General features: G+C 42.3%; 813 protein-coding genes, 3 tRNA genes, 1 other RNA gene, 4 pseudogenes and 2 riboswitches (2 of these 823 only partly in view). Of the genes and pseudogenes, 399 read left to right on the top strand and 422 right to left on the bottom strand.

Going from position 1 to position 922,746, the window contains the following annotated elements:
• The 6 genes from FFF34_004655 to rplT all read left to right on the top strand — a co-directional run.
• Positions 1–1,540, top strand: partial view of an endonuclease MutS2 gene (locus FFF34_004655; GenBank protein TSD66703.1) — the 3' portion only. Its footprint begins 824 nt before the window's first position; only the last 1,540 of its 2,364 coding nucleotides appear in the window; its start codon lies off the left edge, out of view; it ends in the stop codon at positions 1,538–1,540.
• A gap of 17 nt (positions 1,541–1,557) precedes the next feature.
• Positions 1,558–2,661 carry an electron transporter RnfD gene (locus FFF34_004650; GenBank protein TSD66702.1) on the top strand — a complete coding sequence of 368 codons (1,104 nt, stop codon included), beginning with the start codon at positions 1,558–1,560 and terminating at the stop codon, positions 2,659–2,661.
• A gap of 200 nt (positions 2,662–2,861) precedes the next feature.
• A complete protein-coding gene (gene thrS / locus FFF34_004645; protein TSD66701.1) occupies positions 2,862–4,787 on the top strand; it encodes a threonine--tRNA ligase in 1,926 nt (641 codons plus the stop codon).
• Position 4,788: 1 nt separating this feature from the next.
• A complete protein-coding gene (locus FFF34_004640; GenBank protein TSD66700.1) occupies positions 4,789–5,355 on the top strand; it encodes a translation initiation factor IF-3 in 567 nt (188 codons plus the stop codon).
• Between the two features lie 87 nt (positions 5,356–5,442).
• The gene (rpmI, locus tag FFF34_004635; GenBank protein ID TSD66699.1) at positions 5,443–5,643 is read left to right on the top strand and encodes a 50S ribosomal protein L35; all 201 of its coding nucleotides are present in this window, start codon (positions 5,443–5,445) and stop codon (positions 5,641–5,643) included.
• Positions 5,644–5,723: 80 nt separating this feature from the next.
• Complete coding sequence (rplT, locus tag FFF34_004630; GenBank protein TSD66698.1) at positions 5,724–6,068, top strand: 50S ribosomal protein L20; 345 nt, start codon at positions 5,724–5,726, stop codon at positions 6,066–6,068.
• A gap of 211 nt (positions 6,069–6,279) precedes the next feature.
• Here rplT and FFF34_004625 read toward each other — a convergent pair whose 3' ends face one another.
• Together FFF34_004625 and FFF34_004620 are read right to left on the bottom strand one after the other, a co-directional pair.
• Complete coding sequence (locus FFF34_004625) at positions 6,280–7,161, bottom strand: DUF2892 domain-containing protein (protein TSD66697.1); 882 nt, start codon at positions 7,159–7,161, stop codon at positions 6,280–6,282.
• Between the two features lie 56 nt (positions 7,162–7,217).
• A complete protein-coding gene (locus FFF34_004620) occupies positions 7,218–8,474 on the bottom strand; it encodes a serine hydrolase (protein TSD66696.1) in 1,257 nt (418 codons plus the stop codon).
• A gap of 46 nt (positions 8,475–8,520) precedes the next feature.
• A riboswitch (cobalamin riboswitch) is annotated at positions 8,521–8,728 on the top strand.
• 32 nt (positions 8,729–8,760) lie between these two features.
• Between FFF34_004620 and FFF34_004615 the strand changes: the two genes are divergently transcribed.
• The 3 genes from FFF34_004615 to FFF34_004605 all read left to right on the top strand — a co-directional run bounded on the left by FFF34_004615 (position 8,761) and on the right by FFF34_004605 (position 12,288).
• Complete coding sequence (locus tag FFF34_004615) at positions 8,761–10,809, top strand: TonB-dependent receptor (protein TSD66695.1); 2,049 nt, start codon at positions 8,761–8,763, stop codon at positions 10,807–10,809.
• A gap of 30 nt (positions 10,810–10,839) precedes the next feature.
• Positions 10,840–11,412, top strand: a complete 573-nt coding sequence (locus FFF34_004610) for a hypothetical protein (protein ID TSD66694.1) — start codon at positions 10,840–10,842, stop codon at positions 11,410–11,412.
• Positions 11,413–11,598: 186 nt separating this feature from the next.
• Entirely contained in the window at positions 11,599–12,288 is a 690-nt protein-coding gene (locus FFF34_004605; GenBank protein TSD66693.1) for an NAD-dependent deacylase, read from the top strand.
• Between the two features lie 334 nt (positions 12,289–12,622).
• On the opposite strand, the gene FFF34_004600 is transcribed toward FFF34_004605, so the two are convergent.
• Both FFF34_004600 and FFF34_004595 read right to left on the bottom strand, forming a co-directional pair.
• Positions 12,623–12,871: a hypothetical protein gene (locus FFF34_004600; GenBank protein TSD66692.1), complete on the bottom strand. Its 249-nt coding sequence runs from the start codon at positions 12,869–12,871 to the stop codon at positions 12,623–12,625.
• A gap of 8 nt (positions 12,872–12,879) precedes the next feature.
• Entirely contained in the window at positions 12,880–13,578 is a 699-nt protein-coding gene (locus FFF34_004595; GenBank protein TSD66691.1) for a DUF3291 domain-containing protein, read from the bottom strand.
• A 74-nt stretch (positions 13,579–13,652) separates the two neighbouring features.
• On the opposite strand from FFF34_004595, the gene FFF34_004590 reads away from it, so the two are divergent.
• Genes FFF34_004590 through FFF34_004560 form a run of 7 tightly spaced genes read left to right on the top strand, consistent with a single transcriptional unit; the run spans position 13,653 to position 19,016 of the window.
• Positions 13,653–14,135 carry a GAF domain-containing protein gene (locus FFF34_004590; protein TSD66690.1) on the top strand — a complete coding sequence of 161 codons (483 nt, stop codon included), beginning with the start codon at positions 13,653–13,655 and terminating at the stop codon, positions 14,133–14,135.
• On the top strand, positions 14,128–14,778 hold the full coding sequence (locus tag FFF34_004585) for an alpha/beta hydrolase (protein ID TSD66689.1): 651 nt from the start codon (positions 14,128–14,130) through the stop codon (positions 14,776–14,778). The genes FFF34_004590 and FFF34_004585 overlap by 8 nt, the downstream gene beginning before the upstream one ends.
• Positions 14,775–15,377 carry a DNA-3-methyladenine glycosylase gene (locus FFF34_004580; GenBank protein TSD66688.1) on the top strand — a complete coding sequence of 201 codons (603 nt, stop codon included), beginning with the start codon at positions 14,775–14,777 and terminating at the stop codon, positions 15,375–15,377. Before FFF34_004585 ends, FFF34_004580 begins: the two co-directional genes overlap by 4 nt.
• Before the next feature lie 37 nt (positions 15,378–15,414).
• Positions 15,415–15,912 carry a pyridoxamine 5'-phosphate oxidase family protein gene (locus FFF34_004575; protein ID TSD66687.1) on the top strand — a complete coding sequence of 166 codons (498 nt, stop codon included), beginning with the start codon at positions 15,415–15,417 and terminating at the stop codon, positions 15,910–15,912.
• Positions 15,913–15,956: 44 nt separating this feature from the next.
• Positions 15,957–17,243, top strand: a complete 1,287-nt coding sequence (gene kynU / locus FFF34_004570; GenBank protein ID TSD66686.1) for a kynureninase — start codon at positions 15,957–15,959, stop codon at positions 17,241–17,243.
• Between the two features lie 6 nt (positions 17,244–17,249).
• Positions 17,250–18,104: a hypothetical protein gene (locus FFF34_004565; GenBank protein TSD66685.1), complete on the top strand. Its 855-nt coding sequence runs from the start codon at positions 17,250–17,252 to the stop codon at positions 18,102–18,104.
• 9 nt (positions 18,105–18,113) lie between these two features.
• A complete protein-coding gene (locus FFF34_004560) occupies positions 18,114–19,016 on the top strand; it encodes a histone deacetylase (protein TSD66684.1) in 903 nt (300 codons plus the stop codon).
• On the opposite strand, the gene FFF34_004555 is transcribed toward FFF34_004560, so the two are convergent.
• From FFF34_004555 to FFF34_004540, 4 genes are read right to left on the bottom strand one after another with little or no spacing between them, the layout of a single operon-like run.
• Complete coding sequence (locus tag FFF34_004555; GenBank protein ID TSD66683.1) at positions 19,013–20,386, bottom strand: MATE family efflux transporter; 1,374 nt, start codon at positions 20,384–20,386, stop codon at positions 19,013–19,015. The genes FFF34_004560 and FFF34_004555 overlap by 4 nt on opposite strands.
• A gap of 38 nt (positions 20,387–20,424) precedes the next feature.
• Positions 20,425–21,048, bottom strand: a complete 624-nt coding sequence (locus FFF34_004550; protein ID TSD66682.1) for an ATP-binding protein — start codon at positions 21,046–21,048, stop codon at positions 20,425–20,427.
• Between the two features lie 9 nt (positions 21,049–21,057).
• On the bottom strand, positions 21,058–21,501 hold the full coding sequence (locus tag FFF34_004545) for a GNAT family N-acetyltransferase (GenBank protein ID TSD67956.1): 444 nt from the start codon (positions 21,499–21,501) through the stop codon (positions 21,058–21,060).
• Positions 21,502–21,517: 16 nt separating this feature from the next.
• On the bottom strand, positions 21,518–21,991 hold the full coding sequence (locus FFF34_004540) for a DUF4442 domain-containing protein (protein ID TSD66681.1): 474 nt from the start codon (positions 21,989–21,991) through the stop codon (positions 21,518–21,520).
• A 174-nt stretch (positions 21,992–22,165) separates the two neighbouring features.
• On the opposite strand from FFF34_004540, the gene FFF34_004535 reads away from it, so the two are divergent.
• Positions 22,166–22,381 (top strand): hypothetical protein, encoded by a 216-nt coding sequence (locus FFF34_004535; protein TSD66680.1) that lies wholly within the window; start codon positions 22,166–22,168, stop codon positions 22,379–22,381.
• Positions 22,382–22,438: 57 nt separating this feature from the next.
• On the opposite strand, the gene FFF34_004530 is transcribed toward FFF34_004535, so the two are convergent.
• The 10 genes from FFF34_004530 to FFF34_004485 all read right to left on the bottom strand — a co-directional run bounded on the left by FFF34_004530 (position 22,439) and on the right by FFF34_004485 (position 33,976).
• Complete coding sequence (locus FFF34_004530) at positions 22,439–23,233, bottom strand: SDR family oxidoreductase (GenBank protein ID TSD66679.1); 795 nt, start codon at positions 23,231–23,233, stop codon at positions 22,439–22,441.
• Between the two features lie 222 nt (positions 23,234–23,455).
• Positions 23,456–24,706, bottom strand: coding sequence for a tetratricopeptide repeat protein (locus FFF34_004525; GenBank protein TSD66678.1), 1,251 nt, complete (start codon positions 24,704–24,706; stop codon positions 23,456–23,458).
• Between the two features lie 66 nt (positions 24,707–24,772).
• Complete coding sequence (locus tag FFF34_004520; GenBank protein TSD66677.1) at positions 24,773–25,870, bottom strand: tetratricopeptide repeat protein; 1,098 nt, start codon at positions 25,868–25,870, stop codon at positions 24,773–24,775.
• 3 nt (positions 25,871–25,873) lie between these two features.
• Positions 25,874–28,516, bottom strand: coding sequence for a DNA gyrase subunit A (gene gyrA / locus FFF34_004515; protein TSD66676.1), 2,643 nt, complete (start codon positions 28,514–28,516; stop codon positions 25,874–25,876).
• Between the two features lie 176 nt (positions 28,517–28,692).
• A complete protein-coding gene (locus FFF34_004510; GenBank protein ID TSD66675.1) occupies positions 28,693–29,088 on the bottom strand; it encodes a hypothetical protein in 396 nt (131 codons plus the stop codon).
• Positions 29,089–29,157: 69 nt separating this feature from the next.
• Positions 29,158–30,105, bottom strand: coding sequence for a 3-phosphoglycerate dehydrogenase (locus tag FFF34_004505; protein TSD67955.1), 948 nt, complete (start codon positions 30,103–30,105; stop codon positions 29,158–29,160).
• 89 nt (positions 30,106–30,194) lie between these two features.
• The gene (gene serC, locus FFF34_004500; protein ID TSD66674.1) at positions 30,195–31,262 is read right to left on the bottom strand and encodes a 3-phosphoserine/phosphohydroxythreonine transaminase; all 1,068 of its coding nucleotides are present in this window, start codon (positions 31,260–31,262) and stop codon (positions 30,195–30,197) included.
• A gap of 173 nt (positions 31,263–31,435) precedes the next feature.
• Positions 31,436–32,086 carry a ribulose-phosphate 3-epimerase gene (locus FFF34_004495; GenBank protein ID TSD66673.1) on the bottom strand — a complete coding sequence of 217 codons (651 nt, stop codon included), beginning with the start codon at positions 32,084–32,086 and terminating at the stop codon, positions 31,436–31,438.
• Between the two features lie 411 nt (positions 32,087–32,497).
• Positions 32,498–33,157 (bottom strand): CoA transferase subunit B, encoded by a 660-nt coding sequence (locus tag FFF34_004490; GenBank protein ID TSD66672.1) that lies wholly within the window; start codon positions 33,155–33,157, stop codon positions 32,498–32,500.
• Positions 33,158–33,277: 120 nt separating this feature from the next.
• Positions 33,278–33,976: a CoA transferase subunit A gene (locus FFF34_004485; protein TSD66671.1), complete on the bottom strand. Its 699-nt coding sequence runs from the start codon at positions 33,974–33,976 to the stop codon at positions 33,278–33,280.
• Positions 33,977–34,123: 147 nt separating this feature from the next.
• On the opposite strand from FFF34_004485, the gene FFF34_004480 reads away from it, so the two are divergent.
• Positions 34,124–34,633 carry a hypothetical protein gene (locus FFF34_004480; protein ID TSD66670.1) on the top strand — a complete coding sequence of 170 codons (510 nt, stop codon included), beginning with the start codon at positions 34,124–34,126 and terminating at the stop codon, positions 34,631–34,633.
• Here FFF34_004480 and hemF read toward each other — a convergent pair whose 3' ends face one another.
• From hemF to FFF34_004435, 9 genes are all read right to left on the bottom strand, one after another.
• A complete protein-coding gene (gene hemF, locus FFF34_004475) occupies positions 34,634–35,548 on the bottom strand; it encodes an oxygen-dependent coproporphyrinogen oxidase (protein ID TSD66669.1) in 915 nt (304 codons plus the stop codon).
• Positions 35,549–35,628: 80 nt separating this feature from the next.
• Entirely contained in the window at positions 35,629–36,861 is a 1,233-nt protein-coding gene (locus tag FFF34_004470) for an MFS transporter (protein TSD66668.1), read from the bottom strand.
• A 116-nt stretch (positions 36,862–36,977) separates the two neighbouring features.
• Complete coding sequence (locus tag FFF34_004465; GenBank protein ID TSD66667.1) at positions 36,978–37,175, bottom strand: cold-shock protein; 198 nt, start codon at positions 37,173–37,175, stop codon at positions 36,978–36,980.
• A 224-nt stretch (positions 37,176–37,399) separates the two neighbouring features.
• Positions 37,400–37,864 (bottom strand): hypothetical protein, encoded by a 465-nt coding sequence (locus FFF34_004460; GenBank protein TSD66666.1) that lies wholly within the window; start codon positions 37,862–37,864, stop codon positions 37,400–37,402.
• A gap of 268 nt (positions 37,865–38,132) precedes the next feature.
• Entirely contained in the window at positions 38,133–38,939 is an 807-nt protein-coding gene (locus tag FFF34_004455; GenBank protein ID TSD66665.1) for an SDR family oxidoreductase, read from the bottom strand.
• A gap of 67 nt (positions 38,940–39,006) precedes the next feature.
• Positions 39,007–39,750, bottom strand: a complete 744-nt coding sequence (locus tag FFF34_004450; GenBank protein ID TSD66664.1) for a menaquinone biosynthesis protein — start codon at positions 39,748–39,750, stop codon at positions 39,007–39,009.
• A gap of 8 nt (positions 39,751–39,758) precedes the next feature.
• Complete coding sequence (locus FFF34_004445) at positions 39,759–40,376, bottom strand: histidine phosphatase family protein (GenBank protein TSD67954.1); 618 nt, start codon at positions 40,374–40,376, stop codon at positions 39,759–39,761.
• A 73-nt stretch (positions 40,377–40,449) separates the two neighbouring features.
• Positions 40,450–41,643, bottom strand: a complete 1,194-nt coding sequence (gene mqnE / locus FFF34_004440; protein TSD66663.1) for an aminofutalosine synthase MqnE — start codon at positions 41,641–41,643, stop codon at positions 40,450–40,452.
• Positions 41,644–41,760: 117 nt separating this feature from the next.
• Entirely contained in the window at positions 41,761–42,309 is a 549-nt protein-coding gene (locus tag FFF34_004435) for a hypothetical protein (GenBank protein TSD66662.1), read from the bottom strand.
• A 55-nt stretch (positions 42,310–42,364) separates the two neighbouring features.
• On the opposite strand from FFF34_004435, the gene FFF34_004430 reads away from it, so the two are divergent.
• Complete coding sequence (locus FFF34_004430; protein ID TSD66661.1) at positions 42,365–43,486, top strand: aminotransferase class V-fold PLP-dependent enzyme; 1,122 nt, start codon at positions 42,365–42,367, stop codon at positions 43,484–43,486.
• Here the strand turns inward: FFF34_004430 and FFF34_004425 are convergent, their stop codons facing one another.
• Complete coding sequence (locus tag FFF34_004425) at positions 43,487–44,548, bottom strand: hypothetical protein (GenBank protein TSD66660.1); 1,062 nt, start codon at positions 44,546–44,548, stop codon at positions 43,487–43,489.
• Between the two features lie 140 nt (positions 44,549–44,688).
• Positions 44,689–44,800: riboswitch (SAM riboswitch) on the top strand.
• Between the two features lie 232 nt (positions 44,801–45,032).
• Between FFF34_004425 and FFF34_004420 the strand changes: the two genes are divergently transcribed.
• The 3 genes from FFF34_004420 to FFF34_004410 all read left to right on the top strand — a co-directional run bounded on the left by FFF34_004420 (position 45,033) and on the right by FFF34_004410 (position 48,728).
• Positions 45,033–46,352 carry an O-acetylhomoserine aminocarboxypropyltransferase/cysteine synthase gene (locus FFF34_004420; GenBank protein TSD66659.1) on the top strand — a complete coding sequence of 440 codons (1,320 nt, stop codon included), beginning with the start codon at positions 45,033–45,035 and terminating at the stop codon, positions 46,350–46,352.
• An 85-nt stretch (positions 46,353–46,437) separates the two neighbouring features.
• Positions 46,438–47,493 carry a homoserine O-acetyltransferase gene (gene metX / locus FFF34_004415; GenBank protein TSD66658.1) on the top strand — a complete coding sequence of 352 codons (1,056 nt, stop codon included), beginning with the start codon at positions 46,438–46,440 and terminating at the stop codon, positions 47,491–47,493.
• A complete protein-coding gene (locus FFF34_004410) occupies positions 47,493–48,728 on the top strand; it encodes a homoserine dehydrogenase (GenBank protein ID TSD66657.1) in 1,236 nt (411 codons plus the stop codon). Before metX ends, FFF34_004410 begins: the two co-directional genes overlap by 1 nt.
• A gap of 75 nt (positions 48,729–48,803) precedes the next feature.
• Here FFF34_004410 and FFF34_004405 read toward each other — a convergent pair whose 3' ends face one another.
• From FFF34_004405 to FFF34_004395, 3 genes are read right to left on the bottom strand one after another with little or no spacing between them, the layout of a single operon-like run.
• Positions 48,804–50,366, bottom strand: coding sequence for a 2-oxo acid dehydrogenase subunit E2 (locus tag FFF34_004405; protein ID TSD66656.1), 1,563 nt, complete (start codon positions 50,364–50,366; stop codon positions 48,804–48,806).
• Between the two features lie 44 nt (positions 50,367–50,410).
• The gene (locus tag FFF34_004400) at positions 50,411–51,658 is read right to left on the bottom strand and encodes a competence/damage-inducible protein A (GenBank protein TSD66655.1); all 1,248 of its coding nucleotides are present in this window, start codon (positions 51,656–51,658) and stop codon (positions 50,411–50,413) included.
• A gap of 1 nt (position 51,659) precedes the next feature.
• Complete coding sequence (locus tag FFF34_004395; protein TSD66654.1) at positions 51,660–54,392, bottom strand: LPS-assembly protein LptD; 2,733 nt, start codon at positions 54,390–54,392, stop codon at positions 51,660–51,662.
• A gap of 52 nt (positions 54,393–54,444) precedes the next feature.
• Between FFF34_004395 and FFF34_004390 the strand changes: the two genes are divergently transcribed.
• The gene (locus FFF34_004390; protein TSD66653.1) at positions 54,445–55,362 is read left to right on the top strand and encodes an N-acetylmuramoyl-L-alanine amidase; all 918 of its coding nucleotides are present in this window, start codon (positions 54,445–54,447) and stop codon (positions 55,360–55,362) included.
• Between the two features lie 25 nt (positions 55,363–55,387).
• Positions 55,388–56,332 (top strand): MCE family protein, encoded by a 945-nt coding sequence (locus FFF34_004385; protein TSD66652.1) that lies wholly within the window; start codon positions 55,388–55,390, stop codon positions 56,330–56,332.
• A 72-nt stretch (positions 56,333–56,404) separates the two neighbouring features.
• Here the strand turns inward: FFF34_004385 and FFF34_004380 are convergent, their stop codons facing one another.
• From FFF34_004380 to FFF34_004365, 4 genes are all read right to left on the bottom strand, one after another.
• On the bottom strand, positions 56,405–57,322 hold the full coding sequence (locus tag FFF34_004380; protein ID TSD66651.1) for a ribonuclease Z: 918 nt from the start codon (positions 57,320–57,322) through the stop codon (positions 56,405–56,407).
• An 18-nt stretch (positions 57,323–57,340) separates the two neighbouring features.
• Positions 57,341–57,718: an STAS domain-containing protein gene (locus FFF34_004375; GenBank protein ID TSD66650.1), complete on the bottom strand. Its 378-nt coding sequence runs from the start codon at positions 57,716–57,718 to the stop codon at positions 57,341–57,343.
• A gap of 51 nt (positions 57,719–57,769) precedes the next feature.
• Positions 57,770–58,714: a phosphoribosylaminoimidazolesuccinocarboxamide synthase gene (locus tag FFF34_004370; protein ID TSD66649.1), complete on the bottom strand. Its 945-nt coding sequence runs from the start codon at positions 58,712–58,714 to the stop codon at positions 57,770–57,772.
• Between the two features lie 81 nt (positions 58,715–58,795).
• A complete protein-coding gene (locus tag FFF34_004365; protein TSD66648.1) occupies positions 58,796–59,761 on the bottom strand; it encodes a PhoH family protein in 966 nt (321 codons plus the stop codon).
• A gap of 102 nt (positions 59,762–59,863) precedes the next feature.
• Between FFF34_004365 and FFF34_004360 the strand changes: the two genes are divergently transcribed.
• The 3 genes from FFF34_004360 (at position 59,864) to FFF34_004350 (ending at position 64,089) form a co-directional block, all read left to right on the top strand.
• Positions 59,864–60,640, top strand: coding sequence for an SAM-dependent chlorinase/fluorinase (locus FFF34_004360; GenBank protein ID TSD66647.1), 777 nt, complete (start codon positions 59,864–59,866; stop codon positions 60,638–60,640).
• A 110-nt stretch (positions 60,641–60,750) separates the two neighbouring features.
• Complete coding sequence (locus FFF34_004355; protein TSD66646.1) at positions 60,751–62,583, top strand: ATP-binding cassette domain-containing protein; 1,833 nt, start codon at positions 60,751–60,753, stop codon at positions 62,581–62,583.
• A gap of 108 nt (positions 62,584–62,691) precedes the next feature.
• Positions 62,692–64,089, top strand: coding sequence for an MBL fold metallo-hydrolase (locus FFF34_004350; protein ID TSD66645.1), 1,398 nt, complete (start codon positions 62,692–62,694; stop codon positions 64,087–64,089).
• Positions 64,090–64,101: 12 nt separating this feature from the next.
• Here FFF34_004350 and FFF34_004345 read toward each other — a convergent pair whose 3' ends face one another.
• From FFF34_004345 to FFF34_004335, 3 genes are read right to left on the bottom strand one after another with little or no spacing between them, the layout of a single operon-like run.
• Positions 64,102–64,830 (bottom strand): (Fe-S)-binding protein, encoded by a 729-nt coding sequence (locus FFF34_004345; protein TSD66644.1) that lies wholly within the window; start codon positions 64,828–64,830, stop codon positions 64,102–64,104.
• 11 nt (positions 64,831–64,841) lie between these two features.
• Positions 64,842–66,161, bottom strand: a complete 1,320-nt coding sequence (locus FFF34_004340; protein TSD66643.1) for an MFS transporter — start codon at positions 66,159–66,161, stop codon at positions 64,842–64,844.
• Between the two features lie 38 nt (positions 66,162–66,199).
• Positions 66,200–66,889: an aspartate/glutamate racemase family protein gene (locus FFF34_004335; protein ID TSD66642.1), complete on the bottom strand. Its 690-nt coding sequence runs from the start codon at positions 66,887–66,889 to the stop codon at positions 66,200–66,202.
• A 117-nt stretch (positions 66,890–67,006) separates the two neighbouring features.
• Here FFF34_004335 and rnr point away from each other — a divergent pair, with 117 nt between their 5' ends.
• From rnr to FFF34_004320, 3 genes are all read left to right on the top strand, one after another.
• Positions 67,007–69,145: a ribonuclease R gene (gene rnr, locus FFF34_004330; protein TSD66641.1), complete on the top strand. Its 2,139-nt coding sequence runs from the start codon at positions 67,007–67,009 to the stop codon at positions 69,143–69,145.
• Between the two features lie 4 nt (positions 69,146–69,149).
• Positions 69,150–70,124, top strand: a complete 975-nt coding sequence (locus tag FFF34_004325) for a polyprenyl synthetase family protein (GenBank protein ID TSD66640.1) — start codon at positions 69,150–69,152, stop codon at positions 70,122–70,124.
• Positions 70,125–70,224: 100 nt separating this feature from the next.
• Entirely contained in the window at positions 70,225–71,823 is a 1,599-nt protein-coding gene (locus FFF34_004320) for a M1 family metallopeptidase (protein ID TSD66639.1), read from the top strand.
• A gap of 233 nt (positions 71,824–72,056) precedes the next feature.
• Here the strand turns inward: FFF34_004320 and FFF34_004315 are convergent, their stop codons facing one another.
• The 5 genes from FFF34_004315 to FFF34_004295 form a co-directional block, all read right to left on the bottom strand.
• On the bottom strand, positions 72,057–72,494 hold the full coding sequence (locus tag FFF34_004315) for a 50S ribosomal protein L27 (GenBank protein TSD66638.1): 438 nt from the start codon (positions 72,492–72,494) through the stop codon (positions 72,057–72,059).
• Between the two features lie 47 nt (positions 72,495–72,541).
• Positions 72,542–72,850: a 50S ribosomal protein L21 gene (rplU, locus tag FFF34_004310; protein ID TSD66637.1), complete on the bottom strand. Its 309-nt coding sequence runs from the start codon at positions 72,848–72,850 to the stop codon at positions 72,542–72,544.
• A 75-nt stretch (positions 72,851–72,925) separates the two neighbouring features.
• Entirely contained in the window at positions 72,926–73,345 is a 420-nt protein-coding gene (locus tag FFF34_004305; protein TSD67953.1) for a hypothetical protein, read from the bottom strand.
• 243 nt (positions 73,346–73,588) lie between these two features.
• Positions 73,589–73,963 (bottom strand): four helix bundle protein, encoded by a 375-nt coding sequence (locus FFF34_004300; GenBank protein TSD66636.1) that lies wholly within the window; start codon positions 73,961–73,963, stop codon positions 73,589–73,591.
• A 97-nt stretch (positions 73,964–74,060) separates the two neighbouring features.
• Positions 74,061–75,434, bottom strand: coding sequence for a dicarboxylate/amino acid:cation symporter (locus FFF34_004295; GenBank protein ID TSD66635.1), 1,374 nt, complete (start codon positions 75,432–75,434; stop codon positions 74,061–74,063).
• 64 nt (positions 75,435–75,498) lie between these two features.
• Between FFF34_004295 and FFF34_004290 the strand changes: the two genes are divergently transcribed.
• From FFF34_004290 to FFF34_004275, 4 genes are read left to right on the top strand one after another with little or no spacing between them, the layout of a single operon-like run.
• On the top strand, positions 75,499–76,026 hold the full coding sequence (locus tag FFF34_004290) for a hypothetical protein (GenBank protein ID TSD66634.1): 528 nt from the start codon (positions 75,499–75,501) through the stop codon (positions 76,024–76,026).
• Between the two features lie 43 nt (positions 76,027–76,069).
• Positions 76,070–76,567: an RNA polymerase sigma factor gene (locus tag FFF34_004285; GenBank protein ID TSD66633.1), complete on the top strand. Its 498-nt coding sequence runs from the start codon at positions 76,070–76,072 to the stop codon at positions 76,565–76,567.
• A complete protein-coding gene (locus FFF34_004280) occupies positions 76,554–77,144 on the top strand; it encodes a DUF871 domain-containing protein (protein TSD66632.1) in 591 nt (196 codons plus the stop codon). The genes FFF34_004285 and FFF34_004280 overlap by 14 nt, the downstream gene beginning before the upstream one ends.
• 2 nt (positions 77,145–77,146) lie before the next feature.
• On the top strand, positions 77,147–77,668 hold the full coding sequence (locus FFF34_004275; GenBank protein TSD66631.1) for a GNAT family N-acetyltransferase: 522 nt from the start codon (positions 77,147–77,149) through the stop codon (positions 77,666–77,668).
• 195 nt (positions 77,669–77,863) lie between these two features.
• Here FFF34_004275 and dinB read toward each other — a convergent pair whose 3' ends face one another.
• Positions 77,864–79,048, bottom strand: coding sequence for a DNA polymerase IV (gene dinB / locus FFF34_004270; protein ID TSD66630.1), 1,185 nt, complete (start codon positions 79,046–79,048; stop codon positions 77,864–77,866).
• A gap of 73 nt (positions 79,049–79,121) precedes the next feature.
• Here dinB and FFF34_004265 point away from each other — a divergent pair, with 73 nt between their 5' ends.
• From FFF34_004265 to ypdA, 3 genes are all read left to right on the top strand, one after another.
• Complete coding sequence (locus FFF34_004265) at positions 79,122–79,721, top strand: 2'-5' RNA ligase family protein (protein ID TSD66629.1); 600 nt, start codon at positions 79,122–79,124, stop codon at positions 79,719–79,721.
• A gap of 95 nt (positions 79,722–79,816) precedes the next feature.
• An RNA gene (gene ffs, locus FFF34_004260) (signal recognition particle sRNA small type) lies at positions 79,817–79,915 on the top strand.
• A 98-nt stretch (positions 79,916–80,013) separates the two neighbouring features.
• Positions 80,014–80,970, top strand: coding sequence for a YpdA family putative bacillithiol disulfide reductase (gene ypdA / locus FFF34_004255; protein ID TSD66628.1), 957 nt, complete (start codon positions 80,014–80,016; stop codon positions 80,968–80,970).
• Here the strand turns inward: ypdA and FFF34_004250 are convergent.
• Positions 80,967–81,491: a 2'-5' RNA ligase family protein gene (locus FFF34_004250; protein TSD66627.1), complete on the bottom strand. Its 525-nt coding sequence runs from the start codon at positions 81,489–81,491 to the stop codon at positions 80,967–80,969. The genes ypdA and FFF34_004250 overlap by 4 nt on opposite strands.
• A gap of 356 nt (positions 81,492–81,847) precedes the next feature.
• On the opposite strand from FFF34_004250, the gene FFF34_004245 reads away from it, so the two are divergent.
• From FFF34_004245 to FFF34_004205, 9 genes are all read left to right on the top strand, one after another.
• Positions 81,848–82,501 (top strand): GNAT family N-acetyltransferase, encoded by a 654-nt coding sequence (locus FFF34_004245; protein TSD66626.1) that lies wholly within the window; start codon positions 81,848–81,850, stop codon positions 82,499–82,501.
• 27 nt (positions 82,502–82,528) lie between these two features.
• Complete coding sequence (locus tag FFF34_004240) at positions 82,529–82,891, top strand: four helix bundle protein (protein TSD66625.1); 363 nt, start codon at positions 82,529–82,531, stop codon at positions 82,889–82,891.
• 30 nt (positions 82,892–82,921) lie between these two features.
• Entirely contained in the window at positions 82,922–84,136 is a 1,215-nt protein-coding gene (gene argG, locus FFF34_004235) for an argininosuccinate synthase (protein ID TSD66624.1), read from the top strand.
• Between the two features lie 10 nt (positions 84,137–84,146).
• Positions 84,147–84,548 carry a cupin domain-containing protein gene (locus tag FFF34_004230; protein TSD66623.1) on the top strand — a complete coding sequence of 134 codons (402 nt, stop codon included), beginning with the start codon at positions 84,147–84,149 and terminating at the stop codon, positions 84,546–84,548.
• Positions 84,529–85,527: an N-acetyl-gamma-glutamyl-phosphate reductase gene (locus tag FFF34_004225; protein ID TSD66622.1), complete on the top strand. Its 999-nt coding sequence runs from the start codon at positions 84,529–84,531 to the stop codon at positions 85,525–85,527. Before FFF34_004230 ends, FFF34_004225 begins: the two co-directional genes overlap by 20 nt.
• A gap of 56 nt (positions 85,528–85,583) precedes the next feature.
• Complete coding sequence (locus FFF34_004220; GenBank protein ID TSD66621.1) at positions 85,584–86,714, top strand: aminotransferase class III-fold pyridoxal phosphate-dependent enzyme; 1,131 nt, start codon at positions 85,584–85,586, stop codon at positions 86,712–86,714.
• Between the two features lie 121 nt (positions 86,715–86,835).
• Positions 86,836–87,783 carry an acetylornithine carbamoyltransferase gene (locus FFF34_004215; protein ID TSD66620.1) on the top strand — a complete coding sequence of 316 codons (948 nt, stop codon included), beginning with the start codon at positions 86,836–86,838 and terminating at the stop codon, positions 87,781–87,783.
• Positions 87,784–87,826: 43 nt separating this feature from the next.
• Positions 87,827–88,399, top strand: a complete 573-nt coding sequence (locus tag FFF34_004210) for a dihydrofolate reductase (protein TSD66619.1) — start codon at positions 87,827–87,829, stop codon at positions 88,397–88,399.
• 21 nt (positions 88,400–88,420) lie between these two features.
• The gene (locus tag FFF34_004205) at positions 88,421–89,035 is read left to right on the top strand and encodes an FMN-binding negative transcriptional regulator (protein ID TSD66618.1); all 615 of its coding nucleotides are present in this window, start codon (positions 88,421–88,423) and stop codon (positions 89,033–89,035) included.
• A gap of 9 nt (positions 89,036–89,044) precedes the next feature.
• Here the strand turns inward: FFF34_004205 and FFF34_004200 are convergent, their stop codons facing one another.
• The 4 genes from FFF34_004200 to FFF34_004185 all read right to left on the bottom strand — a co-directional run bounded on the left by FFF34_004200 (position 89,045) and on the right by FFF34_004185 (position 93,898).
• A complete protein-coding gene (locus FFF34_004200; GenBank protein ID TSD66617.1) occupies positions 89,045–90,298 on the bottom strand; it encodes a sodium:proton antiporter in 1,254 nt (417 codons plus the stop codon).
• A gap of 40 nt (positions 90,299–90,338) precedes the next feature.
• Complete coding sequence (locus FFF34_004195) at positions 90,339–91,637, bottom strand: NAD(P)/FAD-dependent oxidoreductase (GenBank protein ID TSD66616.1); 1,299 nt, start codon at positions 91,635–91,637, stop codon at positions 90,339–90,341.
• A 210-nt stretch (positions 91,638–91,847) separates the two neighbouring features.
• Positions 91,848–93,533, bottom strand: a complete 1,686-nt coding sequence (locus tag FFF34_004190) for a M48 family metalloprotease (protein ID TSD66615.1) — start codon at positions 93,531–93,533, stop codon at positions 91,848–91,850.
• Positions 93,530–93,898: a BlaI/MecI/CopY family transcriptional regulator gene (locus FFF34_004185; GenBank protein ID TSD66614.1), complete on the bottom strand. Its 369-nt coding sequence runs from the start codon at positions 93,896–93,898 to the stop codon at positions 93,530–93,532. Before FFF34_004185 ends, FFF34_004190 begins: the two co-directional genes overlap by 4 nt.
• A gap of 192 nt (positions 93,899–94,090) precedes the next feature.
• Between FFF34_004185 and argB the strand changes: the two genes are divergently transcribed.
• The 3 genes from argB to FFF34_004170 are packed head-to-tail and all read left to right on the top strand — an operon-like array spanning position 94,091 to position 96,943.
• Complete coding sequence (gene argB / locus FFF34_004180) at positions 94,091–94,882, top strand: acetylglutamate kinase (GenBank protein TSD66613.1); 792 nt, start codon at positions 94,091–94,093, stop codon at positions 94,880–94,882.
• 3 nt (positions 94,883–94,885) lie between these two features.
• Positions 94,886–95,701 (top strand): pyrroline-5-carboxylate reductase, encoded by an 816-nt coding sequence (gene proC, locus FFF34_004175; GenBank protein TSD66612.1) that lies wholly within the window; start codon positions 94,886–94,888, stop codon positions 95,699–95,701.
• A gap of 39 nt (positions 95,702–95,740) precedes the next feature.
• Positions 95,741–96,943, top strand: coding sequence for a DUF763 domain-containing protein (locus tag FFF34_004170; GenBank protein TSD66611.1), 1,203 nt, complete (start codon positions 95,741–95,743; stop codon positions 96,941–96,943).
• Here FFF34_004170 and FFF34_004165 read toward each other — a convergent pair.
• On the bottom strand, positions 96,935–97,462 hold the full coding sequence (locus FFF34_004165) for a DUF4142 domain-containing protein (protein ID TSD66610.1): 528 nt from the start codon (positions 97,460–97,462) through the stop codon (positions 96,935–96,937). The genes FFF34_004170 and FFF34_004165 overlap by 9 nt on opposite strands.
• A gap of 428 nt (positions 97,463–97,890) precedes the next feature.
• Complete coding sequence (locus tag FFF34_004160; GenBank protein ID TSD66609.1) at positions 97,891–100,464, bottom strand: phosphoenolpyruvate carboxylase; 2,574 nt, start codon at positions 100,462–100,464, stop codon at positions 97,891–97,893.
• A gap of 199 nt (positions 100,465–100,663) precedes the next feature.
• On the opposite strand from FFF34_004160, the gene FFF34_004155 reads away from it, so the two are divergent.
• Positions 100,664–102,814, top strand: a complete 2,151-nt coding sequence (locus FFF34_004155) for a hypothetical protein (GenBank protein ID TSD66608.1) — start codon at positions 100,664–100,666, stop codon at positions 102,812–102,814.
• Between the two features lie 11 nt (positions 102,815–102,825).
• Here the strand turns inward: FFF34_004155 and FFF34_004150 are convergent, their stop codons facing one another.
• From FFF34_004150 to FFF34_004135, 4 genes are all read right to left on the bottom strand, one after another.
• Positions 102,826–103,047: a YdeI/OmpD-associated family protein gene (locus FFF34_004150; protein TSD66607.1), complete on the bottom strand. Its 222-nt coding sequence runs from the start codon at positions 103,045–103,047 to the stop codon at positions 102,826–102,828.
• Positions 103,048–103,055: 8 nt separating this feature from the next.
• A complete protein-coding gene (locus tag FFF34_004145) occupies positions 103,056–104,408 on the bottom strand; it encodes a PhoH family protein (GenBank protein ID TSD66606.1) in 1,353 nt (450 codons plus the stop codon).
• 928 nt (positions 104,409–105,336) lie between these two features.
• On the bottom strand, positions 105,337–106,098 hold the full coding sequence (locus FFF34_004140) for a DUF4130 domain-containing protein (GenBank protein TSD66605.1): 762 nt from the start codon (positions 106,096–106,098) through the stop codon (positions 105,337–105,339).
• Positions 106,099–106,102: 4 nt separating this feature from the next.
• The gene (locus FFF34_004135; GenBank protein TSD66604.1) at positions 106,103–107,359 is read right to left on the bottom strand and encodes a putative DNA modification/repair radical SAM protein; all 1,257 of its coding nucleotides are present in this window, start codon (positions 107,357–107,359) and stop codon (positions 106,103–106,105) included.
• 147 nt (positions 107,360–107,506) lie between these two features.
• Here FFF34_004135 and FFF34_004130 point away from each other — a divergent pair, with 147 nt between their 5' ends.
• Positions 107,507–107,779, top strand: coding sequence for a UBP-type zinc finger domain-containing protein (locus FFF34_004130; protein TSD66603.1), 273 nt, complete (start codon positions 107,507–107,509; stop codon positions 107,777–107,779).
• Here FFF34_004130 and FFF34_004125 read toward each other — a convergent pair whose 3' ends face one another.
• The 7 genes from FFF34_004125 to ribD all read right to left on the bottom strand — a co-directional run bounded on the left by FFF34_004125 (position 107,780) and on the right by ribD (position 114,059).
• Positions 107,780–108,676, bottom strand: coding sequence for an S-adenosyl-l-methionine hydroxide adenosyltransferase family protein (locus FFF34_004125; protein TSD66602.1), 897 nt, complete (start codon positions 108,674–108,676; stop codon positions 107,780–107,782).
• A gap of 36 nt (positions 108,677–108,712) precedes the next feature.
• Positions 108,713–109,027 (bottom strand): hypothetical protein, encoded by a 315-nt coding sequence (locus FFF34_004120; GenBank protein ID TSD66601.1) that lies wholly within the window; start codon positions 109,025–109,027, stop codon positions 108,713–108,715.
• A 63-nt stretch (positions 109,028–109,090) separates the two neighbouring features.
• The gene (bioB, locus tag FFF34_004115; protein TSD66600.1) at positions 109,091–110,107 is read right to left on the bottom strand and encodes a biotin synthase BioB; all 1,017 of its coding nucleotides are present in this window, start codon (positions 110,105–110,107) and stop codon (positions 109,091–109,093) included.
• A 26-nt stretch (positions 110,108–110,133) separates the two neighbouring features.
• Positions 110,134–111,483, bottom strand: coding sequence for a magnesium transporter (gene mgtE / locus FFF34_004110; GenBank protein TSD66599.1), 1,350 nt, complete (start codon positions 111,481–111,483; stop codon positions 110,134–110,136).
• 58 nt (positions 111,484–111,541) lie between these two features.
• Complete coding sequence (locus tag FFF34_004105; GenBank protein TSD66598.1) at positions 111,542–112,156, bottom strand: YigZ family protein; 615 nt, start codon at positions 112,154–112,156, stop codon at positions 111,542–111,544.
• Positions 112,156–113,025, bottom strand: a complete 870-nt coding sequence (locus FFF34_004100) for an EamA family transporter (GenBank protein ID TSD66597.1) — start codon at positions 113,023–113,025, stop codon at positions 112,156–112,158. Before FFF34_004100 ends, FFF34_004105 begins: the two co-directional genes overlap by 1 nt.
• The gene (gene ribD / locus FFF34_004095; protein TSD67952.1) at positions 113,025–114,059 is read right to left on the bottom strand and encodes a bifunctional diaminohydroxyphosphoribosylaminopyrimidine deaminase/5-amino-6-(5-phosphoribosylamino)uracil reductase RibD; all 1,035 of its coding nucleotides are present in this window, start codon (positions 114,057–114,059) and stop codon (positions 113,025–113,027) included. The genes FFF34_004100 and ribD overlap by 1 nt, the downstream gene beginning before the upstream one ends.
• Before the next feature lie 54 nt (positions 114,060–114,113).
• Here ribD and prmC point away from each other — a divergent pair, with 54 nt between their 5' ends.
• A complete protein-coding gene (gene prmC, locus FFF34_004090; GenBank protein TSD66596.1) occupies positions 114,114–114,983 on the top strand; it encodes a peptide chain release factor N(5)-glutamine methyltransferase in 870 nt (289 codons plus the stop codon).
• 8 nt (positions 114,984–114,991) lie between these two features.
• Here prmC and xerD read toward each other — a convergent pair whose 3' ends face one another.
• Positions 114,992–115,891: a site-specific tyrosine recombinase XerD gene (gene xerD / locus FFF34_004085; protein TSD66595.1), complete on the bottom strand. Its 900-nt coding sequence runs from the start codon at positions 115,889–115,891 to the stop codon at positions 114,992–114,994.
• A 42-nt stretch (positions 115,892–115,933) separates the two neighbouring features.
• Between xerD and aroQ the strand changes: the two genes are divergently transcribed.
• Positions 115,934–116,353 carry a type II 3-dehydroquinate dehydratase gene (gene aroQ, locus FFF34_004080; GenBank protein TSD66594.1) on the top strand — a complete coding sequence of 140 codons (420 nt, stop codon included), beginning with the start codon at positions 115,934–115,936 and terminating at the stop codon, positions 116,351–116,353.
• Between the two features lie 76 nt (positions 116,354–116,429).
• Complete coding sequence (locus FFF34_004075) at positions 116,430–118,994, top strand: mechanosensitive ion channel (protein TSD66593.1); 2,565 nt, start codon at positions 116,430–116,432, stop codon at positions 118,992–118,994.
• Here FFF34_004075 and FFF34_004070 read toward each other — a convergent pair.
• Together FFF34_004070 and FFF34_004065 are read right to left on the bottom strand one after the other, a co-directional pair.
• The gene (locus FFF34_004070) at positions 118,960–120,000 is read right to left on the bottom strand and encodes a glycosyltransferase family 2 protein (protein TSD66592.1); all 1,041 of its coding nucleotides are present in this window, start codon (positions 119,998–120,000) and stop codon (positions 118,960–118,962) included. The two genes, FFF34_004075 and FFF34_004070, sit on opposite strands and share 35 nt — an antisense overlap.
• The gene (locus FFF34_004065) at positions 119,997–120,881 is read right to left on the bottom strand and encodes a lauroyl acyltransferase (protein TSD66591.1); all 885 of its coding nucleotides are present in this window, start codon (positions 120,879–120,881) and stop codon (positions 119,997–119,999) included. Before FFF34_004065 ends, FFF34_004070 begins: the two co-directional genes overlap by 4 nt.
• Positions 120,882–120,916: 35 nt before the next feature.
• On the opposite strand from FFF34_004065, the gene FFF34_004060 reads away from it, so the two are divergent.
• Complete coding sequence (locus tag FFF34_004060) at positions 120,917–121,528, top strand: WbqC family protein (GenBank protein ID TSD66590.1); 612 nt, start codon at positions 120,917–120,919, stop codon at positions 121,526–121,528.
• A complete protein-coding gene (gene corA / locus FFF34_004055) occupies positions 121,528–122,652 on the top strand; it encodes a magnesium/cobalt transporter CorA (protein ID TSD66589.1) in 1,125 nt (374 codons plus the stop codon). The genes FFF34_004060 and corA overlap by 1 nt, the downstream gene beginning before the upstream one ends.
• A gap of 1 nt (position 122,653) precedes the next feature.
• On the opposite strand, the gene FFF34_004050 is transcribed toward corA, so the two are convergent.
• Positions 122,654–124,219, bottom strand: coding sequence for a PAS domain-containing sensor histidine kinase (locus FFF34_004050; protein ID TSD66588.1), 1,566 nt, complete (start codon positions 124,217–124,219; stop codon positions 122,654–122,656).
• A gap of 191 nt (positions 124,220–124,410) precedes the next feature.
• Between FFF34_004050 and FFF34_004045 the strand changes: the two genes are divergently transcribed.
• Complete coding sequence (locus tag FFF34_004045) at positions 124,411–127,227, top strand: S9 family peptidase (GenBank protein TSD66587.1); 2,817 nt, start codon at positions 124,411–124,413, stop codon at positions 127,225–127,227.
• Between the two features lie 176 nt (positions 127,228–127,403).
• Here the strand turns inward: FFF34_004045 and FFF34_004040 are convergent, their stop codons facing one another.
• Genes FFF34_004040 through FFF34_004020 form a run of 5 tightly spaced genes read right to left on the bottom strand, consistent with a single transcriptional unit; the run spans position 127,404 to position 133,038 of the window.
• Positions 127,404–128,576: a galactose mutarotase gene (locus FFF34_004040; protein ID TSD66586.1), complete on the bottom strand. Its 1,173-nt coding sequence runs from the start codon at positions 128,574–128,576 to the stop codon at positions 127,404–127,406.
• Between the two features lie 35 nt (positions 128,577–128,611).
• The gene (locus tag FFF34_004035) at positions 128,612–129,694 is read right to left on the bottom strand and encodes a family 43 glycosylhydrolase (GenBank protein TSD66585.1); all 1,083 of its coding nucleotides are present in this window, start codon (positions 129,692–129,694) and stop codon (positions 128,612–128,614) included.
• Between the two features lie 4 nt (positions 129,695–129,698).
• A complete protein-coding gene (locus tag FFF34_004030; GenBank protein TSD66584.1) occupies positions 129,699–130,568 on the bottom strand; it encodes an HAD-IIA family hydrolase in 870 nt (289 codons plus the stop codon).
• Positions 130,569–130,585: 17 nt separating this feature from the next.
• A complete protein-coding gene (locus FFF34_004025; GenBank protein ID TSD66583.1) occupies positions 130,586–131,623 on the bottom strand; it encodes a hypothetical protein in 1,038 nt (345 codons plus the stop codon).
• A 56-nt stretch (positions 131,624–131,679) separates the two neighbouring features.
• Positions 131,680–133,038 (bottom strand): glutamine synthetase, encoded by a 1,359-nt coding sequence (locus tag FFF34_004020; protein ID TSD66582.1) that lies wholly within the window; start codon positions 133,036–133,038, stop codon positions 131,680–131,682.
• Positions 133,039–133,120: 82 nt separating this feature from the next.
• On the opposite strand from FFF34_004020, the gene FFF34_004015 reads away from it, so the two are divergent.
• Positions 133,121–133,534: a gamma-glutamylcyclotransferase gene (locus tag FFF34_004015; protein TSD66581.1), complete on the top strand. Its 414-nt coding sequence runs from the start codon at positions 133,121–133,123 to the stop codon at positions 133,532–133,534.
• A gap of 42 nt (positions 133,535–133,576) precedes the next feature.
• Here the strand turns inward: FFF34_004015 and FFF34_004010 are convergent, their stop codons facing one another.
• Both FFF34_004010 and FFF34_004005 read right to left on the bottom strand, forming a co-directional pair.
• Complete coding sequence (locus FFF34_004010) at positions 133,577–134,587, bottom strand: glutamine synthetase (GenBank protein TSD66580.1); 1,011 nt, start codon at positions 134,585–134,587, stop codon at positions 133,577–133,579.
• Positions 134,588–134,872: 285 nt separating this feature from the next.
• Complete coding sequence (locus FFF34_004005) at positions 134,873–135,400, bottom strand: hypothetical protein (protein ID TSD66579.1); 528 nt, start codon at positions 135,398–135,400, stop codon at positions 134,873–134,875.
• A gap of 290 nt (positions 135,401–135,690) precedes the next feature.
• On the opposite strand from FFF34_004005, the gene FFF34_004000 reads away from it, so the two are divergent.
• Positions 135,691–137,190, top strand: a complete 1,500-nt coding sequence (locus FFF34_004000) for a malate:quinone oxidoreductase (protein ID TSD66578.1) — start codon at positions 135,691–135,693, stop codon at positions 137,188–137,190.
• A gap of 2 nt (positions 137,191–137,192) precedes the next feature.
• Here FFF34_004000 and FFF34_003995 read toward each other — a convergent pair whose 3' ends face one another.
• Positions 137,193–138,272 carry a TonB family protein gene (locus tag FFF34_003995; GenBank protein ID TSD66577.1) on the bottom strand — a complete coding sequence of 360 codons (1,080 nt, stop codon included), beginning with the start codon at positions 138,270–138,272 and terminating at the stop codon, positions 137,193–137,195.
• 664 nt (positions 138,273–138,936) lie between these two features.
• Positions 138,937–140,877, bottom strand: a pseudogene (locus FFF34_003990) (M1 family metallopeptidase).
• Between the two features lie 415 nt (positions 140,878–141,292).
• On the opposite strand from FFF34_003990, the gene FFF34_003985 reads away from it, so the two are divergent.
• The 6 genes from FFF34_003985 (at position 141,293) to rseP (ending at position 148,135) form a co-directional block, all read left to right on the top strand.
• The gene (locus FFF34_003985) at positions 141,293–142,243 is read left to right on the top strand and encodes a glycosyltransferase family 2 protein (protein ID TSD66576.1); all 951 of its coding nucleotides are present in this window, start codon (positions 141,293–141,295) and stop codon (positions 142,241–142,243) included.
• Between the two features lie 109 nt (positions 142,244–142,352).
• Positions 142,353–143,330, top strand: a complete 978-nt coding sequence (locus FFF34_003980) for a glycosyltransferase (protein ID TSD66575.1) — start codon at positions 142,353–142,355, stop codon at positions 143,328–143,330.
• 1 nt (position 143,331) lies between these two features.
• On the top strand, positions 143,332–144,060 hold the full coding sequence (locus FFF34_003975; GenBank protein TSD66574.1) for a hypothetical protein: 729 nt from the start codon (positions 143,332–143,334) through the stop codon (positions 144,058–144,060).
• A 2-nt stretch (positions 144,061–144,062) separates the two neighbouring features.
• Positions 144,063–145,562 (top strand): GH3 auxin-responsive promoter family protein, encoded by a 1,500-nt coding sequence (locus tag FFF34_003970; protein ID TSD66573.1) that lies wholly within the window; start codon positions 144,063–144,065, stop codon positions 145,560–145,562.
• Between the two features lie 37 nt (positions 145,563–145,599).
• On the top strand, positions 145,600–146,787 hold the full coding sequence (locus tag FFF34_003965; GenBank protein ID TSD66572.1) for a 1-deoxy-D-xylulose-5-phosphate reductoisomerase: 1,188 nt from the start codon (positions 145,600–145,602) through the stop codon (positions 146,785–146,787).
• A 16-nt stretch (positions 146,788–146,803) separates the two neighbouring features.
• The gene (rseP, locus tag FFF34_003960; GenBank protein TSD66571.1) at positions 146,804–148,135 is read left to right on the top strand and encodes an RIP metalloprotease RseP; all 1,332 of its coding nucleotides are present in this window, start codon (positions 146,804–146,806) and stop codon (positions 148,133–148,135) included.
• A 74-nt stretch (positions 148,136–148,209) separates the two neighbouring features.
• On the opposite strand, the gene FFF34_003955 is transcribed toward rseP, so the two are convergent.
• The 4 genes from FFF34_003955 to FFF34_003940 are packed head-to-tail and all read right to left on the bottom strand — an operon-like array spanning position 148,210 to position 152,808.
• Positions 148,210–148,782: a DUF4199 domain-containing protein gene (locus tag FFF34_003955; protein TSD66570.1), complete on the bottom strand. Its 573-nt coding sequence runs from the start codon at positions 148,780–148,782 to the stop codon at positions 148,210–148,212.
• A gap of 25 nt (positions 148,783–148,807) precedes the next feature.
• Complete coding sequence (locus FFF34_003950; GenBank protein TSD66569.1) at positions 148,808–149,476, bottom strand: hypothetical protein; 669 nt, start codon at positions 149,474–149,476, stop codon at positions 148,808–148,810.
• A gap of 4 nt (positions 149,477–149,480) precedes the next feature.
• Positions 149,481–150,737: a dihydroorotase gene (locus tag FFF34_003945; GenBank protein ID TSD66568.1), complete on the bottom strand. Its 1,257-nt coding sequence runs from the start codon at positions 150,735–150,737 to the stop codon at positions 149,481–149,483.
• A 25-nt stretch (positions 150,738–150,762) separates the two neighbouring features.
• Positions 150,763–152,808, bottom strand: coding sequence for a hypothetical protein (locus FFF34_003940; protein TSD66567.1), 2,046 nt, complete (start codon positions 152,806–152,808; stop codon positions 150,763–150,765).
• Between the two features lie 375 nt (positions 152,809–153,183).
• On the opposite strand from FFF34_003940, the gene FFF34_003935 reads away from it, so the two are divergent.
• Complete coding sequence (locus tag FFF34_003935) at positions 153,184–154,587, top strand: undecaprenyl-phosphate glucose phosphotransferase (protein TSD66566.1); 1,404 nt, start codon at positions 153,184–153,186, stop codon at positions 154,585–154,587.
• Here FFF34_003935 and FFF34_003930 read toward each other — a convergent pair.
• Positions 154,584–155,453 carry a glycosyltransferase family 2 protein gene (locus tag FFF34_003930; GenBank protein ID TSD66565.1) on the bottom strand — a complete coding sequence of 290 codons (870 nt, stop codon included), beginning with the start codon at positions 155,451–155,453 and terminating at the stop codon, positions 154,584–154,586. The two genes, FFF34_003935 and FFF34_003930, sit on opposite strands and share 4 nt — an antisense overlap.
• A gap of 416 nt (positions 155,454–155,869) precedes the next feature.
• Between FFF34_003930 and FFF34_003925 the strand changes: the two genes are divergently transcribed.
• The 4 genes from FFF34_003925 to FFF34_003910 are packed head-to-tail and all read left to right on the top strand — an operon-like array spanning position 155,870 to position 160,018.
• A complete protein-coding gene (locus FFF34_003925) occupies positions 155,870–157,105 on the top strand; it encodes a hypothetical protein (GenBank protein ID TSD66564.1) in 1,236 nt (411 codons plus the stop codon).
• 10 nt (positions 157,106–157,115) lie between these two features.
• Positions 157,116–157,538, top strand: coding sequence for a Rieske (2Fe-2S) protein (locus FFF34_003920; GenBank protein TSD66563.1), 423 nt, complete (start codon positions 157,116–157,118; stop codon positions 157,536–157,538).
• 6 nt (positions 157,539–157,544) lie between these two features.
• Entirely contained in the window at positions 157,545–158,609 is a 1,065-nt protein-coding gene (locus FFF34_003915; protein TSD66562.1) for a hypothetical protein, read from the top strand.
• Positions 158,610–158,626: 17 nt separating this feature from the next.
• Positions 158,627–160,018 (top strand): c-type cytochrome, encoded by a 1,392-nt coding sequence (locus FFF34_003910; protein ID TSD66561.1) that lies wholly within the window; start codon positions 158,627–158,629, stop codon positions 160,016–160,018.
• 167 nt (positions 160,019–160,185) lie between these two features.
• On the opposite strand, the gene FFF34_003905 is transcribed toward FFF34_003910, so the two are convergent.
• The 3 genes from FFF34_003905 to FFF34_003895 form a co-directional block, all read right to left on the bottom strand.
• A complete protein-coding gene (locus tag FFF34_003905) occupies positions 160,186–160,776 on the bottom strand; it encodes a hypothetical protein (GenBank protein TSD66560.1) in 591 nt (196 codons plus the stop codon).
• A 16-nt stretch (positions 160,777–160,792) separates the two neighbouring features.
• On the bottom strand, positions 160,793–163,216 hold the full coding sequence (locus FFF34_003900) for an FtsX-like permease family protein (GenBank protein TSD66559.1): 2,424 nt from the start codon (positions 163,214–163,216) through the stop codon (positions 160,793–160,795).
• Positions 163,217–163,365: 149 nt separating this feature from the next.
• The gene (locus tag FFF34_003895; protein TSD66558.1) at positions 163,366–166,326 is read right to left on the bottom strand and encodes an energy transducer TonB; all 2,961 of its coding nucleotides are present in this window, start codon (positions 166,324–166,326) and stop codon (positions 163,366–163,368) included.
• A 272-nt stretch (positions 166,327–166,598) separates the two neighbouring features.
• On the opposite strand from FFF34_003895, the gene proB reads away from it, so the two are divergent.
• The 5 genes from proB to FFF34_003870 all read left to right on the top strand — a co-directional run bounded on the left by proB (position 166,599) and on the right by FFF34_003870 (position 173,214).
• Entirely contained in the window at positions 166,599–167,678 is a 1,080-nt protein-coding gene (gene proB, locus FFF34_003890; GenBank protein TSD66557.1) for a glutamate 5-kinase, read from the top strand.
• 2 nt (positions 167,679–167,680) lie between these two features.
• Positions 167,681–168,925: a glutamate-5-semialdehyde dehydrogenase gene (locus tag FFF34_003885; protein TSD66556.1), complete on the top strand. Its 1,245-nt coding sequence runs from the start codon at positions 167,681–167,683 to the stop codon at positions 168,923–168,925.
• A 158-nt stretch (positions 168,926–169,083) separates the two neighbouring features.
• Complete coding sequence (gene mnmA / locus FFF34_003880) at positions 169,084–170,172, top strand: tRNA 2-thiouridine(34) synthase MnmA (GenBank protein ID TSD66555.1); 1,089 nt, start codon at positions 169,084–169,086, stop codon at positions 170,170–170,172.
• A 189-nt stretch (positions 170,173–170,361) separates the two neighbouring features.
• Entirely contained in the window at positions 170,362–172,764 is a 2,403-nt protein-coding gene (topA, locus tag FFF34_003875) for a type I DNA topoisomerase (GenBank protein TSD66554.1), read from the top strand.
• A 45-nt stretch (positions 172,765–172,809) separates the two neighbouring features.
• A complete protein-coding gene (locus FFF34_003870; GenBank protein ID TSD66553.1) occupies positions 172,810–173,214 on the top strand; it encodes a hypothetical protein in 405 nt (134 codons plus the stop codon).
• On the opposite strand, the gene FFF34_003865 is transcribed toward FFF34_003870, so the two are convergent.
• Positions 173,211–174,707 carry a gluconokinase gene (locus FFF34_003865; protein ID TSD66552.1) on the bottom strand — a complete coding sequence of 499 codons (1,497 nt, stop codon included), beginning with the start codon at positions 174,705–174,707 and terminating at the stop codon, positions 173,211–173,213. The genes FFF34_003870 and FFF34_003865 overlap by 4 nt on opposite strands.
• A gap of 292 nt (positions 174,708–174,999) precedes the next feature.
• Here FFF34_003865 and FFF34_003860 point away from each other — a divergent pair, with 292 nt between their 5' ends.
• The 11 genes from FFF34_003860 to FFF34_003810 all read left to right on the top strand — a co-directional run bounded on the left by FFF34_003860 (position 175,000) and on the right by FFF34_003810 (position 194,025).
• Positions 175,000–175,386 carry a response regulator gene (locus tag FFF34_003860; GenBank protein ID TSD66551.1) on the top strand — a complete coding sequence of 129 codons (387 nt, stop codon included), beginning with the start codon at positions 175,000–175,002 and terminating at the stop codon, positions 175,384–175,386.
• A complete protein-coding gene (locus tag FFF34_003855) occupies positions 175,367–176,458 on the top strand; it encodes a sugar transferase (protein ID TSD66550.1) in 1,092 nt (363 codons plus the stop codon). The genes FFF34_003860 and FFF34_003855 overlap by 20 nt, the downstream gene beginning before the upstream one ends.
• Positions 176,459–176,461: 3 nt before the next feature.
• A complete protein-coding gene (locus FFF34_003850) occupies positions 176,462–177,145 on the top strand; it encodes a TolC family protein (GenBank protein TSD66549.1) in 684 nt (227 codons plus the stop codon).
• 2 nt (positions 177,146–177,147) lie between these two features.
• Positions 177,148–179,292: a lipopolysaccharide biosynthesis protein gene (locus tag FFF34_003845; GenBank protein TSD66548.1), complete on the top strand. Its 2,145-nt coding sequence runs from the start codon at positions 177,148–177,150 to the stop codon at positions 179,290–179,292.
• 201 nt (positions 179,293–179,493) lie between these two features.
• Positions 179,494–180,999 (top strand): O-antigen ligase family protein, encoded by a 1,506-nt coding sequence (locus FFF34_003840; GenBank protein ID TSD66547.1) that lies wholly within the window; start codon positions 179,494–179,496, stop codon positions 180,997–180,999.
• Positions 181,000–181,010: 11 nt separating this feature from the next.
• Positions 181,011–181,625 carry an acyltransferase gene (locus FFF34_003835; GenBank protein ID TSD66546.1) on the top strand — a complete coding sequence of 205 codons (615 nt, stop codon included), beginning with the start codon at positions 181,011–181,013 and terminating at the stop codon, positions 181,623–181,625.
• A gap of 14 nt (positions 181,626–181,639) precedes the next feature.
• A complete protein-coding gene (locus FFF34_003830; protein ID TSD66545.1) occupies positions 181,640–182,974 on the top strand; it encodes an oligosaccharide flippase family protein in 1,335 nt (444 codons plus the stop codon).
• A gap of 35 nt (positions 182,975–183,009) precedes the next feature.
• Positions 183,010–184,191, top strand: coding sequence for a glycosyltransferase family 1 protein (locus FFF34_003825; protein ID TSD67951.1), 1,182 nt, complete (start codon positions 183,010–183,012; stop codon positions 184,189–184,191).
• Positions 184,192–184,204: 13 nt separating this feature from the next.
• Complete coding sequence (locus tag FFF34_003820; GenBank protein ID TSD66544.1) at positions 184,205–185,392, top strand: glycosyltransferase family 2 protein; 1,188 nt, start codon at positions 184,205–184,207, stop codon at positions 185,390–185,392.
• An 87-nt stretch (positions 185,393–185,479) separates the two neighbouring features.
• Complete coding sequence (locus FFF34_003815) at positions 185,480–188,113, top strand: amino acid adenylation domain-containing protein (protein TSD66543.1); 2,634 nt, start codon at positions 185,480–185,482, stop codon at positions 188,111–188,113.
• Between the two features lie 296 nt (positions 188,114–188,409).
• The gene (locus FFF34_003810; protein ID TSD66542.1) at positions 188,410–194,025 is read left to right on the top strand and encodes a hypothetical protein; all 5,616 of its coding nucleotides are present in this window, start codon (positions 188,410–188,412) and stop codon (positions 194,023–194,025) included.
• A 200-nt stretch (positions 194,026–194,225) separates the two neighbouring features.
• Here the strand turns inward: FFF34_003810 and FFF34_003805 are convergent, their stop codons facing one another.
• The 6 genes from FFF34_003805 to FFF34_003780 all read right to left on the bottom strand — a co-directional run bounded on the left by FFF34_003805 (position 194,226) and on the right by FFF34_003780 (position 200,756).
• Entirely contained in the window at positions 194,226–195,215 is a 990-nt protein-coding gene (locus FFF34_003805) for a DUF1080 domain-containing protein (protein TSD66541.1), read from the bottom strand.
• A 72-nt stretch (positions 195,216–195,287) separates the two neighbouring features.
• Positions 195,288–195,677: a VOC family protein gene (locus FFF34_003800; GenBank protein TSD66540.1), complete on the bottom strand. Its 390-nt coding sequence runs from the start codon at positions 195,675–195,677 to the stop codon at positions 195,288–195,290.
• A complete protein-coding gene (gene purL, locus FFF34_003795; GenBank protein ID TSD66539.1) occupies positions 195,677–197,905 on the bottom strand; it encodes a phosphoribosylformylglycinamidine synthase subunit PurL in 2,229 nt (742 codons plus the stop codon). The genes FFF34_003800 and purL overlap by 1 nt, the downstream gene beginning before the upstream one ends.
• A gap of 149 nt (positions 197,906–198,054) precedes the next feature.
• Positions 198,055–198,870, bottom strand: coding sequence for an energy transducer TonB (locus FFF34_003790; GenBank protein ID TSD66538.1), 816 nt, complete (start codon positions 198,868–198,870; stop codon positions 198,055–198,057).
• 172 nt (positions 198,871–199,042) lie between these two features.
• Positions 199,043–199,624, bottom strand: a complete 582-nt coding sequence (locus FFF34_003785; protein ID TSD66537.1) for a hypothetical protein — start codon at positions 199,622–199,624, stop codon at positions 199,043–199,045.
• Positions 199,625–199,697: 73 nt separating this feature from the next.
• Positions 199,698–200,756 (bottom strand): porin, encoded by a 1,059-nt coding sequence (locus tag FFF34_003780; protein TSD66536.1) that lies wholly within the window; start codon positions 200,754–200,756, stop codon positions 199,698–199,700.
• Between the two features lie 614 nt (positions 200,757–201,370).
• On the opposite strand from FFF34_003780, the gene FFF34_003775 reads away from it, so the two are divergent.
• Entirely contained in the window at positions 201,371–203,545 is a 2,175-nt protein-coding gene (locus tag FFF34_003775) for a glutamine synthetase type III (GenBank protein TSD66535.1), read from the top strand.
• A gap of 102 nt (positions 203,546–203,647) precedes the next feature.
• Here the strand turns inward: FFF34_003775 and FFF34_003770 are convergent, their stop codons facing one another.
• Positions 203,648–205,042 carry a chloride channel protein gene (locus tag FFF34_003770; protein TSD66534.1) on the bottom strand — a complete coding sequence of 465 codons (1,395 nt, stop codon included), beginning with the start codon at positions 205,040–205,042 and terminating at the stop codon, positions 203,648–203,650.
• A 117-nt stretch (positions 205,043–205,159) separates the two neighbouring features.
• Here FFF34_003770 and FFF34_003765 point away from each other — a divergent pair, with 117 nt between their 5' ends.
• Positions 205,160–206,338: a phosphoribosylformylglycinamidine cyclo-ligase gene (locus tag FFF34_003765; GenBank protein TSD67950.1), complete on the top strand. Its 1,179-nt coding sequence runs from the start codon at positions 205,160–205,162 to the stop codon at positions 206,336–206,338.
• Positions 206,339–206,624: 286 nt separating this feature from the next.
• Here the strand turns inward: FFF34_003765 and FFF34_003760 are convergent, their stop codons facing one another.
• Positions 206,625–209,948: a TonB-dependent receptor gene (locus tag FFF34_003760; protein TSD66533.1), complete on the bottom strand. Its 3,324-nt coding sequence runs from the start codon at positions 209,946–209,948 to the stop codon at positions 206,625–206,627.
• A gap of 326 nt (positions 209,949–210,274) precedes the next feature.
• Between FFF34_003760 and lpdA the strand changes: the two genes are divergently transcribed.
• Positions 210,275–211,663: a dihydrolipoyl dehydrogenase gene (gene lpdA / locus FFF34_003755; GenBank protein TSD66532.1), complete on the top strand. Its 1,389-nt coding sequence runs from the start codon at positions 210,275–210,277 to the stop codon at positions 211,661–211,663.
• A 74-nt stretch (positions 211,664–211,737) separates the two neighbouring features.
• Here lpdA and FFF34_003750 read toward each other — a convergent pair whose 3' ends face one another.
• Entirely contained in the window at positions 211,738–213,366 is a 1,629-nt protein-coding gene (locus tag FFF34_003750) for a carboxylesterase family protein (protein ID TSD66531.1), read from the bottom strand.
• Between the two features lie 106 nt (positions 213,367–213,472).
• Here FFF34_003750 and FFF34_003745 point away from each other — a divergent pair, with 106 nt between their 5' ends.
• From FFF34_003745 to FFF34_003735, 3 genes are all read left to right on the top strand, one after another.
• On the top strand, positions 213,473–214,201 hold the full coding sequence (locus FFF34_003745) for an NUDIX hydrolase (protein TSD66530.1): 729 nt from the start codon (positions 213,473–213,475) through the stop codon (positions 214,199–214,201).
• Positions 214,202–214,219: 18 nt separating this feature from the next.
• On the top strand, positions 214,220–214,504 hold the full coding sequence (locus FFF34_003740; GenBank protein ID TSD66529.1) for a SelT/SelW/SelH family protein: 285 nt from the start codon (positions 214,220–214,222) through the stop codon (positions 214,502–214,504).
• A gap of 64 nt (positions 214,505–214,568) precedes the next feature.
• Complete coding sequence (locus FFF34_003735; protein ID TSD66528.1) at positions 214,569–215,003, top strand: Rrf2 family transcriptional regulator; 435 nt, start codon at positions 214,569–214,571, stop codon at positions 215,001–215,003.
• 1 nt (position 215,004) lies between these two features.
• Here the strand turns inward: FFF34_003735 and FFF34_003730 are convergent, their stop codons facing one another.
• Positions 215,005–216,537 (bottom strand): hypothetical protein, encoded by a 1,533-nt coding sequence (locus tag FFF34_003730; GenBank protein ID TSD66527.1) that lies wholly within the window; start codon positions 216,535–216,537, stop codon positions 215,005–215,007.
• A 79-nt stretch (positions 216,538–216,616) separates the two neighbouring features.
• Positions 216,617–217,336, bottom strand: coding sequence for an RluA family pseudouridine synthase (locus tag FFF34_003725; protein ID TSD66526.1), 720 nt, complete (start codon positions 217,334–217,336; stop codon positions 216,617–216,619).
• Between the two features lie 114 nt (positions 217,337–217,450).
• Between FFF34_003725 and FFF34_003720 the strand changes: the two genes are divergently transcribed.
• Complete coding sequence (locus tag FFF34_003720) at positions 217,451–218,002, top strand: hypothetical protein (protein ID TSD66525.1); 552 nt, start codon at positions 217,451–217,453, stop codon at positions 218,000–218,002.
• 53 nt (positions 218,003–218,055) lie between these two features.
• Here the strand turns inward: FFF34_003720 and FFF34_003715 are convergent, their stop codons facing one another.
• The 3 genes from FFF34_003715 to gatB form a co-directional block, all read right to left on the bottom strand.
• On the bottom strand, positions 218,056–218,742 hold the full coding sequence (locus tag FFF34_003715; protein ID TSD66524.1) for a response regulator transcription factor: 687 nt from the start codon (positions 218,740–218,742) through the stop codon (positions 218,056–218,058).
• 98 nt (positions 218,743–218,840) lie between these two features.
• Entirely contained in the window at positions 218,841–219,962 is a 1,122-nt protein-coding gene (locus FFF34_003710; GenBank protein TSD66523.1) for an AhpC/TSA family protein, read from the bottom strand.
• Positions 219,963–219,965: 3 nt separating this feature from the next.
• Positions 219,966–221,435 (bottom strand): Asp-tRNA(Asn)/Glu-tRNA(Gln) amidotransferase subunit GatB, encoded by a 1,470-nt coding sequence (gene gatB / locus FFF34_003705; GenBank protein ID TSD66522.1) that lies wholly within the window; start codon positions 221,433–221,435, stop codon positions 219,966–219,968.
• 212 nt (positions 221,436–221,647) lie between these two features.
• Here gatB and FFF34_003700 point away from each other — a divergent pair, with 212 nt between their 5' ends.
• Positions 221,648–222,268 carry a hypothetical protein gene (locus tag FFF34_003700; GenBank protein TSD66521.1) on the top strand — a complete coding sequence of 207 codons (621 nt, stop codon included), beginning with the start codon at positions 221,648–221,650 and terminating at the stop codon, positions 222,266–222,268.
• A 256-nt stretch (positions 222,269–222,524) separates the two neighbouring features.
• On the opposite strand, the gene alaS is transcribed toward FFF34_003700, so the two are convergent.
• The gene (gene alaS, locus FFF34_003695; protein TSD66520.1) at positions 222,525–225,353 is read right to left on the bottom strand and encodes an alanine--tRNA ligase; all 2,829 of its coding nucleotides are present in this window, start codon (positions 225,351–225,353) and stop codon (positions 222,525–222,527) included.
• Between the two features lie 890 nt (positions 225,354–226,243).
• Here alaS and FFF34_003690 point away from each other — a divergent pair.
• The 3 genes from FFF34_003690 to FFF34_003680 all read left to right on the top strand — a co-directional run bounded on the left by FFF34_003690 (position 226,244) and on the right by FFF34_003680 (position 229,454).
• Positions 226,244–226,579 (top strand): MerR family transcriptional regulator, encoded by a 336-nt coding sequence (locus tag FFF34_003690; protein ID TSD66519.1) that lies wholly within the window; start codon positions 226,244–226,246, stop codon positions 226,577–226,579.
• A 62-nt stretch (positions 226,580–226,641) separates the two neighbouring features.
• Positions 226,642–228,729 carry a DUF4131 domain-containing protein gene (locus FFF34_003685; GenBank protein TSD66518.1) on the top strand — a complete coding sequence of 696 codons (2,088 nt, stop codon included), beginning with the start codon at positions 226,642–226,644 and terminating at the stop codon, positions 228,727–228,729.
• 77 nt (positions 228,730–228,806) lie between these two features.
• A complete protein-coding gene (locus tag FFF34_003680) occupies positions 228,807–229,454 on the top strand; it encodes a hypothetical protein (protein ID TSD66517.1) in 648 nt (215 codons plus the stop codon).
• 72 nt (positions 229,455–229,526) lie between these two features.
• Here the strand turns inward: FFF34_003680 and bioA are convergent, their stop codons facing one another.
• The 3 genes from bioA to FFF34_003665 are packed head-to-tail and all read right to left on the bottom strand — an operon-like array spanning position 229,527 to position 232,208.
• Positions 229,527–230,792 (bottom strand): adenosylmethionine--8-amino-7-oxononanoate transaminase, encoded by a 1,266-nt coding sequence (bioA, locus tag FFF34_003675; protein ID TSD66516.1) that lies wholly within the window; start codon positions 230,790–230,792, stop codon positions 229,527–229,529.
• Positions 230,789–231,241, bottom strand: a complete 453-nt coding sequence (locus FFF34_003670) for an NUDIX hydrolase (protein TSD66515.1) — start codon at positions 231,239–231,241, stop codon at positions 230,789–230,791. Before FFF34_003670 ends, bioA begins: the two co-directional genes overlap by 4 nt.
• Positions 231,234–232,208 (bottom strand): cation transporter, encoded by a 975-nt coding sequence (locus FFF34_003665; GenBank protein ID TSD66514.1) that lies wholly within the window; start codon positions 232,206–232,208, stop codon positions 231,234–231,236. Before FFF34_003665 ends, FFF34_003670 begins: the two co-directional genes overlap by 8 nt.
• Before the next feature lie 247 nt (positions 232,209–232,455).
• Here FFF34_003665 and FFF34_003660 point away from each other — a divergent pair, with 247 nt between their 5' ends.
• Positions 232,456–233,595 (top strand): pyridoxal phosphate-dependent aminotransferase, encoded by a 1,140-nt coding sequence (locus tag FFF34_003660; protein ID TSD67949.1) that lies wholly within the window; start codon positions 232,456–232,458, stop codon positions 233,593–233,595.
• A gap of 84 nt (positions 233,596–233,679) precedes the next feature.
• Here FFF34_003660 and FFF34_003655 read toward each other — a convergent pair whose 3' ends face one another.
• The 4 genes from FFF34_003655 to FFF34_003640 form a co-directional block, all read right to left on the bottom strand.
• Positions 233,680–234,198: a hypothetical protein gene (locus FFF34_003655; GenBank protein ID TSD66513.1), complete on the bottom strand. Its 519-nt coding sequence runs from the start codon at positions 234,196–234,198 to the stop codon at positions 233,680–233,682.
• 415 nt (positions 234,199–234,613) lie between these two features.
• Positions 234,614–237,793: a multidrug efflux RND transporter permease subunit gene (locus FFF34_003650; protein TSD66512.1), complete on the bottom strand. Its 3,180-nt coding sequence runs from the start codon at positions 237,791–237,793 to the stop codon at positions 234,614–234,616.
• A 78-nt stretch (positions 237,794–237,871) separates the two neighbouring features.
• Entirely contained in the window at positions 237,872–238,996 is a 1,125-nt protein-coding gene (locus FFF34_003645) for an efflux RND transporter periplasmic adaptor subunit (protein ID TSD66511.1), read from the bottom strand.
• Between the two features lie 13 nt (positions 238,997–239,009).
• Positions 239,010–240,365 carry a TolC family protein gene (locus FFF34_003640; GenBank protein ID TSD66510.1) on the bottom strand — a complete coding sequence of 452 codons (1,356 nt, stop codon included), beginning with the start codon at positions 240,363–240,365 and terminating at the stop codon, positions 239,010–239,012.
• Positions 240,366–240,708: 343 nt separating this feature from the next.
• Here FFF34_003640 and FFF34_003635 point away from each other — a divergent pair, with 343 nt between their 5' ends.
• The 11 genes from FFF34_003635 (at position 240,709) to FFF34_003585 (ending at position 252,530) form a co-directional block, all read left to right on the top strand.
• Entirely contained in the window at positions 240,709–241,914 is a 1,206-nt protein-coding gene (locus FFF34_003635; GenBank protein TSD66509.1) for a pyridoxal phosphate-dependent aminotransferase family protein, read from the top strand.
• 76 nt (positions 241,915–241,990) lie between these two features.
• The gene (locus FFF34_003630; protein TSD66508.1) at positions 241,991–243,109 is read left to right on the top strand and encodes a hypothetical protein; all 1,119 of its coding nucleotides are present in this window, start codon (positions 241,991–241,993) and stop codon (positions 243,107–243,109) included.
• A gap of 374 nt (positions 243,110–243,483) precedes the next feature.
• On the top strand, positions 243,484–244,806 hold the full coding sequence (locus FFF34_003625) for an inositol-3-phosphate synthase (protein TSD66507.1): 1,323 nt from the start codon (positions 243,484–243,486) through the stop codon (positions 244,804–244,806).
• A gap of 235 nt (positions 244,807–245,041) precedes the next feature.
• Complete coding sequence (locus FFF34_003620) at positions 245,042–245,413, top strand: GtrA family protein (GenBank protein TSD66506.1); 372 nt, start codon at positions 245,042–245,044, stop codon at positions 245,411–245,413.
• Positions 245,414–245,426: 13 nt separating this feature from the next.
• Entirely contained in the window at positions 245,427–247,976 is a 2,550-nt protein-coding gene (locus tag FFF34_003615; GenBank protein TSD66505.1) for a carboxypeptidase-like regulatory domain-containing protein, read from the top strand.
• Positions 247,977–248,009: 33 nt separating this feature from the next.
• Complete coding sequence (locus tag FFF34_003610) at positions 248,010–248,726, top strand: CDP-alcohol phosphatidyltransferase family protein (GenBank protein TSD66504.1); 717 nt, start codon at positions 248,010–248,012, stop codon at positions 248,724–248,726.
• The gene (locus FFF34_003605; GenBank protein ID TSD66503.1) at positions 248,719–249,321 is read left to right on the top strand and encodes a DUF4833 domain-containing protein; all 603 of its coding nucleotides are present in this window, start codon (positions 248,719–248,721) and stop codon (positions 249,319–249,321) included. Before FFF34_003610 ends, FFF34_003605 begins: the two co-directional genes overlap by 8 nt.
• Before the next feature lie 6 nt (positions 249,322–249,327).
• Positions 249,328–249,954 carry a fatty acid hydroxylase gene (locus FFF34_003600; GenBank protein ID TSD66502.1) on the top strand — a complete coding sequence of 209 codons (627 nt, stop codon included), beginning with the start codon at positions 249,328–249,330 and terminating at the stop codon, positions 249,952–249,954.
• Positions 249,947–250,885 (top strand): inositol phosphorylceramide synthase, encoded by a 939-nt coding sequence (locus tag FFF34_003595; GenBank protein ID TSD66501.1) that lies wholly within the window; start codon positions 249,947–249,949, stop codon positions 250,883–250,885. Before FFF34_003600 ends, FFF34_003595 begins: the two co-directional genes overlap by 8 nt.
• Before the next feature lie 228 nt (positions 250,886–251,113).
• The gene (locus FFF34_003590) at positions 251,114–251,872 is read left to right on the top strand and encodes a hypothetical protein (protein TSD66500.1); all 759 of its coding nucleotides are present in this window, start codon (positions 251,114–251,116) and stop codon (positions 251,870–251,872) included.
• Between the two features lie 82 nt (positions 251,873–251,954).
• Positions 251,955–252,530 (top strand): CAP domain-containing protein, encoded by a 576-nt coding sequence (locus FFF34_003585; GenBank protein ID TSD66499.1) that lies wholly within the window; start codon positions 251,955–251,957, stop codon positions 252,528–252,530.
• Here FFF34_003585 and FFF34_003580 read toward each other — a convergent pair whose 3' ends face one another.
• The 4 genes from FFF34_003580 to FFF34_003565 all read right to left on the bottom strand — a co-directional run bounded on the left by FFF34_003580 (position 252,531) and on the right by FFF34_003565 (position 255,614).
• Positions 252,531–252,779 (bottom strand): DUF1456 family protein, encoded by a 249-nt coding sequence (locus tag FFF34_003580; GenBank protein TSD66498.1) that lies wholly within the window; start codon positions 252,777–252,779, stop codon positions 252,531–252,533.
• Positions 252,780–252,785: 6 nt separating this feature from the next.
• Complete coding sequence (gene fabF / locus FFF34_003575; protein TSD66497.1) at positions 252,786–254,024, bottom strand: beta-ketoacyl-ACP synthase II; 1,239 nt, start codon at positions 254,022–254,024, stop codon at positions 252,786–252,788.
• A gap of 79 nt (positions 254,025–254,103) precedes the next feature.
• Positions 254,104–254,781, bottom strand: coding sequence for a pseudouridylate synthase (locus FFF34_003570; protein ID TSD66496.1), 678 nt, complete (start codon positions 254,779–254,781; stop codon positions 254,104–254,106).
• A complete protein-coding gene (locus tag FFF34_003565; protein ID TSD66495.1) occupies positions 254,781–255,614 on the bottom strand; it encodes an MBL fold metallo-hydrolase in 834 nt (277 codons plus the stop codon). Before FFF34_003565 ends, FFF34_003570 begins: the two co-directional genes overlap by 1 nt.
• A gap of 128 nt (positions 255,615–255,742) precedes the next feature.
• Here FFF34_003565 and FFF34_003560 point away from each other — a divergent pair, with 128 nt between their 5' ends.
• Together FFF34_003560 and FFF34_003555 are read left to right on the top strand one after the other, a co-directional pair.
• A complete protein-coding gene (locus FFF34_003560; GenBank protein TSD66494.1) occupies positions 255,743–256,537 on the top strand; it encodes an NIPSNAP family containing protein in 795 nt (264 codons plus the stop codon).
• Positions 256,538–256,599: 62 nt separating this feature from the next.
• Positions 256,600–256,863 (top strand): hypothetical protein, encoded by a 264-nt coding sequence (locus FFF34_003555; protein ID TSD66493.1) that lies wholly within the window; start codon positions 256,600–256,602, stop codon positions 256,861–256,863.
• A 17-nt stretch (positions 256,864–256,880) separates the two neighbouring features.
• Here FFF34_003555 and FFF34_003550 read toward each other — a convergent pair whose 3' ends face one another.
• The 22 genes from FFF34_003550 to FFF34_003445 all read right to left on the bottom strand — a co-directional run bounded on the left by FFF34_003550 (position 256,881) and on the right by FFF34_003445 (position 282,135).
• Positions 256,881–257,315, bottom strand: coding sequence for a CBS domain-containing protein (locus FFF34_003550; protein TSD66492.1), 435 nt, complete (start codon positions 257,313–257,315; stop codon positions 256,881–256,883).
• A 33-nt stretch (positions 257,316–257,348) separates the two neighbouring features.
• Positions 257,349–257,819 (bottom strand): DoxX family protein, encoded by a 471-nt coding sequence (locus FFF34_003545; GenBank protein ID TSD66491.1) that lies wholly within the window; start codon positions 257,817–257,819, stop codon positions 257,349–257,351.
• Between the two features lie 189 nt (positions 257,820–258,008).
• Positions 258,009–258,737 (bottom strand): acyltransferase, encoded by a 729-nt coding sequence (locus FFF34_003540; GenBank protein ID TSD66490.1) that lies wholly within the window; start codon positions 258,735–258,737, stop codon positions 258,009–258,011.
• A gap of 15 nt (positions 258,738–258,752) precedes the next feature.
• Positions 258,753–260,822 (bottom strand): hypothetical protein, encoded by a 2,070-nt coding sequence (locus tag FFF34_003535; protein ID TSD66489.1) that lies wholly within the window; start codon positions 260,820–260,822, stop codon positions 258,753–258,755.
• Positions 260,823–260,860: 38 nt separating this feature from the next.
• Complete coding sequence (locus FFF34_003530) at positions 260,861–262,267, bottom strand: hypothetical protein (GenBank protein TSD66488.1); 1,407 nt, start codon at positions 262,265–262,267, stop codon at positions 260,861–260,863.
• 33 nt (positions 262,268–262,300) lie between these two features.
• Positions 262,301–263,182 (bottom strand): glycosyltransferase, encoded by an 882-nt coding sequence (locus FFF34_003525; protein TSD66487.1) that lies wholly within the window; start codon positions 263,180–263,182, stop codon positions 262,301–262,303.
• Entirely contained in the window at positions 263,115–264,371 is a 1,257-nt protein-coding gene (locus tag FFF34_003520) for a glycosyl transferase (protein TSD66486.1), read from the bottom strand. The genes FFF34_003525 and FFF34_003520 overlap by 68 nt, the downstream gene beginning before the upstream one ends.
• A gap of 3 nt (positions 264,372–264,374) precedes the next feature.
• A complete protein-coding gene (locus FFF34_003515) occupies positions 264,375–265,292 on the bottom strand; it encodes a glycosyltransferase family 2 protein (protein ID TSD66485.1) in 918 nt (305 codons plus the stop codon).
• Positions 265,282–266,268 (bottom strand): hypothetical protein, encoded by a 987-nt coding sequence (locus FFF34_003510; GenBank protein ID TSD66484.1) that lies wholly within the window; start codon positions 266,266–266,268, stop codon positions 265,282–265,284. The genes FFF34_003515 and FFF34_003510 overlap by 11 nt, the downstream gene beginning before the upstream one ends.
• A 136-nt stretch (positions 266,269–266,404) precedes the next feature.
• Positions 266,405–267,691: a hypothetical protein gene (locus FFF34_003505; GenBank protein TSD66483.1), complete on the bottom strand. Its 1,287-nt coding sequence runs from the start codon at positions 267,689–267,691 to the stop codon at positions 266,405–266,407.
• Positions 267,688–268,578 carry a glycosyltransferase family 2 protein gene (locus tag FFF34_003500; protein TSD66482.1) on the bottom strand — a complete coding sequence of 297 codons (891 nt, stop codon included), beginning with the start codon at positions 268,576–268,578 and terminating at the stop codon, positions 267,688–267,690. Before FFF34_003500 ends, FFF34_003505 begins: the two co-directional genes overlap by 4 nt.
• A 22-nt stretch (positions 268,579–268,600) precedes the next feature.
• The gene (locus tag FFF34_003495) at positions 268,601–269,461 is read right to left on the bottom strand and encodes a glycosyltransferase family 2 protein (protein ID TSD66481.1); all 861 of its coding nucleotides are present in this window, start codon (positions 269,459–269,461) and stop codon (positions 268,601–268,603) included.
• Positions 269,462–269,501: 40 nt separating this feature from the next.
• Positions 269,502–270,593 (bottom strand): hypothetical protein, encoded by a 1,092-nt coding sequence (locus tag FFF34_003490; protein ID TSD66480.1) that lies wholly within the window; start codon positions 270,591–270,593, stop codon positions 269,502–269,504.
• A 2-nt stretch (positions 270,594–270,595) separates the two neighbouring features.
• Positions 270,596–271,528, bottom strand: coding sequence for a glycosyltransferase family 2 protein (locus FFF34_003485; protein TSD66479.1), 933 nt, complete (start codon positions 271,526–271,528; stop codon positions 270,596–270,598).
• A 33-nt stretch (positions 271,529–271,561) separates the two neighbouring features.
• Positions 271,562–272,494, bottom strand: coding sequence for a glycosyltransferase family 2 protein (locus tag FFF34_003480; protein TSD66478.1), 933 nt, complete (start codon positions 272,492–272,494; stop codon positions 271,562–271,564).
• A gap of 9 nt (positions 272,495–272,503) precedes the next feature.
• A complete protein-coding gene (locus tag FFF34_003475) occupies positions 272,504–273,343 on the bottom strand; it encodes a hypothetical protein (GenBank protein ID TSD66477.1) in 840 nt (279 codons plus the stop codon).
• Positions 273,333–274,517, bottom strand: a complete 1,185-nt coding sequence (locus FFF34_003470) for an acylneuraminate cytidylyltransferase (protein TSD66476.1) — start codon at positions 274,515–274,517, stop codon at positions 273,333–273,335. The genes FFF34_003475 and FFF34_003470 overlap by 11 nt, the downstream gene beginning before the upstream one ends.
• A complete protein-coding gene (locus tag FFF34_003465) occupies positions 274,508–275,398 on the bottom strand; it encodes an N-acetylneuraminate synthase (protein ID TSD66475.1) in 891 nt (296 codons plus the stop codon). Before FFF34_003465 ends, FFF34_003470 begins: the two co-directional genes overlap by 10 nt.
• On the bottom strand, positions 275,395–277,404 hold the full coding sequence (locus FFF34_003460; protein ID TSD66474.1) for a methyltransferase domain-containing protein: 2,010 nt from the start codon (positions 277,402–277,404) through the stop codon (positions 275,395–275,397). Before FFF34_003460 ends, FFF34_003465 begins: the two co-directional genes overlap by 4 nt.
• 40 nt (positions 277,405–277,444) lie before the next feature.
• The gene (locus tag FFF34_003455) at positions 277,445–278,716 is read right to left on the bottom strand and encodes an ABC transporter ATP-binding protein (GenBank protein ID TSD66473.1); all 1,272 of its coding nucleotides are present in this window, start codon (positions 278,714–278,716) and stop codon (positions 277,445–277,447) included.
• Positions 278,717–278,722: 6 nt separating this feature from the next.
• Positions 278,723–279,619 (bottom strand): ABC transporter permease, encoded by an 897-nt coding sequence (locus FFF34_003450; GenBank protein TSD66472.1) that lies wholly within the window; start codon positions 279,617–279,619, stop codon positions 278,723–278,725.
• Positions 279,620–279,648: 29 nt separating this feature from the next.
• On the bottom strand, positions 279,649–282,135 hold the full coding sequence (locus FFF34_003445) for a capsule biosynthesis protein (protein TSD66471.1): 2,487 nt from the start codon (positions 282,133–282,135) through the stop codon (positions 279,649–279,651).
• Between the two features lie 468 nt (positions 282,136–282,603).
• Between FFF34_003445 and FFF34_003440 the strand changes: the two genes are divergently transcribed.
• Entirely contained in the window at positions 282,604–283,908 is a 1,305-nt protein-coding gene (locus FFF34_003440; protein ID TSD66470.1) for a hypothetical protein, read from the top strand.
• Between the two features lie 67 nt (positions 283,909–283,975).
• Here the strand turns inward: FFF34_003440 and FFF34_003435 are convergent, their stop codons facing one another.
• Positions 283,976–284,968, bottom strand: coding sequence for a sugar phosphate isomerase/epimerase (locus FFF34_003435; protein ID TSD66469.1), 993 nt, complete (start codon positions 284,966–284,968; stop codon positions 283,976–283,978).
• A gap of 132 nt (positions 284,969–285,100) precedes the next feature.
• On the opposite strand from FFF34_003435, the gene FFF34_003430 reads away from it, so the two are divergent.
• Positions 285,101–285,877: an NUDIX domain-containing protein gene (locus tag FFF34_003430; GenBank protein TSD66468.1), complete on the top strand. Its 777-nt coding sequence runs from the start codon at positions 285,101–285,103 to the stop codon at positions 285,875–285,877.
• A 59-nt stretch (positions 285,878–285,936) separates the two neighbouring features.
• Here the strand turns inward: FFF34_003430 and FFF34_003425 are convergent, their stop codons facing one another.
• The 7 genes from FFF34_003425 to FFF34_003395 form a co-directional block, all read right to left on the bottom strand.
• Positions 285,937–289,074: an efflux RND transporter permease subunit gene (locus tag FFF34_003425; GenBank protein ID TSD66467.1), complete on the bottom strand. Its 3,138-nt coding sequence runs from the start codon at positions 289,072–289,074 to the stop codon at positions 285,937–285,939.
• Positions 289,075–289,145: 71 nt separating this feature from the next.
• Positions 289,146–290,243 (bottom strand): efflux RND transporter periplasmic adaptor subunit, encoded by a 1,098-nt coding sequence (locus FFF34_003420; protein ID TSD66466.1) that lies wholly within the window; start codon positions 290,241–290,243, stop codon positions 289,146–289,148.
• Positions 290,244–290,272: 29 nt separating this feature from the next.
• Positions 290,273–291,544, bottom strand: a complete 1,272-nt coding sequence (locus FFF34_003415) for a TolC family protein (protein ID TSD66465.1) — start codon at positions 291,542–291,544, stop codon at positions 290,273–290,275.
• A 95-nt stretch (positions 291,545–291,639) separates the two neighbouring features.
• Positions 291,640–293,001, bottom strand: coding sequence for a HAMP domain-containing histidine kinase (locus FFF34_003410; protein TSD66464.1), 1,362 nt, complete (start codon positions 292,999–293,001; stop codon positions 291,640–291,642).
• Between the two features lie 7 nt (positions 293,002–293,008).
• Positions 293,009–293,686 carry a response regulator transcription factor gene (locus FFF34_003405; protein TSD66463.1) on the bottom strand — a complete coding sequence of 226 codons (678 nt, stop codon included), beginning with the start codon at positions 293,684–293,686 and terminating at the stop codon, positions 293,009–293,011.
• Between the two features lie 46 nt (positions 293,687–293,732).
• Positions 293,733–294,890, bottom strand: a complete 1,158-nt coding sequence (locus FFF34_003400; GenBank protein TSD66462.1) for a glycoside hydrolase family 18 protein — start codon at positions 294,888–294,890, stop codon at positions 293,733–293,735.
• 27 nt (positions 294,891–294,917) lie between these two features.
• Positions 294,918–296,090 carry a DUF5009 domain-containing protein gene (locus tag FFF34_003395; protein ID TSD66461.1) on the bottom strand — a complete coding sequence of 391 codons (1,173 nt, stop codon included), beginning with the start codon at positions 296,088–296,090 and terminating at the stop codon, positions 294,918–294,920.
• Positions 296,091–296,269: 179 nt separating this feature from the next.
• Between FFF34_003395 and FFF34_003390 the strand changes: the two genes are divergently transcribed.
• Positions 296,270–297,229: a hypothetical protein gene (locus FFF34_003390; GenBank protein ID TSD66460.1), complete on the top strand. Its 960-nt coding sequence runs from the start codon at positions 296,270–296,272 to the stop codon at positions 297,227–297,229.
• Between the two features lie 53 nt (positions 297,230–297,282).
• Here the strand turns inward: FFF34_003390 and FFF34_003385 are convergent, their stop codons facing one another.
• From FFF34_003385 to FFF34_003375, 3 genes are all read right to left on the bottom strand, one after another.
• Positions 297,283–299,556 carry a glycoside hydrolase family 92 protein gene (locus FFF34_003385; protein TSD66459.1) on the bottom strand — a complete coding sequence of 758 codons (2,274 nt, stop codon included), beginning with the start codon at positions 299,554–299,556 and terminating at the stop codon, positions 297,283–297,285.
• A gap of 23 nt (positions 299,557–299,579) precedes the next feature.
• Entirely contained in the window at positions 299,580–301,880 is a 2,301-nt protein-coding gene (locus tag FFF34_003380) for a family 20 glycosylhydrolase (GenBank protein TSD66458.1), read from the bottom strand.
• Positions 301,881–301,971: 91 nt separating this feature from the next.
• On the bottom strand, positions 301,972–303,408 hold the full coding sequence (locus tag FFF34_003375) for an alpha-L-fucosidase (protein TSD67948.1): 1,437 nt from the start codon (positions 303,406–303,408) through the stop codon (positions 301,972–301,974).
• 175 nt (positions 303,409–303,583) lie between these two features.
• Between FFF34_003375 and FFF34_003370 the strand changes: the two genes are divergently transcribed.
• The 6 genes from FFF34_003370 to FFF34_003345 all read left to right on the top strand — a co-directional run bounded on the left by FFF34_003370 (position 303,584) and on the right by FFF34_003345 (position 316,162).
• Positions 303,584–304,228 carry an RNA polymerase sigma-70 factor gene (locus FFF34_003370; GenBank protein TSD66457.1) on the top strand — a complete coding sequence of 215 codons (645 nt, stop codon included), beginning with the start codon at positions 303,584–303,586 and terminating at the stop codon, positions 304,226–304,228.
• A 440-nt stretch (positions 304,229–304,668) separates the two neighbouring features.
• Entirely contained in the window at positions 304,669–307,806 is a 3,138-nt protein-coding gene (locus FFF34_003365; protein TSD67947.1) for a SusC/RagA family TonB-linked outer membrane protein, read from the top strand.
• A gap of 5 nt (positions 307,807–307,811) precedes the next feature.
• A complete protein-coding gene (locus tag FFF34_003360) occupies positions 307,812–309,407 on the top strand; it encodes a SusD/RagB family nutrient-binding outer membrane lipoprotein (GenBank protein TSD66456.1) in 1,596 nt (531 codons plus the stop codon).
• Positions 309,408–309,649: 242 nt separating this feature from the next.
• A complete protein-coding gene (locus FFF34_003355) occupies positions 309,650–312,871 on the top strand; it encodes an RNA-binding protein (protein ID TSD66455.1) in 3,222 nt (1,073 codons plus the stop codon).
• The gene (locus FFF34_003350) at positions 312,871–314,226 is read left to right on the top strand and encodes a vanadium-dependent haloperoxidase (GenBank protein TSD66454.1); all 1,356 of its coding nucleotides are present in this window, start codon (positions 312,871–312,873) and stop codon (positions 314,224–314,226) included. The genes FFF34_003355 and FFF34_003350 overlap by 1 nt, the downstream gene beginning before the upstream one ends.
• 379 nt (positions 314,227–314,605) lie before the next feature.
• Positions 314,606–316,162 carry a VCBS repeat-containing protein gene (locus FFF34_003345; GenBank protein ID TSD66453.1) on the top strand — a complete coding sequence of 519 codons (1,557 nt, stop codon included), beginning with the start codon at positions 314,606–314,608 and terminating at the stop codon, positions 316,160–316,162.
• 1 nt (position 316,163) lies between these two features.
• On the opposite strand, the gene FFF34_003340 is transcribed toward FFF34_003345, so the two are convergent.
• On the bottom strand, positions 316,164–318,830 hold the full coding sequence (locus FFF34_003340) for a glycosyl hydrolase (GenBank protein TSD66452.1): 2,667 nt from the start codon (positions 318,828–318,830) through the stop codon (positions 316,164–316,166).
• Positions 318,831–319,221: 391 nt separating this feature from the next.
• On the opposite strand from FFF34_003340, the gene FFF34_003335 reads away from it, so the two are divergent.
• Positions 319,222–320,313, top strand: coding sequence for a FecR family protein (locus FFF34_003335; GenBank protein TSD66451.1), 1,092 nt, complete (start codon positions 319,222–319,224; stop codon positions 320,311–320,313).
• Between the two features lie 8 nt (positions 320,314–320,321).
• Here FFF34_003335 and FFF34_003330 read toward each other — a convergent pair whose 3' ends face one another.
• A complete protein-coding gene (locus FFF34_003330; GenBank protein ID TSD66450.1) occupies positions 320,322–321,191 on the bottom strand; it encodes an AraC family transcriptional regulator in 870 nt (289 codons plus the stop codon).
• 208 nt (positions 321,192–321,399) lie between these two features.
• Here FFF34_003330 and FFF34_003325 point away from each other — a divergent pair, with 208 nt between their 5' ends.
• From FFF34_003325 to FFF34_003310, 4 genes are all read left to right on the top strand, one after another.
• Entirely contained in the window at positions 321,400–323,565 is a 2,166-nt protein-coding gene (locus FFF34_003325) for a glycosyl hydrolase (protein ID TSD66449.1), read from the top strand.
• A gap of 261 nt (positions 323,566–323,826) precedes the next feature.
• Positions 323,827–327,267 carry a SusC/RagA family TonB-linked outer membrane protein gene (locus FFF34_003320; GenBank protein ID TSD66448.1) on the top strand — a complete coding sequence of 1,147 codons (3,441 nt, stop codon included), beginning with the start codon at positions 323,827–323,829 and terminating at the stop codon, positions 327,265–327,267.
• Entirely contained in the window at positions 327,254–328,777 is a 1,524-nt protein-coding gene (locus FFF34_003315; GenBank protein TSD66447.1) for a SusD/RagB family nutrient-binding outer membrane lipoprotein, read from the top strand. Before FFF34_003320 ends, FFF34_003315 begins: the two co-directional genes overlap by 14 nt.
• Before the next feature lie 11 nt (positions 328,778–328,788).
• Positions 328,789–329,940 carry a hypothetical protein gene (locus FFF34_003310; protein TSD66446.1) on the top strand — a complete coding sequence of 384 codons (1,152 nt, stop codon included), beginning with the start codon at positions 328,789–328,791 and terminating at the stop codon, positions 329,938–329,940.
• An 18-nt stretch (positions 329,941–329,958) separates the two neighbouring features.
• Here the strand turns inward: FFF34_003310 and FFF34_003305 are convergent, their stop codons facing one another.
• From FFF34_003305 to FFF34_003280, 6 genes are all read right to left on the bottom strand, one after another.
• Complete coding sequence (locus FFF34_003305) at positions 329,959–330,990, bottom strand: LLM class flavin-dependent oxidoreductase (protein TSD66445.1); 1,032 nt, start codon at positions 330,988–330,990, stop codon at positions 329,959–329,961.
• Between the two features lie 123 nt (positions 330,991–331,113).
• Positions 331,114–331,605: a DUF421 domain-containing protein gene (locus FFF34_003300; protein ID TSD66444.1), complete on the bottom strand. Its 492-nt coding sequence runs from the start codon at positions 331,603–331,605 to the stop codon at positions 331,114–331,116.
• 154 nt (positions 331,606–331,759) lie between these two features.
• A complete protein-coding gene (locus FFF34_003295; protein TSD66443.1) occupies positions 331,760–332,251 on the bottom strand; it encodes an inorganic diphosphatase in 492 nt (163 codons plus the stop codon).
• 10 nt (positions 332,252–332,261) lie between these two features.
• Positions 332,262–333,053 (bottom strand): mechanosensitive ion channel family protein, encoded by a 792-nt coding sequence (locus FFF34_003290; GenBank protein ID TSD66442.1) that lies wholly within the window; start codon positions 333,051–333,053, stop codon positions 332,262–332,264.
• A gap of 232 nt (positions 333,054–333,285) precedes the next feature.
• Positions 333,286–334,011 (bottom strand): DUF72 domain-containing protein, encoded by a 726-nt coding sequence (locus tag FFF34_003285; GenBank protein TSD66441.1) that lies wholly within the window; start codon positions 334,009–334,011, stop codon positions 333,286–333,288.
• Between the two features lie 30 nt (positions 334,012–334,041).
• Positions 334,042–335,592 (bottom strand): FAD-dependent oxidoreductase, encoded by a 1,551-nt coding sequence (locus tag FFF34_003280; protein TSD66440.1) that lies wholly within the window; start codon positions 335,590–335,592, stop codon positions 334,042–334,044.
• A 109-nt stretch (positions 335,593–335,701) separates the two neighbouring features.
• Between FFF34_003280 and FFF34_003275 the strand changes: the two genes are divergently transcribed.
• Entirely contained in the window at positions 335,702–336,709 is a 1,008-nt protein-coding gene (locus FFF34_003275) for an SDR family oxidoreductase (GenBank protein TSD66439.1), read from the top strand.
• The gene (locus FFF34_003270; GenBank protein ID TSD66438.1) at positions 336,651–337,235 is read left to right on the top strand and encodes a DUF4142 domain-containing protein; all 585 of its coding nucleotides are present in this window, start codon (positions 336,651–336,653) and stop codon (positions 337,233–337,235) included. Before FFF34_003275 ends, FFF34_003270 begins: the two co-directional genes overlap by 59 nt.
• Positions 337,236–337,289: 54 nt before the next feature.
• Here FFF34_003270 and FFF34_003265 read toward each other — a convergent pair whose 3' ends face one another.
• A complete protein-coding gene (locus tag FFF34_003265) occupies positions 337,290–337,610 on the bottom strand; it encodes a hypothetical protein (protein TSD66437.1) in 321 nt (106 codons plus the stop codon).
• A gap of 219 nt (positions 337,611–337,829) precedes the next feature.
• Between FFF34_003265 and FFF34_003260 the strand changes: the two genes are divergently transcribed.
• From FFF34_003260 to FFF34_003250, 3 genes are read left to right on the top strand one after another with little or no spacing between them, the layout of a single operon-like run.
• On the top strand, positions 337,830–338,111 hold the full coding sequence (locus FFF34_003260; protein TSD66436.1) for a hypothetical protein: 282 nt from the start codon (positions 337,830–337,832) through the stop codon (positions 338,109–338,111).
• A gap of 30 nt (positions 338,112–338,141) precedes the next feature.
• Positions 338,142–338,396 carry a hypothetical protein gene (locus FFF34_003255; GenBank protein ID TSD66435.1) on the top strand — a complete coding sequence of 85 codons (255 nt, stop codon included), beginning with the start codon at positions 338,142–338,144 and terminating at the stop codon, positions 338,394–338,396.
• An 8-nt stretch (positions 338,397–338,404) separates the two neighbouring features.
• The gene (locus FFF34_003250) at positions 338,405–339,055 is read left to right on the top strand and encodes a response regulator transcription factor (protein ID TSD66434.1); all 651 of its coding nucleotides are present in this window, start codon (positions 338,405–338,407) and stop codon (positions 339,053–339,055) included.
• A gap of 35 nt (positions 339,056–339,090) precedes the next feature.
• Here FFF34_003250 and FFF34_003245 read toward each other — a convergent pair whose 3' ends face one another.
• A complete protein-coding gene (locus FFF34_003245; GenBank protein TSD66433.1) occupies positions 339,091–339,960 on the bottom strand; it encodes a cyanophycinase in 870 nt (289 codons plus the stop codon).
• Positions 339,957–340,877 carry an MBL fold metallo-hydrolase gene (locus FFF34_003240; GenBank protein TSD66432.1) on the bottom strand — a complete coding sequence of 307 codons (921 nt, stop codon included), beginning with the start codon at positions 340,875–340,877 and terminating at the stop codon, positions 339,957–339,959. Before FFF34_003240 ends, FFF34_003245 begins: the two co-directional genes overlap by 4 nt.
• 208 nt (positions 340,878–341,085) lie before the next feature.
• On the opposite strand from FFF34_003240, the gene FFF34_003235 reads away from it, so the two are divergent.
• The 5 genes from FFF34_003235 to FFF34_003215 all read left to right on the top strand — a co-directional run bounded on the left by FFF34_003235 (position 341,086) and on the right by FFF34_003215 (position 344,914).
• A complete protein-coding gene (locus FFF34_003235) occupies positions 341,086–341,760 on the top strand; it encodes a DUF421 domain-containing protein (GenBank protein TSD66431.1) in 675 nt (224 codons plus the stop codon).
• A 23-nt stretch (positions 341,761–341,783) separates the two neighbouring features.
• Positions 341,784–342,488 (top strand): DUF421 domain-containing protein, encoded by a 705-nt coding sequence (locus FFF34_003230; GenBank protein ID TSD66430.1) that lies wholly within the window; start codon positions 341,784–341,786, stop codon positions 342,486–342,488.
• Positions 342,489–342,498: 10 nt separating this feature from the next.
• Entirely contained in the window at positions 342,499–342,951 is a 453-nt protein-coding gene (locus FFF34_003225) for a BON domain-containing protein (protein TSD66429.1), read from the top strand.
• A 17-nt stretch (positions 342,952–342,968) separates the two neighbouring features.
• Positions 342,969–343,985 carry a chemotaxis protein CheB gene (locus tag FFF34_003220; protein TSD66428.1) on the top strand — a complete coding sequence of 339 codons (1,017 nt, stop codon included), beginning with the start codon at positions 342,969–342,971 and terminating at the stop codon, positions 343,983–343,985.
• A 122-nt stretch (positions 343,986–344,107) separates the two neighbouring features.
• Complete coding sequence (locus FFF34_003215; protein TSD66427.1) at positions 344,108–344,914, top strand: SDR family oxidoreductase; 807 nt, start codon at positions 344,108–344,110, stop codon at positions 344,912–344,914.
• Positions 344,915–344,972: 58 nt separating this feature from the next.
• Here FFF34_003215 and FFF34_003210 read toward each other — a convergent pair whose 3' ends face one another.
• Positions 344,973–345,572, bottom strand: a complete 600-nt coding sequence (locus FFF34_003210; GenBank protein ID TSD66426.1) for a RagB/SusD family nutrient uptake outer membrane protein — start codon at positions 345,570–345,572, stop codon at positions 344,973–344,975.
• Positions 345,573–345,593: 21 nt separating this feature from the next.
• Between FFF34_003210 and FFF34_003205 the strand changes: the two genes are divergently transcribed.
• Positions 345,594–345,959, top strand: a complete 366-nt coding sequence (locus FFF34_003205) for a hypothetical protein (protein ID TSD66425.1) — start codon at positions 345,594–345,596, stop codon at positions 345,957–345,959.
• Positions 345,960–345,965: 6 nt separating this feature from the next.
• Here the strand turns inward: FFF34_003205 and FFF34_003200 are convergent, their stop codons facing one another.
• On the bottom strand, positions 345,966–346,253 hold the full coding sequence (locus FFF34_003200; protein ID TSD66424.1) for a hypothetical protein: 288 nt from the start codon (positions 346,251–346,253) through the stop codon (positions 345,966–345,968).
• A 177-nt stretch (positions 346,254–346,430) separates the two neighbouring features.
• Positions 346,431–347,489 carry a nucleoid-associated protein gene (locus tag FFF34_003195; protein ID TSD66423.1) on the bottom strand — a complete coding sequence of 353 codons (1,059 nt, stop codon included), beginning with the start codon at positions 347,487–347,489 and terminating at the stop codon, positions 346,431–346,433.
• Between the two features lie 249 nt (positions 347,490–347,738).
• Between FFF34_003195 and mnmE the strand changes: the two genes are divergently transcribed.
• The 6 genes from mnmE (at position 347,739) to FFF34_003165 (ending at position 353,364) form a co-directional block, all read left to right on the top strand.
• A complete protein-coding gene (gene mnmE, locus FFF34_003190) occupies positions 347,739–349,103 on the top strand; it encodes a tRNA uridine-5-carboxymethylaminomethyl(34) synthesis GTPase MnmE (GenBank protein ID TSD66422.1) in 1,365 nt (454 codons plus the stop codon).
• Positions 349,104–349,356: 253 nt separating this feature from the next.
• Complete coding sequence (locus FFF34_003185; GenBank protein ID TSD66421.1) at positions 349,357–350,463, top strand: site-specific integrase; 1,107 nt, start codon at positions 349,357–349,359, stop codon at positions 350,461–350,463.
• Positions 350,460–351,443 carry a hypothetical protein gene (locus FFF34_003180; protein ID TSD66420.1) on the top strand — a complete coding sequence of 328 codons (984 nt, stop codon included), beginning with the start codon at positions 350,460–350,462 and terminating at the stop codon, positions 351,441–351,443. Before FFF34_003185 ends, FFF34_003180 begins: the two co-directional genes overlap by 4 nt.
• Positions 351,444–351,595: 152 nt before the next feature.
• Entirely contained in the window at positions 351,596–351,850 is a 255-nt protein-coding gene (locus FFF34_003175) for a helix-turn-helix domain-containing protein (GenBank protein TSD67946.1), read from the top strand.
• On the top strand, positions 351,850–352,353 hold the full coding sequence (locus FFF34_003170) for a hypothetical protein (protein ID TSD66419.1): 504 nt from the start codon (positions 351,850–351,852) through the stop codon (positions 352,351–352,353). Before FFF34_003175 ends, FFF34_003170 begins: the two co-directional genes overlap by 1 nt.
• 18 nt (positions 352,354–352,371) lie before the next feature.
• Complete coding sequence (locus FFF34_003165; GenBank protein TSD66418.1) at positions 352,372–353,364, top strand: hypothetical protein; 993 nt, start codon at positions 352,372–352,374, stop codon at positions 353,362–353,364.
• A 136-nt stretch (positions 353,365–353,500) separates the two neighbouring features.
• On the opposite strand, the gene FFF34_003160 is transcribed toward FFF34_003165, so the two are convergent.
• The gene (locus tag FFF34_003160) at positions 353,501–354,634 is read right to left on the bottom strand and encodes a hypothetical protein (GenBank protein ID TSD66417.1); all 1,134 of its coding nucleotides are present in this window, start codon (positions 354,632–354,634) and stop codon (positions 353,501–353,503) included.
• 408 nt (positions 354,635–355,042) lie between these two features.
• Between FFF34_003160 and FFF34_003155 the strand changes: the two genes are divergently transcribed.
• Positions 355,043–356,599 carry a hypothetical protein gene (locus FFF34_003155; protein TSD66416.1) on the top strand — a complete coding sequence of 519 codons (1,557 nt, stop codon included), beginning with the start codon at positions 355,043–355,045 and terminating at the stop codon, positions 356,597–356,599.
• A 52-nt stretch (positions 356,600–356,651) separates the two neighbouring features.
• Here FFF34_003155 and FFF34_003150 read toward each other — a convergent pair whose 3' ends face one another.
• The 6 genes from FFF34_003150 to FFF34_003125 all read right to left on the bottom strand — a co-directional run bounded on the left by FFF34_003150 (position 356,652) and on the right by FFF34_003125 (position 360,386).
• Positions 356,652–357,140, bottom strand: a complete 489-nt coding sequence (locus FFF34_003150; protein TSD66415.1) for a hypothetical protein — start codon at positions 357,138–357,140, stop codon at positions 356,652–356,654.
• Complete coding sequence (locus FFF34_003145; GenBank protein TSD66414.1) at positions 357,130–357,621, bottom strand: hypothetical protein; 492 nt, start codon at positions 357,619–357,621, stop codon at positions 357,130–357,132. Before FFF34_003145 ends, FFF34_003150 begins: the two co-directional genes overlap by 11 nt.
• A gap of 1 nt (position 357,622) precedes the next feature.
• Positions 357,623–358,033, bottom strand: a complete 411-nt coding sequence (locus FFF34_003140) for a hypothetical protein (GenBank protein ID TSD66413.1) — start codon at positions 358,031–358,033, stop codon at positions 357,623–357,625.
• Between the two features lies 1 nt (position 358,034).
• Complete coding sequence (locus tag FFF34_003135) at positions 358,035–358,985, bottom strand: caspase family protein (GenBank protein TSD66412.1); 951 nt, start codon at positions 358,983–358,985, stop codon at positions 358,035–358,037.
• Positions 358,982–359,563 (bottom strand): TIR domain-containing protein, encoded by a 582-nt coding sequence (locus tag FFF34_003130; GenBank protein TSD66411.1) that lies wholly within the window; start codon positions 359,561–359,563, stop codon positions 358,982–358,984. Before FFF34_003130 ends, FFF34_003135 begins: the two co-directional genes overlap by 4 nt.
• A 73-nt stretch (positions 359,564–359,636) precedes the next feature.
• A complete protein-coding gene (locus FFF34_003125; protein TSD66410.1) occupies positions 359,637–360,386 on the bottom strand; it encodes a hypothetical protein in 750 nt (249 codons plus the stop codon).
• 143 nt (positions 360,387–360,529) lie between these two features.
• Here FFF34_003125 and FFF34_003120 point away from each other — a divergent pair, with 143 nt between their 5' ends.
• From FFF34_003120 to FFF34_003110, 3 genes are all read left to right on the top strand, one after another.
• The gene (locus FFF34_003120; GenBank protein ID TSD66409.1) at positions 360,530–360,844 is read left to right on the top strand and encodes a hypothetical protein; all 315 of its coding nucleotides are present in this window, start codon (positions 360,530–360,532) and stop codon (positions 360,842–360,844) included.
• Positions 360,845–361,187: 343 nt separating this feature from the next.
• Positions 361,188–362,933: a hypothetical protein gene (locus tag FFF34_003115; protein ID TSD66408.1), complete on the top strand. Its 1,746-nt coding sequence runs from the start codon at positions 361,188–361,190 to the stop codon at positions 362,931–362,933.
• 31 nt (positions 362,934–362,964) lie between these two features.
• On the top strand, positions 362,965–364,119 hold the full coding sequence (locus FFF34_003110; protein ID TSD66407.1) for a hypothetical protein: 1,155 nt from the start codon (positions 362,965–362,967) through the stop codon (positions 364,117–364,119).
• 317 nt (positions 364,120–364,436) lie between these two features.
• Here FFF34_003110 and FFF34_003105 read toward each other — a convergent pair whose 3' ends face one another.
• A complete protein-coding gene (locus FFF34_003105; GenBank protein TSD66406.1) occupies positions 364,437–364,709 on the bottom strand; it encodes a hypothetical protein in 273 nt (90 codons plus the stop codon).
• Positions 364,710–364,796: 87 nt separating this feature from the next.
• On the opposite strand from FFF34_003105, the gene FFF34_003100 reads away from it, so the two are divergent.
• From FFF34_003100 to dnaE (FFF34_003090), 3 genes are read left to right on the top strand one after another with little or no spacing between them, the layout of a single operon-like run.
• Complete coding sequence (locus FFF34_003100) at positions 364,797–365,522, top strand: Error-prone repair protein ImuA (GenBank protein ID TSD66405.1); 726 nt, start codon at positions 364,797–364,799, stop codon at positions 365,520–365,522.
• Positions 365,523–365,525: 3 nt separating this feature from the next.
• Positions 365,526–367,022, top strand: a complete 1,497-nt coding sequence (locus FFF34_003095; protein TSD66404.1) for a DNA polymerase Y family protein — start codon at positions 365,526–365,528, stop codon at positions 367,020–367,022.
• A 5-nt stretch (positions 367,023–367,027) separates the two neighbouring features.
• Positions 367,028–370,240: a DNA polymerase III subunit alpha gene (gene dnaE / locus FFF34_003090; GenBank protein TSD66403.1), complete on the top strand. Its 3,213-nt coding sequence runs from the start codon at positions 367,028–367,030 to the stop codon at positions 370,238–370,240.
• A gap of 170 nt (positions 370,241–370,410) precedes the next feature.
• On the opposite strand, the gene FFF34_003085 is transcribed toward dnaE (FFF34_003090), so the two are convergent.
• The 4 genes from FFF34_003085 to FFF34_003070 form a co-directional block, all read right to left on the bottom strand.
• A complete protein-coding gene (locus FFF34_003085; protein ID TSD66402.1) occupies positions 370,411–371,307 on the bottom strand; it encodes a TIGR02757 family protein in 897 nt (298 codons plus the stop codon).
• Between the two features lies 1 nt (position 371,308).
• On the bottom strand, positions 371,309–371,758 hold the full coding sequence (locus FFF34_003080) for an SMI1/KNR4 family protein (protein ID TSD66401.1): 450 nt from the start codon (positions 371,756–371,758) through the stop codon (positions 371,309–371,311).
• 71 nt (positions 371,759–371,829) lie between these two features.
• On the bottom strand, positions 371,830–372,969 hold the full coding sequence (locus FFF34_003075; GenBank protein TSD66400.1) for a cystathionine gamma-synthase: 1,140 nt from the start codon (positions 372,967–372,969) through the stop codon (positions 371,830–371,832).
• A gap of 96 nt (positions 372,970–373,065) precedes the next feature.
• On the bottom strand, positions 373,066–374,538 hold the full coding sequence (locus tag FFF34_003070) for a proline--tRNA ligase (protein TSD66399.1): 1,473 nt from the start codon (positions 374,536–374,538) through the stop codon (positions 373,066–373,068).
• Positions 374,539–374,644: 106 nt separating this feature from the next.
• On the opposite strand from FFF34_003070, the gene FFF34_003065 reads away from it, so the two are divergent.
• Both FFF34_003065 and FFF34_003060 read left to right on the top strand, forming a co-directional pair.
• Positions 374,645–375,514, top strand: coding sequence for a hypothetical protein (locus FFF34_003065; protein TSD66398.1), 870 nt, complete (start codon positions 374,645–374,647; stop codon positions 375,512–375,514).
• A gap of 32 nt (positions 375,515–375,546) precedes the next feature.
• The gene (locus FFF34_003060) at positions 375,547–377,019 is read left to right on the top strand and encodes a hypothetical protein (GenBank protein ID TSD66397.1); all 1,473 of its coding nucleotides are present in this window, start codon (positions 375,547–375,549) and stop codon (positions 377,017–377,019) included.
• An 85-nt stretch (positions 377,020–377,104) separates the two neighbouring features.
• Here the strand turns inward: FFF34_003060 and FFF34_003055 are convergent, their stop codons facing one another.
• On the bottom strand, positions 377,105–377,584 hold the full coding sequence (locus tag FFF34_003055; GenBank protein ID TSD66396.1) for a DNA starvation/stationary phase protection protein: 480 nt from the start codon (positions 377,582–377,584) through the stop codon (positions 377,105–377,107).
• Between the two features lie 95 nt (positions 377,585–377,679).
• On the opposite strand from FFF34_003055, the gene FFF34_003050 reads away from it, so the two are divergent.
• The 3 genes from FFF34_003050 to FFF34_003040 are packed head-to-tail and all read left to right on the top strand — an operon-like array spanning position 377,680 to position 380,065.
• Positions 377,680–378,441 (top strand): DUF4905 domain-containing protein, encoded by a 762-nt coding sequence (locus tag FFF34_003050; GenBank protein ID TSD66395.1) that lies wholly within the window; start codon positions 377,680–377,682, stop codon positions 378,439–378,441.
• Between the two features lie 21 nt (positions 378,442–378,462).
• Positions 378,463–379,437, top strand: coding sequence for a LysM peptidoglycan-binding domain-containing protein (locus FFF34_003045; protein ID TSD66394.1), 975 nt, complete (start codon positions 378,463–378,465; stop codon positions 379,435–379,437).
• The gene (locus FFF34_003040) at positions 379,430–380,065 is read left to right on the top strand and encodes a uridine kinase (GenBank protein ID TSD66393.1); all 636 of its coding nucleotides are present in this window, start codon (positions 379,430–379,432) and stop codon (positions 380,063–380,065) included. Before FFF34_003045 ends, FFF34_003040 begins: the two co-directional genes overlap by 8 nt.
• 21 nt (positions 380,066–380,086) lie before the next feature.
• On the opposite strand, the gene FFF34_003035 is transcribed toward FFF34_003040, so the two are convergent.
• The 4 genes from FFF34_003035 to FFF34_003020 all read right to left on the bottom strand — a co-directional run bounded on the left by FFF34_003035 (position 380,087) and on the right by FFF34_003020 (position 385,035).
• A complete protein-coding gene (locus FFF34_003035) occupies positions 380,087–380,356 on the bottom strand; it encodes a hypothetical protein (protein TSD66392.1) in 270 nt (89 codons plus the stop codon).
• A 155-nt stretch (positions 380,357–380,511) separates the two neighbouring features.
• Positions 380,512–382,647, bottom strand: a complete 2,136-nt coding sequence (gene pnp / locus FFF34_003030) for a polyribonucleotide nucleotidyltransferase (GenBank protein ID TSD66391.1) — start codon at positions 382,645–382,647, stop codon at positions 380,512–380,514.
• 128 nt (positions 382,648–382,775) lie between these two features.
• Entirely contained in the window at positions 382,776–383,054 is a 279-nt protein-coding gene (gene rpsO, locus FFF34_003025; protein ID TSD66390.1) for a 30S ribosomal protein S15, read from the bottom strand.
• A gap of 178 nt (positions 383,055–383,232) precedes the next feature.
• The gene (locus FFF34_003020; protein ID TSD66389.1) at positions 383,233–385,035 is read right to left on the bottom strand and encodes a M61 family metallopeptidase; all 1,803 of its coding nucleotides are present in this window, start codon (positions 385,033–385,035) and stop codon (positions 383,233–383,235) included.
• A 133-nt stretch (positions 385,036–385,168) separates the two neighbouring features.
• Between FFF34_003020 and FFF34_003015 the strand changes: the two genes are divergently transcribed.
• Genes FFF34_003015 through FFF34_003005 form a run of 3 tightly spaced genes read left to right on the top strand, consistent with a single transcriptional unit; the run spans position 385,169 to position 388,425 of the window.
• Positions 385,169–385,591, top strand: coding sequence for an acyl-CoA thioesterase (locus tag FFF34_003015; GenBank protein TSD66388.1), 423 nt, complete (start codon positions 385,169–385,171; stop codon positions 385,589–385,591).
• Positions 385,588–386,121 (top strand): DUF4375 domain-containing protein, encoded by a 534-nt coding sequence (locus tag FFF34_003010; GenBank protein TSD66387.1) that lies wholly within the window; start codon positions 385,588–385,590, stop codon positions 386,119–386,121. Before FFF34_003015 ends, FFF34_003010 begins: the two co-directional genes overlap by 4 nt.
• Positions 386,122–388,425, top strand: coding sequence for a Bacterial alpha-L-rhamnosidase (locus tag FFF34_003005; GenBank protein TSD66386.1), 2,304 nt, complete (start codon positions 386,122–386,124; stop codon positions 388,423–388,425). It abuts the gene before it with no gap.
• Position 388,426: 1 nt separating this feature from the next.
• Here the strand turns inward: FFF34_003005 and FFF34_003000 are convergent, their stop codons facing one another.
• The 4 genes from FFF34_003000 to FFF34_002985 all read right to left on the bottom strand — a co-directional run bounded on the left by FFF34_003000 (position 388,427) and on the right by FFF34_002985 (position 392,360).
• Complete coding sequence (locus FFF34_003000) at positions 388,427–389,263, bottom strand: SDR family oxidoreductase (GenBank protein ID TSD66385.1); 837 nt, start codon at positions 389,261–389,263, stop codon at positions 388,427–388,429.
• 29 nt (positions 389,264–389,292) lie between these two features.
• Positions 389,293–390,132: an SDR family NAD(P)-dependent oxidoreductase gene (locus FFF34_002995; GenBank protein TSD66384.1), complete on the bottom strand. Its 840-nt coding sequence runs from the start codon at positions 390,130–390,132 to the stop codon at positions 389,293–389,295.
• A gap of 81 nt (positions 390,133–390,213) precedes the next feature.
• Complete coding sequence (locus FFF34_002990) at positions 390,214–391,116, bottom strand: helix-turn-helix domain-containing protein (GenBank protein ID TSD66383.1); 903 nt, start codon at positions 391,114–391,116, stop codon at positions 390,214–390,216.
• Between the two features lie 266 nt (positions 391,117–391,382).
• Positions 391,383–392,360: a D-alanine--D-alanine ligase gene (locus FFF34_002985; GenBank protein ID TSD67945.1), complete on the bottom strand. Its 978-nt coding sequence runs from the start codon at positions 392,358–392,360 to the stop codon at positions 391,383–391,385.
• Between the two features lie 195 nt (positions 392,361–392,555).
• Between FFF34_002985 and FFF34_002980 the strand changes: the two genes are divergently transcribed.
• The 11 genes and pseudogenes from FFF34_002980 to FFF34_002930 all read left to right on the top strand — a co-directional run bounded on the left by FFF34_002980 (position 392,556) and on the right by FFF34_002930 (position 399,665).
• Positions 392,556–393,347 (top strand): PASTA domain-containing protein, encoded by a 792-nt coding sequence (locus tag FFF34_002980; protein ID TSD66382.1) that lies wholly within the window; start codon positions 392,556–392,558, stop codon positions 393,345–393,347.
• Positions 393,334–393,642, top strand: a complete 309-nt coding sequence (locus FFF34_002975; protein TSD66381.1) for a rhodanese-like domain-containing protein — start codon at positions 393,334–393,336, stop codon at positions 393,640–393,642. Before FFF34_002980 ends, FFF34_002975 begins: the two co-directional genes overlap by 14 nt.
• Positions 393,643–393,664: 22 nt before the next feature.
• Positions 393,665–394,717, top strand: coding sequence for an endolytic transglycosylase MltG (mltG, locus tag FFF34_002970; GenBank protein TSD66380.1), 1,053 nt, complete (start codon positions 393,665–393,667; stop codon positions 394,715–394,717).
• Positions 394,717–395,124, top strand: coding sequence for an acyl-CoA thioesterase (locus tag FFF34_002965; GenBank protein TSD66379.1), 408 nt, complete (start codon positions 394,717–394,719; stop codon positions 395,122–395,124). The genes mltG and FFF34_002965 overlap by 1 nt, the downstream gene beginning before the upstream one ends.
• Before the next feature lie 11 nt (positions 395,125–395,135).
• Positions 395,136–396,116 (top strand): YihY/virulence factor BrkB family protein, encoded by a 981-nt coding sequence (locus tag FFF34_002960; GenBank protein ID TSD66378.1) that lies wholly within the window; start codon positions 395,136–395,138, stop codon positions 396,114–396,116.
• A 424-nt stretch (positions 396,117–396,540) separates the two neighbouring features.
• Positions 396,541–397,782 (top strand): site-specific integrase, encoded by a 1,242-nt coding sequence (locus FFF34_002955; GenBank protein ID TSD66377.1) that lies wholly within the window; start codon positions 396,541–396,543, stop codon positions 397,780–397,782.
• Positions 397,783–397,807: 25 nt separating this feature from the next.
• On the top strand, positions 397,808–398,344 hold the full coding sequence (locus tag FFF34_002950; GenBank protein TSD66376.1) for an ORF6N domain-containing protein: 537 nt from the start codon (positions 397,808–397,810) through the stop codon (positions 398,342–398,344).
• A gap of 97 nt (positions 398,345–398,441) precedes the next feature.
• On the top strand, positions 398,442–398,705 hold the full coding sequence (locus FFF34_002945; protein ID TSD66375.1) for a helix-turn-helix domain-containing protein: 264 nt from the start codon (positions 398,442–398,444) through the stop codon (positions 398,703–398,705).
• Between the two features lie 100 nt (positions 398,706–398,805).
• Positions 398,806–398,991 (top strand): hypothetical protein, encoded by a 186-nt coding sequence (locus FFF34_002940; protein TSD66374.1) that lies wholly within the window; start codon positions 398,806–398,808, stop codon positions 398,989–398,991.
• A 98-nt stretch (positions 398,992–399,089) separates the two neighbouring features.
• Positions 399,090–399,269 (top strand): annotated as a pseudogene (locus FFF34_002935) (phosphoenolpyruvate carboxykinase (ATP)).
• Positions 399,270–399,410: 141 nt separating this feature from the next.
• Positions 399,411–399,665 (top strand): hypothetical protein, encoded by a 255-nt coding sequence (locus FFF34_002930; GenBank protein TSD66373.1) that lies wholly within the window; start codon positions 399,411–399,413, stop codon positions 399,663–399,665.
• On the opposite strand, the gene FFF34_002925 is transcribed toward FFF34_002930, so the two are convergent.
• Positions 399,666–400,535, bottom strand: coding sequence for a DNA/RNA non-specific endonuclease (locus FFF34_002925; protein ID TSD66372.1), 870 nt, complete (start codon positions 400,533–400,535; stop codon positions 399,666–399,668).
• Between the two features lie 266 nt (positions 400,536–400,801).
• Here FFF34_002925 and pckA point away from each other — a divergent pair, with 266 nt between their 5' ends.
• Entirely contained in the window at positions 400,802–402,406 is a 1,605-nt protein-coding gene (gene pckA / locus FFF34_002920) for a phosphoenolpyruvate carboxykinase (ATP) (GenBank protein ID TSD66371.1), read from the top strand.
• Positions 402,407–402,416: 10 nt separating this feature from the next.
• On the top strand, positions 402,417–403,472 hold the full coding sequence (locus FFF34_002915) for a class 1 fructose-bisphosphatase (GenBank protein ID TSD66370.1): 1,056 nt from the start codon (positions 402,417–402,419) through the stop codon (positions 403,470–403,472).
• A 247-nt stretch (positions 403,473–403,719) separates the two neighbouring features.
• Here the strand turns inward: FFF34_002915 and FFF34_002910 are convergent, their stop codons facing one another.
• The 9 genes from FFF34_002910 to FFF34_002870 all read right to left on the bottom strand — a co-directional run bounded on the left by FFF34_002910 (position 403,720) and on the right by FFF34_002870 (position 409,633).
• Positions 403,720–404,064 carry a macro domain-containing protein gene (locus FFF34_002910; GenBank protein TSD66369.1) on the bottom strand — a complete coding sequence of 115 codons (345 nt, stop codon included), beginning with the start codon at positions 404,062–404,064 and terminating at the stop codon, positions 403,720–403,722.
• A gap of 40 nt (positions 404,065–404,104) precedes the next feature.
• A complete protein-coding gene (locus tag FFF34_002905) occupies positions 404,105–404,923 on the bottom strand; it encodes a PRTRC system ThiF family protein (protein TSD66368.1) in 819 nt (272 codons plus the stop codon).
• The gene (locus FFF34_002900) at positions 404,920–405,663 is read right to left on the bottom strand and encodes a PRTRC system protein B (protein ID TSD66367.1); all 744 of its coding nucleotides are present in this window, start codon (positions 405,661–405,663) and stop codon (positions 404,920–404,922) included. The genes FFF34_002905 and FFF34_002900 overlap by 4 nt, the downstream gene beginning before the upstream one ends.
• A 4-nt stretch (positions 405,664–405,667) precedes the next feature.
• A complete protein-coding gene (locus FFF34_002895) occupies positions 405,668–406,435 on the bottom strand; it encodes a hypothetical protein (protein ID TSD66366.1) in 768 nt (255 codons plus the stop codon).
• A gap of 406 nt (positions 406,436–406,841) precedes the next feature.
• Positions 406,842–407,069, bottom strand: a complete 228-nt coding sequence (locus tag FFF34_002890; protein ID TSD66365.1) for a PRTRC system protein C — start codon at positions 407,067–407,069, stop codon at positions 406,842–406,844.
• Positions 407,070–407,075: 6 nt separating this feature from the next.
• A complete protein-coding gene (locus tag FFF34_002885; protein ID TSD66364.1) occupies positions 407,076–407,675 on the bottom strand; it encodes a hypothetical protein in 600 nt (199 codons plus the stop codon).
• Positions 407,676–407,685: 10 nt separating this feature from the next.
• Positions 407,686–408,066 (bottom strand): hypothetical protein, encoded by a 381-nt coding sequence (locus FFF34_002880; protein ID TSD66363.1) that lies wholly within the window; start codon positions 408,064–408,066, stop codon positions 407,686–407,688.
• A gap of 33 nt (positions 408,067–408,099) precedes the next feature.
• Positions 408,100–409,170, bottom strand: coding sequence for a DUF945 domain-containing protein (locus tag FFF34_002875; protein TSD66362.1), 1,071 nt, complete (start codon positions 409,168–409,170; stop codon positions 408,100–408,102).
• Positions 409,171–409,225: 55 nt separating this feature from the next.
• Positions 409,226–409,633: a single-stranded DNA-binding protein gene (locus tag FFF34_002870; protein ID TSD66361.1), complete on the bottom strand. Its 408-nt coding sequence runs from the start codon at positions 409,631–409,633 to the stop codon at positions 409,226–409,228.
• An 890-nt stretch (positions 409,634–410,523) separates the two neighbouring features.
• Between FFF34_002870 and FFF34_002865 the strand changes: the two genes are divergently transcribed.
• A complete protein-coding gene (locus FFF34_002865) occupies positions 410,524–411,126 on the top strand; it encodes a hypothetical protein (GenBank protein TSD66360.1) in 603 nt (200 codons plus the stop codon).
• On the opposite strand, the gene FFF34_002860 is transcribed toward FFF34_002865, so the two are convergent.
• Complete coding sequence (locus FFF34_002860) at positions 411,116–412,012, bottom strand: DUF72 domain-containing protein (GenBank protein TSD66359.1); 897 nt, start codon at positions 412,010–412,012, stop codon at positions 411,116–411,118. The two genes, FFF34_002865 and FFF34_002860, sit on opposite strands and share 11 nt — an antisense overlap.
• 233 nt (positions 412,013–412,245) lie before the next feature.
• Here FFF34_002860 and FFF34_002855 point away from each other — a divergent pair, with 233 nt between their 5' ends.
• The 3 genes from FFF34_002855 to FFF34_002845 all read left to right on the top strand — a co-directional run bounded on the left by FFF34_002855 (position 412,246) and on the right by FFF34_002845 (position 414,284).
• Positions 412,246–412,725, top strand: coding sequence for a hypothetical protein (locus tag FFF34_002855; GenBank protein ID TSD66358.1), 480 nt, complete (start codon positions 412,246–412,248; stop codon positions 412,723–412,725).
• A 49-nt stretch (positions 412,726–412,774) separates the two neighbouring features.
• Entirely contained in the window at positions 412,775–413,191 is a 417-nt protein-coding gene (locus FFF34_002850; protein ID TSD66357.1) for a hypothetical protein, read from the top strand.
• Positions 413,192–413,510: 319 nt separating this feature from the next.
• Positions 413,511–414,284, top strand: coding sequence for an Fpg/Nei family DNA glycosylase (locus FFF34_002845; protein ID TSD66356.1), 774 nt, complete (start codon positions 413,511–413,513; stop codon positions 414,282–414,284).
• 38 nt (positions 414,285–414,322) lie between these two features.
• Here FFF34_002845 and FFF34_002840 read toward each other — a convergent pair whose 3' ends face one another.
• The 4 genes from FFF34_002840 to FFF34_002825 all read right to left on the bottom strand — a co-directional run bounded on the left by FFF34_002840 (position 414,323) and on the right by FFF34_002825 (position 416,504).
• Positions 414,323–414,943, bottom strand: a complete 621-nt coding sequence (locus tag FFF34_002840) for a hypothetical protein (protein ID TSD66355.1) — start codon at positions 414,941–414,943, stop codon at positions 414,323–414,325.
• A 538-nt stretch (positions 414,944–415,481) separates the two neighbouring features.
• On the bottom strand, positions 415,482–415,784 hold the full coding sequence (locus tag FFF34_002835; GenBank protein ID TSD66354.1) for a hypothetical protein: 303 nt from the start codon (positions 415,782–415,784) through the stop codon (positions 415,482–415,484).
• 33 nt (positions 415,785–415,817) lie between these two features.
• Positions 415,818–416,243, bottom strand: coding sequence for a hypothetical protein (locus FFF34_002830; protein TSD66353.1), 426 nt, complete (start codon positions 416,241–416,243; stop codon positions 415,818–415,820).
• Between the two features lie 21 nt (positions 416,244–416,264).
• Positions 416,265–416,504, bottom strand: coding sequence for a hypothetical protein (locus FFF34_002825; protein ID TSD66352.1), 240 nt, complete (start codon positions 416,502–416,504; stop codon positions 416,265–416,267).
• Between the two features lie 124 nt (positions 416,505–416,628).
• On the opposite strand from FFF34_002825, the gene FFF34_002820 reads away from it, so the two are divergent.
• The 5 genes from FFF34_002820 to FFF34_002800 all read left to right on the top strand — a co-directional run bounded on the left by FFF34_002820 (position 416,629) and on the right by FFF34_002800 (position 420,703).
• Entirely contained in the window at positions 416,629–417,606 is a 978-nt protein-coding gene (locus FFF34_002820; protein ID TSD66351.1) for a hypothetical protein, read from the top strand.
• On the top strand, positions 417,603–418,331 hold the full coding sequence (locus FFF34_002815) for a hypothetical protein (GenBank protein TSD66350.1): 729 nt from the start codon (positions 417,603–417,605) through the stop codon (positions 418,329–418,331). Before FFF34_002820 ends, FFF34_002815 begins: the two co-directional genes overlap by 4 nt.
• Before the next feature lie 556 nt (positions 418,332–418,887).
• Positions 418,888–419,430, top strand: coding sequence for a hypothetical protein (locus FFF34_002810; GenBank protein TSD66349.1), 543 nt, complete (start codon positions 418,888–418,890; stop codon positions 419,428–419,430).
• Positions 419,431–419,516: 86 nt separating this feature from the next.
• Positions 419,517–419,819, top strand: coding sequence for a hypothetical protein (locus FFF34_002805; GenBank protein TSD66348.1), 303 nt, complete (start codon positions 419,517–419,519; stop codon positions 419,817–419,819).
• Entirely contained in the window at positions 419,768–420,703 is a 936-nt protein-coding gene (locus FFF34_002800) for an SOS response-associated peptidase (protein TSD66347.1), read from the top strand. Before FFF34_002805 ends, FFF34_002800 begins: the two co-directional genes overlap by 52 nt.
• Before the next feature lie 69 nt (positions 420,704–420,772).
• Here FFF34_002800 and dnaE (FFF34_002795) read toward each other — a convergent pair whose 3' ends face one another.
• From dnaE (FFF34_002795) to FFF34_002780, 4 genes are read right to left on the bottom strand one after another with little or no spacing between them, the layout of a single operon-like run.
• Positions 420,773–423,982, bottom strand: coding sequence for a DNA polymerase III subunit alpha (dnaE, locus tag FFF34_002795; protein ID TSD66346.1), 3,210 nt, complete (start codon positions 423,980–423,982; stop codon positions 420,773–420,775).
• Positions 423,979–425,481: a DNA polymerase Y family protein gene (locus FFF34_002790; GenBank protein ID TSD66345.1), complete on the bottom strand. Its 1,503-nt coding sequence runs from the start codon at positions 425,479–425,481 to the stop codon at positions 423,979–423,981. Before FFF34_002790 ends, dnaE (FFF34_002795) begins: the two co-directional genes overlap by 4 nt.
• Entirely contained in the window at positions 425,474–426,199 is a 726-nt protein-coding gene (locus FFF34_002785) for an Error-prone repair protein ImuA (GenBank protein ID TSD66344.1), read from the bottom strand. The genes FFF34_002790 and FFF34_002785 overlap by 8 nt, the downstream gene beginning before the upstream one ends.
• A 10-nt stretch (positions 426,200–426,209) precedes the next feature.
• Complete coding sequence (locus tag FFF34_002780; GenBank protein ID TSD66343.1) at positions 426,210–426,497, bottom strand: hypothetical protein; 288 nt, start codon at positions 426,495–426,497, stop codon at positions 426,210–426,212.
• Positions 426,498–426,825: 328 nt separating this feature from the next.
• Between FFF34_002780 and FFF34_002775 the strand changes: the two genes are divergently transcribed.
• Positions 426,826–429,897, top strand: a complete 3,072-nt coding sequence (locus tag FFF34_002775) for a hypothetical protein (protein TSD66342.1) — start codon at positions 426,826–426,828, stop codon at positions 429,895–429,897.
• Here the strand turns inward: FFF34_002775 and FFF34_002770 are convergent, their stop codons facing one another.
• From FFF34_002770 to FFF34_002760, 3 genes are all read right to left on the bottom strand, one after another.
• Complete coding sequence (locus FFF34_002770; protein TSD66341.1) at positions 429,898–430,104, bottom strand: LytTR family transcriptional regulator; 207 nt, start codon at positions 430,102–430,104, stop codon at positions 429,898–429,900.
• Between the two features lie 63 nt (positions 430,105–430,167).
• Positions 430,168–430,425 (bottom strand): hypothetical protein, encoded by a 258-nt coding sequence (locus FFF34_002765; protein ID TSD66340.1) that lies wholly within the window; start codon positions 430,423–430,425, stop codon positions 430,168–430,170.
• A gap of 182 nt (positions 430,426–430,607) precedes the next feature.
• Positions 430,608–431,213: a ParA family protein gene (locus tag FFF34_002760; protein TSD66339.1), complete on the bottom strand. Its 606-nt coding sequence runs from the start codon at positions 431,211–431,213 to the stop codon at positions 430,608–430,610.
• Positions 431,214–431,558: 345 nt separating this feature from the next.
• On the opposite strand from FFF34_002760, the gene FFF34_002755 reads away from it, so the two are divergent.
• The 10 genes from FFF34_002755 (at position 431,559) to FFF34_002710 (ending at position 440,144) form a co-directional block, all read left to right on the top strand.
• Entirely contained in the window at positions 431,559–432,416 is an 858-nt protein-coding gene (locus FFF34_002755; GenBank protein TSD66338.1) for a helix-turn-helix domain-containing protein, read from the top strand.
• Between the two features lie 61 nt (positions 432,417–432,477).
• Positions 432,478–433,794: a serine hydrolase gene (locus FFF34_002750; protein ID TSD66337.1), complete on the top strand. Its 1,317-nt coding sequence runs from the start codon at positions 432,478–432,480 to the stop codon at positions 433,792–433,794.
• A 78-nt stretch (positions 433,795–433,872) separates the two neighbouring features.
• Positions 433,873–434,085: a hypothetical protein gene (locus FFF34_002745; GenBank protein TSD66336.1), complete on the top strand. Its 213-nt coding sequence runs from the start codon at positions 433,873–433,875 to the stop codon at positions 434,083–434,085.
• Entirely contained in the window at positions 434,082–434,984 is a 903-nt protein-coding gene (locus FFF34_002740; protein ID TSD66335.1) for an NAD(P)/FAD-dependent oxidoreductase, read from the top strand. The genes FFF34_002745 and FFF34_002740 overlap by 4 nt, the downstream gene beginning before the upstream one ends.
• 13 nt (positions 434,985–434,997) lie before the next feature.
• A complete protein-coding gene (locus tag FFF34_002735) occupies positions 434,998–435,594 on the top strand; it encodes a short chain dehydrogenase (protein ID TSD66334.1) in 597 nt (198 codons plus the stop codon).
• Between the two features lie 84 nt (positions 435,595–435,678).
• Complete coding sequence (locus FFF34_002730) at positions 435,679–436,353, top strand: PorT family protein (GenBank protein ID TSD66333.1); 675 nt, start codon at positions 435,679–435,681, stop codon at positions 436,351–436,353.
• A gap of 14 nt (positions 436,354–436,367) precedes the next feature.
• Positions 436,368–437,783, top strand: coding sequence for a hypothetical protein (locus FFF34_002725; GenBank protein ID TSD66332.1), 1,416 nt, complete (start codon positions 436,368–436,370; stop codon positions 437,781–437,783).
• 74 nt (positions 437,784–437,857) lie between these two features.
• On the top strand, positions 437,858–438,472 hold the full coding sequence (locus tag FFF34_002720) for a DUF4386 domain-containing protein (GenBank protein ID TSD67944.1): 615 nt from the start codon (positions 437,858–437,860) through the stop codon (positions 438,470–438,472).
• Positions 438,469–439,323: a CPBP family intramembrane metalloprotease gene (locus tag FFF34_002715; GenBank protein TSD66331.1), complete on the top strand. Its 855-nt coding sequence runs from the start codon at positions 438,469–438,471 to the stop codon at positions 439,321–439,323. Before FFF34_002720 ends, FFF34_002715 begins: the two co-directional genes overlap by 4 nt.
• The gene (locus tag FFF34_002710) at positions 439,320–440,144 is read left to right on the top strand and encodes a CPBP family intramembrane metalloprotease (GenBank protein TSD66330.1); all 825 of its coding nucleotides are present in this window, start codon (positions 439,320–439,322) and stop codon (positions 440,142–440,144) included. The genes FFF34_002715 and FFF34_002710 overlap by 4 nt, the downstream gene beginning before the upstream one ends.
• A 119-nt stretch (positions 440,145–440,263) precedes the next feature.
• Here the strand turns inward: FFF34_002710 and FFF34_002705 are convergent, their stop codons facing one another.
• From FFF34_002705 to FFF34_002640, 14 genes are all read right to left on the bottom strand, one after another.
• Positions 440,264–441,070: an alpha/beta hydrolase gene (locus FFF34_002705; GenBank protein TSD67943.1), complete on the bottom strand. Its 807-nt coding sequence runs from the start codon at positions 441,068–441,070 to the stop codon at positions 440,264–440,266.
• A gap of 119 nt (positions 441,071–441,189) precedes the next feature.
• Entirely contained in the window at positions 441,190–442,113 is a 924-nt protein-coding gene (locus FFF34_002700; protein TSD66329.1) for a DMT family transporter, read from the bottom strand.
• A gap of 69 nt (positions 442,114–442,182) precedes the next feature.
• Positions 442,183–443,049, bottom strand: coding sequence for a hypothetical protein (locus tag FFF34_002695; protein TSD66328.1), 867 nt, complete (start codon positions 443,047–443,049; stop codon positions 442,183–442,185).
• Positions 443,024–443,353 carry a hypothetical protein gene (locus tag FFF34_002690; protein ID TSD66327.1) on the bottom strand — a complete coding sequence of 110 codons (330 nt, stop codon included), beginning with the start codon at positions 443,351–443,353 and terminating at the stop codon, positions 443,024–443,026. Before FFF34_002690 ends, FFF34_002695 begins: the two co-directional genes overlap by 26 nt.
• 97 nt (positions 443,354–443,450) lie before the next feature.
• On the bottom strand, positions 443,451–444,365 hold the full coding sequence (locus FFF34_002685; GenBank protein ID TSD66326.1) for a helix-turn-helix domain-containing protein: 915 nt from the start codon (positions 444,363–444,365) through the stop codon (positions 443,451–443,453).
• A 111-nt stretch (positions 444,366–444,476) separates the two neighbouring features.
• Complete coding sequence (locus FFF34_002680; protein TSD67942.1) at positions 444,477–446,600, bottom strand: copper oxidase; 2,124 nt, start codon at positions 446,598–446,600, stop codon at positions 444,477–444,479.
• A gap of 170 nt (positions 446,601–446,770) precedes the next feature.
• On the bottom strand, positions 446,771–447,265 hold the full coding sequence (locus tag FFF34_002675) for a DUF3347 domain-containing protein (protein ID TSD66325.1): 495 nt from the start codon (positions 447,263–447,265) through the stop codon (positions 446,771–446,773).
• An 85-nt stretch (positions 447,266–447,350) separates the two neighbouring features.
• Complete coding sequence (locus tag FFF34_002670) at positions 447,351–448,079, bottom strand: heavy-metal-associated domain-containing protein (GenBank protein ID TSD66324.1); 729 nt, start codon at positions 448,077–448,079, stop codon at positions 447,351–447,353.
• An 89-nt stretch (positions 448,080–448,168) separates the two neighbouring features.
• Positions 448,169–448,726 (bottom strand): helix-turn-helix transcriptional regulator, encoded by a 558-nt coding sequence (locus FFF34_002665; protein ID TSD66323.1) that lies wholly within the window; start codon positions 448,724–448,726, stop codon positions 448,169–448,171.
• 9 nt (positions 448,727–448,735) lie between these two features.
• Complete coding sequence (locus tag FFF34_002660) at positions 448,736–449,137, bottom strand: hypothetical protein (protein TSD66322.1); 402 nt, start codon at positions 449,135–449,137, stop codon at positions 448,736–448,738.
• A gap of 19 nt (positions 449,138–449,156) precedes the next feature.
• Complete coding sequence (locus FFF34_002655; GenBank protein ID TSD66321.1) at positions 449,157–449,585, bottom strand: DUF2147 domain-containing protein; 429 nt, start codon at positions 449,583–449,585, stop codon at positions 449,157–449,159.
• A gap of 9 nt (positions 449,586–449,594) precedes the next feature.
• Positions 449,595–449,948, bottom strand: coding sequence for a hypothetical protein (locus tag FFF34_002650; GenBank protein ID TSD66320.1), 354 nt, complete (start codon positions 449,946–449,948; stop codon positions 449,595–449,597).
• Positions 449,949–449,967: 19 nt separating this feature from the next.
• Complete coding sequence (locus FFF34_002645) at positions 449,968–451,143, bottom strand: hypothetical protein (GenBank protein ID TSD66319.1); 1,176 nt, start codon at positions 451,141–451,143, stop codon at positions 449,968–449,970.
• Positions 451,144–451,550: 407 nt separating this feature from the next.
• A complete protein-coding gene (locus tag FFF34_002640; protein ID TSD66318.1) occupies positions 451,551–452,771 on the bottom strand; it encodes a serine hydrolase in 1,221 nt (406 codons plus the stop codon).
• 949 nt (positions 452,772–453,720) lie between these two features.
• Here FFF34_002640 and FFF34_002635 point away from each other — a divergent pair.
• Both FFF34_002635 and FFF34_002630 read left to right on the top strand, forming a co-directional pair.
• The gene (locus FFF34_002635; GenBank protein ID TSD66317.1) at positions 453,721–454,944 is read left to right on the top strand and encodes a site-specific integrase; all 1,224 of its coding nucleotides are present in this window, start codon (positions 453,721–453,723) and stop codon (positions 454,942–454,944) included.
• Between the two features lie 13 nt (positions 454,945–454,957).
• Positions 454,958–455,494 (top strand): ORF6N domain-containing protein, encoded by a 537-nt coding sequence (locus FFF34_002630; GenBank protein TSD66316.1) that lies wholly within the window; start codon positions 454,958–454,960, stop codon positions 455,492–455,494.
• Between the two features lie 345 nt (positions 455,495–455,839).
• On the opposite strand, the gene FFF34_002625 is transcribed toward FFF34_002630, so the two are convergent.
• The gene (locus FFF34_002625; GenBank protein TSD66315.1) at positions 455,840–457,369 is read right to left on the bottom strand and encodes a HEPN domain-containing protein; all 1,530 of its coding nucleotides are present in this window, start codon (positions 457,367–457,369) and stop codon (positions 455,840–455,842) included.
• A gap of 183 nt (positions 457,370–457,552) precedes the next feature.
• Here FFF34_002625 and FFF34_002620 point away from each other — a divergent pair, with 183 nt between their 5' ends.
• Positions 457,553–457,951, top strand: a complete 399-nt coding sequence (locus FFF34_002620; GenBank protein ID TSD66314.1) for a helix-turn-helix transcriptional regulator — start codon at positions 457,553–457,555, stop codon at positions 457,949–457,951.
• Between the two features lie 137 nt (positions 457,952–458,088).
• On the opposite strand, the gene FFF34_002615 is transcribed toward FFF34_002620, so the two are convergent.
• From FFF34_002615 to FFF34_002600, 4 genes are read right to left on the bottom strand one after another with little or no spacing between them, the layout of a single operon-like run.
• The gene (locus FFF34_002615; GenBank protein TSD66313.1) at positions 458,089–459,000 is read right to left on the bottom strand and encodes a molybdopterin-guanine dinucleotide biosynthesis protein MobB; all 912 of its coding nucleotides are present in this window, start codon (positions 458,998–459,000) and stop codon (positions 458,089–458,091) included.
• 21 nt (positions 459,001–459,021) lie between these two features.
• Positions 459,022–459,576, bottom strand: coding sequence for a hypothetical protein (locus FFF34_002610; GenBank protein TSD66312.1), 555 nt, complete (start codon positions 459,574–459,576; stop codon positions 459,022–459,024).
• Between the two features lie 2 nt (positions 459,577–459,578).
• Complete coding sequence (locus FFF34_002605; GenBank protein TSD66311.1) at positions 459,579–459,911, bottom strand: hypothetical protein; 333 nt, start codon at positions 459,909–459,911, stop codon at positions 459,579–459,581.
• The gene (locus FFF34_002600; protein TSD67941.1) at positions 459,908–460,174 is read right to left on the bottom strand and encodes a helix-turn-helix domain-containing protein; all 267 of its coding nucleotides are present in this window, start codon (positions 460,172–460,174) and stop codon (positions 459,908–459,910) included. Before FFF34_002600 ends, FFF34_002605 begins: the two co-directional genes overlap by 4 nt.
• 198 nt (positions 460,175–460,372) lie before the next feature.
• On the opposite strand from FFF34_002600, the gene FFF34_002595 reads away from it, so the two are divergent.
• Positions 460,373–460,813: a hypothetical protein gene (locus tag FFF34_002595; protein TSD66310.1), complete on the top strand. Its 441-nt coding sequence runs from the start codon at positions 460,373–460,375 to the stop codon at positions 460,811–460,813.
• A 44-nt stretch (positions 460,814–460,857) separates the two neighbouring features.
• On the opposite strand, the gene FFF34_002590 is transcribed toward FFF34_002595, so the two are convergent.
• Positions 460,858–462,093 carry a hypothetical protein gene (locus FFF34_002590; protein TSD66309.1) on the bottom strand — a complete coding sequence of 412 codons (1,236 nt, stop codon included), beginning with the start codon at positions 462,091–462,093 and terminating at the stop codon, positions 460,858–460,860.
• Between the two features lie 2 nt (positions 462,094–462,095).
• Complete coding sequence (locus tag FFF34_002585) at positions 462,096–463,271, bottom strand: hypothetical protein (protein TSD66308.1); 1,176 nt, start codon at positions 463,269–463,271, stop codon at positions 462,096–462,098.
• Between the two features lie 293 nt (positions 463,272–463,564).
• Here FFF34_002585 and FFF34_002580 point away from each other — a divergent pair, with 293 nt between their 5' ends.
• From FFF34_002580 to FFF34_002565, 4 genes are read left to right on the top strand one after another with little or no spacing between them, the layout of a single operon-like run.
• A complete protein-coding gene (locus FFF34_002580; GenBank protein TSD66307.1) occupies positions 463,565–465,958 on the top strand; it encodes a DEAD/DEAH box helicase in 2,394 nt (797 codons plus the stop codon).
• Between the two features lie 5 nt (positions 465,959–465,963).
• Entirely contained in the window at positions 465,964–467,400 is a 1,437-nt protein-coding gene (locus FFF34_002575) for an SAM-dependent DNA methyltransferase (GenBank protein ID TSD66306.1), read from the top strand.
• A gap of 2 nt (positions 467,401–467,402) precedes the next feature.
• Positions 467,403–469,514 carry a hypothetical protein gene (locus tag FFF34_002570; protein TSD66305.1) on the top strand — a complete coding sequence of 704 codons (2,112 nt, stop codon included), beginning with the start codon at positions 467,403–467,405 and terminating at the stop codon, positions 469,512–469,514.
• A 5-nt stretch (positions 469,515–469,519) separates the two neighbouring features.
• Entirely contained in the window at positions 469,520–470,437 is a 918-nt protein-coding gene (locus tag FFF34_002565; protein ID TSD66304.1) for a restriction endonuclease, read from the top strand.
• Between the two features lie 875 nt (positions 470,438–471,312).
• Here FFF34_002565 and FFF34_002560 read toward each other — a convergent pair.
• The 4 genes from FFF34_002560 to FFF34_002545 all read right to left on the bottom strand — a co-directional run bounded on the left by FFF34_002560 (position 471,313) and on the right by FFF34_002545 (position 475,055).
• A complete protein-coding gene (locus FFF34_002560; protein TSD66303.1) occupies positions 471,313–472,167 on the bottom strand; it encodes a universal stress protein in 855 nt (284 codons plus the stop codon).
• A 92-nt stretch (positions 472,168–472,259) separates the two neighbouring features.
• Positions 472,260–473,747, bottom strand: coding sequence for a L,D-transpeptidase family protein (locus FFF34_002555; protein ID TSD66302.1), 1,488 nt, complete (start codon positions 473,745–473,747; stop codon positions 472,260–472,262).
• Positions 473,748–473,901: 154 nt separating this feature from the next.
• On the bottom strand, positions 473,902–474,099 hold the full coding sequence (locus tag FFF34_002550) for a hypothetical protein (protein ID TSD66301.1): 198 nt from the start codon (positions 474,097–474,099) through the stop codon (positions 473,902–473,904).
• 233 nt (positions 474,100–474,332) lie between these two features.
• Complete coding sequence (locus FFF34_002545; protein ID TSD66300.1) at positions 474,333–475,055, bottom strand: TIGR00730 family Rossman fold protein; 723 nt, start codon at positions 475,053–475,055, stop codon at positions 474,333–474,335.
• A gap of 200 nt (positions 475,056–475,255) precedes the next feature.
• On the opposite strand from FFF34_002545, the gene FFF34_002540 reads away from it, so the two are divergent.
• The 4 genes from FFF34_002540 (at position 475,256) to hemN (ending at position 479,961) form a co-directional block, all read left to right on the top strand.
• A complete protein-coding gene (locus FFF34_002540) occupies positions 475,256–476,443 on the top strand; it encodes a PAS domain S-box protein (protein ID TSD66299.1) in 1,188 nt (395 codons plus the stop codon).
• Positions 476,440–477,489, top strand: a complete 1,050-nt coding sequence (locus FFF34_002535) for a response regulator (GenBank protein ID TSD66298.1) — start codon at positions 476,440–476,442, stop codon at positions 477,487–477,489. Before FFF34_002540 ends, FFF34_002535 begins: the two co-directional genes overlap by 4 nt.
• Before the next feature lie 80 nt (positions 477,490–477,569).
• Positions 477,570–478,592 (top strand): 2-hydroxyacid dehydrogenase, encoded by a 1,023-nt coding sequence (locus tag FFF34_002530; protein TSD66297.1) that lies wholly within the window; start codon positions 477,570–477,572, stop codon positions 478,590–478,592.
• 7 nt (positions 478,593–478,599) lie between these two features.
• The gene (gene hemN / locus FFF34_002525) at positions 478,600–479,961 is read left to right on the top strand and encodes an oxygen-independent coproporphyrinogen III oxidase (protein ID TSD66296.1); all 1,362 of its coding nucleotides are present in this window, start codon (positions 478,600–478,602) and stop codon (positions 479,959–479,961) included.
• 54 nt (positions 479,962–480,015) lie between these two features.
• On the opposite strand, the gene adhP is transcribed toward hemN, so the two are convergent.
• The 10 genes from adhP to FFF34_002475 form a co-directional block, all read right to left on the bottom strand.
• A complete protein-coding gene (gene adhP, locus FFF34_002520; protein TSD66295.1) occupies positions 480,016–481,050 on the bottom strand; it encodes an alcohol dehydrogenase AdhP in 1,035 nt (344 codons plus the stop codon).
• 3 nt (positions 481,051–481,053) lie between these two features.
• Positions 481,054–481,392 (bottom strand): hypothetical protein, encoded by a 339-nt coding sequence (locus FFF34_002515; GenBank protein TSD66294.1) that lies wholly within the window; start codon positions 481,390–481,392, stop codon positions 481,054–481,056.
• A gap of 101 nt (positions 481,393–481,493) precedes the next feature.
• Positions 481,494–482,177 carry a sulfite exporter TauE/SafE family protein gene (locus FFF34_002510; protein TSD66293.1) on the bottom strand — a complete coding sequence of 228 codons (684 nt, stop codon included), beginning with the start codon at positions 482,175–482,177 and terminating at the stop codon, positions 481,494–481,496.
• Entirely contained in the window at positions 482,167–482,595 is a 429-nt protein-coding gene (locus FFF34_002505) for a nitrogen fixation protein FixH (GenBank protein ID TSD66292.1), read from the bottom strand. Before FFF34_002505 ends, FFF34_002510 begins: the two co-directional genes overlap by 11 nt.
• A gap of 4 nt (positions 482,596–482,599) precedes the next feature.
• Positions 482,600–483,973 (bottom strand): cytochrome c oxidase accessory protein CcoG, encoded by a 1,374-nt coding sequence (gene ccoG / locus FFF34_002500; GenBank protein TSD66291.1) that lies wholly within the window; start codon positions 483,971–483,973, stop codon positions 482,600–482,602.
• Positions 483,974–483,975: 2 nt separating this feature from the next.
• A complete protein-coding gene (locus FFF34_002495; GenBank protein TSD66290.1) occupies positions 483,976–484,863 on the bottom strand; it encodes a c-type cytochrome in 888 nt (295 codons plus the stop codon).
• The gene (locus FFF34_002490; protein ID TSD66289.1) at positions 484,860–485,051 is read right to left on the bottom strand and encodes a hypothetical protein; all 192 of its coding nucleotides are present in this window, start codon (positions 485,049–485,051) and stop codon (positions 484,860–484,862) included. The genes FFF34_002495 and FFF34_002490 overlap by 4 nt, the downstream gene beginning before the upstream one ends.
• Before the next feature lie 8 nt (positions 485,052–485,059).
• The gene (gene ccoN / locus FFF34_002485) at positions 485,060–487,183 is read right to left on the bottom strand and encodes a cytochrome-c oxidase, cbb3-type subunit I (GenBank protein TSD66288.1); all 2,124 of its coding nucleotides are present in this window, start codon (positions 487,181–487,183) and stop codon (positions 485,060–485,062) included.
• 84 nt (positions 487,184–487,267) lie between these two features.
• Positions 487,268–487,429 (bottom strand): cbb3-type cytochrome oxidase assembly protein CcoS, encoded by a 162-nt coding sequence (gene ccoS, locus FFF34_002480; protein TSD66287.1) that lies wholly within the window; start codon positions 487,427–487,429, stop codon positions 487,268–487,270.
• Positions 487,426–489,813, bottom strand: coding sequence for an HAD-IC family P-type ATPase (locus FFF34_002475; protein TSD66286.1), 2,388 nt, complete (start codon positions 489,811–489,813; stop codon positions 487,426–487,428). Before FFF34_002475 ends, ccoS begins: the two co-directional genes overlap by 4 nt.
• A 118-nt stretch (positions 489,814–489,931) precedes the next feature.
• Between FFF34_002475 and FFF34_002470 the strand changes: the two genes are divergently transcribed.
• The 3 genes and pseudogenes from FFF34_002470 to FFF34_002460 all read left to right on the top strand — a co-directional run bounded on the left by FFF34_002470 (position 489,932) and on the right by FFF34_002460 (position 492,383).
• Positions 489,932–491,710: a hypothetical protein gene (locus tag FFF34_002470; protein TSD66285.1), complete on the top strand. Its 1,779-nt coding sequence runs from the start codon at positions 489,932–489,934 to the stop codon at positions 491,708–491,710.
• Between the two features lie 329 nt (positions 491,711–492,039).
• Positions 492,040–492,273, top strand: a pseudogene (locus FFF34_002465) (GIY-YIG nuclease family protein).
• 20 nt (positions 492,274–492,293) lie between these two features.
• A tRNA-Ser gene (locus FFF34_002460) sits at positions 492,294–492,383 on the top strand.
• A 184-nt stretch (positions 492,384–492,567) separates the two neighbouring features.
• On the opposite strand, the gene FFF34_002455 is transcribed toward FFF34_002460, so the two are convergent.
• A complete protein-coding gene (locus FFF34_002455) occupies positions 492,568–493,557 on the bottom strand; it encodes a hypothetical protein (GenBank protein ID TSD66284.1) in 990 nt (329 codons plus the stop codon).
• 327 nt (positions 493,558–493,884) lie between these two features.
• Here FFF34_002455 and FFF34_002450 point away from each other — a divergent pair, with 327 nt between their 5' ends.
• Positions 493,885–494,478, top strand: a complete 594-nt coding sequence (locus FFF34_002450; protein TSD66283.1) for a cupin domain-containing protein — start codon at positions 493,885–493,887, stop codon at positions 494,476–494,478.
• A 28-nt stretch (positions 494,479–494,506) separates the two neighbouring features.
• Here the strand turns inward: FFF34_002450 and FFF34_002445 are convergent, their stop codons facing one another.
• Entirely contained in the window at positions 494,507–495,181 is a 675-nt protein-coding gene (locus tag FFF34_002445) for a GNAT family N-acetyltransferase (GenBank protein ID TSD66282.1), read from the bottom strand.
• Between the two features lie 72 nt (positions 495,182–495,253).
• On the opposite strand from FFF34_002445, the gene FFF34_002440 reads away from it, so the two are divergent.
• Both FFF34_002440 and FFF34_002435 read left to right on the top strand, forming a co-directional pair.
• The gene (locus FFF34_002440; protein TSD66281.1) at positions 495,254–497,674 is read left to right on the top strand and encodes a glycoside hydrolase family 127 protein; all 2,421 of its coding nucleotides are present in this window, start codon (positions 495,254–495,256) and stop codon (positions 497,672–497,674) included.
• A gap of 57 nt (positions 497,675–497,731) precedes the next feature.
• Positions 497,732–498,496, top strand: coding sequence for an alpha/beta hydrolase (locus tag FFF34_002435; protein TSD66280.1), 765 nt, complete (start codon positions 497,732–497,734; stop codon positions 498,494–498,496).
• Between the two features lie 2 nt (positions 498,497–498,498).
• Here the strand turns inward: FFF34_002435 and FFF34_002430 are convergent, their stop codons facing one another.
• Positions 498,499–499,512, bottom strand: a complete 1,014-nt coding sequence (locus FFF34_002430) for a cytochrome d ubiquinol oxidase subunit II (protein ID TSD67940.1) — start codon at positions 499,510–499,512, stop codon at positions 498,499–498,501.
• A 7-nt stretch (positions 499,513–499,519) separates the two neighbouring features.
• Positions 499,520–500,836: a cytochrome ubiquinol oxidase subunit I gene (locus FFF34_002425; GenBank protein TSD66279.1), complete on the bottom strand. Its 1,317-nt coding sequence runs from the start codon at positions 500,834–500,836 to the stop codon at positions 499,520–499,522.
• A 131-nt stretch (positions 500,837–500,967) separates the two neighbouring features.
• Here FFF34_002425 and FFF34_002420 point away from each other — a divergent pair, with 131 nt between their 5' ends.
• The 4 genes from FFF34_002420 to FFF34_002405 all read left to right on the top strand — a co-directional run bounded on the left by FFF34_002420 (position 500,968) and on the right by FFF34_002405 (position 513,407).
• Complete coding sequence (locus FFF34_002420; protein ID TSD66278.1) at positions 500,968–501,864, top strand: pirin family protein; 897 nt, start codon at positions 500,968–500,970, stop codon at positions 501,862–501,864.
• Between the two features lie 30 nt (positions 501,865–501,894).
• Positions 501,895–505,200 (top strand): DUF4965 domain-containing protein, encoded by a 3,306-nt coding sequence (locus FFF34_002415; protein TSD66277.1) that lies wholly within the window; start codon positions 501,895–501,897, stop codon positions 505,198–505,200.
• Between the two features lie 186 nt (positions 505,201–505,386).
• Positions 505,387–508,269: a hypothetical protein gene (locus tag FFF34_002410; GenBank protein ID TSD66276.1), complete on the top strand. Its 2,883-nt coding sequence runs from the start codon at positions 505,387–505,389 to the stop codon at positions 508,267–508,269.
• A gap of 74 nt (positions 508,270–508,343) precedes the next feature.
• Positions 508,344–513,407 (top strand): T9SS type B sorting domain-containing protein, encoded by a 5,064-nt coding sequence (locus FFF34_002405; protein TSD66275.1) that lies wholly within the window; start codon positions 508,344–508,346, stop codon positions 513,405–513,407.
• A 33-nt stretch (positions 513,408–513,440) separates the two neighbouring features.
• Here the strand turns inward: FFF34_002405 and uxaC are convergent, their stop codons facing one another.
• The 8 genes from uxaC to FFF34_002365 form a co-directional block, all read right to left on the bottom strand.
• Complete coding sequence (gene uxaC, locus FFF34_002400) at positions 513,441–514,841, bottom strand: glucuronate isomerase (protein ID TSD66274.1); 1,401 nt, start codon at positions 514,839–514,841, stop codon at positions 513,441–513,443.
• Between the two features lie 28 nt (positions 514,842–514,869).
• Positions 514,870–515,295, bottom strand: a complete 426-nt coding sequence (locus FFF34_002395) for a GNAT family N-acetyltransferase (protein TSD66273.1) — start codon at positions 515,293–515,295, stop codon at positions 514,870–514,872.
• A 157-nt stretch (positions 515,296–515,452) separates the two neighbouring features.
• Positions 515,453–521,899 carry a T9SS type B sorting domain-containing protein gene (locus tag FFF34_002390; protein ID TSD66272.1) on the bottom strand — a complete coding sequence of 2,149 codons (6,447 nt, stop codon included), beginning with the start codon at positions 521,897–521,899 and terminating at the stop codon, positions 515,453–515,455.
• 242 nt (positions 521,900–522,141) lie between these two features.
• Positions 522,142–522,594, bottom strand: a complete 453-nt coding sequence (locus FFF34_002385; protein ID TSD66271.1) for a phosphatidylglycerophosphatase A — start codon at positions 522,592–522,594, stop codon at positions 522,142–522,144.
• 17 nt (positions 522,595–522,611) lie between these two features.
• Positions 522,612–523,391, bottom strand: coding sequence for a DUF475 domain-containing protein (locus tag FFF34_002380; protein ID TSD66270.1), 780 nt, complete (start codon positions 523,389–523,391; stop codon positions 522,612–522,614).
• Between the two features lie 311 nt (positions 523,392–523,702).
• On the bottom strand, positions 523,703–524,524 hold the full coding sequence (locus FFF34_002375; GenBank protein ID TSD66269.1) for an N-acetylmuramoyl-L-alanine amidase: 822 nt from the start codon (positions 524,522–524,524) through the stop codon (positions 523,703–523,705).
• A 239-nt stretch (positions 524,525–524,763) separates the two neighbouring features.
• Positions 524,764–525,216: a transcriptional repressor gene (locus tag FFF34_002370; protein TSD66268.1), complete on the bottom strand. Its 453-nt coding sequence runs from the start codon at positions 525,214–525,216 to the stop codon at positions 524,764–524,766.
• 15 nt (positions 525,217–525,231) lie between these two features.
• A complete protein-coding gene (locus FFF34_002365; GenBank protein TSD66267.1) occupies positions 525,232–525,663 on the bottom strand; it encodes a MerC domain-containing protein in 432 nt (143 codons plus the stop codon).
• Positions 525,664–525,814: 151 nt separating this feature from the next.
• On the opposite strand from FFF34_002365, the gene FFF34_002360 reads away from it, so the two are divergent.
• The 7 genes from FFF34_002360 (at position 525,815) to FFF34_002330 (ending at position 534,511) form a co-directional block, all read left to right on the top strand.
• Positions 525,815–526,909 carry a Gfo/Idh/MocA family oxidoreductase gene (locus FFF34_002360; GenBank protein TSD66266.1) on the top strand — a complete coding sequence of 365 codons (1,095 nt, stop codon included), beginning with the start codon at positions 525,815–525,817 and terminating at the stop codon, positions 526,907–526,909.
• The gene (locus FFF34_002355; GenBank protein ID TSD66265.1) at positions 526,910–527,644 is read left to right on the top strand and encodes a glucosamine-6-phosphate deaminase; all 735 of its coding nucleotides are present in this window, start codon (positions 526,910–526,912) and stop codon (positions 527,642–527,644) included.
• A 6-nt stretch (positions 527,645–527,650) separates the two neighbouring features.
• Complete coding sequence (locus FFF34_002350) at positions 527,651–528,760, top strand: hypothetical protein (GenBank protein ID TSD66264.1); 1,110 nt, start codon at positions 527,651–527,653, stop codon at positions 528,758–528,760.
• A gap of 18 nt (positions 528,761–528,778) precedes the next feature.
• A complete protein-coding gene (locus FFF34_002345; protein ID TSD66263.1) occupies positions 528,779–530,503 on the top strand; it encodes a GMC family oxidoreductase in 1,725 nt (574 codons plus the stop codon).
• A gap of 15 nt (positions 530,504–530,518) precedes the next feature.
• Positions 530,519–531,265, top strand: a complete 747-nt coding sequence (locus tag FFF34_002340; GenBank protein ID TSD66262.1) for a DUF1080 domain-containing protein — start codon at positions 530,519–530,521, stop codon at positions 531,263–531,265.
• A gap of 87 nt (positions 531,266–531,352) precedes the next feature.
• Positions 531,353–534,037 (top strand): Bacterial alpha-L-rhamnosidase, encoded by a 2,685-nt coding sequence (locus FFF34_002335; protein TSD66261.1) that lies wholly within the window; start codon positions 531,353–531,355, stop codon positions 534,035–534,037.
• A gap of 81 nt (positions 534,038–534,118) precedes the next feature.
• Complete coding sequence (locus FFF34_002330) at positions 534,119–534,511, top strand: group III truncated hemoglobin (GenBank protein TSD66260.1); 393 nt, start codon at positions 534,119–534,121, stop codon at positions 534,509–534,511.
• Between the two features lie 18 nt (positions 534,512–534,529).
• Here the strand turns inward: FFF34_002330 and FFF34_002325 are convergent, their stop codons facing one another.
• Complete coding sequence (locus tag FFF34_002325; GenBank protein ID TSD66259.1) at positions 534,530–535,315, bottom strand: SDR family oxidoreductase; 786 nt, start codon at positions 535,313–535,315, stop codon at positions 534,530–534,532.
• 112 nt (positions 535,316–535,427) lie between these two features.
• Between FFF34_002325 and FFF34_002320 the strand changes: the two genes are divergently transcribed.
• Positions 535,428–536,066: a DUF480 domain-containing protein gene (locus FFF34_002320; GenBank protein TSD66258.1), complete on the top strand. Its 639-nt coding sequence runs from the start codon at positions 535,428–535,430 to the stop codon at positions 536,064–536,066.
• A gap of 143 nt (positions 536,067–536,209) precedes the next feature.
• Here the strand turns inward: FFF34_002320 and FFF34_002315 are convergent, their stop codons facing one another.
• The 5 genes from FFF34_002315 to kduI all read right to left on the bottom strand — a co-directional run bounded on the left by FFF34_002315 (position 536,210) and on the right by kduI (position 539,825).
• On the bottom strand, positions 536,210–536,605 hold the full coding sequence (locus FFF34_002315) for a cupin domain-containing protein (GenBank protein TSD66257.1): 396 nt from the start codon (positions 536,603–536,605) through the stop codon (positions 536,210–536,212).
• A 184-nt stretch (positions 536,606–536,789) separates the two neighbouring features.
• Positions 536,790–537,386, bottom strand: a complete 597-nt coding sequence (locus tag FFF34_002310) for a DUF1211 domain-containing protein (protein ID TSD66256.1) — start codon at positions 537,384–537,386, stop codon at positions 536,790–536,792.
• A complete protein-coding gene (locus FFF34_002305) occupies positions 537,386–538,165 on the bottom strand; it encodes a DUF4350 domain-containing protein (protein ID TSD66255.1) in 780 nt (259 codons plus the stop codon). The genes FFF34_002310 and FFF34_002305 overlap by 1 nt, the downstream gene beginning before the upstream one ends.
• A 1-nt stretch (position 538,166) precedes the next feature.
• The gene (locus FFF34_002300; protein TSD66254.1) at positions 538,167–538,988 is read right to left on the bottom strand and encodes an SDR family oxidoreductase; all 822 of its coding nucleotides are present in this window, start codon (positions 538,986–538,988) and stop codon (positions 538,167–538,169) included.
• A gap of 6 nt (positions 538,989–538,994) precedes the next feature.
• The gene (gene kduI / locus FFF34_002295) at positions 538,995–539,825 is read right to left on the bottom strand and encodes a 5-dehydro-4-deoxy-D-glucuronate isomerase (protein ID TSD66253.1); all 831 of its coding nucleotides are present in this window, start codon (positions 539,823–539,825) and stop codon (positions 538,995–538,997) included.
• Between the two features lie 69 nt (positions 539,826–539,894).
• Between kduI and FFF34_002290 the strand changes: the two genes are divergently transcribed.
• A complete protein-coding gene (locus tag FFF34_002290) occupies positions 539,895–540,524 on the top strand; it encodes a DUF386 domain-containing protein (protein TSD66252.1) in 630 nt (209 codons plus the stop codon).
• Here the strand turns inward: FFF34_002290 and FFF34_002285 are convergent.
• The 19 genes from FFF34_002285 to FFF34_002195 all read right to left on the bottom strand — a co-directional run bounded on the left by FFF34_002285 (position 540,517) and on the right by FFF34_002195 (position 565,064).
• The gene (locus FFF34_002285) at positions 540,517–541,728 is read right to left on the bottom strand and encodes a glucuronyl hydrolase (GenBank protein TSD66251.1); all 1,212 of its coding nucleotides are present in this window, start codon (positions 541,726–541,728) and stop codon (positions 540,517–540,519) included. The genes FFF34_002290 and FFF34_002285 overlap by 8 nt on opposite strands.
• Positions 541,729–541,732: 4 nt before the next feature.
• Positions 541,733–543,196 carry an NAD(P)/FAD-dependent oxidoreductase gene (locus FFF34_002280; protein ID TSD66250.1) on the bottom strand — a complete coding sequence of 488 codons (1,464 nt, stop codon included), beginning with the start codon at positions 543,194–543,196 and terminating at the stop codon, positions 541,733–541,735.
• 8 nt (positions 543,197–543,204) lie between these two features.
• Positions 543,205–543,990, bottom strand: coding sequence for an NIPSNAP family containing protein (locus tag FFF34_002275; GenBank protein TSD66249.1), 786 nt, complete (start codon positions 543,988–543,990; stop codon positions 543,205–543,207).
• A 58-nt stretch (positions 543,991–544,048) separates the two neighbouring features.
• Positions 544,049–548,212 carry a response regulator gene (locus FFF34_002270; GenBank protein TSD66248.1) on the bottom strand — a complete coding sequence of 1,388 codons (4,164 nt, stop codon included), beginning with the start codon at positions 548,210–548,212 and terminating at the stop codon, positions 544,049–544,051.
• 172 nt (positions 548,213–548,384) lie between these two features.
• Positions 548,385–549,149 (bottom strand): DUF1080 domain-containing protein, encoded by a 765-nt coding sequence (locus FFF34_002265; protein TSD66247.1) that lies wholly within the window; start codon positions 549,147–549,149, stop codon positions 548,385–548,387.
• Positions 549,150–549,173: 24 nt separating this feature from the next.
• Positions 549,174–550,049 carry a sugar phosphate isomerase/epimerase gene (locus tag FFF34_002260; GenBank protein ID TSD66246.1) on the bottom strand — a complete coding sequence of 292 codons (876 nt, stop codon included), beginning with the start codon at positions 550,047–550,049 and terminating at the stop codon, positions 549,174–549,176.
• Between the two features lie 51 nt (positions 550,050–550,100).
• On the bottom strand, positions 550,101–550,988 hold the full coding sequence (locus FFF34_002255) for a TIM barrel protein (protein ID TSD66245.1): 888 nt from the start codon (positions 550,986–550,988) through the stop codon (positions 550,101–550,103).
• A gap of 2 nt (positions 550,989–550,990) precedes the next feature.
• Positions 550,991–552,241 carry an MFS transporter gene (locus tag FFF34_002250; protein TSD66244.1) on the bottom strand — a complete coding sequence of 417 codons (1,251 nt, stop codon included), beginning with the start codon at positions 552,239–552,241 and terminating at the stop codon, positions 550,991–550,993.
• A 30-nt stretch (positions 552,242–552,271) separates the two neighbouring features.
• On the bottom strand, positions 552,272–552,715 hold the full coding sequence (locus FFF34_002245; protein TSD66243.1) for a c-type cytochrome: 444 nt from the start codon (positions 552,713–552,715) through the stop codon (positions 552,272–552,274).
• 26 nt (positions 552,716–552,741) lie between these two features.
• Positions 552,742–553,794 carry a sugar phosphate isomerase/epimerase gene (locus FFF34_002240; GenBank protein TSD66242.1) on the bottom strand — a complete coding sequence of 351 codons (1,053 nt, stop codon included), beginning with the start codon at positions 553,792–553,794 and terminating at the stop codon, positions 552,742–552,744.
• A 4-nt stretch (positions 553,795–553,798) separates the two neighbouring features.
• Positions 553,799–554,947 (bottom strand): Gfo/Idh/MocA family oxidoreductase, encoded by a 1,149-nt coding sequence (locus FFF34_002235; protein ID TSD67939.1) that lies wholly within the window; start codon positions 554,945–554,947, stop codon positions 553,799–553,801.
• Between the two features lie 143 nt (positions 554,948–555,090).
• Positions 555,091–555,663, bottom strand: a complete 573-nt coding sequence (locus tag FFF34_002230) for a gluconate 2-dehydrogenase subunit 3 family protein (protein TSD66241.1) — start codon at positions 555,661–555,663, stop codon at positions 555,091–555,093.
• Between the two features lie 53 nt (positions 555,664–555,716).
• Positions 555,717–557,147, bottom strand: coding sequence for a Gfo/Idh/MocA family oxidoreductase (locus FFF34_002225; protein TSD66240.1), 1,431 nt, complete (start codon positions 557,145–557,147; stop codon positions 555,717–555,719).
• A 12-nt stretch (positions 557,148–557,159) separates the two neighbouring features.
• Positions 557,160–558,839, bottom strand: coding sequence for a GMC family oxidoreductase (locus FFF34_002220; GenBank protein TSD66239.1), 1,680 nt, complete (start codon positions 558,837–558,839; stop codon positions 557,160–557,162).
• Between the two features lie 174 nt (positions 558,840–559,013).
• A complete protein-coding gene (locus FFF34_002215) occupies positions 559,014–560,729 on the bottom strand; it encodes a GMC family oxidoreductase (GenBank protein ID TSD66238.1) in 1,716 nt (571 codons plus the stop codon).
• A 3-nt stretch (positions 560,730–560,732) separates the two neighbouring features.
• On the bottom strand, positions 560,733–561,290 hold the full coding sequence (locus FFF34_002210) for a gluconate 2-dehydrogenase subunit 3 family protein (GenBank protein TSD66237.1): 558 nt from the start codon (positions 561,288–561,290) through the stop codon (positions 560,733–560,735).
• 77 nt (positions 561,291–561,367) lie between these two features.
• On the bottom strand, positions 561,368–562,276 hold the full coding sequence (locus tag FFF34_002205; GenBank protein ID TSD66236.1) for a sugar phosphate isomerase/epimerase: 909 nt from the start codon (positions 562,274–562,276) through the stop codon (positions 561,368–561,370).
• Between the two features lie 13 nt (positions 562,277–562,289).
• A complete protein-coding gene (locus tag FFF34_002200; protein TSD67938.1) occupies positions 562,290–563,780 on the bottom strand; it encodes a biopolymer transporter TolR in 1,491 nt (496 codons plus the stop codon).
• A gap of 198 nt (positions 563,781–563,978) precedes the next feature.
• Positions 563,979–565,064, bottom strand: coding sequence for an acyl-CoA desaturase (locus FFF34_002195; GenBank protein TSD66235.1), 1,086 nt, complete (start codon positions 565,062–565,064; stop codon positions 563,979–563,981).
• A gap of 211 nt (positions 565,065–565,275) precedes the next feature.
• On the opposite strand from FFF34_002195, the gene FFF34_002190 reads away from it, so the two are divergent.
• Genes FFF34_002190 through FFF34_002180 form a run of 3 tightly spaced genes read left to right on the top strand, consistent with a single transcriptional unit; the run spans position 565,276 to position 569,218 of the window.
• Complete coding sequence (locus FFF34_002190; GenBank protein ID TSD66234.1) at positions 565,276–568,053, top strand: outer membrane beta-barrel protein; 2,778 nt, start codon at positions 565,276–565,278, stop codon at positions 568,051–568,053.
• Positions 568,004–568,483: a hypothetical protein gene (locus FFF34_002185; protein ID TSD66233.1), complete on the top strand. Its 480-nt coding sequence runs from the start codon at positions 568,004–568,006 to the stop codon at positions 568,481–568,483. The genes FFF34_002190 and FFF34_002185 overlap by 50 nt, the downstream gene beginning before the upstream one ends.
• A gap of 33 nt (positions 568,484–568,516) precedes the next feature.
• On the top strand, positions 568,517–569,218 hold the full coding sequence (locus FFF34_002180) for a hypothetical protein (GenBank protein TSD66232.1): 702 nt from the start codon (positions 568,517–568,519) through the stop codon (positions 569,216–569,218).
• Positions 569,219–569,440: 222 nt separating this feature from the next.
• Here FFF34_002180 and FFF34_002175 read toward each other — a convergent pair whose 3' ends face one another.
• Both FFF34_002175 and FFF34_002170 read right to left on the bottom strand, forming a co-directional pair.
• Positions 569,441–569,938, bottom strand: coding sequence for a peptidylprolyl isomerase (locus FFF34_002175; GenBank protein TSD66231.1), 498 nt, complete (start codon positions 569,936–569,938; stop codon positions 569,441–569,443).
• Between the two features lie 24 nt (positions 569,939–569,962).
• Positions 569,963–571,966, bottom strand: a complete 2,004-nt coding sequence (locus FFF34_002170) for a thioredoxin domain-containing protein (GenBank protein TSD66230.1) — start codon at positions 571,964–571,966, stop codon at positions 569,963–569,965.
• Positions 571,967–572,113: 147 nt separating this feature from the next.
• Here FFF34_002170 and FFF34_002165 point away from each other — a divergent pair, with 147 nt between their 5' ends.
• The 3 genes from FFF34_002165 to FFF34_002155 all read left to right on the top strand — a co-directional run bounded on the left by FFF34_002165 (position 572,114) and on the right by FFF34_002155 (position 575,436).
• A complete protein-coding gene (locus FFF34_002165) occupies positions 572,114–574,396 on the top strand; it encodes an AAA family ATPase (protein ID TSD66229.1) in 2,283 nt (760 codons plus the stop codon).
• A gap of 161 nt (positions 574,397–574,557) precedes the next feature.
• Positions 574,558–574,929, top strand: a complete 372-nt coding sequence (locus FFF34_002160; GenBank protein ID TSD66228.1) for a helix-turn-helix transcriptional regulator — start codon at positions 574,558–574,560, stop codon at positions 574,927–574,929.
• Between the two features lie 216 nt (positions 574,930–575,145).
• Complete coding sequence (locus tag FFF34_002155; protein ID TSD66227.1) at positions 575,146–575,436, top strand: hypothetical protein; 291 nt, start codon at positions 575,146–575,148, stop codon at positions 575,434–575,436.
• On the opposite strand, the gene FFF34_002150 is transcribed toward FFF34_002155, so the two are convergent.
• Complete coding sequence (locus tag FFF34_002150) at positions 575,433–576,869, bottom strand: tetratricopeptide repeat protein (GenBank protein TSD66226.1); 1,437 nt, start codon at positions 576,867–576,869, stop codon at positions 575,433–575,435. The genes FFF34_002155 and FFF34_002150 overlap by 4 nt on opposite strands.
• 711 nt (positions 576,870–577,580) lie before the next feature.
• Between FFF34_002150 and FFF34_002145 the strand changes: the two genes are divergently transcribed.
• The 4 genes from FFF34_002145 to FFF34_002130 are packed head-to-tail and all read left to right on the top strand — an operon-like array spanning position 577,581 to position 578,570.
• A complete protein-coding gene (locus FFF34_002145; protein ID TSD66225.1) occupies positions 577,581–577,775 on the top strand; it encodes a hypothetical protein in 195 nt (64 codons plus the stop codon).
• A 54-nt stretch (positions 577,776–577,829) separates the two neighbouring features.
• Entirely contained in the window at positions 577,830–578,039 is a 210-nt protein-coding gene (locus FFF34_002140) for a hypothetical protein (protein TSD66224.1), read from the top strand.
• A 56-nt stretch (positions 578,040–578,095) separates the two neighbouring features.
• A complete protein-coding gene (locus tag FFF34_002135) occupies positions 578,096–578,305 on the top strand; it encodes a hypothetical protein (protein ID TSD66223.1) in 210 nt (69 codons plus the stop codon).
• A 55-nt stretch (positions 578,306–578,360) separates the two neighbouring features.
• Positions 578,361–578,570 carry a hypothetical protein gene (locus FFF34_002130; protein ID TSD66222.1) on the top strand — a complete coding sequence of 70 codons (210 nt, stop codon included), beginning with the start codon at positions 578,361–578,363 and terminating at the stop codon, positions 578,568–578,570.
• Positions 578,571–578,880: 310 nt separating this feature from the next.
• Here the strand turns inward: FFF34_002130 and FFF34_002125 are convergent, their stop codons facing one another.
• A complete protein-coding gene (locus tag FFF34_002125; GenBank protein ID TSD66221.1) occupies positions 578,881–579,369 on the bottom strand; it encodes a hypothetical protein in 489 nt (162 codons plus the stop codon).
• A 362-nt stretch (positions 579,370–579,731) separates the two neighbouring features.
• On the opposite strand from FFF34_002125, the gene FFF34_002120 reads away from it, so the two are divergent.
• Positions 579,732–579,947 carry a hypothetical protein gene (locus FFF34_002120; protein ID TSD66220.1) on the top strand — a complete coding sequence of 72 codons (216 nt, stop codon included), beginning with the start codon at positions 579,732–579,734 and terminating at the stop codon, positions 579,945–579,947.
• Positions 579,948–580,000: 53 nt separating this feature from the next.
• Here FFF34_002120 and FFF34_002115 read toward each other — a convergent pair whose 3' ends face one another.
• Positions 580,001–580,480, bottom strand: coding sequence for a CYTH domain-containing protein (locus FFF34_002115; GenBank protein ID TSD66219.1), 480 nt, complete (start codon positions 580,478–580,480; stop codon positions 580,001–580,003).
• Between the two features lie 157 nt (positions 580,481–580,637).
• Between FFF34_002115 and FFF34_002110 the strand changes: the two genes are divergently transcribed.
• From FFF34_002110 to FFF34_002095, 4 genes are all read left to right on the top strand, one after another.
• The gene (locus FFF34_002110) at positions 580,638–583,367 is read left to right on the top strand and encodes a carboxypeptidase regulatory-like domain-containing protein (GenBank protein TSD66218.1); all 2,730 of its coding nucleotides are present in this window, start codon (positions 580,638–580,640) and stop codon (positions 583,365–583,367) included.
• 90 nt (positions 583,368–583,457) lie between these two features.
• Positions 583,458–583,862, top strand: coding sequence for a DUF1761 domain-containing protein (locus FFF34_002105; GenBank protein ID TSD66217.1), 405 nt, complete (start codon positions 583,458–583,460; stop codon positions 583,860–583,862).
• A 122-nt stretch (positions 583,863–583,984) separates the two neighbouring features.
• Positions 583,985–584,854, top strand: coding sequence for an oxidoreductase (locus FFF34_002100; GenBank protein TSD66216.1), 870 nt, complete (start codon positions 583,985–583,987; stop codon positions 584,852–584,854).
• Positions 584,855–584,901: 47 nt separating this feature from the next.
• Positions 584,902–585,291: a hypothetical protein gene (locus tag FFF34_002095; GenBank protein ID TSD66215.1), complete on the top strand. Its 390-nt coding sequence runs from the start codon at positions 584,902–584,904 to the stop codon at positions 585,289–585,291.
• Between the two features lie 46 nt (positions 585,292–585,337).
• Here the strand turns inward: FFF34_002095 and FFF34_002090 are convergent, their stop codons facing one another.
• Positions 585,338–585,628: a hypothetical protein gene (locus FFF34_002090; GenBank protein TSD66214.1), complete on the bottom strand. Its 291-nt coding sequence runs from the start codon at positions 585,626–585,628 to the stop codon at positions 585,338–585,340.
• Positions 585,629–585,790: 162 nt separating this feature from the next.
• Between FFF34_002090 and FFF34_002085 the strand changes: the two genes are divergently transcribed.
• From FFF34_002085 to FFF34_002055, 7 genes are all read left to right on the top strand, one after another.
• Positions 585,791–586,960 (top strand): galactokinase, encoded by a 1,170-nt coding sequence (locus tag FFF34_002085; protein TSD66213.1) that lies wholly within the window; start codon positions 585,791–585,793, stop codon positions 586,958–586,960.
• A gap of 9 nt (positions 586,961–586,969) precedes the next feature.
• Positions 586,970–587,500 carry an RNA methyltransferase gene (locus FFF34_002080; protein ID TSD66212.1) on the top strand — a complete coding sequence of 177 codons (531 nt, stop codon included), beginning with the start codon at positions 586,970–586,972 and terminating at the stop codon, positions 587,498–587,500.
• A gap of 41 nt (positions 587,501–587,541) precedes the next feature.
• Positions 587,542–589,830 (top strand): hypothetical protein, encoded by a 2,289-nt coding sequence (locus tag FFF34_002075; protein ID TSD66211.1) that lies wholly within the window; start codon positions 587,542–587,544, stop codon positions 589,828–589,830.
• A 3-nt stretch (positions 589,831–589,833) separates the two neighbouring features.
• On the top strand, positions 589,834–590,496 hold the full coding sequence (locus FFF34_002070) for a YdeI/OmpD-associated family protein (protein TSD66210.1): 663 nt from the start codon (positions 589,834–589,836) through the stop codon (positions 590,494–590,496).
• Between the two features lie 92 nt (positions 590,497–590,588).
• Complete coding sequence (locus FFF34_002065) at positions 590,589–590,960, top strand: BlaI/MecI/CopY family transcriptional regulator (protein TSD66209.1); 372 nt, start codon at positions 590,589–590,591, stop codon at positions 590,958–590,960.
• Positions 590,957–591,631: a hypothetical protein gene (locus tag FFF34_002060; GenBank protein ID TSD66208.1), complete on the top strand. Its 675-nt coding sequence runs from the start codon at positions 590,957–590,959 to the stop codon at positions 591,629–591,631. The genes FFF34_002065 and FFF34_002060 overlap by 4 nt, the downstream gene beginning before the upstream one ends.
• Before the next feature lie 116 nt (positions 591,632–591,747).
• Positions 591,748–592,326: a hypothetical protein gene (locus FFF34_002055; GenBank protein TSD66207.1), complete on the top strand. Its 579-nt coding sequence runs from the start codon at positions 591,748–591,750 to the stop codon at positions 592,324–592,326.
• Positions 592,327–592,410: 84 nt separating this feature from the next.
• Here the strand turns inward: FFF34_002055 and FFF34_002050 are convergent, their stop codons facing one another.
• Entirely contained in the window at positions 592,411–593,892 is a 1,482-nt protein-coding gene (locus FFF34_002050; protein ID TSD66206.1) for a glutamate synthase subunit beta, read from the bottom strand.
• Between the two features lie 8 nt (positions 593,893–593,900).
• Entirely contained in the window at positions 593,901–598,424 is a 4,524-nt protein-coding gene (gltB, locus tag FFF34_002045; protein TSD66205.1) for a glutamate synthase large subunit, read from the bottom strand.
• 252 nt (positions 598,425–598,676) lie between these two features.
• Here gltB and FFF34_002040 point away from each other — a divergent pair, with 252 nt between their 5' ends.
• From FFF34_002040 to FFF34_001985, 12 genes are all read left to right on the top strand, one after another.
• Positions 598,677–599,168, top strand: a complete 492-nt coding sequence (locus FFF34_002040) for an HAD family hydrolase (GenBank protein ID TSD66204.1) — start codon at positions 598,677–598,679, stop codon at positions 599,166–599,168.
• A gap of 88 nt (positions 599,169–599,256) precedes the next feature.
• Complete coding sequence (locus FFF34_002035) at positions 599,257–600,786, top strand: hypothetical protein (GenBank protein ID TSD66203.1); 1,530 nt, start codon at positions 599,257–599,259, stop codon at positions 600,784–600,786.
• A 252-nt stretch (positions 600,787–601,038) separates the two neighbouring features.
• The gene (locus FFF34_002030) at positions 601,039–601,890 is read left to right on the top strand and encodes an ATP phosphoribosyltransferase (protein ID TSD66202.1); all 852 of its coding nucleotides are present in this window, start codon (positions 601,039–601,041) and stop codon (positions 601,888–601,890) included.
• A gap of 91 nt (positions 601,891–601,981) precedes the next feature.
• Positions 601,982–603,274, top strand: coding sequence for a histidinol dehydrogenase (hisD, locus tag FFF34_002025; protein ID TSD66201.1), 1,293 nt, complete (start codon positions 601,982–601,984; stop codon positions 603,272–603,274).
• A gap of 126 nt (positions 603,275–603,400) precedes the next feature.
• Complete coding sequence (gene hisC, locus FFF34_002020; protein ID TSD66200.1) at positions 603,401–604,447, top strand: histidinol-phosphate transaminase; 1,047 nt, start codon at positions 603,401–603,403, stop codon at positions 604,445–604,447.
• A 5-nt stretch (positions 604,448–604,452) separates the two neighbouring features.
• Positions 604,453–605,586, top strand: coding sequence for a bifunctional histidinol-phosphatase/imidazoleglycerol-phosphate dehydratase HisB (gene hisB, locus FFF34_002015; GenBank protein ID TSD67937.1), 1,134 nt, complete (start codon positions 604,453–604,455; stop codon positions 605,584–605,586).
• A gap of 66 nt (positions 605,587–605,652) precedes the next feature.
• Positions 605,653–606,243 carry an imidazole glycerol phosphate synthase subunit HisH gene (gene hisH, locus FFF34_002010; GenBank protein ID TSD66199.1) on the top strand — a complete coding sequence of 197 codons (591 nt, stop codon included), beginning with the start codon at positions 605,653–605,655 and terminating at the stop codon, positions 606,241–606,243.
• 3 nt (positions 606,244–606,246) lie between these two features.
• Positions 606,247–606,996, top strand: a complete 750-nt coding sequence (locus tag FFF34_002005) for a 1-(5-phosphoribosyl)-5-[(5-phosphoribosylamino)methylideneamino] imidazole-4-carboxamide isomerase (GenBank protein TSD66198.1) — start codon at positions 606,247–606,249, stop codon at positions 606,994–606,996.
• Positions 606,997–607,053: 57 nt separating this feature from the next.
• The gene (locus FFF34_002000) at positions 607,054–607,455 is read left to right on the top strand and encodes an endonuclease domain-containing protein (protein ID TSD66197.1); all 402 of its coding nucleotides are present in this window, start codon (positions 607,054–607,056) and stop codon (positions 607,453–607,455) included.
• Positions 607,398–608,195, top strand: coding sequence for an imidazole glycerol phosphate synthase subunit HisF (gene hisF / locus FFF34_001995; protein TSD67936.1), 798 nt, complete (start codon positions 607,398–607,400; stop codon positions 608,193–608,195). Before FFF34_002000 ends, hisF begins: the two co-directional genes overlap by 58 nt.
• Positions 608,196–608,314: 119 nt before the next feature.
• Entirely contained in the window at positions 608,315–608,902 is a 588-nt protein-coding gene (locus FFF34_001990) for a bifunctional phosphoribosyl-AMP cyclohydrolase/phosphoribosyl-ATP diphosphatase HisIE (GenBank protein TSD66196.1), read from the top strand.
• Between the two features lie 77 nt (positions 608,903–608,979).
• Entirely contained in the window at positions 608,980–609,885 is a 906-nt protein-coding gene (locus FFF34_001985; protein ID TSD66195.1) for a WD40 repeat domain-containing protein, read from the top strand.
• Here the strand turns inward: FFF34_001985 and FFF34_001980 are convergent.
• Both FFF34_001980 and FFF34_001975 read right to left on the bottom strand, forming a co-directional pair.
• A complete protein-coding gene (locus FFF34_001980; GenBank protein ID TSD66194.1) occupies positions 609,882–610,643 on the bottom strand; it encodes an NlpC/P60 family protein in 762 nt (253 codons plus the stop codon). The two genes, FFF34_001985 and FFF34_001980, sit on opposite strands and share 4 nt — an antisense overlap.
• Positions 610,644–610,754: 111 nt before the next feature.
• Positions 610,755–611,108, bottom strand: a complete 354-nt coding sequence (locus tag FFF34_001975) for a 4Fe-4S dicluster domain-containing protein (GenBank protein TSD66193.1) — start codon at positions 611,106–611,108, stop codon at positions 610,755–610,757.
• 101 nt (positions 611,109–611,209) lie between these two features.
• Between FFF34_001975 and FFF34_001970 the strand changes: the two genes are divergently transcribed.
• The 8 genes from FFF34_001970 (at position 611,210) to FFF34_001935 (ending at position 618,707) form a co-directional block, all read left to right on the top strand.
• Positions 611,210–612,232 (top strand): acyl-CoA reductase, encoded by a 1,023-nt coding sequence (locus FFF34_001970; GenBank protein TSD66192.1) that lies wholly within the window; start codon positions 611,210–611,212, stop codon positions 612,230–612,232.
• 62 nt (positions 612,233–612,294) lie between these two features.
• The gene (locus tag FFF34_001965; protein ID TSD67935.1) at positions 612,295–612,498 is read left to right on the top strand and encodes a fructose-6-phosphate aldolase; all 204 of its coding nucleotides are present in this window, start codon (positions 612,295–612,297) and stop codon (positions 612,496–612,498) included.
• A 7-nt stretch (positions 612,499–612,505) separates the two neighbouring features.
• Positions 612,506–613,189, top strand: a complete 684-nt coding sequence (locus tag FFF34_001960) for an ATP-binding cassette domain-containing protein (protein ID TSD66191.1) — start codon at positions 612,506–612,508, stop codon at positions 613,187–613,189.
• Between the two features lie 266 nt (positions 613,190–613,455).
• Entirely contained in the window at positions 613,456–614,034 is a 579-nt protein-coding gene (gene grpE, locus FFF34_001955; GenBank protein ID TSD66190.1) for a nucleotide exchange factor GrpE, read from the top strand.
• Positions 614,035–614,143: 109 nt separating this feature from the next.
• Positions 614,144–615,307, top strand: coding sequence for a molecular chaperone DnaJ (gene dnaJ, locus FFF34_001950; GenBank protein TSD66189.1), 1,164 nt, complete (start codon positions 614,144–614,146; stop codon positions 615,305–615,307).
• Between the two features lie 140 nt (positions 615,308–615,447).
• Positions 615,448–616,353: an ABC transporter ATP-binding protein gene (locus FFF34_001945; GenBank protein ID TSD66188.1), complete on the top strand. Its 906-nt coding sequence runs from the start codon at positions 615,448–615,450 to the stop codon at positions 616,351–616,353.
• A 4-nt stretch (positions 616,354–616,357) separates the two neighbouring features.
• The gene (locus FFF34_001940; protein ID TSD66187.1) at positions 616,358–617,611 is read left to right on the top strand and encodes an ABC transporter permease; all 1,254 of its coding nucleotides are present in this window, start codon (positions 616,358–616,360) and stop codon (positions 617,609–617,611) included.
• A gap of 157 nt (positions 617,612–617,768) precedes the next feature.
• Positions 617,769–618,707 (top strand): Ppx/GppA family phosphatase, encoded by a 939-nt coding sequence (locus tag FFF34_001935; protein ID TSD66186.1) that lies wholly within the window; start codon positions 617,769–617,771, stop codon positions 618,705–618,707.
• Here FFF34_001935 and FFF34_001930 read toward each other — a convergent pair.
• Positions 618,704–619,417 carry a carboxypeptidase-like regulatory domain-containing protein gene (locus FFF34_001930; protein TSD66185.1) on the bottom strand — a complete coding sequence of 238 codons (714 nt, stop codon included), beginning with the start codon at positions 619,415–619,417 and terminating at the stop codon, positions 618,704–618,706. The two genes, FFF34_001935 and FFF34_001930, sit on opposite strands and share 4 nt — an antisense overlap.
• A 198-nt stretch (positions 619,418–619,615) precedes the next feature.
• Between FFF34_001930 and FFF34_001925 the strand changes: the two are divergent.
• Positions 619,616–621,517: pseudogene (locus tag FFF34_001925) on the top strand (M1 family metallopeptidase).
• Between the two features lie 36 nt (positions 621,518–621,553).
• On the opposite strand, the gene FFF34_001920 reads toward FFF34_001925, so the two are convergent.
• Positions 621,554–622,666 carry a dipeptide epimerase gene (locus FFF34_001920; GenBank protein ID TSD66184.1) on the bottom strand — a complete coding sequence of 371 codons (1,113 nt, stop codon included), beginning with the start codon at positions 622,664–622,666 and terminating at the stop codon, positions 621,554–621,556.
• A gap of 279 nt (positions 622,667–622,945) precedes the next feature.
• On the opposite strand from FFF34_001920, the gene FFF34_001915 reads away from it, so the two are divergent.
• From FFF34_001915 to FFF34_001900, 4 genes are all read left to right on the top strand, one after another.
• A complete protein-coding gene (locus tag FFF34_001915) occupies positions 622,946–623,692 on the top strand; it encodes a DUF4290 domain-containing protein (GenBank protein TSD66183.1) in 747 nt (248 codons plus the stop codon).
• Positions 623,693–623,812: 120 nt separating this feature from the next.
• Entirely contained in the window at positions 623,813–625,120 is a 1,308-nt protein-coding gene (murA, locus tag FFF34_001910) for a UDP-N-acetylglucosamine 1-carboxyvinyltransferase (GenBank protein TSD66182.1), read from the top strand.
• A 111-nt stretch (positions 625,121–625,231) separates the two neighbouring features.
• On the top strand, positions 625,232–626,788 hold the full coding sequence (locus FFF34_001905; GenBank protein ID TSD66181.1) for a glycosyltransferase family 39 protein: 1,557 nt from the start codon (positions 625,232–625,234) through the stop codon (positions 626,786–626,788).
• A gap of 71 nt (positions 626,789–626,859) precedes the next feature.
• Positions 626,860–627,231, top strand: coding sequence for a DMT family protein (locus tag FFF34_001900; GenBank protein ID TSD66180.1), 372 nt, complete (start codon positions 626,860–626,862; stop codon positions 627,229–627,231).
• Positions 627,232–627,249: 18 nt separating this feature from the next.
• Here FFF34_001900 and FFF34_001895 read toward each other — a convergent pair whose 3' ends face one another.
• From FFF34_001895 to FFF34_001845, 11 genes are all read right to left on the bottom strand, one after another.
• Positions 627,250–627,531: a hypothetical protein gene (locus tag FFF34_001895; GenBank protein TSD66179.1), complete on the bottom strand. Its 282-nt coding sequence runs from the start codon at positions 627,529–627,531 to the stop codon at positions 627,250–627,252.
• Between the two features lie 82 nt (positions 627,532–627,613).
• Entirely contained in the window at positions 627,614–628,975 is a 1,362-nt protein-coding gene (locus FFF34_001890; GenBank protein ID TSD66178.1) for a pyridoxal-phosphate dependent enzyme, read from the bottom strand.
• Positions 628,976–629,107: 132 nt separating this feature from the next.
• Positions 629,108–629,968, bottom strand: a complete 861-nt coding sequence (locus tag FFF34_001885; GenBank protein TSD66177.1) for an AMP nucleosidase — start codon at positions 629,966–629,968, stop codon at positions 629,108–629,110.
• Positions 629,969–630,068: 100 nt separating this feature from the next.
• The gene (gene clpX / locus FFF34_001880) at positions 630,069–631,307 is read right to left on the bottom strand and encodes an ATP-dependent Clp protease ATP-binding subunit ClpX (GenBank protein ID TSD66176.1); all 1,239 of its coding nucleotides are present in this window, start codon (positions 631,305–631,307) and stop codon (positions 630,069–630,071) included.
• Between the two features lie 84 nt (positions 631,308–631,391).
• Positions 631,392–632,096: an ATP-dependent Clp endopeptidase proteolytic subunit ClpP gene (gene clpP, locus FFF34_001875; GenBank protein TSD66175.1), complete on the bottom strand. Its 705-nt coding sequence runs from the start codon at positions 632,094–632,096 to the stop codon at positions 631,392–631,394.
• A 197-nt stretch (positions 632,097–632,293) separates the two neighbouring features.
• Positions 632,294–633,646 (bottom strand): trigger factor, encoded by a 1,353-nt coding sequence (gene tig, locus FFF34_001870; GenBank protein TSD66174.1) that lies wholly within the window; start codon positions 633,644–633,646, stop codon positions 632,294–632,296.
• Positions 633,647–633,789: 143 nt separating this feature from the next.
• On the bottom strand, positions 633,790–634,515 hold the full coding sequence (locus tag FFF34_001865; protein TSD66173.1) for a DUF2807 domain-containing protein: 726 nt from the start codon (positions 634,513–634,515) through the stop codon (positions 633,790–633,792).
• A gap of 119 nt (positions 634,516–634,634) precedes the next feature.
• Positions 634,635–635,234, bottom strand: a complete 600-nt coding sequence (locus FFF34_001860) for a hypothetical protein (GenBank protein TSD66172.1) — start codon at positions 635,232–635,234, stop codon at positions 634,635–634,637.
• 335 nt (positions 635,235–635,569) lie between these two features.
• Positions 635,570–636,175 carry a hypothetical protein gene (locus FFF34_001855; GenBank protein ID TSD66171.1) on the bottom strand — a complete coding sequence of 202 codons (606 nt, stop codon included), beginning with the start codon at positions 636,173–636,175 and terminating at the stop codon, positions 635,570–635,572.
• 233 nt (positions 636,176–636,408) lie between these two features.
• Positions 636,409–638,301 (bottom strand): RecQ family ATP-dependent DNA helicase, encoded by a 1,893-nt coding sequence (locus FFF34_001850; GenBank protein TSD66170.1) that lies wholly within the window; start codon positions 638,299–638,301, stop codon positions 636,409–636,411.
• A gap of 66 nt (positions 638,302–638,367) precedes the next feature.
• Positions 638,368–639,645, bottom strand: a complete 1,278-nt coding sequence (locus tag FFF34_001845; protein ID TSD66169.1) for a citrate synthase — start codon at positions 639,643–639,645, stop codon at positions 638,368–638,370.
• Between the two features lie 148 nt (positions 639,646–639,793).
• On the opposite strand from FFF34_001845, the gene FFF34_001840 reads away from it, so the two are divergent.
• On the top strand, positions 639,794–643,063 hold the full coding sequence (locus FFF34_001840; protein ID TSD66168.1) for a PAS domain S-box protein: 3,270 nt from the start codon (positions 639,794–639,796) through the stop codon (positions 643,061–643,063).
• Here FFF34_001840 and FFF34_001835 read toward each other — a convergent pair whose 3' ends face one another.
• Positions 643,064–644,311, bottom strand: coding sequence for an FtsX-like permease family protein (locus tag FFF34_001835; protein TSD66167.1), 1,248 nt, complete (start codon positions 644,309–644,311; stop codon positions 643,064–643,066).
• Between the two features lie 204 nt (positions 644,312–644,515).
• Here FFF34_001835 and queA point away from each other — a divergent pair, with 204 nt between their 5' ends.
• Both queA and FFF34_001825 read left to right on the top strand, forming a co-directional pair.
• Entirely contained in the window at positions 644,516–645,565 is a 1,050-nt protein-coding gene (queA, locus tag FFF34_001830; protein ID TSD66166.1) for a tRNA preQ1(34) S-adenosylmethionine ribosyltransferase-isomerase QueA, read from the top strand.
• A 136-nt stretch (positions 645,566–645,701) separates the two neighbouring features.
• On the top strand, positions 645,702–646,412 hold the full coding sequence (locus tag FFF34_001825) for a 2-C-methyl-D-erythritol 4-phosphate cytidylyltransferase (protein TSD66165.1): 711 nt from the start codon (positions 645,702–645,704) through the stop codon (positions 646,410–646,412).
• A gap of 37 nt (positions 646,413–646,449) precedes the next feature.
• Here the strand turns inward: FFF34_001825 and FFF34_001820 are convergent, their stop codons facing one another.
• The 4 genes from FFF34_001820 to FFF34_001805 all read right to left on the bottom strand — a co-directional run bounded on the left by FFF34_001820 (position 646,450) and on the right by FFF34_001805 (position 648,010).
• Complete coding sequence (locus tag FFF34_001820) at positions 646,450–646,596, bottom strand: lmo0937 family membrane protein (GenBank protein TSD66164.1); 147 nt, start codon at positions 646,594–646,596, stop codon at positions 646,450–646,452.
• Positions 646,597–646,769: 173 nt separating this feature from the next.
• Complete coding sequence (locus FFF34_001815) at positions 646,770–646,916, bottom strand: lmo0937 family membrane protein (GenBank protein TSD66163.1); 147 nt, start codon at positions 646,914–646,916, stop codon at positions 646,770–646,772.
• 240 nt (positions 646,917–647,156) lie between these two features.
• The gene (locus FFF34_001810; protein TSD66162.1) at positions 647,157–647,378 is read right to left on the bottom strand and encodes a DUF2795 domain-containing protein; all 222 of its coding nucleotides are present in this window, start codon (positions 647,376–647,378) and stop codon (positions 647,157–647,159) included.
• A gap of 83 nt (positions 647,379–647,461) precedes the next feature.
• Positions 647,462–648,010: a cob(I)yrinic acid a,c-diamide adenosyltransferase gene (locus FFF34_001805; protein ID TSD66161.1), complete on the bottom strand. Its 549-nt coding sequence runs from the start codon at positions 648,008–648,010 to the stop codon at positions 647,462–647,464.
• A 198-nt stretch (positions 648,011–648,208) separates the two neighbouring features.
• On the opposite strand from FFF34_001805, the gene FFF34_001800 reads away from it, so the two are divergent.
• The 3 genes from FFF34_001800 (at position 648,209) to FFF34_001790 (ending at position 650,827) form a co-directional block, all read left to right on the top strand.
• Positions 648,209–649,213 carry a hypothetical protein gene (locus tag FFF34_001800; protein TSD66160.1) on the top strand — a complete coding sequence of 335 codons (1,005 nt, stop codon included), beginning with the start codon at positions 648,209–648,211 and terminating at the stop codon, positions 649,211–649,213.
• A 46-nt stretch (positions 649,214–649,259) separates the two neighbouring features.
• A complete protein-coding gene (locus tag FFF34_001795) occupies positions 649,260–650,048 on the top strand; it encodes a hypothetical protein (protein ID TSD66159.1) in 789 nt (262 codons plus the stop codon).
• Positions 650,049–650,209: 161 nt separating this feature from the next.
• Positions 650,210–650,827, top strand: coding sequence for a hypothetical protein (locus FFF34_001790; protein TSD66158.1), 618 nt, complete (start codon positions 650,210–650,212; stop codon positions 650,825–650,827).
• 8 nt (positions 650,828–650,835) lie between these two features.
• On the opposite strand, the gene FFF34_001785 is transcribed toward FFF34_001790, so the two are convergent.
• The 3 genes from FFF34_001785 to FFF34_001775 all read right to left on the bottom strand — a co-directional run bounded on the left by FFF34_001785 (position 650,836) and on the right by FFF34_001775 (position 652,744).
• Positions 650,836–651,603 (bottom strand): ABC transporter ATP-binding protein, encoded by a 768-nt coding sequence (locus FFF34_001785; GenBank protein TSD66157.1) that lies wholly within the window; start codon positions 651,601–651,603, stop codon positions 650,836–650,838.
• Between the two features lie 123 nt (positions 651,604–651,726).
• The gene (gene gatC, locus FFF34_001780) at positions 651,727–652,017 is read right to left on the bottom strand and encodes an Asp-tRNA(Asn)/Glu-tRNA(Gln) amidotransferase subunit GatC (protein TSD66156.1); all 291 of its coding nucleotides are present in this window, start codon (positions 652,015–652,017) and stop codon (positions 651,727–651,729) included.
• A complete protein-coding gene (locus tag FFF34_001775) occupies positions 651,992–652,744 on the bottom strand; it encodes a 1-acyl-sn-glycerol-3-phosphate acyltransferase (protein TSD66155.1) in 753 nt (250 codons plus the stop codon). Before FFF34_001775 ends, gatC begins: the two co-directional genes overlap by 26 nt.
• A 40-nt stretch (positions 652,745–652,784) precedes the next feature.
• On the opposite strand from FFF34_001775, the gene trpS reads away from it, so the two are divergent.
• Both trpS and FFF34_001765 read left to right on the top strand, forming a co-directional pair.
• Positions 652,785–653,780 carry a tryptophan--tRNA ligase gene (gene trpS, locus FFF34_001770; GenBank protein ID TSD66154.1) on the top strand — a complete coding sequence of 332 codons (996 nt, stop codon included), beginning with the start codon at positions 652,785–652,787 and terminating at the stop codon, positions 653,778–653,780.
• A 113-nt stretch (positions 653,781–653,893) separates the two neighbouring features.
• Positions 653,894–654,508, top strand: coding sequence for a deoxynucleoside kinase (locus FFF34_001765; protein ID TSD66153.1), 615 nt, complete (start codon positions 653,894–653,896; stop codon positions 654,506–654,508).
• Between the two features lie 460 nt (positions 654,509–654,968).
• On the opposite strand, the gene FFF34_001760 is transcribed toward FFF34_001765, so the two are convergent.
• The gene (locus tag FFF34_001760) at positions 654,969–655,328 is read right to left on the bottom strand and encodes a hypothetical protein (GenBank protein ID TSD66152.1); all 360 of its coding nucleotides are present in this window, start codon (positions 655,326–655,328) and stop codon (positions 654,969–654,971) included.
• A gap of 91 nt (positions 655,329–655,419) precedes the next feature.
• Here FFF34_001760 and FFF34_001755 point away from each other — a divergent pair, with 91 nt between their 5' ends.
• The 9 genes from FFF34_001755 to FFF34_001715 all read left to right on the top strand — a co-directional run bounded on the left by FFF34_001755 (position 655,420) and on the right by FFF34_001715 (position 665,634).
• Positions 655,420–656,661 carry a DUF2264 domain-containing protein gene (locus tag FFF34_001755; GenBank protein TSD66151.1) on the top strand — a complete coding sequence of 414 codons (1,242 nt, stop codon included), beginning with the start codon at positions 655,420–655,422 and terminating at the stop codon, positions 656,659–656,661.
• A gap of 147 nt (positions 656,662–656,808) precedes the next feature.
• Complete coding sequence (locus FFF34_001750; GenBank protein ID TSD66150.1) at positions 656,809–657,153, top strand: hypothetical protein; 345 nt, start codon at positions 656,809–656,811, stop codon at positions 657,151–657,153.
• 91 nt (positions 657,154–657,244) lie between these two features.
• Positions 657,245–657,676, top strand: coding sequence for a hypothetical protein (locus FFF34_001745; GenBank protein ID TSD66149.1), 432 nt, complete (start codon positions 657,245–657,247; stop codon positions 657,674–657,676).
• A 284-nt stretch (positions 657,677–657,960) separates the two neighbouring features.
• Complete coding sequence (locus tag FFF34_001740; GenBank protein ID TSD66148.1) at positions 657,961–658,566, top strand: hypothetical protein; 606 nt, start codon at positions 657,961–657,963, stop codon at positions 658,564–658,566.
• Positions 658,567–658,618: 52 nt separating this feature from the next.
• Positions 658,619–658,939: a hypothetical protein gene (locus FFF34_001735; protein ID TSD66147.1), complete on the top strand. Its 321-nt coding sequence runs from the start codon at positions 658,619–658,621 to the stop codon at positions 658,937–658,939.
• A gap of 899 nt (positions 658,940–659,838) precedes the next feature.
• Positions 659,839–661,449, top strand: coding sequence for a CTP synthase (locus FFF34_001730; GenBank protein ID TSD66146.1), 1,611 nt, complete (start codon positions 659,839–659,841; stop codon positions 661,447–661,449).
• Between the two features lie 22 nt (positions 661,450–661,471).
• Complete coding sequence (yidC, locus tag FFF34_001725) at positions 661,472–663,301, top strand: membrane protein insertase YidC (protein TSD66145.1); 1,830 nt, start codon at positions 661,472–661,474, stop codon at positions 663,299–663,301.
• A 210-nt stretch (positions 663,302–663,511) separates the two neighbouring features.
• On the top strand, positions 663,512–664,876 hold the full coding sequence (locus FFF34_001720; GenBank protein ID TSD66144.1) for a DNA polymerase III subunit epsilon: 1,365 nt from the start codon (positions 663,512–663,514) through the stop codon (positions 664,874–664,876).
• Positions 664,877–665,100: 224 nt separating this feature from the next.
• Positions 665,101–665,634, top strand: a complete 534-nt coding sequence (locus tag FFF34_001715; protein TSD66143.1) for a pyridoxamine 5'-phosphate oxidase family protein — start codon at positions 665,101–665,103, stop codon at positions 665,632–665,634.
• A 72-nt stretch (positions 665,635–665,706) separates the two neighbouring features.
• On the opposite strand, the gene FFF34_001710 is transcribed toward FFF34_001715, so the two are convergent.
• The 3 genes from FFF34_001710 to pyrF form a co-directional block, all read right to left on the bottom strand.
• Positions 665,707–667,689, bottom strand: coding sequence for a S9 family peptidase (locus FFF34_001710; GenBank protein ID TSD66142.1), 1,983 nt, complete (start codon positions 667,687–667,689; stop codon positions 665,707–665,709).
• A gap of 198 nt (positions 667,690–667,887) precedes the next feature.
• The gene (locus FFF34_001705) at positions 667,888–668,409 is read right to left on the bottom strand and encodes a transposase (protein ID TSD66141.1); all 522 of its coding nucleotides are present in this window, start codon (positions 668,407–668,409) and stop codon (positions 667,888–667,890) included.
• Positions 668,410–668,706: 297 nt separating this feature from the next.
• Positions 668,707–669,540: an orotidine-5'-phosphate decarboxylase gene (pyrF, locus tag FFF34_001700; protein ID TSD66140.1), complete on the bottom strand. Its 834-nt coding sequence runs from the start codon at positions 669,538–669,540 to the stop codon at positions 668,707–668,709.
• Positions 669,541–669,798: 258 nt separating this feature from the next.
• Here pyrF and FFF34_001695 point away from each other — a divergent pair, with 258 nt between their 5' ends.
• The 3 genes from FFF34_001695 to purS all read left to right on the top strand — a co-directional run bounded on the left by FFF34_001695 (position 669,799) and on the right by purS (position 672,553).
• The gene (locus FFF34_001695; GenBank protein ID TSD66139.1) at positions 669,799–671,439 is read left to right on the top strand and encodes a transcription termination factor Rho; all 1,641 of its coding nucleotides are present in this window, start codon (positions 669,799–669,801) and stop codon (positions 671,437–671,439) included.
• A 90-nt stretch (positions 671,440–671,529) separates the two neighbouring features.
• Complete coding sequence (gene pssA / locus FFF34_001690) at positions 671,530–672,270, top strand: CDP-diacylglycerol--serine O-phosphatidyltransferase (protein ID TSD66138.1); 741 nt, start codon at positions 671,530–671,532, stop codon at positions 672,268–672,270.
• Between the two features lie 25 nt (positions 672,271–672,295).
• Positions 672,296–672,553, top strand: a complete 258-nt coding sequence (purS, locus tag FFF34_001685) for a phosphoribosylformylglycinamidine synthase subunit PurS (protein TSD66137.1) — start codon at positions 672,296–672,298, stop codon at positions 672,551–672,553.
• Positions 672,554–672,630: 77 nt separating this feature from the next.
• Here purS and FFF34_001680 read toward each other — a convergent pair whose 3' ends face one another.
• Together FFF34_001680 and folK are read right to left on the bottom strand one after the other, a co-directional pair.
• Positions 672,631–673,008 (bottom strand): Hpt domain-containing protein, encoded by a 378-nt coding sequence (locus FFF34_001680; protein TSD66136.1) that lies wholly within the window; start codon positions 673,006–673,008, stop codon positions 672,631–672,633.
• Between the two features lie 16 nt (positions 673,009–673,024).
• A complete protein-coding gene (gene folK, locus FFF34_001675; protein ID TSD66135.1) occupies positions 673,025–673,510 on the bottom strand; it encodes a 2-amino-4-hydroxy-6-hydroxymethyldihydropteridine diphosphokinase in 486 nt (161 codons plus the stop codon).
• A gap of 86 nt (positions 673,511–673,596) precedes the next feature.
• Here folK and sppA point away from each other — a divergent pair, with 86 nt between their 5' ends.
• The 8 genes from sppA to FFF34_001635 all read left to right on the top strand — a co-directional run bounded on the left by sppA (position 673,597) and on the right by FFF34_001635 (position 681,530).
• Positions 673,597–675,384, top strand: a complete 1,788-nt coding sequence (sppA, locus tag FFF34_001670) for a signal peptide peptidase SppA (GenBank protein TSD66134.1) — start codon at positions 673,597–673,599, stop codon at positions 675,382–675,384.
• 171 nt (positions 675,385–675,555) lie between these two features.
• Complete coding sequence (locus FFF34_001665) at positions 675,556–677,235, top strand: DNA polymerase/3'-5' exonuclease PolX (protein TSD66133.1); 1,680 nt, start codon at positions 675,556–675,558, stop codon at positions 677,233–677,235.
• Positions 677,236–677,259: 24 nt separating this feature from the next.
• On the top strand, positions 677,260–678,249 hold the full coding sequence (gene rfaE1 / locus FFF34_001660; protein TSD66132.1) for a D-glycero-beta-D-manno-heptose-7-phosphate kinase: 990 nt from the start codon (positions 677,260–677,262) through the stop codon (positions 678,247–678,249).
• A gap of 1 nt (position 678,250) precedes the next feature.
• On the top strand, positions 678,251–678,805 hold the full coding sequence (gene gmhA, locus FFF34_001655; protein ID TSD66131.1) for a D-sedoheptulose 7-phosphate isomerase: 555 nt from the start codon (positions 678,251–678,253) through the stop codon (positions 678,803–678,805).
• Positions 678,806–678,868: 63 nt separating this feature from the next.
• Positions 678,869–679,327, top strand: a complete 459-nt coding sequence (gene rfaE2 / locus FFF34_001650; GenBank protein TSD67934.1) for a D-glycero-beta-D-manno-heptose 1-phosphate adenylyltransferase — start codon at positions 678,869–678,871, stop codon at positions 679,325–679,327.
• A 3-nt stretch (positions 679,328–679,330) separates the two neighbouring features.
• Positions 679,331–680,302 carry a glycosyltransferase family 9 protein gene (locus tag FFF34_001645; GenBank protein TSD66130.1) on the top strand — a complete coding sequence of 324 codons (972 nt, stop codon included), beginning with the start codon at positions 679,331–679,333 and terminating at the stop codon, positions 680,300–680,302.
• A gap of 63 nt (positions 680,303–680,365) precedes the next feature.
• A complete protein-coding gene (locus FFF34_001640; GenBank protein TSD66129.1) occupies positions 680,366–680,986 on the top strand; it encodes a PorT family protein in 621 nt (206 codons plus the stop codon).
• Positions 680,987–681,053: 67 nt separating this feature from the next.
• Positions 681,054–681,530: a histidine phosphatase family protein gene (locus FFF34_001635; protein ID TSD66128.1), complete on the top strand. Its 477-nt coding sequence runs from the start codon at positions 681,054–681,056 to the stop codon at positions 681,528–681,530.
• On the opposite strand, the gene dprA is transcribed toward FFF34_001635, so the two are convergent.
• Positions 681,527–682,627: a DNA-protecting protein DprA gene (gene dprA, locus FFF34_001630; GenBank protein ID TSD66127.1), complete on the bottom strand. Its 1,101-nt coding sequence runs from the start codon at positions 682,625–682,627 to the stop codon at positions 681,527–681,529. The two genes, FFF34_001635 and dprA, sit on opposite strands and share 4 nt — an antisense overlap.
• 125 nt (positions 682,628–682,752) lie before the next feature.
• On the opposite strand from dprA, the gene FFF34_001625 reads away from it, so the two are divergent.
• Entirely contained in the window at positions 682,753–683,130 is a 378-nt protein-coding gene (locus tag FFF34_001625) for a BlaI/MecI/CopY family transcriptional regulator (protein TSD66126.1), read from the top strand.
• Positions 683,127–684,731, top strand: a complete 1,605-nt coding sequence (locus tag FFF34_001620) for a M56 family metallopeptidase (GenBank protein TSD66125.1) — start codon at positions 683,127–683,129, stop codon at positions 684,729–684,731. The genes FFF34_001625 and FFF34_001620 overlap by 4 nt, the downstream gene beginning before the upstream one ends.
• A gap of 5 nt (positions 684,732–684,736) precedes the next feature.
• Here the strand turns inward: FFF34_001620 and rsmG are convergent, their stop codons facing one another.
• From rsmG to FFF34_001605, 3 genes are read right to left on the bottom strand one after another with little or no spacing between them, the layout of a single operon-like run.
• On the bottom strand, positions 684,737–685,363 hold the full coding sequence (gene rsmG, locus FFF34_001615) for a 16S rRNA (guanine(527)-N(7))-methyltransferase RsmG (GenBank protein ID TSD66124.1): 627 nt from the start codon (positions 685,361–685,363) through the stop codon (positions 684,737–684,739).
• The gene (locus FFF34_001610) at positions 685,353–685,958 is read right to left on the bottom strand and encodes a sigma-70 family RNA polymerase sigma factor (protein TSD66123.1); all 606 of its coding nucleotides are present in this window, start codon (positions 685,956–685,958) and stop codon (positions 685,353–685,355) included. The genes rsmG and FFF34_001610 overlap by 11 nt, the downstream gene beginning before the upstream one ends.
• Positions 685,949–687,067 carry a glycosyltransferase gene (locus FFF34_001605; GenBank protein ID TSD66122.1) on the bottom strand — a complete coding sequence of 373 codons (1,119 nt, stop codon included), beginning with the start codon at positions 687,065–687,067 and terminating at the stop codon, positions 685,949–685,951. The genes FFF34_001610 and FFF34_001605 overlap by 10 nt, the downstream gene beginning before the upstream one ends.
• 162 nt (positions 687,068–687,229) lie before the next feature.
• On the opposite strand from FFF34_001605, the gene tgt reads away from it, so the two are divergent.
• The 4 genes from tgt (at position 687,230) to FFF34_001585 (ending at position 691,515) form a co-directional block, all read left to right on the top strand.
• A complete protein-coding gene (gene tgt, locus FFF34_001600; GenBank protein TSD66121.1) occupies positions 687,230–688,360 on the top strand; it encodes a tRNA guanosine(34) transglycosylase Tgt in 1,131 nt (376 codons plus the stop codon).
• Positions 688,361–688,384: 24 nt separating this feature from the next.
• Positions 688,385–689,476 carry a YjgP/YjgQ family permease gene (locus FFF34_001595; GenBank protein ID TSD67933.1) on the top strand — a complete coding sequence of 364 codons (1,092 nt, stop codon included), beginning with the start codon at positions 688,385–688,387 and terminating at the stop codon, positions 689,474–689,476.
• Entirely contained in the window at positions 689,476–690,381 is a 906-nt protein-coding gene (locus FFF34_001590; GenBank protein ID TSD66120.1) for an EamA family transporter, read from the top strand. Before FFF34_001595 ends, FFF34_001590 begins: the two co-directional genes overlap by 1 nt.
• An 855-nt stretch (positions 690,382–691,236) precedes the next feature.
• Positions 691,237–691,515 carry a hypothetical protein gene (locus FFF34_001585; GenBank protein TSD66119.1) on the top strand — a complete coding sequence of 93 codons (279 nt, stop codon included), beginning with the start codon at positions 691,237–691,239 and terminating at the stop codon, positions 691,513–691,515.
• Between the two features lie 123 nt (positions 691,516–691,638).
• Here FFF34_001585 and FFF34_001580 read toward each other — a convergent pair whose 3' ends face one another.
• Both FFF34_001580 and FFF34_001575 read right to left on the bottom strand, forming a co-directional pair.
• A complete protein-coding gene (locus FFF34_001580) occupies positions 691,639–692,445 on the bottom strand; it encodes a 4-(cytidine 5'-diphospho)-2-C-methyl-D-erythritol kinase (protein ID TSD66118.1) in 807 nt (268 codons plus the stop codon).
• 292 nt (positions 692,446–692,737) lie between these two features.
• On the bottom strand, positions 692,738–692,941 hold the full coding sequence (locus FFF34_001575; protein TSD66117.1) for a hypothetical protein: 204 nt from the start codon (positions 692,939–692,941) through the stop codon (positions 692,738–692,740).
• A gap of 172 nt (positions 692,942–693,113) precedes the next feature.
• Between FFF34_001575 and FFF34_001570 the strand changes: the two genes are divergently transcribed.
• From FFF34_001570 to FFF34_001545, 6 genes are all read left to right on the top strand, one after another.
• Complete coding sequence (locus tag FFF34_001570) at positions 693,114–693,935, top strand: thymidylate synthase (protein ID TSD66116.1); 822 nt, start codon at positions 693,114–693,116, stop codon at positions 693,933–693,935.
• A 27-nt stretch (positions 693,936–693,962) separates the two neighbouring features.
• Positions 693,963–694,184 (top strand): hypothetical protein, encoded by a 222-nt coding sequence (locus FFF34_001565; GenBank protein ID TSD66115.1) that lies wholly within the window; start codon positions 693,963–693,965, stop codon positions 694,182–694,184.
• 511 nt (positions 694,185–694,695) lie between these two features.
• The gene (locus FFF34_001560) at positions 694,696–695,178 is read left to right on the top strand and encodes a dihydrofolate reductase (GenBank protein TSD66114.1); all 483 of its coding nucleotides are present in this window, start codon (positions 694,696–694,698) and stop codon (positions 695,176–695,178) included.
• Positions 695,179–695,292: 114 nt separating this feature from the next.
• The gene (locus tag FFF34_001555; protein ID TSD66113.1) at positions 695,293–698,271 is read left to right on the top strand and encodes a protein translocase subunit SecDF; all 2,979 of its coding nucleotides are present in this window, start codon (positions 695,293–695,295) and stop codon (positions 698,269–698,271) included.
• A 170-nt stretch (positions 698,272–698,441) separates the two neighbouring features.
• Positions 698,442–699,755 (top strand): NAD(P)/FAD-dependent oxidoreductase, encoded by a 1,314-nt coding sequence (locus FFF34_001550; protein TSD66112.1) that lies wholly within the window; start codon positions 698,442–698,444, stop codon positions 699,753–699,755.
• Positions 699,755–700,618 carry a hydroxymethylglutaryl-CoA lyase gene (locus FFF34_001545; GenBank protein TSD66111.1) on the top strand — a complete coding sequence of 288 codons (864 nt, stop codon included), beginning with the start codon at positions 699,755–699,757 and terminating at the stop codon, positions 700,616–700,618. The genes FFF34_001550 and FFF34_001545 overlap by 1 nt, the downstream gene beginning before the upstream one ends.
• Positions 700,619–700,687: 69 nt before the next feature.
• On the opposite strand, the gene FFF34_001540 is transcribed toward FFF34_001545, so the two are convergent.
• From FFF34_001540 to fbaA, 3 genes are all read right to left on the bottom strand, one after another.
• Positions 700,688–701,113 (bottom strand): GNAT family N-acetyltransferase, encoded by a 426-nt coding sequence (locus FFF34_001540; GenBank protein TSD66110.1) that lies wholly within the window; start codon positions 701,111–701,113, stop codon positions 700,688–700,690.
• The gene (locus FFF34_001535; protein ID TSD66109.1) at positions 701,082–701,579 is read right to left on the bottom strand and encodes a low affinity iron permease family protein; all 498 of its coding nucleotides are present in this window, start codon (positions 701,577–701,579) and stop codon (positions 701,082–701,084) included. The genes FFF34_001540 and FFF34_001535 overlap by 32 nt, the downstream gene beginning before the upstream one ends.
• Positions 701,580–701,668: 89 nt before the next feature.
• A complete protein-coding gene (fbaA, locus tag FFF34_001530) occupies positions 701,669–702,748 on the bottom strand; it encodes a class II fructose-bisphosphate aldolase (GenBank protein TSD66108.1) in 1,080 nt (359 codons plus the stop codon).
• 216 nt (positions 702,749–702,964) lie between these two features.
• Between fbaA and FFF34_001525 the strand changes: the two genes are divergently transcribed.
• Positions 702,965–703,825: an acetyl-CoA carboxylase carboxyltransferase subunit beta gene (locus tag FFF34_001525; protein ID TSD67932.1), complete on the top strand. Its 861-nt coding sequence runs from the start codon at positions 702,965–702,967 to the stop codon at positions 703,823–703,825.
• A gap of 74 nt (positions 703,826–703,899) precedes the next feature.
• Here FFF34_001525 and FFF34_001520 read toward each other — a convergent pair whose 3' ends face one another.
• The 3 genes from FFF34_001520 to glmM all read right to left on the bottom strand — a co-directional run bounded on the left by FFF34_001520 (position 703,900) and on the right by glmM (position 707,337).
• Positions 703,900–704,595: a hypothetical protein gene (locus tag FFF34_001520; protein ID TSD66107.1), complete on the bottom strand. Its 696-nt coding sequence runs from the start codon at positions 704,593–704,595 to the stop codon at positions 703,900–703,902.
• 87 nt (positions 704,596–704,682) lie between these two features.
• Positions 704,683–705,819, bottom strand: a complete 1,137-nt coding sequence (locus FFF34_001515; GenBank protein ID TSD66106.1) for a cysteine desulfurase — start codon at positions 705,817–705,819, stop codon at positions 704,683–704,685.
• Positions 705,820–705,948: 129 nt separating this feature from the next.
• Positions 705,949–707,337 carry a phosphoglucosamine mutase gene (glmM, locus tag FFF34_001510; GenBank protein ID TSD66105.1) on the bottom strand — a complete coding sequence of 463 codons (1,389 nt, stop codon included), beginning with the start codon at positions 707,335–707,337 and terminating at the stop codon, positions 705,949–705,951.
• Positions 707,338–707,442: 105 nt separating this feature from the next.
• Here glmM and FFF34_001505 point away from each other — a divergent pair, with 105 nt between their 5' ends.
• Complete coding sequence (locus tag FFF34_001505; GenBank protein ID TSD66104.1) at positions 707,443–708,012, top strand: phosphatase PAP2 family protein; 570 nt, start codon at positions 707,443–707,445, stop codon at positions 708,010–708,012.
• Positions 708,013–708,074: 62 nt separating this feature from the next.
• Here FFF34_001505 and FFF34_001500 read toward each other — a convergent pair whose 3' ends face one another.
• The 8 genes from FFF34_001500 to FFF34_001465 all read right to left on the bottom strand — a co-directional run bounded on the left by FFF34_001500 (position 708,075) and on the right by FFF34_001465 (position 714,169).
• Positions 708,075–708,524, bottom strand: a complete 450-nt coding sequence (locus FFF34_001500; GenBank protein ID TSD66103.1) for a MarR family transcriptional regulator — start codon at positions 708,522–708,524, stop codon at positions 708,075–708,077.
• A 186-nt stretch (positions 708,525–708,710) separates the two neighbouring features.
• Positions 708,711–709,649, bottom strand: a complete 939-nt coding sequence (locus FFF34_001495) for an exonuclease (GenBank protein TSD66102.1) — start codon at positions 709,647–709,649, stop codon at positions 708,711–708,713.
• On the bottom strand, positions 709,646–710,248 hold the full coding sequence (locus FFF34_001490) for a dephospho-CoA kinase (GenBank protein ID TSD66101.1): 603 nt from the start codon (positions 710,246–710,248) through the stop codon (positions 709,646–709,648). Before FFF34_001490 ends, FFF34_001495 begins: the two co-directional genes overlap by 4 nt.
• Positions 710,249–711,196 (bottom strand): YbbR-like domain-containing protein, encoded by a 948-nt coding sequence (locus FFF34_001485; GenBank protein TSD66100.1) that lies wholly within the window; start codon positions 711,194–711,196, stop codon positions 710,249–710,251.
• A 118-nt stretch (positions 711,197–711,314) separates the two neighbouring features.
• Complete coding sequence (gene yajC / locus FFF34_001480; protein ID TSD66099.1) at positions 711,315–711,638, bottom strand: preprotein translocase subunit YajC; 324 nt, start codon at positions 711,636–711,638, stop codon at positions 711,315–711,317.
• A 16-nt stretch (positions 711,639–711,654) separates the two neighbouring features.
• Positions 711,655–712,077 (bottom strand): DUF1573 domain-containing protein, encoded by a 423-nt coding sequence (locus FFF34_001475; GenBank protein TSD66098.1) that lies wholly within the window; start codon positions 712,075–712,077, stop codon positions 711,655–711,657.
• Positions 712,078–712,084: 7 nt separating this feature from the next.
• A complete protein-coding gene (gene nusB / locus FFF34_001470) occupies positions 712,085–713,032 on the bottom strand; it encodes a transcription antitermination factor NusB (GenBank protein ID TSD66097.1) in 948 nt (315 codons plus the stop codon).
• Between the two features lie 51 nt (positions 713,033–713,083).
• Positions 713,084–714,169 carry a Glu/Leu/Phe/Val dehydrogenase gene (locus FFF34_001465; protein ID TSD66096.1) on the bottom strand — a complete coding sequence of 362 codons (1,086 nt, stop codon included), beginning with the start codon at positions 714,167–714,169 and terminating at the stop codon, positions 713,084–713,086.
• Between the two features lie 184 nt (positions 714,170–714,353).
• Between FFF34_001465 and FFF34_001460 the strand changes: the two genes are divergently transcribed.
• Together FFF34_001460 and FFF34_001455 are read left to right on the top strand one after the other, a co-directional pair.
• A complete protein-coding gene (locus tag FFF34_001460) occupies positions 714,354–716,141 on the top strand; it encodes an ABC transporter ATP-binding protein (protein ID TSD66095.1) in 1,788 nt (595 codons plus the stop codon).
• Positions 716,142–716,257: 116 nt separating this feature from the next.
• Positions 716,258–716,578, top strand: a complete 321-nt coding sequence (locus FFF34_001455; protein TSD66094.1) for a DUF3276 family protein — start codon at positions 716,258–716,260, stop codon at positions 716,576–716,578.
• A gap of 78 nt (positions 716,579–716,656) precedes the next feature.
• Here the strand turns inward: FFF34_001455 and FFF34_001450 are convergent, their stop codons facing one another.
• Together FFF34_001450 and mgtE (FFF34_001445) are read right to left on the bottom strand one after the other, a co-directional pair.
• Positions 716,657–717,163: a hypothetical protein gene (locus FFF34_001450; protein TSD66093.1), complete on the bottom strand. Its 507-nt coding sequence runs from the start codon at positions 717,161–717,163 to the stop codon at positions 716,657–716,659.
• A 68-nt stretch (positions 717,164–717,231) separates the two neighbouring features.
• Complete coding sequence (mgtE, locus tag FFF34_001445; GenBank protein ID TSD66092.1) at positions 717,232–718,602, bottom strand: magnesium transporter; 1,371 nt, start codon at positions 718,600–718,602, stop codon at positions 717,232–717,234.
• A 201-nt stretch (positions 718,603–718,803) separates the two neighbouring features.
• On the opposite strand from mgtE (FFF34_001445), the gene ychF reads away from it, so the two are divergent.
• The 4 genes from ychF (at position 718,804) to FFF34_001425 (ending at position 722,560) form a co-directional block, all read left to right on the top strand.
• On the top strand, positions 718,804–719,907 hold the full coding sequence (gene ychF, locus FFF34_001440) for a redox-regulated ATPase YchF (GenBank protein TSD66091.1): 1,104 nt from the start codon (positions 718,804–718,806) through the stop codon (positions 719,905–719,907).
• Between the two features lie 95 nt (positions 719,908–720,002).
• A tRNA-Arg gene (locus FFF34_001435) sits at positions 720,003–720,074 on the top strand.
• Between the two features lie 86 nt (positions 720,075–720,160).
• Positions 720,161–722,167, top strand: a complete 2,007-nt coding sequence (locus tag FFF34_001430) for a hypothetical protein (protein ID TSD66090.1) — start codon at positions 720,161–720,163, stop codon at positions 722,165–722,167.
• Positions 722,168–722,212: 45 nt separating this feature from the next.
• Complete coding sequence (locus FFF34_001425; GenBank protein TSD66089.1) at positions 722,213–722,560, top strand: hypothetical protein; 348 nt, start codon at positions 722,213–722,215, stop codon at positions 722,558–722,560.
• Positions 722,561–722,615: 55 nt separating this feature from the next.
• Here the strand turns inward: FFF34_001425 and FFF34_001420 are convergent, their stop codons facing one another.
• The 8 genes from FFF34_001420 to eat form a co-directional block, all read right to left on the bottom strand.
• Complete coding sequence (locus FFF34_001420; protein TSD66088.1) at positions 722,616–723,053, bottom strand: carboxymuconolactone decarboxylase family protein; 438 nt, start codon at positions 723,051–723,053, stop codon at positions 722,616–722,618.
• Positions 723,054–723,222: 169 nt separating this feature from the next.
• Positions 723,223–723,807 (bottom strand): Crp/Fnr family transcriptional regulator, encoded by a 585-nt coding sequence (locus tag FFF34_001415; GenBank protein ID TSD67931.1) that lies wholly within the window; start codon positions 723,805–723,807, stop codon positions 723,223–723,225.
• 9 nt (positions 723,808–723,816) lie between these two features.
• Positions 723,817–725,073: a sodium:proton antiporter gene (locus FFF34_001410; protein TSD66087.1), complete on the bottom strand. Its 1,257-nt coding sequence runs from the start codon at positions 725,071–725,073 to the stop codon at positions 723,817–723,819.
• Between the two features lie 435 nt (positions 725,074–725,508).
• Positions 725,509–726,444: a sugar phosphate isomerase/epimerase gene (locus FFF34_001405; protein ID TSD66086.1), complete on the bottom strand. Its 936-nt coding sequence runs from the start codon at positions 726,442–726,444 to the stop codon at positions 725,509–725,511.
• Positions 726,445–726,614: 170 nt separating this feature from the next.
• Complete coding sequence (locus FFF34_001400; protein ID TSD66085.1) at positions 726,615–727,808, bottom strand: GAF domain-containing sensor histidine kinase; 1,194 nt, start codon at positions 727,806–727,808, stop codon at positions 726,615–726,617.
• Between the two features lie 77 nt (positions 727,809–727,885).
• Entirely contained in the window at positions 727,886–728,635 is a 750-nt protein-coding gene (locus tag FFF34_001395) for an ethanolamine ammonia-lyase subunit EutC (protein TSD66084.1), read from the bottom strand.
• On the bottom strand, positions 728,623–730,011 hold the full coding sequence (locus FFF34_001390) for an ethanolamine ammonia-lyase subunit EutB (GenBank protein TSD66083.1): 1,389 nt from the start codon (positions 730,009–730,011) through the stop codon (positions 728,623–728,625). Before FFF34_001390 ends, FFF34_001395 begins: the two co-directional genes overlap by 13 nt.
• Positions 730,012–730,044: 33 nt before the next feature.
• A complete protein-coding gene (gene eat, locus FFF34_001385) occupies positions 730,045–731,379 on the bottom strand; it encodes an ethanolamine permease (protein ID TSD66082.1) in 1,335 nt (444 codons plus the stop codon).
• Positions 731,380–731,727: 348 nt separating this feature from the next.
• Here eat and FFF34_001380 point away from each other — a divergent pair, with 348 nt between their 5' ends.
• Together FFF34_001380 and treA are read left to right on the top strand one after the other, a co-directional pair.
• Positions 731,728–732,288: a hypothetical protein gene (locus FFF34_001380; GenBank protein TSD66081.1), complete on the top strand. Its 561-nt coding sequence runs from the start codon at positions 731,728–731,730 to the stop codon at positions 732,286–732,288.
• An 81-nt stretch (positions 732,289–732,369) separates the two neighbouring features.
• Complete coding sequence (gene treA, locus FFF34_001375; protein ID TSD66080.1) at positions 732,370–733,944, top strand: alpha,alpha-trehalase TreA; 1,575 nt, start codon at positions 732,370–732,372, stop codon at positions 733,942–733,944.
• A gap of 60 nt (positions 733,945–734,004) precedes the next feature.
• Here treA and FFF34_001370 read toward each other — a convergent pair whose 3' ends face one another.
• The 3 genes from FFF34_001370 to FFF34_001360 form a co-directional block, all read right to left on the bottom strand.
• Complete coding sequence (locus FFF34_001370; GenBank protein TSD66079.1) at positions 734,005–734,298, bottom strand: TIGR03643 family protein; 294 nt, start codon at positions 734,296–734,298, stop codon at positions 734,005–734,007.
• An 87-nt stretch (positions 734,299–734,385) separates the two neighbouring features.
• Positions 734,386–736,425 carry a glycoside hydrolase family 65 protein gene (locus FFF34_001365; protein ID TSD66078.1) on the bottom strand — a complete coding sequence of 680 codons (2,040 nt, stop codon included), beginning with the start codon at positions 736,423–736,425 and terminating at the stop codon, positions 734,386–734,388.
• A gap of 11 nt (positions 736,426–736,436) precedes the next feature.
• Positions 736,437–737,765, bottom strand: coding sequence for a vanadium-dependent haloperoxidase (locus FFF34_001360; GenBank protein TSD66077.1), 1,329 nt, complete (start codon positions 737,763–737,765; stop codon positions 736,437–736,439).
• Between the two features lie 209 nt (positions 737,766–737,974).
• Between FFF34_001360 and FFF34_001355 the strand changes: the two genes are divergently transcribed.
• Entirely contained in the window at positions 737,975–738,910 is a 936-nt protein-coding gene (locus FFF34_001355) for a hypothetical protein (protein TSD66076.1), read from the top strand.
• 5 nt (positions 738,911–738,915) lie between these two features.
• On the opposite strand, the gene FFF34_001350 is transcribed toward FFF34_001355, so the two are convergent.
• The 8 genes from FFF34_001350 to FFF34_001315 all read right to left on the bottom strand — a co-directional run bounded on the left by FFF34_001350 (position 738,916) and on the right by FFF34_001315 (position 756,461).
• On the bottom strand, positions 738,916–742,287 hold the full coding sequence (locus FFF34_001350; GenBank protein ID TSD66075.1) for a VCBS repeat-containing protein: 3,372 nt from the start codon (positions 742,285–742,287) through the stop codon (positions 738,916–738,918).
• On the bottom strand, positions 742,253–745,555 hold the full coding sequence (locus tag FFF34_001345; protein TSD66074.1) for a hypothetical protein: 3,303 nt from the start codon (positions 745,553–745,555) through the stop codon (positions 742,253–742,255). The genes FFF34_001350 and FFF34_001345 overlap by 35 nt, the downstream gene beginning before the upstream one ends.
• 81 nt (positions 745,556–745,636) lie before the next feature.
• Positions 745,637–747,187 carry a RagB/SusD family nutrient uptake outer membrane protein gene (locus FFF34_001340; GenBank protein ID TSD66073.1) on the bottom strand — a complete coding sequence of 517 codons (1,551 nt, stop codon included), beginning with the start codon at positions 747,185–747,187 and terminating at the stop codon, positions 745,637–745,639.
• A 13-nt stretch (positions 747,188–747,200) separates the two neighbouring features.
• Positions 747,201–750,236: a SusC/RagA family TonB-linked outer membrane protein gene (locus FFF34_001335; protein TSD66072.1), complete on the bottom strand. Its 3,036-nt coding sequence runs from the start codon at positions 750,234–750,236 to the stop codon at positions 747,201–747,203.
• 434 nt (positions 750,237–750,670) lie between these two features.
• Entirely contained in the window at positions 750,671–752,290 is a 1,620-nt protein-coding gene (locus tag FFF34_001330) for a tetratricopeptide repeat protein (protein ID TSD66071.1), read from the bottom strand.
• 289 nt (positions 752,291–752,579) lie between these two features.
• The gene (locus FFF34_001325; protein ID TSD66070.1) at positions 752,580–755,039 is read right to left on the bottom strand and encodes a glycoside hydrolase family 31 protein; all 2,460 of its coding nucleotides are present in this window, start codon (positions 755,037–755,039) and stop codon (positions 752,580–752,582) included.
• 244 nt (positions 755,040–755,283) lie between these two features.
• On the bottom strand, positions 755,284–755,814 hold the full coding sequence (locus FFF34_001320; GenBank protein TSD66069.1) for an adenine phosphoribosyltransferase: 531 nt from the start codon (positions 755,812–755,814) through the stop codon (positions 755,284–755,286).
• Positions 755,811–756,461 carry a hypothetical protein gene (locus FFF34_001315; protein ID TSD66068.1) on the bottom strand — a complete coding sequence of 217 codons (651 nt, stop codon included), beginning with the start codon at positions 756,459–756,461 and terminating at the stop codon, positions 755,811–755,813. Before FFF34_001315 ends, FFF34_001320 begins: the two co-directional genes overlap by 4 nt.
• A 64-nt stretch (positions 756,462–756,525) precedes the next feature.
• On the opposite strand from FFF34_001315, the gene FFF34_001310 reads away from it, so the two are divergent.
• Positions 756,526–758,280, top strand: coding sequence for a lysophospholipid acyltransferase family protein (locus tag FFF34_001310; protein TSD66067.1), 1,755 nt, complete (start codon positions 756,526–756,528; stop codon positions 758,278–758,280).
• 15 nt (positions 758,281–758,295) lie between these two features.
• Here the strand turns inward: FFF34_001310 and FFF34_001305 are convergent, their stop codons facing one another.
• The 7 genes from FFF34_001305 to FFF34_001275 all read right to left on the bottom strand — a co-directional run bounded on the left by FFF34_001305 (position 758,296) and on the right by FFF34_001275 (position 767,715).
• The gene (locus tag FFF34_001305; GenBank protein ID TSD66066.1) at positions 758,296–758,829 is read right to left on the bottom strand and encodes a hypothetical protein; all 534 of its coding nucleotides are present in this window, start codon (positions 758,827–758,829) and stop codon (positions 758,296–758,298) included.
• A 55-nt stretch (positions 758,830–758,884) separates the two neighbouring features.
• Positions 758,885–760,450, bottom strand: a complete 1,566-nt coding sequence (gene rny, locus FFF34_001300; protein ID TSD66065.1) for a ribonuclease Y — start codon at positions 760,448–760,450, stop codon at positions 758,885–758,887.
• Between the two features lie 223 nt (positions 760,451–760,673).
• Positions 760,674–760,967 (bottom strand): cell division protein ZapA, encoded by a 294-nt coding sequence (zapA, locus tag FFF34_001295; protein ID TSD66064.1) that lies wholly within the window; start codon positions 760,965–760,967, stop codon positions 760,674–760,676.
• A gap of 21 nt (positions 760,968–760,988) precedes the next feature.
• Positions 760,989–761,279, bottom strand: a complete 291-nt coding sequence (locus tag FFF34_001290; GenBank protein TSD66063.1) for a hypothetical protein — start codon at positions 761,277–761,279, stop codon at positions 760,989–760,991.
• Between the two features lie 105 nt (positions 761,280–761,384).
• Complete coding sequence (locus tag FFF34_001285) at positions 761,385–763,784, bottom strand: phenylalanine--tRNA ligase subunit beta (protein ID TSD66062.1); 2,400 nt, start codon at positions 763,782–763,784, stop codon at positions 761,385–761,387.
• 46 nt (positions 763,785–763,830) lie between these two features.
• Entirely contained in the window at positions 763,831–766,065 is a 2,235-nt protein-coding gene (locus FFF34_001280; GenBank protein TSD66061.1) for a sensor histidine kinase, read from the bottom strand.
• A gap of 174 nt (positions 766,066–766,239) precedes the next feature.
• A complete protein-coding gene (locus FFF34_001275; GenBank protein ID TSD66060.1) occupies positions 766,240–767,715 on the bottom strand; it encodes a glycine--tRNA ligase in 1,476 nt (491 codons plus the stop codon).
• A 209-nt stretch (positions 767,716–767,924) separates the two neighbouring features.
• On the opposite strand from FFF34_001275, the gene FFF34_001270 reads away from it, so the two are divergent.
• The 8 genes from FFF34_001270 to FFF34_001235 all read left to right on the top strand — a co-directional run bounded on the left by FFF34_001270 (position 767,925) and on the right by FFF34_001235 (position 775,670).
• Complete coding sequence (locus FFF34_001270; GenBank protein TSD66059.1) at positions 767,925–768,638, top strand: ATP-binding cassette domain-containing protein; 714 nt, start codon at positions 767,925–767,927, stop codon at positions 768,636–768,638.
• Between the two features lie 31 nt (positions 768,639–768,669).
• The gene (locus tag FFF34_001265; protein TSD66058.1) at positions 768,670–769,158 is read left to right on the top strand and encodes a hypothetical protein; all 489 of its coding nucleotides are present in this window, start codon (positions 768,670–768,672) and stop codon (positions 769,156–769,158) included.
• 10 nt (positions 769,159–769,168) lie between these two features.
• Positions 769,169–769,678 (top strand): porin family protein, encoded by a 510-nt coding sequence (locus FFF34_001260; protein ID TSD66057.1) that lies wholly within the window; start codon positions 769,169–769,171, stop codon positions 769,676–769,678.
• A 131-nt stretch (positions 769,679–769,809) separates the two neighbouring features.
• Positions 769,810–772,212, top strand: a complete 2,403-nt coding sequence (gene gldG, locus FFF34_001255; GenBank protein TSD66056.1) for a gliding motility-associated ABC transporter substrate-binding protein GldG — start codon at positions 769,810–769,812, stop codon at positions 772,210–772,212.
• A 35-nt stretch (positions 772,213–772,247) separates the two neighbouring features.
• Positions 772,248–773,372, top strand: coding sequence for a DNA polymerase III subunit beta (gene dnaN, locus FFF34_001250; protein TSD66055.1), 1,125 nt, complete (start codon positions 772,248–772,250; stop codon positions 773,370–773,372).
• Positions 773,373–773,524: 152 nt separating this feature from the next.
• Positions 773,525–774,196: a DUF4397 domain-containing protein gene (locus FFF34_001245; GenBank protein ID TSD66054.1), complete on the top strand. Its 672-nt coding sequence runs from the start codon at positions 773,525–773,527 to the stop codon at positions 774,194–774,196.
• A gap of 1 nt (position 774,197) precedes the next feature.
• Positions 774,198–774,944 (top strand): DUF4397 domain-containing protein, encoded by a 747-nt coding sequence (locus FFF34_001240; GenBank protein TSD66053.1) that lies wholly within the window; start codon positions 774,198–774,200, stop codon positions 774,942–774,944.
• 72 nt (positions 774,945–775,016) lie between these two features.
• Positions 775,017–775,670, top strand: a complete 654-nt coding sequence (locus FFF34_001235; protein TSD66052.1) for a DedA family protein — start codon at positions 775,017–775,019, stop codon at positions 775,668–775,670.
• 45 nt (positions 775,671–775,715) lie between these two features.
• Here the strand turns inward: FFF34_001235 and FFF34_001230 are convergent, their stop codons facing one another.
• Both FFF34_001230 and FFF34_001225 read right to left on the bottom strand, forming a co-directional pair.
• Positions 775,716–776,129 (bottom strand): hypothetical protein, encoded by a 414-nt coding sequence (locus tag FFF34_001230; GenBank protein ID TSD66051.1) that lies wholly within the window; start codon positions 776,127–776,129, stop codon positions 775,716–775,718.
• Between the two features lie 2 nt (positions 776,130–776,131).
• Positions 776,132–777,091, bottom strand: a complete 960-nt coding sequence (locus FFF34_001225) for a S1/P1 Nuclease (protein ID TSD66050.1) — start codon at positions 777,089–777,091, stop codon at positions 776,132–776,134.
• Positions 777,092–777,265: 174 nt separating this feature from the next.
• Between FFF34_001225 and FFF34_001220 the strand changes: the two genes are divergently transcribed.
• From FFF34_001220 to FFF34_001200, 5 genes are all read left to right on the top strand, one after another.
• Entirely contained in the window at positions 777,266–778,612 is a 1,347-nt protein-coding gene (locus FFF34_001220) for a Gfo/Idh/MocA family oxidoreductase (protein TSD66049.1), read from the top strand.
• A gap of 151 nt (positions 778,613–778,763) precedes the next feature.
• Positions 778,764–779,018 carry a 30S ribosomal protein S20 gene (locus FFF34_001215; protein TSD66048.1) on the top strand — a complete coding sequence of 85 codons (255 nt, stop codon included), beginning with the start codon at positions 778,764–778,766 and terminating at the stop codon, positions 779,016–779,018.
• Positions 779,019–779,119: 101 nt separating this feature from the next.
• Entirely contained in the window at positions 779,120–779,818 is a 699-nt protein-coding gene (radC, locus tag FFF34_001210; protein ID TSD66047.1) for a DNA repair protein RadC, read from the top strand.
• 148 nt (positions 779,819–779,966) lie between these two features.
• Entirely contained in the window at positions 779,967–780,194 is a 228-nt protein-coding gene (locus tag FFF34_001205; GenBank protein ID TSD66046.1) for a hypothetical protein, read from the top strand.
• Positions 780,195–780,334: 140 nt separating this feature from the next.
• The gene (locus tag FFF34_001200; protein TSD67930.1) at positions 780,335–781,444 is read left to right on the top strand and encodes an AI-2E family transporter; all 1,110 of its coding nucleotides are present in this window, start codon (positions 780,335–780,337) and stop codon (positions 781,442–781,444) included.
• A gap of 86 nt (positions 781,445–781,530) precedes the next feature.
• Here the strand turns inward: FFF34_001200 and FFF34_001195 are convergent, their stop codons facing one another.
• The 5 genes from FFF34_001195 to FFF34_001175 form a co-directional block, all read right to left on the bottom strand.
• Complete coding sequence (locus tag FFF34_001195; GenBank protein TSD66045.1) at positions 781,531–782,865, bottom strand: insulinase family protein; 1,335 nt, start codon at positions 782,863–782,865, stop codon at positions 781,531–781,533.
• 16 nt (positions 782,866–782,881) lie between these two features.
• Positions 782,882–784,267, bottom strand: a complete 1,386-nt coding sequence (locus FFF34_001190; GenBank protein ID TSD66044.1) for an insulinase family protein — start codon at positions 784,265–784,267, stop codon at positions 782,882–782,884.
• A gap of 68 nt (positions 784,268–784,335) precedes the next feature.
• Positions 784,336–784,926, bottom strand: coding sequence for a DUF4230 domain-containing protein (locus FFF34_001185; protein TSD66043.1), 591 nt, complete (start codon positions 784,924–784,926; stop codon positions 784,336–784,338).
• 81 nt (positions 784,927–785,007) lie between these two features.
• Entirely contained in the window at positions 785,008–785,427 is a 420-nt protein-coding gene (locus tag FFF34_001180; protein TSD66042.1) for an OsmC family protein, read from the bottom strand.
• Positions 785,428–785,492: 65 nt separating this feature from the next.
• Positions 785,493–786,560 (bottom strand): NADH:flavin oxidoreductase/NADH oxidase, encoded by a 1,068-nt coding sequence (locus FFF34_001175; GenBank protein ID TSD66041.1) that lies wholly within the window; start codon positions 786,558–786,560, stop codon positions 785,493–785,495.
• Positions 786,561–786,729: 169 nt separating this feature from the next.
• Here FFF34_001175 and FFF34_001170 point away from each other — a divergent pair, with 169 nt between their 5' ends.
• Positions 786,730–787,929: a sodium:proton antiporter gene (locus FFF34_001170; protein ID TSD66040.1), complete on the top strand. Its 1,200-nt coding sequence runs from the start codon at positions 786,730–786,732 to the stop codon at positions 787,927–787,929.
• On the opposite strand, the gene FFF34_001165 is transcribed toward FFF34_001170, so the two are convergent.
• Positions 787,926–788,318 (bottom strand): hypothetical protein, encoded by a 393-nt coding sequence (locus FFF34_001165; GenBank protein TSD66039.1) that lies wholly within the window; start codon positions 788,316–788,318, stop codon positions 787,926–787,928. The two genes, FFF34_001170 and FFF34_001165, sit on opposite strands and share 4 nt — an antisense overlap.
• A 148-nt stretch (positions 788,319–788,466) precedes the next feature.
• Between FFF34_001165 and FFF34_001160 the strand changes: the two genes are divergently transcribed.
• Positions 788,467–788,805 carry a single-stranded DNA-binding protein gene (locus FFF34_001160; GenBank protein ID TSD66038.1) on the top strand — a complete coding sequence of 113 codons (339 nt, stop codon included), beginning with the start codon at positions 788,467–788,469 and terminating at the stop codon, positions 788,803–788,805.
• Between the two features lie 51 nt (positions 788,806–788,856).
• Here FFF34_001160 and FFF34_001155 read toward each other — a convergent pair whose 3' ends face one another.
• The 3 genes from FFF34_001155 to FFF34_001145 form a co-directional block, all read right to left on the bottom strand.
• A complete protein-coding gene (locus FFF34_001155) occupies positions 788,857–789,561 on the bottom strand; it encodes an SDR family oxidoreductase (protein TSD66037.1) in 705 nt (234 codons plus the stop codon).
• A 42-nt stretch (positions 789,562–789,603) separates the two neighbouring features.
• Positions 789,604–791,379 (bottom strand): aromatic amino acid hydroxylase, encoded by a 1,776-nt coding sequence (locus tag FFF34_001150; protein TSD66036.1) that lies wholly within the window; start codon positions 791,377–791,379, stop codon positions 789,604–789,606.
• A 133-nt stretch (positions 791,380–791,512) separates the two neighbouring features.
• Positions 791,513–792,472, bottom strand: coding sequence for a flippase-like domain-containing protein (locus tag FFF34_001145; protein TSD66035.1), 960 nt, complete (start codon positions 792,470–792,472; stop codon positions 791,513–791,515).
• A 178-nt stretch (positions 792,473–792,650) separates the two neighbouring features.
• Between FFF34_001145 and FFF34_001140 the strand changes: the two genes are divergently transcribed.
• From FFF34_001140 to FFF34_001105, 8 genes are all read left to right on the top strand, one after another.
• A complete protein-coding gene (locus FFF34_001140; GenBank protein TSD66034.1) occupies positions 792,651–793,520 on the top strand; it encodes a carbon-nitrogen hydrolase in 870 nt (289 codons plus the stop codon).
• 220 nt (positions 793,521–793,740) lie between these two features.
• Entirely contained in the window at positions 793,741–794,781 is a 1,041-nt protein-coding gene (locus FFF34_001135; GenBank protein TSD66033.1) for an agmatine deiminase family protein, read from the top strand.
• A 507-nt stretch (positions 794,782–795,288) separates the two neighbouring features.
• Positions 795,289–795,828, top strand: coding sequence for a hypothetical protein (locus tag FFF34_001130; protein ID TSD66032.1), 540 nt, complete (start codon positions 795,289–795,291; stop codon positions 795,826–795,828).
• Between the two features lie 174 nt (positions 795,829–796,002).
• Complete coding sequence (locus FFF34_001125; GenBank protein ID TSD66031.1) at positions 796,003–796,854, top strand: hypothetical protein; 852 nt, start codon at positions 796,003–796,005, stop codon at positions 796,852–796,854.
• Positions 796,855–796,892: 38 nt separating this feature from the next.
• On the top strand, positions 796,893–797,228 hold the full coding sequence (locus FFF34_001120; protein ID TSD66030.1) for a DUF4288 domain-containing protein: 336 nt from the start codon (positions 796,893–796,895) through the stop codon (positions 797,226–797,228).
• 70 nt (positions 797,229–797,298) lie between these two features.
• Positions 797,299–798,285 carry a GHKL domain-containing protein gene (locus FFF34_001115; GenBank protein ID TSD67929.1) on the top strand — a complete coding sequence of 329 codons (987 nt, stop codon included), beginning with the start codon at positions 797,299–797,301 and terminating at the stop codon, positions 798,283–798,285.
• Positions 798,282–799,031: a response regulator gene (locus FFF34_001110; GenBank protein ID TSD66029.1), complete on the top strand. Its 750-nt coding sequence runs from the start codon at positions 798,282–798,284 to the stop codon at positions 799,029–799,031. The genes FFF34_001115 and FFF34_001110 overlap by 4 nt, the downstream gene beginning before the upstream one ends.
• A gap of 39 nt (positions 799,032–799,070) precedes the next feature.
• A complete protein-coding gene (locus FFF34_001105) occupies positions 799,071–799,370 on the top strand; it encodes a hypothetical protein (protein ID TSD66028.1) in 300 nt (99 codons plus the stop codon).
• 4 nt (positions 799,371–799,374) lie between these two features.
• On the opposite strand, the gene FFF34_001100 is transcribed toward FFF34_001105, so the two are convergent.
• The 3 genes from FFF34_001100 to FFF34_001090 form a co-directional block, all read right to left on the bottom strand.
• Positions 799,375–800,100, bottom strand: coding sequence for a DUF3891 family protein (locus FFF34_001100; GenBank protein TSD66027.1), 726 nt, complete (start codon positions 800,098–800,100; stop codon positions 799,375–799,377).
• A 108-nt stretch (positions 800,101–800,208) separates the two neighbouring features.
• The gene (locus FFF34_001095) at positions 800,209–801,096 is read right to left on the bottom strand and encodes a flavin reductase family protein (GenBank protein ID TSD66026.1); all 888 of its coding nucleotides are present in this window, start codon (positions 801,094–801,096) and stop codon (positions 800,209–800,211) included.
• Positions 801,097–801,256: 160 nt separating this feature from the next.
• Positions 801,257–802,252, bottom strand: a complete 996-nt coding sequence (locus FFF34_001090) for a fumarylacetoacetate hydrolase family protein (GenBank protein ID TSD66025.1) — start codon at positions 802,250–802,252, stop codon at positions 801,257–801,259.
• A 374-nt stretch (positions 802,253–802,626) separates the two neighbouring features.
• On the opposite strand from FFF34_001090, the gene FFF34_001085 reads away from it, so the two are divergent.
• From FFF34_001085 to FFF34_001070, 4 genes are all read left to right on the top strand, one after another.
• A complete protein-coding gene (locus tag FFF34_001085; GenBank protein TSD66024.1) occupies positions 802,627–803,784 on the top strand; it encodes a homogentisate 1,2-dioxygenase in 1,158 nt (385 codons plus the stop codon).
• A 109-nt stretch (positions 803,785–803,893) separates the two neighbouring features.
• A complete protein-coding gene (hppD, locus tag FFF34_001080) occupies positions 803,894–805,018 on the top strand; it encodes a 4-hydroxyphenylpyruvate dioxygenase (GenBank protein TSD66023.1) in 1,125 nt (374 codons plus the stop codon).
• Between the two features lie 136 nt (positions 805,019–805,154).
• On the top strand, positions 805,155–805,652 hold the full coding sequence (locus FFF34_001075) for a tryptophan-rich sensory protein (protein TSD66022.1): 498 nt from the start codon (positions 805,155–805,157) through the stop codon (positions 805,650–805,652).
• 37 nt (positions 805,653–805,689) lie between these two features.
• Positions 805,690–806,229: a hypothetical protein gene (locus tag FFF34_001070; protein ID TSD66021.1), complete on the top strand. Its 540-nt coding sequence runs from the start codon at positions 805,690–805,692 to the stop codon at positions 806,227–806,229.
• 37 nt (positions 806,230–806,266) lie between these two features.
• Here the strand turns inward: FFF34_001070 and FFF34_001065 are convergent, their stop codons facing one another.
• Positions 806,267–808,657 (bottom strand): BamA/TamA family outer membrane protein, encoded by a 2,391-nt coding sequence (locus tag FFF34_001065; protein ID TSD66020.1) that lies wholly within the window; start codon positions 808,655–808,657, stop codon positions 806,267–806,269.
• On the opposite strand from FFF34_001065, the gene FFF34_001060 reads away from it, so the two are divergent.
• From FFF34_001060 to FFF34_001050, 3 genes are all read left to right on the top strand, one after another.
• Positions 808,648–809,397, top strand: a complete 750-nt coding sequence (locus tag FFF34_001060; GenBank protein TSD66019.1) for an RNA methyltransferase — start codon at positions 808,648–808,650, stop codon at positions 809,395–809,397. The two genes, FFF34_001065 and FFF34_001060, sit on opposite strands and share 10 nt — an antisense overlap.
• A gap of 47 nt (positions 809,398–809,444) precedes the next feature.
• Positions 809,445–809,515, top strand: a tRNA-Cys gene (locus tag FFF34_001055).
• A 31-nt stretch (positions 809,516–809,546) separates the two neighbouring features.
• Positions 809,547–809,720, top strand: a complete 174-nt coding sequence (locus FFF34_001050; protein TSD66018.1) for a spore protein — start codon at positions 809,547–809,549, stop codon at positions 809,718–809,720.
• Between the two features lie 71 nt (positions 809,721–809,791).
• Here the strand turns inward: FFF34_001050 and FFF34_001045 are convergent, their stop codons facing one another.
• Entirely contained in the window at positions 809,792–810,826 is a 1,035-nt protein-coding gene (locus FFF34_001045; protein TSD66017.1) for a quinone-dependent dihydroorotate dehydrogenase, read from the bottom strand.
• Positions 810,827–810,928: 102 nt separating this feature from the next.
• On the opposite strand from FFF34_001045, the gene FFF34_001040 reads away from it, so the two are divergent.
• The 5 genes from FFF34_001040 (at position 810,929) to FFF34_001020 (ending at position 817,067) form a co-directional block, all read left to right on the top strand.
• Complete coding sequence (locus FFF34_001040) at positions 810,929–811,693, top strand: SGNH/GDSL hydrolase family protein (GenBank protein TSD66016.1); 765 nt, start codon at positions 810,929–810,931, stop codon at positions 811,691–811,693.
• 62 nt (positions 811,694–811,755) lie between these two features.
• Positions 811,756–812,937, top strand: coding sequence for an AhpC/TSA family protein (locus FFF34_001035; protein TSD66015.1), 1,182 nt, complete (start codon positions 811,756–811,758; stop codon positions 812,935–812,937).
• 80 nt (positions 812,938–813,017) lie between these two features.
• Positions 813,018–814,943, top strand: a complete 1,926-nt coding sequence (locus FFF34_001030) for an ABC-F family ATP-binding cassette domain-containing protein (GenBank protein ID TSD66014.1) — start codon at positions 813,018–813,020, stop codon at positions 814,941–814,943.
• Between the two features lie 231 nt (positions 814,944–815,174).
• Positions 815,175–816,437, top strand: coding sequence for a DUF5103 domain-containing protein (locus FFF34_001025; protein ID TSD66013.1), 1,263 nt, complete (start codon positions 815,175–815,177; stop codon positions 816,435–816,437).
• A 105-nt stretch (positions 816,438–816,542) separates the two neighbouring features.
• Positions 816,543–817,067 (top strand): acyl-CoA thioesterase, encoded by a 525-nt coding sequence (locus tag FFF34_001020; GenBank protein ID TSD66012.1) that lies wholly within the window; start codon positions 816,543–816,545, stop codon positions 817,065–817,067.
• A gap of 9 nt (positions 817,068–817,076) precedes the next feature.
• On the opposite strand, the gene FFF34_001015 is transcribed toward FFF34_001020, so the two are convergent.
• Both FFF34_001015 and FFF34_001010 read right to left on the bottom strand, forming a co-directional pair.
• Complete coding sequence (locus FFF34_001015; protein TSD66011.1) at positions 817,077–817,481, bottom strand: EVE domain-containing protein; 405 nt, start codon at positions 817,479–817,481, stop codon at positions 817,077–817,079.
• A gap of 75 nt (positions 817,482–817,556) precedes the next feature.
• A complete protein-coding gene (locus FFF34_001010) occupies positions 817,557–817,748 on the bottom strand; it encodes a hypothetical protein (GenBank protein ID TSD66010.1) in 192 nt (63 codons plus the stop codon).
• A 141-nt stretch (positions 817,749–817,889) separates the two neighbouring features.
• On the opposite strand from FFF34_001010, the gene FFF34_001005 reads away from it, so the two are divergent.
• The gene (locus FFF34_001005; GenBank protein TSD66009.1) at positions 817,890–818,840 is read left to right on the top strand and encodes a PAS domain-containing sensor histidine kinase; all 951 of its coding nucleotides are present in this window, start codon (positions 817,890–817,892) and stop codon (positions 818,838–818,840) included.
• Positions 818,841–818,844: 4 nt separating this feature from the next.
• Here FFF34_001005 and holA read toward each other — a convergent pair whose 3' ends face one another.
• Positions 818,845–819,867 (bottom strand): DNA polymerase III subunit delta, encoded by a 1,023-nt coding sequence (gene holA / locus FFF34_001000; GenBank protein ID TSD66008.1) that lies wholly within the window; start codon positions 819,865–819,867, stop codon positions 818,845–818,847.
• Positions 819,868–819,993: 126 nt separating this feature from the next.
• Here holA and FFF34_000995 point away from each other — a divergent pair, with 126 nt between their 5' ends.
• Positions 819,994–820,452 (top strand): type I restriction enzyme HsdR N-terminal domain-containing protein, encoded by a 459-nt coding sequence (locus FFF34_000995; protein TSD66007.1) that lies wholly within the window; start codon positions 819,994–819,996, stop codon positions 820,450–820,452.
• On the opposite strand, the gene FFF34_000990 is transcribed toward FFF34_000995, so the two are convergent.
• Together FFF34_000990 and FFF34_000985 are read right to left on the bottom strand one after the other, a co-directional pair.
• Entirely contained in the window at positions 820,437–822,110 is a 1,674-nt protein-coding gene (locus FFF34_000990; protein ID TSD66006.1) for a response regulator, read from the bottom strand. The genes FFF34_000995 and FFF34_000990 overlap by 16 nt on opposite strands.
• A 280-nt stretch (positions 822,111–822,390) precedes the next feature.
• Positions 822,391–825,069 (bottom strand): valine--tRNA ligase, encoded by a 2,679-nt coding sequence (locus FFF34_000985; GenBank protein ID TSD66005.1) that lies wholly within the window; start codon positions 825,067–825,069, stop codon positions 822,391–822,393.
• 337 nt (positions 825,070–825,406) lie between these two features.
• Here FFF34_000985 and FFF34_000980 point away from each other — a divergent pair, with 337 nt between their 5' ends.
• From FFF34_000980 to FFF34_000955, 6 genes are all read left to right on the top strand, one after another.
• A complete protein-coding gene (locus tag FFF34_000980; protein TSD66004.1) occupies positions 825,407–826,738 on the top strand; it encodes an MBL fold metallo-hydrolase in 1,332 nt (443 codons plus the stop codon).
• A gap of 99 nt (positions 826,739–826,837) precedes the next feature.
• Positions 826,838–827,194 carry a helix-turn-helix transcriptional regulator gene (locus tag FFF34_000975; GenBank protein ID TSD66003.1) on the top strand — a complete coding sequence of 119 codons (357 nt, stop codon included), beginning with the start codon at positions 826,838–826,840 and terminating at the stop codon, positions 827,192–827,194.
• Positions 827,195–827,356: 162 nt separating this feature from the next.
• Entirely contained in the window at positions 827,357–830,098 is a 2,742-nt protein-coding gene (locus tag FFF34_000970; protein ID TSD67928.1) for an outer membrane beta-barrel protein, read from the top strand.
• Positions 830,099–830,183: 85 nt separating this feature from the next.
• The gene (locus FFF34_000965; protein ID TSD66002.1) at positions 830,184–831,626 is read left to right on the top strand and encodes a hypothetical protein; all 1,443 of its coding nucleotides are present in this window, start codon (positions 830,184–830,186) and stop codon (positions 831,624–831,626) included.
• Between the two features lie 198 nt (positions 831,627–831,824).
• The gene (locus FFF34_000960; GenBank protein ID TSD66001.1) at positions 831,825–835,076 is read left to right on the top strand and encodes a TonB-dependent receptor; all 3,252 of its coding nucleotides are present in this window, start codon (positions 831,825–831,827) and stop codon (positions 835,074–835,076) included.
• A 240-nt stretch (positions 835,077–835,316) separates the two neighbouring features.
• On the top strand, positions 835,317–836,249 hold the full coding sequence (locus tag FFF34_000955; GenBank protein ID TSD66000.1) for a DMT family transporter: 933 nt from the start codon (positions 835,317–835,319) through the stop codon (positions 836,247–836,249).
• Here the strand turns inward: FFF34_000955 and FFF34_000950 are convergent.
• Genes FFF34_000950 through FFF34_000930 form a run of 5 tightly spaced genes read right to left on the bottom strand, consistent with a single transcriptional unit; the run spans position 836,246 to position 838,984 of the window.
• A complete protein-coding gene (locus FFF34_000950) occupies positions 836,246–836,533 on the bottom strand; it encodes a hypothetical protein (GenBank protein TSD65999.1) in 288 nt (95 codons plus the stop codon). The two genes, FFF34_000955 and FFF34_000950, sit on opposite strands and share 4 nt — an antisense overlap.
• A 4-nt stretch (positions 836,534–836,537) precedes the next feature.
• On the bottom strand, positions 836,538–836,912 hold the full coding sequence (locus tag FFF34_000945) for a type II toxin-antitoxin system VapC family toxin (protein ID TSD65998.1): 375 nt from the start codon (positions 836,910–836,912) through the stop codon (positions 836,538–836,540).
• Positions 836,906–837,121, bottom strand: a complete 216-nt coding sequence (locus FFF34_000940; protein ID TSD65997.1) for a hypothetical protein — start codon at positions 837,119–837,121, stop codon at positions 836,906–836,908. The genes FFF34_000945 and FFF34_000940 overlap by 7 nt, the downstream gene beginning before the upstream one ends.
• 43 nt (positions 837,122–837,164) lie before the next feature.
• The gene (locus tag FFF34_000935) at positions 837,165–838,088 is read right to left on the bottom strand and encodes a helix-turn-helix domain-containing protein (GenBank protein TSD65996.1); all 924 of its coding nucleotides are present in this window, start codon (positions 838,086–838,088) and stop codon (positions 837,165–837,167) included.
• A gap of 20 nt (positions 838,089–838,108) precedes the next feature.
• The gene (locus FFF34_000930) at positions 838,109–838,984 is read right to left on the bottom strand and encodes an SDR family oxidoreductase (GenBank protein ID TSD65995.1); all 876 of its coding nucleotides are present in this window, start codon (positions 838,982–838,984) and stop codon (positions 838,109–838,111) included.
• A 164-nt stretch (positions 838,985–839,148) separates the two neighbouring features.
• On the opposite strand from FFF34_000930, the gene FFF34_000925 reads away from it, so the two are divergent.
• The gene (locus tag FFF34_000925; GenBank protein ID TSD65994.1) at positions 839,149–840,048 is read left to right on the top strand and encodes a hypothetical protein; all 900 of its coding nucleotides are present in this window, start codon (positions 839,149–839,151) and stop codon (positions 840,046–840,048) included.
• A 68-nt stretch (positions 840,049–840,116) separates the two neighbouring features.
• Here FFF34_000925 and FFF34_000920 read toward each other — a convergent pair whose 3' ends face one another.
• Positions 840,117–841,406 carry a hypothetical protein gene (locus FFF34_000920; GenBank protein ID TSD65993.1) on the bottom strand — a complete coding sequence of 430 codons (1,290 nt, stop codon included), beginning with the start codon at positions 841,404–841,406 and terminating at the stop codon, positions 840,117–840,119.
• A gap of 51 nt (positions 841,407–841,457) precedes the next feature.
• Complete coding sequence (locus FFF34_000915) at positions 841,458–841,724, bottom strand: hypothetical protein (GenBank protein TSD65992.1); 267 nt, start codon at positions 841,722–841,724, stop codon at positions 841,458–841,460.
• A 39-nt stretch (positions 841,725–841,763) separates the two neighbouring features.
• Between FFF34_000915 and FFF34_000910 the strand changes: the two genes are divergently transcribed.
• Together FFF34_000910 and FFF34_000905 are read left to right on the top strand one after the other, a co-directional pair.
• Entirely contained in the window at positions 841,764–842,696 is a 933-nt protein-coding gene (locus FFF34_000910; protein ID TSD65991.1) for a peptidase M12, read from the top strand.
• A 113-nt stretch (positions 842,697–842,809) separates the two neighbouring features.
• Positions 842,810–843,628 carry a peptidase M12 gene (locus FFF34_000905; GenBank protein ID TSD65990.1) on the top strand — a complete coding sequence of 273 codons (819 nt, stop codon included), beginning with the start codon at positions 842,810–842,812 and terminating at the stop codon, positions 843,626–843,628.
• 54 nt (positions 843,629–843,682) lie between these two features.
• Here the strand turns inward: FFF34_000905 and FFF34_000900 are convergent, their stop codons facing one another.
• Positions 843,683–844,306, bottom strand: coding sequence for a DUF3267 domain-containing protein (locus FFF34_000900; GenBank protein ID TSD65989.1), 624 nt, complete (start codon positions 844,304–844,306; stop codon positions 843,683–843,685).
• Positions 844,307–844,502: 196 nt separating this feature from the next.
• On the opposite strand from FFF34_000900, the gene pruA reads away from it, so the two are divergent.
• Positions 844,503–846,140 (top strand): L-glutamate gamma-semialdehyde dehydrogenase, encoded by a 1,638-nt coding sequence (gene pruA / locus FFF34_000895; GenBank protein ID TSD65988.1) that lies wholly within the window; start codon positions 844,503–844,505, stop codon positions 846,138–846,140.
• 96 nt (positions 846,141–846,236) lie between these two features.
• On the opposite strand, the gene FFF34_000890 is transcribed toward pruA, so the two are convergent.
• From FFF34_000890 to FFF34_000870, 5 genes are all read right to left on the bottom strand, one after another.
• A complete protein-coding gene (locus FFF34_000890) occupies positions 846,237–846,923 on the bottom strand; it encodes a carbonic anhydrase (protein TSD65987.1) in 687 nt (228 codons plus the stop codon).
• A 6-nt stretch (positions 846,924–846,929) separates the two neighbouring features.
• The gene (locus tag FFF34_000885) at positions 846,930–847,676 is read right to left on the bottom strand and encodes a DUF1275 domain-containing protein (GenBank protein TSD65986.1); all 747 of its coding nucleotides are present in this window, start codon (positions 847,674–847,676) and stop codon (positions 846,930–846,932) included.
• A 116-nt stretch (positions 847,677–847,792) separates the two neighbouring features.
• Positions 847,793–848,515, bottom strand: a complete 723-nt coding sequence (locus tag FFF34_000880) for a carbonate dehydratase (GenBank protein TSD65985.1) — start codon at positions 848,513–848,515, stop codon at positions 847,793–847,795.
• A gap of 8 nt (positions 848,516–848,523) precedes the next feature.
• Positions 848,524–850,128, bottom strand: a complete 1,605-nt coding sequence (locus FFF34_000875; GenBank protein ID TSD65984.1) for a SulP family inorganic anion transporter — start codon at positions 850,126–850,128, stop codon at positions 848,524–848,526.
• Positions 850,129–850,278: 150 nt separating this feature from the next.
• Positions 850,279–850,611 (bottom strand): hypothetical protein, encoded by a 333-nt coding sequence (locus tag FFF34_000870; protein ID TSD65983.1) that lies wholly within the window; start codon positions 850,609–850,611, stop codon positions 850,279–850,281.
• 107 nt (positions 850,612–850,718) lie between these two features.
• Here FFF34_000870 and FFF34_000865 point away from each other — a divergent pair, with 107 nt between their 5' ends.
• The 7 genes from FFF34_000865 (at position 850,719) to FFF34_000835 (ending at position 857,782) form a co-directional block, all read left to right on the top strand.
• Positions 850,719–852,260, top strand: a complete 1,542-nt coding sequence (locus tag FFF34_000865) for an acyl-CoA carboxylase subunit beta (GenBank protein ID TSD65982.1) — start codon at positions 850,719–850,721, stop codon at positions 852,258–852,260.
• Positions 852,261–852,267: 7 nt separating this feature from the next.
• Positions 852,268–852,825, top strand: coding sequence for a hypothetical protein (locus FFF34_000860; GenBank protein ID TSD65981.1), 558 nt, complete (start codon positions 852,268–852,270; stop codon positions 852,823–852,825).
• A 175-nt stretch (positions 852,826–853,000) separates the two neighbouring features.
• Positions 853,001–853,681 (top strand): hypothetical protein, encoded by a 681-nt coding sequence (locus FFF34_000855; protein TSD65980.1) that lies wholly within the window; start codon positions 853,001–853,003, stop codon positions 853,679–853,681.
• Positions 853,682–853,914: 233 nt separating this feature from the next.
• Positions 853,915–854,325 (top strand): GNAT family N-acetyltransferase, encoded by a 411-nt coding sequence (locus FFF34_000850; GenBank protein TSD65979.1) that lies wholly within the window; start codon positions 853,915–853,917, stop codon positions 854,323–854,325.
• 549 nt (positions 854,326–854,874) lie between these two features.
• A complete protein-coding gene (locus tag FFF34_000845; GenBank protein ID TSD65978.1) occupies positions 854,875–855,990 on the top strand; it encodes a M42 family metallopeptidase in 1,116 nt (371 codons plus the stop codon).
• Positions 855,991–856,074: 84 nt separating this feature from the next.
• A complete protein-coding gene (locus FFF34_000840) occupies positions 856,075–856,974 on the top strand; it encodes a nucleotidyltransferase (GenBank protein ID TSD65977.1) in 900 nt (299 codons plus the stop codon).
• Positions 856,975–857,410: 436 nt separating this feature from the next.
• A complete protein-coding gene (locus FFF34_000835) occupies positions 857,411–857,782 on the top strand; it encodes a response regulator (protein ID TSD65976.1) in 372 nt (123 codons plus the stop codon).
• Here the strand turns inward: FFF34_000835 and FFF34_000830 are convergent.
• Entirely contained in the window at positions 857,779–858,840 is a 1,062-nt protein-coding gene (locus tag FFF34_000830) for a hypothetical protein (GenBank protein TSD65975.1), read from the bottom strand. The genes FFF34_000835 and FFF34_000830 overlap by 4 nt on opposite strands.
• 252 nt (positions 858,841–859,092) lie before the next feature.
• Between FFF34_000830 and FFF34_000825 the strand changes: the two genes are divergently transcribed.
• The 10 genes from FFF34_000825 to FFF34_000780 all read left to right on the top strand — a co-directional run bounded on the left by FFF34_000825 (position 859,093) and on the right by FFF34_000780 (position 872,885).
• The gene (locus FFF34_000825; GenBank protein TSD65974.1) at positions 859,093–862,137 is read left to right on the top strand and encodes a tetratricopeptide repeat protein; all 3,045 of its coding nucleotides are present in this window, start codon (positions 859,093–859,095) and stop codon (positions 862,135–862,137) included.
• A 33-nt stretch (positions 862,138–862,170) separates the two neighbouring features.
• Positions 862,171–863,997 (top strand): hypothetical protein, encoded by a 1,827-nt coding sequence (locus tag FFF34_000820; GenBank protein TSD65973.1) that lies wholly within the window; start codon positions 862,171–862,173, stop codon positions 863,995–863,997.
• 38 nt (positions 863,998–864,035) lie between these two features.
• The gene (locus FFF34_000815; protein ID TSD65972.1) at positions 864,036–865,115 is read left to right on the top strand and encodes a hypothetical protein; all 1,080 of its coding nucleotides are present in this window, start codon (positions 864,036–864,038) and stop codon (positions 865,113–865,115) included.
• On the top strand, positions 865,115–865,828 hold the full coding sequence (locus FFF34_000810; GenBank protein TSD67927.1) for a MotA/TolQ/ExbB proton channel family protein: 714 nt from the start codon (positions 865,115–865,117) through the stop codon (positions 865,826–865,828). Before FFF34_000815 ends, FFF34_000810 begins: the two co-directional genes overlap by 1 nt.
• The gene (locus tag FFF34_000805) at positions 865,825–866,226 is read left to right on the top strand and encodes a biopolymer transporter ExbD (GenBank protein ID TSD65971.1); all 402 of its coding nucleotides are present in this window, start codon (positions 865,825–865,827) and stop codon (positions 866,224–866,226) included. Before FFF34_000810 ends, FFF34_000805 begins: the two co-directional genes overlap by 4 nt.
• Before the next feature lie 78 nt (positions 866,227–866,304).
• Entirely contained in the window at positions 866,305–867,114 is an 810-nt protein-coding gene (locus tag FFF34_000800) for an energy transducer TonB (GenBank protein TSD65970.1), read from the top strand.
• Between the two features lie 56 nt (positions 867,115–867,170).
• Positions 867,171–867,554, top strand: a complete 384-nt coding sequence (locus FFF34_000795; protein TSD65969.1) for a four helix bundle protein — start codon at positions 867,171–867,173, stop codon at positions 867,552–867,554.
• 53 nt (positions 867,555–867,607) lie between these two features.
• On the top strand, positions 867,608–868,915 hold the full coding sequence (locus FFF34_000790) for a bifunctional folylpolyglutamate synthase/dihydrofolate synthase (GenBank protein ID TSD65968.1): 1,308 nt from the start codon (positions 867,608–867,610) through the stop codon (positions 868,913–868,915).
• A 382-nt stretch (positions 868,916–869,297) separates the two neighbouring features.
• On the top strand, positions 869,298–870,287 hold the full coding sequence (mgrA, locus tag FFF34_000785) for an L-glyceraldehyde 3-phosphate reductase (GenBank protein TSD65967.1): 990 nt from the start codon (positions 869,298–869,300) through the stop codon (positions 870,285–870,287).
• Between the two features lie 141 nt (positions 870,288–870,428).
• Positions 870,429–872,885: a carboxypeptidase-like regulatory domain-containing protein gene (locus FFF34_000780; protein ID TSD65966.1), complete on the top strand. Its 2,457-nt coding sequence runs from the start codon at positions 870,429–870,431 to the stop codon at positions 872,883–872,885.
• A 67-nt stretch (positions 872,886–872,952) separates the two neighbouring features.
• Here FFF34_000780 and FFF34_000775 read toward each other — a convergent pair whose 3' ends face one another.
• On the bottom strand, positions 872,953–873,483 hold the full coding sequence (locus FFF34_000775) for a GNAT family N-acetyltransferase (GenBank protein ID TSD65965.1): 531 nt from the start codon (positions 873,481–873,483) through the stop codon (positions 872,953–872,955).
• Positions 873,484–873,560: 77 nt separating this feature from the next.
• Here FFF34_000775 and guaA point away from each other — a divergent pair, with 77 nt between their 5' ends.
• The 4 genes from guaA to FFF34_000755 all read left to right on the top strand — a co-directional run bounded on the left by guaA (position 873,561) and on the right by FFF34_000755 (position 879,961).
• Positions 873,561–875,090, top strand: coding sequence for a glutamine-hydrolyzing GMP synthase (gene guaA / locus FFF34_000770; protein ID TSD65964.1), 1,530 nt, complete (start codon positions 873,561–873,563; stop codon positions 875,088–875,090).
• Positions 875,047–876,297 carry an amino acid ABC transporter substrate-binding protein gene (locus tag FFF34_000765; GenBank protein TSD65963.1) on the top strand — a complete coding sequence of 417 codons (1,251 nt, stop codon included), beginning with the start codon at positions 875,047–875,049 and terminating at the stop codon, positions 876,295–876,297. The genes guaA and FFF34_000765 overlap by 44 nt, the downstream gene beginning before the upstream one ends.
• A complete protein-coding gene (locus FFF34_000760) occupies positions 876,294–877,496 on the top strand; it encodes an RsmB/NOP family class I SAM-dependent RNA methyltransferase (protein ID TSD65962.1) in 1,203 nt (400 codons plus the stop codon). The genes FFF34_000765 and FFF34_000760 overlap by 4 nt, the downstream gene beginning before the upstream one ends.
• Positions 877,497–877,558: 62 nt before the next feature.
• Positions 877,559–879,961, top strand: coding sequence for an FtsX-like permease family protein (locus tag FFF34_000755; protein ID TSD65961.1), 2,403 nt, complete (start codon positions 877,559–877,561; stop codon positions 879,959–879,961).
• Between the two features lie 73 nt (positions 879,962–880,034).
• On the opposite strand, the gene FFF34_000750 is transcribed toward FFF34_000755, so the two are convergent.
• The 6 genes from FFF34_000750 to FFF34_000725 all read right to left on the bottom strand — a co-directional run bounded on the left by FFF34_000750 (position 880,035) and on the right by FFF34_000725 (position 886,602).
• Entirely contained in the window at positions 880,035–880,604 is a 570-nt protein-coding gene (locus FFF34_000750; protein TSD65960.1) for a MarC family protein, read from the bottom strand.
• Between the two features lie 3 nt (positions 880,605–880,607).
• Complete coding sequence (locus FFF34_000745) at positions 880,608–881,774, bottom strand: MFS transporter (GenBank protein TSD65959.1); 1,167 nt, start codon at positions 881,772–881,774, stop codon at positions 880,608–880,610.
• 75 nt (positions 881,775–881,849) lie between these two features.
• Positions 881,850–883,406, bottom strand: coding sequence for an amino acid permease (locus FFF34_000740; GenBank protein ID TSD65958.1), 1,557 nt, complete (start codon positions 883,404–883,406; stop codon positions 881,850–881,852).
• Positions 883,407–883,564: 158 nt separating this feature from the next.
• The gene (locus FFF34_000735; GenBank protein TSD65957.1) at positions 883,565–884,005 is read right to left on the bottom strand and encodes a DUF4348 domain-containing protein; all 441 of its coding nucleotides are present in this window, start codon (positions 884,003–884,005) and stop codon (positions 883,565–883,567) included.
• Positions 884,006–884,020: 15 nt separating this feature from the next.
• On the bottom strand, positions 884,021–884,284 hold the full coding sequence (locus FFF34_000730; GenBank protein TSD65956.1) for a hypothetical protein: 264 nt from the start codon (positions 884,282–884,284) through the stop codon (positions 884,021–884,023).
• A gap of 77 nt (positions 884,285–884,361) precedes the next feature.
• The gene (locus tag FFF34_000725; protein ID TSD65955.1) at positions 884,362–886,602 is read right to left on the bottom strand and encodes a sodium-translocating pyrophosphatase; all 2,241 of its coding nucleotides are present in this window, start codon (positions 886,600–886,602) and stop codon (positions 884,362–884,364) included.
• Positions 886,603–886,751: 149 nt separating this feature from the next.
• Between FFF34_000725 and FFF34_000720 the strand changes: the two genes are divergently transcribed.
• The 7 genes from FFF34_000720 (at position 886,752) to FFF34_000690 (ending at position 893,672) form a co-directional block, all read left to right on the top strand.
• Complete coding sequence (locus FFF34_000720) at positions 886,752–888,188, top strand: amino acid permease (protein ID TSD65954.1); 1,437 nt, start codon at positions 886,752–886,754, stop codon at positions 888,186–888,188.
• Entirely contained in the window at positions 888,160–889,575 is a 1,416-nt protein-coding gene (gene dacB, locus FFF34_000715; GenBank protein TSD65953.1) for a D-alanyl-D-alanine carboxypeptidase/D-alanyl-D-alanine-endopeptidase, read from the top strand. The genes FFF34_000720 and dacB overlap by 29 nt, the downstream gene beginning before the upstream one ends.
• Positions 889,576–889,729: 154 nt before the next feature.
• A complete protein-coding gene (locus FFF34_000710; protein ID TSD65952.1) occupies positions 889,730–890,584 on the top strand; it encodes a methylated-DNA--[protein]-cysteine S-methyltransferase in 855 nt (284 codons plus the stop codon).
• A 2-nt stretch (positions 890,585–890,586) separates the two neighbouring features.
• Entirely contained in the window at positions 890,587–891,294 is a 708-nt protein-coding gene (locus FFF34_000705) for a prolyl 4-hydroxylase subunit alpha (GenBank protein TSD65951.1), read from the top strand.
• Positions 891,291–891,560 (top strand): metal-binding protein, encoded by a 270-nt coding sequence (locus tag FFF34_000700; GenBank protein ID TSD65950.1) that lies wholly within the window; start codon positions 891,291–891,293, stop codon positions 891,558–891,560. Before FFF34_000705 ends, FFF34_000700 begins: the two co-directional genes overlap by 4 nt.
• 210 nt (positions 891,561–891,770) lie before the next feature.
• The gene (locus tag FFF34_000695) at positions 891,771–892,367 is read left to right on the top strand and encodes a hypothetical protein (protein TSD65949.1); all 597 of its coding nucleotides are present in this window, start codon (positions 891,771–891,773) and stop codon (positions 892,365–892,367) included.
• 99 nt (positions 892,368–892,466) lie between these two features.
• The gene (locus FFF34_000690) at positions 892,467–893,672 is read left to right on the top strand and encodes an erythromycin esterase family protein (GenBank protein TSD65948.1); all 1,206 of its coding nucleotides are present in this window, start codon (positions 892,467–892,469) and stop codon (positions 893,670–893,672) included.
• Positions 893,673–893,701: 29 nt separating this feature from the next.
• Here FFF34_000690 and FFF34_000685 read toward each other — a convergent pair whose 3' ends face one another.
• Positions 893,702–894,664: a 3',5'-cyclic-nucleotide phosphodiesterase gene (locus FFF34_000685; GenBank protein TSD65947.1), complete on the bottom strand. Its 963-nt coding sequence runs from the start codon at positions 894,662–894,664 to the stop codon at positions 893,702–893,704.
• A gap of 95 nt (positions 894,665–894,759) precedes the next feature.
• Here FFF34_000685 and FFF34_000680 point away from each other — a divergent pair, with 95 nt between their 5' ends.
• Positions 894,760–895,065 carry a hypothetical protein gene (locus tag FFF34_000680; protein TSD65946.1) on the top strand — a complete coding sequence of 102 codons (306 nt, stop codon included), beginning with the start codon at positions 894,760–894,762 and terminating at the stop codon, positions 895,063–895,065.
• Positions 895,066–895,070: 5 nt separating this feature from the next.
• On the opposite strand, the gene FFF34_000675 is transcribed toward FFF34_000680, so the two are convergent.
• The 16 genes from FFF34_000675 to FFF34_000600 all read right to left on the bottom strand — a co-directional run bounded on the left by FFF34_000675 (position 895,071) and on the right by FFF34_000600 (position 912,330).
• Positions 895,071–896,168, bottom strand: a complete 1,098-nt coding sequence (locus FFF34_000675) for an AI-2E family transporter (GenBank protein TSD65945.1) — start codon at positions 896,166–896,168, stop codon at positions 895,071–895,073.
• A gap of 383 nt (positions 896,169–896,551) precedes the next feature.
• The gene (locus FFF34_000670) at positions 896,552–897,067 is read right to left on the bottom strand and encodes a hypothetical protein (protein TSD65944.1); all 516 of its coding nucleotides are present in this window, start codon (positions 897,065–897,067) and stop codon (positions 896,552–896,554) included.
• 23 nt (positions 897,068–897,090) lie between these two features.
• Positions 897,091–898,071 carry a Gfo/Idh/MocA family oxidoreductase gene (locus tag FFF34_000665; protein ID TSD65943.1) on the bottom strand — a complete coding sequence of 327 codons (981 nt, stop codon included), beginning with the start codon at positions 898,069–898,071 and terminating at the stop codon, positions 897,091–897,093.
• A gap of 11 nt (positions 898,072–898,082) precedes the next feature.
• Positions 898,083–900,098, bottom strand: a complete 2,016-nt coding sequence (ligA, locus tag FFF34_000660; protein TSD65942.1) for an NAD-dependent DNA ligase LigA — start codon at positions 900,096–900,098, stop codon at positions 898,083–898,085.
• A 385-nt stretch (positions 900,099–900,483) separates the two neighbouring features.
• Positions 900,484–901,332, bottom strand: coding sequence for an endonuclease/exonuclease/phosphatase family protein (locus FFF34_000655; GenBank protein TSD65941.1), 849 nt, complete (start codon positions 901,330–901,332; stop codon positions 900,484–900,486).
• A 141-nt stretch (positions 901,333–901,473) separates the two neighbouring features.
• Positions 901,474–903,537, bottom strand: a complete 2,064-nt coding sequence (locus FFF34_000650; protein ID TSD65940.1) for a hypothetical protein — start codon at positions 903,535–903,537, stop codon at positions 901,474–901,476.
• Positions 903,538–903,814: 277 nt separating this feature from the next.
• On the bottom strand, positions 903,815–904,303 hold the full coding sequence (locus FFF34_000645; GenBank protein ID TSD65939.1) for a hypothetical protein: 489 nt from the start codon (positions 904,301–904,303) through the stop codon (positions 903,815–903,817).
• 91 nt (positions 904,304–904,394) lie between these two features.
• Entirely contained in the window at positions 904,395–905,138 is a 744-nt protein-coding gene (fabG, locus tag FFF34_000640; protein TSD65938.1) for a 3-oxoacyl-[acyl-carrier-protein] reductase, read from the bottom strand.
• An 86-nt stretch (positions 905,139–905,224) separates the two neighbouring features.
• Positions 905,225–905,686 (bottom strand): hypothetical protein, encoded by a 462-nt coding sequence (locus tag FFF34_000635; GenBank protein TSD65937.1) that lies wholly within the window; start codon positions 905,684–905,686, stop codon positions 905,225–905,227.
• 175 nt (positions 905,687–905,861) lie between these two features.
• Positions 905,862–906,308: a hypothetical protein gene (locus FFF34_000630; GenBank protein ID TSD65936.1), complete on the bottom strand. Its 447-nt coding sequence runs from the start codon at positions 906,306–906,308 to the stop codon at positions 905,862–905,864.
• Entirely contained in the window at positions 906,309–906,761 is a 453-nt protein-coding gene (locus FFF34_000625; protein TSD65935.1) for a hypothetical protein, read from the bottom strand.
• A gap of 38 nt (positions 906,762–906,799) precedes the next feature.
• A complete protein-coding gene (locus FFF34_000620) occupies positions 906,800–907,321 on the bottom strand; it encodes a hypothetical protein (protein ID TSD65934.1) in 522 nt (173 codons plus the stop codon).
• A gap of 54 nt (positions 907,322–907,375) precedes the next feature.
• Positions 907,376–907,582, bottom strand: a complete 207-nt coding sequence (locus FFF34_000615) for a cysteine-rich CWC family protein (GenBank protein ID TSD65933.1) — start codon at positions 907,580–907,582, stop codon at positions 907,376–907,378.
• A gap of 239 nt (positions 907,583–907,821) precedes the next feature.
• On the bottom strand, positions 907,822–910,194 hold the full coding sequence (locus FFF34_000610; protein TSD65932.1) for a ribonucleoside-diphosphate reductase subunit alpha: 2,373 nt from the start codon (positions 910,192–910,194) through the stop codon (positions 907,822–907,824).
• A gap of 126 nt (positions 910,195–910,320) precedes the next feature.
• On the bottom strand, positions 910,321–911,292 hold the full coding sequence (locus tag FFF34_000605; GenBank protein ID TSD65931.1) for a ribonucleoside-diphosphate reductase: 972 nt from the start codon (positions 911,290–911,292) through the stop codon (positions 910,321–910,323).
• A 663-nt stretch (positions 911,293–911,955) separates the two neighbouring features.
• Positions 911,956–912,330, bottom strand: a complete 375-nt coding sequence (locus FFF34_000600; GenBank protein TSD65930.1) for a methionine-R-sulfoxide reductase — start codon at positions 912,328–912,330, stop codon at positions 911,956–911,958.
• A 179-nt stretch (positions 912,331–912,509) separates the two neighbouring features.
• Here FFF34_000600 and FFF34_000595 point away from each other — a divergent pair, with 179 nt between their 5' ends.
• Complete coding sequence (locus FFF34_000595) at positions 912,510–913,025, top strand: hypothetical protein (protein ID TSD65929.1); 516 nt, start codon at positions 912,510–912,512, stop codon at positions 913,023–913,025.
• Between the two features lie 388 nt (positions 913,026–913,413).
• Here FFF34_000595 and FFF34_000590 read toward each other — a convergent pair whose 3' ends face one another.
• From FFF34_000590 to sucD, 3 genes are all read right to left on the bottom strand, one after another.
• On the bottom strand, positions 913,414–914,184 hold the full coding sequence (locus tag FFF34_000590) for a TlpA family protein disulfide reductase (protein TSD65928.1): 771 nt from the start codon (positions 914,182–914,184) through the stop codon (positions 913,414–913,416).
• Positions 914,185–914,356: 172 nt separating this feature from the next.
• Positions 914,357–915,874: a beta-lactamase family protein gene (locus FFF34_000585; protein TSD65927.1), complete on the bottom strand. Its 1,518-nt coding sequence runs from the start codon at positions 915,872–915,874 to the stop codon at positions 914,357–914,359.
• 572 nt (positions 915,875–916,446) lie between these two features.
• Positions 916,447–917,325: a succinate--CoA ligase subunit alpha gene (sucD, locus tag FFF34_000580; protein ID TSD65926.1), complete on the bottom strand. Its 879-nt coding sequence runs from the start codon at positions 917,323–917,325 to the stop codon at positions 916,447–916,449.
• 238 nt (positions 917,326–917,563) lie between these two features.
• On the opposite strand from sucD, the gene FFF34_000575 reads away from it, so the two are divergent.
• Entirely contained in the window at positions 917,564–918,310 is a 747-nt protein-coding gene (locus FFF34_000575) for a carboxypeptidase-like regulatory domain-containing protein (GenBank protein ID TSD65925.1), read from the top strand.
• A gap of 8 nt (positions 918,311–918,318) precedes the next feature.
• Here the strand turns inward: FFF34_000575 and FFF34_000570 are convergent, their stop codons facing one another.
• The 3 genes from FFF34_000570 to FFF34_000560 form a co-directional block, all read right to left on the bottom strand.
• Complete coding sequence (locus tag FFF34_000570) at positions 918,319–918,930, bottom strand: hypothetical protein (GenBank protein ID TSD65924.1); 612 nt, start codon at positions 918,928–918,930, stop codon at positions 918,319–918,321.
• Positions 918,927–920,159 (bottom strand): C4-dicarboxylate transporter DctA, encoded by a 1,233-nt coding sequence (dctA, locus tag FFF34_000565; GenBank protein ID TSD65923.1) that lies wholly within the window; start codon positions 920,157–920,159, stop codon positions 918,927–918,929. The genes FFF34_000570 and dctA overlap by 4 nt, the downstream gene beginning before the upstream one ends.
• A gap of 88 nt (positions 920,160–920,247) precedes the next feature.
• A complete protein-coding gene (locus tag FFF34_000560) occupies positions 920,248–921,084 on the bottom strand; it encodes a sulfite exporter TauE/SafE family protein (GenBank protein ID TSD65922.1) in 837 nt (278 codons plus the stop codon).
• Positions 921,085–921,212: 128 nt separating this feature from the next.
• Between FFF34_000560 and FFF34_000555 the strand changes: the two genes are divergently transcribed.
• A protein-coding gene (locus FFF34_000555; protein TSD65921.1) for a UbiD family decarboxylase crosses the window boundary here: on the top strand, positions 921,213–922,746 show its 5' portion. Its footprint extends 305 nt past the window's final position; 1,534 of the gene's 1,839 nt are visible here — the first part of the coding sequence; its start codon is at positions 921,213–921,215; its stop codon lies beyond the right edge, outside the window.

Genomic DNA, 922,746 nt, shown 5'->3' with positions numbered 1-922,746 from the left:
ACTTGATTTTGTGCGTGCCAAGGCGCTGTTTGCTATTGATATTGAAGCCGAAATGCCAAAAGTAGTGAACGAGGCAAGGCTTAAGCTATTTAATGCACGCCATCCGCTATTATTCCTCAATTTTAAAAAGGAAAGCAAGACAGTGGTGCCGCTAAATGTACAGATAGATGATAGTACGCGCATTATTGTAGTATCAGGCCCTAATGCGGGTGGTAAATCGGTTTGTATGAAAACGGTTGGTCTGTTACAAATAATGGTTCAGGCCGGGCTATTGATACCTGCCAGCGCCGATAGCGTAACAGGAGTATTTAAACAGCTTTTTGTTGATATTGGCGATGACCAGTCGATTGAAAGCGACCTGAGTACTTACAGCGCACACCTAAGCAAAATGAAGAACTTTGTAGAGAATGCGAACGGCAAAACGTTAATATTGATAGATGAATTTGGTACGGGTACTGATCCTCAATTTGGCGGACCTATTGCCGAAGCCGTGCTTGAAGCCCTAAACCAAAAAAAGGTAAGGGGAATGGTAACTACCCACTACTCAAACCTAAAAATATTTGCAAGCAATATCGAAGGGATAGAAAATGCTTCGATGTTGTTTGACAACCAGCAAATGAGGCCGCTTTACATGCTGGAAGTTGGCAAGCCTGGCAGTTCGTATGCTTTTGAAATAGCCCAAAAAATAGGCCTGCCGCAAAACGTACTTAACCTGGCCCGTAATAAAATAAGTAGCGGACAAAAAAAGGTTGATAGCCTTCTTGTTGACCTTGAACGCGAGAAAAAGGAGATATTTGATACCAAACAAAAGCTGGATAAACAGCAACGCAGGGTTGACGTATTACTTAGCGAGAACGAAAAGCTAAAAAGCTATTTGGATGAAAATAAGAAAGTATTGATAAAAGAAGCTAAGCAGGAAGCTAAAAACATTATCCTAAATGCTAATAAGCTGGTTGAAAACACCATTGCTGAAATAAAAAGCAACAATGCCGATAAAGAAGTAACTAAAGTATTGCGCGATAACTTACAGGCGGAACTTCAAAAAAATACCGTAAAAACCGAGCCTGTTAAACCAGTTGTAAATGCTGATGAAGAGATTAAACCAGGCGACTGGGTAAAACTTACCGACGGCGAAACGACCGGGCAAGTGATTGAATTGATCAAAGACAATGTAGTTATTGCTATGGGCGAGTTACGCACCGTTGTAAAACGTAAGCGTGTACAAAAAGTGGCAAAGGCTGCTGTGCCCAAAGAATTGAGACGAGCAGGTATTAGCCATACCGGCGATATTGCTAACTTTAGCCCCGAAATTGATGTACGTGGCATGCGTACCGAAGATGCATTACACTCTATTGAAAAACTGTTTGATAGGGCGTTAATGATGGGTTTTGGCAACCTTAAAATACTGCACGGCAAGGGCGACGGTATACTGCGTAAAATGATACGACAGTACCTGAAAAAGTATGACCAGGTAGACCGTATGGAAGACGAGCATGCAGATAGAGGCGGCGATGGAATCACCTATGTTTATCTTAAATAAAATTATTAGAAGTTATTATGGGCAAATTACGTTTAGCATTTTTATCAGTAAGTTTAATTGTTGCAATTTCCGGCTGTTCAAAATCAGCTGTAAATGCAGCTACCAAAGTTAATCCCGACATCCTTTTTAACGATCCGCATATCCATTACATGGGGCGCATCGGCATCAGGAAAGATGCAGCCGAATTAACATGGACTGCATCATCAATTGTCATAAACTTTAACGGAACGGGTGCAAAAGCTGTTTTGCAGGACAAAAACGGGAAAGATTTTTTAACAATTGTAGTTGATGATAAAGTGGTTACAACGCTACAACCCGGTACTGATAAACAAGAATATACTTTGGTTGCGGACTTACCATCAGGCGTTCATAAACTTGAAATATTTAAACGTACAGAGTACGACATGGGTATTTTATGGTTTTATGGGCTTTCACTTAACAAAGGTGGTAAGCTATTGTCACCGCCTAACTATGCGCATACAATAGAATATTTTGGCGATTCCATTACCTGTGGGTACGCAATTGAAGACACAACAGGCCAGGATAGGGGTACCTATGAATATGAAAACGGTTATAAAAGCTATGCAAATATTACCGCCCGTTATTTTAATGCAGATTATAACGTTATAGCTAAAAGTGGCATTGGTGTTATGCTTAGTTGGTTCAACTATGTTATGCCTGATATTTACGACAAAGTATATGCACGTGGGGACGCCAAATGGGACTTTACCAAATTTACTCCCGAAGTAGTGGTTATAAATTTATTTCAAAACGACTCGTGGTTGGTTAAAGCACCCGACCAGGAGCAGTTTAAGGCGCATTTTGGCTCAACACCACCAACAGACGAGTTTATTGTAAATAGCTATAAAGCTTTTATATCCAGCATCCGTAGCAAATATCCAAAGGCGAAAATCATATGTGCTCTGGGCAGTATGGATGCTACAAAAGTAGGCTCGCCATGGCCTGGATATGTACAAAAAGCAGTAGCTGGGTTAAATGATAAAGCTATCTACACACACTTTTTCCCTTTCAAAAATACTCCCGGCCACCCGAGTGAAAAAGAGCAAAAAGCAATGGCTAATAACTTGATAGCCTACATTAAGCAAACATTTAGCTGGTAGTGGCTATCCTTAAGTATTGCCGGTAGATAATAATTCTTAATAAGTTTAATATATCTGTTATGACGCATATATATCATTTTTTACAGCCATATGTTTCCGTCTGTTACATAAAATCCTATTTTTGCGTTAAGTATAGATCACGTTAGTATGTGATCGTTATAAATCATACATTTTTATAAAAATTTAAATCATAGTTGTAGATGATTAGTATTACACTTCCTGATGGTTCCGTTCGTCAGTACGACAAAGGGATCACTTCCATGCAGATAGCTATGTCTATCTCCGAAGGTTTAGCACGTAACGTATTAGCGGCCGAAGTAAACGGCGAGGTTTGGGATGCCGCAAGGCCTATTGAAGAAGATTCTTCGGTTAAATTATTAACCTGGAACGATGCAAAGGGTAAATCGACGTATTGGCACTCATCAGCCCACTTATTGGCCGAGGCTTTAGAGGCTTTATATCCTGGTACCAAATTTGGTATAGGTCCGGCTATCGAAACCGGCTTTTATTACGATGTTGACTTTGGCGACCGCGATTTCTCGTCGGACGATTTCAAAAAGATCGAAGACAAGGTGATCGAACTGGCTAAAACCAAAAGCGAATACATACGCAAACCGGTTAGCAAAGCCGATGCAATTGAATATTTTACCGAAAAAGGCGACGAATACAAACTGGATCTGATAAAAGACCTGCCTGATGGTGCCATTACTTTTTACACACAAGGCAACTTTACCGACTTATGCCGCGGCCCGCACATACCCAATACAGGCTTTATAAAGGCCGTTAAGTTAATGAGCGTTGCTGGTGCCTACTGGCGCGGAGACGAGAGCCGTAAGCAGCTTACACGCATCTACGGGGTTACTTTCCCTAAGGCAAGCGAGTTGACAGATTACCTGCACCTAATAGAGGAAGCAAAAAAACGCGATCACCGTAAATTAGGTAAAGAGCTGGAGCTTTTTGCCTTCTCTGAAAAAGTGGGTATGGGTTTACCATTATGGTTACCAAAAGGCACCGCGCTGCGCGAACGCCTAACCAACTTTTTACAAAAAGCCCAGGTAAAATCGGGTTATGAGCAGGTGATAACACCACACATTGGTCATAAAAACCTATATGTAACATCCGGTCACTACGAAAAATATGGTGCGGATTCGTTTCAGCCTATAAAGACACCGCAAGAAGGAGAAGAGTTCTTTCTAAAACCAATGAACTGCCCGCACCACTGCGAGATATACAAAACTAAACCACGTTCGTACAAGGATCTGCCCGTCCGTTTAGCTGAATTTGGCACTGTTTACCGTTACGAGCAAAGTGGCGAGCTGCACGGTTTGACTCGTGTACGTGGCTTTACACAGGATGATGCCCACTTATTTTGCCGCCCCGACCAGGTGAAGGATGAGTTTAAGAAGGTTATTGACCTGGTATTATATGTATTTGGCGCTTTAGGCTTTGAAGATTATACCGCGCAAGTTTCGTTACGCGACCCTAACAACAAAACCAAGTATATAGGTACTGACGAAAATTGGGCATTAGCCGAATCGGCCATTATTGAGGCGGCCGAAGAAAAAGGCCTGCGTACAGTAGTAGAATATGGCGAAGCGGCCTTCTACGGGCCTAAGCTTGATTTTATGGTTAAAGACGCCTTAGGCCGAAAATGGCAATTAGGCACCATACAGGTAGATTATAACCTACCAGAACGCTTCGAATTGGAGTATACCGGCAGCGATAATTTAAAGCATCGCCCTGTAATGATACACCGTGCGCCATTTGGGTCGTTAGAGCGCTTTGTAGCTGTATTAATAGAGCATTGTGCAGGGAATTTCCCGCTTTGGCTATCTCCTGAGCAATTTATAATACTACCCATATCGGAAAAGTATGAAGATTATGCAAAAAAACTTTCAGATGAGTTAAAAGATTCCGATATTTGCGGGCTGATTGACTTCAGGGATGAAAAGATTGGGCGTAAAATACGCGATGCTGAAGTTAAAAAGATCCCTTATATGCTGATTGTGGGTGAAAAAGAGGCCGCCGAAGGGATGGTTTCTGTTCGTAAACATGGCCAGGGCGATTTGGGAAGTATGAGCATTGAAGATTTTAAACAACAAATAATTAAAGAAATAACAGTATAACTTGGCTTTAAACAAACCATTCAACAGAGGACCAAGGCTTCCCTTTAAGAAAAAAGAGGCCGAACATAACATCAACCAGTTCATCAGGGCACAAGAAGTGCGCCTTGTAGGTGATAATGTTGAGCAGGGAGTTTTCTCGTTAAGAGATGCTTTGGCTATAGCTCAGGAACAAGATCTTGACCTGGTTGAGATATCTCCGAATGCTAACCCACCGGTTTGTAAGGTAACTGACTATAACAAGTTTATTTACGAGCAAAAGAAAAAGCTAAAGGAAATAAAAAGCAATGCCAAACAAACTGTAATTAAAGAGATTCGTTTTGGGCCTAATACTGACGACCATGACTTTGACTTTAAATTAAAGCATGCTACCAAGTTTTTAGAGTCGGGCGAGAAGGTGAGGGCCTACGTACACTTTAAAGGCCGTGCAATTGTATACAAAGAACAGGGCGAAATACTGCTGCTGCGCTTTGCACAAGCACTTGAAGATGTTGGTAAAGTAGAGCAATTGCCAAAGCTGGAAGGTAAACGTATGTTTTTAACCGTTGCCCCAAAAGCACTAAAAAAATAATTAATTGTGCTAATGCAGCAATGCAGGTGTACAGATGAAAATAAAACGTTGAGATAACGTAAACATCTAAAACAAATAAATATAGTTATGCCAAAAATGAAAACCAATTCCAGTGCTAAAAAGCGTTTTAAGCTTACTGGAACCGGTAAAATTGCCAGAAAAAACGCATACAAAAGCCACATCTTAACCAAGATGTCAACAAAACGTAAGCGTAACCTTAGTCACACAAGCTTAGTTTCAAAAGCTGACTCGGGTAATGTTAAACGTATGCTTTGTATAGGCAAGTAAGTAATTAATTAATTTTTAAACCAGGTATTAGAGTAACAAAGCTTCCGTAATGGAACACTCACTACCAAAAACAACAAAAAATGCCACGTTCAGTTAACGCAGTCGCGTCGAGAAGACGCCGGAAAAGGATCATGGACCTCGCCAAAGGTTATTGGGGTTCACGCAGCAAGGTGTATACCGTTGCTAAAAATACAGTTGAAAAAGGTTTGCAATATGCTTACCGCGACCGTAAAACCAAGAAAAGAGAATTCAGGGCTTTGTGGATACAACGTATCAACGCAGGTGCCCGTCAGCATGGAATTTCTTACTCTCAGTTAATTGGTAAATTAGCCGCTAAAGAGATCGGTTTGAACCGTAAGGTTTTAGCTGACCTGGCTATGAACCACCCTGATGCTTTTAAAGCCATCATTGACGCTGTGAAATAAGAATATCAGCTTATAAAAAAAGGCCTCCCGATTTGATCAGGAGGCCTTTTTTGTTGATATTACTTTACGTGTTTAACCTTTGTTGACGTAGCTATAAAGCATTCCACTTTTTTACACCCTTAAGCGCAATTTTTTTCATTTTTTTGCAGGTGTGCGCCTAACTAATATAACATTTTATTTGATATAAAAAAGCATAAGTTTTTGCTTTTTGCTAAATTATACGTCCTTCCGGGCCGGGTTGCTGGCCGCGATCAGTGGCGTAGGGCGACTGGCTGTCGTCTCCACCGGCAGGCTGCCCGCTGTTTTCGGGTTGCCCTTCTTCAGTGTTTGCATCCGGGTAAACGGGTGTTATAACGGCCTCTTCAATCACAATTACTTCTTCGTCGCCGGCATCCTGGCCGTCGTTTAGGTCCATGTATTGTTTAAAGTTACGCACATCGCTATCTACCATATTTTTAAATAGAGGGTTTAGTACATGGGCTATACTACCACCAACGCCACCTGCAGGCGGGCGGTAGGAGATAACCACATCCACCAGGGTACCTTCACCATCCGGGCTATCCTGGAAACGTACCTTGCCGGCATTATCGATAAGCGAATCGGGCAGCGAACTCCAGCCGATGAGGTAACCCGGTTCGTCTTTTACAATTTCTGCATCCCAACTTACTTTAGCTACCCCGGTGGGCAGTTTTAACACCCAGTGCGATCGTTTTTCGTCAATCACGTCAACGCTTTCTAAATGCTTCATAAAAAGGGGCAGGTTATCCAGCCTGCGCCAAAAGTCGTACACCTCGTACCGTGGTTTATCTATAACAAAGGATGAGCGGATATTTACATTAACCGGCTCGGTTGAGTTGCGACCCATGCGTGTGTAAAGGTCGCAGTGGCCGGTAATGCCCCGGTTTAACAGGTATCCACCCGCGCCTAGCTTAATAATGCTGGTAAATGGGCTTTTAAACAAGCCTTTGAAGCCCGATAAAGCCAGTTTAATACCTGTTGCTATTGATACCGTACGCTCCGCTTGCGATAGGTTAATAACCGCTTGTTCGTCGGCTGTGCCCCTCCATCTATGTTGTAATGCTGAACTTGTCATAAAATAGTTTTTTAGTTTAACAGCTAAACAAGCAGCGGGTTTTCTTTTAACGGATTTTATTTTCGCGAAGAATAATTAAATTTAAATTTAGTTAAAACTGGCAGGTGCTTTTTGGGGCGCCTTAATTCGTACTGGTAAAGCAACTGCCCAATGTTTTTAAGAAAGGGAAGGCATACGGTGGCGTACTCGTATTTGTTATCGTTGTAAATACCATCTTCGTTTGATTGTACAACGGCTGTTACCATAAACTCTACCTTATTTTTAAAATCTACGATGTAGGCGTTGTCAATGTCGTAACCATACGAATCGCCGGGTTTGTTAAATATCCTGATATCCGGGTTGATAGCCGCTGTGCTATCGGCACCGTAAAACAGGAATTTGCAAAAGGCCGGGTAATATTCGGGGCGGTTATAAGTGGGTTTGCTGCTCTCGGTAGGGAACATGCTTATATAACGGTATATAGAGCGATAATCGGCCGCTGTAAGGTTAAAACGTTGTGCTTTAGTGTAGGCCTCCGGAAAAAGCAGCCGTTTTAAAACCAATTGCTGGTCGGCAATGGTATAAACATTCTTCTCGCTAAAATCAAAGGGGGCGTTTACCAACTTATCATCTTTATCCAAATAGGCTTTACCCTGTATCATATTATCTAACTGCATAGGGTAGGTAGCCGCATCGTATAAGGCGGGTTGGTGGTAAATTAGTTTATCGCCCTTATAAAAGTCAATTGGGTTGGTATGCCCGGCTGCTTCGCCGCCATCGCCAATAGCCAGGCGGCCAATAATGCGGGTATGGTACAAACCATACTTTTTAAGCTTTTGGTTGATCTGTTGCCGACCAACAAACTCGTACAGCCGGTTGTAAGCATCGTTATCGCTTACCAGTAATATCTTCTTTATATAGTTGGCTATTGATGGATAGCCATTGGCCGCAGAGGTATCTGTAGTTACTTTAGTTTGTCCGTTAAAAGCACTGTCTGTTAACATATTAACATCCTTACTTAAACCTTTTAATTTAAGTTCATTCAACTTCTCTAAAGCAAAAATAGCGGTGGGCAGCTTTACCGTACTGGCGGGGTAAAAGTAGTGTTTGGGGTTTAAACGGTAACTGTACGACCGGAAATGCGGCACGTTATTTTTGTCGCGATCTATCTGCGTATATAATATCTGCACCTCGTTTTGGGTAGGATGGTTAAGTATGCCGCTAAACAATTCGGGGTGCGCCTGCAGCATGTTTTTTAGGAGCAGAGTATCGGGTTGTTGGGCAAAAGCGCGATCCGCGAAAAATAAAAGGGCCAGGCTAACTATCAGTTTCATTAAGTTAAATATACAAATGTTTGTTTGTGCTTATTAATACTTGTTGTATGTTTGCAGCGCTTTAGGTTCCCGGCACCGGTTTTTTCGGCGCCTGGATTAAAAGGGAATACAGTGTAAATCTGTAACTGTCCCGCAGCTGTAAGCTCTATTAACCGTAGTCCATTCTACAAAGGTCACTGTCTGTTTAACAACGGATGGGAAGGCCGGACAAAGGGGAGCAAGTCAGAATACCTGCCTCAGCATTATAATTATTCATAGCTTTCGTGGACTGAAGCTTGAATGTGGAATGCTCTTCTTAACAGGTGGCTGCGTTTTTCATTTGGTATTTTCCATGGTGTGCTATGATGCTTTGTTTGCATTATTTTTTACACGAATACCAAATCACAACATGAAAAAAAGTTACTTTAAAACCCTCGCAGGCATCATTTTACTCCCCTTAACTGTTAATACCGCTTTAGCGCAGGATAGTACCCGCACCCTTAACGATGTAGTTATAACCGCTACACGGTCGCCCAAAAAACTGAGGGATATTGGCCGCGTGGTAACCGTTATATCTGCCGAGCAGATCAACCGTTCGCAAGGCAAATCCTTACCTCAATTATTAAACACCGTACCGGGTATTACATTTTCGGGTGTAAACAATGCGCCGGGCATCAGTACATCGGTATATCTGCGTGGTGCGTCAAACGGCAATACGCTTATTTTGGTTGATGGTTTCCCGGTAAACAACGCCTCATCAATTGATGGCAGTTACGACCTGAATGCATTCCCTTTAGACCAAATAGAGCGCATAGAGATACTAAAAGGCAGCGGATCTACCCTATATGGCTCGGATGCAGTGGCAGGAGTTATCAATATCATCACCAAACACGCCAAACAACAGGGGTTAAACGGCTACGCGCAATTTGTGGGCGGCAGTTACAGCACTTTTAAAGAATCGGCAGGGTTGGCAGGCCGCATTAATAAAACAGCCATCGCCCTAAACCTGTCTAATACCGATTCAAGGGGGTTTGCAGCAGCTACCGATACATTGGGCACAAGCAATTTTAAGCGCAACGGCTTTCACCAACGTTCGTTAAGTTTTAATATAGACCAGCAGTTGAGCGATAAATTCACCGTTGGCGGTAATTTACAAACCAGCTACAACTATGGCAGCCTGCCATACGGTGCTTATACCAACGATGTTAACAACGATTACAAAAACACCTTTTTGTATGGTGGCTTAAACGCAAAGTTAATACTGCCTAAAGGCGCTTTAAACTTTAATCTGTCGCAAAACACCGTATGGAACAAGTTTAACAACCAAATACCCGATAACGACTCGACCCACCAGGTAACCAACAACATTGGCCGTATAACCAACGCCGAAGCAGTTTTAAACTACAACCTGGGCAAATATTTTGATATAACCAGCGGTGCATCGTTTAAAAACAGCAATACCAGCCAATACAGTTTGTACGAGTCGGCAGGGTACCATCCGGGCCCGTCGCGCATTGGCGATGATACCGCGCATAATAGCATTGCCAGCGCCTATACTTCTTTATTCTTTAAAAGCGATATATTCCATATGGAGTTGGGTGGCCGTTTTAACCACCACAGCCGTTACGGCGATAATTTTACCTATACCATAAACCCATCGGTTATACTGGCTAAGCAGTTTAAAGTGTTTGGCACCATTGCATCGGCATTTAAAGCCCCATCGCTTTACCAGCTAACATCCGAGTATGGCAACGCCAATTTAAAACCGGAGACCACCACATCATACGAAGCAGGCTTTAACTGGCAGATCATAGATAATGCCCTATCGTTTAACACGGTATTTTACAAACGCAATACTAAAGATGTGATCTACTTTTTCTCCCAATCGGTGCCGCCGTACAGCTCATATTACCAAAATGGCCGTTTTCAAAAAGATAGGGGTTTTGAAAGTGAATTAACTTACCAGGCAAATAACCTTAGCGCATCGGCATGGTTTGCGTATGTAACCGGCAAACAAACAGATGAGAATGGTATACAAACCGAAAACCTGTACCGCAGGCCCAAAACTACCTTTGGTGCTGATGTGAACTACCAGTTTAGCAACCGTTTTGCAGTAAGTGTAAACTATAAATATACCGGTAACCGCCCCGATCAAAATTTTGCTACCTACCCGGCAACCATAGTAACACTTAAACACTATAACCTGGTAGATGTGCATTTACAGTTTAAAGCGCTTAGCCAGCTTACCCTATTTGCCGATGTAAAAAACCTTACCGACGCCAAATACATCGATTGGTTGGGCTACAATACCATGGGCATAAACTTTATGGCCGGGGCCAAGTATAGTTTTAAATAGTTTTAGTAATTTTACCCCAACAGAAAAATTATGTCATTACAAAAGATCAATACCCGTAACATCGTACTTATACTAATGATTTTGGCTGCTGTGGCCATGCGTTTGGTAAGCTACAAGTTTCAGTTTTTAAGCAACTTTACACCGGTAGGGGCAATAGCACTTTTTGGCGGCGCTTATTTTACCGATAAATGGAAAGCTTACCTGGTGCCTTTAGCCGCCTTATTTATCAGCGATATATTTATTAATTACCTGTACACATCAAAGTGGGTGCTTTTTTACAGCGGCACACAATGGGTTTACCTGTGCTTTGCCATCATGGTACTGATAGGTACCTTTATTAAAAAAGTAAACTTTGGCAATGTATTAATAGCATCGTTAGCGGGTGTGTTGGTACACTGGTTACTAATGGATTTGCCATGGTTATACGGCAGCTTATATCCGCATACATTTGCAGGTTACGGCCAATCTTTATTGGCGGCTATTCCGTTTGAGCGCAACATGGTACTGGGCGATATATTGTTTGGCACCTTGCTTTTTGGCGGTTTTGAGCTGGCCAAAAGCAAATACACCATTTTACAAAACCAAAAACAGCTTGCCCTGTAAGGCAGGTTTTATATAAAGCAAAAGCGGTTTGTTAAATAACAAACCGCTTTTTTTATGGGTTGTGAATTTGCAGTATGGACATGAGGAGGCGCGAAGTATCGTGCCTCTACGAGGGAATAATAAATAATTGTTTAATTTGTAGAGACACGATACTTCGTGTCTTATTTACTTTAAACGCACTCAACCATGAAGAACATAGTAATACTCACCGGAGCCGGAATAAGCGCTGAGAGCGGCTTAAAAACCTTTAGAGACAGCGACGGACTGTGGGAGGGGTACGACATACAAGAAGTAGCCACACCCGAAGCCTGGGAGCGTAACCCGGCCCTGGTGCAGGAGTTTTACAACGCCCGCCGTAAATCGGTTTTAGAGGCAAGCCCCAATGCGGCACATTATGCCCTTGCTAAACTGGAGGAGAAATATAAGGTAACCATTATCACCCAAAATATAGACGACCTGCACGAAAGGGCGGGATCAACCAACGTGGTGCATTTACACGGCATCATTACCCGGTCGCAATCAAGCATCAAAGCCAACCTTACTTACCCTATAGATGGATGGGAACTAAAGATGGGGGAGACCTGCGAATTAGGTTCGCAGCTGCGGGCACATGTGGTATGGTTTGGCGAGGCGGTGCCCATGATAGAAACCGCCGCGCGGATATGCACAGGAGCTGAGCTTTTTATTTTAGTGGGCACATCGCTGGCCGTGTACCCAGCCGCCGGGTTAGTGAACTATGTACCCCGGGATGTAACCAAATACATTATTGACCCTAACATACCCACCATACAAAATAACCGCATAGTTGAGATGCCGTACCCCGCCACGATAGGGGTGCCCATGCTGGTAGATGAATTGATGGAAAACAGCAAATAGTTACTTCATAAAAGCTAGGTGCTATTCGACCGGAAATCATTATTTTGTCTGCGACAAGCAGGGGTTAAGCTTACACCAAAAACAGACCTTTTTAGCTATAAAAATGGTGATTTAAGTCGCCAAATAAAATTCTGTTCAGCTTTTATTTATTTCATAACTTATTAATTATCAATATATTAATAAGATTATTTGTAGACTAATGTTTATCAGATTTTTTTAGCCGATTTGGGCGATTAAACCTTTTATACTTAAAGGGCCGCCAAATTTTATTTGGCGGCCTTTTATTAAAATACACAATTGCTTATTTTACAATAAGTTATGTTATTTATATCATCTAATAGTTATACCTAAAATAGGTATCTTTAAAATCCTGGTGCATCGCCTTAAAACGTGCCGAAACCGTCTTTAAAAACTCCTCGTCGAGTATTTCAAAAACGCTGTTTACACCTTCTGTTAAATCCATCTCGGGTATCTTGTAGGTTTGCTCCATGGCACCCTGTTCTATCTTAATGATGAACTTTTGGTTCATGTTTAAAATGGATATTTTAAATTCAGGGTGGGGTAGTTCTGCAATAATTCTCATGGTGTATTTTATTTGATGACCCCTGCTAAAGGATCCGTTCCGTTTAGTGTTCCTACACTTTCCAATATCTTAAACCGAGCGAAAAGTTCCTCGCTATACCAGTCCTCGCTTCTTGTTTTTTTGATCACTTCGGCATGAGTTTTACTCCCGTAGGCAAAAGCCTTCATTTGCTCCATACTTTCCCATATCGAAAAAGTAGCCTGCCGATAAACCGGTGCTTCGCCTATACCAAAAGAGGTAATGTAACCAGGCGCGCCGGTCATCAGGTTAGCTACCTCATCAACATGTGCCCAAAAGTTTTTTAAACGGGTAAAGCGTATAGTAGCGCGGGTAAGTACCGCTACAGGGCCATCGCCAATAGGAGTGTTTGTATTGCCAAAGGGTTCCTTGCCATCCCATTTGCCGTGGCTTTGCAGCGGTTGGCATAAAACCGTCCATTGCTCGGCGCCTAAAGCTTTCCACCATTTGCTTACAAACGATGTTTTGGCAAAGCGGTCGTAAGCTTCGCGGTCTTCCCAGGCAGCCATTAGGCCCCATTGCTGCCAGTCGGGCTGCAAATCGAAAGTACCGTTACGTCCGCTGCCTAATAGCTTCCAAAAGGCACAGCCATCCTGCAGCCACATGGGCAGGCGGTGCAAGGCCATAGCCAGCAGCGCAAATGGCACAAATGCTTTGCGGTAACGTATAATAGTGAGGCTAACGATCATTTACCGCTAAATAAAATATTAAATATGATATTTAGCTTATTTTACTTTCAACAAGGCATCATTACATTTGCTTTATGGCAGAAGACTTACATATCATCGCATCAACAAGTAAAGAAGAGCAGTACAAATCGCTTATCCCGCAAATAGAGGCACTGCTTTACGGCGAAACCGACCTGGTGGCCAACATGGCTAACATTTGCGCTGCCTTAAAAGAGCAGTTTAAATGGTTTTGGGTAGGTTTTTACCTTGTGAAACAAGGCGAATTGGTATTAGGGCCTTTCCAGGGGCCGGTTGCCTGTACACGCATAGGTAAGGGTAAAGGTGTTTGCGGTACCTCATGGGCCAATGCCGAAACTTTGATAGTACCGGATGTGGAGGAATTTCCGGGCCATATAGCCTGCAGTTCCTTATCACGATCAGAAATTGTGCTGCCCTTATATGCCAATGGCGAAGTAGTTGGCGTGCTGGATGTTGATAGCGCCGACCTAAACGAATTTGACGAAACTGATGCCCAATACCTCGCACAGATCGTAAAACTAATAGACTTTAATGCGTAAGATATATTTAATAGCCGGTTTGGGTGCCGATAGTCGCCTTTTTAAGAACATCAACCTGCCCGGCGAGGAAATTGTACTTACCAACTGGCTAATACCCGATCCGGATGATACATTAACCAGCTACGCCACCAAACTTATACAGCAATACCATATACAACCGGGATCGGTGGTAATTGGCGTATCCTTAGGCGGAATGCTAACCGTTGAAATAGCCAAACAGGTAACGTTGGAAAAGGCAATCCTGATATCGAGCATTAAAACAGATAACGAGGCGCCTTTTTACTTTAGGGTATTCCGCAAAGCGCCTATATATAAATTTACACCCAAAGGACTGTTTGCACGCTTAGGGTTTATGATAAAGCCCCTGTTTGGTAAAATGGAACCCGACGACCAGGCCCTGTTTAAGGATATGCTGGAAAAATCGTCGCCGGTGTTTATTAAATGGGCTATGGGTGCCGTATTAGCCTGGCGAAATGCGGTACTGATACCCAATTTATACCATATTGTAGGCGATAAAGATCTGGTATTCCCTATCGAAAACATTAAAAACACTACCACGGTTATTAAAGGCGGCAGCCATATTATGATATTTGATAAAGCCGATGAGATAAACCGCGTGTTGACCGGCATACTAAGCAAATGAAACTACCTGAAAGCTATTACCATAACAACAATGTGGTGGCCGTAAGCCGCAATCTGATAGGTAAATACCTGTTCACTTGTATCGACGGTGAACTTACCGGTGGATATATTGTTGAAACAGAGGCCTACGCAGGGGTTATTGATAAGGCTTCACATTCCTACGGTGGGCGTAATACACCACGCACGCAAACCATGTATATGCAGGGTGGTATATCTTATGTATATTTATGCTACGGTATCCACGAAATGTTTAATATCGTAACATCGGTTGAGGGGCAGCCCCATGCTATTTTAATTAGGGCTATACAACCCACTGATGGGCTGAATACTATGCTAATGCGCCGTAATATGGAGACTATCAAACCAAACATTACAAAAGGACCCGGTTCGGTGGCTAAGGCTTTGGGAATATCGCGCAAAATAAATGCGCTTAGTTTGCAAAGCGATGTGATATGGGTTGAAGACAGGGGACTAAGCTTTAACGACAGCGAAGTAGCAGCGGGACCCCGCATAGGTGTTGCCTATGCAGGCGATGATGCCTTGCTGCCTTACCGCTTTTATGTTAAAGGAAATATTTATGTGAGCAAACCGAACAAATGATTTTATCGTTGGTTAATTAACCTAAATTGTAAACACTATGAGCGATTGGTCGAAAACAGAGAGCCTAAAATATTTCAGGGATAAGATAAAGGAAGTTAAAACAGCCATGCTGACTACTTATAGTCGCGAGAAGGGCTTCAATAGCAGGCCAATGGGCACTGCCGATGTTGATGAACAAGGTAATATTTGGTTCTTTACAGACGAGTACTCGCCTAAAGTGAGCGAAATATCGGTAGAAAACACCGTATCGTTAACCTATTCAGATTCGGATAACCACACCTACCTAAGTATTGTTGCCGAGGCAACTGTGGTAGAAGACAGGGAAAAGATGAAAGAACTTTGGAACCCTTTTGTAAAAGCGTTTTTTCCGAAGGGATTGGATGACCCAAAGCTAACCCTGCTAAAAGTTGAACCCACAGATGTTGAATATTGGGATAGCAGCAGTAGTAGCATGGTAGTATTGTTTAACATGCTTAAAGCGGCCGTAACCGGTAAACAATACGACGAAGGCAAACACGGAAAAATAGATTTATAAAACAAGGGCGGATGTATCATCCGCCTTTTTTGTATTATTGGCTGATGAACTACCAGAACACATTAGAATTTGCGCTTCAGCTGGATGAGCAGGACCCCTTAAAACATCTGAGGGATCAATTTTTATTCCCAAAATATAATGGACAGCAAGCTATATACCTGTGTGGCAATTCGCTGGGCCTGCAACCTAAAGCAGCAAGGCAATATCTGCAAGACCAGTTAAACAACTGGGAAGATGAAGCGGTAGAAGGATGGTTCCGCGGCAAATCGCCGTGGTTAAGCTATCATAAGCAATTAATAGCACCGTTGGCCAGGCTGTTAGGCGCAAAACCAACCGAAGTTACCGTAATGAATTCACTTACAGTAAATCTTCACTTACTAATGGTAAGTTTTTATAAACCAACCAATAAACGTTTTAAAATATTGATGGAAGCAGGTGCTTTCCCCTCAGATCAATACGCTATTGAAAGCCAGGTTAGGTATCATGGCTATACGCAGCAACAGGCCGTTATAGAGGTGTCGCCACGGGTGGGAGAGTTTATATTACGAACCGAAGACATCATACAAAAGATAGCCGAACATGCAGATGAATTGGCCCTGGTGATGTTCAGCGGCATTAATTATTACACAGGGCAATACTTCGACCTGGAAGCTATTGCAAAGGCCGGACATGCGGCTGGTGCCTATGTAGGCTTCGACCTGGCCCACGCGGCGGGAAATGTTGAAGTTAAGCTGCACGACTGGCAAGCCGATTTTGCCTGCTGGTGCTCGTACAAGTACATGAATTCGGGTCCGGGAGGGATAAGCGGCGTATTTGTACACCAAAAGCACTTCACCGATACTACATTAAACCGCTTTGCAGGCTGGTGGGGCTATGAACATAGCAAACGCTTTTTAATGGCTCCAGGCTTTGAACCCGAAGTTGGTGCCGAAGGATGGAATGTGAGCACCGCACCCATAATGCTGATGGCTTTGCACAAGGCAGCTTTAGATGTATTTGAACAAGCCGGCGGCTTACACCCCCTTAGGATTAAAAGTGAAAATTTAACCGGTTACCTGGAATACCTGATTAATGACATTAATGCCCGGCATGGTAAACATATGCTAAGTATTATTACACCCGTTAACGCGAAAGAACGCGGGTGCCAACTATCTGTGGTGTGTAAAAAGAACGCCAGGGATATTTTTGATTACCTGGCCAGCAACGGCGTAATTGGCGACTGGCGCGAACCCGATGTAATTCGCCTTAGCCCCGTGCCGTTATATAATTCATATACCGATGTATTTAAAGCTGCGGAATGCCTTTTTAAAGCCATTACAGCCCTTAACTAATACCAGATGATATACTATAACCCCAAGGAGTGGTTCTCGCTTATATTCAAATTTAATAAGGCCGATACGCTGCGCGAATTGCTGCCGCTGATGCTAACGGTGAGTTTATATGCAGGTGTGGTTACATTTTTGATAATTGATTTTTGGAAAATACCCGAAACCAGTTTATTGCGAAAGGTAATTTATGTGCACCAAACCATTGGTTTTGTGTTCTCGCTGTTGCTGGCGTTCCGCATCAACTCGGCGTACGACCGCTGGTGGGAGGGCCGCAAATTATGGGGGAGCCTTGTAAATAATAGCCGCAACCTGGCCATTAAGTTAAAGCATTTAATAAACACAGAAGAGCAGGCTTATTTCAATTACACCATTCCGCTTTATGCCCGGGTGCTGCGGAATCATCTGCGCGAAATGTATGTACCCGAAACACAAGCATTTATAACTATTGATACCAGCCGCCATGTTCCTAACCAGGTGGCATCGGGTCTTATTAAAAACATTTACCGCTTAAATAAACAGGGGCAGATAAACCCGGAGCAATTAATGAGCATTACCGCCGAAATGACTTCGTTTACAGATATATGCGGTGCCTGCGAGCGTATCAAAAAAACACCTATACCGTATTCGTATAGCGTATTTATTAAAAAGTTCATCTTTACCTACATTATCACCCTGCCTTTTGCCTGGGCGTTTGATCTGAAATATTTTATCATCCCTATTATTGGCTTCATCCTTTTTGTATTTGCCAGTATAGAATTGCTGGCAGAGGAAATAGAAAACCCTTTTGGCGTTGATGCTAACGACCTGCCGCTTGATGAGATATGTAACAATATAGACAAACACATTGGCGAAATATTTTCATAATAACAATGTATGCTTAAAATAGCTTACAACCCCATATACGCCCACCCGCTACCTGAAGGTCATCGTTTCCCGATGCTGAAGTACGAACTGATACCCGAACAACTGTTGCACGAAGGAGTAATTACTGCCGACAATTTATTCTCGCCGCAGCCACTGGATGAGGCAACCATTTTGCTTACACATGATAAAGCCTACTGGGAGCGGTTACGAGATCTTACCTTGCCTGCAAAGGAAGCGCGGCGCATAGGCTTTCCATTATCGGCACAATTGGTTGAGCGCGAGATACGCATTGCCAGGGGCACTATTGACGGATGCCATTTTGCATTTGAACATGGCGTGGCCTTTAATGTGGCCGGCGGCACACACCATGCCGGTAGTAATTGGGGCGAAGGTTTTTGCCTGTTGAATGACCAGGCTATAGCCGCTAATTATTTGTTAAGTAAGAATTTAGCATCATCTATCTTAATTATCGATTTAGATGTGCACCAGGGTAATGGCACAGCGCAAATATTTGAAAAAGAAAACCGGGTGTTCACTTTTTCGATGCATGGCGACAAAAACTTTCCGTTTAGAAAAGAGCACTCTGATCTGGATATCCCACTGGATGACGGGATTGCAGATGATGCTTATTTACAGATTTTGACCGATACCTTGCCGCAATTAATAGACCGGCTACAACCCAATTTTATATTTTATCTGGCTGGGGTGGATGTATTAGCATCAGACAAACTGGGCAAACTTTCGTTATCAAAAGAAGCCTGCAAACAGCGCGACCAGTTTGTATTTGAACAATGCCGTAAAAACAACATACCTGTACAGGTTAGTATGGGCGGCGGATATTCGCCAAACATTAAAGATATTGTAGAGGCACATTGTAATACCTACCGTGTTGCCAACGACTTGTATTTTTAACGTATATCGTCGATAATTACTGCCTGATGGCTTTTGCTGATGACCTGAAAACGCCAGAAAAGCATAATTGAGGCTGACATCAAGCCCGAAACCAGCCCGTACCAAACACCCATTACACCTAAATTTAGATGTATACCCAGCAGATATGCTATGGGCAAACCAATTATCCAATAAGATATAAAGGTGATCACTGTTGGTATATTTACATCGCCCATGCCGCGTAATATCCCTAAGCCAACCACTTGTGTACCATCAAAAAGCTGAAAGAAAGCGGCAACTATAAGTAATTGTTGTGCAATGGCTATTACTTGTTTGTCTGAAGTATATATCCAGGGCAAAATATGGTTAAACAGCGTAAATATAACCGCCGTGCAGCACATAAATGCAATAACAATATGATAGTTTGATATGGCGGATAACCTCAGTTGCCGGTGGTTTCCCGATCCGAAATAATTACCTGAGCGTATGGCTGCAGCCGACGATACGCCACTGGCCATCATATACGTCATGGCGGCAAGGCTTATGGCCACCTGGTGCGCGGCTTGCGGCACGGCCCCTAACGAGCCAATAAATAATGCTGCCCCGCCAAACGCGCCAATTTCAAATACATACTGCAAGGCAACCGGAGCGCCAATTTTTAGTATTTGCAAACTACGCAGGCGGTCAACATTTTTAATAGCGAAATCAGTAAGGTACTTTCTGAAGATAGGGGAGCGAAATACATAAACAGCCATTACTATAGCCATTACACAACGATCAATAAGGGTACTATAGCCCACGCCGCGCACACCCATAGGCTGTATGCCAAATAAACCCTTTACAAATATAATACCCAGACAAATGTTAAGCACATTGCCCCAAATAGATATCAGCATGGCCTGTTTGGTAAAGCCAAGTCCCTCGGCAAATTGTTTAAATGTATTAAATACCAATAAAGGAATAAGCGATAAGCTAAGCAACAATAAAAATGGCCGTGCCTGTTGCACCACTTCGGGCGATTGATGCAGCTTGTCTATCACCAAAATAACACCAAAGTATATAAACACAAATAATACAAGGCCCGTAAGCAGGTTTAAAAACAAACTGTTAGATAATAACCTGCCGCACTCTTTATGATCGTTACGGCCATTATATTGGGCTATAAGTGGTGTAATACCATAGCTGATGCCCATACCGATAACCAATGGCACCATAAACAAACTACCTACTAAGGCTACGGCTGCAAGGGAGGCAGTACCCGCAAAGTGGCCCACAATAACCGAATCTGACATCTGCACGAGGGTATGCCCAAGCTGCGATATCACTACTGGGATAGCCAGCTTAAGGCTATCCTGGTAATACGAACGATATTTGTGGTAAGTGGCTTTCATTACTAAGGGAGGCAAAAGTAATGAATAGCTGAGTGAATTTAGCTGGCTGTGTAAAACTCTTCTTTTTCAGTCGTGTGCACGCGTATAACGCCGGATAATACCAGATTAACCAATATGCGTTGGGCACGGCGGCGGCCTATGTTCAGCATGTCGCAAAATTCCTTAACAGTAATACGCTGAGTAGCTTCCAAATGCTCTAAAAGGGCTTTTTCCTTTGATGTATATTCTATCAACACACCATTATCATCAGCTGATCGTTTTAAAACATCAACAACAATTTTGCTGGCCAATACGCTTTTATCTTTAACACGTATATATACCCACCATTTGCCATCCTCGGCAAGCGAATAGTGTGGTTTTAGGCTACTCTCGGGTATGTTAACCACCAGCACCAACTTATCATCATAATAAACCTCTTCAAATTCGGGCTCGAGTGCAGGGCGGGTAAAAAAATTAGCCGCCTTGGTTATCATATAGCGCTCTTCGTCCTCGGCTTTTACACCTTTAATGGTACCATCATCCAAAACACCTATCAGCAACCGGCCACCAACATTATTAGCGAACGACACCATCGTTTTAGCTATTTTTTCGCAGCTGGTAATGGTTTTTTTAAAATCAAGCGATACGCCTTCACCCTCAAAAATCAGTCTCTTTAAATTCATCTCTCTTAATTAATCCTGTATATAAGGCGTAAAAATCTGCATCCATACTTCGGGATTTGTTACCTCTTTAAACCCAAACTGCTTATATAAACCGTGCGCATCCTGCGTAGCTAACGACCATCGGCGCAAGCCCTGCAGTTCATCATGGTTTATTATACTTTGCATCAGCCACTTCGATAAACCAAAACCACGGTATGCCGGTAGCACAAACACATCGCATAGGTAAGCAAAGGTGGCTTTATCAGTAACTACACGGGCAAAACCGGCCTGTTTACCATCTTTATACACACCAAAGCACATCGAGTTATTGGTAGCTCTAAGCAGCCTGTCTTTAGGTATCCCTTTAGCCCAGTACGATTGCTTATCCAGGTAGTCGTATACAGCTTCAAAATCTATCAGGTTAACGTCGGTACTTATTAAAAATCCCTTTTTTATAAAGGCGGCATCATTCATAAACACAAGCATCTGTTTATAGTTCTGTTTTAAAATTTAAATCGCGTATGTACACCTCGTTTATCAGCGATACGCATATTTCGCCATCGGTATTATAAATATCTAACGGAAAAGCATGTTCATACTTGCCGTATATGCTTAAGGTTTGCCGGGCATGTTCAATATCTGCATCAGTTATTTCAACTTCAAAAAACAGATTGGTTAACCCCGGTTTTAAAAAGTCTATTTTTGCTGATTTAGACCATATTTTAAGTTTGCCGCCTTTTGTATTTAATATTTGGTTAAATAAAACCGGGTAAAATGGGTCGGCCGCTGCAAAAATCGTCCCGCCAAATATGCTTCCGTTCGGGTTTTTATTTAATAAGCTTTTATTTATTTTAACCTTTACACTCCTAAAACCCTTGCCGAAACGCTGTACCCATATCCGCTGAAACAAAAGGGGAGGGTAGAGGCGCATCATCCATTTCAGCATATTTTCTGATACTACCATTAACGTTAAATATCAGAAAAATATTGAGCATGTATGTATAATACCCACATTATTTACAAATACAGCACAAAATTTACATATGCCAATAGTTTGGAACAGACTTTGCAATACTAAGCCGAACATGTATAAGATTTTTATACATCTAACAAATTGAAAACTTTTAAACTTATATCTATGAAAAAGCAAATTTTGAGTTTCGCGTTAGTAGCGACGATCTTCGGTTCATTGGCAATGGGTTGTAGCTCAACAAAGAGCGCCGGAAACGCTTCTGACAGTACAGCTACAGATTCAACAGCTACTACGGTTGCGCCGGCTACTACAACTTCGCCCACTACTACCGATACCACTAAAAGGGACACCACCACAAGAGATACTACCAAAAAGCCATAATGCTTTTGGTTAACGTTAGCCCGGGCTATTATAGTCCGGGCTTTTTTGTGCGTATTTTTAGAACGCTGTTTTTATAACACCACCGTCTGCACGTAATGTTGCCCCATTAGTAGCCGACGACAAAGGGCTGGCAATATAGGTTACCATGCTGGCTATCTCATTAGGCGCTATAAAGCGCTTAATAAGTGACGAACCACGCATATTGGTAAAAAATTCCTTTTCCATTTCTGCATCGGTTAATCCCTGGTCTTTAGCTACGGCTTTTATAAACGCAGTGGCACCTTCGGAAGCAGTTGGACCGGGTAAAACGGTATTAACAGTAACATTTGTACCTGTTGTTAACTCGGCTAAACCGCGGGCAACGGCTATTTGGGCGGTTTTTGTCATGCCGTAATGAATCATTTCTGCAGGTATTTGTATACCTGATTCGCTTGATATAAATATAACACGACCCCAGTTATTGGCCAGCATCTTATCAAAATATGCCCGTGATAACCGTACACCGCTCAAAACATTCACTTCAAAAAATTTAAACCATTCGGCGTCGGTAATTTGTTTGAATTCCTTCGGATCAAAGATCCCTACATTATTTACCAGTATATCAACCTGCGGCAATTGGCTTATCAGATTCTCTACTTGTTGCTTATCCGCAAAATCGGCTATTAAACCTTTAATATTTGCATTGCCAGTTTCGGCAATTATTTTTTGTACCGCAGCGTCAACACGTTTTTGTTCGCGGCCATTAACATATACATTAGCGCCCTCGGCTGCTAACGACCTGGCTATAGCATAACCAATGCCGGCTGTTGAACCAGTAACCAGCGCTGTTTTATTTTTTAATTGCAAATCCATATATCACTAAATTTAATTAGGCAAGTGTAAATAATCTAACTTACAATATATTAAGGTATATAGAAAGATGTTTTGAGATTGACATATCTAACGTATATTCCACACTTAGCATAATCAAAATTAATTCTCATAATTAACATTATGTTAAGTATTAATATAAAATTTAAGCCCGCTATAGTAGCGGGCCTAAATAAATAAATAAATAATTACTCCTTCTGCCTATTAGTTTTTAGGTAATGCATCTAACTGTGCTTTTATTTTAGCGGCGTTAGCATCGTCTTTTGTGCCTTTGTAATAAGTTAATAAGTTACTTAATGCATCTGGCGATTTTGGATTAAGTTCAACCGCCTTTAATAAGTATGGTTTAGCTAATTCAAACTGTACTTTAGCTTTGGCTATTGCGGCTTCATATTCTTTTTGCTTGTTTGCAGGCAATCTGTTAGCTGCATTGTAGCTATCAATTGCAGGTGCTATGATAACATAACCCAGGTTTAAGTTAGCTTCAAAATAGTTAGGATCAATTTCCAGCGCCTTTTTATACATAGCATTTCCTTTTTCAAAGCTATCTGTTCTTTTTGCTAACAATGCTGTTTTTGCAGCAGCATCTTTTGTTTTGTTAGCTTGAGAGCCATATTCGTCAGCTGCTTGCGAGTATACCAAGCCAGCGTAGTAATACAGATCTTTATTTTTGGGATCGTTTGCAATAGCAGCCTGAATTTTATCAAGCACTTCTTTTTGTTTACCACTTTGCAAGCTTATAACAATCTCTTTTTTCCTTAATTCGGCATTTTTAGGATATTTAGCCAAGCCATCGCTTATTGCTTTTAAAGCTGCGGTTGTATCTTTAGTTTCTAAGTATATCGATGATAGATCGCCATATACACCTTCGTTACCGGAGTATTTAGTAGTTACTAATTTGTTATAGTTAGCGATGGCTGCAGGATAATTTTTAGCGTTTAAAGCAGCAAGGCCTGTATATAATATAGCCGTTGTATCTTCGGGCAATACAGTGCGGTAAAAATCGAAGGCTTTGTAGGCATCTTCATACTGTTTGGCCTGGAATGCCTTCACACCTTTTTTAATTTGATATTGGGCTAATATAAGGTATCCATTATCAATCAGCTTTTTAAATTCGCCCTTTGTATCTGCTTCTTTCGCTTTTGTTAAGGCCTCTTGCGCGATAACAAAATTAGGCATTGATGTAGTGGCAACAGTATCGTTTTCGGCTAACGACGCATAAACACCACCTTTTACTGCATAAGTTTGAGGCAGTGTTGCTGTTTTGGTATTTGCAGCGGCTTTGTCGATAGATTCTTTGGCCTTTTGTAAACTTGGCAAAGCCAATGTAGGCTGGCTTTTCAAACTTTCATACTTATCATATTCCGTTTGTGCTGTGTTCAACTCCCCTTTTTGCGCAAAGGCAGTTACTGAAATTAGACCTAAAAGGCCGGCCATAAAAAATTTAATTTTCATTTGTATACAATTTTGATGAAATGATCAATTTACATATAGGTAAATAGCTGATCACGTTTAATTGGTTTATTGTTCTAATTTGTTGTTTACTCTCTCTAAAAGCTCGTTATCGCCAGTTTTTGTGTATGCTAACTGCAATAACTTTAAGCAGTTTTTATCACCAGGCGCCATTTCGCTGGCCTTTTCCAACCACAATATAGCACTTGTGATATTTTTATTATCATTATTAGTAAAAGTGCTCTTTTTAAAATAAAGCACCCCAAGGTTAAAAACAGGCTCGTAAGCTGTACCATTCAATTCAATTGCGCGCAGGTATAATGACTCTGCTTTGTCATAATGGTTTAAATGATCATAGCAATTTGCCGCTATAAAAGTAATATCAGCATTGTTGGGGTTTTTATCTAAAAGCGGGATCACTAATGGCTCTAACGCTTTGTAGTCCCTTCTGTTATTATAAATATTTGCCTCGTCGTGCAGTAATTGCTTATCATTTGGCAAAATACGACGCGCACGTTTTATTACCTGCAAAGCCTTGGTCGTATCACCTATTGACTTATAAATAGATGATGCGGTTTCAATATAATCTGTGCGGGTACTGTCAGTATTTATTAAATTATTGTAATACTTAGCAGCATCCTGCAGGTTACCCAATTTATTATTGGCATACGCTATATAGGCATTAACTGCTTTAAAATCGGGCGCATACTTTTTCGCCTGTTGAAAAGATGCAGCGGCTTTAGCAAAATCGTTGTTTTTACTAAAGGCAAACCCACGGCGTATGTAAGCGTTGGCCAGGCAACGTTTGGCGTAATCCATTTCGGCCTGGTACTTATATATTTTACCTTTCTGGGCAAAATTATCGTAAAGCTGGGTAGTTTGGTCGATAAAATTATCAGGTTGCTGCAGTTTGTTTAACGAGTCGGTATATAGTATACTGGAGTTTATAATAATGCGATAAACATTCTTTTCCAAATCGGCCGAGTCTGACTTGCTCACCACCAGGCTATCAGCAGATTTTTTGGCCTTCGCTAAAAATTGCAGGTCGCCTTTTTGCTTATAAAATGCTAGGTTGTTTACTACAACCTTTAATGCTTCTGACTGGCAAAAAGCAACGGATGTAGTAAACAACGCTAAAATCAATAACCCGATCTTACGTTTTCGCATGTATTATTCTGTTTTGTCGTCATCAGCAGGCTCATCATCTGAGTCACCTTTGTCTATTTCAGTATCCGGATGTATACCTACATTTTTATCGGCACCGGCTTCTATATCAGCATCAGTAGCTTCTGCAATCGCCTTATCAGCTTCCGCTTCTTCTACTATAATTTCATCAAGTTCTTCTTCGTCCTCGTGCTCAATTTTTGCAACCGAAGCAATCTCATCGTTACCTTTAAGCGTTATTAACTTAACACCCTGTGTAGCGCGGCCCATTGTACGCAATTCGCTTATAGCCATGCGTATAATTATACCCGATTTATTGATGATCATCAGATCTTCCTTATCTGTAACACCTTTTATAGCAACAAGGTTTCCGGTTTTTTCAGTAATATTTAAAGTTTTAACACCTTTACCACCACGGTTAGTAACTCTGTAGTCGTCAATATCAGTACGTTTACCGTAGCCTTTTTCAGAAACAACTAACACAGTAGTTTCTTTATCATCAATACTTATCATACCAATAACCTCATCGTTATCGCTATCAAGACTTATTCCGCGCACACCCGTTGCTGTGCGGCCCATTGGCCTAACGGTCGATTCGTTAAAGCGTATGGCACGGCCTGATTGTAAAGCCATCACAATTTCGCTGGTACCGGTTGTTAAGGTTGCTTCTAATAACGAATCGCCTTCGTTAATGTTGATGGCATTGATACCATTAGCCCGCGGGCGAGAATATGCCTCTAAAGATGTCTTTTTGATAACACCTTTACGGGTACACATAATGATGAAATTGTTCTCCAGGTATTCAGTATCCTTAAGCGATTTTAACTTGATATAAGCCTTTATGTTTTCCTCTTTAGGGATATTGATGATATTTTGGATAGCGCGTCCTTTGGAAGTACGCGTACCTTCCGGTATTTCAAATACACGTAACCAGAAACACTGCCCCGCTTCGGTAAAGAAGAGCATATAATTGTGGTTTGATGCGATGAGTAAGTGCTCGATAAAGTCGGCATCGCGGCTGTTACTGCCTAAAGATCCTTTACCCCCCCTGCCCTGTCTGCGGTACTCGGTAAGCGAAGTACGTTTAATGTAACCCTCGCGAGATATGGTAATTACCACATCCTCATCCTCAATAAAGTCTTCGGTTTGCATTTCTGCTGATGAATGCACCATTTCGGTACGGCGCTCATCACCATATTTCTCCTTTATCTCTATTAATTCGTCTTTGATTATTTGCATACGCAAACCTTCATCGGCCAAAATAGATTTTAAGTAGTCGATGGTTTTCATTAATGCAGTGTACTCGTCTTTTATCTTATCACGCTCCAGGCCTGTTAAACGCCTTAAGGTCATATCTAAAATAGCACGTGCCTGAATATCGCTTAGGCCAAACTGGCTCATTAAGCCTTCCCTGGCCTCATCTGGTGTAGACGATGCTCGTATCAACCTTATCACTTCCTCGATATGGTCAAGTGCGATCAGTAAACCTTCTAATATATGCGCGCGCTTTTCTGCTTCTGATAACTCGTACTTAGTGCGGCGGATAACCACCTCGTGCCTGTGCTCAACAAAATGATGAATCAGGTCCTTAAGGTTAAGCAGCATTGGGCGACCATGTACAAGTGCAATATTATTTACACTGAACGATGTTTGCAGCGCGGTGTATTTGTATAAGTTATTTAGTACGATAGCTGCGTTTGCGTCGCGTTTTATCTCGTAAACAACACGTATACCCTCGCGGTTACTTTCATCACGAATGGCAGATATACCTTCAATTTTCTTTTCGTTAACCAACTCGGCAGTACGCTCTATCATCAGCGCTTTGTTTACCTGGTAAGGTACTTCGCTTACAATAATACGTTCACGGTCGTTATTATAGGTTTCAATTTCGGCACGGGCGCGTATTACTACACGGCCACGACCGGTTTCCAGCGCCTGGCGCGGGCCTTCGTAACCATAAATGATACCGCCTGTAGGGAAATCGGGACCTTTAACGTAAGTCATCAGTTCTGATATCTCGATACTGCGGTTATCTATCAATGCTATAGTAGCGTCAACAATCTCTGATAAGTTATGCGGGGCCATATTGGTGGCCATACCTACCGCAATACCGCTTGCACCATTAACCAAAAGGTTAGGGAATTTTGCAGGCAGTACGGTTGGCTCCTGTAACGAATCATCAAAGTTTAACTGAAAATCAATAGTATCCTTATTGATATCAGCCAGCATTTCCTCGGCTATCTTCTCCAGCCTTGCCTCGGTGTAACGCATTGCCGCGGGTTGGTCACCATCAATAGACCCATAGTTACCCTGTCCTTCAACAAATGGATAGCGCAGGCTCCAATCCTGTGCCATACGCACCATAGCGTCATATACTGATGTATCGCCATGCGGGTGATATTTACCCAGCACCTCGCCCACTATACGGGCCGATTTTTTATAGGGTTTGTTATTTGCTAAACCTAAATCGAGCATGCCATACAATACGCGCCTGTGTACTGGTTTTAAACCATCGCGTACATCGGGCAATGCCCTTGAAACAATTACAGACATTGAATAATCAATGTAAGCTGCTCTCATTTCCTCGTCTATATTTATCGAAATAATTCTGTCTTCGTTCTGTGACTCGTTTTCTGTTCCTTCAGCCATTGGTTTTTCTTAGTGGAATATCTTCTCGTAAATGCGTTTAAAAAATATGTTTTTATACGACCTGCGAAGTTAAGAATTTATATGGTTCTGCCCCTATAATTTTGCTAACATTACACCCATTTTCAACGTTTTTTACCTTAAAACGCTATACTGGTTTTATTGTTGCAATCAGCGGGCTATTTCACCTTTTTCCAGTACTCTTTTACTCTGGTTCCGTTAGGTAAAATACCCGTAAATGTAAGTGTATCATTTTTAACCCGGTAGTAGTTATGCAGGGTTATACCGGTAACCTGCGAGGGTTGCAGGCTGTAGGTTTGGGTTTCTAGACAAGTGTCGTTTTTCAATTCATAATCGCCCCGCTCGTAGGTTACAGGCTTGGCATCCGAATCTATAAAAACGGCCTCGTAATGTGCTTCGTCGTATATACGCTGCAATTTATATTGCTGCGATGCGGCTTCTGGTTTCCCGTTATAAACGCCACCGCTGTACTCCCACACTCCTTTAAGGCTCTTTTTAAAGGTGAACGAGCATAACAGTAGTATTGGTACAAGTACAAAAAATATCCTTTTCATAAAAAACAAAAACCTGCCGAAGCATAGTACAATCGTACAACTTCGGCAGGCTAAAAATGTTTGGGTGTTTTACTTCGTAAAATGCTGAATAATTAAGTTCGCTAACTCTACACCAATACGCTCCTGCGCTTCGTTAGTAGCAGCACCAATATGCGGTGTTAATGATATTTTTGGATGACTTAATATATCCTGTCGAGGGGTTGGCTCGTTATCGAACACATCCAGTGCTGCGAACGATACCTGGCCGCTGTTTAAGGCATCCAGCAGGTCGCTTTCGCCTATCAATCCACCACGTGATATATTTACCAGCCCTACTCCTTTTTTAGTTTGTGCCAACTCTGCGGCACCTAAAATAGGTTTATCAATAAATGGTGTGTGCAGGGTAATAAAGTCTGCTTGCTTGATAACATCATCAAGTGTAGTAGTTTTTACTGTTACGTTTACTTTTGTACCGCCGCCTAAAACAATCTCTACCTCAGGGTTAAACGGATATAAGTCGTAAGCTATTACATCCATACCTACGCCAATGGCGATTTTTGCTACTTCGCGGCCAATACGGCCAAAGCCTAAAATACCTAATGTTTTACCACGCAATTCGATACCTTTAGCATAGGCTTTTTTAAGGTCGTTAAACTTTGTAGCACCTTCTACCGGCATTTTGCGGTTACTATCCTGTAAAAAGCGTACGCCCGTAAACAAATGCGCGAAAACCAATTCGGCAACTGATAATGATGATGAAGCCGGGGTGTTATACACACCAATGCCTTTTTCTTTGGCATAATCCACATCAATATTATCAACACCTACACCACCACGGCCAATTAATTTAAGGCCCGGGCATACGTCTATTAAGGCTTTACGCACTTTAGTTGCGCTCCGTACAGTAATGGCATCGTACTCCTGTAAGCGGGTTGGTAATTCGTCCTGTGGGATGTTTTGGGTCTCTACAAAAAAACCGGCATCTTCCAGCATTTTCTTACCTATCGGGTCGATACCATCATTAGCTAATATTTTGATCATTGTCTTTAGAGTTTAGAGGATAGAGATTGGAGATTAGTTATGGCAAGACGTAAGCCTAACCTCTAATCACCAACCTCTAATAACACTTATTTATTTTTTTCAGCAAATTCCTGCATGGCATCTATCAGCACGTAAACGCTGGTGATAGGCAATGCATTGTATATTGATGCGCGGAAACCGCCTACGCTGCGGTGGCCTTTTAAGCCTACTATACCCTTTTCTTCGCAAAGCTTTAAAAATGGTTTTTCGTGCTCAGGGTTTTCGGCAACAAAACAAACGTTCATATGCGAGCGGTCTTCAACAGCTGCTACCGCTTTAAATAACGGGTTACGGTCTATTTCCTCGTAAAGCACGGCAGCTTTGGCATCATTCTCTTTTTCGATAGCTTCTACCCCACCTTTTGCTTTTAGCCAGTTTAGGGTAAGCATAGATACGTAAATGGCAAAGCATGGCGGCGTGTTGTACATCGATCCACCTTCTATTTGCACCTGGTAGTTAAACATAGCCGGTATTTTACGGCCTGTTTTGCCTAAAAGGTCATCTTTAACAATTACCAAAGTAACACCCGCTGGGCCCATATTTTTTTGCGCGCCGGCGTATATTAAGCCAAAATCGGCAACGTTTACTTTGCGGCTGAATATATCTGACGACATATCGCAAACCACTGGTACCGGCGATTTAGGGAACTGGTGCAGCTGTGTACCATAAATGGTATTGTTTGATGTGATATGGAAATAAGCAGCATCTGCAGGTACGGTAAAATCTTTAGGGATGTAGGTAAAGTTGCTTTCTTTTGATGTAGCAACCACCTCAACCTCGCCAAAAAATTTAGCTTCTTTTAATGCTTTGTTTGCCCATACACCTGTTTCAAGGTATGCGGCTTTACCACCATCGGGTAGTAAATTATAGGGGGCTAAAGCAAATTGTGTGCTTGCTCCGCCCTGTAAAAACAATACAGAGTAGCCTTCTGGTACACTGAATAATTCTTTAACCAGCTTAACGGCTTCGTCTAATACTGCTTCAAATTCCGGCGATCGGTGGGATATTTCCAGCAATGAAAGGCCTGTTCCGTTAAAATCGATCACTGCTGCTGCAGCTTGTTTTAAAACTTCGTGGGGTAAGATGCCGGGACCGGCACCGAAATTATGTTTCATATTATGAATAAATTTAATGTTGGACTTTGATTACCAACTTTGTATTTTGAAGTGCCGAAGTTAATAAATTTGACAAAGCTTATAGACTTTATTTGCATTTTTCTGAAAACGCCTTATTGACACAGATAGCGCATTTTTTAGGTGATAATTATCTGAATCGATGATTATTAGGGTCACGAATGTTTAAGCCGGGCAATGGCCGAAAGCGGATCAATCGCCGAAAACACCGAATTACCCGCTACCAATACATTGGCGCCTGCTGCCAGCAGTTTGGCCGCGTTTGTGCTGTCTACTCCCCCATCAACCTCTATTAACAGATTAGGGTTGGTATCAGCCGCTAAAGCTTTTACCTCGCTTAGTTTAATGTACGAATGTTCGATGAACTTTTGCGCGCCAAAACCAGGGTTAACCGACATCACCAATATCATGTCTACATCAGCAATAATATCTTTTAGCAAAGCTACGGGCGTATGCGGGTTAATGGCTACTGATGCCCGGCAACCCAGTTGTTTTATAGCCTGTATAGTGCGGTGCAAATGCGGGCAGGCTTCGTAATGTACGGTAATACTATCGGCACCTGCATCCTTAAAATCCTTTAAATAGCGATCAGGGTCCACTATCATCAGGTGCACATCAAGAGGCTTAAGCGCATGCTTTTTAATAGCTTTTACAACAGGAAAACCAAAGGAGATATTAGGCACAAACATACCGTCCATAATATCCACATGGAACCAGTCGCCCTCGCTTTTATTTACCATTTCAATATCCCTTTGCAGGTTGGCAAAATCGGCAGCTAAAACAGATGGTGCTATCAGGTGATTCATGGTGGTAAATATAGATAGAAATGTTTAGAGTTGTAAAATTGAAGGGCTACGATGTGGTAAAACGCACTACAATAATTTTAATTTTTAGCGATGGATTTTTTTTAACAGGGCTTTTAAATTAAAAATTGCCATTGCAGCGCGTATAGGCCTTTTCCTTTGCACTTTTGGCTATAAATTATTCGTTTATTTTGTTCCCCTTGCGGGAATTTTTCGTTTATTTTCGTCACCCCTCACCAACTAATATAAAATTTAATTCCAAATAAAAAAGTTTTTTTAAAGTCCGCAGCCGTCCACCCCGGACGGGTTGGTGCCTAATCGTAACAGGTGAAAGCGATTTTAATGGGTTGCCACCGGGTTTACCATGTGGTGGCAACTAACATACTATAAGATAGCCAACGCCCATTGATTACCTTAAATCACCATTTCGGGTATATCGCCTTGTACTATCAGCTTGCCGGCTGTAGCTTTAATAATATCTTCTACGCTTACGCCCGGCGCACGCTCTATCAGTTTAAAGCCTTCGCCGTTGGGTAATACATCTATTACAGCCAATTCGGTCACTATTTTTTTAACGCATTTAATGCCCGTTAAAGGCAGGCTGCATTTGGGCAATAGCTTTGATTCACCTGCTTTATTTACGTGCTGCATGGCCACTATAATGTTCTCTGCCGAGGCCACCAGGTCCATAGCGCCGCCCATACCTTTTACCATTTTGCCGGGTATTTTCCAGTTGGCAATATCGCCATCTTCTGATACTTCCATGGCACCCAATATGGTCAGGTTTACCTTTTTGGCCCGTATCATTCCAAAGCTCATGGCCGAGTCAAACACCGCCGAGCCTGCCAGTTTGGTAATGGTTTGCTTACCGGCATTAATGGTGTCGGGGTCTTCCTCGCCCTCAAATGGGAATGGCCCCATACCCAGCAATCCATTTTCGGATTGCAGTACCACATCCATGGTTTCGGGTATGTAATTGGCTACTAAAGTAGGTATACCAATACCCAGGTTTACATAGTAGCCGTCTTTTATCTCTTTGGCGATCCTCTTCGCTATTCCGTCTTTGTCAAGCATAGTATTGAATGAAGCATTATTTATAATAAAGCGTCATTGCGAGGCACGAAGCAATCTCCCGACAAGCAGATCGGATATGCATACGTAGAGATTGCTTCGTACCTCGCAATGACGTGGTGGTTAATTTCGTTTCCGCACAGTACGCTGTTCAATGCGCTTCTCGTAATTTTCTCCCTGGAAAATTCTATGCACATAAATACCGGGTGTGTGTATATTATCAGGATCCAGATCGCCGGGCTCGACTAATTCTTCTACTTCGGCAATGGTAACTTTGCCTGCCATAGCCATTACAGGGTTAAAATTGCGCGCGGTCGACCTGTAAATGAGGTTGCCCATTGTATCGCCCTTCCAGGCTTTTACAATAGCGAAATCGGCATCAAACGCCATTTCCATCAGGTAATCTTTGCCGTTAAAATTCCGAACCTCTTTGCCTATGGCTACCTCGGTACCAATACCTGCGGGGGTAAATATGGCCGGCATACCATAGCCTGCTGCCATACATCGGGTGGCTAAAGTGCCTTGCGGGATCAGTTCTACCTCCAGTTCGCCGCTTAGTAGCTGCCGCTCAAATTCGGCGTTCTCCCCTACGTATGATGATATCATTTTTTTAACCTGGTGCTGGTGCAGCAACAAGCCAATGCCAAAGTCATCAACCCCGGCATTATTTGATATGCAGGTAAGGTTTTTTACACCCTTTTTTACTAAAGCTAAAATACATTTTTCGGGCAGGCCGCACATGCCGAAGCCGCCAAGCATCAGCGTCATGCCGTCTTCAATATCGCGTATGGCCTCATCGGCCCCGCTAACAACTTTGTTCATGGTAAATAATTGGTTAGGCCAAAACTAACAATTTTTTAGCTGATGGTTAATGGCTGATTTCAGGTAGATTAAAATTGAATATTAACCCCTAATTAAAACAATTAACCACAAATAAGACTTTATTACATATATCAATTTTTAACAGAAATGGCACAATATAATGAAGCTGAAAACGACAAGCCAAGGGCTTACCGTGTAGATGACGACGATAATTTAGAAGAAAAGGACCTGCGCCATGTTATGCTATTTGGCAGCGAAGAAAAAACCGGCGATGAGCCTAACATGGAAAGTAAAGGTGCAGGCGGACAAAACTTTGGAAAAGACAGTAAAACGCCTTCCGGCGATGACAAAAACAACCCATCGCAAAACGCGGGTTATAGTAATGAATATTTTAGGCGAACAGAGCCTTTAGAGGAACACCCGGAGTATAATAACTTTAAAGACCCTAACCAATTGGGCCAATCAAACTATACCGAGGCTACCGGAGCGGTGCCAAATGGCCAAAGCGATGAGGAAAATGCGGCACCGGCAAAAGACAGCGAAGAAAACAAGGACGAGCAGCAACTGCAATACCAGGAAGGCACTGCCGACAGGAATCAAGAGGCTAACATCCCCGGCCCTAATGAACTGCCCGACCAGCAAAAGGTTGGCGAATAGTTACACCCACTTTACACCCTTTTTCAACAGAGAAAGGGTTTTTTCTTCTTCGCTGCCAGGGGTTGCGTGGTAATCGTACACCCATTTGGCAGTGGGTGGCAAGCTCATTAATATCGATTCGATACGCCCGTTGGTTTCTAAGCCAAATTTGGTGCCTGCATCATATACAAGGTTAAATTCGGTATAGCGGCTTCGGCGTTGGTATTGCCATTGTTGTTGGTTATCGGTAAAGGGCTTATTGCGGTTACGGTTAACTAACTCGATATAAGTAGGTGCAAACGAACGGCCCACAGCTTTCGAAAACTCAAAAATATCCTCTAACCGCATATCGTCTGAATTGGCCAAACGGTCGTAAAATATGCCGCCAATACCGCGGGTTTCGTTACGGTGCTTTATATAAAAGTAATCGTCGGCCCAGGTTTTAAAGCGATGGTAAAAATCGTGGTTAAACCTGTCGCAAACATCTTTTAACTGCTGATGGAAAAACCGGGCATCTTCGTCTATCACATAGTGTGGTGTAAGGTCTATCCCTCCGCCAAACCAGCGCACAGGTGGCCTATCCTGCCCAAATGACGAGGGCATTTCAAAATACCTGATATTCATGTGAATGATTGGAACCAGGGGGTGATTAGGGTGAATAACTATGGATACGCCCGTCGCAAAAAAATCATCCTGCTCTACATTAAGGGCTTTTTTTATGTTATGTGGTAACTGCCCCTCAACAGCCGAAAAGTTTACGCCGCCTTTTTCAAAAATATCACCATTTTGTATAATGCGGGTACGGCCGCCGCCGCCACCTTCACGCTCCCAAAGCTCCTCTGCAAAAACTGCTTTGCCATCAGTCGCTTCAAGCGCGGCACATATCTCGTCCTGTATTTCTTTATAATCCGCAGCTATTTGTTCCTTGCTAATCATGGGGTAAAATTAGTGAAACTTAATCAGGTTAAAAGGATATGCCTACAATACGTTTAATAGTTGTTATAAAGCATACTTAATTAACTCACTTCCAAATAATCAAGATCTTTACCAAAAGTTTCTTTTAACTGGCTAAGCGATAATAAAGATATTACGGTGAGTATCACCATCATAATATAGCCGCTGGTTACCATCCCGTAATGCACCACAAAGGCGTTAAACGCCATATTGATGGGTATTAAGGAACCACGTACAAAATTAGGTACTGTAGTAGTAACTGTCGACCGTATATTGGTGCCAAACTGCTCGGCTGCTATGGTAACAAAAGTTGCCCAGTAGCCTACCGTACAGCCCATAAAAAAACAGGTCCATACAAACTTATCATGTGTGATGCCGGTTGAACCCAGATAGGTAAACGCACTTACAACAGACAGCGTTAAAAATACTGCCATAGTTAACCGCCTTGATTTGGTGATCTGAGCCAATAGCCCGGCAAAAATATCGCCTATGGCAATGCCTATATAAGTGTATAATACCCCTTCGCCGGCACTTAATGGCTCTTTTGCGCCTAAGGCTTTACCAAACTCCGGCGATAGAGTTACCAACACGCCTACCACATACCAAAGCGGCGCGCCAATTAATATGCAGTACAAATATTTTTTAAACCTGTCGAAACTGCTGAAAAGCATAAAAAAGTTTCCTTTTGATACGCCACTTTGCTGCACGTTTTTAAACATCCCCGATTCGAACGTACCAAGGCGCAACAGCAATAAAATAACCCCTAAACCGCCCCCTACCTTATAGGCAGTTTGCCAGCCATATTTAGCTACCGCGTAGGCCGCGGCAGCACCAAATAAACCTATAACAGCTACTATCATAGTGCCGTAGCCGCGTTTCTCTTTACTTAGGGTTTCGGTTACAAGGGTAATGCCTGCCCCTAACTCGCCGGCAAGGCCTATACCGGCAATAAAACGAATGATGGCATAGCTGTTTACATCATAAACATAGGCATTGGCAAAATTGGCTATAGAGTATAATAATATCGACCCAAATAATACTTTGATGCGGCCCAACTTATCGCCTATTATGCCCCATAATAAGCCGCCCAATAACAAACCAAACATTTGTACATTAATAATAAACTGGCCTTTCAATAGCATATCGGCATCTGCTACGCCAATATCATGCAGGCTTGCTTTACGTACTATCGAGAATACTAAAAGATCGTATATATCAACAAAGTAACCTAAAGAGGCTACTAATACCAGGAAAATAGCGTTACGTGAAATTGTTGACGAAGCAGTAGCAGTCATGATGTGTAAAATAATTGGTAGGCTAAAGTAAATAAAGCATGTATTGTTGCCTAATTTTTATCAATAAAAAAACCCTTGTTTTTCAACAAGGGTTCCGTTATGCTTTAGTGCAGATATTAAACTTTTTTAACGTTTACTGCCTGTAATCCTTTTCTGCCTTCTTCAACTTCGTATTCTACGCTATCGTTATCTTTAATAGCATTTACACCACCTTGTACATCCTTAAAATGCACAAACAGATCTTTACCATCATCGGTAACAATAAACCCATAACCTTTTTGTGTGTTAAACCATTTTACTTTTCCAGTTTTCATAATATTAGTATAATCGTATTAAATATTTTTGTTAAAGATCAGTAAGTAATTCAACTGAATATAAAAAGGTTTAATAATCAATTATAGAATGTACAACTATCTGTTCAAATATATAAAATAATTAATAACCAAATAAAAATTTTTATTTGGCCTAAAAAACCAATTAAAACAGAAGAGCCGGCGTTAAAAACGTCGGCTCTTACTGTATTATATGTTGTTTTTGATTATTGTATTTGTTTTGCAACCGTAATGTTTGCAGTCGGGGTAACTTTCAATAATACTTCTTCGCTGTCTTTTTTCAGGTCAACAAAATATGAAGTGGTATCGTCACCGCCTTCTAATTTAATAACCTCTTGTGCAAAGTAACCTACGTATTTAGCAGCAATTTCGGTTTTAGCTTTTTCTGGTAAAGCTTTAAATTGTACATTTTGAGTTACACCAATAAATTCGCCTTTTAAGTTGTAAAATGCCGACATTTTAACATCGTCAAGTATAAAGGTAACTTTTTGGAATTTGCTGGTAATTTTCCAGGTAGCACCTTCGGCCCTAACAAAATCGTTATTGAATTTTGTGATAGCAGTATATGATGCTTTTTCAGAACCATCTTCGGTTGTTTTGCTACCGTTGAATGCAAATACGTTTGCAGTGAATAATGCAGCAATTGCGGTTGTTATAAATATCTTTTTCATTTTGTCGTTTTTTAAATTTGTTATAACAAAAGTAAGCTACAAGTATAAATATTCAAAATTATAGCTAATTATTATGAATATTTAATAATATACACTCCATTATAATAAAAATTTCAAAAAACAAACAAATACTTAGTGTATTTTTTACAATATCTCAATAAAAAACACATATACTTATTGTAAAAAGTACACTAAGGTAAATTTAACGTTAACAAGGGTGTTGTTTGTGACATTTTTATGACAGATAAGGCTTAAAATCCTTGCATTATTAACCGTTATCGGCAAATCCGGGGTAAAGTGTCATGCCGCCATCTATAAAAATGGTGGTTCCGGTGATATAATCGGCTTCGTCTGATGCCAGCCAGGCAGCCAATTTGCCAATATCACCAGGCTGGCCAATACGGTTATAGGGAATGAGTGTCAGCAACTTATCAAGTGCCTCGGGGGTTTCCCAGGCATCTTTATTTATAGGGGTTTGTATGGCACCCGGCCCAATGCCGGCTACCCGTATTTTATGCGGTGCAAGTTCTTGAGCTATACTTTTCATAAACATGCTGATACCGCCCTTACTGGCCGCGTAATTTACATGCCCGGCCCAGGGTATTACCTCGTGCACGCTGCTCATGCAAATTATCTTACCAGCAGCGCGGCTTACCCCTTCAACTACTCCCCTTTTTATAAACTCTTTGGCAGCCTCGCGCGAGCAAAGGAACTGCCCGGTAAGGTTGATATTGATAACCGTGTTCCATTCATCCAGGGTCATATCAACAAATTTGGCGTCTTTTTGCAGGCCGGCATTGTTTACAAGTATATCAACAGTGCCATAAGTATCAATTATTTTAGCGAACATGGCCTTTACTTCATCCTCCTTGCTCACATCGGCATGAAAGGTAATCGCCTCACCGCCAGCGGCCTTTATCTCCTCTACCACTTTATCTGCCGCGTCGTGATTATGAACATAGTTGACAAGTACCTTAGCCCCCGCTGCACCCATAGCAATAGCTACGCCTTTGCCAATACCGCTATCTGCGCCGGTTATCAGCGCAACTTGTCCTTTAAGTTTTTGTGCATCCATTTTATTAATTTGTTGTGTTATTATTCAATATCAATAAAAGGATATGGTTTTAAGAATATGAAATTTGTTATAGCGCCTTTATATAATCTAAAAACAAGTACAGCGCTTTCCTTTTATCATCTGTTAAGTCAAAATCAAGTTTATGCATCAGGTAATCTTCCAGGTCGAAGTCGGCACGTTGGGGTAGCTGTTTTAAAAGCTCGTGCCTATGCGCAAGGCCAAAGCGTAAGGCCTCGTCAAACTGTTTCATAAAATCGGCCGGGATGGGCTTATTTGCTATCCATGCGGCAAAAACAAAAGGCAGGCCGGTAAACTTTTGCCATTCTTCGGCCAGGTCATATACATACTTGTAGTTTTCCTTTTTACCAAAGGTACGGTCGCCTATTTGTACAAAGGCGGTATTAGCATCTGTAGCGTGCGAATAATCATCCGCGCCTGTGATCAGTTCGGGCTGTATCTTCCAATAATTTTTCAGTAAAACCCTGGCCAAATTGTTTGAGCTGCGCGATTGCGGATCTAACTGCACGGTTTTAACATCGTTAATAGCGCAATTGCTGAATATGAAAACCGAATTTACCGCACCTACGGCACCAATACAATATGCAGATACAATTTCCCATTGCGGCATGCTTAAAGTAGCGGCAACAGGTATTAAACCGATGTCAACAACGTCGTCTATAAGTTTTTGGGCACAATCCGACGGGTTATCAAGGCTCAGCTCTATGTTATCTTGTATAGCCGAATGTTGCAGGCCGTATAAAAAGGGTTTAGTGTTAGTATAGCTAACAGCGGATACTTTTATCTTATTCACTTTATCGTTCAGGAATTTTTTATGTGGCTGGCGTTGTTGAAATCGACAATTTCAAACTTGCTGCCATCGTAAGTAACTTTATAAAGCACCAGGTTTTGATGCGGAAAGGTGTCCATTTGGGTTAAGGGCTGATCGGTTAATATACACAGCAGCAAACGCAGTGCCCTGCCGTGCATACATATCAGCACATTTTTCTCCTCGGGATGGCTCATTATGGTTTCCAATGCCTGTAACTGGCGTGCTTTTACTTCGTTAGGGCTTTCGCCGCCTTCAAATTTCACATCCAGGTTGCCATCAAGCCAGTTGCGCATCAGATCCAAAAAAGCAGCTTTATTTTCGGGTGTGGAGGGTTGGCCTTCGTATATACCCCAGGCTAACTCATCCAGTCCCTCCAATTTCTCGTATGGGATACCCAGATCAATAAACTGTTGTATGCTTTGCTGTGTGCGCTTTAGCTTAGATATGTATATTTTATTGAATGGCACATGCTTGTAAGCGGCGTAAAATTGCTGTGCCTGCCGGCGGCCTTCGTCGTTAAGGTCGGTATCCCGGCCCCTGCCTTGTACTATACCTTGTTTGTTAAGGTCGGTTTGGCCGTGGCGTACTATATATAATGTCTTTTGTATCATTTTGTTATTCGCTCAATTGTTTATTGGTGCAATGTCCACTAACAAGCTAATGAACAAGTAAACCATCAAACTAATTAATTACCGGCAGCTTATAAAAGCGGGGCTTTTCCTCTTCCGGAAATTCGTAGGTATTGTAGTCGGTTACTACATTGTATAATGTGTCGCGCTCTATAGGATGGCGACCTGCATTTTTTATCAGCGTAACCAGTTCCTTAGTGCTCATACCTGGGTGTTGCTCTTCAGCACCTGCCATCGAATATATTTTTGTAGTATCGTCCAGTGTACCATCAATATCATCAACCCCAAAGTTTAAGGATAGCTGTGCAGTGGTACGGCTTATCATGGCCCAATAGGCTTTCACATGGTCAAAGTTGTCCAGATAGATACGTGCGATGGCATAATTACGCAGATCTTCTACCACGGTAGATTCGGGCACATCGCTCATCTGGTTATCCTGGTTGCGAAATTTTAATGGTATAAAGGTTTGAAAACCACCGGTACGGTCCTGCAATTGGCGCAGGCGTTCCATATGGTCAACCCGGTGCCAAAATTTTTCGATATGGCCATAAAGCATGGTAGCATTTGAGCGCATACCCAGTTTATGCCACTCTTCGTGTATGGCCAGCCATTGGTCGGCATTACATTTATCTTTAGCGATCAGCTCGCGCACCTCAGGATGAAATATCTCGGCACCACCACCGGGGATAGACTCCAGGCCTGCATCTTTCATTAGTTGCATGCCTGTGGCGTAATCAATTTTGGCTTTTTTAAATATGTAATGGTACTCAACAGGGGTTAAAGCCTTTACATGTAAATTTGGCCTGTGCTTTTTAATGCGGGTAAATAACTCGCTGTAAAAAGCAACATCGTATTGTGGTAAAACGCCACCTACAATATGTACTTCGGTAACCGGCTGGTCATCATATTTATATACAATGTCCAGCATTTCTTCCATTGTATATTCCCAGCCTTCGCTGCGCTGTTTTATGAGGCGCGAGTACGAGCAAAATTTACAGTCGTAAACACAAAGGTTAGTAGGCTCGATATGAAAGTTACGGTTGAAATAGGTTTTATCCCCGTGCTTTTGTTCGCGTATGTAGTTGGCAAGTACCCCCAGGTAACCTAATTCGGCTTTTTCGTAAAGCATTACGCCTTCGTCAAAAGTGATGCGTTGGTTATGGAGTACCTTCTCGGCAATGTCTTTAAGTTCGGGTAAAAGCTGCGGATTATTCAGCAGTACCTGGAAATTATCTGATACTTCCATTCAAAAAAATATTTACGCAAATGTAGTAAAATGCGGCAGGTTTTATAAGTATCATATTAGCATACCGTGTTTAAACACATAGTATGACAATCTTCTTACAGAATATGAATCCGAGTGCTATTTGCTTACGCCGGTGATGTGCACACCAACAAAACAGTCGTCCATGCAATCTTTTGGGGTGTAGCCCGCAACAGATATGATACCATTATTTTTTGCTTCGAAGTAAACGTCATTTGTAACAGCATCGGCTTTTAACCACACACTTTTTGCTGTAGTGTACACCTCATCTAATGTGTAAAATGGCGCGTTATCATCCGGATGGGAATTTAAATTTGCCGTTGTTTCATGCCATTCGTTTATGGTGATCTTTGAAACTCCATCCTTGTGATAATATAAGTAATCACGCTTTATAATAGCACCGTTGGCTACTGTTATTTTGGTCTCGGAGGTATTACCCGTAAATGAATACCCTGATAAAATAAATGTGTAAGTATTACTATTTGTAGTTTTAAAAGCAGCCCATGCCTGCTGGCTTTCCGCGAAATTTTTAGCAACCACTTCTGTTGCAGAATGAGTAATAACATTGCTGCTTTTATCCTTACTGCATGATGTTATTGCAATCACCGTAAAAATTAGCAATAGTATATTTATACGAAGACTTTTCATAAAATTGGTTTATTAGCAAGTAAAAATAAACTTTTTTGCGGTAATTTGAGCCGTTATGAAAATTGAAACCATTGCCATACACGCCGGTAACCACACCGATGCTGCTACCAAAGCTGTTGTACAACCCATCATCATGGCTACCACTTTTGAGCGCGACGCCGATGGCGGCTTTTCATCCGGCTACCAGTATAGCCGTGCTGCCAACCCTAACCGTAGCTCGCTGGAACAAGTGCTGGCCAAATTAGAAGGCGGCGCCGAAGCCGCGGCGTTTTCATCAGGTAATGCGGCGGGTATGTCGGTTTTTCAAGCTTTAGAGCCGGGCACACACATTATTGCGCCCGATGATATGTACCATGGCCTGCGTAACCAGCTAAAACAACTTTTTGTGGGTATACTGGAGTTTGATTTTATAGATGTAAACAATACAGATGTGCTGGAAACACATATAAAACCCAACACCGGTTTAATATGGATAGAAACGCCCAGCAACCCTTTGTTAAAAATAACCGATATTAAAAAGGTAGTGGCCGTTGCAAAGCAACACGGTATTAAGGTGGTGGTTGATAATACCTTTGCTACCCCTATATGCCAACAGCCATTGGCTTTAGGTGCCGATATGGTAATGCACTCGGCTACCAAATACTTTGGCGGCCACAGCGACCTGATGGGCGGCGCCTTAATTACTGCCGAAAAAAATGAGTTTTGGGGAAAAATACGCAATGTACAAACCATGGGCGGTGCTATCCCCTCGCCTATGGACTGCTATTACCTTACCCGAAGTATTAAAACCCTGCCCTACCGTGTGCACGGCCATGTGCATAACGCGCAATTGCTGGCCGCTTATTTAGAGGGGCATACTAAAGTGGAGCAGGTGATGTACCCCGGATTAAAGTCACACCCGCAATATGACATTGTGCAGCAGCAAATGAGCGCACCGGGGGCTATGTTGTCCTTTACCTTAAAAGGCGGCGAGACCGAAGCAAAACGCGTTATAAACGCCTTAAAGATATTTACACAAGCCACCAGCTTAGGCGGCGTGGAAAGCCTGATAGAGCACCGCGCCTCTGTTGAAGGGCTGGATACAAAAACGCCTTTTAACTTGCTTAGGGTATCTGTAGGCTTAGAGCATATTGATGATTTGATAGCCGATATGGAGCAGGTAATGAGAATAGGATAATTAAAACTTATCTTTTCCATTTTTAAGATTACGCGAGGTGTTTGAAATTATAATTATTCCATAATCTTTGTTTTTTACTCCAAACTCTTTTATGAGTTGCTCTTTGTTAATAATTTGTATTTCCTTAAACAACTCATCATTAATAGAGGCTAGATCGCCTTCGTAATTTTCTTTTAATACTTTTTTGTTAAGAATGTATTGCACATTCGAGTCTTCAATTGGCGAAGGCACCAATTTAGCATATTCGGCTGATTTTGATTTAAAATAGTTCCAGTATCGTTTTTTATCGTAAGCTTTGGTTTCAATGAAGATAACGCCATTCTTAGCCTCAGGCCCACCTACTTTAATAGCATCATTACCTTTGTAGACACGCACCATAGCTATATCTTGTGGGTTATATTTTATCAGATCTGCTTTATATACCTGTATACTATCAACGAAATATAAAGGATCGGCAGGTATAACAGCAATATCAAAATCCTCTCCGTTTTCTTGTTCGTAACATGATGAGATAATGTCTACAGCTATTACTGGCTTATTCATATAATAATCTTCATCAATAGGAAATTGGGGGTGTTTTGATTTGTCTATACTTACGTAAAAAGACAATGTATCATTAGAAAAATTCCAATAATCAGAACATCCTCTTGACCCCCATTTACTTTTAAATTGTGGATATAATTGAAATAAATCTTTCAATAGAAAATTATTCATGTCAATCTTTTTGCCGTCAGGTAGTGTTCCAATAAACTGCTTGTTTAATCTTACTTTACTTATAAAGTCTGATGTTTGGCTTTTTTGAAAAATCATTCCTGGCAGTTTTTCGGAAGCAAAACCATGACCGGCTATAAATCTTGAATCCTGACCATAACAACCCTTTTGCAAATCCATCTCTTCCACATCAGCCTCTTTTATATCAGTAAATTTTTGTTTTAGGTCATCTATGTTTGTTTGACACAAAACAATGCCGTTAATAGAAATTACTGACAAACTCTTCTGTTGTGCATTTGTAATACATGTAAGTGTTAATACTGCTAAAACTGTAATAAAAAGGGATTTCATTTAAGAGAGATATTTATATTAAAAAGATAAATGACAATAAAATTAAAATAATATTTGGAAATTAAATTCCCTTTGCTCTATATTTGAAACATTATTTGGTAGCAACACCAATCGATCAATTCCCTTCAAAAAAGGATTTTGATTTATAAAGAAGCGGCGAGAGATCAGGCTCGAAAACCCGCTGGCAACCCTCCAAGGTGGAGAAGGTGCCAATTCCTGTCCCGGAGAATAGTTAACCGGGGGATATAAATTTTTAATCATGAAAATTACAACTTACTTAGCTCAACAAAACAATCAGTATCCCCTATCTGATAATACCATTGCATACAACCATATTACCGGCTGTATTTGCATGTGTTGCTGCTGTTGATACTGTACACGTTCCCTTTTCTCATTCCCGAAAACACGTGATACCCTCAAAGGATAGTACTATCCTGCTGTAACTGTAACATTTCATTCAAAAAAACCTTTAAATCTACAGAAGATGTCTGCTTTAAAATTCGAAACACTCCAACTACACGCCGGTCAGGAAGTTGACCCAACAACAGGTTCGCGCGCGGTACCTTTGTATCAAACCACCTCATACGTATTTAACAGTGCCGAACATGGTGCAAACCTGTTTGCCTTAAAAGAATTTGGCAATATATATACCCGGTTGATGAACCCCACAACCGATGTTTTTGAAAAACGCATAGCAGCCCTTGAAGGCGGTGTGGCTGCATTAGCTACAGCATCGGGCCAGGCGGCACAATTTATAGCCCTTAACAATATATTACAGGCAGGCGATAATTTTGTAACCTCGCCTTTTTTGTATGGCGGTACTTATAACCAGTTTAAAGTAGCCTTTAAACGCCTGGGCATCGAGGCCCGCTTTGCTGCAGACGATACCGCCGAAAGCATTGAAAAATTAATAGACGACAAGACCAAAGCCATTTACACCGAAAGTATTGGCAACCCTGGTTTTAATATACCCGATTTTGAAAAGTTAAGCGCTTTAGCCAACAAACATGATCTGCCTTTAATAGTAGATAATACATTTGGCGCAGGCGGCTATTTGTTTCGCCCCCTGCAACATGGCGCACATGTGGTGGTAGAATCGACCACCAAGTGGATAAACGGCCACGGCACCAGCATTGGCGGCGCTATAATTGATGGCGGTAATTATAATTGGGGTAACGGCAAGTTCCCACAGTTTACCCAGCCGTCTGAAGGTTATCATGGGTTGGTTTTTGCCGATGTATTTGGCATAGGCGGGCCGTTTGGCAACATACAGTTTATTATACGTGCTAGGGTTGAAGGCCTCCGCGATTTTGGCCCTTCGCAATCGCCGTTTAATTCGTGGTTGAATTTACAGGGATTAGAGACCTTATCCTTGCGTGTGCAACGCCATGTAGACAATGCATTAGAACTGGCCAAATGGTTGGAAAAGCAAGATTTTGTTGAATCGGTTAACTACCCGGGTCTCGAATCGTCGCCGCAACATACACTGGCTAAAAAGTATTTAAAGAATGGCTTTGGCGCGGTATTATCTTTCGAGATAAAGGGCGGTAAAGAAAATGCTACCAAGGTAATTGATAACCTTAATTTGGTTAGTCACCTTGCTAATGTTGGCGATGCCAAAACGTTAATTATACAGCCATCGGCTACCACACACCAGCAGCTATCAGATACCGAGCAATTAGCAGCCGGTGTTACACCAGCATCGTTAAGGGTAGCCGTTGGTATTGAACATATAGATGATATTAAAGCTGATTTTGCACAGGCCTTTGCCAAGGTGCAGGAGTTAGCAGCACAATTAGCATAACAATTTTAGTTTTTTTAGTTTTTTAAGTGGTGTTATAAGGGAGTAGTTGCAGAAACAGCTACTCCCGAAATAACAAAATAACAAAATGAGTATACAAAGTTTTACATATACCGGCACCTTTGAACTGGAGTCGGGCGCAAAATTAAAGGGGCTACAAATAGGCTATAATACTTACGGTACATTAAATAAAAACCGCGACAATGTAGTTTGGGTTTGCCATGCGCTTACCGCTAATTCGGATGTTTTTGATTGGTGGAAAGGGCTTTTTGGTGCCGACGATCATTTTAACCCTGATGAGCATTTTGTAGTTTGCGCTAATGTGTTGGGGTCGCCGTATGGCACCGCCAACCCGTTAACCACCAACCCAATAACCGGGCAACCATACTACCTTGCATTCCCGGAATTTACTATCCGCGACATTGTTAAGGCACACACCCTTTTGGCAGACCATTTAGAGATAGAACATATCGAGATATTACTTGGCGGATCGTTAGGTGGCCAGCAAGCCATTGAGTGGAGCATCAGCCAGCCCGAGCGTATAAAAAACCTGATCTTAATAGCTACTAACGCCCGTCATTCACCCTGGGGAATAGCTTTTAACGAATCGCAACGACTGGCAATAACCGCCGACCGTACTTTTTACGCCGGAGCACCTGATGGTGGCAGCAAAGGCTTAAAAGCCGCACGCAGCATTGCGCTCCTATCCTACCGTGGGTATAAAACTTATGCCATTACGCAACAGGAGGAAGAAGATAACGTAACTGATAACTTCAAAGCATCAACATACCAAAATTACCAGGGAGAAAAGCTTGTAAACCGTTTTAATGCCTACAGTTACTGGTATTTGAGCAAAGCTATGGACTCGCACAATGTAGGCCGCGGCCGCCATGGAGTTGATAAGGCACTAAGCCTGATAAAAGCCCGTACATTGGTTATAGGCATAAAATCTGATGTGTTGTTTCCTATTGAGGAGCAGCAATATTTGTTCAGGCATATACCAAAATCGGCTTTTGCGGAGTTTGATTCATTTTATGGGCACGATGGATTTTTAATTGAAACTGAGGCGTTAACAAAAATAATTACATCGTTTTTTAAAACGGATGTTAAAGGAAAAATAATTGAACTGCAAAAAATTGCTTAATGAGTAAGAAACTAAATATAGGCCTCTTCGGATTTGGAGTTGTTGGCCAGGGATTGTACGATATAATCAAAACCAAAAACCTGAACCTTGAGATAGTAAAGATCGCTATCAAAAATCCGGAAAAAGATCGTTCGTTACCTAAAGAACTATTTACTACCGACCGGGACGAAATACTGAATAATCCCGAAATAAATACTGTTGTAGAGCTTATAAATGATACAGAAGCTGCGTTCGAGATCGTTTCGCGGGCTTTAAGCACGGGTAAAAATGTGGTATCGGCCAGCAAAAAAATGATAGCCACTTACCTGCCGCAGTTGATAGAATTGCAACACAAATATGGCACATCATTACTATACGAGGGGGCAGTATGCGGTAGTATACCTATTATCCGTAATCTGGAAGAGTATTACGATAACGAATTGCTACATTCTATAAGTGGTATCTTTAACGGATCGTCAAACTATATTCTATCAAAAGGCTATTTAGAGGGCTTAGACTACGATACCGCCCTTAAACAAGCACAAGACCTTGGCTTTGCCGAAACCGACCCAACCATGGATGTTGGTGGTTACGATGCCAAATTTAAACTTGTAATTACCGCATCTCACGCTTATGGTGTAGTGGTTAACCCAAAAGATGTGTTAAATATCGGTATACAAAACCTTGCAGCACAAGATTTGCAGTATGCCCGCGAAAAGAAATTAAAGATAAAACTGGTACCTGTAGCCAAAGAGCTTGACGACAGACATGTAGCTATGTTTGTACTGCCTAAATTTGTTAACGAAACCGAGTTTTTATACAACGTAGAGTACGAATACAACGGTGTAACGGTACAGGCAGCCTTTGCCGATCAGCAATTCTTTTTTGGAAAGGGTGCTGGTGGCCACCCTACAGGATCTGCAGTATTATCGGATATTGCCGCGCTGCGCTACAACTACCAGTACGAGTATAAAAAGGCCAAAGAAACAAACGACCTGCAGTTTACCAATAATATTGAGTTAAATATATACCTGCGTTACGAGGATGAAGGCCTGGTAGAAGCATTAGAATTTGAGCACATACACGAACGTTTCTATTCAGGTAGTTACAAATTTGTTATTGGTAAGATCAATTTACAAAAACTGATAGATAACCAGCAACGTATATCAGATAACAAGGCTTTCGTGGCCTTCGCCGACCAGCTAACAGGGGTCAGTTTAGCTACGGCAAAACAACAAGCAGCCGAAGTTTTTTAGTAGATTCTCCCGGTTGAAAAAAACGAAAGGCCCTTTTGGGGCCTTTTGTCATTTGATAGAATCACATTTAATTAACTATATATTTCTGGTTAGGTCCCAATTTTCAAGGTAGTCGGCAATTTTGCGTATAAAGCGGCCGCCCAATGCGCCGTCAACCACACGGTGATCGTACGACAATGACAGGAACATCATATGCCTGATAGCAATGGTATCCCCTTCCGGTGTTTCTAATACAGCTACTTTCTTTTTAATAGCGCCCACAGCCAAAATAGCTACCTGTGGTTGGTTTATAATAGGTGTACCCATAACATTACCAAACGAACCCACATTGGTTATAGTGAAAGTGCCGTCTTTAACATCATCGGGCAATAGTTTATTGATGCGGGCACGATTTGCCAAATCGTTAACAGCTTTAGTTATGCCTAATAAACTTAGCTGATCAGCTCGTTTTATTACTGGTACAATCAGGTTGCCACTTGGCAAAGCAGTAGCCATACTTATATTGATGTCGCGCTTTTTGATGATCTGTGTACCGCTAACAGTGACGTTGATCATCGGGAAATCTTTTATAGCACGTACAACGGCTTCTATAAATATAGGCGTAAAGGTTATCTTCTCTCCTTCACGTTTTTCAAATCCATCTTTCACTTTGTCGCGCCATTGTACAAGGCCCGTAACATCAGCTTCAACAAATGATGTAACGTGCGGAGACGTGTGCTTGCTGTATACCATATGTTCGGCAATAAGCTTACGCATACGGTCCATTTCAATGATCTCATCGCCGCCCGATACAGATGTTACCGGCTTAGGCGTTTCTTTAACAGGTTCTGCTACAGGCGGGGTAACAGGCTGCGGTGCCGGTGGCGTTACAGGTGTATTGTTATGATTTGCAGAAGGCGCGCTTGCCTGCTGTGCAGTGTATGCTGGCTGCGATGCGGTTGGCTGTGTAACCGGAGCAGCTTGAGGCGTTGGTGCCGCAGACGCCATAACCGGCGGCGCAGCGGGTTTTGCTGCAGCTTGCGGAATAGCATATGTTTCTACAGGGGCAGGTTTAGTGCCTCTGCTTTGAAGATAAGTTAACAAATCATCTTTTGTTAAACGGCCTTCGGCGCCTGTACCGGGTATGCGGTCAAGCTCGTCGTTATCTATACCTTCCTGGTGGGCTATATTTTTTACCAATGGCGAATAAAAACGATTTTCGAATTTAACGCCGGTATTTTGTGAGGTATTACTATTATTTGCTAATTGACTGATGCCGGGTATCTGTTCAATTTGAGGAGCCTCTTCTTCTTTAGCCGGTTGTGTTGCTTGTGGCTCGGGAGTTGCTGCAACAGCTTGCGGCACAGGCTCGGCTTTAACTTCGGCAACAGGCGCAGTGGTAGTTTCGTTTGCCGCAGTATCGGTTTCTATTATAGCAATTACCGACCCTACCTGCACCACCTCATCCTCTTTACATAGTTGTTCAACTAACTTTCCTGATACCGGTGACGGGACTTCGGAGTCGACCTTATCAGTAGCTATTTCCATAACTGCCTCATCTGCTTCAATATAATCGCCTGGCTTTTTATTCCATTTAATTATAGTTGCCTCTGCAACACTTTCCCCCATTTTTGGCAGTAACAATTGGTATTTGGCCATAGACAAAACTATACTTAGTGTGTCAAAATTATAAAATTAACACGTCACATTTTGTTTTCTTTTAATAAAGTAATCAACATAAAAAACGCGGCCACAGCGCTTCTTTCGATGTTTTGCGCGCGCTTATTAGCAAATGTGAATTTCTTTACCACAGTTTTATTTGCATTTGCCACAGCTATCCAAACAGTACCTACCGGCTTCTCTGCGCTGCCGCCTCCGGGGCCTGCAATACCTGTTACGGCAACGGCATAGTCAGATTTAAACTGAAGCAATGCTCCTTTAACCATTTGCTTCACGGTTTGTTCGCTAACAGCGCCAAATTCTGTCAGTGTATCATGTTCGACACCTAAAACACTTTCTTTTAGTTGGTTTGAATAAGTTACCGCCCCACCTAAAAACACCTGCGACGAGCCGGCATGTTGCGTGATCAAATGAGCTATATAACCTCCTGTACAGCTTTCTGCTCCAGATAAGGTCAATCCTTTTTCGGCCATTGTATTAAGCACCACCTGCTCAAGAGGCATATCTTCCATAGCAACCACGTTGATGCCTACCCGTTCGACGATGCGGGCTGCAAATTCATCTATCTTAGCTTGCAAAGCAGCCGCCTCATCGCCGTAAGCACTTAAGCGCAAGCGTACCTGGCCCATTTTGGGTAGATAAGCCAGCTTTATGTATGAGGGTAATTCATTTTCAATGTCGGCTATCTTTTCCGCCAGGAAAGACTCGCCCTCGCCTACAGTTAATATGGTTTTATGAATGATAACGGGTAGTTTTAACACGCTTTTCAGCTTAGGTATTACCTCCTCCTCCATCATATATTTCATCTCGAAAGGCACACCCGGCATAGATACATATATTTTGCCACCTTGGTTAAACCACATACCCGGCGCTGTGCCATTATTATTTAAAATAACCTCGCAATTTTCAGGCACCTCAGCTTGCTTGCGGTTAACATCCAGCAAAGGGCGATTATATTTTTTAAAGATGTTCTCTACGTTAGTTAAAGCATCCTGGTTTAATACAAAGCCAACATGAAAATATTCGGCAATCGTCTTTTTGGTAATGTCGTCTTTAGTTGGCCCTAATCCACCTGTTATTAAAATAATATCAGCACGTAGTGCAGCCTCGGCAAGGGCTTTAAGTATGTGTTGCTTATCATCCGATACAGATGATATCTGTTTTACCCTAATACCCTCTTCGTTTAACCTTGCAGCCATCCATGCCGAGTTGGTATCTACAATTTGGCCTATCAGTATCTCGTCGCCTATGGTTATTATTTCTGCAAGCATGTTATCTAAAACTTTGGTTACTTGTATAATCGCTACGTTTGCTCAGTTTCAAATCCTGTAAAATAGTTGATTTTACTTTTAGTGTTACGTTATATGATTTGTAATACCCAAAAGGCAGCCATTGTATAGATAGATCCCAACAGTGTAAGTCGCGATATATGGCGAAAGACGTTGCACTGCTTAAAGCTCTTGCTTTAAGGTCGTAGTTGGCATTATACTGTACTTTCCACTTTTGAGTAAGGCTTACGTCTCCGCTTACCATTATCGTATTACTTGACGAACTGCTCGTAATATTATTAGTATAATTAAAGTTGTAATTTATAGCAATGTTCCATGGTATGTTAAAGTCGATATACGCCCCCGGGTCGCTATTGATCAATGCTAAACGCTGGGCCTGATTGGGTGTCATGGTTTGCAAGCTGCTGCCGGCTGTTACCTGTTTTGGCTTAAATTGCGCCGAATTTAAACTACCGCTCATCGAAAAATTGAATGATGACAGCATCGGGAGTTTTCCATCCTGAAAGGTATAGCGATTGATCCTGTTAACATAATTAAATACCATTCCGTTAGATATAGAATCGCGCACCTGGTTAATATAAGGATCAAAAACAGCACCAAAATTGATATTTACTTTTTGGTTTAATATAGCGGTATGGCCAGTAATGTTTAGGGTAGATAGTTTAAGCGAATCCTGGGCAAAGTTATAAAATGTGGATATGCTTAACCCCTGCAAGATGGGTACGGTTTTATCTAAGCCGGATGTATCTGTACTTTTTGGCTTTACCTTAGCCTCAATAGTGTTATCTAATGAAAAGCCTATACCCGCCTGCTTACCAACTGCGGGGCCCCCATATGGCGAATTGTCAAATATAGAATAGCGTTGGTAAGTATATGGATACGGAACCGAGGCATTACTTACAGCAGTACGGTAGTAACCATAGCTGGGGTCACCATAATCGGGTTTGTAATTAAAACTGATGGTGGGTGTAGTAACGTGTCGTATTTTTTTGATATTCCCTTTTTTAAAGGTCATGATACCATAAAATTTAGTTGACAGGGATGCATTTAAGCTATAATCACCGGCACGTACAAAGCCTGGTACGGTATCGGTAACCGGCACCGACTGGCCGGCAATACTACCCCTTTCGAAACGTTTGCGTATACTTTGTAGATACCAGCGCTCGGTATAATTAACACCCGTACTAAATTGAAAAAATTTTAACAGGTTGGTATTAAACGCCACCGGGATATTGTGCTGTAAGCCATTTTGCAGGCGCTTACTAAATGTACTGCCTTTAAACAGTTCTGATTCGGGTACCTCATTCAATTTGTTTGTACCTACAAGGCTATAGCCTACCGTAATTTTTTGATACCACGCTTGTTCGCCAACCCTGTCTTTAGAATCGAAAGGGCTTAAGGTAGACATGTTGAAACTAAAGGTAGGCAGTTCCAAAGTCACCGTCTTTTTGGTCAGATCCTGGCTGTGGCCTAAACTAACGTTTAAATTAAAAGGTGTACCAGCCCATACACGGCCATATGAAATACTTGACCGCAGGTTATTTTGCGTAAGCGAGTTAAGATTGTAGTTGTTTTGTGCCGGGTTATCCCTGTAAAAACTTGAGGTACCCGCATTTACAGATGCACTAAAGGTTGTACCCGGGTTTGCATTAGGATCTTGCGAGTGCGACCAGGTGACATTAAAATCTTTTCGGTATGGGTCGCCTTGTATACCGTAGTTATGCGCGCCATAACTCAGTGTTAAACTACCACCATATTTATAACGTTTTAAATAACGTGCTGTGCTGGTTAACTCGTACGACCCTTTTGAGTACAGCGTACCCATGGTAGTAACATCTAAATTGTCATTAAGGCCTATATAGTAACCAAAATTTCGCAAAAAGAAGCCCAGTCTCTGGTCTTCACCAAAGGTCGGCAACAACACCCCTGATGAACGTTGGTCAGGTTTAGGGAAAAAGCCAAAGGGTATTGCAAAGGGCAATGGCACACCTTCAATCTCCAGGTATGCAGGGCCAGATATGATCTTGTTTTTTTGCCCGATACCTTTAGTAATAACTATACCAAAGTGCGTATCGGGATATGGAAGATTACAAGTACTAAATATAACATTGCGGTAAGCAACTTCTTCTTTGTTTAGCTGCTTTGCCTGTCCTCCCGATATAAAATTACCTTCCTGCTCTGATGCAGGGTTCCAAATTTTACCTTTTTTTGTTTTATAGTCGTACATCAACGAATCGGATGCAACCGGTTTTTCTTTGCCCGATTTTGATAGTGGCCTGCCTATATACCGTTTAGTACGCGGATCGGTAGCACCACGGGCAAAAATTTTATGGTTTTTTTCATCGACACGTATATATTCCGCATCCAATTGAAATTCCTGGTAAGTAACACGGGCTTTACCATATAAATACGAAACCTTGTTATCGTTATCTACAAAAGACGAATCTTCGGCAGTCGATTTTACTATATCTTCTAATCCCCCTGCTTTTTGTGGAGTGGTGTCGCGTGCGGTAGTAGATGCGGTTGTTGCAGTGCTATTTTTACTGTTAGCGCCCTTTGCAGGCTTTTTAAGCCTTAGCAATTTCCTATCCCTTACAGAATCAAGTTTTATAATAGTATCTTTAACAGTTATATAATGATCCGCTCTTTTTGGAGTGGCCATTACGTTAACCATTAATATAATTGCAAGCAGAAAAAAAAGGCTAACTAATTTCAAAATAGATTATGAATAGTATTTTTGCAGGTACAGTTAACAGCGTTCAAACATAATGAAAAATAAAATATTGAACAGGTTCAAAAAGTTGATTTTCGGTTCGGTGGCATTATTTTTATGCTTATCATTTATTCCATTCACATCTTATTCTGCACAAAAAGATACGGTTGTAAATAACAGTTTTAAGATAAAAACTATCATTGTAGATGCTGGCCACGGCACCCGCCCAAACGGTACCAGATCAGGCTCAAACGGATCGTTTTCTTACGAAAGTAATGTAACGCTGCAAATAGCACTTAAATTACAAAAAGCAATAGAAAATTCTTTACCGCAGGTAAAAGTGGTAATGACCAGGCCAACAGAGGCTGACGTACCTTTTAAAACACGTGCCGATATTGCCAATTCAAACAAAGGAAATTTGTTCATATCTATCCACTGTAACTCGCTGGCCGACAAGCGCCGTACCGAGGTTGTGGGTTATAAAAAGGGCAAAAGGGGTAAAAAAACGCCTATTTATAAAACAGTTTCCGTCCCTGATCGTTCAGGAAAAGGAGTTTTACTTTTGGTATATAGTACACGCCGTATTGGGCCACAACTGGAAGCACTACGTGAGAACGCGGATTTGTACGATGATAAAGATTACAAAGAGCAGTATAACGGTTTTGACCCGGAAGACCCATCCTCGGTTATTTTGATGGAGGCTTTTAAAAATAAATACCGCCGGCAAAGTATCCATTTTGCCAATATGATTGAAAAAGAGTTTACCGATGGTGATGGCCGGGTAAGTGAAGGTGTACGGGAACAGGTGTTATTTGTGCTCGATCATACCGCAATGCCATCTGTATTGGTTGAAACAGGATACATAAACAACCCTGATGATGAAGAATATTTAAATTCAGAAGAAGGGCAAAACCAAATTGTAGCATCAATAGTTAGGGCTATAAACAACTATAAAAAAGAAGTAGAACAATAGCATATACACAAAACATTTACCCTGCATGAAAATATCAAACGAAACAAAAATTGGTGCACTCACGGCCGTATCAATAACCATACTTATATTGGGTTACAGCTTTTTAAAGGGTAATGATGTTTTCTCGGGTTCAAACAAGTTTTATGCTATTTACAGGAGTGTAGAGGGTTTAACGGTATCAAAACCGGTGCTGGTAAATGGCTTCCAAATTGGCCGGGTATCAAAAATGGAACTGGGCCACGATGGGCAAACTACTGTTGAGTTTAAAATTGACCCTAAATACAACATACCCGACAATACCCTTGCCGAACTGCAAAGTACCGACCTTTTAGGTAGCAAAGCTATTGTTTTTGTATTGGGCAACAGCACCAAGTATGCCGAAGACAAAGATACCCTGCGTGCCGATATACAAGGCAGCCTTGCGGAAAGCCTGCAGCCTATACAAAAGAAAGCCGAGGTTTTAATAACTAAGGTAGATTCGGCAATGGCCTCTATCAACAAAATAATGAACCCGGAGTTTCAGCGTAATGTTAGCCGCAGCTTTGCCAGCATAGCTAACTCGTTGCAAACATTAGAAGGTACCACCAAAAAAATCGACGCTATTGTAGGCGCTCAAAGCAGCCATATTAACGGGATCATGGAAAATGCTGAAGTTGTATCGGCTAATTTAAAAACAAGCTCAGGCCGTTTTAACGGCATCTCGGCAAATCTGGACAAATTTAGCGGCGACCTTGCTAACTCAAATATTAGCCAAACCATGGCCAATGCAAATAAAGCGGTAGGCGAATTACAGCAAACTATCGAAAAAATAAACAGCGCCCAAGGCTCGCTTGGTTTATTATTAAACGATGATAAAATGTACAACAACCTAAATAATGCCTCTAATAACCTGAATAATTTATTTATAGATATTAAAGCACACCCAAGCCGTTACGTGCATTTTTCGGTATTTGGCAAAAAAGGCGATTAATTGCTTTATGTACTTAATTAAAAAGCCCGGTGTAATTCTACATCGGGCTTTTTAATGCATATATCGTCAACCTTATTCGCTTATTATAAAAGTTTTACCTTCTATAGCAAGCTCGGTATTAGGGAAAACGCTTTGCGCCTCGTCAAGCAGTTCGTTTAAGGTTTTGTACCTGGCCGAAAAATGCCCGATAATGAGTTTACCGGCATTGGTAATATTAGCTATCTGAGCGGCCTGTAATGCGGTGGTATGGTGGGTTTGGTTAGCCCTGTCTAACATATCATTTAAAAAAGTGGCCTCATGATACAATAGTGTAGCCGAATCTATCTGTTTAAAATATCGTTCGTTGTATAATGTATCAGAACAATAGGCATAAGATTTTGGCGCATCAGAATCTATGGTTAGGGTGTCATTCTTTACTACTCCACCATCTTCGGCTACATAATCATGCCCCTTTTTTAAAGCTGAATAAAAGGATATAGGGATGTTCAACAACTCTACTTTTTCTTTTATGATCTTACGCAAGCGCTTTTTTTGCCTGAACAAAAAACCAGTGCAGGGAATGCGGTGATCCAAAGGTACCGTTTCCACAAAAATATCCTGGTTCTCTAATATCACACCGGTATTATCGGCATCAGTAAAAATAAATTCTAACGGATAATTAAGCGTAGTTTGTGAATACTTCAACTGAAGATCGACAATCTCTTTTAACTGCGGGGGGCCAAATACCTTTAATGTTTTTTTGCGGCCGTTCAGGTGCATTGATGATAGCAGACCAACCAATCCCAAATAATGATCGCCGTGTAAATGACTGATAAATATATGATCTATACGAGCGGCTTTTACATCAAAACGCAGCATTTGCTGTTGCGTACCTTCGGCGCAATCAACTAAATACAGCTTTTCGTTAATGTTTAAAACCTGGGCCGTAGGGTTACGGTTAAAAATGGGGGTTGCAGAGCTGCTGCCCAGTATTGTAACTTCGAATTTCATACCGGGTAAACAGGCTAATTATCTAACTTCTTTCTTCAGCTCTTTTTCTATCTCTTCCATAAAAATAAGGTCGATAGCTTCTTCGCATGAAGGGACAATGGTAAGTACGTTATCTAACTGAGATATGGTGATCAAACGGGAAACAGCCTCGTTTAAACCGGCAAGAATGAACGAACCGGTTGCATTTTTACATAAACGGTGGCCCACCAATAAGCTGCTTAAACCCGATGAATCGGCAAATTTTACCTGCGAAAGATCAAGAATGATGTTTCTTTGTCCCTCGGTATTGATCAGGATCAATTCTGATTTAAGCTGAGGGGTTACCAGTGAATTTAACTTCGATTCGTTAAGCTTTATAAGTATGTATTTTTCGTGCTTATCTACGGTAAATTTCATTTTTGTAAAATTAAACAGCTAAGATATAAAGAATTTATCTTTAAATAAAAATTACAACTTAGCTATTGCATTATTAATTGCCTGCTCTACTCTGTTTACAACATTTTGCAATTCGGGTTTTACAAACTTTTCGCCGGTGATTTGCTCATAAAGTTCGATGTACCGCTCGGATATCGACCTAACAATTCCGGGGCTCATTACGGGCACGGTTTGCCCATCTTTACCCTGAAAACCATTTTCTATCAGCCATTTGCGCACAAACTCTTTCGATAGCTGTTTTTGCGCTTCGCCGCTTGCCTGGCGCTCGGCATAACCTTCGCTGTAAAAATATCGTGACGAGTCTGGCGTATGTATCTCGTCTATCAGGTAAATGGTATCGCCAACCTTACCAAACTCGTATTTAGTATCAACTAAAATTAAACCCTGTTTGGCAGCAATTTCGGTACCGCGTTTAAACAAGGCACGTGTATATTGCTCCAGTTGTATATAGTCTGCTTCAGTCACTATACCTTGCTTCAATATTTCCGCCCGGGATATATCCTCGTCGTGCCCTACCGAAGCTTTTGTGGTTGGTGTAATGATTGGTTCAGGTAAAATATCATTCTCCTTTAGGCCTTCAGGCAACGTTACGCCGCAAACCTGGCGCTTTCCTAAAGCATATTCGCGGGCGGCATGGCCGGCTAAATAACCACGAATAACCATTTCTACTTTAAAAGGTTCGCAAATGCGGCCAATGGTAACGCTTGGGTCGGGTACGCTAAGCACCCAGTTAGGTACAATATCGGCAGTTGCCTGTAAAAATTTAGCGGCTATTTGATTTAATACTTGCCCTTTGTAAGGGATGGGTTCCGGTAAAACCACGTCAAATGCCGATATACGATCGGTAACCACCATGGCCAGGTATTTATCGGCTATGGTGTACACATCGCGTACTTTACCCTTATAATAGTTTGTTTGTCCTTTAAAATTAAAATGTGTTTCTTTTATAGCGTCCATTTGTTAAGTCTTAAGTCGAAAGTATAAAGTCTTAAGTCCTAAACTTAAACTGGCTCAGGACTTAAGACTTCAGACTTTGCACTACTGAATATCTCCGTAAGCTTCCAAAATGCGTTTTACCAGTTTGTGGCGCACAACATCTTCGCCACTCAGGTAAACTATATCAATACCTTTTATATCTGTTAATATGCGCAGGGCAGTGTATAAGCCCGATTGTTGCTTTTTAGGCAGATCTATCTGGGTTACATCGCCTGTTACAATAAACTTGGCCGATGGGCCCATACGCGTTAAAAACATCTTTAACTGCATATCTGTAGCGTTTTGCGCCTCATCTAATATCACAAAGCAATTATCAAGCGTACGGCCGCGCATAAATGCCAATGGGGCAATTTCGATGGTGCGGTTTTCCAGGTAAAGTTTTAGCTTTTCGGCAGGTATCATGTCATCAAGCGCGTCATATAAAGGGCGCAGATACGGATCGATCTTTTCTTTTAGGTCACCAGGTAAAAAACCAAGGTTCTCCCCTGCTTCCACAGCCGGGCGGGTAAGTATGATGCGTTTAATTTCTTTATTTTTTAAAGCCCTTACTGCAAGTGCCACTGCGGTGTAAGTTTTACCCGTACCTGCAGGGCCTATGGCAAACAAAATATCGTTTTTGGAAAGGCTATCTACCATACGGTGCTGGTTTGGCGTGCGCGCCCTTACCATTATGCCGTTAGGGCCAAAAACCAAAACTTCGCCATTGGCAAACTTATCAGGTGCAGCGGGTTCTCCGTTGGCTGCGGGTGCACTTGGCTTCGCGCCTAATATGCGCTCAACATCATTAACATTCAGGCTCGAATACTTCTCGACATGCTGCAACAGGTGGTCAAATTTTTCCTGGAAAACAGATAGTTCGTGCTCGTCGCCCAAAACCTTAATTTCGCTGCCGCGTGCAACCAATTTAAGCTTAGGATAGTGCTTTTTGATGACCTCGAAATGATCATTATTCGGTCCCCATAATACTGCGGGGTTAATTTGTTCCAGAGATAACTTTAGCTCGTTCAATAGGAATTGATTTTTTTCAGTTGCGAATTTTTATGAATTAAAAATTGAATATTTGCACCTTTAAATGCTTTACAAGATTAGCAATAAATATTTATAAAATAAATGGCAATTATAACTTTAACTACTGACCTGGGCGATAAAGATATTTATCAGGCTGCCCTTAAAGGTAGTATTTATAAATTGCTCCCCACAGTAAATATTGTTGATATTACTAACAATGTGGCCGCCTTTAATGTGCAGCAAGCGGCCTTTATTTTAAAGAATAGTTTTTACTACTTTCCGGATGGTACAGTGCACCTTATAGGCATTGATACTGTGTACAATACCTACACCCGTTACCTGGCCATCAAATATAAAAACCACTACTTTGTAGGTGCCGATAATGGCATATTTTCGCTGATGTTTGATGGCGCGCCGGATGAGATTGTGGAAATAAATATTATGCAGGATCTGAAGTTTTTGCACTTCCCGCTGGCAGATATTTTTGTAAAGGCTGCCTGCCATTTGGCACAGGGCGGGGCTTTAAGCCAAATAGGCCTGCCGGTAAGCGATGTTGAAAATAAGATGAACCTGCAGCCGGTTATTGAGAAGAATTTGATAAAGGGCGCGGTGATCTATATCGACTCGTTCCAGAACGTGATAACCAATATAACCAAGGAGTTTTTTAATCGCGTGCAACAGGGCCGCCGCTTTGTGCTGTACTTTAAGCGCAACGAAACTATTACCCACCTAAGCTGGCATTATAACGAGGTGCCCGAAGGCGAAAAGCTATGCCTGTTTGGCATAAGCGACCACCTGGAAATAGCCATTAACAAAGGCAACGCCAGCGGCCTGCTTGGGCTTAATTTAGGCGATAGCGTTATTATTGATTTTGAATAGGCTTTATTGACGATGACTCACACCAAAGTCAATTTTTTATTACATATCCACCCAAACAACAACTAAAGCGTTATTTTTACCCTCTAATAATTACACAGCTACAAATATAAATGGCACGAGGACGATTGAATAGTGGCGCGAAGGCAGAAGCGGAATTACCAAAAGCAAAAATAAACAGGCAAAGTCTTAAAAATGTAGGCAAACTGCTTAGCTATATAAAACCATACCGGGCAAAGTTTATAGCAGGTATGTTTTTTTTATTTATATCCAGCTTAGTGGGCCTCTCCTTCCCTGCCATATTAGGGGCTTTGATAGATGCTGCGCAAGGCACACATAAGTTTAAATTTTTACCACTCAGTATCACAGCTATTGGCCTTGGCGGCTTTGCCTTGCTTTTCGCACAAGCATTTGTATCATTTTTTAGGGTGGTTTGGTTTGTACAGGTGGCCGAAAAATCGTTGGCTGACATCCGCAGGGATACCTATTTTAAGCTAATAACGCTACCTATGAATTTCTTCGCCAACCGCCGGGTTGGTGAACTAAACAGCCGTATCACAGCAGATCTGTCGCAAATACAAGATACATTAACCACCACCTTTGCCGAGTTGATAAGGCAGGTGATCATTATGGTTGGTGGCGTAATATTACTGGCAATAGTATCTGTAAAATTAACTTTAACCGTGCTGGCTATTTTACCATTTATGGTTGCCTTTGCCGTAATATTCGGTCGCTTTATACGCAAGCTATCTAAGCAGGCACAAGATAAACTGGCCGAATCAAACACCATTGTTGAAGAGACCTTACAAGGTATTGCCAACGTAAAAGCCTTTGTAAACGAAGCTTTTGAAGCAGGCCGTTATAATGGCAATTTGCAGGAAGTTGTTAAAATAGCGGTGCGTGGTGCTAAATTCCGCGGCATATTTGCATCATTCATTGTTTTTTGTCTATTCGGTGCTTTTGTGGGCGTAATATGGTATGGCTCGGTAATGGTAAGTCACCACGAAATGAATGTTGGCGACCTGACCAGCTTTATTATGTACACCATATTTGTGGGCGCGGCTATGGGCAGCTTTCCCGACCTGTATGCCAATATCCAAAAGGCAGTTGGCGCTACCGAGCGCGTTTTAGAGATACTGGATGAACACGGCGAAGACATATCTATTAATAATAGCGATAACAGTATAAAACAAAAAATAGCAGGTAACCTATCATTTAACAATGTTGTGTTTGCCTACCCATCGCGCGATGAGATCACCGTGCTAAAGGATATTTCCTTTAGTGCCGACGCCGGGCAACGGGTGGCTATTGTGGGGCCAAGCGGGTCGGGTAAATCAACCATGGCATCGTTAATATTGCAGTTTTACTATCCGCAAAGCGGGAGCATTAAATTCGACGGTCGCGATGCAAGCGAATTTGCCCTTACGGATATACGCAACCAAGTGGCTATAGTACCGCAGGATGTATTGCTTTTTGGCGGTACCATACAGGAGAATATTGCCTACGGTAAGCTGAGCGCTACCAAAGAAGAAATTATACAGGCAGCCAAACGCGCCAATGCCGACCAATTTATTATAGGTTTTCCCGAAGGTTACGATACCATTGTTGGCGAACGTGGCGTAAAACTAAGCGGTGGGCAGCGCCAGCGTATTGCCATTGCAAGGGCTTTACTTAAAAACCCTGCTATATTGATTTTGGATGAGGCTACATCATCATTAGATTCAGAATCTGAACGTTTGGTGCAAGAGGCTTTAGAGGTGTTAATGAAAGGGCGTACATCCATCATTATCGCACACCGTTTATCCACCATACGCGAGGCTGATAAGATAATTGTACTGAAACAAGGTAAAATTATTGAAACCGGCAGCCACCAGGAGTTAATTGCAAACGAGCAGGGCTTGTATCGCTATTTAAGCCAACTGCAATTTGAGACAGCGCAGAGTTAAGTAAGCCGCCATGCCAAATTTATTTCAGCATCTCACGCGCAGGTTGCAAATTGCCTTGCAACAGAGTTGCTGAAACAAGTTCAGCATGACATTTTTTAAAAATACTACATGAAACTAACTATACACGGGGCAGCACGCCAGGTAACCGGCAGCATGCATTTATTGCAAGTTGGCCAATATAAAATACTGGTAGATTGCGGCCTTGATTACGAGAAAGATCATAATATACAGGTAAACGAAGATTTTGGGTTCCGCCCGGAAGAGATCGATGTGGTCATATTAACCCACGCGCATATCGATCATTCAGGCAATTTGCCAACATTGGTACGAATGGGCTTTAACGGCCAGATACTATGTACCCCGCCTACTGCCGACCTTACGGAATTGTTGCTGATGGATTCGGTAAACATATTCCTGCAAAAAGCCAATAAAGGCGGCAGAAACCGCCGTAAACATAAACACAGCAGTGGTGGCCCGCAGCCGCTATACCTGCAAAAACATGTTATGGATACTGTGGAGCGCTTTGTTACTATAGGGTATAACAAACCTTTCCGTATTACTGGTGATATCGAACTTACTTTTGTACCGGCGGGCCACCTGCTTGGCGCCGCAGCAGCAGTATTAAAAGTAACGGAAGACGGTGTAGAAAAATCAATTGCTTTTACCGGCGACCTGGGCCGTAAAAATTACCCGGTACTAAATGACCCTGAACCACTCCCGCAGGTTGATTATATCGTGTCTGAATCTACCTATGGCGGGCGTATGCATACCAAAGACAAAACCGTTCAGGATACTTTGGTAGAGATTATTGAGAAGGTTTGTATTATGGAGCAGGGCCGTTTAATTATCCCTGCCTTCAGCATCGGCCGTACGCAGTCCTTAGTGTTTGCTTTAAATAAGATATTCAGCAGCGGCTTACTACCTAAAGTGGCCGTATTTGTTGATAGCCCTATGGCTAATATAGCAACTGGCTTATACCGCAAGCATCACCACCTGGTTAACCCCGAGGCGCAGGAGTTTTACAACAAGCAGGGCGACGAGTTTGACTTTGACAACCTTACTTATATAGAAAACTTAAAAGACAGCCGCCAGGTATCAAACTATTACGAGCCCTGCATTATTATATCTTCGGCAGGGATGCTGGAGGGCGGCCGTATACAGGACCACCTGTTTTACAACATTCAAAATTACTACTGTACCATCCTTTTTATAGGTTATTGCGCTAAAGGTACGCTTGGTTACCGCCTGTTACGTGGCGACCCCATTGTGCATATCAAAGACCGCGAACTGGCCGTATATGCCACCATTAAACAAACAGATGTTTTAAGCGCACACGGCGACCACGAGGACCTGCTGAACAACATTAAGGTACAGGATAAAAACACCCTTAAAAACGTTTATTTGGTGCATGGAGAGGCTACCAGCATGCAGGCTATGGCCGATGCATTGCAACAGGATAGCTACAAAGTGACCATACCCGAAAAAGGTGTGGCTTATGACTTGTAAAATTTAAAGGTCTTACACATTCCCCCAGCCGTGGGCCAGTACATCGGCTATATGCATGGTTTTAATGGGCAGGTTGTTTTTATCGATATAACCCTGTAAATGCAACAAGCACGATGCATCTGTTGATATGATATACTCGGCACCGGCGGCAAGCGCGTTATCTACTTTTTGCTGTGCCATAGCGGTGGATATGCCATCGAATTTAACGGCAAAGGTGCCGCCAAACCCGCAACAGGTATCACCATCCTTTAAATGCACCAATTCTAACCCCAGTACTTTAGAAAGCAGTTGGCGGGGTTCCTCCTTTATCTTACACTCACGCAAACCTGCGCAACTATCATGATAAACAGCTTTACCTTCTAATTCGGCACCAAAGTAATCAACCTGTAGTATGTTTACTAAAAAGTCGCTTAGTTCGTAAATATTGCTTTGAATGTTGCGGCACTTGTTATGCGATGTGGTATTGGTAAACAGGTCGTTATAGTAATTACGCACCATACCCGTACACGATGCCGACGGCGATACAATAACGCTGTCCTCATGAAAATCATTCAGGAATTTACTGCCCACAGCCTTTGCATCATCCCAAAAACCTGCGTTAAAGGCCGGTTGGCCGCAGCAAGTTTGTTCGGGGTTATAATTAACCACGCAGCCAGCTTTTTCCAGCACTTTTACAGTATTAAAAGCCGTATCCGGAAACAATTGATCTATAAAACAAGGGATAAATAACTCGATAGTCATCAGCACAAATATTATACGGCGCTAAATTCAATATTTTTTCCCAACTTTTTTTCTGTTCTGAGTAAAGAGAATAATAATATCAGGCCCAAAACAAAAAACAGCGCTAAAACCAATGTGGAATTTCGCATGTTGCCGGTTATCTCTTCAATAAACCCAAACGAGAACAAACCACCAACAATGGCCAATTTTTCGGTAACATCATAAAAACTAAAGAACGAGGCGGTGTCTGGTATGTTTTGCGGTAAAAATTTTGAATAGGTAGACCTTGATAGTGACTGTATCCCTCCCATTACTAAGCCTACTACTATTGCCAATATGTAAAATTGAGTAGATGTGCGCGTGAAGTATGCAGCGATACAAACCCCTATCCAAATAAAAACAGTAAATATCAATACCTTAACATTGCCATATTTGTCTGATAGGTTAGACATTAAGGTAGCCCCGCCAATGGCCACAATTTGAATGATAAGGATAATTTTTATTAACGATTCGGTTGGCATACCTAATTCTTTTGCGGCAAAACTGGTAGCTACCAGCATAATGGTTTGTACCCCCATCGAGTAAAAGAAAAACGACGGCAAAAATTTTCGAAGCAATGGCATTGACTTTACTTTTACCCATACTTTGCCTAATTCAATAAATCCACCTTTTATAATATTATGATGATGGGTTTGCGCATTAGGGCTTCCCTTGGGTAATACAGTAAAAGGTATCATAGCAAAGCCTATCCACCATAGGCCTACCAATAAAAATGATAACTGTGATGCTGATGCAGTTGTTAAATGAAATACCTCGGGTTTTAAAATAAACACAAAGCATATAAGCTGCAACAGCACGCTGCCAATATAGCCATAAGTAAAGCCTTTGGCGCTTACACTATCCTGCATATCAAGCGTGGCAATTTCAGGCAGGTAGGAGTTATAAAACACAAAGCCACCGCTATAACCAATAGCCGCCAATGCAAAACAAATAATACCTGTTTCTAAATGCTTAGCATCAAAAAAGAAAAGACAGGCACAAGCAATTGAACCCAATATGGTAAAAAACTGCATAAACACTTTCTTATTACCCCTATAATCGGCAATTGATGACAATATAGGTAACAGCAAGACCATTAATAAATAAGCCGTGGCCAAAGCATAATCAGATAGGGCTGTATTTATAAAACTATGCCCAAAAAAATCGACCCTGTTACCATTAGCCGGGTTCTTTGTAATGGCTACATAATACGCCGGAAAAACAGTAGTGGTTATCACCAGGTTATATGATGAGTTGGCCCAATCGAACATAGCCCATGCACGTATGGTTTTCTTATCATTTTTTGCTTCCATTGCTCTTAAATTTATTTAGGGGGTTAAATAATATGAATTTACGAAAGCGCAAATGTTATAGCGGCATCCGAATGTATCCTTGTAGTATCAAATTGCACAATATCAGTGTCATCAGGCTTTATAAGTAAGGGAATTTCGGTGCAGCCTAATATAATTCCTTCGGCTCCTTGCTGCTTCAACACGTCAATTATTTGCAAATAGCGTTGTTTGGTCTCGGGTTTTATAATGCCTTTACCCAACTCCTCAACAAGGGTTTGATGAATAAAATCCCGGTCGTTTTTATCGGGTGTTATGGCTTGTATACCTGCGGCGTTTAGTTTATTTATAAAAAAATCGCGTTCCATGGTAAAGCGGGTACCTAATAGTCCTACTTTTTTAAGGCCTTGCGAATTGATCACTTTAGCAGTTTCGGCGGCGATGTTTATTAAAGGCAAGCCTACTTTTTGTTCAACCTCGTCAGCAATTAGATGTAGTGTGTTGGCGCAAAGCAAAATACATTCAGCACCGCTGTTTCGCAGGTTTATACCTGCATCAACCATCATTTGAGTTGTTTTTGCCCAATTATCAGTTGCGTGGTTTTGGTTAATATCATCGTAATTAAACGAGTGTAGTATCAGGCGTGCAGCGTTTACACCTCCCAGTTTATCATTAATGCCCTGGTTAATAAAGCGATAATAATCCAAAGTTGATACCCAACTGGTACCACCTAAAAGGCCTAAGGTTTTCATGCTTGTAAAAGTAAAATAATTTACCACTCATCAAACTGCATAAAACTACTTTTGCTTAACAAACGTTAGTTTAATTGTGCAGCTACTTTACGTACCTTAGCAAACAAACATTTATACATGTCTAAAAAACACAAACATAATTCTTCTATTAACCAGGTGCTAACGCAAATGGTGCTCGATATATTTGAACAAAACGGCAATACGCCATTAAATCATAAACAAGTTTCGGCCAAATTAAACGTACGCGACCCCGATGCGCGGGGCGTAATATTGGATATTTTAAAAGATGAAGCCTTTAAAGGTGTATTAAAAGAGATAACACCCGGTAAGTTTCAATTACTTGAACTAAAAACCTTTGTTGAAGGCAAGGTTGACCTAACCAACGACGGATCGGCATTTATTGTAACGGACGACCCAAGTGAAACCGATATTTTTGTTGCTCCGCGTAAACTACGTAATGCGCTAAACGGCGACCGCGTAAAGGTGTATGTATACGCTAAAAGCAAAGGTAAACGCCAGGAAGGCGAAGTAATAGAGATATTACAGCGTGCTAAAATGGAGTTTACGGGTATAGTGAAGCTATCTGAACGTTTTGCATTCTTCATCCCCGACGACCGTAAGATGATGCACGATATCTTTATCCCTATAAGCGACCTTAACGGTGCTAAAAACGGGATAAAAGCGGTATCGGAAATAACCGACTGGCCAGCCGGGGCTAAAAACCCCATAGGGCGTATTAAACACGTGCTGGGCGAGCAAGGCGAGAATGATACCGAAATGAACGCAATACTGGCCGAGTATGGTTTCCCCCTATCCTTCCCAAAAGAAGTCGAGCAGGATGCGGAAGAAATTCCCGCCGATATCACCCAGGAAGAAATTGCCAAACGCCGCGATTTTAGGGATACCTTAACTTTTACTATTGACCCCTTTGATGCCAAGGATTTTGATGATGCACTATCATTTAAAAAGCTGGATAATGGCAATTACGAGGTTGGTGTACACATAGCCGATGTATCGCACTACATCATTCCGGATTCTGCTTTAGACAAAGAGGCTTACGAACGTGGCACATCTGTTTACCTGGTCGACAGGGTAATACCCATGCTACCCGAAAGGTTATCAAACGGCTTATGCTCGCTTCGCCCAAAAGAAGATAAACTATGCTTTGCTGCGGTATTTGAAATGGACGAAGATGCCAACATTATCGATCAATGGTTTGGTAAAACGGTTATTCACTCGGATAGGCGCTTTACATATGAAGAAGTGCAGGATGTTATAGTGACAGAAAACGGCGATTACACAAACGAGATACTAAAACTGAACGCATTAGCTTATAAACTGCGCGATCGTAAGTTTAAGGCGGGTGCCATCAGCTTTGAAACCACCGAGGTGAAATTTAAGCTGGATGATACCGGCAAACCAATAGGTGTTTATGTTAAAGAGCGTAAGGACGCGCATAAATTAATTGAAGATTTTATGTTGCTGGCAAATCGTAAAGTGGCCGAGTATGTAAGCAAAATGGGCAAAGGCAAGCATAAATATACCTTTGTTTACCGCGTGCACGATACCCCAAAACCGGATGCATTAGCCAATTTTGCACAATTTGCTGCGAGGTTTGGTTATAAGATAAATACAAAAAACGATAAGGAGATAGCCAGATCGCTTAATTACCTGATGGAAGATGTAGAAGGTAAAAAAGAACAGAATGTACTTACCCATTTAGCTATACGATCGATGGCTAAAGCGATATACACCACTAAAAGTTCGAGCCATTATGGCTTGGCCTTTGACCATTACACCCACTTTACATCTCCTATAAGGCGTTATCCGGATGTGATGGTGCATAGATTACTGATGCACTATTTAAACGGCGGACAAAGCGCTAATGCAGACCATTATGAGGAATTATGTAAGCATAGCTCACAAATGGAAAAAAAAGCAGCCGATGCAGAACGTTCGTCAGTTAAATACAAACAAGCCGAATACCTTAAAGACCAGGTAGGTAACATATTTACCGGAATCATATCAGGTGTAACAGAATGGGGTATGTACGTAGAGATCATTGAAAATAAATGCGAGGGCATGATACGCTTGCGTGATATAAGCGATGATTTTTATACTTTAGACGAAAAGAATTATGCTATTATCGGCCAGCGTAAAAAGAAGGTTTACCAACTGGGCGATGAGGTGCGTATAAGAGTGAAAAACGTTGATCTGACCAAAAAACAGATAGACTTTTCGTTAGTGCAGGATTAATTACATGAGAAAACTTGAAGACCTGCAATCGCTGATTGCAACATCCGTATCCAAATTACAGTTCCCCGAGTATCCGGCAGAGTTATACGAACCGATAAGTTACATACTGGCACTTGGCGGTAAACGCATGCGCCCGGCATTACTGTTAATGGCCTGCGACCTGTTTAACGGCGATGTTGAAGCTGCCCTGCCCCCTGCACTGGCTATAGAGGTGTTCCATAATTTTACGCTGATGCACGATGATATAATGGATAAAGCGCCCATCCGTCGTGGTAAGGTTACCGTACACGAAAAATGGGATAATAACGTGGCTATCCTATCTGGTGATGTGATGCTGATAGAGGGTTACAAGTTAATGATGCAGGTTCGCGATAATATTTTACGGCAGGTACTTGACATTTTTAACGCCACCGCTGTGGGTGTATGCGAAGGCCAGCAGCTGGATATGACCTTTGAAACCAGCAATGATGTTACCATACCTGAGTATATTAATATGATACGCCTTAAAACCGCCGTTGTATTGGGCGGTGCTTTAAAAATTGGCGCGCTTATAGGCAATGCCGATATAAAGGATGCCGACCTGCTATGCGAATTTGGCGAAAATGTGGGTATCGCTTTTCAGCTACAGGATGATATACTGGACGTATACGGCAACCCCGAAAAGTTTGGCAAACAAGTTGGCGGGGATATTATTTCCAACAAAAAAACTTACCTTTTAATAAAAGCATTAGAACTGGTTAAAGGCGCTGATGCTGAAGAGTTGGCCCGCTGGTTAACATTTCCCAAATTTGACGCGGCAGAAAAAGTTGCGGCGGTAACAGCACTTTACAACAAGGCAAACGTTAGGCAATTTGCCGAAAGCGAGATGCAGGCCTATGCCGAGAAAGCATTTGCGGCGTTAGACCAAATAAACCTGCCTGAAGAAAGCAAACAATACCTACGCGATTTTGCCGATGGGTTATTGGTTAGGGAATACTAAGGCTATATGTATGCATTGCCACGTATAAATGTTACATAGATAAGCTATAGGCATTACGCATACATTTTCTATCTTTAGAGATAATCATTCCCTTATTATAATGAAAAAACTTTTACAAAAAGGTGGTCTGTTGTTGTGCCTTGCTGCATTAACATTTCAGGCCGGTGCCCAAACATCGGGTGGTAAATTAAAGCCCGAACAGGCTATTATGGATGTAAGGCATTACACCCTTAACCTAAACGTCGATTTCGCTCAAAAATCTATTGGCGGCTCTACTATTATTGATGTGATAATGGCCCAGCCAACCAAAGTACTATTACTCGATCTGCTTGATTCGCTGCACGTAAGCTCGGTATTGGTTAACGGGAAAAAAGAGTCGTTCAACCATAAAAACGGCCTGATAAACATCAGCCTGGCTAAAGAAATACCTGCCGGCAAAGCCAGCATTACCGTATTTTATGGCGGCAAGCCACGTATAGCTAAAAGACCACCTTGGGATGATGGATTTACCTGGACACAAGATTCGACCGGCCACCCATGGTTAGCTATAACAGCCGAACAAACCGGCGGAAAGATCTATTTCCCCTCAAAAGACCACCCTTCTGACGAGCCAAACGAAGGCGCGGACCTGTTTATTACCGTCCCTAAAAACCTTGTGGTTGCAGGGCCCGGTGTATTAAAAGGCGTAACTAAAAAAGGCACTACAGCTACGTATCACTGGCAAACCAAGTATAGTATCAACAATTACAGCATACTGTTCAATGTAGGCGATTATACAGTAGTAAAAGGCAGTTACAAGTCGGTAGCCGGTAATATAGTACCTGTAGAGTTCTATGTTTTAAAGGAACATGCCGATAAGGGCCCTCATTTGGTTGAAATGCTTATAAAGGCTTCTCAGCAAAAGGAAAAGTACTTTGGCGAATACCCATGGGCTAAGGAGAAAGTGGGTATTGTAGAAACCCCGCATTTAGGTATGGAACACCAAACCTTAAACGCTTATGGTAACAAATTCCGCTATACCAAGGTTGGCGGGCAGGATTTTGACTGGCTGATGTACCACGAGTTTGGCCATGAATGGTGGGGTAACAAAATCACCGCCCGCGACTGGGCCGACTACTGGATACACGAGGGTATTGACACTTATGCCGATGCTTTGCCTGTGTTAGAACTGGAAGGAAAAGACGCTTATAATAAGCGTTTTAAGCAATCTGCGTATAGGTTTGGTAACAAAATACCTATTGTAATGGGTAAGGATATGGACGAAGCATCCGCTTATAATGGCGACATTTATGGCAAAGGAGGCTACTTTATGCACACCCTTAATTACATTATGGGCGATACCTTGTTTTTTGCTACCATTAAAGGTTTTGCTACCGACCCGCGTTTTACCTACGACCACCAAAACGTAACCGACGATGTTGAGCAGTACTTTAGCAAGGCTTACGGAAAATCCCTTAAACCGTTGTTTGACTTATACTTACGTACCACAAATAAGCTGGATGTTAATGTGCACCAAACCGCACCCGACAAGTATATAGTAAAACTGACCAATATTGATATGCCCCTACCTGTAGATATTACTACCGATGCAGGTACGCAACGGATTATTTTAACGGCGCAACCTACTACCATTAGCAGCAAAACCACCCCTGTTATTGATAACGATGCTTACTACATAAAAAGAGTAACCTTCGAATAACAAAAAAGCGGCTGTCTTTACAGGCAGCCGCTTTTTCTATTCCATACCTTTACTTAAAGCATTCCATTTTTTTCGTTACCATGCGGAGAATTTTCGTTTTTTTTCGTTTTAATTCGTTAGGTGTTGTTTACTAATATAAAATAGTCGGGCAGTAAAACAAGTATTTTGTAATAAAAAAGCCCCGGTCAAAAAATTGACCGGGGCTTTTCAATACTGTGAGTTTCTGCTAAAAATTATTCAGCTGATTCTTTTTTCACTTTAGGTGCTGCTGCCTTTTTTGCTTTTGGAGCTGCTTCTTCTTCAGTAGCTATTTCTGCAACCGGTGCTGCTTCAGCAACCGGTGCTGCAACTTTTTTTGCTTTTGGTTCAGCCTTAGCTTCAACAACAGGTGCAATGTCTTCAGCAACTGGTGCAGTTTCAAAAGGGATAACAGATACGTATGAACGGTTGTCTGCTTTCTTTTTAAATACTACGTTGCCTGCTTTTAATGCAAATAAGGTATGATCTTTACCGATACCTACGTTAAGGCCCGGGTTGTGTTTTGTACCACGCTGACGAACGATGATGTTACCTGCAATAGCTGGCTGACCACCGAAAATTTTGATACCTAAACGTTTGCTATGTGATTCGCGGCCGTTTCTTGAACTACCGGCCCCTTTTTTGTGTGCCATTTCTTAATTTCTTTTTGTGGGATACGAAACCCCCGTGTAAAATTTAATTATAATGTGATACCGGTGATCTCGATCTTGGTAAATTGCTGACGGTGACCGTTTTTCTTTTTGTAACCTTTTCTTCTTTTCTTTTTGAAGATAATTACTTTATCACCTTTTAAATGAGACACGATCTTAGCTGATACTTTAGCGCTTTTTAAATCAGAACCTAATTTAAATTTACCTTCGTTCTCTGCTAACAATACCTGGTCAAATTCAATACTAGCGCCTTCATCTCCCTGTAAACGGTGTACAAAGATCTGCTGGTCTTTTGCAACTTTAAATTGCTGTCCGGCTATACTTACTATTGCGTACATTGTTGATTAATTATTGTTTTAAATTTTGAGGTGCAAATATATGGATTAATAAATTAATATACAATCTATAATCAGCTATTTTTTAGTGCGGGCCTCGGCATCATCCAAAACCCTTTCTATCTCTTTTATTAATCGCTGGTTGGCATCAACCAACTTTTCGTTGCCATTAAAGTTGGCATCAAACATTACCCGCTTGCTTTTACGCTTGTAGTTAAACTCAATTAAATAACGCGGTGTTCTTTGTTTAGCAGCGGTATCGTCGCTCAACTCATTCTTCGGGAAATCCCAAAAACCCAGATCGGCGGCTTTGCGGTGCAGGTACAACATATCGTCTTTAGTCAATCTCAGGTTCATTTTAACTAAGGAATCGCGCCTGTTTACAAACTGGTAATTACCCGTTTTTGAATCGAACTTATTTAACAAGCTATCACCAAGCCCATATTCAAAGCGTATCGATTCCAGCTCGTTAAACTTATACGGCGCGTTTTTTATCATCATGCCATAGTAGTAAAAGCAGTAAAGCAAAAACGGTAAGGTAATACTTACGATAAGGAATATTTTTTTTGAACGAAGCTGACTCATTATTAATTATTGAATTATTGATTTATTGAGTTAATGATTTATTGAATTAGAGAATTATTGATTTATTGAATTAGAGAATTATTGATTTATTGAATTAGAGAACTATTGATTTATTGAATGATAGAGTTATTGAGTGATTGAATTACAGGCTTTTTATTATTTGGGCTTTGTTACGGTTTTGCGCGATGCGGAGGTTATTTTTAATATTTGGTTGGCTTCATCTATCAGCTCGTCAAGCTCAGTTTTTTTAACAATATCAGCTTCAACTAACACTTCCATCCAAAATACCGATTCATCAGCCTCCTCCACAACAATTGAAAGTTTTGAATGAAACTCAGCTTGCGACCTTGCCCTGCATGCTGCCCTGTAATTTGACCCTACGGATGAGGAAGACCGTAATAACTGCCGTCCAATTATCTTAGCTTCTTCTGTTTTAGGCAACGTTCTAAAAAACCGGATATTATCTACAACAAATTTCTTTGTCCTTTTCTTTATCGATTCTGCAAAATCTACTTTGGCGGTATCAGTCATTATTTTTCAATCAATAATTATATATCCATAATTCATATTCAATAACTCATTAACTCACTAATTCAATAATTCACAAAATCAATAATTCAATAATTAATTAATCCCCCAGCTCTCCCTCCCACTTACTCACCACCGCGGTTGCCATAGCATTGCCTAAAACGTTGGTAGCCGAGCGGCCCATATCCAATAAGGGGTCGATACCTATTAACAGGGCCAAACCGGCTTCCGGGATATTAAACAGAGATATGGTACCGGCTATTACCACTAATGATGCGCGTGGCACGCCCGCTATGCCTTTGCTGGTAAGCATTAAAATAAGCAGCATAGACAACTGCTGCTCGAATGAAAGGTGTATACCGTATGATTGTGCCAGAAACAGCGATGCAAAGGTCATGTACATCATCGAGCCATCCAGGTTAAACGAGTAGCCTAAAGGCAGCACAAAGCTTACTATTTTATTGTTGCAGCCAAAGCGCTCCAACTCCAGCAATACTTTTGGGTAGGCTGCCTCGCTGGTTGATGTACTGAACGCTATCAGCATAGCATCCTTAATATTATTAACCAGGTTAAAGGCACGGCCCTTTAATACCGCAAAGCCTGCCAGTACAATTACCAGCCACAGTATCAATAACGAAAAGTAAAATTCGCCTATAAATATAGCATAGGTAGACAGTATGCCTAAACCCTGCTTGGCAATAATTGCTGTTATAGCGCCAAATACCGCTAAGGGAGCCAGTTGCATTACATAGCCGGTTATCTTTAAAATAACATGGGCAATGGCATCCATTGCTTTTATAATAATCTGGCCCTTTTCGCCAATGGCGGCGGTTGCCACACCAAAAAACAACGAGAACACCACTATTTGCAGTATCTCGTTATTGGCCATTGCCTCAATAAAACTTTTAGGGAAAACGTGGCCTATAAAATCGCGCAGCGAAAGTGCTGTTTTTTTAATATCGGTACTCAGGTGGCTATCGGGCAATGGCAGGTGCATGGCTTCGCCGGGTTTAAAAAAGTTAACCAGTACCATACCTAACAATAGCGATATAAGCGTAGCGCTTAAAAACCAAAGCAAGGTTTTACCACCTATGCGGCCAACGGCCTTAATGTCGCCCACTTTAGCAACCCCTACAACCAGCGTGGTAAATACCAGTGGTGCCACTATCATTTTTATAAGCCGCAAAAATATATCGCTTAAAACAGTAAAGCCAACCAGCTTATCCTCGCGCAGGGTATCGCTATCTTTACGCAGTTTTACCTGCCCTGCCCTGGCGGTTTTTAACATTTTAAAAGTAACCGTAGTGGTATCGGCACTGGCCGCTATCTGGCTATCAATAGTTTTGATATTAGCCTCGGCTGCACTAATTTTGGTATTAATGTTGTTAATTACCGTAGCATTGTAAATATAGCCGGCTAATACACCTAATATAAGCGCAATAAAAATGTAAAGGGTTAGTTTGCTTTTTTGCATTTGCTAAAATATGCCGCTAAACTACAAAATTAACTATGTTGCAACGAAATATTAATACATGCCCATGAGCATTACTACCTACGGATTACAGCAAATAAAAAAGGAATTACAGCACTTACCGCAGGAGCAACTGGCCGAACTTTGCCTGCGCCTGGTACGTTATAAAAAAGAAAATAAAGAATTATTGGCCTATCTGCTTTTTGAAGCACATAACGAGCAGGACTTTATTGAAAGCATAAAAGCCGAGGCCGGCTTTATGTTTAGCCAGCTACCCTCGCAAAGTTATTTTACAGCCAAGGGCCTGCGCAAAATTTTAAAGATGCTTACCAAATACACCAAGTTTATAGGCTCGAAACCGGCAGAGATAGAGCTGCTTTTAAACTTTTGCCAAAACTACCTGCAATATGTGGTTAGGCAAACATCGTATAAGCCCATCAGGCTAATATTTACCCGCCAGGTGGAGAAGGTGCGCGCATCAATAGGTAAACTGCACGAGGATTTGCAGTTTGATTACAGCCAGGACTATAATACCCTGCTGGAAGATGCAGATACAAAACTGCCCTGGTTAAATAAAAAAAGTTACCTGTTGTAACATTAAGTGCTTTACTTTGTCAAAAAAACAAAACTATTAACAAGTGGCAGAAAGAGAAGACGCTTTCAGGAAAATTTACGAAGCCAATTCAAAAAAGATATTCCACTTGTGCTATGGCTATACGGGCGACGATGATGCTGCAAACGACCTGTTACAGGAAACCTTTTTAAAAGTTTGGCAAAATCTGCATAAATTTCGTAACCAGGCGTTAATATCAACCTGGATATACCGCATTGCCGTAAATACCTGTTTAACCTACCTTCGATCAGAAAAACGCCAGGCGAAAGACGAATTAACACCGCTTATTGCCGAAAATAAAAAAGAAGAATTTTCGGAAAAAAACGAGCAGGTTGCTTTGTTGTATAAGTGTATATCTAAACTGGAAGAATCAGAAAGAATTATAATAACATTGGTGCTTGACGAAGTACCGTATCCCGAAATTGCAGAGGTTTCGGGGATATCAGAGGGGAATTTGAGAGTGAAGATATATCGCATTAAACAAAAATTGACAGAGTTATACAATCAATATGAAAGACTTTGATCATTTAATGTCGGTTTGGCAGGGACAGCCAACACAGGATCAGCTTTCGGTAGACGATGTGCTGAAACAAGTAAAAAAAGGCATACGCGGCTTAACAACCCGTATGTACTGGAGCATTATTGCTATGGGCATAACTATTGCCTTTGCCTTTATAGTTACCTTTTTTGGCGCGTTTAACTCGTGGGTAACCACGGCAGGTATATTAATTGTATTGGCCACTATGTTAATGTATTTATTGATGATAGTAAGGCAATACCACATACTAAGCAAGCGCGATGCTACCCTAAACCCTACCGAATATTTAGACAGCCTTAAGGAGTATCAAAAAAACCGCACTAAGGTTATAGGCTGGTTTTATTATACCTATATCCTGTTAATTAGCGGCGGCCTATCCCTCTACTTTATCGAGGTGCTGCAAAACGCGTCGGTTTACTTTAAGTTTGCTACCTATGGCTCAACCATTGCATGGATATTGTTTACCACGTTTTATTTAAAGCCAAGGATATTTAAAAACGAAGAAGAAAAATTAAATTTGATGATTGACCGCCTGGTGCGGCTGCAAGATCAATTTGATTAGTGATGACCGCTTTAACACAAATACAACCCATAAACCCTGCAGATGCGCCGCAGCTGCTTACCCTAAGCCGCGATACGTTTTTTGATGCCTTTGCGCATTTAAATAACCCTGATGATATGGAGGCTTATGCCTCAAAGGCTTTTACATTGCCTAAACTACAGCAGGAGCTAAATAACCCCGATTCGTACTTTTACTATGCCCTTTACGACAATGAGGTGGCCGGTTATTTGAAACTTAACCGCAACGCCGCCCAAACGGAGTTTGGCGATACCGATGCACTGGAGGTAGAGCGCATATATGTGCTTAACAAATTTCAGGGCAAACAAATTGGGGGTCACTTGCTTAATTTTGCCATTCAAACTGCTATTAACGCCGGCCTAAAACAAATATGGCTGGGTGTATGGGAAAACAACGCCGGGGCTATACGCTTTTACCAAAAAAATGGCTTTGAGCAGTTTAGCAGCCATAGCTTTATGCTGGGTAACGATAAGCAAACCGATATTTTAATGAAGAGGCCGCTGTAAAAAGCATGTCATCTCGAGCGAGCGCAGCGACGAGAGATCTTGTTCGACTGACAGGCGGCGAAATGCATTACGAACAAGATTAGTTCTCAGGGTCCTCTGCGAGAGACCCTGAGGGGACTTAATATAGAATAATGAAGGCAACTTCTACATTCATCATTTAAAATTCATCATTCGGTATTAACACTCCTTATACTTCTACCCCTTTAAAAACGGGTTAAACGTTCTCGCCCCTATTTCCATCCCGGCGGCGCGGCAAACTGTTTTTTCGCCAAAGCGAAAGTTAATGGTATCCATGGCCTGGTAAAGCCGTATGCGCTCTTCATTATCCTCAAACAGGTTTATTTGGTAGCTGCCGGTGCATAGGTTACTTAGCCTTACACCTATCAGCCTTATGGGCCGGTGTTTGTTCCATGCCTTGTAAAGCAGGTTTTTTATGCCGGGTATTAATATATGCTCTGCAGCGGTTAGGGCTATTTTTTGCTGCTGGGTATGGGTCTCAAAATTGGCATAGCGTATTTTAATGGCCAGGCACGATGCCACCTTGTTTTCGCGCCTTAATTTACCGGCCAGTTCTTCGGTCATACTCACCAAAATATTTTCAAGCGTGCGCATATCCTTTACATCGTTATGAAAGGTATGCTCGGTCGAGATGGATTTACGGTCGCTGTGCGGTACTATCTCGCTGTCGTCTATGCCATTAGCCTTGTTATAAATATAAGTGCCTGCCTTGCCAAATACAGCCTCTAAAAACTTTAGGTTAACCCTTTGCAGGTCGCCAATTTTTTCGATACCGTATTGATAAAGCTTTTGGCAGGTACTTTCGCCAAGTCCGGGTATTTTGCCAATTGGCAGTGGTGCTAAAAACTCTTTTTCTTTACCATGCTGTACATATAGCTGCCCGTTTGGTTTGGCCTGGTTGGTTGCCATTTTAGCTATAGTTTTACCGGACGCCATGCCGAAGGAAATAGGCAGCCCGGTTTCGCGTATCACCGTTTGCCTTAAGTTGCTGGCTATTTGGTATGGGTCGTGAAAACGCTCCATACCCGACAGGTCGATATAGAACTCGTCTACCGATGTTTTCTGATATAGCGGTACCGAACGATGGATGATCTCGGTAACCTCGCGCGAGGCCTCTGAATAACGCCCGTGGGTGCCATGTATCACAATAGCATGCGGACAAAGCTTTAGTGCCTGCCTTGTGGGCATAGCCGAGTGCACGCCATACTTTCGCGCCTCGTAACTGCAGGATGCTACCACGCCCCTATCTGCCGAGCCGCCAATAATAACAGCCTTGCCAATGAGCGAGGGGTCGAACTTTCGCTCAACCGAAACGAAAAACGAATCCAGATCGATGTGGACGATGTACCGCTTTGGAACCATAAAACAAATATGAAATATTTATTTGAAATACTAAAATTATTAGCAATTTTGTGATTAACAAATCGCCTTTTTTATGACCAGCTACGCCGATTATCTCTTTCTCCTCTCGCCGCCTGAACCTATCAAGGAGCTGATAGGCAAGTACAAAAAGGCATCGGTAAAACACATCGGTAATTTTAAAAGTATGGACGCGCCTGCACATATATCTGTACTGCACGCCGAGCGCCAAAAGCCTTTCTTTGCTGATACTACGGTGGTTAAAATGGAGAACGCTATCAACATAATACCGCCCATTTTGCTGCATATTGATGGGTTTAAGTACTTCACTCATTTGCATGCGCAGTACACCATTTACGCGCACATCCGCATTACGCCCGCTGTTGATGCCTGGTTTACGCTGTTAAAAAAGACCCTGGGTATCCGCAAAACATTAGTACCCCAGATTACCGTAGTGCGCAACATTCCCGAAACGCATTTTAACACGCTGTGGCCGCATTTTCATCACAAAAAGCTGGTAGAACCCTTTTTGATAAATGAGCTTACTATTGTAAAACGCGAAACCTTTGGCGGCCTGCCCCAGTGGGAACCTTTTAAAAAATTCCAGTTCAGAGGTACCCGGCCACTTGAATATTTAGACAGCGATGAGACGAAGAGCCAGATAGGTTTGTTTTGATGTGCTATATAAAACAACCTTTCTCAAAATCAGCCGGTTATGCTTTTTTAACATTTTGTTAACCCAAAACGCATCCTTTTTCTATCTTTGCGCCGGGGTAAGTCTTTTACGGCCAGCTCCTCTTGAACTCCCCCAGGGTGGGAACGCAGCAAGGGTAGAGAGTTGAGCGGCGCGATAAAAGTAGCTTACCCTTTTTTGTGCAATCAACTTTTTCAAGGGCATATAATCACATTCTACATTATAATAACATAGTCGCCCCCAAAGTATACCTCAAACTAATTATCTTCGCATCATGCTGGATATACTCATTATAGGTGGCGGCCCCATTGGTTTGGCATGCGGCCTGGCGGCTCAAAAAGCGGGGCTTAGCTTTGTTATTGTCGAGAAAGGCTGTTTGGTAAACTCGCTGTACAATTACCCCTCAACCATGACCTTCTTCTCTACATCCGAAAAGCTGGAGATAGGCGGCGTACCCTTTGTTACCGTGCACAACAAACCCACCCGTAACGATGCCCTGGAGTATTATCGCCGTGTAGCATTATCCAATAACCTACCGCTTAACTTGTTTGAAGAGGTTACCAACGTAAAGCCCATTGATGGAGGTTACAGCATTACTACCACAAAAGTCACTTACCAGGCTAAAAAAGTGATACTATCTACAGGCTTTTATGATATCGCGGTTAATTTGGACATCCCCGGCGAGGAGCTGCCAAAAGTAAAACACTACTACCAGGATCCTCATTACTACACTTCGCAAAAGGTGGTGGTGGTAGGCAGCAGCAACTCTGCAATTGATGTGGCATTAGAAACCTATCGTAAAGGTGCCGAAGTAACCTTAGTAGTGCGCGGGCCCGAAATTAGCAGCCGGGTAAAATATTGGGTACGCCCCGATATTATAAACCGTATAAAAGAAGGAAGTATAAAAGCCTATTTCAGCTCCAGCTTAAAAGCAATATACCAAACCGAGGTGGATATTGAAACCCCCGAAGGCCTGATTACCATTCCCAACGATTTTGTGATGGCCATGACGGGTTATAAACCCAACTTTGAATTTCTAAAAAAGCTGGGCATCATCCTGTCCGAAGATAAATTTATCCCCCAGTACAACCCTGATACTATGGAAACCAACCTGCCCGGCCTTTACCTTGCTGGTGTAGTTTGCGGCGGACTGGATACACACCTTTGGTTCATAGAAAACTCGCGCATACACGCGGATATGATCATCGGCGATATTGTGGCTAAGCGTTAAGCCTTATCTATAAAATCAAACGATCTTATAAATTGCCACGGGCCGCCTATGTATGCCCAAAGGCTTAACCCTGTCGCTGTAATATTAAATGGTTTAAACGTGTTTGACAGGTGTTGTAGCAATTCAGTAGCATTTTCTGCAGAAACTTTGTTTTGTATAGTGATATGCGGCCAAAGCTTATTCTTGTCCTGCGGTATAAGCCATTTCTCCCACTTATGCTGAAGCTGCTTGTGCAGTTGTTGCAAATTATGGCTAACTACCTTGTATGCTACCCCATTGCCAATGCCGGATATACCTGCAACCTGTAAATCAAAGGAGCTAACCACCTGAGTGATATTTTCGATATCACTGTATATGCTATCCTCCCCCGGCGGCAGTTTATGAAAAAGCATTAAATGGGCGTCAATAAAATTACGCTCGGCCGGGAAATGCCTGTTACGTAAATTATTAAAAAATAGCTGCGCCTGGGGGTTTAAGTTAAGCGTTAAAAGCAGTGGTGCTGTTTCTATTTGCAAAATCAATTGATGTTATGAGTGTATTTATTAAGTGTAATGTTTGTACTACGTGGGCAAATTATAATAGTTTTTTCTTGCATAAGTAAAATTTAATGCAATAATTTGCACAAAATTAAAAAGTAAGCATTTTACTGCAATGAATAAACAAAACTTAAACAGGATGGAAACCCCGGCAAACGTTGCCCCGGTTGCCGCTGCTTTAGTTTCTACCGTTTTGTTTTTCCCTCCCAGCCGACGACGGGTTTACAGCCCACGGGTTTGAATTAAATTTTAATTCTGCCTGCAAGAAGCCTTATTAACTTCTTCCACAACCGTCCATTTGATTATTACAGGTTTAAAAGCCTATAGTTTTTTCTATTATAATGACCATACAAGATTTTGATATAACGGTAGCCACTGCACAACATGCAGATTTTGCCCCTATGATTTGCGATGAAATGGCAGAGAGTGCAAAGGCGCGCGGCACCGGTATTGCACAACGCTCGCCAGAGTATGTGGCTAATAAAATGCTGGAAGGCAAAGCGGTTATAGCCCTGCATAAAGATGGCACCTGGGCCGGGTTTTGCTATATCGAGACCTGGAGTCACGGCGATTTTGTAGCCAACTCGGGTTTAATTGTAAACCCGCTATATCGCAAATCGGGGCTTGCAAAGGCCATCAAGCAAAAAATATTCGACCTTTCGCGCAAAAAATATCCGCAAGCCAAAATATTTGGTTTAACCACCGGCCTCGCGGTAATGAAAATAAACTCCGAATTGGGCTACGAACCGGTAACCTATTCGGAGCTTACCCAGGACGAGAACTTTTGGAAAGGCTGCACCAGTTGTGTTAATTACGACATATTGATGAGCAAAGACCGCAAAAACTGCATGTGCACCGCTATGTTGTTTGACCCGGAAGTAGTGCAAAAGCAGTACGAAGAAAAAATGAAGAAAATAACGCACAAGGCAACGCTGCTGGAACGTATTGAGAATGCGATAAAAAAACGCATGGAGAAGATCGTGTTGTTAGGTTAAAGGTAAAAGGCTAAAGGTAAAAAGGTAATGAGAGATTATAAAAAACTTGATATTTGGAAAAAAGCCCATTTGTTTACAAAACAAGTATATCTGGAAATATTGCCTTTAATGCCAGTGGAAGAAAGATTCGCTTTAACCAGCCAGCTTAGGCGCTCAACTTATTCTATTCCATTGAACATTGTGGAAGGATGCGGAAAAAATACTGATAAGGACTTTACCCACTATCTTGATAATGCCTTAGGTTCGGCATTGGAGGTAGAATATACATGTTATTTGATCTTTGACCTGGGATATATCTCTGAAGACAAATACGATTTAGTTAACAAACCTATAAACGAGATCAAAGCGATGCTTATCTCATTCATCAAATTTTTGAGAGATGGAAAATAACCTTTCACCTTTCACCTTTCACCTTTTACCATGAAAAAGAAAGTAGTACTGGCATACAGCGGCGGATTAGACACCTCATTTTGCTGCATTTATTTAACACGCGACCTGGGTTACGAGGTGCACTCGGTAATAGTAAATACCGGCGGTTTTAGCGATGAAGAATTAAAGGGTGTTGAAGAACGCGCTTACCAAATGGGTGTAACCAGCCATCATGTGGTAGATGAGACCAACAACTTTTATGATACTTGCGTACGCTATTTGATATATGGTAACGTATTAAAAAATAACACCTATCCCCTTTCGGTAAGTGCCGAGCGGGTAAGCCAGGCAACCGCTATTGCCAACTACGCTAAAGAAATTGGTGCCGAATTTGTTGCCCATGGCAGTACAGGCGCCGGTAACGACCAGGTGCGTTTTGATATGATATTCAATATCCTGGTGCCCGAGGTAAAAATCATCACCCCCATTCGCGATTTGAAACTGAGCCGCGAAGAAGAAATTGAGTACCTTAAAAAACACGGTGTTGAAATGAACTTCGAAAAAGCGAAGTACTCTATCAACAAAGGCATTTGGGGTACATCTGTAGGTGGTAAAGAAACGCTTACTTCAAATTTGGGCCTGCCCGAAGAAGCCTGGCCTACACAAGTTACCGAATCAACACCCAAAACATTAGAACTGATTTTTGAACAAGGCGAACTGGTGGGTATAGATAACGAAAAATACGATCACCCAACAAAAGCCATACAGGCATTACAGGCTATTGCACAACCCTACGGCATAGGCAGGGACATACACGTAGGCGATACCATCATCGGCATAAAAGGCCGTGTAGGTTTTGAAGCTGCGGCACCAATGGTGATCATTAAAGCACACCATACATTAGAAAAACACGTGCTTACCAAGTGGCAGCTATCATGGAAGGACCAGCTTTCGGCGTTTTATGGTAACTGGCTGCACGAGGGGCAGTTTCATGACCCAATTATGCGTAATATTGAGTCGTTTTTAACCGATACCCAAAAACAGGTGAGCGGTAAGGTGTTTGTGCAACTGCACCCATATCGTTTCCAGGTGGTAGGTATCGAGTCGGATCACGACCTGATGTCGAACAAATTTGGCAGCTACGGCGAAATGAACAACGCCTGGAGCGGCGAAGATGTTAAAGGCTTCAGCAAGATATTTGGCAACCAGGTAATGATATATCATAAAGTAAATACCCCCCAGCCCCCTACAGGGGGAGCTGAATAAGCTTAAAAAAATGGAAAATCTTAATAACCTTCCCGGCAGTTCTACTCCCCCTTTAGGGGGCGGGGGGGCTACGGTTTTTTCGCGGAGCGAATGCCTAAGCCACTATAAATGGGGCGATGACTGCCACGGCTGGAATTTTGTGGATACAGATGCCCTATCTGTTAAGCAAGAATTAATGCCGCCTGATACCGCCGAGCAATTGCACTATCACGAAAAAGCAACCCAACTATTCTTCATACTTAAGGGCCGTGCCGTAATAACTATTGATGGTGTAGAGCGCGACCTGAAACCCGAGCAAGGTATACAGATCGATCCCGGCCAAAAACACTTTATAAGCAACAAAGAGCAAACCGACCTGGAGTTTATTTTATACTCTTATCCCTCTACAAAAAATGACAGAATCAACCTATAAGCATATAAAAGCAGGTATTGTAGGCGGTGCCGGCTATACCGGTGGCGAAATGCTGCGTATACTGCTTAACCACCCCAATGTAGATATCGCTTTTGTACACAGCACCAGTAACGCCGGCAACTTTGTATATGATGTTCATACCGACCTGTTTGGCGATACTGACCTAAAGTTTGCATCGGAGCTGGCTTATAATATTGATGTGCTATTTTTATGCGTTGGGCACGGTGATGCTAAGAAGTTTTTAGATAGTAATAACATACCGGATAATATTAAAGTAATTGACCTGAGCCAGGACTTTAGGCTGAGCCAAAACGCAAAGCTCAAAAACAAAACGTTTGTATACGGTTTGCCCGAGCTGAACCGCGAAGCTATACAAACAGCCCAAAACATTGCAAACCCGGGTTGCTTTGCTACAACCCTGCAATTGGGGTTACTACCTTTAGCCGCAAAAGGCTTGCTCACCAACGAGGTGCATGTAACTGCAACCACAGGCTCGACCGGTGCAGGGCAAAGCTTGTCGCCCACTTCGCATTTTACCTGGAGAAACGATAATTTATCGGTTTATAAAGCTTTTAACCACCAGCATTTAAACGAAATAAACCAGTCGTTAAATCAGCTGCAGGCTGGTTTTGATAAGGCTATCAACTTTGTGCCTTACCGTGGCGATTTTACCCGGGGCATTATTGCATCTATGTACACCGAAAGCGAACTGCACGAATCAGAGGTGCTAAAGCTATACAAGGAGTATTACGCTAATCATCCTTTTACGCATGTAACTAATAAGGATATAGACCTAAAGCAGATAGTTAACACCAATAAATGCTTTATACAGGTTAAAAAACACGGAAATAAAATATTTATAATCAGCATATTAGACAATTTACTTAAAGGCGCTTCCGGCCAGGCTGTTCAAAACATGAACTTGTTGTTTGGCCTTGTTGAGCGCGCAGGATTGCGACTTAAGGCGATTGGTTTTTAAGCCACTCGCCGTAGCAGTAGTAATTAATTAAGTATTTATTTTGTATCCATTTTATAATGAATTTATTCGACGTATATCCCATTAACCCCATCAATATTGTTAAAGGCGCAGGCAGCCTTGTTTATGACGACAAAGGCACCGAATACCTTGACCTGTATGGCGGCCATGCCGTTATTTCTATCGGGCATACCCACCCGCATTATATAAAGCGACTGGAAAACCAGTTGCACCAGATAGGTTTTTACTCTAACTCTATAGAGATACCCATACAACAACAACTGGCCGAAAAACTGGGCCAACTATCCGGCAAAGAAGATTACCAATTATTCCTTTGTAATTCCGGTGCCGAGGCTAATGAGAACGCGCTTAAACTGGCGTCGTTTTATAACGGCAAAAAAAAGGTAATCGCATTTAGCAAGGCTTTTCATGGCCGTACATCTTTGGCTGTTGCCGTAACCGATAACCCTAAGATAGTAGCGCCAATTAACCAAACTGACAATGTAATATTCCTGCCCTGGAATGATGAGGCAGCTTTGGAAGATGCCTTTAAAACTAACGATATATCATCGGTTATTATTGAGGGTATACAGGGTGTTGGCGGTATACAAGTGGCACCTGCCCCGTTCCTGCAAAAAATACGCTCGCTTTGCGATGAATATAATGCCGTTTTTATAGCCGATTCGGTGCAATGCGGATATGGCCGTACCGGTAAATTCTTCTCGCACGATTTTGCAGGCATCGATGCCGATATTTACTCAATGGCTAAAGGCATGGGTAATGGTTTCCCTGTGGGTGGTATCATTATATCGCCAAAAATAAAACCTGCTTATGGTATGCTGGGTACAACTTTTGGCGGCAACCACCTGGCCTGCGCTGCCGGCTTAGCCGTTTTAGAGGTAATTGAACAGGATAACCTGATGCAAAATGCCGCCGAAGTAGGCGAATACTTGATCAACGAATTAAAGAAGTTTAGCAAGATAAAAGAAGTGCGCGGCCGGGGATTAATGATAGGTATTGATTTGCCCGACGAACTTGCCCACGTTAAAAAAGACCTGCTGTTTAAGCACCGCATATTTACCGGCGAAGCCAAGCCAAATGTTGTTAGGCTTTTACCTGCGCTTAATTTAACAAAAGCTTACGCTGATAGGTTTTTAGAAGCTTTTTGCGCAACACTTTACAAGCACTAATTTCCCTTAAAAGCAGTGTGACTTTATATAGGAACCAAATTCTTTACAAAATATAAATACATCTTAAGTCCCTCTCCATTGGAGAGGGACTTAAGGTGAGGCTAATAAACAATCAAGACTAATGAAACTATTTTCTTCTGTAAATGATGTTAAGGATGTTCCGGCACTGGTTGCCCAAGCCCTGCAATTGAAAAAAGATCCTTTCGCTTTTGAGCAATTAGGGAAGAATAAAACATTAAGTCTTGTTTTTTTAAACCCAAGCCTGCGCACCCGCATGAGCACCCAAAAAGCCGCGCTTAATTTGGGTATGAACGTTATTGTACTAAACATTGATAAAGAAGGCTGGGCACTGGAATTGCAGGACGGCGTTATTATGAATGGCACCACGGTTGAACACATCCGCGAAGCTGCCGGCGTAATGGGCGAATATTCGGATATTATTGGAGTTCGTTCGTTCCCCGGCTTAAAAAACCGGAAGGAAGATTACAGCGAAACCATTTTTAACAAATTTGTTGAATTTTGTAAAGTGCCTGTAGTTAGCTTAGAATCGGCCACGCGCCACCCATTGCAAAGCCTTGCCGACCTGGTAACTATCGAAGAACTAAAGACGGTTAGCCGCCCAAAGGTTGTATTAACCTGGGCACCGCATATAAAGCCCCTGCCACAGGCTGTGCCAAATTCTTTTGCCGAATGGATGTGTAGGGCCGATGTTGATTTTACTATAGCCCACCCGGTAGGATACGAGCTTTGTGCCGATTTTACAAATGGTGCAACCATTACCCACAACCAGGATGAAGCCATTAAAGACGCGGATTTTATTTACGTAAAAAACTGGTCGGCTTATGAGCCTTATGGCGTGATTTATCCGGGTAACGAAAGCTGGATGCTTACCAACGATAAGCTTAAAGCAGCACCAAATGCTAAAGTAATGCACTGCCTGCCTGTACGGCGCAATTTAGAGCTGTCTGACGAGATATTAGACGGCGCGCAGTCTGTTGTGATACACCAGGCAGGTAACCGCGTATGGGCCGCCCAGGCTGTGTTAAAACAAATGCTAGAAGCGTTGTAGAAAAAGCAATTGTTATTGGAAATGTTGTAAAGCCTATATAAAAATGAGGAATCTAATTTTTTTCATGCACGCTTCGCTTGACGGTTTTGTAGCCGGGCCAAACGGAGAAATGAACTGGATAACTGTTAATGAAGAGTTGTTTGACTTTGTTGCCACCATGACAGATAAAGCCGATGCAGCACTTTACGGGCGGGTAACCTACGAAATGATGCAAAGCTATTGGCCTACCGCCGGTGACGGACCGGACGCATCAAAACATGATATAGAACATTCGGCATGGTACAAAAAAGTTCCAAAAATTGTTTTGTCAACAACAATGAGCCAGGAGGGCCTGGACAACACTACCGTTGTTAGCAATCAACTTGCCGAAAGCATCAATAAAATAAAAAACCGGGACGGGAAAAATATTTTGATATTTGGAAGTCCACGGGCTTCGCATTCACTGCTAAGCGAGGGGTTAATTGACGAGTTTTGGGTATTTGTAAACCCAGTTTTGCTTGGCCATGGCATACCTTTATTTAAGGATGTGCGCGAAATGACCAAACTGAAATTTATAGCATCTAAAACATTTGCTTGCGGAGTAATAGCATTACATTACGAAACAAAACGAGCTTAACGGGATAATACTTAATTAGCCATGTACACACCTGCATACAACCTTATTGATAATATCCCCGAAGCGGTTGAATTTATGCGCAGGTATAGCTTTGCCACTATTGTTACCGTGGTTGATAATGTACCCACCGCCACCCACCTACCCTTTATAGTAGAGCAGCGCGATAATAAGGTTGTATTGGTATCGCATTTTGCCAAAGCCAACCACCAGGCTAAGGATATTTTTAACTGCAGGCCTTTAGTAATATTTACCGAGCCGCATGCCTATGTTTCGCCCAAACATTACGAAAAGGAACTAAACGTACCCACCTGGAACTACTTAGCTGTACATGCCTATGGCAATGCAACGCCCATTAACAAAGATGAAGAGGTAAAGGAAGTTTTAGAAAAGATGATAGGTTTTTACGAAACCGATTACATGAAGCAGTGGAATAACTTACCACCCGACTTTAAATACGGCCTGATGAAGGGGATTGTAGCCTTTGAGCTGATTGTAGATGACCTGCAAGGCAAAAAGAAATTAAGCCAAAACAAAACGCAGAAAGAGATAGACAATATTATTTCGGCGTTCAAAGCATCCAACGATCAAAATGAGCAGGAAATAGCGGCTTACATGGCAAAGCTGAAAAAGGATTGACGTCCCAGACTATTTCTCCTCTTCCTTAATATTATACGACGCGTTTATTACCTTGTTAAGTGTAAGGCCCTGCACTATGATAGAAAATATCACAATAAAATAACTGGCCGACAAAATTAAGTGCCGGTATGGCGAGGCCGGCAGCGATAGCGCCAGGGCTATAGATATCCCTCCTCTTAAACCGGCCCACGTTAAAATATTTATACTGCTGTAATTTACGTTTAACGACCGGCGCAAGAATGTTAAAGGCAACATAATACTTACCCAGCGCGCGCCAATTATAATAATGATGCTTATACCCCCTGCTACCCAATAATTGCTTATAAAGGGCACATTAACCATTTGCAGGCCTATCATTACAAATAGTACGGTGTTCAGTATTTCGTCTATCAGTATCCAAAACTTTTCTAATGCCTGATGCGAGTGATCTTTATTGTCGGTATTGATGGACCGCCCGCCGGCAAATAGCCCGGCGGTAACTACCGCTAAGGGAATAGAAAGATGCAGGTAAGTAGCAGCCAGGGAATTAAACATTACCAGGGCCAGCGATACCAATACAATGGTTTGAAAATCATATACAGACTTCATTAGTTTAAAAGCTAAATAGCCTGTAACCGCCCCTATGGCTATGCCGCCAAATACCTCTTGTACAAATAACAGTACCGCCTTACCAAAATCGATATTGTTAACGCCTGATTGTGTTATCTCCAGCAAAGTGATGAATAGCACCAGACCTACCCCATCGTTAAAAAGCGATTCGCCGGATATAATGGTTTCTAAATTGGCCGGCAACCTCGATCCTTTGATGATGGCCCCAACCGCCACCGGGTCTGTTGGCGATACCAGCGAGCCAAAAAGCAGGCAATAAATGTAGGGTATCTTAATATGTATAAGGCCGGTTATGTAATAAAATAGGGTCCCAAAAACAGCAGTCGACAGAATTACCCCCAGGGTGCTTAATATTAATACCGGGCGCATTTCCCGTTTTAATTTGCGTATATCTAAATTAAAGGCGTTGGCAAAAAGCAAAAAGCCCAGCATAATATTTAATACCGTTGTAGAAAAATTGATGTGCTTGGCTAAAACGGTAAGGTGGTTGGCTATGCCGGGGTTAAGCCTGTCTATCACTAAAGTAAGCACCGACCCTAAAATGGCCAGCGTTACAATACCTATGGTACCCGGTAGTTTTATAAACCGTGCATTTATATATGAATAAAGCGCGCTTACCATTATTAACAGCGCAATGATCAGGAACATATTCATATATATTGTACAGCTATTATCTGTTAAATGTTAGCGCCTATTATTTGGCAACGGGGTCCATCATCATGGTTTTTGTATCAAAACTATGTACCACCAGCCGGTTGTCGCTATTACGGGTAAAATAGTTTAAAGCCCAGTTTAAAAATACTATAGCCTTGTTACTAAAGCCCGCCAGCGAAAGCAAATGCACAAACATCCACAACAACCATGCAAAAAATCCCTGGAAACGTAATTTATGAATATCGGCTACGGCTTTATTACGGCCAATGGTAGCCATGGTGCCTAAGTCGTTATATTTAAATGGCGTGGTTGGTTTGCCATTTATAATGCAAACTAAATTTTTTGCCAGTTGCTTACCCTGCTGCAACGCTACCTGCGCAACACCGGGGAAGCCCTGGGGGTTATCGGTAGTGGTAACTGCCGATACATCGCCTATGGCAAACACATTGCTAAACCCTTTAACTCGGTTTATCTCGTCGGTTTGTATGCGTGCTCCGCGTGCTATTACTTCTTCTGGCAATCCCTCAGGCGCTTCGCCCCTAACGCCTGCCGCCCAAAGTACATTTTTGGTTTTTATAACGGTGCCATCGTCAATAACTAACAGGTCACCGTCGTAACTTTGTACGTGTACGCTGTTGAAAATGGTGATGCCCATATCGGTTAAAAACTTTTTGGCTTTGGCCGATGCCTGCGGCGACATGGCGGCCAGTAGCTCGGGCTTACCTTCTACCAAAAACACCTTCATATCTTCGTTACATAAGCCGGGATAATCTTTGCATAAAATAAACTCGCGCAGCTCAGCAATAGCGCCCGATAGTTCAACTCCTGTTGGGCCGCCACCAACTACCACAAAAGTAAGCAGGGCATCGCGTTCGGCTTCATCTGTTGTTACCAGGGCTTTTTCTAAATTTTGAATAATAAGGCTGCGTACATTTAAGGCTTCTGCTATGTTTTTCATGGGCAGGGTAAAATGCTCCAGCTCTTTGTTGCCAAAGTAATTGGTGTTGGCACCCGTAGCAATAACCAGGTAATCATATCCATAATTGCCTACATTGGTTATTACCGTATTGGTAGTGGTATCTACCCTTTGCACTTCGGCCAGGTGAAACGTGAAGTTTTTTTGCCTGCTAAATATACGCCTGATAGGAAACCCTATCGAGTCGGCCTCTATGGCGCCTACGGCAACCTGGTATAATAATGGCTGAAAGGTGTGATAGTTATGTTTATCGAGTAATAAAACCTCTACAGGTGCATTTTTTAGCTTTTTGGCTAATTGCACACCGCCAAAGCCACCGCCTATAATAACTACACGTGGTTTTGCCTTTTGTTGTTTATCCATATTTATATGCTGCTGCAAATTAAATAATAACAGCCATTAATTGATTAGAAGTAACAGGATAAACCAAAAATGTGTTTGTGCAGACAGTATTTATTATGAAGCATGTTATTTAGCCAATCGTAAATGAGCTTATCATCATAAAAATGTATCAAATAAAAAAGCGACAGGTTATTCACCCATCGCTTTTATACTGAACTGAACTACTTATTATTAAACTTTTTCGTAGAATTTGTAAAAGTAATCCGGGTTTTTGATGCCGTAATCTTTTATATCGGTGCTGATAGAAACCCAATCATTAAGGGTATATTCTTTAGCCCCGGTTTTTATTTCGTGCACAAATCTAAAGCGCACTTGGTCGCCCGCCTTTATCCCTGTAAATGCAGGTGCGGTTGGCTTAATGTTGAATTTGATCTGGTAACCATTAGCTACCTGTACCACTGCGCTTTTCCATTTACCGTTGGCATATTTTTGCACATTGGTTACTAAACCATCGGCAAAACGTACCTTGTTAACTTCGTACAAAAACGCTTCTTTGGGTATTGGCGGGGTTTGTGTAACTTCTAAAATAACCTTACCGCCATAAGCAAGTTTACCCACCTGTATTATTATAGGTATATCTTTTAGCCACATGGCACCAATTGATTTCAGCTGAATTTCGTCGCCGTTTTTAAATAACCCTTTGAGTGTTTTACTTTGCCCGTTAACGTATTTTAAAATGAAAGTATCGCCACCCTGTGTTAGTTTATAACCCGATAAATGCATTACGCTTGAATTGGTATCAACCGTACCTACAACTTTATAGGTAAGTGTTTGCAGGTTAACCCTTTTTGCCAAAGCATTTTTGTACTTGCTGTCAGCCGAATTAACATAGGTGTTAAAATCGTTATAATCTTTTTGCTGCGCGGCGGTTCGTTTTATTTTTTGACGGTAGGTTTTTACCGTATCCCGCAAAACCGTATCTGTTAGACTTTTTTGCGCTTTGTCATTTTGTATTGATGTTGCGGTCTTGTCTGATGCCTTAGTTTTTAAATTGGCAAATGCCAGGCAGCTTATTACTACAACAGGCAGTATAAGCAGGTAAACTATCTTTTTCATATTTGAGGTTGGTTGGTTAAATAACATACTGATGCGCTTTTTAAGCGGCACCCTGCTAAAGCTGTGGAACAAATAACTTTGGCCCGATACGGCCAGTTTAAACAGCAGCTGTGCATATACACCCTTTTGGTCCTCACCTGCTGCAATACGGTCTACTTCAAACTCGTGGTTTTCCTCTATCGATCGCATGTACAGGTAAGCAAAGGGGTTAAACCACATTACAATTTGTATTAGGCGGGCAATCAGCCTGTCGGCGCTATGCCTCAGTTTTACATGCAGCATCTCGTGGGCGATGATCTGTTTTATCTCATCAGGTTCCAGTGCATCGTCGTTAATAAATATCACGTTCATAAACGAACTGTTACCCAGTTTTGCATCGCATTTTAGCACCTTTACATTCCCTATCTGCATCAGTTTTTTACTGTTAAGCCTGCGCGCAAACGATAGTAGCGTTAAGCCCAAATGCGTTACCGATGCTACAGCTACAAAAGTGTATAGTATAGTTATGGCATACATCCAGTTAAACGCCGGCCGGTTAAGGATACCGGCTTTTAAAACAACCGCATCAGGTTGCACCGCTTGTATTTGCTGTATGTACATTACCGGCTGCATTATAGGCAATGGCATATCCTTATTTAGCGTAAAGCTTAGCGTGGGTATAACAAAGCTAAGCAGCAGCGTTATTAGTAAATACCAGCGGTTAAGCGTAAAAAACGTAAGCCGCCTTAAAAGCAGGAAGTAAAACGAATAGAAGATACCGGTACATGCCGATACCTGCAGCAGGTAAATTAATGCTTTCATTTTTTTGTGTTTTGATCTATCATCGCTTTAATTTTTTCCATGTCATCGGCACTCAGCTTTTGCTCTTTCACCATAAATGATAAAAGACTTTCGGTAGAATTGTCAAAGTAGCCGGTAAACATTTTTTTGAACGACTCTTTACGATACTCGGCCTTGCTGATGGCCGGGAAATACTCGTAGGTTTTGCCGTAGGGCTTGTAAGCCACATACCCCTTCTTTTCCAGCAAGCGCACTACGGATGATATGGTATTGTAGGGCGGCTTGGGGTTGTCGGGCAGGGCCTCTATGATATCTTTTACAAAAGCGGTCTTTAGCTTCCATAAAACCTGCATTACGCGCTCCTCTGTTTTGGTTAACTCTTCCATAAACCAAACATATAACTTATTTTTCAGTTTTACAACTAAATTTACAGTTATATAATGTATTTATCAGTTATATATTATAAATATTTGATAATCAAATATTTAGTTTTATTACATACAAGCAACCAAGCTATTCAAAAAGCTTTTCGGCAAAAAATAACTATAATTGCCATAGTACTTATCTAATATCCGGGCATGCAATCCTTACACATTATAAAAATTGGCGGCAACGTAATTGATAACTCCGAAAACCTTCACCGTTTTTTGAAGGATTTTACCGCGCTGCAAGGTTTTAAGATATTGGTGCATGGCGGTGGCAAAGTAGCCACCCAGGTATCAGAAAGTATGGGTATTGAGGCCCACCTGGTTGATGGCCGCCGCATAACCGATATTGATACCCTGCGTATTGTTACCATGGTGTATGGCGGGCTTATTAACAAAAATATTGTAGCACAGCTACAGCGCTATGGTACAAATGCCATAGGTTTAACCGGTGCCGACGGTAACTTTATCCGTGCCAAAAAACGCCCCGTTAAAACAATAGATTACGGCTTCGCCGGCGACCTGTTCGATGGATCTGTTGATGCGGTTAATATCGGCAAGTTGTTAGAAGCTGGCTTCGCCGCTGTTTTTTGTGCCTTAACACACGATGGCGAAGGACAATTATTAAACACCAATGCCGATACTATAGCATCGGCTTTGGCCGTGGCCTTATCGGGCACTTATGATACCACGCTGGTGTATTGCTTTGAAAAGAAAGGCGTATTGCAGGATATTGACGACGAAGATTCGCTGATAAGAGAGATAAACCCCGAACGTTACGAACAACTTAAAACCGACAAGATCATACATAGCGGCATGCTCCCTAAAATGGATAATGCCTTTACCGCTATATCTTGCGGGGTAAAAGCGGTTATTATAGGACATTCGGACGATCTGGGTCAGTTAAAAAACAAGCAGGGTTTTGGTACACGTTTAAGTAAATAGATAATGGAAACACAACAACATATCGCCATTTTAGGCAGCGGGAATATTGGTTTAGCTTTGGCTAAGGGTTTGGTTAAAGCTGGTATTTTTAAACCGCAGCAAATTACACTTACCCGCCGCAATGTAGCCGCTCTGGCCCAATTGGCCGAACAGGGTTATAATGTTACCGCCGACAATGCCCAGGCGGTTGTTAAAGCAGATATTGTAGTATTGGCTATACTGCCCCAACAATTAAACAAACTGCTCGACGAAATAAAACCTGCCGCTAACCAAAGTAAGCACCTGTTAATATCAGTAGTATCGGGCGTTAGCTGTCAGGATATACGCAACCAGTTAGGTTTAGATGTACAGGTGATACGCGCTATGCCTAACACCGCCATTGCCATTGGCCAAAGTATGACCTGTATTGCTACCGATAACGCATCGGCTGCTAATGTAAGCCTGGTGCTATCGTTATTTGATACCGTGGGTGTAAGCATCCAGATCAACGAAGAACTGATGACATCGGCCACGGCACTTTGCGCTTGTGGTATAGCTTTCTTTTTACGCTCTATCCGCGCTGCATCGCAGGGTGGTACCGAGATAGGTTTTCATGCGCATGATGCCCTTAAAATGGCCGCGCAAACCGCTAAAGGCGCAGCCGACCTGCTTTTGCAATTAGCCTCTCACCCTGAGCAGGAAATTGATAAAGTTACCTCACCAAAAGGCTGCACCATTGCCGGCCTAAACGAAATGGAGCATAACGGCTTTAGCTCGGCCATGATAAAAGGGATAAAGGTATCGGCAGAAAAAGCCGGGGCCTTGTATAAAAGCGAATAGTTTACTTTACTATAAATACTTTTTGCTAATTTTGTTAGCATGAAGCGTTCCGGAAGTGCCGACCTGCCCCTGCATTATGGCTATGTGCCCCTATGGCTTGCCGAGCGTATGGGTAAGCTGGGCCTGGCCGTGGTAGAAAATATTGTGATGGATTACGGCAAAGAAGAAGTTTTACGCCGCCTGAGCGATCCGTTTTGGTTTCAGAGCCTTGGCGCTGTAATGGGTATGGACTGGCATTCATCGGGTATCACAACTTCAGTTATGGGAGCCTTAAAACGAACCGTTAACCCCCGCAGCCGCGATCTGGGTATTTATATTTGCGGCGGTAAAGGCAAATCATCCAAACGCACGCCCGAAGAATTATTGAACGTTTGCAGCGCCACCGGCTTAAATGGTGACAATTTGGTGAAATGCAGTAAGTTAAGCGCGAAGGTAGATAACACGGCTATACAAGATGGTTTTCAGCTATATACCCACAATTTTATTTTAAGCGATACCGGCAAATGGGCCGTTGTGCAGCAAGGCATGAGCGACCGCAGCAGTACTGCACGCCGTTACCATTGGCATTCGGAGCAGTTAAGCTCGTTTGTTGACGATCCGCATACCAGTATTTACGGGCAAAATAATGGCTATATCTTAAATATGGCCGATAAGCAGGCAGACACATCGCGCGATGGCGTGATGCGAATAGCCGCCGAGCAGCCAGACAAAATGCTAAAAGAAATAAGCAAACTGGTTATGCCCAACCATCACGATGTACAGGCAAAAGATGTTGACTTAAAACGCCTGGGCGCTGTATTGTGGCTGGCCCACGAAAATCAACCAAAGGATTTTGAAGATCTTTTATTATTGCAGGGCTTAGGGCCTCGTACCCTACAATCGCTGGCATTGGTAAGCGAGGTGATACATGGTACGCCATCACGGTTTAAAGACCCAGCGCGGTTTTCGTTTGCGCATGGTGGTAAAGACGGGCACCCCTTCCCGGTACCCATTAAGGTTTACGACGAAACCATCAGCACGCTGCAAACCGCCATTCATAAAGCAAAACTGGGTAATTCCGAAAAAACCGAGGCTATTAAACGTTTAACTAACATTGCCCAGGCCGCCGAAAAGGACTTTATCCCCAACACCAATTTTGACCAGGTAATTGAAAAGGAAAGAAACGAAAGCTGGAAATATGGCGGCCGTACTGTTTTTGGCAAAGCTAAACCGCCGGTGCAGCAGCAATTAAAGTTATTTTAAGGCCAGGCATATAGAATTTGCACTCTTTAAGTGCCCTTGCAAAGTAGGCAGGGTTTGTTTAGCAAACTCAGCTAAAGATTTGTTGGTGGTAGTACTTGCCGCAGTAAAAAGCTTTACCGCTTTTTCGTGGTCAATTACCATGCTTTGTATATAATGCTTATCAAACTCGGGGCCTGTAATTTTTTTAAGGCTATCTACCAGCAATTTGTGTGTTGTATCTAAAGAGTCCGGAGCACCTATTGATACTTCGCCTGCCGCCTTTTTTAGTCCGGCAGCAGCGTTGGTATGGTCAGCCACCATCATTTTAGCAAAATCAACGATTTGTGGGTTTTTAGAGTTTGTAATGGCCAGTTTAGAAATTTCAACTTCGGCGTTACCAGATTCGGCAGCAGTTTTAACAAAGGTCAAATTATTATCTGCCTGGGCATGCTGATTAAAGTTTTTGCCTTTCCTGTCTTTACATGCCTGTACCGAAAATAAAAGCACAGCTGCCAAAGCTATATATGTTATATTTTTCATCGTAAAAATTAAGCCTATAATTGATGATACAACAAAGAATAGCTGTAACAGTTTATAATATTTTTACAATGTAATGATTTTAGAGGGATAAGGTGATACTAATAACTTTATTACCGGACAAAACCTTTAAAATTGTTTTAAGGTTACCCCCCACTCATCATTACTATTTGAGTGGCCAGGCACTGGTTTCAAAACAATGCCTTGTTTATTTGGAATAAAATTTTATATTAGTTGGTTTGAGGTAGCAAAAACAAACGAAAAAATTCCCCAATGAGGACAAAAAAGCAAAATGATTTACAGCAAAAAGTGGAAAGGATTAGGCCTATACGCGCTGCGAAGCCACTTTTGGTGATAAAGCCCTCTTAAAAAAGTATTGCAAAAATAAAACAGCCCCCTCCCTACCGTTTCCGACGGGAAGGGGGGCAAGATTATGCCAAATTCCTTCCGGCGTTTACTATGCCGTATACTGTACGTATAACCAGTTTATTGTAAATGCCAATTAGTTCCTCGTCATTAGTATGATTAAGGCATTGCAGGGCATAATGCTGTATAATTACCAATGGCAGCACTATTTTTTCACGTATGGCTATAGAGCGGCGCTCTACCGGGTACTCTTCCATTAGTACCTCGGTGCCGGTAAGTTCAAGCAATAAGTCTTTGGTTAGGTCAAACTCGTTTTTAAGGCCTTGCCAAAACTTGCCAAACTTCTCGTCCTTTTCTAAATAAGCAGTTACCCTAAAGTCTGATTTCGACATCGACATCATGCAGTTATCCAGCATGGTTTTAAAGAAACCCGAATTTTGGTAAAGCTCTTTTACTTCCTGCCAGCTGCCGTTATCCTTCATCTTTTTTAAGGCGGTACCTACCCCATAAAAGCCTGGTATACTTTGCTTTAACTGGCTCCACGATGTTACAAAACTAATGGCGCGCAGGTCCTCAAGTTTTAATTTAGCCGATGCATTGCGTTTGGTTGGCCTGCTGCTGATGTTAATTTGCGAAAGCAGTTTTAGCGGGCTGTATGTCTCCAAATAGTCCACAAACAACGGGTGCTCGCGCAAGGCCAGGAATAGCTTATGGCTTTCTTCGGCCATTTCGGCTATCAGGGCTTTGTGCCTACTATCCAGCAGATCGTTATGGTTAGGGTGCAATGCAGATATGATACCGGCGTTAATCAATTGTTCGGTATTAAACCTCGCGGTTTCAACCGAGCCATATTGCGAGCTTACGGTTTGCCCCTGTATGGTTAACTGTATATGCTCGTTGGCTATCTCGTTACCCATTGATGCGTAAAAACGATGTGTTTTACCACCACCACGTGCCGGCGGGCCGCCCCGGCCATCAAAAAAGGCAAGTGTTATGCCATATTTACGGGCCATAGCGGTTAATTCAACCTTAGCATTGTATATAGACCAATTGGCCATTAAATAGCCGCCATCTTTGGTACTATCGCTAAAGCCAAGCATAATGGTTTGTTTGTTGCCGCGCTTTTTAAGGTGCGCTTTGTAAAATGGATGGGTGTATAACTTCTCCATCACATCGCTGGCATGCTTTAAATCGTTAACGGTTTCAAACAGCGGCATAAAATCAACACTCAGCTTATCTTTTTCCCAACCGCTCCATAAAAACAGGGCTATCAGTTGTAATATATCTGATGCCTGCTGGCAATTACTGATGATAAAACGCTGGCATCCCTTTACCCCATTACTATGCTGAATTTGTTTCATCAGCCTAATGGTATCCAGCGTATCACGGGTTAAGGCATCTGCATTTTCTGGGCATTTAAAATCGGCCTGGTTAAACGGAAGACTCTTTAGCTTGCCGTCCTCTTCCAGGTCCTGGTAGTTTTTAGGTACGCCTGTGTATACTTTTTCGGTGCAATATGTAAATACGCTGCGCAACACGCGGCTATCTTGCCTTATATCAAGCGTAGCGAAATACGACCCAAACAGTTGTACCTTTTGTATCAGGTCGTCTACTATATTCACAAATAGGCTATCGTGGCTGGTAACCAGTGTTTCGCGCATTTCGCGCAGCACGGCTAATAGTTCCGGTTGCAGGTCTTTTGGGTTCTCGGGTTTATTAAAGGCATTTTCGTACAGCAGTTTCTCTAATGTTGCTATGCTATCGGCAAAACCCCTAAAGGTGATACGGCGTTTAAGGTTCCTGAAATCGCGGTAATAGCAACGAAAGATATACTGGCGCAATAATGATGATACCGCACGCGTAGTTTCGGTAGTTACATTGGGGTTACCGTCGCGGTCGCCACCCGGCCAAAAGCCAAGCTCTAAAGCCTGGTCGTTTCCGGCCATATCAAACTCCTCTTCCAGTTTTGATTGTATGCCCGATAAGGCATGGTAAAATATATTCTCTAAAAACCAAACTAAGCTTATTGCCTCATCAACAGGCGTTGGCGAGGTTTTATTAAAGAATGGTGTTTTGCCTAACTGTTGCAATAAACTATCAATGGTGGTAATATCGTTAGTTTTAAGCGCCTCAATCATATCCGTCATGATACCTAACACCGTACCCGGGTAAAATTGGGTGGGGTGAGCGGTAAGCACCAACCGTAACGAAAAATCTTTTAACTGTTTGCTTATATTGGCGCGGGCCTGCTCGCTTATTGATGCTTGCTGAACCATGCTTTGCAGGGTACCTGTATCATCAACCTTACCTACTTTATTAAATGACGAGTCTTCAATAGCATCAAACAACACCACCTGCCTTTCTATATACTGAATAAAGCGGAACAAGCGGTTTATTTGTTCGCGGTGATCTATATCGGGTACGTACTTTTTAAAGAACGACTCGAGTATTTTTGTAGGCGATTCGTTTTTTACAGCCCCTTTATCGCAGTGCGAACTAAAAAAAGGCAATAATATGCCGGTATCCTTTACCTGGTAAAAAGGCAGCGTTTGAAACAAACTGTTATATAGCTCAAAACGTTTTACAACTTCGTGGTTAAAGGTTGATTCTCTTTGACTGAGCCTTTGTGTAGATGGCATAATAAAACAGGTTAGAAAAAATTACTATTATGATAAGGGTATTACGGCGTGAATTTAACTATCTAAAATTAAAATAAGGTAAAAACTATATAATTAATAACAGTAAATACATTTTGATGCAATAATTGTTATTATAAACACTGCCACTTTTTATTTGTTTAAATTTGTAGCATTGAATTTTAGCCCATCGCTTAACCGAATGAACACCCATCAAAGAGAAGTAAAAAGCTTTTTTCATAGTCAGTATTTTTCTGATGGGTTGCGCATATCTGCCGGTATTTTGCTTCCATCGTTGGTGCTGATGCAGTTTGGGCATTTTAGCCTTGGGTTAACACTGTCCTTAGGTGCGCTCTGTATCTGCACTATAGATAGCCCGGGCCCTATTCGCTATAAGCGCAACGGTATGGCTATTGGTAACTTACTGCTGTTGATAGTTGCCCTTATAACCGGCCTTGCCCGTTTAAACCTGTACACCTTAGGGCTCGAGATCACGATATTTTCTTTTCTCTTTTCGATGCTTACCGTTTATGGCAACAGGGCGGCATCTATTGGTACATCATCGTTACTGGTGATGATATTTATGATGGATAAAGAGATACCCCCTGCCGAACTGCCTTTATTTGGTGCAAGCTTATTGGCGGGCGGTTTATGGTACATGGCATTTAGCCTGATGTTTTTTGGCATAAGGCCCTATCGCGCTGCACAGCAAACCCTGGGAGAGAATGTGGCCGATATTGCCCGTTTTTTAAGGTTAAAGGCCGATTTTTATTTACCCAATACCGATATCGACGAAAACTACCGTAAGCTGGTGCTGCAGCAGATACAAGTAAGCAATCACCAGGATGCTGTGCGTGAAATGTTGTTTAAAAGCCGCATGATGACTAAAGAGTCTACCGCGCCAAGCCGCATACTGGTGCTAACCTTTATAGACCTGGTAGACATGTTTGAACAAATAATGGCTACCCACTACGATTATGTACACATACGCGAAAAATTTGAACATACAGGCATACTAACAGAAATAGCAGATTTTTTACATCACGTTGCAGACGACCTTGACAATATTGGATATGCGGTTTTGGCTAACACCCGCCCGCAAAAATTAAGCAACCTTGAATTACGCTTAGAGCAGCTTAAATTAAAAATTGATGCAGTTGGTACTGATGATAAAGAAACCAGCAACCTGGTATTAAAAAAGATATTGGTTAACCTGCGCGACCTTACTAAAAGCGTAGCCAATATTTACAAATACTACCACTCTAAGGCATTAGATGGCTTAATTGAAAATCCTACGGATGTAGAGTACTCTAAATTTGTACCACAACAAGATTATGCTCCGCACATTTTTACAGACAATTTAACGCTTAGCTCGGGTACTTTTAAGCATGCTTTAAGGGTATCGTTGGTATGTTTGGTGGGTTATATCACATCAAAATACGTATCATTGGGCGGGCATAGCTATTGGGTACTGCTTACAATTATCGTTATATTAAAGCCTGGATTTAGCTTGTCAAAACAGCGCAACTACCAAAGGCTTATAGGTACTATTGCAGGCGGTACCATAGGTATATTGATACTCACTTTTATCCCCGATAAAACAGTGCAGTTTTTAATACTGGTAGTGTTAATGATAGGCACCTACAGCTTTTTAAGGCTAAACTACGTAGTAAGCGTTATTTTTATGACCCCATACGTGCTTATTTTGTTCAAATTTTTAGGATTGGGGTCTATCAATGTTTTCCAGGAGAGGGTTGTAGATACACTTATTGGGTCGGGCATTGCGTTTATTGCCAGCTACCTTATATTCCCAACCTGGGAGTTTCAGCAGGTGCAGGAGAGCTTTAAAACAGTTTTAAAGGCAAATATTAATTACCTTAATAAAATAGCCAAGAGCATATCGGGTAAAGAAGTTAGCATCACCGAGTATAAGCTGGCCCGCAAAGATGTATATGTAAATTCGGCCAACTTAAGCGCAGCCTTTGAGCGTATGACGTCTGAGCCTAAGAGCAAGCAGCATAATGTAAAAGATGTGCACAAGTTTGTTGTGCTTAATCATATACTTGCTTCATATACCGCCAATATAGCTTCGGCATTGATACGCAGCGGCCCGCAAACCCCGCATGCCGATACATTAAAATTGGTAAAACGAAGCATCGCCGTATTAAAGGATACCCATATTAAATTAAATGGCGAAGTCATTACGCCGGCTTCCACCAATTCTGAGGCTGTAAAAACCGAGGCGCAAAGTGTTCCGCTAACAGCCGACGATCTGTTAATGAAGGAACAATTAGGCTTTATTAATAAAATCGCTAACGATATTGCTAAGGTTACCGATCACTTTTTAAGATAAAGCTGCCTAACTTATGTTTTAAGCATTTTTTGCTTGTTAAGCAGCATTATCAGTGCTTTATCGGCCCTAACCTTACGTGTATCTTCCTGCTTAGCGGAGCCTACCCAATCGCAATATCCCTGCTTGTACGATTTTGATAGCGTTTCAAAAAAATCATTCGCTTCAGCATTGCCATCAAGCAATATTTGTAATTCGGGTGGTGTGCCTTCTATGTGTTCGCCTTTTTTAAGCATGATGTAAATTATAATCGTTCTGTAGCCAAATTTGCCAATTCGCTCCGCTCCCCTTTTTGCAGGGTGATGTGCGCGTAAAGCGGATGCCCTTTAGCCTTATCGATCAGGTACGATAAGCCGTTACTTTCTGCATCAAGGTAAGGGGTATCAATTTGATATATATCACCTGTAAAAACAAACTTGCTATTTTCGCCGGCGCGCGATATAATGGTCTTCACTTCGTGTGGGGTTAAATTCTGCGCCTCATCTACAATAAAGAATATCTTGCTTAAGGTACGCCCCCTTATAAAGGCCAGCGGCGTAATGGAGATTTTATCGTTTGCCACCAGTTCGTCTAACTTGGCCTGCATTTTTTCGTCTTCGGCAAACTGGTCTTTAATAAATTTAAGGTTATCCCATATCGGTGCCATGTATGGGTCTATCTTTGATTTTACATCGCCGGGCAAAAAGCCTATATCCTTATTACTTAAAGGTACAATTGGGCGGGTAACAAATATCTGGCGGTAAAACTTACGCTGCTCCAGCGCACCCGCCAAAGCCAGTAACGTTTTGCCTGTACCAGCGTTACCTTGTATGGTCACCAATTTAATATCCGGGTGCAGTAAAGCATGTATGGCAAAGGCCTGTTCTAAGTTGCGAGGGTAAATATTTAATACAGGCTGCTCGGTTACTTTCTCTAACTGCCCGCTTTGTGTATTATAAAATGCCGGTGCAGAGCTGTTTTTACTGTTTAAGGAATAAAACTGGTTACCGTCTGTAGGTTTAATGTCTAACCCTTCTATTGATAAGGTATCGTTTTTATTAAGCTTGCTTAATTGTTTTTCGGTTATTTTATTAAGGGTGGTTTTACCGCTGTACAGCTCCTCCAGGTTTTTTACTTTCCCGGTTTCGTAATCTTCGGCATACAGGTTAAGCGATTTTGCTTTAAGCCTTAAACATATATCCTTTGATACCAATATCACCTTACGGTCGGGGTGTTCAAACTGCACACCCAGGGCGGCGTTTAATATACGGTGGTCTATTTTATCTGATCCAAAAACCACCTCGGCATCGGCACTGCTGTTTTTGGCATCCATTATAACCTTAAAACAGCCTTTGCTTTTGCCGTTAAGCGGTATCCACTGGTTAATAAGCCGACTTCGCGACATATCGTCCATTAGTCTTATAAAGCTGCGAGCCTCAAAATTGCGTGTATCATTACCGCTTTTCATGTTATCCAGCTCTTCCAGCACCTGTATGGGTATGGCTACGTCGTGTTCCTGAAAGTTTTCGAATGCGTTATGATCGTAGAGGATAACCGAGGTATCAAGTACAAATATTTTTTTCTTTCCGTCTGTCTTTCCGTTGGCTTCAGTATTCATTAAAGGCTAAATTAATGAATTTTGATGGAGTAAGGTTGAAAAATATTGTATGGATTAGAAAGTTGAGTTGTGCTAACGCGATATTTTACAAACCGCCTAAAAATAGGAAAACGGAAGCCTCTTCTTGCGAAATGACCTCCGTTTTTCCTGCCCTCATTAACAGCCATAGCCGTTTATGAAGCACCAAGTTTTGTGTAAAGTTGACCGACCTGATCTCCTCTTTGTTATTGCGAACATTGTTGGTATCACACCCTCTGCGAATGCTGATGCCCGGTTGTTGGTACGTTTACCGATTTTGTCTGTCTCCTTGCGGAGGTAAGTCCTTCAAATCCGTTCAACATGTGCTGTGATCCTGCTTTCTGCGAAAGCCGGCAGCCATTATCTCTGCGATGTTGATCTCGTTGGCCTCCCGAGGGGAAGTCGACTCTGTCGTTATCCGTGCAACGCCGGTATCTTTATTCTTAGCGAATGCCGATGACCCATTGTTTGCTAACGCCGATTGCTTCAAGGTCATTATTGTTATCTGCCGTTCTCCGTAAAGTTTTGCAGTGTTAATAATACCTCGTTAATCATTTATCGGGATAAACTACTTTCGTATCCTATTCCCTTTAATGACTCAGGCACTTCCCTGATCTTTAGTTCCCCCGAAGGTTCACCCGATTCAGTTTCTGTAATCCTGTAAGGCTGTCAAAGTACGTCGTTCTTGATGATTACAATATAGGGAGATAACATAACCCGTGTCAAGTTTTTTATTTATTTTTTATTAACACGTTTTTAACATTTTGTTATCGACTATCAACACCTTGTTTGAGTTGATTGATAGTATCTTTAATACTTTGGCGGCAGGTTGTAAACATTATAGTTATTCACAAACGTTTCTAAAAACGCGTTATCCGGGCTTACAATAAATGCGCGATTTTCAATAAAATCAAATTTTTTCAGTTAAATGCTTCCAATACCTTTTAGGTATATGGCGCACATGTAACCTGGTGTTTTTACGCGATGGAATATTTACACTTTGAAAATAATTTTTCCATAACGACTGATAGATACCCTCATCCTCGTTAAAAGCGGCTATTACATCGCCCGCTTTATTCATTGTCGAAAAATCTAAGGTGATATATTGGGTGTCGTGCAAATCGTAAAACAACCCGTAGTTACGCTTTATATCGTAAATTATCCATTTTTGGTCGGCATAACGGCTTTTAAAATGGCGTATTAATAGTGGCAGTACATTAAAATCGGGTTGTACGGTAGCATAAAAGGTTTCGTCCTTTAGTTTTTGAAAGCGTACAAAAGCCTCCATCCTATGTTTTTCCCTCCTCACCATACGTACCACGTCCGATACACGCATTACATACCTGTTGCCATAATCTTCTTCAATATTATGTGGTGCGTCAAATGCGTAGCGTATATAACCCATCAGGTTATTTTCCTCGGCCTTAATTTCGGCAAGATGTGCGGCATATAGGCGCTGTACCCCCGTTGCAGATATTTTTTGCCTTAAGCCTTTCAATACTCTAGCAGCCCGCGCTTCGTCGGTTGTTATTTGTAACACATCTTCAAACAAGGCTGTACTTACCCAATCGCATTTTTCTATTATTACATGCTCAAGCTTGCGCTCATAAACTTCGTAAACAGCGGTAAGTAAGCCTTCAAAGGTACCATCATATATTAATCGGGTAGTCATCAGGTTAAAAAAGGTTAAGTTGGGTTGGGGTGTTTTTAAGGTATTTGCTTTGCGATGTGGCCAGTATAAATTGCTTAATGTTATTCCCGGTAAGGTCGCGGCGCTCAAATTCGCTGCTATTGCAAACCACAAAATATTTAGCCCGGTTAAGGGCCACCCCCATCTTTTTAAGCTGATTCCAGTTTAGCCTGCTAAACCTGCGGGCGCTTACAATTTTTTGTGCCGATAACAACCCTATCCCCGGCACCCTGAGTATCATTTGCAAATCGGCCTTGTTGATATCAACCGGAAAAGACTGCATATTACGTATAGCCCAACTCAGCTTCGGATCTATATCCAGATCGAGATGTGGTTGTACATTATCTACAATCTCATTTACCTTAAAACCATAAAAGCGCATTAGCCAGTCGGCCTGGTACAATCGATTTTCGCGCACCATTGGCACGCTGGTATTTAGCGCAGGTAAGCGGCTATCAGCCAATACAGGCACATAGCCCGAATAGTAAACCCGCTTTAAATTAAAGTTTTTATAAAAGTAATTTGCCGATTGCAGCACCTGGCTATCATTTTCGGGCGTGGCTCCAATAATTACCTGTGTGCTTTGGCCGGCGGGGGCAAATATAGGTGCCTTTTTAAACAGCTTTTTTTCTTCGGTATGCTTAATAATGGCATTTTTTAAATACCCCATTGGTTTGATCATATCCTGCTGATTTTTATCAGGAGCCAGTAGTTTTAAACCGGCTTCGGTCGGCATTTCCAGGTTAACACTCAGCCGGTCGGCATATAGGCCGGCTTCATTCATCAACTCATCACTGGCGCCGGGAATAGATTTAAGGTGTATATATCCGTTAAAATTATGCTCAGTACGTAATTTTTTAGCTATACGCACCAGCCGCTCCATCGTATAATCAGCATCCTTAAATATGCCCGAACTTAAGAACAGCCCTTCTATATAGTTACGGCGGTAAAAATTTATGGTCAGGTCAACCACTTCCTGCACCGTAAAAGCGGCGCGCTTTATATCGTTTGTTTTACGCGACACACAGTAAGCGCAATCAAAAATACAATGGTTGGTAAGTAATATTTTTAATAGCGATACGCAGCGGCCATCCTCGGTATAGGAGTGACAAATACCATTACTGGCATTACCTAATCCTTTATTTTCGTTTTTACGCTTACTGCCGCTACTTGCGCACGATACATCATATTTAGCGGCATCTGCCAAAATATTAAGTTTTTCGGTTATTCTATCTGCATCCATATCAAATCAAAAATACTAATAATATTAGCATTTTTGATGCCAGATAAAAATATAACTTACTCTTTTAAAGAATATGCTTGCAGGCGGATTACGTTATCAAATTGTTTATTAATTTTGGTTAACCGCATTATAAAGGCGCATATTAAAATGGACGATCAATCACTTTGCCAGCATTTACAGGCTATAACATCAGTTAAATTAAGCGAAGAGCAGGTTTGCGAAGAATGTATTAAACAGGGTACCGAATGGTTTCACCTGCGTACCTGCCAAACCTGTGGCGTTACCCTTTGCTGCGACCAAAGCGATGAGCAGCATATGACCAAGCATTACCATGCGGTAAAGCATCCTGTAATAGCATCGGCACAGCCCGGCGAACGCTGGCTATGGTGCTACCCGGATGAGCAGTTTGTAGAGTATTAATTATTTCCTGGTCACTTCTACGCTCCAATTGCTGCCGCTGCCAATTTTGTAGGTATCGGCAAAGCTGCCCATGTTAAGCGCGAAAGACAATTGCAGTAAACTGTTTAAATACGACAAGGGCTTTCCCTGGGGTACACTGCCAAAGGTTTCGCTGTAAGGGGCTTCGCCTTCGTATACCATCTTGCTTTTGTTAAATATTTTTAAATGGAGCAAATCGCCGTATTTAGGGCTAAGCTTTTTTACTAACTCATCACTAATATCCGTCCAGATATTGCCATATTGTACATCAAGCACATCAATTGTTCCCTTTAACATACCATTTTCGAATACCGCTTTTTGGTAAGGGATAATTACTACCTGTCGCGGCAACGCAGGGCCAACTTGTTCATAGCTAATTATACCTGCGGCCAGGCGCGCAGCGGTATATACATAAACATCTCGCCCATGAAAGGTATACGATTTGCCGGAACCCTTACGGCGATTAACGGCCTCGTCTATCTGCCTTATCTCGGCTATGCCATAAGTTTCGGCCACATGGGTAAGCGTGCCGTTATCTGGTGTAACAATATATTGCCCGGTATTGGTTTTAAGCACTACCGATTTACGCGATGTGCCTACACCCGGATCGACCACGGAAACAAATACAGTGCCTTTTGGCCAATAATTAATGGTTTGATATAAGCGGTAAGATGCTTCCCAGATATTGTATGCAGGTATCTCATGCGTAAGATCGAACAGTTTCAGCTCGGGCGATACACCCATAGCCACGCCTTTCATTTCTGATACGGCACCATCCTTTAAACCAAAATCGGTTTGCAGCACAACTATCTTATTTTGTGCAACAACACCAAGCGTTAATAAAAAGGAAACTATGAAGCTTAAAGCGTATTTTTTCATTATTTACATTCAACTATTACATGCTGAATATAAAAATTATTCTGAAGCTTCTTCGCCCTTTTCGCCTAATTCTACAATGTCGCCTTCTTTAAACAATATGGCTTGCAGGGTTTTGCGCCACACCGGTTTTTGGCGAAGCAAAAATTCCAGGTCCATACCAAAGTGTTTAAACTCTTCGTGCTGGGCGTTCTGCATAATGGCTTTTGCTTGAGGGTCTTTTTCTACAGATATGCGCTGCTCGTACCAGTTAATGGCTTCGGCTTCTTCGCCTAATGAAACTATCATGCGCGCAAAGGTGCGGGTTTTGTCGCTCAGCTCGTTAGCCGGCTCGTGGTATTGATCAAATGCCATAATATTTCTTTTTTTGAGTATAAAAGAAATACTGTGGCATTTTGTTTTATTAAAAGCAGGGATCTATATCACTTCATTAATACTCATCTCCCTCAGTTCTTTAGGCTCGTTAGGGCGGCCATTTTTAAATGCTTTACGCGGGGTTAAACCAAGTAATTCAAACATAGCCATATCTTCATCAAAAGATGGGTTTGGAGTGGTCAACAGCTTTTCGCCGGCAAATATAGAATTGGCACCTGCCATAAAGCAAAATGCCTGCTCAACAGTGCTCATTTCGGTGCGCCCTGCTGATAATCTTACTACAGTTTTAGGCATAATAATGCGGGTAGTAGCAATCATCCTTACCATATCCCAAACAGAAACGCGCGGCTGATCGGCCAGTGGTGTACCTTTAACAGGCACCAACGCATTAATAGGCACCGATTCCGGATGGGTAGGCAGGTTTGATAATGTTTTCAGCATTGATATACGGTTGGCAACGGTTTCGCCTAAACCAATGATACCGCCACTGCAAACAGATATTTTAGCCTTACGCACATGCTCTAAAGTTTGCAGGCGGTCGTCATAAGTACGGGTGGTGATGATACGCTTATAGTCGTCTTCAGAGGTATCTAAATTATGGTTGTAGGCATAAAGGCCGGCATCGGCTAAACGTTGCGCCTGGCTTTCGGTAAGCATACCTAAGGTGCAGCACACTTCCATATCCATCGCGTTAACAGCCTTTACCATGTCAATCACTTTGTCAAAATCGCGGTTATCGCGCACTTCGCGCCATGCCGCCCCCATACAAAGCCTTGATGCACCGCCATTTTTAGCGCGCTGGGCAACAGCTATCACTTCTTCTTTGGGCATTATGGCATGCACATCAACACCGGTATTGTAGCGTGCCGCTTGCGGACAGTAAGCACAATCCTCGGGGCAGCCACCGGTTTTTATAGAAATAAGCGAGCTTATTTGTACCTCGGCATAATCTTTATTTTCGCGGTGTATAGTTGCCGCCCTGTAAATAAGGTCAAGCAGTGGTGAGTGGTATATTTCGGCAATTTGTTCCTGTGTCCAGTCGTATCTTACTTCGGTCATAAGTATTTAGTTTTGATAGGTCAAAATTATAATAAAAGCTTACTCGCCAACCATAATGGCAGAAAAAATCCAATACAATCTGTAAAGGTTGTAATGATGATGGATGATGCTACTGCAGGGTCTATCCCTACCCTTTTCAGTATCAGCGGTATAGATGCACCTGTTAAACCGGCTACTACTAAATTACCTGTCATGGCTAAAAACAATACAAGGCCCAACATGGGGTTAGCATCGTAAAAATAGGCTACCGCAAACACAATAACACCGTTTGATGCGCCATTTATTAACCCAACTAAAAACTCTTTTAATACGGTGTTATAGGCTTGCCTGTCGCTTAGGTCGCTTAACGATATACGCCTAACGGTTACTGCTAATGCCTGTGTTGCTGTGTTGCCACCCATACCGGCAATTATAGTCATGTAGGCCGATATGATGGCCAGGTTTTTAACTGTAGCATCAAAATTACGAATGATGGATGCCGCCAAAAAAGCGGTAGCCAAGTTAATAACCAGCCATGGTAAACGGCTTTTTACCGCGTCGCGCCAATTACCGCTCAGCTCTTCATCTTCAGATACACCCGATATTTTTAATATATCCTCGGTATTCTCGGCCTCCATTACGTCGATGATATCATCTACCGTAATACGGCCAAGCAATTTCATCTCATCGTTTACAACGGGTATACTGGTAAGGTTATACTGAGAGATAAGACTGGCTACATCTTCCTGGTCAAGTTCTGCTTTTACGTAAACAAAATCCTTTACCACCAGGTCCCGCACGCGGGTATCGGCACGGGCTTTAATAATAGATTTGATAGATACTATCCCCTGCAAAATATCGGCGTCATCTACCACATATATGGTATAAAACTCCTCCATTTCTTCAGATTGGCGGATAATCTCGTCAAGGGCTTCCTTTTTATCAGCGTTTATGTTTACACAAATAAACTCCGAGTTCATTAAGCCGCCGGCGGTATCTTCGTCGTAACTTAGAAGGGCGCGTATGTTGGTGGCATCCTCGTGATCAAGGTCTTCCAGTATCTCGTGCTGCTCATCGGCATCAAGCTGCGAAATAATATCGGTAGCATCGTCATAATCCAGCTCCTCAATAATCTCCGACCGCTTTTCAGGATCAAGACTGATAAGGATATCCTCGGGGTGCGATTCTTCGGTCATTTCCGAGATGATCTCAGAAGCCTTCTCTATAGGCAGCAGGTTAATAATACGCTCTTTTGCGTCCTGAGGCAGTTTTTCAAATAATATAGCTATCTCCGATGCGTGGTATTCGTTCAAAACCAGCTCTAGTTCCGCATCACTATCCTCAAGAGCGGTTTTAATGCGGAGCAGGTCGGTTTTATCTATATCGAAAGATTGCATATGCAGGCAAAATAAGCAATTTTAATGAAAGGTTTGGCTGCAAATCCTTAATCGTGTATTAACCGCTGTAATTATAAGCCACCTTTACGCCAGTTAGCTTATCAAGCTTGTTCATCACCCCTTCTACCTGTGTTTTACGGACGGAAAATTTGATACTGCAATTCAATTCAGCCAACTGTTCTAAAACCTGTAGCTGCTCATCTTTTATAATGCGCATTACGTCGTTCATTTGCGGGTATTCAAACGTAATGGTGTAAACATCGTTAACTGTTTTTTGTATAACAACGGCTTGCTCTAAGGCAGCTTCGGTAGCGGCTTTATAGGCGTTTATTAAACCGGGCACGCCTAATAATGTGCCGCCGAAATAACGCACCACTACCACTAAAATATTGGTAACATCTTTTGATAACAGCGTATTTAGTATTGGCCTGCCGGCAGTGCCCGATGGTTCGCCATCGTCGTTTACACGAAAAACAGAGCGGTCTATCCCCAGCCTTATGGCCCAGCAATGATGATTAGCCTTGGGGTGCTCAGACCGTAATTTTGCCAGTATAGGTTTTATATCGGCATCTGATGTTATTGGATAAGCAAAGCCCAGGAATTTACTGCCCCTGTCGCGAAAGATGCCCTCTGTGTCAGCAGAGATGGTTTTATAAGTATCGTCGAACAGCATTAATATTGCGAAACAGTAATAATTACAATGGCTGCTACAGCAAGGCCAATACCAATTTTATTAAGCAGGCTTAAACGCTCGTTAAACACAAACAGGCCAACCACTGTGCCCAGCGCTATTACACCAATATTCATGGCCGAAAACACCAGCGATGGGCTGGTAGACAAAGCGGTATGCGCCTTTAAATAAAACAATATGTTACCAAAGTTAGCCACACCCAGTATCCAGCCGAACATAATATGCGGCCACGACAAGCGTGTTTGTTTGGTATAAACCCTATATAACAATATTACCAACGCTATAATAAAAGCGATAATGAATGCTATAAATTGCAGCGTAGTAAACGGTATTGCCTTAAACGCTGCCACCTGTTTAAATAGAATATCTATAACACCTAAACCCAAAAATACCAGCAGCAGATACACCCAGGCGTTGCTTAAAATTTTACGGTTGGCAGTTTGTTTTTGCCAGGGTATACAGCATAATATAGCTGCAAAGCCAACAGTAATACCAATCATTTTATAAGTATTGGGTTTATCGCCAAAAAGCAAAAAAGCCGCTGTTAACGATACAAAAAGCGAAAGCCTTTGAGCTACATCGGTACGCACTATACCGGCTACCCTTACCGATGATGCCATTACTAAAAATATAACCGGCAGTAAAATACCTAATGGTAATAGTATAGTTAATGGTGCCTCTTTCAAAGTTTCGATTTGCAGGCTCGGCCTAAAAAAGAACCAGGTAAGTAGTATCGCCATGCTGTAGTTAAAGGTGATGGCCTGCAGTATATCTATACTACAACGCCGCACCAGTTTTAGTAAAACCGACACCACAACACTACAGCAAACACTTAAAAAAACGTATAACATTAGTTTTTAGGTTGATGGTAAACTATATGTAAAGTATCTGCCCCCACAGCAGTTAGTATAGCACCATCAGTATTTATAAATGGTGCCTTAATGCCATCTGTTAAAACAGACGGGGCGGTAAAAATACGTGCTTCGTCCCACAAACCGGCATCAATAAACGAGTTTAGTGTATGTGCCCCGCCCTCAATAATAACCGATTGAATATCCTGCATGTATAACTGGAACAAAATATATTGCGGCACAAAGCGGTCAAAATCCTCCAGGGCAATATACTTTACCTTTCCGTCTATATCCGTTTTAACTTCATTAAATATCAATGTATCAACAGATTGGTTAAATATATTAAAGTTTTTATCTAATTCCAGCCTACGGTCTATCACCACCCGCTTAGGCGACTGCCCTTCGGCATAGCGCACGTTTAGTTGCGGGTTATCTGCTATAACAGTATTCTTACCCACCAATATAGCGTCCTCTTCGGCGCGCCATTGGTGTACCAGTTTGCGGGCTTCGGGGCCGGTTATCCAGTGTTGGCTGCCATCAGCCGGGGCAAAAAAACCGTCGGCAGTTTGGGCCCATTTTAATATTATATAAGGCCTTTGCTTTTGCACACGTGTAAAAAAGCGGCGGTTTAGCCACCGGCATTCTTTTTCTAACACACCGGTCAGCACTTCTACACCTGCTGCCTGCAATTTTTCGATACCCTTGCCATCCACCTGCGGAAACGGGTCGCGGCAGCCCACTACAACTTTTGGTATTTGGTGTTTGATGATCAGATTGGCACAAGGCGGTGTTTTGCCATAATGCGCGCATGGCTCTAACGATACATAAATTGTGGCCGTCTTCAATAATTCGACGTGGTTTGTATGGTTTGCAATCACCATGTTAACGGCATTTACCTCTGCATGGGCTTTACCATATTGCTGGTGATAGCCCTCACCTATTATCTTATCCTCATGAACAATTACAGCACCCACCATCGGGTTAGGGCTTACGTTGCCCGCCCCCATAGCGGCCAGATCAAGGCAGCGCTGCATATATATATCATGTAATGCCATTGTGCAAAAGTAGCTTTTATGTTACTTTGTTGCATGAAAACTATTAAGGATGTATTTCTGTCTTTTCAGCAAGCATTAACCGGTTTGTATGACACCCGTGAAACAGAGGCGATTGCCATGCTGGTACTGGAAGAAATTACAGGGTTATCCCGTGCTAAAATAAAAGCTTTCCCCGAAACGGATATTCCGCCCGGCGAACAGGAAAAGCTGATAAATATACTCGTAGAACTTAAAACCGGCAAACCGGTACAATACATTTTAGGCAGTACCGGGTTTTACGGACTCAATTTTTTAGTGAACCCGGCGGTGCTGATACCAAGGCCCGAGACGGAGGAACTGGTGGAATGGGTTTTATTGAGCCGAAAGTCGAAAGTTGAAAGTCAAAAGTCCTTATCTATCTTAGACATTGGCACGGGCAGCGGTTGTATTGCCATTAGCTTAAAAAAGAATTTGCCAGAAGCCGCTGTGAGTGCTATAGATATTTCTGCTGATGCCCTGCATACGGCAAAGCAAAACTCGGTTATTAATGATGTAGTGGTTGAGTTTATTGAGATAGACATTCTAAACCCAACACCCGACATTCAACATTCGAAATTCGATATTATAGTAAGCAACCCCCCTTATGTTACCCTTGAAGATAAAACCCAAATGCACCAAAACGTAACCGGTTTTGAACCCCATACCGCACTGTTTGTGCCCGAACAGGATCCCCTTATATTTTACAAAGCGATTGCCGATTTCGCACTTAACCACCTCAACCCAAATGGCTTGCTATTTTTCGAGATCAACGAAAATTTTGGTGCAGAAACAGTTGAGTTACTCTCAAATAAAACATTTATTAACATTGAGTTACGTAAAGATATGAGCGGCCGCGACAGGATGATAAAAGCGCAATTGCAATAACCGCTATGTTAATTCCTTGGGTGGAATTCAATTATAGTGCTCTTTAAATACTCCCGGTCTAAATGGGTATAAATTTCGGTGGTGGTAATACTTTCGTGCCCCAGCATTTCCTGCACGGCGCGCAGGTCAGCACCACCCTCAACTAAATGGGTAGCGAATGAATGCCTGAACGTATGCGGGCTGATGGTCTTTTTAAGCCCGGTAAGCTCTGCAAGTTGTTTGATAAGCATAAATATGTATACACGGCTTAACCTGCTGCCACGGCGGTTTAAAAACACGATATCTTCCTCTCCTTTTTTTATTGGGGTGTGTACGCGCACTTGCTCCGTCCAAATTTTTAGCGCTTTAAGAGCTTCGCCGCCAATAGGCACCAACCTTTCCTTACTGCCCTTGCCGGTTACCTTTATAAATTCAATTTCGGGGTAAACGTTTGATAACTTTAGCTCCGTTAACTCAGATACGCGCAGGCCGCAGCCATACAGCACTTCTAAAATAGCCTTGTTACGCGTACCCTCGGGTTTCGATAGGTCTATCGCGGCTATCAGTTTATTAATATCGTTTATACTAAGCGTATCGGGCAGTTTGCGCTGTATCTTGGGGGTTTCCAACAATTCCGACGGGTCGCTGGCTATCAGGTCCTCCATCAGCAGGTATTTATAAAACGCCTTTATACCCGATAAAATACGCGATTGCGACGACGGTATCATCCCTAATTCGTTTATCCATAATATAAAATTACGCAGGTCGGCCAGTTTAAACTTATCGGGCGATGGCTTATCGGGCAGCGAATCCGCATACTGGTACAGCTTCTCCAGATCGCGGCTATAAGCCTCAATAGAGTTAGCTGCAAGCGAGCGCTCCAGTTTAAGATACGTTTTAAAGCCTTTTATTGCCTGTGCCCAGTTCAATTGATTTTAGTTTTGATGTATTATACTTAAGTTTGAACAAATATGAATATACAAATTATAAACGGCCCTAATTTAAACCTCCTTGGCGTTCGTGAGAAATCCATTTACGGTAATTCGGATTTTGAAAGCTACCTGGCCGACCTGCAAAAACATTTCCCAAACATCACCATTAATTACTATCAAAGTAATGTGGAAGGCGAAATTATAAACAAACTGCACGAAATTGGTTTTAGTTACGACGGTATTGTGCTTAATGCCGGCGCCTACACCCATACTTCTATTGCCATTGCCGATGCTATTGCCGCTATTAACACAACCGTAATAGAAGTGCACATATCTAACGTTTACAAACGCGAAGAATTTAGGCATACATCTATGCTGGCGGCCAATTGTAAAGGTGTTATAGCCGGCTTTGGCATGCACTCGTACAGATTAGCTATAGAAAGTTTGTTACTTAAGTAACACAAAATACATTTTTTTGTGTTTGCCCCGTTGAACCCTTAAACCGGTAATACATTTAAATCGTAAGTCCCCTGCAATGAATAAGGTATTTAAAATAACAGCTTTTTTAGTTTTTGCATTTACTTTATTTACCGTTGATGGTATAGCCCAATCAAAAAGAAAGTCGCAATCTGTACGCGATTCGCTGCGCCGGGCAATCCTGCGCCGCGACTCGATGATGCGCACCTTTAAAAAATCAGATACATCCATCAACAACCTGCTGCAAAAGGTTGAATATTACACCGCATCTTTTAACCAGATCAAAACAAGCCTGTCGCGCAATATAGATACGGTGGACATTAGCCAGGCGCTGCCATCTTTTGAACGTCGGGTAAGCCTGATAAAAACACTGATAGATAACGACCGCTCGAGCACTTTACGTTATTTATATGCAATACGCGATATACTAACCCGCAGCGACGACCAGCTGGATATTTACCAGGACCGCCTGGCCGACATCAACTCCAAACTGGTACAAAACCAAAACGAGCTGGCATCAATGGCCAAAGATTCGGTATTAAAGATAGTACCTGCCGATAGCAGCCTGCTTACTACCTTTTTAATACAAAAAATAGCTATTGATAGTAAATATAAAAGGTTGGATGCTGCCAATAAAAAGCTACTGCTAAAAATTGGCCTACTGCAAAACCGTATATCGTCGGTTTACATCTCGTTGCTCGATCTTAAAGACCAGATAGATATAAAGATACGCGAGTTTAGCGTACAGGCGCTTAGTGCCGAAAATAACCCCATTTGGCAAATGGACAATAATGCCGAAAGTACTTTTAGCAGCGCACTTACCAAAACCGTAAACATGAACACCAAGCTGCTTACGTTTTTTATAGGCCGCGACCCGCTTATACATTTCGCCGGGCTACTAGTATTTGTATTATTTTTTAGCTGGATATATGCCAACAGGCGTAAGGTTATCAGGGTAAAAGAGTCGCCGCAGGCGGTGTTTAGCCATGCTAAATATGTATCATTATATCCCATAGCATCTACTATTGTAGTTGCATTTGCCATTGTACCAAATTTTTACGACCATCCGCCCGTAGTAGTGCTCGAATTGTTTTTCTTAGTATTAATAGCAGCTATACTTTACCTGGTTAAAAATACCTGCCCCCGCGGGCTATATAAATATTTGCAACTATTATTTTGGCTTGCCTTAGTATTTAGCCTAAGCAACCTGTTTGTTGAGGTATCAAACACCGATAGGGTTATTGTTTTATTGCTTGAATTACTTACCACCTTTGCCAGCCTGCAATTTTTAAAGCTGGTAAAAAAGCAACCCGAAGAATATTTCTCCCATACACAAACCATATTAAAAGTGTTTATCGGCCTGCAAACTGTAGCTTCGGTACTTAACATATTTGGCCGGGTTACTTTATCAAAAATTATTGGCTTTACGGCTATATATAATTTATGGCTGGCTTTGGGTATGTATTATATGGTACAAATATTAATGCAAAGCTTGTTTTTACAGCTCGAGGCCAATAAAAACAGCAACAGCTTAAGCTCGTTTATTGATTTCAAAATGCTGCAAACTAAGTTCCGCAGTATTTTAACGGTATTGGCAAGTGTGCTATGGCTGGTAATGCTTACCCAAAACCTAAGCGTTGAAGATGCCGTGTTTGATTACCTGCAAAAGTTTTTAACCCAAACCCGTAGCCTCGGCGGCACCAATACACAGTTTACATTTCAAAGCATTATTATATTTATAGCCGTAATATGGTTTTCGTCTATCGCCGCCAAAATAATAAGTTACCTGTATGAAGTGGCAGGCAAAAACGCCAATGACCTTGATGTGCTTAAAAAGAAGAACCGCACATCTACCCTGCTGATAAAGCTGGCCGTATTTGCCATTGGCTTTTTACTGGCTGTTACTGCATCGGGCTTCCCTTTAGATAAGATCACCATTATTATCAGCGCGTTTGGTATAGGTATTGGCTTTGGTTTGCAAAATATTGTAAACAACCTGGTATCCGGTTTAATACTGGCTTTTGAAAAACCTATTCAAATAGGTGATATTATTGAGGTAGACAGCCGATCGGGAACTATTATGGAAATTGGCATACGATCGAGCAAGATCGCTACCAGCGATGGCGCAGAAGTGATTATCCCTAATGGCGACCTGATATCGCACCATGTAATTAACTGGACACTGAGCAACAACAACCGCCGTATCGAACTGATCATTGGCGTAGCATATGGTTCGGATATCGAAAAGGTGAAGAAAATACTATCCGACCTGCTTTGCAACCGCGAGGAAATAATGGACAACCCCGCCCCGCTTATTTTTGTGCACAACTTAAACGAAAGCTCGGTTGATTTTAGGCTATTATTTTGGGCGGCAGATATTACCACATGGCTATCGCTTAAAAGCCATGTATTAACTGATATTTACGCCACTTTTGCCAAAGAAGGTATCGAGATACCATTCCCACAGCGCGACCTTCATTTAAGATTAACGGATAAGCAGAACGATATATTTACCAATAACAAAACGGCTGCCGGCAAACCTGCAGAAATAACCAATACCGATATTACAGATACAGATGTACCTGATGCTAATAATACAGGTCCTGTTGCTCCAGATCAGTAAACTTGGTTTTTTTAGCTACAAAAAAGTCCCATACAATGCTTTTGTTGTAAGTGCCGGTGAGTTTTGTAGTAGTAGTTTTTAACTTTTGACCTTTAACTTTCGACTTTTTAAAAAGCCTTACCACAAAGTTTTGATGCGCGCGGCTAATGGCCCATGCATCTTTACGCTTACCCTCGGCCAAAAAGCGTGCAAGTGCTACCAGGTCCATAAAAAAGCGCAGGCTTATCACAAAAAAGGCGCGCCAGAAAGGCAAATTATTTTTTAGCAATAACAAGTTATTACGAAAGTTTAAATAGGTTTTAAAGGGGTTTTCGGCATTAAGCGTACCGCCCCCCACATGGTATACGGTTGATTGCGGGCAGTACATTACCTTATAGCCCATGTTTTTTAAACGCCAGCACAGGTCTATCTCTTCCATGTGGGCAAAAAAGCTTTCATCAAACCCGCCCGATAAGTCCCAATATTTTTTTTTGATGAACAATGCTGCGCCTGTTGCCCAAAATATTTCGCCCGGCTGGTTATACTGGCCTTTATCTTCTTCTACCTGGTAAAATATACGGCCACGGCAAAACGGGTAACCAAACTTATCTATAAACCCACCAGCGGCCCCTGCATGTTCAAAATGTGTTTTTTGATGGTAGGCCCTTATTTTAGGCGCTGCGGCAGCAATTTGGGTATCGCTCTCCATTAAGTCTATCACCGGCTCTATCCAGTTAGGCTCAACTTCCACGTCCGAGTTTAGCAGAATGTAATAATCGGCATCAACTTGCGCCAGCACACGGTTATAGCCGCCTGTAAAGCCATAATTGGCATTATTTTCAATGATATTTATCTGCGGATAGGTCGCACGCAAAAAAGCTACTGAGCCATCTGTTGAGCCATTATCACCAACCACTACCTGCAAGTTAGTATAAGTAGATGCCAAAACCGATGGCAAAAATTCGCGCAGGTATTTAAGGCCGTTCCAGTTTAAAATTACAATAGCTACTCTGGGTGTAGGGTTCATCTGTTCAAATCCTCCGGCATATATTTCCACCGGCGATGGCTCCACAGCCAGTATTGCGGTTTTTCGTTTATCAATTGCTCCAGGTAACGCACATGGGCTTCGGTTATTTCATGGTCGGCAGTTTGTTTGGGCTGCTCAATTAAAGGCACTAAAGTATAAGTATAATAGCCGCGTTTAACACGGTCTATACGGTAAAATATCACAGCGGCATCTATCAGTTTGGCCAGTTTTTCGATACCTAAAAATACAGCGGTTGGCTGATTTAAAAAATTGGTAAAGTAATTTATCTCGTGCCGGTTGGGTGTTTGGTCGCTCACCAATACGCTAAAGGTAAGGTTGTTCTTTAACGCTATCATGGTGCGCAGCGTTTGCTTCATGGCTACCAATATGGCCCCAAATCTCGACCGCACCTTGTTAAAAAAAGCGTCGAACACATCGTTGCTGAGTGGTTTATAAACGATAATGCGTTTTTCTTCGGTTAACAGGCCAAAGGCCAGCGCGGCCATTTCCCAGTTGCAATAGTGGCCGGCCGCGGCTATAATGCTGCGGCCCTGCTTAAAATAATGCTCCACCAATTCGGGGTTGGTAGGCTTCATGCGCTTGCGTAACGAACGCTCCGAAACGGTGATCATTTTAACGGTCTCTACCATCAAGTCGGCCATATACTGGTAATACTTACGCTCAATTACACTACGTTCGGCGTCAGACTTATCAGGGAAAGAGTTTTTTAAATTTTGCTTTACAACGGGCCGCCTGTACTTTATAATGTAGTACAAAAACAGAAAAATAACATCAGATACGCCGTACAAAATCCAAAACGGCAATAACGATACCAGGTATAAAAAAAATATACCCGTATTTAAAGCCGCTTTTCTTAACATTTTTACCAATTTTGCCACAAACATAAAAAATATATATGATTGAGAACGGTGCTGTTTTGCCTATGTTTTACCTGCCGCCGGTAAACTATTTTACAAATTTGCTTGCCTTTAAGCCCAATATTGTAATTGAAAAGGAGGAACATTTCCCTAAGCAAACCTACCGTAACAGGGCAAACATCTACTCGCCCGATGGTATACTTACCCTTACTGTGCCGGTTGCAAAGGGTTCAAAAAATCATACAAAAACCAAGGATGTTAAAATAACCTACGAATTTAAATGGCAGCGCCTGCATTGGCTAAGCCTGGAGGCCTGCTACCGCCGGTCGGCATATTTTGAGTATTACGAGGATGATTTTGCCCCTTTTTACCAAAAACAGTTTACCTACCTGCTTGATTATAATACCGAACTGTTTGAGCTGTTATTAAAACTGATGAAGATAAAGATGGAGCTGAATTTTACCGAGACCTACGAACCATCGTACCCTAATGTAAGCGACATGCGCAGCAGCTTTAGTACTAAAAACATACCTAATGCCGAACAAAAGCCTTACTTTCAGGTTTTTGAAGACAGGAAGGGCTTTTTAGGCAACCTCAGCATAATAGATCTGTTGTTTAACCAGGGGCCGCATACTTTAAATTATTTGTAATGGCATCATACACCAAGCGTGTTCACTATAAAAACCGTAAGCGTAATATTAATGTAGGCTCTCAACCGGGCTCTATTATTATTCCGCCGGATGCCTTGCCTCCCAAGATAAAAGTGTTTTCGTTTAACCAAAACGATCTGCAGATAAGCGAGGGTAAGGATATGAAAACCATTACCCAGCAATTTAAAACCTGTACCGACCATATACACTGGATAAAAATTAACGGACTGGGCGATGCAAAACTAATTGAAGACATCGGTACCTTTTTAGGCATTAACCAGTTGGTTTTAGAGGATATTGTAAACACCCACCAGCGCCCTAAGTTTGACGAGTACGATGGCTATGTATTTGGTACCAGCCGGGTAATATATTTTAACGAAAACAACGAACTGGTGAACTGCCAGTTTAGTGGCATTGTTAAAGATAACCTGGTAATTAGCTTTGAAGAAAGCCATAACGATTATTTTACCGCTGTTGAAACCAGGCTTGAAGGCGGCAAAGGTGTTATACGCACCGCCGGCCCCGGTTATGTGTTTTACGCGCTTACCGATACTATACTGGATAATTACTTTGTGATACTATCGCAAATTGGCGACCATATAGACCAAACCGAAGATAAGCTGTACCAAAGCGCTGATAAAAGCATCATGTTTGATGCGCAGCAGTTAAAGCGTACGCTTATTATCATCCGCCGTGCCTGCTGGCCCGAGCGCGATAAGATAAATGATATGATACGCAGCGAAAGCGAGCTGATAACCAAAGAAACCAAACTATTTTTACGCGATGCCTACGACCACTGTATACAGGCCATGGATATGGTAGAAAGCTACAAAGAGGTTACCAGCAGTATTATCGACCTGTACCTGAGCATGGTAAGCAACCGCATGAATGAGATAATGAAAGTACTTACCATTATCTCGGTGATATTTATACCGCTAACCTTTATTGCCGGTATATACGGCATGAACTTTAGCCGTCAGGACGATCATGGCCATGTGATAGCAGATAACATGCCCGAGTTGTACGTGCACCATGGTTATATATACGCCCTGATAGGCATGCTTTTGATAGGCGCTATTCAATTAATTGTTTTTTGGAAAAAAGGCTGGTTTAACAAGTTGTAAACTAATCTTGTATGGGCAGGGTAAACCAAAAGGTGCTGCACTCACCCCTCACACTTTCAACGCCAATTTTACCTTCGTGCATTTGTATGATCTCGGCACTAATGTATAATCCCAGGCCCAGGCCCGAAAACTGGTGCCCTAACGAATCTACACGGTAATACCTGTCAAACAAATGCGGCAGCTTTTCTTCACTGATGCCTATTCCAAAATCGCGCACGGCAACTTTGGCGTTATTTCCCTCGCGCGATATGGTAACCTCTATCCGTTTGGACTGCGGCGAATACTTTATTGCATTATTTACAAAATTAACCAGTACCTGGTCAATGCGGCGGTAGTCGGCATCTATCATCAATTCGGCATCGCCCATCAAAATAATATCGTGGCTATCATCCTGGTTCACATGATCGAAACTATCTTTTACTAATTCTGCCAGGTTAAAGCGCGTACGGTTCATGGCCAATTGGCCCTGCTGCAGTTTGGTTACATTCAAAAGATCGTCTAACAGGTGCAACAGTTTTTTAAGGTTGCTATTAGCCTTGCCTACAAACATGCGCATCCTGTCGCTCACCACCTCGGTTTTAACCAGCTTTTGCAGTATCTGCATAGATGCGTTAAGCGATGTAATGGGCGTTTTTAATTCGTGACTGGCAACGCTTATAAACTCATCTTTACGCTTTTCTATCGCAAAGTCATCGGTAATATCCTGTAATATTCCGCTAAAACGGTAGGCGTTCCCTTCATCGTCAAACATAGCTTTCCCTTTGGCCTTAACTGTTTTCCTTTTCTTATTATGTTGGTTAACAATGGTGTAGGTGGCATCATAATTACCGTCCGATCCGCGCTGCATGGCTTTTTGTATGGCTTTGGCCACCCGCTCCCTATCTTCCGGTATCATTACTTCAATGGCACTGCTTAACTCTATTTGGTCATGCAGCGGTAACCCAAACCACTCTTTAAGGCGGTTGTTACCTGTAAAGCGCCCGTTTAGGGGGTTAAGGTCCCATGTGCCCAAATCGGCAGCTTCAATACCAAACTCCAATTCCCGCTTAGCCTCCTCAACAGCCCTGAAAGATTTAACGGTATTGGTAGTTTCATAGCAGATCACCAAAACACCTTCTGGTTTACCGCTTTCGCCTATAACCGGCGCATAGCTAAATGTCCAATAAACATCTTCCAGCCTATCATTCCTAAAAATGGGTATTAACTGGTCCTGGCTCCAGGTAGATTCGCCGCCGCTCATCACCTGATCGATCAGCGGACTAATTACCGGCCAAATTTCCTTCCAGCAATCGGCACCGCGCTGGCCCAATGCTTTGGGGTGTTTGCCATTAATACCCAGGCTGGGCCGGTAGGCATCGTTATAAAATTGTATAAGTTGCGGCCCCCACCATAAAAACATGGGGAATTTTGCGTTTAAGATAATGCTGATGGTAGTAAGTAAACTTTGCGGCCATTGCTCAGGATCGCCTAAAACAGTCGACGACCAATTGAACTTACGGGTTAACTCACCCATTTCGCCGCCCCCTTTTAAAAATTGCTGATAAGGTTTTTCGGGCGTATGATCCATATAAATTACGGGTGATAAGAAAAGGCTTAAATGTATAAATTAAGTTTTTAAACAAGCAGGTTGGGGTTTGGTTTACTTTAATTGAAAATTAGAGAGCACATGATATAAGCCACCTCCCTGTAACTTTTTCATTTCACACCTTAAACCCTTATTAAATTTTAAGATATTTAAGGGGTTAGCACTACCCCACCATGAAAAAAATTCTACTACCTGCCCTGCTACTGCTTGGTTTTTGGAACGCAAATGCACAAAAAGTAAGCAAAAAGCCTTTAGACCATACCGTATACGATGCCTGGCAAAGCATTAATAACGAACACATCAGTAACGATGGTAAATGGATAGTTTACGTGGTAGACCCACAGCAGGGCGATGCCGACCTGGTGATAAGCAAAGCCAATAACACCAACAAATTCACAGTGCCACGGGCCGATACCGTTCGTATAACCAATGATGCTAAATACGCTGTATTCTTGATTCGCCCGTTTTATGAGCAAACCAGACAGGCTAAGATCAAAAAGAAGAAAAAAAATGAAATGCCCAAAGATACCCTGGGCATAGTGGTGCTTGGTAAAAACCAGGTCGAAAAAATACCGGCTGTACAATCTTTTAAAATAGCCGATAAAGCATCGGTACTGGCCTATCTATCGCCTTCGGATACGGTAAAAAAGCCCGAAGCTGCAGATACTTCAAAAAAAGCCATTGCTACCACCATAGCCCCGCCCACCCGCGACGGTGCCGAACTTACACTTAGGCAATTACTCAACGGCAAACAGCGCGTTTTTAAATACGTTACCGATTACCAGTTAACCAAAAACGGAAGGTATTTGGCGATAGCTGTAACCGCTCCAAAAAAATCAAAAGATGTGGTATCGGGCTTGTTTGTATACGATATTGAAAAAGATATCCTTAAAGCCATTAGCACAGGCCGTGGCAACTACCGCAACCTTACATTTGACGATGCGGGCAAGCAACTGGCCTTTACCGCCGAAAAGAACCCCGAAAAAGCGCTGGTGAAACCATTTAAGCTTTACTACTACACCTTAAGTGCAAAAGATACCGCCAGTGTTATTGCGCAGCAGGGCGCTATGGGTATACCGGATAATTGGGCGGTGAGCGGCGACGGCAAGGTTTACTTTAGCAAAAGCGGCAACAACCTGTTTTTTGGCACGGCCCCCATCCCAAAATCGGCCGATACTACCATTGTAGATTTTGAGGTGGCCAAGCTGGATATATGGAACTACAAAGACGATTACCTACAACCTCAACAATTAAAAACCTTACAGCGCGAGTTAAAACGCAACTACCTGGCCGTGATACATACCGATGGCGATATTAAAAAAACGGTGCAATTGGGCGATAAGGCTATACGCGACGTTTTAGTGCCTGATAATAACGACGCGCCATATGTATTAGGCCTGAGTGATACCGGGGCGAGGGTGCAATCGCAATGGGAAGGAGGCAGTAACCCGGAAGCTTATTTGATTAACACCAAAACAGGCGAGCACCTGCGCATTAACGACCGTTTAAAGGCCCAGTACAGCATTTCGCCGGGCGGCGGGTATGTATTATGGTTCGACTCGAAAGATCAAAACTGGCACAGCTATGAGGTGACTACAGGCAAAAAGATAAACCTTACCCAGCAAACCCATGTAAAAATGGGCGATGAAGATAACGATGTGCCCGACGACCCATCGCCATATGGCATTGCCGGCTGGGAACAAAACGACAAAACCGTGCTGATATACGACCGTTACGACATTTGGAGCGTTGACCCGGCTACAGGGCATGCCATCAATTTTACCAATGGTATGGGTCGCAGGTATAAGCTTGTATTCCGCTATAATAATACCGACCCTGAAGAAAAATTTATCCCCACAAAAAAAATGCTTTGGATGATCGTGCAAAACGAGCAAAATAAGCAATGGGGTTATTATAAAAAAGAATTGGGCAACGCTTATGCGCCGAAAAAGGTAGTAATGGCGCCCAATGGCTACAGCAGCCTGCAAAAAGCAAAAAACGCCGATAGCTTTATTTACACCAAATACAGCTATACCCACCCACCCGACTTATATGCATCTGCCGATTTGGTGAACGAAATTAAACTAAGCGCTATTAACCCGCAGCAAGCCGGCTACAACTGGGGCACTGCCGAACTTGTAGCATGGATCACGCCAAAAGGCTACCACGCTAAGGGCATACTATACAAACCCGAAAATTTTGACCCGGCTAAAAAGTATCCGCTCATCGCTTATTTTTACGAGAAACTATCTGACGGTTTGTACAACTACATTCCACCGGCACCTACACCATCCCGTTTGCCTATATCCTACTTTGTAAGTAATGGGTATTTGGTTTTTGCGCCCGATATTAGTTACCAGAGTGGCCATCCCGGCGCCTCGGCAGTTGATTTTGTAAATTCGGGAGTAGAAGCCTTAAAAAAGAACCCCTGGGTAGATGCCGCGCATATTGGTATACAGGGCCAAAGCTGGGGCGGTTACCAGGTGGCCTACCTTATCACCCAAACCAATATGTATGCCGCGGCCTGGGCAGGCGCGCCGGTTGTTAACATGACATCGGCCTATGGCGGTATACGCTGGGAAAGTGGTGTTAACAGGCAGTTTCAGTACGAAAAAACACAAAGCCGCATTGGTGCCACCCTTTGGGAAAAACCAAACTTATATATCGAAAACTCGCCATTGTTTCAATTACCCAAGGTAAAAACGCCGGTGGTAATTATGGCTAACGATGCCGATGGCGCAGTGCCCTGGTACCAGGGTATCGAAATGTTTACCGCATTGCGCAGGCTGGGCAAACCTGTTTGGCTGCTGCAATACAACGATGAGGCCCACAATCTGGTAAAACGCCAAAACCGTAAAGATATATCTATACGCGAACAGCAATTCTTCGATCACTTTTTAAAAGGCGCGCCCATGCCGGTATGGCTGGATAAAGGTGTACCCGCCGTTGACAAGGGTAAAGATTGGGGATTGGGAATGAGCGGGCAGTAGGCAGATAGCGGTGGGCAGTTTGCTGGTCGCTTCGCTCCAGAACGTCTTTGCGAGGAGCGGTAGCGAAAAAGCCATCTCCCGACTGTGCATAAACGACTTAATGGCTCATATGCATATCAGGAAATGGCTTCGTACCTCGCTATGACGCGCGGGATTTACACGCGGACGAGTAAGTATTAGTTAACTACCGAAAACTTATAAATAGTTTGTGTTTTATACGTTTGGCCCGGTTTTAACTCTGTCGACGGGAAGGTAGCCTGGTTTGGCGAATCAGGATAGTGTTGGGTTTCCATAGCAAAGGCTGTGCGGTGCTCGTCTTTTTTACCGCCTTTAAGCGTGTTTTTACCAGCCATAAAATTGCCGGTGTAAAACTGCATAGCAGGTTCTTCGGTAAACACTTCCATTTTAATACCGCTTTTATCGCCAATAACGGTAGCTATTGGTGTGCTAATATCATGCGCGCTTAATACATAGTTATGGTCGTAACCCAAGCCATCCTTAAGCTGTTCGTTCTTGTCGTTTATACGTGCGCCAATTTTGGTTGGTTTGGTAAAATCAAATGGAGTACCGGCTACGGCTTCTACTTTGCCTGTTGGTATTAATGTACTATCAACAGGGGTATAATTGGCAGCGTTTATTTGCACCGAATGATCTAATATAGTACCACTGCCCTGTCCGTTAAGGTTATAGTAAGCATGGTTGGTAAGGTTTAATACGGTAGTTTTATCGGTAGTAGCCTCGTAGCTAATTTTAAGCGAGTTATCATCTGCAAGGTTATAAACCACCTTCACCTTTAAGTTACCAGGGAAACCTTCTTCCATGTCTTTTGACAGGTAGGTAAGCTCCAGTGTGGCGCTGTCAATTTGTTTGGCATCCCAAACCTTAGCGTTAAAACCTTTTTGGCCGCCATGCAGCGTATTAGGCCCGTTGTTTTTAAACAGCATATACTTTTTGCCATCTAAAATAAACATACCCTTAGCAATGCGGTTACCATAACGGCCGATAGTAGCGCCATAATACGATGATTCGGCCTTTTGCACACCTTCCAGGCTATCAAAACCTAAAACTACATCGGTAAGCTTGCCATCCTTATCAGGTACCAACAGGCTCTCTAAACAGCCGCCGTAATTAGTGATAGCAGCTTCGGCACCGTTCTTATTTTTCAATACATATAAATGTGTTTGTTTGCCATCAATAGTTCTTTCAAACGCTGATGCGGCGGGCAGTGCGGCCGTATGGGTGCTGTCTGTCATGGTAGTAGTTTTATTAGCTGATTGATTGCAGGCAGCAGTAAGCATGCTACAGGCAATTGCAATGGCTAAAGATGGTTTTTTAAAAGGTGTTTGCATAATATTTTTATAATTTATGGTAATAATTGGTAGGGCTAATTTATGCTTTTTTGCGATGGTATGGCCATTGGTTTATTTTCTTTAACAGGTATGCCAAAGCTTGGTGTACCGTTCTTGTTCCAGGTAAACTTTTGCATTCGAGGCGAGCGGTAGCCACCGCATCCCTGGCCGGGTTTTGAATTGGCATGATACAGTATCCAGTCCTCGCTCCCGTCCGGCGATTTAAAAAATGAATTATGGCCGGGTGCATACACACCATTAGTAACAGATTTTTTGAACACCGGTTTTGCCGATTTGCTCCACGACCGTGCATCCAGCAGATTGGCATCAGCTGATGCGCTTAGCATGCCTAACGCGTAAAAGTCTGTCCAGCAGCCGCTGGCTGAGTAAATGAGGAACAGCTTACCTTTGTGCTTTAATATCTCGGGACCTTCGTTCACGTTTACATGCGGCGGGTTACCGCTATTGTGCAGGTCGCCGTACTTTTCCCAATCGTACAATGGGCTGGATATTTTAACCCGCTTGCCATCCACTGTCCACGGATTTTTTAATTTGGCTATGTAGATATCCTGTTGCCCGTTTTGGTCGCCTTCCCATCCCGCCCATATCAGGTATAGCTGTCCTTTATGAGCGAAAACAGATCCGTCTATCGCCCATTTATCAGATGGGTCGGCCAGCTTACCTTTAAACACCCATTCGCCTTCCATGGGGTTAGGGTTGGCATTCTCCAGCACATATAAACGGTGATGGTTATTATCGCCGTCATCGGCGGCAAAGTACATGTACCATTTATGGTTAATGTAGTGCAGTTCGGGTGCCCAAAGCTCTTTAGAGTAAAGTGTATTTGCTGGTGGGCGCCAAATGGTTTTCTTTTCTGCCGATCGCAGGTCGGCCAGGTTTTTGGTTTTCCAAATAACCAGGCTATCCTGCAACGAATTGGTGTAGTAGTAAAATCCGTTTTGGTAAATTACCCATGGGTCGGCACCGGATGGTAGCAACGGATTTAAAAAAGTACTTTTTTTATTGGCCTTATTTTTTATATTAGTTTGAGCATGCACTGCAAAAACGAAGAAAAAATTAAATATAGGTAGCGAAAAAAAGAGAAAAATTTTACGCATAAACTCAAAAATTTAAAACATCAGGGCCCAACACCGCGCTATCGCAAATATAGGTTGGCACTATACCGGTTGCAGTTATCCTGTTCTCGGCATCAGCCGGCCTGGTATTGCCCGAAAGCACCAAAACGGTGTCTAAACCAAACTTGTTACCGCCTATTATATCGGTTTGCAGCGTATCGCCTACCATCACTATCTGGCTTTTACTAATGGTACGGTAATTACGTATCAGGTCGTAAGCAAACATAAACATCTGTGAATCAGGCTTGCCGAAACGTATAAACTGCTTACCTACAATATTTTCTATCATTCCGGCAAGGCCGCCAATTGCAATACCCACATCAGTTAACGATACCGGGTAGGCATTATCGGTATTAGCCACAATAGCCGGAATAGTGCGTTTGCGCAGTAAATTAACGGTTTTATTGAGGTCATCGCACCAATCAAAACCTTCGTCATCCATAAAGACAAGGGCGTTCACCTTATCAATATTGGTATTGTTAACATCCTTTATCCGCAGGGTGTGCCTGCCCTCGCTTTCAATGTAATGTGCTGATTCTTCGGTACCTAAGTAGGCTACAATACCATCTTTCACCTTCAGATCAAGGTACTCTTTGGTGAGCATACCCGATGAAATGATCCTGTCGGCCGTTATTGCATGTAAGCCAGCTTTATGGTACGATTGAGCCAGTTGCGCCGGGCTGCGCGAGGCATCGTTGGTAACTATATAATACTCCTTTTTCTGCGATTCCAGGTAAGCAAATGTCCTTTCGATACCCGGTACCAGGCCGCTATGGTTTTTCAAAACGCCAAAAGCATCGAAAAAAATGATCTCGTAACGGTCAATTATCGACTTAAAATCTTCAATGCGTTTCATATATCTATCTTGCTATATTACTGTAAACCAAGCGCTTTAATTATTTTTTCGGCATCAAAATCCCTGTCAACCGATGGCAGGTAAATTTCAAATGCTTCGGCCTGTAGCTTTTTGGCGTACTGCTCGTTAAAAAAATACTTGCCATCCTTTATTACATAGTTAAGTATAAAAAAGCGGTAAGCCTCCTTTAAAAAGCGTATCTCGTCGGCGGTAATCGGGTTAACCTTATGGTATTCCTGTAAAAAGGTTATAAAACGGTCTTCCATCATCGGCCCTATCACGTAGCTAAACACGGTACGGTCGCCTGCATCAGATACCACCCTGCTAAAAAAATAGAAGTCCAACAAGCGGTAACTCATTCTAAACCAGTCATAATCCCAGCGCGAGTATAGCTCCAGATCGGGTGTTACCGAAAAGTTACCGATGTTCCAGTCAATAAATACCGGTATGATCTCGAACGAACTCATGTTATACCTCGACCTGTTTTTCAAAAACTGCTCGCAATGGTACTTTAAAAAATCTACCTGCATAGCCGTACCAAACTTGCGCTCGTTTTTATCTAACTGCCGTTGCAGGTCGTAAATATCTGTCCGTAAGGTTTTTGACGATTTGGGCAATACGTTTTTAACCCTCGAACATGCTTTGTGAAACTTACCCAACTGCGCGCCAAGCTTTCTGATCATATCATCATCAAGCCTTCGCGGCAACCTGTCCATTATGCGGGTTGGGTTGTAAAAAACCACCCAGGCATCTGTTTTTCCTTGTTTATAGCGATAAACGTAAACCCGGTTATTCTTTAATAACGATTTGGATAACAGGTTTTCGAAAGGATAAAGCAGGTTATTTGATAAAGCCTGAATGATGCGGTGATCCTCTTTAAAATGCTCGTATTTACCAAAAAAGGATAGTTTAGCTATGATGATATCTTCATCATCAAACGTAATGCGGTACACATGGTTGGTAGATACCATTGCACTAATATCCTCGATATCCCGTATGGTTTTTGAAGAATCGTATCCCTCCCAGGCACTTTTTATAATTATAGAAGACTCCACAGAATTAAGTTTTTATTGGTGCTGCATAGTTACAAATTAACCTAACAGGGCACAAACTAAATTATTTCAAAGTACCTTTTTAACTCCCAGTCGCTTACACTTTTAGCATATTGGCGGTGTTCCCACAAACGGGTTTGAGTAAAGTGCTGTACAAAGCCATCGCCAAATAACTCTTTGGCTATCATTGACTTTTGCATGGCATTTGCGGCATCAAATAAGTTTGCATGCAGGCTGCCGTTGGCTTTATTTGCGTACCCGTTGCCCACGGTTGGTGCAATATCAAGGCTAAGCTTATTTTTGATACCATATAAACCCGAGGCAAGTGCAGCTGCAATAGCCAGGTAAGGGTTAGTATCCGACCCGGGAATACGGGTTTCTAAACGGGTATATTGCTTTGATGTATTTATCACCCTTAAAGCTGTTGTACGGTTATCTATCCCCCAGGTAATAGTTGTTGGCGCCCATGCCCCTTCTACAAGGCGTTTGTAGCTGTTTATAGTAGGCGCATACATAGGCAGCAAATGCGGCATACAATACAACTGGCCCGCCAAATATTGCTTATGCAGCTCGCTCATTTTATTTACATCGTTATTATCATAAAAAAGATTGTCGTTACCATCTTTACTCCATAAGCTTTGGTGTATATGGCCACTGCATCCGGGTAATTCCTGGTTCCATTTGGCCATAAAGGTGGCCGTAATGCCGTGTTTGGCGGCTATTTCTTTTACCGCAGTTTTAAACAAAACGGCTCTATCCGCAGCTTCCAATGTTTCGCAATGGGTAATAGCGGCTTCATAAACACCGGGGCCGGTTTCGGTATGTAAGCCTTCAATAGGTATATTAAACTGCGTTAATAAATTAAACAGGTCGTAATAAAAATCGCTGTTTTGTGATGTACGCAATATAGAATAGCCAAACATACCGGGCGTTAGCGGTTCCATATTGGCAAAACCTTTTTGCTGCAGGCTTTGTGGTGTTTCTTTAAAATTGAACCATTCAAACTCCTGTGCAAACTCGGCATGATAGCCCATATCTGCACACTGCTTAACAATTCTTTTTAACAAAGTACGTGGGCATGCAGCCAATTCCTTTCCGTTCGGGCCACTATAATCTGCTAAAAAGAAAGGTATATTATCTTGCCATGGTACTGTACGAAACGTCTCAAGATCTATGTAACATAACTTATCAGGATACCCTGAATGCCAGCCTGTTAATTCTACATTATCGTAGGTAGCATCGTTACTATCCCAGCCAAAAACCACATCGCAAAAGCCATAGCCATCTTTCATACCATCCAATAATTTTTTTTGGCTGATAACTTTTCCACGTAATACGCCGTCAATATCGGCAAACGCGAATTTTACCTTATCAATGTTGTTTTCTTTGATATATGCTATAACCTGTTCTTTGTTCATTACCGTGGTATAAAATGCCAATTTAAGCAAGATAAATTATATGCAGGGATATTTATTTATAAATGGGCGCTATATTTAACTAATGAATAACCTATTATTTGTTTACGGCACCCTATTACAAACAGAGAATGAATTTGGCGTTTATCTAAACAAAAATTGTAGCTTTTTAGGCGAAGGTAAAGTAAACGGAACGCTATATGATATTGGTGAATACCCCGGCCTGACAATAAACAACCATAGTGAAACCTTTGTTTACGGCCATATTTACCAAATGAAACACCCTGAAATTGTTTTAAATCGTTTAGACTTTTACGAAGGAGTTGGGCCGACTGAAGAGCAACCTAATTTATACACAAGGCAATTGATTCCCGTTGAAACATCGGATGGCATTGTTAGCGCCTGGACATACATTTATAACCTGCCGGTTATTGGTTACCCAATTATAGCTTCGGGTAATTATATAGAATATTTAAAGCAAAAAAAATCCTCCGGGTAGTTAAACACCGAAGGATTTGCAATGTAAAATAGGTATAGGGTATTAAACTTTAGCAGATTTTACTGTTTTGATAATTACAGCCGCAACTTTGTATGGATCTGCAGCTGAGTTAGGACGACGATCTTCAAGGTAGCCGCTCCAGTTGTGATCAACTGCATAAAGAGGGATACGGATAGAAGCACCACGGTCAGATACACCGTAGCTAAAGTCGGTAATTGACGCGGTTTCGTGTTTACCGGTTAAACGCTGATCGTTATCAGCACCATAAACAGCTATACACTCGGCAACAGCAGGGCGGAAAGACTCGCAGATAGCTTCGAATGTTGCTTTGCTGTTAGCAGTACGCAATGTAGTGTTTGAGAAGTTAGCGTGCATACCACTACCATTCCAGTCTAACTGACCCAATGGTTTGCAATGCCAGTTGATGGCAACACCGTAGCTTTCGCCAATTCTTTCTAATAAATAACGTGCAACCCAAATTTGGTCACCTGCTTCTTTAGCGCCTTTGGCAAATATCTGGAATTCCCACTGGCCTGCAGCAACCTCAGCATTGATACCTTCAACATTTAAACCTGCATCTAAACAAGCGTCTAAGTGTTCTTCAACAATATCGCGGCCGAAAGCGTTGTTAGCGCCTACAGAGCAATAGTATGGGCCTTGCGGGCCTGGGTAACCACCTGCCGGGAAACCAAGAGGTTTGTTTGTTTCAGGATCCCATAAAAAGTACTCCTGCTCAAAACCAAACCAAAAATCGTTATCATCATCTTGTATAAGTGCACGGCCGTTAGACTCGTGTGGTTTACCATCAGCACTTAATACTTCGCACATTACTAAAAATGCTTCTTTTCTTTGTGGGTCTGGTACAACAAAAACTGGTTTTAAGATACAATCTGAAGAACCACCCGGTGCTTGCTCGGTTGAAGAACCATCGAAGCTCCAGTTATCTAAATCTTCTACTTTACCGCTAAACGATTTAACAATTTTTGTTTTGCTACGCAGGCTTTGTGTTGGTTTGTAACCGTCAAGCCAGATGTACTCGAGTTTTGTTGCCATGTTTTAATGAATTTTCTTAAATTTTAAGTTTAAATTATAGTTCTTTATAAGATCGGTTTCAATTTTATAGTGCGAATTTAAAGTATTTTTATAAATTTCATAGTAATGTTAACAAATTTTATAAAAATTTATAAAAATCTCATCTTATCTTTCTAAAATCAATCATTTTGACCTTAAATAATTTTTTATGTTCATTGGTTCTAAAAATTCATATAAAAACTCATATAAATAAAAAGCAGGCATGGTTTTAACTAACCAGCCTGCTTTATTTAAGTTAAAAAATTACTATTTACTTGAAGAGACGCCCCAATAGCAACTATTTCTTATCCTTTTAAGTGTGTTAGCCTCTGTATTAACCTCAATTTTTGTGTTATTAGCAGTATAATCAACAAAATATATTTTAGCAAGGCTGTTATCGTATATAAACGTAGATAACTTTCGTTCAGCCCCTGCTTTATCTATAACATCTACTTTTATAGCACTGGTGGCACCCCGCCTCTTTGCTGTGTCGGCCTTTTCAGATGGCATCCAGTTTACAACGTACTTAATGGTGTTTACCGGTTTTGAAACGATGCTTTGCTTGTAATGCGCATCGTTTTGAATTACCTGTATTAAACATTTAACGCAGGGTTCGGCAACTGTTGCGTTACCATAATTTTTATAGGAGTTGTTTATCACACTATCTTTTTTACCATTAACTACCACGCTGGTTTTATTGATATCTTTTGATACCGGCTTTGGTTTGTTCTGCTTACATGAGGCAAGCAACAGCAATATACCTAAAGCTATAACTGTGAATATTGATCTGATCATAATTAATTTGATTGGTTGATTTATATACAGTTATGCGGTGGTTTTGTGTTAACTGGCTTTAAAACATCATCAAATCAAAAACTTATCACATTACACTACGTTTTATTTACCGATAGGTATTTTATTGCAAAATTTTATTAAAATTGCCTGATTTATTTATTGTACTTTTTACACTATCATAAAAATTGACACAGCGTGGTTAGTGTAAAAATTATATCATAAATACCTTACAACAAGTTTTTAAACCATCTAATAATTTATTTGAATGTATATTTACATTCGATAATATCATGAGTATAGGCAGCAGAGTTTCGGACGCAACAGTTGATGTAGTTTTAGTGGGTGCAGGCATAATGAGTGCCACATTGGGGGTAATGTTAAAGCAATTACAGCCCGACCTAACTATTGAAATATTTGAACGCCTTGATGCTATTGCTGCCGAAAGTTCTGACGCGATGAATAACGCCGGAACCGGCCACTCCGCGTTTTGCGAGTTAAATTATACCCCACAGCGCAGGGATGGCAGTATTGAAATAGACAAAGCCATAAAAATTGCCGAACAATTTGAAATAACAAAAGAATTTTGGGCTTTTTTGGTAGAGCAAAAGTATGTAGATAACCCGCAGAGCTTTATTAATAAAACGCCGCACATGAGCTTTGTGTGGGGGCAAGAAAATGTAGAGTACCTTAAAAAACGCTGCGAAGCATTGGTAAAACACCACTTTTTTAAGGATATGCAATACTCGGAAGACCATACCGAGCTGAAAAAATGGATACCCCTGGTGATGGATGGTCGCGAGGCTGACCAAAAGGTATCGGCCAGTTATATGGATATTGGTACCGATGTGAATTTTGGCACATTAAGCCGCACATTGTTTGACAAGTTAAAGCAAAAACCGGGCGTTAACTTATATTTAAACCACGATGTTGACGATATAAAACGTAATAAAGATGCCAGCTGGCAAATAAAGGTTACCGACCACACTACAGGCAACAAACGCAAGCTGAGTGCCAATTTTGTATTTGTGGGTGCCGGTGGTGGTGCTTTACCCCTGCTGCAAAAATCGGGCATACCGGAGAGTAAAGGCTTTGGCGGTTTCCCGGTGAGCGGGCAATGGCTGGTTTGTAATAACCCGGCTGTAATTGCCAGGCATGATGCCAAGGTGTATGGCAAAGCATCTGTCGGTGCCCCACCCATGAGTGTACCGCACTTAGATACGCGAATGATAGACGGCAAAAAGGAGCTGCTTTTTGGCCCCTATGCCGGCTTTTCTACCCGTTTCCTAAAGAAGGGGTCGTTATTAGATCTTTTTGGCTCTATAAAGCTAAACAACATCCTCCCGTTATTAGCGGTAGGCCGCGATAACTGGGCGTTAACCAAGTACTTGATAAGCCAGGTAATGCAATCGCCCACAGACCGGCTGAATGCATTGAAAGAATACTTTCCGGCGGCGCAGGCAAACGACTGGGAACTTGAAATTGCCGGCCAACGTGTGCAGGTAATTAAAAAAGACGCTAAAAGCACCGGGGTATTGCAATTTGGCACCGAGGTAGTAACCTCTGCCGATGGCAGCATATCAGCCCTATTGGGCGCATCGCCGGGTGCTTCTACATCGGTACCTATAATGGTAGAACTGATAGGCCGTTGCTTTAAGGCACAAACCCAAACTAGCGAGTGGCAGCAAAAATTCAAACAGATGATCCCATCCTACGGACAATCATTAATTAAAGATGAAGCTTTGGCCGATGCTACAAGGGATAGGACAAGTAAGGTGTTGGGATTGGTGTAGAGCTACTGATTATATAATCCATTATAATGATTAGCTGGCCTTGAGCTACCTTGCTGTATTTCTTCAATAGCAAAGTTAATTGGCAAACTATATTGCACCCGAACCGGCATTCCATTAAATATACCGGGCTTCCATAAAGGCATATTTTTAATTACTCTTACAGCTTCTTCATCAGTACCGCTTCCTAAGCCTCTTACTACTTTAACATCATTAATTGAGCCGTCCTTTTCTACTATAAATGTAACTATTACCCGGCCCTGGGTATTGTTATTTACTGCTGTTGATGGATAATGTAGGGTTTTAACCATGTATTTTCCAAAAGCGGCAACACCACCAGGAAATTCGGGGGCTATATCAATTTTAGTAAATACTTTATTCTGAAAATCGTCATAAGCTTTTCCGAATATAGGAAGGTCGTTTTTATAGCCATTTGTCTCCATCAGCTTTCCATTTACAAAAACATTCCACTCGCCTTCCAGTAAACCATTTAACACTTGCCCTTCCTGGTAATCAACAAAGTCGTCTTTAAACTCAATCCATTTGCCGTTACCATTATTTGCCAATACATTGCCTAAAGAATCACGACACTCTTTACGGTAATTTTGTGAGCCTTTGTCAAAACTGGTAATAATATATAGTTTGCCGTTTGGGTAATATTGATTTACATCACCAACCACTACTCCTTTTTTATATGTTTTCTCTAGTTTCTTATTACCATTCGGATAATATTCAGTCATTATACCCTCCGCATCAGGCCAAAACCAATAATCGTTAGTAGCTGTGCGGGCGGTCAACTTTAGTTTTCCATCCATGTAATAATCTTCTACATTAAACATTCCCCCATCGGCTTTAATTATCAGTCTTAAAAATTCAGCATCATTCTGATCGAAAGCTAATGCGTCGCGTCTTTTCATATAATATGCCACGCTATCAGGTTGCTTATGCGCTTTTTTATCAATCATCACGCCTTTTTGCGCATCCACCTCCCCGCAAAACAACATTCCTAAAATTAACAGGGGTAAAATTCTTATCATACTTAGTTTAATCAAAAAGTCCGGGTATGATGGCTCATACCCGGACATAAATATACTATCAATTATTAATTGTTTATAGTTTTACAGTAGCCTCTGTTACTGTTAAGGTAACCGGTACTCCAACAATAATTACTTTTGTGGCAAACGGCACTTTAATGCCTGTATTTATCGTGCGGTAATCGCTATAAATAGTAGGTGCTGCGTTTGGCGCATCGGTTATGCGTTTAACTTTAAAGCCTGTTTTTGAGTCATAGTAGTTTTTCTCCTTAATTCCGTTAGGGTTAGTAACGTTAACCTGGTAGGCCAGTTGCCCTTCAATTACCTGCATGTTGGGTACCAATTCCAGTTTATAACCCGGCTTAGTATAGTCCAGTTCGGCAAATGTTTTATATTTAATAACACTTAGTTTACTATTTTCTTTATCGTACGGTAAGGGCTTGTTCAGTTGGGTTAGTTTAACGCTATCGCCATCTATAACAAGGTCCATCACTACAAAATTATTATATGACGGTGCTAAAATATATACCTTGTTTTTGTTTGGCGATTGGTAAGTAGCTGTTGAAACTATACCTGTACCCTGCACTTCGCCGGTCGATTTTATTACCAGCTCCTTTACGTCCTTTAACTTACCTGCGCCGCCTACAGCGTTTAGGTAATTATCAATAACGTTAATTGCTGTTACACCTTTTGGCACAACCGACCCGCTCAACGAATTATTCTCGGGGTTAACATCCGGTAAACCATGCTCCGGATCTAAGGTTACGTACAATATTTTTGAGGTTGATTTATATGGGAACGTCCATGTACTACCACGTTGCCATATTTCGGCAGGTAGTTTTACCGTACCCGATCTGCCGTTCTCTTCCTGCACAAACGCAGTAACCGGCATCGCCATTTCTTCCAGGTTCTCGATAGTAATTAACGACCCTTTTGCGGCATCGTCTTCCACATAATCAATTGCCTTAACAGATTGGTCAAGCTTCCAGGTGGTCATAAACCACTCGTTCCAAAACCAGCTCAGGTCCTCACCTGCGGCATTATCCATCGAGTGGAAAAAATCAAATGGTGTTGGGTGTTTAAATGCCCAGCGTTTAATATAAGTTTTAAAGGCATAATCAAAACGCTCTTCGCCTAATATCTGCTCACGTAGTATGGTAAGGCCCATGGCGGGTTTTTCATAGGCAGATGTACCTAAGTTACCCGGCTGTATCACATCCGGCGTGTTCATCAATGCATCGGCATCCGGGCCAAAGTGCTGTATGGCATCTTCGTGCATATCTTGTTTAACGTAGTATTCGCCTTTGTTAAACACCTTTGTATCTACCTTATTAATAAAGGTGTTAAAGCCCTCATCCATCCAGGCGTATTTACGCTCGTTACTACCCACTATCATCGGGAACCAGTTGTGGCCAAACTCGTGGTTGGTAACATCCCATAAACCGCCGCCCTGGCTTTGGTAACTGCAAAATACAATACCGGGATACTCCATACCCCCTACTATACCACCTACATTGGTAGCAACGGGATAAGTGTACTCAAACCATTTACCCGAATACAGTTCGATACAATTTTTCACGTATTCGGTAGATCTGCCCCAGGCACCATCTCCTTTGCTCTCTAAGGGGTAAACAGACTGCGCCAATGCTTTTTTACCGTTCGACAAGTTAATGCGTGCGGCATCCCAAACAAACGCTTTTGATGCGGCCCATGCTATATCGCGTGCGTTTTTGCAATAAAAATGCCAGGTAAGGTTTGGCTTTTTAACGTCGGCATTATTGCCTAATACGTCGGTAGAATCTTTTATAAACACCGTTTTATCGCTCGCACGGGCTGCCGCCAAACGTTTTAAAGCTGTAGGTGTAAGTACTTCGGTTGGGTTTAGTAACTCGCCCGAGCCGGTTACAATTAAACTGGCGGGTGCTGTAATGGTATAATCAAAGTTGCCATACTCCAGGTAAAACTCCGATGCGCCTAAATAAGGAATGGTGTTCCAGCCGCTCACATCGTCGTAAACCTCCATACGAGGGTACCATTGGGCAATTTCGTATACCCAACCATTTTTAGTTTTTAACCTGCCCATACGGTCGGTACCGTACTCGGGTATGTCAAATGCGTAATCTATTTTTATTTGCAGTTTAGCACCGTTTGCCCTTAAGGTATCATTAAGCTTTATTTGCATGCGGGTATCAGTAACCAGATAATTTACCTTTTCGGCCTTGCCATTTCTTATTACAGATACTGATTTTAGCTCATCGCCATTAGTAAACGATTTATTAGCGAAACGGCCACCATCAACGGCGCTTGTAGCCTGCGCGCGCGAATCTTCGCGGTAAACATTTTGATCAGTTTGCAGCCATAAAAAGCTCAGTGCATCTGGGCTGTTATTGGTATAGGTAATTAATACACTGCCTGTAATGCGGTGCTTTGCTGTATCAAGCGTAACATCAATTTTGTAGTCGGCACGGTTTTGCCAGTACTTAGCACCCGGGGCACCAGATGCCGAACGAAACTCTGTTCCCTTACCAAAATAGAACAAAGGGTTAAAAACTTTATGCTGATCGTATTTTGGTTCGGGCTTATCAGTGTTTTGCGCCTGCGCGTTGTAGCAGCAAACTGCTAATAGTAATAAAATTGCTTTATTTAATAATTTCATATGGGGGCTTAAATTTGATGGCAATATATTAAAATTATACAAGTGCGATTAGTTAACATTTTATCCTTTTTTCGAACGGGTTTGTCCGGGCCGGACGGCAGCGGACATAAATAAACTTGTTTTATTGAGATTTATTTTTATATTAGTGGGTAACAGGCGGCGAAAATAAACGAAAAAAAACCGCTGTAAGCAACAAAAAAATGGAATAATTTATAGCCAAAAGAGTAAAGGTTTGTGGCTATGCGCGCTGCAAAGCCAATTTTGAATACTAAAACCATATTTAACAAAAGCACCACTCCATTTTTTTATATTTTAATGCGTTTGGCCTGTTGTTACGATAAACCGTTGCATGTTTTTTATATTTTTGCAGCATACCGGTTATACATTATTAACGCCGGTTGTCTTTTTCCCATAAATGGATATATCAGTAGTAGTACCATTATACGATGAGGTTGAATCGTTACCAGAGCTTACCACATGGATAAGCAAGGTGATGAGCGATAATAATTATACTTACGAAATCATACTGGTAGATGATGGCAGTAAAGATGGTTCGTGGGATATGATCCTGAAACTCAAAGAGAGTAACCCCTTTATAAAAGGCTTCAAATTCAGGCGTAACTATGGCAAGTCTGCCGCGCTAAATACCGGCTTTGAAGCTGCTAAAGGCGATGTGGTGATAACAATGGATGCCGACCTGCAGGATAGCCCCGACGAGATACCCGGCCTGTACAATCGCATAACGCAAGACAAATACGACCTGATATCGGGCTGGAAAGCCAAGCGCTACGACCCGCTTACCAAAACCATACCTACAAAATTATTCAACTCGGCCACGCGTAAAATGAGTGGTATACACAACCTGCACGATTTTAACTGCGGCTTAAAAGCCTACCGTAAAACAGTGGTAAAAAACATTGAGGTTTATGGCGAAATGCACCGTTATATACCTGTATTGGCTAAATGGGCAGGCTTTACAAAAATTGGCGAACAGGTTGTAGAACACCGCCCACGTAAGTACGGTAAAACCAAATTCGGCTGGAGCCGTTTTATAAATGGTTTTTTAGACCTGTTATCGATATTTTTTGTGGGTAAGTTCGGCAAACGCCCTATGCATTTTTTTGGTATGATGGGCACGCTTAGCTTTTTAACGGGGATGATATTAGCTATATGGCTAATAGCCGAAAAGCTGTATAACCTGGCGCATCATATAGTTGCAAGGCAGCCGACAGACAACCCTCTGTTTTATTTTGCGTTAGTGGCCATTATACTGGGTTCGCAACTATTTTTAACCGGATTTGTTGCCGAACTGGTTGCCCGCAGTGCACCCGAACGCAATAAATATCAAATTGAAGAGACTGTTTAGATGTGCGGATTACAAATATGCAGATGTGCAAATGAATGGAAATTCACTAAATTATCTGCACATCTAAAATCTGCACACCTGCACATCTAAAATCTGCACATTTAGTACTATGTTTTTTTCTATCATCATACCTTTATACAACCGCCCGCAAGAGATAAGTGAATTATTAGATACGCTTACACGGCAAACCTATAAACAATTTGAGGTATTGGTAATAGAGGATGGTTCTGTTGACAGGGCCGAAGATATTGTAAAAAGCTTTACAGAAAAGCTCGATATTACCTACTACGAAAAAGCCAACGAAGGACAGGGATTTACCCGAAACTTTGGTTTTGAACGCGCCAAAGGGGATTATTTTATTGTATTTGATTCGGACTGCTTAATACCTGATAATTATTTAGAGATAGTAAACAATTCATTAAAAACCAACTGGCTGGATGCCTATGGTGGCCCCGATGGTGCGCATCCTTCATTCACTCCAATACAAAAAGCTATCAGTTATTCCATGACCTCGCCTTTTACAACCGGCGGTATTCGCGGCAGCAAAAAGGCTATAGGGCAGTTTCACCCGCGTAGTTTTAACATGGGTATATCAAGACAGGTTTGGGAACGAGCAGGCGGCTTTATTATCACGCGCCTGGGCGAAGATATTGAATATAGCATACGCATACATAGCCTTGGTTTTAAAATAGGTTTGATAGCCGATGCTCTTGTATACCATAAGCGCCGTACCGATTTTATAAGATTTTATAAGCAACTCCATTTTTTTGGGCGGGCTCGTATAAACATCTACAAATTCTTTCCCGATCAGCTAAAAGCAGTTCACTTTTTCCCTGCTGTATTTACACTGTCCTTATTATTTACCATAGTTGCCAACATTGCTCAATGGCCTATAGCCTTACTGTGTAATGTTTTGCTAACTATTTACTTTTTGTTGATATTTTTTCATTCCTGGATAGCAAACAAATCAGCAAAAATTGCATTTTTGAGCATTATAGCTGCCTTCACACAACTGATGGCCTACGGGTTAGGATTTATGCAGGATTTTTGGAAGCGTGTAGTGTTAAAAAAGATCATAAAAACTTAGTATGTACCACCCCTTTTCTGTAGCAGAGACCATTAAAACTGCCTGGGATATTTTTAAAAAGAACTTTGTAACTATCATTGTCTACTCGGCTATTGCGTTTTTTTTATTATCTGTATTAGGTGTAATTATTACCATTATTGTATCGCCCGAAGAATTTGCAGGCACTATGGTAGTATCGTTCCTGCTTATATTGGTACAAGCCTATACTACACTCGGTTTATACAAACTTATTTTTACAGTTATAGATAGCGAATATTACGATTTCGAATTTTCGCAGGTAATTCCAAAAATGAAAATGATATGGAGCTACCTTGCTGTTGTATTCATTATAGCATTTATTGTAACCAACCTTACTATAATTATTGATAAACTGGAGAATTATCCCAACGTACAATTTGGCGTAGAAATACTGGCCGGAGCAATTGGCTTATACCTTGCTCTACGAGCCATGTTTTTTAACACCTTTATAGTAGACGATGCATCGGGGCCTATAGAATCATTAAAACAAAGCTTTGAGCTAACCAGGGGTTACCTGTTAAAAGTAGTACTAATATTGGGCGTCATAATTTTATTGATCGCTCTGCCGGCTAAACTCGCACAGTATTATCCGGTTATATCTTTAGCTATTGTATTTACCTATCCTTTTGTAAATATCATATTGGCGGTTACCTATCGTAAGTTAATTTACAGCCACAAGGATGTGGATGATGATATTGCCGAAACCAACTAATTATGGGCTTAAAAGCAGTATTAAGCAAAGTATTTGCCTGGTGCGTAAACAGGCAGTTAAACCATATCAGGCAAAACGCAGTTGCATTACAGCAGCAGGTATTCAGCAATTTAATTCATACCGCAAAAAACACAGCCTTTGGTACCGACCACTGTTTTGTCGAAATAAATAACTACGAAGACTTTAAGAAAAGGGTACCCATACGCGACTACGAAGAATTGCGCCCTTATATAGAGCGTATAACACATGGTGAGGTTAATGTACTTTGGCCGGGTAAACCAGCTTATTTAGCCAAAACATCGGGTACTACATCGGGCGTAAAATATATCCCTATCTCAAAAGAAAGCATGCCTGAGCATATTAAGGCAGCTCGTAATGCGCTCTTGAGCTACATACACGAGACCGGTAAATCTGATTTTGTAGATGGCAAAATGATATTTTTGCAAGGCAGCCCCGTATTGGCCGAAAAGGCAGGTGTTTCTACCGGTCGTTTATCGGGTATCGTTGCGCATCATGTACCGGCTTATCTGCAAAAAAACAGGCTTCCATCCTACCAAACCAATTGTATTGAGGACTGGGAAGAAAAAGTAGATGCCATTGTAAAGGAAACGGTTAATGAGGATATGCGCCTGATATCCGGTATACCTCCTTGGTGCCAAATGTATTTTGACAGGCTATCGGCCGTTAAGGGGGGCAAAAAGATAAAGGACATATTCCCTAACTTTAAGCTTTATGTGCATGGCGGCGTTAATTACGAGCCCTACCGCGCCCGTATGGAAGAAAGTATAGGCGCTAAAATAGACAGTATTGAAACCTACCCTGCATCCGAAGGTTTCATTGCTTTTCAGGATTCGCAAACCGATAAAGGTTTACTGTTAATGGTAGATGCCGGTATATTTTACGAATTTATCCCATCAGAAGAGTACTTTAACGATAACCCTACCCGCATTAATTTAAAAGATGTGGAGTTAGATAAAAACTATGCGCTGATACTAAACACCAGCGCAGGTTTATGGGGATACAGCTTAGGCGACACGGTAAAGTTTGTATCAAAAAACCCTTATAAAATTGTGGTTAGCGGCCGCATTAAGCATTATATATCGGCCTTTGGCGAACATGTGATTGGCGAAGAAGTAGAGCATGCACTAATGAGTGTTGCTGAACAAGAAAGTGTAGATGTAATTGAATTTACAGTAGCCCCGCAGGTATCCCCCTCAACGGGCGAACTGCCTTATCATGAGTGGTTTGTTGAATTTGGTAAAGAACCGAAAGATATAAAAGCCTTTGCGCTAAAAGTAGATAAAGCACTGCAGCAAAAAAATATTTACTATTTAGACCTGATAGAGGGTAACATATTGCAACCTTTAATCGTCAGAAGTTTAAAAAAGGATACCTTTATAAACTATATGCGCAGCCAGGGCAAACTTGGCGGTCAAAACAAAGTACCAAGGCTGGCGAATGACCGCAAAATTGCAGACGAGCTAAAACCGTACATTAATTAACACCGGGTTTATATCCGCAGAACGATTATAAAATTAATTGAACACTACTACTAAAAATATTGCCATTTTAGGCTCTACAGGCAGCATAGGCACACAAACGCTGGAAGTTATAAAGGACAATCCGGGCCTGTTTCGTGCTTATATGCTAACTGCCCACTCAAATGCTTACCTGTTAATTGAGCAGGCACTTGAGTTTGTGCCCGAATACGTAATTATTTGCGATGAAAGTAAATCTGGCGAGATAAAATTAGCACTTGCTCATCTACCTATAAAAGTTTTAGGTGGATATGAAGCCATTAAGGAAATGGTAACCCATCCCAATATTGATATTGTTTTAACTGCTATGGTGGGCTTTGCCGGTTTAGAACCTACCATAAATGCCATTAAAGCTGGTAAGGACATAGCCTTGGCTAACAAAGAGACTTTAGTAGTTGCAGGCGAGCTGGTAACAGCCTTAGCTAAGCAGCATGGTGTTAAAATATTACCAGTTGACAGTGAACACTCTGCCATATTTCAGTGCCTTGCAGGAGAGGAAAACAACAAAATAGAAAAGATAATCCTTACCGCATCAGGCGGGCCGTTTCGTGGCAAGGGGCTGGATTATTTAGCAAGCGTAACCCGTGAGCACGCACTTAAGCACCCAAATTGGGTTATGGGTGCCAAAATAACTATTGATTCGGCATCATTAATGAACAAAGGGCTGGAGGTAATAGAAGCCAAATGGCTGTTTGACCTGCAAGCAGATCAAATTGATGTTATTGTTCATCCGCAGTCTATCATACACTCTATGGTTCAGTTTGAGGATGGCTCAATAAAGGCACAAATGGGCTTGCCCGATATGAAACTGCCTATACAATACGCTTTAAGTTACCCTGATCGTGTTAAAAATAATTTTAAACGGTTTGATTTTACGGCTTACCCTAACTTAACATTTGAGAAAGCGGATATAGACACCTTTCGCAACCTGAAACTGGCTTTCGAGGCGTTAAATAAAGGTGGCAATATGCCCTGCATAATTAATGCAGCAAATGAAATAGCAGTTGCTGCATTTTTAAAAAACGAAACCGGTTTTTTAGCCATGAGCGACATAATTGAAGCCTGCATGCAAAAAATAGATTACATCGATAATCCGTCGTTAACCGACTATTTGAATACTGATAAAGAAACACGCATATTTGCGCAAAATTTAATAACAAAAATGCCGTTAAAGGCAGTGCAATCTTAATATATAAATACCTCTGATGGACGTTTTGATAATGGCCGGCCAATTAATACTTGGTCTTTCAATTTTAGTAATACTACACGAATTTGGGCATTTTTTAGCAGCCCGCGCTTTCGGAATAAAAGTAGAGAAGTTTTACCTGTTTTTTGATGCCTGGAACTTCAGCCTTTTTAAATTTAACTATAAAGGTGTTGAATATGGCATTGGCTGGTTGCCATTAGGTGGCTATGTGAAAATTGCCGGTATGATAGATGAGTCGATGGATACCGACCAGCTGGCCGGGCCACCGCAACCCTGGGAGTTTCGTTCAAAACCGGCATGGCAGCGTTTAATTGTAATGTTAGGTGGTATAATTGTTAATATTATAGTTGGTGTTTTTATATTCTGGATATTAACTATCCGCTATGGCGAAACCTACATACCCAATTCTGAAATTAAATATGGCATAGTACCGGGTACCATCGGGCAAAAAATGGGCCTTAAAGCCGGTGATAAAATTTACGCGGTAAACGGTAAACCTATTGTCAGGTTTGAGGACCTTACCAGCCCTAAGATATTATTAGACAAAACTGTATTAAACGTTAAACGTGGGGATAAAGACACATCAGTTAAAGTACCCCCAACTATTCTTAACGACCTGTCTGATTATGGCATAGAAGAATTTATAAGCCGTTTACCTCGTATAAAATTCGCTATTGACACAGTGGCTGCAAAAAGCGGTGCCCAACTGGCCGGTTTGAAAAAAGGCGATAGTATTATTGCAGTTAATGGCAATAAGGTTGTGTTTTTTGATGAGATGCAGGCGCAGTTGCGTAAAAATAAAAACAAGCAAGTGCAGCTTTCAATCAAACGCGACACCACCGTACAACTAATTAATGCTAAGGTAAATAAAGAAGGTGTTTTAGGCTTTAAACCCAAAGCTGATCTGCCAAAAGATACTACTATTAAGTACGGTTTCTTTGGATCGTTACCTGTAGGGGCTGTTAAGGCATGGGGTATGTTTACCGATAATGCCAAAGGCATCAGCAAAATTTTTACCGGTCAGGTTAAGGCGCGTAAGGCTATATCAAGCCCTATAGGCATCGCTGTAATGTTTGGCAGCCATGTAGACTGGATACGTTTTTGGAGCCTTGTAGGCTTTCTTTCAATGGTATTAGCGCTTACTAACCTGTTGCCTATACCAGGGTTAGATGGCGGGCACACGGTATTTTTACTTATCGAGATGGTAAAGGGCAAACCACTAAGCGACAAGTTTTTGGAACGTGCGCAAATAGTAGGCTTTGTTTTATTAATATCGTTAATGGTATTTGCCTTTGGCAACGATATTGTTAAACAGGTAATGAAGAAATAAACTTTAATATTATAGCATAAGAAAGCCGCTGCAATGACAATTGCAGCGGCTTTTTATTTATACAAATACGCTAATTATACGGTAGCCTCTTCTTCAATAATTGGAGCAAATGGCGGGTTCTTTTTAATAATTGCAGCTATGATCAGATCAATAACAGCATATATAATTAAACCTATACCCAAATTCGTTGCTTCGTTTTTTATAGTTGCATTAAACTTGCCATCTAAAGACTTTGTAAACTCGTCTATCTTGTCCTGAGACATACCTGAATTACTTAATTGTTCTGTAAGTTTTGCTGAAAGTGCTTCACTAACTCTTGATGCCAGCGTAGGGTCAATAAAATTGAACAAAATGTAGTTAAAAACAATAGTTAATACCGATATGTATACTGACATAATGAAAAGGCACTTAAAGGCATCTCCAAATGTCCAATAACCACCGGCAGCCTTTCTTACTTCAAGGCCAAAAACAACTAGCAAGGCAATAATTATCACAAACATTAATAATGATACAAAAGTATTTGTGTACTGCATTAAGGGGTTTATTACCCAAAAGATAAGTGTAAACACAATTGATATAGCACCAATTAATAATCCATAACGGAGGGATAATTTGGTAATAATGGAGTTTTTTGTTTCTTCAGACATAATTGATAAGGTTTATTTTTAATTATTATTTAAAGCTAACCAATATTTCTAATACTGCCATATCAAATGGTTTATTTACTGCGTTATCGGCAATCGCCTTGTGCTCTGCATCAGATGGCTCTGTATTTTGAAAAAAGCACATCATTGGGTAAAACAATTCCTTTAATTCCGAATCCTCAGCTATGGTATTAGCCACTTTTTTCATTTCGCTTACCGGGCTTTCAATCAATATTTGGTTGGCAATAACGGGTTCGTAAATACGGTACTCATCCTGAAACTCGTCTTCATCAACCAATAAAAACTCTTTTAAGTAATCTTCCAGTTCAGGGTCAATATCTTCGTCATCGCACTCGTTTAAATACAATAGCAGGTTTAACAACTCGGTCCCCCTGTCAAGCGTTTGTTCTTCAATAGCCTCCCACTCAGGTGTGTCCAGGTAATCGTCTTCCAGTTTTTTAACATCTTCGCTAAAAAAGTTGATCATCAGCATATCAAAAAACACTTCGCGTAGTTCTTCTATCTGCGGGTGTTCGTCAAATACAGCGTCTAATGCATCGGCCTTTCTTAAAAAATCATCGTCGGACGCGAAAACTTTTTCAAACTCGGCAACGAATGCAGTAGCATCAATACCACCATACGTCGAAAAGGCATTTAATGCCCCTTTTAAAGCCGAGCTCACTTTTGGGTCTGTCATGTGTTTAGTTTTTAGCGGTTTGGTTATTATTACAGGTTAACAAAACTTTACCTTTTAAGTTCTGCTCCAAAAATGGAGAATTATAGCTTTTAGAGCGGTTTTCTGCCCTGGTATATTCCCAACTGAAGTCCACATCAAGTAGTACCAGGTTGGCTATTTGCCCTTCGGCAATTACCGGCACCTCTACATTCAATATTTTACGCGGATTTATGGCCAGCTTTTCTATAACCATAGTAACAGGCAGGCCCGCTTTTAAAGCCAAAGAAAATGCTGTTTGCAGGCCTATTATACCATATTCGGCAACCTCAAATTCCACGTCTTTAAACTCAATTTCATGTGGGGTGTGCTGGCTTACAATAGCGTCGATAGTGCCATCTTTTAAACCGACTATAAGTGCGTCTACGTCTTCCTGTGTGCGTAGCGGGGGTTTTACTTTATATAAGCTATCAAAACCTTCCAACGCTTCATCGGTAAGCACCAGGTTGTGCGCGGCCACATCGCAGGTTACTTTAACGCCTTTGCGTTTAGCCTCGCGTATCAGTTCAACCGCATGGGCGGTAGATATAGTTGTAAAATGTATTTCGGAGTTTGAGTCTTCGGCCAGGTATAGGTCTCTGGCTATCATCAATTCTTCGGCAAGTGATGGTATACCCTTCATGCCCAGCATCGTACTCATCACCCCTTCGTTAACTTTTGCCTTGCCAGCTATTGCGATATCTTCGGGGTACGATATTACCTTAGCGCCAAAACCCTGTACATATAGCAGGGCCCGCTCCATTAAACCTGCATCCTGCACGGGGCGGTTACCATCGGTAAAGGCTTTTGCACCGCTTTTAAACATATCGTACATTTCAGCAAGGTCTTTTCCTTCACGCTTATGTGATATGGTTCCAAGTGGATAAATATCTACAAGGTTGTTCTTAGCTCTGTTAAGTAGGTATTCTACTTCGGCTTTTGAGTGTACGGGCGGATAAGTGTTTGGCATTAAGGCTACACCTGTAAAGCCTCCTGCGGCAGCTGCGGCTGTACCTGTTTGCAGGTCTTCTTTTGTTTCTAAACCTAACTCGCCTATGTTGCAGTTAAGATCGAAAAAGCCCGGAGCTATAAATTTCCCCTTTGCATCAATACTTTTAGCATCGTCGGTAATAGATTTTGCAATTTTACTAATGGTGCCATTTTTTATCAGGATGTCTGTTTCCTGTTGATTAAAAGGCGATGCGGGGTCAATAACAGTGGCAGATTTGATAAGCAAATTCATTATCGCTGTTTAAGGTGGGTTTAAGTGATTAAACTGGCTGCGTAAAGCTGCGTTTATTGGTTTTATAAAACCTTATCAGCAAAATTTCGGCAGCCAGAAACATCAGGGTCAAAATTATACAAAGTTTCCATAATTGCAGCCCCCTATTTGCAGTAGCGCTAATTACTGCTGCATTAAATTTATCGCCTGTAGTTACTTTGGTTCTATCCGGCAATATTTTAACAAGCTCATCATTGTTTAGGTAACTCATATCCGATTCGGCCCTGCTATCATTAAAGGCCAATATAGCGGCGGTACTATCTTGTTTTTTAAGTTCGTAAATACCTGTTTGCATTATAGCATCGGGCAAATATAATAAGGTGCTCCCCTCCTGCTGCTTTACATCAGGTATAATATTTTGGCTCCCCTTTACCAACTTTAACAATTGCTTTTCTGTTGATTGCACCGGGCTGGTTTCAATAGGCTCTTTGCTGTCTGTATTATAAAACAAAGGTTGGTTTTGGCCACTTAACAATGCCACCCTTAGCATAGTAGGCACAAATAAGCCATGTACAGGCAGGTTGCTGAAATCTTCATTTAAAGCCACGGCGGATAGATATATTTGCCCGCTGCCGAAATGCTGAAATTGCAAAAACGGCTCGCCGTTTTGCAGGCGCATCAGGAATTCGGCCGGGCGGCCATCAGTACTTAACGCAAAGTATTTTTTTACTATGGGGAGGTCGGGGTTTTGTGGTAAGGATTCGAAAACAGTTTTAAAAACCGGAGACCGGACATTTAATGCCGATACTTTATTAGCAGCTGTCATCAGCTTCGCAGGATATGCAGCCCCCATTGGCTGCAATAGGGCCTTGTACGTGCTTAAGTCAGCATCTACAGCCGGGAATATAACCAACGCGCCCCCTTTGCTTACATAGGTTTTTAACTGTTGAGCTAAACCCGCAGAAATGCTCTTAACATCGCTTAACACAATTAGCGGATATGCCGTTAGGCCGGCATAATCTACATTGCCATCCTGCACATTTTTTAACATGAAAAAAGCATCAGATGCAAAAACCGCATTTAAATATTTATTTTGCTTACCATCATTAATGAGCAATACGGGCAGCTGCCTGCTAACATTAAAGGTAAAGTAAAAGTTATTATCAAAAACTACAGGGTTATCTTGTAACTGTATCTCGCCACGCTGCCATCCGGCTTGCAAACCCGAGAATGATACAGTATCGATCTGTGCTGAACGCCCCATTATGGTATAACTGCCCAACGCTTTTTGCACCCCGTTTACTAAAAGTTTAAGAGGGACTTTTTCTGCGGGTTTATCGGCATAATTATGTAACCTGATCACTAATTTTTCTCCCTCGTCGGGGCGATGCGTAGCGTTCAATAACCATACCGAATCTACTGCCACATTTGGTAACGAAGCTGCTTTTAACTGCACAAGGGTTACCGGAATATTTGGTTTGATATGCTCGCTTTTATCACTCATACTTTGCTGAAAATCGGATATGATATAGCTGTGTTTAGCGTCCCCCGGCTGCATATTAAGCATATTTTGCTGGCGGGCAGTAATTTGTGAAATTTGCCTGCTTTGCGGGCTTATCTTTACCATATCGACCGCATCGTTAAATTCATCCCTGCTTAACAAGCGCTGATGCTTACCTTCAAAATCTTGTGTTAATAACTGAAAGCGGTCGTTTATGTTATATGCGGAGGCTATTTGTTTGGCCTTTTGTTTAGCTTCATCAAGCAAAGTGCCCTCGCGGTTGAGAGTTTGCATTGAGTATGAATTATCAATAAAAACACTTACAACTTGCTTTTTACCGGCGGCAACATCACCAACACCTATGTATGGCCTTGCAAATGCCATTACCAAAAATAGTAGTGCTAAAATACGAGCCGCAAGAATAAGGCGCTCCTTTAAGTTTCGGCGCGAGGCCTGCTGCTCCTGCACCTCTTTTAAAAACTGCACATTGCTAAAATACACCTTTTTATACCGCCTGAAATTGAACAGGTGAATAACTACAGGTATAGCCAGCGTAAGTAATGCAAATAAAAATGTGGGATATATAAAATGCATTAATGTTATACGGGATAGTGTGTTATGCAAATTTGCAAATTAATGTGCAGATATGAGTAAAACAAAGCCCTACAACCAATACAGGCGACCTTTATTAAGACATTTTGATCAGTAATAACTAATTTTGATGCAGTTAACGCTTGTAACTATTGATTATTAATTTGTTACAGTTTAACCTCTCTATTACTTTGTACGACAGTAATTCAACTACATATATTAATATCAACCCTTAAGAAAACAATAATTACAAATATCCCTAAAAAGCGGTTATTATTATTTATTTTTGATGGTATAATTTAGATTTAGTTGCCAAATTGCTTATAGCCATTTGGATATGCAATCACCTTTAAATTCAATTAATAGAAAAAACTTTACATGACCCACAGATACGCTACTATCATCAAAGGTGCAAACCAAATGATCGATTATAGCATCCTAAATTTAAGCATGATAGTATCCTATATTATACAGGATACCACGCATACACTTTGGATAAATAACAGGAATTACATCCTGATAGCGCTGATATGTAACCTTTTTTGGCTGCTTGGTTCAAACATAACCGGCCTTTATCGTAACGTACTAAACCGTGACTCTATAAAAACCTACCGGGTTATTATCAATAATTATTTATTGTTTGTAGGCTTTATATATGTTACCATGATATTGTTGTTAGACACCAGCACCTATCATGTAACACATAAATTCTTTTACTACTCGCTTGGTTTGTTTGGTTTATTGCTGGTTTTATGGAAACTCATCTTCCTGAGCATCCGCCGCATGAACAGGAAATTCCTGATAGATTCAAGGCGGGCTATTGTAATAGGTGGCGGACGATTAGCAAACGAACTGCATACTTACTTCAAATCTGACCGTAGCAACGGTTACGAATTAATTGGCTTTTTTGACGACCAACCCCGCTCTGTTATCGATCAGAATTTATACCTGGGCAATATAGAGGGATGTATCGACTACGTGATTGAAAACAATATTGACGAGATATTTTGCACACTCCCAAGTTCCGAATCATCTACCATTAAACAATTAATGATGGATGCCGATAAAAACCTTATCCGCTTTAAATACATTCCTAATTATTATGATTTTGGTGTAAAACAAATACTATTTCAAAGCTTTGGCCATATTCCGGTGCTATCTGTACGGCCCGAACCTTTAGAGAATATGCTTAACCGCTTAATAAAGCGCCTTTTTGATATTGTATTTTCGCTATTAATTATATGCTTTGTATTTATTTGGTTGTTCCCTATACTGGCTATAATTATTAAGCTGCAATCAAGGGGGCCGGTGTTTTTTGTCCAGCTGCGATCGGGCCGCGATAATGAGGAATTTTTTTGCTACAAATTCAGAAGTATGCGGTTAAATAACGATTCGGACCATAAGCAAGCCACGCGTAATGATGACCGTATAACACCCATAGGCAAGTTTATGCGCAAAACAAGCATAGATGAACTGCCTCAGTTTTTTAATGTGCTAATGGGTAATATGTCGGTTGTTGGCCCACGCCCGCACATGTTAAACCACACTAAACAATACTCTGCATTAATTGATCAGTATTTGGTAAGGCATTTCCTTAAACCAGGTATAACCGGCTGGGCGCAAATACAAGGTTTTAGGGGAGAAACTAAAACCACCAAAGAGATGCTTTCGCGCGTAGAGGCTGATGTTTGGTATTTAGAAAATTGGTCGTTCCTTTTTGATATGAAAATCATATTCCTCACCTTATGGAATGCGGTGCGCGGCGAAAAGAACGCTTATTAAGGCTTTTTAAACTTGTCGTAAACTATAGGTAAAAGTGTTTTTAACCACATCTTAAATATCTCAGCGGGCATATTAATAGGAAAATTTTTCCAACTGTATCGCAAAAAGCTTTTGTACTCTAACCCCTTAGGGCTGTATAAAAACTTTATACGTTGTCTAAGCGTTGCGCCCGTCAGCCATGGGTGGCCATGGTCGTTTTCGCAGCTGCCATAATACCCAGGCGCTACCCAAACCTTTATACCTTGCCTTACTGCGTTTAAAGTATAGTCATAATCAGCAAAGCTATGGATGTATTGATCAGATAATATGCCAATTTTATCTACGGTAGCCTTATCAACCAGCATAATATTAGCATTTCCCATTTCACATTCTTTTAACTCGTTAACGCCGGGTACAACCGGGTTTGCAATAACAGAATATTTGCTAACCAATTTACGCCCCCCGTATGTATGTTCCAAAGTTTCGGGATGTTGAACGCTGCCAACAATTATATTTTCGGGGTTTTTTGATAGCTGGTACGAATCGAGTAGGTTAGCTATGGCGTTATTATACAACTTTACATCATCATTCATTAATAGGTAAAAATCGTAGTGTTCACTTTCTGCTATTACGGTCTTCCATAGCAGGTGCATGCCGCCTGCCCAAAACAACGACCCGGAGCCTTCTATAAGGTGCACACCTGGAAAGTTGGCCTTTACATAGTCCGCTGTGCCATCGGTAGACTGGTCGTCCAGCAAGTAAACGCTTAATGCATACCCATCAGGGATATACTGCCTGGTTAGACTTTCTAAAAATGCGGTGGTTTTATGTAAGCGATTATACGAGCAAGCTAATACAGCTATGTTTTTTATAAGCGTTGATGCCATTAATATTTACAATGTTCAAAATTATGCGAATATACTTACTTAAAAATAAGCGGCAGCAGGCATCACCATTTCCTTTTTAATTGACCAAAAATATTTTGTTTTTGTTGATGATGTTTGCCAGGGTGGTTTTTGTGTTAAAAAATGGCTTTTCAGCACGCAGGGGCTAAAACCTTTGTCCATTTAGCTATAAAATTGTTCTACTTTTTTGTTTGTGTTGCTGTAAATTTTTCGTTTTTTTTCGTTTCCTCACACTTAATAATATAACATTTAATTTCAATAAAAAAAGCGTTTAAATAAACAATGCCTACAGAGTGATATAACCAACCATCGTTGTCAACATAAATTAAGTAATTATTTTTTTATTTTTATTTATACTTAATCTAAATAATAATAACTTTGAGGCGATAAAACCCCTTATGCAATTGAAAAGATTTACGCTACTCCTTTTACTATTCGCGGTTGGTTTAACCAAAGCAAGCGCACAAGTTTTAACCCAGGAAGATTCACTGGCAGCCGGTTTAATATATAAACAACAAGCAACCGTTATATCGGGCTATGGCGAGGCTAAATACAGTATTGATACCAAAAGAAAAAGCGCCGAAGCCAACCTTAAGCGCGTAGTTTTATTCCTGGGCCATAAATTCAGTAATAAGATTTCGTTATTTACCGAGCTTGAGGTAGAAGATGCCCTGGTGTCATCGGCTGGTGAAGGTGTTGCAGGTAAGGGCGGCATATCTATGGAGCAAGCCTTCCTTAAATTTAACCTTAACCCAACCACCTATTTAGTAGCGGGTTTATTTATACCACGTATAGGCTACATCAACGAAAACCACCTGCCTACCACGTTTAATGGTGTCGATCGTCCGTTTTTAGAGGAGCAGATCATCCCATCTACCTGGCGCGAAGTCGGCGTTGGCTTATACGGGCAAATTAAAAATATACCGGGTTTAAATTATAGCCTGGCCCTAACCAACGGTTTAAATTCCGAAGGGTTTAGCAGTGCCGACGGTATTGCAGGCGGCAGGCAATTAGGCCAGGCCAGCAACGGCCTTAACCTTGGCTTAAGCGGGTCATTATTGTACTACATTAGTAATTTCAGGTTACAGGCATCGGGTTATATCGGCGGGTCAACTGCTAAGGAACAACGCGTAGCCGATAGTTTGCAGCTTAATTCGGGGCCGTTTGGCAACCCGGTATCGCTTGGCGAGGTAAATGCGCAATACTCTAATTCGGGCATTACGTTTAGGGCTATAGCTACCGTGGTAAACATTAAAAATGCCGATGCCATTAACCGCGCTTTTGCTAACAACACGCCCGAAACCATGTATGGCGGCTATGCCGAACTGGGTTACGACCTGCTGTTTAACAAATATCACAATGAAAAATCATTCATCGTATTTGGCCGGTACGAATACCTTGACCTGAGCGCCAAAATACCCGATAACGGCTTAAAAAACGATGCTAATAAAAAGCAATATTTTGTGGGTGGTTTTACCTATAAGCCTATACGTGGCATTGCTATTAAAGGCGATTATGTGCGCAGGGTTACCGGCGAATTTAACCAGGCGCTTATTGTAACGCCTTTCCCTCAACAAGTACCCTATTTTAAAAACAACGGCTTTGTTAATTTAGGTATAGCCTATAACTTTTAATACTACTACAATGACCAGCAGAAGAGAATTTATCAGATCGGGGTGCGCGGCATGTTTGTTGGTAGCCTCGGGAGCAACATTGCTTGAAGGCTGCGCCACACCTATGCCGCTTGTTAACGCCACCGGAACAACCGATTTACAGGTGGGTACCGATAGCTTTATTGCAGGTAAAGGCAACATGCTGGTGGTGCGTACCAAACAACTGGAAAACGATATTCTGCTGATCAAAAATGGCGAAACCTATAAAGCGCTTTTATTAAGGTGTACCCACGAAGGTGTGGGCCTTACCCCTACGGCTAACAAAATTTACTGTACATCGCATGGCAGCGTGTTTGACCTGGACGGCAAAGTACAAAAGGAGCCTGCGCTACGCCCCTTGAAAACCTATCCTACCGAAGTAATAAATAATAAAGTTATCATTCATCTAAGCTAATACCCTATGAAAACACCATTCACTAAAGCAATTATATTGGCATTGCCGCTTACCTTTTTAGCGCTGTCATGCAAAAAAAGCGAACCGGCAAATACAGAAACCGATACGCTGAAAGCAGATATATTGGTTAACGTATCTGCAAATGTTTGTACACAATCGTACGAAGACATGTACGCTAAAACGCAGGAGCTGTTAACAGCAGTCACTACTTTAAATGCTACTACCACCGATGCTAACCTAACCATTGCACGAACTAAATGGAAAGATATACGCACCACCTGGGAACAATCTGAAGCATGGTTGTTCGGCCCTGTAGAATCAGATAATATCGACCCGCGTATTGATACCTGGCCGGTTGATTTTAATGCCCTTGATGCTATATTAGCCAATAAGGATGCTTTAACCGATACTTATATTGATGGCCTTGACGATGCCTTAAAAGGCTTCCATCCTATCGAGTATGTTTTGTGGGGTAAAACCGGCAGCAAAACAGCTGCGCAATTTACAGCACGCGAAAAAGAATACTTACTTGCCTTAACCAACAACCTGGTTAAACTGAGCAAAAACGTTAGAGATACCTGGACAAGCGGTGGCTATAAAACCCAACTGGCTACTGCCGGCACCGGATCTACCGAGTTTACTACCCAACAAGCTGCCTATTTACAAATTGTTGATGCCATGGCCGGTATTTGCGGCGAGGTAGCCGATTCAAAAATAAAAGAACCCTTTGATGCGCAAGACCCGAAATTAGAAGAAAGCCCATTCTCAAAAAACTCTATCACCGACTTCACTAATAACATTAACGGCATTTTAGAAATTTACCAGGGTAAGCTAAATGTTGATGGCGCAGGTTTGGAAGACCTTGTACGCAAAAACAACTTATCGCTTGATGCCGAAATTAAAAGTAAACACGCAGCTGCTGTTGCATCACTACAAGCCATAACAAAGCCCTTTGGCGAGGCCATTGTATCTGAACAGCCTAAGGTGCAAAACGCCATGAATAAAATAAACGAGTTGGCTACAGTTTTAAACGACAAGTTAACGCCGTTTGTAAAACAGTACGTAAAATAATACCTGCTATAAAACACATGAGGAAAACTACCCGGGCCATACTTGCTATATTTTCGGCGCTTACAATATTTATTTTTGCCTGCAGAAAAACGGATGGCTTAAACCCTGTACAAAACCCCGACAGCGAATGGCTGAGCGGTGGTACCGAAACGGCTTTTGATGAAGGCAGCGGTGCTTTTTCTCATGCGTTTACATCATTACCCGCAAATTTACTGCGCGTACACGAAATTGGCGACGGGCAATTTGGTGCCACATTTGTATCGGCACCCGCACCGGTTAACCCCGGGCTTGGGCCTATATTTAACAATGTTGCCTGCAGCTCGTGCCACGTGGCCGATGGGCGGGGTAAAGTACCGGGCTTTGGCGAATCGGCTGCTAATATGCTTTTCCGTATAAGTATACCCGGCAAAGGCGAACATGGCAACCCTGTACCGGTGCCTAACTATGGCGACCAGTTGCAAACCCGTGCTTTATTGGGCAAAACCCGCGAAGGCGATGTATTGATCACTTATGATAACCAAACCTATAGCTTTGCCGATGGCACTACCTATCAATTAAGAAAACCTACCTATACCTTTACCGCCCTGTATGCAGCCATGCCGGGTAATGTGCTGTTATCGCCCCGTGTGGCCGCGCCTGTTTTTGGCCTGGGCCTGCTTGGAGCGATAAATGATACCGACATTTTAGCCAAAGCCGACCCTGATGATAAAGACGGCGACGGCATTAGCGGCAAAGCAAACTACGTGTGGGATGTATTAAAACAGCAAAAGGTATTGGGCCGCTTTGGCTGGAAAGCAAACCAGCCTAGCCTGCTGCAACAGGTAGCCGCGGCCTACAACGGCGATATTGGTATTACCTCATCGCTGTTTCCGAAGGAAAGCAGCGACGGACAAACGCAATTTGACAGTGCCCCCGGTTACAAATACGAATTGAGCGACAGTTTGCTACATAGTGTGGAGTTTTATGTGCGCACGTTGGCGGTACCCGTACGCCGTAATGTTACCAATGCCAACATACAGCAGGGCAAAGCATTATTTACGGCTATAGGCTGTGTAAAATGCCATAATGCAGATGTACGCACCGCGGTAAATGTAAGCATGCCGCAACTAAGCAATCAGCTGATACACCCTTATACCGATCTGTTGCTGCACGATATGGGCCCGGGCCTTGCAGATAACCGCCCCGATTTTGATGCCGGTGGAACCGAATGGCGCACCGCGCCGCTTTGGGGTATAGGCCTTACCCAAAAGGTTAACGGGCATACCAACTTTTTACATGACGGCCGCGCGCGCAACCTTATGGAAGCTATATTATGGCATGGCGGCGAAGCGTTAAGCGCCAAAAATAAGGTTGTTGCCCTATCTAAAAACGACCGCGATGCGCTAATAGCATTTTTAGGTTCATTGTAAAGCATATAGCATACATTCCACCGTAGAGGCACGATACTTCGTGTCTCTTTTTAGGTGTGATTTTCGCCCTTGTTGGAGTTGTCTCCAACAAGCCGCCATGCATTCGCCTCGCTTCGTTACTTGTCCTAAAGGTTGTTGGTGACAACACCAACAACGGCGCGAAATTTTCATTTAAACAAATCATTTTTTTCGACTGCTAAAGCCAACGGCAGTTTGTCATTTTTTAATCTGTAAAGTGTAACATAGGAGACATCTTTTGAAGATTTAGCTGGCTTGAACACTGCATATTTAAAAGAATTCTCGTTAGTAGTACGAAAATTGAACTTAATAGTATCCTTTACTATTTGATATGTACCCCAATACTTATCTACACCGAAACAAACGCTATTTATGTAAAACTTAGAATTTGCTTTGAGTTTTAATGTAATAGTGCAATTTGCAGCACCTTCCCTATCGGCTATAAATAAGTCCTTTCCTTCAAGTTTGTCAAAGTTTATAATTCCTAAAGGTCTTATTCCTATCAAGATCATTAACACAATTATAACTCCTGTTTGATATAATCGAATCCGATCTTTAAATCTCCCACGTATCAACCTAAATAATTCACCTAATAGGTATATAATAATTACAACGTAGCACAGTGCCATTAAAAGAGTTGCCGGAATCAATAAAAAGCTCAAAAGCCCTTCCCAATAATAGGCTGTATTGAGCAACAAAAACAATATAATCGTAGCAATTAAAAGTTTGTTTTTTACCATAAGGTATTGTGCTTACCTACTCATCTCGCAAGGTACTGGTAGGGTTGGTTAAGGCTGCTTTGTAGGTTAAATAAAACGTGGTGCTAATGGCTATCATAACCAATATTAATACAGGCACTAAAAATTGCCACCATGTAATGGCCGCCTTAAAGGCATAACCTTGTAACCATTGCTGTATAATTAAAGCCGCGGCAGGGATGGCAAAAACACTCGACAGCACAATAAGCTTTACAACATCTTTGGTAAGCAGGGTTACTATACTTTGAATGGATGCTCCCATTACCTTGCGTACTCCAATTTCTTTGTTTCGTCGGGCAGTTGAGTAGGCTGTCAATCCAAACAGGCCCATACAGGCTATAATTACCGCCAGCGATGAGAACAGGATAAACAGCTGCCCGAATTTTACATCCTGTTGGTACTGCCGTGCATAATAATCGTCTAAAAAGAAATAATCGAAAGATGACTCAGGGAAAAACTCCGCCCATTTTTGTTGCAGGGCCGATAGCATGGCAGGCATTTGCTGCTGCTTTACTTTTACCGAAAGGTATTTAACAGGCACCCAGGTAAGTTTAGGGTCCATAAATAACACTAAAGCGGTATACTTTTGCTGTAACGATTGCTGATGATAATCTTTTATTACCCCTATCACTTCGTTTGGCTCTTTATCTAACGACTCTATCCATATTTTTTTACCTACAGCATCCTTTGCCGATTGAAACCCAAATTGTTTTACCGCCGTTTCGTTTAAAACCACTTTTGTCGAGTCGCCGGGGTTAGCACTATTGTAGCCCCTGCCTGCTACTAGTTGCAGGTTAAACGTTTTCATGTAATCAAAATCAACACGCAGCATTTCGTACGTACGCTCTTCTGCCTTTGATGTGCCGTATCTTCTGTCGGCGGCAAACATGCCTACCTCTTTACCCGGCACCGCACCAGATACAGTTATGGCATCAACTCCATTTATATTGGCGGCTGTACTTTTAAAACCGCTTATTTTTTGCAAGTAACCCGTGGTGCTAGATGGTGCCTTTATTACAATAGTTTGGCTGATATCAACGCCGGTATCCTGGCTGCCCATATAAATAATTTGCCTGTACACGGCCAAAGTACCGGCAATAAGTAACAAGGATGCCGCAAATTGAAAAGCCACCATTCCCTTACGCAGCCACACCCCTCCTTTTGAAAACGCAAACCTGCCCTTAAGCACCTTTATGGGCTTTAAGCGCGCCAATACAGTTGCAGGGTATATACCCGACAACAATATGCTGCCAACAAAAACCAGTGCTACTTTTATAAGCAGCGGTGCATCTATCAATAAATGGTAGGCTTGGCTATCGTTAGCTATTTTTTGCAACAGGTATTGCAGCAACAATACTAACAGTGCGGCAAAGCCTAAAGCTATTATGTTAATAATGAACGACTCTATAAAGAACTGCAAAACCAACTGCGATGAGTGCGCCCCGCTTACCTTGCGTATACCCACCTCGCGCGCCCTGTCTACCGATTTGGTAGTAGCTAAGTTGATATAATTGATACAGGCTATCAGCAATATAACATAGGCCATTATGTTTAAAAAGTTTACCGCGCTGCGGTTACCCTTCGCCTCAATTTCGTAAGGTTTGGCCGTGTTTAAATGAACGTTGGCCGAAGGCACCAATTGAATACCCCATTTTAACTGCTTAAGTGGCGCGGCAGTTTTATACCGCTCGGCCAGGGCCGGAAACTGCGACTCGACAGCGCTTGTGCTTACGCCCGGTTTCAGCTTTAAAAAAGTATAGCTTTCGTGCTGGTACCAAAAATCTTTTTGCCATTGCGGAGTGGTTGCCCATGATACCAGCATATTAAATTGCATGGTAGAGTTAGCGGGAAGGTCCTTAAACACACCGGTAACCATGCAATTATAACTATCGTAAAGCGATGTTAACTGCACCATTTTACCAACAGCGGCATCAATATTACCAAAGTACTTTTTAGCCTCCGATTCGGACATCACCACGGTGTTCACCTCCTTCAACACTGTTAAAGGGTCGCCCTTTAGCAGCGGGTACGAGAAAAATGAAAAGAAGTTGCTATCGGCAAAGCATACATGCTGTTCGCGGTATTTGATGGTATTATACCGTACTACCCTTTCGGAGTTATTCCAATTAATGCGGGCATAAGAGGCTATGCCGGATATGTTATCGTTAATTGCCCTTGCATAGCCATTGGTGCTTGTGGGCCAACTATCGGTAAGTTCGTTACCCCTATAAAACTGGCTCTCTACCCGGTAAATGTTTGCCACATCCTTATGCATCAGGTCGTAACTCCGCTCAAAACGGACGTATGCGCTAATGGCAATAAATGCTGCTATACCCAAACTAAGGCCAACTACATTAATTAAAGTGTAGGCCTTGTTTTTTATGAGGTTACGATAAGTAACCAACAGCATGTTGCGCAGCATATATTTGCGGATTTAAATGTTAAGCTTTAAAACTAAGGATTTTATGCTTAAGCCGACGGCGTAACCGGATTTTTTAAACAAAAAAAAACGGGCAGCTCGCCCGCCCGCTTTTATGAAAAACTAAATTAAACCTAAAAAAAAATTCAAAACTAATTCTTGCCGCTCAGCAAGCCATCAAGTGTAACCGAAGCATAGTAAATGCCACCAATTGTTGGGCCGCCTGCGTATTGTATATAGCGTTTATTAAATATATCTGTCGCACCTATTTTAAAGGTTGCATAGTAAACCGGCACCCTAAAGGTAACCTGCGCGTCAACTGTGTGTATAGCATCTACCGTACCGGTAACCAGCGGGCTCTCCCACAAGAAACTCTCCTGCCATTTGTAAACTACGTTAAAGCCTACATTTTTAACCACCTCGCGGTTACCGAATGAGAAGTTACCCGACCATTTTGGTGTATTAAACCCGGTAACAAAAATGTCCGACTGTTGCTGCGCCTTCAATTTGTTAAAGCTTACGTTGCCCGATACGGTATAGCGTTTATAAAAATTATAGCTTAACCCCGCCGATGAGCCGTAGTTGTGATAAATGTTTTTAGCATTGGTGTACACGCGGTACCTGCTTTGCCCGGCACTAGCAGCGTTTGTCGCGGTGGCTGTCGTTGGGTCGCGGTTAATGTCGAGCATAGCTAATACAGCGGCGTCTGAGCCTACTTTGGCTGCGTTGGGCACAAATACTTGCACCTGGCCTAAAAATCCATCATAGCGGTTAGTATAGGCATCTATATCAAGGAACACTTTGTTATCGGCAAAAATGCCTTTGTAACCTACCTCGTACGATGTAATTTGCTCGGGCCTTGCCTTAGGCAGGTCGGCAACTTTTAATAGCCCCCTGTTAGCTAAGGCAGTTGCATCAGTACCGCTTGCGCTACCCGGCGCAGCTTTAACAGCAGCGTTAAATGCGGTTACTGAAGACTGCGTATAACTGTTATCAAGGTAACCTAAGCCCTCGTTTATAAAATCAAGACTGCCCACGCGTTTTACGCGGCCATTATTTACGTATGATAATGCTTCAAATAATGATGGGAAACGGTAGCCGTTTTGAAAAGTGAACCTAAAGTTGTGTTGTTGATTTGGCGAGTAAACCGCAGCCAAACGAGGTGTAAACTTAGGGTCGAAATATGGGTTGTAATCCCAGCGGATAGACCCGAATAATTTTAACTTTTCGTCGAACAGCGTTTTAGTAACCTGGGTAAAGGCACCATATTTTTTGTAGATAACATCGTCGCCGAAACTGCCATCAGGCAAAGGCGTGTTTCTATCTGCGATGGAGCGGCTAAAATCAACAAAGTTATTACCATCAGGGGTTATGCGGTAAACACGAATATCACCACCAACTAACACATCAACAACCTTTACTTTATTGCTCAGGTCCCATTGTGCCTCACCGTTAAATAAATGGCTTTTTTGTACCAGCGCGGCACCACCGGTTACCGGTGCATTAGGTATAAGGCTCGATTTGATATCCCAGTTATTGATACCGATGATAGTATTACGCAGGTCGGTAAAGGCTTGTGTTCCGGGTTCTACCCTACCTGCATCCGCAGCGGTACGTGCTGCCGCGTTTGCAGCAGCCAAATTAGCCGATGTTAAAGCCCCACCATGCGAAGCCGCGTAAGCATTTAGCGCATTGGTATAACTGGTAGCCCATGCATTATTACTGGCGTGGTTAAGGTCAAGGTTATCTGCAAGGGGTTTTACGTTAAACGATTTCCCTGTATTTTCTATCGACTCGTATGCACGTATCAGGAAATCGGTACCCTTTAACTCCAGCTTATGGTTTTGCACCGAAGCACCATTCAAGGATATTTTATTTCCCCGCTGAAACACTCCGTCCATAGTACCATAGCGGTAGGTATATGATAATTGGGTAGTTGGGGTAATTTTATAGGCCAGTGTACCATCCAGTTTAAAGTTGGTTACTTTAGGGTCTACCAGATCAACTTCGTTGTAACCGGTACGGGCAACGGTTAGGTTAGGCCTTGCTACACCATCAACCACAATACCTTTAATAGATACGGTATTACTGCCTGCAAGAGCATCATCGCCATACTTGTTCCAGCCGTCGTAAGCCGCATTGTTAGCTCCTGTCAACTCAGGGTAAGCGGGGTTAGCCGTTTTTAAATTACCCGGGTTTTGATCACGGCGGGTGTTTGATTGCCAGTCTTTACCGCTTAAGTAGCTGGCATTAATTTTAAACGCGAATTTGTCGTTAAAAGCCTTGGCAAATCTTATCGCGTCTTCGTTTATGGCACTGGGGTCAATACCTATCCCATCCACATGGTTAATACCTGTGCGGTGGTAAAAACTTAATCCCTGGTATTTGAACGGGTCTTTTGTTTGCAGGTTCGAGAGGCCGTTTATAGCATTTGTACCATATAAAGCTGCTGCTGCACCCGGCGTAATTTCGATACTGGCAATATCCAGCTCGGTGGGGCCAATGGCGTTGCCCAGCGGTACACCTAAGGTAGCAGACTGCATATCAACACCATCTACCAGTTGCATAAACCTAAAGTTGTTAGGGCTGTTAAACCCGCGGGTATTAGGTACTTTAAGGGTGATACTGGTAGTGGTCATCTGCACGCCTTTAACGTTCTCCAGCGCGTCGTAAAAACTTGGGCCGGGGGATTGCTTAAGCGCGGTAAGGCTCAGTTTGTCGATAGCAACCGGCGATTTTAGCAATTTTTCTTCCCTGCGCGATGCGGTAACCACCACCTCGTTAATTAACAGGTTTTGTGAGGTAAGCTGAATATTTAATGCGCTATTGGCATTTTTGATATAAAATTCCTGTGGCTGAAAGCCTATTGCGCTAAAAACCAATGTAAAGGGCAATTTAGCAGTAGTAGTTAGCGAAAATTTACCGGTGGTATCGGTAGCGGTGCTGTAATTGGTACCTTTTATAGATACTGTAGTACCTACCAACGGCAAGCCGTGTTCATCGTTTACTTTACCGCTTAACACGTAGGTGCCGTTAAGCTGTGCCAGGCCCACCGTGGGCAAAAGCACCAAAAAAAGCGCAGTAAGTTTTATAAAATTCGTAAAAATTTTCATGTAATAAGGTTGAAAGAAATAAAAAATAAGGTTGATAAGGTATTGTAGCTGTGCGTATTAACAACAACAGCATGCAGTTAGGCACTGCATTTTACACATTTGGACAGAAGAAGATGTAAGCAAATAATACATTGTCTATAGAATAAGTAGACAAAATTATTAAATCTTTAATATCCACCAAATTATTTTTTATTATTTTTCAAAATAATACCCAAAACAGTCGCCCTTTAGCTATAAATCAGTAATATTGACGACTAAACCGATATACATTAATGGCATTTAATTACCGGCGCATTATAATTAAAATAGGTTCGAACGTGATAACGCGGGGTGATGGCTTGCCCGATGCGGAGCGCATAGCCCATTTAGTAAACCAGATAGCCGAGATAAAAAAGCAAGGTAAAGAGGTGATACTGGTATCATCGGGTGCCGTTGCATCAGGCAGGAGTTTAATAAGCGTCACCGATAAATACGATGCGGTTGCTACGCGCCAGTTACTGGCATCTATAGGCCAGGTAAAGCTCATCAACACCTACTCGCACCTGTTCGAGCAATTTGATATACTTTGTTCCCAGGTGTTGGTTACCAAAGAAGATTTTAGGGACAGGCTGCACTATTTAAACATGCGCAACTGCCTCGAATTGTTATTGCAGCACCAGGTAATACCGGTAGTAAACGAAAATGATGTGGTATCGGTAACGGAATTGATGTTTACCGATAATGATGAGCTGGCAGGGTTAATAGCATCTATGCTTAACGCACAGGCATTAATTGTACTAACTAATGTCGACGGCATATATAACGGCGACCCTAAACTGGAAGGCTCTGCCGTTATAAGTGAGGTGGAAGGCGGGGGAATTGATTTTTCGGCGTTCGTTAGCTCGGGGCGTTCGCAGTTTGGGCGTGGCGGCATGATCACTAAATCGACCATAGCCCACAAGGTGGCGCAATTGGGCATAGCAGTACACATTGCCAATGGTACAAAAGAAAACATACTTACGGACGTATTAGCCGATAAAGTGGTACATACCCGTTTTGTGCCCAACAAAAAAGCATCAGGGAAAAAGAAATGGCTGGCGCATTCAGAAAATGCAGCTACAGGCGTTGTACAGGTAAACGAAGGTGCCAAGGCAGCGTTAATATCTAATAAAGCATCAAGCTTATTACCGGTGGGTATTACCTGTATCGTATCCGACTTTAAAAAAGGCGAGATCATTAAGATAGTAGACGAAAACAACAAAACCATAGGTCTGGGCCTTGCCGAATACGGTGCCGAAAAGGCCCGCGAAATGCTGGGCAAAAAAAACCAGCGGGCGCTGGTGCATTATGATTATCTTTATTTACAGGGATAGAAATGACTTACCAATCATATTTTGACAACGCGCTTACAGCAGCCAGAAACCTTAACCTGGCCCCTGCCGCTATAGCTAAAATTTTGCTTGATGTGGCTAAAGCCGCTGTGGAGCAAACTGATTTTTTGCTTGCAGCAAACCAAAAAGACCTTGACCGCATGGACCCTGCCGACCCCAAATACGACAGGTTAAAGCTAACGGCACAGCGCATTGAAGCCATTGCCAATGATATTAAAACGGTAGCAGGTTTGGATAGTCCGCTGGGGAATGTACTCTCAGATAAAACACTGCCCAATGGCCTGCAAATAAAAAAAGTAAGGGTGCCTTTGGGTGTTGTTGGCGTAATATACGAGGCAAGGCCAAATGTAACCTTTGATGTATTTGCGTTGTGCTTTAAAACCGGCAACATCAGCATATTAAAGGGCGGCAGCGATGCTGATGCATCAAACAGGGCCATTATGAGTGTTATACACGGTGTTTTAAGGCAGCATGGTATTGATGTTAACGCCACCACCCTGTTACCTATTGAGCGCGAAGCTACCGAGGCTTTACTAAACGCGGTAGGTTATGTAGATGTGTTGATACCCCGGGGCAGCCAAAGTTTAATCAATTATGTTAGGGTTAACAGTAAAGTACCCGTGATTGAAACCGGTGCAGGCATTGTGCACACCTACTTTGATGAAACCGGCGATTTAGATAAAGCCATTGCTATAATAGATAATGCCAAAACCCGCCGGGTAAGCGTTTGTAACGCGTTGGATTGCCTTATCATCAACAGCAAACGCCTAGGTGACCTGGTGCACATTGCCGAGCCGCTTGCTAAAAAGCAAGTACTTATTTATGCGGATAAGGCGGCCTATGCGGTTTTAGATGGCCTATATCCTGCCGAATTTTTAGAAGAAGCCAAACCCGAACATTTTGGCACCGAGTTTTTAGCCATGAAAATGGCCGTAAAAACGGTTAGCTCATTACTCGAAGCATTACAGCATATTGCTGTAAATAGTTCTAAACACAGCGAGGCCATTATATCTGAAGATGAGGTGAATATCGAAACCTTTTTAAACCGGGTTGATGCCGCTGCTGTGTATGTAAATACCTCAACCGCCTTTACCGACGGTGCCCAGTTTGGCTTAGGTGCCGAAATTGGCATCAGCACCCAAAAACTGCATGCCCGCGGCCCTATGGGTTTAGAAGAACTGACCAGTTATAAATGGATAGTAAAGGGAAATGGACAAATACGAAAATAATGAATAATGAATGCAGAATTCCAATAACGAAGTGTAAATGCACTTCATTATTCATCATTTCTTATTCGGCGTTCGATATTTCACCCCTTCTCATTTTACCCTCCTCTGACCCAAGCCATAAACACCATAAACTGTAAAACCTTATCTTTGCGCTCAATATGAGTAAGCACGGTAGGATATTAGTGGCAATGAGCGGCGGGGTTGATAGTTCTGTAGCGGCAGTAATGCTGCACGAGCAGGGCTATGAGGTCATTGGCCTAACCATGAAAACCTGGGACTATGCCGCAAGCGGCGGCAGCTCAAAAGAAACCGGCTGCTGTAGCTTAGATAGCATAAATGATGCCCGCGCCCTGGCCGTTGGCTATGGCTTTCCGCATTATATACTGGATATACGCAACGAGTTTGGCGATTTTGTAATAGATAACTTTGTTGACGAGTATTTAGCCGGCCGCACCCCTAACCCATGCGTGCTTTGTAACACCCACATTAAATGGGAGGCCCTTTTAAAACGTGCCGATAAACTGGATTGCGAATTTATAGCCACAGGGCATTATGCCAACATCCGCTTACAAGATAGCGGCCGTTATGTGATATCAAAGGGTAAAGACGAGAATAAAGATCAATCATACGTACTTTGGGGTGTATCGCAGGAAAACCTGTCGCGTACTAAATTTCCCCTGGGTAGTTTCTCTAAACCCGAGATCCGCCAGATGGCCGTTGATATGGGCCAGCTGGAATTAGCCGGCAAAAGCGAAAGCTACGAGATATGCTTTGTGCCCGATAACGACTACAGGGCCTTTTTAAGGCATAAGGTTGAAGACCTTGACGAACGTGTTGGCCCGGGCAATTTTGTGCTGACAGATGGCACCGTAGTGGGTAAACACCAGGGCTATCCTTATTATACTATAGGTCAGCGTAAAGGCTTAGGCATTGCATTAGGTAAACCAATGTTTGTAACTAAAATTGAGCCCGCTACCAACACCGTTGTTTTAGGCACGCCCGAAGAATTAGAGCGTAAAGAAGCATGGGTACGTAACCTTAATTTGGTTAAATACGCCAATATTAACGAACCTATTGAAGCCGTAACCAAAATACGCTATAAAGATGCCGGCGCGCAAAGCACCATTGTGCAAATAAGCGACCACATGAAAGTGTCTTTCGACCATGCCGTATCGGGTATTGCACCGGGGCAATCTGCTGTATTTTACGAAGGCAACGACCTGCTGGGCGGCGGATTTTTGATATAAGCCCCCGTTGCAATATGGTAAGGTTATAAGGCTGAAATCTTCCAATTTTCGCTAACCTTCAAATACTAATTTATTTAACGGTACAGTACCAAAACATTACAACTTTAAAACATTGTAACTTTTCAACAGCATAAATAATTTGCGTTTCTTATGCATTTTATGTTTTCTTTGCAAAAAACAAAGCGCTTAATGGCTAAAAATTTACTCATAGTTGAATCACCGGCGAAAGCCAAAACGATCGAAGGTTACCTGGGCAAAGATTTCACCGTAAAATCAAGTTACGGCCATATCCGCGACCTGGTGAAGTCAGAAGACGCCATTGATATAGCTCACAATTTCAACCAAAAATATGAGGTACCTGCAGATAAGAAGCAGATAGTAAGCGAGTTAAAGAAATTAGCGAAAGAAGCAGACATTGTATGGCTCGCATCCGATGAGGACCGCGAGGGAGAAGCCATATCATGGCACTTATTTGAAACATTAGGCTTAAAAGAACCCGATACCCGCCGCATTGTTTTCCACGAGATAACCAAACCGGCCATTATGCGCGCGATAGAAAATCCGCGCAAAATAGATTATAACCTGGTAAATGCACAACAGGCCCGCCGCGTTTTAGACAGGCTGGTAGGTTTTGAACTATCGCCGGTGTTATGGAAAAAAGTTAAACCATCGCTATCAGCGGGGCGTGTACAATCAGTTGCCGTAAGGTTAATAGTCGACCGTGAACGCGAGGTAAATAAATTCCAGTCGGAAGCCGCTTTTAAAGTGGTAGCCATATTCGGCACCGGCAGAAATGCCTTTAAGGCCGAACTGCCCGAGCGTTTTACCAAACAGGAAGATGCCGAAAAGTTTTTGCAGGATTGTGTAAAGGCCATTTTCGATATCAAATCGTTAGAGACCAGGCCTGCCAAGCGTTCGCCGGCTGCACCATTTACTACCTCTACCCTTCAGCAGGAAGCAAGTCGTAAACTGGGCTACTCGGTATCGCGTACCATGCAAGTGGCACAAAAATTATACGAATCGGGTAATATCACCTACATGCGTACAGATTCGGTTAACTTATCTGATACCGCATTACAAGCCGCGGCAAGCGAAATAGTATCGGCCTATGGCGATAAATATCACCAGCAACGCAAGTATAAAACTAAAAGCGCGGGCGCGCAAGAGGCCCACGAAGCTATACGCCCCACTTATTTCAGCAAGCATACCATTGATGGCGACAACTCCGAAAAGCGTTTATATGAGCTGATATGGAAACGTGCAATAGCTTCGCAAATGAGTGAAGCTCAGTTTGAGAAAACTGTTGCAAAGATCGCTATATCAACACGTAAAGAAGAATTGGTTGCCAACGGTGAGGTAATGAAGTTTGATGGCTTTTTAAAGGTATACCTGGAAAGCAGCGACGAAGACGAAGACAACCAAACTGCCGACGGCGAAAACGCCATACTGCCGCCATTAACCAAAGGCCAGGTGTTAGACCTGCAGGAATTAAGCGCTACCGAACGTTTCTCGCGCCCGCCTGCACGTTATACTGAGGCAAGCCTGGTTAAAAAGTTAGAAGAATTAGGTATAGGACGTCCATCAACCTATGCCCCTACCATATCTACCATACAAAACCGCGGTTACGTGGTTAAAGAAGAACGCGAAGGCCGCCAAAGGGCTTTTAGGGTGATGACCTTAAAAGGTGAAAACATCACCAAAGAGACCAAAACTGAAAACACAGGTGCCGAACGTGGCAAATTATTCCCAACGGATATTGGCGCGGTGGTAAACGACTTTTTGGTGCAGCATTTTAAAGGTATTGTTGATTTTAACTTTACTGCCAGTGTTGAAAAGCAATTTGACGAAATAGCGCAGGGCCTACAGGATTGGACCAAAATGATGCGTACTTTTTATGATCCTTTTCATAACGACGTACAAAACACCATCGAGACCGCCAATAAAGCTACCGGCGAGCGTGAATTAGGTGTACACCCGGACAGTGGCAAAAAAATGTCGGTACGTATTGGTCGTTATGGCCCGTTTGTACAGGTAGGCGAAAGCGCTACCGACGAAAACAAAGAAGATAAGCCTTTATACGCCAGCTTGCGCACCGGCCAGAGTATAGAAACCATTACTCTTGAAGAAGCGCTGGAATTGTTTAAACTGCCAAAAGTAGTAGGCGAATACGAAGGCAAAGTTATGAAGGTTGCTATCGGCCGTTTTGGGCCATATATAAGCCACAACAGTGCCTTTATATCGTTACCAAAAGAGATAGACCCGCTTGATGTTACCGAAGCCGAAGCCATTGAACTGATAGAAGCTAAACGTAAAAAAGATGCGGAGCGATTGATAAAGGCCTTTGACGAGGACGAAACTGTAAAAGTTTTAAACGGGCGGTGGGGCCCATATATTGAATTTGGCAAACTAAACGTTAAAATACCAAAGGATAAAGACCCGCTAACCCTAACTTTTGAAGAATGCAAGGCCCTTGCCGATGCCATGCCTAAGGATGCTAAAAAAGGCAGGTTTGGCAAAACCGTAGCAGCCGCAAAACCGGCAGCAACCAAAAAAGCCCCTGCTAAGAAAAAGGCCGTTGCTAAAAAGAAGTAAGTTGGTGGTCCGGTTACCGGCCGGCACTTAAACTAATGCAACTACATGATAAAGGATATCCCTAAAAATATAGTAAAAGACATAGCCATTGCTGTAGCGCTTGAAAGCGAAAATGTCGAAAGCAAGGTATGGTATGTATATCTTATCAACCTTAAAAATGAGCCGCTGGAAAACGTGCTCATCACCTCAAAAGGCTATGGCGAAAAGAATGGCGAGCAGGTAAAAACCTCTATTCTACGCCACTCGTTCCCACTTGTTGGTGCCAACTCTTTTAAGCTGATAGAGCCTATTGATGAGCAAACATTCGGGCTGAATAATGAGTACTGGCTGAGCTATTATATCGGCCGCGAGATATTCGACAAAAAGTTTATATTCCTTCCGGAAAGTATTGTAGATGAAAACTTTATAAAACTGCCGGTAGTGAATAAACCGGGTGTAATGATACTTTAATGGTTTAATGTATGCAACATGTGCATACTGTCTTTTAAATCGTTATAAAGCTTTTTATAAACAGGGAACAACTGTAAATAATGGTCGTGTTTGGCCATATCGGGGTATATGGTAACCTTGTCTTGGGCATCCTTATCTTGTATCGTTTTGTAGTTAATGCCCAGCGCTTCCATAGCCAGGTAAATGGTGCCGATGGCTGATGCATCTTCGCTTTGCATAACTACCAGTTTTTTACCCAGCACATCGGCCAGCAACTGCACCCAAACCGGCGACGATATAAAGCCGCCGCTTATTACCACCTCCTCTACCAGGCTTGACGAATCTTCCACCGCTTTTAAAACATCCCATAAGGCAAAGCATATACCCTCTAAGGCTGCCCTTAAAAAGTGCTGCTGCTGGTGCGAAAAATTAATATTTACAAAAGCCCCTGAACTTTTAGCATCCCATATAGGCGCGCGCTCGGCATACAAATACGGCAAAAACATTAAGCCATTACTACCGGCTGCGACACTGTATATTTCGGCAAAAACCTGTTCATAGGTTTCGGGGGTAACGTTGGTTATTTTCAAAAAGCTTTTTATTAGCCAATCTGCTGCGGCTCCGCCATTATTTACTGCTCCGCCACATATAAATGTTTTAGCATTAAGCAGGTAATTAAAGGTCATGGCCTTATAGTTGTAAATGGGCTTATCGCTGCCCACTCTTACAGCGCCGCTGGTACCAATGGTTAAGGCCGCAATACCGTTGCGCACAGCATTACCACCCAGGTTAGCACAACAGCCATCGCTGGCACCAATCACGAAGGCTGTTTGTGTGGTTATACCCGGCAGCAATGGATTAACAGCAGGCAAAAAGCGTTTATGATCGGTATTAACGGGCGTCGATAATCGTCCGGCATCAATAGCGGCCAATTTACAGGCCGGCAAATACCATTGTAAGGCTACAACATCAAACAGTCCGGTTGCCGATGCTATCGAATAATCTACCTCAAAGCAATTGAACAGCCGGTACCATATATACTCTTTAACAGATATGAATTTATATGCGCTATCAAACAGGTCTTTGCTGTTTACATGCAGCCAAACCAACTTGCACAAAGGCGACATGGCATATATTGCGGTCCCCGTGTGGTGATAAATATCCTCACCTTGTGTAGAATCGCGTATACTTTGTGCAATATCCCCACTACGCGAGTCGGACCACAAAATAGCGTCAGCTAATGGCTCCCCTGCTTCGTTAACAGGCATAATGCTGTGCATAGCAGCACTAAAGCTAACTGCGGCGGGTGCGTTACTAAGCTTTTGGGTTATTTGGTTTAGGCAATAAACAAAGGCATCCCATATCAGGCATGGGTTTTGCACACTGTGGCCGGGCTTAGGGTTAAGTGTTGGATAATGTTTTTGCGCAGTATATAGTACTTTACCGGTAACGTCAACCGCTACCGCTTTTGTGCTGCCTGTGCCTAAATCAATACCAACAAAGTAATTTTGCATTGCTATAACCTTATGATAAGCGTATACGTAAACGAAGCCGAATATATTAGTTTAATAATCCACACCGGCATTATTTGTTAACATTTGGGCTTTAAAACATTATAAAATTAATTCACTAACAAATAAAAAATATACTTTTAAATAAAAAACCTAAATTGATAAACTTATAGTTATCTGTAGGATAACGAGTTAACAAAATGCTATTTGCAAAAACACTGCATAAGCTATGTGATTATTACAGTTTTTTAAATTAAAAGTGTCATATTTATAGCAGACTACGATAATGATCGGCATGAAAAAAACACTTCTTATTGTTGATGATGACTTGAGTATATTAAAACTACTCAACTTTATATTGTCAAAAGATTATGAAATAGTAGTTAAAAATAACGGTGTTGAAGCTTTTGGCTGGCTGGAAGACGGCAATATGCCTACTCTGATCATATCTGATCTGCAGATGCCTTATTTTGATGGACAATCGTTTTTAAAAAATGTAAAAATAAGTGGTTTTTACCGCGATATACCGGTTATTATGCTTTCTGCAGCCCATGACCTTGATGAACAAGTGGCCAATATGCCCTTTAAGATAGATGCTTACATACACAAGCCCTTTAACCCAACAACGCTAAAAACAGCTATTAACCAAGTATTAGAAGTTTATGATGCAGAAAGCAACTGATTGGAACGAAAACTCGGGTAGCCAGGTCAGGATAGCATACGCGGGTTTGGAGTTAAGGGAATTGATAACAGCCGACCTTGCACCACATTTTCGTATAAATTTTAATGATACCCTGGCGGATCTGGATGCCTATTTGGGCGATCAATCCATTCTGTCTATCCCCGATATTATTTTGGTTGAGGTTGATAAAGACGAAAAGTGCTTTGAACTGGTTGAAAAATTAAGGAAGAACTTTTTAATGAACGGTTTGATCATCGTTATGCTGTCAACCCGTGCCGATAAAAAACTGGTACAACGCGCCATGTCCTTAAAAATACATGACCTGTATGCCTATCCATTTTCAACTTCAGATATTCGTGAGCGGTTGAATTTTTTGGTTAGGTTTAAACTTATCCGCCCCCGCTTGCTTGAGTTATCGCAGGAAGTTGATACTACCTACCGTATGCCGGCCGGTAAACGCTTCCTTGATCTGTTTATATCGGGCACTATGCTGTTCTTTTTATGGCCTTTATTTTTAATTATAGCCATAGCGGTGAAGCTCGATTCAAAAGGCCCGGTTTTTTATAAAAGTAAACGCGTAGGTACCGGTTACAAAGTGTTTGATTTTTACAAATTCCGGTCGATGCGTACCGATGCCGATCAACTATTGGCACAAATGGCGGTGACTAACAACCAATATGCTGTTGAAGAAGAAGGAACAACAAAATCGGCCTTTGTTAAAATAAAAAACGATCCACGCGTTACTAAGCTGGGTAATTTCTTGCGTAATTCGAGTTTAGACGAATTGCCGCAGTTATTTAACATTTTAAGAGGCGATATGTCTGTTGTTGGCAACAGGCCCCTACCCGTATACGAAGCAGAAATGCTGACTTCTAACGAATGGTCGATGCGCTTTTTGGGCCCTGCCGGTTTAACAGGCTTGTGGCAAATAAGCAAACGTGGTAAAGAGGATATGAGCGAGAGAGAAAGAAAAAAGCTGGATAATTTTTATGCCCAAAAATATTCGTTTTGGTTGGACGTAAAGATCATTATAGGTACCGTACCTGCTTTATTTCAAAAAGAGAAAGTATAACACATGAACATAACGTTGAAGTTTTTCAGCATTGTATTTTTACTGGGCTGCCTTTTTAACAGCAAATTACACGCCCAGGAAAGTTTTATAGCCGATATTAATTACAACTACCTCGAAAAGCTTATTGCTACCGCAAAGCGTAACTATCCGGAGGTAAAAGCAAGGCAAGCACAGGTTAACTTGGCTAAAAGCGCCTTAAACCAATCAAAAATGATGTGGTTAGATGCGTTTACAGCGTCGTACATTTACAGCCCGCGCCAAACGGTTAACGTGATAACGCCTACTATTTTTAATGGTTACCAGTTAAGCATCTCCTTAAACCTGGGTACGTTGCTGTCAAAACCATTTGCTGTAAAAGGCGCACGCGCATCCTACGAAGTTGCCCAATATCAACAAAGCACCTACAACTTAACTATCGAGGCTAATGTAAAACGCCTTTACTACAGTTTCCTGGCGGCACAGGCCGAATTGCGGGTACGTGCCAATGCAGTTGTTGATGGCGAAACCGCCGTTAAACAACTTAAGTATACTTTTCAAAAAGGCGAAACTACGTTCCAGGTATACAACGAGGCGCTTACCAGCCTTTATAATCAAAACTCGTTTAAAGTGCAGTCTGAATTGGCCATGTTAACAGCGAAAGCTAACCTTGAAGAAATTTTGGGTGTTAAATTGGAAGAGGTTAAATAAAAATGGAGTTAGGGAATTTTTTTAAGTATTTATGGAAACAAAAGCTACTGCTGATCATAATTCCGCTGGTTACTGTTGTTATATCCTATTTTGCCGTTAAAAACCTTGCAGATAAATATGTATCAACCGCGCAGATAGCTACCGGTATAGTCGATCAATCGCGCCATTTGCTGGATGCCGACCCCACAGGTGCTGCCAAAGAGCAATCGGTAGGCCACGAGTTTAGCAACCTTATAGAGATCATGAAACTGAAAAAGATAACCAACCAGGTATCTTACCAGTTAATGATACATGACTTGCAAGACCCTAAACCTTTTAAAGCATATAGCAAGCTATACTTAACCATGAATGCTGCTGCCAAGGCGCATGCTATTCAGGTTTATACCGATAAGTTTAATAAGATGGAACCCTTGTCTTATTACGATCCGGATGAATATGGCCTGAGCCAATTACTGCGCTCAATGGGGTACGATGAGCGTTCGTTAACACAGGGCTTATTTATAAACCGTGATGAAGACAGCGATTTTATTACCGTTTACTACGAATCTAACAACCCACAGCTATCTGCCTTTGTGGTAAATACGTTATGCAGCCAATTTATTAGCTATTACAGCAATACCATAAGGCAAAACGAAACAGACGCGGTAAACTATCTTTCGGGCTTGCTTGACGAGAAACGCAAACTGCTAAATAAGAAAACCGCCGCGTTACAAAAATACAAGATAGACAACGGGGTGTTAAACCTGGAAGAACAGTCGCGATCGATATTTGACCAGATAATGGTTTTTAACGACCGTAAACGCCAGGCCGAAAAAGATGTGGCCTCTTATACAGGTGCCATTAATAACATCGAAAAGAAATTTGACCCGCAGGACCGTAAGTACATGGAGTCGGCGGTAACCAGGTACAACCAGGCTATAGTAAGTACCCAGGATCAGCTGCATAAGCTTACCGATAAATATGTAAGCAGCAATTTTAACCCAAGGTATAAAGCGTCTATCGACTCGTTAACCAGCACGCTTGCCACACAGATCAACCAATCATCTGACAAGTATATCACCAACCCGCTTATAGGTAAAGATGACCTGGTTAAACAAAAACTAACGCTTGAAGTAACCCGCGACGTAGCAAAATACGGCCTGGGTGCTATAAATAACTCTTTAGCCGACCTTAATGCAAAGTTTAACAGGCTTGTACCTTTTGATGCCACGGTGAAAACCTACAATTTTGAAATTGACATTGCCAGCCGCGAATACCTGGATGTATTGGCAAAATTTAATGCTACCAACCTGCAATCGTCAAACTCCATCAAACTAAGGCAAATAGAAACTGCCACACCCGATGCGGCCGAACCTTCAAAGAAAATGCTGCTGATAGCCTTAAGCGGCATTGTGGCATTGGTATTATGTGTAGTTGTGTTGTTCATTAAATTCTTTATGGATGACGCTATTAAAGAACCTGTACAATTGGTTAATGCTACTAAACTGCCATTGCTGGGCTACTTAAATACCATTGGCGGAACCATTGATCTAAAAAAGCTTTGGGATGTTGAACACCGCGAAAGAATGAAGCAATTTAAAGAGCTGATACGCTCTATCAGGTTTGAAATTGACCAGGAACTGCGCGGCGAAAAAGTGTTGGGTATTACCAGTTTAAACAATGGTGATGGTAAAACGGTATTGGCCATAAGCCTGGCCTACTCCTACTCCATGATCAATAAAAAGGTTTTACTTATTGATGGTAACTTTGATAACCCAACCATTACCAACACAGCACAACCAAAAGTTTACCTGGAAAATTATTTTAAAAACAACCCCGATAATTACGAGCCATTTAGCAACACAACCAACGTATTTGGTACACATGGCGGCGACGTTACCCTGCTGGAAGTAAGCGACGAGAAATTCATACGCAGTAAATTTAACGAACTTAAGTTGAAGTATGATATCATCATTATCGAAACGCCGCCTTTATCATCCATGAATAAATCTAAAGAGTGGTTGCTATTCGCCAACAAAATAGTTGCGGTTTTTGAGTCTAATAAATCTATTTTGAAGCTGCAAAAAGAAGATATAAACTATTTAAGAAGCCTGAACAGCAAATTTGCCGGATGGATATTAAATAAAACCACCTTTACTAACGATTAAGGCGGGTTGCCTTTATCATTGCCATATTAGTAAACCTATTAGCTGCTTAAAATGAAAATTATACCAAAGCAAGACGAGGAAGATATTTTTAAAGAGCTAACACCTTTACAACAAAAAACACGCAAGGCATCAATAGCATTTGCTTTTATAGGCGTGTTTGTTTGGGCCATTAAGATATTATTTTTATAACCAGCTTAACAAATGCTGAACAACCAGGTACAAAACGGGGGCATTAAAAGGTTTTTTCGGAGGCAGGATTTTTTTAAAAACATGTCAACGACTAAACTGATATTGTTGCTGCTGCCTGTAGCTTTGGTAATTGGTGTGGTAACCGCATGGTTCGGCATTATTGGTGCGGCTGGTTTATTGGTATTAATTGTAGGTATACCTGCAGTATTGGGCATTATAGCTTATCCTGAATTTGGCATAGTAGTACTTATAATTGTTGCCTTTATGCTCAACTATGTTTCGGAATTTGTACCCCCCGAAACCCCTACCGGTATATTGTTAGACGCCCTTACCTACATGCTCATTTTTGGTTTCCTGTTAAAGCAAAAGTACGAGCGCGATTGGAGCTATTTTAAAAACCCTATTAGTTACTTAATATTAGCCTGGCTGGCCTATAATTTTTTAGAGGCTATTAACCCAATATCGCCATCTATACTGGCATGGGTGTACACCGTGCGTACGGTGGCTTTTATTATGTTGATGTACTTTATTTTTGTGTACAGCATACGCTCGGTTAAGTACATCAGGCTTTTGTTTAAGCTGTGGCTATTCCTGGCGTTTTTAGCAGCCCTGTCCGGTTTTCAGCAAGAAATTATAGGCTTGTTCCCCTTCGAAAAAGAGTGGTATTACTCCGACCCGCTGCGTTTAAGCTTTTTATTTATTAACGGGCATTTGCGTAAGGTAGCCATCTTCCCCGACCCGGTTACCTTTTCGTACAATATGGTGGTAGCATCAGTAATGTGTATATGTTTTATACCATTAAAAATAGCGCCATGGAAAAAAATACTGATGGGCTGTGTAATACCTTTTTACTTGTTAGGTATGCTATTTTCAGGCACCCGGGGAGCCTATGTATTACTGCCTGCCGCATTAGGCATGCTCGTTGTTATCAACTTCAACAAAAAAATATTGGCGTTTGTATTAGGGGCCGGCTTTTTATTGGCAATAGTTATTGTTATGCCTACCTCAAATCCCTTTATAAAACGCTTCCAAACGGCGTTTAACCCAAGTGCCGATGCATCATTTAATGTTCGTGCCGAAAACCAAAAAAAGATACAGCCGTATATACTGTCACACCCGATTGGGGGCGGCCTTGGTTCGGTTGGTATTTGGGGGCGGCGTTTTGCGCCTAACTCGTTCCTGGCTAAATTCCCGCCCGATAGCGGCTATGTGCGTGTAGCTGTCGAAATGGGGTGGATAGGGTTACTATTGTTTTCTACATTAATGTTTGTAATATTATATGTTGGAATTAACAATTATTACCTGATCAAAAATCCGGAGCTTAAAACCTATTGTTTGGCAATGGTTTTAGTGATATTTGTGTTCAATATTGGTAACTATCCGCAGCAGGCGCTGGTACAGTACCCGTCGAATATTTTGTTTTACCTTGCAAGCGCGCTGTTAAATGTAACCTATAGATTAGACAAAGCAGAACAAAAGGCTTTGGCAGAAAAGTCTGAGAAGATGCTAACCACCTGATACAATTTATAATGTCAATACTATCCGTAGTAAAATCTAACCCCCGTCTAAAAAAATTTGTTCACTGGTGCATTGTACAAACCAGCCATTCCGCGCCGCGGCTATGGGTTAAATGGTTTGTAAACCCCTTTTTACATAAACGCGGTAAACGATCGACAATTGGCTGGTACGCCCGTATGGATGTATTCCCTTTTAACCATTTTGCAGTAGGCGCCTATGCGGTTATCGAAGATTTCACCGTGATAAACAACGGTGTTGGCGATGTGATTATAGGCCACCATACAGGTGTAGGTTTAAGTAACATCATCATTGGCCCGGTAACATTGGGTAACTACGTTATGCTGGCGCAGCATATCGTATTGTCTGGCCTTAACCATGGCTATGAAGATATTAATACCCCGCCCCGCTTACAAAAGGTGATAACCAAGCCAATAATTATCGAAGACAATGTTTGGATAGGCGCCAATAGCGTAATTACGGCTGGTGTAACCATCGGCAAGCATGCAGTAATAGGTGCAGGTAGTGTTGTTACCAAAGATATACCACCCTACTCGGTCGCGGTTGGAAACCCGGCGCGCATCATAAAAAAATATAATTTCGATAATAACAACTGGGAAAAGGTTTAGCCGTATAACGTTATATGCCCCTATTAAAAAAACTTGTAAACAAGCATACCATTGCATTAGCCACTAATGCTGCAATGCCGGTTATCGGGATGCTGGTTTTATCGTTAATGGCGCATAACCTGCCAAAAGCCGATTTTGGTAACTACATTTTCTTTTTGATGATCTTCATCCTGGGCGATCTGTTCCGCACAGGTTTCCTGCAAACATCGCTGGTTAAATTTTATTCGGGTGCATACCGCCGCCGTGCCATGAACATGGCGGGCTCCGCATGGGGCGTGGGCTTTATTTTAACCCTTATTATAGTAATGCTTGATCTGTTGATTTATCTGTTTTACAAAAGCAGTAACGCCGATATGGAGATCACCATGAAATGGTTCAGCATTATTTATCTAACTACTCTCCCATCAGCCATAGCTTCGTGGATATTGCAGGCCGAAGAACGTTTCGACCGTTTGCTCATCATACAGCTACTTAACCAGGGCGGCTTTTTACTATTTATACTGGGCTTTATCTTTGCCAAAAACATTACTTTTCAAACCGCTATTTACAGCTACTTTGCCACTAATGTGGTCACCAGCCTTTTTTGCATTTTTAATGGATGGGCTAAAACCCGTACCATAAAGCACCGCAGTATACAATCAATGAAAGACCTGGCCAACTTTGGCAAGTATAGTGTGGGTACCTCTATCAGTGCTTACCTGTTAAGGGGTTCAGATACTTTCATCATCAAATTGATGTTTAAGGCCGAAATGGTGGCTGTGTATTATATACCGCAGCGCTTAATGGAAATTTTTGAGATACCTATGCGCAGCTTTGTATCAACAGCCCTGCCCGAGCTTTCGGCAGCCAAGCAGCGTAACGATGAGGCCGAAGTCGCCACCATTATGAAACGGTATGCCGGTATGCTTACTGTGGCACTTTTACCTGTAGCTATTGGCGCGTTTTTATTAGGCGGCGTGGTAATTAACCTATTATTTGGTTCAAAATACCAGGAGACTGAAGCGGTAAACATCTTTCGCCTATTTATGTGCTATGTGATGCTGATGCCTGTAGACCGTTTTTTTGGGATAACGCTTGATATTATTAACAAGCCCCATCTAAACATGATAAAGGTTTTTTTAATGTTAGCCATAAACATCATTGGCGATTTTGTTGGGATATGGCTATTCCATAGTTTGTATGGCGTAGCCATCGCGTCGTTATTTACCTTTACTACAGGTGCGGTATTTGGGTACATCGCCCTTAAACGGCATTTAAAATTTACCATAACAGATATATTTAGCTTAGGGTTTAAAGAGTTTAAGGAAATTATCAATAACCTGTTAAACAAAAAAAAGGCAGAGGCGTGAGTTTAAAAAACAAGCATATTGTAATTTTTTCGCAAATGCAATTCGACGGGCGTTTGGAATCGACCATCTACACCATGGCTAAGCTGCTGGCAAAAGACAATTACGTTTATTTTGTAGACAGGCCCTACACCTGGAAAGACTACTTTAAATTTAAAGACACCGAATCATTCAGGGTACGTAAGCCGCATTTTTTTTCGGCCGGCAATAGTTTTATTCAAACAGAGCAACCCAATTTCAAGATCATCATTTGCCCACCGGTGCCATCTATTAATGCAATACCCGAAGGCCCGGGCTACCGCTTAGCCGTGAAGTTTAACGAGTGGATGGTAGCAAACCGCCTTAAAAAAGTGATAAAACAATTAGGGATAAATGATTACATCTACATTAACTCCTATAATTTTTCGTACCCTACATTACACCTGCTTTTAAACCCGGCTTTAAGCATATACCATTGTGTAGACCCTATAATTGAAGAATACCAGCTAAAACATGGTGTACACAACGAGGAGATACTGCTAAAAAATGTGGACATGGTGATATGCACCAGCAGCGCATTGCAAAATAAAAAAGCCCTTATCAATAAGCATAGTTATTTTGTAGCAAATGCTGCCAATATAACGCATAGTCAAAAAGCGCTCGACCCTGCCCTGCCCGTAGCCAACATCCTATCGGACATTAAAAAGCCGGTTATAGGTTATATAGGAGCTATTGAACGCCGCATAGATTATGACCTGATAAATAAAGTGATTGCCCTTAACCCCGATAAAAGCTTTGTGTTTGTTGGCCCTGTGGATAAGGACTATATAAAAGATGGTGACTTTGCCGCGCCAAACTTGCACCTGCCCGGCCCGGTACCCTATGATATGCTGCCAGCAATTTTAAAAGGATTCGACGTATGCATTATCCCGTTTAAAAAGGATGAGGTGAGCAACAACATATTTCCGCTAAAGCTATTCGAATACCTTGGCGCGGGTAAGCCTGTTGTATCAACCAATTTTAATGACGACCTTAAGAACTTTACTTTTGATGCCGTACCTTATTGTAGTACTGCGGAGGAGTTTTCGGAGGCGCTTAATGTGGCTTTAGGTAGCAATCAGCCCGAATTAGTGCAGCAGCGTTTAAACATAGCTGCCGATAACACATGGGAGCATCGCATTACTGATATAAAAGAATTAATTACAACCGGATTGGCATCTAAACAAAAGCAACTTGCGTAAAAGGAGTTAAAGCATGGAATTTATAAAACTTATTTTCTCGGTAATCTTCACTCTTGTATTTATTTATATGGGCATATACAGCCTGTATCTGTTCATATTTTCGGTTTTGGGCAGGTTGGTTGTAAAAAAAGCGCCACCTGTAGCAACAGCATACAGCAAGTTTGTAATTTATATATGTGCTTACAAAGAGGATGCGATCATCCTCAATTCTGCCGCGCAGGCACTTACTATTGATTACCCAAAGGATAAATTCCATGTTTGCGTTATTGCCGACTCGATGCAGCCCGAGACTATCGAAAAATTAAGGGAGATGCCGCTCCAGGTGGTCGAAGTGGTATTTGAGAGCAGTACCAAATCAAAGGCCCTGCACAAAGCCATAGCCGCTACACACGACGACTTTGATGCTGCTGTTGTGTTTGATATTGATAATATTGCCGCGCCAGATTATCTGCACCAAATAAACAACTACCTGCACGATGGTAACCGTGTTATACAGGGCCACCGCATTGCCAAAAATACCGAAACGCCGGTTGCCATATTAGATGCCATTAGTGAAGAGGTGAACAACCATATCTTTCGCAAGGCGCAGCAGGTGTTTCACCTGTCGGCAGCTATTATAGGCTCGGGCATGGTACTGGAGTATAAGTTGTTTAAAGACACAATGGCCCAAATAGACGCTGTGGGCGGTTTTGATAAAGAAATGGGATTAGTACTCACCCGCCAAAAAATACACGTGGCATACGCCGATAAAGCCTATATACTGGACGAAAAGGTAAGCAACCCCGAAGTATTTAAAAAGCAGCGCCGCAGGTGGCTATCGGCACAATTTAACCTGTTAAAAACCTATGGCCTAACGGGCTTTACTGAATTGTTTAAAAATGGGAATTTTGATTATTTTAACGAGATATACCAAACCGCTATTCTGCCACGCATACTAATGCTGGGGCTAATGCCATTTATGCTATTAGTATCTTTGCTGCTACCGGGTGTTGGCCCAGGCTGGCAACTATGGCTTGGGGCCACGGTTTGTTGCTACGTTGGTATATTAATTGCAGTACCACCGCAGTTTTTCAATAGTAAACTACTGGGTGCAATGCTAAAAATACCTTTAATTTTCTTTGCCATGCTGGCATTACTGTTTAAATTAAAGGGCGCAAATAAAAAATTTATTCATACACCGCACAACCCTACATCAAACTGATTACGTAGTTACACGTATGGGTACTAAAAACGGGGAATTTATACCCTGTTAATACAAAATTGAATAGCTGCAAGTATTTAATACATAATGAAAGTAATACTAAACAATACAACAGTAGATTATCCTAAAGAAAAACCACTTTACAGCCTGGTTATTGAAAGTGCAAGGCAGTATCCCGATAAAGTGGCTATCCGGTTTCACGACCGCGCTTTGACTTACACCGAGGTGAACGAAACGGCTAACCGTATTGCTAAAGTATTGCTTAAACATGGGGTACAAAAAGGCGACATTATCGGCCTTGCGCTTGACCGCATGCCCGAAATGATCATCGCCCTTCTGGCTATACAAAAATCCGGAGCAGCCTATGTACCGCTCGATCCGGAATACCCGAAAGACCGGATAGAGTTTATGCTGGATGATTCATCGGCAAAAATATTACTTACACAAAAAAAATACGCGGGCCATTACGCGTCTGGCACTATAGAGTTGCTTATTGAAGATGTACTGGAAGAGTCAAAAGCATTACCTGCCGACGAACCGGGCATTAATGTTACCGGGCAGGATTTGGCTTACGTGCTTTATACTTCAGGTTCTACAGGTAAACCAAAGGGTGTGCAAATAGCCCATCATAGTTTGGTTAACCTAATGTACAGCCTGCAAAAAACGCCGGGTATCAGCTCGGCAGATAAGATGCTGGCGACTGCCACTATATCATTCGATATTGCCGGGGTTGATATTTATCTGCCCTTAAGCTGGGGAGCCGAAATAGTATTGGCCGACTCGTTAACCGCAAAGGATGGCCGTGCTTTATTAGATATAATACGTGAGCAAAATATTACCATTTTACAGGCTACCCCCTACACCTGGCGCATGATGCTGGAAGTAGGCTGGGAAGAAAACCTGCCCATAAAAGTATTTTGCGGTGGCGAAGCCATGGCTAAAGACCTTGCCGCGCGCCTACTGCCACGCAGTAAAGAAGTATGGAACATGTATGGCCCTACCGAAACCTGCATATATTCCATTATTAAAAAAGTAACAACCGAAGAAGATATTACTATTGGATGGCCGGTTGACAATACGCAGGTTTATATTTTAGATGAGCAGCGTAACAACCTAACCAATGGCGAAATTGGCGAGATATGGATAGGTGGCGAAGGCATGGCATGGGGTTATTTAAACCGCCCCGACCTGACAGCCGAACGCTTTACCGATAATCCTTTTTCGGATGTGCCCGGCCAAAAACTTTACCGTACCGGCGATTTGGCTAAACTAAAGCCCGATGGCGATGTGGTTTATCTTGGCCGTATAGATCACCAGGTAAAAGTGCGCGGTTACCGTATAGAACTTGGCGAAATTGAATATAACCTGGGCAAACAGGAAGGTATAAAAGAAGCTGTGGTTATTGCACGAGAAGATACACCCGGCATACCGCGGCTTGCCGCATACCTGGTATTAGAATCGGGCGAAACGGGGATACCCGACAAAGCCATACTGGATAAATGGGAACAGGCCCTGCTTGCGGTTTTACCCGAATACATGGTACCCGATGATTATGTACTACTTGCCGAGATACCATCGACCCCTAACGGTAAAATAGACCGTAAGGCCCTGCCTAAACCCGATTACAGCCACATTAACCGCACCGGCGATTATATTGCCCCGCGTACCAGTAACGAAAAACTGGTGGCCGATATTTGGGAACAAACAATGGGTTTAGAAAAGATCAGCATTTTTGATAATTTCTTCCAATTAGGAGGCCGCTCTTTGGTAGCTGTTAAAATAATGGCCCGCTTAGAGCAGGAAACCGGCAAACGCTTACCATTGGCTACCCTGTTTGAATACTCTACAGTAGAAAAGCTTGCGGCAAGGTTAGAAATAGATGCCGAGGCCATTACCTGGGAATCGCTAGTGCCTATTAAGCCACAGGGCAGCAAAATGCCTTTATATATAGTTCATGGCGCAGGCTTAAACGTATTGCTTTTTAACGCACTTGCCATGAATATGGATGACGAGCAACCGGTTTACGGCTTGCAGGCACGCGGCTTAAACGGTATAGACGAGCCTTTGGATGTAATGGAAGAGATAGCGGCCAACTATGTAGAAGAGATTATCAACCACGACCCAGTTGGCCCTTACGCGGTGGCAGGTTACTCCTTAGGCGGATTAATAGCTTATGAGATGGCTAAGCAAATGCTGGCCATGGGCAAGGAAGTTAAAATGCTGGCCATGTTTGATACTTATGCCGACCAAACTAAAAATCTTGACTCAAGGCTTGTAAATATGTTAAAGGACGGCTGGTTTTTAATAAAGCAAGTGGCTTATACCCCGGTATTATTTGCGCAGGACCCTAAAAGAACCATTGAGTACAAAAGCCGCGAAATTAGCCGCCGTATACAAAGAATATTTAAAAAGATATTCCCCGATAAGGTGAAGAAAAAGGAAGGATTTTCGGCTTATACCGATGAAATAAACGAAAAAAGCTTAACAGCACAGCGCAATTATCAGTTAACGCCTGTAGATATAGCAGTTGAGCTGTTCCGTGCTAAAAAGAAAACCTTTTACATGGACGATTTTAAGTATTTAGGTTGGAAACCCTATGCGCTTAAAGGCGTGCATGTGCACGATATCCCCGGCGAACACAATACCATATTTGCTCCACCTAACGACAAGCAATTTGCCGAAGTATTGCAAAAATGTTTAGATAAAGCCGCTAAAAGTTAAGCTATTTTTACTAAGCGGTATTATCTTACACTTGCGGTTTTAGCCACAGGTGCAGTAGCTGCACGCGCGTTTTTATTATCACATTTACCTAACAGTGTATATATAATAATAAATATTACAATAGTAGAAAGGCAACCCCCGCCTAACTTTTTAGCACCCCATGCGGCAATAATAGCTTTGAAAAAGTTATTCATAATTATGTTTTATGCTTAACACCGATATTCAATTATAGTTTGATTGTTGCAGTTTATGCCATAAAGTTTTATAAATTCATGGTATAAATCAACCTCGCCAAAATGAATTACATTTCCAACCTTTTCAGCACAAGAAGAGGGTCTGTTGTTGTAGCTGTATCACTTATTTTAATAGCTTTAACCATTTATTTTGCACGGCAGCATCACCGCCAGGGCCAAAAGCCGGATGCCGCCTTTAGCCGTTATATCGAATCATTTACCAGCGGGGTTATATCAAAAAAAAGCGCTATCCGCATAAAACTTGCGGGAGAATTACAAGTAAGCCACGCGCTTAACGAGGAGATCAACGCAGATGTCTTTGATTTTTCGCCATCCATAAAAGGCAAAGCCTATTGGGCAGATGACCGAACCATTGAGTTTCGCCCTGCCGAAAAGCTGGATCCCGACACCAAATACAATGCGGAATTTAAACTGAGTAAAATAGTAAAGGTTGAAGATGCCTACCAGCGCTTTAAATTTGATTTCCAAACAATAAAACCAAACTTCAGTATAACATTCGCGGGGCTGCAAAGCGCAACCAGCACATCTACCGATAAAATGAAGCTAAACGGCAGTATACTCACCGCCGACGAGGAAGACCAGGCAGCGATTGAAAAGATAATTGATGTTAACTATACTTCGCCGGTTAAAATAAGCTGGCAGCATAACCCCATTTTAAAAACCCACAACTTTACTGTAAACAACCTTACCCGTGGTGCTGCGGCTAACCTGCTATCGGTAAAATGGAATGGCAGTAGTTTAGATATCGATAAAAAAGGTATACAGGATTATGATATACCCGCTAAAGGGGAATTTAAGGTATTAGAGATACGGGCCGTGCAGGATCAGGACCAATATGTGGCCGTGCACTTCTCCGACCCTTTAATGATCGGCCAGGAATTAAATGGCCTTATCACTATCAGCAACACCGCCGAACCGGCCTATACCATTGATGGCAGTATTGTAAAGGTATATGCCCCCGAACGCCTGCAAGGCAACTACACCGTAATGGTTAATGAGGGTGTCGAGAATACCTATCATACCAAAATTAAAAAAGCATATACCGGCAATGTGTTTTTTGAGAACCGTATGCCTGCGGTTACTATACCGGGCAAGGGCGTTATACTGCCCGATTCGGGCAAGTTGTTGATGCCTTTTGAAGCCGTTAACCTTAATGCGGTTGATGTAACCATTATTAAAATATACGAGAACAACATACCCCAGTACTTCCAAAACAACGGCTTTGACGGTGGTTATGAGTTACGCCATGTAGGCAAACCCATATTGCAAAAAACAATTCGTTTGGATGCTGATAAAGCGCTTAACCTGACCAAGAAAAACCGCTTTATGCTGGATGTAGACCAGTTAATGCGTACCGAGCCGGGGGCCATTTACAGGGTGATAATAGGCTTTAGAAAAGAATACTCGCTTTATAACTGTAGCCTGGGCAAGCCGCTTAATAAAGGCGGCGACGATGATGGCGATGAGGATTACAGTGAAGAATACAACGGCGACAATCAAAAAGTAAGCGATGAGGACGATGAATTTTGGACCAGGTATGATAGTTACTACCCCGATGGCTACAACTGGCAGGACCGCGACGACCCATGTACCAACTCGTACTTTAGTAAGCAGCGCTGGGCTACCCGCAATATACTGGCATCAAACATTGGTTTAATTGCCAAACGCGGTAACGATAACACCATGACGGTTGCGGTAACCGATATTTTAAGTGCGGGCCCAATGAGCGGCGTCGACCTGGAACTGTTGGATTACCAAAAGCAGGTAATATTTAAAACCACATCCGACGGCGATGGCATGGCAACCTTCAGCCTTAAACGTAAACCATACTTGCTGGTGGCTAAAAAAGGCAACGAGCGCGGTTACCTTAAACTGGATGATGGTAGCTCGCTGCCGCTTTCGCGCTTTAATGTTGGCGGCGAGCAGGTACAAAACGGCCTTAAAGGCTTTATTTACGGCGAACGCGGCGTATGGCGCCCCGGCGATTCGATATTTGTGACATTTATACTGGAGGATAAGCTAAAAACCCTCCCCGCAGATCACCCGGTTGAGTTTGAATTATATAACCCTAACGGGCAATTATACCGTAAGCTAACCAGCACTACAAGTGTTGATGGCTTTTACAGCTTCCATGTAGCCACGGAGACCTCCTCGCCTACCGGCAACTGGAATGCAAAGGTAAAAGTAGGCGGTGCCGAGTTTGAAAAGAAGATAAAGGTAGAAACCATTATGCCAAACCGCTTAAAGCTAAAACTTGATTTTGGCGGAGCGGCCGAACTTACCAAGGGCAGCGGGGCTAATGGTACGCTTAGCGCGCAGTGGCTGTTTGGCGGTATAGCTCAAAATTTAAAGGCTAAGGTCGATGCATTTTTGTCCTCGCAAAAAACCAGTTTCAAAAACTACGATGATTATATTTTTGACGACCCTACCCTTGCCTTTAACACCCAAACCCAAACCGTTTTTGATGGTAAGTTAAACGAGAATGGTGTAGCTGCCATCAATACCGATATTAACGTTGAAAAACAGGCACCGGGGCAGTTGCGGGCCAATTTTGTAGTAAAGGTATTTGAGCCGGGCGGCAACTTTAGTTTGCAGCAGGCCAGCATGCCCTACAATGTTTACAGCGGTTACGTGGGTATTAAAACCCCAAAAGGAAGCGATCTGAGCGGTATGCTGGTAACCGATAAAACACATGTAATTGAGATAGCCGATGTTGATACCAAAGGTAACGCCTTAGCAGGCACCCGTAATGTACAGGTAGAGTTGTACAAAATTCAATGGCGCTGGTGGTGGGACGAGACGGGCGACCAAATGAGCAACTTTACACAGGACCGTTACAACAAACTCATTAAAACCGAAACGGTGCAGGTGCAAAACGGTAAAGGTAAATGGAACCTGAAAATAAACCAGGCAGATTGGGGCCGCTATCTTATCCGTGTAAAAGATCCGGAAACGGGCCACTCTACCGGTAAGATCATTTATGCTGATTGGCCAAATTGGTCGGAGCGTTTGCAGCAGACTGACCCTACCGAGGCGGCTATGCTATCATTCACGGCTGATAAAACCAATTACAAAGTTGGCGAAGAAGCCACGCTAACCATCCCTACCGGGGGCGATGGCAGGGCACTCATCAGCTTTGAAAATGGCAGTAAAGTTTTAAAAACTGTTTGGATAGACGCCAAAAAAGGCGAAACCCGCTACAGCTTTAAAATTGATGAAACCATGGCGCCCAACGTTTTTGTAAACGTTACATTATTGCAAAAGCACGCGCAAACCGTTAATGACTTGCCTATACGGATGTATGGTGCTATACCACTACAGGTAGATAACCCCGAAACGATATTGAAACCGGTTATCAGCATGCCCGATAAAATACGACCGGAGACACAAACGGCCATAACTGTATCGGAAGCATCTGGCAAGGAAATGACCTATACCATTGCTATTGTGGATGAAGGCCTGCTGGATATTACCAACTATAAAACCCCCGACCCGCATGAAGCATTTTATGCCCGCGAAGCATTAGGTGTAAAAACCTGGGACCTGTTCGATTATGTGATTGGTGCATTTGGCGGTGGTTTAGAGCGTATTTTAAGTATTGGCGGCGACGGCACATCCGGTGTTAATAAGAATGTATCGGTTAATCGCTTTAAGCCGGTGGTGAAGTTTTTAGGGCCTTTTCACCTGGATAAAGGTGAAAGTCAAACCAAAAAATTCACCCTGCCGCAATACATAGGCTCGGTTAAGGCAATGGTTATTGCCGGGCACGATGGTGCTTACGGCCAGGCCGAAAAAGCCGTTGCTGTTAAAAAGCCTTTGATGATACTGGCTACCCTGCCGCGCGTATTAGGTCCGTCGGAACAGGTACAGTTACCGGTAACAATATTTGCAATGGAGAACAATATCAAATCGGTTACAGTGCAGGTACAATCAAACGCATTTAGCAATTTGGGCGGCAATAACATTAAAGTGGTTAAATTTGCAAAGCCGGGCGATCAACTGGTTACATTCGACTTAAGTGTTAAGGATTTTGTAGGCGTAGGTAAGGTGCATATTGTTGCCAAAGCCGGCAGCGAAACCTCGGCTTACGATGTCGAATTGAATGTGCGCAACCCCAACCCGCCGGTTACACGCATACTGGAGAAAGAATTGAAACCGGGCGAAGCATGGAACGTTGAATACAACGCTATAGGTATAAACGGTACCAATAAAGCCACGCTTGAGGTAGCCAGCATTCCGCCTTTAAACATAGCCAAGCGCTTAAATTATTTAATTACTTATCCGCATGGTTGTGTTGAGCAAACTACATCGGCAGGTTTCCCTCAATTGTACCTGGGCCAGTTATTCGACCTTAGCGACAGGCAAAAAGCCGAAGCCGAGCGCAATGTTAAAATGAGCATTAACCGCTTAAACGGCTTTAGGGTACAAGGCGGCGGCTTAAGCTACTGGCCGGGCTATGGTGATGCTGATGAATGGGGCACCAACTATGCAGGCCACTTTATATTAGCGGCACAGGCCAAAGGCTACAGCATACCGGCAGGCTTTGTTGATGATTGGAAACGTTATCAAAAACAAAAGGCTATCAACTGGTCGCCAGACCCGCGCTCAAATATTCATGGCTATTATTACTATACTGATCTGGTACAGGCCTATCGTTTATACTTACTGGCGCTTTCCGGCTCGCCTGAACTGGGTGCCATGAACAGGCTGCGCGAATACCAGTACCTAAGCGTAGAAGCACGCTGGCGCCTGGCTGCTGCTTACAAATTGGCGGGCCAGCCCGAGATAGGTTTACGCATGATAAACGGCTTACCAACCACCATTAAGCCCTACAACAGTATGTATGGCACCTACGGCTCCGACTTACGCGATGAGGCTATGATACTTGAAACCCTAACCCTATTGGGGCAGCAGCAAAAGGCATCGGGTTTATTGCGTACCGTGGCGGCAAGGCTATCGCAGGATAGCTGGTACAGCACGCAAACTACAGCTTATTCGCTTGTTGCTATTGCGCAGTATTGCGGGATAAACAAAGCCGGCGGCAAGCTTAGCTTTAATTACAACGCAGGCGCGGCAAAAGGCAATGTTAATTCCGCATCGTATATGTGGCAGCAGGCAGTGGCGGCTAATGGCGGCAAAGTGTCGCTCAAAAACAGCGGCAGCAATAAATTGTATGTACGTTTGATACAACAGGGCCAGCCATCATCGGGCCAGGATGTAAATACTTATATTAACCCCGATATATTACAAATGCGGATAGGCTATTTTACGCTAAGCGGTAAGCCGGTAGATCCATCTACCCTAAAACAAGGGACTGATTTTGTGGCCCAGGTAAACATTAAAAACCCTGGCAAACGCGGGCGGTATGATAACCTGGCATTAACGCAGATATTCCCATCAGGATGGGAGATACTGAACAGCCGTATGCTGAATAATGACGAGGCCTTTAAATCTTCATTATCCGACTATCGCGATATACGCGACGACCGGGTAAACACTTATTTTAGCTTAGAGGAAGGTAAAGAAGTTACCTACTACGTAATGCTGAACGCGGCCTACGCAGGCAAATACTACCTGTCCGCCGCCTATTGCGAAGCTATGTATAACCATGATATTAACGCCTTAATAAAAGGCCAATGGATTGAGGTAGTGAAGTAGGAATCTATTCGCTGTCATTTCGAACGACAGAGAGAAATCTTGTTCAAACGAAAGGTGGCCGACTTTGCATATCGAACAAGATTTCTCCTCCTTCGTCGTTCGAAATGACATCGTTTATTAGGTTATTACTAAAACACTCAACAAAACAAAAAGGGTGAACTTTAGATAAGTTCACCCTTTTTATTACTGTTAACTATTATTTACTTAGCCGGTGTTATCACAATATTGCGGTAATCTATAGGGCCGTGGTCGCCTTGTATTAGGATTGGGCCAGGTTCACCCTCGGCACTGTTAATAGCACCACCTGTTAGGCCGGGTATCTGTGCCTCGCTAATTACCCTTGTTCCGTTTGCAACAATGGTAATGATACGCCCCACCAACGTAATATCGTATGACTGCCATTCGCCGGGATTTTTAGACATCATTTTGTTTGGTGGTACAAAGCCATATACCGAGCTAAACACGTTGTTTATAGGCTCAGGTACATCTGTATCAATAATTTGTATCTCGTAACGACCGCGCAGGTAAACACCGCTATTGCTTCCTTTTTTATACCTGAATTCTACATGCAATTTAAAATCGTTGAATTTTTTGTCGGTTATCAGGTTAGCACCCGATTGCTTGCTTCTTAAAATACCGTTTTCAACAACCCATTGGTTTTTGCCATCGGTATGCCAGCCTTTGGTATCTTTACCATTAAACAAACGAATAGGTTTACCCCAAACCGGCGGCTTAGTGCGTACCAATGATGGCGCGCGCACTCCCGTAAAGCTATAACTTACGCCATCGGTGTAAACCATGGTACCTTTAAGCATATCGCCGCTCACTTCAAACTCAAAATCCATATTGCTGCTGCCTGCCTCCCATTGCGGTGGGATAGAGAAAGTATACTTACCATCCTTGGGTTTTACTTCAGATATAGGCCTTGCGCTACCAAAGGCGTAGGTAAAGCGCCCTATAAGCGTACTGGTGCCCGATTTTTGTACTTCCAGCCATCCGGGCAGGTTTTTACCTTCTTTGGCAATGGTAAGGTCCCATCTGCCTACCACATCAGGGTCTTTCTCTAAAGGTTTCCCTATTACTTGCTGCGCAAAAGATATGTTAGATGAAAAAATGAGTGCGATAGCAAGTATCTGCAGCCCAAAAAAGCGGACAAAATGTTTAGTGTTTAAAATTGGTGAGATTTTCATGTATTGGTTTATTTAGCCTTAAAAGTACAAAACTAAATAACATTACAAAAAATGAGCTGACTAACTGCCCGGTTACACCTCGTAAAGTTCGAGCGGTAACCCATCGGGGTCGGTAAAAAAGGTAAAGCGCTTGCCTGTAAATTCATCAATGCGGATAGGCTCGGTAACTACCTCCAGCTCGTTTAAATAAAATACCGCCTCGTCTATATCAGCCACCTCAAAAGCTAAGTGGCGCAGGCCGGCGGCTTCAGGTCGCGATGGCCTTGGTGTGGGGTCAGGAAAAGAAAAAAGCTCGATCTGGTATAGTCCGTTAACTTCCAGATCGAGCTTGTATGATTGTCTTGCTTCGCGATAAACTTCGCGTACTATTTTAAAGCCAAGCACTTGTGTATAAAAATATTTAGAACGGTTGTAATCCGAACAGATGATAGCAATATGATGTATCCTGTTCAGTTTAAGCATTACGCGTCGCCTAAAATTACATGCAGTACATTATCGTGTACCATTTTAATATCGGTGATGTTACCAAACAGCTCATCATCAATATTGGTATTGCCAATGCCGTTAACGGTACCTAACAGGCTAAATTCAACCTCACTGGTAGCCATCATCTCTATAAAGCGTTCCTGATCATCAGGGGCAACACTCACTACTACCCTGCCCTGCGCCTCGCCAAACAAAAACGCATCCTTACGTATGCTGCTATCCGTTTCGATATCGAAGCCCAAACCATTAGGCAGGCACGATTCAACCAATGCGATGTATAAACCGCCATCGGCCACATCATGTGCAGACTGTACTACTTTATGCTTAATAAGCTGCTTTATCACCTGGTGCATAGCGTATTCCTTATCCAGATCAAAATAAGGTGCCGGTGCTTTTACTATTTTGTGGTACGATGCCAGGTATTGCGATGAAGCGATATCGTTTTGCGATTCGCCCACCAGGTATATCAGGTCGCCGGGTTGTTTAAAATCAAGCGTCATCAGGTTATCCTGGTCGTCCATTACACCCAGCATACCAATGGTAGGTGTCGGGAATACCGGTCCTTCATCTGATGATTGGTTGTAAAAACTAACGTTACCACCGGTTACCGGAGTTTCAAACTTTAAACAAGCTTCGCCCATTCCCTTTATGGCACCTACAAACTGCCAGTAAACCTCGGGCTTGTAGGGGTTACCGAAGTTTAAACAGTTGGTTATTGCTACCGGTTCGCCGCCTGCACAGGTAATGTTACGGGCAGCTTCGGCAACTGCAATGGCCGTACCTTTTTGCGGGTCGGCATATACATAGCGCGAGTTACAATCGCAGGTTAATACAATAGCTTTGTCGGTTTCTTTAACCGCAACCACCGCTGCATCGCTTGGGCGGTTGGTGGTCATGGTAGCAGTACCTATCATGGAGTCGTACTGGTCGGTAACCCAACGTTTTGATGCAAGGTTGGCATGTGCCACCAAATGCTCGGCCACATCAATTAAGTTTTCGGGCTGGGCAACATCTTCAATTTTAAATTTCTGGTTTTCGGCAAAATAAGCAGGCTCGCGGTATTCGCGTTCGTAAATTGGGGCACCGCCGCCCAATACCAAGTCATCTGCAGGTACATCGGCTACCTTTTCGCCATTCATAAAGTACTCCAGGCGTTGGGTATCGGTTACTTCCCCAATAATAGCGCAATTTAGGTCCCACTTATCAAATACAGCTTCAACAAGCGCTTCTTTACCTTTTTCAACCACAATAAGCATGCGTTCCTGAGATTCGGAAAGCAGTATCTCGTATGGTTTCATGTTCTCCTGGCGCATAGGTACACGATCCAAGTATATTTTCATACCGTGCTCGCCTTTGGCGCTCATTTCTGAGTTTGAGCAGATGATACCTGCCGCACCCATATCCTGCATACCAATAACGGCACCTGTTTTAATTACTTCTAAGGTGGCCTCTAACAACAGTTTCTCCTGGAAAGGGTCACCTACCTGTACTGCCGGCAAATCGTTAACCGAATCTTCGGTAATATCTTTTGATGCGAAAGCCGCGCCATGTATACCATCTTTACCCGTAGCCGACCCAACTATGTATACCGGGTTACCCACACCATAAGAGGTTGCAGACACAGTTTCGCCGGCCTTTACAATACCTGCCGAAAACGCGTTAACCAATGGGTTGATGTTGTAGCACTCGTCAAAGAAAAGCTCGCCGCCTACGGTTGGTATACCAAAGGCATTGCCATAATGACTAATACCTTTAACCACGCCTTTAACCAGCCATTTGGTTTTATCCAGGCTAAGGTCGCCGAAGCGTAACGAATTCATTTGGGCAATAGGGCGTGCACCCATGGTAAATATATCGCGGTTGATACCGCCCACACCCGTAGCAGCGCCCTGGTAAGGCTCCAATGCTGATGGGTGGTTATGTGATTCTATTTTAAATGCGCATCCTACGCCGCCGCCAAGGTCAACCAGTCCGGCATTTTCTTCGCCGGCCTTTGCCAGCATGCGCGGGCCATCCTTAGGCAATGTTTTAAGCCAGGTGATGGAGTTTTTGTATGAGCAGTGCTCGCTCCACATTACCGCGAAGATAGATAGCTCGGTAAAGTTAGGCACGCGGCCCAGTATCTCTTTTATGCGTTCAAATTCTTCGGGTAGTAAGCCAAGATCTTTGGCGGTTTCAACGGTGGTTAATTCCTGCGTCTCCAATGTGTAATTGTTTATGTTGAAAGGATGCGCAAAATTAGCAAAAAAGGCTTAAAGCCGAAAGGAAAAAGCAGAAAGCTTATACACAGCACCTAACAAAAATAGCGACGGTAAAAAACCGTCGCTATTAAATGTATGCGCCTATTTGGCCCCTACTCGCTCAGTTGAAAATTCATAGGGATGGTGTAGCGCACCCTTACCGGCTGGCCGTTTTGCATGCCGGGTTTCCAGGGTTTGGCTAATTTTAGCACACGCAGGGCTTCTTCGTCCATACCGTAGCCGGCTTTGTTTATTACGGTAAGGTCGGATAAGCGGCCATCTTTTTCAATTACAAAGCTGATCAATACCCGGCCGCCCACATTTGCATCCTGTGCCTGTGCCGGAAAGCGCAGGTTACGGCTTAAAAACTTAGCCCATCCGGCAGCGCCGCCATCCGGCTCGGGCATTACCTGCAGGCCTACAGTTGTATGTTCTGAATCATCTACTTTAGGGGCTGTGCCACCGCCGCCACTGGTTACAGGGGTTTCAACAATTGGAGGCACTTTGCCGGTTCCGGTAGTGGTAACAGCACCTACTTCACCTACTATTTTATCAATAACGGGTGGGTCTGTGGTTACCGGCTCGGATGTAACTACCGGCGGTAAGAATGCCGTAGTTTTTACAGGAGGTAATGGTTTTGCGGCAACAGTTTTAACTGGTTGGACTTCCTTTTTTGGAGGTACTACGGTAGGAAGTGAAGGTAGTTCTACTATTACTTCCCTATCATGAGATAATGATATCGGTTGCTTTACTGCATAGTTATACAGCAAGGCGGCCGCAATAATACTGGTAAAGGCAATCCCCATGGCTTTTACCATGGTTTGCCCGTAATGGTTGCGCAGGTCATAAGCACCGTAAGCTTTGTTACGATCGCTGAATACAACGTCGAGCCACTCGGCATTGTACAAATTAAGTTTTGTGTTAAGCATAGCGTTGAAATTTTATTTTCTAATTTAACGCTTTTGCCATATATAATGTTGCATAAATTGCATTTTTACAAAATAATCAATCGTAATTAGCTATTCATACAACTATTATATTGTCAATGCCCTGTTATTGCAAATTATATTTGGAACAGGAAAATTTATTAGAAAGCGTGATCTACCATTTATCGGTTGCAACCTTTTTTACCGGCTCAGCTTTCTTAAAATTCGACACTTTATCCATGTATTCCTTTATTTTATTGGCCGTGCTTATACTAAATGCACCTGCCTGGGCCAGTATGGCGTCGGCCTCTTTTTTGCCGTATTTGGTCTGCAATTTCTCTAAGGGAATATCCAAACCGGCAACAGGTACCATATTGTTAAACCTGTCGCGTACGTAGGGCGTATATAAAAAATCGCTTAGCTTATAGCGGTACTTACCTTCTTTGGTTTCTATAAACAAGGTGTACGATATAGCACCGGTTTCCTTACGTATCATGGATGGGCCGTTGTATACTAAAAATTTACCCTTACCATCTACGCTGTTGGGTGCAAACTTTTTATCGGCGGGTATTAATAGCTTAAAGGCTTTGGTAAATGCGCGGCTACGGTTGTAAAGGGTATCGGCGGTAAAGCCCGGCTTATCAACTACATGGTAATATACATAGTTGTTATTCTCATCAAACTGTAGTGAATCTTTTTGTGCCGAGGCGGTTTGGGCAAACCACATACACAAAAAACCGAGTAATATTTTTTTCATGTTATAAAGATAAGCCATCCGTAAGGATATACGGATGGCTTATAAAAAATCAGATCGTTTAGTTTTAAAACGCTTAGAAAGCGTATACAGCTGCTAATACAAATTGTGAAGCTGTTTTAGTACCTGCTAATTTGCTATCGGTAAAGCCATCAGTTATGGCTTTATTATTATCAAACCTTACCTCTGGGATAAAGGTTAGCGGGCCGCCCTTAATGTTGGCGGTAAAGGTATAAGCCATTACCGAGCTACCTGGTTTAGGGCCAAAGGTTGCATAAGTACCTGTTTTAGTTTTAAAGTACTCGCCTCTTACACCTAAAGTAACATCTTTAGATACCGCTAATTGTGGGTATAAAGCTACGCCTGTAAAACCACCTGTTGCAACCGCATCAGCTGCCGAAAAATCTGCAGCGTTTAAGCCCAATTTAAATGCACTGGTTATTTGGTAGGTTGTGGTCAGGTCAATTTCGGTACCCGATAATTTGCCGCTTAATAAATTGATGTAAGCTGTCCAGCCGGTTACAGGGGCCAGCATTAATTGCGCGCCAAAGGTATTTACCTTGTTTATTGATTTGTAGTAGTTCCACGAATCGTTAAATATACCGGCCATTAAACTTGCCTTGCTGCTAAAAGCGTAAGTAGCTTTAAAGCCGGGGTTTTGGAACGGACCATTGGTGAACAAATATGAAGTTGAGTAGTTAAAGTTACCCACCGGGCTAATCACCTCGTAACCCATAAATGTTGCCATATAACCTGCGGTTAAGTTAAACTGGTCAGTTACATCGTACGATACATATAAGTTTTGAATGTGGTAGCTGTTGCTGGTTTCGTCGTAAGTACCGGCAGCAGTTGGTATAGACTGCGACTGGCCGCGCGGACCGAATGACAACTCGCCTACAAAGGCAGCCTTACCTACTTTTTTCTTTAAAGCAAGGTCTATCATACCGATAGAGACAGAATTTTGATCAGAAGCAAAGCTGGTAGGGAAGTTACTATGTTTAGAGAAGTCGTACTTATAATAAGTATCAACAGAACCCGATATAGCCAAAGGCGGATCGGTTTTAGTGCTATCCTGCGCACTTGCTGCAAACACTGTAGCTACAAAGAAAGATAAAAGTAAAAGTCTTTTTTTCATGATAAGGGATTGTGATTAATGATTTTTGTTAATTGTTGTTAATTTTTATTATTATTTGGTCAGGTATTTAGCAGTATTTACATTAAACGCCTTGTTTTTCATCTGATTTTCATAAAAAAATAAATAATTTTCTATAATAATCAGCATATCTAATCTTAACGGCGTTATAAATAATTAAAATCTATTAAATAGATATAAATTATCAATTTTTTTATGAAATTATGAATGAATTTTAATAAAAACAAATTATTTATGATATAATTTCAATAATTAGCACCTAATTTTTAATTAATTGCATTATTTATTAACATTTATATTCACAATAAATCAAAATAGAAAGTCGATAATTATAAATATTATAATTTATCAATATTATGAGGTAAGTATTTTAGCTTTATGGCAATAAATACGAGTTTTAAACAAATTTTTTATTTAAATACTTGCTATGCATGCATAAAGTATCGGATTTTCATTGAAATTATGGCAAAAACAGACATAATTTACCAGTAAATAATATTATTTTAACAAAATAGCCGCGAATTAACAATCAAACAGGTTTATACCTGTTATTTTAAATGATTTTATAATTTTGGGCTAAACCAATTGTTACCATTATGTCCAATATCCGTTTTCAGGCCTTAAGGGCAGTGCTAAACCGCGAGATACCCGAAGTTAAATTCCCTTCTTCCAAAATATCCGATTATTTCGGTGCAAATGTTTTCGATAAAAAGAAAATGAAGGAATATTTATCGGCCGATGCCTTTGCAAGCATTATAAACTCGATAGATAATGGCGAAACCATCCCCCGCGATATGGCCGACCAGGTGGCATCGTCAATGCGATCATGGGCAATGGGCAAGGGCGCTACACACTACACCCACTGGTTTCAACCTTTAACGGGCACCACCGCCGAAAAGCATGACGCCTTTTTTGAACCCACAAGCGATGGCGGATCGATAGAGCGCTTTAGCGGCGACGCGCTGGCACAGCAGGAGCCTGATGCATCCAGCTTCCCCAGCGGTGGTATACGCAATACTTTTGAGGCCCGCGGTTACACCGCCTGGGATCCATCCTCCCCTGCCTTTATAATGGGCCGAACCTTATGTATACCTACTGTATTTGTATCGTACACCGGCGAAGCGCTGGATTATAAAGTACCTTTATTAAAGGCCCTAAGCGCCCTGGATAAAGCCGCCGTAGATGTTTGTCACTATTTTGATAAAAGCATCGAAAAGGTGAATGCATCATTAGGTATAGAACAGGAGTACTTTTTGGTAGATACCGCCTTGTTTAATGCCCGGCCCGATCTGTATTTAACAGGCCGCACCTTATTTGGCCACATGTCTGCCAAAAACCAGCAGTTAGAAGATCATTACTTTGGATCGATACCAAGCCGTGCCTATGCCTTTATGCAGGATATGGAAACCGAGGCCCTGCAATTAGGTATACCCTTAAAAACCCGCCATAACGAGGTTGCACCATCACAGTTTGAGTGCGCACCCATTTACGAAGAGATAAACTTGGCTATTGACCATAACCAGTTATTAATGGATATTATGGACCGCGTAGCCAAACGCCATAACTTTAAGGTATTGCTGCACGAAAAACCTTATGCAGGCATCAACGGCTCGGGCAAGCACAATAACTGGAGTATGATAACCAATACCGGTAAAAACCTGTTATCGCCGGGCAAAACGCCAAAAAACAATCTAATGTTTTTGACCTTTTTTGTGAATACCATAAGGGCGGTACACGAGCATGCCGATCTATTGCGCGCATCTATAGCATCGGTAAATAATGACCATCGCCTGGGTGCTAACGAGGCCCCTCCTGCTATTATATCTATATTTTTGGGCAGCCAGTTAAACGATGTATTAGACGAGATAGACACATCGCGCCTGAGCAAAAAAATAAAGGAAGAGAACTCGCTATGGCAGGGCATCCCTAAAATAACCAACATATTACGAGACAATACCGACCGTAACCGCACATCGCCTTTTGCCTTTACAGGTAATAAGTTTGAGTTGCGCGCGGTGGGCTCGTCGGCTAACTCGGCCAGCCCTATGACCATATTAAACCTGATAGTGGCCGACCAGCTTAAAAAATTCAAATACGATGTAGATAAGCTGATAAAAAAAGGCGAGAAAAAGGATGTGGCCTTAATGACCATTATTAAAAGGTATATCAAAGAATCGCGCAATATCCGTTTTGAAGGCAATGGCTACAGCGCCGAGTGGGAAAAAGAAGCCGAAGCACGCGGCCTGGCCAACATAAAAACCACACCTAAGGCTTTAGACGCGCTGGTTACCGACAAGGCCGAGCACCTGTTTGCCGAAACCGGGGTATTTACCAAACGCGAAGCGGATGCCCGCCACGAGATACTGTTAGATAGCTTTTATAAAAAATTACAGATAGAGGCACGCGTTATGGGCGAGCTTACCATGAATTTGATAGTACCGGCGGCTATAGCCTATCAATCAAAACTGGTAGAGAACGTGAAAGGACTTAAAGATATTGGGCTTGATAAAAGCACGTACGCCGCGCAGGTTGATATTATTAATAAAATAGCCGAGCATATTAACTTTATAAAAACCAATGTAGAGGAAATGGTGAACGAGCGTAAAAAAGCCAACGCGGTTGAAGATATACGCCAACGCGCTATTGATTACGACGAAAAGGTTAAAACCTATTTTGCCCCAATACGCTACCATGTAGACAAGCTGGAAACGCTGGTTGACGACTCGTTATGGCCGCTGCCTAAGTTTAGGGAATTGTTGTTTATTAGGTAAGATTAATTATGCCGATGAGTTTACTCACCACTGCCCTCTCTCTCCGTTGGCTAACGGAAAGAGAGGGTTTTTTTATTCCCTATCACCAGATAAAGTTTTTTATCAATTTGTTTGCTCTTTAGTTTCAACGCTTATATCCGATGGTAAGCCTCGTTCGCCGTCTTCAACTTCTTCTATATACTGGTGTTTTAAATGGTCATAAAGCGAGTGTTTGTCTATGATAATAGATACCAGACTGGCTATCATCCCAGCCAAAATCAAATGGAATATAACGCTGTGGCGGTCTGTCATTTCCAATACCAAAATAACCGATGTGAATGGCGACCGTGTAACGCCTGTTAAAAACCCAACCATACCGGCCAATATCAATAAATTGGTATTGGCCCCCGAAAGATGGAACCAACCCGAAACCACTGAGCCTACGCTTGCACCGGCAGCAAGGGCCGGTGCAAATATACCGCCTGCCGCACCTGTTGTAAATGATACCAGCGGGCCTGTAATGCGCAGTATAGGCATAAACCAGGTTGAATATTTAAAAGGGCTAAACAGCGTTTGCACCATTAAATCCTTCCCCGAGCCCAACACACCCATATTTATAAAATAAGCCATTCCGGCCATTAAAAAAGCACAGGCACCCACATACATGGCATGCTGATAAGTAAAATTAAATTTAGCCTTCCAGGCAAAAATGAATAGTATTAATTTACCCATAGCACTGCCCAGTAGTCCTGCTATTATGGCAACCAGTACAACCCCGGCAAATATGAAAGGTGATAAACCATCGATTTTAGGGTACCCCAAATAAAGATATGGTCCCAATAATGCCTGCGCCGATAAACCTGCAATAATAACGGACGAAAATATGGCTGTTTTAAAATAGCTAAAGTGGGTTTTTGTAAGCTCTTCAATAGCAAATACAATACCGCCCAGGGGCGTATTAAATGCGGCTGCAAGGCCGGCTGCAGCACCCGTAACTATCATGTTGCGCTTAGCAATTTTGGGCCACCATTTTGGTAGCACATGATATATTATTTTAAATACCGAAGCTGATATTTGTATAGTTGGCCCCTCGCGCCCAATGGCTCCGCCACCTAATGCCATCACCAGGCTCGACATTACTTTTACCAGGATGATTTTAATACTTAAAAATTTATTATTCTTTTGATTGTCTTTTACAGCCGACAGTTGTATAGCAGCCATCACCTGCGGTATACCGCTACCCTTTGAGTAAGGTGCCAACTTTTTAACCATCCACCACGCCAATAAGAAACATACAGGTGTTAAAATAAATAAAAACCATTCGTGGCCGCGAATAATGTACCCTGTTAAATTTTCAGCTGCCAAAAAAAGCTTGGTATATATTACCGCGAATAACCCTGTAATTATTGATGCTATCCAAAATGGAATAGCTATCAAGGCGTTCTTCTTTAAATTTTCGTTCCGAATTCTGTCAAATGATCTTTTTAATTGGGCCCTTAGCCAATAAATAAATTCCATGCGGTGATGTTGATATGCAGCGTACTAAAAGAGAATTAGAGCCCTGCAGTTTGAGATTTGAACAAAGATAATAAACTGTAGTAAAGAAAATAGGTTTAAGCAGTATATTTGCCCATGATTTCTCCGCAAAGATATGATCAACGGGGCGTATCTGCATCAAAAGATGATGTACATAATGCCATTAAAAACATTGATAAGGGTATTTTCCCAAAGGCTTTCTGCAAAATAGTACCGGATATATTAACTAATGACGAGCTGTATTGCAATATTATGCATGCCGATGGCGCAGGTACAAAATCGTCATTAGCATACACCTATTGGAAAGAAACCGGCGACATATCTGTTTGGCGCGGTATAGCACAGGATGCCATTATTATGAACCTCGACGACCTGCTTTGCGTAGGTGCTACCGATAACATATTGCTATCATCAACCATCGGCCGTAACAAAAACCTGATACCCGGTGAAGTAATAGCGGCCATCATTAACGACACCGAAGAGATATTGGCCGAATTAAGGGACGCCGGTATAGGCATCTACTCTACTGGTGGCGAAACTGCCGATGTAGGCGACCTGGTGCGTACCATTATAGTAGATTCGACAGTTACCTGCCGCATGAAACGCGAGGATGTAATATCAAACCACCGCATACAACCCGGCGATGTAATTGTAGGCCTGGCATCATACGGGCAGGCCAGTTACGAAAAAGAGTATAACGGCGGCATGGGCTCAAACGGGTTAACATCTGCCCGCCACGATGTGTTCAACAAAACCATTGCTGCTAAGTATACCGAAAGCTATGACCCCGCCCTTCCGCTGGACCTGGTGTTTTCGGGCAGTAAAAACCTAACCGACCTTATTGACCTTGGCAACGGGCAAACTATAACTGCCGGCAAGCTGGTACTATCGGCAACCCGCACCTACGCCCCTATCATCAAAAAGATGCTGGATGGTTACCGCAGCCAAATACATGGCATGGTGCATTGCAGCGGCGGCGCGCAAACCAAGGTGCTGCACTTTATAGATAACCTGCACGTTATAAAAAACAACCTATTCCCTATCCCGCCGCTATTTAAGCTGATACAGGAAGAGAGTAACACCAGCTGGCAAGAGATGTACAAGGTGTTTAACATGGGCCACCGTATGGAGCTTTATGTTCCGAAAGAAATAGCCCAGGAGCTGATAGAGATTTCAACCGGCTTTGGTGTAGATGCACAAATAATTGGCCTTGTAGAGGCTGCTAATAAAAAGCAGGTAACGGTTACCTCGCCTTACGGAGAGTTTATATACAACTAAAATTACCCACCCTGACTTTTTAGGGACCACTAAAAATACGATCCCCGCGGTAATACTGCCGGGGATTTTTTGTGATATACAAAACAGGTGCTTTTTTATATGGATTATTTTGTTATATTAGTTAGCCGCACACCTGCAAAAAAAATGGAAAAAATCCCTGTGTAAGCAGCAAAATAAACGAAAAATTTATAGCTAAGTCAACAATATAAACGAAGGGTAATACAAACCCTGTAAAACAAAAAGAGCCCCGCAATGCGGGGCTCTTTTTGTTGAGGTATGTACCTTATTAGTTGAATATATAACGTACACCAATTTGACCCTGGAAACGAGAGAACTGGCTAATATCATTTTTAAATGAGTTAGTAACTGGTACCTGGTTAGTAGCATCAAGGTAAGGGAACGAGTAGGTTGGACGACCTGAAATAGGGTCATTACCAACGTATTTCAACACAGTGGTAGCACCGTTGTTAAAGCCGCTATATGATGTTTTGTAAACACCCCATTCGCGGTTAAGCAGGTTACCAACGTTAATAACATCAAAGGTAAACTCCAGTGTATTCTTAACCTTACCAACAGGGATAAAGAAGTCCTGTGCAAAGTGGAAATCAATTCGTTTGTAGGTAGGCAATATAACAGCGTTTCTTTGCGCATATTGGCCACGGTGGCTATTTAAGTAACCATCCTGGTTGATGAAGTTATTCAATTGGCCCCATAACTGGTCAGGTGTACGCAAATCCGAAGGATCATTAGCTACTAAAAGGATGTCACCTTTGGCTTTAGGTATGTACATCAGGTCGTTAGTAGCACCATCGCCGTTAGGGTCGCCGGCGGTGATGTATGATACTGCACCGTTGTTGGCAGCTTCAAACACTAAACCAACTGTACTTGCAGCATTTTTAGCGTATTGTTTACGGTATGATAATGAAGCGATTATCCTGTTTGGTTGTACAAACGAGCTGTTTGATAAGTTATCCAAATTCGGGTTACCGGCTACATAACGTGTGCTCCAGATAGTTGAAGCGGTAGACCCACCGTCGTTAACATCTTTAGATGTTGTGTGGGTGTACGCTACGTTAGCATAAAAGCCATTGCTGAAGCTTTTTTGTAACTGACCTGTAATAAAGTACGAGTAACCTTTGCTTGTGTTACGCATGTAATATAACCCTGTGATACCCGGGTTAGTCGCGCTTTGCGGCGATGCAGTAGAAGGTGTGGTGTTTTTTGAATTGTAACGTATCTGTCCTTCGGTACCAGGCAGCGTAGTGAAGCCATCAGATACTACTAAGTTTTGGTGATAGATAGCGTTAACATCCTTAGTATAAGCACCTTCAATTGTACCTATAATACCCCATGGTAATTTTTGATCGATAGCTAAGTTGGTTCTCCAAATTTTTGGATATTTCAAATTAGGATCGGCAACATCTAACTCGTATGAGGTATTAGCAGCACCTTGAGCAGGGCGGTTTGCATTAACATCAGGGTTAAATACTAATTGGTTGTTTTGTGCCGGCGTATTGTTTACGTTACCTTTTGTAACTGTGTACGAACCAAATAACAAGCCATTGTTTGATGCCTGGTTAGATATCCATACAAACGGTACCGAGCCTGTAAATAAGCCTGTTCCACCGCGTAATTGGGTAGATTGGTCGCCTTTAACATCCCAGTTAAAACCAACGCGTGGTGATAACTGCACCCTATTTTTAGGCAATTTAGAAACATCAACTTGTGTACCACCCTGGAATGTTAAGGCAGCAGCATTAGCATTTGGCGCTAAAGAAGTCGGGAACGCATCATAATCGGCCCTTAAGCCGTAAGTAAGCTTAAAGTTATCAGTAACGCTATATTTATCTTGCGCGTAAACACTGTAAATAGAGGCCTTAATTTTAGCATAAGGGAATGCATTACCTACTGCAGAATAACGCAGCGTGTAGGCAGCAGCAGGTAATCCGTTAAGGAAATCTGAAGCTGAATTGTAAGTATATAAACCGTTATAATCAGGAGCAAAACCGTTGGTATAGCTTTGTATTTGGTTGCTTGTACCTAAAGTTATCTCGTGTTTACCGGCATAAATGGTAAAGTCATCGGCAAATTGCCAAATGTTGGTGCTTAGCAAGTTACCTGCTGTATAAAGCTCAGACCCGAAGCTTGTTGCAGTTGCAGTGGCCGGGGTAATAACTGTGCCATCCGCAGCAGTAACACCATTACCAATATCAACCATCGGGATTGAACTGCTACCTAAAAAGCTACGGAAATCTCTTAAAGCCGAGTAACCAACGGTAAGCTTGTTTGACATAGTATTGCTAACACGTGTAGCTAACTCAACTATACCAATATTAAAGTTGTTGTTAATGGTATAACCTGAGCCAAAGAAAGGTAAGGTTGATGGGCCTGGCGCACGTGTTGTACCAAAACCTACACCACCATTAGTTATACCTGAGTTACTTGCAGGCTGATCTTTAAACGATTTTAAGTAGAAATATTTAGCACTTAAAACGTTGTTCTTATCGATATTCCAATCCAGCTTTGCTGTTATCTTATCACTTGATGTAGTGTAGTTATAACCCTGGTACGGTCCCGGATCGTATCCAAGGCCGATAAGTTTATTCCTGATAGCATCCAATGTGCTTGATTGTACCTGCGAAACGTTAGCACCGCTTGCACCAGCACCGCCTGCTACGTATACCGCTGATGGTGGTTGGCTGATCCTTTCCTGCTCGCCTGATACGAATAAGAATAATTTGTTTTTAATGATCGGGCCGCCTACTGCAATACCATCAGTGTGATAATCAAATGATGTTACGTTCAGGTTGGTTGGGCCTACGTGGTAACCCGTTAATTTAGAGCCGCGTAAAAAATAGTAAGCTGTTCCTTTAACCTGGTTAGTACCCGATTTTACAACTGTATTGATACCAGCGCCTGTAAAGTTACCCTGACGAACGTCGTAAGGAGCAATATCAACCTGTATCTGGTCAATAGCGTCTAACGATATTGGTTGTGAACTGGTTTGGCCACCTAAAGTACCTGATAATCCAAAAGAGTTGTTGAACAAAGCACCATCAACTGTTAAGTTGTTAAAGGTACTTGAACGGCCACCAAAACTTAAACCATTGGCTGAAGGAGTTAATTTTGTAAAATCCTGCAACGAACGGTTAATGGTAGGCAATGTCTCTATCTGGCTGCGGGTAATGGTTTCGCGTGCACCAGTGCGCGACGAGTTAATTACCTTACCTTGTGTACCCGAGATGGTTACCTCTTTTAAAGAGGTGGTATTATCTTCGAGCACAGCAGGTATTCTTTGATCCTGGCCAATTGATAAAGTGATGCCTTCCTGGGTAAAATCTTTATACCCGATAAAAGATACTTTAAAGCTGTAGGGGCCACCAACCCTTAAGTTGGGGATGTTGTAACGGCCATCTGCACGGGTAACAGTTGAGTATACTGTTCCGGTTGGCTGGTGAGTAATAGATACTGTAGCACCGGGTATACCACCTTTGCTATCGGTAACCGTACCGTTAATGGATGCTGTTGTAACACCCTGTGCGTTAACATTTTTATTAGCTAAAAATGTTAAGCCGGTTAATAATAAAAATAGAAGTAAATGCTTCCTCATACGCTGTTTTTTTGTTTGACTTAAGTGAGTTATCGTTTGGTGATTAAAACTTTCGGCAAATATAACCACTATAATTATGTGGTATATTAACTTTGTGTTAATAATAATTATATATTTTTCAACACTTTGCGGTATTTTTAAGCATAAATGAAATTTTGATGAATATTTAATGCAACTTTTGCATTGCAAATGTCATATTTCAAAGCAACTTTTGTGATTTTCAGTTACAAAGATTATCTTTCCGGCCAAAATTCTAAATCATCCCCATTTTTTCATTTCCACTGCTTTTTAGTTAGCTTTGGCATTTCAAAATCAATATATATTATATGGACTACGATTTAATAGTTATAGGTTCAGGCCCGGGCGGCTATGTGGCTGCTATTCGCGCATCACAGTTAGGTTTAAAAACAGCCATTATCGAAAAAGAATCGTTAGGTGGTATTTGCCTTAACTGGGGTTGTATCCCAACTAAAGCTTTACTAAAAAGCGCACAGGTATTTGAATATTTAAACCATGCGTCAGAGTATGGCATAAAAACCAATGGCGGCGAAATTGATTTTGAATCTGTAATAAAAAGGAGCCGTGGCGTTGCCGATGGTATGAGCAAAGGTGTTCAGTTCCTGATGAAAAAGAACAAAATTGATGTTATTATAGGCTACGGGTCTTTAAAAGCTAAAAACACCGTATCCGTAAAAATGGAAGACGGTTCGGCGAAAGACTTTACAGCTAACCATATTATATTGGCAACAGGTGGCCGCTCGCGCGAGTTACCAAGCCTTAAGCAAGACGGTAAAAAGGTTATCGGGTATCGCCAGGCTATGGTATTACCACAACAACCAAAATCAATGGTGGTAGTGGGTTCAGGTGCCATCGGTATCGAGTTTGCTTACTTTTATAATGCCATAGGTACCAAAGTTACCGTGGTTGAGTTTTTAGATAACATTGTGCCGTTAGAGGATGAAGAGATATCAAAAGGTTTGCTACGCATACTTAAAAAACAAGGTATCAATATCATGACCGGCTCGACAGTTGAATCTGTTGACACCAATGGCGAAGGTTGCAGGGTAAATGTTAAAACTGCAAGCGGAAACATAGTTTTAGAAGCCGACGTAGTGTTATCAGCCATTGGTATATCTACTAATATTGAAGGTATAGGCCTTGAAGAAAATGGTGTAAAAACCGATAAAGGCAAAGTTTTGGTTGATGATTTTTACAAAACTAATGTCGAAGGCGTTTATGCAATAGGCGATATTGTTAAAGGCCAGGCATTAGCTCACGTGGCATCTGCCGAAGGCATTATTTGCGTTGAAAAAATAGCAGGTAAAAACCCCGAGCCTTTAGATTACAATAACATACCAGGATGTACTTATTGCTTACCGGAAGTTGCATCGGTTGGTTATACCGAAAAAGCAGCCAAAGAAGCGGGTTATGAAATAAAAGTTGGAAAATTCCCATTCTCAGCATCTGGTAAGGCCAGTGCTGCCGGCGCAAAAGACGGATTTGTAAAGCTAATATTCGATGCTAAATACGGCGAGTTTTTAGGCGCGCACATGCTTGGCCATAATGTTACCGAAATGATAGCCGAAGTAGTTACCGCCCGCAAGCTTGAAGCTACCGGACACGAGATCATCAAATCGGTACACCCACACCCTACCATGAGCGAGGCAGTTATGGAAGCTGCAGCTGATGCTTACGGCGAAGTGATACACTTGTAATATTTAATTACTATACATACAAAAAGCCGCCTGATTTTGGTCAGAGCGGCTTTTTTATTGGCTTAGTCTTGGTGTTATTTCTTCATATACTCTTTATCTAAAAACTCGTAACGGGCCCTTAGTTGGGCGCTTTCCTCTTCTGCTACAGTTTTTGTGTTTAAATTAATGATAGATACCGTGCCGCCTTTAACATTAGCAGACCATTTAGGCACGCCAGAACCATTAGGGTTACCTGTTTTGATAAAGTTAGCAAAATAGGTTTCCATTGTTTCAGACACCTTGTAATCATCTGCCGACCATTGGTATGATTCATTTGTAGCCAGGTTACCCATTGCATATTCAATTTCAAAGGCATGCGGTGCACCATTATACGGCTCGGGCCCTTTAGGCGGGGCAGGTTTTGATGCGTCTGCTTTATTCATACCGCCTGCAAAACCAGGGGTAGCACCTGCCATTTTTGCGGTCATTGGTGGTTTACTTTTAGAAAATATGTAACGATAAACCGGCTTGCCGCTGGTTTGGGCATGAATATCAGTCCATTTCCAGGTGGCGTAAACTATAAAGCGATCACTAGCCAGTTCAGTAGCCGATTTAATGATCTCCGCTTCAGTAGTACCGGGGTATAATTTGGCTACTTCATCAGCTTTAGCCGCATAAAACATTTTTAGCTGTTTCATGTAATTTTCTACAGTTGGGGCATTGCCATACATTACTGCCTGGTAAGGGATTTCGGCCGAATTCCAGCCGGCAAGTAAAGGCACGTGGGCTTGTTCGCCTGCGGCATATGATTCAGCAGGCTTTTTGGTGAAAAAATAGCCATCTACTATAAAACTCATTGATGGGTTACCTGGTTTTGATGCCAGATCTAACAATTGATCGGCAGGAATGGCACGCAAAGCTGCTAAAGTTGTAGCACCCACCTTTTCGCCAAATTTAATCCCATTCTCCTCGCCAACGCTAAGGGTAGCCGGCGCCAACGGAGGGAGCATAGACCCGCTTTCGCCTATTGCGCCATTTATCAGATCTTTAGATAATGGCGATACCATTTGTGCAGATACCGACATAGAACCTGCCGATTCGCCTGCTATGGTTACCCTTTTAGGGTCGCCGCCAAAGGCCGCTATGTTTTGCTGTACCCATTTTAAGGCCGCGGCCTGATCAAGCAGCCCGTAATTGCCAGATGCATGGTGTGGCGATTCTTTGGTTAGCTCCGGGTGCGACATAAAGCCAAATACACCTAAGCGGTAATTCACCGTAAGCGCTATTATACCGCGCTTAGCCATGCTTTCGCCATCATAACGCGCTTCAGATCCGTCCCCTGCTACAAAGCCACCGCCATAAAAATAAACCAGAACCGGCATTTTTTCTTTAGTTGGCTTAGCAGGCACCCAAACATTTAGATAAAGGCAATCCTCACTCATCCCTGCCGACCGAAAACCCATATCGCCAAATACCTTTTTTTGCATGGGGTTATATCCAAATGCATCGCATTTGCGCACACCTGTCCAACTGTTTACAGGTTGCGGTTCTTTCCAGCGCAGTTCACCTATTGGTGGCTGCGCAAAAGGTATCCCCTTAAAGCTATGCACACCCGATTTTTCGGTAACTCCTTCCAGCATACCGTCGCTGATCTTTACCTGCATTTGCGCAAAAACAGCTGTAAAAGCCAACTGCACAAGCATAAACAATGTTAGTTTTTTCATTTATTTAGTTTTATAATTGATTGGTTAAAAAAGGTGGTTATTATTGTATCATTATGTTACAATAATAATTTGTATTATTGGCATTATCAAATATTTGATAAATTAAATGAAAACCATATCCAACATAAACGAAGCGGATCCTGCCGGGCATGGTTTTATACATAACCTGGCTGTTGATGCAGTTATATTTGGTTTTCATGACAACCAATTAAAGGTGCTGCTAATGCAGTACAGCCGGACAGGTTTATACGCGCTGCCTGGCGGCTTTATACGATTAGATGAGAATTTGGATGAAGCGGCAAAACGGGTAGCATCTGAACGTACCGGTTTAACTTCCATTTTTTTAGAACAGTTTCATGTATTTGGCAACCTTGCCCGACACGACCCATCACCATTTATAGCTTTTGCTGAAGGTGATGGCGTGGCCCCTGATCCTGATCATTGGCTTTTTCAGCGATTTATTAGTGTTGGCTATTTTGCTTTAGTTGATTTTACTAAAGTTACCCCTACACCTGATAAGATATTTGACGGTTGTGCATGGTACGAATTAAGTAGTCTACCTGTATTGATACAAGACCATAATCATATCATTCAAAAAGCTTTAGAAGCATTACGCGCCCGGCTTGATGATAAACTGATAGGCTTCAATCTGCTGCCCGATGAGTTTACAATGGGCCAACTGCAGGCCCTTTACGAAACGATATTGGATAAAAAGCTACTTCGGCCTGCCTTTCAGCGTAAAATACTTGGTATGGGCATACTACAGCGCGAAGCTAAAAAATATAGCGGCGGCGCACATAAAGCACCCTACTTGTATAGGTTTATATCAAAATAGTTATTTATATTTATGGCAATGAAACCCACCATCACCATTGAGTATTGCCCCAAATGCAATTGGCTGATGCGTGCCGCCTATATGGCGCAGGAACTGCTAACTACTTTTAACAATGACATATACGGCGTAACACTACAACCAAGTGAAACCGGCGGTAAATACAATATAAGAGTTAATGAAGCGGTAATATTTGACCGCAAAGAACATGGCCGCTTCCCCGAAATAAAGGAGTTAAAACAAATGGTAAGGGATGCCGTTTGCCCCGATAAACGTTTAGGCCATTCAGATAAAAGTATAGGATGATGTTACATTTGAATAGTAAGGTTAACAAAATTCTTTTATGTAGCTTTGCACGTTATTAAAACAGATGCTATCCAAAAAAACTAAATACGCAATAAAGGCATTGGTGGTCATGGGCAAAAACATGGATAAGCCGCCTATGCAGATCTCTAAAATAGCGGAGATAGAAAAGATACCTAAAAAGTTTTTGGAGCAAATTCTGCTGGATTTGCGTAACGCCGGTTTTTTATACAGTAAAAAAGGTGCCGGCGGCGGCTATAGCCTTAACAAGGATCCTAAAGAAATTTTCCTGGTTAGCATTATGCGTATTACCGATGGCCCTATTGCCATGGTACCCTGTGCAAGCTTAAATTTCTATCACCGTTGTGACGAATGTCATCAGGAACATACTTGCGGTATACGTGATGTATTTATTGAGGTGCGTGATGCATCGTTAAAAATATTGTCGGAAACCAGTATAGCCGATATTATAGCACGAGAGAATACGCTTATCAATATCTAATCTACTCCTCGTTAAGTTTCTCGGAGATGTTTTTAATAGCTTTATCTAATTGTGCGGCCGATGTTAAAAGATGGGCTTCTACCTGCGCATAATCCTCTTGTTTGTTTTCACTGTGCTTTAATATGTCTATAATTCCTAAAATATTGGTTAGATGCCTTCTAACCTCGTGTGAATTTATAAAAGCCAACTCTTCTTTTTTAGCAGCGAAAAGCAATTTTTCGTAATGCCGCTTTTGCTTGCCATTACGGTATATCAGGGCAATAGTTACTATTATTAAAGCCGATACAATTACCGTAAAGATCAACCATAGGCGCTCTCGCTCATATATTTCTGCTTTTTGATTATAAGAGCTCTCGGTCTCGTCAATTTTTATTTGCGATGATATATTACCTACCTGCGTAATGCGCGAATTATTCTCCTGCGATTCCTTCAACGCCAATTCATAATTCATTGCAGCAAGCTTGGTGTCACCCCCTTTTTCCGCAATTTGTGCCAGTATTTCATATAAATGATACTTTATTTCGGGATGATTATTATCTGTCGCTACGCTCAATAATCTACTCACTAACACTTGCGCCGAATCTAATTGCCCATTCATGTAATAAGCATCAGAAAGGTGCAGGTCTTCCAATTCGCTAAAAGTGTACCGAGGATTTTGCTTTAATGCAATTATCTGTTTAATTGCCTTTGGGTAATTGTGTTTAAGTAAGCTTAAGTAGTAATCTGTTCTTGCCCTATATGTAGTTATTTTGTACGATACGTTTTCAGGAGAGAGCAGTTTTTTGTGATAAGTAATTAACGAATCGTAATTATGCATCCTGAAATAATTTTCAGACTTATTATAATAAATTACGGTCCGTAACACTTTCTTATTATTTACATCCTTAGCGGTTGTTAATGCCAATGCTTTATCCAAATAATTGATAGATTGCGCATACAAACCCGATTTATAATACAGATCAGATATATTAACATCCAATATTGCCTGCAAATAATTATCCTTTAACGTTAGAGCCTCTTTCTTAGCCATACGATAGCTATAAACCGCACCAATAAAGTTGCCCTCATCGGTTTGTATAAAACCTAAATGGCTTAAAAACTGGTACAAAAGATAGGAGTCTTTTAACTTGGCAGCTATTTGCACGGCCTTTAACATTTTAAGCCCGGCGCTTTTCAAATCCTTTGTTTTATTAAAAGAAAGCCCATCTATAAAGGCTGCAAACGCGTCGCTGTCAGGTAAGTTATACTTAACCAGCAATTGCAAAATTGTATCCGCACCTTTCGCAGACTGTGTAGCCGGTGCATTCTGAAAATAATTTTTTATAAATCTGATCAGTCTTTTTTCCCGCTCTAACTGGTCTTTCTGTTGAATTATATCTATAAGGGTATCACGCTGTATAGGCTGCTGCGCATACAACGAGCCGGTAAACAGGAGTGTAAAAAAAGCGATAAGGGTGCAAAGCTTTTTAAGCATGCGGCGGTTTTTGTATAAATTTACAATAGCTTGCGGTAAAAACAAGCGTTTGTATATCAAAATATTTACAATACGCTACTATGCCTTAAAATGTTACTAGGGCTTAAACAAAAGTGTTGTATAAAGTAATTAAAGGAAACTATAAGTCAAACTTATCCAATAGTTTTAATAAGGTATCAAAATCCTTAGGGTATGGGGCATGTATAGTGATATCATCGTTATTCATCAACTTAAAGGTAACCTCGTATGCATGCAGGGCAAAACGTTTCATAATAGGCAACTCCTCCTGATCTTTGCCTAAATGGTACTTGCGTTTGATCTTAGAAAGAAATACCGATTCGCCCTTATACATATCATCCCCGGCAATTGAAGCCCGCTGAGTGGCTAAATGGATGCGTATTTGGTGCATGCGGCCGGTAACCGGGCGGCACTCTACTAATGTATAATGTTTGTAGTATTTTAAAGACTGGAACCAGGTTTCGGCGCGCTTACCTTCCTGGCGGCTTATAGTAACATTACCTTTGCCAACATTAAGTATAGGCAGGTCAATTAAAAGGTTATCAAATACATGTGTACCATCAATAACAGCATGATATACTTTTTTTACTTTACGTCGTTCAAACTGCATAGATACGGCGCGGTAAGCTTCGGGGTTTTTGGCTATAATAAGCGCCCCTGAAGTCTCTTTATCTAACCGGTGACATATCTGCGCGTCATCGGTATATTGCTTCGCCAGGCGCAGCATATTTACCTCGCCACCTTCACGCTCATCTAACGAGCTAATAAAAGGTGGTTTATTAACTACAATAATATCATCATCTTCAAACAAGATCAGGTCGGCAAACTTGGGAAACTTCATAGCAGGCAAAAATACGCTTAAAAAAACAAAAGCCGGTTAGTTAAACCGGCTTTTGTAAAACAGGTACAAATAAGGTTAAAACCACTTCAATATTTTATTACAAACTTTTTTTTGTTGCTGCTGTTAATACCTAACAATCAACAACATCTATCTAAACATAAAAACATGAGCACAAAAAAGACTCAACCTGAAGAAAAAGGGTTTTTCGAAAAAATAAAGGAAACAATAGAAGAATTTTGGGACGGCACAAAAGATACAGCAGAAGACTTGAAAGACAAAGCAGAAAATAAATTTGATGATCTGAAAGAAAAAGCTGAAGACCAATACGACAGCATCAAAGAGAAAGTAGTTGCGAAAAAAAATACTGCCGCTAAAAAAGCTGTTGTTGCTAAAACAACCGTAGCAAAAAAGGTAACGGCTACCAAAAAGGACGTGGCTAAAAAAGTAGCCGAAACTACTGATAAAGCTAAAAAGGATGTTGCTTATGTAAAAGCCAAAGCAGACACAAAAGCCATGGCTATTACTGAAAAAGCGAAAGCAGACAGCACTGTTGCTAAAAAAGCCGCAACAGCAGTTAAGGCAAAAGCGGCAACAAAAGCTAAAGCTATTGATGCCAAAGCAACAACTAAGGTTAGCGCAGCAAAAAAAGTTGCTGTAGCTAAATAATTAAAATAGAGTGATATGAAAAAAGCGCCTGTGCAAGGCGCTTTTTTGTTTTGTTATGCTTCGAATTTGTATCCTACACCCTTAACGGTAGATACACAATCATCACCAAGTTTTTCCCGCAGTTTACGTACATGTACATCAATTGTACGGTTAGTAACTACTACCGAGTCTTCCCAAATATTTTTTAATATTACCTCGCGGGTGTAAACTTTGCCGGGTTTAGAGGCCAGCAAGTATAATAATTCGAATTCCTTTTTGGCTAAAACTACTTTTACGCCTTTTTTATACACTAAATAAGCCTCACGGTCTATTACTAAGTCGCCTATTTCCAGTTTGTTATCTACCACTTCTTCCGGCGGTGAGTTACGGCGCAAAATTGCGTTTATGCGGCTTACCAAAGCGCGTGGCTTTATCGGCTTAGCTATGTAGTCATCGGCACCAACATTAAAGCCTGCAATTTCTGAATATTCTTCGCTGCGGGCTGTTAAAAAAACCATAAAGGTATTTTTAAACTCGGGCATTGTACGCATAATACGGCAGGCTTCTATACCGTCCATTTTAGGCATCATAATGTCCAGCACAATAAGGTCGGGTTGGGTTCTTTTAGCTTCGGCAACAGCTTCCTGCCCATTACGGGCGCTGTACACCTGGTAACCTTCTTTTTTTAGGTTATACTCTATCAGCTCTAAAATATCCGGTTCGTCGTCAACAATTAATATTTTTTGCTTTGAACTGCTCATGTAACATTTAATTTTGCATAAAAGTATAACCTTAATGCAAGCTTATAGTAAACTATATATTAACAAATTGTTAACTGTTAACATATATTAACCGTTACTTAAGGTTTATTAAACGTTTTATTTAAAAATTGTTCAAGGTCCTGGCCGGTAACATTCTTGGCAACAATAACTCCCTGGGGGTCAATCAAAAAGTTAGATGGTATGGCCTCAATCCGGTAAACACGTTCTGTAGGGCCGTCAAAGCGCTTTAATTCAGATACATGCGTCCAGGTTAAGCCGTCTTTATCAACTGCATTTTTCCAGTCTTTCTTTTCCGTATCAAGCGATACGCCCAATACTTCAAATCCTTTTGAGTGAAAGGCTTTATATTGCTTTACTACGTTAGGGTTTTCTTGCCTGCAAGGCACGCACCACGATGCCCAAAAATCTACCAAGACATATTTACCCTTGTAGTCTGATAGCTTTACCGGCTTTTCCTGAAGGCTTAACATTATAAATTCAGGTGCCTTATGCCCTATTGATACCGGTTTTGCTGCATCCATTTGTTTAACAAAGGTTTGCACAGCGGGGTTATCTTTAAAATCGCCCCTTATCTCGTCTGCATAAGCAACCATTTGCTGCTCGTACTTTTGCTGATCCAACGAGGTAATGGCATAAAACCCTGCTAATGATTTTTTGTTATCAGCCACAAACTTTAAAACCGCTTCGCTGTAATCGCTGATATTTTTTTGGAATTGCGGCATATAAATCTTCAACAAGGAATCAGATTCTTTACCTAAAGCAGCCGATTTTTCGGTATACTCGTCAGATAGCTTACTGTTTTTATCTCCGTAAAAGTTGCTGATCTTGTTAAACTCCTTAATTTTTTCGGATGTTTCTGATCCGCTTACCTCATAGCTATGCGACATATCTGCCACATCTGTTTTGAAATTGATCTCATCCCCGTTTTTGGCAACAAGGTCAAACACGTTACCACCTATGCGTAATTTATATAAGTTGGCAAACGGTGCGTTATGCTTAAATTCAAACTCATTTTTCTCGTTCAGAGTTGTTGAATCAATAACACTTACTTGAGTACTATCTGCCATTAAAAGATAAACCGTTTTTACAGCACCGGGGTGTTGTAGGGCGCCTTTTACAACAAAACTGTCTCCGGATTTGCATGAGGTAGCGAAAAGCGCAGCTAATAATGCAATACACGATAATAAACTGGTTCTCATATACTATTTAGATTCTAATTCTTTTATTAATAATTGGTTGGTCTTTTGCGGGTCTATCTTACCCTTCGAGCTTTTCATTATTTCGCCCATAAACAAGCCTAAAACGCCTTTTTTCCCTTTTTGGTACTCTATCACCTTGTCCGGAAATTTAGCTAACGCGGCCTTAATAAATTCGTCAACTTCGCTTTTATTATCACTGATAAGCAAGTTAAGCTCTTTGGCTAATTCATCCGGGTGCTTATCTGCAGTGGTAACCAATACCGGAAATAACTTTTGTGCAGCAACCGAATTGTTGATCTTACCGTCATCAACCAGCTTTATTAAAGCAGCTAAATTTACAGGTTTAATGCTAATTTCGGCAATACTGATGTTATTATCGTTCATATACGATTTTACCGACCCCATTAACCAGTTAGCAGCGGATTTATAGTTGGTTGTATGTTTAATTACCTCTTCAAAATATGCGGCAAGCTCCCTATCGGCGGTGATTACGCCGACATCATAGTCAGACAGGCCGAGCTCATTTGTATATTTAGCGTGTAGTTGCTTAGGTAAAGCCGGCATATTTTTACGTATAGCCGCAAGCTCAGCATCAGTTATTTGTACAGGCAATAAGTCAGGTTCAGGGAAATAGCGATAGTCGTTAGCCATTTCTTTTGAGCGTAAAACGGATGTTTCGCCTGTATCTGCGTTAAAGTTAAGCGTATTTTGATCGATATGGCCACCGGCTTCTATAACTTCTACCTGCCGTATAAACTCGTGCTCAATAGCACGCTGAACGTTACGTATCGAGTTCAAATTCTTTACTTCGCAGCGGTTGCCGTATTGGATTGCGCCCTTCAACCTTACGGATATATTGGCATCACAGCGCATACTGCCTTCTTCCATATTGCCATCGCAAATGTCTAAATAACGCAGTGTGCGGCGTATTTCGGTTAAAAATTGCCCGGCTTCTTCTGCACTGCGCAAGTCGGGTTCAGATACAATTTCAATCAGGGGTACCCCTGCCCTGTTCAGGTCGATAAGGGAGTATTCATCGTGCTGATCATGGGCGCTTTTGCCGGCATCGTCTTCCATATGTATGTGATGAATGGCAATATCTTTTACTGTACCATCAGCTAAACGAACGGTAACCGCGCCACCAATACAAATAGGTTGCTGATCCTGAGTGGTTTGGAAACCTTTAGGCAGATCGGCGTAGAAGTAGTTTTTGCGCGAAAAAGTATTTTGCAGGTTGATAGAACAGTTACAGGCTAAACCCATTTTTACCGCATACTCTACCATCTTTTTGTTGATGCGGGGTAAGGTACCGGGGTGCCCTAATGATATCACACTAACATTACGGTTAGGTTCGGCGCCAAAAGCCGCTGAATCTGAGGAGAATGCCTTACTTAATGTGGATAATTGCGCGTGAACCTCTAACCCTACTACTAATTCGTACTTATCACTAACGCTGTTTTGTAGAACTGCCATACCATATATTCAGCTGTTTTCAGCCTTGATCAAACCTTTCAAATATAGTGTTATTAGTTATTTATCATAGCTATTTTTTAAAAACCACAGCCTTAGACTATTAATTGCTACTACTCACGGGAGGCAGTGTTTTGTTAAACCTTTTGTAAATATGCCCGTCTGTATAACAGGCATGCAATTTGTATATGCCCACTAAATTTTTAGACGATACCATGAAAAAAATACTCTTAGGGATGCTGGTAAGCGGCTTTATGCTTGCAGCATCTGTTACCCAAACCAAAGCCCAGGTAAACGTTAGCCTTAACATTGGCACCTGGAATCCACCAGCGGAATATGCAGATGTGGATTACTATTATTTACCGGATGTAGATAGTTATTATTACGTACCTACACACCAATATGTGTATTTAAACGGCGGTACGTGGGTTTTTAGGCGCGAATTGCCGCCCCGCTACAGCTCGTACAACATTAGCAATGGCTATAAGGTTGCTGTAAACCGCCCGAGGGCATACCGCTATTATAACTACGACCGTGCGCATTATGGCCGTTACCGGGGCAACTACGACAGGCAAATCATAGTACGCGACCACTATAAAACACGGGTAATAAACCATACACGTGTAGTAAACAGAACACATTATGTGAACAGGCCAAACAGGGTAGTTAACCGCACCCACTATGTAAACAGGCCGGCACACCACAATACCCGTGTAGTTAGCCGTAGCCGTGTGATTAACAGGCCTGCACATGGTAATACACGCGTGGTAAGCCACACCAGAGTAGTTAACCGACCCGGCGGACATGGCGATAACGGCCATAAAGGACGTCATTAAGTTTAAGAATCTTCCCGTTATATATTAACGAAAGAGGCTGTCTTTATTAGACAGCCTCTTTTTTGTAATCCTTATTCTTTATTCCACAGCCCTCTATAAAGTTTTTCACTTTTTTGGTTGCTATGCGGGAGATTTTCTTTTTTTTTCGTTTTAATTCGTTTGGCCTGGTTTACTAAGATAACATTATTTAGCAAAAAAACAAGTAAAACACCACATTTTTGTTTGCCGGTAATTTTTTCGGCAACCCGTTGCGCACCTACAAAAATGTTTTGGCCTTCGCCAAAGCGTTATCCAAACCGCTCACATCGCTACCCCCGGCAGTGGCAAAAAACGGCTGACCGCCCCCGCCACCCTTTACCTCTTTGGCTAACTCTTTTATAATATTGCCGGCATGCAAGCCTTTTTCCTTAACCAGGTTTTCGGCTATCATAACAGTTAGGTTTGGCTTATCGTTAATATTGGCAGCCAGTACCAAAAACAAGTTGGGTACAATATCCTTAAGATTGTAGGCCAGGTTTTTTATGGCGTCGGCGCTGGGCAGTTCAACCTTTTGGGCGATGAAGTTAACTCCATTGATCAATTCGGCCGTTTTAGCCAGTTCATCCTTTAAACCGGATGATTTTTCAAGTACCGACTTCTCTATTTCCTTTTTAAGCTTTGCGTTTTCGTCCAGCAGGGTTTCAATGCTTTTGGCTACGTCTTTAGGGTTTTTAAGCAACTCCTTAACCTGGTTTACCAGTTTGGCCTGCTCGTTTATATACTGCTCGGCAGCGGCGCCGGTAATAGCCTCTATACGGCGCACACCTGCTGCAACGGCACTTTCGGAGGTGATGATAAAGTACCCTATTTGCCCGGTGGCCTTAACGTGGGTACCCCCGCAAAGCTCCTTGCTAAAGTTATCGTCGAAGGTGATTACTCGCACGTACTCGCCATACTTTTCGCCAAACAGGGCGGTAACACCACTGGTGATAGCTTCCTGGTAGGCTACCATGCGTTCCTCTTTTAAAGGGATGTTCTCGCGTACCTTACTGTTCACAATAGCCTCTATCTGTGCCAGTTCATCATCGGTTACCTTGGCGAAGTGCGAAAAATCGAACCTCAGGTAATCCGCGTTTACCAGCGAGCCTTTTTGGTTCACGTGGCTGCCTAAAACCTGTTTCATGGCGGCATGCAGCAAGTGGGTAGCGCTGTGGTTGTTGTTTGTACCGCCACGGCGCTCTGCATCTACAATGGCAGTTAGGGCATCGCCAGGCATTGATGGCAGTTTATCGGTAAAGTGAACGATCAGCCCGTTTTCCTTTTTGGTATCTGTTACCTCAATGATATCGCCGTTAGGAAAAACCAGCTCACCCTTATCGCCTACCTGGCCACCGCTTTCGGCATAAAAAGGTGTTTTATCCAAAACGATCTGGTATTGCTCTTTACCCTTGGCGGTTACCTTGCGGTATTTAATAATGTGGGCAATGGTTTCGGTTTCATCATACCCTGTAAATTCAACGGCCTCGTCCTCATCCTTAACCATGGTCCAATCGCCGGTATCAATGGCGGTAGCAGCACGGGAGCGGTTTTTTTGGGCTTGAAGGGCAATCTCAAAACCGGCAGCATCCACCGTCCAGCCTTCCTCACTTGCCATTAGTTCTGTTAAATCCAAAGGAAATCCATAGGTATCTGACAATTCAAATGCAAATTGTCCTGGAATAATTTTCGGATATTCACCCTCATGGACTTCTTGAGCCAAACCACTAATAAAACTTTCAAATTGAGAGATACCTTTTTGAAGGGTCCGTAAAAAACTAATTTCTTCTTCAAGTACAACTTTTTGAACAAATTCCCTTTGATGGTATAAATTATCAAAAACATTTTTAAACTGCTCAGCCAGTATAGGCACGAGTTGGTTTAAAAATGGCTCCTTAAAATTTAAATATTGATACTGGTATCTAACAGCACGACGTAAAACACGTCGTATTACATAACCTGCCTTATTATTAGATGGAAGTTGACCATCAGCAATAGCAAAACTAATGGCGCGAATATGATCAGATAATACTCGCATAGCCACAGATTGTCCCCAACCTTCTGCGAAGTCTAACATAGCTCCAATTGAAGTTCCTACTGGCTTTGTGATTTCAGGATGATATTTTTTTCCGCTTTTCTCAGCAATGAATTGTATCAGCGGCTGAAAAACGTCACTATCATAATTACTTGTTTTACCCTGCAGCACCCTCACCAATCGCTCAAAGCCCATGCCGGTATCTACATGCTTAGCAGGTAAATCTACAAGTTTACTATAATCAACTGCTTTAATTTGTCTGTGCTTTTTAGGGTCTAATATATCAGGATTGGTTTTTACTTCTTGTTTATATAAGGCTGCGTATTGATCTACATTTGCAAGCAAACCATTAAGTCCACCTTTCTCGTCGTCCCAAATTCGGTTAAACTGCATAAAAACGTTGTTCCAAATCTCTATCACCTGGTCGTGGTCGGCATTTACCCATTCAGAACCGGGCTTTTCAGCACGTTCACTATCCGGGCGACTATCGTAATGCACTTCCGAACATGGTCCGCAAGGGCCGGTTTCGCCCATTTCCCAAAAGTTATCCTTTTTATTGCCGGGCAATATATGCGCCTCGTCTACATACTGTTTCCATAGGTTGTAGGTTTCGGTATCTTTCTCTAAACCTTCTTTTTCGTCACCTTCAAAATAGGTTACATACAGGCGGTCTTTAGGCAGTTTGTACACTTCGGTCAGCAATTCCCAGCTCCAGGCAATGGCTTCCTTTTTAAAGTAGTCGCCAAAGCTCCAGTTACCCAGCATCTCAAACATGGTATGGTGATAGGTATCTATACCAACCTCTTCCAGATCGTTATGCTTACCGCTAACACGCAGGCAGCGTTGTGTATCGGCCACGCGCGGCGCTTTGGCTGGTGCTTCGCCTAAAAACACATCCTTAAATTGGTTCATCCCCGCGTTGGTAAACATAAGGGTGGGGTCGTTTTTTATTACAATAGGCGCGCTGGGCACAATTACGTGTCCCTTTGAAGCAAAAAAATCAAGAAAAGCCTGGCGAATTTCGGTAGCTGTCATAAATATCACTTATATGCAAACAGATTTGCAGTGCAAAAGTGTAAAATTTTTGTGTGGAAATTATACAGAATTATACACTAAATCATACATGTGTTAAGGGCTTATTTAATGATCGTGACTTCCTCAGGGTCACTTTCGGGAAATTATGAGGTGACATAAAGTAAAAAAAATCATGAACCTGAAAGCCCCACGAAGACAAAAAACCCGCGAGGGCAAAAAGCCGCGAAGTATCGCGGCTCTACGTTAAATATCTGATTAATCTTTATTTCCACCCGTAGAGGCACGATACTTCGTGTCTCTATTCCGTCCCCTCAGGGTCTCTCGCAGAGGACCCTGAGGTAGCGAGGCATCCTCAGGGTCCCTTTCAGGAGACCCTGAGGGGACATAATTTCGGTAGCTGTCATAAATATCACTTATATGCAAACAGATTTGCAGTGCAAAAGTGTAAAATTTTTGTGTGGAAATTATACAGAATTATACACTAAATCGTACATGTGTTCCGGGCTTATTTATTGATCGTGGTATCCTAATGGTCATTTTCAGAAAACTATAAGGTGACATAATGTAAAAAATATACAACAAGGCGTCATGCCGTCCGCTGGCTGGCGGATCGGCATCTCACATCCATGTGCGAGATCAGAAAGGTGGACAGCATGGCTATTACCGTCCTGTGAGATCCTGAAACAAGTTCAGGATGACCGTTTTTTTAATTTCCCGTCCCCTCAGGGTCTCTCGCAGAGGACCCTGAGGTAGCGAGGCATCCTCAGGGTCCCTTTCAGGAGACCTGAGGGGACATGAACCGCGAAGATAAAAGCCGCGAAGTATCGCGGCTATACATTAAAAATCCGAAATTGAAAATCCGAAATCCGAAATAAACTTTACATTTGTATATGCCTTACAAAGAACGCGAGATCAGCAAAATGTACTATACCATGGGCGAGGTTTCGGCCATGTTTGATGTTAACCAATCGTTGATACGCTTTTACGAAAAAGAGTTTGATGTATTGCAGCCCAAAAAGAACAAAAAGGGCAACCGCTACTTTACCCCCGAGGATATAGAAAACTTCAAGATCATTTTTCACCTTATTCGCGATAAGGGCTACACCCTGCAAGGCGCTAAAGACCACCTTAAAAACAACATGGGCGAAAGCCGCGACAACCAGCGCGTGATCAATTCGTTAGAAAACATGAAAAAATTCCTGCTGGAAGTTCGGGACCAGTTGTAATCTGCCGCTAATACTCTATTTTTATTTCTCAAAACCTATCACAAGGCGCTGCGGAATATTATATGATCGCTAATCACAAGGGTGAGATCCCCGTTGTTATTTTACTGCTCCCGTTTTTAGCCGGTATTACCTGCGGACTGAGCTATACCCTGCCCCCTTTTGTTTTTTGGATATCAGGCGCAATAGGTATTACATTTATCATTTTAAACTTTGCCTACTCGCGCTTGCCCGTTTTTAAGGTTCGCTGGCTGGGCGGCTTGTTAATGTATATTATATTGTTTTTATTGGGGTGGATATTCACCTATCAGCATAACGAGCTTAACAACAACAAGCATTTTGCAGGTAAACCCGCCCAATACCTTGCCGTTGTTATTAACAGCGAACCCGTTATAAAAAACGACCTTACCCGCTTTACGGCAAGTGTTAAACAGCGCGTTAATAATGGCGTTGCCACCCCCGCAAGCGGCTCGTTGCTCATCACCATAAAGGATGAGCTTGCCCAAAACTTATTTTATGGCGAAGAGCTTTTAATACCTGCCAAATACCAGGCTGCCGACCCGCCCTTTAACCCCGGCGAGTTTAACTACAAGCGGTATTTAGCCAACAAAAACATTTATTACCAAGCCTTTATTTACCCCAAACAATACACGGTTGTAGCAGCTGCAAAAGGCAACCCAGTAATAGCTTATGCATTAAGGCTGCGGCAAAACCTGGTAAAAAAGCTAAAGCTAAACATGCCCGATAGTACCGCGGCAGCGGTAGCATCAACCCTTATACTGGGCTACAAGGCTGATCTGGGTAACGATGTATTGCAATCTTACTCAAAAACGGGTACTATACATATCCTATCCGTATCGGGCGGGCATGTGGCCATTATTTATTTGCTGCTTAGCTGGGCCCTTAGTTTTTTAAGCAACAACAAGCGTGGTAAAACAATTAAGGCTATTGTCATCATCGCCCTTATATGGGCTTATTCCCTGCTATCGGGGTTTTCGCCGGCGGTATGCAGGGCCGCGTTAATGATAAGTTTGGTTATTGGCGGCAAGGCATATAGCCGCTACATCAACTCGCTTAATTTGCTGGCCACATCAGCCTTTTTACTTTTACTGTACGATCCTTTTTTAATTACCGATGTTGGCTTTCAATTATCGTACCTGGCGGTTGCCGGCTTAATAGTATTCCAGCCTATTGTTTATAAATGGTTCACTTTTAAAAATACCATATTGAACAAGCTATGGCTGGCCTGCTCGGTATCAATAGCGGCGCAGGTTATTACCTTCCCGCTAAGCGCGTATTACTTTCACCAGTTCCCGGTTTACTTTTTACTGAGCAACCTTTTCATTATTATACCGGTTAGCTTAATTATGTACAGCGGCCTGCTGCTTTTAGCGCTACCACAAATACCGGCTGTATCAAAGGCATTGGGCTACTTTTTAGATAAGTGCATTATGGTAATGAATAAGGGCTTAAGCGTTATAGAGCATGCACCTTTTGCATCCATCAATAAAATATGGCTAACCCAAGTAGAATACCTATTAATGTCGGTTATCATATTCTTACTGTTTTATTTTATGTTTGATAGAAAAGCATGGCTAATAAAAATAGCGGCCTTTTGCTTGCTGCTTTTCAGCATCAGTATAAGCTATAAACATATTAAGGCAGACAGTACCCGATCCATCACATTTTTAAACCTGCGCAAGCACCGTGGTATTGTATTTAAAAATGGCAACACGGGTGTGGTTGTTACCGATTTAGCCGATACCGACCGCAACTTTACCTATGCTATACAGCCATGTTTGGATAGCAACCGGATAAGTACCTACCGTGTGGTTAATTTTAATGCCCCTGTGCAGCTCCCTTATATGATCAAGCAAAACAACTTTATCAGGTTTTTAAATAAAACTGTTTTGATATTAAACGATGAGGCGCCTATTAAGTCTATTCCGCAAGGTTTTGATATTAACTATTTGTTTATAAGCGACAATACAAGCGGGTATCCTAATGCACTTAATAAAGGTACAGGCGAGGTTATTTTAGATGCGGCCAATTCTGACCAATACATTAAGCAATTGGAGCCTTTGCTTAGAAAACAGCATTTAAATTATAGGATATTAAGGCGTAACAAATCGGTAACGGTGTTATCTAATTAATATCAAATTTAAAAGATTTTAAAAAAACTTGCACAAGAGTTAATAACACACTAAATTGTAATCATTAAACTAAAAACATGAAATTTAAATTATTTACTGTTGCCCTGGGTATTGCCCTTTCTGCAACAGCCATTAGCGCAAGCGCTCAAAAAGCTTATACCGAAGGTGTTGCCACTTACACGCTATCTGCCGCACAGGGAGAAGTGGAGTCGAAGTTAACCTTTAAAGGAGACTCATCTGTTGCCGAAACGCAGCAAGGCCCGGCTAATATTAAGCTGATATCTGACCTTAAAGCCGCTTATTTTGCAATTTTAGTTGATGTGCCTGTTGCATCTATTAAAAAAGCAGTTGTTTTAACCCCTGCCGATATGGAAGAGGCTAAAAAAAGCGAGCCTACTTTTACCTTCACACCTGGTACCGAAACTAAAGTGATCAACGGCTTTAACTGTACAAAGGTTGACGTAAAAGAAACAAAAAGCGGCAAGGCGTATGTTGCATGGGTTACTAAAGATATTACTGCCCCTGTAAACAGCTACACCAGGTTTTATGCTACAGCAGGCGGTTTCCCGGTACAGTTTACCACTATACAACAAGGCCAGGAAGCTAACGTAACCTTAAAATCTATCACCGATGCTAAAGCGCCTAAAGGTGCATTTGCTATCCCCGGCGATTTTGACAGGATATCGTTAGAAGACCTAAAAGCAATGGCTGGCGGCGGTAACTAAGCCATACCGTATTAAAAATACAAAAAGCCCTGTAATTAACATTACAGGGCTTTTTGTTTGTAAAGGGATATGCTAAATTTCGTCCAGCGCCTTTTCTATAGTGTTGTATACATGCTCCAGTTCAGCATCGGTAATGCAATATGGCGGCAATATGTAAATAACGTTACCCAAAGGCCTTAGTATGATACCGGCGGTTAAAAAATAATGGTACAGCTTATCGCGCAGGTTGCTAAAATACGATGTATTGTTGCCCGTTTCCCATTCCATAGCCAATATAGTGCCTGTTTGGCGGGTTGTTCTTATGGAGCTGTGCCCGCCAATTTTGGCAGCAAAAGCCGAATGTTTGGCCACTATCCTATTTATATTTTGCTGTGTTGATGGGTCTATAAACAAGTCCATACTGGCCAGTGCTGCCGCGCATGCTACCGGGTTAGCGGTGTACGAATGGCCATGGAACAGCGTTTTCATCTTATCGTCAGATAAAAAGGCGTCGTAAATGGCCTGCGTGCAGGTGGTTAGGCCCAATGCCATGGTACCGCCTGTAAGGCCTTTAGAAAAGCACATGATATCAGGCTGGGTTTGTACATGGTCGCAAGCGAATGATTTGCCGGTGCGCCCAAACCCGGTGAATACCTCATCGGCAATTAGCAATACGCCTTCGGTTTGGCAATGCGCCATTAAGGCATCCAGGTGCCTGGCTTCGTACATCAGCATACCGGCCGAGCCCTGTACCAGTGGTTCAAATATAAAACATGCGGTATCGGCCTTTATACCTGATATATGCTGTTTAATGGCATCTATGTTTGTATCATCCGGTAAATCAATAAACTCCACCTCGAACAGCAGGCTATCAAACGCGGCGGTAAACGCACTGCGCCCGCTTATAGACATGGCACCAAAAGTATCGCCATGATACGCGTTTTTAAAGGCTATAATTTTAGTACGCTGCTGGCCTTTGTTATGCCAGTACTGCAGGCACATTTTTATAGCCACCTCGGTAGCGGTTGATCCGTTATCGGTATAAAATGCCTTTGCCTGGTTTGGCGGCAGCAGCTTTAGCAGGCGTTCGGCCAGTTCAATAGCCCCGGGGTGTGTAAAGCCGGCGAAAATGGCGTGCTCCAGCTTGTTTAGTTGTTCAGCAACTTTTTGGGCGATGTATGGATGGCTATGCCCGTGTATATTTACCCACCATGAGGATACAGCGTCGATATATTTCTTACCATCCTCGGCAAATAAGCAAGTGCCTTCTCCCCTTACTATAGGTATGGGTGGCTGGGCAGTTTTCATTTGCGTATAGGGGTGCCATATTACTTGCAGGTCGCGTTTAACCAGGTTCATATTGTTTTTATTAATAGTTCAGCAACGTATTGGTCTGTGGGGAATGTGAAGTGATCCACCGTTAAATCAGACAGTTTTACCCAACGGAACGACTGAAGAATGTCTCCTTCGTCGTCAAAATCAAACACTTTTGTTTTGGTGGTGAATTTATGCTCGGTCACGCTTCGCACCAGGTAATAAACACTGATGATCTGCGAATTGTTAAAAGCCGACTTCACATAAAAATCAGTAGTATAAAAATGACTGATGATCTCTACTTGGGTATTGCACTCTTCAATAAATTCGCGCTTCAGGCCGTCTAAAAGCCCTTCGCCAAATTCAAGCCCCCCACCAGGGAATTTTATCATTTTAAAGCCGTATTCCTGCTCATCGCTTATCAATACCTCGTTGGCGTCGTTTATAAGCAGGCCGTAAACCCGTACATTAAAAAAGTTTTTGCCGTTACTCATAGTGCTTTTTATTACGCATTACTTTTTCCATAGTCCAGGGTATCTCTTCGGTTTTGGCCTCGCTGCGTATAGGGCAGTTGGGCATGCTGCAATAGTGGCAGCAGTAGGGCAAGCAAGGGTCGGTATGTATAAACAACTCTGTTTTAATTCCTGCTTCGGTGTTTATTAGCTTTTCTACCAGTTTTACCTCATCGTGCACCCGGTTCAGATCGAAATAATTAGGCAGGGTTAAATGGCAATCTATATGCAATTCGTTACCATACTTTTGCGCGCGCAGGTTGTGTATATCTATCCACTCCTCGTGGCGCTGGTCGCTTAAAACCTTTACCACCTCGTTTACTACTATAAAGTCGGTTTCGTCCATTAAACCGGCAACCGAGCGGCGTATCAATTTATAACCGGTGTATAGTATATATATGCCCACTAAAATAGATAAGGCACTATCCAGCCATAATATTTTGGTAACCTGTATCAGTATTAAACCCACAACCAAACCTGTACTGGTAACGGTATCGGTAAGTAAATGGCGGCCGTCGGCTTCAATGGTGATGGATGGCAATGCTTTGCCCTTGCGTATCATGTAATAGCCCAAAACGCCGTTTATAAGGCCTGTTGTGCCTATTATAACCGCACCTAAAATCAGGTCGTGTATCGCTTCGGGGTTAAATATGCTATAGGCCGATTTAAGGATAATAATTACCCCGGCTATACCTATTAATGCTCCCTCGATAAATACCGAAAAAAACTCCACCTTACCGTGCCCGTAAGGGTGGTTCTCGTCGCGGGGCATTGATGCCAGGTAAATGCTGTAAAATGCAAATGAGCTGGCTACAACGTTTACAATGCTCTCGGCAGCATCGGTTAATACAAAGTTGGAGTTTGTTAAAACATAGGCAGCAAACTTCATCACCATTAAAACGGAACCTGTGATGAGTGATAGCAGAATTATCCTTTTTTGCTCCTTCAAACCAAATTATTTAGAGGGCCAAACTTACAAAAATTCCAACCCGTTATTCTTCTGATGATGATAACAACCCTAAAAATATATAGTTCTGCGGGTGGTAAAATAGTTAAGGCCCTCTGTTGCTTAAATTTATAAAATACTGCAAGGTTAGCAGCAAAGTAATTTTCTATATTTGCCGCAATAACACATAACATATATGAGCGCATTAAGTAACAGGATAAACAACCTGTCAGAATCTCAGACCATTAAAATGGCTAAAATGGGCCGCGAATTGGCTGCAAAAGGTGTAGATGTGATCAGCCTTAGCTTTGGCGAGCCTGATTTTCATACCCCCGAATATGTAAAGGATGCTGCAAAAACAGCCATGGATAAAAACTTTACTTATTATACCCCTGTAGCAGGTTATCCTGATCTGCGCAAAGCTGTGGTAAATAAGCTAAAAACTGAGAATAACCTTGATTACACCGATACGCAAATTGTGGTATCAACCGGTGCCAAGCAAGCTATAGCTAATGCTGTATTATGTTTAGTAAACCCCGGCGAAGAGGTGATTATACCTACCCCATACTGGGTATCCTACTCGGAGGTGGTTAAACTTGCCGAAGGGGTGAGTGTATTTATTGATACTACTGTTGAACAGAACTTTAAAATAACACCAGAGCAACTGGAAGCGGCAATTACGCCTAAAACCAAGCTATTCATGTTCTCGTCACCATGTAACCCTACGGGCAGCGTTTACAGCAAGGCCGAGTTGGAAGGTTTAGCCAAAGTATTTGCAAAACACCCGCATGTATACATTTTAAGTGATGAAATCTACGAGCATATCAACTTTATTGGTGGCCACGAATCTATCGCTCAGTTTGACTATATAAAAGACCGCGTTGTTATTATTAACGGTTTCTCTAAAGCGTTTGCCATGACCGGCTGGCGCATAGGTTATACCGCAAGTAACAGCGAAATTGCTGCAGCCTGTGATAAAATGCAAGGACAAATAACATCGGGCACTTGCTCTATTACCCAAAAAGCGGGCGTAGCTGCCTATAACGGTGGACTGGAAACTGTTCACCAAATGCGCGACCAGTTTTTAAAACGCCGCGATATTGTTTATGCTTTACTTAAAGACATTGAAGGTGTACAAGTAAACCTGCCGGATGGCGCCTTTTACTTCTTCCCTAATGTAACGTCGTTTTTTGGTAAAAGCTATAATGGCAAAACCATAAATGATGCCGATGAATTAAGCATTTACCTGTTAGAAGAAGCACACGTAGCTACCGTAGGCGGCGATTCTTTTGGCGATAAAAAATCTATCCGTATATCGTATGCGGCGGCTGAGGATAAGCTGATAGAAGCTGTACGCCGTATAAAAGAAGCTTTAGGCAAATTAAAGTAAGCGATACACTAACTTTACCAATAAAAAAGGCCTTACGATATTCGTAAGGCCTTTTTTGTGAATGTAGCTTTCTAATTGTTGTTATTACAATGCAAAGCCATAAGCTATACGTAAACCGGCTAAACCATAGTTATAACCCTGGCCGCTAAAGTTTTCGTAACGTGCACCTATATCCCAAGTACGGTTAGCCCAACCAAGGCCCGGAGCAACAATTAATTTAGTATTGCTTGCACCATTAGTTTCGAAACCGGCACCAACTTCTGCACCAAAATATAAGTTTTGCGAGAAGAAGGCTTTTACACCTGCTTTTAAAGGCACTATACCCAAATCATTATAGTTAGCACCTGTGTTACCTATCTCTCTTCCAAACATATTGTAATAACCTGATGTAAGCGTTAAAGCCAAGTTATCAGCAACACCGTATTGTAAACGAGCGGTACCACCTAACTCAAATTTCGAAAAATCATGAGCATTTCCGGTTGGTGCACCTACTTCTAAACCTAAACCAAAGCGGAAAGCGCTTTTAGGGGTAGACTGTGCATTAACATTTGTTCCTAAAAATATAGCTGCTGCTGTAAATGCTGCTGCTACTAATTTTGTCATTGTTTTCATAGTCGTGTTATTTATTAATACAATTTTAATTGTGATAACAGCCCATAAACAAATACTTTGCCATTATGGCCTTTTAGCTATTATAATTAATAGCCCGATAGCTTAAAAAACTTTGTTATACCGCTTTTTTAGGGGCTTACCAGCTGATAATCAGCCGAGTGATTTATCACCTAAACTCAATTGTAAGCGATTGTTAAATTGAAGATTTTAACAATTGTTGATAGCTTTAAAAGTGTACACCTTTTTAAAATAAGTGTTCTATTTAAGATTTTTTGGAGTGTTATGGGTACAAAACATAGGGTTTAAGCAACTGCAAACGGCTATTTTAACAGTGCCATAACATTAAGCTAATAGCAAATCGGGGTAAAATAAAAAAGCCTCCCGGGTACAGGAGGCTCTTACTATATTATATTTCCGGATCCGTTTCGGGGTCGGGCTTGTAATTTTTTTCGAGTTCGGCAAGCTTTTCTTTACCGTAAGCAAACCTGGTAATAATGTAAAACAACACCGGCACAATAAATATAGCCAGCGATGTTGCGGTAAGCATACCGCCAAATACTGTAAAACCTATTGTTTTACGTGCCTCGGCACCTGCGCCCGATGCAAACAACAGTGGTAATACACCTAATATAAAGGCCATCGATGTCATGATGATAGGCCTTAAACGAAGCCTTACAGCTTCTAATGTGGCTTTTTCAAGTTCCATACCCCTATCCACACGTTCTTTGGCAAATTCCACTATCAAAATGGCATTCTTAGCTGCTAAACCTATCAGCGTTATTAAACCAATTTGCGCGTAAACGTTGTTGGTAAGGCCCGGTGCAAACCACAAAAACAATATTGCTCCAAACGCACCCAATGGTACAGCCAATAGTACAGAAAACGGCACCGACCAACTCTCGTACAACGCTGCCAGGAACAGGAACACAAAGCCTATTGATAAGGCAAATATGTATACCGTTTTAGAGCCGGATAACAATTCCTCGCGGCTTAAGCCCGAAAACTCGTAGCCGTAACCTTGCGGCAAGGTTTGTGCGGCTACTTCCTTTAAAGCCGTAATAGCGTCGCCGCTGCTATAGCCGGGATTGGTGCTACCATTTATCTCGGCCGAGCGGAACAGGTTATAATGCGATATTAAAGGGGCGTTCTCAATCAATTTATAACTGGTAAGTGTACTTAAAGGCACCATACTACCCGCCGAGTTGCGCACAAAGTACTGGCCAATGTTATCAATATTAGTACGGTAATTGGTATCGGCCTGGGCCACTACCCTAAAGTTACGGCCATATACGGTAAAATCGTTAATATAGGCGCTACCCATATAAGTTTGCAATGCATTGTTAACATCAGATAGTGCAACACCCAATTTTTTGGCCTTTTCCCTATCAATAGTTAGCTGGTATGCAGGTGTATGCGCCCCAAAGAACGAGAAAGCCCTGGCAATCTCCGGGCGTTTGTTAACCGCTGCCGTAAATGTTTGTAATACCTTTTCAAAATTCTTGATATCGCCACCCGCTTGTTTTTCTTGCAAGATGAATGAGAAACCACCTGTATTACCTAAACCAGGTATAGCTGGCGGCGAAATTACTACCACACTTGCTTCTTTAAAGCGCGCCAGCTTTTTCTGAATAGTAGCGATAACCCCATTTAGCTGATCCTGTTTATCTTTACGGTGCTCCCATGGTTTTAACTGTACAAATATGGTTGCACTGTTAGATTTTGTAGCAAAGTTAACCGCGTTCAATCCACCCAAAGCAGCGTAATGGTTTATAGCAGGTACACTATCTAAAACCGCCATCATTTGGTGCAGCACAGTAACTGTACGCTCTGTTGATGAGCCTTCGGGCAAATCGTAGGTTACATATATACGGCCTTCATCCTCAAGCGGTAAAAAGCCTGATGGTTTTGCCTTAAAGATGAATATAGTACCCACTACAATACATACCAATATAATGATGATGAATTTGGAGTGTTTAATACCTTTATCTACCGCATTACGGTAACGGCCGGTAACCCTGTCAAACCATTGGTTAAACTTGTAGAACAGTTTATTTAAACCGGTAGATTTATCGTCGATCTTATGAGGACGCAGCAATATGGTACATAAAGCAGGTGTAAGCGATAGCGCCACAAATGCCGATATTAATACCGATATAGCGATGGTGATGGCAAACTGCTGATATAAACGACCTACAATGCCCGGTACAAAACCTACCGGTACAAACACCGCCGCCAAAATTAAAGCGATGGCAATTACCGGTGCGGATATATCGCGCATGGCATGCTCGGTAGCCTCTTTTGGCGACATGCCCTTCTCGTCCATATAATGCTGTACAGCCTCTACCACCACAATAGCATCATCTACCACAATACCTATGGCTAATACAAAACCAAATAAGGTAAGCGTATTAATGGTAAAATGCAGCGGAATAAAAAAGATGAAAGTACCTATAATAGATACGGGGATAGCCAGTACGGGTATAAGCGTTGTACGCCAGTTTTGTAAAAACAAAAACACTACCACAATAACCAGCACAAGGGCTATTACTAGTGTTTCGATAACCTCATCTAATGATACCTTTACAACCGTAACCGATTCAAAAGGAACCACAAAGTCAACATCCGTAGGGAATGTTTTCTTCAATTCGTTCATGGTAGCAGTTACATTGTCGGCAGTTTCGATAGCGTTGCTGCCCGGTGCCTGGTATATTAACAGGTATGATGCTCTTTTACCATCAACATACGAATTACCTGCATAGTTAAATTTACCTAACTCAACACGGGCAACATCTTTTAAATGCACTACCGAACCTGTACCCGGTTGTGTTTTTACCACCACGTTCTCAAACTCGGCCTTGGTTGTTAACCTGCCTTTTACCAATACCGTATACTCAAAGGTTTGCCCCTTCATTTGCGGGGTGGCACCAACTGTACCGGCAGCTACCTGGGCGTTTTGCTCTTGCAGGGCCGCGGTTACATCGGCAGCGCTCATATTTAAGGCAGCCAGTTTATCGGGCTTTAACCAAATACGCATACTAAAATCATCAGCACGGGTAAATACGTCACCCACGCCCTTTGTACGCAGCAAGGCATCCTTTATAAATACGTTGGTATAGTTATCGGTGAAGGTTACATCGTGTGTTCCTTTAGGCGAGTACATAGCCACAAGCATTAATATACTTGGGTTACGTTTACGCACTATCATACCCAAACGCTGTACCTCTTGCGGCAAGGTTGGCAAGGCTATACCTACACGGTTTTGCACATCAAGCGCGGCAATATTAATATCTGTACCTACTTCAAAGTTAACCGTCATGCTCATGGCGCCGTTTCCGGTACTGTTACTTTGCAAATAGGTCATGCCGGGGGTACCGTTTACCTGCACTTCTACAGGGGTAGCCACGGTTTGCTCAACCGTTAAGGCATCCGCACCCGTATAGGTACCTGTTACCTGTACAGTTGGCGGTGTAATTTCGGGATACTGCCCGATAGGCAGGCTCAGTATGGATAAAATGCCGACTATAACAATAACCAGCGATATCACTATCGCGGTAACCGGGCGTCGTATAAAAGTATCTGCGATCATTATCTATATTCTGTTTGCTTAAAAAATCGCGGGATATCATCCCGTATTAGCTATTAAGTTTTATAACTCCTTACCGTGTTATTTAGCGGCCGGTGCTGCAGGCGGCGGGCCTAAGGTGATCTTTCCTTTATCGCGCAAACGCTGGAAACCATCCGTTATCACTTTTTCGCCTTCTTTTATTCCGCTTAATACAACAACATCGCTTTGTATACGCGGGCCTAAAGTAACCTTACGCTGCTCGGCAATTGTATCTTGCGATATAAACACAAAAAACTCGCCCATTTGCTCGGTAATGGCTTTATATGGAATCTGCACCCGTTCGCCTGATGCATCGTTTAACACCTGTAAAACACAGCTCATGCCATCTTTTAAAACATCTTTATTGTTGGCAAACTGTATCCTTACCTTAATACTACCTGTACCATTGTTTACACCTCTATCAATAGCGAATACTTTACCGTTTGAAGGATAAGTGCTACCATCTGCTAACTGTAGTTTAAAGGTGGTATCTGTAGTGTTTTTTTGCAGTTTGTAAAAACGATCGATATCCTGCTCGTTTATTACCACATCAACCCCCATAGGGTTACCTGCCGATATGGTATTTAACAATGTAGTACCCGGTGTAACTTGTGCACCCAACTTAACCTGCGATATACCTATGCGGCCTGTAAATGGTGCCCTTATGGTAGCATACGAAAGATCGGTAGCTGCTGATGCAAGTGCCGCTTCGGATACTGCAACCTGCCCCTGGCTGGTGGCATAAGCCGCCGTAGCCTGGTCTACAGTTTGGCGCGCAACCGCATCGTTCTTTAACAACATATTGTAACGGTCAACATCTTTTTGGGCCTTTACTAAATTTGCCTTGGCACTGTTTACGTTAGCTTTTGCCTGCTCATAGGCGGCTACATATTTACGGCGGTCTATCTCATATAATGGAGCGTGCTTTTGTACTACATCGCCCTCTTTAAAAAATATACCAGTAATAAAGCCGGCTACCTGGCTGCGCAGTTCAACAGAATTTAATGCCACTACCTGGCCCTGGTATTTATCATAATAAAGTGCTTCGGCCTTTTTAGCTTCGGTAACATAAACAGGGGTTGGTGGTAATGCTGCCCCGGCACCTTGCTTATCGCTCTTGCTTTTGCAGCCGGCGGTTGTAATTAATGCCATTACGGCAATGCAGTATATATAATTGTATTTCATATTCAATGTTTAATTATTCAACAGGTAAAATGCCTAATGCACGTTGCAAATCAATTTTGCTTGACAGTAACTGGAACAGGGCGTTATAGTAGTTAAGTTCGGCAGTACGCAAGTCGGCTTGCGATACAATTACATCCAGGTAAGTTTTAATACCTTCGCGGTACTGCAGGTTAACCACCTTGTAAACATCTTTTGCCAGTTCAACATTTTCCTTTAACAATACCCAGTTGGTATAATTGCTTTTATAACCGGCCAAAGCCTGTGTGTATTCGGTATTAATTGCATTACGGCTGTTTATCAGGTCAATGTCGGTACGTTCAACCTGCAAACGTGCCTTGCTTAAATTTTGCAAACGCCTGCCGCCCTGAAAAATAGGAAGGGTTAACGATAGGCCTGCATAAGAGGTAGGATAGTTATTATTGTATAGCTTAGAAAAACTATCGTTAAAGTACGACATGTTGTAGGCGCCTATTGCCGATAACGAAGGCAAAAAGCTCCATTTATAATATGATACGTTTAAATTATCAATATTTTTCTGTGTTTCCAGCAATCGGTACTCTATACGGTTGGTGTAGCTAAGGGCCTGGTTGGTATCAATTACCGCGTCGTTTTGTAAACGCGCCGAATCGTACGACAAAACAATTGATCTGTTTGGGTTTAAACCCATCACTTGTTTCAAATAGGCCGATTTGCTTTTTATAGCTTCCTGTGTTTGTTTGTATGATGCCAGGGAATTGTTAAGGGCAATAGTTGCCTGTTTGTAGTCGGTTTTATCCACAACCCCTGCCTGGTAGCGCGAGTAAGCATCCTTTAAACTGCGGCGCAGCCTTACAATGTCTTCCTGTATAATATCTAACTGGCGTTGCGATAGTAAAACGTCATAGAAGGCTTTGCTAACTTCAGATACCAAATCTATCCTATTGCTTTGGCTGTTTTGCTTGTAGTATTGCCTCGAATATTTTGAGGCACGTGATGCCAAAAGCACATCGTTATTATATATAACCTGGCTGGCAGATACGCCCAGGCTTGATGTATTATGTGCAATAGCAAGGTTTTGCGGTGTAGTTCCTGTACCTGTACCTGTTGTGGTACCACCCGCAACTACAGCGGGCCTTTGAAAGTAATGCTGGTACTGGCCGCTGCTACCTACCTGCGGCAACCACGCCGAAAGGCCTATGCGTATATCACGTTCGTTTATTTGCTCGTCAATATACGCTTGTTTTAAACCCGGCTGGTTCTTTAGTGCAAAATCAATACTTTGTTGTAGTGTAACCACTGCAGCAGATGTATCGGCAGGTGTTTGGGCAAATAATAAAACCGGGAAAAATAGTAGTATATTAGAGATGTAAAAGAAATGGTGTTTTTTCATATGAACAATAAAGCAACAAAAAAGCTGATTAAAGGTAACGATATACCTTTAGATGTTGTTAAATTAGTAGTGAGCACGAAGATGATATTATTATAAAAGAATATGAAATTAACCACAGAAATTTTACTTAACTAAGATAATTTGAGGGTTAAATATTGATTTTTTCTGCCTTTTTTTGGCAAATTGAAATTTTGTGGTCGTGATTAAATAAAATTTTAATTAATTTGCCTTATTGAAGTGAATTAACATACTATTAAAATTGTGTGCAAAAATTTTACATTCTGCATGCAAGATATAAGTATATTCATGGTATTTTTACAAAAAATTTAAGTATTGTTAATAAATGGTTAAAAAGTTACACGATAAGATCGCCCAGTTCCAGGTGGCCAATGTACTACGGGAAGCAGGATTATATCCTTATTTCAGGCCTATTGAGTCTGCACAAGACACTGAAGTGATTATCGATAATAAAAGAGTGTTAATGTTTGGCTCTAATTCTTATTTAGGGTTAACTAACCACCCCCTAATTAAAGAAGCTTCGAAAATAGCTATCGACAAATACGGAACAGGCTGTGCCGGTTCGCGTTTTCTGAATGGTACACTTGATATACACATTGAGCTGGAAACCAGGTTGGCTAATTATGTAGGTAAAGAGGCTACCGTTTTGTTTAGTACCGGTTACCAGGTAAACCTGGGTGTATTATCATGCATTACCGGCCGTAATGATTATTTGATACTTGACGAATACGACCACGCTTGTATTATAGATGGCAGCCGCCTGTCTTTCTCAAAAGTTGTTAAGTACGCCCATAACGATATGGACGACCTGCAACGCAAATTAAGCATACTGCCGGAAGAAGCCGTTAAAGTAATTGCCGTTGATGGTATATTTAGCATGGAGGGTGATATTGTAAAATTACCTGAAATTGTAAGGCTTGCCGATATGTATGGCGCTAACATTATGGTTGACGATGCACATAGTTTAGGTGTAATTGGCCATAAAGGCGCGGGTACTGCATCGCACTTTAATTTAACAAACGATGTTGACCTTATAATGGGCACATTTAGTAAATCTTTAGCATCGTTAGGTGGTTTTATTGCTGCCGATGCCGATACTATCGATTATATAAAACATCGCGCACGCTCGTTAATGTTTAGCGCGAGTATGCCTCCGGGCTCGGTAGCCAGCGTTATTGCTGCCTTAGATATTATCGAATCTGAGCCTGAAAGAATAGACAAACTTTGGGATAATACCAATTACGCAATGAAGCTTTTGTTAGAAGAAGGTTTTGACCTTGGCCCAACAGAAAGCCCTATATTGCCTATATATGTACGCGACAACGAAAAAACGTTTGCAGTAACCAAGCATTTGCAATCTGCCGGTGTTTTTGTAAACCCTGTTGTATCGCCTGCAGTACCTTCCGATTCTTCGTTGCTGCGTTTCTCGCTAATGGCTACACACACATTCGATCAAATTGACGAAGCTGTTGAGAAATTATCAAAGGCGTTTAAAGAAGTTGGTGTAAGTTCAATAAAAGAGAAAATATAAACCGATAAAATATCCTGATACCGGTTACCGTATATGTTTAATATTACGGTAATCGGTATTTAAATTTATTAGCCCCATGAAAAAAATTGTTCAGGTGCAATCAAAAAAAGAGCTTGCATCTTTTATTGATTTCCCACACGATCTGTATAAAAACGATCCAAACTACGTTCCCGAACTATTCATCGCTCAAAAGGATCTTTTAACCACTCACCCGTTTCATAAACACTCATCTCTACAAACGTTTTTAGCCTACGATGGCGACAAAATTGTAGGCCGTATCGCTGCCATTTACAACACCAATCATAACCAATTTAACAATGTTAACGATGGTTTTTTTGGCTTTTTTGATTGCATAAACGACCAGGAAACCGCAAACCTTTTGTTCGAGACCGCTATTACCTGGCTAAAACAAAAAGGCGCACAAAGCATTACCGGCCCTGTTAACCCATCAACTAACGAAACCTGCGGTTTGTTAATAAAAGGGTTTGATAAACCACCGGTAGTAATGATGACCTATAACCCCGAGTATTACGTTACCCTACTTGAAAACTTTGGCTTTAAAAAGCAAACAGACTTACTGGCCTGGTATTGGGATGGGGCTAATTACAACGATAAATCGTTACAATTACTGGATAAGCTACAGGATCGTTTAACACGTAACAGCGGCATCACTATCCGTAAAATAAACATGAAAAACTTTAAGCAGGAGGCAGATGCCCTGCGCGACGTTTATAATACTGCTTGGGATAAAAACCTGGGCTTTTTCCCGATGACGAATGAGGAATTTGACTATACTGCCAAAGACCTTAAAATGATACTTGACCCGGACTTTGCGTTGGTTGCCGAGCAAAATGGCAAAATAGTGGGGTTTGGTGTAGCCATACCGGATATTAACCAAATACTGCGTACTATTAAAAAAGGCCGGTTATTGCCTACCGGAATTTTTAAGCTATTGCTAAATAAAAGCAAGGTTAACGGTATACGTATTATGCTTTTAGGGGTTATTGATGGTTACCGTAAAATGGGTATCGAAGCTTGTTTGTATGGCAGCATTATTAAAGAGTACAGGCGCAAAGGTTTAAAGTATGCCGAAGCATCGTGGACGCTTGAAAACAACGAGATGGTAAACCGTGCTATTGAAGCAATAGGCGGCGACCAATACAAAACTTACAGGATATACGCGAAAAGCATATAACTGATAGCATATTGCGCTCCGTAGCTGTTTTAAAGGCATTGTAAACATAGAAAACAGTAAAAAGCAGCAATAAATTGCCTGCTTAAGTTTCATTTGCCTGTAAACTTTGTAAAAATAATAACAGCTGTTGTACAAAAAGTATGTTATTTGCGCCGCCTGCGGGCATCCTACAGCAAAGGATTAAATAGTAGTAGTGAGGGGGATTTAGACAGATGCAGTGCTACATGCTAAAGCACTATATGATTATAGCGCATGGTAAACAAACAGAATAATTGGCATTAGCCCTTATTATATAAACAAAAACCACCATGAGATCGGTGTCAGCTACATGTTAGCTGCTGATGATCTCGCTACTTTTAAAACTGATAGTAATAATGAAGATTAACATTAAACCTGCACAAGGAAAGCTTGGTATACTGATCCCCGGCTTAGGAGCCGTTGCAACAACACTTATAGCCGGTGTTGAAGCTGTTAAAAAAGGTATATCGCAACCTGTTGGTTCACTTACACAAATGGGAAGCATCCGTTTAGGTAAACGAACTGAAAACCGCCACCCAAAAATTAAAGATTTTGTGCCATTGGCAAAATTGGAAGATATTGTTTTTGGTGGATGGGATGTATATGAAGATAACGTATACGAAGCCGCGATGAATGCTAAAGTTTTAGAGGCATCTTTACTTAACGAAGTAAAAGAAGGCCTTGAAGCTATCATTCCGATGAAAGCCGCTTTTGATAAAAACTATGCTAAAAACCTTGACGGCGCCCACGTTAAAACAGGTACACGTTACGAATTGGCACAACAAGTTATGGAAGACATTAAAAACTTCCAGAAAGAAAAAGGCTGCGACCGTGTAGTATTAGTATGGTGCGGATCGACTGAAGTATACTTTGAAGGATCGGAAATCCATGAAACGCTTGCCGCTTTTGAACAAGCTTTAAAAGATGATGATAAGCGTATTGCGCCAAGTATGATATACGCATATGCAGCTTTAAAATTAGGTGTACCCTTCGCTAACGGTGCCCCTAACTTAACAGTTGATATCCCTGCTATGATCGAGTTGGCAAAACTAACGCAAACACCTATTGCAGGTAAAGATTTTAAAACAGGCCAAACATTAATGAAGACTGTTTTAGCACCTGGTTTAGCAGCACGCTCTTTAGGTGTACATGGCTGGTTCTCTACCAATATTTTGGGTAACCGCGATGGTTTGGTACTTGACGACCCAGATAACTTTAAAACTAAAGAGGTATCAAAATTAGGCGTGTTAGAAGATATTTTACGCCCCGAAGATAACCCTGAGTTATACGGAGAAATTTTCCACAAAATACGTATCAACTACTACCCTCCGCATGGCGATAACAAAGAAAGCTGGGATAACATTGACATATTTGGCTGGTTAGGTTATAAAATGCAAATTAAGATCAACTTTCTTTGCCGCGACTCGATATTAGCTGCGCCAATTGCATTAGACCTTGCCTTGTTTAGCGATATGGCTAAACGTGCAAACATGAGTGGTATACAAGAATGGTTATCATTCTACCTTAAATCGCCGCAAACTGCACCGGGCCTGCATGCCGAAAATGATATTTTCAAACAACTAATTAAATTAGAAAACACATTACGTTATTTAATGGGCGAAGACCTGATCACACACTTAGGCCTCGACTATTACGACGATATGTTTGCAAATTCATAAATACTCCCTAAAGGCAGGCTATTACCATAATTGGTAATAGCCTGCCTTTTTTATTTGAGCAGGATTTACTGTAAAATTAGATAATAAAGCCTATTTAACATTATTTTACATTTACTTCAATACTAAGCGCATATTATTTGCGTAAGTAGTAGCATTGTTTACTAATGTGTTTTTACACAATTGTAATTCCTCCTAAACCTTACGGCAAGGTTAATAATAAAGCGCCGGGCATTTAATGGCAACATTTGTAAAGGCACAGGCCTCATCTATTATAGCAACGATATTTGACTTTTTGACCACAATAGTCTGTAAGGAATTTTTTTACCTTTGGTACGTAATTGCAAGCTTAATTGGCACTATTAGCGGTGGCGTAACAAACTTTGCTTTAGGCAGGGTTTGGGTATTTAAAAGCAAAGACGAAACCATACCAAAACAGGTTATAAAATACATGGCGGTTTGGTTAGGCAATTTAGCGCTTACCACAGCAGGGGTATTTTTAGTAACTCATTACATAGGTTTAAGTTACATTATATCAAAGGCTTTAGTTTCAGTTGTAGTTGGTGTCAGTTATAATTACTTTCTCCAAAAAAGGTTTGTATTTGCATAGTATTTAACGTTGAATGAATTTTAAGAATTTTTTAAAGCCCCTATTTTTCTTAATCTTATTATTTATAAGTACCACGTTAGCAGCGCAAACCACTGTAGTAACCGGCACCGTTACCGATGCCGGCAATAAACAACCCCTGCCCTTTGTTACCATAACATTTATAGGCAGCACCATTGGCGTAAATAGCAATAACGATGGTAAATACACCATAAGGTCAGCTCAAAATTATACCCAGTTAAAAGTAACCTATCTTGGTTACAAGGATGCCATATTAACCATTCAACCCGGTAAAGAGCAGGTATTAAATGTAAGGCTATTCCCATCCGCTAAACAACTTGGCGAAGTGGTGGTAAAATCTAAAAAAAATCCACCCTACCATAATAAAGACAACCCCGCTGTTGAGTTGATACGTAGGGTTATAGCAAACAAAGCCAAAAATCGCCCAGAAAGCTACCCGTTTGTTGAATACCGGGAATACGACAAGATGCAGTTTTCGTTAAGTAACCTTTCGGAAAAGGTGCCTCAAAAAAAATTCCTGAGAAAATATAAATTCATTTTTGACAACAGAGATAGCACCAGTTACGCCGGTAAATCTTTACTTCCTATTTACCTGGAAGAGAAGCTGTCGCAGGTCTATTACCGTAAAAACCCCGAGAAACTTAAAGAGGTTGTACTTGGCCAAAAAGGTGTAAACTTTGGGCCTGCTTTTGATAGCGAAGGCATAGGCCAGTACTTTAAACACCTGTATGAAAAGGTAGATATTTATGATAATAGCATATTACTTTTGGGCAAGCAGTTTTTAAGCCCCATAGCTGACGCTGCACCAACCTTTTACAAGTTTTTTATAACAGATACTATCACTACCGATAATAATATAAAGCTGGTACAACTAAGTTTTACACCACGTAATACCAACGATGTACTGTTCGAAGGCGATATATACATCACACTTGATGGCAACTATGCTGTGCAAAAAGCCGGGTTAACCATTAATAAAAACATTAACGTAAACTTTGTACGGTCGATGCATGTTGACCAGGACTTTGAGCAAAACCCTGATGGCCGCTTTCACTTAAGTAAAAGCAATACATTTGCAGATTTTGGCGTAACACAAAAACGCAAGAGCGGCTTATTTGGCGTACGTACCATTACCTATAAAAACTATATTGTAAATAAACCGCACCCCGATACCACCTATTTGCCAAGCGTGGATATTGGAGATGATGCGGTTAAACACCGTAGCGAAAGCTTTTGGCAACAAAACCGTTTAGACACGCTTACAACGGCTGAATCTAAGGTGTATAAAAACATTGATAGCCTTACACATATGCCATCGTTTAGGCGTACGGCCGATATTGTAACGCTTTTATTTGCAGGCTTTAAGGGTTTTGGCAAATTTGAAGTTGGCCCTGCAAGCACATTTTACAGCTTTAACCCGGTAGAGGGTTTCAGGCTTAGGTTAGGCGGCCGAACAACCACGGAATTTAGTAAGCGTGTATTTTTAGAAAGCTATGCAGCTTATGGTTTTAAGGATGACCGATGGAAATACTTTTTAAAAGGCACCTACTCTTTAAACAGTAAAAGCATTTACAAATTCCCGCAAAACTACATCAGCGCAAGTGTACAGCGCGACACTAAAATACCCGGGCAAGAGTTACAATTTATACAGGAAGACAACATTTTATTGTCTTTTAAACGCGGCACCAACGATAAATATTTATATAACGACTTTTACCGTATAGATTATGTGCACGAGTATGAAAACCACTTTTCGTACAAAGCCGGTTTAAGGAAATGGATACAAACCCCCGCGGGTACCCTATTTCCGTTTTTAAATGGCGATAATACAATTATACAGCACCTATCTACAACCGAGGCTACCTTTGGCTTGCGTTATGCACCGCACGAACAATATTACCAGGGTAAGCTATTCCGCACCCCTATTATTAACCAGTACCCTATTTTGTCGTTAGACTTTACAGCCGGATTAAAAAATGTGCTTAATGGCGAATATGGTTATCAAAACGTAAAATTCCGGGGCGAAAAACGCTTTTATATTGCCCCTTTCGGCCACTCGGATATCATATTAGAAGGTAATAAAACGTTTGGGCAATTGCCATACCCGCTACTTAATATACATAGGGCTAACCAAACTTACGCTTACGTAATAGATTCTTACAACTTAATGAACTTTTTAGAGTTTGTGAGCGATAAATCGGTAAGTATCAATATCGACCAGCATTTTGAGGGCTTCTTCTTTAATAAGATCCCTTTGTTTAAACGCCTAAAATGGCGCGAGACAGCTTCTTTCAAGATGTTATATGGTGGTGTAAGCGATGAGAATAATGTATCTATACATCCGTCGTTATATCAATACCCAACAGATGGTGTTGGTAACCCCATTACTTATGCATTGGGTAAAACGCCTTACATTGAGGGAAGTGTGGGCATCGAAAACATTTTTAAGTTTGTGCGGGTTGACTTCGTAAAAAGGTTTACCTACTTGGATCATCCGGATATTGCACAATGGGGCATACGGACCAAGATCAAATTTGATTTTTAATTTAACAGATTTTTAATTTATTTTTATAGTTAAATGGAACAGCAAACATCAGTACGTACCAGCGTTCAACTGGGGATATATAAAATTATTGATCCGTTTGTTAAGGTACTTATAAAACTTGGCCTTACGCCTAACGCGGTTACCTCTATAGGTTTTGTGTTAAACGTGGGGGTTGCAGCTATTTTTATTATTGGCGGCGAAGATGGCGACCGCGCCGACCTAAGCTATATTGGCTGGGCAGGCGGTTTAATTTTATTTGCCGGCTTGTTTGATATGCTCGACGGGCAGGTAGCACGCCTGGGTAACATGAAATCGGTATTTGGCGCTTTGTACGATTCGGTTTTAGACCGTTACAGCGAGCTGATCATGTTTTTAGGTATTTGCTATTACCTGGTATCTCACCACTATTTTTTAAGTTCGATATTTGCATTTATAGCGCTTATAGGCTCAATGATGGTTAGCTATGTAAGGGCCCGTGCCGAAGGTTTGGGTGTTGAAATAAAAGGTGGCTTAATGCAAAGGCCCGAAAGAGTGATCACTATTGGTGTTTTTGCTATTGCTTGCGGTATCTGCTCATCTTATTTACCGGCCAACTACAAATTGTATATACCGGGTATTCGTTTTCACGTATTCGAAACCATGTCGATATTTACATTTCCTATTGCTTTACTTGCCGTATTAACAAATTTAACTGCCTTTAGAAGGCTGATGGATGCTAAAAAAGCGCTATCTGAAAATCAGAATGATTAAGAATTACTTTCAAAGAGCTTCATTTTTGGTTACCGTATTTGTTATCTGCAGCCTAAACTTAATAGCTTCTTCAACACATCAAAATTTTAACAATACCGATTCGTTAAAAAGAAAACGTGTCGCCGAAATGGTGTTCCCGGTACCCGTGGCAAACGATAGCCGGTTATTTTATTTGCAGCGCAACCATAACATTAATACTTTAATGTATGATGTTAATATTGATAAAAGTACGGGCAAACCAGATGCTGAAACGCCTATTAATGTATACTGGATAAGGTATGCCGAAAAAAGCCAAAGGGATGAATTAAGCTACATTCAGCGTAAATTTGCTTACGGTGTGGTTGCGAAACAGTTAAGCGATGATAAGTTTGATATCAGATTTGTGTCATACAAAAAATTTCCGCTTACATTAATGAAGGCGGCCGACGGAAAATATCATATCTTCGCAACTGTAGCGCAAAAGCAACTAATGCTTAACAAAATATTTGTTAAAATTGAAGGTGGTAGTTTTTGGCTGCCAAATATTATTTTTGTAGAGATGAAGGGTACCGATCCTGCAACAGGCAAAGAGATTACAGAACGTTTTAAACCCTGATTAGTTATGGCAAAAAATTTCGTTTCAAATTCACAGGAGTCTGTGAGAATGTTTAAAAGCAATTTTTTAGAAAGCTTATCAAAAGTGCACTACTTTGTGCCTATTATAATTTTTTTACCCGTTATATTGGTTTGCAGCTATTTTGCCTACGATAAGCAAATTGGCGTTATAAACTATATATGGCTGTTTTTTGCAGGTTTATTTGTTTGGACACTTACCGAATACATTATGCACAGGTTTGTTTTCCATTTTGTGCCGAAACAAGGCTGGGCATTACGCCTGCACTTTATATTCCACGGTGTGCATCATGATTACCCAAGCGATGCAAAACGCCTGGTAATGCCACCATCGGCAAGCATCCCTTTGGCTACAGGTTTCTATTTTTTATTTAACTGGTTATTGCCGGTTAATTACATATTTGGGTTCTTCCCGGGTTTTATATTGGGCTATTTGGTATATGATATATCGCACTATGCTATCCATCACTTTAACTTTAAGGGCTCATTCTGGAAAAGCATCAAACAGCATCACATGCTGCACCACTATCAGGATCCAACAAAGGGTTACGGTGTAAGCTCGCCTCTTTGGGATAAAATTTTCAATTCAGATTTCATTAAAAAGCAGAATGGCTAATGCTGTTGGCGATGATATACATATCGATACAAAAACAATAAGTATTGTAACCGGTACATCATTCGCATATTTACTTCTCTCCTACTTCATGGTTGGCTTTAAAACCGATCAACTGGTACTTATAGGCATATTCAACGTACTATTTTATGCTTCGGTAATTACCCGTAAGTTTATTTTAGGCTTTACCATATTTATAGTTTACTGGATAATTTTTGATTATATGAAGGCATTCCCTAATTATAATTACAACCAGGTTGCTATAGGTGGTTTGTACAATGCCGAAAAAAGCCTATTTGGTATTAACGTTAACGGCGTCATTTTGACTCCCAACGAGTATCTGCTGTTAAAGAAGAACACCTTAATAGATATCTTTGCCGGTATATTTTATCTATGCTGGATACCTGTTCCACTGGGCTTTGCAGCCTTTATGTTTTTTAAAAATAAACGGGAATTTTTAAGCTTTTCTTTAACCTTTTTACTGGTAAACCTGTTGGGTTTTGTAGTATATTATACCTACCCTGCTGCACCACCGTGGTATATACAGGTGCATGGGTTCAACTTTGTGCCCCTAACCATGGGTAATACCGCTGGTTTAGCACGGTTCGACAAGTATTTTAACGTTACTATATTTCAATCTATTTACGCGAAAGGCTCTAACGTATTTGCTGCCATGCCCTCCTTGCATTCGGCATACCCGGTTATAGTGTTATACTACGCTATCAGAAACCGCCTGGGCTGGGTTAATGTAATTTTTGCTACGGTTACAGTCGGCATATGGTTTACAGCTGTTTATGCCAGCCACCATTATGTGCTCGATGTGCTTGCAGGCATAATATGTGCTACATTAGGTATTAGTTTATACAATCTATTACTTTCCAGGTGGGGCTTTTTAAAACGTTTCCTCGTTAATTACCAGAAATTTATACAGTAATTTGTTTTTTAAAATCCCTTAACTGTATAGTATTATATACTACTGTTTAGCTTATTTACTTATATTCTTTTTGTTAAGGAATATATTTTGTTCAACTTTGACGCGTATTGGTTTGCTTTTATAGCCAAAATATCATTTGATGGTAAACATACGCTGCAATTTTATCGCTAAATAAAACAGGCATAAAATTTGAATAGTAAATGTATACTATTAGCAATCTGTACTCAGATGAAAAAACTTATTACCCTTATCTCACTTTTTATAGCCGTAGCCAACCTATCTGCTAAAGCGGGCGACCTTGATAGCCTTAAAACAAAATTACAGCTTACCACAAACGATACTTTAAAGGGCAACATTTATAAACAAATTGCTGCCGAATATTTAAAGTACGATACCATAAAGCACCGCGGCGTAAAGCTCTACTACCAGGGCGAAGCGCTGAACTACTCGCTGTTGGCATTAAAAAACTTTAGTTATTACGAAGACACGTTAGGTATGCGTACCTGTTTTGATTATCTGGCTAAAGTGTACCAGTCACAAAAAAAATACAGCCAGGCAAAATGGTTCTTACTACAGTCTAATAAGATATCGCGCGGTTACAAGGATAATTTCAACGTGATAACATCGCTGGTAAGGCTGGCTAGTGTTAAAATGGATAATAAAGATTACAAGCTGGCCATGCGCGATTTGAATGAGGCTTTGATACTATCTACAAAAAATAAACTGCCTAAGCTGGAAGCATTAGTACAACAAAACTTTGCTTTTTTATATAACAGAATGAATGACCCGGAAAACGGCGCTTTAGCTTCAAAACGGTCTGCGGAGATATATGAGAATATTAAAAAGGATGAAGAGTTAAAGTTAATGGCGGCACAAAATCCGCAAGACTCTGCCCAAATCAAAAAGGTTGATTCGGTAGTAAAGAAGAAGGTTTACGCAAAAAAAAGCATCAAAACTAATTCAGCCAAAAAACTGGCGTCATTATAATAATACAATACAACAGCTTTTTTGCTGTTTAAATAAAAGCCTGTATTAAACTACAGGCTTTTTGTTTTGTCTGATGTTTAGCATGAAAAAACACATTTTATTATTGGCCGTAGCCGTTGTAGCGGTATTAAGTTCGTTTAATAACACAAACGAGCCTGGTAGCTATTCCAACTTTAAGCAAAGCTTTTTAAACCTTATAAATAAAACGCGCCAAAAAGGCTGTAACTGCGGCGACCAATGGTTTGCACCCGCCCCTCCTTTAGTTTGGAACGATGAACTGGAAAAAGCCGCACACGGGCATGCTAAGGATATGGCCAGCAAAAAATATTTTAGCCACACCAGTAAAGATGGCCGCAGCATGAGCGACCGTATTGTTTTTGCCGGCTATTACTTTAAGGGATACAAAAGCTTTACTGTTGGTGAGAATATTGCCTGGGGCCAAAACAGCATTGAAGAAGTGATGTCCGGATGGTTTAAAAGCGAGGGCCACTGTCGTAACTTGATGAACCCCGACTTTAAAGAAGTAGGCGTTGCAGAAAAGGATGAATATTGGGTGCAGGATTTTGGCGGGCGCGAATCTTTCAGTCCCGAGCAGCAAAGGCTGATAAAGAGCGGCAAATACAGGCTTATTCAAAAAGAACCTGTTAGCGGGCACTAATTATTCGCTATCTTTCTTAGTTTCCTTTTTTGGCATCGGGCCACGTTTGTATATAACCAGGCCATTTAAAAAATTACGCAGCAACTGGTCTTTACAAGGCATAAAGTTTGGATGATCATCCGCCCTGAAAATAGCGCTCAACTCAGTTTTGGTAGTTCGGAAATTGGCCAGCTCCAGTATTTTAATTATATCATCATCGCGCAGCTGTAATGCTACACGCAATTTTTTCATTACTTCGTTATTACTCATAGCTGTTTATATTTTTTTGAATACTACTATACCGTTATGCCCGCCAAAGCCAAAGGTATTGCTTAAGGCAGCATCCACCTTTTTCTCAATAGCTTCGTTTATCACAATTTTAAGGCCTTTAGGTATCTCCGGATCAATATTTTGTGTGTTGATGGTTGGCGGCACAATACCATCGGTAATGGCTTTTACAGCTATTATAGCTTCAACCGCCCCTGCAGCACCCAGTAAGTGACCGGTTACCGACTTGGTTGCGCTAATATGCAAATTGTCGTTACCGTTAAACACGGCGTGGATTGCTTTTGCCTCGCTTATATCGCCAACAGGTGTTGATGTAGCATGGGCGTTTACAAAAGCTATATCGCTTGCCTTTAATCCTCCGTCTTGTAAGGCCAGTTTCATGCCCTGTATGGCACCTTTACCTTCGGGATGGGTTGCTGTGATGTGGTAGGCATCAGATGTCATGGCGGCGCCTGCAACCTCGCAATAGATATGTGCGCCACGTGCCTTGGCATGTTCGTACTCCTCTAAAACTAAAATACCGGATCCTTCGCCCATTACAAATCCGTCTCTTTCTACATCAAAGGGGCGCGACGCCTTTGTCGGGTCATCGTTACGTGTTGATAGGGCTTTTAATGAATTATAACCACCTATAGATGCTTCGCTGATAGGCGCATCTGAACCGCCCGTGATAATGATCTTAGCTTTGCCAAAACGGATATAATTAAAAGCATCCATAATAGCGGTATTGGCACTTGCGCAGGCCGATGCTGTAGAGAAGTTTAAGCCCATAAAACCAAACTTGATAGAGATAAGGCCCGCGGCCATGTTTACCAAAGTTTTTGGAATAAAGAATGGATTAAAATGCGGCTCGAAGCCGGATGCGGCATACTCCCTGTATTGTTGCTCAAGCGTTTCCATGCCACCTTGTGCGGTGCCAAATATCACCCCTATATCAAAGGGCGACATGTTATTTATGTCAAAGCCCGAATCTTTAATAGCTTGTTCGGCTGCAATTAATGCATATTGCGTATATAGGTCGCTCCTTTTAAGTTCGTTTCTATCTAAATATTGTGTAACGTCAAATCCTTCTATCTGTGTGGCAAAGCGTGTTTTAAACTTCTCGGGGTTAAAACGAGTTATAGGTTTAGCCGGGCTGTTACCTTCAATTATATTATTCCAAAAAGTGACTATGTCATTTCCGGTAGCCGAAACTACCCCCATGCCGGTTACTACAACTCTTTTCATCTATTCGTTCAAGATATTTTATTATTTTCGTGATTTACCGCAAAAGTACTACAGTAAATTTTAATATTTTGTAATATTTTCACCAGCTCATTATCTCCATCACCCTAAGAAATTCCGGCTGAAACGGTGCATTTATGGTAACGGTTGTTTTAGTAACCGGATGAGTGAAACTTAACTCCTCGGCATGTAATAACATGGTTTCCATCTCCCAGGTTTCCTTAAATAATTTATTCTGCTTATTACAACCATGGGTACGGTCGCCAATAATGGGATGGAATATATGGGCGAAATGTTTGCGCAATTGGTGCATACGCCCGGTTTGCGGCACCGCCTGTACCAGCGAGTAACGCGATGTAGGGTGCGAACCATATGCCACCTGTAGTTCAGCATGTTTTAAAGTGGTATATCGCGTTAAGGCATCCTGTAAAGTGCCGTTCTCTTTGCGTAAAGGGTAATTAATTTCTTCTGCATCCGGCGTGTAGCCGCGTACAATAGCCAGGTACTTTTTATTAACCCTGTTTTCCATAAATGCTTGTTGCATGGCAATCTCGGTAGGCTTATCAAACGCAAACAGCAATACGCCCCCTGTTTTCCTATCGATGCGGTGCACCGGGTTAACCTTCTTCCCTACCTGATCGCGTAATATCTGCAAAGCAAATTCTTCCGCATCGGCAGCTATTGATGAACGATGCACCAATAAACCGTGTGGTTTGTTAATGGCAATTAAATTATCATCCTGGTATAGTATATCCAGCATCAACTTAAGGCGAACTGAAATTGACCTGTAAGCTGGTCTAATGAAGTATTAGGCGCTATTACAACAGGCGCAGGATTGATGCAATACACGGCGCTCTCCACATCGCGCGAGGCAACACTTATATGCGTACCGTTGGCATGTTGTTCAAATAGTTGTTGCGCCAACTGCGGGTTGTTGTTATCGCGAGATAAGTGTGACAGCAGCACATGGCTCATGTAAGCAGGTTTATGGTTAATAAACAGCTCTAATGCTTGCTTGTTAGACAAGTGGCCCTTGCCCCCGCGTATGCGTCGTTTTAAATAAAACGGGTACCGGCCGTTTTCCATCATTTCCTCGTCGTAGTTGGCTTCGAGGAATGCGGCATGGCATTGTGCAAAGTGGCGTATCAAATGCTCGCAGGTGGCGCCTATGTCAGTAAAAACGCCTATGCGCGTGCTGCCACAAGTAACCATAAAGCTATGGGGTTCTACAGCATCATGATGCTTAGGAAAGCCTATTACTTCTAAGCCCCCAATTTTAACAGGCAAGTATGATTTTAGCTGATGGCAAAGCTCCCGTGGTACTTCGCCGCAATGGTGTACGGTACCATCAGTTACATAAACCGGCAATTTGTATTTTTTAGCTAATACGGCAAGTCCGCGTATATGGTCGCTATGCTCATGCGATATAAAGATAGCTTTAACCTTTTGTATTGATAAGCCCAGGCGGGCCATACGCTTTTCGGTTTCGCGGCATGATATACCCGCATCAATCAAAATCGCCTCCCGCTCATTTCCAACGTAATAGCAATTGCCATTACTCCCCGAATTTAATGATGCAATAAAAACCTGCATAGCCTACAAAGTAACCATATTTACCTTAGCTTAACAAAAATTAAACAAGCAAATTATTCACATTACTTTTTACAGCAAACTGTTATTAACATATATTAGCCTTACAATTATAATTTGCTAAAAAAGCTATGAAAAGACGTTCATTTGTAAAATCATCGTTAGTGGGCGGCGCTGCCGCTGCTATATTACCGGCTGTAAGTAACGCAGCTAATATCAATGCCAATATGGACCAGGAATATTATGAACTGAGAGCCTACTCGCTAAAAAGCGAAACGCAGCAGGCCCTGGTAGAAGATTATTTAAAAAATGCTGCTATACCTGCTTTAAACCGTTTAGGCGTAAAACATGTAGGCGTTTTTACAGAATTGCAACCAGCCGGGCAAACTAAAATATTTGTATTAACCCCCTACAACAGCCTCGATCATTTTAACAGCGTTAATGATAAACTTGTTAAAGATGCCGCATATATAAGCAAAGGGGCAGCCTATTTAAACGCACCTGCAACTGCCCCGGCTTACGAGCGGATAGAAAGCTCGCTATTAAAAGCGTTTACACATGCACCTAAACTTATTGCGCCCGAACAAAAAACAAGAATTTTTGAATTGCGCCAATACCAAAGCGCAAGTGAAGCTGCAGGCAAAAAGAAGATAGAGATGTTTAACGACCAGGGCGAAATAGACATTTTTAAACGCCTTGGCTTTAACCCGGTATTTTGGGGCGAAACTATCATTGGCCCCTTAAGGCCAAACCTTACCTATATGGTTACCTTTGACGATTTAGATGCGAAAGCCACTCACTGGAAAGCATTTGGCGGCGACCCACAATGGAAAAAGATAAGTGCTGTGCCCGAATATGCAGATGCATTATTGGTAAATAAAATTACATCTACCATGTTACAGCCAGCGTCATATTCGCAAATATAAGGTAGCCTTAAACAGCGTTTACATTATAGATTTGGTAAATTTGCCGCTGAAAGATATACTTTATGCAAGATCAGGAACCTTTTGATGTATTGGTAGCGGGGGTGGTTTATTCTGTTTTCCCTGAAGAGGATAACGTTTATACCATTTTTAAAGCCGGTGTTGAGTTTGGCAAAATAGAGAAGGACACGGATAACGTGTGGCTGAAGCTAAACCCCGAAACAGAAATGCCAATGTTTGATAATGATAAGGAAGTTGACCTTATTGGCCAGGCTATTACTAACTATGTACCCGAGGAAGATGAGGATGAAGACGAGGAGTTTGAATAAACCCCTCGCCTATTTTTTTATGTAGATTGAATATAGCTGTGCAGCTGCTCAATCGTTTCTTTTTGTGAGTGAATAGTTTCGTAAACCACATCGTTAATAGATACTATACCGCATAATTGTTCTTCTTTATCAAACACGGGTAAATAACGGATATTATTTTCGCTCATAATGAGCATACAGGTATCAATAGAAGAATCCGGCGTTATTTTAGGGAAGTTATTGCTCATAATTTCGCCAACGGTGGTATCGTCCGAGTGTTTACCCATCAATATGATTTTACGGGCGTAATCTCTTTCGGTAACCAGGCCAATGTATTTACCATCTTCGGTAACCACTACCGAGCCGATATTTTTTTCGGACATTAACTTTAATACATTTAATACTGTTGTATCGGCAGGTACCGACATTACATTGCTTCCCTTACGCGACAAGATGTGTTTTACGCTTTTCATAAAAATATTTAGGTTGGTTTGGTTCTTAAACTATTAGGTATTGGGTTTCTTATGCTGATGGTCGTTTGTTTCCTTTATCCAATTATCGGCCGAAAAGTTGCCTGATCCTACAATCCAAAATAAAACCAACAGCAAAAAAACTATTATCGACAGCCATAACTCCGTATTGATAAAGGATAGCCCTTTGGTTATATTAACAAAGAATATAGCCCCCAGCAGTATTGGCATTTGAATAACTACCACCATACGGGTAAGCAAGCCTGTTAATATCATCAGGCCGCCTATTACGTGGGCAAATGCTACGCAATGTATCAACACAACCGCCATCAAGCCCTCGCCGCCAAACGTATTATCGCGAAATATCCAGTCTTGCTGTACCGATGTGCTGCTTATAAAAATAACGCCCTTGCTAAAAATGATTATGCCAAGAATAATACGCACTAAATCCAGCCATTTAGGGTGATGAAGATCACCCCAATGTTCTACTTTTTGGACCACATTCATGATGCCCTCCTTTTTTAAAGAAATGTTTACTAATTGGTTATAATGAAGTTACGAATTATTCTAATTGTAAATACAATTAATTTTTACTCTTTTTTGGCATATAACAAATCAAAAAAAGAGACCAAAAGGAAAGTTAAATTTGAATTAAGCCATAACAGATGGAATACATGTTATGCTTTACAGAAAAAGTTAGATATTATCGTAAATACGCTTTCTGTCCCAGGTAACGCCTTCACGTAAGATCTTTGCCGGGCTGCCGCCAATGATGACACTACCCTGCTCAAAAGATTTGGTTACAACACTACGGGTAGCTATAATAGTGTTTTCCTCAATGCTCACACCCTTTAGCACGGTGGTATGCGCCCCTATCCATACATGATCGCCTATATGTATATTTTGCGCATAATTTATTCGTTTCCCACTGTTGATATCAATTATAGAATGAGAGTCACCCGTTCTTAGATCTATATCATAGGCCAACATGCATTCTTTACCTATAACAATCTGCGATTGGGGTTCTGTAACGGCGATATGCACATTTTGAAAGGTACTTTTTTCGCCAATCTCTAATAAACAATTATCATCCTCAACCCATAATACCCCACCTCTTCTAAACTCAATATTGTTAGCGAGTGTCATAATATTATTATCACCCTTTATCGTAAAAGTAACATTGTTAAACCTGCAAAAATCATCAACTGTGATATTGTTATTATTACCGGTTATATTTATTTTACAGTTTACAAAGGTGGCAGACGCAGGGTAATTGATTTTATTACCTTTTCCATTCACATTAGTTTTTAGGCCCCCGCTTAAAGGCTTATTACCCAACAATACCTGCGAAGTAGTATAAAGCCACTTATTTTGCTTTACAAACTTTTTAAACTTCTGCTTAAAACCTCCCGGGGATTGCGTCATGTAATATTGATATCTTTATTTTTCAAGCACAATTACACCACTACCTAAAGGGGCCAAATTTACACGAATATTATTGGCAGCATAAGCTACAGATGCCATGCCAACACTTGTTTTTAATTTCCAATTACCATCAGGTACAGTGAAGGTGTTAGCTGCTGTTTGATTTTCGGTATTTGCTAAAACAATATATAGTTTATCGTCGTCCTGCCAAGCCTGGTATTGAGTGTAAGCAAAGCCAACACGGGTTACAGGCACAATTTTATTTTTTAGTATAACAGGTGTAATATTATTCACTTCTTGCATCATTTTAACAACGTCGGGCCAGCGTTGACTAAAGGCGTCTTCGCTGTATTTTTTATCCGGCCCATAAAACAGCCAGTGGTAAGCATAAAACATTAAACCTTTAGCACCGCTTATAAGCGCTTGGTAAGATAAATTTCGCATCTCATCCAATGTTGGCGGGTGCGAAGGCAGATTTGATTTTTGGAATGTTTTATCAAACATTTGTATCACCTGCCAAACGCCTTTTTTATTTGCGGCGGCTTTTATCGCAGCTCGTGTCCAGTCGCTCTCGCGTTTTAAGCTTGTTGTAGTGTTGCCCTGTATTATATAAGGATCGGTACCAATTATATCAGAGCTATTGGTATACATTGATAAAATAGCTGGTTTGTTATTTATCTGCAATACGGGATGTTCTGTATCCGTCCCTATTATATTTTGATAAACAGATGATATAGATTGCATTTCGCCGGTGCCGTATTCATCATTTATATAATAAGCCAGCAAAGTGGGGTTATTTTTTATACCCTCGATATACTGTGTTGTAAGCGCAGATGTAGAAACACCTATTCTACTGTTATCGGCGCTTCCTTCGTACATGTCGGTAAAACTATATATCACTTTTAGTTTGTGTGCACTGGCCCTGTTCATGTAGTTAACATATGCCGGGCGGCTACCGTATGTGTAGGCTAAAATAGTATTAAAGCCTGCATCCTGAATGCGTTGCAAATTATCGTCGGTTGTTGCCCAGTCACCTTCCTTGGGCCCTTTACCCAGGTAAATACCTAAAGGAAAAAACCTTTTCCCATCTGTTACGGTAAAGCCCTGCTGGTCTATATAAGTATTGGGCATTGCGTTATTTACCTGTATAACAAAGTTTCTTTTTTGAATAAGTATATTATTCAGGTAGGCTTCCAACTGCCATTTATAAGTACCGGGCAACACGTTTACCGGTGTCCAGGTTATTTGGCTTTCATCATTACCATTAACCGTGTTGGTTTGCACAGCGAGTTGATTATTATTTGGGCCTAACAGCGTAGTTTTTACAATAACCGGGTTGCCTGTATTATTATCTACGTTAATTTTCCAGTTCCACTTTTCGTTAGGGCTAATTGTGTTACGATAATTTGGATATTGCAAATTTGCATCAAACTGAGAGGCCGAAGGGTCTTGCGAGGTAGCCGCCATAGGCTTTAAACCTACAAGCGATTGCAATTTAGTAATGGTTTTTAAGCCCGTATTTAATAATCCCGCACCTTCAATTTTTAACGACACATCATCAAACCAAACAGTACCGTACGACTTTATCCTAAAAAACAGACCAAGTAATATCCGCGTACCGGTAGGTGGTACTATGTACGTTCCTTCTATTTGGCGCCAATCAAAAGTACCGGTAAATGTAAAAGGCGCTGCATTATCTATATTCTTCCCCGAAGCATCATAACCTTGTATTATTACCCCCGCACCCTTTGCAGCGTAAAGGTTGCTTGTATTTATATCTTGCCCCTTTACCCAAGCGCTAAAGTGTATAACTTGCCCCGGTACCACCTTAAAGTTTTGTATAATTAACTTGTAGTTGTTAGGGTCGGTATTGTTGTATACCAAACTATTATTGCCGCTATGCGCCTGTGATGAGGTTATGGTGGCAGGCCCTACATTCCATCCTTTGGTGCCGTCTTCGAAACCGGGGTTAACAACAAGATTTGGGCCTAATGCAATATCGCTAATGTCTTGTGCTTTTACATTTGTAATTGCAGCAGGGAGTATCAGCATTAACAGATACAGGTAACACCATTGAGGTTTCATATAGTTTTTTGATAAGGGTAAGATTTATGCAACAACGCTTATTTCTCTAATATTATTACGCCACTACCCAACGGAGCTAAATTTACCCTCACATTATTACCTGCAACCATTAATTTACCTGGTATGCCAACACTCGATTTTAGTTTCCAATTACCAGCCGGTACTGTAAAAATATTTGCAGCGGTTTTTTGCTCAGTATTGGCAAGCATAAGATATAGGTTGTCACCGCTTTTCCATGCCCTATATTGAGTGTATGCAAAACCTGTCCTTTTGATATCAACAATTTGATTTTGTAGAATTATCGGGCTAATATTTTTTACTTCGCGCACTACTTGTACAACATCGGGCCAACGTTTGTTAAAAGCCGCCTCGCTATATTTTTTATCAGGCCCATAAAACAGCCAGTGATAAGCATAAAACATAAGGCCCTTTGAACCAGCTATTAACGATTGAAAAGCAATATTGCGCATTTCGTCGGCTGTTGGTGGATGAGATGCCAGGTTAGACTTTTGGAACTTTTTATCGAACATTTGCACCACTTGCCAAACGCCTTTTTTACTACCGGCTGCTGCTTTAGCAGAGTGTGTCCAATCGGTAACACGTTTTAACGAACCGAAGTTGTTCCCTGTGATCACATAAGGATCTGTACCAATAACATCTGCGGTACGCGCAAATGACGATAATGTGTTAATTTGATTATTTACCTGAAATATAATGTGCTGGGAATCACGGCTACGTATATTTTGAAATGCAGACGACACTAACGCCATTTTATCCATTCCTAATTCATCATTGGTGTACCAGGCTAATAAATTGGGACTGTTTTTTACAATGTCCACGTAGTTACTAACCAACTGATCTGACGATAGTTTAACTTTGGCTGTAGGTGCGGAACCGCTATACATATCTTTTACACTATAGATAACTTTTAGGCCATGCGCCTTTGCCCGGTTCATAAAATCGGCTGCATTGGGGCGATCTCCGTAAGTATAAGCCAATACAGTGTTAAAACCTGCGCTTGACATTTTCTGTAAACTTTCATCAGATGTACCCCAATCTCCTGGCTTAGGGCCTTTACCTGTATAAATACCAATAGGAAAAAAACGATTTCCGTTTACCAGTGTAAATCCATTACGATCAATCGAAGTACCCACTCCGGCTAATTTCTTAGCGGCTGGTTTCTTTTCCTCTACCGGGCGCTTTACCTCGTCGGTTTTTTTAGCTGCCTTTTTATTTGCTATTTTCTTATCAGATGCAGGCGCTGTTGAAGAATCAGTAGCTGCAGCACTGGCCGTATCTTGCCCGTCAGCAGGTGGCAGGTTTTGTTCCGTTTGGTTGGTTGTATCTGTTGCTAAGCTATCGGCAGTTTTGTCGCTTGTTTTAGATTTACAAGCAAACATTAAAACAACCAGTGCAAGAAATACATACTGCGCTCTTTTTTCCATTATTTGATATTTAGTTAAAAGGTAAATAATATTTTATGTACGCGGATCAAACTTTTTTGTTAACGGGTGTAATATTTTAACCACTGATAGCGGCAATAAAGCTCTTAAAACGGGCGAGATAACCGCTAAGTATGCATATAAACCTCCGCCTACTTTGTTAATTCCCCTAATCCCTATTTTACTTTGAGCCCAAACCACGCTTATACCATTTTTTTTGTAATATTGATTTGTAAACCTATAATACAGCAGATACTCAGGAATGTTGGCAAATTTTAGGCCTGCTACAGCTGCCCGTATCCACAAATCGTAGTCTTGCCTGCGTGGTATATTTATATCATACGAGCCAATTCTAAGTATAGCATCTTTTCGATAAGCCACAGATGGGTGTATTATTGGGCAGGCCCAAATAATGTTGTATAGTTTTTTATGGTCAGTTGGGTAAGTACGTTCACCTATCACTTCACCAGTCTCATTTATATCTTTAGCCCAGGTTCCAACAATATCTACCTGCGGGTTTTGCGCTAAAAAATCAATCTGTTTTTTAAATCTATCAGGCAGGGCAATATCATCAGTGTCCATACGTATCACAACATCATACTTACATTGTAGCATACCATAGTTTAATGCAAAACCCAAGCCTTTGTTCTGTTTTAACTGTACACGTACCAAATTTATTTTACTTTGGTAACCCTCTATCACTAAATATAATTCATCAGTTAAAGGCCCGTCTTCAACAAATACAACTTCGGTTGGTAATAAAGTTTGGTTGCAAATACTTTGCAACGCATCTGCAAGATATGCAGGAGAATCTTTATAAAAGCAGGAAATTAAACAGGAAAACATCATATTAAACTTCCAGCCAGTATAAGTTTCGTTTACCGGTATGTACCGAATCAATAAATATCTTAGTGCCATCAAGGCTAAAACGAGGGTGCAAATCACACCTCCACTCACCCGAATATTGCAAACCTTCGTAAAATTCCCCAAGTTTTTCTAAACTGTGTGTGCTCAAGTCAAACACAAACAATTCTTTCATACGCGCTTTATTGGGGTAAGTATCAAAAACCATTTTATTTTTGCAAACCGTTGGGTGTCCATCTCCAAAGTTGTCTATCAAGCCTTTACCAACTACCTCTTTAACACCCGATTCAACATCTACGTTGTAATATTTGTCGCCCAGTAACTTATCACGTAAATATACAACTATGCTTTTGTTATCGATCCAGCAAAAATGGCTAACCATTTCATCGGCAGCAAGTAGCCTAAGATTGCCTCCATTTTTGTCTGCAACAAACAACCTGTCAAAGCGCCTTTTGTTTACATAATATCGATGTAAAAAAATAAATCGTTCACCATCCGGAGATATCATGATATGATTAACCTTATGCAGAGCATTTTCCATATTATGCTCGGTATGATGTTTCTTCAATGCTTGAAGACTAATCAGCAGACTGCTATCGCCCGTAATAAGGTCTATTTTAAACACTCCATCGTTATTCAAATCGGCAATAGCATTGTCTGACATTGCTTTACTGTTACGATACCCATAATCGGGCCTTAAAGCCGTTAGGCGGCTAAAATTCAAAGTAAGTGCATATTCATTAAAATAACAATCGTAAACCGGGCTTGCTATCTTTGTTGTATGTTCGGTATTTAAATCTACTATTATGGAGTGATAATTATCTTCTATATTATAACTATTAAAAATATATGATGATGATGACAACCATTGGGCGCGGGCGCCCTGTTGCCAATTATAGCTAAAGGTTGATGATGTGTGTATTATTTTGTTCTGTTGTATGTCCAGCACCTTAATTTGTATAGGCTTTGATGCATCCGGATAACTATTGGTAGGATGAATTGATTCGTTATATAGCAAATAACGATTATTAGCACTCAAGGGTGATTTATCGTAATAACCAAAAAAGGTTTCACCATCAGATGCAACCTGATTTATAGCTTTATCACTTTTGTAGGTATACTTTTTTTTATATAATAATAAATTAAGTGCCTGATATACCTTTTTAAGGTTTGCTTTTACTTGCGGAAATTTAGATAAAAACTTAGCCAGGTAACGTTCGCCTGGATTATATGCATTTCCCATTAGTTATCCTTTCAACTTTCTCATTAACAATAAAGCCTTTATACCAAAAAAAGAGGCTACGAAACTACCGGCTGCTTTAACACTAAACTTGGTTAATGAACTTTTAAAATAGTATTTCCGCGCTAAAGACAAATTGTTTGCTTTAACCGACTGTGAAGCCAAAAAAAACAATTGTTCTGCTTGTCGTTTGCTTCTTTTATCTGCGGGTAACTTTTCAATATCATCTTTAAATTTATCATTTATAAGCCCTATAGCATCAACATAATTTTTTACATCGCTTGATATCCTCGATAGCGTATTTCTTGAATATATACGTGCTAATGGAGTGCTTAAGCCCGTTATTTTGTGATTTTTTGATATCCGAATCCATAAATCGTACTCCTCGCGGGCGGGTAAATCTTCATCAAACAACAATTCTTTAATAATGCTCGACCGCAATACAACAGTGTTTGTTGTACCTATCTTATTTTCTATAAGTAAATCGTTAAAAATATATCCGCTTACTGTAGGTTGTACTTCGTAGGTAAGATTTTGGTCAACATTTACTAATTGCACACCTGAGTAAACCATACCTGTTTCACTATCATCAAAAATGGGGACTTGCTTTGATAATTTCTCAGGTAGCCATTCATCATCATCATCTAAAAACGCAATTAAGGATCCGGTGGCCGCTTTTATGCCTATATTTCTGGCTTTACCGGCTTTCACTATCTTATCGCTTGTACAAACCGTTATTTTGTTTTTCTTACTTTCAGCCTTTAAAAACTCCGCCGTGCCATCGTCAGAACATACGTCAACAACTATAATTTCCAGGTTTTTATAGGTTTGCTGGTAAACACTATTTAAAGCGTTTTTTAGTAATGGCAAACGATTTTTGGTAGGTATAATTACCGTTACAAGTGGTAAGTTCTCAATTTGCATTTAATTGTACTTGATAAGCAGTTTCAATTTCTTTTGAAATTAAACCGATGTCCATTTTTTTTGCGTTGGCAACGGCGTTTTGTTGTAATTTATTAAAATCGGCATACGTTCCTGTATATATCGATACAAGTATTTCAGCCAATTCTTTTCCGTTATCAAAAAACAAGGTTTGATCAACAATTTCCAACATTTGATTAAAACATGCCGGTAATAAGCCAACTTTAGCTTTGTTTAACATCAGTACCGGCACCCCGGTTTCCTTTGATATACCATAGGTCTCTTTTTGACCATTGTTGGTAACATATTCAGGCTCAAAATCCGATAGAATTATATGTGCCTGTTTAATTGATTCGTCAAAGCTATCATTATTAATATAACCTTCGTTGAATAAAATCTTAAACCCTTCATTATTAAGGACTTTTATTCTATCTATTATTCTGGCACCGTAATCTCCGATAGCTTTGCCCAGTATATCAATCAATAATTTATCTTTAAGATGATGTACGCATAAATTATTTAATAATTTATCATAATCTCTACGATTAGATATGGTACCTGGTACACATATACGTATACGTTCTCCGGGTACATACCTTGGCGATGTATCCTTTAACTCATCAAAGTCGGCATACCTAAACGGTATTAAAAAAACATTGCTACCAGTATAGTTTTGTTGCAGATACCTTTTCATATTACTGCCTGCAACAGCAAAGACATTAAACTTTTGTTTTATTATACGTGTAAAAGTGTATTTCAGAAAGTTTTTTAGCCCTTTAGGCACTGTTGGCTTAAACCAAGAATTACAATCGTGTATAACAATAACTTTGGGTACAGTTACACTAAAAACCGAAAAAGCCATCAATTCTTTAAATGATGTAAGCTCGTCAAATATTACAAAGTCTTGCTGGTTTAAAATGGCAACTTGCCCCGTTTTAATAAATGTAGTTTGAGAAATGATCTCAATTTTGGAAACCAACTTATTAGCAGCATAATCGCTATTTAACTCGGGGCTGATAAAAAGTGTTATTTCGCAATTGAATGCGGCGATACTTTTTAATATGGTATCTAATAAACTATAATGGTTATGTATAGCTATGTATATAGCTACTTTTTTATCCTTTAACACTATCAGACCTTTTATATAACATAAATGTTTGAATCAAAAACACTCCTTTCATAAACGCCGACGAATTAAAGACATCTCCCTTAAATTGGGTGATAAATATTAGTGCCGTGGTAGATATTAAAAGAATTTTTAAAAAGTTATCAGATGTTAAAGCTATGCATGATCTGGCAAAATTATATATATTAAAATAAAACAATGCCGATAGCATTAAGCCACCATAATAGATATATCTTATATAGCCAAGGTCAGATTCTACAGGAGAGTTTATATTACCAAAAACTATTAATCCCTCGCCAAATATTACCTGCCATGTATGGTGCGGAAAATGTATTTGTTTTAAAATAATTATGTTTAAGGTGGCAGATTGTCCCGTCCCCGTTAAAGCCCCAACCGCCCCCATTATGCCTTGTAAAAGCCATATTACCGTTTGCAACTTATCTGGGTTTAAAACAAAATAAAAACCTAAAAGTATTATTAAGCCAACAAATGATATGAACAAACTGGACAATTTTCTGATATACCTAAACTCATTATAATAAAAACTCATTATAAATATTACAATAAATAAAATTGGAATTATTACAATAGATGTGCGCGCATTTAGCACCATTGATATTAAAATAAACGGGTAATATAGCAGATACTTTTTGCCTTTTTCAAGGTAAAATTTTGTGTTTATAGCAAACACAACAGCTTGAAATAGTGGTGTTGTTAAGTAAAAATCTGAGGATATACCGAAACCACGATAAGCTTGATTTAATAATTTGTCTGAGGGTATATCAAAAATATAGGCGAAAGTAAAGTCTTTTAAGGGTGGTATTACTATCATTAATGTTGCAATAACTCCCTGCACTACTCCTATTAAAAGCAGTTTCTTCAAAAAATCTTCTATAGTATAGTTTAACTCATCTTTTAAAATAATTACAAAAAAGGGTATTACGAATACAATATCAATTAACAACCTTATATAGGTAATCAAAAAAACGTTATTGTCTTTCTCATCAGAAAAAATCAGCACTATTACGGCGTAAACAATACAGAAAAAGTAGAAGTATAAAAATGTTAAGAAAATTTTAGAGCGGAATAAGCCAATTAGTTTTGTTATGTTATTACCTATAGAAAAATATAAAAAGCCTATCAAAATACTTAAGTATCCAAAGTTTATTGGCAGATATATAACCCTGGGAGAATAAATATAAAAAAAGAGCAATAAAGACACAGCTGCGCTCAAAAGATATTTATCCAGGTAGTCCTTTGATACTGTTATTTTCATTTATCCTTAAATATAAATTTCCCTGTCCGTTTTAAACTATACAAATTAATCCAAAACGGAGGGTATAAAAAAAACTTGCCAAGTAAATATGCTTTTTTAAAAAAACTATTTGCTTCAATATTGTTAGCTTTTAAAACCTCAATATTTAAAAGTTCATTAACATAAAATATTTTGATATGCTCGAACTTACTGTACTTCTTTAATATTTGCTCAAGCCCCTTACGTCTCTTAACAATATCCGTGGAGGTTCTATCGGCACCATGCTGTACAAAATACAACAGTGGCTGATGTATTTTTGTAAAAATTATATCTTTTTGTTTTATTGCTATTGATATCCATGCATCCCAATCCTGAAAAGAAATAAGGTTTTCGTCGAACAGCTTTTGCTTTATACAAGCTTTTTGTATCGTTACAGAACTTGTTGTACCAATTGAAAACTTACCCTTTAACATTGCTGCTACAATGTCCTTCGCTTCTCTGGCTCCATATACTAACCTATCAGGCTTACTATTATCGTCCCATCGCTCTATATATTCCGAAAAAACCAAATGAGCACAAGAGTCCATATGTACTTTTAAATGCTTTTCCAGTTTTTGAGGTAGCCAAATGTCATCGTCGTCTAAAAAAGCCACATAGCTTCCTTTGGCTTTCTCAATTCCCAAGTTTCTGCAATAGTTGCCGCCTTTATTTGCCGTTGCCTTAATTAATGTAAACCTGCTATCGGCGAGGTTATTCATCATACCCTGGATAACTTCGTTGTCTCCAGGCTCATCATTTATTATAATACATTCAAAATCATTACAGCTTTGTACAATTACACTGTTTATTGCCCTTTGCAATAAACTAGGTCTTTTATATGTAGTGATAATTACTGTAAAAGTTGGCATTGACGTAGGTAAGTACTATAAATTAATTTGCTAAAAACTTTGCTAACCGTAGTTTATAAACGTATAAATACAGGTCCCATTTACTAAAACGCTTATCATACTGATAAATATTTTCTACAGCAGCCCATCGCGGTGGTAAAAGTAACTTTAAACCGGTTTCGTTTCTTTCAAGGAATTTGAATTTTTCACTATCCATTGTTAACAAATCCTTTTGCCCCTGCATTACTCGTTTTAGCTTATCAACTTTTTCAACGTGTGTACGAGGGGCATGATATACTACACAATCAGCAGCAAATGTTTTTTTTATACTGTTGTTTTCACCGGCACGTATACCAAACTCCATGTCACCTCCAGATCTTAAAACAGGATTGAAAGCCCCAATATTGTCAATTACAGTTCGCCTTATAAAGAGATTTCCAGTTACACCAAACCCCAATTCATTAAAATATTTTTGAATTGGAAACGCTGTTAGGTAATCGTGATATGTGGCTATATTAGTTACCAATTCCTTGCGTATTTGCACATCACCGGCAACATAATCATACTCTTGCAAATGATAAAGACCATTTTTAACCCAATTTGTATGAGCAATTATATCTGCATCAATAAAAGCCAAATATTTTATATGATCGCCGGCTTTACTAATAGCTTGGTTTCGCGCGTTATACGATCCCTTATTAGGGCTAATATCTATACAGGTAAGGTTAGCATCCTTGCAATATGCACTTATTGCCTCGTTAGCTCCATCGTTAGCAATTATTACCTCAAATTGATCAAAGGAAACAGACTGATTTTTTAGCGAATTTAAGGTGTCGGTTAGCCCATGCAAATCTTTATATACAGGGATAATTACACAGAGTACTGCTCTGCTATTAGGCTCCATGTCTATAGTTATAAATCAATCGCAATGGTTAATAAACTTTTTAACTAATAATTTGAATGATACTATTTTTCACCAACACAAAAGTTGAACCAATAAAAAACCCAAGAAAAATACATATCAGCATTATTAGTAAAAAATTAGGGCTATCCCAGGTAGGTGCTACTTGCGGTGGCTCAATAACCGAAATAGCCGGTGTTTCGTTAGCTAATTTTAGCCTCAATTGCTCACGTTGCTGTAGCAGCCCGTTGTACACATTAAATTCTAAATTGAGTTGCGCCTGTAGCCTGTCATCTTCAGTTTTAGGTATGTTAAATAACATGTTCCTATTTCTATCCCTAAAAGACGCTAAATTAGTCTGTGCCTCAGTATATCTTTTTTGAGATTTAGCCAACTGTACCTCGGTAAGTTGTAAACTACGCCTCACTTTCTGCGTTTCATAATTGATAACATAAAAGCTAAGTTCGTCTACCATTTGTTTCATAACCTGTGCCGCAACAACCTTATCTTGCAAATCAAAATCCAATTCAACAAGCCCGGTTCTAATGTCAAGGTTATATGTCAGCCTGTTCTTCAACTCATTTACAGCCTTAGAATCAGTTTTCTGAATAAAAAATACTTTGTTAGTAAATAACAGGTCGTTTATGCCTGTATCTACTTTATTGTTTGCTACTTTTTCGGTATTATTCTTAAATAATCCGGTAACTGAGGTGGTTAATTTTGACGGAAGTTTAACTATTGTTTTAAGTATTGGCTGCCTCGAGTAGTTTATAAGGTAGTCGCCCAATAACAAATTCTTGTTAACAGATGGAAAGAAAAACTGCTTTTTTATGAGTTTATTTAAAAATGGCGTACTGTTTAATACCTCTTCATAAAGTGTTGAATTTATACCGTCACTACTGCTTAAATTGTTACCAAGATTAACACCCGCTAAACTCGCTAAACTACTGAGGCCGGCCAAACCCGAACTTTGCGACTCTGATAATAATGTTGCAGAAGAACTATACTCGCGTGGGCTGATAATGTATATAAATATCCCTAAAGCTACAAATACCCCTGTTATTTTATAAATGAGTTTCTTTTTTTGATAAAGGGTTCTTAATAAGCCAATAATGCTTACTTTTTCTTCTTCCATTGCTAACTAATTAATCTGGTTATAATTATAGGTTTTTTTACTATTTCTTTTGCCATACATGCCAATTTTAAAGTTTTTCTGACAGGTGCAAACTTTATTGTCGGCCATGGATATAAATTATTTATATAGTATTTAAATATAACTCTAAATACTATAGGGTTTAACGGTTTATTTAAAAACCACTTATACACCGAAGTATATAAATTCTTTCTGGAGTTAATATTTAAACTATGTATTCTGTTCTGCTCGTGCACACCACGTATAGCAACTGGCTTATCATACTTACCAGGTACAAGCTTCCCGCTGTAAGCCATTCTAAGCCAAAGATCGGTGTCCTGATGCAATCTTAGGGCTGGGTTAAACATACCAGTTTTTTTTAACAACTCCTTTTTAAAGGTTATTCCATCTGTATGAAAGCGGCCTGTACCGGCACTTAAAAGTGACATTAATAAATTTTCGCTTTTAATGTGCCTATCCTCTACTCTTTCCAAGAAGTCATCAACACCTTCTGTCAAAATTCCTTTCCATTGTGCAAACTGCTCTTTTGCTTTCTCGGTATAAAAAAAAACGCCTACAGTTTCGTAAATGCCATCAACACTTTTATCCCTCTCAAAAATATGCTTTGTAATATCAAATCTGTTAGGTAAATAATAATCATCAGCGTCTAAAAACGCTATGTAATCACAACTGGCCATTTGCAAGCCTAAATTCCGTGATGCTCCGGCGCCCCTATTTTCGTTATTTGGATGCCTAAATACCTTTACTTTATCAAATTTTTTTAAAAGTATATCGCATAATTTACCCGAATTGTCAGGAGATGCATCATCAATTAATAATACTTCTTTTACATCTGACAGTTCAACAGCAGACATCACAGCCTTTTCTAAATAGTTTTCTGCATTATAAACAGGAATAATTACCGACACTTTGAACATAAAAATAGTTATTTAATTACTAAGTTTGTTGTGTTATGCCCTTTCCATAAACGGCATGCTGTTATTATACCAACTGTCGATAATTGATTTCTTTTTTTCTTTTACAAAGAGATAATCTGACAAACTTTCAAAAAATAAAGTCTTTCTAAAAAGCAAAGCATTCTTTATAGTCTTCCGGAGTAAATTATTTTGTACCGATCGTATTTTAGCCTTTATATTGGCGTCATTAATATCACAAAGTCTAACTAAAATTTTTCGCTGTCTTTTTTCTTTTGGAGCCCTTCCTTCAGGACCTTTACGGTTATCTCTGTCGTGAACAATTTTTTCACTTGGACAAACGCCTATCTTAAAGCCATGATACAATACACGCTGACTGTAATTCCTGTCCTCACCATAATGAAAAAACAGTTTATCAAACAGCCCAACCTTTTTGATGCATTTGGCTGACATTAACCAAGCTGCGGCATTTATAAACTCGGCTGCATAAACTATTTTTAAGTTATTTGTGTAAATATCAGAGCATAAATTCGGGCACTTGTCTGGTGTTATAAAGGTTGAAAAATTGTAATCTAAGTTTAAATATCCTGCATCTAAATGCATTGGGCTTAAAATGCCAAACTGAGGGTTCTTTTTATGGATATTTATCAAGTTTTGTATAGTATTTACTTCAACCCATGCATCCTGGTTTAATAAAAAAACATAATCAGCACATTCATTAATAGCTATCTCAATCCCTATGTTGTTGGCCCTACCAAAACCCAAATTAGTATCTGCCTGTATATAGGTATATTCTGAAAAATTTGTTTTTATAAATTGAGGGCTACCATCAACAGAGCCATTGTCAACCAAAATAACTTTTAATGGCAATAGACTATTTTGTAAACTGGATAAACAACGTTGTAACCATTGCATGCCATTGTAAACAACAATTACCACATACACTTTGTAACTATTTGTTAATACCATATTATAACTTTATGATGTTTTAACAGAGCCCGTAATTACCGGCGCATATGGTATATAATTACCGGTTACCAACAAACTTTGTTTATTACAGCAGTAAATTTCATTATTATTCTCTTTCAACTTACTTAGTATGTATGGAAACTTGTCGAAAATTGTTGTTCCCTCTACCTGTGCAACACTCCAGTGTGTATTAGTTTCTTTTACCTTTTCAGAGGTATGATCTTTCCACTCTACATCTATATTTTTAAGCGCTTCATCAAAAAAATAAGCGCCATTGTTAAAATCGTTACCTAAGAGTTTAATGGTATAACCAGGGTATAGTACTGTTGCCAAGTTTAAAACAGTGCTTAAACTCCCCCTATAATGAAATAACACTTCATCGACAGATTTTGCCCATTCGCCACCAACCAAATAGGTACTGCATTTGACAAATGTATAGTTGTTTTTGGATGGTGCTAAAAAAAAGAACCGTTGTATAAATGTTTTTTTTTTATCGTATAATATTTTACGTGCAATGGTTTTTAAATTATACCTTATTTTGGCAAACAGGTAAGCTACAACACTTGTGTATAAATCACTTTTTATTTTTTTGTTTAAAAAAAATGTGATGCCTGTCAGGCTATTTTGCCTGCATACCTTAAAAAGATAATTTAAAAACCGTTTGGTGTTTATATGATGATTATCAACATAATAAACTATGTTTGGTTTAATACCTGTTTGCTTGTAGAAAGCCATAAACTTATTCATAGCTATAACACCTTCACAGTTATTAACATAATCTATCTCTTGTTTTGATAATTCATTAATAGACTGGCCACTACCTAATATAATTACTTCCTTATGTTTCATTTGAAAGTATTATCCCGGCAAATTCCCTAAAAGCGCCTTCTCCGCCTTTTGTTTGTAATATATTTATGCCTGCTATAGCTTTTACCAGTGATGTGGCGTTTGCAGGACAAGCGGCAAAACCTACAGCTTCAAGCGCTGCAATACAGTTAATATCATCACCTATGTAGGCTACATCGTTTAATCCAATATTCTCTTTAAAACATATTTCTTTGATAGCCTCTAACTTACCGCCGTCGCGTTTACCCTGGTAAACATAATCTACTTTTAACTTTGCCGCCCGGCGTGTTACTATTTCGGTAGTCTCTGACGTTATAATTCCGGTTTTAAAACCTTTTTCATGTAAAATAGAAAAAGCCATACCATCATGAGTGTTGAATTTTTTCAACTCGTCACCTTTTTCTGAATAATACATTCCGGCATCTGTTAAAACACCATCTACATCAGTTAGTACAATTTTTATATTTTTTACTCTCTCGTTAACAGTGGGTAAAAAGCTATGGTATACCGTAGCTTTAAATAGCCCCTCGGCTATTATCCAGTCATGTGGTTCATCAATTTCTATCTGGGTGTATTCGGGCATCTCGTAAATAGATATCTTGCCAGAGAGCCTATTTTTATCCCGCTGTATATTGCCTATCGTATTTATGTAAAACGCACCGTTTTCGATGTATGTTCCATCAAAATCCTGTCTGCGGGGACGATTTAGATAATCGTAATTCTGCGGAGTGCCGTTTTTGTTCCAAAAAAATCGTTTAATGGGCGCACAGCTTAATAACGAATCGCCTCCTTTGTTTTTAAGCTGGTTTATGGCATCAGAAAAATCCATACTTGTGGTGAAGGGATTGGTAATCTGCGAAAGAATAAATAAATCGTCGGCTTTAAAGTCTTGAGCTTTGTTACCTAAAAACTCCAGCATAACAGATTCGGTACTGGCGGTATCATTCGCATTTTCTTTATTTCGCCGATACACACCTACTTTGCTAAAATTGAAGTCATTAACAATTTGCTCAATTTCATCACAATCCGTTGCCACATGGATATAAGTAACGTCAGGTGCATCATTTAAAGCTTTTAGGTTCCAATAAATTAACGGCTTACCACAAAATGATTTAACATTTTTAAACGGGATTGATTTGCTCCCGCAACGGGCAGGCACTAATGCAACTATTGCCACTTTATTTGATTCTTTTTTAGCTTATTACGTTGTACACTCTCGATATCTAATATTTGTTTTTCTTTATACGTTAATGCTTTATGGACAGCCTTACAATCACGGGCAAGTTTTCTTAATCCATCTGGCTCCAATGATGCGGCGTGGTCTGTTCCTTTCCAGGTACGATCAAGTGTAAAGTGCCTTTCAACCCACTCTGCACCTAATGCAATGGCGGCGGCATCTACTGCTATTCCTAAATGGTGCCCCGAAAACCCAATAGCTTTAACCCTGCCTTCAAACTGCTCTTTTATACGTACTATCTCTAATAATGAAATATCTTCAAATGGTACAGGATAACCTGAGGTGCAACTGTATAAAACCAAATCTTTCGCTCTGCCCTTTGATTCAAAGAATTTTACAATTTGCTCCTCTTCATCTTGCAGCGTCATCCCAAAAGAAACGTGGATTTCACCATTATAGTGATCGCATAAATAACCTAACATCTCTTTATTTAAGTTACATGCCGACGGTATTTTAATTAGTTTAGGATTTAATTCTGTTATTTCTTGTGCCGAAATAATATCCCAAACAGATGTAGAGTATTCTATTCCATATTCTTCACACCAGGCTTTTAACTGGCGGTGATCTTCCAGGCTAAGCTCTAAAAACTCCCTGTGCTCGCCATAGGTACTACCGTATGAATTTTCAGGATTAGGGTGCGGCGTGTTATATTCTTCTTCAGATAATAACGCCTTATTATTTCTTTTTTGAAATTTAGCCACATCAACCTTGCAAAAAAGAGCTGCAGTTGCGATTAAATCTTTAGCTATATTCATATCTCCTTTATGGTTACAACCTATTTCGGCTATAATCTTCGGAGTAGCACTTTGTTCTATACTCATGTTTTATTTTTTAATCTGGAAAAAATATTCTCAATGTTATTTTTTGATGATTGCCATAACTTTTCCTGAGCTTCGGCAATTTGTTTTTTTACAAGAGGATAATTATCGTTAATATAATTAACCTTGTTAATTATTTCTTCTTTTAAATTATTTTCTTTTACTAATTCAATACCCCACTCAGTATGTTGTATATCTTCTAAAAAATACATCATTTTATCATGGGTAGATAAAGTAATAATGGGTACACTTAAACCAAATGGTATCATTTGTGCATGCCCTCGCATTCCTAACACTACCTTATATTGTTTATAAACATCAGCAACCTTGCCAACATGTTGCTTTTCGATATTAACGATGTTAAAGTTAAGCCCTCTTGCTTTAAACCATATTTGCGCTTCCTGATCCGTTGGCACATGCGATATAACATCAATTTGCCATCCTTTATCACTAAAATACTTTAAAGCATCGGCAACATTATAAAGTACTTGCTTTTCTTTGCCTTGAAAACGCATGCTATGTCTGTCAAACGCTATATTAACCGCTATTTTATTTGATTCTGAAATATGTTCGACAGATTCAAAGTATTTATCTAAAAAAGTAGTTGAACAAGGCTGATATATAATTTGTTTTTGCCTTTCAGGGGTATAGTAATCTTTAAGTTTATTTATACTGCCAGTATTTCTAATTCCGAACGAAACGCTTTTATCCATTAATATAGCTATACTTTTCCTAAAGTTCTCATGAAAATCTTCCTGGTTTCTAAACCTGTTATAACCTACAGCAAAAACTGCAATTGGTGTAGTTATTTTTTCCATCAAATCATTAGGGCATGCCCATTGCCAGCCGGATATTTCGTTAGGGTTAGTGTCGCGTAAAAATAGCCCCCCGCCTCCTATAATAATTAAATCGAATTTATTTAATGTTTTTATTAATTCAGGAGTAACTTGATCATGAACGTTAAATAGAGAAAATTGAATGTCTTTTTTAATACTTTTAAATAATAGCCTTACCGATTCAAACAAAACAACATCACCTGTATTACCTGCATTATGAAAACCAATATGCGCTATCTGGATCTTGTTTTTATCAATACGCTGCTTTGAACTTTTTAAGGCAGATTTAATTTTCTTTTTTAAATTTAGCTTTGCTTTGCCTAAAATTTGCCGAAGTGTGGGTTTTTCACCTTTGTTTTTCTTTTCTACGAGTTCCTCAATTCTTGCAGGCCTATCAAAATACTTCGTATAATCGTTGGAAGAAGGATTTTTACGGCATATATAATTTATAAAATTGCCAAAAACTGTTTGTTCAACTATTTCAAATCCATGCTTTATCAAAAAACTTTTCAATGTTAAATTTGAAAACGTATTTATATGTACATCCCAGAAAAAGAAATCGGCGTTAGGCCCGTACATCTTATCGATAGTTGGGCATTCTATAAATAAAATGCCGTTATCGTTTAATAACAAATTAATTTTTGATAAAAATGCGTTAACTTCTTCCACATGTTCTATAACATGAAAGGTTGATATCAAGTCAAATTTATATCCCGGGTCAAATTCCTCTAAAAATGTACTTTCTATATTAATACCATACCTTTCTTTACCCGCTAAGGCAAATACCGGGTCAGGTTCTATACCTGTTACTTCCCAGCCGGCTGCACTCATATATCTTAAAAAACTACCTGCGCCACAGCCAATCTCAACAGTTTTTTTATTTTTTGAAAATACATCTTCACCAATTACAGATTCAAGCAATTTAAACCGCTTGTAAGCTAAGGCCTCTGTTTTTTTAAACTTTGCGTCGTCAGGGGCAAGCGAACCTCTACCCTCTAAAGAAAAAAGTCCTTCTTTATAAAGTTCTACCTTTACTTCTTCTGAAGGTCTTGGTAAAACAAAAACAAAACCACATTCACCGCAAATAAAATTATTTACATCTTTCCCATTCCGGTCTTTTGAATAAAGCACACTCTTTTTTTCCGAATCACAAAGTTCACATTTATAGCTCATAAGTATTTCTATCGTTTTCTGTTAACAAAAACTCCTACTATTAAGATTGGAAAAAGTTCCACTTCAAATCAGATTTTATTATTCCCCCCCGGGTAAGGCTATTAAAAGCCCCGTCGATTTTAGAATTCTCAAGTTCAAACACCAGGCAATCTTCGCGGACGTCGATTGCCCCTATTCCGGGTCTTCCGCAGGCTAAATGAATAGAGTAATTGCCTGTTACTAAATAATCCGGAAGGGCTATTTCTGCCGTATATGTACCTTTTTTCCTTTCGATAAACAACTCCGGATTATTATCGATATCCCAGGTACGCAGCAATAATATGCCATCCTTACTTAACGAAACAGCAATATTTGTACCTTTTATATCTTCCGTTACAACATATGTAATTCTAACTATTAGTTCATCAGTGATATCGAACGTTACATCAGCATCTTTACCTTTTGCATATACACTTGCTTGTTCAAAATAAATAGCTTTATTTTCCTTCGGTTGAAACTTGACGGTGCGTGTTGTAGCGTCGCCATTTACGCGCATATACGATTCAATGATCTCATCTATTTCGCCCACGCTTTTTACACGGCCAGTTTCTAAAAACACTCCTTTACTGCATAGTTTGCGTATAGCAGCCATATTATGACTTACAAACAAAACCGTTCGGCCATGGCCGGATACATCCTGCATTTTACCCAGGCATTTTTTTTGAAACTCCATATCGCCTACGGCTAATACTTCGTCAACAATTAATATTTCAGGTTCAAGATGTGCTGCCACGGCAAATGCCAGCCTTACATACATACCCGACGAATAACGCTTAACAGGGGTATCAATATAACGCTCAACACCGCTAAAATCTACAATTTCGTCAAATTTGCTTTTTATTTCATCCTTGCGCATACCCATAATGGCGCCATTCAAAAACACGTTTTCGCGTCCGCTTAATTCAGGATGAAAACCCGTACCCACCTCTAATAGAGAGGCAATGCGACCTTTTACCTTTATTTGCCCGGTAGTAGGGCTGGTTACCTTTGATAGTATTTTAAGCAGGGTTGATTTGCCTGCACCATTACGTCCAATAATACCTAATGCTTCGCCTTGTTGTATATCAAAGTTGATATCGCGCAATGACCATACATATTCTGATTCGCCTTTTTTTGACCGATCGTTAGTTTCGCCTATCTTTAGGTAGGGATCTTCCATCCCCCTTACGTTATACCACCATCGTTTAAGGTCATGCGAAAGCGTACCTGTACCTGCAGTACCAAGCCTGTATTGTTTTGAAATGTTTTCTACGGATATAACAGTATCTGGCATGTATATTTAAATTGTATCCATAAATGTTCGCTCTGTTTTGTTAAACAGAATGGTTCCTATTGCAAGTGCTACAAAAGCAAATGCTGCACTGTATAATATATATATAGGCTCTACCCCACCAGCACCAGTATGGCCGTATCTGAATGTTTCTACTACTGCAGTCATCGGATTTAACAATAGTATATGTCTAAATAAACCGTGTGTACGAGATAGTGGGTATATAACCGGGGTTGCATACATCAGTAACTGCACAGTAAACTGAACCAGGTATAACAAATCACGATACTTTGTAGTTAGAGCTGAAATAATAATGCCAACTCCTAAGCCTAAAACAGCTGTAATAAGCAATAATACAGGGGCTAATAGTGCATAAGCGTTCATACTAACATTATCGCCTTTAATAATATAGTATGCAATAAGAATTAAAAATAAGGCATAGGTTATACCCATTTTTATCATTCCTGAAATTACAATAGAGATAGGCAACACTAATCGCGGAAAATATACCTTGCCAAATATATTAGCGTTTAAAACAAATGTTTGCCCTGTTTTAAGCATACATTCTGAAAAGTAATTCCAAACAGTTAAACCACCCAGATAAAACAATATGCGGGGTGTACCGCCTGTTGATACGCCTAATAAATAACCAAAAACAATAGAATAAGTAATAACAGTTATTATAGGCTGTATAAAAAACCACAAAGGGCCTAATACAGTTTGCTTATAAGTGGCTATAAAATCCCTTTTTACAAATAAAAATAAAAGGTCCCTGTAACGCCATACTTCGCCTAATTGTAAATCTAAAAGGGCCTTTTTGGGAGTTATTATTTCTGTCCACGACCCTGAAATCAGGTTTTCTTTCTCTGGGTATTTATTTAAATCAGGCTCTAAAGTATTATTCATTTATAAACACATTATGCTTAAAGGTTAACTTATTTCTTTAAAATCGCAACTATTACAGCAGCTATTGTTGTTAAGCCGGTACCTATACTAACCCATTGCTGTGCAGTTAACCCTTGCGTATCTTGCTTGGTCGGAACAAAAATTTCGGCTCCTTGTTTTACACTTGGATATACATTCCAAAAAAGAAATTTATGTGTGCTTTTTACCTTACCATTTGCGTATACAATGTAGGCTCGTTTTTTTAACGCTTTTTCCGAAAAACCGCCACCATTGTCAATATACTCTCTAAAGCTTTTCCCAGATTCAAACACTACCGTTACCGGCGATAACACTTCGCCAGATACGCGCACTGTTTGTAGCTGCTTTGGCACAAATAGTATATCGCCATCTTCAAGAAAAATATCATCTATACCGCCTGGTTTTGCCAAAATAGAGGGTAAATCAATCCCTACAAAATCGTTTTGAAGAGTTTCTTTTACAACCGCCGCACTTAATGTATCATTTGCATCTTTTTGTAATTTTAATAGTGCGTCAAGCTTTTGCTGTTCTATCTCTTTAGCCAATTTTGAACCTGTATCACCACCTGCTCTTTTTAATGATGCACCTTCAGGAAATGCCAGTGCCGTTAATCCTCCGGCTCTTTTAATAACATCTGATATCCTTTCGTTCTTTTTAATTATTGTATAATTACCAGAATATAGTACCTCACCGGTAACACTAATTATTTTTTGTGTTTCGTATCCCGGAGCCGACCTAACGGAAACTATGTCAAAAGGTTGCAGTATAAAACCTGCGTCGGTTTTGCTAAGATCCTTATTCACGTCTCTTGTGAAAACGTCAGCAATTTGTGAGCTCGTTGAATTTGCATCAGCATTTCTTACACGGCGTGCAATTTCAATACGCTGTGGCGTTGCCGACTCCTGAAAACCGCCTGCTTTAATAATTAATTCTTCCAGGCTCATGTTTTCAGAGTAACTGAACTCACCGGGTGTCCTAACCTGCCCATTTATTTGAACTTTGTATTGCTCCTTTAAATCAAATATAGAAGAGATGTTAATATAGTCTTCTCGTTGTAAAGGAATATCAGCAGCTTGCCCACTAACAATTTTGCCTACATCAAATGATACTAACTCTGTATTTAAATCGCTTGTTAAACGGGTTATATATCCCCTGCTTTTAAAAGCGTCCTCTTTTAGGCCGTTGGCTTTTTTTATTAAAGCTTTAAGCGTTAAGCCTGGTTCTAATTCGTACTGGCCCGGCCTATAAACCGCACCGTCAATTGTAACCCGGTTTTCATAACGATCTAATATTACATCTACATAATATTTGTCACCGCTTTGCGGTATATAAGTGGCAAACTGATCGCTTGTGACATCATTTACTTTACGCTCGGTAGGCGTGTTCTTTAATACTTTTATTCGTGCTTTATAGGCATTTTCGGTAAAGTCACCTGCGTATTTTAATAGGGTGGCTAAGCTTTCATTACCTTTCACCTCATATATGGCGGGTCTTTTCACTTCACCTATCATCTCTACCCTTTTTTGATAAGGCGGAACATTTATTATATCCTGGTCGTGCAGGGTTATATTGTTTTTTAAATCTCCGTTTACCAAAAAGTCGTAAACATCTAATGTAGCTATTTTTTTACCCGACCGAATGATCTCAATATTTCTGAAAGATCCATTATCTGTTGGGCCGCCTGATGAGTATAAGGCATTAAAAACGGAGGCCAAGGATGGCAGTGTGTAAGTTCCTGGCCGCGTAACTTCGCCATTAACAATCACTTTAATGCTGCGTATATTACCCAATGCAATATTTAGCTTTACAGTACCATTATTTAAACCCGAATAGGCTGTTGATAGCTTTGATTTTATCTTTTTTGTAGCGCCGTCTATAGTTAAGCCCGCTACAGGTATAACGCCTGCAAAAGGTATAGTAATGGTACCCTCAGGCGTAACAGTTAACTGGTAACTTGCCTCAGAATAACCTGAAATATCAATTAATAACTGGTCTCCTGTACCAATCACATAGTTTAGGGGAGTTGCTAACCTTAAGTTAGGTTCGAATGTTGTACCCGAATTATTAAAAAGATCCTGACCAAATATTTTAGGTTTTAATTCCAATAAAGCATCACTCGCGGTTTTGGTAGTATCTGTTACCGGTGCCGGAGCTGTAGTACCAAAATCTACAGTTCTCGGTGCAGCTGTACCTGTTACAGCAGGAGTTGTAGTAGGCTTTACTGTTTGTGTTTTATTTTGTATTGCAGCAATACGGGCCTGCAGTTTTTGCACTTCCTGGGGTTTCATGCCCCGGGCTGCAGCTAATTGTGCAAGCTGATCCTGAGTCATTCCAGATGCCTGTGCTTGCTGCATGTATCGCATAATTTGTGCATCAGTAAGGTTATCTACTTGTATGGTGCTTAAATCTTGTGTGCTAACACTTTGAGCATGTGACAGTTGGGCAGATACTATACTTCCGAGGAAGAAGAATAGAATGAGTAACTTTTTGATATTCATCAATTGATCAGAATTATAATTTCGCAAAGATAGAATTCTTTATTAACGTACAATTCAACTTAACTTATTAATTAAAATTTATTTATTTCGTATCCGTTTCTTTATTAAGAATTCTATGTGAAAATACGCTTTGCATTAACTCAATTTCAAAACAATTATTGCGTATCAAGTAACGTAAGGTTCTCACAAATAAGTTAAATTATCATCACCTAGCCCTTGCCAAATTTAAGTCAAAAATCTTTCCCCGCATTAGCATTTCCTGACACCCCAAAAATTGTTGTCATGATTAAGGGTATAAATACCCTTGTTTTAAATTACAGGGTTACCTATAATTTTTTGCAGATTTTTGCAGCTCCCTGTATAACTTTTCGTTTTTTTTTGCACTTGCCTGGTCTACTAATATAAAAAAATAAATGATATAAAAAAGTAGTTTCCAGGTAATACAACTAAAACGTCTAAATTTATTCCATGATAAAACAGTTACTTGCTTGTACTCTTTTTGTTTTTGGATGGGCACTGGCCAATGCCCAGGCACCCGCTCAGCAAAAAATATTCACCTCAGATATCGACCATTTTTGGACCGCATTTGACAGTGTGCAAACCACTACCGATACTGCCAAAAAAATGGCCTTTATCCAATCCCTGTATATTGATAAAGGCAGCGTTGGTTTAAAGTCTTTTATGTTGACCCGTAATTACAACGCTAAGGTGTATCTTAACCTGATAAACAAGCTCCCGAAGTTTTGGGCATCGGTAAGGCCAAACACTTTAAAAGTACTCGGCAAATCGGCACAGATAGAAAAAAGCATTAAACTCTTTAAGATGCTTTACCCTGAATTGAAGGATGCCAAAATGTATTTTACCATTGGCGGCTTACGCTCGGGCGGAACTACCACCGGTGACATGGTACTGATAGGCACCGAAATTGCCGCGGCCGATGCCCAAACCGATGTATCCGAGTTTACCAGCAAATGGCTGCCCGGCGTGTTTAAGGTGCAATCGATTGATAATTTGGTGTATCTTAATGTGCACGAATATGTGCATACCCAGCAAATCGGCGAGGGCAATAACCTGTTGGCTATGGCTATTGCTGAGGGATCGTGCGACTTTATAGCCGAGTTGGTAACCAATAAGCCACTGCACCGCGACTACATTACTTATGGCCTGGCTTACGAAGCTACTGTACGGGATGATTTTAAAACGGATATGTTTGGTCGCAGTGCGGCCAATTGGCTGGGTAATGGCAGCAATGCCAAAACAATGGCCGACCTGGGCTATTTTATGGGTTACCAGCTGTGCAAGGCTTATTACAGCCAGGTAAAGGATAAGAAACAAGCCATAAAGGATATTATACAACTAAACTATGCCGACGATAAGGCCGTTGAAGCTTTTTTACAAACGTCTAAATACTACAAAGAGGGTTACGACAAGGAAGCCCTTACCCGGGCTTTAGCGGCTAAGCAGCCTTCCATCACAGGTATAGAACCATTTGCTAACGGCAATACATCGGTAGACAGCAACCTTACCGAAATGCTAATTAACTTCTCTGCCCCTATGGGCCCCGGTGTATCTATTAACTTTGGCAGATTTGGCAAAACCGGCTACCCGGTTACCGAATTCCCTGTGTTTACGGAGGACAAGAAAAACCTTATATTAAAAATAAAGCTGCAACCCGCGCACGAGTACGAATTTGAGATAACGACACGATCATTCGCATCTGCCGATGGGTATCCTTTAGATAAAAGCTATACAGTTTATTTTAAAACCAAGTAGTAAACGAGCAATTGTCATCCCGGAAGTTACCGGGATGACAAAGCAACTATGTGTGTCAGCCTTAGTTCTATACCATCTTCCCTGCTTTCTCCACCAAATTTTTGGTAGCGGTGGTGCCTGCATAATCATCAAGGTATTTGGCATCCTTGGTATACATTTTAAGCAGGCCGCCTTCGTACTCAATACTCACCCAACCCTTAAAGCCCGATTGCTTGATGATCTTAAACATATGCACAAAATCGGTTTCGGTATCGTTGCCATCAGCATCAAAGGTGTGGGTTTTGGCATGCACGCCTTTAGCAAACGGCATCAGCTCGGCTATACCTTTGTATCTGTCATACTCTTCTACACAATGGGTTTTCATATAGCCGGCAATATCATTAGTTTCGGGTTTGGTGCGGTTGATGCAGAAGTTGCCAAAATCGGCCAGTACACCGCAATGTTTGCTGTTTACCTGCTTCATCACCCCGGCAAGCCAAGCGCCGTTGCATGATATACCTACATGGTTCTCTACTATCACATCTACGCCCTGTTTGCTGCCATATTCAATCAAATGGCCCAAGCTATCAACCGCGGCTTTGGCTACGGCTGTGGGGTCGCCATCGCCCTCTACGTTCACCCTTATCATGGGGCAACCCAGGGTGGCGGCGGCGTCTATCCATTTATGGTGGTTATCCACTGCTTTCATGCGTACGGTGTCGTTCAGGTCGCCTAAAACGCCTTCGCCATCTATCATAATGCGCAGGTTATAGGTGCCGGCATCGGCCGACCGCTGTTTTAATTCCTTTAAAAAGGTTTGGTCTTTAGCTTTATCGGCAAAAAACATCGAGCAGTAATCAAGCCCGGTAATACCCAGTTCTTTTGTTTTGGCCGGGAAATCGAGCGGCTTTAGTTGCTGTGTCCAAAACTGGCTGGCAAAGGAGAATTGCGACAAGGCTAACTTAAAAAACAATTCCTTTTTTGCTTCCGCGTATAAAAATTCGGGTAAGGCAGCTGCTAAACCCAGGCCCGCCGCCCCTATAGCGGTTTGCCTGATAAAGCTTCTTCTGTTGGTTTTCATCAATAATTGGTTTATGGTTTTATGCTATCGGTTAGTTTACAGCAATATATAAACTATAATTTATTATTTAGTAAATTTTACTAAATAAGTTTTATAACTACATTATTCCCCGTCAGAATACTATTTTTGAGCATGCATACCGATGCCGATCTTGAAGATTTTATATTAAACGGACATAAGTACTATGTGCCCCATGTAAGTATTGATTGCGCCATATTTGGTTATCACCAGCAGCAGTTAAAGCTGTTATTGATAAAACATGCGGTAATTGACGGCTGGTGCCTACCCGGCGGTTATATTAAGCGCACCGAAAAATTGGTTGAAGCCGCCGCCCGCAACGTAAGGGAACGTACAGGTGTGGATAATCTGTTTTTACAGCAGTTTAAAACCTTTGGCGACCCGGGCCGCGCCAGGTTTGAGGAGTTTGATAACGAAAGGTGGTTTAAAATAACCGGTGTGCGAATAGCAAAAGATAACTGGCTGATAGACCAAACCATATCCGTAGGGTTTTACGCGATAACTGATTTTTCGGAAACGGAACTGAAACTGGATAAGATGGTGACCGCCTGCGACTGGTTTGATATGGACAGCCTGCCCAAACTGGAGTTTGACCATGATGAGATGGTGAAAGAAGCGCTGCATACTATGCGGGTGCAGCTATACCACTACCCTATTGGTTATAACATGCTGCCCGAAAAATTCACTCTTACCGAGATACATGCCTTATACGAAACGCTGCTGGGCAAAAAACTCGACATTAGTAACTTCCCAAAAAAGCTGATGGCACTGGGCCTGCTAAAAAAGCTGGATGAAAAACGCAACATTGGCCCCCACCGCTCGCCGCATTTGTATAGTTTTGATAAGGCAGCTTATGGTAATGCGCTTAAAAACGGTATCGTATTAAGCTAAAAAAAAGAACCCGATACGCCTAAACGTACCGGGGCCCTCATTAAAAAATAAACCAAAACCTAGGTGTTTATGGCACCTATTTTCTTCAATAACTTGCGGTTTTCGCGCTTGTGTATAAACCTGTGCACTATGGCATAAATAACAGGTAATATTAATAAGGTAAGTATGGTAGAAGTTATTAAACCACCTATTACCACTACAGCCAGGGGCTTCTGTGTTTCGGAACCAATACCTGTTGATACCGCTGCCGGCATTAGGCCTATGGCGGCCATCAAAGCGGTCATTACCACGGGGCGCACACGGGATATTACCCCGGTTAATATGGCCTCGTTTAAATGCAGCCCATCCTGCAGGTTTTTACGGAATACCGATATCAGTATCACCCCGTTTTGTATACACACCCCAAACAGGGCTATAAAACCAATACCTGCCGATATACTAAAGTTGATGCCGGTAATATGCAGGGCCAGTATACCCCCTATCAGCGCGAACGGTACATTCATGATAACCAGCGTGGCATCTTTAGCATTGCCAAAGGTTACGTACAATATCAAAAATATCACCAGTAAACATATAGGCACTACGTGGGCCAGTGTGTTTGATGCCCGTATCTGGTTCTCAAACTCGCCGTTCCAAGTAAAGGCGTAACCGCGGTCCAGCTTAACTTTTTGGTTTACCTTTTGCTGCGCTTCGGCAATGGTACTACCCAAATCGCGGCCACGTACCGAGAATTTTACGGCAATGTAGCGTGTATTATTATCCCTGAAGATAAACGCGGGGCCGGTGAGTTCCTTAATGGTAGATATCTCTTTGATAGATATTTTAGACCCGTTTAAAGTAGGCACCATCAGGTTCTCCACCTTCTCCTGCGTGTCGCGGTATTGCTTTTGGTAGCGTACACGTATGTCAAACTTACGTTCGCCCTCGTATAATTGTGTGGCGGCTTTACCACCTATTGCCAGTTCAATAACAGCGTTGGCATCGGCGGTGCTTACGCCATACAGGGCCATTTTACGCTGATCAAGCTCTATCCTAAACTCGGGCTGGCCAAGGTTACGCAGTACACCAAGGTCATCAACACCTTTAATGCCTTTTAAAACATTCATAACCTGGTCGGCCTTTTTATCCAGCTCCTGAAAATCAGGGCCAAATATTTTTACCGCCATGCTGGCGTTTACCCCGGCTACAGCCTCGTCAACGTTATCGCGTATGGGTTGCGAGTAGTTAAATACTATACCCGGTAATTTGCGCAACTGCTGGTCCATCTGGTCTATCAGCTGTTCTTCGCTTAAGCCTTTGCGCCATTCATTTTTCTTTTTCAGGTCTACCTGTATCTGCACATCAAAGAAACCCTTAGGGTCGGTACCATCGTTGGTACGGCCCACCTGTGCCAGCGTTTGCTTCACTTCGGGGAATTTCTCCAGTATCTGCATCATTTTTTGGTTGATGGTTTCGGCCTGGGTAAGCGATACGCTCATCGGCAGTTCGGCCTCTACCCAAAGGGCCCCCTCGTTCAACTCGGGTAAAAATTCGGTACCCAAAAACTTGGCCGAGAAAAACGTGATAGCCATAAAGCTAAAGGCGATGATCAGACTCAGCTTTTGGTTTTTATAGGTAAAGCCAAACATTTTGCGGATACCTTCTTCAAAAAAGATAACTACCGGGTTGTGCTTTTCTTTAACGTTCTTTTTTAACAGTATGCTTGATAATGCCGGCACCAGCGTAAGCGTGAACAGTAAGGCACCCAATAAGGCAAAGCCGAGTGTATACGCCAATGGCGAAAACATTTTACCCTCTACCTTTTGAAAGGCGAAAATGGGTATTAAACAGGTAATGATGATCAGTTTAGAGAAGAAGATAGCCTTACCCATCTCGGCACCTACATTTTTAAACAAGCCCAGCTTAGCCAGCCCGTTAAACTTTTGCATGCCAACTTCTTTGGCGCGGTGGTCAAGGGCTACAAATATCCCCTCTACCATCACCACGGCGCCATCTATGATGATACCGAAGTCAACCGCCCCCATCGATAGTAAGTTGGCTGTCATCCCCTTAATACGCATACATATAAAGGCAAACAGCAGTGCAAGTGGTATGATAATGGCCACCGTAAGCGTAGTACGCCAGTCGGCCATAAAAAGGAACACGATAACGGTTACCAGCACAATACCTTCTAACAAGTTATGTATAACCGTTTCGGTACAAAAATCCATCAAGTTGGTACGGTCGTAAAAGGTATCAATCTTCACATCGCTCGGCAATATGGTCGAGTTTAACTCGGTTACCTTGGCGCGTATGCGGTCAAGTACCTCGGCAGGGTTCTCACCTTTACGCATTACTATAATACCCTCAATAACATCCTTTTGCCGGTCGCGGCTCACCTGCCCTAACCTGGGCAGTCCGCTTTCTTTTATATCGGCCACATTGCGCGCCAGTATAGGCACGTTGTTAACGTTTTTAATAATGATGTTCTCTATCTCGCTGATGTTGTTTATCAAACCTATACCACGCACTACAAAGGCCTGGTCGTTCTTCTCTATTACATCGCCGCCCACGTTAATGTTACTACGGTTAATGGCGTTGTACACATCAAGCGATGTTAAGCCGTATTTTTGCAATAAAGATGGGTTAACACTTACCTCGTAAGTTTTTTCCTCGCCGCCAAAGCTGTTTACATCGGCAACACCCTGTATAGATTTAAACTGACGGTCGAGCACCCAATCCTGTATAGCGGTTAACTCGTGCAGCGATTTGGTTTTGCTTTTTAGCGTATAGCGGTAAATTTCGCCGGTTGGGCCATAAGGCGGCTCTACCTCGGGTTTCACCCCGTCGGGCAGGTCGGCATTACCCAGGCGGCTTAATACCTGCTGGCGGGCAAAGGCGTCGTCTACATCATCATCAAAAATAATGCGAACGTATGAGAGGCCGAATGATGAGGTGGTACGCAGGTTTGCCTTTTTTTGTACCGAGTTTAATACGGTCTCTATAGGTATGGTTATCATCTTCTCCACCTCTTCGGCGCTGCGGCCCGGCCACTGGGCTATAATGATGATCTGTGTGTTGGTAACATCCGGGAAGGTTTCAATTGGCGTATTTAAATAACTCCAAACCCCCAGCACGGCCAGCACCCCGGTTAAAAAGAATACCATTGCCCGGTGCCTGAGCGAAAAGTATATAATATTTTTAATTAGCTTATCCATTTTGTTGTATAAAATAGTAATGTATCAAAGGCTTATTTACAGCCTGTAAATCGTATCTGCGTGTAAAAAGCTTATTCTTCGGTTAATGCGTTGTAAAGCATTAGCTGGCTTTTTGATACCACCTTATCGCCGGGTTTAAGGCCCGATGCGATGTAGGTAACGTCATCAACCGTTTTTATTACGCTTACTTCGTGCACCTGCAAATCGCATTTACTATTGTATACGATCACATAATTTTTGCTGTTATCAAATATCACCGCCGATGCAGGTATAGCTACCGAGCTGGCGTTTTCTTTATTAGTGATGAGCACATTGGTAAACATTTCGGGCTTTAATAGCATATCGTTGTTATTTAGGGCTATACGCACTTTCATCACCTTGTTATCAGGATCAAGCACCGAGCTTATCTCGTCAACGTTACCGTTAAACACCTTATCCGGGTAGGCCAGCGTAGTGATCTTAGCATCGTAGCCTTTTTTTATTTTTGATATGTCGCTTTCAAACACGTTTGCCCATATCCATACATCCTTCATATCAGATATAGTGAACAGGCTGTTGCTGTTATCAGGGCGGATGAAGTTACCGGCCGATATATTTTTCTCCACCACGTAACCGCTGCCGGGTGCCTTAATAACCAGTGTGCCGCTGGCGCTGGTATTGCCACCACCGTTAATGGCTATTTGGTCGCGTACTTTGCTGTTGGCGGCTACCGCTTTGTTATAATTCTCTTTAGCCTCCGTATAGTCGCGCTCGCTGCTTATACCGTTTTTGTACAGGTATTCGGCTTGCTCTAACTGGCGTTTGCTGATAGACAGGTCGGCCTTGGTTGAGGTAAGGTCGGTATAGTTACCGGCAACATCGGCGCTGCGTATTACGGCAAGTGTTTGGCCCTTGCTTACCTTATCGCCTAAGGATACCTTAACCTCCATAACCTGCCCGCTTGCAAACGGGAACACTTTTACCACCTTGTTCTCGTCAAACGATACCTCTCCCGACAACGCAAGCTCGTCTTTCATAGGCGTGGTTTTGGCGGTGTCTATCTTCACCATTTTAGCCAACGAGTCGCTGATGCAAACTTGCTTGCTTTCCATGGTGCCGGTTTTTTCCTGCTGGCAGGATGCCAGGCCCAAAAGGCCCGCTATGCCAATATATAATGCTTTATTTTTCATTTTATGTGCTTGATATTTTATGCTGATGATTAAAGTGGGTTAATAACGGTGCTGCCAACCGCGTAATTCAAGTCGGCTATGGCTTTTTGCAGGTTAACCTGCTGCTGTAATATTTTTAGTTTGGTATCGCGGTACGAGTCGAAAAAGTCGATAAACTCCTGCAGGCCTATCTGCTTTTGCTGAAAGCTTTTCAGCATGCTTTTATACAACTGGTCGTACTTGTTGTAAAAGTCGGTTTCGCTGGTGCCCAGCAGTTGTTTGCTAATGTTGTATTGGTTTACGGCAGCGTACACATCGTTCTTCACCTGCACTTCGCTGTTCTTTAACACAAACTCCTGGCTTTGTGCCGATAGCCTGGCATTTTTGATATTGCCCTGGTTGCGGTTTAAAAATGGCAGCGGCAGGCTTATCTCTAAACCCACATAGTTGCGGGCATAGCTGCTGTTTTGGTCGTAGGTGGCGCCTATGGTAACATCAGGCACGGCCATTGCCTTTTGCAAGGCAAGGCTGTGATTGTTCTGATCTAACAAATAACGATTGGCCAAATAATCGCCACGTGTATTTTTAGCCTGGTCGGCCAATACGGCGGCGTTTAGGGTGGTATCGCTGTTTGTAAACGTTATTATAGGGGCTATAAATTTTGCCGGGTCGGTTACCAGCAATGTCTTTAATTCGCTTTGCAGATCGTTAAGCTGGCCATCAATAGCTACCAGGTCGTTTTGTAAACCAAAGAGCAATGCCTTTAAACGGATTACATCTTTTAACGAGTTATTACCTGCTTTGTACGATTTATCAATAGCATCAACCATATACGTGGCCGAGGCTATCTCGGTAAGGTACACTTTGCGCTGGTCGGCCAAGTTGGCTACCTGTGCAAAATCGAGCAGCAAGTTATAGTGCAGGTTGCGCAACAGATCGTTAAACTGCGCCTGCTGTATCTGCACACCATCGTTGGCAATGGCTATTTGCTTGCCGCGTTTGCCGGCTGTTTTAATTAATTGGCTTAGTTGTACCAGTACCTGCCCGTTGTTGCCGCTATGGTCAAAATATTTGTGGGTGGCATCGGTTATGTTTTGGTCGGTGCTTAAAACGGGATTGTCCCAAAGTTTGGCTTGTTGTACCAAGGCGCCGGCTGCATCAACATTATATTTTTGGGCAAGCAGGCTAAGGTTATTGTCAAGGAAAGTTTTTTCGGCCTCTTTAAAGGTAATTTTAAGGGTATCGGTTTGGGCAAAAGCACCTGTATGCGCCGCTGCAACCAACACCAGAAGTAAAAGCAATATTCGAAATTTGTTAGTCATGAGTACATTAGTATTGATAGCACCAAAACTATTGTACCCGTATTAGAGGCAGATTAGAACGAAATTAGATTTGCATTAGAATTTGAGCGGGTGCCCTATCTCTTTAAAAATTTAACTACAAAGGCACTTCCCCTGCGGCCATCAGATACCACCTCGATAGTACCTTTAAATAGCTCAATGATCTTGCTGGTGATATACAACCCTATACCGCTGCCTGCTATGGCCTTATCCTTATTAGCCCTAAAAAACGGCTGAAATATCTTTTCGACGTTCGTTTTACTAATGCCGGGGCCCTTATCGGTAACGGCTAACATAATATGGTTAGCGGTAGCCTCAAAGCTTAGCGTAACGGGCTGCGGTTCGGAGTATTTAAAGGCGTTATCAATAATGTTATTTAAGGCGATGTACAGCATTTGCTTATTGGCGGGCAGGGTAAGCAGCTGCTCATCTTCGGGCAGGTCGGCTAATTGTATTTTGAGCATGCCGGGGCCTTTTTTGGCTGTCCATTGCTCTTCCAGTTCCCATATCAATTCATCAACCCTCACCGGCGATAGCTTGGCTTGGGTGTAGTTAAGGTCTACCTGTGCCAGTTCCATCAGGCTGGTAATGGTTTCCTGCAGGCGGGCACCATCATGGGCTATTGACGATAGCACACGCTTATATTCTTTCGGATCGCGGCTTTTTTCTAATGCCACATCTACCTCACCCATAATACTGGTGAGTGGGGTGCGCAGCTCGTGCGATGCATTGGCCACAAAGGTTTGCTGCAACTCAAAAGCGTTTTGCAGGTGTGCCAGTAGTTGGTTAAAGTTGTCTATCAGCTCGGCTATCTCATCCTTACTTTTTACCTGGCTTACCCGCAGGTGTAGGTTGCTTGACCGTATGTTTCGTATCTGCGAAATGATCTTATCAACCGGCGATAACGCCTTTTGAGCGAAGACCCGCCCTGCTAAAAACAAACCAGTGCCAAATATTATAAATAGCACAATGGTTATTTTGCCCAGCATAACCAACCGCCGCTCGGAGTTTTCGTCGACTGCCGAGGCCAGTATAACAAAGGTACCCTGGTTGTCTTTATACAGCTTACCCACTACTTTGCGGTCGCCTTCTTCGTATTGTACCGCCCCTTCTTTGCGCACCTGGTTAATGATATCTTTCGACCAGTAAATATTGTGCTTCATTTTAAAGGCCGACATATTGTTACTGTCGTAGATGCGTATCACCTCGTAAGGCAGTTTCTCCAGGTATTTTTGCTGTATTTGCAGCATCGAATCGGCGGCCAATTCATCTGCCTTTAAATATAGCTGCGATGCCAGGTTGGTGCGGTCGGTTAGGCGGTTGTAAAAATCGGCGGTAAAAAACGAGAAAACGGCAATATATACCGCAACCAAAACCAATAGCAGTGCCCCCGAACTAATAAGGGTAAAATATAAGGATAGCCGGGTTTTTATTTTCATAACGCAGTTAGTCCTTAAGAATGTACCCCATGCCTATTACCGTATGAATAAGCTTTTTATCAAACCCTTTTTGAATTTTGTTGCGCAGGTAGTTTACGTATACATCTACCATATTGGTGCCGGTATCGAAATTTATACCCCATACCCGCTCCATAATAAACTCGCGCGATAGTAGCTTGCCCGGGTTTTTAATAAACAGTTCAAGCAAACTGTATTCTTTGGCGGTAAGGCTTATTTGTACCCCTTCGCGTTCGGCTGTTTTGTCCCAGGTGTTTAATTTAAGGCCGCCAAAGCTTAGTATGTGACTATCACCTTCAGCGAGTTTTTTACGGCGCAACAGGGCCTCTATACGGGCCAGCAGTTCGTTAAAGTGGAAGGGCTTTACCAAATAATCGTCGGCACCGGAATGCAGGCCATTCACCTTATCATCTATGGTGCCTAAGGCGCTTAGCATTAACACGGGCACCTGTGGCTGCTGTCTGCGCAATTCGCGGCAAATTTCAATGCCGGTCATATCGGGCAGCATTACATCCAGTATCACCAGGTTATAATCGGTTTGGGCTAATGCGGCTAAGGCATCGGCACCACTCTCAAAAACATCTACCCCGTATTTATGCTCGGTAAGCCCTTTTTTTATAAACGCCGAAACTTTGTCTTCATCCTCAACCAGGCAAATGTTATTCATATACAGCGGGCAAATTTATAAGCCAAATTTACAGATTTACAAGCAATCACTTAAAACTCTTATTTACCACATTGATCAGGTATTCTTTTTTATCATCAGAATACTCCCAAAACATTACGCCCGCCATGTTGTGCTTCATCACGTAATAGCACTTTTGCTTAATGCTCCATTCATCATCGTAGGTAATAAACTGTTTGGTGGTGGCATTAAAAATATAGGGTGCATCGGCATTGCGGTCTCGGTAGTATTTAAATGCTTTGTTCGATAGGATACTGTCCTTAATGTAAGTATAGCCCCCTGCCCGCATGCGGCCGTCGGTTTTAACGCCAAGCGGCGCTTTAATAATGTCGGGTACGCGGTTGCTTCGCCCATAAAAAGCCATTCCCATAACCAGTTTTTCTACCGGTACGCCGGCTTCTACAAAATCGGTTACCGCCCTGTCGGCGTAATTGGCTGTCTCGTATATTTTTGATCCGTACAGGCTGGTATGGTGCACTGCTATGCCCAGGCTATCCTGCGAGTAATCATAGGTCATCAAATTAATATAATCCAGGTAGCGCTGCACTTTATCCATTTCGGTATTGCGCAAAAAGCGTTTAAAGCCCCCTACAGCGGCAGTAAGCAGCATTTTTTTGCCGGTAACACGTTCTACCTCGTCCAATTCGTTGCGCAGCGCCTCAAACATCAGGGTAAAGTTGCGTTTATCTGCCGGGCGAAAAACGTTGCCATCGCCTATATCATTGGGGTACTCCCAGTCAATATCTACCCCATCCAATTGATAAGTACGCACTATATCGGCAGCGCTGGCGGCAAATGCTCTGCGAGCTGTATCAGTAAGTACTGCGTCCGAAAAATTTTTGCTCCACTTCCATCCGCCTATTGATATTAATATCTTCAAGTCGGGATTTACCTTTTTTAACTTACGCAGTATCCTGAAGTTAACCGTATCGGTTTTGCGATGGGTTAAAAAGGCGCGGTTGTTTTGCACATCAACAAAAGCGTAATTAATGTGTGTTAACTTTTCGGCATGCACCATACTGGTATCAATTAAGCCGCGGTAGCCGCCTACGTAGCCAATAATTACGGGTTTAGGGCGCTTGGGTTTAAAAGCCGGCGCGGGCTTTACCATTGCCATTAAAAAGGGGACACAAAGCAGCAGGCCTGCTACGGCAGCGCAGCTTTTTAGTATTGCGGGTTTATTCATTAGTTTATATCAGGTTTAGGTTACTGATCAAATAGTTAGTCGTAAGTGCTTTTTTTCCATTAATCCTACCAGCCATATCAGTATAAAAGCAGTAGCAAACGACCGCAATATACCTACTATGCCTATGGTTAAAAATGCAGGATATTCCACATGAAAAAGCTGCAGTAAATATACCTGAAAGTACGGCATTAAGTAACAGGTAAGTGTGCTGGTACCGGCAGGGCGTATCCAGCTGAACAGGTCTTTTTTGCCGCGCATATCTACCAGGTATACCAATATTTCGAACACCAATATGGCTATGCCCGCGCAAATAAACACCCATGCCGGGGTAGATCGTATTTTAGATATACCCTGTGTATAGGGGCGTATGATAAGCCCGGCAACGATAAGGCCTGCACCTATAGCGGTAAATATGGCCCAAATGCGCTGCGTTTTACCAAGCTCCACCAGCCTTGAATATATTTTTGACACAATTACGCCGCTCATTACCAAAGCTGCCGATGCGCCATCGCTGATAACCCACAGCCTGCCTTTTGAAACAAGTGTATGAAAGATAATATTGATGATGACCAGCACCGCCCAGCAAATAATAAGCGTACTAAGATTGCCTTTCGCCAGGTAATACACCATCGCACATACTAAATAAGCCCAGCCAATGATACCCAATATGCCCCACCAGGATGGCCGCATACCATGCGGAATTTCGTCATCGCCGCCTTTATAAACTACGGCCATGGCCAGCAGCAGTACTACACCTAATGTAATTAAGCTGTAGCGGGTTAGTTTTGCAATTGTAGCGGGATAATCCAGCCAAATTAAAAAGAAGGCTATGGTTATAGTAAGCGCCCAAACCGCTTTAGGAAGTATAGCGGTAGCAGAATAGGTTTCCATATTTACATGAAACAGCCCCATTATAAGCAACGCCGCGGCACGGGTAAGTATATACGTGATGATCTGTTTATTGCTTTCGCCTTTTTTAACGCGGTTATTAATGGCAAAAGGCAAGGATAGCCCCACTATTACCAAAAAGCCGGGGAAAATGATATCGGCAAAGCCCAGCGCATCCTGCCATTTTTTGGCATGGTCTACCCATACAGGCAGTCCCTTTACCTCGCCTACATCATTCACAAAGATCATAAAAAACATGGTGACGGCGCGTAGCACATCAACAGATAACAGGCGTTTAGGTAATTGCTGCATGTATGGTTTTGGTAGCGGGATATAGGGCTATAAGTTAGGTAATTATATTAATATAGATGGCAACGCTATAGCAAAATACCGTTTATTAAATAAATTGTTACATAATAAACCGCAGGCATGGCATCAAGCCCGCTTTTTGTATCTTTAAGGCTTTAGATATTCACTTTTATATAACAGATTTGAAAAATAACCTGATAGTAGCCCTCCTGCTTAGCCTGTTTACATCTGCTACCGCCTTTGCGCAACGCGTTAAACCCGATACTGTAGAAACAGGCATATATGTTACCAGCATACACGATATTAATTTTAAGGACAAGGAATACAGCATTAACCTGTGGCTTTGGCTAAAGTATAAAAACAAAGACTTTGATTTTTTGCACAACCTGGAAGTACCGCAGGCAAAATCGGTTACCACATCGTTCTCCACTATCGATTCGACAGGTGATAAGATATATATGCTGATGAAGCTGCAATGCGTAATGAAGGATTCGTGGGCGATAGACAATTTTCCGTTCGACAGGCAAAAACTGCGTTTTTCTATCGAAAACTCTCAGTTCGATTCAAAATCGCTGGTGTTTGCGGCCGATACGCTTGGCAAGCATTTCGACCCGAGGTTTACGCTACGTGGCTGGCGAATAGATAGTTTAAATATATCAACAGGTATAAAAGCCTACGAAACAGGCTTTGGTGATGTCAGCCTTAAAAAACCACATACCGAATACAGCAATTTTAAGGTACGGTTACAGATAGACCGTGATGCCATGGGCCTGTTTTGGAAGATGTTTTTGGGTATGTATGTTGCTTTCCTGATATCGTATATGTGCTTTTACATCCATACAGATAGTATCGACTCGCGGTTTGGCCTAAGTGTGGGTGCCTTATTTGCGGTGATAGGTAATAAATACATCATCGATTCGGCCCTGCCTGAATCTACCACCTTTACCCTGGTTGACACCCTGCATGGTATAACACTGCTATTTATATTGGCCGTAATTATATGTACCTCCTACTCGCTTAAACTGGTTAAAAAAGACCAGATAGAAAAAGCTAAACGATACGATTTTATATGCGCGCAGGTATTACTATTAGGCTACTTGCTAATGAATGGCTATTTTATTTTTATGGCTACAAGGGTGTAAAAAAGCCCCCGGCAGTAAATATCGGGGGCATAAAATTTATCTAAAAATAATAATCAATATATCGATTTTGGCCTTGATGCAGGTGCTATACCCCAAGTACCCGAGGGTTTACTCCCCATGGTAATAACCAGGTTACCCCCCTTTACAATATCGGCATGTAGCAGGTACGATCTTGTGTATGGTTTATCGTTTAATACCATGCTTTGTATATACATATTACCTGGTATGTTACCTTTAATAGCGATGTGGAATGTTTTACCACCTGCCACTTTTAAAACTGCATCATTTATTACCGGGCTGCCAAAAACATAAGCCCCGTTAGCCGGATTTACCGGGTAAAAACCAAGTGCCGATAACACATACCAGGCCGACATTTGGCCAACATCTTCGTTGCCTATAATGCCGTCTTTATTGGTAGTGTAAAAGTTATCTAACACAAACCTTACCTTTTCAGCGGTTTTGTATGGCTGGCCCGCGTAGGCATACAGGTAGGCAATATGGTGGCTTGGCTCGTTGCCATGCGCATATTGGCCTATTAATCCGGTGATATCGTTCGATGCCTCGTTACCCATATCGCCCTTTACAACAAATAACGAATCGAGCTTTTTGGTAAAGGCTTTTTCGCCGCCTAACAATTGCATTAAGCCTTCTACATCCTGCGGCACCAACCATGTATATTGCCATGCATTACCCTCGGTAAAATCGTCTTTCATGTGGCGCGATACGAAAGGGCTGAATGGTGTACGCCATTTATCGTCGGCAATACGGCCGCGCATAAAATGGGTTTCCCTATCGTAGTAATTAACATAGTTTTTACCACGCTTGCTAAAGTATTCGTAATCGGCTTTTTTACCAAGTTTAAGCGCCATTTGCGCTATGCACCAATCATCTATCGAATATTCTAAACCCGATGCCACGCTCTCTGTTTGCGAATCGGCCGGTATATAACCCAGGGCCTTTACCGACTTTAACCCGCGAAGGTCTTTCATGGCTGTATTTTTAACTGCCTCAAAAGCCAGTTCGGCATCAAAACCTTTATAGCCTTTTAAAAAGGCATCAACTACAACGGGTATGGCACTATTGCCTACCATGCAGTCGGTTTCGTTACCCATAAGGTGCCAAACCGGTAACCTGCCCTGCTGTTTGTATATGGTAAGCATTGAATTGATCAGATCATTTACACGGGTTGGGTGTAAAATGGTCATCAATGGGTTTTGCGAGCGGTAGGTATCCCATAATGACAGGGTGGTAACATTGGTAAAACCCGGGTTATGGTAAATCTTTTTATCGGTGCCCATATAGTCGCCGTTATGATCGTTAAATGCCGATGGCGCTATCATGGTGTGGTATAAAGCGGTGTAAAAGGTGCGCATACGGGCGGGTGTAGCCTTTATGGTTGCTTTACCTAACTCGTTGTTCCATAATTTAGTAGCGTTTCGCCTTACTTTATTAAAATCCCAGGTGTCAGCTTCGGCCTTGATGTTTAGGAGGGCGTTATCCATACTTACCGGCGATATACCTACTTTAATTTTAACTTTTTCGCCTGCAAGCGTGGTAAAACTAACCACACCTTTTACATTACGGCCTTTTAGTGCAGTACCGGTAGCTACAGCCAGGCTATCGTAAACAGCGAATTTGGTAATAAGCTTAGAGAACACTGCCGCAAAATATATCTTTTGATCTACAGCCCAACCCGAAGAATAGCGGTAGCCGGTAATGGTGCTATCGTTTACCTGCTTTATATAGGTTTCTACCGGGTGATCCCAGCCTATGCCCTTTTGCAAGTCGATAATAATATGCGCTTTGTCTGCTTTTGGGAAAGTGTATTGCTGAAAACCCACCCTTGATGTAGCAGTAAGCTCGGCATTAATGTTATAACGTTTTAGCTTAACTGAATAATAGCCAGGTTCCGCAACCTCCTCCTTATGGCTAAAAAGCGAATAATAACCGCTGTTATAATCGTTTAATGTACCGCTTAATACCTTTATATCGCCGGTGGTAGGCATAAATTGTATATCACCTAAATCGCCTATACCTGTGCCGCTTAAATGGGTATGCGCGAAGCCGGCAATGGTCGAATCGGAATAGTTATAGCCCGAGCACCAATCCCAGTCTTTGGCAATAATATTAACCGGGCCCAACTGTACTGCTCCAAAAGGCACATTGGCTCCTAAAAAAACGTGCCCATGCAAGCCTGTACCAATAAACGGATCTACGTATGCTGCCAATCCCTTTTGTTTAGTTGTGGCGTGCTTTTTTGTTTGAGCAGATGTGCCTACACATGCGGCACATATTAAAATTAACAGGTAATATTTAGTGTATTTCATACTTTATCTTTTTAACACCCCGCTTAGTTCTTTAGCCAGTTTGATGGTATATCCTTCGGCTCAGAACCATTTACGCTATACTTTAATTTAAGCGAGTAGCCACCGCCTCCCTCAATAAAATCCAAGGCAATGGGTTGCAAACCCTTTTTTAATGCCACCTGCCCATTTTTTTCGATGGCAGAGTGCAGGCCGTCGTTATTCACTACCTCGCGATTAGCTATTTTAAGGGTACCGCCGTCATCACAAGTTAAATAAAAGCTATATATACCATCTGCAGGTATATCCAAGTAACCGCGATATTTAAGCGCGAAGCTTGGCGCTTCGGCTTCTTTGGGCACTTCTATACTATTTACCTTAAACTCGCCATCGGGTTTGGTATCGGGTATAGCCAGGGTGTTTTTATAAAACTGTGCATATTGTTTAACTACTAAGCCATCACTTACCTGTTTACCCGTTTCGGGTTCGGCAAGGGTTTGCTTTTGATACTGCAGGTCGTATACATCGCCCATTGAGCCATCTGATTTAAACGCCGCCAAACGTATTTGTTGCGACTGGTTAATAATCAACGGCTTGCTTAAAACTACCGATCTGCTGTTTGGCAGGGTGCCATTTGTGGTATACCGTATAGTTAAACCTGGCAAGGGCTTTTTAACTACAAGCGTATCCTGATAGGTGAATACGTTAGATGATAAGAATCCCGACAGATCGGGCAGGCGATAATGCACATTTAAAATATCGAGCCTGTTGTATTGTTGGGTAAGGCGTTGCTGATAAGAAGTGTAATCCTTTTTATGGGTCCATAGTACTTCAGCCAGTGCGGTCATGCGGGGCATGTACATGTAATCGGCACGTTTTTCAGATGGGATATATTCTGTCCAGATGTTTGCTTGGGCACCTATGATGTTGTTAGCCTCGTCATCTGTTAAGCCTTTGGGTATAATATTAAAATCGTACACTGTTGGTACAGAATTTTTATCAGGAATGGCGTCAAAATACAAAGGGTTGCCGGGGGTCATTATCACTTTATTACCGTGTTTAGCTGCCTCTACGGGTGCTTTAGGCACCCATGTGCGCCAGTACATTATTACAGCGGTTTTGCTTATGCCACCCTCTAATACCTCATCCCAGCCTATCAGTTTACGCCCTCGCGAGTAAAAGAATTTCTCCATATTATTAATGAAGTAGCTTTGCAGTTCGGCGGTATTTTTTAAACCCTCTTTTTGCATCAGCGCTTTACACTCGTCAGATTTTGCCCATAACGACTGGTCTACCTCGTCGCCGCCTATGTGCAGATATTTGCTGGGGAAAATGTCCATTATTTCGCTATACACATCCTGCGCAAACTGAAAAGTAGATGGCAGGCAAGGACATATAGGCGTAGAAAACAGTTTACCAAACGCGCTTTTGCCATCGCAGCTTAAATAAGGGTACTCGTTAATAGCAGCCATCATGTGGCCGGGCATATCAATTTCGGGTATGATATCTATCTGTCGGGCAGCGGCATAAGCTACCAGATCTTTTAACTGCGCTTGTGTGTAATAGCCGCCATACAAGGTTTTACCATTTTTGGTGATGATGTGTTGTTTATCAATAATAAAGTCGGGGTTATCAACCGCCTTGTTCATACAAATGGTATCCTGGTTGTTAAATGTACGCCATGCGCCATTCTCGGTTAATTTTGGATATTTCTTTATTTCTACCCGCCAGCCCTGGTCGTCGGTTAAATGCAGGTGAAATTTATTGAACTTATACAAGGCCATTACATTGATAAACTTTTTGAGATAAGCTATCGAGAAAAAGTGCCTTGATACATCTAAATGCATACCACGCCACGCGTATGCCGGTTCGTCGTGTATGGTAGCGGCGGGTATTAACAAGCTTTTCAACGGCTGGTTGCTTTCTAACTCTGCAGTTACAGGCAGTAATTGCCTTATAGTTTGTATCCCCCTAAATATACCGGTAGCCGTTTTAGCCGAAAGGGTTAACTGCGAGGTGGTAATACTTAAGTTATAGCCTTCGTCAGCAGTTATTGTTTCATCGTATTTAAACCTGATAAAATGCCCGGTGGCTGCACCTTTTTTTAATGGCTTGCCAAAGCTGTTTTCAAAAAATTGATTAAGTATAGCGGCTTCTTTTACAAACTTATCACCCGCAGGCAATACAATTACAGTAGCAGGAGTAATTATAAAACTGCCGTTTGCCGGTACCAGCGTTGTTGGGTACGGGATGATGGGGTAACGATTATCTGCTGTTTGAGCAACAACTTGTGTGCCCGCCAATGCTATTAAAAAAAGCGACAGTGTGGCAGCCTTATATAACTTCATTAATGTATAAATTTTTGTTTTTCGGTTGATGGTATTGTTGGGCCAGGGCAAAAGCCCTCACCCAAATGTAAAGTATAATTAACTGTGTTAATTAATATTGTATTTTAAAAGTTGCCGCCTGGTAGGTTTGGCTTTTTTGAATTGATGCAGGTATTTTAACCACCAATTCATCTCCTTTTAATTGCCACTTAAGCGATTGCTTAAAGCCTAACAACGATACTTTTTTAACTTTAGTTATATCGTTCAGTTTTATACTAATTGTATCATCAAATTTAACGGTATCGGCATCGGCCATTAAAAAGGCATATATAGTATTGCTACTTTTTGCTTTTGTATAATAAATATTGCCCGATGAATATGGCGCAACCGACTTTGAACCATAAATACCTTCGCCATTTATTTGCATCCATTTACTAACCTCGCTTAAACGTTGATAAGCTACCGGGTCCCAATCGCCATCGGGCCCTGGGCCAATATTTAATAGCAAATTGCCGCCGCGCGATACCACCTTAACCAATAGCTGTACAATTTGGTGCGCGGTTTTATAATGGTCATTAGGCACATAGCTCCATGAGTCGCCCATAGTTATGCAAGTTTCCCAAGGGTGGTCAAGTGGGGTTTCGGGCACTTGCTGCTCTGGCGTAGTATAATTTTCAAATTTACCCGATACGGTACGGTCAACCACTATAAGGCCCGGCTGCTTAGCCCTGCCCATGGTGGCAATTTTCTCCATATCAATATCCTGGTTAAATTTTATGCCCCGCTGCCAATCAATAGCTGTATCAATAGTGCTTTTGGGGCGCACCCATCCACCATCTAACCAAAGTATATCTACTTTGCCGTAATCGGTCATCAATTCACTTATCTGGTTAAAGGTAAAATCTTTAAACTGCTGCCATTTCTCGGGATATTTTGCAGGGTCATAATTTACATTCCTGTCTTTAGGCGGGAAATATGGCCACCAATAATATTCAGAATGCCAATCGGGTTTAGAGAAATAGGCGCCTATCATAAAATTCTCTTTACGAAAAGCGTTAAAAATCTCTTTCGTTACATTACTACGCGGGTTGGTTGAAAAAGGCGTTTTAGCCGATGTTATTTTATAATCGGTTTGCTTGGTGTCAAACATACTAAAGCCATCGTGGTGCTTGGTGGTAAACACCACATATTTCATACCGGCCAGTTTAGCCGCTGCTACCCATTTTTCGGGATTAAACTTTGTAGGGTTAAAGGTGGTTTGTAAATTTTCGTAGGCTTTTACGTAACCATTGTAGGTTGCACCATAAGGGCCTTTGCGTTGTGTCCAGCCTTCATCTTCCGGGCATATGCTCCAGCTTTCTACTACACCCCACTGGCTGTAAGTTCCCCAATGCATAAAAAGGCCAAATTTAAGATCCTGCCAGTTAGCTAACTTTTGCTTAACCAATGCATCATCAGGCGCCTGGTAATTTTTTGACATCTGGTGTTGCTGTGCATACAAAACAGATAGGTTGAGCGTTAGCAGCAATAAGGCAGTGTATCTTTTCATCATTTTTTAAAACCTTTAATTAGTAAGCTATAGTGTTATCAGATAAGACATTTTTTTAGCCGATTTTGCCTACACAGCATTTTTAATTATTTAAAAATAGCCGCTTAAACATTTGCATATTACATTATAAGTACTATTATTGTTACATATATGTTAATTTTTAACGCCCTTTTTAATTAAGGATACTTTGAGAAACAAAAATGCTAATATCGCTGAATTATGGCACCTAACCTGTAGCCAGGATGATATAAAAGCATTTGAGCAACTTTTTTACGCGCTTAATAAACCGCTTATTAAATTTTGCATGTTATACGTTCATCAAAAAGAGGTGGCCGAAGATATTGTATCAGAATTGTTTACTAAATGCTGGCAAAACCGCCAAAAACTTACCGGTATACTTAACCCCGCCACTTATCTTTATATAGCGGTAAAAAACCAATCTTTAAATTATATAAAAAAATACTCCAACATCCATTTGGTGCAAATTGATGATACCGACGAAGTAGCCTTAGTGAATACATACAATCCCCAAAAAGAACTTGAGAAAAAAGAATTGATATTTAAACTGGATAAAGCAATAGCCGCGCTACCCCAGCAATGCCGCATAGTTTTTAGATTGATAAAAGAAGACGGCATGAAATATAAAGAGGTTGCCGAGGTTTTAGACATATCGCCCAGAACGGTGCAAACACAACTGTTCAGAGCGTTAAAAAAACTTAGCCTTGTGTTAGATGCCGACCAAAAAAGAACCCCAACCTTTAGCGGCAAAATAATTACCGGTATTACTGCAATGTTTTTTACTATACCGTTGTTTTTTTAACAACTTCTATTGGCTTTTAACTTTCTACCCAAAAATCAAGTTCCGCTTTTACTTAAATATTGCAAAAAAGCCTAAAGCCATACTTTAATAGCTGCTTTACTACCGCATTTGCAACAAAATATCCTTATAAGTACTAATTGTTAAAATAATATTTACAAATGGTGTAGGCAATTGTAGTTTTTTAATTGTCCATACCAAGGAAGCAGTAATGCGCCCGCGTGGCTTGTTACAAATTACACCTAACAAAATATTAGCAATTATTAAAAAAATTTGAATGTTGCCTATGTAGAGAAAGATACCAACCCCTCCCCAAAGCATAGTTACCTGGTGGAACTGTGTCTTAAAAAAAACTAAAACTGTTTAAGCAAAATACCGGCATACGGATATTTTGAAATTAACCCCTTTTAAATTAATTAAATATGGAATTTTTTAAACATCCAATGGGTGTAAGAAATAGGCATTGGCTGTCACAATCACTGCCAATACTTAAAACAGCCCTGGCATTTTTGGTAATTGCAAGTTTGCAATCTCCAGCTATAGCGGCTCCTGCAAATAATGCATTTGTAAAATTCAATAAAACAGCGGTGCCAATAACCGGTTTGGTAACAGACGAAAATGGCGAACCACTGGTTGGTGTTAGTGTTTTGGTAAAAGGTACTTCAACCGGTGCACAAACAAACACAAACGGCCAATTCAGTATTGATGCTCCTGCAAATTCAACTTTAGTATTTAGCTACGTAGGTTTTACAACACAAGAAGTTGCTTATACCGGTAAACCGCTAAGGGTTACTTTAGTTAGCAATACCAAACTTAACGAGGTTGTAGTAACAGCCTTGGGTATTAAGAAAGACGAACGTAAATTAGGTTACGCCGTAACCACAGTTAAAGGCGACCTTTTAAACACTGCTAAAGAAACCAACGTTGCTTACTCATTACAAGGCCGTGTTGCTGGTTTAAGTATCAGTGGTACAAACGGTGGTCCTGGTTCATCAGCGCGTATACTATTACGTGGTGTTACCAGTACAACTGCAGGCGGCCCGTTATTTGTAATAAACGGTGTACCTATGGATAACACACAAAGAGGCCAATCTGGCGAGTGGGGCGGTGCCGACTTTGGTGACGGTATCAGCAACATTAACCCTGATGATATTGAGACCATGACCGTATTAAAAGGTCAGTCTGCATCGGCTCTTTACGGTACACGTGCTGTAAACGGTGTTATTTTGATCACTACTAAAGGTGGTAAGAAAAATTCGGGCTTTGGTGTTGAATACAACAGCAACTACCAAATGGATAGAGTGGTAGATAATACCGATTTCCAAACCGAATATGGCCAGGGTTTAAATGGTACTAAACCGCTTACAGCAGCCGGTGCATTAAGTTCTGGTAACTTAGCATGGGGTGCCAAGCTTGATGGCTCACAAGTTATCCAGTTTGATGGTAAAACTTATGCTTACTCAAAAACAAGCGATGATTATACCAAATTTTATAAAGTTGGAAACACCTTTACCAACACAATTTCATTAACCGGTGGTAACGAAACAGGTGCTTTCCGTTTATCATTATCTGACCTGAACAACCACGCTATTACACCTAACAGTGGTTTAAACAGAAAAACCTTCAACTTTAACGGTTCTCAAACAGTAATTAAAAATCTGGATATTAACCTGATAGCTAATTACATTTTAGATAACGCAAAAAACCGCTCGGGCTTAAGCGATGGACCTGGTAACCCTAACAACGTACAGTTCTTAGCACCTAACGAGGCGCAAAGCATCCTTAAACCAGGTGTTGGCCCAACAGGCTTAGAGCAATCATTTACTGATGATATATATGTAACCAACCCGTATTTTGCTGCTTACAATTTTGTAACCAACACCACACGCGAGCGTTTAATATCGTCAATGTCTGCTAAATATAGCTTCACACCATGGGCTTATGCTCAGGGCCGTGTAGGTTACGACAAAATTCACGATGGCCGTTTAGGTATCACCCCTACCGGTACTGCTTATACCGGCAACAACGGTGGCATGTCAACCCAAACTACACAAATCACCGAGTTTAACGCCGACGTTTTATTAGGTGCTAAACACGATCTTGTAAAAGACCTGTTAAACCTTGATGTGTCTGTGGGTGGTAACATCCGTAAAAGTAACTCTTCAGGTACTTACGTTAACGCAAACAACTTCATCATCCCTTATTTCTACGATCTTTCTAACGGAAAAACAAGAGATAGCGGAAACCAAAACGTATCAAGCTTACAAACTAATTCATTGTATTACACTGCTGATTTTGGCATCAAAAACTACTTAGTTTTAAGCACAAGCGGTCGTTACGATGCATATAGCAGTATATCAAGTTCAGTTGGCCGTGGTATATTTACACCATCTGTATCTGGTAGCTTTATATTCTCAGAGCTTACCCACATCAATGGTTTAGACTTTGGTAAATTACGCGTATCATATGCTAACACAAGCAACAGCGCGCCAACTTACGCCAACCAGGTTTACTACAGCGTAGCAAACTCAATTAATGGTACAAGCGCAGGTAGTTTTGATGGAACCTTACCAAACATTTTCTTAAAACCATTTACTTTAAGCGAATTTGAAGTTGGTACATCGTTAAAATTCTTGAATGACCGTGTTGGTTTAGATGTTACTTATTTTACTAAGAAAACTAAAAATGAGATCATCAGAGGTTCACTTGATATCTCAAGCGGTTACACTAATTACTACATCCCAACTGCATCTACTCAAAACAAAGGTTTAGAGGTTGAGTTACACGGCACTCCTTTCAGGACCGCCAACTTCAACTGGACATCTTCTATCAACTTTACTTATGTTCAAAATAAAGTTTTATCAACAGATGCTACCAACTCAAATCTTGGTTTAGGCACCTATCGCCCGTTAAATGCTACAACTGCATTTATTGCAGGCATGGCAGGTCCTCAAATTTTAGCTAATGATTACAAACGCGACGGAAGCGGCAACATCATTTTTGATGCACAAGGCCTTCCCGAAGCTACCGGCCGTATAGCTATGGGTAGTGTTATACCTAAGTTTTATGGTGGTTGGAATAACGATTTCAGCTATAAAAACTTTAACCTGTCTTTCCTGGTTGACTACCGTTTTGGTAACAAGGTATTATCTGCAACCAACTATTACAGCATCTTCCGCGGTTTAAACAAAATGACGCTTGAAGGCCGTGAAACAGGTGTTGTTGGTGTAGGTGTAACAGAAGCCGGCGGTGCAAACACCGTTAACGTTCCTGCTCAAACTTATTACCAAACCTTAGCCCGTACAATATCATCAGTTAACGTTTTAGATGGTAGCTTTATTAAACTACGCCAGGTAACTGTTGGTTATGCATTGCCAAAATCAACTGTCCTGAACTCACCATTTAGCTCAATAACACTTTCATTAGTTGCCAGAAACTTATGGACAATTATGAAACATACTGATAACATTGATCCGGAATCAAACTTTGCTCCAGGTATTAACTATGCAGGTATTGAAGGTACAAGCGTACCTGCTGTTAGAACTTACGGGTTAAATGTAAACTTTAAATTTAAAAAATAACAAAGATGAAAAAACGACTTATATATAGTTGCCTGCTTGTAGGTGCCACCTTTATAGCGGGTTGTACTAAAAACTTTGATCAAATAAACACCGACCCTACCAAGGTAAACGCAGGCATATTTCCGCCAAACTTTTTACTTGCCCAGGCACAGATAAAGTTTTCGAACAGCGGATACGACCAATTGCTTTTTCAAAGCATGTGGGTACAATCCTTATCATCAACTTACGATTACTATGGTAATGGTGATAAATATGTGTACGCCGGTAGCGGACGTGGTTATTTAGAGCGCACATGGAACACTAGTTTTGGTTCGGCTACATTGGTTGATGAGATGAAAAATCTGATCAAAGACAAGGCTGAATACAAAAACCTTGACAATGTTGGTACCATTATGCGAATGATGATATTACAACGTATTACTGATGCATACGGTGACATTCCTTTTTCACAGGAAGGCCAGGCAAAATCAGGTATAGTAACTCCTGTTTTTGATACACAACAAAGTATATATACATCAATGCTTAGCCAGCTTGACGCTGCAACAGCTGCACTTGACCCATCTAAAGATAAACCATCTTCAGATCTGTTTTACGGTGGTGATATTACTAAATGGAAAAAACTGGGTTACTCGTTAATGCTTAAAGCTGCAATGCGCCTTACCAAAGTTGACCCTGCAACTGCCAGGAAATATGCTGAAAAAGCTTATGCTGGTGGTACAATGTCGTCAGTTGATGATAATGCTAAAGTAAAAGCCGACGAAGCTAACGGTAACAGCAATAGCGATGTTAACGCGTTGTTAGTAAAAGACGATTTCAGAGAAGTAAGATGGTCAAATGTATTGATCGGTTACCTGCAATCAACTAACGACCCTCGTGTTAGCGCAGTTGCTGAAATTTCGGCCGGTACAGGTAAAGCTGCTAACGAAACCCAAACAGCCGGTATCAATACCGCCAACCTGCAAGTAGGTATGCCTAACGGTTACGACCTTAAAGGTGGCAGCACTGATATTTCTAAAGCTCCTGGTTACCCTGGTGCTACAGCTGCAGATCCTGCTGTAACAGGCGATGTTGCTGCTCCGGATGGCAAATACTCTCGCCCTCGTTTCGAGGTTTACGATGATCGTAGCCGTATAAACATGCTATTAACTTACGGCGAAAGCGAACTGTTATTAGCTGAGGCTGCTGCCAGAGGTTGGAACACAGGTGTTGCTGCTACACACTACGCAAATGCACTTGCTGCTGATATTCAAACCATCAGCCAGTTTAATGCAGCCGGTACTGTTGCGCCGGGTACAATAGCTACCTATGTTGCTGCGCATCCTTTAGTTGCCGGTACTGCTTTACAGCAAATTAACATGGAGTACTATGTAGTAACTTCAACTACATTCAACTTCAACGAAACTTGGGCTAACTGGAGAAGATCTGGATTCCCTGTTTTAACTCCTGTTAAATACATTGGTCAGTTTACAGATGGTTCTATACCTCGCAGGATCCCGTATCCACTTGGTTTACCTTCAACAAACGCTGCCAATTACAACGAAGCTGTTAAAAGGCTTACAGGTGGTGATGTATTTACTGCCCGTGTATGGTGGGATAAATAATAAACAATACCCCTATTTAAAAAAACAAGGCTATGTATATAGCCTTGTTTTTTTGTTTAAAATAAAAGGCGCCCCTGTAATATAGCAGGCAAAAAACAACTATTTTTATACTATTATCGTAATTGCTAAACAACCCTAATTAAATGCATTATTGCCCGTATACCTTATACCCCACGGTAAAAAAGTGGCTTAAAATCAATGTACTTGCGCTTGGTATAATTTACCTTGGTAAAAACACGGCAATGGCACAACAACCGCTGTTTAACCTGTTACCCGCACAACAAACAAATATCACTTTCAGAAACGACCTTAGCGAAGACGAGAAGCTGAATGTACTATCGTACGAGTACTTGTACAATGGCGGCGGTGTTGCGGTTGGCGATGTTAACAATGATGGGTTACAGGACCTTTTTTTTACCGGCAACATGGCTGGCAACAAGCTTTACCTAAACCTGGGTGGCCTAAAGTTTAAAGATATTACCAATGATGCTAACCGAGGCTTAGCCGGAAGGCCGGGTGCCTGGAAAACCGGTGTTACAATGGCCGATGTAAATGGCGACGGGTTACTTGATATTTACATTTGCTACTCTGGCCTGGGCGATAACGATAAACGCCGTAACGAGCTGTACATTAACAAAGGCCACAATAAATTCGAAGAAAAAGCTAAACAATACGGCTTAGACGACCCCGGATATAGCACACAAACTGTATTTTTTGACTATAATAATGATGGCCGCATGGATATGTTCCTGCTGAACCATAACATTAAAAAAATTAACAATATCGAACTGGCGCAGGTTAAGGGCCAAACCGACGAACTGGCCAGTAATAAACTATTTGAAAACCAGGGCAATCATTTTGTAGATGTATCTAAAAAAGCAGGCATTATACAAAACCCCTTAACTTTTGGTTTGGGCGTGGCCATAGCCGATATAAACAAAGATGGCTTGCCAGATATTTACGTAACTAACGATTACAACGAACCCGATTATATATATATTAACAACGGTAACGGCACATTTACCGAAGAATCGAAAAAAATGCTTCGCCATTTGTCACAATTCTCCATGGGGGTTGATATCGCCGACATTAATAATGATGGCTTGCCCGATATTATGACCCTGGACATGTTGCCGCCCGATAACCGCAGGCAAAAGCTGTTGCAGCTACAGGAAAATTACGAATCGTTTGAGCTGATGCTTAACCAAAACCTATACAAGCAGTTTATGCGCAACATGCTGCAACTAAACAATGGCGATGGCACTTTTAGCGAAATAGGCCAGTTAGCAGGTGTATCTAATACCGATTGGAGCTGGTGCCCCCTTATTGCCGACTTTGATAATGATGGTTATAAGGATATTTTTATAAGCAACGGCTATTTACGCGACTATACCAACAAAGACTTTTTACGCTATTGGGGCGATTATAAAATGAAAAAAGCAATGGATAGGGAGCCCGCTTTATTGATGGACCTGGTGCAAGCTATGCCATCTACCACCCTATCTAACTATATATTTAAAAACAACCACGACCTTACCTTTACCGATAAAAAGCAGGATTGGGGTATTACCCAACCAGGTATATCAAGCGGTGCGGTATACGCCGATCTGGATAATGACGGTGACCTTGACATTGTTACCAACAACATTAACAACCCCGCATCAGTATTTAAAAACATGAGTAGGGAGACGTTAAATACCAACTATTTAGCGGTTAATTTAAGTACAAAAGGCAGCAAACTAATTGCCATAGGTGCCAAGGTATATGTATATGCCGATAATAAGGTACAATACCAGGAAATGAACCCTAACAGGGGGTATTTATCATGCGTTTCAACGGTTTTAAACTTTGGGTTGGGTGAGCAGAAACAAGTTGACTCTGTAAAGGTAGTTTGGCCCGACAATAGTACCCAGTTATTGACCAACGTAAATGCTAACCAGCGATTGGATATTGTTTACAAACCTACAGCTAAGGCAAAACAATTAACCACACCCCCTATAAAAAATCAGCTGTTTAGTAAGGTTGATCCGCTGGTTGATTATAAGCATACAGAAAATGCCATAAACGATTTTAAACGCCAGCCATTAATGCTGTTCATGAGCTCGAAAACAGGGCCTGTAATAGCTAAAGCCGATATAAACAAAGATGGCCTGGAAGATTTTTTTGTATCCGGCGATCAATCCACCCCTGGTAAATTATATATACAAGGCAAGAGTGGCACATATACTACTAAAGAACTTTCAGACCTTAATGCCGAAAATACATCGGCTGCAGCGTTTTTTGATGCTAATGGCGACGGTTACCCCGATCTATATCTGGCAAAAGGCGGTTATGGGCTATTGGAGGCCAATTCGCCGGAACTGCAGGATAAGCTATACTTAAACGATGGTAAAGGCAACTTCGCTTTTTCGAGCACAGCCTTGCGCAAGTTAAATTCAGATAGCAAAGGCTGTGTGCGCCCCTGCGATTACAACAACGATGGCAAAATGGATATTTTCGTCGGGGGGCGTATTATACCCGGCCTTTACCCTGTCACCCCGGATAGCTACCTGTTAACTAATAATGGTGACGGCACTTTTACTAATACCACTGCGCCATTTAACAAGGCCGGTATGGTAACAGATGCGCAATGGTTCGATTTAAATAACGATGGCCGTAAAGACCTTGTGCTTTGTGGCGAATTTATGCCTATACAGGTATACATTAATACTACAAGCGGCTTTATAGACAAAACCGGCGATTACTTTGAGAAACCCCAAAGCGGCTTTTGGAACAGCCTAACTATTGCAGATATAGATGGTGATGGCAAAATGGATATAATTGCAGGCAACCTGGGCAACAACACCCAAATACACGCCAGCGATGCCGAACCTGCCGAATTGTATTATGCCGATTTTGACAACAATGGCTCTATCGATCCATTCTTTAACTTTTACGTGCAAGGCGTTAGCTATCCCTTCATCAGCAGGGACGAGTTGAATGATCAGATATTCCCGATGCGAAAAAAATTCAGGTCGTACAAAGCTTACTGCGATGCTACCATGAAAGATATTTTTACAGCGGATGAATTAGCTAAAGCAGGCAAATTAAGCATTAATACAACGCAAACCACCTGCTTTTTAAACCGCAATGGCAAGTTTGTAAAGGCTGTGCTGCCCTTACAGGCGCAGTTTTCATCGGTATCAAAAATACTTACCGGCGATTTTAACCATGATGGCAAAACCGACCTGCTGCTATTTGGCAACCATGCCGATAACAGGCTTAAGTTGGGCAGCTTTGATGCTAACTATGGCTGCCTTTTAACCGGCGATGGCAAAGGTGGATTTGAGTATAAAACCCAGGGAATAGTGGGCTTATCCGTAGAAGGTGATGTAAAATCGGCTAATGAGATCACTGTAAATAGTATTAAATATTTGATGCTTGGTGTATCTAACCAGGCTATACAATTTTATAAAGAGAACTAATGATCAAAAGGATACTACTTATAGCTTGTTTATTTGCACAGCAATTTGCCTATGCACAACAAAAACACGCCGCATTGCCCAATTATTTGGCTTTAGACAAGGCTATAAATTCTGTTTCGGCAGTAATGATACATGATGTGGTAAACCCACCCGCCGCCGCCCGCTATTACAATTACTTTATGTTGGGGGCATATAACCTGGTAGCATTACATAACAAGGATATGATCCCGCTTAAAAGCTTTATAAAAACCTATGATCAGGATAACACGCTTTCTGTGAGCCCGGCTACCTATGATTACCGTATTGCGGCCGTTTATTGCATATTAGAAACCGGCAAACAAATGCTCCCTTCGGGTTTTATGTTGCAGGATGATGAAGATAAATACATTGAGTTGTTAAAAAAGAACAAGATCAGCGATGAGGTGATTAAACAATCGGTTGCCGCAGCAACAGAAATGAGCGCTAAGGTGATCAATTATTCTAAAGGCGACAACTATAATCGCCTAAGCGGCAAACTGCGCTACACGCCTGTAAAAGGCGGTCAAAACTGGTATCCTACCCCACCTATGTACTTTGAGGCGGTGGAGCCCAACTGGAAAACCATACGGCCCATGATGATAGACTCGTCAAAGCAATTTATACCCGTAAGGCCTACCCCTTTTAGCACAGATACCACCAGCGAATTTTATAAGCAGGCTTACCAGGTATATACCACTTCTAAAAAACCATCAGACGAGCAGATAAATATCGCATCGTTTTGGGATTGTAACCCCTTTGCGGTAACCACATCCGGCCATATGATGATAGGCTTTAAAAAGATTAGCCCGGGTGGCCACTGGATGAATATAGCAGCGCTTGTGGTAAAAAAAGCCAACCTTGGTTTCGATAGATCGGTACAGGTGATGGCCCTGGAGGGAATTACCTTGATGGATGCGTTTATCAGCTGCTGGGACGAAAAGTACCGCAGCAACGGAATACGGCCCGAAACCTATATTAACCGCTATATTGATGTAAAGTGGATACCATTACTGCAAACACCTCCCTTTCCTGAATACCCAAGCGGGCATGCGGTGCTTTCCAACGCGTCGGCGGTGGTATTATCCTATTTATTGGGAGATAACTTTGAATACACCGACGATACCGAGATACCTTACGGCGTTGGGCCACGTAGCTTTAAGTCGTTTTTACAGGCTGCTGAGGAGGCATCGGTTTCGCGGTTTTATGGCGGGATTCACTTTAAAGATGCTATAGAAAATGGCAACAAGCAAGGCCGGGATGTTGGTGCCGACATTGTTAAAAAGTTAAAGGCAGCTAAAGTTCAACCCATCATAACAGGGCAAACGGGCATAAAATAAACTTGACTTTTCCCGGTCTGTTTAATTAAAATGACGTTGCGTGTCAAAAAATGGCTTTGCAGCACGTATAGGCTGTTTCCTTTGCAATATTGGCTATAAATTATTGCGTTTTTTTGTTGGTCATGCGGAGAATTTTCGTTTTTTTTTGTTACCCCTTACCCACTAATATAAAATAATATCCCAATAAAAAAAGTTTTTTTTAAGTCCGCAGGTGTCCACCCGGACAGCCCATTGCCTAAAAGCCGAAACGTGAAACAATTTTGATAGGGTGCCAACCCTACCGAGCCTTACTAAACGGCCCGATCACCCCTCCTATTTATTTTTGCCAACAAGCATCTAAATCTCCTGTTAACACGTAGTTATATGTATAGTAGATTTTATGAAAACAAGGGGTGGTATTTTAGTGGCCTGTTTTTCGCTTACGCTAATTGTTAGCCTTAACTCATTTACCCCAAAAACCACTAAAGGTGTGGCAACCGATGAGGGGCACGTCTTATTCTTAAGATACTGTAACCAGTGCCACATGCAGCCCGATCCGCAAAGTTTAACCAAACAGGTATGGCAAAACCATGTGCTGCCAATTATGGCCAGCCGCATGGGCATTATCTATCCCAATTATGATCCTCTTAGAGGGTTATCGGATGAAGAAAGAACTATAGTTAATAAAAAACATATCATCCCCGATAACCCAACTATCAGCAAAGAGGATTGGGGTAAATTAGAAGCTTACATAGTTGACAGCGCACCCGATAGCCTTGCCTATGATGAAAAGCGACTTACCCGTAACAGTCCGCTTACTTTATTTAAGCGCCAAAATATACAAATAGACGATCAGTCGCCATCATTAATAACGGGGTTAAAATTTAACAGGCAAACCAAAACCCTATGGATAGGCGATTTTAACAAAAAGGTCAGCAATTGGCAATACGATAAAGGAATAACCAAAACTTATACCGTAGCCAGCCCGGCGGTTGATTTCAACTTTTTTAATAATAACACCTATTTAACAGAAATTGGTAAACTATACCCTACCGAGCTAAGTACCGGTGCCTACGCGCAGCTAAACAATACCGGCGAAACACCGCTGCTGACGAATTTACACAGACCGGTACATAGCCTTATTAATGATTTAAATGGCGATGGTATACCCGAAATAGTGGTATGCAATTTTGGCAATAAAACAGGGTCGCTGTCGCTGTTTAAAAAAGCTAATGCCAATGCTAAATACAACGAAGACGTATTGTTACCATTAGCCGGGGCCATTAAATGCTATATAAAAGATATGGATGGCGATGGGAAAAAAGACATTATAACCATGTTTTCGCAGGGTGATGAGAGTGTTTATATACTATACCAAAAAGACAACCTTAAATTTAAAGCTAAAAGGGTTTTGCGTTTCCCGCCCAATTATGGCACCACAGATATGGTTTTAACCGATTACAACCACGACGGCTTAACCGATATTGTTACCGTACATGGCGACAACGCCGATTATTCGAACATATTAAAACCCTACCATGGCATAAGGCTGCAAATTAACCAGGGTAAAGATGTTTTTAAAGAACAATTCTTTTACCCCATATTCGGTGTTACACGCGTATTGGCCGAAGATTTTGATAATGATGGCGATATTGATTTTGCAACCTCGGCCTTCTTCCCCGACTTTGGCAAATTGCTTAACGAATCGTTTATATACCTTGAAAATACCGATAGCAAAACCTACCAGTTTAAGTCCTGCACATTATCCGGCGATCTGCCTGTTAAATCGCTAACAATGATTAAGGCCGATGTTGACGGCGATGGAGACATGGATATTGTGTTAGGCAACTTTGCACAATCGCCCGGAGCTGTTCCTCCATCTTTAGACGAACAATGGCGAAATGCAAAGTATGGCCTTATCCTGTTACAAAACCAACTTTGCAAACCCGGTAAATAAATTATTTAGTACCTATACTGACTTGTGTTTCGGCTACATTCCATCCTTGTATGCTCACCACGGGTTTAACCGCACCTTTTACAGGTGTATATTCTATTGAAACCTTCTTTTCTTCGCCGGGCAAAACAGATACATAGTTATCGCTGTAAAAGGCGGGTAATATGCGCTTTTGCGTAGCAGGATCAACTACCGACAGGCGGTTAAAAAATGCAAGCGGCCCATTATTGCTATTGGTAAGCGTTACTTCAATTTTACCGTTGCCGGCATCAACAGCTTTAACCTTTAACCCGGCTTTATCCATTTTTTGCAAACCCGAGTAGTTACCGTTTTCATCAGCTACCCAATAAATATTTTGGCTTACCAACTTCTTGCTCTCATCTAAAAGCTCAAGCACCACAAAAGCACCTTTATCCTTAGCTACGGCGTCAATATCCTTTTTAATCGATAAATATCTTTTTGTGGTTGTTGCTGTTACATCAACAAAAACTTGTGTAATTAAATGCTCTTTGCCTTCCATATCGTAGGTTTTGGCAACCAGCATCATGTTTGTTTTTGGTTTAAAGGTATTGTTGGCCACCATTACCATACCATCTATAGGGTTATACATAATATGCAGTGGTTCGCTGCCGTTGTGCAAGCCATACAAGCAGGCGTTAGGGTCAAGGTAGTAATCATACATCTGCCCGCGCATAGCAGTCCACGGGTTTTGTGTTTTCCAGATTATGGTGCCGGTGTACCAATCCCACATGTGCGAGCTAAAACCTTCCATCAGCGCGCGGTATTGGTCGTAGTTTACCAGTTGCGCTTTATTGGCAAAATCCTCAACATCTTTAGCTTTGCCATATTTATTTATTGAAGCATCGTACCCTATATATTTATGATAATCCCAAACCGGGTCGGCTTTAGTTTTACCGGTAGTTTCATCAAAAACCGGCACTACCATATTTTGCTGAGGGATGAATCTTTTTAGCGATTCGTAATCACTTACGCCCACCGAGCCTACTTCTGAATTAAATGGGAAAGTACGGTCATTCCAAAAAACGGATAGCGGCTGTATACCATAAGGCCCATCGCCATTGCCTCCCTGCACATTGCGCGACATGTTTTCGGAGTTAGAATATTCTATAAACCAGCGGGTATTATCCAGCTTAGGCATTACCGAATCTTTTAAAGCGATAAGGATATCTTCGGGTGGGGTAATTTCGTTACCGCCGCACCAAATGGCTAATGATGCATAATTACGCACCATTTTAACCTGGTCTTTTATAGATGCTATGTACAATTGATGGTCATCCGGGTACTTGCGGCGGGTCCATTGGTCTTCCAGTTTCATGGGGTCTAACCACCGGCCATTACAATCGCCCGATCCCCACATATCCTGAAAAACAAGCATGCCGTATTTATCGCAGGCTTCGTAAAATTCCGGGCGCTCTATTAATGCGCCACCCCAAACCCTTATTAAATTAAGGTTCATGTCGCGGTGAAATCTTACTTCGGCATTGTAGCGCGCATTTGAAAAGCGCAGCATCTCGTCAGATATGATCCAGTTACCGCCTTTAATAAATATTTTTTGCCCGTTAACGTTTATTTGTCTGCTTTCTGTGCGGGTATTCCACTCTGTTGTTATCTGCCTTACCCCTACGGATACATCTTGCTGGTCTGATATTTTGTCGCCGGCTAAAAATTGCATGTTTAACTTATACAAGTTTTGCGGCCCGTAGCCATTGGGCCACCAAAGTTTAGGGTTTTTCAGGCTGTAATCGTCCAGTTTAACCTCGGTAGTTGAGTTTGGTTTTAGGGTAACGTTTTTAAAAATCTTTTTACCATCAAGCATGTATTGCAACACACCCGCAACCGGTGATGCCGTTGCATTTTGCAACTCGGCCGATACCTGTATCGTAGCTGGCTGTTGCAGCCCCTCGGGTTGGCGAATACCCGGCACCAGCGTAACCACTTGCGGGTTTGTAATACGTACCGCGCCGGTTGTTTGTATAGTTACTTTATCCCATATACCGGTATTTCTGTCGCGCACGGGTTGTATCCAGTCCCATCCCGCGGTATATTGCAGGCCTACGTTTTTGGCTATAGTACCATCGCCACCCTGCCCGCCATTGGGGTTACCTACTACAGTTGGCGGGTAAACAATTACTGCAAGCCGGTTATTACCATTTTTAGCCAGCCAGTTTGTTATATTAAAGGACCGGCGGAAAAACATGCCTGTGCAAAGTTCGGCATTTAGCTTATGCCCGTTTAAAAATACATTATAGCTGTAGTTTACACCCCTAAAGTTGATGTAAACCTGCTTGCCATCCCCAGGGATGGCTTGTTTAAAATTTGTTGTGAACCAATAGGTATAATAATCGCTTCCGGTTTTATAAATATCGGGTATCTGCTCGTTATTCATGCCGTAAAACGGATCGGGAAACTTGTTTTGGGCCACAAGGCTGGTTAACACCGTACCAGGCACTACCGCATCCATCCAGTTTGTGGTGCTAAAGGCACTGTTTGATACCTGGCTGCTGCTTTCCTTTACATTAGCTATAGGCGCGCATTTCCAACCACTATTTAGCTCATAAGTGGTTTGTGCCTGCACTGATGTGCTGATGATTTGGGCGATTGCAGCCAGGATAGAAAAAGACTTGAATATTTTGATAGTAGTTTTGATCATGCTATATGATGTAGATCGTAAAATATATATTTAAATAAAGCGCCCGGCTTTATATGCCCAATGATAACAGGCGGTACCGCCTTAATGACAATTATAGCCAATGTATTGCCTACAGAGCAAACTAAATTCTTTTTTGAATTACATTCTACTACTTTATAATCAATACTTTAAGTTTTATTTTGATTTTAGCTTCAATTGTGTTTAATTAGTATTACCAATTGATAAAATAATAGCTGATTTTCTAAAGATCAGATCTTAAATTAGTCAACGTAAATTATTAACCAATTATAATAGCCAGCCACCGCGCGTTGCTATATATTTTTTTTAAAGGCTTGTAGGTATTTTCATATAAATATTGTCCTTACTATAAAGCAGGAGTATTAACAGAGAGATGGGCAACGACAAATTTATTGAACTGGTTACTAAACATCTTTCCGGTGATATCAGTCAGAATGAAAGTGCGGAACTAAAAAATGCCATTAGCAACAATGTTGATTACAAGCATCAATATGATGCACTGTGTATGTATTGGGATCATAAAGACGATGAATACACTGATGATGCCATCGCCTTCCAAAAAATAAAAGACAAAATAAGCAAGCTGGATGACTCCGATAGCGATGCTGCACTACCTTTTATTAGCCCTGCCCGTTCAACAAAACAACTCTATTTTTGGCGCATAGCTGCCGGCTTATTACTTGTCACCTCGTTCTCGTATTTTATTTACCGCTTTACAAGTAAACAGAATCAGGACCTATCAGCAAATAACTGGCAGCAGCAAACAACCATTAACGGAGCAAAATCGGTGCTTATACTTACCGATGGTACTAAGGTTACCCTAAACTCGCATACTACGCTTAAATACCCTGCTAAGTTTGATGGCGCAACACGGGAGGTAACTTTAACCGGCGAAGCTTATTTTGATGTAAAAAAGGACCATGCACACCCTTTTATTATACATACTGCTAAAATGAACGTAAAGGTTTTAGGTACCGCTTTTAACGTAAAATCGTACCCGAACGAACCTGAAAGCGAAACTACCCTGATAAGGGGCGCTATAGAGGTAACGCTTAACGACAGGCCATCTGACCGTATTATTTTAAAGCCTAACGAAAAGTTAATTGTTAAAAATAGCAGCACTGCAAAACAAAGCGCCAATATAAAACAAGCACCTGCCGGTAGCCTGGCCGATAGCCAATATGTTTTAACTACCCTTACCTATTTGCATCAAAACGATAGTACAGTATCAGAGACCGCCTGGTTAAATAACCGTTTCTTTTTTAATAACGATACTTTTGAAGTGCTGGCCGTAAAAATGGAAAGATGGTATGGCGTAAACATCGAGTTTAAGAACCAAGCTGCAAAGCAATATAGTTTTACAGGTGTTTTTGAAAACGATACCGTTGTACAAGCATTAGAAGCATTAAAACGGATAGAAAAATTCAATTATAAAATATCCAAATCAACGGTTTATATCTATTAGGATCTTCTCTAATAGTCTTTAAACGTCTTTTGATAGCTCAGCGGGCTTTTACCCGTAATATGTTTAAAGTATTTATGGAAGCTGGCAAAATTGTAAAAACCGCTTTCGTAACAAATCTCTTTAACATGCAGCTTATCCTCAATTAACAGCTTACAGGCATGGCCAACCCTTATTTCGTTAATAAAACGCGAATAGGTTTTACGGCTTCGCGATTTAAAGTACTTGCAAAAAGATTTAGGGCTGATATTGGCTACTGCTGCTATCTCATCTAATGTTATCTTATTTTTAAAGTTAGAGATAGAGTAATTATAAATATCCTGTATACGGTTACCTTCAGGCTCCTGAAAATTATGGCTAAAGCCTATAGAAGCCAATTCTGTAACCTGGTTACATTCGCCAATTGCCAGTAGTGCTTCAATAAGTAAGATAATTTTGCGGGTGCCCTCTGCAGACAGTATTTTTTCAATCAGCCCGCCTATTTGCTGATGATTGGCGTCGGTAATTTTAATACCTCGTTTGGCCAATTCCAGCACGTTTTTAATATTAATATTTTCGGGTAAGTTGATGAACGCTTCGCCCCAAAAATGCTGGTCGAAATGTACCACGCTGATGTCGGCAGTTATACCTTCTTCTTTGTTAAAAAAACTTTCATCAAATTTCCAGTAATGCGGCAGGTTAGCGCCTATTAATACAATATCGCCATTAGTAAAAGTGCTGATGTTATCGCCAACAAATTGTTCGCCGTAGCCCTTTTTAAAATAAACCAGCTCTAATTCGGGGTGATAATGCCAACGGTTATTGATATTGGGCATTATATCCCGGCGTGCACTAAAGGAATGTATTACGTTTTGTGATAACTTTAGTAACTGTGGTTTCATTAATAACTAATTACGCTAAAAAATCGGAACTTTTTAAATTTTCTTTAAATCTTTTCCAATATCACTTAATACTATGATAAAAACGTTGAGTTTTAAGCAGCTGCTAATTAGTTTATTTGTATATAAGATATTTTACAAGCGCATAATAACTGTAAATTCGAAATGAGTTTACTGTTTAAGTGACGCTTTTATAAAACAAACCCCATCAATGAAAATACTTTTATACAGTTTACTATCTTTTGTTTTGTTAGCGGGTTATACCAATACGGGCCGGGCACAACAAACACAGGCTTACCTGAATCCGCAATTAAAAGATGGTGAAAGGGTTAAAGATCTTTTAAGTAAACTAACCCTTACCGAAAAAGCATTACTGCTTGGCTACCGAAATAAACCAATTGAACGCTTAAACATACCCGCCTACAACTGGTGGAACGAGGGCCTGCACGGCGTTGCACGCGCGGGCGAAGCAACTGTTTTTCCGCAGGCTATAGCTTTGGCGGCTACTTTTAACCCGGGGCTTGTAAAGCAAATTGGAGATGTGATATCTACAGAGGCGCGTGCAAAGTACAACCTGGCTATCGCAAAAAATAACCATGGCCAATATGTTGGGCTTACTTACTGGTCGCCGAATATTAACATCTTCCGCGACCCGCGCTGGGGCCGAGGGCAGGAAACGTATGGTGAGGACCCCTTTTTAACCAGCCGTATAGGGCTATCGTATGTAGAGGGGATGCAAGGAGATATTTTGGGGCATTATAAAATATCGGCCACAGCCAAGCATTTTGTGGCGCACAGCGGCCCCGAGTATAACCGCGATTATTTTAACGCTGTAGTAAGCGAGCAGGATCTGCGTAATACCTACCTGTACGCCTTTCATAAATTAGTTAAAGGTGGGGTTTCAAGCGTAATGACCGCTTATAACAGCGTTGATGGCATACCAAACTCGGTTAACGGTAACCTGCTGCAAAACATTTTAAGGAAAGAATGGGGCTTTACAGGTTACATAGTTACCGATTGCGGCGCTTTAGACGATGTTTACACCACGCACAAATACATTAAAACCCGTACCGAAGCCGCTGCCGCGGCAATAAAAGCGGGCATTAACCTGGATTGCTCCAGCGTATTAGAAACCGATGTTGTTGAAGCCGTAAAGCAAAAGCTACTTACCGATAAAGATGTAGACGCTGCCTTAACACCTGTGCTGCTTACACAAATTAAGCTCGGCTTTTATGATGACCCTAAGCTTTCCCCCTACTATACTTTCGGGGCCGATAGTATACATAATGCTTATCATACCAACCTTACCAGGGAAGCAGCACAGCAAAGCATGGTACTGCTGGAGAACAAAAACAACCTGTTGCCATTAAAAACAAATCAATATAACAGTATAATGGTTGTTGGCCCCAATGCGGCTTCTTTAGATGCATTAGTAGGCAGTTACCATGGTGTAAGCTCGAACATGGTAAACTTTGTTGAAGGCATTACGTCAGCGGTTGATAAAAGTACCCGCGTTGAGTATGATTTAGGTGCCGGAGAAAATGATACTACCCACTTTGGCGGCACCTGGGCAGCAGGAAACGCAGACATAACTATTGCTGTAATAGGCCTTACACCGGTAAACGAAGGCGAGGCCGGTGATGCATTTCTATCCCCATCTGGCGGTGACAAAAAAACCTTGAGCTTACCCGCAAGCCACATTGCTTTTATGAAAGCTTTACGTAAAGATGTTAAAAATAAGCCTGTTATTGCTGTGGTAACCGCCGGCAGCGATGTTGATATTGCCGCTATTACCCCCTATGCCGATGCGGTGATATTAGCATGGTATCCCGGCGAGCAGGGTGGCAACGCGTTGGCCGACCTTATATTTGGCAAGGTTGCCCCATCGGGCAGGTTGCCTTTAACCTTTTATAACTCAGTAAACGATTTGCCCGCCTTTGATAACTACAGCATGCAAAATCGCACTTACAGGTATTTTAAAGGGAAAGTACAATATCCGTTTGGCTATGGGCTAAATTATACCACGTTTAAATATGAGGCCGGCGGCGCTGTAAATAAAGCGTATAAAGCTAATGAAAGCATTGCTGTAACCTTTAATGTTACCAATACCGGCAAAGCACCAGGTATTGAAACCGCGCAGGCTTATATTGTTTACCCTGATAATAAAAACCTGCCGGCACAAGAGCTAAAGAATTTCAAGAAGGTATCACTAAGCCCCGGCGAAAGCAAAACGGTTGTATTGAATATCCCTGTTAGCGAATTACAAAAATGGGATGCTGTAAAACACAAGTTCAGGTTATATCCCGGCACTTACGCTATAAAAGTTGGAAGCAACTCGGCAGATGAGGCCATTTTACAAAAATTCGTTATTAAATAAACGCTGTAACAAGCATTGTTGGAATAACAAATTATCGGGTTATAAAAAAGCCGGGGACTCCTCCCCGGCTCTAACTAAATCTAACCTGATGAATTCAAATCCCTTAAATCAAAAAAAAATTATAGTAAACTCATCATTATATAGTTAGAACAATTTATTAAGTGATATTGCTTACAAGCATTAAAAAAATAACATAATATAAAACACTAATTTTATATACGCAACCCATATAAAAAGCTATTGTTTAATACCTTATTGATAATGCGATCAAGATTTATATTAATAGTAGTATTTAATATTTTGGCTATTGGTGTAAGCAATGCACAAACAAGGATATCCTTAAATTTAAGATCGGTTGATTTTAAGAAGGCATTAACAGCAATTGAAAAGCAAAGCAATTACCATTTTGTATACAGCGAACGTAAAATACCCGCCGATAAAAAGGTAACCATTACTGTAAAGAACGAGGAAGTACTAAACGTTTTAGATAAAATATTTATAAATACCGGCTTTACTTATAACGAATTAGCCAACAATCTGATCGTTATTGTGCCGATTGGCGACCAGGTGTTTACAGGCCGTATTACAGGCGAGGTAACCGACGAAAACAATGTACCCCTGCCCGCTGCCACTATTCAAATCAAACAAACATCGTACACTACATTAACCGATGCTAACGGCGATTTTATGATAGATGCGCCCGATAGTGCGGTGCTGGTTATTAGCTATATTGGCTACAACACCCAGGAGGTAACCGTAAACGGCAGCTCGAACATTGATATAAAGTTGTCACCTGCCGGCAATGCGTTAACAGAGGTTGTGGTTACGGCCCTCGGGTTAAAAAAGGAAGAAAGAAGACTTGGCTATGCTGTGGCGCAATTAAATGGCAACGAAGTTGCTGAAACTCGCGAAGCTACCTTTATAAACGCTTTAGCAGGTAAGGTAGCCGGCCTAACCGTACAATCGCCGCCTAATGGGGCCGGTGGCTCGTCAAGGGTTATTCTTCGTGGCTATTCTTCATTTTCGGGTTCAAATCAACCACTTTATGTGATTGATGGTATACCCATAAACAGCAGCACAAAAGAAAACACCGACGACAACCTGAAAATATATGGTGGCACCGACCCTGGTGATGGCCTATCGTCTATTAACCCCGATGATATAGAATCGATAAGTATACTTAAGGGTGCTTCGGCAGCGGCTTTGTATGGGGGTAGCGCGCAGGCAGGCGTAATTTTAATCACTACAAAAAAGGCCTTAAAAAGCCCCGGCGTTGGTATAACTTTTAATACTAATACCGCACTGGAAAAAATGGTACCCTACCAAGATCTGCAATACGAATATGGCCGGGGCAACAACGGCGCGCTATATACTGCGGCAGACAATATTAGCAATAGTAATTTTTTAACCGGGTTATCATGGGGGGTGCCATTTGCAGGCCAATCTGCCTTGGGTGCTGATGGTTCCGTTAGCCTTTACAAACCACAAACAGCTAAAGAACGCTTTGACAAGTTTTTTAGAACAGGCTTTAGCACAACAAATACACTTGCTTTTACAAAAACAACCGATAACAATAGCTTCAGGGTATCGGTATCGCAAACAAAAAACAACGCGCCTAATATTGTTACAGGGTACGAACGTTACAATAGCGTATTTAGATTTTTGCAGGATTTTGGTAAAAAACTGCATGCCGATATGAAAGTCGACCTGTCGCGTACCATACGATTAAACGCACCGTTGCTAAGGGGTGATGATCGCGGATCGTTTGCCAAATACTTCATACGATCAGATAACACTACCGATATATCTTTTTTGGATAAAAAAGATATGAATGGTAATTACTTGTACACCTATACTAACCCCTATATTCAAAATCAAAAAGTGCTTAACAACCAAACGCAAAACAGGGGTTTAGCTTCGGCGAATTTGATGTATGATATTACCGATCACTTGCATGCTACGCTAACATCAGGCATTGATTATGTGGTTACCGACGGCTTATTTGTAAATTATCCCAACAATAAAAACGGCAGTGGTGCCATATACAACACCACCATTAAACAACAGCGAAGCGATGTACGGGCGATATTAAATTACGATAGGAATTTTACAAATTTTAGCGTAAGCGCCTTTGCAGGAACCGAATTTCAAAAAGCCACTTTTAACTCCTTATCTCTTATTGGATATGACCTTGCCGACCCTAATTTGATCAATCTTGGTAATGTTACCGTCGGTCAACCTGTCCAGGTGTCTATACCCCGGTCTAAAACAAACTCGCTATTTGCCGAAACACAAATAGGCTATAAAAATTATCTTTTTTTAGAGGTTACTGCCCGTAACGATTGGTACTCGGCTTTAACATCCTCAAAGCCGGGCTTTGTCAATCATATTTTTTATCCATCGGCTAATTTGAGCTTTGTTTTTACTGATGCTATAAAAACAGACCCAGCTATACTTTCTTCAGGTAAGTTAAGGCTTGCGGTTGGCCAAACAGGCAGTAACCCCAATCCCAATCAAACAGATCTTACCTTTAAATTCACACCAACGGTTAACGGTATACCCGGGCAGGAAATTAGCAATGCATCTTTACCCCCTCTATCCTTAAGGCCCGAAACCACCACCGAAACAGAAATTGGAACAGAATTAAAATTGCTTAAAGACCGCCTTTTTATTGACTTTGCCTGGTACAATAAAACATCGAAAAACTTTTTGTTGCCAATTACCCTCCCAATAGCAACGGGCTTCGTTTCAACCTATCAAAATGCCGGGGCCATGACCAATAAGGGTATTGAGTTACTGGTAACCGGCACAGCCTTAAGGGCTGATGACTTCGCCTGGGATATTAGCGTAAATTATGCTAAGAACAAAAATATGGTTACCCAACTTAACAATGCTTTGCAAACTAATGGCGTAGCCTTTTATTACAATATAAAAGCTAAAGCAGGCTATCCGCTTGGGTCTATATTCGGTACGCCCGAACGCAGGGATGCAAATGGGCAACTATTGTATAAAGCCATTAGTGCCGATGGCAGTGGTATAAATAACGCGGTAGTAGTTGATAAAGGCGCTTTAAGTTACGATGCAAACGGCAATGCACTGCGTGCATCAAACGGTTCGCTTTTAGTTAATAACGAGGTTTACCTGGGCAGTGCCAACCCCGACTGGTCTGGCGGAATAACCAATACCTTTAAATACAAAAATTTTAGGCTGAGTGTAGTTATCGACGGGCAATTTGGCGGCAAGGTATACGAGGATGGTGCACGATGGGCATCATTTTTTGGCAATACAAAATGGACCTTACAGGGGCGCGATGGTAAGTATATACCACAGGGGCAGGTAAATATTGGCACCGATGCAGCACCAAATTATGTGAACAACACCTTACCATACAGCCCATACCAGCAATACAACGCTGGTGGTACATTGGCTTATTATACCGATGAAATGTCGGTATTTAGCCGCACGTTTATTAAATTCAGGCAAATTACCTTTTCATATACGCTACCTAAAAAGTTGCTTGGCAACTCGCCTGTTAAAAGCGCTACATTATCGCTCATTGGCCGTAACCTTTTTTACATCCGTAAAGATCTACCCATATTTGACCCTGAAGCGTCTGATAGTATTGGCAATGGTTTTGGATACGATACAGGTGGATTGCCCGTTAGCCGGACTTATGGTTTTAATTTAAATGTTAGTTTTTAATATGGGTACAGTGATGAAAAACTTTAAAAACTGCTTAGCTTTTTTATTAATAGCTTTTTTACAGGTTGCGTGCACTAAAGATTTTGCCAAATACAACCTTAATCCTGATGGGGTCACCACTGCACAACCAGCTTACATGTTATCAGATGCACTGGTAAAAACATCGGCGGTTGATGTAGAAACCCGCACCAATTATTGCCATGCCTTTATGCAATATGGCTATTCTGATTTCTGGTCGGGTACAACCTACTCCTTGTCCGACGGGGTATCAAGCAGGTATTGGAACAACTTCTACATCCCGGTTTTGCAAAATCTGGAATACATTGTGCCTATTTTAAAAAATAAAACAGATATGCCCACCACCTATGCAGCAGCCAGGATATGGCGGGTATTTATCTATCAAAAATTAACTGATATGTATGGCGACATCCCCTATAGCCAGGCAGGCAAGGCATTATCAGCAGGTGTTTTCACCCCTATATACGATAAGCAGCAAGCCATTTATACCGATCTGGTAAAAGAGTTAAGAGCGTCAATAGAGTTACTTAATAATAACCCATCTGTAATAGTGCAGGGCGATCAATTTTACGGCGGTAGCGCTGCGCAATGGAAAAAGCTGGCTTCATCACTATTATTACGCATAGGTATGCGGTTAATTAAAGTAGACCCCGTACAAGCATCCGCTTTAGTTAAAGAAGCCTACAGCGATGGCGTAATGGTTTCAAACATGGATATGCCCGTGTTAAAACACAACACCAGTGTAGCTAACGGCTTTTCATTCAGCCTTGGCGATCAGCACTTTTTCCTGCACCAAACACTGATAGATCAAATGAGAAAAAGCGGCGACCCGCGTTTAAACATTTATGGTGCCGTTTACGATAAAGAGGCTTTTTTAGGGGGCGTGGTCACCTCTACAGATACGGCTAAATTTATTGGTTACAGTTTTAAAGCCAACTCCCCCGCACCAAATACACGTGTAAACTACGTAGTATACCAGCCAAAAGACGCTGTATTCTTTGATTTCCAGTATGCCGAAGTGGAGTTTTTATTAGCGGAAGCCATATTACGTGGCTACATTACAGGTAACGCTAACGACCATTACCAGGCAGGTGTAACAGCGCATATGCAATCGTTTACTTTATTACCCACTGCACCTACTATAAGCAACGCGCAAATAAGCGCGTATTTGGCAAAAAATCCATTGGTTAACCCTGCTAACCCTACTACCGAAGGTTCGATAGAGCGCATTAATACCGAATTTTGGATAGCCGGTTTTATATTTGATGCCGATGAAGTATACGCTAATTGGAGGCGCACAGGCTATCCTAAATTAACACCTAACCCTAATACCATAACCGGCCCAAGCAGTTCGCACGGTGTTATACCACGTAAACTTCCCTACCCCGACGCAGAGTTTACCCTTAATAACACCAATGTAACTCAGGCGCTTACTGCCTACGGCGGATTAAATGATTTTAACCCCAAAGCCAGGGTATGGTGGGATAAATAATTACAAATACCATGAATATTAAAACTATCGCATCAGCCCTATTATCGGTCATTATTATGCTGTTGTGCTATACTTCAAACGCACAAACAAGCGCTATACATAACAATTATACTACTGAGGCTGGGTTGCCCAAGTTAGCTATCGAGCGGAGCATGATCTACTCGCCGGAGCATCAGTGGTTGTATAATCATCATCCCTCTATTATCTGCTTTAAAAATAAGATGGTGGCTATTTGGTCGAACGGGTTAATAGATGAAGACTCGCCGGGCCAGCGCATATTGTTTTCGGTATCAAAAAACTTTACCAACTGGTCCGTACCCGCGGTATTGGCAAGCCCGTCTAAAGTGCGCGATACACTAACCGTGTTAACTGCTGCCGGCCTTTACCAGCATAATGATACATTGGTAGCCTATTATGGCGAATATGAGAAGCACCGCACCAATACCCACCTTTGGGGGCGTTATAGCACCGATGGGGAACATTGGAGCGAGCCGATTGATATGCATTTACCGGTTATCCCTAATCATGGCCCACAGGCTCTTAAAAACGGGCGTTTGGTGATAAGCGTTAACTTTTCATTCCCATATACCGATGACAAAAGCGGGCTTAGCGGTTGGAAAATGAGCAGCTTTTATCCTGATTCGTTATACACCCAGGATAATTCGGCTACCTTTTACAGCCCTGCAAAAAAGCTGGGCCTCCCCCCGCTTTGCGAAGGATCCTTTTACCAAACAGATGACGGCATAATACATATGCTGTTAAGGGTTACCGGCGCCGGCTGGAAAGGCCGCCTTTGGCTTACAGAAAGTAATGACAACGCCAAAACCTGGAGCTTGCCTATACAAACCAACTTTAGCGATAACGACAGTAAATTTCATTTTGGCCGTTTGCCCGATAAACGCTTTTACTATGTTGGCATACCTGATACGCTGCACCATTACGACCGCAACCCGCTGGTATTATCAATTGCTGATGACGGAAAATTCTTTAACCATTCGTACATTATTGCCAACCAAACTTATCAATTAAAAAAAGATGGTTTATGGAAAGGCGGCGAATACGGTTATCCGCACACGATGATAAATAAAGGTTATATGTATGTTATCATTTCCAGAAAAAAAGAGTCGATAGAGGTATTAAGGTTTAAACTAAACCAGTTTTAAATAGGTGATATAGGTCGCCTAAACGACCGTTTTAAGCAATGGGATAACCTTCGTACCAATTAGCTCAATAGATTTCATTAGCTGCGCATGGCTTAGCCCTGCGTTATCCATTTGAAACGTAAACCTGTCTACACCACCCAGTGCTTCGCTATGTCTTATTAGCTTTTCGGCAACTTGCTCCGGTCCGCCAACAACCAACACACCTCTTGGGGCTATCAAGGTATCAAACTGCGCTTTAGTAACCGGCGGCCAGCCACGTTCGCGTCCTAATTTAGTCCACAGTTCGGCGTAGCCGGGATAATATACTGCAATAGCTTCATCGTTGGTAGCACCCACGTAACCCGGCGAATGTAAGCCAACCTTTAACTGCTCTGGTGTAAATCCGGCCCTTCTCCCGGCCTCTCGGTACAGATCAATTAATGGGCGAAACCGATGTGTTTCGCCGCCGATTATGGCTACCATTAACGGTAAGCCCAAAGTGCCGGCCCTTGCAAACGACTCGGGTGTGCCGCCTACCCCCAACCAGATAGGCAACTTTTGCTGCAAAGCCCGTGGGTAAACAGGTTGGTTATTTAATGCCGGGCGAAATTTGCCTTTCCAGGTTATAAATTCTTCGTCGCGTATCTGCAATAACAGATCAAGCTTTTCTTTAAAAAGCTGGTCGTAGTCGTTTAGGTCGAAACCAAAAAGCGGGTAAGCCTCTATGGATGATCCGCGGCCTACCACCATTTCGGCGCGGCCTTTAGATATCAAATCTAATGTTGCAAAATTTTGATATGCCCTTACAGGGTCGGCTGCGCTAAGTACAGTAACCGCACTGGTTAAACGTATCCGCTTGGTTTTAGCAGCGGCGGCGGCAAGAATAATATGCGGAGCCGAATCTAAAAACTCCTTTTTATGATGTTCGCCTATGCCAAAAACATCCAGACCTGCCTCATCTGCAAATTCGATCCTTTCCAGTAATTGTGCCATCGCATCAACGCTGCTTAATGCATTATCTGCTTTGGTACCATACATTGCCGAAGCGAAACTATCTATACCTATTTCCATCACAATTTTCGAGCTTAATATTAAAAAAAGGCAAGATAAGCAATAATAGATGTTTTAACACATATTGGCGATAATTATCATTGGCATGCCCTTGAATGTGCCCTGTAAGCTATCTAAATGTGATCATTTACCTTTACGGATAACACTTATTTCTCCGTTTCTTTCTATATATACCTTTTCTACGCTTTGCAAATCTTCTGTCAGGGCTGATTTTCGAACGCCCTGCATAATATCTTCCTCGCAGACCAATCCTTTATCAAAATTTGATTTAATAAACTTCCCCTGTTCAAATAAAATTATTTTTTCACCCTGCACAAAGCGACCGAACCTGCGGTTATTAGCAGCCAGCCAGGCAAATGCCCGGTGCAGCACTACTATTACCAGGGAACAAATAACTACCGGTACAAACGGAGACGCGCCTACAATAGCACGGCTCATAACAGCCCCAAGCGATATGGTTATAATATTATCAATAGGCGTTTTTATACCAAAGGAACGCCTCCCGGCAATGCGGATAAGTAGGAAGGCTACAAAAAACATAACAACTCCACGGCTGCTCATTTGTAAGGAATTAAGATCTTTTCCTTCACCAAAAATTTCATAAAATAGATCCATAGCAAATTAATTTAATTCATAATTAGCTGCCTTTGCCACAAACCGCTACCGGTTTAGTTAAAGGTACTGCTGCAGGTTTACGACTGCCAATCAATACGACGGCTAACAGTATTGCCATTACAGCTAAAGTTAGTATGGTAGTTTTTATTTTCATTTAGTGTATTAATTGGGCAGCTTGCTGCGCAGTTAACCGCTCCGTTACTTTAAACTGCTTCCCTGCCTGTTCATTATAATTTTTAAAGAAAGCCTCAAGCTGATCAATTATCGCCCGTGGCAATTCTTCGATAGTCTTAATATTTGAAAACAATTGCGATACCTCCGGCACACCGATAAAACGGTCGTTTCTAACTGTGTCGCCGTCACGCTCGGTCTGCTCTGCCTTTAAAGCTCCAATTACCCTGCAATCTACCAGGCAGCCCGGGAACGCAGAAGCCTCGGAGATTACGATAATATCCAACGGGTCGCCGTCTTCGCCCTTGGTTCCAGGAATCATGCCAAAATCAAACGGAAAAGCCATTCCCGCAGGTAATATCTTATTTAATTTAAACCGTTTTTCAGTAGGGTCGTAATCGAATTTTTGGTTTGATCCCTTTGGAGATTCGATCATCGCTGTTACTGTTGTTGATGTATTCATACTTAGTTCCATTTTATAGGTTTTATGACGGCATGCCACCTATTTTTATGCCCCCGTCCTTAAGACTTTGTAGAAGTGCTTCCTGAAGTTTTAACCTGGTATCTTCAAAGCCGTGTGCATTTATCCACACGTTAATTATCAAAGTATAACTATCAGCTTCTAACAACGAAACACCTATACGCCTTTTAGGCGTTTTTAAGCACTGCTCCTCTTTATCTAAGGTTTGCGAAATAACCGCCTTTGCTTGTTGGATATCCACTTCGTTCTTGAATTTATACTGAATATCCAATCTGCGGCTACCCTCGCGGCTAACGTTTATGATCATACTGTTAGATAACATGCTGTTAGGTAGTATTACGGTGCGGTTATCAAATGTTGTTACCGTTGTATAAAAAATTTGTATAGAGGCTACTGTGCCTTCCATGCCCTGAGCCAGAATGTTATCGCCTACTACGAAAGGCTTTAGCAACATAATTAATATACCACTGGCAAAGTTTTGCAACGTACCTGATAATGCCAGGCCGGCGGCTACACCAAATGCTCCAACAAGGGCGGTAAACAATGTCATCTGGATGCCCATTATTTGCATTACGCCCAGCACTAATAATACTCTTAGGGCTACACCAATTAAGCTAAGCAGGAACGGCTTTAATGTAGGGTCCATTTCCTTGCGGTGCATACCCTGGTGCGATCTGTTTAGTACCATCTTTATAAGCCATAAGCCAATAAACAATACTAACATTCCAATCACAAAGCGGGGCCCATAACGTATTAACCAGTCGTATGCCTTATCGTAAAATTTATCAAAATTCATCGTATCAATAATATATTGCTGCTAAAAGGATGAATTCCTGTTGGCCTCTCTATTAACGATTTGAAGTTGGCCAAACAGTTTGGTGAACACCTGGAAACAGCGTGTAAGCAGATCAGAATGAGATAATTTATCTATCATTTTTGTTGCCTGATCCGGCTATAACAACTTGCAGTGTTAAGAAAATGTTTTATAATTAATAATTTTACCTATAAATCAAGAGGTATAGATAATCTTAAGCATTAATGGTAAGTTGTTCCATTTCGCGAGCGTTGGTAATTGCAGCTAAGGCAACATCATTGTTAAAGTAAAACCACCCCTGACTAACATTATTTGCCGACTGAATTGTTTCCACGATATTTTCCATAAACAGCGTGCTGTACCCTGATTTATACAGGTCAGGCACACCATGAAACCTGTAATATACTTGTTGGGTATTCATAATTAAGGTATCGGGTAATTGCGGGTGGCTCATTCCACAAAAAACTATCTGCTTATCTGCAAGCGCCTGGTAAACATCTTCCCGCCACCAGGTTTCGTGCCTAAATTCCAGTACGTTATTAAAAGCAGGATTCAGGTTATCGATGATACGTTGTAACCGTTCCTCACTATAACTAAATCGTGGAGGCAATTGAAATAATACCGGACCCAATTTTTGCTGCAGCCCCTCACTTACAACAGTATAAAAGCTGTTGATCAACTCGTAACTATTATGAAATTGCTTAAAATGCGTTATACCCCTTGGCGCCTTAACAGAAAATAAAAAGTTCTCGGGTGACCTATTATACCAACCTTGCAATGTTGTTAACTCAGGGAAACGATAAAAGGTATTATTTAATTCTACCGTGTTAAAAAATTGGCAATAGTACTCAAACCACTTATTTTGCGCCAGCTTATCGGGGTAAAACCCATTTCGCCAGTGTTTATAATAAAAACCCGAACAACCAATATGCCATTCCATAAACCCTAATCAACTACATAAAGCTGTCTATTACTTGCTCTGTTCAAAATTAATACTGCTAAGGCTGCGAACCGTAGGCCCGGTGAGCACATTACCATGAATATCGTAACGTGCGCCATGGCATGGGCAATCCCAACTTTTTTCTTCTCCGTTCCACTTCACTATGCAACCGGCATGGGTACAAACCGGACTGAGCGCAAAAACCTCGCCTTGCTCGTTCCTGTAGGCCGCTACTTTTTTGCCATCCACCTCAACAACATTCCCGGTGCCGGGCTGCAGGCTTTTTAACGAATCGGATTCGTGTATATGGATACGGTCGGCTACATAACGGTATGCAACGTCGGCATTTTCTTTAACAAATTCAGTGAAACCATCTATAGGTTTAACACGGCCCGGATCAAAAATATCGGTATATGGATTTGGCCTTTTACGCACAAGGTCGCTTAATATTTTACCAGCTATAGTACCCAGCATCATACCGTTGCCGTTATAGCCTGTAGCACAATAAACACCGTCACCAGCTAAAGGCATCACCCCAATATAAGGCAGACCATCTACCGGCACATAATACTGTGACGACCATTTATACACAACTGATGACACATCATAATACTCCCTTATATATTTTTCCAATTCGGCAAAGGCATTTTCAGGGCTGTCATGGCCAGTCTTATGGTCGTTACCGCCAACTAATAGCAATTGCTCGCCATTAATAGTATGCGATCTTACATAATGATACGGCTCCTGTACATCATAGATCAAAGCCTGCGGGTAGTTGTCGTTATTTAATTTAACGGCTATAACATAGCTACGATAAGGCGCACACTCAAAATTAAACAGGTTAATATTTGGCGGTAAATGGGTAGCATATATTACTGTTTTAGCACTAATGCTTACAGTATCGGTTTCAATAATATGTATGTCGTTTTTCTTTTGGGCACTTTCTACCAATGTGTTTTCAAGTATAAGCCCACCAGCTTCCAGGTATGCTTTTTTTAAGCCTTGCAAATACTTTAAAGGATGAAATTGTGCCTGACCATCAAAAACCAGGGCTTTTAAATATTTAACAGGGGTAGGCACTTTTTCTGTATACTCTACACTAACGCCAACTTTGATTGCACCATTGTAAATCTTGTCCAACTCTTTTACCTCGTCTTCATTTTCTGCATATACATAGCCGGGCTTGCCCTCAAAATCGCAATCAATTTTATAAGTATCTACGTTAGTTTTTATCAGCTTAAACCCATCATTAATGGCATCTGCAAAAAGCTGTGCACCCTTTTCGCCAAACGCGCTTTCGGCTTCAAGGTATGTAGTATCTGCAAAAGTATTAATGTGGGCGCTTGTGCCGCCGGTAGTGCCAAAACCAATAGTATGCGCATCGGCTACTATGGTTTGCTTTCCACCTTTTTGTAATAACAGCGCGGCTGTGATGCCGGTTATTCCACCGCCGACAATAAGGGCATCGTAAACCACATTATTTGATGGAGGTGTTATTGAAGTACTATCAATTATATCATTTTGCCAGGGGCTTACATGAGCACCGTCCCGGGCAATTATCGCTTCAGTTTTATTTGCCATATCCATACTACAAAGTTTAATACAACTCTGTTTTATACTATTTTACATATTTATAAACAAATAAATTTCTCTAAAGTTAATTATAGTAATATAATAATAAAAAATACCTATGAACGAAGAAAACAAAATTAGCCGCCGCCAGGTAGTAGCTGGCTTGGGTGCCACCCTGGCTGCGGCGGCTGTATCGCCGGCTTTTGCGGCACCGCCGCTAACCGCTAATGCAAGTAACGAGGCTGCAAAAATTGAGGACCCAAAAGCTAAATACCCTAAACCGCCCTTTAAGAGCCAGCCACAACCATGGCCGGGTTTACAAAGCAAAATGGACCCTGTGCCCGACTGCGGTGAAAGCAGTTATAAAGGTTCGGGCAGGTTAGCGGGTCGTAAAGCATTGATCACCGGTGGCGACTCGGGCATGGGCAGGGCTGCTGCTATAGCCTACGCACGCGAAGGGGCGGATGTTGCTATTAACTATTACCCTACCGAAGAAGCCGACGCACGTGAAGTGATCGCACTGATTCAAAAAGAGGGAAGAAAAGCTATTGCCATACCTGGTGATTTGCGTAGCGAAGATTTTTGTAAACAGTTGGTTCAAAAAGCAATTAGTGGTTTGGGCGGGCTGGATATTATTGTAAGTAATGCAGCACGCCAACAGTCAATAAACTCGATACTGGATGTAACAAACGAAGAGTTTGATTCCACAATGAAGACAAATATTTACGCTCCGTTTTGGATCATTAAAGAAGCGTTGCCACATCTCCCGCCAGGATCAGCCATTATAGGCACCACATCCGAACAAGCCTACGACCCTTCACCGGATTTGTATGCCTATGCGCAAACCAAAGCCGCCACCATGAATTATGTAAAATCGCTTGCTAAACAATTAGGCCCTAAAGGCATTCGGGTTAATGGCGTTGCCCCCGGCCCTATCTGGACAGCTTTACAAGTAAGCGGCGGTGCGCAACCTGATAAGCAGCAGATGTTTGGCAGCTGGACAATGTTTGGCAGGCCCGGCCAACCAGCCGAATTAGCATCGATATATGTGCAATTAGCCGCAGCAGATGCAAGTTTTGCTACTGGCCAGGTTTATGGTTCTTCCGGTGGTGTGGGTCAACCTTAATATACATTCAATGAAAAAAGCAATCATTATTATTTTATTGGCGTTAAGCGGCATTGCCGTAAAAGCGCAAATTCCGCAACCCGACCCTGATACTACGGCTAAACACTTTTTGATAGTTGTCAGCATAGGTAATTTACAAGAGACAAATGCAGGCCAGCTTGCGGCGCAAAAAGCAATGCGTGCCGATGTTAAGGCCTTCGGTAAAATGATGGTCAGCGATCATCAACAGTCCGAAGGTAAATTATTGCAATTGGCAAAATCCAGGGGGTACGACCTACCGGCTGCAGCTACAGGCGGAATTCAGCCCGACCCTATGTTAAAAAATGCTAAGGATGAGTTTGACCGGCTATATGTACATGCAATGGTAGTTAGCCATAGAAACACTGTACAAACCTTTGAGAATTACGCGGTAACGGGAAAAGACCTAGCCGTTAAAGCTTTTGCACAGCAAACGCTTCCGGCATTAAAACATCATTTGCAGGAGATCGAAAAAATTGATGAACAGGTAAAGGATAAGGCTAAATAACTATTTACGGTGGGGTTTGGCCCCACCGTAAATTAATACACTAATAAAAGTTATTTAACTAACTGTCCATAATGTCGGATTTTCCCGTAAATGGCTTAAAAATTCTATTACCTGCTCTACTTCGTCACCACTTAATTGATTTTTTTCGTTCGGTGTATAACTAAATAATCTATCGGGTAATTCAAAGGTAATATATCCAAAATAGTTTGGGTCTTTGATAACTTCAAGGTGCAAGCTACTTTCTTTACTACGTGCCAATAAGGGGTTACCGGTTTCAGTATCCCTAAATATGCTGTAGGTACGGGTTACTATCGGATGGCCATCCACATGAGCCAGCGTATCGGGAATGATCATCAATGAAAGCGTGGGCTTCATGTTATAATAAATAGGTGACATAACTTAACATTTTAATTACTCATTCAATTTTTATTTCATTTAGTGTGAAAATGGCTTTAAACCAATTACAACACCCTCTTTAATATCTAACAACTACGTTTCGGCAAATCTATTATCGTAACATATTAACATCATAATTAAATATATTAATTAAAACAACAAAAAACTTAAACTGTTCTTCTGTAATAGTTAAATATTATGATCAACGAAAACAACCCACTAAATATGCAAGGTGATATAAATGAACAACAAGATCAATTGGGAGGAACTACCAATTTGTCTTTAGATGAGTTGAAGCAAGGAAACGATAATAACACAGAGGATAACCCCGACGAAATAACGAATCAGGATGACCTGCATGAGATACAGGCAGGTGATGACTTAAATGAACCGGATGCTGAAGGCATTTACTCAAATTCAAACCCTGAGCCTACTAATCAAACGCCGGAAACGGACGAAGGACAAAACGCGGATTTTTAATAATGAGCGATCCAAGTAAAAGGTTAAATCATGAAGCTGGGGAAAGACATTCAAAAGATCTTGAGCTTGAAGTATGAACCCGATAGCATGATTGAGCGCAAAATGGGGCGGTATGATATTGCATTTAAAACTGATGATGCCGGAAGGCCAATACTCTTGTTCGTTGGGCAAGCAGATGAAAACGGGAAAATTAAAGGTGAACGCTTTGCCCGGCGCTTAGTTATAGGCGTTAATGGGGAAATTATTAAGGATCATTGGGATAATAAAGGGAAAACAAATAAATAAACGCATTGATGATAAAAGTACTCATAGCGGATGATCATCCTGTGGTACGTTGCGGCCTTAGGCAGTTGCTGGAGCAAGACTTTGTGGTTATGGGCGAAGCAGCTAATGGTCGTGAAGCACTCGATTTACTGATAAATGGCCTTGATGTGAACGTAGTACTTGCCGATGTAAGTATGCCGGTTATGGATGGCTTGCAACTGGCACAGGCCGTACAGGAAAATTTTGATAATTTACCGTTGGTATTATTAACAATGCGCGACGAAGAAAGCATAGTTCAACAAGCGTTTGATAACGGCGTTATTACCTTCCTGTTTAAAACCGCCGATACCCAGGAGCTTATATTCGCTTTAAAACAGGCAGCTTTAGGCAAGCCATATATATGTTCGGAACTGGCCGACCGTATGATCAAGCGTTCAGGAACATTAGCTAAGTTACGTCAATCCGCCAGGGAAATAACAACAGATATTGATTTTTCCAAACGCGAATTAGAGGTGTTAGAATTGATTGCAGATGGCTATACAAATGAGCAAGCGGCTGATAAATTATTTACAAGCCGCCGGACAGTAGAAGGTCACCGCCAGGCAATGCTTGATAAAACCGGTTGCCGAAACTCCCTGGCGTTGGTTAGGTTTGCCATGCGCAACGGGCTGCTTACCTAACGCAAATCACACTAAATCTATTTACAAAACCAATGCTATATATGTGGCAGATTATGCCTTGGTATTTGGTATTTACCACCATTTGATAGCAGATGAACATTTAAATCGCTAATTGCTATAGTTTTGTTTAAGCCAAAATCCACAATATTAGAATCGGTTATCTTAAACCCTTCTATCACAACTACAACGCCACTGCCAATCACCTCTGCATCCACACCATTTTTTACAATAATAGCTGTATTTTCTTCAATTCCAATTCCAATACAGGTAGGGTTTGTAGCAACAACCTGTGCCATACGCACAAAGCGCCCCCTATCTACAAAATGCGTATCAATGCATACATCTTTTAAAAACTCCAGCCCCGTGGTCAATCTCACCTCTCCGGCTATTTGTTGAACCTGTTTGTTACCTGCAAATATCATCGGTGTAGAAAACGCCATAGCGCCGGCGCTGGTCCCACCTAATATCAACCCATCGTAAATGTAACGCTCCTTTAAATTTAACAGCAATTTGGTACCGCCATAAATAGATGTTAATTTTAATTGATCGCCTCCTGAAAAATAAACCGCATCCGCCCTCATTATACGATTGCTTAGGTCATCACCCAAGGCATCTGCACGCCTATCATGATGGATATGGCCAATTTGCTTTACACCTAAAGCCTTAAAAGCCTGGTCATACTCATTAAAAGATTCCACTCCTTCAGCGCTGGCAGTTGTTATCACTTCGATAGTTGCATCTTCATTTTTTATCAACTTTGTAAATGCATCTAATATCTCTTTATTATGGTGCGTTTGCTGTATATTATCTTGGGGCCCACCTCCTTTATCTTCATGTCCACCAACAATTACCAAAACACCATTAGGCACTATGTATTTGTCATTTCTGTTTATCCCAGTAGTCATGATAAAATTTTATTATTTGTTTGAAGCATAACCAAAAGCCCTATAGCTATAGCTCCGGTCAATAGCCCAAAAAGTGGCAACATACTGCCCGATGGTATACTTACTACGCCGCTGTCATCGGTAAGCGCGGGCTCATTCGCATATCGTCCGTGTTTAGGTCGGGCCTGTTTATCAAAATTTTCAACAAGCTGCTCTAATCCTGTTTGTAAAGGATCGCCATACATAGGTGGGCCATGGCCAGTAGCAGCCTTGCGTGGTGACAGATCTTTCAGGCGTATCACGGATATTTTTGCCGCATCCCAATCGTAAGTAAAATATTTTGGCGGGCCGCTTAAAACCGGCAAGGCATTTAAGGTAGCTATGGCCGATTCCTGCCGGGTGGTCACAAAGGCATCAGCTGCTATCAGCAACCGGTCAGATACCCTGAAAAAAGCAACCTGCCCGGGCGCATGGCCGGGTACTGGCACAGCTTTCCATTCATCTAAAAAAGGTATGCTGCCATCGTCTGGCAACGGTTGTACATGCGTGCTTATATCTATTGGTTGTTTAGGATACAGGAATGAAAACAAACTCATTAATCCGCCGCCCACAATTGGATCGGGCGGTGGATAAGCCGATTTCCCCGTCAAATAAGGTAATTCCATGCGATGGGCAAACACTTTCACATCCCAATGTTTAAGTAATGCAGGCAGTGTCCCTCTGTGGTCAAAATGTGCGTGGGTTAGCAGGATTGCAGCTGGCGGAGCGCCATCAAATAAGTCTTTAGCCATACGTAATATCCGCCCTTCGCTACCAAATAACCCGGTATCAATAAGCACCCAATGGTTATTGGATGTTACCATGTAAATGTTAACAAAAAGGATCTTCATCCCCCATACACCGGGTGCTACTTTAAAATATCGGTGTTTATGTTTCATAACTAAATAATTATGTATGTGTACAACACTTTGCGTGGTATACACATCAATTTAAAACAACAAACTCTATGGCTGGTTTATGGGGTAAATACGCCATTTAGAGATAAAACACTTACTACCTGGTGGTATATACCTGTTTTACAGATTGCCTAACCCAATAGGTATAAACTTATGTTGTATTTGAAAACAGCTATGAAAAAAATATGAAATTCACCTGGCCGACTGGCAGCGCATTCTTTTTGGGCAAACCCCGCCTATATTTTTACTTGAGGTATTCATTAGGACGCTTATTATATATGTATTCCTGCTATTTGTATTACGCTGGCTTGGCAAACGCATGAGCGGCCAGCTTACCATTCTGGAAATGGCCGTAATGCTTACACTTGGGGCAATTGTTTCGGTTGCTATGCAGGTGCCCGACCGTGGCATTACGCTCAGCATGTTTGTATTATTCTGCACAATCGCTTTTCAGCGTGGGCTTAGCTGGTTAGGCGTAAAAAGCGCGGGCATAGAAGAACTAACACAAGGCCGGATAAGTACACTGGTTAAGGATGGTGTACTGGACCTGAAAGAGATGGGCCGTTGCCGTATCTCGCGCCAGCAATTGTTTGCCGAGCTGCGCAGCAGCGGAATTTATAATCTTGGGGATGTACGCCGGGTTTATTTAGAGGCCTGCGGTGTTTTTACTACCGTTAAAATGCACACACCTGCCCCAGGGCTGCCAACACTGCCTCCGGGCGACAATGAAGCACTATCATTATTAAACTACACCGGCAACATAGCATGTACAAATTGCGGAAATGCTGTTGCTAATGAACCATCTGTAAAAACATGCCCCCGTTGTGGGGCCAATAGGTGGACAACTGCAGTAACTAATTCATAATTTATTCTAATTATAGTAAATATATGCAAGCACAGGATATACATATTACCGACTGGATGCGCATCCTTGTAGGCGAGGTACCGACCACCTTTTATATCGAATTGCTGATAAGAGCCATTTTTGTATATCTCGTACTAATGGTATCTATGCGTAGCATGGGTAAGCGCATGTCTTCGCAACTTAGCCGTAACGAGCTTGCCGCGTTAGTTTCTTTGGCTGCAACGGTAGGTATACCGATGATGGCACCTGATAGAGGAATTATGCCGGCTGTAGTTATAGCATTTGTGCTGATCGCTACAGAGCGCATCATAGCCAAAAGAGCCTTTCAAAACGAAAACTTCGAAAATTATTCACAGGGTAAAGTAGGCGCTTTGGTTAGTGATGGAGTTATAAATATGAAAGAGTTAAAACGCGTAAGCCTATCGCATGAGCGTGTATTGGCACAAATGCGATCTGAGGGCTTATTACAGTTAGGTGAGGTTTCCCGCTTTTATATGGAAGCCAGCGGATCGTTTACACTGATGCGTAACCCAAAGCAAACACCCGGCTTATCCATACTCCCTCCCTGGGATGACCCATTGCGCGATTGTTTTGTGGAGCATCCGGAAAAAAAGGTGTGTATGCAATGCGGCTTTCCGCAAAAAGGTAATGGGCACCCCTATCATAACTGCCCTAATTGCGGTAACGAAAAATGGGTTACTGCTGTAGAAGAAGTTAATAACAGCTAACAGCTACGCTATGAAAAAAATAACTATCGCTTTACTAATGCTGGCACTGGCCGGCTGCCAAACATCAGACCAGGAGATTAGGGCTGATATAGCTATAAAGGCACAGCAAGACCTTAACTTTGCCGGTTTACATTATACCGTAAGTAATGGCATCGCTAATTTTACGGGCAATTGCCCATCAGAAAAAGCCTTTAAAAAAATACAGCAAACCATCAAAAATATTCATGTTTTAAAGGCCGTAAACTATAATGTAAATATTGCGCCTGTTAAATTAGACACCTTAACACCCATAAAATTGCAGGTTGATAGTTTGCTGGCACAATACCCCCAGGTAATAGCCAAAGTAGATACGGCAAGTATTACTTTAAAAGGTACAATTACAGCCTTAAATAAAGCAAAACTGATAAAAGCATTGTCATTAACACACTACAGCGCAGTAAACGATAGTCTTACTGTCCGTTAACTTTAATAATACATCGCATGGCATTAGTAACACACCATATCATTGTAATAGGCTCTTCGGCAGGTGGCTGGGAGACCTTACCCCCCATTCTGGAGAACATCCCCGAAAACTTGCCTGCGGCTATATTCATCGTTCAACATTTTCCGAGTGATACAATGGGTACAGCCTTTTTAAATCACCTGTCTAAAACGAGTATATTGCCCTGTGCTTTCGCAATTGACAGGGAACCTATTCATCCCGGCAGGGTATACCTTGCACCGCCCGATCATCACCTGATGATAAACAAAGACTTTGTATTGATTACGAAAGGTCCACGGGAAAACAGCTTCCGCCCTTCTATTGATACGCTATTCCGGTCGGCAGCAGCTTATCATGGCTCTGCTGTTATCGGGGTATTGCTATCCGGCTTGCGCGATGATGGTGTAGAGGGTTTATCTACAGTATCCCGCAGCGGTGGTATTACTGTTGTACAAGACCCCTATAACGCCCCCTTCCCTGACATGCCGCAGAACGCACTCAACCGTATGCCGATAGATTATACCGCGCGCACTATAGAAATGGGCCTGATACTTTCCGGTCTTGTTTATCAACCCTCTAAATCACAAGACGGCATTCCGGAGGACGTACTAAATGAAGCATTTTTAGCCGAACGTGTACTAACTGCATTAGATGCTGTGGAGGAGCGGGCTAACGGCGGAACCGGTTATACCTGCCCGGCTTGCGGGGGCGTGCTTTGGGATGTAAAGCATACAGACCAGGTACACAGTTACAGATGCCACGCCGGGCACGCTTATACGGCAGACACACTACTGCATTTAAAATCGCAAGAAGTGGAGGAAACCATGTGGGCGGCTTTGCGAATGATGGAAGAACAAAAGCGTATGTTGCAAAGGTTTCCACGGTTGCCGGGCGAACATTCATCTGTAGAAAGACGACTTGGAGAAAATCAAAAGTATATTGATATGTTGCGCAACATCTTACTAAACGGCGGCAATTTTTCTAATCACGCCGACAATACTGCTGATGTAATTTAGCCTGATTAAACTTTGGTTAGTAAATACTCCAAAACACGTATTTGACACCTTTTAATCGGGTATTTGTCGCGAAACTGCACATTGCGCGGGTTTGTTAAATGAAGATAACAAATCATCAAACTATGGAAAATCAAGGAAAATATGCGCTGATTACAGGCGCCACCAGCGGAATTGGCTATGAATTGGCCATGCTTTTTGCAAAAGATAAATACAACCTTATTATTGTTGCCCGTGACCAGGCCGAACTGCAAACCTGTGCAGACACGCTTAGCCAGGAAGGCGTTGCTGTGTTGCCAATAGCCTGCGACCTGTCTGATATGGAGGCCGCAAAATCTTTATGTTACGATGTACAAAACCGGGGCATAGATGTAGATGTATTGGTGAACGATGCAGGCCAGGGCCTATACGGCTTGTTTAAAGACACCGATTTGGAGCGCGAATTAAGCATGATACATTTAAACATTTGCGCAACGGTAATTTTAACCAAACATTTTGTAAAGAGTATGGTGGCGCGTAATGAGGGGAAAATACTTAACCTTGCATCGATAGCCAGCCGCACACCCGGGCCATGGCAGTCGGTATACCACGGTACCAAAGCATTTGTACTATCTTTTAGCGAAGGTATACGCGAAGAATTGAAAGAAAATCATATTACGGTAACCGCCCTGCTGCCGGGCCCAACAGATACCGACTTTTTCAATAAATCAGACATGCAGGATAGCAAAGTAGTTCAGGACAAATCTTCAATGTCTGACCCTGCAAAAGTGGCTAAGGATGGCTATGAGGCATTGATGAATGGCGACGACCAGGTGGTATCTGGTTTTAAAAATAAAATGATCACACTGATGTCCTCTATCACGCCAGACCGTAACGTAGCCGGTATGATGGCCAGTATGCAAGAACCGGTGGATAAGCAACATCACGAATAACCCTAAAACTAACTTGCTGTAGTTAGTTATCCCTATTTGCAATACAACAAAACCCGGGTCAGTATCCCGGGTTTTGTTGTAAGCGGCCACCACTAAGGTCAATTTGCTGTTGTGGAATGGGGAACAGCTTACGATTTGGGTTCCATGTTTTGCCATGCGCAGCAAAAGCCGCGGCTGCCCTGCCAGGTCTCACAGCATCCTGCCGTACCAGGTCAAAAAAGCGATCTTGCTCCATAGCTAATTCAACACGCCGTTCATGCCATATTTGTGGCAATGTAATACTGCCCAGTGCAGATAACTTAGCCCTTGCGCGTATTTGGTTAACATCGCTAAGCGCCACCCCGGTTTGGCCATTTTGCAAGGCTGCTTCGGCATGAATAAGTAATACTTCGGCATATCTTATCACAGGCACATGTTTTGGCAACCGGTCGAAATTACCACAGTTAGTTTCTGCCGTCCGGCTGTAATAAGCTTTATAATTATATCGCGGGTTTTGTACCGAATCTTGACTGGGCACACGGAAACCATCAAACAAAACCGTTCCTGCAGAATTTTTGCCATTGGTTGGGTTTATAAAAATGATAGTAGCATTCTTGCGAATGTCGCCGGGCTCGTATTCATTCACTAAGTTTTGGCCGAACTGACAATTATATATAATTTAGCCTATCTTGTACCATCAATGATATCCGGAGAAGAACAACAGCTATCAGCCTTTTTAACAGGTAAAACCGAGCATACTTTAATGCTGTACAACTATTTTATTGCACAGTTTAAATTGATAGGCGATATTACGGTAGAGCCTACAAAAACCATGATAGGGATATCAAACAGTCATAAACGCATTGCCTGGATAACACAATTGGGCAAAAGCTTTATTCATGTGGTGTTCCCATTTAAACAGGAATATGCCGATAACCTTTGTTTTCAAAAAGTGGCGCAGGTGCCGGGCCAAAACCAATACAACCATCATTTTAGGATGTTAAGTTTGGATGATGTGAATGATGAGGTGCTTGGCTTTATGCGTATGGCTTATTTGGGTGCTTAGCGCAGGCTATCTCCCTACGTGCTCTATTATTACAGTTGGCTGGCGTTCGCCCTGGTCAATACGTACCAATTTTCCATCTACAAAATAGTAATACATATAAGTTACAGGCTGCCCGGGCATAGCAGTATCGGGTATGCGGTAAACGGTGCGCTCGGCCGAAGCTTCTACCAAATTGGCGGTCCATTTATTTTGCGATTTAAATTGGGTTTCGTTCATCCCTATAGTGTAGGATGGCAATTTGCAGCCCGAAAAAATAACGACGGATAAAAGGATAAGGAATAGTAACTTTTTCATGATGTTTAGGTATAAGATTTATACCTGTATGACGGGGCGGAATAAGGAAGGTTTATTGATTATAAAATAAATATTGTTGTTATGGAATAAAGCATTCTTTGATAGAAAAGCAGGTGTTAAGCATGTCGAAGATTGCCACGTCGCTGTCGCTCCTCGCAATGACACTTTATTATTATACTACGCTTCTTCCTTAAAATAAACCTTATAATAATTCATGGCCTTGCCATCGTCAAAACCTTTCTCTATCAGGTCCTTATTACCGTGTATGTAAATGTGGAAGTTTTTATCCAGCTTTAATACGCTTTTATATACCCGTGCCTGCTTTTTAACGGCGTTTTCAGATATCTCAAAAGTATCGGCAATGGGGCTGTCAAATTCGGTTTCGTACTGGCTTTTAAAGTTTTTAAACGAGGTAATGGCTTCCGGGTTACTGATCACTTCTTCGGCAAATTCATCCAGGTCGAAGGTTTCCTTTTCCTTAAAATACTTCATGCTGCGGTTAAGCAGGTCTATCTTATCGGCCTTGCTCATTTCAAACTCATCGTCGAGCTTTTGGGTTACAAAGTTTTTGTAAATGCCCAGTGTGTTACTGGTTTGGTTAAAGCTATCGTTGCGTATTTTTAATTGTAAAAATTCATCTTTCCAGTATACCGCCGCATCCTGCCCGCCGGTGGCTTTATCAATCACCACCACTTTGTAGCCGTTCTCCTTTTCGATGTTGAAAATGAGCACGCCTTTATCCAGCTTATTAATGTTGATGGCTTCCTGCTCATAATCAACCGCGAAACCGCCATTATCGGGGTACACCTTCAAATAAGTTTCCTTGTTTTCAGATTTAAATATGCCGATGGCATCCAGCGGGTTGCCCTCTATTTGTACTTTGTTAAAGTATACTACATATAGTTCGCCGCCCTTTATATTGGGGTGGGTGCTTACTTTATACAAGTGTTTAGCTATTTGCTCTGATGCTTCGTGAAACTTAGCCTTATCATCAAATACCTGCGTGGCAAAGTGATGCAATTCGTTAAGGGCAAGGTCGCCGCTGCTGTGCATCAGGTGATATATCTCGCTCACTTTTTCAAACGGTTTTAAAAAGTACTGCATCAGCAGCGTAGGGATAATGTCGTCCTTTAGCTCCAAAGGTTGGCCCGACAGCGCGTACATTTCGCCCTGCGATTGGTTGCCCACATGATGTACTGAAATTGTATCTAAAGCCGCCTCAAAAAAAGTTACCATAATGCCACGAAGTTAGTAAATGTGATGAGGTGATGGTACCATGTACCCATAATTTTCAAAAAGTGGTATTTAAGGCCCGTTTTGCGAAAAAAATGGAATTATTTGCAAAAAAAAGAAAAGCCCTGTATATAAGGGTGAAATTAAAGCGAAAAATAACGAAGAATATGGAATGGTAATTTGGATAAAGCAGATAATAAAACTGCAAAAATATGACCTAAACATTCCCCCCAAATAGCGACTTTTGTACTAATGACACAAACTGAAGATACCATTGTAGCCCTGGCTACCCCTAACGGTGTTGGCGCTATAGGGGTTATCCGCCTATCAGGCCCTGATGCTATTACTATTGCCCAAAAAACCTTTAAAGGTAAGGATCTTACCAAACAGCCCTCGCACACACTACATTATGGCAGTATAGTTGATGGAGAGCTTGTTTTAGATGAGGTAGTGGTATCGTTATTTGTGGCCCCGCGGTCATACACCCGCGAAAATGTGGTAGAGATATCCTGTCACGGCTCTAATTATATTATTGAGTCTATCATTAAACTGATTATAAAAAATGGCGCACGGGCTGCCAAAGCAGGTGAATTTACCCTGCGTGCGTTCCTCAATGGCCAATTAGACCTCTCACAAGCTGAGGCCGTAGCCGATTTGATAGCCTCCAATTCTAAGGCATCGCAACAGGTTGCCTTGCAGCAGTTACGTGGCGGTTTTAGCAATCAGTTACAGCAACTCCGCGACCAACTGGTGCAGTTTGCTTCGCTTATAGAGCTGGAACTTGACTTTGCCGAAGAAGACGTTGAATTTGCCAACCGCGATCAGTTAAAAAAGCTTACACATGATATTACAAGGGTTATAGGTAGTCTAATACAGTCGTTTGAATTAGGTAACGCTATAAAAAATGGCGTAAATACAGTAATAGCAGGCAGACCTAATGCAGGTAAATCAACACTGTTAAATGCCTTGTTAAATGAGGAACGTGCTATTGTAAGCCATATACCCGGCACCACGCGCGATACCATAGAGGAGGTACTGAACATAAAAGGCATCAACTTTAGGCTAATAGATACTGCGGGTATACGCGAAGCCACCGATGCTATCGAGCAAATAGGGGTGCAGCGTACCATGGAGAAGATCAACCAGTCTGCATTGCTTTTATACGTTTTTGATGCCCTGGAAATATCTATAGCTGACCTTAATAACGATTTGGAAAGCCTGCAGCGCCCCGGTGTTACCATGCTGATTATAGCTAATAAAGCGGATCTATTGACCGATGAGCAATTAACCGCTTTGCCACATACCGAAAAAGCCATTATTATATCTGCCAAAGAAAAACGCCATATTGATGAACTGAAGCATAAAATATATTCGGCAGCAGTAAAAGATCAATTAACAGGCCACGAAACACTGGTGACCAATATCAGGCACTTAGAAGCACTTCAAAAAACCGAAGAGGCGTTGATAAGGGTCCTTAACGGTATTGATACCGTAACATCCGATTTTTTGTCAATGGATATAAAACAAGCCCTGCACTACCTCGGCGAAATAACAGGTGCCGTTACCACAGACGACTTGCTGGAAAATATATTTAGTAAGTTTTGTATCGGTAAATAAACACTTAACCTTTGTTTGCTAATATTGGCTTTTTATAGCGTTGAAGCCACTTTTTTAATCTTTGATGGTTTTTGTTTGCAGTTGAACACCAAATTTTTGTAACGTTTTTGTAACGGGCAACCAAAATCGCCACAAATCGCCACAAAAGTAGGTATCCATCAGTGGACAAAAAATGTTGTTCGGTATATCCTTTTTGAGGTTTCTTTACGCTTAATGAATGGGGACATTCAAGAAATAAAAATCGTAAAGAATTATGTCCATTAGCATCAGAGAAAGAAAATTAGAAAACGGCAGATCACGGCTTATCCTCGACTCATATATAGATGGTAAGAGGAAAACTGAAAAATTGGAGTTGTTTATTTTTAATAAACCTTCTACCAGGGAAGAGCGTGAAGCTAATAAAACATCGAAACAGTTAGCGGAAGCTATCAGAGCCACAAGGTTGATAGAATACCAAAATGGGAAGTATGGTTTTACCGATACTTACAAGAAGCAAGGTAGCTTTCTTGATTATTTTAAGCAACAAACCGATAAAAGGCGGTCAAGTACGGGAAGTTATGGTAATTGGCAAAGCACCTATCAGGTATTACTAAAATTTGCTGATGGTAAAGGTCTGACTTTTGAGGAAGCTGACACTAATTTTCTCGAAAAATTTAAAAAATATTTATTGGAGGCGAGGTTAACCAAAAGTAACACACGTTTGGCTCGTAACTCTGCGCTATCATATTTTAATAAAGTGAAAGCAGCCCTTAACCAAGCTTTTGATGATAAAATTATCAACGATAAAATCGCCCAACGGGTAAAAGGCATAAAAGAAGAAGATACCCACCGTGAGTACTTAACTGTTGAAGAACTTAAAAAGCTGATATATACCGAGTGTGACGTTGAAGTGTTGAAGCAAGCATTTTTATTTAGTTGTACTACTGGGTTGCGCTGGTCGGACGTAAATAACTTAAAGTGGGCAAACGTAGAATATTCAGAAGCCTTACAATGCTCACAGCTAAGGTTTGTTCAGAAAAAGACCAAAGCCGCTGAAGTATTACCTGTAAACTCCCAAGCACTCACATTTATGGGTGAGCGGGGAGCGGATGATGAAAAGGTATTTAAGGGTTTACGATACAGCGCATGGTATAATTTAAAGTTGCAGCAGTGGGTAATGCGGGCAGGGATCAATAAAAACATCACTTTTCATTGTTCTCGCCATACCTATGCAACACTGATGCTTACTCATGATGTGAGCATTTACACAGTAATGAATTTACTGGGACACCGCCACGTAAAAACAACTCAGATTTATGCAAAGGTGGTAGATACACGAAAAGTTGAGGCCGTTAATCAATTACCAATATTTACTATATGATGTATGCGGACGATACAGCTTGTGCAAAGAAAATTAATACTCAATTTCAGAGATTACGCCAGCATCATTCCAAAATGGATAAACACTTAAACGGTTTAACTTATGCTGTTATTTCCGAAAATGAGATTAACGACTGGTTATGTGGTGTAGATCATAAGTCGCCAGTGTTACTACTTAATACATCTATATATAATTGGGAAAACCCCAACTGGGGATTTATAAATAGAGGCTTACAACGAGAAATAGACTACAATTTATTAACCGCCAATGAGGGTTACATTGAGTATATTAAAAACACTTTTGCCAACCAATGGGATTTTGTTAAGCAATTTGATTTGTCAATCTCGCTTTACGTCAACGATAACGAAAAAGCAATTTCAATTTATAATAAATTGCATAAGCCTCCTGAAAAGTTCACCAAGGACGAATTTAGAACTGCAATCGAGATAGACCTAATTAGCATTTTTGAGTGCGCCGAAACTTTGTATTTAAAATATGATAAGGCATATAATCGCTATTTTACCAAAAGTGAATTTTTACCAAAACATACAACAAATCCCGATTATATTCAGCTTGGTTATGACGATAATAGTGCAACAGCATTGTCAATAATATTTGATGATTTAACAACTGCTAAACTAATTAAATGTACCCCTGATGAGTTTGCAGCTCACTTTGATCCCTTTGCCCATAAAGCCCCCGATCCAATTAAATGGCATGGTACAATTATGCAACTATTGACGTTGTTTTTAGGACATAGTTTAAAAAGGGACGCTTATGGGCCAAGTGGCTATTATAAGATGAAATTGAATAAAGAACTGGATTATGAAGAAATTCTGAAACATTTTAAATTGGAAGACAAAACAACTGGTGGAACTTTAAATTCCAATTATTTAAATTCCCTTGATAGGGCCACTATTTATAAATCTAAACCAATTAAAATTTTAATTATCGAATTGAATAAGCTGTTAAATCGTTAACTATTTTGTTCACGGTTGGTTAACGGTGTTGATTGCTCGGCGTAATGACATGTATTAATATTGTATTATCAAATCGGGGGGGCGCCACCCTTTAAAAATTTGATAATCAATTAAATGAATGAATTAGTTTTAACTCGTGAGGACTACAAAGGCTGCTCCTCGCCAACAAGCAAACGCTCACGGTCAGTGAGTTTAGTGATTACTCAGGATTAAGTAAATCCGCTATTTATAAGTTAACCTCCCAGCGTAAAATTGCTTTTAGCTGCCCAAACGGTAAGGTGATATTTATAAGCCGTAAGGATGCAGATGCCTACCTTCAAAGTAACCGTAGACCCACTACTGACGAAATTAAACAGGTTGCAGTTAACTACGTTACCCTTAACCCTAACCATAGGAGGCAGGCGTAATGGAAACATTGGAAACCATGTATCATCTGATCCGTATCTCGGGTGATGGTAACGCAGGCAAATATCGTTTCTCGCATAGATCGGGAAAATTAACTAAGCTGGACTCCATAATTAATGCGGAGACGGTTGCTTATATAACGCTTAGTAAGCCGCATGGCAAAAATGGGTTTTATAGTAACCACATTCTAAAAGTTGGTAACGGCGACACATCTGCTGACCGTTTCCGACTTATAATAACCTGCTTAAAGAAAGTTGGAAGTGGAACAGGAAGAACTGATTTGTTTCGAGATAATAGCATAGTGACATTTGACGGTGAAAGTGTAACGATTTTCATGCACAGGTTGGCTTGCCCCACATCATTACCGTCAAAAGCTGGCACATCGGATGAAACTAAATTATACATTGGAGATGACAAAGACTATCCATATAGAAGATACCTCCGTAATGATAAAGACATTTTATCTGAAATGAAATTGCTTACTCTTGACGCAACAAGGCTATAATGATTTAAAGGCTGGCGGATGAGCCAGCCTTTAAAATTTCCAATTTATAATAACCACCTTAATTTATTCCCGAAAACGACCATCATGTACGACGATATAACTTTTAAATTATTAATAACCAACCAACAATACGCTGGATTAAATAAAACCTTACGATCATTAAATAATGTAATTACCAGAGAATATCAAAACACTGGTATTATTACAATTCAAACTACTTATCAAGATTGTTTTTTTAGTTTAAGTCCTAAATACCTAACCGTAGCAGCAAAATTACCGAAGCTATTATATGGTACAAACCAAGTGAACTTCACTTTACGTGAGGCAAAACTGGCAATATCAAAAATTCAAGAAATCCTATGCATTAATATTGGGGGTGCTAGGGTGTCAAGAGTTGACCTCGCTTATAATTTGGTAATGGATCAGCCGGTAGAAAATTATTTTAAATTTCTTTGTAATAAAGACGGGATGAAGCGGTGGACTGCCTCAAACGAGTCATTATACTTCAAAAGTAAAAGCGGCACGGAACTTAATTTTTATAACAAAACCGCTCATTTGAAGGACACAGCACAAGAAATATTGGCAGAGAATATCGATGCAAATTTATTGCGGTACGAGTATCGTGTAAAATCTGGATTGGCTAAAATTGTCGATTATCATACCGTAACTGTCGATGACTTAATGGATGATAAGTTTTATAAATTGATGCGTGAGTTATGGTATGATGCATATAAAACTATTGATAAACTGTCGTACACACCAGCTGCTACCCGTATCAGAAGCGTTCCTGAATTGAAAAATTATCTAATGTTAGACAGCATTGACAGATCAGGTGCGCCTGCCACCTATGACTTGATTAATAGCCTTTCATTTCAAGTTTCTGCCCGTGTCAAGTATAATATGCGAAAGATGTTGAAATCACTTATTTCAAATCCGGCCATAAATGATGCAAATGATGCGGTTGCTGAACTGGATAGTAAAATGTTAAACGTTTTTCAGTATGCAGCTTAACCTTTTGCACATGTTGGCACATTTAAAACGGCTCTAACAAGTTGGATAGTTAAATGATGGAAAGCTGCTGAAAGGCGGCTTTCATAGCGTATAGGCGGGGAAAATGCGTATAATGTGTTTATTATTGCTATCGCTATTACTTTTCGTATGCAAGTCTCAATTCAGATGCTTCTGATATTGACGATAACCGAAAATTTCTGTCAGCATTCCTTAAATGACAGTAAGCTCTTACATATTTAATTAAATTTTTTCCAGCCCCCCGATCATCATCACCAAGTATAAAACTATATTTGCTGATTGTACGCTTTGTAACATGCCCTAATCGGTCTTCATATTTGATTACTATATAATTCTTCTTAGATCTTGTGAGCGCTTTTTTAACAAGGCTTTCTACAGTAACAGATAGCCTTAAACTTTTTGTCCCTTTTTGAACTTTGGGTTTGAATACTGGCGCTATACTTTTTATAGGGTTATTTATAACTTTTATTGTTGATAGCTGATTAAACGATAAAGTAGTGTTTTGTTGAGTTAAAAAATTGAAACAGTTAAAATGGTATTCACCACTTCTATTGGAAATTTGGGTTGGTTTAACTATAGTTGCCTCAAGATTTAGGCATTTATGGTCTGCAATTGCTTTGCTGATCAAAATTAGTAGTTTACTTGGCGGACTTGGTATAAGTGTTAGTGCATTCGTAGCTATTAAACATTCTGAAAATTTTTCACCTACAGCATCAAACCATTTACATTTTGCAATTTTGCTCGGATAGATTTTTTTAGGTTTTATTTCTGGGGCGGTTTTCTTGTCTTTAGTTGGGTCAAAATCTTTAACATCTATGACAGTCATCACGGGGCTTACAAACGATAACAATCCAGTTACTAAGCTTGAATTTTTGATATTGCCAGTTTGGTTTGTCTCGGTATTCAGGAAACTTCTGCGCTTGCCTAATTCTAAAGGTAATGTAGATAAAGAAACAAGGTTACCAATTTCAATATCGATAGGCTCCTCGCTATCATTAACCTTTATTTTTTTCAAGTCACTTTCAGAAAAGTAACTTTCGTTAAAATTATTTTTTTTGGTTGAAAACCATAAACACTTAAACTTGTCAGTTTTGTCTTTTTCTGAAACGATTACTGAATGATCGATAATTTCAACAACAACCATCAATGGAGGTAGCATTAAATATTCGCCACTAATGAGCACATCCGTTGTTTCTGAACTGAATGGGTGAGTGTTTAACGTAACAACGTCCCCTATAGAGAATTTAGGCATTCAACAAAATTAATATATTATTATATATATTTGGAGGGGGCTTCGGAACAGATAAGATAGGCACTTGGTATAGGCCGTAATTACTTTATGCGATATAGTGCATAATGGATGAATATTGCCATAATCGGGCTTGTATACAGTGACGGTGTCAATCACCTGTCGTTGATTATAAGTATCTGGTTGAACCATCAGCACTAAGCTGAGAAGTTGTAAACCAGCGGTTACGCAATAGACAAATTTAGTAATAATACGCATTATAGTCAATAGTGTTTCCATTGTTGTTATAGTAGTTAAGTTATTTACTTTATTATTCGAAAATATAGCGTGACTCAAGAAATTGGGTAACGGCCTTTTGTGTTATGCGATATATAGTCTGATACGCTCAAGAAATCCGAGGCCCCTTTTTAAATGAAACCTAAACGTAAATCCACATGGCTTAAAAATCGAGGTTATTTGCATTTAACCAATCAGATCGATGTTAACACTCAGCGCGGTGAGATATTGGGTAAAGTGAGAGATAAGGATTTTGTTATTAAACACGCCTTTTTACCATTAATACACACAAACATTAAAGTCCGTCGGTACAAGGTCGTAGATGATGCTGGCACGCGCGCACACTCGTATAAAGGCAAAACAAGTGCAAAATTGCGTCCACTGCATTATGCAACTCACATCGATTCCATGATATTCGGGTATTATGGTGAAATCCTCCAAAACGCCTATTTAAAAGAATTAGATAAAATCGACCATTTAAGCAAATGTGTTACAGCTTACAGGCGTATAGAAGACCCAGCAAAAAAGAACACCTATAAAAGCACCATCCATTTTGCCCACGAAGTATTTGAGGAAATAAAGAAGCGAGCTGAAACCAAGTGCTGGGTCTTGAAATTTGATATCGAGAAATTTTTTAGCTCAATGAATCATACTCTTTTGAAGCAAGCCTGGGCAAATTTAATTGGTGAACTAACACTGCCCGAAGACCATTACAAAGTATTTAAGGCGGCAACTAAATTTTCTTACATCTTAAAGGACGACCTTCGGTTGAAATCAAATTCAAAGGGCCGTCGACTGGGATTTGACGAGCGACAATTGGCTGATAACAGGAAGCACAACGTTAATTCATTTTTTAAAAACCCGGTCAAGTTTAGAGAGGCTGTTAATAACGGGAGATTTAGAATTTATAAAAACGAATTCAGGAATAAACAAAACAAAATGATGGGTATACCTCAGGGGCTACCTATAAGTGCAACATTAGCCAATTTATATTTGTTAGAGTTTGATAAAGCTGTATTGGATAAAGTGGTAGTAAATCTTTCAGGTTATTATCGCCGTTATAGCGATGATATAATCGTTATCTGCGATGAAGAAAACAAGGATGATATAATTGATTTTATAGGCACGACTCTTGAATTAAGCAAGGTAGAATTGAGTAAAGAAAAGACGGAACAGCATTGCTTTTTCCCAATTTTACAAACCGATGGTTCAAGTAAACCCGTGAGCCATCTTTTAAAGGGAAAAGAGTTGTTAATAAATAGACCATTAACATATTTAGGATTTGAATTTTATGGCTATAGAACTTTGATTAAGTCTGCAAATCTTTCAAAATTTTATAGAAGAATGATTGTAGCTGTAAAAAGCAGGTCAAGTCGCGCCAGATTGGCTGTTGATAAATATCCAAGTGCATCATCAGCACTATTTAAAAGACGATTATATAGGCTTTACACAAACATAAACCTTGATAAAAAAAGGGTTGATAAGCGATACAAGCGGTTAGTTCCGAACAAATTTGGTTATTACATATTAAAAACGGAACGAGTGGAAGATAAATTTAATAGCAACTATTTTACCTACGGTAAGCGGGCTTCTCTAATTATGAATGAGCCAGCGATAGAACGACAAGTGAGGAGGCATCGTGCGGTATTTAATGAAGCGATTTATTTACATCATGAACTTAAAAAAATGTGATTTTAATAAACAGTTAGTTAGTGTCAGCATCAAGAACTTGAATATTTACGTATCAAATAAATGCGTTCATCCAACTGCTAATAACTCGTTTCATGTTTTCGGGTAGACTTTTTTGAACCTCACCGATATTAAAATCAAAAACAAAAAACTCACTGTTTAAAGGATCCAAAATTCCTTCTTTAGCTAAATCTTTTTCTTTAAGAATTAACAAAGGAAGTCCTTGTTGATAAGCCATACCAGATTCTATTTGTATCCACGCAGTTGAAGTATACCTGTGAATAAGTTCCGATTTCTTTGAGGAGTGTTCGTATTCATATCCAATATATGAGTGATAACGCTCCATACCAATTATGATTGCAGCGTTACATCTACTGACCAATTCTTTAATTGGCTGCAGCGGGCTTTTATGACTCCAACTTTGTTTGCCTAAATTAATGGGATTGAGATCATGAGCCTTTAAATGCTCTTCTAATAATTCAAGAAATCTTTCCTGATGACGATTGTACGGTGTGGGATGAGAAATGAATATATCAATCGCCATAATTATAATAAATTAGTCGTTCAGTTAATGGATTAAAGTGTATTAAACTTAAGTGACGTTTAAGAGCGTAAGCTACAACATCACCTGTTCCTCCCAATCCTTTCGCTTTATGTCCATCCCAAATTGCTATTAATAGATTGCAATTCTCTACAACTGCTTTTCCTGCCGCAAAAAAAGCCATCTCTGAGGGTTCAGAAAAGTCTAAGACTAACTTTTCAGATGCGCGGTTAAATAAATACTTAAAGTTCGAAAAATCAGTATCATTGGTGAATGTTCCCTCATAACCAGAGCATGGGATAATTGCTTTTAAGGAGATTTTTTTTTCGACAATAATATTCGCAAACAACTGATCACTACCTGCAGCTAAATTTGAAATGCCAAGTGTTACTGGTAATGCATCCAATAATTTTAGCATTTCTAATTTTATCCAAACCACGTTGTATTGACTCAAGTTTTGATGTCCGGTTATTCCAACAATCATATTAGCGATTTTTGCCTTCGGTCATGCATTGGTCAATTTGGTTAGCAATTGCTGCCCATGTCCATGGCATCACTCTACTTCTTGACAACTCAATTGGTAGAACAGAAATAACGCCTGCCCCATCAACATAGACTCCGAAAACTGGCACATTATTTCTCTCGGCCATCTTAATTTCCTTATTGACTCCAGTAGCAGACCCCATAAACCTCCCTACCAGCACAATGAGTAGATGACATCGCTTAATTTTATCTTCTAAAAGTGTTTCCCATAAATGCTCAGGTAAAGCATTTTTTGACGACCAATCTTCAATATTGAAAGGTGTCCGTGAATTAATTGATTGACCTACAAAATATTTACGACTTCCTTCATCGTGGTCAAAATCAAAACTGATAAATGCTCTTGGATTTGCCATGTTATAATTTTCCTTCCTTTGCTAATTGCCAATAATATTTTCCTAATGGTGTTAATATACATGATTTGCTATTCATAGCTGCATAGTACATATGTTCAGCATCAACAGGATGCAATAAGCTGCCCCTGTTTAATTTTTGTAAATCTTCGAAAATCTTTTCGTTGTCATGGCCTCGAGGTTCTGCATCTGGTTCAAACGAAGGATCTAACTGGTAGAAGTCGTCTGGATTGCTGAAATATACCCGTAGTTTGCGCAATGTGTTAAGTGGGATAATAGGCTTACAGCGTCGTAACGGAACCATCTTAGATAAATTACATTTGAAAATTGGTCTTTGGTCCCAAGGCCCTAATAGTTTATCAGCATATCCATATATTGAAGATACAGAAACCAAGCCTGTTGTATCCGCTGCGCCACCATCTAAAGCGTTGCAAACCATAGTAGTAAAAACACTGCCATCTAAACCAGCTAAGGAAACTTGCGTTTCGTGGCTTGAAGTTAAAATAGAAACGCCTTCTCGCATATAAGACATTTTGTCCAAAAAAGAAGGGTTACCAAGAACACCACTGAAGCAACAATCTAAAATTATTACAACTTCAGTGGCAGGTGAATCATTTGCCGTTTTAAGCAAAAAATCTAAATCCACTCCAGATGTTGCCGCGGTAGCGTCTTGAGTAACAAGACAAGCATTACCATACTTGTCTTTTTCAGAGCCATGCCCTGAAAAGTAAAAAAGCGCGACCTCTGTTTTGTTCTCGAACAACTCCACAATCGCTTCCTTTAAAGTCAAAATATCAATTAACTCCTCAGAGGATAATAGTTTTTTACAAGTAAAGTTAAGGGTTTCGTCAAAATCTCTTGAGAGCAACATGGATAATTTTTCAGCATCTCTGATGCATCCATTCAATGCTCCGAAACTGTAATCGTCGATACCAATAAGTAACGCTTTCCTCATAGACTGTCTATATTAAAGTCCCTTTCAAACAATTTGTTGCTTCTCATCCAATCGTCAAAGATTATGTAGTTAGTCCCGTTTTCAACTACCCAAAGTTTATCTTGGTTTTGGCTGTTTTGAGCGCGTTTTATGTATGGATATAGTAAAAGAAACTCTCTCCTTTCAAAAGTGCGTTTTGTGTTGTAGTTGCTTACGACTGGTGCTAACGCGCAAAGTTGGGTATGTCCGTCTACGTATCCCAATTCCCAAGGCATCCATTTTGACAGATCTGCATTTTCTGATATTGCTAATATGAGAGATTTTGAAGATTGCAGCCGTTGCTGTATAGTTTTGGCTGTTTGTTTCGTAACATTATTCCGATCTAAATGCGGATCAACAATCCAATCTACGTAAACCGAAAATCCATAGCTGGTGAGTTCAATATACAGTCCTTTAACAGCTTGTTTATCTAAAAAGCTGTGGGATAAAAAAATATCAAATGATGTTTTTTGTTTGCTTTCGGACATCATCCGCGTACTTTCATTAAGCGGTTGATTTTGGACCAAATTTCTGAGATAATTTTCGTTAAATAGCGCCATTCAGTTGAAGGTTTAAGGTTAATCAAATATATTATTTTTAGATAGTTCTCAATACAATAATAAACATGACGTTTTATAATACGGGGTTGCTCTTAAGTAGTATTCTCTTCCCTACAACGCTATCAAAATAACCCCTTGCTACTTTATCTTTAAGTAATCCGATATCTAAAATGCCATCGTTTTTGACTATCCCTTTTTCATATATGCTCATTTTATTATGAGGTGAAATATTGTAGTGGTAAATAATGCGATTGATTACAAATGCGTACTGGTAATTTCCATTAATTCGTATTTTCCGGGGTTGGTATAAACCTTGTTCAGGTCTTGTCTTTCCGGTATCAACATGTAGTAATATAACTTCAAATTCTTCTTCCTTGCCCGGCTCATTTTCAAGTATCATCTTTCGTAACCGTTCAGCATAAGGCCCTAAGTTTACATCTTTAAAAAACGGCTGTCGGGATATGTGCGCGCGCCAAAGTATGGATAGCAAGAAGAGTTTAATTTTGGAATAATCCAAATTATGAAAACGAACCGCAGGAAGGATTTCACCACCTCCAAGTAATTGTGTTTGGATTTTACTTCTTGACCTTTCACTGCCCCTAAAATAAAGACAATTACTTGCGTAGGTTTCCAGTTTAGATAGTAAGCTACTGTCACAATCACTACATAAAATATCCTTATCATAGAACCCTGAATGTGTATAATGGTATTCATCAAAATTACTAAGATTGATATTAACTAAACGGTTATCAGCACCAAATAGATCTTTGTAAAGAAAGTTTGGAATTATGTGTGACTTCTTTAAAAGCCTCTTTTCCTGCAAACACAATTGACATAGCATAATTTAGTATTTGAATGTAAAGCTATGTAGGAATGCTAAAAATATTATCATTTTTATTTAAAAGTTTTAAACGTTGGATTGTTGAAAAAACTATGACCTTTCCCTAAAAAAAAATGGAGAATACAATGTTAGAGATTGGATGTGACGGCGGCAGCATCAAAGTAAGCAGCAAATCGATGAACGGAATCTTTATTTATCAGCTATCCAGTTACGAAATATTTGATTGCTCAAAAGCAAAATACCTAACGTTCGTTTCTTTGGACGATACATGGTCATTTTTAAAAAATCGTTACAAAGGATGGTATCAACTATATCTTATTCAGATATGTACGCAAATGGCTGAGTTAGTTAAGAAGGATTACATTTTGGCCGATGATAAAAATGAATATACGATAAATAGCTGGCTTGAACAGTTAACAGGTAGAGGCTTGCGTTTTTAATTAAATCTACCGTGTTTTAAACGGCTCTAATTGATTGTTTTTATAAATAAAGTATCTTAGCATCAAATTAAAAATTAAAGGTATGTAAGCGTTTTAAAATTGATATTAAAAATATAGCGTTCAGCTTTTGAAGTTCTTGTTTTAGAAATCGGGAAAATTTTTAACACCACAAGAGCAGATAAGTTCAACGCCCATGCAATAAGCGTGGGTGCTGACTTGTTTGTTGTGGTGTGGGCTTTCCCGAGCCTCTAAGACACAAACTATGTTAGCCCTGCGCTTATTGTGTTTTATAACATTTATGTATCTGACCTTTGAACTTTTAAAATAACCTTAAACTTATTATATGACAACCACTTACAACTTCATCACAACAAGAAAACCTACATTATTAACTCTCATTTTCGTGTTCTTTTTTATTAACAGCTGGTGTCAGGCTCCAACAATCGGACAGAGCGCAGGCCAGGTAAAATCTTTGGTAGATTACGAAGTGAGCAGCTATTACAGAGCGCAAGGTTACCATCAAGTCCGAATGGATAACCACGCTTATTATAAAAATGGTCAGATCAGCGAAGTGGTTGTCTGCAAGGAAAATGTGCCGATGATCGATTTACAAAAGGCAGGCAATTTTTGCACACATTACATGATGAACAAAGGTCGGCTCTTTTACATTGCAATCCAGTATTCGAATATATCAATTGAGGAACTTGAAGCTGTGATGCGAAAAAGTAGTACACAGGTCGGTAAATATTACTTCGGTGATGACAACCAAACGTACAGTAAGGTTTATCTTTCACAAACGGGACAGGCCACTAAAGAAATCCACGATATTGGCCTTGAACCATTGCCTTTAACAGTTAAAAACCAATTGACAACTATCAAGACAAAAAAAGAAGAGTACGACAATAGTCAACCCTTTGATGTTTCAAACGCCGAGAACTACGATAGTTTCCAGCAACAAAGTCAAAAAGTATTTTATACACGGTTGGAGGGCATGACCTTTAAAAAAATCGTTAATGTAAACTACGTAACCAAGGTCGATCCTACAATAAAAGCTGTGCTTGCTTATTATGCAGCAATCAGTTACACGGATGGTTTAATTAAGCATTTGAATTTGGGTAAAATGTGTTCAACTCAATTGCTGCAATACGTTACCAAGTACTTTAATAATGACAAACAAATAGTAACAGATATTTCACAATGCGACTCTCGTTCAGCTGGTGACGAATTTTCTTTAAACAGATTAGAGTTATCGCAACGGGACAGCATTATCAGCGTAAGTTTTGCGATGACCTACTTTAAAGATGGCCATTCACAAGATGATGTTATTAGTACGGATAGGTTCAAAATCAACCCGAACCATACTTTATCGATAATTAAGCTTGCTTCAAAAGAGTCCATGCAGAAAAGGAGCGAAGCCGTGAATAACAAGATATATGATGTCCAAGAAACCGATCAGGGAACCTACAACCGTTTTAAATACGATCTAAAGAACGAACTGTTGCGCGTGCTTGTAAATGGAAGTTATAGATATCCATCCTTTGAGGAATTAGCAAATAGATCAAACAGGTCAAATTTCGTTCCCTCGTGGAGTTTATCAAATAACTATAACATCAAATGGACAATACTTGATAATAGTCGTGAGGGCAGATTGGTAGGTAATACTTGGGTTGCAGGTAGTACGGGCAGTAAATTGGTTCAGGAAAACAGCCTCAATTCAGGGAATGACTACGAATATGATTTGATTAAATCGTGCAGGTTAAGTGTTCCTTCGCTTCAAATTGATGGGGTAGAGATAAAGGAACGAACTGTTACAGTAAAAAACGTTGCTTTTGATTTTACGAGAGGGATAACAGTAGTGAAAGTTAAAAAAGGTAACATTGAATTTGTTAAATACGCTCCGTCAGGTACCGCTGCAGAAAAGATAAAAGCAAAATTAGCTCGTTCAGATAACGGTAATTACTTGGTGAAGTACGAATACGGAAACGTGATGGGTGATTATTACGAAAATATCAATTACGAAAAGCTGAAAAATAATGGCAGTTTCATGGGCACAGCAGGGGCAATCGGATTAGGGTTATTGAAATTGTAATCTCAAATCAAACATTAATCAAACTTACCACATGAAACGATATTTAATAGCGCTGCTACTTTTTGTAAACTTTAATTGCTTTGGTCAGTTAAAAACATATCTGTCCAGTTACCAAATAAGTGAGTCTGATGCTTCCGTTGGTACAGTACCTTACAAAGTTATTATTGATGAAGGTAAATTAGATAAAGCCTACAACGGTTATGTAAAGTTGATTGATGTGCAACAAAATTCAACACTATTAACACTTAAGACTAAGTATTTAAAAACAACAAATGATGAAGATGGAACTACCTACTGGTTTAAATTATATGGTAACCCTAAATTTAACGTAGTTAAAGAGTGTTTGTGGGCTAAACCGCAAAATATAAAGGGGAACATTTACAGATCGATCATAATATTTTCTAACTATGATGATAACGGTACGAGAATTAATGACTTGGGCTTCCTAAGTAATGTCACTTCAGATAAGAGGCGAAATGATGCGGTAGAAACAAATAACGCACCTTCAACGGTAGTAACAGGTACAATATATCAGGTAGTGGCTCAAAAGGCGTATTTCTATGATTTAACAGAGCATGGTGCCTCCAGGCGAAACGGGTATTTAGTGAAAGGGGAACCAATAACCGCTCTTAAAGAAAAGGACGGTCTTGTTTATTGCGAATTTACAAACGTAACGACTAAAAAAACATCCAAAGGGTGGATTTCAAAAGACTGCTTAGATAAGCCGAATTCAATTATCCCACCTGTAAACACCGATAACTCGGCGTATACAGTTTTATTAAAATATGATGGTCGATATACGCAGGAAGTAAATTTCTTTAAACAGCCGATTGTGGTTACCGAATTAAAGAAAATGATGGGAAACAACTACTCAAAGTTCGTAAGTACCTTCCTTTCATCATGTGCAGGTGTACAAATTAAAATTAGGAACAAGGTTTTAATGGTGGATACATTTATACCTCATGCAGGGCCGAACAACAGGGTTTTATTTTTTATAGATGCTATAAACCATCAAAGTTTCCTTTATTGGAATGACAGCGATGGTAAGAATAACTTTTTTGGTAAGGCCCCTGTTTCAAATATAATGAAGCATTGTATGGAGCAGCAATTGCAAACGAACCCACAGTATGGCGTTGACGCCGACAGGTCTATAATGAAAATCGTATTAGAAAAAGCTACTTTATAAAAACAACTACCTTGTTGTACATAGCATAAAATCAATATAACCGATTTTAGCCATTGCTAACTGGATATAACACTCTAATTATCCCATTAATTAAATCGGAGCGAACATTTGGGGTAAAGGTCGAAGATACTTTTAAATGAGACAACGGAACAAGTCATATATTAAGAAATAACTATTCATTTATCCGATGATTGCACTTGTTTTCAGCACTTTGGTATCGTTCAGGTGGCTATACAATACTAACTCGCTGATAATGTGCAGGTGGGGATAATCTGTATCGGAAAATAATGCCACATTTATATCATTAGTCTATCTTTTTAAATCTGCTCTACATAGCTTATAATAAATTTGGCTAATTGTTCCTGCTCTATAACGGTCAAAACTTCACCATCATAAATCCAGTATCCTTCCATATCAAATAATATTCTGCCAAGATAATCAGGCTCTTTATCATAGGCTGTATATAATAGATAACATAAAGCTGCGTCCCTACTATCGAGGTCTAAAATGATACGTATCACTTCATCAGGGCCGTTTTTACGTTTCACCCAAGCTCTTGCATCATTAATCAAATAAGTGTTATTCATCATCGCAAAACAAAAGTGGAAATTATTTTGTAATTATCTACATAAAATACTAAAAATATTAGCATAGATTTGTGATCAGATTTTGTTCAAATGAGTGATGCGAAAAGAGAATTGATTGACCGGTTGCAAAAAGATATTTTGCAATGGGAGGGTTATAGGCCGCCCTCTCTTGGCAGTTGGCAATCATTTGGATTAGGATCGATTGAAGCCAATTTCCCCAATAGCACATTTCCTACAGGTACAGTTCATGAATTAGTTTGCAATACCGCCGAACAGGCTACCGCCTGCATTGGCTTCGTAAGTGGTTTGTTGTCAATATTAATGCAAAATGGCGGAATATGTTTATGGATCAGTCTATCGGGTAATGTGTACCCTACAGCTTTAAAATCATTTGGAATTAAACCCGACCGGGTAATTTTTGTACGATTAAATAAAGATAAAGACGTGTTATGGGTGATGGAGGAGGCTTTAAAATGCGCCGGGTTAACTGCAGTTATAGGTGAACTGACGAAAATTGATTTTAAGCAATCCCGACGCTTGCAATTGGCGGTAGAACAAAGCCGGGTAACAGGTTTTATTTTGCGAAACCAGCCTAATAAAATGAGTTCAACAGCCTGTGCTGCTCGTTGGCAGATAAAACCCTTGCCAAGCGAACCTATAGATGGGTTGCCGGGTTTAGGATTCCCTCGTTGGCAAATTGAGTTGTTACGGGTACGTAATGGCAGACAAGGCAGTTGGATAATTGAGTGGTCAGATGGCAAATTTAAACCCATTGAGGACTATTTATTGGAGCAACAAATACAAGATGTAGGATGAGCCATGCAAAAACGTTATATGTCAATATGGTTTCGTCATTTAATGACAGACTGGCTAACCCTACGGAAGCCGGAACTAAAGGATGTGCCTTTTGTTTTTGTTGCTCCTGAGCGTAACCGGATGGTTATTACTGCTGCTAATCTAGCAGCCGAAGCCCAAGGTATTCACCGGGGTATGGCCGCTGCCGATGCTAAAGCTATAACCATCAATTTACAGGTGCTTGATGATTTGCATGGCAAGGAAGCTAAACTGTTAACGCAATTAGGACTATGGTGCATCAGGTATACACCAGTTGTCGCTATCGATTTACCTAATGGCTTGATACTGGATATTTCGGGCTGCACGCATTTATGGGGCGGAGAGCGGGGATATTTGAAAGAGATTGTAAACAAGCTACGGGCATCAGGATATAATGCAAGAGCCGCTATAGCCGATACTATAGGTACAGCCTGGGCTATTGCTCGCTATGGCAAAGCAACGCCTATTATTGAAAGCGGTGCGCATATACAGGCGTTGATTAACTTACCTCCGGTTGCTTTACGGTTAGATATAACTGTATTACAAAAGATGCAAAAACTGGGGTTTAGTACTGTTAAAAGTTTTACGCAAATACCACGAACTGTTTTACGCAGACGATTTGGCGAAGCATTTTTATTGCGGCTGGCACAGGCTTTTGGTATGCAAGACGAACAAATTGTTCCGCTTGTATCGCCTGTGCCTTATACCGAACGATTATCTTGTTTAGAGCCTGTTAGAACAGCTAAGGCTATTGAAATTGCCATTGAAAAATTACTGGAAGGCTTATGTACTCGCCTACAATCCGAAGGTCAGGGCATTCGTAAAGCAATTTTAAAATGTTACCGTATTGACGGTAAAATGGTTCAAGTGGATATAAGCACAAACAAGGGCTCACATAGTGTTTCGCATCTATTTAATCTTTTTGAATTGCAGATCAATAAAATAGAACCTGCTTTAGGTATAGAGTTATTTTTGTTAGAGGCATCAAAAGTAGAAGATGTTTATCATATACAAGAGAAGATATGGGCTGCAGAACCTGGTTTGCAGGATGCTAATTTAACAGAGTTATTAGATAAGATAGGCGGTAAAATTGGCACCAATAATATACACCGTTATTTACCTGCAGAACATTATTGGCCGGAACGTTCTGTAAAACAAGCCACATCTTTAGACGAAATGCCGGCAACAAAATGGCGAACAGACAGGCCACGCCCAGTACGTTTACTAAAATACCCCGAGCCTGTAGAAGTTATGGCATTATTACCCGATTACCCACCCAAAGTGTTTACTTATAAAGGTAAACGGCATAGCATTCAAAAAGCAGATGGCCCCGAACGCATAGAACGCGAATGGTGGGACGATAAAGGAGAACATCGGGATTATTACGCGGTAGAAGATAGCGAAGGGCAGCGTTATTGGTTGTTTAGATTGGGGCATTATGACGCTTCACCAAAATGGTACTTACACGGTTTTTTTGCCTAAGCCTTATGAGATATGCCGAATTACAAACTACTTCAAACTTTACCTTTTTACGTGGTGGCTCCCATCCCGAGGAATTAGTAGAACAAGCCGCCACATATGGATATGATGCCATTGCAATCGTTGACCGAAATAGCCTTGCAGGAATTGTTCGTGCTCATATTGCAGCTAAAAAACTGGGTATTAAATTTATACCCGCCTGCAGGTTAGATCTTTTAGATGGGCCAAGCTTACTTGCTTATCCGATTGATCGGGCTGCATACGGCAGACTATCGGCGTTACTTACTGTTGGTAATTTAAGGGCCGAAAAGGGTGAGTGCCATCTATATAAATCAGATGTTTATGCATATAAGGAAGGCATCCTATTTATTATCATACCACCGGATGAATTAAATTCAAGGTTTGATTATAATGATGATTTCAAAAAAGATATAAAAGAATATTCGGCGCAATTAGGACAGTCGTTATACGTAGCCGCAACCCGTACTTACAGCGGTGATGATGCTAAAAGGTTAGCTCGCCTGTCAAAATTAGGTATACCAATTGTTGCCACAGGAGATATACATTATCATGATGCAGCCCGGCGAGAATTGCAAGATATTTTAACCTGCATACGTGAGAAATGCACAATTCATACAGCAGGTTTTAGGCTGCATGCTAATGCCGAAAGATTTATTAAACCGATAGATGAATTACACCGACTGTTTAGGCAGTATCCTGAAGCTATTGTAAACGCCTTATCTATCGCTAATACTTGTGTATTTTCATTAGACACATTAAAATATATTGAGCCTGAAGAAAAGATAATTGATGGCTTAACACCACAGCAACGACTAACTAAATATACCTGGGCTGGTGCAAATGAACGGTATCCGGAGGGTGTATCCGCAAAGGTTGCCGATCAGATAAAATTTGAGTTAGCCTTTATAGAAAAACGAAAGTTGGCACCCTATTTCCTCCGGGTTTACAAATACACTCAAAAGGCTGAAGAATTAGGTATTCTGCATCAGGGGCGTGGCTCAGCTGCTAACTCTACGGTTTGCTATTGTTTATCTATTACAGCGGTCGATCCTATGAAGTCCCGACTGTTATTTTCCCGCTTTATGTCTGACGCACGAGAAGAGTGGCCTGATATAGATGTTGATTTTGAGCATGAACGAAGGGAAGAGATCATTCAGTATATATATGAAGATTACGGGCGCGAACATGCAGCTATAGTTGCTACAGTAACACAGGAACGACACCGGGGAGCAATACGTGATGCTGGTAAAGCGATGGGGTTATCAGAAGATACTATCAAACGTGTTGGAGCTACCATATGGGATTTCAGCGAAGAGGGTTTTGATGAAAAACGGTTACGTGAGCAAGGGCTGAATCCACAAGATCCGCTTATTTATAAAGTGCTGGAGTTAACTACGCAACTAATGGGTTTCCCCCGCCAATTAGGCCAGCATACAGGAGGGTTTGTAATTACAGATAATAAGCTATCAGACCTTTGCCCAATAATAAACGCACGGATGGAAAACCGTACGCAACTGGAGTGGAACAAAGATGATTTGGAGGCTTTAAGCATTTTAAAAGTAGATGTCCTGGGCTTAGGTATGCTCACTATGATACGCAAGGCATTTGATTTAGTACAACAACACTATGGTAAAAAACTCACTTTAGCTAATGTACCACAGGATGACCACAAGGTTTATGATATGATTTGCCATGCTGATACTATAGGTGTATTTCAGATTGAAAGCCGGGCGCAAATGTCTATGTTGCCACGCCTTAAACCAAAAGAGTTTTATGATCTGGTGATAGAAGTAGCTATTGTTCGCCCCGGGCCCATACAGGGGGATATGGTACATCCATACTTACGCAGGCGAAATGGTGAAGAACCCGTTGAATACCCATCCCAAGAATTAAAGGAAATATTAGGGCGTACATTAGGAGTACCCTTATTTCAGGAACAAGCGATGGAGATTGCTATTGTTGCTGCTGGTTTTACACCTGCTGAAGCAGACGAATTACGGCGAAGTATGGCCAGCTTTAAGGCCAATGGTAAATTAGGTTTATACGAAAAAAAGATGGTTGATGGTATGGTAGCCAGAGGGTATGAAGAAGGTTTTTCGAGACGTGTATTTAAGCAATTGCAGGGCTTTGAAGGTTATGGATTTCCCGAAAGTCACGCTGCTTCTTTCGCATTATTGGTATATATATCATCATGGCTTAAATATTATTATCCTGATGTATTCTGCGTGGCTTTGCTAAATAGCCAGCCTATGGGTTTTTATCAACCTGCACAAATAGTACGGGATGCTATAGACCACCAGGTTAAGGTAGTACCGGTAGATGTAAATCATTCTTTTTGGGATAATACGTTAGAAAAAAAGGAAGGCGATTACTATGTAGTAAGGCTAGGCTTTAGGCAGGTTAAAGGTTTGCGTGAGGATGATATACAATTATTAGTAGCCGCACGTAAGCAACTGTATATTCACATTAATCAATTACGCAGTGCAGGTGTTCCCGAAGCTGCTTTAGAAAAATTAGCTGATGCAGATGCTTTCCGCTCATTAGGTGCAGACCGCCGTAAAGCTTTATGGGAAGTATCAGCTTTAGGCGATAGGCCAATGGCGCTTTTTGAAGGTACACCATCCGAAAGTGTAAAAGAAGTGCAAATACAATTGCCTTTAATGACGGAGGGCGAGCATGTAGTACAGGATTATTCTTCAATGGGTTTATCACTAAAAAATCATCCGGTTGCTTTAGTAAGAGAAAAACTCACCTTACTGCACAATACAAAAATTGCCGACCTTAAAAAGATAAAAAATGGTGACCCTGTAAAAGTAACTGGTTTAATCACCGTTCGCCAACGCCCGGGAACTGCTAAAGGGGTGTTATTTATGACCCTTGAAGATGAGACAGGTGCTGCCAACATTGTTGTTTGGGAAAGGCTATTTGATAAATACCGTAAAGAGATCATCCAGTCACGTTTATTTATGGTGGAAGGCAAGTTACAAATAGAAGGAGAAGTGATCCATGTAGTTGCTAATCGCTGTTTTAATTTAAATAACATGCTGCGTGGTTTATCAACAGTAAATTATAATGATTTGCCATTAATAACTTTATCACGAGCAGATGAAACCACAAAACCGCATCATGGTGGTAATAAAGGCGACCAACAGGCAAATAAGCAAGAGCAGGTTTTTTATAAAGGAAGGAACTTTAGATAATGTTTGGTATAATCACATGGTCTCATTAATTCCGAATATTTAAATCAATTTATAGAATCAACATTGCTTTTATTTCGCATATCTAATTTTAGGAATTGAAATAAGCCAGTTAGTATATTTCCTATTTGGGTGGAATTGGTGGTTCGATGGGTCACCCTACAGCTAAATATTCACCCAATAAAATCGGGCAAAATGCCTTCCATACCCCAGCGTTGTTCTATACCTAAGCCAAACAGGGCAAAATCATATTTTACCGGGTCGTTAGGGTCAAGTTGCTTAAGGTTTTCGGTTAACTCTACTGCGGTTTGCCAGTCGGTTTGTTTGCGGGTTATTAGTTTTAAATGGCGGGCCACACGGTCTACATGCAGGTCGCAGGGGCATATCAGGTCGGCAGGTGATAGCTTTTTCCATATACCAAAATCTACACCCATATCATCTTTACGCACCATCCAGCGTAAAAACATATTCAACCTTTTACAGGTCGATTTTTGCGAGGGCGAGGACACATGCTTTTTCGTGCGATTAGGAAAATCGGCCAAAGAGATAAAATAGGCGCGAAAGTAGTTTAGGGCCCCCTCCGCCCCCTGAAGGGGGAACTTTTGATTAGCAACAAGTCTATCCGGCTCCCCCTTTAGGGGGTTGGGGGGCCCGGCATGGGGCACAAACGCATCTTCCAGGCTCTCGAACCGCTGGTAATGCTGCCTGAAGAAGCTAATGAAGTATAGTGTATCGATATCGTTAAAAGTGCGGTGCTTAAAGTATAATAACTTTTTTAGGTCCACCTCCTGGTGGTTGATGATAAAATCATAAGGTGCGCCATCCATCAGGCTGATGAGCTCCTTACACTTATTAATGATGGTAACCCTTTGCCCCCAGGCCAGTGTAGCAGCCCAAAAACCCATTATCTCGATGTCCTGCTTTTTGGTAAACAAATGCGGTATGCTTACCGGGTCGTTAGCGATAAACTCCGGGCGGTTGTATTGCGCTACTTTTTGGTCGAGGAAGTGCTTTAAGGCGTGCCCCCCAGCCCCCTGAAGGGGAAGCTTATCGAAATTGGCTTTTGCCATGTTAGTAAATATCGCCGGTTCCTATATTTATCATGAAAACAATCTCCTTAAAAGTCTCTGCTATTATATCAATGACATTTAAATATTCTTTCGACTTCCCAAATGCATCTTTCGAAGTAACAATAACTCCAGATTGAATAGGTCTACTACCAATATCAATCTGATGATCCTTATAAATACCTGATGATTCTTTAATAAAACCTATAGCATTACATCGGATTAACCAGTCGCTAAAGCCAATAAAAGATTTGTTATCAGCCTTATTATGCTCCTCAATTATTCTATTTAGCGGCCAAAACGAAAAGTTATTTTCTTGCATATCCCAATCTTCAAAGCCATTTGCAGCCAAATAAAATTCTTTAAAATCAGATGGAAATTTGAAACCTAAAATGGATTCAGTTTCTTTAATATCGCTGACAGTAGCGGGAGGGTTTAATTTAACGTCCTCCAACTTTCATTTCGAAATAACTTCCTGAATCCAATTTTCCATAACTGTTGTCCCCCTTCAGGGGGTTAGGGGGCTTACGCCAGCGCTTGTTTCAAGTCCTCCAATAGGTCCTCAATATCCTCTACCCCTACGCTTAGGCGCAGCAGGTTATCTACTACACCGGCCTTTTCCCTGGCTTCTTTTGGTATCGAGCCGTGGGTCATGCTTACAGGGTGGTTAATCAATGATTCTACACCTCCTAATGATTCGGCCAGCGAGAATACCTTAAATGAACCGGCTATGCGGTAAGTTTCCTGCAGGTCGGCGTCTTTAAGTACAATAGATATCATGCCTCCAAAATCGCGCATCTGATTTTTAGCGACCTCGTGATTTGGCGAATCAGGGAAACCAGGCCAGTAAATCTTGTCAACCCTTGGGTGGTCTTTCAAAAACTCGGCAACGGCGCGGCCGTTCTCGCAATGCGCTTTCATGCGCAGGTGCAGGGTTTTAATACCACGCAGTACCAAAAAGCTATCCATTGGGCCGGGTGTGGCCCCACAGGCATTATAAATAAACCATAGTTGCTTGTATAGTTCCTCGTCATTAAGCATTAGGGCACCCATCACTACATCGCTGTGGCCACCAATGTATTTAGTAACCGAGTGCATTACAATATCGGCACCAAAATCAATAGGGTTTTGCAGGTAGGGCGATGCAAAGGTATTGTCGACCACAAACAATAGGTTTTTTGCTTTCGCAATTTTACCCACCGCCTCAATATCCACCACTTGCATGGTTGGGTTAGTCGGCGTTTCTATCCATACCAAACGCGTATTATCGTTGGTGTATTGGTTAATGATATCAGGGTTGCTCAGGTCCAAAAAATGGAACTTTATGCCGTAGTTAGCGTATATTTTAGTGAATATACGATACGATCCACCGTAAAGGTCGTTACCGGTTATTACTTCATCGCCAGGCTTTAATAACTTCATAACCGCATCGGTTGCACCCATACCGCTCGAAAATGCCAGTCCGTACTTTGCGTTCTCTAAAGCCGCCAAACAATCTTCCAGCGCCTTACGGGTGGGGTTAGTACCGCGAGAGTATTCATACCCCTTATTATCGCCCGGCGATTTTTGCCAGTAGGTTGATGTTTGGTATATAGGCGTCATGATAGCGCCGGTTGTTGGATCGGGCTCCTGCCCTGCGTGTATTGCTTTTGTTCCGAATTTCATGGGATGGTGTTGTAATGTTGTAACGTTTGAATGTTGTAACGTTGCTTTGTTGATTTTTAACATTTCAACTTTACAACATTACAACCTTCTAACCAATTAGTACGCCCTTGCAAATAGCACCCTTTGGCTTGATGGTTTGCCGGTAAGGATACACTTGCCTTCTTCTTGTTTATTGTTCAAAGGTATACAACGTATTGTAGCCTTAGTTTCATCTTTTATTTTTTGTTCGGTTTCGGCAGTGCCATCCCAATGTGCCGACAGGAAGCCCGGCTCTTCGTCTAACAGGCGTTTAAATTCCTCGTAGGTATCTACCTCGGTAGTGTTCTCGGTACGGAAAGCTGCCGCCTTGTTATAAATATTTGCCTGTATCTCATCAAGCAGTGCCAATATGTGCGCTGCAAGGCCATCCTGGTTTACGGTTTCTTTGGTTTTGGTATCGCGGCGGGCAAGTTCAACCGTGCCGTTTTGCATATCGCGGCTGCCAATGGCAACACGCAATGGTACGCCTTTCAGTTCGTACTCGGCAAATTTTGCACCCGGGCGGTGGGTATCGCGGTTATCAAATTTTACCGATACCCCCTGCGCTGTTAATTCCTTTTTAAGCGAATTAACGTAGGTTGTAATATTAGCCAACTCTTCATCGTGCTTATAAATAGGCACCACCACTACTTGTATAGGCGCCAGCTTTGGCGGTAATACCAAACCCGCATCGTCAGAGTGGGCCATAATTAAAGCGCCTATTAAACGGGTTGATACCCCCCATGAGGTTGCCCAAACAAAATCCTGCTTATTATCCCTTGTAGTAAATTTCACATCGAAGGCCTTAGCAAAGTTTTGCCCTAAAAAGTGTGATGTGCCGGCTTGTAATGCCTTCCCATCCTGCATCAAAGCCTCAATGCAATAAGTATCTAAAGCACCTGCAAAGCGTTCATTTGGTGTTTTGCGGCCCTTAACAACAGGCAGCGCCATCCAGTTCTCGGCAAATTCGGCGTAAATATCCAGCATTTGCTCAGTTTCGGCTATCGCTTCATCAGCTGTAGCATGGGCGGTATGGCCCTCTTGCCATAAAAATTCGCTGGTGCGTAAAAACAATCGGGTGCGCATTTCCCAGCGCATTACGTTGGCCCACTGGTTTACCAAAATAGGCAAATCGCGGTAGCTTTGTATCCATCCTTTATAGGTATTCCATATAATAGTTTCGGATGTTGGGCGTATAATTAACTCTTCTTCCAATTTTGCATCCTCATCCACAATAATATTACCATCACCATCGTTTTTGAGGCGGTAATGTGTAACAACGGCACATTCCTTAGCGAAGCCTTCAACGTGGCTGGCTTCTTTTGAGAAGAAAGATTTTGGTATAAGCAGCGGAAAATAGGCATTAACATGCCCGGTATCTTTAAACATTTTATCAAGCGTAGCCTGTATTTTTTCCCATATCGAGTAGCCATACGGCTTAATGATCATGCACCCCCTGACAGGCGAATATTCGGCCATATCAGATTTAATTATTAAGTCGTTAAACCATTGCGAATAATCTTCGTCTTTACTAATAACACCTTTGCTCATATTGATTGTTTGGTATATAAATTGACTTTATAATTAATATGTAATAGGCCACAAATTTATAAATTTATACGTTTATTTGACCTTGAACTTTTACTCCTTCACAAAAATGAAAAGGAATCTTATTAAAGGAATGATTTTGATCGGCGCGGTGGCGCTGAGTTCCTGCTCCGTTAACCGAACTGTATCATCAAATAAGAACAGCGACGACGTATATTACTCAAAGGCTACAGCTGCCGAAGAGCCTGAATACGTTGCTCAGCAACCTGCATACCGACAGGACCAGGCAGATGACCAATACAGCGACGACGATGATTATTACTACTATGATGATTATGCAACACGCATTAACCGTTTTAGCTACTACTCCCCTTTCTCGTACTACGATGACTACTACGCTTATAGCCCATACAACTATAACGGCTTTAGTGTTGGCATAGGCTTAGGTTGGGGCGGCTATGGCTACGGCTACTCGCCTTACAACGCCTTTGGTTATGGCGGTTGGGGCGGTTATGGTTACGGATATGGCTATGGCTACTCACCTTTCGGTTATGGCTATGGTTATTCGCCATACTCTTACTGGGGTACAGGCTTAGGTTACGGCGGAGGCTACTGGGGTGTTTACTCGGCCTATAACCGTGGCAATGCAAGGCCCAACAGAGGCTATGGCAGCCCGGGCTCAGCATTTAGCGGCAACCGCCCGCGCACAGGATATACCGGTGCTAATGGTGTAGGTTATTATCCGGGCAGACCAAACCGTGGCGGCAACGGCGTTGCCAGACCAGGCAGCCCTGATTACGGGACCCGCCCAACACGCGGTGTGAGGGTTGACAGGACACCATCTGAACGTACACGTACTTACGAACCAAGCATAGAACGAAGTGCTCCATCTAACAACAACTCGGGCGGTGGCTCAAGAGGTGGCGGTGGCAGCTCGGGCGGCGGAGGTGGTGGCGGCGGCAGACCAGTGAGACCATAATTTTAACATCAACCTATCATTCTTCTATAACAATGAAACTAAAATATATACTAAGCGTAATTGCTATAGTAGCAATTACTAAAAATAGCTTTGCCCAATATTCTCAGGATGCTATCCGTTTTTCGAGCGGGCAAACAGGGTCAACCTCCCGTATAAAAGCGGTTGGTAATGCCGGTACCGCCATCGGTGGCGATCTGAGCTCGGTAAGCGGTAACCCCGCGGGTTTGGGCTTTTTCACCCACTCTGAGTTGAGCATTACCCCCGAGTATAACGGCTCGAAGGTAAACACCACCTACCTGGGGCAGGTTACAGCCGATAAACGCAATAGCGGTAACTTAAACAATGCTGCTGTGGTAATTTATAACCAACTATCAAAGCCACGCGGGGCGGACAGAACGAAAGGCTGGTTAAGTGTTAACTATGGCGCAGGCTACAGCCGCACCAACGACTTTTACGAAAACATACACTACACAGGTAATAATAACACCAATTCTATTAACGATTATTATGCCGCCCAGGCTAATGCTTATGGTGTACCCGATGGCTCTTTGGCATCTTGGGCATATGGCCACAACCTGATAGATCTTTACGGTTCGCCTGCTACCTACCGTAGTAATGCCTTTACCGGTACTGCGCAGGAAGCATTTGTAACCCGCACAGGCGGACAAAGTGCATTTGACTTTGCTTTTGGTGCCAACTATAGTAATAAATTATACATTGGTTTAGGTGTAAGCTTCACCGATATACGCTACGATTCGTTCAATACTTTTTATGAAGATGGGTCGGCATCGGTGCTTGAAGGCACGCCTGCAACGCCTGTTAACCGCGATTACAGCTCATCTTTCAGGCAGGAACAGGTTACCAGGGGTAGTGGCTTTAACGCCCGCCTGGGGCTTATTTACAAGCCTGTTGAGGCTGTACGTTTAGGGTTTAACTTTACCTCGCCTACGTTTTACAACATCGACGACTCGTATAGCGAAGGTTTAAACACTACCTTAAGCAACGGAAGCAGCTATAACGATGGCCCTGCAAACTATACCTTAAATTATAATTTACGTACGCCTTTAAAATTAGCGGGTGGTGCAGCAGTGTTTATTAAACAATTTGGCTTTATTACCGGCGATGTTGAGTATGTTGACTACAGCAGCGCACACCTAAGCCCTAATGTTGATTACGACAGCACTAACGACAATGCAGCCATAGGTAGTTTATATAAATCGGCCATCAACGCGCACATAGGTGCCGAGGCACGCATAACCAACGCCTTTTTATTACGCGGCGGTTACGGCATACAAGGTAACTATCGCGAAAGCAACGGAAGCGATATAAAAACTGTTAGTGGTGGTGTAGGCCTGCGCTTTGGCAGCTACTATGTTGATGCTACCTATACGCATGCCACAGGTTCGCAAACCATATACCCTTATGAATTGGCTACCGCAAGCCCTGCAGCTTACCTAAGCAAAACACAAAACAATGGCTTTTTAACTTTGGGGTACAAGTTTTAATTTACAATAAACGGTTTGCATTTTGCAGCAAAAGAAAAAGGCGATGAGTTCTCTCATCGCCTTTTTCTTTTAAATCCTATATTCCTTAATCTTCGTTCACAAACGAGCGCAGCATCCAGGTGTTTTTTTCTTTAAACTGCATAAAGCGGTTTACCATATCATTAGTGCCATCATCGCCGGCATCAGCGGTGATGTCTAATATCTGGCGTTCCATTTCTATCAGGGCAGCCATATCCTCAATTAAGGCTTTCACCATGGCAGTATCTTGTAAGCCAATGGTATTTATTTCTTTTAGAGTCGATTTGGTGATGTAATCGTTAAAAGTACTGTATGGAGGCTTACCCAGTGTAAGTATACGCTCGGCAAGTTCATCTATAGTGGTTAAAGCAGCGGTATACAATTCTTCAAACTTTACGTGCAGAGTAAAAAAGCTTTTGCCCTTTACATTCCAGTGGCATCCGCGCAGTTTTTGATAATGTATATGATAATTAGCCAGCAGGTCGTTAAGATGGTCAACAACCGGTTTTACTTTACCTTCTTCTAAACTTATTTCTTCAGCGTTCATGATGTGTAATTTGTTTTTGTGATAACAGTATTTGGTAATACATTGTTCATCAAAAATAAGGTGTTTTAATATTAATAGCCATATTTGCAGCAATAATGACACTATTACAACCTTTTATAGCCCAAACCTTCGCAAATACCATTTGGCGGCTGGAAATTGATGCGCTAACCGGCATAATGGTTTTGGAGTTGCGTAACCAGCCCGAAAAACAAGTAAGTTTTGCCACCATCAGCCTAAAAAGTGCTGATGTTTATATACAAAACTACACCACACCCGAGCGCTGGCTTACCGGCGTTGAAGCCATATACAATGGCGTAATGTTACTGCACCATTATAAAACCGAAAGCGGCCCTGAGCATAAAGCAATTGTTGCGGTTGATGCCGTTACAGCAACACAGTTTTGGAGCAATTACAGCCTGGCATTTGACCACATGAGTGTTAACGGCCCCGTGGTTTACAATACTACTATGCTGCCTAAAAAATTAGTACTTGCAGATATACGTACCGGCGAAGTTAAAAGGCCTTATGATAGTGTTGCGGATAAACCTTTGCCCAATAATATAGTCGTACCTGAAATGGTTGCCGCAAACCAATTACCTGCGGCCAGCCTGCCTACCGATGCCTATGGAAATATAGTGCATTACCTTAACCACAATAAGTACATAATTGTATCTTTGCACACCTTTAAAAACGGGTTGCTGCAACAACATCTGTTTATAATGGATGATACCGGAATTGTTTATCAGAATTTAATAAATCAGGATATACAAAAATTACAGCCCGAGGCGTTTGTATTACATAAAAACGCACTGATATATATTAAAAACAAGGTCGAACTTAAAGTTTTGAACCTATAAACTACTGAATAATAATTTATTATGAAATTAAAATTCGTACTGTTAATCTTTAGCCTCATTACCCTTTCAGTTTCTGTATTTGCTAACGCGATGCCCGATTCGGTAGGTATTGAGAACCTAAACGGTAAAAAAGTTATTTTGCATAAACTGGACCCAAAAGATAATTACTACTCCATAGGCAGGCGCTATGGTGTAAAACCTAAAGCCATACAAGATTTTAACAACAATGCCAGCCTGCAAATTGGGCACATTATAAAAGTACCAACCGATCGTTCTATTGTTGAAACCGTGCCCACTGCACCTGCCCCTGTTGCGACTGTTACTAAGCCGGCCGAGCAACCGCAGGCCAAACCAGCCACACAACAACCGGTAACACAAGCTGTTGTTACACAACAGCCGGTAAAAACTACTATAGCTAAACCACAATCGGCAGATACTACCGTAACCACCCAGGATTATAAAGTAGCCGCTGGCGAAACATTATATTCGATAGCCCGGCGTTTTAACACTACAGTTGGCACATTAACTACAATTAATAAATTAAACTCAACAGGTTTATCGCCCGGCCAGGTGCTAAAGGTACCTAACGGGGCCACACCGCCACCACCACCGCCTGTAGTGGATGCGCGTGTTGATACCATGAAACGCGACTCGACCTATGTTGCGGCAGACAGCCTGGCCAATCATCGCCCTGGCACCAATAAATATGGCTTGTTCGAAAAAAATGAAAAAGGCGCAGCTACCTGGATAGATGACACCAGCCTTGACCCAAATAAAAAATTAATACTGCACCGCACCGCGCCAATTGGTACGGTAATGCGTATTACTAACCCCATGAATAACCGCACTACATTTGCCAAAGTTGTTGGCCGTTTTACCGATAATGAATCGACAAAGGATGTTATTATTGTGATGACCAAAAATGTAGCCGAGGCATTAGGCGCGCTTGATAAACGTTTTCATGTAAACATAAGCTACGGTACACCTAATGAATAGACCTTATGTGGTTGGTATTGCCGGTGGGAGCGGATCGGGCAAGACCTTTTTTTTGAAACGATTTTTAGATCATTTTAGCCCGGACGAGGTTTGCCTGGTATCTCAGGATGATTACTATTTTCCGGTAGCGCATAACATGACCAAAGAAGAGAACAAGGAGTATAACTTTGATCTGCCCTCAACTATAGATCATGACCACTTTGAGCAGGACATAAATAAACTGCTTAGCTACCAATCGTTCACCAAAACCGAATATACTTTTAACAATCCCAGTATTGTCCCAAAAATACTGGAGATAAAACCCGCGCCCATTATTATAGTAGAAGGCTTGTTTATTTTGCACTTTAAAAAAATATCTGACGAATTGGACATGAAAATTTTTATTGATGCCGATGAAGTTATAGCCTTGCAGCGCCGACTTAAACGCGACCTGGCAGAACGTGGTTACTCTCACGATGATGCATACTATAAATGGGTAAACCATGTTGTACCGGCTTATAAAGAGTATTTACTGCCTTATAAAAACCAGTGCGATAAAGTAATAGTGAACAACAGCCATGTTGCCGACGATATTGTTGCAGTAACCGAAGAAATTTCAAGAGAATTAAGAGAGAAGGTATTAAGCTAGCTAAGGATTAGCTAAACAACTTTAATCGCAGTTAAGCAACAAGTCGTAATACTTTTTCATTAAAACAGTATCGTAGTTTACTAATGAATTATAGGCTTCGTTAACCAGTTCGGTTAAAATAGAAGAGCCAAGTTGGCCTGCCCCATTTGGGATGGAATCGTAATAAGCTATTAATTCTTTTACCCGTATAATTTCGTACAATAGCTGCTGTATAAGGTCGGTTTGTTCTCCAGCCGGTATACCTTGAGAATTATTGAGAAAATCTAAAGGATCATTAGTACTAAAAGTCATCTGTTTCAAAAGGATCAGCCTTACATTTCCCCGTTATAACTATAATTAACAAACATAAACCACCAGGGGTTTGTTTTGTTTTAATTTTTTTTAAATTTTATTTAAAATAGCAAAACCCTCTTTTTAGAGGGTTTTGCTATTTTATTATACTGTTATTATTCGGCTGGTTTGTTTTGCTCAGGGCGTGGCAATAAAACTTTGCGCGAAAGCTTTAATTTACCTTGCTTATCAACATCAAGCAATTTAACACGCACTTCGTCGCCAACGTTAAATATACCATCCATGGTCTCAATTCTGCGGTGATCAATTTCTGATATGTGCAGTAAGCCATCTTTACCCGGCATAATTTCAACAAAAGCACCAAACGGCATTATCGATTTTACTTTACCCTCGTATATTTCGCCAACTTCCGGTTTAGAAGCAATAGCACGTATACGGCTTAAAGCGGCATCAATAGCTGCCTTGTTATCGGCAAATACCTGTACAATGCCCTGGTTGTCTTTTTCTTCGATAGAAATGGTTGCGCCAGTTTCGCGTTGCATTTCCTGAATAATTTTACCACCGGGCCCTATTACGGCACCAATAAACTCTTTGTCAATTTTTATCATCACAATGCGCGGGGCATGTGGTTTGTAATCTTCGCGTGGTGCGGTAATGGTTTTAGCCATTTCGCCCAGTATGTGTAAACGGCCTTCTTTTGCCTGGTCTAACGCGTTGGTCAACACCTCGTACGATAAGCCATTTATTTTAAGGTCCATTTGCACAGCAACTATACCATTTTTGGTACCGGTTACTTTAAAGTCCATATCGCCCAGGTGATCTTCATCGCCTAATATATCCGAAAGGATAGCATATTTGGTACCCATTTCGTTGGTGATCAAACCCATCGCGATACCAGATACCGGGTTGGTGATTTTGATACCGGCATCCATCAAAGCCAATGTACCGGCACAAACCGTAGCCATTGACGATGAACCGTTTGATTCAAGGATATCAGATACTATACGTATGGTGTACGGGTTTTGGTCTTCGGCAGGTAATACGCGTTTTAACGAGCGCATTGCTAAGTTACCATGGCCAATTTCGCGACGGCCTGCACCCCTGTTAGGGCGAACCTCACCGGTTGAAAAGCCAGGGAAATTGTAGTGTAACAGGAATTTTTGGTAGCCGTTAATAAAAGCACCATCAATCATCTGCTCATCATCCTTAGCACCTAAGGTAACCGTAGTTAATGATTGGGTTTCGCCACGTGTAAATACTGCCGAACCGTGTGCGGATGGCAAATAACCTATCTCGCTCCATATAGGGCGTATTTGTTTAGTAGTACGGCCATCTAAACGTTTGCCTTCGTCTAATACAAGGTTACGTATAGCATCGTACTCTACATCGTGATAATATTTTTTGGCAAGGCCTTTAGTAATATCATCAATTTCGCCTAAGGTAGCAATGTAAGCATCCCTAACTTCTTTGAATTTAGCAGAGCGCTCGTCTTTTGCCGATGCTGAAGACGCAATATCATATACTTGCTGGTAAGTAGCTTCGTAGATGGCTTTTTTAAGGTCTTCGTTGCTATGCTCGTGGCTGTAAACACGTTTTTGTGTTTTACCAACTTCAACAGTTAATTCCTTTTGAATTAAGCATTGAATTTTAATAGCGTTATGTGCAAATTTAATAGCTTCAACTAACTCGGCTTCTGCAATTTCAGCAGCTTCGCCTTCAACCATGTTTATATCATGCTCGCTACCGGCAACAATAAACTCTAATGTTGCGTTTTGCAATTGGCTTAAGGTTGGGTTAATAACCAATTCGCCGTTAACTTTTGCTACACGTACTTCAGATATAGGACCGTTAAAAGGGATATCAGATACAGATAAAGCTGCAGATGCTGCCAAACCGGCAAGGCAATCAGGCATAATATCTTTGTCTGCAGATATTAAAGAGATCATTACTTGTGTATCAGCATGATAATCTTCCGGGAACATTGGGCGTAATGCACGGTCAACCAAACGAGAGATTAAAACCTCATAGTCTGACAAACGTGCCTCGCGGCGTAAAAAACCACCTGGTATACGACCAGTGGCAGCGTATTTTTCTTGGTAGTCTACAGAAAGAGGTAAAAAATCAACCCCTTCTTTTGCTTCCGGTGATGATACTACAGTAGCTAATAACATGGTATCACCCATTTTAATTACTACCGAGCCATCGGCTTGTTTGGCCAGTTTACCGGTTTCGATCTCAATGGTGCGGCCGTCACCTAAATCAATAACCTTTTTAATTACATTTAAACTCATCTTGTTTTGTTTGTGTTGCGCTTTTCATCTTTCGGAGCGCAGCGGTTTTTATGTGTGTGTATATTTGTTTCAAAAGTAAAAAAGCCATCCAAATATGAGGACGGCTTTTTATAAAAAAATAAGAAAAGTTATTTGATAATATCCCTAAGCTGTAAAGCTTTGATGATAGCACGATATCTTTCAATGTCTTTTTTAAACAGGTAAGCCAGCAATCCGCGGCGTTTACCTACTAATTTTTGCAGAGATAACTGGGTTGAAAAATCGTGTTTGTTTTTTTTCAGGTGACCGGTTAAATGTGCGATACGTGTAGTAAATAACGCTACCTGTGCTTCGGTTGAACCGGTATCGGTTGCGCTTTTACCGTGTTTTGCAAAGATCTCTGCCTTTGCTTCTTTACTTAAATACATTACGTGAATAATACTAAAGCGTGAATAATTTGATTAATTGTGGCGCAAAGATACGGTTAGCCTTGCATATATGCAAGAGTTGATTAGGTTATATTAAGTTGAGTAGTGAGTGGTTAATTAAGTGAAAGGTTAATTGATAAAATAATCAATAATCACCTAATCAACCACTCAACAATACCTACTTCCCTATCCAACTCTTGTAAATATCCGCCTGCAGCGCATCCATATTGGCCATAGGGGTTATTTTATAATTTTTCTCGCGTTTTTCGGTAAGGGTTATGGTCACATCCTTTTTAACGCCGTCCTTTTCCAAACCAAGGGTTATGGTATTGCCTGCTTTGCTGGTTTCGTAAGTTTTGTAAAGTACATCTCTGCTTGCAGGCGCACCGTTAATAGTTAAAATTTTGGTACGGCCGCGCACTCCAGCATCCCATGCCGGCGATTGGTAATCTACCGTGTTAATACGTAATGTGTCTTTTTGCTGCCTTACATTCAATCCATCCCAAACGGTAGAGGTAACTATAGTGTTGGTATCAATATTAAGTCCGCCATAGGCAAAGTATTTAGGGTAGTTTGGTGGCTTAACGGTTGATGCATACTCAAACAGCTCGGGCATTGGTGTGCCGGCCATCTTTTCGCATTCGCTCCTGAATTCTTCCTCGGTAAAGCCGCGTTTTAGCTGCTTGTAATATTTATAGTAAAGCAGGCGCATCACATCATCTAACGATTTTTTGTTTTTTGTGGCGTGGCGTATGTTAAAATCAAGCATTAAACCCAGTATAGGGCCTTTATCATAATATGATATGGTTTTGTTAAAGTCTTCGTTAACACGCCCATTTGGCCCATCACCCCAGGTATAATAGCTGGCTTGCGTTGCCGATTGATACAGGTGCCCCGGTTTGTTTTCGTAATTGCGCAGGTTGGTCTGCAAATCGCCAAACATGTCCTCGGGCGACATAATACCGGCCCTACGTGTGATGAGGTATTCGTAGTAAACCGTAAAGCCTTCGCTCACCCAAAGCATATTGGTATGATTCTCTTTCGAATAATCAAAGGGACCGAGCTCTACAGGCCTTATGCGTTTAACATTATAATGATGAAAGTATTCGTGCGCTATAAAGTTGTAAAGTTTTTTACGGGCATCCGGCGTATTAAAGCCCTCGCCACCGCTAAAACTTAACGACGATGAGTTTAAATGCTCGATACCGCCGCCACCTGCACCAATTGATAAAAAAGCATAATGGGTATAAGGGATATCGCCAATAATTCCGCTGCCTGTTTCTACTATCTTTTTAAGGTCATCCATAAAACCCTGCCTGTCAAATGCGGGCAGTTTGTAGCCAATAAAATCGTGTGGTTTGTTCTGCACCTTAAATGGTGGCAATACTTCCAGTTCGCCCATTAAAAACGGACTATCGTACAACACATCAAAATCATCAGCCTTATATACATGGTATTTACCGGGTATGGTATCTAAACCTGTAGCAACTAATTTGCTCCATTTACTGTAGGGTGTCATTTGTATGGTAACCGGGTGGCGCAACTCCTCATCCAAATACATAAATAAACCGCCGGGGGTAATGTAGCCACGGGTTTCATCTAAATAAACATTACCGACAAAGGGTACTACAGCTTTAACATCGTAAGCTATTTTAACCGGCCCGCCGCTGGTATTATAAACCCGCCAAACGCTTTTTGATGGGTTCTCGTACTTTAGGGCTGTACCCTTACTATCGGTTACGGTAAAATTTTGTACAGCGCCCGCAAAATCTATCAGTTGGTAATAACCGGGTGTCCATACACACATTTTAAAATCGAGCGTTTTGCCCGGTGCGGTGCTGGTAAGCTCTACATGGTAAAGATGATCGGCGGCTTTTTCCATACTTACGCTGTATTGCATATTTACCGGCTTTTGCTGGGCAAAAGCGGTGGCATTTATAAGCAAACAAACCAGCAGCAGGAGTTTTTTTAACGTGTTCATTGCGATTATGGGTTTGGTCGAAGATAAGCAAAACAGGAATATATTGTATTACTGACAGGTAACAGATTTGCGATTAGTATCAATAAACTCAATTAGTTTTTAAACGTTTAAAACTTTTACAACCTTTACAACCATGAATACTCCTACCCAATACTCCACCTTTGAAACTGAACTACGTGTAAGGCCTGACGACATAGATATGTTCCAGCATGTCCACAACAGCAAATATTTTGATTATGTGCTGGCCGCCCGTTACGACCAAATGGAGCGCTGTTATGGCATGGCTATGGAAAAATTTATGGAGCGCGGTTTTGGCTGGGTAGTGCGCACTGCACATGTAGATTATAAGCGCGCATTAGCAATGGGCGATTACTTTATAGTAAAAACAGGTATTGAAACCATTAACGATAAAGGTTGCAGGGTAGCTTTTACCCTAACCAACAAAGCTACCAACAAAGTATGCTGCGACGGCTATTTTGATTACGTAATGATTGATATGGCTACCGGCAAAGGTGCCAAAGTGCCCGATGATGTGATTGAACATTACCAGATATGACTATAATGGAAAAATATAATGTTTTTGATGCAGGAAATCATTTAAGACCCCATTTAAAAAAAGCTGATTTTGATGCGCTTCACGACTGGGAATTAGGATGGGCGCTATTAGAACCTTTAAATATTGCCGAATCAGATGATCATGAGAAAGAACTTGCAACAAGATTATCACCTGGACAAAAGGCACTTTACTTTTTTTGGTATTTAGATGGCGCTGTAACAAATGGTGGTTTTGTCCAATTTTATTTCAACAATTACCGCCGCTATTTAAATGTTATTAAAGAGGGCCTGATTTTAGTAGGAGATCAAAAACTTATTGAGCTTATTAATAAAGCAGATGATGAATACATAACTAACGATGATTTATTTAGCAGGCAGATTTCAATTAATAATCCAACTCCACTTTATGAATTAATTAGTTTTGAAGCATTGGATAATAAATATTATGATATACATGATAACACAATGCTTTTAATTGAACGGTATGCAAGGGCTAATCCTGGGGAATTTGTGACTTTAATACCAACCTAAGTGAAGAAATTATTATCAGCTCTTTTTTATCTTTTCCCTTTGTTCGTATCTGCCCAAAAATGGGATGCGAAATGGATAGCGTCTTCTGCCGGTAAGGATAGTAGCAACACCTGGCTGGTTTTTCGTAAAGGTGTAAATATTAAAAGTGTACCTGCCCATGCCTTTGCCAACATAGCTGCCGATAGCAAATACTGGTTATATATAAACGGTAAAACAGTAATTTTTGAAGGGGGCCTTAAACGCGGGCCAACGCCAAATGATACTTATTACGATACTGTAGATATTGCCAAATACTTAAAGCCGGGTAAAAATACAATAGCTGTACTACTTTGGTATTTTGGCAAGGATGGCTTTTCGCATAAAAGCAGTGGCAAAGCAGGTTTATTGTTTGATTGCCATGCAAACGACATACATATAACAAGCGATAAAACATGGCAATGTACTTTGCTTAAAGCCTATCAAATTGCCGGCCTGCCCCTGCCTAATTACCGCCTTTCCGAATCAAATATATTGTATGATGCACGTGCCGGCATAGGCAATTGGCGAAGCAGTATTTACAAAGGCAAAATGCCAAACGCTGTTGAATTAGGCAGCGCAGGCGTTTCGCCGTGGAATAAACTGGTGTTGCGCCCTATTCCATTGTTTAAAAATTATGGGCTAAAAAACTATACCAATATTCGCATATCCTCATCAGCTACTGCCGATACGGTTATAGCTCAAATGCCCTATAATGCTCAAATAACACCCTATTTAAAGGTTGATGCCGCCGCTGGTCAAAAAATAGTCATTTGCACAGATAATTACTTGTTTAACGATGGCGGCGAACCTAACCTACGTGGCGAATATATAACCAAAACTGGTCGTCAGGAATATGAAAGTTTGGGTTGGCTAAATGGCCAAAAGGTTTATTACATTATACCTAAAGGAGTAAAAGTACTCGCCCTTAAATACCGCGAAACGGGTTATGACACCGAATTAGCAGGGAGCTTTAACAGCAGCGATGCATTTTTTAATAAGCTATGGCAAAAATCGCAGCGTACGCTTTATATCACCATGCGCGATTGCTACATGGATTGCCCCGACCGCGAACGCGCGCAATGGACAGGTGATGCCACCAACGAATCGGGCGAAGGGTTTTATGCCTTATCGGTATCCAGCCATGCCCTAACCAAAAAATGGTTGCACGAGCTGATTAACTGGCAAAGGCCCGATAGCAGTTTATATGCCCCTGTACCCTCGGGTAGTTGGGACCGCGAACTGCCCGACCAGGTAGCAGCAAGTATTGGTGTATATGGCCTTTGGAATTATTACCTGCATACCGGCGATAAACAAACCATAGCCGACCTATACGACGGCACAAAACGCTATCTGGATAGCTGGAAAATTAACGACCAGGGCACCATTATTTTCCGCAAAGTGGGTTGGACGTGGGGCGACTGGGGCGATAACCGCGACCTGCTAGTATTGTTTAATTGCTGGTATTACATGGCCGCAAAAGGGATGCATAACATGGCTATTGAGTTAGGTAAAACAGACGATGCTGCCAAATATGCTGCAATAATGGACAGATTTAAGCCGGCGTTTAATAACCAATTTTGGAACGGCACAGCCTACCGCGATTCGGCCTATATGGATAAAACAGATGACCGTGCGCAAGCCCTTGCTGTAGTGGCAGGCCTGGCAGATAAGGATAAATTCCCTGCATTGTTAAACGTTTTTAAAACAGAAGAACATGCCAGCCCCTACATGGAAAAATATGTATTTGAGGCGATGTTTCAAATGGGTTACGAGGCGGATGCTTTAGCACGGCATAAAAAACGTTTTGGCCCTATGGTAAATAATCCAAATTTTACCACCTTGTTTGAAGGCTGGGGAATTGGCAAAGAGGGCTTTGGCGGTGGTACAGTAAACCACGCGTGGAGTGGCGGTGGCTTAACTATATTATCGCAATACCTGTGCGGTATCAGCCCTTTAACACCGGGGTATAAAACTTTTCAAATTATACCGCAGCCAGGCGATATTACCCGGGCTGAGGCTACTATAGCCTCGGTAGCGGGTAAAATAAAAAGCAGCTTTATAGCGGGCAATAGTATTTTTACACTAAATGCCGAAGTGCCGACGGGCACTACAGCTACAATAGGCATACCCAATAAAGGATACCATAATATTACACTAAATGGTATATTGATATGGAAGGATGGGGCTTACATTCCGTCAAAAATAACAAAAGCCTGCACAAGTGCAGGCCCTGGCCATATTATGTTTTGTGTAGATGCAGGTAATTGGTTATTCAAAGCCGGTTAAATTAAAATGCTGTAGCAGTCGCCACTGTTTTCCAATCTTCCATATCTTTTTTCACCATATCTATTTTTTGATAGGCCAGGTCGTAGGCATCTTGCCCTAAAAATAAATGCAGCGGCGCTGTTGGCGCTTCGGCCGCCTCAATAATTACAGCTACGCCTTTTTCTGGGTCGCCCTGCTGGGTGCCATTTATATCATTCTGGTGGGCCGCTTGTATAGCACGCACATCCTTATAATCCTGAATCTCGTTTTCAGGAACAGCCAATGCATCAGGATTAAGGAAGTTGGTACGGAAATATCCGGGCGAAACAACGGTAGCTTTTATACCAAAAGCTGCTGCTTCGGCAGCTAAAGATTCCGTAAAACCATCTACCGCAAATTTGGTGGCGCAATAGATACCGAAGCCGGGGAAATTACCTGTAAAGCCGCCAATAGATGATATATTAAATATATGCCCCGATTTTTGTGCACGCAGATGAGGCATTACCGCCCTTATTACATTTAACGACCCGAATACATTTACATTAAAGTTCTCGCGAGCTTCGCTGTCACTTAATTCTTCAAGGCTACCCAGTATACCATAGCCGGCATTGTTTACCACTACATCTATTTTGCCAAAGCGGGCAATGGCTTGATAAATGGCTTCGGCTACACTACCTTCGTCTTTAATATTTACAGCAAGCGGTAAAAAATTATCTGCTGCGCCTATGGCGTTATTAAGGTCGGTAACGTTACGTGATGTTGCTGCTACCTGGTAGCCTTTTTTTAATAGTTGTTTTACTAAGGTCAATCCCAGGCCTTTTGAGGCACCGGTAACAAACCATACTTTTTGTGTGTTCATTTTATTTGTTTTTGTAAGGTTAATATTAGTTATGCGCTGTAACTCATTGATCGGGTTATAGCTTCATTTACTTTAATTTCTTTTTCCAGGCGGGCTAATTTGGCCATGGCCCTGTCATAGGCATCATCGCCTAGTAAAAGGTAAAGGGGTGGGTTTTCCTGATAAGCTACATCTATAATAGCTGCAGCAGCTTTTTCGGGGTCTCCGGCCTGTCTGCCGTCCATTTGCAGGTAACGGTTATGCGATGCACTTACTGCGCTGTATCCGGTTATGGTGCCGGCAGCAATGGTAAGCGATTCTGGTGTCAAAAAACTGGTACGGAATGCGCCTGGGGCCACAACGGTAACCTTAACACCAAACTCTTTTACGTCTTCGGCCAACACCTCTGTTAACCCTACTATTGAAAATTTTGTAGCTGCATATACTGCCCAACCAATGCCAGGGGCTATACCGGCTATAGAAGAAATATTAATGATATGGCCCGATTGCTGTTTACGCATATAAGGCATTACATTACGTATAACGTTTAAGGTGCCAAATACATTAATATCAAAATTATCCCGCGTTTCGCGGTCGGTAAGTTCTTCAATACTGCCGCCAATGCCATAACCGGCATTATTAATAACTACATCTATACGGCCAAAGGCTTTTTTAGTGGAATGCAGGGCACAGCCTACGCTATCTTCATCAGCCAGGTCAACTTCAAGGGGTAAAAAGTTGTCGGATATATTATTAACAGCGTTTTTAAGCGATTTAAGGTTTCTGGATGTTGCAGCAACACGCTCGCCTGCTGCCAGTAATTGTTTTACCAGGCTAAGCCCGAAACCTTTTGAGGCACCTGTAATAAACCACGTTTTTTTGCTTTCCATATGTCTGTTGTTTTTGATAAAACAAAGGTATGGCTGCAAAGGCCCGTAGCATTACATCATTCAAACCAATACTTACAAAATTCAAACAATTCTGAAAGAGGACGGCGTAGTACTGGTTTGCTTTTTAAAAAAGTTGTTAAAATGGGCAGGCTCTTCAAAGCCCAGGCTATAGCTTATTTCGGCAACGTTCCAGTTGGTATGCCTTAGTAATACCTTGGCTTCGCTGGTGAGGCGTTCAAAAATGTGGGCTGTAGTAGTTTTGCCTGTGGTTTGGCGTATGGCCCTATTAAGGTGGTTTACATGTACCGATAACTGATCGGCAAAATCTTTAGCCGAGCGCAGGCTAAAGCGCTGTGACGGCGACTCGATAGGGAACTGACGCTCCAGCAACTCGGTAAATATGGCCGTAATGCGCGAATTGGCATCAGGGTGCTGGTATAAATTCTCGGTAGGTTGTATTTTTAAGGCGTAGTGTATCAGTTCGGTAACATAGTTACGTATCAGGTCGTACTTAAACCTGTATTCCGAATTGATTTCCTGAAGCATTTTATCAAATACACCGTCAACATAAGTATCCTGCTGCGCATTAAGCACATACGATGGTTTACCGCCGGGCATAAACATAGGCAGGTCGTGTATATTATTGCGCAGCATCTCTGTAAAAAAAGATTCCTTGAAAATGCAAAAGTACCCGCTGTGGTTATCGTCTAAATGCTCGATGGTATAGGGTACGTTGGGGTTAAAAAACAGCAAGGTAGGGCCATCGGTCTCCAAACTCTTATCTGCATAATGGATAATGTTTTTACCGCGGGTTAAGCTTATTTTGTAAAAATCCCGACGGGTATACTTCACCGGTTTGGCACCGGGCCAGTAACAGTCTTCCAGCCTGAAAACATTAAAGTGACCTACGTCCTGGCTCAAATTTTCGGGTAGCCAGTTTAGTTTGTATTTATAAAAATCTTCAAGTGTTTCTGTAACTGCCATGGCACAAAGTTACACAATTCAAACCAAAAGTTACAAATGCGTATCTTTTCCTTTCCACTTTCAGCTGTAAATTATTCCTTTTTTTTGTTCCGCATAGCGGGATATTTTCGTTTTTTTCGCTGCCCGGCACTCACTAATATAAAATTTAATCGCAATAAAAAAAGCTTTTTCTTTAGTCCGCTGCCGTCCGCCCGGACGGGCCGGTGCCTAACCGTAAAATGCAAATGTGTTTGCCTTGAAAATTAAGATCCAAAATCCCGCAGGTTTTACATCCCTCCTTCTATCAGCTTTCCATAAAACTCCATTAGGTTCAATCCCCTGGCACGTACCTGTTGCGGTATAAGGCTGGCGGCCGATTGGCCCGGTGTGGTATTGATCTCGATAAAATAAAACTCCTGCGTACCTTCCAGTAAAATAAAATCTACCCTAACCATGCCCCGGCAATTTAAGCGCTGGTAAACCTGGGTAACTATTTGGGCTATCTCGTGGTTCTTTTCTTCAGGCAGATCGGCGGGGGTAACCTCTTCTGATACGCCTGCAGTGTATTTGGCTTCGTAATCAAAAAACTCTTTGGTGGTAAATATTTCGGTTGCCGGCAGTACGGTTATCTTACCATCCAGGCGGGCAATGCCTATACTAAACTCGCGGCCTTTTATAAATTCCTCTATCAGTATCTGGCTGTCTTCATGAAAAGCTTTTTCAATTGCTTCCTGCAAGCCTGCTACATTTTGCACCTTGCTCATGCCCACACTGCTGCCCCCGTTATTTGGCTTAATAAACAGCGGGAACTTTAAATTAGCGGCTATGGTTGCCGTATCGTGCACATCGTGATTATGTAATTGTATAGAGCGGGCGGTATGTAAGCCATGTATGCCGTTAACAATGGCTTTGGTGTAGGCCTTATTCATAGTAATGGCCGATGTGGTGGCATCGCAAGTGTTGTAGGGTATGCCCATCATATCAAAATACCCCTGCAACTTACCATCCTCGCCGGGTGTACCATGTACAGTAATAAACGCGAAATCAAACTTTATTTTTTCGCCATTAAGCGTTAAGCTAAAATCATTTTTATCAACGGCTATGGTTTCGTTGCCGCCTTCGTAAACCCATGCGTCGCGGTTTATCAATATGGTAAAAACCTTGTATTTGGCGGTATCTAAATTGGCGGCTATATTTTTAGCGCTGTTGATAGATACTTCATATTCGCCGGAAAATCCACCGGCTAAAAGGGCTACGTTTATCATTTTCATGGTGGTTTTATTACAAAATCCGGATGCTTTATTGCTAATTACTTCCGAGTGCCCTAAAGTATCTTTTATTTGAAAAATAAGCTAATCCAAATGTATATTACTTGCAAAACGCGGCCCTGAATCCAAAATTGAAAATCCGAAATCCGAAATTATTAGCTATGTTTGAACTTAAATTCCGTACAGATACACATGAGTAATTTTTGGGCATATTTAAAATCCAAATACTTCCGCAATACTATATTAATGGTTACAGCAACCATTATTGCTGTAGTAATGATCGCTTTTTTTAGTTTAAATTATTATACCCGCCATGGTTCGGGCATACCTGTACCAAAACTTAAGGGACTTAATGTTGACAGGGCAATGGAATTGTTGAAAGACCAGGGCTTTAATGTAAAAATAGACAGCGTTTACGTACCCGACCAAACACCAGGCACCATAGTAGAGCAAGACCCTGATGCCGGTACAAATGTTAAGGAAGGCCGTACCATATACTTAACCATGGTTACCCAGTTAGCACCAAATGTATCGTTACCGGATCTGATAACAGAGCAAAGTATTTTCCGCGAAGCGGTAGCTACCCTATCTAACTATGGTTTAAAAGTGGGTGATACTACTTACCGATCGGACATTGCGCGCGACCGTGTATTGGAAGTGCGCTACAACGGGCAAATTATTAAGCCGGGCACCAAAATACCAAAAGGCTCAAGGCTGGACCTTGTTTTGGGTAACGGCGAGGGTGCCAGCGAGGTTGATGTACCAGAACTGATCAACCTTGACCTGGATGCGGCTAAGTTTGCCATTAAGGGTGCCGGTTTAACAATTGGTACCATAACTTACGAAGGCAATATAACCGACTCGACCAATGTAGTGGTGGTGTCGCAATCGCCCATGCGGTCCGACTCGTTAAGCAAAACCAGCATAGGCACCCGCATTAATTTAACGGTATCACAAGGCAAGGCAACAAATGAACCAAATTAATGCAGCCGAATTGCAGCAACGCATACAAAACGGCGAAAAGCTAAACCTGCTGGATGTAAGGGAAGTTATTGAATACCATACGTTTAATATAGGCGGCTTAAACATACCCCTGCCCAAACTAAAAGAAAGCATAACAAGCATTACTTACAACAAAACCGACGAGATCATCGTTATTTGCAGGGCAGGCATACGCAGCCTTACATCGCTCGACATTTTAACACAAAGCGGTTATAAAAACGTTGTGAACCTTAAAGGTGGTTTAATGGCCCTGCAAAAAGTAAACAGTAAATTTTAAAACATCCTCTCTTAATAGATATATGGCAACTAACCAAAAGTCATCAGGCGGCGTATTCAAAAAATTCATCATCGCGCTGGTGGTTATTATTGTGGTATCGCTGGCGGCAACAGGCGTATTTTATTACCTGCGTTTTTTTGGGCCAAACGTTACCGATAAGCAGGAATACCTTTACATACGCACCGGTTGGGGCTATAACGATGTATATAAAACCATAAAAGAGCAAGGCATTGTAAACGATACCACAACATTTGCCTGGGCAGCCAGCAACATGAAGTATGTGAAGATAAAGCCCGGTAAATACCGCCTTAAGGCAGGCATGAGCAACCGTAGCTTAATAAACATGCTAAAGGCAGGCAACCAGGAACCGGTTACGGTGTCTTTTCATAACCTGCGCCTAAAAGAGCAATTTGCAGGTTTTATATCAAAAAAACTGGAGCCGGATTCAGTGGCTTTTTTGCGCCTGTTAGATTCGGCACAGTTTGCTGCGCAATATGGCTTTACAACCGATAATATTTACACCGTATTTATTCCCAACTCCTATCAAGTTTACTGGAACACTACACCCGAAAAGTTTTTTAAACGGATGTACGATAACTACCAAGCATTTTGGACGCCTGAGCGCAAACAAAAAGCAGCAGCATTAAACCTAAACGAACAACAGGTATCAGTTTTAGCATCCATTGTTGATGCCGAGGCTTTACATGATGATGAAATGCCTATAATTGCCGGCTTATACCTTAACCGCCTGCAAAAGGGCATGAAACTACAGGCCGACCCTACAGTTATCTTCGCGATGAATGATTTTACCATTAAACGGGTGCTAAACCGTTACCTGGCAAAAGATTCGCCTTATAATACTTATCTGTATAAAGGTTTGCCACCGGGGCCGGTAATGATGCCATCGGTAAATGCCATTAACGCGGTATTAGATCATAAAAAGACCGACTACATATATATGTGCGCCAAGGAAGATTTTTCGGGTTACCACAATTTTGCTACTAACGAGGCCGATCATAAAATAAACGCCCGTAAATTTCAGCAAGCCCTTAACGAAAGGAACATTAAACGCTAATGTTTGAGAACGCTACTAAAATAAGGGTACGCTACGGCGAAACCGACCAGATGGGCTATATGTACTACGGAAACTACGCCGAGTTTTTTGAAGTTGGCCGTGTAGAGATGCTGCGCAGCCTTGGCCTTACCTACAGCGGCATGGAAGCCAGCGGCGTAATGATGCCTGTTTTAGAGATGTACAGCAAATACCTTAAGCCAGCCCGTTATGATGAGGAAATAACCGTAAATGTTATTATGGCCAAAATGCCCGGCGTTAAGATCCACTTTAAGTACGAGCTATTTAACGAAAAGCAGGAACTGATACATATTGGCGAAACGCTATTAGCCTTTATTAACATGAACACCAACCGCCCATGCTTGCCCCCGCAGGATTTTATTGATAAACTAAAGCCATTTTTTGAGTAATTTTAGCCATAATGAAATGGTTGCACCGTTTTTTACTGCATTTTAGATTTTACCAATACCTTACCGATTGGGCAAAAACCGTGTACATCCCTGGGTTTAGGCCGCTGCCCCTTTACACCGTAATTGTGTTTTTTGTTGAAGAGATACAAAAAACATCGTTAACCAATCGCGCGGCTGCATTGGCTTATAACTTTATGCTGGCCCTGTTCCCGGCCACCATATTTATATTTACCATGATACCTTATATACCGGTTAAGCACTTTCAATCGGAGTTGCTTAAGCTGCTCGCCCTTATATTACCTACCGATGCTTATAGGGCGTTTGAATCTAACCTGGTAGATATCATTGTTACCAAAAATGGCAAATTGCTTTCATTGGGTTTTATAACGGCTTTATATTTTGCTACCAATGGTGTAAGTAACCTAATGCAGGCATTTAACAAATCATCCTTAATATTAGAAACCCGCACGTGGCTTAAGCGCCGTATCATAGCCCTTGCGCTTACTGTAGTTATCAGTATCGCGCTGCTTATCGCCATTGTTATTATGATAGCCGGCCAATCGGTTATACATTATCTGCAACGCACACTTGATAGCGAAGCCCATTTTTGGTTTTACCTGATAGCCCTGTCGCGCTGGCTTATTATACTGGTTATATTTTTTGTGAGCATATGCATACTATACAGGTATGGGCCATCCAATAAACGTAAATGGAAGTTTATTAACCCCGGCTCGATACTGGCCACATCGCTGGCTATTTTAACATCAATAGGGTTTACCTACTACACTAATAACTTTTCGTCGTACAATAAGGTTTACGGCACTTTGGGCACCTTAATAGTGGTGATGGTATGGCTATACTTAAACTCGTTAATATTACTTATCGGGTTTGAATTAAATGCCAGTGTCGATCTTTCTAAGCGCACCATACGCATATCTAAACCCAGGTTTAACACCTTCCGCACACCTAAAACTGACAACACTGTCAAATAAGCGGTTGATTAACAGTTGCTTAATACTATTTTAAAAAAAGTGATATCTAAGTTTGGCAATTCGGCCCGGATTTGTACTTTTGTCCCCGGAGAGCTGGCAGAGTGGTCGATTGCGGCAGTCTTGAAAACTGTTGACTGTAACAGGTCCTGGGGTTCGAATCCCTAGCTCTCCGCTGAAAAGAGTACTAAATAACACTAAAAGCCTGCAAATCAACCATTTGCAGGCTTTTTTGTTTTCATTACGAAGCTGTTTTATACGCTAAATCGCCTATAAAACGTGAGTGTGGAGGTGAGTAAATCCGGCAAGGCAGTTTACTCACCAGAAATGGGTTAACGAATTGATTAACAGCGAGTTCAAAAAATGAACATCTTGTTTGAAATAGAGCGTAAACCTAATTTTGTTTCACCTTTTAATGTTTCAAATCATGAAAACATCTTTCAGCCTGCTTTTTTATCTAAAAAAGCCCAAAAACTATGTAGAAGGACCTGTTCCTATCTATATACGCATCACCATTAACGGCCAGCGCGCCGAAACTACCGTTTCCCGGGAATGTGAACCTAATGCCTGGCACGCAGCCGCGGGACGGATGAAGGGCACTAAGGAATCCGTCAGATCACTTAATGCTTACCTGGAAAACCTCCGTTCAAAAATAAATGACGCTCATGCGCAGCTAACGAGGAACGATGCAGTTGTCACCGCCGAGATCCTTAAAAACAAATTCCTGGGAAAAGAGGACCGTCCAAAAATGATCTTAGAGGTATTTGCAGAACATAATCAGCGATTTGGCATGCTGGTCGGCAAAGAAGTCGCAAAAGGCACACTCGATCGATATGAAGCTTCTTACAGGCACACGGAAAGATACATTCGTTCAAAATACAGGACCACAGATCTTGACATCAGAAAGATCGATCATGAATTTATCATGGGTTATGATTTCTGGCTAAGGACAGAACGTAATTGCAATAACAATTCCACGGTAAAGTATATCAAAAACTTTAAGAAGATCATCCTGCTCTGCCTGGATAACGGCTGGATCGACCGAAACCCATTTATAAAATACAAGGGGAAAGTCAAAGTGGTCGACAGACAATGTTTACAAGCCGACGAAATCGAGCGTATCCATCTTAAGGAATTTGCTGCCGCCAGATTGAATACCATAAAGGATATCTTTCTTTTCAGTTGTTATACCGGCCTGGCCTATGTTGATATCAGTAACCTGAGCCGGGCAGATCTTGTCGACCGGTTTGACGGGGAAACCTGGATCAATATCAACAGGCAAAAGACAGATATCCCCACGCGTGTTCCGCTACTCCCGCAGGCTTTGGATATTTTAGCCAAATATAAGGACCATCCGGTATGCTGTAATAGCGGTAAAGCCTTCCCTGTTCCTTCTAACCAAAAAATGAATAGCTATCTCAAGGAGATAGCTGACATCTGCGGGATCAATATTCCCCTGACCTTCCACATCGCCAGGCATACCTTCGCCACAACGGTGACCTTAGCAAACGGTGTGCCCATAGAAAGTGTGTCGGTAATGCTCGGCCATACCAATATTAAAACGACCCAGCAATATGCCAAGATCCTGAACATAAAGCTGAGCATGGACATGCAACTACTGAAAAACAAACTGTCAAACGGCCAAAAACAATTATCAGCAGACCAATAAGAACCTTATTCCAAAGCACAACACAATGAAAGAAGAAATAACGATCACTATACCTGATGAAATAGTTATGAATAAGATATATTATATCAGGGGTTATAAGGTCATGCTGGATAAAGACCTGGCAGAACTTTATAATGTCGAGACAAGAAACCTCAATAAGGCAGTTAACCGCAACCTGAAAAGGTTCCCTTCTGACTTTATGTTCCAGTTAACACCGGAAGAATTTAAAAACTTGATGTTCCAGAATGGAACATCAAGTTGGGGCGGTAACCGTAAAGCGCCAAACGTATTTACGGAACAGGGCGTATCCATGCTTTCCGGTATCCTCCACAGCGACAGGGCGATCTCGGTAAATATTCAGATCATGCGCATATTCACCAGGATAAGGGAAATGTTATTGGACAATACAGAATTAAGGCTGGAGATCGAAAAGATAAAAAGCAAACTGGACAACCAGGACAAGAACATGGAATTGGTCTTTCGATACCTTGATGAGTTGTTGGAGCAAAAAAATATCCCGGCTCAGAGACAAGGGATCGGCTATAAACCGGAGCGCTTTTGAATACACCATTATAAAAACCCCTTGTCCGACTCGGATAAAGTCGGATGAAAACAGAACCTGCGTCCGGTAATTTTGATCTCAATCAAATCGAAATTAAATGGCAACAGTTGAAATTTTAACAAGGGAAGATCTGCAGCAGTTCAGGGAACAACTACTGGAAGACATCCAAAATATACTTTCCATCCGCCCTACCCAGGTAAAAAAATGGCTCAAAAGTGCGGAGGTCAGAAAGATGTTAAACATATCGCCGAGCACCTTACAAAGCCTCCGGATAAACGGCATTTTAAATTTTACCCGTATAGGCAGCATCATGTATTATAAAAATGATGATATAACCAAATTGTTGGAGGGTAAAGACTAGCATGATATACGTTATCGACCATCTCCTGTCATTCTTTGCCCGGGCGGAAAAAGATCGGCGGCTATTACCGAGCCATATCAGCTTGTTTACGGCCGTATTAATGACAGTCCCGGCGAATAAATTAACCCTGCCTGTTAAAGTGATCCGAAAAGACCTGATGCGACTGGCACATATCAACTCGATCGCGACCTATCACAAGTGCATTAAAGAATTGGTCAATTACGGGTATATAGCATACACCCCTTCCTTTAACTATTACCAGGGCTGCCTGATCAGCTTAAAATGATCAATCATTTTCATTTCCTGGTTTAGGTTCCGAATTTACGCTGAATTACTTGTTTCACCATCTATCTCAAGTCACCATGCGTTATCCGCTTGCACCAGATGTGCTGTTACCGATGCCGACTGTCAGGCACGGGTTAAATCACACTTTCACAGGGCCCGGACCGCCGGCTGATCGGCGACGATGGGGACGGCTGGAGCGCCGGCGCCATCTTTAATTTTGAAGGGGGCTGCTATGCGAAATGTACCGGTCTTACCAGCAAGGACGATTCGCAGATATAGAATGCCATAACGGATTTTGCTGATGCAATAGCATTCAATTTATTTAAATAAAAATTGGTAAACAGCGTTTTAGAGCGGACAAAATAATCATCCCTGTTCGCTACAGGAATTCGATGGCGGTGACCTGGAGCCGGCTTGATTTTGTATCTTCGCGCGTTTAACCAAATGAAAATGACCCTTTGCGAATTTGAATTGCTTAATGACGAAGAAAAGGCATTCGTAGCGATGCAGGGTGATTTTTTGGACGTACGCATTGAGGGACAGTACAAGGTCGCTTTGTACAGCCACCCGGGCTTTTACACGGAGGTCTTTTACGATGGTCTGTCAAACGCTGTTGTGCGTTGCAGGGGGTTTACATCATCCCGTGAACTGGCGGCCTATATCCGTCTCAGCTGATCACTCCGTGAATATCGCCATTGGGTCAAATCCGAGGTTGATCACCAATTGCCGGTGACTGACGATACGTCGAGGTAACAGGGCCCGCTTTTCAGCCGGCAGGTTAGGCATCCAATAGCATAATAGCTCGTCATTATACCTGATGATCTTATAATAATGGGTGGGCACGGTGACCGTGATGCCGTTCTTCGTATAGGTCTGCTGACTGCCATACGTTCCGCACCAGATACGGACGCTATCAGTTTGGTCAGTCAATTTACGGCATAATTCCTCCGTTGCGATCTCCGTCCCGATATTCTGGCCCTGGAATTCCATTCCGGCATTAAACGTATATGTATCAGAAAGAATAGCCGCATCCGCGCACCAGGCTAACAATACCCAGGCCTGGCAGTGCCCTTTGGCGATCATGTCAGGCGACCGGCTATTGGCCTCCCGGTACACTTTTGTCTCATCCGGCTGGCCATAGGCGGGATGCCAGGCCGCGTAAATGCCGGTCCGTGGAATGCGGGCCAATTCCTGCGCCAACCGATGTGCCCGCGTATAAATGTAAAACGTCACCAGCGGCATATGCCGGTCCGTATCGGCGACCGATCGGTAATAGGGATTGACCCATAATTTGCAGGAAGGGCAGAAGTCGGATCGCTGTGTCGGGTATCGCTGGTAAAGCGCCTTGACGTAGGCGGCATCGACGGTTTGTGCGCCGAGCCCGGTCCAGCCGATCAGGAAAAACAACAGCAAATAAATTCGTTTCATCGGGACGGCTAAGGTGGCTAAATATAACAAAAAGTCTCCAGACACCCGCAACAGGCGCTTCCTGATAGCTGCGAGAAAAAACCGGGTACCCGGTATAATTGCCTGCATTCTGACCATTAAATAACAAAACAGCTATCGTTGACCGCATGGGAACGGCTGCTGTACAATGCCGGGATAATGACAAATAAAATCCGTCAAACTGACATTACTTAGTGTATTGAAAATTATTTTAATGCAATACAAAAACATACTTAATATATTGATTTATAACCGTTTAATCATGGTGTAAATACTACAATATGTAATTTTTTATCAAAAATCGCTTGGAACTTAGTGTATCAAAACAATACTTTTGCAGCAACCAATTACAGACTTATAGCTTCATGAACAACCAAATTAACAAAGCCCCTGACCTGGGATACCTGGACCTGTCGGGGGCTGCCGCCATTCACTACCAGCTTGGACCCGCGCAATTAATAGAGGCCTCGATCCGCCGGAAAGAGGGCCAGCTCACCGACACGGGCGCGCTGGCCATTGATACCGGGGAATTTACCGGGCGGTCACCCAAGGACCGCTTTATCGTCGATGACCATATCAGCCATGACGCCGTTCACTGGGGACCGGTGAATTTTAAGTTTGACGGCGCGCACTTCCATAACTTGTGGAGGAAAATGACCGGCTATTTAGCGGGCAAGGAGATCTTTGTCCGGGACGCCGCCGCCTGTGAAGAGGAGAAATACAGGATCCGGCTGCGGGTGATCACCGAAACGGCCTACCAGAACCTTTTCGTTCATTCCCTGCTCATCCGGCCTGAAGCAGCCGAACCGGAACGAACACCCGAATGGACCATCATTGCCGCGCCGGGATTCAGGGCTGACCCTGAAAAGGACGGGACAAGGCAAAAGAACTTTACGATCATCAGCTTCAGTAAAAAGATGATCCTCATCGGCGGTACCGGTTACACCGGGGAGATCAAAAAGGCGGTTTTCACGATCCTCAACTTCCTGTTGCCGCATGAACACCGGGTACTGCCGATGCACTGCGCGGCAAATACAGGGCGGGGCGGTGACACCGCCTTGTTCTTCGGTCTGTCCGGCACGGGTAAAACAACGCTTTCTTCGGACCCGGACCGCCGGCTGATCGGCGACGATGAGCACGGCTGGAGCGACAGCGCCATCTTTAATTTTGAAGGGGGCTGTTACGCGAAATGTTCGGGGCTCACGGTCACCGACGAACCGCAGATCTATAATGCCATACATTACGGGGCTTTACTCGAAAATATCAATTTTCTGCCGGGTACGCGCAGCGTCAACTACCAGGATATTGCAAAAACAGAGAACACACGTGTCGCCTATCCGCTGTCCTTCGTCAGTGCCGGGGCAGCACCATTGATCGGTGACACCCCCAAGCATATTTTTTTCCTGACGGCGGACGCGTTCGGCGTATTGCCGCCGATCGCCAGGTTAAGCACCGACCAGGCGATGTATTATTTTCTTTCAGGTTACACGGCGAAGATCGCCGGAACGGAGAACGGGATAACCGAGCCGGTATTGACCTTTTCCGCCTGTTACGGTGAGGCCTTCCTGCCGCTCAGCCCCGTGATCTATGCCAAATTGCTGGGTGAAAAGATCAAAAGCAATGCGGTCAGTGTATGGATGGTGAATACCGGCTGGACCGGCGGCGCTTACGGCACCGGCCGGCGCATCAGCCTCAGCCATACCCGCGCGCTGATCCGTGCCGCGCTGAACGGCACACTGGATGAGGCCGAATACCATGCCCACCCCCACTTCGGGCTCCGGATGCCGCGGACCTGCCCGGCGGTACCGCCGGATATCCTTGACCCGAGAAATACATGGAAGGACAAGGACGCCTATGAAGATGCCGCGGTGAAACTCGCGGCGGCATTCACCGCTAATTTCCGGAGATACCTTAGTGCTGAAACCACCTATCTGCTCAACGCCGCCCCGCTTTGTATGCTGGCCGTATAACAAACCGATCATGTCAAAAGTCGTTACACTGGGACAATTCATTATTGAAAAACAGGCGGATTTTCCCTACGCCAAGGGAGAACTATCCAGGCTATTGCGGGATATAGCCATCGCCGCCAAGATCGTCAACAGAGAGGTCAATAAAGCTGGCCTTATGGACATCCTCGGGCAGGCCGGCAGCACCAATATCCAGGGAGAATCTCAGCAAAAGCTGGATATATTCGCGAATGAGCAATTTATCGCGGCGCTGAGAAGCGGCGGAGAATGCTGCATCGTCGCCTCAGAGGAAAATGAGGACATCATTGTTATAGACCCTAAAGAAAGGAAAGCGGGAAAATACGTGGTGGCCATTGATCCGCTGGATGGTTCTTCCAATATTGACGTTAACGTACCGGTCGGCAGCATCTTTTCCATTTACCGGAAACATGACCAGGAATGCAGGCCGCAGTTAGGGGATGTGATGCAAAAAGGAACAGAGCAGGTAGCGGCCGGGTATATCATTTACGGATCATCAACCATGCTGGTCTATACCACCGGCAAGGGGGTAAACGGATTTACGCTTGACCCGTCCATCGGTGAATTTTGCTTATCCCACCCGGAAATGAAAATACCAGAGAACGGGTTTATCTATTCCATTAACGAGGGGAACTATATGCATTTTCCAAAAGGCGTCAAACAGTATATCAAATATTGCCAGGAAGAGGATATTCATTCCAAACGGCCCTATACATCCCGTTATATCGGTTCCATGGTTGCAGACATACACCGTAACCTGATCAAAGGCGGGATATTTATTTATCCGCATACTGCGGCGACCCCAGCGGGAAAACTGAGGCTGGTCTACGAATGTAACCCCATGGCATTCATCATTGAACAGGCAGGGGGCCGCGCGTCGAATGGCAGGGAACGGATACTGGAACTGGGCGTTACTGAACTTCACCAGCGCACCCCTGTGTTTATCGGTTCCAAAAATATGGTAATACAGGCAGAACGTTTTCTAAAGGAGGCCATCGACCTGACCTATATCTATGATGAGAACAACGGGTATGCCTTTATTAATGATTAGGTTCGGGCGAATAGAACAGCCTATGGCAAAAAAGATCCGGCACATCCAGCGATTTCGATAAAATAGCGCCCCGTGTTTTACACCACACGACATACAACCGTAAAACACGGGGCGAAACGGGGCTGCGGTGCGCCGCAGCCCGCCGGGCTTTTTACATTTCTGACCGCCTGATTGATTTAAGCGGGTTCGTAAATGGCGATATCGACTGCCAATGAGCCCAAATAGCTTTCGATCATTTTTTTGACCTTTAGCCATTCCCGCAACCTAATGCCGGCATAGCTAAAGAATGAATTCGGTTTTCCATCAGATAGGAAGCAAGCATGACCAGTCCTTTTTCAATATATTCGTATTTGGAGGGATTTTTCCAATCCTGCTTAGTCGGAAAATTAATGACCAGTGTTTCGCCATATAGCAGATTCGTATCCCTGACAGCCAGTAATTGCCCTGTGCTGAACTGGCCTCCGAGGCAGGCTTCCTTATATTTTTTATAATTATGGCCAAAGGCAATTTTGAATTGCAGGGCAATACCTTTGCCCATCACGCCGACCGTATTCACCGTGTTGACCAAAGCCTCGGCAGGGTCTTCAAGCAAATTTCCTTTTTTATAAGTGATCTTTTTGCGGATAATAAAGTCAGGTGATTTTCAGCGGCTGCATACGGAACTCTTTCAGGTTCAGAAAAAAGCCACGGTTAAAAAGCATGCCCTCCCGGAACAACTGCCATAATAGGGATGCCCCGCAATTAGCCAAAGCGGAATTGATGAATAAGTCCTGTTTGGTCAGGGCTTCAGCAAGTGAACAACTTGGGGTATTATCAGATTGCTCCGAAGCCAGCAACAAATCTTTAAACTCCCCGGTCACCAAAGGCAGGCTATCTACCGTTTTGTACATTGCGGAAGCAGGTTGTGTGATTTTTTCCAAAGTGGACAGCACGACCTGCCCCCCGTCCCTGTTGTTGCCGAAATCCATCCAGTATTTCGCCCTGCCACGGCCGTGGTGCTGCTTGCGTACCGACCGTAATACATCTGCTATCTCGAACCTTGCCTGTACCGTATCGACACAGGAAATCGTGATAACGGCGGTTGCTTCATCCATGCGGGAAAGCATATCGCTGCTATAACGTTCTGTTTCCGCTTTCCAGTTCGTTCCGAAAAAACGGTTGATACGGTTGATAAGCGCTACGGATTTAAATAAGCCCAGTTCGGCGGTGGTAAAAAGCTGCCTGCCGAGGTTGGCAGCATCAACCTTATCATCGTCAAATACCCGCACGAACAGCCCTGCATGCCCCAATGCGATGAGGGCATGGTTCATCCTTGCCAAAGCGGTGAGTACCTGCCCGCCCGTGCCGCCTGCACCGATAAGGTTTACAGTTACGGGGTTGTAAGGCTGTAACAATTCGTTCTCTGCGAAATGCACGGCAGGCTTTGCTCCGTTTGTTTTTTGCTTTTTCATCCGATAAGTTGTTTTAGTGTCGACCTTGTTTTTATAAGTTCCGCCTGCGGGAATTCGCAGCCTGTTTTGCGCAGCTTTTCCCAAAGCAGCTTCGTGTCCGTTTTGGTGCTGCTGTTGCCGTTGATGGAATGGCTGAAATAGCTGCTAAAGAAATACTGTTCCCATTCCTGCATAAAATCCTCCAGGCAGCTTGTGCACGCGATTTGAATGCTGACCGTCCCCATGCAAACGTTACCGTTTGCATAAATATTAAAGAACGGCGCATGGCAAAGGGTGGTAGATTCGCAGGGCCTGGCTTTACCTTTAACGGCATAGACCGATAGTTTCGAGCCGTCCGCTTTCCATACCAATGCAGGGATTTTTGCATTACCCGAGGGTATGCCGAGCGCATCGGTAAAGAACAGCGTAACTTCCCGCGGCGGCGTGTGCCAAACCGCAAACCCGTTCACCTGCTGGTCGACATACAATACTTTTTGCGGAAGTAAGCCACGGCTTTTTAGGAAGCCGCCTTTTACGTCCTGCGCCGATTGCAGCACTTCGGACAGGGCAATCATTTCTTTGACCGATAGGGGGTGCGCATTAACAGGCTGCCCATTCCTGCCGATATCATAGCTTTCCACATATATTTCGGGCTGTATATCCTCCTGCCGCTGCATGGCTTCCGTTCGCTGCTGCCCGTAAATCAGCAGGGCTTTTACAGGGGCTAAGCCTATATTAAATTGCTCTGTAATATTTTTCATGTCTTTATTCTTTTGGTTCAACGGCACTGTTCTGATGGTCGTATCGGACTAAAATATCTTTCAGCATTTCTATCAGCCCGAAAAGCTTTTTGGCAAAGTCGAGTTCATTTTCCTTTTTTTCGGGCATTTTATCAAATGTGTAAATAACGGCAGGTTCATCTATGACCGGGGTCTCATTAAAGTGGTCGCTAATCATGCTGTCCAGTTCATCAGCGAAGCAATCCCTTGCGCTCCAGTAAAACCCCGTGTACATATCCGCACTAATGCGGTCGTCTTCGTCAGGATAAATCATATACGGCCTGGTACAATCGCTTATGGAAAGCTTGGGAAACTTTTGATAAAGGGCTAAAAATTCGACCCCTAAAAATTCCAGTTCCAGTTCCGCTTCGTCCCTGTGCTGAAATGCCGTGACCACTTTTTCCATACGGAGCAACAATTCCGGGTCGCTGATTTGGCGCAAAATCTTTGCGCCTGCCTGAAACATTTCGTACAGCGTATCTTCCTGTAGCTTGTGAAATTCCATTTCTTCGGCGTTATCTTCATCTAATTCGCCATCCGTCACCCAGTTGTACAGGCTATCATACTGGCTATTGATGTAAGTCCCGTTCTCGCTGTAAAATGGAATGCCTGCGATTTGGTACAGGTAAGCGAATATGACCGACAACAATTCGGTGATGCGCTGATGTTCCTGTGACTGCGACCATTCCCAGTACGCCCTGACAGGGATATAGAACAGGTCATAGCCCATTCCGTAGGTCTCTGCCACTGCCAACACGCAGGATTTGCCTTTATCCTGCACGACCATACAAGAGAGGTTCTTATCCTTCAACCCCAATTCCCTGTCCGCTTCCTGCCATGCCTCATAGATATTCCGGGGAAAACCTGTCCCCGTAGAAACGGGAACAGGCAGGTCATAATAAGCACAAAGATTGCCCAATGAAGCAAAGAACTCCCGCTGCATCTGCTGCGGGTTACCGCAGTAGCCCCAAACAGGCTTAAAGCTATGGTTCAGAAAACCATTTCGGTGAGGTTTAGGGGTGCGCTTTTGAGGGGGTTTTGCCTGACCTCGTCCGCATCGGGCAAGCGGTTTAAGACCTGTGCCAGTTTGCCGAATGATTGCTGTGTTTTCCATTGTGCTGATTGCTGATTAATTTTAACAATACGGTTCGTTTTCCTTTTCATCCTTTTGTTCCCATTGTGCTTTCAAAGCGGTATTGGACCTCGTCGTCCTTTATTTCGGGGCCGGTTATCTTGGCGTTGGTCAGGATGGCGTACATACCTGAATAAAAGTGCTGCACATCGGCGGGGGTGAATTCTACGCCGGGGTCGGCAAGGCGGATTTCCTGCCCGTTCTCTCTGTGCAGGAACACCCTTTTCAATTGATTGATTATCATGGTTTCTATCATTTAGTATTAATCTTCCTGTTGTAAACGCTCTAATACCTGCTGACGCTTGCGGAGTTCCGCACCTTTGGCGTCCAGTTCCGCAGCTTTATCGGGATATTCGGCAGCGTCAGGCAACTGGCTGATGGCTTCTTTATATTTCATTTGCCCGTTCAATTCCTTTACCTGCTGCATGACCTCCTCATAGCGTTTTTTCTTTTCCGCTTTGGCTTCCTTGTCATCGGCAGCGACAGTAAAGAGGTTAGTGTTTTCTTCGGGATTATCTTCACCCGCTGCATCATCCGCACCGTTTGTTGCTGCCTTGTCCTTTTCAGGTTTAGCGGTTTTTTTGGCTTTTTCCAAAGCCGCCTGGTAGCTTTCGAGGTTGGCGATAAAAGCGGTAGTTTGTTTTACAGGTTCTTTTATCCCGCTGAAAAACTGCTCGTCCAGTTCCGTTGCCGTTCCCTTGAATAACAAGGGTGGCAGTTGGTTAGTACCGGTGATTTTCGGGTCGTTGGGCGACATCAGTAAAGACACGGTAAGGTTACCGTTTACCGCTGAATTGATGTTTAAGTGCAGGTTGCCATTGATTTGCATGCCCGCTAAAAGTTCAAAAAAATTCGTTTTCATATTAGCTGATTTATGGGTGAAAAAATAGTTCGACGGCTGTTGTAAATTTCGGGTCGGTGTGTTTGCACTGTTCCACATAGGTGGTGAGGCAATGCACGAGAAAGCACGCGCCGTAGCCATCGAAAAGCTGGTCGGCAAACAGGCTGCTGCTGCGTTCGATGTTGCGACCATACTTCAATATTTTGAGGTGGGCATCTTTGGAGAGTTCCACCCACAAACCGAAGCTGATTAGCGGGTTGTTCCAAACGGCCTGTACCTCTTCGGTATGGTTTACGATGTACACGCACATTTCCGAAGTATATTCCAAAAATGGCGGTATCTCCTGCAAGAGCAGGGCGTGCAGCAGCCTTGCTTTCTGCACGTTATTTAATGCGGTTAATGGTTGCATCATTTTCAAGTTATAGGGGGATTGCTCCCCCTTTTTTTATTTAATCATGTTCAATGCATCTGCGCCGGCACGGGCAAAATCCCTGCACAGGTCGAAAGCGACCTGTCCCCTTGTTTTCGCCGTTCCGTCCATGATCGATTTAAATTTGGCTTCACCGTCCTTAAACTTCCTGACGTTCTGATAATAGCCGGTTATGGCATTATATGCACCGAACAGCGTCCCTGCGGTCGTTTCCATTTGCTGCGTGGCGTTACCCATCGCATATTCAAAGGCGTTATCGACAATGTTGGTGTAGGTCGTCGATAGCCTGTCGTCCAACCCGAGTTCGAGATTGGTCAGTACTTCCTTATTTGGCGCCATCGCCACTTGTATCAGCTTCTTTACCTCTTTATCGGTAATGCGCACGTTTGACCAGTGATTAAAAAGTTCTTCCAAATCAACCGACAGGCTGCCTGCGATACCCATAAGGGTGTGCGCCTGTTTCAGGCGGTCGTTGGCAGAGGCGGTGTGCCGTATCTTAATAGCATTACTATGGTTGCGCATTGCAGCGTTGAGCGTATTATTGCATACGATACGAACAGGTGTAAATGCGGCGGTGATGCTGCCGAAGCCATCGTGTGAAGTCGTCAGGAACAGGTATTGCTCAATTAAATCCTGGCTGCCGACCTTAATATAGCCGGGCAGCTTTGCGGTGATGAAAATCCGCTCACCATTCCCCAATGCGCCTGCGGTCTCGTATAAAATACCCTCGCCGCCGCCGACAATGGCATCGAAAAATTCAAATGCGTTTGCATTCTGCACCACCTCATAATCTTTACCCACTACCCCTAACACCTGCTCTGTGTCGGTGCGTATGGTAGCGAAGTAATCAGGTACGCTAATGCCGGGTATCAGCAAATCGGTTTCCGGGTCGCCCGTATTGTTTTCCGTGTCGTAAGTAAACAAAGGGCGTTTTTCCACAAAATAGTCCAGCCCTGCGTAACGTATCGCCTCTGCGCTTGTGGGGTATTGTTCTACGATTTGACCCAATCCGTGCCACGCTTTTTCTTTCACACTGAAAAAACTGTGTTGCTGATTAGCTTCATTATAATTGATGTGATGTGTCATGATATTTTTTTTAGAGATTAATTTATTGAATACTGTAAATTGAATTGCCTGCCTCTTAAAAAGGCAGGTCGTCGTTATCCGCTCCTTTTTTCTCATCGTTGTAAACCGTCTCGCTTTTAGCCGATTTGCCGTCCTGTCTTTCGAGGCCCGTAGCAGAGGCTCCGCCTAAGAATTTGACGTTCGACACGTTGAGCGTTACGGTGCTTTGTGCTTCACCGTCCTTGTTAATCCACGCCCTTGAACCGATGCGGCCAAATAATTCGACGAGTAAGCCTTTTTTCAGGTATTCAGCGATAGCGGCATTTATCCAGTAAGCGCAATCCACGTAGGTGGTTACCCTTACTGTATCCCCGTTCGAGCGGTAGCTGTCATTGATGGCGATATTGAAATTCACCACTTTTTTGTCCCCTTTGACCGTGCTTACTTTAGCGTCTGCGGTCAATCTTCCTGTTAACTGTTCCATTTCATTTTTTTTTAATGATTAATAAATTTTGTTCGCTTCCCTTTTTTGCCGCCTGCCCCTTAAAGCTGTTTTCAAAAGAAAAAACGGAAAAAAAGAAAGCAAAGACAGGCTGCCCGCTTAACGCCAAAAGGAAACGGAATAAGTGCCGCAGGCTGGGGCGGTGGAGTGAAACGGAACCGGCACATTATGCCGTAGTCTTTTGGTTGCCATGCGCGGTCTTTATGCAGCGGGCAAGACCTTAGCTGCCTTTTTATCCGTTTCCGGCGAAAACAGCAGCAGGCCGTAACCCGTCCCCTGTTATTTGAATTTCAGTAGCAGCCTAATTACCTCACAGTTGAATGGACCATGCAAATGCAGGAATGCAGGCGCGCGCAGTTTCCCCCTGGCGAAACGCGGGGGAACAAGGCGCCGGAACGATGCTTTTGCGGGAGTAAAGCGGAGGGACGGTGATCTTGAGCACGCGAAAGTTCGGCAGCCCGGGGTCCTTGTGGTACCCGTTAGTGATAGCAGCGGCATCCCCGGGACGGGATCCAGCGAATAGCACGGGGCGAAGCCAACGGCGAGAACAGGATGACCTCGCCTGAACTGATCAGCCCAGTTATTTGTGTTAAGAGCGAACGGGGAAATCGAAGCCGTATTTAACCAGGTACCTATTGATCATAACGGGTAAATCCAATCTCCTTATCCTTTCAAAATCCTGAGGTGGCTAATTCATGAGCCCGGAAGACAAATGATTAAAAAACCAATCATCATTCAAACCGTTTAATAGCTAAGCGATCATTTAGAGATAACGAAGGTTTACCCCTGCAAAGCTGCTTACTTTCGCTGAAGAGCGGCAGTGACAGCGGCAAATCAATAACCGCCCGAACAACATTATAATCAATTCAACCATGGAGACGAAAGAAACGATCGTATGGGTCAGCGCCCTTTCCGGCATGGCAGGCGTGCTGATCTCCCAACTGATGACCGGCCTGTTTGGCTACATTAGCGACCGGCGTAAACAAAACCATGAACGGCAGGCCCTGTACCGGGGTAAAATGGTGGAGACCGGCGAGAACTTTTACTTCATGAGCGGTGAACTGATGGCGATGATCAAAAAGAACATCGCCTACTGGAAGAACCGGTTGGATCACCGGAGCGAGGGATCGCTTGCTTTTATGAAACTGGAGATGGAACGTCTTGATGCTTACCAGTCCCGCCTGCAGCAGGAAAACTGGAAATATAACCTTGTCGGCATTTACTATGATATCCCCTACGACTTCGCGGCGATGCTGGAGGACAACAGGCGTTCCCATGAATTATACCTGGAGGTACTCGATCTTTCCGAACTCTTCAGAAGCACCCTACCCCAGGAAAGGGAGGACCTTTTGGCGGATTATGATAAGACGCTTGCGGAACTCTGCAGCCATTACCAGCGGATCTATGACCGTATGCAAGGGAACATGGCTGCCGTCAGCGCCGCTCTCCGCGGAGACTTCCGCCCTAGTCCATGACCAAAATTGGCGCTTGGACCGATGTCCCCAGTCCGGCATTGAGTTGCTTTATGAAATAGATACAGGCGTCAGGCACGAATCTTTCATCATTCTGGTGCATGAAAAACCAGAGTGACCGCAGCCCCTGGTCAGCCCAAATTTTTATTCTTTCTACCCATTCATCCATCCGTTTATAGTCACTATCGACCAGGTTATTACCAACGAACCGGATGAAAGCATCTGTAGTCGTCAGGTCCATGTGTACACAATCCCTGCGGCCGGAAGTATCAGCGATCACCGTACCCATATTCAGGGAAGATAATAGCTGAAGGAAGTCTTTGCGATAGTTTTTATCGGCGTACCAGTCCTTGTGCCGTACCTCTACGCTGACGCTGATCGCCGGGTCGAGGGCTTCGAGATAAGCTTTTAAATTCGGGAAACTTTTCGGGGAGAAGTTGTCACCAAGCTGCAACAGCAAAGGACCCAAATGATCGCCAAAACCTTTCAAACTTTGGTAAAATGATGTTGTTTGCTCCCCCGCATTTGCCAAACGCCTGATATGGGTGATCTGCTGCGGGAACTTGGGGCAAAATTTAAACGAGGGTGAGGTTTCGACCTGCGCGGTCCACTGGCTGATCTCATCTGCGCTATAAAACCTGTAGAATGTCGGGCCAAACTCGACTGCATTGAAATTTTGGCTGTAAATACCCAGGAATTTATTATCCGGCAATTGTTTCGGATAGATCCGGCCTCTCCAGGTTTTTTCACCCCATTTTGATGCCCCTACAAAGACACTCAGGCCGCCGCCGGTTCTTTTCTCCTTCAATGTTTCAATAGTTGTTTTCGTATCCGCGGGTAAGCTGAAATCAACATTTTCTAACGGATCATTAACGTGGCCAAATTGCATGTAAGCAAAATAAGAAGTTATTTGGTGAACTGTTGCATGAAAAGTTCAAAAGCGGAAAATGGTAAAGACTTTCATTCACTAAGAAAAGTATATTTTTCGCTCGAATGCGGAAATCAGGTCTAAAATCGCGGGGTAACCTTTCATATTTTTGTTTCATCATAGAAATAATTGGGGTATATTGTAAAGTTTTAGGTTGGGCGTCGGACAAATTTTGTTGACGAAATTCATGTCTGATGGCTAAAAACTTTTATCCTGTTTCACCAAATTCGACCTTAGTTATCCACCCAAACCGATATCAGTTGAGAAAGAACAAAGACCTGGTTCAAGTAACAATCATCCTCATGCTTATTTTTACCTCATGTTATTGGGATCGGAAGTCTCAGGTACTTGCTGTGAGAAATATGACTATCGATACAGTGTTCGTAGTGAAAACGCTATCCGCTAAAATGACAGACAGTATATTGTTTAATGCTGATTACGATGTTGACTATTTTATGCCAAGAACCGATAATCTAATTTACGTACCAAAGATCGCCCATGAAAAAGGAGAAAAATCAAATCACCTGTACGTATACTTCTTTAAAGCAATGGCTGTGCGGGAAGGTATCAAAAGTCAAAAAATGAAAGGGCTTTTTAATCATTCATTTATAAAATTCGTGCAAATAAATCTTGAAAAAATAAAGAATCCAGTGGATACCATTGTTTTAAAATAAAATATATCGTTTTGAGATACATTATACAAATCCTAATAGTACCACTATCATGAAATTTCAAAAGGTTATTACCTGCCAGGTTGCAATGCAATTAGCGGAGGTTGAAGAGAAAATTACTGACTACTTAAAAAAGAATAAATATCGCATCACCGATAGAGCTGCTGATTATATCATATTCACAGAAGATGAGTTCAGCGATGGAAACAATTCCGGGTCGGATTATGTTACAAGACCAGGAGAGGGTAAATTTGAATTTCATTCGGTTACGGATACTGAGACAATTCTTAAATTAATTTATCTTACTTCAATTACCTATCCCGTTTCCATAATGATAGGAATATCAGTTTACGGTATATATACAGAATTACTTACCCCTATCCTCTTATCACCTATCTTTACCATTCCGATTATAGTAAGAGTATTGTTGATAAAAGGCAATGTGTTCAGGGAAGTTTTGAATGTATGATGTTATTGATGGTGTTTCAAATAGATTAAATAAGCAAAGTAACAATTAGCTGAACAACTTTACCAAATTGGAAAATCACAATCCCTCATTCACTTTCACCTTAGCATATGCAGCGCATACCGTGAATTGCGAGGTAATCATGCAAGCCGATGCCTACGACATTCTGTTCGACGGCCGCTGGATGGCGAGTATTGCCCATACGGAAGAATGGACATGGATGCAAGCCTCCGGGGTCATATTGCCGGATGCTATCATTGAGGAGATCGGCTCCAGGGTAGAGAGTGAATACAAATAAACCTGACGAATAAAGCGTACAATTATGCCTGAGATACCTGATTTAAATATATTCAGAAAGAACCTTGCTAAAAAGCTAATCGGGAGAATCCTGAGCAAAATCAACGTGATCATCACCCGAAGACTCAAGGATCCCGAAACCGCCATAATGGAAGCGCTGGAAGGCCAGCTTTTGACCGGTATAGAGCGTACTGGCAAGGAGCTGCACTTTATTTTTCAAAACGGCCATGTGTTAAGTATTCACCTGATGCTGCACGGCACCATGTACTGGTATGAAAATATAAATGAGAACCGTTTCACGATAGCGGAATTGCTGTTTGCTGACGGTATCGGTCTGGCCGTGACCGACTGGCAAAAAGCGGTAATTTTAACGCTCGACCCCGATCCTGCGACGATTCCCGATGCGATGGATATGCCCTCCGGTTACCTGGAGACGGCTTTAATAAAAAATTCCCGCCCTGTCAAAACCGTATTGACTGACGGAAAAACTGTCAGGGGGATCGGGAACGCGTATGTGGATGAGATCCTTTACGAAGCGAAAATATCACCTTTTTCAAAAGCCAATAAAATACCGAAAGATAAGATCGCCGTGCTTACCAGGGCAATTGAAACGGTTCTTATCCATGCAGAAAATCATATTAAGCAGCATTTCCCTGATACGATCACAGAAAAAGAAAGGGATTTTCTGCAGGTGCACCGCCCGAAACAGACCGTAACGCTGGCCGGTGAAACTATACTTAAAGCCGATATCGATAAACGCAAAACCTATTACACAGCAGACCAGGTATTATATGAATAATCGTGAATCTGCATAACTCTAAAAGTAAAAAAAACAGTTCAGTAAAGCTCAATACTTCCTTTAACACGGATATTTGAATTACCATGTATGTTTAAGGGATAATGGCTTGAGTATTCAACATAACTATAATCGACATATTTGACTATTCTTTCGTTTTTGCTATTCCAAAAGTTCTTGTCATAACTAAAGGACATAACAGGTAGATAGATTATCCCCTTAAAACCATAGGTAACCTTTCCGTGATCTTGTAAACAAGAACAAAATTCACCATTAATAGGCGTTGCATAAACGCTCACGACTATCTGCTCTCTCTTCCGTGTCCACTTCTTTCTAAAGCCTTGAATCTTAATTCTGTCAGTCCGGATTATTGAAAGTAGATTTTTAACTTGAGACTTATAATTGTCGTCAAAATCAAAATTTGTCGCCGTGGAAGACGTAAATATATCTACCATGCCTTTTGTTTTGCATCTTTCCAAGATATCTTTTGAATATTCTTCAGTATACAGCGGAAAAACCTCAAAAGCATTTTTTTTTGCTACAGAGTCTTGAAGCGTTATCCAATAGTAATACTCTTTGAGTTTGGCGTCTTTATGCGCTACTTCAAAAGTGAAAACTACATATTTTTTAACCAGATTTGTGTCTGGTTGTGCTTTTACCACGTGGCAGGTAAATAATACTAACAGTATTATTAATTTAATTTTTTTATTGAACATGAGCTTTATTCCATATTTCGTCAACTTCTGAACCGATAAGTGTACCAGGCGGATAATCCATTAACCCGTTTGTGGATCGAGGAAAGTTATCGCCCAGTTGAAAGGTGTGTCCTATTTCGTGCGCCAATCCTATTTCTGGTGCGCGTGATGAAAGTGCCGTATAAATTCCATTACTTAAACCTTGATCACCTCCAGCGGATCTTGTGGTAACTACAGCCGCCAGCGCTATTACTGTATTTCCACTATAGTCTTTCTCACCTGTACTTAATCCATTATCCGTCGCAATCTTCCTTATATCAGATATTGATCCTCCGTCAGTGTTTGATGTCTCTAAACCAATGACATTGAATTTGAATTTAACCGTTTCTCCGGCTGAATTTTTAGCCCCCTTTCCGTCGCTTCCAACCTTTTGCTCAGCTCGCAGACGGTTGCGTTCCTCTCCACCGTCTTTAGCCGGCTCGAAGAGTTTGTATAAACAAGCAGTTTAAAGTACGCTGGTTACTGCATCAAGTACCAAATTGCATACATCAATCCGGAACTTATCAATTCTTATAAGTGCCAACCCCTCTTGCTTAAGCAGTTCCATTTTCATGAGGTCTTTTTCTCCTAAGATGAGCGATTTTAAATTACCCTCGTCAATATCTCCGGCCTCATACAGTTGTGTCCATTCCTGTATTTTCCCTTCCAAGCCATTTATAATCGCGTGTCCATCCTGTATCGCATCATTGAGGTGGTCGGACAGGTTCTTCTTAGCCAGGTCAACGACACTGTTCTTAAGAGAGTTCAAGAGGGCTGGTATATCTATTGGCATAATTGTGTGTTATAAGCGTATTTTTGCCGCTTCCAGGGCAATGATCTTGTCGAAACCTTCGCGTACCTGTTGCTGCTTAATGGGTATATATTTTACTTTCAATATGCGTTTGGCTTTCCATTCCTTAATAAAGCCGCCAAATGAATTGCCACTGGTGTCGCTCAGGGTTTGCCATTGTTCTGTCGTTTGGGTGTTTTTTGGCCGGTGCAGCTCGTACTCCACCATTTTATTGATGCTGAGCATAACGGCCTTTGCCTCCGACTCGTGCAGGGAATAGTCTTCGGTTGCTTCGCCCATAACGCTTAACGCCTCCACCTTCAAGGAAGTTGTCTGCGTATATGAGTATTGGTCAAAGGGGGATATGAGCGGGGTACATCCTGCTATGAGCAGTAATCCAACTACTATCCGCATAAATACCGTTTTATTCTTTTGCATGTTCAACTAATATAACCAGTTTTAATAACAAATTCGGCATGCCCTGTAACCAAGCTTGATAGCTTGCTTTTTTGTCACCTTGCTAATTTCGTGCGTGCAGCGTGAAAGGCCTCTGCATTCGTAAGAATGATACGCATACGCCGAACTGCTATTGCAGATCAGCACGTATTCAACTTTGGGCTTTGCACGCTGTGCCTGGGAGGGAATAATTCCGCCTGTTACTGATACAAGCAGCAGCAGTATAAACAATACTTTTTTCATGAAGGGTATAGGTTGGTACTGCAAGATACAGATTTCCCATACTATCAACACTACCTATGCAAACTGAAAATAAATTGATACTTTAGTTCACCAAACTCGAGATCAATCACAATTAGTACACGCCATGAGCAAGGTTCTTTATACTGTAGCAGTAGATACCAATGGCATGCTGATAAAGGCCAATGATGCAGAAAAGGCTATCCCATACTTTTGCCCTGTTTGCAAGTCTGAACTGATACTCCGAAAAAGTGGCAGTACACTAAAAGGAGCCAAACGTCCGCATTTTGCGCACCGCACACTAACGCCAAACTGTACTCCCGAAACTGCCTTGCATTACTGTTTTAAGATGCTCCTTGCGGATAAATTGCAACAACACATAGTCGACCAACAATCACTAACGATTGCCTGGCATTGCAACTATTGTGATGAACCTCATTCGGGGAACCTATTAAAGAAAATCACCGGCCTAAAGGTTGAACATAATTTGGTCGTATGCCAACCGGATATAGCGTTGTTTGATAAAGAAAACAAGGTGTTTGCTGTAATAGAAGTCGTAGTTAGTCATAAACCTGAACAATCCGCTTTGGACTATTACAAACGCAATAACATCATTATGATTCAAATCAATTTGTCATCAGATATCGATATAGATAATATAGACAGCAAAATAGCGAACCCAAATCGTATCACGACCTGCGTTAACCCCCCGTGTACGGTATGTGGGTATGCCAAGCAAAAGACTCTTTTGGGGATCTATTCAGGGCAATGCTCGTATTGCAACTCTCCCATGAAAGTTGCGAGAATTAACCGGCCAACACATAGTGGAATATCAAGGGAGCCGGGAACATTTACTCCTAATGAGTTAGCAATTGCTAAAGAAAACGGGGTAGTTATAAATTTCAATACCGCGGCATACACAAAGACCAAATTTCTAAACAACCAGTGTGGTGCCTGTGGCGAGTTTACCTGGGGAACGAAAATGCACTTTGATTTTATCGCATTGCCTTATGACTATGTGGAAATTGTAACGGGTCACCACTGCAATCATTGTTATGAGGTTTCTAATGGATTTAACGACCCCAATATAGAAAAACTGCTATGAAGATTATTCTAGAAATAGACTATGGCGATAAATCCTATAAACAGGTTGAATCCCTTTTAGGCGAGATTTTAGATGAATTTATGGTGTTATTTCCATTAGGGCCAAGGCTAGGTCATAAGGACATCTTGGTTGTTTTATCCGACATTGATGGACCAATTGCATATTCCAGGAAGTTGCCTGTTAAATATGAGATTGGGATAACTCCTACAGAATATTATCCTCTTCAGATAACATACCAATTTGCACATGAATTGTGTCACGTGTTCATTGATCCAAGATTGACCAATTGGTTGATAGAATCATTTTGTGAATGCATGTCACTGGTAGCCTTAGAGAAGTTAGCCATAACTCGACAATCTAATAACCCTGATTGGGCCGAGAAATACTTTCAATACATCAACACAACAAAAAAGAGGCACCTAAAATCCTTAGGCTTAACAGAAAATCAAATAGAAACTAATAACTATTCCAGTTACAATAAATCCTTAACAACCCCTTATAACAGGGGAGTAAACTTTATCAATGCATGGAAGATTTTTAATTTATATAAGGTAACACCGACAGTACTTAATTTGGTTTCATATTTACATTATAGTAAGAATATAGAGACACTTGGAGAAAACGTGTTCATAGAAGAAATTCATCCCAATCTTAGCAAATTTGAGAACAATATACCCTATGAACTCTTACAAATCTGGGCTGACTTAAAAGAGAATATTATTTAATACATAGTGCTGCCTTTAATATGGAATTACTAAAAATCAAATTCAAAGTTATTACTAAGCTAAACCTTCTGCTCCTTTTACTTTTTCTTTCGGCAACTGCAAGTCGTCCCACAATCAAAGCAGTCGGTCGTATTGATGTTGGCGGGGAATTACATCATCAACCCGCGATCCGTGACAGTTGTACCGTGGACACCAAATGATGCACCCAGCCGTTGGTAATCCCAACCATTGCAATTGCGAAGCTGTAGTATCTTTCCCTTTATACTCTGTGTTTCGTGATCAAAAGGATAATTGCCAAGAAAGTCAATAATTACCGGGTGGAGTGTATCTGCGGTTGGCTTCTATTATTTTCCCAGTTTGTTATGCAGTCGGTTGATCCACCAATAATCATGGCAACATCTGCTGCATCCGGTGGGTACAACCCGCTTCTTTCTAATTTGGTGACAAATGTAGCAATGCAGGGTGGAAGATCCTTTTATGCTAGTTTTTTTATTATCTTGGGGTATCGAAGAAAACTGCACGCAACAGTGTCTATTCATTACTTAATTAAATTCCAATGATCTTAACTACCACCACCTTCGACCTGAGCCGTGCTGACGGGTCAAAGCTTTACATAGCGATAGAGCCGGTGTACTATGATGACGAAGGTCAATCGCGCCATGCTGCTGTTTATCGGTTACGAGCGACCCGGCGTGAAGACATTGCCGGTGAATCTAGCGCGGACAACCCGGGGAATACTACGGAGATCGGCACGTTCGCCCATAAAGAAGGGGACCCGCATGAATGGGCCTATATCGGCGATTTCCTGACCGAAGATGAACAGGACCAGGTGGCCATGCACATCCAAAGCCACGGGGCTGGCCTGACCGCTGAACAGAACGATAGTTTTTACGTGCAGGCCTATTCCAATGGCGGTATGAATAGTTTTGAAGTTACGACTGTTGGAAGAAATTTCACCGTTTACTATGACGGCAGAATCATTGCAGAACTGCAGCGTGATGACGAATGGCAGCAAGTTTCCGGGCAGCCTTTAGCGGATGATGTATTCGTATCCATCAAGCAGGCGATCGATGCCAAATTTTATTCAGGAGGTCAGTAGTTCGCAGGTATAGGGCAAGTCGTAGAAAACCTGAAGTATTTTTCAAAGCACTTGCATTTACTAATTTAATTAGTAATATTTGTTGTATGGATGACCCAAAGCTATTTGATATTGACCTTAATGGACAGGCCGCCCGGGTCTCTGCCCATAAGATCAGGTCCGCCAGGGTATTCCATATCGCTTTTACCGTCGGCCGCCCTGCGCTTAATATTACGATCGCTGAAAACGCGGATGGCATCAAATTCTGGACCTCTGTCCCGGAGGGCCGCCAGGAAGAAGCGGAACTTGCAGGCAAGGTTATCGCTTCGTATATTCGTAACTACCGGAGGAATCAGTTATGTGTTACTACAACGGACAAAAAATCACCCGTGCCGAGTTTATTCGGTTAAAGGGCATCGAGAAAGCCATGAGGAATTACAATTTTCTGAATGTTGGTGTTCACAACGGTTTCAATTATGCGCCCTGCGCGATATTAGTGGCTTCAGCGGATGGTAAAGATTTCGATATCGTACAGGCGGAATGGGGCTATGTTCCTGGGTTTGTGAAAACACGTTCAGAAGCCAATATCTTCCGTGCAAAATACACCACCCTGAATTTTAAATCTGAAAACCTTTTTTCTAAAGAAGACGGCAAAAGTTCCATGTGGTCTTCCGCGGCGAAGAACCGTCGTTGCCTGGTGCTTTCGACAGGTATTGTTGAAAGCCGTCACATACCAAAAATCGGGAAGAAAGGTCAGCAGCTAAAAGAGACCATCAAATACCCGTATTATATAACTGTAAAAGGCCGGGAATATTTTTTCATGCCAGGCCTGTATAATGAATGGTTGGACCCGGAGACAAGTCAGTTTGTAAACACGGTCGCAATAGGCATTACCGAAGCGAATTCCCTGATGCGCCAGATCCACAATTCTAAATTGCGGATGCCTACCATTTTAACAGAAGACCTGGCTTTTGAATGGCTGCTGGAAAAGCCCGATAAGGATCGTTTAAGCATCATCGCCAGGACACAGATACCGTCCCGACTGCTCGAATTTTGTACGGTTGACCCGGATTACCGGACAGCCGGAGAAGTAAGACCACGTGATTTCCAGGACTTATCTCGGATAGATACTACTTACCTGGACTTTACCGAGGAACTGCCATTCAACCACTGGCCGGATGATTTAGAATCCGTATTAGCCGGTGCGGAAAGAGGTACCGGGACCATGATTGAAAGTACCGCAAGAACCAATTACCCGCCAGGCATGAACCTGCAAGGCGACCTTTTTAAATAATTGTAAGGCGGAGATTTAAACAATTGAATATAATACGCTTTAATAAGTATTACAGATCGCCATTGATGTCTATTTGAAATTCCTGCCCTTGTGCAGGTAATTGGCTGATTCCTGATCGAGTGATTTGAGCGGTTTATCCATCGGAATGAAGGGAGCGGCTTTTTCGTCTGCTCTGGATAATGTCAGGACCGGCTGTTTTTCATTACGGATCGTTGTAAGATCGCCTAATAATTTGGTGATATCAAAGATCCGCCTTACGATAATATGCGTCACCTCTGTACGTTCCACTACACCTTCCACCATCAGTAAACGCGCATGTAATATCTCCTTTCGGTACTTGTCGAACAATTTTGGGAACACGACCAGGTTTGTGGTGCCGGTCTCGTCTTCCAGCGTAATAAAGCAAACGCCTTTCGCGGTACCGGGCCGCTGCCGGATCAGGATCAGTCCGGCAGTTTTTATGATCGTCTTATTTTCCGTTGCATTCGCATACCTGGCCGTTCTGATGTGCAACAATTCCAATGTGTGCCGGATAAAGCTGAGCGGATGGCCTTTAATCGATAATCCGGTGGTCGCATAGTCTTGTACCACGTGTTCGGATAAGCGCAGTTCGGGCAAATTAGCCTCGGGTTCGTAGACACTTTCCGATGGCTGCCCCTGCATCAGCTCAACGGGCCGGTCATGCAAAGCGGCCACTTCCCAGAGTGCGCGCCGGCGGTCCAGGTCCATCGAGCGGAAAGCGTCAGCGTTAGCGAGCCGTTCCATGGTGGCCACGCTTACACCGGCGTCACAGATCTCGTGTGGCGCCGCGTAAGGCCTGGTTCGGCCAGCGATCAATTTCTCCATCTCCTCCTGACGGATGCCACCGATCTCCCTGAAACCTAACCGCAAAGCAAAATATTGCCCCTGCTTCGCTTCCAGCGTATTATCCCATTGTGAGCGGTTGACGTCGATGGGCAACATTTTTACGCCATGCTCGCGCGCATTCCGGACGATCTGTGCAGGCTGGTAAAAACCCATGGGCTGGCTGTTCAGCAATGCGGCGGCAAACACTTCCGGGTAGTAGAATTTCAGCCAGCAGGACACATAAACCAATAAAGCAAAGCTGGCGGCGTGGCTTTCGGGGAACCCATAGCTGCCGAAACCTTCGAGCTGCTTAAAGATGCGGCGCGCATATTCTTCCGTATAGCCGCGCGAGGTCATCCCGTTGATCAGCTTTTGCTCGAATTTACTGACCAAACCATTAAATTTAAAGGTGGCCATCGTTCGGCGGAGCAGATCTGCCTCCCCCGGGGTAAACCCTGCGGCTACGATAGCCAGTTCCATCGCTTGTTCCTGGAAAAGCGGCACGCCAAGCGTACGTTCAAGGATTGAACGGATCTCTTCAGATGGATAGTCGACCGCTTCCTCCCCGTTCCTGCGCCTGATATACGGGTGTACCATATCACCTTGTATCGGCCCGGGACGGACAATCGCCACTTCAATGACCAGGTCGTAGAAACAGGTCGGTTTCATGCGTGGCAGCATGGACATCTGCGCGCGGCTTTCGATCTGGAATACGCCAAGCGTATCGGCGGCAGTGATCATTTCGTAAACTTTGGGATCGTCCTGCGGGATATTAGCCAGTGTTAAGGTGATCCCGTAATGACTTTGCACCAGGTCAAATGCCTTTCTTATGCAGGTCAGCATCCCCAGCGCCAGGATATCCACTTTCATAAAACCGAGCGTATCAATATCATCCTTGTTCCATTCGATGTTCGTACGGTTCTCCATGCGGGCGTGGAAGATCGGACAAAGGTCGCTCAGCTTGCCGTCGGTGATCACAAAGCCGCCGGTATGCTGCCCCAGCTGGCGCGGGAAGCCGATCAGCAGGGAAGTGAGTTCGATCACCTTCAGCAGGTGCGGGTCTTTGTGATTAAGCCCTAAAGCACCGACCTGCTCCGCTGTAATCTCTTCGTCAGAAAGCTCCCCATAGGCATCAGATAATTGTTTGACCACATCCACCGATAATCCCATCGCACGACCAACATCATTGACCGCGCCTTTATAATGCAGCATAAATACCGTGGGCAGGATTGCGGCGCGGTCACGGCCAAAGCGGTTATACACATACTGGATCACTTCCTCGCGCCGCTCATGCTCGAAATCCACATCGATATCGGGCGGTTCATTTCGTTCTTTTGACAGGAAACGGGCGAAGAGCAGATTGGATTTGTCCGGCGCCACTGAGGTAATGCCCAATACAAAACAGACAGCGGAGTTTGCTGCCGAACCACGTCCCTGGCAAAGGATGTGCTGATCGCGTGCCCACCGCACATAATCTTCTACGGTCAAAAAATAATCAGGGACATCCAGTTCAGCGATGATCTCCAACTCATCTTCGATCGCCTTTTTCACTTTTTGGGGTATATTATCACCGTAAAAGCGGTTCCCGCCTTTCCATGCCAGGAATTCCAGTTGCTGCATCGGCGTCCGGCCTTCCGGCGTCAGTTCGCTTGGGTATTTATACTTCAGGGATCTCAGGTCGAACCGGCAGGCATCTGCGATCTTCCGGGTGTTTTGGATCGCTTCGGAGTAATTCCGAAACAGGCGGTCCATCTCCCCTTTTTCCTTCAGATGACGTTCAGCGTTTTGGTGTAGCCTGTAACCCGCATTAAAAATGGTGCACTTTTCCCGTATACAGGTCAGGACGTCCTGTAACTCCCTTCTGGACACGTGGTGATAATGAACGTCATTTGTCGCCACAAGCGGAACATTCAACTCGGCAAGAAGAAAAAGGCGCTTGGCATCGTCGCCGGTGTAATATCTGGTTGCTGCCATATACAGATCAGGCAGGTTTTTCTGGTAATCGGCAACATGTTGTTTAAATACCAGCTCGAATTCGAAATCCTGGGTGAGCTTATCGGGCGGCACGATGACAAAGCAGCTGCCTTCTGCATACTGATAAACATCTTTTTTACTGATGTAGCATTTTTCCTTTTCCGCGCGGAGGTTGCCGAGCGTGAGCAAGGCGGAGAGGCGGCCATACGCTTCCTTATCAGTTGGGTATGCCAGTAAGCTGGGCCCGTCGAGCAGGTCAAGACGCACGCCCGGTATCAGCCGGATCTCCCGGTACTTCGCGACCTGGTACGCGCGCACCACACCGGCAAAAGTATTCCGGTCTGTAATGCCGACCGCATCATAGCCCAGGTCGGCGGCCCGGTCGACCAGTTCTTCCGGGTGGCTGCCGCCGCGCCGGAAGCTAAAATTGCTTGTGACCTGTAATTCGACGTAACTCATGCGAAAAACCCGTGTAAGTACCAGTGCTGGTTGTTTTCGGCATCATAGTGCCCGGACCGGAAAAGCCAGTAACGGCGCCCGGCTTCATCTTCAGCGATATAGTAATCGCGGTGTTCACCGGGTTCGAGCCACCATTCCCGCTCGATCCGCTCCGGACCGTCGGCACCTACGATGACATGCCGCTCCCCTCTCCAGATGAATAATTTTGGCGGGTAGTCGGGGGTCAGCGCCATTGCTTCTACACGTTCCGGCTGATCGAGCAGCTGCATCGGGCGCGGCTTATCTGTGCGCCACCCGGTTTCGGGTACTTTTTTTATAGCGGTATCAGGTTTCGGCGTGCGCTCCGGCCAGTAGTGCTCGCCCGGCAGGTAACGATGGATATGGGTGTTACCGATGCGTCCGGCAAGGCGGTCAAGTAATTCGGCGACTTCCTCGCTTTCCGCACCGCCCGTTGAAGACCAAAGCTCACTTTGCTTATCGCTGACAGGCTCCGTCTTTAACGCGTCAAGGACGAATAACTCTATGCCCATGCCCGGCGCAATGGTATCAAGTTTAATAAAGAACAGCTTAAAGATATGCTGGACACGATTGCTGGGATGGTTCGTGCCGATGGTGATATTGCCGTTTTTACCATCAACCCGGTACCAGGTCAGGGTAGCGGAACGAAGGCCAAGCCCTTCGCTGCAGAGCCGTTTACATAATCTTTCCAACAGGTCGTTCAGCGCAATTTCAATTGCCGGCCTTGTTTTGATGGGTTCCATGGATTCCAGCCTTTCACTGTAGGGCACCGGTTCTTTAAGCGGGAACAGGTATTCGGCTTCCTGCCCAAGCGCCTGGTGTAAGCGCAAGACCATGTTCTTACCAAAACGCCTCCTTAATACCGAATCCGGCATATAGATAAAACTGCTGACCTCGTGTAGCCCGAGGTTCCTCAGCTTCAGCAACAGGTCCGTTGGTAACCGGAGCGCGGAGGGTGGCAAGGGCATCAATGCAGTACGGTGCGCCGCCGGGGCCACGATGAGGCCGGAAGCCGCGCAGCGGGCCACGCCCCATGCCGCGCCGATCGTATCGGCAATTGCCGGGCGAACATCATACCCTATGGTTCTTAAGCGGGAGACGATCTCGCGCAGGTAAGCTTCTTCACCGCCCTTAAGGTGTGTACAGCCGGTTATATCCAGCAGCAGCCCGTCGGGCGGGTCAAGCTGTACCAGCGGCGTATACCGCAGGAACCATTCGGCCAGGCCGGTCAGTAGTTTGATATTTCTGCCGGGCTTGCCGTCAAATACCTGCAGGCCCGGGGCGATCACCCGTGCATCGGCGACGGTCATTCCTTCCGTAACACCGTAATTTTCCGCTTCATCGGTCAGCGCCGTGATCAGCATCCGCCCATGGTCCGGCCCGGCAATGACATAAGCCTTCCCTTTCAGCCCGGGATGGCGTATCGCCTTTTGGTCTGTGAGCAAATGCCGGAACCATATGGATGCATAGCGTTTAGGCATAAAGGCGGGCTGCTTTTGTGATTGGAGATGCGATCATCACCCGGAAATCCTGTCTTTTCCATTCTACGGTCCAGCTTCCAGGCTTGCCGTTCCGCACCTTAAGCAATTCTACCTGCCAGCGTGGGTAACCAACGCCAGGCATGCCCGGCCTGAGCTGGCTGCGCACAGGACGGATCTGCCAGCGGGCGACGCAGGCCGTCGTATTGGCTTTTTTGACATCCTTTCGCAGTATGAACCCCGTCGTATGGCTTTTTTCTACAGCCAGTTGCAAACGCTGGGATGCTGTAAAGCTAAGTTCCTTCGTCTCGCAGATCACCGTGGCGACACCTTCACATTTTAAGGCCTCCTCGGTTACCCAAAGCACATCTTTTTGAAGCGGCACATCCACGAAGATTACCCTGTCCGGGTCAACGCCGAATAGTTTCATTGCCGGCGGGTAGATACGGCGGGTATAGCTGATCCAAAGACAGGCCCCGCCCAGTTTCAATATTTTTTGTACGAGGCCGGTGATAAAGGCACCGGTAGCCGCCGTATCTTCCGGGCTTTGGCTAATGAATTCGTGTATCGCACCGGTCGGAAAAACGCTATCAGGAAAAGCGTGTGCGATCGGCCCAAGCCCAAGATCGTGATTCATCCCCTGCTGCCCTGGCCGGAAGCCTTCCCATTGGAGCATATCCTGCCGGAGTTGACTAATGATTTGTTCTTTAGTTGTTTGCATGATACAAGGCTTAATGAAGTGAAGATAGAGGATCAGTATTCAACGCGTAATGACTGCGACGACAATCAACACTTACAGTGATGACCACCTGCAGCGAGCCATATCCCTCAAAGCATTCACCGTATGGTTGCATGGTTTTAAGAACATCCGTCCTATCTGTCGAAATGGTCTCCTCCCGGTCAGCTTTAGCGATGGTACCGGACATTAAACGATGCTTCACGGCCAAGTTATCGGGCTTTTTAAATCGCATATTGACAAGAAGATCCTGCAAGGGGATCGCTAAATTTATTCGCATCATAACGCTAAAATTTGGGACTATAAAGTTATGCTAATATTTTTAGCATTTTGTCTAACTATTTTATATTTTTTTTCGAAAGGGTTTTACCGTCGATCATTCCGCTACGCCATTGATGGCCAGCAGGAGGAATCTGCCTGTCAGAGATAACAAACGAACGACCATTAACCTGTTTTGCTTGTGCGTGCAACGATGTTCCGCCTCACCTACCAGCCGCAAAAAATATTGACCGGGAACCTCTTAGAATTTTCGGTGTAAATTGATTAATCGGTTGCCGAAGGGAACATTTCTGCTGCCAATTCCGTAATCGTACGAATAATCTTCCAAACCTATGGATAACCTTAAATTCTCAGCACATCTATTGCTCCGAATGCCGGCAATGCCGGTAACTGCCTACGAAAAGCCCCTGCAAGCATTTCTTGACGAACCCTATTTCCTTTCCGCGGTTTATCTTGCAAGTCCCGGATTTTTTTCGCGCCTTAAGAAAGCAGGGTTTTCGGAGCAGGGCTTGAGCCCGAAGGAAAGAGCCAGCTTAAAGAAATATATTAACCGTATTTGTTTCAGGCCCACTCCCTTCGGCCTTTTCTCTTCCGTATCCCTGATCCGCTGGGAACAAAAACCCAAACAGCCGCTTTTGAACGACGGCGAACTTCGGATCCATATCAGCGCTGACGAAGAATTTACCGCTGCCCTCCACACCGTCGTTTCCGGGCGTTTGCGCTACGGAGACAGCCTCCTGCGGCCTAACGATACACTTTACCGGGTGCTCAACGAGTATCGCTTTATCCGGACGGATCTGGGTGAAAACGGGAAATCGAGGCAATACCTATTGGAATCTATCGCTTATTCCAGGTTTTTAAAAGACCTGATGACATTTTGCCGAAATGGGAAAAGAATCATAGACATCATCAGCAGGATCTGCCGACTTACCGGATGCACGACCGCTGATGCGCAGGAGTATGTCAGTTTCCTGACAGATTCCCAATTACTGGTGAGTGATCTTCGGCAAAACATCACCGGCCAACCCTATCTTGAAAGGTTAGTGCCGGCACTATCAAACGATCCTGCCGGGCATTCTTTCAGCGCAAATCTGTCCCGGATCACCTTAAAGATGGCATTGCCGCAAACACTTCCGGGCTATTTTGAAGGGCTTACTAAAGAACTGAAGCAAATCCTGCCGGATGACCGTGAACACGAGGAGGGCAGCCTATTGAACGTTTTGCTCTGCAATCCACTGCCACATGGGATGATCGACCAAAAATACCAGTCGGCGCTTACCGATGGGATCACCGCCCTGGGTATACTTTGTCCGCAGCAAATGGCGCCCGCTATGGCACAATTTATCAAAGATTTCACCACCTATTTTGAGGGCCAGCGTGTCCCGCTGCTGAAGGCCTTGGACCCCGAGGCGGGGATCGGTTACGGACCACCTGAAAAAGTACCCGGCAACCAACTTCTGGAAACGCTTCATATCCTTCAAAAAGACCAGGCCGCGCCATCGATCACCTGGTCGGCTGCACACAGCTACCTGCTCCAATGCTGGCACAGCGCGAAAGAGAAAGCACGTCCGGTTATCCGGCTCCAGGAAAAAGAGCTCATAAAGTTGGCCCAGGAAACCGCTAAGTCCCCTCCGACCGGCATGTCCGTGCTTTTCAGGGTAACCGCAAATAAAGTGTACATCGAGAGCGCCGGCGGAACCAACACTGCCGCCCTGATAGGCCGTTTTACGGTCACGGACCCTGCCCTGCAACAAGCTGCTGTCGACTTGGCATTAGAACAGGAGAGGCTCAACCCGCATATCATTTTCGCCGAGATCCTGCACCTTAGCGATCCGCATACGGATAACGTTAACCGCAGAGCGCCGGTTTGGTCCTGGGAACTTCCGCTGACGGCAAACTCGCTACTTCAGAACAGCAAACAGCTCGAACTTTCAGACCTCTATCTCGAGGTGGAAAATGGCCGGGTCATCATCACGTCGGATAAGCATGGCAAGGTTGTTTTGCCCATGCTTTCGTCCGCTTATAATCATGCATTGAATAAACTGCCGTTATTCCGGTTTCTTGCTGATATCCCCGGTCAATATGGCCAGTCTGTCTTTACCATCGATCTCCGCCACTATTACCCGGGACTTTCGTTTTACCCGCGGATAGAATATAAGGACACCATTCTTCATGCGGCGACCTGGGTACTGAACGAACAGCAACTCCTGCCATTACAAAGCGCCACCGCTGAACATTTTATCGCCGGCTTCCATTCCCTTGCGGAAAGCCTTCATCTTTGCAGTACCTTTTCGCTAACAGAGGGTGACCAGCAGCTTGTTTTTGATATGGAAAAAAGCGATGATCTTCTTTTTCTCGCCTCCTGTATCCAGCAGAAGAAAGAGATCGTACTGAAAGAATATTTTACCGCAGCGGACGGAAACGAACAGGTAACTGACCATAAAGGAAGCGCCTATGCGGCGCAGTTCAATGCTTTTCTTTATCCGTCAAAGCCAATGCCATTATATGCCGGTTCCGGCACCAATAGTTCTCGCGTAAAATCAGGGCCGCGCCATTTCCTGCCCGGGTCCGGGTGGCTTTACCTGAAATTATATACGCCGAAAACCGGTACAGACAGGCTTTTGATCCGGTTGCTCCCCTTGCTCCGGCGAAAATATGCAACAGGCCGGATCAGGAAATGGTTCTTTATCAGGTATGACGACCACGCCCCGCATATCCGCATCCGGCTGGACGTCGACCCTGCAGCTATCGCCCAGCTACTGAGTGCTTTTAAATCGTTGCTCGAAAATAGCCTCAACGAACACGTGATACGCGAGTACCAGGTTGACGTGTACAGCAGGGAACTAGAGAGATACGGCGCCGTACCTATGCCGCTGGCCGAGGAGCATTTTTGGGCAAGCAGCGAACTGGTCATACAATATGTAAAGAAAGCAGCAAACGGGGAAAGTTTACCGCCCTTCCATTTCGCTTTGGTTACCGTCCTTGACCTGATCGCCGCGTTTATCAGTGCGCCTGATGAGCAGATCCGTTTTAGCTTCCAAAGCTACGCACGTTTCGCATCGGAATTTAATAACGACGGACTAAAGGTCGACCTGGACAGGCAGTACCGCAAACTTTTTACCGGAATGCCTGTAAATATGAATGCACCAGTTATCTACAGAGCCGCCGGCCTCATGGCAAACGCCAAAAGATTCCAAAAATCAGCTGCCCTACTCAGCCGATCCGTTGCTGAAAACGGCAATGATTTCCATACTTTGCTGGAAAGCATTATTCATATGCACCTGAACAGGTTATTTCGTGATGATGCAAGGAAACAGGAAATGGTGGTCTATTATTTCCTGTTCAAATTCCTGCAAGGTGAAAAGGGAAAGCAAAAATTGCGATCCGGGGACCCGAAACCGTGATCAGGAGGCGCGATCTGTTTTAATGAGGTGCTCATCCATCATCTCTAAAAACCTTTGTTTATAGTTATCGCCTAAAACGAGCGCCTCACCGCCTTCCAGGCGGATTTGTCCCCGTTCGATGACCTTCACAAAATTGATATTGACAATATACGAACGGTGGATCCTGGTAAAGGTTGCTGTTGGCAGGTGGTGTTCGATCTCTTTCATGCTCACATAGGTCTTGCTTACCGTAAGAAGACAGCGGTATCCTCCATCAATCCGTAAGGGATGTCAATGATTTTCCTTTTTCTCCAGGTAATCCATCAATGCCTGAATAGTGATATCCTTTTGAGACATCTCCTGCTGGACCCCATAGGCTTTGACCCGCTTCTTAAGGCTCTTGGGTATCCAGTTGTTGAAGCGCGCGGCTTCCGCCTCCGGTGCAGGTGGCGGCTTGACCTCCGTCACCTGCTGTACGGGAGCGATCCATGTGTCGTTCCTGATCTTATCAGCCAGCGACCCCAGCTTTTTCTTATAGTCATCCATCATTGATAGCTTAAGATTATTTGCAGCGAATGACATATGTAGCCATGAGCATCGGAATCACCCAAATGAATAATGATACATTGCAACATTTACAGCTCCATACAAATACATAATTGAACAAACCGACATTTCCTTAAATGCAGATTTATTCAAATGAACACTCCTACAAATTTTCATCGATACATTTATTCACTCATCAGATCAACGACCTCCACTGCCAGTGCGGTAATTTCGCTGATCGCTTTTTGGTCGGGGCATTTCATGATGCCTGCCGTCATCGATGACCGCGCCAGGCTCACCCGGTCGAAGATCCTGGAATTTAAGACAGGTGTGTCCAGGGTAGTCAACAGCGCCACAACCTCTGCAGTAATACCTGACCGCGGCTTCAGCATATTGAGCACGATGCCGGCCATCAGTCTGTGGTTATTGGCTTGCGCGTATTTGACCAATGCCAGCGTGGACCGGATGGCCATCACATCAAAGAATCCCGCCTTTGTGGGGATGAGGACGTAATCCGAATAGGCGAACAGTTCATTAAGCCGGTTGGACAGGTAAGGAGGAGTATCCACGATAACCAGGTCATAAGCCAAATCAGGGATGTCAGTAATGTGCTCGGCGGATAGGATATCCAGTTCCGGAAAATCGTCTTTAAGCCTGACGATACTGCCCTGGGGATCAGCGTCGATCAATACGACTCTCAGCTGATCTTTAAAACAAAGTGCGAGGTTCAACGCAAGCGTACTTTTGCCTACGCCTCCTTTTTGATGTGCCAATGTGATGATCTTTGCCATGTCTTGAATAATTATGCAAATGCATTAGTATACAAATGCAGAAGTGAATATTTATTCAGCAAAGTTCATTAAGGAGGCCCAGTAAATAATCCGAGCAAGTCCGACTCGGAGTAACATATTTTTATTCGCAAAACTTTATGAACGGGAGCTCGCAACGAATTTGGATGAATTGTTTCAAGTCTTCCCGGAAACGGCTCTATATCTATCGCTATGCGCTTTATTTTAACAACCAACAGCTAATTTGTGACCAGTTTTAGGGTTTCAAAGTTCTTTGACCCAATTACAATTCAGTGGTAGCGATTTACATGAATAATATTAATTAAATTCTTTTCCTAAGTTTGGTCTATGCAAAGCATCCCGGTCAGACACCTGCAAGCCAGCCAAAAGGAGCCGAATCTTTCCGATGCATTCAGTATTCGGAATATCGAAAAAATGTTGGAGGGCCAGGATATGGTGCAGCACCTTCACCGGCATGATTTCTACTATCTGCTTGCTTTGACCAACGGGGCCGGCACCCACAATATCGATTTCACACCCTACAATGTTGCAGATTATACAGTATTCTTCATGCGGCCTGGACAGGTACACGAACTCGTGCTCAAATCGGGTAGTGCCGGCTACCTAATGCAATTCGATACGGACTTTTATTTCCCAAAAGATAAAATGTCCGGCCAGTTGTTACGTAAAGCCAGTATCGTTAACCATTACCAATTACAGGGAGGCAGTTTTAAAAAGCTATGTAGTATATTTAATTTTATGGAACAGGAGTTCATTGAAAGGAATGAGCGTTATGAAGATGTGATTAAAGCAAACCTAGGAATTATTTTTATCGAGCTATTGCGCCGGCAAGACGTGCTGCCGACTAAAAAGGCGGGCCTATACACCCAGGAGCGATTGGAAAGATTTTTAGAACTTTTAGAACATCATGTCTTCACCCATAAACAGGTCGCTCAATACGCCGAGATGCTGAATCTTTCTGTTTACCAGTTGAACGCCATCGCAAAGGCTACACTTGGCAAAACCTGTTCTGAGGTCATTAATGAACAAATTGTTCTGGAAGCGAAACGGTGTTTGCTTGCAACGTCGAACCAAATTAACCAGACCGCGTATCGCCTGGGCTATGAGGATGTTTCCTATTTTATCCGATTCTTTAAAAAGCAAACCGGTTTTTCACCTGAAGCTTTCCGCAATAACTTTAGATAAGGCCTATTGAACTGGCTTTTTGTCCTATAAGTCAGTTGATTGCGCCTGTAGCTTTGCGGGCATGAAGAAATTAATCATAGTACTCGTCGGCCTGCTGGCGGCCTCAACAGCCAATGCCCAGCGTTACGAACGTCAAATTGATTCCCTGATCGAAAAGGCGATCCATCTCAACCGGTTTAACGGCTCGGTTTTGGTCTGTAAAAATGGCCGGATCGTTTATGAAAAGGCATTCGGTTACCAGGATGCGGCCAAAAAAATACCGAACACTTTAGGTACAATTTACCAAATAGGCTCCACCACAAAGGAATTTACAGCCGGCGTTATTCTAAGACTTGTTGAACAACATAAACTCTCAATAGATGACAACCTAAAAAAGTACTTTCCGGATTTCAAACGTGGAAAGGAGATCACCGTCAAACATCTGCTGACACATACTTCCGGCATTTATGAAATTTTGCGGGACACGAACGCTGTTAACGGGAGCACCAAACCCCGATCTAAAGAAAAGATGCTGGCGTTTTTTAAAGATAAGCCTCTGGATTTTTCTCCCGGCACGCGATATGCTTATTGTAACTCAGGCTATATGCTTTTGGGCTTAATTATTGAAAAAGTAACAGGCCTGCCCTATGAACAGGCAGTGCGAAAACTTATCCTAAAACCGCTGGGGATGGCCCATACTGGCTTTGACTTTGTGCATGTAAAAAACGACCATAAAGCAATCGGCTATGCCAAATATACGGAAAAAATTAAAGAGCCATCAGGGATATGGGATTCGACAGCCACCTATTCCGCAGGCTCATTGTACAGCACGGTCGGTGATCTTTACCGCTGGCACCGGGGCGTTTTAAACCACAAGGTTTACAGTGCCGAGAGTTTACAAAAAGCTACTACCCCGTATTTGGCTGGTTATGGATTAGGGTGCTGGATCGATACGATCTATGCCAAAAAGGTAGTATCGCACGGAGGCAACATTTTAGGATTCACAAGCTACTATGGCCGTATTCAGCAAGAAGATGTTTGCATAATTATCCTGAACAATATCTTCAATCACCAGATCGAGACCATTGGGCAATCCATCCTTGCTATTCTGTATAATCAGCCTTATCATTACTTTGATGAGATCACACTGACTTCCGAAGAAGCTGAAGCATATACAGGCACTTATGAGATCAATTCAAATGATCAGGCAGTTATCAGCCGCGATGGCAATCGTTTATATATCCGCCGCGATGACCAGGCACCGGCTGAGATCTTTGCTTATCAAAAGAATGTGTTTTTCCGGAAGGACGATGACATCCGCATTTCCTTTAAAGACAACAGGATTACTATTATCGAAGGTTTAAGTACCAGGCGCGGTGATAAACTGAATTTGAGATAAGTCCTACACAAGCAATTTTTCGTCCTATCCGGCGGTAGCAGCCGCCGGTAACTTTGTATTTACCAAATCATTAATACAATGACCACAAAAATTAAGCTGATCGCCGCGCTCAAAATATGGCTAGTGATCTATCCGTCCATTACACTATTCCTTCATTTATTCGGACAGACCATGGCCATTTTACCCCTATACCAGCGCACCTTACTGCTTACTGTGGTATTAGTACCCTGGATCGTATTTGCCGGTTTACCTTTCGTTAACTGGATCACATCTAAATTTAAAAACATATGATACGGATATTTGATGTGATTATTGTTGGCGGTAGCTATTCAGGCATGGCAGCTGCTATGGCTTTGGGCCGTGCACGGAGGCATGTCCTGATTATCGACAGTGGTAAACCTTGTAATGCGCAGACACCACAATCTCATAACTTTTTAAGCAGGGATGGGGCAACACCGACTGAAATAGCTGCTATCGCGAGGCAACAAGTTTTAAGGTACCCAACAATCAACTTTTTTGAAGGCATTGCGATTAAGGGCATAAAAACCGCGAACGGCTTTGAGATACAGGTGGCTTCGGGTGAAACATTTGTAGCCTGTAAGCTGGTATTCGCAACGGGTATTCATGACTTATTGCCTGCAGTACCGGGAATGGCCGAATGCTGGGGGATATCGGTATTACATTGTCCTTTTTGCCATGGCTATGAAGTTAAAGATGCCAAGACCGGGATTCTCGGGAACGGTGACGCGGCGTTAAGTCTGGCATCACTGATCACGAATTGGACCGATGACCTGACGATGTTTACCAATGGACCATCATACCTGACAACTGAACAAAATACCAAATTGCGCAGCCACAAGATCAACGTGATAGAAAAGGAAATTGCGCGACTGGAACAGTATGCTGGCAATCTCAAAGAAATAGTTTTTAAAGATGGTACCTTAACCCCTTTAAAGGCAGCTTACGTTCGCAGTGATTTCAGGCAAGCATGCCAGTTACCTGAAATGATGGGGTGCAAATTTACGGAGGACGGTTATATCCAGGTAGACACTTTTCATCAATCTTCAGTACCCGGAGTTTTCGCCTGCGGTGACAACATCAATAAAATACGCACAGTGGCTAACGCGGTTGCCGCCGGAACGACAACGGGCATGAATATCAGTAAGACTTTAATTACAGCAGAATTTTAAACTATAACATATTATGAAAATCATTATTGTTGGTGCAACAGGCACCATGGGGCAGCATTTGAGTGCTGCATTAGAAAAAGAACACGAAGTGATCAGGATTTCTTCAAAAGACGGCGATATCCAGGCGGATATTACTTCAACTGAATCTATTGAAAAAATGTACAAGCGGATTGGCGCATTCGATGCCCTTATTTGTACAGCAGGCCCGACTTATGTTGGCCCGTGGTCAAAAATGGGCGATGCGGAATTCTGGAAAGGTGTGGAAGGCAAGATGATGGGCCAGATCAATTTAGTGCTTATAGGACAACATTATATCAACCCGAAAGGTTCGTTTACCTTGATCACCGGTGCCTTGAATGAAGAGCCGCAAAAGAACTTCGCCAATGCGTCAGCGGCCAACGGTGCAGTAGAAGGTTTTGTACGGGCTGCCGCTATTGAACTGGAGAACGGCATTCGCATCAACGCGGTCAGCCCGACAGTTATCGAGGATTCACCCCAATATTTCCCTTATTTCCCAGGTGAAATTCCGACCACGATGAGGGAGCTGGAATTCGCTTTCCGAAAAAGTGTATTCGGCGCGCATACCGGGCAGGTGATCAAAACATGGTAACAACTGCGGATATGTCCTATACAACTTAGTTATCGTCCTAACTATCAGCATGCTGGACATGCGACCTTTGAAGAAATAATTAAAATGATGAAAAATTTACTTAAAGGGTTGCTGTTTAGCATGATGCTTTTCGGCAATCAGATCTACGCTCAAGATACGATTAAAACACCTAAAACTTATTTAGACCCTTTGCTTAACCTAATCAGCACGAACCTGAATTATGGCGATGCAAACAGCAAATTGAGCGATTATAAAAATTCTATTCTGGGTGCCCAACTCGGTGCCTCCTTCCAGGCGGGTATTACCCCGGCATTCTCATTAGTATCGGAATTGTATTTCACCGGCAAGGGCGGCAAACTGAAAGAAAGTAACCCCTTAACGATCCGGGCTTCAACAATTCGCCTATATGCTTTCGAATTGCCTGTACTTGCCCGGTTTTGTTTCAGTGAGTTCCACTTAAACGCGGGGCCATCCATCGCCTATAACTTTTACGGCACACGGAATATCAATGATAAAACCGGCGGCCTTACTTTTGATTCATCTGCAAACGGCTTTGAACGATTTGAAGCCGGTTTACAGGCAGGCGGCGGCTATACTTTCCACACGAAAACAAAAAGGATCACACTTGACCTCCGGTATAACTATGGCTTAACTAATATTTCAAATGGCCAGGAAATGTATAACCGCAGCTTTATCGTCAGTATTCACGTTTCGAAAGCCTGGAAAAGGAATCCTTTCGCATCACACAAAAATAATTAAGACAAAATATTATTATGAAAAAACCCCTATTCCTGTTGTTTGCCACGATGATTATAAGCCTCGCAACTCATGCGCAAAGTAACGATCAGCACCGTTTAAAAGGTTCATGGTCCGGTAAACTGGTTATTCCAAATGGGCCGACGCTAACGATCATAATCAATTTCAAAGATAAAACTGATGCCTCAACCTTTGATGTTCCTGAGCAATTAAGTAAAGACGGCTTTATAGATTCTGTTTGGACAGTAAAGGATAGCGTGTTTGCTGACCTGAGCACCAGACTAGGAAAAGGTTCCATGTATAAAGGTGTTTTGAGTCCCGGAGATTCGTTGATTCGCGGCAACTGGATACAAGGCGCTTTATTCCCTTTGACTTTAAAACCGACCGACGACGTATTTACGCTAAAAAGCAGGATGAATCCCAAATTTGAGGGGTATAAAATACTTAAACTAATTGCAAGTACCCCCACAAAGGACCAGCAGAACACAGGTACCTGCTGGAGCCATGCCACAACATCTTTCATAGAAACAGAAGCAATACGGATTGGGAAGAAGCCTGTCGTGCTTTCTCCGATGTTCTACGTGATACCAACCCTGATGGAGAAAGCTGAGCGCTACGTAAGGATGCAGGGCAATATTGCTTTCAACGAAGGCGACCTCACTTTCAGCGCTTTAAAAGCTTACAAAACCTATGGCGCAATCCCGGAGGTGGTGTACTCCGGTAAAATCGACAGCCGCTCGATCCATGAGCACCTCAAGATGGAACTTGCTATAAAAGATAAGTTAAAGCGTTTTATAGATGAAGGCCGCGGGGTAATGACACCGGAGGGATACAGGAATGCAGTTTCAGCAATTATCTATAAAACAATGGCCAAGGCGCCTGCTGCTTTCGACTACAAGGGAAAGTCCTACACAGCGAAATCTTTTGCCAAAGAAAATATAGGCATTGATCCTGAGGATTATGTAGAGGTGACTTCCTATACGCATCACCCTTTTTATAAAAAATTCCCTTTGGAAATCGGATCGAACTGGAATGGCAATGCCTATTTAAACGTGCCGCTAAACGACTTTACGGCCATCATCGATCATGCACTTTTGAATAACTATTCAGTTTGCTGGGATGGGGATATTCACGAAGGCTATCAAGACGGTTTTTGCAGGCTGGCTAAAGACGAAAAGATAACGCAGCAGGCCAGACAAACCGCTTTTGACAATTATACCACGCAGGATGATCACAACATGCACATCATCGGGATGGCGGAAGACAAAGAGGGAAAGAAGTTCTATATCGCAAAAAATTCATCCGCAGGTTCAGATTGTGGAGGCTATGTGTATATGTCTAAAGATTATCTGCTTTTGAAAACGATCTCCGTTATGGTGCACAAAGATGCGTTTCCAAAAGAAATGGTGGCTAAGCTTAAACCAGTTCGTTGAAAACATCAAAAACTATATTTATGAAAACAATAGATAACGCTAGTATCGCGATTTCAGAAACGGATACCTTTTCAATCAATCCGCATGGTAAAACCGCGCTGGCGGCTGGCATCTGCTACCTGCTTACCTTCATATCTATCCCGACCATTGTCCTTTACAGTCCGATACATCATCAAAATTATTCAGGCGCTGATACGGCTGTATTGGTCGGTGGTATTCTGGAGATCATCGTAGCGCTGGCGGGCATGGGTACCGCTATTGCTTTATACCCGGTGCTAAAAATGCAGCATGAGGGGCTGGCACTTGGCTTCATCGCCTCACGCACGCTGGAAGCAGGCACAATTTTCGTCGGGGTCGCGTTCCTTTTCGCCGCGGTTAGCTTGCGGCATACTGAAACCCTGGTTGTTTTATATGACCGGATGTTCCTGATCGGGCAGAGTTTGATATCGGCGATCAATGCAGTGCTGCTGGGTTTTTTAATATATCGATCCCGCCTTGTCCCGCGCGTATTGCCCATACTCGGTTTTGTAGGCGCCGCGCTGCTGCTAATTTCATGGGCGGCTATCCTATTTGGGTTTATGGGAAGACTGTCGCCCGTGGCTGGTATGATGGGGCTGCCCATTGCCACCTGGGAATTTTCTCTTGGGCTATACCTCATTATCAAAGGGTTTAAAAACGGCAAGCAATGAGAAAACTATTGACCCATCCGATTAGCCGGATAATGCTCGGCCTTTTGGCCTGTTTATTCGCATTTATATTTGTCCAAAACATAGCCAGCAAGGTGCTTGAACTTTTAGGCACAGGCAGGGTATCCCGAAACCTATTCAAAGGCATATCCGCCTCTTTAGCGGTAATTTATACCTATAGTTTATTCTTCAAATGGCTGGAAAAACGAAAGGTCACCGAGATCTCTGCACGCAACTTACCCCGAAATGTTGGTCTGGGCTTAATGATCGGCATGGTCATTCAATCGTTTACTATTTTCGTTATATACCTCAATAGTGGGTTTCACGTCATTGGCATCAATTCGGTAACCAGTGTGATTATACCGTTGACGGTGGCATTTACAAGCGCAATCTTTGAAGAGATCCTGATCCGCGGCATACTTTTTAGGATCCTGGAAGAAAGGCTCGGAAGCTATATCGCTTTAATGATATCAGCAATCATTTTTGGTGCCTTGCACTTTTTTAATCCGGCGGCTACATTTGTGTCAGCTACTTGCGTTGCTCTCGAAGCCGGGCTCTTGTTAGGCACGGCTTACATGTATTCCCGCAGCCTCTGGTTGCCGATAAGTATACATTTTGCCTGGAACTTCGTGCAGTCGGGCATCTTTGGCGCAATTACCTCGGGCAATGAATATACCGGCAGTTTACTCGTCACAAAGATTACGGGACCGGAGTTCATTACCGGTGGAAATTTCGGGCCTGAAGGTAGCATTCAAGCGACCATCTTCTGCCTGATCGCCGCAATACTCCTGATGCATTTTAATATCAAGAACAACCAGCTAATACCTTATGCCAAATTCAATGAAAGAGCATGAATTTGGCCGTTAAAACCCGATTGGTGAACTTGCTATGGATCGGTGTGTTTTTCCTGTTGCTTGCCGCCATCACATTACCCCTCATCTTGCTTTCCGCCGAATACCACTTTAAGATCAGTATGCCCTGGCAGGCACTGATCACGGTTGTAACCACCGTTCTCATCCAACTGATGCGTAAGGAGCCGGTGCATCTGGTCACAGGGCGCATAAACTGGCGCTGGCTGAAACTTCATATGACCGGGCTGCTAATTGGCGCGGCACTAATGTTAATACCGGCATTTTTTTTATTCGCGGGAGGCTGGGTTCACTGGAAATCAGCACCCTGTGAATTATCATCCATATTGGAAGTGACCCTGATATATCTTAGCGTGGCGATTGCTGAGGAAACACTCTTTCGGGGGTTTATCTTTCAACGGCTGCTCACGAGTATCGGTGAATGGCCGGGCCAAATACTTATCGGTGGGTATTTCCTGTTGATCCACCTTGATAATCCAGGCATGACTGGTGCCACAAAAGCGTTTGCAGGTATTAATATTTTCTTTGCTTCGCTGATGTTCGGCCTGGCGGTGATCCGTTTTAAAAGCCTTGCCGTGGCAATCGGCATACATCTTATGGCAAATTGGGTACAGGGACCTTTGCTGGGCTTTTCCGTAAGCGGCAAAGCCGGTTCCAGCATTTTGATTCCTGTCTTTTCCACAGGTCCGGTTTGGCTTACGGGGGGTAATTTTGGCCTTGAAGCAAGCCTGCCGGGACTGACTTGTGTAATCCTGTTTATTATTTTTCTTTACAGATTAAAACCCAGTGAAAAGAAATTACCGTAAAAATACTGCATCAGCTGCTGTCAGAAAGTTTGTAAGAATTTTTGAGATACCTTCACATTCCAATTGCCGGAGCATTGAATGCATACGATTATGTATTTAATGTTTTAAATGAAAAAATATTATTCTGGTACCTCAGATAAAAAATCAATCAGGATTCCATTGAAGACTTGAGGTTGATCAATCAAGGGCAGATGTCCGGCATTATCAATTAAACGTAATTGGGCATTTGGAATTAATTTAGCTGCTTCCTCCCCATATATAAAACTGAATAACCTATCTTGTTTCCCCCAAATGATAAGTGTTTCATTTCTTATTTGTCGTAATGATTCTTCGGGTATTTTTGACACTGCAGAGCCCCTACCTTGCCGGAATACATTTTTTCCTCCCGGGTCCTTAACGACGGCAACCGAATATCTGCTATGGTTCGGATCCCGATTTTCAGGATCGTGCAGAATATAATTTGAATTAAAGCGATTAGCTGCTGCTGATGGTAAATTATTCATCCAGATCAATCCGACAAAAGGCCAGAAAGAAACCTGCGCACCCAAACCCGCTGAGTCAACTAAGACAAGTCTTTTAACTTTCTTTGGGTAGTCAATGGCGAACTGGAGTGCTATTGCCCCTCCCTGGGAAAGTCCTATTATATGAGCCGCTGGGACGTCCAGTTGAGTAAGAAACCCGTTAAGCCACCTTGAGAAATAAGGGCGGTCATAAGACGCATCCGGTTTGTCCGACTCTCCGTATCCGACGACGTCAGGCGCAATCACACGAAACTTTTTAGCAATAGAAGCGATTGAAGGATACCAGGTAACCGCACCGGCTCCGGCACCATGCAGACAAATGACGGCATCACCAGCCCCGGCGGATAGATAAGCTGTTTTTACAGAATCAATGGTAACCTCACATTGCTCAACGCCGCATCCCATTTTATCTATCAGGGCCTTTCTATAAGCGTTCTTGTTTTTCAATTTTTATATAATTTTATTTATTAAGTACAAAACTCGCATCAAGAATAGATATTAATCAAGTATTTGGCTGACTGCGCTTATTCAGTCGCCGATTTCCCATTAGGCTTACCATACCGGATAAGGATTATCGCCAGGATGACAATCAATAGGCTTCCAACCTGCATAGGCGAAACATTTTCACCATACCATATTCCCCAAGCCAGAGAAATAAACGGTATCCCGTAACTGGCAGTGGCCGCAAATATCGAAGTTGTGCGTCTGGAGAGCTCATAAAATATGATCCATGCAAAAGCAGTACCCAAAATGCCTAGTGTCCCGGCAGCAATACATCCGCGGAAATAACTTCGGCCTGAAAGCGGCGAAGAAAAAAAAACCGACATACCTAACATAATGATGCTGGGAATGGCAACGGAAAACAGTGAAAAAGCGACAATTGCCAAGGAACTCAGTACTTTCAGTTGCCTGGCTATCAAGGTAATATTCACCGCGTAACATATGACTGCCATTACGATAAAACCACAGCCGAGTATTTGACTTTCTCCTGAACTTTTGCTGCTAAGAAAAAGAAGCAGTACGCCAATAAAACCGAGGATGATACCAACCACCTGGTATTTAAATATCCGGACGTTGAAAAAAAACCCACTGATCAAAATGGTAAATACCGGCGTCAGTGAGTTTAAGGTTCCTGCTAGCGTGCTGTCTATCTTTGTTTCTGCATAACAAAACAGCAGTGCAGGCACTAAAGTACCGACAATGCCGGAAAGAATGATGTAGCCCGTCAAATTTGCAGGAACACATTTCCACTGTCTATAAACGACTGGCAGTAAAACCGCTGCGGCTGTAATGATGCGTATCGCTGCAACCTGAAGTACAGTAAACAGCCGCGCCCCGTGACTGTCAAAAAGGGCGATCTTCATTAAGATAAATGAACTCCCCCAGATCAGAAAAATCAGGCAGAAAAGTGTCCAGTTAATAATATTTTTATTTTCAGCAGGCAACATACGTGGGCTAGCGGTGGTGTCAGGTAAAGTACAATAACGGCAGAGGCAAGTATTGCAGGGATTAATTGCCTAATTATAGTCAAGCATCTGTTTGACTATGAGCTGGAAAGGACTACCAAAAAGCTCACTGATACGTTTCAGACATGTTTCTATGGGATACTGCCCTTTCAGATCATAATTTACCTGCACTGCAGTTCCAAACCGGGCTACGGCGGCTTCTTCAGGAGGAGTCAGCAAATGGATCTCATCAACTTTGGAGGGGTCATTGTCGCCTGTACTGAGTATAGTAAGGCCGTATTTTGTTTGAACAGGAAGGCCGTCCGCAGTATACCCTTTGATAACTTTCGGAAATGAACGGCCATAAGTATCAAGTATGCTTACGAAAGCAAACTCATTCAGTCCGTTCTGAAGAAAAATTCCGAGTTTTCGGTTCTGGCTGCTAACCGGTTTAAGGGTGGCATTAAATTCGTCATCAAACTTTATGGCGATGCTCTGATGAGAAGTTAATATCTCCGGGTGAGGATAGTTGATTATGGCCGCAGCAGCCTGCATAGTTTCGCGGCCGAACATATCATTTATCACAGTAAGGCTCCCTTCCACCGCGTTTGAAACTCCCGCGGTGCTGTAAAGATTTCCACTATGCGCAACGTTAACCCCCTGGATCCACTGAGGTTTGCTGAAATACGAACTAACCATTGCAAAATCAGATGCATGACAGGTAATAGGTTTGCCATCGAACAATCCAGTTGCTGCGGCAGTTGATGCGCCGTCACATACGGCCAGAATCCTTGCGCTGCCGGTATAGTGATCCCTGATGAAAGAAACAACTGCCGGATCCTGCTTGTCATTACGCTTTGATAATGCGGGAATTACGATTACAGAGGCGGTTATTCCCAGGGAATCCACTTGCTTAAACGTAAGCTGGGGGCAGTACATAAAGGTCCTTTTTGATCAGTACAGGTGTATTTTCCTTTGAAACGATAAACACATTCATCCTTCCTGTTGAACTGAAGATGTAGAAAGGGGCAAGCATATCGAACATCTCTGTTGATCTGGGGTCTGCAATGATCAGTGCCGTCGGCTTGAACCGATGATAAGCCGGAAGTTTCGACGTATCATCTTTAACCATGGTGTTAGCCGGCTGGGCGGCGGCCTGGTGTGTGCCGGTAAAAATGAGCAGGGCGGCTGCTATATAGCAAGTCATTATTGCTGCTGTTCCTGAGTTATTTAACAATTTCATTTTGACTATAAATTATGAGTCAAATGTCCACCTTTTGACAGCCTTGAAAATGACAATCCCCCGTCAGATAAGGACGAAAAAGCATCCTCGACGGGAATCATTTTTTTAAAATCCGCTGTAACTGTCTCGCCGTTTTGAATCCGCATTTTGCAGCTATATATTCCATCGTGTAGTCCGGGTTATTCAGCATCGTACTGGCAAACTCCTTGCGAAGTGCCGTATGATACTCCAGAATTGTAGAACCGGTTTTTTCCTTAAACACCCTGCTCAGATTGCGGGGGCTCATATTCACCAGTGCCGCAAGCGTATCAATGTTATTTTCTTCTGAAAGGTTATCGATCAGGTAATCCTGGACTTCGTGTACCTGCGGGTTGATATGATTACGGTAATCAAGGTAAATGCTCTGCTGACGGTGCTTGCCGCTTCTCCTGTGGTAGACGACGAGGCCGCGCGCAACTTTATGTGTAAACAGCGGACCTTTAAGATCTTCTAGAATGGCGAGCGAAAGGTCTATCCCGGCGCTGATGCCGGCACTGGTATAAACATTATTGCTCTTTACAAACAGGATCTCACCAAGTACCCTTGCAGTCGGAAACTCTTTCTGCAGCGTTTCCACTCGTCTCCAATGCGTTGTACATTCCGTATTATGCAGCAGACCTGCACGGCCAAGAGCAAAGGCACCGTTGCATACTGAACAAACGGTTATTCTTTTATCAGAGCAGGCTTTAAGCCAGTTGAAAAAATGGCGTTCTCCATTGAAGGATATGCTGCTGACATAGTCAAAATCCATTCCGGGGACAAATATAAAATCGCCTTCCTTTAATGCGGCTTCTGAAAAATGAGTAATTTTACCGAACCCGAGTCCTGAGCTTGATACAGGATCAGCACCGAAAGTAAAATACTCAAGATCAATTTCGAAGCCGTAAAACCTGGCTTCTGTAAAAACCTGAACCGGACCGGCCAGGTCTAATATTTCGACATTCGGCGGTATGATAAAAGCGATTTTTCTCATGGTTGAAATTAAGATTATTTCACAAAATTAAGCTGATCACATCCAAAAACACAGACAAACACCTGTCGTAAACAGACAGGTGTTTTTTAATTCCGAAATACGGACAAGCAGTTAGTAATTCATCGTGATACCAGCGCCAAGACCCATATCACTGTCATAATGAGAAGAGATGCCAAAATATTTTGTAACGACATATTTAAGGCCTGCCATGTATTCTTTGTCCGTATTGACCATGAAATTAAACCGGAGCCTTTTTGAAACCGGCACATCTTCCCTCGCAAGCTGCAGTCTGATCTTTCCGTACGTGTCGAATCTTACATCACCTTTGACCAGTAACGGAAGTGTATATTCTATACCCGCACAAAACGCGCTGCGCCGGTCCACATCGCTGATTTGTCCAAATAAATTTTTTTCGTGTTTATCACCTCTGCGGTAGCGGAAATCCCAGCCTACGTAGGGCAGCAGCCACTGCATTTGTCCCAGATATTTTCCAAAGTGGCTTTCTGTTTCATAACCATCTTTATTGTTCAGTCCTATGCGCCATTCCGTTTGAAACTGATAGCGGGTATTTGCAAGCATTACTTCACCGTCGCTGCCTGTACTTTCCAATCCTACTTTAGACATCAGGTAGAATTTGCGGTCATCCGCATATATTTTACGGATTGCCGCTGCCGGATCAGGGATTTCAGGGTTTGCCGGGCTGTTCTCATAGCTGAAAATACGGCCCATTCCTGCCATCATATGATAAAGAATGTGGCAATGGAAGAACCAGTCGCCGCTCTCAGTCGCCGCAAATTCCAGTGTATCTGTTTCCATCGGCATGATATCGGTAACCGTCTTCAGCGGTGAACGGTCACCCTGTCCGTTGATCAGCCGGAAAAAATGGCCGTGCAAGTGCATGGGGTGCCGCATCATAGTCCCATTATACATAATAATCCGAATGTTCTCACCTTTTCTGATCAGGATCTTATCGGTTTCCGATACAGTCTTGTTATTGACCGACCACACATACCTGTTCATATTTCCTGTTAGGTTAAAGTGAAACTCCCTTACCGGAACGGCGGGAAGTCTTGTATCTTCAGTCGCCCGGAGCATGCTGTAATTCAGGGTTGTTATCTGCCGGCTGGTGTCAGCGGTCTCGGGATACATTACGGTATTCATATCCATTTGCTGAAGGCTCATACTCATGCCCATATCGTTCATATCGCCGTTCATCTTCATCATATCGTTCATCATCTTCATTCCCTCAAAATATTTTAGCTTTCCAAGCAGCCGGGCACTAACCTTTGGTCCGCTGCCGAGCCACAGTGAAGTGGATTTCGTACGGTCTTCGGCAGTAGCCAGAAACTCATAACTTTTACTATCCGGAATGGTTACAATGACATCATAGGTTTCGGATACACCTACGATCAGCCGGTCAACGTCTACCGGCTCAACATCCTTGCCGTCATTGGCCACAACGGTTATTTTACTGCCTGAGTACTGCAGCCAGAAATATGTAGAGGAACTACCATTAATCACCCGGAGCCTGACCTTATCACCGGATTTAAATTCCGGCGCAGATGCAGACGGTTTTCCGTTACTAAAGAAATGGTCATAATAAACATCGCTGACATCCATGGCAGCCATTCTTTTCCATTCATTAATGAGTTTAGTCTTAAAATGGCCGCTGCGAACAGCTTCAGCATAGCTTTGAGTACTGCCTTTACGTATTCCGTACCAGTCTGTAGCATTATGCAGGGATCTTTCCACCTGATCGGGATGCTCATCTGTCCAGTCACTGAGCAATAGCGTAAATTCCTTTGTCAGCGGTTCTTTCCTTTTGTGAATGACGATGGCACCATACATCCCACTTTGCTGCTGGTTCATCGTGTGAGAGTGATACCAGTAAGTGCCATTTTGCACGATCGGAAAAGTATAGTAATGCGTTTCGCCCATCAGAATCGGTGCAGTGGTCAGGTAAGAAACGCCGTCATACCGGTTTGGCAGTATCAGGCCGTGCCAGTGGATAGAAGTTTCCATCATCATCTGGTTATGGACATATATCTCAGCTGTATCTCCTTCTGTAAAGGTTAATGTCGGTGCAGGAATACTTCCATTGATCGCTACTGCCGGCCTTTTCTTTCCGGTATAATTTACCGTTGTATCGGTTATATACAGGTGATAGATCACGCGATTACCGACTTTCTGATAAAACGGCAGATGGCGTTCCGGTATCTGCATATTCATAACCATGCTTCCAGCCTCCGGCATCTGCTTTTCACCCGCTGAAGTTTGCTCTTTTGATGGTGATGGCTGCATGTTATTGCCATGCATGTTCATGCCGCCTTCCTGGCTAAAGGCAAGTGCCGGTAATAAAAGCCAGATTAAGAAAGAGAAGATAGTTTTCATCAGAATATGATTTTTTAGGGATTGATCGTTTCGGAGACTTTTCCGCAGGTGAGCATAGCGGTACCGTAATAAGGATTTTTTATCGCCGGATCAGCTGACAGCCAGTAACTTTTTTTCATCGGGCAGTATACACGATAGATTGGTTTGTCAGAAAGCGGCAGAGATTTGGCAAGGCTGTAGATGTCAGCGGATAAAGCAGCGAAACCTGCGCGCTGCCTGTTCAGGTCTTTTGTCAGGCCTACCGACTGGGCATCGGAGATAAGCCTGCTTACTATTATTTTAACACCTGCAGTTTTATCAGCCTGTGAAGTCTTTACTTCAAGATCTGCGGCTAATCCGGCAAGTACCGATGCTTTTTCTTCAGCTAGGCTGTTGTCGGACCTGACCAGTGCATTTTTTACCTCATAATATGCGTTGAGCAACTGAACCGTGCTAACGCCTGCTTTTTGCGCTTTTGCCTGGAACGAAGTAATAAGAATAATTGCTATAAGAGTTTGTAAAGTTTTCATAAAATCAATGGGTTAAAAGTAAATGGATTGAAAGCCATGGCGAGGACATAAAAACGTCAGATACAGACATCGTCATGACCGGTCTTTACATCAGAAAAAGCATTAAAGCGCTCATGGTGATCATTAGTGCATCCTCAAATATTGTCAGGGTACTCATTGGCAGGTTAAACACGGAACCGAGACAGGCACATTTAATTGCATGCTTGTTTAAAACACTTTTCAAAACGCCGGCGACGCTTACGGACAAGACCACAAGGCTGACCCAGTTTGATAAGACCGGAAGAAAATTAACGGCGAAGGTAATGCCAAGCAGCAATTCCAAAACAGCATACAAATAACCCCAGACCGGAAACTTCCGTGCTAAAAGATCATACATGCGGTAACTGTCTGCAAAGCCTCTCAGATCAAGGAGCTTAAAAAAAGAAAATGTGAGAAAGAATCCGGACATAAAGATCCGCATAGCCTTCAGCAGCTTAAAATGTTCCTGTTCAACAGAGAGCAGGACTGAAATAGCAGTTATATAAATAAAAATGAGGATGACCGGTTTATAGGTTTCAAACCAGCTTCTGCCGGCGGCCTCGTCCATTACCGAAATTGGCTGTGGTATATTTTCGTTGATTTCGTACCTCGGGTAATCACGGAATGCTGCTTTCAAGGTGTCGATGGAAACATGCGCAGTCATCGTTATGTGGGCCGTACCGGCTGGAAGGTCAATTTCCACCCCTTTGATGCCTGGAATGGCGTGCAGGATCTTTTCTACTTTGCCCTGACAGCCCTTACAGGTCATGCCGGAAATTTTATAAGTGTGTGTCATGATTCATTTTTTTTTATGACACAAAAATACCGGTGAGCCGGCCACCGGTATTTATACAATTCAGGGTAGTATTTATATCCTATTGCTGATCAGATCTGGTCAAGCGATTTGCGCAGATGGGTATGCTGATTTCTAAACTGGCTTGGCGTAAGTCCGGTAACTTTCTTGAACTGGGCGGATAAGTGCGCCACACTACTGTAGTTCAGTTTAAAGGAAATTTCGTTTAGGTTCATTTCCTTGTATGCCAGGAGTTCTTTCACTTTCTCTATTTTCTGTAGAATGACATACTGTTCTATAGTAATGCCTTCAGTTTCTGAAAAAAGCTTACTGAGTACCGAATATTCCCTGTGCAGCAAATCTGCAAGAACTTCGGAAAACAGGAATTTTTCATCCTCGCGGTAATGCACATGTTCAATGATGACAGATTTAATTTTATCGATTTGCTGCTTCAGGCTGTCATCAAGCAGCTCAAAACCCAGCTGTCTCAGTGCCGCGTCCAGCATATTAAACCGGGAGCTGTCTAAAGGTTCCTTCAGCAATACTTCGCCTAAACGAATGTAAACAGGGTCTGCCTGAATTTCATTCAGAATTTGTCCAACTGCATTGATGCAGCGGAGGCAAACCATATTTTTGATATAAAGGTTCATGGGTCAAATTTACAAAGATGAAACGGTCTTTTCCGCCCTGTAGTGAAGAATCACCAGGTAAATTCCCATTGTAAAATCTATCGTTAAGCAGAACAAGTCATAATGCGGCGGCATTAAGCCGGTATTGGGAAAAAGGTCAAACAACAGGTCCCAGATACCGTGTAGAAAATATCCCGAAGCAAGGATAAGCATGCTTCTCTGAGCACCATAGCAGGCAATCAGAAGGAAAATAACAGATTGAACCGTACAAATTGCCAGTAAAAGCGTATCGCTCCAGTTAAAACCCACATACAGGTATCCAATACCTGAAAGCACCAGGGCATAAACCAGCGACGTGCTGAACTGCTTCAGCAGATTAATGGTTAAAATGGCTGCAAGGCCGGTGACCATTCCTATAATAATTGCGTTCATGATATGTACAGCGAATAAGTTAATTTATACGTTTAAAAACCTCTGTCCTGCCGAATAGGGAAAGTCCTATATAACCGCGGATCTTCAGATAATCTCCGTTAAGTTTCATTTTGCAGTCATAGGTTTTACCGCTTTCCGGATCATATACTTTCCCCTGAGTATAACCTTCATCTTCATAAATAAAATTGCGTAACAGGTCGATCCCTAACACCTGCCTTGACCTTAAAGACGGATCAGGATTTTCAGTATCCTGCCTCGGGCTTGCAACCCAGATGGATTTACCAAAATAATGGCTACCTGTTTTGTAGATTTCTATTTTGGCATCTTTCTTTGGGGACCAGTATATCCCCAGGATTTTGTCAGCTGCCGCCTGGTAGGTCTGTGCGAACACCGTGCTGCTGCAGGTTATGGACAGCAAAAAAAATAAATTAAATTTTAATGTTTTCATGCTATTTAATTAGTAATTAAGTTCACTTCTGGCAAAAACCTTGCGAAATGCAAAGTGATAAATAACTGTATTACCGCCTGTTACGGGAAATGCATTGATGAATATCCAGCCATCGCGTCCCATAAAGTTCAGCGCATCAATGATGGTGTTGAACTTGCGCACATTGCCGGAATAGTTTTTCAGGCGGGTATCACGCCAGTAGCTTTTTTCTTCGCCAAAATCAATGTCAATGCTGACCTTATTGCTCAGAAATTTAGGTGTCGCTATAATCTGGCAGTATTGTTCAACTTTTGTGCTGTCGCTCTGTGCAAAAGAGGTTTTTGCGCCGATCAGTAAAAAGGCGATCATAATAATTTTTTTCATGATGTTATTCTGAGTTTGATTAATTATAGTCAAGGGTAAGCTTAACAGCGTTGTGGAACTTGGGTCCATAGACTTCTTTTATCCGCTTAAGGCATACTTCGATAGGGTAACTGCCTTTAAAATCATAGCGGATGATTTCAGCGCCTGCCGGTACTACGCCGTTTAAATCAGAGGCAGTGCCAATAATATGAATTTCATCAAGTTTGGTTTCGGACCTACCGCCTGTATGAACGAGTGTCAGGCCGTATTTTGTAGTAACCGTACTGTCGGACGTGGTTATAGCTGAAAACGAGCGCGGAAAAGTCCTTGCATAAGTATCGAGAACGCTTGCCATTTCGAATTCGTTAATTCCGTCGTCTATCACCAGGCCTATCTTTCTGTTTTTGCGAAAGATGACTTTATTAATGATGGTAAGATAATTGCCGAATTTAAGCGGGATGCTTTTGTGTGAAACACTTATACCGCTGTGAGGATAACTGATGCTGTCCGCAACCGCTTTCATGGTATTTTCACCGATCATATCCCTGATTATAGTCAACGCTCCTTCCACAGCATTGGATACTCCTGCAGTGCTGTACAGATTGGCGGTATGACTCACGTTCATATTTTGAACCCAAACCGGCTTTTTAAAATGATCCTTCATATGGTTGATATCGGACGCATGGCAGGTAATCGGCAGGCCGTCATAAAAACCTGTTGCTGCCGCCGTGGATGCACCGTCACACACGGAAAGCATACGGGTTGAATCTGTGAAATGGGCTTTGATAAAGGACATGACAACAGGATCCTGCTTCTCGTCCCGGGCTGAAGTTGCCGGTAATACAATTACATCCGCCGGTATTTTTAAGGAATCTATTTCCGCAAAAGTAAATTGGGGAAGAACAAAAAGATCTTTTTTTATACGGATCGGTAATTTTTCTTTTGCAACGATGAAAACATTCAACTTTCCTGTTAGATTAAACAAGGTGTAGGGTGCAAGCATGTCGAACATCTCAGTCACCTTATTATCTGCCACGATAATGACTGTTTTTCTGGAGCCGTCGTAGGAGGCAGGTCTTCTTTCAAATTTGTTGTCGCCGCTATATGGCGTGTACTGGGCAAAAGACAGCAATGGCTGTAGCAGTACAAATAAAATCCCACCTACCGCTAGTATGGCTGGTAGGGTGATCATCAGAATCTTTTTTAATTTTTTCATTGTGCTATAAATTATATTCACAAAAGTGCGCTCATTCTCGCCATCATTAGCGACAAGCACATGTCGGATACGGACAGAAACATTCTGCTTTTTCGCGAAGTATTCTTAGTTTTACTACAGCCTGAACTATTTTGCTACAGAGCTACCGGGGGGAAATCGATTGATCTTATTGATAATGATTGTTTGAAGCAGTTTAACTACAGCCTGAAAGCTGTCTTTGAGGAAGGCCGAAATATAATGTAGCATTTCCTTCAAGAAGGCTTTCCGGAAAACCGAATACAGCTTGGGCAGCTTTTGAGTTAACTGGCTGTCTTTTGACGTTGACCGCAAAGGCAAAGGTCAGGTCTAGACATGTATCATTTTAAGCGAAGGCCGGTGAGTGGGTGATGCGGGTTTGTGCAGCCAAATTAGTCTTTAACGGCTGGAAGTATATATTTGGTTAAAATAACGTATGGATTACTGTCCGCCTTATTATAATTTCCACCTGTAGTGATTAACAGCAAGTTAAGCGACCTGCAGACGAATATTGACTGTCCGCCGTTTCCCTTTGCTTCAGCGATATCGATCATGCGGTTGTTTAAGGAATAAGAAGATGTCCAGAACTGGAAACCATAACCACCGGCAGGGATGCCAAACCTACTGAGATCCGGACGCTTAACAGATGAGCTAAATGATTCCTTTACCCAAGCTGAGTCTAATATTTGTCTGCCCTTCCAGTTTCCGCTATCAAGATAAAGCATGCCAAACTTCAGCATGTCTCTTGACGTAAGCCGGAGTCCTGAGGCAGCTGCCGGAATATGTCTGAACGTTAGATTTGCCCATTCATATCGATCAATGCCGAGCGGCTTAAATAGGAACTTGTCCGCATATTTATCTATCGTCATCCCGCTTGTCCGGTAGATGATCTCTGCGAGCAGCTGAGTGTTGCCCGCGCTGTAATTCCATTCCGTTCCCGGAATGGCCGTAATGTCTCTGTGAAGAATGTATTTGACCGGGTTAAAAGATATATCCATCTGCGTCTCACTGTTAAAGAAACTGCCGTAACTCCCGATTTCCCTCCACTTCAAACCTGATGTCATTGTCAGCAGCTGTCTTACTGTTATCGTTCTCATAAGGCTGTCCTTTATTTCCGGAAAGTATCTTCCAATGGAGTCATCAATGCATTTTATGAGCTGCTGTTTCAACGCAATACCTACACAAGCAGGTACTACGCTTTTGGAAATGCTGCGGCAGTCGTGAAGTTGGTCCGCACTATGATCAATAAGCCCCAGTTTCTTTCCATGCTTCTGATCTTTCCCTGCAAAGTATTGTTCATATATGAGTTTGTCATTCTTAAAAATAAGCATACTGTGTACGTTTGAAATACTGTCGTTTAAAATGAGGCGGGTTACACGCCTTATAGCGGAAGAATCTATCCCCACATCAGCAGCATTTCCTGTGTAGAGGCTGTCAAAATTATACTGCGGTGCCGTGTAATGGTATTGAGTTGAACTTTTTGACGACTGGCCGCATGCTTGGATACCTGTAAAAAGCAAAGAAAGTAAGGTTGGAAAGATCAGTGAATTTTTCATAAAACGCATTAATTCTGCAAAAATGCTGCTAAAACCACCTACTGATGAGACAGGCAAGTGTCAGATGCAGACAAAACACATCTTCTGAAAATCAACGATACAATGAAGAATAGTTATTATGTTGACCTGTTTACTAGAGGTGATGCTAACTGTCCACAATAATCAGATCATAACCTAGGTTAGGGATGTCACCGATCTTTTCAGGTGCGAGGATATCCAGTTCCGGGAGATCCTCTTTACGATGATAAATACTGCCCTGCAGATCCGAATCGATTTAACCTAACCTTAGAAAGATTGATCCAGAAATCATATTTTAAAACAATACTTCAAAATCAGATATTGATTTATTGAGTTAAATTTTGAAAAACAAAAAAGTTTCATTGTTTCTAGAAACGAGTACTTGGCCATTGATATACAATATTATTAAGTTCATTACCATCGGTAAATAATACAATATTTGCGTTCATTTTAAGAGATTTTAGAAATGCTTCCTTTCAGCTCTTGCCGTGAGTTTAAAACTCGTGGCAGATATGGTGTAACCTTCAACTTACATTTTTGGAGCAACAGCCATTACGATTTAAACTTAATCCGAATGTCGCTTTACTGGATGAGGTTACTTAAAAAAGATTTGTATATTTGTTGAGGTTTGCAATTAACCCTAAAAACTGGTGAGTAGCTGGTGAGTCAATTATCAGCTTCCTATTAAAATACTGTTATTCAGCGGAATAAGCGTTAGGTTCGAATCCCTAGCTCTCCGCTGATAACCTATCAAACAATTCAAAAACGCCTTAAATGCATCATTTAAGGCGTTTTTTGTTTTAAGACCTACCCAAAATATTCAATAAATCGCATTCTTCTGGTGACCTATTGGTGACCTGTAACGCATCTAGACCATCAGGTCACCAGAAAGCTTATAAAGTGCTATAAATCAAGATGTTCAGTATTTAAACATCTTGATTTATAGCTTAGGAAGTAACTAATTTTATCCACTTTAAAGCGACCTATTATGAACAAATCTTTTTCTCTGCTCTTTTACGTAAAGAGTTCGAAGATCAGTGCCGACGGCACCGCCCCTATTTATTTACGCATCACCATTGATGGACAACGCATCGAAATCTCCTCTAAACGGCAGGTCATTCCATCCAAATGGAGTACCGCCGCACAAAAATTAACCGGCTCAGGTGAGCATACCCGTTCGCTTAATGATTACCTGAAAACATTGGAGCACCAGGTTTATGAGGCGCATCAGTCGATGATAAACAAAAAAATGCCGCTAACTGCGACCAACCTTAAGAGCGTATTGCTTGGCAAAGAAAATGTCTTACGGGAAAAAATGCTCGTGCCCATATTCGAACAGCACAATGCCGAAGTAAAGGCGCTGCTCGGTAAAGAATTTTCAAAAGGCACCTATGACCGATACCAGACCAGCTTAAAGCATACCAAAGATTTCCTGATGTGGAAATATAAACTAAGCGATATCGCCATTATCAGCATAGATCATGAATTCGTTATGGCTTATGATTTCTACCTGCGGTCAGAACGAAATTGCAATAATAACTCGACCGTCAAGTACTTGAAGAACTTCAAAAAGATCATTTTGATCTGTTTGGCGAACGGCTGGCTGGATAAAGACCCCTTCAGCAAATACAAACCAAAAGTAAAAGAAGTCAAAAGAGATTTCCTGAATGCGGAAGAACTGGCCCGTATGGCCGGTAAGCAGCTGGTTAGCGACCGCATAGCGCAGGTGCGCGACATCTTTCTGTTCAGCTGTTACACCGGCCTTGCCTATGCGGATGTTAAAAAACTCAGGCGTTCAGAGATCGTTATAGGTGTTGACGGCAAAGAATGGATTTCCACTAGCAGGCAGAAAACAGATACTGCGTCTAATATTCCCCTACTCCCTCCGGCCATCCAGTTGATGAATAGATACAAAGATCATCCGCAATGTTCAAATGACGGTTTACTCCTACCTGTACTGAGCAATCAAAAAATGAACAGCTACCTCAAAGAAATAGCCGATGCCTGTGGAATAACTAAGGAGCTTACCTATCATATCGCAAGACACACTTTCGCAACAACGGTTACCCTCGCTAACGGCGTATCGATCGAAAGCGTATCCAAAATGCTCGGGCATACCAATATCAAAACCACGCAACATTATGCCAAGATATTAGATATGAAAGTCAGCCAGGATATGGCCAGCCTCACCCAAAAATTAGCGTCAATATAAAAACAATCACAACATGAAAAACCATCAACAAACCATAGACGAGCACTTAACGACTAAGATCTATTTCCTCAGAGGCCAGAACGTGATGCTGGACAGTGACCTTGCCGAGCTTTACGGAATAGAAACCAAAGTACTTAATCAAGCCGTCAACCGGAATATCGACAGATTCCCTTCGGATTTTATGTTTCAATTGTCGGATGAAGAATGGTCAAACTTGAGGTCACAAATTGTGACCTCAAGTTCAGGCGGCAGAAGATACGCACCGAAAGTATTTACCGAACATGGCGTACTAATGCTTTCCAGTGTCCTTAACAGCCCCAAAGCCATACAGGTCAATATACAGATCGTTAGAATATTCAGCCGCTTACGCCATTTCATCAACAGCAATACTGAAATACAACTGGAAATAGAACAGATCAAAAAAGAGTTAAACAGCCAGGGAAAAAACATAGCGGTAGTTTTTGATTACCTCGATGAACTGGCCAGGTGGCTTCCTAAGAAAGAACATGAACCAAGAAAACGTTTGGGTTATAAGCCTGATGACCTTTAGGACGTAAAAGTTTGCTATATGCGCGCAATGCTCCATTGCAATGCGTAAACAACTAAAAGCGGCAAGCAGCAAAATTGTCAAGGCCGGGCCACCGTTGAAAGGCGGACCAAACGGCCCGCTTTGTGTAGCCTTTACAATTTTGCTGCGGTGCTAATTTTGTAGCAGCAGTGCATTGGAGATTTAAGATTACCTGCTGTTGTTAGGGCAGCGAACATCAGCCAACCGGACCGAGGCTGGCAGCGTAATGAAACCCGGAGCCAAGCGCGTGGTGGAATGAAGCCTGCCTGCCGCAGGTGCTGACGGCAAAATCAGGATTCGTCTGCTTTCCGGTGGTATGGGCGTCCATTAACATTTTTTACCATCTATCACCTTTAAACAGATCAGCTTTGCTTTTGCGATCAACAATTCGACCTTATATTGCGCTGAGATCACCAGATCGGCTTCTGGGTTAAACGCCTCTTTATACCTTGCTTCCCCGTATGCAGCAGAGAGCAACGAAAATACTTTTGACTTATCCGAGTCCTGCGGATCAAATATCTCCATCAGCTCATCTGTAAAAAGCAGCGTCAGTTTTAACAACCTTGTCAAACTATGTACCGATTGCCGGTAACCGAATATCACTTTGATCAAACCGATCAAGGTGCATTCTGCTGCCTGGTGTAACATGAATATCCCCAGCTGGTAGTTCTTCTTTTCAATATAATAAACTGCTCCGCCGAAAAAATCATATCCAAGTTTGCCCCATCTTTCCCATTGGGCTAACACAGCTGAGTATTCTTCTTTGTCTGTTACGGCCAGAGGTTCCGGCAATTTAACGCCATCACCTTTGTAAAGGCAGATGCCTTTCTCCAAAGACGCCTTCCAGAAACGCCCTCCTTTCTTTAAACCCTTAACCGCACTTTGCATCTTGTGCACGATCGCATAAACAGCGACCAGGCGACGGCAATTGTCCTCTATCTTATTGACGATAGAATGCTCCGGCATTTTCTCTGCATCGTCTACCAAAATGAGCAGATAAAAAGTAAATGGATCTTGGTAAGAACCCAAATAATTGATCATCCGCACTGACGGCATTTCTTTCCGGATCAAAGCGACCACTTCATCCAGGCCCATTTGCTCCGCAGGTGAAATCTTTGGCGCAAAAGGTTTGATCCCTCCATCCCGCGCTACACTGTCAGCCAAACCAGCCTTTAGACTATCTATATTCTCCTCATTTTTTGCAATTTCACCATAAGGTGATTTGATTTGCATTTCGTTTCTTTCAACTTCATGTTTCGGCTCCGGTTCCCCTGTAAATTTCGGACAATCTGATTCGGCCTGTAGGATCATCCAGGCGGCGGAGCCAAGCCTTTGCATGTTCGCGTAAACCGCCTCGATCTCTCCCGCGGTCATACTTTCATCTATAGGGTTCTTATAAAGCGCAGCATGCAGCCATTCTTTCAGGTAAACACGGTATTGGGCAAGGCTATACTTCCGGAATATCTTTTTCAGCGCCCGGTAAGGATTGCTCAGTTCCTTTGCAGATAAATTGTTCGGAAAGTAAGACCACTCCTTTCGGGCCGTTTCTAAGGCTTCCGCAGATAATAGTGCCGTATTACGTAACCAATATTGGGAACACGCCGCAAAAAGCAGGTAACAGGCCTCCAACAGCCTCAAATGTTCATCACTGATAAATAGTAAGTTACCCGGTCCGTGAGGGTGCCGGTAATGCTTATGGGAGATCACGTAGCTACGCCACTCTATTAATTCCCTGCTCCGATCTTCCGGCAGGGTACCGTCGAAATAGTTCGATACCACTCCAAACGGGTGCTGTACCTCCTCAAAACTCAGGAATTTCGGGTACTCATCCCATGGAAATAATTTGTCACCATACATAAGAAATCCATTTTGTTCCGGTTTCCATTAACCGGTAAAACAAAAGACGGATGATGTGCAGCGGTACCGAACCCAAACCATGAGTAAAATACTCATATGCCCGGGTATTTTACCCATTTTGATAATTGTTGTTAACTTGCATTTTATTATCCTTGTCTCAGACAAATAATTATATTTGATACCATGGAAACAGCCAACCCTAATAAACAACACATCGGCAGAAAGATCAGTAAGATCAGAGAACTGAGAGGCATCAAGCAAGAAGCATTTGCGACTGAACTGGGCTTAAGCCAACAAACCGTTTCGCGCTTAGAGCAAAGTGAAGAAATCGAAGACGATCTATTGGAAAAAATCGCCGTTGTTCTTGGTGTCACTCCAGAAGGACTCAAGAATTTTAGTGAAGAAGCAGTTTTTAATATTATTTCAAATACTTTCCATAATTCCAGCAGTGACAGTTCGACCTTAATTGCCAGTTCATTAAACTATCAACCTACATTTAATACTATCGAAAAGATAGTAGATCTTTATGAACGCCTATTAGCAAGCGAACGTGAAAAAAACGAGCTTCTTAGGAATAAGTAGTCGAGATGGCTATTTACTACGTAAGGAACTTATCTTCACTCCTCCTTTTATGAAGTAAAGCGGTATCATCCGATTAACAAAAATTACGATGCCAGTGATCCAATACAATAATTTCTTGCCCATCATTGAGTAGCTGTTTATAATCCTAAGCCTCCGCTATTTCTACGCCGCTTTTTCTTTCTTGTTCTTTTCAACCCGTCCGGCACAGGTGCATTGTAATCGCCGTCATCATTGAACAGTGTTTTTAACAGGCCTTGACCATGCTCGGCGTTCTTATTTAGATTTAACACCGCTTCAAACTTCATTTGCTCTTTAACATCCTGCTTTTGTTCATAAGAACCATGTTTAAGGGTATTGGCATATCTGAATGATTCTTCGATCCCCCGTTCATAACCAAACATTGTGTCAAACAAGCTTTCTGCCGCATGCTTAAAAGCAACTCTGTCAAATTGCCCTACTTTCTCACTGTGTGCCGCATTGGCCCCTTTAGAGTTATTCAAAGGGCTCAACTTGATACTATTACTGGCATCCTTACGGCTGACAATAACTTGCATATGCAGTTGTTCACCCGGTTTTATGTCACCTTTCCTGGCCAAATCTTTCCGAACCTCCAGGTCTTTGAAGGTATAATACCGGTGATATTCCAGCTTTCCGAAATAAATAAGGTCTTTATTCCCGTTCACGCCTTTGCGTTTAAAGTTTTTAGCGTAAACATCCATCACCGCGTTTGCATATGCCTTTAAATATGCCTTTGTTTGCTCCTCGCCGAAACGCCCTTTCAAAAAAAGCAATTCTTTACTGCTGGGGCTCATATTCACCAGGAAGAACTTGGCATCTTCTTTTGAAAGCTTCGCTACGTTGCCATCAATACATCGCCGCACATCATATGGCTGGATGCTATCACTGGTATGGTTAAACCAATATTCCGGCGTTCGAAGGTTGTTATGTTGCCCTTCTGGAATCCGGTTCTCTTTTTCAAGGTAAGCGACCAATTGGCTACTGCTGCCTTTATTGTTGCCTGTTTCGCTTTTGGTAATATTCACATGCATGATCGCTGTACCTGGTTGCCTTCAAAGATTATTTACCTGTTGTCTTACATTTTGAATAAGGGCGTCCTTATCAGTCTGTTTGGTCATCATACCCATTTGCTCCCTGGCACTGATATAGTATTCCAGTATTGCTGAAACCTTTTCCTTTAATTTCTTCCTCTCCAGTTGTGCCTGATCCGCTCTTTTTAAGTATTCGAGTATCCGGCCAGTACTCACCGACTGGTTCTGACAGGTGTCACGGAGATCTTCATTATGGGTAATAATCTCGCTTTGGAAATACTGCAAAATTTTTGCGAGTCCGGCCAATAAGTGTTCCACATCTTTTTTGATCGGGATAAGCAGTTCCTGCTCCTGCGTCCGGATAAAAGCTACGATATTATCGGTCTTTTTATTCAAAGCGTTCTTTAAGAGCTCATCACTCAGATCTCTTGGGTCTTTCTTGTTCTTATAAAAATAGTCCGTCATATGGATAAAGCAGCCTAGCTTAGTTAGGCCGCATTTATTAGCGACCGCCTGCAATCTCTCATCTGTCTTTACCGGGAACCGGATCGTTTTGATATTCTCATCTTTTGCCATTGTTATCCATTATTATTGACGCTTATTTGCCATCCAGCGGGCCAGCATACCCGGCTGCCCGCCTTCGGGTGATACGAGGGCTGGTAGCGGATATAACCAAACTCATGTAGATCCTTAATGCATTTGTGGTAAGTAGCGATCGACGCGATCCGGCTATAAGCCATCACCGACCTCCTGGTGATCGCAAAAGAGCTGGCATAACCACAACGCTGCCAGTGGACAAACAAGCCCGTGAACATGCTAATATGCGAAGCATTCAGCCGCTCATCTCTACTGCTGAGCCGAAGCAGCCGGCCATAGCCTGCAAGTTGGTGCGTAGTCAGATTGGCATTCATTGCATCCCTCCTTCCAGCAGCTTGTGGATATCCTCCATCTTATAATACATCGTACTGCCCACGCGGGTAAAACGCAGCGTACCATTGACCCGCAGATTCTGCAATGTTCCCGGAGAGATCTTCAACAGCTTCCTGACCTCATTGCTTTTTAACCATTTTTTGGACTGGCCAGTAACATCAAAGGGCACGATCTTCTTGATCTCTTCTAAAAGTTCTGTTTTGAATTCTTTCAGGTCATCTCTTGTGATCAGCTCTACATTCATCATTCCTCCTTTTTTTAATTAGGACAAAGCTGAGTAACCTGAACAGGTTAAATTCACCACTTGAAAAAGGTGGGGATATTTTTATTTGGAGCCTGCCGATGTTACAAAAGGTTACTGGTATACCTTTGAGTATACTATTTTCTACTATTTCGGTATTGGGCGGGGGGTAAGTATACTCATCGTATACGCAAATCTGCGTTGCCCCGCAGGGCAAGCGGAAAAAGTCGGGCTTGCCCGACTTCCGCTTGCTCCCCCCGCTTTCGCGGAAGGACGCAGCTTGAGCAACAGCATTTTGAACTTACCCCGGACGAACAGGTTTCTTTAAAAGGCTATATGCATTCGGGAGTCGAAAGCAGTATAGTAAAAGGTATCCTGAACAGGCCGAAGATTAAAGGGATGGATGCCACTTCCAATATCTATAAATTCGCCGGATTATATCTGGCTGATAGCGCAGGCTTAAAAACGGCGATGGATCTAAAGTTCAAACAGAGTGACCTGAAGCAAAAGTATTTTATCGCCAGGTTGGACCCTAGGTATGAAGAAGTGCTGGCGGCCGAACTTAAAACCCACTCTTCAGAACCGATTTTAACTGCATTAAGCAGATCACTGGCGTTGACATACTGGAAGAAAAAGACTTGAATGAGGCAATCCTGCAACCATCAAAAATGGATGCCGATGTCCAGTTACAGATCCTTTTGGAGGATTTCTTGCAAGAGCTGGTATTTAAGCCATTCGATAGGAGAAGTCTCAAGTTTATTATTGTTTCTTAAAGCTGGATCATCTGCAAATAAAATCACAAGTTCAGCTATTAAAATAGAAAAATGCTTGTTGATTTCTTTTAAAAGTCCGAAGTCAACGTCTTTATCAGCGACTAATCGAAACTCATGAACGATCTTATTACGGCAAGAGTAAATCGCTGCTCCCACAGAAGATGTATCCTTATAATCTGATGCAAAATGTTTTAAAAAATGTTTTAAAGCGATTACCAAATCAGTTGTAGAACTTAATCCTTTTTGTAAATAATCTTCAAAAAGACGTGTTATCCGGTAGTCCATATTGGCAATTGACTCAATCCTTTTTTTTATTTCATGGGGCGCTAAAGTTCGCTCCTTAGCAGCAGAGAATAATTTTAGGATTTCAAAATCATAAACTTTATCAATCAATAATTCAATTACTTGAAACAATAAATAGAATTGAACTAAAGGATGGTTTTGCTTTTTTAGGTAAGTTCTAAATAATTCCTTAGCAAATTTATCATGTTCAAGCTGGTCGGATATCTTTTGAATAACGATATTAGTTATGATCGGAGGCTCAATTAAATTCTCGATTGCGGAGTCGAAGTCTCCTTGTAGTGGGCAAAAATAATACCCATAGATGTAAAAAGACTGGAGATAATTATCAATTTCAAACTCTGGAATATCCTTTACAGTTGCGTTACTTATCGTAAAGATTACCATTTCTGCCGGATAAATATTCTCAAGTGTCAGAATTCCATCCGGTTTTATATCTTCTACATAAACAACTGTTTCCTCGAAAAGGTGACCTCGCAATAGTTTTTCAAATGTTACAAAGCTATATCTTAAAAAATGCTCGTTGTTTGCCTCATTGTGCTCAGTTGAAATTAGCGCTTGGATTGTAAATATCCACCCAATACGCTTCGGCTTGTCTTTGTTGCTTTTTTTGAGATTAACCTGGAAAATGTTATTTTCTTTGTTAAATATAGAACTGCTAAAACCTATGCAATTGAAGTCTTGTATTTTGTAACCATCATAATAAGGCAACGGAAAATTTACCGTGTAGTTAATTAGTTGGTCTTCAGATGATTCTAATAAAAAATAACTTCCATCTTCGTCTTGAAAAAATTGAACTCTGTCCAACAGCAATTCTCTTTTACTCTGTCTGGAACGTAGTTTTAACATGACTAGTTATTCTGCCTGTAACGTTTAAAGGCACTTTCTATAGATTTGTCAATTGATAGATAAGAATCTCCTTCTGGATTAAAAAGTTCTCTGAAAAAATAATAGAAATATTCACGTTGCGCATTTCCAATTTTTGCAGCATTTACTTTCAGATCGTCTAATTTTGATAATAAATAATAGATCACACTACCTGCGTTATAATCAAAGTTGATTCGTTCAATGTCTGTTTTTACCTTTGTGAAATCAGATAATTCGCGATCTTTTAAAAATGCTATACCAGCTCCTAGGCCTGTCATAATTTGAGATTTGCTGAAGATTGATAACGCATCCCGCCCAAATGGGGCTGAATTTAAAACATATTCAGACTCCCCATCTCTGTATTGCCATCCTTCTAATAAAAACATCATACGGCTAAGAAACGAATGAAATAATTCCAAATACCCCTTGAATATGTCGGCACCTTGGTTTTCTTTTGAAAGTTTTTCCAAGCTTTTGATATTTTCCAGAACATCACCGCGATCAAAAGTAAGGTAGTCACGCATTAAATAAGATGTTAACCCTTCAATAACATCCTTAAATGAGTACCGCCCGAACCCTTTTGAGCCAGAGTCAATTTCTCGAATCAGTCGAATGCCATTGGTAGGTTGCTTTAAATAGTCCGAATAAAGGATTTCAATTTGGTGTCGAATGGACATGGGCGTTTGCCCAGTGTTTAGTGTCAACATCCTATATAAAATGCCAATTTTATTTATTCCAAAATAGATTTCTACCCTAATTTTATAGTTTAAATATTTATTAAGTGCCAGAGGATCATTTTCTTTTTGTAGTTCATCGTTTGCATCAATAATATTATTTGTGCGTTGAAGACCATCTAAAATAAGTGCTTCTTTAATGTTATTTTCTATGTAATTTTTATAAATAGTTTTTTCATTTTCCGAATTCCTTTCTGTTAATGGATCATTATTTAAAGCGAGTACAATAGGGGGTATTATGCAACCTTGCTTCAAATCATCTCTTAATAAACTATAAACAGTTCCGGAGGATTTAACAGTTTTACGCTGAAAAGGATTGTTATTGATCATGGAATCAGCACTTTTTAAATACTCCTCAATTGTGAACTCGGCGAGTACATTTGCGGCATTAATTCTATGGTCGACAAGTACTGATATAATGTCCATAACTAAATGAATACTTAGGTGTTTGCTACATTTCAAATAACCTCCAGCAAGTTTACGAAAATATACTATATAAAAGTAGTGACTAATGGTTACCACCTTAAAGACTCCACATATAGTTCAACTTTCAATTATAGACTATAATTTAAAGAATTGGCAATACAGGAGATGCTTACTTGAGTGAATTTGCAATATCGAAATTTAAGTAATTTACTATTGAATTTAGTGTACATTAGGCGTGGCAACGCTTATCAAATAATATTATTTATCTTATCAACCTTGATCACCGCCATTGAATGTTGAATAAAAAACTTCTGTCAGAAAGAGATATTTGCACCAAGTACATTACACCAGCCATCCTCTCTGCGGGTTGGAATGTTGACTTGCAAATGCGTGAAGAGGTGTCATTTACCGATGGCCGTATTTACGTTAAAGGCAAATTAACCGCACGTGGCGAGCGTAAACAGGCAGACTACATCCTATACTACAAGACCAATATCCCAATTGCGATAATTGAGGCAAAAGACAATAATCATAACGTCGGCGACGGAATACAACAAGCGATCAAGTATGGCAAGATCCTGGATGTCCCTTTTATTTTCAGCAGCAATGGTGACGGGTTTTTGTTTCATGACAGAACTCTGCTCAGTGGTCAGGCCGAAAGTGATCTGCAAATGGATGAGTTCCCTTCACCCGAACGACTCTGGGCGTGGTACCAGACTTATAAGGGTATTGAAACCACCAGGGCCTCGAAGATCGTCAGCCAAGATTATTATACCGATGTTTCGGGCAGAAGCCCGCGGTATTACCAGCAAATTGCGATAAACAGAACAATTGAAGCCATAGCCAGAGGCCAAAACCGATTGCTTTTGGTGATGGCTACAGGAACAGGTAAGACTTACACCGCTTTTCAGATCATCCACCGCTTATGGAAAAGCGGGGCCAAAAAGCGGATTCTTTTTCTTGCGGACAGGAATTCACTGCTGGATCAGACAAAGGTCGGTGATTTTCGCCATTTCGGCGATAAAATGACCATTGTTAAAAAGCGGCAGGTCGATAAGTCCTTCGAAATTTACCTGGCGCTTTACCAGGGTATCTCCGGTAATGAAGAAGAGAAAAATGTATATAAACAGTTCTCGACGGGCTTTTTTGACCTGATCATTATTGACGAGTGTCACCGGGGTAGCGCTAACGAAGACAGTGCCTGGCGGGAAATATTGACCTATTTTAAAACATCAGCACATATAGGCTTAACGGCTACGCCAAAAGAAACCTCTGAAACCTCCAATATCGAATATTTCGGTGAACCGGTTTATACCTATTCGCTCAAACAAGGTATAGCCGATGGCTTCCTTGCGCCATATCGCGTCGTACGGATTGGATTGGATATCGACCTTGAAGGCTGGCGGCCACCGAAAGGCTTCCTGGATAAGTTTGGTAACGAAGTCGAGGACAGGATCTACAACCGCTCAGATTTTGAAAAGAATATTGTTGTAGAAGAGCGTCGTAAACTTGTTGCCGGAAAGATAACCGAGTTCTTGAAAGGAACTGACCGTTATTCCAAATCAATCGTATTCTGTATCGACATAGAGCATGCATCGGGCATGCGGTCTGAACTTTCCAGGCAAAATTCCGACCTGGTAGCTCAGAATGACAAGTATGTCATGCAAATTACCGGGGATAACGACGAGGGCAAAAGGGAATTGAGCAATTTTATCAATCCCGAAGAAAGGTATCCCGTCATAGCAACCACATCCAAACTCATGACCACCGGTGTTGATGCGCAGACTTGTAAGGTCATTGTTCTGGACAGCAATATTCAGTCGATGACGGAGTTTAAACAAATTATTGGTCGGGGGACTCGGATTAATGAAGATTTTGGCAAATTGTATTTTACGATTCTCGATTTTAGAAATGTTTCTGATAAGTTTGCCGATCCTGATTTTGACGGTGATCCGGTAATGGTAAAAGTAGTTAATGAAAACGTAAGTATTGAGACGATTGAGCAGGAGGAGGAAGCAGATCCAGCCCCGGTTATCGATGAACTTTCGGGCGAGGAATTAGATATGGGACAATCAGTTTTAATGGCGCCGTCTGTTCCTTACTATACAAAAAAGGAAAAGCGGGAAAAGATCTTTATCAATGGCATAGATGTTTCCGTTTTGATACAAAGGGAAATGTATTTTGATCATGATGGTAAACCCATCACAGTTAGTCTGAAAGAGTACTCGCGTGATAAGATAAAAAATCAATATAAAACCCTGGAGGAATTTTTGGGCACCTGGAATGATGCGGAACGAAAATCTGTTTTAGTGAAGGAGCTGGAAGAGCAGGGACTTTTAGTGGAGGAGTTAAAGGAAGCTGTAGATCGGGAACTTGACATATTTGATTTGATCTGCCATACCGCTTTTGATGCCCCGCCGCTGACCCGCAAGGAAAGGGCTAACAATGTTAAGAAAAGAGACTATTTTAATAAATACGGCGACCAGGCCAGGAATGTGTTAAATGCATTACTGGATAAATATGCAGACGAGGGACTGGAAAATATTGAAACCACACAAATCCTTTCGCTTGATCCATTGAGCAGTTTGGGAACGCCATTTGAAATTATCGGCTTTTTTGGCAGTAAGGATAGTTACTTGAAAGCCATTAAAGATTTGCAAAACCAATTATATACTAATACAGCTTAATTAGCATGTCTACACTATCAAGTTCTATAAAAGCTATACAAGATATTATGCGTAAAGACGCCGGCGTTGACGGCGATGCGCAACGTATATCGCAACTGGTATGGCTCTTGTTTCTAAAAATATTTGACGAAAAGGAAAGTGAATGGGAAATAACTAAAGATGGTTATAAATCACCGATACCCGACGATTTACGCTGGCGTACCTGGGCGGCGAAAGATGAAGGCATGACGGGTGACGATCTCCTGGACTTTGTAAATAACTCATTATTTCCACGCCTTAAAAATCTCACCATTAAGAATAAAGACGATGGGGGGATTATGGTGCGGAATGTCTTTGAGGATAGTTACAATTACATGAAAAGCGGCACATTGCTGCGCCAGGTCATCAATAAGATCAACTCCGGTATTCATTTCTCAACGCAGGTAGACCGGCATTCATTCAACGATATCTACGAGCAGATTTTAAAGGACCTGCAAAGTGCCGGAAACGCCGGCGAGTTTTATACCCCCAGGGCCGTAACACAGTTTGTGGTGGAAATGGTTAACCCTCAACTTGGTGAAAGGGTAATCGATCCCGCTTGTGGTACAGCCGGTTTTCTTGTCAATGCCGTAGAATATATCAAGGCAAATAGTAAGGTGAAAACCGTTGAAGATAACGTCCTCCTCCAAAAATCAATAACAGGAGTTGAGAAAAAGCCATTGCCCCATATGTTGGCAACAACGAATTTAATATTACATGGCATTGAAATCCCATCTATTCAACATGATAATTTATTAGGCAAGTCTTGGTCAGAATGGACTAATAAAAATCGTTATGACGTGGTAGTAACCAATCCTCCTTTTGGAGGTATGGAGGAAGACGGAGTAGAAAATAATTTTCCGGTCGGTTTTCGTACCCGGGAAACTGCTAATCTATTTATGGCACTTATTATTCATATGATGAAAGATGGCGGCAGAGCTGGAGTAGTATTGCCGGATGGGTTCTTATTCGGCGAAGGTGTGTCTACCAGGATAAAAGAAAATTTACTTGAAAAATGTAATCTGCATACGATAGTTCGTTTGCCGAATGGTGTTTTTGCACCCTATACGAGTATAAAAACGAACCTGCTGTTTTTTGATAAGGGAAAGCCAACAAAGGATATATGGTACTACGAACATCCATATCCTGAAGGAATTAAAAATTACAAAAAAACAAGACCTATTAGTATTGAAGAGTTTGATGTAGAAAAAACTTGGTGGCAAAAAAGGGAGACTACTTCTCGCTCTTGGACGATCAGTGCTGAAGAAATCAAACAAAGAAATTATAATTTGGATGTTAAAAATCCCAATACAAAGCCGCAAGAGCAGAGTTTTAATAGCAAGGACCTTATAGAAAGTTTGCTAATTTCAAATGAGTCATCGAAATTACTACTACAAAGAATAAAGAACAAGTTAAACGTATAGCTGTGGCTGATTTAACATCAATATATAGAAATAAAAGATTTAGGGACATAGCGATTCAAGCTTGCGTTAATGGTATTTTGGCAGCAACAGAACTATACCCCATTTTTTTTTCCCAAGGTAAGTTAACTGACTTTATCGATATTCAAGGGGGAACACAACCACCCAAAAGTCAATTTGTTTTTGGAGAAAAGGAGGGGTATGAAAGATTCCTTCAAATACGTGACTTCTCTTCTGAGTCTACTGTCACATATATTCCAAAAGACAAAAAAAATAAAACATGTAATTCAAACGATGTCCTTTTAGGCAGATACGGCGCTTCCGTAGGTAAAGTTCTAACAGGAAAAGCGGGGGCATATAATGTCGCGTGCGCCAAAGTGATAATACTCGATGAAGACATTCTTGATCAGAACTTTTTATTTTATTTTCTTCACGCATCAATTATACAAGATACTATTAAAAATATCTCAAGAAGCGCGCAAGGTGGTTTTAACAAAGGTGATTTGGATAGAATAAAAATATCTATTCCTCACAAAGAATGGCAATTGAAGCTTTGCAAAATATTAGAGTCAATTGATCACATTTTATTAAATGAATTGGAATACAATTTTGAAGAAACAGATTCGGATTTTATCAATTATTTGAATTCAATGTTTCAAAAGAGCTTAGAAATCAATAATGAAGTTCAGGAATTACTAATTCAATGTAAAAATCAACAAGATCAAATAAAAAGCTTGAAAGAGGCAATACTACAAGATGGCGTTGAAGGTAATTTACATACTCAAGTTTTAGTAAATGAAACAGGAGAACAATTGCTAGCTCGTATTAAAAAATCAAATATAGACCGTCCCTCAAAAGGTAAAAAATCTCAAAATGGTCCAATTTCCGATTTTGAAGAACCGTTCAAACTACCAAAAAGTTGGGCGTGGTGCAATTTAAGTGAAATTGCAGATGTTGTGAGCGGTATTACTTTAGGTAAAACTTATAGAGGGGAGCTAATTAAAACACCGTACTTAAGGGTAGCGAATGTACAACGAAGATATATTGATATATCTGATGTGAAGGAATTAGAGGTTACTGCTAAAGAGATTGATAAATATCGCTTGCATTATGGAGACCTTTTAATGATTGAAGGCGGCGATTGGGACAAGGTTGGTCGTTGTGCTATTTGGAACGAAAAATTATCGCCAATTATTCATCAAAATCATATTTATTGCATTAGGTCACGAGGGGGAATATTAAATGCATATTTGGAGATATATTTAAACAGTCCAATTACCAGGCGATATTTTGAAAGTTGTTCTAAACAAACCACAAATCTAGCGTCCATAAATAAAACGCAATTGCTCAATACACTTATTGCATTACCTTCTCTGGATGAACAGCAGTTAATTGTTAATAGTGTTAACGAAATAATTTCCCTTTGTGATGATTTAGAGTCCAATACAAATATGAGTGTTGATAACATAGAAATTTTGATACAATCTGTTATAAAACAATCATTTAAAGAAAATAACAAAATTGATAATGCTGCTATTGCCATTAAAACCTTTACCAGCGAGGAAAATATTTTGCTTCTTGCTTCTGAAATTATTTGGCAATTAAATCGAAAACCAACATTTGGACACATAAAACTTCAAAAACTCATTTTTCTTTGCGAACGAATTAGAAAAATGAATTTACCGGTCAACTTTTTACGACAAGCCATGGGGCCTTACGATCCTAAGTTGCAAAGGTACCTGGATGTAGAGCTTGAGAAAAAAGCTTGGTTCAAGTATGATGAGACACAAACACTGAAGTACCAGCCTTTGGTCAATGCAGGTAGCCATAAGCTAGCATTTAAAGCGCAATTTGGTGACCAGGTGGAATCCATCTATCATCTTATTCAGCTATTTGAAAACACCAATTCAGCCAGTATTGAAATTGTAGCAACGCTTTTTGCATGCTGGGAGGAAATGATATTGAAAAATCAATTGGTTAACGATACCGCCTTACTCAGCAAGTTTTACGACTGGTCAGAATTTAAACGCAATTATTCGGCTGAGCAGGTGAAAAGCGCGCTCCGCTGGATGGAAAGTAACGGAATTGTGCCGCAACAATTAGCAATACAAAATTAACCATTATGGCCATCCCTGATTATCAAACTTTAATGTTGCCGCTACTCCAGTTCCTGGCTGACGACAAACCGCATAAAACCAAGGATACAATTGAAGCGCTGGCGGTTTCGCTGCACTTAAGTGACAACGAACGTCAGGAGCTATTAAGTGGCGGTCAGCCAGTTTTTAGTAACAGAGTAGGCTGGGCACGGACTTACCTGAAGAAAGCAGGTCTAATATCCTCGCCATCGCGGGGCATATTAATTATAAGTGAACGGGGGAGACTAGCTCTGGCCGAAAAGCCGGTTAAAATTGACAACGGCTTTTTAAAACAATTCCCAGAATTCCTGGAGTTTCAGAATTATAAAAGTGAAGAGGTTAAATCTTTAGCGGTGGAGGGTTTCAGTGACATTGATGAAAATACGCCCGAGGAAAATATCGATATAGCTTATCAGAAGACCCGGCAGTCTTTAGCGCAGGAATTGATCGATACAGTACGCAGTTTGTCTCCCGCATTTTTTGAGCGGCTTGTTGTTGAACTGTTAGTAAAAATGGGCTATGGTGGTTCTATCAAGGATGCTGGACAGGCGGTGGGTAAAACTGGGGATGAAGGAATTGATGGTACTATCAAAGAAGATAAGCTTGGCCTTGATATAATTTATATACAGGCAAAACGATGGCAAAAGGCGAATGTAGTCGGTCGGCCTGAATTGCACAAGTTTGTTGGTGCATTGGCTGGACAGGGTGCAAAAAAAGGAATATTTATCACCACCTCTTCATTTACCAAGGAAGCGCTAGCCTACTCGCCCAAGAATGAAACCAAAATTGTATTAATCGACGGAGAGCAACTGGCTCAGTTGATGATCGATTATAATCTTGGAGTATCTACACAAAGAACCTATGAAATCAAACGAATAGACAGCGATTACTTTGACGAAGGATAACACATTAAATCATTTCAGAAAATTGCGCCTAGAATCGCAATGTTTTAATAAAGTATTTTATTAAATATTAAGCATAATTCCCTTTGCACCAAAGGTTTACAATTAAGCCATGTTTCGGTAAGACCGAAACAGCTGCCGGGATACCCAGACCCGATATTCTTCACTTCGTTCAGCACATTAAAACACGGAGATATCTCACGGTGCCGATTGAAAAATCGGGATTGCATTATATAGTTATTTTCAAAATGGTCAAACCTGACCAATAATCGGTAGTGACACCCCAACAAGGCACTATAAAATAAACTTCCTGTATTCAAATTTTGGTCTTCTAATAGGAGCTTATGACATATTTGTATAACAACTGGCACCGAGAATTAATTTCACGAAACCGCGAAGCAAGTTGCACCGCTGATAAATGTGTAATTTTTCTACCTTTCACGGGCATATAGGTGAAAAGCTAAACTATATAACTCAAAAACTCTTGACCGGTTCTAAATTAATCTTTACATTTATAGTAATACATTAAGTAGCATAATTAAGGTCAATTAGTGGCCATTGGTGAGCACCCGGTGAGCAGGGTTAAAAACCAGAATATTGATATTGATAGTGAACCGGTTACGTTATTTTTCACGTTCCCTCCGGGCCTCCCTTGTAGGCAAACCATTCTTGCGCATCATCGTAAAATGATTAAATCATTTATGTCTTCTGGTCGCTTTTCTATTGGTGACCTATTAGATACCTAATTTTCGAAGCCCCATTTTCAATTTGGGAATCAACTTGTTAGGATGAAGTACAAGTCCCTCCCGCTCCGGTATACCTTCAATTGGTCTTTATGCTTAATAAAGATTTACCAGGTCCTTGTATAAATCATGCTCTTATATCAAAAACTTATCAAACTCACCAGGCAATACCATTAATGGCACCTTACTTTTGACAGCAAGCTTTTGAGTAAAGCTGTTACTAAAAAGATTATTACGGCGATGCACCATAATCAACAGATCTATTTGCCCGTTCTCTGTTAGCCAATTCAGACCATTCTTTACACTATCACTTTGCAGGGCACGATAATAAATATGAGGATAATCTACTTTACAAGTAACATCACTTAAAAATGCATCTATTTGTTTCTGATCCTGTCCGGGTAGTTGCAGAACGTGGCTTATAAGAATTTCCGCGTTAAAATACCTGGCAAAGTTGGCAAGGGAATGCAGGACGTCAATATCGGTCTCACTTAGATCAGTAGCGAACGCTATTTTTTTAATCGGCGAATAAATATGATTTTTAGGTATCAATAAGAGCGGGAAATCAGCTTTTCTAATCAGGTCGCGACTGTTGCTTCCAAGAACAAATCGTGAAAACATATTAGCGCCTGACATCCCCATTACTACCAGATTGATATGATCATCGCTAACCAGGTTCCTGACATAATCCGTAACGTTCCCCATTCCTGTTGAATGGTGGATGTGGGGTTGAAAACTGCCTTTTTCTTCCATCGGCTCATTCTCTAAAACGCCTGCCAAATAATTGAGTTCGGCACCCGATCCATCTTTTAAATGTTCGAGATCTTCCAGAGGCCAAGCCACCTGAGATGCAAAAACAGACTCTGCAGGTACTTTTATTGCATTACAAAGTTTAATATTCGCCTTTACTTTCCGGGCGATGTTCACTGCATATTTGGCAGCGTTATTAGCTGCCGGCGAAAAATCTGACGGTACAAGTATCGTTTTCATCTTATTGATTGTTTTATTCTACAAATTTGAAGCAATAATTTGTCAGAAATAATGATCAGTGTCATATCTTCTTTTTTTATTACCGGTAAGCATTAGTTTTGGCTTATTTTCAGCGTTTCATCACCTTTTTTATACAAAAGGATATCGAGACTATTATCCAGACCGTATACGTCATTATAAACAATAAGCTGGCCGTCTACAACCTCGCAGGTTAGGTAGGTTACAGCAATAGGCGTTGGCTTTTTCAAAAAGAAATCCTTTTTAACTCCATTATCTATCGCTTTTTCCATTGCGGGTATATTTTTTTGAGCATCATCACTGGTCAGTAAAAGTCCCGCAAGCTTAACAGCGTTTTGCACCCTGATACATCCATTGCTAAGGGCCCGGTTTTTCTCAAAAAAGAAACCTTGTTCAGGCGTGTCATTTAAATGGATATCATAAATATTGGCAAACCTGAAAACTACCCGGCCAAGGGCATTATCACATCCGGCTGATTTTGTTGCGTAATAACGCTGTGGCGACTGTTTGATTTTCAGCAGGTAGGTTTTATTCGGGCTGATCAGCATCCCGTTTTTGTTATAAATAGCAAAATGATTATTGGCCAAGTAGGCGTTATCCTTAATTGCTTTGGGCAGCAACTCATTTACGAAGGTTTTTTGCGGCACTTTTAAATCTGGCGAGGTTGTAAAGTATTTTATGGCGCTGCTTAACGTTGGCGTAGAGTTACCGGGCTTACCTACTACTACCCTAAAAGTATCTATTGCACCTTTATGGTAGAAATTAAGTTTGTAAGATGGAACATTAATCTGAATATAATTGTCGGTATCCAGCGCAGCCCACCTTAACCGTTCCATATTAAGCGCCATCTTCCGTACATCGGCCTCGGGGAACTCATAACAATCGCCCAGTTGTGCTCCGGCCACCATATGCATGCGGCTCTGAAGGTTCTGGTACAACTTATTTTGTGGCTGTGCACTAATAACAGTAAGCATGAAATCTTTATTAAGCATCGCTTTATTGATGAGGTTTATGGCATCAAATGCTAACATGCCTTTATCAATCTTTGATGCCGGGTACCGTGGGTTGTATTTACCAAAGTGCAGGTTATTAGCGAAGGATAACATCGCATCTGTGAGCATAATTTCGAAGCGCGCCTGCTGGCTGACCGGCACCTGGGAAGGACGCTCTAAAATATCATGCAGTTTACTGTATAACAGTTCGTTTGGGTGATAATCAGCATGGTTTAGGCCGAATTGTAAAACGCAATCTATCATGAGCATTGCGGCCCATGTTTGCCCGGCATCTGTCTCTTTAACGATCCAGTTTTGGTCAAACTGCCGTTGCTGATAAAACCGCTTTACCGATAGTGGGAAATTTAAAGGCAGCCTTTCTTTGCCAAGTTGACGTGCTATCTCAGCAGAAAGATCCTTTTGGCAGGTTTTAGTTGTAAACTGCCTCTCAGCCGCTTTACCGGTAAATACAGCAAGCATTAAAGTTAAAAGGAACAGGCTTACCAACAATAAGGTATTGGCTTTATAACTAAACCCCTGGTAATCATCTATGTTAATCTGCTTTTTCATAACTGTATTATTTATAATATAAAGGTCTGATATGCAGGGCCGTTAAATAATGACTCCGGTCACCTAATAAGCTGACCTGACACACCGGGAAACAAAAAGGCGCACATAAATTTTATGGCGCCTTCACATTTGATTATAATTATATAGGGGTCTTCTATCCAACGGGATTTTTACTTTCTTTCATAATATGCTCGATCGCTGAAAACAAATCCTTTTTTATTTCTCTAAATTCGTGCGTTAGGTTGGTGATAAGGTATTCAAGTTGTACCTGCTTACCTTGTATGCTATCAATATTTTCGGGGATAAAGTCTTCAGCCATCAATTCCAGTTGCTGCAATTGTTCTGTCAGCATCTTGCAAGTGGCCTGCTCATCTTCTTTTAACAGGCTGATTTTATCTACTAAACCTTACAAAGCTTCTATCCCTGAGATCTCTCCAATGGGAATAAAATATTCTTTGATAAGTTTATCAAAAAAAACGGATTCGATCTTGAAAAATTCAAGGTCAGATGCCCAGTGTTCGGCCAGTACGTAATACTGCAGCGAACGTGCCAATAGTGCGTTTAAAGTTTCCATATATATTGGTTTTATTTATGCTCAAATAGCCAGCTAAATGGCTTGTATTTGCGTTTTGGCTTAAGTCCAAATTGTTTAATGCTTTTCTCCCTGATCAATTCTGTGGCTTCTGCTATATCATCGGTAACCAAGTAAAACTTCTCATCGTCTACTCCTATAGTTCCGTCACGTTTCATCACAGCTATATGGTCTATCAATTCCTTATGATATTCTTTTCCAAAAATGATGATCGGGAAGTCTTTTATTTTATGGGTTTGAATAAGTGTAAGCGCTTCAAAATATTCATCAAGCGTACCGTACCCACCGGGCATTACTACAAAGGCAAATGAGTATTTCACTAAAAGTACTTTTCTTAGAAAAAAGTGGCTCATGTATATCCATTTGTCCAGGTATGGGTTTGGCTTTTGCTCAACAGGCAGTTGGATATTGCAGCCTACAGAATAGCCCCCAGCGTCTTTTGCACCGCGGTTGGCTGCTTCCATCAGGCCGGGCCCACCACCTGTTATAATGGTAAAACCAAGTTTTGCAAAGGCTGTAGCAGCGTCGCGGGTAAGTTTGTAGTATGGGTGATCTTCTTTAAAGCGAGCTGAGCCAAAAAAAGTAATGCAGGGTCCTACAAAATGTAACCCGCGCAGCCCGCGTATAAGATCTACCATGGTTTGTATGGTAAACTTCAACTCCTTTAACCGGGAGTGCGGACCGTCCAAAAATTGTATTTCGGTAGTGATAGCCATTGTGCTTGTTTTAATGGTTGTAAAGGTTGGTAATGCAATTTTGCTAGCGGATGACCTACATCACATTTAAAAATGAGTTATGCCATGCTGTAGTTAAAAAAGTGATGCAGGTCACTTTTTGATATGAACGATATTACATTTTTAAAGCAACAGGGTCATGATATTTGCGGATGTTAGTTGTAAAGGGGTAACTTAGTTTTATGGAAAACGCAGCGCTACTTAAAGCCATCATTCAAAATGCTATTGATGGGATCATCACCATAGATGAAAGAGGATTGATAGAAACGATCAACCCGGCTGCATGCGCGTTATTCAACTATACGCCGGAGGAAGTTATAAGCAAAAACGTTTCGTTTTTAATGCCCCCACCGGATCGCAACCAGCACGACGAGTATATAAGGCGTTACCAACACACCGGCGTGCCTCACATTATTGGTATAGGGCGCGAAGTTACCGGTTTGCGTAAGGACAAAACTACGTTCCCATTTCGATTGGGAGTAAGCGAGGTCGCCTACTCCGGCCGAAAAATATACGCGGGCTTTATTCATGACCTGAGCAAACAAAAAGAAGCAGAGGAACAACTAAAAGATTATGCAGCACATTTAGAAGACCTGATCGAGGAGCGCACCCAATCGTTAAAAGAAACGGTGATGGCCTTGCAGAACGCCAAGGAGGAAGTAAGCCTTTCGCTGGAAAAAGAAAAAGAGCTGGGCCAATTAAAAAGCCGCTTCGTATCCATGGCATCGCACGAATTCCGCACGCCGTTAAGCGCCATACAACTTTCAGCCTCGCTTGTTGATAAATATGCCCAAGCTTTTAGCAGCGACAATATAACCAAACATGTAGCGAAGATAAAAAATGCCGTGGGTAACCTCACAACCATCCTAAATGATTTCCTTTCACTCGAGAAGCTGGAGGCTGGTAAGGTGGAGCCAACCTTTTCGGAATTTGACCTCGTTAAATTATCCGAAGAGATAACAGAGGAGATGCAGATGGTAGCTAAGCAAAACCAGCATATCATTTACCAGCATACCGGTAAGGAAAGCATGGTCAAGCTGGATCAAAACCTGCTGAAGAATTGCGTATTTAATTTAATAGCCAATGCCATCAAATACTCGGGCGAAAACACATTCATCGAATTTAACACCGAAATAGATGAGGACGGATGTACTGTGATTATTAAAGATAACGGTATCGGAATCCCTGAGAAAGATCAGAAACATCTTTTCGAACCCTTTTTCAGGGCGCATAATACGGGCAATATCCCGGGCACAGGGCTGGGGCTAAATATTGTTGCCCGCTATACCCATTTAATGAACGGCAACATTCAATTTAACAGCATTGTTAACCAGGGCACATCATTTACCATTTCATTCAAAAAGGCATGAGCAAGCAAGTTTTGATCATTGAAGATAATACCGACATTAGGGAAAATATTGTCGAGATATTGGAACTGGCTGATTTTACCGTATACCAGGCAAACAATGGTAAAACCGGTGTCGACCTGGCTAATAAGCATAAACCCGATATTATTCTCTGCGACATTATGATGCCTGACCTGGACGGTTATGGCGTATTGTATATGCTGAACAAAAACCCCGAAACAGCAACCATACCTTTTATATTTTTAACCGCCAAAGCTGAACGCGTTGATCTGCGGAAAGGCATGGAAATGGGCGCCGACGATTACCTGACCAAACCTTTTGACGATATTGAACTACTTAGTGCGATTGAAACCCGATTAAAAAAGAAAGAGATTCAGGAAAATTTCTATAGCAACCCGCTTGAAAGGTTGAACAACCTGCTATCAAAAAAGAATGGATTGGCCGAACTGAAAAGAATTGTAGCTGAGCGTAAGAGCAGGCAGTTTAAGAAGAACCAGGTTATTTATTACGATGGCGATAAAGGCAACGGGCTGTATATTATATTGAGCGGCAAAATCAAAACCATGAAACTTGCCGAGGATGGCCGGGAACTGATGACCGGCATTTATGCGACCGATGATTACCTGGGTGTAAACGCCATGTTAGCCAACGAACCATATGCCGACACCGCCACCGCGCTGGAAGACGCACAGCTTTGCCTGATACCAAAAGAGCAACTTGACGAACTGATCAATCAATATCCGGATGTGGCACGCGAGTTTATCAGCATACTGGCCAACGATGTTAGGGATAAAGAAGAGCAATTGCTCCATCTGGCCTATAATTCCGTACGTAAACGTATGGCCGAATCATTATTACGTCTTTACAAGCAAAACGGCGCGATTGAGGGATTTAAGATTAGCAGGGAAGACCTCGCAGCCATGACAGGAATGGCCACCGAAACCGTGAGCCGCACATTAACAGATTTTAAGGATGAAGGCCTGATAGAAAAAAAAGGCAGCCTCATCACCATAATCGATGAAAAACGGATCGCTAAGATGAAAAACTGACGAACGTCACTTTCGGAGCTGACCACGCTCAACTATAGCATTACCCATTTGCCATAATTTTGAAAAAATAATTATTGCGGATGAAAGTAGTAGCGTATAGTATAAAACCGTTTGAGAAGAAATTTCTTTCAAAAGCCAATCAAAAAAAGCACGAAATAACCCTGATATCAAACCCGCTAAGTATAGAGACAACTCTATATGCAGAAGGCAAGGATGCGGTTATAGTTTTTACAAACGATGATGTTTCTGCAGGTGTAATTGAAAGATTAGCCGACCTTGGGGTAAAATACATCGCTACTCGCTGTGCCGGTACAGACCATATTGACAGGGACGCCGCCAGCCTCCGCGGTATAAAAGTAGCCAATGTACCCTATTATTCGCCTGAAGCCATTGCCGAGCATGCCGTTGCATTGGCCTTTGCCCTAAACCGCAACCTGATAAAAGCCGACGACCATAGCCACCATTTTAACTTCACTAATAACGGCTTAATGGGTTTTAACTTTTCAGGAAAAACCATTGGCATTATTGGCCTTGGCAATACAGGCCTGGCAACCGCGGCTATTTTTAACGGATTGGGTTGCAGGGTAATTGGCTATGACCTGAATTTCCCTGATCACACCAGTGCTATAGATCAGGTTACCCTTCCTTATTTGTATGCCAACTCAGATGTTATTTCGCTGCATGTGCCTCTAAATGAAGGAACCAGGCATATCATCAATGAATTTACTTTAGCGCAAATGAAAAACGGCGTAATGCTGATCAATACATCGCGCGGAGCGCTCATTAAAACTACAGATGTTATACAGGCTATTTATGCCGGTAAGGTTGGCTATTTAGGGTTAGATGTATATGAGTTTGAAAAGGGCCTGTTCTTTGAAGAGCACAAAAAGGGTACAATAGAAGATCCATTGCTCAAAGAACTGATGCAGTTTGATCATGTAATCATAACCCCGCACCAAGCCTATTTAACTCGCGAAGCCTTGCAAGGCATAGCCGACCAAACTATAAAAAACCTGGACCTGTGGCAGCAAAACAAATGCGTTGGCAAAGCCTGCGCCTGTGCCAAAAGCTGCCAGGTACCAGCGACAGCAAATCATATTTAACTTCGTTATGGATAAGCATCTCACCGAAAAGTACAACGTAGCAGCGCCGCGTTATACCAGCTATCCCACGATGCCTTACTGGGATACTGATAATTTTAGCAACCAGCAATGGCTGCGCTCCGTAAAGGCCTCCTTTTATGAAACAAACGTTGAGGATGGGATAAGTCTCTATATACATTTACCTTTTTGTGAAAGTCTTTGTACGTATTGCGGTTGTAACACCCGCATCACAAAAAACCATCATGTAGAGGAACCCTATATCCATGCTGTTTTGAAAGAATGGCAGATGTACAAGGCTATTATGGAAGATGTACCCGTGATAAGAGAGCTTCATTTGGGGGGCGGCACGCCTACTTTTTTTAGTCCGTATAACCTGCAAAAGTTGATAGCAGGCTTGTTAGATTGGGTAAACATCCACCCTAAAGCCGAATTTAGCTTTGAAGCGCATCCCGGCAACACAACCGAAGCACATTTACAAACGTTGTTTGATCTTGGTTTCAGGCGGTTAAGCCTGGGGATACAGGATTTTGATCCGGCCGTGCAGTTGATCATCAACCGCTACCAAACATTAGAACAGGTGCGTAACGTAACCTACATAGCCCGAAAAATTGGATACACTTCCATAAATTACGACTTAATTTACGGACTGCCTTTGCAAACCACTGATAGCCTGGTAAAAACCATGCACCTAGTGAGCGAATTGGTGCCTGACAGGATAGCTTTTTATAGCTACGCCCACGTGCCCTGGATAAAGCCGGGCCAGCGCAAGTTTACAGAAGCGGATCTGCCGGATGCGCCTACAAAAGCAAAACTTTATGAAATTGGCCGAAGCCTTCTGAAAGACTATGGCTATATAGAAATAGGCATGGACCATTTTGCCCTGCCTGAAGACGAATTAGTGACTGCAGGTTTAGAGGGAACCTTGCATCGTAACTTTATGGGTTATACCCATCAGCATACCCAATTAATGATCGGTCTTGGTGTATCGGCAATTAGCGATAGCTGGTACGGTTTTGCTCAAAATCAGAAAAAACTGGAAGACTATATTAATGATATTGAACTGGAAGAATTCCCTGTTTTTAAGGGGCATATTTTAACGAACGATGACCTTATTATTCGTAAACATGTACTTCAAATTATGTGCACCGGCCAAACTACATGGAACCACCATATTGAATCCTGTGAGGCTTTATTTGCAGGTATTGAACGCCTGGAACCGCTGGCACGGGATGGTATGATCGAACTGTTCTCCTGGGGACTTAAAGTCACTGAAACCGGCAAACGCTTTCTGCGGAATATTTGTATGGCGCTCGATGCCAGGTTGTGGAGCGATAAACCAACTACTCAGCTATTTAGCATGGCTATCTAATAAATAAAAAAGGCTACCCAATTGAGTAGCCTTTTACTTTTGATGTATTTAAACTTACTCACTTGCTATCTGCAGCACTACCCTGCCGGTGACATCTCCCTTACGCATATCATCAAAAATTTTATTAATATTTTCTAATTTGGCGGTGTGAATGTCCGCTTTTACCTTTCCCTCTACTGCAAAAGCAATCGCTTCCTGCATGTCTTTTCGAGTGCCTACTATGGAACCGCGAACGGTATAGCGGTTAAGCACGGTGTCGAATATAGGAAGATCAAAACTGCCCTTTGGTAAACCATTTAAAGCGATGGTGCCTTTGCGGCGCAACATGCCTATCCCCTGCTCAAAAGCAATTGGCGATACCGCAGTAACCAGTACACCATGCATACCACCGGTTGCTTTCTTCAAAACCGCGCCCGGGTTTTCATTTAGGGCATTCACAGTAAGCTCTGCACCCAATTGTTTGGCCAGCGCCAGTTTATCGTCAGCAATATCGACCGCGGCAACGTGCATACCCATTGCTTTGGCATATTGCACAGCCAGGTGGCCTAAACCACCAACACCTGATATGGCCACCCATTCGCCGGGTTTTACTTCTGTTTCTTTCAACCCCTTGTAAACAGTTACACCCGCACAGATGATAGGTGCCATTTCAGCAAAGTTTATTCCCTTAGGGAAATGGGCAACGTAACGTGAATCGGCCACTACATACTCAGCGAAACCGCCGTTAACGCTGTAGCCGCCGTTCTTTTGTTCTTCGCAAAGGGTTTCCCATCCGGTTATACAGAACTCGCAGCAGCCACAGGCGCTGTAAAGCCAGGGCGCGCCAACTATATCGCCAACGGCGACATTTTTTACGCCCGTGCCCAAAGCCACAACATAGCCAATAGCTTCGTGCCCCGGTATTAGTGGCAATTGCGGTTTTACAGGCCAGTCGCCATTTGCGGCATGCAGGTCGGTATGGCAAACGCCACAAGCCACCACTTTTACCAGGATCTGGCTATCGCCCGGGGTTGGCACCGGTACATCTTCTATTATAAGCGGCTGCCCAAATTCATGGATAACAGCGGCTTTCATTGTTTTTGGTATCATAAATTAAAAAGTAAATACAAGGATCATTAATAAATGTGCAAGGATACTGAAGGCAAAAAAGCCAAGCATTACGCGAATACCTGCGCCGCCCATACCTGCTATGATATTTGAAAAGAAAAGGCCTAAAGTTACCGCCAGCACAGCAAGCGGCGCATCAAAATAATAAAGCAAAACAGCCGGAACTGGTAGGAACAATACGCCCTGGGCTATTAAGGATACCATAAACCAAAGGGTACGGTTAGGGGCTTGCTTATCGGCCCAGGTTGTTATTTTGGTTAATAGGTTGTTATTGGTTAAAGAAACTTCGCTCCACTGAGCTGCTGTGTTTGTTAAAGTTGCCATAATGATGTTTTTTATTATGACAAAAGTGGCCTATTACACACTTATAATGAATGATGCCGAAACACCAAAAAGGTGACGCTGATCACATTCTGTAAGAGAGATTAATGGCACACCTCAACGCCCACTTCTTTAACGACTGGGCTTAAATAAGGAATGTTCAAACCCCAACCACGCAAAATAAACCAAAAGCCGAGGCATACCATCAGGTAAGGCATTATCCCATTTATCCGACGGCGTATTAATGGGCTTAGAAAGCCGAAACTAAGCGTAGCGATAAACATAAGTGGGAAAGTGCCCATCCCAAACCAAAACATAAATTGCGCGGCACCCGCAGGCGATGTAGTGTTTAAGGCGCCAAAAAGCGCAACATAAACAAAACCACATGGCAGAAAGCCGTTAAGCATGCCAAGGGCCAGATGGCCGGCTTTACGCTTAACAGCCAAATTGATCAATTTATAAAACCATGGGAAGTAAACATCATAACTTATCTTATTTTTAAACTTAATAAGCCTAACGATGCCAAGAACTACAATAAACATACCACTCAGTATGCTAATGATTTGTTGCATGCCTGAGAGCCAGAATAGCTTACCCAAATAGCCCAAAAGCAAGCCCAAACACGAGTAGGTAATCACCCGCCCAAGGTTATACAACAACTTATCAGTAACTAGTGACCACGCATGCTTTCTATTAGATGGGATGCTGAAAGCCAACGGCCCGCACATCCCAACACAATGCACGCTGCCAAAAAGGCCTATTAAAAATGCAACCTGATTATTTCCCATCGATATATAAATCCTGTTGATATAAATAACCCTTATCACTGCTCTTCCAGTCTATCCGTATGCTCCAACGCCCGGGCGCTAACCTATTTAAGGGTATACGTGCCTGAGTGCCTCCATTTGTATTTAAAGGAAACATCAGGTCTTTACTTTTACCCAAGGGGGTAATCAGCTTTACTTCCCCAACAGCAGGTTGTTTAAATTCAATAGAAATCTCGCCATTTACCTGCTTTATTACCGGCTGTGCATCGTCTGTTGCCACCTGTTTTTCTTTTGCATAGTCCTGATTAAAATTCAAACCCTTCTCGTAATATTGATGATCATAATCATCAGCGGGCATGCTGAACATATAACAACTCATGCTGACTATGAACCCTATAAAAAGCAGCATCACTATAACTAATCCTTTTCCCCAGTTCATATCGTTAATTGTTTATTGGCCCTATAAATGACGTGCTTTCGGTTTCGAGCACTTTATTACCGTTTAATAATTGCAATTTGACAGTTGTTTTTGGCGAATGAATAAAAGCAGCGGGCACCATGACAAAAAACACAACTTTTACCGACCCACCCTTTGCAATAGCCCCCGGCGACTGGATGTATTTTATTTTAATGGCCGGGTCAGTTGCTTTAATGCTTACCAATTTTGTTTCGTTCGATTTATTAATGATCTCGGCGTTATAAATATTGCTGATGTACCCGCCGGGCTGTTCCTGGTAAAGCATGCCTGCGCTACGCATGATAGTGATATCCATATCGCTGCGGCTAAATATAAAATAACTTAATACTCCTATCAGTAATACCATAATCGCACTGTAACCGGCCATCCGCCAGGTAAAAGATGGTTTTTGGTTATTCGTTATCATATTCTCCGAATAGTAACCAATCAGGTTTAAAGGCTTGTTTATCTTGTCCATTACATGGTTACATGCATCTATACAAGCCGTACAGTTAATACATTCTAACTGGGTTCCCTTTCTGATATCTATCCCCGTAGGACAAACGGCCACACACAGGTCGCAATCCACGCAATCACCTTTCAAAATTTGGTCCGCATCTTTTTTCAGCTTACCGCGTGGCTCGCCCCTCACGTCGTCATAAGCAACTACAACGGTATCCTTATCTATCAAAACACCCTGTAAACGGCCGTATGGGCATATCACGGTGCAAACCAACTCGCGTACCTGGCTGTATACCACGTAAAAAACCGCCGTAAATACCCAGATACTAATAAAGCCCACAACATGGGCGGTAACCGGTTGGGTAATGATCTTTATTAAATTTTCGCTTCCGATAACATAGGCCAGGAAGGTGTTGGCGATAAGGAAAGACAGCAAGATAAATATAAAGTGCTTAGCCATCTTTTTTACAATCTTTTCGTTTGTCCATTCGCCCGCATCCAGTATACGACGTTTGTTGGCGTCGCCTTCTATCCAGATCTCTATTTTTCGGAAAACCAGTTCCATAAAAATGGTTTGCGGGCAGATCCATCCACAAAATATCCGCCCGAAAGCAATGGTAAAAAGTGTAACGAAAACGACAAAAACAAGGGTGGCTATCACAAACAGGAAGATATCCTGAGGCCAGAAAACCTGCCCTAATATGACAAACTTGCGTTCGATAACGTTGAGCAGCAAAAACGGCTGCCCGCCTATCCTTAAAAATGGCCCTGCGAAAAAGAAAAGCAGGTACACATAGCTAATCGCCGATCGCCAATGATACAGCTTTCCTTTCCGCAAAGCAGGATACAGCCACCGTCTCTTCTCTTCCACCACTCCACCTATCACTGTATCTATCATAATTAATTAGATGCTAATTTTTCGCCGGGTGCTTTGTCGCCCTGGGGTTCTTTAGCACCCGCCGGATGCGTGCCCTGTATGGATAAAATATAGTTAGACACACTGGCAATTTGCTTTGGTGATAGCTGCTTCTCCCACGTTGGCATCCCTTTGGCAAGCACCCCGTATTTGATGGTTTTAAAAATATCGTTGATCTTATTACCATGCAGCCAATACTCATCCGTTAGGTTAGGGCCAACAACACCCTGGGCATTGTCGCCATGACAAGGCGCGCAGGTTTGTTTGAATACCGTTTTACCTTCGGCTAATAAAGCGGGATCAGTCGTCAGCTTAACCGTATTTTCATCTACCTGGTTAGCAGCTTTGCTCAGGTAGATCTTTTTAGCCACCTCGGCTTGGGCCATTTCCGTTTTATACTCGGCATCCTGTAGCTGGCCAATATCAAACACGTGGTAAACCAATAAATACCCTACCGCGAAAATGATGGTGGAGTAAAATAGCACCATAAACCAAGCCGGCGTTGGGTTATTCAATTCCTGTATACCATCATATTCGTGTTCCATGATCAGGCTCTTTTCTTCTGATAATGGCTTTAAGGATAACAGTTTGTTCCAAACCTCGCCTTTGGGCTTTTTCTCTTTTTTTACCGGCTGTAGTTCCTCTTCAATCTGCTGATTGGTAAACCCCTGCGATTTTAAGATCACACGGGTAAGCACTCTAAAGGTGCGCAACAAAACCAGCATAACGCCTAAAAACAACAGCAGCATGGTTACAATGGCACCATAGCCAATGTAGTTCTTAATATCGTCCGGCACCATGCTGTCGCTCTGCGCAAAGCTTTGCTGCGTTGCAAATACGATTGTTGTGATTATAAAAAGCCGCCTCTTCATTGTAAAATATTTTTTGATGGATCGATCTCGTTATCGCTCAGCGGAAGTTCGCTCATGTGGTCTACATGATTTTGGCCTAACCGCAATAAAATAATAGTGACTACGATAAAAAATACAAGGAATATACCCAGTGAGCTAAGCAGGTAAACCTGGTGCCCGTTTATGTTCTCGGTGAATTGTTTAAACATGGTTTTTATTATTTATTAGCGGTTTTGTTTGCTTTAATATCAGTACCTAACCTTTGCAGGTAAGCTATAATGGCGATGATCTCTTTATCGTTTTTCACTTTTATTTTATCCTTGGCAAGATTGTCTGCAATTCCTTGCGCCTGCTTGTTCAAGTCGGCATTGGCTTTGTTTTCATATCCCGGGGCGTAAGGCACACCCAGCGTACGCATGGCGCTTATTTTAGTCCGTGTAGTGGTCGTATCTAACGTTTGGGTTAGCAGCCAGTCATAATTTGGCATGATACTTCCGGGCGACATCAGCCTTGGGTCCATCATGTGGTTATAATGCCAGGCATTGCCGTATTTTTGCCCTTCACGCGCCAGGTCCGGCCCGGTACGTTTGGATCCCCAAAGGAAGGGGTGATCGTACACAAACTCACCGGCCTTACTGTATTCCCCATAACGCTCCGTCTCTGACCGGAAGGGCCTTACTGTTTGCGAGTGGCAGTTTGAACAGCCTTCGCGGATATAGATATCCCGCCCCTGCAGTTCGAGCGGGGTGTAAGGCTTTACACTGGCAATGGTGGGCACGTTTGAGGAGATGGTCATGGTTGGCATCAGTTCTATCACCGTACCTATCAGGATCACGATCAGCGCCGCAACCATTAGTTGGATGGGCCTGCGTTCGAGCTTACGGTGCCATCCGCTTTCTGTGGCAGCATTCACCGGCTCTAACGGCATAGATTCGGCGGCTTCGTTGGCTACCAGCTTACCCTGCAGCATAGTGCGGGCAAGGTTATAAGCCATCACAATTACACCCAGCAAGTAAAATGTTCCGCCTATAGAGCGCATAACATGCATTGGAATTATGCGCAGCGTGGTTTCCAAAAAGTTGGGATACTTTAGCATCCCTTCAGGGGTGAATTCTTTAAGCATCAATCCCTGGGTAAAACCTGCCCAGTACATCGGTATTGCATAAAACAATATGCCCATCGTACCTATCCAAAAGTGGAAGGCAGCCATCTTGTTTGAGTAAAGCTGTGTTTTATAAATACGTGGTATTACCCAGTATAAAATGGCAAAAGTTAAAAAACCGTTCCAGCCGAGGGCGCCAACGTGTACGTGTGCCACTATCCAATCGGTAAAGTGGGCAAGGCCATTTACCTGTTTAAGAGATAGCATTGGGCCTTCAAAGGTGGCCATGCCGTAGGCGGTTAAGCCAACCACCATAAATTTCAGTACCACATCATCGCGAACTTTGTCCCATGCACCGCGCAGGGTTAACAATCCGTTGATCATACCGCCCCAGCTCGGCGCTATCAGCATAATCGAAAACACAATACCTAACGATTGTGCCCAGCTTGGCAACGTGGTGTATAGCAAATGATGCGGACCAGCCCATATATAAATAAATATCAGCGCCCAAAAATGCAGGATACTCAGTTTATATGAATAAATAGGCCGGTTAGCCATCTTGGGTAAAAAGTAATACATCATACCCAGGTAGGGAGTAGTCAGGAAAAACGCAACCGCATTATGCCCATACCACCATTGTACCAGCGCATCCTGTACGCCGGCATAAACCATATAGCTTTTAAATGCCGATACCGGCAACTCGAAAGAATTTACAATATGCAGTACAGCAATGGTTACAAACGTGGCTATGTAAAACCAAATGGCCACATATAAATGCCGCTCGCGGCGTTTAAAAATGGTGCCAAACATATTGACACCAAAAACCACCCATATTAGGGTAATGGCAATATCAATGGGCCATTCCAGCTCGGCATACTCGTGCGAGGTTGTAAACCCTAAAGGCAGGGTGATAACAGCCGATAAGATGATCAGCTGCCAGCCCCAAAAATGTACGTTGCTTAAAAAGTTGCTGAACATGCGTGCTTTTAAAAGCCGCTGCAAGGAATAGTAAACGCCCATGAATATGGCGTTGCCAACAAACGCGAAGATCACGGCGTTGGTGTGCAGGGGGCGAATACGGCCAAAGGTGGTGTACTGGTTGCCCATATTCATAGTGGGCTTAAATAATTGAATAGCGGCAATAAGGCCAACTGTCATTCCGATAATACCCCATATAATGGTGGCAATACCAAAATTCCGCACTATCTTATTATCATAGTAAAATTTTTCGGGCTGCATATAGTATCTGTTAATTATGTTGTAAAACTATCTTACGCGGGGCAGGCTAAGAATGATGCGGGTTTTGAGAAAATATGATGACCATCACTTTTTATCCTGCAGATCTGCATCGTCATCCAGCAAAATGCGTACAGAAGGTGTGTACAAGTCATCGTTCTGGCCGCTACGCTGCGCCCAAAAAAATGCCATTAAAAATGCGAAAGCTAATAGCACGCTGCATCCTATTAAAAAGTAAATAATATTCATGCCAGGCCCCTCTTTTTGGCTGCTAAATGGGTAGCAATGGTGGTAAAAAAAATGATGGTTGCCGTGCTTAAAGGCATCAGTATGGCTGCGGTAAGCGGCGACAAGTTACCGGTTACCGCATAGCTTAACCCAATTACATTATACGTAACTGAGATGAGGAATGAGCAATGAATAATAGTTACGGTATTTTTTGCAAACTTTAAAAAAGCCGGAAGTTTGTTAAACGAGCGCCCATCCAATATGGCATCGCAACCCGGAGAAAAATTGTTTACGTTATCGGTTACGGCGATACCCAGATCGCTCTGCTTTAGAGCTCCGGCATCATTAAGGCCATCACCTATCATCATCACTTTGTTTTTTAGTTGCTGAAGCAATTGTATAAAGTCCAGTTTATTTTGTGGCGACTGCCTGAATTTCATGTTGTCGGCGCTTTTAAACACAGGCAATAGCGCCTCCCTTTCATGATCGCTATCACCGGAGATAAGGAAGGTGTTACAGGCACCCAACTCATCAGCCATTTCCTTTAATCCTTTACGATAGTTTTGCCTGAAAGAGAAATAGCCCAGGTAAACCCCATTTATCATCAGGTACACGCTTGTTAAGCCATTATCGTTTTCATGACCAAAAATGTATTGTGTGCTGCCTGCTTTAACTTCGTAACTTTCTATCTGCGCGGTGATTCCTTTCCCCGGTATTTCTTTGTATTGGCTTGCTGGTAATTTCTTCACCTGACCCAGGTATTGACATATCATGCGCGATAAAGGGTGCGTTGAGTTTACACAGGCACTATAAATCAATTGTTGTTGAAGAGGCGTTAAATGCCCGGACAGGTTGATATTATTATCTGTTGCCGTGGTGATGGTGCCGGTTTTATCAAAAACAATGGCATTTATCTTTGCCAGCTGCTCAACTACGGCGGTATTTTTCAGATAAAACAGGTTTTTATCAAAAATGCTCAGCGCTTCCGACATTGTGAATGGTGTGCTTAAAGCCAGCGCGCACGGGCATGCCACTATAAGCACAGCAGTAAAGGCCCCCAATCCACGGCTTAAGCTGTTTGGCATCCAAAATATCAGCGAGCCAAACGCTATGATCATTAACGCAATAGTAAAATATTTGCTAACCCTTTCATTAAACGTTTGCATCCGGTTATCCTGTTGGCGCGTAAAAGCTTCGTTATTCCAAAGCTGGGTAAGGTAGCTTTGCGAAACAGGCTTAACTACTTCCAGCTCGATGGCCTCACTGGTCTGCCGGCCGCCAGCATAAACGATCTCGCCAAGTGTTTTATTTATTGGTACCGATTCGCCCGTAACAAAACTAAAATCGATCAGCGCCTCCCCATTCAGCAAGATAGCGTCGGCAGGGATGATCTCGTTATGCCGCAGCGCTATCCGCTGACCGACTTTGAGGTCGGCAAGCGGAACCGGTTTCTCAGCACCATCAATGATCACCTGTACTGCAACCGGGAAAAACGAACGGTAATCGCGCTCGAATGAGATATGATGGTAGGTTTTGCGTTGTACAAACTTACCTACCAACAGGAAAAACACCAACCCGCAAAGCGTATCGGCAAAGCCGGCACCTGCTTTACTGACAATTTCGACTACAGTTCGGATAAATAATACGGCTATCCCCAGGGCCAGGGGAAAATCTATATTTAAAACCTTGTTCTTTACATTTTGCCATGCAGAGACGAAGTATTCCTTGCCGCTGTAAAAAACTACCGGCAACGAAAACAGCACATTCAGCCAGCCGAAAAAGTGCTTAAACGATTGCTCAAAGGATGAAAGCCCCAGATATTCAGGAAAACTGAGCAGCATTACGTTACCAAAGCAGAAACCGGCAACCGCTATACGCTGTACAAGGTTATCTTTATCAATCGCGTTTTGTTTCTTAATAACATCCTGCAGGCTTATTAATGGTTCATAGCCAATATCAAAAAGCAGCTCTACCAATTGTTTTAAGCTTAACCGTTTAGTATCATACCTAATGCTTAGCTGCTTTTTAAGAAAATCTATGCGGCTATAAAGTATTCCAGGGTTGAAATTGTTCAGCTTTTCCAGTAGCCAGATGCAGGAACTACAGTGGATGTGAGGAATATAAAGCGTAACCATCGTTAGGTTCTCGTCGGTATAATCAACCAATTCCTTGACGATGCCCGGCTCATCCAGGTAATCAAAACGCTTATCTGTACGGGTGCGTGTTAAACCCGGATGATCGTTAAAGTTATAATAGCTACACAGGTTATTGGCAGATAGTATATTGTAAACACTTTGGCATCCCTGGCAGCAGAAGGTTTTTTCCTCCACAATATATATGGTGCTTAAACACTCGTCGCCGCAGTGGTAGCAGGTAGTTTGCTCAGTAAAAATACTTTCGGTCATTTGTCGATATTAATACTTCAAAACTCCTTGCTTTTACGCTTATAAATAGTGATGATGATTGGAGTAAAATGTGATACTTATCAGTTTTATACGCGCAGTATCATTTTACTTTTGGCCCATGAGCCATACATTCCATATCCCCGTCTTAGGTTTGGGTTTTTCTATTGATACGCCGCTTAAGGTGGCACGCTACGGAATCGCATCAGTTATGTCTGTTGTTGATGATGAATTGATAGAGCGCATGCGCGAATACCATTGCTATGAAAACGAAGAGGCATTTATACCAATAAAAAAGATGGAGGGTGACTACCGTGCAAAGCGGATCACCTCCTATTTAAACCTAGTGAAAAAACTGGTTGACCGACAATTTGAAAGCCTAAAACAACAACCATTTGCAGATGGATCTGACCTTTGCCGTTATTTTGAACTGCTGCCCGAAGCTTCGCAGCTAAAACAAGGCTACGATTTGATGCAGGAATTTCCTGATGGGGAACGAAAGCGATTATTCCAATCCATTCTGCGCAATAAAATAACCAAGGGGGCCATCGATGTAAATATTATGGCCAAGGTGGATAAGATGAACTTTAACACCGACGGTGACTATACCGGCGACGAAAACACGGACGCTTTGGCTGCTTTAAGAGGCTTCGCAATGAGTGACCTACAATCGTCCGTTATCTTATCGGCAGGCATGAACCCCAAGCTATATAGCTACCTCGAAAACTTTCCTGATTTTTTCCCTTATGACAACGAGCGGTTAAAAAAAACGGTTATCCTTAAAGTGAGCGATTTTCGTTCGGCCTTTATACAGGCTAAGTTTTTGGCTAAAAAAGGGCTTTGGGTATCCGAGTTCAGGATAGAGTCGGGCCTTAACTGCGGTGGGCACGCGTTTGCTACAGAAGGTTTTTTGCTTGGGCCAATTTTGGAAGAGTTTAAGACGCGCAGAAACGAAATGCTTGATGAGCTATATGGGTTATACAGCAGCGCCCTGATCCAAAAAGGGATGTTTACCACCAAGGCGCCTGTTCAAAAGATAAGTGTGCAGGGTGGTATTGGCACGGCCGATGAGAACGCTTTTTTAAGAGAGTACTACCATGTAGATGCTACCGGTTGGGGCAGCCCCTTCCTGCTGGTACCCGAAGCAACCAATGTAGATGACGAGACATTGGTTAAATTAACCGGTGCTACCGAAAGCGATTACTATTTAAGCAACTCATCACCGCTTGGTATTTTATTCAACAATTTCAAACCCAGTTCTTCCGAACAGCAAAGGATCAGCCGTATTGAAAACGACCGCCCGGGTAGCCCCTGTACCAAAAAATTTCTGTGCAGCAATACCGAGTTTACCGATCAGCCTATTTGTACAGCATCAAGAGAATATCAAAATCTTAAAATAAAGCAACTTGATTATTTAGGTTTACCCGAAGCCGAGCACCAGGCCGCATTCAACACTATAACCGAAAAAATTTGCTTGTGCGAAGGACTTTGTTCATCGGTTTATTTAAAGTACGGTATTGCCAAACCTAAGGAGAATACTGCTGTGGCCATTTGTCCCGGACCAAACCTGGCTTATTTTAGAAGAACATTTTCTTTGGATGAAATGGTAGGCCATATTTATGGCAAGTTGGACATTCTGAAAAATGCAGCGCGGCCACATATGTTCATTAAAGAACTTGAACTTTATATGGATTACCTGCGAAAAGACATACAGCAAAATCTGCTTAATTTAACAGATAAAAAGCGAAATCAACTGACGAAATTTATAAATCAGTTGTTAAATGGAATTGGTTATTACAAAACGCTTTTTAACGAAATACAATTACTGCCCGATAATGCAAAAGAACAATTACAGGCCTTTGAAGAGCTATTGCTAAAACAGGCTTACTTGAATAGATAATTCAAGATTGGCTTGTAAATTTAGTTAACTTAAATTTGGCTTATTTAAATGAAATTACCGATATTTACGTCATAAGCATCAGCGAAAATTGAACTATTTTTTGGGTGACCTATTCGGTGACCTGAGAAGTTTTATGATATGTAAAGCATTGATTTAGAGGATATAAGTAATCGCCTTTGTTCCCTAGCTCTCCGCCTTCGCCCGCCGAAGCGGGCTACGGCGGACAAAGTCCGCCAGTGGGTCGCGAAGGAGGGTTGATCGATAAGATCAAATAAAAAATATAGATCCAATTAAATGTAATGTTTAGTTGGATTTTATATTTTAGAGAGATGTGGTTTTATGTTTACATCCTCAAACTTAGTAATGGCAAGCATTACGCAGGTTGTACAGTAAATCTTAAGGAACAATTTTCGAGACATTCCAAAGGATACGTACCGGCAACTAAAAACTATCTCCCGCTCAAATTAGTGTGGTGCTGTCCTTTTCCTGATCGATATAAAGCTTATGAATTTGAGCGATATCTTAAATCCGGCTCAGGGAGGGCGTTTGCAGCAAAACATTTATACGGGAGAGCTACTTATACGGAGAGGTGTCAGAGTGATCGAATGTGCCTGATTCGAAATCAGGTGTACTGTTAAAGGTACCGGGGGTTTGAATCCCTCCCTCTCCGCCTTCGCCCGCCGTAGCGGGCTACGGCGGACAAAATCCGCCAGTAGGTCGCGAAGGTGGGTTGATCGATAAGATCAAATAAAATATAGATCCAATTAAATGTAACATTTAGTTGGATTTTATATTTTAGAGGGATGTCAGCAACAGCCTATTCAAATCCAGGTTTAAGTATTAGTTGTGCGAACGTTTTATAGCGATATCTTTCTTATCGTATTTCTTATATCAGTAACAAATAAAAATTTCTCAGTATTTGCCAGGGCAATATTTGCGGCTGCAACGTCTGCTTTTAATCCAATTCCATCGCGGCCATCAGCCTGGCTCAATGGCCCGGCAATGGTTATTATCGTATTTTGGTAAATCTTTTTAATAGAATGGCTGTCTGCAAGGTATATGGCAGAACCATCTTTTGTTACTGCAATACCGCTAATAAACAGAAAATTGGTACCTGGAAACAATCTGGTTATTTTACCGTCTTGAGTAACTTTAAATAATTTGGTAGCTGTGCTAACATATTTAACTCCATTAGGGCCAATTCCAATACCTCTTAATGTTTCGTACTGATCAAGATAGTCCGAGAAGTTGACGACATTCCGTTGAATGGTTACACCCTTGATTTTGCCCAGGCTGTTATCGTTTACAAACCACATGGTGCCGTTACTATCCCTCTCGATATCTAAGTTTGAATCTGCATTCCCAATACGACTGTAAATATCAATCCCTTTGTCCTTGTTATAAATTCTAATGCCGTAAGCTGTAGAAACGATATAAAGCGTACCATCGGCACCAACTCCTACTGCTTCAGGATTTAGCCCACCCCCGGTTTGGGTGTTGTAAGACAGCGGTGCAGTATAAACCTTACTATCAATGCTGATCTTTCTTATTGCATTATTAAAAAAGTCGGCAACAAATAAACTTCCGTCGCCGCTTACTGTAATACCATGCGGCTTCCAAAATTTTGCTTGTAGCGAAGGGCCGTTTACAAGGTGTGGCACAGTACTCGTTTGCTCAAATGTTCCGGCAATAGTGCGCACAGTGTAGGGCGCTAGCGTAGCATCGGCAGTAACTGAAAGACTATTTGTTACTTCTTCTTTGTCTTTGAGGATAGGTTTTGCATCCTTTTGACACGAAATAACACAAAGGCTAAAAATTATTAGCATGCTAATTTGATCTTTTTTCATGTTTAGTAATTGATTTCTCACTAAGTTATCAATAAAGGGTAAGAGGAATCTTCACATTGTAAGTTGTATACCAAATTGTAAATAATAGGTTTATACATGCATGTTTACACAACATTTTTACCATCCTTTACACCCTTTTTTAGTAGATCGGTTAATTATTTTGTTATAGTAATTCCTGATGGAAGAGTAGATATACCCTTGCCTACCCCTATTACTCCAAATTTTAAGAGCCTGCGGGTGTAATTAATTAGCATTGGTTTACAATACTTTAGGTATATTTACAGCACGAATATGATATGGTATTTCGTATAGCCCCGATTGTTTAATATGACGGATTTAAAGGCCTATATTGATAACGGCAACCTGGAGCAATATTGCTTCGAACTGTTTCAGCAAAGCCCCGGTAACGAGGTAGAACAACTGCGTTCGGCCCATCCCGAAATAAAACAAGAGCTGGACCAGATAGAACTAACTATTGAACAACTGGCCAAAGGCTACGAAATTGCACCCAATGCCGGTTTAAAAAGTAAAATATTTGCCACCCTTGGCTTTGCTGATGATAGCATTGATATTAACCATCTGCCACCAACCAACAAATACGCCAATTATTTAAGCTGGTTAAAAGCCGTAGAACACCTTATCCCTGCCCAGCCTTATGATGATTTTTTTATGGAAGTATTACGCCATGATGAAAACATTGCCCAAATGCTGGTGGTTACCCGTTTAAATGTACCCGAAGAAACACACGATGTAGTTGCCGAAAGCTTTTTTATTTTAGAAGGTACCTGCACCTGCACCGTTGGCAATGAATTATTCACCCTTAATGCCGGCGATTACTTAGATATTCCGCTGCATACCAATCACGATATCAGGATAGATTCGCCTTATGTAGTTGCTATACTGCAACATAAGTTTAAATAGGCGTCTGCTGCCAGTTTATACACAGCAATTACTTTTGCAGCACATATCCCTTCATTGCCCTGCGGGTTTTAAAGCCCAGGCGCTCGTAAACCTTAATTGCTCCCTGGTTACCTGCCAGCACATGTAAAAACGGAATGCCTGCCACTGCCATTATTCGCCTTACCTGTTCGCGCAGCAAAATGCTGGCATAGCCCTTACCCAAATGATTGGGATGAGTGCATACCGCACTTACTTCAACATAAGGCGATGGTTGCTGGCGCTGCCCGGCCATTGCCACTAATTCTCCATCGGCAAAAATGCCGGTGTAGTTGCCAAAATCAATAGTACGTTGCAAAAACGGGCCGGGATTGGTTAGCTGGGTTAAGGCTATCATGGCAGGTATGTGCTGTTCTTCCAAATCAACCAATCCCTCACCTATTGTAGTTAGTCTCTCTCCTTCGTATACCATTTGCAGCAAGTCCATTTCGCGCATTAATTTCCAGGATACCGGTATCACTACTTCTTCGGGAGTGAATATTACGCGCACACTCCCTGCGGGACATATTTGGTCAAGCTCGGCAAAGTCTTCTGCTGTATTTTCTTTTAAACCTGCAAAGGGTGCAACATCTGTTGTGTAGTATACAGCCCTGTCATTGCCATTGGCAAAGCGGGCATTGGCGGTAACAAGGGCGTTGTATATGGGGTTATCTAATACGTGTTTCATCAGTAAACAATATTAGCGAAATTACGCGGTAGTAAAATTGATTGCTTATATTTACTCCTTATACATAGCATAATGGATCAAAAGAATTTATCAATCAGGAACATAAGCGTTGTCTTTTTTTTGTCGACAATACTAATACTGTCTAACAGACAGTTATTTGCACAGCAAAAAGATTACCCCATACAACCCGTTGCTTTTACCAGCGTGCATGTGAATGATAAATTTTGGGAACCCAAAATGGAGGTAAATGCTAATGTAACTATCCCCTATGTACTGGCCCAATGCAAAAAAAATGGCCGTATGGATAATTTTTTGCGTGCCGCAAAAAAACTGGATGGCGATAAATTAAGCGAATTCCCCTTTGATGATACTGATGTATACAAGGCCATAGAAGGTGCATCTTACTCGATGCAAAATAAAAAGAACCCTACGCTTGACAAGTATATTGATACACTTATCAGCATTATTGGGGCAGCGCAGGAGCCTGATGGCTACCTGTATACCTTCCGCACCGTAAACGCCAAAAAACCGCACGAATGGATAGGCAGCAAACGCTGGGAAAAAGAAGAAGACCTAAGCCACGAGCTTTACGATTGCGGGCACTTATACGAAGCTGCTGTGGCCCACTATCAGGCTACCGGCAAGCGCAGCCTGCTAAACATCGCCATAAAGAATGCCGACCTGCTGGTTAAAACCTTTGGCCCCGGTAAAATTGAAGAGTACCCAGGCCACCAGATAGTAGAGATAGGCTTATCAAAAATGTACAGGGTTACCGGCAAAAAAGCCTATTTAGACCTGGCCAAGTTTTTCCTTGACGTACGCGGCCCAAAAGGCGACCCGTATAACCAGGCCGATAAAAAAGTAATAGACCAGCACCAGGCCGAAGGCCATGCGGTGAGAGCAGCCTATATGTATACCGGCATGGCCGATATTGCGGCGCTTACCGGCGACAATAAATATCTGGCCGCTATTGATGATATTTGGGGAGATGTAGTTACCAAAAAACTATACATCACAGGTGGTATTGGTGCCACAGGTGCCGGCGAAGCTTTTGGCGATGCCTACCAGTTACCCAACATGTCGGCCTATGCCGAAACTTGTGCGGCTATAGGTAATGTTTATTGGAACAACCGCATGTTTCTGTTACACGGCGATTCAAAATATATCGACGTTTTAGAGCGCACACTTTACAATGGCCTATTGTCGGGCGTATCGTTAACCGGCGACAGGTTTTTTTACCCTAACCCACTGGCATCAATGTTTCAGCACCAGCGCAGCGCGTGGATAAGCTGTGCCTGCTGCATCAGTAACATGACACGCTTCTTACCTTCGCTTCCGGGTTATGTATATGCCAAAAACAACAACGATCTGTACATTAACCTGTTTATGAGCAATTCCAGCAATATTAAACTAAGCTCGGGCGAGGTTAACATTGTACAACAAACAGATTACCCCTGGAAAGGCAAGGTAGATATAACCGTTAACCCGCAAAAGGCCGCGCAATTTACTTTAAGGGTGCGCATACCCGGCTGGGCCAAACAACAACCGGTGCCCGGCGATTTGTATTCGTTTATGGATAATAAGGTATTGCCGGTAACCATTACCATTAACGGGCAGGTACAATCATTCACTAACCAAAAGGGCTATGCTGTATTAAACCGAAAATGGAAAAAAGGCGATAGAGTTACCCTTTTGCTGCCCATGGAAACCGAAAAGGTATTAGCCAACCAACAGGTAAAAGACGATCGTGGCCGCTTTGCTTTTCAGCGCGGGCCCATTGTTTATTGCCTGGAAGGGCCGGACAATAAAGACAGCCTGGTGCAAAACATTATGATAGATAAGAACGCCATAGCCAGCGAAAACTACCATGCCGATATGTTAAACGGCGTAGATGTGTTAACCGCCGAAGGCAAAAGCACCAGGAGGCAATTAAACAGCGATAACCTGTTAGAAACCGATCAGCAGGTAAGGGCCATCCCCTATTATGCCTGGGCCAACCGCGGCCCCAGCGAAATGACCGTTTGGATACCCTATGAGGCATCGGCGGCAAGGCCAAAACCTGCACCAACTATTGCCAGCACCAGCAAGGTAAGTTCGTCTTTAAAAAGTGTGCGCATGTTTAATGCCATCAAAGACCAATACGAACCCGCCGACTCAAAAGATACCAACTACCCATACATGCACTGGTGGCCAAAAAACAACACCAAGGAGTTTGTACAATACGATTTTGACAAGGAACACACCATCAGCCAATCGCAGGTTTACTGGTACGATGATGGCCCATGGGGCGGTTGCCGTATACCTGTGGCTTACCAACTTTTTTACAAAAAGGATGGCGAATGGGTACCTGTAAAAAACACTAGCCCTTATGATATTAGTAAGGATAGCTTTAACAAAGTAACCTTTGAGCCGGTAACTACCACTGCCATCAAAATGGAAATACAATTACCTGTAGATAACTCGACAGGTATACATGAGTGGGCAGTTAAATAATTTTTGTATAAGGCACAAAGCTGTTAGTTTTGTTACCGGCACTAACAAACCTGTAACATGAACGGATATAAAAGCGTAAACGGCATTAACATGTATTACGAGATACATGGCGAAGGCATGCCCCTGGTACTGATACATGGCGGCGGTTCTACTATTACCACCTCGTTTGGGCGCATACTACCTGCATTGGCAAAAAATCGGCAGGTTATTGGTGTCGAGCTGGCAGGCAATGGCCACTCGTCTGACCGTGAAGCACCGTTTACTTTTACGCAGGATGCTGACGACGTTGCTGAGCTGCTCTATCAATTAGGTATTAAACAAGCCGATTTTTTGGGCTTTAGCAATGGCGGGCAAACCATTATCGAAATTGCCAAACGCCACCCGCATTTACTGCGTAAGCTGATCATTGCATCGGCTTTTTATAAACGTGATGGCACCTTCCCTATGTTTTGGGATTTTATGAAAAATGCCAACATAAAAGATATGCCGCAGTTGTATAAAGATACCTACCTAAGCATCACTAATAACCCGGCGGCTTTACAAAACATGCACGATAAATCGCTTAGCCGCATGCAAAATTTTAAAGATTGGGACGATAGCGATATTAGTTCCATCAGTGTACCAACACTTATCATCAGTGGGGATTCGGACGTTGGCACGGCAGAACATGCCGTAAAAATGAAAAACTTGCTACCCAATGGCAAACTGGCCATATTCCCGGGCGGGCATGGCGATTATATGGGCGAAATATTATCCGCTAAAAAAGACAGCCGTGTACCCGAGCTTACCGCTACATTGATAGAAGAATTTTTAGACGAATAATACTACGCCGATTCTTCATCCTTACGGCCAAAGCTATATACCAGATATACCAGTGATGGTAGTATAAACAACGACCCTACCAGTAAAGCTATACCCAGTGAATTGATGGTTTTATTAGGGGCGGCATGATCTAACAGCGAAAGATGCGACCCATCCTTTAACAAGATGATATTAGGATAATGCGCGTAAGTTACTGCTATCAGCATAGCCATCACCATAAAGCCCGTAACAAAGCGTATGCTAATGTATTTGGTACGCCAAACCAGCACCCATAACACAATCATCCCGGTTACTGATAAACAAACCGCTATAATACTAATGGTGTTGCCAAATAGCCAGGTTAATAGCGGGATATTCTCCTTAAACGACGATACCACTATTGCACCAATGCAAAGCATCATGGCACCAAACATAATTTTAGCCCGGTAAATGTAGATATTGCCGGGGGTATCATCTTTCTCTTCTCCTGCCAGGTAAATGGCGGCTAAAAACCCGCAAAGAAACACCGTAAAGAAACCAACTGCAAAGGTAAACCAGTTAAGCCAATCGAAAATATAGGTGTCTAAAAAACTGTTGCCGCCTGTATTTATACGCCCTGATACCGCTGTTGCGCTAATGATGCCCAAAAACAATGGTGTTACAAAGCTGCTGTATACATATACTTTGTTATAAAGCTTTTGCATACTATCCTTAACAGCATCGTAATTCCTGAAGGTAAAGGCCGTACCTCTTGCTATAATGCCCAGCAACATTATAACCAGAGGTATGTGCAGGTAAACCGATGCTATAGTATATATCTGCGGGAAACCCACAAACAAAATAACAATGGCAATTATCAGCCACATGTGGTTAGCTTCCCAAATTGGCCCAATGGCATGGTGAGCGGCTTTGCGCACATCGGCCTTTTTAACCTCGGGGGTAAATAGTTCTAAAATACCGGCGCCAAAATCAGCGCCGCCCATTAGCACATATATTAGTAACGAAACCCATAAAAAGGCAATAACAACGTATATCATCATGGTATTACTTGTTGGTAGTATCGTAAATTTGGGGCACCATTTGTATCTGGCGTTTTAGCAAAAATATTACCGCTATTGATAGGGTAACGTATACTGCCGTAAATAAATAAAACGAATAGGCAATGCCGGGCATTGGCGTAACAGCATCGGCAGTGCGCATAATGCCATTAATTATCCAGGGTTGGCGGCCTACCTCGGTTACCACCCAGCCAGCCTCAACAGCTATAAACCCTAATGGTGTAGCAACAACAAATATTTTCAAAAACCAGCTTTTTAACAGCCATTCGCGCTTGCGCCAGGCAGCGTAAATGTACAACACGCTTAAACCTAACATAAACATACCCAGCGCTACCATTAACTGAAATGAATAATGTGTAACCGCAATTGGCGGCCGGTCGTTTAGTGGTATCTTATCCAGCCCCGTTACTACCGAGTCTGTGCTGCCTTTGGTCATGTAGCTAAGTACGCCCGGTAGTTTTATAGCATAGTTTACTTTTTCGTTTTTTACATCGGGCACACCGCCGATAATAAGCGGTACATTCTTTTCCGTTTTAAAGTGCGCCTCCATGGCAGCCAGTTTGGCGGGTTGGGTTTTACCCACAAATTTGGCCGATATATCGCCGCTTAAGGGTTGCAAAATGGCTGCTATAACCGCAAACAGGGCGGCTATCTTAAACGCGCCTCTATGAAAATCCACATTCTTTTTACGGATGATCATGATAGCGTGTATCCCTGCTACCGCGAAGCCCGTTGCGGCGAATGAAGCTATCGTCATGTGCAGGGCTTGTGAAAACCATGCACGGTTAAACATGGCGGCCATCGGGTCTATATTCAGGTATTTACCATTTACATAGTCAAACCCTGCGGGGCTGTTCATCCAGCTGTTGGCGGCAACCACCAGTATACCCGATAATATACCGCTGATACCCACCACCAAACCGGTAAACCAATGAAACCAGCGGTTAAAGCGTGTCCAGCCGTATAAAAAGAAGCCTAACGCTATTGCCTCTATAAAGAAAGCAGTCCCTTCTAATGAAAACGGCATCCCGAATATCGGCCCGGCTTCTTTCATAAATCCCGGCCACAACAAACCCAGCTCAAATGACAATACAGTACCCGACACAGCACCGGTAGCAAAAAATATAGCAACCCCTTTGCTCCAGGCCTTAGCTATGTTGCGGTAATTTTGGTTACCTGTTCGCAACCACTTAAAATGCGCCACTGCCATAAAAAACGGCATTACCATACCTATACACGAAAATATAATGTGGAAACCTAAAGAGAGCGCCATTTGGGAGCGGGCGGCTAAAAAATCATCCATAGCTTGTATTAGAAAAGTACTGTAAAATTACGCTTTATGCGCCGTATTTGGCACTTGCTTAGCACACGATAAAGCCGTATTTTGGGCTTTCTTTAATTCAGAAACGGTCTAAACTAATTTAATGCGTCGCTATGTCTAACATCAACCTTATAATTGAAGAGCGCCCACGCAACATTGGCAACTTTATAGTTGGCCGTTTACTGCCTTTTAAAGACAAAAGAATGGTAGGCCCATTTATTTTTATAGACCATATGGGGCCATCAGCAATGCCGCCCGGCCAAAACCTGGATATTGGCCCCCACCCGCATATCGGCCTGTCAACCCTCACCTATCTATTTGAAGGTAGTGTACGGCATCGCGATAGTTTAGGCACCGAAGTAGTGATAGAACCCGGCCAGGTAAACTGGATGACCGCCGGTAAAGGCATTGTACACTCGGAAAGGACACCCGACTACCTGCGGAATGTTGAAAAGAAAATTCATGGCCTGCAAATATGGGTAGCCCTGCCCAAACACCTCGAGCAAATGGAACCTACTTTTTACCATGCATCGGCCGATGACCTGCCGCAATGGGAAAAAGACGGCGTAAGCTATAAGCTGATAGCAGGTACTATAGCTGGCCAAACATCGCCGGTACCTGTGTACAGCAAATTGTATTACCTGGAGCTTAAAAGCACCGAGCGTACCGTGGTAAATATAGGAGCAGAACTTTATGGTGAGTGCGGCTTATATATACTGGAAGGCAGTATAGAAAATGAAGGTACCACCTTTGAACCAAAAGAGCTATTGGTGGCAAAGGATAGCCAGCTATGCCAATTTACCATGAACCCGAATACTACTATATACTTTTTTGGCGGCGAGCCTTTTGCCGAAGACAGGCACATTTACTGGAATTTTGTAGCATCAGACCATGCACTTATAGACAGGGCCAAACAAATGTGGCAGGATAAACAGTTTCCGGCTGTTTTTGACGAAACCGACCTTATTCCGCTGCCTCCCGAAAACCTGCATCTTAAAGCACGAATTTAATATCAATACATATAAAAGACCATCTACCTTATGGCCATTACAACATTAAAAAATATCAGTTATAAAGTAAGCAGCTTACTCATATTGATCACTATTTGCCTGCATGCCCTGGGCCAGTCAGACCGGGCACCCTCTTATCCGCTAATTACACACAACCCTTATTTTAGTATATGGACCAGCGCGGATAACCTAAACGAATGGACCACCAGCCACTGGACCGGCAGGTACCAATCTATGTTGGGCGTTATTAAGGTAGATAACCACTTTTACCGTTTTATGGGCCGGGTACAACCCCGTCTTAAGGCTATATTACCAGCCGGCGACGAGCTGGCCTACACCTGTAAATACACCGAAACCGCACCGGCCGATGGTTGGGAACAACAAGATTTTGCAGCTACCGAATGGAAAACCGGAATTGGTGCTTTTGGTGATGAACGTGCAAAAGTGGGTACCAAATGGACGGGTAAGGATATCTGGATAAGAAGAACCTTTGACGTAAAACGAATGCCTAAAGGGCGTTTCCTGTTAAAAGTATACCATGATGACGATGCCGAAATTTACCTGAACGGTAAATTGATAACCAAAGTGGCCGGAGCCAACAACGGGTTTGAAACATTTGAAATAAGCGACGAAATAAAGGCCGGATTAAAAAGCACAAACAACCTTTTAGCCATACACTGTTTAAACACAGGCGGCGGGTCATGGATCGATGCGGGGTTGGCAGAAGAGTTTCCGGACAAGGTAGATGACAGTATGGGCCTGGCTATACAAAAACAAGTTAAAATTACCGCTACCCAAACCATTTATAAATTTGATTGTGGCGGGATAAACCTACAGGTAACTTTTACTTCGCCGCTTATTTTAAGCAACCTGCATTTATTATCCCAGCCTGTATCGTACATCAGTTACAAGGTTGCCAGTAACGATGGCAATACACACAATGTATCGGTGTTAACAAGTGTGTCATCAGATATTGCGGTAAACGAACCTACCCAAAAGGTGCGCACTGCCTATCACGAAAAGGGTGGCTTAAAAATATTAAAGGCAGGCACCAAAGAACAACCTATACTACAAAAGAAAGGCGATGACCTAAGGATAGATTGGGGGCACCTTTACTTTGCAGCCCCTGCCGAAGCAAATACAAAGCTTTATGTAACCACCGGGGCCAACGCCGAAACATCGTTCATAAAAGCCGAATCTACACCAAGGGCGATAAATGGTCACGACCTGATGCTGAATTCGGTAGTGCCTTTTGGTACTGTAGGTGCCGCACCGGTTAATAAGTTTTTGCTGTTAGGCTATGATGATATTTATTCGGTACAATACTTTGGCACCAACTTAAAACCTTACTGGCGCACCAAACCCGGCGCTACTATTATAGGCGCTATGTCAAACGCAGCCAAACACTACACTAAAATTATGGCTGCATGCAATAAAACCGATAACGAGGTTTATACAGATGCTTTAAAAGCAGGCGGCGAGGCATACGCCAAACTATGCAACCTGGCCTACAGGCAAAGTATCGCAGCACACCAGTTGGTAAAAAGCCCGCAGGGCGAATTGCTTTTTTTATCAAAAGAAAACTTTAGTAACGGATCTATCAACACGGTTGATGTTACTTATCCATCGGCTCCTTTATATTTATTATACAACCCCGAACTGCTTAAAGGCATGCTTAGCGGTATTTTTTACTACAGCGAAAGCGGTAAGTGGGGCAAGCCTTTTGCAGCGCACGATCTGGGCACCTACCCTATTGCCAACGGGCAAACCTACGGCGAGGATATGCCGGTTGAGGAATGTGGTAATATGATCATTCTTACCGCGGCTATCACATCAATGGAGAACGATACCAAGTACGCCAAAAAGCATTGGAAAGTGTTAACCCAATGGACGGAATACCTGGCCAAAGTAGGTTTCGACCCCGAGAACCAGCTGTGTACCGATGATTTTGCCGGGCACCTGGCACATAACATCAACCTGTCGGTAAAAGCTATTGTAGCCATTGGCGCTTACTCAAAAATGGCAACCATGCTGGGTTATACCGATGTTGCGCTTAAATACAAGAAAATAGCTGCCGACATGGCCTTAAACTGGCAGGATAAAGCCTATGCAGGCGATCATTACGCTTTGGTATTTGACAATAAAGACACCTGGAGCCAAAAGTATAATATGGTATGGGATAAAGTGCTTGATCTGGGCCTGTTCCCTCAAAAGGTATATGATACCGAAATTAAATATTACCTGACAAAGCAACAAAGCTTTGGCCTGCCATTGGATAGCCGTAAAACTTACACAAAATCTGACTGGATATTATGGACAGCTACCATGACCAGTAATGATGCTGACTTTAAAGCCTTAGTTGGGCCGGTGTATAAATATGCTATAAAAACCCCCAACCGTGTACCATTAAGCGATTGGCACGAAACCACTACCGGCCAAATGGTAGGCTTTCAGGCGCGTAGTGTAGTGGGGGGATATTTTATGAAAGTGTTGGCTACAAAGATCAAGAACAATCAAAGCATATCTTTCCAACCGGTACCAAAAATGTACGGCGACTCGGATTTTGCACCGGCTAAAGCAACATCGGGCTTAAAGATACATTACGCCAGTTCGGACAATACAGTGGCAACTATATTGCATGGTAAGATACATATCGTATCGGCAGGTAAGGTTACCATTACGGCATCGCAAACCGGCAATGGCAGCTATTATGGCGCCGAACCTGTATCAAAAGAAATTACCATAGCCAAAGCACCACTTATTATAAAAGCCGACAATAAAACCAAGGGCTTTAATCAGCCCTTACCTGTATTAACTGCAACAATTACAGGCTTTGTAAATGGAGATGACACAAGCGACTTAGCTGCACAACCCCAATTAACAACTACAGCTACAGCATCGTCTGACAAGGGGGCATATCCTATTACTGTTAGTAACGCCGCGAGTAATAACTATACCATTACCTATATAAATGGTAAGCTTAATGTATCATTCATCCTTATATCTGGTAATAAAGATCAAATAACAACTATTCAAAAGCCTCAGCAGTCGCCTTTACCCGCTGTGCGTAAATCCTTATCCCCAAATGGCGATGGAATAAACGACATGTTGCTTATTAATAATATTAACAATTATCCCGATAATGCATTTACCCTGGTAGACGCCGGCGGCAACAGTGTTTACAATGTAAAAGGCTATGATAACAATACGCGTGCTTTCAATGGCCGCTCGAACCAAAACGGCGTTTTACAAAAACCCGGTACTTACTACTACTTATTAGAATATAAGGTGAAAGACGAGTTTAAACGTTTAACCGGTTTTTTCCTGATCAAATAGCAACAGCATATTTAATATTTAACAAAGGCCCTGCATCACACTGGGCCTTTTTGTTTTAGGGCTCAGCGCTTTTAAATTTTAACGCTTGATTGATAATAAGTTAACGCTAAAACCCGGGCATTTGATTACCTTTGCAGCAAACGCCCTATTTATTAATTATCTTTTTGATTAAGCCGTTACTATAATATGCATAAAAAAATATCTTTTGTGTTTTTTTTATTTCTTGTAATAAACTATTTAATACCCAATATTGGTGTAGCACAAGTTACAAGCCCTGTAACCAATACCAATGTAATTAAAGCAAGTGCTACTACCACAACTGCATTACCGGCACCAAAAATAGCCTATCCTGCGGGCACTAAAACTTACACTGCCGAAACCGCTATACCTGCCCTATCGGTAACCAATACTGGTGGGGCTATACCTAACGCGTTTTATGGCAAAACAACCGTATTTGCAGGCGAAGGCGGCCAGGGTGTTACAGATGGATCGGGCAAGACGGCGAAATTTGGCTTTGCGATGGGTTATGCCATCACCAAAGGTAATTACATCTACGTTGCCGATTCGTATTACAATAACATCAGGATGATAAGCCCGTCGGGCTACGTAAGTACCGTTGCGGGGAGCGGCCAACGGGGCTATGCAGATGGCACAGGCAAAAAAGCAATTTTCGCTAATCCATCAGATGTAGTGGTTGATGCCGCCGGTAATTTGTTTGTTAGCGATCAAAGTAACTTTAGGATAAGGAAGATAACCCGCGATGGTGTGGTAACTACTTTTGCAGGCAGCGGTAAAAGCGCATCGGTTGATGGCAAAGTGACAGCTGCAAGCTTTTTAAGCCCCACCAATATGGCAATAGATAGCAAAGGCACATTATACGTAGCAGACCAGTATAATGGCGCTAAAGTGCGTAAAATAACCACCGCCGGTGTAGTTACTACCCTTGCATCCGGATTTGATGTGATTAGGGATATAGCTACAGACAAAGCAGGCAACGTTATCATAATAGGCTATACTTATGCAAGTGTACCGCACGAGTATATTATTAAGATAAGCCCCACTGGTGTGCAAGGCTATCTTATTGCCTTTAACGGGGCCACCTACCTTACACTGGATGCCAACGACAATATATTTGTACAGGCCTACGGTAAACTAACAAAAATATCAAACAACGCCACTGTATTAACCCCTATACCAAGCCCGCCGTTATTAGGGGCCGGCCTTTGTATCGATTCTAATGGTATGATATTTACCGGTAATGGCGTTGCTCAAATATCAAAAATATCGCCTTTGGGCTATACTGTAAGCCCTGCGCTGCCTCCCGGTTTAATTATTGACGGTACGGGTAACATAAGCGGCACACCGGCAACAAGCCGCCCGGCAGCTAAGTATGTAGTAACCGCTTACAATAGTAGCGGCAATAGCAGTTATACCCTTAATATAGCTGTAAAAGGCGCTATACAAGCCCCAGCTATCAGTTATGCAAGCACTGTGTTAACCTATACCGTAAAAAGGGCCATTGCCCCGTTAAAACCTGTTAACAGCGGCGGGGCAGTGCCTATGGGTACGTATGGCAAGGTGACATCGTTTGCGGGGCCAAGCGATGGCAGCCATGGCACAAACGATGGAAAAGGCACCGACGCCCAATTTTTTAACCCAATGGGCTTAGCTACCGATTATGAAGGTAACGTATATGTGGCCGACCAGGAAAATAACCGCATCCGAAAAATAAATACAGAAGGGGTGGTAAGGACAATAGCAGGCAATGGCAGTTACAACGGCGCAGATGGTACAGGCGCGGCGGCCAGCTTTTACCACCCATCGGCTTTAGCGGTTGATGATATGGGCAACATCTTTGTATCAGACCAGGGCGCTAATAAGATACGCAAAATAACACCTACAGGTGTAGTAACCACCTTTGCAGGGGGCACTTATAATACCGCACCAACAGGCAACGGAACCAATGTTACCATTATACAGCCAAATGGCATGGCTATAGATTGGCAAAACAACCTGTATTTTACCAGTAATAACCGCGTAAGTAAAATAACGCCAAACGCCGATGTAACACTATTTGCCGGAGGCTATGATTGGGGAAGTGCAGACGGTACGGGCAGCGGGGCCAAGTTTTTATATCCTTTTGGGGTAGCTGTTGATAGCAAACGCAATGTATATGTAGCCGACCAACATAACCACCTGATAAGGAAGATATCACCAACAGGCGTTGTAACCACGCTGGCAGGTAGCGGTACCGAAGGTTTTGCCAACGGTACAGGCAAAGCGGCTAAGTTTAGAAACCCCTACGCCTTAACAGTAGATGGCACAGGCAATGTATATGTAGCCGATTATGATAATAACCAAATACGCTCTATCACCCCCGATGGTGTTGTAAAAACATTAGCAGGCAATTTAACTGCCGGCCGTTGGAACGAGACGGGTGATAAAGCCAACTTTAACCATCCATCCGGCGTTGTGTTAGATGGCAAAGGCAACCTGTACGAAGCTGATTTTTATAATAACGAGATACGCAAAATAGATGTTACCGGTTATACCATTAGCCCCGCCCTACCCGCGGGTTTAGTATTCGATGGCAAAACGGGTATAATTAGCGGTACGCCTACTGTTGCCAATGCAGCAACGTTATACACAATAGTAGGTTATAACGGCGCCGGCAGCAGCCTTACCAAAATAAAAGTGGCTGTAGTACAACCGGCAGGGACTGTACACAGTGTACCTGTACAGCAAAGCCTTGCTGCGGCAAGCCCTGCAAAAACCGATACAAGCCCCCTTTCGCTACAACAAAGCCTGTCGCCAAACGGCGATGGCATTAACGACGCGCTTGTTATTGAAGGGATAGAAAAATTCCCTGATAATAAATTAACCATACTAAACGCCAACGGCACTAAAATTTTTGAAACCGTTAAGTACGACAACCTTAATAAAGTTTACAAAGGCCAATCTAATACAAACGGTGCCAAACAACAAGCCGGAACATATTACTACCAGTTAGATTATAAAGACGGTAGCGAGCTAAAGCATAAAACAGGGTATATTGTTATTAAATATTAGTGATAACATCTTTGCATAATATTTAATAACTTTATAATACCCCTGATAACTATTTGATTTGCCTAAACCAATTTATGAATAAAACTTTTACCTATAAATTTTTACTGTTTATAGCTATTGGTATGCTGTTCTGCATACCAATAGTGTTGGCCCAGGTACCTAAAATAAGCTACGGTAGTGCTAAAACCTTTATTGCAAACCTACCTATTAGCCCGGTAACCCCAACTAATAGCGGTGGTGCTACATCGTATGGAACACTTACCAATGTTAAAACTTTTTCTTATGGGGGTAATATCACGGGGCTTGCAGTAGATTCGGCAAAAAACTTTTACTTAATTGATGCTTATGCTCATACAATCAAAAAAGTAGATGCTAAAACAGGCATAACTACCGATTTTGCAACTAACCTATTATCAAACTATATAACTGCTGATAAAAAAGGCAATATTTATTCTATTTATGGTTTTAATGGCTATGTAACAAAAATTGCTACAGGTACAGGTCGGGTATCCCAAATAGGCACAGGTTTAAGTACAGTTACCAATATTGCTGTTGATGGTTCAGGCAGTGTATTTTTATCTGACAATTTTAATACAATTAAAAAAATATCAGCTATCGATGGCGCTACTACAACCATTGCCTCTAACTTTGATAGCATTAATGGTATTGCGGTAGATGCCGAGGGTAATATATATGTAGTTGAGTACGGAAAATTATTTATAAAGAAGATTTCTGCTATTGATCATAGTATTTCATTAATACCTGTAAATTTCCAATTTCAACAAGGTATTACCTCTGATGCGGCCGGAAATCTTTATCTGTACGACCCATATAAATACGCTTTAAAAAGAGTATCAGCAGTCGATCATTCTATATCAACGGCAGCATCACAAGTGTTTCCAAGCTATGGCGGTATGCAAACAGATATGGATGGTAACTTATATATCGCTTTTAATTCGTTTGCTATACAAAAAATCACACTAAATTGTTATACTATAAAGCCAACTCTGCCAAATGGGTTAAATTTTGATGTTAGCACTGGTACTGTTAGCGGCACCCCAAGAGTTAAAACTGCCGCAACAAATTACGTTGTTATAGCTTACAACAGTAGCGGTTCCGGCTCGGCAAATTTAAATATCGGTATAAACAATGCCAGCCTTGCAGACCTTACTGTAAGCAATGCAACCTTGTACCCTGCCTTTACAACTGATAAAAGGGTTTATACCGATACGGTCAAATATGAAGTATCATCTCTTAAACTTACACCATCAAGTAACGACAGTACGGCTATTATAAAGGTAAATAGTAAAGTAATTACATCTGGCAAAATGACAGACATTCCTTTAGTTATAGGTCAAAACATAATAAACATATTAGTAACCGATGCCGCTAAAACTACCAGCCTTAGTTACAAATTGACAATATCCCGCGAAGCCCCCTCTGATGCCAGCCTAAAAAACCTAACTCTTAGTAAGGGGTTGCTATCCCCCGTGTTTTCAAAAAACACTACGTCTTATTTAACTTTGCTTAGCAGCACAACAGGATCTATCAAAGTAACACCCGCCACAACAGATCCTTTGGCTACGATTAAAGTAAATGGGGCAACAATAAAAACAGGAACGGCATCGGCAAGTATAGCATTGGTTGACGGACCAAATGCAATAAATATTGTCGTTATCGCGCAAAACGGGGAAAAGTCGATTTACAAATTAACAGTTGTGCGGGCAACGGCCGCACCTGCAATAAGCTATAGCGACCCAATAAAAAGATACGCTGTGGGCACCCCTATTACACCTATAAAACCAATAAACACGGGCGGCAGTGTACCTGCCATTATGTATGGCGATTTACAACCCTATGCAACTGGCCTTAGTACCCCTACAGATATTGCTGCTGATGCGTTTGGTAATATTTATGTTGAAAACGCCCAAAGTTCCTTGATACAAAAAGTCAGCGCTCCAGACGGCAGCATCACCAATTTGGCGTCCGAAAAAAAATACCAATCTGGGCTTATAACAACCGATCCGCTTGGCAACGCTTATTCAATACAACTGGCCAGCGGCGATGGCACCATTACCTGTGTAGCCGCGGCCAATAATGCAATTACGTATATAAAAACCGGTTTAAAAGCGCCCAGTGCCATAGCTGCCGATGGCGCAGGAAATGTATATGTTTCTGACAATATAAAGGGCGAACTCGAAAAAATATCCCTTACCAATGGTTCAATGAAATCAATTGGTAAGTTCTCTTGGATAACAGCTTTAACATCCGATCCTTCAGGCAACTTGTATATCATAGCATCTGCAGGCAATACAGTATATGAGTTAAAAAAGCTTGACGTCAAGACCAATAAAATATCTTTGATTGCTGACAATTTAACTTGGCCTAATAACATTACTGTAGATGCTTTAGGTAATATATTTGTAACACAATCTGCCAATAATGTAATTAAAAAAATCACCTCTGCTGGTGTAGTCAATCTTTTTGCTGTAACTAGTAGTTTTTTAAGTGGCATCACCACCGATAGAAAAGGCAACTTATACATAACCGACGGCCAAACCGGAATTAGAAAAGCAAGTACAAACGGCTATAGCATAAGCCCTGCATTACCACAGGGTTTATACTTCCACAGCCCTAGCGGTACTATAAGTGGCACACCTTTAGAAGGCGGCACAGCAACTTATACCATTACAGCCTATAATAACGGCGGCAGTAGCTCTACTAAATTAACTATGGCTATTGCGCTCCCCCCAAAGCCTGTCTTAAGCTATACGGGCCCTAATACTTTTACTGTAACCGAAACTATAGATAACCTTATACCTACTGCCCAAAATATAGCCGAGCCAGGTTATAGTGCCACACCTAAAATTTTCGCTACCGGTTTTAACACCCCAAGGGCACTTACTATGGATGCATCGGGTAACATGTATATAAGCGATTCGGGCACCTCTTTAAATATAAAAAAAGTGGCCCTCGGCCAAACTAAAGCTGTTGTTTGGGCTACAGGGTTACCCACCCTATCAGCAGACCCCATTGCTGTAGATGCTGCCGGTAATGTTTACATGACTGACATTACGAATAAAACCGCCCTGCTAAAATATCATTCGGGCACAGTAAAGCCGGATACTGTGGCAAAAAACTTCAAGTATCCTAATGGAGTAGCAATTGATGGCGTAGGTAATTTATATGTATTTGATGCCGGTATTTATGGAGTAGTTAAAGTGGCTAAAAATGGCACTAAAACCAATCTAAATATAAATGTATATGATATTGTTGGTACAGTAGATGCAGCAGGCAATTTATACGTAGCAAACCCTAATGATCACTATGTAGCCAAAATAGCTGCAGGAAGTACAACTAAAACCATGTTAACAACTACTATTGTTAGGCCTGGTAATATGACAGTAGATGCTTCCGGCAACCTATTTGTTTTAGATTTGGCTAACGCAGCAATACTAAAAATAGCACAAGGCAAAAAGCCTGTTACTGTTGTAAGCGGCCTTATTAACCCAACAAATATTTTTGTTGATAAAGAAGACAACCTTTATGTAACCAGGGCATATGACGGAACTGTTGTAAAGTACACACTTTCGGGCGGGTATTACATAACACCAGCATTGCCGCCAGGCATCACTATTAATAACCAAACAGGCGTTATTGGAGGTAAACCAACCACGATAAGTCCGGCAAAAAACTATACCGTTACCGCTTACAATAGTGGTGGCAATGTAAAGGCAACGGTGAGTATCAAAGTGGCTTCTGATACAAGGCTGTCGGCATTGGTTTTGGATGCCGGAAACTTAAAACCAGCTTTTGATTATAGAATCACCAATTACACATTGCAAATTGGCAATTCTGTTTCTGGCATTACTATAACACCAACGGCATGGGCCAAAACCAGCACCATAAAGGTAAACGGAATTGCTGTAGTATCGGGCAAGCCGTCGGCAATTATACCTTTAACTGTGGGCAACAACACTATTAATACGATTGTTACCGGTACCGATGGCACTACTAAAACCTATACTGTAAATATTAAAAAAGACGCCGGAAGCAACGCAAATTTGGCATCATTAACATTTAGCCAGGTTAAACTTAACCCCTTATTTGACACAGATATAATAAATTATTCCTCATCTGTAGCAGACTATATTAAAACAACAACTATCACCTATACACCAAGCGATTCGTCTTCTGTCGTTACTATAAATGGAACTCTTTATAAAGGCAACACATGCAATTTCTTGTTAGTGCCAGGATTTAATACAATTACTATTTTAGTTACATCAAAAGATGCGAAAACTAAAAAAGCATACACGGTTAAGCTAACTAAACCAAAGTTGATTCAAACTATTAAATTTATAACCAATGCAATAAACTATGGCCATGCAGATTTTATAGCAGCAACTACATCGTCGGGCTTGCCTTTAACATTTCACAGTTCTGATGAGCATATAGCAACCATAGTAAACGGCAAATTACATATCGTATCAGCAGGATTAATACATCTTTCGGTACAGCAAACAGGTAATGCTGTATATGCACCATCTATTGTTAAAACAACCATATTTACTATAAACAAGGCCACGCTTACCATAAAAGCTGATAATAAAACCAAAAAAGCAGGCGATGAGAACCCGATATTAACCACTACTATTACCGGCTTTGTTAATAACGATGATAAAACCAAGCTGGTAACCCAGCCCAAATTAACCACCACTGCCACAGCCTCGTCTGAGCCGGGTGTATATCCTATAACCGTAAGCGGCGCAGTAAGTACTAATTATGCGTTTAATTATGTTACCGGCGAATTAACAGTATCTGCTGCGTCGAATATCACCGCATCTAAAACGTTAATAGTAAGCAAAGCCATGTCGCCCAATGGTGATGGCGTTAACGATGTGTTAAATATTGAAGGTATAGGTAACTATCCTGATAACCGGGTTAACATTATGGATGTAAATGGTAATACTGTTTATAATGTTGTGGGATATAATAACCAAAACAGAGTGTTTGACGGACATTCTACCAAAAACCGGGCAATGCAAAAACCCGGCACTTATTATTATGTGCTGGAATATAAAGACGGAAACAACGAGGCGAAACAGTTAACAGGTTTTTTCCTTATTAAATACTAACAAAAAGGCCTCCCCATTCGGGAGGCCTTTTTGTTAAAACCTAAAATAGCTTTTGGCATTGTAGTAGCAAATATCCTGTATTACTTTGCCGGTCCATTCGGGGTCGTTGGGGAGTTCGCCGTTCTCAATATCTTGCGCAAACAGGTTGCAAAGTAGCCGCCTAAAGTACTCGTGCCGCGGGAACGACAAGAAGCTTCGCGAATCGGTAAGCATGCCTACAAAGCGACTTAAAAGCCCCATGTTCGACAGGGCATTGATCTGCCGGGTCATGCCATCCTTTTGATCTAAAAACCACCACGCCGACCCATACTGTATTTTACCGGCTACCGAACCATCGTTAAAATTGCCTATCATCGAGGCTATCACTTCGTTATCGGCCGGGTTTAGGTTGTAAATAATGGTTTTGGCCAGGCGGTCATCCGCATCAAGCTTATTTAAAAATTTAGACAATGCCCTTGCCTGGCTAAAATCGCCAATAGAATCGAAACCGGTATCGGGGCCTAACTTGCTTAAAAGGCGCGTATTGTTATTGCGCAGCGCACCCAGGTGAAATTGCTGCACCCAGCCCTTCTCACTGTTCCACGTAGCAAACTGAAAAAGCATAGCCGATTTAAACTTTAGTAACTCATTCCGCAATAGCGGCTTACCCTCCCTTATCTTTATAAAAATGGCCTTTATCTCTTCGTCGGTATAATCTTCCGCATAAATATGCTCCAGGCCGTGGTCAGATACCGTACAGCCGTTAGCCGCAAAAAAAGTATGCCGTCTTTTTAAAGCGTTAAGGTAGGCGTCGTAGCTTTCTATACTGCTGTCGTTTAACTCCTCTAATTTGTTTATGTACAGGTTAAGCGCGGTTACATCATCAGCGTTCATGGCCTTATCGGGCCTGAAAGCCGGCAGCACTTTTAAACCCGTGGCGCTCTTTTTTATCTGATCGTGATGCTCCAGGCTATCCAGCGGGTCGTCTGTAGTACAAATGGTTTCTACATTCATTTTTTTGATAAGGCCCCGCACCGAAAACTCTGGCCGCTGCAATTGTGCCGAGCAATCTTCATAAATAAATGGCCCTGTACCCTCGTTAAGGCGGTCTTTTATGCCAAAATATCGCCTAAGCTCCAGGTGTGTCCAATGGTAAAGGGGGTTACGCAGCGTGTAAGGCACGGTTAGCGCCCATTGCTCAAACTTTTCTTCATCGCTTTTGCCACCGGTAATATAGCTTTCGTTTATACCATTGGCGCGCATGGCCCGCCATTTGTAATGGTCGCCGTATAACCATGCCTGGGTAATATTGGCAAAATTAATATTACCGGCAATTTGCTCGGGCGGCAGGTGGCAGTGGTAATCTATAATAGGCAGGTCTTCAGCAAAATCGTAATAAAGGCGTGCAGCCGTGGCCGATCCCAACAAAAAGTCGTCATCCAAAAAATTCTTCATCGTGCCGTTGGTTTAAACCGGGTTAGTTTTATTTGATGATTAGCTTATTTACATCATCCAGTAAAAAGCAATAGCTAAACTGCTCCATACCTGTTTTAGGGTAATAGGCCTGTGCTTTGGGCGCGGCCAGCAATATTAGTTTTGCCTGTGGTGCTTGCAACTTAGTTTCGCGGATAAGCCTTACACCTATACCTTGCTTTTGGTATGCCTCGTCTACCGCCAAGTCTGACAGGTAGGTGCAAAAGGCAAAATCGCTTAACGAGCGGGCAATACCTACCAGTTTACCATTGTGGCGGGCGGTAACAATTAAATTAGCGTTTTGGCACATTTCCTTAATGCGCTCGGGATTGTTAACCGGGCGGCGCTCGGCAAGGGTGCTGCGGCTTAACACGTCAATAAATTCATCGGCATTAAGCGAAAATTCGCGTTTGTACTCAATTTCCGGCGTTGGCATTTTAATATTACTTTTTTTAGATGGTTATAATGTAGGGCAGCTAAATATAAAAATTTATAATTGATTGCAATGCCTGCATTGACAGCAATAAAAAGGGGTATAAAAAGCAAACGCTTAAGCTTGCTTTTTATACCCCTGCTTTGGTTATTAAGTATTATTATTTGATAAGTACGTAACCTGTTTTATGCTTAACAATACCCTTTTGCTTATACGCTAAAGTGTAAAAATAAGTACCCGATGCCAGCAATTTGCGGGTAAGGTTAGAGTGCCCGTCAAATACTTTACTGTTGTTATCGTAACCGTCTAATTCAAATACCTTATCGCCATTGCGGTTTACCAGCATCAATTTATTTTGCGGGTAATTTTGTATGTTGGCTATGGTTAATACATCGTTTATGCCATCGCCATTTGGCGAAAGTGCCCCGCTTACCTTAGGATCAATTGATTGGTCTAAGACATTGTCAATCGGTTTACTAAGAGATAGAGGCTTAATTGATGACTCATCATTCATATCTGCCGACTCTATTGTTAATATGCTTGGTTCATATATAAAATCGTAATTATCTGCCTCTCCACCGCTTGCTGTTATAGTGTATTGACCCGCAGGGGAATGTAGTAGAGCATCAGTAGTTGCAACAGGGGCGGTGATAAAAACAAATTCACTCTCGTCATTTACAAAACCTGAATACGATATAAAAAATACTGGGTTTTGCTGATCTGGCATCCTTTTCGCATTGAACGTTTTAGCCGTAATAGTTGCTTTATTCACCGTTAGTAATTGGCTTGCCACTGCACCGGTTGCATTATCATCACCGGTTGCAGTTACTGTAATAGTAGTAGTACCCGCGCCTACAACATGTATAATACCATCGGCTACAGTAGCTACGTTTTCGTTGCTGCTCCTAAGCACCATTGGTAAACCCGAATCATTATTAACCTCCGGCGAAAAATCTGCATCGCCGTATGTTTTGGCAGGTATCTCGGCAAAAGTGATATTGGTTACCGCTTTATCTTTATCGCCGCCTATCCTGCGTATACGGTTGTTGCTGTAATCGTCAACCAATATATGGCCAAAATTATCCACCAATATATCGGTAATAAAGTTAATACCTGCTTCTGTTGCATAGCCGCCATCGCCGCTGTATTCACCATAGCCCAGGCCGCTTACAGTGCTTATCATACCTGTTTCGTGGTCTATTTTACGTATAACACTCACAGGCTGATCGGTTATGTAAATATTGTTTTCAGCATCTATGGCTATACCCATTGGGCCGCGCAATGCCGCGCTTGTTGCCAGGCCGCCATCACCGCTGTAATCATACTTGCCAGTACCTGCAATTCGCGATATGGTATTAGTCTCTGCGTTCAGCTTTAATACTTTTGCTCCGTCTTCGTCGGCAATAATGATATTGTTGTTATGGTCAATTACAAACCTTTCTACATAGCTTAACTTGTATTGCAAGGCGTTTGTACCATCTGCTGTGCTATTACCACCACCTGCTATAGTGGTAATTAACTTCGTTTCAGCGTCTACCTTGCGTATAAGGGCGTTATTCGAGTCTGAAAAGTACAGCGCTCCCGCCAAATCGAACGCTAAACCTGTCGGACCTGATATTGTCGCCACGTCGGCGCTTGTACCATCTGCCGAAAGGCCGCCTACGCCTGTACCTACAACGGTTGTTACCACTTGAGTTTCGCTGTCTATCCTACGTATGCGGTTATTATTATTATCGCTTACATAAAGATTGCCGTTAATATCAAAGGCTAAAGCAGTAAGGCCCAAATTAAATTTAGCGCCTGTTGCCGGGCCGCCGTCGCCATCAAAACCGCTTTCGCCGGTACCTGCTACGGTGCTTATTTTTTTAGTGATGTAATCTATCTTACGTATTTGATTATTGTCGGTAGTAAAATAAATATTACCACTTTCGTCTTTAGCCATAGCGTATGGGGAACTTATATCCGCAGCTATTGCCGCACCGCCATCTCCCGATGTACCTTTGGTACCTGTACCTGCTATGGTGTATATACGGGCAGTATCGGCAGACGAGTTGGTGGTTGTTATACTAACATTTGTTACACTGGTACCACCCGCGTTGTATGCAGTAACTGTGTAGTAATTATTAGTTACCGATGTTGGCGTACCCGATATAACACCTGTATAATAATTAAAGCTTAAACCTGCAGATAGTGAAGGCTGTATGCTAAGGCCCGACTGTGCGATCTTGCGCACGGTAGTGCTTTTATCTAACACATAAACGTTACCGTTGTAGTTGGTAACAGCCATTGGGCCATTAAATGCCGCGCTTGTTGCTACACCACTACCTGTTTCGGCAGTGCCGTTGCCGGCGTAAGTACTTGCCTGCCCACCGGAAGTGATCATCCGTATACGGTTGTTGGCCGAATCAGCTACAAAAACATTATAGTTGGCGTCAACAGTTATACCTACCGGTTTATTAAACCGTGCCCCGCCGCTAAGCCCATCAACATAGCCCGCCTGATTTTTTGACCCGGCAAACGTGCCCACAGCATTAACTACTGTTATTTTACGGATAACGTTATCGCTCCCTGCCGTAAAGATGTTACCCAACGGGTCAACAGCAATTGCAGTTACTACTTTAATATCATTACTGGTTACGCGGGTTGATACGGAGCCTGCGCCGGATGTAGAAAACTGCCTTATACTACCCACTACCGGGTCAACAATATACAGCGAGCTGCTGTTATCAATAGTAATTATTCTCGGGCTGGCAAAAGTAGCCGCCGATACCGGCCCATCTGAACTGTTTACTGCTGTACCATTACCGGCCAGTGTGGTCACCACGCCATTAGATGTAATTTTACGTATACGGTTGTTTTTTGTATCGGCCACATAAACGTTTCCACTCAAATCTACCGCAATACCTGTAGGGGCGTTAAATAGCGCCGAATTACCTGAACCGTCGGCAAAACCAGCCTCGCCTGTTGCCGAGCCCGCAAACGTACTTACAAAGCCGTTACGGTCTACCTTACGAATGCAATTATTCAGTTGGTCGGCTACAAAAACATTACCGCTACGGTCTGCCGCTGCCTTACCGTTTGCATAGTTAAATATGGCCAGGTTGCCCGCTCCATCGTTTTTACCTTTGGCACCGGTACCGGCAAATATGCTTGCCACATTTTGAAACGAATTATCGCCGTTAAAGGCCTGGCCGGTAATAGTTGGCACTATACCCGATGCGCTTTCGCCTTCTTTAACCGTATAGCTGCTTTCCGGGTAAGATATACCGGGTGCGGCTATGTTATTGATCTTTAGGCTTAAAGTAGCAGTACCGTAAGCATCAGCACCAAAGCCTGTAACTTTAAATAAAGCGCCGCCCGTGGTGGCCTGCGGTGTACCGCTAACCGCCCCCGTAGCCGAATTAAATACCAAACCGGCAGGCAGTTTTGGTAATATGATAAAACCGCCCGCGTTAACAGCGCGAATGGTTTGCTTTAGCCCGTCGGCTATGTACATGTTACCTAAAACATCAAAAACTACATCTACAGGAGTATCAAGAGTAGCTATATTAAGCGTACCATCTGTTGAGCCTATTGCACCTGTGCCCACTACAGTGGTTACCACACCTGCCGGGGTTATACGGCGTATGGCGTGTGCACCTAAATCGGTAAAGTAAATATCGCCGTACTTATCAATGTCCATACCGCCCTGGCTAATAGTAATCTTTGCGGCAACACCGGTACCGTCTGTAGTGCCGTTTGTGCCATCGCCAACAAAGTTTTTAATTATTCCATCCGGCTGAATCTTTTGAATAACGTAATCGTATCCTGATGTGTAAAAATTGCCTGCCTTATCAACAACAAGGTTTTCGGTATTGCTTAAAAGGGCGTCGGTAAAATACGTGGTTACGACGCCTGCCTTAGTTATTCTTCTGATGATACCAACACCTGTGTTGTAATTATGATCAAGCGTAAACAGGTTGCCCGAAGCGTCAATGGTTAAATCGGTAGTGTAAAAAAAGCTTGCCGCGCTGCCGGTACCATCTGTTGTACCCTGTACACCGCTGCCTGCTAAGGTAGTTACCACACCCGCAGGGGTTATTTTTTTGATCTTATAGTGTTCGTAGTCTGATACGTACAGGTTGCCGTCGTTATCGGTAACCATGCCATATATAAAGCCAATACTGGCAGCTGTGCCTGTAGCGTTAATGTCGCCGTCTGTACCATTGCCTACAAAATTGGTTACCACACCTGCCGATGTCATTTTACGTATGCGGTAGTTACCCTGGTCGGCTATATACATGTTACCGTTTTTATCAACCGCCATCATGTTTTGATATTGAAAGTTAAAACTGGCTGCTGTACCTGTTCCGTTGGCAGAACCTGCGCTACCCGTACCGGCTATAGTGGTTACTGTTTTGGCAACAGCCGGTATAGTGGCTACGGTTACCGTTGGCGCCGCAATTGTACCCGGCGTGCCTAAAGTAAACACGCCCTGCGCACCATAAGTAATTACCGGCACCAGAATAGGGTTGGTAATTGTCATGGTGCCTTTGGTATAGGTAATGCTATAGTTTGTGGCTAAGGCCCCACTTACTGTAATATCATATATGCCGGCCGGCGATGAAGATGTAAAGCTATAAGTAGCTTTTGGCTTTTGCGATAGATCATCGGCATTATCATCATTCCTGAACCCATCATAATTAAAGGCGATGGTGGGTATAGTGCTACCTTTTACAATAGTTAAACTACCTACCGATATATTTAACGGTGCCTTAGTTACAGTATAGGCACCCGCTACATATTTAAATGTATAGTTTGATGATGATGCATCAAAAGGTGTATAAGGATAAGTACCTACCGGCGATGTGGCATTTATAGGCACTGTAATTTTTGCCGCGCCAATATTTTCCCTTGTTTCGCCGTTAACAAAACCCGTGTACGTAATGGTTGGGAACGGTGTTAAATTTGCACCATATACATTGGTGGCATTACCACCGGTAACGGTAATAAGCGCCTTGTTTATAACTAAGGTTTGGATCAATGTTTTATCGCCGCTTTTTGCCGTTATGTTTACGGTTCCGGCATGGCTTACGTGTATCTTCTTAGCCTCGGTTATAGAAGCGACATCGGGGTTGCTTGATGAATAAGTGATAGGCGAGCCACTGGTTGCTCCAGGCAAAAAATCGGCAACGCCATAGGTTACCGGCGGGATATCAGGAAACGCGAACGGCAGTGCCTTTACCGTTAATACACCCGCCGTATAAGTAATGGTATAGTCGGTATCAAACGCGTCGCTTGCTGTTATCGGATAAGTACCTACCGCTGATGTGGTGGTAGCGGTAGTTTTTATGTTTGGCTGTGTAGTAAGGCTGTTGTCGCCGTTTACAAATCCCGTGTAGGTTACGGTTAATGCAGGGTTTGCAGCGCCTACTGTTTTTGATTTATCGTCAGCATCAATTACCAGCTTGGCAGGCGTTATTGATAATAAACCGGCTTTATAAATAAAGCTGTAATCTTCATCAGAAGCACCTGTGGCAGTGATCAGATACCCGGTGTTTACATGCGATGATGTTGTCGCCGTAGTAGAAAGGGTCGGCCTTTTGGTTAGCACATCCTGGTTATCGCCATTAACAAACCCGGTGTAAATTGCAGTTAACACAGGGTTTGCGGTGCCGTAAACTTTTGTTTTGTTATCGGCGGTAACGGTTAAAAAAGCAGGGGTTATAGTAAATTTACCATTAACATAGGTAATTAAATAATCAGGATCGGCTGCGCCGCTTGGGGCAATAAAGTAACTGCCTACCACATGCGATGCCGCTGTTACGTTGGTAAAAAGTTTAGGCTTTGTAGCTATATCTTTATCACCGTTTACAAAACCATTGTATGTTACCGTTAAAGCCGGTAATGCCGCGCCATAAACCTTTGTTTTACCATCGGCAGTTATGGTTAAGTTAGCCGGGGTTACCGCAATTACACCTTGTTTATAGGTAATGTTATAGTTAGCAGCTACAGCGCCGCTTATACTAATGGGCGCACTGGTTATTACATGCGAGGTGGCGGTTATTGTTGTGCTTAATTTGGGCAGCGTGGTAAGGTCGTTTTTATCATCGCCATTTACAAAACCAAAATAGGTGGCGGTAAGCACAGGCATTGGCGCGCCATATATTTTTGTTTTGTTATCGGCAATTATGCTTAGCGCCGCTTTGTTAATTGTTAACGTACGGGCTACCGCTGGCGCAGGTTTAAAGGTGGTATTACCTGCCTGTGTAGCTGTAATGGTTACAGTACCCGCCTTAATAATATGCACTTTACCGCTTACAATGGTAGCTATAGCCGTATTGCTGCTGGTATAACTAACTGCTAGTTTGGATGACGCCGTAGCACCCAATAAAAAATCGGCATTGCCATATGTTTTTGCAGCCGGTGCGGCAAAAGTAATGGTTTGCGATTGGGTAGGTGCAAAAGCAGGCGCTGTATTTTTGCCTTTAACGGCAAATGATGCAGGTGCTAAACAAAAAACGGCAATTACGCTAAGCACGGTGGTACGTGCAAATTGCTTTTTACGCCCGGCAAATAGCAAAAATGCAGCATGGCCAATAAAACCAAAAGGGTAAAGTTTTTCCATCGGAAAATTTGAGTTTAATAATTAGTTTAAATTAATCAGGGGCAGTTGGGAAACAGTATAAATATAAATCTAATATTTATATCAGCTATGCTTATTAAAAATAATCAGCGAAAATATTACGCCACTATCGTTAATAAATAATTTTGTAACAAGCAGTGAATCAGTTAACTCAGAATTAAGCTATTTTAAACAGACGAGGAGTGAAATGCAGATCTACAGATATTTAATACTTAAATAGCTTACTACACTTTAGTAAAATGTACTATTATCTGTAATATAATATTAGCGTATACACCGGCCAATATATCATCCATCATAACACCTGTACCCGCCGGAAGGGCTTCCATTTTGCGGATATACAGGGGTTTTACAATATCAAAAAACCTGAACAGCACGAGCCCAGCCAGCAAATAATACAGGTTACCTGTGGGGATAAAAAGCATAGTAACCAGCATACCGGCAACCTCGTCTATCACCACACGATAGCTATCTTTACCCCATGCGGCCTCTACCTGGTTGCCAACGTAAATACCTAACAGGGTAATTATTATGGTTATAATGGGCAAATACAGCGGGTTTTGCATACCGGGTAACAGCCAAAGCAAATATAAACCCAGGCAGGTAACTATGGCGGCCAACGTGCCCCCACCCTTTATGTAACCAATACCAAAAATGGATGCGATGAGTTTATTCATGATGATTGATTGCCGTATTAGCTTTTAGACTTGTGCTTTTTAGGGAAATTAAATAACAAGGATGTTAATACCGGGATAATAAATACGGCTACGGTAAATACCGATACGGCCATATCTGTTTTTTCACTATCCAATAAATTAGCAAATGGCGTACCCTCGTAAAAGTGGGTATATAACGATGCGCTTAATTTGAAGCCCAGCACGCCTATCACCACAAAAGCAACCCCTTCTAAAAAGGTAAACTTCTCCATCAGCTTTACAAAGGCCTGGGCTACAAAACGCATAGCCAGTATACCTATAAATACACCGGTGTAAATTAAAAATATATGATCGGTAAAGGCAACGGCGGCAAATACGTTATCTATCGAAAAGGCAAGGTCCATCAGCTCTACCAGGGCTACTGTTGCCCAAAAAGTACCTATGGTGCCTACTGTCCACTGGTAAAATTTGCTTTTCTTTTTATCTACCTGTTCACCCTCGTGCGCATTGTTATTTTTAGCCTTTATTACAAAGTAGTTAATAGCCAGGTACATCAGGTAAAAACCGCCCAAGGGTTTTAACCACCATATTTTTACCAGCCACGATGCCAGCAACAGGCACACCCCACGCAGCACATAAGCGCCTATGATGCCATACCGCAGCGCGCGCTTGCGCTCTTTGGGCGGCAGATCGAGCACCATAGTAGCCAGCACGGCAGCATTATCTACCGATAAAAGGCTCTCTATCACTATCAAATTCAGTATGATAAGTAAACCGGCCTTAATATCGTCGCCCAGCAGGGTGTGTAAAATATCCATTGCCCCTAATGTATGCCTTTTTAAGAAAATATAAGTAATTAACCTGTAGCCGGTTTATTTGACACCCAATTTGACACCGTGTCATTTCGACCGCAGGGAGAAATCTTGTTCGAATGACAGGTTGCGGGCTTTGCATGATGAACAGGATTTCTCCTCCTCTGTCGTTCGAAATGACAACCTATTTTACACCTTGTCATTTCGACCATAGGGAGAAATCTTGTTCGAGTGACAGGTGGTGAACTTTGCATATCAAACAGGATTTCTCCTATTCCGTCGTTCGAAATGACATGCTAAAACCAACTGCCAATCAACTACTGCACACTTATTGCCACCCTGTAACTTTGTATTGCCCTAATGATGGATTGTACAATTTGCTGCTGCCCTGCTTCGGAGTTTAAAAAATCTTCCTCTTCGGGGTTGTTGATAAAGCCTGTTTCTATTAAAACGGCGGGCATGGCGCTATTAGCCAATACGTAAAGCCCCTGCTCTCTTACGCCTAATGTTTCGCGGCCGTCTGTTTCGGTAAATTCCCGGTTAAGGTGTTCGCCAAACAGGATGCTTTGCTTACGGTACTTTTGGGTAAAGGCGTTCAGTATGATCACGTTCGACGGGTCGGCATCGTCATAGGCCTCGTAGTTTTCTTTATAGTCTTTTTCCTGAAAGATAGACGCGTTCTCGCGCATGGCCTCCAATTGCTCTTTCACCCTGTGCAAACCATACACCAGCAGCATAACCCCGCTTTGCTTGTGCGCCCGGTAGGCATTACCCTCGGCAGATGAGTTACAATGTATAGATATGAACAGGTTGCCCTTATTTTGATTAGCAATAGCCGACCGGCGGTTTAACTCTATAAAGGTATCGTCGGTACGGGTCATTACCGTGCTTACGTCCTTTATCTGGCTTTGTATAGCTGCCTGTAGTTTTTGGGCTATGGCAAGGGTTACATTCTTTTCGGCAGAGTATGCGCCGTGCGCGCCACCATCCTTGCCGCCATGCCCTGCATCTATAATGATGTTTTTAATGGTGAAGCCGGGGTTTTTAACCGTATCAACCGCCGGCGTAAACGAGCACAGTAAACAATATAGTGAAAGGGTGCAGCTTAAAAATAACAGCTTAAAATATTTTGGATCCATTTATATATTAACGAAAATTCTTGAAACGTAATTTTGCCCGATATGATATATCATCCTGCTAATTTTTATAGACTGATTTAATTAATAATAGATTAATTATGTTATATTAGTTAGTACCCTACCAAGCAATTTCGCGTAATTTTTATGCGGGCGAAAACAAAAAAACGCAAAAAAATGGAAAAATTTATAGCGGGGTGTGTAATGTACCTATAGCTAAACAAAAAGCAATTTAGTTGCATTTAAACTTTGGCTGCCGTCGCCTTTTTATTACATTTTGGGCATATACCCCTTGCATATATAGTAAAACCATCAGCTTTAAAGCCTTGCGGCATAGTTAAATGAGGCATGCTTAAATCGTTAAGGCAGTAAACGTTTTCACAAGCCGTACAGTTAAAATGCAGGTGCTCGTCGTGGTGGTGGTTAGCCTCGCAGTCGGCCTGGCAAATGGCATAATTGGCCGTACCATTTAGGTCAAACACCTTATGGATGATGCCCTTTTCTTCAAACACATTTAGTATACGGTACAGGGTAACCCGGTCAATATCGTGCATCAGGCTCTCCAGGTCGGGTTGCGATGTGGCGGTATTTTTTGAGTACATCATAGATAACACCCTTAAGCGTGGTGGTGTTTTTTTAAGCTGATGCTTATCCAGCAGGTCCTCAAAGTGGTAATTATGCTTGCTATGTGCCATTTTTGTTTAATCAGTTTAATGTGTATGCCCGTCGTGCGAGTGCTTTACGTGAAAAAAACTATCGCCTGCCCGGCAGGTACCTGCATATTTATAATTGATAAAGTGTGCAGTGGCTATCATTAATCCGCCTGCAGGCACCACAATGGCCTCTATCCAGCCGGTAATGAATAAGTGGCCTATAATAATGGTCAAAAATCCCGCTATCAGCATGGCTAAAGGTAATACCTTATGGTGTACCCTAAAATACGAGGTAACTATTGATGATAAACCTACCACCAGCGCCAGTATGATCATTATCCACTCTACCCACGGGTTAGCTAAAAACTCTAACCCCAAAAGCGGCAAACTGGTGAAAAAAATGGGCACAGCGGCACAATGTATAGCACACAGGGTTGATGCTGTCATGCCTATGCTATCCCACTTAACGGCTTTTTTAGAAGGTATCATAGTGCAAATATACAAGTAAATGCAACATTGTTACATTTAAAACCATCATGGGAATGTCTTATTAAAAATTGGGCATCATCACCCGCTAAGTTTTACATTTTATTGTATTTTTAGCCACCAACTATCATACTAAAAATACAATCTCACACCAATGACCAAAACCAAAGTAGCCATACTTGGCGCAGGCTATATATCCGATATTCACCTCGAATCGTACCACCGCTTTGTACCCGAGGTAGAGGTAGTGGCCGTATATGCCCGTAATATTGATAAGGCAAAGGCATTTGCCGATAAATACCATATTTCCCAGTGGTTCAGCGATGTAGACCAGCTTTTGGCCCAAACCGACTGCGAGGTAATAGATATTTGTGTACCTAACTACCTGCACGCCAGCACCTGTATAAAAGCCGCCAATGCCAAAAAACACATTATTATTGAAAAACCACTGGCCGTTACCTTAGAGGAAGCCGACGAAATGATAGCCGTATGCAAGCAAAACAATGTTAAGCTGATGTACGCCGAGGAGCTGTGCTTTGCGCCTAAATACGAGCGTGCGCGCCAGTTAGTTAAAGAGGGTGCCGTAGGCGATGTGTATATGTTAAAACAGGCCGAAAAGCACTCAGGGCCGCATACAGACTGGTTTTACGACATTAACCTGGCCGGCGGTGGGGTAATTATGGATATGGGTTGTCATGCCCTCGGCTGGTTCCGCTGGATGCTGGATCATGCTAAGGTAAAGGACGTTTACGCCACCATGAGTACCGTTTTACACCAGGGGCGCACCCAAGGCGAAGACAATGCGGTGGTGATAGTAGAGTTTGAGAACGGTGTTACCTGCGTTGCCGAAAGCAGCTGGGCCAAACACGGCGGTATGGACGACCGATGCGAGATATACGGTACCGGTGGAGTAGTATACGCCGACCTTTTTCAAGGTAATTCGGCGCTTACTTATAGTCGCGACGGCTATGGCTACGCCATGGAAAAAGCCGATACTTCTGCAGGATGGAGCTTCACCATATTCGAGGAAGCCTTTAACCAGGGCTATCCGCATGAGCTTAAGCACTTTATAGAGTGCGTTCGCGAAAACAAAACCCCGCTGGTAACCGGCGAGGACGGCCGTGCGGTGCTCGAAATCATATACGCAGCTTACGCATCGGCAGGTGCCGGCAAAAAGATAGCCCTGCCCTACAGCGCCAAAGTTGCTAAACCTGTCGACTTATGGCTTAACACTAAACAAATCAGTTAAATGAAAATATCTATACATCAAACTTACGACGAGATGTCGGCAGCGGCAGCTCAAATGGTGATCGACCAGGTAGCCAAAAAACCCGATTCGGTACTGTGCTTTCCTTCGGGCGACTCGCCTACCGGAATGCTGAATTACCTAGTGCAATACGCCAATGAAGGTAAAACAGACCTTAGCCAATGCTTTTTTATTGGCCTGGATGAATGGGTTGGTATGGATGAAAACGACGTTGGCAGCTGTAAATACTATTTAAAAACACATTTTTTTGGCAAGCTTAACACTTTACCAAAAAACATCACCCTGTTTGATGCCAAAGCGGCCGACCTTGATGCGGAATGCGAAAAGATGAATGCCTTTATAAGCAGCAAAGGCGGTTTAGATATGATGATAGTAGGCATAGGCATGAACGGCCATTTAGGCCTTAACGAGCCGGGAACGCCATTTAACCTTTATGCCCACCGCTCGGAGTTAGACCCTATAACCGTACAGGTAGGCCAAAAATACTTTACCACAGAAACTAAACTAACCGAAGGTATTACGCTTGGTTTAAAACACCTAACAGAAGCAAAAACAGCGGTTTTAATAGCATCGGGGCCTAAAAAAGCGCCGATTATAGCCGAAAGCCTGCAAGGTAGTGTTACAACCGAAGTGCCTGCGTCTATACTACAAACCATCCCGGGGGCTATCATCCTGTTAGATAAAGACGCCGCCTCGGAGTTGGAGCATGCTTCATAATGCAATATGACAGACCAGCTTAAGCAAATACAGAAGTGCCTGCAAAATGCAGATAGCCTGTTGGCTACCAAAAAAGTAGCTGCCGGCTTTGATGGTTTTATAGATGCCATTGTTAAGGTGGTTAACTATAAAACGGATAAAGGTGCTGTTTTCTTTAAAACCATAGCTGAATTTGGCAATTACATAACTGCCAAAAGCGGCTCGGGGTTTAGTTTAGAGAGCGAGGAGTTGATGCAAAAGCTGGGTGGTAATATGCCCATTATGGCCAATGCGATGGCACAAATGGGCAGCAAGGTTAATTGTGTAGGCGCTTTTGGTGTACCCGGCATTGCCCCTGCCTTTGCAGATATGCACCCCTGTTGTACATTGTATAGCTTCACCAACCCGGGTTTTACCAATGCTATTGAGTTTGCCGACGGTAAAATAATGCTGGCCCAAATGACCGACCTGAATAAAGCTGACTGGGGCACCATTACAAGCAGCATTGGGTTAAATATGTTAAAGGATATATTTACGGGTACCGACCTGGTTTGCCTGGTAAACTGGAGCGAGTTGGATCACTCCAATAACATTTGGCAGGGGCTTTTAAATGATATATTCAGCAATAACCCCTATCCACCCAAACAATTCTTTTTCGACCTGTCCGATTGCTCTAAACGTAGCAAAGACACTATTTTATCAGCTATTAAACTATTACAGCAGTTTAGCAAATACGGCCATGTTACATTAAGCCTTAACCGCAACGAGGCGAATATCCTTTATAAATACCTAATAAACCAAGCCGCGTCTGATGATTTACCAACTATAGGCAACCAACTATATGTTGATTTAGGCTTAAATGCGCTTATTATTCATTCCTCCCAAACCTCACTGGCGTGGGATGCAAATGGTATTTACAGTCACCAACCTGCTTTTATTAGCGACCCCAAAATATCTACAGGTGCAGGCGACAACTTTAACGCGGGATATTGTATAGCACAAATGCTAGGGCTTAATACGCTGCAGTCGTTAATACTGGCTAATACAACAGCAAATTGTTACATAAAAAGCGGCCAAAGCCCCGATATTACAACCCTTTCGGTTTACATTTCCGAATTAATAGTTGCATCTTTATAACACCAATTATTAAACTTCATGTCATTAAATACTACTGATAATTCGGGCAATACAGCCCCGAATACTTTTGATGCTATTGTAATAGGTTCGGGTATCAGCGGCGGCTGGGCTGCCAAAGAATTGTGCGAACAAGGCCTAAAAACACTTGTTTTAGAGCGTGGCCGGGATGTTGAACATATTAAAGACTACCCAACTGCCACTACACCGCCATGGGGCTTTAAATATCGTGCACGCATGAGCGAGGCGTTTTACAAAGAAAACCCGCTGATTACCAAAGCCGCCGGGTTTGGCGACGATTGCGATCACTTTTTTATAAAAGATAAAGACCACCCCTACGTGCAGGAGAAGCCTTTTGACTGGATACGTGGTTACCAGGTGGGCGGCAAATCGTTAACATGGGGGCGTGCCACCCAACGCTGGAGCGAGTTTGAATTTACCGCGCCAAAGCGTTTTGGTTATGGTATAGAATGGCCCATAGGCTATCAGGATGTGGCCCCATGGTACTCGCACGTAGAGAAATTCATAGGCATATGCGGCAATAAAGACGGCCTTGAGGCCATGCCCGACGGCGAATTTTTACCACCGTTTGAGATGAACGCCCCTTTAGTTCACCTTAAAGAATCGCTTCAAAAAAATTATACCGACAGGCATTTGGTACACGCACGCTGGGCCCACTTAACCGAACCAAAGCAGATACATTTAGATCAGGGCCGGGGCAAGTGCCAGGCACGTAATATGTGTATGCGCGGTTGTCCGTTTGGCGGCTACTTTAGTTCGGTAAGCTCTACCCTGCCATGGGCTAAAAAAACCGGTAATTTAACCATCAGGCCGCATTCGGTAGTACACTCGGTTATTTATGATGAAAAACTGGGCAAAGCCAGCGGCGTTAGGGTGATAGATGCCAATACTAAAGAAGTAATTGAGTATCACGCTAAAGTGATATTCATGAATGCGTCGGCGCTTAATACTAACCTGATACTGCTTAACTCAAAATCAAAACGTTTCCCAAACGGCCTGGGTAACGATAGCGGTATATTAGGTAAATACATCGCGTTCCATAACTACAGGGCATCTATAACGGCTACGCACGATGGCTTTTTAGATAAATACTATTATGGCCGCAACCCTACCGATTTAATATTGGTAAATTACCGCAACCTGCACAAGCAGGATACCGACTTTTTTGGTGGTTATACCACTTTTGTTAATGCCTATCGCGACCAGCACCCTGCCGAAACTGAAGAAGGGCAAGTGGGTGCCGAATACAAAGACAACCTAAGCGAACCGGGCGGCTGGCATGTTTTTATGTACCTGCAAGGCGAAACCGTACCTGTAGAAAGCAACCATGTGCGCCTTAGCGATACTGAGAAAGACCAATGGGGTATACCGCTACTGGTTACATCGGTAGAGTATCATGATAATGATGAGCGGATGATCAAAGATTTTTTAACACAAAGCGCTGATATGCTGGAGAAGGCAGGTTGTAAAAACATCAAACCGTACAACAATAAACAGTCGCCGGGGTTAGATATACATGAAATGGGTGGTGTACGCATGGGTAAAGATCCCAAAACATCAATGTTAAACGAATGGAACCAACTGCACCATTGTAAAAACGTATTTGTAACTGATGGCGCCTGTATGACCAGCACCGGCAACCAAAGCCCATCTATATTATACATGGCGCTTACAGCAAGGGCTGCTACTTATGCGGTTAATGAGATAAAAAAAGGTAATTTGTAATATATCACCAAAAAAATGAAAAAACTAAGTCTGATACTGTTTGCCGGCATAGCTTTAAGTAGCTGTGATTCGGCAAAAACAAAAAGCACCGCAACAGATATTGATACCGTTGCCATTGCTAAAGATACCGTTGCCGAAGGATTTACCCCCCTATTTGATGGCAAAACCACTAATGGCTGGCATACTTACGGCAAAACCACCATAGGCAAAGCCTGGAAAATGGAAAATGGTGTATTACACTTAGATGCATCGCATAAAGGCGATTGGCAAACTGCCGATGGCGGCGATATTGTAACAAATGACGAATACGAAAACTTTGACCTGAAGGTGGAGTGGAAAATATCAAGGGCAGGGAATAGCGGCATTTTGTTTTATGTAAAGGAAGACCCTAAATACCAGTATTGCTGGTGGACAGGCCCCGAAACCCAGGTTGCCGACAATAAAGAGAATGAGGATGGCAAACTCATCAAACACCGCGCAGGAGACCTTTACGATTTGATGTCGATTTCAAAAGATGTAGTAAAACCGGCCGGCGAATGGAATAAAACAGAAGTGATTGCCAATAATGGCAAGCTGGAAATATTGGTTAACAACGAGCATGTATTATCAACCACCTTATGGGATGATAATTGGAAAAAACTGGTAGCCGGTAGCAAATTTAAAGAGTGGCCAGACTTTGGGACCTTTAAAAAAGGCCGTATAGCGCTTCAGGATCACGGTGCCGATGTTTGGTTCAGGAATGTGGAGATAAAAAAGTTATAGCATAAATGCTTAAACAAACAAAAAAGGAGGATCGTTATCCTCCTTTTTTGTTTGTGCCCTGTCAACAATTTTCGATATTAGCGCAGCATGAAAAACAACTACCCTAACCGACTTATATATAACTTGCTTTTTAGTTTAACAATACTCTTTACATCAAGCGGCTTTGCGACTAATAATGCAAAGCCTGTTAACTTACGTACCGAATATTTAGAGAACCCCTTAGGGCTGGATGTAACACACCCTCGCTTAACATGGATGCTGGCTGATGATAGGCAAGGCGCCAAACAAACCGCTTACCAGCTAATTGTGGGAACCGATTCGGCCGAAGTTAGCAGTGGTAAGGGTAACAGCTGGTATACTAATAAAATACTATCGGCTAATGCATTGGCAGTTTACCAGGGCAAGCCGCTGCAGGCCTATACTAAATACTTTTGGCAGGTTGTTGTTTGGGATAAAGATAGCAAAAAGGCATCAGTATCGGGCGTTAGCAGCTTTGAAATGGGTGTAATGAAAATGACCAACTGGAAAGGTATGTGGATAAGCGACGAGGAGAACTACAATGTTAAGCCTGCCCCCTATTTCCGCACTACATTTGGCACCGGCAAAAAAGTAAAGTCGGCGCGGGCATACATTGCAGCTGCCGGGCTTTATGAATTATACATTAATGGCGAAAAAATAGGCAACCACCGTTTAGACCCTATGTACACCCGTTTTGACAGGCGCACCTTATATGTAACTTACGATGTTACCGCTAATATAGCCGCGGGTAAAAATGCCATTGGGGTATTGCTTGGCAATGGCTGGTATAACCACCAATCAACCGCAGTTTGGGATTTTCACTTGGCATCGTGGCGTAACCGCCCTACTTTTTGTTTAGATCTGAGAATAACCTATGAAGATGGCACCTTTGAAACCATTAGCAGCAGCGAGCATTGGAAAACCAGCTTTAGCCCGGTGGTAATGAATAATATTTATACTGCCGAACATTACGACGCCCGCCTGGAGCAACCGGGATGGAATACGATCAACTTCGACGACAAAAAATGGAAGCCTGCCTTCAACCGTCCAACGCCATCGCAACACATAGTGGCGCAAGCCATGCACCCCATTCGTAATGTAGAAACCATACCCGCAAAGGCAGTAAATAAATTTGATGATAAAGATTATGTATTCGACTTGGGCCGTAATATATCAGGCGTAAGCAAAATAACTGTCACCGGTAAAGAAGGCACCATCATTCGCCTGAAACACGGCGAGCGGCTTTATAAAGATGGCCATGTGGACCTGTCGAATATCGATCTGCACTATCGCCCTACCGATGATAAAGACCCTTTCCAGGTGGATATATTTATATTGAGTGGCAATGGCGAAGAAACCTTTATGCCGAAGTTTAATTACAAGGGCTTCCAATATGTAGAGGTAACCAGTAGCGAGCCGATATCGTTATCTGCCGCAAGCCTTACCGGTTACTTTATGCATAGCGACGTACCGCCAATTGGGCAGCTGAGCACCTCAAATACAACCATAAACAAAATATGGTACGCCACCAATAACTCGTACCTCAGCAACCTTTTTGGCTACCCGACGGATTGCCCGCAACGCGAAAAAAATGGTTGGACCGGCGATGCACACATAGCCGCCGAAACCGGCTTATACAACTTTGATGGCATCACCATATACGAAAAATGGATGGCCGACCACCGCGACGAGCAGCAGCCAAATGGTACATTACCGTCCATTATTCCTACCGCGGGCTGGGGCTACGAATGGGGTAACGGGCCCGACTGGACAAGCACCATTGCACTTATTCCATGGAATGTTTACCTGTTTTATGGCGACACCAGGATACTGGAAGACAATTACGAGAATATAACCCGTTACGTAAACCATATTAACGACCTATACCCTACAGGCTTAACCACATGGGGCCTGGGTGACTGGGTACCTGTAAAGTCGGTTTCTCCGGTCGAGGTAACCTCTACCGCGTATTATTTTGCGGATGTTACCATAGCTGCCAAAGTGGCTAAAATATTGGGTAAAACAGCCGATGCTGCTAAATACACCGCACTGGCAGCCAAAATTAAAAATGCCTTTAATGACAAATATCTGAACGAGCAAACAGGCAATTACAACAAGGGCCTGCAAACCGAGTTGGCTGTACCTTTATATTGGGGATTAGTGCCTGATGCCTTTAAAGCAAAAATTTCAAAACGATTAGCGGAGCGTGTTGAGGCAGATAACTTTCACCTTGATGTGGGAATTTTAGGCGGCAAGGCCATTTTAGGTGCCTTAAGCGATAATGGCTACCCCGATGTTGCTTACAAAATAGCCTCGCAGGAAACCTACCCATCATGGGGCTGGTGGATGGTAAACGGAGCCACTACCTTATATGAAAATTGGAAGATAGATGCCAAGTCCGACATCTCGATGAACCACATTATGTTTGGTAATATCGGCGCTTGGTTGTACAGCGGTGTAGGCGGCATTAAGCCTGATGAGCAGCACCCGGGCTTTAAAAACGTATTGTTGCAACCCAACTTTGTAAGCGGCTTAAACGAGTACAATTCAACACACAAAGGGCCGTTTGGCAATATCGTATCAAACTGGAAACGCGAAGGCAATGCAGTAGCATATACCGTTGTAATACCGGCTAATACTACCGCTGATATACACTTTCCGGTAATTGGCAATCAAAAAGCCTATTTAAACGGCAAGGCAGTACCAAACATATATCATATTGCTGCCGGCAGTTATCAGTTTGTAATAAAGTAGGGCCACGGCTGATTTGTTAATTTAGTGCAATGCTTTACATTAAAAACAGGGCGTTAATTTTTAGTTGGTAACTTTACAATAATGAGCGATCAACCACAAATATTAGCTTTAAATGATATCAAATTGTTGGTTGATACCTTTTACCGGCGCATCCAAACCGACGATTTGCTCGGCCCGATATTTGAACAGCGCATACAAGGTAAATGGCCCATACATCTTGAGAAAATGTATCGTTTTTGGCAAACCGTTTTATTAGGCGATCACACGTACTTCGGCAGCCCCTTTCCGCCGCATGCGCAGTTACCGGTAGACCATACACACTTTGATAGATGGATGAACTTATTTAACCAAACTATCGACGAGCTATTTACCGGAGATAAGGCAGATGAAGCTAAATGGCGGGCAGCTAAAATGGCCGAAATGTTTCAGCATAAAATAGCTTACATTAAAACCCACCCCTTAAATATTTTGTAATTAGTGCAACCAGCCTAGCTAATTATTTACCTTGTAATTGTAATTTAACAGCTTACCCACTACTACGCTATTTACCAGTTTCCATTCTTTCAATTCGGGCAAAAACGCGGGCAGCTCAAGTCCTGATCTTTCAGCGGCTTTGGTGTAAAACTCAGCTTTTGTAGGATGCTGTGGCGAGCACGCATTCAGCAATAATCCAAAATTATCATTTGTTATTACTGCTTCGGTTATACCTATACAATCATCCAAATGAATAAGGTTTACCGGTGCCATGCCATTAGGTATATCCTTTTTACCGGCAAAGAATCTTCCCGGGTCGCGACCGGGGCCAATTAGCCCCCCAAAGCGCATAATGGTGGTTTTAAAACTTGTTTGCTGTTTGAAAAGCTGCTCGGCTTCCAAAAGCACTTCGCCGCCGGGCGTATTAGGTTGGGGCTCGGTTTCTTCTGTTACTTCCTGGTTTAAGTCGGCATATACCCCTGTAGAACTAATAAGGATAACTTTCCTGATGCTGCTTATATTTATCGCATTTACAACTTTCTTCAATTTAGGCACATACTCTGCTCCCCGGCCCGACCTGCTTTTAGGGGGGATGGCAATTACTAAAATATCCGCTTTAAAAAAATCAGGGTTGGGTTGGCTATCATCAGACAGATCTATCAAAAATGGTTGAATGCCTTCGTTTGCCAGTAAATCAAGCTTATCCGTAGATGTTGTCGAACCTTTGACCACATTCCCCTTTACTACCAGCGATTTTGCCAGCGCCAAGCCATACCATCCGCAACCTAAAATACTAATTGTCATTATGGCGAAGATAAGCAACGGTTATAAAGGTTGGAGATGTTGTAATGGTTAAAAATTTAACAAACTTCAATCTCCCCCTTTAGGGGGCTGGGGGATTACTATATTTGTTCCTATGGATACCATACCCGTTTTATCTGATACCGAACTGCGTGTATTGGGCTCGCTGATGGAAAAAAGCAAAACCACACCCGATTATTACCCTATGACCCTTAACGGCCTCACCGCCGCCTGCAACCAAAAAACCGCGCGCAAGCCGGTGGTAGATTATGATGAGAACACCGTTATGCTGGCGCTGGATACCTTAAAACGCAAAGGGTTAATATCTACCGCTACAGGTGGCAGCAGCCGGGCAATAAAGTATAAGCATAACTTTGGTATCGTATTCCCGGTAGTGCCGGCAGAAGTGGCTGTAATATGCCTGCTGATATTGCGTGGACCACAAACGCCCGGCGAGATCAATACCAACTCGGGCCGATTATATGAGTTTGACGACCTGGATGAAGTGAATACCATGCTGGAAAAACTGGCCGGTGGCGATATGCCTTATATACTGCAATTACCCAAACGCCCGGGGCAAAAAGAGGTGCGTTACCGCCATTTGTTAGGTGGCACCATCATAGAAGATGACAGCACCGACGAACCAAGTCGCCGCGCATCAACATCCGAACTGGAAGAACGCCTAAGCAAAGTGGAAATCGAATTAGCTGAATTGAAAGAAGCTTTTGATAAACTGATGAAGGAGCTGACATAATCCTTAATTCCTTCCCCAGGTAGGGGTGCGGTTGATTTACGTACTGGCATGAAAGGGTTGAACATTATACATGACGCCCTAAACCCCTACCTCCTCTTTCCCCATGAAAGGAATCGCACATGTCCAACTCTTTCTTACGGCTTTTAACCGTTATACTGTTCGTCCGTTACATGCTCCATCCAATCAACCGGCGAACCGTTTAGTTTTTCCTGTATGGCAATATGGCTCATGGCGGTTGTGGCGGTCGCGCCATGCCAGTGTTTTTCGTTTGGTGCAAAATACACTACATCGCCTTGTTTAATATCTTGCCTTGCATCACCTTCGCGCTGTACCCAGCCTGCGCCTACGGTCACTATCAGTGTTTGCCCGAACGGGTGGGTGTGCCAGGCTGTGCGTGCGCCGGGTTCAAAAGTAACCAGCGCCATTGCCACGCGCGATGGTTCGGGCGGGTTAACTAATGGGTCTATGCGTACTGTTCCGGTAAAATATTCGGCGGGGCCTTTGCCCGATGGCTGCGAGCCATTACGTATTATTTCCATAGTTAATCTACAATTGGCGAGTGTTTAAGTTTTTCAATATTCCCTCCCACGGGGAGGGGTGTGGTTGGCATGTGTAGTGACAGGGAGGGGTTATACGCTACGCAATAGACAGCACTTCGTTAAACCCCTACCCCCTCCATCCCCAGGAAGGAATCGCACTTGCCAACGCTTTGAAGTTTAAAAACTATCCATGATAATCCGGCTCGTCCTTTATCATTTTACGCTCGATACGCCTATCGGGTATAAACCATATACAAGCTACTACAATGTATAGTGCAAAGCCTATCCAAGCGTGTATAAAAGAAACAACTATTGCTGTACCATATATACCTATTGATACCATTCCTTTATTATCGTTCCCAAAGGCATGTGCCAGCAAAGAATTTTCGCCGTGGTGGCGTATGAGCTGTTTAGCTAATATTGTATAGGCTATGGCATTCATAATAAGCACTATGCCATAGCATACAACGGGCCATTGTGCAAAATGGTTCTCGCCCATCCAAGCGGTTACAAAAGGCACCAGCGAGAGCCAGAAAAGCAAATGCATATTGGCCCACATTACGGCACCGTTAATAGACTTTGCCGCGTGAAACATGTGGTGGTGATTGTTCCAGTAGATACCTACATAAACAAAACTGAGCACATAGCTTACAAATACAGGCAGCAGGTGCTGCAAGGCTTCCAAACTGGCATCATGTGGTACCTTTAACTCTAGTACCATTATGGTGATGATGATAGCTATTACCCCGTCGCTAAATGCTTCTATACGTCCTTTACCCATTATTTAGCCTGTTTAATTAAATATGCCGCAATATCGTTAGCAGCCTTATCATTTTCAAATGTAGCAGGCAAGCGCCCGTTGGTATATTCGTTATATAACCATGGGTCGCCAATGGCCATTACCATGCCTTTGCCATATTTTGCTATCGCGATGATGGTTGCGCCTGCCTTATTAACCAAAGCAGTTTTTGCATTGCCGCTTAAGGTAATTGAGCAAACATCCTTCATAAAAATCTTTTGTGCCGATGCAAATACGGCATTGCCGGTAGTAACTACCGCGCCATCCTCAAAGTGCATATCATCAACCACATGGTTTTGCATATCGTTGTTAAAATGCATACCAAACTTTGCGGCCAATTTATTAAAATGAGGCAGCTCTACATTGGCGCTGTCGTTAGCCATTAGCAGCAATACACCACCCTGCTTTACCCAGGCGGCAATTTCGGTTACATCAGCCTGGTTAATATATTTTGGATCGGGGCTTTCCTTTTTAGTATCAGGGTCAACTATAATGTATATGCCCGTACCCTTTAACTTATCGGCCGTGGGTGCCACATCCAGCGCGCTTAATACCGCACCCTTATTTTTAAAGGCATCGCCAAAAACCGAAAAACCTGTATTGCTTTTATCTTCCCATAAATAATGGAAACGCTCGGGCTGGTCGGCAGTGTTTTTGCGCGCCTCGTGATTAAAATAATAATCGAGCGTAACCACCACCTGTGCATTTGCAGTAAAGCTATAAACAGTAGCTAAAATAATGGTGATGCCAAAGCGCTTCATATTATACCCCGCTAAATACCGAAAACCCACCATCCACACATATCATAGAGCCGGTTACAAATGCCGAGGCATCGCTCAACAGCCATACCAATGCGCCCTTTAACTCATCGGGGTGGCCAAAGCGTTTAAACGGGGTGTTCCTTATCACTGCTTCGCCACGCGGGGTGTAGCCGCCTTCGGGCTTGGTTAAAAGGTTGCGGTTTTGCTCGGTCAGGAAAAAGCCCGGCGCCAATGCATTCATGCGTATCGCATCGCCATAGCGGTTAGCAAGTTCTACAGCAAACCACTGGGTATAACAATCAACCGCCGCCTTGCCCATATTATACCCAAGCACCTTGGTTACCGCGCTTTTAGAGTTCATGGATGATATGTTTACAATACTGCCCTTGCCTGTTTTGGCAATAGCTTCTCCAAATATTTGGGTAGGTATCAATGTGCCCCAAAGGTTAAGGTCAGCCACTTTTTTCATGCCCTCCAGCTTAATGCTAAAAACGTCCTCTTCGGGTTGTAAAACGCCATCGGGCATGTTACCACCGGCAGCATTCACCAGGCCATCCAAACGGCCATAAGTATCTAATACCTGCTTTTTAGCAGCCTGCAGCTCGGCTTCGTTCATTACATCGGCTACTAAAGCTAATGCTTTGCCGCCATTTTTGTTTATCGCGTTAGCGCGTTCTTCGGCAACTTGCTGGTTACGGCCCAAAATACCTACGGTACCCCCGGCTTCAACAATGCCATTTACAAAGGCGTTCCCTAATATACCTGTACCGCCGGTTACTACTATTACCTTACCTGCTAATGAATATGAATTTTCTGCTGTCATAACTCTTTACCTAATGTCGTTGATGCTCAGGGCATCCATGTCTGTGTAATCTAAATTTTCGCCGGCCATACCCCATATAAAGCTGTAGCTGGCCGTACCACTGCCCGAGTGTATGCTCCATGGGGGCGATACAATGGCATCGTAGTTATCTAACAAAACATGCCTTGTTTCCTGCCCCTCGCCCATGTAATGAAATATTTTTTGCCCTGCAGGCAGGTCGAAATAAAAATAAGCCTCCATGCGCCTGTCGTGGGTATGCGGTGGCATGGTGTTCCATACGCTGCCTTCATGCAAAATGGTAAGGCCCATTACCAGTTGGCAACTTTTTATACCTTCTAAATGTATGTATTTGTTAATGGTGCGCAGGTTGGCTGTGCTTGCATTGCCTGTGGTTACCTTTACTGCATCTGCATGTGTCATTAACGTTGTTGGGTAAACAGCGTGCGCAGGTGCCGATAGTATATAAAACACAGCGGGGTTCGCCGTGTCAGTACTCATAAAGCTAACCTCTTTAACACCTTTGCCAATATATAGGCAGTCCAACTTATTTACCGGATATACTTGTCCGTCAACAGTTATTTCGCCATTGCCGGCAACGTTTATAATACCCATTTCACGCCGCTCTAAAAAGTAATCGGCACGCAGGCTGGGGTAATTGCCCAATTGTACTTTTTTATCAACGGGGTTTGCCGCGCCAACTATCATCCTGTCGTAATGGGTATACGTAAGGCTAAGCTGATTAGGCACTACCTGTTTATCAATTAAAAATCGCTCGCGTATTTGGGCGGTTTGGTAATTTTTAAAATCGTCGGGGTGTACACTATGTAATACTCTCAAGGCAAAATGTTTATATTTATAGTTAATTAAACGGCGCTTTACCGGCGCGGCCAATTAATAATCTAAACTATGAAACATTTATCAGCATACAAAAGCCTGTGCTTAGTAATTGTGTTTTTAATAATGAACAACCTAACAAATGCACAAACTTCCCCAACCGTATGGACCCAAAAAACAGCCGAAAAATGGTTAAAAGAGGGTGTTTGGCTAAATGGTTTAAAGCTGAGCGTAAGGCAACCGCTTAATGTATTGGAGTTTGCCAAACAGTACCACGCCAACAAAGCGGTATGGGATAAAGCCATAGATTTTTTACGCGATCGCAACCTTGAACAAATAGCCCCCGGCAAATATGTGATAGACGGAGACAATGCTTACGCCATGATAACCGAAGCGCCCGGTAAGTTAGCGGATACCGCCAAATGGGAAGACCACCAAACTTATATAGACATACACTATGTGATAAAGGGCAAAGAGTTGATAGGTGTTGAGGCTATAGACAAAGCCACTATTGTTAAACCCTATGATGCTGTGAAAGATTTAGCTATATACGATGCCAAGGGAAAATATTACACTGCTACCCCCGGTGGCTTTTATATATTTTTCCCTCCAGATGTGCACCGCCCCAACATACGCATGGGTACAAGCGAAGCCATTATAAAAAAGCTGGTGATAAAGATAAAGGTAGCAAGCCCTAATTAGCCGGGTATGCCTCGTACCTTTTCATGGCCTCGATAAAGTAATAATCGGCGTAACTTAGCGATACATCCACCTCGGAGTTACCCGGTAAACTACCTACGCTGTGCTGCAATAAAAACCCGCCATTAGCACCCTTGGCGCTGAGGTAAACAGGTGAGGATAATGACCTTAAAATTGATTGAGCCGTATAAAAGTAATCCTGTGCGTTTTTAAGGCTGTTATAGCCGCTAAGTTCTAATAATGCCGAAGCCATTATGGCGCCTGCCGAGGCATCGCGTAAAGCATTAGGGATATTTGGCGCATTGAAGTCCCAGTAAGGTATCTTATCCTCGGGAAGGTTTGCGTTATCCAGAAGAAACCTGGCGATGTGATTTGCCTGATCCAGGTATTTTTTATCCTTTGTTTCGCGGTACATTACGGTAAAGCCATACAGGCCCCAAGCCTGCCCCCTTGCCCATGCCGACTCGTTAGCGTAGCCCTGAGCTGTTTTCTTTTCTTGCACAGCGCCAGTTTCGGGATTGTAATTAACTACGTGATACGAGCTGTAATCAGGCCGATAGTGATTAAGCATAGTTGTATTGGCATGGGTTACTGCTATTTTATAATAACTACTGTCGCCGGTTACTTTGGTGGCCCAAAACAGTAGTTCAAGATTCATCATATTATCAATGATCACCAAAAAATCGGAGGGCTTTGAATCCCACGATTTTATACAGCCCACTTTTGGATTAAAGCGGGTAGATAATGATTTGGCACTGTTGAGTAATATTTGTTTATACTCCGGCTTTGGGTCGAGCCTGTAGGCATTTCCAAAGCTGCAATACATCATAAATCCCAAATCGTGGGTGCCTGTGTTAAATTGTTCTTTAGCCAGGCTACCCATTATGCGGTTGGCTTCGGCCAGCAGGGTTGCATCGTGCGAGCGTTCGTATAAATACAATAAAGTGCCCGGATAAAAGCCACTGCACCACCAACCCGAGTTACTGGTTTCGAACCTGTTTTTTTGCGGATAGTAGGCCTTGGGGAATTGATCAGCCTGCAGGTGGGTGCCCATCACTTTGTACTGATCATCTGCAAAGGCAAAATTTTGCTTTACAATAGCACTAAGCGTAGTATCTGTTCTTAACCTCGGCTGTTGCGTAGCGCCGCGCTGGCACGCTGTTACCATTAAAAAAACTACGCTAATTAACAGGTTGCTAAATTTCATCTTTTTATAATTTTTGACGGTATAAACTATCTACCGAAATATCAAATACATCTTTTAACGCCTTTTTGGCGGCGTAATAGCCGCACATGCCATGTACACCGCCCCCCGGCGGTGTAGATGCCGAGCAAATATAAATTCCTTTTGCAGATGTTTTGTATGGCGAGTACCGCAGCGCGGGCCGGGTAAACAATTGGCCAATATCTATTACGCCGCCGTTTATATCACCGCCGATATAATTGGGGTTATACTCTTCCATCTGTACCGAATCCATTACATGCCGGGCCAATATCGTTTCGCGGAAACCGGGTGCAAATCGCTCTACCTGCTTTTCGATGGCATCAGTCATGTTTTGGGTAGAGCCATTTGGCACATGGCAATATGCCCATACAGTATGTTTGCCTGCCGGTGCACGGGTAGCATCATATAAACTTTGCTGTGCCAGTAATACATATGGCTTATCGGGATGCTTTCCATCCCAGGTTTGTTGTTCAGCTACTTTAATTTCGTTTAGCGTATTGCCTATATGTACAGTACCTGCTTTTTTAGCATTAGGCGCCGTAAAGGGAATGGCGGCATCTAAGGCCCAGTCTATTTTATAAACGCCCATCCCATATCGATAACGTTCCAGTTGCCACTTGTACAGCGATGAGAATTTATGACCTGCAATTTGCAGCAAATTACGCGGCGACAGGTCAAACAGCACAGCATGTGCCGATGGTAGCTGATCTAATGATCTGATATAGGTATCTGTTTCTATTTTGCCGCCTATTGCTATAAAATGCGCTGCCAGTGCATTGGCAATGCTTTTTGAGCCGCCTTTTGGTATTGGCCAGCCTGCTAAATGCCCGGCAGCCATCAGCACCAGCGCAATAGCCGATGTAGCTACGTTGGTTATGGGTTGCATGGCGTGTGCAGCCATACCGGCAAGCAATGCTTTTGCCGGCTCGGTTTTAAAGCGTTTGGCTAAAAAAGTAACAGGCGTTATAGCTTTTAAACCAAAGTTGGCTAATGCAAGCGGATGTTTAGGAATATGCAGGGGACCTAACACATCAGCATCTATCTGCGGCCAATCGTTCACTACCGATTGCATAAGGGTGTGATAGGCGTACCCATCATCGCCTAACGAGGCCGCGGTATCTTTAATGCTTTGTTTTAATATAGCTGCCGTTCCGCCATCCATAGGGTGCGCGGCTGCAAATTCGGGTTGCAAATAGGTAAGGCCATGTGCAGCCAATGGCAATGTTTTAAAAAATGGCGAAGCCAAAGCCAAAGGATGTATGGCCGAACAAATATCGTGTGTAAAGCCTGGCAAGGTTAGCTCTGCGGAACGCAGCCCGCCGCCTATCTCGCTCTTAGCCTCCAGCAATAGCACAGAAAGGCCATTTTGCTGCATTAATATAGCTGCCGCCAAGCCGTTTGGGCCCGAACCAACTACAATTGCATCAAAATCGCGCTTTTCACGCTTCATAATTTGTATTAAAAATCTGAGTAAGCTGCCGGGTGCAAAAATATAATATCAGCATGCGATACATTGTTTTGGTACTCGGGCTTACCCGATAACTCTTTCCAGTACGCATCGGCAGAGAAAGCTTCCCAATGTTTGTCCCGGTCAGCTTTGTTATTAAACGTGGTCATATACATCAGGTTTGGCATATGGCTACCGGCAATTACGCTGGCATAAAATACCGCGTTAAAGCCAAGGCGTTTAAACAGGCCAACCTCGTCACCATCGTTAAACATTTTTACTTTGTTATAGTAGTACTTTTCGGTAGCGCTTTCGTAGCTGCGCAGTTCGTAAATACGCTCGGCTTTATCAGCAGTTAAATTGGGTACGGCGGGGGCAAGCATCTCGCGAAATGCTGATAAAACAATAGTTTCTACCCTTGTATATGGTGGGGTTTTAAAGTTAGCATCAATATAAGCCTTATTAGCATCGGTTGCTGTGGCATTATATAATTTAAGGTCAAGGTCGTTCAGATCTTTTAACGATTTAAAAGGAACAAATACATAAATACGTTTTGCCGTATCTGTTTCTATCGATTTAAATACGCCCACATTTTTAATACCCATTTTATGTAAAGCAGGCACATAGGCATCTTTCAAATAAGTGTCTAAAACATCCTCTTGTGCTTTGTCTTTAAGGTGATATACCTTTATTTGGTAATAATAACCTTCGGCAGCCTTAACATTGTAGGCAGATAACAAAAACACAAGCAGCAGGCCCAGCCCGGCTAAGCGAAATAACTTTTTATTAAATAGCATGATAATTTAAGATAATGATTGTGGTAAAGTTATTCAACTTTACCTTATAAACAATGATTTATTGACCTGGTTTTTTATTAGTCGACCATTTTACAAGGGCATCCATAATCTCCTGTAATTTTAAAGGTTTGCTCAGGTAATCGTTCATGCCGGCTTCAAGGCATTGTTCGCGGTCTTCGGCAAGGGCATTGGCTGTCATGGCTATAATAACCGGCTGATGGTCCATGTTTTGCCGTATAAAGCGGGTTGCCTCCAACCCGTCCATTTCGGGCATTTGCACATCCATTAAAATAATATCGTACCTTTTATTTACCAGCGCGTTCAATGTTTCGTGGCCATTTTCGGCAACATCGGGCTTGTAGCCCATTTTGTTTAAAATGTACATGGCCAGTTTTTGGTTTATAGCGTTATCTTCGGCTATTAAAATGTTAACCGGGTACTGTAGGGCAAAGTCTTCCGAGAATGGGGTTTTAGTGGCCTCAACTTCCTTTTTAACTTCTACATTCAGTTTTAGCTGCTGTATGATATGCTGATATAACACCTGGTGCTTGGTCGGTTTTGACAATGTTGCATCAAACAGGTGCGCATGCCGTTTACTATTCTCGTTACCCATTGATGTAAGCAGTATAACAGGCAGCGATGGTTTACTTGTTTTTATTTGTTTAGTTAAGGTAACGCCATCCATTTCGGGCATGTTCATATCAGTTATAACCAGGTCGATACTTTTATTTTCATTTAATATTGCCAAAGCTTCGGCACCCGAGGCAGCCATTACCGGCACAAAGCTCCACTGCTTTAACTGCTCTTCTAAAATATCGCGGTTGGTATTGTTATCATCAATAACCAATATTTGTTTGTTTTGTACTTCGGCAACGTTTAAGTGTACATAATTGCGCTGCGTCTTTTTACCCGGATCAGCCATAATAGTGAACGAAAAAGTTGTACCACTACCCACCTGGCTTTTAACCGAGATATCGCCCCCCATTAAGGCTACCAGTTTTTCGCTAATAGCCAGGCCCAGGCCTGTACCGCCATATTTGCGCGTAGTGCTCGAATCAACCTGCGAGAACGCTTTAAACAACTTGTTTAATTTATTTGGCGGTATACCAATACCCGTGTCGCGTATCTCAAATAACAACTCGAACCGGTTATTATGATTACTTTTTAGCTTCACACATATAAACACCTCGCCCCTGGCGGTAAATTTAACCGCGTTGCCTACCAGGTTAATCAGAATCTGCCTTAACCTGAACGCATCTGCTATTATCTGCGATGGCACATCATGTTCAACCTGGTACACCAGGTCCAGGTTGGAGCGGGCGGCTTTTTCGGCAAATACATCCAGTACGGCTTCAATACACTCACGCAGGTCAAAGTCCTGCTCGTCCAGCTCCATATTACCCGACTCTATCTTTGAGAAATCAAGAATGTCATTAATTACGTTTAACAGTGTATCTCCGCAGGTTTTAATAGTTTCGGTATATTCCTTTTGCTCGAAATTCAGTTGAGTGTTCGACAGCAGCGTGGCCATACCCATCACTCCATTCATTGGTGTGCGTATCTCATGGCTCATGGTAGCCAGAAAAATACTTTTAGCCTTATTGGCCTTTTCGGCCTCTTCGCGCGCTTTTTCGGCCTCTTCACGTAACACACGCTCGCCTTTTGTCATCTCAGCAAGGCGCTCTGTACGGTCTTCTACCTGTTTCTCTAAGATAGATTTTTGTGCCTTTATGGATCTAACCCTTATCCGGAAAACGATGTATATCACCATTACTACAAGTAAAAATACAAGCAGTTTAAACCACCAAGTTAACCAAAAGGGTGGTTTGGTGATTATTTGCAAGCTGGTTGTAACCGGCGACCATAAACCCGCCGTATTTTGGTATTTAAGCTTGAAGTAATAAGTACCGGCAGGCAAATTAGTGTAAGTAGCAGTATGCCTTGCGCCAATGTAGTTCCACTCTTTGTCAAAACCTTCTAATATGTAGGCGTACTTCTTTTTATCGGCGGAGGTGTAATCTAAGGCTGCAAACTCCAATGATATAACCGACTGCTTATAATCGAGCGTTATAGACTGTGTATTGGCGATATCCTTTTTTAAGGGCGACGGGTCGGCATCATCTTTAGCCGGATTGGCATTTTTATTAAATAGTTGGAACGCGGTAATTACCAGCGGCGAAAAACCTTCGGGTTTTAAAACCTGGGCCGGTGAAAACGAATTAAAGCCGTTTACCCCCCCAAAATATAACTTGCCCGATTTGCCCTTGTAGGCAGAATGCGATTTAAACTCGTCCTCCTGCAAACCATCCTCTACCGTATAATTTTTAAACACCCGTTTAGCCGGATCGAAAGAGGAAAGGCCGCTATTGGTGCTTATCCATAGTTTACCGCCGTCATCCTCACGCGCAGCGTATATAATATCGCTTGGTAAACCATCTTTTTTGGTAAACACCGTAAAATGTCTGGTATTTGGGTTAAAAAGATTTAGGCCGGTAAAAGTGCTTACCCAAAGATTACCTTTTTTGTCCTCAAAAATATCGGACACATTATCGTTGCTAAGACTGTTACTTTTATCGTTGTGATTAAAGTGTTCAAAGGTATTGGTTGCTCTGTTTAGCAGGTTCAGTCCACCATCAAATGTACCTACCCACAACCTGCCCTTAGTATCTTCAAGTAACGAGTATACTTTGTCGCTGCTTAAACTTTTAGGGTCGTTATCATCATGTTTATAATTGATAAAAGCTTTTATAGCTGGGTTATAATGGCTAAGCCCGTAATTATAGGTACCTATCCAGGTAGTGCCGTCGTTTGAGTTTACAAGCGCGTAAATATTATCGCCGGGTAAGCTGTTGGGATTTTTAGGGTTATTTTTAAAATTGTTAAAAACGCCTGTTTTAGGGTTAAATATGCTTAAGCCATCGGCCCAAGTGCCCAGCCAAAAAAGGCCCTGCTTATCCTGATTGATAGTTAATACATAATTACCGGCTATACTATTTTTGCCTTTTTGTTGGGTATAATGGGTAACACTGCCATCCTTATAGTTAAACTTATTTAGCCCGCCGCCATCGGTTCCCGCCCAAACGTTTTTATCCGGGTCTTCGTAAACCGATAATACAAAATCGTTTGATAAACTATTGCTTAACGAGTTGTGCCTGTAATGTGTAAAGCTTTTGGTACTTCGTTTAAACAGGTTTATACCACCGCTAAAAGCGCCCAGCCACATATTACCTTGCTTGTCTTTTAAAATGGCGTATATGGTATTGCCAATGATGCTGTTCTTATCTATGTCGTCGTGCTTATAGGTACTTATACTGCCTGTTTCGGGGTTAAGTATGCATAAGCCGCCATTTTCGCCGCCTATCCAAAGGTTGCCATTCTCATCCATATTAAGGGCGTATATGGTAGTACCCGATATGGTGTTTTTTACATTATCCTGGTGCTGGTAACGGGTAAACAGGCCGCTTTTTAAATCGAGCATGTTTAAGCCATCTTTTAATGTGCCTATCCAAAGCCGCTGTTTTTTATCTTCAAAAATAGAGCTGACGTTATTGCCGGATATACTTGCCGGGTTTGCGGCATTGTACATATAAGTGGTAAAAGTGCCCGTTTGCCTGTTAAAAAGGTTTAAGCCCCCGCCTGTTGTACCCACCCATACATTTTGCTTTGTATCAATAAATACAGTGCTAACCGTATTATTGCTAATAGTGCCCGGTTTATTATCGCTATGCTTATAGTGGGTAAACTTGTCAGTTTTAACATCTAAAAAGTCCAGCCCGTTTTGCGTTGCTATCCAAATGTTCCCTATTTCGTCAACCGCTACTTTGTTTAATATATTAGCTGATATGGTGTTGGGGTTTTTATCGTCGTGATAATAACGTTTAAACCGGCCTTTATCACGCTCAAACTTATTTAAACCGATAATTGTAGCCACCCATATATTGCCCTGCTTATCTTCGGCAATATCGGCCACCATGCTACTGCTTAATGATGCTGTATCCTTTGCATCATACTTATAATACAAAAAGTTGTAACCGTCATAGCGGTTTAAGCCATCGCGGGTACCTACCCATATAAAGCCCTTGCTATCCTGTATAATGCAGCCTACGTTTATTTGCGACAAGCCTTCCTTTTTACCTAAATGCTCAAACTTTAAACTTTGATTTTGGCCAAAACAAGCCAAAATACAAAACATCAAAAAAACTGATAGTAAATGTTTACGCATTCAACAAAGGTTTACAATAGATTAATACAGGGTTTATGGTGGCTTACAATTGCTTTATACGCAATGCATTATAATTAGTTCAAATTATATAAAAAAGGGGGTAATTCAAAAACATATCGCATAAAAAAGCCCCCCGAAAATCGGGAGGCTTTATTTTAATAATTAAAGTTTTTTACAACTCGCGTACCCAAATATTACGGAAGCTAAGCGGCTCGCTTTTGTCGCCGTGTGCTTGTAATTTTATTGGGGCGGGGCCATGTGCTGCCCTGTAACCAGGCGCACCAATATATTGGGTTGGGCCCAGCAGTTCAATGTTGTTTTCAACCAGTACACCGTTAAATATAACGGTTACACGTGCCGGCGTTTTAACTTTGTCGCCATCAAATGTTGGGGCAGTCCATATTACATCGTATGTATTCCAAACGCCCGGTGGCTTGGTTGGGTTGGCAAGGGGTATAAACTGTTTGTAAATACTGCCTGCCATACCGTTAACGTATGTTTTGTTATTGTACGAATCTAATACCTGTAACTCGTAACCCAGATCGCCTTTACCTAACGATGCTAAAAATACACCGCTATTACCACGCGCCTGGCCTGTTCCAGTAATGTTTGCAGGTACTTTCCACTCGATGTGTAACTGGTAGTTACCAAATGATTTTTTGGTTTCGATGTTACCGTAAGCTTTATTTACAGTAAGGATGTCATCTTTAACATCCCATTCAGCTGCATCGCCGCTGGCTACATCTACCCATTGGTCAAGGTTTTTACCGTCAAACAATACAATAGCATCAGATGGTGCATCGCTGTTTGTTTTACCCGGCGTAACTACTTTAGGCACGGGCTCCCACTTCTCGGTATCTTCGGGTTTAGCATTTTGCGCGTTTGCCATAAAAAAACTACCTGATAGCAATGCGGTGAATATAAATTTATATTTCATGTTTAAAATTGGTTGGTGTGCTGTTTATATATGCAACGAGTTTTTAAGGTACTTGCTGCTTTTGGCTATACTTTTATAAGGATCGATATTGGTAAAGTTTTCCTGCTCAACAATATAATGCTGTATGCCCGCTACGCGTGCCTTGCTTAATATGTTGGCAAAATTAATGGTGCCGTTGCCTATTTCGGTATTCAGCTCATTGTTGCCTTTGTCCATATCCTTAATGTGCACCATAGCAAAACGGCCGGGGTGTTTTTCAAATATCTTAACCGGATCGTGGCCTGCGCGTACCACCCAGTAAATGTCCATTTCCATGCTTACTAAGCGCGGGTCGGTATGGTCAAGTATGGTATCGTAAAAGGTAGTGCCTTCGGTTTCTTTCCACTCAAAATTATGATTGTGGTAGCCCAGCTTTAAACCGTGTGTTTTGCATATTTCGGCAGCTTTGTTCAGTTTATCGGCAATGGTCCTGAAATCGGCAGCGGTTTGTATAAACTTATGATCTAATGATGGTACTACAATATAGGTTTGGCCGGTAGCCAGGGCAGCTTCAATATAGCTATCAAACTCGTCCATTTTGCCGCTACCAAAAAACTCGTCAAGCCCGTAGTGGCCGCTTGGTGTTTTAAGGCCGTTAGCCTTTAGCAATGCACTAAATTCTTTGGCGCTTAGTCCCCAAAAGCCGTTTTGTTTTGAGTAACCAAAGGTTTCTACCTCGCTGTAACCAGCTTTGGCTACTTTGGCAATTACGCCTTTAACATCTTTAGGTAATTCGTCGCGCAAGCTATATAGTTGCAGGCCAACGCCGTTTTTAGTTTGGGCCGATAATAAACCCGGTGCAAGCACCATTCCGGCAGATACAAGGCCCGCCTGTGCTAAAAAAGTTCTTCTGCTTGTCATTTATTTTTTTGGTTTGATAACGCTTTATAGACGTTATTTAGATGTAATAGTTTAAACGTCGCAAATTTGAATTGCTTTGCGCAACGACCCGATCTTATCTTTTTGTTTAGGCACAAATTCCTGGCCTACATAGCCTTTGTAACCCGTTGCCACAATAGCCCTCATTACCGCGGGATAAAACAGCTCTTGTGTGTCGTCAATTTCGTTACGGCCTGGTATACCGCCTGTATGGTAGTGGGCAATATACTGGTGATGGTCGGTAATGTTGCGGATGATATCGCCCTCCATAATTTGCATATGGTAAATATCAAACAACAGCTTAAAGTTTTCCGAATCCAGCCTTTTGGCCAAGTCTGCACCCCATGCGCTGTGGTCGCACATATAGTCTTTATGGTCAATTTTGCTATTCAGCAGTTCCATTGTTAACACTACTTTATGTTTTTCGGCTAAGGCTAAAAGCGGTTTTAAACCTTCTATACAGTTTTTTAACCCGGTTTCATCGTCCATACCGCGGCGGCTGCCACTAAAGCATATCAGGTTGGTATAACCTGCTGCTGCAACCAGCGGTATCATATCGCTGTATTGCTTTATAAGGGTGCTGTGGTATTTTTTATCGTTAAAACCCTCGTTAAGCCCTATTTCGGCACCATTGCAAATAGGCGACCATAGGTCGTACTTTTTAAGAATTGGCCAATCTTTAGGGCCGCAAAGGTCAATACCTTTAATGCCTATCTCTTTGGCAGCAATACAAAACTCTTCCATAGGAATGTCGCCGTAGCACCAATGAGATACCGAGTGGTTAATGTTCCCTTTTAATTTTCCATCCATTTCAACTTCGTTTTCTGCGGATGTGGTAAATGATGACAGCATACCTGCCGCGCCAATGGCTGCGGTGCCTGCCAGCATATTTTTTATTGCCGATCTTCTGTTTGTTGCCATAATTATACCTCTAATCTTCCTTTAGGTTCTTCGATATCTAAACCGGTTTTATTTTGAATTTGGTTAGTGTCTTTAAAAAAGATAACAAATACCAGGAACACTAAGGCAGCTATACCTGCAGGTATCAGCCAAATGGTTGTCCAGTTATGGGCGGTTGCCGATATTTTGTATTTATCAACTATAGGGCCCGATATGTACGAGCCTATTAGCATACCCACGCCATAAGTGGCTAATGTGATAAAACCCTGCGCGGCGCTTTTAAAGCGTTCGCCGGCCAGGTTATCGGTGTAAATTTGGCCCGTCACAAAGAAGAAATCGTAACATATGCCGTGCATAACTATACCTGCTATCAGCATCCAGTAATTTGAACCGGTATCGCCATAAGCAAAGAAGATATAGCGTAATACCCAGGCTAGCATACCAACAGCCAGCATTTTTTTAACGCCAAGGCGTACAAAAAACAAAGGCATAAGGGCCATAAACACCAGCTCGGATATTTGCCCCATTGATTGCTTACCCGCGGCGGCTTTCATACCTACCTCGTTTAAAAAAGGGTTAGTAAAGTTGTAGTAAAACGCCAGCGGTATACAAATTGCCACCGATGCCAAAAAGAACGTCAAATACGACTTATTTTTTAATAAACCTATCGAATCTAAACCCATAATATCGCTCATGGTGGTTTTTTGACCTTTTTTAGCCGGAGGCGTTGATGGCAGCGTAAAGCTTAACACACCCAATATTAACGAGGCGATAGAGGCCATTTTAAACGTTAATACCAGTGAATTACTTTGCTCCCAACCTAACCAACCAATGGTTAAACCTGCAATTATCCAGCCTGCTGTGCCAAATACACGAATAGGCGGGAACTCCTTACTTGGGTTAGCCATTTGCTTAAACGACACCGAGTTTACCAATGCCAGAGTAGGCATGTAAACGATCATGTAAGCTAAAATGATAGGGAAAAATCCATCAAAATTTGGTATAGTGGTGATGTAGTACAACAACGCCGCACCTGTTAAATGTAAAATACCCAAAACCTTTTGGGCCGAAAAAAACCTATCGGCAATAAGGCCAATAATAAAAGGTGCTATAATAGCCCCCCACGATTGTGTGGCATAGGCACTACCATTTTGAACGCCCGTTGCGCCCAATGTTTTGCCCAGGTACGTGCCCATTGTTACAAACCATGCGCCCCAGATAAAAAACTCCAGGAACATCATAGTAGATAACTTAACGCGTGTTGTTACGGTCATAATTGGTTTATTTAGTAATTGGTTATAGGTTTATTTTACTGATAAAATATACTTCACCATTTCTTTGGCGTCGTCTAATTTCAGGTCGGGGTGTGGTGTCATGGCTATGTTGCCCCAGTTACCGCTACCGCCTGATATTATTTTTTTAGCCAGTTTTTCTTCGTCGGCCGATGTGTATTTTTTAGCTACATCTGCAAACGCAGGCCCTATTACCTTTTCGTGCTCTTTGTGGCAGGTGGCGCAATCGCTGCCTGCTATTAAACTTGCACCTTTGTTTGATGGTGTGCCAGATGCCTTATCGGTACCTATATTGTTTACGGCGGTATCTTGTGCCGCGTCTGAATTATGTGCTACAGCAGACTGGTCGGTTGCTTTTGCACTATCTGCTTCTGATTGGTCTGACTCACCTGGTTTAGGGCCCCCACATGCTGCCAATGCTACACTTATGCCCAATACGATAAAAAACTTTTTCATGATGTACTAATTTTTATATTCCTAATTTATATTCCTATTAATGATTTATTAAACGCTTCGTCGCTGCCTGAGGCCGCGAAATCGTCAAAGGCACGCTCAGTTACCCTGATGATATGATCTTTTATAAACTGGGCGCCTTCGCGTGCACCATCTTCCGGGTGTTTAAGCGCGCATTCCCATTCTAATACTGCCCAGCCCTTGTAATCGTACTGGGTTAGTTTGCTAAATATCGATTTAAAATCTACCTGCCCATCGCCTAACGAACGGAAACGGCCCGCGCGATCTATCCAGTTTTGGTAGCCACCATAAACACCCTGCCTGCCGGTAGGGTTAAATTCGGCATCCTTTACGTGGAACATCTTTATGCGCTCGTGGTAAATATCAATGTACTCCAGGTAATCCATTGCCTGTAATACAAAATGCGACGGATCGTAAAGTAAACAAGCGCGTTTGTGGTTGTTTACCTTATCTAAAAACATCTCGTAGGTTACGCCGTCGTGCAGGTCTTCGCCCGGGTGTATCTCATAACAAAGGTCTATCCCATTCTCGTCGAACACGTTAAGTATAGGCTCCCAGCGTTTACCCAGTTCGGTAAATGCGGTTTCAACCAACCCGGCGGGGCGCTGCGGCCACGGGTAAACCATATGCCATATCAGCGCGCCACTAAAAGTTACGTGCGCATTTAAGCCTAAATTTTGCGATGCTTTTGCAGCATACTTTAATTGCTGTACCGCCCATTTGGTTCTTTCGGCAGGGTTGCCATGCAGTTCTTTTGGGGCAAAAGCATCAAATAGGCTGTCATAGGCCGGGTTTACGGCTACTAATTGCCCTTGCAGGTGTGTAGATAGCTCGGTTATTTCTAAACCGGCGGCATTTACTATACCTTTTATTTCGTCGGCATAGGTTTTGCTTTCGGCAGCTTTTTGCAAGTCGATAAACCGGGCATCGTTTGTTGGCAGCTGAACACCTTTGTAACCCAAATCACTTGCCCATTTGCAAATAGATTCGAGGCTGTTAAACGGTGCCTCATCGCCAATAAACTGTGCTAAAAATATAGCAGGTCCTTTAATGGTAGTCATTGTGTTATACTTTATAATCGGTCCACTTTTCGTTACTCTGGTGCGAAGCCACAACATTATCAATAAATGCCATGCCCCTAACCCCATCATCTATTCCCGGGAAATCCAGCCACTCGGGCTGCGGTGTAACACCTTCTATCTTAGCGCTTAATGATAAAGCGAAATTGCGGTATAAGTTGCCAAATGCCTCCAGGTAACCCTCGGGGTGGCCGCCCGGTGTACGGCAGTTATGCGTAGCATAGCTTGACAGGCGACCTGCATAGCCACTCCCCGCGCGTAAAATTTCGGCAGGTTTATCCAGCCATCTTACTATAAGGGTATTTGGTTCCTGCTGTGCCCACTCTAAGCTGCCGTTTTCGCAGTATACACGTATTTTTAGGGCATTCTCTTCGCCCGCTGCAATTTGCGATGCTATTAAAGTGCCGGTAGCATTATCTTCAAAACGTAATAGTATAGCACCATCATCATCCAGCATACGGCCCTCAACCACTATGTTTAACGATGCGCAAAGCTGGGTAATTTTTAAGCCGGTGATGTATTCTGATAAATGAGCAGCATGCGTGCCAATATCGCCCATACAACCGCTTTTCCCCGATTTTTTTGGATCGGTACGCCATGCAGCCTGTGCATTGCCTTCGCGCTCGGATAGTTTGCTTAACCAGCCTTGTATATATTCGGCATATACTTTACGTACTTTACCCAAAGCGCCGCTTTTTATTAATTGCTTAGCCTCTTTTACCATTGGGTAGCCCGAATAGGTATGTGTAAGCAACAACATTAAGCCGGTTTCTTCTACCTTTTGCTTTAGCTGTTTAGCTTCATCAAGGGTAAAGGTTACGGGTTTTTCTATTACAACGTTGTAGCCATTCTCTAAAGCCTGCATTGCCGGGGCAAAGTGGGCAAAGTTTGGGGTTACTATGGTTACAAAATCCATCCGTTTATCAGCCGGCTGTGACGCCTCGGCCTTAAACATTTCATCATAGGTGTTGTAAATGCGGTTTGGTTCAAGAAACAGCATTTTGCCGCTTTCCTGCGCTACATCGGGGTGCATGCTTAAGGCGCCGCAAACCAATTCAATCTGGCCGTCCATGTTAGCTGCAATACGGTGAATAGCCCCTATAAAGGCATCTTTACCGCCGCCTATCATGCCCATGCGCAATTTTCTTTTGCTCATAAATTTTAGATATAATACATTTTAACACCCCCGCTGCAAATTAAGCCGGGAGATTTTAAAAGTATAAAAATTAGGTTAAAAAATAAAGCCCTCTTTGCTAAGCAAAGAGGGTTTTACAAGATTTAGGACAATGCCCAGGCTTTGTCGCCCTTTTTGTATGGGTAATTGCCATCGTACTTACCGGGTACCGGCAAATAACGCAATGCCTTGGTGGCCCCAACTTCGGATGTGAAGTAGCCTAACAAAGTTAGTTGCTTCATCATTGTAAAGTAGTGGTTAGGGTCTTCGGGCTTTTTGGTTTTATTGAATTCCTTTTGCTCTTTATCCAGTTCGGTAAGCAATTCGGTACGTTGTTTGGCATCAGCCTCTAAAAAAGTTTTGTTAAACTTCTTTTTGCTGGCTTCATCCAATTCGCTAACGCCCTTTTTAAATATTTTTTGGTCATCGGCTGTGTAGCAATCGCGTACCATTACTGCCATAAAACCACCTACATTGGCTGCCTTAGCGCCGGGTGTTGATGTTTCGGGAAGTATGGTTTCGCCCACCTCGTTTAAAAAAGCGGTGGTATCTTTTGCAAACAGGTCGTCGGTATTAACCGAGCTGCCCGATTTACAGCTTGATATAAAAAGCTCGGCTCCTATCACCGTACCCCCTAATATCAAACCAACTCTGCTTATCGCATCTCTTCTATTCATTTTATTGTGATTATTGAATTTTAGAATGTTAATTATTTGATCAATGGGTTAAATTAAGCCTTTAACTCAAACCCTTTAGTGTATTCGCGTTTTATGTACTGGTTAACATCGTCAAAGTTGGTTACCTTCATTGCCGAGTTATCCCAAAGCAATTTAATTGTACCGCCTTTTAATTCGTGGCCGCGTACTGCAAGGTTAGCCATCAGCAATGCTTCGGTAAGCGGGCCAGCTTTGTCAAAAGACGAGCTTAGCTCAGTTTTACCATAGCCAGCCAAACAACCTTCAACCCATTGCGCGTAGTGGCCATTTGCGCCACCCGGCACACGGCTATACTTTTGTGGAGCTTTTGCACTTGCGGTAAGATCTTTTGGTAGTAATGTAGCAGCATCAGAATAGGTGCTGGCATACATTTTTCCTTTTGTACCTATAAACAATGTTCCGTTACCTTCTTCGCCGCCCCATTTTTCGCTTGCGCCTAATTCGGATGGTCTTTCGGGCTGTATGCCACCGTCCATCCAGTGCAGGGTAACATCGCCTTTTGTTTTATCGGTTTTAGGGAAAGTTAAAGTAATGTGGCTTGACGGAGGGCAGCTTTCAGGGAAGTGGCCTTGTTTAAATTCATCGACATAAACACTACCCACACTGGCCTGTACATCTTTAGCATATTGTATGCCCAGTACCCTAAACGGAGCTTCTACCAGGTGGCAGCCCATATCGCCTAAGGCACCGGTACCGTAATCCCACCATCCGCGCCAGTTAAACGGCACTAATTTATCTACATAATCTTTATAAGGCGCGGTACCTAACCACAGGTTCCAATCCAGCTCTTTTGGCACTTCGGCCTTAGTGGTTGGCCATTGTATGCCTTGTGGCCATACGGGGCGGTTTGTCCAGCAGTAAACGGTATGTACATCGCCAATCAAATCGGCATCATACCATTCAGACATTAAGCGTGTGCCATCATTTGATGCACCCTGGTTACCCATTTGAGTTACCACTTTATATTTTTTAGCGGCATCGGTCAATAAACGCGCTTCCCAGATATCGTGCGTTAACGGTTTTTGCACATAAACGTGCTTGCCCAGTTGCATAGCATGATAAGCTATTAAAGCGTGGTTATGATCGGGGGTTGAAACAGATACGGCATCAAAATTCTTGTGCTCTTTATCATACATTTCGCGCCAGTCTTTATAATACTTGGCTTTAGGGAACGATGCCCTTGATTTTGCAGCGCGGCGGTCGTCAACATCGCAAAGGAACGCGATGTTTGCCTTGCCACTTTTTGCAAAATTGGCAATATCGCTTTCGCCTTTACCACCTGCACCTACACCAGCTACATTAAGCATATCGCTTGGCGCGGTATAACCTGTGCCGCCCAATACAAAGCGCGGAACGATCATGATACCTGCCGCAGCTAACGAACTTTTCTTTATAAAATCCCGCCTTGAGGAATTTTCTACAGTAGATTCTTTCTTTTCAGTCATGGTTTTTACCGGTTAAATGTTTCCTTTTTTAAGTTCGCTTACAGCAAAATCTGCAGCGCGGGCAGTTAACGCCATATAGGTTAATGATGGGTTTTGGCAAGCTGCCGAAGCCATTGCGGCACCATCGGTAACAAATACGTTTTTAGCATCCCAAACCTGGTTGTTACCATTTAATACCGACGATTTTGGATCGCGGCCCATGCGGGCTGTACCCATTTCGTGAATACCACGGCCCAATACAGGGTCGGTTGTGTAGGTTTGTACATCCTTAACACCGGCATTCTCTAATATCTCTTTAGCGTCGTTCATCATATCGATGCGCATTTTACGCTCGTTTTCTTTACACTCGGCATCGATAGCTAAGATAGGCAGGCCCCATTTATCTTTCTTGTTCTTATCAAGATAAACACGGTTTTCGTGATATGGCAATGTTTCGCCAAAGCCACCCATGCCCATTGACCATGCTCCCGGTTCAGATAGTGCATCTTTAAAGGCACCGCCGATGTTCATTTCGGCAATGTCCCTGCTCCACCCCGAGCGGCTTGCGCCACCCTGGTAACCAAAGCCACGTATGTAATCGCGTTTTTCGCCATTAAGGTTTCTAAAGCGTGGTATGTATATACCGTTGGCACGGCGGCCATAGTAATATTTATCTTCGTAACCTTCTACACGGCCACCTGCACCAACACCTAAGTGGTGATCCATTAAGTTATGACCTAATTGACCGCTGCTGCTGCCTAAGCCACCTTCCCAAACATCAGTAGCCGAATTTAATAATACCCATGCGCTGTTTATGGCCGAGGCATTAACAAACACTATTTTGGCGTAAAACTCGTATGTTTTGTTGGTTTCGGCATCCAATACCTCAACGCCTTTAGCCTTTTTAGTATCCTTATCATATAATATGCGGGTTACTATTGACCATGGGCGAACGGTTAAATTACCAGTTGCCATTGCAGCCGGTAATGTAGCCGATTGCGTACTGAAGTAAGCGCCAAACGGACAGCCCAACCAGCATTTGTTACGATACTGGCAGTTTGTGCGGTTGTTATGCGGTACAGTAATATTAGCCGTACGGCCAATGATCATGTGGCGTTGTTCTTTATAATACTCTTTAACACGTTTTGCTACGTCTTTTTCTACCACGTTCATATCCATCGGTGGCATAAAATCACCATCCGGAAGGATAGGCACGCCATCGCGGTTACCGGATATACCGGCAAATTTTTCGGCATAGCTATACCATTTTTCAAGGTCTTTATAACGTATAGGCCAGTCGGTACCAATACCATCTTTTAAGTTAGCCTCAAAATCGGTATCGTGCCAGCGGTACGATTGCCTGCCCCACATTAACGAGCGGCCACCTACATGGTACCCTCTAAACCAGTCAAAGCGTTTTATTTCGGTATATGGGCTTTCTTTTTCGTTAACCCAGTAATCAAGGTTAGTTTCATTTAAAGGATAATCGCGTTTTAAAACGGGGTAATCCTCTATCATTTGTTGCGTACGGCCACCACGGTGAGGGAATTCCCACGGTGCCTTGTTTGCATTTACATAATCCTTGATGTGCTCGATATTTTTGCCGCGCTCTAACATAATGGTTTTCAGGCCCTTCTCGGTTAGTTCTTTGGCAGCCCAGCCGCCCGAGATACCTGAACCAATGACGATGGCGTCATAAGTGTTTGTAGACATAACAGTATGGTATTAAGATAAATTTGTTTAGTAATTGGTTACTTCGCCTAATGTATGAATAAAAATTATTTTCCAAATATATTTTCATTGTGTTTTATTAACACAATGCCGGTATATCCCCCCTACCCCCTAAAGGGGGCTTTTTATTCCCCCTTTAGGGGGTTAGGGGGCCAACTATATATTACCCTTTTTCATTTCGCTAACCGCGTGGTCTACCGATCGGGCGGTCATGGCCATATAGGTAAGCGATGGATTTTGGCAGGAAGTAGATGTCATGCTGGCCCCATCAGTAACGTAAACGTTTTTGCAGGCATGCAAACGGTTCCACTTATCTAACATTGATGTTTTAGGGTCGTTACCCATGCGCACACCACCCATTTCGTGAATATCCAGCCCCGGTGCGCGATGATCGCTTTCGGCCCTGATATTTTTGAAACCGGCAGAGGTGAACATCTCTGTCATTTGCTCAATATAATCCTTCTTCATTTTTTCGTCGTTATCATCATAATCGACGGATATTTTTAGCAGAGGTACCCCCCATTGGTCTTTTTGCGATTTATCGAGGGTTACGTAATTGCTTTCTTTGGGTATGGTTTCGCCCATCATGTGCGACCCTACTCCCCAGTTGCCCAGTTCTTTTTTGGCTAGGTTGTCTTTAAGCGTTTGGCCTATGCCATCGGAGTTATCTGTACCGCGGCGATAGGCGCTAAAACCTGCGGCATAACCGCGTAAAAAGTTGGTCTCCTGCTTATACACATTGCGGAAACGTGGTATATAGCCACCACCTGCCGGGTTGCGCCCGTCAGTTGTCCATTCTTTAAAGCCATCATATTCCGCACTGATGTGTGCCGAATAGTTATGGAACGCTACATACTTGCCCAAAACGCCACTATCGTTACCCAAACCATTAGGGAAACGGTTTGAGGTTGAATTTAACAACACCAGGTTGGTATTTAATGCTGCCGCGTTAACAAATATCACATCGGCAAAGTATTCTATAGCTTGTTTGGTATTGGTATCAATAATACGAACCCCTGTGGCCTTGCCTAATTTCTCGTCGTATATGATCGACTCAACCACCGAGAATGGCCTCAAGGTACACAAACCCGATTTTAACGCCCACGGAATGGTAGATGAGTTAGCACTGAAATAACCACCAAAGGGGCAGCCGCGCTGGCAAAGGTTACGTTCCTGGCATTGGCCCCTGCCCTGCTCTAAATGTATAGGGTTGGGCTTTGACAAATGCGCGCAACGGGCACTTATTACATGCCTGTTTTGATAACTTTTTTTAACGTGCTTACTAAAATAGTCTTCCACAGCGTTTAGCGGGAAAGCCGGCAGAAACTCTCCATCGGGCAGTTCGGCAATACCATCGCGGTTGCCGGATATGCCTGCAAATTTTTCTACATAGCTATACCAGGGCGCAAGATCGCTGTATCGGATGGGCCAATCTACCGCGAAACCATCCCGGGCAGGGCCTTCAAAGTCAAAATCGCTCCAGCGCTGGGTTTGTCTCGCCCATAATAACGATTTACCGCCTACCTGGTAGCCGCGTATCCAGTCAAAGGGTTTTTCCTGTACATAGGGGTGCTCTTTGTCCTTTACAAAAAAGTGCGCCGCATCTTCGCCAAAGGCATAGCAACGGTTAACTATTGGGTTAGCTTCCTGTACTTCGGTTGGTATTACGCCATGGTGCGGAAACTCCCAGGGGTATAGGTTGGTGGTTGGGTAATCTTTAAGGTGTTTAACATCGCGGCCGCGCTCAAGCACAAGGGTTTTAAGGCCCTTGCCCGTTAATTCTTTGGCTGCCCAACCGCCGCTCATCCCCGAACCTATAACGATAGCATCGAATGTTCTGCTTTTAACGCTATCTATATTTAAATTAGCCATATATTAAACTGCCTGCTTTTTTACCGGGAACCAGGCATTATACCTGCCGGGTACCAATTCATAAACTACCTGTTTGGTCATAAAATACTGCGATGTGGTATAGCCAAACACCGTAAGCCCCTTAACCATATTATAAAACACTGCAGATTTTGCAGGTTCATCCTTTTTACCGTTTTCGGGTTTGGGTTTTTCCATACTGCTTATAAATGCGGTACGCTCCTGCTGGCTGCAATCGTTAAACGAGTGGCCGTATTGCTTTTTAACCGCGTCGTCAAACTCGTCAAGGCCGGCTAAAAAGGTTTCCTGCTGTTGCTTTGTGTTGCAATCATCAAGCATTTTAAAAATAAACAGGTTAATGCCCAGCTCTTTAGCGCCGGGTGTATTTGTTTTTGGCAGTATGGTTTCCGCAACGTTGCTTACCAGGTTTTCCTGGTCGGCATTAATTTTAAGGTGCTTTAACTGCACAACAGGTTTACCCTTATCATTATTTAAGCACGACGGTAAAACCGCCGCGCTTGCTAATACTAAGGCCATGTTACGGATGGCTATACGCCTATTCATGGTGGTATTCAATTTTATAAAGAAATGTTAGTGTATAAATAACACGGTTTATGAAAACGAAAGGTAAGTTTTATGAATTAATATCCCCACTTTTTCATGGTTTGTAAATCAATTTTTACACAATCTATCGGATCCATCCCCTGGTACGATTCCTGCTCGATGATCAAATGCACCGTTCCTGATTTTTTGGCTGCCTTTAAAACATCCTTTACAGGTAACACACCTTTACCAATAATGGTACTTTCGTAGCCGGTTCCTTCGGTATTGGTGGCGCTTTTTATCTCATCCTTAACGTGCATCAATTCAAAACGGCCCGGGTATTTTTCAATCAGCGATTGTGCCGAATTCTCTCTGCCGTACATGTTACCAATATCCAATTGCTGGGCAACTAAGTTAGGATCGGTATTTTGCAGGATGTAATCAAACAGGCGCATATCGCCTACCATGGTGGTAAATTCAAAATCGTGGTTGTGGTAGCCAAACTTCATGTTCGATTTTTTACACAGCTCGCCGCTTTTGTTAAAAATATCCATCTGGCGTTTCAGGGCGTCCTTATCGTGGCGCACGCTGTCATCCAGCCATGGGCTTATCACATATTTTTGGCCCAATACGGCCGCGTCTTCTACGGTGTATTTCCATACATCGGTAAAGTCGTTTTTGGCGGCATCCCAGTGCTGGGTGGTCATTACGGTGTGGCCGCTTGGCATTTGCAAGCTTAGGTCATCTAATATCTTTTTAAACTCGGTTGCGCTGTAGCCATAAAACTTACGGTTAATGTAGTTGGCATGCTCTACCCTGCTGTAACCCATATCGGCTATTTTTTTAAGCGTACCCATTGGGTCGGCTTTCATGGCATCGCGCACCGAGTATAACTGTATACCCACGCGCTGTATTTTTGCCGCCGCGAAAACACTATCGGGCAGTAAAGCAGCGGCGGTTACAGCTACTGCACTGTTTTTTAAAAAGCTTCTTCGTGATGAATTCATTTTATTTTGAGATTTAGTTTTTTGCTGTTGGAAATATAGGAAATAATAGGTCGGAATTACTTACAAATGCCAGATGTTTACTATCTGGCGCCCACGATGGGGTATTAATGGTACCCTGCCCGCCGTATAAATAAGCCACCACTTTTGACGGCCCGCCCTCAATTGGCATTACCCTAAGGTATACATGCTTATAAAAAGGGTGATCGCCGGGGGCCACTTCGTTTTTAAGGAAGGTGATATACACTATCCATTTACCATCGGGCGATATGTGCGGAAACCAGTTATTAAAATCATCGTTGGTGATTTGGGTTTGCTCGGTGCCATCGGCTTTCATGCGCCAAACCTGCATTAAGCCCGACCGTACCGAATTAAAGTAAATGTACTTGCCATCGGGCGTGTATTCGGGTCCATCATCTAAACCGGGTGTGGTAGTCAAGCGTTCTTCAGGCCCGCCTGCTGCAGGTATGCGGTAAACATCATACTCTTTATTACGCTCGCCGCAAAATACCAGGTATTTACCATCGGGCGACCAGCCATGCATATACGATGCGCCTTTACCGGTTTGTGTAACCTTGCGGGCCTCACCGCCGGCTGAGGGCACTACATAACCTATTGAAGGGCCGCCATCGCCGCTGCTAATGGTTAGCCATTTACCATCAAAAGATAGTACATGGTCGTTATTATTATTTTTGGCGGGGTTGGTATTTAAAACGGTGGGCGTATTGGTAGCCAGGTTGTATTTATATAACGAGCCTTCGCTATTATATATAAGCGCTTTGCCATCTACCATCCAGTTTGGTGCCTGTAACGATTTTGGCGACTGGTAAATAATACGGCTGCTTTGGTTATCTACGTCCAGCACCTCAATACTGCTGCCTAAGTATTGTTTATACGGAACAAGGGTTGCACCTGCCGGCTGCACTATACGCGTATTGCTGAATACTGCCTGCTCAGACACTTCGGGGTTATGCGAGCAAACAAATATGCCCACGTATACTTCGTCGCCCAGGTCAAGATCTATTTTTTCTTCAGGGCCAAATACATCGCCCTGGCGCGCCGCGGCCATAGTATAGGTATTGCCTCTTCTTTCCAGCTGCACTACGCCTGCACCGGTAAGTGCCATTTTTTGCTCCTTTGTGCTGTCATTTGCCGCTTTACGGTATTGCAACGATGTAAGGCCATCGCCATGAACCACAGCATTAACATGGGCCGAATTACCATCTAACGATTTACGTACCATTAAACCAAACTTGCGGTGAGCCTCGGTTCCTTTACCTACAAATGTGGCGTTGGTGCGTAGTATAAAATCGCCTTTTATCTTTTTCCAAACAAAGTGGAACTCATCCTTAGTAAACCATATATTGGTGCCAGACCCGGTTACTGTGTATTGCTGTATTTTGGCATCATAAACGGCGCTACCCTTATGTTTAACAGGGCCAACATCGGTGTTGCCGTCAAATATACCGACCGTTTGCGCGTAACTGCTTTGCGCGCACAATAACATTACCAGCAAGCCGGTAAATAAGCTTGTAAACTTTTTCAAGATGAGATTTTTTAGGTTTATGAATAATTGGACTACTAAGTTAGCTATTCATTTATAAAAATCATAGGTTAAAAATTGCTTTTAAACAAAAAAGGAGATGCAAATGCATCTCCTTTTTTACTTTCCCTGCCATTGCAGGTAATATAGTATCAGGTTTGGTTAAACTTGCTCAACAGCATAAATCTGCTTGCCGGTAACCGGGCAAAAAACCAATTCGGCTTGTGGCTTGGCTGCAGGTTTAACATAGTCTTTTAAAAACTGCTGTTTCGAGTCTTTATACTGGCTTACGGCACCTATAAGGCTCATAAATTTAATGTAGTAAAAAGCGGTATCTATTTGGTGGGCCTTAAAACCCGAGCGCGCGCTTTTTGGAAAAAGGTGATGGTTATTGTGCCATTCGCCGGCCACATAACCTGGCCAAAGCTGGTTTACCGACATATCCTTACGGTTATAGTCGATACCTTCGCGGCGCTTATCCTCGCCCTTACCGTGCCCCTCGTAATTAAAGGTACGCACACCTACTGCCCATATACCGGCCGCACCAAAAATGGCACAAGCCAAAGGCAAACCGCCTAATAAAAAGAATACGGTGAACCAAAACGCCCAGTTAGCAATTACGCCCACTATGGTGTGGAAAGGGTTAGCTACCGAACCATATTTTTGATACTGCGCATAGGTATTTGCGGTTACACCGGTATGCTTCATTAAAGCAAGGCAGCGGTTATAATCCTTTTCGTCCATATTACGGTTAATTGGCTGGTGGTTTGCATCAGCTAAAAAGCAATATAAAAACCCGCCCTGTGCGTTGTATGGGTCGCCCGGTTGGTCAGACAAAGCATGGTGCACGTGATGCGATATAGCATATATCTCTTCGGGGATGATCTTTAGGGTAAGATTTTGAGTAAAAAACCTCCAAAAGTTGTTCTTGAATTTATAAGCGCCATGGGTGCAGTACCTGTGGTACCAAATGGTGCCATGTGTACCCATCACCATCATGCTGTATACAAACGCGATGATAAGGCCCTTAATTGAAAAATATTTGAATATAAATAGTAGCAGAAATGGCGTTAAGCAAACAACCATAAACCAGGCTAAAAACGAAAGCCAGTTTTTTTTGTCGGCGAAAACGTTAATTCTTGATACAAATTCTTCGAGGATACGACCGGGAGAAGGTTTTGATAGGTCGCCATTTTCATCTTTCCACCCATAGGATGGTTTTTCAAGCACATCGTGTATAAATGCCATTAGTAACGGAAGATTAGTTTATATAATTGGGGTTGTATCTTTTGATAACGGATGAAAGATATGTATAAATAACAGATAATCGTTAAATAAATTAATAAATAATTAAATTGTCAGCTAAATGTCTGGTTTATTGCAACATTTGTATGACAATCCACCTATCATTTAAACTTCGGCAGGTTATGTACGTCATTAGGCAAACAAAGCCCCATCCATGATAAAGTACGTGCTATTCACCCTCCTTAGTTTTTTATTTATACAAAATACTTTTGCCCAACAGCCACGTGCCGTAAGCGGTACCGTTGTTGATAGCCTTGGTTTTGTACCCGCCGTAACTGTAAAACTGATATCTGACAAAGACAGCCTCATCGTATCCAGCGATGTAAAGGGTGGGTTTTACTTTGCAGCTGTTAAGGCAAAAAACTTTAAAATTACCATAAGCGGTTTAGGCTACCAGCAGGTTACCCGCAAGTATGCCATGGATAACGATACCAAGCCAATTGTTTTAGACCCTATAAAGCTTAAACTGCAAATAAACCTGTTAAACACAGTTAACATTACCGCTATTAGCGCCAACCCCATTACTATTAAAGAAGATACCGTTGAATACAAGGCCAGTGCCTATAAAGTGCGCGATGGATCGCCTGTTGAAGACCTGCTTAAAAAGCTGCCGGGCGTATCGGTAGATAAGGATGGCAATGTTACCGCCCATGGTAAACAGGTAACCAAGGTGCGGGTAAACGGCAAAAATTACTTTACCGGCGATGTGCAAACCGCAACGCAAAACCTGCCGGCCGATATTGTAGAAAACATACAGGTAATTGATGATTACGGCGACCAGGCCAACCTAACCGGCATTAAAACCGGCGACCCCGAAAAGATATTGAACATTACCATACAAAAAGGCAAGCGCACCGGCCAATTTGGCCAGGCAACCGTTGGGGCCGGTAACGACGACCGTTACCTGGCACGCCTGTCGGCCAATACTTTTAAAGAAGACAGGCAGATATCCCTTATCGGCACTATTAATAACACCAACACCAACTCGTTTAACCTTGGCGGCGGCGGTGGTGGCGGGGGTCGCGCAGGCCGGGGAGGCGGCGGCGGTGCAGCAGCCGGTGGTGGCCTTAGCACCGCCAACGGCATTACCACCAACCGGTCGTTAGGTTTTAACTATAGGGATGAGTGGGGTAAAAAAATTACGGCTTATGGCAGCTATAGCCTTGCCGATAAAGACAAATACACCACCAGCACATCGTTGCAACAAAACCTTTTTCAAAATGGGGCCATCATTAATAACGATAACAGCATAGGCCGCAACAACAGCGTTAACCACCGGTTAGATTTTAATATAGAATACCGCATAGATACCGCCAACTATTTAAAGATAAACCCAAACTTTTCTTACAGCACATCAAAGGATAACACTACCGATGATTTTAGTAATACCCGCAACAGCACCCTAATTACCGGCAACGAACTGGCTTTAACCAATACCACATCGCCCAGCGGGGGCATTAGCTTGCTGTTTAATCATAAATTCAACAAGAAGGGGCGTAATTTTAGCATTAATACAGGCCTTAATTATTCAAAAAACACCCAGGACCTTAACGACCAATACACCACGCAGCAGGATAGCATTATAACGCCGCTGTTTCAGCAGATCAACACCAACAACAATTCGTCAAGGGCCAATATCAGTTTGTCGTACACCGAGCCTGTGGGCAAATCAACCTACCTGGAGGCTAACTATGCCTACAACTATACCAATACAAATAATAACCGTTACAACTACCGTGTAGACCCAACAACCGGGGCGCAAGTGTATGTAGACTCGTTAAGTACGCTTTATAATTACCAATTCATCACCAATCGCTTTGGTTTAAACCTGCGCGGGGTTAATGTAAAATATAATTACACGCTGGGTATGGCCGTGCAGCCTGCCGAATTGAATGGCGAATCGCATAATTTCAGCACATCTACCCATACTTTTAACTACATACCTACGGCGCGGTTTAACTACATATTTAAAAAGAACCACACACTTGCTTTAAATTACACAGGCAGCAATAACCAGCCAGGCTTTACCCAATTACAATTGCAGCCAGATTTTAGCAACCCGCAAAACCGCATTTATGGTAACCCCAACCTAAAGCCCGAATTTAGCAACAACATTGCTCTGCGCTACAACCAGTTTGATATTGCCAGCGGTAACTCACTGTTCACCAACTTAGCATATAATACCACGCTTAATAAAATTGTTACCAATACATCGCCGGTAAGTAATAACAACGGCAGCGCTAATAACACCGTGCAGGAAACGCGCTATATTAACACCAACGGCTTTTATTCGCTTAGCGGCAACTATGCCTTCTCAAAACCATTTGCCAACCGCAAGTATACCGTAACCCTTAACGGCGGGGCAAATTTTAACAACAACATATCGTTTATTGAGGATGAACGCAACGAGGGCAAAAACTGGGTTTGGAACCAGGGTGCCAAACTAAGGGTAGATATTGACAGCCTAATGGATACCGAAATAAGCGCCAACTACAGCATTAATACCACCAAATACAGCTTGCCATCGTCTATAAACACCGATGCAAAAACCTGGACATTAGGGTTTGACGGGCGAAACTACTTTTTTAACAACCTGATATTGGGCTATAACTTAACCCAAACCTTTAATAATGGCTTTAGCAGTACGGTTAAAGCCAACCCCACCCTGCTAAGCACTTATGTTGAGTACCAGTTTTTGAAAAAGAACATAGCGTCGCTGCGTTTTCAGGCGTTTGACCTGTTTAACCAAAACACCGGCGTATCGCGCGTGGTAAGCGGCAACCAGATCATAGATACACGCACCAATCGTTTGGGCAGATATTTTATGCTTACATTTACCTTACGGTTGCAAAAGTTTGCCGGCAGGCAAGGCGGCGGCCGCAATGGCGGTGGCGGTAAACGCTTTGGCGGCGGCCGTAGCAATAACCAATAAGCTTAAAGGTAAAATGATAACAGAGAAGTTTTACACCTCAAAAAAAGGGATATTTATATACATGCCCATTACCTTGCTGCTGGTGATGGATGCGGTTTATATATATAATAAACAATATACCGCGGCCGCGCTAAGCCTGGCTATTGTAGGCGTTGTACTGTTCCCTATTTTACTGAACACCAATTACACCATTACTACCGATGCTACCTTACGTATAAAATGCGGCCTGTTTTTAAACCTGTTGATACCTATTGCGTCTATTAAAAAAATTGTACCTACTAAAACTATTTTAAGTTCGCCGGCATTATCGTTAGACAGGATAGAGATATTTTACAATCAGTACGATTCGGTAATCATCTCGCCCGAAAACAAAGAGGATTTTATCATTCAGCTGCAACATATCAACCCGGCCATACATTACGAGCAATAAATCGATAACTAACACATCTCTACCAATACTACAATGCTAAAACGTTGTTTGCTCTTTTTTACAGCGATACTACTTATAAACAATTGCTTTGCGCAAGAAACTGTTCAAAAGAAGAACAAGTTAACAGATTCGGTTACCGAGGTTTTCCAGGTATTAAAAAGCAATAAGGCCATACGGCAGGGCTTATACCAGGCTTTATTTAAAAAGAAGATAACCGTAGCAAGCGGCGATTACAAAAATGATAAGCGCGCCGGCTTGTGGCAGTTTTACGATACCAAAGGCACGGTTATACAAACCTATAACTACGATACCCAAAAACTGTATTTTGAAGCACCGGAAGATACCACATCGGCATTACGGTACTTTATTGATAAAAACCTTGAACCAACCGATAAGGTAACCAAGCCCATTAAAATAGGCGGGCGCTATTACGGTTACATCCCCTACCTGCAGCTTTTTAAACTACCCGATTATTTGAACGAGCTAAACAGGCAGGCATTAATAAAGGCAGTTGTTGAATTATTGATAAGCCCCTATGGCCGCCTTGCCGATTACAAGGTGCATCTGTTTAGTCCTGAGGGCGAGGAACTACAGATTGTGAACATGAACATCGACCTGCCCAACCCTGCCGACAAGATATTTACCCCCACTACCCTAAATGGTGAGGCCGTATCATCGCGCATTATGATACGCTGCTTTGTTACCGATGCCGGCCATTTAGATTTTGACCATTGATAAATTGCGTTCTGATTTTCGGTTTTAAACTTTTTTTTATGCCGGATAATGTTATATTAGTTACATCACCCCAAACGAATTAAAACGAAAAAAAACGAAAAATCCCCGCATGACAGCGAAAAAAGTGAAAAACTTTATACAGGGATGTGGAATAGAAAACGAGTGATAAAAAAAGAGGCTATCCAATTTTGGACAGCCTCTTTTTTTTGTAAAATCATCTAATTAATGGGCGTGGTGACCATCAGGGCCATGTGCATGGCCATGTGACAGTTCCTCAGGCGTTGCCGGGCGAACGTTTAATATTTCGCCTTTAAAATGCAGTTCCTGGCCTGCCATAGGGTGGTTCATGTCCACAATAACCGAGTCTTCGGTAACTGATACAACCTGCCCCTGGAAACGGTTGCCATTGTTATCCTGCAAAGGTAAAACCTCGCCAATTTGCGGCAGATCAGTACCTTTAAACATCTCTATCGGCAAATTAGCTACAGCTTCTTCGTCAATTTCGCCGTAACCTTCTGCGGCAGATATGCGGAAATCGTAAGTATCGCCTGTTGAAAGGGTACTTAAATTTTCTTCAAAACGGGGAATCATCTGGCCTGCGCCAAACAAAAAGGTAAGTGGTTGCTCCTGGGTTGCACTTTCAACCAGGCTTTCAACGCCATCCTGTGTAGTGTACAAATCATAAGTTAATGACACTACATGTTGTGGTTCAATTTTCATTCTATCAATTTATAGTATAAGCAATTAGTTATTTATTTGTTTTAGGGCGCCTTCTAAATCATATGAGGGCAGCCCGCATGTTTTATCGCGGCATACAAAAACGCGGGTAGCTTTTTCAAACTTGCCTGTCAGCAAAGGTAACGTTCCTTTTTTACCGCCCAACATAATTTTGTTAGGGATGTAATGCTGCTCTAAGGCTACTCGCATCTCTTCGGCGTTGTCGCCGGTTATAGCCACTTCGTAAGTACCAAAAACCTCGTCAAGCAGCAGCATTGTCCAGTTAGCGTATGCTGTGCTGTATTTGGCAAGGTGTGGTACAATGTTGCGCAATAGTTGTGCCGATACTTCCAGATACCCTTCATTATCAAACAATAAACCTAATTTTTTAAGATTGCGCGCCATAACTGAGTTTGAAGCAGGTATAACCCCATCCATAATCTCTGATTTGCGGGCGATCAATTGCTCATCGTTATCAGCGGTGTAATAAAATATGCCACCTTCTGGGTTATAATAATGAGCCAGAGCGTAATCCGTTAGCTTTTGGGCCAGTATTGTCCAGTCTTCATTAAAGGTAACCTCGTATAATGCAATCAAGGCATCTATAACATTAGCATAGTCATCCAAAAATGTAGCTACATCGCTTTTACCTTCCTTTTTATATACACGCGAAAGCTTAGCGCCTGATAGCAGATTATTCACTATAAAATCAGCGTTTTTTAATGCTAATTCCAAATACGCGGATTGGTTAAATGCCCGGTAAGCCTCGCAAAGGCCTTTTAGCATCAGGCCGTTCCATGATGCCAGTATTTTATTATCCAGCCCCGGCCTAATTCGCTTGCTACGAGCATCTAATACCTTTTGGCGAGACGAATTTATACCGCTAACTAATTCATTAACAGTTAAACCCAGTTTTTCGGCAAGGTCTTCATCACTCTCTCGGCGAAAGAAAACGTTGGAGTGCTCCTCTTCCCAATTACCATCATCGGTAACGTGATAGTAAATATTAAATAGGTCAGCATCTTCTCCTAATATCTCGTCAATCTCAGCCTTGGTAAATATGTAAAATTTGCCTTCCTTTCCCTCACTATCGGCATCTAAAGCCGAGTAAAAACCACCATCAGGCGATGTTAATTCCCTGCTTACAAAGGTGATTATTTCATCTGCAATGGTTTTATATAGAGGGTCTGCTTGCCAGGTATAGGCTTCGGCGTACAGGCTAAGTAGCTGCCCATTGTCATACAGCATCTTTTCAAAATGGGGCACATGCCAAACGCAATCTACCGCGTAGCGGGCAAAACCACCGCCAATATGGTCGTATATACCCCCGAAGGCCATTTTACGCAGGGTAAGTTTTACATTATCGGCTATTCCCTTATCTTTCATCAGGTGTGCATAGCGCATTAAAAATAGCGAGTTATTTGGCATCGGGAATTTTGGGGCACCGCCAAAGCCACCCTCCTCCGGGTCGATGTATCGACGCCAGGTATTCATTATCACCTCCAGATCGGCTTTGGTATACTCGGGCTGCTCTTTAACAAAAGCCACCGACTCGTATTGATTTATGCCTTCGGTTAGCCTTACGGCATACTCTTCGGCTTCCTGTGGTTTTGTTTTATAAAAATCGGCCAGGTTAAACAGCAGGCTTGTCCAATCGTTTTTTCGGAAATAGGTACCGCCATAAATAGGCCGCTGGTCGGGCAGGCAAATGCAATTTAATGGCCAGCCGCCCCTGCCACTCATTAATTGCACAGCACTCATGTATATCTGGTCAACATCCGGGCGTTCTTCTCGGTCAACCTTTATACAAACAAAATATTCGTTCATAACACCCGCTACAGCCTCGTCTTCAAAGCTTTCGTGCTCCATTACATGACACCAGTGGCAAGCCGAGTACCCTATACTTACCAGTATCAACTTGTTCTCATCTTTAGCTTTTTGCAACGCCTCGGTGCCCCAGGGGTACCAGTTAACCGGGTTATTGGCATGCTGTAATAAATATGGCGAGGTAGAGTTGGCAAGACGGTTCATGCGGGTAGATTTGTATATATACAGAATTGGCTAAATTGTTAATTGTTTTACGGATGTGCAAACTATTTAACTTTAATAAATGCATTATCGCTTCGCCTTTCGTGCTAAAAAATTTAATTTCGCAGTACAAGAAAAGAGGAAAAGGATTTGGATTATTTACAAGGGTTAAACCCCGAACAAAAAGCCGCTGTACAACAAATAAAAGGCCCGGTTATGATCATAGCCGGTGCTGGTTCGGGCAAAACACGTGTTATTACTTACAGGGTTGCGCACCTTATTCGCAGTGGTGTAGATTCGTTTAACATACTGGTACTTACGTTTACCAATAAGGCAGCCCGCGAAATGCGCGAGCGTATCAATCATATTTGCGGCCCTGAGGCAAAAAACATTTGGATGGGTACCTTCCACTCGGTATTTGCAAAATTGCTGCGGGTTGAGGCTGATAAAATTGGCTACCCCAACAACTTTACTATTTATGATACCGACGATAGTAAAAGCGTACTGCGTGCCATTTTAAAAGAAATGCAGCTTGATGATAAGCTGTACAGCGTAAACTTTGTACTAAACCGCATATCTGCCGCAAAAAACAACCTGGTATCGTGGATGGAGTACCAACAAAATGAGCAGATACAAGCAGATGATTTTAGCAGCGGCCGTGGTATGTTGGGCAAAATATACGAAACCTATGTACAGCGCTGTTATCGCGCAGGAGCAATGGATTTTGATGATCTGCTGTTTAAAACCAACGAGCTTTTAAAAAACAATGCCGATGTACTGAACAAATACCAGCACAAGTTTAAATACCTGATGGTTGATGAGTACCAGGATACCAACTTTTCGCAATACCTTATTGTAAAGCGCCTTGCAGCCGTAAACGAAAACATTTGCGTGGTGGGTGATGACGCGCAAAGTATTTATGCTTTTCGTGGGGCCAACATTCAAAATATACTAAACTTTGAGAAGGATTACCCGGATCTTAAAATATTTAAGCTGGAACAAAATTACCGGTCGACACAAAACATTGTTAATGTAGCCAACAGCATTATATCAAATAATAAAGAGCAGCTTAAAAAGAATGTCTTTTCGGAAAAAGAAGCCGGCGATAAAATAAAAATAATGCGCGCCTTTAGTGATAACGAAGAAGGTAAGCTTGTGGCCGATGCCATTATGCAACAGCGCAGTACTAATGGACTAAAATGGCACGACTTTGCCATACTTTACCGCACCAATGCCCAATCCCGATCGATGGAGGAGGCTTTGCGTAAAAATGGTATCCCGTATAAAATCTACGGGGGCCTATCATTTTACCAGCGTAAAGAGATCAAAGACCTTATAGCATACTTCAGGCTTACGTTTAACCCGAACGACGAAGAAGCGCTAAAACGCGTTATTAACTACCCAAAGCGTGGAATTGGCGATACAACTGTTGACAGGATAATTGTTGCGGCTGATAAAAATAACATCACCCCATTTGAGGTTATCCTGGAATCGCACAGGTATATTGAGAAAACACCACCATCATTAAGCGCGTTTGCTGCCATGATACAAAGCTTTCAGGTGATCACAAAAAACCTGAGCGCTTATGAGTCGGCTTTGCATATTGCGCAGCATTCGGGCTTGTTAAAAGACCTATATGAAGATAAATCTGTAGAAGGGTTAAACCGCTACGAAAACATTCAGGAGCTATTAAACGGTATAAAAGAATTTAGCGAACGGGAGGATATCGAGGAAAAAGGCCTCGACATTTTTATGCAGGATATAGCTTTGCTAACCAATGACGACAAGGACAAAGATCCTAATGCCGACACCGTATCGTTAATGACCATACACTCTTCAAAAGGGCTCGAATTTCCACAAGTGCATGTAGTTGGACTTGAAGAAAACCTGTTTCCCTCGCAAATGTCGCTTAATTCGCGCAGCGATCTGGAAGAGGAACGCCGCTTGTTTTATGTGGCCGTTACCCGCGCCGAGTATAAGCTGACCATTAGCTATGCTACATCTCGTTTTAAATTTGGCACACTCATCAGCTGCGAACCCAGCCGCTTTTTAGATGAAATAGACGCCAAATACCTCGAGCTTGACTTTACCGCCAAGCCTGTGACCGCTTCAAGCAGTTCGTTTGATGATGAACGCAACGCATGGACCCGGAAAAGCGACACCTACTCGAAACCAAAGGCAGCTACTGCTCCGCCTGTTAAAACAACCTCTATACTTGCTAAGGCACATGTGCCGTCAGCGGGATTTAAGGTGTCTGATACATCAAACCTGCAGGTTGGTATGGAAGTAGAGCACGAACGCTTTGGTTTTGGCAAAGTAATAAGCCTTGAAGGCAATAAACCCGATATAAAGGCCACCATCTTTTTTAAAGAAATAGGACAAAAACAACTGCTGCTTAAATTTGCTAAACTGAGTATAATCCCCACTAATTAGTACATATAATACCCGTTAATTGTAGAACAAATTCCACGCTTTTTTATTTACATGTGTTTAACTATATGTTAACACAGCTAAATAGGGCCATATTAGGTTATGGCATTTGTTTTGGTTATTAGTTAATACCCTTTTCCCCTAATTAATTAATAATGTATATTATGAGTGATACAATTAAAAAGAAATCAAACAAATCAGCAGGCAAAAATATCCGTACCCTGCGCCACGAGCATGGCTGGAGCCAGGAGGATGTTGCTAATCGTTTAGGTATATCTATACCTGCGTTTTCGAAAATTGAAACCGGTGTTACCGATATCAATTTATCAAGGTTAGAACAGATCGCTAATATTTTTGAGGTAAGTGTGGTAAACCTTTTATCGCTTGAATATACCGAAGAGCCAAGCAATCAAGATTTGAGCTTAAATATTATTCAAAAGAAACTTTTAGATAGAGAAACAGAAATAACTAACCTGCAACGTAAAGTAATATTGCTTTACGAAGAATTGTTGAGCAAAAGCAGTATCGCTATTTAATAGTGTTCAATTTACAACACACGTAGAGTTTTCAGGCCTTTGTTGTAATAGTTTAAAGTTATACTTTCATTTAAGATAATTAAACTGCAATTAAATTATTTTAAATGAAATGTTTTTTGAGTAACAAAATGATTATTTTTTTACTTCCACAAATTTTTGGAGTTATTATTGTGTGTATGCATAGTATCATCTTATACTACTGCTATGTCAAATTACATGATATCAATTTCAAATACCGAAATGCTTAAAGCCGGCATTATTCACGACCCGGGTAGCAAGCTAAAAGTTAAGGCATTTGATATTTTAACATCAGGTTTTATACCCAGGAAAGGCGAAGTGCAATTTTTTGTGACCGCCGGCAACGAAACACTTGCATTTGAAACACGGGGCTACAGAAGGCACAGGCAGCTGCTTATTTTACAGATGATATCAAGATATTGTATATACCTGGGTTTGACAGAAGCACAGATACACAGCACCTGGCCAAGCTTCAGAAAAACGGCTTAAAAAACGCTCTTTCCGGAATCGTTTAACATTTCGCTCATTTCTATTATCTTCTGATCGATATCGGAAACGCATTTATCCATCATATTAATACATTCCTTTTCATCAACCAAGCCCTCTTTTTCAAGATTCATTAACCCCCTGAGGGTTGCTATCGGGCCACGTATTTGATGGGACAAATAGGATGAATAATCAGAAAGCTTTTTATTTTTAGTTTGGAGGTCTTTTGTACGTTCGTCAATAATTTCTTCGAGATGATGGTTAATGCGATCGAGATTGTCTTTCTGTCGCGATACTTCGCCATTCAACTCTGTTAGTTGTACGTTGGTTTTGGCTTTACGTTTAACATTGCTTATCAACAACACAATTACCACAAGCAATAAGCCCGATACCACTGTTGCCGCCCAAAACTTTATCCTGTCGTTTTGCTGCCTTTGTATGGTTAGCTCATTTTCCCGCTGTACGGCAGCTTGTTTAAACTGCTCCTGCAACATACTTATCTGGGTAGACTCGTTTGATATGTGAATACTGCTATCTTGCCTAAATATAAGTTGAAGGTAGTACAAAGCCCGTTCGTAATTTTTGCGCTTAGATTCTAACTGGTAAACTGTATAATTATAATCGGTAGTAAGTTTATCATCCTTTAACAACGTGGCATACGACTGACCCTCCTGCACAATTCTTTCAGCATCGTTAAATTTGCCTTGGGCTATATAAAGCGCAGCAAGGGTTAAGTTGGTACTGGCCACAATCTTATTCAGGTCGCCCTCTTTACCCGCTTTATTAGCAGCAACAAGTAACTGCTCGGCAATATCGTATTGATGCAGGTTGTAGTAAATAACCCCCCTATTTTGAAGACACTGTACCAGGTTGGTAGAATCTTTTATTTTAGAGAATATAACATTGCTTTTATCGTACCATATTAACGCCTGGTTAAAACTTTTTTTTCGGTAATAAACGTTACCGATATTCATGTACAACGAAGCGGTAACTTTAGGATCAGAAATTTGACGGGCAATTGACAGCGCATTTTTTAAATAATCTAATGCCTTGTCATTATTGTTATCCAGGTAAAGGTTACCAATATTATTATAAACTTTGGCCTGGCTACGTAGGTCATTTATCTTTTTAAAATAATCAAGAGCTTTTAAGTAGTCGCCAATAGCAGCGCCGGCCTGGTTAAGATAATATTTACCAACCCCCATTACACGGTAAGCCTCGCCTATCCCCCTGTTATATTGTAGCTTTTCGGCCATGTCAAGGGCTTTTTGTGCAACTTCAACAGTTTGCTCTGGATTTGTAAAACGGTTATTAAAGGCCTGGCTGTTTAAATTGTTAACCTCGGTAGTATCCGCGGCAGAAACATCGATGTACCCTTTTGCGTATACAGAACAACCGAATAGTAATAAAATAAAAAGGGGGTAAAATTTATTCATCAGGGCTCTATACGTTGATTTGTGCTGAAAGTTATAAAATTTATAATAAAATGAACAGAGAGTATAAAATTAGGAAAAAAGCTAAAGAAAATTTATTTTTAATTATTGCGTGAAAATTAAAAAACATATTTATATTTGCATTGTTAATATACTGATTGTTAATAAGTTATGTGCTTGTTAATATATTATTGTTTTTAACAAAACGAATATCATTTACCGTGTGATTTACAAACTATCAGTTATAATTTTACTATAACAACATTTTAACACCACAGGTTATTTGATGCAATTTAATTTATATTAAATACAATATTAAAATTATATGAAAAAATTATTCCTGTTAGTTGTAATTGTAGCAGGTTCGTTACAAGCATGCGTTAAACAAAACAATGTAAAAGTAATGGGCGTAATACTTAAAAGCAATATATGGATAAGAAAAGATATCGGTGTAGCCGATTAAAGTTCATCCTTGCAAAACATAACAATAGATCAAAAACAAAAATTAAATATAAAAAAATGAAAAAGACCGTCATCGCAGCAGCATTATTTTTAGTAACAGGCATTTTAGCTTCATGCAAAAAAGAGGCGACAACAAAACCTACTGCTACTATTGAACATAATACAGTATCTACTAAAAAAGATATTGGCACTGCCGACTGATCTTTTCAATATAATTAACCAACAGACTTAAAACATTTAAAAAATAAAATCATGAAAAAAGTAATCACCGCCGCATTAGTAATATTAACCACTGGTATTTTATCAGCTAACACAATTGTAGCTAAACGCGATACTGCTACTACAACTACTCAACAACCTACTACCAAAAAGGATATTGGTACCGCTGACACTAAAAAAGACATAGGTACTGCCGACACTAAAAAAGACATTGGCACCGCCGACTAATTAATAATAGTATAACCATAACAAATCATTAAAAACATTCAAAATATAACCATCATGAAAAAAGTAATCATAGCAGCAGCATTAGTTTTAACTACAGGCTTATTATCAGCTAACAACCACAATACAAAACGCGATACTACTTCAACATCTACAACAAAAAAAGATATTGGTACTGCTGACACTAAAAAAGACATTGGTACTGCCGACACTAAAAAAGACATAGGCACCGCTGATACTAAAAAAGATATAGGTACTGCCGACTAATTAATAATAATACATACCAACAACAGATCATTAAAACATTTTAAAATATAAGCATCATGAAAAAAGTAATCATAGCAGCAGCATTAGTTTTAACTACAGGCATATTATCAGCTAACAACCACAATACAAAACGCGATACTACTTCAACATCTACAACAAAAAAAGATATCGGTACCGCTGATACTAAAAAAGACATTGGTACTGCCGACACTAAAAAAGACATAGGCACCGCTGATACTAAAAAAGATATAGGTACTGCCGACTAATTAATAATAATACATACCAACAACAGATCATTAAAACATTTAAAATATAAACATCATGAAAAAAGTAATCATAGCAGCAGCATTAGTTTTAACTACAGGCATATTATCAGCAAATACAAACACCACAAAACGCGATACTACTTCGACATCTACAACTAAAAAAGATATTGGTACTGCTGACACTAAAAAAGACATAGGCACTGCCGACACTAAAAAAGATATTGGTACCGCTGATACTAAAAAAGACATTGGTACTGCCGACTAATTATCAATTACACCTAAACGAATATTAAAACAGAATCATGAAAAAGATCATCATCATAGCCGCTATAGTATTAACATCAGCCGTTACCGCATTTTCGTTAACCAGGACAGAAAGCAAAGCCGAGCAAGCTAAAATTAAATCAGAAACTTCAAACTTTGGTGTTAAGGATTCGTCAACCCCAAAATCTGATATTGCCACTGCCGACTAATTAATGCCAATAAAAAAGCCTTACACGAATATTGATTCATGTAAAGCTTAACTGTTCTTAAAGAGTTTTATTAGTACTATATGATTGCTAAATGCCTTAAGGCTATTTGCAATTATCAAGCTTATATACTAAGGTATAACCAGCTTTAGTATTTAACTGTTCGCGGCCATTGGCTTTATTATAAACTGATGGCTTTTGCTCCAACTGCTGTGCCGATAATTTAAAGGCAACTGCAAGTGTATCAGTCATCCCCTCTTGCATAAAGCTCCATACCGCTTTAATATCATTACCCTTCATAGTTCCCAATAAGGTGCCCTTACGGCTATCTTTCTCTTTAGGCATCCAATTCATCTCCCCGCTTACCTTACCCGCATTTATTACTAAATGTACCTTTGTTGTATCCTGGTTATTTGTGCCCTCTGTCCGCATAAAGCAATACTCCATATTTTGGGCAGGCGTATTTAAACTGGTTGCAAGCGCCGTGTCGGTACCGGCAGTATCCCCGTTTACTGAGTCGGCCGGAGTGTTTTTATGACTGTTACCCGCGCATGATGCCAAAGCAAGGGCGCATATAATTACGTATTGTTTCATTTAATTTTTTCTATTGATACACATCAACTACAATTATATAAGTAAAAAGTTCGGCAGCTAAATTAGTAGCTCGTTTTTCGAATAAAAATAAAGCCTTTCAAAACAATATGCTGCTAAAAACCTTTTTAGCTTAACTAATATGTTTACAACCTGCAAAATGTGGGTAAATACACGTATTTAGCAATAAATTTGTTAATTATAACGTTAAAATGGGCGTGGTATTAATTTGTTAGTTAAGTATAAATACATATATTGCCACCCATAATACAACCAATTATTGTTCTACTTTTATAAACAATAAAGTAGTATAAAACAAAACGCAATTAATTCAGTTACAAACTAAAAAACTAAAACTTCGCATTATGGCAGATCAAAAATCAGGTGGCATAACCGCCTATTCAGTTAAAACAAAAACTAAAAATGTACCGATGATCGATCCGGTTATCGACATTAAGTCTGGCAGGTATATTGCAACCGGCAAAGACAGTGAAGGCAACAAAATGGCAGCTATAATGGGCAAAGCTACTGCAGAAGAGCATATTAAAAATGGCAACGCCAAAAAAGGTTCTGGCTGGTAAATAATATTTTCTTAAAAAGCCGGTTAGCGTATGCTAACCGGCTTTTTTTTGCTTTAAATTTTCTTGGCCCAGTTGCCATAGGGGTTTAGTGATAGACTTGCATTTGTATACCTGCTATCGTTACTTACCTCCGCTCCCACCCAATCCGGCTTTTCAAAATAATCGTCTTCCTTTTCAAGTTCTATTTCGGCTATAATTAGGCCTGCATTTTCTCCGTCGAAAACATCAACCTCCCATAACTTACCGCCAAATTGTATATTATACCTGGTTTTTGATATAACTGATGTAGCAAACTCTTTTAATATATCATTACCCTCATTTACCGGTATAGTGTATTCAAATTCGCTTCGGCTAATGCCTTTAGTTGCGCCTTTTAAAGTGATGTAAGCTGCGCTATCAGTAACGCGTATACGCACGGTCCGCCTTTCTTCGCTTAAAATATAGCCCTGTTTATATAGGTTTCCATTAGGTTTATTAACTACGGTCCATCTTGTTTTATCCACTAAAAATTTCCGTTCAATTTCTGTTGCCATGTATTAAAGGTGTTACTTTTTGCTATTAGGCCAAAGGTATGTTCAAACTTGTACAATAAACGCCTATGCTAAAAGTTAATGATATGTTAAAACTTTAACCTTTCAACATGCTGTACGGCTAAATGTTTATATTAGCCACTGTTACATTTAAGTACTTATGAACCTGAAACGATTTACACTAACATTGCTGTTAGTTACCAATTTAACCGTTGCCGCATTTGCTCAAAAAGACACTATTGGTTTAAATAGTATTATTACTAAAACAACACGGTTTATTACTAATTACCCCATCGAAAAAGTTTATCTGCATTTAGATAAACCTTTTTATGCGGCCGGCGATAGTATTTGGTTTAAGGCTTATGTAACTATTGATAAACACCAGCCAACGGTATTAAGTACCATTGTATATGTTGATATAACCAATTCGCAAGACTCTATAATGCGTTTAATAAAGCTACCTGTTGTAAATGGTGTAGCGTCGGGATGCATACCGCTAACTACAGATTATAAACAAGGTAATTATCATTTACGTGCTTACACCGGCTGGATGCGCAACTTCGACCCGGATTACATGTACAATAAAACAATATCAATAGGTAATGCTATTGAAACTGCCATACAAGCCGACGCTTTTTTTAATACAACAGCCAATACAGGCAAAGTTAAGGTAGATGCCCGTATTAATTACAAAGACGTTGATGACCTTGCTCTGCCTAATAAAAAGGTGAGCTGGGTAGTTAAAAACGCTACCAGCGACGAAATTAGCAAGGGCAAAGGTACTACCGATGCTAATGGCAACTTAATGATAAGCTTTACCGGCACTAATGCCAGCACCTTGCAAAACTGCCAGTTAGTGGCAGTAATTGAAATGGGTAACCGCAGAGAGATCACTAATACGTTTCCGCTTAAAACATCCATTATACTTAAGGATGTCCAGTTTTTCCCTGAAGGGGGTGAGCTTACCGTTGGTGTACGGTCTAAAGTAGCTTTTAAGGCCGTTACTACAACCGGCATGGGTATTAATGTAAAAGGAACAGTCACGGATAATACCGGGGCCGTGGTTGCCAATCTTTCATCAGAACATTTGGGAATGGGTGTATTTGCATTTATGCCCGAAGAAGGTAAAAGCTACAAAGCCAACATTACATTTGCAGATGGAACACAGGCCAGTTACGATCTGCCGCGAGCCCAGCTATCAGGCATCAACCTGTCCGTTTTTAACAACGACCCGGTAAACCTTAATATCAGGCTATCGGCAAACGAGACCTTTTTCAAGATCAATCAAAACAAAAGCTACTATATTATTGCGCAAAATGGCGGTGCCATATATTTTGCCGCACAAACCACGCTGCAAAGCCAAATTTACAGCGCAGGTATTCCTAAAAGTAAATTCCCTACAGGGCTGGTGCAGCTTACCTTATTTTCTGACCGGGGCATCCCTTTAAGCGAGCGGGTAGTTTTTATACAGCATAACGATATGCTTGACCTTACCATGGCTGCCGATAAAAAAATATACAGTACCCGCCAAAAAGTAAAAATAACCGTCTCGGCAAAAAACAAGGCGTTGCCGGTTGCAGGTAGTTTCTCGGTTTCGGTTATTGATGAATCAAAGGTTCCTTTTAATGAAAACGCCGAAACAACTATATTAACCAACCTGCTGCTTACATCCGAGGTAAAGGGATATATTGAAGAGCCCAACTATTATTTCATCAGCAAAGACGAAAACGCAGCGGCAAACCTTGATATTTTAATGCTTACTCAAGGTTATCGCCGTATATCGTACAATAACATTCGTAACGACAGGTTCCCTCAGGTAATTGTTTTGCCTGAGCAGCAAGGGCTGGAGGTAACCGGCATGCTACGTAACAATACCGGTTTACCTATAGCCAAAGGTAGTTTACGTATGCAAATACCATCAAAAAACTTTTATGCCGAAACCATTTCGGATATGACCGGCAATTTCAAGTTCTCAAAGTTGGCTTTCCCTGATTCGTCGCAGGTTACTATTAGCGCAAGGGGTAACTATAACAGTAAAAATTTAATGATATCTGTAAACGGCGAAACATATACCCCGCCTACACACAACCCCAACGCACTTGATGCGGTAGCCAACATTGATAGTTTATACAAGCCCTACATGCTTAACAGTAAAAAGCGATACGACAACCTGCATATTTTAAAAGAAGTAACTATAAAATCAACCTCAGCTGTGAAAAAAGCAAGCCATGATGATTACCCGGGCTTTGCCGGGTTACCAATGCAGGCCGACCAAACAATAACCGGCGAAAGGGTAAAAGATTGTAATGATCTTAGGCAGTGCCTGCCATCCTTACTCCTTGGACTAACCGCAGATGAAACTAACGTGTACTTTGCAGCCAATTACACTAAGCCGGACAAAAAACCTATACAAATATTTTTAAACGGTAAACCTATAGACTATAGTTACCTAAGCACACAAAACCCTAAAATGGTTGAGACAATAGAAGTATTTAAAAAAGATGGCTTTAGCGGTGCTAACAAAACATACGATAGCGACGGTTTGATATTTATCAATATGAAAAAGATTGTTTCGACAAAGATATCACTGGCCGAATTTCAGGAAATGTTGCCAAAAGGCAACCTGCTTAACTTTACTGCGCAAGGCTATACCGTATCTAAAGAGTTTTATTCACCAAAATACGATGTACCAAAGCCGGGACTTGCATTTGGCGGCGACTTAAGAAGCACTATTTTTTGGAGCCCAAAAGTAATAACCGACAAAACAACCGGCACAACATCATTTGAATACTATAACGCCGATGGCCGTGGTAGCTACCGTGCAACTATAGAAGGTTTTGACGCGGATGGTAACCTGGGCCGTTACATATTGCGATATACCGTTAAATAGCACTATTGTTCGGTTATATTGGGCCAATAATTAATTTGCATTGCGGCAATATTATTCCGTAGCTTTAATAAACCTAAAACTTAAAGCATTATGGATCTATCACTTGTAAACTGGCCGGCTGTTATAGTAGCAGCTCTGTCCGCTTTTATCATCGGCGGTATCTGGTATTCGCATACCCTTTTTGGCAAAGCATGGATGGCCGACAGCAACCTAACTACGGAAGCTATCAAAGCGGGCAACAAAGGTAAGATATTTGGTTTCACAGCATTCTTCTCGTTATTAATGGCTGTTAACCTGGCTATGTTCTTAGCCGAACCCAAAACGGATGTAACCTGGGGAGCAACCGCTGGTTTCCTTGCCGGTATATGGACGTTTAGCGCCATTGCTATCCATAGTTTATTTGAACTAAAAAGCTGGCGGCTGATATTTATTAATGGCGGATACAGTATTGTATCATTAACTTTAATGGGTGCCATAATAGGTCTATGGCGATAACAGGCTATTGCTTTTCCAGCTGCTTATAACCAAGAATTATGACACTTTTATGTTTGGCCGTGCCGAACAATGTGCCTTGCTTTGGCGTTAACTTTATTTGATAATTATTAAAAACTATCAGCATGAGTAACGAAACTGCAACATCGCAAAAAACATTTAATATAGGCGGCGAATTAACCGTAAACCGTTTAGGTTATGGTGCAATGCGCATTACAGGTAAAGGCATTTGGGGCCCACCAAAAAATCACGACGAAGCCATTAAAGTATTAAAGCGTGCTATAGAATTAGGCGTAAATTTTATAGATACGGCCGATAGCTATGGCCCGCATATATCTGAAGAGCTGATCGCTGAAGCGCTGTACCCATACCCTGCCGACCTTGTAATTGGTACAAAAGGCGGCCTACTGCGCACCGGCCCCGATCAGTGGCCCATTAATTCGAGCCCGGCACATTTAAAAGAGGCTTTGGAGGGTAGTTTAAAACGCCTTAAGCTGGATGCCATTGAACTATATCAACTGCACCGCATTGACCCTAATGTACCTGCCGAAGAAAGCTTTGAATTTTTAAAGCAATCACAAATTGACGGTAAAATAAGGCACATTGGCCTATCTGAAGTAGATATAGAAGATATAAAAAAGGCGCAGGACTTTTTTGAGGTGGTATCGGTACAAAATATGTATAGTGTTGATAACCGCAAATGGGAAGGTGTTTTAAACTATTGCGAGGATAACGATATTGCCTTTATACCATGGTTCCCGCTTAATGCAGGGAATGTGGCCAGTCAGGAGATCTTGAAAAGCGTTGCCGAAAAACATGGAGTAACAGTTCACCAGGTAGCGTTAAGCTGGTTGTTAAATCACTCGCCTAATATATTACTCATTCCGGGTACCTCAAGTGTTGAGCATTTAGAAGAAAATATGAAAACAGCCAACGTAACACTGGATGCTGATGATATTGATAAACTTGACAGCATATCGCCACCGGTTGGTTAATAACTGCAACAAAAAAGGATACCAGATAAACGGTATCCTTTTTTGTTATGCGTATTTTTACAGGGATGAAAAGTAAAGAAGAAATACTATACAGCTATTATACCGAAGCAAAAGACGGCCTGCCCGAAATATCTGCCGACGACCTGTTAAAAGCATTAGATGAATATGCAAGCCAAAGTTTTAATGCCGCCAGGGAGATAAATAATACCGAACCAGTATTTGCCACCTACACCGATTATTTAGCAAAACTGGAAGCTAATAAGCCCGGTCAATCAGATAAAATACGTTTAATTGCAGATAACGTAGTATCGCAGTTTTTACCAACCGACCCTGCAATTAAAGAGTTTTCATTCGATTTTAAAACAGATGGCGTTAATTATACCGCTTGCTATACCAAAAACCAACAGGGATATTGGGAATATATATCCTTTAAATAATTTTGCGTACTGCAATATTTTTTAATTTTGACTTTTAACTTTTGAGTTAAACGGTAGCTACCTTAAACGGTTTAACATCTACCGTTTCCCATATACCTTGTGTAATATAGGGTTCGCTTTTTTTCCATGCTTCAAGGCCCTCTTCGCTTTCAAACTGCAGCACCATTACCGATCCTATCATTTTACCTTCATCGTTTAACAAAGCGCCACCTAAAACATAATTACCACTTTCTTTAAGCGCCTTTGCACCATCTAAATGATGGGGGCGTATACTCATTCGGCGGTCTAAGGCACCTTCGTCGGTGTAGTCGTAGCCTGTTACAATATATTGATTCATGAGGGTTACAATAAGTTATTTCAGTTTTAACAAATAAATGCAAGTTCTGTTTAGCAAGCAAACTTTTTGCTAAAATATCCGTAGCTATAAATTAATAACTGTAATTTTTACAATAATAACTGTAAGTTTTACATATTTGCTTTGTAACTGAGAATAACACCTATGAGCGCACAACTGCACCAAAGTTTTTTTGATTTATATAAAAAAGAAGCCACCCAAGCGTACTTCTCGCCGGGAAGGGTAAATCTTATTGGCGAGCATATTGATTACAATGGAGGGCTTGTAATGCCCTGTGCAATAACATTTGGCACCTACCTACTGGTGGCACCTAACAACGATAATGTATTCAGATTTAAAAGCTTAAACTTTAAGGATGAGGCCGAAGTATTGCTGCAAGGCAATCATGTTAAAATAGATGAACTTTGGTACAATTACCCTGTAGGAATTATCAACTTTTTTTTAAAGAATGGTAAAAGTTTACAGGGGCTTGATATGCTTTTTTATGGTGATATACCTATTGGTTCGGGTTTGTCTTCATCGGCCTCTATAGAGGTAGTTACTGCTTTTGCCTTAAACCAAATATCCGATTCGGGTTATAGTAAGCTGGAACTGGTAAAGCTATCGCAAAATGTAGAGAACAAGTTTATTGGCGTTAGTTGCGGTATTATGGATCAATTTGCCGTAGCCTTTGGCGAAACTAACAAAGCCCTGATGCTGAATTGCGACACACTGGATTACGAAGCGGTTAACAGCAACCTGGGCGATCATGTGTTGGCTATTATTAATACCAATAAACCGCGTAAGCTTTCCGAATCTAAATATAACGAGCGTGTGCAGGAATGCCAAACTGCCCTTACTGCCTTAAAGCAGGAATTAAACATTAATCACCTGTGCGATATAGATACCGCTACGTTTGAAGAACATAAACACTTAATTACCGATACCACCGTACAAAAACGAGCCCTGCATGTAGTAGAAGAGAACGACCGGGTAAAACTGGCTGCCAAAGCTTTAAGCGATAATAACCTAACAGCGTTTGGCCGGCTGATGTATGCATCCCATGACTCATTACGGTATCTGTACGAGGTAAGCGGTAAAGAGTTGGATACTGTGGTTGAATACGCCAAAACAGATACAGCGGTGACAGGTGCCCGCATGACTGGTGCCGGCTTTGGTGGCTGTGCAATAGCCTTGGTGCAAAAAGATGCCTTTGATCAATTTAGCAAACAGCTAACCGCTTATTATACCGATAAAATTGGTTATGCGCCATCGGTTTATAGTTCGTTAATTGGTAATGGGGTTGGCGAGCTGTTTGACGCGGTAAAATTGTAATTTTGCCCCATGCGCAAATTAAAACTCGACGAACTTAACCGTGCAACTGTAGATGAATTTAAAGCACAGGACAAACTGCCTGTAGCCGTTGTGCTTGATAATGTGCGCAGCATGCACAACATAGGCTCCATATTCCGTACTTCGGATGGTTTTGCTGTTGAACAGGTTTGCCTTTGTGGTATTACCGCCCAACCCCCACATCGCGAAATAGAAAAAACAGCCTTAGGCGCCACACAAGCCGTAAGCTGGGCCTACTTTGAAACCCCATTACAGGCCGTTGAAGCCTTACGCGCCAATGGCTACCAAATAATTGCCATTGAGCAAGCCGAAAACAGCATTATGCTAAACACTTTTACTCCTGTCGCGGGCAATAAGTACGCTTTAATATTTGGCAACGAGGTTAACGGTGTAAGCGACGAGGTAATGGAGCAGATAGATACCTGTATCGAAATCCCGCAGTTTGGCACCAAGCATTCCTTTAACATTGTGGTTTCGGCAGGTATTGTTTTGTGGGATTTTTATTCAAAAATTATAAAATAACTGTAGGGTTTGCTTATCTTGATTGCCTTGATTAAACCTACATGCAACACTTTCACAATTCAAACCGGCCGTTAACTTCCCGGTTGCTATTCCTGGCGCTAAAAGTTTTTATTTGTTTAACTCCTCTTTTATTCAGTTCCAATTTATTCGCCCAAACAGAAAGCGAAGATGACGAGGAGGAGGAGGAAATTTCAGTCAATTGGGAAGTGTTTACCAATGATACGGCAGCCTTTTCTGTTAAATTACCTGGTAACCCAATAACCCGCCAGCAAAGCATGATAAATCCAAAAACAAATAGCCCCTATTTGTTAAAAATGTATCTGGTTACGGATACAAATAATATGATAAATTACCTGATAAGGTATAACGACTTCCCGGCGGGGATGTATCTTGCGGATAAACAAAAAACTTTTGACGCAGTGGAGCAGGATTTTAAAGCAAAAAATGCTCAAATAAAAAGCTCTTATCCTATTGTTAAGGATGGTTTTGAAGGCAGAGAAATAAGATTCTCCATTCAAAATTATAACTGTATTGCGCGGCTTATTTTACGCGGCAACCGTATCTATTTCCTATTAAAACAAAATTTGAACACGGGCGAAGAAGTTAATGACGATGACGAATTTTTCTCGTCATTTACATTACTCCCTTACAAAACAGCACCCTTGGTTGCCTACGAAAGTAAAGAAGGTGATTTTAAAGCAAAAGTGTTTGAAAAGATGGTGGAATTATCTGCTACCACGCACGAATACAATTCATACCTTATAGCCGATAAAAGTATTTTTTCAACCAATCCTTATAGTGGCGGCCTTTATGCCATAGACCACGCTACCATTAGCAAGTATTATAGAATAAACAACCCTGATAGCCTTTTTAAAAACATTTATACCGGATTTAGAAAATACACGGACACGTTGATAAAAAACGATACTATACGCATTAACGGTTATCGAGGTGTGGATTTCGTATTGAAAAAAAAGGCGTCGGAAGATAAAAGCAGATATCGTGTGCTATGGAATAATGGCGATGTGATCTTTAATTATGCATACCTTTCAAGCGACGAAATATACACTAATGCTAACAACGAGTTTTATAATGGCATCACATGGCTTAAAAGCGGCAAACCAATAGATCTTACTTCATCAAAAGCCAAACTTATAACCGACGACTTAAGGAACAGTGATACCACCACATACAACTACGCTCATGGAGCACTATCTTATTATCATTTTGATAAACAAGAACTACCATATATCTATAATGCTTTAGCCGAAACTTATAAAGACGATACACTTTACACTGGCACACGTCACAAATTGCTTACCGTGTTGGAAAAGGTAAACGACGACAAAACTATCAATGAGCTGGTTAACCTTTATAAAAAAACCGATGTTGAATTGCTGAAAACAAAGGCACTTGCCGCCATCCCGGCGGTTGATTGGAAACAAGGATTAGATATATACCTCAATTTATTACTTACAGAACCAAAGGTATTTAAAGAGTATAGCAATGAAGTATTTAGCCCCTTATACGATTCGTTAAGCTATGCAGCAATTAATTACGATAAGATATTAGCGTTATTTAAATATCCGGAATACAAAAAAAACATCTTAAGATTAACAAGATCGATATTGGGTGATGAAAGAATACCGAACAGAATTCAACTTATAAAAAGTCGTTTTAGAAAGATTACAGAGTTTGCAAATAGCGATTTGGCGATTTACCTTAAAAAAGATTCCTCCAACTTAATGATATCTGAAATTTATAGCTACCTGCAAATAATGAACAGCATAAAAGCGGAGCCACTTACAGATGCATTTACTGCCAAAATTATAGCCAAAGATACCTATGATGGCGAAATAGCCGATGCAGTGATTACACGGCTTAATAATAATTTGCCGGTTAATCAATTAGTACTAAACAAAGCTTTAGATAACATAAGTAATAGATATGCGGTATTAGAAGCATTAAGTCAAAACGGCAAATTACTCAAAGCTAATCCTAAATTTATTACGCCAATAGAACTTGGAAAGACATTTCTTTATAAATATGTAGTTGATGATGAAGAGTATACTCCCGATAAAATAACGCTAATAGGTACAATTGTAAACCAAAATAAACTTTACTACGCCTACAAATTTATAGTTCCTGATGATGGGGACAATAAGGAATATATTGGTATTGCCGGGCCACTCAAAAAAGTAGGTCAACCCAATTTCAACAATCAGAATGCATACACACAATGGGAAGAAAAAGGGAGTAACTGGCAGGAACAGGCAAAAAAAATGATTGCTAAATTAGCAGAGATTAACAGCCCCAAAAGCAGCCAATAAACCATGACCCCTCTCGCCAAAAAACTGCTTATTAAACCCGGCCAGCGTTGGCTGATGCTACATGCGCCTGAAAGTTTTTTGGCTTCTTTGGAGCCTTTGCCCAATGGAGTGAGTTTTTCTTACCATACCGTAGGCAGTTTTAATGGGGTTCTCCTATTTGTTAAAAACAGCAAGGAATTTGCCCTCGGGTTAACTGAATTAAAATCAATTTTAACCGACGATACGATTTTTTGGGTTATCTATCCCAAACAAAACAAAGGCATAGAAACCGACCTGAATATGATGAGCGGATGGGAACAATCAAAAGCACATGGTCTGCGCCCGGTAGCAGCAGTGGCCGTTAACGACGTGTGGACCACTCTCCGATTCCGTCCCGAAAAGTTGGTTAAGCACTCCGATAGCAGTGTAGAATCTATTAAAAAGCAAAATGATTATTCCGCATACATTAATCCTGAAAAGAAACAGGTAACCCTACCTGATGATGTAGCTGCAGCCTTAAGCACTGCCCCAACTGCCATGGCAGCTTACCAAAGCCTCGCATGGTCGAACCGTAAAGAATATATTGTTTGGATACTGGATGCCAAACAGGAAAAGACCCGAACAGACAGAATGGCGAAGATGGTAGATAAGCTATTGGCTGGTAAGAAGAACCCTTCTGAAAAATAAAATCGTTTAAATTTAAAAAACTCATGTAAAAATTTGCTTTATTCATTTTATACTCTACATTTGTAGAGTATAATTTATAAATGTAGAGCAATATGAAACTTTCTAAAAAGGAAGAAGAACTAATGGAGTACTTGTGGTCGCTTAAAAAAGCATTCATGAAAGACCTGCTGGATATCTACCCCGAACCAAAACCCGCTACCACCACTATAGCTACCCTGCTTAAACGTATGGCCGATAAAGGATTTGTAAATTACACCACCTTTGGTAACTCAAGGGAATACTATCCATTAATTGCTAAAGCCGACTACTTCTCGACTCATGTAAACGGCCTTATTAAAAACTTTTTCAATAATTCAGCTTCGCAGTTTGCCTCTTTCTTTACCCGCGAAACCAATTTATCTGCATCGGAGTTGGAGGATTTTAAAAAAATTATAGACCTGGAAATTCAAAAAAAGAAAAAATGACAGTATACCTCATCAAATCGGGCATTTGCTTGCTGCTTTTACTGGCTGCCTACCTTCTGCTGCTCGAGAAAGAGAAAATGCTCCGTTTTAACAGGTTTTTCTTGCTGGCAAGCCTGGTATTAAGTTTAACAATACCTGTATTTACTATTCAATTACCAGCTGTTAAATTACCAATGGCGCGGATAGCACCTGTACAATATATCTTAGATAATGATATATCTGCTACAGTAACTACCCACCATCATATACCCACCAATAATATTACTATACCAGGCGATGTGCTACCATTATCCTTTTACCTGCTTATAACCTATGCAATTATTGTCTGTATTCTGTTTATCCGCTTTATCAGAAATCTATTGGTTATTTATGCTTCTATCCAAAACAATACACAGGTAACCAGTTATAACGCCACTATTGTGCTTGTACCTGGTGATATCATTCCATATAGTTTTTCAAAATACATCTTCGTTAGCAAAAATGCCTATGAAAACAGCGCAATCGAAAATGAACTTTTATTGCATGAGCTAACACACGTTAACCAAAAGCACACACTCGATATCCTTTTCATCGAAATGCTAAAAGTTATATTTTGGTTTAACCCTGTATTTATACTTTACAAGCGGGCCATACAGCTTAACCACGAGTTTTTGGCAGATGAAGGTGTTTAGATGCCCAAACTAATTTAAAGGGCTATCAGCACCTGCTGCTGTCAAAAGCATGCATTTGTCCCCATCTATCGCTAACCAGTAACTTCAATTATTCTATAACTAAAAAAAGATTGATCATGATGAACCAAACTACTTCTAAATTTAGGGCGATGCTAAAGGGACTTGCATTGTTACCAGTATTATTTATACTTGTATTTTTTGTATGCGCTAAAGCCACTGCTCAGCAGAAACAGCCTGTAGAAACTATTACAGATACAGTAAAAGCCAAAAAGCTTTATAAGAGCCCATATATTACCCTAAGAGATAAACATGGCAAAACGGCATTTTATAGAACTGTTAAAGACCTTACACCCGAAGAAAAGAAAAAGATAAAGTTCCCTGCACCGGGTAGCTTTTATAAACCCGATAAAATATCGCCAAATGCAAAGCAGCTAAACTCATGGGCAACCAAATCGATATATGGTGTATGGCTCGATGGTAAAAGGGTTAAAAATGAGGCGTTATCTAATTACAGTAATACCGATTTTGTTTACTACACCAGCAGTCCCTTAACCAAACAAGCTATTAATTATGGTAAAGAATACTTTCAGATAGAGTTGTACACCGCAGCTGGTTATGATAAAACCTTTGTCACATGGAAAGACAGAAAGGCTGCCTATGTCACAATCACCGATACAAATGATAAGACTAAATAGCTTAGTTTACATAATTAGGTATGCCTACAAACAAACAAAGCGCCTTATGGGCGCTTTGTTTGTTATATAAGATTTAGGGGTTGCTTAATAAAATACCTGCTCAAACTGGTTAACAGCATCTTTGCTTTCCAGGTTTGAGTGGCCCATCAAAAACTCATCTACCTTGCGGGCAGCCTCGCGGCCTTCAGATATTGCCCATACCACTAACGATTGCCCGCGGCGCATATCGCCGGCTGCAAACACTTTACCTACATTAGTACGGTATATACCCTCTTTGGCTTTAACGTTCTTGCGTTCGTCAAGGCTTACGTGCAATTGTTGTAAAGCACCTTCAAACTGCGGGTTTAAAAAGCCCATAGCTAAAAATACGCGCTGGCAAGGTATCTCGCGTTCCGAACCTTCTACCTCGTTAAATTTAATTGGGCGGCCCATTACATCTAATTCCCAGCTTACATCGGTTACCTTTAAAGCTCTTAGGTTGCCATTTTCGTCGCCTAAAAACTCTTTGGTATTAATACCCCATGAACGCTCAACACCTTCCTCGTGCGAGCTGGTGGTTTTAAGCACCATTGGGTAGGTTGGCCATGGCATATGTGGCGTGCGCTGCTCAGGCGGCTGCATCATCACTTCAAATTGCTTAACCGAACGTGCACCCTGGCGGTTTGATGTACCTACGCAATCGCTGCCGGTATCGCCGCCGCCTATTACCACTACATCTTTATCAGTAGCAACAATTTCCTCTGCCTCAACGGCTATATTGCTAACACGTTTGTTTTGCTGTTTTAAAAAGTCCATTGCAAAATGCACACCTTTTAACTCTCTGCCGGGGATAGGCAAATCGCGCGGAATGGTTGAACCACCCGCCAAAACCACTGCATCATGGTTGCGTACTATCTCGTCGGCACCAATGGTTTTGCCAACTTCAACGTTGCATTTAAATACAACGCCGTCTTCTTCCATTACCTGTATGCGGCGGTCTATCACCCATTTTTCCAATTTAAAATCGGGTATACCGTAACGCAGCAAGCCACCGGGGCGGTCATCACGTTCAAATACGGTAACCGTGTGGCCTGCCTTACTTAATTGCGCAGCAGCAGCCAAACCCGCAGGCCCCGATCCTACAACAGCAACTTTTTTGCCCGATTTAATTAGCGGTGCAACAGGCTTAACCATATTTTTTGAGTAAGCTATCTCGATGATGTGCTTCTCTATTTCTTCTATCGCAACTGCGGGTTTATTTATACCCAATACACAAGCCGACTCGCACGGAGCAGGGCATATACGGCCTGTAAACTCCGGGAAGTTATTGGTTGATGAAAGTATTTCGTATGCTTCTTCCCAATTTTTACGGTAAACAGCATCGTTAAACTCGGGTATAATGTTGCCCAGCGGGCATCCTGAATGACAAAAAGGTATTCCACAATTCATACAGCGGGCCGATTGCTGGTTTAGCTTCTCGTCCGAATACAAACTAACAAACTCATTATAGTTTTTAACCCTTTCGGCAACAGGTGTTTTTTGAGGGAGCTCCCTGTTAAATTCCTGAAATCCTGTAACTTTTCCCATAATATTTATTAGCTAACAGTTTGATATTGTTGTTTTTCCAATACCCTTTTATACTCTTTAGGGTATACTTTAATAAATTGACTTGAAACCTTGTTCCAGTTTTTAAGAATGGCTGATGCCACCTTACTACCTGTTAGGTTAATATGTTTTTTAAGTAAGGCGATTATTTGTTCCTCATCCTGTATCGATAGCGGGTCAAGGTCTACCATTTCTTTATTACAGTTATCGGCAAAAGTGTTGTTTGGGTTGTATATCCATGCTAAACCACCGCTCATGCCTGCTGCAAAGTTTCGACCTGTTTCTCCTAATATTAAGGCGCGGCCACCGGTCATGTATTCGCAACCATGGTCGCCAATACCTTCAACAACCGTTGTAGCACCCGAGTTACGCACAGCAAAACGTTCGCCCGCCATACCGCGAATAAATAACTCGCCCGATGTTGCACCGTAAAGTGCTACGTTACCTATAATAATGTTATCCTCGGGTTTAAAGGTTGCATTTGCAGCCGGATAAATAGCCAGTTGCGCGCCGGATAAGCCTTTACCTACGTAGTCATTAGCTTCGCCTTCCAGTTCAAACGAAATACCCTTTGTGGTGAAAGCACCAAAGCTTTGCCCTGCCGAACCTTTAAATTTATAATTGATGGTATTGTCAGGCAAACCTGCCGATCCATAAATTTTTGATATTTCGTTTGACAGTAACGTACCTATGGTGCGGTCAACATTCTTCACATCAAAGGTTGCAAATACAGGGGTCTTATCTTCAAGCGCTGCCTTTGCATTTCTAAGCAGTTCCCAATCTAATATGGCATCCATACCGTGGTCTTGGTTTTCGCTATTGTAAAGCGTTTGACCTTTGTTAATAGTAACTGGGTGCAATATACCGCTCAGGTCTATCTTCTTAGCTTTCCAGCTTTGCAGGTTATCTTTTACTTTAAGGAACTGCACACGACCAACCATCTCGTTAACCGTACGGAAACCTAACTCGGCCATTATCTCGCGCATCTCCTCGGCCATAAAGCGGAATAAATTCACTACGTGATCCGGCTTACCGCTAAACAATTTCCTTAATTCAGGGTCTTGCGTGGCCACACCCACAGGACAAGTATTTAAATGGCATTTACGCATCATAATACAGCCACCGGCAACAAGGGCAGCAGTAGCCACACCCCATTCTTCGGCACCCATTAGGGTTGCAATAGCTAAATCGCGGCCTGTTTTTAACTGGCCATCTGTTTGTAATACTACGCGGCTGCGTAATTGGTTACGTACCAATGTTTGGTGTGCTTCGGCGAGGCCAAGTTCCCATGGTAAACCCGCATGTTTTATCGAGCTTATTGGCGATGCACCGGTACCACCATCGTAACCGGCAACTAAAATAACATCGGCATGTGCCTTTGCTACACCGGCGGCTATAGTACCTACCCCTGCTTTTGATACCAACTTAACATTGATACGGGCAGCGCGGTTGGCATTCTTTAAATCAAAAATAAGTTGAGCCAAATCCTCAATAGAATAAATATCATGGTGCGGCGGCGGCGATATCAAGCCTACGCCAGGTGTTGAGTGGCGTGTACGTGCTATCCAGTCGTCAACCTTATGGCCCGGCAATTGCCCGCCCTCACCAGGTTTAGCTCCTTGTGCCATTTTTATCTGCAGCTCATCGGCATTGGTCAGGTAGTTTGATGTTACCCCGAAACGCGCCGATGCAACTTGCTTTATAGCCGAACGCATCGAGTCGCCATTTGGCATTTTCTCGTAACGCAGTTCATCTTCACCGCCTTCGCCGGTATTGCTTTTTCCACCGATGCGGTTCATGGCTATAGCCATTGTGCTATGTGCCTCGTGCGATATCGAACCAAACGACATGGCACCTGTAGCAAAACGCTTCATGATGTTTTCTGCCGGTTCAACCTCATCTAAGCTGATAGATTCGCGGTGATGGGCAAAATCAAGCAAACCACGTATGGTAAAATGCTTGTCGGTTTGCTCGTTAATTACCGCTGCATAGTTTTTATAAACGCTATAGCTGTTGCTGCGTGTTGCGTGTTGCAATAAGTGTACTGTAGTTGGATTAAATAAGTGCGCCTCGCCCCTGCGTTTCCATTGGTAAATACCACCTTCGGGCAGTAAGTGCGGGCCCGATTTTGAGCCGCCAAAACCAATTTTATGCTTACAAAGTGACTCGCGGGCTATTTCATCAAGCCCTAAACCGCCTATGCGGGTTACAGCACCAGAGAAATAACGATCAACCACTTCTTTGTTCAATCCTAATATTTCAAAAACCTGCGAGCCGTGGTATGATTGCAATGTTGATATACCCATTTTAGAGAATATCTTCAGCAAGCCATCGTTTATCGACTTTACATAATTTTTGTACAAGTACTTAATATCAATGTCAGTTTCTAACTGCCCGTTGTTTTTCAAAGTCTCGATGGTAGACAGTGCCAGGTATGGGTTGATAGCAGTTGCGCCAAATGCCAGTAAAGTAGCAAAGTGGTGTACTTCCCATGCGTCGCCGGTTTCGGCAACTATACCTACTGCACCACGACGGCCTTTCTTTATTAAATGGTGATGCACCGCCGAAACAGCCAACAACATAGGTATTGGCGCATGTTCAGAGTCGATAGCGCGGTCGCTTAATATTAATACCTCAAAGCCGTCATCAACCGAGTCTTCGGCATAGCGGCAAAGCCTTGCTATACCTTTTTCCAGCGACCCCGGGTTACCATCGGCATTGTAATAGGTTTGCAGCGTTTTGGCATGAAACAAGCCGGTATCAATACTGCGCAGTTTTTCTAACTGGTGGTTTTTAAGTATAGGATGATCAAGCACTACGCAATGGCAATGCATTTTATCCTCATCGAGCAGGTTACCGTTGTTACCTATAAAGGTAGCAAGGCTCATTACCAAACGCTCGCGTATAGGGTCTATCGGCGGGTTGGTTACCTGGGCAAAAAACTGCTTAAAGTAACTTGACAGGTGCTGTGGCTTGTCAGACAATATGGCCAAAGGCACATCAGTACCCATTGATCCTATTGGCTCTTTACCATCCAATGCCATTGGCTTAATAATGGTATCAATATCCTCGCGGCTGTAACCAAACACCTGCTGATAACGAAAAACCGAATCGGCGGTAAGGCTGGCAAATGCCAAACGTGGTTCGGCCAGTTCACCTAAACGTATCTTATAATTCTCTAACCAGCGGCCATATGGCTGCTGCGAGCTTACTTGTTTCTTAATTTCTTCGTCTGTTATGATACGGCCCTTCTCGGTGTCGATCAATAACATTTTACCGGGCTGTAAACGGCCTTTTCTAACAACGGTGCTTTCGTCAATAGTTAAGGTCCCGGCTTCAGATGCAGCAATTACACGGCCATCGTTGGTAATTACATAGCGCAGCGGGCGCAGGCCATTTCTATCTAAAAGGGCACCCACCAGCTTACCGTCAGTAAAGGTAATGGCTGCAGGGCCATCCCATGGCTCCATCAAAGTAGCGTGATACTCGTAAAACGCCTTTTTAAGCGGGTCCATTTGTTCATTGCCATCCCATGCCTCGGGTACCAGCATCATCATTACGTGTGGTAACGAGCGGCCTGTATGCAGCAATATTTCGATAATGTTATCCAAACAAGCCGAATCGGATTGGTTGTTATCTATAACAGGTAATAGCATTTCCATTTCTTCGCCTGTGAAGTACGATGAAACATAAGATTTTAAACCCGAGTAAAACCAGTTTAGGTTACCCGTAAGTGTATTTATCTCGCCATTATGCGCCATTAAGCGGAATGGCTGAGCCAATTTCCATGATGGGAAGGTATTGGTTGAGAAACGCGAATGTATCATAGCAAAGCCCGATGCCATGCGCGGATCTGTAAGGTCATTAAAGTATTTACGCAGCTGGTAAGTAGTAACCTGCCCTTTATAAACTATGGTTTTGCATGATAGCGAGGTAAAGTAAAAATACTCCGCTGCTGCAGGTAAGGTTTCGGTAATAGTTTTGTTGATGTAACGGCGCAGCACATATAGTTTACGCTCAAAATCCTCAGCATTGGTAATATGGTGCGGCCTTGATATAAAAAGCTGCTCGCAGTCAGGTTCGGCCTGGCGGGCTGTTTCGCCAATAGCCCCGGAGTCTACTGTAAGCTTACGGTAACCCAGCATGTGCAGTCCAAGTTTTTCTATAGCTGCTGCAATAACCTTGCGGCTTGCCTTTTTTAAAGCTGGCTCTTTAGGGAAAAATATCATACCCACCCCGTACTCGCCGGGCTCGGGTAGGCTTATCTCTAAATTAGAGCATTCTTCCATTAAAAATTCATGCGGAAGTTGTATTAATATACCTGCACCATCACCTGTCTCGGGGTCGCAGCCGCAAGCGCCGCGGTGCTCCATATTTTCCAGCATGGTTAATGCATCGTCAATTATATGGTTAGATTTATGACCATTAATATTGGTTATAAATCCTGTTCCGCAGGAGTCGTGCTCAAATTCGGGCCTGTAAAGGCCTTGCTGGTTACAATCAGTCTGATCCATATTCTCATCCGTTTATTTAGGACACGGGTAATAACGAAATTACTAAAATTTCGATATTTTTATAATCTAATCATATATTTTTTAAAAATCATTAAAACTACGTGGTTTTTTTATGATATAATTATTAAGTCGACAAAAAACGTCTGCTTTATATGCGAACTTTATAATTTTATATATATAATTGATATGCACACATAGTAAATACCGCTATTAGCTTACTTTTGCCGAAATTTGAGTTTTACCTTATAATATATGACTGAAAAGATCAAAGCTGTTTTCCTTGACCGGGATGGTGTGTTAAACCGCGAAATGGGCGATTATGTATGCAAATTAGAGGATTTCCATATACTGGATAATTTTGCAGCGCTTAAAGAGTTGCAAGACCGCGGCTACATGCTTTTAGTAGCAACTAACCAGGGTGGTTTAGCAAAAGGCTGGTATACCGAAAATGAATTAAGCAAAATGCACCAGCACTTAAAAGAGGTATACCAACAACACGGTGTAGAGATAACAGATTTTTTTTACTGCCCCCACCACCCCAACTTTACAGGCGACTGCGATTGCCGCAAACCAAAACCAGGCTTACTATTACAAGGCATCGAAAAATATAATGTAGACCCTGCCCTATCTTATTTTATTGGCGACCGCGAGCGGGACGTTGAAGCAGGCACTGCTGCCGGGGTAAAAGGTATATTAATAAATAGCGACCAGCCTATAAGCACCGTGCTTGATCTGATAGATTAGCTATAGATCATCATATTTAAACGCTTATTTTTAGGTATTTAATTCTAAAATTTAAACAATCTGCTCTATTTATCCTTTATAAGCCTGAATGGTATCAACAAAAAACATAAGAAACTACGATACGCTGCTGTTTGCAGCATTAGGGTTTTATGCTATATACCTGTTCACCAGCTATAGCGGTATTGGCATATCGCCCGATTCGATAATGTATACCAGTGCGGCTCGCAGTTTTGTAGCACAAGGCACTTTACATACGTTTAACCATATCCCTATTGTTGATTTCCCGGTATTTTACCCTGTTTTTTTAGGCGTTATATCTTTAATTAGCCATACGGACCCGGTTGTTTTCGGCCCAATACTTAACGAAATACTGTTCTCTAGCCTTATATTCACCAGCGGATGGATCATGTCGCGCTTCGTGCCTTCATCGCGGGTGTATAAATGGTTAATGCTGGCAGCAATTTTACTTAGCCCGGCTTTGTTGCAGGTATATTCTTATTTGTGGTCAGAGACTTTGTTTATACTCGAGGTATTGTTCTTCCTGATCGCCTTTCGCGAATATTTGTTAAAGCATACTATTAAAACGTTGATTATAGCGGCAGCTATTGCTGCTGTAGCCTGCGTTACGCGCTACGCGGCGGTTACCATTGTGGGCACGGGCGGTTTGTTATTACTGCTTGACAGGGTTTTGCCGCTTAAAAAGAAGATCGCCCACATTATTATATATGGCCTGGTTTGTATATCGCTATTGGTAACCAATTTGGTTGTTAACGCAACCATTACCGGCACTGTAACCGGCCCACGCGAGCCATCCATAACTCCATTCTTAAAAAATCTATATTATTTTGGTACCGTATTTTGCGATTGGATGGGCCTTACGCCCGATCAATATTATTTAGCTACGCCATTGGCCAGTATTATATTGCTTGGCTTTATAGCCGCGCTCGCTTATAATTATTACCGCAGGCACCTGGATAGTTTTGAGAACCTGGCTATTACCTTTGCACTGGTATACGGGTTGTTTATTGTGCTATCATCCACCTTTTCGCGCTACGAGCGTATCAACCACCGTTTATTATCGCCTATGTACATACCCGCTCTGTGGGGTTATACAAGTTGGGGGCTACTCCTGCTAAAACGCATAGCGGCTAAGCAAACCCGGACGATTGTGGCCGCAATTTTCACCCTGTTGATGCTTGGCTTTTTAACCAAGGTATTTTTGATTGATAAGCACCGCTACACCGACCAGATAGCCGACGAATATGGCAACCCGGGATATACAGATAACAGCTGGATGGAATCGGAATTCGCGGCTTATTTAAAACAGATGGATAAAAAGATGTTTGACCCGAAGGTTATCATTTACTCTGATGCGCACGAAGCTGTTTATTTCTTCTCGGGCCTATCATCCTATCTGGTGCCGCACAAATTCTTTAAAAAGGACGTAGCCAAGTTTTATACCCAAAAACATTACTACTTAATTTGGTTTAACAACCTGGAAAACCCCGAGCTGGTAAATATTAAGGATATTGAAAAGCAGAACCCATTAAAGCTGATCAAAAAATTCCCCGAGGGGGCTATTTATGAGTATGATGCAAGCCAGCCACCGGTTAAATAGTGTATATAAATCAAAATTAAATTTTATTGTAAGTATAAAATAAGGTGTAAAAGACAATTTAATTTTGATTTAATAAACAACTCTATATATTTGCAGCACTTATCTATAGTACTACTATAAAAAATGGGACAGTTTAAACTACATCATCTTCATCTGCATCACCACCCGGTGATGAATAGATAATGTATGTTTCTACGCGAAATAACAACCCCCGTTTTTTTTTACTTATAGTATTACCTTTAAATCAAACTTGTGAAAACATTAAAAATAGCGATCCAAAAATCGGGTCGGCTCAACGAAAAGTCCGTTGAATTATTAAAAAATTGCGGCCTTAATTTCGAAAATTACAAAAGCTCGCTTATCTCCCCGGTATCAAACTTTCCTTTAGAAATTCTTTTTTTGCGCGATGATGATATCCCCGAATACGTACAGGATGGCATTGCCGACCTGGGCATAGTTGGCGAAAACGTGATACAGGAAACTGAGGTCGAAGTAAGCTACCTGCAAAAGCTTGGTTTTGGTAAATGCTCGCTAAAAATTGCGGTGCCTAATAACAACAGCATCGAAAATCTGCAACAGCTAAACGGCAAATCTATAGCTACCACCTACCCTATTATTTTGGGCAAATACCTAAAACAACAAGGTATAACGTCGGATATCCGCACCATTTCAGGCTCGGTTGAAATTTCGCCCGGCCTGGGTTTAAGCGATGCCATTTGCGACTTGGTATCAACCGGCGGCACATTAAAAAGTAACGGCCTGGTACCTTTTGCCGATGTAATGGCCAGCGAGGCCGTATTAATTGGCGGCATAGGTAGCGAGAATAATGATTTGGTGCAAGAATTGATACAGCGTATACAATCGGTACTGCGTGCCAAAGAAACCAAGTATGTGGTACTTAACGTAGAGCGTAAAAATCTGGATGCCGTAACCGCACTATTGCCGGGTGTTAAAAGCCCATCGGTAGTGCCATTGGCCGAGGGCGATTGGGTAGCTGTACACACCGTTATACCCGAGCGCGATTTTTGGGACCGTATAAGCCTGCTTAAACAAGCCGGCGCACAAGGCATTGTAGTAATGCCGATAGAGAAGATAATATTATAAGCCTCACATAAATCCTCTCCAAAAGAGAGGATTTTAAGAGGTTTTTCATAAAAGCTCCCTCTCCTTTGGAGAGGGATGGGGTAAGGCACATATGGAAACATTCAATTATTCTGATTTAACAACTGCAGATATTCAAAAGCTGGTACAGCGCAATGTTGACCCGGCGAATGAGATACGCACTTTGGTTGAGGACGTAATAGAAAACGTAAGGCAACATGGCGATAGGGCTTTGATTGATTACGCCCATAAGTTTGATAAGGTAGAATTAACCAAACTTTACCTTGACCGTACCGAACTGCAGGAAATTGCACAAGCTGTTACCGAAGACCAGCAGGAAGCTTTGCAAACCGCTTATGCCAATATTTATAAGTTTCATAAAGCGCAAATAAGGCCCGAGGATAAGGTAGAAACCATGCCCGGCGTAACTTGCTGGCGCGAATTAAGGGCGATAGAAAGGGTTGGCCTCTATATTCCCGGCGGAACGGCGGTTTTACCATCAACATTTTTAATGCTGGGCATACCCGCGCGTATTGCTGGTTGCGGCGAAATTGTAGTATGCTCTCCACCGCAAAAAAATGGAAAGGTAAATGCCTTTATTGCTTATGTAGCTTTAATGCTGGGTATTGATAAAGTTTATTTGGCAGGTGGCTCGCAAGCGGTTGCCGCAATGGCCTACGGTACCGAAACCATCACCAAAGTTGATAAGATATTTGGCCCGGGCAACCAGTTTGTTACCAAGGCTAAAACCATTATACAAAGTACTACTACCACCGCTATTGATATGCCAGCCGGCCCATCTGAAGTATTGGTAATTGCCGATAAAACGGCCAAACCTACCTACGTCGCAGCAGACTTACTGGCACAAGCCGAACATGGTATAGATAGCCAGTCGATACTGGTGTGTACATCGCAAAGTATTGCCGACGCCGCGATAGCCGAGGTAGAGAAACAACTATCCGTTTTACCACGTGCCGAAATTGCCAAACAGGCTATCGATAATTCGTACATCATCATCACCAAAAATTTGGATGAAGCTATGGAGTTTAGTAACCAGTATGCACCCGAGCACCTGATACTTGCTACAGAAAGCTGGCAACAGCTTACGCCAAAGATTATCAACGCCGGTTCGGTATTCCTGGGTAATTTAACACCCGAAAGTGCCGGCGATTATGCGTCAGGCACTAACCATACACTGCCAACCAGCAGTTATGCAAAAGCATATTCGGGCGTATCAGTAGATTCTTTTGTGAAAAAGATCACGTTTCAGTACTTAACTGAAGAGGGCATACAAAACATAGGCCCATCGGTAGAGATACTGGCCGAAATGGAAGGCTTGCACGCGCACAGGAATGCAGTGAGTGTGAGGATGAACAGACAAAATTAACCCTGTGTCATTGCGAGGAGTGTAGCGACGCGGCAAACTCGTCGCTGATGCATGAACGCTAATTGCAGGCGAGGAGATTGCCACGCTGACGCTCGCAATGACATAGTTTAAATAGCATACGATAACATGTTTGATATAAACACCCTTTTACGCACTAACATTAAAAACCTAACGCCCTACTCTTCCGCACGGGATGAGTATACCGGCGAGGCCAGCGTTTTTTTGGATGCAAATGAGAATGCATTTGGTTCGCCGCTTAGTACGGCTTATAACCGCTACCCCGACCCAATGCAGTATAAAGTTAAAATGCGCCTGAGCGAAATTAAAGGCGTACCCGCCCGTAACATATTTGTCGGTAACGGCAGCGACGAGGCTATTGATATCCTTTTCCGCAGTTTTTGTAACCCCGGTATTGATAACGTTATAATTGTGCCGCCTACCTACGGCATGTACCAGGTATCGGCCAATATAAACGATGTAGAGGCACGCAAAGTACTGCTGACAGATGATTACCAGCTAAACCTGGAAGGCATTGCAGAGGCCATAGATGAGCGTACCAAGCTTATATTTATCTGCTCGCCCAATAACCCTACCGGCAACTCAATTAACCGCGATGATATTGAAACCCTGCTGGCCAACTTTAACGGCATTGTAGTAATAGATGAGGCCTATATCAATTTTAGTCGCCAAAAAACATATATACAGGAATTAACCGAATATGCCAACCTGGTAGTTATGCAAACCCTCAGCAAAGCATGGGGCCTTGCGGGCCTGCGTGTAGGGATGGCCTTTGCCAGCGAAGAGATCATAGAGGTGATGAACAAGGTAAAACCACCCTATAATGTTAACGAGGCATCGCAGCAACTGGCTTTAGAGGCGCTAAACAATGTAACACAGGTAAACACCTGGATAAAGGAGACTTTAGCAGAGCGCGATAAATTGGTGCTTACCTTAAAAGACTTTGCCTTTGTACTGGATATTTACCCTTCGGATGCTAATTTTATACTGGTAAAAACCACCGATGCAAAAGGCATTTACAATTATCTGGTGCAAAATGGCATCATCATTCGCAACCGAAATAATGTTGAACTTTGCGAGGGTTGCCTGCGCATTACCATTGGTACACCCGATGAAAACAAAATATTGACCGACACTTTACAGCAATACAAATGAGCCAGCTGCAAAAAATATTATTTATAGACCGCGACGGTACCCTTATCAACGAAACACCCGATGAGCAGATAGACTCGTTCGCTAAACTAACGTTTTACCCTGGTGCATTGCAATACCTGCCTAAAATTGTCGCCGAGCTGGATTATGAACTGGTAATGGTAACCAATCAGGATGGTTTGGGCACATCGGTTTATCCCGAAGATACCTTTTGGCCGGTGCATAACTTCATCATCAAAACATTCGAGAATGAGGGTGTAAACTTTACCGATCAGGCGATTGACCGCACATTTGCTAAAGACAACGCCCCTACCCGCAAACCATCAACCGGTTTGCTTACCAAGTACCTTGATGCTACTAAATACGATCTGAAAAACTCCTTTACCATTGGCGATCGTAAGAATGATGTATTGCTGGCGAAAAACTTAGGTGCTAAGGCCATCTGGATAAACAACCACTCTAACTTAGGTGGCAACGAGTTTAACGAGAATGACCATATTGCCGATACCATAGCCCTTGAAACAACTGTGTGGAAAGAAATATACGAATTTTTAAAATTAGGTGAGCGTGTAGTTGAACACCGCCGCACTACCAAAGAAACCGATATATATATAAAACTAAACCTTGATGGAACAGGTGAAGCCAAAGTATCAACCGGTCTGCACTTTTTTGACCACATGTTGGATCAGATAGCCCGCCATGGCGGTATCAACCTTACTGTTGAGGCTAAAGGCGACTTGCATATTGACGAGCACCATACCATTGAAGATACAGGCATTGCTTTAGGCGAGGTTTTTGCTACTGCATTAGGCAATAAAATGGGTATAGAACGTTATGGCTTTTGCCTGCCTATGGACGATTGCCTGGCACAGGCGGCTATTGATTTTGGCGGCCGCAACTGGATAGTTTGGGAAGCTGATTTTAAACGCGAAAAAGTGGGCGATGTGCCTACCGAAATGTTTTATCACTTCTTTAAATCATTCAGCGACGCCTCAAAATGCAACCTGAATATTAAGGCAGAGGGACAAAACGAACATCATAAAATAGAAGCTATATTTAAAGCCTTTGCCAAAGCCATAAAAATGGCCGTAAAGCGCGATGTAAATAAAATGGTTTTACCCTCTACTAAAGGGTTACTGTAGTAGCAGGCTTAAGTAGCAGTGGCAGTTAAAATGCTGCCACTACTACTGCCACTCTAAACTAAAAAAATGATAGGTATAATACGATACGGAGCCGGGAACATATTCTCGTTAACTGCAGCTTTAGACAGGTTGGGTATTGCCTATGGCATGGTACATACCGAGGCCGATTTTGACCAGTACGACCGCTATATTATACCGGGTGTTGGCCATGCAGGCGCCGCTATGCACAAGTTAGAGCAAAGCGGCATGGTTGATAAGATAAAAGCGCTTAAAAAACCAACCCTGGGTATTTGCGTTGGCATGCAAATGTTAACCAGTTGGAGCGAAGAAGGTGATGCTGATATGCTAAATCTATTCCCCGTAAAAACGCTTAAGTTTAAAAAAACTGCTTCGTTTAAAGTGCCACATACGGGCTGGAATCAAGTATATTTTGAAAAAGAAAACCCTCTTTTTGAAAATATTTCAACCGGATCACACTTTTACTTTGTACATTCATACTTTATTGAGTTTGACCCAACATATACTTTGTCATCAACCAGTTATATAAATAAATTTTCGGCATCAATTTGGCAGGGTAATTTCTACGGTGTACAGTTTCACCCCGAGAAGTCTGGCGTACATGGCGAAACATTGTTAAAAAACTTTTCAAAAATTTAAAAAATGTACATAATTCCTGCAATAGATATTCTGAATAAAAAGGTAGTAAGGCTGCGCGAGGGTGATTACAAGCAGGTAACAGAATATGATGTTACACTTGAAGAAATGATAGAAAGGTACCAAAGCAACGGTACCAATTTTATACATATCATAGACCTTAACGGCGCTAAAAACGATTTTAGCAACCAGCAATACCTGTTTGATGTGATACGCAAAACCGATATGCAGGTACAGTATGGTGGCGGCATACGCAGTATTGATAAGGTAAAAGAATTGATCGATGCCGGTGTACACCGCGTTATTGTAGGTACCCAGGCCTTAACCAACCCTACATTTTTAGATGAGCTAAGCAAAGAGATTTGCGGTAAAGAAAAATGCAGCGACCAGGTGGTTATTGCAATTGATGTGCTCGACGAAGTGATCAAATACTCGGGTTGGATGGAAAGCTCGCCTATTAAACTGATGGATTATGTTGACAAGTGCCTTGCGCTTGGTTTCTTCCGTTTTTTATGTACCGATATTAATAAAGATGGCAAACTGGGCGGTGCCGGTGTAGAGCTTTACGAAAAACTGCTCGACCATTCACCGTTTATCAAACTGATCGCATCGGGTGGTGTAAGCTCAATGGCCGATATTGAAGAGTTGAGTAAAATTAAGGTGGAAGCCTGCGTAGTAGGCAAGGCCATTTACGAAAACCATATCAGCATAGAAGATGTAAAAAACTGGAATTTAGAAAGTCTAATGTCCATTTAAATCCGATGCCCCCCAGCCCCCTGAAGGGGGAGTTTTTGAAGTGCAACCATTGATTATATGAGCAAAAAACTATTTCTTGGTGCGGCTGCTCAAATTTTCAAAAATGCTAAAGCGTTAAGAAATAACATGACCCTTGCCGAAACAATTCTATGGGGAAATATAAAAGGAAACCAATTAGGCACAAAGTTTAGAAGGCAACATCCGTTAGGGATTTACATTGCTGATTTTTATTCTCATCAATGTAAGTTAATAATAGAATTAGATGGGGGTATACATTACTTACCCGATGTAGCAGCAAATGATCTAATAAGGCAAGCTCATCTTGAAGCTGATGGCTATAAAATTTTACGATTTACAAATCAGGAAGTATTTAATCAACTAGAAAAAAAGTATTGTCAACCATTAAACAAAACCTTAGCTCCCCCTTTAGGGGGCCGGGGGGCCTCGCTAAACGAATAATCCCCTGCCTTGACGTTAAAGACGGCCGCACTGTAAAAGGTGTAAACTTTGTTGACCTGCGCGATGCCGGCGACCCGGTTGAACTGGCCTGGAACTACTCGCAGCAAGGTGCCGACGAATTGGTTTTTTTAGATATTACCGCTACGGTAGAACGCCGCAAAACCATGGTTGAATTGGTTAAAGCAGTGGCAAGGCAAATAAACATTCCTTTTACTATTGGTGGTGGCATTAACGAAATTGCCGATGCCGATGCGTTGCTAAATGCCGGTGCCGATAAAATATCTATCAATTCAGCCGCGGTACGCAACCCGGGTTTAATTGATGAACTGGCCAAAGCATTTGGGGTACAATTTGTAATAGTAGCGGTCGACACCCGTGTAATGGGCAATAAAAACATTGTACATTTAAACGGTGGCCGCTTACCAACCGAAAAAGAAACAAAAGACTGGATATTGGAAGCGGAAAGCCGTGGCGCAGGCGAAATACTGCTTACCTCTATGGATCATGACGGTACTAAGGGTGGCTTTGATAATGGCTTGCTAAAAAATATAAATGATGCCGTAAACATCCCGGTAATAGCTTCAGGCGGGGCCGGGTCGGTACAGCATTTTGTAGATGTATTTGAAAAAACTAATGTAGACGCCGCTTTGGCAGCTTCGGTATTCCACTACGGTGAAATACTGATACCCGACTTAAAAACGGTTTTAAAACAAAATAATATTGAGGTAAGAGAAGTGTAAGCTCCTATCTCCAAGCGTCATTGCGAGGCACGAAGCAATCTCCCGATCGGCATATCCTATATGCATAGTTCTGAGATTGCTTCGTTCCTCGCAATGACGTATCGTAAAAAGTAAATATAATGAATATCGATTTTAACAAAACAGACGGCTTAGTACCGGTGATCATACAAGACGAGCAAACTCTTGAAGTGCTGATGCTGGGTTATATGAACCGGGAGGCTTACGATAAAACCTTGCAGGAAAACATTGTCACGTTTTTTTCCCGTTCAAAAAACCGTTTGTGGACAAAGGGCGAAACCAGCCAAAACTACCTGCATGTTAAGAGTATTGATATTGATTGCGATAACGATACCCTGCTTATAAAAGTAAAAGCCGACGGCCCTACCTGCCATACAGGGTCGCGCAGCTGCTTTAATACAGCCTATAACCAAAACTTTATACTACAGTTAGAGAATATTATTGCCGACAGGTATGCTAACCCGCAGGAAGGATCGTATATCAATAAACTGCGCCAAAAAGGTCTCAATAAAATAGCCCAGAAAGTGGGCGAAGAAGGTGTTGAAACCGTTATTGCTGCACTAGCAGAAACTGAGACCGACCTGATCAACGAATCGTCTGACCTGGTGTTTCACCTGCTGGTATTGTTAAAAGAAAAGGGCTTAAATTTGGAGCGTATAGCTAAAAATTTAGAGGAAAGACATAAATAAGTCCATAGTCGATAGTCAATGGTCCATAGTAATTGGATTTGCAACTATGGTCTATGGTCTATCGACCATTGACTAAAATGATCACTGTAGAAAAAACAGCAGAACTTACCGGCCACGGCAACCCTATATTTACTTTGGAAATGTCGCAAAAGCCGGGTATATTGTTTACCGGCGGTAACGATAAGGGTTTGGTAGAGTGGAGCCTGAATACCAACGCCTTTATTAAGGTGATGTTCCCGGTGCCGGCTTCTATTTACGCTATCCATTGCCCGCTTGGTTATCCCCTGTTATTTGCAGGCTTGCGCAGCGGCGAGGTGCTGGTGTTTAATTTTATCGAGCAAAAAATAACACATCGCTTAAGGCACCATATCAAGCCCGTTTTTGATATTAAATCATCGCCAAAAAAGGATGAATTATTGGTAGCCAATGAAGATGGCACCGTATCCGTTTGGAGCCTAAAAACGCTCGAATTATTGCATACCATACAGGTAGCAGATGATACTGTGCGTTGCATCACCATAAACCCGGCTGAAGACCGTGTTGCTTTTGGCTGCCGCGATAACCGCATCATTATTTACGACCTTGACGATTACAGTGTTATTAAAGCCCTGATTGGCCACACCATGTCTGTTTTCGCCTTGCAGTACGCTCCAAATGGCGACTACCTGGTTTCGGGTGCACGTGATGCCCAGGTGAAGATATGGGACAATAAAACCTACAACCTTATACAAAATATACCCGCACATTTGTTTGCTGTTAACCACATTGCTTTTCACCCTAACCGACCCTATTTTGCCACCGCCAGTATGGATAAAAGCATAAAAATATGGGATGCCGAAGATTTTAAGCTGCGTAAGATCATCAGCCGCGAAAAGGGCCATGCCAGCCATGCCTTATCTATAAACAAATTGGCCTGGAACGGCGATCAGCTATTATCCGTAAGTGATGATAAAAAGGTAATAATTTGGGATATGGCCTTTTAAATATAGCGTTTGATCACCTTAAGCCCGTGCGTATAACGTTTAAGCTCTTCCGAGTATATGCCCTGGTTCTCTATCGTATCAATTTTTACCTTGCCCGATGCATGTATAATTTCGCCGCTATTAAGCAAAATACCTACGTGGGTAATGCGCCCTTCGGCATTTTCAAAAAACGCCATATCGCCCAACTTCGCCTGCGAAAGTGTTTCAACCGGCTTGCCTTCTTCGGCTTGCTGCCAGGCATCCCGCTTTATATTAATGCCGTAAAGCCTAAAAACAGCCTGTGTAAAGCCCGAGCAATCAATACCAAAGTGTGTACGGCCACCCCATTGGTAGGGTGCGTTTAAAAACGATTTTGCAATATTGCCAATATTATCTGCCTGGCCCATATCGCCAATTATTTCAAACTTTTGGTTGCCAATATAGCTGGTGGTACCTTCTAAAAAAGCCAGTGAACTGCCTACACATAAAAAAATGATAGAGTTATCTACTATTTTCCAGGCTTGTGTAATTGGGCGGTAAGTTAAAGGCGGTGGGGTTTGTAAAAGGCGCTTGTAGGCCACATGCCCCAGCATAATAAACTGCAAACGGTCTATCCAGCCGGTATAGCTATCAATAGATGTAATTATTTTCACCCATTTTTCTTTCCATTCTACAATTTCAAAAGCTTCACCAAATAGCACCTGCGATACCTGTTCGCTACGGTCGCTGGGCTCGGCCCTTAAAGGTATCACCGCAAGATTACAAATTCCGTATTCCATATAGTTTTAATAGACAAGCATTATACGCTAATGGCCGATTAAAGTTACATCAAATAAAAAGGGGAAAGTATTATAAATACCCTCCCCTTTATATAAAATTAATTTATATAATTACTCGTTCATGTGCAGCCAATCTTTTTTGGCCAGCAGTTCTTCTTCTGTTTCGCGTACATCCTCATCGTCTACACAACAGTCAACCGGGCAAACAGCCGCACACTGTGGTTCGTCATGAAAACCAACACACTCGGTACATTTGTCGGGTACTATGTAATAGATATCGTCAGACAAAGCAGCCTGTGCTTCTTCGGCATTAAGGGTGTTACCGTCTCCAAAATCAATTAGCCCCTTTAAGCCCGTACCGTCAGAAAAACGCCAGGAAGCACCTGCATCATAAATAGCATTATTCGGGCACTCTGGTTCGCAGGCCCCGCAGTTTATGCATTCATCGGTGATTATAATCGCCATATTGTTTAAATATTCTTAATTCTCAATTAACTTTGCTCAACTTGCAAAGTATGCAAATATAACAAAAAAAGGCTTTAAGGGTTTAGCTGCATAACATATATATGTCAAAAATTTATAATATCAATACGGTAAACACATTCGCCGCCTTAGGTGATCAGCTGGCGGCACCCAATGCGCAGCTATTAGATATCATTGAGAACGAGCGCCAATACAACGCATGGTTTACACCCGAAAGCGTTTTAAACGCCGTTAAAGCCACCGGCCAAATGTTAAACAGCACCGATCTGGAAAAATGGCTAAGCAACTACCCCGAGCCAAAAAATAGTGGCAAAAAGGTAGGCCTGGTATTGGCGGGCAACATCCCGTTGGTGGGTTTTCATGATGTACTTTGTGTATTGGCCAGCGGTAACCACGCCTTAATTAAAGCATCATCGCAAGATGCACGGCTGATTAAATATGTGCTTAACAAGTTGGTGAAAATAGAACCTGCCTACACCGATAGATTTAGCTTTGTAGAGCGCCTGGAAGGTTTTGACGCCATTATTGCAACCGGCAGCAACAATACATCGCGCTATTTTGAGTATTATTTTGGCAATGTGCCCAACATTATCCGCAAAAACCGTAATAGCATAGCCCTGCTCACCGGTAACGAAACCGCCGAAGAGTTAGCCGCACTCGGTCACGATATTTTTGATTACTTTGGTTTGGGCTGCCGTAATGTATCTAAATTACTAGTACCCCAAGGTTATGTTTTCAACTTCTTTTTTGAATCGATAGAGCATTTTGCCCCTATCATCCATCACCATAAATACAACAACAATTACGATTACAACAAATCTATATACCTGGTAAACCGCGATGAGCATTTAGACAATGGCTTTTTGCTGCTTAAGCACGATACTCGCCTAACATCGCCCCTGGCATGCTTATTTTACGAGAATTATGATAGCCTTGCATCAGCACAAATACAATTAGAAGAACAAAGCGAACAGTTGCAGTGCATAGTAACCAATGCTCCGCTGCAAACCAGAAACCAGGTAGTAACTTTTGGCCAAAGCCAGCATCCGCAATTGTGGGATTATGCCGATGGTATTGATACGATGGATTTTTTGTCAAATCTTTAAAATTACAATACCTTTGGGGATATCAGTCTATGGACTATAGACCATGGACCATGGACAGAGAAATGTATATAATAAAAGTAAAAGGCGTTGCCAAAATACCCGACTATGTACAGTTAAGGGACGATAAATTTACGCTGCTGGCATATTTTAGGGTAGACAGGCCCGAAAAATCGTTGGATAAAGTTGGCCTTGCCGATAAGTATGAATACATAATGGGCGTTATAAAAGACCTGCCCTTTGGTAAAATATTAAAATTAGAGCTTTAAAAATAAGATGATCGGAAACTCTATTATAAAATTGAATGGTGTTGATATTTTCCAGCAAAAGCACCTGGTACTGTCAAATGTAAACCTGCATATTGATAAAGGCGATTTTGTGTGGCTTATAGGCCAAACCGGATCGGGCAAAAGCAGCTTGCTAAAAGTTATTTACGGCGATCTGCATGTTTCAAGCGGTACCGGCCATGCCTGCGGCTACGAGCTAAGCAAACTGGCCACTAAGGATGTACCCTACCTGCGCCGTAAGCTAGGCATTGTTTTCCAGGATTTTCAGTTACTAACCGATAGGTCTGTTGAGCAAAACCTGCATTTTGTTTTACGCGCCACCGGCTGGACAGATAAGGCACAAATAGCCAACCGCATATTGGATGTGCTCGAAAAGGTAGGCTTGCGCTCTAAATTAAAAAAAATGCCCCATGAGCTATCAGGCGGCGAGCAGCAACGGGTGGTTATAGCGCGCGCGCTGTTAAACAACCCCGAGATAATACTGGCCGATGAGCCTACCGGCAACCTTGACCCTGATACATCCGAAGAGATAGTGATGCTGCTTAAACAAATAAGCCAATCGGGTACGGCGGTATTAATTGCCACACACGATTATCACATCATCCGCACCTTCCCGTCGCGCATTATTAAGTGCGAGAATGGTAAAGTATTAGAGGATGTGCAGATAGCATAGTTCAGTTGGCAGTACGTCTTTTTAATAGCAGCGGCGGTTGCAGTAGCAGCCTGCCAATCCCTATTATCAACACTTTTTAAAGGCTGCCAGTGCTACTGCAATTGCCACTATTGAGCTCCACATTTCAAATTCTGCCACTGCCAGTGCTACTGCAACTAACATTTTGCCACTATTTACATAAAACCCATAATCATGCTGACACCTTGTCGGGTTTGGTGCTATGGCAAGGTACTTGATTAGCACTATGAGCTATGAATTTTAATGACATGTTAAAGAAAAAAAAGAAGGATAATTCAGAAACACCTGAAAACGCTGCGGAAATGAACAATGATAACGGACAGGTTGACGGGCAGGAAACTGCTACGCAGACTGACAACGTTGAAGAAGAAATAACTTCGCCCGAGGAAGTGTTTAAACAGGAACTATCCCTGGCCAACGATAAATATTTAAGGCTTTATGCCGAGTTTGACAACTTTAGGCGCCGTACTATTAAAGAACGTGAAGAAGCCCGCAAAACAGAAGGTAAAGATGTTATTGTAGCTTTATTGCCGGTATTAGATGATTTTGAGCGCGCTTTAAAGGCAATGGAAACCGCTACAGATGTAGCCCCTGTTAAACAAGGCATCGAGCTGATACAAACAAAATTAAAAAATGCACTGGCACAAAAAGGTTTAAAAGAGATGGTATCAATAGGTACCCCTTTTGATGCCGACCTGCACGAAGCCATTACCAATATACCTGCACCTACCGATGATTTAAAAGGTAAAGTGATAGACGAGATGGAAAAAGGCTACGAGCTCAACGAAAAAGTGATTCGCTTTGCAAAAGTGATTGTAGGAGCGTAATTTGATTTCGAATGTCGGATTTTCAATTTCGAATTGAAAATCAGGCTTAAATAACAGGTAGTACACTAAATCCGAAATCGAACATTCGAAATTCGAAATAAATAAAAATATGGCTAAGAGAGATTACTACGATGTGCTGGGGATTAGCAAAGGTGCTGATGCCGATGAAATAAAAAAAGCATACCGTAAAATGGCTATTAAATATCACCCTGATAAAAACGAAGGTGATAAAGCAGCCGAAGAAAAATTTAAAGAAGCTGCCGAAGCTTACGAAGTACTAAGCTCGCCCGAAAAACGCCAGCGTTACGATCAGTTTGGCCATGCGGCTAATGCATCATCGCCTAATGGTGGTGGTTACGGCGGCGGCAGCATGAACATGGACGACATATTTAGCCAGTTTGGTGATATTTTTGGCGGCGGCAGCCCGTTCGAAGGCTTTTTTGGCGGCGGTGGCGGCAGGCAGGGCGGCGGCAGGCGTGTAGCCCGCGGCAGCAACCTGCGCATTAAAGTAAGGCTATCATTAGAAGAGATTGCCAACGGTGCCGAAAAGAAGATAAAGGTAAATAAACAAATACTTTGTAAAACCTGCGACGGTACCGGCGCAAAAGATAAATCATCGTTCCAAACGTGTAAAACATGCGGTGGCGCTGGTTCGGTGCGCAGGGTTACCAATACTATTTTGGGCCAGATGCAAACTACCAGCACCTGCCCTACCTGTAACGGCGAAGGCTCTATCATTACTTCAAAATGTAATGTGTGCCACGGCGAGGGTGTAACACGCGGCGAAGAAACCATTACCATTAACGTACCTGCAGGTGTAAGCGAAGGAATGCAGCTAAGCATGAGCGGCAAAGGTAACGCTGCCCCGCGCGGCGGTGTACCCGGCGACCTGATCATACTGATTGAAGAGATACCGCACGAAACCTTAAAACGCGATGGCAACAACGTGATATTTGACCTGCATGTAAACTTTGTTGATGCAGCTTTAGGTACCAGTGTTGAAGTACCAACTATTGATGGCAAGGCCAAAATTAAAATTGAGCCGGGCACGCAAGGCGGTAAAATACTGCGTTTAAAAGGCAAGGGTGTACCCGAAGTAAACTCGTACCACCGCGGCGACCAACTGATACACATCAACATTTGGACGCCAAAGGCCCTAAGCCGCGAAGAACGCGAGATATTAGAGAAACTGCAAAGCTCGCCCAACTTTAAACCCAACCCGGGCAAAAACGAAAAAAGCTTTTTTGAACGGATGAAGGAATACTTTGAGTAGAGGCGAAAGTTAAACGCTTTTAAAGCCCGGCATCTTTTGATGGCGGGCTTTTTTGTTATATACCATTATTCCTAAAACGAATATTTTGTAACAATACATCGCCGGCAATATCTAAATTAGCATACAAACTAAACACTGATATGCTAAGCATTCGAAACATTGTTAAACAATACGCCGGACACCGTGCGTTAGACGATGTGAGCCTTGAGGTTGAAAGCGGTAAAATATTTGGCCTGCTTGGGCCAAATGGCGCCGGCAAAACCTCGCTCATCCGTATCATCAACCAAATTACAGCACCCGACTCGGGCGAAGTTTATTTTAACGGCGAAAAGCTGAACCAATCGCACATCGACCGCATGGGCTACCTGCCCGAAGAGCGCGGCCTGTATAAAAAGATGGAAATCGGCGAGCAAATGATATACCTGGCCCGCCTTAAAGGCTTAACCCGTGCCGATGCCACCGCCAAATTAAAGGTGTGGTTTAAAAAGCTGGACATGGAAACCTGGTGGAACAAAAAGATAGAAGAACTATCAAAGGGAATGTCGCAAAAGGCGCAGTTTGTGGCTACCGTGCTGCACGAGCCCGACCTGATCATCCTTGATGAACCCTTTAGCGGATTTGATCCCGTAAACGCCGATTTGATAAAAGACGAGATACTGGAGCTTAACCGCAACGGTGCTACCATCCTGTTTAGTACCCACCGTATGGAATCTGTTGAGGAGCTATGCGATTCTATCGCCCTGATACATAAATCGCACAAGATTTTAGATGGCCGTGTAAAAACAATTCGCAACTCGTATAAAAACGATACCTACCTGGTGGAGTATACCGGCGAGCATCTAAATTTTGATGGTAACCAGCCCTTTGATTTGCTTAGCGACACCGCCGGCGAAGATAATAGCCATACCATTAAACTAAAGCTTAATAATACGTCGGCTAATGATGTGCTGCAATACCTGCTGCCCAAAACAAAAATTAATATGCTGCAGGAAGTTATACCGAGCATGAACGAGATATTCATCGAAAAAGTAAACCAAAAAGCATAACCCTATGAAAAAAGTATTACTTATTATTCAGCGCGAGTACGTTACCCGTGTACGGAAGAAGGCTTTTATTGTGATGATATTTGTGGTGCCTTTCCTTATCATAGGCATGTCGGCGCTTATTGGCCTGGTTGCTAAAAATAACCAGGAGCTAAGCACCGAGCAGGTGGTGAATGTAATTGACGAAAGCAATGTTTTTGCGCCAAAACTAAAAAGTGGCAATCACATTAAATTCGAGCAAAAAGGCCAATCGTTAGCGGCTGCCAAAGCAGCTTTAAAAGATAACGAGGACCTATCGGTTTTGCTTATCCCTAAAGATTATACCAAAACTCCGGTGCAGCTATTCTCTAAAAAGAAACCATCATTTAAGCTGAGCGAAGAAGTAGAAAAGCAGATGAACACCATATCGTCTGCCAAAAGCTTGATAGATCATCATATTGACACGGCATTTTTAAATACCATCAACAAAAGCAAGATCTCTATCACAGCTATGGAAGTGACCGAAACCGGCGCTAAAGATGCCAACGTAGGTGCTACCATGGGCGTTGGCGTTGCCTGTGCCATATTTATTTACCTGGCCCTGTTTATATATGGCGCACAGGTAATGCGCGGCGTTATCGAAGAAAAAACAAGCCGTATTATCGAGGTGGTGATATCATCGGTAAAACCATTTCAGCTAATGCTGGGTAAAATTATTGGCGTAGGCTTAGTGGGCTTAACCCAGTTTGGTGCCTGGATAATTCTTTCGGTTATCTCTTCAAAAATTGTTGGTCACGCTTTTTCCGGGCCGGGCAGTTCAATGGTGGGGATTATTGCCGTATTGTCTACCATACCATTTGGCTACATATTAGCTTGTTTCCTGTTTTATTTTTTAACCGGCTACCTGTTATACAGTGCCCTGTTTGCGGCGGTAGGTTCGGCGGTTGATAGCGAGACCGAGACACAGCAATTTATGTTCCCGATAACCTTACCCTTACTGTTTACTTATTTATTATCTGTATCAGTATTGTTCCAGGCACCCGATAGTCCGCTGGCTGTATGGTTATCTATAATTCCGTTAACGGCTCCAGTAGCCATGATGGTGCGCATACCTTTTGGCGGCGTGGCCCCATGGCAGCTGGCCTTGTCTATGAGTTTAATGGTAGTGGGCTTTTTATTTACCACTTACGTGGCCGCACGCATTTACCGGGTAGGTATTTTAATGTACGGTAAAAAAGCAAGCTATAAAGAACTTGTAAAATGGTTTTTTTATAAAGAGTAAACCCTTAACCTTTTCATAAATGCATCCTCTTAAGCGAAAGTTTAAGGGGATTTTTTATTTTTGGGCCTCATCCCAACCCTTCTCCAAAGGAGAAGGGCTAAATAAAAGTCCTCTCCTTTGGAGAGGATTTAGGTGAGGCTAAACTCTTTACTTAATAATGCCCGCAAACAACAACCAACGCGCCGCCGTAATGGATCTCGGCACCAATACCTTTCATTTATTGATAGCCGAGGGAACAGGCGACGATTTTCATGAAGTATTTCACCTTACCGAAGCAGTTAAACTGGGCGAAGGCGGTATCAATAAAGGCATTATACAGCCTGCGGCTTTTGCACGGGGCATTGCGGCCATGCAGCGTTTCCGCGACCATATGCTGGATCATAAAGTGCAAAAAGTAAAAGCCATTGCTACATCGGCTGTACGCAACGCGGCAAACGGACAGGATTTTATTGACCAGGTGAAAGAGCAGGCAGGTATACAAATAGAACTTATCACCGGCGAGCAGGAAGCCGCCTACATATATAAGGGCATACAGGCCAGCGGAGTTTTAGGGGATGCTAACAGCCTGATAATGGATATAGGCGGCGGCAGTGTAGAGTTTATTATTGGCAATGAAGATGATATAGTTTGGAAACAAAGTTTTGAGATAGGCGCTGCCCGATTAATGGACATGTTCCATAAAACCGATCCGATACCAGTGCAATCCATCAAAGAAATGACCCGGTACCTGGATGGTAAACTCACCGACCTGTTTAAAGCAGTATCGCAATACCGCCTGTCTACCCTTATTGGTTCATCCGGCGCGTTTGAAAGCTTTGCCGAAGTGATAGAACTGGAGAAAGGTAAACCCTTTAACCTAAGCCAAACCCGCATTTACGAATTTGATACCGATGACCTGCTGGACCTGATAGAACGACTAGTACGATCCACCCATGCCAAACGCGCCGCCACCAAAGGCATTATACCGGTACGGGTAGATATGATTGTAGTAGCCAGCCTAATTACCATTTACATGATGCAAAAACTGGGGCTTACGGATGTAACATTGTGCACATGGTCATTAAAAGAGGGTGCGATGGTAGAGCTGTTGGGTTAAAAAAGGCGTTTAAAGCTGTACCACAACCGTTTGTAAAAAGGTGCTTTTTTAACTGTCATTACAGTAATAGCGCCTCCCAACATAACTGTATGGCGTTCTGCTAAAACAAAATTATACTGTTTGGTAAACTGATTGATGGGCATCTCTTCCCTCTCATAGCCCAAGTAGCTAACTTCCAGTATAGCGGCATCCACAGGTACTTTTAATTTAAAGGTACCATTTGCTAATGTTTGTGTCCAAAAATTCCAGCCATGTACTTTTACAATTGCACCCACAACAGGCGTAGTATCACCTATAATTGAAACCTTTCCTTTTAACTCCATCCTACTAAGCGTGCGCACCTGATTGGTATCGGGTTTAACAGCAGGGTTTACCGTTTGCTCAATTGGATGACTTTGTTTCGCCTCTGCTTTCATAAAAGGCAATAATCCTGTTAGCGATGCCGCCAAAGCCAGCTTCTTCCACGAAAAACGCGATGTGGCTTGCTCTGCAAGGGTATTATTAATACTATTTAACTGATAAGTTTCAAACCTGCCGCATACATTTTGAGCTTTGGACAGGTGGCTGATGATCTCGGCATTGCTCATTACTGTAAAATCGGTAACGGTTTTGCTGCATTGGGCGCAATGCCGGCCTTTGTTAACCGGGGTCATATTTTGCCAAAGCTGGTGGCAGGGCTGCGGGATACCGACGTGTTTAATAGTTTGCATAATGTTTAGTTTATTACAAGATGCAATGCAGGCACAAATTCCATAAGCACTTAAAAATTTGTATCATTTTAAAAGCAAAACGCATTTTACGGCCATCCTTTGTATATTGCTACCGCTTATCATAACCCCCACATGAAAAAACAATTCTTAGGTACTACCCTATTGGTTTTAACTGCCTTGTTTGCACAGGCCCAACGCTCAAACGATACCATAGCAAGCAACTACCAGCCATCGGTACTATTCTCGCCCATAGGCTATACCGAAAAAGGCAACGAGTTTCACTCACCTAACGGCGACCCGGGACCGAAATACTGGCAAAACCGGGTAGACTACCAGCTAAACGTAGCCTTAGATACCGTTAGCAAAACCATTAGTGGTTCTGCCGGCATCAGCTATACCAATAACAGCCCCGATGCGCTGCAATACCTATGGCTGCAGCTGGACCAAAACACCTACAAGCACGGCGCGCGCAGCAATTTTGTTACGGCCTTTGCCCCTAATCAGCATACTACGGGCTATAATATCGAATCGGTTAGCGTAGTGCAAAATGGCAAAAGTACGCCGGTAGCCTACGTAGTTACCGATACCCGCATGCAGGTGCGCATGTCAACGGCGGTTTCGCCAAAGGGCGGCAAGGTAAATTTGCTTATCAAATACCACTACACCATTCCCGGTAATTTTGGCGGCCGTACCGATTATGTAGATACCAAAAACGGCAAGATATACGAGATAGCCCAGTTTTTTCCACGGATGTGCGTATACGATGATAGCCGCGGCTGGGATACCGCGCCTTTTTTGGGCAGCGGAGAATTTTACTTAGAGTATGGCGATATCGACTATAAAGTAACCGCCCCCTGGGACGTGATTGTAGCCGGCCCAGGCGACTTATTAAACCCCGCCGAAGTATTGACCGCCAAGCAAATTACCCGCCTTACAGCGGCCCGCAACAGCGATAAAACGATTATAATACGCAGCGCCGACGAGATCAATTCCGCCGCATCGCGCCCGGTTAATAAAGGCACTTTAACCTGGCATTACAAAATGCTTAATACGCGCGATGTAGCCTTCGGCGCGTCAAAAGCTTATATATGGGATGCCGCGCGGGTTAACCTGCCCGGCGGTAAAAAAAGTTTAGCCATGTCGGTTTACCCTATCGAAAGTGCGGGCAATGATGCCTGGGGCCGTGCTACCGAATATTTAAAAGGATCGATAGAATACTTTTCCGAAAAATGGTTTGTATACCCATACCCCACCGCCATTAACGAGGCCGGTATAGCTGGCGGTATGGAGTACCCCGGCATTGTGTTTGACGGCATCACCGATAAGGGCAAGGAGTTGTACTGGGTAACCGCGCATGAGATTGGCCACAACTGGTTCCCGATGATAGTGGGTAGCGATGAGCGCCGCTTTGCCTGGATGGACGAGGGCTTTAATACCTTTATTGATGTGTACGCATCAGACAACTTTAACAATGGCGAGTATGCCCCCAAACGCGATGGCGAATACGCCGAGCATGGCGGTAATCCGGCCGACGAGATCATCCCGTTTATTACGGATGCAGGCTCGCCAAGCATTATGACCGCACCGGATGCCATCCCCGAGAAATACCGCCACCCGCTTACTTATTTTAAACCGGCCTTTGGCTTGGTTTTGCTGCGCGAACAGGTGCTGGGTAAGGATAGGTTTGATTATGCCTTTAAAAACTATATAGATAAATGGGCCTACAAACACCCGCAGCCCGATGACTTTTTCCGGTCGATGGAAAATGGTGCCGGCGAGGATTTGAACTGGTTTTGGCGCGGCTGGTTTTATAACAACTTTAAACTGGATATAGCATTAATTGATGCCAAAGAGGTTAACAACAAAAAAGGGCTGCGTGTAACCATCGCCAATAAAGAATTGTTTGCCATGCCGTTTACCGTTGAGTTAACGTTTAAAGACGGCAGCAAGCAGCGCACCTATTTCCCTGTAGAAACGTGGCTACAGCAAAAGGTAGCCAACTTTACCATACCCACCACACAGGAAGTGGAAAGCGTTACGATTGACCCCGACAATGCCCTACCCGATGTAAACAGGAAGAATAACAGTAAGAAATTATAATAAACCAAAAGCGCCGCAAATTGCGGCGCTTTTGGTTTATACGGTAAATTTTTCGCAACCCTTTAAAAATGCATCATCGGCGTCGGCACCAATACCCGGTGCATCGCTGATGCTGAGCTTATACCCGTCATAGGTAACGCCGCCTACTACAGGGTCAACCAAATGGCCCAGCATACAGGTATCCATATCGTAAAATTTGATATTGGGGCTGGCATATACAAAGTGCAGCTTGCTGCTTAGGGCAATGCGGCTTTCCAGCATTCCGCCCATCATACAGGCAACGCCACGTTCGGCACAGGTATCATGTATCTTAATGGCCTCGTTAATCCCCCCGGCCTTAGCCATTTTAATATTCACATAATGGCATGATTGGCTCTCTATCTGCATACGGGCATCGTGGTGGTTATATACGCTTTCGTCGGCCATTATCTTTACCGGCGATAGCTTCATCAGCGCAGGCAGGCGATCGTTATACCAGGTGCGCATAGGTTGTTCGCAAAACTCTATATCATACGGGGCAAGGGCTTGCAGGGCAAATACTGCCTCCTCGTAGCTCCAGCCCTGGTTAGCATCAATGCGGATGTTAATTTCGGGGCCAACCGCTTCGCGTACCTGTTTAATGCGTTCAACATCCGTTTGCGCGCCCTTACCCAGCTTTACCTTCAATATATGCGCACCCGATGCTTTAAACTCCATAGCTTTTTGGGCCATAGCTTCGGGCGTGGCAATACCAATAGTAATATCACTCTCTACTACCCTGCGTGCGCCGCCTAAGTATTGATATAAAGGTATGCCGGCATGTTTGGCAGCTATATCGTACAGGGCCATATCAAAGGCACTTTTAATGGTAGTGTTACCTGCTGCCGCGGCATGTAGCTGGCGCATGCGGGCTTCAATATCCAAAGCATTTTGCCCTATCCACAACCCTGCAAAATAGCGGGCCATCACCAGGCAGGTGTCCTGCGTTTCGCCAACTATCATGGGGAAGGCCGAGCACTCGCCTACCCCGTAAAACCCGGCATCGGTATGCACCCTGATAAATACGTTTTGGGCATTGTCCATAACACCGGTGGCAATGGTAAACGGCACCATAGAAATGCTGAAACGATAGACATCAATCGAGGTAATAACAGGGAAATTATTTGACATTGTAAAATATTTTTAGTACATTATGGTTTCCGCGACGAACAAAAAAGTGAAAAAAATCACGCATGACCTGCAAAAAAAACGAAAAATTTATAGGTAACACCGCAAAATACTATAATATAAACGCGGGGTCAACAAAATTTGCAGTTTAACACAATTACTGTATATTTGTGTACTGCAATACACTTCATTTTAGTGCTCCGGTTCCTGCTTTTTCAAAGCCCCAATGAACTGATCATGTACTAAAAAAATTGATTCAATTTTATTAAAATACTGATATACATGGCATTAACAAATCTGCCTGGTCCGTTTGATTATAACTCAACCAGGAGTAAACTTTTACTAAGCGAGTATGGCCGCAACGTGCAAAACATGGTTAAATACATTGTTGCACTGCCTACCAAAGAAGAACGCAACAAATACGCCCTGGTGGTGATAGACCTGATGGGTTTCCTTAATCCGCACTTGCGCGATGTTGCCGATTTTAAGCATAAACTGTGGGATCACCTGCATATTATATCTGATTTTCAGTTAGATGTAGATTCCCCCTACCCTAAACCAAGTCCTGAGGCAATACACTTAAAACCCGAGCCTCTTAAATACCCTCATCAGCGTATTAAGTACAAACACTATGGCAAAACCATCGAAATGATGATAGAAAAAGCCAAAAGCATCGAGGAGCCAGAGCGCAAACGCCATATGGTTCAGGCAGTTGCGAATTTCATGAAGATGGCCTACGTGCAATGGAACAAAGACTCGGTAGCCGACGAAACAATCCTATCCGACCTGCTGCACCTATCAAACGGTGAGCTTAAGCTGGAAGAGAACATCAACCTTAACCGGGTTGAGTTCCGTCCTAACAACTTTGGCAGTCAAAACAATAACAATAACCGTGGCGGCCGCAGCAACAATAACCAAAACAACCGTGGCGGCGGTGGCGGTGGTGGCCGTACCAATAACAATAACCCGCGTAACAACAACAATCAAAACAACCGCAACCGTAATACAGGGGGTGCTAAAAAGTACTAATTAGTTCATTGTCAATACGTCGTAGTTCATGGGTAATAATGACTATGCTTTATTTGCAATATTTTATAATCTTTGTTGTATCATATGGCGCTATCGGCCATCAATTATGAACCATCAACCATGAAAAACGCATTTGAGATACAGGGTGGTAAAAAGCTAAAAGGCGAAATTATCCCCCAGGGTGCAAAAAACGAGGCCCTGCAAATTATATCGGCGGTTTTATTAACCGACCAAAAAATGACTATCAGCAACATCCCTGATATACAGGATGTTAATAAGCTGATTGAACTACTTGGCGATATGGGTGTTATCGTTGACCGCATCAGCCGTGATACCTGCACTTTTGAAGCCAGGGAAATAGATCAGGACTTTTTTAATTCAGAAGCATTTAAAACCAAGGGTGGCGGTTTACGCGGCTCTATTATGATATTAGGCCCGCTATTGGCGCGTTTTGGAAAAGCATCAATACCTAAGCCCGGTGGCGATAAAATAGGCCGCAGAAGGCTGGATACACACTTTTTAGGCTTCGAAAAGTTAGGAGCCCGCTTTGATTTTAACCCCGAAAACGGCTTTTATAATGTAGATGCATCAAACCTGCAGGGTACTTATATCCTTTTGGATGAGGCATCGGTTACCGGTACCGCAAACATTGTAATGGCTGCCGTACTGGCAAAAGGTACCACTACCATTTATAATGCCGCCTGCGAGCCTTATTTGCAGCAATTATGCAAAATGCTTAATCGCATGGGTGCCAAAATAAGCGGTATTGCATCAAATTTATTAACCATAGAAGGCGTTACAGAGCTGGGTGGCACAGAACACCGTATGCTGCCGGATATGATCGAGATAGGCTCGTTTATTGGTCTTGCTGCCATGACTGGTTCTGAGATCACGATTAAAGACGTTAAATACAAAGAGTTAGGTATGATACCCGACGTTTTTAAACGCCTGGGCATACAAATGGAACTGCGCGGTGATGATATTTACATCCCATCGCAGGACCATTATGAGATAGATACCTTTATAGACGGATCGCTACTAACGGTAGCTGATTCGCCGTGGCCGGGTTTTACACCCGACCTGCTGAGCATTGTTTTAGTAGTTGCCACACAAGCAAAAGGGTCGGTATTGATACATCAGAAAATGTTTGAGAGCCGCCTGTTTTTTGTTGATAAACTACTGGATATGGGTGCCAACATCATCCTTTGCGACCCGCACCGTGCTACCGTTATAGGCTTGGATAAACAAGTACAATTACGCGGTATATCCATGACATCGCCTGATATACGTGCAGGGGTATCGCTGTTAATAGCAGCCTTATCCGCGCAAGGTAAATCAACTATTTACAACATAGAGCAAATAGAGCGTGGCTATCAAAATATAGATGAACGCCTGAAGGCCTTAGGTGCAGATATTGTAAGAATTTAATGTTTAGCCTAAAGCAGTACTTATAATGCTGCTTTAGGCTTTTATGCTTTAACTTTTTTTTATAGTTTTATACTTTAAGCATCCTGCTAAAAATAAACCTAACATCTATCAATGTCTTATAAAAACAGACGATCATCGTATTCTACGTTTATACTGATCTTTGTTGTATTAAAGGTTGCCTTAAATCTGTTTGCTATCAGCAATTTCGGGTTCCATCGCGATGAGTTCTTGCATTTAGTATTGGCCGATCATTTAGATTGGGGGTATAAGGAAGTACCGCCGTTTATAGCTTTACTGGCAAAAATCACCATTACACTTTTTGGCAATTCGGTGTTTGCAGCGCGCATATTTACAACCCTTGCCAGCGGTATTATTATATGGTTAACCGGCCAAATCACAGCTGAACTTGGCGGGCGCAGGTTTGCTATAACTGTTGCTTGTTTGGCCATGATACTATCGCCGGCCTTTGCGGCAAGCGGCTACCTTTTTCAACCGGTTGTGTTCGATCAGCTATGGTGGGTACTAACGGTGTGGCTATTTGTTAAGTACCTGAATACCGCTTCGGTACAATACTTGTATTGGCTGGGTGTGGCTGTTGGTTTAGGTATGCTTACCAAATACAGCATGGCTTTCTTTACCTTCTCACTTATCATCGGTATTTTAATAAGCAAAGAGCGCAAATTATTGTTTAACAGGCATGTTATCTATTCGGCGCTTATAGCTGTTTTAATTTTTTTACCCAATATTATCTGGCAGTTTGCGCACCACCTTCCTTTTATTACCCACATGAAAGAGCTAAGGGAAACCCAGCTGGATTATGTAAAACCAATGGATTTTGGCCTGCAGCAGCTAATGGTACATGGGCCATCGCTTATAATATGGCTTATAGGTTTCTTTTTCCTGCTGTTCTCCTTCCGCCTGCGCAGGTTTAGGTATCTGGCAATTGCCTATATCCTCATTTTCTTGTTCCTGCTTGAAATGAATGGCAAAAACTATTACCTGTTTGGCGCCTACCCAATGTTGTTTGCAGCCGGTGGTTTTGCATTTGAGCGCATGATCAAACGGTCGTACTATGTATTGCGGGTTGCAGTTATATTGCTTTTTATTGCCCCTAACCTGTTAATGCTGCCTTTGGTACTGCCTGTTTTACCTTTACAAAAAACGGTCGGTCTTTTTAAAAAGAACCAAAGAGATGCACCTTTTCTTAGCTTTTTAACTAAGTGGGAGGACCAGAAACAGCACCCGCTTACTCAGGATTATGCCGATATGCTGGGATGGGAGGAAATGGCACAAAAAGCTGCAAATGCCTACCACAGCCTTAGCCCTGAACAGCAAAAGCAGACCCAGATATTTGCCGATAACTATGGGGAAGCCGGTGCTTTACACCACTTCCATAAAAAGTATAACATGCCCGATGTGATCAGCCTAAACAGCAGCTTTGCACTTTGGGCACCCGACAATTTAAACGCGCGTTACATTATTTATGTAGATGACGATGATAACGTTACCGCCAGACTGAGCCCATTATTAGAAAGCTACCGTAAAACCGGCGAAGTTTTAAACCCTTTGGCAAGAGAGAAAGGTACCAGTATATATATACTTGTTAACCCATCCCCTAAGCTTAACGAGGTGTATAAGGCGGAATTAGCTAAGAAAAGACTACAATAATTGTTGCTTTTAAAAGCTACTAAAACTTTTTGCGGATTGTAGCCTTATCTGTTCAGAAAAAATTAACTATCATGCGCGGACTTAAAACTATCTTGTTCCTTACCATATCTAACACCTTTATGACCTTTGCCTGGTACGGACACTTAAAATTTAAAGAATACGAATGGGGTAAAAACCTTGGTCTTATATCTATCATACTCATCAGTTGGGGGTTGGCCTTTTTTGAATATGTTTTCCAGGTGCCGGCTAACCGAGCGGGCTTTAAAGAAGATGGGGGACCTTTTACACTTGTTCAGCTAAAAACGATACAAGAAGCTATTACACTTACCGTATTTATGATATTTACCCTGGTGTTTTTTAAAACCGAAAAACTGGGCTGGAACCACCTGGTAGGCTTTGGGCTGATATGCCTTGCGGTGTTTGTGATATTTAAAAAGTGGTGATGAATAGATGTGCAGATTTTAAACTGTCCGAAACCAACGTTGCTTCATATGTACAAGAAAATCCTTTTTATCGACTGGATAGTTTGACGAAGAACCTATTACTGCATCTATACCACATTTAGGACATAAGGCTGTCTCGCCTCGTGGGTCATCTTCGTCAACCCATTCTACGATTTCCAGTGGACTAAAAACGGCCAAACAATGGAAACACCCACAAATCTCACTTTTTAACATCTTTGTTTTGTGAAAAATCGAATATTTGTGAGCTTTGTCCAAATAATCATTATCGTAAACTGCCATATATTGTTTTAACAAAAGATTCACCGTAGAGACGCGAAATATCGCATCTCTACGGGTTATTTGTAGTTTGGTACCTGTACTACTATGCCGATATGGCATTAATGATATCGTACTGCGTAATAATCTCTATTTTGCCGTTATCATCCTCAACCAGTACCGCGATGTTATCTTTGTTGATCATGCCTGATATTTTATCGATAGAGGTATTTAGATCAATAAAAGGGAATGGCGCGGTTGAAATGCTTTTAACCGGCTGCGATTTAATACCGGGGTTTTCCATGAGCGAATCCAATATATCACTCTCGGTGATTTTGCCTATCACCATACCCTTTTGGGTAACCGGTATTTGGCTGATGTTAAGCGATTTGATGGTATTGATAGCTTCCAGTACGGTTTTTTCGCAATCTATAGTTACAATTTCTGATGACTCTTTTTTACCGATGATATGGCGGGCGGTCATCTTTTCTTCTTTAATAAAGCCGCGGTCGCGCAACCAGTCGTCATTATACATTTTACCTAAGTAGCGTGTGCCATGGTCAGGGAATATCACCACAACTACATCGCCTTCTTTAAACATATCCTTCATTTGCAATACGCCTGCAATAGCCGAACCGGTTGAGTTACCTGCAAAAATGCCTTCCTTACGGGCTATTTCGCGGGTCATTAAAGCAGCGTCTTTATCGCTAACTTTTTCAAAATGGTCTATCAGGCTAAAATCAACGTTTTGTGGTAAAAAGTCTTCGCCTATACCTTCGGTAATGTATGGGTATATCTCGTTCTTGTCAAACTCGCCGGTCTCTTTATACTTTTTAAATACCGAGCCGTAAGTATCAATACCTAATACTTTAATATTGGGGTTTTGCTCCTTTAAATAGCGTGCAGTACCCGATATAGTACCACCTGTACCTACCCCTACCACCAGATGGGTTATTTTACCTTCGGTTTGCTCCCATATCTCGGGTCCGGTTTGCTCGTAATGCGCCTGCGAATTGCTCAGGTTATCGTACTGATTTGGTTTCCATGAGTTAGGAACTTCCCGCTCTAAACGTGATGAAACCGAGTAATACGACCGCGGGTCTTCGGGATCAACATTGGTGGGGCAAACAATAACCTCGGCACCAAAGGCACGCAGGGCATCAAATTTTTCTTTTGATTGCTTATCGGTACTGGTAAAAATACATTTGTAACCTTTTATAACTGCCGCAATGGCCAGTCCCATACCGGTATTACCCGATGTACCTTCTATAATAGTACCGCCTGGTTTAAGCTTACCGCTTATTTCGGCATCCTCTATCATTTTAAGGGCCATGCGGTCCTTTATGGAGTTACCAGGGTTAGTGGTTTCTATTTTTGCTAACACCGTTGCGGGGATGTCCTTTACTATCTTATTTAACTTTACCATGGGCGTATTGCCTATAGTTTCCAGTATATTATTGTGCCACATAGTTTATATTCTACTAATCCTATATACAAAACAGGATTGGGTCAAAATTAGCAATTATTCTGTCGAAACCTGAATTATTAGCATTTAAGAATTGTCAGAATTTGTTTTGGATTTACAGGGTTTAAACAAGCGTTAAAACTTCAAGTGCTTAACCGTTAACCCGCCATTTATTAGTTGCTTTAACGATTCGATACCCACGCGCAGATGCGTTTCCACATATTGCTCTGTAACGGTCGAGTCGCTTTCGGCCGTCTTTACCCCCTCAGGTATCATGGGCTGGTCAGATACCAGCAACAAGGCGCCCGTTGGTATTTTATTGGCGAAGCCTGTAGTAAATATGGTGGCCGTCTCCATATCAATGGCCATGGCACGCAAATCTTTCAGGTATTTTTTAAAAACTTTATCATGCTCCCAAACACGGCGGTTGGTAGTATAGCAGGTTCCGGTCCAATAATCGCGTGAGTGATCGCGTATAGTGGTAGAGATGGCCTTTTGAAGCGCAAACGAGGGCAATGCAGGCACTTCGGCAGGCAGGTAATCGTTTGATGTACCCTCGCCCCTGATAGCCGCTATGGGCAGGATAAGGTCGCCTACGTTGTTCTTCTTTTTAAGCCCGCCACACTTGCCTAAAAATATAACTGCTTCGGGGTGTATGGCGGTTAGCAAGTCCATCACTGTTGCTGCAACCGAGCTGCCCATGCCAAAATTAATTATAGTGATACCATCGGCGGTTACACTTTGCATTGGCTTATCTAAACCCATTATGGGAGCATCGTTATGCCAGGCAGAAAACAGCTGCAGGTATTTAGAAAAATTAGTTAATATAATGTATTTACCAAATGCATCAAGGGGGCGGCCGGTGTAGCGCGGCAACCAGTTGGCAACAATGGCCTCTTTTGTTTTTAACCCCGATTTTACGGGTGATTGTACTTCTTTTGGTTTCTTTCCTTCGTTCAGGCTGTCGTCTTTCTTTATATCTAATGCTTCGTTCATAATCTATTTATTTAAAAAGCTGCTTATACAACAAACCCCGGCGTTGCACCAGGGTCTGCGTTTATTATTCCAAATATAGCTTTCGCCTGTATGGTTTGTGTTAAGCCACTTTTAACTTTTTAAGGTCCGATTTTTCGAATTTCTCCATCGCGTAATCAAGCGTTACATTTAATCGCTTCACGTCCTTTTTTGATGGGAACTCAAACATCGCGTCTATCATGATGGCTTCGCAAATAGAGCGCAGGCCACGTGCGCCTAACTTAAACTCCATTGCTTTGTCAACAATAAAATCCAAAACCTCGATATCAAACTCGAGCTTAACGCCTTCGTATTCAAACAGCTTTTTATATTGTTTAAGCAACGAGTTTTTAGGCTCGGTAAGTATATTGTGCAAAGCTTCCCTGTCTAAAGGGTTCAGGTAAGTTAGCACCGGTAAACGGCCAATCAGTTCAGGTATTAACCCAAACGACTTCAGATCCTGCGGGGTAATGTACTTGTAAAGGTTCTTCAGGTCTACATCGCCGTCATCACGCTTTAATTTATAACCTACCGTTTGTGTACGCAGCCTGTTGGCTATTTTCCTGTCAATGCCATCAAAAGCACCGCCGCAAATAAATAAAATATTGCTGGTGTTAACCGTTATCATTTTTTGGTCCGGGTGTTTACGGCCACCTTGTGGTGGTACATTAACCATGGTACCTTCCAGTATTTTTAACAAAGCTTGTTGCACACCTTCGCCGCTTACATCGCGGGTGATGGATGCGTTATCGCTTTTACGGGCAATTTTATCTACCTCATCAATATATACAATACCGCGTTCGGCAGTGTTTACATCATAATCTGCAGATTGCAAAAGGCGGGTAAGTATACTTTCCACATCCTCGCCTACGTAACCGGCCTCGGTTAATACGGTAGCATCGCAAATACAAAACGGAACGTTTAATACTTTGGCAAGTGTTTTAGCCAGCAAAGTTTTACCCGTACCGGTTTCACCGACCATTATAATGTTCGATTTTTCTATCTCTACCTCATCTTTATCAACACGCTGGTTTAAGCGCTTGTAATGATTGTATACTGCTACAGACAATACCTTTTTTGCATCATCCTGGCCAATAATGTATTGGTCAAGGTGGCCTTTAATCTCTGCCGGCTTTAACATAGCAGGGGCACTTGGCGACGCTTTTACCTTACGTACTTTAAGCTCTTCGGCAAGTATCTCATTAGCCTGATTTACACATTTATCACAAATGTGCGCGTCAAGCCCTGCTATCAGCATCAGGGAGTCCTGCTTACCTGCGCCGCAAAATGAGCACCTGATCTCCTTGCTGTTCTTGTTCATCTGCTTAGTATTTAATCAAAAATAATCAATTGCTTATATATAACAAAGTAGTATACGGTTAAAACTACTTTGTGCAACAACAGATTATATGGTTTTATTTCCTCTTAAAATCTCGTCAACCATACCAAATTCTTTTGCTTCTTCAGCAATCATCCAATGGTCGCGGTCTGATGCATCCCAAACTTTTTGGTAATCAGTTCCGCTATGGTCGGCAATTATCTGGTACAATTCTTTTTTCAGTTTAGTAATCTCGTGATACGTGATCTCGATATCCGATTGCTGGCCCTGTGCACCGCCCGATGGCTGGTGTATCATTACCCTTGCATGTGGTAAAGCCGCGCGCTTACCTTTTGTACCGGCTACTAACAATACGGCCCCCATTGATGCTGCCATACCTGTACATATAGTAGCTACATCGTTTGATATAAACTGCATGGTATCGTATATACCTAAACCGGCATAAACTGAACCACCCGGCGAGTTGATATATATCTGGATATCGCGTTTGCTATCTGCCGACTGCAAGAACAGCAATTGAGCTTGAATAATGTTTGCGATATTTTCATAAATGGCATCGCCCAGGAAAATAATGCGGTCCATCATTAAACGCGAAAATACGTCCATCTGGGCCACATTCATCTGGCGCTCTTCTATGATATAGGGGGTCATACCGGTTGGCAGTTTTGCCCTGTCAACACCGGCTATAAATTTATCTACATATATACTGTTTATGCGGTGATGCTTAACAGCATATTTACGGAATTCGTTCTTATCAATATTACTACTCATGATATGTGTTTTATATAATGTATGCTTTTAGGTAACTGCGATAAATATAGTTTTTAGTTGAATAGTTTTTACACTATTAAGTTTGTTTAAAGTAAAAATTAATTGGTCACCGGTAGGGTAAAAAAACGCATATAACACAAAAGCATTTGCGGTAGGCAAATGCTTTTGGTAAAGTTATGATTATATAAAAGCCTTACTTATTCCGGTAGTTTGTTAAACTCGGTAAATAGTATTTCTTTTTTATCAAGCGTAACAACACTTTTAATGTAGTCAAAAACCTTCATGGCTTTTACTTCTTCAAAAATCTTGTTCGCGTTCTCTTTGTTTTGCAGGTATTGTACTGTGTACTGTGCCAATTGCTCCTCTGGTAGCGCTTGCTGGCTGTACATCCTGAATTGCTGATCTAAGCTTGCTTTTGCATAAGAGAAAACTTCATCGTATTTAATTTCGATGTTGTTATCCTTAATTATTTTGTTTGCAATAAGCGTCCATTTAAGGTTTTTAGCAAAATCGTTATAACCACCTTCCAGTTCTTCCTGTGATAATTGTTCGTTGGTTGCCTTTAACCAGCGTTTTAAAAATTCGTCAGGTAAATTAAAATTAACCTTGTTGATACTGTAGTTGTAGATGTCATTCTGCAGCCTGCGCTCGCTATCCTGTTTCATCATCCCTTCAATCTCTTCGGTAATTTTAGCACGGAAACCGGCTTCGTCAGTAACTACCCCTTCACCAAATAATTTATCAAAGAACTCCTGGTTTAAATCGCTTTCTTCTAAACGGTTAACATTTTTTACCGTTAACTTAAAATTCGATTTTAAATCAGCTGCTGTTTCTTCGTCTACTTTTAATAAACCGGCAACCTTAGCCGCGTCGTTATCAAAAGCTTTCTGAATGTCAAGCGTTACTTCGTCTCCCTTTTTTAAACCTATTAAAGATTTTTTTATTTTCTCGTCCTTAATATTTTCTAAACGTACCGAAGTTGTATTGCTAATGCCATCCTCAAAAACAGAACCATCCGGAGAAAGCTGAGTTAATTCGGCGTAAAGCACATCATCTTCTGCCGATACGTCAGGATTTGACATTTTGCCATAGCTACGGCGAATATTTTTGATACGCGATGCCAGTGTTTCGTCATCGGCTTTAATATCGTATTGGGTAAGCTTATCTTTTGATGTGTACTCCAATTTAAAGTCAGGGGCTAAACCAATTTCGTAGTTAAACTCAAAATCGTCGGCAAAATCCCAGTTGTATTCTTTTTTATCGTCATCCAGTTTAGGCAATGGCTGGCCTAATACTTCCAGTTTTTCTTCATCAAGGTATTTGTTTAATGTATCAGACAGCATGTTGTTGATCTCATCGACCAGGATGCTTTTACCGTACATTTTTTTGATATGTGCAACCGGAACCATACCCGGGCGAAAGCCTGGCATTTTTGCTTTTTTAGCATGTTCTTTCATTGCTTTTTCAACCCTTGGCTGGTAATCTGAAGGGTTAATGTTGATTTTTACAACTGTATTCAGGTCGTCAATTCTTTCCTGTGATATATTCATCTTTTACCTTGTATTTATTTCTTTAAAATAGGGCCGCACGTGTTGTGCACGTGCGGCTTTTAGAGGCGCAAAAGTACGAATATTTTTGAACTTTTTTACAGAAGAAAGGCTATCAATTTTTTATGACGTCCTGCTTATCAACATTAATCTATCTTGGTTATTGATGAAGCGCCTGATTGATCGTTACTAACGTTTGATGGGTTACCGCGGTACTGAATATCTGATGCGCCACTGGTATGCACGCTTAATGTGTTTAGCACATTTATTTTGCAATGGCTTGCACCCGATGTTTCTATATTATATTTGCCAACAACAAAATCAAGGGCCTGTATATCGCCGCTGCCGCTTAAATCAATATTATGTGATGCTGCCTGGCCTTTTAAATGTAACTCGGTTGATCCGCTTCCGCTGGTGGTTACATTTGCAGCGTTTAGCTCCATGGTGATTTTTGTTGAGCCCGAAAGGTCGAAGTGGAAATCGCCGGTATTGATACGGCCTTGTGAGGTTAAATCAACGGCACCCGATGCGTCAACTTCGTTTAAGTTACGCACCCCAATAACAAGCGTAATTTCGCCGCTGCTGCAAATGTTTCTGCGTGTTTTAATACGCAGCTTACCACCCGTTACCGATGTTTCAATATATTTCATCAGGTTATCATCGGCATGCACCGCGATTGTTTGCGAGCTATCCTGTACAACGGTTACTTTAAAGCCGCCGGATATATCTACGCTGTTAAAGTCGCTAAGCTTACGGTTTTCGGTTACCTGGTTGCCCGATCCGCGTTTACACCTGAAACGCTGGCAAGATGATAGCGAACAAACTGAAGCGAAGGTTACTAATATAAATAGGGTTGTGTATAGCTTTTTCATGGTTATTTAATGGTTTTTGTTTGATTAGACAACGTAATTGCTTTTGAAGTTACATTAAAATAAAAAAAGCCGCCAATGTTTTTTCGGCAGCTTTTACAGGCAGATGGTGATAAGTATAATTATAGGCCGGCTAATTCGATGTTTTTTGCTTTATTACCTATTTGAGTTTTTGTAATGTTTACAGCTGTAAAGTCGTTTTGTGTAACATTAGCAGCTTGTGCATATTGTAAGCTGTATTCGTTTACACTACCTGTTAAGGCTACTTTAGCGTTATCGTTTACAGTAATGTTTGCTTTGTAAGCTTCTAAGTTTAAAACTGCAGTCGAGTTATTATAAAGGTTTACATCCAAATCAATTTTTGATAAGTTACCAAATGATTTTACTTCGGCATTATCATAAGCAGATATAGCGCGCAAATCGGCAGCTGTTACCCAAACCACTAATTTTTGTGCTTTGTATGATGATATACGTAATACACCGTTTTGGCTTTGTACCAAAGCACTTTCAGAATAATACTTGTTGTAAACCTTAACCTGGTCGGCAGTACCGTCAGATACATAAAGCTCAACGTTTCCGTGTATCTCTATTTTATTGATGTGGCTAACGTTGGTTAAAACGGTTACATCTTCGTTAGAATTATTTTCACTTGCGTAAGTGTTTTTGCTGGCAACCACTGCTAAAACTATTAAAGCTACGATGGTTAAAAATTTTGTTTTCATGATATATTATTTTGATTATGAATACTTTATGTTATGTTGTTTTTAAATACATCTATAAGACGACCCACACGTAGAAACGTTACAGCTAAATAGTGTATTTTAGACACAAAGGGGTATTATATCGGTGAACGCAGGAGATCAATCGGTGAATACGGATGTGAGTTAAAAGCCTAAAGCAGTAAGCCAAAAGTTATAAGCTAAAGCGATAGATCGCTATTGGAATAAGTGCAGGTAAAAAAACTAAAAGGAAAAGCAGACATAGTCTATAAACAAAAAAAGCCACCGAGTTTAGCGGTGGCCTTTAGATATATGTTGAACTTTTGCAAAAGTAATGCTTACAGGATAGCTAACTCGGTAGTTGGCTTTGTAATGTTGGTTAAGTTATTGTTTGCTTTTTCGGCAACAAGGTTGGTCTGGTTAACAGTTGCAGACTGGTCGTGATTCAGGCTATAATCGTTAATGGTACCGCTAATGTCGGCCGTTGCACGGTCGTTTACCGTTACGTTTGCTTTGTAGGCATCAACGTTTAATTGCGCCGATGCGGTGTTATAAAGGTTTACATCTAAATCGATCTTAGATAGTTTACCGAATGATTTTACAGATGCATTATCGTAAGCTGATATCGAGCGCAGATCGGCAGCGGTAACCCACACTACTAATTTTTTTGCTGTGTATGATGATATACGCAGTACACCATTTTGGTTTTGCACCAGCGCGCTTTCTGAATAGTACTTGTTGTAAACTTTAACCTGGTCGGTAGTACCGTCAGATACATATAGTTCCACATTACCGCGGATCTCGATTTTGCTGATGTTGCTAACATTAGTTAAAGTAGTGCTTACTTCTTCGTTGTTATTGTTAGTTACTGATGCATATGTTGAACTTACTGTTCCTAATGCTAAAGTGAAGATGGTTGCTATGGTTAAAAATTTCGTTTTCATTTTATTGCTTTTTAATATTTTGATTGTCAATTGCTTAATGTTTTCTTGTTATTAAATACACCAATATGACGCCCTCACTTTAAAAACGTTACAGCCAATAACCGTCAAATAGACGTACACCCTATTAATGTCGGTGAACGGCGAATTATGGTCGGTGAAAACGACGGGGAAAATTGAAACGCAGTAGGTAAATATGCTTGAGTAAGTAGCAAAAGCGATAAAACAACGGTTATTTAAAGATAATAATGTTCGCCATCCGTCTTTATTTTGCCTGCATCCAGCAGTAAACGGATGGTTTCTATCTTCTCTTTTTCGGTACCTTGTTTAAGCGAGCCCATCAATTCGTTAAGGCTGCGGTTGGTGGTGCTTAGCAAGTGCACAATATCGCTGGTAATATCATCAAATATCTCCTCGTGGCGCTTTTGGCGGCGCTCTTCAAGGCAAACATCGCATACGCCGCATCTGGTGGCGTTGGGCTCATCAAAATAAGCCAATAACATTTGGCTACGGCAACGGTGGTGCTGGGCATAGGCAAACACCGCCTCTATTTTTTGGCGATAGGTTTCTTTACGCTGCTCTATATACGCCTTATTAATATATAAGTTATTAGCATGCCTTCGTGCTTTTAACCAGGTAATTTGTGGTTTATCGGTTTGTGGTAAATAGCTAAGCAGGTTAAAATCCTGCAGTTGCTTTAAACCGTCAATTACCTGTTGGGTGTTCATGCCGGTGCGCCTGGCCATATCAAACTCCTTTACCCGCACATAATTTTCAAACGACCCGCCATACGAGCGCAGCAGGGTTTTAATAAATGGATCCCACCCCGGGTTTTGTATCTGAAAGTTGTATAATTCCTCGTTCAGCACCTCAAACCTGAACCGCGATGGTAAAAACACACTCTCGTTAAACGCCAGGTAATCATCCTGCTCTAAAAACTTTAACGCATTAATGGTTTTAATAGCATCCAGTTGAAACCGGCTGCAAAACTCACCCAGGTCAAGGTCAAAGCTCAAGCCCTCGCCTGCATCATAGGCCAATTGGCAATAATTAGCAAGGTGATGATATATCTGCTTTATTTCCTGCACCGAAGGGAAGCTCAGCAGGAACCGTTTTTCTTGCTTTAAGCGGTCGCTGTGGTTATATAGTAATATAGCATACCCCTTTTGCTCGTCGCGGCCGGCACGCCCGGCTTCCTGGTAATAGGCTTCCAGGCTATCGGGGATATCTTTATGTATTACAAAGCGCACATCGGGCTTATCTATACCCATACCAAAGGCGTTGGTAGCTACAATAATGCGGGTTTGGTTATTCTTCCAGGCATTTTGCTTTTCCGATCGCTCGTCGCTGCTTAAACGGGCATTATAGTAATCGGCCTTTATGCCGTTCTGGTTATATAGCTGTGCCACTTCAAAGGTTTCTTTACGGGTGCGCACATATACAATCCCGCTGCCTTTTATGCCCTGTGCAATATCTATTAACTTACGGCTTTTGTCCTCGGTGTTTTGCACCACATAGCTAATGTTACGGCGGGCGAAGCTTTGCTGATAAACTATACCATTATTAAATAGCAACTTATCCTGTATATCATCTCTTACTTCGGCGGTAGCGGTGGCCGTAAGCGCTAATACAGGTACATCAGGGTGCAGTTGGCGCAGATCGGCTATGTGCAGGTATGCCGGCCTAAAATCGTAACCCCATTGCGATATACAATGCGCCTCGTCTACCGCAAAAAGGTTCACGTTCATGTACTTGATACGCTCGCGCACCAAATCAGACAATAAACGCTCGGGCGACAGGTATAAAAACTTCACCGGGCCGTAAACGCAGTTATCTAAAGCGATATCTACCTCGCGCTTGCCCATACCCGACACAATAGACATAGCCTGGATACCTTTTGCCTTCAGGTTTTCTACCTGGTCTTTCATCAAAGCGATAAGGGGCGATACCACTATGCATATCCCCTCTTTTGCCAGCGCAGGCACCTGGAAACATACCGATTTACCGCCACCGGTAGGCAGTAAAGCCAGCGTATCCTTGCCGTCCAATACCGAATTGATGATCTCGGCCTGCATAGGGCGAAAGTCGTCATGGTTCCAATATTGCTTAAGTATTTCGCGTGGCGTCATTTATTATTTACAAACAAAGCCCACTGTTTAGCGGGCTTTATATTATTTACGATGGTTATACTGTTCTTATTTTTTAACATACTCCCTATCGGTAGCACCAACATATATCTGGCGTGGGCGCCCAATAGGTTCTTTGTTGGTTTTCATTTCTTTCCATTGTGCTATCCATCCCGGTAAACGGCCTAAAGCAAATAAAACGGTAAACATATCTGTAGGGAAACCCAGCGCAGTATATATAATACCCGAATAAAAATCAACGTTAGGGTATAGCTTGCGTTCAACAAAGTAAGGGTCGCTTAGGGCAACGCCTTCCAGTTTTTTGGCTATATCCAGTGTTTCGTCTTTAATATTCAGTTTTTCTAATATATCATCGCAGGCCTTTTTAATGATCTTGGCGCGCGGATCGAAATTTTTGTAAACACGGTGACCAAAACCCATCAGGCGGAACGGGTCGTTCTTGTCTTTAGCCTTAGCTATCCATTTATCAACGTCGCCACCATCCTCTTTTATACGTTGCAGCATTTCTACCACGGCCTGGTTTGCGCCGCCATGCAGCGGGCCCCAAAGTGCCGATATACCTGCAGATATTGAAGCATATAAATTAGCATCAGACGAGCCTACGATGCGCACGGTTGATGTTGAGCAGTTTTGCTCGTGATCGGCGTGCAGTATAAGCAGCTTGTTCATGGCGCTTACAACAACCTTATCTATTTCTACATCTTCGGTGCGCTGGCCAAAGGTCATTTGCATAAAGTTGGTTACATAATCCAGCTTATTTTGCGGGTATATAACCGGGTGGCCTAACGATTTTTTGTATATCCACGATACGATGGTGCTCATTTTGGCTATCAATTTAATGATCTCCAAATTCACCTCTTCGGCGCTAAGGCCGGGTTTTAATGATGCAGGGTTAAATGCCGCTAATGCACCAATTAACGATGATAGTTGCCCCATAGGATGCGAGCCTGACGGGAAACCATCAAAAAACTTCTTCATATCCTCGTGCACCAGTGTATGATGGCTTATTTCAACTTCAAAAGCTTCCAACTGTTCGGCAGTTGGCAGTTCGCCATAAATTAAAAGGTAGGCAACTTCAATAAAAGTGGAGTTTTCGGCCAGTTGCTCTATCGAGTAACCGCGGTATTTTAGAATACCTTTTTCGCCATCTAAAAAAGTAATAGCACTTTTTGTGGCACCGGTGTTTTTGTAACCAATATCAAGTGTAACATAGCCGGTTAGGTCGCGTAGCTTCGAAATATCAATCCCCTTCTCACCTTCTGTACCTTCAATAACCGGAAGTTCAAAAGTTTTATCACCAATTTTTAATTGTGCAGTTTCAGACATAGAAAAAATAGTATTTGCAACAAATGTAAATAAATCTGCGTATTAAAAGCCTTTAAGATATATTTACCTTTTGTAAAATTGTTATTAACTAAGATATATTTGCGCATGTTTGTTTGGCGCAAATACTAAAAAAATATAGCCCCCCTTTATGTCGGTTAAAGACAAGAGCTTGTTATTGGTTGAAAATGACATTACAATTTACAGGCTTATACTCCTGGGCTTGTTAATTGCCAGTCCGTCGCTTCACTATTTATGCTATAACAATACTTATGACCCTTTGTGGCTAAGGGGTATTAACTGGTGCTTTTGTCTGGCCGCTTTAAGCTTATCGTTTACAACCTATAAAGCTATTTTTAAGGGTTTTGTATACGCAACCGTATGCTCATATATGGTTATTAATAACGGTTTATTATTAAGTATTAATAATTTTGAGCATACCTATCTTTTTGCATCCATTACAATATTTATTGCGCTTACCTTATTTTGTAAAACACCAAGGCAGTTTGCCGCAATAACCCTGTTAAATATTGCTACGGTAGTAACAGCCTATTACATGGCAAGTTTCCCGGCCATGTCGGTAGTTATGCTGGTAGTGTTACTAATGGTTTTTAAGTTAATTGCCTTTGTGTCTTTTTGGGTAGGCATGAGTTATCAAAAGCAGTTTAAAAAAGCGGTAGAAAAGGTTGTAGCCCTGAATAAAACCCTTTTATTTAATGATGAAATACTACGCGAAAGCCAGCAACAACTGCATGCGCTTATCAGCTCGGTTAACGATACCATTTTTGAAATAGACGAAAACAAGGTTTGCCTTAATGTATGGTTCGGCAATCAATCGCCTGATTATTTAACCCCTGCAAAGTTTATTGGCAAAACCTTAGAAGATGTTGTTGGAGATGAAAAAGCAAAGCCCTTTAACGAGGCTTATGACCATGTAATAACAACTAAGCAAACTGCCGTAGTAGAATTCCCTTCGTTGTTTGACCAACCCACCTGGTTTACCGCCAAAATAACACCTGTATTAGATACTAATGGCAATTATACCAAACGTGTATCTGTTGCCGTAACCGATATTACCGAACAAAAAAAGCGCGCCGATACGCTAAAAGAAAATGAAAAGCTGCTGATGCAGGCACAGGATATTGCTAAAACAGGTAACTGGTGGTACGATAGCGCAACTAAAGAGAACTTTTGGTCGGACAATCTATTTAAGATACTTGAGATTGATACTATACCCGATGGATTAAGCAAACAAGAATATTATATAAGCAGGGTACACCCGGATGACCTTGAAAGTATGGCTGCCTACTTTAAGGCTATTAACACTACTACCCAAACCAGTGTTGAGCATAAATTTATTACCCCTAAGGGGAATATAAAATATCTGAAATTATTGCGCGGCGACCTGCACAGAGATAATGATGGAAATTTAAAACGCGTTGTAGGCATAATACAGGATGTTACTGATAGCAAACTTGCCGAAAAAGCCGTTAAGATAAGCCGTGCCGAGCTATTAGAGGCGCAAACTATAGCCAAAATTGGTAACTGGAAATGGGATGCCAGGCAAAACATCCTCTCCTGGTCAGACGAGGTAAATTCTATTTACGAAGTAGAGGGTATAGATGCCGTTTCGCGCTTTGGCAAACTGCTTTTAAAATACATCCACCCTGATGACAAATACATAGCCCGGCACTTGTTTAACAACAGCAATACCACCGGCACATCATACGAGTACCGCATTATCACTCCAAAAGGCAACATTAAATACATTAGTGTTATTGCGGGGAAGCAAATGTACCGCGAAGATGGTACCGTACGCAAAATAATAGGTACCCTGCAAGATATTACCCAACGCAAGCAAGCCGAAATTGACTATAAACGCACAGAAAACAAGTACCGGCTGGTACTGGAAACCATTAAACTTGCAGCTGTTTCGTTAGATGCTGATGGCAATGTTATTTTTTGTAACAGGTACCTGGCCAATTTGCTTGGCTACACCCAAACCGAAATTTTGGGCATGAACTGGATGGATAACTTTGTTACAGCCGAACACCACGAAATTTTAACAGGCTGGTTTAAACAAAATACCATACACGCCCATTACATTAACCCCATTATTTGCCGCGATGGCGAATTGCGTACTATAAGCTGGCAAAACACGGTTAGCTACGACGAAAACGGGCACATTAAAGAAACCACCAGCATTGGCGAGGATATAACATTACAGCAAAAGGCAAGGCAAGAGCTGATATCAGCAAAGGAACGTGCCGAGCGTTCTTCTCATTTTAAATCGGAATTCTTGTCTATCATGAGTCATGAGATTCGTACCCCTATGAACGCGGTAATAGGCACCACTAATCTGCTATTAGACGAAAACCCCAAGCCCGAGCAACTGGAATACTTGAGCACCCTTAAGTTTAGCGGCGAAAATTTACTGGCTATAATTAATGATATATTAGACTACAATAAGATAGAGGCAGGCAAGCTGCAGTTAGGCCATTCGCCATTTAACATACACCAGCTGGTACAAAACATAAGGCAATCGTTTTATGCTAAAACCCTTGAGAAGAACCTGGATATTGAATTACATATTGACGACACCATTCCCGACTTTTTAATTGGCGACCAAGTGCGCCTCGGCCAGATCATTATTAACCTGGTGAACAATGCTATTAAATTCACCCATAAAGGTAAGGTTAGCATCAGTTTAACTCAGGAAGAGCTTAGCTCCGGCAGTGTAAGCATTAAATTTGCAATAGCCGATACAGGTATTGGCATAGCGGCCGAAAACCTGGCCGTAATTTTTGATCCGTTTATGCAGGAGCCGCATGCTGCTACACATAACTATGGCGGCACAGGCTTGGGCCTTGCTATTACCAAACGCCTTATTGAGTTACATAAAAGTAGTATACATGTAATAAGCGATTTGGGTAAGGGTACAAAGTTTAGCTTTACTATTCACTTTGATACCGCGTTGCCGGTTGTGGCTACACCTGCCGAAAGCAAGCCTGCCGTGGTATTGCCGCTAAACTTACATGGCATGCACATTTTGGTGGTTGACGATAATAAAATGAACTTGCTTATAGCATCAAAGTTTCTTAAAAAGTGGCAGGCTAATGTTGATGAGGCGGTTAACGGGCAAATAGCTGTTGATATGGTGAACAGCAAAGCCTACGATATGATTATAATGGACCTGCAAATGCCTGTGATGGATGGCTTTGAGGCAACCGCTATTATTAAACGCGCGCATCCGCATATACCGGTGATTGCCTTTACTGCTGATGCTATGCCCGAAACCCATAGCAAAGCTTATACAGCCGGCATGTGCGATTATTTGACCAAGCCTTTTGTGCCCGAAGAATTATTTGAAAAGGTATCTAAACACCGCAAAAACATTGTTACCCAAAACCTGCCCGAATAGTTAGTTGGTGCGTATAGCCTCAACCGGGTCAAGCCGCGATGCAAAGTAGGCCGGTACAATACCTGCTATTATGCCTATTACAACAGATATACTTAAACCCATAACTATATTTTTGATGTCAAGCACTATTTGTATGTCTATAGCGGCTTTAACGGCAAATGTTACCAGGTATACCACACCAAGGCCTATCAATCCGCCCATTAAGCATAAAGCGATAGATTCTACAAGGAATTGTAATAATATAAAGTAGTTTTTTGCTCCAAGCGACTTTTGTATACCAATAATGTTTGTACGTTCCTTTACTGATACGAACATGATATTGGCTATACCAAACCCACCAACCAGTACCGAAAACCCACCAATTATTAATCCTGCAAGGTTTACCACGGTAAATAAGGAATCTAACTGATTGGTTAATATAGTTGATTTATTAAGCGAGAAATTATCCTCGGCTCCCGGGCGTATGCTGCGTATCGATCGCATTAGTCCTCGTACTTCGCTCTCCACTTCAACATCCGATAAATTATCTAAGCCACGTACCACTATTTGCGGGTTATACTTTTCATTCTCAATATCAATAACGTTTTTAGCAAAGTTTAAAGGCAACAGTATTTCGTTATCGCTGGTAATCCCCAGCATATCTTTACCCTCTTTGGTGAACACGCCAATAATAGAAACCTTACGGCCCATAATTTTTATTTGCTTGCCCACGGCATTCCCATCCGGAAATAGGTTTGACGCTATATCGGCACCAATAATGGCTACCGGCGCACCCGTGCGCGATTCTATATCCGTAAAGTAACGCCCGTCCTGAAAATCAAAGTTCCATGTTTTATCATGATCGTGCGATACGGCGTCTATCTGGGCGCCATCCACAGTATTACTTTGGTACTTAACCGTGCGGTTATCAATGCTGATTTCATATGATAGGGCCTTAGCCGTTTGGCTGCGGCGCTGTAGCTGGTCAAAATCTCTTATTTTAGGCACCGGGCGTTGCAGGTATTTCCACCACGGGAAGTTATCCTCGCCCACCCATGGCCACTTCTGTATGTATATACTATTACTGCCCAGTTTATTAACGCTTTTTTGCAGGTTGTTACGCAAGGTATCAACCGCCGAAAATACCGCTATAATGGTAAAAATACCAATGGTTACACCTAATAACGAAAGCAGTGTGCGCAGCTTGTTTTGCCTTAACGCATCATATGCAAACAGGAAGCTTTCGCGGATAAGTTTTAGTAATATCATATCAATTATTGATTTGAGCGGGCCTAATAGTGGTTTGGTTTTTGTAATATTTAAAAACCATAACGGTTAGACCACTATTAGCCACTTAAGTTACAGTATTTTTTTATTTAATATAACAGGGCCAAATATGTGCAATACAAAAAAATGCGGGGAAAATAATAAAAAGTCCGTACATTTGCGCCCTGAAAATTCATATATATAAGCATGAAATTATCCCAATTTAAATTCAATTTACCCGAATCATTAATTGCTCATTCACCGTCAGACATACGCGACGAGTCTCGTTTAATGGTTTTACACCGCGACTCGGGTAAAATTGAGCATAAAATATTTAAGGATATACTGGATTATTTTGACGACAAGGATGTAATGATCCTGAACAATACAAAAGTGTTCCCGGCACGCATGTATGGCAATAAAGAAAAAACGGGTGCCACCATTGAAGTGTTTTTGCTGCGCGAATTAAACAAAGAACTACGCCTTTGGGATGTATTGGTTGACCCTGCACGTAAAATACGTGTTGGTAACAAACTATACTTTGGCGATGACGACCTGTTAATTGCCGAAGTGGTAGATAACACTACATCGCGTGGCCGTACCATCCGCTTTTTGTTTGACGGTACCGATGAAGAATTTAGACGTAACGTAGAAATATTAGGCGAAACACCACTGCCAAAATACATTAAACGCAAAGCAACTGCCGAAGATAAAGAACGCTACCAAACCATATTTGCCAAGCACGAAGGCGCTGTTGCAGCCCCTACTGCCGGATTGCACTTTAGCCGCGAGCTAATGAAACGCCTTGAACTAAAAGGCGTTGAATTTGCTGAAGTTACCCTGCACGTTGGTTTAGGCACCTTCCGCCCGGTTGAGGTGGAGGATCTGACCAAGCACAAAATGGATTCGGAGCAATTTATTATCGAAGAAAGACAAGCCAATATTGTAAATAAAGCTATCGAAAGAAAAAGCCGTATTTGCGCCGTTGGTACTACATCTATGCGTGCGGTTGAATCGGCTGTATCTGCCGGTAAAACTTTAAAGGCCGCTAACGATTGGACCAGCAAGTTCATTTTCCCTCCTTATGATTTTAGCATAGCTAACAGCATGGTTACTAACTTCCACACTCCCGAATCGACACTGTTGATGATGGTGAGCGCATTTGGTGGTTACGAGCATGTAATGAACGCATACGAAGTTGCTGTAAAAGAGAAATACCGCTTTTATAGCTACGGCGACGCGATGCTGATCATCTAATTGATTAGAAGTTAGAGATAAGAGGATAGTTTAAACTATCCAACATTATATTAGAGATATGGGTAAAACTCATATCTCTTTTTTATTTTAGATTTGTTTATGATATTACAAATCCAAATGCCCTTTACAAATAAAAATGCCTAACATCCATCCTCCAACCTCTAATCTCTTAAAAACGTACGCCATTATAGTAGCCGGTGGTTCGGGTAGTCGCATGCAGTCGGCATTGCCCAAGCAGTTTATGTTGCTTTGCGGTACGCCGGTGTTAATGCATACGCTATCGGCATTTAAAAACAGCGCTTCATCACCGTATATCATACTGGTGCTGCATGCCTCGTACCACCAGCTTTGGAAGCAGCTTTGCACTGAACACAACTTTACCATAGCCCATACTTTAATATCGGGTGGCGAAACGCGTTTCCATTCTGTAAAAAATGCAATTGACCAGATTACCGATAAAGATGTGCTAATTGCTGTACACGATGCCGTAAGGCCGATGGTTACAGCCACTATTATTGATGAGGCATATCAATGTGCCGCGCAACACGGAAGTGCCGTAGCGGCCGTTAAAAGCCGCGATTCGGTTAGGCAAGTAAGCGAGGATACTTCAGTAAGTCTTAACCGAGAGGGCATATACCTGGTGCAAACCCCGCAAACATTTCAGTCGGCCCTATTAATAAACGCTTATAAACAGCCTTATAACCAACATTTTACTGATGATGCCTCGGTAGTTGAGCAATCGGGCGTTAAAATAACGCTGATAGAGAGCAGCTATAGTAATATTAAAATAACCTTCCCCGATGATATTATTATTGCCGAAGCGCTTATTAACAAAAAAGGCCTTTAGCTTAAGCTAAAGGCCTTTTTGAGTTAAAAATATTTTATCAGGCTCTCCTGATAACACCTAATAACAAGGCGATAATAGCTATCACCAGCAAAACGTGAATGATATTACCAGCATGGTTAAAGAAAAACCCGAATACCCAGGCTATTACCAGGATAACTGCGATGATGTATAGTAAACTTCTCATGATACTGTGTTTTTGTTTGTTAAAGTTTTAGTTGTGTTTCTGATTGTCATACTAAAATCATTCCAAAAAGGTGTTACGCTAAAAAAGCCTGCGCTTTTAGCACAGGCTTTTTATAAGTGTATAGTATATAATATTATTTTGTAGCTAAAAGCAAATAATATTGCTTACCTGCATCAGGCTCTCCTAATAACACCTAATAGTAAAGCGATAATGGCTATTACTAATAAAACGTGGATAATGTTACCAGAACCGGCGTAGAAAAATCCGAATGCCCATCCTATTACAAGGATAACTGCGATAATGTACAATAAGCTTCTCATGTTGTAAATGTTTTTGTTAAAGTTTTTAGTTGAATGTGTTAACCCTTGTACTAAAATCATTCCAAAAAAATATTAAAGTATTTCGCCATGTAAAAATTTATTTTATATTAGTAAAAGCTACCCGGCGAAATAAAACCAATAAAAACAAAAAATAACGAAAAAAACGCAAAATCTTATAGGGGACAGAACAAAGAAGCCCGCAAGGTATCTTGCGGGCTTTTCAATTTTTTATTGCGAAGTTTAATATTCGTCTTCGTTAAAAAAGAAGTCGTCTTTGGTAGGGTAATCCGGCCAAATCTCCTCTATATTTTCGTAAGGTTCACCATCATCTTCAAGTGCTTGCAGGTTCTCAATAACCTCTACAGGCGCTCCAGAGCGTATAGCGTAATCTATTAATTCGTCCTTTGTTGCCGGCCATGGTGCATCTTCCAGGTGCGATGCTAATTCAAGTGTCCAATACATGTTTTTATATTAATTGGTAAATATACTTTTTCGCAAAAGTATAATATTTTTAAATTGATTATTATTATTTTTTTGTAATTTTTTTATAAACGTGGTATCCACTCATTTTCAGGTACCTTATCATCGTGTGCTACCTTACGTGCTAAAGTGAACAAGTAATCGCTCAATCTGTTCAGATAAATATTCACTTTTTCGTCAACCTTGCTTTCTTCGGCCAGGTGAACACTCAAACGTTCGGCCCTGCGGCATACACAACGTGCTATATGGCAGTAAGATACAGTATTACTACCACCCGGCAAAATAAAATGCTTCAGTTCTGGTAAGGTTTCGTTCATGCGGTCCATCTCACTTTCCAGCAGTTCAATATCCTCTGTATGCAGGTCAGGTATCACCATTCGCGATTTTTCAGGATCTGCCGCCAGCGAGGAACCTATAGTAAACAGTCTGTCTTGTATCTGCTTTAATATATCTTTATCATAATCAGCCAACTGCTGGTCCCTTATAAGGCCAATATAGCTATTTAGCTCATCTACGGTACCGTAACTCTCAATACGTAAATGATGCTTGGGCACGCGGGTACCCCCTATTAACGAGGTATAGCCGTTATCGCCTGTTTTGGTGTATATCTTCATAATCAAACATGAATTTCACGAATGTATGAAAAACACCAATTTCACGAAATTAATACTGGCTGCTAATTCGCTAATTTTACAAACCACAGCAACTTAAATGCTGTTATTGCCGTTAGTTAGGTGTATACGGCATATCATTTGTAAAAATTGTTTTAATTAGTAAAAATTGTGCCTCAAAAATACATAGCACTTCGCATCATGAAACTTATCCTATCCTCAGCAAAGCTGGCTTTTATTAGTATAATCACAATATCGTTACTTAGCTTTAGCTGCGGTGGTAATAGCAGTAAGGGTGACACAAAAGCTGCAGCACCCAAATCAACACCATCATTCAGTACTTTTATAAGCGAGCAACAATTTAACGCGCTTTTTCCCGAACGTGATAAATTTTATACTTACCAAGCCTTTATAAAAGCGGTTGACAACCTGGCCAAAATAAAGGTTAAGGTTACACGCAGGGCGGTGTCGGTATACCAATTCATCCGTACCGATAAAAGCACCGGAAAAGACTCGATAGTGCGCCAGGATGGCGATTGGAACGAAGCCTGGGCAAAAGTAAAACCCGACAGCACCTACAACGTTGACTATGGTAGCTTTTGCACCGAAAGCGATGCTACAGTTAATAAACGAGAATTAGCTGCCTTTTTTGCACAAATAGCCCACGAAACCCGTCATGGCCGCAATGAAAGCTACACCGATGGCCTAATGCTTATACATGAAGATAACACCGGCCTTAATTACATAAGTGATAGCGACGAATATCCGCCTGTAAAAGGGCAAAAATATTATGGCCGCGGACCAATGCAAATAAGCTATAATGGCAATTACGGCTATGCATCCGATTGTATATTTGGCAACAGGCATGTACTGCTTGACAACCCTGCACTGGTAGAAAACGACCCGGTGGTGGCTTTTAAAACAGCTATTTATTTTTGGATGACCCCCGAAACACATAAACCATCGGCGCACGATGTAATGATCGGAAAGTGGCAGCCAAGTGCCGCCGACAAAGCTAAAGGCCGCCTGCCAGGCTTTGGGATGACCATTAATATTGTGAATGGCGAACTGGAATGCAACAAAGGCGATGACAACTACAGCATGAAAGACCGTATAGGCTTTTACCAATTCTTTTTAACCAAACTGGGCATAACCGACCCTAATTGTGCCTGCAGCTGCGGCAAAATGGAACCTTATAAATATTGATTAATTTAGGATTTATTGATAGTTTTAACAAACACTAACTTTTTTAATGAAACGATCAATTATTACTGCCATTTTCGTAACGCAATGCTTTCTTTCTTTTTCACAATCTGATGCAAGTAAATTTAAGAATGAAGCATTAAAAAATTCTCTATTTTCAAATAAAGAGTTTAAAGAAAAGTTTTCACAGTACGATTTTTCTCACATATTCACCGCTACCAACAATTCTTATGTGTATGGCTTTATTGGGAATAATTTCCAACGCATCAGGATAAAATTGATATCCATACAGAAAGATTCATTACTGGCTGATACTTACAATGTTTATGGAAAATCGAAGGTTAATGGAAATATAGACGAGTTTAAAGGCACAATTAAAATTTCAAATATAAGGTCAGTAAAACAAATGTATTATGGAGTTGATGATGAGTACAAAAACAAAGGTATTAAAGGAATATATGTTATTGTTGGCGATTATGTTTTAAGAGAAAATAACATACAAGAACATACGGGAATATTTAAAGGCAGTTTTAAATCCGGATTCTACTTGAATAAAAAGCATAAGGTTTGCTACGATGATTTACATTCTTATGCGGATGGTTATTCAAACAATGAATTTGTTGGGCAATGGATATGTTACAACCATAAAATTGTAAAAAAGTGTAATTGGGGAGATTACAGAATACCATATTCTACAGGTTTTGATATTGGAGCCGGAGAATTTTCACCGAGTGACAAATATTTAAAAAATGGATGGCAAAGTGTTCGTGATCTTTGGTCGTCAAACAAAGAATTAGTTGACCATGCCAAACAAATTGAAAATGCAAAATGGTGGTAAGTAAAACAAGGCAGCGGAAATTTTGACGTGGCACATTTTGATGTCGGCAAAGCAAAGGCCGGGAAATGGTACTGGTGGCGGATATGGGTTAAAAATCTGTAAATCAAAAGAAGCGGACTAATCAATTCTTATTATCTTAGCTTTTGATACAAGCCCGCCCTATGAATACATTTTTGTTTGACACCGTTGGCCTAACAGATGAGCATATTGATGAATTTGATGCTACCTGCCGCGAACTTAAAGATAACTATCGCGTTGAAATTCCCGGTGATATTGATTTTCAGTTAGAGCAGTTTGAGGCATTCAGGCATTATCAAAATATCAATATACGGGATGTTTTTGCGCTTAAAAAACTTTGCGGCGATAGCTATATGTTGTTTTTAGAAATGGATGTTAAAGCCGGCAATCATAAGGTGCCGATTACCCATCATTACTATCAACCCTGGGCTTTAACTTATTTAAAGCACGATTTTGGCAGGGTGTTAATACGTCACGAAACATTAGTGGATAAAGTACTGGAGGTGATACATCCCATTGAACTTGACTTTAAAGAAGACAGGCCCTTTAGCAGGCGGTTTTATGTGTTAACAGATGATCGCCATAAAGCAGAAACTGCCATGACACAAGAATTTAGAGATGCGGTAATGGCTATTAAAGATAACGATATTGTGATAGAGATTATTGAACATACCCTTATCATAGGCAACCGCAAACCTATAGCACCAAAGCATGCCTGTTACCTGGCCGAATTTGTAGCCAGGGTATCTGCAATAAAATAAGAAATTGATTAATCTACTTTTTCGGCAGCTTCTGCTTTGGCATCGCGGCGGCTAACGGTTTGTATATTGGGGTTTTGGTAGTCATTTTCAACCAATCCATCGCGCATACGTACTATACGGTGGGCGTGCATGGCAATATCCTCCTCGTGTGTTACCAGTATAATGGTATTACCTTTAGCGTGAATATCCTCCATCAAGCCCATAATTTCGATAGATGTTTTGGTATCAAGGTTACCGGTGGGCTCATCGGCCAAAATAATTGAGGGGTCGTTTATTAAAGCCCTTGCCACAGCCACACGCTGCCGCTGGCCACCCGATAATTCGTTAGGGCGGTGATCTGTACGGTTACCAAGCCCAACATTCTCCAATGCTTTACGGGCACGATCGTTGCGTTTTTCTTTGCTGATGCCTGCATAAACCAAAGGTAGTGCAACATTATCTAAAGCGCTGTTACGTGGTAATAAGTTAAATGTTTGAAAAACGAAGCCAATTTCGGAGTTACGCACTTCGGCCAGGTCATTATCGGTCATATGGCTTACGTTTATGCCATTAAGGATGTATTCGCCTTTGGTAGGGGTATCAAGGCAACCCAAAATATTCATCAGGGTTGATTTCCCAGAACCCGAAGGCCCCATCAGCGCCACAAATTCGCCCTTATTTATAGTTAACGATACCGATTTTATAGCATGTATAATCTCGGCGCCAATAACATATTTACGGCCAATATCTTTAATAATAATAAGAGGTTCTTCCTTTGTGGTAACAGTTGGCTTCATCCGTTTTTTTTACTTTGACAATACAGTGGTACTAAATGTTACACTTGTATTGGAGAAAAGATATCAAGAGTCAGGAATCAAGATTTCCTTATTCTTTATAACCTCAACTCCACTGTATTACTTTTATTTGATTATCACTTTCTGCACCAAAAAATGGTCTTTATCATGGTCGGGGGCGTTTAATAATGCCTCTTCATGGGTAATATCCTGTTTTACTACATCTTCTCGTAAAACGTTGGTTTCGGTTGTCATGTATACCAATGGCTCTACGCCGGTAGTATCAACTTCATTCAGCTTATCCATAAAACCCAATATCTTGTTCATATCGGCTATCATTTCCTGCTTTTCGTCAGCATCAAGCTTAAGGCGGGCAAGGTGTGCTATTTTATCAACCGTTTGTTCGTCTATGGTCATGTTCGTTAATTTTATTGCTGATGATGCTGCGTACCTGGTCTCGCAGGGCATCGGCATCATCAATAGTTAAATGCGCTGTTTCAATAGGTTGGTGTACAAATATATTACAAGTACCCGGCTTTGAGCCATATTTATACCCATCGTCCCATAAAATTTGCCAGGTATTTAACGATGTTACCGGTATAATGGGCACCTTTAGTTCGATAGCCATACGAAAAGGGCCATTTTTAAAGGAATGTAACTCGGGCGGGTAAGTATCGGGTATAGTAGCTTCCGGGAAAATAATTACCGTCATATTATGCTGCAGGCGCTCCATAGCCAGCTTAAACGCTCTGAACGATGCTATTTTGCTTTCGCGGTTAACAGGGATATCCACTGTTTTAAAAAACAAACGCGTAACAAGGCCGTCTACAAGTTCCTCTTTACCCATAAAGCAGCAGTTACTTTTAACCAGCAGGCTCATGGTGGTTATATCAAGGTTTGAAGTATGATTAGGGCAAACTATATAGGTTTTGCTCCAATCTATACGTTGTTCATAGTCAAAGCTATAGGTTATACCCACGCAAAACGAGCTAACCAATCCCCATATACGGCGCATTTTGTTTAAATGCCTGTACCGCTTCGGCTCGCGTGAAAAGTAGTACATAAACGGCCAGAACAAAAAGTAGAAAAAGCCCACGCTGCCCTGGTAAAGGTATAGGTGTACTTTTTTCAATATCATTTTCATCAACCTCAAAAATAGAAAAATTCCTTACTTTCGCCCCATTATGGAAACTGTTGTTAGTGGTATACGATCTACCGGGAACCTGCACTTGGGTAATTACTATGGAGCTATTCAAAACTTCATTAAAATGCAGGATGAGTATAAGTGTTATTTTTTTATAGCCGATCTGCACTCGTTAACCACTCACCCTACACCTGCCGACCTGCACGGTAACGTTAAGCAGGTGTTGGTAGAGTACCTTGCCGCCGGTATCGATCCCGAAAAAGCAACTATATATGTGCAAAGCGATGTACCTGAGGTAGCCGAACTATACCTGTATCTTAACATGAACGCCTACACCGGCGAACTGGAACGCAGTACCTCTTTTAAAGACAAAGTACGCGCTAACCCCGATAACGTTAACGCCGGTCTGCTAACCTACCCGGTATTAATGGCTGCCGATATATTGATACACCACGCTACAAAAGTACCCGTAGGTAAAGACCAGGAACAACACCTGGAAATGGCCCGTACCTTTGGCAACCGCTTTAACAGGCTATATAACAGCGAGTACTTTGCCGAGCCTTATGCCTTCTCATACAGCAAAAACCTGGTTAAGATACCCGGGCTTGATGGTAAAGGCAAGATGGGTAAATCTGAAAGTGAAGGTAATGCCATTTTCCTGTCGGATACGCCTGAGGCTATCCGTAAAAAGGTAATGCGTGCCGTTACTGATGGCGGCCCTACACAGGATAATCAGCCTAAGCCACAGGAGATACAAAACCTGTTCGACCTGATAAAAGTGGTATCGACACCCGATACTTACGAGCATTTTGACAACCTGTACAATACCTGCGCTATACGCTACGGCGACTTGAAAAAACAGCTTGCCGAAGATATGATCATAGCCACCGCACCTATACGCGACCGTATAAACGATATAGCCGCCGATGCGCCTTATTTGCGCCAGATAGCCCGTTTTGGTGCAGCCAAGGCCCGCGAAAGCGCAGCCAAAACCATAAAGGAAGTACGCGAAATTATAGGTTTCCGTAATTTTTAAGGCAAAGGTGCTTGATGCATAAAGGTGCATAGTGTATATTAGCAGGGCAGGTAATTTGGATCGCGGATGATATCTATGAACCATTAACCACCACGAACCAAACACTTTATAACATGCACATAGCTATCGTAGGCAACATAGGCGCCGGTAAAACCACACTCACCGAAATGCTGGCCAAAAATTACGGCTGGGACCCCTTGTACGAGGCCGTTGACAACAACCCCTACCTGGAAGACTTTTACAGCGAAATGAAGCGCTGGAGCTTTAACCTGCAGATATATTTTTTGAATAGCCGCTACCGCCAAATCATTGAAATACAGAAGAGTGGCCGCGACATTATACAGGACCGTACCATATACGAGGATGCCTACATTTTCGCCGAGAACCTGCACGATATGGGCTTGATGACAACCCGCGACTACGAGAACTACCAAAGCATGTTTGATAACATTACCGAGTACATTAAGCCCCCCGACCTGCTGGTTTACCTAAAGGCATCGGTGCCTACACTGGTTAACAATATACAGCGCAGGGGCCGTGAATATGAGATAGGTATACGTATAGACTACCTAAGCAAACTGAACGAAAAGTACGACAAGTGGATTAAAAACTACAAGCTGGGTAAGCTGCTGATACTGGACAAAGACACCCTTGACTTTGCCAATAATACCGACGATATGGCCACCATTGTGCAAGCCATAGAGCGCGAGATAAACGGATTGTTTTAAATTTTATAGGGGTGCGGCAACCACCCTTCTTTATTTTGTTTGCTTAGCTTAAATTTATTCCACTTTTTTGCTGGGTTAGCTGTGGAAAATTACATTTTTTTGTTGGTGTGTGCCAACTAAATATAACAAAAATATTCGATATAAAAAAGTAAAAAGGGCGCGCGGGCTTAAAAAGTTTTCATTTTTTATGGCGGCATGGTTGTGACAAATTGGTGTCACGAAAACTTTAAAATGATACCGGTATATTTGTGATCATCCTGAAATTAAATCGCAAAGTATGCCGGGCGGTAAGTTGACTCACCCCGCCTACGCTTCGCTGGGCGACCCTCTCTGCTGCGCAAAGAGGGTTTAAGCTCTATTTTTCTTTATTCACCCTCTTTCCGCAAAGCGGAGAGAGGGTCGACGAACGAAGTGATGTCGGGGTGAGTCGACGGAGCGAAGACAGGAAGTACAGTAACCTTTAATCCTTCTTCACTAACAACAATTTTAAATATCCGCCCAAAACAGACGCCGGGGCAAAGATAAACATGGCGAACAACTGTGTCCAGTGGCTACCGCCCGAAGTGAGCATGGATATACCTGCCAGCAAAAATATCACCGCCGCCAAAACATAATTCAACCGCAGAGTTTGCTGCCTGGCAATAAGCTGCAAAACCCAGCCGGCTACTATCGCGAAGAATAGCCCGTAAAACAGGGTGATCAATTTAAAACTCAGGGGCGCATCCTGGTGTGGCGGCTGCCCGGTTAAATTAAACAACATTACCGAGCTTACAGCAAACACCATATAGCCGGCAATAACCGATAGTACATTACGTATCATTACATAAAGATATAAATCAAATTTATTTATTCGCTTTATATTCATCAAATTAGGCTTGCAAATATATCTATCCATTAATACACTCGCTGCTATGCTATCTATCAAAAAATCGTTCATATTACTTTGCCTTATTGTTACATGCTGTAATTGTTTGGCGCAAGGTAACATGGCCCAAACACAGGGCACCCGCCAGCTATGGCTGCGTTATATGGATAAGGTGGCAAGGCCCGTAATGCTAAACATTGCCGCCGATAAGTTAAAGGCAAACATGAAGGTTGAGGTAGCCGCCAATACCGATAATAAGAATGGGCGCATACAATCGGCCTATTTAGAGGCTTTCGGGCGCACGCTAAGCGGCATTGCACCCTGGCTGCAAACCGATGGAGGCGATGCCGACGAAGTTAAACTGCGCAACCAGTACCGTGCCTGGGCACTCGCCGGTATAGCCAACGCTGTAAACCCGCAGGCAAAAGACTACCTGCAATGGCAGGGCGGCCAGCCATTGGTCGATGCCTCGTTTATGGCACTGGCACTCATCAGGTCGCCCTGGCTGTGGCAGCATTTAGATGATAAGGTAAAGCAGCAGGTAGTTTCCGCCCTGCTATTAACCCGCAGCACCGTACCGGTATATAGTAACTGGATATTGTTCAGCGGGGTTATAGAGGCCTTTTTTGATCAATACGACCTGCCTTACGATGCCCTGCGGATAGAGTTTGCTGTGCGCGAGTTTACCAAACACTGGTATGTGGGTGATGGTATGTACTCGGACGGGATGGATTTTCATGCAGATTATTACAACAGCATTGTGATACAGCCCTACCTTGCCGCCATACTGGAAGTGGTTAACCAAAAGCAAAAAACATACGGCACCGAAACCGCAAAAGCCAAACTGATAGCGCAGCGCTATGCCCAGATACAGGAACGGCTTATTAATACCGATGGCAGCTACCCGGCAACCGGGCGGTCTATTGTGTATCGCGGGGGCGTGTTTCATCATTTGGCTAACCAGGCCTGCCAACAGCAACTGCCGGCATCGCTTACACCCGCGCAGGTTAGGGAGGCTTTAACCGCTGTAATTAAAAAAACGCTGGATGCGCCTAACACTTTTACTGCTAATGGCTGGCTAAACATTGGCCTGTATGGCGCGCAGCCCGGCCTGGCCGATTTTTACATCACCACCGGCAGCCTTTACATTTGCAGCAATATATTTTTACCGCTTGGCCTGCCCGCAACCAACGAGTTTTGGAGCACCCCGCCCCAACCCTGGACAGCCCTTAAAATATGGACCGGCCAGGACGTACCCGCCGACCATGCGCTGGATTTGAAATATTAGAGGGTTGGCTTTTATTGGTTATTATTGAGATACGTGTGCGACAATAAGAGAAAATGGCTTGGACTTGAATGTTTCAAATTTAACATCGACATTGATAAAATAAGTGATACCACTTTTTCACTAAAGAAAGTTTTGTAGCTTTATAATATGGATGGCGTTACTATAGAAAAAGCAGATTACATTATCACCTATTATAGCCATTTGCTACCTGACTCCGAAAAAATGGCATTAAAGCACCACCGTAATACAATTAAATCAGAGGGTGGCGAGCAGCTAACCAAAATGTATTTAAAGACAGGCCGCTTAACAGACGACCCGCTGGTGTTAAATTACCTGAGCGAGGGGTATGTGCAGTTTATTCTGAATTGTGCCGGAAAAATTTTGAGGGATAACGCAGACAAAGTGTTTTTTAACTTATGCCCCAATTGCAGTAAACTCGCCCGTACACCCGAAGCTAAACAATGTCGGTTTTGTGGGTTTGATTGGCATTGAACCCTGCAAATTTTACTAGGGGCAAGGCGAGTATTTTCTAACTCCCAATCAATACGAAAGTACAATCCCACTAAATCACTAAATTGCCGTTATGGAAGATTATAGCAATAGCGTTTTTAGAAAAATTTTTGAAGAGGTAAATGATGAAGAGATATATATTATTTATTCAAAAGAAATAAATACTGATTTGCGTTTACTTAAGTATTTTTTGACAAAAAAATTTTATTATGCTGTTATCGTAGACGATTATCTTTTAGAAATATCTGATAAAAATAGTTTACTTGAAGCGTTATATTACCAGGTGAGATTAATTACAATGCACAGTTTAAATTGGGATGCAATGCAAGAAGGATTAAATGATGCGTCAAACAATTTTTTAGAATTTAAAGGGATTTGTTTGTTATTTAAAAGAAATTATTTTGAGAGTACTTTAAAAAATGAATTCAAAATTATGCAAGAAATCATTAGAGAGATTAATATTCAAAATAATAGAAAAAAAATAATGATAATTATAAATACTTAAAATATGCGCATGCTGACACTTGTGTCTTATACCAGGCTAAGTCCGGATCTATAATATCTCGTTAGTCCGGATTTATAATCCGGACTTGCATTTCCGGGGATTTGCAATCCCCGTTTTACTTACACCACAAATAAGCGACACGAGGATTACAAATCCGCCATTATTTTAGTCCGGGATTTTAAATCCGGACTAACATTGTGGACTTAATGCGTACACCTAAAACGACGCTTGTCAATAATTTTATTATCTTAACGGCACTAATTAATTAAACCGCTTATCCAAACATGAAACTGATTTTTAACGGCATTACTGCCTGCCTAACCGCGCTGTTATTTACCCTTAACGCCAATGCACAAACCGTCGATTATATTATAAATTATAAAAGCGATACTGTAAAATGTGCTATTGGCAAAGGCTTTTTAGCTAAAAACTACAGCTATAAATTAACCCCCGACGGTAAGTCTGTTAAAATTAGTATTGATGATGTTAAAGAATATTATATAGCCAAAGACAAAATTTTAAACAGGGCGGTGATACGGGAAGGGAAAGACAAGCGTGAATATATGCAGTTGATAGAGGGCGGCAAAATAGACCTTTACGAAAAAAATACCACCACTACCTATGGTAGCGGACCTAATCAAATGATCAATACAACCAGTAATACCTTATGGTATATATCAAAAGGTTCGGATACGGTAAAAGAGGTTAAAAATAACGAAGTAAGCATTTTTTCGTTGTTTAACAAGTCGCGTAAGGATCGTAAGAGTGATTTTGTGGAAATGATACACGATAATAAAGAAGTATACGATAAATATATTGCCGATGACAAATACAGCTTTAAGCAGGTACAAAGGCTGGTACACTATTATAACACCGGGATACTTTTATAACACCAGTATGCTTCGGAAATAAGGAACGTTTATCTATTTTTATACTTATAACATGATTGTATTCTATCAGCGTAAAGGCAAAGGTGGCTGGGTGCTTGGCGTTCCGCTAATAGTAGCTATCATACTGTTTATTATAGCCGACGCCTTATCAATAAATGATAAGTATATTGGTGTTGTCACCCTGTTTACATCGGCAATAATATTATTTATGATAGATAATAAGCGGGCTACGGCAGCAGAAGGAGACATCATACAGCGAACAATTAAATTACCCAGGCAAAAACGTATAAACACATTAATGTGGATTGAAGTACGCTATTGGGCGATGATTTTAGCTGTTGCCGGAGTTATTGCACTGATAAATATGAAGTAACTATAGCTCTTCCCGTTAGTTCGCGATTTAAATCCGGACTAACTTGGTGTGGCGGTTACTCGTTAGTCCGGATTTATAATCCGGACTTGCATTTCCGGGGATTTGCAATCCTCGTTTTACTTACACTACAATCAACACGCGGATTGCAAATCCGCCATTGTTTCAGTCCGGGATTTCAAATCCGGACTAACATTAAAAAAGTTTGATACATATCCACTGAGGTTGCCGCGCTATCGCTCGCAAGGATATAGTTTATTAGTTGCAGGGTGATAACCCCTCCCTGCCCTCCCCAGGGAGGGAATTTGAATGCATGGCGGCTAACACACCCCTAACCCCTCTCGGAGAGGGGAACTTACTTTTCGCAGCTCCGCGTCAGCAAAGCAGCTTCGGGCGAAAGCGGGCAAAACAATGCTGGCCTGTGCGGGGTAAGGGCATAGGAAATTTTGCAGAAGCGAGGGAATGCGCGAGCGAAGCAGGGCAAAAGATTCCAGCCCGTGGTTCTGCCCGCTTTGCAGGGCAAAGGCCCGTGCGGCAAAGAAGCCTTTTTGCTGACTTGATTTTTTGTTACTTTTTGATCAAGCAAAAAGTAATGGGCCCTCCCGCGGCCAAGAGCGGGCCTTGTATGTTTGAAATACTCAGTTCGTTAAAACAACCTACTGTCATTTCGAACGACAGAGAGAAATCTTGTTCAAACGACAGGCAGCCGACTCTGTATATCGAACAGGATTTCTCCTCGCTATCGCTCGTTCGAAATGACAGTCAGGTTAAAATCATTCATTAACAAAATACTAACATTTGTATTTTGTTATCTCAAAGCCCGCAAAAATTCCTACTTTTGTATCCCGTACACAAACAATTGGTTTCGGCTCAAAAACCGCTAACCGGATTTCAAAAAAATCATGACTAAATACATATTTGTTACGGGTGGAGTTACCTCCTCGTTAGGAAAAGGCATTATTTCGGCCTCATTAGCAAAACTACTTCAGGCACGCGGTTATCGCGTAACCATCCAAAAATTCGACCCTTACATTAATATCGATCCGGGAACTTTAAACCCTTACGAGCACGGCGAATGCTATGTAACCGAAGATGGCGCCGAAACCGACCTTGACCTTGGCCACTACGAACGTTTTTTAAACACGCCAACCTCCAAAGCCAATAACATTACTACCGGCCGCATCTACCAAAACGTAATAAACCGCGAACGCGAAGGTGCCTTTTTAGGTAAAACCGTGCAGGTGGTACCCCATATAACCGACGAGATAAAACGCAACATGCGCATTTTAGGCGAAACCGGCGATTACGACATCGTGATCACCGAAATTGGCGGTACCGTAGGCGATATCGAGTCGTTACCCTTTGTAGAGGCCGTTAGGCAGTTTAAGTGGGAAGTTGGGCCTAATAACGCCCTGGTTATTCACTTAACCCTTATACCTTTCCTGGCTGCCGCAGGTGAATTAAAGACCAAGCCTACACAGCACTCGGTAAAAATGCTGCTGGAGTATGGTATACAGCCCGATATACTGGTTTGCCGTACCGAGCACCATATTAATATGGACATCAGAAAAAAAATCGCGTTATTTTGTAACGTAAACATCAATGCGGTAATCGAATCGATGGATGCATCAACCATTTACGATGTGCCATTGCTGATGTTAAAGGAACAATTAGACAAAACCGTATTAACCAAATTAAAGCTTAGCCACAAAAACGAACCTAACCTTGATAGCTGGAAAGACTTTTTGGGCCGCCTGAAAAACCCTACCTCCGAAGTAAAAATTGGCCTGGTGGGTAAATACGTAGAGCTGCCGGATGCCTATAAATCTATCATCGAAGCGTTTATACACGCCGGTGCTAAAAACGAGTGCAAGGTGCGCGTGCAATACATCCCGTCAGAACAATTAACGGTGGAGAACGCTGTAGAAAAACTGAAAGGCCTGCATGGCGTGCTGGTTGCACCCGGCTTTGGCGAGCGTGGTTTTGAAGGTAAAATAGAGGCTATACGTTACGTACGCGAAAATAATATCCCTTTCTTTGGTATATGCCTGGGTATGCAATGTGCCGTGGTTGAGTTTGGCCGCCATGTGCTTGGTCTTAAAGATGCCAGCAGCACCGAAATGAACCCTGAAACCCCTAACCCTGTTATTGCCATGATGGAAGAGCAAAAAACCATCATCAACAAGGGTGGTACCATGCGTTTAGGCGCCTACGCCTGCGATTTAAAGAAAGGCAGCAAAGCGGCAGCAGCTTACGGCACGCAGCACATAAGCGAGCGCCATCGCCACCGCTACGAGTTTAACAACACGTATTTAAAACAGTATGAAAGCGCGGGTTTAACCCCATCGGGCATTAACCCGCAAAACAACCTGGTTGAGGTAGTTGAGCTTAAAAACCACCCGTTTTTCCTGGGTGCGCAGTTCCATCCCGAATTAAAATCAACAGTTGCTAATCCGCATCCACTTTTTATTAACTTTGTCGCCGCTTCGCTGGCTTATGCCCGCAAAAATTGATTGATAGTACGATACACACATAATGGATAAAAATACATATACAGGATTATTCCTGATCATGGTGATAATGGGCGTTTCTATTTGGTTTATGCAGCCTTCTGCAGATCAGATAAAAGCCGAGAAAGCAAAAGTTCACCAGGATTCGCTTAAACAAGCAGGTTTGGCCAAGGCCCCTGCTGCCGCCGCTAAGTTTGATACCACCAAAAAAACTACCGTAGTTGATTCGGCTGTGTTAAAAAGCCCGTTTGGCGCCGCAACCGCAGGCACCGAGCAATTTGTTACTGTAGAAAATAAAGACATCCGCCTTAAACTGTCTACCGAAGGCGGCCGGGTGTATTCTGCCGAGCTTAAAAACTATAAAACGTTTGATAAAAAGCCGCTGCTTATTTTTGAAGGCAACCAAAACCACTTTGGTTTAACCTTTGATGCCGCAGGCAAAAAAATAAACACCGACCAGTATTACTTTACGCCAAGCGCGCCAAACCTAACCGTTGCCGGTACCGATTCATCGTCGGTTACGATGCGCTTAAGCTACAGCCCAACGCAGTATATAGATTATATATACAGCTTAAAGGGCAGCGGCTTTAAGGTAAGCTTAACCATTAAGCCAACCGGCTTAGACCAGGTTATAGCCAACACCAGCACCGCCAATATTAACTGGGCAGCCAACCTGCGCAAACAGGAAATGGACATGGCACAAGAGCGCCGCTACAGCACCGTTTACTTTATAAACGATGATAACGGTGTTGATTACCTTAGCGAAACCAAAGACGATAAAAAGGATATTACCGATAAAAAACTGCAATGGGTATCGTTTCAGGCGCACTTTTTCTCGGGTGTATTAATTGCTAAAAACGGGTTCACCAAATCCAGCCTGGCTGTAACTACCGATGTGGCCGATACTACCCACATTAAACAAATGACAGCCGACCTTGCCGTAGCCAAAGCTGCCGATGGCACCTATCCGCTTGAGTTTTATTTCGGCCCCAATAAAAACGACATTTTAAAAACCGAAGGTTACCACTTAGAGAAGCAGATATACATGGGCTGGGGCCCGCTGGCTTTAATAAACCGCTTTACGGTGTTGCCTATATTTAACGCGCTTAAAAACTTCACCAGCAACTATGGGGTTATTATTTTAATATTAACCATCATTTTAAAACTGGTTTTATCGCCGCTTACCTATAAGTCGTACCTTTCGATGGCCAAGATGCGTGTATTAAAGCCCGAGATGGACGAGATAAAGGCTAAAGTTGGAGAGGATAACCCTACCCTATTACAACAAGAATACTTAAAGCTTTATAAAAAAGCAGGTGTAAACCCGTTAGGCGGTTGTTTACCATTGCTGATACAAATGCCGATAGTGATCGCGTTTTTCCGCTTCTTCCCAAGTTTGTTTGAGCTAAGGGGCGAAAGCTTTTTATGGATGCACGACCTGAGCACTTACGACGCGGTAATTAAGTTTTCAACGTCGGTACCTTTTATTGGTAACCACATTAGTTTAATGTGTTTGTTGATGACCGTATCTACCCTGATATATACTTACTTTAACAACCAGATATCGGGTGCTACCGGCCAGATGAAATACATAGGTTACATTACCCCTATCATTTTCCTGGCTACGCTTAACAGTTACCCTGCAGGTTTAAATTACTACTACTTTTTGGCCAACATGCTTACCTTTTTACAGCAATACCTAATTAAGTTTATGGTTGATGATAAAAAGATACATGCCCAGATACAGGAAAACAAAAAGAAACCTGATGACCCGAAAAAGAAAAAGACCGGCTTTGGTGCCCGCATGGAAGAGATGATGCGCCAGCAACAGCAAATACAGGCGAAGAAGAAGTAAGACTTAAGTCGAGAGGTCTTAGTCCTAAGTCTGAAAAGATGATATACAAAACCGTTAAGCTGCGCTTAACGGTTTTTTTTGTATTAAACGCGATAACATTTCAACTTTACAACCTTCCAACATTACAACACTTACAACCTTTTCAACATTTTAAACTTTTTCAACATTTTAAACTAAAATAATTAGCAAAGAATATTACATTTGTGTACGATGTATGCAATTGTAGATATTGAGACGACAGGGGGGCATGCCAGTGCAAACGGCATTACAGAGATTGCTATATGCATACACGACGGTAAAAAAATTACCCGCCGTTTTGAAACACTGGTAAACCCGCAGCGCGATATACCAGTGTACATTCGTGCCCTTACCGGTATTACCAATGAGATGGTGAGCACAGCCCCTGTTTTCGAGGATGTGGCCCACGAGATCTATCACCTGCTAAAAGGGCAGATATTTGTGGCCCACAATGTTAATTTCGACTATTCCTTTTTAAAATACCACCTTAATACTGCCGGTTACGAGTTGCATGCCAACAAGCTGTGTACCGTACGCCTTGGTCGCAAAATTATGCCGGGGTTGATATCTTACAGCCTGGGTAAGTTATGCAGCCACCTGGGCATCCAAAACAACAGCAGGCACCGTGCCATGGGCGATGCCGAGGCTACGGCACACCTATTTAGCTTATATTTAAAAAACGATACCGATAACCATATTGCACAAGCTTTAAAGCAAAATTCGAAAGAGCAATTGTTACCAGCCAACCTGCCGCGTGCAGATGTGGATGCATTGCCTTCATCGCCGGGGGTATATTACTTTCATGATGGTAAGGGCAAGGTGGTATATGTGGGCAAGGCGAAAAACATTCGTAAGCGGGTATGCAGCCATTTTACGGGCAATAACCCGGGCTTACAGCGCCAGGAATTCTTAAAAAGCATCCACCGCATAAGTTACCAGGTTTGTGGCACCGAACTTATAGCCTTTGTACTGGAGGCGGTAGAGATAAAACGCCTGTGGCCAAAGTACAACCGCTCGTTAAAACGTTTTGAGAACACCTACGGCCTGTATGCTTACGAAGACCAGCGCGGATACCTGCGCCTGGCTGTTGATAAGCACCGCAAGCATATGCCATCGGTATACAGTTGCAATTCGTTGTTAGAGGGCCGTAACCTGCTTATCAGCCTTATAGAGACCTTCGGCTTGTGCCCTAAGCTGTGTTTTATACAAACTAATGACCAGCCCTGCAGCGGCACTAATACCGGCACCTGCGCCTGCGAGGGTGTTGAAGCCCCCGAAGTTTACAACCAAAAGGTAACTGCCGCTATAGATCAGCTTAAAAAAGCACTTCCTACATTTGCCGTACGCGATGAGGGCCGCAACGGCGAAGAGCACAGCTGCATTCTTATTGAAGAGGGCCGCTTTTATGGCATGGGCTATATTTCTCATTATTACGATGCCGATAATATACAGGCCTTAAAAAACTACCTTACCCCCTACCCCGGCAGCGATTATATCAAAAACATTGTTACCGGCTATGCCAACCGTTATCCGCAGCGTAAGGTGAGTTTTGCGTAGAAAGCGTCCTCTGCGCGCGTTAGTGCGAGGAGCAATCTCATGACTGTATAACCATCTTGCATTAAGGGAGATTGCTTCGTACCTTGCAATGACGGTAAAGTTTGACAGCGGTACAAGTACGTACCATTATCAATCATTTACAACCAGTACATTCTTTTTGAAATATTAAAAACAATGCAATTTCGCTTTGGTTAATATATTATCATTTAAATATATCAACCATTATGGATAGCATTAACCAACAACAACCCGAAGATAATTTTAAAAACCTGGAAGGCAACGCGGCCTGGGCCAAGTTAAAAGAGATGGCCGAGGGCGTTAGCTGCTTTTTTTGCAGTGACATTAAAACCGGCCTGCCTTTTTCTACCCGCCCTATGTCGCCGCAAAAAATTGATGACAATGGCGACTTATGGTTCCTGAGTGCTAACGACAGCCACAAGAACGCTGAAATTGCTACCGACCCGATGGTGCAATTGCTTTTCCAGGGATCTAAATATTCTGATTTTTTAAATGTTTATGGCATAGCCGAAATAAGCGAAGACAAAGAAAAAATAAAGGAGCTTTGGGACCCTATCCTGAAAGTATGGTTCACCGAGGGCGAAAACGACCCGAGAATTTCGGTTATAAAAGTAACCCCAACCCAAGGCTATTACTGGGATAACAAACACGGCAATGCCGTAGCATTTGCAAAACAACTGGTAGGTGCCGCCATAGGCAAAACACTGGACGACTCTATAGAAGGCAAGTTACAGCCTTAATGAAATAGTTGAAGGGTTGATAGGGCACTCATCGTTAGATAAGCCCTAACAGCCATATCAACCCTCAACTTACTATTTCAAATACTTATCAAACCATTTAATGTACCGCTGCACCCTATCTACCTGGTAGCTGGGTACGCCTATGCCATGGAATTGGTTAGGGTATAAAACCAATTCGGCGGGTATACCTAATGATTTTAGGGCTTGGTACATATGCTCGCTGCCGGCAGTAGGCACGTTAAAATCTTTTAAACCCGACATAAACAATACGGGTGTTTTTATCCTGTCGGCATGTAAAAAGGGGTACGATATTTTGTTGTACACCTCTATATTTTTCCATGGCTGGCCCAACTCATTATCGTATTGTAAAATGTATTGGTCTATACCGTAATTAGCCACCTGGAGCGCACTGCCTGCCCCGCTTGCAGCTGCCTTAAAGCGGGTATCAGATGCTATCATAAAATCGGTTAATATGCCGCCATAGCTCCAGCCGCCAACGCCTAACTTATCAGGGTCGGCAATGCCTTGTTTTATCAGCTCATCTACGGCACCATGCAAATCAATAACCTCCTTATTACCCCAGTCGGCGTTAATGGCATTGGTAAATTTAATACCCCTGCCCGAGCTACCCCTATAGTTTACCGTAGCTACCGCATAACCCGCGCTGGCTAATACCTGGCAGGTACCGTCAAAGCTATAATCGTCCTGCCCTACCGGACCACCATGTATAAATAAAATAAAAGGTAACTTTTTGTTAGCGGTGCTATCGGGGCGATATAATATACCCGATACCGAAGTACCATCCTTACTTACCGATTTAAAACTGGTAACATCGGCCAGTTTTACACCTTTAAGCCAATCCTGCTGATGGAAAGTTAATCGCCTAAACTTTCCGCTTTCCAGCGCGTAAACCTCATAAGGCATATAAGGCGTAGTATAGCTGATAAGCCAGTTATTAGCCGAGTGGGCAGTTATATCGCTTATATTAAATTTACCACGGCCGCTAATATTGGTTATCTGCTTAGTTTGCAGGTTATAAACAGCAGCGTATTTGTCGCGATCATCTTCTATTAAAAAGGCTATGGTTTTGCCGTCCTTGCTCCATGCCGGGTTATCGGCTGGGCGATCAAGCTGTTGGGTTAGGTTTTTGGTATTTTTACCATCGGCATCCATTATGCAAAGCTCGCTTAGCGCGTACATGGTATAACCCTCGCTATTTTGGCGCAGGTAGGCTATAGTTTTGCCATCAGGGCTGTATTGTGGCTTACCATCCTGCCCTTTCCAGGTGGTTAATTGCTTAAGAGCCCCACCCTGCCTGGTTTCTACACTAAAAATATCCGTATTTTCGCTTTTATCGGGGTCGCCATCCCTGTTGCTCACAAAGGCAATGGTTTCACCATCAGGTGCCCAATCGGGCGCGCTATCATCATAATTACCGCTGGTAAGGGTATCAATCTTTTTTGTACCTAAATTAAACACATACAAGTGCTGATGCAGGTTTTCCAGGTAGCCCTCGTAGTCCTGCTTAAAGTGATAACGGTCTATATGTATAGGCTTGGTGGTTTTTGGCTCATCCTTACTGTCTTTTCCCTTTTTCTCCGGGTCCTGTATAACTAAAGCAACCCTGCCGCCGTCGGGACTCCAGGCATAATCGTTTAAATCGCCTTTAATGTCGGTTAGTTTTTTGCCTTCGCCACCGCGGCGGTCCATTACCCATAGCTGCGCTCCGTTCTTTGAATCGCGCGAGGACAGGAACGACAGGTACTTACCATCGGGACTCCAGCGCGGTTTTGAGGCCGGCTCGTCGCCGTAGGTTAGCTGTATAGATTGTTTGCCATCCCAGCTTTGCATCCACAAATGCGATACGCGCTTGTCTTTAGCCGTATCCACTTCGGATACTTCATAAGCCACCCATTTGCCATCGGGCGATACCTGGGCATCGCTAACTGTGGGTATCTTATAAAAATCCGTTGGTTGGAAATTTTTAGGTCCTGTTTGCGCAAATACAGCGCTTGATAAGGCAGCAAGTAATACAATAGGTAAGATTTTTTTCATATAGGCTTATTTTGCCTGTAATTTAAAAATTTACTAGTGGAAATGGAAATGATATGTAAGTGTGGACGCTAGCATACCCATACATTCAAGTATATACACTTGAATAGGCGTTTTTCTATATTATCCCCGCCTTTTCTATCGCCCATCCAAGCGTCCACGCTTGGATGTTAAGGATTTAAGCGTCAACGCTTAAATACATTAATAAATTATTTTTAATGGGCTTTCCGGATTGGCACTGCTATACCAAAATTCATGCGCCGAACCCACGAATCCTGCCCTAACAGGATTTTCATGAATATAATCTATCTTTTGATCGATCACTGCAGGCGAATAGAGTAACACAGGATGATTTCCATTTTGCCAAAACTGGTTATGCGTATTCAGCGGGTTATACTTTCCGGCAAGCTCAAACTTTTTAAGCATCCACTCGCGCCGACTTTCCTGTTGGTTACTTGCTATCATTTCCACCAGTTTTTTTGAGGTATAAGTTTTAAAATGGCCCAATACATCCCCAAGCGAACCGTCTGTTACATTAGCTACCATGTGGATATGATTAGTCATGATCACATAAGCATAAATATTCAGGTGCTTATGTTGTTGGCAATAGACTAAATTTTCAATAATAAAATCGCTGTATAGCCTTCTGGTAAATACATCTATCCAGTTGGTAACTGTTAACGTAACAAAGTAAAGTTCGTCTGTAGAGGCATTGCGTGACATGAGCTAAATATGCTAAATAATTTTAGGATTTGAATGTATGTAAGCGTGGACGCTTACATACCTATGCATTCAAGTGTAGACACTTGAATGGGCGTTTTTATTTTACTTAATTTATGCCCATCCAAGCGTCCACGCTTGGATGCTAAGAATGTAAGTGTCTACACTTACATTATATAACAAACTATTTTTTGATGAAAGTAAGAGGGAATGCTATAAATGGAAATGTATGTAAGCGTGGACGCTTACAACCGATGCATTCAAGTGTGGACACTTGAATGGGCGTCTAAGTAGGGGGACTTATATTATCCCAGCCTTTTCTAACTCTGCCTGCATTTGCTGTTGCAAACTTAAAGCTTCGGCACGGGCCGCATCGGCAAAATCCTCGCCGTTTGAGGCGTAGATGATAGAGCGGGATGCATTAACTATTAGGCCGCAATCTTTAGTGATGCCGTATTTACATACATCCGTTAAGCTACCGCCCTGCGCGCCCACCCCCGGCACCAATAAAAAGTTATCGGGTGCATATTGGCGTATGTTGGTAAATTCGGTGCTTTTGGTGGCCCCTACTACAAACATTATCCTATCGGCACCGGCCCAGGTATTGGCTTTTTGTATAACCGTTTCGTAAAGGTAGCCATCGCCTGTGGGCAGGTATTGAAAATCTTTACTGCCTACCGATGAGGTTAGCGCCAGTAATATCACCCATTTACCGTCATACTTTAAATAAGGTGTAACGCTATCATTACCCATATAGGGTGTAACGGTTATGGCGTCAAAGCCCATGCCCGATGTTTCTTCATTAAAAAATGCTTTGGCGTAATTGTCTGATGTATTGCCAATATCGCCGCGTTTGGCATCAATAATACTCAGGCACTCTTTTGGCAGGTATTGGGCGGTGCTGATAAGGCTTTGCAAACCGCTTAGGCCACGGCTTTCATAAAAAGCGGCGTTAGGCTTGTAGGCTATACAAACGTCCTTAGTGGCATCAATAATGCGTTTGTTAAACTCAAAAACCGGGTCGGGGTATTGTTTTAAAAAGGCGGGTATTTTGTCGACATCAGTATCAAGGCCAACACATAAAAAGGTTTTCTTTTGTTTTATTTGCTCGATAAGCTGGCTGCGTGATATCATTTAAAGGACTTTATATTAATACTGTGCAAAACTAAAAAATTAAACTAAATGGGTTATTTTTTTAATAAATTTGCATTCTAAGATAATTTCTGTAAAATTGCATTGTTTTCCTGCATTATTTCTTGCACTAAAGAAACAATCTTTGATTTCCACGTTTTTATTATACTATCTAATACTTGCCTGGGCTTAAACATTGCATAATCAGGGTTTCAAAACAATCTTTCAAATAAAAAATCCTTTTGAACTATAATTCATATCATGTCTGATACAATCGAATTGAACGACAAACTCGTTTCTGAGTTGCGCGAAATTGCCAAAAGTTTAGGTGTTGCAGAGGCTGATGAACTGCGTAAAGCACAGTTAATTAGCGCTATAGTTGCCCAACAGCAATTAATAGAGGCCGCCCGCAACCAACAAAATATAGTAAATAACAACTACTCCGAAAAACCGGCAGAGGCCCCTGCCCCTGCTGCCGAAAATACTGTCGAAAAAACACGCAAACGTACCCGCTCGGTAAAATCAAGCACCGAACCACGCGTTGAAGTACCTTTAGATGATACCAACCTGTTTGAAGCACAGGACGATGAGCCGCAAGTTGACGAAGGCGAAAACCAACCGGTAGCCGCAGAAGCAACCGAAAACACCGGCGAAGAGCAACCTGCAAAAACCGAACAGGCCGACCAGCCCGAGCAAACAGGCCAGCCTGCAACAGAAGCCCGTCCGCAAAAATTTGAGCGCCGCGTGCCACAGGCTAAAAACCAGGAGCCTGCCATTAACCTTGATTTTGATAACGTAATTGTAAACGAAGGGGTGTTAGAAATTATGCCCGATGGCTATGGTTTCCTGCGCTCATCTGATTATAATTACTTAACCTCTCCGGATGATATATATGTATCGCAATCGCAGATCAAATTATTCGGTTTAAAAACCGGTGATACCGTGCGCGGCAGCATACGCCCGCCAAAAGAGGGCGAAAAATATTTCCCGCTGGTACGTGTAGAGGCCATTAACGGCCGTATACCTGCCGAAGTGCGCGACCGTGTACCTTTTGACCACTTAACACCGCTTTTCCCATCGGAAAAGCTGAGCTTGTTTACTGATGCTGGTAACTACTCTACCCGTATTATGGACCTGTTCTCGCCTATTGGTAAAGGCCAGCGTGGTTTAATTGTGGCGCAACCAAAAACTGGTAAAACCATGTTATTAAAGGATGTTGCCAACGCAATAGCCAAAAATCACCCCGAGGTTTACCTGATTATATTACTGATTGACGAACGCCCCGAAGAGGTAACCGATATGGCACGCAGCGTACGCGCCGAAGTAGTATCATCAACTTTTGATGAGCCTGCCGAGCGTCACGTAAAAATTGCCAATATTGTATTAGAGAAGGCAAAACGCATGGTAGAGTGCGGCCACGATGTAGTTATCCTGCTGGATTCTATCACCCGTTTGGCACGTGCCTACAACACGGTAGCGCCTGCATCTGGTAAAATATTATCGGGTGGTGTTGATGCTAATGCATTGCACAAACCAAAACGCTTTTTTGGCGCGGCCCGTAACATAGAGGATGGCGGATCGTTAACCATTATTGCTACTGCTTTAACAGAGACCGGTTCTAAGATGGACGAGGTGATATTTGAAGAGTTTAAAGGTACCGGTAACATGGAGCTTCAGCTTGACCGTAAATTATCAAACAAACGTATATTCCCTGCTATCGATATCACTGCCTCGAGCACCCGCCGCGACGACCTGTTGCTTGACCGCGACACTCTGCAACGCATATGGATACTTCGCAACCACCTTGCCGATATGAACTCGCAGGAGTCGATGGAGTTTTTACAGGCGCAAATAAAAGGCACCAGGACCAACGAAGAGTTCCTGATTTCGATGAACTCATAATATCTTTTATATATTGAAGTTATAATTTAGCATAACGTTAACTTATAACTTCATGTATTTTAATAAAATTATAATACCTTCATACCAATTATGAAGAGGCGGGTAAAAAAACATCTTCCAAATGCCATAACATGCGCTAACCTGTTTAGCGGCTGTATAGGCATTGTTTTTACTTTTCAGGACAACCTGGTGTTTGCAGCCTATGCTATTTTTTTGGCCGCCATATTTGATTTTTTTGACGGCTTTGCCTCACGTGTATTACAATCCTTCTCGGGCATAGGTAAAGACCTCGATTCGCTTGCAGATATGGTAAGCTTTGGTGTATTACCATCGGCCATTATGTACGAATTGCTGTTACAGGCTCCGCAAATACCGCATGTAAGCGAGTGGCTAAATTTTATCGCTTTTTTAATACCTGTATTTTCGGCATTAAGGCTGGCTAAATTTAATACTGATACCCGCCAGGCCGAAAGCTTTATTGGCTTGCCCACACCGGCAAACGCTATATTAATAGCCTCGATACCGCTTATAATGCAGCAATACACCGGTTTTACCAGGTATGTGCTTAACCCTTACGGACTATCGGTATTTATTGTAATTATGTGCACCATGCTGGTGGCCGAGCTGCCGCTAATGTCGCTCAAATTCAAAAACCGAGACTTTAATAAAAATTTTTACCGTTATTTATTACTGTTATTCTCGGCAATACTCATACTATTTTTTAAATTTGCAGCTGTTCCGGTAGTTATTATCATGTACATCACATTAAGCTTAATTCAGCTTTGGGTTACCGATGATACCGTAATAAGCAGCTCACATAAAAATAATTAATCGCATAAGCGCAAACTATACTTTAATGAAAAAATTCCTTGCCGAAATTGATGTAATGCCAAAAAAAGAAATACTTGACCCACAGGGAAAAGCAGTTACCGGCAGCATGAAAAACCTTGGTTTATCTGAAATACATAACGTGCGCATAGGCAAGCACATCTCTTTAGAGATAGAAGCTGATAATGCCGAAACCGCAAATGCCAAAGTAGACCAGGCCTGCAAAAATTTACTGGCCAACCTTATAATGGAAAGCTATAGCTTTAAGTTGGAAGAAGTAGCTTAATACGTTACAAAAGCTTTATATAGAAAAAGGCAAACCATTGGTTTGCCTTTTTCTGTTATATATCATTGAGTATAACCTTAAAGATTAGCTTCTTTCTCGGTTTTTATTTTTTCCAATTCAATTAAGTTGCCGCTTACCACACTTTTTACATCGGCAAATTTAGCTACTACCACTGCCGGGTCTGGGGCGCCTTCTTTGCACATCAGCTCAACATCTTGTATGGCAGCCTGGCTTAACGGCATGCCAAAAAAGCCAAGGTTAGGTTTTAGTTTATGCGACGCGGAAGCCGCTGTAGCCCAATCCTGCGCATTTATGGCGTCGGTAATGGTTCCTAACAGTTGCGGTGTTTGGTCTAAAAACATGGTGATAGAATCTACAATAAATTCGTCGCTGCCGTCAGCAATTTCGTACAGGAATGAAAGGTCCAAGTCCTGTGAGGGCGATAAGTCAGACATTTTTAAGGTTTAAGTATCAAAAATATACTTTTTTTACAATCAAAGTATCTTTTAGCTCTTTTTTGAGTATTAAAATATTTTTATTCAACACCGGATGTATAAAATCGGGGGTAAGCTCGGCCAAGGGCTCTAAGGTAAACCGCCTGTTATGCAGTTCGGGATGCGGCACTACAAGCCCGGGCGCATTGATGATTTGGTCGCCATAAAATAAAATGTCTATATCAATAATGCGCGATCCCCATTTCTCTTCACGTTTGCGGCCCAGCAGCAATTCAATAGCTAATATCTTTTGCAACACATTCTGTGCAGTTAGGTTAGTTTGTATAACTATCACCTGGTTCAAGTAATCAGGCAGGTCGGCTTTCCCCCATGACTGCGTTTCGTAAACTGCCGATTTTTGGCTCACAGGGGCAATATCCTCCTCTATATGTTGTATAGCCTGCTGCAAAAACAAATTGCGGTTGCCAAGGTTACTCCCTAAAAGCAAAAAAACATTAATCATGTTGTAACAAATATTATAGATGAGGCTCTTAACATTATACCGACGATATTAGTAAGTTTGCATATATAAAAGATTTATAACAGTTAATGAAACAATTTTTCAAATTTGTACTGGCCACTATTGTAGGTATCATTATTTCCACCGTAATACTGTTTGCCCTGTTTTTTGGCCTGATAGCCGGGTTAGTTGCATCAAGCACAGATAAAGACGTAGATGTGGACGCAAACTCGGTACTACATATCAAATTAGATTACCCCATAAGCGAGCGTACACCTAATAACCCGTTTGCCGGCCTTAACTTTTTAGGTCTTGATGGCGAAAAGTCGACCGGCTTAAACGATATACTGGCATCTATTAAAAAAGCGAAAACAGATAGCAATATAAAAGGCATATTTTTAGACGAAAGCTACATGTTATCGGGCCAGGCCACTACCGAAGAGGTGCGCAACGCACTTTTAGATTTTAAAAAATCGGGCAAGTTCATTATCGCTTACTCAGAAGTTTACACACAAGGCTTTTACTACCTGGCATCAGTAGCAGATAAAGTATATGTAAATCCAAAAGGAATATTCGAATTCAGAGGCTTTAGCTCCGAGGTCACCTTTTTAAAGGGCGCTTTAGACAAGCTGGGTATAGAAGCACAAATTATAAAGGTAGGTACGTATAAAAGTGCGGTTGAGCCTTTCTTTTTAACCAAGATGAGCGACGCTAACCGCCTGCAGGTTACTTCGTACCTCGGCTCGATGTATGATCATTTTTTAACAGGTATCGGCAAAAGCCGCAACATCAATAAAGATTCGTTATTTAACTATGCCAACACCGGCCTTATACAGCAACCTGAGGACGCCCTAAAGTATCATTTAGTAGATGGCCTGAAATATAAAGACGAAATACTAAGCGAGCTTAAACAAAAAACCGGCATTAGCCAAAAAGACAATGTAAACAGCGTTGATCTTGGCGACTACGTAAAAGCCCGTATAAACGAAAACGATAAAGACCCTAAAGAAGTAAGCTCAAGCAAACGTATTGCTATAGTATACGCCTCGGGCGATATTGTTGGCGGCGATGGCGATGATAACAGCATTGGGTCAGAAACGATATCAAAAGCCTTACGCAAGGTGCGTTTAGATGATAAGGTAAAGGCAGTAGTATTGCGTGTAAACTCACCGGGCGGCAGTTCGCTGGCATCTGATGTAATATGGCGCGAGGTAATGTTAACCAAAAAAGTAAAACCCATCATTGTTTCTATGGGCGACCTGGCAGCATCAGGCGGCTACTACATATCATGCGCGGCCGATTCTATTTTTGCCGAGCCGAATACTATTACGGGTTCCATAGGCATTTTTGCGGTATTGCCTAACATGCAAAAGTTTTTTAACGATAAGCTGGGTATTACCTTCGATGGTGTAAAAACAGGCAAGTTTGCCGACCTTGGCGATACCTCCCGCCCGCTGACTCCTGAAGAAAGGGCTATCCTGCAAAAAAATATAAACAGCGGCTACGACGATTTTACCAAGGCAGTGGCCCAGGGTCGGGGCAAAACACAGGCCTATATAAACAGTATTGGCCAGGGCCGTGTTTGGACAGGTGAGCAAGCCTTAAAAATAGGACTGGTAGATCGGTTAGGTAATATAAATGACGCTATTAAATCGGCTGCAAAAAAGGCGCAGCTTACCGATTATAAAATTGTAGCATACCCAGAGCAAAAAAGCGTTTTAAATAAGCTGGGGCAAGGCCTAACCGCGAAAATACAAACGCATTTTGCACAAGCCGAGCTTGGCGAAAACTACCGCTATTACGAACAAATAAAAGGCGTAACCAAAACAATGCGTGTACCACAAGCGCGCATGCCTTATGATGTGGTTATAAAATAAGATAAATACGATACTGATGACAAGCCGCCTGAAAAGGTGGCTTTTTGTTTTTATTTTAAACCTTATATAAAAATAAAAGTTGTTTAAACATAGTTTGTGCAGCTAACTGAACACATCAACTATATTGTAGACTAAGCCCCGCTTTTTGTATTTTTACTGCTTAACCATTTTATGGAAAACAAACCCATAGCCCGTACACTTCGTTTACTGTCGCAATTAATGGAATTGCACGATGTAAACCCCTTCAAAATAAAATCAATAGCCAACGCTGCCTTTAAGGTAGATAAACTGCCCTTCCCTATTGCCGATAAATCGTTAGACGAATTGGAAAAAATTGATGGTATAGGTAAAAGTATAGCCTCAAAAATTGCGGAATTACTGGAAACCGGCACCATGACCGAACTGCAGGATATGCTTGCCCAAACACCCGAAGGTATTGTAGAAATGATGGGTATTAAAGGCATCGGGCCAAAAAAGGTAGCTATTATATGGAAAGAACTGGGTATTGAGAACGTGGGCGAGCTTTATTATGCTTGCAACGAAAACCGTTTGATAGAAGCAAAAGGCTTTGGCTTAAAAACCCAGGAGGAAATTATAAAGCTTATTGAATTCAGGATGGCCGGCAACGGTAAATTCCTGTTTGCCCAGGTCGAGAAAGAAGCCCACGAACTACTGGATGAAATAAAAGGCATATTCCCGGATGCATTAAAGCATTTCGCTGGGGAATTTCGCCGGTTAAATGATATCATTACCGAATTGGTGATTGTTGTAGGCAGTTTAAACCAACAGGTAGCTTATGATGCCCTGGTTGAATTGGATAGTTTAAAAAACGTAACGCTAAACGGCAACCATATTGGCGCCGAACTAAGTAATGGTTTGCTGGTTGATATTATTTGTGTAGACGCGGCTGATTACTATAAAGAATTGTTTATGAACACCGGCGACGATGAACATATACAAGCCGTTTTACAACGAATAAGTTTCCCGTTGGAGCAGCCCGAAAGCGAGGAACTTATTTATACCAAGGCAGGCCTGCAATGGATGCAACCCGAATTACGGGAAGGTGCTACCTTTATTGAAAGGGCTGAGAACGACACATTACCGGTATTGATTACTACCCCCGACCTGAAAGGCACCCTGCATAACCACAGTACATGGAGTGATGGGGTAAATACATTGGAAGAAATGGCGCTATACTGCCGCGATGTATTAAAGCTGCAATATTTAGGCATATGCGACCACAGTAAAAGTGCCTTTTATGCCAAAGGCCTAAGTATTGAGCGTGTATTACAGCAACACGAAGAAATAGATAATTTAAATAAAAAATACCCGGATTTTCACATATTTAAAGGTATTGAGTCGGATATCCTTAACGATGGCTCGTTGGATTACCCGGATGAAATTTTAAAACGATTTGATTTTATTGTAGCATCGGTACATACCAACTTAAAAATGCCCGAAGATAAAGCCACTGCCCGTTTAATAAAGGCTATTGAAAACCCGTATACCACCATATTGGGCCATCCAACCGGCAGGCTGCTGCTTAGCCGTAAAGGATATGATATTGATTATAAAAAGGTGATTGATGCCTGCGCGGCAAATAATGTAGTTATCGAAGTCAATTCGAATCCGGTAAGGTTAGATCTGGATTGGCGTTGGCATCAGTATGCACTCAAAAAAGGCGTTATGCTATCTATAAACCCCGATGCGCACCGTGTAAGTGGCCTGCACGATATGCGCTATGGTGTTATGGTTGCGCGCAAAGGCGGCTTAACAAAAGAAATGTGCCTTAATGCATTATCTTTGGCTGATATTACACAGGTTTTTGAAAAGAAAAGGCTTAGTAAGTAACCCATAGCTAATGATTACCAACTAATGAGTAACATACTAACAGATAGAGTACGCAACATTAAGCAAAGGGGCTATATACCAAATGTACTGGTTATTGGCGACCTGATGTTAGATCATTATATCATTGGCGACGCCTCACGTTTATCACCAGAAGCGCCAGTACCTGTTGTTAACGTAAAAAAAGACTTTGTTACCCCCGGCGGCGCTGCTAATGTTGCGCAAAATCTTTACTCCTTAGGTGCCAAGGTTTCATTATCGGGAATTACCGGTGACGATGCTAACGCTAACCGCCTGGTTGAGATATTACAAGCCGAAGGTGTAGACAGCAACGGCATTTTTAAAGACAGTAGCAGGCCAACAACGGTAAAAACCCGTGTAATGGCAGGCAGCCATCAACTGGTTAGATTTGACAGGGAAGTTACCGATGAATTAGCCAATAAGCTACAGGATGAATTTGTAAAGTGGTTAGAAAGCGAAATTGCTGCAACTGATATAGTTTTATTATCGGATTATAACAAAGGATTATTCTCCTTTGGTTTAACCCAACAATTGATCGCTATAGCAAACCAACATAACAAAAAGGTAATTATAGACCCAAAAGGCCTCGATTATAGAAAATACAAAGGCGCGTACATTATTAAACCCAACCGTAAGGAACTGGCCGATGCTGCAAAGGTAGAGAAGGTAACTACCCTTGATGAATTACAAACAGCAGCAAAAATTATATTACAACAAACCGAAGCAGATTATATTGTAGTTACCCTGTCAGAACAGGGGATGGTGATATTAGATGAGCTAACGTATAAATTATTGCCTGTTAAAGCTACATCGGTATTTGATGTTACAGGCGCAGGCGATACGGTTTTGGCAACTATGGCCTATTTTATGGCCCAGGGGCTAACTATTGAGGAAGCTTGCGAACTGGCCAACCATGCAGCGGCGATAGTGATAAGGCAAACCGGTAGCGCCGTTACCAACGTTGATGAAATATTAGGGGATATAGAAAGACTATAAGATGGTTTTAGACGAATTGTACCAGCATCAGCAATTAATTCAAACCGTTATCGAATCGCTAACAAGCGATATTGAAACGGCTTGCGAAACGCTTATATCAGTATTAAAAAATGGCAATAAGGTACTAATTGCCGGCAATGGCGGTAGCGCGGCAGATGCCCAACATATTGCAGCTGAGTTAAGCGGGCGTTATGTAAAAGAGCGTAAGGCTTTACCAGGCATAGCCCTAACTGTTGATACATCAGCATTAACCGCGATAGCAAACGATTATGGGTACAACCATGTGTTCTCTCGCCAAATTGAGGCATTGGCACAACCCGGCGACCTGTTTATAGGCATATCTACCAGTGGTAATAGCCAGGGTATATTAAATGCTTTTGAAACCGCTACAAAACATGGTTGTAAAACACTTGGCCTATCAGGCCGAGATGGTGGTAAGATGAACGGACTTTGCGAGTTGAATATCGTTATACCATCGGATGTTACCGCGCGCATACAAGAAATGCACATTCTTATTGGTCACATACTTTGTAAGGCTGTAGACGATGCATATTAATACAATTAATTTTATAAGATGAAAAGAGATCTGGAACTAACACTCTTAAATAAAATTACCGGTATGCCTCAACTCATTAACCAAATAAAGGTTTGGAAAGATGAAGGCAACCGGGTGGTATTTACCAATGGTGTGTTCGATCTGCTGCATTTGGGTCACGTAACTTACCTAGCCAAAGCCGCCGATTTGGGCGATAAGCTCATCATCGGCCTAAATACTGATAGTTCTGTTAAGCGTATAAAAGGTGAAAGCCGCCCTATAAATGATCAAAACAACCGTGCCGCACTATTAGCTGCTTTATTTTTTGTAGATGCCGTGATATTGTTTGAAGAAGATACCCCGCGCGAGCTGATAACCCAGCTGCTGCCGGATATATTGGTTAAAGGGGCAGATTACACTGTAGATAATATTGCAGGGGCAAAAGAAGTAATAGCCAATGGCGGCGAAGTAAAAACCATAACACTGGTTGACGGCTACTCATCTACTGCTATCATTAATAAAATAAAAGCGCAAACAGCTTAGCTAATGAAGATATTGGTTATCCGCTTCAGCTCGATGGGTGATATTATTTACACTACACCTGTAGTACGCTGCCTAAAAAAGCAGGTACCCAATGCCGAAGTTCATTTTTTAACCAAACCCGCGTTTAAATATATATACGATAACAATCCATACGTTGATAAGCTGCTTTTCCTAAAGCCCACCCTATCCGAAACTATAGCGGATATAAAAGCCGAAGGATATGATCATATTATTGATCTGCATAATAACCTGCGTACGGCCATTATTAAGTTACGCACCGGCATACATTCATCAACTTATAAAAAACAAACAATACGCAAATGGTTAAGCTTAAAGCTTAATTTAAAGTTGGTACCGCCCACACACCTTGTTAACCGTTACCTGAAAGCCGTGCAATTTTTAGGCGTAGTTAACGATGGCAGGCCCATAGATTATTATATAAAGCACGATCATCATCTAGCTACACTGCTACCTGCATCGCACCAATCACAATATATAGCATTTGTTATAGGTGCCACGCATTTTACAAAACGGATGCCTAATGACAAGATAATTAACATATGCCGCGGGTTAAAATACCCGGTGGTTTTATTGGGCGGTGATGATGTAAAAGCAAACGGCCAAGAAATAGCGGCAGCAATTGGCCCTAAAATTTACAATGCATGCGGAACAACCACTTTAGACGAATCGGTTTTTTTGGTATCGAAAGCCGAGAGTATTATTGGTTTTGATACCGGCCTAACGCATATAGCCGAAGCTTTTAACCGCCCAATAGTATCTGTTTGGGGTGGCACCGTGCCGGAGTTACTGGGTGTACAACCCTATATGGTGAAGGATGTTTTAGTAGCCGGAATAGACCTTTATTGCCGCCCATGCTCAAAATTCGGGTTGGAAAAATGCCCGCTTGGGCACTTTAAATGCATGCACGATATACCTGAAGAAAATATAACCGCATTTGTAAACACTCGTAACTAATATTGCCGTAACCAAACTTTTATATGTTTTTGTGGTTACTTGTCTTAACATAAAAAACATATCATGAAAAAAATATTCCTTAGCATCACTTTAGTAGCCGTATCCGTATGTGCGTTTGCACAATCAGCCAGTTTGGGCGTAAAAGGTGGGGTAAACTTTGCAAATCTTTCTGCACAATCTTCAGGCGGAAGCACAACTTACACAACCGGCCAGTTAACAACCTTCTCGGTAGGCTTATTTGCCGATATTAAATTTGCCGGCCTATCATTACAGCCTGCATTAATATACACCGGTAAAGGTGGCCAGGAGGATGATAATAATGGCAATGTAGCACAGGTAAAACTTTACTATTTGCAGGTTCCTGTGAATTTAGTTTACCATATACCGGCTGTAATTGGTAATGTGTATTTAGGTGCGGGCCCTTATGCAGCATATGGTGTATCTGGCAAAACTAAGGTGATCACATCTGGAGGCTCAAGCGTTTCAGACAATGTTACCTTCGGCGATGGTATAGACGACATTAAAAGAACTGACATAGGCCTAAATGGTATTGCCGGTATCGAGTTTAAAAACAACTTTTTGATTGGCCTGAACTACGACCTTGGTCTGACCAATATATCAAACGATAATAGCGTTACTACCAAAACACGCGTGTTTGGTATATCTGCAGGTTTTAAATTCTAAACACTAAACTAAATAACCAACAAAAAAGGGGAGCTATACGCTCCTCTTTTTTTATTTTAGGCACAATATGAAAAAACTGTTACTAATACGACACGCAAAAGCAACACATGAAAGCGGTTATACGGACTTTGAGCGACCACTAACCCAAAAAGGTTTTGAACAAGCCGAACTTATGGCCGCGCGTTTGCAAACGCAGGGCATTATGCCACAGGTAATAGTAGCCAGTCCGGCTTTACGTACCATATCTACAGCTAACGTTTTTATACAGGCGTTAGCATTGCCACAAGCCATTACTAATAAGGCCATATACGATGCCAGCGAAAGTACCCTGTTAAACGTTATATATAACCAGCCCAGTGAATACGACTTTATAGCCCTTACCGGCCACAACCCGGGCATAAGCCAGGTATTGTTTACCTTAAGCGGCGCTATAAAAGAAGTACCACCATGTTCAGTAGCCCTTATTGAATTTGAAGCCGCTAGTTGGACCGAACTGCATGAAGACAGCGGCAAACTAACTTTTTACGACATCCCGAAAGATTAATTAATAGTATACATTTTACCCGGCAGTGAGCGGATAAAGCCCTGTAGTTCCATATCCAGCAAAGTCATGGCCAGTTGGCTCATGGGCATATTAGCTTTTATGGTAAGGTCATCAATTCCTATTGGGGTTTTTTGTTGTTGTAGGATCTCAAATATCGTGCGTTCATCAAATGATAGATCTATTGGTAACAGCAATTGTTCGGGTGCTCCTTTTAATTCGGAGTTTTTCTCCCAACCCAGGCTATAAGCCAAATCGGCAACACATGTTAATAATGCGGCTTTATTATTACGGATAAGGAAATTACATCCCTCCGAATATTCGTCGCCTAACCTGCCTGGGAAAGCAAATACATCCCTATTATAGCTATTGGCAATTTCGGCGGTAATTAACGCGCCTCCTTTTAAGCCCGCCTCTACAACCACCGTGGCATCTGCCATACCGGCAACTATCCGGTTACGCTGAGGGAAGTTTTCGCGATTAGGTATTGTTTCGGATGGATATTCGGTTAACAGCCCTCCATTCTCCTGCATCTTTTCGGCTATTGACCGGTTTTGGCTGGGGTACATTTTATCGTAGCCATGGCCCAGCACGCCTATTGTAGGCACGCCCAGCCTGACACATTCCCGGTGAGCGGCAACATCAATGCCCAAAGCCAGGCCGCTAACTACCAATACGTTATAACCCTGCAATTCTTCTATCAACTGTTTACAAAGCTGCCGGCCATAATCCGTTGCATTACGGGTACCCACTATACTTACTACACGCTGCATATTAAGGTTGGCGTTACCCTTTGAATAAAGCAGTACCGGCGAATCGATACAATTTTTTAGCCTGCGGGGGTATCGCGCATCGGTATAAAACAATACATCAATATTGTTTTTTTCGATAAACTTTAATTCTTTTTCGGCCTTCCTTAATGCATCAGCAAAATCAATCTGGCTCACGGTCTTCTCGCCAATACCCGGAATTTTTAAAAACTTCCCCTTCGGTGTTTTAAAAACCTCTTCGGCATCGCCTACATGGGCAACTAAGTTTTTTGCATTGGTACAACCAATGCTTTTAATATAGGTAAGGGCAACCTGGTGTAGTATTGACATATAATTTTAGCAGCCCTAAAGTATAAAATAATCCTAAAATAATTAGCAAAAATAGAAAACTACAAAAATAGTTTGCAAACTATAAAAATAGTTTTACCTTTATCTAACTATAAAAATAGTTTGCTATGAAACTAAAAGAACTTACTAAGGCCGAAGAACAGATAATGCAAATACTGTGGCAATTAAACGAAGCAATTGTAAAGGACATACTGGAGAAGATTCCCGAACCTAAACCCGCTTATAATACCGTTTCGACCGTAGTTAGGGTGCTGGAGGGTAAAGGGTTTATTAATCATAAGGCTTATGGTAACTCGCACGTGTATTACCCGCTGATAACCGAGGATGCTTACAAAAAATTTACGTTTGATAAGTTGATGAACAACTACTTTGATAACTCCTATAAAAGCCTGGTATCCTTTATAGCCGACGAAAAAGACCTTAGCATAAAGCAACTTGACGAGTTAACCGAACTAATTAATAAACTTAAAAATCAAAAAAAATGAGCTGGCTGCATTATCTTATCGAGGCAAATATATACCTGGGCGTATTTTATTTATGCTATTGCTTATTACTAAACCGCGAAACGCATTATGTGCTGGGCAGGGCGTTCCTGCTATTTAGCTGTGTAATATCGTTTGTGTTACCTTTCACTCAAATAAGTATACTAAAGCCTGCAGCACCTGTTGTAGAAGGGATAATTATTCTAGAGCCAATTAGTGGCTTAAAAAAGGCAAACATAGCACATGCACCGCTATTTAATTTACAGGATGCTTTGCTTTACGCTTACATAGCGGGCGTTAGCATTGCAATGGTGGTGCTGACCTATCGTTTTTACCGCCTTTACAAGTTATCTAACGGTCGCGAAGCCGAAATTAAAGACAACTACAAGATCATTCGCCTCGACGAAGAAAACACCGCTTTTTCTTTCTTCAACTATATGTTTGTGGGTAGCCACCTGCCCCGTCCGCAAACGGTAATAGCGCACGAATTGGTGCACATTCGCCAAAAGCACTCGGTAGATATTCTATTCCTGGAGATTATAAAGGTGATCAATTGGTTTAACCCATTGGTATACCTGCTGCAGCACAGCCTTAAAACCATACATGAATATATTGCCGACGAGCAAACCGCTGCTCACGAAAAGGATGCGCTTGCCTACTCATCTTTTTTGGTAAGTAATGCCTATGGCATACAGGGCTCGTCTGTCACACATTCGTTTTTCAACTACAACTTATTAAAAAAGAGGATAATTATGTTAAATCAACAACGTTCGGGTAGGTTAGCCAGGCTAAAATACCTTGCAGTAATACCGCTTTGCGGCGGTATGCTCTGTGCATCAACATTAGTTTTTAGTAAAGATTATGGGTTTATTGACCTTTCGCCAAAAGCGAAAGCTGTAGTTTTAAAACCTATTACAGTAACTGAAGCAAAAACAGATACGGTACCGGCCGGCAAAAAGGCCGATTACAGCAAAAAGGTGCGGTCAAGTATGCCTATCCCTCCTCCACCTCCACCCTTACCGCCGGTTAAAAAACACAAAAAAGCAAAATCCGCCGTGGCAGAAATACGAATAGAAGAACCACTCCCCCCGGTACCATCTGCCGATGTAAAAGAAATTAGAATAGACCCGCCTATTGTTAAGCCCTATAAAGCAAAAAAGGGTAAAATGAAAAAAAGCGCTGATGTGTTAGAGATCAGATTAGACCCACCTGCTGCACCGGATGCACCGGCAGATATCAAAACACCGCCGCCACCGCCGCCACCCGCACCTAAAAGTGATAAAGACGGTATACAGATAGAAGCAACGGACATATCTTACAGGGGTTTGCAACTTAAACCAAGTGCTGGCGGGCCGGTGGTAATTGCAAATAATAAGGTAATTACTTTACCATCGGTTAAAAACAACGAGATATTATCTATAAGTGGTGATAAGCTGGTTTATTACAGTAAAAACAACCCAAAAGGTATAGCAAAAGCTAAAAGTAAATATGGCGATCAGGCTAAAAATGGTGTATTAGAAATTATTGGAAAATATACTATTAAAGTGCAAATAGATGCCAATTTGGTAGATAATGTTAAACCAACGCCTTTTAATATTAACTAACCAGGCTATCCCTTTACGTAGATAACCTGTTTGGTATCGAAAAACTCCTCCTCGAAATAATTTTTGAGGTAGAATTGCTGAACGGCTAAACCCGCGTCGGCAATTTCTTGCGTAAGGTCCCCCCCTTTTAAATACAGTATTCCGTTAGGTAATTTGTTCTTAGCTACTTTATTAAATTTGCCTTTTACCCAAGGGTAGAAATCTTTAAGCTGTGTAACCGCCCTTGATACCACAAAATCAAACTTTTCCTTCACCTCTTCAGCCCTTGCATGTGATGCTTTAACATTTTTTAAGCCTAAAGCCAGGGCAACCTCATTTACCACTTTTATCTTCTTTCCTATTGAATCTACTAAGTGAAATTGGGTGTCGGGGAATAATATAGCCAGCGGTATGCCCGGGAACCCGCCGCCTGTACCTACATCCAGTACTGCTTCGCCGGGCAAAAATGCCATTACTTTGGCTATGCCTAATGAGTGCAGCACATGCCGCTCGTAAAGCAGGTCGATATCCTTGCGCGATATTACATTTATCTGGTTATTCCAAAAAGTATAAAGTTCTTGCAGGCGGGCAAATTGCTCCTGTTGTGCAGGGGTTATATCGGGAAAATACTTCAGTATCAGATCAGATGTCATCCTTGTTATATCGGTTGATGATATTGCCTAAAAGATATCGGGCCCTAAATAGTTGTGCCTTAACGGTACCTAAAGGCAAATCAAGGTGCTGGGCTATTTCTTCATACGATAGCTCGTCAAAATAACGCAAGGTAATAAGGTTACGGTAACGCTGTGGCAAACTTTCTATTAACAGCTTTAGTTCTTCGGTCTGCTGTTTTTTAATAGACGATTCTTCGGGGTTTAGCACGTCCGATTTTATTTGCAACGGCTTTTCATCCCCATCCTCATCCATCATACCATGTATAGATTGGGTGTTCAGCTTCTTTTTACGTATAAAATCGATACAGTTATTGGTGGCTACCCTAAACAGCCAGGTACTAAAAGCATATTCTGGCTGGTATTTGTCTAATTTTTCAAATGCCTTGGCAAAGGTTTCAACAGTAAGGTCCATAGCGTCCTCTTTGTTATTAACCATTTTAAGCACCATAAAGTAAATAGAATCTTTATAACGATGCATCAGGTCGGCATAAGCTTTTTGGTTACCTTCCCTTGCTTTAACCACCAGGTGAAAATCGTTTTTGGCGTTCTCGGTAAAATGTGAATTTATTTCCATCGGGTGGTTTTTATAAAAGTACCTATCAAACCAAATACATTCAGGTATGTATAATATATCATATCAATAAGCGGGAGGTACCAAAGCAAATCCCTGCTTTTTAAACGTTTAAATATTTTCCTGTATATTACTAACTGCAGCAACAGCCTAAAAACAAGCATACTTAATGCCAGTATTGGTTCAAACTCAAAAATTAAGCATAATATAAGTAAAACATAAAATAAAAAGCCGCTTACGGCATCAAAGCTAAGCATGCGCCTGTGGCGATTTTTATACAGTTTCCCCACCCCCATATGTCGCTTTTTTTGCCTGAACCAACTACCAAAAGTTCTTTTAGCAGGGGTGTATACAAAAGTTTCGGGATGTATTTCGATAGCAGTATTTTGTGCCGTAGCATTTTGGTTAACAAACAGATCATCATCGCCCGACATTACATGCATATGGGCTGCAAAGCCTTTAGCGTTAAAAAACAATGATTTAGTATAAGCCAAATTGCGCCCAATGCCCATGTATGCATCGCCGTTTAACGCCATCGATAAATAATTAATGGCCGTCTTTAGCGTCTCGAACCTGATGATAGGATTTAAAAAATTGTTGCTACGATAATATGGCGAATAACCCAACACTATTTGTACTTCACCGGTAAGATTCGCTATCATGCGGGTTATCCAGTTTAAGGTAGCTGGTTTACAATCAGCATCTGTAAACAATAAATGTTCGTTTTTAGCAGCTTTAATACCTAAGGTTAAAGCGAACTTTTTCCCTGTTTTAAAACGGTCGTGTTCCGTTATAGTAACTACTTTAAGGTGTTTAAATTCTTGCTGAATTTCGAGCAATACCATGTCCGAGTTATCGTTAGAACAGTCGTTAATAACTATCACTTCAAAATCCGGGTAGTTTTGCTGCAAAATGTAGGGTAAGTTTTCGGTAAGGTTTTGCGCCTCGTTACGGGCACTTATTATAACAGACACGGGTATGTTAATTTTGGGTAATTCCTGTACAGGGGCGTAACCGTTAAGCCTGCTGTGATTAGTTAGCAGGTAATACAGCTGAACGATAAAACAAAGCTGAAATAGAACGAATAATGCCTCTTGAATGTAAGCTTCCAAACCCCTTAATATAACTAGGTGCAAATTTGTTAAAAATAGGTGAGTTTTTTTCGTAAAAGTTTTGGCAAATCTAATGGAGTTAAGATTGATGTATATTTACTTTTTACCTTTATTAACAACAGCAAGCATTCCAACCTAAATCGTTAATTTTGCTGCCCATAAATGAAATTTAATTTAACAGCACAAGACCCACTTTCAAAAGCCCGCGCAGGCGAGGTTACTACAGATCATGGGGTGATACAAACGCCTATTTTTATGCCCGTGGGCACAGCAGGCACGGTAAAAGCAGTACATCAGCGCGAGTTGAAGGATGATATCGAAGCACAAATTATTTTAGGTAACACTTATCACCTATACTTAAGGCCAGGTTTAGACACTCTTGAAAGCGCAGGCGGCTTGCATAAATTTAATGGTTGGGAAGGCCCTATTTTAACCGACAGCGGTGGCTACCAGGTATATTCGCTTACCGAAGTACGTAAGATAAAGGAAGAAGGTGTAACGTTTAGGTCGCATATTGACGGCTCAAGGCACTTGTTTACGCCCGAGAATGTTATGGATATACAGCGCATTATTGGTGCCGATATTATAATGGCATTTGACGAATGCACACCCTACCCCTGCGATTATAATTACGCTAAAAGATCGATAGAGATGACGCACCGCTGGCTTAAACGCTGCTGTGACCGCTTTGATAGTACCCAGCCAAAATACGGGTATACTCAAACGCTGTTCCCTATTGTACAAGGGTCGGTTTATAAGGACCTTAGGGTACGCTCGGCTGAGGTTATCGCCTCTTTTGAGCGCGAAGGGAACGCCATTGGCGGCCTATCTGTAGGCGAGCCGGCCGAAGAAATGTATGCCATGACAGAAGTTGTATGCAATATATTACCAGAGCAAAAACCACGTTATTTGATGGGTGTGGGCACACCGGTTAATATTTTGGAAAATATTGCCTTAGGTATTGATATGTTTGATTGTGTAATGCCTACGCGAAATGCTCGTAACGGCATGCTTTTTACCAAAAGTGGCATTATCAATATCAAAAACGAAAAATGGAAGAATGACTTTTCGCCCATTGAGGCGGATAGCGAGCTTTTTGCAGATAAATGTTATACAAAGGCCTATTTACGCCACCTTATACATTCGGGCGAGATGCTTGGCGCACAGATAGCTACACTGCATAACCTGCACTTTTACATATGGCTGGTTAAAGAGGCGCGCAAAAAAATTATTGAGGGTGAGTTTTATAACTGGAAAAACACAATGGTAAACCGTTTAGGCCAAAGATTATAAATGAGAGGATTGTTAAACAGGTACATAAAAGTTATCGACTGGTATATTATAAAAAAGTACCTGGGTACGTTTGTTTTTACCCTGATGCTATTTATAGTAATATCTGTGGTTTTTGATATATCTGAGCACCTGGATAATTTTTTAAACCACCATAATAGCTTAAACGAGATCATTTTTGATTATTACCTGGGTTTCATACCGTTTTATATGAACCTGTTATCGCCTTTAATCAACTTTTTGGCGGTAATATACTTTACTGCAAAAATGGCCAACCAAACAGAAATTGTGCCCATTTTAACCAGTAAAGCCAGTTTTAACCGATACCTGCGCCCCTATTTTATATCGGCGTCAATCATATTCGTTATATCGTTTATAGCCAATGTTTTTATTATACCTTATACAAATAAGATAAAGGTGACCTTTGAAAGTGCTAATTTTTTTATTGGCGATGACCCCACCAAGAGTGAAGTACACATACAATTAGATAAAAACACCTTCGTTTTTATGCAGTCTTTTGACCCGCAGGTACGCACTGGTTATAACTTTATTCTTGAAAAATTTGATGGCGACGAACTTAAAATGAAGCTCACCGCGCCAAGTATCGTGTTCGATTCTGTTAAAACAAGATGGAAAATTATCAGTCCTGCAGTACGGTATGTTAACGGTTTTAAAGAGTTTTATAAACGCGACGGCCCGCCTATTGATACTGTTTTAGACATGCGCCCGGTAGATTTTGAAGTACATGATAACGTAACAAGTAACATATATGGGGCCATGTCTATGGCCGATCTGAACACTGGAATTGATAAGGAAAGGATACGCGGCACCGGCGCTTTAACCGATATGTTATTTGAAAAATACCGCCGCTTCGTTGATCCATTATCATCCTATGTACTGGCTTTTATAGGCGTGGCAATAGCCTCCCGCAAGGTACGCGGTGGCGTAGGTTTGCCCCTAGGAATAGGTATTTTTTTATGTTTTACCTATATTGTGGTAAACCGTTTTGCATTTGTATTTGCCATTAAAGGTGGCTTTCCGCCATTAATAGCGGTGTTTATTCCTAATGTGGTGTTTGGGTTACTGGGCTGGTTTTTAATAGCAAAAGCACCAAAATAATGACTGAAAAAAGCCAAAATTTATCAGTTAATAAGAACCTGATGATACTACATTTTACAGTATTTGTATGGGGTTTTACAGGAATTCTAGGTCAATTGATATCAATTTCGGCAGTAAATTTAGTTTGGTACCGTGTTTTAATTGCCAGTATATCGCTATTTTTATACTTTAAATTTAACAAAACAGCCTTTAAAGTTAGCCGCAATACCTTTCTGAAATTGATTTTTACAGGCGCATTAGTAGGCGGGCATTGGGTACTTTTTTTTGCTTCAATTAAGCTTTCAACCGTTCCGGTAACGCTGGTTTGCTTGTCTTCAATCACTCTTTTTACCGCTATTTTTGAGCCGATTATCAATAAAAAGGCCATATCCAAGATGGAGATAATTGCAGGCATTTTTATAATATCAGGTATCGTATTAATATTCAAGTTCGAAACTCAGTACACTAAGGGTATTATTGCAGGCCTGGTTAGCGCAATACTGGCCAGCCTTTTTGCCATAATAAACGGCCGCCAGGTAAAGCACCACGAAGCGCCTGTGATTGCCTTTTACGAACTTTCTGGGGCGTTTTTGTGGATAAGCATTTACCTGTTGGTTACCGGTGGCTTTACCAATTTTAGTATACCTAAACCCGCCGACCTGGGCTATCTTTTTATACTGGGTACTGTTTGTACATCGCTGGCTTATGTTGCCGGGGTATCGGTAATGAGGGAGCTATCGGCCTTTCGGGTGGCGCTTATTACCAACCTGGAGCCTGTATACGGTATCATAATGGCCTTTGTTTTTTTTGGCGACATGAACAAAATGAGCATTGGCTTTTGGGTAGGTTCTGTTATTATCCTGTCTACTATCTTCCTTTTTCCGTTTGCCCAAAAACAGGTTGCTAAGCGCAGATCGCGCCAATAGTTCGCTAAATTTTCATTACTTGTCTCACTTCCCTTGTAGGGTAGGGGCAAAGTTTTGCCTTTTTAATTGGGCCATTTTAAAGCTCTATAGGCCCTTATCTTTTCGCGAAGCAGTAAATGGCCGTCAAATATATTTGAGAGAAGCAGGGTCAAAATACAAGTTTTAATTAGTGTATCAAACGCTTATTTGTAGCATTCTGTATACAAACGCAAAAAATGGAAGACACACACACTTAATTTACAGAAAACTTGCCATAATACAGAAATATTTAACAGTATATAAAATATTGATAATCAATTATTTAGAATAACTATAAAAAGTAAATATTTAAATAAAAAAACGATTTTACAAAAAACATATACTAATAATATTAGTACAAATTATAACTTGTTGACAACTTCGTTATTAAAGCAATTCAAATACTTATTAATCACCGTTAAATAAGGTGTTATATAACTTAAAAATTTACAATTGGATTTTAAGCCTGCAAGCTTATGATAGTGTATTGAAAGCTATTTTAAAGATTTTAAAAAAATCGGTGAAGTACTACCGAATGTATACAAATTTTAATTTTGACAGTAAATATGTGAAAGAATTGAAGCAGTAATAACGTGAGATTTAACAAAGGATTTTTGCCGACCGTACTTTTCGGATGACTACATCAGCCGGAGATTTTTTGAATTAAGGCAAGAACTTTAAAACCTATCCTCTCGCCCGCTGTTCATTTTACAAAAAGCACAACACGTTGCCAAACCCGGCTTTGTTTCGATACACCAATTTTCGCAGCTGCAAAAAAGCATTTTAAAAAAACATTTAAAAACCGCATCTTGTATAAACCATAACCCAAGAGATTTTATGAGCATCAAAAATATTTTTGTCCTGGTAATTGTAGTGCTGCTAACCATCGTTATCATGCAGAATACCGACGCGGTAAAATTCACCATCCTGTTCGGCGATTTCTATATTTCAAAAGTAGCGATACTTGCCTCGGTTGCGGTGATAGCTTTTATTGTGGGTGTATTGGTTGGGCGACCCAAAAACAAGAAATACGATATTGAAGATTATCACGACAGCATCCACGGGAAAGATGATCCCAAAACACTAAGTGACGAAGACCGCGATTATATAAGTTAATAAAAACACCGCAAAAGCCTTCGTTTTTTTTACAGGTCCTGCTATAATTTTTTCTCTTTTTTTGCAGGTCTCCCTATAAAATTTTCTCTTTTTTTCGTGGGGTGGTACTACCTCACAGAAAAACTAAACGGCATAAAAAATTTGATTTTCACTTTCCATCTTTTCAAGGTTTGGCGTGTTTTCAAAAATGCCAAAAACCGATGCGCCAGAACCGCTCATACTGGCGTATAATGCACCTTGCTCATACAAGGTAGCTTTTACGCCACGTATAACAGGATGATCGCGGAAGATATGACCTTCAAAATCATTCTTAATGTGCCTTTTCCATGCCGTTAAGGGCATTTTTACAAGGTCGTATAACGATTCGGCAGTTGGCGACGGTTTTACACCCCTGTAAGCCTCTGCGGTAGATATATGGGCATCCGGCATCACTAACACAATTTTATAAGCCGATAGGTCCAGGTTCACTTTTTCAAACTCATCTCCCCTGTCAAAAGCAAACACCGGTTGGTTCTCAATAAAGAAGGCGCAGTCGGCACCAAGCCGGCGGGCATAGTCCATCATGCGGTCGGCAGATAGCCCCAGGCCAAACTTGTCGTTCATCAGTTTGATGAAAAATGCAGCATCTGCCGACCCACCGCCAAGCCCCGCCCCTATGGGTATATTTTTGTGCAGGTGTATTTTTACCGGCGGCAGTTTTGGATGATCGTGTTTTAGCAAGTGGTAGCCCTTAATGCAAAGGTTATCGTCAAAGTCGCCGGGGATGTCGAGGCCCGAGTAGTCGAAGCTTAGCTTGTCGGCTTCTATCACCTCCAGCACATCGTTTATCTTCACCGGGTAAAAAACAGTTTCCAGGTCGTGGTAACCATCCGGTCGGCGGGCTATAATGTTAAGGCCTATATTTATCTTTGCGTTTGGAAATACGATCATCTATAGTTGATAAAATGGCTTCTGCCTGTTATCCCAAAAAAATAAAATATCAATTTTAGTTTTGGTAACATAGTAAAACCTCGAAGTTTGTTTTGTTATAAATGCTACGCGAACATCGTCAGAAACATCAGATGACCTAAACATGTAAGGATGATCGCTTATCAACTTTATAGTTTTTCGGTCTTGGCTACAAACTTGTCAGCTTCGGAAATGCCAAAGCTGCCATTAATAAATGAGTAGACAGCTGTTAGTGTTTGTTTGGCTCGGGGAGTATAATAAATAGCCAGGCTCATCAGCTATCCATCATAGCTTTTATTCCGCTGTAAGGCATAACATTATTATCCTTGGCTTGCTGCAAGGATTCTTTAACACCAGCTATCACACTATCAGGAAAGGCCATGTCTTCAACCTCAAAATCGACTTTAAGGGCTTTCATAATAGCCTTCAAAGCATCCGACTGTTCCTGAGTGACAGGATGAGCTATCAAAATCTCCATAATACAAATATAAAATTATTCATTCAGGAATTGATTAACACAGTGTGTATTTTTGCACATCTGTAGGATACCAAAATTAGAATATTTTTATTTGCATTTAGTTGCAGTAGTTTTAAAGGTTTCCCTTAACTACAACCCTTACAACCACTACAACCCTTACAACCCAACAAAGATGAAACAATACCTCGACCTGATGCGGCATGTGATGGAGAACGGCGCGCAAAAGCACGACCGCACCGGAACCGGTACCTTAAGTGTGTTTGGCTACCAAATGCGTTTTAACCTGCAAGAGGGGTTCCCGATGGTGACCACCAAAAAGCTGCACCTTAAATCAATCATCCACGAGTTGATATGGTTTTTGAGCGGCGATACCAACATACAGTACTTAAAAGACAACGGCGTGCGCATTTGGGACGAATGGGCCGACGAGAACGGCAACCTCGGCCCGGTGTATGGTTACCAATGGCGGTCGTGGCCCAAACCCGATGGGGGGCATATAGACCAGATTACACAAGTAGTAAACCAGCTAAAGAACAACCCCGATTCGCGCCGCATCATGGTATCGGCCTGGAACGTGGCCGATGTTAACCAAATGGCCCTGCCACCCTGCCATAGCCTGTTCCAGTTTTATGTGCAGCCCCCCAATACCCTAAAGGGGGAGTTAAAAGGCAAACTTTCATGCCAGTTATACCAGCGCAGCGCCGATATATTTTTGGGGGTACCATTCAATATAGCCTCCTATGCCCTGCTAACCATGATGATGGCACAGGTATGCGACCTGGATTACGGCGACTTTGTACACACATTTGGCGATGCCCATTTGTACAACAACCACCTGGAACAAACCCGCCTGCAACTAAGCCGCGAACCAAGGCCACTGCCTACCATGAAGATTAACCCGGAAGTGAAAGATATTTTTGGCTTTAAGTTTGAGGACTTTACTTTAGAAAATTACGACCCACATCCGCACATAAAGGGTGTTGTTGCGGTTTAGTCAGTTATTTTGTAAATTTGGGTTATTATGAGCGTACAATTTTTAACAAACACCAAGGGTGAAAAAACGAGCGTGCTTGTTCCATTTAAACAATGGGATGCTCTTAATAAAGAGCGTGAAGAGCTTATTCACAAATTAGAAGAAGCAGAATTACAGCTAAGGTATAAGCATGCATTTAATGATGCTAAATTATTTGAAGAAGGTAAGCTTAAAACCTACCCTATAGCTGAATTGCTTAATGAATTATGATATTCGATATAGCGATACGTTTAAAAAAAACAAGCAAAGGCGTTAGCTAAAAAATACCCCTCCTTAAAACAAGATCTTGCTGGTTTTATAGCTGAATTGTCCGAAAAGCCTGATATAGGAACACCTTTAGGTAATAACATGTTTAAAGTTAGGCTACGTATAAGCAGTAAAGGGCGTGGCAAATCCGGAGGGGCAAGAATTATCACCTGTGTTATTTACAAAAAGGAACAGGTGCTTTTAGCTGACATTTATGACAAAGCTGATTATTCTTCTGTAGACGAACAACATATTTTAAAGAACCTAAGAAATGAAGGGTTCGATCTATAATAAATTACTTTATGACCCGAGACGAATTATTAAAAGAAATTCACTTTAAAATAGATGAACTACCGGACAAATATTTATTGGAAGTTTTGCAATACATGAAAAAAACAGGGAATGATGATGATTTTGTTAAACGTATAGATAAAATCATTGACGACAATAGAGAATTACTAACCAAACTTGCCAAATGACCATATCCATCATCGTCGCTATTGCTCAAAACTACGCCATTGGTAAAAACAACCAGTTGCTTTGGCATATGCCTAAGGACTTGAAGCATTTTAAAACTGTAACATCGGGCCGTACCATTATTATGGGGCGCAAAACGTATGAGTCGGTAGGTAAACCGCTGCCCAACCGCCGCAATATTGTGGTTACCAGGCAAGCTATTACCATACCGGGCTGCGAAGTGGTAAAATCAATTGACGAGGGCCTGGCCCTTTGCGCGCACGAGGACGAAGTATTTATTGGCGGCGGGGCCGAAATTTACCGCCAGGCTATGGACAAAACCGACCGCATATATTTAACCATTATACATAAAGACTTTGATGCCGATACGTTTTTCCCCGAAATAGACTATGAGCAATGGCATGAGGTAAGCCGTGAATATAACGAGCCTGATGACAAAAACCCCCTTCCCTACTCTTTTATCACCTTAAACCGACGCTAACAAAATCCGGGATTATTTTGTTTCAATTAAAAATTTCATGCTTGTGAAATTTTATTAGATTTGCCGTCTTATTTAAAAAGCTTATAAACTAATTAATTACATATTTAATTCGCGATGCAAGGTAAAGGGGTTATTAAATTTTTCGCCATTCTGCTGGCTGTGGTGTGTTTGTACCAGCTATCATTTACATGGGTGGCTCATAAAGTTAGGAACGATGCCAAGGAATATTCAAAGGGCAATGCTGAAAAGGAACGCGCTTATCTCGATTCTATTTCTACACAACCGGTATATCCGTTATTTGGCCATAACTACCAATATTGTTTAGACCGCGAGCTTGCTTTAGGTTTAGATTTAAAAGGCGGTATGAACGTTACGATGCAAATATCGTTACGCGAACTGGTAACGGCATTGGCCAACAAAAACCCTGACGTTGCCTTTAACCAGGCATTAACTAACGCACAGGCAAGAAGCACTGCCGGCGAGCAAAAGGATTATATTACCCTTTTTGTTGACGAATACGAAAAACTTGCACCAAACGGTAAACTGGCTTCGATATTTGCAAACAGCAATAACCAGGACAAATTAAAATTCAACTCAACTAACAGTGATGTTGAAAAATACCTTAGGGACCAGGCTACGGTTGCGGTACAACAATCATACACCGTATTACATACCCGTATAGATCAGTTTGGTGTAACACAGCCAAACATTCAGCTGCAAAAAAGCACCAACCGTATCTTAATTGAGCTACCGGGTGTTAAAGAGCCCGAGCGTGTGCGTAAATTATTATCGGGTACTGCAAAATTGGAGTTTTATCAAACTTATGATAACACCGAAATTTACCCGCTGTTAAACAACATTAACGGCATATTAGCCGCTAAAAATAAAACGGTAACTAAAGACACCGCCAAAACTGCTGACGCAGCGAAAGCTAAAACCCCTGCATCAGCAAAAGATTCGGCGCTTACGTTGTTAAACAAATTAAAAAACAGCACCAGCAAAGATTCTTCGGGTTTAAACAACAAAGCACAATTAGCTTTGCAAAACCCGTTATTCTCGGTTATGTCGCCGGTTACTGCTCAGGATGCCAACGGCCAGCAGCAATTAAACCCGGGCCCTATTGTGGGTTACTCGCAGGTTAAGGATACCGCCAAGGTAAATACCTATCTGCGTAGTGCCGATGTAAAATCAGTTATTCCGCAAAACTTAAAATTCCTTTGGGGTGTAAAACCTATCGAAAAAACAAAGGTGTTTGAATTATACGCTATTAAATTAGCCGGTGCCGAAAATGGCCCTGTGTTAGATGGCGATGTGATAAATGATGCCCGTAGCGATGTTGACCAAACAAGAGGTGGTTACGAAGTTACCATGTACATGAACTCGCAAGGTGCGCAAAAATGGAAAACCGTTACTGCTGAAGCATCTGCAGGCGCACAAAAAAGAGCCATCGCTATCGTGTTAGATGATAACGTTTACTCGGCCCCTAACGTTCAAAACGAAATTTCTGGCGGTGTATCATCAATATCTGGTGGTAACTTCACCTTAGAAAATACCCAAGATTTAGCCAACGTGTTAAAAGCAGGCCGTTTACCGGCACCTGCCCGCATCATCGGCGAAGAAGTGGTTGGCCCGTCATTAGGCCAGGAAGCTATCAGCGCTGGTTTATTATCATGTATATTAGGTTTGGTAGTTATCATGATCTTCATGGTGGCTTACTATAATCGTGCAGGTACTGTAGCTGTTGTTGCGGTATTAGTTAACGTGTTTTTCCTGATGGGTGTATTAATAAGCCTACGTGCGGTGTTAACCTTACCTGGTATTGCAGGTATCATCCTGATATTGGGTGTAGCTGTTGATGCCAACGTGTTGGTGTACGAGCGTGTACGTGAAGAGCTTGCCTTAGGCAAATCGTTACGCATAGCCGTTGCCGATGGTTTTAAACATGCCTTACCATCTATTTTAGATGCCAACATCAGTACCTTCTTAACAGGTGTTATCCTGTTCATCTTTGGTTCGGGCCCTATCCAGGGTTTTGCAACTACCCTGATGATAGGTATCATTACTACCCTGTTCTGCTCGTTACTGATATCAAGGTTGATATTTGAATTTATGTTAGAAAGAGGTTGGGATATCAAATTCTCTCGCCCATGGAGCTCACATACCTTTAAAAACGCCAACTATGGCTTTGTTAAAAACAGGTTTAAGTTTTATGCTTTCTCAGGCATTTTCATTGTAGCCGGTTTAATATCAATGGCAACCCGTGGTTTTAACTACGGTGTAGACTTTGGTGGTGGCCGTACCTACATTGTTAAGTTTGAAAAACCGGTTACAACCGAGCAATTGCACGGAATTTTAGATACTAAACTTGGCCGCGGTACCGAGATAAAAACTTACGGTACCGATAACAAAATGAGTATCAATACCAACTACCTGATAACCGATAATACGCCAAGCGCGGATGATAAAGTAAAAAATACTTTATTAACTGCCTTAGCTGCAAACCCCGAAACTAAAATAGCGGCAGACCAGGATATCAGGTATCAAAAGGTTGAGCCTACTATTGCTAACGAGGTAAAGGCATCTGCAAAATGGACCATTATTATTGCCATCCTGGTTATCTCGGCTTACATCCTTATCCGTTTCCGTAAATGGCAGTTTAGCTTAGGTGCGATGATCGCTACCGCGCACGATTCGTTGTTGGTATTGTCGTTCTTCTCGTTGTTTAAGGATATACTTCCGTTCTCTTTAGATATCGACCAGGCGTTTATAGCAGCCCTGTTAACCGTAATAGGTTACTCTATTAACGATACGGTAGTAGTATTTGACCGTATCCGCGAGTTCCTTGAGCTGCACCATGCAAAAACCGATGACCCTAAAGAGGTTATTAACCATGCCATTAATAATACCTTAAGCCGTACCGTTATTACCGCGTTAACCGTGATAATGATATTGGTTGTATTATTTGCTTTTGGTGGCGATGTTATCCGTGGTTTTTCATTCGCTTTATTGATAGGGGTTATCTTTGGTACCTACTCGTCTATATGTGTAGCCACACCGGTTATCATCGACTTTGGAAAAAAAGACCTGCGATAAGCAATTATCTCATAAAATTAAAGGCTCCAAAGAACATTTGGAGCCTTTTTTGTTTTACATATAAGCCCCTCCCAACCCTCCCCTAAGGAGAGGGCTTTAAAGTCTCCCTTTTTGGGGGAGATTTAGAGGGGGCTTTTTGTTAGCTTTACACAAAATCTACTGTTATTATCATGAACCCCACTGATCAATCAAAATTCCCGGTAGTAGCCATTATAGGTGGCGGTTTTGGCGGCATACAGGTTGCCAAGCAACTGGCCAACAAGCCGGTAGAAGTTATATTGATAGATAAACATAACTATCATACTTTTCAGCCCCTGCTATACCAGGTGGCCACCGGCAGTTTAGAGGCCGAGTCTATCGCTTTTTCGTTGCGTAAGAATTTCGAGGGGCAAAAAAACCTTCGTTTTCGCCATACCGAGGTGAACGCTATTGATACAGATACTAACACCATTAATACCACCATAGGCGATATCAAATACGATTACCTGGTAATAGCCACCGGATCGACCACCAATTTTTTTGGCAATAAAGAGATTGAGCATTACGCCATGCCCATGAAATCTATACCCGAGGCGCTTAACCTGCGGTATATGGTGCTACAAAACCTCGAGGAAGCCATTTTAAAGCCCTCTAAGGAAGAACGCGCGCCGTACCTGTCGTTTGTACTGGTGGGTGCCGGACCTACCGGTGTAGAGCTTGCAGGGGCTTTAGCCGAGCTGCGCAACCACGTATTAAATAAAGACTACCCCGAGCTAAGTAAAGACGAAATGAAGGTGTACCTGGTAGATTTTTTACCAAAGGTACTCGGCCCTTTCTCTGACGAAGGATCAAAGGCCGCGCAGGATTTTTTAACCGGCATGGGTGTAGAGATGCTTTTAGGCACCAAGGTAGACAGCTATGATGGTAACGAGATAAAATTTGAAGGCGGTAAAAGTATCCGTACTAAAAATGTAATATGGTCGGCAGGCGTAATGGGCGTTGTACCCGATGGCGTATCAAAAGATGCCATTGAGCGCGGCAACCGCATACGGGTCGACAGTAGTTTGCGGGTAACGGGCCACCCCAATATTTTTGCCATCGGCGACGTATCGGCCATGATAACCGACGAAACGCCAAAGGGACACCCCGGCGTGGCGCAAGTGGCCATACAAATGGGCGAACTAACCGGTAAAAACATTGTACGCCTGTTAAACAACCAGCAGCCCGAGCCATTTAAATACAACGACAAAGGATCGTTAGCTACCATAGGCCGTAACAAGGCCATTGCCGATTTGGGTAAGCTAAAATTTCAGGGATTTTTTGCCTGGTTGATATGGATGTTTATTCACCTGATATCGTTAATGGGCGGGCGCAACCGTGTAATTGTATTTATTAACTGGGTTGCCAGCTATTTAACCTACAATGGCGGCAGCAGGCTCATTATTCGTAACTTTAAGCGCGACGAACTGGTGCAAAAAGACGAACAAGTATCATTACCCGATTAATGGCCTACACCCCCGTAAAAATTACCGAGTGCCCCCGCGATGCCATGCAGGGCCTAACAGATTTTATACCTACCGATGTTAAGGCGGCCTATATTAACCTGCTTTTACAGGTAGGTTTTGATACCATAGATTTCGGCAGCTTTGTATCGCCAAAAGCTATACCGCAAATGCGCGATACCGCCGAAGTGTTAAGCAAGCTCGATCTAAGTAACACCAATTCAAAGCTGCTGGCCATCATCGCCAATTACCGCGGGGCAGAAGAAGCGGCCAATCATCACGAGATCACTTACCTGGGTTATCCCTTTTCTATCTCCGAAACTTTTCAGCTGCGTAATACCAATACCACCATCGGGCAGGCGTTTGACAATGTAAAGCAAATAGCTGCCCTGTGTGCCGTTAAAGATAAAATACCGCTCATATACCTATCCATGGGCTTTGGCAACCCCTACGGCGATGTATGGAGCCCTGAGATAGTAATGCACTGGGCAGATAGGATGATGCAGGAAGGCATTACCAATATAGCATTATCAGATACCATAGGCATTGCCACACCCGCGCAGATCAGTACATTATACCCTGCTTTGAAAAATGAATTTGAGGAAATAGAATTAGGAGCGCACCTCCACTCTACCCCCGATAGCTGGCAGGAAAAGGTGGCTGCGGCCTACGAAAGCGGCTGTACAAAATTTGATGCTGCATTAAAGGGCTATGGTGGCTGCCCAATGGCCAAAGACGAGCTTACAGGCAACATCGCTACCGAAAACCTGATAGCATACCTGCTGCACCAAAACATCGACCTGGGGCTTAATTTGGACAAATTACAGGAAGCGATGGATTACTCAGGTAAAGTTTTCTCATCTTAGCCCCAATTTAAACTAAGGGCATTTTTATGACGGGATAACCGTCCTGTCTCCTGGCTCTTAATCTTTATTCTACTTCTTCCGTACCATTGTAAAATGCTGTATACCTGCCTCTTCAAACTGCGGGCCTGTTTTTTGGAAGCCGAAACGCTCGTACAGGGTTACCGCGGCAATTTGCGCGTGCATATAAACATAATCGACATCGGCGGGCAAGTCGGCTAAAACGGTTTTTACCAAAGCCTGGCCTACACCATTACCCCTGAATTTTGATAGCACTGCAAAACGCTCCAGCTTATAGCCTTTATCGGTTTTACGCCAGCGCGATGCACCAGCCGGTTCGCCGTCTACAGTCGCCAAAAAATGGGTCGATTCATCCTCAAATTCCCATTCCAGTTCGGGCGGGCAGTTTTGCTCGCCAACAAATACTTCTTTACGTATGGCAAAAACCTTTTCAAGGTCGGCCGGGTCACTTACTTTGTTTACCTCTGTTTTTGGCATGTTGATAATGCGTTTTAGCTTTAAATCCGGTTAGTTTGGTGTTGTGGTTGTCTTCTGCAGCATCTATCGAGTGGGTGCAGGTTATATCATCCTCCTGCTCGGCAAGGTCAGATAGTTTTACATAAAACTTATGTAATTGGTCTAACTCTACTTCGCTCAGGTCTTCAATATCTACCATACGGTTACTTGCACCCTGGTGCGATGCAAGCAGCTCGTTCAGTTTCAAATGTACCGCCTTTGAATCTTTATTTTGAGATTTTTGTATCAAAAACACCATTAAAAAGGTAACAATGGTTGTACCTGTATTAATAATAAGCTGCCAGGTATCCGAATAATTAAATATTGGCCCTGTTATCAGCCATACAATTATTGTGCTTATAGCTATTATAAAAGCAGCCGAGCTGCCGGTTGCCATTGTTGCCCAGTTGGCAAAACGCTCAAATAAATTCTTCTTCTTTTTGGCCATACCTTAAAAATTAATTTTCATTACAACCTAAAAAAAGCGCCAATGTTCTACCATGGCGCTTTTTAAATTCCTGTACGTTGTACGGTAGCTTACAGCTTGCTGTTTACATCTATACAATTTAGGTCGCCAAAAGCAACGGTTAACCTTTTTACAAAAGTTTCTTCGGCTTTGCGCAACCAAACGCGCGGGTCGTAATATTTTTTGTTAGGCGAGTCTTCACCTTCGGGATTACCAATTTGCGATTGCAGGTAGCCTTCTTTAGCCTGGTAGTAATCTCTTATACCTTCCCAAAATGCAAACTGCATATCGGTATCAATATTCATTTTTATTGCACCGTATGATATCGCTTCGCGAATTTCTTCCTGGCTCGAGCCCGAACCACCGTGGAATACAAAGTTGATAGGCTTATCGGCAGCAATATTATGTTTCTTCTTTAAAAACTCCTGCGAGTTGTGCAAAATAACCGGCTGTAGTTTAACGTTGCCCGGTTTGTAAACACCATGCACGTTACCAAATGCGGCGGCAATGGTAAAGCGGTGACTAACTTTAGATAGTTCTTCGTAAGCGTAGGCCACTTCCTCTGGCTGGGTGTATAAACGTGAGCTATCAACATCGCTGTTATCAACGCCGTCTTCTTCGCCGCCTGTTACGCCTAATTCAATTTCAACCGTCATGCCCATTTTGGCCATGCGCTGTAAATATTTTGCTGATATTTCTATATTTTCTTCGATAGGCTCTTCAGAAAGATCAAGCATGTGCGAAGAGAACAAAGGTTTACCTGTTTCGGCAAAGAATTTTTCGCCGTGCTCCAGCAAACCGTCTATCCATGGTAATAATTTTTTAGCAGCATGGTCGGTGTGTAATATAACCGCTACACCATAATGTTCGGCTAATAAATGCACGTGTTTAGCGGCAGATACGCCACCTAATATACAGGCTTGCAGTTTTGAATTATCTAACGATTTGCCAGCGTAAAACTGTGCGCCGCCATTTGATAGTTGAATAATAACCGGAGATTTTACTGCCGCGGCAGTTTCCATAACAGCATTAATTGTGTTTGTACCTATAACGTTTACCGCAGGTAATGCAAACTGATGTTTTTTTGCTGCTTCAAATAATGCCTGCACCTGGTCTCCGTGCAGCACACCTCTATAATTTTTTAAATCCATGAGCTTATGTTTGGGCCTCGAAGTTATAAAAATTGTTGAAATTTTGAATGTTTAAAGCTTGAAAAGTTGATTGGTGCATATAGCCTTTAAAATAGTACGCTAACCTTTACAACAACTATAACCATTACAACCTTTGCAATAACTTTTTTAAACTAATATAACCTTTACAAGCTTTTTTCGTTTCTTTGCAGATACTTGAAAGATTTAGAAATAGATATGGCTTGGTTTAAGCGTGAAATCAAAGGGATAATTACGACCACTGAGGAAAAGAAGGAAGCGCCGGACGGGATTTGGAACAAATGCCCTCAATGTAAAAAACCCCTCCACTACTCTGAACAGGTAGAAAACCAATACGTTTGCCACTACTGTGGCTTTCATTTACGCATTGGCTCAAAAGAATATTTTTCGGTTTTGTTTGACGACAACCAGTTTACCGAACTGTTTGCCGACCTGCATTCAGGCGACCCGCTGCACTTTACCGATACCAAAAAATACACCGACAGGCTGGTTGAAACTAAAAAGAAGACCGGCTTAACCGATGCTATACGCGCCGGTTTTGGCAAAATGAACGGCGTACCCCTGGTTATTGCCTGTATGGACTTTAACTTTATAGGCGGATCTATGGGGTCTGTAGTTGGCGAAAAGATTGCCCGATCTATAGATTACAGCATTGCCAACAAAGTACCCTTTTTAATGATATCCAAATCGGGCGGTGCGCGTATGATGGAGGCGGCATTCTCGCTGATGCAAATGGCCAAAACATCGGCCAAACTGGCCCTTTTAAGCCAGGCAAAAGTACCTTATATATCTTTACTAACCGACCCTACCACAGGTGGTGTAACAGCATCATACGCTATGCTGGGCGATATTAATATTGCCGAGCCCGGTGCATTGATAGGTTTTGCAGGCCCAAGGGTTATTAAAGAAACTATTAAAAAAGATTTGCCCAAAGGTTTCCAAACTGCTGAGTTTGTGCAGGAACATGGTTTCCTTGATTTTATAGTGGACAGAAGAGAAATGAAAGAGAAGTTAGCATCATTTTTAAAAATGTTAGCACCCGCTGAAACAGCTTCTTAACAAAATATACACGTTTTATAAACGTAAAAAGGCGTTCCAATTATGGGACGCCTTTTTTTTATTCAAATTGCTGGTTATATCCCCTCGGTACCCGGCTCGTGGCCTATCATACGTCCGGTTGTACGGCCCTGGTCGCGGCTTGCAAAATCTGTTTGAGGCGATCCTGTAGACGGAAATTCATGTTGGTTGGGTGGGGTTACATCATTTTGTTCGCTGTACGATGCATCATTGCCACCTTGTTGCTGCTGTTGCTCGTTTTGCTGCGTGTAACCGGTACCTTCGTTACCCGATTGGCCCTGCTCGGGTATCTCGTCAGGATCTGAACTGCCCGATATAGATGAGCCGCTTAAACCTGATGTATAACCAGCGCTGTTGCTGCCACCTCCTTCTGTATCATCATCCAGGTCGGTTTCATCATAATCAGCATCCAGGTCATCCTCAGTGTCCACATCATCTTCGGTGTCCAGGTCGTCACCCCCTACTAAATCGTCATCGTCATCAGGTATATCGTCGCCTGTAGCCAGGTCATCGTCATCATCGGGGCTGTTGATGCCGCTCATGCTTTCGTTAGATGAATAGCTGCCCGGTATATTGCCGTTGTCAGAATCGTTCAGCACATCTTCGTCTAAGCCCGATTCATCGTTAATATCATCGCTGTAGTTTCTATTGGTGGTATCGCCGGTATCGGGTGTACCAAAGGAAGTAGAACCGCTGCCCTGGCCTTGATTATTCAAATCTTCGCTCCAGGTGTTTTCATTAGTAGTCATCATAGGTTTGTTTTTAAATTGTCCTAAAACAACCTACTAAATCAACTAATTGTTTGCCTATTTTTCTAAAAAAGAAAATAATTTAACTAACTATACACTAACCGCGCATAACTCACGTAGTTTGGCTACGGTGTAGTCAACCTCATCCTTAGTGTTGTATTTTGAGAACGAGAAGCGTACTGAAGGCCTGTCGGGATTAGCCCCAATCGCAGTTAAAACATGCGAACCAATATCCGTACCAGAACTGCATGCGCTGCCACCAGATGCCGATATACCTGCAATATCAAGGTTAAACAACAACATATCGGCCATTTCCATTTCGGGGAACGATACATTTAATACGGTGTACAAGCTTTTAGCCGGATCGGTTTCGCCATTAAAGCTTACGCCTTGCACTTCCTGCTCTAACTTAGCTTTCATGTAACTTTTTAGGTCCTGTATGTAATTTTGATGGGCATCCATTTCGGCGTAAGCCATTTCAAGGGCTTTGGCAAGGCCGGCTATACCATAAACATTCTCGGTGCCGCCGCGCATATTACGTTCCTGTGAGCCGCCATATATCATCGGGTTTATTTTAACCTTGTGGTTAATGTGCAAAAAGCCCACGCCTTTTGGCCCGTGCAGCTTATGCGCCGCGCAAACCATAAAGTGCAGCTTAAGTTTGCTAAGATCGTGCTTGTAGTGGCCAACAGTTTGTACGGTATCGCTATGCAGCATGGCATTGTATGCTTCGCACAGGTCGCCAACTTTTTCCAGGTCGGTTAAGGTACCCAGTTCGTTGTTGGCATGCATTAACGACACAAAACTGCGCTCGTTGCTTTTTAGCAAGGTTTCTAAGTGGTTATAATCTACATTACCCTTGCTATCTACATCGGCATAGCTTAGTTTAATAGTGCCTGCCTTTTGCATGGCCTGTAAGGTATGTAAAACGGCATGGTGCTCCAGCTTGGTAGTGATGGCATGCGTTAGCTTATGGTCAACAATACCGCAACGTATAGCTGTGTTATCAGCTTCGGTGCCGCCGCTGGTAAAAAATATTTCGGCAGGTGATGTATGCAGTAAACCCGCAATAGTTTTGCGCGATCGCTCTATCAATGTACGCACCTCGCGGCCATGGGCATGTATTGATGAAGGGTTGCCAAACTGGCTTTCCATCACCTTGTACATTTCCTTTAAAACTTCAGGATCAAGGGCTGTGGTGGCGGCATTGTCAAAGTAAACACGCATTGGGGGCAATTATTGAGTTAGTAATTTATTGAATGACTGAATTATTGGAGGACTGAGTTATTGAATTATTGATTTATTGATTCATTGAAGCTTTTCAATCAATAATTCAATTCTTCTATAAGTCAATAATTAATTAAGTTTAAGTATTTCTTTTATATCTGTAATTATCTTATTGGCCAGGCTATTTGCAACCGTTTCTGAGTTTCCTTCAGAGTAGATGCGTATAATAGGCTCGGTATTAGATTTGCGCAAATGTACCCATTCTTTGTCAAACTCTATTTTAAGTCCGTCAATTGTAGAATGGGGCTGCTTTTTATATTTCTCTTCAACCTTTAATAACAGGGCATCTATATCCATTTCGGGCGTTAGCGTTATCTTGTTTTTTGAGATAAAGTAGCCTGGATATGAGCTGCGCAATAACGATACCGGCTTACCATATTTAGCCAGGTGCGTTAAAAATAAGGCTATGCCTACCAAAGCATCGCGGCCATAGTGCAATTCGGGATATATTACCCCGCCGTTGCCCTCGCCACCTATCACGGCATTCACTTCTTTCATTTTGTTTACCACGTTTACCTCACCTACCGCCGCTGCATGGTATTCGCCACCTGCATTTTCGGTAACATCGCGCAAAGCACGTGTTGATGACAGGTTAGACACGGTATTACCTTTCGTATTCTTCAATACGTAATCGGCTACGGCAACCAGTGTATATTCTTCGCCAAACATGCTGCCATCCTCGTTTACAAAACAAAGGCGGTCAACATCAGGGTCAACAGCTATACCCAGGTCGGCCTTCTTTTTAACCACCTCTTGCGATAAGGCTATCAAGTTTTCGGGCAGCGGCTCGGGGTTATGCGGGAAATGCCCATCGGGCTCGCAATACAGTTGGTGCACTGTTTTTACGCCCAGTGCTGTTAGCAAAGCCGGTACAAAAATACCGCCGGTGCTGTTAACACAATCAATCACCACTTTAAAATCGGCAGCGGCAATGGCTTTTACGTCAACCAATGGCAGGGCCAATATCTTGTCTATATGCTTTTGCAGGTAAGTATCATCGTTAATTACTTTGCCCAGGTCGTTTACATCGGCGTATATGAAGTCGCTGCTCTCGGCAATCTCTAAAACTTCCTTGCCATCTGTATCACTAATAAACTCTCCTTTTTCGTTCAGTAGCTTAAGGGCATTCCATTGTTTAGGGTTGTGGCTGGCGGTTAAAATAATGCCGCCTGCAGCTTGCTCGTCGGGAACGGCAACTTCTACGGTTGGTGTGGTAGATAGCCCCAGGTCAATTACATCAATACCCAAGCCCTGTAGTGTGCCTATTACCAAATTATTCACCATACTGCCCGATAAGCGCGCATCACGGCCCAGCACAATCTTTTTTAAGCCCGAACGCTTTACCGCCCAGCTACCAAAAGCCGATGTAAACTTTACAATATCCAATGGGGTTAATCCTTCTCCGGCTGCACCGCCAATTGTTCCCCTTATGCCCGAAATAGATTTTATTAGTGTCAAATTATTTTAAGCTATTAAGCTGCAAAAATATAAATATTTAAGCGATAGCAATGTAAAATTACCCATCTTTGGTTATTAGCCATCACATGTTATTGCACAACGCCAATGCCCGACCAGCTATTACAATTTGACAGGCATTTATTTTATTTCATTAACCACGATCTGTCCAACTCCTTTTTTGACGGATTGATGCCGCTAATGCGTAACCCTAAATTTTGGATACCGCTTTACCTCTTTATTATTGTGTTTTGCCTGTGGCGATATAAAAAGCAAGGCGCTATACTAATTGCCATGATGGTATTAGCCGTTGGCTTCGCCGATTTTACCAGTGCACGCCTAATTAAACCGGCCGTTGCCCGTGTGCGCCCCTGCCGCGATGCCGTTACCTCAAAAACAGTTATCAGCCGGGTTGACTGTGGCACAGGGCTAAGTTTCCCATCTACCCATGCTACCGACCATTTTGCCATAGCTGTATTTTTAAGCTGCCTGTTTTTTAAACGATGGAAATGGGTATTGCCTGCCACCCTGTTTTGGGCCGCGCTTATTTGCTTTGCGCAAGTGTATGTAGGTGTACATTTCCCGGTAGATGTTACCGGTGGGGCTATATACGGCAGCTTGGCTGGTTGGTTGTTTGCAGTAGGATTTAAAAAGCTGCAGCCTGATTTTGTGGCTTAATAAAGTAAAGACTTAATTTATCTAAGACTTAGAACTTTACCCTCAAGATTTAAGCTTAATATCTATCCCCTCATTTTATCGAGCAGGTTGCTTAGTTGCGCGGCTTCTTCGTCGGTAAGGTTGTCTTTAAACAGGTCCTTGGCTTTAAAGGATGTGTCCATTTTAGATAATATTGCCAGGCCTTCCTCGCTAATGCGGATATCAACCGCGCGGCGGTCGTTAGAGTTAGTACAGCGCGATACCAGGCCCTTTTGCACCAAACGGTCAACAATACGCGATGCATCCGACATTTTGTCTATCATGCGTTCTTTTAGCAAGTTTACAGTAGCAGGTTTGGGGTATTGGCCGCGTAATATACGCAGTATGTTAAATTGCTGCTGGGTAAGGTTATAGCCTTCAAAAACAGGACGCACGTAGTTGCTTAACCAACCATAGGTGTAGTTAAGGTTGATAATTGCTTTATGGTAATTATCCTCAAACTTGGTGCTTTTTATGTCTTCTTCTATACCCATTTTAAAATTAGTGGTACAAATATAACTATTTATCTTTTGTTTGTTTTACTTGCTGCTGTTTACCAAAGTTCCATGGGCAATGCAGGCATTTATTTTTACAGCAATAGCCCCTTTTTAAATGGTACTCCCTGGTAAATACAAGGTTACCATCTTCGTTTATATAGTAATCAATGTTTGGTTGCAGCATTAATTAAGCAATTTCACAAAAATATTGTTTTTAAAATGGTGTTTTAAATGGGTGCCGTCGCCATGCAGGGTCCATAGTTGTTGAGGCTGGGTTTGTTCAATAGTTTTAATAATATCGTTCCAGTCTGCGTGGTCAGATATAAATAGCGTATCCTGCTTATTCACTTGTAAGTTCTTCCAGCCCGATGCAAACAGGCGCTTTACCCCTGTTGCCCTGATATAACTATCGAATGTAAAGGGCGGCACTATATACACCCACTCTTCCTGCGTTTTCATCAGTTTGCGCCCATATATCTGGTGGTTGCCCAATTCAAAACCCATTTTTTGGTAAATAGCATTTATAGGCATAATGCGATGATGTACCAGTATCTTTTTTTGCGGGGCATGGTCGTTTATCATGCGTATCAATCGCTGGCTTTTACCCAAGCTGTAGGCGCCCAACAGTATATTGATGTTAATGTTGTTCAGCTTTTTTATTTCTTCTACCGGGTCGGGGTGTTGGGTGCTGGGGTCGGCAAAGGTGCTTTCGGTTATCAGCACATCGGCTTTTACAAATTGTAAAGGTTCGCAGGTAGCATCGGGCTGCAGCTTGTAATCGCCTGTATACAAATAACGCGTACCACTATACTCCATCAGTACTTGCGCCGAACCGGGCATATGGCCAGCGGGAATAAGAGTTAACTGCACATCGCCTATACTAAATTGCGTATTGTAAGCAATGCCATAACTTATTTTGGCGGCACTGTTACCATATCGCAACTGCATAAAGGCAAAAGTAGCCGCAGTAGCATAAACATTGGTATTGCCGCTTATGGCATGGTCGGCATGGGCGTGCGATATTACCGCATTAGTAACGGGTTCTTTAGGATCGAGGTAAAAATCGCCGTATTTACAGTACAGGCCGTTGCTGTTAAAGGCAACAAAATCATCAATTATCATTTACTTCGGGCAATTGACAAATACAACTGGTGCAGCTTTAATACTTGCGGTATTACCAATTGGCTATCGTCATTTATAATTATATCATTGGCCAGACCGCGCTTTTTCTCCTCGGTAAACTGTCGGTCATCACGACTTTTGGCTTCGGCAGTGGTGATGGCATCGCGTTGGGTAACACGTTTTATACGTACATCAAGCGGGGCGGTAACTAATAATGTTCTATCACACATTTTGTACGAATCGCTCTCGAACAACAAAGCGGCTTCTTTTAACACGTAAGGCGCATCTGCTTTTACATTAGCTACCCAGGTATCAAACGCGCGGAAAGTTGCAGGGTGTACTATGGCATTTAGTTTGGCTAATTCTGCCTTGTTATTAAACACTATAGCGGCTATATGCTTGCGGTTTAAACTGCCATCGGCAAAGTACGATTCGGCGCCAAAAGTACTTTTGATGCTTGTTATCAGTTCATCATCAGTAACCATTACACTTTTGGCCGCATCATCAGCATAAAACACCGGGATACCCAGCACTTCAAATATTTTGGATACGGTGGTTTTGCCGCTGCCTATATTACCGGTGATGCCTATCTTAAACATTTATTTTTTTATAATAAAGTCAATATTCTGTGGTACAATTTTTACCACCTTGCTGTAGCTTGGCATACGGGTAACCTTAACAGGCAGCACCGAATAGCCGTGCTTGCGCCAAAGATCAAGGTCGGCCACTGCTTCAAAGTCGTCCTCATTAGCGTCCGGGTAATCGGTTAACGATGTGGTGAAAGTAACCTTAACCTTTAAAGGGAATACCTTAATATCGTAATAGTTGTGGTTGTTTATCAGCTTAACGGGTATTTCTATCGTTTTCTCGGTAAATTCATCTACTGGGATATTTACCATAACGCTTTTAGGTAATACATCTAAATTACCCTCGCTAACCGCTTTTAAATTTACCCTTGAATTAAAACTTTGATTAAGACCCCTAAGCTTAACTGTATCTGTTTTCCATGAGGTTATTTTTTCAAGCACTTCTGCCGGGCCGCTTAATGTAACATCGGTAGGCCTTATGGTAATGTTGCCCGATTGTGCAAACTGCCGCTGATATTGCAACGAGGCTACCAATTGTACGGGTACTTTTTTAACCCTGCGGCTGCTAAAATCAAAAAACAAGGTATCGGGGCTAAACGCGATAATCTCGCGGTCGGGATCTTTTTTTGCGTTGATCTGTTTTAACTGTGCGCTTAGCACTACAAAATTCTTACTCTCTAAAGTATGCAGGTCAACCGTAACTATTTTACGTTCGGGCTGCATTTTTGAAAACAGCATTTGCCAGCCACTACCCTCAACTATAGCGTTGATGGTATCTGACTGCAAAGGATGGTATGCCCTTTTTTGAGGGGCATTTTTAAACGTTAATATTTGCTTAACCGTAAACTTGTATGGGTTAGACAACGTGGTAAACAACCAGGCAAAAACGGCAATAACCAGGCAAGTAACAAAGGCCGATAAGCGCCTGCGTTCGATTGCTGATAATTTTATTATTGCCATATTTTGAGGTATAAAGCAGAAAGCGAAAAGCTGAAAGCCGGAATAAGTTCTCGCCTTAAGCTTTTCGCTTTAAATTTATGTATTATTTTGCTTTTGGCTTTTAGCCTTAAGCTTTTAGCTATTTAGTAACAGCCGGTGTGTTAAGTGCTTTTGAAGCCTCTAACGATATTGCTGATTTATCAAAACGTATGCGGCCACCGCCTTCTGTTTCTACTAAGAAAGTTGTTTCGGCTATTTCGTATATTTTACCATGTATACCGGCAGTGGTAACCACTTTATCGCCTTTTTTAAGTTCGTCTACGTATTTCTTTTGGTCTTTTTGCTTTTTAACCTGCGGGCGTATCATAAAAAAATAAAATACTACAGCAATTAAACCAAACATGATCAATTGCTGATAACCAAGGCCACCGCCGGCCGCTTGTAATAAAATAGTTGCTGTCATTTCTGTTTTTATATAATTAAAGGGTTACCTCGCCAATTAAATGCACCATGTTTTGCGCAGGTACGGTATTAGCTGTAACGGTAATTTGCTTGTCTTGCAGGCCCATTTTGCCGGTGCTGTTAAATGTCACTTTAATAGCGCCGTCTTCGCCTGGTTTTATAGGTGTTTTTGGCCACTCGGGCTTGGTGCAGCCACAAGTTGCAATGGCATCCTTAATAATTAAGGGCGATTTACCCGTATTGGTAAATTTAAACTCGTAAGTAACCTTATCGCCGGCCTTAACTTTGCCAAAGTCGTGCGTTTCTTTTTCAAATTTCATTGCCGGTGCATTGGTAGCGCTTACATTACCGGTATCGGCACTTGCTGTAGTAGTGGTAGACTGGTTGCAGGCGGTAAATAACATGCCGGCAACAATTGTACATAAAAACAACTTTTTCATTATGGGTTTATTCAATTAATCCTCTGCCTATTTTCCTTATTTTATTTTCGGCTTTCAACTCAAATAAAATTTTGTCTAATATACCGTTAATAAACGAATTACTTTTAGGTGTACTAAACTCCTTTGATATTTCCAGGTACTCGTTTATAGTAACCTTAACCGGTATCGAGGTAAAATTAATAAATTCTACAATTGCCATCTTCATTAATAAGGTATCCATCATGGCAATACGGTCGGGTTCCCAGTTTTGCGTTTTTTGGGCTATCAATTCCTGATAAGCGGCATCGTGGCGTATGGTTTGTTCAAAAAGGTTCACCACAAATTCGCGGTCCTCAACCCAGTTGCCGCTAATTTCGGCCAAATGGTTTTGGGCCGGGTCGTCAAAAGAAAAGTTTTTGAAAGTTTTGGCAATAAGCGCCTGTAGTACCTCGCGGTCAACCGGCCAGTAAATAAACTTATCTTCAAAAACCTGCTCGGCTAACGACGATTTAAGGATCACCTTTTTAAAGATGAATTTAATAATGTCTTTATCGGTTTGTATGGTATCACCTGTTTTGGCCAGGTATTCGGCGTATTCGGGCGATGCTTTAAGCGTGGTGAATAGCGATTTTGCCAGTTCGGGATCAAACGTCCACGATACTTTGTATTTCTTTTCGGCAGCCAAGTAGTCTTTGTTTTGCTTTAGCGAAACAATAAAACGGTTGCTTAAAATTTTGGTGTCGGCATTTAAGTCTTCTGCCGTAGGCAGGTGCTTGTTAGCCCTTTCTTCCGCGTCTATAGCGGTATAATCAATTACTTCGCTTATTAGCGACAGCATCCATATGTACATTTCAAAAACCTGGTCAATGCTATGAAGCAAATGCTTTTCATGTGCTTTAATATCCCTGGTATCTGATTGATGGTATGCGTATAGCGATTGTAACACTTTTACCCTAAGGTGCCTTCTGTTTAACATGAGGTAAGAACGATTATGCACGCCCATTGGCGTACCGGTTGTGATAAATTATTAATAGGTTGACTTTACTTTTTTAATATCTGAAATACGTTTTTCGGCGATTTTGTTTGCAGCATCAATAGTAGAAATGTTTTCGGCCTTAGAAAGTTTTAAAACATTGCGGGTTGCATCGTAAATATTTTCGGTAAGCTGCATGGTACGTTTTTTACTAAAGCCCATTAATTCCGAATAACAGTTAATAATACCCCCTGCATTTATCACGTAATCGGGAGCAAAAAGGATGCCTTTTTCAAGCAGCATTTCGCCATGCTCCTGCTCGTTTTGCAATTGATTGTTGGCCGAACCTGCTATAATGCCGCACTTTAATTTTTTAATAGTTTCGGTATTGATGGTTGCACCAAGCGCGCAAGGCGAATAAATATCGGCATCAATATCAAATATCGAATTGTTGGATACCGCCTCGGCACCATATTTTTTTGACACCTGGCGGGTGCGCTCGTCGTTAATATCGCTGATGTAAACCTTCGCGTTCTCATCACGCAGCAGTTTAACCAGGTTTTCGCCAACGTGGCCTATACCCTGTACAATTACCGAACGGCCGGTTATGGTATCGTTACCGTAAAGTTCTTTTACAGCTGCTTTAATTCCCATAAACACACCCTTTGCCGCTATAGGCGATGGGTCGCCGCTGCCGCCTAAACTTTCGGGAATGCCGGTAACGTGCTGGGTTTCCATACGGATGTACTCCATATCGCGCGGGTTGGTACCCACATCTTCAGATGTGATAAACTCGCCATTAAGGTTTTTTACAAAGCGGCCAAACTTCCGCATCATCGCTTCGGTTTTATCCTTGCGCGAGTCGCCAATGATCACCGAATAGCCCCCGCCCATGTTAAGCCCTGCAATAGCACATTTATAGGTCATGCTTTTTGATAGGCGCAAAACATCGTATAAGGCATCATTTTCTGATTTGTAGCTCCACATACGGGTACTGCCAAAAGCAGGGCCCAAAGTAGTATCGTGTATAGCTATAATTGCCCTCAGCCCGGTATCCGGATCGCTGCAGTAAACCACTTTTTTATGCCCAAAGGCATCAAGCTGGTTAAAAATACTATCGGTTGATTGTGTTGAGGGCATCAGGGAAACAAATTGTGATTCGTTTGTGCAAAAGTAGAAGTTTTATTCATAGTGGGCAAATGTTTAGTTGTAAAGTGAGAAAAGACAGGTTAACCTATCAAAAAAATGACTCAAGATAGTTTAAACAGTAACGCCGTAAACTTGAATTATAAACTTCATTACCGTACTTTTGAAACTCCGACTAATGAAAGACCTCGCATATCTAAATAAATTCTTTTACAAATATCGCTGGCGGCTGGTGCCCGGCGTACTGTTTGTTATTATATCAAATATTTTTGCCGTATTGCCCGCCCAGGTTATACGCGTAGCATTTGATCTGGTGACAGAAAACATTGGGGTTTACCAGCTATTTTCGGGCTTTAACAGGCAGGCTATTATTTACGATATTTTCGGCAGCAGTTTGCTGCTATTTGGGGTACTGGTGTTGGTGCTGGCCCTGCTACGCGGGCTGTTCCTGTTTTTTATGCGGCAAACCATTATACTAATGTCGCGCCATATCGAGTACGATATGAAGAACGAGATATACAGCCACTATCAAAAATTATCGCTGGCCTTTTACCGCCGCCACAACACCGGCGACCTAATGAACCGCGTTACTGAGGATGTTAGCCGTGTGCGGATGTACCTTGGGCCGGGCATTATGTACAGCATAAACACAGTGGTGCTTTTTATACTGGTGATATATGCTATGCTTACTGTAAATGTTAGGCTGGCCATATTTTCAGTACTACCGCTGCCCATACTGGCGGTTATTATATTTTATGTAAACACCATTATAGAATTTCGCAGCGAGCAGATACAAAAGCGCCTGTCAGGTTTATCCAGCTTTGTACAGGAGAATTTCTCGGGTATTAGGGTCATTAAATCCTACGTACGCGAAGGTTTTGTGCGCGAAAAATTTGCCGAAGAAAGCGAAGACTACAAAACACAAAGCATGGCCTTAGCCAAAGTACAGGCAATGTTTTTCCCGGCTATGCTACTGCTTATTGGTTTAAGCAACGTAATTACTATGTACATTGGCGGTGTAGAGGTAATGAAGGGTAACATCACCGCCGGTAATATTGCCGAGTTTATTGTGTATTTAAATATGCTTGCCTTCCCGGTGATATCACTGGGCTGGGTTACATCGCTTATACAGCGCGCCGCGGCATCGCAAAAACGCATCAACGAGTTTTTGCACGAACAGCCCGAGATCATATCGCCCAATGCATTGCCACATACCCTTAAGGGTAAAATAGCATTTAAAGATGTATCGTTTATTTATCCTGACACGGGTATACAGGCTATTAAAAATGTATCATTTACCGCTAATCCCGGCGAAATGGTAGCTATTATTGGGCGCACAGGTTCGGGTAAATCTACCCTGGCCAATTTAATTATGCGCATGTATGATACCACAGGCGGCCAGGTTTTAATAGACGATCAGCCTTTAACCGCCCTAAACCTGGATAGTTATCGCGCACAAATTGGTTTTGTGCCGCAAGAGGTTTTCCTGTTCTCGGATATTATATCGCATAACATCGCCTTTAGCGCTGATGTGCTGGATATGCCCCGTGTAGAGCAAGCTGCTAAAGATGCCGCCGTTTATCAAAATATAATAGAGTTAGAAAAAGGCTTTGATACGCTGATAGGCGAACGCGGTGTCACACTTAGCGGCGGCCAAAAACAACGCGTAAGCATTGCCTGCGCAATAGTAAAACAACCACAGGTTTTAATATTTGACGATTGCCTGTCGGCTGTTGATACCCGTACCGAAGAAGAGATATTGAGCAATTTGGGGCGTATTATGCAGGGTAAAACCAGCATTATTATATCGCACCGTATATCTACCATAAAAAATGCCGACAAAATATTAGTGCTTGATAACGGCGAAATTATTGAGCAGGGCACCCATAACCACCTGATGGATGCAAAAGGCGCTTATTTTGAACTATATGAAATGCAATTGCTTGAAGAAGAAGAAAAAGCCTGATTGAAACCCTATACACTTTAACTGCGTAAAAGTTTATTAATGTTGCAATTAATGCTTGCACTTTAAAAAAATATTTATATTTATGCCAACCAAAACTAATTACGATAAAGATTTTTATGGGAGATTTTGACAACAGAGAGCGTGAAGAGGTGTACTCGAAGAAAGTTAGAGCAGGTAAAAGAACTTATTTTTTCGATGTAAAAGCAACCAGATCAAACGATTATTATGTAACTATTACCGAGAGTAAGAAACGTTTGGAAGACGGGGTTTTTATCAAGCATAAGATATTTTTATACAAAGAAGACTTTGAAAAATTTGCTGAAGGCCTAAAAGACACTGTGGACTATATAAAAGACCACCAGGAAGTAGTTGAGAAACGCTATGAGTACAGCGAAAACCCCGAGATAGCTAAAGCCGACGAGGATTTCTCCTTCTAAAAACACTGAACAAACCCTAAATTATATAAAAACACCCTGCCCGAAAGGCAGGGTGTTTTATTTTTATGGCGGTTGTTACTAACGGGCCATCATTGATGCGGCACCTATACCTGCAACAATCATAATTACAAAAATTAATATATATAAGCCTACTATAACAATTGTGGTTATACCCCACATTTTAAAAAACGACTTTAATTTGCTTAATGCCGTTGTTACATCGGTGGTATTACTATATAATATTCCGCTTTTTATTTTATCGCCAAATTGGTACAGATACAACGAAAAGAAAAAATAGAAAACGGCGAAAATCACATACAAAAAGCTTACCCACGCCCCCATTGCTCCGGGTGAAACTGCAGAATACGGGGTACCTTCTGCCGGTTGAAATTTAGACATGGCACCAAAAAATGTCCCCATAAATAAAGCGCCCAACAAAATAAATCCGGTAAGCACAAAGCCAACTATACCCAAAAAATATGCCCACTGGCCTGCCTTTTGTAAGTAATACTGTGCTGCATCGGTTAATATAAGTTGTGGTTCGGGGGTTGGTTGCACCGCTTCGGTGCTTTCAATAGTTTCCATTGTAATAAGTTTGGTTTTTTTTAATTCTTTTAAAGATATAAATTATCTAAAACCAAACAATAACATTACTAATGATTAATGCCCGGCATAAACAATACAGCTATTGTAAAATAAATGATGAGCCCGGTAACATCAACTAAGGTGGCTACAAACGGCGCGGATGAAGTTGCAGGGTCGGCGCCAAGTTTCTTTAAAACCAATGGAAGCATCGATCCGGCTAAGGAGCCCCATAATACCACCCCTACCAATGCCAGGCCTACAATAAAGCCCACCAGCATCCAGTCGGGGCCATAAATATTGCTAAAAAGCGTCCATACATATATACGCATAAAGCCAATGATGCCCAATGTAATGCCCAGTAACAGGCCCGATATTATTTCGCGGCGCATTACCCGCCACCAGTCGGTAAGCGTTACCTCGCCTAATGCCATGGCCTGTATAATTAAGGTAGATGCCTGCGAACCGCTGTTACCCCCGCTTGATATGATTAAGGGCACAAACAGCGCCAGCACCACAGCCTTTGCAATAGCGTTCTCAAAATGGCCCATAGCCGTTGCTGTGAGCATTTCGCCTAAGAAAAGTACGATAAGCCAGCTTGCCCGCTTTTTAACCAGGCGAAAGATATTGATATCAAGGTAAGGCTCATCCAAAGCTTCGGTACCACCAATTTTCTGGATATCTTCGGTATACTCTTCGTTAGCTATCCAAAGTATGTCATCAACCGTAACAATGCCTAACAGTATATTGTCATCATCTGTAACCGGTAAGGCGGTGCGGTTATTCATCCTAAACACGTTGATGGCTTCTTCTTGCGGGTCGTTTGCGCTCAGGGCTATTAAACGGCCATCCATCAGGTCGCTTACCTTCGTTTCGGGGTTTACCAGCAATATTTCGCGTATACGTATGTCGTCAAGCAAAATACCGTTGTCGCCAATTACGTAAATTACATCAATGGTTTCGGAGTTTTTACCATAACGGCGTATGTGCGATAGCACACGGTTTACATCCCAGCTTTTTTTAACAGCTATATAGTCGGGGGTCATTAAACGGCCCACGCTGTCTTCTTTGTAACCTAACAATGATAAGGCCTCTTTACGGTCAGAAGGCGAAAGGTGCAGTATCAGCTTGGTTACCGCGTCGCCATGTAATTCGCTAAAAAACGCGGTCCGGTCATCGGGTGGCAGCTCGTTAATAATCTCGCTTACCTTTTTACCCGAAAGTTTTTTGATGATACGCTCCTGGGTAGGGAAATCGAGTATCCTAAATACATTTACCGCCCGGTTAATAGATAGTATCTCGATAAACTTTGGCCCATGCTCGGGCAATTCATCTATAAGCTCCTCAACGTCAGATATATTCAGGTTGTTCAAATATTCCTGTAATTGGGTAGTGTCCTCCTGCTCCAGTAATAATTCTATTTGCTCAACCATATCTTCCATAAAAAGCCCTCTTTTTTACATGTTATTAACCTGTTTTATACCTTTTGGTAGCGCAGGCAAAAGTCGTTTATTTTTTCAAATTACAAGGTAGTTTTTTCTGTTATCTTTGCGCCTTTAAGTGAGGCAGGGAACAAGAGTCAAGACACACGGCTCGGTTCTTAATTCTTGTCTCTTGATTCTTGATTCAAAAATTTAAAATACATGGGTTTACAATGTGGTATAGTAGGTTTGCCGAATGTGGGTAAGTCGACACTTTTTAACTGTTTATCAAATGCAAAGGCACAAGCGGCCAATTTTCCGTTTTGTACCATCGAGCCCAATGTGGGTGTTATTACCGTTCCGGATGAACGCTTAACCAAGCTTACCGAAATTGTTAATCCTAAAAACGTTGTACCAAACGTTATAGAGATAGTGGATATTGCAGGCCTGGTAAAAGGCGCCAGCAAAGGCGAGGGATTGGGCAACCAGTTTTTGGCCAACATACGTGCCACCAACGCTATTATACACGTGTTGCGTTGCTTTGATAATGATAATGTGATACACGTTGACGGATCTGTTGACCCGATACGCGACAAAGAGATAATTGATACCGAATTACAACTGAAAGACCTTGACTCGATAGAGAAAAAGATACAGAAGGTAGAGAAAATGGCCAAAACAGGTGGCGATAAAGAGGCTAAAAAAACCTACGATGTACTAACTATTTACCGCAACCACCTGCTGGAGGGTAAATCGGCCCGTACTGCCCCTGTTGCCGAAGAAGACAAAGAATACATAGCCGACATTTGGCTGCTTACCGCCAAACCGGTAATGTACGTTTGTAATGTAGACGAGGCTTCGGTTGCAAATGGCAATGCTTATGTAGAAAAGGTTAGAGCAGCCGTAAAAGAAGAAAATGCCGAAGTGTTAATCATATCGGCACAAATAGAGGCCGAAATTGCCGAACTGGAATCGTACGATGAGCGCCAGGAGTTTTTGAGCGACCTTGGCTTAAGCGAGTCGGGCGTGAACAAGCTAATTAAGGCCGCCTATCGCTTGCTAAATTTAGCCACATACTTTACCGCCGGCGTGCAGGAAGTACGCGCATGGACCATTACACAGGGCTTTACAGCCCCGCAAGCGGCAGGTGTTATACATACCGACTTTGAGAAAGGCTTTATCCGTGCCGAAGTGATCAAGTACGATGATTTTGTAAAATTTAACGGATCGGAAGCGGCAATTAAAGAAAACGGCAAAATGGCCGTAGAAGGCAAAAGCTATATAGTTGCCGATGGCGACATTATGCACTTTAGGTTTAACGTTTAAGCCACTCAGATGTAAGAACCAGGAATGAACGGGTAAATCAATCTTAAATCTTGATTCTTACTTCTTGATTCTAATATAATACCTTTGCAAATATTGTTCTCGTAGTTCAATGGATAGAATTATGGCCTCCGAAGCCGTCGATATGAGTTCGAATCTCATCGAGAACACATTTTTAAAAACCGCCTAAGTTTACCCTTAAGCGGTTTTTTGTTTCACAGCTATTGGGTATTATTGCATTGCCAATTGTTCACCCATGAAAATTAAATTACTTATCCCGGCTCTTGTTGCCTGCTTTTTTATAAAGGCAAATGCGCAAAACACCAACTACGCAACTGCAAAAGCACCGTTACGCCAAAACCCATACATCGAGCTGCCGCTTGGAGCCATAAAGCCCGAGGGATGGTTAAAAGAGATGCTGATACGCCAAAAAACAGGTGCAACCGGTAATTTAGATAAACTTTACCCGCTGGTTATGGGCAACCGTAACGGCTGGCTTGGCGGCGATGGCGACCAATGGGAACGCGGCCCTTACTGGATTGATGGCCTATTGCCCCTTGCCTATATTTTGGATGACAAGGCACTTATTGCAAAAGTAAAACCCTGGGTAGAGTGGAGCATAAAAAGTCAGCGCTCTGATGGCTTGTTCGGCCCAAAAAAAGACCTGCCTGAAGAAGCCGGCATACAGCGCGACAACACGCAGGACTGGTGGCCAAAAATTGTGATGCTAAAGGTGCTGCAGCAATATTATTCGGCCACGCAGGATAAGCGGGTAACCACTTTAATGACCAATTATTTTAAATACCAGCTAAAAGAATTACCTCAAAAACCGCTCGATCATTGGACGTTTTGGGCACGTTACCGCGGCGGCGATAACCTTGCCATGGTTTATTGGCTGTATAACATTACAGGCGATAAATTTTTGCTTGATCTGGGCGACTTGCTGCACAAGCAAACCTTTGATTTTACCAATGCTTTTTTAAATACCGATATGTTGATGACCGACGGCAGTATACATGGCGTAAACCTGGCCGAGGGTATGAAAGAGCCTATTATTTACTACCAGCACCATAGCGATGCCAAATATTTGGATGCCATGGTAAAGGGATTTAAGGATCTGCGCAAATATGATGGCATGGCGCATGGTATGTATGGCGGCGACGAATCGCTGCATGGCAACAACCCTACACAGGGGTCGGAATTGTGCAGCGCGGTAGAAATGATGTATACCCTTGAAAATACCTTAGCCATTACAGGCAAGGTGAATTACGCCGATCATTTAGAACGTATTGCCTTTAATGCGATGCCTACGCAGGTATCTGAAGATTTTATGACCCGCCAGTACTTTCAACAAGCCAACCAGGTGGTAATAAACAGGCAAATGCGCAATTTTGATATTAATCACCACGGTACCGATGTTTGCTACGGTTTACTTACCGGCTACCCTTGCTGCACATCTAACATGCACCAGGGCTGGCCAAAATTCACACAAAACCTTTGGTACGCCACCCCCGATAATGGTTTGGCCGCGTTGGTATACTCGCCCAGCGAAGTAAAAGCATTTGTGGGCCATCATAGCGAAATATCGTTTAAAGAAGAAACCGGCTACCCCTTTGGCGAAACCATTAAATTCACCTTACAAAGCAAGGGCGATATTGCCTTCCCATTTAGCTTACGCATACCCGAGTGGTGTAAAAAAGCCAATATCAGCATAAATGGCGCCGCCTACTCACAGCCTGATGGTAACCAGGTAGTGCAAATAAACCGTACGTGGAAAAACGGCGACGTTGTAGAGCTTACCCTGCCTATGCACATCACCAAAAATACATGGTACGAAAATTCTGCATCTATAGAGCGCGGCCCAATTGTTTATGCCTTAAAAATTGGCGAGGATGCCAAAGTGATCAAAAATGATAAGGACGCCCTGGACTATGGCGATAGCTGGACCGAGATCTATCCAACCACTCCCTGGAATTATGGCCTTATACGCACACCCGATAATAAGCTTGACGATGCCTATAAAGTACAGGCAACGGGCGATGTAAGTAATTACCCATGGACACAACAAAATGCGCCTATCAGCATTAAAACCAAGGCCAGGCGCATTCCTTCGTGGGTGTTGTATAACGATATGACAGGGCCCATCCCCTATAGCCCTATTTACCAAATGGAGACCGCTAAAGAGGAAGAAGAGATAACGCTGATACCTTATGGTTGTACACGCTTACGCATAGCGCAGTTCCCGGTGATTGATAAAAAGTAGCTTTATTAGGGTAACCGATTTAATGTTCTACCTTTACCGGCATACATGGAAGAAAGAAAATATTTAACAACCTGGAGAAAGTACATACCCGTTATACGTTTACACCTTAAAAAAAGCCTTGTTCAAGAGCAAAGCTTTAAGCTAAATATCACCGATTTTGAATCGGCCGGCGATCGTGGTAAATCAGGCTATACCTTTAACCTTACTATCGAAAACGGCAAGGTAACCAACAATATTAGCGGCTCGGCCGTAGCCCGCGACTTATTTGAAGCTTTAAAAACCGACGAGACTATTAAAGCTATGCTGCAAGATAAAAGCATTAAAATAAGCATTGGCAAATCGTTTATACTAAGTATAAAAACAAGCCATATATCATCTTACAAAGCCATTTAAAGCAAAGAGGCCGGTAAGTTAACGATACCGGCCTCTTTTACATTGGCAAGGCATATTACATACCCGGTTCCATTTTGGTACCTATGGCTATCCTGTTCCACCCGTTTATAGCGATGATGGCCATGTAAACCTGTGTAAAATAAGCATCGCCTAAAACTGCTATGGCTTTATCATAAGTTTCGTTTGATACGCCACCCTTGCTTATCAGCGTAACTTCTTCTGTTAAGGCCAAAATAGCCTGCTCCTTTTCGTCAAAAAATGGAGTTTCGCGCCAGGCGCTCAGCGTATATATCCTTTGTTCGGTTTCGCCTGCCTTGCGTGCATCTTTTGTGTGCATATCAAGGCAGTAGGCACAGCCGTTTATTTGCGACGCGCGTATTTTTATCAGTTCCTGGTGCAGGGGTGTAATTTCGGTTGCTTGCACATAGCTTTCAAGCGCCATCATGGCTTTATATACAGCCGGGTTTTTTACAATTTTAATTCTGTTGCCCATGTTTTCTTTGTTTTTTGTTAATACAAAGTTGCACAACAACCGCCCCTCAAAAAATGAACTGAGTTTAAGAAAAGTACCCCCAGCCCCTGAAGGGGAGCTTTTGAAATGCTTTAAAAACAGTCATAATAGGGTTTTACTTCCCCGTTAAGAAAAAGAGGGCTCTCCCCCTTTAGGGGGCTTGGGGGGCTTTTTTTGCCCTTAACCTGCTTAAAAACTGCGGTGTAAAGCCAAGGTACGATGCCAGCATATACTGTGGTATCCGCTGCATAAAGGCTGGGTAAAGTGCCGAGAAGTGGCGGTAACGTTCTTCGTCGTTCATGTTAAAAATGAAACCTATACGGCGTTGGGCGGCCACAAAGGCTTTTTGCATCATTATACGGAAATAGCTTTCAAAAGCGGGTATTTTTTCGAAAAGCATCACACGGTTCTTCTCGGTCATTAACAATACTTCAGTCGCCTCAATGGTTTGTATATAAGTGGTTGATGGCTTTGCATTTAACAAGCTATCCTGATCGGCTATCCACCAGGTTTCCAACCCAAACTGGATGATCTGCTCGTTTAGTTTTTTATTTAAAAAATACTGCCTTACCAAACCTTTTACAACAAAGTAATTACCCTGGCAAAGCTTACCCGGCTCCAGTAAAAGCTGTTTCTTTTTGATTTTTTTTAACTCCAGGCTGTCACAAATCAGTTGTTCCTCTGCCGGGGTTAATAAAACATACCGTTTGATATGTAAAAGCAGATCCGGATACATGGTCATTAATTAATTTGATACCGTTATAGGTGCTTTTTGAAGCCTCTTGGCCAATTTACCTATTGTTAAACCCTGCACTAAAATAGAGAATACCACAATAATATAGGTAATAAGTACAAACTCGTCACGGTACATTTCGGTGCTTAATGATAGGGCCAGCGCTACTGAGATACCTCCACGTAAGCCACCCCATGTAAGTATGGCTACCGCATGTTTCTCGAATTTTAGCTTATAACGAAGCAACGAAACAGGCAATATAACCGATACCCAGCGGGCCAATAAAACCAGCGCTATACATATTACCCCTATGAGCATCACCGTTGGGTTTATTTTGATAATGAGCATCTCAAGCCCTATCAATAAAAATAATATAGCGTTCAGTATCTCGTCTATCAGTTCCCAAAACTTGTTCAGGTAATCACGGGTTATGTCACTCATACTTTGTTCAGTAACCTTGTTGCCCGTAATAATACCCGCCACAACCATAGCCAGCGGACCCGAAACATGTAAATGCGAAGCCAGCAAATAACCACCCATGACTATAGCAAGGGTTATCATTACCTCTACCTTATAATCATCTATTGATTTAAGGGCAAAAAATCCGGCGTAGCCTAATAACACGCCAAACAGTACGCCTCCTAAGGCCTCTTGCATAAACAGCTTACCCACTGCAATGGCCGAAAAACTGTCCACGCCTGAGCGGGCAACTTCGGCTATACTAATGAATATCACCACCGCAATACCGTCGTTAAATAACGATTCGCCTGATATTTTTAACTCAAGCGAAGCGGGTATACCGGCTTGTTTTAGTATACCTAATACGGCGATAGGATCTGTTGGGGATATAAGCGAACCGAATAAAAGGCAATAAATAAAGGGCACGGGCATGGCAAACAGCTTAAACAGCATCCAGGCCATCCATCCAACCAAAAAGGTTGATATAAGCGTGCCGATGGTAGCCAGTAACAATATGGGCCAGCGTTCTTTACGCAGTTTTGCCGCATCAATATGTATTGCTCCGGCAAATAGCAAAAAGCTCAGCATAAAGTTCATCAATACATCTCTAAAATCTACCGACACGGCTAACTCAATGGCCTTTGCCGACAACAATGACCCTTTACTACCCAGTGTTGCAAGCAATATTGACGATATAAGCGAGAGCGCCATGATACCTATGGTAGGCGGCCATTTTATAAACTGATGATTGATGTAGGCGAATACAGCAGCCAATACAATAGTTATAGTGATAATTTCCTGTGTATTCATTTATAGTATAGATGTCCGGTTTTTAAACCCTTAAACGAAGTTAAAGTTTTATAATAAAATACACTACACATACCAGTTGGTATGCTAATAATTGTGTTAAATAAGTTTTAACTGATTGTGTATCTTTTTATTAAGCTTTATTTTGATATTAAAAGTGGCTTTTTGAGCAGCTATGGCCTATAACCTTTGCATATTGGGCTATAAATCATTCCATTTTTTTGTTGGTTACAGGGAGATTTTTTTCATTTTTTCGTTACCCTGCACTCACTAATATAAAAAAATATTCCAATAAAAAAAGTTTTAAACAACTTGCCTCGTTTTTTTGATTACCGATTGGCTGGTACGGCGGGGAGCCGCTGTAAAGGACAGTTAAGGAGAGTTGTGTATTTATGGGTATAAATATAAGGGGACTATCCGTCCCCTTATACGTATTGGTTATTTTAACGCATCGGCTGCATAAGCGCGGCAGATTTTTACCTGCTCCACAGCATTTGAGCCTGCCGGGATATCGTATTCCAGCTCTATGGTAGCCGGGAACTTATATTTATTGGCTTTCATTAAAGCCAGCACCTCTTTTATCGGCGTATCGCCCTGGCCCCATGGTGCATTTGGCCCATCATGAAACTTACGGTCCTTAATGTGCATGCTTACTATACGGTCGTGGTATTTTTCGATAAATGGCACCGGGCTGCTGCTTGTGCCCGACGAGTAGTGGCCAATATCAAGGTTTACCGCATTGTATTTTGATTGCGACAACGCAGTATCCCACAATGTGGGTGTAGCTTGTGTATGCGCGTGGTAGCCTACATAAACTTTATGCTTTGTTGCCAGGTCGCCAAGGCGTTTGCTTTGTGCCTCGTCGCCTAATTCGACAGTTACATGGCTTGCCCCAAGCACTTTGGCTACGTTAAATGCATAGTCAATTTCGGCATCGGTATTTTTGGGGTTAAGGGCATTGGGTTTCCAGGCGTATATGCTTACACCGGCATCATTATACATCTTACGCAGGTCTTTAAACTTATCCATAGGTGCGTTTGCGCGCCATTCGGCCATTTTTTTACTAAACTCATCCCAATTACCACCTTTTTCGCGTTTTGGGGCTCCGGCGTAAGCCTCGGCGGCATCGCCCATTAACTCAATGGCGTTTATATTACAATCTATACAATACTTCAGCAGGTCTTCGGCAGTGCCGGGCATACTACGGAACGAATAGGTTATTACCCCTATCTGTACGCCATTTATCTTTGAATTTGGTTTATCGGCGGCAAACAGCGACCGCGCAAATGAAGCCTTGCTTAATAACAACATGCCTGTTGCAGCAATAGCACCGGTGCCAATAAACTGGCGCCTGCTTAAGTTATTTTCTTTCATGATTTTAAATACCGGGTTTAATATTGGTTTAAACCAAAGTTATTAAATTATTTAGCCCGGCAAAATCTGTACTAAAAGTGTTACGGAAGCGGTAATAGTACCAACTGCACCGCAAGAATTATGGGTACAGTTGGTATATTTTTGAAGGTGGTTTTTGCTACAAGATCAGTTTACTGCTTTTGCGGTAAAACAACCTCGAAGTTAGCGCCCTGCCCGGGCTGCGAATAAATATGCATGGTACCTTTAAGGCTATCAACCAAATGCTTTACCAGCGCCAGGCCAAAGCCATAGCCCTGCTCGCCGCTTGTACCATTTGTTGATGATGCGTTTCCGCTCAGTATGTTATTTATACTATCTGTATCAAGGCCTACACCTGTATCGGTTACATTTATTTGCAACAAGTTATGGTCTTCTTCAATCTTCAGGCTAAGGTCTACCGTTACGCTGCCGTCTTTTGGTGTAAACTTCATGGCATTTGATATAAGGTTACCCGTAATTTGCAGTAATTTACTTTTAGAGAATGGTATGCCTGATGAATTTACCGATGTGTTCACCACAAACTTGATATTCTTATTCATTGCTTGCGGCACATACAGTTTTTCGAGCTTATCCTTAAATACGGTTAAATTAAACTGATCGCTGTTAAGCTTATCCGGCTTGTCTATACTTAATATTTCGTCGGCAAGTTCTAATAACGAGCGACCGCTTTTTTGTATCAGGTTTATAAACTCCAATACTTCGTCTATCTCATTTTCTTTACCCTGATCGCTTATTACCTGGGCAAGCCCTATGATACCGCCCAAAGGCCCGCGGATATCATGAGCCACTTTTTTGCGCGACTCGTTAGCCTCTTTTAATTTGCCGTTTAGTTTGCTTATTAACTTATGGGCGTTTAAACGGTTAACTATCTCGTCGGCAATAATTTTTAGCAACTCGGTTTTTTCGGGTGATAGCGATTTCAGGTCTCTGTCTAAAACACATAAAGCGCCCAAATTATGGCCATCGCTGGTGCGTAATGGTACACCGTAGTAATAGCGCACCAGCGGCTGGCCGGTAACGTAAAACTTATCTTTAAATCGGTCATCAGCGCGCAGATCCTCTACCTCAAAATGTTCATTAACAATGGTGTACTGGCAAACTGAATCTTCACGCGGCATTTGCTCAATGTCCAAACCATGATTAGTAATGGTCCATTGTGTATACGAGTCGATTAGGTTAACTAATGAGATGGATGTGCCGGCAACTTTAGCCGCCAGTTTGGCAAGGTCTTTAAAGCTTTCTTCAAAGCCCGAGTAATCCAGATCATAGTCGGCCAGACTGATGATCCTTTCCATTTCATTTTCAGGAACAGGTGGTTTTATCATAAATAATAGTTTCGGTCGGGTATAATTACGGATTTTTTTTGGATCAGGTTTTAAAGAAATAATTTTTAACGGGTAATTTAAAATAATAAGCCCTCATTATCTTTTAAATTAACACCCGATAACTTTCGTTTAAATGCCTCCTGTATCAGGTAAAATATCTTATCCGCAGCGGTGTTAAAATCCAAACCACCCGGGCGGATGTTTGATATGCAGTTGCGCGAGTCGTCGGTTAAGCCGGGCCGCGGTGCAAAGGTTAAATAAGCGCCCATGCTATCGGCTGCGCTAAGGCCGGGCCGTTCACCTATTAATATCAGTGAAAGTTTTGCTTCTAATTCGGCCGCTATACCATCGGCTATAGCTACCCTACCCTGTTGCACCAGGCATATGGGGGCAAGTTTTAACCCCGCATCTGTAATTTTAGGGATCAGTATTTTAAGCAGATCCATTACGTTATCGTTTATTGCAATAGCCGAAAGCCCATCGGCTATAATGATCACTACATCGTCGCCGGTTATTTGGTCGGCCAGGCGGTTAATGGATAGTTCGTCTGCCTGCCGGCCCATATCCGGCCGTTGCAGGTATTGGGCACGATGAGTAGCGCGGCTATGCAATTGCAATACCGGGCGGTTAAAAATAGCCAGTTCATCCTCCAACCGTTCCGCATCCATTACCGAATACACGGCATCGCGTGCATGGGCATGGGCCAGCTTAAAGGCTAACGATTGTTGTGTAGGTATGCTAATACCTGTGCTGCCAATGGCTATACGGGCAGGTGTATACTCCTTTAAAAAATGTAGAGGGTCGTTGGGTTTTTCTATTTTATCCATAAGCCCCCCATTTGCTTTAACATGTTTTGTTTAGCCGTTTTAGCTAAACTGCCATCGGGGGCGGTTATACCTTGCTTTATTAGCCATTGTTCAAACTCGGGCGCAGGTTTAAGGCCCAGCACCTTGCGCAGGTACAATGCATCATGAAACGAGGTAGACTGATAGTTGAGCATAATATCGTCAGAACCCGGTAAACCCATTATAAAATTACAGCCGGCCACACCTAATAAGGTAAGCAGGTTGTCCATATCATCCTGGTCGGCCTCGGCATGGTTAGTGTAGCAAATATCAACGCCCATTGGCAGGCCAAGCAACTTGGCGCAAAAATGGTCTTCTAACGCCGCACGAATAATCTGTTTACCGTCGTATAAATATTCGGGGCCAATAAAGCCAACCACCGAATTTACCAGGAAAGGGTTATATTTTTTTGCCACCGCGTAGGCCCTTGCCTCGCAGGTTTGCTGGTCGGCATCGTGATGCGCATTGGCTGATAGCGCGCTGCCCTGCCCGGTTTCAAAATACATTACATTTTGGCCAACAGTGCCCCGCTTTAATGATAATGTGGCATCATAAGCCTCGGCCAATAAGCTTAAGCTGATACCAAAACTGCTATTGGCCTTTTGTGTACCGGCTATAGATTGGAAACAAAGATCGACCGGGGCATTTTTATTGATCAGTTCAATCGTGGTAGTTATATGGCTTAATACACACGATTGGGCAGGTATATCAAATTGTTGGCGCAGGTTATCTATTAAAACCAGTATTTTGTTTACAGCCATGGGGCTATCAGTTGCAGGGTTTATACCAATAACCGCGTCGCCGCTGCCATATAATAAACCCTCTATCAGGCTGGCAGCTATCCCGCGCGGGTCGTCGGTGGGGTGGTTGGGTTGCAGGCGTGTAGAGAAATGCCCCTTTAACCCTATGGTGTTACGGAACTTGGTTATTATTTCGCATTTTTTTGCTACCGCGATAAGGTCCTGGTTTCGCATTATTTTTGATACCGCGGCTGCCATTTCGGGAGTAACCGCGGCAGCTATGCTTTGCAAAACAGCTCCATCCGTCTCCTCCAGCAATAACCAATCTCTAAAGTCGCCAACGGTTAAATGGCTAATAATTTTAAAGCCTTCGCTGTCGTGGTTGTCTATTATCAGCCTGGTAACCTCATCATCTTCGTAGGGTATAATAGCTTCATTCAAAAAATCAGTAAGGGGTACGTCGGCAAGCGTTATTTGCGCGGCTACACGTTCCTCGTAAGTATCAGCGCTTAATCCGGCCAATGCATCGCCGGTACGAAAGGGCGAGGCTTTAGCCAGCAATATCCGCAGGTTATTAAACCTGTAAACCTTGCCGGATATGGTGTGCTGATAGGACATTTATAGGCTATGATTGATTTATCGTACGTTCAACTATACCACTCTCTCGAGCATTGCATCATCCATTATCTTTTGTTTGTGCTTACCCATTATTACAAATATCACCATGATAAAGGCCAGCCCTGCAAAAAATATCAGGCTTATCTTAAAATTGTAATAGATAATAGCAAACATACACACTGATGCGATAATTAAAGCAACAGCCGGGAAAACCGGATAAAATGGCGCCGTAAACGGCCGCTCAATATGCGGCTCGGTTTTGCGGAGGATAAACAGACTGATCATGCTCATCATATACATTACCACCGCACCTAAAACGGATAGGATGAGTATCTGATCGATAGTACCCATATATAGTGCTATAACACTTATTATCCCTGCTGCTATAATAGCCCAATGGGGTGTTTTAAATTTGTCGCTTACCTGTGCCAGCGGGCGGGGCAAATAGCCGCTGCGGGCCATTGCAAACACCTGCCTTGATGATGCCAGTATGGTACCGTGTATAGATGCTATAAGCCCGAATAACCCTATGCTGGCAAATAGTTGGGTTAGGCCGCTGGTTTTACCCAACACAATGCCAATAGCTTCGGGCAGCGGGTAGGCTATGCTGCTTAGCTGGTGCCAATTAGTAATACCGCCGGTAAGTATCATTACCCCAAGGGCCAAAAAAACCAGTGTACCCAGGGCATATATATATCCCCGGGGGATGTTTCTTTTAGGGTTATCAACTTCTTCGGCTACCATGGCTACACCTTCAATAGCCAGGTAAAACCATACCGCAAAAGGCAGCGCGGCAAATACACCGCTCCAACCAAATGGCATAGGGTCGGTTAAGTAATTGCTCATTTTAAAGTGCGGACCAACCACACCCATAAAAAGCAATAGCTCGCCTACTGCCAGTATGGTTATAAAAACCGAAAAAGCGGCCGACTCTTTAACCCCATAAATATTAAGCGCAATAAACACAGCATTAAAAAACAATGCTGATGGTAAAACACCCAGCGCAGGATGCAAAAAGTGCAGATAACTCCCCAACGAAAACGCTATAGCAGGCGTTGCCAGCACAAAATCTATCAGTGTGGCATAACCGGCAATTAAGCCACCAAACGGCCCCATGGTACGGTATGCGTACGCAAAAGCACCACCCGCGTGGGGTATGGTTGTAGTTAGTTCTGTATAGCTAAAAATAAAGGTGATGTACATTACTGTTACCACCACGGTAGCTATTAAAAAGCCAATGGTACCTGCTACCCCCCAACCAAAATTCCACCCAAAGTATTCGCCAGATATGACCAGGCCTACGGCAATTGCCCATAAATGAATTGGTTTTAAAACCTTTTTTAATTGTTTAACATTTACGTTTTCCAAAGGCGGTAATTTTATGAAATTTACAACGCCTTAAGTTACTCATTAAAACAATTCAAACAAAATCAACAAATTGTTAAGCATTCAATATAATAATGATTGATGTTTTTCCGGCAGACATTGTACCCCGCTTGTCATCTTACGCTTTTCTTAAAAATAACTTAGGGTAATGATTTAATAACTATTATTTAATATTAACACTTTTTATAAATTTGCGCTCCTAATTGATAACGAGTGCCGCAACACCATACTCCTACTATAAAACAAATTTGGGTTAAGGCCCTGCAAAACCCGCATAAGCGGTATAAAATTATATGGGGTTCTGTTTTTATAGCTATCCTGTTAGCATTTATGCCCATGTTTTTTAATCATATCGAAAAAAGAAACGGTGTGGTTTTAAACGATTGGCTGCTGGCCCGTGTACCATCGTACGACATGTCGTACCCGATATTTGCAATTATTTGGGGAATGGCCATTTTAACCGTTATCCGTGCAACCCGCAACCCCGATATATTTATCAAATACGTTTGGACACTGATATTTATTAACCTTGCCCGCTTTACAAGCATTAGTCTGGTAGTGCTTGACCCACCCCGCGGACTCATCCACCTGGTAGATCCAATTTCGGGGCTGTTTTATGGTAACGCCAGTATCACTAAAGATCTTTTCTTTTCAGGCCATACCTCTACCCTTGTATTAATGTTTTTGTGCCTGCAAAAACGTACAGACAAGATAATAGGTTTTATTGCTACCATTGCGTTGGTTATATTGCTGGTTATACAGCATATACACTACACCATTGATATTGTGGCCGCGCCATTTATAGTGTATGCCTTATTTACAGCCACCTGCTATTTTTTAAAGCTTGATAAAGTAAAAAAAGCACCTAAAGCCGCAGCTAAAGCAGCATAAATTGCTTGCGTTTGGCACATTAAAACATTAAATTTATAAGCTGCTTAATAAACCATTTGTAACGCCTGCAGCCCTATTTTAATGATAAAGAAGCTTACCCTTATAGCATTTTTGTTTTTAGCTGTTTATGCCAATGCACAGCAAAAAACACCACGCCAGTTATTTCCCGGATTGTTTGAAGCGGTACAATCATCTGATATATTTCCGGATAACAAAACCTTTGTGGATTGTACACCAAAGTATGAGCCATACCAGATAATGAAGGCCTATAACGAGCAATTGGGCAAAGCAGGCTTTAACCTTAAAGAATTTGTATTAACAAACTTTACAGTACCTGCAGCTGCAACCCATGCTTTTCAAACGAATATTGAGGAAGGCATACGCAAGCATATTGATACCTTATGGCAAGTGTTGCAACGCAAGCCTGATGAAACATCTAAACTATCTTCGCTGGCGGCATTGCCCAACCCTTACATTGTGCCAGGCGGCCGTTTCCGCGAAATATACTATTGGGATTCGTACTTTACGATGCTTGGACTACAGGAAAGTCACCAGGAAAAGGTTATCAGCCACATGATAGATAATTTTGCCTACCTTATAGATACCTACGGGTTTATACCTAATGGTAACCGCGCTTATTATCTTACCCGTTCGCAACCGCCGTTTTTTTCGATGATGGTTGGCCTGCTGGCAAAAAGCGAAGGCAATGCTATATTAACCAAGTATCAGCCACAACTAATAAAGGAATACAACTATTGGATGCTGGGCGGCGCCGCGCTGGGCAATAACCAGGCAGCACATAGGGTAGTACGCATGAATGATGGCACCTTGCTTAACCGTTACTGGGACGAAAGCGATGAGCCCAGGGAAGAATCGTACATAAAAGATGTGGATGCGGCCAAGTTGACTAAGCAGCCCTTACCGGTATTTTACCATAACATACGTGCTGCCGCGGCATCGGGCTGGGACTTTAGCAGCCGTTGGTTTGATGGATCGGTAAAGCTGGAAACCATAAAAACTACCGACCTGGTACCTGTAGACCTGAACTGCCTGCTGTATAACCTGGAGCAAACCATTGCCCGTAGCTACCAAATTAAAGGTGATAATGCACAATACCAAGCCTATACTGCAAAGGCAGAGTCCCGAAAAAAAGCTATACTAAAATATTGCTGGAATGAACAAACACAATGGTTTGGCGATTATAACTGGGCCACTCAGCAATTTTCGGCGATACCAACCTTGGCAGCAGCCTTTCCACTGGAGTTTAAGATAGCCAGCCCCGTACAAGCCAAAAAAATAGCCGAAGGTTTAAAGGCTAACTTTTTAAAACCCGGCGGCTTGGTTACCACGCTTAACTTTAGCGGCCAGCAATGGGATGCGCCAAACGGATGGGCTCCATTGCAGTATATGGCCATTGATGGCCTCGAAAACTATGGCCACAGCGAGTTAGCCAAGGATATTGCTACCCGCTGGCTGCAGCTAAACATCCGCGTGTTTAAACAAACCGGTAAACTGCTGGAAAAATACAACGTAGTAGATACCAGCCTTACCGCCGGCGGCGGCGAATACCCCCTGCAAGACGGCTTCGGCTGGACCAACGGGGTGCTGTTAAAGTTGATGAACCGGTATAAGTTTGATGAGAAGAAGGGGGAATAATTACGTTTAACAAGTAGAGACGCGAAGTATCGCGTCTCTACTTGTTAAACGTTATCAGTATTAACGTTTACTTATCTTATTCAGGGTGATTTGGCGTTGCAGGTTGCATTTAAACCTGTCGGTACCATCAACTTGTAATTTTGCATGCTTGGTTTGCCTGCCCTGCACCCTTGCCCGCCACATCTTAAAACTTGATAGCTTCATTTGCCTGCGCATTAGGTCTATTACATTTTGTTCGCTAAGGCCAAACTGCGTTTTAATGGCGTCAAATGGCGTGCGGTCTTCCCATGCCATCTCTATGATCCGGTCAATATCTACAATAGTTAGATTTGTAATAATTGCAGGTTTACTCATGCTTGTTAAAACTGAAGAATAAGGCGTTTGTTGGTTTGTTAAATGGAGACGCGAAGTATAGCGTCTCTACGATATTTATATTATTCCTTACTTCACCGTATAAGTTTCCTTCTTTACCCCAACACCTGTAATTTTTAACGATTTCCAATTAGCGGGTAGCTTACTTTTTAATTGTACGATGCCTTCGGGCGTGATATCCAATCCGCCGAAACCCATCAGCAGGCTTTGGATAATACCACCCGCTCCTGTTGCAAAATATGGGTTAGTGCCGCCCTTGGTCTCGGCTATTACCCTAAACGGCGGGTTAAGGTTGGGCTCATAGGCTTCTTTAAACCAATGATAAGCCTTTTGTCCATCGCCTAAACGGGCGTATAGCAGGGCAAATACACCCTGTGTCATGGCGGGGGTACCTTCGTTTGGTACACGGGTTTCGTAGTATTCCAGGTCTTTTTTTATCTGGGCCGGGTCGGTAATGGTTTTTAGTGGATAAGCTAATAAGTTTACATCGGCTTGTTTAATACCCTCGCCTTTGTATTGGGCATGCTCCTGTGTTACGCCATTGGCCATTTTTAAAATAGGAATGTTGTTAGCCACATTTACCCAATCAGTATCGGCTTGCATACCCAATATTTTGGCAGCGGCAGTAGCATTGCGCAGGTTGGCCTGTGCAGCGGCATTGGTGAAGGCGTTATTATCAATATTCTCGGCCCACTCGTCGGCAGCTACTACGTTTTTAATATCATAATGGCCGGGGCCGTTACGCTCTACCCTGCTTGCCCAAAAATCGGCGGTGGCGCTTAATATAGGCCAGCCTTTTTCGCGCAGCCATTGTTTATCCTGTGTTACGCAGTAATAATTCCATGCAGCGTTGGCTACATCGGCAGTAATGTGGTGCTCAAACGGGCCGCTTAATGCCCATACAGGTGTTTCCTCTACCCCGCTATCGGCACTTTCCCAGGGGAACATGGCTCCCTTGTATCCATGCGAAAAAGCGTTCCTTCGCGCATTCTCTAATCGTTCAAAACGGTATTCTACCATCGATTTTGATATCTCGGGGTGCAGTACCAGCATAGCCGGGAACATCCACAGGTCGGTGTCCCAAAACACATGGCCGTTATACCCTAATCCCGATAAACCCATCGGCGAAGGTGATAAGGTGGTACCCGCACGCGAGAACGAGTATAAATGATACAGCATACTATGCACATCCTGCTGCGCTTGCGGGTCGCCTTCAATTTGTATATCGCTTTTCCAAAGCTCGTCCCACGCTTTATTATGAAATTCTATTAAACGCTTTTTGCCTTCAAGCAAAGCAAAAATAGTTAAACGCTCTGCCTCGTTTAGCGGGTCGGCATGGTGGGCCGATGTGATTGACGAACCAGTGACTCCGTAAGCGTAAGTTTGCCCGGCAGCAACAGCATGACTAAACTTCATCAGGTGCATGTTATTATCCCACATTTCGTGTATCACACGTGGCTCTTTACCATGCTCTTCGTTAAACAAAAACGATGTTGAGGCACATAGCTGCAGCTTGCCTGTAGGGCTTTTAGCGGTTGATGTTAAAAGGCTTATAGTAACATGCGGCCGGTCTATCTCGTTGTAATAATTTTGTACTTCCTTTAAGGCATCAGGGGCCTCCATTACACTGGCAGCAGTAATATTGATCGATTTTTTAGCGGTAACCGCTACATCCATCAAAACGGTGTAAGGGAGTTGCCTTAACGAGTAGTAAGTATATTTTATGGTTGCTTTATCGCCGTAATCAAAAGTGGTGGTAAAAGCAGCATGCTGCATATCCAGTTCTTGCTTAAAGTTGCTTACCATTTTGGCATCAAGGCGTTTGCCATCAACCTCAAGGTACATGTTAAGCAGGTTAAAACTGTTTAAAAAGTTGCTCACGCGGCCACGGCCATAAAGATCATATGCACCGGCAAGCACCACATTTTTTACCTTAAATGGCTCGGGCGATGATACAATACCTATCATACCGTTAGCGGCAGTTATACCGTAATAGTTATTGGGGTCTATTTTATCGGCTTTAATTATCCATGGGCTTATGCTTTGCGCAGTTGCACTAAATATTGCCAATAGCATTGTAGCCGTGTAGACCAATAAAAATCTTCTCATAAAAACCATGGTTACTTTATTTTCAATTGTAATTTTTCGGCCACCAGGTCGCCAATTTTGCGCCCAGTTACATTGCCTACATCGCAGGCAATTTTGTAATGTATTCCGCCATAAACACGAGATATGGCGGCCTCCTGTGCAGCATTACGAAACGACGTAAACTTGCGCGGCGCTATGCCAAATTCCGATTCGGATGAATCGGTATAGGCTATGTTATCGCCAAAATTATATGTTAAAACCTCGGCAGCGGCAGCAGAGATAACCGCGTGGCCGCTAATATATTCGGGGAATGGCGGTGTTTGAATATATGGCCTCCAATCGGCATCTATCAGCTTGGTAATAACCGTTTCGGGGCGAACACTGTTGGCCTTGTACTTTACATACCAACAATTAATAAAGGCATCAAACAAAGCAATGCTTGTTTCGGCATAAGCGGCCACGGTTGTGTTAAAGTCTGCCTTACTTAAAACCGACCCATAGCCTGCAATATTCATCCAGTGCCCCCCTGGCGAAAACTTTTTGGTAGCAAACGATGCGTGGCCTATAACATTTAATTTAAAGGCATTATCGTCCCAAAAATCGGCCATGTGCTTTTGATCTACGCTAAGGCTATCAACCATTCCTTTTACCTGCATAAGTTCTTTGTAAAACTTGCTGTTTTTATCTTTCATATTATAAGCAGGCGGCTCTGGCGCCGGTATTTGTGATGCCGAATCTAACACCATTGGCCGTATTTCGCCCCAGTGCGGCTCAAGTGCCTGCGCATACATGGGTGGTGTGGGTATCCAGCGGCCATCCTGGCGGTTAACGGTATATTTACTTGCCGAGCGCGTCTGGGCATAATTATCTTTTTTGCTCCATTGCATAATATATTTAGCAACCACATCCGAGTAAGCAACCGAGTTATCAAATACATCTGAAGGCATGCCGGCATCTTTTACTTTTTGCTTTAACTCGTCTATGTAAATAGTCATGCTACCCTCGGGGAAGGTTACCGCGTTACCCACATAACAAAAGGATAATAGGGATGCAAATTGAAAATCTATCTCTTTATCCTTAGGGGGTAGTGGTGTGGCGGGCAGGTGTTTTATTTGCCCCGATAGCGAGCGGTAATGTTTTGGGTCGCCGGCTGCTATGGTTTGGTAGGCAGCTATATTGGCATAAGCATAGTTACGTGAAGCTATAACCGGCGGGAAATTATTTTCGAGTACAATATCGTTAAGCTTTTTTACAGTGCTGCGGTACAATTCGGGGTCGTGGGTAAATTTTTGGTAGTCGGGCTTTTTACAGGACGCAAGGGCTAATATCGCTGCTGCAAATAAAAACAGGAAACGGTTCATAATTACATATAGGTTTTTAGAAAAACCGGTGGCTTTAATATCGTAAATTTATATTGGTTTTTCGTTGATTACAGGCTAATATAGGCATTTTTTGCTAATTGAAATTGATAATTATTGTTTGATTTTAACAAGCATAATTAAGTACTTTTACTCCACAATAACGCACCGCTTTCAGCTTGTTTTATTGGCTACTATCTTCTTGTATTTATATGAAAAAACCTGCTCTTTTAACATTAGGCTTAATACTAATTGCTTTTATAAGTGTTTATTTTATTATTCCGCAATGGATAAAAACTAATAACATTACCCAAGTTGATACAACCGACGAAAACATAGCTAAATTTTTGGTTGATAAGCACCAATGGCAAAAATGGTGGCCGGGCGAGCATAGTGCTGCCGATAGCAATGAATACAGCTATAAAGGCGTAACCTACATTTTGCAAAAGGCAACCAATAGCGATATGCAGGTACAAATAAAAACCGGAGATTTAGTATTAGATAGCCATCTTACGTATTTAGCAATAGATGACGGGGCTACGAAGGTAACCTGGTATGCGCAAATGCAAAGCAGCACAAATCCCTTTACACGAATAGCTGAATTTATACGGATAAAAAACACGGCTAATGGTATGACCGCCATATTGGAAAACTTTAAGCGTTTTATGCAAACCGATACCAATGTGTATGGCATAAAGGTTAACCTAAAGAAAATTAACGATCCTATATTGCTTGCCAAGAATATGATCACCCCTACTTACCCTACTACAGCGATTATTTATAAAATGATAGCCGACCTTAAATTGCAAATAAAGGCAAAAGGCGTTAACGAAACCAACAAGCCAATGCTTAACATTACACCTATAGATAACGAATACCATGTAATGGCAGCAATACCAATTAATAAAACAATTGTTCCGGATACCGGTACCGTAATAAATAACATGGTTAAGGGTGGCAACATACTCGAGGCTGATGTTAAAGGCGGCAGGGGTAACATAGACAATGCATTTCAGCAGCTTAAAAACTATCAAAAAGATCATGCCCTTGTTTCACCAGCAATGCCATTTGAATTAATAATTACCGATAGAATAGCCGAGCCAGACACAGCAAAGTGGATAACCCAGATTTATTGGCCAATTTTTTAAATGACTTATTTAGTTACTAATAGCAGCTTACCTTCGTAAGTAGCCACTATATAACCAAGCCCGGCAGCGGTTTTACATGGCTGCAGGTAACCTATCTCCTGAAAATTCAAATGCGGATTTATCCAATACTCGGGCATGGCAAACTGTTTTGCTGCTTTATCGTAATGCATAGCAACCAGGCCCAGGGCATCATACTTACCTTCGTACGGTACTACACCCCAAAAGTTGCCATTAAGTAAAAAATCATTTTGGTTATTATTAAGCGGCGTTATTGACAGTATTGGCGCTTGCTGATATAAGTATGGCAATGCGGTAACAGTTTTAGCATGCAAAATATCGCTTATAAATATGCTTTTGAACTGGTTGGCAACTAAACGGCCGCTATCGGTAAGTTTATCTTTAAATATCTCTTCGGTGGTTTTGTCGGCCATTTTCTGGAAGCTTAAAAACTCTTTTTTGATATAAGGCAGTTCCTGTTCAAGATCATTTTTTGGCCTAAAGGGGTAGTATTTCCCTTTAAAAAAGTAAGATACGATCAGGTCATTTTTACCGTCTCCGTCCAAATCGTTATTATAGCCGTATAGTGGTTGCTGATGGTTAACATTATACTTGCTGTTTTCGCCCCAGTTACCCGCAAGCAGGTCGGCCTTACCATCGCCGTCTATATCCGCTATAACCGCAGATTGCCACCATCCCCTTTCATCTTCTAATAAGGTTGATGAGAATTTGACCAGCTTGTTATTTTTATTTAAAAATATCTGTACCGGGTTCCATTCGGAACTTACTACAATATCGGCCTTACCATTACGGTCGATATCTGTTGCAGTAATATTAGTTACGTAATTAATACCTGTAAGTTGTGCGTAAGCAGCCTTAGGTGCTAAAGCGAAGTTACCATCGCCTTTGTTTAGCATTACAACAGATGTAGCTGGTTGGGTATAATTGGTAAATGATACACTACTGCTTAAAAAAATGTCGTTTTTGCCATCGCCATCAAAATCATAAACAAATATTTTTGATAGTAATGAATTGGCTTTCGGCAATGCTTTGTATTCAAATTTAAAATTGCCTTTGTTTATGTAAAGGCGGGGTTCAATTCGTTTCCCCGGTTCGGCAAAGGGATGGTTAGCACTTATCACTATCAAGTCGGGCAATCCATCATTGTTGATGTCGGCCCATTGCGCTTGCGTATCGCCTGTATCTTTAAAAGGCGTAAAGGCATCAACTGCAACTTTTGTGAAGTTGCCGCTTTTTGTGCCCTGCAAAATATATTTTTCGCCGCCCGCTATATTACCTATGTAAATATCGTCTATACCATCGTTATTGGCATCGCCGACGGCTACAGCGGCAGTATGTGGCAAATAAGTATGCGGTAAAAGATTTGAGTAATTAAAATCGGGGGTTTCGTATACCGCAACATCAGCTATTTTGGTGGTTTTCACCTCTACACTATTCAGCTGTTTTTTATTATCGATATAACTATTTATAAGGCCTGCAACATCAGTAGTGGTTTGTGCCTGGCTTTTGTTATAGGTTATTACAGTTTGCTTGTTAAGAACAAAGTTTTTTATAACCTGGTAAGTGTTATCAGGCCAAAGCACCATCAATTCAACCGGTTTATCGTTGGGCAAAAAGGTGAACTGCACATTTAAACCCTGCGTACTTTCAAAAGCTGTACTGGTTTGTATCTCCTGATGATCTATCTGCTGTAACGATCTCAGGAAAAATTTTGTTCCTATGCCATCGCGGTTAGCAGCAGTATATTTCACGCTAAACTTAAGGTAAGCAGGCTTTTTGTCTTTCTGCTTTTCCATCGTAAGGTTTTGGTAGATAAATGCCGGCTCATCCATATTATTGGTGACCAATTCCATATCGCCGTCATTATCCAGATCTACTGCTACTGAGCCTGATGATATGGAAGCATTACCCATATCGTTCCCTACTGATACATCGTTAAACTTTAAATCGCCGGTACCGTGATACAGATAGTTATGCACCTGCCCATCGGGCATCAGGTTTATTTTTTCCCTGTCGAAAAAACGGCTGGTTTTAAAATCCTTTATCACGTTCGGATCGCCAAGATATTTCAGGTAATCCATGTCGTTTAAGCGCTTTTTTATCCCGTTAGAAAAGAACATGTCCTTACGACCATCCATATCATAATCATTCACCAACGGCGACCAAGTCCAATCCGTTGCCGACATACCCGCGTACAAGCTTATATCAACAAACTTTTTACCATTACCAACATTAAGCTGTAGGCTGTTTTTTGAGTATTGGTAATAATAACCTGCATTTACCTCCTGATTATAAATATCCAAAGGTTCATCGTTTATGGTTGACCTAAGCGCTTTTATATCCTCGGGTAACATATCCGTACTGATCACATCCAGGTGCCCATCTTTATTTACATCGGCGAGTGTATTACCCATCGAGAATAAGCTGGTATGGCCAAAGGCTGATCTTAACTCTTCCTTGAAAGTACCGTCGTGCTGATTTAAGTAATAGTAATCCTGCTCAAAAAAATCATTACTTACATAAATATCATCCCAACCATCGTTATTTAAATCGCCTACACTAACACCCAGCCCGTAACCTATTGGTGCAGCATATATGCCCGATGTTGTGGTAACATCGATAAAATGCCCGCCGTCGTTCCTAAACAAATGGTCGCCGGCATCGTGGCTTACCTTGGTGCGCAAAGTCGAGTCACCGTAAGTATCATTACTATGTACAGACGACGTAAGCAGGAACATATCGAGGTCGCCATCCTTATCATAATCAAAAAATGAAGCCTGTGTAGAAAAACCTGAAAAATCCAGCCCATACTTAGCCGCCGACTCTGTAAAAGTCATATTTCCGTTGTTAATAAACAGCTGGTTTTTACCTTTAAAGCCTTTGTAGTTAGCTACTACGCTTAAGTAAATATCTTTATAACCGTCGCCATTTACATCTACTACAGTTACACCAGTCTTCCAGTTACCGGTACCGGCCATCCCCGCCTTTTCAGTAACATCTTCAAACTTTAAGCCGCCCTTGTTTAAGTATAATTTATTAGAGCCCTGGTTAGATACAAAGTAAATATCCTGTAAACCATCGTTATTAAAATCGGCTGTTGCTACACCGGCACCATTATAAAAATATAGGTAATCAAGTATATTAACAGAGTCGGTAGCTATGTTTTTATTTACAAAATCTACGTGACTTTCCTGGGCGGGTAGCAGTTTAAATATACCATCGCCGGGCAGTTTTGATTTGCACGCACCCAATAAAGCACACACTGCCATTAACAGGCAGCAAATTTTTGAATATTTGTAAAAGTTATAGTTTAGCATGTTAAGCTTAACGTAGTTTATAAGCCTTAAGCTTGTCATCATTTATACCAAACAGGTAGTATTTTTTGCCTGCGCTGTTCTTTATCATCAACGATGAGCGTACCTGTGCATTTAATTTAATACCGCTTTTAGCAGGTGAAATATACATAAACCCCTTACTTGTATATTTATAAATTTGTCCGTAGCTGGCATCTAAACGCCCTACTTCGGGTTTAAAGCCGTAAAAGTTGCCCGCTAAAAATATAGATGGTTTGCCGGTATTATCAAAATCATCGCACAATATAGTGCCCACATTAGATAGTTGCGCATTATATGGGAACGGTTGAATGGTAAAATTTGTGTTACCGCTATTTATAAACACTGCCGATGCCAGATAATTCATTTCGTGCTGTTCGGCACCTGCTAAATCTTCATCTGAAAATACCTGGTTAAACGGCTTACCCGCATAATCGGTATACTTTAAGTATTTCTTTTTAAGTATTGGCATCTGGCCAACCAAATCTGGTTTCATATGAAAAACGTAGGCTGTATGGTCTGTACGGTAAATAGATGTGATACATTCTTTGGTGCCATTTTTATCAAAATCCTTAACGTATATCTTCATTGGTTCTTTTTCTGTCGCCCTGAATTTTGAATTTAGGCCAATGTTACCCGCCAGGATATCTAATTTACCATCGCCATTTATATCGGCAATTTGTAAACTGCCCCACCAACCTTTATAATTATCCAACTGCTTATCATAGCTAAATTTACCTTTACTGTTTTTGTATATTTTAATACCCATCCAGTTACCCGCAACTACCAGATCAGGGTAGCCATTGTTATCCAGATCTGCCCATTGAGCTGCGGTTACCATGCCCAGCTTGTTATCTTTACCCAAAATTTGTGCAGATACATCTGTAAAGTTACCATGCCCATCATTATGCAAAACATACGATGATGGCGAGGCTCCATAAGTGCCGGGAACGCTGCGCCCGCCTATAAATAGATCGGGGTGGCCGTCTTTATCATAATCGCAGGCCTGTATTACTGATGCATTAACGGCTATGCGTATAGCCTTTTGCGCGTTGCGGTGTAAATTACCCTTGCCGTCGTTTTCGTAAAACCGCGGATAATAAATATTGGTTCCATCTTCGTCGGCATTGCCACCAACACCAATAATAAGATCCTGATCGCCGTCGCCGTCGAAATCGCCAAAAGCTGCTCCTGCATTTTCCAAGTATGTTTGTTTAGCTAAGTCATCGGGGATATATTGTTTAAAGTGTCCGTTTTTTTGCTGGATATAGATAGCCGCAGGAGAATCTTTAGAATTGCCAAAATAAAAATCGTCTAACCCATCGTTATTAATATCGCCCTTTGCCATATACGGGTTTTCTGTCGATAGCATTTGCAGCATCAGGCGTTCGTTATCAAAGTCTATGAAGCTGTCTTCCGTATGTTTTGGTATCGAATCAAAAAGCGTTTGCTCAGTTTCTACAAAAATAGGTGCTACAGGTTTGTGTGTAAAATCATAGGTTATCTTAGCATCAGTAATGTTAACGGTGTAAACTTTGTTAGGCTTAACATTTTTTAATACCTGGTACTTACCCCCGGGCCATATCACCTTTAGCGAGTCCACAACTTTAGTTTTACCCAAACCAATAGTAATTAAATTTGGAGATGTACTGCTTTGGAAACCCCTTGTTGGCTGCTGGTAATACACAAAGCTGCTGCCTTTAGCAAAGGCTTTAATGGTTGCACCAACCCCAAAGTGGTTAAGCCCTGTTCCCTGCAGTTTAACTTGAATATAGCTGTTGTGCAGCTTTTCGGCATTGCTTTTATAAATAAATAACGGTGTATTTACATTATTTACAACAAGATCGTTATCTCCATCGCCGTCCAGATCGCCGTAGGCAGCACCATTGCTAAACGATGGCTGATCTAACCCAAAGTCGTGAACCTTGTTAGTAAACGTTAGGTCGTGGTTATTTGAATAGGCGTAATTAACCAATGGTGTAGAAACCATTTTGTTGGTAAAATCTTTATAATCAAAAGTTCGCTTTTGGGCAATTTTATCCATGTTTTCCCTGTTGCCCAAAAATTCAATGTAGTCCTGATCGGTCAGATCTTTATATATACCGTTTGATACAAAAATATCTTTCCAGCCATCGTTATCCATATCAAAAAATAGCGCCCCCCAACTCCAGTCTGTTGCGCTTACTCCCGCTTTAAACGCCACTTCAGAGAAAGTGCCGTCGCCATTATTTAGCTGCAGGCAATTTTGCATAAACTGGTTAAAATAACCATCATGCTGTTTTAATTTGATCACATCAAACGATTCAAATGATGTCATTTGCTTTAACCGCTTATCACCCTCAGGCAACATCTCGGTGGTAAAAATGTCAAAATTGCCGTCATTGTTAATATCAGCAATATCAGAACCCATTGATGCAAGGCTCAAATGGCCGGTTTCGTTTTGTATATCTTCTTTAAAAGTACCGTTATGCTGATTGATGTAAAGATAATCGCGCTCAAAAAAATCATTAGATACATACATATCAGGATATCCATCGTTATTAACATCGCATACAGATACCCCAAGCCCAAAGCCTATATCGCTCGAAAATATACCAGCCTGCCCGGTTACATTCACAAAATGCCCGCCATCGTTACGGTATAAACGTGCACCGCCCAATGGGTCGACCACGGCCCGTAAATTTTTATTAAAATCAAATGAGCCTATCGGCCTAAACGAGTTGTTTAGTATAAAACAATCAAGGTCGCCGTCGTTATCGTAATCAAAAAATATAGATTGGGTAGACAGGCCATTATCAACCAGGCCGTATTTCTCTGCCTCTTCTTTAAATGTACCGTTGTGTTGGTTTATAAAAAGTTCATTCCCTTTACGGTCAATTATATTACCGCTATGGCACACATAAATATCAAGCCAGCCGTCGCCATTTATATCAACCATCGTGACGCCTGTGCTCCAATACTTGGTGCCTTTTACCCCTGCTTTTGGGGTAATATCTTCAAATTGCCAGTTGCCCTTATTTAAGTATAGCTGGTTACCCCCCTGGTTTGAGGTTAGGTAAATATCATTTAAGCCATCGTTATTAATATCGCCAATAGCTACGCCACCACCGTTGTAATAATTACGAAATGTAAAGACGTTGGTACGGTCCTGCTCGTTTAATTTATTTACGAAATTAACACCAAGCTTACTATTATCCTGAATAGTAAATAATGGATTTTGCACCGTATCCTTATGGCACGACGTTAATATGCTTAAAAGGATGAAAAGCGATAATAGTTTAAATATTTTAGGCATTTGCAGGGGTTACAAAAAACAAACGTAGCGAATTTCTTCGCTACGTTTAAAATCAAATATAACTAATTGAAACCTGTTTAATTAATAACCTGGGTTTTGTTTTAAGTTAGGGTTAGTATCAACCGCACGTTGTGGGATTGGATACAAAGTACGTGTTTTATCAGATGCATTAGGACGCTGATCAACCGGATCGTTGAATTTTTCGAAACGGATCTGGTCATTTCTTCTCCAGCCTTCCCAGTACAATTCACGGCCTCTTTCGGCAAGCAGACTTACCGGAGTAACTGATGTTGCCGGAGCTGCACCACGTGGTGTACGAATTGCATTAACCAATTGCAATGCAGTTTGGCCCATTGGGTCGGTACCGCCACGCATAATAGCTTCTGCTTTTTCTAATACAACATCTGCATAACGTAAGATGACGTAATCGTTTGCTGAGTTATCGTCATTAACTGTATTATTTGCAGATGGCTGAGGGAAGTATTTAAATACGCGGATACCTTGTGCTTCTGTAGAGAAGTTTAGGTTAACATTAGGTGTAAACACCAATGGTTGACCGCCACGCTGTTTTAACGCAACACCACCCGGGCCATATTGCTGGCCTACAGCAAAACCTGCCCTTAAACCAATTTTATCTGTTAAGCCTGGGTAAGCTACACCTTTACGCTCATCACCACTTTCAAAAGAGTTATAAAAGTCGGCAAGTGTAGTAAAGCCATTCCAGCCATCAGGTGTTTGGTTGTAATGCAAGCCCATTCTCCAGCGGTTTTTTGCTGATGCAGGTGCGCTTGTTGTTGAATTTGCAAAACCAAAAATATTACCTTTAGATTGTTCGGTGTTATCCCATGCAAAATCCTGGAAGTATTTACCTGCCGGCTCTAAAGTATAACCAGCAGCAGTTACTTTATTGGCATATTCTATAACCTTATCCATATCTGCTTTTGCAAAAGTGAACGGGCCACCAACGGTAGCTGATGTATATACAGCTTTGTTTAGGTATACCTTGGCTAACAATGCCTGTGCAGCTGCTTTATTAGCAACGCCAATGCTTGCTGTTGGGCTACCTGCCAGTAAGTTTGCTTCTGCAAACTCCAGATCTTTAATGATAAATGCGGTGGCTTCAGGTCTCGACATTACTGTTGGTATTGAAGTTACCGAACCAGCCGGGTCACGGAATGGTGCCTGTCCGTAAAGATCCACTATCTGAAACATAAAATATGCACGCAGAAAGCTTGCCTCTGCTTTAATTTTATTATCAGTAGCCTTCGTAATTACCTGTGTTGCACGAAATACACCAATATTCAACTGATCCCAGGTATCATTTACCTGGTTGTGTGTTGCAGTCCAGGTGTGCGTATGCAGTTTACGCCATGTACCAAAATCACCCCAGTCGGTACCACGTGTTGGGCCCATCATTTCATCTGTTGGGTGCTCTTGCAAAGCGTAAGTATTCGCTTGATCTGTTTGCCCATAAAGTTGCGAATAAACACCGTTTAAATCTGCTGAACTCGATGGAGCGTTTGGATCAACCAATGACTTTGAGCCATAAAGCTTCTCGTCTAATTTTGCACAGCCTGCGGCAGTTAGAAGCACTAATCCGCACACAACTGCTCTTGTAGCTATTTTTTTCATACTAATATTTTATTTAAAAACTTGCGTTTAATCCTAATGTAAAAATACGTGCTTTTGGATATGATGTATAATCAATACCTCGTGAAGCAACATCGTTTCTTGATTTATCTGTATTAACCTCCGGATCTAAACCACTATAGCTGGTGATCAGGAACAGGTTTTGGCCTGTTAAAGATACCCTTAATGATTTAAATGTAGCACCTTTAACCGGGAATGTATAACCTACAGTTGCGTTGCTTAGTCTTAAGAAATCTCCTTTCTCTAAGAAACGGGTTGATACTTCACCAGAGTTAAGCGGGCTTTCGTTGGTTGCAGCTACTTCTTTAGTTACGTTACGACCGCTTACAAGGTTGCCTTTATAGAAGAAAGCATTTGCAGTGTTATTGTAAATTTGGAAACCTGTTGCAGCGTTTAAGAAAAAGCTCAGGTTCCAGTTACCATAATTAAAGTTGTTGGTTAAACCAGCGGTAAATTTAGGGTTAGGGCTACCTTGTATGGTCAGTACGTCAATACCCTGAGGGTAGATACCGAAACCATTAGCATCTAAACCAGCGTAGTTTGGTACATTAAAGCTGAAAAGCGGATAGCCATTAGCAATAATTTGCGCATAAGCACCAGATAAACCTTGACCATCAATGTTACCTGTTACGATGCTACGACCAACAAAGTTTTCTACACTGCTTTTGATCAGGGTCATGTTATAACCAATATCCCAGGTAAATTTATTGCCTTTAACAGCTGCATAGTTTAATGTAACCTCGACACCTTTATTATTTACTTTTGCAGGCAGGTTAACATATATCCTTGATGACAAAGATGGCTGCGCAATATCCTGGAAGAATAAAAGGTCTTTAATTGACTTGTTAAAATAATCTACTGTACCGCTTAAACGACCTGCAAGTATAGTGAAGTCTAAACCTGCACCATAAGTGGTATTGGTTTGCCATTTAAGGTTAGGGTTACCCTGATATAACTGAGCAACCGAAGTACCCGGGAAGTTCTGCTGTTGCTGAACATCTAAAGAGGCGTAAGACGGAATTTCCTGGTAACCAGTTTGGCCGTAGTTTAAACGTAAGCCCAAATCTTCAAAGAAACCTGCTTTAGGCATAAAGCTTTCATTGCTGATGCGCCATTTAGCTGCCAAAGCCGGGAAGTTACCATATTTGTTATTTGCACCAAAACGGGTTGAACCATCACGGCGAATTGTACCGGTTAAGATGTAACGATCTTTATAAGAATAGTTAACACGTGCAAAATACGATTGCAACCTGTAGCTTGATGTATCACCTACCGGGTAAGGCAAGTGTGTTTTAAAGTCGTTGTAATCTTTTACTAAAACCCCCGGTTGTGAAGTACCGAAACCAAATTCATTACGGTTTAATGTTTTAAATGTTTGGTAAGAGTAACCTACTAACGCGGTTAACGAGCTGTTATCTTTCCACTTCTTATCATAGTTTACAGTATGCTCAGTAGTATAGTTCCTGATCTGGTTGTACTGATAGATGCCTGTACCATTACCTGTTGGTGAAGGGAAGTTTACTTGCCTAATACCAATAGCATCGGTGTAACCAACTATTTTAGGGTCATAAAAAGTTTTTCTTAAACCGTTTGATATATCAGCACCAATATTGCCTTTGTATGATAAGCCTTCAGCTAATCTTAAGGTCATTGATAAGTTATTCAAGTAGCGGTTAATGTTATCCCTGTCATCAATTTGTTTTAACAACGATACCGGGTTACGGAAGCTGTTACCATTTGGATAACCATCAGAATTGTAACCGTTTAAGTTAAAAAATCTTCCTTTATCATCATAAACAGGGGCTGTAGGGTTTAACTGCAATGCAGCACCAACCAAACTACCGTTAAAACCTGCGTTATTAGTAATAGGAGCAAACTGATCTTTAACATTTGAAAAAGATGATTGCAGATCGAATCTTAAACGCTCGCCAAAAAATGCCTGTGATGCATTGATACGTGCATTTAGACGTTTTAGTGCAGAGTTTTGAACTATACCTTGTTGGTCGTCATAACCAATTGAAGCACGGTAGTTACCGCCAGAGTTGCTTGCGCCACCAAAACCTAAGTTATAGTTTTGAGATACTGCAGTGCGGTAAATTTGTTTTTGCCAATCGGTGTTACCTCCGTAATCAACACCACCTGCTGATGATGGACCAGCATTAGCGCCTACACTTGCCACCGCTTTTAAAAATTCATCGCGGTTTAACAAATCGTAACGTTTAGCAGTATTGGCAATACTTGTATTTGCAGAAAACTGGATGCCCTGACCTTTACGGCCTTTACGGGTAGTAATTAAAATAACACCATTAGCACCACGTGAACCGTAGATTGCTGCAGATGATGCATCTTTTAATATACTAATGTTTTCGATGTCATTTGGATTAAGGAATGATAATGGGTTACGTGCAGATGAACTACCGGCACCAACGCCATAGCCACCAGATGCAGCACCACCATTATCTAAAGGAATACCATCAACAACATAAAGCGGGCCATCACCAGCACGGATAGAACCTGCACCACGGATGTTTACAGTTGCACCTGCACCAGGCTCGCCACTTGAAGGGGTTACCTGTACACCAGCAATACGGCCTTGTAATAACTGGTCAGGAGTAGCAATAACCCCCTTGTTAAAATCTTTTTGGCCTACTGATGATACCGAACCCGTAGCATCGCGCACGCGCTGGGTACCGTAACCAATTACTACAACCTCGTTAAGGCTGGTACTGGCCGATTCCATAGTAACACTTAATGATGTTTGGCCATCAAGTGTAACTGTAGTTGACTTGTAGCCGATGTAGGTTAAGGTAAGACTGGTAGTGTTGGCAGGTACAGATAATCTGAATGTACCATCAACGCTTGTTAGCGTACCGTTACCGCCGGCAGCGCCTACAGATACACCTATTAAAGGCGACCCGTCTTTTTTGTCAGTCACTTTACCTGTTATCACTTTATTTTGAGCTAATGCCGGCTCAACAAAAAGGCAGGTTAAAGCAAGAAAACATAATGCGAGTAAGTGTTTAAATTGCATAGTTTGTGGTTTAATTAAAAATTGGTTATATAAAGGTCTTTAATACTTCTAAATGTTTCCGGTTAAACTTACTTGCGTAAAATCAACAATTCAGTTTTTTACAGCAGGGTTAACCCGGGTTTAAATAAAGTAAACTTAAGTATCGGTTATAAATTGGTTTATGGCCTTAAGGCTCAAAATACAAAGCGCTAAACTTATTAAACACTTTTATATCTATACAAAGATGTGTGTCCTGCGCTTTATTCCCTATTAGTTTTAGTTATTTTCAAAAAAATATACGATTTTATTTTAATAAATAACTTAAAATCAGATAGTTAAATAAAATATACCCCTAAAAAATATAAGCGTTTTTTACCTTTTTTTATCTGATAATGGTTAAAATAGTACATTAAAAAGTTTTTAAAGTATGCAATTGCGGCGCTTGCATTGCTAAATTAATCAAGTGTATTTACAGCCTTAATGTCCATAATACACTGTTCAAATAGTTCGGGGTTTTTAGACTTGGCTTTGATACGCATTTTGTATACATAAATAGTATTTACCGAGTATTCTAATATTTTGGCGATAGTTTCATTATCATCAATACCCATGCGTATCAGTGCAAATATGCGCAAGTCTGTATTTAGCACTTCGTTTTCGTGGGGCCATATTTGATCTTTCTCTTCAAACTGGGAATTGAATACCGAAATAAAGTTGGGGAATATCTTTAAAAAAATGTGGTCGAAGCTGTAATAAAGTGCTTCACGCTCCTTTTTGATATTAATACCATTAATAATAAGCCTTATATCATCGTACTTTTTAATGGATAGTTTGGTATCTACTGACATTTTCAGCTTTTCGAGCTTTAAAATATAGCTTGATATGATCTTAAAAAACTGCCCTATATATTCTTCTTTAATATGCGCATCCTCGCTAAGGCGGTGATTGATCTCTTTTAGCTGTACGTTCTGCTCTTCAATTATCTTCTCTTTATGCTTAAGCTTGCCTAATTGCTTATATATCATTATTAAAAACAATATAACTAACGATGCCAGCGCTGTGATGGCGAGCAGGTAAACTATTATCCGGTTTTTTTCGCTCTCCGAGTGATTCAACTCTTCGGCGGCTATTAATGGCAGTATCGCCCCTATTTGTATTTTACGCTGCCGGGCTCCATAAAAATCGGCATCCGCCTTAGCCAATTGTATAAAAGTGTAAGCATCTTTTATATTGCCAGATTTGTATAACTGTTCGGCAAGTGAGAATAGTGCAACCGTTTCTTTAGTAGACGACTTTATATCGGCAATGGCCGATTGTATCAATAAGTTTATACCACTCTCCTTGTCATCGCTGTTAATATAAATTTGCCCTAACGAACACGTAATCATGGCGCGCAGATGCATAGATATTGGCGCATTGGCAGCTATTAGCTTATTAAGTTCCTGCGAGCCACTAAAATTATCATTACTTGCAATATGCTTTAAGCCTTTAAAGTATATTTCGTCAACCGAGCCGGGCTTACTTACAGTAATTGCCGAGTCGATATAAGTAAGAGCTGCTTTTATATAATCGGGCGTAAAATATTTATCGCTGTTATACTTGGCTAAATCGCTGTTGCAACGATACATAATAAAGTAATACTCTACCTTCATCGAGTCGGTAAGCATTTTTACGTTTACCATGCGCATGCTATCGAAGGTCTCCTTGAACATACCCGACGAAAGCAAAATAAAACCAAGCTTAATCTGGCTGTAATACGCCCTCGCCATATCGTTCATGGATAGGCTTATGTTTTTAAGCTTGTTTACATACACATAGGCCGAATCGTACTGGTAAGATTTATATTCGTCGTACAACTTAAGGGATACATCGTACTGCCTCGAGTAATCTGTTTTTGAAAGGCTGTGCTGTAGCTGTTTTAGCTTTTGAATACGCGCCTTTTTTGCATTATCGTATATGTTTTTCCTGGCTATCTCTGTTTTTAGTACGGTAAGCAGGCTGTCGGTATTATCAGCTTTAAGTGCTGATGGAAATACCAAAAACAGAATAAATATACACCGCAAAAATAGTCTCATATAGTGGTTACAAACAGGGGCGAAAGTTAATAACTATAAATTAAACCAAAAAAATCCCGTTAAGGAACAATAATAATCGAAGTTGGAAAATATTGTCCAACAACCTCATACGCGTAATTTTCGGTAGGTTTAATTTTAGATTAACAGGTAAATCTTCCTGATTGTAATATTACTAATTATCCGTCGAAATTATAATAAAGCCAACATTATTACCAAAACCTTAAAAAAAAAGCCTGTGGCTTATAAATAAGCTACAGGCTAATATAAGTTCACTTAAAATTCTTTAAAACTAATAGCTAATACTAAACTGGTTGCTATCGTTCTTTAATACCATGCTTTTTATCTTTTCACCTTCTACAGGGTTCGAAAAACCGGTAGGGTCAAACCTTGATATAGGTACCAGCAATGCCTGAAAATCATTAACTACCTGGCTAGACTTACCGTTAAGTTTAGTCGCCAAATTATCGGCAAAGCCATGCAGCATTAGTTTTATGGTGTTGAATTTCGATTTTGCCGCCCCTTCTGCCTTGCCAAAGGTGATCAGCTTTTTAGCCGGATCATAGCTAATTGTTCTTTTGTAAAAGTCACCTTTTTCATAGTCAAAGCTTTCTCCGTCGTCTTCATAATAAACAAACTTGTTGTTAATATCGCCCTTATAAACATGTAAATACAAGGTATCAGTAGGCTTTTCTATAGTGGTTTGTATTAACGATTGCATCGGTATAATACTGCTTTCTTTAACATAGACAGGTAATTTTGCCATACCCAGGTCCATTGCTACTTTTTGATTGCCTTGCTGCACCTCGCCGCTATACAAATTATACCATTTGCCTGCCGGGAAATATAGTTTACCATAATTGGTTACTCCATCAAACGCAAAAACCAAAAACGAGCCGCCAAACATATACTGGTTTTCGTAAAGCCCGTTATACACGTTTTCATCGTGTGTATAATCAATAGTTAACGATCGCATAACCGGTTTACCTGTTTGGGTAGCCTCGTAAAAGGTAGAATACAGGTAAGGCAGTAATTTATAACGCAGGTTAATGTAATTACGGGTTATCTCTAAAACCTCTTCTCCGTATGCCCATGGCTCGGATGCTTTTGAATTGATACCCGAGTGGTTACGGAAATATGGGTTGAAAGCACCGATCTGCATCCACCTGGCATATAGTGATGGCGATGCACCGCCGGTAAAGCCTCCTACATCCATCCCCGTGAACGGTACACCGCTTAAACCAAGACTATTTAATAACCTTACGCCTAATAGCATGTGGTCATTTTCGGCACGGTTATCTCCTGTCCACATAGCTGCATAGCGCTGCAAACCTGCATAGCCCGACCGGGTTAAAATAAAAGGGCGCTTATTATCACGTGCAGCTTTATACCCCTCATAGCTCGACCGTATCATCTCTAAACCATACACATTATGTATTTGCGGATGGGAGGCTATCTTACCCTCATAATTAAACAATATATTATCCGGTGCTTTTTGCCCCCATGTCGAAAATTCGTTCATATCATTCCATATACCGCTTATGCCCTGGCTTGCATACTGCTTAAGCTCGCTACCCCACCATGCGCGGCCTTTTGGGTTAGTAAAATCAGGAAAGTTGCACCAGCCGGGCCAAACTTGCCCAGTATAATTAGTACTATCAGGATACTTTGCAAAAATGTTTTCTTTTAATCCTCTGTCGTAAACACCGTAGCCAGGCTCCACCTTAATACCGGGGTCTACAATTAAAGTAACTTTAAAGCCCATTGCATTTAGCTTTTTAGTCATGCCTTGCGGATCGGGGAAACGGTCCTTATTCCACGAAAACACCTTGTAGGCATCCATGTAGTGTATATCTAAGGTGATGCCGTCTGCAGGTATCTTTTTCTCGCGCAGGGTTTCAGCTATGCGGAAAACCTCTGCCTGTGGGTAATAGCTATAACGGTTTTGCTGATAGCCCAGGCTCCAAAGCGGCGGCATTTTCATACGGCCCGTAAGGCTGGTGTACGATGTAATGATATCTGCTAAACGCTTATGATAAATAAGGTAATAATTCATTTCGCCGCCCTTAGCGCCGAAACTGGAGAACCTATTGTTACTGGCACCAAAATTAAAATCGCTTTGCCAGGTGTTATCCATAAATATACCGTAGTTAACATTATGGTGCACACCTATATAAAACGGTATGGTAGAGTATATGGGGTCCTGCCCGGTTGTATATGCATAGGTATCGCTGTTCCAGTTGGTGTAGGCATTGCCTTTACGGTCCAACGGGCCTGTTTTTTCGCCGAGGCCAATAAAATGCTCACCATCCTGCATTTTTTTGTAAGTGGTCACCGATTCGTTTACCCATGAAGTTGTTAATCCCGGCTCGTCCTGGTTAATTACCTCGCCCGCTAAATTGCTAAAAGTTATTTGATACGGGTTTTTGCGGATGTTTACCCTAAGCGAGTCGGTTGTAAGGTTTATCTCATCGTTATTTTGGGTAACACTTACTTTGGTAGTTACGGGCTGTGCAATAACGGCATAGGAGAAATCTTCGCCCAACTCCTTTTTATCCATACGCACCCTTATAATGTTGGGGCTGTAAACCATTAGCTTTACAAAAGCATTTTCGGTAGTGATGGCAATTTCCTGGTTGTTAATCGTTACACCTGTAACCTTGCCTACTTTTTTAACCGGGCTTTGGGCAAATACAGGCTGTGTAACAGCAATAAAAGTTACAGCAATAAGGCAGCGTTTAATACAGTTCATTTTGTAATAATGGTTTATCAAATTATTAAATGCGTATTGGTATTACATTTAACTTTGTACAAAAGCCGGTTTTAGCCTTCGTATATTTTTGATGAAATTATAACAGTTTTACTGCGCAGCCTATCTTTTAAAAAGTTTATTGATTTTTTATAATACAAAAACCGCTAAATTGACCTGCATTAAGGGTTTTTTGGAAAATAGTGTTAAAAAAATATAATGCTTTATTATAAGTAGTTGGCCTGTTTTATTGATAATTAGCTAACACCAAAACATTATTAGTTATAGGCGATATCTTCTGTAAGCCTTTTAAAAAGCCAAGACCCACAACAAAACTAAAACCGGCAACTATACCACCCATCTCCTGCACCAATTGGCTGGTTGCCGTAACTGTGCCTCCCGTTGCTAAAAGGTCGTCGTGTATTAATATCCTGTCGCCGGGTTTAAAGGCATCAGTGTGTATTTCAATAGTGGCGGTGCCATATTCTAATTCGTATACCTTTTGTTTAATGGCATGGGGCAGCTTACCAGCCTTACGCACAGGTATAAAAGGGACACCTAAGCGGGTAGCTAAGGTTAATCCGAATAAAAACCCGCGGCTTTCTACCCCCGCAACAGCATCAATGGCGATATCTTTCAACCCCTCGGCAAAGGCGTCCACAATGTTTTGGCACAAAGCCGGGTCTTTTAAAATAGGTGTGATATCTTTAAATACAATACCCGGTTTCGGGAAATCGTGCACATCGCGAATAGCGCTCTTTATTTGCTGCTCTATCATTTAAAACTTAAATAAGGCTCAATTTTACGCAAAATTCCATCATCAATAATGGCAATATTTTGCAAGTCGGAGATATTAGTATACTCGCCATGCTGTTTGCGATATTCAATTATGGCGTTTACCTGTTTATAATTTAAGTAAGGCATCAGCCTTAGCTTATCAAAAGTAATAGTGTTAATGTTTACTTTACGGATGCGTGAGGGGTTAACTTTTAGCTGGTCTTTTATTTCGTTATATTTCAACTCATCAAGGCCATATACTTCTTTTAGCTGTTCTTTATTTACAAAGCCGCCTAATCTTTCGCGGTAGTAAATAATACGTTTGGCAAATGAGGGGCCTATGCCCACCACCCTTGTAAGCCCGGCCGAATCTGCCGAATTAAGCTCAACCACAATATTTGTTTTAAATGGCGCGGCTTTCCCTGTACCTGCTTTGTTACTTGCACCTGTTTTAACGTTAGCCTTGTTAGCATTATTTAACTGCGCTATAGCCGCATTAAACTCATTAGGGTTTATTGTATTATCTTTGCGCAGGCTTTGGTAAATATATGGCGCAGCCAATACCAAAGTTATCAATACCAGCAGCACAGTAATTCCGTTCCACTCCTTTTTGGTAAGTGACATGTAGTTTTTGATGCGCGCTTTCATAACAATACCCTAATAGGGGGTAAATTAAATAATTTTCGAGATATTTATTCCGTTTATACGCAGGATGAAAATAATAACCACCGAAGAATTTGCCAAAGCCACCAAACTGGATAAGCTGAAAATGCCCGGTCTTGCATCCTTGTTGATGGAACTGATGAAAATTAACCAGGTAAATGAGTTGTTTGCCCAGGCACAGCCCAAACAAGGCCCCGAGTTTGTTGATGCCATTTTAAAAGGCTGCGGCATCGAAGTTGAATTCGACGAACGTGAGTTACGTAACATACCCAAAGATGGCAGCTTTATTGCCATTGCAAACCACCCCTACGGCGGTATAGAGGGTATGGTACTATTAAAGATATTGTGCATGGTAAGGCCCGATGCTAAACTGATGGCCAACTTTCTGCTTAAAAAGATACCCAACCTTAGCGATTACTTTATTGCCGTAAACCCGTTTGAAAATGTAGAACACTCGTCAAGCATAAGCGGCCTAAAAAACACGCTTGAATTACTGCATAACGGAACGCCTATAGGCATATTCCCGGCTGGCGAGGTATCCACCTTTAAGTTAGAGCAAAAAGAGGTTACAGACAGGCTTTGGCACCCTGTAGTAGGTAAGATAATAGCTAAGGCTAAAGTGCCGGTGGTGCCTATTTATTTTCATGGCAATAACGGTTTGCTGTTTAACCTGCTTAGCATGATACACCCTGCCTTGCGCACGGCTAAACTACCATCAGAGCTGTTTAATAAACAAGGCGAAACAATTAAACTGCGTATTGGCAAACCCATAAAGGTTGAAGATATCCCCGACAATACCAACAGCACCAAAATATTAAACTATCTGCGTGCCAAAACCTACGCATTAGGCGCAGGGCTTGAAGAGGAAAAGAAGATATTTAACCCGCGCAATCTATTTAAAATTAAAAAGCTGCCCGAGGCCATTGTACCCGAAACTACCGCCGACAAGCTTGAAAAAGAGATAGCCCCGCTGCGTGAGAGTTACAAAGTTTGGACCGAAAAGAACTACGAGGTGTTTATTACCCCTACTGCTATGATACCTTGTACCATACGCGAGATAGGCCGCCTGCGCGAGATCACTTTTAGGGAGGTGGGCGAAGGTACCAACAAGGCTACCGACCTGGATGAATACGATATTTACTACCATCACCTGTTTATTTGGGATATGGAAGCCAAAATGATAGTCGGTGCGTATCGCATAGGCCTGGGCGACGAGATATTTTACGGTGTTGGTAAAAAAGGCTTTTATATAAATGAATTATTTAAGCTAAAGGAACAGTTTACGCCTGTACTTAAAAAAAGCCTTGAACTTGGCCGCTCGTGGATACGCAAAGAGTACCAAACCAAACCCCTGCCCCTATTTTTACTGTGGAAGGGCATTTTAAAATTCTTGATAGATAACCCCCGCTACCGTTACCTGATAGGGCCTGTAAGCATCAGCAACTCCTTCTCGCAGTTTTCTAAATCACTGATCGTAGATTATATTAACCGTAACCATTTTGACCACGATATGGCGCAGTATGTAAAGCCGCGCAAGAAGTTTAAGGTTAATTTTGAAAATATAGATACCGACCTGCTACTATCGGGCGGTGATAGCTTTAAAGGGTTGGATAACCTGATATCGGAAATTGAGACGCACAACATGAAGGTGCCCGTGCTGCTGCGCCAATATATCGCGCTTAATGCCAAAATCATCAGCTTTAATATCGACCCTAAGTTTGCCGACTGTCTGGATGGTTTCCTGGTGCTTGACCTGCAAAAAGTACCTGCGGATATATTAGAGAAACTGGGTAAAAACCTGTAGGATATCTGCCATTGATTAATACTTTATCTTAAACCGTTTTAATGCGGTATAAAGCACCCAAAGTGGGCTAACGAGTACTAATTCGGCCGTAGTTTTTAACGATTGCCTTTTAGCTTCCATTTGGCTACCTATATACAGGCCGCCCAAGGCAAACAGTGTTATCAAGCAACTTAATATCCATAAGGGTATGCCGCCGGCTTGTTGCCATCCGGCAAGCCTCATTACCCCGTAGCTAAACACCATTAGCACAAACAGAAAGAAATAAGACAAAAGAGGCGATAGTTTAAGGTAAAAGTATACCGCGAACGCTATAAAAAACGATGCCCAGTTAAAATACACATTGTAAGGCCCCATAAACTGTAAATTAGGGAATGGCAAGCCCCAGGCTATACCAAACAGGCCAAATACCAACAAGGGCACACATAACCAGGCCAGCAGGCGGTTGGTTGGGTTTTGGTGAGTATCGTCCAGGCGCTTAAAGTACACCTCTATAGGGCGCAATTCTTCTGTTGGAGTAAGTTTTATTTCTTTAAAATTTGATTTAGCCATGGTCCTAAAACAAAAAAGCCCTCTCCTTGAGGAGAGGGTTTGGTGAGGCTTTTAATTATTTAGCAAATGCTACCGAGCGGGTTTCGCGTATTACGGTCACCTTTATCTGGCCAGGGTAGGTCATTTCTGTTTGTATACGGTTTGATATATCTGCCGCCAGTATTTCCGACTGTGCATCAGATATTTTTTCGCTTTCTACTACAACACGCAGCTCGCGGCCGGCCTGTATAGCGAATGTTTTTTCGACGCCAGGGTACGATAATGCAAGCTCCTCAAGCTCTTTTAAGCGTTTAATGTAACTTTCTACCACCTCGCGGCGTGCACCCGGCCTTGCGCCTGATATAGCGTCACACACCTGTATGATTGGCGACAGCATTGATGTCATCTCAACCTCGTCGTGGTGGGCGCCAATGGCGTTACACACTTCGGGGTGTTCTTTATATTTTTCGGCCAGTTGCATGCCTAATATAGCGTGCGGCAGTTCGGGGTTATCATCAGGTACTTTACCAATATCGTGCAATAAGCCCGCGCGTTTGGCCAGTTTTACGTTAAGGCCTAATTCGGCAGCCATAGTAGCGCAAAAGTTAGCAACCTCTCGCGAGTGCTGCAACAGGTTTTGCCCGTATGACGAACGGTAACGCATACGCCCCACCATTCTTATCAATTCAGGGTGAAGCCCGTTGATACCAAGATCGATAACGGTGCGTTCGCCTATCTCTACAATTTCTTCCTCTATCTGCTTTTTAGTTTTGGCTACCACTTCCTCAATACGGGCAGGGTGTATACGGCCATCTGTTACCAAACGGTGCATAGCCAAACGGGCAATCTCGCGTCTTACCGGGTCAAATCCCGATAGGATAATAGCCTCAGGGGTATCATCCACAATAATTTCTATACCGGTTGCTGCTTCCAGCGCGCGTATATTACGTCCCTCGCGACCAATAATGCGGCCCTTTATCTCGTCGTTCTCTATATTAAATATTGATACGGTGTTCTCAATGGCACTTTCGGTAGCGGTACGCTGTATGGTTTGTATAACTATCTTTTTAGCTTCTTTGGTAGCGGTTAGCTTGGCTTCGTCAACAATATCTTTTATTTGCGCCATAGCCTTGCTACGTGCTTCTTCGCGCAGGTTATCTACCAGTTGGTTTTTAGCATCCTCGGCCGATAGGCCAGCTATGGTTTCTAACTGCTGCACATGCTGATTTTTAAGTATATCAACCTCTTCTTGTTTTTTAATAACAATTTCGGTTTGCTGCTCCAGCTTTTTGCGTACACCATCAATCTCCGCTTCTTTACGGTTTAAGTTCTCCAGTTTTTGGTTAAAGGATTGCTCCTTTTGTTTAATACCGTTCTCGCGCTGGTTAAGGACGTTGTTTTTAGCATTTATTTCCTGCTCATGTTCAGCCTTCATTTGCAAAAACTTTTCTTTTGCTTCTAAAAGGCGGTTCTTCTTTAATATCTCGGCGTTGTTCTCTGCCTCTTTTAATATCTTTTTTACTTTGTTTTGGGCGCCAATTTCCTGGTCTTTAAAAAGTTTCCTCAGCAGGAAACGACCTATGACTATGCCGGTGGGGACACCAACAAGGAGCCCAATAATCAGGTATAAGAATGTGTTCATCTTTTAGGTTATATAAATAAAAAAACCGCAACTAAACTTCTAAGTGTCATGTATTGTTAAAACTTCTGGTCGGATGGTTAGGAATCACGGGTTACCGTAAAATTCACGATCAACGCATGCCTCTTTGATCCGTAGATATTGAAGCGTTAAGTTTTTAATAGTGAAACTTAAAATTTAACTGCGGTTAAATCTTAATAATGCTCTGTTTGTATGTATAAGAACGTTATTGTTTAGAAAAAAATTCAGTCAGCAAATGATCTAAGTGATAAACCTTTTCCGATACTTCAGAATCATCTGTAGTTACCTTTTTATCTGCCTTTAATGATGATGTTGCATAATGCAGCACACACATCGAAAGCAGATCCTGTTTATCCCTAACCGCATAATTTTCCTGATACTCCTTTATGCGGTCGTTTATCAGTTTGGCTGCCCGTCGTATAATTTCTTCCTCTTCCATGTTTACCTTTAAGGGGTAAACTCTGTCAGCAATATTTATTTTTATTGAGATTTCTCCCATTTGAGCTTTTCACTTTTTGTATTACTTTTTCAGCAATACAATACACTTATCTATTTCCTGCACAAAGTCGTTAATTTTTTGCTTAATGTCAACACTTTTTTCATTTGTTTCTGAAAACGACTTTGCCAGCTTCAATACACGAAGCTTCTCCTCAAGGTCTTTTGTTTTGTTTGTACTGGCTTTAAGGGCCACGTTTAATGCCTCGCTTTCCAGTTTAAGCAGGTCATTTTCTTCCTGCAAAGCAGCACAAAGCTCAATCAAGCGCTCGGTTTTTTCTACAACTTTATTTAATTGTTCTGCTGTTGAGGCCATTTATTAAAATTCTAAACTCTAAATACTAAATTCTAAAAAAGTAAACACTAAACTCTAAGTTTCAGAGGAAACTAATTTTAGAGTTTAGAACTTAAGTTTTAGAATTTACTTCCTTATCTCCGCTCCTGCTTCCTTGCCTAAATTATAAATTAATTTTTGCATCAGGGCATCAATCGCTTTATCTGTTAAAGTTTTTTCGGTGTCCTGCAAAATAAAGCTCAGCGCATACGATTTTTTACCCTCCGGCAGTTTATCGCCCTGGTAAACGTCAAATACGTTCACTTCTTTTAAAAGCTTTTTATCGGTTTTTACCGCTATTTGTTTTAACTGGCCAAATGATACCGATTTATCTATTAACATACTCAAATCGCGCCTTACGGCAGGAAATTTTGATACTTCCTGGTAAATAATAACATTTTTGCGAACCAGCTTTAATATCGCGTCAAAATCAAAGTCGGCATAAAACACTTCCTTCTCTACATCGGCCTTTTTTAAAGCTGCTGGCGCAACCGAGCCAAAGCTCACCAATACTTTACTACCGCGAAGGTATTGCAGGCCGTAGGTAAGCCCGCTGGCGGTTGTATCGTCTACTGTGTAATCAGTAATGTTTAGTTTTTTTAGTAATCCATCTACTATCGCCTTTAGGTTGTAAAAGCCGGCGGCGGTTTGTTTGTGATTCCACTGCTCGCCGGCGATAGCTCCCGTCATGAAAACCGAAAAGCGTTGCGCTTCAATATATTTACCATCTACGAAGCTGTATATCTTACCAAATTCGTAAAGTTTTAAATCGGCAACACGGCGGTTTTGATTGTAAGCGATAGCCTCTAAACCCGAAAACAACAGGCTTTGGCGCATTACATCCAAATCGCTGCTTAATGGGTTCACTATTTTAACGGCGTGTTCGGGGGCATCAGAGTAGCTAAGCTTGGTTAACGAATTAGCCAATATCTCGTTAAAGCCGTTAGCACTTAGTATGTCTGATATATGGTTTTGCACAGTATCCTTTTCAGGCCTTACCGAGTTATTTAGCGATGCCCGTATCTGCGTAGGTATCTCAATATTGTTATACCCGTAAATGCGCAATATTTCCTCCACCACATCCACATCGCGGGTTACATCTACACGGTATGGGGGCACTTTTAGGGAAATACCGTCTTCGGTCTCATTCACTATGGCTATATCCAATGCGGTGATGATGCTTTTGATAGTATCCTTGCCTATGGCCTTACCTATCAGCCTGTCAATGGTTTTGTAGGTGATCTCTACCTCAAACGGCGCTACCGGTGCCGGGTAATGGTCAAATATCTCTGACGATACCTTGCCACCTGCTACCTGCTGTATAAGCAAAGCCGCACGTTTCAAAGCAAAAACGGTCATATTCGGGTCGGTACCGCGCTCAAAGCGGAATGACGCATCAGTTTTTAAGCCGTGCCTTTTAGCCGTTTTACGTACCGATACGGAGTTAAAGTAAGCGCTCTCTAAAAATATACTTTTTGTAGCCGTGCTAACGCCCGATTTGGCACCGCCAAACACACCCGCAATACACATTGCCTCATCAGCATTGCATATCATTAGATCATCGGCGCTTAGTTTGCGGTCTACATCATCAAGCGTTTTAAATATGGTTCCTTCAGCTACATTCTTTACAATAACCTTGTTACCGGTTATAGCGGCGGCATCAAACGCATGTAGCGGCTGGCCAAGTTCGTGCAAAACATAGTTGGTAACATCTACAATGTTATTAATACTGCGCACGCCTATTACAGCTAAACGCTCTTTTAACCACTGCGGTGATTCCTTTACCTCTACACCTGATATGGTCAGTCCTGAATATCTTGGACTTGCTTGTTCATTTTCAACAACTACCTCTATTTTACTATCGGTATTATCTACTTTAAAAGCCGATACATCCGGTTTTTTGATGCCCAGCTTCAGGAACGCGGCAATATCGCGCGCGGTACCCAAATGCGATGCGGCGTCGGCACGGTTAGGCGTTAAGCCTATCTCGTACATATAATCATCGTTCAGTTTAAAGTAGTCATTAGCGGCTGTGCCAACGGGGGCATCGGCATCTAATACCATAATGCCATCGTGGTCGGTACCCAGGCCTATTTCGTCTTCGGCGCATATCATGCCTTCAGACACCTCGCCGCGTATTTTTGATTTATTTATTTTAAACGGCTCGCCTATTGTTGGGTATACAGTAGTGCCTACCGTGGCTACCACTACTTTTTGACCGGCGGCAACGTTTTTAGCACCGCATACTATAGATAGGTCCTCTGCCCCACCAACATCAACCGTAGTTAAATGCAAATGGTCGGAGTTTGGATGATCTATACAGGTTTTTACATAACCGATAACCAAACCCTCCAGCCCACCGGGTACGGCCTGTACTTTCTCCAGGCTCTCTACCTCTAAACCGGTACCGGTTAATATGGTCGACAGCTCTTGAGGAGTTTTATTGGTATCTATAAATTCTTTAAGCCAGTTGTAAGATATCTTCATTATAACGGCAAAGATAGGATTTGGAGGCGAAAGATGTTATTTCGAATTACGGATTTTCAATTTCGGATGGTGGAACTACACTTTTGGCCTTTTTTATCTGTTCGGTATCTGCAGCCAGTGTAAAGCCAAACTCGGCTCCGTGGCCTAATGTGCTTTTTGCCCATATGGTACCATCATATTTTTCTATCAGATCTTTACAAAAAACCAGGCCCATGCCGGTGCCTACTTCGTTTAGTGTACCCGGGCTGCTGATAAGTTTGCTTTTAAACAGGCTGTTAAGCTGTTGCGGTGTCAAACCCATGCCATGGTCTTTCACACTAAAGTCTATTTTTTCGCCGTCGATTATTTTTGCCGATATTTCGATAATGCTGTTCTCGTGAGAAAACTTAATAGCATTGGTTAAGTAGTTATGAATAACTATGCGGATAGAATTTGGGTCAGCCAAAACAATATGGCCTGAGTAAACGGTATTGACTGGGGTAATGTTTTTTCGCTTAAGCTGATCTTCCAGATACACCAGTTCCTGTTTTACCAGGTCGCACAGGCAAAAGCTTTTGGTAGTTATAATAACATCGTCAACCTGGCTATTTATCCAAAACAACAGGGTGTCCAAAAAGTCGGATGTGTGCCTTAGCTTACCGTATACCACAGGTACCATATCAGAAAATTCGGCCTGACTGATATCCTTTGTGGTAATTAACGAAAACATGCCCCTTAGAGTGCTAAGCGGTGCGCGGAGGTCGTGCGCTAAAACAGATATCAGGCGATCTTTTAAAATATTCAATTCGTTTAACTTGCCTGCCTGCACCCTTAAATCGGCTTGTTGCTTTTGCACTTCGTTGTTTTTTTGGGTTATTAACTTGTAAGCCTTAAGCTGCTTGCGTTTGGCATTATAATAAAAAACAAGCATGGTGGCCATTATTACAATTATTGCAGCGTATATAAGGTTAGCAGTTGTTTTTTGAGTTATTTTTTGTTGCAGATATACCTCTTTTTGTTGCTGAAGGCGTACGGCAGCTGCCTGGCTTTTTTCAAAATCTAAAGCCATATTATACGACACGAGCTTCTGTACGCTTTCGCTGTTTTTAAGGCTATCGGTTAGGGCTACATATAACTGGTGCTGGCCATATGCTTTTTCAAACTGTTTTAACCCAGCAAAGGCTTTGCTTACCTGCAGGGTTGCATCGGCCTTGGCATTAATACTGCCCAGGTCGTTAGCCATGGTTTGTGCCAACAAGGCATTGCTTAAGGCTTTTTTATAATTAGTTGTCAGGTTGTAAACCATGGCAAGGCCCAGGTAAGCATATGCCTTGTTATATTTTATCTGGTTTTTTGATGCCGATTGTAAAGACAGGTTAAGAAAATAAATAGCCGAGTCGGGCTGTTTAGTATAATAATGGTATAAGCCAAAGTTGTAATAAATAAGGCTTATACCTTCCTGATCGCCCAGTTTATGGTAAATTGCCGATGCCTGCCTAAAGTGCGCAAAGGCCGCTTTATAATCCTTATTGTCCATCAGCACTTCGCCAACGTTTTGGTAAATGGTACTAATCCCTTGCAGGTCGTTTTGCCGCTTCCATATTTTTAGCGCCTTATCAAAATAAATGAGCGCTTTATCATTTAGCTCCAGGTGTTGCAGTACTACACCAATATTGTTATAGTTATCTGCTTCGGCCAGTTCGTCTTTATATTCAATATCAATTTTAAGCGATTTAAAATAGTAATCAAGCGCCTTGCTTAACTCGCCCTTATTATCGTAAGTAATGCCCATTATGGCATAACAGTGGGCAATATCAAGCCGATTGCGCAATTTTTGGCGGATGCTTAGCGCGCGGTTAAAAACAGCTATGGCGCTATCGTAATTGCCCAGGTAATCCTGTACACGCCCAAGACCTATATACGCTTCGCTTACGCCTGCCTGGTTATTAACCTGTTGATAAAGCTGTGCCGCCTTGTTAAAATTGCTTTGCGATGCTTGATATTGACTTTTAAAGGTATTTACCAGCGCCAGTTGTATATAGGCAGCGGCCATGCCTTTTTTATAATCAATCTGTTTTGCAATCCTTATGGCCTCGTTGGCATAATACACTGTACTATCCGGCTGCGATTCAAAATAAGCTTCGGCGAGTTGGTTTAGGCGATTAACAGCGTTAGTATCGGGGTATAATACCGCTGGTGCAATCTGCTTTTTTAAACTATCAATTGCAGGGCTTTGCTGCCCAGCCAATACCCGTGTACAGGTAAGGGTGATAATGACAAAAAAAGCAAATGAAGGTTTCAATAGTAGTTAAATAATGATCGGGTTTAAAGTTATGAGTTTATATCATTAAACAAAAAAGGAGAATTATATATCAGATATACCATCCTTAATGCCGCAAGCTGCCAAAGTAGCCAACAAAAAAGATCGCCTGTAATACAGGCGATCTTTTTTGTTGGCGGCAACCCTTAACGGGGCTTACAATAAATTTTTCCAACTTACCAGATCGCCTATTATCTTGTCCAGTTGGTCGGCGGCTACGCGCTCCTGGGCCATGCTGTCGCGGTGGCGAATGGTAACGGTACTATCCTCTAAAGTTTGGTGATCTACCGTGATACAGAATGGCGTGCCTATAGCATCCTGGCGGCGATAACGCTTGCCGATGGCATCTTTTTCTTCGTATTGAAGGTTAAAGTCAAGCTTCAATTTATCCATTATCTCGCGTGCTTTTTCGGGCAAACCGTCCTTTTTGGTCAGCGGAAAAATGGCTGCCTTTACCGGTGCCAGGCAAGGGTGCAGGCGTAATACGGTGCGGCTATCCTGTCTTTCTTCGGTGCTTAGGTCTTCTTCCTCGTAGGCGTTTATCATGGTCAGCAAAAACATCCTGTCTAAACCTATCGATGTTTCTATAACATAAGGGATGTAGTTACCATAAGGTTTACCATCCTCGCCCAATTCCGGATCAAAGTATTGCATCTTCTTGCGCGAGAATTTTTCATGCTGGCTAAGGTCAAAATCGGTACGGCTGTGTATACCTTCTACCTCTTTAAAGCCAAAAGGGAACTCAAACTCAATATCGTAAGCCGCATCAGCATAGTGAGCCAGTTTAGTGTGTTCGTGGTAGCGGTATTTGGCAGCGTCGGTACCTAAGGCAAGGTGCCATTTAAGGCGGGTTTCTTTCCATTTATTAAACCATTCTTTTTGCGTGCCGGGGCGAACAAAATACTGCATCTCCATTTGCTCAAACTCGCGCATGCGGATGATGAACTGACGGGCGATAACCTCGTTACGGAAAGCCTTGCCTATTTGTGCAATACCAAAAGGTATCTTCATCCTGCCCGATTTTTGCACATTAAGGTAGTTTACAAATATACCTTGCGCAGTCTCGGGGCGCAGGTAAACCACGTCTGCATCATCGGCAACGGCACCCATCTGGGTGCTGAACATCAGGTTAAACTGGCGTACTTCGGTCCAGTTTGCGGTGCCGCTTAGTGGGCATTTAATATTATGTGCTATGATCAGTTCGCGCAGGCGGGGCAGGTCTTCGGCCTTTAGGGCGTTGTCCATTTCTATCTGTAGTTCTTCCGCTTCGCTGGTTTTGCCTTCTTCGTCGTACTTGGCTATCTTATCCTCAAGCAGTTGATCGGCACGGTAGCGTTTTTTGCTGTCTTTATTATCAATCATTGGGTCGCTAAAGCCATCAACGTGACCGCTTGCTTTCCAGATGGTAGGGTGCATAAATATGGCCGAATCTATACCGACAATATTATCGTGCATCTGCACCATGCTTTTCCACCAGTAGGTTTTCAGGTTGTTCTTTAATTCCGATCCGTTTTGGCCGTAATCATAAACAGCGCTAAGGCCGTCATAAATTTCACTGGATGGGAAAACAAAGCCATATTCCTTGGCGTGCGATATAACGTTTTTAAAAAGTTCGTCGGTTGAATTACTCATAATAGGGGCAAAGATACAATTTAGGCAGAAAGGTAAAAGGCGAAAGGTAAAAGCTTTATGGGAATGTATGCAAAAGCTAAGGCGTAATGGCGGGTCTGTCGAACCACTCACCAATACCCTTTGACAACCTAAGAATGACAAGCCGTCTAAAATTTCTTTCGTATTTATCGGCTGTCGGTCTTTTCCGACTAAATTTCTACATTTGAGGCATGAGTATCCGCGTTGAGGGATTAACAAAAATTTATGGTGAACAAAAAGCGGTGGATGCCATATCATTCAGCGCCGAACCGGGTGTATTGGGCTTTTTAGGCCCTAACGGTGCCGGTAAAAGCACTACCATGAAAATGCTTACTTGCTTTATACCGCAAACAGCAGGTACTGCTTCGGTTTGCGGGTTTGATATTAGCAAACAGCCATTAGATGTTAAGCGCAATATTGGCTATTTACCGGAGAGCAACCCGCTGTATTTGGATATGTATGTAAAAGAATCGCTCGCCTTTGTAGCGGGTATACATGGTTTGCATGAACCTGAAAAACGTATTGCGGAAGTAATTGAACAAACCGGGCTTGGGCCCGAGCAGCATAAACGCATAGGCCAGCTATCAAAGGGTTACCGTCAGCGCGTAGGCCTGGCACAAGCTATTTTGCACGACCCGCAGGTGCTGATATTGGACGAGCCCACATCGGGCCTCGATCCTAACCAGTTGATAGGCATACGCCAGCTGATACTGGACCTGAGTAAAACAAAAACTATTGTGCTATCAACGCACATCATGCAGGAGGTAGAAGCTGTTTGCGGCCGGGTAATCATCATCAATAAAGGCAAAATCGCCGCTAATGATACCCTTACAAGTTTGCGAAGCAGAAACGGCAATAAAACGCTGGAACAAATATTTATTGAATTGACCAACATTAGCCACTAATTAAATAAACTATATATTGAAAAAGACACTAATGATCATTTTGCTTGTAACAGGGGCAATAACGGCATCCCTGGCACAAACGAGCAGCTCTTCCAAATTTAGCATCAACTTTGAAGCGGGTAAGCCCGTGGGAGAGGCCAGCAACTTTTATTCTTCTGTCATAGGCGGATCGCTAAAATATCAAACGCCGATTATAGAAGATGGAACCTTCTTTACGGCATCGGCTGGTTACAGTGTTTATTACACCGCCGCCAGGTACGAACACATGGGTATCGAACCATCATTCGGTTTTATACCAGTTCAAGCAGGCGTTAAGGTTTACCTGTACAAAGGGTTTTTTATGGGTGTTGAAGTTGGCGATGTTATTGCCACTGCCAGCGGCTTTGATAATAAATTCGCATACTCGTTACACACCGGGTATTCTTTTAAAAGGATGGAAATAGGCGCTCATTATGAAAGTTGGGCTGGTAAAACCGTGCAGTTAGCGCAAGTCGGCGCTTATATAGGCTACAGATTTTAAGATGTTAACTATGCCATTCAAAATAATACTCCCCGTATCACTGGTGTTGTTTGCGGCTTGCGCCAATGCCCAAACTACGGTCCAAAAAGCTTTTGGTGTGGGGCTTGAGCTTGGTGCGCCTTCAAATAGTATTTATACAATAGGTTTCGGCGGCTCGGGTAAGGCCGAGATGCCATTGAGCTCGTCTATCAGTTTAACATTTACAGCAGGATATACCAGCTTTTATTACAAAAATACGCTTATTGGCAGTGCATCAAAACAAACACCCGGTGGTTTTATACCGTTAAAAGCGGGATTGAAATATTTTTTCAGTCAAGGTGTTTATGTAGAGGCCGAGGGTGGCGATGTAATAGAGACCAATTACGACAAGCACAATTTATTTACTTATGCAGTAGGGCCCGGCTTTGTGATACCCGCCGGCAAGAACGCAGGCATCGACCTGGGCTTCCGTTATGAAAGCTGGGGTCGTAACCGTTTAAAACAAACCGGGATAAGAGCAGCTTACAGGTTTGGATGGTGATATCCTCCCCGTGTCATTGCGAGGCACGAAGCAATCTCCCGATATGTAAGACTTATGCAATGTTCAGAGATTGCTTCGTACCTCGCAATGACGGTTTGAAAAACGCAATGACGATTTAAAATAATAAACAAATGTTCAGCATCCTCAAAAAAGAAATAACCTCGTACCTCAGTTCGCTGGTAGCGTATGTTACCATTGGCGTTTTTTTGCTGGTGCTGGGTTTGTTTTTGTGGGTATTCCCCGATACCAGCATACTGGCCTATGGCTATGCCGGGTTGGATAGCTTGTTTAGCACTGCCCCTTATTTGTTTATGTTTTTGGTACCGGCCATTACCATGCGCTCTATTGCCGAAGAGCGCCGCGAGGGTACTTTCGAGCTGCTGCTCACTCGCCCCTTAACCGATATTCAGATAGTATTAGGTAAATACTTTGCAGGCGTGTTGGTAGTGCTGTTTGCGTTAGTGCCTACACTTGTTTATTATTTTAGCGTTTACACGTTAGGCACACCACAGGGTAATATCGATACCGGCGCGGTAATAGGCTCATACATCGGTTTGTTTTTATTAGGGGCGGCCTTTACAGCTATAGGGCTTTTTGCATCTTCGGTAACTAAAAACCAGGTGATTGCCTTTACTATCGCCGTTTTCCTTTGCTTCTTTTTTTATAGCGGGTTCGATTCGCTTAATTCTATATTATCACTGCAAGATTTGGGCATCAGCAGCCTTGGTATTACCCAACGTTACGAGTCGGTTAGCCGCGGGGTGTTAGATACCCGCGATTTGGCTTACTTCCTTATCCTGTGTACCCTGTTTTTGTGGTTAACGCTGTTTGTGCTACATCGCCAGCTTAAAAAGAAGTTTATTAACACCGTTTTTCTGTCGGTTTTATGTTTGATGATATTTTTTGGGGTGTTTTCTAACTGGGCCTTTACCCGTTTTGATTTTACAAAAGAGAAACGTTTTACCATATCGCCAATAAGCCGCAATGTAATGGATAGCCTGCTGCAACCCATAAAGGTTACCGTTTATTTACAAGGCGATAACTTCCCGGGGGGTATGAAAAGGCTGCAAACATCTGTGCGCGATATGTTAACCGATCTGCAAGCCTACAGCCACCGTAAACTGCAATTTGAATTTACCGATCCGCTTAAAGGCCTATCGCAAGACGAACAGAAAAAAGCCTTTGAAGACCTGCAGGCGCAGGGCATAGAAGCGCAAAGCCTAAGCGTAAAAACGGATGATGGTGTATCGCAAAAGGTAATATTCCCTTTTGCCTTGGTTACATATGGCGAAAAAAGCATCCCCGTAAAACTGCTTGAATCGCAAAGCAACATGAATTTATCCCCAGATGCGGTGTTGAACAATTCTATCCAAAACCTGGAATATGCCTTTACATCAACTATTAAAAAGATTACCTCGGGTGGTAAGCAGCGTGTTGGCTTTACCGAGGGGCATAAAGAATTGACCGACCTGCAATTAAATGATGCCATGCGGTCATTAGCCGATGGTTATTTGGTAGGCCGCGTAGATCTGAACACCATACCACCGGATAGTTTAAATAAAATAAGCCTGCTGGTAGTGGCTAAACCATCCGCAGCATTTACTGAATTAGAAAAATTTAAAATAGACCAGTATATTATGCGTGGCGGCCGCGTGTTATGGGCCATTGACCAGGTAAATGCCGAATTGGACAGCCTGAAAGGACACGGAGGCGAACAATTGGCCTTTAATAAAGAGCTTAACCTGGACGACCAGTTATTTAGCTATGGCGTACGCATCAATTACGACCTGATAGCAGATATGAACTGCTCGCAAATACCGGTAACTACGGGTAACGCGGGCGGGCAGGCTCAAATACAAATGCTTCCCTGGTTGTTTAACCCGGTTTATCTGCCATTATCAAAACACCCAATTGTTAAAAATCTGGATGGTATAACCAGCCAGTTTGCCAGCAGTATCGATCTGTTGGACACTAAAAATGTGGAGAAAACCATCCTGCTTACATCATCGCCATACAATAAAAAAATAAGCACCCCGCATATGTTATCGCTGCAGGCATTGCAGGACGAGCCAAACCCCAAGGATTTTCAAAGCGCGCCAAAAATTACCGGGGTATTACTGGAGGGTAATTTCAGGTCTGATTTCAGGAATCGCCCGGTACCCGAGGGTTTAAGCGGTCAAACAACCATTATCCCCGAAAGTAAAGCCACTAAAATGATAGTACTGAGCGATGGCGATATCCTGAAAAATCAAATAGGGTCTGATGGTTCGCCATTCCCATTGGGGTACGACCGTTACACGCAGCAAAGCTATGGCAACAAAAACCTGCTGCTTAACATTGCCGATTACATGACCGATGATTCGGGGCTGATCTCGTTACGTTCTAAAGAGATACAAATTCGTTTGCTTAACCGCGCCCGCATACGTAACGAGAAGCTTTACTGGCAGCTGGTAAATAATATTGTACCCATTGCAATGGTGTTAATATTTGCTATTTTTCAACATTATATCCGTAAGCGAAAGTATGCTCATTAAATTTTATACTTTTGGTAGATAAACGTTAATATACTATGAGATTTATTGTTTCCACATCAACATTACTCAAGCAATTACAGTCTGTAAGCGGCGCTTTAAGTAACAGCACCGTATTACCCATACTGGAAAACTTTTTGTTCGAGATAAAGGACGGGAACTTAACCATTTCGGCAACCGACCTGCAAACCAGCATGACCACCTCGCTTACTGTTGAGGCTAAAGAGAATGGCCGTATTGCTATACCATCGCGCATATTGCTTGATACCTTAAAATCGTTACCGGAGCAACCGGTGGCGTTTTCTGTAGATGATAAAACCTTTGCTATTGAAATAAGCGCCGGCGACGGTAAATATAAACTGAGCGGCGAGAATGGTGAGGATTTCCCGAAGATACCGGTTGTTGAGAATGCATCGTCAGTAAACCTGCCGGCATCTGTATTGGGCGAGGCTATTAATAAAACCATATTTGCGGTAAGTAACGATGAGTTACGCCCCGCCATGACAGGAGTTTACTGCCAGTTAAGCAGCCAGCACTTAACCTTTGTAGCTACCGATGCCCACAAGCTGGTACGTTACCGCCGTTTAGATGCCAAAGCCGATAGCACTACATCGTTCATATTACCTAAAAAGGCGTTAACCCTGCTAAAATCTGCCTTACCCGCCGATGATGTAAACGTATCGGTAGAGTATAACAGCACCAGCGCGTTTTTTAAGTTTGGCAACATTAACCTGGTATGCCGCTTAATTGATGAGCGCTACCCCGATTATGAAGCGGTTATCCCTAAAGAAAACCCTAACAAGTTAAGTATAGACCGTTTGGCGTTTTTAGGATCGCTTAACCGCGTGGCTATTTATGCTAATAAAACTACCCACCAGGTTAGGTTAAAAATAAACGGCAGCGAACTGAATATATCATCAGAAGATATTGATTTTGCCAACGAAGCGCACGAGCGCTTAAGCTGCCAGTACGAAGGCGATGATATGGAAATTGGCTTTAACGCCCGTTTCCTGATAGAAATGCTGAAAAATTTAAGCTGCGAAGAAGTATCGTTAGAAATGTCGACCCCTAACCGTGCCGGTTTATTACTGCCACAAGGCGGCGACGAGAATGAAGATGTACTAATGCTGGTTATGCCGGTTATGCTTAACAGCTACGCATAGTTAGAGAATGGTGAATAGTGAATGGAGTTTAGTTAAACCATTCTCCGCTCACCAATCGCTATTAACACAAAAGTCCGGCTATAACCGGACTTTTTTATTGACCCGATAACAAAACCTATAATTGCAGAGTTATATAGCATCTGCTTGTTTATATGAATAGTAAATTACCTGTTATAATTGTTTTGGTACTGGCGCTGGGTTTTGCCGCCTGCAAAAAAAACGACGACGTGCCTGCTGATGACAACGGGTTGGTAACCGACCTGAATGTGGTAAACGCTACTGCCGACACACTTAATTTTTATATAAACGGTACACGTATAAACAATACATCAAGCCTTTACCCGCAAGGTGCAAGCGGCTATATAGGGGTACCCTATGGCCAGCAAAATTACCAGTTTAGGCGCATAGGCAGCCCTATTGTTTTGTTTACTAAAGCATTAACACTTGATACCTTACAAAGCTACACGTTGTTTTTAGCCGGCACTACCGATGAAAACACCTTATTAACTATAGATACAATAAAAAGTAACGACAAAACAGCAAGGGTGAGGTTTGTAAACACCACACCCGATATTGGCGCTTTAGATGTTACCGTAGGCGACACTGTAAAATTTAAAGCCAGGGCATTTAAAACCGCCACTGTATTTTTAAATGTAAACGCGGGTACAAAACGTGTACGCATATACAAGGCCGGTACGGCTACCTTACTAAGCGACGAAACAAGGATACTTGATGTAGGCGGCGTGTATACCCTATTTACAAAAGGGCGCACCGGCGGCAGCGGCGATGCAAAATTTGGTACGGGCTTAAACGTTAACAAATAACATGACCAATAAAAGTAAAAGCAGTGTATTACTGTATTTGTGCCTGTTTATAATAGGGGTAATGGTTATCCCTATGGCGAGCTCTTGTGGTAAAAGCGATATTACCACCTCAACAAACTCAAACGCGCAGTTACAAATATTAAACCTTAGTCCCGATTTGCAGGCTTTTAATTTATATGCCCTTTATTCAAAATTTAACACCAACCAATATACCTACCCGGTGCCCTCAGGGTATTTTTCGGTACCGGTTATTGATACCCCTTTTCAAATAAGGCCGGTGCCAACAAGCACAACAATAAGCTTAACTAACATACAAACCCTTAGCCAGCAGTTGCAGCCGCATGTTAGGTACTCGTGGTTTATAACCGGGTTAAAGGCCGATAGCTCTATTACAACAATTTTAACGGTTGATACCGGCAGCATACCTGCAGTAGGCCGCGGAAAGATTAGGTTTGTAAACGCGTCGCCAAACTCAACCGGGTTAAATTTAACCGCAAATGATACCCTGGCATTTAGCAAGGTAACTTACAAAAAAGTAACCGACTACAGAGAGGTTACCGCCGGCGATTATACGCTTAAATTCAGTAAAAGCTCGGCACCCACCACGGTACTAAAAAGCCTTGATGTAACCATATTGGATGGCAAATTGTATACTGTATTTAGTTACGGACTGGTGAACCGTGCTGATACCGCTGCTTTTGGCGGTGGTATATTGTTAAATACCGTACCCGAAACTACTACGCAATAGCATTACATCACAACCTTGTGTATGTTTCGTTATATAGTTTATCTTACTATTTTTGACTAAATTTTAAAAGCTTTGGAACTACTACACAGCCTTATCGACTTTATTTTACATATTGATAAACATCTGTCTGATATCATCCGCGATTACCAGGGATGGACGTATCTTATACTGTTCTTTATCATTTTTGCCGAAACCGGCTTTGTAGTAACCCCCTTTTTACCCGGCGACTCGTTATTATTTGCAGCAGGTGCGCTTATAGCCGGCGGCAATACCGGGTTAGATATTAACCTGCTTTGCGTGATATTGATCGTGTCGGCTTTTGCCGGCAATACGGTAAATTACCTGTTAGGCAATTACCTGGGAGCAAAGGTTTTTAAAGAAGAAAATAAAATACTTAAGCTAAGCTATTACCTGCAAACCAAGGCTTTTTTTGATAAGCATGGCGGCAAGGCAGTAATATTCAGCCGTTTTGTGCCTATTATACGCACCATAGCGCCATTTGTGGCCGGTGTTGGCCGTATGCCCTTTGCCCGTTATAGCCTGTACAATATTGTGGGTGGTTTGTTATGGATAGTGCTGTTTTTATATGGCGGTTACCTGTTTGGTAATGTGCCGTTCTTTAAAAATAACTTCTCGCTGGTAGCCATTATTATTATACTGCTATCGCTATTGCCGCCAATAGTGGCTTATATAAAAAGTAAGATGGGTAAAAAACAATCGGCTTAAACTGTAAAGCTATAATAGCGTACCCCAATTGTTGGCACAGCCAAATCATTTACCTATCGAATTATAAAATAATATTAAGCCACACACAATGCCTACAAGCATGTAAAGCCTGAAAAGGTTGTAAAGTAGATTATTGTAATAATGATTGTAAGCCACAGATGCGACAACAATATCTTTATCAAAAATGATGAATATAGCGCCGAAGTAAGCTATTAGTGCTACAACAAAATATTTAAAGTATTCATCAGCAACGGGGAACTGAGTTGAAAAGATGATTGAATATATCGATATAAAGAAAAATACATTTAAGATAGCTCCGTAAGCCATATGCCTGGATTTACGACTATAAGCAATATTAAATGGAGAATTTACAGATGCCCGATATGCCGAGACATTTAGAAATAAAAGTATCTTTTTAATGATACTCCATTCTTTTAAATTGATAGCTGAGTTTTCCATTGTTATTTTAAAACTAACACTTTTCCCGCCTTATACAAAGCCTCTTCCTCATTTATCTTTCGACTTTGCTTTTTGGTCAAAGGTGTTTTGATCAGCTTACCTAAATCGGGCTGCCCCGCATCTACCCATGCGGAAAACCAAAAGCTGCCAACGCTTAGTATAGATGCCCTCATGCGCCGCTGTACCATTCCCTTAAGTATTTTGTGGTAAGCACGGCTATAAGCTACTGAGTATACCTTTGCCTTCCGGTCGCCGCGCTGCTCCATCACATATTTTTTATCAGCCGGGAAACTGCGGTTAAGCAACCGCTCTATTTTTAAAACTGTATCCGCCGCTTTGTAACTACCTCTGCATATCTTGAAGGCCTCGTTTAAGGGGCTCTGCACGTACTTTGCCTTGCCAATGTAATAGTTGTAGCTGTTAGCAAACAACTCGGGCAGGCGGCTCTCCCATAGGCTGTGGATGCCTGTTTGGTTGGTCAGTTGCCCGTCGTAATTGCTGGTGAGGTGCAAAGGCGTGTAAGCATCGGATATATAGTGCCCTAAATTAGCCGATGTAATAAGGATGGCTGTGGTATCATGCGCTTTAAAAGCTTTAACCAGCCAGTAATAGTTGCTTTGTATGGCCCAGGGCACGGTGCCATACTTGTTCAGCGTGTCCGTCGAGTATTTGGCTGCCGCGTCTATCCAGCGTTGCGGCATATTTTTAAAAGGCTGTTTGCCATAATGGTCGGCATCAAAAAAATGGTGTGGTGCCTCCAGCGAATCTACATAGCGCTTTTTATCGGCGCTAACGGCGTGTTCGGTAATAAAATCGATATTGGCCCTGTAAAAACCCGCCATTCCCTTAGGCAACGTAAAAACCGCCAGCCTGTGTATGCGGTAATGCGCGAAAAAACCCCACGACGAGCAAAGGGTGATGATAACAATACCGGTGATACAGGTGAGCAGGGCGCGCTTCATTTGAAGGGTAAAGTTACTGTCTGAAACAGCATTTGAAGAATATTGGCATTAACAAAATGGGGCTTGAATCAACTTATGTAAATATTTAGTTGTGTAAATACCGATTAAGACATTATTTGCTTTAATTTGATTAACAACTCAACACGCTTAACTCAATACTCAAAACCAATAAATATGGATCGCAGGGAATTTATAACATCAGGCACTATACTGGCCGCCGGTATCAGCATATTGCCTTCGGGCGTAGTGTTTGGTAAAAATATGGATAAGATACGCATGGGCTACATAGGCGTTGGCCTGCGCGGTCGCGACCATATTGGCGAAGGCCTGCTGCGCGATGATGTAGAAATTGTAGCCATTTGCGATGTTGCCGAGCAAAGCTTAAACGAATGCCGCAAGCAATTTGTTAAAGCAGGCAAAAAACTACCTGCCGAATACACCGGCGGCTTAGATGCTTACAAGAAGCTTATAGAGCGTAAAGATATTGATGCGGTATTAATAGCCACTCCATGGCAGTTTCATAAAGACCAGGCTGTACACGCCATGCAGGCCGGTAAATATGTGGGCTGCGAGGTTATAGCCGGCTTAAGTGTAGAGGACCACTGGGAAATTGTAAAAACATCCGAGAAAACCGGTATGCCTTATATGACGCTTGAAAACGTTTGCTACCGCCGTGATGTAATGGCCGTGCTGAACATGCAGCGCCAGGGGCTTTTTGGCGAGATGATACACCTGGAAGGCGGCTACCAGCACAACCTGCGCGAGGTGTTGTTTAACGATGGCAAAGAGTATTATGGCCACGGTGTAGAGTTTGGGCCGAAGGCCATTAGCGAGGCCAGGTGGCGCACCCAGTTTAATGTGGATGTGAACGCCGATATATACCCTACCCATGGCGTTGGCCCGTTGATGCATTATGCGGATATTAACTATGGCAACCGGTTTACCAATTTGGTGTCGTTCTCATCAAAGGCACGCGGTTTGGCGGCATATGTAGAAGAAAAGGCCCCGGGTAACCCCAACGCTAAGATCAACTACAAAAACGGCGATGTGATTACCACCATGATCAACTGTGCAAACGGCGAAACGGTGCTGTTATCGCACGATACGCACCTGCCAAGGCCATACTCGTTAGGCTTTAGGGTACAAGGCACCAAAGGGCTGTGGATGGATGTGAACCGCTCGGTGTATATCGAAGGAAAATCGAAACGTAACGATATTTGGGACCCCGCCCAGGAGTGGTTTGATAAATACGACCACCCGCTATGGAAAAAGTACGCTTCTACCGCCGAAGGCGCGGGCCATGGTGGTATGGACTGGTTTGTATTTAACGCTTTTGTAGAGTCGGTTAAGCGCAAGGTGCAAACGCCAATTGACGTATACGATTCGGTAACCATGAGTGTGATACTGCCATTGTCAGAAAAATCGATAGCCGATGGAAACACTCCTCAGCAGTTCCCCGATTTTACAAAAGGTAAGTGGAAGGACAGGAAAAATACCTTTGCTTTAAACGACGATTATTAGGTTGGTTGATTAAGTTGAATGTTGCAAATAACTTAATCAACTATTAAAACCAATAAACTAATCAACTAAAATAAAAAAGCGTTTGCAAATTAAAATTAATCGGCCTATATTTGCATCCTTAAAAATAAAGAAAGAATAACAAAGCTATACGATGGCAAATCATAAATCATCCCTAAAAAGAATCAGATCAAACGCTGCGAAGCGTCTGCGTAACAGGTATCAGGCAAAAACCACCAGAAACGCTATCAAAAAATTAAGAGGTACAACAACTAAGGCTGATGCAACCCCTTTATTGTCTAAAGTGATTTCGATGTTAGACCGTTTGGCTAAAAAGAATGTTATTCACAAAAACAAAGCTTCTAACAACAAATCAAAGCTTACCAAATTTGTAAATGCTTTAAGCTAATAGCTTAACAACATACTTAAAAAGGGGATAATGCACATGCATTGTCCCCTTTTTTTGTGGATTTATTTTATATTAGATGCTGATAAACCTACACCGCAGCATTGGAAAATTACGATAATAAGATCGGTATAAAATCGTGGGCCGAAGAGGACCGCCCCCGCGAAAAACTAAGTGGCCAAGGCCGCCGTGCCCTAACCGATGCCGAACTTATTGCTATATTAATTGGCAGCGGCAGCCGTAATGAAAGTGCTGTTGAGCTAAGCAAACGCATCCTTCACCATTACGAGAACGACCTGAACAAACTGGGCAAGGCATCCATCAGCGAGCTATGCAAGTTTAAGGGTATAGGCGAAGCCAAAGCAATATCTATAATAGCCGCGCTTGAGATTGGCAGAAGAAGAGGCGACACCGAAATAAAAATATTAGACGAAGTAAAAAGCAGCCGCGATGCCTACAACATTATGCGCCGCCAGTTTATAGACCTTAACCATGAGGAGTTTTGGATTATGCTGATAGGCCGTTCATCAAAGGTGCTGGCTAAAGAGCTGGTAAGTAAAGGTGGCTTAAGTGGCACCGTTGCCGACCCGCGTATCATTTTCCACATGGCTATACAGCACCAGGCAAGCGGAATTATTATGATACACAACCACCCATCGGGTAATTTAAAGCCCAGCCGCGAGGACCTTTTACTTACCAAAAAAATAGCCGACGCAGGCCGTATGCTGGATATTAATGTATTAGACCACCTGATTATAACCGATAGCGGCTATTATAGCTTTGGTGATGAAGGAGTGCTTTGATTTTAGATTTTTGATGTACGATTTTAGATTTTGACTGGCAGTAGCCACGGCGTGTTAAATCTAACATCGTACATCTAAAATCATAATTGATACAAACAACCCCGTACCTTACACGTTCTAAAAATAAACTATATTAAACCATACCACCATGATAGAGCCAAAAGACCAGGACGAGCAATTACATCAGGACGACCAGATAAGCCAAAATGATGAGCAAATGAGTCAGCAGGATATTCATTCAAACGGCTTTGATGATACCAATAACGATATTGGCGAAACCGACGAAACACAGCAGGCCCAAAGCGCCTATGATGCCGCAGAACCATCGTATACGCTGGATATTAGCGGCGATGGCGATGATTTGGATGAGGATTGATAGAATAGCATATAAATCATTAATACGTTATTGTACTGTAGTAACGTATTAATATATGCCTTATGCTGATTTTTTAGGGCAATTGAAACAATTAAGGCCTAAACTCCTTTTGTGTTTATTGCAAAAACATCTACATGTCTATAAAAATTAAAGATCAGCCTTTTTATATACAAAGCACTGCCATATTATTTGGTTTGGTGCTGTTGGTTTATACCCTATCGCAACTGGCTGATATTTTAATACCGCTTGCCTTTGCTGCATTTATAGCTGTTTTGCTAAACCCGCTTTGCAACAGGCTGCAAAAGTATGGCATTAAGCCTGCCCTCTCAATAGCCATAGCCATGCTTGTGGCCATTATTGCCGTTGCAGGGGTTTTCTACTTCCTGTCTACACAAATCATACAGTTTGGCGATTCGTTGCCTATGCTAAAGCAAAAGTTTGGCGAAATTACCATCACCCTAAAGCAATGGGTACAACAAACCTTTGGTATAGCCATTGCCAAGCAAGACCAAATGATAAAAGAGGGCTTAAGCAACAGCCAGGCATTGGTGGGCAAAACGCTCAACGGTGTTTTAGGTACGCTGGCCATTGTGTTTTTACTGCCGGTGTACATATTTTTTATGCTGCTGTACAAAACGCTTATACTGAATTTTTTATACGAAAGCTTTGCCGAAGAAAACTCGAACAAGGTAAGCGAGGTTTTAAGGGAGACCAAATCGGCCATACAAAGCTATATTGTTGGTTTATTGATAGAAATGATGATAGTAGCTGCTATGAACTCGGCAGCGTTAATACTGCTTGGCGTAAAGTATGGTTTGCTGATAGGTTGTATAGGGGCTATACTTAACCTTATCCCATACCTTGGTGGTATAATTGCCATTGCCTTGCCTGTGCTTATGGCTACGGTTACCAAGGATGGCTACTCGACCCAGTTAGGCGTGATTGTAGCTTATATAGTGATACAGTTTATTGATAATAACATATTGGTACCGCGTATTGTATCGTCAAAAGTACAGATCAACGCGCTAATGTCTATCATAGTAGTGTTGCTTGGCAACCAGCTTTGGGGCATACCGGGTATGTTTTTATCTATCCCCTTTGTAGCGGTGCTTAAAATAATTTTCGACCGTATTGACGGCCTAAAACCATGGGGCAAGCTATTGGGCGATAATATACCCACCCGCCACAAAGGTGCCATGTGGGGCAGCAGGGCGCGTAAAAAGGCGGTGCTACCGGCAGAGAAGTCTTAAGTCGGGAGTCATAAGTTCTAAGTCTTTCGTTTATATGCATTAAAAAAGTCCATAGCCGCAAACGACTATGGACTTTCGGCTTTAGCTTAATGATTAACCGGGTTATCGCCTTTGCCCAAGGTGCCGTTGGTAAACAACAGCGGGTTTACCTTTTTAGGGTCGCCCTGGTATACCCATATAATGTTGCCAATATATTTACGAAAGGCGTCGCTCACCTGCTCGGTTGTTAATTTTTTAACATCGTTTGCCAGCGTTAAGCTACGTTTCCAGTTGCTGTGCAATACTTCGTTTGATGCCATTGACGATGCCTGCGCAGTGTTGGTTTCGTTTTTATAGTAAAAACCGGTAAGGTAGGTCACCTTCATATCGGCAACTTCGGCATTGTTAAATCCCTGGGTCTTAACTTTATCAACCAGTTTATCAAACACGGCTATATACTTATCTGGCTGTGTAGTTGATACCGAAAACTTAGCCACTGATGTTGCACCGGGGCTAAACCATGCCTGTGGGGCGTATGATAAGCCGTTGTTGGTACGCACATCTAAAAAATGCTTATCTGCAAAAATTCGCATAGCTACGTTAAAGGCGTCATAATCAGGCGTGCCAGGTGCGGGGCCGCTGGTAATACCCTCTACATAATTGGTAGCCAATTCGCGCCCCTCGGCCGAGAAGGTGTTCTTATACACCCTGAAGAATGATTTTTTTAGCTGGAATGGCGCTCCTTGCTTTACGCCGCTAAGCAAGCCTTTTACCTTGGCTTCTATATCGGCGCGGCTAAGATCGGCCACCACCACAATAAACATGCGCGATTTGGTTAATATCGACCGGTAAAAAGCCTGCGTTTCGGCCGGTGTTAGTTTTTGTATGATCTCGGGTGTACCGTCAGGGTCCTTTACATAATCACGCCCTGCAAAGGCCACCTTATCGGCATATTTATCAATGGCCTCATCAGGGTTTGACTCCGACGCTTTTAATTCGTTTATGGCATCTTGTTTAATACGTTCAAACTCTTTAGGTTCAAACTTAGGGATGGTTATCGCTTCAACATATAAGGGCCAAGCGGTTTCAAAATCGCCTTTTATACAGTTTAGGCGTATTACCGAAAAGTTTTTGTTGGTGCCGGCACCAACCGCCGCACTTACCTTTTCGAGCGCGTTTTTAAAGCTGTTTTTATCGTGCTTTAAAGTACCGCATTCGGTAAGCGCGTTCATCGCCATGCTTTCGATGCCCATTTTATCGGCCGGATAGTTTTGCACCCCACCTTTTATAATTGTTTGTATCTCCACAATATCGTTACCGCTTGGCTGTACAATCACTTTAACACCATCAACCATCATATCGTATGCTTTATCCTGGGCGCTGGCGGTTTTAACACTCCCGGTAGCTGCGGCAATAAGCAATAGGTATATATATTTTTTCATCTTTATTAAATTAAAATTACTTAGCTACAAAAAACGCATTCGCGTTTACCGTTTTATTCAGTTCGGGTGTTAATATTAAACCGCTTACCATTGGTTTACCTTTTATGTAGGTATTTATAAATTTTGCTATATCCGCACGGGTAACCTTTTGATAATTACTGGTTAGGTCGGTATAGTAATTTAGCGATGTGCTGCACCATTGGTAGCTTAGCTGCGATGGCAGGCTGGATGGCTTCTCTTTACTGCGGCTGTTATCACGTAATAATATTGCCTTTGCATCTGCAAGTTGCTCGTCGGTATAATAGTCGGCGTTACCCCACTGGCTAAGCTGGTTTTGCACCTCATCGTTACACTCTTTTAGTTTGTTAGGGTTAGGTACCACAAACATGTACATTAAACCCTTGTAGTGCGATGTAGAGTAAGTAAAGCTTACTGATGATGCCAGCCCCTTATCAATTAAAGCCTGTTGCAGTTTTGATGAATTCAGATCGGTGATCTTACTAAATACATCAACAGCTACTGTAGCTGCCGAATCTGTCATGTAAGCGGGGCCCTGCCATGCATACATGGCAAAGGGTGTGCGGGCAATTGAGCTTTCTTTTACAAAAGCCACACTCTTATCTAACGCCGGAAACGGTGGGATAGGGTATTTTACATTTGGGTCTTCGCCGCTGCTTTTCCAGTCGCCAAAAATGGCTTCAGCTTGTTTAAAGGCATTATCGTGCTTAACATCTCCGCAAATTATGAGCAAACTATTGTTTGGCAGGTAATATTTATCCTTGATGATCATCATCTTTTCGGGAGTGGCCGTATTGATGATCTCATGTATACCTATAGGCATTTTGCGGGTGATCAGGTCGCCCCAAAGGTCTTTATTTATCTGGTAATATAATTGAAAACCCGGGCTGCTCTCGTTACGCTGAAACTCGCCGTCAACAACAGGGCGTTCTTTTACCATATCCTCTTCACGGTATATTGGAAAGCGGGTTGATGCATTTAATAATTTCAAACCAGCTGCAAGGCTATCTTTTCCAAGCGTAAAATAATAGTTAACACGCTCGTTTCCAGTTGTACCGTTCCAAAGGTCACCGGACCCAAGTTCACGAACACGTTTTAAAAACAGTTCCTGGGTTGGATAATCCTTATTCGCTTTAAAAAACATGTGCTCAAACAAGTGCGAGAGACCGCTATACTCGGGGCCTTCGGTGTAAGCACCGTTCTTTACGGCAATTTCAATAGTAGCTAATGGTACTTTACTATTCTCAATAACAACAATTTCCAATCCGTTGGGTAGCTTTTTCCAAAAGTAATTTGCGGGCAGCCGCGGCTGGGCCACTGCAAGCAAGCTGCATAATAAACCTGCTGCAGTTAATGATAATAGTTTAGTCAGTTTCGGGGTCATATTTATGATTTAATTATAACACCCCTAATATAAATACTTATAATTAAATGTTTAGTTTAAAGCAACGTTTATTTAAAACTTATCACTACTTTTTTGCCTGATACGTTCTCCAGGAAGGGTTTAAATATCAGCCCCGCGTTTTCCCGGGCTTTGCCCATCAGGTTCATTTGGTTGGCGCTGGTCAGCATTTTTTGCTCGGCAATTTTATACACATCCTCTACCATGGTTTTAGCCTTATCAGAAAACCACACTCCCGAAACATCGTAAACCCGCGACTGCTGATGATCTAACTTTACATAACAAACTTCGGGCTGGGGCAGTATAATACTTACGGTATCTTTACCTTGGTTGATGTCTGTCTTTTTTACTTTGGTCAAATCTATACAGGCGGTGACCTCGCCTACGGCAACAAACAGCACGCGCGAATCTGGCAGCAAGGTATGTATCTCCTTCTTCTCCACCACATCCTTCATGGCATATTTAACCAGTTCCAGCTTACCCATCGATATAATGCGCGATACCATGGCATCCTGGGTAACTTCGGTGCGGGTACTGTTAAACTGGTGCTTTATATAAAAAAACAAAAAGATGAGAAACCCCGTGATCACCAGGGCAAACATCAGCGTAAGAGATATACGGGAACGGGAAGTATTAAGCATGATTACAGGTATTTACCCATAGCTACAAACAAAAATAGCGATGGTTTGCACCTTCGCTATTTACCGTAGTTTATAATTTACTTAGGCGTAAGTTACATTTAATGTAATAGGCACACGTAGTGCTTTTGATACAATACAACCGCTCTTTGCGCCTTCAGCAACTGCTTTAAATTTCTCTTCATCAACACCATCAATAATAGATGCTTTCAGTTCCAGGTGGATGCCTTTAATTTCTAAGGCCTGCATATCCAAGTCTAAAATGGCATCGGTGGTTAAATCGCCCGGCGTAATACCTTGCTGTGTTAAAGCAGCGCCAACAGCCATTGTAAAGCAGCCTGCATGCGCGGCAGCTATCAATTCTTCGGGATTTGTGCCAATACCATCGGCAAAACGGGTTTTAAATGAGTATTGTGTTTTGTTAAGAATAGTGCTTTGTGTTGTTATTTCGCCCTTCCCTTCTTGCAGGGTACCATTCCAATGTGCGTTTGCTGTGCGTTTCATAGTTGTAGTTTTGTTTAGTTTTTGCTAATTTACTGTGTTAGGTTGAAAATAAAAATAATATAGTGTTACCATTTAGCACGCTCGTATTGCACCGGCCATTTTGCCTCGTGGCCCAAAATATGAGCGGCGCGCAGCGCAAAGTGTGGGTCGCGCAGCATTTCGCGGGCAAGCAATACTACATCGGCCTGGCCGGTTTGTATAATTTCGTCGGCCTGCTGCGGTTCGGTTATCAGGCCGACAGCGCCCGTAAGTACCCCCGCCTGGTGCTTAACCGCTTCGGCAAATTGAACCTGGTAGCCGGGTTTAAGCGGTATGCGCACACCTGCAACGTTACCACCTGTAGAGCAATCTACAAGGTCTACCCCTTTTTCCTTCAATATCTTTGCTAACGCTACTGAGTCGTCTATCGTCCAGCCACCTTCTGCCCAGTCGGTTGCAGATATACGCACAAACAGCGGGTATTCTTCGGGCCAAACTTGTTTTACGGCTGCAATAATTTCCAGCACAAAACGTATGCGGTGCTCAAACGACCCGCCATATTCGTCGGTACGGTGGTTGCTCAGCGGCGATAAAAACTCGTGCAGTAAATAACCATGCGCGCCATGCAGTTCAATCACCTTAAAACCGGCAGCTAATGCACGTTCGGCGGCGGCCCTAAAATCGGCTACCACTTTTTGTATTCCTGCCCTATCTAATGCTATTGGGGGTACTTCACTGTCGGTAAAGGGTACAGCGCTTGGCGCAAAAGTTTCCCAGCCATTCTCTTGTGTTGGTAACAGTTGTTTGCCCCCTGCCCATGGTTGCGTATGGCTGGCTTTGCGGCCGGCGTGTGCCAATTGTATACCGGCTATAGCGCCTTGTTCTTCAATAAAATTGGTTATCTCTTTTAATTTGGCAATATGCTCATTCTTCCATATACCTAAATCGGCGAAGGTAATACGGCCTTCGGGCGATACTGCTGCGGCCTCCGTAATAATAAGCGAAGCCCCGCCTGTTGCAAAGGCACCTAAATGTACCAGGTGCCAGTTATTAGCAAAACCATCGATACTAGAGTATTCGCACATAGGCGATACTACAATACGGTTCTTTAATTCAATGCTTTTTATTTTTAGGGGGGAGAATAGATGTGCCATGCAGTTGTTTTTTGTGCAAATATGTAAACTAACGTACTTTGCAGCTTCATATTTTTGTAAAATACACTGCCGCTTTGTTTATTTACCTTGGGATGAACAATAACAAAGCTTTTACGTTGCCCCATTAGTTAAACAGTAATTTACTTTTAGCCACGATAAAGAATATAATTTGACTACATACACCACACTGATCATCCTTAGCGGGTTGGTTATTTTTAGCTACCTGTTTGACCTGATAGCAGGCAAAACCAAAATACCCTCGGTAATATTACTGTTGTTTTTAGGCATAGGTATACGACTTGCGGTAGATTACTTTGGTCTGCTTAAATTTAATTTCACAAATATATTACCCGCATTGGGCACCTTGGGCCTTATACTCATTGTTTTTGAAGGAGCGCTTGAGTTAAAATACAGCAAAAGTAAAAACGCCGTTATTAAAAAGTCGTTTATTTCGGCATTGTGCATATTGTTATTTACAAGTTGCCTGATCACAGCGGCCTTTTGGTATATCAGCGGCGATACTGTTTACAAATGCTTTATTAATGCCATACCCTTTTGCGTTGTAAGTTCGGCAATTGCCATCCCCTCCGCATCGGGCATGAGTAAAGAGAAAAAGGAGTTTATTATTTATGAATCGTCTTTCTCTGATATACTCACCGTTATCCTGTTTAACTTTATGCTTAGTAATAAGCAGATCAATATATCAGCCTTTGCCAAGTTGGGTATAGAATTGACGGTTATACTGTTTGTAGCCATTTGCTCGTGCCTGTTGTTGCTTTACCTAATAGGCAGGCTTACACACCATATCAAATCCTTCCTTATCATATCTATACTTATATTGGTGTATTGTATAGGCCAGTCATACCATTTATCATCGCTGATAATAGTATTGGCGCTGGGCTTATTTTTAAATAATGCAGGACAAATAAGGATAGAGTGGTTCCGTAAATTATTTATTTACCCTACCCTGGGTTACGACATTAAACAACTGTTTCAGCTATCTGCCGAAAGCGCCTTTATTATGCGCACTTTCTTTTTCATCATATTTGGCTATACTATGGATGTGTACCAATTGCAAAACTGGGCGGTAATTATAAACGGCGGTTTGGTGTTATTGGTAATTTACCTGGTTAGGTTCCTGTATATTAAACTGGCGCTTAAAACCAGCCTTATGCCCGAGTTGGTGATCATCCCGCGAGGGCTTATAAGTGTGCTGCTGTACTACAACCTGCCTTCCGATGTAAAAATACCTGCGGTTGGTACCGGTTTGTTGTTTGTGGTGATATTAGGCACCAGTATTATCATGAGCCTAGGCCTTTTAGCCACCAGAAGGCACACACGCAGCAGCCAGGAATTTGAAGATGTTTAACCTTTAGCCGCATCGTCGGCAAATTTATCTACCTCTTTTTTGTTCTTTACTAACAATACCTCGTCGTTATCAAGTAACAGATAGCCATATTCATAACAAAATAGATACTGCGCGCCGGCTTGTGTTTTGTAGCCACTTGTAAAGTAATCAAAATCAAAGCCTTTTACCAGCAGCTTTTCGCGCGTAGTTTTAGTTTTTCCGGATGGATTCAATTCTTCCATTACGCGGCGGTTGCGGCGCAGTATATTGTTTACGTTTCGTACCAAGTTATAACTGTTGCTGTTAAGCTGATTGTTATAATTGTTACGGCACAAGTCATTACAAAACTTTTTATCGGCACGGCCATGCAGTATAGTGCCGCAATCCAAACAATGTCTTTCGGTATTCACAAGTTAAAGATAATGAATATATTATCCGTTTGCAAACGTTTACAAATGGATATTGTCGTTTATAAGCATTTGTTATCCGAATATTTTTTGCTGCTGCTGCAACTTTGTGCTGTCGAATAATTATTGAGTAAAAACAAATTTAAACAGCATGAACACTATTAAAAACAGCGTACTATTAATTGGCAACCTGGGCAACGATCCTGATGTAAGAACTTTTGATAATAACCGCAAACTGGCGCGGATATCTATCGCTACCAATGAAACCCATAAAAATGATAAAGGTGAAAAAGTGACTGAAACGCAATGGCATAGCGCAGTACTATGGGGTGCGCAGGCCACCCTTGCCGAAACCTATTTAAAAAAGGGCGATTCGATAATTATTGAAGGTAAGCTGGCATCGCGTAATTATAATGATAAGGATGGCGTAAAGCGCTATGTGACCGAGGTTGTAGTGAATGAGTTTATAAAGATGGCCACGAAGGTATAAGATTTTTACTCCCCCTCTCTCTCCGCCTGCGGAGAGAGGGTTTTATGTTTGTTATGGCGTTGATAGCGCTACGGGTAACACTTTTCCGTTGAAGAAACGTTGCCCTGTAACGGCGAAGTCGGCAATATACTTGCCCATTTCAAAGGCCATCACCGGCGATTCGTACCCGGGGAAAGCTTGTTCCAGCATCTCGGTTTGCGCCGAACCGAGTGCCAGGCAGTTTACTTTAATGCCTTGTTCAACAAGCTCTTGCGCCAGGCATTCAGTTAAGGTATGCAACGCAGCCTTACTGGCCGAATAGGCCGAAAGCCCTGAGAACTTTGCACTGCCCTGATAAGCGCCCATGCTGCCTATATTAAGTATATGGCCCCCCTCGCCCATATATTGCAGTAAGCTTTGTATAATGCGCACGTGGCCAATGTAATTGCTTTGCAGCATCTCTACAAAGTCGCTTTCTAATAGTTGCGTAAAGGGTTTATTAATCAACACACCGGCGTTGTTTACCAGCACATCTACCCGGCCGTCAAAATTGGCGCTTATAAATTGCTGCAGCCCGGCATAATCATCATGTACAATATCAAATGCTATGGCATATAGTTCACAATCAGGGTTTAAGCCCTTAGCAATATCCAACAGCTTTTCCAGCTTATTTTGCGACCTCGCCAAAGCTATTACCTTGTGCTTGCCCGATAATATCAACTCCAATACAGCCTCGAAGCCTACGCCGCTACTGGCGCCAGTTATTATAATGTTCATAATACCCTTATGATGTGTTACCTGCAAATTTAGTATTACAAACTAAACTACCAACTTCTCTTCTACCGGATGCTTTATCAGGTACAAGCCATCGGTTATCAGCTTTTTGTACTCGGGTTGGTTGGCGGCTTTGTGCTCCAGGAATTTCCTTATCTTATGTGCCAGAGCAGGTTCTGCACCCTCATGGTCAAGCAGTTCCAGTATTTCAAGGGCGCACAGCCAATCGTCGTAATGGTAGCGTTGCAGCATCATCCATACATTACCTAAAAAACCCATGTCGCCGCCCGTATGGCGGCGGTTACGCACCTGCTGGTATAACTTATGCAGTTCCAGTGTTTTATAATCGTATTGCGGGTGGTGGGTGCCTGTGTTTGATTTATAGGCTATCTCTAAAAACGCGTCTTTATCTGCCGCGCCGCAAAATACAGAAGTTATCTTCTCGCCTATCGCCATGTCGTAAACACCCCACGACGGGTCAAATAACACTTCGTTATTTTTGTTGGTCACCGTGCATTTATGCAGGGTTATCAGTACTATCTTTCCATTATTTTGCAAAATATTGCTTACCTCGCCTGTTACTAATATATCATTTTCAAACAATAATTTTGCCTGTTTGCCAACATTTATTTCTGCGGATGCAAGGTCTTCCCCGGTAAAATCTTCCAGCGGTTTATCGTGACCCTTTAGCTTACCAACCGGCGAACTGAAGCCATCTTGATGATAACTTTTACCATGTCCCGTCAATTGCTTATCGTTTACTGCCAACGCCGTTGGCCCGGTGGTTTTAATGAAGCTGGGTTGCCCGTTATCGTCAGCAAAATCGGTAAACGTACCCGACACCTGCAAACCCGAACTGTAAACCGCTGTACAAGTGTTTTTACTATCTACTGCCTTTTGCAGCCCATATACGCCGCCACGCCTAAAGGCCATGGTATCGGCAAATTGCTCTAAAACATCTATCAGGTTTTGGAAGGTTGGGGTAACAAACAGCTGGGGCTGCGTTTTAGTGATATCGTAACTATAGTTAACGGCATCAATGGTGTAGGGCAGCTTTTTCACCTCTTCCATCATACAGCTGGCACTTTCGCCTATGGAGGATAAAAGGCCGGCTCCATATATCTTGGGCTGTTCCAGCGTCCCTATCAGGCCGTACTCTACCGTCCACCAGTGCAGTCGGCTTAGCAGGGCCATTTCCGATGGTTCGCCCATGTTATCCTGCTTGTAAGCCAGCAGCTCCTCGGCCTGTTTAATTTCGGCCTCATCGGCATCGGGCATCTCCTTTAATATACTTAGGGCGCGTATCGCCTCGTACAATTCAAAGTCCTGCGCGCTAAACATCGCCTTAGCCCCTATCGAACCAAAATAGCTTAGGTATTCGTGATAATCTTTATCGGCAATAATAGGCGCATGCCCTGCCGACTCGTGTATAATATCCGGCGCGGGGGTATATTCTATATGGTTTAGCTGCCTTATATCCGCTGCTATCACCAGCACCCGGTAAGCCTGGTACTCCATAAAGGCGGCAGGTGGTATAAAGCCATCAACCGTTACGGCACCCCAGCCAATTTTGGCCAGCGCGTTATTCATATCCTGCAGATCGGGGATTTTTTCAATAGTGAGGCCCGCTTTTTGCAAACCGGGTATATAGGGGTAATAAGCTACATCTTTTAGGTAGCTGTAGTTTTGCCGCATTACGTAGCGCCATACGGCATGGTCTACCGGGGTGTAATGCTCGTAATGCTGGTTTACAATAAACTGCTTTAAATGACGTGGAAGTGCAGCTACCTGCGGGTTATTAAAATCATTAAAATCGCTCATTTTTGGTTTTATTAGTTATTATAAAACGTAAAATTAGGCAATATGATTTACGGAATTTTTATAATATGGCAACATTTAACATCTATTGCGCTATTATTTTGTAAATAAATTTATAATAAAATTTAATACGGATTTAACTTTCACTTTCGGAATTTTGTTCCGCTTTAGGCAAGCCATTTTCCAGCCTGCTGGGGCGTACAACGTAGTAAATACCAAATAGGGCTACTAATAAAGATATAATGTAAAACGAGCCGGGTAAAAACACCGCCAGGCTTTTTTCCATCGGGAAAAACTTGGTAAGCCAGGTAAACACCGTTTCGCGGATGCCCGCGCCGCCTACGCTGATAGGCACAATGGTGGCTAATGCCGATATCAAAAACGACAACAAATAGGGCGAAAACTTACCATGAAAATCTTGCCCTATTAATATAAATACGATAGCCAGCACCTGCAGGCCCTGCACGCCAACCGCTTTTAAATGCGCCTCGAAAAAGTAACGGGTATACTCTCTAAAAAACTTATAGGCCACAAAATAATAAATGATTGAACCGCCTATAAAAATGCTGAGCGGTATACCTATGTGAATATCTATCTGCGGTATTAAAAATATAAGGGCTACTATAATAAGGCCTATGGCCCACAAGCCGCTAAGCCTGTCAAACATCAGGGCCCAAAACACCTTCTTAGCGGGCAGCTTATAGTTTTTATTAAGGATGTATATTTTGTACCCATCGCCGCCAATGCCGCCCGGCAGCAAAAAGTTATAAAATAAGCCCAGCAGGTATAAGCGGAAGTTAAATCGTGGGTCGAGTTTTAGGTCGATAGACCGGAAAAAGCTAAGCAATCGCCAGGAGGATAGCACCATCGATGCAAAAAAACTGATAAGGGCGGCCAGCATCCACCAATAATTGGCGTGTATAAGCCGGTACTTAACATCGTTAAAGTTTACCTTACGAAAAACAAAATACAGCAAAACCGATGTTACGGCAAACTTAAGCACAACTTTGGTAATGCTCCAGGCGGTATCTTTCCAGGTTTTGGGCTTAAGGGCTCTTTCTGTTTCGTCCACCTCGGTTTGTACAATGTCTTTCATCCGGGTGCAAAGCTATGTTTTTTTTGGATTACACTAATTTAATAACAGCGATTTCACAGATTTTAACATTATCAACAAACAAGGCAACCAATGCTTTATTAGTTAAACTATTGAAATAACAACTCAATAAATCAGTAATTCAATAAATCAGTAATTCAATAATTATTAACTTTGCGGCATGGCTAAAGTACAAGTGGGATTAGTGCAGATGAGCTGCACGGCAAACAAACAGGAAAACCTGGATAAAGCAATTGTTAAGGTAAGAGAAGCGGCTGCCAAGGGCGCGCAAATCATTTGCCTGCAGGAGCTTTTTACATCGCTGTATTTTTGCGATGTAGAAGATTACGACAACTTTGCCTTAGCCGAGGCTATCCCCGGCCCCTCAACCGATGCCTTATCGGCTGTGGCAGGCGAACTGGGCGTGGTCATCATTGCATCGTTGTTTGAAAAACGCGCGCAAGGTGTATACCATAACACCACCGCGGTTTTAGATGCCGATGGCAGCTACCTGGGTAAATACCGTAAAATGCACATACCCGACGACCCGGGCTTTTACGAGAAATTTTACTTTACCCCCGGCGATTTAGGCTACAAGGTTTTTAAAACCAAGTTTGCTACCATAGGGGTATTAATTTGCTGGGACCAATGGTACCCCGAAGCTGCACGCATAACCGCCCTAATGGGTGCCGAAATACTATTTTACCCAACCGCCATAGGCTGGGCCACCACGCAGGACGAAGCTACCAACGTTGAGCAATACAACGCATGGCAAACTATACAACGGTCGCACGCGGTGGCTAATGGTGTATACGTGGTAAGCGTAAACCGTGTAGGCGAAGAGGCTGGTGTAAAATTTTGGGGAGGCTCGTTTTTTGCCAACCCATTTGGTGCCGTAATGCACCAAACCACGCCCGATAAAGAAGAAGTGGTAGTGATGGAGCTTGATTTGGATAAATCTGACTATTACCGCAGCCACTGGCCGTTTTTACGCGACAGGAGGATAGACAGCTATCAACCGATTACGAAACGTTTAATTGATGGGGATTAAGCCCCACCCAACCCTCACCGGTAGGGAGGGCTTTTAATATTAGATTTATTAAAGTCTCCCCTACCGGGGGAGATTTAGAGGGGGCTCCCCAATGCGTCATTGCGAGGCACGAAGCAATCTCAGAACTGTGCAATGCGAATATGCCTATAGGGAGATTGCTTCGTACCTCGCAATGACGGTTTTCAAGAAGCAATGACGTTTTGATAATAACAACACAAACATGCAATCATCCAACATACCAACCGGACTACATTTCCCAGCAGAGTGGGCTAAACATACCGCTACCTGGCTTAGCTGGCCGCATAAAGAAGCATCATGGCCGGGTAAACTGGGTATGATATACGGTAAATATGCCGAGTTTATTAAGGTATTGACCGAAGGCGAGATTGTACGCATCAACGTGGTTGACGAGCAAATGGCCGCATTTGCAAAACAGCAGTTAATGGTAGTTGGTGCCGACCTAAACAAGGTGGAGTTTTTTGAATTTTGTACTAACGATGCCTGGTGCCGCGACCATGGCCCGGCCTTTTTGGTGAATTACGAAACCAAAGAAAAAGCCATTGTTGATTGGGGCTATAATGCCTGGGGCGACAAATACCCCCCATACGACCTGGACGATGTTATACCCACTAAAATTGGCGGGCACTTTAACCTGCCGGTATACCATCCCGGTATTGTGATGGAAGGCGGCTCGGTTGATTTCAACGGTGCAGGTACTTTGCTTACTACTACCGCCTGCCTGCTCAACAAAAACCGTAACCCGCATTTAAACCAGCAGCAGATAGAGGGATATTTGCAAAATTACTACGGTGTTGAACAAATACTTTGGCTGGGCGATGGCATTGTTGGCGACGATACCGACGGCCATATTGACGATATTACCCGCTTTGTAAATACCGATACGGTAGTTACCGTGGTTGAGCAAAATAAAAATGACGAAAACTACCACTTGCTGCAAGAGAACCTGCAGGCCCTTAAAAACATGCGCCTGCTTAACGGCAAGCAATTGAACATAGTTGAACTGCCTATGCCCGACGCGGTGATATACGACGACCAGCGCCTGCCAGCATCGTACGCTAACTTTTACATTGCCAATTCGGCGGTGATAGTACCCACCTACCGCAGCAAACATGATGATAAGGCATTGGATATTTTACAAGGCTGTTTCCCCGACAGGAAGGTGGTGGGTATAGATTCGACCGATATTATCTGGGGATTGGGGAGTTTCCATTGCTTGAGTCAGCAGGAGCCGGCGGTGTAGGGGTTATTTTCTATCGTAGAGGCGTGATACTTCGCGCCTCCTGTACGCGGTTCCCTTTATGAAACAACCGTTGAATTATTCATTAAGATGCGATGTATCGCACCTCTACGGGATTGTAACGGTTCAAAAGGTGGGAAATATTCGCCTATCCTATCGTAGAGGCGCGATACTTCGCGCCTCCTGTACACAGTTCGCTTTTTGAAACAACCGTTGAATTATTCATTAAGGTGCGATGTATCGCACCTCTACATTAATTACAATGGTTCCAAAAGCGGCAATATCGTAGAGGCGCGATACTTCGCGCCTCTTGTACACATTCTCCTTTAGAAACAACCGTATAATTATTTATTAAGGCGCGATGTATCGCGCCTCTACGTTAATTACAATGATTTCAAAAAAGACCCTTTTGTAGAGGCGCAATACTTTGCGCCTCTAATACATATAGCTATTAAATTATTTATTAAATTCACATTCATTAAGGCGCAAAGTATCGCGCCTCTACGTTAAATGGAAGAAAAATATAAACAAAAATACCGTGTTCAGTCTGCCCGGTTAACGGGTTGGGATTATGGTTCGCACGCTTTGTATTTTGTAACTATTTGCACCAAAGACCGTGTTCCATATTTTGGCGAAATTAAAAGCGGGATAGAAAGTCAGGCTTTACTAGAAAAGACGCCAGTTGCTGATATCGCCTACCATAACTGGATGCAAATACCTATTTACCATCCTTATGTCGAATTAGATGAATTTGTAATAATGCCCGACCATGTGCATGGTGTATTGTTTATTAATAAGCCCGATAAGACGACCTGGGAGATCAATAAGGCGGGCCCTCAATCAAAAGATTTAGCATCTATTATCAGAGGTTATAAGTCATCCGTTAAGCAATATACCATGCTAAATGGCATTGACTTTTCGTGGCAATCAAGTTATTATGACAGAGTAATCCGTAACGAAAAAGAGCTTGCGAATGTAAGGACATACATTAATAATAATACTGATAATTGGTTGTTAAACGGAGGTGATTCGGACAATTTTTACAGATAGTGACAACCATAACTCACTCTCAGAAATAATAATAGACAACTACCCATCCACACGCCGCTAATTTTTCACCGACAATTTATCCTTACTTACCGACTTCTTTAATGATATTGCCAATTATGCGTTTGCATATGTAAAATGTTACATTAGTTTTGGTTCAGATTAAAAATAGAAATCATGTCTAACAATATAAATATAGATCAGCAACCAAACCGGGCCACTAAGGGCAAGGTGATGGCCGGGGTAATTCTGCTTCTTGTGGGCGCTTACCTTTTACTTAAGCAATTAAATTTATTCTTCTTCCCCCATTGGTTAACCCTGTGGCCAATGTGGTTAATATTTGCCGGCCTGTATACCGGAGCTAAAAACAATTACAAAAAATCATCATCGCCTGTGCTCATAGCCTTGGGCGTAATATTAATGTTAACATGGAATATTAATAATGCCGGCGATTTTATATGGCCCATAGCCATTATTGCCTTAGGTGCCTGGATAATCCTTAGAAAGAAAAACACCGTTAATACCGTACACGATGCCGATTACTGGGACAAAAAATATAAAGCCAGTGCCTATACCACAACACCACCCGCTGCCGATTATACACAACCGGATTATACCCAGCCCGATTATACCACAGGCACTATACCCCCGGTTGACCCTGCAGCAGGCGAGCCGGTATACGCATCGCACGATGATGTTTTAGATGCCGTAGCCGTATTTGGCGGGGTAAACAAAACCATCCTGTCAAAAAACTTCCGCGGTGGCGAGATTGTGAACGTATTTGGTGGTACCGAACTTGATTTTACCCAAGCCGATATTAACGGCCGTGTAGTAATTGATATAACCCAAGTGTTTGGCGGTACCAAAATCATCGTACCGGCCAACTGGCATGTAGTGCCCGATATGTCGGCCGTATTTGCAGGTGTGGATGATAAGCGTATAAAAAACAGCCTGTCGGCCACCAGCAATAAGGTGTTGGTATTAAAAGGCATATCCTTATTTGCAGGGGTAGATATCCGCAGCTATTAATAATTAACCACAACTAACATTAACCAAAATACAAGCTTATGAATTGGTATGTAGCAAAATTAGTTTTTAGGGTGGTAAGCGGTAATGGCGACCACAATGCACAGTTTGACGAGCAATTACGCCTGATAAACGCCGATACCGAGTACCAGGCATACGAAAAAGCCAGCCACATTGGCCACGCCAACCAGGACAGCTTTTTAAACGTGCAAAAGCAAACGGTTAAATGGCAATTTATTGATGTAGCCGAATTAAACGCCATAAACGCCCCTACCGATGGCACCGAGCTATATTACAATATACACGAAGCACCCGACCCGGACCTCTACATTGCCTGGGCACACCATAAAGCCGCCCTGTTGGGTACAAAAAATTAATTAACTTAGATAAAAAAGCGTTTTGGCTGCATCACAACTATCACCATCAAAACTATTCGGCGCGTTTGCTATATGCGGGCTGGTTTGGGCCAGTTTGCAGGCTTATATTATACATAGTTTTGGTTTTACTTGGTACATAGCTTTGATAGATAGCTGGTTAAGCGCCATACTGCTATCGGGTGCCTGCTGGCTTATTAACAACAACCTGCGTTACTACCAGCCCGATAAAGAAAGCTATATATACCTGCTTATATGGTGCGCGGCCCTTGCCGGTGCCTGTACAGCCGGCTGCCGGTGGATTATGCCCCTCTTCCAAATGGGCGAAGTTTACCAGAATTTTTTAGCGCAATCGTTAGTGATACGCTTTTTTACGGTGTTTTTGGCTATAGGCTGGATGGCCATGATAAGCGCGCTGTTTTACTCGCAACTTGACCAAAAACGCACCGAGCAACGCAAAAACGAGGCAGAAAAACTTGCCCGCGATGCTGAGCTGTATAACCTGCGCCAGCAATTGCAGCCCCACTTTTTGTTTAACAGCCTAAACTCTATTAACGCGCTTATTGGCTTTAAGCCAGACCAGGCCCGTAAAATGATACACCAACTGTCGGATTTTTTGCGGGGCACACTAAAAAAAGACGACAAGTTGCAGGTAGCCCTTACCGACGAACTGCAACACCTTAACTTATACCTGGAGATTGAAAAGGTGCGCTTTGGCCACCGCCTGCAAACCGAAATTAGCTGCGACGAAAAATGCGGCGAAGCCATGCTGCCGTCAATGCTGTTACAGCCCTTGGTTGAGAATGCCATTAAATTTGGTTTATATGATACCACCGGCGACGTTACCGTAAGCATACGGGCCGAAACGGAGGACCAGTATTTGATCATCATGATACAAAATCCCTACGACCCAAAAACCAGCCGACCACGAAAAGGTACCGGTTTTGGCCTTAGCGGGGTGCAACGCCGCCTTTATTTAATATTTGCACGCAACGATTTGATGGAAACTCATGCAAATGATAATATATTTACAACCATAATAAAAATACCGCAATTATGACGATTAGCGCTTTAATTATTGATGACGAGCCATTGGCCCGCATGGTTGTACAAGAATACTTACAGGATTTTAAACAAATTGAGGTTATACAGGAGTGCAGCGATGGCTTTGAAGGCCTTAAAGCCATACAGCAACACCAGCCCGACCTGATATTTTTGGATGTGCAAATGCCCAAGATAAACGGTTTCGAGATGCTGGAACTTGTAGATAACCCGCCTGCAGTAATTTTTGCCACCGCCTTTGACGAGTACGCCATTAAAGCATTTGAGGCACACGCGGTAGATTACCTTTTAAAACCTTTTAGTAAAGAGCGCTTTAAAAAAGCGATAGAAAAGCTTTTGGCACAGGCGCCCCCGGGGCCAACGCCGGTTACCAAAACCAACCCCTTATTGGAAGAGGCCGCGTTATCGCCCGCGCAAAACGAGCGTATTGTGGTAAAAACCGGCACCAAAGTAAAAATTATAGCCGTGCAGGATGTAGAATACCTGCAAGCTGATGACGACTATGTAAGTGTTATTACCGCCGAAGGTGCTTTCCTGAAAAATAAGACCATGGCCTTTTTCGAGAAGACTTTAGACCCCCGCTATTTTGTGAGGGTACACCGTTCCTATATCATCGCCATACAGCAAATTACCCGGTTGGATCCCTATGAAAAAGACAGCCACCTGGCCATCCTAAAGTCGGGTGCTAAGATACCTGTAAGCAAAACCGGCTACGTAAAATTAAAACAGGTGTTAGGGATATAATAATTTCCAAATTTTGCTGTTTTATTTCCTATTTATACAATGAACAAAAGGCTTGTTAACTGGCTGATATACATTTTTAACGTAGCGCTATTTTACGCGTTTATGGCGCTAAAAGCGGTGATCGAATATCGTGAATACGGAAATTCGTATGTAGATGATGTGATACATTGTTCCTGGTTTGCTTTTTTTGCCCTTGTGCAAATAGCTATACTTTACGCCTTATACCGCTTCAAATTAATCATCAAAGAAAAAAGACAGTTTAATACCTGCCTGGTTACGGTAATAGCACTGTTTGTATACTTCGCTGTGTTTTTGCCCTCGGCACCTTCTTTTAATTGATTTATTACTTTTCTAACTGCCAGGTTTTTTCACTTACCATTGCCTCTGCCAGCTCTGTTTTAAACTGATCGCAGGTTTTAAATTGCAGGGTGGGTAGCACGCGAGTCTCTAAATTAAGACTAAAGGTTTTTTCCTGGAAAGGCCAGGGCTTAACAGTGAGCGAGCCATTGGCCTTTTGCATCAGCTTGTACTGCTTGTTATCAGGCCCTTGGCTAACCTCCAAAATGCGTTGTTCGGGTTGTACCTGGTGGCGGGCAAGCAACAACGAAAAAGCATCGCACCATTCCATCAGGCCATAAACCCGACTTGCCTCTTTTTGAGTAATTTTTAATTCTTTAAGCCACTTACTTTGCAATCTTTTCTGCTCGGCTAAAAAGGGTTTAACCAATGGGTTGGTGCCCACTTCTGGTTGGTAAAGGAAAACCATGTGCATAGAGGTAAGCAAGGCGATGTACCGGCTTTTGGATACAGAAAAATAGTGCAGCCGGCGGCAATGCTCTATTTCAAACTTCTTCATTTTAAAATTTACGGGGCCGCCTTGCGGGGTAAGCAGGTCATCATCTTCCAGTTCGGTTTGGGCATCATCATGGTCGGCAATGGCTATCAGGGTTTCCATCCATCTGTCCGGGCGGTCCTTTACTCGCCATTGGGCGGCCACCTGCGCCGCCAGCACACCATGCGCCCGCTGCATAATAATTTCCCAGCCTTTTTCTGTGTAGTTTACGATCATTAAATTAAATAATGATCGGAAGAGCGAATTGTTTAATTTAATGAAAGATGTCAGTCTGAGCCTTTCGAAGACCCGGCAGCATGCTTCTACAAGCTCTGTATGACAATATCACATCAGCAACACCATCCACGCCTCCATCACCAAACCATTATCCAATAAGTGTTTGGCTTTTAGGTGCAGCTGCAGTTCGCGGGTTTGGGAATCACCAATGGTGGCATCAAAAATTTCTTTCATTTCATCAGTTTGCGCATAGGCATCAATATCCTCATCAGATGGCAGGGCTACCACGTTGCCCAGTTGGCCCAAATTATTACCCGTAAGCACCTTTGAGTGGCGTATAGCATGCGGAATAGCATCAACCCCAATACCTATGGTACTAACAGGCTTTGCTACCTTAAACAGGTTATCGCCGGTAATGCGGGCATACCAATGGCCGCCCAGGCGAGCCACCAGGTCTATCTTTTCCTGGTCTATAGAGCCATCTTCTTTTAAAATATCCGGCTTAACGTGTATCAGCTTTATTTCGGCTATAACCAGGTTGCCGGCACCGGGTGTATCGCCCAGGCTAATGATCTCCTTCACAACACACTCTAACTGCACCGGCGATTCGGCCACACGCGGTGGTTTAACCATTTGCGATGGCAACTCCGTTAAACCCGATTTAATAAACTCATTTACCCCTATAGGGTATTCCACACTGGATAGCGATACCTGCTGCACCATATCGTAATTAACGATATTGATGACACACTCGGGCACTACCTGCAAATTTTCGAGCGTGTGTTTGGTGGTATTATCCCTTACCCTTCGCGATGGCGAGAAAACGCAAATAGGCGGATTAACGCTAAACAAATTAAAAAAACTAAAGGGGCTCAAATTCACGTTACCCTCTTCATCCACCGTCGAGGCCAGGCAAATGGGCCTCGGCGCCACCGCATGGTTGAGGTACGATTGTATTTGAATTGGCGTAAGGTTGTTTACGTTTAGGGTTAGCATATGTGTGTAACTGTTTCATTGCGAGGAGCGTAGTGACAAAGTAAACTCGTCGCCGTGCATTAGCGCCATTGCTTACAACGAGTTTGCTTCGTCGCTCTAGGCTCTCCCCACCTCATGCTCCTCGCAATGACAGGGTGGAGATGACGGTCTTATTATCTATCTATTTTTTTAATCCCAATATCGAAAAATTACTATTGCTCTTTTTGATGATGTTCCCTAACATACCCAGCCCGGTTATTTCCATTTCTACCAGGTCGCCATCTTGCAGCCATTGGGGCTGATAGTTAGGGTCGTTTAGTAAACCTGTGCCGTTAAGCTCTAAAAAGCAGCCGGTACCTACTGTGCCAGATCCTATTACATCGCCCGGCAGTATATCGCAGCCATAAGCGCAGCGTTCAATTATCTCGGCAAAGGTCCAGTCCATATCGGCCATATTGCCCAGGCTAACCTGTTTGCCATTCACCACGCATTTCATTTCTAAATTATAGGCATTGCCGGTATGTCCCGCTTTGGGCTCCGTTTTGTATTTTTCCAACTCATCGGGTGTTACCAACCATGGACCTATCACGGTCGAAAAATCCTTTCCTTTGGCAGGGCCAAGGTTCAGCAGCATTTCTTCCATTTGCAGGGTGCGCGCGCTCATGTCGTTCATTATCATGTACCCGGCTATGTAGCCATCGGCCTCTGCAGCGGTAATGTTACGGCCCTTTTTGTTAATTACTATGGCTACTTCCAGTTCAAAATCAAGTTTCTGAAAATGGTCGGGCATGCATTCAATTTCGCCGGGGCCTTGTATGGCGTTGTGGTTGGTAAAGTAAAATATAGGGTACTGGTCAAACTCGGCTATCATATCCACCTTACGGTTGCGGCGGGCAGCCGCCACGTGCTGCCTAAAGGCGTATCCGTCCCTGCACGATGCAGGATGCGGCACCGGCGCTATCAACTCATAAAACAATTCCTCTTTGGCCTGCGTCTGCCCCGATTTAATGGCCGCGTTAACCTTATGTGCATGCTCCATTAGCTCATCGCCGCCCCATAAAAACTCGTTCATATTATCGGGTATCAGTTTGTCGCAGGAGTTTAAATTATAGATGTGGCCGTTTATATAGATGCCCAAATGCTCCCGGTCTTCGGTTTTGTAGGATACTAATTTCATAAGCTATAATTGGTTTGATTGGTATTCAAAACTAAAACTTTTTTGGATTAAACAAGGTTCAATTATATTATGCTTGCATATTAATTTGTTATAGCGTAATTTTGAGTACCAACTATGAGCATCCGTAAAGAGTTTTACTTTTCACTCGGCCTCACGTCAATGAGTAATTCATCGTCGTTCAGGAATGCTGTGCTTGCTACTACCGTTTTTGCCCAATACTAATTTTGTTGTAAAGTTTTAAGGTTGGAATGTTATTCTTATCTCTCAGCCTAAAACTATTATCCCGGTTTAATCGTTTAATAATTAATGCTTTAGGTTTAAAAAAATATTAACCTTAAAACATTCCAACATTATAACCTTTCAACAAAACAACCATGCCTATTTACCATACTTTAGGGTCCATCCCGCCGAAACGGCATACGCAATTCCGTAAGCCCGATGGCACTTTATATGCCGAAGAACTGGTATCAACCGAGGGTTTTAGCAGCTTGTATTCGCTGGTTTACCATGCCTACCCGCCTACTATTGTAAAGGCGCTGGGCGAACCATACTCCGTTGAACCAAAAATTGCCCGCGAAAAACACCTTAAACATACCAGCCTGATAGGTTTTAATATTGAACCTGCCGACGATTACCTGCAAAGCCGCAAACCCGTGCTGGTAAACAGCGATCTGCATATATCCCTTGCCGCGCCACGCAAAAGCATGACCGACTATTTTTATAAGAACAGCCAGGCCGACGAGGTGATATTTATACATGTTGGCTCGGGTACTTTAAAAACGGGGTTTGGCAAAATAAAATTCCAATATGGCGATTACCTGGTGGTACCCCGCGGTACTATTTATCAGTTAGAATTTGATACGCCGGATAACCGCCTGTTCATCATCGAAAGCTTTAGTCCTATCCGCTCGCCAAAGCGTTACCGCAACCAGTACGGGCAATTAATGGAGCATTCGCCCTATTGCGAACGTGATATTAAGCGGCCTACCGACCTGGAAACGCACGACGAAAAAGGAGATTTTAAGATCCTGATAAAAAAGCAGGGCCTTATTTATCCATACACCTACGGAACCCACCCTTTTGATTTTATTGGCTGGGATGGCTTCCACTACCCCTGGGCTTTTTCTATTCACGATTTTGAACCTATAACAGGCCGTCTGCACCAACCGCCGCCGGTACACCAAACTTTTGAGGGGAACAACTTTGTTATCTGCTCGTTTGTGCCACGCAAGTTCGATTATCACCCTTTGTCTATCCCGGCGCCATATAACCATAGCAATGTAGATAGCGACGAGGTGCTGTATTATGTTGATGGCGATTTTATGAGCCGTAAAAGCGTAGTAAAAGGGCAAATAACCCTGCACCCGGGCGGCATACCGCACGGCCCTGCGCCGGGTTCGGTCGAAAAATCTATCGGCAAAGAAGCTACCGACGAACTGGCTGTGATGATAGACCCCTTTCGCCCGCTGATGCTAACGGAAGACGCGATAAGAATTGAAGACGAAAATTATTATAAAAGCTGGGTGGTATAGCCTCACCTAAGTCCTCTCCAAAGGAGAGGACTTGAAAGGCATAATTATATTATATCCTCTCCCCCCTCTCCTTGGAGAGGGCCGGGGTGAGGCTTAAAACAACATTAAAATGGAAACATTAACAATAGATAAAAAACCAATTACAACAGATTTTTTGCCGCTTAACGGTACTGATTATGTTGAATTTTATGTGGGTAACGCCAAACAGGCCGCCCATTATTATAAAACCGCTTTCGGCTTTCAGGACCTTGCATATGCCGGGCCGGAAACGGGCGTACGCGACCGTGCATCGTACGTGCTGCAACAGGGCAAGATACGTTTGGTATTAACTACTCCCCTGCACTCGGACCATCCCATTGCAGAGCATATTAAAAAGCACGGCGATGGCGTAAAAGTATTGGCCCTTTGGGTTGATGATGCTTACGATGCCTTTGAGCAAACCACCCGCCGTGGTGCCGAACCCTACCAGCAACCCCAAACTATTACCGACGAGTATGGCGAGGTACGCACCAGCGGCATTAAACTTTATGGCGAAACTGTGCACTTGTTTATCGAGCGTAAAAATTATAACGGCCCGTTTTTGCCTGGTTACAAAGCTTTGCAAACAACTTATCAGCCGCCTGTAGCGGGCCTGCTGTATGTAGACCACTGTGTAGGCAACGTGGGCTGGCATAAAATGGACGAATGGGTTAATTTTTATGAGGATATTATGGGTTTCCGTAACATCCTTACGTTTGATGATAAGATGATATCTACCGAGTATTCGGCGCTGATGAGTAAGGTAATGAGCAATGGCAACGGCTATGTAAAGTTCCCGATAAACGAACCTGCCGAGGGTAAAAAGAAAAGCCAGATAGAGGAATACCTGGAGTTTTACGAAGGCGAGGGCGTACAGCATTTAGCTTTAGCCACAGCCGATATTGTACAAACCGTAACCGACCTGCAAAACCGCGGTGTAGAGTTTTTAACCGTACCCACCATTTATTACGACGAACTTACCGCACGCGTAGGCCATATTGATGAAGACCTGGAACCGCTAAAAAAACTGGGCATATTGGTAGATCGTGATGACGAGGGCTACCTGCTGCAAATATTTACCAAACCGGTTGAAGACAGGCCTACACTGTTCTTCGAGATCATTCAGCGTAAGGGCGCCAAATCTTTCGGTGCGGGCAACTTTAAAGCCTTGTTTGAGGCAATTGAGCGGGAACAGGAATTGAGGGGAAACCTATAAGTATCTTAGATTTACGATTATAGACATTAGATTGGCCGGGCGGTTTTGTCCGGCTTTTTTATGCCCGCAATATTATGTGTAATTTAACGCTTTTATAGGTAAACATTTAATAACTAATTACGTTATTACACACATTATGAAAGCCGCTACGTTAAATAATAAGTTTCAGATATTTCCCTTTTTAATTAGCCTGTTTATCACCTTTTGCATCGGTGGCGTTGCATCGGTAGTTACCCGCCCGCAAATAGCAAGCTGGTACATTACTTTAACCAAGCCAACTTACAACCCACCTAATTGGGCGTTCCCGATTGCGTGGTCTATCCTTTATTTTTTAATAGGTACAGCCGCCTACATGGTATGGAAAAGGCGCAATAACAGCACTACCTACGCCACTGCCCGGATAATTTATTTTGTGCAGCTATTGCTTAATTTTTCATGGTCGATAGTATTTTTTGGTATGCACCAAATATTTGCCGCGCTATGTATTATTATTATGCTGCTGGTGGTTATTATATTAAACATTGCCTGGTTTGGACGCTTTAGCAAACCCGCCGCTTGGCTATTGGTACCTTATATTTTGTGGGTAGGCTTTGCCAGCCTGTTAAACCTTAGTATATATATCTTAAACAAGTGATTCAAAAAACAGTATTTTTATCGCACGTAACACCTAAATGAAAAAAGTACTCTTCACCGCCTGTTTTATATTCATCGCCAATTGCATTGCTTTTGCCGATACCATAGCAATTAACCACTTTGTTGTAAAAGAAAACCCCTTTGCTAAAGATGAGATAGCCATAGTAGCTACCGATACAGCAAACAACATACAGGAAAATGTTAACGGTATTTTCACCTTTACCATGAATGGCTTTTCGGAGGAATTAACTTTTGATAAGGGTACCGCCTTTTACAGGCACAAGATAGAAAAGTCGGCTTTTTTATATGCAAGGCACCAAAATGATGACGGCACGCACTCGATGCTGTATTATATTTACAGGCACGATAGCAGGCTTACACCCGTAAAGATCAGTTGGATATTATTAATTTCTATCCCCTTAGGCTTAGTTTTACTTGGCTACCTGTTTAAAAGATTTATCATAATTGCGGCCATTATTTTCTGTATATTCCTGTTTTTTAATTACCATAACGGCTTAAGCATCCCAACATTCTTTCAAAGTGTAATTGATGGTTTAAAAGGGATATTTTCCCACTAAGGCAACATAAACTTAGGCTAAAGACTCATCTTAAGACTTAGAACGGCAACCCTATGCCAAAGTTAAGCTGCATAAAGTTATAGCTATCGCCAACTATATTGCCTTTGCTATCTACACCGGTGCTGTTGGCTCTAAGATACTCGCGTTTAAAATCGCCGCTCCTGAATAATTCGTTTGCATGCTTAAATATTACCCACTGGTCTGATCCGCTAAACTGTGGGTCTTTAAACTTAAAGGCGGCATCTAACCTGAAAACAAAGAAACTCAGATCGAACCTTAAGCCGGTGCCAATTCCAATAGCTGTTGATTGCCACAGATTATTCAGCTTAAACTCGCCGTTAGGGTTATCCACTTCTTTATGCAAGCGCCAAATATTACCCATATCCATAAAAAACGCGCCTTTTAATTTCGAACCAAAAAAGTTGTCGGCCAATTTATAGCGGTACTCGGCATTGGCTACAATCTTTATTTCGCCAAACTGATCAAGGTATTTCAACCGGCCCCGGGTTGTTACATCATCTCCGTAAGCAGTAGCACGGTTAAACTGGCCCGGGCCCAGGGTACGCGGTAACCAGGCACGCATATCATTAGCGCCGCCAGCATAAAAATTCTTCTCGAAAATTAACTGGTTGCTGTTACCATAGGGTATGCCAATGCCGGGGTTTAGCCTGAATACAAACTGACGTTCGCCACCTAAAGTGGTATAAATGCGGTAATCAACCTCGGTTTTAACATACTGGGCAAAAGTGTAACCAAAAAACTTACGCTGGCCCAGTGTATCCCTGGATGTGTTAAATGCTTTGCTTAATAAGCTTAGCGTATTGCCGCCCAGATCAAGGTTACCACGGAAATAGATAAAGTTTCTATACGAGTTTAACTCGTTGGCGTTATACTGAAACGTGTATTGGCTACTGGCATTAAACGTAGTACGGCCAATAAGGTAAACGTACGAATACCGGTTACGGGCTAACAGCGTATCTCTGGCAACCGGGTCAAGCACCCCGCTGGAGAACTCGATACTGATTGGTGTAATAGAGTGCTGCTTGCGGTAGGTTTCAAAAAAGTCGTAGGTGATGGAGTTAATTATACTCTTGCGCTCCACCAGGCCCTTTTGATAAAATAACTGGTAGCTTGATGAGAACGTGGTATGCGGCACACCAAATTTAGCCAGGTTGGGGAATTGAAAAGGTAATAACAAGCGCGGGTATATTAAATTCACCCCTACTTTAAAATCCTGATTTTGGATGCCCTTATTATCGCCGGCTGCACGGCCGCTGTCAAATAAAATACTCCAATTTAGCTTAACTTGTAATATGGCCGATTGCTTAAACACATTACGGTTAGTAAAAGTATTGCCCAGGTTATAGCCGTAGCGCCCGCCATTAAATAAAAACTCGGCCTCAACCCGGTCTGTCATTTTTTTAAGCGGGATAATGTCAATTTTGGTATTTAAGCGGTTGGTACTATCGGGCAGTTTCTCGTAAGTGGGGTTGGGTACGTTCCTAAAAACGTTTAACTCCGATAAGCGCGATGTTGTAAGTGTTTGATAATCGATATTGTATATCTGCCCCTTTTTCTGAAAAATGTAATCGGTAACCGTGCGTGGCTTAAATCGGCCCGAAAAATCAACATACCTGAATTGCGAATCTACCTGTATCGTATCGGCTTTGCCTGTAGTGCGTCCATTACTGCGCGCTATGGTAATCAATGTATTGTTAATAGTATAAATAGGATGCTCTGATTTATCGACAGGGTTATCAATTATCATGGTTACATCCACAATACTTTTGTTAAAGCTCGAATCGGGCGTGTAATTGATGTATTGGCGGTAAAAATCAAAATAACCATTACGCTTCATTACCTGGTAAAAGGCATCACGGTCATACGCAAGGCTATCGGTATCATAACGCCCGCCGGGGTTAACATGCGAAAATGTTTTACGGGTAGATTGGTAAAGGGCCTTTACCTTAGGGTCGTAAATACTGTCTTTAAAGCTGCGTATTTTAAATAATGGCCCTTCGGTGGCCGTAAATATCAATTGTGCTTTTTTCTTTTTTACGATGATAGAATCGGCAATTTTTGCTTTTAGATAACCTTTGTTCTGCAAAAATTTTTGCATTTGCACACGCGAGTACTCCACCAGGTTACTATCTAAAATAGCAGGGGCCTCGCCAATATTGCGCTTACCATTTTTGCTAAACAGGTAGTAAAATTGCAGGTTTAACCAGTTGTTGGGCTGTTGTTCTTTATCAACATAGTTCACCGCGGCTTCTTCAAATTCCTTATCAATGCCTTTTAAGGTAATTTTTCTTACAATGGCCTGGTTATCCTTAAGTCCGCGCGTAACACTGCATCCGGCAATAATAATACCCGTAAGAATACTTAATATTGCAAGACGGAAATGCCCGGGCTTTATATATGCTTTCAAAATCACAGATCAGTTTACTAACGTCTTTACAACATAAAAAGTTTCGACGGGAGCATGGTTTATTCCTGGTAGAAGGGTATAAATCGATAACCGAGTTTATTGACTCGGGCTATCGGGTGCATACCATTTACCATACTGCCGACATTGCCCCAAAATTGCTTAAATTATCCCAAAAAATAAACTCATTCGAGATTTCGTTAAACGAACTGCAAAAAATAAGTGCTTTAAAAAACCCGGCGGGGGCTATTGCAGCCGTTTATATACCCCAGTGGCCCCAATTAAGCCATACCGACCTGAAAAATAAATTTACACTGGTACTTGATGGTGTGCAAGATCCGGGCAATATGGGCACTATTATACGTACTGCCGATTGGTTTGGTATCAAAAACATCATCTGTTCGGCAGATACGGTTGATGTTTATAACCCAAAAGTGGTGCAGGCCACTATGGGATCGTTGGCAAGGGTAAACATTATTTATACCGAACTGGACGATTTTATATCGCACATGAATTTGCCGGTGTATGGCGCCCTGTTAAACGGCGATAACCTGTACAAAACCAATTTTGGCACTGAGGGGTTGATAGTTATGGGCAACGAGGGCAATGGCATAAGCCCGCAAATACAGCAATTAATTACCAATAAAATAACCATACCCCGCATAGGCGGCGCCGAATCGTTGAATGTGGCTATAGCTACGGCTATTTTTTGTTCGGAAGCTGCGGGAAAAAGCTTTAAATAAAAATTGATTAGCAATAAATAATTACTATTTTTGCAGTCCTTAAAAAAGGTCGGATGGCCGAGTGGCTAGGCAGAGGTCTGCAAAACCTCCTACAGCGGTTCGAATCCGCTTCCGACCTCAGGGTTAAAACATTTTAAAATAAAAAGATCATGGGCGTTACTCGTTTAAAAAGAAAAGATAGAAGAAATAAAACTTTCTCTCGTTTAGAAGTACAATTCTTAAAATTAGCTACTAACATTGAGTTAGGCAGCCGTTCTGCTGAAAAAAAAGATAGCCAAATAGCAAAAAACAATGCTGTTTTAGCTATTGCCGCAGGCAAATAATTCTATCAAACAAAGCATTAAAAAAGGCATCTCAATTTATTGGGATGCCTTTTTTGTGGGGTAAATTGCTTTTACGCCGACAACCGCTTTAATATCCGCTTGATCAATCCCGGCCCTTCGTATATAAAGCCGGTGTATAATTGTACTAATGCTGCCCCTGCCTCCATTTTTTCTATGGCGTCCTGGGCCGAATGTATCCCTCCCACCCCAATAATGGGAAATGAACCGCCGGATGCCTTATGCAAATAAGCAATTACCTCGGTAGACCGGCTGGTTAATGGCTTGCCGCTTAACCCACCAGTTTCGCCTTTAAATTTACCGGTAAGCCCCTCGCGATTAATGGTGGTATTAGTGGCAATAATACCGGCAATTTTGGTTTGTTTAACTATATCGGCAATATCGTCCAGTTGCTCATTAGTAAGGTCTGGGGCTATTTTTAATAAAATAGGCCTGCTTATGCCACCCTTGCTATTACGTTGCTGCAGGGTGTTTAAAATATTCATTAGCGGCCCTTTTTCCTGTAGCTCGCGCAGGCCCGGTGTATTGGGCGAGCTAACATTCACCACAAAATAATCTACCACACCAAACAACCTGTCGAAACATTTAATATAATCGCTTACGGCATCCTCGTTGGGGGTTACCTTGTTTTTACCAATATTACCGCCTATTATCAACGGCGTTTGGCCCTGCTTTAAGCTTTTGCGGTAAGCCGCAATGCGTTCGGCGGCTATATCCACGCCAAAATTATTAAAGCCCATACGGTTAATCAGCGCGCCATCCTGCGGCAGGCGAAACATGCGGGGCTTATCATTGCCGGGTTGCGGCAAAGGGGTAACCGTACCCACCTCAACAAAACCGAAGCCTAAGGCACCCATTTCGCTTATCAGTTCGGCATTTTTATCAAAACCGGCTGCAAGGCCAACGGGGTTTTTAAATTTTAAACCAAAAACTTCCTTTTCTAGGCGTTTATCATTTAGCTCCCAAATGGCCTTGCTAAGTGCCTTACCGCCGGGTATGCGGTTAAAACGTTGCAGGTTGCGGGTTACAAAATAATGAACGCTCTCGGGGTCGAACTGGAACAGTAGTGGCTTTAATAAAAAATACATGGCGCAAATTTACCGTTTTTAATTTTTAAGGTTTAAGATAGGCAAGAATATTGTAATTTAGTTGGACCTATTGCGCTTTACCACGCATTACAACACTAAATTATGAAAGACATACAAGCCAACTCGCGCCGTAATTTTATAAAAAACACCGCCATTGTTACCGCGGCTACCTTATCTATACCGCAAATTGTGGCGTCCGCCACAACAAACGTGGCCGATAAAAAAATAGAGCTAAAAGATAACGATGTAATATTGCTGCAAGGCGACTCGATAACCGACTGGGGCCGTGACCATAATAAAACCCTTGCCAATGATACCGGATCGTTAGGTAATGGGTATGCCTTATTAACAGCAGCCGACCTGCTGGCCAAGTACCCGCAAAAAATGTTGCAGATATATAACAAAGGTGTTAGCGGCAACAAGGTTTACCAACTGGCCGAGCGTTGGGATACGGATTGCATTGCGCTTAAACCAACTATTGTAAGCATACATATCGGCGTTAACGATTTTTGGCATACTTTAACCAGTGGCTACACCGGCACTATCGATAACTATATTGCCGACTACAAAAAACTGCTCGACCGTACCAAAGAGGCGCTGCCGGGTGTTAAATTCATCATCGGCGAGCCGTTTGCCATGATAGGCACCAAAGCGGTAGACGCCAAATGGTACCCAACGTTTGATTTGTTCCGTAAGGCCGCACGCGATATTGCCACTTTATACGATGCGCCTTTCATCCCCTATCAAACCATATTTAACAACGCCCTAAAACTAGCCCCTGCCACCTACTGGACGCTTGACGGCGTACACCCCAGCATAGCCGGCGAAAAGCTGATGGCGCAAGGATGGATGGAGACTGTTAAATAGTGTTAAAGAATTTGCAGATAGTTGATACGATGGTTATAATTACTTAACCATAAGTAACTTAAATGAAAAGAATCAACTTTTTTTTATTGCTATTCTGTACAGTCTTAAAAGTAAACGCGCAGAATTTTACTTTTTCCGGAAAAATAGATAGCACAGAAGGCATGAGTGCCCGACTTACATATTTTAATGATAAAGGAGTTTACACTATTGATAGTTGCGCCCTCGAAAATGGCAATTTTTCATTTAAAGGGCTTGTCAATGGCGTGAGCAACGCATTTCTGATTGTTTATAAAGCACCGTATATCGCCAAGGATATACATCAAAGTGATTATGCACATTTCCTGCTTGAAGCAGGCGTTATAACAGGTACCGCGGTCAATGGCCATATAAATGGCCTTAAGGTTACTGGCAGTAAATCACAGAATGAATCACTGGCACTGCATGCGCAAATAAATGAGGCTAATAAAGGCCTCGCCGATGTGATGAAAAGTTACGGGGCTGTTGCGCTCGAAATAGAAGCGGCTAAAAAAGCTAACAAGGGCGATAAAAAAATAGATTCACTTAATGAGACCTTAACGGCGATACTTAGGCAACGCGAACCGTTTGTGAAAAAGTATGAAGAGATTATAAGCAAGTTTATCGCTACTCACCCAAACTCTTATATCAGTGCTATTGAAATGAGTCCTTACACATCAACATGGCCAGTCGATTCATTACAGGTTATATTTGATCGATTTAGCCCCGCTGTTAAAAAAAGCACACCCGGCTTGGGTGTTCAGAAAGCAATCAGTACTCGTTTGGCAGCAAACATAATTAATAATGTTAAAGCCGAAAATTTTACGGCCTACGACGTTAACGGAAAATCCGTCAGTTTAGCAAACTTTAAGGGCAAATATGTACTGCTCGATTTTTGGGGAAGCTGGTGTGTACCATGTCGCGAGAGCACACCACATCTAATATTGTTATTTAATAAATACCACCGGGCTGGTCTTGATGTTATAGCAATAGCAGCAAATGACAAACCCGATGACTGGAGGCGGGCCATCAAAAAAGATAATACAGGTATTTGGTACAATGTACTCGATAAAGACAAACCAAACTCATTAACCGAAACCTATAGCGTCAATCTTTTCCCTACCAAGATATTGATAGATAATGAAGGCACTATTATCGGCCGTTATGATGGCACACAGGCCGCAAATGCATTGGATAGCAAACTGGCGGAGATATTTGGCGTTAAGTAAAAGCTTCTTTATCCTCACATTGTAAAGCTTTCGGCTTTGAGCTTTATGCTTTGGGCTCAAAATCGTATCTTTGCGCGCAAATGATCGCTATAAATAACCTTACGTTCGAGATTGGTGCGCGCGCCCTGTATGATGAAGCTAACTGGCATATTAAACCCGGTGAAAAAATTGGCCTTATTGGCGCCAATGGTACCGGTAAAACCACGCTTTTAAAGATCATTGTTGGCGATTACAAGCCTACATCGGGTACCATATCTATGGCTAAGGACCTTACCATGGGTTACCTTAACCAGGATCTGCTTTCGTACTCGTCTGATAAAAATATAGTGCACGTGGCTATGGAGGCCTTTCATCGTCAAAACCAACTGCACGACGAGATAGAGAACCTGCTTAAAAAGCTGGAAACTGACTATACCGAAGACCTTTTACACAAGTTAAGCGATAAGCAGCACGAATTTGAACTGCTTGACGGTTATAATATTGAATATAAAGCACACGAAATTTTAGCGGGTTTAGGTTTTAGCGAGGCCGATTGCCAGCGCAAGCTAAGCACCTTTAGCGGTGGTTGGCGAATGCGGGTAATGCTGGCCAAAATATTGTTACAGGCACCCGATATTCTTTTACTGGATGAGCCTACCAACCACCTGGATTTACCATCGATACAATGGTTAGAGGATTACTTGAAATCGTTTGATGGGGCCATCGTCATTGTATCGCACGATAGGTGGTTTTTAGATAAGGTAATTAACCGCACGGTTGAGTCACGCAAGGGTAAGCTTACTGTTTACGCGGGCAACTATAGTTTTTACCTGGAAGAAAAAGCGCAGCGCGAAGAAATTCAGCGTGGCGAGTTTAAAAACCAGCAATCAAAAATAAAACAGGAAGAGCGTTTGATAGAGCGTTTCCGTGCCAAGGCCTCTAAAGCAAAAATGGCGCAGTCGCGTATAAAAATGCTCGATAAAATGGAGCGAGTAGATGATGTTGACGATGATAACCCATCGGTAAACTTTAGCTTCCGTTTCTCCAAGCAATCGGGCAGGCACGTGGTAACCATGGAGCACATCACCAAAAAATATCCAACAATAGACATTTTGGACGATGCCGAGGCCATTATAGAAAAAGGTGATAAAATTGCCTTGATCGGTGCTAACGGTAAGGGTAAATCTACCTTGTTACGTATTGCGGCAGGTGCCGATACCGATTACACCGGCAAATGCGAAACCGGCCATAATGTGACCCAAACATTTTTTGCGCAGCACCAGCTGGAATCGTTACACCTGGAGAACCAGATATTACAGGAACTACAGGCCTTTGCACCAAAGCATACCGAAACAGAACTACGATCGATATTAGGTTCGTTTTTGTTTACCGGTGATGATGTGTTTAAAAAGATAAAAGTATTATCAGGAGGCGAGAAATCGCGTGTGGCGCTGGCTAAGGCCCTAACATCAGATGCAAACTTTTTAATACTGGATGAGCCTACCAACCACCTGGATATACAGTCGGTTAACATATTGATACAAGCCTTGCAGCATTTTGAGGGTACGTTTATAGTAGTATCGCACGATAGGTACTTTTTAGATAATGTAGCCAACAAAATCTGGTTTATCGAGGATCAGAAAATAAAACAATACCCAGGTACATACGCCGAGTTTGACGAGTGGTTTGCCAAACGCAAGCTGGAGCCAAAAGTAGCTACGCCCGCACCTCAGCCAAAAAAAGAAGAGAAAAAGGAAGCAGCACCGGCCAAACCACAACAAGGCGATAACAAGCACCAGCAGCTTAAAAAGCTTAACCAGGACCTTACAACGCTTGAAGATAGAATAGCCGCTGTGGAGTTAGAAATAAAGCAGCTAAATACGCAACTTGCGGACCAAAGCCTTTACAACCAGGCCGAAAAAATGAAGCAGTTAAACAACAATTATCAGCTTAAAAAAATGGAGCTTGGCGAATACCAGCAAAAATGGGAGGCCCTTGCCGACCAGATAATGGAGCTGGAAGCTTAAAATTGAGTAGCAGAGGCGGTTGCAGTAGCAGCCGCCTTTTTTGTTTACATACTGTTTAAAAACGCCATTGCGATACAAGCATGGCGAAGAAGCAATCCTCGCCATGCTTGTAGCCGACTTTTCTATCGAAGATGGCTTCGTGCCTCGCCATGACGCTGCGTAATAAAGAGCACCAGCACCACTTCCGAAATAAATTTATCACCACCACGTTTTTGTGCTATAATTGTGATAATGAAAAAAGCTTTACCTGTTTTTATAGCTACCCTTTTACTGCACATTAACACCTTTGCGCAAAACACGCCGTATGATAATACGGTTTACCGGCCGGAAATAAAAAGCGTAGAGTTTTATAATTCCGAAAAGCAAGCCTCCTTCCCTGTTATTACATTGGGCAGTACCGAGGAAGTGATACTGGGTTTTGATGACCTGAACGGTGGCAGCCGCACCTACAATTATACTTTGGAGCATTGCGACGATAGCTGGAACTCGTCGCACCTTGGCTCCTCAGAGTACCTGCAAAGCTTTACCGACGACAGGATAAACGATTATACCTACTCATCAGCCACGTTTCAAAAATACACCCATTACCAGGTTAAGCTACCCAACCGTAATATCATCCCAAAAATATCGGGCAATTACATACTTAAAGTTTACGAAGATGGCGACCAAAGCAAGCTTGTATTAACCCGACGGCTGTATGTACTTAGCAAAAAGGTATCGGTAGCGGCAACTATTACCTCGTCAAACAATGTGGCTAACAGGCGCAGCAATCAAAAAGTAAATTTTACGGTAGATTATGCCGGCCTGCAGGTACAAAGCCCCAATAACGATATTAAGATACTGCTGATGCAAAATGCCCGCTACGAAACCGGCAAAATAAACACTATACCCACTTATATACGTGGCACGCAGCTGGTTTATAACGATGTAAACATTAACGATTTTGCAGGCGGTAACGAGTTCAGGCATTTTGATACACGGTCGTTAAAGCTGAATTCTGACAGGATAGCACACATCTACCGCGATTCGATGAATACGGTAATGCTATTAGGCGACCCGCGCCGCGACCTGCCAAACTACACCTTATTGTATGATAACGACGGTAAATTCTTTATCCTGAACCAGGATGGCCGCGACCCGCGCCGCGATGCCGATTACGCCCACGTATATTTTAGCCTGGCTGCCAATAAAACCGAGGCACAAGGCTCGCCCTATATTGTTGGCCAGTTTAACGATTACCGGCTTGATGAAAGCAGCCGCTTAAAGTACGACGATCGCGGCAGGTTTTACACCGACCTAATGCTAAAACAAGGCGTTTATGATTATAAGTATGTGTGGTATAATCGCGCTACTAAAACCGTTGACGATAATTTATTAGAAGGTAACTACTTTGAAACCGAAAATGAGTACCAGGTTTTGGTTTATTACCACCAGATAGGCTCGCGATACGTGCAGTTGGTTGGCTATAGCGCGTTGGTAACAGCAAGGCCGTAGGCCTCACCCCAGCCCTCTCCAAAGGAGACGGGGGTAATAAGCAGCGCCTATAAGCGAAGCATATTACAGCGGAGTAATTTGCCGCCTAATCCCTATCTTTGCGCTATGAAAGTAAAAGCGCCGCGCGAATCATATACCATCATGAACGAGCTGGTATTACCCAATGATACCAACACCTTTAATAACTTAATGGGCGGGCGCCTGTTGCATTGGATGGATATTGCCGCCGCTATATCGGCACAAAAGCATTGTAACCGTGTGGTGGTAACCGCATCGGTTGATAATGTGTCCTTTCATCACCCTATAAAGTTAGGCGATGTAATTACTATTGAAGCTAAAGTTACCCGTGCATTTAATACTTCTGTTGAGGTAAGGATGGATGTATATGCCGAAAACATACCATCCGGTACGCGAAACAAAAGTAACGAAGCTTATTATACTTTTGTAGCACTCGATCAGCATGGGCAAACTATACCGGTACCGGCCATATCCCCAGAAACCGAGCTGGAAACCGAACTATATGAGGGGGCCTTACGCCGCAGGCAATTAAGGCTGATATTAGGTGGTAAAATGAAACCCGACGATGCTACCGAGCTTAAGGCCTTGTTTTTCGACGCTCATAAAAAATAGCAGCGAATATTAGCTACCCATTTCTATTATCCGGTCAAATTCCTCGCGTTTAAGCGCCATTACAGACAGGCGGCCCTGGCGTACCAACCCAATGTCTTTTAAGCGCTCATCGGCCTTTATTTGCTCTAAGGTTACAGGCTTTTTCAGGCTCTCCACCGGTTCAAGGTCAACTACTACCCAGTTAGGGTCTTCGGTAGTTGGGTCCTGGTAAAACTCCTTTACCACGCGGGCAATGCCTACCACTTCTTTACCATCGTTACTATGGTACCACATCACCAGGTCGCCGGTTTTCATTTCCCGTAAATTGTTACGTGCCTGGTAGTTTCTAACGCCATCCCAAAAGGTGCGGCCCTCTTTATTGAATTTTTCCCAGCTATATTTTACAGGCTCCGATTTTACTAACCAGTGGTTCATTTGCTTTTAAATTGATAATGACCCAAAGGTGGGAAAAAAGGCCCGGAATGGAAACAGGTTAAATAGTATATGCTGCTATTTTAAATCCTTTTTAATAAACTTATGGTATAAGTATTCGGCATAACCTACGCTAACATAGTCAGGAAACTTCCAGTTGGGATAATATTGCTTTTTGATATACTTAAGCACGCTAAAAAATATTATACCCGAAATTAAAACAACTGCTAATGAAAGCATTACGATAGCTAAAGTTATAAAAATACCCATGTTTAAGTTAATTTAATCTCCTTTTACGATGACTGCCACCAATAGGTTTCTTTTTAACTACACTAATTAATACACAAGTAATTTTTAGCTTAAAAATACAAGTACAAATTATTATTATTGTATAACTGCTTAACCAAAAACATGTCACTACCAATCAGCGACGACGATATAAGTTTTAATGTGTTGTTTCACCACAACCCCAACCCTATGTGGATTGTTGAGGTAGATACACTTATTTTTAAAGCTGTTAACGATTCGGCTATAAAACACTATGGTTACAGTAGAGATGAATTTTTAAATCATATTACGCTTGCTAATATTCGCCCGGATTATGAGCAGCAGGATATGCTTAAGCTGATAAAAAAGATAAAGCACAACCAAACCGTTAAGAAAGAATTAACACATGTAAAAAAGGACGGTAGTTTTATTTTTGTAAACATTACTTCTTTCACGGTTAACTATCACCATAAGCTTTGCCGCATGGTAGTTATTCACGACGTAACGGAGCAAAAGCTGAAAGACATGAAGCTTACCGAAGCCGTTACAAGAATGAAAGAAACCCTGGAGAGTATCACCGACGGTTTCATTACACTTGACGGTAAATTAGAAATTACCTACTGGAATAAAGAAGCTGAGCGCATACTGATCATAGATAAAGATACCATTTTACATAAACAGCTTTGGGAACTGTATCCGTATTACAAAGACTTGGCAGTTTACAAATATTTTAATGATGCTTTAAAAAATAAAGAGACCATTAAGTTTGAAGAGTACATTGCCCCGCTTAAAAAATGGGTATCCTTTACCATTTATGCAAATGAAGGGTTGGCGGTGTATTTTCAGGATATTACCAGCCACAAACGCGACGAGGAAGAGATAAACGCCAAAAACCAAAGCCTTAACAAGATAGCGTACCTTAACTCGCATGCCATGCGCAAGCCACTTGCCAATATATTAGGTATTATTAATTCGTTGGACGATATACCGCACGAACACTTTGAAGAGCCCCTAAAAATGCTAAAGCAAAGTGCTAACGAATTAGACACCATTATTAAAGACATCAATAACAGTGTTGAGCAAACCATGAAGTAATTGCTTAATGCAATATTTTAAACATCAGTTCCTTCATCAACCCGCCATGGTCGGTGTTTGATTCTACCCCCTTGCTTTTAAGGTCGTACTCGCGCAGGTGGCTTATCACCTGGAAGGTTTTACCCAGGTTATACCCACGGGCAGCTTGTTCATAATCTTTTATAAAGTATGGGTTAACGCCTAACTCGCGCGCCAGGTTTTGCGGCGATTTATCTTTAACATAATGATAGGCCAGCACCTTGCTAAAAAAGTTGTTCAGGTTACCCAATACAAGTACTATAGGGTTGGCTTTAGGGTTTGCCTCAAAGTAATTTACTATCTGGTTAACCTTGTAAGCATCCTTTTTGGTAAGAGCTGCCTGCAGCTCAAATACATTATACTCTTTGCTTATGCCTATATTATCCTGTACATGTTTCAGGGTTATCTCTTCACCGGCGCTTACATTTAGTATCAATTTATCCAGCTCATTGGCTATTTTAGATAGGTCATTACCCAAATATTCGGCAAGCATGGCCGATGCCTGCTGGCTTATCTTGTATTTTTTGTCTTTAATGTAATCCTCTATCCAGGCGGGTATCTTATTATCGTACAACGTAGCCGATTCAAATATCAACCCATTTTTATCAATTGCCTTGTAGGTTTTTTTACGCTTGTCAAACTTGCCGTATTTATAGCAAAACACCAGTATGGTACTGCTTAAGGGGTTTTCCAGATAGCTAAGCAGTGGGTTAATGCCTTTTTTATCATCGCTATCGTTACCCCACTTCATATCCTGCGCTTCTTTAACCATCACTACCTGGTAGTCGGCCATCATGGGGTATCGTTTGGCGGCGTTTATAGCCGTCATCACATCCGTATCTTTACCGTATAGTATCGTTTGGTTAAAGCCCTTTTCAGCGTCAGACAGGGCGTTATTTTCAATATAATCGCTTACCAGATCTATATAATACGGTTCTTCGCCATGCAGCAGGTACAACGGTTTAAACTTTCGGTTCTTCAGATCTTTTATGATTTCGGCAGCAGTCATGATGTTAAATCAAAAGTAAAAATTCAAAAGTAAAAAGCAGTGTTTTGTGGATAATAACAGCATTTAAAAAGATATTATAGATAGCTCACATTTTGAATTTTTAGTTTCTACTTTTGACTTTACAAAATGGATCTGTTAACGCCGCTTAATTTACCACCCTACCCTTTCAAACTTACTGAACAAAACGGCCAGTTAACCGTGTTTGACGAGCTGCGCAAAAAAAACATTGTAATTACGCCCGAAGAATGGGTTAGGCAGCATTTTGTGCAATACCTTATCAAGCATAAACAATACCCCAAAACCTTAATAAAACTGGAAGGTGGTTTAAAGCTGCATGGTAACGCCAAACGTACCGATATCGTAGTGTTTAATACTGCAGGCCAAAAAATTTTATTGGTGGAGTGTAAAGCCCCTTCAGTTACTATTAGCCAGGCTACGTTTGACCAGGCCGCACGATACAACATGGTACACAAGGTAAGCCTGTTGGCTGTTACCAATGGCTTACGACACTACTATTGCCATATAGACCACGAAAAGCAAAGTTATAGTTTTATGGAAGAGCTGCCCGCTTACAAAGCGCTTTGATAGGCCGACACCAGGCTTTGCATCTTTTCCATCAACTCGTCGGGTTTAAACGGCTTGGCTACATAATCATTCATACCGGCTGCCATTACCTGGTCTTTAATATCAAACAGGGCCGATGCTGTAAGGGCTATAATAGGAATATTGGCTTTTGCCGGATCGGGCATTTTCCGTATTTCCATTGATGCGTCAAAGCCATTCATTACGGGCATTTGCAAATCCATCAATATAATATCAAAGTTGCCGTACTGCATAATTTCTACTGCGCGCTCGCCATTTTCGGCAATGGTAGGCACTATCTTCCACTTGCTGAACAGCTTTTTCATCAACATCACATTCACCTGGTTATCCTCGGCTATTAGCACGCGCAGGCCGCTTCCCAGCGGTTCTGCAACTTCTTGCTCGGTATTTGCGCTATTTGCAGCCACCTGCTGCACTTTTTCTTTTACCGGGGCAATAACCTCTGTTGATACCGGGAACTCCATATTAAACGAAAATTCCGAACCATCGCCCACCTTGCTGTAAACGTGCATTTGCAAGCCCTGTAGCTCCAACAAGCGCTTAACAATGGCCAAACCCAAGCCTGTGCCGCCGTATTGGCGCGTGGTGGTGATAGACTCCTGGGTGAAGGGCTCAAATATGCTTTCCAGGTTTTCCTTTTTGATACCGATACCAGTATCTTTTACCGAAAAGCTTACCGTAATGGTGTTGTGCCTATCTTCTAAACAAGTAACACGTACCCAAATGTTACCCTGCGCTGTAAACTTAATGGCATTACTTACCAGGTTAAATATGATCTGTGTTAAGCGAGTAGGGTCGCCAAAAATAACTTTCTTTTTTAGCGCACTGTCTACATCCAGTTTAAATAGTAAACCCTTCTCTTCTGCCTTAAGTATTTGCCCGCCACATATATTATGCATCAGGTCTATCAGGTTAAACTTGATCTTTTCGAACACTACCTTGCCCGATTCTATCTTATTAAAATCGAGCACATCGTTTACAATGGATAAAAGGTTGTTTGCCGAAAACCTTAATATCTCCAGGTTTTCGCTTTGATCCGGCCTTGGGTTATTCATCATCATCAGGTTACTCATCCCTATAACAGCATTTAAAGGGGTGCGTATCTCGTGCGACATGGTCGACAAAAACTCAGATTGTACCTGCGATGATTTCTCGGCTTTTTCTATAGCCTTTTCAAACTTTATATTTAAAGCGGCCTGCTGTTCGCTGGTATCGCGCAGCTGCTTAATGTTTTTAAGGAAAGCCGTGTAAAAATGGCTGTGGATAAATATGATAAGTATAAAGTTGGCAAACACCCCTATTATAGTGGTAGATGCGTCGGCCTTTTCGGGTTTAAAATCAATAAAATAATTATGGTCATATATCATCACCATAAATAAAAGCACCGGCAATAGGTTTAAAAGGGAGTAAAACATTCCCCAGTTTTGCCCAAGCATGTAAAAGCTAAATACGATTACCAGTATAATAAGTTGTATGGCAATAATATTTACCTCTTGCATAATGATAAATACAATACCCAGATTAACAATGGTGCCTATGATAAGCATAGCATGCGACAGGCCCCGCCACTGCGGCTTATAGGTAAGGTATTTAAACATGATGGCTACAGACACAAACAAGGCGCCCGAAGCATAGGTCATGATATCAAGATGCTGTAAATAAACACTTATGAATAGTGCGGATAAGGCAACAAGGATAAGCAGAAAGCCGTAATATAATAAGCGTATGCGAGCCTGATCGAGTATCGACAGCTCCTTTGAAAGTATTTTAGAAATTGAAAAATTAAAAAAACTCACTTGCTTAATTAGGACTAACTATGTACAACTTAAAAAGATATACGGCGGATTAATATACGTAATATCTTTTTACTACTATTAAATAGTCTTAATTGGAGTGCAATAAACTTGCCAAAAGCCGGGCTTACTCTCCCAGGTTATCCAAATTGTCTTGAATGATCTTTAGTTTTGCCTCAGCATCTGCCTTCTTTTTCAGCTCATTTTCTATTATCTCGGGTTTGGCATTTGCCATAAAGCGTTCGTTACTCAATTTGGCATCTATCGATTTTAAAAAGCCTAACAGGTACGCCTCATCTTTTTTTAACCTTTCGCGCTCTATATCAACATCAATAGTTAGATTTAAAGTAATAAAAAACTCGTCTGTACCGGCTATAAAGGTGGTTGCGCCGTTAACGTTGTCTGCAACTATGCTTAAATCGCTTATGTTACCTAACTGTTTTATAACCTGCGCATACTTGACATAATCAATTGCCGAGTTTGTTTTAACCGCCAGTGGCAAAGCTTCTTTTGGCGATAGCTGTTTTGTATTACGTATGTTACGAATTTGTGCTATCACTTGTTGTATAACCTCAACCTCGGCATTTAACTGTGTATTTACTTGCCCGATAACTGGCAGTTGTGCAACAATACAGCAATCATCATCGGTACGCTGGCCAAACAACTCGTCGTGCCACAGCTCTTCGGTAATAAAAGGCATAAACGGATGCAGCACTTTTAATATGTTTTCAAAGAAGGCAACGGTATGTTTATAGGTTTCGCTATCAATAGGCTGCTGGTAGGCAGGTTTTATCATTTCAAGGTACCAGGCGCAGTAATCGTCCCAAACCAGTTTGTAGGTGGTCATTAACGCTTCAGAAAGGCGGTATTGCGCAAAGTTATCCTCAATTTCTATAAGGGCATGGTTAAAGCGGCTTTCAAACCACTCAATAGCAATTTGGTTGCGTGGGGCAAGGCTTTCATCAACCTGCCAGCCTTGTACCAGTTTAAAGGCGTTCCATACTTTGTTAAAAAAGTTACGGCCCTGCTCGCAATAGCTTTCGTCAAACATCAAATCGTTACCGGCAGGCGAGCATAGCAGCATACCTACCCTTACACCATCGGCACCGTATTTATCTATCAGGTCTAAAGGATCGGGCGAGTTGCCTAACGATTTTGACATTTTGCGACCCTGCTTATCTCTAACAATACCGGTTAGGTACACATTATTAAAAGGCCTTTGCCCGCGCAGCTCATGGCCCGACATGATCATCCTGGCTACCCAAAAGAATAATATTTCGGGTGCGGTTACCAAATCATTAGTTGGATAGTAATAGTTGATCTCGGCATTATCGGGGTTACGCACACCATCAAAAACCGATATAGGCCACAAGCCCGACGAGAACCAGGTATCTAAAACATCCTCATCCTGTACCAAATCATTAGCGGTAAGCTGCGGGTTTTGTGCTTGGGCAATCGCCAGGGCATCCTCTTTTGTTTTACCTACCACGTATTCGCCGTTTGGCAAATAGTAGGCAGGTATTTGCTGCCCCCACCATAGCTGGCGGCTTATATTCCAATCCCTAACGTTCTCCATCCAGTGGCGGTAGGTATTTATAAATTTTTCGGGAATCAGTTTTACCTCGCCATCCAGTACATACTTAAGTGCAGGTTTGGCCAGCTCGGCCATTTTGCAAAACCATTGCATGCTTAACTTTGGCTCAATAACGGCATTGGTACGTTCGCTAAAGCCAATTTGCGAAGTGTAGTCTTCGGTTTTTTCTAAAGCGCCTGCTTCTTCAAGTAATACCGCTATTTTTTTACGCGCCGCAAAACGGTCCTCGCCTACCAGTATCTGGGCTTTCTCGTTAAGCGTGGCATCGTCATTCAATATATCAATAACGGGCAGCTTATGCCTTTGGCCAAGCTCGTAGTCATTCAAATCGTGTGCAGGGGTTACCTTTAAACAACCGGTACCAAAATCCATGGTCACATACTCATCCAGTATCACTGGTATCTCGCGGTTAATTAGAGGGATAAATACACTTTTACCATGCAGGTGGGTATAACGCTCGTCATTAGGGTTAATACAGATAGCTGCATCAGCCATAATGGTTTCGGGGCGGGTTGTGGCTATGGTTAAGTATTCAGTATCAAGTAGCAAGTCGTTAGACTTTTGATCGGCTTCTGCCTTGTCTTGATACTTGATACTAGCTACTTTATACTTTATATAATAAAGTTTCTGATTAACTTCTTTACGGATAACTTCCTCGTCGCTTACGGCGGTTTTGCCTTGCGGGTCCCAGTTTACCATGCGCACACCGCGGTATATTAAGCCCTGCTTGTGCAGCAAAACAAAATAATCTATTACGGCTTCGCTCATGTCATCGTCCATGGTAAACTTGGTACGTTCCCAATCGCACGATGCACCGAGTTTTTTTAATTGCTCCAGTATAATGCCGCCATATTTTTCTTTCCACTCCCAGGCGTAGTTTAAAAACTCCTGGCGGGTAAGGTCTTTTTTACTGATGCCGCGCTCTTTAAGCATGGCAACCACCTTAGCTTCGGTGGCAATGCTGGCGTGGTCGGTGCCGGGTACCCAGCAGGCGTTTTTGCCTTTCATGCGGGCACGGCGTATCAGCACATCCTGTATGGTATTGTTTAGCATATGGCCCATGTGCAGCACACCGGTAACATTTGGCGGAGGGATAACTATTGTGTAAGGCTCGCGCTCGTCAGGCACCGACCTGAAAAAGTTATGTTTTAACCAGTAACTGTACCACTTCTCTTCGGCTTGTTTGGGCAAATATGTTTTTGCAATACTCATAGCCGGCAAAAATAACTATTTGCCGCTAATACAGCATATTTAACTTTATAGTTTAACAGCATTAGGTGGAACTAATATAAATTACAGATAAGTGCCTTGCACAACAATAAATCAAAGCCTTAGCGTTTATAATGTATAACAATTGTTTTTTATGAAAACTTTGCCAATAAACCGCTTCCTGGCTGCTATGCTTAAAACTTCGAGGTTGGCCTTTTTGATAAAATGGTTTAATAAGTAATAGCCGTTTCTTAAGCGGCCAATAAAACTTTACAGCCTTCCAACATTTCACCCTTATAAGGTTTAAACATATCTCCTATCTTTGCCGCCTGATACAGATATGATAGTTCATCAATTTTATGATAAGGGTTTGGCCCATGCCTCTTATGCCATTATAAGAACCGGCAGAATGATTGTTATTGACCCCGCCCGCGACCCGCAGCCATATTACGACTTTGCTGCCCTGCACAATGCCGATATTGCCGGCGTAATTGAAACCCACCCCCATGCCGATTTTGTAAGCTCGCACCTGGAGATTCACCAAACCACCGGGGCCGTTATTTACGCAAGCAAGCTGGCCGGAGCCGATTACCCGCACGAAACATTTGATGATGGCGACTTTATACAGCTGAATGATATTAAGCTAAAAGCTATTAATACACCGGGGCACTCGCCCGATTCGATCTGTATTTTATTGGAGGACGAAAATGGCAAGGATTGCGCCATATTTACAGGCGATACCCTTTTTGCAGGTGATGTAGGCCGCCCCGACCTGCGGGAAAGTGCCGGTAACATAACCGCCAAAAAAGAAGAACTTGCCCGGCAAATGTACCACAGCACCCGTGATAAGCTAATGGTTTTACCAAAAGAAATTACGGTTTACCCTGCCCACGGGCCAGGATCGTTATGCGGTAAAAGCATGAGCCCCGACCTGCAAACCACCATTGGTAAAGAGCTGCGCGAAAACTATGCGCTGCAATTAATGGATGAACTGGCCTTTGTTAATTTACTAACTGCCGACCAGCCCTTTGCACCCAGATACTTTGGTTACGATGTAGAACTGAACAAAGCCGGTGCACCCGCCTTTGCCCAAAGCATACAGGCTGTTAATCGCCCAGATAAAGTCACCCTACAAAAAAGCATACCTGTTATTGATACACGGCCGAACAGTGTTTTTATTAAAGGCCACATAAAAGGAGCCATCAACCTACAGGATGGCGAGAAGTTTGAAACCTGGCTGGGATCTGTAATTAACCCCGGCGAGCAGTTTTACCTTGTAGCGGGCACAGATGCCGAATTGGATGTAATGATAAAAAAGGCCGCTAAAATTGGCTACGAAAGCAATATAAAGGCAGCTGTTATAGCCACTGATAACAGTACCGAAAAATCGCTGGTGTTGATAGTTAATGTTTTTAAAACCAATAACGAGGATTATACCATTATTGATGTGCGCAACTGGGCCGAAATTAATGCAGGCAAAATATTCCCTGCTGCCCTTACCATACCACTGCCCGAGCTAAGGGAGCGATTGGGCGAGATACCACAAAACAAGCCCATTGTGGTGCATTGCGCGGCAGGTTACCGCAGCGCGGCAGCTTCGTCCATCATCGCCGGTGCTATTGATGCCGTACCTGTATACGACCTTGGCGAAGCCATTAAAGATTTTAGCTAAACAGACTATTGTAGATAGTCCATAGCCTATGGTAACAATTTAACTATTGACTATCGCCTACGGACTATGGACTTTAATAAAAATGTTTATAATTGCATCATGTCTGACGACGCGGTTGTAAAACGGATAAAGGTAATAGTTAAAGAACATGGTGGGCAACTTGCCCTTGCCAATGCCATTGGTGTTGACCAGGGTTTTATTAGCAAGGTGATCAACAAAAAGCAGGAAATAAGCTATTACCTCATTCGCAAACTATGCTTTCAGCTTAAATACTCGCCCGAGTGGCTGATACTGGGCACCGGCGAAAAACACATTAATAAGCCCGAATCGGCCAAACTCATCACCGAAATTCAAATGCTGCGTACCGAGGTTGACATATTACATGCCCGCATGCGCGCCTACGACCTGGAGCTACAGGAAATAAAACGCGACCAAAATCAACAAAAAGCTGGTTAAAAAGCCTTTAGGTTACTAGTTAACGGTTTGTTAACATTAACACACTGTTATGGTAATACGCACATAACATTCAACTAACATCTGCATAATAGTTTTGCACCATTAAACTATTGTAGCGTGAAAAAAATTATATCAGCAGTTAGTATTCTATTTATTTCTATTATTTCAGTAAACACATCGTTAGCGCAAACCAGCGGCCGCATAGCCGGTAAGGTAATTGACGAGAAAACCAGCGAAACCCTGATAGGTGCCACCGTTAGCATACAGGGCACTACAAAAGGCGCCGCTACCGATGTTGAGGGCCATTACACACTGACGGGGCTTGAACCCGGCAAGTACGTTGTATTAATAAGATACATTGGCTACCAAAGCAAAACCATATCTGATATTGAAGTAAAGGCAGGTGCTACCACACCGCTTGATATTACCATGGCCGCATCAACATCGCAGGCCTTAAAAGAGGTGACTGTAAGGGCTACTTACAAGCAGGAATCGTTAAGCGCACTATATGCCATCCAAAAAAACAGCGTATCCATATCAGATGGTATATCATCCGAGCTGATCAAAAAATCGCCGGACAGGAACACCAGCGACGTACTTAAACGTGTAAGCGGTGCAACCATACAGGATAATAAATTTGTGGTAGTACGTGGCTTAAGCGACCGCTACAACACAGCATCGCTTGATGGCGCTCCATTGCCAAGTACCGAGCCTAACCGTAAAGCATTCTCGTTTGATATTGTACCATCAAACCTGGTAGATAATATCATCATCAGCAAAACGGCCAGCCCGGATATGCCAGGCGACTTTGCCGGTGGCAGCGTACAAATATTGACTAAGGATATCCCCGATCAAAACTTTGTTACCCTGGGTATAGGCTATAGCTATAACACACAAAGCACCTTTAAAGATTTTAGCAGCGGTTTTCGCAGCGGTATTGATTATCTGGGCTTTGATGATGCCAGCCGTAAACTGCCGGGCAATTTCCCAAGCAGCAGCCAAATAGTAAACAAGCAGCTTAACCCAACCCAAAACCTGCAGGCCATAAGCGGCTTAAATAACAATTTTAACATTTATAAAAGCACCGCTTTGCCGGGCCAAAACTACCAGTTAACTATTGGCAACGTAAAAGAGATAGGCAAAAACAAAAACCGTTTTGGTACTACCATTGGTTTAACCTACCGTAACACGCAAAGCATTACACCCGACCTGATACAACAGTTTGACAACTATGATTACCATAATCAGGTAAATAAATTTTCGACCAATATTGGCGGTTTGGCTAACTTTGCCTACAGCTTTGGTAAAAGTAAGATCACCTTTAAAAATATCTACAACCGTATATTCGACGATCAGTTTACCTATCGTACTGGTTCAAATACAAGCACGTCATCGTCAGACAACCGTTTTTACGCATTTGACCTTTTGGAGAAAGCCTTATTTAAATCGACCATTGAAGGTGAGCACCGCTTAGGCGAAAAAAGCTCGAAAATAAAATGGAACCTGGGCTTTAGCAATGTAATAAACGATCAGCCCGATCAAAAGAAGATCAACTACAGACAAGGTAACGTAGGCGAACCATATTACGCCACCGTTACTAGTTTAGGTAAAGAGAATGCACGCGTGTTTTCGCACCTTAACGAAAATATTTACTCGGGTAAGATAGATTACAACGTGCCCGTAAACTTTTTAAACAGTAATTTAAAGGCAGGTATAAGCTCGCAATATCGCGACAGGGACTTTAACGCACGTTTCCTGGGCCTTGTACTTGACGAAAGCAACAGCAACTACGATGTAAATGCTTTATTGCAAAGGCCTATACAAACCCTTTTTGGCCCCAATGTACTTAAAACAGGCATTTATGGTTTAGAAGAACTGGCAAGCCCTACCGACACTTACAACGCCAACAGTTTAACCAATGCCGGCTACTTAATGCTGGATAGCAAACTAGGCGAAAAAACAAGGATAGTATATGGTTTAAGGGCCGAGAAATTTAACCTGAAGCTATACACCGGCACAACTACCAGCACCCCAACAAGTGCCGAGTTAGACAACCTTGACCTGTTGCCATCAGTAAATTTTACTTATGCCTTAACAAAAAAAGCCAACTTAAGGGCATCATATTATCGTACAGTTGCACGCCCCGAGTTTAGGGAGCTTGCACCATTTGCTTACTACGATTACGAATTGTTAGCTACCCTGCAAGGTAACCCTAACTTAAAAAGGACTTTGATTGATAACGCCGACCTGCGCTATGAGTTTTACCCATCGGCAGGGCAAATATTTTCGGTATCAGCATTTTATAAAAACTTTACTGATGCCATTGAGCCGGTTATAGATGATGCCAACTCATCAACTACCATTAGCTACTTTAACGCGAAATCGGCATATGTCTATGGTTTTGAGATGGAACTGCGCAAAAGCCTTGATTTTGTTAACGGTGGTACATTCTTTAAAAACACAACTGCTTACACCAACTTCTCTTTCAACAAATCAAAAGTTACCAATGCCAGTGATGGTACACAGCGTTTAGAAAAAACCCGCCCGCTGGTAGGCCAATCGCCATATGTGGTAAATGCCGGTTTAACACATACCGAACTGGATAACAAACTATCGTTAAACCTACTGTTTAACCGCCTTGGCAAACGCATATTTTACGCTGGTGGCGGCCGCTTTAGCAGCATATATGAAATGCCGCGTAACGTGCTCGATTTTCAGGTTGGATACAAGGTGTTAAAAAGCAAAGGCGAGATAAAATTTAGCGGTGCCGACATCCTAAATCAGAAATATAATTTCCAATATGAACTTAATGGTAAGCCTTACATCCCATCGGGCACAGGTTACACATTTAAAAGTTACAATACTGGTTCAAACTACTCATTATCATTTAATTACACATTTTAAAACTAAGTTATTTGTTAAACAACAGTTAACGTTTGGTTAACAAGCCAAACGTTACTTTGTCAAAAAAGTAAACCAGTAATTTCTCATGAAAAAATCATTATTATTTTTAGCGCTTAGCGCAAGTATCGCTATCGTATCCTGCTCAAAAAAGGATACTGTTATTGACCCACCTGTTGATCCGCCTGTAGAGCCTAAATCAACAACTGTAGAGGTTAGTGGCGACATATCTAAAAACAGAACTTTTAGCGCAGATTCAATTTACCTTTTAAAAGGATTTGTTTACGTAACCGATGGTGCTACATTAACAGTACAACCGGGTACTATAGTAAAAGGCGAAAAATCAAGCAAGGGTACATTGATCATCACCCGTGGTGCTAAAATAATGGCCGAAGGTACTGCCAGCAAGCCAATTGTATTTACTTCATCATTTGCAGCAGGCACACGCTCTGCAGGCGATTGGGGTGGTATCATCCTTTTAGGTAAAGCACCGGTTAACCAAGGCGACAACGTTGGTATCGAAGGTGGTTTAGATGCTAAAGGCGATGCTGCTAAATATATCCAATACGGTGGTACTGATGCTAACGACAATTCAGGTTCGTTAAAATATGTACGTATCGAGTACGGTGGTATACCTTTTTCACCCGACAACGAGATCAATGGTCTTACAATGGGTGGCGTAGGTGCAGGTACCACACTTGATTACATCCAGGTTTACCGCTCAGGCGATGACTCTTTCGAGTGGTTTGGTGGTACTGTAAACGCTAAGCACCTTTTAGCTATTGGTGGTTTAGATGACGATTTTGATACCGACTTTGGTTACTCTGGTCACGTACAATTTGGTGTTGGTCAGCGTTATCCAACAATTGCCGACGTATCGGGCTCAAACGGTTTCGAATCTGATAACGATGGTTCTGGTTCTGATAAAACACCACAAACATCAGCGGTGTTCTCAAACATGACAATGGTAGGCCCTGTAGCAAGCGCAACTGCTGGTAACATCAATGCTAATTTTACACATGCTGCACAACTTCGTCGTAATACTGCCGAAAGCATTTTAAACTCTGTTTTTGCAGGTTATGTTGAAGGTATCTACATTGACGATTCTAAAGTAACTACACCTAACTCTACTTCAACCAACTATACTGCCGGCCGTTTAGTATTTGTTAACAACATTGTATACGGAAGCAATAAAAAAGGCAACGAAGTTAAGGGCGAGAACAAAACTTTGTTTGAAACTGCTTTAAGAGCAGCTAACATCTTCGATCAAACTTTATATGCTGATGCATTATTAACCGATCCGTTTAAATATTCATCAGATTTTGCTAACCCTGGTACGCCGAACTTCTTACCTAAAACAGGTTCGATAGCTTTAACCGGCGCGGCATTTACAAATGCTAAAGTAACAGGTGCATTTTTTGAGAAAGTTGCTTACCGTGGTGCATTCGGTACTACCGACTGGACATCAGGTTGGGCTAACTTTAACCCACAAGTACTTGCTTACACTACTCCAGGTGCTGTTAATCAATAATATAACTTAACAACATATAAAGGGGCTTGCCAATTGGTAAGCCCCTTTTTTTGATTTTAATTACAAAATAGAAGTATAAACTGGTGGTTAAAATTTCATCTTATTTTCATTAAATAATTGTTAATAATAATACATCGTTAACATAGGCTTAATATAACACGTCGACTTTTGTAGGATAAAATTATCCCCCACAAAACGATGAAAAAGTTTTACTTCCTAATCATTACACTACTTTTTACAGCAGCCGCAAACGCGCAAATTACAACTGCGGTAATTAGTGGTAAAGTTATCGATCAAAAAGGCATATCAATGCCGGGTGTAAGCATATCTGCTGTAAACACCAGCACAGGCACACGCTACGGCACACAAACAAATGCCGAAGGCCGTTACACCATCCCCAACATTAACGCGGGTGGGCCATATACATTAACAGCTACATTTATTGGCTACAAAAAAGACGAACGTACCGATATTACCTTATCATTAGGTAGCGCTACATTCAACTTTTTACTGGTTGACGAAACCACCTCGCTTAAAGAGGTTAGGGTTACCGCTTCGGGAGGCGCTACCAAAACAGGTGCAAGTACCCGCATAAGCCAAAACCAAATACGCAACATGCCTACTATTAACCGTAGCCTGCAAGATTTAACGCGTACAACCCCGCAAAGCAACAATAACTCGTTTCAGGGTACTAACTACCGTTACAACAACGTAACACTTGATGGTGCCATTAATAACGATGCCATTGGTTTTAGCCCATCATTAGGAGGCCAGTCAAACGCATCGGGCCAGGTAGGTAGCAGCACACGCACCAGCCCGGTATCGTTAGATGCTATACAGGATATACAAGTATTAGTTGCCCCATACGATATTAAAATTGGTAACGTATTAGGTGGTAGTATTAACGCGGTAACCCGCAGCGGTACCAACGATTTCACAGGTTCGATATACGGTTACGGCCGTGGCGCATTTTTAGTGGGCCCAAACAACGCCAGCCCTGCTTCGGGTGGTGATGGCTCAAAAATACCCTCAACCTTTCATGATTACCAAAGCGGTATACGCTTAGGCTTCCCTATCGTAAAGAATAAATTGTTCTTTTTCACCAATGCTGAGATAGCCCGCCGCCAGGACCCTGTTATTGCAGGTGCAGGTACAGCAGGTTCGGCTAATATACTTACCCTGCAAGATGCCGTTAACATATCAAACACCATGAAAGGTTATGGTTTTGATGCAGGTACTTACAACAACACTTCTATCTTTTCAAGATCAAACAAATTTTTTAACCGTATAGACTGGAACATCAACGACAAAAACCAGTTAACTTTACGTAACAACACTATATCATCAACAGCTACCAACCTGGAGCGCGATCAGCAAAACTTCCGTTTTGGCAGTATTGATTATACATCGCATAACAACTCGTCATCAACAGTTGCCGAGTTAAAAACAAGGTTTAGCAACACGTTAAACAATAGCTTGGTAATTGGTTACTCAAACGTTCACGATTTCCGCGACCCTACATCAAACCCTGCCCTGCCTCAAATAGAGATAACAGGTAACACACCGGGTACCACCATATTTTTAGGTACCGACCGTGAGGCCGCTATATTTGACATGCGCCAAAAAACTACAGAGTTTACCGACAACTTTACCCTGTCATCAGGTAAAAACACGTGGACATTTGGTACACACAACGAGTTTTACGACATTACTTACAACTTTGTAAACGCCTGGAACGGCCGTGTTGCTTACAGCAGTATTGCTAACTTCTTAGCTAACTCGCCATCGCGTGTACGTGCTAACTATAACTATATAGACAATAGCCGCGATTACATCATGAATAACCCATCGGCACGCTTTAAGGTTAACCTGATGAGTTTTTATGGCCAGGACGAGATTCAACTTACCGACAACTTTAAGTTAACAGCAGGTATCCGTTTTGATTATGCCGGCGTACCAAACAAACAGCCGCTTAGCTCAAAAACTACCGGTGCACCGGTTGACCCTAACTACGGCACTACCTTTACCTACACCAAACCTGCCGATATCAAAAACAATTATTTGAACAATGTTGAGATAAACCCACGCGTATCATTTAACTATGATATCAACGGCGATCAAACATCTGTACTACGTGGTGGTAGCGGTTTATTTACAGGCCGTGTACCTTTTGCATGGTTTGGTTACGCGTTTTACAACAACGGTAACACCTACGGTGCTTACGATCATAAATCAGCGTCAAGTCCGTTTACACCGGGTACCAACCCTGTGCAGGCACCAAACAACGGTGGTTTAAACTTTGTTAACCAGCAAGGTGGTGTAAATACCAGCGCCAGCGGCCCAACCCAGGTAGATTTAATTGACAACAACTTTAAAATGCCGCAGGTATGGCGTACTAACCTGGCTTATGACCATACTACTGCCGATAAATGGAAATTTACTGTAGAAGGTATATACACTAAAGTAATACACGATCTTAAATTCCAGCAGGTAAACACTACCGACCAGGTAAGTTACTATACTTACGATACCCAAAAACAACAGCCAATATTTGTAAACAAAGGTATTAATCCATCATACACCAATGCTTACCTGTTATCAAACACCAACCAGGGTTACCGTTACAGCTTAACCGCGCAGGTAGCTAAGTTGTTCCCATTTGGCTTAAACACTTCAGTTGCCTATACTTACGGTCATTCAAAAGATATCACCAACGGTATACGTAACTCGATGGAAAGTAACTGGCAGTTAAACCAGGCGCTTAATCCAAACAGCCCTGTATTAGCTAACTCAAACTTTGATATCCGCCACCGCATCGTGTCGAACATCAACTACATGATCAACTGGGATAAATCAAATAACTATACTGCAAACTTTACCTTCTTCCTGAGCGCGCAATCGGGTAATCCGTTTACTTACGGCTTCCTGCCAAGCTCAATAGATGGTACAGGCCAGCAAGTAAGTTTGGCTTACATACCTAAAACCGGCGAAACCGTTAATTTCTTTAGCGATATTGCAGGTGGTGCAACAGCAGCACAACAAGCCGCTACATTTGATGCCTTCATCAACAACAACAAGTACCTGAGCAGCCGCCGCGGTAAATACACCGAGCGTAACGGCGCGTTTACCCCATGGAACAACAACCTTGACTTCCGTTTTGCTCAGGACTTTAAATTTGGTAGCGGCAAACGTAAACAGGTAATTACTTTTACTTACGATATTGTTAATCTAACCAACCTGTTAAACAAAAAATGGGGCCAGTATTACTTCTCGGCAAATACGTTTAACTCAACATCAAGTGTTGGTTTAAAACCGGCTACAACCCCTGCATTTGGCGACATTGCAACCAGCTATCCAAAATACACATTTGTTGATCCGGGAGTACCATACTCTGTGGATCTGTTTGCTTCACGCTGGCAAATGCAATTTGGTTTGCGTTACGCTTTCTAATAACCAAAGTTTATATAACAAAAAAGGCTCCCGGAATCCGGGAGCCTTTTTTGTTGTGATACCGCTTGGTTGACTCACCCCGAATGCGCTTCGCTGTTCGACCCTCTCTCCGCGCTGCGGAAAGAGGGTTTAAGAGTAAGAAAAAAAGACCCCTCTTTACGCGGAGCGTATAGAGGGGCAGGGGTGAGTCACTCGCCCGGCGAACATTCACGTTTTGCATTTTTATCCGTATTTTGCAGCATGCAACCCGGCCCCTCGTTTTTGCCCCCTAAAGTAGTTAACTGGCTAATGTTTTTATCCATCTGCCTTATATGGGGCAGTTCGTTCATTCTGATGAAGCTGGGCCTTTACGATGATGACCGCAAACCCTTGCTTACCGCTGTACAGGTAGCCGCTATCCGCATTATATCGGCAGGCGTAGTATTGGCGCCCGTGCTGGCCAGGCATTGGAGCAAAATACCGTTCAAGCTATCGGGCTGGCTGGTATTTTCGGGTGTGTTTGGCAGTTTTTTACCCGCATTTTTGTTCTGCATTGCCGAAACCCGGATAGACAGCGCCTTTGCCGGTACGCTCAACTCCCTCACCCCTATTTTTGCCATCATACTGGGTTTTATCTTCTTTCGTATACGCATCCCTGTTAACCAAATTATAGGTATCATTATCGGTTTTGGCGGTATTGTGGCCCTGTATTATGTGCAAAAACACGGCAGCGCAGGGCAAGTTAGCTACGGCGGGCTGGTTATACTGGCTACCATATCTTACGGGCTTAACATAGTAATGGTAAAACGCCATTTAAATGGTGTAAGCCCAATGGTGATCACCGCCTTCTCGCTTATAGCCGTGTCGTTGCCATCGTTACTTATACTATGGCAAAGCGGCTTTTTCGCGCTGCCGCTGCACCAGCCTAAATATATAAAAGCCTGTTTGGCGGTATGTACATTAGGCATGCTGGGCACCGCCATAGCCTGGATGCTGTTTTACGCCCTGGTACAGCGCACCAGCGTATTGTTTACCTCAACGGCCAGCTACGGGATACCCTTTGTTGCCTTTGGCTGGGGCTGGTACTACGGCGAAACCATTACGATAGGCCAAATAGCCTGCCTGTTTATCATATTGGGCGGGGTTTATTTAACCAAAGTGGAGTTTAAGAAAAAGCAAAAAGTACCGGCTTAAAGAAAATAGGATACCAGTTGCTCCCACTCTTCGTCTAACGACAAGTTGGGGCGGGTTTTACCGGCCCTGCTATACCAATAATCAGCGTTCCAAATGTCGCCCTCTTTGCGGTGCAGGTATGCATGCACCCATGCCGACTGCTTATCTGTAAGCTGATCTACCTCTGCATGCGCTTTTTGCCAGTTGTCTTTGCCATCATACCAGAGGCTTATTAGCTGCACCGATAGGTTGCCTGCGGGCTGATCATTATTTAACGATGCTTTAAAGTCGGTTAAAGTATTCATTTTATTATGGAAGCACATTAAGGCTTTCAACCTGTTTAAAATGTTTTTTATTTGATGTCAGTATAGGCTGGTCAAAGGTTAGGCAAGTTGCTGCTATCATGATGTCGGCCACGCCAATTAGCTTATTTTGCTTTTTAAGCGTTTGGTAAATATCCCCTGCTTTGGCGGCTACCGCTGCATCAAAAGGCAACAGCGTAAGGTCCTCTGTTACTGCTGCTACATCTTGTCGTTTTTGGGGAGTAGTGGCACCGCTATACAGTTCAAATACTGTTACTGCGGATACGTATATGGGTTCATTGGTAAACAGGGTAGCTAATATAGATTTGGCCCTGTCTTTTGCCCTCAGATGTTCAATAAATATGCAGGTATCAATTACCATTCCTGCGGCTTAATGTTGTCAATAGCTTTCCGGCCTTCTTCCAATGCTTTCAGTTCATCTTCAGACCATGTGCTAATTTTAGCAATTTTCGCCTTATAGGCTTCCAGGTTAAACCTGTTCGGACTATCAATAAGAACGCCCATCGTTTTCAAAAATTTCCTTATCTCGGCGCTTTTCGACTCAGGGATATTAATGATTAACTGTTCCATATAGACAAATTTAATCATATTGGATAAAAAATCCTAGCTTAAATCAATTAAAGGAATGGCGAAATTCCATTGGCGAGAGGTTGGTTTTAGTTTTAAAAAGCTTACTGAACGACTGCAAATGTTCAAAGCCAAGCTCATAGGCTATCTCGCTTACGGTTAAATTAGTAGTCGATAGTTTTTCTTTTGCCAGTTCTATCAGTTTGTTGTGCAGGTGCTGCTGTGTGTTTTGGCCCGTTAATGATTTTAGCAGGCCACTCAAATACCCCGGCGAAATATTCAAACTTTCGGCAATATAGGCTACACTGGGCAGGCCTTTTTGCGCCAGCAAGCCGCTATTAAAATAGTGGCTCAGCAGGTCTTCCAGTTTGGTCAGTATCTCGTGACTGGCCACCTTGCGGGTGATAAACTGGCGCTGATAAAAACGCTCCGAGTAGGTTAGCAGCAGTTCGAGCTGGGCGATGATAACGCTTGCACTAAAACGGTCTATATTGGCATGATACTCCTGTTCGATATTGTTGGCAATGCTGGTAAGCATCGTTTCTTCTTTGTCCGAAAGGAAAAGCGCTTCGTATACCGAGTAGGAGAAAAACTCGTATTGTTTGATAGTTTTTGCAAGCGGCGTGTTCCACAAAATATCCGGGTGAATAAGGATCATCCAGCCTTCTGGCTTATGCCTGGTGGCACCCTTTAGCCAATCTACCCCAAAAACCTGGCCCGGCGACATAAAAAACAGCACTCCTTCATCAAAATCGCTTGCCTGCTGGCCGTATTTAAATTTAGCGTGCGGCATCCTTTTCATCGCTATTGAATAAAAATCATAGATGATGTTATAGGGGCCTTCTATCAATGGCCTGTTAATGTCGCTCATATGCACTACACTGATGAGCGGGTGCGCAGGCTTGGGCAGGCCCGCAGCCCGGTGGTATTCGGTAATGGTTTTGAAACGGAAAAGCTGCGGGTTGCTCATAATGTATAAAAATATTTAATTTATTGGGTATAAATGCCGTTGGCTATATCGGTTAACAAGGTAGCATGTGTAGGCTGCCAGTTTAAAGTTTCCTGCGTCCACCGGCTCGACGATGGGCAGTCTACCGCTGCCATATGGGCAAACCATCCAAAATGTTCTGCCGCGACTTCGGGGGTTATTGATCTGGCCGGTATATTCAATTGCTTGGCTATGGCTTCGGCAATAGACTTAACGGTAATAGCTTCTTCGGCTGATGCGTGGTAACGGACGCCCGGCTCGGCATTTTCAAGCGCTAAAACAAATAAACGCGCGGCATCTAAGCGGTGCACGGCGTTCCACCTGTTAAGCCCCTCGCCTATATAGGCCGAAAATCCTTTTTCGCGGGCGATGTTAACCAATATGGGTACAAAGCCATGCTTATCATCCTCGCCATGTACCGATGGCGATAAACGCACAGAGGCGGCACCTGCGGCATCCCCTGCTTGTTCAGATGCGCGCGGCCATGCCGGGTTTACGGGTGGCTTTATATCTTCGGTAGCCAATTTACCGGGAGCTACCATTGCTGTGCCCGATGTAACTATAAAGGGACGGTCGCTACCGGCCAGTACTTCGCCTATCGTTTCAATAGCTATTTTATCTACCTCGCAAACTTCGGCAAGGCGGGTAAAGTCGTGTATAAAGCCGGCATGTATCACGCCGTCGGCTTGTGCAGCGCCATTACGCAAACTCTCCAGGTCTTCCAAATCGCCGCGTTGTACCTCTGCCCCTGCAGCTATCAGCTTTTGGGCCGAGGCATCTGAACGCGCCAGTCCCAATACCTGGTGGCCGGCACTTAATAATTGCTGCACAATGGCAGTACCAATGAAGCCCGTGGCCCCTGTAACAAATACTTTCATCTTGTTTATTTTTGTTAAACAAAGATGCGCTGCTTTGTTCAGGCGGATTTATCCAAATCTGCGTTTAGTTTAGCCGAAACGGTAAAATGGTGATCTTACAAGACACACGCTGCACGCGTGGCAGCAGGTAATAAATTGTCATATTTTATTTAGTTTTATTCACTATGATTTTTAACGAAAGCTTGCAAATAGCAATCTCGAATTTAGGGTGGATAGATAAGGGCACCCTGTGGGTTTATAATGGCGTTGAGCAACAACACTCATCCATAAAAATATCCGACGCGAAGCACTTAACCCTTACAGAGGGCATTGATGGATATTTTTCTATTGTTCATCATTACGAAGATTCTAAAATAGCCATCTCTGTTCATCATTTTAAGAAGCCAAAAAAGGAGTATTGCAAAATATATTTTGACAATTTCAAAACTTCGTTTACGGGTGATATTTCATTCAGCCAATTTATACCCAAGTATTATATATGTGCATTTGCTTTAGCGGACGATAGAGAATTTCATCTTATAAAAATAAAGGCAAATATGATTTGCTTAGAGGATGAAAAAATCGAGTGGTTTAAAAATGGTGCTTTTGATTTTGGCTATCAGGGGTTAACCAGTGTAACCGAATTTAGTAATGAGCTTATTTTTACTGTGCAGCGCGACAGTTTCCTTTACAGATATAGTTTAAATGACGGCAAAATAATAGCTAAAGTTACGCTGGCTGGTAAACGTGGGAACCCCGAACCAGTCATCATAAACAATAGCATTTGGGTTGCAGATTACGACACTCTTATTAGGTTAGAAAATTGGGAAGTTAAACAAGCAATTAAATTACAGGATGAAGCAGAGGGGTGTTCGCAATTTATAGGCAAGTTTAGTTTTAATGCAGAAAACGATTGGTGCATTGTAGCCCGCCCTTTCAGCGGTGATGTAATAGGGTTAAATAAATATTTTAAGATTGATTACCAATGCAAAACCGGAAGCCAGCCAATTGAAGCCGTATTATTGAAAAACGGGTTAGTTATAGCCCGGGATTGGCAAACAGGAATGCTTGTTAAAGGGAAGTGATTGCTATTATAAGGCCTCCGGCCGCATCTATTCGTTGTATCGCCCCCCCCGCTACCGCTTATCACCCCCTACCTATTAAAAGCCTGCTCATTTACCCAATGAAAACCACGGTTCAATAGCCTGAAGTTTTTCAGGTCGTACCTGTTCAGGCGTATATGCAGCGAATCCTGGTGAAACTTACCTTTTAGCAGCAACACATCTTTATTGGGCTGCGTGTAGGTGTAATAGCCTTTAGTAAGGGTATCAATATAGGTATTCATCACAATGGTATGCTTCAGCGTATCAATTTTAAAATCGTAGCGTTTAATGCTGTCGTTCATCATTATTACCCTGGCGCCGCCGCTATAGCTTACGGTAAGCTTATGCCAGCGGGCCGTATCGGTTGCCAATGGCGGTATAGTATCGTTGTTACGCACAAAGCTTTGTACGTTGTAAATACCATATAGCGGCGGCTTTGGGGCGGCATCGCCATACTGGCTCATGGCGCTTATATCGCCGCTGATGTTGGCGTACAGCGTATAGGCTATCAGCAAATATTTAACCGTAGTTAGCGAAACGTTCTTCCAGCGTTTTTTAAACGTATGCGGACTAAGGTTAGCCGGCTGCGCGGTTTTATTCAGAAAAAAGAAGTTAACCAGCCTTATGGCATCCTTGCTCAGTAAAAACAGGCACATTAACGTTAACATGGTCGATAGCAGCTTCACCGGTACATCAAAGCAATAGTTTACCGCCATAATATTGGCTGCTACTACCAGCCCTACTACCGCCCCCAGTGTAGCCGTTTTGCGGAACAGCAGCAGTAGCCCGCAGGTAAGCTCGCCCATACCGGTAAAGTAGTTAAACCCGTCCGAGAAACCCATATACGTCCAGGCAAGGCCCATGGGCGATGAATTGCCATAGGTTTGCAAAAGCCTGTCGGGCGTTGGCCCGGCAAATTGCAGTTTTATAACCTTTACCCCACCATAGCTTATCATGGTAAAGGCAACATAATAGCGTACAATTACCGTAAGCCAGTAAAACATATTGTTATAATTGCGTGCTCTGCGATCAGCCAACGACCATATAAGGGCGCCAATAAAGGCGAATGCAAGTATCAGGAAATAGGTAATATAATCGCGCAGCGTGTCGCCGCTGCCGGTAGGTTCAAATGATACCGGGCCGGTATGAAATATGTGCGAGGCCGTCCAAACGATCAATTTGTTAATGGGGATAATGTAGTAGTTGTATACCACATCCATATAAGGCAATACGCCGTTAGGTTCCAGCAATACATATAAGGTAAAAAATATAGTAGCAAAGCGCACGGCCACCTTGCGGGGGCCGCTCCATACGGCAGGTTCGGCAACAGTGGTTGTCATATATTGTGGGTTCGGGTAGCCCTAATATACTAAATATCAATAAGGATAAACTTAACCCAATTCCTTTTTAAAAGCGGCGATGCTGATAGTACCTGCTACCGCCCCTTTTAAGGCGACGGTTAAAGTATCATCATCGTTTTTGCGCAATTGCAGGCGGCCTTTAAATAATACCTCGTTTGCCGATGTTAAAAAGCTGAGCATTTTACTTGCTGTCTCTTTACGGCAAGCCAATTCATGGTCGCCGTTTGTAAGCACCAGCCTTATTTTTTTATTGTCGCGCTCAAAATGCAGTTGCTTATTTTCGGGCAGGTTTATCATATATATAAAAATACAAATTAAACCATTTGCAGGCTTTAAATGCGGCTATTTATACAAAGCCAACAACTTAAAGTTATTGACAAACAGTTACTTGCATTATTAAACATTAATATAGTACTTTTGTACAAATACCCGGCACACATGAAAACGAAGTATCTGGCTATACTATTCTTATTGATTTTTGCTGCAGCTTGTACCAAAACAAACGAAACCAATGTGCAACCGTCAGCCGAATTAAATTCAATAGCCCTTGCTGCAAGCAGCGAAGACAGTATACCACATGTATGTATAGATAACACCATTATCACTGCCGATACCGGACAAATACAAACCAACGCGGTATTTTTAAAAGGCAAAAACTGGCCTAACGGTAAAACCATCAGGGTTTATTTTTTAAATGGCAACAGCTTTTTTAAAGCCAAGGTTTTAAAATTTGCCAGTGTATGGTCGTTATACGCCAATATTAAGTTTGCGGTTACTACCACAAGGGCCAATTCAGATATTAGGGTAGGTTTTAAATATGGGGGCGACGGGGGTTCATGGTCGTACATTGGTACCGATGCAAATTACTTTAAAAATAGCGAAACTGTAAACTTTGGCTGGTTTACCGCCAGCACCAGCGATGCCGAATACAGCCGAGTGGTTTGCCACGAAATTGGGCATGCTATTGGCCTGGTACATGAGCAATCGAGCCCTGTAGCGGCTATAAAATGGGATAAACCTAAGGTTTATAAATACTATGCGGCGGCGCCCAACAATTGGTCAAAAAAAGATGTTGACGACAACATCTTTTTTAAATACAGCAAAACAGCCACACAGTATACCATCTTTGATGCTAAATCAATAATGGAATACCCTGTAGATGGCAAGCTGACCACCGACGGTAAATCGATAGGGTATAATTACTACCTGTCGTCGGTTGATAAAGCTTTTATCGCCAAAATATATCCCAAAAAAACCAGCAGTAATTAATTACAGCTATTTGCACTTTATTATCAACGCCATTTCAAAACTTATTGAAACCGAGCGATAAATATTTTTTATATATAAGAAATATTATTATATTTGATAAACCCCTTTTTAAAATGAAACACAAGTACTTAACTGCCATTGTGCTTATAATGATGGCCTCTGCCTGTACCAAAACACAGAATACAGAATTAACCACTTCGCCGGCTGCCGAAACTACCAATTTGGCGTTAAGCAGCACCTACATCCCCAAGGTTTGTATCGATAAAAGAATAGCAAATGCCAATGGCAGCATTAGCACCGATGCCGTCTTGGAAAAAGCTAAAAAATGGCCGAACGGTAAAATTTTAAAGGTTTATTTTTTAAATGGCTCAGCCTTTTTTCAGGATAAGGTAATGAAGTATGCCAGCGTATGGTCGGCTTATGCCAATATAAAATTTGTTAAAACAACAAACAGAGCAAGCTCTGACCTGCGTGTAGGTTTTAAATGGCATAAAGACGAAAGTTCGTGGAGCGTTGTGGGTTCTGAAGCTGTGGACGTACCAAAAAACGAACAAACTATAAACTTTGGCTGGTTTGACAGCACTACCGAAGAACGGGAATTTAGCCGTGTTATCACTCACGAAATTGGCCATGCTATTGGCCTGGTGCACGAGCACTCGAGCCCTGTAGCCGCTATAAAATGGGATAAGCCTAAAGTGTATGCATACTATGCCGGAGAGCCAAATAACTGGAGCAAAGAAGATGTTGACGACCAGATATTTTTAAAATACAGCAAAGCCGAAACGCAATACACCGCATTTGATGCAAAATCAATTATGGAGTACCCTGTTGATGCATTTTTAACTACCGATCATAAAGCCATAGGCTACAACTACTATCTATCGGCGATGGATAAAACCTTTATAGCCACGGTTTATCCTATAAAAAAATAGGTTAGCGCTACAAGTTATTCAAAAAAGCCTCCATTATTGGGGGCTTTTTTGTTCCTATACATTTTCACCATAAAAATACGACACCTTGTTAACCACATCATCATAGGTAACCGGCTTTTTGCGTTTGTTGTATTCAAAAAAACTCATCAGGCCAAAATCGCCCGAGCAGCAAGCCGTATGTGTAAATAGTATGCCCAAAACCAAAAATTGCCCATACAGGCCTGCAATAAACAAGGCTATAATTAAAGTCCCGGTAATTAAAACAAACGGAGCTAATGCAACTATGGTGAATTCTTTTTTATTGGCTACAAACCTATCGGCAATAGCCATAAATATAAATTTTTTGATCTGCGCATCGTACGATGTATTGGCCGCCCCCTGGCTGCGATAGGCCAGCACGTGTATATATTCGTGCAAAGGCACCAACGTAAAGGCAATGGCTATACCATACGCCAGGTAGCTAAATCCTTTTTCCATACTAAAATTAGCCGCCCCATAATTTGTAAAAAACAGATAAGCGATAGCTATTAGGTTAAGGATATTAATTAAATAATACCCTATAGCATACATTGTTCTTTTTTGGAGATACGCCCTTATAAAGGGTACAATTTGGTCGTGTTCAAGCCTGGCTAATAAACTATAGTTATTTGCCGGTAAATCTTCGGGTTCAATCAACATATAATAAATATAACCACATGGCTATTAAATCAACATGAATTTATTGTTAATTTATGTGCAAGAGCAACCTATAACTTTTTACTGTATACTATACCCAATTACGTATCAAACCTGCGTCACAAAAACCATTTTACCTTTAGGCTAATTGGCACATCTGCATATTTAGCTGTATCTTTGCGGCTTAAATTATTCACCTATGTTAAAAGGATTTTTTAATGTTCCGCCCCCGCAAAACGAGCCTGTTTTAAACTATGGCCCGCGTAGTGTTGAGCGCGCGGCCCTTAAAGCGGCTTTAACGGAAGCCCGGTCGCAAACTATAGATATACCAATGTATATTGGTGGCAAAGAGATTCGTACAGGTAAACTGATGGAGCTGCGCCCACCGCATGATCATAAACATTTATTAGGCACTTTTCATTATGGCGATAAAAGCCATGTAACTGCTGCCATTGATGCTGCCCTTGCCGCCAAAGCCGATTGGGAAAACCTGCCATGGGAGCAACGTGCAGCCATATTTTTAAAAGCAGCCGAGCTTATAGCCGGCCCATACCGTGCAAAAATAAACGCGGCTACCATGCTTGGCCAAAGCAAAAACGCTTACCAGGCCGAAATTGATGCTGCTTGCGAGCTGATAGACTTTTTGCGCTTTAACGTGCAATACATGACGGAAATATACCAGCAGCAACCCCCAATATCGGGCAAAGGTGTATGGAACCGTTTAGAGCAACGCCCGCTGGAGGGGTTCATATTTGCGTTAACACCGTTTAACTTTACGGCTATTGCGGGTAATTTACCTGCAAGCGCAGCAATGATGGGTAACGTTGTAGTTTGGAAACCTGCCGATACGCAAGTATATGCCGCCAACGTGGTTATGCAAATATTTAAAGAAGCCGGCGTACCCGATGGTGTTATTAACCTGATATATGCCGATGGACCCGAGGTTGGCGATGTAGTATTTAACCACCCAGATTTTGCAGGTATACACTTTACCGGTTCAACTAAGGTTTTCCAGCATATTTGGCAAACTATTGGTACCAATATTCATAAATTTAAAACCTACCCGCGCATTGTTGGCGAAACCGGTGGTAAAGATTTTGTGCTTGCCCACCCCAGCGCCGATGCCGATGCTGTTAGCGTAGCATTATTACGCGGTGCTTTTGAATACCAGGGGCAAAAATGCTCTGCCGCTTCAAGGGCTTATATACCGGCAAGCTTGTGGCCTGCTGTAAAAGAGCATGTGCAGCGCGAAATTGCCACCTTTAAAATGGGCCCGGTAGAAGATTTTGAAAACTTTATTAACGCCGTTATCAGCGAGGTATCGTTTGATAAGCTGGCTAAATATATTGATGCCGCCAAAGCGGATAAGGATGTCGAGCTAATTGCCGGTGGCGGTTACGATAAAAGCCAGGGATGGTTTATTGAGCCTACCATTTTAAAAATAAACGACCCGTACTACGTAACCATGTGCGAGGAGTTGTTTGGCCCCGTATTAACCGTTTATGTTTACGAAGACAGCCAGTGGGACGAGATATTGAATATTGTTGATAAAACATCAATATATGCCCTTACAGGCGCTATTTTATCGCAAGACCGTTACGCTATTGCCGAGGCTACAACTCGCCTTAGAAACGCCGCGGGTAACTTCTATATTAACGATAAACCAACCGGGGCGGTTGTGGGCCAGCAACCATTTGGCGGTGCACGCGGCAGCGGTACCAACGATAAAGCAGGCTCTATGATCAACCTGCTGCGCTGGGTATCGCCGCGTACCATTAAAGAAACCTTTGACCCGCCTAAAGATTACAGGTACCCGTTTTTACAAAAGGAACAATAAACCCGAGCCCCCTAACCCCCTGAAGGGGGAATAATAGTTTATACGAAACGCCCAACTTTTAAACAAGGTTGGGCGTTCCTGTAAAGTTTAAGTTTTTTAAACTCCCCCTTCAGGGGGCTGGGAGGTAAACCTGAACACCTCGTCCATTTTTGAGTTATTATCGGTACTTACCTTCATATCGGTTATTATACCGGTGCCTAAATCGTAAACCCAGCCATGCACACTAAGCTCCTGCCCTTTTTGCCAGGCGTTTTGCACAATTGATGTTTTACAAAGGTTATTTACGTTTTCAATCACGTTCAGTTCTACCAGGCGGTCCGTTTTGGCGGTTTCGTCTTCTATAGCATCCAGTTCGCGGGCGTGTATGCGGTAAATATCCTTAATATTGCGCAGCCAGTTATCTATCAGGCCAAACTGTTTATTGGTCATTGATGCTATTACCCCCCCGCAGCCGTAGTGGCCTGTTACAATAACATGCTTTACCTGCAATACGTTTACCGCGTAATCCAGCACGCTTAACATGCTCATATCGGTATGTATAACCATATTGGCAATGTTGCGGTGCACAAATATTTCGCCCGGGTTGGTATTGGTTATTTGGTTGGCGGGTACGCGGCTGTCAGAGCAGCCTATCCACAACACAGGTGGTTTTTGTCCGTTAGCTAATTTTTCAAAATACAGCGGGTCCTCTTTAAGGGTATCGGCAATAAACTGTTTATTACCTTCTAATAAGCTATCGTAGGTAATATGGCTGGTATCGTGTATCATTTGGGTAGCACACATAGTTTGTTATTTGTTAACGGTTTTTGTAGGATATATCAGTTGGAATATTTTATGGAAAAATACCGGCAGTAAATCGTAGTACAATATAGTGAGTAAAATAACCGGCACAAAGTAAAACACCCTAAACTCGTAAAGGTTAAAGGTATAACCGCCTATAAAGCCGCCAAAAATAAAAAAAGCCAGTATAGTAAGGCGCAGGTATATCTTATTTTTTATCTCGGCACCGGTGTTTGTACGCGGGTGCATCCAGTCGGCCAGTTCGCTGCCCAAATCGGTAAATAAGCCCGTTAGGTGTGTGGTTTTTATCAACCCGCCCGATATGTTTGATACCAGGCTGTTTTGCAGGCCCATGGCAAACAATAAAGCGCCGATCACTATCTCGCGCTCAAACTGGGTTTCTTTGTAAAAGTTATTGCCATAAAAAGCTACAAATATCAGCACCACAATCTCGATGATGATGGGGATAGAGTGTGCCCGGTAATAGCTGATATGCTGTAATGATTTTACTATAAAGTTTGATACAAAGGCACCCAGCAAAAACATTAATAACCATACGCCAAATACGGCTATCGACTGAAAATTTTGCTGAACTATATTTTTGGCCAGGTTGGCTACGTGGCCGGTAATGTTTGATGTAAAAGCTAAAAAAGCAAGCAGGCCGCCAACATCAATTATGCCGGCTACAAATGCTGTTGACGATGCCAGCATCAGGTTTTGCTTTAATGTACGCTTTGCTTGTGGCTGTCGTAACATATAGGGGTTTTACTGTGGTTTAAACATATGCATTTATATCCTGTTTTGGATATTTATGCAAAAAGCCCTGCATGCAGCTGCATACAGGGCTTACACACTTAATTAACAAAAAATTATTAGGCAGATTTTGCCTCGTTGGTGTTATCCAATTCGTATACATAGCCCAGGTTGTGCGGGCTGCTGCTACTTACACCTAAATCTTTGATCAAACCGGTAGATATATCAATCACCCAGCCATGCACTTCAAGGTCGGTGCGGTCCATCCAGGCGTTTTGCACTATTGATGTTTTGCACAGGTTATACACCTGCTCGGTCACGTTCAGTTCAACCAGGCGGTTCACTTTCTGCTTCTCATCGGTAATGCGGTCAAGCTCGTGGGCGTGCAAGCGGTATACATCCTTAATATGGCGCAACCAGTTATCAATAATGCCAAACTGTTTGTTGCTTAAAGCCGCCGCTACGCCGCCGCAACCGTAATGGCCGGCAACAATAACATGCTTCACCTTTAATACGTTTACCGCGTAATCTAACACGCTTAACATGTTCATATCCGAATGTACGCAAACATTAGCAATATTACGGTGCACAAACACCTCGCCGGGTTTGGTACCTGTAACCTCGTTGGCTGGCACGCGGCTGTCTGAGCAGCCTATCCAAAGCACTTCGGGTTGTTGCCCTTTTGATAGTTTCTTAAAAAACTCAGGGTCTTCCTTAGCCATTTTTGCAGCCCAGTCGCTATTACCTTTCTTTAAATTATCATAGCTTTCTTTTTGGGCCAGTTTTATTTTAGCACCGTCTATAACGGGTTTATTGTTGTTGTTTTTATCTTCTAAATTCATGGTAGTATTTATTTAGGGGTGTATATTAAATCTTTTAAAGGTGGTATATCATACCGCTCCTTAATATCGTGCAACTGCACAATAATGCCTTTGGTAAAAGCATTATGCTTAAAATTATTAATTATCTCCAGTACATCCGGGTCTATATACCTCGAGTTTGAGCCATCAATTATTACGTTACTGCCTTTAGGCAAACCGGTAAGTGTTACTTGTATGGCGGCCTTGTTTAAAAACGATACCTCTTCGGCCAATTGTATTTTAATGGTATCCTTTTCGCCGTTTGGCGCTATCTGGTAAAAGTAGGGGTTGCGTAAATTTGTGCGTAATATGTAAAATACACCAACCAGCATACCTATACCTACACCTATCAGCAAATCGGTTAATACCACCGCTATAATGGTTACCACAAAAGGGATAAACTGGTTAAGCCCCTTATGCCACATATGCTTAAATAGGCCCACACGCGCCAGTTTATAACCTACCGTAAGTAATATGGCGGCGAGGCACGATAATGGTATTTTGTTCAATAACGATGGTATGGCCAATAAACATACCAGCAATAAAAAGCCATGAAAAATAGCGCTCATTTTTGTACGCGCCCCCGAGTTTACATTGGCCGATGAACGTACAATTACGGCTGTCATGGGTAAACCACCCAAAAAACCGCTCACTAAATTGCCAGCCCCCTGAGCAACCAGTTCGCGGTTAGTAGGTGATATTCTTTTTATCGGATCTATTTTATCTACAGCTTCAAGGCTTAGCAGGGTTTCTAAACTGGCCACCACTGCAATAGTGAAGGCGGTTATCCAAACCTGCTTGTTGCCAATAGCATCAAAATTTGGCGATTTAAACAAGCCGAAAAATTCGGTAGTGCTTTTTACTAATGGTATTTGTACAAACTGTTTATCTAAAAGGGCAAGGCCTGTGTTAGAAAATGCCATGCCTAATAACACACCGCATACCACCACCATTAATGGCGCGGGTACAACGGCTAACTTTTTCACTTTAGGCCAGTATATCATCAGCAATAATGATACGGCGCTGATAATAACGGCGCCATAGTTAATTTTTGCCAACGCGCTTAATATGGCCGAAAAGGTGTTACCTGTATCGGTTTGGCTAAAGCCTTCATCACCCTCAAAATCCGAATCGTAGCCAACGGCATGCGGAAATTGTTTCATTATTAAAATAATACCTATAGCTGCAAGCATGCCCTCGATAACCGCGGATGGGAAGTAGTTGGCAATGGTACCGGCTTTTACAAGGCCCAGTATTATTTGAAATGCCCCTGCAATAGCCACGCTGAGTAAAAAGGTTTCGTATGAGCCTAAGGTGGCAATGGCATTTAAAACAATAACGGTAAGCCCGGCTGCAGGCCCCGCAACGCTAAGCTGCGAACCGCTTAAGGTACCTATTACAATACCGCCTATTATACCCGACAATATCCCTGAAAACAATGGCGCGCCCGATGCAAGGGCAATGCCCAAACATAAAGGCAGTGCTACTAAAAATACAACCAGGCCCGATGGCAGGTCCTTTTTTAAATTTTTAGCTAAAAAGTATTTTTTAAGATTAAGATCTCCGGCAGTGATTCCGCCTTTCTTAATATCCATAATGATGATGATGTTATAAATGAAATTTTAAATAAACAGCCTGTTAATGCCATTAGGCACAAAAAAGCAGATGCATGATGTTTTAGCTGCCGGTAAAAACAGTTAAACGCTTTGCAAACCCGGATAATAAAATTATCCGGCAAAATTCATTTATACGTTGGGAGGAGGGGTAGGCACAACAGGATGATAAACCTGTGTGTAAAGCGAGTTTTCCTGGTTGTGCAATATGTTGGTTTCAACAATAAAAGGCCTGTAAACAACCAGATGTGTACAGGTTTCGTCAAAAGATTTTTTTTCTTTCAAAGCATCTTTATCGGGGTTTTCCTTTTCGGTTTTTGACTCATGCTCTAACTGCATGATAACCGCACTAACCGTTTTATCGTCAAGACTAATAAAAACCGGCGCGATAGATATGACCATCTTTGCAATAAAGATGCCCATAAACATTAGCACTACCGAATTTTTAAAAATCCTGTTTTTCATGTGTGGCAAAGATATAAAAAAATTGAAATGCAAATTATCAAAACTTTGTTTAAAGATAATCTTACAATATAATTACTAATTTTAACGCTTTACCAATTAACACACCCGTGAACAAAAAGTTAGATATTCTGCAAAAAAAACGCGACCAGGCATTACAGGGTGGCGGCATTGCACGTATTGATAGTCAGCATAAAAAAGGGAAATTAACCGCCCGCGAACGCCTGCATTTTTTATTGGACGATGGCTCTTTCCAGGAGATAGGGATGCTGGTATCGCACCGCTCAACCGATTTTGGGATGGAGAAAGAAAAATATCCCGGCGACGGTGTTGTTACCGGTTACGGCACGGTAAACGGCCGGTTGGTATACGTTTTCTCGCAGGATTTTACCGTTTTTGGCGGATCGCTGTCTGAAACCCATGCCGAAAAGATATGTAAGATAATGGACCTGGCCATGAAGAATGGCGCGCCTGTTATTGGCCTGAACGATTCGGGCGGTGCACGTATACAGGAGGGTGTAGTATCGTTAGGCGGCTACGCCGATATATTTTACCGCAATACCATGGCCAGCGGCGTAGTGCCGCAAATATCGGCCATTATGGGCCCCTGTGCCGGCGGCGCGGTGTACTCGCCCGCCATTACCGATTTTATTTTGATGGTTGAGCATACCAGCTATATGTTTGTTACCGGCCCCAACGTGGTTAAAACCGTAACGCACGAGCAGGTAACATCCGAAGAGTTGGGCGGCGCCAATACACATGCCACCAAAAGCGGCGTAACACATTTTGCCTGCGCCAACGAGATCGAGGCCATTAACCATGTAAAGAAGCTACTGAGCTATATGCCGCAAAATTGCGAGGACCGCGCCCCTGCCCTGCCTTACGAGGTAAAGAACGAGGAACGCCCCGCACTAACCGATATACTGCCCGAAAACGTTGCGCAGCCTTATGACATACGCGAGGTAATTGAGCATGTAATTGACGAAGCATCGTTTTTAGAGGTTCATAAAGATTTTGCCGAAAACATTGTAGTAGGTTTTGCCCGCCTGGCCGGCCGCAGTATTGGTATAGTAGCCAACCAGCCCGCGTTTTTGGCAGGTGTGTTAGATATCAACTCATCAACCAAAGCGGCACGTTTTGTACGCTTTTGCGATAGCTTTAACATACCCCTGCTGGTGTTTGAAGATGTACCGGGCTTTTTGCCGGGCACCGACCAGGAGTGGAACGCCATTATTACCAACGGCGCTAAACTGCTGTATGCTTTTTGCGAGGCAACCGTGCCGCGCATTACCGTTATTACCCGCAAGGCCTATGGCGGCGCTTATGATGTAATGAACTCTAAACATATTGGTGCCGATATGAACTACGCCTGGCCAAGTGCCGAGATTGCCGTAATGGGTGCCAAAGGTGCTGCCGAGATCATATTTAAACGCGAAATAACCAGCGCCGAAGACCCCGAGGCCAAATGGCGCGAAAAGGAACAGCAATACGCCGAAATATTTGCCAACCCCTACCGCGCAGCCGAACGTGGCTTTATTGACGAGGTAATAGCCCCTGCCGATACCCGCATTAAGCTGATACACGCCTTTAAAATGCTGGAAAACAAAGTGGTGAATAACCCGAGGAAAAAGCATGGGAATATACCGTTGTAGATTTTAGATGATGGATAGCGGAGCAATAGGTTTAGTGCTTATTATTTTGATATGTGTCAGCGTATTAATCGGGCTGCCTATTTTGCTTGTATTCCTTTTTTACCGATGGTTAGCTAAAAAGGGCTATAAAACAGTAGGGCTGATAATATTTGTTGGTTTCGTTTTCTTTATTGCCTATAACATATTCACCGCTTTTTTCCCTAACGACAGTTTTTTTTATAATGAGTTTCAAAAAGTAACTTCTAAAAAAATCCCTCTTTCTGCTAATATTATAGCAAAGACAGCATCTTACCCAGACTTTCACGGCGATTATGCCTCATGCTCACTAATAAAGCTTTCTAAGGCTGATTATTTACAATTACTCAATAGCTGTATAAATGATAAAGCGTTATCTACAAATGATCAATTAATAGGATCGGAGGAACTTGATACTGTAATGAAAAACAGAAAGGTTGAGGATATTAAAACAGCTTTTGGCCAAAAAGTTAATGTTGGTGACCACTATACTTATCTTGGCTTTTTTAAGGACCAAGAAACAATACTTGTTTATTTCATTAATCCATAACAAATGCTAGCATGTTAGTCCGGATTTACAATCCGGCCTTAAACACTGCGAATTTGCAATCCGCGAAACAAAAATTTATCTCGGGGATTATAAATCCCAAAACACACGGTACCGGATTATAAATCCAGACCAACGGGAGGTGAAAAATTAAATGAAAAAATCAACTATAATAATAATGAGTACGATAGTAATCTTGCTTGTTCTGATAGTTAAATTTTTAAGTTACAAAATGGACGAAGAGCTTAAAATAATGGCCATCGATTCTACAAATACCGTATATGTAATGCCGCGAAATTATCTTAGTCTCTTTAAAGATAGTTCAAAGGTAAAGGTATATGAGACTATGGAAGGTAAGACCAGAAGTCCAGTGTCTATGTTTTACTATGATGACAAATACCTGGGTATGATCTATAAAATACCTGTTTCTAAAATGGTTTCGTTGAACCCTGTCATAATAGAAAGTCAGCATGAGGACAAAGGTTATTCTAATTCATGGTATCATGGTTTTGAAAAAATCCCCAATCTGTTGATCAGGTTTAAGTCGGGTAAACCTGATACTGGTTCTGCCATTTATTTAAATCTTCACGGCAATGCTACCAGAGCAACAGTTAAAAGTCGGGCGATAAATAGTTATTTTTCGGAGTTCGATAATTTATCTGTGAAATATAAAAAAGAGGATGAAAACGACTTTTATGTCTTAACTAAGGACGAGAAACTAATGCCTGTAGAAGTTTCATTCATCAAAAGTGATAATAACTTTTACATATTCATTCTTACAGTAAAAAACTACACAGGGTTGCTGGCTCCCGGGACAACCAGAAATATACTTGTCAATCGACTTTCTCAGGGAAATTAATTTGCATGTTAGTCCGGATTTGCAATCCGGTCTTAAACACTGCGGATTTGCAATCCGCGAAACAAAGTTATTTCGGGGATTATAAATCCCAAAACACACGGTGCCGGATTATAAATCCAGACCAACGAAAAAGAGCCGAGCGACAATCAGGCAAATACTATTAACTTCTATATTCGAAATTCAACATTCAGTATTCGATATTAAAAATCCTTTTACCTTTATCCTTTTACCTCATGCTCTCTATCGAACAAATAACCCCTCAGCTTACCTGGCGTTTACGGCGCGATATATTGTACCCGGGCCAGTACCTGCACGACATGGAGATGGAGGAGGATAACCACGGTTACCATTTCGGGGCTTTTGAGGATAATGCCCTGGTTGCCGTGGTGTCACTTTTTCAGCGTGATAACGACTGGCAGTTCCGCAAGTTCGCGGTGAGCGATACGGTACAAAAACAAGGTATTGGCAGGCAACTGCTAATCTACATCACCAACTTTGTTATCCGCGAGCAGGGCACCCGCCTATGGTGCAATGCCCGGCTATCGGCCACCGGGTTTTACGAAAAACAGGGCTTTACCAAAACCGGCCACGAGTTCCAAAAAAACGGGTTCGACTACATCATTATGCAAAAGCAATTACCCTAAACAAAAAAAGACCGGCCTGCCTCGCGCAACCCGGTCCTTTTCTAACTGATTTCTTTAACTGACCTTATTTAATTAACGCCGCAAAGGTGGGTGGATAATATAAAGTACATGTTAAGCCATTAACAATATTTTACACCGTTTACCAGCTAACAATATTTTACACAATTTACTGTACAATCTCATCAACATATTGTAACATTTAATATTACAATAAGTGGTATATAGTCAGATAGTGCTTTGCTCAAAAAACCTTGTTTTATTCAACTAAAATTTTATATTAGTAAGACCGGAGTAACGAAAAAAAACGAAAATTCCAGCTGTAACCAACAAAAAAATGGAATATTTTACAGCGGAAAGTGCAATACTTATAGCTGATATCGCTAAAAAGACAAACCGTGAGGGCCAAAACCATTTTTTAAAAAAAATATGAGCCTTTGTTAAAATTTATTTTGTTCGTTTTGTCCGTATACCGTTCACACGGTATTGTATCAATATCAACAGCTTTATTATATTTGTGGCTGGCCACACGGTGGTCTATAACAAAAACAAATGGCTAAAAAGAAATCTGAAGATCCGCAACACCCGGCGATAGTTAACGAAGAATCGCTGTCGTTTTTCGAAAAATATATCAATAACCCCTCTCCAACAGGGTTTGAGTGGAAAGGCCAGCAACTTTGGCTGGATTACCTGAAACCGTATATAGATGACCATTATGTAGACAATTACGGCACCGCGGTTGGTATTATTAACCCCGAGGCTGAGTATAAGGTTGTTATAGAGGCACATGCCGATGAGATATCGTGGTTTGTGAACTATATTACCAACGATGGCCTTATATACGTGATACGCAACGGCGGCAGCGACCACCAGATAGCACCATCAAAACGTGTTGATATACACACAGATAACGGCATTGTTAAGGCTGTTTTTGGCTGGCCGGCCATACATACCCGCTTAGGCGGCGAAAAGGAAGAGGCCCCTACCCTAAAGAACATCTTCCTGGATTGCGGTTGCACCAGCAAGGATGAGGTTGAAAAATTAGGTATACATGTAGGCTGTGTTATCACCTACGAAGATGAGTTTATGGTACTAAACAACCGCTATTACGTAGGCCGTGCGCTGGATAACCGCGCAGGTGGCTTTATGATAGCTGAGGTTGCCCGTTTGCTTAAAGAAAACAACATTAAACTGCCTTTTGGCCTGTATATAGTAAACGCCGTACAGGAAGAAATTGGCCTGCGTGGTGCCGAAATGATAGCCCACCGCATTAAGCCAAACGTAGCCATTGTTACCGATGTAACGCACGATACCGGCACGCCAATGATAAACAAGATAACCCAGGGCGACCTTGCCTGCGGTAAAGGACCGGTAGTATCATACGCCCCTGCAGTGCAAAACAACCTGAATAAGTTGCTGATAGAGACCGCTCAAAAAGCAAATATTCCCTTTCAGCGCCAGGCCTCATCACGCTCTACCGGTACTGATACTGATGCCTTTGCCTACTCAAACGACGGAGTGCCATCGGCATTGATATCGTTACCGCTGCGCTATATGCACACCACTGTTGAAATGATACATAAAGACGACGTGGATAACGTGATTCGCCTTATTTACGAGTGCCTGTTAAATATTACCGCAGGTATGGATTTTAGATATATCAAATAAAACATCAAAACATCAAAACATTTAGGAGTACTTTGAGATTTGTGATTACGTAGATCTTTTAAATTACAAAACCCTTATCTATACATGAAACCTACATTACTAATATTAGCCGCAGGCATGGCAAGTCGCTATGGAAGCATGAAACAAGTTGATGGCTTTGGCCCCAATGGCGAAACGATCATAGATTACTCGATATACGACGCTATAAAAGCGGGATTCGGCAAAGTGAGCTTTATTATACGCGAAGAGTTTGCCGATAACTTTAAATCTATATTCGAGCCCAAGCTAAAGGGACGTGTAGAAACCGATTACGTTTTTCAAAGCTTTGACCTAAAACCCTTTGGTATTGATGAAGAGATTGAACGCGCCAAACCATGGGGAACGGCGCATGCCGTATTAGCTGCGCGCAACCAGGTAAACGAGCCCTTTTGTGTTATAAACGCCGATGATTTTTATGGTTACGATGCCTTCAAAAAAATGGCCGACTTTTTAACAACTGAAGTAGCTGATGACAAATACGCCATTATTGGCTACCAGGTAGATCGTACTTTGTCTGACCATGGCTCGGTATCGCGTGGGGTATGCCAGGTTGAAGATGGTAACATGGTTGCCATTAACGAACGCCTTAAAGTATACTTTAAAGAAGATGGCAGTGTGGCCTACGAAGAAAACGATGTAGAGTATCCTTTAGACCCAAATACACGCGTATCTATGAATTTTTGGGGCTTTACCCCTGCTGTATTTAAACAAAGCGAGCCTATGTTTAAAGCGTTTGTAGCAGCTAATAAAGACAATCCAAAATCTGAATTTTTTATACCTTTAGTTGCTGACGAGTTGATAAAAAGCGGCGAAGCATCATTTAAAGTAATACCAACTGATGCTAAATGGTTTGGTGTTACCTACATTGATGACAAGCCCATCGTACAAAAAAGTATATCGGCTTTGGTAAGCAATGGTACTTACCCAAGCAACCTTTGGGATTAACCCATCGTATAATTGATTTAAAATACAACGAAAAAGTGCTGTTAAAATTAACGGCCTTTTTTTTGCATTATATGTTACAGAAGTATTAATAAAATATAAATAAATACTCGATTAACGTATACATTTACAGTATTAGCCCCCTAAATCGAACTAAATTGAGCGAGAAATTTAAAAAGAAGCCGAGCAGCTATTGCCCCAGGTGCGGCAAATTGTTCCACTACCAAATGCACAGAAGCTGGTTTGTAAAAAACATCCTTTTCTTTGTCCCCCTTAAAAAATATTTTTGCGCAAATTGTAATAAAGCGTCGTACATCATCAAACCTGACGGCCCGGGTAATGCCGGTGAGTAAAATTTGGTATAAGTATTGCTGTAGTACTGGCGTTGCTTTTTAGTACATGTTGTTGTACTTAATAAGCCCGATGCTAAAGATATTATATTATGAGACGGATACTTGCAGTGGATGATGATAATGACATTTTAGAAGTGTTACAATTTATTCTTGAAGATTCTGGCTATGAGGTTGATACACTATCTGATGGCCAATGCTTGATGGATGCGATCAAAGAAAAACATCCGGATTTGATATTATTGGATATAATGCTCGGCAATAATTTAGACGGCCGGGAACTTTGCAAACAGATAAAAAAACAGGTAGACACCAACAATATTCCTATTATTCTGATCTCTGCAAGTCACAATGTATCAAATTCTATGCATCAGGAGGGCGCCCCAAATGATTTTATATCAAAACCATTTGATATAAGTTTATTATTAAATTGTATAAAAAAACAATTGGCTGCGGCTTAATTCGCACTGGGTTTAATGCCTAATTTCGCTAATTCTTTATCAATAAACTCGTTCCACTGCTGTTGTTGGTTATTGTTAGTGCTATGCGCGGTTTCGTCATCATACTGCTTTTGCAGTTTGTTCATTTCTCTAAGGGCATCAAGGTAAAGCATATTAATAGGGCCATCATAATTATAAGGTGGCAGTTCGGCTTGCATTATATTTCTTTTAAAACGCTCCGCCACTATTTTGGCAATATCAAAGTGCCTTTGCTCGTGGTTTAAGGCATAACTGCTTTGGTTACCGGCAGCAACCCAGCTGGCACTTTTAGGCACATACACTTTAATGTTAAGGGTAATTTTAAAAACCGCATTTTTAAGCGCCACATCCTCTGTATAGCCAATACTTGCAAATATCTCTGCTCCATTTTTGCTGCTTGTGCGTGGCTTTGCCTTAAAATCGTCCCATTTTAACGGCCGTTTTATACTATAATAAATAGTGTCTCCCTCCGGTGTCTCGTCATAATTATTAAAAATCACTTTTACTGCTTTTGCCAGTTGCGGATTAGTACCGGCTTGCGCATTTATCCATTTGTTTAGGTATATCAGGCTGTTGTTAATAGCTGCGCGCAGCATAGGCTCGGTTTGCTGCGCTGTAGCAACGGGGCGCTGGTACTGGTTGCCTCCAACGTAAGTGCCAAGGGTAATAAAATCATCATCGCGCTGTAAGCCAAAAGCTATAGAGATATTTACCTTTCCGCTTATACTATTATTAGCGTTTAATGTTTCGGTAATGGTAAACGCTTTTATTTTAATAATTATCGGCCTTAAATTTTTATCAACGGGTATGCTATTGCTAATAAAACTCTTAATTGCTGATATACCACCCTTCACATCCGCTTTATAAACTTCGGGCTTTTTAGCTGCACCAATTTCAATCACGTTGCCGATATAGGTATGGTCGGCGCGTTCATCATCTACACGGTCTATGTAAAATTGTGTCGGCGTTTCTTTAAGCTTTTCATTTTGTAGTACTATATAAGAAATATGCTGTGGTTTGGCGTCATAAGCCGATAACATGATTAAGCTTATCGCCAAAAAAAATAACTTACCTGTGTTAAACATAATTTAAGCAAACGTACAACCTTAGTCATTATTTTTCATAACACCTGCCATATGCTAAATAAAACGCTGTATTCGTAAAGTTTTCCACAACTATACCACGCATTTATAGGTATCGTTTAAAAATAGTGCTTATCCACATTTGTTAATTACTAATGTGGATTGCATTTTTGCGTTTAGCTATTTTAGCATAATCATTAGTCGCGCTTTATGATCAAACTTCAATACATCACACTTTCAGCACTCGTATTTGTAGCCTCTGCATCCTACGCGCAGCAAAACCCTTCTTTTCATATTAACCGCACCTATCAAACCGCCGGTGAATTGCTTAATAAGGAAAAATATGCTGCAGCTGCCGAGCAATACCGCCTGGTTGAACATGCCCAGCTAAAAGCAGGTTCACAGCCAAAGTTCGAGTCGGAACTATCATTGTTAAAAGAAAATGCGCAGTATTACGAAGCACTTTGCGCGCTTGAATTAGGTAACGATGATGCCGAAAGCTTGTTTAGTCGTTTTATTAAGGAGCATCCTGAAAACCCGCTGACCAAGATTGCCTACTTCCAGGTGGGTAAGTATTACTTTAAGCAGGGCAAGTTTGACGAGGCTTTAGTATGGTTTAACAAAGTAGACGCGGTTGACCTTAACGGCAGCCAAAACACCGAGTATAAATTCCGAAAAGGCTATGCCTATTTTGTTACCAACGATTATAAAAACGCGCAATTACTATTTGGTGAAGTAAAAAACAAACGTTCGCCGTTCACTGATGATGCCATTTATTACTTTGCCTATATAGCTTACTTAAATAAAGATTATCAACTGGCTTTGGTAAATTTTGAGCGGCTTAAAAATTCAAAAAAATACATTAGCAGCTACCCGTATTACATAACGGCAGTTTACTTTTTAGATAAGCGCTATAATGATGTAATAAGCTATGCTATACCTATTATAAACAGCACCAAACAGCAGCACGAAACCGAAATGCTGCGCATAATTGGTGCTGCTTACTTTGCCAAATCAGACTTTGACAACTCGGTAAAATATTACAGCCGCTTTGAGGATGCTGATAAAGGCGCTACACAAAACACCCAGGATAGTTACCAAATGGGTTATGCTTACTATAAAGTGGGCAACTATGCAAAAGCTGCTTCGGTGTTAGAAAAACTGGTAACCAATAACGATAACTATACCCAAAGCGGAAGCTATACTTTAGGTAACGTGTTTTTAAAAATGAACAACAAGCAAAGCGCACGTAACGCTTTCTTTGTTGCATCAAGGCTTGACTATGACAAGCAGTTACAGGAAGACGCCTTGTTTGAATATGCGAAACTATCTTACGAGCTCGACTTTAATGGCCCGGCATTGGATGCTACCCGTTTATATTTAAAAAACTATCCCCGCTCGGCACGTACTGATGAAGTGAAAATATTGTTAGGCGAGGTTTTATTAAACTCACATAACTATAAAGAGGCTGTTGAGATATTAGAACCTATCCCAAATAAATCGGCAAGCGCGCAAATAGCGTATCAAAAAGTTACGTATTACCGTGGGCTTGAGTTTTATAACGAACGCGCTTTTGAAAACGCTATAGGTATATTCTTGCGCTCGCTTAAATATCCAATTGATAGCAAGGTAAAGGCTTTAACCACCTATTGGATGGCCGAATCGATGTATGAAGTACGCAAGTACGGCGAGTCGGTAGAGAACTTTGAGGCATTTTTAGATATGCCCGAAGCCAAAGAAACCGAACTGGCTAACTATGCCAACTACGCACTTGCTTATGCCGCCTTTGGCGATGAGCAATACCGCAAAGCCGCCAATTACTTCGAGAAGTTTTTAGCCGGTGATACCAAAGATAAATATACCGAAAACGATGCGGTAAGCCGTTTAGCCGATAGTTACTTCTCGTTAAAAAGTTACGGGCAGGCGCTGGTATATTACAATCGTATCATATCTCAGCAAAGCCAGGGGCAGGATTACGCCTTGTTCCAGCGCGGTAATATACAAGGCTTACAAGGTAATTTAGATACAAAAATTGCCACCATGAACGAGGTACTCACCACCTTCCCTAATTCGGATTATGCCGATGACGCTTCGTTTGAAATAGCCTACACTTATTTTTTAAAGAATGATGGCGACCGCGCCAAGGCAGATCTGCAGGCAATGATCGAAAAATACCCGCGCAGCAGTTATGTGCCACGCGCGTTAACCACCATAGGTTTAATAGATTATAACGCCGGCAGGGATGATGAAGCAATTACCTCCTTTAAACGAGTTGTGCAGGATTATGCATCTGCCGATGAAGCTAAAACATCATTAAAACAATTAGAAAAAATATATACTGATAAAGGCGATGCGCAAACCTTTATTAACTATGCCGGCACTACATCTATTGGTAACTACTCTACCGCCGACCAGGAAAACATCATGTTTGCAGCAGCAAATAACCTTTACCTGCGTGGCGACTGGCAGGGAACGGTAAACGCGGTAAGCGCTTACTTTGATAAATTCCCGGCTAAGCAGATATATGAGAAACAAGCCCGATTTATACGTGCGCAAAGTTTGGTAAACCTTAAACAGTACGACCAGGCGGTGATTGATTATAACGTAATATTAAACGATTGGACAAGCGCCTATAGCGAAAAATCGTTAATAAGCATGGCAAAATTGTATATGAGCCAGCAAAAGTATAATGATGCCATTGTGTTTTTGAAAAAGCTGGAAACCAACTCGGAGTACAAAGCCGATTACACATTCGCGCTTAATAACCTGCTGCTAAGCTATTCGCAAATAAACATGCCCGACGATGTGCTTAAGTATGTAAGCCTGATAAGAGGAAACGAGAAATCGGCGCAGGAGGATAAATTTAAAACGGGTTTATATGCCGGTAAAGCATACCTGCAAAAAGCCGATACCACATCGGCCATTAACGAGTTTGACTATACCATAAGTAATACTAAAACCGTTGCAGCTGCCGAAGCCAAGTACAATATTGCCCATATTGAATATTTAAGGGGCAAGTACAAGGCATCGCAAAAAACCTGTTTCGATCTGGCTAAAGAGCTGCCAAATTACGATTACTGGATAGCTAAAACCTATATTTTGCTGGCAGATAATTACGTGGCTTTAAAAGATGATTTCCAGGCCAAAGCCACCTTACAAAGTATTATTGACAACTATAAAGGCGACGATGATATTTTGCAGACAGCCAAGGATAAAATAGCCGCGCTATCAGGATCTACAAATAATAAAAACTAACAGTACACAAAGAACAATAGAAAGAGACAAGCAATGAATCAGAAATACACACTTACGCTGCTTACCTTGTTAATGGCATGTTACTTTGTTCCTGCTGTTGCACAAACAAAGCCAAAGGTTAAAAAGCCCGAGCCAAAAACAGTTACTAAAACAAATAAACCGGTTGTAAAAGGCACGCCTGCCCAACAAAAAAGCAATGCAAAAAACTTAGGTGATGCGGCTTCGAAAATACCGGCAGTTGATACTACTAAAAAAGGCGGTGCCAACACACCTACGCCAAACCAGGGTGCCCTTGCCGAAGAAATTGTGGTAACTACTGCCTACAAGCCTGTATTGGCCGAGGCTGTAAAAATACGCCGCAACCCCGATCTGGCCGATAAAACACCATTTAAAGCACCGTTAAACTACGTGCCTTTAGATAAAAAGTTAGAGCAGGACAACAATATACGCCAATTAGAGGCAATGAAAAGGCCCGCAGAGCAAGACTCGGCCCTGTTAAATAACTATATTAAAGCCGGCGCAGGCAATTTAAAAACAACCTTAGCCGAAGGCTATTTTGCTACCGGCCGCGACGAAGCCCTGCAAGGCGGCGGTTATTTTAAACACCTTGCCCAGGCAGGCTCGTTATACAAACAAAACGATAGCCGGCAGGAAATTGGCGTTTTTGGAAAAAGTCTGTTAGCTGATAACAGCTTAACCGGCCGCCTTACCTATAAGCGCCGCGGCACATACTTTTACGGGTACGACCAAAACACTGCACCCGCAGCCGACTTTAACCCGGCTAAACAAACCTTTAATACCATAAGCGGCGAAGGCGAACTTGCCAAAAACTATAAGGATGTAGAAAATGATTTCACTTACGCCGTAAATTTAAAGGGATACCTTTTTAGCAATGCATTCCAGGCTAAAGAAAACAATTTGGTGCTTAGCGGTTATGTTAACCAAACTGTAAAACAGTTTTATGCGGGCCTAAGCGGCACTATTGATCTTGCCAGCCAAACCGATAGCGCTTACTCGCTTAATAACACCATATTAAGGGCCAACCCTTACATCAAATTCCAGGGCGAAAACTATAAAGTTGAAGCCGGTGTAAACATCGCTAAAGAAGTAGGCTTTTCATCCCGTTTCTATATCTTCCCTGCTGCAAAAGCCGAAGTACAGATCATCCCTAAATATGTGCGCCTTTTTGCCGAAGCTAAGGGAGATATCAACCGCTCATCTATCCGCAACTTTGCCGAACTTAATCCGTTTATCGGGCAAAACATCAATATTAAAAACTCTGTCGATCTGTTAGACGTAACCGTAGGTTTAAAGGGTACACTTGCTCCCGGCTTAGGCTTTAAAGCCGCAGTGTTCCGCAACTCGGTGCGTAGCCTGCCATTGCTGGTAAACAACTTTGCTGCCGAGGGTAATAAGTTTGCTGTGATATATGATAATGGCAAAGCAACCATAAGTGGCTTTAACGGCGAACTTGATTTTAAAGCAAGCGAAGATGTAAATGTTTTTGGCCGAGTAGAGTACAAAGATTATAAACTGGCCAGCGAAGCCGAAGCATGGAACCTGCCAAAATTTTTGTTAACCGCCGGTACTGCCATACACATAAGCGATAAGGTAGATATAACAGGCTCGTTACTGTTCCGCGGCTCAACTTATGACCGTGCAATACCCGGTGCAACAGTTGCAGCCCCTACCAGCATTAAATCGTTCGCCGATATAAGCGGCGGCGCTACATATAAGGTAAATAAACAGATATCTGTATTTGTGCAGGCAAACAATATTTTAAATACATCAAACCAAACCTGGTTATATTATCCAAACTATGGGTTTAATATATTTGGTGGCGTTGGGTTTAGTTTTTAAGCTTTTTGATGTTTTATAATTATCCGTACTTTTAGCGAATGGATGTAGGCTACTTTATAAGCGAACTGCTGGGGCAACAGGGAGAGGTAAGTGTACCGGGGTTAGGCTATTTTGCACACACACGTGTAAATGGTTATTATAACGAAGCCGAGGGTAAATTTTACCCCCCAAATTATAACGTACATTTTCATCCGCAACCTACGGATGACAGTACCCTTGCGCAGTTTATTGCCGAGCGTAAAAACATATCACTTGCATCATCAAAGTACTTTACTGAAAAGTATGTTAGCAGCATTAAGCAACAAGCCACCGCGGGCGAAGTAAAATTTGCTGACATGGGCTGGTTTTATATCAGCCAGGGCGAGCTACTGTTCAGGCCAAATAGCAACACCAGCACCGATCCCGAATTTTTTGGTTTACATCCGGTTAAAATTTACAAGCTTGGCAAACAGCCTGCCGCTCAAACCGGGGCCTATGTAACCGAAAGCGGTGAGCTGATTGAAAGCGAAGCCCTGCAAACAGAAACACCAGCACACCAGTTTGCTACGGACGAAGAGCATGAAGAATACCTTTTAGCCTATTCTAAAAAGAAACGCCGTAAAGCCATATGGGCATTTGTTATTTTGACAATTTTAGTAGGCGGCGGTATTTACATATTGATCAATAAGTTTGATCCGTCAGAAATTGGTATCAACCAGTTAATAGAAAAGCCACTGGCGCCCAAAGCTGCTGCCCCGGTAAAAAAGAAGGTAGCCAAAAGAGACACCATTATACAAGTAGGCGACGATACATCGTTATATATCCCGCCAAAGATAGCTAACGATAGCACTGCAAAAGCGGCAAGCGCTCAACCAAATGTACTCGATATACCTTTTCCCCGTTATGAAATTATGGGCGGTGCATTCCGTAATAAACAAGATGCAGAGAAAGCCATTGCCGACTATGCAACCAGGGGTATAACCGCGAGCATTGCCCAATTTGTACCGGGGCCAAGGGTGCATGTTACCTTAGGCACTTACCGTACAAAGCAAGAGGCTACAAAGGCGATTGCCGAATTAAAAAAGAATAAAAAACTCAAAGAAGCCATTTATACACAACAAATTAAAGGAAAAATATGATGCTATTATTGCAGGTTACAGATACAGCCGCAAAGCTAATTGATACTACAAAACAGGTTGCCCAACAAGTAGCAACCACACAAATACCTAACGAAGAACTACGATTTGGCGATTTGCTTTTAAAGGGCGGTTGGGTAATGATACCTATTGGCATTTTGGCCGTTTTGGGCCTGGTGATATTTTTTGAGCGTTACTTTACTATACGCAAGGCCGGCAAAAGCGAGGCCCATTTAATGACCCAGATACGCGGCAGTATACAATCAGGCGATTTGCAATCGGCTATGGCTATTTGCAAAAACAGCAATTCGCCGCTTGGCCGCATGTTACAAAAAGGTTTACTGCGTATTGGCCGCCCTATAAAAGATATTGAAGGCGCCATTGAAAACGTAGGCAAGCTGGAAGTAGCCAAGTTGGAAAAAAACATTGGCATAATTGGTATTGTGGCCGGTATTGCGCCCATGTTTGGTTTTTTGGGTACCATAGCCGGGGTAATCAAAATATTTTATGATATATCAAAAACAGATAACATTAGCATGGGTGTAATATCCGGCGGTTTGTATGTTAAAATGGTAACATCAGCAGCTGGTTTGTTTGTGGGTATTATTGCCTATGTGTGCTATCATATTTTAAATATGATGGTTGATAAGGTGATATTGAAACTGGAAACCGATGCCATCGAATTTATTGACCTTTTAGAGGAGCCGAGTAAATGAATTTAAGAAAAAGACACAAAGGCGCATCGGCAGAGGTTCATACATCGGCCATGAACGATATCATGTTTTTCCTGCTTTTGTTTTTCCTTATTGCTTCAACGGTAACTAATCCTAACGTAATTAAGCTGGTGTTGCCAAAATCGTCAAGCGGGCAGTCGGTATCAAAAAAAACCATTACTGTATCGGTAACAAAAGACCTGCGTTATTACGTTGATAAAAAAGAAATAGCCGTTGATGCATTACAAGCCACACTGGCCAGCTACAAAAGCCTTGCAACCGAGCTTACTATAGTTTTGTATGTCGACAAAACCGTAGCCATACAAGATGTAGTTCAGGTGATGGATGTGGCTCAAAAATTGAATATTAAACTGGTATTAGCAACAGAACCAAAAGGATAGACATTAGTAACAAGTATCAGGTATCAAGACCTAAAATCTATATATCTCTATACTTGATACTAATTACTTGATACAAAAATGGATTACAGGGAGGAAAATAATTATCCGAAAGCTTTTGCTGCAACAGGCGTAATACTTGCCGTTGTAATGGCTTTGTGCTATTTTATTGTTTTCCATAACCCGCCAAAGCAAGAGGAAGGCACCGGCGGTATACTGGTAAATTACGGTACAGTTGACGAAGGGACCGGCGATGATTACATGAGTACCGAAGAACCTTCGGTAGCCGAAAATGCTAACAAAACCAAACCCGACAAGATTACCCCCAACACCCCTACCGAGCAACAGCAACAGGTAGACAACAGCGATAAAAACGTAGTAACCCAAAACAACGAAGATGCACCCGAGGTTACCGCCAACAGCAAAGACCCAAGCACTACCGTAGCTACCGAACCCAATAAAAAACCTACCAAACCGGTAGTAAACCAAAACGCGCTTTATAAAGGTAAAACCAATAACGGCACCGGCGAAGGAGATGGTACCGGCTCTACCCCGGGCAATCAGGGTAAAACTACCGGTACTACGCTTACCAATAACTATAACGGTACCGGATCGGGCAATGGGGGCAACCTTAACCTTACTCAGCGTAGCTTTGTTACCCGCCCATCTATTGAAGATACTAAACGTTTTAACGGTAAGGTGGTAATAGAGATACGGGTTGATAAAGACGGTAATGTTATATACGCCAAAGCCGGCCGTGGTACTACCATTACCGATTACGACATATTAACCAAATGCGAAAACGCCGTGCGCAACTCTAAGTTTAACGCATCAGACACCGCTCCCGATACCCAAACAGGTACTTTAACTTTTGTGTTCAAAGTAAATTGATCTTTTAGTTGCAGTAGCGGTGGCGGTAGCAGTTAAAATTCTTATATTTTTGTAGTATGACAGGAAGTTTTAAAGAGCTAAAGGTTTATCAGTTTTCATTTGAGGCTGCTCAAGCTATTTTTCGTCTTTCAAAGGAATTTCCAAAAGAAGAAACGTATGCGCTAACTGACCAAATCAGGCGTTCATCCCGCGCCGTTTGCGCCAATATTGGAGAAGGCTACAGGAAACGTATTTACCCAAAACACTTTACCTCGAAAATGACAGATGCCGATGGCGAGGCTACGGAAACTACAATTTGGTTAGATTTTGCATTAGATTGCGAATATGTCAGTTCAGATGAGCATCAACTATTGCACACAAAGTATGCAGAGGTAGGACGTATGTTAAATTCAATGGCGAATAATCCCGAGAAATTTCTTCCTAAAATTCCTAATACTTAATATTACAACTGCTACTGCAACTGCCACCGCCACCGCCACTGCAACTTTTAAACATGGACTATAACGAAACCATCCAATACCTCTACACCCAGCTACCCATGTTTACAAGGGATGGTGCATCGGCCTTTAAAAAAGACCTGACCAATACCCTGGCTTTGTGCGAATTATTGGATAACCCGCAGCATAAATTTAAAAGTGTACATATTGCAGGTACTAATGGTAAAGGTTCAACATCGCATATGCTGGCGGCTATTTTGCAAACAGCCGGCTATAAAACGGGTTTATATACTTCGCCCCACCTCAAAGATTTCCGCGAGCGCATCCGTGTAAACGGGCGGATGATCCCGGAGCAAACAGTTATCAACTTTGTGATTGACCACAAGTCCGATTTCGAGCGTATACAACCATCGTTTTTTGAGATGACAGTAGCCCTTGCTTTTGATGTTTTTGCCCGTGAGCGGGTAGATATAGCCGTTGTAGAGGTAGGATTAGGTGGCAGGCTGGATTCAACCAATATCATTAACCCCTTGCTATCGGTAATCACCAATATAGGCTGGGACCACATGAATATGCTGGGTAATACCCTGCAACTGATAGCAGGAGAAAAAGCCGGCATTATTAAACCCAATACCCCTGTTGTAGTAGGCGAGCACCAGCCTGAGGTATCAGAAGTATTTTTAAACAAAGCGCTTAAAGAAAAAAGCAGAATTGATTTTGCTTCAGAAGATTGGGATATCGTATCTGAAAACAAGGATATTGATATGCTGACCATCGAAGTACAAAAGCAGCTTTTGCCAACCTTTGCCTATTCCGATGACCCGATACTCCATTTGCAGCTTGACCTGCCCGGTACCTACCAGGCAAAGAATTTAAAAACCGTACTCTCTGCTGTAGACGAACTGCGTAACCAGGGCTTTGATATTACCGATGAGCATATCAAAACTGCTTTAAAACAGGTGAAAACGCTAACAGGCCTGCACGGGCGCTGGGAAGTATTAAACAGGCAACCCCTAACCATTTGCGATACCGGCCATAACCCCGAGGGCATACGCGAGGTATTAAAAGATATTGCCACTGTAAAATACAAGCAGTTGCATTTTGTAATAGGCATGGTAAACGATAAGGACCTGAGCACCGTGCTGAGTATGTTACCTAAAAATGCCATTTACTACTTTTGCAAACCCGACATCCCGCGTGGTTTAGCGGCTGAAAGCATAAAAGAGCAAGCAGCCGTATTTGGTCTATATGGCGATGCTTATGTATCGGTAAAAGCAGCCCTGCAGGCCGCGCAGCAAAACGCCGCCGATACCGACCTGGTATTTGTAGGCGGCAGCACCTTTGTAGTTGCCGAGATAGTTTAACTACCCGGTTATATTTTACGCAAACAGAACTGCATCAAAATTACATTTCATATTTTGTCACTTTGGCACCAGCCCGTCCAGGCGGACAAGCGCGGACTTAAAAAAAACTTTTTTTATTGGGATATTTTTTTATGTTAGTGGGTAAGGGGTAACGAAAAAAAACGAAAACATCCCGCTATGAACAACAAAAAAATGGAATAATTTATAGCAGAAAGTGGAAACTTATAGGCCTATACAAGCTGTAAAGGCATTTTTTAATTTCAAACCCATATTTTAATTAACCATCCCTCAAATAATATCTTTGATGCGCCTGGCCTGATTTTAGCGGTCTTTCAATCTCCTTTTAAAAAACCTATTTTTATAAAATCAATCAAACTAAATAATGACCTATCTACCCTCACCAAAACGATACGACAATATGCAATACCGCCGCTGCGGTAAAAGCGGCATAAAACTGCCTGCCATTTCATTAGGCCTTTGGCACAACTTCGGCCATGTGGATGTAATGGAAAACTTTCGTAAAATACTACACCTGGCCTTTGATAGCGGCATTACCCACTTCGATTTGGCAAACAACTACGGCCCGCCCCCGGGATCGGCCGAGACCAATTTTGGTAAAATATTAAAGGAGGATTTTGGCGGCTACCGCGATGAGATGATCATTTCGAGCAAGGCCGGCTATACCATGTGGGATGGCCCTTATGGCGATTGGGGTTCAAAAAAATACCTGGTAAGCAGCCTCGACCAAAGCCTCAAACGCATGGAATTGGATTATGTAGACATATTTTACCATCACCGCCCGGACCCTGAAACACCACTGGAAGAAACCATGAGCGCCTTAGACCTCATTGTTCGCCAGGGCAAGGCCTTATATGCCGGTATATCCAACTATCCTGCCGAAGAAGCGGACAAAGCCATAGCTATTTTAAAGCGATTAGGCACCCCTTGTTTAATCCATCAGCCCAAGTATTCGATGTTTGTGCGCGATGCCGAGCAGGGGCTGTTAGATGTGTTAGAAAAGGACGGTGTAGGCTGCATACCTTTCTCGCCATTGGCGCAAGGCTTACTGACCAATAAATACCTGCAAGGCATTCCTGAAGATTCGCGTGCGGCTAAATCCACCGGCTTTTTGCAAACCAGCCAAGTAACTGATGAAGTTATCGACAAGATAAAAAAACTGAACGACCTGGCCGTTAAACGTGGCCAAACGTTGGCCCAAATGGCACTGGCCTGGTTACTTAAAGATACCCGTGTAACATCGGTATTAATAGGTGCCAGCAAACCCGAGCAACTCGCCGACTCATTAAAAGCATTAGACAATACCGCTTTCTCATCTGACGAGCTTTCGCAGATAGAAGCTATCCTGAAATAAACTGATTTCATATCCTCAGTGCAAAAAGGGCACATTTGAACTATTGTTTAAATGTGCCCTTTTGCTTTAACAATAATTAACATTGCGCATCTAACATCTTTGTTAAATAACACACATCTTAGTGCCAACTTAATCTCATAAATGAAACCTACCTTATTCCTGGCCTTTTTATTGGCTGTTACGCATACGTTATTTGCACAGGATGTAACCCTTAGCGGTAAAATAACCGACGAAAAAGGCAGTGCTATACCCTTTGCAACCGTGTACGTTAAAAACACAACCAAAGGTACATCAGCCAATAGCGATGGCGAGTACAGCATCAACCTAAAAAGCGGGCAATACCAGGTACAGTTTAAAGCAATTGGCTATGGCCAGCAAAGCCGCAATATCGATCTTAAATCGAACCAAAGCGTTAACATCACCCTAAAAAATGAAGATTACCAGCTTAACGAGGTAGTTATACGTGCGGGTGCCGAAGATCCTGCCTATGCCATCATTCGCAAAGCCATAAAAAAGCGTAAAACTTATTTAAACGAAGTAAATGCCTACACCTGCGAGGTTTATATAAAAGGCTTGCAAAAATTACTTGCGGCACCCAAAAAGTTTTTAATGTTTGATGTGCAAAAGGCTACCCGCGAAGCCGGCCTCGACTCAAACCGTACAGGTATCGTATACCTTTCAGAGTCGCAATCAAAGCTGAGCTTTATGAAGCCGGATAACATTCACGAGGAATTGATATCCTCCAAGGTGTCGGGCAGTAACAGGGCATTTAGTTACAATCGAGCATCGGACTTAAGGGTGAACTTTTACGAGAACCTTCAAGACTGGGAAGGCCTGAGCAACCGCCCGCTGGTATCGCCCATTGCAGATAACGCCTTGTTTTATTACCGCTATAAATACGCAGGCACTACTATCGAAAACGGCGAAACTATTAACAAGATACAAGTAATACCCCGCCGCGACCACGACCCTTGCTTTAGCGGCTACATTTATATTTTAGAAGATAGCTGGCGCCTGCAGGGCCTGGGCCTGTACATCACCAAAAAGGCCAATCTTAATTTTGTGGATACGCTTAAGGTGAATGAAGAATTCTTCCCCGTAAACGGCAAGGTTTGGATGCCCGCTTCTATTAAATTCGATTTTACCGGGGGCCTGTTCGGCTTCCGCATAGGGGGATATTTTATATCACTTTACAAAGATTATGACATTAATCCCCAATTGGATAAAAAGCAATTTGCCGAGGTGCTACGCATTACCAAAGGGGTTAATAAAAAGGACTCCGTCTTTTGGGAACAGCAACGCCCCATACCCCTAACTCCCGAAGAAAAAACCGACTATAAAAAGAAAGCTATACTGGCCGCCAAACGCGAGTCGAAGCCCTACCTTGACTCGCTGGACAGGGAAAACAATAAGATAGACCCGCTGAAAGTACTGTTAGAAGGTTACCACCACCGCAACCGCTACGACCATGAATACTATAATTTTAATTCCATTTTAGGTTCGGTATTTTACAATACGGTACAGGGTTTGGCGCTTGATTATGGCGGCTCGTTTACCAAACAAATAGATAGTGTAAACAATAAATACTTGTCTGTTTATGGCAAGGCTGGCTATGGTTTTTCTAACAAACTATTTTACGGCAGTGGTGGTGTGTCCTTCCCGGCGGGACCATTTATGCTAAATGTAACAGGCGGATCGGATGTGTTGGATATGAATGATCTCCAACCTATCTCCCGGTTTATGAACACTGCTCACACTTTGTTAAACAGGCAAAACTTTGAGAAGCTATATCAAAAAAAATATGCTTTGTTTAGTGCATCAACCCGTATTAACGGCGGATGGCTGGCCAGTGGCTATGCCGAGTGGGCCGACCGAAAATGGTTGCCCAATACCGCCGATTATAGCTTATTTCATCCAAAAGGGCACGAATTTACATCAAACAACCCTTTTATACCCGACCAGGATATAGCGGTATTTCCGCAAAACCAATCCTTTAAAATAGGGCTGCGCACCAGCTACGATTTTAGCGATAAATACGAAACCTATCCTAATGGCAGGCGCTATCTGCCATCTAAATACCCAACCATTGGTTTAAACCTGGTAAAGGGCTTTAAAAACGTATTAGGGTCGGACGTGGACTATACCTTATTATCGGCTGATATACAAAAATCAGATATCTCTTTAGGCATGTACGGCAAAACATCGTTTTATGTAAGCGCGGGTAAATTTTTAAATACCAACAGTTTGTTTTATACCGATTATCGCCATTTTGCAGGTAACGAAGCTGTATTCTATCAAAGCGGTATCAATAAATTCCTGCTGTTAGATTATTATAATTACAGTACAGGAGACAAGTACCTGGAGGGCCACCTGGAGCATAACTTTTCGGGTTTTATAACCAATAAGATACCCTTAATACGCAAGCTTAAACTGCAGGAGATAGTTGATATAAATTACCTGTACACCCCCACCCTTAAAAACTACACCGAACTGGGTTTTGGCCTGCAAACCAATACGGGCTTAAGGGTAATGTATGGCACATCGTTTAATAACAACGGCAAGGTAAGTAATGCAATAAGGATAGGGTTAAGCTTTTAGTGGTATGCCAGTCTCAGCCCGTCGAAAACCTGAACGATAACTAAAGGTTCAGCAAGCTTAAGAACTTTTACACACCCTTTCTCATTTTCACAATTCTTAGTACTTCCCCGTCGGGTAAAGGTTCATCAATAACCTTTACATCATGGTAGCCCATTACCTTGTAAAGCGGTACGCCTGGTAGGGTGGCACCCAGTTCAAATTTGGTAAAGCCATTGGCCTGGGCGGCACTTTCGCAAATGGTAATAATTTGCCGGCCAATACCCTGGCGGGCATAATCGGGATGCACAAAAAAGGCGCGTATACGGGCGGCATCGGTTAATGGGTCAAGCAGTGGGTCTTCAACTTCTTTATGCTGGTCGCCGCCATACAGGGTATTGCGTTTGCTCCATCCGCCACACCCTGCAATTACCCCATCGTTTTCGGCGACATAGTAAGTACCGTCGGTTATCAGCTGGCTATCGATGCCAAAAATGTATTTGATGGAACTGTCTATCTGCGCCGGGGTGTAATAGCCTATGCTTAGCCCGCGTACAGACAAGGCTATTAATGCCTGTAATACGGGTATATCGTTAAAGGTGGCAAGGCGAATACTGATCATACGGCTAAAATACCTTTAATGAATAATAAATCCGAAATCGAAAATTCGAAATTCAAATCAAAATCCTATCTTTGCCCATGCAAGAAAAAATCCTCATTCTTGACTTTGGCTCGCAGTTTACCCAACTCATCGCGCGCCGTGTCAGGGAGCTCAATATTTATTGTGAGATCCACCCCTTTAATAAATTTCCTGAAGTTGATAGCAGCGTAAAAGGTATCATCCTTTCGGGCAGCCCATATTCTGTTCGCCAGGACGATGCACCACGTTTCGATTTTGAAAAATACCACAACACGCTGCCTATTTTAGGCGTATGCTATGGCGCGCAATATGTGGCCCATTTCCACGGCGGCGAAGTTTTAGCTTCGAGCACCCGCGAGTATGGCCGTGCCAATTTGGAGTTTATTAAACCGGGTAACGAGTTATTTAAAGCTATCCCTGCAAATTCGCAGGTATGGATGTCGCATGCAGATACCATTGCACGCATTGCAGATGATTTTGAAATAATAGCCAGTACCGATAGCGTAGAGGTTGCCGCTTACCAGGTAAAAGGCACAAAAACATACGGCATACAATTTCACCCCGAGGTTACACACAGTACCGATGGCAAGCAACTGTTGCAAAACTTTTTGGTTGATATTTGCGGATGCAGCCAGGACTGGACTCCCGACTCGTTCATCGAGACCACCATTGCCGAACTAAAGGCGAAATTGGGTGACGATAAAGTAGTATTAGGCCTTTCAGGCGGTGTAGATTCATCGGTAGCGGCGGTATTGCTGCACCAGGCTATTGGCACCAACCTGCATTGTATATTTGTTGATAACGGCTTATTGCGTAAGGATGAGTACCAATCGGTATTGGATTCGTACCAGCACATGGGCCTTAATATAAAAGGGATTGATGCCAAGCAGCGTTTTTACGATGCCCTGGCAGGTTTAACCGATCCTGAAAAGAAACGTAAAGCCATTGGCCGTGTGTTTATAGAGGTATTTGATGATGCCGCGCACGAAGTACAGGGCGTAAGCTGGTTAGGTCAGGGTACCATCTATCCTGATGTTATCGAGTCGGTTTCGGTTAAGGGCCCATCGGCTACCATCAAATCGCACCACAACGTAGGCGGGTTGCCCGATTTTATGAAACTAAAGGTAGTTGAGCCTTTAAACACCCTATTTAAAGACGAAGTACGTAAAGTAGGTAAAGCTTTAGGCATCGATCCGAATATTTTAGGCCGCCACCCTTTCCCGGGTCCGGGCTTGGCTATCAGGATTTTAGGCGACATTACGCCAGAGAAAGTAGATATATTACAACAGGCCGATGCGATTTATATCAACAATTTGCGGTCGGCAGGTGTTTATGATAAAGTTTGGCAAGCAGGTGCCATATATTTACCGGTACAATCGGTAGGTGTTATGGGCGATGAGCGTACTTACGAAAACGTAATATGCCTAAGAGCGGTAGAATCGTTAGACGGGATGACGGCAGATTGGTGCCACCTGCCGTACGATCTGCTGGCCAAGATCTCAAACGAGATCATTAATAACGTTAAAGGAATTAACCGGGTAGTATATGACATCAGTTCGAAACCACCTGCTACAATTGAGTGGGAATAAGTGGTTAATAGTGATGATAGCTTTGATCTTGGGTGCATGTTCGCCCAAGATCAGAACTATACCCAAACCTGTTGCAAAACCGGCCGATAAGCCCGTAGCTGTTCAAAAACCTGCACCACAGCCTGTAAAAGAAGAGGCTAAGGTTTCTACCATATCATTAATACTTCCCTTAGGTTTAGACCACCTTATACCAGGTTTAAAATACAGTGCCGCAGGTCTTAAAAAAGCCAACATGTCGGTTGAGTTTTACCAGGGATTTAAACTCGCCCTCGATTCGTTGGCCGCAAATGGGGCTAATTACAAATTACAGGTTTATGATAGTAAGGACGATGCCGCACAAGCCCATAGCCTGGCATACAACCCGCAAATACGCGGCAGCGATGTAATTGTAGGCCCGGTATTCCCCGAGGATGTAAAGGCATTTACATCAGTATTAACGGCGGCGCGTAACCCAATTGTTTCGCCATTGTCCCCTGCATCACCGGCTACATTTAATAATCAAAACTTAGTAACCATAACCCCACCGCTGGAGTACCATGCCAAGGGAGCAGCTACCTTTATTGTAAATAAGGCTAAGCCAAAAAAGGTATTTATATTACTATCGGGCTTTAGCGATGAAAAGCTGTACACTTCTCCCTTTAAACGTACCATTGATAGCTTAAGCAAACGTAAAATACAGGTGGTTACCACCACCATAGTACGCGGCAACCTTACCCCGCTGGTAAAACAACTATCCGCAACCGACCAAAATATATTCCTGGTGCCCTCTACCAAGCAGGCATTTTTAATGGTGACCCTTCGCTCATTAGATACATTAGCTAAAAATTACCGCGTTACCCTGTTTGGCCACCCCAACTGGGAAAAATACGCGTTTTTAAAAGCTGCACTATTGCAACGTTTAAACACGCACATTACATCAACAGATAAGGTGAATTATAAATCAGGGCAAACCGCTATGTTTTTACGCAGCTACAGGCGCACCTACCATACCGAGCCTACCGATTACGCTATAAAGGGCTTTGATGAAGGCATGTACCTTGGCGAGATATTAGCCAACAACACAGACGGCCTTAAAAACCCGGAAGACATTGATTACACTGGTATACATAACAGCTTCCACTTTATAAAAAAGCCGGGGCAGGGTTGGATAAATACCCATGTTGATATATTAAAGTACGAGGATTTTGACTTGAAGAAGGTAGAATGAAAGCGATAAACCAGCTTAAAACGTTTCAGCGAATATTGGGCGAATACCCTGCTGATACCCCTTTAGGCAAATTTTTACCAGGCTTTTATCGCCAAAACAAGCAAATGGGCTCAACAGACAGGCGTGTTGCCGGAAGGTTGATCTATAATTACTTTCGCTTAGGTAAAGCACTGCCCCAACTACCGCCCGAAGACAGGCTGATGGTGGCAGAGCTATTGTGCAACACCCAAACCAACTCGTTTTTGCAGCATTTTAAACCCGATTGGGCGGCTTGTATTGGTTTTACTATTGATGAGAAGATAGCCCTGATAAAAGCTACCTACCCCGATTTTAAACTGGAAGATGTTTTTCCCTGGACGGCACAACTATCGGCAGGGATTGATAAAGTGGCCTTTTTAAAGTCGTTTTTTGTGCAGCCCGACCTGTTTATACGTGTAAACAAGGGCTTTGAGCAACAGGTAAAAACCGAACTAACCAAGGCCGGGGTTGTTTTTAAAGATGAAGGCAACGGCTGCCTGAGCATGCCCAACGGTACACGTTTAGAAGCCATATTCCCTAACCAGCATTGGTTTAGCGTACAGGATCTGTCTTCGCAACAAACGGCCAATTACTTTAAGCCGCAACAATGGGACAGCTGGTGGGATGCCTGCGCAGCATCGGGCGGCAAATCGTTATTGCTGCATAATTTGCAGCCGGATATTAAACTGGTGGTATCAGATATCCGCGAATCTATCCTGTCTAATTTAGACGACCGCTTTCAGCAGGCCGGTTTACGCAAGTACCAAAAAAAGCTGATGGACCTTACTGAGAACAACGAGCAACTTTTATACAATTATGCATTTGATGGTATCATTTTAGATGCTCCTTGCAGTGGCTCGGGTACCTGGGGCCGCACGCCCGAGATGATAGCCCAGTTTGATCTGCATAAAACTGACTTTTTTAAGCGCCTGCAGCAAAGCATTGTTACCAATGTAGTAAAGCACCTTAAACCCGGCAGGCCGCTTATATATATCACCTGCTCGGTTTTTAAGGCCGAGAACGAGGATGCCGTAAATTTCATCACCAAAGAATTAGGCCTGCAGGTAGAAGAAACAAAGGTGCTAACCGGTTACGAAAACAAAGCCGATACCATGTTTGTGGCCAGGCTGGTGGCACCTACTGCCCCATCGCCAAACGATGCTTTTGAGGAGCTTAGTTAAAATATGTTAATGTTTTCATTTATTGCATATTAGCTTGCTACATTAGGTTAAACTTTAAACCTATGCTGCAAAATTACTTTACCATTGCCTGGCGAAACATCTGGAAACATAAGCTTTTCTCGCTCATTAATATTTTTGGCCTGTCAGTAGGCATTGCTTTTACTTTGCTTATAGCATCATACGTATGGCACGAAACCAGTGTAAACGCCGACCTGAAGAATATCAAAAACCAGTACATCCTGCAAAGTAAATGGAAAGACCCTAACATGGGATACGAACTTGCCACTGTTGCGCAGTTACCCGTAGCTTTAAAAGAGCAGTACCCGCAGTTAGTTGCCGGCTATTACCACTGGGATGGGGTTACTTCCAACGTATCAAAAGGTGATAAACACTTTCGCGAGGGGATACAGATTGGCGACAGCACATTTATGGATACTTACGGCATAAAGCTGCTACATGGCGATACCCATACCGCACTTAACGATCCGTTTTCGGTAGTGGTAACTGAGGCTGCCGCTATAAAATACTTTGGCAAAACAGATGCCATAGGCCAAACGCTTACCATCGAAAATTTTTCGGGCCAAAAGCACGATTTTATGGTAAGCGGTGTGCTTAAAAGCACCTCCAAAAACTCGGTACTTCAAGTTAACGATAGTAATAAAAGCAGCTTATTTTTAGCCGCTAAAGCCGCCAAATTTATGGGGCGCAGCCTGGATGGTTGGAACAACGCTGCCATCGCCGGTTTTATAGAACTTAAAGAAGGTGTAAAACCCGAGGCTTTAAACGGCCCTATGCGCAGCCTTATCCGCAAAAATGCGCCGCCGCAACTGGCCGCCAACCTTACGCCCTACCTGGTGCCCTTAAGCTCGTATTATTTAGATGCAAACGGCGGTACCATTCGTAAAATGCTTTATACGTTATCGTTCATCGCCTTGTTTATTTTAATGATGGCGGTTATAAATTTTGTAAACATCTGCATTAGCCGCTCATCGCAACGCATGAAAGAAATGGGCATCCGTAAAGTATTGGGCGGTTTAAGAAATCAGCTGATATGGCAGTTTTTAACCGAGTCTGTGTTAATGGTTTTGTTTGCTACAATTATAGCCCTGGGCATTTATGGCCTTGTGTGCCCCTATTTTGCTAACCTGTTAGATGCCGATATTACCGGCTTATTCTCCTTCCCTGTTTATTTTTACCTGCTGCCTGTTTTTCTGGCACTATTTATAGGTATGCTGGCCGGTTTATACCCGGCGCTGGTATTGTCATCTTTAAAGTCGATAGACTCGCTAAAGGGCAAGCTCGACCGCGTTAAAGACAATGTGATGTTCCGCAAGGGGCTTATCGCATTTCAGTTTGCAACAGCAGCCATTGTGCTGATAGGCGCTATAGTAATTGCTAAACAGATCGATCTTTTTTTTGGTAAAAGCATAGGCTACAATAAAGATTACATAGTATATGCGCAGCTACCACGCGACTGGACCCGCCCCGGCGTACAAAAAATGGAAGATATACGTTACCAACTGTCGCAATTACCACAAGTAAGCAGTGTGGCGCTATCATGGGAGATTCCCGATGGCAACAGCAATACCGCCCAAACTTTTAAAATATCGGCAGACTCTACACAATCTGTCACCGCAGCGCTTTTATTTACCGATAACGAATATGCAAAGGCATATGGCATCCCGCTTTTGGCCGGTAAATTTTTTGAACCGCAATACCTTCCCGGCGATTCGGCCAAAGTTGTGATCAACGAGGCTCAATCAAAAGCATTGGGCTTTAATACCCCCGGGGAGGCCGTAGGCCAGCAATTCAGGGCGCAGGGGATGCCGGTACTCACGGTAAGCGGCGTGGTGGGTAACATACAGTTGGGTACCATGCGCACGGGCATGCAACCCATGGTATTTGCCAATGTAAATTACATTCCGTTCTATCGCTTCTTTTCCATTAGGCTAAAACCCGGAAATATGCAGGCCAGCCTTAGCTCCCTGCAAAACAAATGGGCCGAAGTAATGCCAAATGCCCCATTCGAGTATAATTTTATAGACGATGCCCTTAAAAAGATGTACAAAACCGAACTGCAACTAAAACAGGCATCGTATCTGGCAACCTCACTGGCAATTATCATTGTACTATTAGGTGTATTAGGCTTAATATCGCTCAGCATACAAAAACGCACCAAAGAGATAGGCATACGCAAGGTGTTAGGCTCATCGGTACAAGATGTCATCTTGCTGTTTTTAAAAGACTTTTTAGGCACGGTGGCCATTGCGGGGTTAGTGGCTTGTCCGCTGGCTTATATTATGATGCAGCAATGGTTAAACGGTTACGCCAACAAAATAAGCTTAACGCCTGTGCCTTTTGCCATAGCGATTACAGCATTATTGGCTGTTACCGCGGTGCTTATTAGCATACAAACCATAAAGGCTGCACTGGCGAACCCGGTAAAAAGTTTAAGGGCGGAATAAGCGAGGGAAAATTTAAGAACCAGGAGCCAGTATATCCCCTCTTGGTTCTTGATTCTTGGCTCTTATTTCTCTTCTACAATCCCGAGTTACTCCTAAACAGTTTTATCGCGATGGCTAACAAAATAATACCAAATGCCTTGCGCAGTATTTGCAGGCCTGTTTTGCCAAAAAGCCTTTCAAGCCATTTTACATTCTTCAATACCAGGTATACAAAAAAGGTATTAAGGACGATACCTACTATGATGTTTTGCGTTTGATATTGCGATTTTAGGGATAAAAGGGTAGTCATGGTACCGGCGCCGGCTATCAGCGGGAATGCAAGGGGCACTATCGATACCGATTCGGGCATTTCTTCTTTAAAAAATTCCACACCCAGCACCATCTCCAGCGCGATAATAAAGATAACGATAGAGCCAGCTATAGCGAACGAGGAGATATCTAAACCTATAATTGCCAGCAACTCATCCCCCACAAATAAAAAGGCCACCATCAGCACTAAAACGGCTATACTGGCCTTTTCCGACTCGATGTGCCCTGCCTTTTGGCGCAATTGAATAATTACCGGTATGGCGCCCAATATGTCGATGATCGCGAAGAGGATCATGGTAACGGACAGCACTTCTTTAAATATAAGTGGATGCATAGCTTAGGTATTTTCTTTCGACTTTAAACGAATACTAAACAAAAGTGCAATTAAAATATATAAAGATGATAAAAAGAAAACACTATGTACTGATACAGCAGTAATTAGCCCCGCGGTAACGGGCCCAATTGTTTGGCCAATAGATGCGTACGACTGGTTGATACCCATTACTTCGCCATGTTCCGCCTCTTGGTTATGGTCGGCTATGATGGCATTAAGCATAGGGTTACGCAGGCCGTTAAACAAGCCGTATATGCCTATACCAATAGCAAATAGTATAAAGCCGGTAGCCAGCCCGGCCACTATCATCATACCTAAACAACAAAGAGTTGATATCAGCAAAACAAGCGCCTGCGATGGGATAAGCTTTTTTATTGCCGGCACCAGCATTTGCATTAATATACCGCTAATACCAAAGCCACCATAAAATATACCTATTTGCGTTGGGTTAAGCTTTAGTACATCAACGCTAAAGGTTTGAAAACCTATAAGCATGGTAAACTGCGCAGTAGTTAACAAAAACCCTGTAAATATAGCCGTGCCAATTACCGGCCTTTGCAATACGGTAATAAGCGATTTAAAACTGAATTTATGCTGTTCATTTGCCTTGGCGTCTTTATTGCGATTGGTTTCTTTAAGAAAAAACAAGGTGAGCAATACCCCCAATATGGCTATGCCTGCCGCAAAAAAGAAAGGCACCTGCATCCCGAATTTGCTAAGCAGCCCCCCTATTGCCGGGCCTATTACAAAACCAAAGCCAAATGCCGAACCCAGTATGCCAAAATTCTTCGCCCTATCCTGGGGCGATGAAATATCTGATACCATGGCCTGCGCTACCGATATATTGCCACCGGTTAGCCCATCCAAAATACGCGCGGCAAACAGTACAATAATACTATTGGCCAGACCAAACACTATAAACGACAGGCAGGTGCCTGCCAGGCTGATAACCAATAATGGCTTGCGGCCATACTTATCAGATAACGCGCCTAATACCGGGGTTGCAAAAAACTGGGCAATGGAATAGGCTGCGGTAAGCAAACCAATAGTATGCTGGGTTACGCCAAATTTTTTGCCATAAGGGTACAGCAGCGGTATTATAATTCCAAACCCCATAGAATTGATAACCGCTATAAATACAAGTACCCACAGTATACGCTTGGTATTCATTCCATACAAAAGGGTTTAAAACAAAAAAGGTTCTGCTTACACAGAACCTTTTTTGTTTTATATTATGAATGTTACTTATTCAACATATTTAGGATTAATCGGGTCGGTAGCCGGTTCAACAACGCCACGGCGCACATGCGAGCGTTTGATGCTGTAACCAAAATAGATAACAAAACCTATCAGTAACCAGCCAATTAAACGTGCCCAGTTTTCCCAGCCCTCGCTGGCTATCATACATAAACAAATAATAGCGCCAAGCGGGCAAACTACCATATACCATGGTGTTTTAAACGGACGAACAAGGTTTGGATCGGTACGGCGAAGGATGAATATACCCAAACATACCAGTACGAACGCGAACAAGGTACCGATGCTCACCATGTCACCTACATATTTATCGGGGATAAAACCTGCAAATAATGATACGAAACCGAAAAACAACCATTGCGATTTGTATGGTGTGCGGTGTTTAGGGTGCAGTTTAGAAAACACTTTAGGTATTAAACCATCAGTACTCATGGTGTAAAATACACGTGTTTGGCCCATTAACATCACCAGGATAACCGAAGAGAAACCGGCAAGGATAGATACAGTAACAAACGATGCCAACCAGCCATAGCCCGGCATAGCCGTTTTAATAGCATAACTAACAGACGCCTCTTTACCTTGTATCAGAAAATCTTTATAAGATACTAAACCGGTTAATACGTGCGAGAATAAGATGTATAAAGCGGTACAAATAACCAGCGATATTAAAATACCTTTTGGCATATCCCGTTGCGGGTTCTTAGCTTCCTGTGCAGCGGTAGATACGGCATCAAAACCAATAAAGGCAAAGAAAACCACACTTGCTCCACGTAGTACGCCCAGCCAGCCGTGGTTAAATGTATCGGCATAGTTTACTGTACCGGCGCTAACCTTTATAGTACCGGCATCGGCAGGTATCATATATGGGGTATGCAGGGCAGGGTTAATAAAGTGCCAGCCAAAACCAATGATCATTAACACAATGGCTACCTTAATAACCACAATAATGTTGTTTACCACTGCCGATTCGGCGGTGCCGCGTATCAACAACAAAGTAAGCATCAATAAAATAAATATAGCCGGCAGGTTAACTACGCCATGCTGGCCCAATTCGGCAGCATACATACCTGTGGTAGTGTTTGATATTTCTAAAGGCGAATGCGACCAGGCAAACGGTATATGCACATTAAAAAAAGTATGCAAAAACTCGTTAAAATACTGCGACCAGCCTATTGATACGGTAGCTGCACCCAGTGCATATTCCAATACCAGATCCCATCCAATTATCCAGGCAATGAACTCGCCCATGGTGGCGTATGAGTAAGTGTAGGCCGAACCGGCGATAGGTATCATACTGGCAAACTCGGCGTAGCATAAACCTGCCAGCGCGCAACCTGCCGCTGCAATAAGGAATGAAATGGTAACAGCGGGACCTGCATGCTCTCCTGCTGCTGCGGCCGTACGCACAAATATACCAGCACCAATTATAGCACCAATACCCAATGCAATAAGCGAACCTACACCCAGCGTTCGTTTTAATGTCTTCTCTGTTTCCGCCGATGCTGCCATTAATTGGGCTATCGGTTTCTTGATAAATAACTTCATTTTAATTTTTTAGTAAGATCAGTAAATACTTAAAATCGTGTTGCCCAAACGTACTTAAATTTATTGAAAAGTTAAAGAGCCGAATGTAACAACAGCATTGCGGTTATAAACAGAATTAAACGTTGCGAAAAATAGAATTGGGGGGTGGCTTATATAGGTTAATCAGAATCATCTTTAAAAAGCACTAATTGCCAATCGTTATTTATATATGCGAAATAGTAGTTTATAGAAATCCCGGTATCTTCTACCATATGTTCGATCTTTACATCGCTTTTACTTAACACCGATTTTTTAAAAATATCATCCTTACCTTTTAAAAACTTAGTGTATACCCAGGCCGCCTTATTAACATATCTTATCGAATCACTATCGTCATCTGTGATAATTATTTTAAGCGGGAACATAACGTGTGCTACCTGATAAACCGAATCAGATTTAAACTTCATGAAGAAATCGTCGAAACTTGTTAATTGTACCCTGCTTTTACCTTTTAAAGCTTTTGTTTTAGCAGCCTTTTTTAAAGATGATGGTTTAAATGAGTTAGCTGTACAACCCATAAAGGCTATTGCAACTAATGCCAAAAATATTTTTTTCCGCATACTATGGTAAAGATTTTAATATAAACAAATGCGCAAAACTACATTAGCTACAATCATTGCCATACCCAAATACTTATTAAAACTACCGCCTTGTTTGAGGAGCGCAATGCCAATAATTATCCCGCCAACGACCAGCAGTAACGCATCAAAATAAATCAGCGCATCTAAGGTAGGCAGGTTTACATTCAGCTTAAATACATCAAACGCATCGGGCAGGTACAAATAAACATCGTACAGGCAAAGCAGGTAGATGATGGCTTGGGTGAGTTTTTTATTCATCGTATGCAACTAAGATAAATCTTTTATATATAAAAAAGCCCCGACTATCGCCGGGGCTCTCCTATGGTATTGGATAATTATACCTTCTTATCTACATGTGTCACATGCACATTCATCGATTGTACTTTCTCTTGTTTCTGCATCATTTTGCTGGTATTATCTGCCGTATTTAAGTGCGGTGCAATAACCAATGAAACGATAGACATCAGCTTGATCAAAATATTCATCGACGGGCCCGAGGTATCCTTGAATGGATCGCCCACGGTATCACCGGTTACCGATGCTTTATGCGGTTCAGATTTTTTGTAGTAGATCTCGCCGTTTATCTCCACACCTTTTTCGAATGATTTTTTGGCATTGTCCCATGCACCACCGGCATTGCTCTGGAAAATACCCATCAGCACACCAGATACAGTAACACCGGCCAGCAAACCACCCAATACTTCGGGGCCGAAGGCAAAACCAATGATGATAGGCGTAATTAAAGCGATCATACCCGGGGCAACCATCTCGCGGATAGATGCTTTGGTTGATATCTCTACGCATTTCTCATACTCAGGGCGGGCTTTATACTCCATAATGCCCGGTATCTCGCGGAACTGGCGACGAACCTCTTCTACCATCGCCATTGCCGCACGGCCTACTGCCGATATACACAATGCCGAGAAGATGAAGGGTATCATCCCTCCCACAAATAAACCTGCCAATACATTGGCTTTATAAATATCAATATGTTCGATACCGGCAACACCCACAAACGCCGCGAAAAGGGCCAGTGAGGTTAACGCTGCCGAAGCAATAGCGAAACCTTTACCGGTTGCAGCGGTAGTATTACCTACGGCATCCAAATTATCTGTACGACCGCGCACTTCTTCGGGTAAGCGGCTCATTTCAGCAATACCACCTGCGTTATCAGCAATAGGGCCGAATGCGTCGATAGCCAACTGCATGGCAGTAGTAGCCATCATACCGGCAGCGGCGATGGCCACACCGTATAAACCTGCAAAAAAGTACGAACCATATATACCGGCTGCTAAAACCAATATAGGCAACACGGTCGACTCCATACCCACGGCTAAACCGCCGATGATGTTGGTTGCATGCCCTGTAGCCGACTGCCTGATAATGCTCATTACCGGGCGTTTGCCCATAGCGGTGTAATACTCGGTGATGATAGACATCAGCGTACCTACTACCAAACCTACCACAATAGACCCAAACACCCCATTTTTGGTAAACACCAACGAACCTGCTTTAATGGCACCGTTCGCATCCTCGTCACGTACCATGTGGAAGCTGTCGTTCGGCAGCATCCATTGTACTAAAAAGTAAGTAGCTACAGCGGTTAATAAAATTGATGCCCAGTTACCTATGTTCAGCGCGTTTTGTACGCTGTCGGTCTCTTTTTTAATTTTTACTAATGATGCGCCAACGATCGAAAAGATAAGCCCTAAACCGGCAATTACCATTGGTAATAAAACCGGGGCTATCCCGCCAAAGTTATCATGCGACACGATCTCGCGGCCCAGTACCATCGTAGCTAACATGGTTGCCACGTACGATCCGAACAGATCAGCGCCCATACCGGCAACGTCACCTACGTTATCGCCTACGTTATCGGCAATGGTAGCAGGGTTGCGCACATCATCCTCGGGTATACCGGCTTCAACCTTACCAACAAGGTCGGCACCTACGTCGGCAGCTTTGGTGTAAATACCACCGCCCACACGGGCAAATAACGCTATCGACTCCGCACCCAGCGAAAATCCGGCTAATACATCAAGGGCTTTAGCCATGGCTTCGCCGTTAACACTTTCGCCTTTGCTAGTTACATACATGGTGTAAAATACAATGAATAACGAGCCTAAACCAATAATGGCCAAACCCGCAACACCCAAGCCCATAACCGTACCACCTGTAAACGATACTTTAAGCGCCTGTGCTAAACTGGTTTTAGCAGCTTGCGTAGTACGTACGTTTGATTTGGTTGCAATGCGCATACCCAAATAACCCGCAAAAGCCGACAGGAAAGCACCTATCAAAAATGACCCGGCTATTATCGGGCTTGATTTATCCCCCACCGTTGTGCCGCTCCATGCCAGTAAAATACCTGCTACTACTACAAAGTAGCCCAGTATCTTCCATTCGGCGCGTAAAAAAGCCATTGCGCCATCGGCAATGTAGCCTGCCAGTTGGTTCATAGAGGCATCGCCGGTTTCCTGTTTGGTAACCCAGGCCGATTTTATGGCCATCACGAGTATCCCCACCAGGCCAAATACCGGAATTAAATAAATTAAGTAAGTGTTCAAAAAATCCATAGTGTATAATTAGTTTATAAGTGTGCTGTTTGGTTACACGTGCTGTGTAAATATAATTGGTTGCCGCAAAATAGTAAATTAATTTCTTTACAATAGCCTGTCAATTTATAAAGTTTTTGAATAGTTTAGTGCCACAAACTAAAACCCTGATGACAAACGACTCCCCACAAACTAAAATGAAGCACGAACTGGGCCTGCTCGACGGCACAATGCTGGTAGCAGGCTCGATGATCGGTTCAGGTATTTTTATAGTAAGCGCCGATATTATACGTAACGTAGGCTCGGCCGGCTGGCTGATAGCCGTTTGGCTCATCACCGGTTTTATGACACTTACCGCGGCCCTAAGCTATGGCGAACTAAGCGCCATGTACCCAAAAGCAGGCGGGCAATATGTGTATTTAAAAGAGGCTTACAATAAACTCATCGCTTTTTTATACGGCTGGAGCTTTTTTGCGGTGATACAAACCGGTACCATTGCTGCAGTTGGGGTGGCCTTTTCTAAATTTACGGCCTATTTAATTCCTGCGGTAAGCGAGGATAATATCCTGTTTCAAACCGGCAGTTTAAAAATAAGTGCCGCGCAGGTGGTTTCTATTGTACTGATATTTTTGCTTACCTACATCAATACAAAAGGCGTAAAGGGCGGCAAACTGATACAAACCACCTTTACATTAACAAAACTGATAAGCCTTTTTGGGTTGATCATATTTGGCTTTTTAGCTTTTAAGGGCGAAATATGGAACGCTAACTGGGCCAACGCCTGGGATCTTCATAAGCTGAACTTAGATGGCAGCTTTAGTTCGTACACCATGGATGCAGCTTTGGGTGCCATTGCCATAGCCATGGTTGGTTCGATATTCAGCAGCGACGCCTGGAACAGTGTAACCTTTGTTGCCGGTGAAATGCGTAACCCTAAACGCGATGTTGCAATTAGCATGTTTTTCGGGACGTTGATTGTAACACTCATATATGTGCTTGCCAATGTGGTATACACCGGCGTATTGCCACTGCACGAGATTGCCACTGCCGAAAAGGACAGGGTTGCTGTTGCGGCATCGCATGTAATATTCGGCAATATCGGCACGTATATTATAGCAGTGATGATCATGATATCAACCTTTGGCTGTAACAACGGTTTAATATTAGCCGGTGCAAGGGTTTACTACACTATGGCAAAGGATGGCGTATTCTTTAAAAAGACAGCCGAACTGAACAAAAACTCGGTGCCCGAATTTGGTTTGTGGATACAGGCGGCAGTGGCATCGTTATTATGTCTTAGCGGCCGTTACGGCGACCTGCTGGATATGATATCTTTTGTGGTGGTGGTGTTTTATGTACTCACCATAGTAGGCATCTTTATTTTAAGGGCAAAAAGGCCTAATGCCGAGCGACCATACAAAGCTTTTGGGTACCCAATAATACCTGCCCTTTATATTTTAATGGGTATAGCATTTTGCATACTGTTATGCGTTTATAAAAGCGATTACGTTAAATACGGACTGGGAATAGTTTTAATAGGCATCCCTATTTATTATATATCGCAAAGAAACATCAAGAATGAAGATACGCCCGATCCTGCTGTTTAGCTTTTTATTTATAGCACACGCCGTATGCGCACAAACGCTGCAGCAAAGTTTACAAACAGCCTTTAACCGCCTGCAGCAGGATAGCCAGTGTAAATATGCATCGGTAAGTTTAACCGTGCTGGATGCCAAAACGGGCGAACAGGTTTTTGCAGCCAATCCGGATATGGGCCTGGCACCTGGGTCGACCCTTAAAACGGTTACCAGTATTACCGCCTTTAATGTTTTAGGCAGCGATTTTAAATACGAAACACAAATAGGCTACAGCGGTACCATCACTGCCGATGGTACACTTAACGGGGATGTGATCATCAAAGGCGGCGGCGACCCTACCCTGGGCAGCTGGCGATGGGCCACCACAAAAGAGGGCTATATTTTAAACACTATGGTAAGCGCGCTGAAAAAGGCGGGCGTTAAAAAAATAAATGGCCGCGTTATTGGCGATAACGGCGCGTTTAACCAGCAATCTATACCTGATGGCTGGATATGGCAGGACCTTGGCACCTACTATGGCGCAGGCATTGCCGGGCTTTGCTGGCGCGAAAACCAGTTTGATATTACCCTACGTACAGGCAGTGTGGGCAGCCCGGTGGCTATATCGGGTACCATCCCCGAAACCAACTACCTGCAGTACAAAAGTCAACTAACCAACGGCGCTGCCAAAACCGGCGACCAGGCTTACCCCTATCTGCCCGCTTATGGCAGCAAAATAATGTATGTGCGCGGTACCTACGCTATCGACCAAACCAAGAAACGCATAGGCGCCGCCATCCCCGACCCTGCTTATGATGCAGCCTTACGCTTGAACGATACGCTGAAAAGCCTGGGCATCACCATTAGTAACGAGCCTACCTCGTCGGTGATGATGCTTGACCATAACTTAACGGTGCCGCAAATGGCAAAATGCTTAGGCGCTATACAATCGCCCGAGTTAAGCAAGATAGTTTACTGGCTAAACCAAAAAAGCATCAACCTGTATGCCGAGCAACTATTGGTAACCACGGCCTTAAAGCTGGGCAAACCCACTGCCACCAGCGATGCGGTAGATGCCTTGCAAGCTTTTTGGGAAGCCCGTGGTATAGATAAACGATCGATGAATATATTTGATGGCAGCGGCTTGTCGCCCGAGGACAGGATCACTACCTCAACCATGGCGCGTATACTGCAATCGGCCAAAAAAGAAAAATGGTTCGGCGATTTTTGCGAAAGCCTGCCCGTTTATAATGATATGAAAATGAAAAGCGGCAGCATCAACAGCGTGCAGGCCTATGCCGGTTTCCAAACCCACAACGGCCGCGAGCTTTGCTTTTCAATAATGGTGAATAACTATAACGGTACAGGCAGCGGTATACGCGAAAAGATGTTTAGGGTGTTGAATGAGTTGAAGTAGCGGCCCAGCCCCCCAACCTCCTGAAGGGGGAGCCGGATTTAAATGCTTCAAAAGCTCCCCCTTCAGGAGGTTGGGGGGGGGGGGGGAAACTCCACAAGTTTCGGGTTCTTTGGGCTTTGTTGCCGGGCTACATTTGTGTTATAAATAACCGATAATGGAAACACAAAACAACATCAATTACGACCGTATTGCCGAGGCTATAGCCTATATCCGTCTCAACTTTAAGGCCCAGCCAAACCTGGACGAGGTTGCCGAAAAAGTAAGCCTAAGCCCTTTCCACTTCCAGCGCATGTTTACCGATTGGGCAGGCATCAGTCCGAAAAAGTTTTTACAATACCTAAGCCTGGACTATGCCAAAAACATCCTGAAAGAACAGCAGGCCACGCTGTTTGATGCCGCTTACGAAACCGGCCTATCGGGCACCAGCCGCCTGCACGATCTGTTTGTGAACATAGAAGGGATGACACCCGCCGAGTATAAAAACGGTGGCAAGGCACTATCCATCAATTTTAGCTACGCCGAAACACCTTTTGGCAATATTTTGGTGGCATCAACCCCAAAAGGCATTTGCTATATAGCCTTCGCTGATGATAAAGACACGGCATTTAACGAGCTGTTTGCGCAGTTCCCTAATGCCAGTTACCACCAAATGGTTGATATGGCCCAGCAAAACGCCCTTTATATATTTAAAAAAGACTGGTCGCAGTTGGGTAATATCAAACTGCATTTAAAAGGCACCGAATTTCAGCTGAAGGTTTGGGAAGCCTTATTAAAAATACCGGTAGGCGGCCTAAACACTTATGCTACGGTAGCTAAAACGGTTAATATGCCAACAGCAAGCCGTGCGGTAGGCAGTGCCATTGGGGCCAATCCCATAGCGTTTTTAATACCCTGCCACAGGGTTATTAAATCATCAGGCGAGTTTGGGCAGTACCATTGGGGTGCTAACCGCAAAACGGCTATAATAGGCTGGGAAGCGGCCAGTTTAGATGTGTTAAAAGCAGTATAACCATGAATTTACACCAAAGAATTGAACAAGCCAATTGGACAGCGGCAAGCGACAGCCTGAATACCAAAGGCTATGCGCTTATCCCCGGCATTTTACAAGCGGATGAATGCAATGGCTTAGTAGCCAACTATGCCGATGCCAGCATTTACCGTAAAACTATACAGATGGAACACCACGGCTACGGCCTGGGCCAGTATAAATACTATGGCTACCCTTTACCGGGTATAGTGCAGCAATTAAGGGAGGGCGTTTACCCGCACATAGCACCTATTGCCAATAGCTGGATGCAGGTGCTGAATGTAGATAAGCAGTTTCCGACTACTCTGAATGAGTTGACCGAACTTTGCCATCAGCATGGGCAGCTAAGGCCAACGCCGCTGATATTAAAGTATGGCAAAGGCGGCTACAACGCCATGCACCAGGACCTGTATGGCGAGGTTTACTTCCCTATGCAGTTGGTGGTTTGCTTGAACGAACCCGGTGAGAATTTTACCGGCGGCGAGTTTGTATTGGTAGAGCAAAGACCCAGGATGCAATCTAAAGCGACGGTGCTTAACCCCAAAAAGGGCGATATGCTGATATTTACTACCAATTTTAGGCCGGTGCAAGGCAACAGGGGCTACTACCGCGTAAACATGCGCCACGGTGTTAGCGAACTTACAAGCGGCCAAAGGCATACACTGGGCGTTATCTTTCATGATGCTACATGATATGGCATGGCGATTTAGGTAACACAGCCTTCGGTCGACTTAAACAATTGAAGACCCTGTTGGATAAAGGCGATATTACTTTTGCAGGTAACAGCAAGTTAAAAATATACGGCACCTTAAGCTGCTCATCCGGCAAGCGGATGAAGATAGCTAACCGGGTATTTTTTAAAAATGCTGATAAGGCAGTAGCTTTAGGCTACCGGCCTTGTGGGCATTGTATGAGGAAGGAAAATGAATTGTGGAAATTACGACTAGTGATTTCTTAAAAACCATGTCATCACCGCCCATCCAAGCGTCCACGCTTGGATGTTAGGGTTTTAAGCGTCCACGCTTAAATTATTTCGGAAGCGTAGACGCTTCCTTCCTGTTACGTTAAAGCGCAGACGCTTTAACGGGCGGTGTAGATTATATTAAAAATGCGGGCATTAAACCAACCATAAATCCGTTTGTCATATATTTGAATGCCATTACTTACTATGCTAAAAAGAACCCTCCTTATATTTTTTGCCTTATTTACCGTAGCGCTGGCAAAGGCGCAAACGGATGATGTTGTATATAACCAATATTTGGATTTTAACCTGGCTCATTTACAGGGCGAAACAGAAAGGGCCATGGGCCTTGGACAGGATATCTTACCTAATGTGGCTAAGCTTAGTGCCAAGCAGCAAATTCACTTTTTTTACACAATAGGTAACCTATTCGAGAATGATAACCAATCGGTAAAAGCAATTGAGTACTATGAAAAGGTTGCTGCCGCGGTACCCGATTTTTATGTGGTGCAAAGGGGCCTGGGATATTTATATGCTAAGCAAGCTGATGATATAGCTGCTCAGTTAAATGCCGCCCAAAGCGATATCAACGAAAACAAAAGACTGACCCTAAAATACGCAGCAGCTGTTAAAAAAGCGCTGCCCCACCTGGAAAAAGCACAAGCCTGCGACCCGGACGATGATACCCTTAAGCTTATTAAAAGCATGTATAAAAATATTAAGGACACGCAAAGCGCTGCCACATTGAATGCTCGTTTAGCAACGATGTCAAAATCTTGTATTGATCTACTGGACGATAAATAAAGTTAATTCAGAACTTAATTCGCCTTAATTAAAACAATTCAAAATAATGTTTTGAAATATTGTTTAATATTAGCAGTTTTGGGCATATAATTCTGCCGAATGACTAAAAAGCTTTTATGTTTCCTTTTGTTTACTTGCCTGTCTGCTACTTATACCCTTGCCCAGCAAGCGACCATAAACTGGGTAAATAACAACGCCTTATCAATAGATAGCAACGCTAAATACCTGCCTTTTTTAGCTAATCAATTAAAAGGGAATACCATACTCGGCCTTGCCGAAGCCTCCCATGGTACGCACGAATTCTCAACCGAAAAAGCACGCATCATCAACTATCTTATCACCCACGCCGGTTATAGGTCTATAGGCTTTGAGTTTGGTTATTCGCCAATGGAAAAGATAAACAACTACCTGCTGACCGGCAAAGGCGACCTTAAAAAGCTAATGGAGCCTATGCGTTTGTTTAAAACGCAGGAAATTTATGACCTGTTTAGGGCTATTAAAGTTTATAACGATGGCCAGCCCGTTAAAAACAAGGTTAGCCTTTTTGGGTTCGACACCGACTACTTTAAAGCCGATATTGATTCATCGGCCAGGTATTGCGTTAACTATTTAACAAGCCATCCGCAGCAGTACAAAAATACAAAGGCCGCCATTGCTGTTTTAAAAAGGATAAGCGCTACCGATTTCGGTAATTTGTATGAGATGTCTGAAGATGAGACGTCCACCCTATCCGATTTGCTTGACGAGGCAAAAAAAGCCGCAACGGCAACAAATGAGGATAGTGAACTTAGAAAACGGGTGTCGCTATTGTACCAGGGCACCCTGCTGGGCAACCCACTGGCAAGGGACGAGTTCATGGCCGAAAATATTGCCAACCAACAGCAGCAAACCAAAGCCAAAACCATCATATGGAGCCACAATATACACGTAGCTAAAGATACCACCATGGCGCAATGCAAAGGCATGGGCTATTATGTAAAGCAAAAATACCATAATGCGTATTACACCATTGGCTTTGATACATTTAAAGGCAGTGTGCATGTATTGGATGACGACACCTTTGTAAAACATCTTTTTGAAGGGAAGCCGGGCTCGCTGTCGGCAACATTTGCCGCTGCTAAGCTACCCCACTTCTTTATACCCTTTGGCAACACAACAGCCGACCCTTTGTACAATATTGCAGGCAACATCACCAACATATACGCCAACTGGGGCAATCGTTTAACGTTACCTATGCGCCCGGGTGTTGATTTTGATGGATTGATATTTATCAGAGAGACCACCGCATCAATTATATTAGAGTGATGGGGTTTCTGCATTAACGGGGCTGAGGTTTAAAACTCCAGCGCTCCACCCTGTTTAGGGTAGATAAGGTTTAGCCCAAGCCTATTGGCTGCCTTTAGCTGTTCCTTTATCTTTTTAATGCTGCTGTAGGGCGGCTTCAAATGCGCTACCACTACATTAAGTCCGTTTAAGGGGCCTGCCAGCTTTTGTAGTGCCTGCATCTCATTCATCAATAAACGTGGCGTAAGGTGGCCAAACAGCGTCTTATCAGGCTGTTCGTTAGGGAAGGATACCTCAATAATGATCGCCTTTAAGTGTTTGGCTTTTATCAAGGGGGCAACAGCGGTCCACAACTCTTCAAGGTTATGGCTTTTTTCTAACTCATCGGCACCTGTATCGCCCAAGTATAGCATGTAGTCCTCTTTACTTTTTACCAAAAAGGCCGTACTGGTTAAGTTAGAGTGGCTAAGCGGGAAGGCTTGCACCTTCATTTCGGTATTGGCTATGTCGTACTCCCGGCCAGGTTCCAGCGGTTGGTAATGGTATTTTTTTAGCGCAGGTGCAGCACCGTCGTCGGCAAAGTTGGCCCAACTCTCCCATGTAAAGTAATGGGTCTTGATGGTCTCTAAAGTACTGCCAAGCCCGTATATGTTTTTGGTGCTATCTTCGGGCGAATTGATGATGAGCCCGGCAATATGATCGAGGTGGGCATGCGTTATAAAGTAGCCTTTAATGTACTGCCTTATTACTTGGGATGCGGGCACCTTAAATGTACCTGCAGCTACCGCTTTTTCAATCCCGTAGTGCAGGGTTCCGGCATCCAGGCAAATATAATTGTTAGATCCAACCGGCGCTACCATGTAGGCCGACAGGTTACTTTCGTCGATACCACCTAAAATTCCTATAGGAATAACGCGAAATTTTTTGTATATACCCTGTGCATCACACTGCAAAAAAAACGAAAAAAGTGAAAAAAAACACAGCGGGACCAGTAATTTGGAGTAAAATTTCATAGGTAATAGTGAAAAGGGTAAAAGTACAAATCACCCGCCTAAAACGGACGGCAGCATGACGCATATTTTTAAATAAATGTTTTACTTTGCCTGCCATGAAAGCCAGCCAAATAGCCGCCAAAATAGCCGTACGCCTGTTTTTTATACTGTTGCTTGTAGCGCTTATCCCCTTTTTGCAAGGCGATGGCGATAAGCTAAAGCACTTATACCTAATGCCCAAAAACATGTGGACATTGGCTTACCCTATTATACTCATTACCAGCTTTATAGTCCTGCTTGTGGTATGCTCTATCAAAAAATTCCGCTTTGCAGATCTTAACTGGGTATTGGTATTAAACACCGTGATATTACTGATATATGCCGGTACTTTATACTACCGTATATACCAGTTAATCAAATAGTTATACTATTCAGTTTTCATTTTTTCCTGGGCTTTTTCTTTGTATTCGTAGTCGCCGCCTAACAGGTAGCCCCATGGTTTCAGGCTTTCTACACGGTCAAATATGATCTTGAATATAGCCAGTACAGGTATCGAAAGGAACATCCCCGAAAGCCCCCACAGCATCTCGCCTATAATGATACCTATAAAGGATATCAGTGCATTCAACCTCACCTTTGAGCCAACCACAGCCGGAAGCAAAAAGTTAGCATCAATAGCATGTATACCTATCACGCTTACGGCTACGTATATGGTAGCGCTTATAGTCCCGGTAGCAAAGGTTACTAACACACTGAGCAGCAGTGCAGTAAAAATACCTATGTAGGGTATAATGTTAAACAAGCCAATTATTATACCCAACAATGTGGCATATTTAATACCCAAAAAATAAAATATACTGATGGCCATAGCAGCTACTATAACCATTTCGATAAGTAAGCCTAATATGTATTGGCGCAATATTTTTTGAATATTCTCTACAATATCCATCACTACATTGCTCTGGTCGTCGTTAAAAACCCAGGTTACAAAACGCAGCAGTAAACGCCTGTAAAACAGTATAAAAAAGGTAAATATCAGTATAAAAACATAAAACAACACCAGCGACGAAACCGCACTAAAGGTGGTACCTATCACCTCGGTACCCGAGGCCATTATCTTTTTACCTGTATTATCTAAATACTTTATCTGGTTATGGGCAGTGATATTAAAAGTACCTTGTACCCAGTCTTGCAAATCGTTAAGTGATTGTTTTACCTGATTTTGCAGCATAGGCCAATCATCTGCAATATGCGACACCTGGTTACCCACAACATATAATACCGCACCAACAAAACCAACCAATAATAGTATGGATATAAAGGCCGACATACTGCGGGGCATCCTCAGTTTTCTTTCCAAAAAGCTGGATACCGGTAATAATAATATTGCAAACAGCAACCCAAATATCAGAGGATCAATTAGTTCTTTAGCTGATATCAATAAAAAACCAAGTATGCAAAATCCAATTAGTATAAGTGCAAGTCGTTCGTAAAAGGGGGCTATTATCTTTTTTGCTGCGGGCATATGTCATTATTTAGTTGCTGAACACCTGTGTAATTCTAATGTTTTAAACATTGGTATAAATGTGCAATTAATAGTTCACAGGTGATAAATTTTTATACTGATGGCATTAAATAAATCGGCCCGGTGATACTGATTGGCAAAAAGTTTGCTTTGTAATTTAAATAAATCTAAAACATAATGTTATGGCAAAGTATTCAGAAAAAGCCGGCGAAAAGGTTGAAGAGACCATGCACGAGATGAAAGAAGGCAAACTAAAAAGCGGAAGCGGTAAAAAGGTAACCAGCAAAAAGCAAGCAGTTGCAATTGGCCTTTCAGAAGCCCGTAAAGAAGGTGCTAAAGTACCTAAGAAAAAAAGCTGATGATAACCACTTAATTTAAGTGGGTTATTGTTGCTGCTGCTCAAAATCCGTAATAATCCATTGTTCTAACTGGCCTTTTTGCTCAAGACTCATTAGCATTTCAATATCATCATCCTTCTTATGAGTAGGCTCTTTGTAATACTTGGTTATAACAGCCCTTAAAGCCTCCAGGTTAGCTTTAGTGTGATCAAAATGATCTTTGTGCAAGAGGGCATATTTAGCATACTGGGCCATGTAAGTGAACCCAAGCTGAGGGTTTTTATCAGATAAACGCAGGCTAGCCTGCCCTAAATTTACGGTTACCGCTGGTGTACCGCGTACCCAGTCCAAAAAAAACTGGATGGCCTCGTCGGTCTTTTTGGGTTCTTCTGTCCAGGAGGTTAACTGCATCCAGTCAACTGTTTTTAAAATATCTGGCTCATACCTGGCATAGTCAGCATTTGATTTGAATTTATAGTTTTTAGGCACCTCGTAAGCCTGGGCATCTGCCTTAAAGCATACAAACAGCATAAAAAATAAAACGGGGCTAATTATCTTCATATCAAATTGATGGCTAAAGATAATTAAATATTTTTTATGGTAAATGCGTCAAATATTTTCATCAGTGTTACGGCTTCATCAATACTGCAGGGGTTGGGGGCTTCGCCTTTAAAGTAGGCTACTATCTTAGTGATCATGGGCTGCTGAATATGCTCAGGGTGCGTAAATTGTATGGTTTCTTCGCCTTGTTGGTGTTTACAGGTTACATAGGTGCCAAAAAACGGAAAGGTAATTTTTCCTGTAGTACCTATTATTTCGCAAGTATCTATTGCTTCACTTTCGGCTACATTAAAGCACCAAGAGCCATTTACCACTACTTTGTTTTTGAAGATAATTTGCCCGCAAACATGGTCATCTGCCGGACTAAATCCGCCTTGGTTTAGGCTGTAACCACTGTATTTATCGGGTTCGCCAAAATAATATAGCATCAGGTCTAACTGATGTGGCGCCAGGTCATGAAAATACCCGCCACCTGATAATTCAGGTTGTAAGCGCCAATTGGGTGGGGCATCAGCGGCAAGCGTTGGTCTTTGGTATTGCCACATGCGTATCTGCACCGTTCTGATATCGCCGATAGCTTTATTATCAATAAGGCTTTTAACATGCAAAAACATAGGCAAAGCACGCCTATAATGGGCTACAGTAAGCTTAGCACCGCTTTCGCGTACGGCTTCAGCCATAACCTGTGCCTCGTGCGAGTTACGGGTAACTGGCTTCTCTACATAAATATTAAGCCCCTTTTTTATCGCTCGTAAAGCATAATCTAAATGCGAGGCCGGCGGAGTAGCAATAGATACCGAGTTAACTTCCGGATCGTTCATTAGCTTTTCGGCGTCGTCGTACCATCTATCAACATGGTGGCGCTCGGCATAATCGGCCGCTTTGGCTGCATCACGGCGCATTACAGCCACCAATTTGCTATCTGCTATTTTGTTATATGCCTGCCCACTCTTTTTTTCGGTGACGTTGCCGCAGCCTATTATGCCCCAGTTAATTGTACTCATGTGTAGTTAGTTTAGCTGAGCATGGCCAGCAATTCATCATCACTAATGATAGGTATATTTAATTTATTAGCTTTTTCCAGTTTAGCAGGGCCCATATTATCACCGGCAACCAGGTAGCTTAACTTTGCCGATATACTGCTTAATATTTTGCCCCCGTTTTGCTCGATAATATCCTTCAGTTCATCGCGCGAAAACTTTTCAAACACGCCCGATATTATAAAACTTTGCCCGCTTAGCTTGTCGCTGGCAAGGGTAACTTCCTTTTCTTCAGCCACAAACTGCAAACCCTGCGATCTTAATTTTTCTATCTCCTGCCTATGCCTATCATCTGCAAAGTATTCGGTGATGCTTTCTGCTATGCGGCCGCCTATTTCTTCTGCAGCGGTAAGCTCTTCGGTTGTGGCAGCCATCAGGTTATCTATGGTTTTAAAATGGGCCACGAGCTTTTTGGCAACCGTTTCGCCTACATAGCGTATACCCAAGCCAAAAAGCACTTTTTCGAATGGCATTTGTTTTGATCGCTCGATGCCATCCAGCATATTATTGATGGATTGCTCACCAAAACGGTCCATCTTTTTTAACTCATCTATATGGGTATGCAGGTCATATATATCGCTAATATGCCTAATAAAACCCCTGTTATACAGCGTATTGATGGTTTCGTCGCCAAGGCCATCAATGTTCATGGCTTTGCGGCCAATATAATGCTGCATTTTACCTACTATTTGCGGCGGGCAACCTTCATCATTAGGGCAGTACCAGGCGGCTTCACCCTCTGTGCGTAAAAGTTTGGCACCACATTCTAAACAATGGGTAATATATTCAATAGCTTTAGCGCCGTGCTGCCGCTTTTCTAAATTTACGCTGATGATTTTAGGGATGATCTCGCCACCCTTTTCAACATAAACGGTATCATGTTCGTGTAGTTTAAGGCGTTCGGTAATTTCGTCGGCGTTGTGGAGGGTAGCGCGTTTCACTGTGGTGCCCGCCAGCAAAACCGGCTTTAAATTCGCAACTGGTGTAACCGCCCCTGTGCGACCCACCTGGTAGGTTACAGCTAAAAGCTCGGTCTCTACCCGCTCAGCTTTAAACTTATAGGATATGGCCCAACGCGGCGATTTGGCTGTAAAACCCAGTTCCTGCTGCTGTGAGTAGTTGTTTACCTTTATTACAATACCATCAATATCATAACTTAAGCCATAACGGTCTTTATCCCACTTGGTAATAAACTCCAGCACCTGGGTAATATCACTACACAGCCTACTATGGTCATCAATATGAAAACCCCATTTTTTAACCGCCTGCAGGCTTTCCCAATGGGTTTTAAACAGGGTTTTCTCAGTATACAACCCGTATAGGAAACAATCCAACGGGCGGCGAGCCACCTCGTTAGAGTCTTGCAGTTTGATGGTGCCAGATGCAAAATTACGCGGATTGGCATACGGCACTTCGCCGTTATCCACACGTTCTTTGTTCAAACGTTCGAAGGCTTTCAGGTGCATGAACACCTCGCCGCGTATCTCGAACAAGTCGGGGTAATCGCCGGGGGGGAGCTTTTTAGGTATGGTGTGTATAGTGCGTACATTGGTAGTAACCTCATCGCCTTGTGTGCCATCGCCGCGGGTTACTGCACGGGCCAGTTTGCCCTGCTCGTAGGTTAAACTCATGGACAAACCATCAAACTTTAACTCGCATACATACTCGAAATTATCACCTATGGCCTTGCGGATACGCTGGTCAAAATCAAGCAGTTCCTGTTCGTTATAGGTGTTGCCTAACGATAGCATGGGCCAGCGGTGCTTCACCGTAACAAACTCCTTAGTTATCTCGCCGCCAACCACTTGCGTAGGCGAATCGGGGTCTAAAAACTCAGGGAACTGCTTTTCCAGCTGGCTAAGCTGCTCCAGTTTTTGGTCAAAATCGTAGTCAGAAATGGTGGGCATAGCCAGCACATAGTAGTTATAGGTGTGCTGTCTTAACTCGGTAGTAAGCGCTTGTATCAGGTCTTTAGCTTCGGTGGGCGACATGGTAGCGAAGATAGGAATTGTTGTTTATTATGGTAATACCCAACATTGAATTTTGAGGATAAACCGAATTGAATTTTATGTTTTTTGGTTGATGCTTTCTTAATTAGTGCTTTTATGATTAAAAAATGGCCTCACGCAACGTACGAGCCTTTTCCTTTGCACTTTTGGCTATAAATTATTCCATTTTTTTTGCAGGCTATAGCTAAATTTTTCGTTTATTTTCGTTACCCCTGCCTCACTAATATAATATTTTATTTCAATAAAACAAGTTTTTTTGAGCAAGGCTTGTTTTGCAATGAAGCAGCATATTGTAATATTTAATATTACAATATATTTTACATGTCTCTTCTGACTGAATTTTTGAGTGGTGAATTTTATTCTGATCCTATCTCCCAAACTTCATGATGGCTACCACCGGGTAATGGTCTGACGGGGTGCGGCCGTGGTAGGTATTGGTTAGTATGGCGTAGCGCAATACCTTAAACTGATTGGTAACAAAAATATGGTCGATACGGCTATTGCCTGCGGTGTTGGCGTTAAACTCGTTAAAGGTACTGCTTGGTGCCAGCTTTACGGGCGACAACTCATAACTATCCTTCAGCACGCCCGAATTGTTGATAAGCGCGTAGCTATCTGAGGTTTGGTCTACATTAAAATCGCCTGTGAGGATGGTGGGCGTAGCACCTGCCATTTGCTTGATCTTCTCCAATACCAGTTTGGCACTTTCGCGACGGGCAATAACGCCAATATGATCCATATGCAGGTTAAAAAAGTAAAAGGTAAAGCCGGTTTTAACTTCTTTAAACTGTGCCCAGGTACAAATGCGCGGCAAGGCCGCATCCCAGCCCTTATTTGGTTTATCGGTAACGGTCGACATCCAAAAGTTGCCCATTTTAAGCAGTTTGAACTTATCCTTTTTGTAAAATATAGCCGAATGCTCGCCGCCATGCTGCCCATCGTCCCTGCCTGCACCTATCCAGGCATAACCCGGCAGACTATCGGTTAATTGGATTAACTGATTGTATTTAGCTTCCTGCGTGCCAAATATGTCCAGGTCCTGAAACTGTATGAGTTTTGCCGCCCAGGGGAAACGTTGCCCCCAGCCATTACCGGCGGTAGAATCACCGCCATTAGCGTATCGTAAATTGTAGGTACCAATGTTTAATTGCTGCGCATTTGCAAAAGTAGCTGTAGCAGATAGCAACAGCAGGGTGAGTGTTAGTTTTATTTTCATAGGTATTCAATTATAATAAACTTTTTGGGATGCCGCAGGGTCCTCTGCGAGAGACCCTGCGGAGACACTTTAGAAACTCTCGTAGAGGCGCGATACTTCGCGCCTCTACATATCTGGTTCAAGGCGCGAAGTATCGCGCCTCTACACCTCTCCGTCACGTTTGCGTAAAAACCATTCGGTGCTTAGCAATAGTAGTATCAGTACAAAAACCCATTTAATGTCTATCAAGTCGTTGTAGCGCTTATCTTCATAAACAACTGTTTTAACGTTTTCGTTTTTGCGTATCCTATCAGCCAATTGACCTACCTGCGCCGGTAGCAGCATTTGCCCACCACTTTGCGCCGCTATAGCGCGCAGCAATTGGTGGTTAGCCGTACTTTGCCTTGCCTCAAGGTTTAGGGGTTTTACGGTTAACTGGCCACCGGCCTTAAACTGCTGCTTACCGTTGGTGGTTACTGCCGTGTACGTATAATCGCCCGCCGGCAATGTGCCCGCGTTTAGCTGGTAGCTTTGCCCGCTGCGTGTAAACAAAAAGCTATAGCTTTTACCTGCTTTACTTTTCAGGTCAATCTTAACATCGGGCGTGTTCACCAATTCTAAGGCATCGTTATATAATTCGGCATTCAGCAATACATTTTCGCCATCATCAAATACGTTTTTTGAGGGGTAAACCCTAAAGCGCTCGCGGTTGGCATTAGCCGTAAGGTATTGTACACTTTGGCTAAACAATTCTTCAATGGCATGGTGGTTACCATACTCGCGGTACTCGGCCAGTTGCCAGCGCCACAGGCCCTCGGCTGTAAGCACCGCCACCCTTCGCCCCCCGGCATCGCCAAAGGCCAATAAGGGGTTATTAGTTGCCACCGTGCCTATTTTTTGCTTTAATAGTACCGATGCCGATGAGGCGGCTTCATATGCCCCATACGCCTCAATTAAAGGCGGCAGCCTGCTTATTTTGTTTTGGGCCGAATCTGATAAGGTAAATGCCGAAAAGCTGCCCGCGGGCTGCGCAAACACTTCCTGCACCGCGGCCCTACCAGGGGTTATCTTTATTATTTTTTGTGCATTACTTATGCCTTGTATATCGGCCTGCGTACCGGCCATTAACCATAGCGGCGTTTTACTTTGTAACAGGCTTTGCACTTTGGCATAGCTACCCGCTTGCAGCTGATACATTATCGCCAGGCTATAATCGCTTTGTTTAACGACGGCTGCATCTGCCAGCAAAACTGCCTTTACCTCAAAATTCTTGTTGCTTTCTATCACTTGTTTAATAGTGCTGATATCCGGGTGCGGGGCATCATACAGCAACAGTACTTTTTGGCGCGCATCAAGTACCTCTATGTAAATAGTTTCGGTATTGTTTTGTACCGATAGCTCATTGTTGAGCGGCGTTAGGTTGATAGTAAACTTGCGTATACCTTTTTTATCGGCGTTTAACTTTAAGGGCACTACCTTTTTAAACGCTGCCGATGTTACCGCTATATTTTGCGCATACACCTGCCTGCCATCTTCGGTTACATTCAAACGCATATTTTCGCCTACGCTTTGGTAGGCTTCTGTTAAAACCTCTACTTCAAAATCGTTCCCCAAAAAGGCGGTCTTGTTATAATTAACATTGCTTATCAGCACATCCCGGCGGGGGATGGTATCGCCCAGGGCAATGGTATAAATGCTGGTTTTTATGTTTCGCGCTTCGTATTGCGGGTCGGTACCCAGGTTATACAAACCATCGGTAGGTAGTATTAAGGCGCCAATATTTTGGTTTACAAACCTGTCGTTTAAGCGGCGAAGCGCGTTAGCAATATCGGTTTGCTTGCCGGTGTATGTGTTTGATAGGCCATCGTGCAATTCTTTATCAAAATTAAATTCATGCACCTCGTAACCATCGCCCAATTGCTTTTTAAGGGCCTGTGCCCAGCCATCTGCAAGTTTGTTTTTACTGAAAAGCTTTACAGATGCTGAATTATCCTGCGCAATTAAAATCAATGGCTTTTGCGGCTGGTAATTTACCGACTGTATTAACGGCGAAACCAACAACAAGGCTAAAACCGCGACTACAACAGCCCTTAGGGCAAACAGCACATATTTTACACCCTGAGCAAATTGTGCTGGTCGACGGTACATTAGCCAGGCATACAGCAAGCCCAGCGCCAGGCAGGCAGGCGCCCACCACCCCGAAACCGATCCCCAGGTGATTGACATTAGCAGCAACGTGTTTTAGGTTTTGAATTTTGTATGATGCCCATGATAACCATACCCGCAAAATGCGAAAATATTGTGAATGCCGTTAATTTATGTTGAGTACTTAAGGAATTTAGTTATCGCCGGCTATAGGTAATTGTGCCATATTTTATGCCCCGGCTTAAAAAGTACTTCTTTAACAGCTCAAACTTTTGGTCGCAAAACTCACCCATTTTAGCTTTTGACGAACTTGTGAAAAACCGCCTGCATTCAAAGCAAAACTCAAAATACTGTGTAACTATCCCTTTACTATTGATGAATAGTATAGCGTTCTTAGGATTATAACATGAAGGGCCGATATGAGGATAGTTATAGGCTTTTTGCGATAAAAAACTATGTTATACATTAAATCAGTTAACGAATCTATATCAGTAACGTTTAAAACCTTGTTCTCAATTATTCGGTGCGCATTAAGTTTAAAATAATTTACCGCCATCGGGATGAAAATCTCAACCGTATCCATTGGGTTTTTTACAGGTTCGAAATTATAATTGGGCTGCATGGCCTCATAAGAAACTAAACGTATAGTATCTGCTGTTTTAAACGGGAAAAACTGACGCCGCTGCACAACAGAATACCTGTTAGTTTGAAGACATTCACTATACTTATTACCGAGTTGCTCTTCCTTTCTTGTGATAACGTGTGGTTTAACGACGTGCTTGTTCTGGCTAAAAACCACACAAGGGAAAACGACTAACACCAATAAGATGAGTTTGCGAAAGCTCATTTCTTTTTGTTTATAATACCCTATTTAGAGCAAAAGCCAAAAGCCGCATACACAACTTTTGACTTTCTACTTTTAACTTTCGGCTTAAAAACTACAACATCCCGCCATCAACAGGTATTACCTGCCCGGTGATGTATGCTGCCATATCTGATGCCAGGAACACGCAGGCGTTGGCCACATCCTCTACCTCGCCGGCACGTTTAAGCGGGATAGCTGCCGCCCAACCCTCAACCACTTTTGGATCCAGCACGTCGGTCATTTCGGTACGGATAAAGCCCGGAGCAACCACGTTTGTGCGTATGTTACGCGAACCTAATTCTTTAGCTATTGATTTTGAGAAACCAATAATACCCGCCTTTGAAGCGGCATAATTGGCCTGCCCGGCATTGCCCTGCACACCTACTACCGAGCTCATGTTAATAAACACGCCCTGGCGGTTCTTCATCATAATTTTTGATGCTGCTTTGGTAACGTTAAATATCGATTTAAGGTTAACTTCCAGCACGCTATCCCATTGCTCTTCGGTCATACGCATCAGCAGTCCATCTTTGGTAATACCGGCGTTATTAACCACTATGTGTAATGTGCCAAAATCGGCTACTATATCATTTACTAATTTTTCGGCTTCGTCAAATTTCGAAGCATCGCTTCGGTAACCTTTTACCTGTGTGCCAAAGCCCTGTAGTTCCTCCTCAAGAGCCAGGCCCTTTTCTACCGATGATAAATAGGTAAATGCTACGTTAGCGCCGTGCTCGGCAAATTTCTCGGCTATTTTACGGCCTATACCTTTTGATGCACCGGTTATCAGTGCGGTTTTTCCTTCTAATAATTTCATAATTTAAGTATGATATTGCTTGGGCGAAGATAGTTATTGTCGGCAATATTTAGAGGATACGCCGCATTAAAGCTACGGCCAGGGTATTAGTTTGCTACCTTAACAAACTTACTTTTTATGGAGCTTGTCATTCCAACCCTCCAAAATATAAAACTGGTATCGGTTAAAGTATCCACACTTCCACCTGGTGAAAAACCCTTAGCATCAATTTGCAAATTTGATATAACGTTATCAAACTTATACGTACCTACTACATCAGAATCGTTGTCGCAAGCAGATTTTTTATAGATAAATATATTGGGCGATTTAAAAATATACCTGGCACTAAAACGGCAACCACTGTCTAATATCTGTGTTTCGACGCTGTCGGTTTCGGGATGGTGAATATAAGACTTGCGCGAAACTAATTTATAAGTACCTGTAAGATGCGTTTTCCAAAAATCCGCATCAACAATGCGGTAAATCCTTGCTTCTTTTTTGCAGCTGCCAAGCAGGCCCGATACTATAATGAGCAGGACAATAGCAATTGCAAATAAATTGGCTTTCATTAGGTTACATGTAAATCTCTCACTAAAATATTAATTATATTTTAATATTCAATTGATATTTACATATTACAGCTTGCCTTATGTTGGGCTGTTAGTTCACATTATACACATGGGGGCCTTTGCTGATAAACCCTATAGTGCTATCAGCCAGGTTTATCGTAAAGTCCCAGCTTGGTTATCTTTGCTTCTCAAAATAGCGCCAAATCCATGTGTGGCTGCCATCGCCGGTAACGTAGGTACTATCAGTTCGTATATCAATAACCTGACTATAAACACCTTTTTTTGAATCTATATTATAGAAAGCAATATAATTGTGGGGCTTTGATTCTACATAGGTGTAATTATACTTTGTTTCGGCAAAAGGTGAACAACCAGACTTTTCAATGTATGTCCCCCTATCAAATTTATATGTAGTTGCAAATTCGCACCCTGTGTTTTTAATTGTAGAATCGCCGGATTCCAAATCTTCTGATTTCATTTTCACCAGTTTCCAATTACCATCCAGCCATGTTTTAGGGCCAAAAGGTTTATCATCGGGCTTAGAGGTTATTTTTTTGCAGCTGCTAAACATAGCCGATACAATAAGTAAAGTAAAAACTGATATTTGAAATGCTTTTTTCATTTACTGCCTTTTGTATTTGGTGCGGTACCAGTTTTGGCCGCCCGAGCTATAAAGGACCATTGTGGTAGTGTTAAGTATCTCAATTGTTCCGCCCCCCCTTGTAAAATTAGACCCATTAGCATAGTATTTTATATTTCTTTTTTTATCTACAATAAAAGTCCCGGTATAACTTTTATCGCCACTGCATGACGATTTACCATAAGTAAAAATATTACCTGATTGAAAGGTATATGTAGCCGAAAAGCTGCAACCGCTTGTTGTTATAATGCTATCTACACCCTCGTGATATTCACGTTTCTCTACCACTTTCCATTTACCCAACAGCAAATGGACGGTATCAATAGCTGTAGTATCTGGGGTTTTCACTTCTGTATTCCCTTTTTTACAGCCGGCCAAACCATTACAGATAATTATCGAAACAACTATTGACAATGCAAATATTTTGCCTTTCATAATATCTAATATTAACTATTAAACAAATATAATATTTTTTACTTTAAATACTCCGCCGGTATTGGGTTATCTTTTCGTTCGCCGTCAAAAAACCAGCCTAATATCCAAAAGCGTTTACCATCAAAAAACAGCTCGATGCTATTAATGCCCCGCTCAAAAACAGGCCCACCGGCGGTATGGCGGCTCTCATAAGTGCTCCAAACATGGTATATGCTGCCAAAGTGCTCAACCTTGCGTGCTATTTCCTTTTCGTCGAAACCGTTGCGCTGTAAATACCCGTCAGATACGCGGTGGTACTCCTTCAACGTTGTATAATTAAAGTATTGGTTGCCCTGCTTATCCATCCCACCCGAGCCTACCCGGGCACCGGCAATGTGCAGCAGGCTATCGCGTTCGTAGCTGGGCGCCTCGCCTTTTTTAACGGTTACCACATCATAATAGGCCTTAATAATGCCATCAAGGGTGCCTACGTTGTCGCCGTATTTGGTTAAAACTTGTTGGGCAGCTGCGTTTGTTATGGCTATCGCGATAAATATTATTACCAGCAGGGCTTTTTTCATTGGCTTAGTATTTTTACTAAAATTAATAAATACTGCCAATAAAGGGCAAGGCAATTATAACCCGGTTTGGTACTCCTGCTGTAACTCCAACAGGCAGTTGGCGCACAGGCAGCCTTCGTACAGTTCGCTTACGTACTGCACCTCGTTAATGGTTAGCTGCACGGTGCTGCACTGGCATTTGGTGAATGAGTTGGCTTTACATTCAAATGGCCCGTTGCAGCGGTCGCAGTGTAATACTTCGTGTTTGGCTGATGTTATCATTTGCTTCAACAAAAGTCTGCAAGATATTCGGCTTTATCATCATGATAACGTAAAAGGCGGGCAGGTTGTATGGTTTGTTGCCATAGGGCAAGTGGGTATTTACTCACCCCGACTACGCTTCGCTGGTCGACCCTCTCTATGCAAGCGTAAAGAGGGTGAGTGCTTACTGTACGGTTTAAACAAAAAAGACCGTGAAGCTTTCGCCGCACGGTCTGTAGTAATATGTAAGATCGAGGTGATTAGGCAGAGCAGGTAACGCAGCCTTCTTCCATTGAGCAAGTTGGGCCGGCCGGCATTTCGTCGGCAATATTGTCAACCACTTCTGGTATAACAGGCTCCATGTTTTTGCCTCCCTGGTTTTCAACCGTAAATTTAACCGCTTGCGATGCTGCTTGTGTACGCAGGTAGTACATACCTGTTTTTAAGCCTTTCTTCCATGCGTAGAAGTGCATTGAAGTAAGTTTTGAAGCGTTTGGCGAATTGATAAACAAGTTTAACGATTGCGACTGGCAGATGTAAGCACCCCTATCGGCAGCCATATCTATAATGTTACGCATCTTAATTTCCCATACGGTTTTGTAAAGGTCCTTAATATCGGCAGGTATCTCGGCAATATCCTGTATAGATCCGTTTGCTGTGATGATCTTATCTTTCATAGCCGGTGTCCATAAGCCAAGGTTAACCAAATCGCGCAGCAGGTGTTTGTTTACTATAACAAACTCTCCGCTTAATACGCGGCGGGTGTAAATGTTTGAGGTATATGGCTCAAAGCACTCGTTGTTACCCAATATTTGCGATGTTGATGCGGTTGGCATTGGCGCTACTAACAGCGAGTTGCGTACACCATGGTTCATTACATCAAGACGCAGGTTTTCCCAATCCCAGCGGCCGCTTTCAGGTTTTACATCCCATAGGTCAAACTGGAACTTACCTTTTGATAACGGCGAACCTTTAAAGCTTTTGTAAGGGCCATCTTTTATAGCCAGGTCTTTTGAAGCCGTCATGGCTGCAAAATAAATGGTCTCAAATATGTCTTTGTTTAACTGTTTTGCTTCGTCGCTTTCAAATGGTAAGCGCAATAGTATAAAGGCATCAGCCAAACCTTGCACACCTAAACCAATTGGGCGGTGGCGCCGGTTAGAGTACTCGGCCTCTTTAACCGGGTAATAGTTGTAATCAATTATCTTGTTCAGGTTTAAAGTAGCCTGGTAAGTAACTTCATACAGTTTATCATGGTCAAATTTGCCATCAATTACATAGCGTGGCAATGCCAGCGAAGCCAGGTTACACACAGCTATCTCATCAGCAGATGTGTATTCCATAATTTCGGTACAAAGGTTAGAGCTTTTTATAGTACCTAAGTTTTGCTGGTTAGATTTTGAGTTGGCAGCATCTTTATACAACAAGTATGGTGTACCGGTCTCTACCTGGGCATCTAACACGGCAAACCAAAGCTCCTGCGCTTTAATGGTTTTACGGCCGCGGCCTTCTTTCTCGTATTTGGTGTATAGTTTTTCAAACTCTTTACCATGGCAATCGGCCAGGCCGGGTGCTTCGTGCGGGCAAAACAGTGTCCACTCTTCGTTAGCTTCTACGCGTTGCATAAACAAGTCGCTTACCCAAAGGGCGTAGAACAAGTCGCGGGCACGCATTTCTTCTTTACCATGGTTTTTACGCAGGTCTAAAAATTCAAATATATCTGCATGCCAAGGCTCAAGGTAAATAGCAAATGCACCTTTACGCTTACCACCACCCTGATCTACATAACGGGCGGTATCGTTAAATACCTTAAGCATAGGGATGATACCGTTGCTGGTACCGTTTGTACCGCTGATGTACGAGCCTGTAGCCCTTACATTGTGGATGCTTAAACCTATACCACCTGCGCTTTGCGATATTTTAGCTGTTTGTTTTAAAGTATCGTATATACCCTCGATGCTGTCATCCTTCATGGTTAATAAAAAGCATGATGACATTTGTGGTTTTGGTGTACCTGCGTTAAACAGCGTTGGGGTAGCGTGTGTAAACCAACGCTCGCTCATCAGGTTGTAAGTTTTGATGGCGCTTTCAATATCCTCTTTGTGGATACCTACCGATACACGCATAAACAGGTGCTGCGGGCGCTCGGCTATTTTTCCATCTATTTTTAACAGGTACGATTTTTCTAAGGTTTTAAAGCCAAAGTAGTCAAAGCCAAAGTCGCGGTCGTATATAATGCTGCTGTCTAACAGTTCGGCATTGTCTTTTATTATCTGGTATACATCATCGGCCAGTAAAGCGGCATTTTTACCGGTTTTTTTGTCAACGTACTCATACATACGTTTCATGGTTTCAGAGAACGATTTGGTGGTATTTTTGTGCAGGTTTGATACCGCTATACGCGATGCCAGCAATGCATAATCGGGGTGTTTGGTGGTTAACGATGCCGCGGTTTCGGCAGCCAGGTTATCCAGCTCGGAGGTGGTTACTCCATCAAATAAGCCCTCAATTACTTTTTTTGCTACATCAATAGGGTCAACCAGGTTAAACCCATAGCACAATTTTTCAATACGTGCCGTTATCTTGTCAAACTTTACACTTTCTTTTCTACCGTCTCTTTTTACTACGAACATATGCTTAAGTATTTAGTAGTTAGTATCAAGTATCCAGACTTTAACTAACCGATTTTATATATTGGGTTCCTTAACTTATTTTTATTAGGCTATCTTGATACCTGCTACTTGTTACTTGCTACTGATTTAAAAATCTTCGTCTAATGAAAATGCTTTGCTTTCGGCACTGTTCATTACGCCGCTTTTTTGGTAGTCGCCAACCCTCTTCTCAAAAAAGTTGGTTTTCCCTTGCAGGCTTATCATCTCCATAAAATCAAACGGACATGATACATTGTATACTTTTGGATAACCCAGTTCGTCCAGCCATCTGTCGGCTACAAACTCAATATACTGGCTCATCATTTTGGCATTCATACCAATCAGGCTCACCGGCAGGGCATCGCTCACAAATTCTTTCTCTATCTCTACCGCGTCGGTAATTATTTTTGTTGCTGCTTCGGTAGATAGTTTGTTATCCAGCATTTTGTACAGCATACAGGCAAATTCGCAGTGCGAACCTTCATCGCGGCTTATCAGCTCGTTACTAAAGGTAAGGCCGGGCATTAAGCCGCGTTTTTTTAACCAAAATATCGAGCAAAAACTACCCGAGAAGAATATACCTTCAACAGCGGCAAAGGCTACCAAACGCTCGGCAAAGCTGCCGTTGTTTATCCAGCGCAGCGCCCACTCGGCCTTTTTACCTACACACGGTACGGTATCAATGGCGTGGAACAGGCGATCTTTTTCGGCAGGATCTTTAATATACGTATCAATCAATAAGGCATAGGTTTCTGAGTGGATGTTCTCCATCATTATCTGAAAACCATAAAAGCAGCGTGCTTCGGGTAATTGTACCTCGCTCATAAAATTGATTGCCAGGTTTTCGTTTACTATACCATCGCTGGCTGCAAAAAATGCAAGTATGTGCGAAATAAAATGCTTTTCACCCGAATTTAAATTCTCCCAGTGTTTTAAGTCGTCAGACAGGTCTATCTCTTCTGCCGTCCAAAAGCTGGCTTCAGCTTTTTTGTACATTTCCCAAATAGCGGGGTACTTAATAGGGAGGATAACAAAGCGATCTTTGTTTTCCTTTAACAGTAATTCGGTTTCCTCTTGCATGCCTCTTTATATATTAATTTATAACACTCTTGTACCCGTTAACACTATTTTAACAATAATCCCAAACATGAATAAACAGCAGACAGGTATACCATGCGAGTTTTTTGTTAAACAGCGAAAAATCAATTTTTTCGCCTTTTATTTACTCACTTTTCCGCACCCTCACCAATCGTTACCGAACTGTTTGTTTGTTCATCGGGCCACATTTTAAATGGCCTTCCTTGTTACTTTGCCGATAGAAACACCGGCAACATAGATAGCGTTAAAAGAACTTGTACTTCAAAGATAGGGTGACATTTGATTACCTGTTAGTCTAAGTTTTTAACATCACCTATAAGTTATAAACAAATTAAACAGTGTATAAAAAACTTTAGCGGGGTGGTATAAATATCAAGCTACTTGTATACAGTATATTACCGCCCTAAACTTAAAGCCAACCTTTGCCGCGGGTGTATTAACTTTATAATTTTTGGCGATAAAACACTTTACTTTTTTGCGACAAAAGTGCCGCCATGCTTAAGGTAAAACTATCTCAGAAAGGCGTTTTGGACCGGCTTTTAAAACACATTAACCTAATACCAACTTAACATTATATTAATGTGGAAAACAAAACACCCCGGCCACTAAAAAGTAGCAAGGGTGTTTCTGTTATTTAATCTGTTTTTACTTTTTCAGGTCGGCAACCGGCACAAATTTCATCGATACCGAGTTAACACAGTGGCGGGTATTTTTTGGAGTAAGGTATTCCCCCTCAAAAACGTGGCCCAGGTGCGCGCCACAATTAGCACACAATATTTCGGTACGGCGGCCATCGGCATCCGTTTCGCGCCTTACCGCGCCGGGTATCTCATCATCAAAGCTGGGCCAGCCGCAATGCGACTCAAATTTCGACTCGGAAGTATACAGTGGTGTATCGCAGCGCTTACAAACGTATAGTCCTTCGGCTTTGTTATTTAATAACTCGCCGGTAAAGGGGCGTTCGGTACCTTTATGCAGTATAATATATTCTTCTTCGGGTGTTAGTTTGTTGTATTCCATATAGTTTTATAGATTCATTTTTCAACCTGATCTACATAAATATACGACAATTTTGAAGCATTTTTTGTTTGAAAATACGATGTTTACACAGGCCTGACCAAGAAAATACATGAACAGGATAAGCCCGTTGTACAACAAAATGCATCAATAATTAGTTACCCTAATACATAGCCTTATAAATGAATATTATAACCCTGTTTACCTGCCTGTTGCTTTACCAGGCCCCTGTAAAGCCACCGGCAAAAGCCGATACTATAGCTATTGATACTTCGCGCTATTCTATTTTATCGTTCAATAAAAGCCGGGATAGCTTTTTGTTTAATGAACGATCGGAAGCGGCCACTCTATCGGGCAAGGAGTTGATCAAAGTAGAAAAGATTATCCGCGTAATGGTAAAGGAGTATAACCAAAAGATAAAGGCCGACAAAAAGCGGAACAAACAAAAGCAACCCGATGCCGAAGTGAACAACCTGGCTATAAAAAAACCCGGCAACTACTATAAACAGTTAATTGCCATAACCAACCACAAAGGCGAAAAGATAGTTTGGGTAAACTGCTTTTGCACCCCTTACGAAAAACGGCATTGGAAAAAAGGCGTGGTACTGATATTAGATGGCGGCCCCTGCTTTTTTAATCTTAAAATAAATTTAAGCACCAATACAGTTATTGATTTTAAGGTGAATGGCGTAGCATGATAGATGTGCAGATTATAGATAATAGGTTTTCCGCCCTTGTTGGTGTTGTCACCAACAAGCCGCCATGCATTACACATGCATCATATATTACTTGTCCTAAAGGTTGTTGGAGACAACTCCAACAACGGCAAAAAGTGAATGGTGTAGCTTAGGTGGATATGCAGATTATAGATAATAAGTTGGATCATCGCCTTTTCATCTCCCGTAGGGAGTACCGCTTTGTAGCCAATCAAATCCAACAACGTTTTTGCCCGGTAGGGGCTACCCAAAGCAGCATAGTTTAACAAGGGTAACACCTACGGCGTAAAAAAATCTATCTTGTATTTCTACAAAGCGGTAGCTCCTAACGGAGCATTGGTTTGCAGACCTGACCTATTCTTGCCTAAAGCTATATCTTGTGCTCCAGTGCATACTCAACCTCCTCGGAGTCGGTAACTACGCTTACAATAATACCCTCTTTATTAACTATAAAATGGGTTGGAAACGCGTTGCTCTTAAGGCCTTTAATAATAAAATCATTCTGATCGGGTACTACCGGGTAATCAAAGCGTTTGCGTTTTAAAAATGCTTCCAGCTTTTCTTTTGAATCAAGTGCAAGGCTCACAAAAACAATATCGGGCCGGTTTTTATATTTGGCTAATAGCTTATTTAGCTCGGGCATTTCTTCTTCGCAACGCTGGCAGCCAATAAACCAGGTTTTTAAAACCAGTGTTTTGCCTTTGGTATTGGCGGTTGTATAAGTATTGCCTTTTATATCTACAAAACTAAACTCTGGGAAGGGCTTATCTTCCATTTGGTAATGTGCCAAAAACTCACCACTCCAACCCTTAACAGCTATGCCCATTTGTTTAGTTGCCGGATCGGTTAACTTATATAACTGAAAATGCAGGGTATTATCGGTTGATTTTAGCCGCAAGGGCAAATAATCGCCGGTGCATAGTTTTTCTAAAAAAACCTCTTTACTGATGCTGCCTAGGTTCTCATCGTAGGTAGTGAGGTTTTGCGACAGCTTAAGGTTATCATACATGTAGCTGTTAAAGCTATCGCTATTCTTTAGAATGCTTTCCGGCTTTTTAACAGGGGTGCCGGGAACAGTTTGCGCGATGGTGATATTGGTAAATGCCAGCAGTGCGATAACAAGGATAGCTAACTTTTTCATGTGGTTAAATTGTAAGCGTAATATACGGTTTAGGTTTTAAATGTGCGGATGACAGACGTGCAAAAATAGGTAGTGTCATCCTGAACTTGTTTCAGGAACTCTCCTGCTATATACTAGCACGTTTAATTGTCCTGAGAGATGCCGAAATAAATTCGGCATGACTAATAAGTCTTTACAGCGCTATCGCCATATGAAACTCTTGTATCAGCGGCGGGTTCTCGGGGGTAAGGGTGAAGGATACCTTAATATTGGCCTTCTCTCCTTTCATTATAAAATAGCCCCGCAGTTGGTTTTCAGCCACTACTTCGCTAATGCTGGTTATTTTACCTGCTTTGGCATAAATATCCGTTGCCTCGGCTTTTAGCTTATCGGGGAAGTAGTCCATAAAAAAGTTATCGGCAAATATGCCGCTGGCCTGCGCGTTGGCCCAGTTGGGTAACAGTTTTACCAGGTCATTTTTACGCTGCTCCAATATTACCGAGGCCGGCAATGTGCGCGGCTGTATACCCGACATAGCCAACAGTGTATCCAGCGCGATAGCATTTGCCCTGCCCGCGTTGGCATAAGTTAAGTTGGCATAACATACCACACCTACGCCGTAGGCAGGCAAAATATTCCAGTTGCTGCCAAAGCCCGGTAAACCGCCGGTATGGCCAACGTACTCGCGGTTATCACAATCTTTGGCCCAGCGTAAACCGTAGGCATAAGCCGATACGGTAGGGCAAAGCCTGCCGTTTGGCGTATGCGCATTGGGGCTCAAATAGCTTACATCCCAGGGGTATTGCATCTCGCGTACCGAACTGCGCTTAACCGGGCCTTTCTCGGCATCATCGCGCGCCGGCCATGCATCCATGTGTACGGCTACATATTTAGCAAAGTCTTCCATTGTGGTTATCAGCCCGCCCATGGCACCGTACGACCCATCGTGCAGCAGCGGCTGCTCTACATATTTGCCATCCATCCACCGATAACCCAAAGCCAGTTGCTCTTTAGGCACTTTGGTATATTCCCAATAGGTATGCGTCATGCCCAGCGGTTTTAATATGTTATCGGTAATGTAATCCTCATAACTTTTGCCGCTTACCTTTTTAATGATGTACCCCAGTGTAGAAAACCCCAGGTTGCTATACTCATAACCAGTACCGGGATTGGTAGAGAATTGCACCCCTTTACGGTAAATATCTATCAATTCATCATCGCTATCAGCCAGTTGGCGGTCGCCCCAGGGGTTATCCTCGGGGTAACCTGCCGAGTGCGTTAACAGGTGGCGTACAGTTATAGGCGTTGCATCTTTAGTAAGGTATTTATTGTTCTTCATTTCGGGGATGTACATATACGCCGGATCATCTAACTTAAGCTTACCTTCATCGCGCAGCTTTAATATGGCCATAGCGGTTAGGCTTTTGGTCATGCTGGCTATCCTGAAGTCGGACTTTGAGCTAACCGGCGTTTTCAATTGTACATCGGTATAGCCGGTATTGCCTGTATGCACCAGTTTACCATCTACCACAATACCATAAGCCATGCCCGGCCAGTGGTTCTCTTCGGCGTAGGCTTTATATAATTGGTCGATCACCCCAAAGGTTACCTGTATCTTCTTCATCCTGTCGGGATCGGTAAAAGCGGCTGGTTTGTATTGAGCAAAAGCGCCCGACGATATTAAAAGAAGCAGGTAAAAGTGTTTTTTCATGATACTAAATGCAGTTTACCGAATTTAAGAAATCTTTTTGATGTGTTAGTGCTTCGTGAGGATTGGTTGTGCTTTATGATCGTTAGTGGTTGTTCTTTTTCTTTTCTCTCAAAAGAAAAAGAACCAAAAAGAAAAGTCGCGGCTTGGTCCCGCCCTATATAAGTAAGTGCGTTTTCAGAGCCATTGCCACCCGGATGTTACGCTATGCCGCATTTTGAGGTCATCGTTCCGTTTATCTGGCTCGACATTTTGTTTCCTTACGCAATTCCGGTTTAGGACAAGTATTGAACGCGCGTAAAGGCCCGACAAAAAACCGGGCCAAAGGTAAAGGCCCGTGCGGGGAAGGTTTTTTTTGTCTTGATTTTTTGGTTCTTTTTCATCAAGGAAAAAGAACTGGGCCCTCCCGCGGCCAAGAGCGGGCCACACTCGTTTGAAATAGAAAATCGTTACCTGTCCAATTTGGAGATTGCTTCGTACCTCGCAATGACGCGCGGGGAGACAATCGGGGCGTATAAAACAAAAAATCCCGGCCAAAATTGACCGGGATTCCTATATTTTAAAAAGCTTTCTGCTTATGCAATCTTAGCCAGCTCCTCTGCCATAGCAGCGCCAATTTCGGCAGGAGATTCTACCACACGGATACCACACTCGCGCATGATCTTCATTTTAGCGGCAGCAGTATCATCGGCACCGCCAACAATAGCACCCGCGTGGCCCATACGGCGGCCCGGAGGCGCGGTTTGGCCGGCAATAAAGCCAACTACAGGTTTAGTGCCAAATTCTTTTATCCAGCGGGCAGCATCAGCTTCCATGCCGCCACCAATTTCGCCTATCATAATGATACCATGGGTATCAGGGTCGTTCATTAATAATTCAACCGCTTCTTTGGTTGGGGTGCCTATAATAGGGTCGCCACCAATACCAATAGCAGTGGTAATGCCTAAACCGGCTTTAACCACCTGGTCAACCGCCTCGTAAGTAAGCGTACCCGATTTTGAAACCACACCTACATTACCTTTTTTAAAGATAAAGCCCGGCATAATACCAACTTTGCATTCGTCGGCAGTGATAACACCAGGGCAGTTAGGGCCAATTAAACGGCTATCCTTATCTGTTAAATATTCTTTAACCGCAATCATATCCTTTGTAGGGATACCCTCGGTGATACATACAATTACTTTAATACCTGCTTCGGCAGCTTCCATAATAGCATCGGCACCAAAAGCGGGCGGTACAAAAATGATAGATACATCGGCACCGGTTTGGTCAACCGCGTCTTTAACGGTATTAAATACAGGCCTGTCTAAATGGCTTTGGCCACCTTTGCCCGGTGTAACACCACCAACCAACTGCGTACCATAAGCAATCATCTGCTCTGCATGGTAGCTGCCTTCTTTACCGGTAAAACCCTGTACTATAACTTTTGAATCTTTATTTAAGAGAACGCTCATCGGCTTTTTAGTTTTTGTATGGCAAAGCTAAAAAAAAAATCGCCCCATAACCCTACCCCATGTTAATTTTTGAAAATTTACATTTTTAGGATGGAAAGCCTCATCCCAACCCTTCTCCAAAGGAGAAGGGCTTAACAGTTTAAAGTCCTCTCCTTTGGAGAGAATTTAGGTGAGGTAATGTTAAACTTTGTTAAACCCCTTCCCCACAGCCACATCGCAAATTATCTTTATCCTGTCGATGAAACACCTGCTGATCATTTTGTTATCCATCTGTTGCCTGCACGCAGAGGCGCAAACCATATCAGGCAAGATCATTGATAAAAGCACCAGAAAGTCTTTGCCATTTATTTTTGTAACGGCTTACTCGGGTAGCGCCTTTACTAAGGAAGACGGCACCTTCAGCATTAATATCACCAAATTTGCCGATACCATCCGTATAAATAGTATGGGATATAAGCCCTATATAGTGGCTGTTAGCCGTTGGGGTGACATATCCAGATTAATAGCCCTTGAACCACAGCCCCTGCAATTAGGGCCGGTAAATATTAAGGCGAAACGCGATTTTTATAAAGACTCTATCAGCACACGGCGCGAGTTTGCCCGGCAGTTTGCCAATAGCGGACCAAAGATCACCGATATATTACACCCTACGGCTACCAACGTACCCTTTGCCTTTGTTACGCTGGATGTAGGTATGCTGGTGGGGCTGTTCACCAAAAACAAAAGCCCCGATTATAAACTGAAGCAGCAACTGTTGCGCGACGAGCAGGAAAAACATGTAAGTCAGCGTTTTAATAAAAGCCTGGCGGCTCGCATCACACTGCTAAAAGGCGATTCACTGGAAGTATTTATCATTAACTACCGCCCTACCGCCGCCAAAATTGATAAGCTAAGCGATTACGATTTGATGCAGTACATTAAAAGCAGTTTGCAAACTTTTAGAACAGATAAAAGAAAGGCTACGGAGTTGCAGCCGAAGTTTTAAAACGAAAATTAGTATTTGTCCCTTCCAACGATTTTAAGGTCTGTTAAACTCAATAGATAATCGCAACACTTATAATAAGATGTTGAAGGCTCAGGAGTCCATCTATCAGTAAAATGATAACTGTCTCCGTGGCTGCTTTCTAATATCCATTGCGAGCCATCATTACCCGAAATTCCTTCCTCTCGATTCGGCAATTTAAAAAAATTTATACCTTGAATTTTTTTCATAAACGTTTCCCATTCGGCTTTGCTTAAGCTTTTTTTCTTATCCACAATGAGTTTTCCAGGCGAGTATCCCCCAGCCCCGCTTGACATTTTCCAATAAATAGTATATAAACCATTTTGATTTTCTATTCGTACTACAACAGGATGGTGAAATGTCCTAAGCCATGTGAAACGGTACTTTTCATACGAACTTCTTATGCTATACAGATTTGGTTCCTTTAACGCCCTCAATTGATTTGAATACCAATGATTCACAAAGGTGTCTATGCCGACATTTTTATTATTGCTCTCTGGAAAATAATTCTGTTTATTGACTTTACTTTGAGCAATAAGCATCATCGGTAACAAAACGATCCATAACAGAAGTGAATACTTTTTGAAAATCAGTCGCATCATGATATTTTCGGCTCTACAAACTCCCCCTCACTCTTAGCCACCACTATAGTTGCAACGCCGTTGCCTATTACATTGGTAATTGCCCGCGCTTCGCTCATAAAGCGGTCTACCCCTAATAATATAGCTACGCCCTCTACCGGGATAACTTTGATAGCCGCAAGGGTTGATGTTAATACAATAAAACCGCTGCCGGTTACGCCTGCCGCGCCTTTTGAGGTGATCATTAGTATACCGATGATGGTGAGTTGCTGCTCGATGGAGAGATCGATCTTAAACACCTGCGCCAAAAATATTACCGACATAGACAGGTAAATGGTAGTGCCATCCAAATTGAATGAATATCCTGCCGGTATTACCAAACCCACTACCGATTTGGAGCAGCCAAATTTCTCCAGCTTCTCCATCATCCCCGGCAGAGCCGATTCGGATGAGGAGGTACCCAGCACAATCAATATCTCTTCTTTTATATACCTTAAATACTGCCACAGGCTAAACTTAAACAGGTAGGCAATAATATTAAGCACCACAAATATGAATACTATCATGGTGATATACACCGATACCATCAGCATACCCAATGGTTTTAGCGTAGCAAGGCCGTAAGTGCTAATGGTATAAGCCATACCGCCAAACGCGCCTATGGGTGCAATGCGCATCACTATCCGCATCATATTAAAAAACACTTTTGACAGCTTATCAAAGGTGCTAATAAGCGATTGCCCTGCTTGGCCCATCTGGCTTAAGCCAAAGCCGAACAGTATAGCAATAAACAAAATTTGCAATATATCGCCGTCGCTAAATGCTTTAAATATATTGCCGGGGACGATGTGGGCTATAAAATCGCCCCATTTCATCTCGGCAGCGGCCTTTTGGTATACGGCCAATTTGGAGGTGTCAACCTTTACATGGTTATTAATAAAGTTTGCACCCGGCTTTATCAGGTTGGCTACTGTTACACCTATTACAAGCGCCAGGGTGGTCACCAGCTCGAAGTATAGCAGTGCCTTACCGCCTACCCTGCCCACTTTTTTTATATCGCTCATGCCGGCAATGCCCAGCACTATGGTAAAGAAAATGATAGGTGCTATGAGCAGCGTAATTAAGCTGATAAATATTTTACTGATAAGTTGCGCCGTAGGCGCGAAACTTTTAAAATATAATCCCACCACCACACCTAATACAATGGCCAATATAACCTGGAAGGTGAGGTTGCTGAGGAGGCGTTTCATTTTTTTGTGATTACACTGATTTTAGTTGATTAAACAGATTAAAGTGACTTATCATCTGCAAATCTGTAATTTGCACATCTGCACATCTTCATATTTTTCCGTTCAGGCCATTGTATATCATTTGTACCGCCAGTACGGTTACTACCACAGCAAATACCCAGCGCAGCCAACCCGACGATTTGGTATGCACCAATATTTTAGAGCCCGACATAGCGCCTAACAATACACCTATTACTACGGGCATGGCAATGCCCGGGTCGATGTAGCCGCGTTGCAAGTATACTACCGCGCTTGCTGCAGCGGTTACGCCTATCATAAAGTTACTTGTGGTGGTTGATACTTTAAAGGGTATGCGCATAATACCATCCATAGCAACCACCTTTAAAGCACCGGAGCCAATCCCCAACAAACCCGATATAACCCCGGCAAAAAGCATCATAAAAAACCCACCGGCAACACGGGTTACGCCATACTCAACCGTACCGTTACCGTCCGGATAACTACCATTCAATTTTAATTTGGCGGCCAGGTAACTGGGTTCGCGTAATATTTGTTCGGCCTTTTTACGTAACGACATTAATGCCGAAAATATCAGTATCACCCCAAATAAAACGGCTATGTATTGCACCGGAATGTAAACAGCAATTAATGCGCCTACCAAAGCACCTATAGTGGTGGCTATCTCTAAAAACATACCCAGCCTTATGTTGGTAATTCCTTCTTTTACATAGGCTGCCGCCGAGCCAGATGAGGTAGCGATAACCGAAACCAGGGACGCACCAATAGCGTAATGGATATCGACACCCAGCGCCAGCGTAAGCAGCGGAATAATAACCACCCCGCCGCCCAGGCCCGTAAGCGAGCCCAGCAAACCGGCAAAATAAGCACCGAATAGTATAATTATGGTAAATACAAGTACCGTCATGGGGCAACAATTGGTTATGGCGGTAAAAGTAATATAAATTAAACTGATGCGTAAAATGACAGTAGCATTTAATTTCCTTCCTGCTTTAATCCGCAACGAATAATATCTTTGCTGCATTAAACATACCTATGGGTTACAATAGTTTACAAGCCTGCATTACCGATCTGGAAAAAAATGGCCACCTTGTACGCATCAAGCAACAGGTTGACCCTTACCTGCAAATGGCAGCCATCCACCTGCGTGTGTTTGAACACCAGGGGCCCGCAATTTTGTTCGAGAATGTAAAAGGCAGTAAATTTCCGGCGGTATCTAATTTATTTGGTACGCTGGATAGGTCGAAGTTTATTTTTAGGGATACATTGCAAAAGATACAAACCCTGATAGATATTAAAAACGACCCTATTAAAGCTGTTAAAAATCCGTTTAAGTATGCTAATACGGCATTAACCGCACTATCGGCCCTGCCCATGAAAGTGCGCAGAGATGCGCCCATCAACTTTGGCCGTACACAAATTAGCCAGATACCACAAATTGTAAACTGGCCTAAGGATGGTGGACCATTTGTAACCATGCCACAGGTATACACCGAAGATATTCATGCACCAGGTATTATGCAAGCCAATTTGGGCATGTACCGCATACAATTAGGTGGTAACGATTATATACAGGACCAGGAAATTGGCCTGCACTACCAGCTACACCGCGGTATTGGCGTGCACCAAACCAAGGCCAACGCCAAAGGGCAGCCCCTTAAGGTGAGTATATTTGTAGGCGGCCCGCCATCGCACCCCGTTGCAGCAGTAATGCCCCTGCCCGAAGGTTTATCTGAAATGACCTTTGCCGGCGCGCTGGGCAACCGTCGTTTCCGTTATTTTTATGATGATGAGGGTTTCTGTATCTCTGCCGATGCCGATTTTGTAATTACGGGCACTGTAATGCCTATGGAAAATAAACCCGAGGGCCCGTTTGGCGATCACCTGGGTTATTACAGCCTGGCACACCTTTTCCCGCTGATGAAGGTGCATAACGTATATCATAAAAAAGATGCCATATGGTCGTTTACTGTAGTGGGGCGCCCACCGCAGGAAGATACCAGCTTTGGCGCCTTGATACACGAGATAACAGGCAGTGCCCTGCCAAAAGAAATACCGGGCCTGCATGCCGTAAATGCCGTTGATGCCGCAGGTGTACACCCCCTGCTTTTTGCCATTGGCAGCGAGCGATATACGCCTTATGTGAACGATCGGCATCCGCAGGAGATCATCACCATTGCCAATCATATTTTGGGTAAAGGGCAGCTAAGCCTGGCCAAATACCTGTTTATTGCAGCTAAGGAAGACGACCCTACTTTGGATGTAAACGATATAGGCGCCTTTTTAAAGCACATTCTGCAACGGATAGATTTAACCCGCGATCTGCATTTTCAAACCCGTACCTCAATTGATACGCTTGATTACAGCGGCGAGGGCCTTAACACAGGCAGTAAGGTTGCCATTACAGTGGCCGGCAATATAAAACGCGAATTATGGAGCGAATTATCTGCAAACTTTACCTTACCGCAACCATTTAAAAATTATAAAATGGTTATGCCCGGCATATTAGCGGTTGAAGTGCCCAAAAACAGCCGCACCAGCGATATGCCGCTTATGCTGGATATTTTAC

The sequence above is a fragment of the Inquilinus sp. KBS0705 genome, assembly GCA_005938025.2.
GTDB lineage: Bacteria > Bacteroidota > Bacteroidia > Sphingobacteriales > Sphingobacteriaceae > Mucilaginibacter.
The sequence above is the reverse complement of the archived record's forward strand: the minus strand, read 5'-3'. Positions and strand labels throughout refer to the sequence as shown.

Excerpts from the sequence above, each read along its gene's own strand:
- FFF34_000980 (TSD66004.1), top strand. The coding sequence starts at position 825,407 with ATGATAGTTCATCAATTTTATGATAAGGGTTTGGCCCATGCCTCTTAT.
- FFF34_004370 (TSD66649.1), bottom strand. The coding sequence starts at position 58,714 with ATGGACGCTATAAAAGAAACACATTTTAATTTTAAAGGACAAACAAAC.
- FFF34_002805 (TSD66348.1), top strand. The coding sequence starts at position 419,517 with ATGGATGACCCAAAGCTATTTGATATTGACCTTAATGGACAGGCCGCC.
- FFF34_004405 (TSD66656.1), bottom strand. The coding sequence starts at position 50,366 with ATGGCCAAATACCAATTGTTACTGCCAAAAATGGGGGAAAGTGTTGCA.
- FFF34_000585 (TSD65927.1), bottom strand. The coding sequence starts at position 915,874 with ATGAAAAAACACTTTTACCTGCTTCTTTTAATATCGTCGGGCGCTTTT.
- mnmA (TSD66555.1), top strand. The coding sequence starts at position 169,084 with ATGAGTAAGCACGGTAGGATATTAGTGGCAATGAGCGGCGGGGTTGAT.
- FFF34_000855 (TSD65980.1), top strand. The coding sequence starts at position 853,001 with ATGAGTACGATAGTAATCTTGCTTGTTCTGATAGTTAAATTTTTAAGT.
- FFF34_001580 (TSD66118.1), bottom strand. The coding sequence starts at position 692,445 with ATGATCGTATTTCCAAACGCAAAGATAAATATAGGCCTTAACATTATA.
- FFF34_002060 (TSD66208.1), top strand. The coding sequence starts at position 590,957 with ATGACAGTATACCTCATCAAATCGGGCATTTGCTTGCTGCTTTTACTG.
- FFF34_002735 (TSD66334.1), top strand. The coding sequence starts at position 434,998 with ATGAAAATCATTATTGTTGGTGCAACAGGCACCATGGGGCAGCATTTG.
- FFF34_003845 (TSD66548.1), top strand. The coding sequence starts at position 177,148 with ATGGAGTTAGGGAATTTTTTTAAGTATTTATGGAAACAAAAGCTACTG.
- FFF34_003365 (TSD67947.1), top strand. The coding sequence starts at position 304,669 with ATGGGTGTAAGAAATAGGCATTGGCTGTCACAATCACTGCCAATACTT.
- FFF34_002950 (TSD66376.1), top strand. The coding sequence starts at position 397,808 with ATGAAAGAAGAAATAACGATCACTATACCTGATGAAATAGTTATGAAT.
- FFF34_000925 (TSD65994.1), top strand. The coding sequence starts at position 839,149 with ATGATTTTTAACGAAAGCTTGCAAATAGCAATCTCGAATTTAGGGTGG.
- murA (TSD66182.1), top strand. The coding sequence starts at position 623,813 with ATGAAAAACGCATTTGAGATACAGGGTGGTAAAAAGCTAAAAGGCGAA.
- FFF34_003820 (TSD66544.1), top strand. The coding sequence starts at position 184,205 with ATGGAATTTATAAAACTTATTTTCTCGGTAATCTTCACTCTTGTATTT.
- FFF34_001625 (TSD66126.1), top strand. The coding sequence starts at position 682,753 with ATGAAACTAAAAGAACTTACTAAGGCCGAAGAACAGATAATGCAAATA.
- FFF34_002985 (TSD67945.1), bottom strand. The coding sequence starts at position 392,360 with ATGATAAACGTAGCCCTTTTAGCCGGTGGATTTTCCGGCGAATATGAA.
- FFF34_001890 (TSD66178.1), bottom strand. The coding sequence starts at position 628,975 with ATGTGGCACAATAATATACTGGAAACTATAGGCAATACGCCCATGGTA.
- FFF34_003165 (TSD66418.1), top strand. The coding sequence starts at position 352,372 with ATGAGCCAGCCTTTAAAATTTCCAATTTATAATAACCACCTTAATTTA.
- FFF34_001430 (TSD66090.1), top strand. The coding sequence starts at position 720,161 with ATGAAAATTAAATTACTTATCCCGGCTCTTGTTGCCTGCTTTTTTATA.
- FFF34_002425 (TSD66279.1), bottom strand. The coding sequence starts at position 500,836 with ATGGATGATTTTTTAGCCGCCCGCTCCCAAATGGCGCTCTCTTTAGGT.
- FFF34_002725 (TSD66332.1), top strand. The coding sequence starts at position 436,368 with ATGAAAAAACCCCTATTCCTGTTGTTTGCCACGATGATTATAAGCCTC.
- FFF34_002995 (TSD66384.1), bottom strand. The coding sequence starts at position 390,132 with ATGGAAAGCAAAAAAACGTGGTTTATTACAGGTGCCTCAAAAGGTTTC.
- grpE (TSD66190.1), top strand. The coding sequence starts at position 613,456 with ATGTTAAAGAAAAAAAAGAAGGATAATTCAGAAACACCTGAAAACGCT.
- FFF34_001555 (TSD66113.1), top strand. The coding sequence starts at position 695,293 with ATGCAAGGTAAAGGGGTTATTAAATTTTTCGCCATTCTGCTGGCTGTG.
- FFF34_001010 (TSD66010.1), bottom strand. The coding sequence starts at position 817,748 with ATGGGTATTTTTATAACTTTAGCTATCGTAATGCTTTCATTAGCAGTT.
- FFF34_001365 (TSD66078.1), bottom strand. The coding sequence starts at position 736,425 with ATGAGAAGATTTTTATTGGTCTACACGGCTACAATGCTATTGGCAATA.
- FFF34_004190 (TSD66615.1), bottom strand. The coding sequence starts at position 93,533 with ATGAAAGCATTAATTTACCTGCTGCAGGTATCGGCATGTACCGGTATC.
- FFF34_000730 (TSD65956.1), bottom strand. The coding sequence starts at position 884,284 with ATGAATAAAAAACTCACCCAAGCCATCATCTACCTGCTTTGCCTGTAC.
- FFF34_001305 (TSD66066.1), bottom strand. The coding sequence starts at position 758,829 with ATGGCTAAATCAAATTTTAAAGAAATAAAACTTACTCCAACAGAAGAA.
- tig (TSD66174.1), bottom strand. The coding sequence starts at position 633,646 with ATGAATATATCACAGGAAAGAATTGACGACCTGAATACAGTTGTAAAA.
- FFF34_000615 (TSD65933.1), bottom strand. The coding sequence starts at position 907,582 with ATGATAACATCAGCCAAACACGAAGTATTACACTGCGACCGCTGCAAC.
- FFF34_002905 (TSD66368.1), bottom strand. The coding sequence starts at position 404,923 with ATGAAAAAGCAAAAAACAAACGGAGCAAAGCCTGCCGTGCATTTCGCA.
- FFF34_000610 (TSD65932.1), bottom strand. The coding sequence starts at position 910,194 with ATGTTCGTAGTAAAAAGAGACGGTAGAAAAGAAAGTGTAAAGTTTGAC.
- FFF34_002765 (TSD66340.1), bottom strand. The coding sequence starts at position 430,425 with ATGATGGATGACTATAAGAAAAAGCTGGGGTCGCTGGCTGATAAGATC.
- zapA (TSD66064.1), bottom strand. The coding sequence starts at position 760,967 with ATGGGAGAAATCTCAATAAAAATAAATATTGCTGACAGAGTTTACCCC.
- purS (TSD66137.1), top strand. The coding sequence starts at position 672,296 with ATGAAAAAATTCCTTGCCGAAATTGATGTAATGCCAAAAAAAGAAATA.
- pckA (TSD66371.1), top strand. The coding sequence starts at position 400,802 with ATGAACAACCAAATTAACAAAGCCCCTGACCTGGGATACCTGGACCTG.
- FFF34_003610 (TSD66504.1), top strand. The coding sequence starts at position 248,010 with ATGGAACAGCAAACATCAGTACGTACCAGCGTTCAACTGGGGATATAT.
- FFF34_002870 (TSD66361.1), bottom strand. The coding sequence starts at position 409,633 with ATGGAACAGTTAACAGGAAGATTGACCGCAGACGCTAAAGTAAGCACG.
- FFF34_001260 (TSD66057.1), top strand. The coding sequence starts at position 769,169 with ATGCCATTCAAAATAATACTCCCCGTATCACTGGTGTTGTTTGCGGCT.
- FFF34_002445 (TSD66282.1), bottom strand. The coding sequence starts at position 495,181 with ATGAAACACGTATTAGATAACCCCATATACAACGCCCTTGTTACCGCC.
- FFF34_002185 (TSD66233.1), top strand. The coding sequence starts at position 568,004 with ATGGCGGTGGCGGTAAACGCTTTGGCGGCGGCCGTAGCAATAACCAAT.
- FFF34_004535 (TSD66680.1), top strand. The coding sequence starts at position 22,166 with ATGAAAAAGCAAATTTTGAGTTTCGCGTTAGTAGCGACGATCTTCGGT.
- FFF34_003590 (TSD66500.1), top strand. The coding sequence starts at position 251,114 with ATGAAAAAACTTATTACCCTTATCTCACTTTTTATAGCCGTAGCCAAC.
- FFF34_001185 (TSD66043.1), bottom strand. The coding sequence starts at position 784,926 with ATGCTTAATACTTCCCGTTCCCGTATATCTCTTACGCTGATGTTTGCC.
- FFF34_000755 (TSD65961.1), top strand. The coding sequence starts at position 877,559 with ATGCTGCAAAATTACTTTACCATTGCCTGGCGAAACATCTGGAAACAT.
- FFF34_001265 (TSD66058.1), top strand. The coding sequence starts at position 768,670 with ATGATCATTTTGCTTGTAACAGGGGCAATAACGGCATCCCTGGCACAA.
- FFF34_002335 (TSD66261.1), top strand. The coding sequence starts at position 531,353 with ATGAAAAACAACTACCCTAACCGACTTATATATAACTTGCTTTTTAGT.
- nusB (TSD66097.1), bottom strand. The coding sequence starts at position 713,032 with ATGTTAAACAGAAGGCACCTTAGGGTAAAAGTGTTACAATCGCTATAC.
- FFF34_001740 (TSD66148.1), top strand. The coding sequence starts at position 657,961 with ATGAAACTGATTTTTAACGGCATTACTGCCTGCCTAACCGCGCTGTTA.
- FFF34_001845 (TSD66169.1), bottom strand. The coding sequence starts at position 639,645 with ATGTCTGAAACTGCACAATTAAAAATTGGTGATAAAACTTTTGAACTT.
- FFF34_004495 (TSD66673.1), bottom strand. The coding sequence starts at position 32,086 with ATGAATCACCTGATAGCACCATCTGTTTTAGCTGCCGATTTTGCCAAC.
- dinB (TSD66630.1), bottom strand. The coding sequence starts at position 79,048 with ATGGTTCCAAAGCGGTACATCGTCCACATCGATCTGGATTCGTTTTTC.
- FFF34_004345 (TSD66644.1), bottom strand. The coding sequence starts at position 64,830 with ATGACTATCGAGTTATTTATCCCTTGTTTTATAGATCAATTGTTTCCG.
- thrS (TSD66701.1), top strand. The coding sequence starts at position 2,862 with ATGATTAGTATTACACTTCCTGATGGTTCCGTTCGTCAGTACGACAAA.
- FFF34_001840 (TSD66168.1), top strand. The coding sequence starts at position 639,794 with ATGTCGGTTAAAGACAAGAGCTTGTTATTGGTTGAAAATGACATTACA.
- FFF34_004185 (TSD66614.1), bottom strand. The coding sequence starts at position 93,898 with ATGGAAGAGTTAACCAAAACAGAGGAGCGCGTAATGCAGGTTTTATGG.
- FFF34_002365 (TSD66267.1), bottom strand. The coding sequence starts at position 525,663 with ATGATACCTTCTAAAAAAGCCGTTAAGTGGGATAGCATAGGCATGACA.
- FFF34_003775 (TSD66535.1), top strand. The coding sequence starts at position 201,371 with ATGTCCAATATCCGTTTTCAGGCCTTAAGGGCAGTGCTAAACCGCGAG.
- FFF34_003385 (TSD66459.1), bottom strand. The coding sequence starts at position 299,556 with ATGAAATACACTAAATATTACCTGTTAATTTTAATATGTGCCGCATGT.
- FFF34_004590 (TSD66690.1), top strand. The coding sequence starts at position 13,653 with ATGGCAGAAGACTTACATATCATCGCATCAACAAGTAAAGAAGAGCAG.
- FFF34_000995 (TSD66007.1), top strand. The coding sequence starts at position 819,994 with ATGGATCTGTTAACGCCGCTTAATTTACCACCCTACCCTTTCAAACTT.
- FFF34_004360 (TSD66647.1), top strand. The coding sequence starts at position 59,864 with ATGGCAATTATAACTTTAACTACTGACCTGGGCGATAAAGATATTTAT.
- FFF34_003355 (TSD66455.1), top strand. The coding sequence starts at position 309,650 with ATGGCACAACAACCGCTGTTTAACCTGTTACCCGCACAACAAACAAAT.
- FFF34_003050 (TSD66395.1), top strand. The coding sequence starts at position 377,680 with ATGACACTATTACAACCTTTTATAGCCCAAACCTTCGCAAATACCATT.
- FFF34_004480 (TSD66670.1), top strand. The coding sequence starts at position 34,124 with ATGGCACAATATAATGAAGCTGAAAACGACAAGCCAAGGGCTTACCGT.
- FFF34_003450 (TSD66472.1), bottom strand. The coding sequence starts at position 279,619 with ATGAATAATACTTTAGAGCCTGATTTAAATAAATACCCAGAGAAAGAA.
- FFF34_001390 (TSD66083.1), bottom strand. The coding sequence starts at position 730,011 with ATGTCCTATCAGCACACCATATCCGGCAAGGTTTACAGGTTTAATAAC.
- FFF34_003490 (TSD66480.1), bottom strand. The coding sequence starts at position 270,593 with ATGGAAGAAGAAAAAGTAAGCATTATTGGCTTATTAAGAACCCTTTAT.
- FFF34_004105 (TSD66598.1), bottom strand. The coding sequence starts at position 112,156 with ATGCTGTTCGACGATACTTATAAAACCATCTCTGCTGACACAGAGGGC.
- hisC (TSD66200.1), top strand. The coding sequence starts at position 603,401 with ATGTTTGATATAAACACCCTTTTACGCACTAACATTAAAAACCTAACG.
- FFF34_002075 (TSD66211.1), top strand. The coding sequence starts at position 587,542 with ATGCAACACTTTCACAATTCAAACCGGCCGTTAACTTCCCGGTTGCTA.
- holA (TSD66008.1), bottom strand. The coding sequence starts at position 819,867 with ATGACTGCTGCCGAAATCATAAAAGATCTGAAGAACCGAAAGTTTAAA.
- FFF34_004595 (TSD66691.1), bottom strand. The coding sequence starts at position 13,578 with ATGATCGTTAGCCTCACTATTATACGTTACCGCAAAGCATTTGTGCCA.
- FFF34_002435 (TSD66280.1), top strand. The coding sequence starts at position 497,732 with ATGAACGGATATAAAAGCGTAAACGGCATTAACATGTATTACGAGATA.
- FFF34_002490 (TSD66289.1), bottom strand. The coding sequence starts at position 485,051 with ATGTTTAAACAATTCACCGAGAACATAAACGGGCACCAGGTTTACCTG.
- FFF34_002600 (TSD67941.1), bottom strand. The coding sequence starts at position 460,174 with ATGAATGTAGAGCTGATCACAAGAGATGACCTGAAAGAATTCAAAACA.
- FFF34_003245 (TSD66433.1), bottom strand. The coding sequence starts at position 339,960 with ATGACTACTGGGATAAACAGAAATGACAAATACATAGTGCCTAATGGT.
- FFF34_004390 (TSD66653.1), top strand. The coding sequence starts at position 54,445 with ATGAAAAATAAAATATTGAACAGGTTCAAAAAGTTGATTTTCGGTTCG.
- rfaE2 (TSD67934.1), top strand. The coding sequence starts at position 678,869 with ATGCCTCAACTCATTAACCAAATAAAGGTTTGGAAAGATGAAGGCAAC.
- FFF34_003625 (TSD66507.1), top strand. The coding sequence starts at position 243,484 with ATGAAGATTAACATTAAACCTGCACAAGGAAAGCTTGGTATACTGATC.
- FFF34_002245 (TSD66243.1), bottom strand. The coding sequence starts at position 552,715 with ATGAAAAAGTTTTTTATCGTATTGGGCATAAGTGTAGCATTGGCAGCA.
- FFF34_001640 (TSD66129.1), top strand. The coding sequence starts at position 680,366 with ATGAAAAAAATATTCCTTAGCATCACTTTAGTAGCCGTATCCGTATGT.
- FFF34_003295 (TSD66443.1), bottom strand. The coding sequence starts at position 332,251 with ATGGAACTAAGTATGAATACATCAACAACAGTAACAGCGATGATCGAA.
- FFF34_004470 (TSD66668.1), bottom strand. The coding sequence starts at position 36,861 with ATGACTGCTACTGCTTCGTCAACAATTTCACGTAACGCTATTTTCCTG.
- FFF34_002990 (TSD66383.1), bottom strand. The coding sequence starts at position 391,116 with ATGGCAGTTACAGAAACACTTGAAGATTTTTATAAATACAAACTAAAC.
- mqnE (TSD66663.1), bottom strand. The coding sequence starts at position 41,643 with ATGGAAGTATCAGATAATTTCCAGGTACTGCTGAATAATCCGCAGCTT.
- FFF34_002175 (TSD66231.1), bottom strand. The coding sequence starts at position 569,938 with ATGAAAATTGAACCACAACATGTAGTGTCATTAACTTATGATTTGTAC.
- FFF34_003750 (TSD66531.1), bottom strand. The coding sequence starts at position 213,366 with ATGAAAAAACTAACATTGTTTATGCTTGTGCAGTTGGCTTTTACAGCT.
- rpmI (TSD66699.1), top strand. The coding sequence starts at position 5,443 with ATGCCAAAAATGAAAACCAATTCCAGTGCTAAAAAGCGTTTTAAGCTT.
- folK (TSD66135.1), bottom strand. The coding sequence starts at position 673,510 with ATGATTAATGTTTTTTTGCTTTTAGGGAGTAACCTTGGCAACCGCAAT.
- FFF34_003205 (TSD66425.1), top strand. The coding sequence starts at position 345,594 with ATGATATCCGGAGAAGAACAACAGCTATCAGCCTTTTTAACAGGTAAA.
- FFF34_001560 (TSD66114.1), top strand. The coding sequence starts at position 694,696 with ATGACCATATCCATCATCGTCGCTATTGCTCAAAACTACGCCATTGGT.
- FFF34_001050 (TSD66018.1), top strand. The coding sequence starts at position 809,547 with ATGGGCGTTACTCGTTTAAAAAGAAAAGATAGAAGAAATAAAACTTTC.
- gyrA (TSD66676.1), bottom strand. The coding sequence starts at position 28,516 with ATGGCTGAAGGAACAGAAAACGAGTCACAGAACGAAGACAGAATTATT.
- FFF34_000850 (TSD65979.1), top strand. The coding sequence starts at position 853,915 with ATGCTCTCTATCGAACAAATAACCCCTCAGCTTACCTGGCGTTTACGG.
- FFF34_002810 (TSD66349.1), top strand. The coding sequence starts at position 418,888 with ATGATCTTAACTACCACCACCTTCGACCTGAGCCGTGCTGACGGGTCA.
- FFF34_002530 (TSD66297.1), top strand. The coding sequence starts at position 477,570 with ATGAAAGTAGTAGCGTATAGTATAAAACCGTTTGAGAAGAAATTTCTT.
- FFF34_002255 (TSD66245.1), bottom strand. The coding sequence starts at position 550,988 with ATGGCAACAAACAGAAGATCGGCAATAAAAAATATGCTGGCAGGCACC.
- FFF34_002690 (TSD66327.1), bottom strand. The coding sequence starts at position 443,353 with ATGAAATTGTTAAATAACTCAGGAACAGCAGCAATAATGACTTGCTAT.
- FFF34_004305 (TSD67953.1), bottom strand. The coding sequence starts at position 73,345 with ATGATAAAAAACGCGCCGTATAAGTTTAACGAGCTGGAATCGATACGC.
- FFF34_000890 (TSD65987.1), bottom strand. The coding sequence starts at position 846,923 with ATGTGTGCTACCCAAATGATACACGATACCAGCCATATTACCTACGAT.
- FFF34_000790 (TSD65968.1), top strand. The coding sequence starts at position 867,608 with ATGGACTATAACGAAACCATCCAATACCTCTACACCCAGCTACCCATG.
- FFF34_000920 (TSD65993.1), bottom strand. The coding sequence starts at position 841,406 with ATGACAACCACTGTTGCCGAACCTGCCGTATGGAGCGGCCCCCGCAAG.
- FFF34_003010 (TSD66387.1), top strand. The coding sequence starts at position 385,588 with ATGACTATAATGGAAAAATATAATGTTTTTGATGCAGGAAATCATTTA.
- FFF34_000830 (TSD65975.1), bottom strand. The coding sequence starts at position 858,840 with ATGTTATCGGCTTATGACGCCAAACCACAGCATATTTCTTATATAGTA.
- FFF34_001945 (TSD66188.1), top strand. The coding sequence starts at position 615,448 with ATGCTAAGCATTCGAAACATTGTTAAACAATACGCCGGACACCGTGCG.
- FFF34_002770 (TSD66341.1), bottom strand. The coding sequence starts at position 430,104 with ATGAAAGAGATCGAACACCACCTGCCAACAGCAACCTTTACCAGGATC.
- hisD (TSD66201.1), top strand. The coding sequence starts at position 601,982 with ATGGAAACATTCAATTATTCTGATTTAACAACTGCAGATATTCAAAAG.
- FFF34_000840 (TSD65977.1), top strand. The coding sequence starts at position 856,075 with ATGAAACCTACATTACTAATATTAGCCGCAGGCATGGCAAGTCGCTAT.
- FFF34_001920 (TSD66184.1), bottom strand. The coding sequence starts at position 622,666 with ATGTCAAATAATTTCCCTGTTATTACCTCGATTGATGTCTATCGTTTC.
- FFF34_001140 (TSD66034.1), top strand. The coding sequence starts at position 792,651 with ATGGCTAAAGTACAAGTGGGATTAGTGCAGATGAGCTGCACGGCAAAC.
- FFF34_001275 (TSD66060.1), bottom strand. The coding sequence starts at position 767,715 with ATGAGTAATTCAACCGACGAACTTTTTAAAAACGTTATATCGCACGCC.
- FFF34_002305 (TSD66255.1), bottom strand. The coding sequence starts at position 538,165 with ATGAAGCGCTTTGGCATCACCATTATTTTAGCTACTGTTTATAGCTTT.
- FFF34_001820 (TSD66164.1), bottom strand. The coding sequence starts at position 646,596 with ATGAGAAGTTTACTATACATCATCGCAGTTATCCTGGTAATAGCCTGG.
- FFF34_001710 (TSD66142.1), bottom strand. The coding sequence starts at position 667,689 with ATGAAAAAAATCTTACCTATTGTATTACTTGCTGCCTTATCAAGCGCT.
- sucD (TSD65926.1), bottom strand. The coding sequence starts at position 917,325 with ATGAGCGTTCTCTTAAATAAAGATTCAAAAGTTATAGTACAGGGTTTT.
- FFF34_002395 (TSD66273.1), bottom strand. The coding sequence starts at position 515,295 with ATGCCAACGCCGGAAATTGAGTACAAACGCGAATTTTCGCTTAATGCC.
- FFF34_002505 (TSD66292.1), bottom strand. The coding sequence starts at position 482,595 with ATGAACTGGGGAAAAGGATTAGTTATAGTGATGCTGCTTTTTATAGGG.
- FFF34_003935 (TSD66566.1), top strand. The coding sequence starts at position 153,184 with ATGACCCACAGATACGCTACTATCATCAAAGGTGCAAACCAAATGATC.
- FFF34_002625 (TSD66315.1), bottom strand. The coding sequence starts at position 457,369 with ATGTATGGTGACAAATTATTTCCATGGGATGAGTACCCGAAATTCCTG.
- FFF34_002620 (TSD66314.1), top strand. The coding sequence starts at position 457,553 with ATGGAAACAGCCAACCCTAATAAACAACACATCGGCAGAAAGATCAGT.
- fbaA (TSD66108.1), bottom strand. The coding sequence starts at position 702,748 with ATGGATTTAAAAAATTATAGAGGTGTGCTGCACGGAGACCAGGTGCAG.
- FFF34_002085 (TSD66213.1), top strand. The coding sequence starts at position 585,791 with ATGAGCGCACAACTGCACCAAAGTTTTTTTGATTTATATAAAAAAGAA.
- FFF34_004410 (TSD66657.1), top strand. The coding sequence starts at position 47,493 with ATGAGTAAGAAACTAAATATAGGCCTCTTCGGATTTGGAGTTGTTGGC.
- FFF34_003925 (TSD66564.1), top strand. The coding sequence starts at position 155,870 with ATGCAATTGAAAAGATTTACGCTACTCCTTTTACTATTCGCGGTTGGT.
- FFF34_002325 (TSD66259.1), bottom strand. The coding sequence starts at position 535,315 with ATGACAATTAGTATTTTAGGTTGCGGATGGTATGGCTTGGCGCTGGCA.
- pruA (TSD65988.1), top strand. The coding sequence starts at position 844,503 with ATGTTAAAAGGATTTTTTAATGTTCCGCCCCCGCAAAACGAGCCTGTT.
- dctA (TSD65923.1), bottom strand. The coding sequence starts at position 920,159 with ATGAAACGCCTCCTCAGCAACCTCACCTTCCAGGTTATATTGGCCATT.
- FFF34_001785 (TSD66157.1), bottom strand. The coding sequence starts at position 651,603 with ATGAAGCCAACTGTTACCACAAAGGAAGAACCTCTTATTATTATTAAA.
- FFF34_000570 (TSD65924.1), bottom strand. The coding sequence starts at position 918,930 with ATGATGCGACTGATTTTCAAAAAGTATTCACTTCTGTTATGGATCGTT.
- FFF34_004340 (TSD66643.1), bottom strand. The coding sequence starts at position 66,161 with ATGGAAGCAAAAAATGATAAGAAAACCATACGTGCATGGGCTATGTTC.
- FFF34_002275 (TSD66249.1), bottom strand. The coding sequence starts at position 543,990 with ATGCTATTTAATAAAAAGTTATTTCGCTTAGCCGGGCTGGGCCTGCTG.
- FFF34_001800 (TSD66160.1), top strand. The coding sequence starts at position 648,209 with ATGAAACTTATCCTATCCTCAGCAAAGCTGGCTTTTATTAGTATAATC.
- FFF34_000650 (TSD65940.1), bottom strand. The coding sequence starts at position 903,537 with ATGTCAATCACCTGGGGATCGGTTTCGGGGTGGTGGGCGCCTGCCTGC.
- FFF34_003530 (TSD66488.1), bottom strand. The coding sequence starts at position 262,267 with ATGGAAAAAAGAGCGCAGTATGTATTTCTTGCACTGGTTGTTTTAATG.
- FFF34_001025 (TSD66013.1), top strand. The coding sequence starts at position 815,175 with ATGAAAAAAGCTTTACCTGTTTTTATAGCTACCCTTTTACTGCACATT.
- FFF34_002605 (TSD66311.1), bottom strand. The coding sequence starts at position 459,911 with ATGAATGCCAATCTGACTACGCACCAACTTGCAGGCTATGGCCGGCTG.
- argB (TSD66613.1), top strand. The coding sequence starts at position 94,091 with ATGCAATCCTTACACATTATAAAAATTGGCGGCAACGTAATTGATAAC.
- FFF34_003615 (TSD66505.1), top strand. The coding sequence starts at position 245,427 with ATGAATTTTAAGAATTTTTTAAAGCCCCTATTTTTCTTAATCTTATTA.
- FFF34_004060 (TSD66590.1), top strand. The coding sequence starts at position 120,917 with ATGATTGAGAACGGTGCTGTTTTGCCTATGTTTTACCTGCCGCCGGTA.
- fabF (TSD66497.1), bottom strand. The coding sequence starts at position 254,024 with ATGAAAAGAGTTGTAGTAACCGGCATGGGGGTAGTTTCGGCTACCGGA.
- FFF34_002925 (TSD66372.1), bottom strand. The coding sequence starts at position 400,535 with ATGGTCAGAATGCAGGCAATTATACCGGGTACCCGGTTTTTTCTCGCA.
- FFF34_001355 (TSD66076.1), top strand. The coding sequence starts at position 737,975 with ATGAAAAAACCTGCTCTTTTAACATTAGGCTTAATACTAATTGCTTTT.
- FFF34_003485 (TSD66479.1), bottom strand. The coding sequence starts at position 271,528 with ATGTTCAAAGTGTCGGTAATTATTCCTGTTTATAATGCAGAAAACTAT.
- FFF34_002470 (TSD66285.1), top strand. The coding sequence starts at position 489,932 with ATGAGCCATACATTCCATATCCCCGTCTTAGGTTTGGGTTTTTCTATT.
- FFF34_002190 (TSD66234.1), top strand. The coding sequence starts at position 565,276 with ATGATAAAGTACGTGCTATTCACCCTCCTTAGTTTTTTATTTATACAA.
- FFF34_001315 (TSD66068.1), bottom strand. The coding sequence starts at position 756,461 with ATGAAAGCGCGCATCAAAAACTACATGTCACTTACCAAAAAGGAGTGG.
- FFF34_003635 (TSD66509.1), top strand. The coding sequence starts at position 240,709 with ATGGTTAAAAAGTTACACGATAAGATCGCCCAGTTCCAGGTGGCCAAT.
- FFF34_002670 (TSD66324.1), bottom strand. The coding sequence starts at position 448,079 with ATGACACACACTTATAAAATTTCCGGCATGACCTGTAAGGGCTGTCAG.
- FFF34_003780 (TSD66536.1), bottom strand. The coding sequence starts at position 200,756 with ATGAAAAAAAGACTTTTACTTTTATCTTTCTTTGTAGCTACAGTGTTT.
- FFF34_003740 (TSD66529.1), top strand. The coding sequence starts at position 214,220 with ATGAAACCCACCATCACCATTGAGTATTGCCCCAAATGCAATTGGCTG.
- FFF34_002345 (TSD66263.1), top strand. The coding sequence starts at position 528,779 with ATGTCATTAAATACTACTGATAATTCGGGCAATACAGCCCCGAATACT.
- lpdA (TSD66532.1), top strand. The coding sequence starts at position 210,275 with ATGGACTACGATTTAATAGTTATAGGTTCAGGCCCGGGCGGCTATGTG.
- FFF34_004290 (TSD66634.1), top strand. The coding sequence starts at position 75,499 with ATGAGCATTACTACCTACGGATTACAGCAAATAAAAAAGGAATTACAG.
- FFF34_003085 (TSD66402.1), bottom strand. The coding sequence starts at position 371,307 with ATGGCAAAAGCCAATTTCGATAAGCTTCCCCTTCAGGGGGCTGGGGGG.
- FFF34_003305 (TSD66445.1), bottom strand. The coding sequence starts at position 330,990 with ATGGAAATAGGTATAGATAGTTTCGCTTCGGCAATGTATGGTACCAAA.
- FFF34_003375 (TSD67948.1), bottom strand. The coding sequence starts at position 303,408 with ATGAAAAGATACACTGCCTTATTGCTGCTAACGCTCAACCTATCTGTT.
- FFF34_004530 (TSD66679.1), bottom strand. The coding sequence starts at position 23,233 with ATGGATTTGCAATTAAAAAATAAAACAGCGCTGGTTACTGGTTCAACA.
- corA (TSD66589.1), top strand. The coding sequence starts at position 121,528 with ATGGCATCATACACCAAGCGTGTTCACTATAAAAACCGTAAGCGTAAT.
- FFF34_003520 (TSD66486.1), bottom strand. The coding sequence starts at position 264,371 with ATGGGAAATGCATATAATCCAGGCGAACGTTACCTGGCTAAGTTTTTA.
- FFF34_000880 (TSD65985.1), bottom strand. The coding sequence starts at position 848,515 with ATGAATTTAGAAGATAAAAACAACAACAATAAACCCGTTATAGACGGT.
- FFF34_001395 (TSD66084.1), bottom strand. The coding sequence starts at position 728,635 with ATGGATAAAATAGAAAAACCCAACGACCCTCTACATTTTTTAAAGGAG.
- FFF34_002225 (TSD66240.1), bottom strand. The coding sequence starts at position 557,147 with ATGACTGAAAAGAAAGAATCTACTGTAGAAAATTCCTCAAGGCGGGAT.
- topA (TSD66554.1), top strand. The coding sequence starts at position 170,362 with ATGGCTAAAAATTTACTCATAGTTGAATCACCGGCGAAAGCCAAAACG.
- FFF34_000805 (TSD65971.1), top strand. The coding sequence starts at position 865,825 with ATGAATTTAAGAAAAAGACACAAAGGCGCATCGGCAGAGGTTCATACA.
- FFF34_001415 (TSD67931.1), bottom strand. The coding sequence starts at position 723,807 with ATGTATCCGGATCTGCTTTTACATATCAAACGGTATGTTTTATTAACC.
- FFF34_002215 (TSD66238.1), bottom strand. The coding sequence starts at position 560,729 with ATGGCTAATTTAAATATAGATAGCGTTAAAAGCAGAACATTCGATGCT.
- FFF34_004220 (TSD66621.1), top strand. The coding sequence starts at position 85,584 with ATGAATTTATTCGACGTATATCCCATTAACCCCATCAATATTGTTAAA.
- FFF34_003180 (TSD66420.1), top strand. The coding sequence starts at position 350,460 with ATGATGTATGCGGACGATACAGCTTGTGCAAAGAAAATTAATACTCAA.
- FFF34_002180 (TSD66232.1), top strand. The coding sequence starts at position 568,517 with ATGCTAAAACGTTGTTTGCTCTTTTTTACAGCGATACTACTTATAAAC.
- bioA (TSD66516.1), bottom strand. The coding sequence starts at position 230,792 with ATGAACCTGGTTAAACGCGACCTGCAAGTAATATGGCACCCCTATACG.
- ychF (TSD66091.1), top strand. The coding sequence starts at position 718,804 with ATGGGTTTACAATGTGGTATAGTAGGTTTGCCGAATGTGGGTAAGTCG.
- FFF34_003335 (TSD66451.1), top strand. The coding sequence starts at position 319,222 with ATGGGCAACGACAAATTTATTGAACTGGTTACTAAACATCTTTCCGGT.
- gatB (TSD66522.1), bottom strand. The coding sequence starts at position 221,435 with ATGGCAGTTCTACAAAACAGCGTTAGTGATAAGTACGAATTAGTAGTA.
- FFF34_002070 (TSD66210.1), top strand. The coding sequence starts at position 589,834 with ATGACCCCTCTCGCCAAAAAACTGCTTATTAAACCCGGCCAGCGTTGG.
- FFF34_001760 (TSD66152.1), bottom strand. The coding sequence starts at position 655,328 with ATGATACGTAATGTACTATCGGTTATTGCCGGCTATATGGTGTTTGCT.
- FFF34_000685 (TSD65947.1), bottom strand. The coding sequence starts at position 894,664 with ATGAAATTTTACTCCAAATTACTGGTCCCGCTGTGTTTTTTTTCACTT.
- FFF34_001285 (TSD66062.1), bottom strand. The coding sequence starts at position 763,784 with ATGAAGATATCTTACAACTGGCTTAAAGAATTTATAGATACCAATAAA.
- FFF34_003790 (TSD66538.1), bottom strand. The coding sequence starts at position 198,870 with ATGCTTAACACAAAACTTAATTTGTACAATGCCGAGTGGCTCGACGTT.
- FFF34_003550 (TSD66492.1), bottom strand. The coding sequence starts at position 257,315 with ATGAAAAGCGTAAAACACATCTTGTCGCGTAAGGGAAGCAATGTAATG.
- FFF34_003605 (TSD66503.1), top strand. The coding sequence starts at position 248,719 with ATGATTAAGAATTACTTTCAAAGAGCTTCATTTTTGGTTACCGTATTT.
- FFF34_002455 (TSD66284.1), bottom strand. The coding sequence starts at position 493,557 with ATGAAAAAAGATCAAATTAGCATGCTAATAATTTTTAGCCTTTGTGTT.
- FFF34_002050 (TSD66206.1), bottom strand. The coding sequence starts at position 593,892 with ATGGGAAAAGTTACAGGATTTCAGGAATTTAACAGGGAGCTCCCTCAA.
- FFF34_004015 (TSD66581.1), top strand. The coding sequence starts at position 133,121 with ATGAATAACCTATTATTTGTTTACGGCACCCTATTACAAACAGAGAAT.
- FFF34_002260 (TSD66246.1), bottom strand. The coding sequence starts at position 550,049 with ATGACAAGCAGAAGAACTTTTTTAGCACAGGCGGGCCTTGTATCTGCC.
- FFF34_003130 (TSD66411.1), bottom strand. The coding sequence starts at position 359,563 with ATGGCGCTATTTAACGAAAATTATCTCAGAAATTTGGTCCAAAATCAA.
- FFF34_002195 (TSD66235.1), bottom strand. The coding sequence starts at position 565,064 with ATGGCATTTATACACGATGTGCTTGAAAAACCATCCTATGGGTGGAAA.
- FFF34_004000 (TSD66578.1), top strand. The coding sequence starts at position 135,691 with ATGAGTATAGGCAGCAGAGTTTCGGACGCAACAGTTGATGTAGTTTTA.
- FFF34_001030 (TSD66014.1), top strand. The coding sequence starts at position 813,018 with ATGATCGCTATAAATAACCTTACGTTCGAGATTGGTGCGCGCGCCCTG.
- dacB (TSD65953.1), top strand. The coding sequence starts at position 888,160 with ATGAAGATACGCCCGATCCTGCTGTTTAGCTTTTTATTTATAGCACAC.
- FFF34_001220 (TSD66049.1), top strand. The coding sequence starts at position 777,266 with ATGGATCGCAGGGAATTTATAACATCAGGCACTATACTGGCCGCCGGT.
- FFF34_002975 (TSD66381.1), top strand. The coding sequence starts at position 393,334 with ATGAACCAAATTAATGCAGCCGAATTGCAGCAACGCATACAAAACGGC.
- FFF34_002875 (TSD66362.1), bottom strand. The coding sequence starts at position 409,170 with ATGACACATCACATCAATTATAATGAAGCTAATCAGCAACACAGTTTT.
- FFF34_001730 (TSD66146.1), top strand. The coding sequence starts at position 659,839 with ATGACTAAATACATATTTGTTACGGGTGGAGTTACCTCCTCGTTAGGA.
- FFF34_000725 (TSD65955.1), bottom strand. The coding sequence starts at position 886,602 with ATGGATTTTTTGAACACTTACTTAATTTATTTAATTCCGGTATTTGGC.
- FFF34_002955 (TSD66377.1), top strand. The coding sequence starts at position 396,541 with ATGAAAACATCTTTCAGCCTGCTTTTTTATCTAAAAAAGCCCAAAAAC.
- FFF34_001095 (TSD66026.1), bottom strand. The coding sequence starts at position 801,096 with ATGCTAACCCTAAACGTAAACAACCTTACGCCAATTCAAATACAATCG.
- FFF34_002135 (TSD66223.1), top strand. The coding sequence starts at position 578,096 with ATGAAAAAAGTAATCATAGCAGCAGCATTAGTTTTAACTACAGGCATA.
- hisH (TSD66199.1), top strand. The coding sequence starts at position 605,653 with ATGATAGGTATAATACGATACGGAGCCGGGAACATATTCTCGTTAACT.
- FFF34_000745 (TSD65959.1), bottom strand. The coding sequence starts at position 881,774 with ATGAATACCAAGCGTATACTGTGGGTACTTGTATTTATAGCGGTTATC.
- rfaE1 (TSD66132.1), top strand. The coding sequence starts at position 677,260 with ATGAGTAACATACTAACAGATAGAGTACGCAACATTAAGCAAAGGGGC.
- rnr (TSD66641.1), top strand. The coding sequence starts at position 67,007 with ATGTCTAAAAAACACAAACATAATTCTTCTATTAACCAGGTGCTAACG.
- FFF34_003430 (TSD66468.1), top strand. The coding sequence starts at position 285,101 with ATGCATACCGATGCCGATCTTGAAGATTTTATATTAAACGGACATAAG.
- FFF34_004555 (TSD66683.1), bottom strand. The coding sequence starts at position 20,386 with ATGAAAGCCACTTACCACAAATATCGTTCGTATTACCAGGATAGCCTT.
- FFF34_000710 (TSD65952.1), top strand. The coding sequence starts at position 889,730 with ATGGAAACACAAAACAACATCAATTACGACCGTATTGCCGAGGCTATA.
- FFF34_001350 (TSD66075.1), bottom strand. The coding sequence starts at position 742,287 with ATGATGACAAGCTTAAGGCTTATAAACTACGTTAAGCTTAACATGCTA.
- FFF34_002155 (TSD66227.1), top strand. The coding sequence starts at position 575,146 with ATGATATCAATTTCAAATACCGAAATGCTTAAAGCCGGCATTATTCAC.
- FFF34_003415 (TSD66465.1), bottom strand. The coding sequence starts at position 291,544 with ATGACTAACAAATTTCGAATATTGCTTTTACTTCTGGTGTTGGTTGCA.
- rny (TSD66065.1), bottom strand. The coding sequence starts at position 760,450 with ATGAACACATTCTTATACCTGATTATTGGGCTCCTTGTTGGTGTCCCC.
- FFF34_001015 (TSD66011.1), bottom strand. The coding sequence starts at position 817,481 with ATGAACCACTGGTTAGTAAAATCGGAGCCTGTAAAATATAGCTGGGAA.
- FFF34_001335 (TSD66072.1), bottom strand. The coding sequence starts at position 750,236 with ATGCAATTTAAACACTTACTCGCATTATGTTTTCTTGCTTTAACCTGC.
- FFF34_003995 (TSD66577.1), bottom strand. The coding sequence starts at position 138,272 with ATGTCCGGGTATGAGCCATCATACCCGGACTTTTTGATTAAACTAAGT.
- FFF34_003640 (TSD66510.1), bottom strand. The coding sequence starts at position 240,365 with ATGAAAAAACACCATTTCTTTTACATCTCTAATATACTACTATTTTTC.
- FFF34_002170 (TSD66230.1), bottom strand. The coding sequence starts at position 571,966 with ATGAACCGTCTTGCCAACTCTACCTCGCCATATTTATTACAGCATGCC.
- FFF34_002475 (TSD66286.1), bottom strand. The coding sequence starts at position 489,813 with ATGACCGAAAGTATTTTTACTGAGCAAACTACCTGCTACCACTGCGGC.
- FFF34_003785 (TSD66537.1), bottom strand. The coding sequence starts at position 199,624 with ATGAAAAAAATATTACTCGGTTTTTTGTGTATGTGGTTTGCCCAAACC.
- FFF34_003900 (TSD66559.1), bottom strand. The coding sequence starts at position 163,216 with ATGCTGCGCAACATGCTGTTGGTTACTTATCGTAACCTCATAAAAAAC.
- FFF34_002645 (TSD66319.1), bottom strand. The coding sequence starts at position 451,143 with ATGAAAAAATTAAAAAAGATTCTGATGATCACCCTACCAGCCATACTA.
- FFF34_003505 (TSD66483.1), bottom strand. The coding sequence starts at position 267,691 with ATGAAAATAACAGTATCAAAGGACTACCTGGATAAATATCTTTTGAGC.
- dnaE (TSD66346.1), bottom strand. The coding sequence starts at position 423,982 with ATGAGTTACGTCGAATTACAGGTCACAAGCAATTTTAGCTTCCGGCGC.
- FFF34_004020 (TSD66582.1), bottom strand. The coding sequence starts at position 133,038 with ATGAACAAAGAACAGGTTATAGCATATATCAAAGAAAACAACATTGAT.
- FFF34_001565 (TSD66115.1), top strand. The coding sequence starts at position 693,963 with ATGAGCGTACAATTTTTAACAAACACCAAGGGTGAAAAAACGAGCGTG.
- FFF34_000575 (TSD65925.1), top strand. The coding sequence starts at position 917,564 with ATGAAACACCTGCTGATCATTTTGTTATCCATCTGTTGCCTGCACGCA.
- mnmE (TSD66422.1), top strand. The coding sequence starts at position 347,739 with ATGACACAAACTGAAGATACCATTGTAGCCCTGGCTACCCCTAACGGT.
- FFF34_003835 (TSD66546.1), top strand. The coding sequence starts at position 181,011 with ATGTCAATACTATCCGTAGTAAAATCTAACCCCCGTCTAAAAAAATTT.
- FFF34_001755 (TSD66151.1), top strand. The coding sequence starts at position 655,420 with ATGCTATCTATCAAAAAATCGTTCATATTACTTTGCCTTATTGTTACA.
- FFF34_003435 (TSD66469.1), bottom strand. The coding sequence starts at position 284,968 with ATGAAAACCAACAGAAGAAGCTTTATCAGGCAAACCGCTATAGGGGCG.
- FFF34_003330 (TSD66450.1), bottom strand. The coding sequence starts at position 321,191 with ATGAAACCACAGTTACTAAAGTTATCACAAAACGTAATACATTCCTTT.
- FFF34_003860 (TSD66551.1), top strand. The coding sequence starts at position 175,000 with ATGAAAAAAACACTTCTTATTGTTGATGATGACTTGAGTATATTAAAA.
- FFF34_002130 (TSD66222.1), top strand. The coding sequence starts at position 578,361 with ATGAAAAAAGTAATCATAGCAGCAGCATTAGTTTTAACTACAGGCATA.
- FFF34_003105 (TSD66406.1), bottom strand. The coding sequence starts at position 364,709 with ATGATGAATAACACTTATTTGATTAATGATGCAAGAGCTTGGGTGAAA.
- FFF34_003070 (TSD66399.1), bottom strand. The coding sequence starts at position 374,538 with ATGAGCAAAGGTGTTATTAGTAAAGACGAAGATTATTCGCAATGGTTT.
- FFF34_001695 (TSD66139.1), top strand. The coding sequence starts at position 669,799 with ATGTCTGATACAATCGAATTGAACGACAAACTCGTTTCTGAGTTGCGC.
- FFF34_001330 (TSD66071.1), bottom strand. The coding sequence starts at position 752,290 with ATGAGACTATTTTTGCGGTGTATATTTATTCTGTTTTTGGTATTTCCA.
- FFF34_002780 (TSD66343.1), bottom strand. The coding sequence starts at position 426,497 with ATGATGCGAATAAATTTAGCGATCCCCTTGCAGGATCTTCTTGTCAAT.
- FFF34_003980 (TSD66575.1), top strand. The coding sequence starts at position 142,353 with ATGTTTTTTTCTATCATCATACCTTTATACAACCGCCCGCAAGAGATA.
- FFF34_000820 (TSD65973.1), top strand. The coding sequence starts at position 862,171 with ATGAATCAGAAATACACACTTACGCTGCTTACCTTGTTAATGGCATGT.
- FFF34_001405 (TSD66086.1), bottom strand. The coding sequence starts at position 726,444 with ATGAAAGAAAATAACTTAAGCAGGCGCCAGTTTATTGGCACCGGTGCT.
- FFF34_004510 (TSD66675.1), bottom strand. The coding sequence starts at position 29,088 with ATGAAAAGGATATTTTTTGTACTTGTACCAATACTACTGTTATGCTCG.
- FFF34_002685 (TSD66326.1), bottom strand. The coding sequence starts at position 444,365 with ATGAGAAAAATCGCTTTTATCATACCGCCGAATGTCGAAATATTAGAC.
- fabG (TSD65938.1), bottom strand. The coding sequence starts at position 905,138 with ATGAAATTATTAGAAGGAAAAACCGCACTGATAACCGGTGCATCAAAA.
- FFF34_001585 (TSD66119.1), top strand. The coding sequence starts at position 691,237 with ATGAGCATCAAAAATATTTTTGTCCTGGTAATTGTAGTGCTGCTAACC.
- FFF34_002860 (TSD66359.1), bottom strand. The coding sequence starts at position 412,012 with ATGCAATTTGGCCACGTTAATGATCCGTTAGAAAATGTTGATTTCAGC.
- FFF34_001545 (TSD66111.1), top strand. The coding sequence starts at position 699,755 with ATGGCCTACACCCCCGTAAAAATTACCGAGTGCCCCCGCGATGCCATG.
- FFF34_003985 (TSD66576.1), top strand. The coding sequence starts at position 141,293 with ATGGATATATCAGTAGTAGTACCATTATACGATGAGGTTGAATCGTTA.
- FFF34_001460 (TSD66095.1), top strand. The coding sequence starts at position 714,354 with ATGAAAGACCTCGCATATCTAAATAAATTCTTTTACAAATATCGCTGG.
- FFF34_004075 (TSD66593.1), top strand. The coding sequence starts at position 116,430 with ATGAATAAGGTATTTAAAATAACAGCTTTTTTAGTTTTTGCATTTACT.
- bioB (TSD66600.1), bottom strand. The coding sequence starts at position 110,107 with ATGACCGAAGTAAGATACGACTGGACACAGGAACAAATTGCCGAAATA.
- trpS (TSD66154.1), top strand. The coding sequence starts at position 652,785 with ATGGAAACTGTTGTTAGTGGTATACGATCTACCGGGAACCTGCACTTG.
- FFF34_002665 (TSD66323.1), bottom strand. The coding sequence starts at position 448,726 with ATGAACCTTTATATCAAAAATATGGTTTGCCTCCGCTGCATCAATGCA.
- FFF34_001195 (TSD66045.1), bottom strand. The coding sequence starts at position 782,865 with ATGAAAAAATATATATACCTATTGCTTATTGCCGCAGCTACCGGGAGT.
- FFF34_001610 (TSD66123.1), bottom strand. The coding sequence starts at position 685,958 with ATGGAAATAAATTCACATTTTACCGAGAACGCCAAAAACGATTTTCAC.
- FFF34_004380 (TSD66651.1), bottom strand. The coding sequence starts at position 57,322 with ATGAAATTCGAAGTTACAATACTGGGCAGCAGCTCTGCAACCCCCATT.
- FFF34_004135 (TSD66604.1), bottom strand. The coding sequence starts at position 107,359 with ATGGATGCAGATAGAATAACCGAAAAACTTAATATTTTGGCAGATGCC.
- FFF34_003660 (TSD67949.1), top strand. The coding sequence starts at position 232,456 with ATGGCTAAAATGGGCCGCGAATTGGCTGCAAAAGGTGTAGATGTGATC.
- FFF34_003760 (TSD66533.1), bottom strand. The coding sequence starts at position 209,948 with ATGAGGAAGCATTTACTTCTATTTTTATTATTAACCGGCTTAACATTT.
- FFF34_000735 (TSD65957.1), bottom strand. The coding sequence starts at position 884,005 with ATGCGGAAAAAAATATTTTTGGCATTAGTTGCAATAGCCTTTATGGGT.
- FFF34_003425 (TSD66467.1), bottom strand. The coding sequence starts at position 289,074 with ATGGATAAGCTAATTAAAAATATTATATACTTTTCGCTCAGGCACCGG.
- dprA (TSD66127.1), bottom strand. The coding sequence starts at position 682,627 with ATGTCAATACTACACCAGGTTGCCCTTACCTATATTAAAAGCATTGGT.
- FFF34_004545 (TSD67956.1), bottom strand. The coding sequence starts at position 21,501 with ATGAATGATGCCGCCTTTATAAAAAAGGGATTTTTAATAAGTACCGAC.
- FFF34_001720 (TSD66144.1), top strand. The coding sequence starts at position 663,512 with ATGTATGCAATTGTAGATATTGAGACGACAGGGGGGCATGCCAGTGCA.
- FFF34_001940 (TSD66187.1), top strand. The coding sequence starts at position 616,358 with ATGAAAAAAGTATTACTTATTATTCAGCGCGAGTACGTTACCCGTGTA.
- FFF34_003830 (TSD66545.1), top strand. The coding sequence starts at position 181,640 with ATGCCCCTATTAAAAAAACTTGTAAACAAGCATACCATTGCATTAGCC.
- FFF34_000815 (TSD65972.1), top strand. The coding sequence starts at position 864,036 with ATGGATGTAGGCTACTTTATAAGCGAACTGCTGGGGCAACAGGGAGAG.
- FFF34_003495 (TSD66481.1), bottom strand. The coding sequence starts at position 269,461 with ATGGAGCCTAATAGCAGAGCAGTACTCTGTGTAATTATCCCTGTATAT.
- FFF34_002850 (TSD66357.1), top strand. The coding sequence starts at position 412,775 with ATGAAATTTCAAAAGGTTATTACCTGCCAGGTTGCAATGCAATTAGCG.
- FFF34_003200 (TSD66424.1), bottom strand. The coding sequence starts at position 346,253 with ATGAAAAAGTTACTATTCCTTATCCTTTTATCCGTCGTTATTTTTTCG.
- FFF34_002415 (TSD66277.1), top strand. The coding sequence starts at position 501,895 with ATGGCCATTACAACATTAAAAAATATCAGTTATAAAGTAAGCAGCTTA.
- FFF34_004200 (TSD66617.1), bottom strand. The coding sequence starts at position 90,298 with ATGAATATGTTCCTGATCATTGCGCTGTTAATAATGGTAAGCGCGCTT.
- FFF34_003300 (TSD66444.1), bottom strand. The coding sequence starts at position 331,605 with ATGGATCTATTTTATGAAATTTTTGGTGAAGGAAAAGATCTTAATTCC.
- FFF34_003160 (TSD66417.1), bottom strand. The coding sequence starts at position 354,634 with ATGCCTAAATTCTCTATAGGGGACGTTGTTACGTTAAACACTCACCCA.
- FFF34_000795 (TSD65969.1), top strand. The coding sequence starts at position 867,171 with ATGACAGGAAGTTTTAAAGAGCTAAAGGTTTATCAGTTTTCATTTGAG.
- FFF34_003715 (TSD66524.1), bottom strand. The coding sequence starts at position 218,742 with ATGAGCAGTTCAAAGCAAAAAATATTAATTGTTGACGACGAACCGGAT.
- FFF34_003320 (TSD66448.1), top strand. The coding sequence starts at position 323,827 with ATGCGATCAAGATTTATATTAATAGTAGTATTTAATATTTTGGCTATT.
- FFF34_000690 (TSD65948.1), top strand. The coding sequence starts at position 892,467 with ATGACTAAAAAGCTTTTATGTTTCCTTTTGTTTACTTGCCTGTCTGCT.
- FFF34_002510 (TSD66293.1), bottom strand. The coding sequence starts at position 482,177 with ATGGGAAATAATCAGGTTGCATTTTTAATAGGCCTTTTTGGCAGCGTG.
- FFF34_000985 (TSD66005.1), bottom strand. The coding sequence starts at position 825,069 with ATGAGTATTGCAAAAACATATTTGCCCAAACAAGCCGAAGAGAAGTGG.
- FFF34_004240 (TSD66625.1), top strand. The coding sequence starts at position 82,529 with ATGAGAGATTATAAAAAACTTGATATTTGGAAAAAAGCCCATTTGTTT.
- FFF34_000705 (TSD65951.1), top strand. The coding sequence starts at position 890,587 with ATGAATTTACACCAAAGAATTGAACAAGCCAATTGGACAGCGGCAAGC.
- metX (TSD66658.1), top strand. The coding sequence starts at position 46,438 with ATGAGTATACAAAGTTTTACATATACCGGCACCTTTGAACTGGAGTCG.
- FFF34_000885 (TSD65986.1), bottom strand. The coding sequence starts at position 847,676 with ATGTTACGACAGCCACAAGCAAAGCGTACATTAAAGCAAAACCTGATG.
- FFF34_002790 (TSD66345.1), bottom strand. The coding sequence starts at position 425,481 with ATGCCTAAACGCTATGCATCCATATGGTTCCGGCATTTGCTCACAGAC.
- FFF34_002845 (TSD66356.1), top strand. The coding sequence starts at position 413,511 with ATGCCTGAGATACCTGATTTAAATATATTCAGAAAGAACCTTGCTAAA.
- FFF34_003230 (TSD66430.1), top strand. The coding sequence starts at position 341,784 with ATGCAAGCACAGGATATACATATTACCGACTGGATGCGCATCCTTGTA.
- aroQ (TSD66594.1), top strand. The coding sequence starts at position 115,934 with ATGAATATACAAATTATAAACGGCCCTAATTTAAACCTCCTTGGCGTT.
- FFF34_001425 (TSD66089.1), top strand. The coding sequence starts at position 722,213 with ATGGAAGAAAGAAAATATTTAACAACCTGGAGAAAGTACATACCCGTT.
- FFF34_003150 (TSD66415.1), bottom strand. The coding sequence starts at position 357,140 with ATGGCGATTGATATATTCATTTCTCATCCCACACCGTACAATCGTCAT.
- FFF34_002140 (TSD66224.1), top strand. The coding sequence starts at position 577,830 with ATGAAAAAAGTAATCATAGCAGCAGCATTAGTTTTAACTACAGGCTTA.
- FFF34_003735 (TSD66528.1), top strand. The coding sequence starts at position 214,569 with ATGCTATCCAAAAAAACTAAATACGCAATAAAGGCATTGGTGGTCATG.
- FFF34_003885 (TSD66556.1), top strand. The coding sequence starts at position 167,681 with ATGACTTACCAATCATATTTTGACAACGCGCTTACAGCAGCCAGAAAC.
- FFF34_001485 (TSD66100.1), bottom strand. The coding sequence starts at position 711,196 with ATGGCAATAATAAAATTATCAGCAATCGAACGCAGGCGCTTATCGGCC.
- FFF34_003570 (TSD66496.1), bottom strand. The coding sequence starts at position 254,781 with ATGCTGGATATACTATACCAGGATGATAATTTAATTGCCATTAACAAA.
- FFF34_002375 (TSD66269.1), bottom strand. The coding sequence starts at position 524,524 with ATGGATCCAAAATATTTTAAGCTGTTATTTTTAAGCTGCACCCTTTCA.
- FFF34_001035 (TSD66015.1), top strand. The coding sequence starts at position 811,756 with ATGAAAAGAATCAACTTTTTTTTATTGCTATTCTGTACAGTCTTAAAA.
- FFF34_001455 (TSD66094.1), top strand. The coding sequence starts at position 716,258 with ATGGGAGATTTTGACAACAGAGAGCGTGAAGAGGTGTACTCGAAGAAA.
- FFF34_001240 (TSD66053.1), top strand. The coding sequence starts at position 774,198 with ATGACCAATAAAAGTAAAAGCAGTGTATTACTGTATTTGTGCCTGTTT.
- FFF34_002450 (TSD66283.1), top strand. The coding sequence starts at position 493,885 with ATGACGGATTTAAAGGCCTATATTGATAACGGCAACCTGGAGCAATAT.
- alaS (TSD66520.1), bottom strand. The coding sequence starts at position 225,353 with ATGACAGCTACCGAAATTCGCCAGGCTTTTCTTGATTTTTTTGCTTCA.
- FFF34_000975 (TSD66003.1), top strand. The coding sequence starts at position 826,838 with ATGTCTGACGACGCGGTTGTAAAACGGATAAAGGTAATAGTTAAAGAA.
- FFF34_002420 (TSD66278.1), top strand. The coding sequence starts at position 500,968 with ATGTCTAACATCAACCTTATAATTGAAGAGCGCCCACGCAACATTGGC.
- FFF34_003195 (TSD66423.1), bottom strand. The coding sequence starts at position 347,489 with ATGGTAACTTTTTTTGAGGCGGCTTTAGATACAATTTCAGTACATCAT.
- FFF34_003405 (TSD66463.1), bottom strand. The coding sequence starts at position 293,686 with ATGAATAACATTTGCCTGGTTGAGGATGAAGACAAAGTTTCGGCGTTT.
- FFF34_004600 (TSD66692.1), bottom strand. The coding sequence starts at position 12,871 with ATGAGAATTATTGCAGAACTACCCCACCCTGAATTTAAAATATCCATT.
- FFF34_001775 (TSD66155.1), bottom strand. The coding sequence starts at position 652,744 with ATGAAAATGATATTGAAAAAAGTACACCTATACCTTTACCAGGGCAGC.
- FFF34_001135 (TSD66033.1), top strand. The coding sequence starts at position 793,741 with ATGCAATCATCCAACATACCAACCGGACTACATTTCCCAGCAGAGTGG.
- FFF34_003745 (TSD66530.1), top strand. The coding sequence starts at position 213,473 with ATGAAAACCATATCCAACATAAACGAAGCGGATCCTGCCGGGCATGGT.
- FFF34_003325 (TSD66449.1), top strand. The coding sequence starts at position 321,400 with ATGAAAATACTTTTATACAGTTTACTATCTTTTGTTTTGTTAGCGGGT.
- FFF34_002865 (TSD66360.1), top strand. The coding sequence starts at position 410,524 with ATGGAGACGAAAGAAACGATCGTATGGGTCAGCGCCCTTTCCGGCATG.
- FFF34_000845 (TSD65978.1), top strand. The coding sequence starts at position 854,875 with ATGGCTAAAAAGAAATCTGAAGATCCGCAACACCCGGCGATAGTTAAC.
- FFF34_004580 (TSD66688.1), top strand. The coding sequence starts at position 14,775 with ATGAAACTACCTGAAAGCTATTACCATAACAACAATGTGGTGGCCGTA.
- FFF34_001320 (TSD66069.1), bottom strand. The coding sequence starts at position 755,814 with ATGATAGAGCAGCAAATAAAGAGCGCTATTCGCGATGTGCACGATTTC.
- FFF34_001765 (TSD66153.1), top strand. The coding sequence starts at position 653,894 with ATGCACATAGCTATCGTAGGCAACATAGGCGCCGGTAAAACCACACTC.
- FFF34_002960 (TSD66378.1), top strand. The coding sequence starts at position 395,136 with ATGAAATGGTTGCACCGTTTTTTACTGCATTTTAGATTTTACCAATAC.
- FFF34_002705 (TSD67943.1), bottom strand. The coding sequence starts at position 441,070 with ATGGGATGCGGCGTTGAGCAATGTGAGGTTACCATTGATTCTGTAAAA.
- FFF34_003710 (TSD66523.1), bottom strand. The coding sequence starts at position 219,962 with ATGAGAACCAGTTTATTATCGTGTATTGCATTATTAGCTGCGCTTTTC.
- FFF34_002380 (TSD66270.1), bottom strand. The coding sequence starts at position 523,391 with ATGGATATTTTACACACCCTGCTGGGCGACGATATTAAGGCCGGTTTA.
- FFF34_001705 (TSD66141.1), bottom strand. The coding sequence starts at position 668,409 with ATGTCACGCAATGCCTCTACAGACGAACTTTACTTTGTTACGTTAACA.
- FFF34_002855 (TSD66358.1), top strand. The coding sequence starts at position 412,246 with ATGGCTAAAAACTTTTATCCTGTTTCACCAAATTCGACCTTAGTTATC.
- FFF34_004385 (TSD66652.1), top strand. The coding sequence starts at position 55,388 with ATGAAAATATCAAACGAAACAAAAATTGGTGCACTCACGGCCGTATCA.
- FFF34_003455 (TSD66473.1), bottom strand. The coding sequence starts at position 278,716 with ATGCCAGATACTGTTATATCCGTAGAAAACATTTCAAAACAATACAGG.
- FFF34_001090 (TSD66025.1), bottom strand. The coding sequence starts at position 802,252 with ATGAAATTAGTATCCTACAAAACCGAAGACCGGGAGCATTTGGGCATC.
- FFF34_004130 (TSD66603.1), top strand. The coding sequence starts at position 107,507 with ATGGACGATCAATCACTTTGCCAGCATTTACAGGCTATAACATCAGTT.
- FFF34_002235 (TSD67939.1), bottom strand. The coding sequence starts at position 554,947 with ATGGGCATGATAGGCGGCGGTAAAGATGCCTTTATAGGGGCTATTCAC.
- FFF34_001905 (TSD66181.1), top strand. The coding sequence starts at position 625,232 with ATGTCTTATAAAAACAGACGATCATCGTATTCTACGTTTATACTGATC.
- FFF34_004230 (TSD66623.1), top strand. The coding sequence starts at position 84,147 with ATGGAAAATCTTAATAACCTTCCCGGCAGTTCTACTCCCCCTTTAGGG.
- FFF34_001450 (TSD66093.1), bottom strand. The coding sequence starts at position 717,163 with ATGGAAACTATTGAAAGCACCGAAGCGGTGCAACCAACCCCCGAACCA.
- FFF34_000775 (TSD65965.1), bottom strand. The coding sequence starts at position 873,483 with ATGATCAGTATTCGCCTTGCCACCTTTAACGATATACCCGTATTACAG.
- FFF34_003915 (TSD66562.1), top strand. The coding sequence starts at position 157,545 with ATGAAAACACCATTCACTAAAGCAATTATATTGGCATTGCCGCTTACC.
- FFF34_000695 (TSD65949.1), top strand. The coding sequence starts at position 891,771 with ATGCTAAAAAGAACCCTCCTTATATTTTTTGCCTTATTTACCGTAGCG.
- tgt (TSD66121.1), top strand. The coding sequence starts at position 687,230 with ATGAAATTTAATTTAACAGCACAAGACCCACTTTCAAAAGCCCGCGCA.
- FFF34_001160 (TSD66038.1), top strand. The coding sequence starts at position 788,467 with ATGAACACTATTAAAAACAGCGTACTATTAATTGGCAACCTGGGCAAC.
- FFF34_003475 (TSD66477.1), bottom strand. The coding sequence starts at position 273,343 with ATGAAACATAAGGAAGTAATTATATTAGGTAGTGGCCAGTCTATTAAT.
- FFF34_002775 (TSD66342.1), top strand. The coding sequence starts at position 426,826 with ATGGATAACCTTAAATTCTCAGCACATCTATTGCTCCGAATGCCGGCA.
- FFF34_001515 (TSD66106.1), bottom strand. The coding sequence starts at position 705,819 with ATGCGTGTTTACTTTGACAATGCCGCCACCACAGCCCTTGATCCTGAA.
- FFF34_000990 (TSD66006.1), bottom strand. The coding sequence starts at position 822,110 with ATGACCTATGCTTCGGGCGCCTTGTTTGTGTCTGTAGCCATCATGTTT.
- FFF34_002675 (TSD66325.1), bottom strand. The coding sequence starts at position 447,265 with ATGAAAACTTTACAAACTCTTATAGCAATTATTCTTATTACTTCGTTC.
- FFF34_002200 (TSD67938.1), bottom strand. The coding sequence starts at position 563,780 with ATGTTATTGTGCGCGCAAAGCAGTTACGCGCAAACGGTCGGTATATTT.
- FFF34_003540 (TSD66490.1), bottom strand. The coding sequence starts at position 258,737 with ATGACGCAATCCCCGGGAGGTTTTAAGCAGAAGTTTAAAAAGTTTGTA.
- FFF34_000800 (TSD65970.1), top strand. The coding sequence starts at position 866,305 with ATGGATTACAGGGAGGAAAATAATTATCCGAAAGCTTTTGCTGCAACA.
- FFF34_003460 (TSD66474.1), bottom strand. The coding sequence starts at position 277,404 with ATGAGCTATAAATGTGAACTTTGTGATTCGGAAAAAAAGAGTGTGCTT.
- FFF34_002430 (TSD67940.1), bottom strand. The coding sequence starts at position 499,512 with ATGATATACGTTGTTATTGCCTTTTTATGGGTTTCGTTACTAATATAT.
- FFF34_002800 (TSD66347.1), top strand. The coding sequence starts at position 419,768 with ATGTGTTACTACAACGGACAAAAAATCACCCGTGCCGAGTTTATTCGG.
- FFF34_001180 (TSD66042.1), bottom strand. The coding sequence starts at position 785,427 with ATGAAACGCACAGCAAACGCACATTGGAATGGTACCCTGCAAGAAGGG.
- FFF34_003015 (TSD66388.1), top strand. The coding sequence starts at position 385,169 with ATGAATACTCCTACCCAATACTCCACCTTTGAAACTGAACTACGTGTA.
- mgrA (TSD65967.1), top strand. The coding sequence starts at position 869,298 with ATGACCTATCTACCCTCACCAAAACGATACGACAATATGCAATACCGC.
- FFF34_000945 (TSD65998.1), bottom strand. The coding sequence starts at position 836,912 with ATGGTAATTGATACCTGCATATTTATTGAACATCTGAGGGCAAAAGAC.
- FFF34_003035 (TSD66392.1), bottom strand. The coding sequence starts at position 380,356 with ATGACTTTTAGTACTAATGATCCTTTAGATTTTCTCAATAATTCTCAA.
- FFF34_003480 (TSD66478.1), bottom strand. The coding sequence starts at position 272,494 with ATGGTATTAACAAATAGTTACAAAGTGTATGTGGTAATTGTTGTTTAC.
- rseP (TSD66571.1), top strand. The coding sequence starts at position 146,804 with ATGGACGTTTTGATAATGGCCGGCCAATTAATACTTGGTCTTTCAATT.
- FFF34_000950 (TSD65999.1), bottom strand. The coding sequence starts at position 836,533 with ATGAATACTTTAACCGACTTTAAAGCATCGTTAAATAATGATCAGCCC.
- FFF34_003020 (TSD66389.1), bottom strand. The coding sequence starts at position 385,035 with ATGAACACGTTAAAAAAACTCCTGCTGCTGGTTTGTTTGCTTATAAAT.
- FFF34_001795 (TSD66159.1), top strand. The coding sequence starts at position 649,260 with ATGAAACGATCAATTATTACTGCCATTTTCGTAACGCAATGCTTTCTT.
- FFF34_004165 (TSD66610.1), bottom strand. The coding sequence starts at position 97,462 with ATGAAAAATATAACATATATAGCTTTGGCAGCTGTGCTTTTATTTTCG.
- dnaE (TSD66403.1), top strand. The coding sequence starts at position 367,028 with ATGAGATATGCCGAATTACAAACTACTTCAAACTTTACCTTTTTACGT.
- FFF34_004605 (TSD66693.1), top strand. The coding sequence starts at position 11,599 with ATGAAGAACATAGTAATACTCACCGGAGCCGGAATAAGCGCTGAGAGC.
- FFF34_004070 (TSD66592.1), bottom strand. The coding sequence starts at position 120,000 with ATGAACCCTACACCCAGAGTAGCTATTGTAATTTTAAACTGGAACGGC.
- FFF34_004280 (TSD66632.1), top strand. The coding sequence starts at position 76,554 with ATGAAAGACTTTGATCATTTAATGTCGGTTTGGCAGGGACAGCCAACA.
- FFF34_004265 (TSD66629.1), top strand. The coding sequence starts at position 79,122 with ATGACCAGCTACGCCGATTATCTCTTTCTCCTCTCGCCGCCTGAACCT.
- yajC (TSD66099.1), bottom strand. The coding sequence starts at position 711,638 with ATGACAGCAACTATTTTATTACAAGCGGCCGGCGGTGGCCTTGGTTAT.
- FFF34_003110 (TSD66407.1), top strand. The coding sequence starts at position 362,965 with ATGAAACGATATTTAATAGCGCTGCTACTTTTTGTAAACTTTAATTGC.
- FFF34_003865 (TSD66552.1), bottom strand. The coding sequence starts at position 174,707 with ATGCAAAATTACTTTGTTGGTATTGATTTAGGCACAGGCAGCACAAAA.
- gatC (TSD66156.1), bottom strand. The coding sequence starts at position 652,017 with ATGACCATAGACGAACAAACGGTTGATAAAATAGCACACCTTGCCCGC.
- FFF34_003345 (TSD66453.1), top strand. The coding sequence starts at position 314,606 with ATGAAAACAAGGGGTGGTATTTTAGTGGCCTGTTTTTCGCTTACGCTA.
- FFF34_004420 (TSD66659.1), top strand. The coding sequence starts at position 45,033 with ATGTCTGCTTTAAAATTCGAAACACTCCAACTACACGCCGGTCAGGAA.
- FFF34_001635 (TSD66128.1), top strand. The coding sequence starts at position 681,054 with ATGAAAAAACTGTTACTAATACGACACGCAAAAGCAACACATGAAAGC.
- FFF34_002110 (TSD66218.1), top strand. The coding sequence starts at position 580,638 with ATGAACCTGAAACGATTTACACTAACATTGCTGTTAGTTACCAATTTA.
- FFF34_001150 (TSD66036.1), bottom strand. The coding sequence starts at position 791,379 with ATGAGCGATTTTAATGATTTTAATAACCCGCAGGTAGCTGCACTTCCA.
- FFF34_003580 (TSD66498.1), bottom strand. The coding sequence starts at position 252,779 with ATGAGTAATAACGAAGTAATGAAAAAATTGCGTGTAGCATTACAGCTG.
- guaA (TSD65964.1), top strand. The coding sequence starts at position 873,561 with ATGCAAGAAAAAATCCTCATTCTTGACTTTGGCTCGCAGTTTACCCAA.
- FFF34_001340 (TSD66073.1), bottom strand. The coding sequence starts at position 747,187 with ATGAAAAAAATAGCTACAAGAGCAGTTGTGTGCGGATTAGTGCTTCTA.
- FFF34_001495 (TSD66102.1), bottom strand. The coding sequence starts at position 709,649 with ATGATAATTGATGATTTTGTTGCCTTTAACAGCAACGGCCTGTACTGT.
- FFF34_002080 (TSD66212.1), top strand. The coding sequence starts at position 586,970 with ATGCGCAAATTAAAACTCGACGAACTTAACCGTGCAACTGTAGATGAA.
- FFF34_002055 (TSD66207.1), top strand. The coding sequence starts at position 591,748 with ATGATGAACCAAACTACTTCTAAATTTAGGGCGATGCTAAAGGGACTT.
- FFF34_001130 (TSD66032.1), top strand. The coding sequence starts at position 795,289 with ATGGAAGAAAAATATAAACAAAAATACCGTGTTCAGTCTGCCCGGTTA.
- FFF34_003000 (TSD66385.1), bottom strand. The coding sequence starts at position 389,263 with ATGAACACACAAAAAGTATGGTTTGTTACCGGTGCCTCAAAAGGCCTG.
- FFF34_000860 (TSD65981.1), top strand. The coding sequence starts at position 852,268 with ATGATGGATAGCGGAGCAATAGGTTTAGTGCTTATTATTTTGATATGT.
- FFF34_002915 (TSD66370.1), top strand. The coding sequence starts at position 402,417 with ATGTCAAAAGTCGTTACACTGGGACAATTCATTATTGAAAAACAGGCG.
- FFF34_003220 (TSD66428.1), top strand. The coding sequence starts at position 342,969 with ATGGCATTAGTAACACACCATATCATTGTAATAGGCTCTTCGGCAGGT.
- FFF34_001345 (TSD66074.1), bottom strand. The coding sequence starts at position 745,555 with ATGCCTAAAATATTTAAACTATTATCGCTTTTCATCCTTTTAAGCATA.
- FFF34_002405 (TSD66275.1), top strand. The coding sequence starts at position 508,344 with ATGAATAAAACTTTTACCTATAAATTTTTACTGTTTATAGCTATTGGT.
- FFF34_001645 (TSD66130.1), top strand. The coding sequence starts at position 679,331 with ATGAAGATATTGGTTATCCGCTTCAGCTCGATGGGTGATATTATTTAC.
- FFF34_000940 (TSD65997.1), bottom strand. The coding sequence starts at position 837,121 with ATGGAACAGTTAATCATTAATATCCCTGAGTCGAAAAGCGCCGAGATA.
- FFF34_003290 (TSD66442.1), bottom strand. The coding sequence starts at position 333,053 with ATGAATTTTGATAAATTTTACGATAAGGCATACGACTGGTTAATACGT.
- FFF34_000740 (TSD65958.1), bottom strand. The coding sequence starts at position 883,406 with ATGAAGTTATTTATCAAGAAACCGATAGCCCAATTAATGGCAGCATCG.
- ribD (TSD67952.1), bottom strand. The coding sequence starts at position 114,059 with ATGCAGCGCTGCCTTGATCTGGCCGCTATGGGGGCGGGCAACGTAAGC.
- FFF34_000825 (TSD65974.1), top strand. The coding sequence starts at position 859,093 with ATGATCAAACTTCAATACATCACACTTTCAGCACTCGTATTTGTAGCC.
- FFF34_002360 (TSD66266.1), top strand. The coding sequence starts at position 525,815 with ATGACCAAAACCAAAGTAGCCATACTTGGCGCAGGCTATATATCCGAT.
- proC (TSD66612.1), top strand. The coding sequence starts at position 94,886 with ATGGAAACACAACAACATATCGCCATTTTAGGCAGCGGGAATATTGGT.
- FFF34_002250 (TSD66244.1), bottom strand. The coding sequence starts at position 552,241 with ATGACCGTAACAACACGCGTTAAGTTATCTACTATGATGTTCCTGGAG.
- FFF34_002680 (TSD67942.1), bottom strand. The coding sequence starts at position 446,600 with ATGGTTATGAATATGCAGATACCGGAACGCCATCTGCCGTTTTATCAG.
- FFF34_002730 (TSD66333.1), top strand. The coding sequence starts at position 435,679 with ATGATGAAAAATTTACTTAAAGGGTTGCTGTTTAGCATGATGCTTTTC.
- FFF34_003400 (TSD66462.1), bottom strand. The coding sequence starts at position 294,890 with ATGAATAAACCCGCAATACTAAAAAGCTGCGCTGCCGTAGCAGGCCTG.
- FFF34_003075 (TSD66400.1), bottom strand. The coding sequence starts at position 372,969 with ATGAAATTCGGAACAAAAGCAATACACGCAGGGCAGGAGCCCGATCCA.
- FFF34_000655 (TSD65941.1), bottom strand. The coding sequence starts at position 901,332 with ATGAAAATAAAACTAACACTCACCCTGCTGTTGCTATCTGCTACAGCT.
- FFF34_004045 (TSD66587.1), top strand. The coding sequence starts at position 124,411 with ATGAAAAAAATTCTACTACCTGCCCTGCTACTGCTTGGTTTTTGGAAC.
- FFF34_003770 (TSD66534.1), bottom strand. The coding sequence starts at position 205,042 with ATGGAATTTATTTATTGGCTAAGGGCCCAATTAAAAAGATCATTTGAC.
- FFF34_003395 (TSD66461.1), bottom strand. The coding sequence starts at position 296,090 with ATGCAGCAATTACCTAAACGCCTGTTATCTGTTGATGTGCTACGCGCC.
- serC (TSD66674.1), bottom strand. The coding sequence starts at position 31,262 with ATGAAACATAATTTCGGTGCCGGTCCCGGCATCTTACCCCACGAAGTT.
- FFF34_001900 (TSD66180.1), top strand. The coding sequence starts at position 626,860 with ATGCGCGGACTTAAAACTATCTTGTTCCTTACCATATCTAACACCTTT.
- FFF34_003630 (TSD66508.1), top strand. The coding sequence starts at position 241,991 with ATGAAAAAAATTGTTCAGGTGCAATCAAAAAAAGAGCTTGCATCTTTT.
- FFF34_003440 (TSD66470.1), top strand. The coding sequence starts at position 282,604 with ATGATAAAACAGTTACTTGCTTGTACTCTTTTTGTTTTTGGATGGGCA.
- FFF34_003920 (TSD66563.1), top strand. The coding sequence starts at position 157,116 with ATGACCAGCAGAAGAGAATTTATCAGATCGGGGTGCGCGGCATGTTTG.
- FFF34_002350 (TSD66264.1), top strand. The coding sequence starts at position 527,651 with ATGACAGACCAGCTTAAGCAAATACAGAAGTGCCTGCAAAATGCAGAT.
- FFF34_004065 (TSD66591.1), bottom strand. The coding sequence starts at position 120,881 with ATGTTAAGAAAAGCGGCTTTAAATACGGGTATATTTTTTTTATACCTG.
- FFF34_002815 (TSD66350.1), top strand. The coding sequence starts at position 417,603 with ATGAAGATTATTCTAGAAATAGACTATGGCGATAAATCCTATAAACAG.
- FFF34_003340 (TSD66452.1), bottom strand. The coding sequence starts at position 318,830 with ATGATCAAAACTACTATCAAAATATTCAAGTCTTTTTCTATCCTGGCT.
- FFF34_002065 (TSD66209.1), top strand. The coding sequence starts at position 590,589 with ATGAAACTTTCTAAAAAGGAAGAAGAACTAATGGAGTACTTGTGGTCG.
- FFF34_001290 (TSD66063.1), bottom strand. The coding sequence starts at position 761,279 with ATGGCCTCAACAGCAGAACAATTAAATAAAGTTGTAGAAAAAACCGAG.
- FFF34_002300 (TSD66254.1), bottom strand. The coding sequence starts at position 538,988 with ATGACAGCAGAAAATTCATATTCATTAGCAGGTAAGGTAATAGTAGTA.
- FFF34_000620 (TSD65934.1), bottom strand. The coding sequence starts at position 907,321 with ATGAAAAAAGCCCTGCTGGTAATAATATTTATCGCGATAGCCATAACA.
- FFF34_004205 (TSD66618.1), top strand. The coding sequence starts at position 88,421 with ATGTACACACCTGCATACAACCTTATTGATAATATCCCCGAAGCGGTT.
- FFF34_004140 (TSD66605.1), bottom strand. The coding sequence starts at position 106,098 with ATGACTACCCGATTAATATATGATGGTACCTTTGAAGGCTTACTTACC.
- FFF34_000560 (TSD65922.1), bottom strand. The coding sequence starts at position 921,084 with ATGACGGTACTTGTATTTACCATAATTATACTATTCGGTGCTTATTTT.
- FFF34_002205 (TSD66236.1), bottom strand. The coding sequence starts at position 562,276 with ATGAATTCATCACGAAGAAGCTTTTTAAAAAACAGTGCAGTAGCTGTA.
- FFF34_002340 (TSD66262.1), top strand. The coding sequence starts at position 530,519 with ATGAAAAAACTAAGTCTGATACTGTTTGCCGGCATAGCTTTAAGTAGC.
- FFF34_001045 (TSD66017.1), bottom strand. The coding sequence starts at position 810,826 with ATGTATTTTTTATTAAAGCCACTACTGTTCCAGTTCGACCCCGAGAGC.
- FFF34_002650 (TSD66320.1), bottom strand. The coding sequence starts at position 449,948 with ATGAAAAAAATTATTATGATCGCCTTTTTACTGATCGGCGCAAAAACC.
- FFF34_003975 (TSD66574.1), top strand. The coding sequence starts at position 143,332 with ATGTACCACCCCTTTTCTGTAGCAGAGACCATTAAAACTGCCTGGGAT.
- FFF34_002220 (TSD66239.1), bottom strand. The coding sequence starts at position 558,839 with ATGTCTACAAACACTTATGACGCCATCGTCATTGGTTCAGGTATCTCG.
- FFF34_004460 (TSD66666.1), bottom strand. The coding sequence starts at position 37,864 with ATGAAAAAGATATTTATAACAACCGCAATTGCTGCATTATTCACTGCA.
- FFF34_004615 (TSD66695.1), top strand. The coding sequence starts at position 8,761 with ATGCTCTTCTTAACAGGTGGCTGCGTTTTTCATTTGGTATTTTCCATG.
- FFF34_003095 (TSD66404.1), top strand. The coding sequence starts at position 365,526 with ATGCAAAAACGTTATATGTCAATATGGTTTCGTCATTTAATGACAGAC.
- FFF34_001125 (TSD66031.1), top strand. The coding sequence starts at position 796,003 with ATGTCTAACAATATAAATATAGATCAGCAACCAAACCGGGCCACTAAG.
- FFF34_001105 (TSD66028.1), top strand. The coding sequence starts at position 799,071 with ATGAACAAAAGGCTTGTTAACTGGCTGATATACATTTTTAACGTAGCG.
- clpP (TSD66175.1), bottom strand. The coding sequence starts at position 632,096 with ATGAGTAGTAATATTGATAAGAACGAATTCCGTAAATATGCTGTTAAG.
- FFF34_001590 (TSD66120.1), top strand. The coding sequence starts at position 689,476 with ATGACTGAAAAAAGCCAAAATTTATCAGTTAATAAGAACCTGATGATA.
- FFF34_003465 (TSD66475.1), bottom strand. The coding sequence starts at position 275,398 with ATGAGTATAGAACAAAGTGCTACTCCGAAGATTATAGCCGAAATAGGT.
- FFF34_001805 (TSD66161.1), bottom strand. The coding sequence starts at position 648,010 with ATGAAGATATACACCAAAACAGGCGATAACGGCTATACCTCGTTAATA.
- FFF34_001680 (TSD66136.1), bottom strand. The coding sequence starts at position 673,008 with ATGTCTGACTTATCGCCCTCACAGGACTTGGACCTTTCATTCCTGTAC.
- FFF34_002240 (TSD66242.1), bottom strand. The coding sequence starts at position 553,794 with ATGACTACCATTAAAGGACCTGCTATATTTTTAGCACAGTTTATTGGC.
- FFF34_001985 (TSD66195.1), top strand. The coding sequence starts at position 608,980 with ATGATCACTGTAGAAAAAACAGCAGAACTTACCGGCCACGGCAACCCT.
- FFF34_003410 (TSD66464.1), bottom strand. The coding sequence starts at position 293,001 with ATGAAAATAAAAACCCGGCTATCCTTATATTTTACCCTTATTAGTTCG.
- FFF34_000810 (TSD67927.1), top strand. The coding sequence starts at position 865,115 with ATGCTATTATTGCAGGTTACAGATACAGCCGCAAAGCTAATTGATACT.
- FFF34_004490 (TSD66672.1), bottom strand. The coding sequence starts at position 33,157 with ATGCTTGACAAAGACGGAATAGCGAAGAGGATCGCCAAAGAGATAAAA.
- FFF34_003565 (TSD66495.1), bottom strand. The coding sequence starts at position 255,614 with ATGCAGGTTTTTATTGCATCATTAAATTCGGGGAGTAATGGCAATTGC.
- FFF34_003690 (TSD66519.1), top strand. The coding sequence starts at position 226,244 with ATGCCTTACAAAGAACGCGAGATCAGCAAAATGTACTATACCATGGGC.
- FFF34_002555 (TSD66302.1), bottom strand. The coding sequence starts at position 473,747 with ATGAAAAAGCAGATTAACATAGATGATTACCAGGGGTTTAGTTATAAA.
- FFF34_003045 (TSD66394.1), top strand. The coding sequence starts at position 378,463 with ATGAAATTAAAATTCGTACTGTTAATCTTTAGCCTCATTACCCTTTCA.
- FFF34_002410 (TSD66276.1), top strand. The coding sequence starts at position 505,387 with ATGCATAAAAAAATATCTTTTGTGTTTTTTTTATTTCTTGTAATAAAC.
- FFF34_004275 (TSD66631.1), top strand. The coding sequence starts at position 77,147 with ATGACCGCTTTAACACAAATACAACCCATAAACCCTGCAGATGCGCCG.
- FFF34_000625 (TSD65935.1), bottom strand. The coding sequence starts at position 906,761 with ATGAAAGGCAAAATATTTGCATTGTCAATAGTTGTTTCGATAATTATC.
- FFF34_003215 (TSD66427.1), top strand. The coding sequence starts at position 344,108 with ATGGAAAATCAAGGAAAATATGCGCTGATTACAGGCGCCACCAGCGGA.
- ccoG (TSD66291.1), bottom strand. The coding sequence starts at position 483,973 with ATGATAGATACAGTGATAGGTGGAGTGGTGGAAGAGAAGAGACGGTGG.
- FFF34_003040 (TSD66393.1), top strand. The coding sequence starts at position 379,430 with ATGAATAGACCTTATGTGGTTGGTATTGCCGGTGGGAGCGGATCGGGC.
- FFF34_001070 (TSD66021.1), top strand. The coding sequence starts at position 805,690 with ATGAAAAAAGTACTCTTCACCGCCTGTTTTATATTCATCGCCAATTGC.
- FFF34_002820 (TSD66351.1), top strand. The coding sequence starts at position 416,629 with ATGAGCAAGGTTCTTTATACTGTAGCAGTAGATACCAATGGCATGCTG.
- FFF34_003620 (TSD66506.1), top strand. The coding sequence starts at position 245,042 with ATGGCAACATTTGTAAAGGCACAGGCCTCATCTATTATAGCAACGATA.
- FFF34_004315 (TSD66638.1), bottom strand. The coding sequence starts at position 72,494 with ATGGCACACAAAAAAGGGGCCGGTAGTTCAAGAAACGGCCGCGAATCA.
- FFF34_004050 (TSD66588.1), bottom strand. The coding sequence starts at position 124,219 with ATGGATCATACGCCCGAAAAACCTTATCAGCAATTTTTAAAAGGGGGC.
- FFF34_002285 (TSD66251.1), bottom strand. The coding sequence starts at position 541,728 with ATGAAATTTAGCAACCTGTTAATTAGCGTAGTTTTTTTAATGGTAACA.
- FFF34_001420 (TSD66088.1), bottom strand. The coding sequence starts at position 723,053 with ATGGGCAACAGAATTAAAATTGTAAAAAACCCGGCTGTATATAAAGCC.
- FFF34_002755 (TSD66338.1), top strand. The coding sequence starts at position 431,559 with ATGCAAAGCATCCCGGTCAGACACCTGCAAGCCAGCCAAAAGGAGCCG.
- FFF34_000765 (TSD65963.1), top strand. The coding sequence starts at position 875,047 with ATGACATCAGTTCGAAACCACCTGCTACAATTGAGTGGGAATAAGTGG.
- FFF34_001310 (TSD66067.1), top strand. The coding sequence starts at position 756,526 with ATGAAAATAATAACCACCGAAGAATTTGCCAAAGCCACCAAACTGGAT.
- FFF34_001190 (TSD66044.1), bottom strand. The coding sequence starts at position 784,267 with ATGACCCCGAAACTGACTAAACTATTATCATTAACTGCAGCAGGTTTA.
- FFF34_003140 (TSD66413.1), bottom strand. The coding sequence starts at position 358,033 with ATGGCAAATCCAAGAGCATTTATCAGTTTTGATTTTGACCACGATGAA.
- FFF34_003670 (TSD66515.1), bottom strand. The coding sequence starts at position 231,241 with ATGAGTAACGGCAAAAACTTTTTTAATGTACGGGTTTACGGCCTGCTT.
- FFF34_001980 (TSD66194.1), bottom strand. The coding sequence starts at position 610,643 with ATGGAATACGGAATTTGTAATCTTGCGGTGATACCTTTAAGGGCCGAG.
- FFF34_000965 (TSD66002.1), top strand. The coding sequence starts at position 830,184 with ATGAAAAAATCATTATTATTTTTAGCGCTTAGCGCAAGTATCGCTATC.
- FFF34_002160 (TSD66228.1), top strand. The coding sequence starts at position 574,558 with ATGAGTGATACAATTAAAAAGAAATCAAACAAATCAGCAGGCAAAAAT.
- FFF34_003310 (TSD66446.1), top strand. The coding sequence starts at position 328,789 with ATGAATATTAAAACTATCGCATCAGCCCTATTATCGGTCATTATTATG.
- FFF34_000595 (TSD65929.1), top strand. The coding sequence starts at position 912,510 with ATGAATATTATAACCCTGTTTACCTGCCTGTTGCTTTACCAGGCCCCT.
- FFF34_001360 (TSD66077.1), bottom strand. The coding sequence starts at position 737,765 with ATGAACCGTTTCCTGTTTTTATTTGCAGCAGCGATATTAGCCCTTGCG.
- dnaJ (TSD66189.1), top strand. The coding sequence starts at position 614,144 with ATGGCTAAGAGAGATTACTACGATGTGCTGGGGATTAGCAAAGGTGCT.
- FFF34_000905 (TSD65990.1), top strand. The coding sequence starts at position 842,810 with ATGAAACACAAGTACTTAACTGCCATTGTGCTTATAATGATGGCCTCT.
- FFF34_002980 (TSD66382.1), top strand. The coding sequence starts at position 392,556 with ATGAGTAATTTTTGGGCATATTTAAAATCCAAATACTTCCGCAATACT.
- FFF34_002655 (TSD66321.1), bottom strand. The coding sequence starts at position 449,585 with ATGAAAACATTAAAATTTAATTTATTTTTTTTGCTGTCCATAACCTGC.
- FFF34_003930 (TSD66565.1), bottom strand. The coding sequence starts at position 155,453 with ATGGCATCAACGCTTATAAAAAACATAGCTGTATTAGCTTGCTCGTAT.
- FFF34_002740 (TSD66335.1), top strand. The coding sequence starts at position 434,082 with ATGATACGGATATTTGATGTGATTATTGTTGGCGGTAGCTATTCAGGC.
- FFF34_003445 (TSD66471.1), bottom strand. The coding sequence starts at position 282,135 with ATGAATATCAAAAAGTTACTCATTCTATTCTTCTTCCTCGGAAGTATA.
- FFF34_000635 (TSD65937.1), bottom strand. The coding sequence starts at position 905,686 with ATGAAAGCCAATTTATTTGCAATTGCTATTGTCCTGCTCATTATAGTA.
- FFF34_001990 (TSD66196.1), top strand. The coding sequence starts at position 608,315 with ATGAATATCGATTTTAACAAAACAGACGGCTTAGTACCGGTGATCATA.
- FFF34_003285 (TSD66441.1), bottom strand. The coding sequence starts at position 334,011 with ATGGAATGGCATATTGGTTGTTCGGGTTTTTATTATAAACACTGGCGA.
- FFF34_001575 (TSD66117.1), bottom strand. The coding sequence starts at position 692,941 with ATGGAGATTTTGATAGCTCATCCTGTCACTCAGGAACAGTCGGATGCT.
- FFF34_004125 (TSD66602.1), bottom strand. The coding sequence starts at position 108,676 with ATGAAAAAATACGCTTTAAGCTTCATAGTTTCCTTTTTATTAACGCTT.
- FFF34_003950 (TSD66569.1), bottom strand. The coding sequence starts at position 149,476 with ATGACAGACCCAAAAGTGAGCTCGGCTTTAAAAGGGGCATTAAATGCC.
- FFF34_003895 (TSD66558.1), bottom strand. The coding sequence starts at position 166,326 with ATGAAAATTTTTACGAATTTTATAAAACTTACTGCGCTTTTTTTGGTG.
- FFF34_004350 (TSD66645.1), top strand. The coding sequence starts at position 62,692 with ATGAAACTAACTATACACGGGGCAGCACGCCAGGTAACCGGCAGCATG.
- FFF34_003250 (TSD66434.1), top strand. The coding sequence starts at position 338,405 with ATGATAAAAGTACTCATAGCGGATGATCATCCTGTGGTACGTTGCGGC.
- FFF34_002945 (TSD66375.1), top strand. The coding sequence starts at position 398,442 with ATGGCAACAGTTGAAATTTTAACAAGGGAAGATCTGCAGCAGTTCAGG.
- FFF34_002280 (TSD66250.1), bottom strand. The coding sequence starts at position 543,196 with ATGAAGCGTGAAAAGCGCGATTTTGATGCAATTGTAGTTGGTTCGGGC.
- FFF34_000900 (TSD65989.1), bottom strand. The coding sequence starts at position 844,306 with ATGTTGATTGAACCCGAAGATTTACCGGCAAATAACTATAGTTTATTA.
- FFF34_000955 (TSD66000.1), top strand. The coding sequence starts at position 835,317 with ATGCAACCCGGCCCCTCGTTTTTGCCCCCTAAAGTAGTTAACTGGCTA.
- FFF34_004210 (TSD66619.1), top strand. The coding sequence starts at position 87,827 with ATGAGGAATCTAATTTTTTTCATGCACGCTTCGCTTGACGGTTTTGTA.
- FFF34_004625 (TSD66697.1), bottom strand. The coding sequence starts at position 7,161 with ATGACAAGTTCAGCATTACAACATAGATGGAGGGGCACAGCCGACGAA.
- FFF34_003725 (TSD66526.1), bottom strand. The coding sequence starts at position 217,336 with ATGAAGTTTCCCAAGTTTGCCGACCTGATCTTGTTTGAAGATGATGAT.
- FFF34_001860 (TSD66172.1), bottom strand. The coding sequence starts at position 635,234 with ATGAAAACAAAATTTTTAACCATCGTAGCTTTAATAGTTTTAGCAGTG.
- FFF34_003940 (TSD66567.1), bottom strand. The coding sequence starts at position 152,808 with ATGCATTTTATATATCCCACATTTTTATTTGCATTACTTACGCTGGCT.
- hemF (TSD66669.1), bottom strand. The coding sequence starts at position 35,548 with ATGATTAGCAAGGAACAAATAGCTGCGGATTATAAAGAAATACAGGAC.
- FFF34_002495 (TSD66290.1), bottom strand. The coding sequence starts at position 484,863 with ATGAAGAGGCGGCTTTTTATAATCACAACAATCGTATTTGCAACGCAG.
- FFF34_004225 (TSD66622.1), top strand. The coding sequence starts at position 84,529 with ATGACAGAATCAACCTATAAGCATATAAAAGCAGGTATTGTAGGCGGT.
- FFF34_002265 (TSD66247.1), bottom strand. The coding sequence starts at position 549,149 with ATGAAATATAAATTTATATTCACCGCATTGCTATCAGGTAGTTTTTTT.
- FFF34_001735 (TSD66147.1), top strand. The coding sequence starts at position 658,619 with ATGATTGTATTCTATCAGCGTAAAGGCAAAGGTGGCTGGGTGCTTGGC.
- rplT (TSD66698.1), top strand. The coding sequence starts at position 5,724 with ATGCCACGTTCAGTTAACGCAGTCGCGTCGAGAAGACGCCGGAAAAGG.
- FFF34_001935 (TSD66186.1), top strand. The coding sequence starts at position 617,769 with ATGCCCGCAAACAACAACCAACGCGCCGCCGTAATGGATCTCGGCACC.
- FFF34_003145 (TSD66414.1), bottom strand. The coding sequence starts at position 357,621 with ATGATTGTTGGAATAACCGGACATCAAAACTTGAGTCAATACAACGTG.
- FFF34_004030 (TSD66584.1), bottom strand. The coding sequence starts at position 130,568 with ATGAAACGCATTGAAGATTTTAAGTCGATAATTGACCGTTACGAGATC.
- FFF34_002115 (TSD66219.1), bottom strand. The coding sequence starts at position 580,480 with ATGGCAACAGAAATTGAACGGAAATTTTTAGTGGATAAAACAAGATGG.
- FFF34_002545 (TSD66300.1), bottom strand. The coding sequence starts at position 475,055 with ATGGCTATCACTACCGAAATACAATTTTTGGACGGTCCGCACTCCCGG.
- FFF34_001570 (TSD66116.1), top strand. The coding sequence starts at position 693,114 with ATGAAACAATACCTCGACCTGATGCGGCATGTGATGGAGAACGGCGCG.
- FFF34_004035 (TSD66585.1), bottom strand. The coding sequence starts at position 129,694 with ATGCGTAAAATTTTTCTCTTTTTTTCGCTACCTATATTTAATTTTTTC.
- FFF34_002210 (TSD66237.1), bottom strand. The coding sequence starts at position 561,290 with ATGAATAGGCGTATAGCCATCCGTAACATGGCCTTAGTATTAGCAAGC.
- FFF34_002150 (TSD66226.1), bottom strand. The coding sequence starts at position 576,869 with ATGAATAAATTTTACCCCCTTTTTATTTTATTACTATTCGGTTGTTCT.
- FFF34_003525 (TSD66487.1), bottom strand. The coding sequence starts at position 263,182 with ATGGCACTAAGATATTTATTGATTCGGTACATACCGGTAAACGAAACT.
- FFF34_003275 (TSD66439.1), top strand. The coding sequence starts at position 335,702 with ATGAACGAAGAAAACAAAATTAGCCGCCGCCAGGTAGTAGCTGGCTTG.
- FFF34_002635 (TSD66317.1), top strand. The coding sequence starts at position 453,721 with ATGAACAAATCTTTTTCTCTGCTCTTTTACGTAAAGAGTTCGAAGATC.
- FFF34_000630 (TSD65936.1), bottom strand. The coding sequence starts at position 906,308 with ATGAAAAAAGCATTTCAAATATCAGTTTTTACTTTACTTATTGTATCG.
- FFF34_001825 (TSD66165.1), top strand. The coding sequence starts at position 645,702 with ATGCCTAACATCCATCCTCCAACCTCTAATCTCTTAAAAACGTACGCC.
- treA (TSD66080.1), top strand. The coding sequence starts at position 732,370 with ATGATAAAGAAGCTTACCCTTATAGCATTTTTGTTTTTAGCTGTTTAT.
- FFF34_002785 (TSD66344.1), bottom strand. The coding sequence starts at position 426,199 with ATGCAAACAACTAAAGAACAAATCATTAGTCAACTCCGGCAGGATATG.
- FFF34_001915 (TSD66183.1), top strand. The coding sequence starts at position 622,946 with ATGGCATTAACAAATCTGCCTGGTCCGTTTGATTATAACTCAACCAGG.
- FFF34_004325 (TSD66640.1), top strand. The coding sequence starts at position 69,150 with ATGAGAAAACTTGAAGACCTGCAATCGCTGATTGCAACATCCGTATCC.
- FFF34_001815 (TSD66163.1), bottom strand. The coding sequence starts at position 646,916 with ATGAGAAGCTTATTGTACATTATCGCAGTTATCCTTGTAATAGGATGG.
- FFF34_003115 (TSD66408.1), top strand. The coding sequence starts at position 361,188 with ATGACAACCACTTACAACTTCATCACAACAAGAAAACCTACATTATTA.
- mgtE (TSD66599.1), bottom strand. The coding sequence starts at position 111,483 with ATGCAATCTTTCGATATAGATAAAACCGACCTGCTCCGCATTAAAACC.
- hemN (TSD66296.1), top strand. The coding sequence starts at position 478,600 with ATGGATAAGCATCTCACCGAAAAGTACAACGTAGCAGCGCCGCGTTAT.
- FFF34_001075 (TSD66022.1), top strand. The coding sequence starts at position 805,155 with ATGAAAGCCGCTACGTTAAATAATAAGTTTCAGATATTTCCCTTTTTA.
- FFF34_001500 (TSD66103.1), bottom strand. The coding sequence starts at position 708,524 with ATGGGTATAGAAGAAGACATAAAAAGCACCAAGTTTGAGGATAATTAC.
- FFF34_001040 (TSD66016.1), top strand. The coding sequence starts at position 810,929 with ATGAAAGACATACAAGCCAACTCGCGCCGTAATTTTATAAAAAACACC.
- FFF34_001970 (TSD66192.1), top strand. The coding sequence starts at position 611,210 with ATGTCAAAAATTTATAATATCAATACGGTAAACACATTCGCCGCCTTA.
- FFF34_004550 (TSD66682.1), bottom strand. The coding sequence starts at position 21,048 with ATGAATTTAAAGAGACTGATTTTTGAGGGTGAAGGCGTATCGCTTGAT.
- FFF34_001965 (TSD67935.1), top strand. The coding sequence starts at position 612,295 with ATGTATATAATAAAAGTAAAAGGCGTTGCCAAAATACCCGACTATGTA.
- FFF34_003255 (TSD66435.1), top strand. The coding sequence starts at position 338,142 with ATGAAGCTGGGGAAAGACATTCAAAAGATCTTGAGCTTGAAGTATGAA.
- FFF34_003555 (TSD66493.1), top strand. The coding sequence starts at position 256,600 with ATGCAAGATCAGGAACCTTTTGATGTATTGGTAGCGGGGGTGGTTTAT.
- FFF34_004560 (TSD66684.1), top strand. The coding sequence starts at position 18,114 with ATGCTTAAAATAGCTTACAACCCCATATACGCCCACCCGCTACCTGAA.
- FFF34_003825 (TSD67951.1), top strand. The coding sequence starts at position 183,010 with ATGCAATTCGACGGGCGTTTGGAATCGACCATCTACACCATGGCTAAG.
- FFF34_004120 (TSD66601.1), bottom strand. The coding sequence starts at position 109,027 with ATGGCATTTGATCAATACCACGAGCCGGCTAACGAGCTGAGCGACAAA.
- yidC (TSD66145.1), top strand. The coding sequence starts at position 661,472 with ATGGATAAAAATACATATACAGGATTATTCCTGATCATGGTGATAATG.
- FFF34_001975 (TSD66193.1), bottom strand. The coding sequence starts at position 611,108 with ATGGCGATTATAATCACCGATGAATGCATAAACTGCGGGGCCTGCGAA.
- clpX (TSD66176.1), bottom strand. The coding sequence starts at position 631,307 with ATGAACAAGAACAGCAAGGAGATCAGGTGCTCATTTTGCGGCGCAGGT.
- FFF34_001505 (TSD66104.1), top strand. The coding sequence starts at position 707,443 with ATGCCCGACCAGCTATTACAATTTGACAGGCATTTATTTTATTTCATT.
- FFF34_000930 (TSD65995.1), bottom strand. The coding sequence starts at position 838,984 with ATGAAAGTATTTGTTACAGGGGCCACGGGCTTCATTGGTACTGCCATT.
- FFF34_003360 (TSD66456.1), top strand. The coding sequence starts at position 307,812 with ATGAAAAAACGACTTATATATAGTTGCCTGCTTGTAGGTGCCACCTTT.
- FFF34_003350 (TSD66454.1), top strand. The coding sequence starts at position 312,871 with ATGATCAAAAGGATACTACTTATAGCTTGTTTATTTGCACAGCAATTT.
- FFF34_000750 (TSD65960.1), bottom strand. The coding sequence starts at position 880,604 with ATGCATCCACTTATATTTAAAGAAGTGCTGTCCGTTACCATGATCCTC.
- FFF34_004100 (TSD66597.1), bottom strand. The coding sequence starts at position 113,025 with ATGTTATACGTTTTTTTAAGTGTTTGCTGTAGTGTTGTGGTGTCGGTT.
- FFF34_001155 (TSD66037.1), bottom strand. The coding sequence starts at position 789,561 with ATGAACATTATAATAACTGGCGCCAGTAGCGGCGTAGGCTTCGAGGCT.
- FFF34_001225 (TSD66050.1), bottom strand. The coding sequence starts at position 777,091 with ATGAAGCGCGCCCTGCTCACCTGTATCACCGGTATTGTTATCATCACC.
- FFF34_004245 (TSD66626.1), top strand. The coding sequence starts at position 81,848 with ATGACCATACAAGATTTTGATATAACGGTAGCCACTGCACAACATGCA.
- FFF34_002385 (TSD66271.1), bottom strand. The coding sequence starts at position 522,594 with ATGAATAAACTCATCGCATCCATTTTTGGTATTGGTTACATAAAGGGT.
- FFF34_001270 (TSD66059.1), top strand. The coding sequence starts at position 767,925 with ATGAGTATCCGCGTTGAGGGATTAACAAAAATTTATGGTGAACAAAAA.
- FFF34_003970 (TSD66573.1), top strand. The coding sequence starts at position 144,063 with ATGGGCTTAAAAGCAGTATTAAGCAAAGTATTTGCCTGGTGCGTAAAC.
- FFF34_001750 (TSD66150.1), top strand. The coding sequence starts at position 656,809 with ATGGATGGCGTTACTATAGAAAAAGCAGATTACATTATCACCTATTAT.
- FFF34_003585 (TSD66499.1), top strand. The coding sequence starts at position 251,955 with ATGAAAAAACACATTTTATTATTGGCCGTAGCCGTTGTAGCGGTATTA.
- FFF34_004465 (TSD66667.1), bottom strand. The coding sequence starts at position 37,175 with ATGAAAACTGGAAAAGTAAAATGGTTTAACACACAAAAAGGTTATGGG.
- FFF34_001550 (TSD66112.1), top strand. The coding sequence starts at position 698,442 with ATGAACCCCACTGATCAATCAAAATTCCCGGTAGTAGCCATTATAGGT.
- ypdA (TSD66628.1), top strand. The coding sequence starts at position 80,014 with ATGCTGGATATACTCATTATAGGTGGCGGCCCCATTGGTTTGGCATGC.
- gltB (TSD66205.1), bottom strand. The coding sequence starts at position 598,424 with ATGGATCAGACTGATTGTAACCAGCAAGGCCTTTACAGGCCCGAATTT.
- FFF34_001020 (TSD66012.1), top strand. The coding sequence starts at position 816,543 with ATGAAAGTAAAAGCGCCGCGCGAATCATATACCATCATGAACGAGCTG.
- FFF34_004005 (TSD66579.1), bottom strand. The coding sequence starts at position 135,400 with ATGATCAGATCAATATTCACAGTTATAGCTTTAGGTATATTGCTGTTG.
- kynU (TSD66686.1), top strand. The coding sequence starts at position 15,957 with ATGAACTACCAGAACACATTAGAATTTGCGCTTCAGCTGGATGAGCAG.
- FFF34_004525 (TSD66678.1), bottom strand. The coding sequence starts at position 24,706 with ATGAAAATTAAATTTTTTATGGCCGGCCTTTTAGGTCTAATTTCAGTA.
- FFF34_000645 (TSD65939.1), bottom strand. The coding sequence starts at position 904,303 with ATGAGCTTTCGCAAACTCATCTTATTGGTGTTAGTCGTTTTCCCTTGT.
- FFF34_001865 (TSD66173.1), bottom strand. The coding sequence starts at position 634,515 with ATGAAAAAGCTATACACAACCCTATTTATATTAGTAACCTTCGCTTCA.
- FFF34_001620 (TSD66125.1), top strand. The coding sequence starts at position 683,127 with ATGAGCTGGCTGCATTATCTTATCGAGGCAAATATATACCTGGGCGTA.
- FFF34_001885 (TSD66177.1), bottom strand. The coding sequence starts at position 629,968 with ATGAACGAAGCATTAGATATAAAGAAAGACGACAGCCTGAACGAAGGA.
- FFF34_004040 (TSD66586.1), bottom strand. The coding sequence starts at position 128,576 with ATGCAAACACCTTTTAAAAAACCATCTTTAGCCATTGCAATTGCCTGT.
- FFF34_002005 (TSD66198.1), top strand. The coding sequence starts at position 606,247 with ATGTACATAATTCCTGCAATAGATATTCTGAATAAAAAGGTAGTAAGG.
- FFF34_000780 (TSD65966.1), top strand. The coding sequence starts at position 870,429 with ATGAAACCTACCTTATTCCTGGCCTTTTTATTGGCTGTTACGCATACG.
- dnaN (TSD66055.1), top strand. The coding sequence starts at position 772,248 with ATGAGATTTATTGTTTCCACATCAACATTACTCAAGCAATTACAGTCT.
- FFF34_001715 (TSD66143.1), top strand. The coding sequence starts at position 665,101 with ATGGATAGCATTAACCAACAACAACCCGAAGATAATTTTAAAAACCTG.
- FFF34_002040 (TSD66204.1), top strand. The coding sequence starts at position 598,677 with ATGACTGAAAAGATCAAAGCTGTTTTCCTTGACCGGGATGGTGTGTTA.
- FFF34_001110 (TSD66029.1), top strand. The coding sequence starts at position 798,282 with ATGACGATTAGCGCTTTAATTATTGATGACGAGCCATTGGCCCGCATG.
- FFF34_001745 (TSD66149.1), top strand. The coding sequence starts at position 657,245 with ATGGAAGATTATAGCAATAGCGTTTTTAGAAAAATTTTTGAAGAGGTA.
- FFF34_003065 (TSD66398.1), top strand. The coding sequence starts at position 374,645 with ATGAAAAGGAATCTTATTAAAGGAATGATTTTGATCGGCGCGGTGGCG.
- FFF34_004355 (TSD66646.1), top strand. The coding sequence starts at position 60,751 with ATGGCACGAGGACGATTGAATAGTGGCGCGAAGGCAGAAGCGGAATTA.
- hppD (TSD66023.1), top strand. The coding sequence starts at position 803,894 with ATGGAAACATTAACAATAGATAAAAAACCAATTACAACAGATTTTTTG.
- FFF34_002000 (TSD66197.1), top strand. The coding sequence starts at position 607,054 with ATGAGCAAAAAACTATTTCTTGGTGCGGCTGCTCAAATTTTCAAAAAT.
- FFF34_002535 (TSD66298.1), top strand. The coding sequence starts at position 476,440 with ATGAGCAAGCAAGTTTTGATCATTGAAGATAATACCGACATTAGGGAA.
- FFF34_003910 (TSD66561.1), top strand. The coding sequence starts at position 158,627 with ATGAGGAAAACTACCCGGGCCATACTTGCTATATTTTCGGCGCTTACA.
- FFF34_000870 (TSD65983.1), bottom strand. The coding sequence starts at position 850,611 with ATGAAAAACAGGATTTTTAAAAATTCGGTAGTGCTAATGTTTATGGGC.
- FFF34_001245 (TSD66054.1), top strand. The coding sequence starts at position 773,525 with ATGAATAGTAAATTACCTGTTATAATTGTTTTGGTACTGGCGCTGGGT.
- FFF34_003380 (TSD66458.1), bottom strand. The coding sequence starts at position 301,880 with ATGAAGTTATATAAGGCTGCCACACTGTCGCTTTTTTTAATAGCATTG.
- FFF34_003515 (TSD66485.1), bottom strand. The coding sequence starts at position 265,292 with ATGCAAATTGAGAACTTACCACTTGTAACGGTAATTATACCTACCAAA.
- FFF34_003185 (TSD66421.1), top strand. The coding sequence starts at position 349,357 with ATGTCCATTAGCATCAGAGAAAGAAAATTAGAAAACGGCAGATCACGG.
- FFF34_004540 (TSD66681.1), bottom strand. The coding sequence starts at position 21,991 with ATGGTAGTATCAGAAAATATGCTGAAATGGATGATGCGCCTCTACCCT.
- FFF34_001145 (TSD66035.1), bottom strand. The coding sequence starts at position 792,472 with ATGAAAGACATTGTACAAACCGAGGTGGACGAAACAGAAAGAGCCCTT.
- FFF34_002610 (TSD66312.1), bottom strand. The coding sequence starts at position 459,576 with ATGGCAAAAGATGAGAATATCAAAACGATCCGGTTCCCGGTAAAGACA.
- FFF34_004215 (TSD66620.1), top strand. The coding sequence starts at position 86,836 with ATGAAACTATTTTCTTCTGTAAATGATGTTAAGGATGTTCCGGCACTG.
- FFF34_004620 (TSD66696.1), bottom strand. The coding sequence starts at position 8,474 with ATGAAACTGATAGTTAGCCTGGCCCTTTTATTTTTCGCGGATCGCGCT.
- FFF34_001230 (TSD66051.1), bottom strand. The coding sequence starts at position 776,129 with ATGGAAAACTCAGCTATCAATTTAAAAGAATGGAGTATCATTAAAAAG.
- FFF34_002585 (TSD66308.1), bottom strand. The coding sequence starts at position 463,271 with ATGGACATTATATCAGTACTTGTCGACCATAGAATTAATGCCGCAAAT.
- FFF34_000605 (TSD65931.1), bottom strand. The coding sequence starts at position 911,292 with ATGCAAGAGGAAACCGAATTACTGTTAAAGGAAAACAAAGATCGCTTT.
- FFF34_003100 (TSD66405.1), top strand. The coding sequence starts at position 364,797 with ATGAGTGATGCGAAAAGAGAATTGATTGACCGGTTGCAAAAAGATATT.
- FFF34_002900 (TSD66367.1), bottom strand. The coding sequence starts at position 405,663 with ATGAAAAATATTACAGAGCAATTTAATATAGGCTTAGCCCCTGTAAAA.
- FFF34_002710 (TSD66330.1), top strand. The coding sequence starts at position 439,320 with ATGAATTTGGCCGTTAAAACCCGATTGGTGAACTTGCTATGGATCGGT.
- FFF34_003120 (TSD66409.1), top strand. The coding sequence starts at position 360,530 with ATGTTAGAGATTGGATGTGACGGCGGCAGCATCAAAGTAAGCAGCAAA.
- FFF34_003955 (TSD66570.1), bottom strand. The coding sequence starts at position 148,782 with ATGTCTGAAGAAACAAAAAACTCCATTATTACCAAATTATCCCTCCGT.
- FFF34_002575 (TSD66306.1), top strand. The coding sequence starts at position 465,964 with ATGTCTACACTATCAAGTTCTATAAAAGCTATACAAGATATTATGCGT.
- FFF34_002120 (TSD66220.1), top strand. The coding sequence starts at position 579,732 with ATGGCAGATCAAAAATCAGGTGGCATAACCGCCTATTCAGTTAAAACA.
- FFF34_002290 (TSD66252.1), top strand. The coding sequence starts at position 539,895 with ATGAAACATTTATCAGCATACAAAAGCCTGTGCTTAGTAATTGTGTTT.
- FFF34_000875 (TSD65984.1), bottom strand. The coding sequence starts at position 850,128 with ATGGATATTAAGAAAGGCGGAATCACTGCCGGAGATCTTAATCTTAAA.
- FFF34_001325 (TSD66070.1), bottom strand. The coding sequence starts at position 755,039 with ATGAACTGTATTAAACGCTGCCTTATTGCTGTAACTTTTATTGCTGTT.
- FFF34_003535 (TSD66489.1), bottom strand. The coding sequence starts at position 260,822 with ATGAAACCTCAATGGTGTTACCTGTATCTGTTAATGCTGATACTCCCT.
- FFF34_001835 (TSD66167.1), bottom strand. The coding sequence starts at position 644,311 with ATGATATTACTAAAACTTATCCGCGAAAGCTTCCTGTTTGCATATGAT.
- FFF34_003500 (TSD66482.1), bottom strand. The coding sequence starts at position 268,578 with ATGCCAACTTTTACAGTAATTATCACTACATATAAAAGACCTAGTTTA.
- argG (TSD66624.1), top strand. The coding sequence starts at position 82,922 with ATGAAAAAGAAAGTAGTACTGGCATACAGCGGCGGATTAGACACCTCA.
- FFF34_002565 (TSD66304.1), top strand. The coding sequence starts at position 469,520 with ATGGCCATCCCTGATTATCAAACTTTAATGTTGCCGCTACTCCAGTTC.
- FFF34_003545 (TSD66491.1), bottom strand. The coding sequence starts at position 257,819 with ATGAATGTGGTCCAAAAAGTAGAACATTGGGGTGATCTTCATCACCCT.
- FFF34_004610 (TSD66694.1), top strand. The coding sequence starts at position 10,840 with ATGTCATTACAAAAGATCAATACCCGTAACATCGTACTTATACTAATG.
- FFF34_000700 (TSD65950.1), top strand. The coding sequence starts at position 891,291 with ATGATATGGCATGGCGATTTAGGTAACACAGCCTTCGGTCGACTTAAA.
- FFF34_000935 (TSD65996.1), bottom strand. The coding sequence starts at position 838,088 with ATGAGCAACCCGCAGCTTTTCCGTTTCAAAACCATTACCGAATACCAC.
- mgtE (TSD66092.1), bottom strand. The coding sequence starts at position 718,602 with ATGGAAGATATGGTTGAGCAAATAGAATTATTACTGGAGCAGGAGGAC.
- FFF34_002750 (TSD66337.1), top strand. The coding sequence starts at position 432,478 with ATGAAGAAATTAATCATAGTACTCGTCGGCCTGCTGGCGGCCTCAACA.
- FFF34_002230 (TSD66241.1), bottom strand. The coding sequence starts at position 555,663 with ATGAATAGAAGAGATGCGATAAGCAGAGTTGGTTTGATATTAGGGGGT.
- sppA (TSD66134.1), top strand. The coding sequence starts at position 673,597 with ATGAAACAATTTTTCAAATTTGTACTGGCCACTATTGTAGGTATCATT.
- FFF34_002940 (TSD66374.1), top strand. The coding sequence starts at position 398,806 with ATGACAGTCCCGGCGAATAAATTAACCCTGCCTGTTAAAGTGATCCGA.
- FFF34_000590 (TSD65928.1), bottom strand. The coding sequence starts at position 914,184 with ATGAAAAAGTTAGCTATCCTTGTTATCGCACTGCTGGCATTTACCAAT.
- rpsO (TSD66390.1), bottom strand. The coding sequence starts at position 383,054 with ATGTATTTAAGTAAAGAAGCAAAGGCAGAGATCTTTGCAAAACACGGT.
- ccoS (TSD66287.1), bottom strand. The coding sequence starts at position 487,429 with ATGAATATTATTTACTTTTTAATAGGATGCAGCGTGCTATTAGCTTTC.
- FFF34_002315 (TSD66257.1), bottom strand. The coding sequence starts at position 536,605 with ATGGAAATAATACGTAATGGCTCGCAGCCATCGGGCAAAGGCCCCGCC.
- FFF34_004295 (TSD66635.1), bottom strand. The coding sequence starts at position 75,434 with ATGCAAAAAAGCAAACTAACCCTTTACATTTTTATTGCGCTTATATTA.
- FFF34_003645 (TSD66511.1), bottom strand. The coding sequence starts at position 238,996 with ATGAAATACAATTATATATACTGCATTGCCGTAATGGCATTAATTACA.
- FFF34_000680 (TSD65946.1), top strand. The coding sequence starts at position 894,760 with ATGAAAGCCAGCCAAATAGCCGCCAAAATAGCCGTACGCCTGTTTTTT.
- FFF34_001850 (TSD66170.1), bottom strand. The coding sequence starts at position 638,301 with ATGACGCCACGCGAAATACTTAAGCAATATTGGAACCATGACGACTTT.
- FFF34_003055 (TSD66396.1), bottom strand. The coding sequence starts at position 377,584 with ATGAACGCTGAAGAAATAAGTTTAGAAGAAGGTAAAGTAAAACCGGTT.
- FFF34_002745 (TSD66336.1), top strand. The coding sequence starts at position 433,873 with ATGACCACAAAAATTAAGCTGATCGCCGCGCTCAAAATATGGCTAGTG.
- FFF34_002560 (TSD66303.1), bottom strand. The coding sequence starts at position 472,167 with ATGAAAACGATACTTGTACCGTCAGATTTTTCGCCGGCAGCTAATAAC.
- FFF34_001215 (TSD66048.1), top strand. The coding sequence starts at position 778,764 with ATGGCAAATCATAAATCATCCCTAAAAAGAATCAGATCAAACGCTGCG.
- FFF34_001100 (TSD66027.1), bottom strand. The coding sequence starts at position 800,100 with ATGATCGTAAACTACACAGAAAAAGGCTGGGAAATTATTATGCAGCGG.
- gmhA (TSD66131.1), top strand. The coding sequence starts at position 678,251 with ATGGTTTTAGACGAATTGTACCAGCATCAGCAATTAATTCAAACCGTT.
- FFF34_003815 (TSD66543.1), top strand. The coding sequence starts at position 185,480 with ATGAAAGTAATACTAAACAATACAACAGTAGATTATCCTAAAGAAAAA.
- FFF34_001005 (TSD66009.1), top strand. The coding sequence starts at position 817,890 with ATGTCACTACCAATCAGCGACGACGATATAAGTTTTAATGTGTTGTTT.
- FFF34_004375 (TSD66650.1), bottom strand. The coding sequence starts at position 57,718 with ATGAAATTTACCGTAGATAAGCACGAAAAATACATACTTATAAAGCTT.
- FFF34_003680 (TSD66517.1), top strand. The coding sequence starts at position 228,807 with ATGAAATTTAAATTATTTACTGTTGCCCTGGGTATTGCCCTTTCTGCA.
- FFF34_001175 (TSD66041.1), bottom strand. The coding sequence starts at position 786,560 with ATGGCACATCTATTCTCCCCCCTAAAAATAAAAAGCATTGAATTAAAG.
- FFF34_003240 (TSD66432.1), bottom strand. The coding sequence starts at position 340,877 with ATGAAACATAAACACCGATATTTTAAAGTAGCACCCGGTGTATGGGGG.
- FFF34_004170 (TSD66611.1), top strand. The coding sequence starts at position 95,741 with ATGAAGCGTTCCGGAAGTGCCGACCTGCCCCTGCATTATGGCTATGTG.
- FFF34_002320 (TSD66258.1), top strand. The coding sequence starts at position 535,428 with ATGGATACCATACCCGTTTTATCTGATACCGAACTGCGTGTATTGGGC.
- FFF34_002715 (TSD66331.1), top strand. The coding sequence starts at position 438,469 with ATGAGAAAACTATTGACCCATCCGATTAGCCGGATAATGCTCGGCCTT.
- FFF34_003840 (TSD66547.1), top strand. The coding sequence starts at position 179,494 with ATGCTGAACAACCAGGTACAAAACGGGGGCATTAAAAGGTTTTTTCGG.
- FFF34_004585 (TSD66689.1), top strand. The coding sequence starts at position 14,128 with ATGCGTAAGATATATTTAATAGCCGGTTTGGGTGCCGATAGTCGCCTT.
- prmC (TSD66596.1), top strand. The coding sequence starts at position 114,114 with ATGAAAACTATTAAGGATGTATTTCTGTCTTTTCAGCAAGCATTAACC.
- FFF34_002700 (TSD66329.1), bottom strand. The coding sequence starts at position 442,113 with ATGTTGCCTGCTGAAAATAAAAATATTATTAACTGGACACTTTTCTGC.
- FFF34_003155 (TSD66416.1), top strand. The coding sequence starts at position 355,043 with ATGAAACCTAAACGTAAATCCACATGGCTTAAAAATCGAGGTTATTTG.
- FFF34_002880 (TSD66363.1), bottom strand. The coding sequence starts at position 408,066 with ATGATGCAACCATTAACCGCATTAAATAACGTGCAGAAAGCAAGGCTG.
- FFF34_002965 (TSD66379.1), top strand. The coding sequence starts at position 394,717 with ATGTTTGAGAACGCTACTAAAATAAGGGTACGCTACGGCGAAACCGAC.
- FFF34_003905 (TSD66560.1), bottom strand. The coding sequence starts at position 160,776 with ATGGTAAAAAACAAACTTTTAATTGCTACGATTATATTGTTTTTGTTG.
- FFF34_003600 (TSD66502.1), top strand. The coding sequence starts at position 249,328 with ATGGCAAAAAATTTCGTTTCAAATTCACAGGAGTCTGTGAGAATGTTT.
- ccoN (TSD66288.1), bottom strand. The coding sequence starts at position 487,183 with ATGCAGCCCGAAAAATTTTACTATGATAATAAGATAGTGCGGAATTTT.
- proB (TSD66557.1), top strand. The coding sequence starts at position 166,599 with ATGGCATTTAATTACCGGCGCATTATAATTAAAATAGGTTCGAACGTG.
- FFF34_003560 (TSD66494.1), top strand. The coding sequence starts at position 255,743 with ATGAAAAGACGTTCATTTGTAAAATCATCGTTAGTGGGCGGCGCTGCC.
- FFF34_002105 (TSD66217.1), top strand. The coding sequence starts at position 583,458 with ATGGATCTATCACTTGTAAACTGGCCGGCTGTTATAGTAGCAGCTCTG.
- FFF34_003170 (TSD66419.1), top strand. The coding sequence starts at position 351,850 with ATGGAAACATTGGAAACCATGTATCATCTGATCCGTATCTCGGGTGAT.
- FFF34_003805 (TSD66541.1), bottom strand. The coding sequence starts at position 195,215 with ATGAAAATCTCACCAATTTTAAACACTAAACATTTTGTCCGCTTTTTT.
- FFF34_003850 (TSD66549.1), top strand. The coding sequence starts at position 176,462 with ATGAACATAACGTTGAAGTTTTTCAGCATTGTATTTTTACTGGGCTGC.
- FFF34_004485 (TSD66671.1), bottom strand. The coding sequence starts at position 33,976 with ATGAACAAAGTTGTTAGCGGGGCCGATGAGGCCATACGCGATATTGAA.
- FFF34_001535 (TSD66109.1), bottom strand. The coding sequence starts at position 701,579 with ATGGCCAAAAAGAAGAAGAATTTATTTGAGCGTTTTGCCAACTGGGCA.
- pssA (TSD66138.1), top strand. The coding sequence starts at position 671,530 with ATGAAGAGGCGGGTAAAAAAACATCTTCCAAATGCCATAACATGCGCT.
- FFF34_003655 (TSD66513.1), bottom strand. The coding sequence starts at position 234,198 with ATGACAAAATTAGTAGCAGCAGCATTTACAGCAGCAGCTATATTTTTA.
- FFF34_001085 (TSD66024.1), top strand. The coding sequence starts at position 802,627 with ATGCCTATTTACCATACTTTAGGGTCCATCCCGCCGAAACGGCATACG.
- FFF34_000910 (TSD65991.1), top strand. The coding sequence starts at position 841,764 with ATGCGGCTATTTATACAAAGCCAACAACTTAAAGTTATTGACAAACAG.
- FFF34_002830 (TSD66353.1), bottom strand. The coding sequence starts at position 416,243 with ATGCAAAAGAATAAAACGGTATTTATGCGGATAGTAGTTGGATTACTG.
- FFF34_001855 (TSD66171.1), bottom strand. The coding sequence starts at position 636,175 with ATGAAAACGAAATTTTTAACCATAGCAACCATCTTCACTTTAGCATTA.
- rsmG (TSD66124.1), bottom strand. The coding sequence starts at position 685,363 with ATGACATCTGATCTGATACTGAAGTATTTTCCCGATATAACCCCTGCA.
- FFF34_001380 (TSD66081.1), top strand. The coding sequence starts at position 731,728 with ATGCCCATGTTTTTTAATCATATCGAAAAAAGAAACGGTGTGGTTTTA.
- FFF34_002035 (TSD66203.1), top strand. The coding sequence starts at position 599,257 with ATGGTATCAACAAAAAACATAAGAAACTACGATACGCTGCTGTTTGCA.
- FFF34_002515 (TSD66294.1), bottom strand. The coding sequence starts at position 481,392 with ATGGCAACTTTAACAAACACAGCAGCTCAGTGGAGCGAAGTTTCTTTA.
- FFF34_003270 (TSD66438.1), top strand. The coding sequence starts at position 336,651 with ATGCAAGTTTTGCTACTGGCCAGGTTTATGGTTCTTCCGGTGGTGTGG.
- FFF34_001790 (TSD66158.1), top strand. The coding sequence starts at position 650,210 with ATGAATACATTTTTGTTTGACACCGTTGGCCTAACAGATGAGCATATT.
- FFF34_002550 (TSD66301.1), bottom strand. The coding sequence starts at position 474,099 with ATGCTGACAGAACAATTGCAGCAACTGGAATTGATGGCTGAAGACTTT.
- FFF34_004300 (TSD66636.1), bottom strand. The coding sequence starts at position 73,963 with ATGACTGATACCGCCAAAGTAGATTTTGCAGAATCGATAAAGAAAAGG.
- FFF34_003280 (TSD66440.1), bottom strand. The coding sequence starts at position 335,592 with ATGGCAAATAAAACTGAAGCGATAATTGCCCGGGACGGTGCTCATGTA.
- FFF34_001465 (TSD66096.1), bottom strand. The coding sequence starts at position 714,169 with ATGCCCTCAACACAATCAACCGATAGTATTTTTAACCAGCTTGATGCC.
- FFF34_003810 (TSD66542.1), top strand. The coding sequence starts at position 188,410 with ATGAATTACATTTCCAACCTTTTCAGCACAAGAAGAGGGTCTGTTGTT.
- FFF34_001540 (TSD66110.1), bottom strand. The coding sequence starts at position 701,113 with ATGCCAAAAACAGAGGTAAACAAAGTAAGTGACCCGGCCGACCTTGAA.
- FFF34_001810 (TSD66162.1), bottom strand. The coding sequence starts at position 647,378 with ATGTATTGGACACTTGAATTAGCATCGCACCTGGAAGATGCACCATGG.
- FFF34_004150 (TSD66607.1), bottom strand. The coding sequence starts at position 103,047 with ATGCTTAAAAAAGGCGAACACATAGAAGGCACACCACCCGAATTACAA.
- FFF34_002695 (TSD66328.1), bottom strand. The coding sequence starts at position 443,049 with ATGTACTGCCCCCAGCTTACGTTTAAGCAAGTGGATTCCCTGGGAATA.
- FFF34_004145 (TSD66606.1), bottom strand. The coding sequence starts at position 104,408 with ATGAATACTGAAGCCAACGGAAAGACAGACGGAAAGAAAAAAATATTT.
- FFF34_001665 (TSD66133.1), top strand. The coding sequence starts at position 675,556 with ATGGAAAACAAACCCATAGCCCGTACACTTCGTTTACTGTCGCAATTA.
- FFF34_004455 (TSD66665.1), bottom strand. The coding sequence starts at position 38,939 with ATGGATGCACAAAAACTTAAAGGACAAGTTGCGCTGATAACCGGCGCA.
- FFF34_004400 (TSD66655.1), bottom strand. The coding sequence starts at position 51,658 with ATGCTTGCAGAAATAATAACCATAGGCGACGAGATACTGATAGGCCAA.
- pyrF (TSD66140.1), bottom strand. The coding sequence starts at position 669,540 with ATGATATCACGCAGCCAGCTTATCGAGCAAATAAAACAAAAGAAAACC.
- FFF34_003700 (TSD66521.1), top strand. The coding sequence starts at position 221,648 with ATGAAAAAAATACTCTTAGGGATGCTGGTAAGCGGCTTTATGCTTGCA.
- FFF34_002440 (TSD66281.1), top strand. The coding sequence starts at position 495,254 with ATGGATCAAAAGAATTTATCAATCAGGAACATAAGCGTTGTCTTTTTT.
- FFF34_002370 (TSD66268.1), bottom strand. The coding sequence starts at position 525,216 with ATGGCACATAGCAAGCATAATTACCACTTTGAGGACCTGCTGGATAAG.
- FFF34_003650 (TSD66512.1), bottom strand. The coding sequence starts at position 237,793 with ATGATCGCAGATACTTTTATACGACGCCCGGTTACCGCGATAGTGATA.
- FFF34_004430 (TSD66661.1), top strand. The coding sequence starts at position 42,365 with ATGAAAATTGAAACCATTGCCATACACGCCGGTAACCACACCGATGCT.
- FFF34_000760 (TSD65962.1), top strand. The coding sequence starts at position 876,294 with ATGAAAGCGATAAACCAGCTTAAAACGTTTCAGCGAATATTGGGCGAA.
- FFF34_004435 (TSD66662.1), bottom strand. The coding sequence starts at position 42,309 with ATGAAAAGTCTTCGTATAAATATACTATTGCTAATTTTTACGGTGATT.
- FFF34_001960 (TSD66191.1), top strand. The coding sequence starts at position 612,506 with ATGATCGGAAACTCTATTATAAAATTGAATGGTGTTGATATTTTCCAG.
- uxaC (TSD66274.1), bottom strand. The coding sequence starts at position 514,841 with ATGAAGAATTTTTTGGATGACGACTTTTTGTTGGGATCGGCCACGGCT.
- pnp (TSD66391.1), bottom strand. The coding sequence starts at position 382,647 with ATGAGTTTAAATGTAATTAAAAAGGTTATTGATTTAGGTGACGGCCGC.
- FFF34_004520 (TSD66677.1), bottom strand. The coding sequence starts at position 25,870 with ATGCGAAAACGTAAGATCGGGTTATTGATTTTAGCGTTGTTTACTACA.
- FFF34_001400 (TSD66085.1), bottom strand. The coding sequence starts at position 727,808 with ATGATAAAACCACCTGTTCCTGAAAATGAAATGGAAAGGATCATCAGT.
- FFF34_003870 (TSD66553.1), top strand. The coding sequence starts at position 172,810 with ATGATAAAGGATATCCCTAAAAATATAGTAAAAGACATAGCCATTGCT.
- FFF34_004195 (TSD66616.1), bottom strand. The coding sequence starts at position 91,637 with ATGGATAAACAACAAAAGGCAAAACCACGTGTAGTTATTATAGGCGGT.
- FFF34_003265 (TSD66437.1), bottom strand. The coding sequence starts at position 337,610 with ATGAAGCCCACGCTTTCATTGATGATCATTCCCGATACGCTGGCTCAT.
- adhP (TSD66295.1), bottom strand. The coding sequence starts at position 481,050 with ATGATACCAAAAACAATGAAAGCCGCTGTTATCCATGAATTTGGGCAG.
- FFF34_004425 (TSD66660.1), bottom strand. The coding sequence starts at position 44,548 with ATGAAATCCCTTTTTATTACAGTTTTAGCAGTATTAACACTTACATGT.
- FFF34_002660 (TSD66322.1), bottom strand. The coding sequence starts at position 449,137 with ATGAACGCAATTATTATAGGAATGGTCACCGGCCTTGCAGCCATTTTA.
- FFF34_001370 (TSD66079.1), bottom strand. The coding sequence starts at position 734,298 with ATGAGTAAACCTGCAATTATTACAAATCTAACTATTGTAGATATTGAC.
- FFF34_001930 (TSD66185.1), bottom strand. The coding sequence starts at position 619,417 with ATGCAAACTATTAAACACGTCGGTATCCCGCAGCCCTGCCACCAGCTT.
- FFF34_002310 (TSD66256.1), bottom strand. The coding sequence starts at position 537,386 with ATGGGTAAAGGACGTATAGAAGCATTTAGCGACGGGGTAATAGCTATC.
- FFF34_003225 (TSD66429.1), top strand. The coding sequence starts at position 342,499 with ATGAAAAAAATAACTATCGCTTTACTAATGCTGGCACTGGCCGGCTGC.
- FFF34_002890 (TSD66365.1), bottom strand. The coding sequence starts at position 407,069 with ATGATAGAAACCATGATAATCAATCAATTGAAAAGGGTGTTCCTGCAC.
- FFF34_002825 (TSD66352.1), bottom strand. The coding sequence starts at position 416,504 with ATGAAAAAAGTATTGTTTATACTGCTGCTGCTTGTATCAGTAACAGGC.
- FFF34_002095 (TSD66215.1), top strand. The coding sequence starts at position 584,902 with ATGCGTATTTTTACAGGGATGAAAAGTAAAGAAGAAATACTATACAGC.
- FFF34_002330 (TSD66260.1), top strand. The coding sequence starts at position 534,119 with ATGAGCGATCAACCACAAATATTAGCTTTAAATGATATCAAATTGTTG.
- FFF34_003315 (TSD66447.1), top strand. The coding sequence starts at position 327,254 with ATGTTAGTTTTTAATATGGGTACAGTGATGAAAAACTTTAAAAACTGC.
- FFF34_000915 (TSD65992.1), bottom strand. The coding sequence starts at position 841,724 with ATGATAAACCTGCCCGAAAATAAGCAACTGCATTTTGAGCGCGACAAT.
- FFF34_002125 (TSD66221.1), bottom strand. The coding sequence starts at position 579,369 with ATGAAACAATACGTAATTATATGCGCCCTTGCTTTGGCATCATGCGCG.
- FFF34_003420 (TSD66466.1), bottom strand. The coding sequence starts at position 290,243 with ATGAAAAATAAAGCATTATATATTGGCATAGCGGGCCTTTTGGGCCTG.
- rplU (TSD66637.1), bottom strand. The coding sequence starts at position 72,850 with ATGTACGCAATAGTAAGTATAGCCGGACAGCAATTTAAAGTTGCAAAA.
- FFF34_002885 (TSD66364.1), bottom strand. The coding sequence starts at position 407,675 with ATGAAAACGAATTTTTTTGAACTTTTAGCGGGCATGCAAATCAATGGC.
- FFF34_002390 (TSD66272.1), bottom strand. The coding sequence starts at position 521,899 with ATGGAAAAACTTTACCCTTTTGGTTTTATTGGCCATGCTGCATTTTTG.
- FFF34_003685 (TSD66518.1), top strand. The coding sequence starts at position 226,642 with ATGATCGCTAATCACAAGGGTGAGATCCCCGTTGTTATTTTACTGCTC.
- FFF34_000960 (TSD66001.1), top strand. The coding sequence starts at position 831,825 with ATGAAAAAGTTTTACTTCCTAATCATTACACTACTTTTTACAGCAGCC.
- FFF34_002615 (TSD66313.1), bottom strand. The coding sequence starts at position 459,000 with ATGCATGTGAATATTACCAAAAGCGAAACAGGCAACAATAAAGGCAGC.
- FFF34_003595 (TSD66501.1), top strand. The coding sequence starts at position 249,947 with ATGGCTAATGCTGTTGGCGATGATATACATATCGATACAAAAACAATA.
- FFF34_003135 (TSD66412.1), bottom strand. The coding sequence starts at position 358,985 with ATGAGGAAAGCGTTACTTATTGGTATCGACGATTACAGTTTCGGAGCA.
- FFF34_000665 (TSD65943.1), bottom strand. The coding sequence starts at position 898,071 with ATGAGTACAATTAACTGGGGCATAATAGGCTGCGGCAACGTCACCGAA.
- FFF34_000720 (TSD65954.1), top strand. The coding sequence starts at position 886,752 with ATGACAAACGACTCCCCACAAACTAAAATGAAGCACGAACTGGGCCTG.
- FFF34_000600 (TSD65930.1), bottom strand. The coding sequence starts at position 912,330 with ATGGAATACAACAAACTAACACCCGAAGAAGAATATATTATACTGCAT.
- FFF34_002090 (TSD66214.1), bottom strand. The coding sequence starts at position 585,628 with ATGAATCAATATATTGTAACAGGCTACGACTACACCGACGAAGGTGCC.
- FFF34_001060 (TSD66019.1), top strand. The coding sequence starts at position 808,648 with ATGCTTTCAAAATCACAGATCAGTTTACTAACGTCTTTACAACATAAA.
- FFF34_001520 (TSD66107.1), bottom strand. The coding sequence starts at position 704,595 with ATGATGACTACTAATGAAAACACCTGGAGCGAAGATTTGAATAATCAA.
- FFF34_002100 (TSD66216.1), top strand. The coding sequence starts at position 583,985 with ATGAGTAACGAAACTGCAACATCGCAAAAAACATTTAATATAGGCGGC.
- FFF34_004335 (TSD66642.1), bottom strand. The coding sequence starts at position 66,889 with ATGAAAACCTTAGGCCTTTTAGGTGGTACCAGTTGGGTATCAACTTTG.
- FFF34_001205 (TSD66046.1), top strand. The coding sequence starts at position 779,967 with ATGATAGAGCCAAAAGACCAGGACGAGCAATTACATCAGGACGACCAG.
- FFF34_004155 (TSD66608.1), top strand. The coding sequence starts at position 100,664 with ATGAACACCCATCAAAGAGAAGTAAAAAGCTTTTTTCATAGTCAGTAT.
- FFF34_002355 (TSD66265.1), top strand. The coding sequence starts at position 526,910 with ATGAAAATATCTATACATCAAACTTACGACGAGATGTCGGCAGCGGCA.
- FFF34_000675 (TSD65945.1), bottom strand. The coding sequence starts at position 896,168 with ATGCCCGCAGCAAAAAAGATAATAGCCCCCTTTTACGAACGACTTGCA.
- gldG (TSD66056.1), top strand. The coding sequence starts at position 769,810 with ATGTTCAGCATCCTCAAAAAAGAAATAACCTCGTACCTCAGTTCGCTG.
- FFF34_003060 (TSD66397.1), top strand. The coding sequence starts at position 375,547 with ATGAAACTAAAATATATACTAAGCGTAATTGCTATAGTAGCAATTACT.
- FFF34_004650 (TSD66702.1), top strand. The coding sequence starts at position 1,558 with ATGGGCAAATTACGTTTAGCATTTTTATCAGTAAGTTTAATTGTTGCA.
- FFF34_003800 (TSD66540.1), bottom strand. The coding sequence starts at position 195,677 with ATGCTTAAACTGAACAGGATACATCATATTGCTATCATCTGTTCGGAT.
- FFF34_000670 (TSD65944.1), bottom strand. The coding sequence starts at position 897,067 with ATGAAGATAATTAGCCCCGTTTTATTTTTTATGCTGTTTGTATGCTTT.
- FFF34_004565 (TSD66685.1), top strand. The coding sequence starts at position 17,250 with ATGATATACTATAACCCCAAGGAGTGGTTCTCGCTTATATTCAAATTT.
- FFF34_003260 (TSD66436.1), top strand. The coding sequence starts at position 337,830 with ATGATCAACGAAAACAACCCACTAAATATGCAAGGTGATATAAATGAA.
- FFF34_001410 (TSD66087.1), bottom strand. The coding sequence starts at position 725,073 with ATGAATACACAGGAAATTATCACTATAACTATTGTATTGGCTGCTGTA.
- FFF34_004160 (TSD66609.1), bottom strand. The coding sequence starts at position 100,464 with ATGCCATCTACACAAAGGCTCAGTCAAAGAGAATCAACCTTTAACCAC.
- FFF34_003855 (TSD66550.1), top strand. The coding sequence starts at position 175,367 with ATGATGCAGAAAGCAACTGATTGGAACGAAAACTCGGGTAGCCAGGTC.
- FFF34_002580 (TSD66307.1), top strand. The coding sequence starts at position 463,565 with ATGTTGAATAAAAAACTTCTGTCAGAAAGAGATATTTGCACCAAGTAC.
- FFF34_004010 (TSD66580.1), bottom strand. The coding sequence starts at position 134,587 with ATGGCAACAAAACTCGAGTACATCTGGCTTGACGGTTACAAACCAACA.
- FFF34_001120 (TSD66030.1), top strand. The coding sequence starts at position 796,893 with ATGAATTGGTATGTAGCAAAATTAGTTTTTAGGGTGGTAAGCGGTAAT.
- FFF34_002630 (TSD66316.1), top strand. The coding sequence starts at position 454,958 with ATGAAAAACCATCAACAAACCATAGACGAGCACTTAACGACTAAGATC.
- ligA (TSD65942.1), bottom strand. The coding sequence starts at position 900,098 with ATGTCGCCCACCGAAGCTAAAGACCTGATACAAGCGCTTACTACCGAG.
- FFF34_002540 (TSD66299.1), top strand. The coding sequence starts at position 475,256 with ATGGAAAACGCAGCGCTACTTAAAGCCATCATTCAAAATGCTATTGAT.
- FFF34_001475 (TSD66098.1), bottom strand. The coding sequence starts at position 712,077 with ATGAAAAAGTTGTTTTTATGTACAATTGTTGCCGGCATGTTATTTACC.
- FFF34_001895 (TSD66179.1), bottom strand. The coding sequence starts at position 627,531 with ATGGCAGTTTACGATAATGATTATTTGGACAAAGCTCACAAATATTCG.
- FFF34_002270 (TSD66248.1), bottom strand. The coding sequence starts at position 548,212 with ATGCGTAAACATTTACTATCAGTTTTTTTGATGTTTTGTATTTTGGCT.
- FFF34_001490 (TSD66101.1), bottom strand. The coding sequence starts at position 710,248 with ATGTTTAAGATAGGCATCACCGGTAATATAGGCAGCGGCAAAACCACC.
- FFF34_002760 (TSD66339.1), bottom strand. The coding sequence starts at position 431,213 with ATGGCAAAGATCATCACATTGGCACATCAAAAAGGAGGCGTAGGCAAA.
- FFF34_002145 (TSD66225.1), top strand. The coding sequence starts at position 577,581 with ATGAAAAAAGTAATCACCGCCGCATTAGTAATATTAACCACTGGTATT.
- FFF34_001525 (TSD67932.1), top strand. The coding sequence starts at position 702,965 with ATGGCTTGGTTTAAGCGTGAAATCAAAGGGATAATTACGACCACTGAG.
- mltG (TSD66380.1), top strand. The coding sequence starts at position 393,665 with ATGGCAACTAACCAAAAGTCATCAGGCGGCGTATTCAAAAAATTCATC.
- queA (TSD66166.1), top strand. The coding sequence starts at position 644,516 with ATGAAATTATCCCAATTTAAATTCAATTTACCCGAATCATTAATTGCT.
- FFF34_004575 (TSD66687.1), top strand. The coding sequence starts at position 15,415 with ATGAGCGATTGGTCGAAAACAGAGAGCCTAAAATATTTCAGGGATAAG.
- FFF34_004320 (TSD66639.1), top strand. The coding sequence starts at position 70,225 with ATGAAAAAACTTTTACAAAAAGGTGGTCTGTTGTTGTGCCTTGCTGCA.
- FFF34_002590 (TSD66309.1), bottom strand. The coding sequence starts at position 462,093 with ATGTTAAAACTACGTTCCAGACAGAGTAAAAGAGAATTGCTGTTGGAC.